Here is a 922,746-nt window from a genome sequence, read left to right on the forward strand (position 1 = left end):
CCGACTCCTGCTGGAGCAGCAGCTGGGTGTTGCGGGCGATGCGCGCCGAGAAGTCCGTCGGCAGCGCGAGCGCCTCGTCGAGGGCGTTGGTGTGCAGCGACTGGGTGTGGCCCTGGGTCGCCGCCATCGCCTCGATGCACGTACGCGTCACGTTGTTGAAGACGTCCTGCGCGGTCAGCGACCAGCCCGAGGTCTGCGAATGCGTGCGCAGCGACAGCGACTTGGCGTTCTTCGGGTCGAACTGCTTGACCAGGCGCGCCCACAGCAGGCGGGCGGCGCGCAGCTTCGCGACCTCCATGAAGAAGTTCATGCCGATCGCCCAGAAGAACGACAGGCGCGGCGCGAACGCGTCCACGTCCAGCCCGACGGCCTGACCGGCGCGCAGGTACTCCACACCGTCGGCGAGGGTGTACGCCAGCTCCAGGTCGGCCGTGGCCCCGGCCTCCTGGATGTGGTAGCCGGAGATGGAGATCGAGTTGTACCGCGGCATCTTCTGCGAGGTGAACGCGAAGATGTCGGAGATGATCCGCATCGAGGGCTTGGGAGGATAGATGTAGGTGTTGCGGACCATGAACTCCTTGAGGATGTCGTTCTGGATGGTCCCGGCGAGCTTGTCGGCGGAGACGCCCTGCTCCTCCGCCGCCACGATGTACAGGGCGAGAACGGGCAGCACCGCGCCGTTCATCGTCATCGACACCGACATCTTGTCCAGCGGGATCCCGTCGAAGAGCTGCCGCATGTCATAGATCGAGTCGATGGCCACGCCCGCCATGCCGACGTCGCCCGTCACGCGCGGGTGGTCGCTGTCGTAGCCTCGGTGCGTCGGCAGGTCGAAGGCCACCGACAGGCCCTTCTGGCCGGACGCCAGGTTGCGCCGGTAGAAGGCGTTCGACTCCTCGGCCGTGGAGAAGCCGGCGTACTGCCGGATCGTCCAGGGCTGGTTGACGTACATCGTCGGGTACGGGCCGCGCAGGTACGGGGCCACGCCCGGGTACGTCTGGAGGAAGTCCAGACCCTCCAGGTCCCGGCCCGTGTACAGCGGCTTGACGCCGATGCCCTCGGGGGTCTCCCACAGCAGGTCGGAGGCGGCGGTGCCGGTGGACTCCTTCACCGCGGAGCGCCAGTTGTCCTCGGACACCCCGGCGGCGGCGGTCGGGTCGAGCGCCAGCTCGGAGAAATCGGGGATGCTCAAGACGGCACTCCCATCCGGTCGAGTACGGAGGACAGCACGGCGACGGCGTCACAGCCGGCGAACACGTACTCGTCCACGGAAGCCTCTGCGGTACCCGGCTTGCCCGCGAGGAACACGGTCGTGGCGCCCGCCGCGCGCAGCGCCTCGGACACCGCCGCGGCCTGCTCCTCGTACAGCGCGTCGCTGGAGCACAGCACGGCCATGCCGTCGGCGCCGCTCGCGGCATAGGCCGCGGCGGCCGTCGCCGGGTCCACGGAGACCGGATCGTGCACGGGCTCGATGCCGCCCGCCTGGAAGAGGTTCGAGGCGAAAGTGCCGCGCGCGGTGTGCGCGGCCGCCGGACCCAGCGCGGCCAGGAAGATCCTGGGCCGGGCGCCGGTCGCCGCGAGGTGCGCGTCGCTGCGGGCGCGCAGAGCCTCGTACGCCTCGTCGCGCCGTACGCGCGGCAGTCCGCCGGTGGGTCCGGCGGGCGCGGGCTCGCGTACGACCGGCTTCTCCGAGAGCAGCGGGAACTCGCTGACACCGGTGATCGGTTCGCGGCGCTTGGCCAGCTTCTTCGAGCGCTCGGCCCAGGTGGCGGCGAGCCGTTCGGCGACCAGCCCGGAGCGCAGGGCGGCGGCCTGGCCGCCCGCCTTCTCCAAGGTCTGGAAGAACTCCCAGGCGGCGTGGGCGAGTTCGTCGGTGAGCCGCTCGACGTAGTACGAGCCGCCGGCCGGGTCGATCACGCGGGCCAGGTGCGACTCCTCCAGCAGGATCGTGGAGGTGTTGCGGGCGATCCGGCGCGCGAAGGCGTCCGGCAGGCCGAGCTCGTTGTCGAAGGGGAGCACGGTGACCGAGTCCGCGCCGCCCACGCCCGCGGCCATGCAGGCCACGGTGGTGCGCAGCATGTTCACCCACGGGTCGCGGCGGGTCATCATCACCGGCGAGGTCACCGCGTGCTGGAGCTGGGCGCCCGCCTCCGGGGCCCCCGAGGCCTCGGCGACACGGGCCCACAGGCGGCGCGCTGCGCGCAGCTTGGCGATCGTGAGGAACTGGTCGGCCGTGGCCGCGTAGCGGAACTCCAGCTGGCCGAGGGCCGTCGCGGTGCTCAGGCCGGCCCCGGTGAGGGCACGCAGGTAGGCGACACCGGTGGCCAGGGACAGGCCCAGCTCCTCGGCGGCGCTGCCGCCGGCCTCGTGGTACGGCAGGGCGTCCACGGTCAGGGCGCGCACCCCGGGATAGCCGGAGGCGGCTTCCCGGGCCAGGGACACGGCGTCGGCCATGTCGAGCGCTTCGCCCGTACGGGCCTCGTGGCCCAGGGGGTCGGCGCCGAGGCTCGCCCGTACCGCCGCCGGCTGCGTCCCGCGCTCGGCGCACAGGGCGAGGAACGCTCGCGCGGCCTGCGCGTATTCGGCTCCGGAGTCCAGGGAGACCGGGGCGAGGTCCAGGTAGACCCCGTCCAGGGCCCGGGCGAGGCCGTCGACGGGGATGCCGCCGGGGCCGACGGTCAGCCAGAGCGAGGTGACCCCGTTCTCCAGGTCGGCGAGGACCGCCTCGTTCAGGCGTGCCGGATCGGTGCCCGCGAGGCGCTGGCGCACGTCCCAGCCGTTCGCGGTGGTGCCTTCCGGCCTGCCGCCCCGTACGAAGGGGGCGAAGCCGGGGAAACCGGTGTCGGGAGCCGTCCCGTCGGGCGGCGCGGTGTACAGCGGGCGGGTGGTGAGCCCGTCCTCGAGTGGGGTGGACAACGCTTCTTCAGCGGCCTCGCCGGAGGCTTCCTTGCCCGACTTGCGCAGTACGCCCTCTACAAGGCGCTGCCACTGCTCATGCGTCGCGTCAGGGAACTCGGCGGCCAGGGAGAGCCCGTCGTCAGGCAGGACCGTCATGGCTCGAATGTAGGGGAGGGCGCTCAGGTGGCACCATACCGGCGGGTGTGATCTCGCCCTCTCACAGCGTGCCGAACGGATCCTGGAAAACCCGGCTGAGCAGCACCGTTGCCGCCGCCTCCGGGAGCACGGCCGGGCCCGCGTGCGGTACGACGATCCGCGCGGGGTCGTCGCCGACGTGCGAGAACTCCGTCGCGGCGCCCCGGATCTCCTCCAGATACCCCTCGTGCAGGACGCTCGACAGCTCGGTCACGACCATGATCGCGGGATTGAAGACATCCAACAGAAGAGCCGCCGCGCGGCCCACGGCGCGGGCGCGCTCGCGCAGCAGCCGGTCGGCCCGCGGGTCGCCGGTGGCGGCCGCGTCCACCAGCATGCCGACGGACGGGTCCGGCACGATGCCCCGGCGGACCGCCTCGGCGCCCAGCACGGTGTCGGAGGCGGTCGCCTCCAGGCAGCCGGTACGTCCGCACGCGCAGCGCGTCCGCGACCCGGGCACCGGCAGGTGGGCCACGTCGCCCGCGGCCGAGCCCGGGCCCTGGTGCACGGTCCCCTCGATGCCGAAGGCGGCGTCGACGACGTTGCCGATGAACAGGTGCACCAGGCTGCGGCGGGCCTCCGGGCGGCCGAAAAGGATCTCGGCCCGTGCGACGGCCCGGGCGTGGTTGTCGACCCGCACCGGGAGTCCGACGGCGGCGGACAGCTCGGCACCGAGGGGCTTCTGCCGCCAGCGCAGCACGGGGTGGTGCACGACGACGCCCTCGTCGGGGCGGATCCACCCGCCGAGGGCTGCGCCGACGCCCAGTCGCGGGCGTCCGGTGTCGGACTCGGCCAGGAACCGGGCCAGTTCGGCGGCGATGTCGGCGGTGAGGCCGGCCGGGGAGCGGCCCTCGTGGGAGAAGGCCCGCCGGGCCAGGAGCCGGCCGCGCAGGTCGACGAGGCTGAAGGTCGAGGCGGGTACGCCGATGTGCAGCCCGGCGGCGACGGGTCCGCCGACGGCCCCGGTGTGCAGGTCCAGCGGGATCCGCGGGCGGCCCACTCCGTCGGCGGGGCCGGGCAGCTCGCGCAGCAGGCCGCTGCGGAGCAGGCCGGTGGTCTGCCGGGAGACCGCGGCGGGGCTGAGCCCGCAGAGGCGGACGATGCCGCTGCGGGCCACGGGCCCGTGCTCCAGGACTGTCCGCAGCACGGTGGCGGCATTGGCGGCCGCCCGGCCGTCACCGGTCATACGCGTCACACGGTCTCCTCGGGGGCGGGGTGCGTCCTGCGATCATGACGGAGCCCGTGTGGGGGCTTGGCGGGGTCGGGGTCGGTGCCGGGGTGGGGTGTCGGCCGGGACTGCATGATTTATGGCGCCCTGGCCCTGGCTTCGGCCCTTACGGGCCTGGCCACGCCACACATCACGTTTTACGTCCCGGCCCACACCCCACCCCGTCCCCGCCCCCGACCAACCCGTCGGGTCGACCCCGTTGGCATCGTGGGGTTCGGCCAGTCCCACTGGCGATTGAGGATCTGGGCGAGCGCGTGGCGGCCGCGTTGCGGGGCCGTGAAATCCGGCCACGGTTTTCGGCCGCCGGGGGCGGGGTGGCGTACCCCTCTCGGTGTGGGGAAAGGCCAGGTCGCAGCGGGTGTACGGGGGCAGTGCGAGGGGTCTGGGGGTGGCCCGTCCCGGGGGTTGACCGGTGGCGGGGGCGCTGACACGCTCCGAGCCATGTCCGCGAACGAACTCCTCGTCCCGCGGCTCCACACCACCGGCCCGTGTACCGCGCCGGGTGAGTGTCCGGGCCGCTGTCCGGCCCCGCGCCGCGCCTGAGCCCGGCTGCTCCGAAGGGCCCGGCGTCACGCCTGGCGGCCCCGCCGCCCGATGCGTCCGTGGCAGCCCGCTCGCCCGCCCCGCCCCGCCCCGGCACGTCGTGTCGCGCCTGCGTTCCCGCGCCACCTCCTGCCCGCCGGGCTGCCCCGTACCCCTATTTCTTCCGCTGCGGAAATAAACCAGGGAGTTCCCATGGCCACTGCAATCACCTCCGTCACCGTCACGAAGATCGGCGGCCGCATCGGCGCCGAGATCGGCGGCGTACGGCTCGGCGGCGACCTGCCCGCCGCCACCGTCGCCGAGATCCGCGCCGCGCTCCTCGCCCACAAGGCCGTCTTCTTCCGCGGCCAAGGCCACCTCGACGAAGCCGGCCACGAGGCCTTCGCCCAGCTGCTCGGCGCGCCCGTCGCGCACCCCACCGTCCCCTCGGCCGACGGCCGTTACGCCCTCGGCATCGACTCCCACCACGGCGCCCGCGCCAACCAGTGGCACACCGACGTCACCTTCGTCCCCGCCTACCCGGCCTTCTCCATCCTCCGGGCCGTCACCATCCCCCCGTACGGCGGCAACACCCTGTGGGCCAACACCGCCACCGCCTACAGCAACCTCCCCGAGCCGCTCCGGGCGCTCGCCGACAGCCTGCGCGCCGTCCACTCCAACGAGTACGACTACGCCGCCCTCAAGCCGGACGCCCTGCCCGAGGCGCTGGCCCAGTACCGCGAGGTGTTCACCTCCACCAAGTTCCTCACCGAGCACCCGGTGGTCCGGGTCCACCCCGAGACCGGCGAACGCACCCTGCTGCTCGGCAACTTCGTCCAGCGCATCAACGGCCTCACCGGCCGCGACTCCCGCATCCTCCAGGACCTCTTCCAGGCCCACATCGAGAGCCCCGAGAACACCGTCCGCTGGCAGTGGCGGGCCGGGGACGTCGCCATCTGGGACAACCGCGCCACCCAGCACTACGGCGTGGACGACTCCGACGACCACGAGCGCACCCTGCGCCGCGTCACCGTCGACGGGGACGTCCCGGTCGGACCCGACGGCGAGCCCTCCCGGCTGATCAGCCCCGAGGCCGTCCCGGACCCCGCCTTCGGCATCGCCTCCGGCGCTTCGGCCACCTGACCGTCCGCTCCCCGTACGACACCCAAGGAGCCCCCGTGCCCCAGCTGCTCGCCCTCACCGGCAGCCCGTCCCTCCACTCCCGTACCGAGGTCGTCGCCGAGCACGTGCTGCGCCGCCTCTCCCACTCCGGGTTCGAGACCGCGCACCTCGCCGTCCGCGACCTCCCCGCCGCCGACCTGCTCTCCGCCCGGCGCGGCGAGCCGGAGATCCGCCGGGCACTCGAAGCCGTCGCCGAGGCGGACGGCATCGTCATCGCGACCCCGGTCTACAAGGCCTCGTACACCGGTCTGCTCAAGGCCTTCCTCGACCTGCTGCCGCAGGACGGCCTGGCCGGGAAGACGCTTCTGCCGCTGGCCACCGGCGGCAGCCTCGCCCACGTCCTGACCATCGACTACGCCCTGCGCCCCGTGCTCGCCGCCCTCGGCGCCCGGCACGTCACCGCCGGCCGGTTCGTCCTCGACTCCTCCGTCGAGCGGGGCCACGGCCCCGACCGGCTGCGTCCCGAGGCGGAGCTGGACCTCTTCCAGGCCGTCGACGAGTTCGCCGACGCCCTGCGCGCCGCGCACCCCAGCGCGCTCACCGCCACCCCGTAACGACCCGGCCCCCGCACCGACAAGGATCCGCCATGCCCGCAGCCTTCACCTCGACCTCCACCTCCCGGCGCCAGTTCCTGACCCTGCTCGGCATCTCGGCGGCCGCGGTGAGCTGCGGCACGGCCACCGCCGGCGGCTCCGGCTCCGGCTCGCAGATCAAGACCCTGAAGTACCAGGGCGCCGTCGGCGCGGTCACTCTCCCCGAACTCGCCGCGGACCTCGGCTATTTCGAGGACGTCACACTCGAATGGGTCGGCAACACCATCAGCGGCCCGCAGGACATCCAGTCCGCCGCCACCGGCCAGACCCACTTCGGCAGCGCCTTCAACGGCGCGGTCATCAAGCTCGCCGCCGGCAACGCCCCGATCAAGGCCGTCATCTCCTCCTACGGCTCCGACCAGTACTCCTACGGCGGCTACTTCGTCCTGGAGGACAGCCCGATCCGCTCCGCCCGCGACCTGATCGGCAAAAAGGTCGGGATGAACACCCTGGGCGCCCACTACCAGGCCCTGCTCGACCTCTACCTGAGCCGCAACGACCTGTCCAAGGCGGACGCGGCCAAGGTCGAGGCCCTGGTGGTGCCGCCCGTCAACACCGAACAGTCGCTGCGCCAGAAGCAGATCGAGGTCGGAGTGCTCACCGGGATCCTCCGCGACAAGGCCCTCGCGAACGGCGGCATCCGCCCGCTGTTCACCGATGTCGAGCTGCTCGGACCCTTCAGCGCCGGCACCTACATCATGACCGAGCGCTTCATCAAGCAGAACCCGGACACCGTACGGACCTTCACGACCGGCGTGGCCAAGGCCATCGAATGGTCCCGCACCACCCCGCGCGAGGAGGCCGTCGCGCGCATGACGGAGATCGTCAAGAAGCGCGGGCGCAACGAGGACACCGCCGCACTGCAGTACTGGCGCTCGTTCGGGATCGCCGAGACGGGCGGCCGGATACCCGACCAGTCCTTCCAGCTCTGGATCGACTGGCTCGGCGAGCGCGGCGACATCAAGAAGGGCCAGTTCAAGCCGTCCGACCTCTACACCAACGAGTTCAACGGCTACGGAAAGGGCTGACCGGACATGGCGAAGATCGTTTTCGAGGGAGTGGGCAAGACCTTCCCGGCCAGGAACAAGGGCCGGGGCAAGGAGGGGTTCACCGCCCTCGACGGCATCGACCTGGAGATAGGGGCGGGGGAGTTCGTGGTCGTCGTGGGCCCCAGCGGCTGCGGCAAATCGACCCTCCTGGACCTGCTCGGCGGCCTGTCCCGGCCGACGGCCGGGCGGATCCTGCTCGACGGCGAGCCCGTCACCGGTCCCGGCCTGGACCGGGGCATCGTCTTCCAGCAGTACGCGCTGCTCCCGTGGCGCACGGCACTGGGCAACGTCGCATTCGGCCTGGAGGCCACCGGCGTACCGAGGCGTCAACGAGCCGACCGCGCCCGGGAGTTCCTGGACCTCGTCGGACTCGCCGGCTTCGAGGACCGGCACCCGCACGAGCTGTCCGGCGGCATGCGCCAGCGCGTGGCGATCGCCCGCTCGCTGGCCTACGACCCGGACGTGCTGCTGATGGACGAGCCGTTCGCCGCGCTCGACGCGCAGACCCGCGAGTCCCTCCAGGACGAGCTGCGCCGCATCTGGCAGCGCACCGGCAAGACCGTCGTCTTCATCACCCACGGCATCGAGGAGGCCGTCTACCTCGGCCAGAAGGTGGCCGTCATGACCTCCCGCCCGGGACGGGTCAAGGAGGTCGTCCCCGTCACCTTCGGCGAGCGCGGGCCCGGCCTGCAGGGCGAGGACCTGCGCTCCAGCCCGGAGTTCGCCCGCTACCGCCACGAGATCTGGACCCTGCTCCACGACGAGGTGGCCCGTGCTCAGCAACTGGAGAAGGAGGAGGCCACCGTATGACCACGAACGCCAGCCCCGCCGCCACCGCCCTGGCCGGGCAGGAGGAGGACGCCCGCGGCCCGGCCGCGCCGGAGGCTCCCGCCACCGGGCCGGACGCCCGTCCGGTGCCCGAGACCACCCGGCCCCCGGCCACCGCCGATGCGGTACGGGATCCCGCGTCACCCGCGCTCCCCGGCGCCGGGCGGAGCGCCGGCCGAGCCACGGCGAAAGCCCCGGCCCCGGCGGGAGCGCCGGCCAAAGCTTCGGCCCCCGTCCGGCAGACCGCCAGGGCACTGGCGCGGTGGCTGCGCGCCCTCGCCCTGCGGTCCGCGGCCGTCCTGGCCCTGCTCGCCGTCTGGGAGACGGCACCCCGGTTCGGCCTGGTCGACGCCACCTTCCTGCCACCGGTCAGCCAGGTCGCCGTGGCCTGGTGGGAACTCCTGGGCAACGGCCAGCTCGGCACGCACGTCTCGGCCAGCCTCGTCCGTTCCTTCGGCGGCTTCGGGATCGCCGTCGCCGTCGCCGTCCCGCTCGGCCTGCTCATCGGCTGGTACCGGCCGGTCGCCACGCTGCTCGGCCCGCTGCTGGAGGTGTTCCGCAACACCGCCGCGCTCGCCCTGCTGCCGGTCTTCGTACTCCTGCTCGGCATCGGGGAGACGTCGAAGGTCTCGATCGTCGTCTACGCCTGCGTGTGGCCGATCCTGCTGAACACCATCAGCGCGGTCGGGAACGTCGACCCCACCCTCGTCAGACTGGCCCGCTCGATGGACCTGTCCACGCCCAGGCTCTTCCAGAAGGTGATCCTGCCGGCCTCGGTCCCGGCCGTCTTCACCGGGATCCGCCTCGCCGGAGCCGTCTCCATCCTCGTCCTCGTGGCCGCCGAGATGATCGGCGCGAAGGCGGGCCTCGGCTACCTGATCAACGCCTCGCAGTTCAACTTCGCGATCCCGCAGATGTACGCGGGCATCGTCACCATCTCCGCCATCGGCGTGGCCTTCAACCAGCTGCTGGTCGCGGTCGAACGCCGCCTCAGCGTCTGGCGCGTCCCCGCCTGACCGCTCCGGCTCAGGCCCCCGGCCCCCGCCCCGGCTCAGGCCCCGACGCCGCCCCCCGACACCGAACACAAGGAACAGCCATGACCGCGACCCGGACCCTGCACCTCAACGCCTTCCTCATGAACGCCGGACACCACGACGCCGCCTGGCGCCATCCGGACAGCACCCCCGAACGCGTCACCGACCTGCGGTACTTCCAGGAACTGGCCCGCACCGCCGAGCGCGGACGGCTCGACTCGATCTTCTTCGCCGACGGGGTCGCCCTCTGGGGCAAGGCCCGCTACAACGCCGTCGGCGGGTTCGAGCCGCTCACCCTGCTCTCCGCGATCGCCGCCGTCACCGAGCACATCGGGCTGATCGCCACCGTCTCCACCACCTTCAACGAGCCCTTCCACACGGCCCGGAAGTTCGCCTCCCTCGACCACATCAGCGGCGGCCGCGCCGGCTGGAACATCGTCACCTCCGGAAGCGTCGACGAGGCCCGCAACTTCAACCGCGACGAGCACCTGGAGCACAGCCTCCGCTACGACCGGGCCCGCGAGTTCCTCGACGTCGCCACCAAGCTCTGGGACAGCTGGGAGGACGACGCGATCGTCCTCGACAAGGAGCGCGGCATCTACGCCGACACCGGCAAGCTCCACCCGGCCGCCCACCGCGGCGAGTACTTCGGCGTGGCCGGCCCGCTCAACGTGCCCCGCTCCCCGCAGGGCCACCCGCTCCTGGTGCAGGCGGGCTCCTCCGAGGACGGCAAGGAGTTCGCCGCCCAGTACGCCGAGGCAGTCTTCACCGCCCAGCAGACCCTCGCCGACGGCCAGACCTTCTACAAGGACCTCAAGTCCCGCCTGGCGAAGTACGGCCGCACCGAGAGCGACCTGCTCGTCCTGCCCGGCATCGCGCCCGTCATCGGCTCCACCGAGGCCGAGGCCAAAGCCCTGAAGCAGCAGCTCACCGACCTCCAGGTGCCGGAGTACGGCCTCGCCCAGCTCTCCCAGATGCTCGGCGTCGACCTCACCGGCCACCCCCTCGACGGCACGCTGCCCGAGCTCCCGGAGGAGCGGGACATCAACGGAAACAAGAGCCGATTCACCCTCGTCGCCGAACTCGCGCGCCGCGACGGCCTCACCCTGCGCGAGCTGATCGCCCGCCTCGGCGCCGGCCGCGGCCACAGGGTCTTCGCCGGCACCCCCGAGCAGATCGCCGACCAGCTGGAGGAGTGGTTCACGCACGGAGCCGCCGACGGCTTCAACATCATGGCGCCCGTCCTGCCCACCGGCCTGACCGACTTCGTCGACCACGTGGTGCCGATCCTCCAGCGGCGCGGGCTCTTCCGCACCGAGTACACCGGCCGCACCCTCCGCGAGAACTACGGCCTGCCGCGCCCGGCCAACCGCTACACCGGTACGCAGCCCGTCACCGCGTGAGTGCGGGGGCGGGAGCGGGGGAGGGGGCGGTCCGCGAGGGACCGCCCCCTTCTCGTGCGGTCAGAGCTTCCGCGCGTCGGAGGGGCAGGCCGTCAGGCCGTCATACCGTCAGGACGATCTTGCCGAGGGTGCGGCCGGCGGCGCTCAGTTCCGCGTGCTCCACGTTGACGGTGAGGCGCCCGCTGTCGGCCAGCTCCGCCAGGAAGGTCAGGTCGGCGGTGTCCGGCCGTACCCACAGCTGGTGGGCGCCCTTGGCCGCGGCCTCGTAGTCGGCGATGGAGACCACCCGGTCGCGCTGCCTGACGAGCGACTGGAGGATTTCGATGACGTCGTCCCCGTAGAAGTCGAGGGCCGCGTCGACGCCTTCGGGCGCCAGCTCGCGGATGCGGTCGGCCATGCCGTCCCCGTACAGCACGGGCTCGGCGCCGAGCGAGCGCAGGTAGTCGTGGTTGTGCGCGCCCGCCGTGCCGATGACCCGCAGGCCGAGGGCGACGGCGATCTGCACGCCGAAGGAGCCGGTGCCGCCCGCCGCGGAGGCGATGGCTTTCATGATCGCCGCCAATCGGGTGTAGTGGCCCGCTATTCCCGGGCCCGGCCGGGCCGGACTCAGGCGGGCAGGGTGTTGCGGTGCGAACGCCGCCTGGCAGCGCTGAAGAGGGCCTGGATCTGGGCGCCCGACTGATCCACGTCGTCCAGCGGCGAGGGGAAGGGCAGCCGTACGTCGCGGTGGCCGCGCCGCTCCTCCAGCCGCAGGGTGATCCCGTACCGGTCCATCGCGACCGGCAGCGCGCGGAGCAGGGCGGCGGTGGGCAGCGGATCGACCAGGCGCAGCAGCAGGGTGACGAGGTCGGCGTGGTCGTCGAGCAGGTGCGTGAGCATGCCCGCCTCGTACGGGGCCAGCGGGTCGGGGCGGGCCTCGTCCAGCTCGTGGAGTCCGACGTACGAGAAGCCGTCCGCGGTCTCCAGGACGGCCTGGCCGAACTCCACGCAGGTGGAGCCGGTGTTCTCGTCCGATCCGCGCGGGCTGTTCGGGTAGTCCGAGTAAGGGGTGAGCAGGCGGCCCAGGACGGTCACCCGGGCCCGCACCCGGTCGCGCGCGGGCGTGGGGGTGACGTCGGTGAACTCCAGCCGGATCGCGGGCCGGAGCTCGGCGTCGCCGCCCGGCTCGGCGGGGTGCAGGTGCAGCCGGCCCATCGGGTCCGTGCCGTCGAGGTGGCGGACCTCGGTGCGCAGTCCGTCGGTGACCACGGTCATGGAGTGGGCGGCGGCCAGGATCGACCGGACCCGCGCGGCATCGGTGGGACGGGCGGCGGGGTGGGCGGGGACACCGGAGATGCGCATCTGGATCTTCTCCATCATCGCGACTGAGTTAGGTATGCCTAACCTAACCTATTCGGCTCGCGGGGAGCAGCCGGTCTGGTTCGTGTCGGTGTTGGGCTGAACGGGTGAAACGCGAGAGGATAGGGGGATGCACATGAAGCGCGCGGCCGAGGCGGCCCGGTGAGCAGGTACGACGTCACCGATGAACAGTGGGAGGGGCTCGCGCAGGTGGTCCCCCTGCGCAGTCGCAACGAATGGCCCTCCCGGGTGGACCACCGCACCATCCCCACGGCGCCCGGCGCGTCGGCGGCGGAGCAGCGGCGCTTCGTGGTGATCCGGGTTCAGATCTTCGCGGACGCGCGGGAGGTGGCGGAGTATCTGATCGCGCAGATCCCGGTGCTGCTCGACCTCACCGGCGCGGACAGCGAAGTGGCCAAGCGGATCCTGGACTTCAGCAGTGGTGTCGTCTTCGGGCTCGGCAGCGGAATGCACCGGGTCGACCGGAACGTCTTCCTGCTGGCGCCCGTCGGGACCGAGGTCGAGGGGATCGCGGCCGCCGCCGTCCCCCGATCGTAGGAAGGTCGCCGCGACGGAACGGTTCGCCGGGTCCACGGGGGGTCCGGCGGCCCGTACCGTCCCGCGCATGGACGCCCCCCTGGACGCGCCGGCGGGCCTCGCCCCCGCCGCGGTCGCGTTAGCCGACGCCGCCGTTCCCGACGAGCCCGCCGTCGCCGGAGTTCCCGCCTCTCCCGCCACTCCCGCCGTTCCCGCACAGGCGGGCCGCGCCCAGCCGCGGCCCGTGGTCACCGAGTTGCGGCTCTCCGCCTTCGGGCCGCACCGCGGTGCGGCCTTCCGGCTCGGGCCCGTCACCGTCTTCGCCGGACCGAGCGGCAGCGGCAAGTCCCAGGCGCTGGCCGCCTACGAGGCCCTCGCCGCGCTGGGTTCCGGGGCCACCCTGGAGGAGGCCTTCCCCGACCCCGGTGCCCGGATCCCCGACCTGGCCGTCCCCGACGCCGAGCGGCGGCGCGGCTTCCGTGTCGGCTGCACGGTCGACGGGCCCGCCGGTCCGGTCCGGCTCGACCTCGCCGTCCAGGCGGAGCCCACCGTGCGCATCGTCGGCGAACGGCTCTCGCAGGACGGGCGGATCCTGCTCGCCACCGCCCTGCGCGACCCCGGCCGGCGCACCGTACAGGCCGCGTGGCTGACCGGCGGCGCCATCGGTGTCACCCGGGCCCCGCTGCCCGACGACCAGCTCGGTACCGCCCTGCTCCCGCTCCGCGTGGCCGGCGCCACGGCCGGCCAGCGCCAGGTGCTGGCCGCCGCCGAGCAGGTCGTGGTGGCACTGCGCTCGGTGTTCCCCTGCGACCCCCGCCCCGAGCGGATGCGCGCCCCCGTCCCGCCGGGGGAGGGCAGGCTGCTGGGCGACTGCGCCAACCTGGCCGACGTGCTGCGCCGCACCCGCCACGAATGCGGCACCCGGCACGCGCTGCTCGCCGAAGCGGCCCGCACCGGCTGCGCGGGACCGGTCGCCGGGCTGGACGTACGGGCGCCCGCGGGCGGCCCCGTCACGGCGGTGCTCGACCGCGGCCCCGCCCGGCCCGCCACCGAACTGGCCCGCCTGGGCGCGGGCGAACTGCGTTTCCTCGCGCTGGCGCTGGTCCTGCTGACCGGGCCCGGGGTGCTCGCCATGGACCCGGCCGCCGAGCTGCTGTCCGCGCGGCAGGCACTGACGGTGCTGGCCGACGGGTTCGACCGGGGCCTGGACCGGGCCCAGAGCGCCGAACTGCTCCGGCTGGCCCTGCTGGCCTGCGGACGCGGCCACATCCGGCTGGCGGCGGCGGTGGGGGAGGAGACCGCGGCGGCCGCCCGCCGCCTCCCCGGGGTCACGGTGGTAGACCTGACCCCATGAGCGACACGCATGACACGGACGGCGCGGGCGAGAGCCCCGAGACGTCCGGCGACAGGCTGGACGGACTCCGGCGCAGGCTCGTCGACTTCGCGGCGGCGCGCGGCTGGGAGCCGTACCACACGCCCAAGAACCTGGCGGTGGCGCTGAGCGTGGAGGCCTCGGAACTGGTCGAGATCTTCCAGTGGCTGACGCCGGAACAGTCGGCGAAGGTCATGGAGAAGCCGGAAACGGCTCACCGCGTGGCCGACGAGGTGGCCGACGTGCTGGCGTATCTGCTGCAATTCTGTGAGGTCCTCGGGGTGGATGTGCTGGATGCGCTCGCCGCGAAGATCGAGAGGAACGAGCTCCGCTTCCCGGTACCGGGCGGTCCGACGGCAGATCGTCACTCTTCGGAGTGATGGACTCCATCACAATCACATTTGTGTCCACTATTTTCCGAATACCCCTGGCTTTACTGGCCCATTGCCCTCACTCTGGGTAGTGGTGAGGAACGGTGGGATGTCGTGCGGACGGGGGACGGCATATGGATGCGGTACGGCTCATCGCGGCCGGCCGGCACGCGCTGGCACAGAGTGGGGCTGCGTGGGACATCGTGGGCGAGGCCTGGCAGGCCCAGGCGCTCGCGCAGGGTGTAGGAGGCTATCTGGCGGTTACCGGACCGCCGGAGATGAGAGCGGAGGCACGGGGACTGGGGGAAGCGGGCAGCAGAGGCTGCGGCGTGATCGACCGGGCGGCCCTGAGCGGAGAGGGCAGCGCGCCCGACTATCCGCCGCGGGCCGCGCAGTTGACGCAGGTGTCGGATGTCCGCCAAGCGCTGCTCGGACTCCAGGCGCTGCTGGGTGAAGTGGGCATAGCCCTGGTCGGGGTCGCCTGCGGGACGGATGACGAGACCCTGTACTGGCAGTGCATAGAGTCGATCGACGCGGCTGACGAGTCGAGCGACCGGGTACGGGCGATCCTGCGCCGCATGGCGGTCCGTGAGCGGGGGTCCGCCTCGGGAGTTGCCTGAGCGCGGCGGCACGAGTGGGGTCCCGTCGCGCGCGACGGGACCCGCACGGTCAGGACGACCGGTCGGAGGGGCGCCCCCTCCCGGGGGCACCGCTGCCGGGGGTGCGGTCCGTGGAGGACTGGAGGTCGGCGTCGAGCTGCGAGAGGTCGGCGTTCAGTGCCGCCATCAGCTCTTCCATCTGCTGCAGCAGTCCCTTCGGCGCGCCGCCTTGGGCGGCCGAGGCGGAGTCCTGGCACGCATCGTCGTGTGCTGCCTGTCCGGTCTGTCCGGTCTGTCGGCGGGTCTCCGGCACGGCCTCGTGGGACATGGCGGCCTCCTCGGCCCTGGCCCTTCCGCAGTGGAAGGGGCGGTGGACGCACCGGCGAAGGGCCGCCGGCGCGCGGGCCGGGCGGTCCGGCTCCGTCCGAGCAAACGATCTCCTTCAGGGCTGGTCACTGGCCGGGCAGGGGCGGACACGTCCGGTTGACGCGATTCACCCGGCGAGGGGCGGTACGGGCGGGGACGGAGGGCAGGATGGAGGGCATGGACCTCCGCATTTTCACCGAGCCCCAGCAGGGTGCGAGCTACGAGACCCTCCTGACCGTCGCCAAGGCCACCGAGGACCTCGGCTTCGACGCCTTCTTCCGCTCCGACCACTATCTGAAGATGGGCTCGGCCGACGGCCTGCCCGGACCCACCGACGCGTGGATCACCCTCGCGGGCCTGGCCCGCGAGACCAAGCGGATCCGCCTGGGCACGCTGATGACGGCCGGGACCTTCCGGCTGCCCGGTGTGCTCGCCATCCAGGTGGCCCAGGTCGACCAGATGTCCGGTGGCCGGGTCGAACTGGGCCTGGGCGCAGGCTGGTTCGAGGAGGAGCACAAGGCGTACGGGATCCCCTTCCCAGCGGACCGGATGTCCCGGCTGGAGGAGCAGCTGGAGATCGTCACCGGTCTGTGGGCCACCGAGGTGGGAGCCGCCTTCGACTACGCGGGCACCCACTACCAGGTGGAGAAGTCGCCCGCGCTCCCCAAGCCCGCCCAGGCCAAGGTGCCCGTCCTCATCGGCGGTCACGGTGCCCGGCGTACCCCGCGGCTCGCCGCGCGGTACGCGGACGAGTTCAACATGCCCTTCGCCTCGGTCTCCGACAGCGAGCGGCAGTTCGGGCGGGTCCGGGAGGCCGCGGAGGCGGCCGGGCGGGGGCCCGACGGCCTCGTCTACTCCAACGCGCTCGTGGTCTGCGTCGGCAAGGACGACGCCGAAGTGGCCCGCCGGGCCGCCGCCATCGGCCGCGACGTGGCCGAGCTCAAGGCCAACGGCCTCGCGGGCTCCCCGGCCGAGGTCGTGGAGAAGATCGGGGCCTACGGCGCCATCGGCTCCTCCCGCGTCTACCTCCAGCTCCTCGACCTCGACGACCTGGACCACCTGGAGCTGATCTCCGCCCAGGTGCTTCCCCAGCTCGGCTGATACAAGGACCCGAGGAGGGAGTACCACATGCCCCGCGCGTCCGGCCCGCTCGCCGAAGCCCTGGCCCACAGGACCGTGCTCCTGGACGGCGGGCTGAGCAACCAGCTCGCCGCCCAGGGCTGCGACCTGTCCGGCGTTCTGTGGACGGGCCGGGTGCTCGCCGAGCGGCCCGACCAGGTCGAGGCCGCCCACACGGCGTACGCGCGGGCCGGCGCCGAGGTGCTGATCACCGCGAGCTACCAGATCGGCTCCGGCCGCCCCGGGGCCGCCGAGCTGCTCCACCGCAGCGTGGACCTCGCCGCCCGAGCCGCCGAGGCCGCCGACCACGAGGTGTGGGTGGCCGCCTCCGTCGGCCCGTACGGAGCGGTCCTCGCGGACGGCTCCGAGTACCGCGGCCGGTACGGCCTGAGCGTGCGCGAGCTCGCCGACTTCCACCGCCCCCGCATCGAGGCCCTGCTCGCCGCGGGCCCCGACGTCCTGGCCCTGGAGACCCTCCCCGACCCGGCCGAGGCCGAGGCCCTGCTCACCGTCCTCGCGGAGACGGGCGCCCCGGCCTGGCTGAGCTACACCGTCGCCGGCGGCCGGACCCGATCCGGTGCCCCCCTCCCCGGGGCCTTCGCCCTCGCGGCCGCGGCGCCGCAGGTCATCGCGGTCGGCGTCAACTGCTGCGACCCGGCCGAGGTCCTGCCCGCCCTCGAAGCGGCGGCCGCCACCACCGGCAAGCCGCTCCTGGCCTACCCCAACGACGGATCGGTCTGGGACGCCGGTACCCGCACCTGGCAGTCCCCCCGGACCCCCGTCCCCTGGCCCACCGACGCCTGGCACCGCGCGGGCGCCCGCCTCATCGGCGGCTGCTGCCGCATCGGCCCCGAGCGGATCGCGGATCTGGCCGCCGGAAAATAGGGCGCAGCCAGGGCGGGTGAGCAGCAACAATCGGTCGTGTGTTCCTGACGATCTCCACCACCGGCTCCCCCGAACGACCCGCCACCGACCTGGGCTTTCTTCTGCACAAGCATCCCGGGAAGACGCAGGCGTTCTCCACCTCCCACGGCACCGCCCACGTGTTCTACCCCGAGGCCACGGCCCAGCTGTGCACGGCGGCCCTGCTGCTGGAGGTGGATCCCGTCGCGCTCGTGCGGCGCGGTCAGGGCAAGGGCCGGGGCGGAGCGCCCGACGCCGCGCTCGCGCAGTACGTCAACGACCGCCCGTACGCCGCCTCCTCGCTGCTCGCCGTCGCGCTGAGCGGGGTGTTCCGCAGTGCGCTGGGGGGCCGGTGCACCGCCCGGCCGGAACTGGCCGAGCAGGCCCGGCCGCTACGCGTCGAGATCCCGGTGCTGCCCGCGCGCGGCGGGCCGGAGCTGGTGCACCGGCTGTTCGACCCGCTCGGGTGGGACCTCGTGCAGGCCGAACCCGTACCGCTCGACGAACGGTTCCCCGAGTGGGGGGACTCCCGTTACGTGCGGCTCGTGCTGGAGGGCGAGCTGAAGCTCGCCGACGCCCTGCGCCAGCTGTACGTCCTGCTGCCCGTGCTCGACGACGCCAAGCACTACTGGGTCGCTCCCGACGAGGTCGACAAGCTGCTGCGCGCCGGAGACGGCTGGCTCGCCGCCCACCCCGAGAACGGACTGATCAGCTCGCGCTACCTCGCCCGCCACAAGCGGCTGACCCAGGACGCCCTGGAGCGGCTGGAGCTGGTCCGCCTCGCCGAGGCCGACGGCAGCGAGGTCGAGGAGCTCGACAACGCCGTGGACGAGAACCGCGACACGGAGGAGCGGCCCGTGCCGCTCGCCTTGCACCGGCGCGACGCGATCCTCGCCGCGCTGCGCACCGCCGGAGCCGCCCGCGTCCTCGACCTCGGCTGCGGACAGGGGCAGTTGGTCCAGGCGCTGCTCAAGGAGCCGGCGTACACCGAGATCGTCGGCATGGACGTGTCCGTGCGGGCCCTGAACCTGGCGGCCAAGCGGCTGCGGCTGGAGCGGATGGGGGAGCGGCAGAGCACGCGCGTCCGGCTGCTGCAGGGCTCCCTCGCCTACACCGACAAGCGGCTCGCCGGCTACGACGCCGCCGTGCTCAGCGAGGTCATCGAGCACCTGGACCCGGAGCGGCTGCCCGCGCTGGAGTACGCGGTGTTCGGCTCGGCCCGCCCCCGCACGGTCCTCGTCACCACCCCGAACGTCGAGTACAACGTCCGCTGGGAGTCCCTGCCCGCCGGGCACGTCCGCCACGGCGACCACCGCTTCGAGTGGACCCGCGCGGAGTTCCGCGCCTGGGCCGGCGAGGTCGCCCGGCGCCACGGGTACGGGGTCGAGTTCGTCCCCGTCGGGGACGACGACCCCGAGGTCGGACCGCCCACCCAGATGGCCGTCTTCACCGCCGCCGACCACACCACCCACACCGATCACACCACCAGCACCGGCCGTACCGACGGCACCGACCGCACCCCGAAGGAGGGCGAGGCGGCATGACCGGCACCGAGACCCACCGCGTACTTCCCGTCACCGATCTCTCCCTCGTCGTCCTGATCGGAGCCACCGGATCGGGCAAGTCCACCTTCGCCCGCAAGCACTTCAAGCCCACCGAGGTCATCTCCTCCGACTACTGCCGGGGCCTGGTCAGCGACGACGAGAACGACCAGAGCGCGAGCCGGGACGCCTTCGACGTCCTGCACTACATCGCCGGCAAGCGCCTCGCCGCCGGACGCCTCACCGTCGTCGACGCCACCAGCGTCCAGGCCGACGCCCGCCGTCAGCTGGTCCAGCTCGCCCGCGAGCACGACGTGCTGCCCATCGCCGTCGTCCTGGACATGCCCGAGGAGGTGTGCGCCGAGCGCAACGCCGCCCGCCCCGACCGGGCCGGCCTGCCCCGCGCCGTCATCCAGCGCCACCGCCGGGACCTGCGGCGCTCGCTGCGCGGTCTGGAGCGCGAGGGCTTCCGCAAGGTGCACGTGCTGCGCTCGGTCGAGGAGGCCGAGACGGCGGAGGTCGTCCTGGAGAAGCGGTTCAACGACCTCACCCACCTCACCGGCCCCTTCGACATCATCGGCGACATCCACGGCTGCGCCTCCGAGCTGGAGACCCTGCTCGCCGAGCTCGGCTACGCGGACGGGGCGCACCCCGAGGGCCGCACCGCCGTCTTCGTCGGCGACCTCGTCGACCGCGGGCCGGACAGCCCCGGCGTGCTGCGGCGCGTCATGGGCATGGTCAAGTCCGGCAACGCCCTGTGCGTGCCCGGGAACCACGAGAACAAGCTCGGCCGTTATCTGAAGGGCTCCAAGGTCCAGCAGACCCACGGACTGGCAGAGACCGTCGAGCAGCTGTCCCACGAGCCGGAGGAGTTCGTCCAGGAGGTGCGGGATTTCATCCGCGGCCTCGTCAGCCACTACGTCCTCGACGGCGGCAAGCTCGTGGTCTGCCACGCCGGCCTGCCCGAGAAGTACCACGGCCGCACCTCCGGCCGGGTCCGCTCGCACGCCCTGTACGGGGAGACCACCGGCGAGACGGACGAGTTCGGCCTGCCCGTGCGCTACCCGTGGGCCGAGGACTACCGCGGCAAGGCCGTGGTGGTCTACGGCCACACCCCGGTCCCGGACACGACCTGGATCAACAACACCATCTGCCTCGACACCGGCGCCGTCTTCGGCGGGAAGATGACCGCCCTGCGCTGGCCCGAGCGCGAACTGGTCGACGTACCGGCCGAGAAGGTCTGGTACGAGCCGGTCAAGCCGCTCGCCGCCGAGGCACCCGGGGGGCACGACGGCCGCCCGCTGGACCTGGCCGACGTGCACGGGCGCCGGATCGTCGAGACCCGGCACCTGGGCAACGTCACCGTGCGCGAGGAGAACGCGGCCGCGGCCCTGGAGGTCATGAGCCGCTTCGCGGTCGACCCGCGGCTGGTGCCGTACCTGCCGCCGACCATGGCGCCGACCGCCACCTCCCGCGAGGAGGCCCGCGACGGAGCCGCTGACGGGGGCTACCTGGAGCACCCGGCCGAGGCCTTCGCCCAGTACCGCAAGGACGGCATCGCCCAGGTGGTGTGCGAGGAGAAGCACATGGGCTCCCGCGCCACCGTCCTGGTCTGCAAGGACGCCGATGCGGCGCGCGAGCGCTTCGGCGTCGAGGGCCCGACCGGGTCCGTCTACACCCGCACCGGGCGGCCCTTCTTCAAGGACCCCGAGGTCACCGAGGAGGTCCTCACCCGGCTCCGCTCGGCGGTCACCGACGCCGGACTCTGGGAGGAGCTCGGTACGGACTGGCTGCTGCTCGACGGGGAACTGCTGCCCTGGTCCCTGAAGTCCGCCGGCCTGCTGCGCAACCAGTACGCCGCCGTGGGCGCGGCCTCGGGCGCCGTCTTCCCGGGCGCGATCGCCGCCCTGGAGGCGGCCGCCGCCCGGGGCATCGACACCGGCGAGCTGCTGGCGCGCCAGCGCGGCCGGGCCGACGACGCGGCCGCGTTCACCGACGCCTACCGGCGCTACTGCTGGACCACCGACGGGCTGGAGGGCGTACGGTTCGCGCCGTTCCAGCTGCTGGCGGCGGCCGGGCGGTCGCTGGCCGCGGTGCCCCACGACGAGCAGCTGTTCTGGCTGGACCGGCTCGTCGCCGCCGACGAGGCGGCGGGCACCGGGCTGCTGCGCCGCACCGGCCGGATCCTGGTGGACACCGCGGACGAGGACTCGGTACGGGCGGGCACCGACTGGTGGCTGGAGCTGACGGCCGCGGGCGGCGAGGGCATGGTCGTCAAGCCGCTCCAGGCGTACGCCCGCGACGGGAAGGGCCGCCTGGTCCAGCCCGGGATCAAGGTGCGCGGGCGCGAGTACCTGCGGATCATCTACGGTCCGGAGTACACGCGCCCCGACCACCTGGAGCGGCTGCGCGAGCGGTTCCTCGGCCACAAGCGCTCCCTCGCCCTGCGCGAGTACGCGCTCGGGCTGGAGGCGCTCGACCGGCTGGCGGCGGGGGAGCCGCTGTGGCGGGTGCACGAGGCCGTCTTCGCGGTGCTCGCCCTGGAGTCGGAGCCGGTCGACCCCCGGCTGTGAGATCCACCCGGGCGTGACCGGGGCGTAAAGCCAGGACCCCCGTACGGCCTCGAATTAGGTCGTATGGGGGAACTTTCCCGGAGAACTCCGGGAAACCCACCCGCGGGATCGTTCATCCAGGGCAGCGGAATGTCCGCGACCCTGGAAGGACGGAACGTCACCTATGAAGATGACCGCGCGCGGAAGCATTGCGGCACTCATGACCTGTATGGCCGCGGCCGGCGCGGCCACCCCGGCCGTGGCCGACTCGGTGCCGGTCGGTGTCCCGCTCGACGCCGTGAAGACCACGCTGGGGGTGGAGACCCCGAAGGTGGCGACCGGGGTGCCGGTGCCGACCGTGGGAGCGCCCGAGGCGCCCCGCTTCCACAGGGGGAACATGCTCCCCACCCCGCTGCTCCCGGCGGTCCCGATCGGCACCGAGCTCGGCAGCACCCTCGTCACCTCACCGGTGCCGAACCTGCTGGGCAAGCCGGAGACGGACGGCGAGGGCTCGCTGGAGTCACCGGCCACCGACCTGCTCGCCCGGACCCCCGGCGTGGTCGCCGGCGGTCTGCTGACGATGCCGGACGCCTCCAACTCCGGTGTGCCGAACGTGGGCCTGCCCGAACTGGGCCTGACCACCCCGGAACTGATCGGCGCCCCGACGGCGCTTCTCGGCCTCGGCACCCCCCGCTGAGCAGACGCCACGTCAAAGAGCCGCCCGGTCTGCGAACGTGTACGGCATGGGATTCCATGTCGACTCCGAGACCGGGCGGCTTCGCCGCGTCATCCTCCACCGGCCCGACCTGGAGCTGAAGCGGCTCACACCCAGCAACAAGGACGCGCTCCTCTTCGACGACGTGCTGTGGGTGCGCCGGGCCCGCCAGGAGCACGACGGCTTCGCGGACGTGCTGCGCGACCGGGGCGTGGAGGTCCACCTCTTCGGCGACCTGCTGTGCGAGGCCCTCGGCATCCCGGAGGCGAGACACCTCGTACTGGACCGGGTCTTCGACGAGAAGGAGTACGGGCCGCTCGCCACCGACCACCTCAGGTCGGCCTTCGACGGGCTGAGCTCAGCCGCCCTGGCCGAGGCGCTGGTCGGCGGGATGACCAAGCGGGAGTTCCTGGAGCGGCACACCGAGCCGGTGTCGGTGCGCTTCCACGCCATGGAACTGGACGACTTCCTGCTCGGCCCGATGCCCAACCACCTGTTCACCCGGGACACCTCCGCCTGGATCTACGACGGCGTGTCCATCAACGCGATGCGCTGGCCCGCACGGCAGCGCGAGACCGTCCACTTCGAGGCGATCTACAGGCACCATCCGCTCTTCACCGCCTCCGGCGCCTTCCACTACTGGTCGCAGGGCCAGGCCGACTACCCCTCGACCATCGAAGGCGGTGACGTGCTGGTCATCGGGAACGGCGCGGTGCTCATCGGGATGAGCGAGCGGACCACTCCGCAGGCGGTGGAGATGCTCGCGCGGGGTCTGTTCGCCGCCGGGTCGGCGACCTCCATCGTGGCCCTGGACATGCCGAAGCGGCGTGCCTTCATGCACCTGGACACGGTGATGACGATGGTCGACGGAGATACGTTCACCCAGTACGCCGGACTCGGCATGCTCCGCTCCTACACGATCGAGCCGGGTGACGGTCCGGGCGAGCTGAAGGTGACCGACCACCGGCCGGAGCACATGCACCGGGCCATCGCGGCGGCGCTCGGGCTGGACTCGATCCGGGTGCTGACCGCGACGCAGGACGTGCACTCGGCGGAGCGCGAGCAGTGGGACGACGGGTGCAACGTGCTGGCCGTGGAGCCGGGCGTGGTGGTCGCCTACGAGCGGAACGTGACGACCAACACCCATCTGCGCAAGGAGGGCATCGAGGTGATCGAGATTCCGGGCAGCGAGCTGGGGCGGGGCCGCGGCGGACCGCGCTGCATGAGCTGCCCGGTCGAGCGGGACGCGGTCTGAAGGCTTCGTCACATGCGGAGACAGGTCTGTATATCAATGCAGTGGATCGTATAGACTTCCAACATCCCCTGTCACCGTGATGCTGGAGCGACCCCATGGCCACCGACCTCGCCGGCCGCAGTTTTCTCAAGGAGCTCGACTTCACCGCCGCCGAGTTCCGCGGTCTGGTCGAGCTCGCCGCGGGCCTCAAGGCGGCCAAGAAGGCCGGGACCGAGCAGCCCTCGCTCCAGGGCAGGAACATCGCGCTGATCTTCGAGAAGACCTCGACGCGCACCCGCTGCGCCTTCGAGGTCGCCGCCGCGGACCAGGGGGCCCGCACCACCTACCTCGACCCCGCGGGCTCCCAGATGGGCCACAAGGAGTCGGTCAAGGACACGGCGCGGGTGCTCGGCCGGATGTTCGACGGGATCGAGTACCGGGGTGACAGCCAGGACACCGTCGAGGCGCTCGCCGCTCATGCGGGCGTGCCCGTCTTCAACGGCCTCACCGACGACTGGCACCCCACCCAGATGCTGGCCGACGTGCTCACCATGACCGAGCACACCGCCAAGCCGCTGGAGCGGATCTCCTTCGCCTACCTCGGCGACGCCCGCTTCAACATGGGCAACTCGTACCTCGTGACCGGCGCGCTGCTGGGCATGGACGTACGGATCGTCGCGCCGGAGGCCTACTGGCCGGCCGAGCCCGTGGTGGCCGCGGCACGCGAACTCGCGGAGCGCAGCGGCGCCCGGATCACGCTGACCGAGGAGATCGCCGAGGGTGTGACCCAGGCCGACTTCGTCCTGACCGACATCTGGGTGTCCATGGGGGAGCCCAAGGAGGTCTGGGACGAGCGGATCGCGGCCCTGTCCCCCTACGCGGTGACCATGGACGTGCTGCGCGCCACCGGAAACCCGGACGTGAAGTTCATGCACTGCCTTCCGGCCTTCCACGACCTCGGTACCGAGGTGGCGCGGGAGATCCACGAGCGCCACGGGCTGGATTCCCTGGAGGTGACGGACGAGGTGTTCGAGTCCGCCCACTCCCTCGTGTTCGACGAGGCCGAGAACCGGCTGCACACCATCAAGGCCGTGCTGGTCGCCACGCTCGGAAAGCCCCGGGTGTAGCCCTGCGCGCGGCCCCTCGCGCAGCCCCTCGCATAGTCATGCGCGGGCCGGTCGGGGCAGGGGAACAGCCGCGCGGAGGCGGCGGGTGCGGTGCCTTCTCGCCACCAACATGTCGCGCTTCTGTGACGGCAGTCACGATCTGGTGATACCGTCGATCGTGTGAGCCCCTTCACCGGTTCCACAGAAGCGACCGAACGGTGGCGCCACCTCCGGGTGACCCGGCAGGACGGCGTGGCCACCGTCACCTTCGACCGCCCCGACAAGCTGAACGCGCTCACCTTCGGCGCCTACGCCGACCTGCGCGACCTGCTGGCCGAACTGTCCCGTGAACGGTCCGTACGCGCCCTCGTGCTCGGCGGCGAGGGACGCGGCTTCTGCTCCGGCGGGGACGTGGACGAGATCATCGGCGCCACCCTCGCCATGGACACCGCCCAGCTCCTCGACTTCAACCGGATGACCGGCCAGGTCGTCCGCGCCATCCGCGAATGCCCCTTCCCGGTCATCGCCGCCGTGCACGGGGTCGCCGCCGGAGCCGGGGCCGTCCTCGCACTCGCCGCCGACTTCCGGATCGCCGACCCCAGCGCCCGCTTCGCGTTCCTCTTCACCCGCGTCGGCCTCTCCGGCGGCGACATGGGCGCCGCCTACCTGCTGCCCCGCGTCGTCGGCCTCGGCCACGCCACCCGGCTGCTGATGCTCGGAGAGCCCGTACGCGCCGCCGAGGCCGAACGGATCGGCCTGCTCAGCGAGCTCACCGAGGAGGGCAAGGCCCACGTACGGGCCGCCGAGCTCGCCGCGCACCTGGCCGCCGGCCCCGCCCTCGCCTACGCGCAGACCAAGGCGCTCCTCACCGCCGAGCTCGACATGCCCCTGGCCGCGTCCGTGGAGCTGGACGCCAACACCCAGGCCCTGCTGATGAACGGCCAGGACTACGCGGAGTTCCACGCGGCCTTCACCGGGAAACGGCCGCCCGCCTGGAAGGGCAGGTAGCCGGATGTCCAAGGGCGCCATGCGGGTCGCCGTCGTCGGCGGGGGACCGGGCGGGCTGTACGCCGCCGCGCTGCTGGCCCGGCAGGGCCACACCGTCGAGGTCTGGGAGAGGGGCGCGCCGGACGACACCTTCGGCTTCGGCGTGGTCCTCTCCGACGAGACCCTCGGCGGCATCGAGCAGGCCGACACCGTGGTCTACGAGGCCCTGAGCGCGGAGTTCGTGCGCTGGGACGACGTGGACATCGTGCACCGCGGCCGGCTGCTGACCTCCGGCGGCCACGGCTTCGCCGCCCTCGGGCGGAGCCGGCTGCTGGAGATCCTGCACGAGCGCTGCGCCGGGCTGGGCGTCCGGCTGCGCTTCCGTACCGGGGCGGTGGACGCCGCGGCGCTCGCGGCCTCCCACGACCTGGTGGTCGCGGCCGACGGGGTGCACAGCGCGACCCGCGAGGCCGGCGCCGCGCACTTCGGGCCGACCGTGACCGGCGGGCGGTGCCGGTACATCTGGCTCGCCGCCGACTTCGCCTTCGAGGCCTTCCGCTTCGAGATCGCGGAGACCGAGCACGGGGTGATGCAGCTGCACGCCTACCCCTACTCCGCGGACGCCTCCACGGTGATCGTGGAGATGCGGGAGGAGGTGTGGCGGGCGGCGGGCTTCGACCTGTGCGACGAGAACGAGTCGGCGGCCCGCTGCGCCAAGATCTTCAGCGAGGCCCTGCGGGGCCGGCCCCTGCACGGCAACCGCTCGGCCTGGACCCGGTTCCGTACGGTGGTCAACGAACGCTGGTCGCACGGAAACGTGGCGCTGCTCGGCGACGCCGCGCACACCGCCCACTTCTCCATCGGGTCCGGCACCAAGCTGGCCGTCGAGGACGCCCTCGCGCTCGCCGAAGCCGTCCGCGCCGAGCCCGGCGTACCCGCCGCGCTCGCGGCGTACGAGGCCGCGCGGCGGCCGGCCGTGGCCAGCACCCAGCGGGCGGCGGCCGCCAGCATGCGCTGGTTCGAGGAGGCCGCCGGATACGTGGGCCAGCCCGCCCGGCAGTTCGCCTTCAACCTGCTCACGCGCAGCCGCCGGGTCACCCACGACAACCTGCGGATGCGCGACGACCGGTTCACCCGGGCCGTGGAACGGGACTTCGGCTGCCCGGACGAGCGGACCCCGCCCATGTTCACCCCGTTCACCCTGCGCGGGCTGACCCTGCGCAACCGGGTCGTGGTCTCACCGATGGACATGTACTCGGCCGGGGAGGGCGTCCCCGGCGACTTCCACCTCGTGCACCTGGGCGCGCGGGCGCTCGGCGGGGCCGGGCTGGTCATGACGGAGATGGTCTGCGTCAGCGCCGAGGGCCGGATCACCCCCGGTTGCACCGGCCTGTACACGCAGGAACAGGCAACCGCCTGGCGGCGGATCACCGACTTCGTGCACACCTCCGCGCCCGGTACCGCGCTCGGCGTCCAGCTCGGGCACTCGGGGCGCAAGGGAGCCACGCGCGTGATGTGGGAGGGCATGGACGACCCCCTCCCCGAGGGCGGCTGGCCGCTGGCGGCCGCCTCGGCGCTGCCCTACCGGCCGGGTGTCTCGGCCGTCCCCCGCGCCCTCACGGAGCATGACCTGGCAGCCGTCCGCTCGGACTTCGCGGCCGCCGCGGTCCGCGCCGCCGACTGCGGCTTCGACCTGCTCGAACTGCACTGTGCCCACGGCTACCTGCTCTCCGGGTTCCTCTCGCCGCTGACCAACCGGCGTGACGACGCCTACGGCGGCTCCCTGGAGAACCGGCTGCGCTTCCCGCTGGAGGTCTTCGACGCGGTCCGCGCCGTGTGGCCCGAGGACCGCCCGATGACGGTCCGCCTCTCGGCCACCGACTGGGCGCCGGGCGGCACCTCCCCGCAGGAGGCGGTGGACATCGCGGCCGCCTTCGCCGCGCACGGCGCGGACGCCGTCGACGTCTCGACCGGGCAGGTCGTCGCGGACGAGGCCCCGGAGTACGGGCGCTCGTACCAGACCCCGTACGCCGACCGGATCCGCAACGCGCTCGGCGTCCCCGTCATCGCCGTCGGGGCCATCTCCTCCTGGGACGACGTGAACTCGCTGCTGCTGGCCGGGCGCGCGGACCTCTGCGCCATCGGCCGCCCCCACCTGTACGACCCCCACTGGACCCTGCACGCGGCCGCCGACCAGTCCTACGAGGGCCCGGCCGCCCCCTGGCCCCCGCCCTACCGGGCGGGCAGCCGCACACCGCCGACGGGCCGCGGCTGAGGCCCGGGCGGCGACGGCCTGGCTCACCCGCTCCGGGCTCGACTCGCTCCGGCTCACGCCCGACGAACTCGCCGGTGAACACGGCCGAGTCAGAGCCCGCCGACTGCTCGAGACCCCCGCCTGGAGCCCCTTCTTCAAAGGCTTCGAGCCCTACCACAAGCTCCTGAACACGATCCAGAGCACTGTCGCCCACCGCAGCGCCATCCTGACCTTCCCCTACGACTGGGAGTGCGACGCCGTCGCCCTGGCTTACGCCAGCCGGTGCCGCTACCGCCGCGCGCAGCGCGGGCACGCCCGTAGCACGGGTCATGTCGGGAGCCGTCGCCAGGGGATGAGCCGGTGAGGTCGCTCGCCCTCGTAGGCCAGGTCGACGTCCGGACCGCGAGAATCGTCCGGCGAGTACCCCACCGCGGGCCCGGACACGGCGTCAGGACCCTCATCGCGCAGAGAGCCACTGATCAGTCCATGGCCGCGCTCGCAGGGCTGGTGGATCGGTGGTTTGGCGCTGGCCGGGCGCGCGGTGCCGGCAACGTCGCGCCTCCGGCAGTCTGCCTCTTCGGACAGACCCAACCGGGACGGGGGGCGGTCAGGCCGACAGGCCCGGCCTGCGGGGAGCGGTTGGCGGGGGTGTGGCCACGCGCGGCGTCGGCGCTGTGGCCGGGGGGAGCCTCGGGGTTCCCTGGCCGGGGGCGGTCCCGGGCTGGGTGGTCGCCGACAGCCGTGCGGAGTGGGTCCCGGCCGCCTGCGCCAGGCTGTGCAGGGCCTTGACGTCTTCGGGGGCGAAGCGTCCCGCCGCGACGGCGGCGGCCACCGCAGCGTCGGCCCGCTCGGCGACGGCTCCGTATGGCCCTGCGGCCGGGCCAGGCCCCTCGGGCAGGTCGTGCGGGGGCAGCTGCTGCCAGGCTTCGCGGAGGGCACTGATCCGTGGATGGTCCGAGTCGGCCAGCTGCCGGCCCATGTCCGTCCCGATCCAGGCCTGGAAGGAGCGGGTGACGTCTTCGGCTGCGTGCACGGCCTCCTTGGGCGTGGTGTACGCGGGGGGTGCGGAGGTACCTGCGAGCCGCGTGGCCGGAGCGGCGTCGCCATCGGCGCTCGGCCCTTCGCTCAATCCCTGCTGCCGGGGTGGCCGTCCATCGAAGGATGTGACGGCCGGTGCTGTGGCCGGGCCATCCTGGCGGCGTTCGGCCGCTCGGTGTCTGGCGAGGTGGGAGCCCTGAAGGGCTGTGGCCATGAAGCCGGAGGAAACGTTTCCGCTCTCCGGCGGGGCCACCTTCCCGTCGAGGACGGCAAGCTGCGCCATGACGTCGCGGCTGAAGACGTTGCCGGGCAGCATGCGGGAGGCGGCGCCTGTCACATCGACCGTGTGCTGCCGCCCCTGCGCCTCGAACTCCAGCCGGTAGCCCAGGTACTGGCGGTCACCGTCGAAGACCAGTTCCCCGCGGACCTCGCCGCCCGCGGAGCGCACCGAAGCCTCCATCGAGTCCAGGGCATGAGGGAGGCGGGAAACGCGGCCGAGGCACGCCAGGTACGCGTCGCCCTCGATTCCGAAGGACTCTCCCGCGCTGTCGAGGGCCTCCAGGCGGACTCGACCGTCGGGGGCGGTCACCATGCCGATCGCCCCGAGGTAGCGCCCGTTGAACGTCACGAGCCGGCCGTCGCCGCCGTACTCGGCGTCGTGTTCGCGGCGCAGCGCCGTGTACTGGGCGTCGTTGTGGAGCACGAACGGCGCGTCCTTGCCGACCATGAAGACCCTGGCGTCCGGGTTGGCCTGGAGGATGATCTCCGCGTTGGCGATGGCGGCGCCGCCGACTCCGGCGATGACCCAGTCCTTGGCGACGAAGGGGTCGTAGTCGCCGTCCCCGACTTCGTCACCCATGAGGACGCGGCCGGGCGCGACGGCTCGGGCCTGCTCCCACGCCGCGGTCGCCCGCAGGGTCTCGGTCGCGCTCTCGACGCGCGTGTCCTCGGAGGCCCTCAGGGCCTCGGAGACCTGCCGGTCGGCAAGCACGTCCAGGGTCGCTGCGGCGTGGCCCTCGCCCCCGGGCAGCGCAAGGAGCCGGTCACGGGCCGCGGCGGCGTCCGGCGTGCCCGCCGCGGTGAGGGACTCCGCGAGAACGTCGGCCGCCTCCCGTACGGTCGGCACCTGCCGGTTGGCGCCCGGAACGATCTCGGGCGGAATGCCGGTGGCGAGCAGCGGGGAGCCCTGGACCTCGACCTTCACCGGGGGAGAGCCGTCGGCCGGGATGATCTCGGCGATCAGGCGGCCCTCGGCGCCGATGCTCAGCTCCGCCCTGCCGTCGATGAGGGGGCCGCGCACCGCAGCGGTGTCCTCCCACAGCTGGAGCGCGGGAAGGGGCACACGCTCCTGCGGACCCGCGAACTGGTACGGGTCGCCCATGCCGCTCTGGCGCAGGTGGCGTACCTGGTCGGCTGATTGGACGATCGCCTCGATGGGGTCGACGTGCCAGCGTCCCCGCGCATCCACGAGCAGGACGTCGGGGTCGCGCCCGGCGAGCGCGGCGCCGCCGCCGATCATGATCTCGAACTCCGGGTGCCGGCCTGCGGGCAGGGCCGCCTGCCGCGCACGCAGTTCGGCGAGCGTCCGGCTACTGAGGTCGGTCCGCTGCCGGGCGGCCTCGGCGGCCGTCTGTACCAGTTCCTCACGCGGTACAGGAGTCCCGTCCGGCCGCAGTCCGGGCATGGGGAACTCGCCCAGGGCCTGCGGAGCCTGCACCCGGGCGGCGCGCGCCGCCCGCGCTCCGGCCAGTGCCGCCGCGTCGGCTGCGTGCAGTCGCTCGACGGGCAGGGCGAGTTCTGCCATCGCGTCACGCGCCTCCTCCCGCAGGCGCGAGCGCACGATCTTCAGGCGTACGTCAGCCGCGTACGCCTCGGCGGCGTGGCTCTGCGCGTCATCGGCCGGCGCCCCCGGCCTGAGCCCCGACTCGTCGACGAGGATCGAGAACCGGTCGCGGGCCTCCTGCCGTTCCGGGGCCGGAAGCCCCGCCTCGTTCATCCGGCCCGCCAGGTAGTCGAATTCGCCCACACGGCCCAAGTCCGCGTCGGACAACTCCAGATGCGCGGGCAGTGCGGCACCGGTTGCCAGAAGGTCTTCCAGCGGTGCCTGTCCTTCGGCTGCAGACCGCTGCCGTACGGCGAGCAGCTCGCCCACTTCGCGGGACAGCAGCTGTCCGGCCTCCTCCGGCGGCAGCGTGTCGGCGAGCTGGACGACGTACCGGTCGGTGGTCGTGTTGGTGAAGGTGCGCGCCACCAGCGGCTGCGGCAGCGCCGCCGTGTCCAGGCGCAGCTCGATCCGCTGCCCGGCGGGGTCGCTGAGGAGGAAGAAGCGCCGCCCGTCCTGCTCGGTCATGGAGCCGCCGCGCAGCCGGTCGGAGTAGAGCTGCCGAAGCACCATCGGCAACGCGGCCTCCGCTTCGGCGAGCAGCCGTCCCTCGCCGATGTGCAGGTCCACTGACATTCCCCCGTTTGACGTGCCGATTCCCGTATGATCATGACATGTTGATCGCTCGTTCGGCGCAGGAAGCGCACCTCTACATGGATCTTCACGCCTGTGTATGCGGCGCGACGCAGTTCGCCCGGGAGCACCGGCTGGAGGACCGCGAGGGGGTCCTGGTCAGCGTGTACGAGGGGGTCTGCCCCCAATGCGGTCGTACGCGCTCCTACGCGTTCACGATCTCCGGCGACCGGCCTCCGGCGCCCCCGGCGTTTGGCGGTCCCGAGCCTTCGCAGATCATCGACCCCGGCGAGTTCCTGTGGGTCAGTGACCGAATGTCGACCGAGTCGGGGCTGAGGCTGCTGAACACCCCGGCGGCCGAACACCGCGAGATCCGTCCGGCCGCCGCGTACGGGACCGCCGCGCTCGAGGAGGTCGCCAAGTTCCTGCCGGAGGACGCCGACCGGATCCCGGAGGACCGCTTCACGTCCGAGCGGGGACGGGAGATGTACGCGAAGGACCCGTCACGGTTCACGCGCAAGGACATCGACGCCGCGCTGGAGCTGGACCGGAAGGTCCTTGCCGGCATCGACCGGTACAGCCCGCCTCAGAGCTGAGAGCGCAGCCAAGGGTGCGGCCCCGGTAGCAGAGGGCCGCGCCTCGGCGTTGGCTGGCAGGCTCAGGCCCTGAGGTCCAGCAGCAGGGCCATCAAGCCCACCAGCGTCGCGCTGCTGACGATCTCCCGTCGGGCGATCATGCCGGGGATGTCGGTCAGCGGGATCCATTCCAGCCGGTCCGACTCGTTGCGTTCGGTGGGCTCGCCGATACGACGAACCCCGTCCGCGCGGAACACGAAGTGCCGACTGTCGGTGATCCCGGCCGCCGGCTGTGCGTGGATCAGCGCACTTACGGCCTGCGGACGCCACCCGGTCTCCTCCTCCAGCTCCCGGGCCGCGGCAATCTCAGGGCTTTCACCGTCCTCGACCAGACCCATGGGCAGCTCCCAGGCCCAGGTGTCTGTGACGAAGCGGTGGCGCCACATCATCAGCACGCGCTGCTGCTCGTCGACGGCCGCCGCGACGGCGAGGTCCCGCAGCCGTACGACGTGGTAGTCGGTGCGGGCGCCGTCCGGCTGCTCCACGTCCAGCGAACGCAGCCGCACCCAGGGGGTGTCGTAGAGCGTGCGCTCGCCGTGAACGGTCCATCGCATGTCGTGCCTGCTCTCAGTGATTATCGGGTCGGACATCGGTGTGCCGCGGTCTCGGGCCCGCACTCCTGAGGCCACGGTGGACATGGGGAGCCCCGGCGTCGCCGCCGGGGCTCCCCCATGTCCTTTCATCGAGGGCAGCCGTATCACCGCCCTGATGTTTGTGGCTCAACCGGTCTTGCGGGCCTGGGCCAGCCCGGCCGGGTCGATCGCGAACGGGAACGGCTCCTCGACCAGGGTGACGACGCCCGGAAGGGCGGTCGCGGTCTCCACGTAGCGGCCGTCTTCCAGGACACAGCAGATCAGCCGGGGCGCCGGGTCGAACTCCAGGCGCCAGTAGTGCGGGATCCCGGCCTCGGCGTACAGCAGGGGCTTGACCTTGCGGTCCATGGGCTTGTTGCCGGGGGAGACCAGCTCCACGACCAGCTGGACGGCCTCGGCATCGATGCTGACGCCGTCCTCGGCGGTGGCGCCGGCGTCGGCGACGACGATGTCAGGCACGACGAGTCCCGACGGGAGCGTCACGTTGATCGCTTCCAGCACCTCGACCGCGGCGCCGGCGGCCTCGGCGGCCGCGTCCAGTGCCACGTGGAGGCGGAAGCCGGCCCGCTGGTGGCGCAGGCCCGGAGCCGGGGACATCACGAGTGATTCCCCCAGAAGCTCGTAGCGACGGGTGCGGTCCTCTGGCAGGGCCAGGACGTCGGCGACGGTCCAGGGCCCGTGGTGCTGGGCAATGCTGGCAACGCTCATTCCCTTCACCTCCTCATCGCGCGGCACTGACAGTGTGGCGCGGCACGGCGGCCGGTGTCTCATCACAGACGGCGATCTCTGTACCGGTGCTTGCGCGGCGGAACCGGGTGCAGACCGGTCCCCTTGCGAGACGGTCCCCCCGAATCCATGAAAAGCGCTGGTCAGCGAACCCGCTGCGCCAGTGAGGGCGTCGCCATGTCGTGTCTGCGACTCTGGTGGAACTGCGCCGAGACCGTGATCGGCAACCGCAATAGCCGTCCCGCGTGAAGCGAGATCTCCATGTGGGGCCGGGCCGCCCGGGCCCGGCCCCACATCTACCGGGCCCGGCCCCACATGGAGGCGTGCTCACACGGCCATGCGCTCGTCCGTTTCGAACAGCCGCATCTCCTGCTTGTTCAGGATGAGCTGGACGGCATGGGAGCCGCCGCCCCGGCCGACCTTCCAGAGCGCGCGGCCCCGCTGCGCCGCGCCCCAGGAGCCGATCAGTTCGCATTCCGCGTCGGTGAGGCCGATCGCCTCGCGCGTCATGGCCAGCGGCCGGGTGTCCTGGGCGAGCTGTACCCGGGTCTCGCACGAGGCGATGAGGTCCCGGGCGATGGCGACTTCCTGGGAGCCGGCCGCGCCGACCCCCTCGAAGTCGGAGAGACGGTGGGTGGCGAGGATCTGGATCGTGCCGGTCGCGCGGCTGAGCCGCAGGTCCGCGTCGATCTTCTTGACCATGGCCGCGCCGCCGGCCCTCATCTGGCGCCACAGCTCGTCCCGTACCACGACCCACGGCCGCTGGCCGGGCCGGTCGATGGCCGACTGCGCCCAGGAGGAGACGCACGACAGGACCATCGCCACGGTCTCGTCGCCGTACGCGGCCAGCGCGCTGATGTCCACGGACTGGATCGGCGCGTCCCAGTCCAGCGAGATGGAGGTCTCCTGGTCGAAAAGACCGCCCAGGTGCCCGGTCACCATGCCGCCGAGGGCGGACCGGATGGACGCCATGGACTCCCGGGCCCGCTGGATGTCGCCGTCCCGCACGCGCAGTTCGCGCGCCATCATGTCGGTCGGGTCGCGCAGCTTGTCGTAGACGAGGGGCAGCGTCGGTGTGCGCAGGGTGGTGGTCCCGTACAGCTCGCCGGTCAGGTCCCGCACCGCCACGTCCAGGGCTTCCTCCTCCTGGGGCTGGAGTGCGCGTCGCAGCTGCAGTTCCAGCAGCGCCTGGAGGAGGGTCAGCCGGCGCCGGTGGATCTCCGTCAGCCGAGCCTTGAGCACGGCAGGGTCGGTGATCGAGCCCAGGTCGGCGCCGAGGGGGCCGGCGTCGAGGGGGTTGAGGCGGCCGGGCAGGCCGGGCCCCAGCCGCACCGGTTCGACCCCCAGGTGACGGCACAGCTGCCCGTACTCGCCCTTCACGTCCCCGGCGATGAGGGCTCTGCTGCCGAAGGGCATGAGCCGGTAGACGAGTGCCTTGACGTGCGCGGACTTCCCGCTTCCGGGGACGCCGGTGATGATCATGTTGGGGTTGGTGACCAGCCCCGCCGACACCCACACCGCCGGGTGCGCGGAGAACGCCCCGGTGGTGAGGGTGTTCTGCCCGATGTACGCGCCTACGGGAGGCAGGGACGCGGCGTGCAGGAACGGGAAGGCCCCTGCCGCCGAGGTGGTGGTGGCACGGACGACCTCCCCGCGCGGCAGGGACGCGGCCCGCCCTGCGTAGGGCCCCTTCCACCCCTTCTTGGGCGCCACCCGCATCACCGAGTCGGCGTCCTCCAGCAGCCGGGCCTGCTGCCGCTCCCGCGCGCTGAGCTGTACGGGTACCCGGGCCGCCGGGGCACGGCCGATGCCCGCGGCCTCCCCGAGGCCGTCGCCCGCGAGGTCTGTGTCCGCGCCCGTCCGGCGCCGGAACAGGCCCATCAGAACGCGCCCCGGCGGTCGGGCAGGCCCTGGCCGAGGGGGAGGGCGCCCGCGGCGAATCCGGTGTCCTGCGTGCCCCACATGCGGCGCACTTCCAGGTTCGCGGCGGCCGCGTCCGCCTGGAGCTCCGCGCAGGCGGTTTCCAGCTCGTCGTGGTCGGTCACCGTCACGGAGAGGATGGCGGTCATCCGCACCACACCCTGGCCGGCTGCCCGCGCGGCGTCCTGCGTACGGGCGACAACCTCCGCGCGCCTCTCGTCCTCGGACTCGTCCCGGCCGGTCTTGGCCCGGAGCTTGCGGGCCGCGTTGCGCTTGGTGGTCTCCTTGGCCAGCTCCGTACGGGCCCGCCGGGGGCCGAGGGGCTCGTACACCAGCGACATGGCACGCCGGGCGTTGGCCCGGGGCCGCAGCAGGGGCTGCAGCACGGTCGCGTACACCTGGCTCTGGGGCCAGGTGCGGACCTGGTAGGAGACCGTCCACGCCCCGTCGTGCTGGTAGGTGCCCATGCCGGTCTCCGCGTACGCGGGGCCGGCGAGGGCCGGTTCGACTCCGGGTTCCACCCCCTGCCAGCCTTCGATACCGGCGGCGGCCTTGCGGGTGGCCAGCATGACCTGTGCGTCCGGGTCGTAGGCGGTGCGGATGGTCTCCGCGACGCCGCGGGGGCTCAGCCATTCGGTGACCTGCAGGCTGGCGCTGGACAGGGCCTGGCCCATGGCCGCGATCTCGCGGACGAGGACGGCGGCCGCGCCGATCTGCCCGCCGCCGGCGCCCTTGACGGCGAGGCGGGCGCGGCCCGCGGAGAGCGTCACCGACAGGTACGTCTCACGGGCCGAGGCCGAAGGGCCTGCGCCCTCCATGACGTCCGTGAGCGAGGCGACCGCCGCGGGCGGCGCGTCCGGGCTGATGTGCCGGGCAGTCCAGGACATCAGGGCCGCACCGTCGTCGGGCAGGACGCGCTGGTGCACGCTCAGCCGTGTGATGGGCGAGTCCTCCGTGCAGTACGTGCGCAGCAGTGCGGCCCATCCGGCCACTCGTGCCGCCTGCTTGCCGGTGTCGATGAGCGCCAGCCCCGGGTAGGAGACCCGGGCGACGGCGGTGTAGGTCCCCGCGATCGGGTCGTGGACGACGCCGAGCTGTCCGCCCAGGCCGTCCGGGGCTTGCAGGATGCGCAGCCGGGCGAGGGTGCCCGGCAGGTCCATCGGCTGTTCGCCCGTCTGCTTGTTGTGGGGCGCGGACGCCCCGCTCATGAACAGGTTGCGCTTGGTTGCCACGGCGATTTGGTGCCTTACTGCGAGGAGTATCCACTCGTCTGCGGACAGGCCCATGACCCTGCCCAGGGCGAGGGCCACGAGAATCAGGCTGGTGGGGATGCACAGGGCCGCCGCCGTCCAGCTGGCCAGGTTGAGCGGGACGAGCAGCAGCAGGGACGCCACCGCGATCAGCGCGAAGCCTGTCCCGGACATGTGCCCGAACCACCCGGACCGCTCCGACTGCCAGCCGCCGTACGAGGTCGGTGAAGTCTGGGACATTTACGGCTCCGTGGGGAACGTGGACGGATCGGCCATCTCAGTCTTTTCGAACGGACTCGTCCTGGCCGCGGGCTTGGGAGGCTCCGGCGGTACGACGACGAATCCGGCTTCCAGTGGCGGCGCCTCGGGTTCGGCCGCGGGGCGGGGTTTGCGCTGGGCGTACACGGCGTGCCGGCCACCCGGGGCTCCGTGGCCCAGGCCCGCGTTCGCGGCGGTGTTGGCCATGCCGGACTCCGCGGTGTCCTTGGCGACAGCCGCGACCTGCAGACCGACTGCGGCCACCGAGGCAGCGCCCGCGAACACGCCCTTCTTCGCCGCACCGCCTGCGGCACCCGCAGCCCCACCGGACGGGCCGACCGCGGACGGCGCAGCCTCGCTTTCGAGAGCCTTGGTGTAGCCGCTTCCGCCGCCCACCGAGCCCGCGCCGTCGCCGCGGGCGGACCCGGAGGCCGAGGATCCGGCCGAGCTCATGAGGCCGGAGAACGCGGAAGACCCCTCACCGTTGGTCGTGAAGGTCATGAATTTGGCCAGGGCGGGCCAGCTGAAGCAGGCCAGCAGGAAGATGAGCAGGCCGACGATCATGTTCTGCACGCCGGAGGATTCGCCCAGCGCGAAGAAGCCGATACTGAAGCAGAGGATGATCACCGGCTTCATCATGATCAACGTGATCAGTGCGTTGCGGGCCTTGGGCCACCACTCGGTGGTGGTCTCGCTGATCTGCCCGGCCAGCGTGATCGGCATCGTGACGCACAGGATCATGATTCCGGCCTGCCGCAGCAGCAGTTCGAGCCACAGCGCGCCAATGGCCAGAATGCAGATGATGCCCACAACGATGACGACCCCGACAGCGGCGCTCTCCATGGTTGCCCCGGAGATCAGCACAGCGCTGGCCGTGGCACCGCCGCCCCCGCCTGCAATCAGACCGCCGAACATCTTCCCGAACTGCTCTTGCATCGCCGCAGTAGCCGCATCAGACCCTTCACCGCCATTGGTGAACGTGTAATTGATGATCCACGTACTGATCTCGTCACTCAGACCGAGGGCCGCCTGCGTGAACACGATGTAGACGGGGGTGATCACAGCCCATTTGGCCAGCCCCCCAATGGCGGTACCGGCAGCTTCGCCACGCTGGGAGATGGCAGTCTTTGCGAACTGGAGGATCAGCAGGAAGGCCGCGAGCATCGCGGAAATGGTCGTGGCGATAGCCAGCGGCTTACTGATCCCGGTGTCCCCCAGTTTGATCGTGGAGGACTGGTTAAACAGTTGGGCGAACTCATGCAGCAGCCACACCACGGACTTCCCGAGGTAGTTGGCTGCTTCCTTCAGTGCATCGGACGCGAATTCGCTGAACTTTCCGGCCACCCAAGCGCTCAGGCTCGGTCCCGGTGGCGGGTATTCTCCCTCCCACTGCTTCTGGCAGACAGAGAAGGGTTTCCCACCCTCAACGCATTTGGTGAGTTCCTCGTTCAGCTTGTCCCAGTGCTCCCAGCCTTTCGTGTCCTGAGTTTTCTTCCTCCACTCTTCCAGTCTCTTCTTTTCGAATTCTTTCTGGTCTTCTGGTGTCCCGCAGTCGCGGCTCGCGTTTCCGTCAGCGCCTTCGCAGACTTTGGGCCCTCCACCCGTGCCGCCATCCGGCAAAGCGCAAATAGAAGAGTCGTTGATGGCATCCAGCAGGCAATATTTCCCGTTGGTGTCAACACCGATGTTCCACCCGCCCTCAGCGAAATCCTTCGGAACCGGGTCGGGTGGTCCCACCTTGGAGTGGTATTTCGGGTCGTCAGCAGCCAGTGCCGGCGCGGAGGCCGCCCCGAGCGCGCAGAGCAGGACAGCCACTAGCACCAGCAGGCCGCGGGTGAGGAACCCTCCGCCTCTACCCATGGAGCACCTGTACCCATCGGTCCTGCCACGCGTACGGCGAGTCGGGGAAGTAGGCGACCGGGGGCGATGAAAGCTTGTCGAATTCGTTGGTCAGCTTCCAAGTGCCGTTCTGCCAGCGCAGGATCACGCTGGTGAGCTCGTTCCTGCGAGGATCCTTGTCTGGGGCACCGTCCGGTCCGGTCGCGTACCGGTCGTAATTCATCCAGACCTCTACGACATCCCCCTTAGGGATCCCCGGGGCAGGCACACTCAGAGCCCGGACCGCCGTCACCGAGGTCGTGAACCGGACCTCGGAGGTGGTGCCGCCCGAGGGGGGCAGGCCGACCGCCTCGCGCAACTTGCGCACGTCCGAGACCTGCTTGTCGACCAGCCCGGTCGCATTCGGGGAGACCATCGCGGACAGCTGCTGTGCGGCCTTCTGGTCGTCCAGGAAGGCGTATCCCTCCCACCAGTACACCGCCGCACTGACGGAGCCGATGGGCGAGTGCTGCCACCCTGTGCTGATTCCGTCCTTTTGCCCCGTCGGCTTGTCCAGGGTCATCTTCTTGCCCGTGGCGGGCGTAAGCCGGTCCGTGGGAGATGACGACGCAGGCACCGATGGGCTTGCTGGCGGTGCACTCGCCGCAGGAGACTTCGGGTCGTCTTCCATGAGGACCGCCGCGGCGAAGCCGCCGCCCACCAGCACGGCCGCGCCCAGCACGGCCAAGCCAGCCAGGGCGAAGCGGGCCCGCCGGGCCTTGAGGTCGGAGTCGCGCCCCATTACTTGCCGAAGAGGTTGTAGGCCATCAGGATCAGGGCGCTGGTCGCGCCGATCCCGCCGGCGCCGACCAGGGATGCGAGGACGCCCGTCTTGCCGCGCGCAGCCAGCTGCGCGTTCGAGCTGTTGTGTCCGACGGCTATGGCCGCCCAGGACAGCAGGCCGCCCATCACGGCGAGGGCCAGGCCGACACCGGCCGTCCACCCCAGGACCGTGCCCACGGCGGTGTTGAGTTCCGACGGAACCGTCGGTGTGAACGCGGGGACCGGACCGTCGGCCAGCACACCGGCGGCCAGATTCTTGATGCTCATGCGGACCTCTTAGGCAGGAACTGCAGGGGAAACGGGGCGAAGGACCGCCGGCTGCGGAGCCGGCGGGAGCGGATCGCCCCAGGACTGATGGGCCGCGGCCAGCACGGCGGCCGCGACCTGCGCGGCGGCCTGCCGGGTACGGGAGTGGACGCGGCCGGAGCGCAGGCCGCTGGCCCGCACCCCCGCGTCGTACGGCAGGTGGACGACCGCGGCCGTCCGCCCGGAAAGCATGGTGGCGGCCGCGCGGACCACGGCTGGGAGTCGGCCGTCACCGGTCGCGACGAGAACGGCGACCGCACGGTGCAGCGGGAGACCCTCGGCGGACATGACCATCACGGCCTGCTGCACCGACTGCACGCCCTCCGCCGTGGCGGCGGCGCACAGCACGGGCACCGCGTACGGCAGCGCGGTCCAGGTCCGTGTCAGGCCGGGGACATCCGCGCAGCGCGCCGTGAGGAGGTCATGGGTGATCGGGTACGCGGTGTCCACAACCGCCGTCCGCCACCCGCCGATGGCTGCCAACTGGTACCAGGCGGCGGGGTCTGACGGCAGGTCAAGAGGTGGAGCGGACCACTCCCGCCCGTCGGTCAGCACCTCGAAGTCGGCCACGGGGCCGCGCAGTGGCATGCAGGAGGCCCGGACGGTCTCCCGCGAGAGCGGAGCCGAGGGGGGCAGCGCGGCCAGGCCGCCCCCCACGCGGTCCGAAGTCCAGGCGGGCCAGGGCGAGGTGAGGCGTGCTGCGGTGTCGAGCACCACCGTCTCGCCCGTACCCGCCAGCGCGCCGGCCAGCAGGCAGGACAGCGTCGAGCGGCCGGCCCCGCCCGAAGGCGCCAGGACAGGCACGATCAGCCGTGCTTCGACAGGAAGCTCCGGCAGGAAATGGGTACGTTTCCCCACTAACCCCCCCGTAGAAGCGCATCCAATATTTGCGTGCGCAATTCTTGGGCGCCGATCGAGGAAGGATCAAGCGCGTATGAACACTACATGCCTCGCCGCGCAGCGCTCTTCCATATCCACCAGGCGGACCCCTGACCTGTGATGGCATAGTGTCAGGCACTGTCAGACCTCCCGGCCCGCACGTAGGGGCCGGTCGAGGTGGCACAAGATTTATTTCATGAAGCAAACAATTTTGGCCGGCCGGGGGCTGGGCTGGCCATGGGGGCAGGGGGTGCAGGGGGGTGGATGCCAAGAAGCTGATGGCCGCCGCCGCAGCGGCCATCGTCGCCACACCGATGGCCATCGGCCTGGGTGTGGTCCTGGTCGTGGCCGCGTTCGCCGACGACGACAAGAGCCCGGGTCTCGGCGGATCGTGGCCGACGGCGGGCTCTTTGAAGATCGGGGGCAAGGACGGTGTCCCGGCCGAGTACGCAGGACTGATCACGGACGCGGCCGCGCGCTGCGACGAGGGTCTGCCGCCCGCGATCCTGGCCGCCCAGATCTGGGCCGAATCCAACTTCGACCCGACCGCGGTCTCCCGTGACAGCGCGGGTAATCCCATCGCCTCCGGGATCTCGCAGTTCATTCCGGGAACGTGGGCCACCGAGGGGATCGACGGTGACGGCGACGGCGACAAGGACGTGATGGACCCGAAGGACGCGATCCCGTCCCAGGGATCGATGATGTGCGGGCTGCTCAAGACAGCCAAGAAGCACCCGGAGTACAACGGATCGGCCATCGAGCTCGCACTCGCCGGGTACAACGCCGGCTGGGGAAGGGTCGAGCAGTTCGGCGGGGTACCCCCGGTCGGCTTCGCTGAAGGGCAGACCTACAACTACGTCAAGGCGATCATGGCGCGCTCCGTGCTCTACACCCAGACCGGCGGGGGCGGCGGTCCCGTCGACCTCCCGCCCGGGTTCTCCCTCCCTCCGGACACTCCTCCGCAGGTGCAGACGGCCGTGGCCTGGGCGCTCAAGCAGAAGGGCGGCTGGTACAACCTCGGCGGCACCTGCACGAACGCCCACGGCGAAGACCCCGCCGGGTGGTGCGACTGCTCCTCCCTCATGCAACAGGCGTACAAGGCGGCCGGAATCACCATCCCCCGCACCACGTGGGACCAGATCGACCTGCCCATCCGGATCGACCTGGACCACCCCAAGCCCGGGGACCTGGTCTTCAACCCCGGCTCGGACGGGAACGAGAGCTCCCCCGGCCATGTGGCCATGTACATCGGCCAGGGCATGATCATCGAAGCACCCCGCACCGGAGTCCGGACCCGGATCGTCCCGTACGACAGCTGGCGCAACTCCACCAGCTACATGGTCAAGGCGGTCGCGATCCGGCGGGTGGTGAACTGGTGACGGACCTGAGGAGCGGGAGCACGACCATGGCCGAGCAGCTGTACCACCCCTGGGGCGTCGTCAGCCCTGCGTTCTGGACCGGAGGAGCCGCCCCCGAGGATCCGGTCGCCGGGGCGGTGGCCGAGGAGGGCGTCGTGGAGGAACCGGCGGCGGCCGGGGACAGAGTCGTGGAGGCATCGGCGGCCGCAGATGCGGTGGCCGCGCCGTCGCCCGCCGACAGCCGCTTCGTGGAAGATGCCCTGGCCGCGATCCGAAGCGCGGTCGGCGCCGCGCAGAAGGACAAGGCCGTTCTGCTGGCCGAGGAGCTGGACTCCGCCGTCACCGCCGAGTTCGGCGAACTGCACCTCGACACCGTCCAGGTCCGGGAGATCCGCGGCTACCTCGCCGATCTGACCGGGCATGCGGAGACCGGACTGGCCTGGTACCTGCACGCCCTCCGCCTTCGCGGCGCGCTCCAGGGCCCTGACGCTCCGGGCACCCAACAGGCAGCCCGGCGCGCGTACAGCATGTGGCGCACCCTCCAGCCCGCCCGGGCCCTGGCCGTGGCGACCACCTTGCTGGATACCGTGACCGACGTACTGGGCCCCGACTCCGATGCGGCCCACCGCACCCGCCGCGCCATCGCCGCTCTCCCCGGAGGCGTCCCAGCGTCCGGTGTCCGCTGACGCCGAATCTGAACCGTCTGCCACCCAAGGTGGGCCAAACAGGTGAATAGGGCTGGTGACGGCGTCGTTAGGCTCCGTTCCTATGACTCCTCCAGACCCTGCGGCCAAAACACGCTTCCTCGTCTTGCACGACTACGGGATGGGCGGTTCATGGTGGTGGATCCACGCGCGGTCGGCCCGGGAGATCCTCGAGACGTTCGCGTGGGCCGAGGTTGTCACCCGGCCGGAGACGGTGACCTGGGCCGAGGACGACGAGCTCGAAGAAGTCGACATCGACGCACCACTCATGCCTCCAGGTCTGGATGGCCTGCGTGCCAAACGTGACGCGCAGCGCGGGCGTCCGGGCTTCGGCGCACTCGCGGACAGGAGCATCGTGTACGTGCGGCGCCACTGGGACGACGAGGACGACGGCGGACCCGTCTACCTCATGGAGGTGGAATCCGACGGGCGCCGGACCCGGGAAGTGGAGCTGGCTGGGGACGGGAGCGGCCTCATCAGGAGCGGGCCTGACGACTGGCCCTTCAACCCACCGGTCGTCGACTTCTTCGACCCGGAACTGGCTGGCCAGGAGATCACCCGGGAAGAGTTCGAGGAGCAGTGGGAACGCGCCCGCCCCGCTGCAGGCCTGTAGCCGCCACACCACGCGATCCAGCCTTGATGGCGAACGGACCAAGTCCGGTAACAGCGGACATCCGGACACCCCGGCGCTGTGGAGGAAACAGCTGAGGCTGTCACCTCTGGGAGGTGACAGCCTCAGGGCGGTCCACGCGCCAACGCGGAGCAGCCGAGGTCCCACGCGGCAGGGTTTGCAGCCAGTAGCCGTCAGGGGGACTGTCCAAGCGGTGCCTCACCGGCCTGGTTGCTCCAGCGTCATTCGGAGGGGACCGGAACACAAGCTTGACTTGGACAAAGCAGAGCCAACACATGGCTCATAGCCGTACCTGTGGCCGAAAAGAGCCCATCACGGTGTGCCGAGTCCACGGCCCGGACGCCCGCCGGTCACAGAGTTCCCAGTTCAGGAGCGACTGAGAACTGTTCCAGGACTGGCCCGTTCACGGCGTCTCACAGCGTCGTCCCGATGGAACGCCGGTGAGCCAAAAGGCCCGGCGACCTCGCCTGTCCGGCCGTTCATGGTCACGGGGCTGAGATGATTGGGAACGGCACCACAGCCGTGGGGGGAACGCCAAATACCCCTGCGTGCACGCCTTTTGCAGCCAGTAGCCGCTGGCGAGGCGCCACCTGTCGGCGTCTCGCCAGTCCACCCATAGTGAGGACTGCCCTTACATGCCCAGGAAGCCCAGCGCACCCTGTTCCAGCGCGCCCAGCTCCAGTAACCCCGGCTCCAGCGCGGTCGAGCCCGCCGTCGCGCAGTTACCCCGCCCCGAAGAGCCACCCCGCCTCACCCTTCCCCTGGTGATGGGCGTGATCTCCTTCCCCGTACTCGGCACGGTTCTGGCCGTCACCGGCATGCCGAGTTCCGAGATCTACCCTCTCCTCGCGTACTGCGGGGGCATCGGATCCGCCGTCCTCATCGCGGCCAGCGGGGGAAGGAAGCTGATCACCGGCCTCGCGGAGCTCGTACTCCGTGTGAGCCAGTGAGGGGACGGTCATGGGACGCTCCGAGAACCCCGTCGACTTCTCCGTTCCCGAACGCGGCCACCTCGCTTCTCAGCTGCGCCAGTGCCGGGTGGCGGCCGAGCTCACCTACGAGCAGCTCTCCCTGCGGAGCGGGCTGTCGTCCGCGACGCTGAAGCGCGCTGCCGCCGGCAGGAAGACCCCCACCGAGGTCACCGTCGTCCGGTACATCAGGGCGTGCGGGGCCGGCGATCTGGAGATCGCCGCGGGCAAGGCCTACTGGCGGCGGGCACGGGCTGCCGAGCGGGGGTTCACCGGCCGGGGTCTGCCCAGCCCCTCGCTCATCGGCACCGAGGGGGAACTGAGTCAGGCGTTGGTCAGCCTGTACCAGAAGGACGGCGCTCCCTCACTGCGCGAGATGCAGCGCAGGGCGGGCAAGGAATGGCTGGCTCTGAGCAGCGCTTCCCGGATCGTCAACCGCCAGGCGCTGCCGACCACGCCCGCCCAGATGGGAGCTTTCCTCCGGGCGTGCAGCGTCCCCGAGAAGCAGCACAAACCTTGGCTGGACGCTTGGAACAGGGTGGTCGGACCCGGGCGGTTCGTGGTCACCAGGACCGAGCGCCTGGAGAAGTGGCGGCTCCTCAGGAACTCGGTGGTCCACCAGGATCCGCGGACCTTCGCCGAGATCGTCCACTCCATCCCCGGCGCCTCGCAGAGTGAGCGCGCGACGCCCGGGGCGATGTGGGACCGGCTGCTCTACGAGTCCTTCGTGACCCTCGACCACGAGGTCTTCGGCAAGCACCGGCGCGCCAAGATTTCGTAGGGAGTCGCATCCGCCGAGCACATCTCTGCTCGCTTGCGAGGGGGAGGGGCCCGACCGGCTGTCGCCGCGGGCCCCTCGCTCCGTCCTTCCTTTCCTGTGTCCGCGCTACAGCGGCGCGTTGAGCGCGGCCTCACGGCGGCCCAGCTCGGCGGCCGCCGGATGGACGGCGGCCATCGTGATCGTCTCGGATACCGACAGGTACATCTCGAAGGCCTCGTCCGCGCCCGGCGGTGGGGGAACCACGGGCGGAGCCTCTTGATGCCGGCCGGTCGCGCACGCGGCCAGCTGGAACCGAGGGGTGAAGGCGTGCAGGGTGTTGATCCAGTCGGCCTCGGCGAGCTCGCGGGCTGGTTCCTCCTCGCCCACGTAGGTGCGCATCCACCCCGCGTACAAGGCCGTCAGATGCTCCACGACCGCCGAGTGCAGGTACCAGCAGTGGGTGATCTGGTTGTGGAGCTCGAACGTCGTACGCAGCCAGTCCACCCAGCCAGCGAGCTCGCGCATCCGCAGACGGCGCTCGGGCGGCTCCATGGCGGCCCAGACCCAGCGCTGCGGTTCGCCCCGTTTCGCGGTGGGCGGCGAGGGCCACAGGTCGGCGGGATCGGTGAGCGGGTCAGACACGGCCGGCCTCCTCGGGGGCGGTGGTGGAGGCGGGCGCCTTCACCAGGCCGACGGCGTCCGCCGAGGGCCCGGGCGGGGTCGGGGGCACGGCGAGCAGCTTCTTGATGTCCCTGTCGCGGAAGGTCAGCCGCATCCGAACCTTGATGGGCGGCAGGTTCGTGTACTGCGCGATGGCCGTGAAGTCCGGGAGCTGCTGGAGGGAGTGGACGGGGGCGAGGTCGGTCTCGGTCGCGGAGGTGTTGGTGGAACGCTCGCCGCGGGATCGGCCGTGGGAGGTCTTCAGGACCTCGGTGCGCCCGTAGAGGCCGGAGAAGTACCGCAGCGTCTCCAGGTCTCCGCAGCCGGGCAGGAGCATCCGCAGGCCGGACGCGGAGAGCACGGTGTTGGCCTTCTGCACACCGAGGCGGTCGCGGAGCTGGGACAGGTCGTGCCACACGGTCAGGACGGTGATGCCCATGCCGCGGCCGGTGGTGAGGATGTTCGGCAGCCGGGGGTAGCGGAGCATGTTGCCGGCCTCGTCGACGAGGACTCCGACGCCGGGGTCGAGCGCCTTGCCGGTGGCGTTGTAGCGGACCTCGGCGCCGTGGATGGCGGAGGCGATGAGTGAGGTGAGCAGCGGGGCGAAGCGGTCGGCGTCGGCTTCGGAGGCGATCAGGCAGATGGTGCCGTTCTCCTCGAGCCACTGCTCGGCGGTGAAGTCAGAGGAGGCGCAGGTCTCCCGGACTTCCTCGTCGGCGTAGACGCGGGCCAGGACGTTGAGGCTGAACTGGATGGAGCCGACTCCGTCCTCGTGCAGGCGCAGCCACGGGGAGGCGTAGTCGTCGGCGACCTCGGCGTAGCCGTGCTGGAGCAGGACGGCGCGGACGTGGTCGACGGCGTCCTTGCCGAGCGAGAGCCAGCGGCGCATGCCGTTGATGCCGGTGCCGGAGAGGTTCGCGGCGAGGAGGACGCCCTTGAGGACGTTCTTGGCCTGGTCGATCCACGGTGCGGCCCGCTGGTCGTCGCCGGAGGCGGAGGCCTCGGCCATCCAGGAGGCCATCCGGTCGGCGGCCTTGGCGTCGGTGCAGTAGTCGACCGGGGACCAGTGGTCGCTGGCGCGGCCGGGGATTCCGGCCGGGGCGATGACCCAGACCGGTCCGAGCGCGCGGCGGCGGGCGTAGATGATGTCGAGGTCGGCGGCCTTGGTGGTGGTCACGACCAAGGGACCCTGCCACTCGGCGGCGTTGGGCAGAACCAGTCCGGTGGTCTTCGACGAGCCGGGTACGCCGAAGACGGTGGCGGAGATGTTGGGCTGGGCGGCCACGATCTTCTTGGTGCGCATCCCTCGGCCGGCCGTGATCCGGTTGGCCCGCTTCGCCGGATCCTTGGGGGCGGCCAGCCGACGCTCGACGGCGGGCCCGCCCCACTGCGCGCCACCCGCGCTGCCGCGCGAGCTGAACAGCCTGAGGATCCTCAGGAACACCAGGAACGGCACCAGGATGAGAACCGCCATCAGGGTGTAGAACAGCCAGCTCGGCGGGTCCGGCTGATAGACCGAAGCCGGGCCCTTGACCAGTGCGGAGAGCGCGGTCGTGGGCAGGTCCTGGGTGGCGTGTGCCCAGCCCCGGCCCGAGAGGAACGAGGCAAGGGGCCCTGCGAGCAGGCTGGCCCCGCCGACCACCGCGACGGCGCCGATCCCGTACAGGGCAAGCACGGAGTTGTCGTCGAGCCCGGCGGACGCCGATGTACTGGGTTCGGCCACTCAGGCCACCATCCTCTTGTCTGTCTCCTGCCGGACTACTCCGGGCAGCGGGTGCGCGGGAGGGGGAGCGGCGTCCGGGGCGGCCACACGCGCCGCGACCGGCCACTCACCGTCGGGCGGGGGTGGCGTGAGCTCCCAATTCGCCCGCGCCGGCGCCCCGTAGCCCGTTGCGAGGGTATCGACCAGGGCCGCCGCGCGATGAGGGCAGGGTCCTCGGCCAGACACCAGACCCCGGAACGGAGCGTGAGGATGCTGCCTCCGGGGCCAGCGACCGTGTTCCCGCCATGCGAGGGCAGCAGTCGTCGCCCATGTCCGGGGTCTCGATCGACTGGGGTTCGACCCTGCAGACGCGGCGATGAACCCCGCCGCCCGCACTACCACCCACATCGGGAACTCTGCTCCCCGCGCCCGAGGGGAGGTTGAGCCTTCTGCCGCCGCCTGACGTACTGTCCCCACGCATGTTGGGCCGCTGCTGCGGGAGTGGATCTCCGAGGCCAGCCCGCCCCAGACCCTGTACAACCTCGTTGCCAGGACATCGACGCCGCGGCCGCACAGGCGCGTGACCTGGCTCCAACGGTGACGGCCCGCCTCCTATCGATCCCGGATCCGGTCAGCCTCCCCTAGGGTGATCTTTTGTTTCCCGAGAGGATGAGCGCTTGAAGTCGACTCGTGTACGCCGGTGTCTCGCAGTCGGTGCAGCCTTGATGATGGCCGCCACAGCGGGGTGTACCAAGGCGCCGGACCGCGTTGACGCGGCCCCACCGGCCAGCACAAGCGGACCGGCCGTGACCCCGCGCGTCGCCCACGACCCCCCGGCGAAGTTCAGTCCGTCGGGAGTCCTCATGCCGTGGGAGGCATCCTCCGGTCTGCTGAGCGTGGGTGGCACATGGCTGTCTAACACGCGGAGTCCAGTAGTCCTCCACCACGAGATGGCGTATGTAGCCACCCCAGACCGGCTGCTGGCGTTCGACACCACCAATGCCGAGACCAAGGACAGCATCACCCCCGAAGGCGAACCGCTCGCGAAGCTCACGCGAAACAGCCCCAACGGGGCAGCGCCGCCTGTCGTCACCGGGGGTAGTACCTCCCCACTGGTCCTCGCTCCGTTCCTGGTGCGGCAGGCCGCGGTCGGGACGCAGTCCGCGCGTACCTCGGCGGAGATCGTTGCGGCGGACGCGGCCACTGGCAAATTCGCGTGGCGGCTGCCGTTCGAGGTGCCGGAGTGGACGAAGGAGGTGCTGAGCCCGCTGACTGTCTCGGTCGTCGGATCCTCTGGCAACGTCGCCGTCGTCACGCTCGCCCACAAAGACTCGGTGGTCTACTCCGCCTCGACCACCTACGCCATCGATCTCACCGCCCATCGCGTGCTGTGGACCCAGGACATGTTCAAAGCCTCCGCGGTCACGGAGGGCATGGTGACGGGCGAGAAGAGGAACAAGCCGATCGACGATTACTCCACTGCCGTCGGGTACGACCTCACCACCGGTGCCGAGCGATGGCACGGAGAAGAGCTCTACCGGCTCGACATGCAGTCGGCGGGGCCACACCTCGTCTTCCTCACGGCAAGCGACAAGTCCGACTACCGCACGACTTACCAGCAGTTCCTCGACCCTATGACCGGGGCGGTCAAGCAGAACCTGTCGAAGGCCGTGCAGGGGTCCAGGTGCGATCACGACGGCGCAGACACTGTGGTCTGCTTCGGCAGGGATCACGCCGTGGGTTTCGAGGGCACCAGCGGGGCAACCCTCTGGGAGCTCCCTGACAAGAAGGCAGACCGCATCGCCCCCCGGGTCACCTCGGTGTGGCACGGACGGGTCTACGGCAGGACGGGCAGCGGCACCGTGGCCCTGGACGCCCGTACGGGTGCGGATGTGCCGGCTCAGCCGGGCATCGCCCCGGACCTCGTCAACGGCTACATCGCCATCGCCATCGCCGCGTCCAGCAACGAGCTGATGGCCTACCAGACTGCCGGTTAACGCGTCCTTGGCGGGGCAGGCGGTGATCGATCTGGCGCTCTCGCCTCCTTGCCCGGCCGTCGCCCGGGTCGGAAGCAGCACCCCTGGTGAGGGCCCGTACTCGGGCCGTCAGGATGGCGACGTGGCCCCGAAGGGCCTTCAGGCCTCCGGCGAATCTGGGGCAGTGGTCACGGCCAGCGGCCCGACGGTGACCAGCAGGACGGCGGCGGTCCTGACTCCCACTCCGTGCATGGGAGTCCGGCGCATGATCGAACGTGTCGGCCATGTCACCGAGAGCAGAGCCCCCAGGCCGACCCCGGCCGCGCCGCGCCGACGAGGACCGTGTCCCCCTCCCGGGGGGGTGCCTGCCCGGCAGGAGAGCGCCGAGCACGGTTCACCGGCCTGCGGAGGCAGACCTCCCGGCCCTGGACCACCGGACTGCCGTTGGCACGCCCAGCCGGCACCTGATGAACGCAAGCCCAACGGCTGCTCGACCACAGCCAGCGGGCGACTCTGCTTTGCCCATGCGCCGCGCGCAACGGCGCGGTGGCCGAGGCTTCGGCCACGGCAGGCGGCGGCCTGCGGGCCGGGCCGCTCAGACGCGGACCACCTCGACACGGTCCTCGATCGGGGTGTAGCCCAGGCGCAGGTAGATGCCGTTGCTGGTCGGGTTGGCCAGGTCGGTGAAGAGCAGCACCTCGGAGGCACCGGCCGCGTACGCCGCCTCGCTCGCCGCGTGCGTGACCCCGGCGGCGTAGCCGCGGCCACGGGCCTGCGGCGGGGTGTAGACCGGGCCGACGCGGGCAGCCGAGCCGATCGGGCGGTTGAAGGAGGCCAGCGAGACCGGGGCGCCCCCGTGCTCCCAGAGCAGGATGCCGTCGTACGAGATCCGGTCGCGCAGGACCGCCTCGGAGGCGGAGCCCGGGATCCCGGTCTCGGCGTTGAACTTGTCGATCCACGCCGTCAGCAGCGGCAGATCCGCCTCGGCGGCGAGCCGGGCGTGCCCGGCCGGCGCGGGATCCGGGGCGACCAGGCCGTCCAGCCGGTACAGGCGGGTCTCCTCGGCGATCCGGGTGGGTCGCCCCCAGGCCTCGGCCAGTGCCTCCGCGTCCGGGCGGCGGGCGTTGATCCCGTGGAGTCCGGCGAGCAGCGGCTCGGTGGTGAGAGCGGCCCCGAGGGCCCGGACCGCGTCCTCGGGCACCGCGCTGAGCAGCAGCGGGAACGGCGGGGTGCACAACAGGCCCCCGGCAACGACTCCGTCGGCGCCGGTCCACCAGCCGAATAAGGGCTCGTCCGCCCCGTAGGCGGCGGTCCCGCGCCGCTCCAGTGCGTCGGTCACGGTCAGCAGGGCGGTATGGCCGACGGGATCCGCGGCCACGGCCGGGCCCGCCGCGGCCAGATAGGCCGCCAGGTCCGAAGTGAAGGTCCAAGTCATGGCCCATCCTCGCGCGGCCCCGGAGCCCCGCGCATCCGACTTTCAACGGGGGGCCGGCCCGTGCCGTGCCTCAGACGAGATCGCGGGGCGGCGGGGAGACGTGGAAGACGAACGGCCGTCGTCGGTCACGGCTGTACGAAGCGCGCCCCCGCGTCCCGCAGCCGCGCGTGGAGCTCGGAGAACACGGCTGCCGCGCGGTCGCCCGGCCAGTCCGACGGCAGCAGAGCGCGCGGCAGGCCCGGGTCGGCGTACGGCAGGCGCCGCCAGCTGTCCAGGGCGAGGAGGTAGCCGCGGTAGGCCTCCTCCGGGGTCGGTTCCGGGCCCGGCTGGAGGGCGCGCAGGGCGGGTTCGTGCTGGTCGAGGAATTCCTCGTGCTGTTTGGCCAGGGCCGTCAGGTCCCACCAGCGGGCCACGGCCTCGGCCGTCGGCGCGAAGCCGAGGTGGGCGCCGCGGAACAGCTCCACGTACGGCGTCAGGTGCAGCCGTTCCAGGGTGTGGCCGGTCTCCTCGGCCAGCCCCGCCGGGGCGATCCACACGCCCGGCGCCACCGCGCCGAAGCCGAGCCGGGCCAGCCGGGAGCGCAGCAGGTGCCGCTTGTTCCTCTCCTGCTCCGGGACGGAGAACACCGCCACCAGCCACTCGTCCGACAACTGAGGGCTGCCGTAGATCCGCCGGTCGCCGTCGTCCAGCAGCTGGCGGGCCTCCTCGGAGAGCTCGTAGGCCGCCGAGCCGTCGGCGGCGCGCGCGGGCAGCAGGAAGCCGCGCCGCTTCAGCCGGGACACCGACGAGCGGACCGATGGGGCGTCCACGCCGGCCGCGCCCAGCAGGCGGACCAGCTCGGACACCGGGACCGGTCCCTCGAAGGCCCGCCCGTAGGCGCCGTAGAACGTGACGATCAGAGATCGCGGAGTGTGCTGCTCGGCCACGGGTTCACTCTAGGACCTGTCCCGGTTCCCGCAGGCGGAAGCGTTGCAGTTTGCCCGTCGCCGTGCGGGGGAGGGCGGGGAGGAAGACGAAGGAGCGCGGGCACTTGTGGGGGGCCAGCTCGGACCGCATGAAGGTGCGCAGGTCCTCCTCCGTGAGCACCGCACCGTCACGCGTGACGGTGTACGCCACCACGACCTGCCCGCGTCGCTCGTCCGGTCGGCCCACCACCGCCGCCTCCAGCACGTCGGGGTGACGCAGCAGGGCCTCTTCCACCTCCGGGCCCGCGATGTTGTAGCCCGCCGAGATGATCATGTCGTCGGCGCGGGCGACGTAGCGGAAGTACCCCTCCGGGTCGCGGACGTAGGTGTCGCCCGTCAGGTTCCAGCCGCCTTGTACGTACTCCCCCTGCCGGGGATCGGCCAGGTAGCGGCAGCCCACCGGGCCCCGTACCGCCAGCAGCCCCGGCTCGTCGTCCGCGACCGGCCGGCCGTAGGGGTCCACCACGCGTGCCTGCCAGCCCGGGACCACCCGGCCGGTCGTACCCGGCCGGATGTCCTCGTCGGCGGCGGAGATGAAGATGTGCAGCAGTTCGGTCGCCCCGATGCCGTTGATGATGCGCAGGCCGGTGCGCTCGTACCAGGCCTGCCAGGTGGCGGCGGGCAGGTTCTCCCCGGCGGAGACGCAGCGGCGCAGCGCGGAGAGATCGTGGGTGCCCACGTCGTACGGGCCGAGCGCGTCCAGCATCGCCCGGTACGCGGTGGGCGCCGTGAACAGCACCGTCACCCGGTGCTCGGCGAGCGCGGGCAGCAGGTGGCGCGGCCCGGCCTCCTCCAGCAGCAGCGCGGACGCCCCGGCCCGCAGCGGGAAGACGACCAGCCCGCCGAGGCCGAAGGTGAACCCGAGCGGCGGGCTGCCCGCGAAGACGTCGTCGGGGCGGGGGCGCAGAACGCGGCGGGAGAAGGTGTCCGCGACGGCGAGCAGGTCGCGGTGGAAGTGCATGCAGCCCTTCGGCCGTCCGGTGGTCCCGGAGGTGAAGGCGATCAGGGCGACGTCGTCGCAGGAGGTCGGGGCGGCGGGGAACGGTCTGCCCGCGTGCCGCTCGGCGAGGCGCAGCAGATCGTCCGGGGCCTCGCCGCCGTACGCGGTGATCCGCAGCCCCGGCACCTCCGCCTTGACCAGGTCGTCCAGCACGTCCGCGTGGCACAGGGCGTGGCCCACCCGCGCCATCGCGCAGACCGTGGCCAGCTCCTGGGCGCGCTGCTGGGGCAGTACGGTCACCGCCACCGCGCCCGCCTTGACCACCGCGAGCCAGCAGGCGGCGAGCCAGGGGCCGGTGGGCCCGCGCAGCAGCACCCGGTTGCCGGGGACGACGCCGAGATCGACAGTGAGCACGTGGGCGAGGCGGTCCACGCGCTCGCGCAGGCCGCCGTACGTCCACACCTCGCCCGCGCCGCTGCGCAGGGCGGGGCGGTCGGCGCCGCCCGCCCCGAACCGGGCGATGGTGGCGTCGAGCAGTTCGGCCGCGCAGTTCAGGCGGTCCGGGTAGGCCAGTTCGGGCAGCTCGAAGAGGAGTTCCGGCCAGGTGTCGGCGGGCGGCAGATGGTCGCGGGCGAAGGTGTCGGCGTGAGCGGAAGGCTTGAGCTCCAAGGCGGGTGCGCCCCCTTGCGACGTCCGGATTTTGGGTGGAGCCGGCCGTGCGGTACCACACGAGCGTATCGTGATGGTGACGGCAGTCAACAGGACGCGATAGAAGCGGGGATGTTCGGATGACCGGATTCGCGCTCGGGGTGGACCAGGAGGAATGGTGCGCGCACTTGCGCGCGCTGTCGGCCGACCGGCTGCGGCCGCTGGCCGAGAAGGGCGAGCCGGGGCGGATCAATCGGCCGCTGCTGGCAGAACTTGGTGAACTGGGTCTGCTGGAGCGGGTGTTCACCTCCGGCGCGCTGGAACTGTGCCTGCTGCGGGAATCCCTCGCGTACGGCTGCACGGAGGCCGAGACGGCGCTCGCGCTCCAAGGACTGGGGGCGTACCCGGTCCTGCGGGCGGGGAGTGAGGCGCAGCGCGCGCGCTGGCTGCCCGGGGTGCGCGCCGGGCGGGCGGTGGCCGCCTTCGCGCTGAGCGAGCCGGGGGCGGGCTCGGACGCGGCGGCACTGGCACTGGAGGCGGCCCCCGATCCCGGGGGCGCGGCCGGGGGCCGGAGCCGGGGCGGCTGGCGGCTCAGCGGGGAGAAGTGCTGGATCTCCAACGCCCCGGAGGCGGATTTCTACACGGTGTTCGCCCGGACGGGCGAAGGGCCGGGCGGCAAGGGGGTGTCGGCCTTCCTGGTCCCGGCGGACCGGCCCGGGCTCACCGGCGAGGCGCTCGACATGCTGTCCCCGCACCCGATCGGCTCCCTGACCTTCGACGGCGTCCCCGTCGGCCCCGAGGACCTGCTCGGCGAGCCCGGGCGCGGATTCCGGGTCGCGATGGACACGCTGAACCTCTTCCGGCCGAGCGTCGGGGCGTTCGCGGTCGGCATGGCCCGGGCCGCGCTCGACGCGACGCTCGCGTACACGGCGGGCCGGACCGCCTTCGGCGGCGTGCTCGGCGACCTGCAGGCGGTGGCCCACCGGGTGGCGGAGATGGCCACGCGCACCGAGGCCGCACGGCTCCTCGTCTACGCGGCGGCGGGGGCGTACGACAGCGGCTCGCCGGACGTCCCGCGGCGCGCGGCCATGGCGAAGCTCCTCGCCACGGAGACGGCCCAGTACGTCGTGGACCACGCGGTCCAGCTCCACGGAGCCGTCGCCCTGCGACGGGGCCACCTGCTCGAACACCTCTACCGGGAGGTGCGGGCCCCGAGGATCTACGAGGGCGCGAGCGAGGTCCAGCGCACCATCATCGCGAAGGAGATGTACCGGGCGGTGGCGCCGCGATGAGCCTGGAGCGGATCAACCCGGCCGAGCTGTCGCCGCCGACGGGCTTCTCGCACGCGGTGGCGGCGACCGGCTCCCGGCTGGTGTTCCTGGCGGGCCAGACCGCGCTGGACCCAGCGGGCAAGGTGGTGGGCGAGACCCTGCCCGAGCAGTTCGAACGGGCCCTGTCCAACCTGCTGACCGCCCTCGCGGAGTCCGGCGGCGCGCCGGCCGACCTGGCGCGCGTGACCGTCTACGCGGTGGACGTGCCGGCGTACCGGGACTGCGCCGCCGAACTCGGGCGGATCTGGCGGCGGCTGGCGGGCCGCGACTATCCGGCGATGGCCGTCATCGGCGTGGTCCGCCTCTGGGACGAACAGGCGATGGTCGAACTCGACGGCGTCGCGGTCCTGCCGTAGCCGCACATACGGCTAGCCGCGCAACCGGCTATCCGCGCGTGCGGCGGCGGTACTCGTCCGTGCGGACGCCGCCCACGCCCCAGTCCTCCAGGGCGACTTCGTCGATGAGGACGAACGTGGTGGCCGGGTCCTTGTCGAGGACCCGGACCAGAAGGTCGGTGACCCCGGCGATGATCTCGGCCTTCTGGGCCGGGGTGGCACCCTCACGGGTGATCTTGACGTTGACGTACGGCACGGTGGCAGGTCCTTCCTGGTCGGCGGGGGAGAGGCGGGGGATCAGGCGCGGCCGGTGACGTGGCCGCCGTCCACGCGCAGGGCGTGGCCGGTGACGAACGCGGCGCCCGCGAGGTAGAGCACCGCCTCGGAGATCTCGGAGACCTCGCCGACCCGGTCCAGCAGGGCGAGACCGCCGAAGGAGTCCACGTCGGAGTCCGCGTGCAGCGGCGTACGGACGATGCCGGGCGCGACGAGGTTGACGCGGATGCCGTCGGCCGCGAGCTCGGCGGACAGGCTCGTGGTCAGCCCGTGCACACCGGCCTTGCTGACCACCGGAGCGGAGGCCGGGAAGCCGGCCAGCCCGTGGTCCACGAGGACGGTGCCGATGTTGACGATGCTGCCGCCCTCGCCCTGGGCGCGCAGCGCCCGCACCACGGCCTGGGTGGTGAGGTAGGTGCCCTTGAGGTTGCCGGTCAGGAAGCCGTCGAGCTCTTCCTCGGTGACCTCGGTGAAGGGCTTGGAGGCGAAGGTGCCGGCGTTGTTGACCAGGACGTCGATCCGGCCGAAGCGGTCGATCGCGGTGCGGACGAGTGACTCGCCGGTCCGGGGATCGGCGATGGCGCCCGCGACCCAGGCGGTCCGCTCCGGACGGCCGAGGCCGGCCGCCGCCTTGGCGAGGCGCTCGGGGTCCCGGCCGTTCAGGACGACGTTGGCGCCGCTCGCCAGGAAGGCGCGGGCGATGTCGAGGCCGATGCCGCTGGAGGAGCCGGTGATCAATGCGGTGCTGGTGTTCATGGTTCATGCGCCTTTCGCGGCGGTGGGTTCGTCCGGTGACACCAGAAACGTACGAACCCTCAACGCATAACACCACGACGTAGATTGGATCATGTGATAATCCCAGGTTATGGATGTGGATCTGCGTGACCTGGAGCTCCTCGCCGCCACCGCCGAGGCCGGCTCGCTGACCGCCGCCGCCGAGCGGCTCTACGTCAGCCAGCCGGCCCTCAGCCAGCGGCTCACCCGGCTGGAGGCCCGCCTCGGCATGCCCCTCTTCGACCGCAAGGGCCGCCGCCTGATCCCCAACGCCGCGGGCCGCCGGCTGCTGGTGGCCGCCCGCCACGTCCTCGGCGAACTGGAGTCGGCCTCCCGTGACCTGCGCGAGCTGCGCGACGGCCGGGACCGGCGGGTCCGCTTCACAGCGCAGTGCAGCACCACCTTCCCGTGGCTGCCGCCCGTCCTTCGCGCGTTCCGCGCGCGCGAACCGGACATCGACGTGCGCATCGAGACCGTCGCCGACGACGCGCCGATCCCGGCGCTGCTCGCCGACCTGGTCGACGTCGCGCTGGTCACCAAACCGGACCTGCAGATGGAGCGGGTGTCCCTGACCAGGCTGTTCGAGGACGAGATGGTGGCCGTGGTGCCCGCCGGACACCCGTGGGCCTCCCGCGCGCACCTGACCGCCCGCGACTTCGACGGCGCCGACCTCGTCCTCTACGACTTCTACGACCCCAAGCGCATCCCGTCGATGCCGCTGCCGATCCCCACCGGAGCCCGCCCGGCCAGGATCACCACCATGCCGGTGGTGACCGACCTGGTCGTCGAGATGGTGGCGGGCGGCCAGGGCGTGACGGTGCTGCCCAACTGGGTGGCCGCCCCGTACGCGTCCTCCCACGGCCTGGCGCTGGTCCGCATCGGCGCCAGGCCGCTGACCCGCACATGGTTCTGCGCCACCCGCCCCGGCCCGCGCCCGCCCCACGTGGACGCCTTCGTCGAGGAGCTCACCAGCAGCCTCACCGCCCCCGTGAGCGGCTAGGTTTGTTGTCCGGACAAAGGCGTCTTGTCCGGGTCAGCCCTCCAGCAGGCGGCCCATCCACTCCTCGATGCCCGCCACCGTGCGCGGCAGGGCGCCCGACATCAGGCGTGCGCCGTCCGCCGTGACGACCAGGTCGTCCTCGATGCGGACCCCGATGCCGCGCAGCTCCGGCGGCAGGGTCTCGTCGTCCGGCTGGAGGTACAGGCCCGGCTCCACCGTCAGGACCTGGCCCTCCTCCAGGACCCCCTCCAGGTAGGTCTCCGCCCGCGCCTTCGCGCAGTCGTGGACGTCCAGGCCCAGCATGTGGCCGCTGCTGCACAGCGTGTACCGCCGGTGCAGGTCGCCCTCCGCGTTCTTCAGGACGCCCCACTCCGCCAGACCGTCCGCGATCACCCGCATCCCGGCCCGGTGGAAGTCCCCGAAGCTCGCCCCCGGCCGCAGGGCCGCCATGCCCGCCTCCTGGGCGGCCAGGACCAGTTCGTACACCTGCCGCTGGACGGGGGAGAAGCGGCCCGACAGCGGGAGGGTGCGCGTGATGTCCGCCGTGTACAGGGTGTCCGTCTCCACGCCCGCGTCCAGGAGCAGCAGTTCGTCCCCGTTCAGCCGGCCGTCGTTGCGGATCCAGTGCAGGGCGCACGCGTGCGCGCCCGCCGCCGCGATCGTCTCGTACCCGGTGCCGTTGCCCTCGGCCCGCGCGCGCAGGCCGAAGACCCCCTCGATCCACCGCTCCCCGCGCGGATGCGCCAGCGCGCGCGGCAGCGCCCGTACGACGTCCTCGAAGCCCGCCGTCGTGTGGTCGACGGCCAGCTGGAGCTGCTCCACCTCCCACGCGTCCTTCACCAGGCGCAACTCCGAGAGGGCGGCGGCCAGTTCCGCGTCGGTGGTCGCGTCCCGGCCTGCCGGTGACCCGAGCTGGTCCAGGTGGGCGCAGCGGATGCCGGTGAGGCGTTCCGCCTCGGCCAGGTCCGGCCGGCGGCCCACCCAGAACTCCCCGTACCGGCGGTCGCGATAGAACTCCCCGCTGCCGTCCCCCCGGGCCGACCGCGGCCGCAGGTACAGCACAGCCTCGTGCGCGTGCGGGCCCGAGGGCTCCATGACCAGCACGTGGCCCGCCTGGTCCTCGCCCGCCAGGGCGGTCAGCCAGGCGTACGCGCTGTGCGGGCGGAAGCGGTAGTCGCAGTCGTTGGAGCGGACCTTCAGCCCGCCGGCCGGGATGATCAGCCGCTCGCCGGGGAAGCGGGCCGAGAGCCGCGCCCGGCGGGCGGGGGTGACGGCGTGGCCGGGGACGCGGGCGGACTCGGGCAGGGGGGAAGCGGCCCAATTGCCCGCCATGTACCGGGACAACTCATCTGATACCGGCAGATCGTGGCTGCCCGTGTTGAGGCGGGAGGGGGTGTCGGTCACGGGGGGCTCCCTCAAGAAGACGCGAACTGATGGGCGCACAGGTCTTGTCAGTGCAATTTCACATTACTATGTTACAGCTCACATCGCGGCACGTTAATCCCCGTCAAACGCCGCGTGACGCAGAGCAGTTGAACTCGCTCAGGGCATTTCACACGCACCACCCCCCACGTCACCCTCTCCATCAGGAGTTCTCGGTGTTCAAGCACAGAGCAGTGCGTTCTTCCCTCCTCGCCTCCGCCGTCGCGGTCACCCTTCTCGCCACCGCGGGCCAGGCCGCCACGCAGGCAGCGGAGTCCGGAGCCCCGGCGGCGTTCACCGGCGCCCGGTCCGCCACCCCGGCCCCCGGCCCCGTAGGGAACCCGTTCGACGAGGTCGACCACCTCGCCGACGCGCCCAAGACCGACTCCTCGCCCGCCCCGGCCCCGGGCGGGCAGGCCATCGCCGGGCAGGTCCCCGGCGCCGCGACGGCCGCCACCGCCACCGCCACGGCCGAGCGGGTCGAGAAGAGCGGCAAGGCGGCCGCCCAGTCCGCTCCCACCGCGCAGTGGGGGCACCTCCCAGCGGTAGCTGGGGGAGTCGCCGCGGGCGTGCCCTGCACCCTCGACGGGATCACGAACCTCTCCCCGGAGCAGTTCGCCGACTTCCTCGCCGATCAGGCCGTCCTCGCCGACGGCTGTCTGCGCGGTCTCATCTGGACGTGGGACGCCCGCCTGGCCCCCGTGATGTCCGACGCGCACGTCCAGGCCGTGTCCCGCCGGATATCCGGCCTGGCCGCCGCCCACGACGGCCGCAACTCCTCCCACCTGGAGGAGATGTTCACCTACCTGCACGCGGTCGCGTACCACGACTACTCGCGCACCGAGATCGACGTCACCGACCCGCCGACCGTGGACGCCATGCGCCAGGCCATCGCCGCCTTCGGCGACGCCGCGCACACCTTCGACGTCACGGCCTCCAACGCCCGGACCCTGCGCGAGGCCCTCTACGCCGGCAGCGCGCCGGGCCTGCGCCAGCACCAGCTGGGCCTCATCAAGAAGGTCCTGGCCACCATGGACCCGGCCCACCCGGCCACCCACCTGGACGCGGGCTGGGCGGGCGCGGCGCTCGCCGGCCTCTCCGTCAACTACCTCGGCGTCTACGACGGCAACCACGACACCGCCTTCCAGGCGGCGGTGGCGGCCGACCCCGCGTACCGGGCGGTCTTCAAGGGCTTCTCGGGCTACACCCACCTCAAGGGCACCGGCAACGCCTGGGTGGTGCGCGACGCGCTCGGCGAGTACGGCCGCTTCGGCCAGATCCCGGCCCTCAAGGACCAGATCGTCGCCGACATCGGCGCCCTGCTGGAGCCGGTGAAGTCCACCTTCGGCACCGAGCCGTGGGCCAAGCTCGTGTCCTGGCTCAACTACTACCAGGCGTGCAAGCAGTACGGGGTCTGCAAGGAGGACATCGAGAAGCAGCTCTTCCCTTACACCTACACCTACGACAACGGCGGCATCAAGGTCCGCACCGCCCTCGACCGGGCCACCGTCGACCAGCTCTACTACGCGAGCAAGCAGGTCAAGACCCAGTACCACCGGGTCCTCGGCACCGACCAGCCGCTCGCCGGCGACCCCAACACCACGCTGAACATCGTGCTCTACGCCTCCCGCGCGGACTACGAGAACTACCACCCGATCCTGACCGGCTACGGCACCAACAACGGCGGCATCTACATCGAGAACGGCGCCACCTTCTACACGTACCAGCGCCGCGTCCCCCAGGACTCCTCCCTCACCCTCGAAGAGCTCTTCCGCCACGAGTACACGCACTACCTCAACGGCCGCTTCGCCGTCCCCGGCTTCTTCGGCCAGGGCCCCTGGTACGAGGGCGACCGCACGACCGCGATGGACGAGGGCACGGCCGAGTTCTTCGACGGTGCCACCCGCGACAACGGCATCGCCGTCCGCAAGTCCCTGGTCAAGAGCATCATCAGCGACACGTCCGGCGGCGGCCCGCGCATGAGCGTCGAGCAGCTGCTGAACGCCACCTACGACGGCGACGGCTTCCGCTTCTACAGCTACGCGGGCACCTTCTTCGAGTTCCTGTGGACCGAGAAGCCCACCCTGCTGCGCGAGATGTACACCCACCTGCGCAACAACGACGTGGCCGCGTACGACGCCTGGCGCCACCGGATGGGAGCCGACACCTACCTCCAGCGCGATTACGACCGCTTCCTGGACGCGCAGATCGCCAAGGTGGACCAGCTGTTCGTGCCGAACACCTCCTTCACCCCGAACGACCAGCTGCGCGACTCGGCGCTGGCGTCGGTGAAGTCGGCCTTCGCCACGGCCACGTACAACACCCCGGACTGCGTGGAGAACGGCGACCCCGGCAAGCGCCGCTTCACCTGTACGGGCCGGATCACCGCGAACCTGAAGAACTGGCGCAGCGACGACCAGAACTTCAAGGACATGTCCGAGACGGTCGACTACTTCATCCTCGACCGCGCCGGCGCGGCGTCCAACAACCTCGCCGACATGAACTGCTCCTTCGGTCCGCTGGAGATCTGGAGCAACAAGACGGCGGGCTCGTCGAGTTACAGCTGTGAGGGCCCGCTCCGCAGCTGACCCGTCCCGGACCGGTCCCGCATCCCGCGGGACCGGTCTGGGCAGCCACTAAGGAATGTGACATATTACTGCCGTGCTCAAGAGACACCCACTGGACGCCGTGATCATCGGCGCCGGCGTCGTCGGAGCGGCGTGCGCGTACTACGCGGCCCGCGCCGGACTTTCCGTGGCCGTGGTCGACCGCGGCCCCGTCGCGGGCGGCACGACGGGCGCCGGCGAAGGCAACCTGCTCGTCTCCGACAAGGAGGCGGGACCGGAGCTCGACCTGGCCCTGCTCTCCACCGGCCTGTGGACCGAACTGGCCGGCGTCCTCCCCCAGGAGATCGAGTACGAGGCCAAGGGCGGCCTCGTCGTCGCCCCGAACCAGGCTGCGCTGGAGGCCTTGCGGAGCTTCGCGGAAGGCCAGCGCAAGGCCGGGGTCGACGCGGTCGAGGCGGGGGCCGACGACCTGCGCACCCTGGAGCCCCATCTGGCCCGGGGCCTCGCGGGAGGATTCCTGTACCCGCAGGACGCGCAGGTGCAGCCGGCCCAGGCGGCGGCCCGCCTGCTGGCCGCGTCGGGCGCCGAGGTCCACCTCGGCGAGGAGGTGACCGGGATCCTGCGGTCCGGCGAGGCGGTCCGCGGCGTCCGCACCACCCGGCGCGAACTCCTGGCTCCGGCCGTGGTGAACGCGGCGGGGACCTGGGGCGGCCGCGTCGCGGACCTCGCGGGCGTGAGCCTGCCGGTCCTTCCGCGCCGCGGCTTCGTCCTGGTCACCGAACCGCTGCCCCGCGTGGTCCGCCACAAGGTCTACGCGGCCGACTACATCGCGGACGTCGCGAGCGGCTCCGCGGCCCTGCAGTCCTCGGCGGTGGTCGAGGGCACCCCGTCGGGCCCGGTCCTCATCGGCGCCACCCGCGAACGGGTCGGCTTCGACCGGACCCTCTCCACCGAGGCCCTGCGCCGCCTCGCCGCTCAGGCGGCGGCGCTCTTCCCCGTCCTGGCCGACGTCCGGGTCCTGCGCACCTACCACGGCTTCCGCCCGTACCTCCCGGACCACCTACCGGCGATCGGCCCCGACCCCCGCCGCCCCGGACTGCTGCACGCCTGCGGCCACGAGGGCGCGGGCATCGGCCTGGCCCCGGCGACGGGCCTACTGATCGCCGCCGCCCTCACCGGAACCGAACCTGTTCTGGACGCGACCCCCTTCCGCCCGGAACGCTTCGGCGAGTCACCCGACGCCGGGGACGGGGACGGGCCGGGGTGACGTCCGGGACGTAAAACATGATTTGTCGGCACAAAACATGCCCGCGCAGGCCGATCGCACCGGCGCCATAAATCATGCAGTCCCGGACGGCACCCCGGCCCGGCCCCCACCCGCCCTCGCCCCGCCCCCGACACCCCCCGAGGAGGACCCCCACATGCGCAGCCCCCGCTCACTGGTCGGCGGCAGCCCCGCGTCGCAGTACACGGTCGACTTCGACGGCCGCGCACTGCCCGCGCAGGAGGGCCAGTCCATCGCCGCCGTCCTCTGGTCCGCCGGGATCCTCGCCTGGCGCACCACCCGCGACGGCGGCGCCCCGCGCGGCGCCTTCTGCGGGATCGGCAGCTGCTACGACTGCCTCGTCACCGTCAACGGCCGCCCCAACCAGCGCGCCTGCCTCGTCCCCGCCCAGGAGGGCGACACCGTGACCACCCAGGAGGGAACCGGCCATGCCGAGCTCGCCGTCTGACCGACCGGCGGCCGATCCGGCAGATCCGGCCGGCCCGGCCGCCGCCGCCGACCTGGCCGTCGTCGGCGCGGGTCCGGCCGGCCTCGCCGCCGCCGTCACCGCCGCCGGCCTCGGCCTGCGCGTCACCGTCCTCGACACGGGCGAGCGCCCCGGCGGCCAGTTCTACCGCCACCCCGCCCCGGGCCTGGGCGCGGCCCGCCCCGAGGCCCTCCACCACGCCTGGCCAGACTTCGCCACCCGCGAAGCCGCCCTGCGCGCCCATGTGTCGGCGGGCCGCATCACGTACCTCCCGGGCCACCACGTGTGGACGGTGGTGGCCCGGCAGACGGCGTGGACCCTGCACGCCGTGGCCGGAGACGAGGGCGCCGCCGCCACCGTCACGGCCCGGGCCGTCCTCCTCGCCACCGGCGCGTACGAACGCCAACTCCCCTTCCCCGGCTGGACGCTGCCCGGCGTGGTCGGGGCCGGCGGCGCCCAGGCCATGCTCAAGGCGGGCCTCGTCCTGCCCGGCAGGCGGATCGTCGTCGCCGGCAGCGGCCCGCTGCTCCTCGCCGTGGCCGGCTCCCTGGCCGCCGCCGGAGCCTCCGTCCCCGCCGTGGTGGAGGCGTCGGCGTACACCGCGTACGCGGGGAAGGCCGCGGCCCTGCTCCGCAACCCCGCCAAGCTCGCCGAAGGCGCGACGTACGGAGGCGCGTTGCTCAGGCACCGCATCCGCCTGCTCACCCGGCATGCCGTGACGGAGGCGCACGGCACCGACCGGGTCGAGGCCGTCACCGTGGCCCGGCTCGACCGCGACTGGCGCCCGCTGCCCGGCACCGCCCGCCGGATCCCCTGCGACGCCCTCGCCGTCGGCCACGGCCTGGTACCCCAGCTGGAACTCGCCACCGGCCTCGGCTGCGCCACCCGCCGCAGCCCCGACGGCACCGTCGCCCTGGACCTCGCCGCCGACGGCCGCACCTCCGTCCCCGGCGTCTGGTCCGCGGGCGAGACCGGCGGCATCGGCGGTGCCGGGCTCGCGATCACCGAGGGGGAGATCGCGGCCCACGCGATCGCCGGCCGGTCCGTGCCCACCGCCCTGACCCGCCGCCGCTCGCGGCTGCGCGCCTTCGCCGACGCGATGGCCGCCGCCCACCGCCCGGGCCCCCGCTGGACCGGCTGGCTGCGGGACGACGCCGTCGTGTGCCGCTGCGAGGAGGTGCCGGCCGGCCGGATCCGCGAGGCCGCCGAAGACCTCGGCGCACGGGACGCCCGTACCGTCAAACTCCTCACCCGGGCGGGCATGGGCTGGTGCCAGGGCCGGATGTGCGGCCCGGCCGTCGCCGCCCTCGCCGGCGGGTCCGCCGCGTCCACGGACGCGGCGCCCGACCGGCGGCCGCTGTCCTGCCCGGTCCCGCTGCGCCATCTCGCGGGCCTTCCCGCCGACCTTCCCGCCGAGCATTCCGCCGAACTTCCCGGCGCGGACGGCTGATCAGGTCGGCCCGGCCCCTTGTGGCCGCCTCACACCCACTAGTAAAATGTCACACACCACACTAGGGAGTCACCTCATGAACCACGCGCCCACCCCCGCGCCCCGCACGGACACCCGCCCCTGGCACGGAATCATGGTCGCCACCGCGCTGCCCCTGCGCGAGGACCTCACCGTCGACTACGACGCCTACGCCGAGCACGTGGCCTGGCTGATCGAGGGCGGCTGCGACGGTGTGGTCCCCAACGGCTCCCTCGGGGAGTACCAGACCCTGACCGACGAGGAGCGGGCCCGCGTCGTCCGTACCGCCGTCGAGGCGGCCGGCGACGGCGCCCGCGTCATGCCCGGCGTCGCCGCCTACGGCAGCGCCGAAGCCCGCCGCTGGGCCGACCAGGCGGCAGAGGCGGGCGCCGGCTCCGTGCTCCTGCTGCCCCCCAACGCCTACCGCGCCGACGAGGAAGCCGTACGCGCCCACTACGCGGAGGTCGCCCGCGCCGGGCTGCCCGTCGTCGCGTACAACAACCCCATCGACACCAAGGTGGACCTGACCCCGGCCCTGCTCGCCCGGCTTCACGCCGACGGCTCCGTCGTCGCCGTGAAGGAGTTCAGCGGTGACGTGCGGCGCGCGTACGAGATCGCCGAACTCGCCCCGGGCCTCGACCTGCTCATCGGCGCCGACGACGTCCTGCTCGAACTCGCCCTCGCCGGCGCCGTCGGCTGGATCGCCGGCTACCCCAACGCGCTCCCGCGGTCCTGCGCCACCCTGTACCGGGCCGCCGTCGAGGGTGACCTCGCCACCGCACTGCCGCTGTACAAGTCGCTGCACTCGCTGCTGCGCTGGGACTCCAAGACCGAGTTCGTCCAGGCCATCAAGCTCTCCATGGACCTGGCCGGCCGCCCCGGCGGCGCCACCCGCCCGCCGCGCTTCCCGCTCACCGGCGAGACCGAGGCCGCCGTCCGCGCCGCCACCGAGAAGGCCCTCGCCGAGGGCCTCAACTAACCAGCAGGGCTGGACCGACCCGCCAGAGGGGGCGCCTGATGCGCACGCGCAACATCTACCACGCCGTGGACTCGCACACCGAGGGCATGCCGACCCGGGTGATCACCGGGGGAGTCGGGGTGATCCCCGGCGCCACCATGGCCGACAAGCGGCTCCACTTCATCGAGCACCTGGACCACATCCGGACCCTGCTCATGTACGAGCCGCGCGGCCACGCCGCGATGAGCGGTGCCATCCTGCAGCCCCCCACCCGCCCCGACGCCGACTTCGGCGTCCTCTACATCGAGGTGTCGGGCCTGCTGCCCATGTGCGGGCACGGCACCATCGGGGTCGCCACCGTCCTGGTCGAGACCGGGATGGTGCCCGTCGTGGAGCCGGTCACCACCGTCCGGCTGGACACCCCGGCCGGGCTGGTGAGCGTGGACGTCCGGGTCGAGGACGGGGCGGCCACCGCGGTCACCCTGACCAACGTCGCCTCCTTCTGCGTCGGGCTCGACCTGAAGGCGGACGTGCCCGGCCTCGGCACGGTCACCTACGACCTCGCCTACGGCGGCAACTTCTACGCCTTCGTCGAACTCGACTCCCTCGGCATCCCCTTCGACCGCGCCCGCAAGGACGACCTGATCGCCGCCGGGCTCGCGATCATGGAGGCGGTCAACGGTTCCGGCGACCGGCCCGTCCACCCCGAGAACCCCTCCATCGCCGGGGTCAAGCACGTCTACCTCGCGGCCCCCGGCTCCGACGCCCGCCGGTCCCGGCACGCCATGGCCATCCACCCCGGCTGGTTCGACCGCTCGCCCTGCGGTACGGGCACCAGCGCACGCATGGCCCAGCTGCACGCCCGCGGATTCCTGGAGCTCGGCGCGGACTTCGTGAACGAGTCGTTCATCGGCACCGAGTTCACCGGCAGGCTGGTCGGCGAGACCACCGTCGGCGGACACCCCGCCGTCATCCCCACCGTCACCGGCCGGGCCTGGATCACCGGGACCGCCCAGTACTTCCTCGACCCGACCGACCCCTTCCCCGGAGGCTTCCTCCTGTGATCACCGTCCGAACGGTGGACTACCACACCGCCGGAGAGCCCTTCCGCATCGTCGACACGGCCGCCGCCGCCCACGGGGGCTTCCCGCCCGTCCCCGGGGACACCGTCGCCGAGCGCTGCGCCACCGCCATCGGCCCGGGGGGATCGGGGACGGCCCCGCGCCGGGGCGCACTGGACGACGTACGCCGCCTGCTGGTGCAGGAGCCGCGCGGGCACGCCGGAATGTACGGCGGGTTCGTCGTCCCGCCCGACGACGACGGCGCGCACTTCGGCGTGCTGTTCTGGCACAAGGACGGCTACTCCACCGCCTGCGGCCACGGCACCATGGCGCTCGGCGTCTGGGCCGTGGACGCCGGCCGGGTCGCCGCCCCGGACGACGGGGACGCGGCCGTGCGCATCGACGTGCCGTCCGGGCGGGTCACCGCCACCGTGCACCGGGACGGCGGCCGCACCACCGGGGTCACCTTCCGCAACGTCCCCGCCCGGGTGAGCGCCCGCAAGGTGCCGGTCGCCACCACGCTGGGGCTCGCCGAGGTGGACATCGCACACGCCGGGGCCTGTTACGCCTCCGTCGCCGCCCGCGACCTCGGCCTGGACGTGTCCCCGGCCTCGCTGCCCGACCTGGTGCGGGCCGGCCGGGAGATCCGCGCCGCGCTGGCCACCCACCCGGCCACCTGGCATCCCGGCGGGCCGCTGCTCTCCGGCGTCTACGGGGTGATCCTGTACGAGGAACTCCCCGATACTCCTTTCGGGCCCCATCAGCGCAACGTCACCGTCTTCGCCGACGGCCAGATCGACCGCTCGCCCTGCGGCTCCGGGACCTCGACGCGGCTCGCGCTGCTCGCGGAGGACGGGCGGCTCGCGGCGGGGGAGGACCTCGTCAACGAGTCGGTCACCGGCACGGTGTTCACCGGCCGGATCCTCCCGGGGGGCGTCACCGAGATCACGGGCACCGCGTACCGCACCGGTGAGCACGCCTTCACGCACGACCCGCACGACGCGCTCGGTACGGGCTTCCTGCTGTGAGGCGGCTGAGCGCCGACGACACGGCCGGGCTCCTGACCCCGGCCGCGGCCACCGACGCCCTGGCCGCCGCCCTGCTCGGGGGCCTCGACCCGGAGAGCTGCCCGCAGCGCACCAACATCCCCGTCCCCGACGGGGAGCTGCTGCTGATGCCCGCCGCCTCCGGGGCGTACGCCGGGGTGAAGATCGCCGGGGTCGCGCCCGGGAACCCGGCCCGGGGGCTGCCCCGGATCACCGGCTCCTACCTCCTGCTGGAGGGGCGCACCCTGCGCCCGCTGGCCCTGCTCGACGGCGCGGCCCTGACCGCCCTGCGCACCCCGGCGGTCTCCGCCCTCGCGCTGCGCCACCTGGCTCCGTCCGGGCGCCCGCTGCGGCTGGTGCTGTTCGGCTCCGGCCCGCAGGCGTACGGGCACCTGGAAGCGGCCCTGTCCGTAAGGGAGCTGGACCACGTCGTGGTGGTCGGCCGCAACCGGGAGGGCGCCGAGCGGCTCGCCGCGCACGCCCGCACCCTGGGCCTGACCGCCCGGACCGGCGCACCTGAGGACGTGGCCGACGCCGATCTGGTCATCTGCTGCACCACGGCCCGGGAACCGCTCTTCGACGGGCGTCTCGTCGGCCCGGGCGCCACGGTCGTCGCCGTCGGCTCGCACGAACCGACGGCCCGGGAGACCGACACCGCCCTCGTGCGGCGGGCCGCCGTGTACGTGGAGTCGCGCGCGGCGGCCCTGCGGGAGGCGGGGGACCTGCTGGTCCCGGAGGCCGAGGGGGCGATCGGGCCCGGCCACATCACCGGCACGCTCGCCGACCTCGTCGCCGGACGGATGCCGGCGGGCGGGCCGCAGAGTTGTCCACAGCTCTTCAAGAGTGTGGGCATGGCCTGGGAAGATCTGGCCGTGGCGGTCGCGTTGTTCGAGGCCGCCAGGGTGTGAGCAGCGAAACGTGACATTGTACGCTGTTCCTCTGCCATGGCTCGGAGGAAATGCAATGGGTGACCTGAAGCAGCACAGTCTCATCAAGGCCCAGGAACGGCTCCGCGACCAGGTCGGCCACGCCCTCCGAGCAGCCCTGATAGCGGGTGAACTGCGCCCGGGGAGCGTGTATTCGGCCCCCGGTCTCGCAGCCGAACTCGGTGTCTCGGCCACGCCCGTGCGCGAGGCCATGCTCGACCTGGCCCGCGAAGGCCTCGTCGAACCGGTCCGCAACAAGGGCTTTCGGATCACCGAGGTCAGCGAGCGCGACCTGGACCAGTACACCGAGCTGCGCACGATGATCGAGGTGCCGACCATCGGCCGGATCACGAAGATCGCCACGACCGAGCAGCTGGAAGCCCTGCGGCCGGTCGCGCAGGAGATCGTCACGAGCGCCCGCGAGCACAACCTCATCGGCTATCTGGAGGCGGACCGCCGCTTCCACCTCACGCTGCTCGGGCTCGCCGGCAACGACCGCCTCGTCGAGACGGTCGGCGACCTGCGCAAGCGGTCCCGGCTGTACGGGCTGACCGGCCTGGACGAGGCCGGAAAACTGGTGTCTTCGGCGGAGGAGCACATCGAGCTGCTCGACCTGATGATCAGCGGGGACGCCGAGGCGGCCGAGGCCTGCATGGTCCGCCACCTCGGCCACGTCCGCTCCCTCTGGGCCCAGGGCCGCGACGAGCCGGTCGGCCGCACACCGGGAGGCCTCGGCTCCGGCGTGTAGCGCTGTGAACGGGAGGGGCGGAGTCGGGCCGCGGTCCCACCGCCGTGAGGGCGGCTCGGAGGCGGGGCCTGCGCCGGGCGGGTGGACCTCGTGATGCCTGCGGGTGACGGCTGCGAACGGAGGTTGATCCCGCCCGGAATCCGTCTACCAACACACAGTCCTGTACACCGAGTGATGGGTTGCACCGACTGTGTTGAAGACTGCATTTCGGATCGCTTCCGCCACCGTCCTGGTCACCGTCTCGTTGGCGTTCGGCTCACCCGCCGGCGCCGCGGCGGATCCGTACCCGGGCACCCCGCAGCAGATCCGTGACACCGGCCCCTGTGGCCCGACCGGCGGCTACCGTGCGTCGGAGTGGCTGCAGACCACGACGGACCCCACTATCCAGCCGGAGGTGGACCTCGCCGCGGTGCGTGAGGCCTGGTACTGGCGGCACGACGGGAACACGCTGTGGCGGGGCGACACGCGGACCCCTCAAACGATCTTCGCCAGCGGCTTCGAGCCGCGGGGCATGAACCTCATCCCGCTGTCGCAGTGGATCATCGGGGGCGCCCAACAGCCGGACGCCGCGCACGTGAGCACCACGTGTGAGCGGTGGGTGGCGCAGGAATTCGCCACGGGGAGCGGGGACGGCTGGGTGTACGCGATCCAGGCTCCCGGCGGGATCGACATCAACGCCACCGCACGGCAGACCGGCCTCGTGTCGACCTTCCTGTGGAACAAGGAGATCGACTTCCCCGGCGGCATCGAAGCCAGGTTCATCGAGGGGGCCTGCAAGTACCACTTCGTCGGCCGGGACCCGCAGACGAACGACCGCATCTACCGGAACCTCGGCTGTGTGACGAACCCCGACTTCCGTCCGGTCCCGAGCAAGCACAAGGAGAGGGAGAAGGAGAAGGAGACGGCCGGTTCGCGGCACTGAGCTGATCCCAGGCGGGAGCGGGTGCCGCTCCGGCCGTACGACGTGACGCGCGGCGCCAGGTGGTGACGGGATGACGACCCCGGGCCGCCTGGCGCTGCGCGGCGTCGGGCGGTCGCCGCACGTGGGCCGCCCGGAAGCCCCAACTCGACTCCGGGTGCCCGATTTTGGATACGGCTGGATAACGGGGGGCTCAACCTCTTGTCAGTGCAATTTCACATTACTATGTTACCGGTCACATCATAGAGCGCGGCCCTTCACTGGAGTGACCCATGACCAAGCGCACCCAACTCGCCCTCGCCACCGCCCTGGTGGCCGCTCTCGCAGTCGGCGCCTCGGGCTGCACCGGCACCGTGAAGAAGGGCAAGGGCGGCGCCTCCGCCGAGAACCCCGCCGCCGCGAACGACGGCAAGATGCTCGGCGGCACTCCGGTCAAGGGCGGCACCCTCACCGTCCTGTCCAACCAGGACTTCGCCCACCTCGACCCGGCCCGCAACTGGGTCATGCCGACCATGGACTTCGGCACCCGGCTGCTCTACCGCACCCTGGTGACCTTCAAGGCCGAGCCGGGCAAGGGCGGCAGCGAGCTGGTCCCCGACCTCGCCACCGACCTCGGAACCCCCTCCAACGGCGGCCGTACCTGGACCTTCACCCTCAAGGAGGGCCTGAAGTACGAGGACGGCTCGCCGATCAAGGCCCAGGACGTCAAGTACAACGTCGAGCGCTCCTTCGCCCCCGACCTCACCGGCGGCCCCGACTACGCGGCCCAGTACCTGGCCGGCGGCGAGGGCTACAAGGGCCCGCTCCAGGGGCAGCACCTCGACTCCGTCAAGACCCCCGACGACCGTACGATCGTCTTCGAACTCAAGCGGCCCGTCGCGGAGTTCTCCCAGACCGCCACGCTCCCCACGTTCGCGCCCGTCCCGCAGGCCCAGGAGAAGGGCACCCAGTACGACGCCCGCCCGTTCTCCTCCGGCCCGTACAAGATCGAGTCGTACGACCGCGACAAGAAGCTCGTGCTCGTCCGCAACGAGCACTGGGACCCGAAGACCGACACCGTCCGCAAGGCCTACCCGGACAAGTTCGTGGTCGTCATGGGCCTCAAGGGCGGCCAGATCGACGACCGCATCATCGCCGGCGAGGGCGCCGACGCCTCCGCCGTCGAGTACGCCAACATGCGCCCCGAGAGCGCCGCCAAGGTGCTGCCCAAGCCCGAGGTCAAGGCGCGCCTGCTCGCCGAGTCCCAGGGCTGTACGGTCATGCTCCACCTGAACAACTCCCGCGCCCCCTTCAACGACCCCAAGGTCCGCGAGGCCATGCAGTACGCCGTCGACAAGGAGGCCATCATCACCGCGGCCGGCGGGCCCGCCCTCAACGAGGTCGCCACCGCCTACCTGCCCCCGGCCCTCTCCGGCGGCAAGCAGGCCGACACCCTGAAGATCGCCCCGGCCGGCGACCCGGCCAAGGCCAAGGAGCTCCTCAAGGCCGCCGGCAAGGAGAACCTGAAGGTCTCCCTCGCGGTCTCCACCGGTGACAAGGGCAGGGCGGAGGCCATCCAGCAGGGCCTGTCCCGGGCCGGCATCCAGGTCGTCATCGACACCGTCGACCCCGGCGCGTACTACGACGTCATCGGCGACCTCTCCACGACCCCCGACATGACGTACACCGGCTGGTGCCCCGACTACCCCTCCGGCTCCACCTGGATGCCCTTCGTCTTCGACGGACGCACCATCAAGGACAAGGGGAACCAGGGCAACTACGCCCAGTTCCGCGACGAGGCCACCACGAAGCGGATCGACGAGATCAACGCGATGGCCGACGCGAAGCAGGCCAACCAGGCCTGGATCGACCTGGACGCGGAGATCACGAAGAAGTCCCCGTCCATCCCGATCCTCATGGAGCGCAAGCCGCTCCTCGTCGGCCCGAACATCGCGGGCGCCTACGGCCACCCCGTGTGGACCGGCACCGTCGACTACGGGAGCGTCGGCCTCAAGGACCCGTCGAAGAGCCAGGGCTGAGGACGCCGGGTCCCACGACACCATGACCACCACCGCACCCGGCGCCGCCCCCCAGGCGGCCCCGGCCGGCGCCCCGGCCAAGGACGTCCCGCCCGGCAGCAGCCCCCGGCAGCTCGCCCGGCGGCAACTCCGTCGCCGCCCCGCCGTCCGCGTCAGCCTCTGCGTCGTCCTCCTCTTCGTCCTCATGGCCGCCACCGCCCCCTGGCTGGGCGCGCTCGGCGGCTGGTCCCCCGAGGAGTTCGACAAGACCGCCATCGACCCCTACCTCGGCGGCCAGCCGCTCGGCTCCCTCGGCGGGATCAGCCCCGAGCACTGGCTCGGCGTCGAACCCGTCACGGGCCGCGACCTGTTCGCGCGCGTGGTCCACGGCGCCCAGGTCTCCCTCCTCATCGCCTTCGCCGCCACCGCCATCGTGGTGGTCACGGGCACCGCCGCCGGGATCGCCGCCGGCTACTTCGGCGGCCGCACCGACGCGGTCCTGTCCCGGCTCATGGACCTGACCATGTCCTTCCCCTCGCTGATCTTCATGATCGCGATGCTGTCCGTGGCCAAGGACGTCAACCGGATCGTCCTCATGACCGCCGTCATCGGCGTCTTCGGCTGGCCCGGCGTCGCCCGGGTCGTCCGCGGCCAGACCCTCTCCCTCAAACACCGCGAGTACGTGGACGCCGCCCGCGTGGGCGGCGCGAGCTCCTGGCGGATCCTGACCCGCGACATCCTCCCCGGCGTCTCGGGCCCGGTCATCGCCTACACCACCCTGCTCATCCCCGGCATGATCAGCACCGAGGCGGCGCTGAGCTACCTCGGCGTGGGCGTCCGCCCGCCCACCCCGTCCTGGGGCCAGATGATCGCCGAGTCCGTCGCCTTCTACGAGACCGACCCCATGTACTTCGTCATCCCCAGCGTCTTCCTCTTCCTTGCCGTGCTCGCCTTCACCCTGCTCGGCGACGCCCTGCGCGACATCCTCGACCCGAGGGGCGGCCGCAGTTGATCCTCTACCTCGCCCGCCGGCTGCTCGCCCTCGTCGGCGTGCTCCTCGCCATAGCCGCCGTCACCTTCGTCATCTTCTACGTCCTGCCCTCCGACCCGGCCGCGGCCGCCTGCGGCAAGACCTGCAGCGCCGAGCGGCTGGCCGACGTACGGGCGTACCTGGGCCTCGACCAGCCCCTGTGGCGCCAGTTCACCGACTTCCTCACCGGCATCTTCACCGGCCGCACCCTCGGCACCGGCCAGTACGCCGTCCAGTGCGACTTCCCCTGCCTGGGCTACAGCTACGAGAACTCCCTCCCGGTCTGGGACCTGCTCATGGACCGGTTGCCGGTCTCGGCCTCGCTCGCCGTCGGCGCCGCCGTGCTGTGGCTGGTCCTCGGGCTCGGCGCCGGGGTCACCGCGGCCCTGCGCAAGGACACCGCCACCGACAAGGCCCTCATGGTCGGGGCCGTCGCCGCCGCCTCCCTGCCCGTCTACTTCACCTCGGTGATGCTGATCTACGGGGTCATCCGCGTCGCCGGCCTCCTGCCCTACCCCGCCTACCAGGCCTTCGCCGACGACCCGCTCGCCTGGGCCTCGAACCTGCTGCTGCCGTGGACCGCGCTCGCCCTGCTGTACGCCGCCATGTACGCCCGCCAGAGCCGCGGTTCGATGATCGAGGCGATGGCCGAGCCGTACATCCGTACCGCCCGGGCCAAGGGGATGCCCGAGCGCACGGTCGTCGTCAAACACGGCCTGCGCTCCGGGATGACCCCCATCCTGACCATCTTCGGCATGGACCTCGGCGGGCTCCTCGCCGGAGCCGTGATCACCGAGTCCATCTTCGGACTCCCCGGCATCGGACGGCTGTTCTACGGGGCGCTCGTCAGCTCGGACCAGCCGGTCGTCCTCGGCGTGACCCTGCTCGCCGCCTTCTTCATCGTCGTCGCCAACCTCGTCGTCGACCTCCTGTACGCCGTCATCGACCCGAGGGTGAGGTACTGATGGCCGCACTTCTTGAGGTACGCGATCTGCGCGTCACCTTCACCACCCCGCACGGCACCGTACGGGCCGTCGACTCCCTCGGCTTCACCGTCGAGGCCGGCCGCACCCTGGGCATCGTCGGCGAGTCCGGCTCCGGCAAGTCGGTCACCTCGCTCGCCGTGATGGGCCTGCACCGGGGCGCGGCCGAGGTCAGCGGCTCCGTGGCCCTCGCCGGACGGGAGCTGACCGGCCTCTCCGAGCGGGAGCTGGCCAAGGTCCGCGGCCGCAGGATGGCCATGATCTTCCAGGACCCGCTCTCCAGCCTCCACCCCTACTACACGGTCGGCGAGCAGATCGCCGAGCACTTCCGGGTGCACTTCAGGGCCGGGCGGGCCGCCGCGCGCAAGCGGGCCGTCGACATGCTCGGTGAGGTCGGCATCCCGGAACCGGCGCGCCGCGCGGGCGAGTACCCGCACCAGTTCTCCGGCGGCATGCGCCAGCGCGCCATGATCGCCATGGCCCTGGCCTGCGAGCCCGATCTGCTGATCGCGGACGAGCCCACCACCGCCCTGGACGTCACCGTGCAGGCACAGATCCTGGAGCTGATCGCGCGGATCCAGCAGGAGCGCGGACTCGGCGTCGTCATGATCACCCATGACCTGGGGGTGGTCGCCCGCGTCGCCCACGAGGTGCTGGTCATGTACGGCGGCCGGGCCGCCGAACAGGCGCCGGTCGACGAGCTGTTCGCCGACCCCGCCCATCCGTACACCCGTGGCCTGCTCGACTCGCTGCCGCGCCTCGACACCGACGACGAGGAGCCGCTGCCCTTCATCCCCGGCTCCCCGCCGTCCCTGCTCGTACCGGCCCCGGGCTGCGCCTTCGCCCCGCGCTGTCCGCGCGCCGCCGCGCCCTGCACCGACGTACGCCCGGAGCTGCAGACGTACGCCGACGCTCCGGGGCGGACGGTGGCCTGCCACTTCGCCGGGACCCGCACCGCCGAGGAGGCGACGCGATGAAGACGACTGCCGAACCCCTGCTGTCCGTACGGGACCTCACCATGGCCTTCCCCGGGAAGCGGACCGCGACCGGGCGCCGGGGGGCGCCCGTGCGCGCCGTGGACGGGGTCTCCTTCGACCTGGAGGCCGGCCAGACCCTCGGCCTGGTCGGGGAGTCGGGCTGCGGGAAGTCCACGACGGGCCGGATGCTGGTCAGGCTGCTGGAGCCCACCTCGGGCACGGTCGCCTTCGAGGGCAAGGACATCAGCCTGCTGTCCCAGCGCGCCATGCGGCCGCTGCGCAAGAACATCCAGATGGTCTTCCAGGACCCGCACTCCTCCCTCAACCCCCGCCAGACCGTGGCCCGGATCATCTCCGACCCGCTGCTGGTGCAGGGCTGGAGCGCCGCCGACGCCCGCCGGCGCGCCGCCGAGCTGATGGAACTGGTCGGCCTGATCCCCGAGCACATCGACCGCTACCCGCACGAGTTCTCCGGCGGCCAGGCCCAGCGCATCGGCATCGCCCGGTCCCTGTCCACCAGCCCCCGGCTGATCGTCGCCGACGAACCGGTCTCCGCCCTCGACGTCTCCGTACAGGCCCAGATCGTCAACCTGATGGAGAAGCTGCGCGGAGAGCTGGGCCTCGCCTACGTGTTCATCGCGCACGACCTGTCGGTGGTCAAACGGGTCAGCGACCGGGTCGCCGTCATGTACCTCGGCCGGATCGTCGAGATCGGGGACAAGAAGTCCCTCTACGAGAACCCGCAGCACCCCTACACCCGGGCGCTGCTGTCCGCCGTACCGCTGCCCGACCCGGCGGCGGAGCGGCGGCGGGAGCGGATCGTGCTGCTCGGCGACCCGCCGAGCCCGGCGGCCCCGCCCCCCGGCTGCACCTTCCACCCGCGCTGCCCCGTCGCGCAGGAGATCTGCCGCACCGAGCGACCGCTGTTGCGGTCGGCCGCCTCGCGCGAGGTGGCGTGTCATCTGGTGTAGGCACAGGCCCCCGGCTGACTGACGGGGATCCGGGGAAGCAGCAGGGCCCCGCGGCCAATGGCGTCCGCGGGGCCCTGCTCGCGTGGGATCAGCCCAGTTCCCTGCGGAAGAACTCCAGCTCCAGGGCCATGACCTTCTCCTTCGTGCCGCCCGGGGTCATGTGCGTGACACCGGGGAGGGCGAGCAGCTGGTGCGGGCGGCCCGCGTCCGTCAGGGCCTGGGACAGGCGCAGGGTGTGGGAGGGGTGGACGTTGTCGTCGGTCAGGCCGGTGGTCAGCAGCAGCGGCCGGGTCAGCTTCGGGGCGTCGGGGATCAGGGAGTCCCGCTCGTACACGTCGTCGGACTGGGGCCGCTCCTGCGGGAGGCCCAGGTACCGCTCGGTGTACGCGGTGTCGTAGTGCCGGAAGTCGGTCGGCGCGGCCCCGGCGGACGCCGCGTGGAAGACGTCCGGGCGGCGCAGCACCGCGAGCGCCGACAGGTAGCCGCCGTAGGACCAGCCACGTACGCCGACCCGGCCGAGGTCGAGGTCGCCGTGGCGGGCGCCGAGCGCCTGGAGCGCCGCGACCTGGTCCTCCAGGGTGACCTCGGAGAAGCCGCGGTACATGGCGTGCGTGAAGGCGGGCGAGACGTACGGGGTCCCGCGGTTGTCGACGGTGACCACCGCGAAGCCCTGGTCGGCCCACCACTGCTTGGCCTGCCAGCGGCGGGGCTCGGCGCTGATGTCCTGGTAGCCGGGGCCGCCGTACGCGTCGACCAGGACCGGCAGCCGCCGGCCGGGGACGTGGTCGCGGGGGAGGACGAGGGCGGTCGGGACGCCGTGCTCGGTGACCCGCTCCAAGACCGGGACCACCCGGTACGGCAGCGGCCGGGACAGGTCGGCGGGGGTGAACTCCCGCCCGTCGGGGGTGCGTACGGTGCGGCGGATCCCGTCGGCGTCGGCCGAGGTCAGCAGCAGGGTCCCGGCCGAGGCGGTCACGCTGTGCACCCCGGGCCCGTCGGCGACCGGGGTCAGCTCCCCGGTCGCCGGGTCCAGCAGCAGCACCTGCTGCTCGGCGGGGTCGCGCAGCCCGGCCTCGATCAGCAGCCGGCCCTCGTGGAGCCCGGCCACGCCGCGGACCTGGACCCCGTCGCCGGTGAGCAGCTCGCCGTCCACCGCGAGTGCCCGGGCGGCCCCGCCGCTGGGGGTACCCCCAGCGGTAGCTGGGGGAGTGTCGGCGGCGGTCAGCATCCGGCCGTCGGGCAGGCGCGCCGGGGTGCCCGGGACCAGCGGGTCCACCCACTGCGGGTGCGTGGTGCGGGACAGCTCCCGGGTACGGCCGGTGGCCGGGTCGGCGGAGAGCAGCAGCACGGACCGCTGGAGCCGGTCCTGGACGGTCAGCAGGATCTCGCCGGCCGATTCCCATCCCGCGTCGGAGACGTACGGGTAGGCCTCCGCGTCCCAGTCGAGCCGTGTCCGGTCCCCGTCCGGGCCGAGCACCCAGAGCTGGACGTCGGCGTTGGGCCCGCCCGCCTCGGGGTACGCGAAGTCCTCCGCCGGGAGCTCGGGGCGGCCGGGGTCGGCGAAATACCGGCGCTGGAGGGCGGACTCGTCGACGCGGGCGGCGAGCAGGGTGACCCCGTCGGGTGACCACCAGTGGCCCCGGGAGCGGCCGAGCTCCTCGGCGGCGGCGAACTCGGCGACGCCCCAGCGGGCCCCGTCGGCCGGGCTGACCCGGCCGCCGGGTTCGACGTACAGGGCGTCGTCGCTGACGTACGCGGTGCGGGTGCCGTCGGAGTTGGGGCGGGGGTCCAGGGCGGGTCCGGCGGCAGGTATCTGCTGAGGCCGTCCGGTCCCGTCCGCGGTGACCCCGTAGAGCCGCCCGTAGAGCGGGAAGACGGCGCGCCTGCCGTCGCCGGAGAGCGCGTACGAACCGATCCCGGCGGCGACGAGGCGGATCCGCTCGCGCAGCCGGCGCTCCACGGCCGGGAGCTCGCCCGGCTCGGGGCACAGTTCGCGGGGATCGGCAAGCCGGGTCTCGGCGCCGGTGGCCGTGTCGAGGACCCAGAGGCTGTCGAATGCGTCGGTGGGACCGGTCGAGCGGAGGTACCAGAGGAGGCGCCCTTCGTCCCCGAAGGCGAAGGCGCGCGGGGCGCCGTAGGTGAACCGGGCCGTGCTCGCGGAGAGCCTGAGGAAGTCATCCATGATCGTAGTGTGACATGTGCAATGTCATAGCCACTAGGCCGTTCGAGTGGTGACCCCAGGGGTGCGGGCATAGCGTCGACAGCGTGGACCCGAACGCAACGCCGACCAGCACCGGGACCGACGGCAAGGTCCGAGGGAGCGGGAACGGGCTCGCCCTGTTCGTGATCGCCTCCTGCCAGCTCATGGTGGTCCTCGACATCACCATCGTGAACATCGCGCTGCCGCACATCCAGACCGCCCTCGGCTTCTCCACCGAGAGCCTCTCCTGGGTCGTCAACGCCTACACGCTCGCCTTCGGCGGTCTGCTGCTCCTCGGTGGGCGCACGGGCGACATCCTCGGCCGCAAGCGCGTCTTCATCTTCGGCGTCCTGCTCTTCGGGCTTGCCTCCCTCCTCGGTGGACTCGCCCAGAACGAGGGTCAGTTGATGGCATCCCGAGCCCTCCAGGGTGTCGGCGGCGCCATCGCCTCGCCGACCGCCCTGGCGCTGATCACCACCACCTTCCGCGAAGGCCCCGCCCGTAACCGGGCGTTCGGCGTGTTCGCCGGGGTCTCGGCCGGCGGCGGCGCGATCGGGCTGCTCGCGGGGGGCGTCCTCGTCGAATGGCTCAACTGGCGCTGGGTGTTCTTCGTCAACGTCCCGATCGCCGTGCTGATAGCCGTCATGGCCGTGAAGGTCATCCACGAGTCCCAGCGCCACCCCGGGCACTTCGACCTCGCGGGCGCGCTGCTGTCCACCCTGGGCATGGTCTCGCTCGTCTACGGGTTCATCCGCGCCGCCCAGGAAGGGTGGACCGACCCCTTCACGCTCGCCGCCTTCGGCGCCGCCGTGGCCCTGCTGACCCTGTTCATCCTCAACGAGCGCCGCTCGCCGCAGCCGATCACCCCGCTGCACATGTTCGCCGACCGCAACCGGGCCGGGACCTACGGGATCATGCTCATGCTCGCCTGCGCGATCTTCGGCATGTTCTTCTTCCTGACGCTCTTCGTGCAGATCGTGCTGGGCTTCAGCCCGCTGATGGCCGGCCTCGCCTTCCTGCCCGTGAGCGTGGTGGTCGCCGTGGGTGCCGGCATCACCTCGCAGCTGCTGCCGAAGTTCGGGCCGAAACCCTTCATGGTCACCGGAGCGCTGTGCTCGGCGACGGGCCTCGCCTGGCTGACGCAGACCGACATCGACTCGACGTACCTGGGCAGCATCTTCGGCCCCCTCCTGATCTTCGGCCTCGGCATGGGCCTGCAGTTCGTCTCGCTCACACTGATGGCCCTGTCCAACGTCGCCGACCGGGAGTCGGGTGCGGCGTCCGGCCTGCTCAACACGATGCAGCAGGTCGGCGGTTCGCTCGGCCTCTCGATCCTGGTGACCGTGTTCGGCACGGCCAGCCGCAACGCGGCCAAGGATCAGGTGCCGGACTTCCTGCGCACGGCCAGCCCCGTACAGAAGGCCTTCTTCCAGCGGACCGGACAGTTCCCGAAGCCGTGGAGCGACCAGGTGCTGACCTCGGGCATCAGTGAGGCCTTCGTCGTGGCGACGGCGTTCACCCTGGTCGGTGCGCTGATCGCGCTGATCGTCATCCAGGTCCGGCCCTCGGACCTGGCCCGGCTCCAGGGAAACCACGCGCCGGCGAAGACGGAGGGCGGGACGGAGGACGGGATGCAGGGCGGGAAAGAGGGCGGGGAGGCGGAGAGCGGCAGGCCCGCAGCCCCTAGGCCGACAGGCCCTGGCCGCCCCGGCGACGGACCCGGCAGCGCGCCGGGCCGTCCGTCCGCAGAGTGATGCCCGCGCTGACCGCGATGTCGGTGTCCACGGCCTCGAACTCGTACGCGCGCAGGATCATCGCCAGCGCGATCACCGACTCCAGCATCGAGAAGTGCTGCCCGATGCAGGCGCGCGGGCCGCCGCCGAACGGGAACCAGGCGTAGCGCGGCCGGCCGGCCTCCGCCTCCGGGGTGAAGCGTTCGGGGTCGAAGCGGTCGGGATCCGGCCAGTAGAGCGGATGGCGGTGCGTCACCCACGGCGCCAGAATCACGTCCGCGCCCGCGGGGACGGTGTGCCCGCCGACCTCGGTGGCGGCGACGGCCTTGCGGCCGATGACCGGGGCGGCCGGGTAGAGCCGCATCGCCTCCTTGAGGACCTGGGTGAGGTACGGGAGCCGGTCGAGGTCGGCGGCCCGGGGCGTACGGTCGCCCAGCACCCGGCTGGTCTCCTCGTACGCCCGCTGCTGCTCCTCGGGGTGGCGGGCCAGCAGGTGCAGGGCGAAGGAGAGGGAGGTGGCGGTCGTCTCGTGCCCGGCGAGCAGGAAGACCAGCACCTGGTCGCGGAGTTCGGAGGCGTCGAACTCCCCGTCGTCGCAGCTCCTGGCGGCGGCGAGCAGCGTGAGCAGGTCCTCGCCCGGGCCGTCCGCGGGGTCGGCGCGCCGCTCGCCGATGATCTTGTCGCAGACCGCGTAGAGCTCGTCCATCGCGGCGGCCGCCCGCTTGTTGGCCGGTGTCGGCCAGCTGCGCGGGATGTTGGCGGGAGAGTAGCCGCGCCGCAGGACGTAGTCGGTGATGACCGGAAAACACCGGTCGACGACGTCGACGGTGGCCTCCACGTCGGTGCCGAAGAGGATCCGGGCGACCGCGCGCAGGGCCAGGTGCATCATCTGGTCGGAGACGTCGACGATCCCGCCGGGGGCCTCCTGCCAGGCGGCGAGGACCGCCTCGGTCTCGGCGGCGACGGCCCCCGCGTAGCCGTCCACCCGGCGCCGCGTGAACAGCGGCTGGACCAGCCGGCGCTGGCGCAGGTAGTCCTCGTCCTGGCTGGTCAGCAGGCCGTTGCCGAAGGAGTCGCGAACCTCCTGGTAGAAGGGGTTGTCCTTGCGGAAGTTGGCCGATTCCGAGGCGAGCACCTGCTGGGCGCCCTCGGCGGAGAAGACGCAGTACAGCTCGGCCCGCAGCCCGGGCGGCCCGGCGGTGATCCGTACGACGTCCCCGTGCAGGTGCTGGGCGCGCAGATAGGTGCCGAGGGAGTCGGACTTCAGGTCGAAGAGCGATCCCAGCAGCGGCAGCCCCGCCAGCGCGGGAACCCCCGCACCGACACCCGCGCTCGTACCAACCGCCATGGCCGCCCCTTAGCTCCGTACCGACGGCCCGATTCTGCCGGTCCCCACCCTTTCCTGGCGAGGATCCCAGCACCTCAGGCCGAATACCGACGCCGGCCGGTCTGCGTACGGGCCGGGGCCGGTTCAGGACGTCGGAGCCGGGGCGAGGAGCGAAGCGCTTGACCCTCACGTGGCGTCATGCCGCATGGTCGGTGACGTGGAAGAGCACCTGACCGTGGGACGTGTGGCCGCCCTGGCCGACGTGAGCGTCCGCACCCTGCACCACTACGACGAGATCGGCCTCGTGCAGCCGTCCGCGCGGACCGCGGCCGGGTACCGGGCCTACTCGGCGGGTGACGTGGAGCGACTGCGGGAGGTGCTCGCCTACCGGCGGCTGGGCTTCGGATTGCGCGAGATCGCGGACCTGGTCGACGACCCGGCCACCGACGCGGTCGCGCACCTGCACCGGCTGCGCGGCCTGCTGCTGGAACAACGCGACCGCGCTGCCGCCACGTTGATGGCCATAGACAGGGAACTGGAGGCACGGGCGATGGGGATCAGGACGACACCGGAGGAACAACTGAAGGTGTTCGGCGCGCAGTTGTACGAGGCCATCGGGTCCGCTTACCCGGCGACGCGGCGCACCGAGCCGCGGATCGCCGCGCGGATCTGGGATGCGCTCGGGGACGCGCGGACGGTCCTGAACGTCGGGGCCGGCACCGGCTCCTACGAGCCCCCCGACCGCGACGTGACGGCGGTGGAACCGTCGGCGGTCATGCGGGCACAGCGTCCCGCGGGCGCGGCGCGGTGCGTGGCCGCCAGTGCGGAGAGCCTCCCGTTCGCGGACCGGTCCTTCGACGCCGCGATGGCGGTCAGCACCGTTCATCACTGGCCGGACCCGGTCGCCGGGTTGCGCGAGATGCGGCGCGTGGCCCGCCGCGTGGTGGTGTTCACGTACGACGCCTGTGACACCGGCTGGCGTGAGCGGTTCTGGCTCACCCGCGACTACCTGCCCGAGTTCGCCGACCTTCTCGTCGGCTGGCCCTCACTGGCCGACCTGACCCGCGCGATCGGGGGCCGCGCGGAGCCGGTGCTCATCCCGTGGGACTGCGCTGACGGCTTCTTCGAGGCGCACTGGCGCCGGCCCGAGGCGTACCTGGACGAACATGTGCGCCGCGCGGTATCGGTATGGACCAGAGTCGGGCCGCAGGCCGAGCGGCGAGCAGTGGGCAGACTCCGCGACGACCTCTCCTCAGGCCGGTGGGCCGAACGCAACCGCGACCTCGTCGCCCTCGACGCGGCGGAGCTCGGCCTCCGCCTCCTCGTGGCCTGAACCATCGCGCGCGAGCACGCAGCAACAAGGCCACCCTGCGGCGTGCGTGAAACGCCGAGCCCCCGTCACTCGCCGGGACGAGTGACGGGGGCTCGGGACCGCTGTTCCCGCTAGATGTCGCGGAAGATCTCGATCTGGGCGCCCACCGAGTTGAGGCGCTCGGCCAGTTCCTCGTAGCCGCGGTTGATGACGTAGACGTTGCGGAGCACCGAGGTGCCCTCGGCCGCCATCATCGCGAGGAGGACCACCACCGCCGGGCGCAGGGCCGGCGGGCACATCATCTCCGCCGCGCGCCAGCGGGTGGGGCCCTCGACCAGGACGCGGTGGGGGTCCAGGAGCTGGAGGCGGCCGCCGAGGCGGTTGAGGTCGGTCAGGTAGATGGCCCGGTTGTCGTAGACCCAGTCGTGGATCAGGGTCTGGCCCTGGGCGACGGCGGCGATGGCCGCGAAGAACGGGACGTTGTCGATGTTCAGCCCGGGGAACGGCATCGGGTGGATCTTGTCGATCGGGGCTTCGAGCTTGGAGGGGCGGACCGTCAGGTCGACCAGGCGGGTGCGGCCGTTGTCGGCCGTGTACTCCGCCGAGCGGTCGTGGTCGAGGCCCATCTCCTCCAGGACCGCGAGCTCGATCTCCATGAACTCGATCGGGACCCGGCGGATCGTCAGCTCCGACTCCGTGACGACCGCGGCGGCCAGCAGGCTCATCGCCTCGACCGGGTCCTCGGAGGGGGAGTAGTCCACGTCCACGTCGATGTTCGGGATGCCGTGGACGGTGAGGGTGGTGGTGCCGATGCCCTCCACCTTCACGCCCAGCGCCTCCAGGAAGAAGCACAGGTCCTGGACCATGTAGTTGGACGAGGCGTTGCGGATGACCGTGACGCCGTCGTGCCGGGCGGCGGCCAGGAGCGCGTTCTCGGTGACCGTGTCCCCGCGCTCGGTCAGCACGATCGGGCGGTCCGGGGAGACCCCGGCCGCGACCTGTGCGTGGTAGATGCCCTCGGTCGCGGTGATGTCCAGGCCGAAGCGGCGCAGGGCGATCATGTGCGGCTCGATGGTCCGGGTGCCGAGGTCGCAGCCACCCGCGTACGGGAGGCGGAAGTGGTCCATGCGGTGCAGCAGGGGGCCCAGGAACATGATGATGCTCCGGGTCCGGCGGGCCGCGTCCGCGTCCATGGCCTCCATGTCGAGGCGGGCCGGCGGGATCAGCTCCAGGTCCACGCCGTCGTTGATCCAGCGAGTGCGGACACCGATGGAGTTCAGGACTTCCAGGAGGCGGTAGACCTCCTCGATGCGGGCCACCCGCCTCAGCACCGTACGGCCCTTGTTGAGCAGAGAGGCGCACAGCAGGGCGACACAGGCGTTCTTGCTCGTCTTGACGTCGATCGCACCGGACAGCCGGCGGCCGCCGACGACGCGCAGATGCATCGGGCCGGCGTAGCCGAGAGACACGATCTCGCTGTCGAGGGCTTCCCCGATGCGGGCGATCATCTCAAGGCTGATGTTCTGGTTGCCGCGCTCGATCCGGTTCACGGCGCTCTGGCTGGTGCCGAGGGCGTCCGCGAGCTGACTCTGCGTCCAGCCCCGGTGTTGCCGGGCGTCACGGATGAGCTTGCCGATGCGTACGAGGTAGTCGTCTGCCATGGCTGCACCGTATCTCAGATATGAGATGTTGATCGCGCGGGGTGGGCTGTTCGGGTGTTATCGACCGTCAGGTCCCATGGTGGGGCCGGTGGTGGTGTGGTGCTCGACGAGCCGGCAGAGGAGCCGGACCAGCTGGTCGCGCTCTTGTGCGGACAGGGGGGACAGGAGTTCCTTCTGGGCCGTTTCGAGCAGTTGTTCCAGTTTGCGCAGTCGGCGCCGGCCGAGCGGTGTCAGGGTGACGACATTGCGCCGGCGGTCCCCGGGGTCGGGGGCCCGTTCCACCAGGTCGCGCTCGGCGAGCTCGTTGATGACGGCGACGAGGTCGCTGCGGTGGATGCCGGTACGGGTGCTCAACGCGGCCTGGCTCACCGGCCCCGACTCCTCCAGGGCGACCAGCGCCGCGTAATGCCATTTATGCGCATCTGCTCCGCTCAGGCTCTCGGTCACCAGTCGCTGCGCGTGCGCCGAGGCCTGCCCCAGCAGTCGGCTGGGCAGCTTGCGCAGCCGGGCGGGCACGGCTTCGTTCTCTTCCGTGGTCATGGGAGCCGATGTTATCCGTTGCGTTAGTGGCACTAACGGTATAACTTCGTTCGTGTCACCAACGTTAGTCATCCGAACGATTCTCGAAGGGGGCCTCCCATGCCCGTGACCGACGTACTCGACTCGACGATGTACTACGAGGACCGCGGCGAAGGCGTTCCATTCGTCTTCCTCCACGGCAACCCCGCCTCCTCCCACCTGTGGCGGGGCGTGCTGCCGCGGATCGAGGGCGGGGTCCGGGTCCTGGCCCCCGACCTCATCGGCATGGGCCGCTCCGGCAAGCCGGGCGGGGAGTACCGGTTCGCGGACCACGCCCGCTACCTGGACGCCTGGTTCGAGGCTCTCGGACTCGACGAGGTGGTGCTGGTCGGCCAGGACTGGGGCGGGGCGCTCGCCTTCGACTGGGCGGCCCGGCACCCCGGCCGGGTCCGCGGCCTCGCCTTCATGGAGACCATCGTGCGGCCGCTCAGCTGGGCGGAGTACCCGCCCGCCGGCCGCGCCCGGTTCGAGGCGATACGTACCCCGGGGGTGGGGGAGGAGATGGTCCTGGACCGGAACATCTTCATCGAGGACAGCATCAGGCAGACGGTGCTGAACCCGATGAGCGAGGCGGACCGCGCCGTCTACGCCGCGCCCTACCCGACCCGCGAGAGCCGGCTGCCCATGCTCCGGTGGGCCCGCTCACTGCCGATCGACGGGCAGCCGGCCGACGTGCTCGCCGTCGTCGAGGCGTACGACGCCTGGCTGGCCGCCAGCCCGGAGGTGCCCAAGCTGCTGCTCACCTTCGACGGCTCGCCCGCCCTGATGATCAAGGCCGAGCAGGCGGCGTGGTGCGCGGAGAACGTTTCCGCACTGGAGACCGAGTACTGCGGCCCGGCCGCCCACCTCGCCCCGGAGGACCGGCCCGAGGAGATCGCCGCCGCCGTCAGCTCCTGGGCCCGGCGGCACGACCTCCTCGGCTGACGGCCCGGCTCACGCCCGGTTCGGACCCGGCTCACGCCCGGTTCAGACCCGGCTCACGCCCGGTTCAGACCCGGCTCGGGCCCGGGCCGGGCCCGGGGCTCAGGCCCCGCCGCCGCACCCGCACGCCCGGTGGCGTTCGCCGTGCACCGCCGCGTACGAGGCCGGGCGCGGTCCGGATCCCGCCCGCGCGGCCCGCGCCGAAGCCGCCCGGCCCGCCGCGGACTCCGCGTCGTGCACCACCCGGCCGCCGACCAGGGTCATCCGCACCCCGGTACCGCTGATGTCGGCCACCGGACAACGGGTCACATCCCGGTCCAGCACCACCAGATCCGCGGCCTTGCCCTGCTCCACCGTGCCCGTCAGCCCCTCCTGGCGCAGCTGCCAGGCCGTGCCGGCCGTGTGCATCCGCAGGGCGGACGTACGGCTCAGGCCCTCCAGCTCGCGGTACAGCTCGCCCTCGCCCTGCGCGCCCTGCCGGTCGATCGCCGTCCGCAGCTGGTTCCACACCTGGAGCGCGTCCACCGGCCAGTCGGAACCGCCGGTCAGCCGCGCGCCCGCCTTCTCCAGGCTGCGCGCCGGGTACATCCAGCGGTGCCGCTCGGGCCCGATGTACGGCAGCAGTGCCTCCATCGTCCAGATGTCCCGCGCCGCCCACTGGAGCTGCATGCAGGCCGCGACACCCAACTGGGCGAACCGCCGCAGGTCGGCCGGGTCCACGATCTGGAGGTGGGCGACGGCGTTGCGCGGGTCGCGCTGCCCGGTGGCCCGGCGCGCGTACGCGTACCCGTCGAGCGCCGTCCGTACCGCACGGTCCCCCAGCCCGTGGGCGTGCATCTGCCAGCCGGCGGTGTTGAAGGCCGCGGTCAGCCGGCCGTAGTCCGCCGCCGAGGTGTACAGCTCGCCCCGGTTGTCCGTCGGGGCGCCCTTGCCGTCGAGGTACGGCTCCAGGAGCGCGGCCGTCTGCGCCGGGTACTCGATCACCCCGTCCAGGAACACCTTGATCATCCCGAAGCGGAGCCCGCGCACGCCCTCGAAATCCCGCCGCAGGCCGCGCGCGTACTCCAGCGCGCCCGCCGGGTCCTTGGCCTGCCCGGCGTCCAGCCGGATCGCCGGCACGATCCGCTGCGGCAGCTTCCCCGCGCCCGCCAGGGCCTGGTAGAGCTCCAGTTCGTGCCGCCCGACCAGGGCGTCCATCATCGTCGTGATCCCGGACGCGGCGGCCAGCTCCAGCACCCGGGCACAGGCCGCGACCAGTTCGGCCCGGGAGGGCTCCGGGACGTGCCGTTTCACCAGGCCCTGTGCGTCGTCCTTGAGCACGCCCGTCGGCTGCCCGTCCGGCCCCTTCACGACCTTGCCGCCCACCGGGTCCGGGGTGTCGGCCCTGATCCCGGCGATGTCCAGCGCCCGCTGGTTCGCCCACAGGTTGTGCCCGTCGCCGCCGACCAGGACGATCGGGCAGCGGGTCGCCAGCGCGTCCAGCACCGAGTGGTGCGCCTCGGTCCCCGCCGGCAGCAGCCCGACCGGATTCCAGTCCTCCACCACCAGCCAGCGGTCCGGCTCCGCCGCCGCGCCCCCGGAGTCGGCCAGGAACCCGCCGAGGATCTCCCGCAGCTCCTCCACGGTGGTCTCCGCCCCGTCCAGCGAGGGCCGCAGCGAGCGGTCCGCGGCGCCCAGCGGGTGCACGTGCCCGTCGTGGATGCCGCTCATCACGGTGTTGCCGCCCGCGTCGACCGTCTCGGTGTCCCGGCCGATGAACCGGCGCAGCGCCGCGTTCTCCCCGGTGGCCAGGATCCTCCCGTCCCGGCCGACGGCCACCGCCTCGGCCGGCCGGCCCGACCCGGCCCCGCTGAACACCCGCGCGTTGTGGATGACCAGGGCCGCCGGGCCGCGCCCCGAAGGAGCCGCCGAGGCGTTGCCGGCCGCCGCGCCGAGCAGACCCGCCGCGCCGGCGGCCCCGGCCGCCGCGAGCAGGCCCCGCCGGGACAGGGAAGAAGACGTCATGACCACTCCGATCGTCGATGTGGCCAGGACACTCTTTGGTTAACCCCGTAACCGGAACCCACCCCGGACGACGGAATCCGTACGATGGCCCGCGTGCCCGGACCGACGATCGCCGATATCGCGCGCGCCGCGGAGGTCTCCACGGCGACGGTCTCGCACGCCCTCAACGGCACCGGCCGCCTCGGCGACGGCACCCGCCGCCGGGTCCGGGAGGTGGCCGCCGCACTCGGCTACGGCGCCCACCGCGGCCCCCGCACCCGCACCCTCGGCCTCGCCGTCACCACCTACGCCGACTGGACCTGGGACTTCGCGGGCGTCGCGTACTTCTCCCGGCTGCTCACCGCCGCCACCTCCGCGGCCCACTCCCACGGCTACGCCCTGATCAGCCTGCCCGCCGACCGCGGCGCCGAGCCCCTGTGGCACACCCTGGCGGTCGACGGGATGCTGCTCCTCGACAGCCCGGAAGGCGATCCGGTGCTCCGGGCCATGCGGGCGCGCGGTCTGCCCGTGGTCTTCGACGGGCGGCCCGCCGAGCCCCGGCCCGACGACGTGTGGGTGGACAACGACCACGAGGCCACCACCCGCGCGGTGCTCGACCACCTCGCCGCGTCCGGAGCCCGGCGCACAGCCCTGCATTCCGGCTTCGGCCGGGAGTTCTACACGAGGGCCGTCACCTCCGCCTACGAACAATGGTGCGCGGAGCGCGGTCTGCCCCCGCTGGTGATCCCCTTCCACCCCGAGGACGACCAGGGCCATGCCTTCGACCGGGCCTTCGCCGCGCCCGGCCGCCCCGACGCCGTCTACTCCCTCTACGATCCGGGCGGCCGCCAGGTGCTGGCAGCCGCCGCGCGCCATGGAATCCGTACGCCCGGAGGCCTCTTGCTGGTCTGCGCGAGCGAGGACCCGGCGTACGGGGCGCTCGAACCGCCCGTGACCACCGTCACCCTCAACCCCGAACGGATTGCCGAGTCGGCGATGTCCGCGCTGGTCACACTGATCGAATCCGGGTATGCGGAACCTCCGGGACAGCGCACTGTCCCGGCGGGCCTACAGGTACGTGCCTCGTCCCTGCCCCCGGACATGTACTAGAGTTATCTCGACATCGAGATATCTGCCGAAGGCGTACCGCAGCCGCCCCCGCTGGTAAGGGTTACCTAACTTAGTCTTACCTTAGCGGATTGGCCAAGGGGCGTGGCGGCAGGATGCGGTCATACGCGCGAAATTCATGCATGAAGGAGACTGTCGTGTCGGCGAACAGCTTCGACGCCCGCAGCACGCTGCAGGTGGGCGACGAGTCGTACGAGATCTTCCGGCTGGACAAGGTTGAGGGCTCCGCCCGCCTTCCCTACAGCCTGAAGGTGCTGCTGGAGAACCTGCTCCGTACCGAGGACGGCGCGAACATCACCGCCGACCACATCCGGTCGCTCGGCAACTGGGACTCGCAGGCCCAGCCCAGCGAGGAGATCCAGTTCACGCCGGCCCGCGTGATCATGCAGGACTTCACCGGTGTCCCGTGTGTCGTGGACCTCGCCACCATGCGTGAGGCCGTCAAGGCCCTCGGCGGCGACCCGTCCAAGATCAACCCGCTGGCCCCGGCCGAGCTGGTCATCGACCACTCGGTCATCGCCGACAAGTTCGGCACCAACGACGCGTTCGCCCAGAACGTGGAGCTGGAGTACGGCCGCAACAAGGAGCGCTACCAGTTCCTGCGCTGGGGCCAGACCGCCTTCGACGAGTTCAAGGTCGTCCCCCCGGGCACCGGCATCGTCCACCAGGTCAACATCGAGCACCTGGCCCGCACGGTCATGGTCCGTAACGGTGTGGCCTACCCCGACACCCTCGTCGGCACCGACTCGCACACCACCATGGTCAACGGCCTGGGCGTGCTGGGCTGGGGCGTCGGCGGCATCGAGGCCGAGGCCGCGATGCTCGGCCAGCCGGTCTCCATGCTGATCCCGCGCGTCGTCGGCTTCAAGCTGACCGGCGAGCTGCCCACCGGCACCACCGCCACCGACCTGGTGCTGACCATCACCGAGATGCTGCGCAAGCACGGTGTCGTCGGCAAGTTCGTCGAGTTCTACGGTGAGGGCGTCGCCGCCACCTCGCTGGCGAACCGCGCCACCATCGGCAACATGTCGCCGGAGTTCGGCTCCACCGCCGCGATCTTCCCGATCGACGACGAGACCCTGAAGTACCTGCGCCTGACCGGCCGCGACGCCCAGCAGGTCGCGCTCGTCGAGGCGTACGCCAAGGAGCAGGGTCTGTGGCTGGACCCGGCCGCCGAGCCCGACTTCTCCGAGAAGCTGGAGCTCGACCTCTCCACGGTCGTCCCCTCCATCGCCGGCCCGAAGCGCCCGCAGGACCGCATCGTCCTGGCCAACGCCGCCGAGCAGTTCGCGCAGGACGTGCGCAACTACGTCGAGGACGACGACGAGGCGGGCAAGGAGTCCTTCCCGGCCTCCGACGCCCCGGCCGCCGTCAACGGCGTGCCGACCCGCCCGACCCTGGTCACCCTGGCCGACGGCTCCTCCTTCGAGATCGACCACGGCGCCGTCACCGTCGCCGCGATCACCTCCTGCACCAACACCTCGAACCCCTACGTCATGGTGGCCGCGGCCCTCGTGGCGAAGAAGGCGGTCGAGAAGGGCCTGTCCCGCAAGCCGTGGGTCAAGACCACCCTGGCCCCGGGCTCGAAGGTCGTCACCGACTACTTCGACAAGGCCGGCCTGACCCCGTACCTCGACAAGATGGGCTTCAACCTCGTCGGGTACGGCTGCACCACCTGCATCGGCAACTCCGGTCCGCTGGACGAGGAGATCTCGAAGGCGATCAACGAGCACGACCTCGCGGTCACCTCGGTCCTCTCGGGCAACCGCAACTTCGAGGGCCGCATCAACCCCGACGTCAAGATGAACTACCTGGCCTCCCCGCCGCTGGTCGTCGCGTACGCCATCGCGGGCTCCATGAAGGTGGACATCACCAAGGACGCCATCGGCATCGACACCGAGGGCAAGCCGGTCTTCCTCGCGGACATCTGGCCGTCCGAGGCCGAGGTCAACGACGTCGTGGCGAACGCCATCGGCGAGGACATGTTCAACAAGTCCTACAAGGACGTCTTCGCGGGCGACGCCCAGTGGCAGGCGCTGTCGATCCCGACCGGCAACACCTTCGAGTGGGACCCGCAGTCCACCTACGTGCGCAAGCCCCCTTACTTCGAGGGCATGACGATGGAGACCACCCCGGTCTCCGACATCGCCGGCGCCCGCGTGCTGGCGAAGCTGGGCGACTCGGTCACCACCGACCACATCTCCCCGGCCGGTGCGATCAAGGCCGACACCCCGGCCGGCAAGTACCTCACCGAGCACGGCGTCGAGCGCCGCGACTTCAACTCGTACGGTTCCCGCCGCGGCAACCACGAGGTCATGATCCGCGGTACGTTCGCCAACATCCGCCTGCGCAACCAGATCGCGCCGGGCACCGAGGGCGGCTTCACCCGCGACTTCACCGTCGACGGCGCGCCGGTCTCCTTCATCTACGACGCCTCCCAGAACTACCAGGCCGCCGGCATCCCGCTGGTCATCCTGGCGGGCAAGGAGTACGGCTCGGGCTCGTCCCGCGACTGGGCCGCCAAGGGCACCGCGCTGCTCGGCGTCAAGGCCGTCATCGCCGAGTCCTACGAGCGCATCCACCGCTCCAACCTGATCGGCATGGGCGTCCTGCCCCTGCAGTTCCCCGAGGGCGCCACGGCGGCTTCCCTGGGCCTCACCGGCGAGGAGACCTTCGCCTTCACCGGTGTGGAGGAGCTGAACAACGGCACCACCCCGCGCACCGTCAAGGTGTCCACCGACACCGGTGTGGAGTTCGACGCGGTCGTCCGCATCGACACGCCGGGTGAGGCGGACTACTACCGCAACGGCGGCATCATGCAGTACGTGCTCCGCAACCTGATCCGCGGCTAAGCACGCCATCGGCACCAAAGGGCCGTATCCCCGTCAAGGGGGTACGGCCCTTCCGCTTGTCCGGGCGGCCGTCCCAGGTGACGGACAGGTCTCAACTCGGAAAAGCCGACGGCCATACGTGTGCATGATCTTGCTCACACGAGCGGAAGTGGACTATACCTGTGCCCGTCCGGATCACCGCGAGTCGATCGACTCCGGACCGGGGGGCGGGCGGGGACCTGCGGTGATGTCCGCATGCACGGCGACGCCGTGATTCCCCGGCTTCCTTCACACCTCTGACGAAGGCGAGGACATGAGCATGGGATCCACTGGTGAGGGCCTCGGGCGCCGTGATCTGATCAAGCGCTCCGCAGCACTCGGACTGATCACGGTGCCGACGATGAGCTTCCTGTCCGCCTGCGCCTCAGGGGGTGAGGAGTCCACGAAGGGCCCCGACAAGGGCGCCGTGACCAAGGAGAACCCGTTCGGCGTCGCGAAGGGCGGCAAGCTGGACGTCGTCGTCTTCAAGGGCGGGTTCGGCGACGACTACGCGAAGGCCTGGGAGGCCGCCTTCGACAAGAAGTGGGGCACCACCAGCTCCCACCTGGGCACCCAGGAGATCACCGCGAAGCTCCAGCCGCGCTTCAACGGCGGCAACCCGCCGGACGTCGTCGACGACTCCGGCGCCCAGCAGATCAAGCTGGACGTGCTCGCCAAGGGCGACCAGCTCGCCGACCTCACCGCCGTGCTCGACGCGCCCTCGCTCGACGACCCGACCAAGAAGGTGCGCGACACCCTGGTCGAAGGCGCCTACGAACAGGGCCTGCAGGGCGGCAAGTTCGTCGTGCTGAAGTACGTCTACGCCGTGTTCGGCTTCTGGTACTCCGGCAAGCTCTTCAAGGAGAAGGGCTGGGCGCCGCCGAAGACCTGGGACGAGTTCCTGGCCGTCTGCACCAAGGCCAAGGAAGCCGGCATCGGCGGCCTCGCCCACCAGGGCAAGTTCCCGTACTACATCAACGTCGTCATCATGGACCTGATCGCCAAGAAGGGCGGTCTGGAGGCCATGAAGGCGATCGACAACCTGGAGCCGAACGCCTTCGAGGGCAACCCGGCCGCCCTCGCCGCGGTCGAGGCGGTCTACGAGGTGGTCGAGAAGGGCCTGCTGATGCCGGGCACCAACGGCCTCACCCACACGGAGTCCCAGACCGCCTGGAACCAGTACAAGGCCGCCTTCATCCCCTCCGGCTCCTGGCTGGAGAACGAACAGCTGAAGCAGACCCCGGAGGACTTCGACATGAAGTTCCTGCCGATGCCGCTGCTCGCCGACAGCAAGCTGCCCTTCGAGGCCATCCGGGCCGGTGTCGACGAGCCCTTCATCGTCCCGGAGAAGGCCGCCAACAAGGCCGCGGGCATGGAGTTCCTCCGCTCGATGCTGTCCCGCGAATGGTCGACGATCTTCGCCCAGCAGGCCAACTCGCTCACCGTCGTCAAGGACGGCGTGGACCCGGGCGTCAAGCTGCGGCCGGGCACCCAGTCGGCCGTGGAGGCGCTCAAGGCCGCGGGGAGCAACACTTTCAGCTACCGCTACCCCGACTGGTACAGCGAGATGGACACCGAGATCCAGAACGCGTCCAATGAGCTGATGGCCCAGCGGATCCAGCCAAAGGAGTGGATCAAGCGGGCCCAGGCTGCGGTAGACAAGGCGGCCAAGGACCCGAACGCCAAGAACAACAAGCGCTCCTGACACCGCAGGGACGGACACCATGAGCCATGTAGCCCAGAGCAAGGGGCGGGCCGGTTTCATCGCCGGCTTCCTCGTCGCGCCCCTCGCGCTGTACCTGACCTTCGTCATCTGGCCGTACGTACAGACGTTCGGCTACTCCTTCACCAACTGGAGCGGCCAGTCCCCGACGTTCGACTTCGTCGGCCTGGACAACTACGCTTCGTTGCTGAAGGACGAGGTCTTCCGCGGCGCCCTCGGGCACAACCTGCTGCTCCTGGTGTTCGTCCCGGTCATCACCATCCTGCTCGCCCTCTTCTTCGCCTTCATGGTGAACGCGGGAGGACGCAGCGGGGCCGGCGGAGTGCGGGGCGTCGGCGGCTCGCGGGTCTACAAGATCGTCTACTTCTTCCCGCAGGTGCTCTCCCTCGCCATTCTCGCCGTGCTCTTCGGAGCGATCTACCGGAGCGACGAGGGCGGCCTGCTCAACGGCTTCCTCACCCAGCTCGGCCTGATCGACGCGGAGCACCCCGTCGAATGGCTCAACGAGCCCGACCTCGTCCTCTGGTGCCTGCTGTTCGTCGTCGTCTGGCACGGAGTCGGCTTCTACCTCGTCCTCTTCTCCGCGGCCATGCAGTCCGTCCCCAAGGACATCTACGAGGCGGCGCTGCTCGACGGCGCCGGGCGCGCCCAGACCTTCTTCCGGGTCACCCTGCCGCTGCTGTGGGATTCTGTGCAGACCTCCGCGGTCTATCTGGGCATCGCCGCGATGGACATGTTCGTCCTGGTGTCGACCATGACCTCGCAACAGTTCGGCGGCGGACCCGACCACCACAGCGAGGTCATGTCGACGGTGCTGATGCGCAACTTCCTGTACTTCGGCAAGAGCGGCTACGCCTGCGCCATGGGCGTGGTCATGCTCGCCCTGACCATGATCCTCTCCATCATCACGCTGCGCGCCACCCGCCGCGAGCGCATCGAGTTCTGAGCGGAGTCCCACGATGGCTGCACAGTCCACAGTGATCAAGGCTCCGGGCGAAGCTGCCGCGGAGCGGTCGGGCAAGACAGGCCGGACGGGGGATCGGGACGGGCGGCGCTCCGAGGGCATGGTCCTCAACGTCTTCTCGCACGGCTTCCTCGTCCTCTGGGCGATAATGATCGTGCTGCCCCTGATCTGGCTCGCGCTCGGCTCCTTCAAGACGGACGCGCAGATCGGCGGCTCGGCCCTGAGCTGGCCCTCGAACTGGCACTTCGACGCCTTCGGCCGGGCCTGGGAGAAGGGCATCGGCGGCTACTTCGCCAACACCCTCATCGTGCTGGTGTTCTCGGTCCCGCTGACCATGCTGCTCGGCTCGATGGCCGCGTACGTACTCGCCCGCTACCCCTTCACGGGCAACCGGGTCATCTACTACTTCTTCGTCAGCGGGGCGATGTTCCCGGTGTTCCTGGCGCTCGTACCGCTCTTCTTCATGGTCAAGCGCTTCGACATGCTGAACACCTACCAGGGCCTGATCCTGGTGTACGTCGCCTACTCGATGCCGTTCACCGTCTTCTTCATGCACTCCTTCTTCCGGACGCTGCCCACGGCGATACACGAGGCGGCGGTCATCGACGGGGCCTCCGACACCCGGATCTTCTTCCAGGTGATGCTGCCCATGGCCAAGCCCGGCCTGATCAGCGTGGGGATCTTCAACGTCCTGGGCCAGTGGAACCAGTACATCCTGCCCGCCGTGCTGATGCAGCCGCAGACGAGCGGCGAGCCCGAGCGCTACATGCTCACGCAGGGGCTCATCCAGCTCCAGTACCAGATGGGCTACGAGACGGACCTGCCGGTGCTGTTCGCCGGCGCCACCATCGCCATCATCCCCATGCTGGCGGTCTACCTCTCCTTCCAGCGCCAGATCCAGGCCGGCCTGACCTCCGCCACCCTCAAGTAGCCCCGGCGTTAGGAGCCGTCGGCTGCCGGAACCCGGGTGACCGACGTTCTGGAGGATCCAGGGCTGCCGGTCGGTGCCGCCGACGCTCCACGCCGGCCAGAAGCACCCCGGGATGGGGGCGCGGACCCCATGGGTCCAGGCGTCCCGGCCGGGCGCCTACGACCAGGTGCCGGAGCCCGTGCACTGCCGCGACGGGCCGCTGGGGTGGTCGTCGGGGCGGGTGCGTGCCGACGTCCAAGGCCGTGCCCCGGCCGTCACAGGTGAAGGTCGGTGTCCCGCCCGGCGGTCGGCCCGGCCGCCGGGCAGGGTCGCCGGACCGACCGCCGGCGGTTCGTACGTGGGCAGCAGGCCGGTGGTGAACCCGAGGGCGCCGAGGGGAAGACCCAGGCACAGCGCGGTGAAGCAGGAAGCCACCCGGACGGCCAGTCAGCCGTGGCGGGAATCCCGGGCCGTGCCGCCGGGAAGCGCGTCAAAGCCAGGTGTTGAACTTGCGGATGTACCAGGTCTTCACGACCTGCGTGAGCGTGCAGTACGCGAGGAGCACGCCGATCAGCCACGGGAAGTAGCTCGCCGGCAGGGCCACGAAGCCCAGCGAGGCGGCCAGCGGGGAGAACGGCAGGTACAGCCCGGTCAGCACCGCGAGGACGGTCATCACCATCACCGGCCAGGAGGCGCGGGACTGGATGAAGGGGATCTTCCGGGTACGGATCACGTGGACGATCAGGGTCTGGGAGAGCAGGCCCTCGATGAACCAGCCGGACTGGAAGAGGGACTGGCTCGCCTCGCTGTCGGCGGCGAAGACGTTCCACATGATCAGGAACATCGAGATGTCGAAGACGGAGCTGACGGGGCCGATCGTCACCATGAAGCGGAAGATGCCCTTGGCGTCCCAGTTGCGCGGCTTGCGCAGGTACTCCTCGTCCATCCGGTCCCACGGCGTGGCCAGCTGGGAGATGTCGTAGACCAGGTTCTGCACGAGCAGCATGATCGCCAGCATCGGCTGGAAGGGAATGAAGGCGCTCGCCACCAGCACCGAGAAGACATTGCCGAAGTTCGACGACGCCGTCATCTTGATGTACTTGATCGTGTTGCCGAAGGTGGTCCGGCCCTGGATCACGCCCTGCTCCAGGACGGTGAGGTCCTTCTCCAGCAGGATGATGTCCGCCGACTCCTTTGCGATGTCCACGGCGGTGTCGACCGAGATGCCGACGTCGGCGTCGCGCAGCGCGGCCGCGTCGTTGATGCCGTCCCCGAGGAACCCGACGGTGTGGCCTCCGGCCTGCAGGGCCCGTACGATCCGGGCCTTCTGGACCGGGGTGACCTTGGCGAAGACGGTCGTACGGGCGGCCAGCGCGCGCAGCGCCGTGTCGTCGAGGGCGTCGATGTCGGCGCCGAGACGATCCGGCTACGGGACTCCAGCTCGGCGGCGGCCCGCTCGCGGCGGGACCGGCCCGGCGGCGCGAGCTTCGCGGGGGTACGAGGGGTGAGCATGGTCATGACGAATACCTCCCTCCGCGGTGTCCGGGCAGCGCGAAGCCGGGCGGTCACGTGGAGTGATCATTGAACGGCGCGGGGTGCCGCGGACGGGCCACGGGATGCGCCGGGGGCATGGATGACGTATGCCTGACAGAAGGGTCAGGACATCCGGAAGGAAAGGGAAACGCGGAAGCGCACGGACACAGCGGGTGACCGCAGCCGTGCGTGCTCAGGGAAAGGCCGACCGGTCAGCGGGTCAGCCGGCGAGAGCGAGAGCGCGGCAAGGACTTCGATCGGGACTCATCCCGAACACCTCCTCGCATCGCGCTGTCATTGCAGGCGCGGTCCGGCCGGAAAGGCCGCAGAGGACCGGCGCCTCAGCGACCGTAGCACGATCCGGGCGACCGTTCTCTCCCCCTTATGGCCAGTAGTTGCCGGTTCGTGCCGTGTCAGCCTCTTGACGTGTCGAGGGACAAAGGCTCGACTTAAGGTTCACAAGTTGGAGAGACGCCGGGGTCTCGGAGCGAGAGCTTCTGCGACGTTCCCCGGCCGGGGGGCGACGGCTGGCCGTCGCTTATGGGCAGGAGTGGATGAGTCGTGCAGACGCCCGGATCGCAGTCTTCGCTACATCGCGCGAATCTCGAACGGGTCGTGCGGGCGGTGCGGCTCGCGGGTTCGCTGACCCAGGCGGAGATCGCCCGCGCCACCGGACTGTCGGCGGCCACGGTCTCCAACATCGTCCGCGAGCTCAAGGACGGCGGGACCGTCGAGGTCACCGACACCTCGGCGGGCGGCCGGCGGGCCCGCAGCGTGTCGCTCAGCGGCGATGCGGGCATCGTGATCGGTGTGGACTTCGGCCATACCCACCTGCGGGTGGCGGTCGGGAACCTGGCCCACCAGGTGCTGGCGGAGGAGGCTGAGCCGCTCGACGTGGACGCCTCCTGGGTGGAGGGCTTCGACCGGGCGGAAGCGCTGGTCGGACGGTTGATCGCGGGCATCGGGGTGAGCCTGGACAAGGCCATCGGCGTCGGCCTCGGCGTCCCCGGCCCGATCGACGTGGAGTCCGGGACCCTGGGGTCGACCGCGATCCTCCCGGGCTGGGCCGGCATCAACCCCCGCCAGGAACTCTCGCAGCGCCTCGGCGTACCCGTGTACGTGGACAACGACGCGAACCTCGGGGCCCTCGGTGAACTCGTCTGGGGGAGCGGGCGGGGAGTAAAGGACCTCGCCTACATCAAGGTCGCCAGCGGCGTCGGCGCGGGACTGGTGATCAACGGCCAGATCTACCGCGGCCCCGGCGGCACGGCCGGCGAGATCGGGCACATCACCCTGGACGAATCGGGTCCGGTGTGCCGCTGCGGTAACCGCGGCTGCCTGGAGACCTTCGCCGCGGCCCGGTACGTGCTCCCGCTGCTCCAGGGCAGCCACGGACCCGAGTTGACGATGGAGCGGGTGGTCGAACTGGCCCGCGACGGGGACCCGGGCTGCCGCCGCGTCATCACGGACGTGGGCCGCCACGTCGGCAGCGGCGTGGCCAGTCTGTGCAACCTCCTGAACCCGAGCCGGGTGGTCCTGGGCGGCTCGCTCGCGGAGGCGGGCGAACTCGTCCTGGCGCCCATCCGCGAATCGGTCGGGAGGTACGCGATCCCGAGCGCGGCCCGCCAGTTGTCGGTGCTGACCGGGTCCCTGGGCGGGCGGGCCGAGGTGCTCGGCGCACTAGCTCTTGTGCTCAGTGAAATGGGCGATTCGACACTTTTGTCGGATCATGGAAGTGGAGTGCGCGCTTCAGCCGCCATGTCTTCAGTTAGATAACGGATGGCACCGTTGTCATCTCGTTAAGGATTCACTCCTTGACGGCAAACTTGCGGCCGGGGTTGACTCACATCCACCTCGGCCGCAGTGCTGCGGCCTCGTCAGGGAGGTTCAAGTAATGAACACGCGTATGCGCAGAACCGCAGTAGCCGTTGCCGCCGGCGCCATGGCCGTTTCCCTCGCCGCCTGTGGCAGCGCCAAGGAGGCCGGCGACAAGACCAAGGAGTCCGGCGCCGCCAAGGGCGACGCGATCAAGGTCGGCCTGCTCCTGCCGGAGAACCAGACTGCGCGCTACGAGAAGTTCGACAAGCCGCTCATCGAGAAGAAGGTCGCCGAGCTCACCGGCGGCAAGGGCGAGGTCGTCTACGCGAACGCCAAGCAGGACGCCACCACGCAGAACTCGCAGGTCGACACGATGATCACCAACAAGGTGGACGTCCTGATCGTCGACGCGGTGGACTCCAAGGCCATTGCCGGCTCGGTCAAGAAGGCGAAGGAGGCCGGCATCCCGGTCGTCGCCTACGACCGTCTCGCCGAGGGCCCGATCGACGCCTACACCTCCTTCGACAACGAAGAGGTCGGCAAGGTTCAGGGCAAGGCGCTGCTGGAGGCGCTGGGCGACAAGGCCAAGGACGGCCAGATCGTCATGATGAACGGCTCGGTCACCGACCCGAACGCCAAGCTCTTCAAGTCCGGTGCGCACTCCGTCCTCGACGGCAAGGTGAACGTCGGCAAGGAGTACGACACGGTCGAGTGGAAGCCGGAGAACGCCAACACCAACATGGCGGCCGCGCTCTCCGCGCTCGGCAAGGACAAGGTCGTCGGCGTCTACTCCGCCAACGACGGCATGGCGGGCGGCATCATCACGGCCCTCAAGGGTGCCGGCGTCTCCCCCCTGCCGCCGGTCACCGGCCAGGACGCCGAACTCGCCGGTGTCCAGCGCATCGTCGCGGGCGAGCAGTTCATGAGCGTTTACAAGCCGTACGCCCCCGAGGCCGAGGCCGCCGCGAAGATGGCCGTCGCCCTCGCCAAGGGCGAGAAGGCCGGCGGCACCTCCACGGTCGACAGCCCGACCGCCAAGGGTGTCGCCTCCGTGCTGATCCCGGTCGTCTCGCTCACCAAGGGCAACATCAAGGACACCGTCGTCAAGGACGGCGTCTACACGGTCGCCGAGATCTGCACCGACAAGTACGCGGCGGCCTGCGCCTCCCTCGGCCTGAAGTAGCGGCCCCCGCCGCCTCCTCGCGAGGCGGCCCCCGTGCCTGACCGGCGCCCCGCCCCCATTCCCCGCCACTGGCGGGGCGCCGGGCAGAAACGTTCCCCCATTCGCCCCGCTCCTGCTCTTTTGCACGACATCCCCGCCGGTCAGGCGGCGAAGGAGATGGTTCATGTGTCCGCTGCGCCCGTGCTGGCGTTGCGAGGGGTCTCGAAGCGGTTCGGCGCCGTTCAGGCCCTGACCGACGTAGAACTCGAGATCCACTCCGGTGAAGTGGTCGCCCTGGTCGGCGACAACGGTGCCGGAAAGTCCACGCTGGTCAAGACGATCGCCGGCGTGCACCCCATCGATGACGGCGTCATCGAGTGGGAGGGCCGTCCGGTCTCCATCGGCAAGCCCCATGACGCCCAGAACCTGGGCATCGCGACGGTCTACCAGGACCTGGCGCTGTGCGACAACATCGATGTCGTCGGCAACCTCTTCCTCGGCCGCGAGCTCAAGCGCCACGGCGTCCTCGACGAGGTGGAGATGGAGCGGCGCGCCCGCGAGCTCCTGACCACCCTGTCCATCCGGATCCCCAGCGTCCGTATCCCCATCGCCTCGCTCTCGGGCGGTCAGCGCCAGACCGTGGCGATCGCCCGCTCCATGCTGGGCGAGCCCCAGCTCGTCATCCTCGACGAGCCCACCGCCGCCCTCGGCGTCGAGCAGACCGCACAGGTGCTCGACCTGGTGGAGCGGCTGCGCGAGCGCGGCCACGCCGTCATCCTCATCAGCCACAACATGGCCGATGTGAAGGCCGTCGCCGACAAGGTGGCGGTCCTGCGGCTGGGCCGCAACAACGGTGTCTTCAACGTCGCCGACACCTCGCAGGAAGAGATCATCTCCGCCATCACCGGTGCCACGGACAACGCCGTGACCCGCCGGGCGGCCCGCACCTCGGAGGCCGGCAAGTGAGCACCAAGAACCCTGCCACCGGTCCACTGGGCAAAGGCCCCGTCGACCAGCAGGAGCACATCGACCCGGTCAACCCCGCGGCCGCGCACGACGCGATCCCGGCCGTTGACCCCCGCCTGCTCGTCAGGGAAGAGGGCCTCGCCGGGTACGTGGGCGAGTTCAAGCGCAAGATGAAGGCCGGCGATCTGGGCTCCCTCCCGGTCGTCATCGGCCTGATCGTCATCTGGTCGATCTTCCAGGGGCTGAACTCGAACTTCCTCTCCCCGGAGAACCTGACCAACATCGCGATCACGATGACCGGCACCGGCATGATCGCCATCGGCATCATCTTCGTGCTGCTGCTCGGCGAGATCGACCTCTCGGTCGGCTCGGTCAGCGGTGTCTCGGGCGCGATCGTCGCCGTCCTCGCCGTCACCCACGGCGTGAACGAATGGCTGGCCATCCTCCTGGCCATCGTCGGCGGCGCCCTGATCGGCTGCATCCACGGCTTCTTCTTCGCCAAGGTCGGCGCCCCGGCCTTCGCCGTCACCCTGTCGGGCCTGCTCTTCTGGCTCGGCGCGATGCTGCAGATCCTCGGCAGCAACGGCACGATCAACATCGACTCCGATGGCGTGGTCGGCCAGCTGACCACGTACTTCTTCTCGGACGTGGCCGTCGCCTACGGGCTGGCCGCGCTCGCGGTGGCCGGCTACTTCGTCGCGGCCTTCCTCGACGCGAGGCGCCGCGAGGCAGCCGGGATGCCGTCCCGGCCGCTCACCGAGATCCTGCTGCGCACCGGCCTGCTCGCACTGTGCGCGTTCGGTCCCGCCGTGCTGTTCAACCAGTACAAGGGCCTGCCGCTCGCGGTGGTGCTCTTCCTGCTGGCCCTGGTCGTCACGGACTTCCTGCTGCGCCGCACGACCTTCGGGCGAAACGTTTTCGCACTGGGCGGCAGCGTCGAGGCCTCCCGCCGCGCGGGCATCAACGTCACCCGGATCCGGATCACGGTCTTCGCGATCTCCAGCACCTTCGCGGCCATCGGCGGCCTGTTCTGGGCCTCCAAGATCGCGGCGGCCAACCAGAGCGCCGGCGCCGGCGACCTGCTGATGAACGTGATCGCGGCGGCCGTCATCGGCGGCACCAGCCTCTTCGGTGGCCGGGGCCGGACCTGGAACGCCCTCCTCGGCGTCATGGTCATCGTCTCGATCCAGTACGGTCTGGCCCTGGAGGGAATCGCGACTCCGATCCAGTACATGATCACGGGTGCCGTACTGCTGGCCACCGTGGTGATCGACTCGGTCACGCGCAAGACCCAGAAGACGGCCGGACGTGCCTAAGCGGTAAGACCCGTCACAATGCCCGGCGCCACTTCGTGTGGTGCCGGGCATCCGTGCGTACATATGTGCGTACGCCTGTGCGGGTATACGCCTGTTTGTGATGTGTGACCACGCGATGGTGTGTTCATGTATGACAAAGGTGTGACTCACGGGGGCGGCCCGATGACCGCACCCGCGAGCGGAACATTAGACTCGTCGGACCAGCAAGCAACTGCAAGGAGGCACGGGTGCTGCTGCCCCGCATCAAGGGACCGCGCGATCTGGACCTGCTCAGCCAGGAGGAGCTCAACCAGCTCGCCGCCGAGATCAGGTCCTTCCTCGTCGACGCCGTCTCCAAGACCGGCGGGCACCTCGGCCCCAACCTCGGGGTGGTCGAACTGACGATCGCCCTGCACCGGGTCTTCGACTCGCCCAAGGACAAGGTCCTCTTCGACACCGGCCACCAGGCCTACGTCCACAAGCTGCTCACCGGCCGTCAGGACTTCGGCAACCTGCGCTCCAAGGGCGGCCTCTCCGGCTACCCCTCGCGCGCCGAGTCCGACCACGACGTGATCGAGAACTCGCACGCCTCCACCGTGCTCGGCTGGGCCGACGGCATCGCCAAGGCCAACGAGGTGCTAGGCCGCGAGGACCACCACGTCGCCGCCGTCATCGGCGACGGCGCGCTGACCGGCGGCATGGCCTGGGAGGCGCTGAACAACATCGCCGCCGCCAAGGACCGCCCCCTGGTCATCGTCGTCAACGACAACGAGCGCTCGTACGGCCCCACCATCGGCGGCCTCGCGAACCACCTGGCGACCCTGCGCACCACGGACGGCTACGAGCGCTTCCTGGCCCGCGGCAAGGACCTCCTGGAGCGCACCCCCGTCGTGGGCAAGCCGCTCTACGAGACCCTGCACGGCGCCAAGAAGGGCCTCAAGGACTTCATCGCCCCGCAGGGCATGTTCGAGGACCTGGGCCTGAAGTACATCGGCCCCATCGACGGCCACGACATCGAGGCCCTGGAGTCCGCCCTGCAGCGCGCCAAGCGCTTCAGCGGTCCGGTCATCGTGCACTGCCTCACCCAGAAGGGCCGGGGCTACGAGCCGGCCGTCCAGGACGAGGCGGACCGCTTCCACGCGGTCGGCGTGATCCACCCGGACACCGGCCTGCCGGTCAGCACCGACGCCGCCAGCTGGACCTCCGTCTTCGCCGACGAGATGGTCAAGCTCGGCAAGGAGCGGGGGGACATCGTCGCCATCACCGCGGCCATGCTCCAGCCGGTCGGCCTGAAGAAGTTCGCGGACGCCTACCCCGACCGGATCTTCGACGTCGGCATCGCCGAGCAGCACGGCGCCACTTCGGCGGCGGGCCTGGCGACCGGCGGCGCCCACCCGGTCTTCGCGGTGTACGCCACCTTCCTCAACCGCGCCTTCGACCAGGTCCTGATGGACGTCGCCCTGCACAAGTGCGGGGTCACCTTCGTCCTGGACCGCGCCGGTGTCACCGGCACCGACGGCGCCTCCCACAACGGCATGTGGGACATGTCGATCATGCAGGTCGTACCCGGTCTGCGGCTCGCCGCCCCGCGCGACGCCGAGCAGCTGCGCGCCCAGCTGCGCGAGGCCGTCCTGGTCAAGGACGCGCCGACCGTCGTGCGCTACTCCAAGGGCGTCGTCGGCCCGGCCGTCCCGGCCGTCGGCCGGATCGGCGGCATGGACGTGCTGCGCACCCCGGCTCCCGAAGTCACCAGGCCGGACGTACTCCTGGTCTCCGTCGGCGCGCTGGCCCCGATGTGCCTGGAGATCGCGAACCTGCTCGACAAGCAGGGCATCACCACCACCGTCGTGGACCCCCGCTGGGTCAAGCCCGTGGACGAGGCCCTGGCCCCGCTCGCCGACCGCCACCGCGTGGTCGTCACCGTCGAGGACAACGGCCGTACCGGCGGCGTGGGCTCCGCCGTCTCGCAGGCGCTCCGGGACGCGGGGGTCGACGTACCGCTGCGCGACTTCGGCATCCCGCAGCGCTTCCTGGACCACGCCTCCCGCAAGGAGGTCATGGCCGAGATCGGGCTGACCGCTCCGGACATCGCCCGGCAGGTCACCGGCCTCGTGGCCAAGCTGGACGGGCGCTTCGACAGCGAGCCGGCCGCCGCCGTCGACTAGGCCGGACAGCGCAGGCCGGATCGCCGCGCGGTTGCACGCCACGGGCCGGGAGATCACCCTTGAAGGGGTGGGCCTCCCGGCCCGTTCGCGTGCGTCATCACCTGTCGGAGGTGCGTCGGTGAGTAAGGATCTGAACAGCCCCTTCCGCACCAAGACGGTGGAGCAGTCCATCCGCGACACGGAGGAGCCGGAACACGCACTCCGCAAGTCGCTCTCCGCCTGGGACCTGACGGTCTTCGGCGTGGGCGTCATCATCGGCACCGGCATCTTCGTCCTCACGGGCATCGCGGCCCGGAACAACGCCGGACCCGCCACCTCCCTCTCCTTCGTGGCAGCGGGCATCGTCTGCGCCCTCGCAGCGCTCTGCTACGCCGAGTTCGCGTCCACCGTGCCGGTGGCCGGTTCGGCGTACACCTTCTCGTACGCCTCGATCGGTGAGCTGCCCGCCTGGATCATCGGGTGGGACCTGGTGCTCGAGTTCGCGCTCGGCACCGCCGTCGTGGCGGTGGGCTGGTCCGGGTACGTGCGCCACCTCATGTCGACGAACCTCGGCTGGGACATGCCCGCCGCGCTGTCGGGGCCCGACGCGGGAGGATCCTTCGACCTGCTCGCCTTCCTGCTGGTCCTGGTGCTGACCGCGATCCTGGTCATCGGGACGAAGCTCTCGGCCCGGATCACCGCGGTCGTCGTCGCCATCAAGGTCACCGTGGTCCTGCTGGTCATCATCGCGGGCCTGTTCTTCATCAAGGGCGACAACTACTCGCCGTTCATCCCCCCGGCGCAGCCCCAGGAAGCGGGCGGCGGCCTGCACGCACCACTGGTCCAGCTGATGTTCGGCTACGCGCCCACCAACTTCGGTGTCATGGGCATCTTCACCGCGGCCTCCCTCATCTTCTTCGCCTTCATCGGCTTCGACGTCGTGGCCACCGCGGCCGAGGAGACCAAGAATCCCCAGCGGGACATGCCGCGCGGCATCCTCGGCTCGCTGCTGGTCTGCACGGTGCTCTACGTCGCCGTGACGCTGGTGGTCACCGGCATGCAGAAGTACACGGAGATGTCGCCCACCGCCCCGCTCGCCGAAGCCTTCAAGTCGGTGAACCAGCCGTTCTTCTCCGGCGCCATCAGCCTCGGGGCGGCCGTCGGCCTGATCACCGTGTGCATGATCCTGCTGCTCGGCCAGACCCGCGTGTTCTTCGCGATGAGCCGTGACGGACTGCTGCCGCGCGTCTTCTCCGTCACCCACCCCAAGTACCGCACGCCGTACCGGGCGACCCTCCTGCTCGGCGGGATCATCGCCATCGTCGCGGGTTTCACCAGCCTGGAGAAGCTCGCGGAACTGGTGAACATCGGCACCCTGTTCGCCTTCGTGGTGGTCGCCCTCGGCGTGATCGTCCTGCGCCGGACCCGCCCCGACCTGCACCGGGCCTTCCGCACCCCGTGGGTGCCGGTCGTCCCGATCGTGTCGATCGCGGCCTCGCTCTGGCTGATGCTCAACCTGCCGGCCGAGACCTGGATCCGGTTCGGCATCTGGATGGTCGTCGGCTTCATCGTCTACTTCCTGTACGGCCGCAGCCACAGCCGGCTCGGCAAGCTCGGCCAGGACGCGAAGTTCTAGACGCGCAGCAGGGCACGGAACGGCGAAGCCGGCCGTACGCGTCACCCGTACGGCCGGCTTCGCCGGTGCCGGCTCCGTCAGCCCTTGGCGGGGGAGTCCTTCGCGGAGGCCGGGACCTTCTGGTCCGTGCGGAGGGCTTCCCACAACTGGGTGGCCTGCGGCTCGGCCACGACCACCCGGTTCGGGTCCACCTTGTCGTAGGCGACCGGCAGCATGATGGTCTCCATCGTGTCCGGGTCGACGCCCTTCATGCTCTTGGCGAAGTCGGAGAGCGCGGTGAGGGAGGCGAGGTCCGAGTCGGTGGTCAGCGACTTGGTGCCGGCGTCGGCGAGCTTGTAGAGCCGCGCCGGGTTGCCGAGCGCGTCCTGCTTCTTGACCTCGGTCAGCATCGCCATCATGAACTGCTGCTGCAGGCCTATGCGTCCGAGGTCGCTGCCGTCCCCGTAGCCGTAGCGGGTACGGACGAACTTGAGCGAGTCCGTGCCGTTCAGCCGGTGCGTGCCCGCGTCCAGCTTCAGCCCGCCCTTGGCCCCGCTCATCGGCTTGTCCAGGGTGACGGTGACCCCTCCGAGCGCGTCCACCAGGCCCTTGAAGCCGGCGAAGTCGACCTCGACGAAGTGGTCCACGCGGACGCCGGACATCTGCTCCACGGTGTTGACCACACAGGCCGGACCGGCCAGCGAGTAGACCGAGTTGAACATGACCCGCTTCGCGGACGGCACGGTCTTGCCGTCCCCGTCCTTGCATTCGGGCCGGGTGATCAGGGTGTCGCGGGGGATGCTCACCGCGGTGGCCTTGGCCCGGCCCTCGGGTATGTGCACCAGCATCGCGGTGTCCGAGCGGGCGCCGCTGACATCGCCGTGGTCGAGGTCGGCGTTGGCTCCGGCACGCGAATCGGAGCCGAGCACCAGGATGTTCTGGGCGTTCGCGGCCACCTTCGGCGGCCGGTTGTCGCCGATGGCCTGGTCCAGGTCGACGCTGTCGATGTTGCCGTTGAGGTGGCTGTACATCCACCAGCCGGCTCCGGCGGCGCCCAGGATCAGCACGGCGACCAGCAACAGGGTGATCCGCAGAACGCGGCGTCGGCGGCGCCTGGGGCGCGCGTGCGTGTCCGTCATGGGGGTGAATCTTAGACAGATATTCGAACGGCCGAAGCCCGCCCCCGGGAAGGGGCGGGCCAGGCCGTCAGATACCCGTCTGCGAGCCGGACTAGGCTGGGATGCTCGCCAGACCGGGAGCGAGGAACTTCTTGCCGTTCACGCGCTCCGAGACGCCTTCACGGTCCAGGTACGGCGTGACGCCACCCAGGTGGAAGGGCCAGCCCGCACCGGTGATGAGGCAGAGGTCGATGTCCTGGGCCTCGGCCACGACACCCTCCTCCAGCATCAGGCCGATCTCCTGCGCCACCGCGTCCAGGACGCGGTCGCGGACCTGCTCCTCCGTCAGGACGACATCGCCCTGCACCAGGAGGGCGGCGACCTCGGGGTCCAGCTCCGGCTTGAAGCCGTTCTCGGCGGAGTAGACGTAGAAGCCGCGCTTGCCGGCCTTGACCACGGCCGCCAGGTTCGGGGAGACGGTGAAGCGCTCCGGGAAGGCGCGGTTCAGGGTCTCGGAGACGTGCAGACCGATGGCCGGGCCGACGAGCTCCAGCAGCACCAGCGGGGACATCGGCAGGCCGAGCGGCTCGATGGCCTTCTCCGCCGTGACCACCGGGGTGCCCTCGTCGATGACGTTCTGGATCTCGCCCATGAAGCGGGTCAGGATGCGGTTCACGACGAACGCCGGGGCGTCCTTGGTGAGGACCGCGGTCTTCTTCAGCTTCTTGGCGACACCGAAGGCCGTGGCCAGCGAGGCGTCGTCGGTCTGCTCACCGCGGACGATCTCCAGCAGCGGGAGGATCGCGACCGGGTTGAAGAAGTGGAAGCCGACCACGCGCTCCGGGTGCTGGAGCTTCGAGGCCATCTCGGAGACCGACAGCGAGGAGGTGTTGGTGGCGAGGATCGCGTGCGCCGGGGCGACCGCCTCGACCTCCGCGAACACCTTCTGCTTGACGGACATCTCCTCGAACACGGCCTCGATGATGAAGTCCGCGTCCGCGAAGCCCTCGGCCTTGTCCAGGACACCCGTCACCAGGGCGGTCAGGCGGTTGGCCTTGTCCTGGTTGATGCGGCCCTTGCCGAGCAGCTTCTGGATCTCGGCGTGGACGTAGCCCACACCCTTGTCCACGCGCTCCTGGTCGATGTCGGTGAGGACCACCGGCACCTCTAGGCGGCGCAGGAAGAGCAGCGCCAGCTGCGAGGCCATCAGGCCCGCGCCGACGACGCCGACCTTGGTGACCGGACGGGCCAGGGACTTGTCCGGGGCACCGGCCGGGCGCTTGGCGCGCTTCTGGACCAGGTTGAAGGCGTAGATGCCCGAGCGCAGCTCGCCGCCCATGATGAGGTCGGCCAGGGCCGTGTCCTCGGCGTCGAAGCCGGCCTGGAGGTCGCCCGACTTGGCCGCGGCGATGATGTCCAGCGCGCGGTAGGCGGCCGGAGCGGCGCCGTGCACCTTGGAGTCCGCGATGAAGCGGCCCTTGGCGACGGCCGCGTCCCAGGCCTCGCCGCGGTCGATCTCGGCGCGGACGACCTCGGTGGTGCCGTTCAGGACGTTCGCGGTCCACAGGAGCGACTGCTCCAGGAAGTCCGCACCCTCGAACAGCGCGTCCGCGATGCCCAGGTCGAAGACCTGCTTGCCGCGCAGCTGCTTGTTCTGGTTGAGCGAGTTCTCGATGATCACCGAGACCGCGCGCTCGGCGCCGATCAGGTTCGGCAGGATGGCGCAGCCGCCCCAGCCGGGAACCAGGCCGAGGAAGACCTCGGGCAGCGAGAAGGCCGGGATCGCCTTCGAGACGGTGCGGTAGGAGCAGTGCAGACCGACCTCGACGCCGCCGCCCATGGCCGCGCCGTTGTAGTACGCGAAGGTCGGGACCGCCAGCGCGGAAAGGCGCTTGAAGACGTCGTGGCCGCCCTTGCCGATGGCGAGCGCCTCGTCGTGCTTCTTCAGCAGCTCGACGCCCTTGAGGTCGGCGCCGACCGCGAAGATGAACGGCTTGCCGGTGATGCCGGCGCCGACGATGGAGCCCGCGAGGGCCTCCTGCTCGACCTGGTCGATCGCCGCGTTCAGGTTGGCGAGGGACTGCGGGCCGAAGGTGGTCGGCTTGGTGTGATCGAAGCCGTTGTCCAGCGTGATGAGCGCGAAGCGCCCGGCGCCGAACGGCAGGTCCAGGTGGCGGACGTGCGCGGACGTGACGACCTCGTCCGGGAACAGCTCGGCCGCGCCCTTCAGGAGCTCAGCGGTGGTGCTCACTTGGAGTCTCCCTCGGCGTTGAAGTTCGGGTTCTCCCAGATGACCGTGGCGCCCATGCCGAAGCCGACGCACATGGTGGTCAGGCCGTAGCGGACGTGCGGCTGCTCCTCGAACTGACGGGCCAGCTGCGTCATCAGGCGCACGCCCGAGGAGGCGAGCGGGTGACCGAAGGCGATGGCGCCGCCGTACTGGTTCACGCGGGCGTCGTCATCGGCGATGCCGTAGTGCTCCAGGAACGCGAGGACCTGGACCGCGAAGGCCTCGTTGACCTCGAAGAGACCGATGTCGTCGATCGTCAGGCCGGCCTGGGCCAGGGCCTTCTCGGTGGCCGGGATCGGGCCGTAGCCCATGACCTCGGGCTCGACGCCCGCGAAGGAGTACGAGACCAGGCGCATCTTGACCGGGAGGTTGTTCTCCCGGGCGAAGTCCTCGGACGCGATGATCGCGGCGGTGGCACCGTCGTTGAGACCGGCGGCGTTGCCCGCGGTGACCCGGCCGTGGGTACGGAACGGGGTCTTCAGGCCGGCCAGGTTCTCCAGCGTGGTGCCCGGGCGCATCGGCTCGTCGGAGGTGACCAGGCCCCAGCCCGTCTCACCCGCTGCCTCGTTGGTGTTGCGCACCGAGATCGGGACCAGGTCCTGCTGGATCTTGCCGTCGGCGTACGCCTTGGCGGCCTTCTCCTGCGAGCGCACGGCGTACTCGTCGGCGCGGAGCTTGGTGATCGTCGGGTACCGGTCGTGCAGGTTCTCGGCGGTCATGCCCATGAACAGGGCGGACTCGTCGACCAGCTTCTCGGAGACGAAGCGCGGGTTCGGGTCCACGCCCTCGCCCATGGGGTGGCGGCCCATGTGCTCGACACCGCCGGCGAGGGCGACGTCGTACGCACCGAAGGCCACACCGCCCGCGACGGCGGTCACGGCGGTCAGCGCGCCGGCGCACATGCGGTCGATGGAGTAGCCCGGGACGGACTGCGGGAGGCCCGCGAGGATGCCGGCCGTACGGCCCAGCGTCAGGCCCTGGTCGCCGATCTGCGTGGTCGCGGCGATGGCGACCTCGTCGATCTTCGCGGGGTCCAGGTCCGGGTTGCGGCGCAGCAGCTCCCGGATCGCCTTCACGACGAGGTCGTCGGCGCGGGTCCCGTTGTAGATGCCCTTCGGGCCCGCCTTGCCGAACGGGGTGCGGACGCCGTCGACGAAGACGACGTCCCTGACGGTACGAGGCACGTTGGCTCTCCTCCAGGTGCGGGTGTGCACTGCTGCGCGGGGGCATGCTCGGCTTACGTCACTGAGCGCCCGCTCACCCGGCCATGCTACTTGTCGGTAACCGGAGTGGACACCCCCTCCCGAAGGAGCGGCGAACGTCACACCGGCTCCGCGTCGCTCCAATGTCCGGGCAGGGTGCCGGCCCCGCCCGCCGCCAGCAGCAGCGCCAGCATCCGCGCGTGGTTGTGCTCCTCGGCCTCGAAGAGCCGTACCGCCTCCGCGTACACCGGGTCCCCGGCCCGGTCCGCCTTGCCGATCAGGGCCAGTCCGTCCCCGTCCTCGCCGACCTGGAACCGCTGCAGGCTCCGGACGAGCGCCGGATCGAGCGCGGCCCCCCGGCCCCAGTCCGGGTCCCCGACCGCGGCGCGGCGCTCCCGCTCGGCCTCGAAGTCGCGTACCCATGCCCCGTACCCCTCGTACCCATTATTGAGCATGTTCAAAAGTTAACGGGGTTTGAGCGTGTTCAAAAGCGATGTCGCAGGGCTGTTGCGGAACCGGGACGCCCTCCGGGGATGCGCAGAGCCCCCGGCCGAAGGAACGGCCGGGGGCTCTCTGTGATGTGGCGCCGCGTCAGGCGCGCGCGGCGAGGGCGGTGACCAGCGCCGCCGTCACCTGCTCGATCTGCCACGGGCGGGCGCCGTAGCCCGCGAGGGCCTGCGCCACCGCTTCCGCCTCCAGCCGGTGCGGCGGCTCCCAGCACAGCCGGCGGACCGTGTCCGGGGTGATCAGGTTCTCCTGGGGCAGGTTCAGCCCCTCGGCCAGTGCGGAGACGGCCGCGCGGGCCGCCGACAGCCGTACGGCGGCGGCCGGGTCCTTGTCGACCCAGGAGCGCGGCGGGGGCGGACCGGCCGGGGTCGCCCCGGGCTGCGGCAGCTCGTTCTCGGGCAGCGCCTTCGCCCGGTCCACGGCGGCCATCCACTGCTCCAGCTGGCGCCGGCCCATCCGCTGCCCGTAGCCGGGCAGGGCGGACAGGGCCTGTACGTTCGCCGGGAGGGCGAGGGCGGCCTCGACGATCGCGGCGTCGCCCAGCACCTTGCCGGGCGACACGTCGCGCCGCTGCGCGATCCGGTCCCGCGACTCCCACAGCTCCCGCACGACCGCCATCTGCCGGCGGCGGCGCACCTTGTGCATACCGGACGTACGGCGCCACGGGTCCTTGCGCGGCGGCGCGGGCGGGGCGGCGGCGATGGCGTCGAACTCCTGGTGGGCCCATTCCAGCTTGCCCTGCCGGTCCAGCTCCTCCTCCAGCGCGTCCCGCAGGTCCACCAGCAGCTCCACGTCGAGCGCGGCGTAGCGCAGCCACGGCTCCGGAAGCGGGCGGGTCGACCAGTCGACGGCGGAGTGGCCCTTCTCCAGCGCGTAGCCGAGCACGCTCTCGACCATCGCGCCCAGTCCGACCCGCGGGAACCCGGCGAGGCGGCCGGCCAGTTCGGTGTCGAACAGGGAGGTGGGCACCATGCCTATTTCGCGCAGGCACGGCAGGTCCTGGGTGGCGGCGTGCAGGATCCACTCGGTGCCGGTCAGGGCCTCGCCGAGTGAGGAGAGGTCGGGGCAGCCCACCGGGTCGATGAGCGCGGACCCCGCGCCCTCGCGGCGCAGCTGTACCAGGTAGGCGCGCTGGCCGTAGCGGTATCCGGAGGCGCGCTCGGCGTCGACGGCCACGGGGCCGGTGCCCGCGGCGAAGGCCGCGACCACTTCGGCGAGGGCGTCGGCGTCGGCGACCACCGGAGGGATCCCCTCACGGGGTTCCAGCAGTGGAATCGGCGGCCCATCGGACGAACTGACGACTTCGTCCGGGGGGCCGCCCCCGGTGGTGGTGCGCAGGTCTGCTGCGGTCTCTTGGGCGTCGGTCACCGGTCAAGGGTATCCGTGGATGTGACGCGCCCGTCGCCGGAACGTTCCGTCGACGGGCGCGGGGTGGCAGGGCGGAGGTTCGTCCGGGGTTCACGGGGGATTTGCCCGGGAACCTCGGGGCGGGGTCAGTGGATGATCCCGGTCCGCAGAGCGACGGCGACCATCCCGGCCCGGTCGCCGGTGCCCAGCTTGCGGGCGATCCGGGCGAGGTGGGACTTGACGGTCAGGGCGGACAGGCCCATCGAGACACCGATGGCCTTGTTGGACTGCCCCTCCGCGACGAGGCGCAGGACCTCGACCTCGCGGCCGGAGAGCTCTCGGTAGCCGCCCGGGTGGCTCGGGGCACCCGGGGGGCGGCGGTGCATACGGGCGGCGGCGGCGCCGATGGGTGCGGCGCCGGGCCGGCTGGGGAGCCCGATGTTGGTCCGGGTGCCGGTGACGACGTAGCCCTTCACCCCGCCCGCGAGGGCGTTGCGTACGGCGCCGATGTCGTCGGCGGCGGACAGGGCCAGGCCGTTCGGCCAGCCCGCGGCGCGGGTCTCGGAGAGCAGGGTGAGACCGGAGCCGTCGGGCAGGTGGACGTCGGCCACGCAGATGTCGCGCGGGCTGCCGACTCGGGGACGGGCCTCCGCGATGGACGAAGCCTCGATCACGTCACGTACTCCGAGGGCCCACAGATGGCGGGTCACGGTGGAACGCACGCGCGGGTCGGCCACGACGACCATGGCCGTCGGCTTGTTCGGGCGGTAGGCGACCAGGCTTGCGGGCTGCTCGAGAAGAACGGACACCTAGGCCTCCTGGGGGAGTGGCGGGACGGCCGGCTCGGGGAAGGAAGCCGGTGCGAACCGTGCGGATGGTCACTGACTCCTTCGGCACGTCACCCACCCGGCTTTAGGGAATGATCACGATTTGGTGAGTAACAATTCGGGCAATTCGGACGCACGATCGATCATAGGGTGATCAGAACCCCGCAATGGACGCCCCGTTCCGACACTCCGTTACGGAGTTCGCTCGGGCGTTCCCCGCCGTGGGCGCTCTTTCGGGTCGGCTCGCGCGCCCGTGCGGTCCCGGTCCTACGGGTGGTGCGGACCGCGGCGCTGTGGCAGGGACACCACGCCCGTGACGCTGTCCGTCGGCCCGACCGGCGGCAGCCCGGCGATCTGGCACAGCAGCTCGCACCAGGCGGACAGGTGCGCGGAGGTGTCCGGCACCCCGCCCACGCCCTCGCGCGGCGTCCAGGAGGCTCTGATCTCGATCTGCGTCGCCGGCCGCCGCTCCGCGAGCCCGCCGAAGTAGTGCGAGCCCGCCATGGTCACGGTCCCGCTCGCCTCCCCGTACGCCAGCCCGCGCGCGTCCAGCGCCCCCGTCAGCCAGGACCAGCACACCTCCGGGAGGAGGGGGTCCGTGGCCATCTCGGGCTCCAGTTCCGCCCGTACCAGCGTCACGAGCCGAAACGTTCCGTGCCAGGCGTCGTGCCCGGCCGGATCGTGGAGCAGGATGAGGCGGCCGTCGGCCAGATCGTCCTCGCCGTCCACCACCGCCGCTTCCAGCGCGTAGGCGTACGGGGCCAGTCTCTGCGGCGGCTTCGTGGGGTCGATCTCGATCCCCGGGCGCAGTCTCGCCTTCTTCAAGCCGTCGACCGCCCGCCGGAACGGGAGCGGGACCGAGCTCTCCTTCGCGCTGTCCATACCGTCAGCGCCATCTGAAAATCGTCCCTGAGCCGCAGCCATGCGGGGAAGACTAGGCGGAACGAGCGCCCGTGCGGCGCAGGGACACCCGCGCCGAGCCGGGCAACTCTTCATACGTGCGAAGATTTGGGTCGTGAGTGCCAACGAACGCCCCAAGGGCCAGCCGAGTCAGACGTACGATTCCGCCTTCCTGAAGGCGTGCCGGCGGGAGCCGGTGCCGCACACCCCGGTGTGGTTCATGCGGCAGGCCGGGCGCTCGCTCCCCGAGTACCGCAAGGTGCGCGAGGGGACCCAGATGCTGGAGTCGTGCATGCGGCCCGACCTGGTCACCGAGATCACGCTGCAGCCGGTGCGCCGCCACAAGGTGGACGCGGCGATCTTCTTCTCCGACATCGTGGTCCCGCTGAAGGCCATCGGCGTCGATCTGGACATCAAGCCGGGCATCGGCCCGGTCGTGGCCCAGCCGATCCGCCGCCGCGAGGACCTCGCACAGCTGCGCGACCTCACCCCTGAAGACGTCTCGTACGTCACCGAGGCGATCGGCATGCTCACCGGTGAACTGGGCTCCACGCCGTTGATCGGTTTCGCGGGTGCGCCTTTCACCCTTGCGAGCTACCTGGTCGAGGGCGGTCCCTCGAAGAACCACGAGCACACCAAGGCCCTGATGTACGGGGACCCGGAGCTGTGGGCGGACCTGCTGGACCGCCTCGCGGAGATCACCTCCGCCTTCCTGAAGGTCCAGATCGAGGCCGGCGCCTCCGCGGTGCAGCTCTTCGACTCCTGGGTCGGCGCGCTGGCCCCGGCGGACTACCGCCGCTCGGTGATGCCGGCGTCGGCGAAGGTCCTGGAGTCCGTCGCCTCCTACGGGGTCCCGCGCATCCACTTCGGCGTGGGCACGGGCGAGCTGCTCGGCCTCATGGGCGAGGCCGGCGCGGACGTCATGGGCGTCGACTACCGGGTCCCGCTCGACGAGGCCGTCCGCCGGGTCGGCCCGGGCAAGGCGCTCCAGGGGAACCTGGACCCGGCCGTGCTCTTCTCCACCCCGGAGGCCGTCGAGGCCAAGACGGACGAGGTCCTCGCCGCCGCGGCCGGCCTGGAGGGCCACGTCTTCAACCTGGGCCACGGCGTCCTCCCGACGACGGACCCGGACGCCCTGACCCGCCTGGTGGACTACGTCCACACCAAGACGGCCCGCTGAGCGGAAACCGCACCCGAGCAAGATCGAAACGTCGGTACTGTGCCGTGCATGACATGGCGCAGGCCGACGTTTCGCATATCCGACGGACAGACCATCGCCGGGGCCTGGTGCCTCGTCTGGCGCAGGCACGAGTTGCTGGACGAGCACTACCCCGAGCACCTCTTCGTCTACGCGGACGGAAGGATCACCCTCGGGCAGTACGCGGCGACGGACCTGGCCGGGCTGGCGGAGCAGTTGGCCTCGGGGAAGACCGCACTGGACCGGCCGGACGCGCGCGAGTGGCCCGCCGAGCCGTCGAAGTGGGAGTCCCGCTCGCCCGAGCCGCGGACGGACGAGAGCTTCCTCCTGGAGGTCGCCGACGAGATCGCCCGGCTCGCGGGCCGTCCGTCGGCCGGCGACCGGCTCTGGGAGGCCATCCGGTGCTACCAGCGGGAGACGACGGAGGCCAACCGGTCCCTGCTCCGGGCGGCGTACCTCGCCGTCCCCGCTCACCTGCGGGTCTACGTCCTGGGCGACATGGACCGCCAGGACCGGCCGCTGCGGATCCTGGTGACCGACCTCGGCCAGTCCGTGGACGGGGACGGTCCGGTGGTGACGGAGGCGATGCACCGCGACGCGCGCGCCTACTTCACGGACCGGGACCGGGACGTCGCGCTGGCCGAGGAGCAGCAGGCCGTCCGGTACGCGGACGACCCGGCCGGCGCCCCGCAGCCCCCGGTCGTCCTCTACGAGACCACCTACCCGAGGGGCTGGCCGGACGAGCTCGGCGACTTCGCGCTGCGCAACGACTACGACGCCCCCTTCACGTACGAGGGGGAGACCTACCCCACCGTGGCCCACGGGTACTGGGCCCGCTCCGCCGCCGGCCGGGACGGCCACGACCGCGTCCGCGCCGCCGTCACCGCGCGCGAGGCGCAGGAGACGGGCGGACGGGCGGCGCGGCGCGAGGACTGGTCCGGCGCACGGCTCGCCGTCATGGCCGGGCTGCTGCGGGCCAAGTTCGACCAGCACCCCCGCCTCGCCCAGGTCCTGCTGGCCACGGGGGAGGCGCCGATCGTCTACACCGGGATCTCCGAGGCACCGTTCTGGCGTGACGAGGGCCCCCGCGGCGGACGGAACTGGACGGGCCGCCTCTTGGAACTGGTCCGCTCCGAACTCCGGGCGGAGCGCTACACGCCCGCGGCGCGGACCGCGGAGACGGCCTTGCGGGCCGCCACCAGGACGGGGTCCCAGACCGGGGAGAACGGCGGGGCGTAGCCCAGGTCCAGGGTGACCATCCGGTCCACCGTCATGCCCGCCGTGAGGGCGACCGCCGCGATGTCCACCCGCTTCGCCGAGCCCGCGCCGCCGACGATCTGGACGCCGAGGAGGCGGCCCGTGCGCCGTTCCGCCAGCATCTTCACCGTCATCTCGACCGCACCCGGGTAGTAGCCCGCGGTGTTGGTGGAGGTGATCGTGGCCGTCACGAAGCGCAGGCCCGCCTCCAGCGCGTCCTTCTCGCGCAGCCCCGTACGGGCGATCTCCAGGTCGCAGACCTTGCTGACCGCCGTGCCGACCACCCCGGGGAAGGTCGCGTACCCGCCGCCCACGCCCGAGCCGATGACCTGGCCGTGCTTGTTGGCGTGCGTGCCCAGCGGGATGTGCCGGGTGCGGCCCGCGACCAGGTCCAGGACCTCCACGCAGTCACCGCCCGACCAGATGTTCTCGTGGCCGCGGACCCGCATGGAGAGGTCGGTGAGGATGCCGCCCGACGGGCCGAGCGGGAGGCCGGCGGCGCGCGCGAGGGCCGTGCGCGGCTCCACGCCGATGCCGAGCACGACCACGTCCGCCGGGTACTCGTCCCCCGTCGCCGTGGCCACCGCGCGGACCCGGCCCTCCTCGTCGGTGAGGACCTTCGTGACCTCGGCGCGGGAGACCGTACGGATGCCCATGCCGTTCATCGCGCTGTGCACCAGGCCGCCCATGTCCGGGTCCAGCGTGGCCATCGGCTGCTCGCCGCGGTGCAGGACGGTGACCTCGTACCCCCGCCCGACCAGGGCCTCCGCCATCTCCACGCCGATGTAGCCCGCGCCGACGACGACCGCCCGGCGGCCCTCCGTGCGCTGCAGCGTGTCCATCAGCCGTCGGCCGTCGTCCAGGGTCTGGATGCCGTGGACCCCGTGCGCGCCGATGCCCGGGATCCGGGGACGGACCGGGCGGGCGCCCGTCGCGAGGACGAGTTTGTCGTAGCCCGTCCAGGATTCGGATCCGCCGTCCAGATCGCGGGCGCGGACCCGGCCGCCCGCGAGGTCCAGCTCCACCACCTCGGTCCGGGTGCGCACGTCGATGTCGCGCGCCCGGTGTTCCTCGGGGGTACGGGCGATCAGGTCGTCCCGCTCGCCGACCAGGCCGCCGATCCAGTACGGGATCCCGCACGCCGAGTACGAGGTGAAGTGCCCGCGCTCGAAGGCGACGATCTCCAGCTCCGCCGGGCCCTTGAGCCGCCTGGCCTGTGACGCGGCGGACATGCCCGCCGCGTCACCTCCGACCACCACGAGTCGTTCCGTCGCCATCGCCCGCACCGTCCTCAGCCGCCGCCGTCGTCTACGGGGACACGCTACGGGCGCGGGTGCGCTCAGTCCTCCCCTTCGGCCCCGTTCCGGTCCGCCGCGGACGGCGCCGCCGGGACGGACTGGCGGGGCACCCGGGCCGGGGCGGGCCCCGCCGTCGTCTTCGGCTTCGCCGGGCGCAGCTTGCGGTACACCCGGAACCCGAGCGCCAGCAGGCCCGCCGCCAGTGCGAACGGCAGCACGGCGGCCGCGGCGAGCACCAGGTACCGCACGAGCGTGGAGAACACCTTCCAGCCGCCGCTGAGGGCGTCGCCGAGGCCGGGATCCTCCTTCTTCGCCTTCTCCGCCTGCGGCGGGGCCGGCTCCGAGACCTCCAGGGTGATCGTCCCCATCGAGGTCTGGTCCTTCAGGGCCGTCTGCTGCGCGAGCAGCGACTCCAGATCGGACTGGCGCCGGCTGAGCTCGCTCTCCAGCATCACCACCTCGCTCAGCGCCGAGGCCCTGCCCATCATCTCCCGCACCCGGGCCACGCTGGCCTGCTGGGACGCGACGCGGCTGCCGATGTCGGCGACCTTCTCGGTGACGTCCTGCGCGTCGACCTTGCGGTGCAGGAGCTTGCCGCTGCCTTCCATCGCGCTGAGCACCGCGTCGTAGCGCTCGCCCGGCACCCGGAGGGTCAGCGTGGAGGTCATCCGGCCGTCCGCGCCGCGTCGGGTCGACTCGTTGCCGACGTAGCCGCCCGCGCCGTCGGCCGCCGAACGGGCTGCCGCGAGGGTCTTCTGGGCGTCCGCCGTCTCGATGCCGAGGGTCGCCGTACGGATGACGTTGGGGCGGACCGCGGGCTGCTGCTGCCCGTTCTTGCCGGCCGCTTCGGGCGCCGACGCGGGGGGAGCCGCCGCCGCTCCCTGCGCGCCCTCCTGGGCCTTGCCGCCCTGGGCGGGAGCGACCGCCGCCTTGTCGCCGGCGCCGTCCCGGCTCCCGTCGGCGCCGCAGCCCGTGAGCGCGAGGGCTCCGGCCAGGGACAGGGCGGCCAGGGCCGTCGCGGAGCGCTGTCTGTGCGGAGTGCGCATGGTGTCAAACCCCCGAGGTTCGGCTGGTGTTGCCGTTTCGACGTAAAGGGTCCCGTCGCGGGTTTCACCTCCGCGGTCCCGGGCCGGTCCCGATGCGGTCACGGTCCGGCGTCGGTGATGGGTCTGAGACGATGTGTCCATGCACGAAGCGGACATGCGTACGGATCGACCCGGCCGGACCCGGCACGTCGTGGTCATCGGCGGCGGCATCGCGGGTCTCGCGGCGGCCCACCGGCTGCTCGCCGACGGCGTGCGGGTCACGCTGCTGGAAGCCGGACCGCGGCTCGGCGGCAAGCTGTACGCCGGTGAGCTCGCCGGCGCCCCCGTCGACCTCGGCGCCGAATCCGTGCTCGCCCGCCGCCCCGAAGCCGTGGCCCTCGCCCGGGCCGTGGGACTGGGCGACGCCCTGCAGCCGCCCGCCACCGCCACCGCCCACCTGTGGACCCGCGGCGCGCTGCGGCCCATGCCGCGCGGGCACGTCATGGGCGTCCCGGGCGACCTGGCGCCGCTCGCCGCGTCCGGGGTGCTCTCCGCGGAGGGCCTGGCCCGGGCCGAGGCCGAACGCACGCTGCCGCCCGCCGAGATCGGCGAGGACGTCGCCGTCGGCGAGTACGTCGCCGCCCGCCTGGGCCGCGAGGTCGTCGACCGGCTGGTGGAACCCCTGCTCGGCGGGGTCTACGCGGGCAACGCCTACCGCATCTCCATGCGGGCGGCGGTGCCCCAGCTCTTCGAGGCCGCCCGGACGCACGCGCTGCTGGGCGACGGCGTACGGGAACTGCAGCACCGGGCGCAGGCACAGCCCCAGTCGGCCGGTCCGGTCTTCGCCGGCATCGACGGCGGTATCGGACGGCTCCCGCTCGCCGTGGCCGAGGCCTGCCGGTCCGCCGGAGCCCGGATCGCCACCGGTACCCCCGTGAGCGAGGTCCTCCGTACGGCTGAAGGCTGGCGGGTCGTCGCGGGCTCCGAGGCCATCGAGGCCGACGGCGTGATCGTGGCCACCCCCGCCGGCCCCGCCGCCCGGCTGCTGGACGGGCTCGCACCGGCCGCCGCGGCCGAGCTGCGCGGGGTCGAGTACGCCTCCATGGCCCTGGTCACCATGGCTTTCCGGCGCTCCGACCTGCCGGCCTCCGTCACCGGGGGCGACGCGAGCGGGTTCCTCGTACCGCCCGTCGACGGCCGGACCATCAAGGCCTCCACCTTCTCCAGCAACAAGTGGGCCTGGGCCGGGGCCGATCCCGAGCTCTTCCTGCTGCGCACCTCCGTGGGCCGGTACGCCGACGAGGCGGATCTGAAGCGGGAGGACGGGGAGCTGGTCGAGGTCTCGCTCGTCGACCTGGGCGAAGCCGTGGGCCTCGCGGCCCGGCCGGTGGCCTCCACGGTCACCCGCTGGGACGGCGGGCTGCCCCAGTACCCGGTCGGCCACCTCGGCCGGGTGGCCAGGATCCGCACCGCCGTCGCGGCCCTGCCCGGCCTCGCGGTGTGCGGCGCGCTCTACGACGGGGTGGGCATCCCGGCGTGCATCGCCAGCGCGGAGAAAGCCGCGGATGCGGTGATCGTCTCACTGGGGGCGGGTTCGGTACCCCTGGCACAGACCACTGATCTGCACACGGGACAATAGGCACATGACTGCTCCAGAGAAGATTCCCAACGCGGGGAAGAAGGCGAAGGACCTCAACGAGGTCATCCGCTACACCCTGTGGTCCGTCTTCAAGCTGAAGGACGTACTCCCGGAGGACCGCTCCGGTTTCGCCGACGAGGTCCAGGAGCTGTTCGACCAGCTGGCCGCCAAGGACATCACCGTCCGCGGCACCTATGACGTCTCCGGCCTGCGCGCCGACGCGGACATCATGATCTGGTGGCACGCGGAGACCGCGGACGAGCTGCAGACCGCGTACAACCTGTTCCGCCGCACCAAGCTGGGCCGCGCGCTGGAGCCGGTCTGGTCGAACATGGCCCTGCACCGCCCGGCCGAGTTCAACAAGTCGCACATCCCGGCCTTCCTGGCCGACGAGGTCGCCCGCGACTACGTCAGCGTGTACCCCTTCGTGCGCAGCTACGACTGGTACCTGCTGCCCGACGAGGACCGTCGCCGCATGCTCGCCGACCACGGCAAGATGGCCCGGGGCTACCCGGACGTGCGCGCCAACACCGTCGCCTCGTTCTCCCTGGGCGACTACGAGTGGCTGCTGGCCTTCGAGGCCGACGAGCTCTACCGCATCGTCGACCTCATGCGTCACCTGCGTGCCTCCGAGGCCCGCATGCACGTCCGTGAAGAGGTGCCCTTCTACACCGGACGCCGCAAGTCCGTCGCCGATCTGGTGGCCGGGCTCGCCTGATACCTCCCCTGGGGGGAAGGGCCGGAGGAACTGACTCATTCCTCCGGCGGATCGGGAGGCCCTGCCCCCGAAACGACGCAGCCGGAGATCCCGCCCGGAAGTTCAGACGACTGGCGGCAGCGGTGCCCTGTGGGCGCTCGCTGCCCGGTCGTCCAGCGACACCGGTGCGGGCTCCGGATGCGGCGGACACGTGACACGCCGTCCCGCGATGTCACCTGTCAGCAGATACCGCTCCACGTGACGGTCCACGCAGTCATTGCGTCCGCCGACCACTCCGTGGGTGCCGGATCCTTTCTCCGTGACCAGCGCGGCCTCGGCGCCGAGCCGCCGCTGGAGCTCCAGCGCGCCTGGGTACGGGGTCGCCCCGTCCCGCTCCGCCGCGACGATCAGCGTGCGCGGCAGCCGGGCCGGCCGCGCCCCGACGTCCACCGGCCGCCGCCGCGCGCGCACCGGCCAGTCGGCGCACGGCAGGTTCAGGAAGGCGTTGGCCCAGGTCTCGAAGGGAGCCGTACGGGCCAGTCCGGTGTTGTCGCGGTCCCAGGTCTCCCAGTCCGCGGGCCAAGGGGCGTCGTTGCACAGCACCGCCGTGTAGACGGCCGTCGCGTTCTCGGCCTCGGCCGCGGCCGCCGGGTCGGGAGCCGCCTGCCGTACGAGCTCCGCCGGATCGCCGCGCAGGAACGACGCCAGGGCCGCCGCGCGGTCCGGCCACACGTCGTCGTAGTAGGCGGCCTTGAGGTAGGCGGCCTGGAGCTCGCCGGTGCCGACGCGGCCGCCGGCGGGGGTGCGGGCCACCGCGTCCCGGACGCGCTCGTAGCTCGCCCGCACGGCCTCCGGGGTGGAGCCGAGGCCGTACGTGGCGTGGTGGCGGGCCGCCCAGGCCCGGAAGTCGTACCAGCGGCGCTCGAATCCGGGTGCCTGGTCGAGGTTGTTGCGGTACCAGACGCGGCGCGGGTCGGGATCGACCGCCGAGTCGAAGACCATGCGGCGGACGTGGCCCGGGTACAGGGTGGCGTACACCGCGCCGAGGTAGGTCCCGTACGAGGCGCCCATGAAGGTCAGCTTCTCCTCGCCGAGCGCGGCGCGCAGTACGTGCAGATCGCGGGCGTTGTCCGGCGTCGTGTAGTACGGCAGGGCGGCGCCGGCCCGCCGCGCGCAGCCGCGCCCGTACGCCCGGGCTTCGGCGGCGCGCCGCTCCTTGTACGCGGGGGAGGGACGGGCCGGGACCTGGGTGGGGCCCCCGGTGCGAGCGGCGGGGTCCTGGCAGGACAGCGGGGCGGAGCGGGCGACGCCGCGCGGGGCGTAGCCGACGAGGTCGTAGGCGGCGGCGATCCGCTCCCACCCGGGGAGTCCGGCGACGAGCGGGAAGTACATGCCGGAGGCGCCGGGTCCGCCGGGGTTGTGGACGAGCGCGCCCTGGCGGGCGGCGCCGCGGGCACCGCTCGCCGGGACCCGGCTGACGGTCAGGGAGATCTGCGGGCCGTCGGGGCGGGCGTAGTCGAGCGGTACGCGCAGGGTCGCGCAGCGCACGGGCGCGGACAGCCCCTCGGCCGCGGGGCAGGCCCCGAAGCGGAGGCCGGAGGCGGCGGCGCGTCGGGCGGCGAGGCCGGCGCCGGCCGACTCGGCGGCGGGGCGGGGCTCGGCGGCGGCGGGGGTGGCGCCGCACACGGTGAGGGAGAGGACCGCCGCTGCGGCTCCGTGGCGTACCAGTGCCGTCCACATGGCGACCCCTTCATCTCATCGGTCCGTCCGATGAGATTCCAGGGCCACCTCCCTGTACAGCCGGCGCCGGGTGTGTCGGGATCCGTACCCCCCTTGCCACGCGATCCGCCCCCGGTTGCCGTAGCGCTCCTCCAAGCCGTACCGGGATCAGGAGCTGCTGGAACAGCTGGAGCCGGACGAACTGCTGCAACTCGAACTGCTGCCGCCGCCACAGCTGGAACTGCTGCCCGAGCAACTGGAGCTGCTGCTTCCGGAGCAGCTGGAGCCGCTTCCCCCGCAGCTGCTGCCGGACGACCCGCAGCCCGATCCCGAGCCACAGCTCGAACCGCCCCCTCCGCTCCCGCCGCCGTCGCTCGCGGCGCACCAGACCACCGGCAGGACGTCGGCGGAGGACGTGTGCGAGGAGCCCGGGTCCGAGTGGTGCGGACGGGATCGCGACTGGGCCGCGGCCAGCCGGGTGCCGCGCGCGGCGGGCACCAGCTGCCCGCGCAGGTACGGGTCCCGCAGGCCCCGCAGGCCGGACAACGCGGTCTGCGCCTGCGGGGTCCGGTCGTTCACGTAGCGCGCGCGGATGTCGCGCAGCGCCCGCTGCCCGGCCGGGGTGATCCGCGCTCTGGCCCGCGCCGCGCAGATCCCGCCCGCCACGATTCCGAGCAGCAGGACGGGCAGCACCTTGACGATGAACGGCACCTGCGTGCCGGGGTCGACGGCGAACCCGACGAAGGTGAGCGGCAGCGACACCGGCACGAGGAATCCGCACACCACGGCCTGGGTCAGGCCCCAGCGCCGCCATGTCCGCCCCCATCCGGGCGGCGAGAGCAGCCCGCGGGCGGCCAGCGCGTCCCCGGTCTCCTGGACGGCCGGGTCGAGCATGGCGGCGTAGCGCAGCTGGTAGAGCCATCCCGAGGGCGCGCCGCGGTGAGCCTGCAGGACCGCGCGCTCGGCGGGGTCGCCCGCCCGCGCCCCGGGGCTCACGTGGACGATCCCGGGGCCGCCCATGATCAGCCGGCCGTCCCCGAGCATCGAGACGAGGGCGGTGTCCACGACGTTGCCGGGGCCGCCCGTCATGAACGCGGCCTCGGACAGGTCGTGGAGGACCGGCGCCGGTCCGGCCGGACGCGGCCGGGCCCGGCGCAGGCCGAGGAAGAGCAGGCCGCTGGAGGCGGCGACGGCGATCCAGAGGGCGAGGGCGAGGAGGTTCACGCGGCCCTCCCCACGAGGGCCCGGGCCCAGCGCGCCACCCGCCGGGGCGGCCGCGCCCCGGCCCGGTCGCGCCACCACGCCGTGAGCCGGCGCCGGGCGGCCGGGTCGGCCGGCAGGTCCTGGATCAGCAGGTGCTCGGCGAAGTCCAGCGCGTCCCGGCGGTATCCGCCGGTCATGGGACGGCCCTTGGCATAGGCGAGGAAGGCAGTGCGGTACGGCTCGTCACCGCCCAGGATCGAGGGCAGCTCCGGAGCCAGCCTGGCCACCACGTCGGCCCGCTTGGCGGCCAGTGCCCGGGCCTGCACCCGGATCCGCTGCCGGTCGAACCCCTCGGGCACGGGCGTTCCGGCCACCAGCGCCGACAGCAGCGCGGCCTGCCCGAGCCCTACGCGGGTACGCGCGGCCCCGTCGTCCCCGGCGGGGCGGGGATCCGGTGCGGCAACGGGCCGGTCGGGTGCTGCGGGTGCATCGGGTGCGGCGGGTGCGGCAGAGCCGACGGGGACGCCGGGGGCGGCGGGTGCCGTGGCCGCCGGGCCCGCCGTCAGTACCGCGCGGATCGCCGCCAGCTCGCCCGCCAGCTCCGGCTCCGGCGGGAAGTCGTCGTCCCGCTCCAGGAGGACGCCCGGCGGGTCCACCCGGGAGCGGAGCTCGGCGAGCACGTCGAGGACCAACGGCGGCACCGGGTGGGCGTGCGTGTCGTGCCAGACACCGCCCCGTTCGACCCCGCCCGCCACGTGTACGTACGCCAGCGCCTCCAGCGGGATCGCGTCCAGCACGGCGGCCGGGTCCTCGCCCCGGTTGACCCGGTTGGTGTGCAGGTTGGCCACGTCGATGAGCAGCCGCACACCGGTCCGCTCGACCAGCTCCGTCAGGAACTGCCCCTCCGTCAGCTCCTCGCCCGGCCACGAGATCAGCGCGGCGATGTTCTCCAGCGCGAGCGGCACGGGCAGCGCGTCCTGCGCGATGCGTACGTTCTCGCACAGCACGTCCAGCGCGTCGCGCGTGCGCGGCACCGGCAGCAGGTGCCCGGCCTCCAGCGCGGGCGAGGAGGTGCGGACGAAGGCGATGTGCTCGGTGACGAGCGGCGCCCCCAGCGCCACCGCCCGTTCCCCGAGCGCCGTCAGCTTCGCCGGGTCGGGGCGATCGGCGCCGCCGAGGCCCAGCGAGACCCCGTGCGGCACGACGCGGGTGCCCCGCTCGCGCAGCCTCAGCAGAGCCTCGGGCAGGTGGCCCGGGCAGATGTTCTCGGCCACCACCTCGACCCAGTCCAGGCCGGGCAGCCGCTCGACGGCGTCCGCGATCTCCGGCCGCCAGCCGATGCCCACCCCCAGGTGTGCCATGGGCTTCATGTCTTTCGCCCCCCTCCCGGCGCATCTCATCGCGCCGTGTGCCGAAGTGATGGCCCCGGCGGAGTCGAGCCAACCGCGAAGAGGGACGTTCAGAGCAACATTTGAGGTTCCGCCGGACCGGAGAAAGTCCGTCCGACCGGGAAGTCCGTCAGAGCCGGGCCCGCAGGGCCGGGTGGTCGGAGACCACCGTCGCGCTGCCGGGAGCGATCTCGGTGAAACCGGCATCGCGGACGACCGGCAGCCCGCCGGTGCTCAGCTCCGCCCACCGCTCGCGCGGCGCCGTCCGTACGGCCAGTGCGAAACCGGACTCCTGCCAGGCGGCCCGCTCCGCGTCCGTCAGCTCCCACCACGCCAGTTGCGCGGCGTGCCCGGCCTGGGCCATCGCCTTGCCCGCCGACATGTCGAGATCGGGGTTGAGCCACAGCACGGGCAGGTCCGGCCCGGTGGCCGCGGTGACCGGCTCCGGGTCGTCCAGGTCGGTGCCCGACACCTGGAGCTTGGCGAGCTCCTTGGGCCAGCCGTCCAGGGGCACCGGCGGGAAGACCCGTACCTCCGAGGTGTCACCGTGCACCGTGACGCCGGGCAGGGTCTGCGCCTTGCGCCACTCCGCCCCGCGCGCCCGGCGGACCACCTTGCGGATCCGCGCGTCCTGCCAGTCGCGGACGGCCTCGGCCCACTCGCCCTCGCCCCGCGACCGCTCGTCGGTCAGCAGGACCAGCACCGCGCGGGCCGCCGTCTGAAGCGCGTCCGTCCGGGCGGGCGGCTCGGCCTTCTCGATCCGCACCACCAGCGGCAGGACGAACTGCGGGGCCTCGTCGCGCAGGACGTGCTCCTGCCGGAAGGGGCTGTCCGCCCCGACCGCGGGTACGCCGGTGGTGTCGTCGGTGTGCTGGCTGCTCATCCCGCCAAGGATGCCAGGCTCCGCCTTCAGGATGATGCCCCGGGTGGGCGCTCCGGGTGAGGATCGGGGCCATGAAGAGTGATCTTTTCGCGTCCGAGAACCTCGTCCAGGCAGCCGTCGCCCCCGGGATGACCCTGCAGAACGCCAAGTCCGTGAAGTACGCCGTCAACGGCGAGATGCTGGCCCGCCAGGGCTCGATGGTGGCCTTCCGCGGGAACCTCCAGTTCGAGCGCAAGGGTCAGGGCATAGGCGGCATGCTCAAGCGCGCCGTCACGGGCGAGGGCCTGGCGCTGATGTCCGTACGCGGCCAGGGCGAGGCCTGGTTCGCCCACGAGGCGGGCAACTGCTTCATCATCGACTTCGAGCCGGGCGACGCGCTGACCATCAACGGCCGCAACGTGCTCTGCTTCGACCCGACCCTGTCCTACGAGATCAAGATGGTGAAGGGCGCCGGCATGACCGGCGGCGGACTCTTCAACAGCGTCTTCACCGGCACCGGCAAGCTCGCCGTGGTCTGCGACGGCAACCCGATCATCATCCCGGTGACCCCGCAGGCCCCCGTGTACGTGGACACGGACGCGGTGGTCGGCTGGAGCGCCAAGCTGGAGACCGGCCTGCACCGCTCCCAGTCGGTCGGCTCGATGATCCGCGGCGGCTCCGGCGAGGCCGTCCAGCTGAAGCTGAGCGGCGAGGGCTTCGTCATCGTCCGGCCCAGCGAGGTGACCGAAGTGGCGGCGGGACACTGAAGCTGACCGCCGTGGGCCGCCGCTACGGACTGCGGCGGCCCTGGGTGCTGCGCGGGGTCGCACTGGACCTGCCGCCCGGCGCCCTGGTGCGCATCGAAGGCCGCAACGGCGGCGGCAAGTCCACCTGGCTGCGACTCGTGGCCGGGATCGACACCCCGACCGAGGGGCGGATCACCGGGCGCCCGCCCCGCACGGCGTACGTGCCCGAGCGCTTCCCGGCGGCGCTGCCGCTGACCGCGACGGCCTACCTGATTCACATGGGCCGCGTGCACGGGCTCGCGCGCGGCGGCGGACCGGGCTGCCGAGTGGCTGGAGCGGTTCGGGGCCGCCGCGTACGCGCACACTCCCCTGGCCGAACTCTCCAAGGGGAGCAGTCAGAAGGTGGCCGTCGCCCAGGCCCTGCTCGCCGAACCCGGGCTGCTCGTCCTCGACGTGGGGGTACCTCCCAGCGGTAGCTGGGGGAGCGTGGACCGGGCTCGACGCGCCGGCCCGCGCCGAGCTGGACCGGGCCGTCGCCGAGCGGACCGCCGCCGGAGGCACCGTGGTCTTCGTCGACCACGACCCCGCGCGGCTCGCCGGGGCGGCCGATGCGCACCACCGGATCGAGGGGGTCGCGCTGGTCCCCGTACGGGAACCCGTCCATGCGGGGCCGTACGTACGGATCGAGGCCGTCGGACCGCCCGGCGCCGAACAGCCCCCCGGCCTGGCCGCCGAGCCCGCGCCCGGCGGCGGCGTGCGGCTGACCGTGCCCGCCGCCCGGTCCGACGCGGTGCTGCGCGAACTGCTCACCGCCCGCCCGTCCTGGCACATCCGCGATGTCCGGGAGTCGGCGTGACCGGTCTGCTGCGCTACCAGGGCGCCCTACTGCTGCGCTCGCAGCGCTGGCTCGCGCCCGTGCTGCTGTACGCCGCCTTCGTGGCCGTCGGGGTGCGCCCGGGCGACCCGGTGCTCGACTCGCTGGGGTACGCGGCCGCGGCGCTGGTCCCGGTGGCCGCCTGGCTGGTGCGGGTCTGCGTGACCAACGAACCCGACGCCGCCCGTGACTGCGCCGCCGCCGCTGCCGGTCCGCTGCGGGTGCACGCGGCGGCCCTGCTCACCGCGCTGGGCGGTGCGCTGTTCGCAGGGGCGGCGGCCACCGCTGCGGTGCTGCTGATCGGCCGGAGGGAGCCCGGGGCGGGCCCGGCCGCGGCCGCCCTGGCCGGGGCCGCGGGCGTACTGGTGTGCGCCCTGACCGGGGTGGCCGTGGGCGCGCTGTGCAGCCGGCCGCTGCTGAGGGCTCCCGGTTACGCGGTCCCGGCGGCCGGCCTCGGCTGCCTGCTGGCCGTGGTCACCGCGGGCTCCCCGGCCCGCGTGGCGGTGACGGGGCTGGTCACGGGCTCGGCGCAGCCGGCGGCGGGCGCCCTGGCCGGGGCGCTGGCGCTGGCCTGCGCGGCGGGCGCCCTGGCCTGCCGGGCCGCCGCGCGGCGGGGCTGAGTACGCTCGTGGGCATGGACCAGCCCGAACAGGACGCGTCGTACTGCCCCGCCCCGGCGGCCCCGGTCGCCGCCGTGGCGGGGCCGCCGTACGCCGACTGCCTGGAGTGCGGCCGGCCCACCGAGTACGGGGTCGCGACCCCGGGCGTGGTGCTCTGCCCCGTGTGCGAATGGCAGGAAGCGCAGCGCACGGCCTGCTCCGGCTGAATCCGGCGGCTACTTCCCGATCAGCTCGGAGACCTTCACGAAGCGGTAGCCGCGCTTGCGCAGCTCCGGGACGACCTTCCGGACGGCCTCCTCGGTGACCGGCGCCGCGCTGCGCGTGCAGTGCATGACCACCACCGAGCCGGGCTTCACGCCCGCGAGCACCTGCTCGGCCACCGCGGCCGGGTCCTTCGCGAAGGCGTCCCCGCTGACCACGTCCCACTGGACGGCCGTCACCTTGGCCGTGGACAGGGACCGCAGCGCCTGGTCGTCGTAGCATCCACCGGGGAAGCGGAAGTAGGGGACGGTGTTGACCGCCCCCGCCTTGTGGAAGGCGGCGAAGGCCCGGTCCACGTCGGCGCGGGCGGCGGCGCCGTCGAGCGCGGGCAGCCCGTAGCAGGGGGACTTGAAGGCGTAGTGGCTGTACGAGTGGTTCGCGATCTCGAAGTTCGCGTCCGTGCCGATGGACTTCGCCTGGTCCGGGTACTCCTCGGCCCAGCGGCCCGTCATGAAGATCGTCGACGGCACCTTCAGGGTGCGCAGCGTCGTGATCAGCTGGGGGTTGTCGAAGTGCTCCCCGTCCGCGGCGCGCGGCCCCTGATCGGCGGTCATGTCGGCGTCGAAGGTCAGCGCCACGGTCTTGTCGCCGCTCTGCTTAGCCCGTTCGAACACCGGGGTCAGGCCGCCCGGGCCGGGTGCCAGGGTCGGGGCCTTGCCGGGTGCGCCGGGCTGCGGGGCGGCGGACGAGGACGGAGCGGAACCGGCCGCGGGCGGCGTGGCGGAGCCGGGTGAGGTCGCCGCGGGGGTGCCCAGACGGGCGGCACGGCCGGCGTCCGGGGTGTCGGCGCCGCCCCCGCAACCCGCGAGGGCGGCACTGAGGACGGCTACGGCCGCCACTTTGCGCACAGAATTGGTCACACAGGCAAAATATATGACTATCTGGAAAGTGGTCGTGCACGGCGCTCCTCTACGGCGAAGTCACCCTTCGGAGCATCGGATGCCTCAGCGGTCGCCAGGTCACTGCCACGGGCCGGTCACCGCGAACGTGGTCCCCGGGGCGTAGGCGTTGACGTACATCGTCCGCCCGTCGGGGGAGAAGGTGACCCCGGCGAACTCCCCCCACTCCGGGGCGCCCGGCCGCCCGATGTCCTCGGCGTTGCGGGCCACCGGATAGACCTCGCCGCCGACCGTCACGCCGAAAACGTACTGCGCCCCGCCGCCGTCCTCACACACCATCAGCCCGCCGTCCGGGGCCAGGCAGATGTTGTCGGGGGAGTCCCCGGGCAGCTGGACGTCGGTGGCCGGACCGAAGAGCACGTCCAGCCGGAGCCGGGCGCGCAGCGGGTCGTAGAACCACACCTGCCCGTGGTGGTCGGCGCCCGCGCCCTCGCGGGTACGGGCGTAGCTGGAGACGAAGTGGACGCCGGGCCGCTGCGCGGCGGCGCCCCAATAGCAGCCCTCCAGCTTCTGCGCGTGGGTGATCCCGCCCGGCCCGAAGTCCTGGAACCGGATCGCGGTCCCGGCCGCCGAGGGGTCCGGTACGGGGACCCACTCCACCGGGAACTCGGCCCCGGGCTCGTCCACCACCGCCAGGTCCGTCAGCCCCGGCACGCGCAGCGCCTCCAGGGCGCCGCCGGCCCGCAGCGAGCCGGTTCCGCCGAGGGGGCGGGCGGGCAGGAAGCGGTAGAACAGCCCGAACGGCTCGACGAAGGCGTCCTCGGTCTCGTACACGACCCCGCGGTACGGGTCCACGGCGACGGCTTCGTGCGCGAAGCGGCCCATCGCGGTGAGCGGGACCGGTCCGCTGCGGCGGGGGTCCGCGGGGTCCACCTCGAAGACGTAGCCGTGGTCCTTGGCGTAGCCCGAGGTGCCCGCGCGGTCCTCGGTCTCCTCGCAGCTCAGCCAGGTGTTCCAAGGGGTCCGGCCGCCCGCGCAGTTGACCGCCGTACCCGCGAGGGCGACCCGCTCGCCGGTCACCGCACCCGCCGGGTCGAGCTCCAGGACGGTGCAGCCGCCGAGGGCGTGCGGGTCGTAGGTGAGCCCGTCGACGGCGGGGACGCGCAAGGCGGCCGTGGTGCGGTTCTCGTGGTTGCGGACCAGCCGCACGCCGCCGCCGTCGGCGCCGAAGGCGGCCATGCCGTCGCAGTTGGCGGGGACGGCGCCCTCGCCGGAGCGCAGCCGGTCGCCCGCGCGGGAGAGCACCCGGTAGGTGAACCCCGCGGGCAGGTCGAGCAGCCCGCGCGGATCGGGCAGGAGGGGCCCGTACCCCCGGGTCGGCCGGGCGGCGCCGGCCCGTCCGGTGAAGAGGGCGCCGAGCGCCCCGCTGAAGGCGATCCCGCCCGCGGCGAGCAGGCTGCGTCGGGTCACGGACATGGGCAACTCCCCGTGGCAGAACTGGAGATGTCCCCCAGCTGCTGCTGGGGGTGGGTGCCCCCTTGGCCCGTGGTACCACGCGGCACGCTCCGGCGGGGGTGTGCCCCGCCGGAGCCGTGGCGGATCAGACGAGCTTGGCGCTCAGGGTGATCGTCGTGCCCGTCAGGGCCTGGCTGACCGGGCAGTTCTTCTTCGCGTCCTCGGCGGCGGCGACGAAGGCGTCGCTGTCCAGGCCCGGGACCTCGCCCTCGGTGGTGAGGTGGATGCCGGTGATGCCCTTGCCGGGTACGAAGGTGACCGCGGCCGAGGTGGTCAGCTTGGCCGGCGGGTTGCCGGCCTTGGCCAGTACGTTCGAGAAGGCCATGTTGAAGCAGCTGGAGTGCGCGGCGGCGATGAGCTCCTCCGGGCTGGTCCGCCCGTTCGCCGCCTCGTCGGTGCGCGCGGGCCAGGAGACGGGGTAGTTGCCGAGGCCGGACGAGTCGAGGGTGACGACGCCCTTGCCCTGGAGCAGGTCGCCTTCCCAGACGGCGTGTGCGTTGCGTGTGGCGGCCATGGTGGATCCCTTCGCAGAAGTGGAAACGACCGGACACCCGCCAGGGTGCCCGGCGTGCCCAAACCTACTGCGAGACCAGGGGCTTCGCGTCGCGTGCCAGCGCGGTGAGCCGCGAGATGGCGCGGAAGTACTTCTTGCGGTACCCGCCGTTCAGCATCTCGTCACTGAAGAGCCGGTCGAAGGGGACCCCGGAGGCCAGGACGGGGACCTCGCGGTCGTACAGGCGGTCGGCCAGTACCACCAGCCGCAGGGCCGTCGACTGGTCCGGCACCGGGCCGACGTCGGTCAGGCAGACCGCGGATATCCCGTCGGTCAGCGCGCCGTAGCGGCTCGGGTGGACCCGGGCCAGGTGGTCGAGCAGGCCGGGGAAGTCGTCCAGGCTCGCGCCCTCGGTCGCGTACGCGGCCTTGGTGACCTGCTCGTCGGAGAAGGGGGCCGGGGCCTCCGGCAGGCCGCGGTGGCGGTAGTCCTGGCCGTCGATCCGCAGCGGCCGGAAGTGCGCCGACAGCCCCTGGATCTCGCGCAGGAAGTCGGCGGCGGCGAAGCGGCCCTCGCCGAGCTTGCCGGGCAGCGTGTTGGAGGTGGCGGCCAGCGCCACACCCTGCTCGACCAGGCGGCTGAGCAGCGAGGACACCAGGACGGTGTCGCCCGGGTCGTCCAGTTCGAACTCGTCGATGCACAGCAGCCGGTGCCCGCCCAGGGTCTGCACCGTCTGCTGGAAGCCGAGGGCGCCGACCAGGTTGGTCAGCTCCACGAAGGTGCCGAAGGCCTTGAGCGCGGGCTCGGCCGCGGTGGCGTGCCACAGGGAGGCGAGCAGGTGGGTCTTGCCGACGCCGTAGCCGCCGTCGAGGTAGACCCCGCGCGGGGCGGTGGGGGGCGTGTTCTTCGCGGTCCTGGCGAACCAGCGGCGCTTGCCCGCGCCGGTGGCGTGTGCGCCGCCGAGGCCCGCCGCGAAACCGCTGAGCACCGTGACGGCCTCGGTCTGGCTCGGCTGGGACGGGTCCGGGTTGTACGTGTCGAAGCGCACCGAGTCGAAACGCGGCGGCGGCACCATCTCGGCCACCAGTCGTTCGGCGGGCACCCGCGGCTCGCGGGCGCACAGGGCCTGGGGTCCCACATCGGCTATCGGGGGACGACCGGACGGGGCACCGGAGGTGGAGAGTGATGTTGACACAGCACTTAACTCTACGGGGCGTGGCACACTGCACCGATGCGACGCCTGTTCCCTGTGACCGATCAGACACCAGCCCCGTCCCAGGCCCCGGCCGACCGGGAGTGGTCGCTGGACGAGCTCGCGGATGCGTACGCGTACCCCGCTCTGGGCGAGGGTGCCCACTGGCTGCGGGCGAACATGGTCTCCACCCTGGACGGCGCGGCCCAGCACGACGGCCGTTCGCAGCCCATCTCCGGCGAGACCGACATGCGGATCTTCGGCACCCTGCGGGCGCTGGCCGATGTGGTGGTCGTCGGCGCGGAAACGGTTCGCCAGGAGGGCTACCGCCCGGCCCGCGCGCGGGAGGCCTTCGCCGCCCGGCGCGCGGCCGCCGGACAGGGCCCCGCCCCCGCCATCGCGGTGGTCACCGCGAGCCTGGACCTCGACTTCACGCTCCCCCTGTTCACCTCCCCGCTCGTGCCGACCCTGGTCGTCACGGGGGCCGCCGCGCCCGCGGACCGGGTGGCCGCGGCCCGCGCGGCCGGCGCCGAGGTCGTGGTGGCGGGCGACGGGGCGGGCGTGGACCCGGCCCGCGCGGTACGGGAGCTCGCCGGGCGGGGGCTGCGCCGCCAGCTCACCGAGGGCGGGCCACGGCTGCTGGGCCAGTTCGTGGCCGCCGACGCGCTGGACGAGCTGTGCCTGACGATCTCGCCGATGCTCACCGCCGGGGACGCCCAGCGGATCTCCGGAGGCCCCTCCGTCACGGTTCCGCACCGGCTCGCGCCCGCGTGTGTACTGGAAGAGGCCGGGTTCCTCTTCACGAGCTACCGTCGGATCTGACAAGGGGCGGAATTTGTCGTTCCGCTTAGCTTTCGCTGGGCACATATACCTGCGCAGGCCCCGTGCGACAGCGGGGCAGGATGGTTTCCGCAGGGGCCGGCCAGCCGGCCTCGGCCCATGAAGGAGAGGGCGTCCGTGTTCACGAGCGTATTGATGATCGAGCAGCCGCTGACCTCGGTGGACGTGGACTTCGTCACCACCCTGCACGGAGACGACCAGGTCTCCTTCGTCGTCCTCATGCAACCCCGGGGAGACCAGGACCGACTGCTGCGCGCCATCGACGACGTAGCGCTCGGCGAGCTCCCCGAGGCCATCCGCGAGGGCGACGAGCCCGAGGGCGATGCCGCCCGCGGCCCCGCGGCGCACGCCCTCGCGCACTCCCTGAACGCCCTGCGCCAGAAGGGCGCGGGCGCCACGGGGCAGCTCATCGGGGACCACCCGCTCGACAAACTGAAGACCGTCGTGGAGGAGACCGGGGCCGACGAGGTGATCGTCCTGACCGCCCCGCACTTCGTGGAGGAGTTCTTCCACCGGGACTGGGCCTCCCGGGCCCGCCACATGGTCGGCGTTCCGGTGCTCAAGCTCTTCGCCCACAACGAATAGGCTGGGCGGGCACAGCCCACGCGCACACGTACAGCACTCGATCCTGGAGCGACCTGAATGAAGCCCGGCCTGCCGACCGCCATGGAACGGCCCCACTTCATCGGCATCGGCGGCGCCGGCATGTCCGGCATCGCGAAGATCCTGGCCCAGCGCGGCGCGCAGGTGGCCGGCAGCGACAGCCGGGGGGACTCCGACACCGCCCACGCGCTGCGGGCGCACGGCGCCACGGTCCACGGCGGCCACGCCCCCGGCAACCTCGCCGACGACTCCACCTGCGTGGTCGTCTCCAGCGCCATCCGCGCCGACAACCCCGAGCTGGCGCGCGCCGCCGAGCTCGGCATCCCCGTGGTGCACCGCTCCGACGCGCTGGCCGCGCTGATGGACGGGCTGCGCCCGATCGCCGTCGCCGGTACGCACGGCAAGACCACCACCACCTCGATGCTGGCGGTGTCCCTCTCGGCGCTGGGTCTGGACCCCTCGTACGCCATCGGCGGCGACCTGGACGCCCCCGGCTCCAACGCCCACCACGGCGAGGGCGACATCTTCGTCGCCGAGGCGGACGAGAGCGACCGCACCTTCCACAAGTACAGCCCGCAGGTCGCGATCATCCTCAACGCGGAGCTTGACCACCACGCGAACTACGCGTCGATCGAGGAGATCTACGAGTCCTTCGAGACCTTCGTCTCCAAGGTCGTGCCCGGCGGCACGCTCGTCGTCGCCCACGGCCAGGAGGGCGCGGCCGAGATCGCCCGCCGGGTCGCCGGCCGGGAGGGCCTGAGCGTCGTCACGTACGGCGAGGAGCCCGAGGCCGACGTCCGGATCACGAAGATCACCCCGCGCGGGCTGACCAGCGAGGTCACGGTCGTCCTCGACGGCCGGATGCTCACCTTCACCGTCTCCGTGCCCGGCCGCCACTACGCGCACAACGCCGTCGCGGCGCTGGCCGCCGGCGTGGCCCTCGGCATCCCGGCGCACAACCTCGCCTCCGCCCTCGGCAAGTACACCGGGGTCAAGCGCCGCCTCCAGCTCAAGGGCGAGGCGGCCGGCGTCCAGGTGATCGACTCCTACGCGCACCACCCCACGGAGATGACCGCCGACCTGGAGGCCATCCGCGGCGCCGCCGGGGACTCCCGCATCCTGGTCGTCTTCCAGCCCCACCTCTTCTCCCGCACCCAGGAGCTGGGCAAGGAGATGGGCCAGGCCCTGGCCCTGGCCGACGCCTCGGTGGTCCTCGACATCTACCCGGCCCGCGAGGACCCGATCCCCGGCATCACCAGCGAGCTGATCATCGCCGCCGCCCGGGCCGCGGGCGCCGACGTCACCGCCGAGCACTCCAAGGAGGCCGTCGCCGACGTCATCGCGGGAATGGCCAAGCCCGGTGATCTCGTTCTCACCATGGGCGCGGGCGACGTCACGGATCTGGGGCCTCAGATCCTCGCCCGCCTGTCGAACTGAGGGAGCGGGAACGTCATGGCGTACGAGGTCGAGAAGACGGACGAGCAGTGGCAGGCGGAGCTGACCCCGTCCGAGTACCAGGTGCTGCGCCTCGCGGGCACCGAGCCGGCCTTCCGCGGTGAGTACACGTCCACCAAGACGGAAGGCGTCTACTCCTGTCGCGGCTGCGGGGCGGAGCTGTTCCGCTCCACGGAGAAGTTCGAGTCGCACTGCGGCTGGCCGTCCTTCTTCGACCCGAAGGACACCGAGGCCGTCGAGCTGATCGCCGACACCTCGCACGGCATGGTCCGCACCGAGGTCCGCTGCGCGGCGTGCGGCTCCCACCTCGGCCACGTCTTCGAGGGCGAGGGCTACCCGACGCCGACGGACCAGCGGTACTGCATCAACTCCATCTCCCTGCGGCTCACCCCGGACGAGGCCTGACACCTTCGGTCCGCTCGCCCTGCTCCGCGTGACACCGCCGGCGGTCACCGCGCCGGAGCAGGGCGAGGCGGTGCCGCGCGGCCCGGGCTCCGGGGCCCTGCCGGGCGCGGCCCGTGATCTCGGGGACATCGCGGTTGGATTGCGATCCGGTCTCCGGTCTCCGGTCTGCGCGGTTCTGCCGCAGATACGACGATTTTGCCGCGGAAGACATCTATCCGCTTCTTCGGTGTGGCTGGTTATGATCGGCACCCTCACATCCCGCCACAGCCGCACCGGTTGTGCCCGTCCCCACCCCAGGCCGGCGCAAGTCTCGGATGCTGGGCTGCCACCGCTGCCACCGCTGCCACCGCTGCCACCGCTGCCACCGCTGCCCCCGATGTCCGCAGCTCGTCCCCCCGCCCCCGAGGACCGATGTCTCCCATAGAACCCGAAGGCGCACGAGGGCAGTCGACGTCTCGTCGGCGGCGTACCGTACGCCTGCGTACTCTGCTCATCCTGCTGGCGGTGATCCCCACCGTGGCGATGGGCACCCAAGTGGCCGTGACCGCTCAACGCTTGCTGGCCCAGTCGGAGCGCCTGCGGGCCGATGTCGCGGCCGCCGAGCGGTTGGGCGTACCGCTGTACACGCTCATGGTCGACCTGCAGGCCGAGCGGACGGTGACCGCCGCGCGGTGGGCGGGCGCCGCCGGCGCCGAGGAGGAGCTGCGGGACCGGCGGGAGGCGACGGACCGGGCCGCGGCCGAGTTCCGTCGGCTGGCGGCCGATTCGGCCGCGGCCTTCGGGGGAGTGAACCATCGGCTCGACGGCCTGGCCGCAAACCGCCAGCGTGCGGATGCCGGCAGCGGCGGAGCCGACGGCATGCTCGCCTACTACACCGGGGCGATCGGCGCGATCATCCAGGTGTACCAGCAGGAGTTCAGCCACGCCGAAGACGCTGAACTCGCGCAGGAGAGCCGGCCCGTGGTGCCCATGCTCTCGGCCACCGAGATGGTGGCGCGCGAGGATTCGATCCTGGCCCTGGCCGGGCCGTCCAGGGAGCTGAACTCCGCCTCCTTCGACCAGTTCATCAGCGCCATGGGGTCCCAGCGGTACCTCAACGAGACATGGATCGCGCCGTATCTGTCCGAGCGTGACCGGCGGTTCTACGAGCGGATCCTCGCCTCCTCGGACTGGCAGACGAAGATCCGTATCGAGAACGCGATCGTCTCCGACCACAAGGACATCGAATACGGCATCAAGCTGCCCGCCGAGGTCGGCGACTGGCGGTCCGCGCACGAGAACTTCTCGGTGCAGATGGCCACGCTCAACGTCGACCGTGCGCGGCAGGTGCTCACGCGCGGCGAGGCCAAGGCCGAAGAGCTACAGACCGAGGTCGCCTGGCTGATCGGCGGAAGCGGCGGCGGACTGCTGGCCGTCGTGCTCGTGGTCGTGCTCACCACGCGGTCGGTGCTCCGCCGCCTGCACGTCCTGCACGAGCGCACGGTGACCGTCGCCGAGGAAACCCTGCCCGACGTCGTCGCCCGGCTCCAGCGCGGGGAGACCGTCGACGCCGCGGCGCTGCCGGCGGTGCGCGGCGACCGGGACGAGGTCGGACGCGTCAGCGACGCGTTCGCCCGGGCCGTCGCCGTATCCGTCGACGGACACCGGCAGCTCGCGGCCGAGCGTCACGGCTTCGGTCTGTTCGCCGCGGGCATCGCCTCGCGCACCGGAAACCTGGTCAGCCGCCAGCTGAGCCTCACCGAGGACCTCCAGGACACCTTCGGCCACGACGAAGCACTGCTCGCACAGTTGATGCGGGCCGACCAGCTGACGGTGGGCATGCGGCGGCAGATCGAGAACCTCCTCATCCTGGCGGGCGGCGAGGTCCCCGACCCGCACACCGCGCCCATGCGCGTCGCCGACCTGCTGCGCGAAGCCGCCGCTGAGGTCGAGGACTTCCGCCGCATCGAGCGGCAGGCCCTGGACGAGACCAGCGTGGAACCGCGCGTGATCAGCCAGATCAGCCACCTGCTCGCGGAACTGCTGGACAACGCCACCCGGTTCTCCCCGCCGCGGTCGAAGGTGGTCATCCGCGCCGAACTGGTGGCGGACGGGCTGTCGGTCGAGATCGAGGACCGTGGGCCGCGGGTGACTCCCGAGAGGTACGAGGAGATGAACGGCCGCCTGCACCAGGCCCCGCCGTACTCCGTCCTGGCGCAGAACGCGCACCGGCTGGGGCTCTTCGTGGTCGGCCACCTCGCCGACCAGCTCCGGGCGACGGTCACCCTCCGCCGCTCGGTGTTCGGAGGGACCTCCGCCGTGGTGATCCTTCCCGGGGAGCTGCTGGTGGCGACCGAGGGGGAAGCGCCGCGCGAACCCGCGAGGCCGGCCCCGGCCCCTGCCCCGGCCCCTGCCCCGGCCCCGGCCCCGGCCCAGGCGGCGCCCGCAGCCGCTCCCTCCGCCCCCGCACCGCTCGGTCCCGAGGAACGCAAGCCCGAGCTGGTCCTGCACACGGGCGCCGGGCTGCCGAGCCGCGGTACGAAGGTGCCCGGGGCCGTGGCCGCAGCCGCGGCCGCGCCCGCACCGGCGCCGGCGGCCGGCCCCACGCGGCCGGCCCTCCCCGAGCGCGTCCCGCAGGCCCACATCGCCGAGCAGCTGCGCGCCCCTCGCGTACCGGAAACAGCCGTCCCGCAGGACACGGCGACACCCGAAGAGGTGGCCGACGCCTGGGCGGACTACGAACAGGGGACCCAGACAGTGGAAGAAGAGCTCCGACGGGATCAGCCATGACCACAAACACTGCGACATCCAACGACGCGATCTACAGCGTCCTGGACAACAACCTGAGCAGGATCGCCGGCATCCAGGGAGCCGTGCTCCTGTCCAACGACGGCATCAGGCTGAGCGCCTACCTGCTGGACCAGCCCCAGGCCGAGCGCATGGCGGCCGCGGCCTCCGGCATCGCGGCCACGATGAAGGCGATATCCCGGGAGGTCGACGGCGGCCGCGTCATCCGCCAGCTGGTGGAGATGGACGACCGGTACCTCTGCATAGTCGGGTGCGGGGAGGGCAGCACCCTCATCGTGGTGACCTCCCGCAAGGCGCGGCTCGGGGAGCTGGGCGGCGAGGCCGTACGGACCGCCCAGGCGCTCGGCGAGTGGCTGGGCACCCCCGAGCGCGCCCCTCTCCCGACCTCGTAATGGCGGAAGACGAGCCACGGCCCGCAAGACGCCGCCGGACGCGGCTGTACGCCCTGACCGACGGCCGTACAGCCGCACCGCACACCGTCCTCACCATGGACACCACGATCACGGCGGCGGTCGCCGAGGACGCCCGAGGCGGCCTGCCCACCGAGTGGCAGGCCGTCCTGGCCATGTGCGCGGAGCCCGGCGGCCTGGCGGTCGCCGAGATCGCGGCGCGGATGCACATCCGTCTCACCCCGATGACGCTGCTCCTCGGCGAACTGGCCGACCGCGGGCTGATCCACCACCGGCCGCCCCTGGAGGGCGCCGAGACCACCAACGTCCACCTGCTCATGAGAATCAGGGACAACCTTGCCCGGATATGACACCCCCGCCACTCAGGAATCGGCTCCGGTCAAGATCCTCATCGCCGGTGGGTTCGGGGTCGGGAAGACGACCCTGGTGGAGACGATCTCCGAGATCGAGCCGCTGCGTACGGAGGAGCGGCTGACGGCCGCGGGTGTCGGCGTCGACGACCTCGACGGAATCGAGTCCAAGGCGGTCACCACCGTGGCGATGGACTTCGGCCGGATCACCCTCACCGACGCCGGAGTCGTCCTCTACCTGTTCGGTACGCCGGGCCAGGAACGCTTCTGGTTCATGTGGGACGACCTGCTGAACGGGGCGCTCGGGGCGATCGTGCTGGTCGACACGCGACGCCTCGACCGGAGCTTCCCGGCCGTCGACTTCTTCGAGAGCCGCGGACTGCCCTTCGTGGTCGGCGCGAACTGCTTCCACGGCGAACAGGCGTACACCGCAGAGGAGATCGGAGCGGCCCTGCACCTGCGCGACCCGAACACGCCCGTCCTCATGCTCGATGCCCGCTCCCGCCAGGACGTCCGCGCCTGCCTGCTCTCGCTCCTCGACCAGCTCATCGCCAACGCGGAGGCCGTGGCGACCGTCTGAAGCGGTCGAACCGGCTGAACGACGGGGCCCGCGGTCACCCGGCCCGGTGCGGGGGAACCACCAGGTCGGACGTGATCGCGCGCACCGACGGGGCGCCCGCCAGGGCCATGGACTCGGCGAGGCCGGCCCGGTAGGACTCGAAGAGCGAGCGGACCCCCTCGGACCCGCCGGTCGCCAGGGCCCAGAGCACGGGCCGCCCCACCAGGACGGCCCGCGCGCCGAGGGCCAGCGCCGTCAGTACGTCCGTACCGGTGTGGATCCCGCCGTCGACCAGGACCGGGACGCGGTCGCCGACCGCACGGACCACCTCGGGCAGGGCCGCGGCCGTGGACACGGAGCGGTCCAGCTGGCGGCCGCCGTGGTTGGACACGATCACGCCCGCCGCTCCCGCGTCCACGCAGGCCGCGGCGTCGTCCGGCCGCAGAACGCCCTTGACCAGCACGGGGAGACCGGACTCCCGGGCGAGCCGGGCGATCGTCTCCGGGCCGATCGAGGGGTCCTGTTCCCATGAACTGCTGCGCGTGTCCAGGCCCACGTCGCGGCTGAGCCGGTCCTGCGCGGACAGCGGCAGCGGCCGCCGGACCCGGGGTTTGGCGGCCACGTACGGGGCGTCGACGGTCAGCACCAGGGCCCGGGCGCCCGCCGCCGCGGCCCGCTCGACCTGGCTCCGGGTCAGCTTCCCGTCGCGCAGGGCGTACACCTGGAACCACCACGGTCCGGCAGCGGCCGCCACGTCCTCCACCTCGCGCGTGGCCCTGGACGAGAGGACCAGCAGCGAGCCGGCCCCGGCCACGCCCCGGGCGGTCGCCACCTCGCCCTCCGGGTCCGCCATCGAATGGAAGGCGGTCGGGGCGGCGATCACGGGCGAGGCCAGCTCCGTGCCGAGTATCGCGACCGACGTGTCCAGCTCGGAGACATCGCGCAGTATGCGCGGCTTCAGCCGGTATTCCTGCCAGGCGCGATGGGCCTCGCCGAGGCTGATCTCCTCGCCGGAACCCGCCGCATAGAAGTCGTAGGCGGCGCGGTCCAGACGATCGCGTGCCGCTTCCTCAAGCTCCGGAACGCTGAGAGTTGTCCGGTTGATCACGTCGTGAATCTCCCTGTCCCTCGGGTCGGTCAGGGAGATCCTGCCGGAAGTCCTCCCGGCGAACCGCCGTCCGCAGTGACCTCGGCCGAATCCCGGCGGCTCACCTGCGCACCGAGCGGAGGTGGTCCTCCAGGGTCCGGCCCGGGGTCCAGCCGCGGGACCGGGCCCTGCCCGTGTCCAGGACCACCGAGTGGGCGAGCTGGTCCACCGCGTAGCGGCTCAGCGCCGGTTCGGCGCCGAGGCCCGTGCTCGCCAGGGCCTCCGCGAGCCGGGCCGCCGTACGGGCCACCCCGAGCGGCAGGTGCCGGATCCGGGCCCGTACGCCGTGGGCCCGCAGGACCTCCCGTACGGCCTCGTCGCGGCCGTACGGCTCGGCGTCCGCCACGTTGTAGGCGCCCGGAGGCCACAGCGCCGCCGCCAGAGCGGCGTCGGCGAGGTTCTCCACCGCCGTCAGGCTCAGCCGGACGTCCGGCCCCGGCAGCAACAGGGTCCCCGCCCGGACCCGGGACAGCAGCCGGGGCAGCAACTGCGTGTCCCCGGGCCCGTAGACGGCCCGCGGCCGCAGCACCACCGCCCCCGCGGCCAGCGCCAGGGCCTCGCCCGCCGCCTTGGTCCTCCCGTACGCGTTGAGCTGCCCGCCGCGCGGATGGTCCTCGGCGACCAGGCTCCGGTCGTGGCGCGGGTCGTAGACGCTGGCACTGCTCATCCACACCACCGGCCGCCCGCCCGCCGCCGCGAGCAGCCGCTCCGTACCGTCCACGTTGACCGCGCGCATCGACGCCTCGGCCCGCGAGCCGGGCGCCGGATCTCCCACGGCCGCCGCGCAGTGCACCACGACCTCCACGCCCGAGAGATCCGGTGCGCCCGACGCGGCGTCCCAGAAGCGGTGCTCGCCCACCGGGCCCGGTCTGCGGCCCAGGCACACCACCTGCTCCCCGCCCGCCGCGGCCGCGCGGGCGACGTGCCCGCCGCAGAAGCCGCTGGCGCCCGTGACGGCGATCACGACGCCGCCCGTACGGTCAGGGAACGCCAGCCGGGCAGGGCGGCCCGCCGGTCCACCCGGGCCCGGGCCACCACCGGGCGGTACGGGGCCAGCGCCCCGAGGACGTCGGCCAGCTGGACCTGGGCAAGCCGGGCCCCGGGACAGGCGTGCGATCCGGCCCCGAACACCAGCCGGGCGCTGCCCGGACCGGCCGGCCGCACGGCGTCCGGGTCGCGCCGGTGCGCCTGGGCGGCGTGCCGGGCCACCAGCAGCAGCCGGTCGCCGCCGCGCACCGGGCAGCCCCCGACCGTCCCGTCCGTCGCGGCCACCCGGGGCAGCAGCGGCGAGGCCGCGGTGACCCGCAGCAGCTCCTCGGCCAGCACCGGCCGCAGCGCCTCGTCGGCGGCCTGGTCCCACAGGTCCGCGTCGGCGCACCACGCCACGGCCCGGGGCAGCGCCGCGACCGTGGTGTTGACGGCGGCGACCGCCACCATCGCGGACAGGGCCCCGTCACCCGCACCGAGCAGCCGTCGCAGCCGCTCCGCGCAGCGGGCGGCCTCCGCCTCGGCGCCCGGGCGGCGCGGGCCGGGCAGGTGACTGCGTACGGAGGCGGCCGCGGCCTCGCCGGCCGCTTCCGCCAGCTCCCGCGGATCGGCGGCGGAGCCCAGCAGGGCGCACACCACCGACCCGGCCAGCTCCCGCGCCAGCCCGACGAGGTCCACCTCGGCGCCGCGAGCCAGCGGCGCGAGGCGGCGTAGGAGCAACGGCCGCCACATCGACCGCAGGTCCTCCACCCCCTCCGCCCCGAGCCCGCCCGCGAGAGCGCGCCGCTCGGCCCGGTGCTCCCCGCCCTCCTGGTCGAAGAGCACGCCCTCACCGCCCCGCAGCGCGGAGCGCGCGGCACCGCCCGTCGTCCCCGCCGCCGTACGGTCGAGCGGGAGCCGGGTCAGCGCCTGGCGGTAGGCGTCCGCGTCGTGCACCAGCAGGGTCCGCCCGAGCCGGCGCACGGCCCGCCCGCGCGTGGCGGCGAGCAGGGCGAACAGCAGCGGATGCGCGCCCAGATAGACCCGCCGGTCGCGCCTGCGGGCCCGCGCCTGCCCCCTCATGCCGACCCGCCCAAGTGTCGGGCCGCCAGGGCCGCCGTCGCCGCCCGGTCCGGTTTGCGCGAGCGCCCCGACAGCGGGATCCGGGCGAACACCAGCGCGTCGGGACGGGCGGTGCCCATCCGCCGCAGCGGGCCCGACAGCGCGGCGCGCAGCGCGGGTTCACGTACCCCGCGTTCCGGCTGCACGACGGCGACGAGCCGCTCGTCCCCCTCGCCCGCCGGGATCCCGACGAGCAGGGCCAGCTCCACCCCCGGTACGTGGAGGGCGGGTTCGTACAGCCCCGGGTAGATGTTCTCCGCCCGGCGCAGGACCATGTCCTTGGCCCTGCCTGCGAGGACGATCCGGCCCGCGCCGTCCAGCCGTGCCCGGTCGCCCGTACGCACCCACGCGTCGGGCTCCTCGCCCAGGTAGCGGTGGCGGGCCGCGGCCCCGGACAGGAGCAGCTGCCCGTCCGCGTCGGGCTTGGCGGTGACTCCGGGCAGCGGGGCGCCGACCAGGTCGCCCGGGCCGTCGAAGGCGGACTTCTCCCGGGCTTCGACCGCGGCGGCCGGGAACAGCTCGGTGAGCGCGTACACCCCCCAGGCCTGCGCCGCGCCCGCCTCCCGCACCCGTTCCAGCAGCCCGGCCCCGGCCGGGGCCGAGCCCGTCCAGACCCGGCCGTGGAAGCGGGCGCCCGCGCCCAGCGCGTCGCGCAGCACGGGCGGGGTCAGATAGGTGTCCTGGGGCCGCAGCCGGTGAAGTTGGCGGGCCAGTACCCGGGGGTCGCGGGCCGGGAGGGCGACGGGGGCGCCGCGCGTGAGGGAGGGGACCAGGACGAAGAAGGTGCCGCCGAGGACGGGCCGGTCCGGGGCGGCGTCGAACAGGGTGTGGACCGTGGCCATCCCGGCGGCCAGGCTCGACCGGGTGTGGACCACGGCGCGCGGCCGGGACGTGGTCCCGGAGGTGAACACGATCACCGCGTCGCCGTCGTGGTCCCGGTGGACGGGCACGCCCGTACGGGGCGCCGCCAGGTCCAGCGCGGGCGCGCAACCCGGCAGCCGGGGCCCGACGGTGGCGACCGGACCCAGCTCGGCGAGGTCAGGCAGCGCGAGCCGCGCGCGGCGGGCCAGCGGCCGGGCCCAGCCCGACACTGCCTGCGCGGCGGCGTCGGCCAGTACCAGCGAGGGCCGGGCCAGGGCGAGCCGGGCGCGCAGCACGTCGGGCCCCGCGCCGGGGTCGAGCACGGCCCCGGCGAGGCCCAGCCGCCACAGGGCGAGCAGCACGGCCAGGGCCCGCGGCCCGGGCCGGACGGCGACGCCCACGGTGTCCCCGGCGCGCAGTCCGCGCGCGTGCAGGGCGGCGGCGAACGCGTCGGACAGCTCGGCGAGTTCGCCGCGGGTGGCCCGGACCCGGGAGGTACCCGTACGGGTGGGGGAGAGTACGGCCGGCCGCTCGGGGCGGCTGCGCAGCGCGTGGTCGAGACGGTCGAGCATCAGCGGGGATCCGTTCCGTGGCTGCCGCTTCCCTGGTCGAGGTACCAGCGGGCCGTGCCCGCGATCCCGTAGGCACGCAGGCGCCGCGTGGAGTTCTCCACGACCATCTGCCGGCAGTGGACGATGCGGTCGGTGTGGCGGCGTACGGCGTTGAGGAAGAGCCGGTCGGTCGGCGAGGGGCGCCGGGGCATGCCGCCGACCGCCAGGTACAGCTCGGCGGTGATGGCCATGTTGTTCCCGGCGTGCATGCGGTACGGGGCCCGGAAGCCGTTGCGGCGCGCGTGCCCGGGCCGCAGCCGCCCGAACAGCGCGGCGAGCGCCACGAGCAGGCCGAAACCGGCCCGGCCCAGCGGGCCGTGCTCGTCGCGCCGGGCGGTGATCCGCCCGCACACCAGCCCGGGGCTCCGGGTGAGGGCGGCCCGCGCGGCGCGCGTCCAGCCGGGGCGGGGCAGGCAGTCGGCGTCCGTGCGGGCGAGCAGGGCCGCGCCGCGGCCGATCGCGTACCGGAAGCCGGTGTCCACGGCGGAGCCGACCCCCCTCTGCGGCTCCTCGATCACCTCCACCGGGAACGGCGCGCCCGCCGCGAACTCCCGGGCGATGGCGCCCGTCCGGTCCGCCGAGGCGTTGTCGACGACCAGCAGGGTGAAGTCCCGGTCCCGCTGCGCGGCCAGGGCCCGCAGGGTCTGCGCGAGGCGGGCCTCCTCCTCGTGCGCGGGCACGACCACCCACATCGGGCTGCTCACGACTTCTCCCAGACCATCGTCATGATGCTGATCCCGCCGCCGAGGCCCACGAACAACACCCGGTCCCCGGGGTCGAGTTCCGTGAAGACCCGGTCCAGCTGGATCCCGATGCTCGCGCTCGCGATGTTGCCGAGCTCGGGCACCGTCACCACCAGCTTCCCGGTCGGCACGCCGGTCAGCTCCGCGAACCGCTCCAGATACGGCACCGTCACCTGGTGCACCAGCACCTTGGCGAAGCCGTCCCAGTCCATCCCCGTCCGGTGCAGCGTCCGGTCGATGACGGCGGTGCCCACCTTCTCGAAGACGCCGCGCAGTTCGTGCCCGTCGCCGCGGAAGTAGGTGTGCTCGTCCCCGCGCGGGTGCCGCGAGCCGCCGCCCGGGATGCCCCCCACCTCCCAGTGCTCCGAGTGGGTCTCGGTGTCCACGTCGAGGATCCCGCCCCGCGCCACGGCCTCCACGACCACCGCCGCCCCCGCGTCGCCGAAGGTGTAGCCGGCGAAGCCGCTGCGGAACTCGGCGAAGTCGGCGGGGTCCTTGCGCACCGCCCGGCTCGGGGTCTCCCCGGTGACCACCAGGGCCCGCCGGGCCCGCCCGGAGAGGACCATCGACCGGGCGAGGTCGATCCCGTTCACGAAGCTGTTGCAGGCGTTGGTGACGTCCACGGCATGGGCCCGCGAGCCCAGCTCCGCCTGCACGATGTGCGCGGTGGCGGGCTCCACCATGTCGCGGGAGGCGGAGGCGAAGACCAGCAGGTCGATGTCGAGGGGGCACAGGCCGGCGGTGTCCAGGGCCCGGCGGGCAGCTCCCACGGCGAGCGTGGAGGCGTACACCCCCTCACCGGCGACGCGGCGGGAGAGGATCCCGGTGGCCTGCGTCAGCAGAGTCGGCGGCAGGGTGAGGCCGCTGCGGCGGGCCACCTCCCGCTGGAGGGAGTCCGAGGACAGGACGTCCTCGGGCAGCAGGCTGCCGACGGCGGTTATCCCGGCGCGCGGCCCTTGGTCACTTGGCTGAAAGGACATGCCCACACGATGACAAGCCGCCTTCTCCCGGGCCTGAGTACGGATGCTCAGATCGGCGCACAGGCCGGAATGAGTACCCCGGCCGGCGTTCTGCCCCCGAAGTGCAGTGACTCCGGGGGCTGTTGCGCTGCGAACGGTTCCCCTACCGTCTTCGCCAGACGCGCGGGCCGCCGGCGGTGACCCTTCCGTTCTCCGGCTGTACGGCCGGGCGTCGGACAGGGATCTCCGTCCGGTACCCCCGGGCCGCTGTCCTTGGGGCGCCCCTCGACACCCCCTTACCCGCAGAGGTCGTCACGCCATGGCAGAACTCAATCGCCGCAGGTTCCTGCAGATCGCAGGCGGCACCGCCGCCGCCGCGATGCTGAACGAGAGCATCGCGCGGGCCGCGGCCATCCCGGCCCAGGGAAGCACCGGCACGATCCAGGACATCGAGCACATCGTCGTCCTCATGCAGGAGAACCGGTCCTTCGACCAGTACTTCGGCGCGATGAAGGGCGTACGGGGCTTCGGCGACCCGCGGCCGGTCCTCCAGGACAACGGAAAGCCCGTTTTCTACCAGTCCAACGGGACAAAGGACATCCTCCCCTTCAACCCGCAGGTGGGCGACCTGGGGATGCAGTTCGTCGAGGGCCTCAACCACGACTGGGCCGGCGGCCACCAGGCCTACAACAACGGCAAGTACGACAAGTGGGTGCCGGCCAAGACGGCCACCACCATGTCGTACATGACCCGGAACGACATCCCGTTCCACTACGCCCTCGCCGACGCCTTCACCGTGTGCGACGCCTACCACTGCTCCTTCATCGGTGCCACCGACCCGAACCGCTACTACATGTGGTCCGGCTGCACGGGCAACGACGGAGTGGGCGGCGGGCCGGTCCTCGGCAACCAGGAGGCCGGGTACGGCTGGAAGACGTACCCCGAGCGCCTGGAGTCGGCCGGGGTCTCGTGGAAGATCTACCAGGACATCGGCGACGGCCTGAACGCGGCCGGCTCGTGGGGCTGGATCAGCGACGCCTTCCGCGGCAACTACGGCGACAACTCGCTGCTGTACTTCAACAACTACCGCAACGCCGCGCCCGGCAGCGCCCTGTACGAGAAGGCCCGCACGGGCACCAACGTCAAGGCGGGCGACGGTTACTTCGACCGGCTGCGCGCCGACGTGACGAACGGCACTCTGCCGCAGGTCTCCTGGATCGCCGCCCCCGAGGCCTTCAGCGAGCACCCGAACTGGCCGGTGAACTTCGGCGCCTGGTACATCTCGCAGGTCCTGGACGCGCTGACCGCGAACCCGGCGGTGTGGGCGAAGACCGCCCTGTTCATCACCTACGACGAGAACGACGGCTTCTTCGACCACGTCGTCCCGCCGTACCCGCCCGCCTCCTCGGCCTGGGGCCTGTCCACGGCGGACGTGTCCAAGGACCTGTACTCCGGGGGCGGCGGCTACGCGGCCGGCCCGTACGGCCTGGGCCCGCGCGTCCCGATGATCGTGGTCTCCCCGTGGAGCAAGGGCGGCTACGTCTGCTCCGAGACCTTCGACCACACCTCGGTGATCCGCTTCATGGAGAAGCGCTTCGGCGTGCAGGAGCCCAACATCTCGCCGTGGCGCCGCGCCGTCTGCGGAGACCTGACCTCGGCCTTCGACTTCAGCCAGGCGGACGCGACCCCCGCCGCCCTGCCCTCCACGGCGGGCTACATCCCGCCGGACCACAACGCCCACCCGTCCTACCACCCGGTGCCGCCGGCCACGGGCACCCTGCCCAAGCAGGAGGCCGGCTCCAAGCCGACCCGCGCCCTGGGCTACAGCCCGTACGTGGATGGCAAGGCCACCGTCTCCACGGGCAAGTTCACCCTGACCTTCGCCAGCGGTTCCGCCCTCGGCGCCCACTTCCACAGCACCTCGGGCAACCGTACGGACGGCCCCTGGCCCTACACGGTCGAGGCGGGCAAGACCCTCTCGGACACCTGGAGCACCAGCAGCTCCACCGGCAACCAGATCAACCTCACGGTGTGGGGCCCGAACGGCTTCCTGCGCACCTGGAAGGGCCCGGCGAAGAAGGCCGGTCCCGAGGTCACGGCCCGCCACGTGGACGCCGCCGGCAACCTGGCCCTCACCCTGACGAACCCCGGCTCGGCCGCGGTCAACCTCACGGTGACGAACGCCTACGGCGGCGGGGCCCAGACCTTCAGGGTCACGCCCGGTGCCACGGTCTCCCACACGGTGGACCTGCGCACGGCGGGCCGCTGGTACGACGTCACGGTCGTCTCCGACGCGGACGCCACCTTCCTGCGGCGGTTCGCCGGCCACGTGGAGACGGGCGCCCCGGGCATCTCCGACCCGGCGATCAAGACCGTCTGACCCGGTCCTCCGGTGCGCGCAGCAGCCGCCGTTCCAGGACCGGCAGGTCCTGGGGGCGGTGGCTGCGGGCGTGCCGGAGCAGCAGGTCGCGGGAGGTGTCCCCGACCCGGCGCCGCTTGGGGTGGCGGGTGGTGAACTCCTCGCTCACGAAGAACCGCACGGCCCCCTCCAGCCCGGCCCGGTCCGTCTCCCGCACCGCCCACGCCAGTTCGTCCGTGGCCGCACCGGCCAGCAGCCGCTGCGGACCCCGCTCGGCGAGCAGCCAGGCCGCGTCCCGGGGCTCCTTCCTCACGGCGCCCATCCAGCTGAACACCACGCCCAGTGGCACTCCCCGTGGCAGGTCCGGTTCCTCCTCGCCCGCGGCGAGGGCTTCTGCGTACGCCCGCAGCCCCGCGGGCGCCGCGGCCGCCCAGCGGGCCCGGTGCCGGGCAGGGATGCCGTCGGGGGACAGCGGGTCGAGCAGCCGGATCCACTCGGGGGTGACGACCACCCTTCCCGAGTCCTCCCAGCACATGCACTCGAACTCGTCGGCGCCTTCCTCGCGGTGGGGCGGCTGCAGGGCTCGGACCTCGGCGGCCTCCGCCGGGTCGCCGATCTCGTACGACCGGGGATGGTGCGGGTGTACGGCGCCGTCGACCCGGGGAAACGAACCACCCATGATCAGCGGCTCTGTGCGCGATGTCGGTTCCACCGGGTGATGGTAGGCCGGGCGGACATGCAAAAGCCCGTGGGGGTACGAGGAAAACCTCGTACCCCCACGGGACCGAAAGGGTGAGTGACGGGACTTGAACCCGCGGCCACCTGGACCACAACCAGGTGCTCTACCAACTGAGCTACACCCACCACGAAGGGCGGCGGACCGCCCGTTCGATGTGCAAGCACAGCATAGCCGATCAGACGGGTGGTCCCGCGACGCGTTATCCGGCGGACCGGCTGCCCGCGAGGGTCGCGGCCAGCCGGCCGGAGACGCTGTCCGTGCGGCGGGCGGCGTGCGCGACGGCGGCCGCGGCGAAGGCCCGGATGATCGGGTGCGGCCGCGTCCCGTCCCCGTGCAGCTCCGGCTGGAAGAGCGTGGCGAGGAAGAAGGGGTGGCCGGGCAGCTCGGCGATGCGCACCTGCCCGTCCTCGTCGTGGCCCGAGAGCCGCAGCCCGTGCGCGGCGAGCGCCGGCAGGTGCCGGGGCGAGGGTCCGTAGTTGCAGTGGTAGCGCTCCATCGACCGCTCCGCGCCCAGCGCGGCCTCGGCGAGCGAGCCCGGCTCGGTCCGTACGAGGCCCTCGTGCCCGACGAGCGAGCAGGCCAGCGGCGTGATCACCGGGTCGGCGGCCCCGGGGTCGTTCTCGGCGTGCGCCGCGTCGCCCTGCCCGCAGACCGTACGGGCGTACTCCAGCAGGGCGTGCTGGAAGCCGCCGCAGGTCCCGAGGAAGGGGATGCCCTCCTCCCGGGCCACCCGGATCGCGGCCAGCACCCCGGCCTCGCTGGCGTACGGGCTGCCGGGCAGCACCCACACCGCGTCGAAGCGGGCCGGCGTCCCGACGGCGGCCTCGGCCCCGGCGTCGCCGGTGGGGATCCAGTAGGCGTCGAGGACCAGTCCGTCCCGGGAGGCGAGGGCGTCGAGGAGGACCGGGATGCGGGTGTGGGACTTCACGTGCGGGGAGCGGTCGCCGACGAGGGCGATCCGGGCGATCGGTGCGGTGGTCATGCCGTTCATGGTGATCCCGGACCCCACTTCAGCGCCAACGATTGTTCCTGCTGGATCGATAAGCAGTTCTGATGACACCCTGATCACATGGACCCGCACCTGCTCCGCACCTTCGTCGCCGTGGCCCGGCTCTCCTCCTTCTCCGCCGCCGCCCGCGAGCTCGGCTACACCCAGTCCGCCGTGTCCCAGCACATCGCCGCACTGGAGGGGGACCTGCGGACCGAGCTGTTCACGCGCCGGCCCGTGGCACCCACCCCGGCCGGGGCGCGCCTGCTGGAGCACGCCGGACCGCTGCTCCTGCGGCTCGACGCCGCGCGGGCCGACGTCCTGCGGCTGGCCGCCGCTCCGCCCGGGCGGATCACCCTCGCCGCGTCCCCGCTCGCCGTCGGCCCCCGGCTGCTCGCGGCCCTGCCCGCCACCGGGGTCACCCTGCGGGTGCTGCCCCCGGTCGAGGTGCCCGCCGCCGTCGCCACCGGGGGCTGCGACCTCGGGCTCGTGGACGGCCCGGCCGCGCCCAGCGATCCGCTGCGGCTGCCCGACGTGGCCCCGCTCACCGTGACGGGCGTCGGCGAGGAGGAACTGGCCGTCCTGCTGCCCGACGGGCACCCCTTCGCCGGGCGGGCCGGCGTCCGGCTCGACGATCTCGCCGACGCGCGCTGGCTCGATGCCCCCGGTGTCGGCCTGCCGCTGACCGCCGCCCGCACCGGCGCCCGCTACGACGGCACCGACGTGCTCGCCCTGTGCGCCCTCGCGGCCGCCGGGCACGGCCTCGTGCTGCTGCCGCGCCGCGTCGCCGAAGCGGCCGCGGCGGGGGTCGCCGTACCGCTGTCCGCGCCCCGCCTGGTGCACCGTACGGAACTGCTCTCGCCCGGCGCCCCGACCGGCGCGGCCGCTGCCCTCGCCGTGCGGCTCACGGCAGGATCACCCGTATGACCCATGACACGGACAACGCCGCGGGCCCCGCCCCCTTCACCGCCGCCGACTACGCCGCCCGGATGGCCGCGGCCGCCGAGACCGCCGCCGACGCGGGCCTCGCCGGACTGCTGATCGCCCCCGGGCCCGATCTCACGCACCTCACCGGCTACCGCCCCACCGCCGAGACCGAGCGGCTCACCCTGCTCGTGCTGGCCGCCGGGCAGGAGCCGGTGCTCGTCGTGCCCGCCCTGGAGGCCCCGGACGCGGCCAAGGCACCCGGCGCCGCCGCGCTGTCCCTGCGGGACTGGACCGACGGGAAGAACCCGTACGCGGTGACCGCCCCGCTGCTGGACGCGGCCGGGCGCTTCGGGGTGAGCGACAACACCTGGTCCCTGCATCTCCTGGGACTGCAGCGGGAGTTGCCCACCACCTCCTACGTCCCGCTCACCGACTCCCTGCCCATGCTGCGCGCCGTGAAGGACGCGCGGGAGCTGGAGGCCCTCGCCGCGGCGGGGGCGGCCGCCGACGCCGCCTACGCGCAGATCCTCCATCTCCCCTTCACCGGACGGCGGGAGACCGATGTCGCCGCCGAACTGGCCTCCCTGCTACGCGTGCACGGCCACTCCCAGGTCGACTTCACGGTCGTCGGCTCCGGACCCAACGGGGCCAACCCGCACCACGAGGCGGGCGAACGGGTCATCCAGCACGGCGACATGGTGGTCCTCGACTTCGGCGGGCTGCACCACGGCTACGGCTCGGACATCTCCCGTACCGTGCACGTGGGCGAGCCGAGTGCCGAGGAGCAGCGCGTCCACGACATCGTCCGCGAGGCCCAGCAGGCGGGCGTGGCGGCGGTCCGGCCGGGCGTCTCCTGTCAGGAGGTCGACCGCGCGGCCCGCGCGGTGATCACCGAGTTCGGCTACGGCGACCGGTTCATCCACCGCACCGGCCACGGCATCGGCGTCACCACCCACGAGCCGCCGTACATGGTCGAGGGCGAGGAGCAGCCCCTCGTGCCCGGCATGTGCTTCTCCGTGGAGCCGGGCATCTACCTGCCCGGCCGGTTCGGGGTGCGCATCGAGGACATCGTGACCGTCACCGAGGACGGCGCGCGGCGCTTCAACCACGCGCCGCGCGAGCTGGCCGTCGTCGAATAGCGGTCCTCACGGGCCGAGCACGACCGCCGACTCGCCCGGCAGGTGGATCCGCCCGTCCGGGCCCGGGTGTTCGAGGGGCTCCCAGGCGGCCAGCACCCGCACCCCGTTGCGGCCGAGCGCGATCGTGGCCGGCTCCGGGGAGAGGTTCACGGCCACCCGTACGTCGCCCCGCCGGAAGGTGAGCCAGCGGCGCTCCTCGTCGTAGGCGACCCGGACCGCCGCGAGGTCCGGGTCGCGCAGGTCCGGGTGGGCGCGGCGCAGCGTCACGAGGGTGCGGTACCAGTCCAGCAGGCGGGCGTGGCCGGCCTGCTCGGGCTCCGCCCAGTCCAGGCAGGAGCGGTCCCGGGTGGCCGGGTCCTGCGGGTCGGGGACTTCTTCGGCCTTCCAGCCGTGCGCCGCGAACTCACGGCGCCGGCCGCTCCGTACCGCCTCGGCCAGCTCCGGGTCGGGGTGGTCCGTGAAGTACTGCCACGGGGTGCCCGCGCCCCACTCCTCGCCCATGAACAGCATCGGTACGAACGGCCCGGTCAGTGCCAGCGTCGCGGCGCACGCCAGCAGCCCGGGGGAGAGCGAGGCGGCGAGCCGGTCACCGAGCGCCCGGTTGCCGATCTGGTCGTGGGTCTGGGTGTAGCCGAGGAAGCGGTGGGCCGGGGTTCGGCGCCGGTCCACGGGCCGCCCGTGGGTTCGGCCGCGGAAGGAGGACCAGGTCCCGTCGTGGAAGAAGGCCCGGGTCAGGGTCTTGGCGAGGGCCGCCAGCGGGGTTTGGGCGAAGTCGGCGTAGTAGGCCTGGGACTCGCCGGTCAGCGCGCAGTGCAGGGCGTGGTGGAAGTCGTCGTTCCACTGGGCGTGCAGGCCCAGGCCCCCGTCGGCGCGCGGGGTGGTGGTGCGCGGGTCGCAGCGGTCGGACTCGGCGATCAGGAACAGCGGCCGGCCGGTCTCGGCCGCCAGCTCGTCCACGGCCGCGGCCAGCTCCTCCAGGAAGGTCAGGGCCCGCCCGTCGGCCAGCGCGTGTACGGCGTCCAGCCGCAGCCCGTCGATCCCGTAGTCGCGCAGCCAGGCCAGCGAGCTGCCCAGGAGGTAGGCGCGCACCTCGTCCGAGCCGGGCGCGTCCAGGTTCACCGCCGCGCCCCACGGGGTGTGGTGGGTGTCGGTGAAGTACGGGCCGTAGGAGGGCAGGTGGTTGCCGGAGGGGCCGAGGTGGTTGTGGACCACGTCGAGGACCACCCCCAGCCCGGCGGCGTGCGCGGCCGCCGTGAAGCGGGCCAGCCCGGCCGGGCCTCCGTACGGCTCGTGCACCGCCCAGGGGGCGACCCCGTCGTACCCCCATCCGTGCCTGCCGGGGAACGGGCAGACGGGCATCAGCTCCACGTGCGTGACGCCGAGGGCGGTGAGGTGCCCGAGGCGGGCGGCGGCGGCGTCGAAGGTCCCCTCGGGGGTGAAGGTGCCGATGTGCAGCTCGTACAGGACGGCGTCCTGGAGCGGGGTGCGCACCGGCCCGGCCCCCGGCGCGGGGAGGGCCTCGAAGTCGACCACCGCCGACAGGCCACCCGGCCCGTCCGGGAGCCGCCGGCCGCGCGGGTCCGGGCGGGGGGCGCGGTCGCCGTCCAGCAGGAACCCGTACCGGCTTCCGTCGGAGGCCGGGGCCTGGGCGGTCCACCAGCCGTCCCGCTCCGGATCGCGCGCCATGTCGTACGTCACGTCGTCGAGTCGCATGGCGACGTGACCTGTCAGCGGTGCCCACACCTCGAACTGCACGGACGTTCCCCTCGTCTCCGGCGGTGTCCAGCATGCGTATCCTGCCCATCATTCCGGGCGTGGCGGGGGAGTTCTGGACACTCCGGCCCCGACGGGCCGACAATCACCCTGTGACGTCGAGTTTTGAGTTCCCACCCTTCCCCGCGCCGCGGCTGTCCGATGCCGAGCGCGACCGGGCGCTGGGCCAGCTGAGAGAGGGCGCTGCCCTCGGCAAGCTGTCCCATGACACCTTCATGCGCCGGATGGAACTCGCCCTGGTCGCCCGCCGCTCCGAGGACCTGGCCGTCCTGACCGCAGACCTCCAGACACGCGAGGAAGCGACAAGTCCGTGGACCCGTCGGCTGTTCGGCTGGGTGGGGCGGGTCTCCGCCGTCTCGGTCGGCGTCCGGCGTGCCTGGGCCGCCGAGAAGCTGCCCAAACTGCTGCTGCCGCACCCGAGTGCGGCGGCCCTGCGGATCGGCCGCGACCCCGGCAACGGGCTGCGGCTCAGCCACGAGACCGTCTCGCGCGCGCACGCGGAGCTCAGCCTGCAGGGCGGGATGTGGGTGCTCAAGGACCTCGGCTCCACCAACGGCACCACGGTCAACGGGCGTCGCGTGACGGGCTCCGCGGTGGTCCGCGACGGCGACCAGGTGAGCTTCGGGAAGATGACCTTCCGGCTGTCGTCGAGCTGAGGCCGAGGGCGGCCCCCGCCGTGCCGCGCCGTGGCCCAGGATGGCGGGCATGGAACACAGCGCCGAACACACGCCCGTCGTACGCCGCGCACGCGTCGGGGACCTGCCCCGCCTGGTCGAACTCATCCACGAGCACGTCGCGTACGAGAAGTCGGCCCCGCGGCCGCCGGACCTCGCCGAGCGGCTCGGGCCGCAGCTGTTCGCCGAAGGGTCCTCGGAGGCACCCCCAGCGGTGGCCGGGGGAAAGTGGGTGCTGCTCGCCGAGACCCCGGACGGCGCGGTCGCCGGATACGCCGCCTGCTCGGCCGAGTTCGCCTTCTGGGACGCCCGGCACTACCTCCACATGGACTGCCTCTACCTGGCCGAGGAGGCCCGCGGCCACGGGCTCGGCGCCGCCCTGATGGACGGCGTGCGCGGCCTCGCCCGCGAGCTCGGCCTCGACCAGGTCCAGTGGCAGACCCCCGACTGGAACGAGGGCGCGATCCGGTTCTACGACCGGCTCGGCGCCACCGGCCTGCCCAAGCGCCGGTACGGACTTGACGTGGACTAGGCCGTCCCAGGTCGTCCTAGGTCGCCCTAGGTGGCCCGCTCGGTCGCCGTGAGGCGTTCGTACGTGGCCAGGACGGTCCGGGACTGGTGTTCCACCTGGGTGGCCACCGGGACCCAGCGGGCCTGGAAGCGGGCCGCGAAGTCCTCGCACCACCCCGTGACCAGCCGGTCCAGCCCGGGCGCTGCCGGGTGGCCCTGCGTGCGCAGCACCCGCAGCAGCATCGCGGCGGCGCGCAGCGACATGCGCCGCCCGAAGGCGTCGATGCTGGCGATGTACGCCGCCGTGGCCTCCGTGGGAGCCGCGGGGCCGGTCCACTCCGCGGTGATCCGGGGGATCAGCGCGAGCGTCCAGTCGACCGCGCGCAGCAGGGCCGCCGCGGCCGGGTCCGCGTACGGCGGCGGCCCGGGCGGGATCCCGTCACGGACACGGGCGACGAGCGCGGAGTCGCCGTCGAGCCGCGCCGCCAGCATCCGCAGGGCGCGGCGCGGGTCGGGGTGCGGGGCCGGGTCGTCCACCAGGTCGGAGGCCCACATGGGGACTTCGACGATCGCGGTGGTGCCGGCGTACCGGTGGGGGTGGTACCAGGTGCTGAGCCGGGTGTCCTCGGGGTGGAAGGCTCCGGCTGCCCCGCCCCCCGGCTGCGGTATCACGAAGATCCCGGGCCCGGGGGAGGGCCAGCCCGCGGCGTCCGAGGCCCCGTTCTCCACCGGGATGCGCAGCTCGGCGGCCGATTTGCCGAAGGGTTCGGCGAGGCCGGGTACGTCCCGGGTGAGCTGGACCCAGGAGCCGCCGAGGTCGGTGGCGTGCAGGGAGGCCTGGAGGACGGGCCGGAGTTCGTCGATGAGGCCGGTCAGGGCCAGGGTCTCGGGCGGCAGCCGGTCCGGGGCCAGTAAAGACGGCGCCCACTCGGGCTGTTCGGGTCCGGGGGGCCGGTAGAAGTGCCGGTGGTAGTCGAGGAGCGAGTACGGGCGGGGCGTGCGGTGCAGGTCCGCGCCGTCCGGGTCGGCGCAGAGCAGGAAGTGCCAGCCGCAGCCCGCCCGCGGGGCCGGCTCGCGCAGGAGGCGGCGGGCGAGGGAGAGGACGGTGGCGCCGCCGACGGGCTCGTTGGCGTGGGCCCCGGCGACGACCAGGACGTTCTGCCCGGGCCCGGCAGGGCCGACCGCGTCGACGGAGAGCAGCCAGAGGGGCTGCCCGGCCCGCGAGGTGCCGACCTGACGGATCCGCACCTCGCGGGGGTGTTCGTCCGCGAGTGCGCGGGCGGCCAGCGCGAGTTCGCGCGGTGTGGGATAGCACATGTCACGGAGGATGGTCACAAGGGATGCCATGCCCGCCGGGCCCGCCGCCTACTGCTCCGCGGCTCCCGTACTTCCGTCCGGGAGGGCCCCGGGCGGGGCGTGAAGCGTGCGGAACCGCTGGACGGTCCGGCCCGGGGTCACTGCTGGTGCAGGCCGCGGCCCGACAGGGTCAGGAAGGCCTCGCCCACCGCCTCCGACAGCGTCGGGTGGGCGTGGACGTGCCGGGCCACATCGCCCGGCTCGGCGTCCCAGCCCACGATCAGCTGGCTCTCCGCGATCATCTCCGAGACGTGCGGCCCCACCAGGTGCACCCCGAGCACCCGTCCGCCCCGCTCCGCGACCACCTTCACGGTGCCGCCCTGCCCGTGCACCATCCCCTTGGCGACCGCCGTCAGCGGCATCGAGTTCACCACCACGTCGTAGGCCGAGGCCCGGGCCTGCTCCTCCGTCAGGCCGACGGCCGCGGTCTGCGGCGCCGAGTACGTCACCCGCGGCACCGCCGCGTAGTCCACCGGAACGGTCGCGACTCCCGCCAGGGTCTCCGCCACCAGCAGCCCCTCCGCGAAGGAGGCGTGCGCCAGGCCCAGCGACGGCGGCGGCAGCAGGTCGCCCACCACGTGGATCCCCGAAACGGCCGTCTCCAGCCGGGACCAGTCGGCCGGCTCCACGAAACCCCGCCCGTCGGTGGCCAGCCCGGCCGCCGCGAGGTCCAGCCCGTCGGTGACCGGGACCCGGCCGACGGCCACGAGCAGCCGCTCGGCCGTCAGCTCCCGCTGCTCCCCGCGCGCGGTGCGCACGGTGGCCCGTACGATCCCGTCCTCCACCACGGCCCCGTCCAGCCGGGCCCCCGTCCACACGTCGATGCCGCGCTTCTTCAGGCCCCGCGCCAGATGCCGGGACACGTCGGCGTCCTCCAGCGGAACCAGTCGGTCCGCGGCCTCGACCAGCGTCACCTCCGCGCCCATCGAGCGGTGGAACGAGGCGTACTCCACGCCGATCGCCCCGCCGCCCAGCACCACCACCGACGCGGGCAGCCCGGGAGCGAACAGCGCGTCGTCGCTGGTCACCACCGTGCGCCCGTCGGGCTCCAGACCGGGCAGGGTGCGCGGACGGGACCCGGTGGCCAGCACGATCCCCCGGGCGGCGGTGAACTCCCGCCCGTCCGCGGTCCGGATGGACCGCGGGCCGGTCAACCGGGCGCCGCTGCGCACCACACGCACCCCCGCGTGTTCCAAGTGCCCCTCCACACCCTTGTGGTTGCGGGAGACGATGTCGTCGCGGGTGGCGGTCAGAGCCGCCCAGTCCACGGACTCCACGCGCGCCCGCACCCCCCACCGCTCGCGCGCCTCGGCTATGCCGTCCACGAGTTCGGCCGCGTGCAGCATGGCCTTGCTGGGGATGCAGCCGCGGTGCAGGCAGGTCCCGCCGACCTTGTCGCGTTCCGCGAGCAGGACGCTCAGGCCGAGGGCCGAGGCGCGCAGGGCGGTGCTGTAGCCGCCCGTACCGCCACCGATCACGATCACGTCCACCGTGCTGTCGTCGTTGGTCATGTATCCAGCCTGGCCCGCCCGTTCGCCGCGGTCCAAGGAAATGATCTTCTGGAGTCCATGCACGTTCTCTATGCTTCCCGGTCATGACTCTGCGCCAGATGGAGTACTTCCTCGCCGTCGTGGAGGAGTCCTCCTTCACCCGGGCCGCGGACTCCCTCCACGTCACCCAGCCCGCGCTGTCTCACCAGGTCAAGGCCCTGGAGCGGACCGTCGGCGGCGCTCTGCTGGAGCGCATGCCGCGCGGCGTCCGGCTCACCGCCATGGGCCGCGCCTTCCTGCCGCACGCGCAGCTCGCCGTCCACAGCGCCCGGCAGGCCGAGCGGGCCGCCCGCGCCGCCGCGGGCGTGGCCGGCGGCGAACTGCACGTGGCGACCGTCCACGCGGTGGCCGTCGGACTGCTCCCGGGCATCGCCGCGCGCTGGCGCGCCGAGCACCCGGGGGTGTCGCTGGTGCTGCGCGAGTACGGCTCCACCGAGGCCCTGGAGGAGCAGCTGGAACGGGGTGTCGCCGACGTCGCGGTCGGCCCGGAGCCCAAGGAGTGGACCGGACCGCTGCTCCGGGTCGGCCGGGAGGAACTCGTCATCGTCGTCCCCTTCGACGACCCCCTCGCCGGCCGGGCCGCCGTGCGCCTGGGCGAGCTGGCCGACCGTGACTGGATCCGCTGCGCCATGGAGCCGGTCGTCGAGGGCCGGCTCGTCCTCGACCGGGAGTGCGGCACGGTGGGCTTCACCCCGCGCACGGTGCTGCGTACGGAACACACCTCGACGGCCGTACGGATGGCGGCCGCCGGGGTGGGCGTGGTCATGGCCCCGGCCCACATGGTCCGGGGCGCCGTCGGCGAGGACTGCGTGCTGCTGTCGCTCGACCCCCCGTGGCACCGGCCGCTGGCCGTCTTCTCCCGGGTCCGGCTGACCGGTGCGGCGGAGGCCTTCGCGGACCTAGTCGTCGCGGAGCAGGACCCGCACGGGTGACAGGGCCAGTAGGTCCGCCAGGTCCGCCTCGCCCTCGTAGGCGAGGCCGGACGAGTTCCCGTCCATGTTCCCGTCCGTGTTCCCGTCCGCGTCCCCCCGGCCGCCGGGCAGGCCCGGCAGCGGGGTCCACCGGCCCGGCGGCAGCGGCAGGGCGGTCCCGCGCCAGCCTCCCGATTCCGCCAGCCGGTGCGAGAGGCGGGTGGTCACCGCCACCAGGCCGGGCGAGCGGGTGAAGGCCAGGCAGTGCTCCGCCGCCGCGCCCCGGGCCGGGAGCGGGGCGTAGCCGGTGAACAGCCCGGGCCGGGCCCGGCGCAGCCGCAGCAGGGCGGCCGTCAGCGCCAGCTTCTCCTCGGCCGGGCCGTCCGGGGCGGTCCCCGCGTCCAGCCGGGCCAGCGCCTCCCGCGGGAAGCGGACCGGGCGCCGGTTGTCGGGGTCCACCAGGGCCCGGTACTCGGTCTCGGCGCCCTGGTAGACCTCCGGGACCCCGGGCATCGCCAGGTGCAGCAGCGTCATGCCGAGCAGATTGGCGCGGGCCGCCTCCGCGAGGTCAGCGGGCAGGTCGAGCGGGCCGGGGGCGTACCCGGCCACGGTCGCCTCGTAGTCCTCGTCCCGGTCGGTCCAACTGGTGCGCAGGGCGGCCTCGCGGACCCCCTTGAGCAGTGCCTCGGCCAGCCGGGGCGCGGCCTGCGGGACCTGACCGAGGCCCAGCGCGGTCTGCCGGGCCGTCCACGCCAGCCGGGGATCCGGGCCGGTGACCGCTCCCATCGGCCCCGGCGCCTGCGACAGCACCGAGATCCGGGCCCGGACGTCCGCGCTGCGCTTGGTGTCGTGCGTGGACAGCACCGTTCCCGACCCGGGCCAGTCCCGGTCCAGGCGGGCGCAGTACGCGTGGAACTCCGCGGCCGGCACGGCCGGCCGTCCCGGATCCCCGCCGACCTCGGTGGCCGACAGCAGCGGCGCGTACCGGTAGAAGGCCCGGTCCTCCAGCGACTTGGCGCGCAGCGCGGCCGAGGTCTGGGCGAAGCGGGCGGCGAAGGCGGGATCGCGCAGCAGCAGCTCCCGTACGCCGGCCACCGCGGCCGGACCGTCCGGACCGGCCGCCGAGGCCGCCCGCTCCATGGCCCGCGGATCAGGCCCGTCATCGCCGGGATACGGCCGGTAGACCGGATAGGCGATCAGCAACTCCCGTACGGCGTCCGCCAGTTCCGGACCGGCCTGGCGCTCCAGCGCGCCCAGCTCGGCGGCCAGGTCACCGGTCAGCACCTCCCGCGCGCATGCCTCCGCCGTCGGCTCCCACTCCGGGGACGCCGTCGACTCCTCGTACCGCCCGGCCAGTTCGGCGGCGCCCGCCGGGTCGGTGAACACCCCGTCCACCCGGTACAGCGCGTCGTAGCCGGTGGTCCCCGCCACGGGCCACGCGGGCGGCAGCCGCTCGTGGGGGGCCAGGATCTTCTCCACCACCACCCAGCAGTGCGGCCCCGCCGCCGCCCGCAGCCGCCGCAAGTACCCCTCCGGGTCGGCCAGTCCGTCCACGTGGTCGATCCGCAGCCCCTCGGCCACCCCGTCCCGGACCAGCTCCAGCACCTTCGCGTGGGTGGCCGTGAAAACCTCCGGGTCCTCCACCCGGACCCCGATCAGCTCCGAAATGGTGAAGAACCGCCGGTAGTTGAGGGCGGTACGGGCCTCCCGCCACCAGGCGGGCCGGTACCACTGTGCGGCCAGCAGCTCGGGCAGCCCCAGCCCCGCGGTGCCCTCCCGCAGCGGGAACTCCTGCTCCCCGTAGCGCAGCACCGCACCGTCGGCCCTCAGGTCGCAGGACTCCACGGGCCCGGCGAGCACCGGCAGCAGCACCTGGCCGCCGCCCGCCTCCCAGTCGATGTCGAACCAGCGCGCGAACGGCGAGTCCGGCCCGTCCCGCAGGACCTCCCACAGCGGCCGGTTCAGCCGCAGCGGCGCGGGCACCGCCATGTGGTTCGGCACGATGTCGAGCACCAGGCCCAGCCCGTGCGCCCGGGCGGCCGCGCCGAGCGAGCGCAGCCCGGGCTCGCCGCCCAGCTCCTCGCGGACCCGGGAGTGGTCGGTGACGTCGTACCCGTGCGCCGAGCCGGGCACGGCCTCCAGCACGGGGGACAGGTGCAGGTGCGACACGCCGAGCGAGGCGAGGTACGGTACGGCTGCCTCGGCCGCCGCGAAGGGGAACTCCGGGCGCAGCTGGAGACGGTAGGTCGACGCCGGAGTGACAGGTGTCGGAACATCAGATTCCGATTGGACGCTTGACTGCGGCTGGCTCATGAGAACGTACGTACCCAGCCTGCCGGATTCCGTGCCATTACCCAATGCATCCGGGTGACTGCGCCGGGTTAACGTTGATCAAGTGGTTGGAACCGTCAACACCTATCGAAGAGTCATCGCCCTGACCGGGCCCCTACTCCCGCTCGTCTCATTCCTCGCCCGACTGCCCGTCGCGATGTCCCAGTTCGGAAGCGTCCTGCTGGTCGCCCAGACCAGCGGATCCCTCGCCGCCGCCGGCATCGTCGGAGGCACCCTCTCCGCCGGGCAGGTGGTCTTCGGCCCCGTCCTGGGCCGGCTCGCCGACCGCCACGGGCAGCGGCCCGTCGTACTCGGCGCCGCGGCCGTCAACGCCGTCGCGACCGCCGCTCTCGTCGCCGGGGCCCTGGGCGGCCTCGGCACCGTCCCGCTCGCCGCGATCGGCGCCGTCACCGGCGCCTCCGTACCGCTGATCGGACCGCTCGCCCGGACCCGCTCCGTGGCCCTGGCGCACCGCGCCGAGTCCGACGAGAGCGTGGTGGGCGCCGTCCACTCGCTCGAAGGCACCCTGGACGAGGTCTCGTTCGTCTTCGGACCCGCCCTCGTCGGCCTCGCCGCGCTCGTCGCGCACCCGGCCGTCGCCCTCGGCGGCGCGGCCGCACTCGTCGCCGTCTTCGGCACCGCCTACGCACTGCACCCCACCGCCGCCGTCACCGGGGGCACCTCCGGACGGGGTCCGGGGGAGCGGGGCGCGCGGGCGCGTACGAAGGGGGAGCGGGCCCGGCAGCCGCGCGTGGTCCACGCCGTCCGCGGCTCGCTCGCCCTCCAGGGCGCCATGTTCGGCGCCTGTCAGGCCGGAATCGCCGCGCTCACCGCCCAGTTGGGCGTCCCGGGCCAGGCCGGGATCGTCTACGCGGCCATGGGCGTCGTCAGCGCCGCCGTGGGCCTGGCACTCGGCGCGCTGCCCGCGCGTTTCGGGCTGCGGCTGCGCTGGCGGGCCGCCACGGGCGCCGCGCTGGTCCTGTCGGTGCCGCTGCTGTTCACCGACACCCTGTGGCCGCTGTACGCGGTCGTCACCGTGCTCGGCGCGGCCTACGCACCGCACCTGATCACCGCCTTCGCGCTCACCGAGCGCGTCGTGGAACCCGCCCGGCTCGCCGAGGCGATGGCCTTCGCCGCCAGCTCGCTGGTTGCCGGCCAGGCCGTCGCGCTCGCCGTCTCCGGGCGGCTCGCCGAGTGGTACGGGCCCGCCGGGGCCTTCTCCGTCGCCGTGGGGGCGGCCGCCCTGGCCCTGACCCTCGCCCTCGTCACGCGCGTGCCGTCCGCCCGCACCCGCGCCAAGGCGTTCATCCCCGCGCAGCAGACCGTCTCCCCGGCCGAGAAGGAGACCGGGGAGAGCGCGGACACCGGGGAGGAGCCCGCCGTCGACGGGAACGGCAGCTACGCCGGGCGCTGAAGCAGCACCAGGCACCGTCCCGCCAGCGCCACCCGGTCCCCGGCCGCGTACTGCGGCCCGGTGCCGGGTGGCAGCACGTCCGGCCGGGCGGTGTCCACCACCAGGCGCCACTGCGCCCCGTGCCCCGCCGGAATGGTGAAGTCCTGCGGATCGGCGCCCGCGTTGAACATCAGCAGGAACGAGTCGTCGGTGATCCGCTCCCCGCGGCTGCCCGGCTCGGAGATCGCCTCCCCGTTCAGGAACACCGTCAGCGCCCGCGCGTGCTGCGCCTGCCAGTCGCGGGCCCGCATCTCCTCGCCGTGCGGGGTGAACCAGGCGATGTCGGAGAGCTCGTCGTGCGTGCCCTCCACCGGCCGCCCGTGGAAGAACCGGCGCCGCCGGAAGACCGGGTGGTCGCGGCGCAGCCACACCATCCGCCGGGTGAACTCCAGCAGCGCGGGGGCGGGTTTGCCGGGTTCGGGCCACTGCACCCAGGACAACTCGTTGTCCTGGCAGTACGCGTTGTTGTTGCCGCCCTGCGAGCGCGCGAACTCGTCGCCGTGGCTGAGCATCGGCACGCCCTGCGACAGCATGAGCGTCGCCGTGAAGTTGCGCATCTGGCGTTCGCGCACCTCGACGACCTCCGGGTCCTCGGTCGGCCCCTCCACCCCGCAGTTCCACGACCGGTTGTGGGTCTCGCCGTCCCGGTTGCCCTCCCGGTTGGCCTCGTTGTGCTTCTCGTTGTACGAGACCAGGTCGTTCAGGGTGAAGCCGTCGTGGCAGGTGGTGAAGTTGATGGAGGCCAGCGGTCGCCGCCCGTCGTCCTGGTAGAGGTCCGAGGAGCCGGTCAGCCGTCCCGCGAACTCCGCCAGCGTGCGCGGCTGCCCGCGCCACAAGTCCCGTACGGTGTCCCGGTACTTGCCGTTCCACTCGGTCCACAGCGGCGGGAAGTTGCCCACCTGGTAGCCGCCCTCGCCCAGGTCCCAGGGCTCGGCGATCAGCTTCACCTGGCTGACCACCGGATCCTGCTGGACCAGGTCGAAGAACGAGGACAGCCGGTCCACCTCGTGGAACTGGCGCGCCAGCGTCGCGGCCAGGTCGAAGCGGAAGCCGTCCACGTGCATCTCGGTGACCCAGTAGCGCAGCGAGTCCATGATCAGCTGGAGGACGTGCGGGGAACGCATCAGGAGCGAGTTCCCGGTCCCGGTGGTGTCCGTGTAGTGCCGGGGATCGTCCGCCAGCCGGTAGTACGAGGCGTTGTCCAGCCCGCGGAAGGACAGGGTCGGGCCCAGGTGGTTCCCCTCGGCGGTGTGGTTGTAGACCACGTCGAGGATCACCTCGATCCCGGCCTCGTGCAGCGCCCGGACCGCCGACTTGAACTCCAGCACCTGCTGGCCGCGGTCACCCGAGGCGTAGCCGTTGTGCGGGGCGAAGAAGCCGATGGTGTTGTAGCCCCAGTAGTTGCTCAGCCCGTCGTTGACCAGCCGGTGGTCGTTGACGAACTGGTGCACCGGCATCAGCTCCAGCGCCGTCACCCCGAGCTTGGCCAGGTGCCCGATGACCGCCGGGTGCGCGAGCGCCCCGTACGTGCCGCGCAGCTCCTCCGGCAGGTCCGGATGCCTCATCGTCAGGCCCTTGACGTGGGCCTCGTAGAGCACGGTGTGGTGGTACTCGTGGCGCGGCGGCCGGTCATTGGCCCAGTCGAAGTACGGGTTCACCACGACCGAGCTCATGGTGTGCGGGGCGGAGTCCAGGTCGTTGCGGGAGTCGGGCCGGCCGAAGTGGTAGCCGTACACCGCCTCGCCCCAGTCCACGCTGCCGCTGATCGCCCGCGCGTACGGGTCGAGCAGGAGCTTCGCCGCGTTGCAGCGCTTGCCGCGCTCCGGCGCGTACGGGCCGTGGACGCGGAACCCGTAGCGCTGGCCCGGCATGATGCCGGGCAGGTACGCGTGCCGGACGAAGGCGTCCGTCTCGCGCAGCTCCACCGCGGTCTCCGAGCCGTCGTCGTGGAGGAGGCACAGCTCGATGCGTCGGGCGGCCTCGGAGTAGACCGCGAAATTGGTGCCGACGCCGTCGTAAGTGGCGCCGAGCGGATACGCCTGTCCCGGCCAGACCTGCATAGATAACGACTCTTCCCATTCTGCCCCGGCTGATCCGGCTGGACCACGTCCCTGCCAGATCTTCCCCGAAAGAGGGTCCTCACGCGTGGACTTGGGTGGGTCCCTCCGGGTGACCCGGAGGGCTGATTTGCGGCTCTGCGGACTGTGTGGGGATCGGATAATGCGTCAACGGACGGTCGCTGTAAGGGCCATCGGGCTGCAACGGGTCGCGCGCGCGGAGTACCCTTCCGTGATCACTGGAGACGGGCGTCCAGACGCAGAAGGCGGTGCACGGGTGAGCTCGGGAGGTCTGGAGCTGCCCCCTGGTGACAACGGTCACGAGGGCGGCCCGGCGGACGCCGCAGGTGCGACACCCGCAGGAGTGCCGGCCGGGGCGGTGTCGCTGGCCCCGCAGGCGACCGGGAGCGCACGGGCCGGCGCCGAGCTGGACTGGGGCGCGGAGACCTGGAGCGAGGTCCGCACGCGGGCGCAGCGGGCGGGTCGTGCGTACATCTGGCTCAATCTCATCGAGCAGCGGCTGCGGTCGGTGGTCGGCGCGGTGCTGCGGCCGGTCTACGAGCCGGTGCACGGCGGGGACGACTGGGTCGTCGCCGCCGCCGGGCCCGCCGGGCAGGAGTGGGTGCAGCGGGCCGTGGCCGTGCGCGAGGTCAGCCGGCGCAAGGGCTATCTGCTCGACTCGGCCGACGACAACGTGCTGAGCTTCCTGACGCTCCCCCAGCTACGGGAGCTGATGGTCCAGCACTGGCCCTGCTTCGAACCGTATTTCGACGACCGGCGCGAGATCGAGCTCGCGCTGGACGAGCTGGAGGTCACCCGCAACGTCGTCTCCCGCAACCGGGCGCTGTCCCGGCCGGTACTGGAGCAGGCGGAGCGGGCCTCGGCGCGGCTGCTGGAGGTACTGGGCGGGGGCTCGGGCAGCCCGTCGGCGGACCGGCTGCCGATCGACGCCGTCGAGGACCTGGTGGGCGACCGGTACGCGGACGTCATCTCGGTCCATCCGGACCGGGTGCGGCTGCAGCGCCAGCTCCCGGCGGAGGACCTCTTCGGGGGCGCGCGGCGGCTCGACGCCATCGGCATAGGGCTCAACCTGCTGGTCCAGAACTTCTCGGGCCGAAGACTCGTCCGGCTCACGGAGGCCGGCTGCCGGGTGCGGCTGCTGTTCCTGAACCCGGCGAGCAGCGCGGTCAAGCGGCGCGAGCGGGAGCTGGGGCTGCGCAAGGGAGAGCTGAGCCGCTCGGTGGAGATGAACATCCTGCACGTCCGCCGGGTCCGCGCGGGCCTGCGCGATCCCTCGCGCTTCGAGATCCACGTGTTCGACGAGACCCCGCGCTTCACGGCCTATCTGGTGGAGGGCCAGTCCTCGGGCATCGCGGTCGTCCAGTCCTACCTGCGCCGGGCACGGGGCATGGAATCCCCGGTCCTGGTCCTGCGCGGCGGCGGCCGCGGCGTCCCGAAGGACGCCGACCACGGACTGTTCACGACGTACCGCGAGGAATTCGAATCGGTGTGGGAGGACTCCCGTCCGGTTTCGTGACGGGGGGTGTCCGAGCCGTGGCCCCCGGACCCGGCGGACGGTTTGTCAGTGGCCCGTGGCAGGCTGAAAGCCGTTGACCGAAGGTGTAGGGGGGAAGGCGCGTGATGGGGGACTGGTACGGCGGTGTGCTGATCGGGTTCGACCTGGAGACGACCGGCACGGAGCCGGGGGAGTCGCGGATCGTGACGGCGGCGGTGGTCGAGGTACGGGGCGGCGAGGTGCGCGGACGGCGCGGCTGGCTCGCGGATCCCGGGATACCGATCCCGGACGAGGCCGCGGCGATCCACGGGATCAGCACCGAGCGGGCGGTCGCCGAAGGCCGCCCGGCGCGGGAGGCTCAGGTGTCCCGAGGCGAAGCGGGGCGCCGGCCGGTAGCCCACGCCGGAATGGGGGGCGCGTGATGAGCTGGATCAGTGGGCCGTTGGTGGCCTTCGACCTGGAGACCACGGGCACCGACGTCGAGACCGACCGCATTGTGACGGCGGCGGTCGTGCGCCTGGATCCAGCCGGAGCCGTCTCTGCTGAACGGACCTGGCTGCTGAATCCTGGGGTAGCCATACCCGAGCAGGCGTCGGCGATCCACGGCATCTCGACGGAACATGCCCGCGAGCACGGGGTACCGGCTGCTTCCGCCATCGAGGAGATCGCGCAGGCCGTCGCCGAAGGGCTGCGCTCGGGGACGCCTCTGGTGGTGATGAACGCACGCTACGACCTGTCGTTGCTGGACCGCGAGTGTCGGCGCTACGAGGTCGAGTCGATCAGCGACCGGCTGGGCAGTGTGCCTTCGCCCGTCATCGATCCGCTGGTGATCGACAAGCACGTCGACAAGTACCGGAAGGGCAAGCGGGCGCTCCACGCGCTGTGCGCTCACTACGGCGTGTCGCTCGATGACGCGCACGACGCGAGGGCCGATGCCGTGGCCGCCGCCCGCGTGGTCCGACGCTTGGGTGAGAAGCACCAGCCCGTCGGCCTGATGCCATTGGCGGATCTGCATGATCTCCAGGTGCGCGCGGCGGCTGAACAGTCGGTCTCTTTGCAGGCCTATCTGCGGCGTACCGCGGATCCGACGGCAGTCGTCGAGCCGGCCTGGCCGCTCATTCCCCGGGGGCGATGACCGTGCTGGTCAGGGCTCTCCGGGCGCGAAAGCCTGCAGGTGGGAGAGGGTGATCCGACGCCGTGGAAGGTCGACGCCCACGATCTTCACGGTGAGGCTGTCTCCGACCTGAACAACATCCTCGGGCCGGTCCAGGTGTCCTTCCGCCAGCTCGGTGAGGTGTACCAGGCCTTCGAAGCCGTCCTCTCTCTCTTCGACACGGACGAAGGCGCCGAACGGCGCGAGTTTGGTCACGACTCCGTTCGTGATCTGGCCGACCTGTTGTACGAACTGCGGCATCGGATCCTCTTGCAATGCCTTCAGGGACAGCGACACACGCTCGCGCACCAGGTCGACGTCGAGGATCTCGGCCGAGATTTCCTGGCCGACGGAGACGACGTCGGAGGGGTGGTCGAAACGGCGCCAGGACAGCTCGGGAATGTTGATCATCGCGGTGACGCCGCCGATGTCCACAAAGGTCCCACCGAAGCTGGCGATCTCCACCACCGTGCCGGTGCAGATCTGCCCACGGCGGAGAGTCTTCATAAAGGCCCAGTTCCGGTCGCTCGGCGTCGGCTCGGTCCTCCACCGCGCGCGGAGGACACCGTCGCTGTCGGGCAAGACCCCGGTGAACAGCGGGTGGCGTTCGTCGAGGGCCAAGGACAGGGCAGTAGCGGCACGGGCGCCTGCCACCCGGGCGGCCAGTTCCCGGTACTCGGACTCGTCGGCCGTCGTGCTGGAGACAACCCCGTTCTCGTCCTCCCACACGAATTCCACCGGCCCTTCGTCGGGAAGCGAGGCGAGGACCGCGTCGACATCGGCTGACAGGTCCGGCCAGACGGTCAACCGGGCACGAGGGGCGAGCCGGGCGCGGACCTCATCGAGGGTGCCCCCGGTGAGACGATGCCAGCGGGAGGCATTGTGGAGGTACCCCTCCTCCAATATCGCTGCGTGCCGCACGGCGAGGGACCAGCGCAGACGGGCCCAGAAGTCCTCGTCCGCGGGCCGCTGTACGCCGGGCTCGTCGAAGTCCGCGTCGTAGGGCGAGGCGTCCAGCCGCTCCGGGAAGAGACCGAGAGCCCGGGTATGGGCAAAGGCGTGCTCGCAGGGCTCGTCGCTGCTGACGTAGACGTACTGGTCCCAACCGACCTGCACGGCGAACTTGTCCTCCACCTCCAGACGGCACCAGGCACCGCTGTCGCGGAGCATGCCCCTGACCAGTTCCAGGCCGAGGGAGAGGGGCACCTCGGCACCGTCGTGGAACCCGCTGAGGTCGGGTGGGAAGAGCCCGGCAAGACCGTGGCCGTCGATCGTCGGCTCCAGGCCGAAGTGGGCAAGGCCGGGGATCCCCGGCTCACGTATGGCCAGATGGTCGATGCCGGTGTCCTCGGCGAAGGCGGCAATCGCTTGCAGATAGGCGGCCTCGACCGGTCCGTGGTCGCTGGTCGGGTCCTCATCGCCTATGTAGCTGCCGTGCTCGTCGCGGTCGGCAGGGTCGTACTTGGTGATCCGGTAGACGAAAGACGTCACGTTGCTCCCCCGTGGTTGTTGACGATGCTCGCTCACCGACCGATCTCGTGATCGGGAGCGCAGGGCGGGACGGGCCGGCGCATCGCCGCCTTCGAGGATGGCCATCGAGATCACCTTCTGCAAGCGGGATACCGTGCCGCATCAGGTCGAATCGATCAGCGGCGATCGATGTGAGTGGCGCGATCGCTTCGGTCGGCTGCCTTGGAGAGACGCCGGTTCTCCAGTGTGAGGATTGTCGATTCCCTTGACCACACTGGTGATGCCACCCAAGTGCTGACGCAGAGCCGTGCGCTGGAGGTCGGAGAGCCCCACGAAGGCCAGGCCGGGTTCGGTGTCGCCGCGTGCCGCTTCCCGCCCTGGGCGACGTCGGGCGGTGATGGTCGGGTTTCCGCAGCGCTCGGGGCGGCAGTTCCGGGGATGGGCTGGTCCGTGCCCAGCGGTTCGGCACGGGGCCGTCTCGGGCTGGTCGTAGCAGTCTGCACGTGGGCGAACTCGTTGTCGGTCCGCGCGCCGGAGCCTCTTCGGCGGCGACTTCCGCACGGAATCCGGAGGGTGAAGCCCCGGCGCACCCCTCGAACATGGCCACGGAAAGGTGCCGTACGGGATCATCCCGGCGACCGTGCCGTAAGGACGGTGGGGCCGGACGCGGTGATCGACACGGCCTGGCCGCTGAGGGGTCTGGTTCCGGCGGGCGCCTGACCGTGCGCGGCGGTTACCGCAGGAGCCAGTTGCGAGTCAGTTCCATGACCTCCGCGCGGCTGCGGCCGCCGTGGTCGGCGGCGACGACGTAGCTGCCGATCCGCACGGAGAAGGTGAGCATGGAGCGGACCTCGACGTCGTCCTCGTCGGGGCAGAACTCGCCGAACAGCGAACGCAGGTAGTCCATCCGCCGGTTGTCGGCGCGCCGGAGCCGCTGCGCGACGGCCTCGTCGCGCCGGGCCCAGTCGCGGATCGCGAGGTCGACCGCCACGCCCGTCATCGGCTTGTCCCCGTACGAGGCGACGATCGTGAACAGCCGGTCCAGCTTGGCCCGCGCGTCCCCGCCGCCGCTCTCGACCCGATCGATCACGGCCTCGGTGACCTCGCGCTCCCACGTGTCGAGCATCTCGGTGAGCAGCGCGCCCCGGTTGCGGAAGTACCCGTAGAAGCCGCCCTTGCTGACGCCGAGCGCCTGCGCGAGCGGCTCGATGCGGACGGCCTCCGGGCCGCCGGCGGCCAGCGCCCGCAGCCCCTCCTCGATCCATGTGCCGCGAGGCGTGCGCGCCGTACCCATGATGTGTCTCCGCTCACGTGTGTCCCCCGTCTATACGGTGCCGTATAGGCGGGTGCTAGCCTTCTTCTATACGGCATCGTATAGATAGGGGCTTGCTCATGAGACTCCCGAAGACCGCGCACACCTCCCGTCCCTGGCGGATCCACGAGATCGCAGGCGACTTCCGGGTCGAGGACGTGTGGGCGCTGCCGACACCAGGCGGTCCCGACGACCTCGCACATCTCGTGGACCAGTTCGCGCAGGGCAAGGGGGAGCCCATCGACTCCCCGGTGGGGCGCGCGCTCTTCGCGATCCGATGGAAGCTCGGGGCGCTGTTCGGCTGGGACAAGCCCGAAGACGGCGTCGGCGGCCGGCTGTCCACGCTGCGGGACCGGCTTCCGGCGGACCTCCGCGAGGGTTCCAGGGGGCCGGACCTGACGGCGGTTCCGTTCACCTCCGTCTACCAGACGCACGACGAGTGGGCGGCGGAGATGGGCAACCGGACCGTGCACGGGGTGATGCACATCGGCTGGGTCCCGGACGGGGCGGGCGGCTACCGCGGCCAGATGGCCGTCCTGGTGAAGTCCAACGGACTGTTCGGCGCCCTGTACATGGCGGGCATCAAGCCCTTCCGGTACCTGGGGGTCTATCCAGCGCTGTTGCGGGGAATCGGACGCGGGTGGCAGGAGCACGCCGCCGAAAGGTCCGCGGGCTCGGCGGGCTCGGGCTCGGTCGGCTCCGCGGGCTGACCGGATCCGGCGGCCGGGCCTACGCCGCCGCCCACTCGTCGGTGTACTCGACGTGGATGTCCCGGGCGCGGGCGTCGCCGCAGCGCACCTGCGCGCAGCAGTGCCCGTGGCGGGAGCCGTCGCGGACGTGGCCGGGGCCGTCCTCGGCCACCCGCCGCAAGACGTCGGCGGCCTCGTGGAACACCTTCGCACTGCCCGTCACGAAGAGGGTCCCGGCGTGGATGTGCTGGCGCAGCACGTCACGGTTCTCCGCGTGGTGCAGGGCCGCGAGGCTGGTGCCGGGCTCGGGGACGGACAGCTCGACGCTGCGCGGCCGGCCCGGGCCGAGCCGTCCCCGCAGCTCCTTCCAGCGCGAGGGGGCGAACTGGAGCGAGTGGTGGAGCAGGACGAGGTCGAGCCCGCGTGATGCGGCGTCCGGGCGGGAGCCCCGCAGGGGCAGGTGGATCAGCGAGCGCGGCGAGGAGGCGGCCAGGGTCCACAGCCCGGCCATGAGCCGGGCGGCCTCCTGGTCGACGTAGGCGTTCAGGTACCAGGAGTCATCGAGGAGCACCGCGCGCCGCGGCGGCCGGGCCGGGCGGATCACCTGGAACTCCTCCGTGCCGAGGCGGGCCCGGTGGACGGTCAGGGACAGCTTCATCAGAACAGGCTCCAGCGCGCTTCCCGGTCGCCCTCGCGCAGGGAGGCGACCCGGCGGCGGAATTCGGCCAGGGCCCTCGGATTGGTGGGGGCGTGCTGGGAGACCCAGGCGCAGCTGGCCGTCTCACGGGCCCCGCGCAGCACCGCGCAGCCCTCCCAGTCGCGGACGTCCCAGCCGTACGCCGTCACGAACGCCTCGTAGGACTCGGCGGGCAGGCCGTACCGGTCGCGGGAGAGGGCCATCACCACCAGGTCGTGTTCGCGCAGGTCGGCCGATACGGTCTCCAGGTCGACCAGGACCGGGCCGTCCGGGCCGACGTGCACGTTGCGGGGCAGGGCGTCGCCGTGGATCGGGCCCGGGGGCAGGTGCGGCACGAGCCCGGCGACCTCACCGGCGTAGGCGTCGCGACGGGCTCGCAGGTACGCGGCGTCCGCCGGATCGATGGCGTCCGCGGCCAGCCGGAGCCAGCGTTCGACGCCGCCCAGCAGGTCCCGCGCGGCCAGCGGGAACGGCGGAGCGGGCAGGGCGTGGAGCTGCCGCAGCAGTACGGCGAGGTCCTCGGGGCCCGCGGGGCGCACCGCGCCCGGGAGCCGGTGCCACAGCGTCACCGAGTGCCCGGCCACCAGCCGTGCCTTCGGTTCGGCGGCGCGGACCGCCGGGATCCCGGCCTCCGCCAGCCATTGCGCGACGGCCAGTTCACGCCCGGCCCGGCCGAGCAGCGCCGGGTCCGCGCGGCCCACCTTCACGACCAGGTCCCCGGCCGCGAAGACCGCGTTCTCGCCCAGGGCCAGCAGCGCGGCGCCATCGTCCAGGCCGGCCTGCGCCAGTACGTCCCTGGCCCGCGCCTCGTCCATGTCGTTCTCCGGATCCGGATCGTCGTGAATGCGCCAAGTCTCCCATCCGGGTGTGCGATGCATTGACGCGGCATCAGGCCCTGCGCACGATGACCGCAGCCCGGCCGTCCCGATGCGGACGATCCGGACGATCCGCCGGGAGGGGGTGAAGGTGACCGCCGCCGCCCCCGTGCGCACGGGCCGACGGGCCGACCCCGGAGCCTGGTTCCTGGTCCTGCCCGCCCTCGTACCCATCCTGCTGCTCAGCGTGGGCCCGCTCCTCTACGGCCTCGCCCTCGCCTTCACGGACGCCCAGTCCGGGCGTACCGAGCCCACCCGGTGGGTCGGGCTGCGGGGCTTCCAGGACCTGCTCCACGACCGGCTGTTCTGGGAGTCGTTCCGGATCGGCCTGGTGTGGGCGGCCGGGGTCACCGTCCCGCAGTTCCTGCTGGGACTCGGCCTCGCCCTGCTGCTCAGCCAGAACCTCCGGCTGCGCTGGCTGGCGCGCTCGCTCGCGATCATTCCGTGGGCCATGCCCGAGGTGGTGGTCGGCATCATGTGGCGGCTCGTGTACCACCCCGACGCGGGGGTGCTGGGCGAGATCCTCTCCGGCCTCGGCCTCGCCGGGGACACCGACTGGCTCAGCGGCCTCGCCACCGCCCTGCCCGCCGTCGTCGTGGTCGGCATCTGGGCGGGCATGCCGCAGACCACGGTCGTGTTGCTGGCCGGACTGCAGAACACCCCGCACGAGCTCCACGAGGCCGCCGCCCTCGACGGTGCCGGGGCCTGGCGCCGCTTCCGGACGGTGACCTGGCCCGCGATCCGGCCGGTGGCGCTGTCCGTCTCCGCGCTCAACCTCATCTGGAACTTCAACTCCTTCGCCCTGGTCTACGTACTGACCAACGGCGGGCCCGGCGGCCGCACCCGGCTGCCCATGCTCTTCGCGTATGAAGAGGCCTTCCGCTACGGCCAGTTCGGCTACGCCGCGGCCATGGGGTGTGTGATGGTCGCGGTGATCTCGGTCCTGCTCGCCGTGTACCTGGCCGGCCGGCTCAGGGAAGGGGACGCCTGATGGGGCCGCGCCACGGGGTTCGGGCCTCCCGGGCCGCCCCGGTCTCCCGGACCTCCCGGGCCGCGCGGGCCGGCCAGTACGCGGCGCTCGCCGCCTACCTGGTCTTCCTCGCCTTCCCGTTCCTGTGGCTGGTCTCCACCGCATTCAAGCCCGCGCGCGAACTCGGCAGCCTGCACCCCACCTGGATTCCCGATCACCCGACCCTCGGCAACTTCCGCCGGGCCTTCGCCGAGCAGCCACTGGTGCACGCCGCGCTGAACAGCCTGCTCGCCGCGGTGTGCGCCGCCGTGATCGCGGTCGTCCTCGCCACCCCCACGGCCTTCGTCCTCGCCCGCCGGCCCGGGCGGGCGGCCGCGGCCGCCACCGGCTGGGTCGTGGTCAGCCAGGCCTTCCCCTTCGTCCTGGTGATCATCCCGCTGTTCCTGGTGCTGAAGAGCCTGCACCTGGTCAACTCCGTGCCGGGCCTGGTCCTCGTCTACGTCGTCTGGTCGCTGCCGTTCGCCCTGTGGATGCTGGTCGGCTACGTCCGGGCCGTCCCGCCGGAGCTGGAGGAGGCGGCCGCGATGGACGGGGCCGGGCGGCTGCGCACCCTCGTCTCGGTCGTCGCGCCGCTGCTGGCGCCGGGGATCGTGGCGACCGCGCTGTTCGCCTTCATCACCGCCTGGAACGAGTTCTTCTTCGCCCTCGTCCTCCTCAAGACCCCGGAGAAGCAGACCTTGCCGGTCGTTCTGACCCACTTCCTGGGCGCCGAGGGCGCCGCCGACCTCGGCCCGCTCGCCGCCGCGGCCTTCCTCGCGACCCTTCCCTCACTGGTGATCTTCGCGGTCATCCAGAAGCGGATCACCGGCGGCATGCTGGCCGGGGCGGTGAAGAGCTGATGAGGACCAGCGGGTGGCGGGCCGGGGCGGGCGCGCTCGCACTGGTGGCCGGGCTGCTCGGCGGGTGCTCCCCGCCGGGCGGCGGCGCCGGTGACGGGCCCGTACGGCTGAGCTTCCAGTCGCTCGCCTGGCAGAAGGAGTCCGTCGACGCGAACAAGGCCCTGGTCGCGGCGTGGAACGCCGCCCACCCCGAGGTCCAGGTCCGTTATGTCCAGGGCAGCTGGAGCAGCGTCCACGACCAGCTGCTGACCTCCTTCGAAGGCGGCGAGGCGCCCGACGTCATCCACGACGCCTCCGACGACCTCGCCGACTTCGCCCACGGCGGCTACCTCGCCGACCTGCGGCCCCTCCTCTCCGACCGGCTCAGGACCGACATCCCGGCCGCCTCCTGGGAGTCCGTGACCTTTGGAGCCGACGGTGGTGTGTACGGGGTCCCGTTCCTCCAGGAACCCAGGGTCCTGATGGCCAACACCGGGCTCCTGCGCGCCTCGGGGGTCCGCATCCCCACCCCCGAAGCCCCCTGGAGCTGGGAGGAGTTCCGTACGGCCGCCCGGCAGCTCACCGGCGAGGGCCGGTACGGGGTGGCCTGGCCGCTGAGGGACCCGGTCTCCGCCACCCTCAACCTCGGCCTGTCCGCGGGCGGCAGGCTCTTCCACCGCGACACCGACGGAAGGGCCGTCATCCGCTGGGCCGAGGGCGACGCCGTGGTCCCCGCCACCATCCGGGCCCAGATCGAGACCGACCGCAGCGCCTCCCGGGCCACGCTCGCCATGGGCGGGTCCGACACCCTGCCCGGCTTCTTCGGCGGCCGGTACGCGATGGTGCCGCTCGGGTTCTCGTACCGCCAGCAGATCGCGCGGCAGGCTCCGCCCGGCTTCGCCTGGCAGGTGCTGCCGCCTCCGGCCGGGGCGGACGGCCTCGGCGGGCCGATGCAGGGGGTGAGCCCGCAGACCCTCTCCATCGCACGGGACAGCCAGCACAAGAAGGAGGCCGCGGCCTTCGTCGACTTCATGCTGAGCCCGGCCAACATGGTCCGCCTCGCCCGCGGCGACTGGATGCTGCCGACCGGCACGCAGGCGCTGGCCGACCCCGCCCTGCACACCCCCGAGCTCGGCTGGGCCACCGGCACGGCCCTGGCGGGCGGGCTGCGCCCGGCGCCCGCCCAGTCGGTGCGCGGCTATCCCGAATGGAAGGACAAGGTCGCCACGCCGGCCCTCCAGGAGTTCTACAGCGGGGCCATCGACCTGGGAGAACTGGAGAAACGCCTGGTGGGGGACGGGAACAGGGTGCTCGCGCGCTACCAGAGATGAATTCACGTTGCACGAGACGTATCGTCTCGCTAGGGTCGTGGGCATGACCTCAGCCAAGCCCGCACACATCGCCATGTTCTCCATCGCCGCCCACGGGCACGTGAACCCGAGCATCGAAGTGGTCCGGGAACTCGTCGCCCGGGGCCACCGCGTCAGCTACGCCATCCCCGCCGCCTTCGCCGAGAAGATCGCCGAGACCGGCGCCACGCCGGTGATCTGGACCTCCACCCTCCCCACCGACGACGATCCCGAGGCGTGGGGAACCGAGCTCATCGACAACCTGGAGCCCTTCCTGGACGACGCCGTCCAGGCGCTCCCGCAGCTCGCGGCCGCCTTCGAGGGCGACGAACCGGACCTCGTCATCCACGACATCACCGCCTACCCGGCACCCGTGCTCGCCCACCGCTGGGGCGTGCCCGCCGTCTCCCTCTCGCCGAACATGGTCGCCTGGGAGGGGTACGAGGAGGAGGTGGCGGCGCCCATGTTCGCCGAGCTGAAGGCGTCGGAGCGCGGACAGGCCTACTACGCCAGGTTCGCCGCCTGGCTGACCGAGAACGGCCTCGGCGACCAGGTCGACCGCTTCCAGGCCGCCCCGCGCCGCGGCCTCGTCCTGATCCCCCGGGCCCTCCAGCCGAACGCCGACCGCGTCGACGAGTCCGTGCACACCTTCGTCGGCGCCTGCCAGGGCGACCGCGCGGCGACCCAGGGGCGCTGGCAGCGCCCCGATCCGGCCGACGGCAGGAAGGTGCTGCTGGTCTCGCTCGGCTCCGCCTTCACCAAGCAGCCCGCCTTCTACCGGGCCTGCATGGACGCCTTCGGGGACCTGTCCGACTGGCACGTCGTCCTGCAGATCGGCAAGTTCACCGACGAGGCGGACCTCGGCGAGATCCCCGCCAACGTCGAGGTCCACCGCTGGGTTCCCCAGCTCGACATCCTGCGCCAGGCCGACGCCTTCATCACCCATGCGGGCGCCGGCGGCAGCCAGGAGGGCCTCGCCACCGCCACCCCGATGGTCGCCGTACCGCAGGCCGTCGACCAGTTCGCCAACGCCGACATGCTGGCCGCGCTCGGCGTGGCCCGGCACGTCCCGATGGACCGGGCGGACGCCACCACCTTGCGGGAAGCGGTACTCGGACTGCTCGCCGACCCCGAGGTCGCCCGGCGCGCCGAAGCCGTCCGCGCGCAGATGGCCACCGAGGGCGGCACGCGCCAGGCCGCCGACCTCATCGAGGCCGAACTGTCCTAGGGCGGGCCTCAGCGGCCTCGGGGAAGTGGGGCACGTCCCCGCGCCGTTCCCCCGGCTACCGCTGGGAGGTGCCCCCAGGCACGGCACCTCGCCGCGTTGTCGCAATTCACGAGTACGTCCAGTACAAGGGCACTGCTGCGCCTTGCGATGCACCGCACCGGACGACGCGGAAACGCACCCCACTTCCCCGAGGCCGCTTAGTGTGCCCCCATGGCGAAGAAATACGCGGCGCTGTTGCGCGGCATCAATGTCGGCGGGAGCAAGAAGGTCCCGATGGCGGAGCTGCGCTCCGTGCTGGAGGGGCTCGGGCACGGCGAGGTACAGACGTACCTGCAGAGCGGGAACGCCGTCTTCAGCAGCGCCGAGAAGGACCCGACGGCGCTCGCCAGGGAGCTGGAGGCGGCCGTCGAGGCCCACTTCGGGTTTCCGGTGCCGTGCCTGGTGAGGGACGGCGCGTACCTGCGGGCCGTCGTCGAGGCCTGCCCCTTCCCGGCGGCCGAGCTGGAGGGCAAGCAGCTGCACGCCACCTTCCTCTCCGAGCAGCCCGGCGCCGAACGGTTCGCCGCGATCGACAAGGCGGCGTACCTCCCGGAGGAGTACCGGCTCGGCGACCGCGTCATCTACCTCTACGCCCCGGGCGGCCTGGGCCGCTCCGAACTGGCCCCGGTCCTGCTGAGGCCGTCCGTCCTCAAGGGCGTCGACGCGACCAGCCGCAACTGGAACACCGTCGTGAAGCTCGTGGAGCTCACGCAGGGGTGAGCGGGGGCGAGCTCCGGTCCGCCACGCGGAGGCGCGGCCGGGCCTCTCGGGGTGGTTCTGGTCATTTTCCCGACCTGCGCGACCGGCGGTGGCCGCTCGCGGCGGGGGAGCGGGCTGATGAGGGGGCGGGGAGGGGGGCGGGGCCCTGAGTGGAATCGGCCAGGGAAATACCGCCGGGGCCGTTGGCCGTATCACGCCCTTCCCGGTCTCACCCGTTCGTGATGGCATGTGCATGCCAATTCGCATCGGGTCCGCACGAATGGAGAAATCGAGATGTTGCTCCGCAGACTGACTTCCGGCGCGGCCGTGGCGGCGTTATCGGCCGTGGCCGTTGCCGTACCCGCGCAGGCCGATTCCGTGTACACGCCGCCCGGGAGAATTACGGTCGAGGTGGTCGGAGCCAACGGATCGGGGTGTCCGCAAGGGACCGCGGACGTGGCAGCGGCCTCCGACAACACCGCCTTCACCGTCACGTACAGCAATTACCTCGCCCAGGCCGGAGCCGACGCGGGCGGTACCGAGTTCCGCAAGAACTGCCAGCTCGCCCTCCGGATCCACGTGCCCCAGGGGTTCACCTACGCCATCGCCCGCGCCGACTACCGCGGCTTCGCGCACCTCCAGCGCGGGGCCTTCGGCCAGGAGCGCGCGAACTACTACTTCCAGGGCTCCGCCCAGACGGCCCGCACGACCCATCAGTTCAACGGCCCGTACACGGACAACTGGCAGGCGAGCGACCAGACGGGGTACGCCGACCTGGTCTGGGCGCCGTGCGGCGAGGAGCGCAACCTCAACGTCAACACCGAACTGCGCGTCTACGCGGGGACGTCGAACCCGCAGGCCCTGAGCTTCATGAGCATGGACTCGACGGACGGCAGCGTCAGCACGGTCTATCACTTCGAGTGGAAGGAATGCACCGCGGTCTGACGCCGGCAGTCCGGCACCGAGTGAGTGCAGGAACCCGACTCATGGTCAGGAGTGACAACGATGTCTCATTCCCTGTCTCGTACCCTGCTCACCATCGGCGCGGCCGCCGCGCTGATCGCCACGGCGACGCCGGCCGGAGCGGCCGGTCCCGGCCCGCTGATCACGGCTCCCCCGGACAAGATCGTGATCGAGCTCGCCACGGTGAACGGATCCGGCTGCCGCGAAGGCACCGCCGAGGTGGCCGTCGCACCGGACAACACCGCCTTCACCGTCACCTACAGTGAATACCTCGCGCAGGTCGGCCCCGGCGCCCCGCCCACGGCATTCCGCAAGAACTGCCAGCTCAATCTCCGCGTGCACGTGCCTTCGGGTTTCACCTACGCCATCGTCCAGGCGGACTACCGCGGATTCGCGTTTCTGCAGCCCGGTGCCTGGGGTCAGGAACGGGCGAGCTACTACTTCCAGGGAATGCCCCAGACTTCCCAGCGGACCCATCAGTTCAACGGGCCGCTCAACGACAACTGGCAATCGAGTGACAAGACGGAGTACGCCGATCTCGTCTGGGCGCCGTGCGGAGAGAAGCGCAACTTCAACATCAATACCGAACTGCGCGTGAATGCGGGCACTTCCAACCCGCAGACGTCCACCAGCTTCATGGCCATGGACTCCACGGACGCCAGTGTCAGCACCCTCTACCACCTCGCCTGGCAGGTGTGCCCGACCCCCTGAGAGGTCGTTTCGCCCGTGAGCCGGTCCTCGGTGGCCGGCTGACCCCGACGCTGTCCGCCGTCCCGTCGGTCCGGGGGCACGATCGGGTCGATCGCGCCCCCGGACCGACACCGGAGAGCGTCCCGCGCTACGAGACCGTCACGGGCGGTCCTGGGGACCATCCGCCGGGTACGGTGGCGCAGGCACCGCCGCCTCGTTGTAAGCCTTCCAGATCAGCGGCGGGAAGGCGCTGCCCCGCTCGGCATCCGGGCCGCCCACACCCTGCATGGGCAGCAGTTGCGGGACGTCGGGCTTCGTACGGAACATCGCGACCGAAGTGCTCAGGTCCGGCGTCGCGCCGATGAACCAGGCTGAGTTCATACGGTCGTTCGGACCGGTTTTGCCTGCCCAGGACGGGGCGGCCGGCCGGCCCGTCGGCGGTCCGACGGCGCTCCCGCTCACCTGACGGAGCGCCGCGCCCACGATCGAGGCTGCCTCGGAGCTCATTGCCCGCCGCGGTTTGGGTCGGCCCAAGCCGTCCACCGCGACGCCGTTCCGCTCGACCTTGGACACCGAGTAGGGCTCGGTGGCCCGGCCCTCGTTGACGAAGGTCGTATAGGCGCTGGCCAGCCGGACGGCGCTGGGGGTGGAGGTACCGATGGAGAAGGTCGGCTCCAGCTTGGCCATGCTCTCCTCACGCAGTCCCGACGCGACCGCGAGCTCCTTGACCTTCTTCAGCCCGATCTCCTTGCCGATCTCCACGAAGGGCGTGTGGGAGGAGTCCACCAGGGCCGAGTGGAGGTCCATGGATGCCATGGGCGCCCGTATCGGCGCGGGTTTCAGAGGATCCGGATCAGCGCTCTCGGCGGAGCGTTCCCTGCCTTCGAGCTCCTTCTCCAGCGCGGCGGCGTACACGAAGGGTTTGAACGCCGAGGCAGCAGGGACGCCTGAGGTGTCCGCGTTGTTGGTGAAGTGTTCGATCGCATCCGAGCCGCCGTAGACCGCGACGATCGCTCCGTCCTCGGGGCGTATCGAGGCGGCGCCGACCTGCACGTACTCGTCGTCCGCGCGGTTCTTCGGGTCCAGTCGGTCCGCACGTACCTGCTCGACGGCCTTGGTCAGCGCGAGGACCTTGTCCTTCTCGAAGGTGGTGTGAACGCTGTAGCCGCCACTGGCCAGCTCCTTGCCCGTGATCCCGCTGCGGCTCTTGAGGTACTTGTTGGCGATGTCGACGAGGTAGCCGATCTGCCCGGCCTGACTGGTCGGCTTGACGGGAGGCTTCGGCTCGGGGAATTCCGTGTACTTCGCGCGTTCCTCGGCGCTCATCGTGCCCGTGCTGACCTGACGGTCCAGGATCCAGCTCCAGCGGTCCTCCGCGCGTTCGTGGTTGTCGGCGCTGAGGGACGGGTCAAAGCTTTCCGCGCCTTTGAGGACAGCGGCCAGCAGAGCTCCCTGACTGGGGTTCAGCTCCTTGGCGGGGATGCCGTAGTACGCGTACGAGGCTGCCTGGACGCCGTACGCGTCGCGGCCGAACCAAGAAGTGTTGAGATACCCCTCAAGGATCTCCGTCTTGGGCCGCTGGTTGCTGACCTTCAAGGAGAGGAAGAGTTCCTTGATCTTTCGCTCGACGGTTTGGTCCTGGCTCAGATAGGTGTTCTTCACGTACTGCTGCGTGATCGTCGAGCCGCCCTGGGTCTCATCGCCCTTGACGATGTTGACAGCAGCGCGGCCGATGCCCGTCACGGAGACGCCCGAGTCCCTGTAGAAATCCGCGTTCTCCGCCGCGATGACGGCGCGCTGGACGGAATCGGGCACCTGGGAGAGCTTCACGTCCTGCCGGTTCATATCGCCGACGCTCACCATCCGGCTGCCGTCCGCCCAGTAGTAGACGGTGGCCTGCCGGCGCGCGGAGTCGTGCGCGTTCGGGATCTCGACCTGTAGGTAGACGGCGGTCAAGAGGCCGGTGAGGGCGCCGGCGAAGAGCAGGAACAAGCCGGAGATCAGTTTCCAGGAGGGCATCCAGCGCCGCCAGCCCCGCCGGCCGTGCCTGGGGAAGTCGATGGGGCGGCGACGAGCCTTGCGGACTGCTCTCCTACGGTTCTTCGCTCGGCCCGCGCGGCGCCGTGTGCGCTCCGGACCTTCCGACTGGTCCGGGCTTTCCGTGTCGTCCGGACTTCCGATGCGATCCGCGCGGCGTTTGTGGGGCAGCCTCATGGGGGATGCCAACCTCCTCGATCGCGAGTCCGTCACCTCGGGGGCGGTGACGGGCTCGGCGGAGAAGATGATCAGATCGCGTTCGAGGTTGGGCCGTTCATGAAATCTTCATACGCGGCACGGGCTTCAAGGGCTGTCCGGACAGGTCGGTGACGCGGTCGGCGTCGTGCGCCACCGGGAATCACCGGACGGTCGTCAGCGCGTCCAGCAGCTCCAGCTCCCGTGCGGTGAGCCGGATCGTCGCCGCGTCCAGGTTCTCCGCCAGGTGTACGGGCGAACCCGTACCCGGAGTGGGGCACAGCACGGGCGAACGGTGCAGCAGCCACGCCCGCCGCGCGCAGCTGCCCGGCGGTGACCGTGTCCAGCCCGATGTGCCGGATCTTGCCCTCCGCACGCAACTGGGCCAGTGCGCCCAGATGTTCCGCCATCGGCACCGCGGGGTCGAAGCGGTGCAGCTGGTACAGGCCGATCCGCTCCACGCGCAGCCGCCGCAGGCTCGCCTCGGACATCGCCCGCAACTGCTCGGGGCGCCCCGCCACATGCCACTGATCGGGACCGATGCGCACCACCCCGCTCTTGGTGGCGACGACGAGCTGCTCCCCGTACGGGCGCAGGGCGTCGGCGATCAGCTCCTCGGCCAGGTCGGGGCCGTAGTTGTCGGCGGTGTCGATGAGGGCGACTCCGCGCTCCACCGCCGTACGCAGCAGCTCCCGGGCCTCGGCGCGCCCGCCGCGCGGGCCTCAGTAGCCGGGGCCGACCAGACCGCCCGTACCGAAACCGGGCCGCCGCACGGGCAGGTCCCCACCGAGCGCGAATACCTCGTTCACCATGCCCCGACGGTAACGCGGGGCCCCGGATGTGCCAGGCTCTGGGCATGCGTTACATCATCATCGGCGCGGGCGCGGTGGGCGCCACCATCGGCGGACGGCTCGCGGAGGCGGGCGGCGAGGTCGTCCTCGTCGCGCGCGGCGCTCACGCGCAGGCCCTGCGGGCGGACGGCCTGCGGCTCACGACGGCCGACGGGACGCGGGTGCACCGGCTGCCCGTGGCCTCCGGACCGGCCGAACTGGGCGAACTGCGGCCGGACGACGTGCTGTTGCTGACGGTGAAGACCCAGGACGCCGTCGCCGCGCTCGACGCGTGGGGCGACGCGGAGGTCGCGGGCGGCGGTACTGCGGCGCAGCGGCTGCCGGTGCTGTGCGCGCAGAACGGCGTGGAGAGCGAGCGGCTGGCGCTACGGCGCTTCGCGCGGGTGTACGGGGTGTGCGTATGGCTGCCCTCCACCTTCCTGGAGCCGGGCGTGGTCTCGGCGCTGTGCACGCCGCTGACCGGCATCCTGCACGTGGGCCTGGCGGCGGGCGGCACGGACGCCGTGTCCCGCGCTGTCGCGGCGGACCTCGGGAAGGCCGGCTTCGAGGCGCCGGTGGTCGAGGACGTGATGCGGTGGAAGTACGCGAAGCTCCTGGGGAACCTGGGCAACGCGATCCAGGCCACGACGGGCCCCGAGCCGGACGCCGCGAAGGCGGCGCTGCTGGGGCGGGCCGCCGGCGAGGCGAAGGCGGCCTTCGCGGCCGCGGGCATCGCGTACGCCTCGGAGGCCGAGCAGGCCGAAGCGCGCGACGGCAAGGTGAACCAGCCGCCGGGGATTCGGGGCGGGTCGTCGTGGCAGAGCCTGGCGCGGGGGACGGGGTCGGTCGAGGCCGACTACCTCAACGGGGAGATCTCTCTGCTGGGCCGGCTGCACGGGGTGCCGACGCCGGTGAACGACGTGCTGCGGCACGCGGCGAACATCTTCGCCCGCGAGGGCCTGCCGCCGGGCGCGATGTCCATCGAGGACCTGACCGCCCTGGCCGACGAGGCCGCGGCCCGGTCCTGACCCCGGCGGGGCGCGGCTACGCCGACAGGGCGGGGAGGCGGGCCGGGGCCGAGGCGGCGGCGTCGTAGCGGCGCAGCAGCAGGCGGGCCAGTTCCGGGGCCGCGCCGAGGACCGGCGCGATCACGTCCGCGCCCGCGGCTTCGGCGCCCGCCGCGATGCGGTCCGGGAGCCGCCCCGGGGCGATGACGTAGGGAGCCACCGCCACCCGGGCGAAGCCCTCGGCACGCAGGGCCCGTACGGCGTCTTCCGTACGGGGAAGGGCAGCGGAGGCGAACGCAGGCCGCACGGCGCACCAACCGGTGTGCCGCCACTCCCGCGCGGTTTCAGCGATCGCTGCGATCGCCTCCGGGTCTGTGGAACCGGCGGACGCGAGCACCACCGCGGTGGTGGCGCGGTCCGCCGGGGTGAGTCCGGCCTCGGCCAGCCGGCGTTCGAGGGCCGAGACGAGGAGCGGGGACGGGCCGAGGACATCGGCCACCCGGACCGACAGCCCCGGCAGCCGGGCCGTCGACTCGGCCAGCGCCGCCGGGATGTCGGACTTCGCGTGGAACGCCCGGGTGAGCAGGAGCGGCAGTGCCACGACGTCCCGTACGCCCGACAGGTACAGCGAGGACAGAACCTGCCCCACGGACGGGGTGTTGAAGTCCAGGAAGGCCGTCTCCACCCGCAGCCCGGGCCGCAGCGCCCGGGCCCGCCCGGTGAGGGCGTGCACGGTCGCCGCGTGCCGCGGGTCGCGGCTGCCGTGGGCTATGACCAGGAGTGCCGGCGCGGGGGACACGGGACTCACTTGACCAGCAGGCCGCGGCTGCGCAGCACCCAGCGCTCGACTGGGCTGAAGATCAGCAGGTCGATGGCGATGCCGACGACGAGGATGAGGATGATCGCGAGGAAGACGCCGGGCAGGTCGATGTTGTTGCGGCCGTTCTCCAGCAGCTGGCCCAGGCCCAGGCCGAGGTCGGGGGAGCTGGCGATGATCTCGGCGGCCATGAGGGAGCGCCAGGAGAAGGCCCAGCCCTGCTTGAGGCCGGCCAGGTAGCCGGGCAGTGCGGCCGGCATGACCACGTGCCGGGCACCGCTCAGCCCGGTGGCGCCCAGGGTGCGGCCGGCCCGCAGGTAGAGGGGCGGGATCTGGTCGATGCCGGAGACGAGGCCGTTGGCGATGGACGGGACGGCGCCCAGCAGGATCACCGTGTACATCATGGCGTCGTTGAGGCCGAACCAGAGCACCGCCGGTGGCACCCAGGCGACTGAGGGCAGGGACTGCAGGCCCTGCAGGATCGGGCCGATCGCGGCGCGGACGAACTTCACCCGGGCGACGAGGAGGCCGAGCGGGGTGCCGATGGCCAGGGCGAGGAGGAAGCCGAGCAGGCCGCGGGAGACGCTGGTCCAGATGACGTCCAGGAGCGTGCCCTTGAGCCACATGCCGGACAGGCTGTCCCATACGGCGGACAGGGCGGGGAGTTTGGTCTCCTCGGTGACCTTGGCCGCGACGAGGATCTGCCAGACCAGCAGGACGAGGCCGACGGCCAGGAACGGCGGCAGGACCTTCTTGACGAGGAGTTCGCGGACGGGGGTGCGGTGGGTCTGGACCGCGTCCAGGGCGTCGAGGCCGGCCTCCAGGCCCGCCAGGTCGTCCGTCTTCGCCTTCGTGTCAGTGCTGGCCATGGCGGCGGATCTCCCCACGCAGGTGTTCAGTGATCTCAAGGGACAGTTCCGCGACGTCCGCGTCCTCGATGCGGCGCGGCTGGGCGATGTCCACGGTCCATTCCTTGGCGACCCGGCCGGGCCGCGAGGAGAGCAGGACCACCCGCTGGGCGAGGCGCACGGCCTCGCGGACGTTGTGGGTGACGAACAGGACGGACAGCGGGGTCTCGGCCCAGATGCGGGTGAGTTCGCCGTGCAGTACGTCCCGGGTGATGGCGTCGAGCGCGGCGAACGGCTCGTCCATCAGCAGGAGCTGGCTGTCCTGGGCGAGCGCGCGGGCCAGGGCGACGCGCTGGCGCATGCCGCCGGACAGTTCGTGGACGCGCTTGCCGTAGGCGCCGCCGAGGCGGACCAGCTCCAGGAGGCGTTCGGCTTCGGGCTTGCGGTCGGTCTTGGGCAGCCCGCGCAGGCGCAGGGCGAGTTCGATGTTCTTGCCCGCGGTCAGCCACGGGAACAGGGCGTGCTCCTGGAACATCAGGGCGGGACGGCCGCCGGGGGTTTCGATGGTGCCCGCGCTGGGCTTGTCGAGACCGGCGACCAGGTTCAGCAGGGTGGACTTGCCGCATCCGGAGGCCCCCAGGATGGTGACGAACTCGCCGGGAGCGACATCGAGGCTGATGTCGTCCAGGACGAGCTGCGATCCGGCCGGGCCGGAGAAGGACTTCGAGACGTGCTCGATGCGCGCGGCGTGCGTGTGCTCCGCTGCGATGCCCTCGGCAGCCTTGGCGAGCGTGGTGGCCATGGTCGTCACCTCCTGGGGTTGCTGGATTTCGGGGTTACTTGGCGCCGAGACCGGCGTCGGAGACCTCGGGCTTGCCGGCGGCCTTGAGGACCTTGTTCAGCAGCGTCAGGTCGTAGATCCCGGCCAGGTCGGGCTGCTCGATGAGCTTGGCCTTGACGGCCCACTCGGACTCGGTCTTCAGCGTCGTCGCCAGCGGGTCGTCGGTGACCAGGATGGACGGCCACGCCGGGTCGATGACCTTGGCGTCGAGTGCCTTGCCGCTCTCCGCCTGCAGCTTCGCGTTGGCGGAGGCCTTCGCCTTGTCCGGGTTCGCGTTGATCCACTCGTTGGTCTTCACCGTGCCCGCCAGGACGGCCTCGACGACGTCCGGGTGCTCCTTGAGGAACTTCTGCGACACGATGACGTTCGTGATCACGAACTTCTTGTCGGGCCACAGGGCGGTCTCGTCGAGGAGTACGGAGCCGCCGTCGGAGACGAGCTTGGAGGCCGTGGGCTCGGGCACCCAGGCGCCGTCGATCGAGCCCTGCTTGAAGGCGTCCGGGGTGACCTTGTTGTCCGTGCGGACGACGGAGACGTCACCCTTGCCGGACTCCGGGTCGACCGACCAGCCCTTCTCGGAGATCCAGTTGAGGAACGCGACGTCCTGGGTGTTCCCCTTCTGCGGGGTGGCGATCTTCTTGCCCCTGAGGTCGTCCAGGGTCTTGATCTTGTCCGGGTTCACGACCAGCTTGACGCCGCCGGAGGCGGAGCCGGAGATGATCCGCAGGTTGGTGCCCCTGGACTTCACGTAGGCGTTGATCGACGGCGAGGGGCCGATGAAGCCGATGTCGAGAGAGCCGCCGTTGAGGGCCTCGATCTCGGACGGACCGGCGTTGAAGGACTGCGGCTTGATCGCGGTGCCGCCCAGCTCCTTCTGGATCAGGCCCTCCTGGAGGCCGACCAGCGCGGTGGCGTGCGTCAGATTCGGGAAGTACCCGATACGCACCTCGGCAGCCGACAGCTTCTTGCCGCCGGTCGCGGCGGCGTTGGCCGTCTTGTCCTCCGTCTTCTGCGCCTGGGAGCCGTAGCCGCAGGAGGCGAGTGCGCCGATCAGCAGCGGCAGCGCGGCAGCGGCGACGACGCCGCGGCGCAGGGAGGAGCGGGTGGTACGGGTATCACCGGTGGTGATGGCGGTGGCAGGCACGGGAGGACTTCCTCTCGTGACGTGGTCATCTCATGACGCACGTCTTCGTCTGTGGGGCAAGGGCGGTCTCGGGTACGGCTCGTGGGGGGTGAGGGCGCGAAGGCGGGATGCCGACGGCAATTCGGTCATCGCGCACATCGCGCCACCCCTCCCTGGCCGCTGCCGAGGGCGCCGCTGCCTACCCGGCCGCCCTCCTTCGCGAAGGTGGAGTAGATGTCGGAAAGCATGATCTAGAAGTCCCACCCTTCTTCGTCCGCCTGGACTGCCGTCTCGGCCTTGGAGGCGAAGGATTCGCCGGCCATGCCCGCCGCGAGGGTGGTGCCGTCGGCCGGGTCGATGAGGAGGAAGGATCCGGTGCGGCGGGAGTCGGCGTACGCGTCGAGCGCGAGGGGCTCGGCGGTGCGGACGACGACGCGGCCGATGTCGTTGGCGACGAGCTGTCCGGGGCTGGGGTGCTGGGACAGGTCGTCGAGGGTGAGCCGGGAGGGGATCTCCTTGACGATGGCCTTGACGGTGCGTGTGGTGTGCTTGATCAGGACGCGGGCGCCGACGGCCAGGGGCTGGTCGGCGACGTGGCAGACCGTGGCCTCGACGTCCTGGGTGGTGGCCGGGGCGCTCGCGGAGGGTGCGATCAGGTCGCCGCGTGAGATGTCGATGTCGTCCGCGAGCCGCAGGGTCACCGACTGGGGTGCCCAGGCGATGTCCACGGACTGGCCGAGCGTGTCGATGCCGGCGATGGTGCTGGTGCGGCCGGAGGGCAGGACGGTGACGGGCTCGCCGACGCGCAGGACACCGGAGGCGATCTGGCCGGCGTAGCCGCGGTAGTCGGGGTGCTCGGCGGACTGGGGGCGGATCACGTACTGGACGGGGAAGCGGGCCGGGCAGGCGGTGAGGTCGTGGCTGACCGGGACGGTCTCCAGGTGCTCCAGGACGGTGGGGCCGCCGTACCAGTCCATGTTCGCGGACGGCTCGACCACGTTGTCGCCGGCCAGCGCCGAGATCGGGATCGCGGTGATCTCGGGGACCCCGAGGTCGGAGGCGTAGGCGGTGAACTCCTCGGCGATCGAGGCGAAGACCGTCTCCTGGTAGCCGACGAGGTCCATCTTGTTGACGGCCAGCACGACGTGCGGGACGCGCAGCAGGGCGGCGACGGCGGCGTGGCGGCGGGTCTGCTCGATCACGCCGTTGCGGGCGTCGACCAGGACCACGGCCAGGTCGGCGGTGGAGGCGCCGGTGACCATGTTCCGGGTGTACTGCACGTGCCCGGGGGTGTCGGCGAGGATGAACCGGCGCCGGGCGGTCGCGAAGTAGCGGTAGGCCACGTCGATGGTGATGCCCTGCTCGCGTTCGGCGCGCAGGCCGTCGGTGAGGAGGGCCAGGTCCGGGGCGTCCTGGCCGCGGTCCTGGGAGACCCGCTCCACGGCCTCGAGCTGGTCCTCCAGGACCGACTTCGAGTCGTGCAGCAGGCGGCCCACCAGGGTGGACTTGCCGTCGTCGACGGAACCCGCGGTGGCGAAGCGCAGCAGCGTCGTGGCGCTGAGCTGCTCGGTGGTGGTCGTCATGTCTAGAAGTACCCTTCGCGCTTGCGGTCTTCCATCGCGGCCTCGGACAGCTTGTCGTCGGCGCGGGTCGCACCCCGCTCGGTGAGCCGGGACACGGCGATCTCGGCGATGACGGCGTCCAGCGTGGTGGCGTCGGAGTCGACGGCGCCGGTGCAGGACATGTCACCGACGGTGCGGTAGCGGACCAGCCGCTTCTCGACCGGCTCGGTGTCCTTGGGGCCGCCCCACTCGCCTGCGGTCAGCCACATGCCGGCCCGCTGGAAGACGTCCCGTTCGTGGGCGAAGTAGATCTCGGGGAGTTCGATGTCCTCGCGGTCGATGTACTGCCAGACGTCCAGCTCGGTCCAGTTGGAGAGCGGGAAGACCCGGACGTGCTCGCCGGGGGCGTGGCGGCCGTTGTAGAGCTGCCACAGCTCGGGGCGCTGGCGGCGCGGGTCCCACTGGGAGAACTCGTCACGCAGGGAGAACACCCGCTCCTTGGCGCGGGCCTTCTCCTCGTCGCGGCGGCCGCCGCCGAACACGGCGTCGAACCCCAGCTGCTGGATCGCCTCGGTGAGGGGGACGGTCTGCAGCGGGTTGCGCACGCCGTCGGGGCGCTCGCGGAGCTTGCCGGCGTCGATGTACTCCTGCACGGAGGCCACGTGCAGCCGCAGGTTGTGCTTCGCCACGGCCGCGTCGCGGTAGGCGAGGACCTCGGGGAAGTTGTGGCCGGTGTCGACGTGCAGCAGCGTGAAGGGCACCGGCGCCGGCGCGAACGCCTTCAGCGCCAGGTGCAGCATGACGATCGAGTCCTTGCCGCCGGAGAACAGGATCACCGGCTTCTCGAACTCACCCGCCACCTCACGGAAGATGTGCACGGCCTCCGACTCAAGAGCGTCGAGGTGTGACAGCGCGTACGGCGCGTCGGTCTCGTCGTGGACGTGTGCGACGGTCGTCGTCATGCCAGACCCCTCTCGGTGAGCAGCGCGTGCAGGGCCGAGGCCGACTCCTGCACGGTCTGCGTGTGCGACTCGATACGGAGGTCCGGGGACTCCGGCGCCTCGTACGGGTCGTCGACCCCGGTCAGACCGGAGATCTCGCCCGCCGCCTGTTTGGCGTACAGGCCCTTCACGTCACGCTCCGAGCAGACCTCGACCGGAGTGGCCACGTGCACCTCCAGGTAGGAGGTGCCCTCGGCGGCGTGCCGCTTGCGAACGGCCTCACGGCTGTCCGCGAACGGCGCGATCACCGGCACCAGCGCCTTGACGCCGTTGCTCGCGAGGAGTTCGGCGACGAAGCCGATCCGCTGCACGTTGGTGTGCCGGTCCTCGCGGCTGAAGCCGAGGCCGGCGGAGAGGAACTCGCGGATCTCGTCGCCGTCGAGGACCTCCACACGGTGGCCCTCGGTGCGCAGCCGCTCGGCCAGCGCGTAGGCGATGGTGGTCTTGCCCGCGCTCGGCAGCCCGGTCAGCCACACGGTGGCGCCCTGGTCGCTCACGCTCATCTGCTCTGTCTCCGTAAGTTCTTCGCTGGTCGTCATCAGCCGTGCAGTCCGCACTCGGTCTTGCCGCGCCTGGCCCAGCGCCCGGCCCGCGCGTCCTCGCCCTCCGCCACGCGGCGGGTGCAGGGGGCGCAGCCGACGGAGGCGTAGCCGTCCATCAGCAGCGGGTTGGTCAGCACCCCGTGCTCGGCGACGTACGCGTCCACGTCGTCCTGGGTCCAGCGGGCGATCGGCGAGAGCTTGACCTTCTGCCGCTTCTCGTCCCAGCCGACGACCGGGGTGTTCGCCCGCGTCGGGGACTCGTCGCGGCGCAGGCCCGTCGCCCACGCGTCGTACGCGGTCAGGCCCTCTTCGAGCGGCTTGACCTTGCGCAGCGCGCAGCACAGGTCGGGGTCGCGGTCGTGCAGCTTCGGACCGTACTGCGCGTCCTGCTCGGCGACCGTCTGGCGCGGGGTGAGGGTGATGACGTTGACGTCCATCACCGCTTCGACCGCGTCACGGGTGCCGATGGTCTCCTCGAAGTGGTAGCCCGTGTCGAGGAAGACCACGTCCACGCCGGGGAAGGCGCGCGACGCCAGGTGGGCGACGACCGCGTCCTCCATGGAGGAGGTCACGGCGAACTTCTTGCCGAAGGTCTCGGCCGCCCAGGTGAGGATCTCCAGGGCGGAGGCGTCCTCCAGGTCGCGGCCCGCCTGCTCGGCCAGCTCCTTGAGAGCCGGCGCCTTGAGACCGGCGTCTTGAGCAGTGGTCATATCTCGTCCCCTCCAGCGATGTTGGACTGAACACCCCGGGCCAGCAGCCCGAGGTACTTCAGCTGGAAGGCTCGGTTGCAGGCCCTGCATTCCCAGGCGCCGTGGCCCGTCTCATGGGGAAACAGGTCCTCGTCGCCGCAGTACGGGCAGTGGAAAGGTGCGGCGCGCTCGCTCACGAGAGGCTCTTCTCGTCCGCGCGGGCGACCCACGCCGCGAAGCGCTCGCCGTCCTCGCGCTGCTCCTCGTAGCTCTTGACGACGCGCTCGACGTAGTCGGGCAGACCGGCGGAGGTGACCTTGAGGCCGCGGACCTTGCGGCCGAAGCCGGCCTCCAGGCCGAGGGCGCCGCCCAGGTGGACCTGGTAGCCCTCCACCTGGTTGCCGTCGTCGTCCAGGACCAGCTGGCCCTTGAGACCGATGTCCGCCACCTGGATACGGGCGCAGGCGTTCGGGCAGCCGTTGAGGTTGATCGTGATCGGCTCGGCGAAGTCCGGCAGGCGGCGCTCCAGCTCGTCGATCAGCGAGGCGCCGCGCGCCTTGGTCTCGACGATGGCCAGCTTGCAGAACTCGATGCCGGTGCAGGCCATCGTGCCGCGGCGGAACGGGGACGGGTTGACCCGCAGGTCGAGCGCCTCCAGGGCCGAGACCAGCGAGTCGACCTGGTCGGCCTCGATGTCGAGGACGATCATCTTCTGCTCGGCGGTGGTGCGCAGGCGGCCGGAGCCGTGCTGCGCCGCGACGTCCGCGATCTTGGTCAGGGTGGCACCGTCCACGCGGCCCACGCGGGGCGCGAAGCCCACGTAGAAGCGGCCGTCCTGCTGCTGGTGGACGCCCACGTGGTCGCGCCACCGGCCGCTGGGCTGCTCGGGCGCGGGGCCGTCGGTGAGCGCCCGCTTCAGGTACTCGTCCTCCAGGACCTGGCGGAACTTGGCCGGGCCCCAGTCGGCGACGAGGAACTTCAGGCGGGCGCGGGTGCGCAGCCGGCGGTAGCCGTAGTCGCGGAAGATCGAGATGACGCCCTCGTACACGTCCGGGACCTCGTCGAGCGAGACCCAGGTGCCCAGGCGCACACCGAGCTTGGGGTTGGTGGAGAGGCCGCCGCCGACCCAGACGTCGAAGCCGGGGCCGTGCTCGGGGTGGTTGACGCCCACGAACGCGATGTCGTTGATCTCGTGCGCCACGTCGAGCAGCGGCGAGCCGGAGACCGCGGACTTGAACTTGCGGGGCAGGTTGGAGAAGGCGGGGTTGCCGACGATGCGGCGGTAGATCTCGTCGATGGCGGGGGTGCCGTCGATGATCTCGTCCTGGGCGATGCCGGCGACGGGGGAACCGAGGATGACGCGGGGCGTGTCACCGCATGCCTCGGTGGTCGAGAGGCCGACGGCCTCCAGGCGGCGCCAGATCTCCGGGACGTCCTCGATCCGGATCCAGTGGTACTGCACGTTCTGGCGGTCGGTGAGGTCGGCGGTGCCGCGCGCGAACTCCTGCGAGATCTCGCCGATGACGCGGAGCTGCTCGGTGGTCAGCCGGCCGCCGTCGATGCGGACGCGCAGCATGAAGTACTTGTCGTCCAGCTCCTCCGGCTCCAGGATCGCGGTCTTGCCGCCGTCGATCCCGGGCTTGCGCTGGGTGTAGAGCCCCCACCAGCGCATGCGGCCGCGCAGGTCGTTGGGGTCGATCGAGTCGAAGCCCCGCTTGGAATAGATCGTCTCAATGCGTGTCCGCACGTTGAGACCGTCGTCGTCTTTCTTGAACTGCTCGTTGCCGTTGAGGGGCGTGTGGTGTCCGACGGCCCACTGGCCCTCACCGCGGTGACGGCCGGTCTTGCGGCGCGCGGCAGCTGCGGGAGCTGCGGCTGCGGGCGTTTCGGGGGTGGCGGCCATGGCGGTACGTCCTTCTTCGGCGGCTCAAGGCAAGGGCAGGGGGAGGCGGCGGCGTAGCGTGACCCCTGGACTCTGAGCGGGTGTGGCTGATTCCCGCCCCCATGCCGGGGTGGCCGGCGGGCAGGGCGGTACATCGGCCTCAGGGGGCTAACGGGTGATCGGCGCGTCCGCGGCGGCGGGGACGACGACGATGTGCGGCGTGGCTGGTTCCGTCAGCGCGCCGGACAGATGGCGCTGGACATGCGGCCGAGATCGACGTGCCGCCGACTCACCAAGGCAATTCCAGCTCCATTCATGGCGGAAGCGTGTCATGTGCCTCTTGGAGGAGTCCACTACTGTCCACGATCCGGACGAAGTCGTCTCGAATCATGGGATGGCGTGACGGGGGTCACCTGCCGGGGGGCGGGCGCCGCCGCTGCCGGGGGCTCCGCGCCGCGGGGTCCGGGGCAGCGCCCCGGACCCCGCCGGGCCGGACTCCGAGGGGCTACGCGCCCGGCCAGGGGCCCGGGGTCGGGGTGTCCTGCTTGGTCTCCGTCTCCGTCATGAAGACCTTGAAGCCGCGGCGGAGGTAGTTGTCCATCGCCGTCGGGCCGTCCTGGCTGCAGGTGTGCAGCCAGACCCGGCGGGTCGGCTCGCGGTCCGGCCAGCGCTCCGCGAGGTCCCAAGCGCGGGCGATGCCCTCCGACAGCAGGTGCCCGCCGATGCGGCGGCCGCGGAAGTCCGGCAGCAGCCCGAAGTAGATGATCTCCACCACACCGTCGGCCTGCGGGTCGAACTCGACGTAGCCCGCCGGCGTGCCCCGGTCGTACGCCACCCACGTCTCCACGCCCGGCCGTCCCAGCTGCTCCACCCACTGCGCCCGGGTCAGGGACAGCCGGTCCGTCCAGTGGATGTCACCGCCCACCGAGGCGTACAGGAAGCGGCTGAACTCGGGGGAGGGGACCTCCGCCCGGGCGACGGTGACCTCCGGGCCGGGCCCGGTCGCGGGTATCAGGTCCTCCGGGGAGGTCATCTCCAGGGACCACGTGGTGAGGGTGATGGTGCTCATGCCTGTCAGGGAATCACATCCCCCAGCCGCCGCTCGGGGGTCCCCCGGGCCCCGCCCCCGCCCGGCGGCCCCGGATCACCGCCGGGGCGGTGGAGTGGGGGAGCAGCGCGGCCGGGTCCTCGGGGCGGATCAGCTCCACCTCCACGTCGTCCGCGAAGCGGTACGGCCGGTGGGTCAGCACCCCGGCGAGGTTGCGGCGTACGCGGGACATCTCCGCGCGGACCGTCACCGTGCGCGTCGGGTCCCCGAACAGCTCCCCGGACAGCTCGGCCGCCGAGCGGCCCCGCGGGCTCTCCGCCAGCAGGAACAGCAGCTCCGCGTGGCGCGGGCTCAGCTCCTGCGACCAGCTCCCGGCGGCCCCGTACACCGTCGCCGACCAGGAGCCGGACCGGCTGAGGTCGACGACGACCCGGGTCACGCCCGTGCTCGTACGCTCCTGCGCGACCTGCAGCAGCCAGCCGCCGGGCAGCGGCTCCACCGCGCAGTCGCCGAGCTGCGGCACCCACACCCGCCCCGGGCCGAAGCCCTTCGGCAGCGGGATGCGCTCCACGCGAGCCAGGCCCGTCACGGCCGCCGTCCAGCCGTTGGGGTCCACGGCGAGCGCCTGCCCCGGCAGCCGGGCCAGCAGCGGGGCCGCCACCGCCCGCAGCCGCTCCAGTGACTCCAGGTGCCGCACGCGCAGCTCCCGCTCCGCGAGCCGGGCCACCGAGCTCACCCAGGCCAGGGTCGCCGGGTGCATGGTGGCCAGCGGCCCGCTCACGTCGACCACGCCGAGCAGCCGGCCGTCCCGCGGGTCCCGTACGGGCGCCCCCGCGCAGGTCCAGTCGTGGTGGCTGGAGACGAAGTGCTCAGCGGAGAACACCTGGACCGGCCGCCGGGTCACCAGCGCGGTGCCCACCCCGTTCGTGCCGACCACGGCCTCGTCCCAGTCGGCCCCCACCCCGAAGCCGAGCCGGTCCGCCTTGCGCAGGATGGAGGAGTGGCCCTCCCGCCACAGCAGCCGCCCCTCCGCGTCGGCCACGACCATGATGTGCAGGGCCCCGTCCAGCGCGGGCAGCAGGCCCTCCCGCAGCACCGGGAGGATCTCCCGCAGCGGCGACTCGTGCCGCCGCTCCTCCGTCTCGGCGGCCGACAGCATCCGCGAGCGCGCGTCCCGGTCCGGGTGCACCCCGCCCGCCAGCATCCGGCGCCAGGACTCGGCGATCTCCGGCCGCGGCGCGGCCGGAGGGCGGTCCCCGGCCAGCGCGGCCGCCCGTACGCCCTTGAGCAGACGCGCGGCCTCCCGCGCGTCCATGGCCGAGATGCGGGCCGCATCGACCGTACTGCCGGTGGTGTCGGCCATCGGAACCTCCCCGTGCGAACAGGACGTACGACGGAAGCCGCCGGGCGGCTGCCGACTCAAAGGTTGCAACGGTATGCAACCCTCGCCAAGTCCCGGCCGCCCGACCGAAACTGTCCGGACGTCGCTGTGCGGCGTGACAGCTCCTCCTCGGGGCTTCTCGGGTCAGGGGTGGTGCCGAGTCGGCGCGGCGCCATCCCTGATCCCGGTCACGGGCCCGGATCCCGGCTGGGATCGGTCTGGGGACCGCAGGGGTGCCCGGCGGCCCCCGTCCCTAGCCCGCGATCCGCGCCCGTTCCACGACCGTCCGCAGGTCCAGGCTGTGCGGCAGCGTGCCGAAGGCCGCACCCCAGTCGCCGCCCAGGCGCGAGGCGCAGAACGCGTCCGCCACCTCGGGCGGGGCCCACCGGACCAGCAGCGACCCCTGCAGTACCAGGGCCATGCGCTCCACCACGCGGCGGGCCCGGGCCTCGATGCCGTCCAGGTCGGCGAGGTCCGTCAGCAGGTCCTTGATGGCCGAATCGAGCCGGTGGTCCGCACCCCGCGCCAGCCCGACTTCCTGGAGGAACGCGTTCAGCGCCTGCGGCTCCCGCTGGAGGGCGCGGAGCACGTCCAGGGCCTGGACGTTGCCCGAGCCCTCCCAGATGGAGTTCAGCGGCGATTCGCGCAGCAGTCTCGGCAGCCCGGACTCCTCGACGTAGCCGTTGCCGCCCAGACACTCCAGGGCCTCTGCCACCATCGGCGTACAGCGCTTGGTCACCCAGTACTTGGCGGCCGGCACGGCCAGGCGCAGGAAGGCCCGCTCCTGCTCGGTCCCGGCGTCGTAGGCGGCCGCGAGCCGCAGGGTCAGGGTGGTGGCCGCCTCCGACTCCAGGGCCAGGTCAGCGAGGACGTTGCGCATCAGAGGCTGGTCGATGAGCGGCGCTCCGAAAGCAGAGCGGTGCTCCGCGTGGTGCACGGCCTGCGTCAGCGCCTGCCGCATCAGCGAGGCCGATCCGATGACACAGTCCAGCCGGGTCGCCGCGACCATCTCGATGATGGTCCGCACCCCCCGGCCCTCCTCGCCCACCCGCCGCGCCCACGTCCCGTCGAACTCCACCTCGCTCGACGCGTTCGACCTGTTCCCCAGCTTGTCCTTGAGCCGCTGGATGGCGAAGACGTTGCGCGTGCCGTCCGGCAGCACCCGGGGCACCAGGAAGCAGGTCAGTCCTCCGGGCGCCTGCGCCAGCACCAGGAAGCCGTCGCACATAGGCGCAGAACAGAACCACTTGTGCCCGGTCAGCAGGTACTCGCCCGACGCGTCCAGCGGCACCGCGGCCGTCGTGTTCGCCCGTACGTCGCTGCCGCCCTGCTTCTCCGTCATCCCCATGCCGAAGAGCACACCGGCCTTCTCGGCGGCCGGCCGCAGCCCCTCCTCGTACACGTGCGAGGTCAGCCGCGGCTCCCACTCGGCGGCGAGCGAGGGATCGGTCCGCAGCGCCGGTACGGCCGCGTGCGTCATCGAGACCGGGCAGCCGTGCCCCGCCTCGGCCTGCGACCACACGAAGAACCCGGCGGCGCGGCGCAGATGCCCGGCCGGGCGCCCCCAGGCGTCGGTGAGCCCGGAGGTCACCGCCTTCCCGAGCAGCCGGTGCCAGGCCGGGTGGAACTCCACCTCGTCGATCCGGTTCCCGTACCGGTCGTGCGTCCGCAGCTTCGGCGGGTTCTCGTTCGCCTGCGCACCCCATTCCTGGGCCTGCGCGGAGCCCGCCGAGCGCCCGAGGAGGGTGAGCTCCTCCTGGACCTCACCGAGGAGTCCGGGGTCCGCGGAGGCCAGATGACGCTCCACGCCCTCGGTGAGGGCCCGGTCGCCCCCGTAGACATCGTGGCCCACGAGGGGCGGAGCCTGATTGCTGACTGTGTGGGTGGTGGCTGCCATGCGGATACCGTAAGGACGTGCAGCCAGCAAAAGAAACACCCCAGCGGATCCTCGGACGCCATGGACGGCTCCACCGGGCCCGCGCCCTCTACCGCAACGTCTCGAAGCGGAAGATGGGCTGGCTGCTGCTGAAGGACACCGTCAACTCGTGCATCGAGTACCGGATCCTCGGGCTCGCCGCCGAGGCGGCCTTCTTCACGCTGCTCTCGCTGCCCCCGCTCTTCCTCGGCCTGCTCGGCCTCCTCGGCTACGTGGACGGCTGGACGGACACCCGCACCGTCGAGAGCATCGAGGAGAACATCCTGCGGGCGGTCGGCACCGTCCTGTCCGACCGGGGCGTCAACGACATCGCCAGACCGCTGCTCGACGACGTCACCGGACGCGGCCGTCCCGACCTCATCTCGCTCGGCTTCGCCTTCGCCCTGTGGTCGGGCTCGCGCGCCGTCAACGTCTTCATCGACACCATCACCGTGATGTACGGGCTCGACGGACAGCGAGGCATCGTCAAGACCAGGCTGCTGGCCTTCCTGCTGTACGTCATCGCGCTGCTGATCGGCGCGATCGTGCTGCCGCTGATGGTGGTCGGACCCGACGCGGTGGTCCGGCTGGTGCCCTGGGGCACCGAGGTGATCGCCATCCTGTACTGGCCGACGGTGACCCTGCTGTCGATCGCCTTCCTGACGACGCTCTACCACGTGTCGGTACCGGTGCGCTCGCCCTGGATCGAGGACGTGCCGGGCGCGCTGGTCGCCCTGGCCATGTGGGTGCTCGGCTCGTTCCTGCTGCGGATCTACCTGACCAACACCGTGGAGGGGCCGACGATCTACGGATCACTGGCGGCGCCGGTGGCGGTGCTGCTGTGGATCGGCATCTCGGCCTTCGCGGTCCTCGTCGGCGCGGCCGTCAACGCGGCGATCGACCGGGTCTGGCCCTCGGTGGCCACGGCGGCGGCGCGCGAGGCGAACGAGCGGGCGCGCGAGGCGCAGGCCGCCGAACTGATCGCACGGGCCGCGGCCTGGCGGGCGATGGCGGAGGGCGAGTCGGAGGACGACGAGGACGAGGGGATGCCGTCCGAGTTCCCGGAGCGGTGGTCGAAGTTCCTGCCGCCGGAGGACTACTCGTCGCGGCTGCGCAAGCACTGACGGCCCTCCCGCACGGCGGGGTGCGGGAGGAGCTGCGGCCCCGGGTGCGCCCGGGGCCGTACGCGGAGCCCGGGGCCGTACGCGGAGACGGTCTACGCCGCGGGCTCCGACGGGGCGAAGAGCGAGACCTCGCAGCCGTCCGGGTCGAGGACCACGGCGTAGCGCTGGCCCCAGAAGGCGTCCCAGGGCTTCAGATGCCCGGTGTACCCCGCATCGGTCAGCTCGGCGTACACCGCGTCCACCCCGGCGGGGGAGTCGCACAGGAAGGCGAGCCCCGCGCGGCTGTCGCCGGAGGGCCGGGTCCAGGACGGGTTGAAGGAGCGGATGGTCGCCTCCGTGTCCCACCCGATCCGCAGCCCCCCGGGCAGGGCGGCTTCGACGTGCGGCTGGTCATCGGCGCCGGCCGGGATGTCCAGCCCGAGGCGCCGGTAGAAGGCGAGCGAGGCGGCCATGTCGGAGACGACCAGGCCGATCATGTCGAGTCGTGGAGTCAGTCGAGTCATACGCGCAGGCTAGGCCCTCAGCCCTCAGCCCTGCCGCCGAACGGCCACTGCCGCGCACGCCAGCGCGAGGGGCAGCTCGGCGCCCGCCGCGAGCAGCAGCGCGATGCCCTGCTGGCCGGTCCCGAGCGAGGTGGTGACGTCGAACCAGGCGTCCATCGCCAGCAGCGCGGCGGTCGCCGCCGCCACCGCCGACGCCCGGGGATCCCCCCGCCGCAGCAGCACGCCGGTCCCGGTCAGCCCGGCGGCCAGCATCACGTCCAGGCCGATCCACGCGGTGGCCCAGTTCGGGACCTCGGCCGTCTGCGGCAGGGTCTTCGCCAGCACCAGCATCCACGGCACCAGCGCCACCCCCGCTCCGGTGAACAGGGCGGCCGTACGAGGGGTGCGCCAGGCGCGGGCCTGCGGGGCGACAAGTGCCATGGCGGCGGGTCTCCTTCCGGCCCGGCGGTCCGTCCCCCGGGCACACCACCACCCTCGTCGGCCGGGCCGCGGAGATCACTCACACCACTGTCCGAAGCCGGGGTGGTGCCAGGTACACCCCCGGGCGGGCACCAGCGTGATGGCATGCTCCTGACCAGGACGATTACCGTACGGACATGGCAACTCCCGGCGCGCCGACGCGTACCTACACCTGGATCGCGGCGCACGCGCCGTGGTCGGCGTGGGCCCGGCGCAACACGACCTTCACGGTGGCCGCGATCCCGCCGGCCCTGCCCGCCCTCCTCGGCCTCACGTACGCGGCCCTCGCGCCCGGCCGGAGCCCCGTCCCGCTGCTCCTGGTACTGGTCCTCTGCCCGCTGCTCACCACGCTCCAGCGCAGCCGCTTCTGGGCGCTGCTCGGCCTCGACGTGCCGGAGGTCGTGCGGGAGCGGAGCTGGTGGACCCCGCGCGGGCTGGCCGAACGACTGCGCTCGGAGGCCACCTGGCGGCAGTACGGCTACCACCTCCTGGTCAGCCCGATCGCCGCCGCCGCCGGGGCGCTGGTGGTCCTCGCCTGGGTCTGCGGCGCGGCCGGCGCGTGCGTCTACGCCTGGTGCTGGATCCTGCCGGCGGACACCCGTACCCCCGGCTGGACCGGCGACTACGACGTCGTCACCGTGGCCGGCGTCCTGCTGCTGCTCTCCGCGCCCTGGGCGGCCGCCCTCGTGGCCCGCCTGGACGCATCCGCGGCGGCCGCCCTCCTCGGCCCGAACCGGTCCCGGGAACTGGAGCGGCGGGTCGAGGACCTCGCGGAGAGCCGGGCCGGCGTCCTGGACGCGGCCGACCTCGAACGCCGCCGCATCGAGCGGGACTTGCACGACGGCGCCCAGCAGCGGCTGGTCGCCCTCGCCATGAACCTGGGCATCGCCCGCGCCACCCTCACCGACCTGCCGCCCGAGGCGAAGGCCGTCATCGACGAGGCCCACCGCGAGGCGAAGGAGGCCATCGAGGAGCTCAGCAGCCTGGTGCGGGGCCTGCATCCGGCCGTGCTGGAGGACCGCGGGCTCGACGCGGCGCTCTCCGGGATCGCCGCCCGCGCCCCCTTCCATGTCGAACTGACCGTGGACATCGGGACCCGGCCGGGCGCAACCATCGAGGCCGTCGCCTACTTCGTGGTCTCCGAGACCCTGGCCAACGTGGCCAAGCACGCCCGGGCCGACCGGTGTTCGGTCCGGGTCGTACGCGACCCCGCGCCGGGCGGGGCCGGCCGCCGGGAGGACCTGCTGCGCGTCACCGTCACCGACGACGGGGTGGGCGGAGCCGACCCGGCGGGCGGCACCGGCCTGGTCGGCCTGCGCAAACGCGTAGGGTCGGTCGACGGAACCATCATGATCGACAGCCCCCTCGGGGGCCCGACCGTCATCACCGTGGAGCTGCCGTGCGCGCTGTGATCGCCGAGGACTCCGTCCTGCTGCGCATAGGACTCGTCAAAGTCCTCGAAATGGCCGGATTCGAGGTGGCCGCCGAGACCGGCGACGCCGAGGGTCTGCTCGCCGCCGTCGACGAACACCGCCCGGACCTCGCGCTCGTCGACGTACGGATGCCACCCGGCTTCACCGACGAGGGAGTCCGGGCCGCCCTGATGATCCGCCGACAGAGCCCCGGTACCGCCGTGCTGCTGCTCTCCCAGTACGTGGAGGAGCGGTACGCCGCCGACCTGCTGGCCGCCCAGAGCGGCTCCGGCATCGGCTACCTGCTCAAGCAACGGGTCGCGGACGTCGAGGAGTTCATCGACGCGCTGCGGCGCGTGGCCTCCGGCGGCACGGCGCTCGACCCGCAGGTCGTCGCCCAGCTCCTGCTGCGCCGGGGCGGCGGACCGGACCCGCTGGAGCGCCTCACCCCGCGCGAGCGCGAGGTGCTGGCCCTGATGGCGGAGGGCCGCTCCAACGCCGGGATCGCGGCCGAACTCGTCGTGAGCGAGAGCGCGGTGGCCAAGCACATCAACAACATCTTCGCCAAGCTCGACCTGCCCCCGGCCGACGGCGACCACCGCCGGGTCCTCGCGGTCCTGCGCTTCCTGGACGGTACGCCGTGACCGCGGCTCGGACCTCGGCTCCGGCTCCGGGCTCGGCTCCCGGTCCTGCCCCTGCTCCCGTCCCGGCTCCGTCGCCGGACCGGCCCGGGCAGCGGTTCGCGTGGACCGTCGCCGCGCTGCTCAGCGCGTTGCTCGTCGTCGCGCCGGTCACCTGGCAGGCATGGTCGTACGGGAGCGCACAGAGCCGCGTCCTGCAGGGCGGCAGCGGCGGCCGCCCGGTGACCGCCCTGGAGATCGTGGGCGGTGACTCCGACGTCACCGTCACCCCCCGCGGGGACCGGGAGGTCGGCTACCGCGCCGAGGTCAGCTGGTCGCTCAAGGCGCCCACCATCGAGGAGAGCTGGCTCGGCGGCAACCTGCGGCTGACCCCGCAGTGCCCCGGCGCGGGCTCCTGGGGGAGCGGCTCCGGCTGCACGGTCCGGCTGCGGGTGACCGTGCCCGTGGACATCCCGGTGAAGGTGACGGCCGGCGGCGGCCGGGTCTCCCTCAGCGGCCTGGGCGGCGACGTCGACGCGCGGGCCGACTCCGGCCAGGTCGACATCAGCGGGCTGCGGGGCGAGCTGCGCGCGGAGATCGGCTCGGGGCACCTGCGGGCCGCCGGGCTCACCTCGGCCCGGGCCGACATCCGGGTCGGCTCCGGCAGCGCCGACACCTCCTTCATCGCCCCGCCCGACCGGGTGACCGCCCGCGTCGGCTCCGGCCACACGGCCCTCACCGTGCCCCCGGCCACCCGCTTCCGGGTCCGCTGCGAGGCGGAAGCGGGCCGGTGCGAGGTGCCGGACGCCCTGCGCGACCCCGGCTCGCCCCGCACGCTGGACATCGAGGCGGGTTCGGGCCACGCCGCGGCCCTGTACCCGGACGGGCCGTAGTGCTCCGTGCGGGTCGCGGATAAAGAACTGGTGTGCGCGTGAGGGCTTCTCTCCCGCAGGCTCTTTCGCTTTCGCTTTCGCTCTCGCACGCGCTCAGCCCTTCGGCTGGGACGACGCCTGGGCGGCCGAGTTCACCCCGCACGCCGAGCCGGTCTGTCACCTGCTTCGGCAGGAGCACGACTCCAGCCCCCGCGAACACACTTCGATGTCCGCGCCGGTGAACGAGAGGTCGGCGCCACGCAGTTCGGCGAGCTCCCCCGTGGCGCGCGTCCCTTCTCGCGCGGTCAGGGGCGGCAGTGCTGCCGGGGCGGATCACCCTTGACGTGGGTGGGGTCGGTGGCGGTGTGGGTATGGGGATCGCCACCTCCGGTTACGGTCACGGAGTTCGTGACCTGCTTCGGGGCGGTGCAGGAAATCCTGGCCTGCAGCATGATCGGCGGGTAGTGCCTTCCGGCGGCGAGGACGCCGTTACGGCTACAGGTCAGCGTGGCGAGGGTGCACTGCCAGCCGGGGCCGCCGATGCGGGTGGCAAGGAGGCCGGCGGGGAGGGTGTCGTGCACGGTGACGGTGCTTCCGTCGGTCGGGCCGGCCCCCGAGGCATTGCCCACGGAGATTCGGTACGTACCGATGGCGCCCCGGGTGAACTTTCCGGGGTGCCTCTTGGTGATCGTGAGGCTGGGCCCACGGGCCGCCGCCGGGCCGAATGCGATGCCGTACGGTGCGCTGCCGACACTGATGGCGGAGGTGATCGTGTTGCTGGCGGTGTCGATCACCGACACGGTGGAGTCGCTGAAGTCGCCGACATAGGCCTGCGAGCCGTCAGCGTTGACGGCCACGAGCCCTGGTCCGGTGAAGCCCGTGATGGTGGCGGTGACGGTGTTGCTGGCGGTGGCGATCACGGACACGCTGGAGTCGATGAAGTTGGTGATGTAGACGTGTGAGCCGTCGGGGGTGACTGCCGCGCCAAAGGGATCAGCGCCGACCGGGATGGTCGTGGTGACCGTGTTGCCGCTGGTGTCGATCACCGAGACCGTGCTGTCAGCGGAGTTGGTGACGTAGACGCGTGCGCCGTCCGGGGTGATCGCCGCCCAGTCCGGGGACCTGCCGACCGGGATGGTGGCGGTGACGGTGTTGGTGCTGGTGTCGATCACTGTGACGGTGTTGCCGCCGTTGTTGACGACGTAGGCGCGGGAGCCGTTCGGGGTGATCGCGACGCTGACATCGTTGCCGCCGGCCGGGACGGTGGCGATGACGGTGTTGCTCGCGGTGTCGATCACCGCCACTGCGGCATCCCCGCTGTCGGCGACGTACAGATGGGAACCGTCAGGGGTGATCGCCAGGCCGACGGGACCGTTGCCGACCGGAATGGTGGTGGTGACGGTGTTGGTGCTGGTGTCGATCACCGAGACATTGTTGTCGCTGTAGTTGGCGACGTAGGCGCGTGTGCCGTTCGGGGTGACCGCCACACCGGCCGGGTGGCTGCCGACCGGGATGGTGGCCGTGACGGACTGGGTGACCGCGTTGATGACCGAGACCGTTGCGGACCCGAAGTTGGCGACGTAGGCGTTCTGTTGCGGAGCGGACGCGGCGGACGCCGGTGACGAGGCTGCGACCGGCAGCAGGGCGCCGGCCACCATGGCCAAAGACGCCACCCACGCCCGTGCCGAACGTGTGCATCGGGCCCACAGGAGCCCGCTCTCGCGGAATTCCGTAGAGGGCCGCGGTCTTCCTCCCCTGCCTCTGAGCCTGAACACCGGTGCCTCCATATCAGCAGCGAGTCCGATCACGGACAGTGATCATCGACTGCACTATGTCACTGGCCACATCGCCGGACGGCTTCGACACAGTTGAGTTACCTATATGGCCGATCGGTCAGGCGACAGCGCCGGCTGCCGGGGTCGTGCAGGAGTCCCCGAATTTAATCGGTGGTGCCGTGCCCCGGGGTGGGGCTAAGGTTCTACTCGTTCCAAGGTGCGGCTGTGTGTCGTTGCCGAGGCGCGGTGTTGGTTCGTTGAGAAGAAGCAGGAGGTGAGGACATTGATGACTGTCATGGCGACGGGCGCTGCCCGCATTCAGGAGTTCATCGTTTCCACCCCTGTGGTCTCCGGCTGACACCCACTCGACTTACGCGCGCAGAGCGCGCCGCCGGGGCCGCCCTTCGAAGGGTTCCCCTTGTTCAACGCTTCGCTCAACACGTCTTCCACTTCTGATGCTCAGCACGTCCTCGCCGCCTACGGCTGGGATGGGGGCTGGGAAGCGGAGTTCGCTCCGTACGCCGCGCAGGGTCTGGTCCCCGGCCGGGTCGTACGCGTCGACCGCGGTCAGTGCGACGTCATGACCGAGGACGGCATCGTCCGCGCCGACACCGCCTTCGTCACCCCGCACGACCCGCTCCGGGTCATCTGCACCGGGGACTGGGCGGCGGTGGAGGCGGCCGGCAACCCGCGCTACGTGAAGGCGTACCTGCCGCGCCGGACCGCCTTCGTACGCTCCACCTCCTCGCAGCGGTCCGAGGGGCAGATCCTCGCCGCCAACGTCGACCACGCGATCATCGCGGTCTCCCTCGCCGTCGAACTGGACCTCGGGCGCATCGAGCGCTTCCTGGCCCTGGCGTGGGAGTCGGGAGCCCAGCCGCTGGTCGTCCTCACCAAGGCGGACCTCGTCCCGGACCCGGCCACGCTCGGCCACCTGGTCCAGGACGTGGAGACCACCGCGCCGGGGGTCCAGGTCCTCACCGTCTCCTCCCTCACCGGGGAGGGCACGGACGTCCTCTCCGCCGTCGTCGCGGACGGCACCAGTGTGCTGCTCGGCATCTCGGGCGCCGGCAAGTCCACGCTGGCCAACGCGCTGCTCGGCACCGAGGTCATGGAGGTCCAGGAGACCCGCGAGGTCGACGGCAAGGGCCGCCACACCACGACGACGCGCAACCTGCTCGCCCTGCCGGGCGGCGGCGTCCTGATCGACACGCCGGGGCTGCGCGGCGTCGGGCTCTGGGACGCCGAGGCCGGGGTCGGACAGGTCTTCTCGGAGATCGAGGAGTACGCGGCACGGTGCCGCTTCCACGACTGCGCCCACGAGGCGGAGCCGGGGTGCGCGGTGCTGGCCGCGGTGGCCTCGGGCGAGCTGGCCGAGCGCCGCCTGGACAGCTACCGCAAGCTGTTGAGGGAGAACCAGCGGATCGTGGCGAAGACGGACGCCAGGGTTCGCTCGGAGATCCGTCGTGACTGGCGCCTCAAGTCGGCGGAGGGCCGCTCCAATTACGCGGCGAAGCGCGGCGGCCGGGTCTGACCCCTGGCGGGGCTCGTCGGGGTCCTGGGCGCGGGCCGGTCTGCCGCTGTGCGGCACCCGCCCGTGCCTGGGCCCCGGGGTCTAGCGATTGTTCTGAGCCTTCTCCTGGAGTTCCACGAAGGGTGCCTGTGCCATTGAGCCGCGCACTCTCGCGAGACCGTACCGATTGATAGTCGCTTTGTTCGCGTAGACGTTGCCGAGGTTAAGGGAAGTTCTTTTTTCCCCCGGCGGCGTCACATCCACATGGATATATGTCGAGCCATCCGTGTTCCGTGCCCACCACAGTGATACACACTGTCGGCCTCTGGTCACGTTGAGGAGCTCATTGCTGTTCGAGATCACGGATTGATATCTGAACTCTGCGCCCGGCGGTCCCTTGGGGAAGTCATGGCCACTCGCCTTGAGATCCTTTACTTTTGCCTTGGAGCGCTCATAATTGGCGCTCATTGTCATCCTGTCTTTCCTGATAACGTAAAGTTCGGTCTGCGCGCTGACTGCTTCGTAGTTGGCCGTGCCGGGATTGTGGATCTCGATGACCGCATCCTGTGCAAGTTCTTCTCCCGGATTCAATGCCCGCCCTGGCGGTATGACGAACTCCCTGGAGTCGATCTGATTGTATTTGGAATTGCCCTTGGGGAGCAGGCCCTTGATCCAGAAAATGCTGCCGAGGATATAGACGGGAACCTGTCCAGAGTTCTTTGCGTAAAGATGAACCGGCAGGTACATCGTCTTCTTTTCCTTGTCCAGGCTTGGTGTTCTGAATTCGGCTCCACTCTGCACCAGCGGAGATGTCACGTAGGGGACATAGAATTGTGAATACGTTAGGTTGGTGGCTGCGAGGAGAGCGGGAATGAGTGCCCCGATCGCGATGCGCCCGGGATTGCGAATGCCCTCCCATGCCCGGCTGCGGACGAGTATCCACAGAGCCCACGAAGACCAGAGCGTGAGGGTCACCCAAAGCGGCAGGTAAAGGTTGTATACGTGGCCGCTGATCTCCACTATGAGGAGAACCGAGCTTATGCCTAGGGAGATCAGGGCTCCGAACAGAACGATTACCCCTGAGTACTTCATCTGCCGCTTACGCCAATAGTCGAGAGTGGCCAGTGCGGCAATCACTTCGATCAGGGCCAGGACGAGGAAGGTGAATCCTGCGATTCGTCCACCGTAAGTGAGGGCATCCAGGGTGTCCGCTATGCCGATCTTGGCGAGCACGCATGCAGTCATGAGGAGGCCGACTGCCATGACGGTGCCGATGATTCGCCGGGGCCACGGGCGATCCGGCCAGACAGTGCTGTCTCCGCCGATCCATTGGATGTCGTGTCCGAACGCCACACCAGCACGTATCAGGAGTCGTTGCAGCTCTCTGGGAGACCACACTCTGCCTGCGGACTTACCGTCGATGATGACTTTCCGCAAGCCGAGCTCATCCGGTGCCCCTACGGATATCACGGGCGTGTTGGCCATGGCACCAGCCTGCCGCTTGTGCCGGTTGCCCGCCCCTCGGAGGCGCACCTCGGGTGCGCCATCCGTGTCATGGCAGGGGTGCGCCTGTCACCCGATTGGGCTAACAGGGTGAGCGCCTTGACGTGATGCGGGGTGAACCTGGGCATGACGAATCACTCGTCCTGACGGGAGCTCCCCATGCGTAGACGACTTCTCGGGTTCGCCGCTGCCGTGATAATGGCCGCTCTTGGAACCATGGGCTCCGTCGCACAGGCTGCCGTGCCGGGTGTCGACGAGCCAACGTGTACGAAGACCGGCGGAAAGGTGCAGTACGACTCCGATACCGGCCTGTGGATCTGTGTCGGCGGCAAGTACGACGACGAACCCATCAACTGACACGGCCGGTCCTGCGACCCCTCAAAGACCCCGGCGGGGCTGGAACGTCCAACCCCGCCGGGGTTTTTGAGGCAGGGGCCCTCCCGCCGGTCAGAGGCCCCACGCGTGGACGTGGTCCGGGTGGATGCGGATGACCTCCGGGCCGAAGTGGGGGCCCAGGGTGTGCGGGCCCACTTCGAGCGTGGCGTGGCCGCGGATCTCGATGCCGCGCACCAGCCACGGGCGGGTGCTCACCAGGTCGTCCACGACCAGCGCCAGCCGCGGGTTCCGCTGGAGGTTGCGCCACTTCTTCGTCGTGCCCATCGCCATCCCGCCCACCAGGATCGTCCCGTCCTCCTGGGGGAAGAAGCCCACCGGGTTCGCCTGCGGCTGCCCGGTCGCGTCCACCGTGGCCAGGCGGCCCAGGCGCTGGGAGCGGAGGTACGTCAGTTCCGCCTCGCTGAAACCCTCGAAGTCCTTCATGCCGGAAGCCTCGCAGAGGCCGTGGCCACCCGCATCGGGCCGCGGTCCTAGGCCCTCAGACCCCCACCACCACCGCGCCCAGCCACGCCCCCACCACCATCAGGCACGCGAACAGCTCCACCAGCACGCTCGTGCCCACCGCGCGCATCACCGCCCGTACCGACGCCCACGCCTCGCCGTGCGTCCCGAGGCGGAGCCGCTCGCAGAGGTAGATGCCGCCCACGAAACCCGGGACCGCCCCCACCACCGGGATCAGCACGAAGCCCAGGACCGCGCCGGCCCCCGCGTACACCGCCATCCGGCGGCTCACCGCCACCCCCCGAAGCCGGCGCGGCGGGAGCAGCCACTTCACCACCTGCACCACCAGCAGCAGGGCCGTCGCCGCGACCAGCAGGGACCAGGCCGGCGCCGACCGTTCGTGCAGCGCCCACCACATGACACCCGCCCACACCAGCCAGGTGCCCGGCACGCCGGGGACCAGCACCCCGACCAGCCCGAGCAGCAGCACCAGCCCCACCAGGAGCAGCTGCGGCGGATCCATCTGCTCAGCGTGACCGATCAGCGGCTATCGGGCCACCCAGCCCCGCTCGTACGCGTGCCAGCCCAGCTGGAGCCGTGTCGTGACCCCGGACAGCTCCATCAGCCCCTTCACCCGCCGCTGTACCGTCCGCAGACCCAGCTCCAGGTGCTTGGCCACGCTCGCGTCCGTCATTCCCGCCAGCAGCAGGGTCAGGATCTCCAGGTCCGTGGCGTCCGGCCCGCCGCCGGACTCCTCCGGCGAGCCCGACGCGCCCAGCCGTAGCGGCAGCGACTCCCGCCACACCGCCTCGAACAGGCCCGTCAACGACTCCAGCAGCCCCGACGCGTGCACCACCAGCGCCGCGGGCTCCGCCCCGCGCGCCGTCAGCGAGACCATGGCGAGCGTCCGGTCCGCGATCACCAGCTTCGTCGGGACCTCCCCCGTCACCCGGACCCGCTCGCCCCGGGCCAGCGCCGTCGACGCCTCCCGGATGCCGCTCGGCGTGCTCAGCACCTCCCGCTCGATGACCACCCGGTAGTCGACACCGCGTACGGAGGCCCGGTCCTCCGCCTCGTTGCCCGTGCCCGTCACCACCTGGGGCCGGCCGGTGACCAGCGCGCAGACCTCCTCCACCGCGCCCAGCTGGAGCTGGTGGAAGCGGTGTGCCACCGCGCTCGCGCCCTGCACCACCTCCACCAGATCGTGCACCGCCGGCTCGGCCGCCTCGGCCCGGAACTCCTCGGCAAGCAGCGCCGCCGCCAGCTCCGCCTGCTCCAGCTCGTGCCGCTGCTGGGTGAGCAGCGCGCCGAGGGCGACTCCAGGCGGGGCCGCCACCCAGCGTCCCGGCCGGGCGGAGGACCGCGCCGCGAGCCCCTGCCGTTCCAGGTGCCGCAGCGCCCGTTCGGTCTGCGGCTCCGGCAGGGTCAGCCGGTGCGCGAGGTCGGGCACCTCCGCCGCCCCCAGCGCCACCAGCGCCCGGTACGCCGACTCCTGGCCCTCGTCCAGGCCTATCGCACCCAGCAACCCGTCCACCCACCTCTCAGCACACGCCGCCTGGCGGGAAGCGGCCACGGCGCAAACCCGCCGCGGACATCATCGCCGCACCTCCCGCCACTCTGCCAAGGTGACGCCACCGCAGCACCAACATCCGCTGGCCATAAGCCACTTACATGGCAGCTTTGCCGTGCAATGCAGCAGTTGGCCGGAATTCACCTGGGGAGAGCGATGCGCCCGATATCGCGTACGGCACTCGGGGCGGCCACCGCGGTCGTGGACCACGCCGGAGCCGCGGGCAAGCCGGTCTCGCTGAAGGTCGAACTGACCGACGCGAACGGCACATCCGTGACCCAGACGGTCGCGCGGGCGTACGACGTCCGCCAGTCGTTACGGGTTATGAGGAAGGGGTCCACCGGGCGGCGGCCCGATGGACCCCTTTTCGCGCATTCGGCGTTTTCCGTCCGTCCGGGAGGCCGAGAATGGGGACATGAGTCAGCAGGGCGCGGGCGCGGACGACTGGTGGCAGAAGCTCTACGAGGACCCGGACGCGGTCCCGGAAGCCGACCCGGGGGACACCCTGGACAACCGCTTCCGTTCGGCGTCGGTCCTGACGACGGACCCGGGGCAGGCACCGGCACCGGCACCGGGTCCGGCGGAGCCGGGACCCGAGGCGGTGCCCGCGCGGCCGCCGGAGCCTCCGCCGTCGGCCCCACCCGCCCCTCCTGCCGCTGAGCCGCTGCTCCCGGGACCCCGCCGCTCCCCGCCCCCGCCCCCGCCGGGCTGGCCGCCCGCGGACCCCCCGGCCCCGCCGGTCCCGCCGCCGAGCCCGGCTCCGCCGACGGCGTCCGGGGTACCGGGGCCGCGGCCGGCTCCGGATCAGCAGTCACCCGTACCGCCCGTACCGCCCGCGCCCCCGCGGGATCCGCGCGCCGGGGGTGTCACCGGATACGCCCTCGGGGACGTGGACGTACCGCCGGTGGCGCCGTCCGGGCTCCCGGCCAGGCACCGGGACGCCCCACAGCCCGCACCCGCTTCCGTACCCGCACCGGGTCCGGCGGAGCCGGAGCGGCGGCCCGAGGTGCGTCACCTCGGCGACCGGGCCCCCACGTACGCCGCCGAGCCCGGCGCGCTCCCGCCCGCCGACCCCGCCGCCCTCAGCGGCGTCGGCGGGCTGACCCCCGACACCGTCCTGGAGGGCGCCCGCTACGGCACGTACACCCTGCGCGCCGCCTCCCTGCGCGGGGACTCCGCCCGCTTCCGCGGCGAGGCCCGCCGGGACTTCCTGCTCACCGCCCGGTTCGGCGGCGGCGACGACGCCCTGGTCCTGGTGGCCCTCGCCGGCGGCGACCGGGCCGCCCCCGGAGCCGCCGAGGCCGCCGCCGAGCTCTGCCGCACCATCGCCGCCGCCGTCGGGCGCAGCCAGGATCGGCTGGCCGACGACATCCGGGCCGGGCGCCGCGACGCCCTGCGTTCCGGCCTCCAGCGCCTCACGGACCGGGGGTACGGGCGGCTGCGGGCCCGCGCCGCCGAGCTGGGGCTCGCCGAGGAGGCGTACACCGCCGGAGTGCGCGGACTGCTGCTCCCGGTGGACCCCGAGTGCCGGACCCGCGTGTGCTTCGGCTCCGGCCCGGGCGGGCTGTTCCGGCTCCGGTCCGGTGTCTGGCAGGACCTGGAACCGGCGGCCGGCCCTCCCGGCGACCCGGCCGGGACCACCGGGACCCGAGAGGGGCCCGAGGACACCGAACCCGTCGACGGCGGCTTCCGGTTCCGCGCCTCCGTGGCCCGCCCCGGCGACATCCTGCTGCTGTGCTCCGGCGGCCTGGCCGAGCCGATGCGGGAGGAGGGGCTCCTCACGGCCGAACTCGCCGCGCGCTGGGCCGACCCGCAGCCGCCCGGTCTCGCCGCCTTCCTCGCGGACACCCAGCTCCGCGTCAAGGGCTACGCCGACGACCGCACGGCCGCCGCCGTCTGGGAGGCGTAACCGGCGCATACATGGCTGGATGGGAGGCACACGCAACGGAGAAGCGGACGGGACCGGTCCGCAGACCGGGAAGGGTGCCTCCCCCATGGCCAAGCAGAACGTGGCGCAGCAACTCGTCGACATCCTCGTGCGTGCCGGCGTGCGCAGGATGTACGGGGTCGTCGGCGACAGCCTCAACCCCGTGGTGGACGCGATCCGCCGGTCGGGTGACATCGACTGGATCCAGGTCCGCCACGAGGAGACGGCGGCCTTCGCGGCCGGCGCGGAGGCGCAGATCACCGGTCGGCTCGCGGCCTGCGCGGGCTCCTGCGGCCCGGGGAACCTGCACCTGATCAACGGCCTGTACGACGCCCACCGCTCGATGGCCCCGGTGCTCGCGCTCGCCTCCCACATCCCCTCCTCGGAGATCGGCCTCGGCTACTTCCAGGAGACCCATCCCGACCGGCTGTTCACCGAGTGCAGCCACTACAGCGAGCTGATCTCCAACCCCCGGCAGATGCCCCGCGTGCTGCAGACCGCCATCCAGCACGCCATCGGCCGCAGCGGCGTCGGCGTGGTCGCGCTGCCCGGGGACATCGCCGCCGAGCCCGCGCCCGAGAAGACGGTGGAGCACGCCCTCGTCACCGCCCGGCCCTCGGTACGCCCAGGCGACGGCGAGATCGAGAAGCTGGTCCGCCTCGTCGACGAGGCGGACAAGGTCACCCTCTTCTGCGGAAGCGGCACCGCCGGAGCGCACGCCGAGGTGATGGAGTTCGCCGGCCGGGTCAAGGCACCCATCGGGCACGCCCTGCGCGGCAAGGAGTGGATCCAGTACGACAACCCGTACGACGTCGGCATGAGCGGGCTCCTCGGCTACGGCGCGGCCTACGAGGCGACCCACGAGTGCGATCTGCTGATCCTGCTCGGCACGGACTTCCCGTACAACGCCTTCCTCCCCGACGACGTGAAGATCGTCCAGGTGGACATCCGTCCCGAACACCTCGGCCGCCGTTCACAGTTGGACCTGGCGGTCTGGGGAGACGTACGGGAGACCCTGCGCGCCCTGAACACCCGCGTGAAGGTCAAGACGGACCGCCGCTTCCTGGACCGGATGCTGAAGAAGCACGCGGATGCGCTGGAGGGCGTGGTCAAGGCCTACACGCGCAAGGTGGAGAAGCACACGCCCATCCATCCTGAGTACGTGGCCTCGGTGCTGGACGAACTCGCCGACGACGACGCCGTGTTCACCGTCGACACCGGCATGTGCAATGTGTGGGCCGCGCGCTATCTTTCCCCGAACGGTAAGCGGCGCATCATCGGCTCCTTCAGTCACGGCTCGATGGCCAACGCCCTCCCGCAGGCCATCGGCGCACAGTTCACCGACCGGAACCGTCAAGTGGTGTCGCTGTCGGGTGACGGCGGTTTCTCGATGCTGATGGGAGATTTCCTCACCCTGGTGCAGTACGACCTGCCCGTCAAAGTGCTCCTCTTCAACAACTCATCCCTCGGTATGGTCGAGTTGGAAATGCTGGTTTCCGGCCTGCCCTCCTACGGGACGACGAACAAGAACCCCGACTTCGCCGCGATCGCCCGCGCGGCGGGCGCCTACGGGGTCCGCGTGGAGAAGCCCAAGCAGCTCACAGGGGCTTTGAAGGACGCCTTCAAGCACCGGGGGCCCGCTCTGGTGGATGTGGTGACCGACCCCAACGCCCTGTCGATTCCGCCGAGGATCAGCGCCGAGATGGTGACCGGATTCGCACTTTCCGCCAGCAAGATCGTGCTGGACGGCGGAGTGGGCCGGATGATCCAGATGGCTCGATCCAACCTCCGCAACGTACCGCGCCCATGAGCCCGCAGGAGTGCGAAACCGCCCGGGGGGCATGCATCCCGTAGACCTGTTCGAGAGCAGTGGACACGGGAGGGACATCGCCGTGCGGGTGGGGGCGAAGACGGGGAAGCCGTGGAGGAGGGGCCGGCCTGTACCGCGCGAACCGTCGGTCGAGGACGGGGGAGCGGTGGACGGGGGGGAGATCACCCGCAGCGTGCGCCGGGCGGATCTGAAGGCCGTGAGTGAAATCCGGCGGGCATTACGGGAGTTGATGCGGCACCGGTGCCAGGCCGACTGCGCGGAGGTGGCTGAACTCCTGATCACCGAGCTCGTCACCAACGCCCTCGTCCACACCGAGCAGGGCGCGGAGGTGTCCGCGAGCCTCGCCGCCGCCCGGTTACGGGTGGAGGTCCGGGACTACGCCTCCCGCCGGCCCCTGCCGTACGTACCGACCGCCGACGACGGTACGCACGGCAGGGGGCTGATGCTGGTGCAGGCCCTCGCCGACGCGTGGGGCGTGGAGGTGGCGGGACCGGGACGCGGCAAGGTGGTCTGGTTCGAACTGGACGGAGGGCTCGCCTGAGAGAGGCGAGCCCTCCGGGGTTCCACCGGATGTTCCGGTGCGGGAGCGGTCAGCCGAACTGCTGCTCCAGGTCCTTCAGTTTGCGCTCCAGCGAGTCGAGCCGGGGGAGCGCCTGGGTGTCGTCCTCTGCGGTGAGGTCCACCGTCCGGGAGCCGGTCAGCTCAAAGGAGTCGGTCGTGTTGACGGCCTGCAGGGAGGGCCTTCGGCGCAGGGGTGGCAGCTGGTCCCGTTCGGGTATGGCCGGCTCCGCGCCGACCGGCGCGGAGCCCGTTCCGGGGGCCAGCCCCGGCATGTCGCCCTCGCGGGCGCGAGCCCGCCCGAATGCCCTGTTCTGCCGGCCGAGCGCCCTGATGTGCGCGCGGTCCAGGCGGTGCTGCTCCCGCCGGCGGTGCCGGTCGTTCTCCTTCTCCTTCTTGTCCTCGCGCACGTCGTCCACGGCCTCGTCGAGGGTGCGCACCCCTTCCAGCAGCATGAGCGACCAGGCACCGAAGGTCTCCCGGGGTGCCCGCAGCCAACGGACCATGCGGATCTGCGGCAGCGGCCGGGGGATCAGGCCCTGCTCGCGCAGTGCCGCCCGGCGGGTCTGCTTGAGGGCCCGGTCGAAGAGGACGGCCGCCGAGAGCGACATGCCGGCGAAGAACTGCGGAGCCCCGTCGTGGCCCATCCCGCGCGGCGCGTGCACCCAGTTGAACCATGCGGCCGCGCCCGCGAACAGCCAGACCAGCATGCGCGAGCCGAGGGCCGCGTCTCCGTGGCTGGCCTCGCGGACGGCGAGCACCGAGCAGAACATGGCGGCGCCGTCGAGGCCGAAGGGGACCAGGTACTCCCAGCCCCCGGAAAGGTTGAGGTTTTGCCGGCCGAAGCCGACGAGTCCGTGGAAGGAGAGCGCGGCGGCGACCGCCGCGCAGCAGAAGAGCAGGACGTACGAGGCGGTCCCGTAGACGGCTTCCTTGCGCCTGCGGCGCTCCTCGCTGCGCTCCCAGCTGTCCTCGGTCGCGGCCTTCTCGCTCTCGCGCTTGCCCCGGGCCAGTACCGCAACTGCCGCAAGTACGCCCAGGATCAGCAGGCTGCCGGGAAGCAGCCAGTCCAGCGATATGTCGGTCAGTCTCATCGCTTTCTTCTTTCGTGGATACTCCCTGCTTTAGCTGGGAGAGGAAACGAATCCTTGGCTCGGAAGTGCGGAGCGCCGGAGGTCTCTTCGTTGCTGTCGGGGGCGGTCAGGCAGGGGTGGTGGGTCCTTCGGGTCGGGTGGTGTAGGCATATCTGTCTGCTCGTTGGAGGAGGCGGAAGCGTTTGTGGCCGATGCCTTGGATGAGGCCGTGGGCGGTTTTGATGTTGAAGCTGCCGGTGGCGCGGACGGCGATGCGGCCGGTGTGGGTGCCGGTGTGGGTGCCGGTATTCTTGCCGGTGGGGACGACGGCGCGGCGCCTTCTCCCCAACCTCGCGGTTGGGGGTGACGCCGCCGATGCCAGGTGAAGCAGCGGCGGTCTCCCCTCGCACATGTTCCACGCCGGTTACCGCACGAGTGCGGTGTTCGAGCCCCGTTTCGTCCCCGATCCGGGGTGTGTCTGCTGACTCGAATTCCAGAGCAGCCCGCTGAGGAAGCACGGACTGGTGGGTCTTCTCGCCTACGTGGAACGTAGCCAACTTCGTTCACCTCCCAATATGTGTTGTTGGCTGGTGCTGGTAACGGCGGCCCTCAGCCAGAGCGGCTGAAGGCCCCCTCCTCCAGGAGAGGGATCCCGTTACGCGGATTTCCTTGCCTCGCGTCTGCGGCTGTGCGGCTTCCGGGCGCCATAGTGGCGCAGGTGGCCGGCTGTGCACGCGGGATTCGGGGCAAGAGGACGCCATCGGGGGGCGGGGCCCGCCGGATAGGGTGTTGTTCTTCGAACTGACGCTCGTGCGTGCTTGGTTGGGTTCGATTACAGCCACCCCTGCGGGTGGGTTCAGGCGGTGGCGGCCGCGGTGAGCCGGGCGACGCGGTCCGCGTCGCCGGTCCGGGGGCAGGTGACGCAGGTGTCGTCGGGCCGGATCGTGTAGAAGAGGCAGCAGCTGGCCCGGTCCCGGGTGGGCAGCTCCGTGCCGTCCGGGCCGCAGAGGGTACGGAAGCCCGCGCCCCCGGTGTAGGGGGCGGTCGAACCGGGCAGGAGCGCCTCCAGCTCGGCCATGGCCCGCCGCTCCTCGCCGAGCAGGTGGCCGATGTACCAGAGGCTCTCGACGACCTCGTCGGTGACCATGCCCCACAGGGCGCGGCGGCCGCGTCTCATGCGTGGGCCGAAACCTTCCAGCACGGGGCCGAGGTGCTGGGCCACCGCCGCCCGCACCTCGCCGCGCAGCGCCTCCTCGTCGGGCACGACACGAGCCCCGGGGAGAGCGGCCGCCGGGTCGTCCGGCAGGCAGGCGAAGCCGTCGACGCGCACGGTCATCCGGCCCAGCGTCCGGTGGAAAGCCACCTCGGAGACCGGGAGCCGGGGGACCCGCCGGTGCAGGAACCAGGGGACGGTGATCAGCAGGCAGGCCGGCCACGCGTACCGGTGCAGCCCGAAGCTCGCGACCACGTCGGGGCGGGCCTGGCGCCCGTAGTCCCGCAGCACCTGGGCGTCGTCCCAGGCGAGGAAGGCGTCCAGGGCCGGTCCGCCCGCCGCGAGGTCCTCCGCGCGGACCCAGCCCGCACCGCCGGGCAGGTCTTCGTGCGCGGCCCGTTCCGCGACCCGCAGCCCGCCGAACGCCTCCGCCAGGCGGGCGTACGCGTCCGCCACCGCGGAGGAAGGTGCGGCGGACGTGACGTCCGAGGCGGGGGGAACGGCCGTGACGGTCATGAAGGACCACCGAATCGCGCGATCGTTAACAGGTTAGCCTTACCTTACCCGATTGCGATCAGGTCGTATCCTCAGAACAGGTCGAGAGCTGGAGGAGGACCGCGTGCCGTTGATTCCGGCGCAGAAAACCGCCCGGAAGGTGCTACGCCATTCGGTGCGCGGGCAGGTCCTCGACGCCCTGCGCGCGGCGCTGGTCGACGGCGAGCTGGTACCCGGCGAGATCTACTCGGGGCCCGCGCTGGGGGAGCGCTTCGGGGTCTCCGCGACCCCCGTGCGCGAGGCGATGCAGCAGCTGGCGCTGGAGGGGGCGGTGGAATGCCTCCCGAACCGCGGCTTCCGCGTCCTGTCGCACACCGCGCGCGAGCTGGCCGAGCTGGCCGAGGTACGGGCCCTGCTCGAAGTCCCCGTGATGCTGAGGCTGGCCCGCGGGATGCCGACGGCGACGTGGGAGGCCCTGCGGCCGGCGGCCGCCGCGACGGCCGAGGCGGCGGCGGCGGGCGACGTGCCGGGTTACGCGGAGGCTGACCGGGCCTTCCACCGCGAGGTGCTCGCGCTGGCCGGCAACGACCAGTTGGTCCAGGTGGCCGAGGAGCTCCACCGCCGGGCGCAGTGGCCCCTGCCGGGCGCCGCGCGGGTGCGGCGGGCGGAGCTCGTCGCCGACGCGGCGGAGCACTCGGCGCTTCTGGAGGCGCTGATCGCCGGTGACCTCGCGGTGGTGGAGTCCCTCGTACGCGAACACTTCGCGAGCCCGGCGCTCTGAACCGGGCGCGGCGCCGCCGGGGGTCCCCGGACCTCCCCCAGACTCCGTCCGGGGCACCCCCGGCGCCGCAAACGCCGACGGGGCCGGATCGCGCGCAAGGCGATCCGGCCCCTACCGGGGCTACGCCGCAGGTGAAGGGGCCGGCTGGAGCTGGTCCGCCAGCCAGGTGGGGATGCCGCCCAGGAGGTGGAACAGGCGGCGGGCCTCCGCACGGAGGCGGGCCGCCTCGGGCTCCGGCTCGGCCTCGGCCAGCGCGGCCAGCGCCGGGGCGGTGCCGATCAGGAAGCCCAGCTCCTCCCGGATCCGCAGGGACTCCATGAACCCCTTGCGGGCCTCCGCCACCTCGCCGTCGCGCAGGGCCAGCGCCGCCAGGTGCCGCCAGGTGAAGGACAGCAGCAGCGTGTCTCCGTGGGCCACGGCCCCCGCGTGCGCCCGGTGGTACGCCGGACGCGCCGACTGCGGGTCGTCCGCCAGGTGCTCCGCGACCAGCCCGCGCCGGAAGTCCAGCAGCGGCCGGGTCCGGGATCCGGGCGCGAGGAGGGCCGCCGCGCGGCCCAGCGCGGAGCGGGCCTCGTCGGCCCGGTCACGTACGCCGAGCACGGTCGCCGCGTACGCCAGCTGACCCCGCTCACAGGCGGCCGCGCCGCGGTCGTCGTCGTCCCGCGCCCCCGCCTCGGCGATCCGCAGCGCGTCCTCGGCCTCGGCCCAGCCCTGCCCCGTGAACAGGCAGCGCTCCACCAGCAGCGCGGTCCGCTGCACGGCCGCCCCCGCGTGGGCGGGCTTGCCGACGTGTGGTGTCAGCAGCGCCGCCGCGTCGGTCCAACAGCCGCGCGAGCGCAGCCGCCATATCGCCCGCTGGAGGGGGTCGTCTCCCCCGGTGGATCCGGCACTCGACATGGCGGTATCCGCCACATTGCCCTCCCCAAAGCAATCAAGCAGCACATCGTTGAGCCCTGGGGCGAAATGAGAGCACGGATCGACGGCTCCGGCCAAGGGGTCGGGTGAACCTTTTCACAAAGTCCGGACGGATCATCAGCCACCCCCCGGCCGGCCGGGGGCGGATCTTCTCAGCTCATGCGCAGTGCCAGGAAGAAGTCGAGCTTGTCCTCCAGCCGGGACAGGTCCCGCGACGTCAACTGCTCGATTCGTCCGACCCGGTAGCGCAGCGTGTTGACGTGCAGGTGCAGCCGCGTCGCGCAGCGGGTCCAGGAGCCGTCGCAGTCGAGGAAGGCCTCCAGCGTCGGGATGAGCTCCGCGCGGTGGCGCCGGTCGTAGTCCCGCAGCGGGTCCAGCAGCCGGGCCGTGAAGGCGCGGCGCACGTCGTCCGGCACGAACGGCAGCAGCAGCACGTGCGAGGCCAGCTCGTGGTGGCCCGCCGCGCAGACCCGGCCCGGGCGGGCCGCGGCGACCCGGCGGGCGTGCCGGGCCTCCTCCAGCGCCCCGCGCAGCCCCTCGGCGGAGTGCACGGCCGCGCTGACGCCGAGCGTCAGGCGCCCGTCGTCGGCCAGGCCGGCCTGCAGGGGGTCCCGTACGGCCGAGAGCAGTTCGTCGGCGTGCAGGGCGGAGTCGGGGCCCTTGTCCTCCCCGCCCTCCCCGATGAGCGACGGCAGCGGCACGAGGGCGATGGCCTCGTCGCCGGAGTGGGCGACGGCGATCCGGTCCGAGGGCTCCGGCCCCGAGACGGACGGGTCGACGAGGATCTCCTCCAGCAGCGACTGGGCCACCGGGCCGCCGGGGATGTCCCCGCCGTCCCAGTCGACCCGGGCCACGACGACCTGCCAGTGCGGGGCCGAGCCCAGCCCGGGCAGCAGCACCGGGGCCGCCACCCGCAGGCGGGCGGCGATCTCGGCGGGCGGGGCGCCCGTCTGGACCAGTTCGAGGACTTCCTGTGCGAGGCGGCGGCGCACGGTGCGGGCGGCGTCGCGCCGCTCCCGCTCGACGGCGATCAGCTGGGTGACGCCCTGGAGCAGGTCCAGGCGCTCGGCGGGCCAGTCGCCGGCGTCCGCCTCGACGGCCAGCAGCCAGTCCGAGAGCACGCTCTCGCGCACGTCCCGGACGGCCGGGCCCGCTGCTCCGCGGCCGTGTCCCCTGATCGGGAAGAGGGAGTAGGTAATACCCTGAATGGAGATCCGGTGCGGCCCCCTGCGGCCTGTCCGGACCGCCGCGAGGTGCTCACTCGCCAGCGTCGAGCAGATGCCCGGCGTCAGTGGCTCGCCGGCGCCGGCGATCTGCCGGCCCGTGGGCGAGAGCACCCAGGCCCGGAGATCGAGGTCGGTGGTGAGCAGATCCAGCACCACATCGGGTCCGCCGCCCGCCGGGCCCGAGGTCATCAGGCGGCGATGGCGGTCGACGACGGCCGCCAGGTCCCCCGCGCGCTCGCCGGAAACCTGTCGCACCACGTACTCGGTGATCGTGGCGAATGCAACGTCCTCGTTCACGGCGAACAGCGGCAGCCGGTTGCGCCGACAGGCTGAAACAAGATCTTCCGGGATGTCTCCCAGCTCTGCCTCGCCCGCGGCGAGCCCGGCGACGCCGGCGCTCGCGAGGATTCGTACGAACGGCTCTGAATCGGCTGAATTTCGTCGCCAGGCCAGGCCGGTGAGGACGAGTTCGCCCCCGGTGAGGTATCGGCTGGGATCGCGCAGGTCGGTCGTCATGACCCCGCGCACCGTCCGGTCGAGTTCTTCCTCGCCGCCCAGCAGCCGCAGCCCCAGCGCCTCGGTTTCCAGCAGTGCGCGCAGCCGCATGATGTCGCCGCCGATCTGTCTCGAATGTTGCCGTTGGAAATCGGGCAGGTCGTCGCATCCTGCCTTTCATACGAATCTACAAGACGAGGGAGGCCGCCAGCCAACTCCTTCATGGTTTCGGTGACTGCACCCGGGGGACAGGCGGCCGGTGTACTGAGTCCACACCGCGTTAACAGCACGTGAACGACCAGTCGAGGGCCTCAGGCCTCCTGGCTTGAAGTCAACGACACGATGAAGAAGAAGAGAGCCGCTCATGGACTTCCTTCGCCCCGCCAGCTGGGAGGAGGCGCTCGCCGCTAAGGCCGAGTTCCCCACAGCTGTGCCGATTGCGGGTGGCACCGACGTAATGGTCGAGATCAACTTCGACCACCGTCGGCCGGAGTACCTCCTGGACCTGAACCGCATCGGTCTGCTGCGGGAGTGGGAGGTCGGCGAGGACGTGGTCCGTCTGGGCGCCTCCGTCCCGTACACGCAGATCATGGAGAACCTCCGTACGGAACTTCCGGGACTCGCGCTCGCCTCGCACACGGTCGCGTCCCCGCAGATCCGCAACCGCGGCGGCGTCGGCGGCAACCTCGGTTGCGCCTCGCCGGCCGGTGACTCCCACCCCGCGCTCCTCGCGGCGGGCGCCGAGGTCGAGGTGGAGTCCGTACGCGGCTCCCGCCTGATCCCGATCGACGAGTTCTACACCGGGGTCAAGCGCAACGCGCTCGCCGCCGACGAGCTCATCAAGACCGTCCACATCAAGAAGGCGGACGGCCCCCAGCAGTACTCCAAGGTCGGCTCCCGCAACGCGATGGTCATCGCCGTCTGCGCCTTCGGCCTGGCACTGCACCCCGAGACCCGCACGGTTCGCACCGGCATCGGTTCGGCCGCGCCGACCCCGATCCGCGCGAAGGCCGCCGAGGAGTTCCTGAACGCCGCGCTCGAAGAGGGCGGCTTCTGGGAGTCCGGCAAGGTCATCACCCCGTCGATCGCCAAGCAGTTCGGTGACCTCGCCTCCGGCGCGGCCAACCCGATCGACGACGTCCGCGGCACGGCGAAGTACCGCCGTCACGCGGTTGGCATCATGGCTCGCCGCCAGCTCGTCTGGACCTGGGAGCAGTACCGCGGTACCGGCAACGGCCGCTCGCTTGAAGGGGCTGCGTAATCATGCGCGTCAATTTCACTGTCAACGGCCGTCAGCAGGAAGCCGACGACGTGTGGGAGGGCGAGTCCCTTCTCTACGTCCTGCGCGAGCGCCTGGGCCTGCCGGGTTCGAAGAACGCCTGTGAGCAGGGCGAGTGCGGTTCCTGCACCGTCCGTCTCGACGGCGTGCCGGTCTGTTCGTGTCTGGTCGCGGCCGGCCAGGTCGAGGGTCGCGACGTCGTGACCGTCGAGGGCCTGGCGGACTTCGCCAAGCAGCGCGACGAGCACGGCCACGGCGGTGCCTGCGGCACCGGCGGCGGCTGCGGCAGCAAGGGCGGCGTCTCCCTGGACGCGGCCAAGCAGTGGCGGGCCAAGCCCGGCGACTCGCAGACCGGTGAGGGCGCCCCGCTCTCCAACATCCAGCAGGCGTTCATCGACGCCGGCGCCGTCCAGTGCGGTTTCTGCACCCCGGGCCTCCTGGTCCAGGCCGACGCGCTGCTGGAGGAGAACTCCTCCCCGTCCGACCAGGACATCCGTGAGGCCCTGTCCGGCAACCTGTGCCGCTGCACGGGCTACGAGAAGATCCTCGACGCGGTCCGCCTCGCGGCCGCCCGTCAGTCTGAGGCGGTCTGACCATGGCCCAGAACACGCGCACGGTTCCGGCGGGTACGCCGACCAACGTCACGCAGAAGCACACCAAGGGCGGCATCGGCGAGTCCACGCTCCGCCCGGACGGCACCCTCAAGGTCACGGGTGAGTTCGCGTACTCCTCGGACATGTGGCACGAGGACATGCTGTGGGGCCAGACCCTGCGCAGCACCGTCGCCCACGCCGAGATCGCGTCCATCGACATCTCCGAGGCCCTGGCCATGCCGGGTGTCTACTCGGTGCTGACGTACGACGACCTGCCGGCCGAGATGAAGAACTACGGCCTGGAGATCCAGGACACCCCGGTGCTCGCCAACGGCCGGGTACGCCACCACGGTGAGCCGGTCGCCCTCGTGGCCGCCGACCACCCGGAGACCGCCCGCCGCGCGGCCGCCAAGATCAAGATCGACTACCGGGAGCTGCCGGTCGTCACGGACGAGGCCTCGGCGCTCGCCGAAGGCGCGCCGCTGATCCACGAGGGCCGCGACGACCACCACTCCGGTCACGTCCCGCACCCGAACATCGTGCACCGCCAGCCGATCATCCGCGGCAACGTGGAAGAGGCCCGCAAGCGCGCCGACGTCATCGTCGAGGGCGAGTACACCTTCGGCATGCAAGACCAGGCCTTCCTCGGCCCGGAGTCCGGCCTGGCCGTGCCGTCCGAGGACGGCGGTGTCGACCTCTACGTCGCCACCCAGTGGCTGCACTCGGACCTCAAGCAGATCGCCCCCGTCCTCGGTCTCCCCGAGGAGAAGGTGCGCATGACGCTCTCCGGCGTCGGCGGTGCCTTCGGCGGTCGCGAGGACATCTCGATGCAGATCCACGCGTGCCTCCTGGCGCTGGCCACGAACAAGCCGGTCAAGATCGTCTACAACCGGTTCGAGTCCTTCTTCGGTCACGTGCACCGTCACCCGGCGAAGCTCTACTACGAGCACGGCGCCACCAAGGACGGCAAGCTCACGCACATGAAGTGCAAGATCGTCCTGGACGGCGGCGCGTACGCGTCGGCCTCCCCGGCGGTCGTGGGCAACGCCTCCTCCCTCTCGGTGGGTCCGTACGTCATCGAGGACGTCGACATCGAGGCGATCGCGCTCTACACGAACAACCCGCCCTGCGGCGCGATGCGCGGCTTCGGCGCCGTCCAGGCCTGCTTCGCGTACGAGGCCCAGATGGACAAGCTCGCGGCGAAGCTGGGCATGGACCCGGTCGAATTCCGCCAGCTCAACGCCATGGAGATGGGCACGATCATGCCCACCGGCCAGGTCGTGGACTCCCCGGCCCCGGTCGCCGAGCTGCTGCGCCGGGTCAAGTCCCGCCCGCTGCCGCCGGAGCGCCAGTGGGAGACCGCGGGCGAGGGCGCGGACGTCCGCGCGCTGCCGGGTGGCCTCTCCAACACCACCCACGGTGAGGGCGTCGTCCGCGGCGTCGGCTACGCGGTCGGCATCAAGAACGTCGGCTTCTCCGAGGGCTTCGACGACTACTCGACCGCCCGCGTGCGCCTCGAGGTCATCAACGGCGAGCCCGTCGCGATGGTCCACACGGCCATGGCGGAGGTCGGCCAGGGCGGTGTCACCGTCCACGCCCAGATCGCCCGTACGGAGCTGGGTGTCACGCAGGTGACCATCCATCCGGCCGACACGCAGGTCGGCTCCGCCGGTTCCACGTCCGCCTCGCGGCAGACGTACATGACCGGCGGCGCGGTGAAGAACACCTGTGAGGCCGTCCGCGAGGCCGTCCTGGAGATCGGCCGCCGCAAGAACGGGTCCTACCACCCGGCGTGGGCGACCGCCGAGCTGCTCCTCGAAGGCGGCAAGGTCGTCACCGACGGCGGCGAGGTCCTCGCGGACATCGCGGAGATCCTGGAGGGCGAGGACGCGATCGACCTCGAGCTCGAGTTCCGTCACCGTCCGACCGTCGCCTTCGACCTGAAGACCGGCCAGGGCGACGGCCACGTCCAGTACACCTTCGCCGCGCACCGCGCGGTCGTCGAGGTGGACACCGAGCTCGGCCTGGTCAAGGTCGTCGAGCTGGCGACCGCCCAGGACGTCGGCAAGGCCCTGAACATGCTCTCCGTGGTCGGCCAGATCCAGGGTGGTACCACCCAGGGCCTCGGCGTGGCGATCATGGAAGAGATCATCGTGGACCCGAAGACCGCGAAGGTGCGCAACCCCTCCTTCACGGACTACCTGATCCCGACCATCCTGGACACCCCGACCATCCCGGTCGACGTCCTGGAGCTCGCCGACCCGAACGCGCCGTACGGCCTTCGCGGTATGGGCGAGGCTCCGACCCTCTCGTCCACCCCGGCCGTCCTCGCGGCGATCCGGCAGGCGACCGGTCTGGAGCTCAACAAGACGCCGATCCGTCCGGAAGCCCTCACGGGAACCCTCTAGGACGGCGTGGTCCGGGGGCCGCGAGGCCCCCGGACCCCCTCAGACTCTCCGGGTGGTGCGACATGGGAACGTCACACTTCACATCGCACCGCCCGGAGTACATGAAGTACCGCACCGCTCGCGGTTCGCTTCACCCGGCAGTAATCCTGCGAGAACACCCCCAGCAGTACCGAAGTACCAGCGGTAACCCCGCAGTACCCGCAGTACACGCAATGAGAATTCGCGTCGCCTCGGGCCGTCACCCCGGGTCGTGCAGCCAAACGGAGTTTCCCAAATCCCGCGTCTCCAATCTTTATGCGGGTGCCCCTTTGAACCTTGGGAGTTAGGCACCATGACCCAGTCGTCTGTAGAGCCCAAGACCACCGCGGAAGAGGCCGGCGACGGCTCTCTCAATCCCGCCGGGCGTTCTTGGCTCGATCGGTACTTTCACATAACCCACAGAGGATCCAACGTCGGCAATGAGGTTCGTGGCGGTATCACGACCTTCATGGCGATGGCGTACATCCTCCTGCTCAACCCGCTGATCCTCTCCGGCAAGGACGTCGCCGGAGACACGATGAGCCAGAAGGCCGTCATCACGGCCACGGCGTTCGCCGCGGCCCTGACGACGCTCCTGATGGGCTTCGTCGGCAAGGTGCCGCTCGCCCTGGCCGCCGGACTCTCCGTCTCCGGCGTGCTGTCCTCGCAGGTCGCCCCGCAGATGACCTGGCCGCAGGCCATGGGCATGTGCGTGATGTACGGCGTCGTGATCTGTCTCCTGGTCGTCACCGGCCTCCGCGAGATGATCATGAACGCGATCCCGCTCGCCCTCAAGCACGCGATCACCATGGGCATCGGCATGTTCGTCGCCCTCATCGGCCTCGTGAAGGCCGGCTTCGTCGGCAACGGCGGGGAATTCGCTCCCCCCGTGACCCTCGGTGCCGCGGGTGAGCTCGCCGGCTGGCCCGTTCTGATCTTCTGCGTGACCGTGATCTCCATCTTCATGCTGCAGGCCCGCAAGGTCCGCGGCGCGATCCTGATCGGCATCGTCGGCGGCACCGTGCTCGCCGCGATCATCAACATCGTCGCGGACGTCGACCCGAAGGCCTGGCGCAGCGGTGCCCCCGAGCTCACCGGCTCGGCGGTCTCGATGCCGGACTTCTCGCTCTTCGGCCAGGTCTCCTTCGGCGGCTGGGGCGACGTCGGTGTCATGACGGTCGGCATGATCGTCTTCACCCTGGTGCTCGCCGGCTTCTTCGACGCGATGGCCACCATCATCGGCGTCGGCACCGAGGCCAAGCTCGCCGACGACAAGGGCCGCATGCCGGGCCTGTCCAAGGCCCTGTTCATCGACGGTGCCGGTGGCGCCATCGGTGGCATCGCGGGCGGCTCCGGCCAGACCGTGTTCGTCGAGTCCGCCACCGGCGTCGGCGAGGGAGCCCGCACGGGCCTCGCCTCCGTCGTCACCGGTCTCTTCTTCGCCGCCTGCCTCTTCTTCACCCCGATCACCCAGATCGTCCCGGGTGAGGTCGCCTCCGCGGCCCTGGTCGTCATCGGCGCGATGATGATGCAGAACGCCCGCCACGTGGACTGGGCCGACAGCGCGACCTCGATCCCGGTCTTCCTGACCGTGGCGATCATGCCCTTCACGTACTCGATCACCGCTGGTGTCGCGGCCGGTGTGATCTCCTATGTGGCGATCAAGGTCGCGCAGGGCAAGGCCCGCGAGATCGGTGCCTTCATGTGGGCGCTGACCGTGATCTTCGTGGTCTTCTTCGCCCTGCACCCGATCGAGGGCTGGCTCGGGGTCAAGTAGCCCGGGCGGCGATTCGTAGCCACCCTCCACGCATCCGATACTGGAAACCGAACGTCTCCGAGGAGGCCGCACATGCTGGACATCGCCGAAGATCTGAACCGGTGGGTCGAGCAGGGACGTGACTTCGCCGTCGCCACGGTCGTGGCGGTCGGCGGGAGCGCGCCCCGGCAGCCCGGGGCCGCCCTCGCCGTGGACAGCGAGGGCACGGCCATCGGCTCGGTGTCCGGCGGATGCGTGGAGGGCGCGGTGTACGAGCTGTGCCGGCAGGCCCTGGATGACGGCGAGAGCGTCCGGGAGCGTTTCGGATACAGCGACGACGATGCCTTCGCCGTGGGCCTGACCTGCGGCGGCATCATCGACATCCTCGTGACCCCGGTCCCCGTGGGCTCTCCCGCGCGGGACGTGTTCGCGGCCGGTCTGGCCGCCGCCGCCCGTGGGGAGGCGGCGGCGGTCGCCCGGATAGCCGAGGGCCCGGCCGAGCTGATGGGCCGCGCGGTGCTCGTCCGCGCCGAGGGCCCCTTCCAGGGAGGCTTCGGAGGCCACCCCGAGCTGGACCGCACCATCGCCGAAGAGGCCCGCGCCATGCTCGACGCCGGCCGGACTGGCGTGCTGGAGGTAGGTGCCGACGGCAGGCTCTGCGGAGAGCCGCTGAAGGTGCTGGTCGAGTCCAGCGTCCCGCCCCCGCGGATGATCGTCTTCGGGGCCATCGACTTCGCCTCCGCCCTGGTGCGCATCGGCAAGTTCCTCGGCTACCGGGTCACGGTGTGCGACGCGCGGCCGGTGTTCGCGACGAAGACCCGCTTCCCCGAGGCGGACGAGATCGTCGTCGACTGGCCGCACCGCTACCTGGAGACCACCGCGGTCGACGGCCGGACCGTCCTGTGCGTGCTCACGCACGACGCCAAGTTCGACGTGCCGCTGCTCGAACTGGCCCTGCGGCTTCCCGTCGCCTACGTCGGCGCCATGGGCTCCCGCCGCACCCACGAGGACCGCAACAAGCGGCTCCGCGAGGTCGGCGTGACCGAGCTCGAACTGGCCCGGCTGCGCTCCCCGATCGGCCTGGACCTCGGCGCCCGCTCCCCGGAGGAGACCGCGCTGTCCATCGCCGCCGAGATCGTCGCCAACCGCCGCGGCGGCACCGGCGCCGCCCTGACCGGGGCGCACATCCCGATCCACCCCGATCTCCAGGCCACCTCGACCACGGTGATCGGCAGGATCGGCTCCGTCGCTTGAAGAGCTGACGCCGGAACGTGAGAAACCGGAACGTGAGAACAGGGCGCACCCCGTAGGGGTTGTGCCCTTTTATCGTTCCGTCTATGTTACCGCCGGTAACGGGGGGCACCCTCTCCATCCCTTCCCCACAGCGGAGTTGAACGGATGTCACGTACCCTGCGCACCTTGGGCGCGCTGGCCGCGGCCACCCTGCTGACCTCCTTCGCGCCGGCCGCGGCCGCGCCCGGAGAGGGCACCCGCGAGGTGCTCTTCGTCGGGAACAACTGGGAGGGGACCGCCGACGTCCTCGCCTCCACCGGCGATCTCGCCAAGGTCGGCAGGATCAACGTGATCCCCGACAAGGAGGAACGGCTCCGGGAGATCTACCTCAACCCCGTGAAGCTCGGCTTCTTCCTGGGGATCCGCGCCACGGCGGGCGAGGGCCACGACCAGTTCGTGGACGACATGTACACCACGCCCGACGGCTCGGCCGTCGTCGCCTCCCGGCCCAGCTTCGCCGACGTCGTCTCGGTCGACGTGCGGACGGGGCGGATCAACTGGCGCTTTCCCGTCGCCGGTTACCGCGCCGACCACATGGCCGTCTCGCCGGACGGCACCCGGGTCGCGGTCTCGGCCTCCACCGCCAACACCGTGCACGTCCTGGACATCGCCACCGGCCGGCAGGTCGGCTCCTTCGGCACCGGCGACAAGCCCCATGAGAACAGCTTCAGCCGCGACGGCCGCTTCCTGTGGAACAGCTCCATCGGAGACGTGACCTCCGTCCTCGACGCGCCCTGGCTGGACTGGACGAAGGGCGACCGCAAGATCACCGTGGTCGACGCGCAGACCTTCCGCACGGTCCGGGTGATCGACATGCGGGAGCGGCTGGACGCCTTCGGCCGCCCGGACCTGTCGGACGCGGTACGCCCCGTCTCCTTCAGCCCCGACGAGTCGAAGCTCTACTTCCAGGTGTCGTTCTTCAACGGATTCCTGGAGTACGACGTGGCCACCGACCGGATCACCCGCCTCAAGACCCTCCCCGAGAACCCCGCCACCACCACCGACCGCACCAAGTGGGTCAACGACTCCCGCCACCACGGCATGTCCATGAGCCCGGACGGGACCAAGCTCTGCATCGCGGGCACCATGGACGACTACGCGACCGTCGTGGACCGGGCCACCCTCGCCGAAGGGCCGCTCGTACCCGCCGACAAGCCGTACTGGGCCACCGTCGACGGCGACGGCACGGCCTGCGTGATCTCCGAGAGCGGCGCCGACCGGGTCACGGCCATCGACTTCGCCACCGGCGCCAAGCGGGTCTCCGTCCCCGTCGGCGACCACCCGCAGCGGGTCCGTCTCGGCCGCGTCCCGGCGGGCTGGACCGGCCCCGCCGCACGGTAGCCGAACGGCCGCGACGGCGGGGGCGGGCGAGCGGACCGCCCCCGCCGCCCCGGAGCTGGGGTCAGGAGGGCAGCGAGATCCGGGCCGCGGACATGCCGAAGTCCGCGCCCCAGACCCGGGTGGACAGCGCGTCGGGCAGTGCGTGGAGGTCCTCCTCGCGGTAACGGCGGCACTTCCGGTGCCAGTTGAGGATGCCCGCGAGCCAGTCCTCCAGCTCGCCCACGTAGGCGTCGAGCCCGGCCCGGGCCTCCTCGTCCAGCTTCCAGTCGTCGTAGAGCAGCGGCAGCTGGTGGGCGACGATGTGCTCGAACTCCTCGGTGCGCTGCGTCATCAGCGCATGGCAGATGTGCAGCGCCTGCGCGTATCCGATGTCGAAGAAGTTCCGGGTGACGAGCACGTAGTTGTGGACCTCGCCTTCGACCTCCACCTCCTTCTGGTACGAGAAGATGTCGTTCAGCAGGCAGGCGGAGTCGGCGGCCGCGTTCTCCAGGGACCGGATGGTCCCGGAGGCGTAGATCCTCTCGGGAATGCCCCGCCCCGCCTGTCCCAGACGGCACAGGTACATCGTGAGCTGCGAGCCGAAGGTGTGCCGGCGCATCTCCGCGTAGTCCACCGGGTCGGGGATGCGGTTCAGGATCTGGTTCTCCGCCTCCCACACCCAGCTCTCCAGCATGTGTACGAGGGTGGCCCGGAATTCGGCGCGGACGGCCGGGCCCATGCCCTGGCTGGTCCGTACCCACAGGTCGGCGAGGGAACGCTCCATCGCCGTGAGCGGTACGCCCTGCTCGGCGTGGTCGACCGGGATCATGCCGATCAGCCGCGCCGTGGTCGCCTTGGCGGCCGCCAGGTTCTTGGCCTGGGCGAACACCACCGGGTAGTAGTCGTCCCCGTACGTCCCCCAGGTCAGCCAGCAGGCGTTCAGGAGCAGTGCCTCGGGCGTGGCGTCGGGGTCGATGCCGGCCGAGCAGAGCGCGAAGTCGTAGCCCCGCAGCTTCTGTTCGTCCCAGATGGCTGACCCGGGATCGCCGGGCCGCGGGTCCAGCAGGCCCATCCGCCGCGCCCAGGCGACGGATCCCTCGCGCGCGTGGTCCAGGTACGGGCTGAGGGAGAGCGTGAACGGCATGTAGACGTCCGGGATCACGGACGGGCCGGTGCGCTCGAACGGGACGTGGGTGAAGGACCGGCGGCGCATCTCCATCGAGCGCCGCGTGAAGACGGACCGGAGGTCGAGCGCGGCGGTGCCGGGCCCGGACGGGAGGAAGGGCAGGGTGAGCGGGGCGGTCGCCCGGGCCTCCTTGTTCATGTAGCGGCTGGAGACCATGTGCCACTCGTGGCCGCCGGACTGCCAGTCCTGGAGGCCCTTGGCGTAGGCCAGGACGGCCGCGATCTCCGCGGGGTTCATGGCCTGGTCGGCGAAGAGCTGGGGGAGCTCGGCGAGCGCGGTCTGCTCGAACTGCTGGAGGCGGGAGGTGAGCAGGTCGTTGGAGGCTTCGGCGGCCTCCTGGGTGGTGCAGCCGAGGAAGGTTTCCAGCACCAGGACGGCGTTGGAGAGCTCGCCTTCGTCGGCGACCTCGCGCTCGTAGGAGAAGAGGTCGTTCCTGATGTGCACGGCGTCGGAGAAGGCGTCGCGCAGCACCCCGAGCGGACGCGAGTGCGCGACGCGCGCCGGGACCTCGGCACAGACGTACTCGATCAGGCCGGCCGACCAGGGGGCGCCGCCCACCTTGCGGCGCATCTCGATGTATTCGAGAGGGTTCGCCACGCGCCCGATGTTGATGTTGGCCAGTTCCCACATCGACTCGTCGAGGAGGTTCTTCGTGGACTCGGAGAATCGTTCCCGCCAGTTGGCCGACATGGCCGGCACGGTCCGCTTCCACAGGTCCGCGAGCCCCGCCTCCACCGGGTTGGTGGGCTCGGGGAAGCCGTCGGCCAGGTCCATCGGCATGAAGGCGGCGAGCTTGTCGAGGTAGTCCTTGGCGCCGTCGCGGTCCTGCGAGCGCTTGTACATCTCCAGGAAGTGGTCGTCGAAGAAGAAGACCCAGACGTACCAGTCGGTGACCAGGGACAGCGCCTCGCTGTCGCAGTCGGGGTGCGTGTACGAGCACAGCAGCGCGTAATCGTGGGAGTCGAGGTCGCTCTCCTCCCAGACGCCGGATCCTTCCAGCATCCCGAGCGCGCGGGCCCATTGCTTGGTGTGGACCCGCGCGTCCTCCAGGTGGGGGTTCAGTCGCGCCGGATAAGGCACATAGAAATCCGGCAGTTGGAACGGCTGCGTCACGGCGGGGTCGGCCCTTCGTCCATGGGTGCGGGGGCCGGTGGCCCGGTCCCCGCACGAGATCAGCAGTGCCCTACCCCTGGTGCCCCTGGGATAAGGGGGAGTTCACCGCTTCAGGTGACGGACGAGTCGTTCTGCGCCGCCGAGGCCTGGTGCGGGATAGAGGCCCCCCGCCCGGGCCGGTCGCCGTACTGGTCGGCCTGGATCCGGAACATGGATGCGTAGCGGCCGCCCTGCGCCAACAGCTCGTCGTGGCTGCCCTGTTCGACGAGCCGGCCCTCGTGCAGCACGTAGATGACGTCGGCGAACCGGACACCCGACATCCGGTGCGAGACGAGGACGACCGCGCGCTGCGGACCTGCCAGGCCGCGGATGCTGTCGAAGGCGGCGATCTCCGCCTCCGGGTCGAGGGCGGAGGTGGGCTCGTCCACGACGAGGACACGGGCGTCGCGGAACCGGGTGCGGGCCAGGCCGAACTTCTGCCACTGCCCGCCGGACAGCTCCGAGGCTCCCCTGAACACCCGGGCGAGCAGGGTCTCGTAGCCGTGCGGAAGCTTCTCGACGACCCGGTCGGCGCCCGCGTACCGGGCGGCCGCGACCACCTCCGCCGCCTGGTCCACCGACCCGTCCGGTCCTTCGGCGGCGGGCCTGCCCATGGCGATGTTGGTACGGGCGGTCACCGGCCAGCGCTCGAAGTCCTGGGTGAGCAGGGCGACCCGGTCGAAGACCTGCTCCCGGTCGGCGTCCCGCACCTCCACCCCGTCCCAGGTCAGCGATCCGGAGTCGGGCAGGTGCAGACCGGCGAGGAGTTTGACCAGCGTGCTCTTGCCGGAGCCGTTCTCGCCGACCAGGGCGACGACGCTGCCCGCGTCGATGGTGAGGGAGACGCCGGTCAGGGCCGGCTCGTCCCGGTCCGGGTAGCTGAAGTCCACGTCGACGAGCCGGAGCGTCCCGAGCCGCTCGGCCAGCGGGAGCCCGCCGGGCGGGATGGCGCGGCGGCCCGCCTCGGCGACGAACCGTTCCATGTCCCGTACGTACAAGGACTCCTCGTGCAGGGTGTTGGTGGTGGCGACGAGGGCGCCCAGGCTGGCCGAGCCGGTCCGCACCGCGACCACGGCGGCGCCGGCGACCGCCAGGTCCATCCGGCCGTTGACGATGAGCGCGCCCATCGCCGCGTAGGTGACGAGGGCCGCGACACCGGACAGCGCGGCGGCCAGCAGTTCGGTGGCCGCCTTGTCCTTGGCGAGGCGGGTGGCCTCGCCCTCGGCGTGCTCGGCCATCTGCCGGTAGTGGCCGAGGAGGTAGTGCCCGACCCCGTGGACCCGCACCTCGGGGGCCGACGTACGGGAGATCAGCAGCTGGCCGATGAGCCGGGAGGCCCGGACGTGTTCCACCCAGGTGATCGTGGAGAGGTAGCGGCGCTGGGCCACCCGCATCGCGCCCCAGCCGCGCGGGGCGGCGATCAGCAGCAGCATGGGCAGCAGCAGCGGGTGCAGCACGGTGAGCACCCCGGCGGTGGCGACGAGGGAGAACAGCCCGCCGAGGGTGGTCACACAGGCCCCGACGGTCCGGCGGGCCGAGGGCGGGCCCCACTGGGCGCTGTCGAGCAGCCGCCGGAAGTCCCCGTCCTCGATGGCTTCGAGCTCCACCTCGACGGCGGCCTTCAGGTACTGCTCGTGCGCGGCCCGCTCCACCTTCGGCTCCAGCCGCCCGGCGGCCGCCGTCGACCGGGAGGCAAGTACGGCGCCCAGTACGGTGACCAGCGCGCCCGCGGCGAGGGAGGGCAGGGCGGCGTGCAGCCGCTCGGCGGCACTGCCCGCGCCGAGCAGCGAACGGAGCACCACGCTGAGGACGAGCAGCCCGACGGCGGAGGTGATCCCCTGGCCGGCCTCGGTGACGGCGACGGTGAGCAGGGCGCGCCGGTCGGTCTGCCAGGCGAGCCGGAGCGTCCCGCCGGCCATGCGGGGCATGGAGCGCAGGGTGGTCAGGAGCCGGCTCTCCAGCCGGGCGTAGTCGTGGTTGGCCCAGCCGGCGTCGTAGCGCAGGGGCCCGCCGAAGAGTCGGCGCTCACTCTCGGAGACGGCGGGCTCGGCGGGCGCGGGCCGCTTGAGGAGCCTCATGAGCGGCCACCTCCGCCCGCTGCCGGGTCGAACGCCACACGAACGTGCACGGATCGCAAGGTTCCTCCCGAGGTGCCGCGGCTGCGCACTGACAGCCGGAAGAACGTGGCTGTTCAGAGCGACGTCACGGGGCGCGGGGAGCGAATGTTCGTACGGAGTTCCGGTGCGGCCGGGGAACCCAAGGGGCGGCCGGGGGCCGGGTCGTGACGCGGCGTTCGAACCACCCGGCGGTGGGGGTGACCCCCTTCGAGGGATTGCGTGACCTCGCGGAGCGCGCAGGAGGCCGTCCCGTTCGTCGCGGGGCGGCCGCGGAATGCCGCGGGGTGTCGGAAGACAGAATGATTGTCCGATTGGGTTAGGTTTGCCCCGTTAATGACTCCGGCGTTCCGGGAGGGACACTGATGGCGATCGATCTGGACAAGGTGCTCGACAAGGCGTGGGCCGACAAGCCGCTCTCCGAGGTGCTCACGGCCCCCGTGGCGGCGCTCAAGGGCGTCACGGACAAGGACGGCGAACTGCTGCACCAGGCGTTCGGCGTCAAGACCGTCGCCGACTTCGGGCAACTGAAGTACGTGCGCTGGGCGCAGGCGCTCGTCGCCCTGAACCAGACCGTCAAGGCGTAGGCCCTCTCGTACGGCTCGCGGTCCGGGCGGGCCGACGAAAAGGCCGTCCCCCTCACCCTTGCGGTTTCCCGTGGGTGAGGAGGACGGCCTTCGCGCGTGGACCGGGGGCCGGACCGGCTACTCGGCCTCGCCCTCCAGGTTGCCCTCCGTGTCCAGGTAGACCTGGCGCAGGGCTTCGAGGACCTGCGGGTCCGGCTTCTCCCACATGCCGCGGGACTCCGCCTCCAGCAGGCGTTCCGCGATGCCGTGCAGGGCCCAGGGGTTGGCCTCCTCCAGGAAGGCGCGGTTCTCCGGGTCCAGGACGTACGTCTCGGTCAGCTTGTCGTACATCCAGTCGGCTACCACGCCCGTCGTGGCGTCGTAGCCGAACAGGTAGTCCACCGTCGCCGCGAGCTCGAAGGCGCCCTTGTAGCCGTGGCGGCGCATCGCCTCGATCCACTTGGGGTTGACCACGCGCGCGCGGAAGACGCGCGAGGTCTCCTCGACCAGGGTGCGGGTCTTGACCGTCTCCGGTCGGGTGGAGTCGCCGATGTACGCCTCCGGCGCCGTTCCGCGCAGGGCGCGGACGGTGGCCACCATGCCGCCGTGGTACTGGAAGTAGTCGTCCGAGTCCGCGATGTCGTGCTCACGGGTGTCCGTGTTCTTCGCGGCGACGGTGATCCGCTTGTACGCGGTCTCCATCTCGCTGCGGGCGGGGCGGCCCTCCAGGCCGCGGCCGTACGCGTACCCGCCCCACACCGTGTAGACCTCCGCGAGGTCGGCGTCCGTACGCCAGTCGCGGGAGTCGATCAGCTGGAGGATGCCCGCGCCGTACGTGCCCGGGCGCGAGCCGAAGATACGGGTGGTGGCGCGGCGTTCGTCACCGTGCTCGGCCAGGTCCGCCTGGGCGTGGGCCCGGACGAAGTTCTGGTCGGCCGGCTCGTCGAGCGAGGCGGCCAGCCGCACCGCGTCGTCGAGGAGGCCGATGACGTGCGGGAACGCGTCGCGGAAGAAGCCCGAGATGCGCAGCGTCACATCGATGCGGGGACGGCCCAGTTCCGCGAGCGCGATCGCCTCCAGACCCGTCACACGGCGCGAGGCCTCGTCCCAGACCGGGCGGACGCCCAGCAGGGACAGGGCTTCCGCCACGTCGTCGCCCGAGGTGCGCATCGCGCTGGTGCCCCACAGGGACAGGCCGACGGAGGCGGGCCACTCGCCGTTGTCCGTGCGGTAGCGGGTCAGCAGGGACTCGGCGAGGGCCTGGCCCGTCTCCCACGCGAGGCGGGAGGGGACGGCCTTCGGGTCCACCGAGTAGAAGTTCCGGCCGGTGGGCAGGACGTTGACCAGGCCGCGGAGCGGGGAGCCGGACGGGCCGGCGGGGATGAACCGGCCGTCCAGGGCGGCGACCACGTGGGCGATCTCGTCCGTGGTGCCGGCCAGGCGCGGGACGACCTCGCGGGCGGCGAAGTCCAGTACCGCCGCGACGTCCGCGGAATGCGCCGAGGCGGCCGAAGCCACCGCCGACGGGTCCCAGTTCGCGTCCTCCATCGCCTGGACCAGGGCGCGGGCCTGCTCCTCCACGGCGTCCGCCGAGGTGCGGGTGGCCGCGGACTCGTCCAGGCCCAGCGCCTCGCGCAGGCCCGGCAGCGCCGTCGTACCGCCCCAGATCTGGCGGGCGCGCAGGATCGCGAGGACCAGGTTCACCCGGGCCGCGCCGGTCGGGGCGCCGCCCAGTACGTGCAGACCGTCGCGGATCTGGGCGTCCTTGACCTCGCACAGCCAGCCGTCGACGTGCAGCAGGAAGTCGTCGAAGCCCTCGTCGTCCGGGCGCTCTTCGAGGCCCAGGTCGTGGTCGAGCTTCGCCGCCTGGATCAGGGTCCAGATCTGCGCGCGGATGGCCGGGAGCTTCGCCGGGTCCATCGCCGAGATCTGGGCGTACTCGTCCAGGTGCTGCTCCAGGCGCGCGATGTCCCCGTAGGACTCCGCGCGCGCCATCGGGGGCACCAGGTGGTCGACCAGGGTGGCGTGCACGCGGCGCTTGGCCTGGGTGCCCTCGCCCGGGTCGTTGACCAGGAACGGGTAGATGAGCGGCAGGTCGCCGAGGGCGGCGTCGGGCGCGCAGGCCGCCGACAGACCGGCGTTCTTGCCCGGCAGCCACTCCAGGTTGCCGTGCTTGCCCAGGTGGATCATCGCGTCGGCGCCGAAGCCGCCGTCCTCGGCGCGGGCCTGGATCCAGCGGTACGCGGCCAGGTAGTGGTGCGACGGGGGCAGATCGGGGTCGTGGTAGATCGCGATCGGGTTCTCGCCGAAACCGCGCGGCGGCTGGATCAGGATCAGCAGGTTGCCGCGGCGCAGGGCCGCGAGGACGATGTCGCCCTCGGGGTTGCGCGAGCGGTCGACGAACATCTCGCCCGGGGCCGGACCCCAGTGCTCCTCCACGCTTTCGCGCAGCTCGGCGGGGAGCTCGGCGAACCAGCGCCGGTAGTCGGCGGCCGGGATGCGGACCGGGTTGCGGGCCAGCTGCTCCTCGGTGAGCCAGTCCTGGTCGTGGCCGCCGGCCTCGATCAGGGCCCGGATCAGCTCGTCGCCGTCGCCCGAGACCAGGCCGGGGATCTCGTCGGCGGGGCCGAAGTCGTAGCCGCCGGCGATGAGGGTGCGCAGCAGCTCCACGGCGCTGGCCGGGGTGTCCAGGCCGACCGCGTTGCCGATACGGGAGTGCTTGGTGGGGTAGGCGGAGAGGACCAGCGCGACCTTCTTGTCGCGGCGGTCGATGTGCCGGAGCCGGGCGTGGCGTACGGCGATCCCCGCGACCCGGGCGGCCCGCTCGGGATCGGCCACATACGCGGGCAGGCCGTCCTCGTCGAGCTCCTTGAAGGAGAACGGGACGGTGATCAGACGGCCGTCGAACTCGGGCACGGCGACCTGGGTGGCGGCGTCGAGGGGGGACAGACCCTCGTCGTTCTCCTCCCAGTTGCTGCGCGAACCCGTCAGGCACAGCGCCTGGAGGATCGGCACGCCGAGCGCCGCGAGCGCGCCCGCGTCCCAGGACTCGTCGTCCCCGCCCGCCGAGGCGGTGGCGGGGCGGGTGCCGCCGGCCGCGAGGACGGTGGTGATGACGGCGTCGGCCCCCTCCAGCTCGGCCAGCAGCTCGGGCTCCGGGGTGCGCAGCGACGAGACGTAGAGCGGGAGTGCCTGCGCGTCCTGGGCCTCGATGGCCTCGCACAGGGTGTGCACGAAGGCGGTGTTGCCGCTCATCTGGTGGGCGCGGTAGTAGAGCACGGCGACCCGGGGGCCGGACGTCCGCCGCGCGGTGCGCTCCAGGGGGCCCCAGGTGGGGGCGGCGGCGGGCGGCTCGAAGCCGTGGCCCGTGAGGAGGACCGTGTCGGACAGGAAGCGGGCCAGCTGGCCGAGGTTGGCGGGGCCGCCGTGCGCGAGGTAGCCGTGGGCCTCGGCCGCGATGCCGATCGGGACCGTGGAGGCCTCCATCAGCTGGGCGTCCGGGGCCTGTTCGCCGGTCAGGACCACGACCGGGCGGGTCTGGCCGGGGGCGAGCAGCAGGTCGAGGCCGTCCTGCCAGGCGCGCAGGCCCCCGAGGAGGCGTACGACGACCAGGTCCACGCCGTCGAGGAGGCCGGGGAGGTCGTCGAGGGGAAGGCGGGAGGGGTTCGCGAACCGGTACGGGACGGGGCCGTCCGCGGCGCGGGCGCTGAGCAGATCGGTGTCGGACGTCGACAGCAGCAGGATCATGCGGCGGCAGGCCTTCCTCGGGGTTTCCGCGCCCCGGGCAGTGAGGGCGGCGGGAGTTCCTGACTCACCCCGTGGATCGCTCCGCGGGGTTCACAGTGGCGGGACCGCGCCGGAATCTCACCGGGCTTCCTCCCATGTCGCCGTCCTCGGCGATGGCGGGCCGAGTGGTCCGCCGGGGGTCATCCTAGGGGGCCTTCGTCCTGGCCGGGAGTGGGGGTGGTCCGCCGCGGCGTTGCTGCCGGGGCTCTGCCCCGGACCCCGCGCCTCAAACGCCGGCGGGGCTGGATTTGGCTGGACTGTGCTGGTGGGACGGTTGAGACGGTGGGAGGGGGCGGGGTGGTGACGGACACAGGTCGGGGGAGGGGAATCGTAGGTATGCTCGCCGCCATGCCCCAGCCCCCTGCCGCCGCATCGCGGGACGAACCCGTCATACGGGAGCGTGGTGACGCCTGCCCCGGCGCGCTGCGGCTGCACCCGGCGGACGACGGGTTCCTCGCGCGGGTCCGGATCCCGGGCGGGCTGCTCGGCGCCGCGCAGGCCGCCGCGCTGGCGGACGCCGCCGACCGGTTCGGCGACGGTCACCTGGAGCTGACCTCGCGCGGGAACGTGCAACTGCGCGGGCTGTCCGACGGCTGCGGTGCCCGGCTGGCCGAACTGCTCGACACGGCCGGGCTGCTGCCCGCGCCGGGCCACGAGCGGATCCGCAACATCGTCGCCACCCCCCTCGCCGACCCCGCTCCGGTCCGCGCCCTGGACGAGGCGCTCTGCGCCGAACCGAAGGCCGCCGCCCTGTCCGGCCGGTTCCTGTTCGCCGTCGACGACGGGCGCGGGGACGTGGCCGCCCTCGACCCCGACGTGACCCTGCTCGCCCGGCCCGGCGGCCGGGTGCTGGTCCGGCTCGGCGCGGCGCCCGACGCCGTCGAGGTGGCCGCCGCCGACGCCGCGCGGGCCGGGCTGGAGGCAGCACTCCACTTCCTCGACGCCGCGGCCGCCGCCGGAACCCGGGCCTGGCGGATCGCTGAACTTCCCGCCGAACACGCCCTGGACGCCCAGGAGTTCACCACCCGGCTGGAGAGCAGGGGCTTGCGCGCGCGGTACGTCCCCGACGCGCCCCGCCCGTACGCGGACCCGCCCGCTCCCGGGGTGCACGCGGGCGCGCTCTGCGTACTGGTCCCCCTCGGCCGGCTCGGCACCGCACCGTGGCGGGAACTGCCCGGCGACCTGCGGATCACGCCGTGGCGCAGCATCGTCGTCACCGACACCGCCGCCCGCCCCGCCGGGCTCGTCACCACGCCCGACAGCGCCTGGGAGTCCGTCACCGCCTGCACCGGCCGGCCCGGCTGCGCCAAGTCCCTGGCCGACGTACGCGCCGACGCGCGAGCCGTCGCCGAGCGGACGCGCGGGCCGCTGCCCGTCCACTGGTCCGGGTGCGAGCGCCGCTGCGGGCGCCCGCGCGCCGCCGCCTGGGTGGACGTGGTGGCCACGCCCGACGGCTACCGGCTCGGCGCGGACCCGGTGGCGCCCCACGAACTCACGGCGGCTCTCGCCGCCGCACGCAACCAACGCCCAGTGTCCGAAGCCGCAGTGAAGAAATGAGCGAGTACACCGTGTTCGAGTACGAGAAGGACGGCGCCGCGATCTACCGCCAGTCCTTTGCCACGATCCGCGCCGAGGCGGACCTCTCCGGGCTGCCCGCCTCGGTCGCCCAGGTCGCGGTGCGCATGATTCACGCCTGCGGGATGACCGACCTGCCCCGCGACCTGGGGTACACGCCCGACGTGGTGCTGCGGGCCCGCGCCGCCCTGGAGGCGGGCGCGCCGATCCTGTGCGACGTGCAGATGGTCGCCAGCGGGGTCACCCGCAAGCGGCTGCCCGCCGGCAACGAGGTGATCTGCACCCTCTCCGACCCGGCGGTGCCGGACCTGGCCGCGAAGATGGGCACCACGCGCAGCGCCGCCGCCCTCGAAGTCTGGCGCGACCGCGGCCTGTTGGAGGGCTCCGTGATCGCCGTCGGCAACGCGCCGACCGCGCTCTTCCGGCTGCTGGAGATGATCGAGGAGGGCGCTCCGCGCCCGGCCGCCGTCATCGGCGTGCCCGTCGGCTTCATCGGCGCCGCCGAGTCCAAGGACGCCCTCGCCGCGCACCCGTCGGGGCTCGACCACCTGATCGTGCGCGGCCGCCGCGGCGGCAGCGCCATCGCCGCCGCCGCCGTCAACGCCATCGCGAGCGTGGCCGAATGAGCGCCGGACGCCTCTACGGCGTGGGGCTCGGGCCCGGCGACCCCTCCCTGATGACGCTGCGCGCGGTCGAGGTGATCGCCGGGGCCGACGTCGTCGCCTACCACAGCGCCCGCCACGGCCGGTCCATCGCCCGCTCGATCGCCGCGAAGCACCTGCGCGCCGACCACATCGAGGAGCCGCTGGTCTACCCGGTCACCACCGAGACCACCGACCACCCCGGCGGCTACCAGGGCGCGATGGAGGAGTTCTACGAGTCCGCGGCCGCCCGCCTCGCCGCACACCTGGACGCCGGCCGGACCGTCGCCGTGCTCGCGGAGGGCGATCCGCTCTTCTACAGCTCGTACATGCACATGCACAAGCGGCTCGCGGACCGGTACGAGACCGAGGTGATCCCCGGGGTCACCTCGGTGAGCGCCGCCGCCGCCCGGCTCGGCACCCCGCTCGTCGAGGGCGAGGAGGTCCTGACCATCCTCCCCGGCACCCTGCCCGAGGACGAGCTCGCCGCCCGCCTGGCCGCCACCGACTCGGCCGTCGTGATGAAGCTCGGCCGGACCTTCCCCGCCGTGCGCGGGGCGATGGAGAAGAGCGGCCGGCTCGCCGAGGCGCGCTACGTCGAGCGCGCCACCATGGCCGGGGAGCGCACCGGAGTCCTCGCGGGCATCGACCCCGGGTCCGTCCCGTACTTCGCCGTCGCCGTCGTCCCCAGCCGGATCGGCAACCCGGGCAGCGTGCCGTCCGGCCCCGGCGAGGTCGTGGTCGTCGGCACCGGCCCGGCGGGCCCGCTGTGGCTGACCCCCGAGACCCGGCGGGCGCTGGCCGACGCCGAGGTGCTGGTCGGCTACACGACCTACCTGGACCGGGTCCCGGCCAGGCCGGGCCAGATCCGGCACGGCTCCGACAACAAGGTGGAGTCCGAACGCGCCGAGTTCGCCCTCGACCTGGCCCGGCGCGGACAGCGGGTGGCCGTGGTCTCCGGCGGCGACCCCGGGGTCTTCGCCATGGCCACGGCGGTCCTGGAGGTCGCCGGGCAGGCCGAGTACAAGGACGTGCCCGTACGGGTCCTGCCGGGGCTGACGGCGGCCAACGCGGCGGCCGCCGCGGCCGGTGCGCCGCTCGGCCACGACTACGCCACCATCTCGCTGTCCGACCGGCTCAAGCCCTGGGAGGTCATCGCGGAGCGGCTGCGCGCGGCCGCCTCGGCGGACCTGGTGCTCGCCCTGTACAACCCCGGCTCGCGCAGCCGGACCTGGCAGGTGGCGCAGGCCCGCGAGCTGCTGCTGGAGCTGCGCTCGCCCGGGACCCCGGTGGTCGTCGCGCGCGACGTCGGCGGCCCGGAGCAGTCGGTGCGGATCGTCACGCTCGCCGAACTGGAGCCGTCCGAGGTGGACATGCGCACCCTGCTGCTGATCGGGTCCTCGCAGACCCAGGTCACCGAGCGGGCCGACGGATCGAGGATCACCTGGACGCCGCGCCGCTACCCGTGACCGGGTGAGGTGAACGAGAGGGCCCGGCATCCGGGGGCGGGCGATCCGCCGCCCCGGATGCCGGGCCTTGTGCGTCCTACCAACTCTGCGCGCTGCCCAGCCAGTTCAGGGCCGCGGCCACCGAGTCCGCCTCCGGTACGTCCTGCGGTACCGCTGGGCGGCGCACCACGAGGACCGGGATGCCGGCCTCGCGGGCCGCGGTGAGTTTGGGGGCGGTGGCCGAGCCGCCGCTGTCCTTCGTCACCAGTACGTCGATCCGGTGCCGGGCGATCAGCTCCCGCTCGTCGTCCAGGGTGAACGGGCCCCGGGCGAGCAGGACTTCCAGGCGTGGCGGCACCGGCGCCGCCGGGGGGTCCACCGAACGCACCAGGAACCAGGTGTCGGTGAGGTGTGCGAAGGTGTGCAGGCCCATCCGGCCGGTGGTCAGGAACGCGCGGGAGCCGAGACCGGGCAGCCGGTCGGCTGCCTCTTCCAGGGAGTCCACGAAGGTCCAGTCGTCGCCCGGCCGCGCAGTCCAGCCGGGGCGCCGCAGTGCCAGCAGGGGTACCCCCGTGAGCGCCTGAGCCTCGGCCGCGTGGAAACTCATCCGCTCCGCGAAGGGATGGGTGGCGTCGATGACGCGGGTGACGTCGTGGGCGACGATCCAGGCGGCGAGGCCCGCGATTCCGCCGAAGCCGCCGATCAGGGTCTCGCCCGGCGGGAGCACGGGCGAGGCGACCCGCCCCGCGAGCGAGGTGGTCACCCGGCACGAGGGGTCGGATGCCAGTGCCTCCGCGAGGCGGCGGGCCTCGGTCGTGCCGCCGAGGATCAGGACGTGGTGGGCGGGGAGGGGCCCCGGTTCAGCAGACATGCCGGTCGCGTTCGGGGGAGTAGAGGTGGCTGTCGCGGAACTGCTCCGCGCCCAGCGTACGGCCCACCACGATGACCGCGGTGCGGACCAGCCCGTGCTCCTTCACCTGGGCCGCGATGTCGGCCAAGGTGCCGCGCAGGATCAGCTCGTCGGGGCGGCTGGCCATCGCCACCACCGCCACCGGGCACTGGGCCCCGTAGTGCGGCAGCAGTTCGTCGACGACCCGGTCCACGTAGCGGGTGGCCAGGTGCAGCACCAGCAGCGCGCCGCTGCGCCCCAAGGTGGCCAGGTCCTCGCCCGGCGGCATCGGGGTGGCCTGCTGGGCGATCCGGGTCAGGATCACCGTCTGGCCGACGGTGGGCACGGTCAGCTCCCGCTTCAGCGCCGCGGCCGCCGCGGCGAAGGCCGGTACGCCCGGGACCACTTCGTACGGGATGCCGGCCGCGTCGAGCCGCCGCATCTGCTCCGCGACGGCGCTGAAGATGGACGGGTCACCGGAGTGCAGCCGCGCCACGTCCTGGCCCGCCGCGTGCGCCCGTACGCACTCGGCGACGATCTCGTCCAGGTTCAGCTGCGAGGTGTCCACCAGCCGGGCGTCCGCCGGGCATTCCGCGAGCAGTTCGCGGGGGACGAGGCTGCCCGCGTACAGGCAGACCGGGGCGGCGGCCAGCGTCCGGGCACCGCGCACCGTGATCAGGTCGGCGGCGCCGGGGCCCGCACCGATGAAGTACACGGTCATGTCAGAGATCCTTCTCGTTCGTCGACTTCGTCACCGACCACTGGGTGACCGGCATGGCCTGGCGCCAGCCCGTGAAACCGCCGACCGGCACCGCGTGCGCGACCGACAGCTTCACCAGTTCGCCGCCGTGGCGCCGGTAGCGGTCGGTGAGGACCGCCTCCGACTCCAGGGTGACCGTGTTGACCACCAGCCGGCCGCCGGGGGCGAGCGCTGCCCAGGCCGCGTCGAGCAGCCCCGGCGCGGTCAGCCCGCCGCCGATGAACACCGCGTCGGGGGCGGGGAGGCCCGCGAGGGCGTCCGGCGCGGCGCCGACGACGACGTGCAGGCCGGGCACGCCGAGCGCCGCCGCGTTACGGGTGATCCGCGCCGCCCGTTCAGGGACGCGCTCCACGGCCACCGCCCGGCAGGAGGGGTGCGTGCGCATCCACTCGATGCCGATGGAGCCGGAGCCGCCGCCGATGTCCCACAGCAGCTCGCCGGGGGCCGGGGCCAGCGCGCACAGGGTCGCGGCCCGGACCCGGCGCTTGGTGAGCTGTCCGTCGTGCTCGTACGCGGCGTCCGGCAGGCCCGGCGTCGCGCCGATCCGGGGCGCCGGGTGAGAGGGGTCACGGCGGCAGTCCACGGCCACCACGTTCAGGGGGTCGCCCGGCGGGTGGTCCCAGCCGTCGGCGAGGCCCTCGTACGCTTCCTCGCGCTCGGAGCCGAGCTGCTCCAGCACCCGGATCCGGCTCGGGCCGAAGCCCCGCTCCCGGAGCAGGGCGGCGATCTCGCCCGGGGACGCCGCTCCGGCGCTGAGCACCAGCACGCGCCGCCCCTCGTACAGCGCGGCCGCGAGCCGGGCCACCGGGCGGCCGACGACCGTGACCACCTCGGTGTCCTCGACCGGCCAGCCCAGGCGGGCGCAGGCGTAGGAGACCGAGGAGGGGTGCGGGTACACCCGCAGGGCGCGGGGCCCCAGCTCCTGCGCGAGGGCCCGGCCGATCCCGTAGAACATGGGGTCGCCGCTGGCCAGCACCGCGATCCGGCGGCCCGCGTGCTCGGCCATCAGCTTCGGCACGGCCGGCCGCAGCGGGCTCGGCCAGGCCACCCGCTGCCCGGGGCACAGGTCGGCCGGCAGCAGGTCCAGCTGGCGCGGGCCGCCGATCAGCACCTCGGCGCAGGACAGCGCCGAGCGCGCGGCGGCGCTGATCCCGGCCCAGCCGTCGGCGCCGAGGCCGACGACCGTGACGGGGGCGGGGGGCGGTGCGGAGCTCACTGCGCGGTTACCTCGGAACGGGAAGGAGAGCGGAAGGCGGGCGGACCGCAGCCTACTGGCCTGCGCGTACGCCTGTCCGTACCACCCCCGCTCCGGCGCCCGGCCCCGGCCGGTCTACTGTCGGTAGCCCATCGATCGCGAGGGAGCCCGCCATGCCCGGCTGGAACGCCACGAACATCCCCGACCAGAGCGGCCGGACCGCGGTCGTCACGGGGGCCAACAGCGGGATCGGCTACATCACCGCCCGCGAGCTCGCCCGGAGCGGTGCCTCGGTCGTCCTGGCTTGCCGCAGCGCCGCGCGCGGGCGCGCCGCCGAGGTCAGAATACGTTCCGAAGTGCCGGGAGCCGAAGTGGAGTTCGCCCCGCTCGACCTCGCCGACCTAGCTTCCGTACGGGAGTTCGCCAAGGACTACGGGCAGCGGCGGGAGTCGCTGGACCTGCTGGTCAACAACGCGGGCGTGATGGCGTTGCCGTACGGGCGGACCGCCGACGGGTTCGAGACCCAGTTCGGGGTCAACCACCTCGGGCACTTCGCGCTCACCGGGCTGCTGTTGCCGAGGCTGCGGGCCGCCGCGCCGGGCGCCCGGATCGTCAACGTCTCCAGCGGATTCCACGCCCTGGCCGACGTCGACCTCGACGACCTGGACGGCGAGCACGGCTACCGGCGCTGGATCGCCTACGGCCGCTCCAAGACCGCCAATCTGCTCTTCACGCACGAGCTGTCCCGGCGCTTCGCCGCCGCCGGCTCCACCCTCGTCGCCGCCGCCGCGCACCCCGGCTACGCCTCATCCAACCTCCACGCCGGAGCCTCGAAGCTGGAGGGCCCCACCTTCAACTCGCGCGTGGCGGCGTTCGGCAACGCGTTCGTCGCGCAGCCCGCGTCCTCGGGTGCGCTGCCCACGCTCTACGCGGCCACCGCGCCCGGGGTCGGGCCCGACGACTTCATCGGGCCGCGGTTCGGCTGGCGCGGGGCGCCCGTACGGTCCTGGAGGGCGAAGCGGACCTTCGACGACACGTCGGGCGAACGGCTCTGGGCCGCCTCCGAGAAGCTCACGGGAGTCTCGTACGCGTCCCTGCCGCGCTGATCGGCCGGGCGTGCCCATCCGCCGGGCGCGCTGATCCCGCCGGGGGCGCGGAGCCGCTCCTGAGCGCCCCCGTCCGCCCCCGGACGCCTCAGGGCGCCCCGGACGGGACCTGACCGCGGCGCCCCGGCGGCCGGACAATCGGTGGCATGGACGACACTCCGGACAACCACCCAGTCTAATCGGGGCGCAGGGAGCGCCAGATGAGGTCCGGGAGGTAGCGCGCGGCCTCCGCCAGGTCGATCTCGTAGGTGCTGGACAACCAGCGGCGCGCGACTTCGGTGAGCGGCCCCATGACCATGACCTCGATCACGGCTGCCGGGAGGGGGGCGACCTCGCCGCGCTCCATGCGCGCCCCCATCCACTGCATGATGGCCGCGAACTTCTCCGTCTTGGCCGCGCCGATCTCCTCGGCGTGGGCCACGAGGTAGCCCGAGTAGGCCGAGGCGTGCAGGAACAGTGCGACGTCCCGGTGTTCCTCGGTGAAGCGCAGGTAGGACGCCACCCACGCCTGGACACCGGTGCGCGCGGTCCGGCACCGGGTCAGTGCGGCCACCATCTCGTCGCACAGCTGGTCCATGCAGCGGATGTAGAGGGCGGCGGCCAGGCCGTCGAAGCTGCCGAAGTGGTGGTAGAGGCTGCCGAGGCTCACACCGCCGGCCGCGACGACCGCGTTCACCGTGAACCCCTGCTGGCCGGACTCGGCGAACACCCGCAGTGCGGCGGTCAGGATCAAGTCGACGGTGGCCTCGCCGCGTTGTTGCTTAGGAGACATGTGGGATCCCGTCGGTGTCCGTCGCGGTGTTTCTGTGACCTGTGGCGCGCAGAGAGCCTAGCAAGACCTGGAACTAGAAGATCTTTCTAGAAAGACCCTCCATGAAATCGGCCGGCGCGCCACACTGGGCAGTCAGCCGGACCCGTGTGCACCCGCCCCCCTCATCCCCTGGAGCAGCCGGTGTCGTCGCAGGAGATCCCCATCCAGCTCACCCCGCAGCAGGCTGCCCACGGTGTGATCCTCACCGTCCAGTTGCCGGCGGGCCCGACGCGTGTCCGCATCCCGCACACCCGGGACGGGGACCTCGTCCGGGCCCGCGTCGGCGACGCCGAGGTGCTGCTGCGCATCCGGGTGGCCGGAGCCGGAGCCGGAGCCGGAGCGGGCACCGGGGCCGCGGGTGCGCCCCGGCCCGGAGCGGCCCCCGCGGCGGGCGGCCGCGGCTGCCTGGTGGCGCTCGCGGTCCTGGTGGTGCTGGCCATCGGCATCGCCGCCGTGCTGAGCGGCGGGGACGACGGCGCGAGCAGGGTCTCCGCCTCGGGGGCGCCCACCGAGCCTGCGAGCCGGGCGCCCACCGCGTCGCCGAGTCCCTGGAGCGCCGAGCCCGTCGCCCCGTCCAGCCGAGCGGCAGTCCCGGTACCCAGCCTGGAATTACCCAGCCCGGAGCCCACCCCGTACGACCGCGGCACCTGCCTCAACGGGAGCCTGCCGGACTCGACGACGGCCCAGCGGGTCGACGACATCGACGAGGTCTCCTGCTCGGCGTCCGACGCGCACTACCGGGTGATCGAGTCCATCCCCTTCACGTCGGAACTGGACCGCTGCAACGGCAACCCCAGGACCCAGTACGCCTTCTCCCACCGCTACACCGTCAACGGCAGGGTCATCAGCGAGTACGTGTACTGCCTGGTCGGCATCGGCTCGTACGCCCGCTAGGGCCCGGCTCCCGGCGTTACGAGGACTTCGTGGCGCGTTCGTACAGGGCCCGGACCCCGTCGCCGAAGTAGCTGCTGTACGAGGTCTCGTCGTCGCCCCCGCCGTCCAGGCCGCCGATCACCCCGATCAGCGTGTGCCCGTCGGTCAGCACCGGGCCGCCGCTCGTGCCGTTGGGCACGTCCGCGCAGTCGAGGCGCAGCTGCGTCGGCCCTGCGGCCCGGGCGGTGTTGCGGCAGTCCACCGGCTGCTCGGAGGTGTTCGGGTAGCCCACGACCCGTGCGGGCGCGGGCAGTTCGGGCCGCAGGCCCAGTTCCTCGGCCCTGGTGAAGTCCTCCAGTCGCTGGCCGGGGTAGCCGGGTCGGCGCAGCCGGACGAAGGCGACGTCGTGGTCGGGGTCCTGGTCCTCGGCCCAGCGGGGGTCCACGTCGATCCGGGTGGGAACCCAGACCCCGTACGGAGCCGCGCCGTCCGAGTAGCCGGGGACGAAGGCGAGGTTGGTGCGGAAGCCGCCCGTGTACACGCAGTGGGCGGCGGTGGCGATGAGGTCGCCGCCGGGGGAGTGGACCACCACGGCCGAGCAGTGGTGGTCGGGGTCGCCGTCGTCGCCGGGGGAGAACAGCGCTCCGACGGCGGGCTCGGCGGGCGCCGGCCGGGCCTCCAAGGGGTCCGAGGGCTTCCACCCGGCGGACCTCCAGTGCGCCCTGGGGCCGCTGTCGGCGAAGGCCTTGCCGTCCGTCGGCGGGTCCGCGACCTCGTGGACCATCCCGTCCAGCACGGCGGCCGCCGTCCGGTCGGCCCGCTCGGGATCCTGCTGGTAGACGCCCTGCGCGGTATCCCCGTCCGCACGGTGGGCGGCGACGCCGCGCAGCTCCCACAGGTACCCGGCGCCCACGAAGGCCAGCGCGCCGAGGGCGCCGACGAGCACGGTGGCCCGTACGGCCCGCCCGTGAACCTTGCTGAACATGTGGCACTCCCCGCCCCGCATACGCGTCCGACGCTCCGTTCGATGGGGAGACGGGCGGGATGGGTTCCGAAATCCGGACGTGTCGGTGCTCACAGCGGTTCCCGGCCGCCCGCACGTCACTCCCCGGTCTTCCGCGTGTCATACAACTCGCCTAGCCTCCACGCGACTTGAGCCGCACCGGACCGACAGGAGCCGAAAGCATGAGATTGCGCAACCGGATGGCGGGCGCGGTGACCGCCGCAGTGGCGGCCGTGGCCCTCGTACTGGGCGCGGCCCCGGCCGGCGCGGCCGGTACCGGCGCCTTCGACGACCTCCCGTACGCGGGATCGACCGGAGTCGGCGTGCACAACGCCTACGAGAAGGCCAAGTACCCGTACTTCGCCGACGCGCTGGACTCGGGCGCCGCCATGCTCGAACTCGACGTGTGGACCAATTTCTTCGGCAGTTCGTGGCGGGTCTCCCACGACAATCCTTTCGGCAACGACAGCAACTGCGAGAACGCCACCTCGCCCGCCCAGCTGCGCACCAAGTCCCGCAACCAGAACCTGGCGGGCTGCCTCTCCGACATCCGCAGCTGGCACGACGCCCACCCCGGCCACCGGCCGGTCGTCCTCAAGCTGGAACTCAAGGACGGCTTCGCCGCCAACCTCGGGCGCGGTCCGGCCGAGCTCGACGCGCTGCTGACCGGCAAGCTCGGCGACGCCGTCTACCGTCCCGGCCAGCTGGCCGCCGGTCACCCCGACCTCGACACCGCCGCGCGCGCCGGGGCCTGGCCCAGCCGCGCCGCGCTCGCCGGGAAGTTCATCGTGGAGCTGATCCCCGGCACCTTGGAGGAGGGCAACAGCTCCGACACCCTGTGGACCGACCGCGAGTACGCCACCCACCTGCGCTCCCTCGCGGCCCAGGGCCGGCTCGGCCAGGCCGCCGCGTTCCCGGCGGTGCACCGGGCCGAGGCGGGCGACCCCCGGGTCCGCTACGCCGACGCCTCGCTGCGCCCCTGGTTCGTGGTGTTCGACGGGGACGCGAGCGCGTACGCGTCGGGCTCCATCGACACAGGCTGGTACGACCGCAACCACTACCTGCTGATCGCCACCGACGCCCACAACGTCGCCCCGGCCATCGACTCCACCCGCCCGACCGAGGCGCAGGCACGCGACCGGCTCGCGCTCCTCGCCGGACACCACGCGTCCGTCGTCTCCGCCGACTGGTACCCGCTGCCCCAGGTCCTGGGGACGGTCGTGCCCCGGGGCTGAGCCGCGTCCGCGAGCCTCTCAGGAACCGGTGCGGGAGGCCTCCAGCCGCCGGGCCGGCCCGGTGTGCGCGGAGGCGAGGCTCGCCTCGATCTCGTCCAGCGCGCGGCGGGCGGTGGCGATCCGCTCCTTGACGTCCGGCCCGCCCGCGTCGGGGTCCGGGGCCGGCGCCGGGACCCGGCCGGCTTCCGCCTCCATCTCACGTGCCTCGTCGAGCGAGTTGAGGACGACGCCGATGAGCACGTTCACCAGCACGAAGGAGGCCAGCAGGGCGTAGGAGGCGTAGTAGATGATGCTGAGGCGGGAGATCTGCAGCCCCGCGCGGACGGCGTCGGTGAGGCCGTCGAGCGTGGTCAGCAGGAACAGCGTGAGGGCGGCGCGCCCCACCGAGCCGTAGTGCTGGGGGTCGGAGTCGGCGAAGCAGACCCAGCCGACCATGGCGTACACGTACAGCACGAGCGCGCCGACGAACAGGAAGCTGGCGGTTCCCGGCAGGCTGCGGCCGACGGCGATCAGCAGGATGCGCAGGTGCGGCAGGAACCGCGCGGTGCGCAGGACGCGGGCCAGCCGCAGCATCCGCAGGAGGGTGGTGTTCTCGCGGATCACGGGGACGAAGGCGGAGGCCACGATTGCGAGGTCGAAGAGGTTCCACGGGTCGCGGAAGAATGCTTTCGGCTTGTCCGCGTGCGCGCCCACGCGCAGCAGCATCTCCAGCGTGAACAGGACGAGGCAGCCGTCCTCCGCGGCTCCGAGCACCTGCCGGTATTCCGCGGCCAGCCCGCTGTAGGTCTCCACCCCCATCAACGCCGCGTTGAGCAGGATCACGCAGAAGACGGCCAGCCCGAAGGCGGGGGCCTCCGTGGCCAGCCGACATCTGGCCGCCAGCTTCACGCGGCCGCGCCGGGCCGGCATCGAGACTCTCATCTTGCTCCTCGTACTCGTATCGCCGCAGGCCACACCCGGCGGGGCATGGCGGTCCGCCCTTCTAACGCCCCACATCCGTTCGGGTTTCACCCCGGCGCGCACGACCGCGCCTCCGGCCGCCGGGAGGGCGGGGCCGCAGGGGGGAGTGTCCGGGGTTAGGGGCGGCTAGGGGATCTGCGGCGCTCGGGCCAGGCCATAGGTTCCTGGCGGAAACCGATGGGCACCGAGCGAAGGAGCACCCCCATGGCCGAGGTCAAGCAGACCCCCGAGGCGTGGACCACCCCGGACTTCGTCGCGTACGAGACGGCCTTCGAGGTCACCGCGTACGCCGCGCGTCTGGAGAAGTGAACCGACTGTCGGCGGGCGGGAGTCCGGGCGACCGGCTCCCGCCGTGGCGGGAGAACACCATGACGGCAATTCTGGACGAGACCGAGTTCATCGGCGCGCTGCGCGCGCTGTCCTCCTCCTACTGGGGCGGCCACCCCTTCCACCGGCGGTTGCACGGCGGCGAGCTCGACCGGCGGGCCATGCGGCTGTGGGCCGCCAACCGCTGGTACTACCAGCGGATGCTGCCGCAGAAGGACGCGGCGATCATCAGCAACTGCCCGCTCCCCGAGATCCGGCGAGTCTGGGTGGACCGGCTGGCCTACCACGACGGGACTCCGGACGACGAGGGCGGCATCGCGCGCTGGCTGCGACTGTGCGAGGCCGTGGGCCTGACCCGCGAGGAGGTCCTGGACGAGCGCCACGTGGTCCCCGGGGTGCGCTTCGCGGTCGACGCGTACGTGAACTTCGCCCGGACCCGGCCGTGGGCCGAGGCCATCGCCTCCGGGCTCACCGAGATGTTCGCCGGGCACCTGATGACCCGCAGGGTCGCGGACATGCTCGCGCACTACGACTGGATCCGCCCGGACGACCTGGCCTACTTCACGGACCGCATCGAGGCCGTGTCCGGCGAGGGCAAGGGCACCTTGGACATCGTCGTCCGGCACTGCACGACACGCGAGCAGCAGGACGCGGCCGTCGCCGCGCTCGCGTTCAAGTGCGACGTGCTGTGGCAGATGCTGGACGCCGTCGAACGCGCCGCAGCCACCGACCAGTAGCCACCGGACCTGCAGAAGGAGTGGCCGTGGACCGGCCTGTGCTCGGCCGCGGAGTGCGGCTCATCTACGACAACACGCGGCAGACCCATGTCGTGCTCCACCCGGAAGGGGTGCTCGTGCCCAACGGGACGGCCGTCTCGGTACTCGAACTCTGCGACGGCGCGACGACCGTGCCGCAGATCACCGCGGCGCTGGGCGCCCGGTACGCCGGCGTCCGCGAGACGGAGGTCGGCACCGTCCTGGAGCGGCTCGCCGAGAAGGGCGTCGTGCGATGGACCTGACCACCGCTCCCGCCGCGGGCAGCACGGGCGCGGCCCCGCCGCTCGGGCTGCTCGCGGAGCTCACCCACCGCTGCCCGCTGCACTGCGCGTACTGCTCCAACCCGCTGGAACTCATCGAACGCGAACGCGAGCTGACCACCGGCCAGTGGCTGGAGGTGTTCACCCAGGCGCGCGAGATCGGCGTCCTGCAGGTGCACCTGTCCGGCGGCGAGCCGCTGGCCCGCCCCGACCTGCCCGAGATCGTCTCGCACGTCAGCGGCCTCGGCTGCTACGTCAACCTCGTCACCAGCGGCCTCGGCCTCACCGAGGCGCGGCTCGCGGACCTGGTCGAGCGCGGGCTGGACAACGTACAGCTGTCGGTGCAGGGCGCCGACGCCGCGCGCGGCGACCGGCTCGCGGGGGCCAAGGCCCACCACCACAAGATCGCCGCCGCCGCGCTGGTCCGCAAGCACGGACTTCCGCTCACCGTCAACGCCGTACTGCACCGCGCCAACCACGACCAGGTGGCGGGCTTCATCGACCTGGCGACAAGCATGGGCGCGGACCGGCTGGAGCTCGCCAACACCCAGTACTACGGCTGGGCGCTGCGCAACCGGGAGGCCCTGATGCCCACCCGCGAGCAGCTGGCTGCGGCCGAGCCGGTCGTGCGCGCGGCCATGGAGCGGCTGAAGGGCACGATGGAGATCGTGTACGTGCTCGCCGACTACTACGAGCCCTACCCCAAGCCCTGCATGCACGGGTGGGGCGCGATCCAGCTCACGGTCGCCCCCGACGGCAGCGTGCTGCCCTGCCCCGCGGCCGGCGCGATCACCACCCTGGAACTCGACAACGTCACCGAGAAGCCGCTGTCCGAGATCTGGTACGACTCCGGCTCCTTCAACGCCTACCGCGGCGAGGAGTGGATGCCCGACCTCTGCCGTGGCTGCGACCGGCGCTCCGTCGACCACGGGGGCTGCCGCTGCCAGGCCTTCCTGCTCGCCGGGGACGCCGCGGCCACCGACCCGGTCTGCTCGCGCTCGGACCGGAGAGGCACCGTCGACCTGCTGCTGGCGGGCATCTCGCCGAACCCTCCTGAGCTCGTGATGCGCGGACCGGTGGCGGGACGCCGATGAGGGCCGTCCTGCTCGGAACCGCCGCCGGGGGCGGCTGCCCGCAGTGGAACTGCGCCTGCCCGGTCTGTACGTCGGGTGCGCCCGCGCGGGGCCAGGACGGGCTCGCGGTCAGCGCCGACGGCGTGTCGTGGTACCTGGTCAACGCCTCGCCCGACATCCGCGCGCAGATCCTCGCCACCTCCGAGCTCGCCGCGGGCCCCGGGCCGCGCGACACGCCGGTACGGGGGGTGCTGCTCACGGACGCCGAGATCGACCACACGCTGGGCCTGATGATGCTCCGCGAGGGGGCCGGGCTGCGGGTGTGGGCGCCGCGGGCGGTCCTCGGGGCGCTGGACGAGGCCTTCCCGGTGCGGGGGATCCTCGGCGGCTACAGCGGCTGGGAGTGGTCCGAGACGTCCGTCGACAAGGAGCAGGACGTCGGCGGGCTGCGGGTCAGTGCCTTCGCGGTCGGCGCCAAACGTCCCAAGTACGCGCGCTCGCTGTCCGCGGACGGGCCCGGGGACGGGCCGTGGGTGGTCGCGTACCGCTTCGAGGACCCGGCCACGGGCGGGGCCCTCGTGTACGCGCCGTGCCTGGCCACGTGGCCCGACGGCTTCGACGAGTTCACCGCCGGCGCCAGTTACGTCCTGCTCGACGGTACGTTCCACTCGACGCGGGAGTTCGGCGGGGCCACCGGCTCGGCCGGGGCGACCGGAGCACAGGCCGCGATGGGACACCTGCCCGTGACCGGGGAGGGCGGCAGCCTGGCCCACATCCGGCGGCTGCGCGCCGGGCGGCCGGGCACCCGATGGGCGTACACCCATCTCAACAACACCAACCCGATGGCGGATCCGCGCTCCGAGGCCCACCGCGAGGTGCGCGCGGCGGGCGCGGAGATCCCACCGGACGGGACCCGCGTCGATCTCTGACGCGGTCGAGCTCCGGGGCCGTACGGCGAAGGGTCCGGCCGCCACCAGGCGGCCGGACCCTTCGCCGTCGCTCGCCGCATCGGCGTGCCGAGTCACAGATTTGAGCGTTCACGTGACTCAGCGTGGTGGGGTCTGCGTACCGTGAGAAGCGGCAGCGCCCGTAGGTCTGGCCTCTGTCCGGTCGTTGTCCTGCCCTGTCCCGGCTGTCCCGGATGACGTATGGGCACTGAGCGCTGAGGACATCGGCTCGTCGGAGGTGGGTGCGCATGAGCGTGGACAGTGACGGTACGGAAGACGCCGGCTGGGACGTCGACCCTGAGGACGAACAGGGAGTGGCGGTACTGGCCGCGCTGGGCCGCCAGCTCAGGGCATGGCGGGAGCAGGCGGGCATGCGGGCCGCCGACTTCGGAACGGCGGTTGGGTACGGGGAGGACCTGGTCCGCAAGGTCGAGGCGGGCAAGCGGATCCCCCGCCCCGAGTACCTGGCCAAGGCGGACGAGGTACTGCGGGCGGGCGGGAAGATCGTCGCGATGAAGGCGGACATGGAGCAGGTCCGATACCCGAAGAAGGTCCGGGACCTGGTGCAGATGGAAGGCCGGGCGGTCGAACTGTCGGCGTACGGCAACCACAACGTCCACGGCCTGTTGCAGACGGAAGGCTACGCGCGGGCCCTGTTCGAGATGTGGCAGCCTCCGCAGACCACCGAGGAGGTGGAACGCGGCTTGGCCGCCCGGATGGCACGCCGATCGATCTTCGACCGCAGTCCCGCGCCCGCTCTGTGCTTCGTCCAGGAAGAGGTGACCCTGCGGCGCCGCATCGGGGGGACAATGGTGATGCGTGGGCAACTCGAACGCCTGCTGGAGGTTGCCGAGCTGCGGCACGTAACGATCCAGGTCATGCCCACCGACCTCGAAGAGCACGCCGGAATGGGTGGGTTGATCCAAGTGCTGAAGTTCGCGGACGGATCGGCGGTAGGGCGCTCCGATGGGGCGTTCAACGGCCGCCCCGTCTCCGACCCGAGGCAGGTCAGGATCCTTGAGCAATGCCATGCCATGATCCGGTCCCAGGCTCTCACGCCACGGGAGTCCGTCGCATTCATCGAGCAAGTGCTGGGAGAGACATGACACACGAGTCCGAGCTGGAGTGGTTCAAGAGCAGCTACAGCGACAGCGGCGACATCAATGACTGCGTCGAGGTGGCCACCACCCCCGCCACCGTCCACGTCCGCGACTCCAAGGACACCCGCCTCCCCCACCTCGCCTTCACCCCCCGCGCCTGGACGGGATTCGTCTCGCAGGCCTGACCCCGTGTTACACAATGACCCGTGCCACAGCGTGAGTCTTGACGGCAGTAGTTGACGGCAACGTCAGCTGACGGGTCGTGCGCAAAGTGGCGGTTCGCCGCCGTCGTCGTTCCGGGTGGCTGGCTCGGCGGGGGCGAGAAGGGCGTTGCCGAGGAGGTCGATGGCGTCGCGCTGGAGGCGGAGCCGGACGTGGGCGTACACGGTGGCGGTGACGCCGATGTGGGCGTGTCCGTGGAGGCGTTTTCCCCACACCACGATCCGCGGGGCGCCGAGTCGTTGGTGGGCAGCGGCGAGCAGGTCGGCGAACTCTCGGGCTCTGAAGCCTTCTTCTCGCCCGTTCGGCCACGGTAGGGCTGGGTCCGGTAGATCAACCGCGTCCGGCGGCCGGGTCCGACGTAGACCATGTCGGCCATCAGCACCCGGACCGAGCCCCTCCCGGTCACCTCCCGTGCCTGGTCTGGCCGCGACGGGACCAAGTGCGGCCCTTCACGGGGCGCACGTCCTGCCCACCTCATTCTCGAAGACTGTCCAGTGCCCGGGAACTGGGCTGTCCCCTCACCCGTGACCACTGTTCCAGGGCGCCGCCGCGGCATCCGCGGACTCGCCACGTGCTACTGCTCGATGCGCGGGCACGTGCGGGGATCAGCCGAGCCGGTGCAGCAGGATGGTTGCCTTTGCCCACAGCGGAGGCCCCAAACTGCCAAGACACCGTCCTGCCGGACCTGCTCGGTCACTGCGCTACGCCAGCTGCTGCCGGACCAGGTCGATCACCTGGGGGGCGTGCTGGTTGAGGTAGAAGTGGCCGCCGGTGAACCAGTGGAAGGACGTCGGGCCGTCGGTGTGGTCCGACCACCCCTGGGCCTCCTCGGAGGTGACCTCGGGGTCGCTCTCCCCGTTGAGGACCACGACCGGGCAGGTCAGGGCGGGGCCCGGGTGGTAGCGGTAGGTCTCCGCGGCCTTGTAGTCGCCGCGGATCGCCGGGAGCACCGATCGCAGCAGCTCGTCGTCGGCCAGGACCGCCGGGTCCGTCCCGCTCATCCGCTTGATCGTGGCCAGCAGCTGGTCGTCGGGGGCGAGGTGGACCCGCTCGTTCTCGCGGTGGTGCGAGGGGGCCCGCCGCCCCGAGGCGAACAGGGCAGCGGGCCGGACGCCGGCCGCCTCCAGCCGCAGCGCGACCTCGAAGCCCAGCGTCGCGCCCAGGCTGTGCCCGAACAGCGCGACCGGCCGGTCGCACCACGGCAGCAGCTGCGCGAACACCTGGTCCGCGAGCTCGCGTACGTCGTCCACGCACCGTTCGTGGCGGCGGTCCTGGCGTCCCGGGTACTGCACGGCCACCACGTCGGCCCGCGGGGACAGGGCCCGGGACACGGGGAAGTAGTAGCTGGCCGAGCCGCCCGCGTGCGGGAAGCAGAACAGCCGTACGGGAGCCTCCCCGGCCGGGTGGAAGCGGCGCAGCCAGGCGCTGGGCGCGGCCGGGGTCGCGGGCGTGGCGGTCGTCGGGGGCGTCGCGGTTGTCGGGGGCGTCGCGGTTGTCGTGATGTGGTTCATCCTCGGTGGGTGTCCTTTCGGTGGGGACCGGGCCCGCTCACGGGGCGGTCCAGGTGCCCGGCGGGCGCCAGCCGCGCGCGGGGCCCCAGTCGGCTGCCCGGGGCCGGGCCGCGGCCTCCTCCCCGGCCCCGCCCCGCCGCCGGGCGGCGGAGAGCAGGACGAGGAGGACGGCGGCGAGTTCCGTACTGTCCGGGGCGCCGCGCACGATCGTCATGTGTGGTTCGGCCCGCTCGCTCATCGGGCGTGCTCCTCAGTCATGGGGGGTGTGTCGGTCAGAACGGCGGGTTGCCGTGCTTGCGCTCGGGCAGCGGCACGTGCTTGGCACGCAGCGCGTCCAGCGCGTCCACCAGCACCTGCCGGGTCGTGGCCGGGTCGATGACGTCGTCGACGAGGCCCCGCTCGGCGGCGTAGTAGGGGTGCATGAGTTCCTGGCGGTACTGCTTGACGCGCTGTGCGCGCGCCGCCTCGGGGTCGTCCGCGGCGGCGATCTCCCGGCGGAAGACGACATTGGCGGCGCCCTCCGCGCCCATCACCGCGATCTCGTTCGTGGGCCACGCGAACGACAGGTCCGCGCCGATCGAGCGGGAGTCCATGACGATGTACGCGCCGCCGTACGCCTTGCGCAGGATCACCTGCACCCGGGGCACCGTGGCCGCGCAGTACGCGTACAGCAGCTTCGCGCCGTGCCGGATGACTCCGCTGTGCTCCTGGTCGCTGCCCGGCAGGAAGCCCGGCACGTCCACCAGGGTCACCAGCGGGACGCTGAACGCGTCGCAGGTCTGCACGAACCGGGCCGCCTTCTCCGCGGCATGGATGTCCAGCACCCCGGCGAGCGAGGCGGGCTGGTTGGCGACGATCCCCACCACGTGCCCGTCCAGCCGGGCCAGACCACAGATGATGTTGGTCGCCCAGTTGGCGTGGACCTCGAACAGATCGCCGTCGTCGACGATCTCCTCGATCACGGCGCGCATGTCGTACGAGCGGTTCGGGTCGGCCGGCACCAGCTCCGACAGCGCCTCGCCCGGGCGGTCGGCCGGGTCGGTGGCGGGCACGAAGGGGGGCAGCTCACGGTTGTTGGACGGCAGCAGCGACAGCAGGTGCCGTACCTCTTCCAGGCACTCCTCCTCCGTGTCGTACAGGAACGCGCTCGCGCCGGAGACCGAGGAGTGGACCTGGGCTCCGCCGAGGTCGTTGTGGCTGATCTTCTCCCCGGTCACCGCCTGCACCACGTCCGGGCCGGTGATGTACATCTGCGCGATGTCGCGCACCATGAACACGTAGTCCGTCAGGGCGGGGGAGTACGTCGCCCCACCGGCGCACGGCCCGAGCATCACACTGATCTGCGGGATCACCCCGGACGCGGCCACGTTGCGGCGGAAGATGCCCCCGTACCCGGCGAGCGCGGTGACACCCTCCTGGATACGGGCCCCCGCGCCGTCGCTGAGCGACACCAGCGGGGCGCCCGCCGCCACCGCGAGGTCCATCACCTTGTGGATCTTCTGCGCGTGCGCCTCGCCGAGCGAGCCGCCGAAGATCCGGAAGTCGTGCGCGTACACGAACACCCGCCGGCCGTCGACCTTGCCCCAGCCGGTCACCACGCCGTCGGTGTGCGGCCTGCGGTCCTCCAGGCCGAAGCCCGTGGCCCGGTGCCGGCGCAGCTGCTCGATCTCGCGGAACGTACCCGGATCGAACAGCAGGTCCAGCCGCTCGCGCACGGTCAGCTTGCCGCGGGCGTGCTGCGCCTCGGAGGCGCTCGCGGACGGCCCCAGCTCTACGGACTCCTTGATCGCTCCTAGTTCGGCCACTCGGACACTGACATCGGCAACTGACATGCTCCACCCGTCTCTTCGGCCGTCGGGGCCCGCCTGAAGCGGAGCCGCACTGGGCAGTGCGTGTCATTGAAGGTGGCCGGGGCGGGCGCGGAGAACACCGACCACCCCCCTGACCGCTCGGTGACCCGCCCGCACCCCCGCCCAGCAGGCACGTCGCCACGGGCGGGGCGGGCGCGCGGCGTCCGGCGCGGGGTCCGGGCGGGCGCCGGGCAGGGTCAACACCTGGGGGGATAGGGGTGTCGCGCCCCTTCGGGGCCGACCTAGCGTGCGATCACCCCGTGGCCGGAACTGACCCGGGGCAATCGATACCGAGCTGGGAGCGTGCAGATGTCCGCGGGCTTCGATCCTGTCGCTGATGACTTGTCCGGCGCGGAGGTCCGCCCGGGGGCCCAACTGGCCGCCCGGCTGACCGGACTTCCCGGGAGCGAGCAGTCCAGGCTTCTCCTCGACCTGGTCTGTGCGCAGGCCGCCGACATCCTCCGCAAGGCCCGTCCCGACACCGAACCGGTGGTCGCGACCGGAACCTCCTTCAAGGAACTGGGCCTGGACTCGATCGCCCTGGTCGACCTGCACGCCCGGATCAACGCCGCGACCGGGCTGGGCCTGCCGGTGACCGCCGCGTTCGACCACCCCAGCCCCGAGCTGCTGGCCGCGTACGTCCGTACGGAACTCCTGGGCGGACCCGCCGAGCCGGTGGCCGCGCACCCCGCCCCGGCCGCGGCCGCCCCCGAGGTCTTCGACGGCGAGCCCATCGCCGTCGTCGGCATCGGCGGCCGCTTCCCCGGCGGAGTCCGCTCGGCCGAGGAGCTGTGGGACCTGGTCGCCCGGGGCGGCACCGCCGTCGGCCCCTTCCCCGACAACCGCGGCTGGGACCTCGACGCGCTGTTCGACGACGACCCGGCCACACCCGGCACCTGCTACACCCGCACCGGCGGGTTCCTGCACGACGCCGCCGAGTTCGACGCCGAGTTCTTCGGCATCAGCCCGCGCGAGGCGTTGGCCATGGACCCGCAGCAGCGGCTGCTGCTGGAGACCGCCTGGGAGGCGCTGGAGCGGACCGGCATCGACCCGACCTCGCTGCGCGGCACCCGCACCGGCGTCTTCATCGGCGCTGGCCCCTCCGAGTACGGGCCGCGGGTGCAGGACGCCCCCGAGAGCCTGACCGGCTACCTCGTCACCGGCGGCGCGCTCAGCGTCACCTCGGGGCGCGTCGCCTACGCGCTGGGCCTGGAGGGCCCGGCGCTCACCGTCGACACGGCGTGCTCGGGATCGCTGGTCTCGCTGCACCTGGCCGTGCAGTCGCTGCGCCGCGGCGAGTGCTCCATGGCCCTGGCCGGCGGTGTCACCGTACTGAGCACGCCCGGCCTGTTCACCGAGTTCAGCCGGCAGCGCGGGCTCGCCCCCGACGGGCAGATCAAGGCCTTCGCCGCGGGCGCCGACGGAACCTCCTTCGCCGAGGGCGTCGGCCTGCTCGTCGTGGAACGCCTCGACGACGCCCGCCGCAACGGACACCAGGTGCTCGCCGTCATCCGCGGATCGGCCGTCAACCAGGACGGCGCCAGCAACGGCCTCACCGCCCCCAGCGGCACGGCGCAGCAGCGCGTCATCTTGCAGGCCCTCGCCGACGCCGGGCTGTCCGGCGACGAGGTCGACGCGGTCGAGGCGCACGGCACCGGCACCACGCTGGGCGACCCGATCGAGGCCCGGGCGCTGATCGCCACCTACGGCAAGGACCGCCCCGAGGACCGGCCGCTGTGGCTCGGTTCGGTGAAGTCCAACCTGGGGCACACCCAGGCCGCGGCCGGCGTCGCCGGCCTGATGAAGATGATCATGGCGATGCGGCACGGAGTGCTCCCGCAGACCCTGCACGTCGACGCCCCCAGCGGGAACGTCGACTGGTCGGCCGGGACCGTACGGCTGCTCACCGAGCCCGTGCCGTGGCCGACGGACGAGGACCGGCCGCGCCGGGCGGGCGTCTCCGGCTTCGGCATCAGCGGCACCAACGCGCACATCATCGTGGAGGAGCCGCCCCGCGAGCCGCTGGCGGACACCCCCGCGCCCGCCGGTACCGGCGCCGACGCCCTCACGCCCGGCGCCGTACCCGCCCTCGTACCGGTCGCAGGCCGCTCCGACGAGGGCCTGCGCGCGCAGGCCGCGCGGCTCGCCCAGTACCTGGCCGAACGGCCCGAGCTCACCCCCGGCGACGTCGGGCACTCGCTCGGCACCGGCCGGGCCGCCCTCGAACACCGCGCCACCGTCCTGGCCGCCGACCGGGAGGAACTCCTGGAGGGGCTGCGCGCCCTCGCCGACGGACAGAGCACCCCGGGAACCCGCACCGGGGCCCTCCCCGCCGGGCGCCTCGCCTTCCTCTTCACCGGCCAGGGCAGCCAGCGCCTGGCCATGGGACGGCAGCTGTACGACACCCACCCCGTGTTCGCGGACGCCCTCGCCGACGCGATCGGCTGGCTCGACCTCCAGCTCGACACCTCCCTGTGGGACGTCCTCTTCGCCGAGCCCGGCTCCGAAGCCGCGGCCCTCCTCGACGAGACCCGCTACGCCCAGACCGCCCTGTTCGCCGTCGAGACCGCCCTGTTCCGGCTCGTCGAGTCCTGGGGCGTGCGCCCTGACTTCCTCGCCGGCCACTCGATCGGCGAGATCGCGGCCGCCCACGCCGCGGGCGTCCTCAACCTGGAGGACGCGGCCACCCTCGTCGCCGCCCGCGGCCGCCTGATGCAGGAGCTGCCCCCGGGCGGAGCCATGGTTGCCGTACAGGCCACCGAGGAGGAGGTCCTCCCGTACCTCGGCGAGCAGGTCGCCGTCGCCGCCGTCAACGGCCCCGACTCCGTGGTCCTCTCGGGCGAGGAGAGCGCCGTACGGGCGCTCGCCGACCGGTTCGCCGACCAGGGGCGCAAGACCAAGCGGCTCCAGGTCAGCCACGCCTTCCACTCGCCGCTCATGGAGCCGATGCTGGAAGAGTTCCGGCGGGTCGCGGGCATCCTCACCTACGCCGCGCCGCGCATCCCGATCGTCTCCACCGTCACCGGACGGCTCGCCACCTCCGAGGAACTGCGCTCGCCCGACTACTGGACCGGCCACGTCCGCGAGGCCGTCCGGTTCGCCGACGCCGTGGACTGGCTCTCCGGGCAGGGCGGCGTACGCACCTTCCTGGAGCTCGGCCCCGACGCGGTCCTCAGCGCGCTGGGCCAGCACTGCCTGCCCGAGGAGCGCGAGGCCGACACGGTCTTCGCGCCCATGCTGCGCGCCGGCAAGGACGAGGTCCGCGAGGCGCTCGGCGCCGCCGCCCTCGCCCACACCCGCGGCGCCCTGCTCGACTGGGCCGCCGTGTACGCGGGACGCGACACCCGCCGCGTCGACCTGCCCACCTACGCCTTCCGCACGCGGCGCTACTGGCTCGCCCCCGAGCGGGCCGGCGGTGACCCCTCGGGGCTGGGCCAGCTCGCCGCCCAGCACCCGCTGCTGGGATCCGTCGTCGACCTCGCGGGCGCCGGCGGCACCGTCCTGACCGGCCGGCTGTCGCTGCGTACCCACCCGTGGATCGCCGACCACACCATCGCCGGGGTCACCCTGCTGCCCGGCACCGCCTTCGTGGAACTCGCCCTGCGGGCCGGCGCGGAGACCGGCTGCGCGTTGGTCGAGGAGCTGACGCTCCAGTCCCCGCTGGTCCTGCCCGAATCGGGCGGAGTGGCGCTCCAGGTGGTCGTCGCCGCCCCCGACGAGGCCGGCCGCCGCGCCGTCGAGTGCTACTCGCGCCCCGACGGCGCCGACAGCGCCGACGAGGCCGAGGACGGCTGGGTGCGCCACGCCACCGGCGTCCTCGCGCCCGCCGCCCCGGAAGCGGACGCCGCCGCCCTCTCCGGCCCCTGGCCCCCGGCCGGCGCCGTCCCGCTGGACGTCAGCACCCTGTACGGCGACATGGCGGACGAGGGCTACGGCTACGGGCCCGCCTTCCACGGCGTTCAGGCCGCCTGGCTCCGCGACGGCGAGGTCTTCGCCGAGGTCGAGCCCCCGCAGCCGGCGCGCGCGGACGCCGCGGCCTACGGACTGCACCCCGCCCTGCTGGACGCCGCGCTGCACCCCGCCGACCACGCCCTGGCGGCCCGCGGCAGCCGGCCCGAGGGCACCTGGATCCCCTTCTCCTGGAACGGGGTCACGCTGTACACGTCCGGCGCCTCCGCCGTGCGCGTACGGATCACCGCGCGCGGGAGCGAGGAGCTCGCGGTCACCGTCGCCGCCGCCGACGGCTCCCCCGTCGCCCGGGTCGACTCGCTGCTGCTGCGCGCCGTCACCGGGGCGCAGCTCGCCGGGGACCGGCCCGACCCGCTGCTGCGCGTGCAGTGGAACCCCGTCGAACTGCCCGCCACCGCGGTCGGGTTCGCCGAGTTCGCGGATCTCGCCGATCTGGCGGACGGCCCGGTGCCGCCCGTCGTCGTCCACCGCACCCTCCCCACCCCGGACGGCGACCTGCCCTCCGCCGTCCGCACGGTGGCCGCCGACGCGCTGGCCGCCCTGCGGACCTGGCTGGAGAACGACCGCTACGCCGAGTCCCGTCTGGTCGTCGTCACCCGCGACGGCGCGGCCGTACCCGGCACCGACGTCGACCTCGCGCAGGCACCCGTCTGGGGTCTCGTACGGTCGGCCGAGGCGGAGAACCCCGGCCGCTTCACCCTCGTCGACACCGACGAGGCCGGACTCGCCTCGCTCGGCCGCGCGCTCGCCGGCACCGAACCCGAACTGGCCCTGCGGGGAGCCGGGTCGTACGTGCCGAGGCTGGCCGCCGTACCCGCTCCCGCCGAGGAGCGCCCGGCCCCCTGGGACGAAACCGGCACCGTACTGATCACCGGCGGCACCGGCGGCGTCGGCGCCGAACTCGCCCGCCACCTGGTGCGGCGGCACGGCGTCCGCCACCTCCTGCTCACCAGCAGGCGCGGCCCGGACGCCCCCGGAGCGCGCGAACTCGTCGCCGACCTCGCCGCCCTGGGCGCCGAGGCCACCGTCACCGCCACCGACGTCGCCGACCGGGACGCCCTGGCCGTGCTGCTCGCCGCGATCCCGGCCGCGCACCCGCTGCGCGCCGTGGTGCACGCGGCCGGCGTCATCGACGACGGCCTGACCGGCTCCCTCACCGCGCAGCGGCTCGACACCGTGATGCGGCCCAAGGTGGACGCGGCCTGGAACCTCCACGAGCTGACCGCGGACCTCGGCCTCACCGCCTTCGTCCTCTTCTCGTCCGCGTCGACCGTCCTCGACGGCGCGGGCCAGGGCAACTACGCCGCCGCCAACCTCTTCCTCGACGCGCTGGCCGCCCGCCGCGCGGCGGCCGACCAGGTCGTCACCTCCCTCGCCTGGGGCCTGTGGGCCGGCGGCGGCGGCATGGGCGCGACCCTCGACGCGGCCGCCCTCACCCGCATCGAGCGCCTCGGCCTCGACTCGCTGTCCTTCGAGGAGAACCTCGCCCAGCTGGACAAGGCCCTGGCCGGCCACGAGCCGACGGTGGTCCCCGTACGCGTGAACCACCGTGCCGTACGCGGCCGTTCCGACGGCACGCCCACCCTGCTGCGGGCCCTCGTGCGCAGCGCCGTCCGCCGTCCGGCGGCCGGGGCGTCCGCCGCCTCCGTACCGAACGCCCAGGTGCCGCTCGGCGCGCGGCTCGCGGAAATCGGGGCGGCCGACCGCCTCGCCACGGTGCTGCGGCTGGTCCGTACCGAGGCCGCGGCCGTACTCGGCTACCAGAGCGCCGAAGAGGTCACCGCGACCCGGGCGTTCACCGAGACCGGCTTCGACTCGCTGGCCGCGGTGGAGCTGCGCAACCGCCTCGGCGCGGCCACCGGCCTGCGGCTCAGCGCCACCCTGACCTTCGACTACCCCACCGCGACCGCCCTGGCCGAGCACCTCGTCACCAAGCTCGTCGGCGCGGCCGCCCCCTCCGCGGCCCCCGCCCCGGCCGCGCCCGGCGGGCAGGCCGCCACCGACGCCGACCCGATCGTGATCGTCGGCATGGCCTGCCGCTACCCGGGCGGGGTGACCTCGCCCGAGGAGCTGTGGCAGCTGGTCGCGGACGGCGCGGACGCCATCGGCCCCTTCCCCACCGACCGGGGCTGGGCGGGCGACCTCTACGACCCGGAGATCGGCAAGCCCGGCAAGACGTACTCCACCGAGGGCGGATTCCTCTACGACGCCGCCCAGTTCGACCCGGCGTTCTTCGGGATCAGCCCGCGTGAGGCGCAGGCCATGGACCCGCAGCAGCGGCTGCTGCTGGAGGTCGCCTGGGAGACCTTCGAACGAGCCGGGATCGACCCCCGGTCCGTCAAGGGCAGCAGCACCGGCGTGTTCGCCGGCGTGATGTACCACGACTGGGGGCTGCGGCTCGGCCCGCTCCCCGAGGACGTGGCCGGCTACCACGGCAACGGCAGCCTGGCGAGCGTGGTCTCCGGGCGGGTCTCCTACGTCCTGGGCCTCGAAGGCCCGGCGGTCAGCGTGGACACGGCCTGCTCCTCCTCGCTGGTCGCCCTGCACATGGCCGCGCGCTCGCTGCGCTCGGGCGAGTGCTCGCTGGCCCTCGCCGGCGGTGTCACGATCATGTCCACCCCGGACACCTTCCTCGACATGAGCCGCCAGCGCGGTCTCGCCGCCGACGGCCGCTGCAAGTCCTTCGGAGAGGGCGCGGACGGTACGGGCTGGGGTGAGGGCGCGGGCGTCCTGCTCCTGGAACGGCTCTCGGACGCAACGCGCAACGGACACCGGGTGCTGGCCGTCGTGCGCGGCTCGGCACTCAACCAGGACGGCGCCTCCAACGGCCTGACCGCCCCGAACGGCCCCGCGCAGCAGCGGGTGATCCGCCAGGCACTGGCGGACGCCGGACTGACGGCGGCCGAGGTCGACGTGGTCGAGGCGCACGGCACGGGTACCCGGCTGGGCGACCCGATCGAGGCGCAGGCCCTGCTGGAGACGTACGGCCAGGAACGCCCCGAGGGGCGGCCGCTGTGGCTCGGTTCCATCAAGTCGAACATGGGGCACACGCAGGCCGCCGCAGGTGTCGCGGGCATCATCAAGATGGTCAAGGCGATGGACCACGGCCTGCTGCCGCGGACCCTGTACGCCGAGACGGCGTCCGACCAGGTGGACTGGTCGGCCGGTGAGGTGGAACTGCTCACCGAGGCCCGCGCATGGGTGGCGTCCGGCGGGGTGCGCAGGGCCGGTGTGTCCTCCTTCGGGATCAGCGGCACCAACGCCCACGTGATCATCGAGCAGGCGCCCGAGCAGCAGGCGCGGGTCGCGACGGCCGCCGCGGCCGGGACCGGGCCGGGCGCCGAGCTCCCCGCCCTTCCCTGGGTGGTCTCCGGCGCCACCCCCGAGGCCCTGCGGGCCCAGGCCGACCGCCTGCGCGAGCGCCTCGCGGAACTCTCCGACGAGGAACTCGCCCCCGCCGCCGACGTACTGGCCACCGGACGCGCGGCCCTGGAGCACCGCGCCGTCGCCCTCGGCGCCGACCGCGCCGAGCTCTCCCGCTCGCTGGAGCTGCTCGCGGGCGCCGCCGTGGCCCAGGACGGCAAGACGGCCTTCCTCTTCACGGGGCAGGGCGCCCAGCGGTTGGGGATGGGCCGCGAACTGTACGCGTCCTTCCCCGTGTTCGCCGAGGCCTTCGACGCGGTGTGCGCGGAGACCGACCCGCACCTGGGCCGGTCGCTGCGCGAGGTGGTGTGGGGTGAGGACGCGGAGGCGCTGAACGCGACCGCCATCGCCCAGCCCGCCCTGTTCGCCCTCGAAGTCGCCCTGTTCCGGCTCGTGGAGGCCTGGGGCCTCACGCCCGACGTGGTCGCCGGTCACTCGATCGGCGAGCTCGCCGCCGCTCACGTCGCGGGGGTGCTGTCGCTGGCCGACGCGGCCCGGCTCGTCGTCGCACGCGGTCGACTGATGCAGGCCCTGCCCGTCGGCGGCGCGATGGTCGCCGTCCAGGCCACCGAGGCGGAAGTCCTGCCGCTGCTCACCGACGAGGCGGGCATCGCGGCGGTCAACGGCCCGCGGTCCGTCGTCGTCTCGGGCACCGAGGCCGCGGTGCTGGCCGTGGGCGAGCACTTCGCCGCCGCGGGCCGCAAGACCAGCCGGCTGTCGGTCTCGCACGCCTTCCACTCGGCGCTCATGGAACCCATGCTCGACGAACTGCGCACGGTGGCCGAGCGGTTGACGTTCCACGAGCCGCGCGTCACCGTCGTCTCCACCGTCACCGGCGACACCTCCACGCAGTGGCAGTCACCGGAGTACTGGGCCGGCCAGGTACGCGAGCCCGTCCGCTTCGCCGACGCGGTCCGCCGCGCCGAGGAACTGGGCGCCCGTACCTTCGTCGAGATCGGCCCCGACGCGGTCCTCACCGCACTCGGCGCGGGCTCCGCCACCCGTGAGGACACCGCCTTCGTCCCCCTGCTGCGCCGCGACCGTGACGAGGCCCGCGAGACGCTCACCGGCATCGGCGCGGCCTGGGCGCGCGGCAGCGCCGTCGACTGGACCGCCGTGCTCGGCGGCCCGGCCCGCCGCCCCGGTACCCTCGTCGACCTGCCCACCTACGCCTTCCAGCGGGGGCGCTACTGGCTCGATGTACCGGCCAGGGCCGGAGACGTCGGCTCGGCCGGCCTCGACGCCGTCGACCACCCCGTTCTCGGCGCGGCCGTCCTGTCGCCCGAGTCGGGGTCCGTCGTCCTGACCGGCAGGCTCTCCGCCGCCGGACACCCCTGGGTCGCCGACCACGGTGTGCACGGAGCCGTACTGCTCCCGGGCACCGGGTTCGTCGAACTCGCCGTACGCCTCGGCGACCAGGTCGGCTGCGACCTCCTGGAAGAAATGACCCTGGAGGCCCCGCTCGTCCTGCCCGCGACCGGCGGCGCCGCCCTGCGCGTCGCCGCGGGCGCCCCCGACGAGACCGGCCGCCGTCCCCTGCACATCCACTCCCGCCTGGACGGCGCCCCCGAGGGCGCCTGGACCCGCCACGCCACCGGCTTCCTCGCCACCGGCGAACCCCCGCGGGTCGAAGCGGACCTCACCCAGTGGCCGCCGCCCGGCGCCACCACCGTGGACGTGACCGGGGCGTACGAGAGCCTGCGCGAGCGCGGATACGGCTACGGGCCCGCCTTCCAGGGCCTGAAGGCGGCCTGGCGGCGCGGCGACGAACTGTTCGCTGAGGTCGCCCTGCCCGACACGGTGCGCGGCGAGGCCGGCGACTACGGCCTGCACCCGGCCCTCCTGGACACCGCCATGCACGTGGACGTCCTGGTCGACCAGGGCGAGGGCGGCACCGAAGCGCTGCTGCCCTTCGCCTGGAGCGGGGTCGCCCTGCACGCCACCGGAGCCGCGGCCCTGCGCGTGTACGTACGCCGCATCCGCGGCGCGGAGGAGTCGGCGATGGTCGTCGCCGACGAGACCGGCCGCCCCGTGATGACCGTGGGCTCGCTGATCTGCCGGCCCGTCTCCGCCGAACAGCTGGAGCCGGTGGACGGCACCCTCTCCGACGCCCTGCGGCACATCGAGTGGACCGCGCTCCCCGAGCCGGCCGAACCCGCCCACTCCTCCTCCACCGTCGTGCTCGACGAGTACGGGCTGGCCATCCTCGGCGACCCGTCGGCCGTCGTGCTGGCCTGCTGCCCCACCCCGGTGCGCAGGCCCCTGCTCGAAGCCACGCGCACGGTCACCTCGTACGTGCTGGGCCTGCTGCAGTCCTGGCTGACGGACGAGCGGTTCGAGTTCACCACCCTGCTCGTCGTCACCCGCGGCGCGGTCGCCACCACCGGCGACACCGCCCCCGACCTGACCCAGGCCCCCGTGTGGGGCATCGTCCGGGCGGCCCAGGCCGAGAACCCGGGCAGGATCGTCCTGCTCGACACCGACCCGGACGTCGACCCGGTGGAGTTCCCGGGCATCGCGGCCGCGGCCCTGGCCCACGGCGAGCCGGAACTCGCCCTGCGCGACGGCCGATTCCTCATCCCGCGACTGGTGCCGACGCCCGTACCCGAGGCGGACTCCCCCTGGAACGGCGACGGCACCGTCCTCGTCACGGGCGGCACCGGAGGCCTGGGCGCGCGCATCGCCCACCACCTCGTCACCCGGCACGGCGTACGCCACCTGCTGCTCACCAGCCGCCGCGGCCCGGACGCCCCCGGCGCCGCCGGCCTGCGCGAGCGCCTCATCGAGGCCGGAGCCCTGGACGTCCGGATCGCCGCCTGCGACGCGGCCGACCGCGCCGCACTGGCCGGCACCCTCGCCGGCATCCCCCACGAGCACCCGCTCACCGGCGTCGTCCACGCGGCGGGCGTGGTGGACCCCGGCCTCATCGGCACCCTCACCCCGGAACGCCTGGACACCGTCCTGCGCCCCAAGGCGGACGCCGCCTGGCACCTGCACGAACTGACCCAGGACCTCCCGCTGACGGCGTTCGTGCTGTTCTCCTCGGCGGGCGGACTCGTCCTGCCCGCCGGTCAGGGCAACTACGCGGCCGCCAACGTCTTCCTGGACGCACTGGCAGCGCACCGGCGCGCGGCCGGACTCCCCGCGACTTCCCTCGCGTACGGCCTGTGGGCGGTCAACACCGGCCTCGGCGGCGAGCTCACCGACGCCGACATCGAGAAGATGAACCGGCTCGGCCTGCCCGCCCTGCCCGCCGCGCACGGCCTCGAACTCTTCGACCAGGCCCTGCGCACCCGCCGCGCCCTGCTCGCCCCCCTCGTCGTCGACCCGGCAGCCCTGCACGCCCGGGGCGCCGACGTCCCGCCGCTGCTGCGCGCCGCCGCGGCCGCCGGCCGGCCCACGACCCGCCGCAGCGCGGCGAACGCCGCGCCCGTCGGCGACAGCCTCGCCCGCAGGCTGGCCGCCCTCGGCGCCGCCGAACGCCGCCGGGCCCTCCTCGACATGGTCGCCACGCAGGTCGCCGCCGTCCTCGGCCACGAGTCCGCGGACACCGTCGGAGCGGACCGTGCCTTCAAGGAACTGGGCTTCGACTCCCTGGCAGCCGTCGAACTGCGCAACGCCCTCAACTCCGCGACGGGCCTCAGGCTTCCCGTCACGCTCGTCTTCGACTACCCGACCACCCGCGCCGTCGCCGAGTACCTCGACACGGAACTCGGCGGCACGGAACCGGAAACCGCCCCCGAGCAGACCGCCCCGGTGGGCCTGTCGGACGACGAACCCATCGCGATCGTCGGCATCAGCTGCCGCTTCCCCGGCGGCGTACGCTCCGCCGAGGACCTGTGGGACCTCGTCGCCGAGGGCCGCGACGCCATCGCCGGCTTCCCCGCCGACCGCGGCTGGGACACCGACGGCATCTACGACCCGGAACCCGGCCTGCACGGCAAGACGTACGCCCGGGAAGGCGGCTTCCTCTACGACGCCGCCGAGTTCGACCCGGCGTTCTTCGGGATCAGCCCCCGCGAGGCCATCGCCATGGACCCGCAGCAGCGGCTCCTGCTCCAGGCGGCCTGGGAGGCGTTCGAACGCGCCGGCATCGACCCCACGACCATGCGCGGCAGCCAGACCGGTGTCTACGCGGGCGTCATGTACCACGACTACGGCTCGCGCCTCCAGCACATCCCCGACGACGTCGCCGGCTACCTCGGCAACGGCACCGCGGCGTCCATCCTCACCGGCCGCGTCGCCTACACCCTCGGCCTCGAGGGCCCGGCGGTCAGCGTGGACACGGCCTGCTCCTCCTCCCTCGTCGCCCTCCACATGGCCTGCCAGGCACTGCGTCGCGGCGAGGTCGGGATGGCCCTGGCCGGCGGTGTCACGGTGATGTCGACGCCCGAGATCTACGTCGAGTTCGCCCAGCAGCGCGGACTGTCCGCCGACGGCCGCTGCAAGGCCTTCGCGGGCGGCGCGGACGGCACGGGCTGGGCGGAGGGAGTCGGCCTGCTGCTCGTCGAGCGGCTCTCCGACGCCCAGCGCCTGGGTCACGACGTCCTCGCCGTGATCCGCGGCTCGGCGATCAACCAGGACGGCGCCAGCAACGGCCTGACCGCCCCCAACGGTCCCTCGCAGCAGCGGGTCATCCAGCGCGCGCTCGCCACCTGCGGCCTCACCACCTCCGACGTGGACCTCGTCGAGGGCCACGGCACGGGCACCCGGCTGGGCGACCCGATCGAGGCCCAGGCGCTGCTCGCGACGTACGGCCGGGGGCGGCCCGCCGAGGACCCGGTGTGGCTGGGTTCCATCAAGTCCAACATCGGACACGCCCAGGCCGCGGCAGGCGTCAGCGGTGTCATCAAGTCCGTCATGGCCCTCCGCAACGGCCTGATGCCCAAGACCCTCCACGTGGACGAGCCCTCGCCCGAGGTCGACTGGGAGGCCGGGAACGTACGGCTGCTCACCGAGGCCAGGCCGTGGCCCCGGCGGGCCGACCGGCCGCGCCGCGCCACCGTCTCCTCGTTCGGGCTGAGCGGCACCAACGCCCACCTGATCGTCGAGGAGGCACCGGAGCCGGCCGTGGCACCCGCTCCTTCGGTGCCCGCGACGGCCGACGCGCCCGCGGCGTGGCCGCTGCTGCTGTCCGGCTCGGACGAGGACGGCCCGGCCCGCCAGGCACAGGCCCTGCGCGCCCGGCTGCTCGCCGATCCGGACCTGCACCTCGGCGACGTCGCCTACACCCTGGCCACCGGCCGTGCGGCGCTGGAACACCGCGGGGCGGTCCTGGCCGCGGACACCCCGAGCGCACTGCGCGAGCTCGACGCCTTCCTCGCCGGGGACGGCGTCCGCGGATCCGCTCGGGCGGCCGGGCGGACGGCGTTCCTGTTCACGGGGCAGGGTGCGCAGTGGCTGGGTATGGGGCGGGAGTTGTACGTGTCCTTCCCGGTGTTCGCCGAGGCGTTCGACGCGGTGTGTGCGGAGGTCGACGGGCATCTGGGGTGCTCGTTGCGTGAGGTGGTGTGGGGTGGGGACGCGGAGGCGTTGAACGCGACCGCGATCACCCAGCCGGCGTTGTTCGCGCTTGAGGTGGCGTTGTTCCGGCTGGTCGAGGCGTGGGGTGTGAAGCCCGATGTGGTGGCCGGTCATTCGATCGGTGAGCTGGCGGCGGCGCATGTCGCCGGTGTGCTGTCGCTCGCCGACGCGGCCCGGCTGGTCGTGGCGCGTGGCCGTCTGATGCAGGCGCTGCCTGCGGGTGGTGCGATGCTGGCCGTGCAGGCCACGGAGGCGGAGGTGCTGCCGCTGCTGTCCGATGGTGTCGGTGTCGCGGCGGTGAACGGTCCGCAGTCGGTGGTGGTCTCGGGTGTCGAGGCCGGGGTGCTGGCCGTGGGTGAGCACTTCTCGGCGGCGGGTCGCAAGACCAGCCGTCTGTCGGTGTCGCACGCGTTCCACTCGGCTCTGATGGACCCGATGCTGGACGAGTTCCGGACCGTTGCCGAGGCCTTGACCTTCAACGCTCCTCGCGTGCAGGTCGTCTCCACGGTCTCGGGTGAGCTGTCGGAGGCGTGGCAGTCGCCCGAGTACTGGGTCGGGCAGGTCCGTGAGGCCGTCCGCTTCGCCGACGCCGTCCGCACGCTGGAGCAGCAGGGTGTGACCCGGTTCCTGGAGATCGGCCCGGACGGGATCCTGACCGGCCTCGCCGCGCAGAGCCTGGACGACGCCGTGCTCGTCGCGGCCGTGCGCAAGAACCGCTCCGAGCCGGAGACCCTGGTCGCCTCCGTGGCCCAGCTCCACGTCCACGGCGTGGCCGTCGACTGGGAGGCGTTCCACGCCGGTACCGGCGCCCGCCGCGTCGACCTGCCCACCTACGCCTTCCAACGCACCCGCTACTGGCTCGACGCCCCCGCCGCCGTCGGTGACGCGGCCGGACTGGGCCAGCTCCCCGCCGGGCACCCCCTGCTCAGCGCGGTCGTGGTCTCGCCCGAGACCGGAGCCCCGGTCCTCACCGGCCGGATCTCCGTCCCCACGCATCCCTGGCTCGCCGACCACGCCGTACACGGCAACGTCCTGCTGCCGGGCACCGCGTACGTGGAGATGGCCCTGCGCGCCGGGCACGAGGCGGGCTGCGCCCAGCTGGAGGAGCTGACCCAGGAGACCCCGCTGCTGCTGCCCGGCAACACCGGAGTCGCCGTGCAGGTCGTCGTGGGCGAGGCCGACGGGACCGGGCGCCGGGACGTCACCGTGTACTCGCGCGCCGAGAACCTGGCCGCGGACGCCGCGTGGACCCGCAACGCCCGCGGTGTCCTCGCTCCGGAGCCGGCGGTCCCCGCCGCAGACCTGGAGACGTGGCCCCCGGCCGGCGCCGAGCCGGTGCACGTGAGCGGGATGTACGAGGACCTCGCCGGACTCGGATACGGGTACGGCCCGGTCTTCCAGGGCCTCACGACGGCCTGGCGGCGCGGCGACGAGCTCTTCGCCGAGATCGCGCTGCCCGACCACGCCCGCACCGACGCCGCCGCGTTCGCCCTGCACCCCGCCCTGCTCGACGCGGCCCTGCACGCGGAGCGGATCTTCGACGCGGATCACGAGGGTCCGGTCCGGGCGGCCCTGCCCTTCGTCTGGAACGGCGTCACCCTGCACGCCACCGGAGCCGCCGCCCTCCGCGTGCGGCTGACCAAGCCCGGCCCCGACGCCGTCGCCCTGCGGATCACCGCACCGACCGGCGAGCCCGTGGCCACGGTGGAGTCCCTGGTGGTGCGCGAGGTGTCCGCCGAGCAGCTGGTGGGCAACGGCGACAGCCGCGGCGCGCAGCTGTTCCGTGTCGACTGGCAGGCCCACCAGCCGTCCGGCGCCCCGGCGTCGGCCCAGGCCACGGTCCCCCTGGACGACTGGGTGGTGGTCGGATCCGGCCTCGCCGGTTTCCGGTCGGTGTCCTCGCTCACCGACCTCGCGGCGGAGCAGCGGGTTCCGGGCACGGTCGTGCTGACCGCACCGGACGTCTCCGATGTCTTCGGTACGACCGGCGGGGTGCCCGAGCAGGTCCGGACGTCCGTGGGCCGGCTCCTCGACGGGCTCGGGCAGTGGCTGGCCGACGAGCGGTTCACCGACTCCCGTCTGGTGCTCGTCACCCGGAACGCGGTGGTGGCCGGGGACGGCGACGGCGTCGACTGCGTGCAGGCCCCGCTGTGGGGCGTGCTGCGCGCGGCGCAGGCCGAGAACCCGGGCCGCTTCACCGTCGTCGACCTCGACGAGGCGCCGGAATCGGTACGGGCCCTGCCCGCCGCCGTCGTCTCGGCGGAGACCGAGATCGCCGTCCGCCGCGGCGAGGTCCTCGTACCCCGCTACGCCGCCACCTCCGGTGGTGCGCAGCCCCTGGCGTGGGACCCGGACGGCACCGTGCTGATCACCGGCGGCACCGGCCTGCTGGGCGCGGTGCTCGCCAGGCACCTCGTCGCCGAGGCCGGCGTACGCCACCTCGTACTGACCAGCCGCCGCGGTACGGACGCCCCCGGAGCCGCCGAACTCCAGCAGGAGCTCGCCGCGTCGGGCGCCACCGTACGGATCGTCGCGGTCGACGCGGCCGACCGCTACGCGCTCGCGGCCCTGCTGGACGAGATCCCCGCCGGGCACCCGCTGACCGGCGTCGTGCACGCGGCCGGAGTCATGGACAACGCCCTGGTCGGCGCGGTCACCAAGGAGCAGGTGAGCAAGGTGCTGCGGCCCAAGGTGGACGCGGCCTGGCACCTGCACGAGCTGACGAAGGACCTGGGCCTGACCGCCTTCGTCCTCTACTCCTCGGCCGGCGGCCAGATCCTGTCCGCCGGGCAGGCCACCTACGCGGCGGCGAACGTCTTCCTCGACGCGCTCGCCGCCGACCGCCGCGCTGCCGGACTCGCCGCCACCTCGCTGGCCTGGGGCCTGTGGGAAGGCACCGTCGGCGAGGGCCCGGAGCTCACCGAGGCCGACCTGCGCCGGATGGGCCGCTCCGGAGTCCTGGAACTGTCCTTCGGCGACGGACTCGCCCTGTTCGACGCCGCGCTGGGCCGGGACGAGGCCCTGCTCGCACCCGTCCGGCTCGACCGTGCCGCGCTGCGCGAGCGGGCCGACGAGATCCCGGCCCTGCTGCGGGCCCTGGCCGGTCCGCCCGCCCGCAAGGCCGTCAAGGCCGCCGCGGTTCCGTCCGCCGGCTCCGGGGACACCGGCGGATCCCTGGTGCGGGGCAAGCTGGCCGGACTGGAGGGCGGACCGGAGCGGGTCCGCTACCTGGAGGAGCTGGTACGGGGCCACGCGGCAGCCGTGCTCGGCCACGGCGACCCCTCGGGTGTCGCGGCCGACCGGGGCTTCACCGAGCTCGGACTGGACTCCCTCGGGGCGATCGAACTGCGCAACCGGCTCCAGAAGGCGACCGGGCTGCGGCTGCCCGCCACGCTGATGTTCGACTACCCCAACTCGGCGGCCCTGGCCGGGTTCCTGCTGGAGGAACTGGAGCCCGAGCCGGCGGCCGCGGCGGCCGCGGAGCCCCTGGACGAGGACGGCATCAGGCGGGCCCTGCTGTCGATCCCGGCGGCGCGCCTGCGCGAATCCGGCCTCCTCGACGCGCTGCTCGGCCTGGCGCAGGCACAGGACGCTCCGGCGGGGCCGAGCGCCCCGTCGGCCGACCAGGGCGCGGCCATCGAGGAGATGGACGTGGACGACCTCGTACGAGCCGCCCTGGCCGGCGGCGAACTCAGCTGACCCCGACCTGAATTATGAGGATGACGTGAGCACATCGGTGGAACAGGTCGTAGCAGCGCTGCGCAAGTCACTCACGGACAACGAGCGGCTGCGCGAGGAGAACGCCCGGCTCACCGCCGCGAGCAACGACCCGATCGCGATCGTGGCCATGGCCTGCCGCTACCCGGGCGGGGCCGGCACGCCGGAGGACCTGTGGCGGCTCGTCGCCGACGGAACGGACGCGGTGTCCGGCTTCCCGGCCGACCGGGGCTGGGATCCGGGCGTCTACGACCCGGAGCCCGGGGTGCCGGGCAAGTCGTACGCCCGCGACGGCGCGTTCCTGTACGAGGCGGCCGAGTTCGACCCGGCGTTCTTCGGGATCAGCCCGCGCGAGGCCCTGACCATGGATCCCCAGCAGCGGCTGCTGCTGGAGATCTCCTGGGAGGCCATCGAGCGGGCCGGGGTCGACCCGGCCACGCTGAAGGGCAGCCGGACCGGTGTGTACGCCGGGGTGATGTACCACGACTACGCGGACGGCAGCGCGGGCAGCTTCGTCTCCGGCCGCACCGCGTACACGCTCGGCCTCGAAGGTCCGGCGGTCACCGTGGACACGGCGTGCTCGTCCTCCCTGGTGGCCCTGCACATGGCGGCGCAGGCGCTGAGGTCGGGGGAGTGCTCCCTGGCACTGGCGGGCGGTGTGACCGTGATGTCCACGCCCGACATGCTCGTGTACTTCAGCGGGCAGCGGGGGCTCGCGCCCGACGGCCGCTGCAAGCCGTTCGCTGCGGCCGCGGACGGCACGGGCTGGGGCGAGGGCGCGGGCGTCCTGCTGCTGGAGCGGCTCTCCGACGCCCGGCGCAACGGGCACCCGGTGCTCGCGCTGGTCAGCGGCTCAGCCGTCAACCAGGACGGCGCGTCCAGCGCCATGACCGTCCCCAACGGTCCGGCGCAGCAGCGGGTCATCCGCCAGGCCCTGGCGGACGCCGGGATATCGGCGGCCGAGGTCGACGCGGTCGAGGCCCACGGCACCGGAACCCGGCTGGGCGACCCCATCGAAGCGCAGGCGCTGCTGGCCACGTACGGGCGGGGGCGTTCTCCGGAGCGGCCGTTGTGGCTGGGCTCCGTCAAGTCCAACTTCGGTCACACGCAGGCCGCGGCGGGTGTCGCGGGCATCATCAAGATGGTCATGGCGATGCGGCACGCAGTGCTGCCGCGGACCCTGCACGTGGACGCGCCCTCGGACCAGGTCGACTGGTCGGCGGGGAACGTGGAACTGCTCACCGAGGCCCGGGAATGGCAGGCCGGGGGCCGGCCGCGGCGCGCGGGGATCTCCTCGTTCGGGCTGAGCGGTACCAACGCGCACGTGATCGTGGAGCAGGCGCCGGCCGCGGAGCCGGCGTCCGAGGAGGTGACCGCGGGATCGCTGCCGCCGGTGGTGCCGTGGCCGGTGTCGGCGAAGACCGCGCAGGCCCTGGCGGACCAGGCGACCGGCCTCCTCGGGAGAGTGGGCGACGCAGGGCTCCGGCCGGTGGACGTCGGCCACTCCCTGGCGGCCTCCCGCACCCTGTTCGAACACCGGGCGGTGGTCGTCGGCGACCCCGAGCGCGGCCTCGCCGCCCTCGCGGCGGGCGAGGAACACCCCGGCGTGGTGACCGGCGAGGCACGGACCGGCGGGCGGACCGCCTTCCTCTTCACGGGGCAGGGTGCGCAGCGGCTGGGGATGGGGCGGGAGTTGTACGCGTCCTTCCCGGTGTTCGCCGAGGCGTTCGACGCGGTGTGTGCGGAGGTCGACCCGCATCTGGGGCGGTCGTTGTGTGAGGTGGTGTGGGGTGAGGATCCGGAGGCGTTGAACGCGACGGCGATCACGCAGCCGGCGTTGTTCGCGCTTGAGGTGGCGTTGTTCCGGCTGGTCGAGGCGTGGGGCGTGAAGCCCGACGTGGTCGCCGGGCATTCGATCGGTGAGCTGGCCGCCGCCCACGCGGTGGGGGTGCTGTCGCTCGCTGACGCGGCCCGGCTGGTCGTGGCGCGTGGCCGTCTGATGCAGGCACTGCCCGCGGGTGGCGCGATGCTCGCCGTGCAGGCCACCGAGGACGAGGTGCTGCCGCTGCTGGGCGACGGTGTCGGTATCGCGGCGGTCAACGGGCCGGAATCCGTGGTCGTTTCGGGTGTGGAGGCTGCGGTCCTGGCCGTGGGTGAGCACTTCACCGCGGCCGGACGCAAGACCAGCCGACTGTCGGTGTCGCACGCTTTCCATTCCTCGCTGATGGGCCCGATGCTGGACGAATTCCGGGCCGTGGCAGGGCAGTTGACGTACGCCGAGCCGCGGATCGCGGTCGTGTCCACGGTGACGGGTGAGCCGAGCCAGGCGTGGCGGTCGCCCGAGTACTGGGTCGGGCAGGTGCGCGAGGCCGTCCGCTTCGCCGACGCCGTGCGCACCCTGGAACAACAGGGCGTGACCCGCTTCCTGGAGATCGGCCCCGACGGCATCCTCACCGGACTCGCCCAGCAGAGCGCCGCCTCCGAGAAGGCGGTCCTCGTACCCGCCCTGCGCCGCAGCCGCCCCGAGCCCGAAGCGCTGGTCGCAGCCCTCGCCCAGCTGCACGTGGACGGCGTACGCGTCGACTGGCAGGCGTACTACGCAGGCACCGGCGCCCAGCGCGTCGACCTCCCCACCTACCCCTTCCAGCGCACCCGCTTCTGGATCGACGCGGTGCGGTCGGCGACGGCCCACGCGCACCCGCTGCTCGGCGCGGTGGTGACCCTGGCCGACTCCGGCGGCGCCGTCCTCACCGGACGGCTGGCCGTCGCAGCGCAGCCGTGGCTCGCCGACCACGTGGTGCGGGACGCGATCCTCTTCCCCGGCTCGGGATTCGTGGAACTGGCGATCCGCGCGGGCGACCACGCGGGCTGCGACGTCCTCGAAGAGCTCGCTCTGCACGCGCCCCTCGTACTCCCCGAGGGCGGTGCCGTCGCCGTACAGGTGGTCGTCGGCGCGGCCGACGGGACCGGGCGCCGCACGGTCGGGGTGTACGCGCGGGACGAGAGCCTCCCGGACTCCGACTGGATCCTGCACGCGGAAGGCGTACTGGCAGAAGGCGCGGACACGCCCGCCTTCGACCTGGCCACCGCCTGGCCCCCGCCGGGCGCGGTTCCGCTCCCCCTCGACGGCGCGTACGAGGCCCTGAGCGCGCGCGGTCTCGCCTACGGGCCGGCCTTCCAGGGCCTGACCGCCGCCTGGCGGCTCGACGGAGCCGTCTACGCCGAGGTGACGCTGGGCCAGGACGTGGAGGCGCACGCGTACGGGCTGCACCCGGCGCTGCTGGACGCCTCGATGCACGCCGCACTGGTGGACGGCGCCGACGGCGACGACGGCGCCACGGTCCTGCCGTTCGTCTGGAAGGACGTCCGGCTGTTCGCGGCCGGCACCTCGGCGGCCCGCGTACGGATTTCCCGGCCCACCCCGCAGAGCCTCTCCCTGGAGATCGCGGACGCGGGCGGCGCCCCGGTCGCGGCGGTCGGCGGTGTCGTCGGCCGCGCCGTGGAGGAGTCCGGGACCGGCGGCCCTGCCGCGGACCCGCTCTACCGCGTCGTATGGCAGCCTGCGGCCGAAGCCGCCTCGCCGGGGGAGTGGACGCGGTGGGAGGACGTGCCCGCCGAGGGCCCGGTAGGCGACACGGTCGTCCTGGAGTGCGCGGTGACCGGCGAGGACGTGCCGTCCGCCGTCCACGCCCTCACCGGCCGGGTCCTGGAGGTGCTGCAGACGTGGCTGGCCGACCAGAGGTTCGCCGCGTCGACCCTCGTGGTCGTCACGCGCGGTGCGGTCGCGGTCGGTGACGGCGATCCGGTCGACGTGCGGCAGGCACCGGTATGGGGCCTGGTGCGGGCGGCGCAGGCGGAGAACCCCGGCCGGTTCGTGCTCCTGGACACGCAGGACGGGGCCGAGGGCTCCGGCCTCCTGCGGGCCCAGGGCGAACCGGAGTCGGCCGTGCGCGACGGCCGGGTACTGGTTCCCCGGCTGGTCCGGGTCGCGGCCGCGGCCGGACCCGAGACCGTGTGGGACCCGGACGGGACGGTCCTCATCACCGGCGGCACCGGCGGCCTGGGCGCCCTGGTGGCCGGGCACCTGGCGGCAGAGCGCGGGGTCCGGCACCTGCTGCTGGCCGGCCGGCGCGGCGCGGACGCGCCGGGCGTCACCGAACTCGTCGCCGGACTGGAGGAGTTGGGCGCGAGCGTCTCGGTCGCCGCGTGCGACGTGTCCGACCGGGACGCCCTTGCGGCGCTCCTGGCCGGGGTGGATCCCGCGCACCCGCTGCGCGGAGTCGTCCACGCGGCGGGCGTACTCGACGACGCGATGATCACCTCGCTCACCGCCGAACGCGTGACCGGCGTCCTCGCCCCCAAGGCGGATGCCGCCTGGCACCTGCACGAGCTGACCGAAGGCCTCGGCCTCACCGCGTTCGTCCTCTTCTCGTCCATCGCCGGCACCCTCGGCTCGACGGGACAGGGCAACTACGCGGCCGCCAACGCCTTCCTCGATGCCCTGGCCGCCCACCGCCGCTCCGGCGGACTCGCCGCCGTCTCCATGGCCTTCGGGCTGTGGGACACCGCGGGCGGCATGGGCACCCGGCTCGGCGCCGCCGAACTGGAGCGGATGCGGCAGGCGGGCACCCCCGCCATCCCAGCCGACAGCGGCCTCGCCCTCTTCGACGCCGCGCTGCGATCGGGCGCCGCCGCCACCGTGCCGGTCCGCCTGGACCTCGGCGTGCTGCGCGCGCACGCCGACGGGATCCCCGCCCTGCTGCTCGGCCTCGTACGCACCCCCGGACGCCGGACGACCCGTACCGGGTCCGGCTCCCCGGCACTGCGCGGCAGGCTCGCCGGTCTGAGCGGAGCGGACCGCGCCGCTGCCGTGCTCGACCTGGTCCGTACGACGGTCGCGACGGTCCTGGGACACGCCTCGGGCGACGCCATCGAACCCGGGCGCGCCTTCGACGAGCTGGGCTTCGACTCGCTGACCGCCGTCGAACTGCGCAACCGGCTCGACTCGGCCACCGGACTGCGACTTCCGGCCACGCTGATCTTCGATTACCCGACGGCCGAAGCGGCCGCGACGTACGTGCGGGAACTCCTGGACGGCACCCCGGACGCGGGCTCCGCGCAGGGGGCGGCCGTCGCCGTCCGCGCCACGGACGACGACCCGATCGTGATCGTCGGCATGGCCTGCCGCTACCCGGGCGGGGTGACCACGCCGGACGGCCTGTGGCGGCTGGTCGCCGACGGCGTGGACGCGATCGCCCCCCTGCCCGACGACCGGGGCTGGGACCCCGGCGTCTACGACCCGGAACCCGGCGTGCCGGGCAAGTCGTACGCCCGCGACGGAGGCTTCCTCTACGACGCGGCCGAGTTCGACCCGGCCTTCTTCGGGATCAGCCCGCGCGAGGCGCTGACCATGGACCCGCAGCAGCGGCTGCTGCTGGAGATCTCTTGGGAGGCCATCGAGCGCGCGGGAGTCGACCCGGGCGTACTCAAGGGCAGCCGGACGGGTGTCTACGCCGGTGTGATGTACCACGACTACGCGGGCGGCACGGCGGGCAGTCTCGTCTCCGGCCGGGTCGCCTACACCCTGGGGCTGGAGGGGCCCGCCGTCACCGTGGACACGGCGTGCTCGTCCTCGCTGGTCGCACTGCACATGGCGGCGCAGGCGCTGAGATCGGGCGAGTGCTCCCTGGCCCTGGCGGGCGGTGTGACCGTGATGTCCACGCCCGACATGCTCGTGTACTTCAGCGAGCAGCGCGGCCTGTCCATGGACGGCCGGTGCAAGTCCTTCGGCGCGGGCGCGGACGGTACCGGCTGGGGCGAGGGCGCCGGAATGCTGCTGCTGGAGCGGCTTTCGGACGCTCGGCGCAACGGGCACCCGGTCCTGGCGACGGTGCGGGGTTCGGCGCTGAACCAGGACGGTGCGTCGAACGGTCTGACCGCGCCGAACGGGCCCGCGCAGCAGCGGGTGATCCGCCAGGCCCTGGCGGACGCCGGTCTGTCGGCGGCCGAGGTGGACGCGGTGGAGGCGCACGGTACGGGCACCCGGCTGGGCGACCCGATCGAGGCGCAGGCGCTGCTGGCGACGTACGGCCAGGGGCGGGCCGAGGGGCAGCCGCTGTGGCTGGGCTCCGTCAAGTCCAACTTCGGTCACACGCAGGCGGCCGCCGGTGTCGCGGGCATCATCAAGATGGTGATGGCGATGCGGCACGGTGTGCTGCCGCCGACCCTCCACGCCGAGGAGCGCTCGGACCAGATCGACTGGTCGGCGGGTGACGTGGAACTGCTGACCGAGGCGCGCGAGTGGGACGCTACGGACCGGCCGCGCCGGGCCGCCGTCTCCTCGTTCGGGCTGAGCGGGACGAACGCGCACGTGATCGTCGAGGAGGCGCCGCGGGAAGCCGTGGCCGAAGCCGCCGGCGAGCCGGGGGCCGGACTGCCCGTCGTGCCGTGGGTGTTGTCGGCGAAGTCCGCGAAGGCGCTGGCCGGCCAGGCCGAGCGGCTGCTCGCGGTGGCGGACGCGTACCGCCCCGAGGACATCGGGCACGCACTCGCCACCTCGCGCGGTGCCATGGAGCACCGGGCGGTGATCGTGGGCGACGACCGCCCGGGTGCACTGGCGGCGCTGGCCGCGGGGCAGCAGTACCCGGGGGTGGTCAGCGGGGCGGTGGCGAAGGGCCGGACGGCGTTCCTGTTCACGGGGCAGGGTGCGCAGTGGCTGGGGATGGGGCGGGAGTTGTACGTGTCCTTCCCGGTGTTCGCCGAGGCTTTCGACGCGGTGTGTGCGGAGGTCGACGGGCATCTGGGGTGCTCGTTGCGTGAGGTGGTGTGGGGTGGGGACGCGGAGGCGTTGAACGCGACGGCGATCACCCAGCCGGCGTTGTTCGCGCTTGAGGTGGCGTTGTTCCGGCTGGTCGAGGCGTGGGGTGTGAAGCCCGATGTGGTGGCCGGTCATTCGATCGGTGAGCTGGCGGCGGCGCATGTCGCCGGTGTGTTGTCGTTGGCGGATGCGGCTCAACTTGTGGTGGCGCGTGGCCGTCTGATGCAGGCGCTGCCTGCGGGTGGTGCGATGCTGGCCGTGCAGGCCACGGAGGCGGAGGTGCTGCCGCTGCTGTCCGATGGTGTCGGTGTCGCGGCGGTGAACGGTCCGCAGTCGGTGGTGGTCTCGGGTGTCGAGGCCGGGGTGCTGGCCGTGGGTGAGCACTTCTCGGCGGCGGGTCGCAAGACCAGCCGTCTGTCGGTGTCGCACGCGTTCCACTCGGCTCTGATGGACCCGATGCTGGACGAATTCCGTTCCGTAGCCGATGGGTTGAGTTTCGCGGAGCCCCGTATCCCGGTGGTCTCCACGGTCTCGGGTGAGCTGTCGGAGGCGTGGCAGTCGCCCGAGTACTGGGTCGGGCAGGTCCGTGAGGCCGTCCGTTTCGCCGACGCGGTGCTCGCGCTGGAGCAGCAGGGTGTGACCCGGTTCCTGGAGATCGGCCCGGACGGGATCCTGACCGGCCTCGCCGCGCAGAGCCTGGACGACGCCGTGCTCGTCGCGGCCGTGCGCAAGAACCGCTCCGAGCCGGAGACCCTGGTCGCCGCCGTGGCCCAGCTCCACGTCCACGGCGTGGCCGTCGACTGGGAGGCGTTCCACGCCGGTACCGGCGCCCGCCGCGTCGACCTGCCCACCTACGCCTTCCAGCGCACCCGCTACTGGATGACGGCCCCTTCGGCGGCCGGCGGAACTGCCGACGCCGGGCAGGTCGCGATCGACCACCCCGTGCTGCGCGCCGCCGTCGAGCTGCCCGACGACGGGGGAGCGGTACTCACCGGCCGGCTGTCCGCGAGCAGCCACGGCTGGATCGCCGATCACGAGGTCCTGGGAAGCGTCCTGCTGCCGGGTACCGGCTTCGTGGAGCTGGCGGTACGCGCCGGCGACCAGGTGGGCTGCGGACTGCTCGAAGAACTCACCCTGCAGGCTCCGCTGATCCTGCCCGACCGGGGCGGCATCGCCGTCCAGGTCGTCGTCGGCCCGGCCGACGGGACGGGGCGCCGGACCGTTGCGGTCCACTCGCGCGCCGACGACCAGCCGGACCTGCCGTGGACCCGCCACGCCGAAGGCGTGCTGTCCTCGCCGCCCGCCGATGCCGGGGAGGCGCTCACCAACTGGCCGCCGACGGGAGCCGAGGCGCTTCCCGTGTCCGCCGCCTACCCGGACCTCGCCGCCGTCGGCTATCACTACGGGCCGACGTTCCAAGGCCTCAAGGCGGCCTGGCGGCTGGGCGACGCCCTCTACGCCGAGGTCGCCCTGCCGGAGCGGGCCCACGAGGACGCCGCCCGGTTCGGGCTCCACCCCGCCCTGCTCGACGCGGCCATGCACGTCGGCCTGCTCGGCATTCCGGGCCGCGAAGGCGGCGGACAGACCCTGCTGCCCTTCGCCTGGAACGGTGTCGCACTGCATGCCCCGGGAGCCAAGGCCCTGCGGGTGCGGATCACCCCCGTCGCCCAGCAGGACGGCCTCTCGCTCACCGTCGCCGACGAGCACGGCAATCCCGTGCTGTCGGTCGAGTCCCTGCTCTCCCGGCCCGTGTCGCCGGAACAGCTGACCGCCGGCACCGGAAACGCGCTGCTCCACGTGGAGTGGCAGCCCGCGCCGCCGCCCGCTCCGGCCGCCGCGCCCGAGGCCGTGGTCCTGGACTGCGCCGAGGTGCCGGCCACCGCCGACGTGCTGGCGGACGTACGGACCCACGCGCAGCGGGTCCTGACAGCGGTGCAGGAGTGGCTGGCGGACGACCGCGCCGAGGGCGCGGTGCTGGCGGTGGTCACGCGGGGTGCGGTGGCCGTCGGCGACGGAGAAGCCGTCGATGTGCGGCAGGCTCCGGTGTGGGGTCTGGTGCGCGCGGCGCAGGCGGAGAACCCGGGCCGGTTCGTGCTGGTGGACACCGACGGGTCGGTCGATCTCGGCGCGGCCCTGTCCCAGGGCGAGCCGGAGTCGGCCGTACGCGCCGGTGGACTGCTGGTTCCGCGGCTGTCGCGGTTGACGGCCGACGCGGATGACACCGGGCCCGCGTGGGACAGCACGGGGACGGTTCTGATCACCGGCGGTACCGGCGGCCTGGGCGCCCTGGTGGCCCGCCACCTCGTCGCCGAGCACGGGGTGCGTCATCTGCTGCTGGCCGGCAGGCGGGGCGCGGACGCGCCCGGCGTCGGCGAACTCGTCGCCGACCTGACGGGGGCGGGTGCGCGGGTCGCGGTCGCGGCCTGCGATGTCGCGGACCGGGAGGCGCTCGCCGCCCTCCTGGACGGTGTGGATCCGGCGGCTCCGCTGTCGGGTGTGGTGCATGTCGCGGGTGTCGCGGACAACGGTGTGGTCGGTGCGCTCACTCCCGAGCGCATGGACGCCGTGCTGCGTCCGAAGGCGGACGCGGCCTGGCATCTGCACGAGCTGACCCGGGGCCTGGACCTGTCGGCGTTCGTCATGTTCTCGTCGGCGGGCGGTCTGGTGCTGGCGGCCGGTCAGGGCAATTACGCGGCCGCCAACGTCTTCCTCGACGCGCTCGCGGCTCACCGCCGCGCGGAGGGGCTGGCGGCCACCGCGATGGCCTTCGGCCTCTGGGACGTCAGCACCGGCATGGCCGCCCACCTCACCGAAGCGGACCTGGAGCGCATGCGCCGCGCCGGCACGCCCGCCCTGTCGGAGGAGGAAGCGCTCGCCCTGTTCGACGCCTCACTGGCGTCGGGCAGGCCGGTGACCGTCCCGCTCCAGGTGGACACGGCCGCGTTGCGTACCCGGAGTGACGAACTGCCCGCCTTGCTCCGGGGGTTGGTCCCGGCCACGCGCAAGCGGGCCGCGGCGGGGCCGGCGTCCACGGGCGGCGCCCCGCTGGCCGACCGCATCGCAGGGCACGACGAGGAGGAGCGGAATCGGATCATCCTGGACGTCGTACGGGGCCACGCGGCGGCCGTACTCGGTCACGCTTCCGGCGACGCCATCGAACCCGACCGTGCCTTCGGCGAGTTGGGCTTCGACTCGCTCGGCTCGGTCGAGCTGCGCAATCAGCTGAACGCGGCCAGTGGGCTGCGGCTGCCCGCCACGCTGATCTTCGACTATCCGAGTGCGGCGGAGGTCGCCGCCTACATCGCCGAGCGCCTCGTGCCCGCCGTACCCGCATCGGGGGTGGAGTCCGACCTGGAAAGGCTGGAGTCCCTCCTGATGACCGCCGCCCCGCCCGCCGGCCCCGGCAGGGCGCGGCTGGCCGAGCGGCTGCGGGAGCTGGCCGGCCGGCTCGACGGACCGTTGATGGACGCCCAGGGGTATGCCACGCCGGAGATCCCGGACCGTGGCCAGGAGGACCTGAACGAGGTCACCGCGGACGAGCTGTTCGACATCCTCGACAACGAGCTCGGCACCCCCGCGACCCCCTGACCGCCTGACCCGAGGCGGATCGGCGTCACCCCGGGCCGGGGTGCGTGACAGCTGCACGACAGCCGTCACGCACCCCGGCCTTTCACGCGTTCTCCCCCTCGTCCGCGGGCTCCCGCGGCAGGGGTGGGTTAAGGGTAGGCCGCCCTTCCGGCAGCTCAGTAGCGTTCCAACCGATCAACTGAACGGCCAGGTACGACACATGAGTCGCCACGGTATGTCCGACCAGAGGGAGTAGGTCTCGGTGAGCAACGAGGAGCGGCTTCTCGAGTATCTGAAGCGGGCCACGTCCGACCTGCGTGACGCCCGTCGCCGCCTCGCCGAGGCCGAGAGCCGCCGCCCTTCCCACCACGGCGACCCGATCGTCATCGTGGGGATGGGCTGCCGCTACCCGGGCGGGGTGACCACCCCGGAGGAGCTGTGGCAGCTCGTCTCCGGAGGCGTCGACGCCATCGGCGGGTTCCCGGAGGACCGCGGCTGGGACCCGGAGGTCTACGACCCGGAGCCGGGCACGCCGGGCAAGACGTACGCCCGTGAAGGCGGATTCCTTTACGACGCCGCAGAGTTCGACCCGGTGTTCTTCGGGATCAGCCCGAACGAGGCACTGATGACGGACCCGCAGCAGCGGCTGCTGCTGGAGGTGTCCTGGGAGGCCATCGAGCGGGCCGGCATCGACCCCACCACCCTCAAGGGCAGTTCGACCGGCGTGTTCGCCGGTGTGATGTACCACGACTACGCCCTGGGCCGGGAGCCCGGCAGCACCACCGCGGGCAGCGTGGTCTCGGGGCGGGTCGCCTACACGCTGGGTCTGGAAGGCCCGGCGGTGAGCGTGGACACGGCGTGCTCGTCGTCCCTCGTCGCCCTGCACATGGCGGCCCAGGCGCTGCGGTCGGGCGAGTGCGATCTCGCCCTGGCCGGCGGGGTCACCGTCATGTCCACGCCGGACATGTTCGTCTACTTCAGCACCCAGCAGGGCCTGGCCGCCGACGGCCGGTCCAAGTCGTTCGCCGCCTCGGCGGACGGCGTCGCCTGCTCGGAAGGCGCCGGGGTGCTGCTGCTGGAGCGGCTCTCGGACGCGCGGCGCAACGGACACAACGTGCTGGCCGTGGTCCGGGGTTCGGCGCTGAACCAGGACGGCGCGTCCAACGGTCTGACCGCCCCGAACGGCCCGGCGCAGCAGCGGGTGATCCGCCGCGCACTGGCGGATGCCGGGCTGTCGGCGGCCGAGGTCGACGCGGTCGAGGCACACGGCACGGGCACGACCCTCGGTGACCCGATCGAAGCGCAGGCCCTGCTGGAGACGTACGGGCAGAACCGGCCCGAGGACCGGCCGCTGTGGCTGGGGTCCATCAAGTCGAACATGGGGCACAGCCAGGCGGCGGCGGGTGTCGCGGGCGTCATCAAGATGGTGATGGCCCTGCGCCACGGCGTTCTGCCGCCGACCCTGCACGTGGACGAGCCCTCGGACCAGGTCGACTGGTCGGCGGGCAGCGTGGAACTGCTCACCGAGGCCCGGAAGTGGGAGGCCGGGGCCGGTGTGCGGCGGGCGGGGATCTCGTCGTTCGGCATCAGCGGGACGAACGCCCACGTGATCGTCGAGGAGGCGCCCGCAGGCGCCGGGGAGCCGGCTGTGCGGGCCGCAGTCCCCGTCGCGCCGTGGGTGATGTCGGCGAAGACCCCGCAGGCGCTGGCCGCGCAGGCCGAGCGCCTGCGGGGAGCGGACGTCGACGAGGCCGGAGCGGTCGACGTCGGACTCTCCCTGGCCGCCTCGCGCACCGCCTTCGCCCACCGGGCGGTGGTGGTGGGTGACCGCGGCAGCGGGCTCGCCGCGCTCGCGTCGGGCGAGGAGTCGCCCGGCGTGGTGACCGGGCAGATCCGGCGAGGTGGCCGTACGGCGTTCCTGTTCACGGGACAGGGCGCCCAGCGGCTGGGGATGGGCCGCGAACTGTACGCGTCCTTCCCGGTGTTCGCCGAGGCGTTCGACGCGGTGTGTGCGGAGGTCGACCCGCATCTGGGGCGGTCGTTGCGTGAGGTGGTGTGGGGTGAGGATCCGGAGGCGTTGAACGCGACGGCGATCACCCAGCCGGCGTTGTTCGCGCTTGAGGTGGCGTTGTTCCGGCTGGTCGAGGCGTGGGGTGTGAAGCCCGATGTGGTGGCCGGTCATTCGATCGGTGAGCTGGCCGCCGCCCACGCGGTGGGGGTGCTGTCGCTCGCTGACGCGGCCCGGCTGGTCGTGGCGCGTGGCCGTCTGATGCAGGCACTGCCTGCGGGTGGCGCGATGCTGGCCGTGCAGGCCACCGAGGGCGAGGTGCTGCCGCTGCTGGGCGACGGTGTCGGGATCGCGGCGGTCAACGGGCCGGAATCCGTGGTGGTTTCGGGTGTGGAGGCTGCGGTCCTGGCGCTCGGCGGGCATGTCGAGGCGGCGGGTCGCAAGACCAGCAGGCTGTCCGTCTCGCACGCGTTCCATTCCTCGCTGATGGATCCGATGCTCGACGAGTTCCGGGCCGTCGCCGGGGAGCTGGCGTACGGGGAGCCGCGGGTCGCGGCCGTCTCGACCGTGACGGGTGACCGGTCCGGTGCGGACTGGGAGTCGCCCGAGTACTGGGTCGGCCAGGTCCGCGAAGCCGTCCGCTTCGCCGACGCCGTGCGCACGCTGGAGCAGGAAGGCGTCACCCGGTTCCTGGAGATCGGGCCCGACGGGATCCTCACCGGACTCGCCAGCCAGAGCCTCGACGGCGACGACAGCGCCCGCGCCGTCCTCGTACCCGTCCTGCGCAGGAACCGTCCCGAGCCGGAGACCCTGGTCACGGCCCTCGCGCAACTGCACGTGGACGGCGTACGCGTCGACTGGGAGGCGTACTACGCCGGCACCGGCGCCCAGCGCGTCGACCTGCCCACCTACCCCTTCCAGCGCACCCGCTACTGGGTCGACGCCGCGGGTTCCACAGCCGCCCCCGTCGCCCCGCCCGCCCACGACGTCCCCTCGGCCGAGGAGTCCCGGGAGGCCGCCGAGGCCCTGCGGGCCAAGCTCGACGGGGCCGACGCCGCCGAGAGCGGCCGGATCCTGCTGGCGCTGGTGCGTACGCATGTCGCGGCCGTCCTCGGCTACACGTCCGCCACCACCGTGGAGGCCGACCTCGCCTTCCGTGACATGGGCTTCGACTCGCTGGCCGCCGTGGAACTGCGCAAGCGGCTCACCGCGGCGAGCGGATGCGACCTGCCCGCCACCCTGATCTTCGACTACCCGACCCCCCGGGCCGCCGCCGCCCACCTCGGCGAGCGGATGGAGGCCCAGCCCGTGGGCGGTGATCCGGCCGCCGCCGCGCTGGCCGAACTCGACCGCATCGAGGCCGTGCTCACCGGATTCCCCGCAACCGGCGGGGACACCGAGGTCATCGGCGCCCGCGCCGACGCGATCACCGCCCGGCTGGAGGCCGTCGTACGCCGCTGGCGCGACGCCCGGGGCGCCGGACCCGCCGACGACGGCCCCGACTTCGAAACGGTCACCGACGAGGAGCTGTTCGACGTGCTCGACAGCGAATTCGGCATCTCCTAGCCAGCGATCAGCTCTAGATTGGTTGAGGTTCGATGAGCAACGACGAGAAGCTCCGGGACTATCTCAAGCGCGCCACCACGGAACTCCAGCGCACCAGGCGCCAGTTGCGGGAGGCCGAGGAGCAGCACCACGAGCCCGTGGCCATCGTCGCGATGGGTTGCCGTTTCCCGGGCGGCATCACCTCGCCCGAGGAGCTGTGGGACCTGGTGGACGCGGGGCGGGACGCGGTCTCGCTCTTCCCGGACGGCCGCGGCTGGGACATGGACGCCCTGTACGACCCGGAGCCGGCGACGCCCGGCAAGACGTACTGCCGGGAAGGCGGATTCCTCCACGACGCGGGCGAGTTCGACGCCGATTTCTTCAAGATCAGCCCGCGTGAGGCCCGCGACACCGACCCGCAGCAGCGCCTGCTGCTGGAGGTGTCCTGGGAGGCGATCGAACGGGCCGGGATCGACCCCACCTCCCTCAAGGGCAGCCGCACCGGCGTGTTCGCCGGTGTGGTGTACCACGACTACCCGGGCGGCGGCGGTACCGGCGGGCTCGCCAGCGTGGCCTCCGGGCGCGTGGCGTACTCGCTGGGCCTGGAAGGTCCCGCGGTCACCGTGGACACCGCCTGCTCCTCCTCCCTCGTCGCCCTCCACCTCGCCGTCCAGTCGGTGCGGACCGGAGAGTGCACGATGGCGCTCGCCGGCGGAGTGACCGTGATGGCGAGCCCGGACTCGTTCGTCGGCTTCAGCCAGGACCGCGGCCTGGCCCCCGACGGCCGCTGCAAGTCCTTCGCGGCGGCCGCGGACGGCACCACCTGGTCCGAGGGCGCGGGCATGGTCCTCGTCGAGCGGCTGTCCGACGCGCGGCGCAACGGGCACCCGGTCCTCGCCGTCGTCCGCGGTTCGGCGATGAACTCCGACGGCGCCTCCAACGGCCTCACCGCCCCCAACGGGCCGTCCCAGCAGCGGGTCATCCAGCAGGCGCTCGCCTCCGGGCGGCTGACCCCCGCCGACGTCGACGCCGTCGAGGCGCACGGCACCGGAACCACCCTGGGCGACCCGATCGAAGCGCAGGCCCTGCTCGCCGCGTACGGCCGGGAGCGGCCCGCCGACCAGCCGCTGTGGCTGGGATCGTTCAAGTCGAACATCGGCCACTCGCAGGCCGCCGCCGGTGTCGGCGGCGTCATCAAGATGGTGCAGGCCATGCGCCACGGCGTGCTGCCGCGCACCCTGCACGTGGACGAGCCGAGTCCCAACGTCGACTGGAGCGCCGGCAGCGTACGTCTGCTGACCGAGCCGATCGCCTGGCCGGACCGCGGCCACGCCAAGCGCGCCGGGGTGTCGTCCTTCGGCCTGAGCGGCACGAACGTCCACGTCATCGTGGAGGAGGCCCCGGCCCCCGAGGCAGGGTCCGAGCCGGAGGCCGTCGGCGCCGGGACCGTCGGCGCCGGGACCGTCGGCGCCGGGACCGACGTCGGCGCCGTCCAGGACACCCCCCGCCCCCTGCCGTTCCTCGTCTCCGCACGGCGCCGCGAAGCCCTCGCCGCCCAGGCCACCCGCCTCGCCGGTCACGTGGACGCCCACCCGCTCCACCCCCTCGCCGACACGGCCTGGTCCCTGGCCACCACCCGGGGCGCGCTCGAACACCGCGCCGTGGTCGTCGCCGACACCCACGACGAGCTGGCCCGCTCCCTGCGCGGCCTGGCCGCCGACCCGGCACTCCCCGCACCCGGCACGGTCACCGGCATCGCCCGGCCCGACGCGCTGTCCGCCGTCCTGTTCACCGGGCAGGGCGCCCAGCGGCTCGGCATGGGGCGCGAACTGCACGCGGCCCACCCGGTGTTCGCGCGCGCCTTCGACGAGGCGGTCGCCGCCCTCGACGAGCACCTCGACACCCCCCTGCGCGACACCGTGTGGGGCGAGGACGGCGAGCTGCTCGCCGACACCGGCCGTGCCCAGCCCGCCCTGTTCGCCTGCGAGGTGGCCCTCTACCGGCTCATCGAGTCCTGGGGAGTGCGGCCCGACTTCCTCGCCGGCCACTCGATCGGCGAACTGGCCGCCGCCCACGTCAGCGGCGTGCTCACGCTGCCCGACGCCGCCCGCCTCGTCGCGGCCCGCGGCCGGCTCATGCGCGAGCTCCCGCAGGGCGGCGCGATGGTCGCGATCGAGGCCACCGAGGACGAGGTGGACCCGCTCCTCACCGCCGTCACCGGCATCGCCGCACTCAACGGTCCCCGCTCCGTGGTCGTCTCGGGCGAGGAGGCGGAAGTCCTCGCCGTCGCCGGGCACTTCGCCGCCCTGGGACGCAAGACCAAGCGCCTGGCGGTGTCGCACGCCTTCCACTCGCCGCTGATGGAGCCGATGCTCGCCGAGTTCCGCGCCGTCGCCGAGAGCGTCCCGTACGGGACCGCCCGCGTGCCGATCGTCTCCACCGTCACCGGAGAACTGGCCGGAGCGGACGACCTGGCCTCCGCCGACTACTGGGTACGCCACGTCCGCGCGACGGTCCGGTTCTGCGACGCCGTACGGCTCCTCGCGGACAAGGGCGTCCACACCTTCCTGGAACTCGGCCCCGACGCCGCGCTCACCCCGCTCGGCCCCGACTGCCTGGCCGCCGCCCGGACCGAAGACCAGGACGGGGACGGGGACGGGGAGGACCGGCCGGTGTTCGCCGCCGCCTTGCGCCGCGGCCGCGGCGAGGAGCGCGAACTGGCCGGAGCCCTCGCCCTGGCCCACACCCGCGGCGTCCACGTCGACTGGGCCGCCTACTTCACCGCGGCCACCGGATCCCGCCCCCGCCGCGTGGACCTGCCCACCTACGCCTTCCAGCGACGGAACTTCTGGGCGCAGGCGCAGCCCGGCGCGGCCGCCGCCACCGGGCCCGGCACCGACCCGGGAGAGTCCCGGTTCTGGGAGGCCGTGGAGCGCGAGGACACCGCGGGACTCGCCGAACGGCTCGGCCTCGACCCCGCAGCCCTCGCCCCCGTACTGCCCGCGCTCACCACCTGGCGGGCCGGCCGCCGCGAAGCCTCCGCCGTCGACGCGCTGCGCTACCGCGTGGCCTGGGCGCCGGTCGCCGACCCCGCGCCGGCAGCGCCGCTCGACGGCGAATGGCTCGTACTCCACGCACCCGCGCAGGGCCCCCTCGCCGCCCTGCTCGCGGACGCGCTCACCTCGCGCGGCGCGGCGCCCGTACTGCGGGAGACCGGCGGTACCGAGGGCCCCGTCCTCCCGGAGCAGCTCCCCGCGCCCCCGGCCGGGGTACTGAGCCTGCTCGCGCTCGACGACACCCCGCACCCCGGCCACCCCGAGCTCTCCCAGGGCCTCGCGGACACCGTCGCCCTGCTCCAGGAGCTGGCCGCCCGCGACGTCACCGCCCCCGTGTGGTGTGTGACCCGGGGGGCCGTGGCCACGGACGACGCCGACGCGGCGGCCCGGCCCGTACACCCCGCGCAGGCGGCCGTCTGGGGCCTCGGCGCGGCCTTCGCCCTGGAGAGCCCCGGGACATGGGGCGGCCTCGTCGACCTCCCGGCCGGCACCGACCCCGTCGGCATCGACCCGGCCGGCGCGGAAGCCGAACGGATCGCGCTGCGGGTCTGCGACACCCTCTCCGGAGCCACCGGCGAGGACCAGGTCGCCGTCCGGCTCCAAGGCACCTACGCCCGCCGCCTCGTGCGCCCCGCGCAGCCCGACCCGGCCGGGCCGTGGCGGCCCCGCGGCACGGTCCTGGTCACCGGCGGCACCGGAGGGCTCGGCGCGCACGTCGCCCGCATGCTCGCGGCCGACGGCGCCGAACACGTCGTCCTCGTCGGCCGGCGCGGCCCGGACGCCCCGGGAGCCGCGGAACTGGCCGAGGAGCTGCGGGAGTCGGGGGTACGGGTATCCGTCGAGGCGTGCGACATCGCCGACCGCGAAGCCGTACGCACCCTCCTCGCCGGACTCCCCGGCCTCACCGCGGTCATCCACGCGGCCGGACTTCCCCAGCGCATCGCGCCCCTGGGCGAACTGACCCTCGCGGACCTCGCCGACGTGGCCGCGGCCAAGGTCCTCGGCGCCCGCCACCTCGACGAACTCCTCGCGGACACCCCGCTGGACGCCTTCGTCCTCTTCTCCTCCGGCGCAGCCGTGTGGGGCAGCGCCGGGCAGTCCGCCTACGGCAGCGCCAACGCCTACCTCGACGGCCTCGCCCACCGGCGCCGCGCCCGCGGCCTCGCCGCCACCTCCGTGGCCTGGGGCTCCTGGGACGGCGGCATGGTCGACGCCGAACTGGCCGCCGTCATGCGGCGCATCGGAGCGCCCGCGATGCGGCCCGAACTGGCCGTCGGCGCCCTGCGCCGCATCCTGGCCGGCGGGACCTCGCACGCCGTGGTCGCCGAGTTCGACTGGGAGCGCTTCGCCCCCACCTACGTACTCGCCCGCCCGCGCCCCCTCCTCGACGCGCTGCCCGAGGCACGCGCCGCCCTCGCCCCCGATCCGGCACAGTCCGGCGGCGGGGACGGCACGGACCTCGGCGGCCGGCTGGCCGACCTGTCCCAGCCCGAACAGCGGGCGGCCCTGCTCGACCTGGTCCGTACGCACGTGGCGGCGCTGCTCGGCTACGAGGACCCGGCCGAGGTCCCCTCCGACCGCGGCTTCACCGACCTCGGCTTCGACTCGGTCGCCGCCGTTGACCTGCGCACGAGGCTCGTCGCGGCCACCGGCCGCCCCCTGCCCACCAGCATGATCTACGACCACCCCAGCCCCGGGGCGCTCGCGGCCCACCTGTGGTCCGAGCTCTGCCAGGACGACACCGCCGGCGAACTGCCGGTACTGGTGCAGCTGGACCGCCTCGAAGAGGCCGCCGCGGCGCTCGCCGCGGAGGAGATCGAGGCCACCCGCATCACCGCCCGGCTGCAGAGCCTGCTGGCCCGGCTGACCGGAACCCTCGACGCGACGGCCGACGGCGCGCACGGCATCGGCGAACAGCTGGAATCCGCCTCGGCCGACGACGTCTTCGCCTTCATCGACAACGAACTCGGCCTCACCTGACCGACCGCGCGGCCCGATCCGCGGCCCGACACGCGACCCGCGAACTGCGACCCGACTCGACCTCACGGCATGAACAAGGACTCGGTGGGACCAAGATGTCCAATGACGACGCAAGGCTTCTCGACTACCTCAAGCGGGTCACGGCGGATCTGCACCAGACCCGCCGCAGGCTTCAGGAGGTCGAGAACCAGGACCACGAGCCCATCGCCATCGTGGCGATGAGCTGCCGCTACCCCGGAGGCATCAGCACCCCGGACGACCTGTGGCGGCTCGTGGCCGACGGCCGGGACGCCATCACCACCTTCCCCACCGACCGGGGCTGGGACCTCGACGGGCTCCGCGGCGATGAGCAGGAGAGCACCGAGTCCGGCAGCAGCTACGTCCACGAGGGCGGCTTCGTCCAGGACGTCGCCGGCTTCGACGCGGGGTTCTTCGGGATCAGTCCCAACGAGGCGCTGACCATGGACCCGCAGCAGCGGCTGCTGCTGGAGGTGTCCTGGGAGGCGATCGAGCGGGCCGGCATCGACCCGGTGTCGCTGCGCGGCAAGCCGGTCGGCGTGTTCGCCGGCTCCGGGATCCAGGACTACGAGTACCTGATCGGCGCGGCGGGCGAGGTCGCCGAGGCCTACATGACCACGGCCAACGCGGCCGCCGTCATATCCGGCCGGATCTCCTACACCCTGGGGCTGGAAGGCCCCGCGGTCACCGTCGACACGGCGTGCTCCTCCTCCCTCGTCTCCCTCCACCTGGCCGCCCAGGCGCTCCGCCAGCGGGAATGCTCGCTGGCCCTCGCCGGCGGCGTCATGGTGATGTCCACCCCCTCGCCGTTCATCGCGTTCAGCCGGCAGCGCGGCCTCGCCCCCGACGGCCGCTGCAAGGCCTTCGCCGAGGCGGCCGACGGCACCGGCTGGTCCGAGGGCGCGGGCATGCTCGTACTCGAACGGCTGGCGGATGCGCGCCGCAACGGCCACCCCGTGCTGGCCGTCGTACGCGGCAGCGCCGTCAACCAGGACGGCGCCAGCAACGGTCTGACCGCCCCCAACGGCCGGGCCCAGCAGCGGGTCATCCGCCAGGCGCTCGCCAACGCCCGGATCCCGGCCACGCAGGTGGACGTCGTCGAGGGGCACGGCACCGGTACGACCCTGGGCGACCCCATCGAGGCGCAGGCGCTGCTGGCCACCTACGGGCAGGACCGCCCCGAGGGGCAGCCGCTGTGGCTGGGCTCCATCAAGTCCAACCTCGGGCACGCGCAGGCCGCCGCCGGTGTCGGCAGCGTCATCAAGATGGTCATGGCCCTGCGCAACGGAGTGCTGCCGCAGACCCTGCACGTCGACGAACCGTCGAGCCACGTCGACTGGACCGCGGGCCAGGTCCGGCTGCTGGCCGAATCCCGTGAGTGGGAGCGCGCCGAGGACCGGCCGCGACGGGCCGGCGTCTCCGCGTTCGGAGTCAGCGGCACCAACGCCCACGTCATCCTGGAGGAAGCCCCCGCCGAGGAGCCGGCCGAGCCCGCCGAGTCCGCCGACGCGCCGCAGGAGCCGTCCGCCGCCGCCGTCGTACCGCTGCCCGCCCTCCTGCCCTGGCCGGTCTCCGGCCGCGACGCCCAGGCGCTGGCCGCCCAGGCGGGCCGGGTGCGCGCCCACGTCACGGCCGCACCGGAGCCCGGATCCGCGGACCTGGCCTACTCGCTGGCCACGAGCCGCGCGGCGCTCGACCACCGTGCCGTCGTCCTGGCGGACGGCCGGGACGCCGCGCTCGCCGGTCTCGCCGCGCTGGCCGAGGGGCAGCCGCACCCGGGTGTGGTGAGCGGGGTGGTGGCGAAGGGCCGGACCGCGTTCCTGTTCACCGGCCAGGGCGCGCAACGCCTCGGGATGGGGCGGGAGTTGTACGCGTCCTTCCCGGTGTTCGCCGAGGCCTTCGACGCGGTGTGCGCGGAGATCGACCCGCACCTGGGCCGGTCGTTGCGTGAGGTGGTGTGGGGTGAGGACGCGGAGGCGCTGAACGCGACCGCGATCACCCAGCCCGCCCTGTTCGCCCTCGAAGTCGCCCTGTTCCGGCTCGTGGAAGCCTGGGGCATCACCCCCGACGCGGTCGCCGGGCACTCGATCGGCGAGCTGGCCGCCGCCCACGCCGTGGGCGTGCTGTCGCTCGCCGACGCGGCCCGCCTGGTGGTCGCCCGCGGGCGCCTGATGCAGGAACTGCCCGACGGCGGCGCGATGCTCGCCGTCCAGGCCACCGAGCAGGAAGTCCTCCCGCTGCTCACCGACGGCGTGGACATCGCCGCCGTCAACGGCCCCGAATCCGTGGTCGTCTCGGGAACCGGGGACGCCGTCCTCGCGATCGGCGAACACTTCACCGCGGCCGGACGAAAGACCAGCCGTCTCGCCGTCTCGCACGCCTTCCACTCGCCCCTCATGGAGCCGATGCTCGACGCCTTCCGGGCCGTCGCGCAGGAGCTGACGTACGAGGAGCCGCGCATCGCGGCCGTGTCCACGGTGACCGGCGACCGCCCCGGCGCCCGCTGGCAGTCCCCGGACTACTGGGTCTCCCAGGTCCGGGAGGCCGTCCGGTTCGCCGACGCCGTCCGCGCCCTGGAACAGGAGGGCGTCACCCGCTTCCTGGAGATCGGCCCCGACGGCATCCTCACCGGACTCGCCCAGCAGAGCGCCGCCTCCGAGCAGGCGGTCCTCGTACCGGCCCTGCGCCGCAGCCGCCCCGAGCCCGAGGCCCTGGTCACCGCCGTGGCCCAGCTCTACGCCTCCGGCACGGCCGTCGACTGGGAGGCCTTCTACGCCGGTACCGGCGCCCGCCGCGTCGACCTGCCCACCTACGCCTTCCAGCGCACCCGCTACTGGGTCGAGGGCACCGGCGCCCTCGGCGACCTCTCGGCAGCCGGCCTGGCCGCCGCCGGGCACCCGCTGCTCGGCGCCGTGGTCTCCCTCGCCGACTCCGGCGGCGTGGTCCTGACCGGCAGGGTCTCCGTATCGGCCCAGCCCTGGCTCGCCGACCACGTCGTCGGCGACTCCGTGGTCTTCCCCGGCACCGGCTTCGTGGAGCTCGCCGTGCGTGCGGGCGACCAGGTCGGCTGCGAACTGCTCGAAGAGCTGATGCTCCAGGCTCCCCTGGTCCTGCCCGAGCGCGGCGCGGTCGCCCTCCAGGTCGAGGTCGGCGCCGCGGACGCCTCCGGGCGGCGACCGGTCAGCGTCCACTCCCGCCGGGACGACCAGCCCGACCAGCCGTGGACCCTGCACGCGGCCGGCGTCCTGGCCACCGCCGCGGACTCCGCTCTCGACTCCCTCGGCCTGGACACCTGGCCGCCCGCCGCCGCCACCCCGATCGAGACGGACGGCGTGTACGAGGCGCTGGCCGAGGCCGGCCTCCCGTACGGCCCGGCCTTCCGCGGGCTCTCGGCCGCCTGGGCCGCAGGGACCGAGGTGTACGCCGAGGTCGCCCTGCCGGAGCGGGCCCACGCCGACGCAGCCGCGTTCGGCCTGCACCCGGCGCTGCTGGACGCCTCGCTGCACGGTTCCGTCTTCACCGGCCTGTTCGCCGGGGCCCAGGGCCCGGTCCTGCCGTTCGTCTGGACGGGAGTGCGGCTGCACGCCTCCGGCGCCAACCGGCTGCGGGTCCGGATCGCACCCGACGGCGCGGGCGCCATCGCCCTGTCCGTCGGCGACGAGACGGGCCGACCGGTGCTGTCCGTGGACTCCCTGGTCCTGCGCGAGGTCTCCGCCGAGCAGCTCGCCGCCGCCCGCACGGTCGCCCACGAATCCCTCTTCGCCCTCGACTGGACCGCGCTGCCCGCCCCCGCGGCCCCGGCGGCCGCACCGGCCGACTGGGACACCCTGCCCGCCGACGGGCCCGTACCGCAGACCGTCGTCCTGCGCTCGCTGCCCGGGTCGGACCCGGCGTCGGTGCGCGCCGCCACCGCCAGGGTGCTCGCCGTCCTGCAGAGCTGGCTCGCCGACGAGCGGTACGCCGCCTCGCGGCTGCTCGTCGCGACCTCCGGGGCCGTGGCCCGGCCCGGCGAGGACGTCACCGACCTGGCCGGCGCGGCCGTGTGGGGCCTGGTGCGTTCCGCACAGGCCGAGAACCCGGACCGGTTCCTCCTCACGGACCTCTCCGACCTCGCCGACGCGGGGGAGGCCGCCGCCGCGGTGGCCGCCGACGAGCCCCAGACCCTCGTACGCGGCACGACCGTGCACGGCGCGCGCCTCGCCCGCCTCACCGACGACCCCGAGCGACGCGTCCGGCCCGACTTCGGCAACGGCACCGTCCTGGTCACCGGCGCGACCGGCGCCCTCGGCCGCCTGGTGGCCCGGCAGCTGGTCGAGGCCCACGGCGTACGCAGCCTCCTGCTGGTCTCGCGGCGCGGTGCGGACGCCCCGGGAGCCGTCGAACTCCGCGCCGAACTGCGCGGACTCGGCGCCGAGGCCACCGTCGCCGCCTGCGACGCGGGAGACCGCGACGCCCTCGCCGCGCTCATCACCGGCGTGCCGCTCACCGGCGTGGTCCACCTCGCCGGCGTGCTCGACGACGCGCTCATCGCCTCGCTGACCCCGCAGAGCCTGGACACCGTACTCGCCGCCAAGGCCGACGCGGCGCTCCACCTGCACGAACTGACCCGCGGCCTGGAGCTGTCGGCCTTCGTGCTGTTCTCCTCCGCGACCGGCGTCCTGGGCGTGCCCGGACAGGGCAACTACGGTGCGGCGAACGCCCTGCTCGACGCTCTCGCCACCCACCGGCGCGCCCACGGCCTGCCCGCCCAGTCCCTCGCCTGGGGCCTGTGGGCGAGCGGCATGTCCGGCTCCCTGACCGACGCCGACCTCCAGCGGATGAGCCGCACCGGCATCGGCGCGCTCACCGTTGCATACGGGGTGGACCTCTTCGACCGGGCCCTGACGGTCGACAACCCGCTCGTCGTCCCGATCCGCCTCGACGTGCGCACGCTCGCCGAGGCGGGCGAGGCCCTGCCGCCGCTCTTCCGCGGCCTGGTCCGCGTACGGGCGCGCAGGAGCGCGGTGTCGGCCCCCGAGGCGGCCGGCGCCCTGCGGGGCCGACTGGCCGGACTGGACCGGGAGGAGCGCACGGCCGTCCTGCTCGACCTGGTCCGTACGCAGGTCGCCGTCACCCTCGGATACCCGGGGGCGCACGCGGTCGACGAGACGCGGGCGTTCAGCGAGCTCGGCTTCGACTCGCTCACCGCGGTCGAGTTCCGCAACGCCGTCAGCGCCGCCGCCGACGTCCGGCTGCCCGCCACCCTCGCCTTCGACTACCCCAACCCGCGCGCGCTGGCCCGCCACCTCCTCGACGAACTCGACGGATCCACCGGGCAGTCGGGCCCAGCGGCCACCGCGGTCCGGTCCGGCGGAGCCGTCGACGACGACCCGATCGTGATCGTCGCCATGGCCTGCCGCTACCCCGGCGGCGTACGCACCCCCGAGGACCTGTGGCAGCTGGTCGCCGACGGCGTCGACGCCGTCTCCGGCTTCCCCGCCAACCGCGGATGGGACCTCGACCGCATCTACGACCCGACCGCCGAGCGGCCCCACACCAGCTACGCCCGCGAGGGCGGCTTCCTGCACGAGGCGGGCGAGTTCGACCCGGCCTTCTTCGGGATCAGCCCCAACGAGGCGGCTGTCATGGACCCGCAGCAGTTCCTGCTGCTGGAGACGGCCTGGGAGGTGTTCGAGCGGGCCGGGATCGACCCGGAGACCCTGCGCGGCAGCATGACCGGCTGCTACGCCGGGATGATGTACCACGACTACGCCGCCAACAACAGCACCGGAGCCATCGCCTCCGGGCGCGTCTCGTACGTGTTCGGCCTCGAGGGGCCGGCCGTCACCGTGGACACGGCGTGCTCGTCCTCGCTGGTCGCGCTGCACATGGCGGCGCAGGCGCTGAGGTCGGGGGAGTGCTCCCTCGCCCTGGCCGGCGGCGTCGCCGTCATGGCCACCCCCGAGGTCTTCGTCGAGTTCAGCCGGCAGCGCGGCCTCGCCCCCGACGGCCGGTGCAAGTCGTTCGGTGTGAACGCGAACGGCACGGGCTGGGGCGAGGGCGCCGGAATGCTGCTGCTGGAGCGGCTTTCGGACGCGCGGCGCAACGGGCACCCGGTCCTGGCGACGGTGCGGGGTTCGGCGCTGAACCAGGACGGTGCGTCGAACGGTCTGACCGCGCCGAACGGTCCCGCGCAGCAGCGGGTGATCCGCCAGGCGCTGGCCAACGCCGGTCTGTCGGCGTTCGAGGTCGACGCGGTGGAGGCACACGGCACCGGTACGACCCTGGGCGACCCGATCGAAGCGCAGGCGCTGCTGGCCACGTACGGACAGGACCGGCCCGAGGGCCAGCCGCTGTGGCTGGGCTCCATCAAGTCCAACATGGGCCACACGCAGGCCGCGGCGGGCGTCGCGGGCATCATCAAGATGGTCATGGCGATGCGGCACGGTGTGCTGCCGCCGACCCTCCACGCCGAGGAGCGCTCGGACCAGATCGACTGGTCGGCGGGCGAGGTGGAACTACTCACCGAGGCCCGGGAATGGCAGGCCGACGGCCGTCCGCGCCGGGCCGGCATCTCCTCCTTCGGCATCAGCGGGACCAACGCCCACGTGATCGTCGAAGAGGTTCCCGCCGCCCCGCGGCCCGCCGAAGCGGAGGCCGAGGCCGGTGGCGAACCGTCCGTGGCTCCCTGGGTGTTGTCGGCGAAGTCCGCGAAGGCGCTGGCCGGCCAGGCCGAGCGGCTGCTCGCGGTGGCGGACGCGTACCGCCCCGAGGACATCGGGCACACCCTGGCCTCGGCGCGCAGCACGATGGAGCACCGGGCCGTGGTGGTGGGTGAGCGCGAGAGCGCGCTCGCGGCCCTCGCGGCGGGCGAGACCCACCCCGCGGTGGTCGCCGGACAGACACAGTCCGGTGGCCGGACGGCGTTCCTGTTCACGGGGCAGGGTGCGCAGCGGCTGGGTATGGGGCGGGAGTTGTACGTGTCCTTCCCGGTGTTCGCCGAGGCGTTCGACGCGGTGTGTGCGGAGGTCGACGGGCATCTGGGGTGCTCGTTGCGTGAGGTGGTGTGGGGTGAGGATGCGGAGGCGTTGAACGCGACCGCGATCACCCAGCCCGCCCTGTTCGCGCTTGAGGTGGCGTTGTTCCGGCTGGTCGAGGCGTGGGGTGTGAAGCCCGATGTGGTGGCCGGTCATTCGATCGGTGAGCTGGCGGCGGCGCATGTCGCCGGTGTGTTGTCGTTGGCGGATGCGGCTCAACTTGTGGTGGCGCGTGGCCGTCTGATGCAGGCGCTGCCTGCGGGTGGTGCGATGCTGGCCGTGCAGGCCACGGAGGCGGAGGTGCTGCCGCTGCTGTCCGATGGTGTCGGTGTCGCGGCGGTGAACGGTCCGCAGTCGGTGGTGGTCTCGGGTGTCGAGGCCGGGGTCCTGGCCGTGGGTGAGCACTTCTCGGCGGCGGGTCGCAAGACCAGCCGTCTGTCGGTGTCGCACGCGTTCCACTCGGCTCTGATGGACCCGATGCTGGACGAGTTCCGGACCGTTGCCGAGGCCTTGACCTTCAACGCTCCTCGCGTGCAGGTCGTCTCCACGGTCTCGGGTGAGCTGTCGGAGGCGTGGCAGTCGCCCGAGTACTGGGTCGGGCAGGTCCGTGAGGCCGTCCGCTTCGCCGACGCCGTCCGCACGCTGGAGCAGCAGGGTGTGACCCGGTTCCTGGAGATCGGCCCGGACGGGATCCTGACCGGCCTCGCCGCGCAGAGCCTGGACGACGCCGTGCTCGTCGCGGCCGTGCGCAAGAACCGCTCCGAGCCGGAGACCCTGGTCGCCGCCGTGGCCCAGCTCCACGTCCACGGCGTGGCCGTCGACTGGGAGGCGTTCCACGCCGGTACCGGCGCCCGCCGCGTCGACCTGCCCACCTACGCCTTCCAACGCACCCGCTACTGGATCGGCACCGAGGAGTACCTCGCCAACTCGTGGATCGGCTCCGGCAGCGGCAGCATGGCGACCGCAGGCCTGACCGATGCCGGGCACCCGCTGCTCGGCGCGGTCCTGCCCTCCCCGGACACCGACCTGGTCACCTTCACCGGCCGGCTGTCCGCGAGCACCCACGCCTGGATCGCCGATCACGAGGTCCTGGGAAGCGTCCTGCTGCCGGGTACCGGCTTCGTGGAGCTGGCGGTACGCGCCGGTGACCAGGTGGGCTGCGACGTATTGGAGGAGCTGGCACTCCAGGCACCGCTGATCCTCCCCGAGCGCGGCGCGCTGACCGTACAGATGGTCGTCGGCGCGGCCGACGCCTCCGGGCGGCGGTCGGTGAGCGTCTACTCGCGCGCCGAGGACCGGCCGGACCTGCCGTGGACCCTGCACGCCGACGGCGTGCTCGCCACGCGCGCCGGAGCCCCCGGCTTCGACCTGGCCGCGTGGCCGCCCGCGGGAGCGGACGAACTGCCCCTGGACGGCGCGTACGAGGGCCTGCGCGAGCGCGGCTTCGGCTACGGTCCGACGTTCCAGGGCCTCAAGGCGGCCTGGCGGCGGGGCGACGTGCTCTACGCCGAGGTCGCGCTGCCGGAGCAGTCGCACGCCGAGGCCGCGGAGTTCGGACTCCACCCCGCGCTCCTGGACGCCGCCATGCACGCGGCACTGGTGAACGGCACCGGCGGCGACGAGACCGTACTGCCCTTCGTCTGGAAGGACATCACGCTGCACGCGGCGGGAGCCTCCGCCGTACGGGTGAGGATCACCCAGCCCACGCCGGAGAGCCTCTCGCTGCAGGTGGCCGATGCCACCGGCGCCCCCGTCGCCACCGTCGGCGCGGTCGTCGGCCGGCCCGTCTCCACGGAGCAGCTCGACGCGGGCGGAACCGATTCGCTCTTCCGCATCGCCTGGAACCCGCTGCCCGTGCCGGCCTCGGCGGGCTCCCAGAGCCTGCCCGAAGGCACGGTCGTCTTCGAGTGCGACCCGGCGGACACGGACGTCCCGGCCGCCGTGCACGACCTGGCCAACCGGGCCTTGGCGGCGGTCCAGGACTGGCTGGCCGAGGAGCGTCCCGAGGGCGCGGTGCTGGCGGTGGTCACGCGGGGTGCGGTGGCCGTCGGCGACGGTGAGGCCGTCGATGTGCGGCAGGCTCCGGTGTGGGGTCTGGTGCGGTCGGCGCAGGCGGAGAACCCGGGCCGGTTCGCGCTGATCGACACCGACGACTCGGTGGACCTGGCGCGGGTACTGGCCCTGGGCGAGCCCGAGTCGGCCGTACGCGCCGGTGAGGTGTCGGTGCCGCGGCTGGCCCGGGTGTCGGCGGACGACGGCGCGGAGCCGGTGTGGGACGCGGCCGGAACCGTCGTGATCACGGGCGGTACGGGCGGCCTGGGCGCCCTGGTGGCCCGCCACCTGGTGGCCGAGCACGGGATACGGCACCTGCTGCTCCTGGGCAGGCGGGGCGCGGACACGCCCGGCGTCGACGGACTGCTCGCGGATCTCACGGAATCGGGTGCCTCGGTCGCCGTCGCCGCGTGCGACGTGGCGGACCGGGACGCGCTGAAGGCGGTCCTGGACGGTGTGGATCCGGCGCACCCCCTGACGGGCGTGGTCCACGTGGCCGGAGTCGCCGACAACGGCGTCATCGGAGCCCTCACTCCCGAGCGCATGGACGCCGTGCTGCGTCCGAAGGCGGACGCGGCCTGGCATCTGCACGAGCTGACCCGGGGCCTGGACCTGTCGGCGTTCGTCATGTTCTCGTCGGCGGGCGGTCTGGTGCTGGCGGCCGGTCAGGGCAATTACGCGGCCGCCAACGTCTTCCTCGACGCGCTCGCGGCTCACCGCCGCGCGGAGGGGCTGGCGGCCACCGCGATGGCCTTCGGCCTCTGGGGCGTCAACACCGGCATGACCACCATGCTGGACCTGGCCGAGGAGCGCATGGCGGCCCAGGGCCTGCCCGCCCTCTCCCAGGCCGAGGGCCTGGCGCTGTTCAGCCTCTCCCTGCGCTCGGGACAGCCCGCCCTCGTCCCCCTGCGGATCGACACCAACGTCCTGCGCGGCCGGGCCGAAGAGCTTCCCGCCCTCCTCCGTGGCCTCGTACGCGTCCCGGTGCGCCGGGCCGCGCAGTCCGCGGACGGCGGCGACGGGCTGCTCGCACGGCTGGCCGGGCTGGACGCCGACGGGCAGGCCGCGGCGCTCCTCGACCTCGTACGCGGCCAGGTCGCCGGTGTCCTCGGCCACGCCTCGCCGGACGCGATCGAGCCCGAGCGGGCCTTCAGCGAGCTGGGCTTCGACTCGCTCGCCGCCGTGGAGCTGCGCAACCGGCTCGGCTCGGCGACCGGGCTGCGGCTGCCCGCCACGCTGATCTTCGACTACCCGACCGCGCAGTCCGTGGCCGCACACATCGGCGCCGAGGTGGCCGGCCGGAGCCACATCGCACCCGTACCCGCCCGCGCCGTGCCGGCCGCCTCCGGCGGACCGGACGTGGACGACCCGATCGTGATCGTGGGGATGGGCTGCCGCTACCCGGGCGGGGTGACCACGCCGGACGAGCTGTGGGACCTCGTGGCCGGAGGCGTCGACGCCATCGGCGGGTTCCCGGCCGACCGGGGCTGGGACCCGGAGGTCTACGACCCGGAGCCGGGCACGCCCGGCCGGACGTACGCCCGCGAAGGCGGATTCCTCTACGACGCGGCCGAGTTCGACCCGGTGTTCTTCGGGATCAGCCCGAACGAGGCGCTGATGATGGACCCGCAGCAGCGGCTGCTGCTGGAGGTGTCCTGGGAGGCGATCGAGAGGGCCGGTATCGACCCGGCGGCCCTCAAGGGCAGTTCGACCGGCGTGTTCGCCGGTGTGATGTACCACGACTACGCCCTCGGCGTGGAGGCCGCGGCCAGCAGCGGCGGCAGCCTCGTCTCCGGCCGTACGTCGTACACGCTCGGGCTCGAAGGCCCCTCGGTCACCGTGGACACGGCCTGCTCGTCCTCGCTGGTCGCACTGCACATGGCGGTGCAGGCGCTGAGGTCGGGGGAGTGCTCCCTCGCCCTGGCCGGCGGTGTCGCCGTCATGGGCACACCGGGCATGTTCGTGGAGTTCAGCCGGCAGCGCGGGCTCGCCCCCGACGGCCGGTCCAAGTCCTTCGCCGCCTCGGCCGACGGTGTCGCCTGGGGCGAGGGCGCGGGCGTCCTGCTCCTGGAGCGGCTCTCCGACGCGCGGCGGGCCGGCCACCCGGTGGTCGCCGTCGTCCGCGGGTCCGCCCTGAACCAGGACGGTGCGTCGAACGGTCTGACCGCGCCGAACGGGCCCTCGCAGCAGCGGGTGATCCGCCAGGCGCTGGCCAACGCCGGTCTGTCGGCGGTCGAGGTCGACGCGGTGGAGGCACATGGCACCGGTACGACCCTGGGCGACCCGATCGAGGCGCAGGCACTGCTGGCGACGTACGGGCAGGACCGCCCCGAGGGCCGGCCCCTCTACCTGGGCTCCATCAAGTCCAACATGGGCCACACCCAGGCATCCGCGGGCGTCGCGGGCATCATCAAGATGGTCATGGCCATGCGCCACGGGACGCTGCCGAAGACCCTGCACGTGGACGCGCCGTCCGACCAGGTGGACTGGGCGGCGGGGAGCGTGGAACTGCTCACCGAGGCCCGGGAATGGCAGACCACGGACCGGCCCCGCCGGGCCGCCGTCTCCTCCTTCGGCATCAGCGGGACGAACGCCCACGTCATCGTCGAGGAGGCCCCCGAAGGTGCGGAGGCGCAGGCCGAACGGGCCGGACTCCCGGCCCTGCCCTGGGTGCTGTCGGCCAAGACCCCGCAGGCCCTCGCAGCCCAGGCCGAACGCCTGCTGGAGCAGGTCACGGACCGGCCGGAGAGCGACGCGACGGACATCGGCCTCTCACTGGTCTCCTCGCGCACGGCGTTCGCCCACCGGGCGGTGGTCGTGGGAACGGAGCGTTCGGAGCTGCTGCACGGGCTGACCGCCCTGGCCCAGGGCCGCAACGCACCCGCGGTGGTCCGGGACCTGGCGCGCCGCTCCGGAAAGACCGCGTTCCTGTTCACGGGGCAGGGTGCACAACGCCTCGGTATGGGGCGGGAGTTGTACGCGTCCTTCCCGGTGTTCGCCGAGGCTTTCGACGCGGTGTGTGCGGAGGTCGACCCGCATCTGGGGCGGTCGTTGCGTGAGGTGGTGTGGGGTGAGGACGCGGAGGCGCTGAACGCGACGGCGATCACGCAGTCGGCGTTGTTCGCGCTTGAGGTGGCGTTGTTCCGGCTGGTCGAGGCGTGGGGCGTGAAGCCCGACGTGGTCGCCGGGCATTCGATCGGTGAGCTGGCCGCCGCCCACGCGGTCGGGGTGCTGTCGCTCGCTGACGCGGCCCGGCTGGTCGTGGCACGTGGCCGTCTGATGCAGGCACTGCCCGCGGGTGGTGCGATGCTGGCCGTGCAGGCAACCGAGGACGAGGTGCTGCCGCTGCTGGGCGACGGTGTCGCTATCGCGGCGGTCAACGGGCCGGAATCCGTGGTGGTTTCGGGTGTGGAGGCTGCGGTCCTGGCGCTCGGCGGGCATGTCGAGGCGGCGGGTCGCAAGACCAGCAGGCTGTCCGTCTCGCACGCGTTCCATTCCTCGCTGATGGATCCGATGCTCGACGAGTTCCGGGCCGTCGCCGGGGAGCTGGCGTACGGGGAGCCGCGGGTCGCGGCCGTCTCGACCGTGACGGGTGACCGGTCCGGTGCGGACTGGGGGTCGCCCGAGTACTGGGTCGGCCAGGTCCGTGAAGCCGTCCGCTTCGCCGACGCCGTGCGCACGCTGGAGCAGGAAGGCGTCACCCGGTTCCTGGAGATCGGGCCCGGCGGTGTCCTCACCGGACTCGCCCAGCAGGTACTCGACGCCGAGCAGTCCGTCTCGGCGGCCGCTCTCCGCAAGGACCGCGCGGAGCCCGAGTCGCTCGTCACCGCCCTCGCGCAGCTGCACGTGGCCGGCGTACGCGTCGACTGGGAGGCGTACTACGCCGGCACCGGCGCCCAGCGCGTCGACCTGCCCACCTACCCCTTCCAGCGCACCCGCTACTGGGTCGACGCCGCCAAGCCCGCCACCGATGCCGTCGCCGTCGGCCAGGACGCCCTGGACCACCCGCTGCTCGCGGCCGTCCTGTCGTCCCCCGACGCCGACGCGGTGACCTTCACGGCCAGGATCTCGCTGGACGCCCAGCCGTGGGTGGCCGACCACACCGTGCACGGCAGCGTCCTGCTCCCCGGCACGGGCTTCGTGGAGCTCGCGCTGCAGGCCGGCGACCACGTCGGCTGCGAACTCCTGGAAGAACTCACCCTCCAGGCCCCGCTCGTGCTGCCGGAGCGCGGAGGCGTCGCCGTCCAGGTCGTCGTGGGCGAACCCGACGCCCGGGCCCGGCGCACCGTGCAGGTCTACTCGCGCCCGGAGAACAGGCCCGACGAGCCGTGGACCCGGCACGCCGACGGCTTCCTCGCCCCCGGCGCCACCGGGCCCGGCGACGGCCTCACCGCGTGGCCGCCCACCGGCGCGGCCCAGCTGGACGCCGCCGAACTGTACGACCGGCTCCAAGAGCGCGGGTTCGGCTACGGCCCGGTCTTCCAGGGCCTGACCGCCGCCTGGCGGCTGGACGACGCCCTGTACGCCGAGATCGAGCTGCCCGAGCAGGCGCACGCCGACGCCGGACGGTTCGGACTCCACCCGGCGCTGCTCGACGCCTCGATGCACGCCCTCGGCTTCGGCGGGCTCGGTGCCGAGGAGGACGAGGGGGTCGCGCTGCTCCCCTTCTCGTGGGAGGGCGTCACCCTGCACGCCGCGTCCGCGACCGCCGTACGGGTCCGTCTCGCTCCCGTCGAGGGGCAGCGCAACGCCGTACGCATAGACCTCGCCGACCCGGCCGGAGCGCCGGTGGCCTCGGTGGCCGCTCTGCAGCTGCGTCCGGTAGCCGCCGCGCAGCTGGCCACCGGCGGCTTCCGCGACGCGCTCCTGGCCGTCGACTGGCAGCCGGTCGGCGGCGGCTCCGGACCGCGCGGAGCGTGGACGGTCGCGGGTCCCGGCCTGGAGATCGCCGGCGTTCCCGTGGCCCCCGGACTCGACGCGCTGGGCGCCGAGGGCGCCGACGTGCCCGACACCGTGCTGCTGCCGGTCCTCGCGACCGGGCCCGGCGCGGGCCGTGAGGAGGACGTCCCCGCCGGAGTGCGGACCGCGGTCGGTACGGCGCTCGCCGCCGTACAGCACTGGCTGGCCGAGCCCGCGTTCGCGCAGTCGCGGCTGGTCCTGGTCACGCGGGCCGCGGCGGCCGTCGCCGACGGCGACCCGGTCGACGTACGGCAGGCCCCCGTCTGGGGGCTGGTGCGGGCCGCGCAGGCGGAGAATCCCGGCCGGTTCGTACTGCTCGACCTGGAGGAGGCCGAGGTGTCCCCGAAGGCGCTGGCCGCCGCGCTCGCCTCGGGCGAGCCGGAGCTCGCGGTCCGGCAGGGCAAGGTCCTCGCGCCTCGCCTCACCCGGTCCGCGGCGGCAGGCGGCGACACGCCGTGGGACGCCGAGGGGACCGTCCTGATCACCGGCGGTACGGGAGGCCTGGGGGCGCTCGTCGCCAAGCACCTCGTGACCACGCACGGAGTGCGGCACCTGCTGCTGACCAGCCGCCGGGGAGCGGGCGCGCCGGGCGCGGCCGGGCTGCGCGAGGAACTGGCCGCGCTCGGGGCCCAGGTGGACATCGCCGCCTGCGACGTGTCCGACCGGGCCGCCGTGGCCGCCCTGATCGACGGCATCGACCCGGCGCATCCGCTGCGCGGGATCGTCCACGCCGCCGGTGTGGCGCACAACGGCCTGGTCGGGGCGCTCACCCCGGAGCAGGTGGACACCGTACTGTCCGCCAAGGCCGACGCGGCCTGGCACCTGCACGAACTGACGGCTGGTCACAAACTGTCCGCGTTCGCGCTGTTCTCCTCGGCCGGCGGCCTGGTCATGGCCGCCGGACAGGGCAACTACGCGGCGGCGAACGTCTTCCTCGACGCGCTCGCGGCCCACCGCCGCTCGCAGGGGCTCGCGGCCACCTCGATGGCCTTCGGCCTGTGGGACACCGAGACCGGGCTGAGCCAGTGGCTCGGTGAGGCCGACCTCCAGCGGATGCGGCGCAGCGGAACGCCCGCCCTGTCCGAGGAGGAGGGCCTGTGGCTCTTCGACGCGGCGGTCGCGGCCGACGCCCCCGCCCTCGTACCGCTGCGGGTGGACCTGGGAGCCCTGCGGGCCCGTACCGACGAGGTGCCCGCGCTGCTGCGGGGCCTGGCACCCACCGCGCGGCGCCGGGCCGGCGCCGCGGCCGGAGCCGCCGAGGCCGGCGCGCTGCGCGAGAAGGTCCGCGCGCTCGGCGCCGCCGAGCGCGAGAAGGCCGTACTCGAAGCGGTGCTTACCCACGCCGCCGAGGTCCTCGGACACGCCGACGCGAGCGCGGTCGACCCCGAAGCGGGCTTCCTGGAAGCCGGATTCGACTCGCTGACCGCGGTCGAACTGCGCAACCGGCTGAACGCGGCCTCCGGCCTCTCCCTGCCGGCCATGGTGGTCTTCGACAGCAAGAACCCGCTGGCTCTGGCCCGGCAGGTCGCCGAGCGGCTGGGCGCCGCCCCCGGGGAGCCCGGGCGGGCCGACGCGCCGTCGGCGCACGCCGACGACCGGCTCGACGACACGCTGTACGGGCTGTTCCTCGACGCGATCATGTCGGGGAACCTCCAGCCCGGCCTGGCGATGCTGCGGTCCGTGGCCGCGCTGCGGCCCGCCTTCGGCTCGGCGGCCGACCTGGCGGACCTGCCCGCGGCGGTGTCCTACGGGGCACGCACCCGGCCGCAGGGCGAGGACGCGAAGGCGCCCCGGCTGATCTGCCTCAGCACGCCGACCGTGGCGGGCGGCGTGCACCAGCACGCGCGGCTCGCGGCCCGGCTCTCGATGCCCGTGTCCGGTATCCCCACCCCCGGATTCGGGCGCGGGGAGGCACTGCCGGAGTCGTTCGAGGCGGCGGTGGACGTACTCGCCGAAGCCGTGCTGCGCACCGCGGGCGGGGAGCCGTTCGCCCTGCTCGGCTTCTCCTCGGGCGGCCTGCTCGCCCACGCCACCGTGGCCCGCCTGGAGCGGGTGCACGGGGTACGGCCCGCCGGGCTGGTCCTGCTGGACACCTACTACATGGGCGAGACCAACGACGCGATCTTCGACCAGATGGCCTTCGCCGTCCCCGGCAAGGCGGCCACGCTCGGCAACTTCAGCAGCGCCGAACTCTCCGCGATGGGGCGGTACGTGGAGCTCCTGCCGCAGTTCCGGCAGGACGCCATCGAGGCGCCGGTGCTCTTCGTACGGGCCGGGGACCTCTTCGAGATGGGGGAGGACGCGGAGATCGCGCCCGACGCCGACTGGCAGGCCGACTGGGACGGCGCGGACACCGTGGCGACCGTGCCCGGCACGCACTTCACCATCGTCGAGCAGCACGTCGACACGACGGCCCCGGTCATCGACCGCTGGCTGACGGACCTCAAGGAGCGGATCTCCTGATGAGCCGGACGACGACGACCGAACCGACCGAACCGAACGAGACGGCCGAACCGACCGAGACGAGGAGAGGTGGCACGACGGTGAGCCTGAGCACGGTACGCCCGGCGGCCGGACCGGCGGCGGTCCACGAACCGGCGACACGCATCCACGAGTTCATGCTGGCGGCGGCCAGGACCGCACCGGACAGCCCGGCCGCCTGGGAGGCCGGCCCGGACGGCTCCGCACGCGTGCTGACCTACCGGCAGCTGGAGCGCAGGGCCCACGACTACGCGGTCACCCTGGACTCGCTCGGCCTCGACATCGGCGACCGGGTGATCCTGGAGTCGGACAACTCCGCCGCCGCCGTGGCCGTTCTCCTCGCCTGCTCGATGCTCGGGCTCACCTTCATCCCGGTGAGCCCGGAGGTCCCCACCCCGCGGCTGCTGGCCATCGCCGCCACCGCCGAGCCCGCCCTGCACCTGCAGACGGTGGACGGCAAGCGCGAGGAGGTTCCACAGTCCATCGGCACGGCCCGGTTCGGCCCGGACGGGATCACCGTGGAGCGGGCTCCCGCGCCCCGTACCCGGCACCGGCGCGAGGCGGTCGGCACGGACGCCGCGTACATGATCTTCACCTCGGGAACCACCGGGCGCCCCAAGGGCGTGGTCATGAGCCACCGCGGAGTGCTCTCCTTCTACCGGGGCATGCTCCAGCACTCCATCGTCACGGCCGAGGACCGGCTCGCCACCACCTCGCCGCTCCAGTTCGACTTCGCGCTGCTGGACATCGGGCTCGCGCTCGGCTCGGGCGCGCAGCTGATCCCCGTACCGCGCGAGCTGATGCACTGGCCGCGCAGGCTGCTGCGCTTCCTCACCGAGACGGGCGCCACGCAGGTGGACGGCGTGCCGTCCATCTGGCGGCCGGTACTGCGCCACGAGGCCAAGGGGCTGGCCGCGCTGGCCGGCCAGCTGCGCGGGGTGCTCTTCTCCGGCGAGGCCTTCCCGCTGCCTGAACTGCGGCAGTTGCAGAGCCTGTTGCCGCGGACCCGCGTCGTGAACTGCTTCGGCCCCACCGAGGCGATGGCCTTCTCCCTCACCGACGTGCCGAACCCGCTGCCCGAGGGCGCCGACAAGCTGTCCATCGGATTCGCCTACCCCGGCGCCGAGATGCTGCTGATCGACGAGGACGGCAGGCCCGTCGAGGAGCCGGGAGCGGTGGGCGAGATCCACCTGCGCGGACCGTCGCTCTTCACCGGCTACTGGGACGACCCGGAGGCCACGCGCGCCGTCCTGGTGCCCGATCCGCTCAACCCGAGGTCCGGCCAACTGGTCTACAAGTCAAATGACTTGGCATACCGGGGCGAGAGTGGTGAGCTGTACTTCGTCGGCCGGTCCGACCTCCAGGTCAAGATTCGCGGCAACCGGGTGGAGCTGGGGGAGATCGAGCGCCGGCTCCTGGAGTTCCCGGGCGTCGAAGCGGCCGCGGCGGTGGTGCGCCCGCGGCAGGGCGACGACCCCGAGCTGTACGCGTACGTCGTCCCGGCCCGCGGGTTCACCGCCGACCCCCTCGTGATCAGCGCGTTCTGCAAGCAGACACTGCCCGAGTACATGGTTCCGCGGAAGGTCGGCCTGATCCCCGGCCTGCCGCTCACCCCCAACGGCAAGACCGACCGCAGGGCCCTGGCGGCGCGCGCCGCGGAGGAGGGCTGACCCCCGGCCCGGCCCCGCCCCCCGGTACAGACCCCTGCTCCGACCCCTGTTCCGACCCCTGTCCTGACCCCTGTTCGCGTCCGGACGCTCCCCCCGCATCCCCGCTTTCCGTTCACTGATACGTACGCCCCGTCCCGACAGCATTGGACAGCCCCCATGACCAGCTCCCTGAGCGAGAACGACAACACCGGACCGGAGGTTAAAGCGGGCCGTAAGGAATGGATCGCCCTCGGCGTTCTGCTCCTGCCCGTGCTGCTCGTCTCCATGGACCTGACGGTCCTCTACTTCGCGATCCCCTCCATCAGCGAGGACCTGAAGCCGTCCGGCAGCGAGCAGCTGTGGATGATCGACATCTACGGCTTCGTCCTGTCCGGAGTCCTGCTCACCATGGGTGCGCTCGGCGACCGCATCGGCCGCCGCCGCCTCCTGCTGATCGGTGCCGTGGTCTTCGGCGGCGGCTCCCTGCTCGCCGCCTACGCATCCAACCCCGAGATGATCATCATCGCCCGGGCCCTGCAGGGCATCGGCGGCGCGACCCTCATGCCCTCCACCCTGGCGCTGATCCGCAACCTGTTCCGCGACCAGACCCAGCGGCGCACCGCCGTCGCGGTGTGGTCCACCGGCATGGCCGCCGGCGCGGCGCTGGGCCCCGTGGTCAGCGGCGCGCTCCTCACCGGCTTCTGGTGGGGTTCGGTCTTCCTCATCAACGTCCCCGTGATGCTGCTCCTGCTGGTGACGGCGCCGTTCCTGCTGCCGGAGTTCAAGGACGCCGCGGCCGGAAAGTTCGATCCTGTAAGCGCCGCGCTCTCGCTCGCCATCGTGCTGCCGGTCATCTACGGCTTCAAGAAGATCGCCGTGGACGGCTTCGCCGTCACCCACGTCGTCGCCATCGCGGTCGGCCTGGCCATCGTCCCGCTGTTCCTGCGGCGCCAGCGCACCAGCTCCGACCCGATGATCGACATCTCGCTGTTCCGCAACCGCGCGTTCGGCGCCTCGGTGACCGTCAACATGCTGGCCTGCTTCACCCTGGTCGGCTACTCGCTCTTCAGCACCCAGTACATGCAGTCGGTCCTCGGCATGACCGCGCTGAAGTCCGCGCTGTGGACGATCCCCGGCACCCTCGCCGTGGGCGCCGTCGTGCCCGTCGCCACCGTGCTCGTGCGCACCGTCAAGCCCGCCCACATCATCGGCGCCGGGTTCACCATCGCCACCCTGGCGCTCCTGATGCTCACCCAGGTGCCCGCCGAGGACGGCCTGGTCCTGATCCTGATCGGCATCATCGCGCTCGCCGTCGGGCTCACCCCGGTCCTCACCCTGGTCACCGAGCTCGTCGTCGGCCAGGTGCCGCCGGAGCGCGCCGGTACCGCCTCCGCCCTGCTCCAGACCGGCCAGGAGCTCGGCGGCGCCCTCGGCGTCGCCGTCCTCGGCAGCATCGGCGCCGCCGTGTACCGCAACAGCTCCGAGCTGGACGCCCCGGCCGGGGTGCCCGCCGACGCGCTGGACCAGGCCCGCGAGACCATCGGCGGAGCCCTGGCCGCCGCCGGCAAGCTCTCGGGCGAGGCCTCGGCCAACCTGATCGAGGCGGCCCGCGCCGCGTTCACGACCGAGGTGCACGCCGCCTCGGTGGCCGGCGCGGTCGTCATGGCGGGCGCCGCCGTGTTCGCCCTGATCGGGCTGCGCGCCGTCCAGACCGACAACCAGCGGGCCGCCGAACTGGCCGCCCAGGCCGCCCCGGTGGAGCGGGCCGGCCAGCCGGGCACCGGCACGGCCTGACGCGCAGCCGCCCCACACCCCCCACAGGCCCTGCCACAGGGCCCACCGACAGCCGCCCAGGACCTGAACCCCCGCCGGTCCTGGGCGGCTTCGCCATGCCCGGGGACCGTCCCGAACCCCTTCCCGGCCGCCGGGCGCCAGGGGCCGCCGTAAGGGTAGGGCTGGGGTCCGATCTGGGGTCCGGTGGCCGATTCCTCTCCCTAGCATCGAACCGCATTCGAGCAGACGCTCGGAACTGCCAGGCACCAGGCTGGAGGAATATCCGCATGTCCCTGCTGGCAACCGATTCTGTCGAGACGGCACGGTTCCGCGCATACGGGCCGCGGCAGCTCGACGAGATCGCCGACCGCCACGGCCTGCCCGCCGACATACGGGAGACCGTCCGGCTCGTGTCGATGGTCCTGCCCTTCCGGGTCAACGAGTACGTCCTGTCGCAGCTGATCGACTGGGACCGCATCCCGGACGACCCGATGTTCCAACTGGTCTTCCCCCAGAAGGGGATGCTCACCGAGCAGAACGAGCGGGACCTGGCCACCCTGTCCGCGGACCCCGCTTCGAAGATCGCCCTGCGGACCCTCGTCCAGCAGATCCGCGGCCGGCTCAACCCGCACCCGTCCGGCCAGAAGGAGCTCAACGTCCCCACCCGGGAGGGCGCCGAGATCGCCGGGCTCCAGCACAAGTACCGCGAGACGGTCCTGTACTTCCCGAGCCAGGGCCAGACCTGCCACTCGTACTGCACCTACTGCTTCCGCTGGGCCCAGTTCGTCGGGGACGCGGACCTGCGCTTCGCGGCGCCCGACCCGAGCGGCCTCATCTCCTACCTCGGCTCCCACCCCGACGTCACCGACGTGCTGGTGACCGGTGGCGACCCGATGGTGATGTCTACTGAGCGGCTGCGCTCCCACCTGGAGCCGCTGCTCTCCGTGGACACCGTACGGACCATCAGGATCGGTACGAAGTCCGTCGCGTACTGGCCGCAGCGGTTCGTCACCGACCCGGACGCCGACGACGTGCTGCGTCTCTTCGAGAAGGTCGTGGCCTCCGGCCGCAACCTCGCCGTCATGGCGCACTTCAGCCACCCCCGGGAGCTCGGCACCGACCTGGCGCGTCGCGCGATCGCCCGGATCAGGTCCACCGGCGCCCTCGTCTACTGCCAGGCGCCGCTGATCGCCCGCGTCAACGACGACCCGGACGTCTGGAGCCGGATGTGGCGGGCCGAACTCGCCGCCGGTTCGGTCCCGTACTACATGTTCGTGGAGCGCGACACCGGCCCGTACGACTACTTCCGGGTGCCGCTCGCCCGGGCTGCCGAGATCTTCCAGTCGGCCTACCGCACCCTCCCGGGCCTGGCCCGTACGGTCCGCGGCCCGGTGATGTCCGCGACTCCCGGCAAGGTGGCCGTGGACGGCGTCGTCGAGAACGCCGAGGGCCGGTTCTTCCAGCTGCAGATGGTCCAGGCCCGTGATCCCTCCCTGGTCGGCCGGCCCTTCCTGGCGCACTTCGACCCCGAGGCCGCCTGGCTGGACGAACTGCGGCTCGACCGCACCGTACCGGCCGACATCGCGCGTGCGCTCGCCGGACCGGCGTGGCAGGGCGAGAAGGAGCTCTTCGGGACCAAGGCGGCCGCACCGGTGGGGAGCCCGGCATGAGCGACATGCGGATGTCACCGAACCTGGCCCTCAACCAGCTGGTGGCACAGCGCCAGGCGGCCGGCGAGCCGCTGATCCACCTCGGCTTCGGGGAGTCCAGACTCCCCGCGTTCGCGCCGCTGGTGGAACGGCTCGCCGCCGGGGCGACCCGCAACGCCTACGGGCCGGTGGCCGGCTCGCCCGCGGTCCGGGGCGCCGCCGCGGGGTACTTCAACCGCCGCCGCATCCCCACCGACGCCGACCAGATCGTGGTCGCCCCGGGCAGCAAACCGCTGCTGATGGCCCTCAACCTGGCCGTCCCCGGCGACGTGCTGTTGCCCCGCCCCGCGTGGAACACGTACGCCCCGCAGGCCCGGCTGGCCGGCAAGCACCCGATCGCCGTCCCGATCCCCGAGGAGTGCGGCGGGGTACCGGACCCGGACGCCCTGCGCGAGTGCATCACCGCGGCGCGCGTGCTCGGCCGCGACCCGCGCATCATGGTGCTGACCCTGCCGGACAACCCGACCGGCACCCTGGCGTCGCCCCCGCTCATCCGCGAACTGTGCGCGATCGCCGAGGAGGAGGGGCTGCTGATCGTCTCGGACGAGATCTACCGGGACGTGGTGCACGACCCGGCCACCGAGTACCTCAGCCCCGCCGAAGTGGCCCCCGAGTGCACGGTCATCGCCACCGGCCTGAGCAAGAGCCTCGCCCTGGGCGGCTGGCGCATCGGTGTGGCCCGCTTCCCGCAGGGCCCCTGGGGCGAGTGGATCCGCACCGGAGTGGTCTCTGTGGCCAGCGAGGTCTGGTCGACGCTGGCGGGGCCCATGCAGGCGGTGGCCGAGTACGCCTTCAGCGAGCCGCAGGACGTCCGCGACAGGCTCCGGGCCAGCGCCCGGCTGCACGGGATCGTCGCGCGCGAGGTCCACCGCATCACCGTGGAGGCGGGCGCCCGCTGCCGACCGCCCACCGGGGCCTTCTACGTCTACCCCGACTTCGAGCCGGTCCGCGAGGAGCTGGCGAAGTACGAGGTGACCGACTCGCCGACGCTGGCCCGGCGGATGCTCGACCTCGGGATCGTGGTGCTCGCCGGACACCTGCTAGGCGACGAGGGGGACGCCCTGAGGTTCAAGTGCGCCACCAGCATGCTGTACGGCGAGACGGCGGAGCAGCAGCAGCTCTCGCTCGAGGCGCGGGACCCGCTCGCCCTGCCGCACGTCCGCTCGAATCTCGACAGGATCGAGGAGAGTTTTCAGCGGCTGATCCCCTGACCGTCTTCTGCCGCGAAAAGAGAAGCGGCCCGACTTGGATGTGAAATCCTCGTCGGGCCGGTCGGTGGACCGATTTTCTCACGCGGCGGATTCGGTTTCGGTTATCAGGGTTTTCCAGAGGACGTCCGGGCTCGCGAAATTCTCCAGTTTCAGCGCGTCGTCCAGGAAGCGGACGTCGTAGGCGCCTTCCAGGGCGGCGAGCAGTTCGACCGTTCCCATGGAGTCAAGCCCCAGGTCACGGAGTTGTGTGTCCCCGGTCAGTTTCTCGTCGGGGGAGAGGTAGGGCAGGAACGGGCGAATGACGGCTTCGAAAGCGCCGTCCCAGGTGTGATTCGTGAGTTCTGGCATACGGGAATGATGGGGGCGGCCGCCAACGGCTGTCAATGCATCCCGGAAATGCGCCCGGAAAGCGTCCGGAAAAGAGCTTGCCGGTAATTCTGGCGAGGAGGAGCAGAAATGGAACCATTGGCGCGGACCGCGCTGCACGCACGTTTTCTGCGCGGTCTGGAACGCTCACCGCGCGGGGTGGCGGTGCGCGTCGGGAAGGAGACCGTCGACTACACGACGGTCCACGAACTGGCCCTGTCCTGGGCGGGGGCCCTGCTCGCCGCCCCCGGCGGGCCGCCGAAGGCCGTCGGCATCCTGGCGGGCCGCAGCGTGACCTCGTACGTCGCCGTCCTGGCGAGCCTGTACGCGGGACTCCCCGCGGTGCCGGTACTGGCCGGCTTCCCGCCCGGCAAGATCGCCTCGATGCTCGCGTCGGCGGAGGTCTCCGCCCTCGTCGTCGACGAGGAGGGCGCGGCCCTGCTCCGGGACCCCGACGGCCTCGCCACGGATCTCGCGACGGGGCTCGGGGGCCTCCCGGTGCTCGCACCGGACCTCGGCCGCGAGCAGGCCGAGGCGCTGGCCGCCGGCGGAGCGCTGCCGCTGTTCGCCGCCCGGGAGACCGCGCTGGCACAGCCGCGGTCCGCCGCTCCCGACGACGTGGCCTACATCCTGTTCACGTCCGGCTCCACCGGCCGGCCCAAGGGCGTACGGCTCACGCACGGCAACACGGCGCACTACTTCGCGCTGATGGACGCCTGGTACGACTTCACGTCCGACGACGTCTTCTCCCAGGCCGCCAACCTCAACTGGGACTCCGCGGTCTCGGACCTGTGGTGCGCCTGGGCGGTGGGCGCCCCGCTGGTCTCGGTCTCCCCCCACGCCTACCGCGACCTCCCCGCCTTCGTCGCCGAGCACGGCATCACCGTCTGGTTCTCGGCCCCCAGCGTGATCTCGCTGTCCCGCCGCACCGGCCGCCTGGTGCCGGGCACCATGCCCTCGCTGCGCTGGACCTACTTCGGCGGCGAGGCGCTCCAGTTCCAGGACACCGACGCCTGGCAGCAGGCCGCCCCCCACTCCGCGGTGATCAACGTCTACGGCCCGACCGAGATGACCATCACCACCCACCGCCACCGCTGGTCCCCGCAGGAGTCGACCCGGCTCGGCGTCAATGGCGTGGTACCGCTCGGCCTGCTCCACGACGGCCACGCGGAACTGCTCCTGGACGAAGCGGGCGCCCCGGCGGCGGACGAAGGCGAACTGTGGCTGTCCGGGCCGCAGTTGTCGGCCGGCTACCTGGACCCCGAGGACGGAGCGGGCAAGTACCTGGAGCGCGACGGCGTCCTGTGGTACCGCACCGGCGACCGGGTCCGCCGCCTCGCCGGAGGCGAACTGGTCTACCTGGGCCGTACGGACTCCCAGGTGCAGGTGCAGGGCTACCGGGTCGAACTGGCCGAGGTGGAACACGCACTGCGCGCCGGGACCCCGGTGACCGACGCGGTGGTCGTCGGCGTCCCCGTGGCCAACAGCACCGAACTGGTCGCCTTCTACCTCGGCGGGCAGCGCACGCCGCAGGAGTTCCACCGCGACCTGGCCGGTCTGCTGCCCGCGCAGCTGATCCCGCGCCACTACCACCGGCTGGACGAGTTTCCCCTGAACACCAACAAGAAGACCGACCGGCTGGAGCTCACCGCACGCGCTGCCGCACTGCACGGCAACCGCGTCCTGGTGACCGCCGGCTGATCGACGAACCCCATCACAGCACGGAAGAGGAAGTCCCATGCGCACAAGACCCCGGTCCCGGCAGGGAGTGGTCCGCCGATTCGCGCTGCTCGCCGTAGCCGCACTGACCGCCACGCTGTTCACCGCGCCGGCCACCAACGCGTCCTCGCCCCCGTCCTCCTGGCCGACCGGCGGCCACGACCTCCGCAACAGCCGCACCAACCCGCAGGAAACGACGATCTCCAAGGCCAACGTCGGCCGCCTCAAGGCCAAGTGGACGTACGCCACCCACGGCGACGTCTCGGCCACCCCGGCCGTGGTCGGCGGAGCCGTGTACTTCCCCGACTGGGGCGGCTACCTGCACAAGGTGGAGGCCAAGACCGGCCGTCCGATCTGGTCGCGCAAGGTCTCCGACTACACCGGTGACCCGGCCTCCGTCTCCCGGACCAGCCCGACCGTCGTCGGCGGCAAGCTCTACATCGCCGACTGGAACAAGGCCGTCCTGATGTCGGTCGACGCCTCCAACGGCAACCTGGTGTGGAAGCGGGAGATCGACACCCAGTACAAGGCGGTGCTGACCCAGTCGCCCGTCGTGCACGAAGGCGTGATCTACCAGGGGGTCTCCTCCCGCGAGTCCGAGGGCGCCCTCGACCCGGCCTACCCCTGCTGCACGTTCCGCGGCAGCGTGAACGCCATCGACGCCGCCACCGGCAACCTCCTGTGGCGCCAGTACACGACCCCCGACAACGGCGGCAAGGCCGGCGGCTACAGCGGCGTGGCCGTCTGGGGCACCCCGGCGCTGGACCCGTCGACCAACACGGTGTACTTCACCACCGGCAACAACTACACCGTCCCGCAGTCCGTCAGCGACTGCCAGACGGCCGGCCACACCCCGGCCGAGTGCTACGCACCGGACAACTACGTGGACACGGTCCTGGCCCTCGACATGACGACCGGCCGCGTCAAGTGGAACACCGGGGCCAAGCGCTTCGACGCCTGGAACACCGGCTGCATCCCCGGATTCCCGCCCAACAACTGCCCGCCGAACCCCGGCTACGACTACGACTTCGGCGACGGCGCCCACCTGTTCACCATCAAGGGCCCGAACGGCTGCCCCCGCAAGGTGATCGGCGCGGGCGAGAAGAGCGGCGAGTACTGGCTGATGGACGCGGCCACCGGCGCCGTGGTCTGGAGCGCGGCGGCCGGCCCCGGCGGCCACATCGGCGGCATCGAATGGGGTACCGCCAACGACGACAAGCGGATCTACGTCGCCGAGGCCAACTTCAACAAGCTGCCCTACCAGCTGGCCGACGGCTCCACGACGACCCGCAGCTCGTTCGCGGCGCTCGACCCGCAGACCGGAAAGATCCTGTGGCAGGTCGCGGACCGCAGCGACGGCTTCGCCTGGGGCGCCCTGACCGCCGCCAACGGCGTCGTCTTCGGCGGCTCCACCAGCGGCCGCATGTACGCGCTCGACGCGGCGACCGGTGCCTACCTGTGGGACTTCACCGCACCGTACTCGTCCAACGCGGGCCCCGCGGTCGTCGACGGCACCGTCTACTGGGGCAACGGCTACGCCCGCTTCGCCAACGGCGGCGGAACCACCGGCAGCCTCACCGAGGGCACCTTCTACGCCTTCACGGTGGACGGCAAGTGACCGGACAGGACACGTGAGAGGGGCCGGTACCCACTGGGTACCGGCCCCTCCCGTCGTCCGTGCGCCACATGTCCGGCGGGCCGGGCGGCCGACCGGGCGTCAGGCAGCCGCAGGCAGCCGCCGGCGCACCGGCCGCATCGCCGACCTGGGCGTCACCGGAACCACCTCGAAGGCGCGCGTGGTGCACGCGACACGGGTGAACAGCCCGTCCTGCCCGGACACGTACAGCCGGCCGACACCGGCCCGCTCCAACGAGGCCACCACGTCCGGCCACCGCACCGTACGGACGAAACCGTCCAGCAGCATCCCGCGCACCTCTTCGCCGGTGGTCACCACCCGGCCGTCCTGGTCCGCGACGACCGGCAGCCGCGGCTCGGACCAGGCCAGTCCGTCGAAGATCTCGGCGTCCACCCGGTCACGCAGCCCGCCGAAGAGGTACGAGTGCATGGGCGGCTTCATCGTGTACATCGACATGCCGCCCAGCGAGCGGATCCGCCGCTGCAGCCAGTCGAGTACCGACTCGTGCACCGTCAGCATCGTGAAGTCGTGGTCGACGACGCAGGACACGTCGTTCCACTCGCCGCGCTCGTCGAGCTCCTGGCGCATCAGCGCGACCTTGTCCTGCGGCACGCGCGCGATCGACTGGGTCACCAGGGCGGGGTGCTCCCGCGCGAAGTAGTCCTCCATCGTGTCGGCGAGCCGCGCCGTCATCCGTACGGCATCGGCGAAATCGAGCACTCCGCTGTACACGGCGGCGGCCCGGGCGCCGAAGCTCGGCCCCGTCACGTACGCGGGCGCGATCTCCAGCCGGTCCGTCGCCCACCGTGCCAGCGCGAGGCAGTTCACCACGAACGAGATCTGTCCGTAGAGCGAGTAGTCGCCGTCGGCCTGCTGGTACCGGTCGGCCAGCGAGAAGCCCAGCACGTCGTCGGCGATCGCGTGCAGCTCCCGCGCGTACGGGTTGACCAGCATGAACCTGGCGACCTCGGAGAAGGCGGTCGGTTGCATACCGGGGAAGACGATCGCCGCTTCCCGCGGCGTCCCGGTGTCGGTGTCGATGTCCATGGACCGAGGGTCGCCCGCGCGTCCGCGCGCCGAGCACCCCTGCCGCCCCCTAAGGACCTGTCCGGAGGCGCCCCGACAGCCCTCGCGCAAGCGCCCCTTAAGGATGCGCGCGGAGGATCGCCGGTAAACGAGGTCCGCAGATCCACGGGCCCGCAGACGCGAGGGGATGCCGCGGATGTCAGAGTCACGCTTCGCCACCTTCACCGAACTGCTCCGCGTTCGGACGGCTGAACTCGCCGACGAGGATGTGCACATCTTCCTCCGCGACACGGTCGGCGGAGCGCAGGCCGAGCACCTCACGTACGGGGAGCTGGACCGGGAGGCGAGACGCATCGCGGCCTGCCTCCAGGAGTACGGAGTGACCGAGCAGCCCGTGCTGCTCGTCTACTCCTCGACCGCCGAGTTCCTCAAGGCCTTCGCCGGCTGCCTCTACGCGGGCGCCGTCGCGGTCCCCGTACCGATGCCGGGCGAAGCCGGCCGCGACAAGCGGCTCAACCGCACCACCGCCGTCCTGAAGGACACCGGCGCCAAGGTGGTCCTCACCGAGACGTCCGCGGCGCCCGACGTCGCGCTCTGGCTCGCCCGCAACTCCCGCCCGGACGCGGCCTGCGTGGTCACCGACGTCCCCGGCATCGGCGACCCCGACGCCTGGCGGCCCGTCACGGCGCGCCCCGACGACCTGGTGTTCCTCCAGTACACCTCCGGCTCGGTCTCCGAACCGCGCGGTGTGACCGTCTCGCACCGCAACCTCCTGGCCAACCAGGCCGCCCTGCAGAAGGTGCTGCACACCACCCGCGAGGACCGTTTCGGCAGCTGGCTGCCGTACTTCCACGACATGGGCCTCGTCGCCCACCTGCTGCACCCGGTGTGGCTCGGCAGCCACAGCGTCCAGGTCACCCCGCTGTCCTTCGTCAAGCGCCCCCTGCGCTGGCTCCAGGCCATCGACGAGTACGGCGTCACCGTCGGCGGCGGCCCCAACTTCTGCTACGACCTGTGCGTGCGGCGGGTGAAGGACGAGCAGGTCGCCGGCCTGGACCTGTCCCGCTGGCGCCTCGCCCTCAACGGCGCCGAACCGGTGCGCCCCGAGAGCCTGGACGAGTTCGCCGAGAAGTTCGCCCCGGCCGGATTCCGCCCCGAGGCCCTGCGTCCCTGCTACGGACTGGCAGAGGCGACCCTCGTCGTCTCCGGCGGCGCCCCCGGCACCCCGCACGTCCGCAAGGACTTCAACAAGACCGCCCTGGAACGCGACCGGGTGATCGGCGCCGGGCCCGCCGCCACCGGCACCGAGCGCGTCCAGACCCTCGTCGGCTGCGGCGCCCCCGTCGAGGTCGAAGTACGCATCGTCGACCCGCTGACCCACCACGAACTCCCGCCCGGTGCGGTCGGCGAGATCTGGCTGCGCGGCTACAGCGTCGCCCGCGGCTACTGGCAGCGGCCCACCGAGACCGTACGGACCTTCCGGGCCAGCCTCAACGACGAGGAGAGCAACTTCCTGCGCACCGGCGACCTCGGGATGCTCGACAACGGCGAGCTGTTCGTCACCGGGCGGCTCAAGGAAGTCGTGATCATCAACGGCCGCAACGTGTACCCGCAGGACATCGAATGGGCGGCGCGGACCGTGAGCCCCGCCCTGACCTTCGGCGTGGGCGCCGCGTTCTCCGTGGACGCCGGACGGGAGCACCTCGTCCTCGTCCAGGAGGTACGCGGAGCGGGCAGCGAGGAACTGCGGACCGTCGCCCAGAAGATCCAGGCCCTGATCGGCAAGGAGTTCGAGATCCCGGCGGGCAACATCCTGCTGGTCCGTCCCGGCGCCGTGCGCCGCACCAGCAGCGGCAAGGTCCAGCGCACCCTGATGCGCAAGCTCTTCCTCGACGGCGTGGTCCGCGGCGAGTACGAGGTCCTCACCCCGGACGTGTGGGCGCTGGCCCGCTCCGAGGACGTGCTGTTCGGCGAAGACCTGCTGCGGCCGGAAGGAGCCGACGGAGGAAGAAGGTGGTGACAGCCCTCCTCGGCGACCAGGCCGTGGCGCACCGGCGCGAGAGCGTCGTGCGGACCCGGGTCGCCGCCTTGGAGTCGCTGCTCGGCGACCCCTCGGACCCCGCCAACCCGGTCGGCTACACGGCGCTGCTGGAGGCGGACCGGGCCGCCGTGCCCTTCGCAGCCGGCGAGGCGCTGCTCGACGACTTCGGGATCACCGACGAGTACATCCCCCAGGCCCTCGGCGGCCGGCTCGACGGGATGGACACCCTGGTCAGGATCATGCGCCCGGTCTTCCGCCGGGACGTGGGCCTGGCCATGGGCCACGGCATGACCACCTTCATGGCCGCCTCCGACGTCTGGACCGCCGGCAGCTCCCGGCAGCGGCACTGGCTGGCCCGGCTGCTGCGCGACGGCGGCAAGGCGGCCATCGCCCAGCACGAGACCGCCCACAGCAACGACTACGTCCGCAGCCAGGTCACCGCCCGGCGCGGCCCGCACGGCTATCTGATCAGCGGGGGAAAGCCCCTCGTCAACAACCTGGAGCGGGCCGGCGCGCTGGTGCTGTTCTGCCGTACCGACCCCGCGCCCGGCAGCCGCAGCCACTCGGTGATGCTGCTGGAACCCGAGCAGCTCACCGACGCACGCGCCGCGGTGACGGCCCGCCGCACTCCGGTGGGCCTGCGCGGCTGCCGGTTCGCCGGAGTGGAGTTCGACGACTGCCCGGTGCCCGGCTCCGCCCTGCTCGGCCCGGAGGGCAGCGGCATCGAGACCGCCCTGCGCTCCTTCCAGATCAGCCGTACGGTGATCGCCGCGTCGGCCGTCGCCGCGCTCGACACCAGCCTGCGCACGGCCGTCCGCTTCGACCGCGAGCACTCCGGCGGCTGGCAGGCCCGAGGCATCGACGGGAGCCGCACCGGCGCGGCACTGACCAGCGCCTTCGTCAACCTGCTGCTCTACGACAGCCTCGCCGTCGTCGCCACCAGGGCCCTGCACCTGCTGCCCGCCGAGACCAGCGTCTACTCGGCGGCGCTCAAGTACCTGCTGCCCCGGGTGCTCACCGAGACCATGTACGACCTGTCCATCGTCCTCGGCTCCGGCTTCTACACCCGCGAGGGCAGCCTCGGCATCTTCCAGAAGCACGTCAGGGACGTACCGGTGCTCAGCCTCGGTCACGCCGGCACGGTCGCCTGCCAGGCCACCGTCATCCCCCAGATGCCGCGCCTGGCCCAGACCTCGTGGTTCCTGGAGGACGAGGCCCCCGCGGGCCTGTTCCGGCTGCGCGGCGACCTGCCACCGCTGCGCACCGACCGGCTCAGCCTCGCGTGCGGGCGGGACTCCCTCACCGCGACGATGCTCGCCGTCAGCGCGGGCATCGACGGCGGCGGTCCCGTCGAGCGCGCCCTGCGCACGCTCGCCGGCCAGCTCGTCGAGGAGTTCCGGGACGTACGCGGCCGCGTGCTCAGGCTGGAGGCGGCCGGTTCGGCGGCCTCCGCGCAGCCCGCGCGGTTCGCGCTCATGGACCGTTACGCGCTGCTGCTGGCCGCGGCCGCCGTCCTGGGCCTGTGGGACCAGGGCCGGTACGGGCCCGACCCGTTCCTCGCCGACCCGTGCTGGGCGGCGGCCGCACTGCACCGCATCGCCCGCCGGCTGGGCACGCGCGTGGCCGACCTGCCACCGGAGTGCGAGACCCGGATCCGGCACGAGGTGCAGCTCCGCTTCAGCACCCAGATCAGCTACGACCTCTACTCCACCCCCATCCCGGGCTGACCGGGCCCTGGGCCGTACGCACCGAAGGAGTCCCACGATGACCGTTCCCACCAGCCGGCACACCGCGACCACGGCGACCGCGGTCGGCGTACCGCCGCACGCCTGGCTGTCGGCCCGGCTCTCGCTGTACCTGCGCCGGGCTCCCGAGACCATCGACCCGACCGTGCCGCTCGCCGAGTACGGCATGGACTCGGTGGCCGCGCTGAGCCTGTGCGGAGACCTGGAGGACGAGTTCGGCCTGGAGGTGGAGCCGACGCTGCTGTGGGACCACCCGACCGTGGAGAGCCTGGTCCGTCACCTGTCGGCCGTCCTCGCCGCCACCGATCCGTCCGCGCGGGACCAGCGCTGATGGGGGACATCGCCATCGTCGGCATCGACTGCGCGTTCCCCGGGGCGGCGGGCGTGCAGGCGTACTGGGACCTGCTGCTGCGGGGCGGGGCCGCGATCGGCCCCGTCCCCGGACAGCGCTGGGAAGCGGAGGACTTCCCCGCTGTCAGCGGCAGCGGCGGCTTCCTCGGCGACGTCGATGTCTTCGACAGCGACTTCTTCTCCGTCACCCCGCGCGAGGCCGCCGCGATGGACCCGCACCAGCGGCTGCTGCTGCCCTGCGCCTGGCGCGCCCTGGAGGACTCCGGCCGCGCCCCCGGCGAACTCGCCGGCACCGAGACCGGCGTGTTCGTCGGGATGATGGGCGGCGAGTGGGGCCGCCTCACCATGAGCGACCTCGCGCGCGTCACCCCGCTCCTCGGCGCCGGCAGCAGCGCCGGGATGGCAGCCAACCGGATCTCGTACCACTTCAACTTCACAGGGCCGAGCCTCGCCGTCGACACCGCCTGCTCCTCCTCGCTCGTCGCCGTGCACCTCGCCGCCACCTCCCTGCTGGCCGGGGAGTGCGACACCGCCCTCGCCGGCGGCGTCAACATCGTGCTGTCGCCCTCCCTGGGCATGGTCTACGGACAGCTCGGCCTGGCCGCCGCCGACGGCCGCTGCAAGCCCTTCAGCGCCGACGCCGACGGCATCGGCCGCAGCGACGGCGTCGGCCTGGTCGTGCTGCGCAGGCTCGACGACGCAGTTGCCGACGGGCAGCGGATCTACGCCGTGCTGCGCGGCAGCGCCGTCAACCAGGACGGCCGCAGCAACGGGGTCATCGCCCCCAACCGCTGGTCGCAGCAACGGGTGCTGAACTCCGCGTACCGGCGGGCCGGTGTCACCCCGGACCACGTCGCGTTCGTGGAGGGGCACGGCACCGGGACCGTACTCGGCGACGCCATCGAGTGCGCGGCGCTCGGCGCGGTGCACGGGGTCCCCCGCGACACCCCGTGCGCGCTCGGCTCCGTCAAGGGCAACCTCGGCCACACCGAGGGCGCGGCGGGCATCGCCGGACTCATCAAGACCGCGCTGGCCCTGCACCACCGCATCGTCCCCGCCAGCCTCTTCGCCGACCGGGAGAACCCGCAGCTGCGGCTCGCCGACCGGGGCCTGCGGCTGCTGAAGTCCCCGATGCGGCTGCCGCGCGGCGAGAGCCTCGCCGGGGTGAGCAGCTTCGGCATGGGCGGTACCAACGCCCACGCGATCCTGGGCACGGCGCCCCGGCTCCGCCGGACCGCTGCCGCCGCCCGGGCCCGTACGGGCAGCGCCCGCGGGCCGGTCGGCGTGTTCACCGTCAGCGGCGACACCCCCGAGGCGCTGCGCCGCAACCTCGCCGCCCAGGCCGACGCGGTCGCCAGGCGGCCGCGCGGCGGCGCCGCGGCCCTGTGCTGGAGCAGCAACCGCGTCAAGACCGGCCTGCCGCACCGGTTCGCGCTCACCGTGCGCGACACCGACGAGCTGGTCGACGAACTGCGCCGGGCCGCCGCCCAGGACGGCGCCGGGAACGCCGGCCGCCCGTGGGGGCGACCGGTCGTGGCCTTCCTCTTCACCGGACAGGGCACCGAGTACCCCGGCATGACGGCGCAGCTCCACCACGAGTCGCAGGCCTACCGCCGTCATCTCGCCGAGGCCGACGAGGCCCTCGCCGGACCCCTGGGCACCTCGGTGCGCGAACTGATCCTCGGCGGCGACGAGCGGGTGCACCGGCCGGAGTTCGCGCAGCCCGCCCTGTTCGCCGTCGGCTACGCCCTGGCCCGCACCCTCACCTCGCTCGGTATCGCCCCGGCCGCCGTGCTCGGCCACAGCCTGGGCGAGTACGCGGCGGCCGTGACCGCGGGCGCCCTCGGCCTGGAGGAGGCCGCCCGCCTGGTCGTCCGGCGCGGCGCGCTGATCGGCGAACTGCCCCGGGGCGGCGGCATGATCGCCGCCGCCACCGGACCCGAGGAGCTCGCCGGGATCCTGGCGACGGAGCCGGAGGCCGTCGTGGCCGTGCTGAACGGCCCCGCGGACACCGTGGTCTCCGGGCCCCTGGACGTCCTGGCGAGGATCGGCAAGGAGCTGACCGGGCGCGGCGTACGGGTCAGGGAGCTGCCCGTCTCCCACGCCTTCCACTCGGTCCTGATGGCCCCGGCCGCAGCCGGGCTGCGTACCGCCGAGGTGCGGTGCGCGACGCCCGCGCTGCCCGTGGCCTCGACCCGGTACGGCCGGATGCTGCACCACGAGCCCATGGACGCCGGCTATTGGGCCGACCAGATCGAGGAGCCCGTGCTCATGGACACCGCGCTGGGAGCGCTCGCCTCGGACATCGCCCCCACCCATCTGATCGAGATCGGTCCGCGCACCCAGCTGCTGCAGATCGCCGCCCGGGGCGGGCGGGCGCCGGGGGCCGAGTTCCTGCACCCCGCCCCGGGCCCCGAGGCGACCGGCCGGGACCTGGCCGAGACGGTCGCCGCGCTGCACCGCTGCGGACTCGACCCGCTCTGGGAGGAGCTGTACGCCCCAGAGCACCGCGTCGTCGAGCCGCTGAGCCCGTACGTCTTCTCCTCGGCCCAGCGCTACTGGGACCGGCGGACGCCGCCGCCCGCCGCCCCGCTCCCGGCTCCGGCCGAGGAGCGTCGGCCGGAGGGCGCGCCTGAGCGGCGGTCCTCCGAGGCCGCGCCCGCCACCGCCCGCGACGCCACCGCCCGCGACGCCGGCGACCCGGTGCTGCTCGCGGTGGTCGAGGCGGTCACCGAGGTCGGCGGATACCCGCCGGAGCGCGTGGTGCGCGAGGCCCGGTTCCACGAGGACCTCGGCTTCGACTCCGTGATGATCATGCAGCTCAAGAACCGGGTGGAGGCCCGGCTGCCACGCGTCGGCGAGGTGTCCGTCCAGCAGATGCTGCCCGCGCTGAACTCCGTCGGCTCGCTGTCCGAGTTCCTCGGCGACCTGATCACGGCGAGGTCGGCATGACGGGCCCCGCCGTCTACCTCGCGGCCACCGGTACGGCGCTGCCCGGCGACCCGGTGGACAACACCGCGCTCGGCCGGCTGCTGGGCGTGAGCGAAGAGTGGATCGACGTCTTCGTCGGCACCCGGACCCGGCACTTCGGCTGGGACCCGGAGACCGGGGAGGTCCGCGGCTCGCTGGCCGACCTGTGCGCCGAGGCCGGAGCGCAGGCCATCGACGCCTCCGGGCTCGACCCCGCCGACATGGAGTTCCTGGTACTCGCGACCGCGACCCCCGACCTGCTGCTGCCGACCACCGCGAGCGAGGTCGCCGACCGGCTGGGCCTGGGCCATCTGCCCGTCTTCCAGCTCCAGTCGGGCTGTTCCGGCGCGATCCAGGCCCTCGACCTCGGCCGCACGCTGATCACCGGCGGCCGCCGGGCCGGCCTGATCCTCGGCGGGGACGTCACGCACCGCTTCCTGTCGCCGCGGGGGGACACCGCCCGGATGCCCACCGAGGAACTGGTCAACTACGTCCTGTTCGGCGACGGCGCCGGAGCCGCGGTCCTCACCGACGAGCCCGAGGGCGAGCGGGTGGCCGTACGGGCGGTGCTGAACTCCTGGACCGGGCAGGGCCGTCCGCCCGGCCAGGTGCTCGACTGGTACGGGACCACTGACCGCCACTCGGAGCGGCGGATGCTCGCCGAGGACTACAAGGCGATCGAGGAGCACGTGCCGTCGATCTCCGTGGAGATCCTCTGGGAGCTGCTCGGCGGACTCGGCTGGAGCCTGGACGACATCGGCTACCTGCTGCCGCCCCAGCTGTCCCGGCGGATGACCGCCCGGATCCTGGAGCGGCTGCCGGTCACCTCCGCGCGGGAGATCTCCTGCGTCTCGGAGACCGGCAACACGGGAAACGCCCTGCCGTTCCTGCAACTCGACCGGCTGCTGCCGACGTTCGCCACCGGAGAGCGCGCACTCGCGCTGTGCGTGGAGTCCAGCAGGTGGATCAGAGCCGGGTTCGCCCTGGAGAAGGTGTGAGGCGTCGATGACGACGGGACTGGACCGGCTGCGCGACCTGCGCACGCGGGGCCTGCTGGAGAAGGAGTACGACCAGGTGCCGGCGCTGCTCGCCGACGAGAGCGGACCGGGCGGCGCGGGCACGCCCGCGGGCGCCGCCGCCGGGGCCGCGGCCGGGCGGCTGCTCGCCGGGCTCGACCCCGACGCCGTGCTGGCCCACCATCCGCGGACACCGGTCGTGACGGTGGCCGTCACAGGCCAGTCCACGGTCGGGCACGTCGTCGATCCCCTCACGGGTGAACTGGCCCGCCACGGACTGCTGTTGCGTCCCGTCCTCGGCGAGCACGGCACCTATCTGCGCGACCTGACCGGGCCCGGCGGTGACCTGCGGGAGGCAGCACCGGATCTGACGCTGTGCCTGCTCGACGCGGAGACCGTGTTCAGCGAGGTCCCCGCGGTGTGGCGGGCCGAGGACGTCGAAGCGGCGGGCGAGGAGGTGCTGCGCCGGTGCGCCGCTCTCGCGGACCGCGCCCCCGGCACCCTCGTGCTCAACACCGTCCCGCTGCCGCGCGCCTACAGCCACCAGCTCCTCGACCACCGCTCCCGGGCCCTGCTCGGCGCCGTGTGGCGCGAGTTCAACGCCCGCCTGCTGCGCCTCACCGGGTCCGCCACCCGCCTCGTGGTGATCGACCTCGAACCGCTGGTCGGCGAGGGCGGGCCGGTCACCGACCAGCGCCTGGCGCGCTACGCCAAGGTGCAGCTCGGCGCTGAACTCCTCGCCGCGTACGCCCGCGAGGTCGCGCACCTGGCGCGCGCCCTGCGCGGAATGACCCGCAAGTGCCTGGTGCTCGACCTCGACAACACCCTGTGGGACGGGGTGCTCGGCGAGCGGGGACCCGACGGCGTCGCGGCGGCCGGCACCTTGCGGGGAGAGGCCTTCGGAGCATTCCAGAAGTGCGTCAAACAGCTCGGATCCCAAGGCGTGCTCCTCGCGGTGAGCAGCAAGAACGACGAGGGCCCGGTCCTCGCGGCACTGCGCGGCCATCCCGACCTCGTGCTGCGCGAGGAGGACTTCGTACGGATCAACGCCAACTGGGAGCCAAAGGACGGCAATCTCGCCGACATCGCGGACCGGCTGGACATCGCCACCGACGCCCTCGTCTTCGCCGACGACTCGCCCGCCGAGCGCGCCCAGGTGCGCTTCGGCGCGCCCGAGGTGGCCGTCGTACCGCTCGACGAGGAGCCCGCGCTGCACGTGACCCGGCTTCTCGCGGACGGCTGGTTCGACACCCTGCGGCTGACCGACGAGGACCGGGCCAGGACCGGCGAGTACCACAGGCAGCGCGAACGCCGGGACCTGCACGAGAGCTCGGGCTCGCACGAGGAGTTCCTGCGGGCCCTCGGGGTCAGGGTGGACCTCGGCCCGCCCCGGCCCCACGAGTTCGCCAGACTGTCCCAGCTGACCCTGCGCACCAACCAGTTCAACCTCACCGGCGGGGGACACCAGGAGTCCGAGCTGGTGTCGCTCGCCGCCGACCCGGACCGGCACCTGCTGCTGGCCGCCCGCACCGCGGACCGGTTCGGCGACAACGGCTTGGTCGGAGCGGTGCTGGGGACCTTCGCCGACGGGGCGCTGCACCTGGACAACATGTGGCTGAGCTGCCGTGTGCTCGCCCGCGGCGTCGAACAGGTCTGCCTCGCCGTGCTGCTGGGCCGGGCCCGCGACCTCGGGCTGTCCGCGGTGACGGCCCGGTACGTACCCACGGCGCGCAACCACCGCGTCCGTGACCTCTATCCGTCCTGCGGCTTCACGCGGGCCCGGTCCCGTGCGGCCGGGGACGGGGCGGTGGAGTTCCACCACGATCTGGCGCGGGTGCCCGACGTCCCCGGCCACGTACACATCACCGAATCCTTTGGGGGAAGGCCGGCGGATGAACCTCGATAGCGTCGACACGTTCCTGCGGACGGTCCGCGACGACCTCGGCCTGGAACTCGACATCCCCGCGGGCGCGGACACCGCTCTGGTGAACCTGCCCGGCTGGGACTCACTCAACCTGCTCCGGCTGCTGGCCCTCCTGGAGGAGTCGGGCCACCGGGTGCCGGTGCACCGTCTGCTGGAGGCGCACAGCCTCCGGGACATCCACACGCTGGTGAAGGAGTACGGATGACCGCCCCGGGCAGCCCCACGCTCGGTCCGCCGCTCGGTGCGCCCGTCGCCGTGGTCCCGGGAGGGGACTCGTGGGACCGGGTCAGGGACGACCTCGCCACCCACGGGACGGCGCTGGCCTACGCGTGGCTGAAGGACCTGGAGCCCGTCCTGCCGTCCGGCGACGGCCTGCGCGAACTGCTCGGCCGCGACTGGACGCGGTACCTCGACCTGACGCACGCCGACGTGCGCAACCGGTACATCGCCTCCCGGATGCTGCTGAAGTACGCGGCCGGTGCGGTGCTCGCCAGCGAACCCGCCGACCTGGAACTGGCCTACGGGCCGACCGGCCGCCCGTACCTGCGCGGCTGCGACCAGATCGACATCAGCCTCAGCCACACCGAGGACCTGCTCCTCGTGGGGCTGACGACCTGCGGCCTGATCGGGGTGGACGCGGAGCGCGCCGACCGCGAGATGTACGGCAGCGGTCTGGGCCGCCACATCTGCACGCCCTACGAGCTGGTGCTGCTGTCCGGGATGCCGGAGGAGGAGCGCAACGGCGCGCTCGTGCGGCTGTGGACCCTCAAGGAGGCCTACAGCAAGGCCATCGGCCAGGGCATGCAGTTCCGCTTCACCGAGTTCGGCTTCGGTCCCGACGGCAGGCCCGTACGCGTCCAGCGGCCGGACGGGACGGCGGGCACCGGGGACGAGTGGATCTTCCGGACCTTCCCGCTGGATGGGGGCTACGTCGTCAGCGCCGCGGTCTACGACGCGGGCTTCGGCCGGCTCCAGGACGCCCATGTCACGACGATGCTGGACCAGGACTGCGTGGACGCGATCACGGAGGCGCTGGAGGAGGACCCGGGGCGATGACCGCCGCCGGGTTCAAGCGCCTGGGGAGCCGGACACCACGGAACGTCAGGTTAAGGAGGACGCCGCCGTACCGCCGGAGAGTATCTCCTGACGCGCGGCGTTGTAGCCGGCCTGGAAGCGGCTGGTGGCTTCCAGCTCCTCGGTGATCTCGGCGATGTGGCGGCGGCAGGTGCGCACCGACATGCCGAGCCGCCGGGCGACCATCTCGTCCTTGTAGCCCTTGGTCATCAGCCGGATGATCGACCACTTGAGCTCGTCGGAGGAGGCGGGGGACCGTTGGGACTCCACGACGTACGGGGACGCGCCGTCCCACAGGTACTCGAAGACGGAGCACAGGAACGCCACGAGCGTGGGCTCGCGCACGATCGCCGCCCCGGGCGCGCGGTCCCGGGAGGATCGTTCCGGCAGGAAGGCCACCTCCCGGTCGTAGATGATCAGTCTGTCGATGACCTCGTCGGCGGTGCGGATCTCCGCGCCCTGGAGGCTCACGTCGCGGACGTACGAGCGGGTGGGCAGGTCGTTGCGCGCGGTGTGCTGGTAGATGGTCCGGATCCGGACGCCGCGCGCCAGGGTGGACAGTGCCGACTCCCGCGCCTCTTCCAGCAGTTCCGCGGGGCGTGCGCCGCCGGGCTGGACGGTGAGCAGCTCGCTCTTGCAGTTCTGGCTCAGGTGGTTGAGCATCGCCTGGATCCGGTTGACATCGGTGATGATGTCGAAGGCCTCCAGGCGGTTGCGCAGTCGGCGCCCCTCGAAGTAGAGCGGCGTCAGGGACAGCAGCTTCGCCCGGACGTCGGTCACCGCCTGCTGCAGTTCCCTGATGTGCCGCTCCGCGGGAGCCACCAGGGACGCGGCCGCCACATCGGGTGTGACAGGGGTCAGTTCGGACGGATGCCCCGGCATGGACTGCAGCAGGCGTACCCCGCACAGCACCTGCTCCACCCGCGCGATCTCCGCGGGTGTCAGCGACAGCTCCTCGGCGATCTTCTCGCGTACGAAGCGCCCGCACTCGACCGCGAGACCGTACGCCGCTGCGCTGAGGTCATCAAGCTCGGCGAACCCCGAATCCGGGCCCTCCCCTGCGAACATGCCAGCCCCCACTGATCGGTGTAATTGCTGCCACGTAACTTTACGCCAGCGTGAGGCCCTTGGCGCGAATGATCGATATCAAGCACTCTATTCGCATCACCAGGGACGCCAAAGCCGGAAAAATCGGGCGAAGGCGTGCTGACGGAGTTAATCTCGATCTTCGACTGGGGGAGTCGTGAGGGTAATTTCCGGTAAATTCTCTTCGGTTTACTTGACCTTACTGACGGGTATGGTCATGTCTGTTTTGGGGGTGCAGTTCATGTCGGGCCCGGTTCTGCCGAGCACATCCGCTCTGTCCGTCGGAGTCAGCGGGCCCGACGGGGCCGGCCAGGGGTTCACCGCAGCACCGGAGGACGACCGGTGGGGATGAGGGAACCCCGCGCGTGATCCGGTTCAGCAAGCGCTCCCCGCACGGTGGATGGGGGGAGCGCTTCGCGCTGTCCGGGCCCCGGCGGCCGCCGGCCGCGCGGCCGGCACCGCGATGGCGCTGAGCAGTACGCCGTCGTCCGCCGACCAGCGGCCGCTGAACGCGGCGGGCCCGTCCGGCGAGAGCCACCCGGGGTCCGGCAGCAGCCGGGCGCGGAACGTTTCCAGCCCCGCGTCCACGGTGACCAGGGCGTCGGTGAAGTCCAGCTCCTGACCCGTGAGCGGGAACCACGTCTTGTAGACCGCCTCCTTCATGCTGAAGAGCAGCCGGTCCCACGCGACCTCCGGCACCGCCCGGGCCAGCTCCCGCGTGCGGCGCAGCTCCTGGGGCAGTGCGATCGACTCCAGCACCCCGTCCGGCAGCGGAGCGTTCGGCTCCGCGTCGATGCCCACCGCGGTGAACTCCGAGGCGCGGGCCAGGGCCACGCCCCGGTAGCCCGCGCAGTGCGTCATGGACCCCACCAGCGAGGCGTCCCACTGCGGGACCCCGCGCCGCCCCGGCACCACGGGCGCCGCGGGCACCCCGAGGGTCCCCATCGCGCGTCGGGCGCACCACCGCACGGTCCCGAACTCCGCCCGCCGCTTCGGAACGGCGTTGCTGATCAGGCGTTCCTCCTCCGGGAAGAGGAACACCTCGTCGGGGTCGACGGTGGACTCGGCGGTGGCGACATCCGATGGCAGGAGCTTCGTGAGCACGGCATTCCCTCGGGTCGATGTGTCGGTCTGACAGCTCCCACGCTGCCGCCGCCGCCCCTGCCCGGGCCAGGGACGAAGGCCCGGCCCGCCCCGATCGGCCGCCGCGCACCCGGTTTCCTCCCAGGCCACTGCCATCCGCCGCCCCCGCCGGCCGCCTCCTGCCGGGAGGCTGGCACCGCCCCCGCCGACATTGCCATCCGCCTGTCATGCGCCGGGGTCCGTGCCTCCACCGGCGGTTGAGGGGATGGGCAGGGGTGTTCACCGCGAGGTCCGTCGCCCATCCTCACGGAATGCCGCACGGAAACCTCATGGGCATCAGCGACCTCCACGTCTCATTCCGGGAGAATCGCCGGATCGTCGAGGAGCTGAATCCGGACAGTCCCCACGACTGGCTGATCGTGGCCGGTGACGTGGGCGAGTCTCCCGATGATCTTCGATGGGTGCTCGGCCTGCTCACCAGCCGCTACGCCACCGTGGTGTGGGCGCCGGGAAATCATGATCTTTGGACCCTGCGGGACGATCCGGTGCCATTGCGCGGAGAGGCACGCTACCGGCACCTCGTCGAGATCTGCCGCTCCTTCGGCGTGCACACTCCGGAGGATCCTTACCCCGTCTGGTCGGGGCCGGGCGGACCGCTCGTCGTCGCCCCCCTCTTCCTCCTGTACGACTACACCTTCCGCACTCCCGGGGCGGCCACCCAGGAGCAGGCGCTGGAGCAGGCCTACGAGGCCGGAGTGGTGTGCACCGACGAGTTCATGCTGCACCCCGACCCGTACCCGTCCCGTGAGGCCTGGTGCCGGGCCCGGGTCGAGGTCACCGAACAGCGCCTCGCCGCCTGCGACCCGGACCTGCGCATGGTGCTCGTCAATCACTTTCCGCTGGTCAGGAACCCGACGCAGATCCTGAGGCACCCCGAGTTCGCCCAGTGGTGCGGCACCGAGCTCACCGCCGACTGGCACACCCGGTTCCGGGCGGCGGCCGTCGTCTACGGCCACCTCCACATCCCCCGCACCACCTGGTACGACGGCGTGCGCTTCGAGGAGGTGTCCGTGGGTTACCCGCGGGAATGGCGCAGGCCGGGCCACCCGCGCGACGTACCGCGCCGGATCTTCCCCGGCGGTACGGCCGGGGATTGATGTCTGGCAACTTCCGGACACCGTGGGGGCGGGATTTCGAGCCTATACTGATCTTGAATTCCCGCTCAAGCAATGCTCGACCATCCCTCTTTCCGATTTTCGCGGTCCTTCCCGGAACGCACGGAAAAGGGACACTGGGGGACCCTATGGTGTTGTTCCGGCGTGCCGAGGAACTATCTCTGTCAAACGCATTGCTCGACGGCTGTGCCGAAGGGAATGCCGGATTACTATTGCTCGAAGGCGCGGTCGGCTGCGGGAAGAGTGAATTCCTGGAGACCGTCGCCGCCCATGCCGAAGCCCGCGGCGCGACGGTCCTGCGCGCCATCGGCACCGCGGCCGAACGGGGCCATCCGCTGGGCGTCCTGCGCCAGCTGGCCGCCGACGCGCCGACCGGCGCCCTCCCGCCGCCTCCGGACGAGGCGGGGCGGGTCGAGGCCATGCAGGTGTTCGCCGCCGCCGTCCGTGAACTGAGCGCCGCCGCACCCGTGGTGATCTGCGTCGACGACCTGCACCACGTCGACGAGCTCTCCAGCCGCTACCTGCTGCACCTGGCGCGCGGCACCCGGCAGGCCAGGGTCCTCCTGGTGTTCGCCGAGTCCGTGCACGAACGCGGCGACGACCCGCTGCTGCGCACCGAACTGCTCCGGCTGCCCCACTTCGTACGGCTGCGGCTCGAACGGTTCACCGCCGAGGCCGTCCGCGCCATGCTGCCGGACCGCACCGAGGCGGAGACCGAGCGGCTGCACCGGGCCAGCGGCGGAAACCCGCTGCTGCTGCGGTCCCTACTCCAGGACCCCCAGGGCCGTCCGGGCGACGCCTACGCCCAGGCCGTGCTCGCCTGCCTGCACCGCTGCGGGCCCGCCACCACCGAACTGGCCGAGGCGATCGCCGTGCTCGACGGCCTCGCCGGCGCCGCGCACCTCGCACGGCTGACGGGCACCCCCGAAGCCGCCGCCGCCCGGGCCCTGGCCGCGCTCGACGCCGCGGGCCTGCTCGCCGACGACGGCGGGCACGGGTTCCGTCACCCGGCTGCGCGGGCCGCCGTACTCGACCGGATGGACCCGGCCGCCCGCCAGGCCCTGCACCGGGAGGCCGCCCTGCTGGCCCGGGCCTCGGGCGCGCCCGACATGGCGGTCGCCGACCAACTCCTCGGCGCACGGCACACCTGCGAGGAATGGGCCCTGCCCGTGCTGCGCTCCGCCGCGGACCAGTACGTCGCCGACGGAGCCCTCGAACAGGCCGCGGCCGTCCTGCAACTCGCCCGGGAAGCCAGCCCCGATGACGCGCGGCGCGCCGAACTCGCCGTCAAACTCAGCGTCGTGGCCGGCCGCACCGACCCCGCGGCAGCCGAACGCCACCTCCGCGAACCCCTCTCCGCCCTGGCCGCCGGAAAGCTGGCAGCGCACACCATGGGCCCGCTGGCCAGGGTGCTGGCCGCCCAGGGCCGGATCGACGAGTCGGCCGACGTACTGGAACGGCTGGCGGCCGGCAGCGGGCGGCACCCGGGTGCGGAGCGCAGGCAGGGGGACATCCCCGGGGACGACCCGCTGGACGGACTCTCCGCCTTCCCCCAGTGGGCGGCCTCCACCCGCCGCTGCACACCGGCCGAGGCCGGACCGCCCCCGGCCGGCCGTACGGCCAGGACCCCCGTCCACCCGGCGGCCCTGTGGGCGCTCCCGGTGGAGACGGAGGAGGGCGCCGCCGCCCATGCCGCCGAACTCTTCCTCCGGGGCGCCACCCTCGCCGAAGGCACCGTGGAGCCGGTGGTGCAGGCCCTGCGCACCCTCCTGTACCTGGACGGCGCCGGGCGGGCGCTGCCCTGGTGCGAGTCCTTCCTGCTCCAGGCGACCCAGCGCGGGGCCACCGGCTGGCAGGCCGTGTTCGGCGGCCTGCTCGCCGAGGCCCGGATGCGGCAGGGAGACCTCCGGGGCGCGGCCCAGACCGCGGAAGGCGTCCTGCGGACCGTACCCGCACGCGGCGGCAGCGTCCTGCTGAGCGCGGTCGCCGGCACCCTGGTCCGGGCCTGCACGGCCATGGGCCGGCCCGAGGAGGCGGCGGCCGTACTGAGCCGGCCCGTCCCCGCCGAGCTGACCGGGAGCATCCACGCTCTCGGATACCTCCGCGCGCGGGGCCAGTACGCCCTCGCGACCAGCCGGTTCCACGCGGCGCTCGGCGACTTCCTGGACGTCGGCCGCCACATGAAGCGGTGGGGCCTGGACCGGCCGCGGCTCCTGCCCTGGCGCACCGACGCGGCGGAGGCCCTGCTGAGGCTCGGCGAGGCACGCCAGGCCGAACGGTTCCTCGCGGACCAGCTCAGCGGCCGGGACGCCGCGGACCCGTGGGTGCGCGGCATGTCCCTGCGGCTGCGGGCCTCCCTGCGGGAGCCGAAGGAGCGCCAGGCGATGCTCGCCAAGGCGGTGGACGATCTGCACCGCTCGGGGGACCAGTACGAACTGGCCCGTGCCATGAGCGACTTCGGCCAGGTGCTGCGGGAGCTCGGCGAACCGGCACGCGCCGCCATGGTCAACCGCCGCGCGTGGCACGTGGCCAGGGAGTGCGGAGCCGAGTCCCTGTGCGTGAAGATCCTCCCCGGCCACACCGGTGACGGCGTCGAGGCGGGCGAGACGGCCGAGACCCCGCACGCCGACCTCGTCGCGAGTCTCAGCGAGTCGGAGAAGCGGGTCGCCCTGCTCGCGGTGCACGGCCACACCAACCGTGAGATCGCCCAGAAGCTCTACATCACCGTGAGCACGGTGGAACAGCACCTGACCCGGGTCTACCGCAAGCTGGAGATCCCCGGCCGGCAGGCGCTCCCGGTCGACTTCCACCTGGGCGTCGCCGAGTTCGTCTGAGTCCGGGCCCGGGTCGGGGCCCGGACTCGGGTCGGGGTCCGGGCCCGGTCCCGGCCAGGGCCAGGCCGGGAGCGGGAGCGGGATAGCAAGGTCATGGCAAGCCCGCCCGCTCCCGGCCCACCCCTGGCAGACAACTGGCGCACTTGACCCCCTCCTCCCCCCGGTTCCGCTCAGGTGAGCCCTCCCCGCTGGCCCCTCGCGAGCCACGTGCGCGACGGTTCGGTCATGAGCCGCAGCCCACCAGGGAGGGCACCATGACCACACCCACGCACGACCAGCCGTGGCGCACGGCCGCACCGGGACAGGTGCGCGACGCCATGCTCGACCGGGTCGAGGAACGCCTCGCCCGACTGCTCGCCGAGGAGCACCGCAACCGCCGTACGCCCGACCCGCGCAGCGCCGTCCTGGTGGCCGGCGTCGCCGAACTCGTCCAGGCCGGGGCCGAGCGGGCCCACCCGGTCATCTGCCTCACCGGATACCTCGCCGCGGGCGGCGATCCGGACAGCGAGGACGCCGTGGCCGCGGCTGCCGCGCTCGAACTCCTCGACACCTGCCTGATGATCCGTGAGGACGTCCGGGACAACGCGCCGCTGCGCCGCGGCATCCCGACCCTGCACATCAGCCACGCCGCCGAGCACGAGCGCAACGGCTGGCGCGGCGAGTCCCGCCGGTTCGGAGAGGGGACCGCCGTGCTCGCCGGCGATCTCGCCCTCGCCTACGGTGACCGGCTGGCGGTCCGGCTCCCCCACGAGGTCCGGGAGCTGTGGGACGACCTGCGGACCGAGCGGGCGATCGGCGCGCACACCGAGGCCGCCGCCGCGACCGAGTACCTCGACGACGCCTGGCCGGGGCAGTGCCTGGAGGGCTGCGGCAGCGGCTGCGGCGCGGGCTGGTACGGGCTGCGCCACGCGCTGCTGATCGGCGCCGCGCTGGCGGGGCGGGACGACCTGCGCGAGACGTACGAGGAGTACGCGCGGGCCCTGCACGCGGCCTGGCGGATCCGCGGATTCCTGCGCGGAGGCCCGGGGTTCGACGGCGACGCCCAGTTCCTGCGCGACGTGTTCTTCGACGCGCGGGCCCGGGACGGGGCCGAGGAGACCATCGCCGGGCTCCTGGCGCGCGCGGACGAGGCCGTCGCCGCAGCCCCCGTCGACCCCGTGTGGCGCACCGAACTGGCGGCCTTCGCACGCCGGGTGGCCGGCTGCGAGTGACCCCGGCGGTGACGCCACGTCAACGCGGTAACTCGGTAGCGGGGCATGGCCCCTCGGTCGATCATGGGGCGCATGAGCGACCAACCCGAGCGATGGACCCAGGCGACCGTCTACCCCGACATGTGGACCGATCCGGACGACGACCCCCGCAACAGCGAGCAAGTCAGTCCGGACGGCGAGCTCCCGACGCTGCAGGACTTCCTGACGAACTACCGCATCACCCTGCGGATGAAGTGCGAGGGCCTGGACGCGGAGCAACTGGCCCGCCGGTCGGTCCCGCCGTCGACGATGTCGCTGCTCGGCCTGGTCCGGCACCTCGCCGAGGTGGAACGGGACTGGCGCAACTGGATCACCGACGGTGACCCGCTGCCGAAGCTGTACGGCAAGCGCGACGCGGACTTCCACGGAGCTGTCGCCGAGCAGGCCGTGGTCGACGCCGCGTACGCCGATCTGGAGCGCGAGCAGGCCGCGACCGACGCCGCGCTGGCCGCGCACCCGGATCTGGGCGAGCGGTTGGGGAAGGACAAGATCGCGGTCCGGGAGCTGCTGGTCCACAGGATCGAGGAGTACGCCCGTCACTGCGGGCACGCCGACCTGTTGCGCGAGCGCGTCGACGGACGGGTGGGCCAGTGACGGGCGGGCCCAAGCCCGGAGCGTGAGCCCCGGGACGGGACTCAGTCGGGGGCCGGCCGGGGCCCGCCGGGCCGCAGGCGCGTCAGCCAGCTGCGCAGCGCGCCGCGGCGGACCCGGCCGAGGTCGTCGCGCGGCAGTGCGCCGACGATCTCCAGCCGTGTCGGCAGAAAGGCCTCCGCGACGCCCCGGGCGGTGAGGTGCTCGCGCAGCTCGGCCGGGCCCGGCGGCCGGTCCTGCGCGGTCGGGACCACGACGGCGCAGGGCAGCTCCCCGTGCTCGGGATCGGTGTAGGCGACGACCGCGGCCTCGCTGACCCGGGGGTGGGTCAGCAACTGCTCCTCCACCTCGGCCACCGGCACCATGAAGATCGCGCCGGTCCGCATCCCGGCCCTGGCCAGGACCCGGATCCCGCCGTGCGGGCCGGGCTGCGCCAGGTCTCCCGTGTCGAGCCAGCCGTCGGCCCGCTCCCAGGTGGGCACCGGTGCCGGGGCTCCCTGCCCCCACGTGGCCAGGCAGACCGACGGCCCGCGCACCATGAGCGCCGGCGTCCCGTGCCCGGCGGACACCTCCAGCCCGCGCAGCGCGTGGAAGGCGTCGCCCTCGTCGGGAGTGTCCCCGGTGAGGGCGCCCATGCCGAGTTCCGGGGCCCCCCACACGGAGAGCACCGGTACGCCGAACACCGCGCGGAGTCCGGCGGCCAGCGGCGCGGGGGTGCTGGTGCGGCCGCCGGACAGCACCAGCCGCAGCCGGTCCAGGTCCCGGGGGCGGCGCTGCTGCGTGGTGAGCAGCTCGGAGAAGTAGGCGGGCTCCGCGTAGACCTGGTCCACCCCGGCCGCCGCCATCAGGTCCAGGCACCGGCCCGGATCCCACACGTCCTGGTGGACCCCCGTCCCGCCGACCGCCAGCGGCCAGCACACGGTGTACAGCAGCGAGGCCAGCGAGGTGAGCGGCAGCGTGCTGAGGAAGACCTCGCGCGGCCGTCGGCCCGGGCCGTCGCCCTCGTGCTGGGACGCGATGTTGGCGTACAGCGTGTTGGGGGAGTGCAGCACAGAGGTGTAGGCGTCCCGCAGGCCCATCACGCTGATCAGCAGGGAGGGCCGGTCGGCCTGCCCGCTCCGCGGCCTGCTCCGCCTGCCCGCTCCGGTGCGCTCGTGCGCGGTGCGCCGGAAGTGCGCCGCGAAGTCGACCGCCCCGGTCGCCGCCGCGTCCCCCACGACGACCCGGTGGCGCAGCCACGGCAGGCGCGGCGCGAGGTCCGCGAGGACTTCGGCGTGCGCGTGGCCCTCCCACACGTCGGGCACCACGCAGACCCGGGCCCGGGTGCTCTCCAGGATCCGGTGCAGCCCGTGGGCCCGTACGGTCGGCAGGACCGGCACCGCGACCGCCCCGGCCCGCCAGCAGGCCAGGGTCAGCGCCGCGGTCTCCCACCAGCTCGGCAGCTGGTAGGCGACGGGGTCCCCGGGGGCCACCCCGAGGGAGGTCAGGGCGGCAGCGAACCGGTCGACGTACAGGGCCAGTTGGCTGTACGTGAGGGTGATCAGGCGTCGGCCGGCCGGCCGGTGGGCCCGCTCCGAGACGATCGCCGGGCGCCCGGGCGCGGCGGCGGCCGTACGGTACAGGTCGTCGAGGAAGGTCTCCGGGCGCCACCATCCGGCGGCCCGGAACCGCGCCGCGACCCCGGCCGGCGCGCCGAGGTCCAGGGGCCGGCCGTGCGCGGCGCCGAGGTGTTCCGCCGCGGGGTACGAGGGGCAGTCGGTCAGGCCCACCGGCCCACCGCCCCGGCCACCTGCACCCGCGAGGTGCACCCGAGCCTGCGCATCACCTGGCGGACGTGGTTGACCACGGTCCACTCCGAAATGTCCAGCCTCGCAGCGATATGGCGATTCGTCAGCCCTTCCGACACCAGCAGTGCCACCTGGACCTGCCGCGGGGTGAGCGACGGTGCCTCGGCCACCGCCCCCGTCACCGGGCGGCGCGAGGGGGCGGGAGCCGAGAGGGCCTCCGCCACCGCGGCGGGCGCCCCCATCCGCACCCCCTCGGCCCACGCCGTGGCGAAGTCGGACCAGTCCAGCCGCGCGCTCAGCTCCGTACGCGCCCGCTCGGCTTCGGAGCGCCACTCGTCGGGCACCTCGGCTCCCGTCCCGGCCCGCAGGGTGTCGGCCGCCGCCAGCAGCCGCACCGTGCGCGGCCGCTGCGCGGGCGCCGTGCGCAGCTGGAGCAGCGCGAACTCCTCCAGCAGGTCCGGCAGTTCGGTCCGCTCGCCGATCGCCCCGTACAGCCGCAGGGCCTCCCGCAGCGCCCGGTCGGCCCGGTCCGGATCCTCGCCCTCCAGAGCCAGCGCCGCCGAGGTCCGCAGCGCGCCCGCCAGGCCCCGCCCGTCCCGGATCCGCCGGAAGGCCTCCTCGGCCCGGTCCAGCAGCTCCTGCGCCTTGCGCCGGTCGCCGTCGGCGCGCAGCACGGCCGCGAGCGCCGCCGCCGCCCCGGCCGCGCCCCCGGTGACGCCCATCGACTCCAGCGCGTTCAGCGCGGTCACCAGCACGGCCCGCGCCCCCGGCGGATCACCGGCCTTCAGCAGCGCCGTACCGAGGTGGGCGGAGGCGAGCGCGTTCTGCCGCCGGTCACCGACGGCCTTCCCCAGCGCGAGCGCCCGACGGTGGCGGCGTACGGCCTCCTGCGGATCACCCAGGGCGAGCGCGAACAGCCCGGACATGTCGGCCAGCCGGGCCCGTACGGCCTCCAGCAGCGGGGGCCCCGCCACCTCGGCCGCGCCGTCGCACCACTCCAGCCCCTCCCGCAGCCGCCCCTGCGTCAGCCAGGGCAGCCGGCAGCCGAGCACCAGGGCGGCCGCCGCCTCGCCGTCACCGCGCTCGCGCAGCCGCCGCAGCGAGGTCGTCACGTTCGCGCCCTCGGCGGCCAACTCCCGCAGCATCCGCTCCTGGTCGGTCCCGTTCAGGCGGGGCAGCGAGGCGGTCACCAGCTGAAGGTAGCGCTCCGCGTGCGCGTCCAGCGCCGCGCCGTCGCGACCCGACTCCGCGAGTACCGCGCGGCAGTGGGACCGTACGGGCTCGGTCACGGCCAGCCGCAGCTCCCCCTGCTCCTCACCCACCACGGCCAGCAGACCGCGGTCCAGCAGGGTCTCGACGCCCGCCTCCGCCGACACGCCAGCCGCCGACAGGCCGAAGCCGGGCTCGTACACCGAGAGCCGCTCCAGCAGGGCGCGGACCGGGGCGTCGAGCCCGCGGCAGCTCCACTCGGCCAGGGCCGCGAGCGACCGGTGCCGCTCGGGCGCGTGCGCGGGCCCGCCCGCCAGGACGGTCGTACGGCCGCGCAGCCGGGACGGCAGCAGGTGGGGAGGGAACAGCCGCAGCCTGCGCGCGGCGAGTTCGATGGCGAGCGGCAGGCCGTCGAGGAGCGTGCAGATCTCGGCGACGGCCGCCGCGTTCTCCAGGGTGAGCGCGAAGGCCGGGTCGGCGTCCCGGGCCCGGCGTACGAACAGCGCGACCGACGCCGCCTCGCGCACCTCGTGCGGGTCGGCGGCGCCCTGCGCGGGCACCGGTACGGGCAGCGGCGCCAGGGGCAGCAGCTGTTCCCCGTACACCCCGAGCGGCTCCACGGCGGTGGCCAGCACCACCACGCGCGGATCACCGGCGAGCGCCGCGACCGCCCCGGCGGCCGCCGGGCGCGCCTCGTGGTCACAGCCGTCGAGCAGCAACAGGATCCGGCCGGACTCCTCGGGCCCCCAGCAGGGCAGCGGTTCGTCCCCGGCGGCCCACCGCGCCGCCGCGTCGACCACCTCCACCCGGGCGAACTCCGGGCCGGCCTCCCGCACGGCCTCCGCGGCCAGCCGGGTCTTGCCCACCCCGGCCCGGCCGGTCACCGTCAGCAGCCGGACCGAGGGGTCGCGCAGCCGCTCCCGCAGGGCGGCGGCTTCGAGTTCCCGCCCGACGAGCTCCGTCACCGGGCTGAGCGCTACCGACATGGTTCTCCGTACGTTGCGTAGAGGGCGATCGAATGGGTCAGGGGCCGGGTGGCGCCGGGGGCCGGGGCATCGTGCCGGTCAGGAGCGCACACCGGCCGGCTGGATCCGCCAGAGCCCCGGGCGGATCTCCACGGCCCGCCGCGCGGCGCCGCCACCGCCGGCGGTAGCGGACAGCGCCCGCAGCGAACGTCTGGCGTACACCTCCAGCCGGTGGTCGCGCAGGGCCCCCGCCAGCCGCAGGCACTCGCCGAACCAGGCCCGGGCCGTCTCCGCCCCCTCCGGCCCGTCCTGGGCCAGCGCCAGCAGCGCCCGGGCCCGGCTCGCCTCGTAGTGGCCGCGCGTACGGCCGGGCACCGACAGGGCGGCGAGGGCGGGCTCCAGCAGGGCGGCGGCCTCCGCCGCCGAACCGGCGTCCAGCCGCAGCTCGGCCAGGCCCACCAGGGCGCGGCCCGCCTCCTCCTCGTCGCCCGCCTCCCGGGCGTGCGCCAGCGCCCCCGCATACAGCTCGTGCGCCCGTTCCGCGCGCCGGTACTGCCAGGCCAGGTCGCCGAGCGAGCGCTCCATCCGGGCCTGGGCCGACCGGTCCGCGCACCGCACGGCCGCGTCCAGCGCCAGGGTGTAGGCGGCCTCGGCATCCTCCTCCACCCACCCGCCCGTGGCGTCCGTCAGCCGTACCGCCAGCGCCCACAGCCCGGCCTCGTGGGCGGTCCGCGCCAGCCGTACGAGCCCCCGCGCGTCGGCGTCCGCCAGTCGGCCCGGCTGCGCGGCGGCGGCCGCGTACGCCCGGCACACCCGCTCCGCCGCCGCGCGCCGCACCTCGGGTGCCTCCTCCAGCTCCAGCCGCTCCACCGCCAGCAGCCGCAGCAGCTCCGGCAGGTGGCAGCCGTCGCGGTCCACCGCCAGCAGCCGCTCGTCGGCCAGGGCGTCCAGGGCCGCCGCGGCCCGCGGCTCGGCCAGGTCCAGCGCGGCGGCCGCCTGCCGGGCGCCGAACCGGCCGGGCGGCAGCAGCGACAGCAGGCGGAAGGTCCGCCGCTCGGCCCCGGGAGCCGCCGCATAGGCCTCCAGGAGGCGGGCCCGTACGTCGACATCGCCGGCCCGCAGCGCGTCCAGCCGCCCGCCCTCGTCCCGCAGCCGGTCCGCCAGCGTGGCGGGGGTCCAGTGCGGCCGGGCCGCGAGCTGGGCGGCGGCGGCCCGCACGGCCAGCGGGAGCCCCCCGCACAGCCCGGCGATCTCGTCGACCGCGCCGGGTCCGGGCGCGGGGCCGCCATGCTCGGTGAAGAGCCCGGCGAGCCGCCGCGACTCCTCGGGACGCCACGGTCCGAGGACCACCGGACGGAGCCCCGGGAGCCCGGCGGGCACCCGGCCCGCGGTGAGCAGCAGCGCGGAGCCCGGGGCGAGGGGCAGCAGCGGCCTCACCTGGGTCTCGGAGGTGACGTGGTCCAGCACGATCAGCACCCGGCGGCCCGTCAGGGGCGCCCGCTCCAGCCGGTCGAGGATCTCCGCGCCGGTCGGCGGCGGGCCGGAGGCGCGGCGCAGGTCCAGGAAGACCTGCCCGTCGGGGAAGGCGTCCGCCACGCGGTGCGCGCTCTCCACCGCGAGCGCCGTCTTGCCGGTGCCCGGCAGACCCGTCACCGCGACACAGCCGCCCGCGGGCGCGGCCCGCAACAGCTGCTCCAGCTCGGCGAGTTCGGCAGACCGGCCCGCGAAGCGGGGGTCGGCGGGCGGCAGGGCGCCGAGCGCCGGCGACCAGCCCTGCGTGCCGTCGGCCGGGGCGGCGTCCGTGGCACCCGGTCCGGCGGCCCCGGACCGTACGGCCGAGCCGCTGCCGGCACCGATGCCGCTGCCGGTTCGGGCTCCGGGCATCGACAGCGCCGGATCCCCTTCCAGAATGCGCCGCTGGAGCCGCCGTGACGAAGGGCCCGGCTCTATCCCGAGCTCCTCCACGAGGGTCCGCCGCAGCATCGCGAACACGCGCAGCGCCTCCGCCTGCCGCCCGCACCGGAACAGCGCCACCATCAGATGGGCGTGGAACTCCTCGTGCATCCGGTGCTCGGCGACCAGTTCCTGGAGCTCCGCCACCAGTTCGCGGTGCAGTCCGAGGTGCAGCTCGGCCCGGATGCGCTCGTCGAGCACGGTGGAGCGCACCTCGCCCAGGCGCACGGCCGCGCCGTCCAGCAGCGGCCCGTGCGGGGTGTCCGACAGCACCGGCCCCCGCCACAGCGTGAGCGCCCGCCGCATCAGGTCCGCCGCCGCGCCGAAGTCCGCGTCCCGCAGGGCCTGGTGGCCGCGGCGGGCCAGGTCCTCGAAGACCGCGGTGTCGAGCGCGTCCGCGCCGACGCGCAGCAGATAGCCCGGGCGCCGGGTGACCAGCGACTCCCGGCCGCCGCGCGGATCGGCGCTGCCCAGCGTCTTGCGCAGGTGCGACACGTAGACCTGGAGCGTCGTCGTCGCCGTACGCGGCGGCGCCTCCGGCCAGAGCTCGTCGATGAGGCTCTCCGACGACACGACCTCGTTCGCGCGGACCAGCAGTGTCCCGAGGACGACCCGCAGTTTGGCGGCCTGCGGAGCGTACGAGACCACCGGGCCGCCGTCCGCGGCATCATCCGTACCGCCGCCCGTTCCGCCGCCCGTGACCTCCAGCGGGCCCAGAATTCCGAAACGCATCGTCCTCAGTAGTCCTGGACGACGGACGTGCGGGCCTCGGCCACCGCGCGGCGGCGCTGCGTCAGGGTGAGCGTGACCGGTACGGAGGGCCGCCCCGCGGCGTCGCGCCCCAGCGGCCCGGCCACCGCCACGCAGCGCAGCGGCAGATCGAGGTCCGCCTGCCCGCGGAAGTGCACCTGGCAGGCACCGATCGCGCTGCGGGCCGGGTTCAGCCCGTGCGCCCGTCCCGCGGCGAGCAGCGAGGTCTGGCGCAGTGCCTCCATCAGGTGCAGTCCGGAGAGCTGCCCGTCCTCGCCCGCGAACACGGGGCTGATCTGCCGGGAGAGCAGCCAGGTGCTGATCCGGCCGCGCGCCACGTCGGTCGGTTCGCTGATCACGGTGTTCTCGGGGGCGTAGCGGCCCGTCTCGGCGGAGTCGGCCGGCCGCAGCGGGCCGTCCGGCGCGTCGTCGAGCTCGGGCGCGGCCCGCAGCGCCTGCCGGGAGTGCTCCAGGTGCCTGCGGTAGAGCTTCGGCATGAGGAAGACCAGACCGGCGGCGCCCGTCGCGCACGGGCGGCCGTCGATCACCACCTGCAGGTGGAAGTCGAGTCCGCGCGGCACCTCGTCGACCACGTTCGCCGGGCGGGCCCTGATGTGGGTCTCCATGGGTACGGGGCCGGCGGGGGCCCCGTCCGTACGCCAGGCGGACAGGTCGGTGAGGTCGAGAGTGAAACGGTAGAAGAGACCGGGACGGTCCTCCGGCACGCCGAAGTAGCGGTGGCCGACGAACTCGCCGATCTCGCGCATGGTCTCGGTCGCGATCTGCAGATCGTGGAAGTGGCCCGGGCCGTCGTTGAAGAGCGGATGGGCGGCGGGGGTCGCTCCGACGAGGGTGAAGTTCTCCTCGCCGAGGCTGGGGACGTCGAGACCGTAGTGGGCCCGCGAGGGCGGACGGTGGATCAGGTGCTGGGCCGCCGCGGCCCTCGCGTGGCCGTGGACGGCGGGGGGCGAGGTCGTGCTGTTGTCGACTGTCATGTCCCTCTCCTAACTCTCGCGTCATGGTGGAGCGGCGGTCGAGCGGCCAGCCAGCCGGTGCCGTTGGCAGGAAAGTGCATGGCAGGAACTCATGCGTTCCGCATCCGCCCCCGTCCGTGGTTGTGCGCTTTAGTCACGTCCAAGGGGGACGGCGGACCCTGCACTACGAGAGCCCCGCCCCCGGGATGTCCCCCACCCCCCGGGCGGGGCCTTGCTCCGCGCCCACTCGACCGATCCCGGAAGGGAGCCCCCGATGACCACCACAGGTACCGACACCGTGCGGTCGTCGGAGTCGGCGGAGTCCGCGGATTCCGCGGACGGGGCCGGCCCTGCGGGCCTGCCGGCCCGGCTCCGCTTCGGCTACGCCTCGGGATCGCTCGTCACGGGCACGTTCACCACCCTCCCCGGCCTGCTGCTGCTCCCGTACCTCACGGACACCCTGGGGGTGGGCGCCGCGCTGGCCGGCGCGATCGTGTTCGTGCCCAAGGCCTGGGACGCCTTCCTCAACCCGCTGGTCGGCCGCGCCAGCGACCGCACGCGCACCCGCTGGGGCGCGCGCCGCCCGTACGTCCTGTGCGGCGGGCTCGTGATGGCCCTGGCCTTCGCGCTGACCTTCGCCGGCCTGCTGCCGGGCACCGGCGGCGCCTGGCTCACCGCGGGCGGATACCTGCTCACCGCGACCGCGTTCGCCTTCTTCCTGGTGCCGTACGTCGCCATGCCCGCCGAGCTCAGCGACCGGCACCAGGACCGCATGCGCCTGGTCGGCGGACGGGTTGCCGTCATCGGAGTGGCCGCGCTGGTCACCGGCGCGGCCGGGCCCGCCCTCATCGACGCCGGGGGCGGCGGGCTCGCCGGACACCGGTGGGTGGGCGTGTTCGGCGGGCTGGTCATCGCCCTCGGAGCGGTCTGGGTCTTCGCCGGAACCTCCGGCGCGGGCCGGGGCCGCCCCGTCGGCCCCCGCGCCCTGGAGAGCGAGCCGAGCCTGCGCCGCCAGTTCGCCGCCGCCCGCGGAAACCCGCCCTTCATGGCGCTGCTGCGGTGCGTGGTCGTCCAGTCCGTCGCGACCGGCGTCCTGCTCGCGGGCGCGCCGTACTTCGCCGAGCACGTCCTGCGCGACTCCTCCGGGGTCGGCGCGCTCGTCGCCGCGTTCGTCGCGCCCAACCTCTTGACCATGCCGCTGTGGTCGCGGCTGCGCGCCGGTCGCCACGGATACACCGTCGCCTCCGCCCTGTTCGCCGCCGGATGCCTGCTCTTCCTCGCCGCCCCCGTACTGCCCGAAGGCGCCGTACTGCTCACCATGGCGCTGGCCGGCACCGGCCACGCGGGCCAGCTGCTCTTCCTGTACGCGATGCTGCCGGACTGCATCGCCAAGGACACCGCCCGTACCGAACGCCGACGGGCGGGCGTCCTGTCCGGCCTGTTCAGCACCGGCGAGGGACTCGGTGTCGCCCTCGGCCCCTTCCTCTACGGCCTGGTGCTCCAGCTCTGCGGCTACGTCTCTTCCGGCACGGGCCGGGCCGCCGAGCAGACCCCGACCGCCGCACTCGGCATGCTGGCCGGCTTCGCGCTGCTCCCGGCCCTGGCCACGGCGCTGGCCGTCCTCCTGCTGCGCGGCTACGACCGGCCGGACCGCCCCTAGTGACCCCTCATCAGCCGCAGTGCGACGACACGGGTATGCGGGGCACCGTCCGCGCAGGATGATGGGACGATCATGACTCGCGGGCTTCGGGGGATGCTTTCGTGACGTACACACAGGAGTGGGACACCGGCCAGGTGGGCTTCGGCCCGGAGGTACGGGCCATGATCGAGGAATCGCTCGTCCCCGGCCCCGTCGCCGACCGCGCCGCTTCCCAGGGCGCCGTCCCCGACCCCGCCGTCGTCGTCCGGTCCGGTACGTACGTCGTCGACCCGCCCTTCTTCGGCAACGGGGACATCGGCCGCGTCGCCGTCTGCGGAGCCGTCAACGAACTGGCCGCCACCGGAGCCGATGTCCGCCACATCGCCCTCGGCATCGTGCTGGAGGCCGGGCTGCCGCTGGACCTGGTGCGCAGGCTCACCGCCTCCGTGCGCGGCGCGGCCGCCGAGGCCCAGGTCGCCATCGCCGCGGTGGACACCCAGGTCGTCCGCGCGGGCGAGGCCGACCGGGTCTTCGTCACCGCCACCGCCTTCGGCGTGCCCGGCGGCCCGCCCCTGGACCTCGGCTCGGTCCGGCCCGGCGACCGCATCGTGGTGACCGGGCGCCTGGGCAGCCACGCCGCCCACCTGGTCTCGCTGCGCGACGGGCTCGGCTACGAGCACCACGTACCCAGCGACTGCGCCCCCCTGGGAGGCCTGCTGCGCGCGGTGGCCCCCGACATCCGCCACGCCCGGACGGTGGTCGCGGGCGGCCTGGCGGAGGTCCTGCGCCGGTGCGCCGCGGGCCGCGGCCTGACCCTGCGGGTCGAGGAAGCCGCCCTGCCCGTACGGTACGAGGCCCGCGTGGCCCTCGGCGCCCGCGGCCTCGCCCCCCTGGACGCGGCCTGCGCCGGGTGCCTGTGCCTGTTCGTTGCCCCGGAACGCACCCCCCGGGTCCTGACCGCGCTGCGCGCCCACCCCTACGGCCGCCACGCGGCCGTGGTCGGCGAGGTCACCGCCGACCCCCTGGGCGAGGTGGAGTTCCGTACGCCGGACGGCCGCCTCCACACCCGCACGGTCCCCTCGGGCACGGTCCCCGAACGCCTCCTCTGAACGTGCGGCGCCTGCCGAACGGTGGCCACGGACACCCTTCCGATCACAGGTCACGGCAGCCATAATGCACATCCGCAACTCGCTTAATTGCTCCTTACATAACGGGAGTTCGAGCATCGGGGGATGCATGTCCGCATCGGTACCGTCTGCCGCGTTAGCCACGGACGCCGTGCCACAGCACAGCCGCAGCGAGGCCACCCGGCTGCTGTGCGCGGGCGTCTGGTTCGACAGTGAATTCCGCCGCCGCGTCATCGAGCAGCTGGTCGAGCACGAGGAGCGCCCGATCGCCCCGTCGCTCGGCATCGACGCCCTGCCGGTACTCGCGCACGCGCTCCAGGCCCGGCGCCGGGAGGCGGAGACCGGGGCCGCGCTGCTGGCCCTGTGGGTGCTCTTCATCGGGCTCGGACTGGCCGACGTGGGCTCCCAGACCGTGCTGCCCGTTCCCTGGTTCGTGGCCTACGGGATGGTCTGCTTCGTCTGCTGGACCCTGCGCGGGAGCAGGGGCGCCGTCTTCGGCCTCGGCCGCGGGGTGCTCAAGGAGGCCACTCGGGGCAGGCTCAAGGCGGTGCTGCCGGTCGTGCCGTTCGCCGTGACGACCGCCTACTGGGTGGCCGTGGCCGTCTCGCTGTTCGCAGGCGCCAACGTCGCGGCGGCCGTGGTGTTTCCGGTCCTGATGGTGCTGCCCGTGTGGGCGCACCGGACGCATGTCGTGGCGGTCATGCGCGAGAAGCTGCGCCGCGGCGCCTACGCCGAAATGCCGCGTGAGCGACTCCCGGACACCCCCCAGTACAGGCGCATCGGCGCGGCCATCGACCGCGAGCAGCACGCGAGCCTGACGATCTACGACCCCTTCAGGCCGTTCGTCGGTGCCGGCGAGCCGTACCAGCCGTGGTCGGTGGTCGCGGAACTGAAGGGGAGGAAGGCGTGGGGGGCGGCGCCGAAGCCGGTGGACCCGGCACGGCCGGCCGCCGGCCCGGTGGGCGCCTCTCTGCTCACGGGACGCGAGGTCGTCGAACTCATCAAGCCGCGCCTGGAGGCCCTGCGCGCGTCGGCCGCGGAGACCAGCCGCGACCGGCTGCGCTTCCTCGAGGTCGACGAAGTGGTCTATCTGCCCGTCGGGGTGGCGCGAGGCCGCGTCAGGTACGAGCCCGCCCGGATCCAGGAGCACCTCGACGACGCGGTCGGCGAGGGCGCCGAAGGGCGTCGGCACTTCCTGCGCGTCCGGCTCGGGGCGTGGGACGAACAGGTGGGTATCTCCCTCCTGGTACGCGTCCACACCCAGGGCGGGATGCTGGTCCTGGAGGTCGTACCGCACGTACTCAGCCCGGTCCGCCCGGAGTTCAGGTCGGTGGACGTGGTCGCCGCCCGCGGCGAGGGGAGCGGGCTGCGTGACGCCGTCATCGCCGTGCTCACCAGTCCGGCGGCGGGAGTCGCAGCGGGAAGCTCCTTGGTCAGTACCGCTCTGTCCGTCTTCCGCACATGGCTCACCCTCCCGCAGCACGCCCTTCCCGACGGACCGGTGACCTCGGTGCGGGAACTGGGGAGCGTGAAGGAGGTCTCGCTGTTCCAGGAGATGGACATCAGCCGGTACGTGCGGACGCTGCAGGACCGCATCGCGAGCGGTGTGCAGGAGGCGCTGCGCACGAAGGGCTACGAGACGGGTGAGTTCGAGCAGTACGTCGTCAGCGTGAGCGGGGGCGGGGTGTTCATCGGGTCGATGAGCGGCGGAGCGGTCGCGACGGGTGAGCGCGCCTCGGCGAAGCACGGGGACGCGGCGGCCGTGAAGGGGGGCGGGCGGTCGTGACCTCGGGGGAGCAGGAGCCGCAGGAGGGCGAGGAGCGGGCCGGCGAGCCGGTCGCCCCGTCTCCGGGAGGAATCAGCATCGGCGTGCTGACCGGCGGGGCGGTGGCAGCCGGGGAGGGCGCGAGCGCCGAGGACCGCTCACGGCGCTCCGGCAGGCCGGAGCCGCCGGCCGCCCCGCCCGAGGTGCCCCGGGCGAACCCCGGAGGCATCGCCATCGGAGCCATGACCGCAGGCGCGGTGGCCGCGGGCCCGAACGCCAAGGCCCTGGACGCCTCCGAGCAGTCGGTGGGTGTGCCTCCCGAACTCCGTACGGCCATGCGCACCCTGCGTGAGCAGTTGAGTCTGCTCAGCCCCAGCGACGAGACGTCCGAGCTCGACGCCCGGCTCGCCGAGGCCGAGGAGGAGGCCGGCGCCACGGGGCAGGTGCGGTGCGATCGTCTCCAGTGGCTGCGCGAGCGCCTCGATCTCGGCTCCACGGCCGCGGCCGGGCTCGCCTCGGCGGCGGCGGTCGTACAGCAGATCACGCAACTCCTGGGGAGCCAGGGGTGGCCGGCATGACCGAATGGGACGAGGACAATCAGGCCTGGGTGGAGCCGGAGACCCCGGACGGGCCGCCACCGGGAGAGAGGTCCCGGCGCGTGGCCATCGTGGTGATCGCCGGGGCCCTGCTCTCCGTGGCGGCCGGGGCCGGGATCTGGGCGGCGGTGCGGGGCGACGGCGACGACCCCCCGGACCTCTCGCACGCCTTGCCGGGCGTCACCCTCCCCGGCGCCACCCGGTCGGGTCCACCGCAGACCACGCGGCCCGCGTCCACGGCGCGGTCCACGCCCGGTGTCCTGGCCGACCCGTGCGAGGCGGTCGACAGCGCCACGGCCAGGCAGTGGAAGCTGTATTCGCCCGAGCCCGACAGGCGCGACCAGGTCCCGATGAGGGTGTGCAGCTGGACGTGGCTCGGCGCCGGGAACTCGACGACCGCCACGTTGTCCGTCATGTACACCAAGGAACTCCCCATGGAACCGAAGCCGAAGCCCACGTCGGTTGCCGGGATACCGTCCGCGATGGTCAGCGGCAACGACAAGGGCTGCGTGATCCTGTGGCCCGCGTCGTACGGGGAGGTGATCGTCATGGCCCAGCGGGGCGACGGAGAGCTGACGCGGCACGTATGCGAGATCGCCGCCGACTTCGCCCGAGCGGTGGCTCCCAGTGTGCCGGACTGACCGGCAGGACGCCTGGGTGCCAAGTCCGTTTGCTGAACAGTCGGTTGATACACCCATGAGTCACCCCGCGGCGGCATATGCTCGGACCGCTCGTACGGACGCATGCACGCACGGACGTCCGTACGCACGCGCGTCCGAACGCCTCGCGAGCCGTAAGGGGACCGCCCCGTGAGTGTCCGCATTCAACCCTCCTCCCAGGTCGACGAGACCGCCGAACTCGGTGAGGGGACCACCGTCTGGGATCTGGCGCAGATACGGGAGGAGGCCCGGCTCGGGCGCGGCTGCATCGTGGGGCGCGGGGCGTACGTCGGGCCCGGCGTACGGATCGGGGACAACGTCAAGCTCCAGAACCACGCGCTCGTGTACGAGCCCGCCGAGCTCGGCGACGGGGTGTTCATCGGCCCGGCGGTGGTGCTCACCAATGACTTCTACCCGCGCGCGGTCGAGCCCGACGGCCGCCTCAAGCGCGGCGGTGACTGGGAGGCCGCCGGGGTCGTGGTGGCAGAGGGCGCCTCGCTGGGAGCCCGCTCGGTGTGCGTGGCCGGGGTGCGCGTCGGACGCTGGGCGCTGGTCGCGGCCGGCGCGGTGGTGTCCCGGGACGTACCGGACTTCGCGCTCGTGGCGGGGGTGCCGGCCCGGCGGATCGGCTGGGTGGGCCGGGCCGGGGTCCGCCTGGTGGAGCGCGAGGACGAGCCGGGCGTGTGGGAGTGCCCGCGGACCGGAGCGCTGCACGACGAGAAGGACGGCGCGCTCGTCGAGCGCATCTGACGGAATGTCGGCAATTTAGCGCTTCGGCATTTCGTCAAAACCACAAACAACGAACAACCGGTCGGCATACCGTGTCCCTGCACACGGGATCTGAGCAGGCAACAGGCCTGGCTCAGTGGGGGGTTGTACACGACGAGGGCACCGCGGGCAGTGCGCCGGCGGCGCGGTTCCACCGCGCCTGCGGCGGCTGCCGTTCACGCGCGCGCCCCAGTCCGACGGCATCGCTGGGGGGTCCAGACGCAGCCGTCGGACGGTTCGTGCCATCGGTGGGGGTTCACCGGCGGCACGTGCGCCGTCATGCGCGATTCCCCTCCGCGGAGTGACGACCGCCAGGTCCGTCCGAGGAGCGATCAGAGGGGGTAGGTGTGTTGGAGCCGAAGAGCTCGGACATACGGGGTGCGCGCAGCACCCGGGGAGTCGGGGTGGGGACCCGATGACCGCAGCACGATTAGAGGCACTGGCCCGCGAGGACCTGTCGGCGCACGCCCTCGCCGAGCGGCTGCTCGCGCTGGCCGAGGCGGGGCTGCCCGCGATGTACCTGCCGGGCGCCGAGAACTTCGTGTTCACGCTGGTGGGGACCGCGGCACCCGACGGCACCCGCCGCCTGGAGCCGCGGGGGACCAGCACCCGGTACGCGGCCATCACCGCGCTGGGCGCGCGGTTCCTGCCCGAGGACCGGCAGCGCGCCCTGTTCGGCGGGCTCACCGCCGAGCAGTTCGCGGGGCTGCTGGTGGAACGGCTCCCCGGGGTGACGAACCTCGGTGACGCGGCGCTCATCGCCTGGGCCGCCGCCGAGACCGGCCACCCCAAGCTGCCCGACGCCCTCGAACGGGTCGCCGCACTCGACGCACCCGGGCGGCCGCAGTACACCGTCGAGGCCGCCTGGGTGCTGTCCGCCCTCGTGGCGGCCCGCGACGCGGTGGACGTGGAGGACCGCCTCGCGGCCGCCCGCGACCGGCTGCTGGCGGCGAAGACCGCCGGCAGCCCGCTGTTCCCGCACGCCACCGGGCCCGGGCTGGTGCCCGGATACCGGTCCCACGTGGCCTGCTTCGCCGACCAGACCTATCCGCTCCAGGCACTGGCCCGGCTGCACGCGAGCGGCGGCGACTCCGAGGCCCTCGCGGCCGCCGACGCGTGCGCCGCCCGCATCTGCGCCCTCCAGGGGGACGGCGGGCAGTGGTGGTGGCACTACGACGCCCGCCACGGCGGAGTGGTCGAGGGCTACCCCGTCTACAGCGTCCACCAGCACGCCATGGCCCCGACCGCCCTGTTCGACCTGGCCGAAGCGGGCGGCACCGACTTCGGGGCCGAGATCCGCCGCGGCCTGCGCTGGATGACCGAGGTGCCCGAGCTCGCCGGGCCCACCGGGACCCCGCGCGAACCCATGATCCGCGAGGACTTCGACGTCACGTGGCGCAAGATCTACCGCGGCGACCCGAAGAAGGCCGTCCGCGCCGCCCGCGGACTCACCACCCGGGTGGCGCCGCACGCCCGGCTCGCACCCCTGGACCGGCTCTTCCGCCCCGCCTCGGTGGACCGCGAGTGCCGCCCGTACGAGTTCGGCTGGATGCTGTTCGCCTGGCTCGGGGGGCTGCCGAGATGAACCGGACCCAAAGGCCTTCCCTCTTCGGGTTCGCACTCGACGCCCTGACCATGGACGAGACCGTGCAGCGCTGCCTGGAGGCGGTACGGCGCGGCGAGCAGATCGAGATCGGCATGGTCAACGCCGCGAAGCTGGTCAACATGAAGCGCGACCCCCGCCTCGCCGAGGCGGTCGCGGGCTGCGACCTGGTTCTGGCCGACGGCCAGGCAGTCGTCTGGGCCGGGCGCCTGCTCGGCGTCCGGCTGCCGGAACGCGTCGCGGGCATCGACCTGTTCATGCGCCTGCTCGCCGCCGCCGAGACCGCGGACATTCCCGTCTACCTGCTCGGCGCCGAACGGCGCGTCCTGGAGATGATGCTCCGGGAGATCTCCGCACGCTTCCCGGGACTGCGGGTGGCGGGCAGCCGGAACGGCTACTTCGACGACTCCGACCAGGAGACGATCGCCGACGCCATATCCGACAGCGGCGCCCAGCTGCTGTTCCTCGGCATGACCTCGCCCAAGAAGGAGATCTTCACCGCCGGCTACGGCAAGCGCACCGGCGCCCACGTCGTGCACGGGGTCGGCGGCTCCTTCGACATCCTCGCCGGCATCACCAAGCGGGCACCGCTGGTCTGGCAGCGGATGGGACTCGAATGGTTCTACCGCACCCTCCAGGAGCCGCGCCGCCTCGGCAAGCGCTACCTCACCACCAATGCCGCCTTCCTCCTCATGACGGCCCGGGAACTCATGCGCCGCACACCGTCACCCGCCCTTTCCGCGAACAGGAGTCACTGATGCGCGTAGTCGTCGTGGGACAGGGATACGTCGGCCTGCCACTGGCCATCAGGGCCGCCGAGGTCGGCCACCAGGTGATCGGGTACGACGTGGACGCGCGGCGGGTCAAGAGCCTCGCCGCCGGTGAGTCGTACGTGGAGGACGTCTCCTCCGAACGGCTGGCCCGGGCGCTGGAGAACGGCAGCTACCGGCCCAGTGAACTCGCCCGGGACTGCGGCGGCTTCGACGTCGCCGTCGTCACCGTCCCGACCCCCTTGCAGGACGGGGCGCCCGACCTGCGCTACATCGAGGAGTCGGCGCACACGCTGGCCCGCTTCTTGCGCCCGGGCGCGACCGTGGTCCTGGAGTCCACCACCTACCCGGGCACCACCGAGGAGCTGTTCGCGCCGATCCTGGAGGACGGCTCCGGGCTCACCGCGGGCGAGGACTTCCACCTCGGCTACAGCCCCGAGCGCATCGACCCGGGCAACACCGTCTGGGGCTTCCAGCAGACCCCCAAGGTGGTCTCCGGCGTCGACGCGCGTTCCCTGAAGGCCGTCGAGGCCTTCTACGGGCAACTCGTCGACACCACCGTGCCGGTGCGCTCGCCCAAGGAGGCCGAGCTGGCGAAACTGCTGGAGAACACCTTCCGGCACGTGAACATCGCGCTCGTCAACGAGATCGCCATGTTCGCCCGCCACCTCGACATCGACGTCTGGCAGTCCATCGAGGCCGCGTCCAGCAAGCCCTTCGGCTTCATGAAGTTCACCCCGGGCCCGGGCGTCGGCGGCCACTGCCTGCCGATCGACCCCTCGTACCTGAACTGGCGGGTGCAGCGCGAACTCGGCCAGAACTTCCGCTTCGTCGAACTCGCCAACGACATCAACAACCACATGCCCGAGTACGTGACGCGCCGCGTGATCGACGCGCTCAACGCCAAACGCCGCTCGGTCAACGGCTCCAAGGTCCTGCTGCTGGGGCTCGCGTACAAGAAGAACACCGGCGACGCCCGGGAGTCGCCCGCCGTGCGCGTCTCGCAGCTGCTCCTCGACATGGGGGCCAAGGTGCGCGCGGCCGACCCCCACGTGGTGGAGAGCATCAAGGTCGACGCCCGTCTCGTGCGGGTCGAACCGACCCGCAAGGAACTGGCGGCGGCCGACGTGGTCGTCCTGCTCACCGACCACGACTCCTTCGACTACGGGATGATCACCGAGCACGCCTCCTTCGTCCTCGACTGCCGCAACCGGTTGTCCGGACCGACCGTGGAGGTGCTCTGAGCCATGACCGTGGCGAAGATCGTGTGCGTCGCCGGAGCGCGGCCCAACTACATGAAGATCAAGCCGGTGATGGACGCACTGGAGCGCCGCGGCGCCGAGGTGATCCTCGTCCACACCGGCCAGCACTACGACGAGTCCATGAACGACGTGTTCTTCCGCGATCTGGGCATCCGCACCCCCGACCGCTACCTGGGCGCCGGTTCCGGCACCCACGCCCAGCAGACCGGGCGGGTGATGGCCGCCTTCGAGCCGCTGCTCGACGAGGTGGCCCCGGACGTGGTGGTGGTGGTCGGCGACATCAACTCCACGCTCGCCTGCGCCCTGGTGACCGCGAAGGCCGGCCCGCTGCTGGCCCACGTGGAGGCGGGCCTGCGCAGCCGTGACTGGAGCATGCCGGAGGAGGTCAACCGCGTCGCCACCGACCGGGTCAGCGACTACCTGCTGGCGCCCTCGCCCGACGCCGCCGCGAACCTGCGGGCGGAGGGCTACCGGGACGACCAGATCCACGTCGTCGGCAACGTCATGATCGACACCCTCCTCGCCAACCTGGACCGCGCCAGGCAGTCCGACGTCCTGGACCGGTACGGGCTGACCCGGGGCGGATACGGCCTGGTCACCCTGCACCGCCCGGCCAACGTGGACGACCCCGCGGCCCTCGGCGGCCTGCTGAAGGCCCTCGGAGAGATCGCCGTCCGCTGCCCCCTGCTGCTGCCCGTGCACCCGCGGGCAGCCGAGCGACTGGCCGAACTCGGCGTGCCGGGCGGTATCCGGCTGGTTCCGGCCGCCGGATACCTCGACTTCATCGCCCTGCAGGACTCCGCCCGCCTGGTGCTCACCGACTCCGGCGGCATCCAGGAGGAGACCACCGCGCTGGGCGTGCCCTGCGTGACGCTGCGGGAGAACACCGAGCGGCCCGTCACCGTGTCGGAGGGCACGAACGTACTGGCGGGCACGGATCCGGAGCGCATCGTGGCCACGGTGAACCGGGTGCTCGACGACCCGCCCGCCGCCCGCTGCCCCGAGCTCTGGGACGGCCGGGCGAGCGAGCGCATCGCCGAGGTTCTGCTGGACGGCGGGAGCAGGCACACCCGGCCCCGGCCCACCGACCTCGTCCCGCAGTAAACAGGTAGTTCAGAGAAGGGGAAGACCTTGGATCTCGCCGAAATCTGGCGGGTCATGCGCAGGCGCTGGTACGTGCTGATACCCGGGCTGGTGATCACGGCGGCGCTGGCCGCCGCCGTGCACTTCCTCGTCCCGGTGCAGTACCAGTCGCAGAGCACGGTGACCCTCCTGAACTCGAAGAAGGCCACGGAGGCCTTCGACGGCAACCCCTTCCTGAGCACCCAGACCTCCCTCACCGGGATGGCCGACGGCCTCGCCCGCAACCTGAACTCCGACGGGGCCGTCGCCGACCTCAAGGCCCTGGGCCTCACCGGTACGCACGAAGCGAAGATCGCCGACAACGCCCTGGGCCCCTTCATGTGGCTGACCGTGACCGGAACCGACCGGGCGGCCGTCCTCAAGTCGGACGAGATCCTCACCGCCTACGCGCAGAAGAGGCTGGACGAGTTCCAGACCCAGCAGTCGGTGCGGCCCGAGGCGATGATCAGGATGGCCACGATCGTGCCGCCCCAGGAGCCGGAGGCCCAGACCAAGTCCCGGATCCAGTTCATCGTCATGGCGGGCGCGCTGGGCTTCGTACTCAGCCTGGTCGCCACCTTCTTCGTGGAGGCCCGCACAAGGCGGGGCCCCGGCCGACATCGGCCCGAACCCGGTGAGGACAAGGGCGACGGGCCCGGCGAAGGCGGCCACGGCGGGGAGGCCGGACCGGCCGCGGACGACACCCGCGACCCGTCGGACACCCTGCACATGAAGGTCCATCAGGTCCACCAGCCGGCGGCCGACGCCCCGGCCGGACCGAAGTGACGGGCTCCGGAGCGACCGGCTCCGTCACGGACGAGCACACCGCCCCCGCGCCCCCCGCGCTGGGGCGCAAGGTCGGCGTCGCGGCCAGGTGGAGCCTGGTCAACACGGTCGTGATGCGCCTCGGCAACTTCGCCACCGGGATCATCCTCGCCCGCTTCTTCCTCGGGCCGGAGGCCTGGGGCGTGTACGGGATCGCCCAGACGGTCCTGCTCGTCCTGCTCTCCGCCAACGAACTCGGCGTGTCGCTCGCGATCGTGCGCTGGGAGGGAGATCCGCGCCGCTTCGCCCCGACCGTCCTCACGCTCAGCGCGCTGTCCAGCTGCCTGCTGTACACGGCCCTGTTCGCGGCCGCCCCGGCCGTCGCCGGTGTCCTGGGCTCACCCGAGGCTTCCGGAGTCCTGCGGGTGATGTGTCTGTGCGTGGTGATCGACGGGGTGGCACAGGTGCCCGGGGGCTTCCTCACCCGGGAGTTCGCCCAGGGCAAGCGGATGATCATCGACGGACTCAACTTCGTGCTCAGCACCTCGGTGACGCTGCTGCTGGCCTTCGAGGGCTGGGGCGCGATGAGCTTCGCCTGGGGAGCCGTGGCGGGGAACGTCGTGACGCTGATCGGCTGCCGGATGGCTGCACCGGGCACCCTGAAATTCGGCTGGGACCCCGCGCAGGCCCGGGCGCTGCTCGGGTTCGGGCTTCCGCTCGCAGGGGCGAGCATGCTGGCCCTCGCGGTGGTCAACGTCGACACCATGGTGGTCGGCGCGACGCTGGGCAACGTGGCCCTGGGCTTCTACGTACTCGCCTTCAACATCTCCGGCTGGCCCGTGAGGATCATCTCCGAGGCCGCCCGCAGGGTCGCCTTCGCCGGCTTCTCCCGTCTGGCCGACTCGCCGCAGGCGCTGGCCCAGGGCTTCAGCCGCGCCCTGGGCGTGGTGATCACCGGCACCGTCCCGCTGTGCGTGCTGCTGGCCGGCTTCGCGGGGCCGGCCATCGAGCTGATCTACGGGAGCCGGTGGGCTCCCGCCGCCGCGGCCCTGCCCTGGCTGATGGCCCTCGGCCTGATCCGCATCGGCAGTGAACTCGCCTACGACTGCCTCGTCGCGATCGGACAGCGCCGGTCGCTCTTCCTGGTGCAGGGCCTGTGGCTGGCAGCCCTGATCCCGGTGCTCCTCGCCGGCGCCCGCCTGAACGGCATCGTCGGAGCCTCACAGGCCCACGTCCTGGTCGCCGGCGGCCTGGTGGTGCCCGTGTTCCTGTACGCCCTCAGCCGCGGTGGCATCGGTGTCGGCCGGATCGCCAGGGCCTGCGCGTGGCCCTTCCTCGGCGGGGCCGTGATGGCCGCGGTCATCCTGGGCCTGGAGCGCCGGTTCGGCGACGGCCTGCCCGCGCTCCTGGCCACCGCCGCGACAGCCCTGGCCGGCTACACGGTGTGCGTACTGCCCAGCCGCGGCTTCCTGCGCGGCGTCGACCGCGGCGAACGGCCCCACCGCGGCCGGCGCCGGTCGCCCGAACCGGCCCGGCCCACCCGACAGGACACGAGGTGAACCCGATGTCACGGCGCATCAGCCGAAACCCGCTCGCGGGGCTGCTGCTCTTGGCCCTCCTGGCGGTCATGGGCGTGGCCTGCTCGGGACGCGACCGGTCCGCGCTGCCGGACTGCCCGGACGCCGCGCGGACCTGCCCCGCGAGCGGGTCCCCGGCGACGTCACCGAGCGCCGGTCCGCCGACCGCGGACGGCCGGGCGACGGGCAGCCCCGCCGCCTCCGCGTCCCCGACGGCGGAGCCCACCGCGACGGCGGGCGCCGGCAGTCCGTCCGGCACACCCGCCGCCAAGGCCGCCTGCGCCTCCTTCAGCGCCTGCGGCTTCCCCGACGCCTCCACCACCGGTCCGCGGATCCCCCTCACGCCCCACAACACCGGGTACATGGCCGTCCGTGAGAACGGGCTCGTCATCCGGGGCTGGGACATCACCGGCTCGCTCGACATCTACGCGAACGACGTCACCGTCATCGACAGCAAGATCACCTCGGACAGCTGGTGGGGCATCAACCTGCGCCCCGGTTTCAGCGGCCTGCGGGTCCTGCACTCCACCATCACGGCGGTGCCCGGCAAGGGACCGGACAACGGCGGCGTGGACTACGCGGTGTCGAACATGGGGGGCAGCTCCATCGAGGTCGGCTGGTGCGACGTCTCGGTGTTCGGCGACGCGCTGTCCATGGGGCAGGGCAACCTGCACGACAACTACGTGCACGACATCGTCCCGTTCGTGAACCTGGGCGGCGAGTGGCAGCACACCAACACGGTGATCAGCGGCGGCGGCAACACCGGGGAGCTGATCATCCGCCACAACACCCTGCTGAACCCGACCGGCCTCAAGGAGGGCGCCTCGGGGAGCATCGGCCTGTTCGCGGACACCGGAGTGGTCCGCAACGTCACCGTGGACAACAACTGGGTGGCCGGCGGCGCGTACGCCCTCTACGGCGGCAGCACCGGCGCCACCGGGATCAAGGTCACCGACAACGTCTTCTCGACGGAGTACCACCCCGCCGCCGGCGGATACGGCGTGGTCGCCCACTGGAACCACAGCGGCCCCGGAAACGTGTGGCGGAACAACCGGATGTCCGACGGCCGCCCGATCGAACCCGAGCCGGCCCCGTGAGCGGCCTCGTGCGCGGTCTCGCGCGGGCAGTCGCGCGGGCACCATGGACCCTGCTCAAGGCCCTGTTCGGCTGGCTGGTGCTCTTCGAGGCCAGGAACAAGGTCCTGCTGGCCCCCACCGCGGTGCGGCTGCGCCGGACCGAGGACGCCGAGACCCGGCGGCTGGCCCGCGTCCTGGCGTCGCCGCCCTCGGCGCTGGTCGCCACGGTGATCGCCACCCACCGGCGCCCCGAGGAGCTGCGTGCCGCGGTGCGTTCGGCCCTGGACCAGACCGTCCGGGACCAGGTCGTGATCGTGGTCGACGACGGCGCCGGACTGTCGGCGCTCCCCGAGGACCCACGGCTGTTCGCCGTGTCGCTGGCGCACAACACCGGTGTGGCGGGCGTCGTGCGCAACGTGGGTATCCGCCTCACCCGCTCGCGGTACGTGGCGTTCCTGGACGACGACAACCTGTGGGAACCCGACCACCTGGAACGGACGCTGGCGGTCCTGGAGCCTGCCGACGGGCCCGACGCCGTCTACACGGCGCTGCGCCGCGTCCTGCCCGACGGCAGCGAGCAGGACGTCCTGTCGGTGCCCTTCGACCGGCGCCGCGCCGCCCGCGAGGCCTTCCTGGACACCAACGCCTTCGTCGCCCGCCGCAACCGCTCCCTGCACTTCAGCCGTCTGCGCCGGACACCGGAGGTGCTGCCCCGCGAGGACTGGGAGCTGATCCGCCGGTACGGCCGCCGGTACCGGGTGCGCCACGTGCCGCACCCCACCGTCCGATACCTCATGAACCCGGCGAGCTTCTACACGCAATGGCAACAGTCCAGTTGAGGCCCGCCTCTCTTCCGCTCCGACCACAGGTGGTTGATCCGATGCCCCGATCCCGGGCCCTCCGAAACAAGTTCGTCGACGCACCCGGCTCACTGGGCGAACGACTGCGCATCGCCCGCTGGGAGCGTTTCCAGCGCTGCTTCCCCGGCATCGAGAACATGCGCGTCGTGGACCTGGGCGGGACGGCCGAGATGTGGCTGCGCGCACCCGTGCGCGCCAAGCACGTCCACCTGATCAACCTGGAGGAGCACCCCGCCGAACTGCCCGACTGGATCACCGCGGAGATCGCCGACGTCACCGACCCGGCGGTCGCCGCCGAACTGAGCGACCACGGCGGCTACGACCTGGTCTTCTCCAACTCGACTATCGAGCACGTGGGCGGCCACAGCCAGCGCCGGCGGTTCGTCGCCGCCGTCGAGCAACTGGCGCCGCTGCACTGGATCCAGACGCCGTACCGCTACTTCCCGGTCGAGCCGCACTTCGTCGCACCCGGCTTCCAGTTCCTGCCGCTCGCCGCCAGGACACGTCTGGTACGGCACTGGCCGCTCGTCCACAGCCGTCCCGACAGCCCGGAGTCGGCGATGAACGCCGTGGTCAACATCGAGCTGCTGAGCCGCGCCGAAATGAGCTACCTGTTCCCCGGGTCGGTGCTCCTCAGCGAGCGGGTGCTCGGTGTCACGAAGTCGCTGACAGCCGTACGAACGGAGCGCGCATGCTGAACAACCTGATCAACCGACACGACGCGGACCGGCTGCTGCGCAAGGTGCGGAAGCTGGAACTCGACCCGGTGCTGGCCAAGCTGCGGGTGCGCGGCGGTGCGCGCGTGGTGCAGCACTGGTCCCAGGTCGACCCGTCGCTGACCGAGTGGTGGGCGATCCCGGGCGTCATCAAGCGCTGGAACCTGCTGATGACCGGCGACGCCGAGACCTCCTATCCCCAGTACGTGGCCGCCGAGCACTTCGCGCCGCGCACCGACCTGCGCGGCCTCTCCCTCGGGTGCGGCACCGGCGGCAACGAACTGCTCTGGGCGAAGACCGGCGTGTTCGGCCTCCTGGAGGGCGTGGACGTGGCGCAGCAGCGCATCGACTTCGCCACCCGGTCCGCCGTCGACGAGGGCCTCGCCGACGTGCTGCGCTTCCGGGTCACCGACGTCAACCGGATGACCAGCGACGGGGAACGCTTCGACGTGCTGCTGGGCCTGCAGTCACTGCACCACTTCGACAACCTCGGCGAAACCCTGCCGAGGCTGTCGCAGCTGATCGAGCCCGGCGGGACGTTCGTGATCGACGAGTTCGTCGGCCCCACCCGCTTCCAGTGGACCGACGGCCAGCTGGAGGCGGCGAACGCGCTGCTGGCCCGGCTCCCCGAGGAGCGGCGGCGCCTGGCGGACGGCCGGATCAAGCGCCGCGTCGTACGGCCCAGCAAGCTGTCGATGGTGCTGGACGACCCCTCGGAGGCGGTCGACGCGGCTTCGCTGCTGCCGGGCCTGCGACGCCATTTCGAGGTCGTCGAGGAACGGCCGTACGGGGGCACGGTGCTGCACATCGCGTTCTCCGGGATCGCGCACAACTTCCGGGACCAGGAGCCGGAGACGCTGGCCCTGCTGGAGGAGTGCTTCGCCGCGGAGGACGCGGCACTTCCGGAAGTGGGGCACGACTTCGTCGCCATGGTCTGCCGCCCCCGCGGCGAAAGCTAGCGGTCAGGGCCCCGGCGTGCCGCGCAGGGCGCCCGGCCTGGCGAGTGCGGCCGCGGCCGCACGGCTGGCCGGGCGGCCGAGCGCGCCCCGCGAGGTCTCCCGGAGCAGGACGGCGGCCCGGAAGGCCGCCGTCGCCACCGGGCCGTGCCGGCGCTCGTAGAGCCGTACGCGGTTCAGCGTCAGCAGGGTCCACAGGCGCGGCGAGACCCGCGAGTCCCCGCCGAGATGGGTGGCCGAGGCCGCCGGCTCCAGGCGGGTCGCGAAGCCGCGGTCCCGGGCCCGCAGGCAGTACTCCGTCTCCTCCGAGTAGAGGAAGAAGGATTCGTCCCACGGGCCGCAGGCGGCGAGGCAGTCCGCCGACAGGGCCATCAGGGCTCCGGTCGCCCAGTCCGCGTACGTGGGCCGCTCGTACGCGGCGGAGTCGGTGACCAGCTCGCTCAGGTGGGGGAAGCGCCCGGCCCGGCGGTTGCCGATGACGGCCTCGCCGAGGGCGCGCGTCACGCTCGACTCCCGGCGCAGCGAGTGCACGAGGGTGCGGCCGTCCTCCTCGTACAGCAGCGGCACGCTGATCCCGACACGGTCGCCGTCGCCCAGGGGCGTGCCGAGCCCGTCCACGAGCAGCTTGGCGCAGCCCCGCCGCATCCGGATGTCCGGGTTGCAGACGAGAGCCGCCCGGGGCCCGTCCTCCCAGCCGGCGGCGGCCGCGAGGGCCGCGTTCACCCCGGCCGCGTACCCGGCGTTGCGGCCGGTCTGGACGATCGTCGCGTCCGGGGCCAGCGAGCGGATCACCTCCACGGTGTCGTCGGCCGAATCGTTGTCGGCGACCACGAGCCGCCAGTCGAGCCCCGTCATGGCCTCCGGCAGGGAGGAGAGGAACCCCGGGAGCACCGCGGCGCTGTTCCAGGTGACGACGACGACGGCTACGGGACCGGTACCGCCGGCCGGGGGGCGGGGGACTGGGCTGTCGAACCGCATGAGGACTCCAGGGTGGGTGGCTGCGGCGCCGCGCGCCGGATGAAGCCGAGGTAACTGCCTCCGGCGGCGATCGTCAGGAAGAACATCCCCGCGAACATCGGGAAGCTGAGGGCGTCGAAGGTGGCGCTGCTGACCAGGGCGACGAGGGCGGAGGCGAAGAACGCCTGCCCGAGCTCCCGGTCGGACTCGTCGAGGGCCAGCCGGCGGATGGCGCCGCCCTGGTGGATCCCGGTCAGGAAGAGGGCCAGGAGGGCGACCAGCCCGAGCAGGCCCATCTCCGCCAGCGTCAGCATGTACTGGTTGTCGGTGAAGAAGTAGAGCTCGGGGATGAAGGTCCCCAGACCCTGCCCGAACAGGGGCCGCCCCTCCAGATAGGGGACGATCGCGCTGTACTTGACCGTACGGGCCTGGGTGCTGCTGTCGGAGTTGGCGAAGAAGGACCCGAACAGGGTGGTGATGGTCCCGATCAGCCCGGGGACGATCACCTTGAAGCAGGCCACCGAACCCAGCAGCAGACCGATCGCGGTCCACCGCCGCTGCGGCTTCCACCGCGGCACCATCACCAGCACCACGATCAGCGCCCCGATGATCGACGTCCGCGACACCGTCAGCGGCAGCGAGCCGCCCACCAGCACCACCGGCGCCCAGCGGCGCCACCACTTCAGGTGCGCCCGCACCGGATCGAAGGCCTGCTGGATGGCGAACGGCAGCAGCAGGGCGAGCATCCCGCCGAACTCCAGGGGGTGCGCCGTGGTGGAGCGGGGCCGGGTGAAGGCGCCCCGGTCCATGGCGGCGAGCTGGGGGACGCTCGACGAGAGCCCGGGGATGCTGATCTGGTCGGCGATGTTCGTGGCGGCGAAGAAGTCGTAGTAGCCGATGGCGGCCACCACCGACGCCATCACCACGGCCCGGCGCAGCAGCACGTCGAGCCGGGCCCGGTCCTGGACGGCCGCGGAGACCAGCACCACCAGGGACACCCACACCAGCAGCCCGATCAGTCCCCGGTCCGCCCCGAGGACCTCCTTGCGGGAGGCGCCCCGGGTCGCGTTCGCCAGGTACGAGGCCAGCACCGCGACCGCCAGCAGGCACATCACCACCCGGGGCAGCCGGGTGCCCGGGGCGGGCCTGATCCGGCTCGTGATCCACGCCGCCAGGTACCAGAACAGGCCCAGCAGCGCGAACACGTTGGCCGGCGTCCCCACACCGCCCATCCCCGGCAGCGTCAGGTTCGACGGGATGAAGAAGGCCAGCGCCAGATAGCCGGTGAGCAGCGTGACCGCGTCCAGCTGACGCCCCAGGGCCCGCCTGCGGGCACGCCACCCGCGCCCCCGGTCGGCGGTTCCGTCCGCGCGCCTGCGGCGCACCGCCACCACCAGCGTCTCGGTCACGAAGGACAGCGCGAACCCGGCCGTGGTGCAGAGGATGAGGACGCTCAGCACCTGCTGGTAGCGGGTCTTGAGCTGGGGCCGCGGGATCTGCGGCAGCACCACGGGCGTGGTCTGCACGAAGTACGCGGGCTCGACCTTGGCCGCCGCCTGCAGTGCGCCCAGCTGCTCCCCGGCGAAACCGGTGAGGATGTTGGTCTCCCGCAGGACCTTCTCCCGGTCGGTGCCCGTGACGGTCAGCGTGAGCGTCGGGCCCGACGCGTTCGCGGCGAAGGAGACCGTGTAGGGGTCCGTCACCCCGAGGCCGTGCAGGTCGCGTGCCGCGTCCGCCCCCGACAGGGTCCTGATCAGCACGTCCGCGGTCACGACCAGCGTCCCGCCCGCGTTGGCGATGGGATTGCCGAACGCGGGGGCCAGCTCGGCCACCGCCTTGGAATCGATCAGCGCCACCGAACTCTGCGACTGGTACGACACCGGCACCGACCGGTACAGGTGGCCGGCCGCGAGCACCCCGATCAGCACCATCGGCACCATCACGTACCAGCGGCGCCGCAGCACCGCGAGTATTTCACCGATGGTCACGAACGCCCCCGAGAGGTACCGGATTTGATGGCGCGCCGACACGTGTCCTGACAGGATCGCTCACGACGTGGGGAACGGAAGGAATCGTGTGTCGCCTGGTGAGTTGGTCCGTGCTCTGCGCCGGCGCTGGTACGTCCTGGTCGTGGCGATGGCGCTGGCGGTGCCCGGAGCCCAGCAGGTGCTGCGCCCCAGCCCCACGTACCTGAGCTCGGCGATCGTCGTGCTCAAACCCCCGGTGACCGGTACCCAGCCGAACCAGCTCGCCAATCTCCAGCCGCCGCTCGCCGCAGTCTCCTACGCGGCCGTACGCCAGCTGGAGTCGCCCGCCGGAGCCGACGAGCTGCGCGTCGCGGGGGTCGAGGGCACCTACCGGCTGATCCCGCGCAACAGCGGCACCAGCGTGACCCCGCGCTACCTGATCCCCTCCCTGCAGATCCAGGCCGAGCAGCCCGGGCCGGCCGCCGCCGACGCCACCGTGCAGAAGATCATCGAGGTCTACACGAAGCACTTGACGGATCTGCAGACGCAGCAGGGCATACCGGAGGCGGCGCGGATGAGCATCACCCTCCTGGTGCCGCCGAACTCCGTGGCGCAGACCGGCACCAAGAGCCGTGGACTGGCCGGGCTGGCGCTGCTGGCCCTGGTGGCCGGAGTGCCGGCGGCCCTGTGGACCGACCAGCTGCTCGCCCGTCGGTCCCGACGGGCGAGCAGCTGAATGGAACAGACGGTTCATCAGATCCCTCGGCGCTTCCAGGACCGCCACCACAGCCACTCGCGCCCCCGGTCGGCGACGGCCGACAGCACCAGCGGCTGGAGGTACGGCATCACCCGTGCCCCGATCCGCCGGCGCAGGCGCAGCGCCCGGTACTCGCCGAGCCCGCTGTAGCCGCCGGGCAGGCACTCGGCGGCGAACTCCACGAGCTCGTCGACCGGAACGACCCCGGTGCGCCCCCGGTCGTAGGCCCGGTAGGCGCGCCGCAGCGCGTACCGGGCGAGCCGGGTGCGCGCCGCCACCGACAGCCGGTCGGCCTCCGGGAGCAGCCCGCCGCACTTCTCCAGCACGGAGTCGAAGGCGACGAGGCGCTGGCGCAGGTCGTCCAGCTGCCCGCCGAAGTCCGTGGTGGACATGTTGTCGCCGTGGACGCGGTAGAAGGCCTGGTCGGCCCCGCGGACGTAGCCCACGTCGGCGTGCGCCGCGAGCCGCATCCACATCTCGATGTCGCCGGCGTGCGGGAGCTGCGGATCGTAGCCCCCGACCTTGCGCTGGAGACTCGTACGCACCACCACCTCGGGCGAGGTGATGCACCCCGTCCCCTCCCGGAACCGGCGCTCCAGCCACCAGTGCCCGGGGTAGACGACCGACCCGGTGCCTTCCGTACGGGCCGCGGGCAGCGGCCCGCCGTGCTGGAAGCGAAGCGGCCTGCCGTAGGCGAAGCCCGCCTCCGGATGCGCGTCGAGCACGGCGGCGGCGCGCACCAGGGCCCCGGGGACGAGCCGGTCGTCCGCCGAGAGCAGGGCGACGTAGTCCCCGTCGGCCCATTCCAGGAGGCCCTCGTTGTAGGTGGCGATGTGGCCCTGGTTCTGCTCGTGGACCCGTACCTCGATGCGCGGGTCCTTCGCCGCCAGGGCCCGTGCCACGTCCGCGGAGTCGTCGGGCGAGGCGTCGTCGATGATCAGGACCCGGACGTCGACGCCCTCCTGCTCGTCCAGGACGCTCTTGACGCAGTCGGCCAGGAAGTGGCCGTACTTGTAGCAGGGGATCACCACGCTGACCGTGCTCACTGGCCGGCCACCTCCGAGGCGGTGGCCGACTCGGCGAGCGCGGGCGGGCTGGTGGTGAAGATCGGGCCGACCCAGTAGTTCACCGAGCCGAACGTGTGGGTGGGGAAGGCGGCGGACGCGCCGTACTTGTACAGGCCGTTGGCCCCGCCCGCGCCGTCGGCCGGGGCGACCAGCGGGTAGGAGCGGTGCGCCGCCGTGAAGTAGCCGCCGTCCACCGAGTAGTTGCCGTTCGGCGCGTGGTAGGAGGCCACGTAGGAGGTTCCCGCGGTGATCGGCACGGGGGCGGCGAACGTGAGCTGCTGCCAGCCGGTCAGCGTTTCGCTGCCGAAGGTGCCGGTGGCCAGGAGGGTGCCGTCGGCGGCCCAGAGGCTGCCGGTGTGGGTACCGGTGTTGTTCGGCCCCTTGTAGAAGGTGATGCCGGTGATGTAGCCGTTCACCGCCGACTGGAAGCGGGTGCCCAGCTCCACCGAATTGGTGTCGTCACCCACGTTGGCGGTGCTGGGGGTCGTCGTGCCGGTCCACAGCGTGCAGGGGCAGTTGACCGTCGGCGGTGTCGTACTGGTGGTGAAGTTCCACGTCACCGGCGCGGCCATGGCGTTGCCCCACAGGTCGGAGGCCTGCACGGACGCCGTGTACGTGGTGCTCAGCGCGAGCTCGCCGGCCGGGGTGAAGGTGGCGCTGTTCGACGCCCCGAGCACCTTGGCGCCCGGTACGGAGTTGCCCCCGGAGTCCTTCACCGTGAACACCAGTGTGTCCGCGTCGATGGCCCCGCTGAAGGTCGCCGTCGCCGAAGCCGTGATCGCCGTCCCGGTCGCCGCGGACTGCGGAGAGATGCCGGTGACCGTGGGCGGCGTCGTGCTGGCCGTGGCGGTGTCCAGGACGGCGTCCACCCAGTAGTTGCTGCCCGAGGACGCGTTGTTCGGGAAGCCGCCCGTGGCGCTGTAACGGTAGACGCCGTTGCCGCCGTCGGTGCCGCTCTTCAGTGCGGTGAGGGGGGCCAGACCGGCGTCGGACGAGGCGAAGGTGGTGTCGTAGGAGTAGCCGCCGTGGGGTGCGAAGTAGGAGGCGATGTAGGTGGTGTTGGGCTTGATCGGCACCGGGGAGGAGAAGTTCAGCTGCTGCCAGCCGGACGCCGTCTCGTTGGTGAAGGTGCCGGTGGCCAGACGCTGGCCGGTGCTGCTCCACAGGCTGCCGGTGTGGGTGCCGGTGTTGGCGGGGGACTTGTAGAAGCGGACGCCGGTGATGGAACCGGGCACCGACGAGCGGATCTTCACGCCGAGCTCGACCGCGCCGCCGTCACCGCCGTTGACCGTGCCCGGCACGGTCGCCGCCGGCCAGACGGTGCACGGGCACTGCTGGGGACCGACGGTCAGCGCCACCGTGGTGGTGGCGCCCATGTTCACGCTGTCGTCCACCGCGCGCACCTTGATCTGGGCCGCGCCCGGGGCGGTGGGCGTCCACGTGTACGTCCACGAGCCGAGGCCCGTGGTCGCCTTCCAGGTGGTCCCGCCGTCGGTGGAGACCTCCACGCGGGCCACCACCCCGCCGCCGGTGTCCGTCGCCGTTCCCTTGATGGTCACGGGCTTCAGGGCCGGCACGGTGGCGTTCGCCGCCGGGCTGGTCACGGTGACGGCGGGGCCGACGGCGTCCGTCGAGGCCGTCGCGGCGACCAGGTTGCTCTGCAGGGACTTCGGCTGGACGCCCATGTCGGCGAACACGTTCACCGTGGCCTGCTGCATCCGCTTGTCCTCGGTGACCACCGCGTCGTCCGGATTGCCGGTGGGCATGTTCGTCAGACCCCAGGACCACTGCACCGTGCCCGCCCCGAACACCAGGGCGTGGGAGGTCTGGTCGCGGAAGGCGAGCAGGCTGTGCGTCGCGGTGCCGTTGCCGTAGGTGTTTCCGTAGTCGAGCCGCAGCTTGCCGTCGGTGATGTCCACCGTGGTCGACGACATCGCGATCTGCCCGGGCGGCCGGTAGCCGTCCTCCACGTCGCTGTCCCATTCGTAGCCGAGGGTGCCGACCGGGAACGTGGCGGTCTGGGAGGGGGTCAGGGCCGCGACGGTGGTGCCCCGCCACAGCCGCATCTTCGCGAAGGAGCCCGGCACGGTGATCGCGTCGGCGCGGTAGCCGTTCACGCTGAACAGCGAGCCGGTCAGCTGGTTCTGCGGCCGGTAGGTCCGCCCGTTGGTTCCGCTGGCCGGGTCCATGAAGGTACCCGTCCAGATCCCGCTCGGGTCGGGCACGCCGTTCGGCACCGGGAAGGACAGCTTGGTCTCCTTGTAGCAGACCAGCGTCCGGTTGGCGGTGTTCGCGCCGTCGATGCTCGGGGCGAGGCGGGTCTTCCAGAAGACCTCGTTGCCGCTGAAGTAGGTCTGGTTGACCCCGGCGCGGCGCGCGTTCAGCGCGTTGGTGAACTGGTCCTGGGTCCAGTACTCGTCGTGCCCCGAGGACATGAAGACCTTGTGGTTCTGCAGCTGCGTGGCACCCCGGGTCGACATGTCGATCCCGGACATGTAGCTCACGTCGTACCCGTTGCGCTCCAGCCACGCGACCATCTGGTACTCGGAACCGTAGATCCCGTTCTCCCCGCCGATGTCCATCGGCCGGTTGTAACTGACCTCGTACGCACGCCCGTCCGGGGCGGGGCCGGTGCCGTCGTACAGGTCCTGGCCGCCGTAGTTGTTGTACGCCTGCCAGGTCTGGTCGCTGGTCTGCACGACGATGTCGGAGTGGCTGGAGTCGTTGCGGACGACGAACGGGTAGGGCATCACCCCGTTGCCGTCCGCCTGGTCGAAGTTGGCGATGTACAGGCCGGAGACGGCGTCGGCGGGGACGGTCCACGTCGCGGTGACCGGCCAGTTCCCGCAGTCGACCAGACCCGTCGAGGCCTTGGTCGTACAGTTCTTGGGATTGCCGCCCTGCGCGAAGTTCGCCGGGTACGTCTGCGCCGCCTGGGCCGCGGTCGACATCAGGCGGGCCCCGTCGCCCCCGTAGTGGCCGAGCCGGTAGACCGAGACGTGGTACGCGGTCGGCGACTGGATCTTGAACTGCACGTTCTCGCCGGCCTGGACGCTGTTCTGGGCCGGGAACCCCTTGATGTCGCCGTAGGCGCTGGGTGCGAACCAGTCGGACATGGGAGTGCCCGGCTTGGAGTTCTCGCACACGATCGCATTGGTCCCCGGGCCGCACGGGTCGGCCGCACTCGCCACCACGGAAGGCGGCAGGACCGTGGCCATGAGAGCGGCGACCACGGTGAAGAGACCGTACCGGAGGAGCCTTCTCCGTCTGTTCATCTGTACCTCTTCTTGCGTCAGCGCAGGGCGTTGGCGAGCGCGTCGACGACCCGCTGCTGTTGGGCAGCGGTGATCTGTGGGAACAGCGGAAGGGAGAGCATCCCGTCCGCGGCCCGCTCGGCGTGGGGGAAGTCGCCGCGACCGTGGCCGAGGTGACGGAAAGCGGGGGTCAGGTGGACCGGGGCCGGATAGTGCACGCCCGCCCCGATGCCCTCCGCGTTGAGCTTGCCGACCACGGCGTCCCGGTCCGCCCCGGCGACCCGTACGACGTACAGGTGCCACACGTGGACGTTGCCCGCCGCCGTGACCGGCAGGGTGACCCGGCCGGCCGCAGCGAGTTCGGCCAGCAGGGCGTCGTACCGGTCGGCGGCGGCCCGGCGGGCCGCGTTCCCGTCGGCCAGCCGGGCCAGCTTCGCCCGCAGGACCACGGCCTGCAGACCGTCCAGCCGGCTGTTGAACCCGGCCACGTCGTGCCGGTACTTGGCGACGCCGCCGTGGTTGGCCAGCGCCCGCACCAGGGCGGCCGTCCCCTCGTCGTCGGTCACCACCGCGCCCGCGTCGCCGTAGGCGCCCAGGTTCTTGCCCGGGTAGAAGCTGGTCGCGGCGATCCCGTCGCTGCCGGGGGAGCGGCCCTCGCGGGTCGCGCCCTGGCTCTGCGCGGCGTCCTCGACGACACGGACGTGCGCCGGCAGCTGCGCGGCCAGGGCGGCGGTGTCGGCGCACTGTCCGTACAGGTGGACGGGGACCACCGCGCGGGTGGCCTTCCCGACCGCGTCCAGCGCGGCCTGCGGATCCATCAGGAGACTGTCGGGGAGGCAGTCGACCAGCACCGGGCGGGCCCCGATCCGGGCGGTGGCGCCCGCGGTGGCGATGAAGGTGTTGGCGGGCAGCACCACCTCGTCGCCGACCCCGACCCCGCCGGCGCGCAGGGCCAGTTCCAGGGCGTCGGTGCCGTTGGCGACGCCCACGCAGTGCCGGACCCCGGCGAACTCGGCGTACTCGCGCTCGAAGGCGGCGACCTCCTCACCGCCGATGAAGGCGGTGCCGGCCAGCACCCGGTCGAATCCGGCGCGTACTTCATCGGCGACCTCGGCGTGCGCCGCCTTCAGGTCGACGAGCGGTATCTGGTTCATGCGACGTGACTCCCCATCCGTGTCTCCGGCCACCGGCCGGTCCCCTCCCCATCGGCCCGCAGTTCGTCATCGGCCCGCAGTTCGTCGAGGGCCGGGCCGTCCGCCGCCCGCAGCCGGCGGGCGGGGCTGCCGGCCCAGACCTCGCCGGGCGGCACATCGGCCAGGACCGTGCTTCCCATACCGGTCAGCGACCAGGCGCCGACCTCTCTGTACTCGCGGACCAGCGATCCCGCACCCACATAGGCGCCGCGCCCGAGCCGCACCCCGCCGCCGAGACGGACCCCCGAGGCGAGCGTGGCGAAGTCCCCGACGCGGTCGTCGTGGGTGAGGACCACCTGCGGCATCACCGCCACGTGGGACCCGACCCGGACCGCGGCGGTCAGCACGCAGTGCGCGAGCAGCACCGAGCCCGCGCCGAGGACCGAGGACGCCGACACCGCCGCCGTGGGGTGGACCACCGTCGCGTACCGGCTCGTCGGCAGCCCCAGCCGCCGTACCAGGCGGGCCCGTACGGCGTAGTCGCGCGGACTGCCCACGCAGACCACGACTTGGGCGGCCGCCAGGTCGTGCACGAGGTCGCAGCCGCCCAGCACCGGCACACCGTCGACCTCGCGGCCGTGCAGGGCCGGATCGTCGTCGAGGTGCCCGGCGAGCCGCCACCGCGGGGCGCGCCCGTGCGCCGCGTCCGCGGCGCACGCGTCCCGGACCGCCTGGGCGGTCTCCCGCGCGAACCCGCCCGCGCCGACGATCAGCAGATCGTCGGCCCGGTTCCACGGCCCGCTCATCCGCCGGCCTGTTCGCGGAGCACCGCCACCACCCGGTCCTGCTCGGCCTCGGTCATGGTGTGGAACAGCGGCAGGATCAGCGAGTCGCGGCTGATCCGCTCGGTCACCGGCAGCGGCGCCGCGCCGTGTCCCGCGTACGCCGGCTCCAGGTGCGAGGCCATGATCCCGCGCCGGGCCGAGATCCCGGCCGCGGAGAGCACGGCGAGCAGCTCGTCGCGGCCGACCGGGAAGCCCTCGGCCAGCAGCACCCAGTACGACTGGAAGTTGCCCTGACCGTGACCGGGGTCCGTGACCGGGGTGAGGCCCGGTACCGCGCCCAGCAGCTCCGCGTACCGGGCGGCCAGCGCCCGCCGGCGGGCCACGATCGCGTCCAGCTTGCCCAGCTGCACCAGGCCGACCGCGGCCTGGATGTCGGTCATCCGGTAGTTGTAGCCGACCTCCAGGTAGCTCTCGACGATCGGCTTGGCGCTCGCGTGCCGCTGCGCGGCGGACACGTTCATGCCGTGTTCGCGCAGCCGCCGCAGCCGCTGCGCCCACTGCGCGTCGTCCGTGGTCAGCATGCCGCCCTCGCCGGTGGTGATCACCTTGCGGGGGTGGAACGACCAGGCGGCGAGCAGCGCGCCGTGGCCGACGGACTTGCCGCCCACCGTCGCGCCGATGCCGCAGGCGGCGTCCTCCACCAGGGCGACGTCCCACTCCGCGCACGCCGCGCGCAGCGCGTGCACGTCCGCGGGCACCCCGCCCTGGTGGACGGCGAGCACCGCCTTCGTCCGGGGCGTGCGGACCGCGTCCACGGTGGCCGGGGTCAGATTGCCGGTGGCCTGCTCGACGTCGGCGAACACCGGCCGCGCGCCCACGTACCGCACCGCGTTGGCCGTGGCGATGAACGACAGGGAGGGGACGATCACCTCGTCGCCCGGCCCCAGGTCCAGCGCGATGAGGGCCAGGTGCAGGGCGGTGGTGCACGAACTCACCGCGATGCCGTGCTCGGCGCCCACCCGCTCCGCGAAGGCCCGCTCGAACTCGGCGACCCGGGGGCCCTGCGCGACCCAGCCGGAGAGCACCGCGTCGGCGGCGGCCTTCGCCTCCTCCTCGCCCAGCCACGGCACCATGACCGGGACACGGGCCGCGGCGGCGTCCGCGCCGCTCATCGACCGGCCTTCTCGGCGGCGGCCGCGGCGGCGCGCTCGGCCCGCCACCAGTCCACCAGGTCCCGCAGACCCCGGCGCATGTCGATCTCAGCGGTGAAGCCGAGCCGGCTCGTGGCCAGCGAGATGTCCGCGAGACGGCGGGTCACCCCGTTCACGGCGCGGGCCGGCCCGTGCACCGGCGCCAGCCCCTGCGCCCCCATCGCCTCCAGCAGCCCGAGCGCCAGGTCGAGCAGGCTGGTCTCGGTCGCGCTGGCGATGTTGAACACCTCGTCGGTCAGATCCGACTCCGCGGCCAGCAGATTGGCCCTCGCGATGTCCCTGACGTCCACGAAGTCCATGGTCTGCATGCCGTCACCGAGGATCAGCGGCGGCTCACCCGCGGAGATCCGCTCCATCCAGCGGATCAGCACCTCGGTGTACAGGCCGTGGATGTCCATCCGGGGCCCGTACACGTTGAAGTAGCGCAGCGCGACGTAGTCCAGCCCGTACATGGCGTGGAAGCTGCGCAGCACGCCCTCGTTGAAGGCCTTCGCCGCCCCGTAGAAGGTGTCGTTGTTGTACGGGTGGTGGCGCTCGGTGGTCGGGAACGAATCGGCGAGCCCGTAGACCGAGGCCGAGGACGAGGCGATCACCTTGCCCACTCCCGCGGCCGCCGCCGACTCCAGCACGTTGAACGTGCCGTCCACCAGCACCTCGTTCGCCAGCCGGGGCTCCTCCGCGCACTGGGTGATGCGGATCGCGGCGAGGTGGAACACCAGGTCGGCGCCCTCCGTCGCCTTGCGCACCGCGGCCACGTCGCGGATGTCGCCCTCGACGACCTCCACCACGCCGCTCGGCAGGGCGCGGGCCAGGTTGGCGGCCCGCCCCCGCACGAAGTTGTCGAGCACCACGATCTCGCGCGCCCCGTTGTCCACCAGGAGGTCCACCACGTGCGAGCCGATGGTGCCCGCTCCGCCGGTGACCAGAATCTTCTTGCCTCGTACGCTGCTCAACGCCCTGCCCCCACTGAGTCGGTCATGGTCTTGCGTGCGATCGGCCGGCGATCGCCTTGCCGGCGGGCCGCGCCCGTCCGTGAACGGTCAGCGCCCGGTGCGCAGTCCGACGACCGCACCGCGGAACTCCAGGCTCCGGGAGGCCGCTTCGAGGATGTCCAGCACCTGCAGTCCGGCCCGGCCGTCGGTCAGCGCCGGCCGCCCCGTCCTGATCGCGGCGGCGAACTCCTCGACCATGCTGCGCAGGGCCTCCTTCTCGCCGAGCGCGGGCGCCACCATGTCGCCGCTCCGGTAGGAGACGAGCATGTCGCGGCGCTCGTCGGCGCCGATCTCCTGCGGGGCGGTCAGGTCCACCCCGCGGTCGAACACCGCCACGCGCTGGGCCGGGTTGAGGTCGTCCCACACCAGGGTGCGCTTGGACCCGCCGACCATGGTGGTCCGTACCTTCGTCGGGGACAGCCAGTTGACGTGCACGTGCGCGATGGCGCCGGTGTTGAGCTGGAGCGTCAGGTAGGCCACGCAGGACTGCCCGGCCCCGATCGGGTCGGCTCCGTGCGCGGCCACCGCGACCGGCCGGACGTGGTCCGGGAGGATGAAGTCGAGGACCGAGAGGTCGTGCGGGGCCAGGTCCCACAGGACGTCGATGTCCTTCTGGACGAGCCCGAGGTTGATCCGGACCGAGTCGAAGAACTGGATGTCGCCGAGTTCGCCGGAGCGGACCATCTCCCGGATGCGGCCCACGGCCGGGGTGTAGCAGTACGTGTGGTCGCACATCAGCGTGAGACCGCGCTCCTCGGCCTCGGTCACCAGCCGCAGCCCGTCCTCGTACGTGGCGGCCAGCGGCTTCTCCACGAGGACGTGCTTTCCGGCGCGCAGGGCGGCCAGCGCCACGTCCAGATGCGTACCGGCGGGGGTGGCCACGGCGACCGCGTCGACGTCCGGGTCGGCGAGCACCTCCGCGTAGTCCGAGGTCGCCCGGACCGTCGAGTACCCGCCGAGCACCTGCCGGGCCCGGTCCTCGTTCAGGTCGCAGAGCCAGCGGAGCCGGAACTCCGGCGTGGACTGGAAGTTGCGGACGAGATTGGGGCCCCAGTAGCCCGCGCCGACCACGGCGACGCCTAATGCCTCGGTGGCCCCCCGGCCGGCGACGTCCTTCGCAGTGTCCTTCACAGCGTTCCCCTTCGCTCCGCGAAACACGCCGACTGGCGTGTCGACAACTCATGGCCGGGGCGCGTGTGATGGAGGGGAACGCCGTCGACGGCGGGCGGGACGCCCCCGCGTCCCATGCGTGACCCGCTCAACGGTGATGGCCCCCCACAACCGATGCTCTGCGTAATGCGCGTACTTCAGCCCCCCGGCCGGCTGCGTGTTCCCCCAAGCAGCCGAACCCGTAACGACGGTCAATCTAGTCCACCGGGCGTACCCCCGGGGAGAGTTGACGGAATCGCCCGGCGCCGGTGTTCGAGCGTGCATACTGCCCGGGTGACCAGCATCGTGATACCGGCCCACAACGAGGGCCGGGTCATCGGCCGCCTCCTCGACGCGCTCCTGGCCGACGCCTCCGCGCCCGGGCCCGACATCGTCGTCGTGTGCAACGGCTGTACGGACGACACCGCCGAGGTGGCGGCCGCGCGCGGCCCCCGTGTACGGGTGGTCGAGATCCCGACCCCCTCCAAGCACACGGCGCTCCGGGTCGGGGACGAGCACGCGCGGGGCTACCCCCGCCTCTACGTCGACGCCGACGTCGTCGTCGGGGCCGCCGACGTACGGGCCCTGACCGGTGCGCTCGCCGGGAGCCCGGACCTGCTCGCCGCCGCCCCCGGCCGGGACATCCCGCTGACCGGCTGCGCATGGCCGGTCCGGGCGTACTACCGGGTGTGGCAGCGCTTGCCGGCCGTCCGCGAGGGCCTGTTCGGCCGGGGGGTCATCGCCGTGACCGAGCCGGGGCACGAACGGCTCGCCGCGCTGCCCCCGCTGATGGCCGACGACCTGGCCGCGTCGCTCGCCTTCGGGCCGGGGGAGCGCCTCGTGGTCGAGGCCGCCCGGGTCGTCGTCCATCCGCCGCGCACCTGGTCCGACCTCGTCCGGCGGCGGATCCGCGCGGCGACCTCCTCCGCCGAGTACGAGCGCTTCCAGGCCTCGCGACGGGCCGACGCCCCGGCGTCGCCGTCCGCCCCGTCCGCCCCGTCCGCCCCGTCCGCGCCGTCCGCCCGCACCGGCACGGCCGATCTGCGCGCCCTGCTGCGGGCCCAACCGGGGCTGCTCCCGGGGGCGGTGGTCTTCGTCGTGGCGGCACTCGCCGCCCGCAGGGGTTCCCGCAAGGCCATCCGCGATCAGGACTTCTCCACCTGGCTGCGGGACGAGAGCAGCCGGCAGAACTGAGCCGGTGATCGGCCGGATCGCCGCGAACCCACCACCGTTGGCCCGTACGACCACTATGTTTCCACTCGCACGTTCGAGTGTCCGAGACCGTCGCCACCGGGAGCGCCTGAGCATGTACCTCGCGGACCGCTCCGCCCCCGACGGGTCGAAGACCGCGCCGGACCGCGACAGCGTCCCCAAGCCTGGACGGACCCCCGCGGTCGCCTCGGCCGTCCTCGCGCTGGGTACGGTCAGCATGATCACCGACATCTCCTCGGAGATGGTCACCGCCGTGCTGCCCCTGTACCTGGTCGCGGGTCTGGGCCTGAGCCCCCTCGGCTTCGGCGCGCTCGACGGCGTCTACAACGGGGTCAGCGCCCTGGTGCAGCTGACCGGCGGGCACCTCGCCGACCGGGTCCGCAACCACAAGCTGATCGCCGGCATCGGCTACGGCCTGTCCGCCCTGTGCAAGCCGCTGCTGCTGCTCGCCCACAGCCTGGGCCCGGTGGGTGTGGTCCTCGCCCTGGAACGCACCGGCAAGGGCCTGCGCACCGCGCCGCGCGACGCGCTGATCTCCCTGTCCACCCCGGCCGAGTTACAGGGGCGCGCCTTCGGTGTGCACCGGGCCATGGACACCACCGGGGCCCTGCTCGGCCCGCTCGCCGCCTTCCTCATCCTGAGCGCGGCGATCGACGGCTACGACGCGGTCTTCGGCGTCAGCGCGTGCGTCGCCGTACTCGGCGTCGTGGTGCTCGTGCTCTTCGTACCGTCCGGTGGCGGCGACGCCCCCCGGCCCCGGCACCGGCCGAAAAAGGGCGGCGCCGGCCCGGAACCGGCCCCCGCGGGCCCGCGCGAGGCACTGGCCCTGCTGCGCCTGCCCCGGCTGCGCGCCCTGGCGGTCTGCGCCGCCCTGCTGGGCCTCACCACCGTCAGCGACGCCTTCGTCTACCTGCTGCTGCAGGAGCGCGCCGGCATCGGCGAGCGCTGGTTCCCGCTGCTGCCGCTGGGCACCGCCGCTGTATTCCTGCTGCTGGCCGTCCCGGCGGGAGCCCTCGCCGACCGGATCGGGCGGCGCACCGTGTTCCTCACCGGGCACGCCCTCCTGCTGGCCGGGTACGGACTGCTGCTGTGGGCCCCCGACTGGTCGGCCCTGCCCTACCTCGTCCTCGCGCTGCACGGCATGTTCTACGCCGCCACCGACGGAGTGCTGCCGGCGGCCGTCGCCGCCATCGTGCCCCGGCAGCTGCGGGCCACCGGCCTCGCCCTGGTCGGCACCGGCCAGGCGCTGGCCCGCTTCGGCTGCTCGCTGGCCTTCGGCGGCGCGTGGACGCTCTGGGGCGCCGCGCCGGCCCTGTCCCTCGCCGCGGCGGGCCTGCTCTGCTGCGCGGCCGTCGCCGGCTTCGTACTGCGACCCGATCGACCCGACCCGGACGGCACCGCCCCCGACCCGGACGGCACCGCCCCCGGCCCGGCCGGCCCGACCGGCCCGAAGGACCCGACGGACCCGACCGACCCGATCCCACGCCCGCGAGGAACCCGATGACGCTGTCACGCCGCCTGCTCGTACTCACCGCGGCCGTGCTGCTCCTCGGGGGTCTCGCCGCCGCACTGGTACTGCGTGCCGCCGCGCGCGGCGAGGCTCCGCGGCCGGGCGGCCCGGCCGTCGCGGCGGGCAGCGTCACCCTCGGCCCGCAGGACCGGCTGGCCTTCCTGGGCAGCGCGCCGGGCCCGCACCGCGGCGCCCTCGCCTCGGTCCCGGCCGGGACCCCGCAGGCCGCGCGCACCGTCTCCGACCTCACCTGCCAGCGCTTCTACGCCGCCGCGGGCACCGGTGTGTGCCTGCGCTCCACGCCGGGCGCGCTCGCCCAGGACAACCGGGCCCTGATCGTCGACGCCGACCTGCGCACGCTGCGCAGCTTCCCCCTCGCCGGCACGCCCAGCCGGGCCCGCGTCTCGCCCAGCGGCCGGTTCGCCGCCTGGACCGTCTTCGTCGCCGGAGAGTCGTACGGCGCCGCCTTCTTCTCCACCCGTACGGCGATCGCGGACATCCGCAGCGGAGCCCTCGAACCCGACCTGGAGAAGTTCACCATCCTCATGGACGGCCGGGAGTACAAATCCGGGGACGTGAACTACTGGGGTGTCACCTTCTCCAAGGACGACGACACCTTCTACGCCACCCTGGCCACCGCGGGACAGACCCACCTGGTCAAGGGCTCGATATCCCGGCGTACGGTCACCACCCTCGCGCAGAACGTCGAGTGCCCGTCCCTGTCCCCGGACGAGACCCGGATCGCGTACAAGAAGCGGGTGCAGCGCGGCGCGTCGCTGTGGCGCGAACACGTCATGGACCTGGCCACGCTCCGCGAGCACCCGCTCGCGGAGAAGCACAGCGTGGACGACCAGGCCGTCTGGCTGGACGACCGGACCCTCGCCTACGGCCTCCCGGCCGAGGGAGCCCCCGACACCACGGACCTGTGGACGGTCCCCGCCGACGGCAGCGGCACGCCCCGCCTGCTGGCACCGGGGGCATCCTCCCCGTCCCGCCTCGGCTGATCTTGGTCCACTTCGTGACAAGAGTTACATCCGCCCCCGAATGCCCCATTTTCGATGAATCATTATTTCCCGGAATCGTCGTATACAGGCCGGGAGAGACATGGGACGCGCGGGCAGCTGGATGAGTGACTGGCGGATCGCTCTGCCGGTGGCAGGCGGAGCCGTCGTACTCGGACTGGGCGGCCTCTACGTCACCGGTCTCGTGGCCGGTGGCGACATCGAGGCCGGCACCCGGGTCCATGGGGTGGACATCGGCGGGATGAGCAGGGCGCAGGCACGTCAGGCGCTGACCCGGGAGCTCGGCCCCACCGCCGCGGCGCCGGTCGCGATGAAGATCGGCGAACGCGTCGAGAAGGCCGATCCGGCCGAGCTCGGGCTGTCCCTCGACACCGCCGCGACCGTCGACCGCGCCGCACGCAAGGGCTACGGCCCCGTCACCGTCATCGGCGGTCTCTTCGCCTCCGGCAGCAGGGACATCGAGCCCGTGGTCCGCGTGGACGAGGCGACCGGCCGCGCCGCGGTCGACCGGATCGGCCGGGCCGCCGGGCAGCAGGTCCGCGACGGATCGATCGCGTTCGAGAAGGGCACGGCGAAGGCCGTCGCCCCGCTGTCCGGCGTCTCCCTCGTCGGGGACCGCGCCGTCGACACCCTCCGTGACGCGTACCTGCGGGCGGGCGCCGGCCCCGTCGTGATGCCGGTCGAGCAGACCCAGCCGCGCGTGGGCGCCGAGGAGACCGGACGGGCCATGCGGCAGTTCGCGGAGCCGGCGATGTCGGGGCCCGTCACGCTCACCGTCGCCGACAGGCGGATATCCATAAGCCCCGCCGTCCTCGGCAAGCACCTGGCGATGAACTCCGACGACCAGGGCCGCCTCGTGCCGTCCCTCGACTCCAAGGGCCTGCTCACCGACCCCGCGGTGGCCCGCCCGGTCGAGGACGCCACCCAGGCCCCGCGCGACGCCGCGCTCGGCCTCGCCGCGGACGGCCGCGTGGTCCTCGGGGACCACGGCCGTACGGGACGCCAGGTCACGGACGCGGCGCTCGGCCGGGCCGTGCTGCCGCTGCTGACCCGCACGGGCGCGGCCCGCAGCGCCGAGGTCGCCACCGTGGCGGTCCAGCCGGACCTCACGAGCGCCGAGGCCCGGCGGCTCGGCATCAAGGAGAAGGTCTCCTCCTTCACCGTCGCCTTCCCGGCCGCTCCGTACCGCACCACCAACATCGGCCGCGCCGTGCAGCTCATCAACGGCTCCGTGGTCCTTCCGGGGCAGGAGTGGAGCTTCAACCGGACGGTCGGCGAGCGCACCCCGGAGAACGGCTTCGTCGACGGCATCATGATCAATGACGGCCAGTACGTGAAATCGCCCGGCGGAGGGGTCTCTGCCGTCGCCACCACCATGTACAACGCCATGTTCTTCGCCGGCCTGAAGCCCGTCGAGCACGGAGCCCATTCCTTCTACATCGAGCGCTACCCCGAAGGCCGCGAGGCCACCGTCGCGTGGGGCACCCTCGACCTGCGCTGGATCAACGACTCCGGGCACCCCCTCTACATCCAGGCCGAGTCCACCGACACGTCGCTGACCATCACCCTCCTCGGCACGAAGAAGTACGACGAGGTCAAGGCGACCAAGGGGCCGCGCACCAACATCACGCCGCCCGGCAAGCGGACGGGCAGCGGACCGACGTGCGAGGTCCAGACCCCGCTCGAAGGCTTCGACGTGTCCGTCGGCCGTGTCTTCGTCCAGGGCGGCCGGGAGGTCAAGCGCGAGGAGTTCAAGACCCACTACACGCCGCGCGACGAGGTCACCTGCACCCCGGAGGGCGCGCAGACCCCCAAGACCGGAGAAGCCCCGAAGGCCGGGGAGACCCCGCAGACCGGCCGGACGGGCGTGAAGGTGTGAGCCGACGGGTGACCGTCCGGGTGCGAAGTGTGCCGAACGGGAGCTTTGGGAGCCCGGAAGTGCTACAAATGGGTTCGTGACCATTCCTCGCCACCCGTGCCGGGCACGTCGGTGCGGTCACTCCTAGGCAGCAAGTTCAGGAGCGTCGCCGGACAGGTCTTCGTCCTCCAGGTGGCGATCGTGGTGTTGCTCGCCGCCAGCGCCCTCCTGGCCCTGGTGCTCCAGTCGCGGCACGACATCGACCGGGAGGCACGCAACCGGTCGGTCTCCGTCGCGCAGACCTTCGCCCACCAGCTCGGTCTGCAGGACGCGCTGAAGACGCCCAACCCGTCCTCCGTCCTGCAGCCACTCGCCGAGACGACGCGCAAGGCCGCCGGCGTGGACTTCATCGTGGTGATGGACACCCACGGCATCCGGTACAGCCATCCCCAGCCGGAGCGCATCGGACAGCGGTTCGTCGGCACCATCGAGCCCTCCCTGGCCGGACACACCTACACCGAGAGCGTGGACGGCCCGCTCGGCAAGGAGATCCAGGCGGTCGTGCCGGTCACCGCGCCCGACGGCAAGGTCGTCGGCCTGGTGTCGGCGGGCCTGACGGTGAAGAACGTGACCGGTGTCGTCGACCGCCAGCTCCCCGTCATCCTGCTGGCCATCGCGGCCGGCGTGGCCCTGGCCACCGCCGGCACGGCACTGATCAGCAGACGGCTGCGCCGCCAGACCCACGGGCTGGGCACGCAGGAGATGACCCGCATGTACGAGCACCACGACGCGGTGCTCCACGCCGTCCGCGAAGGGGTGCTGATCACCGACGGTGAAGGGCGGCTGCTGCTGGCGAACGACGAGGCCAAACGGCTGCTCGGCCTGCCGGAGGACGCCGAGGGACGCCGCATCGGGGACGTACCGGGCCTGGACCGCCCCATGGCCGACCTGCTGCTGTCCGGCAGGGAGGCCACCGACGAGGTGCTGGAGAGCGGAGACCGGCTGCTCGTGGTCAACCAGCGGTCCACCCACCCCGGCGGCCGTCCGGAGGGCTGCGCGGTCACCATCCGCGACTCCACCGAGATGCAGGTCCTCACCAGCCGGGCCGAGACGGCCCGCAGACGCCTCAAGCTCCTGTACGACGCGGGTGGCGACATCGGCACCTCCCTCGACGTGGTGCAGACGGCCGAGGAACTCGCCTCCGTCGCCGTCCCCCGCTTCGCGGACTTCTGCACCGTCGACCTGGCCGACCCGGTGCTCGGTGGCGACGAACCCGGCCAGGTCACCGACATGCGGCGCACGGCGGTCAGCGGCATCCGCTCCGACCACCCGCTCTACCCCCTCGGCCGGCTGATCGACTTCCTGCCGTCCACCCCGCAGGCACGCGGTTACGGCACCGGACAGGCGGAACTGGTCCCCGACCTGTCCGACGCGCCGGGCTGGGTCGCCCAGGACCCGCCGCGCGCCCGGGCCATCCTCGACTACGGGATCCACTCGCTCATCGCGGCCCCGCTCAGGGCCCGGGGCGTCGTGCTCGGCGTGGTCAACTTCTGGCGGTCGGAGAAACCGGAGCCCTTCGACGAGGACGAGCTGTCGCTGGCCGAGGAACTCGTCGCCCGCGCGGCGGTCAGCATGGACAACGCCCGCCGCTACACCCGCGAGCACGCCCTCGCGGAAACGCTCCAGCGCAGCCTGCTGCCGCGCGCCCTGCCCGAACAGAGCGCCGTGGACGTGGCGCACTTCTACCTGCCCGCGCAGTCCGGAGTGGGCGGCGACTGGTTCGACGTGATCCCGCTGCCCGGCAGCCGGGTCGCGCTGGTCGTCGGAGACGTCGTCGGGCACGGCCTGCACGCCGCGGCCACCATGGGGCGGCTCCGTACTGCGGTCCACAACTTCTCCTCGCTCGACCTGCCGCCCGACGAGATCCTCGCCCGCCTCGACGACCTGGTACAGCGCATCGACCACGACGCGGTCAGCGACGGCGTGACCGGCGGCGTACTGGGCGCGACCTGCCTGTACGCCATCTACGACCCGGTGTCCCAGCGCTGCACCGTGGCGCGGGCGGGCCACCTGCCGCCCCTGCTGGTCGCTCCCGACGGCACGACGGAGATCATGGAACTGCCGGCCGGACCCCCGCTGGGGCTGGGCGGCATGCCGTTCGAAACCGCGGAGTTCCACCTGACCGAAGGGAGCCAGCTCGTCCTCTACACCGACGGGCTGGTCGAGGAGCGGACCCGGGACATCGGAGAGGGGCTGGAGCTGCTGCGCGGGGCGCTGAGCCATCCCGACCGGGACCCCCAGGAAAGCTGCCGGGCCGTGCTCGACCTGCTGCTGCCGACCCGGCCGGCCGACGACGTGGCGCTGCTCATCGCGAGGACGCGCACCCTCGGTGAGGACCGCGTCGCGCAGTGGGACGTGCCGTACGAGCCGAGCGCGGTCGGCGCGGTACGGAAGGCGGCGGCGGAGAAGCTCGAAGAGTGGGGCCTGACGGAACTCGTCTTCGCCACCGAGCTGATCCTCAGCGAACTGGTCACCAACGCCGTGCGGCACGGCAGCGCTCCGGTACGGGTGCGGATGCTGCACGACCACGCCCTGACCTGCGAGGTGTGGGACGGCACCAGCACCGCCCCGCACCTGCGGTACGCCGCCACCACGGACGAGGGAGGGCGCGGACTGTTCCTGGTGGCGCAGCTCAGCGAGCACTGGGGCGTCAGATACACGCCCGACGGCAAGGTCATCTGGGCGGAGCAGGCACTGCCCGGTTCCTCCGACGGGGCGGAACCCGACCTCTCGGCCTTCCTGGACGTGGACCCCCTCTGACGGCGTGCTCCCGCGGCCCGCCGCCAGCCGTACGAAACCCAGTTCGTCAGCGCAGGGCGGTCCGCGACCCACGTCCGGGTGGTTGTTCGCCCGCCCACCGTTTTTTGATCGTCCGGGCCCGGGCGGGCGGCAAGAGTTGCCCCATGATCACTGATCCCCTTGCCACCCCCGCACCCTCGGACGGGCCCGCACCCGAGCCTTCCCGCAGGCCTTCCCGCCGTACCGTCATCGCCGGCGCGGCCGCGGTCGCGGGAGGCGGCGCCCTGACGGTCGCCGCCGCTTCCGCCGAGACGCCGAAAGCCGCGCCCGGCGCGGCACACGCCGACTGGGACACCTGCCTCACCATCGCCCGGGCCATCCTCGTACGGGACGAGCAGGACCAGCCCCTGGTGCCGCGCTACGCGGACATCCTCCTGAAGAACGGACTGCCCCGGTCCCGGGCCCGCAGGAAGGTGCTGATCGTCGGCGCCGGGCCCGCCGGGCTCACCGCCGCCCACCTGCTGCGCGAGGCCGGGCACCAGGTCACCGTCATCGAGGCCAACGCGAACCGGGTCGGCGGCCGGATCAAGACCTTCCGTGCCGGCGGCCACGAGAAGTCCGCCGCGCCCTTCGCCGACCCGAAGCAGTACGCCGAGGCCGGGGCCATGCGCATCCCCGACAGCCACCCGCTCGTCACCGGGCTGATGGACGGCCTCGGCCTGAAGCGCCGGCGCTTCCACCTGGTCGATGTCGACGGGGCCGGTCGCCCCGCGTACCGGACATGGATCTACGTCAACGGCATCCGTACCCGCCGGGCCGACTACGCGCGCGGCCCGCAGGCGGTCAACCGTTCCTTCGGAGTGCCGAAGGCCTACGAGTCCGTGCCCGCCGCCCAGATCGTCCGGGACGCCTTCGCTCCCGTACGCAAGGAGATCGAGGGCAAGAAGGACAAGGAACTCGTCGAGGGCTGGGCCCGCGTCATCCAGCACTACGGCCACATGTCGATGTACCGGTACCTGACGGAGGTGGCGGAGCTCGACGAGCGGACCATCGACCTGATCGGAACGGTCGAGAACCTCACCTCCCGCCTGCACCTCGCCTTCGTGCACAGCTTCATCGGGGCTTCGCTGATCAGCCCCGACACCGCCTTCTTCGAACTGCCCGGCGGCACGGCCACGTTGGCGGACGCGCTCTACGCCCGGGTCAAGGACCTGGTACGGCTCGACCGGCGCGCCACCCGGATCACCCATGGCGAGGGCAAGGTCACCGTCGACACCGTGTCCGAGGGCCGCGGCGGCAGCCCCGTACAGCGCGAGACCTTCACCGCCGACACCGCGATCATCACAGTCCCCTTCTCCGGACTGCGCCACATCCCGGTCACCCCCGCGCTCTCCTACGGCAAGCGGCGCGCGGTCACCGAACTGCACTACGACGCCGCCACGAAGGTGCTGCTCGAATTCAGCCGCCGCTGGTGGGAGTTCGACGAAGCCGACTGGAAGCGGGAGCTGGAGGCCGTGAAGCCCGGCCTGTACCGGAGGTACCAGCTCGCGCAGACCCCGGAGGCCGGGGGGCTGCTGGGCGCCCACCCCTCCGTGCCCAAGGGCCACATCTCCGATGCCCAGCGCGCCCACTACGCCGCCTGCCGCGCGGTCACCCGCGACCAGCCCGAAGCGGCCGGCGTCATCGGTGGAGGCTCGGCGACCGACAATCCCAACCGCTTCATGTTCCAGCCGTCCTACCCGGTCGAAGGCAGCGCCGGCGGGGTGGTCCTCGCGTCCTACAGCTGGTCGGACGACGCCCTGAAGTGGGATTCCCTGGACGACGACGAGCGGTACCCGCGCGCCCTGGCGGGCGTCCAGGAGGTGTTCGGGCAGCGGATCGAGGTGTTCTACACCGGAGTCGGCCGCACCCAGTCCTGGATGCGCGATCCGTACGCCTACGGTGAGGCGTCCGTGCTGCTGCCCGGCCAGCACACCGAGCTCTTCCCCCATGTCCGCAAGGCCGAGGGCGACCTGCACTTCGCCGGGTGCCACACCTCCATCAAGCCCGCGTGGATCGAAGGAGCCCTGGAATCCGCGGTACGGGCCGCGCTGGAAGTCCACTCGGCGCAGTGAGCGGCTGAGGGCCGCGCCGGCCGCCGCCCGAAGCCAGGGCGTCGGCCGGAGCGGCCGCGGCGGTACGTCAGCTCTCGGCGAGCACGATCAGCCAGTCGCCCTCGGCGAACCGGATCCGCTGCCGCTTGTCGGGGTTGATGCTCACCCCGTAGGCCGGGCCCGTGGACATCTGTCCGCGCAGCCGGTAGCCGACCGCGCACTCGCGGCGGCGGCGTGCGGACTCGACGACCGTGGCGAAGGAGACCTCGCGACCAGCCCGGACGTAGTCCGAGACCGGTTTGAGGTAGAACTCGTGCCCCTCGGCGTCGAACAGCTCCTGGAACACGTCGGCGAGGTAGCTGCTCTCCGAGATCTGGGTCATCAGGAGACTGATGAGCCTGCCGCTCACGATGAAGTCGGCTCCCACGCGGGCGGGGGCGAGGAGCCGGTTGCCGTCGTCGGACATCTCGGTGGTGAGCGCGAGTTCCCGGCGTGCGGCCGCCCCGATGGCCCGCAGGTGCAGCAGCGTGACCAGCGTCCGGTCGTCGGCCAGCGCCTCCGTGTCCATGTCCGTCGCCGACGACGTCGCGGTCGTCGGCCCCGTCGCCGTCCGGGATGTCAGGGACGGCGCACCCGCGGCCACCGGGTCCGTTTCACCGATCACGATCACGCTGTCGTACGACGGCACGTCCAGCTTGGCCAGGACGAGCGGGTCGGTGACGTCCCCGCTGTGGAAGGTCACTTCGAGATGGTTCAGGGCCGCCGCGATGTCACCGTCGCCGCCCGTCGCCGCCCGCTCGCCGAGCGCCACGACATCCAGGGTGGTTCCGGGGCTCACGTACTGGTCGAGCTGGTCCACGATGAGCGGAGCCCGGCGGTTCCAGCCGAGCAGGAGCAGGCGTTCGGCCACGGGGACCCTGCTCTCCGCCGTGACGATCGCCTCCTCGTCGACGCAGGAGGCCACGTCCAGCTGTACGGCCGTGTCGTCGTCCTGGGAGATGACGATGATCCGGTCGCCCGCGCCGATCGCCGTGGCGGGGTCCGGATTGAGGGCGACGCCGCCGTCGGCCCGCAGCAGGCCGACCACGGCGGACGTGGCGAACGACAGCAGGGCCTCGCCGAAGGTGCGTCCCGCGAGCCCCTCGGCGGGGGTGGTGTAGAACTCGTCGCCCTCGAAGTCCAGCAGTTCCTGGTAGACGAGCGAGAGGCCGGGCTGGCGCGCGGTCTGCACGAGGAGCCGGGCGACGATGTCGTCGACGCACAGGACGTGCCCCGTCGGCCCTGCGGCCAGCCTTGCGGTCATGTGGTTGCGGGTGTCACGGACCGCGGCGACCACCACCACGTCACCCGCCCCGGGGACGGCCGCGTCGAGGGCGAGCAGGGTCTTCACGACATGGGCGTCACCGCCGTCCCCGGCGGGAGGCAGGACGAGAACCGCCTTCGCGGTCCGCGGGCTCACCCGGCGCAGCTCGGTGGGATCGGTGGTGCTGCCGCTGCGGCAGATGATCCGCGTCCTGCCACGGCCGGTGACGTGGGCGCAGATGTCGTCCTCCATTTCCACCTTGTCCTTCGGGGCGAGCACCGCGATGACCGACCGGCGCTGGTTCGCGTGGGCGGCGACCAACTCCCCGATCACCGGGAACACCTGGTCCGACCAGCCCAGCAGGACGGTGTGCCGTGCCTCCAGCACGGTGGAGTGGCCGCGGCGCAGCGACATGATGCGCCGGTTGATGCCCGTGGTGATCAGGCTGACCAGGGTCGACACGAACAGCAGGGCGACCAGGGCGAGGGACACGGAAGCCAGGACGTAGAGCGGGGAGCCGACCGCACCCCCGATCTTCAGCGTCTGGCCGACGCTGACCCACACCGCCGTGAGTCGGCCGGAGAGGGTGCCCGGGGCGGTCCGGTCGGACCAGACGAGGACCGTGCTCGCCGGGATGACGACCGCGAGGCAGGCCAGGGCGAGCCAGCCGATGAGCGCGGTGGTCCCGCCCGCGACCAGATGGTCGAACCGGTACCGCAGCCGCAGCCGGAGGGACGTCGTGTGATCCTGCGTCACGAAAGCTCCCGAGCATGAGACGACGTACCGGTCGGGCGGCTGCCCGCCACCTCGGGACTCACAGTAGGGAACTCCGCGGGACTAGCCCCCTCGAAGGCAGCCGGCCTCACTCAGAGGTATGAACGATCTACGGGGCAGGGTGCGAGGAGCAGGGGCGCCGAGGCGGCTCGTGGCGGGACTCCGGCGTACACCCGGTGTGACGAGCCGGTCACCCCACATGCCTTCGGAAAACCTGCACATCGTGTGTGTGACCGCTCCCGCCCGTTTTCACAGTTCACCCGCAGGCAGGTCACCAGCCCAGCGCTTGGCGGGTGTTCGTCCCGTTTGATCCCGGGCGGGTGGCGGACGGCGCATATCTGTTACTCGATCTCGCGGAGAAGTTGTCACTATTCGGTGAATGAAGTTGCACGACGGCAGTCGGAGGTGGCCGCCCGCCCCATGAGGAGGCGTCAACAGGATTGGCCTGCTCGCCCGTTCGCGTGCTTTCATCTTGCGCACCGCGGCAGTCGAGAAATGACGGCCGCGCATTTCCCCCCAATGAAAGGTGCGCGTAATGCGTAACGACCTTGAGACCCGTGAGATGGCCGACTCCGAGCTGGACGCCGTCTCCGGTGGCATCGTCAGCATCCACGGTGGCCTGGCCGGCGCCGTGACCAGCGACGTCAGCAGCGTCGTCGGTGTCGTGGGCTCCCTCGACACCGTCCAGGCCGCGACCGGCCTGGTCTCCCACGTCCCCGGCCTGGTCTCGGGCATCACCGGCGTTTCGGTGAACACCGGTCGCGCCGGTCTCTGAGCGGATATCGCATGAACCCCGGAGCGTCCCCCACGGCTCCGGGGTTCATGCCTGCCCGCGCGCCCGACCTATACGAATGCAGTTGAAGGAATAGTCCGTGCAGTTTCGTCAAAAGGCTCTTTCCAAGCTGCAATCGCCCGAAGAACTCGATTTGCCCGTGCGCTTCGCACGCCCGCAAGGGCGGCTCGTACTGGCCGTCACGGTCGTCGTCATGGCCGCCGCGACCTTCTGGGCCCTCACCGGCACCGTGTCCGCCAAGCTGAGCGCACCCGGCGTCCTCACCCACGCCGAGGGGGCCTACGTACTGCAGAGCCCGGTCGCCGGACAGGTGACGGCGGTCCTCGCCGAGGAGGGCGCGCTCCTGCCCCCCGGCGCACCCCTGCTCAACGTCCGTACGGAGCAGGGCGACCGGCCGGTGCGCGCGGTGACGGGCGGCCGGCTCACGACACTGTCCGCCACCGTGGGTTCGGTGGTCGCGACCGGCGCGGACGTGGCGATCGTCGAACACGTGAAGGACGCGGACGACCCCCTGATGGCCGTCGTGTACGTGCCGGGCGGCAGCGGCTCGACGATCGCCGTGGGCGCCTCGGTCGACCTCGACGTCCAGTCGGCCCCCCGGAACCGCTTCGGCATGCTGCGCGGCCGCGTCAAGACGGTCGGCCGCGCGCCTCAGACGGTGGCGCAGATCAGCGGCTTCCTCGGCGACAGAGGACTCGCCGAGCAGTTCGCCAGGCAGGGCAACCCGGTCGCGGTGCTCGTACAACTGGAGCGCTCCACCGCCACCAGGTCCGGCTACAAGTGGTCCTCCGCGGACGGCCCCCCGTACGCCCTCGACTCCACGACCCCGCTCACCGCCACCGTCCACCTCGCCGCGCAGCGCCCCGTGGACTGGCTGCTGCCATGACCGCGTCGCAGACCGGGACACCTCCCCGGGCACCCCAGCTCCCGCCCGTCGGACACCGGCGGCGCGGCTCCGAGCCCAAGGGCGGCACCCGCCGCAAGTCCGCGCCCGCCCCCAGGGGCAGGACGCCCCGCCCCGTCCGCACGCCCACCGTGCTGCAGATGGAAGCCGTGGAGTGCGGAGCCGCCGCCCTGGCCATGGTGCTGGGCCACTACGGCCGCTTCGTCCCCCTGGAGGAGCTGCGCATCGGATGCGGTGTCTCCCGCGACGGCTCCCGCGCCAGCAACCTCCTCAAGGCCGCCCGCGGTTACGGGCTGCAGGCCAAGGGCATGCAGATGGACCTGGCCGCCCTCGCCGAGGTGAGCGCCCCGGCCATCCTCTTCTGGGAGTTCAACCACTACGTCGTCTACGACGGCATGGGCCGCCGCCTCGGCCGCCGGGGCGTGTACATCAACGACCCCGGCAAGGGCCGCCGGTTCGTCCCCATGGAGGAGTTCGACACCAGCTTCACCGGTGTCGTGCTCACCTTCGAACCCGGCGAGGGCTTTCGCCGCGGCGGCCGCAGGCCGAGCGTCCTGGGTGCCATGCCGGCCCGTCTGCGCGGCACCTCGGGCACCATGGCCGCCGCCGTCGTCTCCAGCCTCCTGCTGGTGGCCGTCGGCGCGGCGGGGCCCGCCCTGAGCCGCACGTACATCGACATGTTCCTCATCGGGGAGCAGACGTCCCTGCTGGGCGTGCTGTTCGCGTCGATGGCGGTCACCCTGGTGCTCACCGGGACGCTCACGGGGCTCCAGCAGGCCAATCTGCTGCGCGGGCGCATCATCTCCTCCACCCTGGGCAGTGCCCGCTTCCTGCGGCACCTGCTCAGGCTTCCGGTCGCCTTCTACTCCCAGCGCAACCCGGCCGACCTGGTCCAGCGCCTGCAGTCCAACGACGCCGTCGCCGAGACCCTCGCGCGGGACCTGGCCGCCGCGGCCGTGGACACCGTCGTGGTCGTGCTCTACGCCGTGCTGCTGTGGACGTACGATCCGCAGCTCACCGTCGTCGGCGTGATGATCGCGCTGCTCAACGTGGTGGCCATCCGGACCGTGATGCACCTGCGGGCCACCGGTACCCAGAAACTGCGCGCCGAGAGCGCCCGGCTGACGAACACGTCCTACAGCGGCCTCCAGCTCATCGAGACGATGAAGGCCACCGGAGGCGAGAACGGCTTCTTCCGCCGCTGGGCGGGACAGCACGCGGTCACCCTCGACGTGCAGCAGCGGCTCGGCGTGCCCAGCGCGTGGCTCGCGATCGTCGCACCCACGCTGGCGGCGCTCAACAGCGCGTTGATCCTGATGATCGGCGGACTGCGGGCGGTGGAAGGGCATCTCACCGTCGGTCTGCTCGTCGCCTTCCAGGCCCTGGTGACCAGCTTCACCGCGCCGATCTCCCGGCTGGGCGGCGTCGCCGGACGCATCCAGGACTTCGCGGCCGACGTGGCCCGCCTCAAGGACGTGGAGAACTTCCCCGTCGATCCGGTCTTCTCGCGCCGCGAGCCCGCCGCCCACACCCGCCGCCTCACCGGCCACGTGGAGCTGGACAACGTCACCTTCGGCTACAGCCCGCTGGACGCCCCGCTGCTCAAGGACTTCTCGCTGTCGGTCGGCCCGGGGCAGCAGGTCGCGCTCGTCGGCGGCTCCGGCAGCGGCAAGTCCACCGTCTCACGGCTGCTGTCGGGCCTCCACACGCCGTGGCAGGGGGCGATCCGCATCGACGGGATGCGGCTGGAGGACATCCCCCGCAGCGCGCTGGCAGCCTCCGTGTCCTTCGTCGACCAGGACGTCTTCCTCTTCGAGGGCACCGTCCGCGACAACGTGACGCTCTGGGATCCCTCGATTCCGGACGAGGCCGTCGTCGCAGCGCTCCAGGACGCCGCCGTCCACGACGTGGTCGCCCGCCGCCCCGGCGGCATCCACAGCAGGGTCGAGCAGGACGGCCGGAACTTCTCCGGCGGCCAGCGCCAGCGTCTGGAAATCGCCCGGGCGCTGGTCAGGCGCCCCAGCGTCATGGTCCTCGACGAAGTGACCAGCGCCCTGGACGCGGTGACCGAGCAGACCGTCATCGACAACCTGCGGCGCCGCGGCTGCGCCTGCGTGGTCATCGCCCACCGGCTGAGCACGGTGCGCGACAGCGACGAGATCGTCGTGCTCGACCGGGGCACGGTCGTGGAGCGGGGGCGGCACGAGTACCTGGCCGCCGCGCAGGGCCCGTACGCCGAACTGGTCAAGGAGCACTGAGGTGACGTACCCGGACCAGACCCCGTACTCAGCCCCGGGCCAGGCCCCGTACCCGGCCCCCGACCAGGCCCCGTACCGGACGCCGCACGGCTGGGCCCCGGGCCAGGACGCCGACCCGGTCGTCGCCGCCCTGGGCGCCCTCGGCTCGCCGGTCGACTGCACGGGCGTGCGCAGCCTGTCGCTGGAGGGCCCGCACGTGCTGTGGCTCGTCGTGCGGGGCGAGCTGGACCTCTTCGCCGTCGACGCCGCGCAGGCCGGGCACTGGCACTTCCTGGGCCGGCTGGGGGCGGGCACCCTGCTGCTGGGCCCGGCCGACGGCCCCGAGCACACCCTGGTCGGCCGGCCCGTGCAGGGCTGCCTGCTGCGCCGTATCGAGCTGCGGGAACTGCCCGGCCCCGGGCACGGCGTCGCCTTCCAGCAGCAGTGGGCCGACCACACGGGGTACGGCGCCCCCGCGGACCGGCCGAGCCCGCTGGAGGACGCGTTCGCGCGCGGGCTCGGACGAGGGCTGCGGGTGCTGTACCAGGCACCGTTGGACGGCCGCGCGACCACCGAGCGGGGCCGGGCCGACGACGACATCCTGTGGATGCAGATCACCCCCGGCAGCGTGCAGTACGGCGCCGTGTACGAGGAGGGCACGGCCGGCACCCTCCTCGTCGACGCGGCGATGTGGCAGGGCATGGTCGATCAGCAGTACCGGCTGCTGTACGCCCTGGACCGCTCGATCGAGCAGCTCGGGCGCGCCCACGAGGACCGCATGGCGGCCGGGATCGAGGCCGGGCAGGCGGCCCGTACCCAGGCGGACCGGACGCTGCTGGCCTCCATCGACCGCTCCGGCGGCCGCTCGCGCCACTGGGGCGCGAGCGTCGACGCCACCTTCGCCGTGTGCTGCCTCGTGGCCGACGAGGCCCGCATCACCCTGTCCGAACCGGGCGAGGCCGACGCCGCCTCCGAGCGGACCGACCCCGTCGAACGCATCGCGCTCGCCTCGCGGATACGCACCCGCGCGGTCGGACTCGGCGGGCAGTGGTGGCGGGAGAACAGTGGTCCGCTGGTGGGCCGGCGCGAGAAGGACGGAGCCCCGGTCGCCCTGCTGTGGCGGCGTGGCGGATACGAGGCGGTCGACCCCGCCACCGGCACGCGCCGGCGCATCGGCAGGGCTGACGAGGCCGACTTCGAACCACGCGCCGTCATGTTCTACCGACCGCTGCCCGACGGGCGGGTGGGCCTGCCGGCGCTGCTGCGCTTCAGTCTTCGCGGCACCCTGCCGGAGCTGCGCAGCCTGCTCCTGGGCGGGCTGGTCGCGGTGGTCCTGGGCGCACTGGTGCCCATCGCCACCGGCCAGGTGCTCGGCCGGTACGTGCCCAACGCCGAGAACGGCCTCATCGTGCAGACCGCGCTGGCCCTCATCGCCACCGGCGTCGTCTCGGCCGCCTTCATGCTCCTGCAGAACATCTCCATCCTGCGCATGGAGGGCCGCATCGAGGCCACCTTGCAACCGGCGGTGTGGGACCGGCTGCTGAGGCTGCCGGCGAAGTTCTTCGCCGGCCGCTCCACGGGCGAACTGGCCGGCGCGGCCATGGGCATCAGCGCGATCCGCAGCGCGCTGTCCGGTGTCGGACCGGTCTGCGTACAGGCGGGCACGGTCGGCGCGATGAACCTCGGGCTGCTGCTCTTCCACAGCGTGCCGCTGGCGCTGGCGGCGGTCGGCATGCTGGTCGTCATCGCGGCGCTCTTCCTGGGCCTGGGCCTGTGGCAGCTGCGCTACCAGCGCCGGCTGATCACGCTCAACAACAAGCTCAACAACCAGGCTTTCCAGACCCTGCGCGGGCTGCCCAAACTACGCGTCGCCGCGGCCGAGAGCTTCGCCTACGCCGCCTGGGCCCGGGAGTTCGCCCGTACCCGCGAGCTGCAGCAGCGCATCGGCCGGATCCAGAACGTCATCACGGTGCTGGGCGCGGTGTACCTGCCGCTGTGCACGCTGGTGATGTTCGTCCTGCTGGCCGGGCCGGCCCGCGGCGTCATGTCCGCCAGCGAGTTCCTCACCTTCAGCACCGCCCTGACGATGCTGATGTCCTCGGTCACCCAGGTGACCGGCGCGCTCATCTCGGCGGCCGCGGTGCTGCCGATGTTCGAGCAGGTCAAGCCGGTCCTGAGGGAGCTGCCCGAGGCGGGCCGCACCAGTACCCGGCCGGGCGAGCTGACCGGCGCCGTCGAGGCCATGGCCCTGTCCTTCCGCTACACGGACGACGGCCCTCTGATACTCGATGACGTCAACGTCGCGATCGGAGCAGGTGAGTTCGTCGCGATCGTCGGGGCCAGCGGATGCGGCAAATCCACCCTGCTCCGGCTGCTCATCGGCTTCGACAAGCCGGCCTCCGGCAGCGTCCTGTACGACGGCCAGGACCTGGCGGCGCTGGACCAGGCGGCCGTGCGCCGCCAGTGCGGCGTCGTCCTGCAGAACGCCCAGCCCTTCACCGGCCCGATCCTCGACTGCATCCGCGGCGCCGGGACGTTCTCGCTGGAGGAAGCCTGGGAAGCCGCCGCGATGGCGGGCCTGGCCGAGGACATCAAGGCCATGCCGATGGGCATGCACACCATGCTGTCCGACGGCGGCGGCACCGTCTCGGGCGGCCAGCGCCAGCGCCTGATGATCGCCCAGGCCCTCATCCGCAAGCCGCGCGTCCTGTTCTTCGACGAGGCCACCAGCGCGCTGGACAACGAGGCCCAGCGCGTGGTCATCGAATCGACCCGCACCCTGAAGGCCACCCGCATCGTGATCGCCCACCGGCTCTCCACGATCATGGACGCCGACCGGGTGATCGCCATGTCGGACGGCCGCGTCGTCCAGCAGGGCCCTCCCGCCGAACTCCTCGCCGACACCACGGGCCTGTTCCACGAACTGGTCCGCCGCCAACTCAGCGGCTGACCCCGCGCGCCGCCTGCCGCCGGGGTGGCGTCCCTGTAAGGAGCCGTTCACGCCGACGCAAAGCAGATGATGCTGCCGTCCGCCATCAGGGTCGCCCTGGCCGGGCCCCGCTTCCCCAGGCCCGTCAACGCGACCCCGCCCGCGGAGAACGTCTCGGAGGCAGGGCGGCCACCAGGGTCCGCAGGTCAACGCGGTGGCCGGCCGCCGTGGCTGCTGACTTAGCAACAGCCCTGGTCGGGGCGGGGAACGCGGTCGGGTTCAGGGGAGCGGGCGCTGAGCCTGAGCCTTCCTCATGAGTTCCGCGAACGGTGTCTCCGCAATCGAGCCACGCACGAATGCGAGACCGTACCAGTCCTCACCATGCTTCAGGTCGGGCTTAAAGATCTTCTTTTCGCCCCGCCGCGACACATCCACAAAGAGATCCGGAGCGCCCTTTGCATACACCCACCAGACCGTCACGCGCTCCCAACCTCGAGTCACGTTCAGGAGCTGAGTACTGCTGGAGATGCCGGACTGATATCTGATGTAGGGATCGGCGGGCCCGGGAGGATCTTTGTCCTTGCCTTCCTTTTTGAGTTCTTCCCTCCCCTTTTCGGACGCCTCGTAATCGGCGGTCATCGTCAATCTGTCTTTCCTGATCACATACGTCTGGGTCTCGACTCTCACTGCTTCATGGTTAAGCTTGTCGGGGTGGAGGATCTCGGCGACCACATCAATAGAATATTCCTCCCCCGGAACCAACGTCCGCCCCGGAGGCTCGATGAATTCGCCAGGTTTGATGACCCGGTATTCGTCCTTCGGATCCTTCGCGATCCTGACCTTGATCCAGTAGATGCTGCCGAGCACATAGACCGGGACCTGGCCGGCGTTTTTGATGTGCAGGCGGACCCGCAGGTACATCTCCCCGCTCTTGTCCAAACTTGGTGTCCCAAATTCAGCCGTACTCTGCACCAGCGGCTGCGCCACAGAAGGTGCGTAGACCAGCCCATATCCCAAGTTGATGACGACAAGGAGAGAGGAGACGATCGCCCCGATCGCAATTCGCCCAGGATAGCGAAGCCCCTTCCACACCCGGTCGCGCCACGCAAGCACCCACAGGGCCCAGAAAGACCAGAGCGCGAGGGCTATCCAGATCATCATGTACCACGGATGCCACCGGTAGTGGATGTGCATCAAGAGCAGCCCCGAACTGACGGCAAAGGCGACCGAGACTCCGAGCAGCACGACCGGCCCCGATTTAGCCATCCTCCACCGGCCCCAATAGGCGATTGCGGCCAACAGGCCCAACAATTCCACCAGGGCCAAGGTGAGCAAAAGAAACCCTGCCATTCTCCCGGCGAAGCTGAGGGCATCAGCGGCGTCCTTTATGCCGATCCCGGCAAGCACGCATGCAGTCCCCAGGAGGCCGGCTGCCACGGCGATGCCAGTTATGTGTCGAAGCGGCGAGCGACCCGGCCAGACAGTGTTGTCTCCGCCGAGCCAATGGATGTCATCCTCGAATGTCAGACCAGCCTGACACAGGACTTTCTGCAGTTCTTCGGGGGAGCGCGCCTCGCCGACGGGCTTGCCGTTGATCAAAACCTTCCGCAGGCCGCTGTCCTCGGGTGGTCCCACGGCTACCGCAGGGGCGTTCTTCATGGCACCAGCCTGCCGCCGCACCTGGGCGAACGCCCCTTGACCGCGCCTCCCGGGAGCGCCTCCCGTGCGGTAACGGGGCCCCAGCCGTCACCCGAATGGAGTAACAGGGTGCACACCTCGACACCGTGCGGGGGGAAGCTGGTGACGACCGTGTCGCTCGTCCTTGTCGGAGGTCCCGATGCGTACACGACTTCTCGGGTTCACCGCCGCCGTGATACTGGCCGCTCCTGGCCCCATTGCCCCTGCTGCGCACGCTGCCGTGGTTGCACAGACTGCGACGCCCAGCGTCGACCCGAAGGCATGCGAGGAAGGCAAGGGGACTGTGGAGTATGAGTCCTCCGACGGTTCGTGGGTCTGCATCGGCGGCAAGCACGACGGCAAACCCATCGCCTGAAGCAAAAAGCTAGCCTGGGTCGGGGCCGGCCAAGGGGAGGGTGCGCCAAACGATTCTCGTACTCGCCGCTGCGGTCCCGGCGTACGGCCGCTCTCACCCGGCGCAGCGACCCCGAGCAGTTTCAGCTGGGCCTGGTGACCGCGGGCGAGATGTGGACCTCGCAGCGGGGGAACGACCCGGAGCCGGGCCCCCGGCGGCCTGGTGCTCTGGGGCACCTCCCGACCCCAGGAGGGCCGGTGCGTACAGCCGGGGCGGCGTCATCGAGGCCACCGTCCTCCAACTGCCGTGCTTCGCCCTGCCCCTGCGAATTTGCTCGTTTCCGGGGCTTTCACCGTGACGCCGTCCTACGCGGTCGACTCTCCCCAGCCGCTCCCCGAGGCGGCTTCATTCTCCCCGGATTCTCCCCGGCCGCGGCCCGTTCCTGGCGGTGTTTCCGTTGGTGAGGCGGCCCTTCGTTGGGTTGGGGTGTGGTTACGCACCGTTTCGGAGGAGGCTTGGGGCGAGTGTGCCGGCGTCGCGACCTTGCGCGTTCGCGCCCGTGACACTGCGCGGCTCTGGTCCTTGACCGGTTGTGCGCTGTCGTGCCAACTCCTGGGCGCAGGAGGTCAACGCGGTCGGTCGGGTCGTTCGTAGCTTGAAGAAGTGCCGAGCCGCGGAGGCGGCAGGCACGATACCGATTGCTTCGAGAGGACCCCTCATGTTCGACATCACCAAGGTGCAGGCCGCCCCGAGCAAGGATCTGCTCACGCCCGACAACTCGGTCATGCTCTTCGTGGACCACCAGCCGCAGATGTTCTTCGGCACCGGGAGCGGCGACCGCGCCGCGATCATCAACAGCACCGTGGGTCTCGCCAAGGCGGCTCAGGCCTTCGATGTGCCGGCCGTCCTGACCACGGTCGCCGCCGAGTCGTTCTCCGGGCCGCTGCTGCCCCAGCTCGCCGAGGTGTTTCCCAAGCACGAGGTGATCGACCGTACGACCATGAACGCCTGGGAGGACGAGGCGCTCGTCGCGGCGGTCAAGGCGACCGGGCGCAAGAAGATCATCCTGTCCGGCCTGTGGACCGAGGTCTGCCTGGTGCTGCCCGCGCTGTCCGCGCTTGAGCAGGGATACGAGGTGTACGTGGTCTCCGACGCCTCCGGTGGCGTCAGCCCGGCCGCCCACGAGCACGCGCTGCAGCGGATGATCGCCGCCGGCGCGGTGCCGGTGACCTGGGTACAGGTGCTCCTGGAGCTGCAGCGCGACTGGGCGCGCCAGGAGTCGTACGGCGCGGTCATGGAGATCGTCAAGGCCCACGCGGGCGCTTACGGCCTGGGCGTCGTGTACGCGCAGAGCGTCATCGGCGCGCACGCCGCCGGCTGACCCCTGTGGACACCGGCATTCTGATCCTGCGTCTGCTGGTGGGACTGCTCGTGGCCGGCCACGGTGTGCAGAAGATCAGCTCGCACCTGGGCGGCAAGGGACTTGAGGGCGGTACCGAGGAGTTCCGCGCCGACGGCTTCCGCGGCGGTGCCCTCACCGCCCTGGCGGCGGGCGGCGGCCAGATCGGGTCGGGTCTGCTGCTCGCGGCCGGCCTCCTGACCCCGCTCGCCGCGACCGGCGCCATCGGGGTCATGACGGTCGCGCTCACCGTGAAATGGCGCCACGGGCTCTGGGTGCAGAACGACGGATATGAGTACCCGCTCGTCCTCATCGGCACCGCCGCCGCCCTCGCCGCCACCGGCCCCGGCGCCTGGTCCCTCGACGCGGCCCTCGGCCTCACGCCGTACCCGCTGTGGTGGGCGGCCCTCGCGCTCGTGGCCGGTCTCGGCAGCGGGCTCCTCACTCGGCTCGTCCTGCACCGGACTGCCGCCCCGGCGATCGCCGAGCGCTGAGCGCGAGCCGCACAGACCGGGTCCGGCCGTCCGCGTACCCCCCGACCGGGCGGCCGGGCCCTTCCCACCTTCTCTCCCGAACAGGAGCACTCGATGGACACCCTCACGACCCCGCACGGCGGCGGCCAGCCGCTGCTGCACCAGAAGGGCGCCGAGACCCAGGCGTTCGGCACGCTCAAGCAGTTGCCGATCGGCCTCGGCCACGACACCCGCATGTACGCCTGCCAGCGGCTGAACCGCGTCCTCGCCGACACGCAGATCCTCTACTCCCTCTACAAGAAGCACCACTGGCTCATGCGCGGGGCGACCTTCTACTCGCTCCACCTGATGCTGGACAAGCACGCGGAGGCCCAACTGGCCATCGTGGACGCGCTGGCCGAGCGGGTCCAGAGCCTCGGCGGCGTCGCCGTCGGAGACCCGCGTCACGTCGCGGAGCTGACGTCGATCCCCCGGCCGCCGGACGGCGTCGAGCCGGTGCCCGTCATGCTGTCGCGGCTCCTCGACGCGCACGAGCGGATCCTGATCGACGCCCGGGACGCCGCCGCCCGGCTCTCCGGGGAGGGCGACGAGGGCAGCGCCGACCTGCTCGTCTCCGATGTCATCCGCACCGGCGAGGCGCAGGTGTGGTTCCTGGCCGAACACCTGGTGGACACCCCACTGGTGCACGGCTGATGGAGGACACGTACGACGTCGTCGTGGTCGGCGGCGGGCCGGGCGGCGAGGTCGCCGCAGACCGGGTCGTCCGGTCGGGGCTGACCGCCGTCGTCGTCGAGGCCGACGCCGTCGGCGGCGAGTGCTCCTACCGTGCCTGCGTCCCGAGCAAGGCCCTGCTGCGACCCGGCGCCGCCCGGGCGGAGGCCCGCTCGGTCGACGGGGCCCGGCAGGCGGTCACGGCGGCACTCGACCCGGCGCGCGTCCTGGCCCGCCGTGACCGTTTCACCGGGCGGGGCGACGACACCGGCCAGGCCCACTGGCTCGACGGTGCGGGCATCGCGCTCGTACGGGGGCACGGACGGCTCGCCGGTGAGCGCCGGGTGGAGGTGACGGGGGCCGACGGCACGGTCCGTACCCTGCGGGCCCGGCGCGCGGTCGTGGTCTGCACCGGCACGGAGCCCGCCCTTCCGCCGGTCGAAGGGCTCGACCGGATCGGTGTGTGGACCAGCCGGCAGGCCACCACGGCCGACGCGGTGCCCGAGCGGCTCGTCGTCATCGGCGGGGGAGTGGTGGCCTGCGAGATGGCCACCGCGTGGCGCTCGCTCGGCTCCTCCGTCACCCTGCTGGTCCGCGACCAGGCCCTGCTGACCGGCTGGGAGCCGTGCGCCGGCGAAGAGGTCGCCCGGGGTCTGAGCGATCTGGGCGTCACGATCCGCTTCGGGGTGTCGGCCGTCCGGGTCGCCCGTGACGAGGACACCCGCGCGGTGACCGTGGACACCGACGACGGCACCGCCCTCGTCTGCGACGAGGTCCTCGCCGCCGTCGGCCGGCGCCCGCGCACCGCAGACCTCGGCCTGGACTCCGTCGGACTGGCGGCACGCGACTGGCTCCCGGTCGACGACACCTGCCGCGTCACGGCAGTCGAGGGCGACTGGCTCTACGCCGTCGGCGACGTGAACCACCGTGCGCCGCTGACCCACATGGCCAAGTACCAGGCCCGCGCCTGCGCGGCGGCGATCGCCGAGCGAGCCGCGGGGCGCCCGGCCGTCACCGGAGGCTGGCAGCCGTGGAGCGCGGAAGCCGACCACATCGCCGTCCCGCAGGCCGTCTTCACCCGTCCCGAGGTCGCGAGCGTCGGTCTCACGGAACGCGCGGCACGCGAAGCGGGTCTCGCGGTACGCACGGTGGAGTACCGCATCGACGACGTCGCCGGCGCCGCGCTCCACGCGGACGACTACCGCGGCCTCGCCAAGCTCGTCGTCGACGAGACCCGAGGAGTCGTCGTCGGCTGCACGCTCACCGGCCCCCTGGCGACCGAACTCGTCCACACCGCAACCGTGGCCATCGTGGGCGAGGTCCCCCTGGAGCGCCTGTGGCACGCCGTGCCCGCCTTCCCGACGGTGAGCGAGGTCTGGCTCCGGCTCCTAGAGGCGTACGGCCTCTGAGGCGAGGCCCCCGCCCGACCGCCGCACCCGCTCGGCCCAATCGGCGCACCCTCCTGCCCGACCGGCGCACCCCCGCCCGCCCGAGCGCACCCGAATGCTTCACCACCCGACAAGGAAACACCCATGCATCCCAAGAGGCGCACCCTCGCCCTCGCCCTGCCGGCCACCCTGGCCGCCCTGATGGGCGCCGCACCCGCCGCACCCGCGAGCGGCCCGGCCGCCGTCGGCGCCGACCGGCACGGACCCAAGCCCACGATCGTCCTGGTCCACGGGGCGTTCGCCGACGCCTCCAGCTGGAGCGGCACGATCAGGCGGCTGCAGCGCGCCGGCTACCCCGTCCTGGCCCCCGCCAACCCGCTGCGCGGTCTCGCCGCGGACACCGCCTACCTGCGCAGCGTGCTGGCCGCCGTCGAGGGCCCCGTCGTCCTGGTCGGCCACTCCTACGGCGGCGCCGTCATCAGTGGCGCCGCGCTGGGCGATAGCCGTGTGAAGGCCCTCGTCTACATCGCCGCGTTCACCCCGGACAAGGGCGAGAGCGCGGCCGAGCTCGCCGCCAAGTTCCCCGGCTCCACCCTCGGCGACACCGTGAACCCGCGGTCGTACCCGCTGCCCGGCGGTGGCACCGGCACCGAACTCGTCATCGAACGGGCCAAGTTCCACCGGCAGTTCGCCGCCGACGTCCCCGCCGCCGACGCGGCCGTCATGGCCGCGACCCAGCGCCCGGTCGCCACCGCCGCGCTGGAGGAGAAGGCCGGGGAAGCGGCCTGGAAGACGATCCCTTCCTGGGCGCTGATCGTCACCGCCGACAAGAACATCCCGCCCGCCGCCGAACGGTGGATGGCCCGGCGCGCCGGCTCGCACATCACCGAAGTGGACGCGTCGCACGCCGTGGCCGTCTCCCGTCCGGCCGTGGTCGCCGACGTGATCCTCGACGCCGTACGGGCGACCCGCTGAGCCCCCGGCCTGCGCCCTCTCGTACATCCCCAGAAGGAGAACCCCTTGTGAAGAACCGTCCGGTCCTCGAACCCGCCGCCCAGGCCTTCGCCGACGCCACCGCCCAGCCGCCGTACCTCTACCAGATCCCCGTCGCCGAAGGCCGTAAGGCCGTGGACGGCGTCCAGAGCGGTGAGGGCGTCCCCCTGCCCGAGGTCGACGAGGAGTGGATCACCGTCCACGGCGGCCCGACCGGCGACGTCCGCGCCCGGATCGTCCGCCCCCGCGGCGCCACCGGCCCGCTTCCCGTCATCCTCTACATCCACGGCGCGGGCTGGGTCTTCGGCAACGCCCACACCCACGACCGTCTCGTCCGCGAACTCGCCGTCGGCACCCGGGCGGCCGTGGTGTTTCCCGAGTACGACCTCTCGCCCGAGGCGCGCTACCCCGTCGCGATCGAGCAGAACTACAGCGTCGCCCAGTGGGTCGCCCGCGAGGGCCACCACAAGGACCTCGACGGCACGCGGATCGCCGTCGCGGGCGACTCTGTGGGCGGCAACATGAGCGCCGCCCTCACCCTCATGGCCAAGCAGCGCGGCGACGTCACGCTCGTCCAGCAGGTCCTCTTCTACCCGGTCACGGACGCGAGCTTCGACACCGGCTCGTACCACGCCTTCGCCGAGGGCTACTTCCTGCGCCGCGACGCCATGAAGTGGTTCTGGGACCAGTACACGACCGCCGAGGCCGAGCGGGCCCAGATCACCGCCTCCCCGCTGCGCGCCACCACCGAGCAGCTCACGGGCCTGCCGCCCGCCCTGGTCATCACCGCCGAGGCCGACGTCCTGCGCGACGAGGGCGAGGCGTACGCGGCGAGGCTCCGCGCCGCCGGCGTCCCCGTCACCGCCCTGCGCGTCCAGGGCGTCATCCACGACTTCGTGATGCTGAACGCACTGCGCGAGACGCAGGCCGCGGAACTCGCCATCGGTCTCGCCACCGACACCCTGCGCAAGGCCCTCGCATGACCGGGCCGTCGACGAGCATGCCGGTGGCGGGCCTCGTCCCCGCCCCGCGTCGGGAACACGAGCACGCCGACCTCCTCGTCCGCAACGCCAAGGTGTTCACCGGTGACCCCGACCGCCCCGAGGCCCGTGCCGTCGCCCTCCGCGACGGCCGGGTCGCGGCCCTCGGCGACGACCACGACCTCGCCCACCTCGTCGGGCCGGGAACGAAGGTCGTCGACGCCCTCGGCCGCCGGGTGATCCCCGGCCTCAACGACTCGCACCTGCATGTCATCCGGGGCGGCCTGAACTACGTCCTGGAGCTGCGCTGGGACGGCGTGCGAAGCCTCCGACACGCCCTCGCGATGCTGCGCGAGCAGGCCGGCCGCACCCCGAAGGGGCAGTGGATCCGGGTGGTGGGCGGCTGGACCGCCGAGCAGTTCGCCGAGCGCAGGATGCCGACCGTCGCGGAGCTGAACGCCGCCGCCCCCGACACCCCGGTCTTCGTCCTGCACCTGTACCAGTCGGCGCTGATGAACCGGGCCGCGGTGCAGGCAGCCGGATTCACCCGCGACACCCCGGATCCCCGCGGCGGGCAGATCGTCCGCGGCCGGGACGGCGAACCCAATGGCGTGCTCCTCGCGGCGCCGAGCGCCCTCATCCTGTACTCGACCCTGGCCAAGGCGCCGGCCCTCGACGAGGCCGACAAGCGGACGTCGACGCGCCACTTCCTGCGCGAGCTGAACCGCTTCGGACTGACGTCCGCGGTCGACGCCGCCGGCGGGTTCCAGAACTTCCCCGACAACTACGCGACGGTCGCCGACCTCGCCAGGTCGGGGGAGCTGACCCTCCGGATCGCCTACCACCTCTTCCCGCAGACGGCCGGGCAGGAGCTCGCCGACCTGAAGCGCTGGACCGGGATGGTCCAGCCCGGGGACGGGGACGAGTGGCTCCGCCTCAACGGCGCGGGAGAGAATCTGACCTGGGCCGCCGCCGACTTCGAGAACTTCTCCGAGCCCCGGCCCGAGCTTGCCGCAGGGTACGAGACCGAATTCGAGAGCGCCGTCCGGCTTCTCCTTGAGAACGGCTGGGGCTTCCGGCTCCACGCGACCTACGACGAGACGATCCGCCGCGACCTGGCCGTCTTCGAGAAGCTCGCGGCCGAAGGACTCTTCCCCGGCGGCAACCGCTGGCTCTTCGACCACGCGGAGACGGTCTCGGCCGACAGCCTCGACCGGATCGCCGCCCTCGGCGGCGCCGTCTCGGTCCAGAACCGGATGTCCTTCCAGGGCGCCGCGTTCCTCGACCGCTACGGCGCCGGGGCCGCCGCCCACACCCCGCCGGTCCGGGCCATGCTCGACCGAGGCCTGACCGTCGCCGCAGGAACCGATGCCACCCGCGTCTCCTCGTACAACCCGTGGGTCGCCCTCCACTGGCTGGTCACCGGGCGCACCGTCGGCGGGACGGCCCTTTACCCGGCCGGGAACCTGATCGACCGGGAGACCGCCCTCGGCCTCTACACCCGGGGCGGAGCGCAGCTCACCGGCGAGCAGGACGTCAAGGGAACCCTGCGAGAGGGGACTTACGGCGACCTCGCGATCCTCTCCGACGACTTCCTCACCGTGCCCGAGGACGTCATTCCCGACATCGAGTCCGTCCTCACTGTCGTCGGCGGCCGGATCGTCTACGCGACCGCCGAGTACGAGGGGCTCGACGAGGCCATCCCGCCGGTGGCCCCCGAGTGGAGCCCGGTGGCCCACTTCGGCGGGTACCAGAGCGGTGCCCGCCAGGCATCGGCCGTGGCCGAGGCCGTCGCCGAGTCCGAGCAGCACCGCCGCTGGCGCGTCGCACGCGGCTCCGTTCCCGACACGACGCCGTCCTTCGTCGATCCCTGCTTCGATCACTGAAAGAGAGATCCACCCGATGTCCGCAGCCTCCCCCGCCGCCGACGGCGGCGACACGCCGGCAACCCTGCCGGACGTTCCCCCGGGACGCCGTTTCGAGCCGGACCTCCGGTCGATGACACGGATCAACCTGCGCCCCATCGCCTCACCCATGCCGCTCGGCTTCTTCACGATAGCCATCGCCTCCGTGATGACAGGCTGCCTGCAGCTCGGGATCTTCGACCAGACGGCCCGCAGCGCCGTCGCCTTCACCGTACTGCCGGCCTTCGCCCTGCAACTTCTGGTGAGCTTCCTGGCCTTCGGCGCCCGTGACGTGATCGCGGCGACGCTGATGGCGGTGTTCGCCGGCAGCTGGCTGCCCTACTCGCTCATCATGCTCAGCGGCGCGGCCGACGGCCTTCAGGTCCTCGGCGTGTTCAACCTGGCGCTCCTCTGCTTCGGGGCCCTGATGACCGCCGTGACACGGCCCAAGCGCGCGCTGTGGCTCGTCCTCGCGGTCTCCCTGCCCCGCTGGGCGGCCACCGGCCTCGCGGGCATCACCGGCGCCGAATGGCTGACGCGCACGTCCGGCGCGCTCGGCCTCGTGGTGGCGCTCGTCGCGATGTACACGGCGTTCGCCCTGATGCTCGAGGACATGCGCAGCGAGCAGGTCCTGCCCATCGGCCGCAGCGGCCCCGCCCACCTCGCCGTGGAAGGCGACCTGTCCGTCCAACTCCGCAACCTGGAACGCCAGGCGGGCGTACGCCGCACGCTCTGACCGCACCCACCCACCCCGTCACACGACGACCGCACAGGAGCACCCATGGAACCGCAGGTGACGGACCGGCCCGAGAAGTCCCGGTATGAGATCCTCGCCGGCGACGACGGCGCCGAGACCGCCGGCTTCGCCGAGTACCACCTCTCGGAGGGCGAGATCGCCTTCATCCACACCGAGATCGACAGCCGGTCCGCCGGCCGGGGCCTGGGCGGGCTGCTCGCCCGCGGGGTCCTCGACGACGCCCGGGCCCGAGGGCTGCGCGTCCTGCCGTACTGCCCCTTCATCCGGGGCTGGATCGGCAAGCACCCCGAGTACACCGACCTGGTGCCCGAGGCGAGGCGCGCCCGCTTCGGCCTGTGAAGCACCACACGAACACCACACATCCGCCTCCCGTCTCCCGCATCCCCTGCCCCATCCCCCCCTCACGCACCGAGGAGTTCCCCCATGCCCCGACACGCCCGCCCCACCGTCGTCCTGGTCCACGGCGCCTTCGCCGACGCCTCCAGCTTCGCCCGCGTCATCCCTGAACTGGCCGCTGCCGGCATGGAAGTGGTGGCCCCGGCCGTGCCCAACCGCAGCCTCGTCGACGACGCCGCGTACATCGCCTCGGTGATCCGCGCCGTCGAAGGCCCCGTGATCCTGGTCGGGCACTCCTACGGCGGTGCCGTCATCACCCTCGCCGGCACGGAGGACAACGTCCGCGCACTGGTGTACCTCGCGGGATACGCGCTGGAGGAGGGCGAGAGCCTGGGCGAGCTGCAGGGCCGCTTCCCCGACTCCGGTCTCGCCGACGCGCTCGTCTACACCCCGTTCCCGGTGGCCGGCTCCACCGAGACCGGCACCGACGTCTCGGTGGAGATCGAGAAGTTCCCCGCCCTCTTCGCGGCGGACGTCGACCCCGACCTCGCCGCGGTGCTCGCCGTCTCCCAGCGCCCCCTGGCCGCACGGGCCTTCTCGGAGGCGGCGCCTGTCGCGGCGTGGAAGACCAAGCCCTCGTGGGGTCTGGTCGCCTCCTCCGACCGCACGATCAACCCCGATGTGGAGCGCTACGGGTACGAGCGCGCCGGCATGACCACCGTCGAGGTCGACTCCTCCCATCTGGTCATGCTCGCCCAGCCCAAGGCAGTGGCGGAGCTGATCCAGGACGCGGCCAGGTCCACCGTCCACTGACCCGATCGTTCAAGATCGAACGATTAGTCGATAATGTTCGAGCGCTGGTAGCTTCTGATCGCCCCCGAGGACCCCTCGGCGGGCGATCGGAGGAGATACACCCATGAGGTTCGGCGCGAGGCTCGTGCTCGCCGTCATCGCCCTCGCCGCCCTTGCCGCCGCCTGCGGTGTTCCGCAGGACAGTGGTTCGCAGTCGCACACCGCCGTGGACTGTGGGCCGTACGCCAGGTACGGCAGGCACCCCGGCACCAAGGTCACCGTCTACGCGGAGAACCGGGACCGGGAAGCCGACCTGTTCGAAGAGACCTGGGCGGACTTCGCGGACTGCACGGGAATCGACGTCCAGTACGAGGGGGACGGGGAGTTCGAGGCCCAGATCCAGCTCCGGGTCGACGGCGGGAGCGTGCCGGATGTGGCGTTCTTCCCTCAGCCCGGGCTCCTGGAACGCTTTGCGCGGGCGGGGAAGCTCAAGCCCGCGAGCGCCGGGGTCGTGGCCCTCGCGAAGCAGGGCTGGTCGGCTGACTGGAACAGCTACGCGACCGTGAACGGCACCCTCTACGGCACGCCGCTGGTCGCGAACGTGAAGTCGTTCGTCTGGTACTCGCCGAAGTTCTTCCGCGACAGGGGACTGAGCGTTCCCCGTACGTGGTCCGAGCTGATGGCCGTGACGGAGAAGGCCGCGGCGTCGGGCGTCAAGCCGTGGTGCGCGGGCATCGAGTCCGCCGAGGCGACCGGCTGGCCCGTGACGGACTGGATCGAGGACGTCCTGCTGCGCCAGCAGGGCACGGAAGTCTACGACCAGTGGGTCACCCACACGATCCCGTTCAACGACCCGCGGGTGATCAAGGCCATGGACACCGTGGGGTCCGTCCTCAAGAACGACCGGTACGCCAACGGCGGTTTCGGTCCGGCCCGTTCGATGGCGTCGATCTCCTTCCAGGAGGCCGGCACACCGATTCTCTCCGGCGACTGTGCGATGCACCGCCAGGCCTCGTTCTATGCCGACATGTGGCCGAAGGGCACCGAGATCGGACCGGACAAGGACGTCTACGCCTTCCTCCTGCCGGGGGCCGACCCGGCCGGCCGCCCCGTACTGGGCGGTGGGGTGTTCACCGCGGCGTTCGCCGACCGTCCCGAAGTGCGGGCGTTCCAGGAGTATCTGGCCTCCGCGGACTTCGCGAACGCGCGTATGAAGAAGGGCCCGTTCGTCTCGGCGAACAAGGGCGTGGATCCGGCGAACGCCGCGACCCCGGTCGACAGGCTCTCGATCCAGCTGCTCCAGGACCCCAGGACACAGTTCAGGTTCGACGGTTCGGACCTGATGCCCGCTTCGGTCGGTGCCGGGACGTTCTGGAAGGGATCCGTCGACTGGATCGGCGGCGCGAGCACCCGGCAGGTCGCCGACTCCATCGAACGTTCCTGGCCGAGCCACTGATGTCGTTCGACGCCGTCGCCCAGCAGCCCAAGCTGCTGTACCTGCTCCAGGGCGTCGCCGCCTTCGCGGCGGTGGTCTCCCTGATCCTGCTGGCGCTGCACCGGGGGCCGGTACGGAGGAGGGGCGCGGCCCTGATCCTGCTGGCCCCCGCGCTGCTGCTACTCACGGTCGGTCTTCTCCTGCCCGGTCTGCGCACCCTGGTCCTGTCGTTCACCGACAGCGGGGGAGACGCGTGGGCCGGCTTCGACAACTACGTGTGGATGGTCACCGACCCCCGGGCGCTGATGGCGCTGCGCAACACCCTGGCGTGGGTGGTGCTCGTGCCGTTGCTGGCAGCCTCGGTCGGTCTGCTCTACGCGGCGGCCGTCGTACGGTCGCGGTTCAGAGCGTTCGCGCTGTCCCTCGTCCTGATGCCGATGGCGATCTCCTTCGTCGGCGCGGGTGTCGTCTGGAAGTTCGTCTACGCCTACCGTCCCGCGGAGGCCGGGCAGATCGGGCTGCTGAACCAGCTCGTCGTCGCGTTCGGCGGCGAACCGAGGCAATGGCTCGTGGACTCTCCCTGGAACGTCCTGTTCCTCATCGTGGTGATGGTGTGGACACAGGCGGGCTTCGCGGCCGTCCTGCTGGCCGGCGCGATCAGGGCCGTTCCCGGAGAGCTGACCGAGGCGGCCCGACTCGACGGCGCGTCCCCCCGGCAGATCTTCTGGCGGATCACCATGCCGTCGATCAGGCCCACGCTGCTCGTCGTGGTCCTCGCCCAGGCGATCGGCACCTTCAAGGCCTTCGACATCGTCAAGACCATGACCGGCGGACAGTTCGACACGGGCGTCATCGCCCACGAGATGTACGACCAGGCCTTCCGCTACGGCGAGACGGGCCGCGGTGCGGCGCTCGCCGTGCTCCTCTTCGTCCTCGTCACCCCCTTCGTCGCCCACCAGGTCCGGGCACAGCGGAGGACAGCGTGAACGGCGTCCGGGAGCGTCTGGCCTCCCGCGCCTTCACGTCGATCGCCGTGGTGATCGCGGTCCTCTGGACGACACCGACCCTCGGTCTGCTGCTCTCCTCGTTCCGTCCCGAGGAGGAGATCAAGACGACGGGCTGGTGGACCGTGTTCGGTACGCCGCACCTCACGCTCGACAACTACGGCGAGGTGCTGTCCGGCGGCGGGAACGGGTCGGGGCGGCTCGCGGAGTACTTCGTCAACTCCGTCGTCATCACCCTCCCCTCGGTGCTGTTCCCGCTCGTGCTGGCGTTCTTCGCGGCGTACGCCCTGGCGTGGATCGACTTCAGGGGGCGGGACGCGCTCGTCGTCGGCATCTTCGCGCTCCAGGTCGTGCCGCTCCAGATGGCGCTCGTCCCCCTCCTGAAGCTGTTCTCCCAGGGCTGGCTGTTCCTGCCCGCGTGGAACCTCACCGGTCCCGCGCGTTTCGGCCAGGTCTGGTTCGCCCACACGGTCTTCGCGCTGCCGTTCGCGGTGTTCCTCCTGCACAACTTCCTGGCAGGGCTGCCCCGGGACCTGATCGAGGCCGCCCGCGTCGACGGCGCGTCGCACGGGACGCTGCTGTTCCGGATCGTGCTGCCCCTGGCCCGCCCGGCCCTGGTCTCCTTCGCCATCATCCAGTTCATCTGGGTGTGGAACGACCTCCTCGTGGCACTGACGCTGTCGGGCGGGACGGCCGAGACCGCGCCGATGACGGTCAGACTGGCGAGCCTGGCCGGGACGTACGGCAACGAGTGGCAGCGGCTCACCGCAGGAGCCTTCGTGTCGGCGTTCGTCCCGCTGCTCGTCTTCTTCTCCCTCCGGCGGCACTTCGCGCGGGGACTGCTCGCCGGATCGGTCAAAGGATGAGCCCCGACCGGCCCGAGGGAGAAGGCATGGCGGTGCCCGGGAGCGCGGGGCTGAGCCGGCCCGGGCTGCGGGGCCGCGAAGCCGAGCTGGAGCGGCTGCGCGCCCTGGTCGAGGCGGTGCGCGACGGCGAGGGAGGAGCGATCGCGCTGCTCCTGGGCGAGCCCGGGATCGGGAAGACCGTACTGCTGCAGGAGACCGTCTCGATCGCGCGGGCTCACGGGTTCGTCATCAGCCATGGACGCGCCGAGGAACTGCACGAGCTGGCACCGCTCGCCTCACTGGCCTCCGGCCTCCTGCACGGTGACCCGCCGCTGCTGTCCAGCACGGACTTCGCAGACCTCGCGGGCCATCACGACCAGCGCGTCTGGCTCGTCGAACGACTGGCCCAGCTGATCGAGGAACGCTCGGCGGGCACGCCCGTACTGATCGCGGTCGACGACGTCCAATGGGCCGACCCGCTGAGCCGGTTCGCCCTGAGCGTCATGCCGGTACGGCTCCTCAGCTGCCCGGTCCTCTGGCTGCTCACGGGCAGGAACGACCCGGAACCGTACGGGCAGGGGCCGCGGACGACGACCCTCCCCCTCCGGCCGCTGTCCGACACGGCCCTGGCCGAGCTGGCACGGGACGTCCTCGGCGGGGACGTGCCGACGCAGGTCGCGGAACTCCTCGACGGGGCGGGAGGCAACCCCTTCCTCGCGGCCGAGATGCTCACGGGCATCGCGGCGTCGGGCGCGGACGCGTCGGAGCCTCCGGAGCGGCTGGTCCGCGGTGTACGCGACCGGCTGGCCGACCTCCGGCCGGACACCCTCCACTTCCTGCGGATCGGCTCGGTCCTCGGCCGCGCGTTCTCGCTCGCGGACGCCGCCGCCCTGTGCGGCCGGCCCGCCTCCGGACTCAGCGCCGAAGTGGACGAGGCGATCGCCGCCGCCCTCCTCCACGACGACGGCGAACGCCTCCGGTTCCGCCACGACCTGCTCCGCCAGGCGGTGTACGCCGATCTCGCCCCCTCCGTACGCCGGGCGCTGCACCGGGAGGCCGCGAGCCGACTCGTCGCGGCGGGCCGGAGCTCCACCGACGCGGTCCCGCATCTGCTGAAGAGCGCCGAACCCGGCGACCAGGAGGCGATCGGGCTGCTCGGCACGGCCGCCACGGACGTGATCGCCGTGATGCCCGACCTCGCCGCCGACCTGGCCGTACGCGCCCTGGAACTCGTACCGCCCCATGCGCCCATGGTGTTCGACGTGGGAGAACGGGCCATCGTCGCGCTGACCCGCGCGGGCCGGTACACCCAGGCACGGGATACCGGCGACACGCTGCTCGCCCGGCAGCCGCCCCTGGACGTCTTCGCCCGTCTGCAGTCCGTACTCGGCGACACGCTGTGGCACCTCGACGACGTCCACGAGCTGACCCGCCGCTCGACGGCAGCACTGGCAGCCGTCACCGACCCGACGATCCGCGCCCGGCTCATCGCCCGGCAGGCCCTCGCCCGGTCCCGCGGGCGCGACCTCGGGGCCGCTCGCGAGACCGGCGAACGGGCGCTCGCCGAGGCGGAGCGGTCCGGTGACCGGGAGGCCCGTGTCCTCGCGCTGTGGGGCCTCGGCGAGATCGCCCTCAACGCGGGCGACTGCGCCGCCGCCGTCGAACACCACACGGCGCTGAGCGTGTTCGACACGGCCTTCCTGCCCGAGGAGGCCGTCGCCCGGATCCACATGGACGACTTCGACACCGTACGGCGACTGCTCCGGACGGCGGGCGACGCTCCCCTGCGCCCCGCCATGCTGATCTGGGCCCAGGGAACCCTGAACATGGGGCTCGGCCGGCTCGACGACGCGGACGCCGACCTCGTCACCGCCGAGCGGCTCGAAGCGGACCTCCACGTGCCCGGCAACCTGGTCAACATCCGCGTCAACCGCGGCTTCCTCGCGATGCTGCGCGGCGACCGCGAAGCCGCGCGGGAACACCTGGACGTCGTGCGGGCGACCGTGGCCGAGCGGCCGAACACGGGCAACCACGCCACGCACCAGTACTTCGAGGCCGTCGTCGCCGACGCCGACGGCGACCACGCGGCAGCGGCCGAACTGGTCCGATCCGTGCAGCGTGACCACCCCTTCCTCCGATGGCGGCTCCTGCGCCCCCATGTCGTCCAGGCCGTGCGGATCGCCCTGCGCGGCGGGGACCGGAACCTGGCCGAGGACCTCGCGGCCCAGGCTGTCGAACACGCCACCCGCAACCCCGGCGTGCCGACCGCCCAGGGGGCGGCCGCCCACGCGTCCGCCCTGGCGAACGCCGACCACGGACTCTTGGAGCGGTCGGTGCGCATCCTCCTCACCGGCCCCCGGCCGCTGCCCCTCGCCGCCGCATCCGCCGACCTCGGGCGCGCGCTCCTCACAACAGGCGACCCCGCCGCGACACCCGCCCTGACCAGGGCCCACGACATCTACGCCCGGGCGGGAGCCGATGTCGAGGCCGACCGGGTCCGGGCCGATCTGGAACGGGCCACCAGCCGCTCCGGCCGGCGCACCGGAGGCCTCCGACCGCGCCCCGCCCAGGGCTGGGACGCGCTCACGGCCTCGGAACGCAAGGTGGCCCGGCTGATCGCCGCGGGCCACACCAACCGGTCGGCCGCGGAGGCCCTCGTCGTCTCCCCGCACACGGTCAACACCCATCTGGCGTCGATCTTCCGCAAGCTCTCGGTGCGCTCGCGGGTCCACCTGGCCCGGATCGCGCTTGCGGAGGGCGACGCCGGAACAGCCACCGGCAGCTGAGTGACCTCTGCGCCCCCGTGCAAGGTGTGGTGCGCGGTACGGCAACAGGAGGTGCGGGACCGGTCCTAGCGTGACGGGCATACCGCGCCGCTTCGACGCGCGGACCAGCCGACCTGAATCGAGGAAGCATCCCCATGCCGTACATCACCGTGGGCCAGGAGAACACCAACCCCATAGAGCTGTACTTCGAGGACCAGGGTGGCGGGCAGCCCGTCGTCCTCATCCACGGCTTCCCGCTCGACGGCCACTCCTGGGAACGCCAGAGCGCCGCGCTGCTCGACGCCGGCTACCGCGTGATCACGTACGACCGCCGCGGTTTCGGGCGGTCCTCGCAGCCGACCATCGGCTACGACTACGACACCTTCGCGGCCGACCTGAACACCGTGATGGAGACCCTCGACCTGAAGGACGCCGTCCTGGTCGGTTTCTCCATGGGCACCGGCGAGGTCGCCCGCTACGTGTCCACGTACGGCTCCGGCCGTGTCGCCAAGGTCGCCTTCCTGGCCTCGCTCGAGCCCTGCCTGCTGAAGAGCGACGACAACCCGGACGGCGTCGCCCCGAAGGAGTTCTTCGACGGCGTCGTCGCCGCCGTCAAGGCCGACCGCTACGCCTACTACACGGCCTTCTTCAACGACTTCTACAACCTCGACGAGAACCTGGGCACCCGCATCAGCGAGGAGGCCGTCCGCAACAGCTGGAACACTGCGGCCCGCGGCGGCTCCTTCGCCGCGTCCGCCGCGCCGGCGACCTGGTACACCGACTTCCGCGCCGACATACCGTCCGTCGACGTGCCGGCCCTGATCCTGCACGGCACCGCCGACCGCATCCTGCCGGCCGAGGGCACGGCACGCCCGTTCCACAAGGCGCTCCCGTCGGCCGACTACGTCGAGATCGAGGGCGCCCCGCACGGTCTGCTGTGGACCCACGCCGAGGAGGTCAACACCGCCCTCCTCGCCTTCCTGGCGAAGTGACGCCGCACCGTTGACCCGCCGGGTGACGCCGGAGCCCCCGGCGTCACCCCGGCCCCCGGTTCCCCGGCGCGGGAACCGGACGAGCTCAGGAGAGCAGACACCCCATGCAGTTCGGCATCTTCACCGTCGGGGACGTGACCCCCGACCCCACCAACGGTCGCACTCCGACCGAACGCGAGCGCATCAAGGCGATGGTGGCCATCGCGCTCAAGGCCGAGGAGGTCGGCCTGGACGTCTTCGCGACCGGCGAGCACCACAACCCGCCGTTCGTACCGTCGTCGCCGACCACCATGCTCGGCTACATCGCCGCCCGCACCGAGAAGCTGATCCTGTCCACGTCCACGACGCTGATCACCACGAACGACCCGGTGAAGATCGCCGAGGACTACGCGATGCTCCAGCACCTGGCCGACGGCCGGGTCGACCTCATGCTGGGGCGCGGCAACACCGGTCCGGTCTACCCGTGGTTCGGCCAGGACATCCGACAGGGCATCAACCTCGCCAAGGAGAACTACACGCTGCTGCGCCGGCTGTGGCGCGAGGACGTCGTGGACTGGGAGGGCACGTTCCGGACGCCGCTCCAGGCCTTCACCTCGACACCGCGGCCCCTGGACGGCGTCCCGCCCTTCGTCTGGCACGGCTCCATCAGGTCCCCCGAGATCGCGGAGCAGGCCGCCTTCTACGGCGACGGCTTCTTCCACAACAACATCTTCTGGCCGGCCGACCACACCAGGCGCATGGTGCAGCTCTACCGGCGCCGGTTCGCGCACCACGGCCACGGCCGGCCGGAGGACGCCATCGTCGGCCTGGGCGGACAGGTCTTCATGCGCAAGAACTCGCAGGACGCCGTAAGGGAGTTCCGTCCCTACTTCGACAACGCGCCGGTGTACGGCCACGGCCCGTCGCTCGAGGACTTCACCGAGCAGACCCCGCTGACGGTGGGTTCTCCCCAGCAGGTCATCGAGCGGACCCTGTCGTTCCGGGAGAGCGTCGGCGACTACCAGCGTCAGCTGTTCCTGATGGACCACGCGGGCCTGCCTGTGAAGACCGTCCTTGAACAGCTGGACATCCTCGGCGAAGAGGTCGTGCCCGTCCTGCGGAGGGAATTCGCGAAGGGACGTCCGGCCGACGTGCCGGAGGCCCCCACGCACGCGTCCCTTCGAGCCGTCCGGGAGGTGTCCGCCGCATGAAGCTGATCGTCGTCTCCGCGGGGCTGAGCACCCCCTCCTCCACCCGCCTGCTCGCGGACCGGCTGGCCGAGGCGGCCCGCGACGAACTCGCCGCCCGGGGGCAGGCGCCGTCGACCGAGGTCGTGGAGCTGCGGGAACTGGCCGGCGACATCGCGGGCCGCCTCGTGACCGGCTTTCCGCCGCCGCGACTGAGCGCCGCGATCGACGCGGCGACGGCGGCTGACGGCCTGATCGTGGTGACTCCCGTGTTCGCGGCTTCCTACAGCGGTCTCTTCAAGTCCTTCTTCGACGTGATCGATCCGGACGCCCTCTCCGGGAAGCCGGTCGTGATCGCGGCGACGGGCGGTACCGCCCGCCACTCCCTGGTCCTTGAGCACGCCGTACGCCCGCTCTTCGCCTACCTCCGCGCCGTCGCCGTCCCCACCGCCGTGTTCGCGGCCTCCGAGGACTGGGGCTCGGGGGGAGACGAGTACACCGACGGCCTGCCCGGCCGCGTCCGCCGGGCGGGCGTCGAGCTCGCCGCGCTCATGGCGGCGCGCCCGGTCGGTGAAGAGCCCGAGGACGACGTCACCGTCCTCGAACGGCAACTCGCCGACCTGCGCTTCGACTGAGACGGGCCCCTGGGCCGGGCGACGGCGGGGTGGTTCATATGGTTCATACTGTTCCGCCGTATGAGCGTGAACCGAGTGACGACAAGGACCGTGCCCGAGGAAACCGAGGGTGTACGGACGCCGCTGCGCGGCAGGGACGCCGAACTGGCGTTCATCGAGGCGCGGCTCGACGCGCTCGACCGGGGCGAAGGCGGGATCATCCGCGTCGAAGGCCCCGTCGGCATCGGCAGGTCCAGGATCCTCGCGGAGTCCGCGGCGGCCGCGAGGCGGCGCGGGACGAGGGTGTTCGAGGGAGCGGCGGACCCCGACGAACAGTTCGTGCCGCTCGGCCCGCTCCTCGACGGTCTGCTCTCCGGCGACGAACCGCTGTCGGGCGCCCTCCGTCTCAGGGACCTCGCCACGACGCCCGGCCAGCGCTTCTGGCTGCTCCAGGAACTGGGGGACCGACTGCGGGAGACGGCTCGAAACGGCCCCCTGCTCGTCGTCCTCGACGACCTCCAGTGGTGCGATGACCTGACCCTCCTCACCTTCAACACCCTCGCGGCCGGACTCTCGGCGCACGCCATCCTGTGGCTGGCCGCCGTGCGCGGCGGCAGCGTGCCGTCGGGAGTGCGCACGACCCTGGACCGGATCCGGCAGGCAGGCGCACACGAGCTGGCGCTGGGAGCGCTGGACGACCAGGCGACCACACGGATCACCGAGGACGTCCTCGGCGCCGCGCCCGACCCGGACGTCCTCTGCATCGCCCGCCGCGCCGAAGGAGTCCCGCAGCTGCTGGTCGAGCTGCTCGGCTCGCTGCGGGAGGCAGTGACGATCGAGAACGGCACGGCCAGGCTGTCGGCCGGACCCCCCGCCCCACGGGAACTTCCCTCTGTCGTGCGCCGCCTCGACCAGCTGTCCGACGAGGCACGGGAGCTGGTGCAGACGGCGGCCGCCGTGGGCGGCCCGGTCACCGTCGCGCTGCTGGCCGAACTGCTCGGCAGGTCCTCGGCGGCGCTCATCACAGCGGTACGGGAATCCCTCGACGCCGATCTGATCACCGAAAGCGGGGATCGTCTCGCCTTCCGCCACGACCTGATCCGCGAGGCGGTGGAGGCCGGCCTCCCCCTGCCCCTGCGTCAGGCTCTGCGTGGTCAAGTCGCCGAGCTGCCGCCGGGGAGCGCGGCCTCCCCCGCCGAGCGTCTCGGGCCTTCGGCCGGGAGGGCGGCGCCGGCGGGTGCGGCGGAGGCCGGGAAAGCGGGACCAGAAGACGCGGCGGAGGCCGACCGGCTGCGCTCCGCCGCGGCGGAACTCGCGGCCACCGCTCCCGGACCCGCCGCGGAGCGCAGCCTCAAGGCCCTGGAACTCACCGCGGCGGACGCTCCGGAGCGGCCGCGGGTCATCGCCGAGACGATCCCGCTGCTCTGGCAGACGGGCCGGGCCGCCCAGGCGCGTGAGCTGGGAGCCTCCGCCCTGGCGGCCGGCGGTCTCGGACCTGAGGACGAGGCGCGCATACGCCTTGCCCTGGCACGCCTCGCCGCACCGTTCGACTTCTCCGAGGCGGTCCGGCAGGCCCGCGCCGGGGCGGCACTGCCCGGGATCCCCGTGGACGTGAGGGGGCGACTGCTCGCCATGCTCGCTGTCGGCCTCTCGATGTCGGGCGAGCACTCGGCGGCCGAGCAGGTCGCCGCGGAGGCGTGGGAGACCGCAGCGGCAGCGGGGGACCGCTCCGCCGAGGCCACGTTGACGACGGTCCACTCGGCCGTGAGTTTCCACCGCATGGACCTGACCGAGGCGTTCCGGCAGGCCGAGCGGGCCGCCGCGCTGGCCGACGCCCTGGGCGTCAGCACCTCGCTGTGGGTTCCGGAGGCCTTGTGGCACGCTCTCCTGTCGAACACCACCGGACGCTCAGCGGAGGCGCTCGCCGCCGCGGAGGACGGCATCCGGATCACCAGGGAGCAGGGCCGGACGGCGGCCACCCGTATGTGGCTCATGACCCGCTCCCGCATCCTTCTGGAGGCCGGACGGCTGACGGACGCCCGGGCCGACGCCGAGGCCGCGTCCGCGACGACCGACGATCTCGGCCCGGGCAACTTCGCCGACGTCACGCTCCGGTACGTGATGATGCGCGTCGCCCTCCACACCAACGACCAGCAGACCGCACGAACGTACGCGGCGGAGGCGAGGCGCATGCGGAGCGACGGGGCACCAGTCGTCCGGCACTTCGGCTCCTGGATGCTGGCACTGATGGCCGACTTCGAAGGCCGGCCCGACCGTGCCATGGCCGAACTCGACGAGGTGATGACGTCGCCCGCCGCGGACCGGCCGGCCTACGCCGGCTTGGTCGACCCCGCGGACGCCCCGTTCCTCGTCCGCCTGGCGCTGCGTGCCGGCGCGCACGAACGGGCCGCGCAGGCAGTGGCCCTCGCCGAGCGACTTGCCGTGCTCAACCCCGACCTCACGTTCCTCGCCGCCACCGCCGCGCACGCCCGGGGGCTCCTCGACAACGACCTCGCCCCTCTCGTACGCGCCGTCCGGCTGTACGAGGACTGCCCTCGGCCGTTGGCCCGGGCCTCGGCACTGGAGGACGCCGGACGCAAGCTGGCGGCCACCCGCATGCCCGAAGCGGTGCCGTACTTCGACACGGCCCTCGCGCTCTACGCGCGAGCGGGCGCCGAGCGGGACGTCGCACGCGTCCGCCGGCGCCTGCGGGCCGCTGGTGTCCGCCGCCGGCCCTCGACGGCCGGACTCTCCGGTGCATGGCCCGAGCTGACGGCCGCGGAGATACGGGTGGTACGGCTCGTGGCCCGAGGGCTGACCAACCAACAGGTGGCCGAGCACCTCTCCCTCTCGCCGCACACGGTGAGTTCGCACCTGCGCCGGGCCTTCACCAAGCTGGACATCACCTCGCGCGTGGAGCTGACCCGGCTGGTGAAGCATCGCGACAGCGGAGAGTAGTCGCTTCGTATCCCCCGTGGGCGTCATGGCAATGGACGATTCGTGTGATGTGCCGACGTCGTCGCTTCCTCAGAATGATCAAGAGCCGCGGAATGGAAAAGTCCGCGGGGAACCGTTGGTCGAGAGAGGAACAGCGCATGACCGTAAGGCTCCAGCGAGCCCGCCCCGGCAGCCCCGAGCTCCAGGCGCTCGTCGACGAGCTCGCGGAGCGGCTCGGCCGGTCCGTCGCCGTCGACGACCCGCTGGTCCGCATGGTCTGCACGAGCCGCCACTTCGGCGACGAGGACCCGGTCCGCATCGGCACCCTGTTGCAGGGCCGCGCCGACAACGCGACCATCCGCTACGTCCTCGCCCAGGGCGTGACCCAGTGGTCCCGAGCCGGATTCATCGATGGCCGTGACGATCTCGGACTGCTGCCCCGTTACGTCGTGCCCCTGCGCGAGCGCGGGCATCTCCACGGGCTGCTCCTGGTGGTCGTGCCCGAGAAGACGCTCTCAGAGCACGAAACACGTGCCATCGCCCGGGCCGCGGACGCCATGGCCGCCCAGATGCACGGAGAGCACATCGCCACCGACACCCGGAAGGCCGACGAGCGGGACCTCGTCCTCGAACTCGTCGGCACCGACGTCGCCGCCCGTACCACCGCACGGCGGCGAGGCAAGGAACTCGGACTGCTCGGAGCAGCCGAGCACGTCCTGGTCACCGTCGTCCAGCTGAGCTGCGCGACGGAGCTCGTGCGGCAGTCCGAGGCGGCCCTGTGGGGGGCGCTGGAGGGGTTCCGGCAGACGCGTTCGGCCACGGGCCTCATCGCGATCGGCAAGGAGCGGGCGACACTGCTCCAGCTGCGCGACCGCCCACCCGGCCAGGACGAGGTCACCGCACAGTCCGCTCGCATCCTGGACGAACTCGGCACCTTCCTGGGCCCGTCGGCGGGCCCCGTGATCGGCGTCGGCGGCCGGCACCCCAGCCTGGACGACGCATGGACGTCGTACGAGCAGGCGCTCGTGGCGGCACGCGCGGCACGCCGACTGCCCACCCTGAACAGCGCCGGTGACTGGGAGCTGCTCGGGGAGCTCGCGGTGCTGCTCCAGCTCCCCGAGCACGCCCTGAACGCGTCTTTGGTCCCGAAGCCGCTCCATGCCCTGAGCGACACTCATGGCGGCGACCGCCTGCGGGACACCCTGCGCTGTTTCCTCGAACACGCGGGATCGATTTCCCGGACCGCGGACACGCTGGGAATCCACCGCACCTCGCTCTACTACCGCCTGCGCCAGATTCAGGAGATCACCGGACTCGACCTCGACGACGGCGCCCACCGGCTCACTCTGCACCTCGGCCTCAGGATCGAGGAACTCCTCGCCCCGGGCGGCGACGGGGCCGTCTGACCACGGACTCGCTTCGACAAAGCGAGGAGGATCCACGGCCCGATTCCTACAGCTCGCGGTGGTGCGGGCGGCGGGCCCCATTCGATGATGTTCGCGACGGGCGGGAGCGATGTACCGCCTCTGACCAGGGGAGAGGTCATGAAGGAACTGATCACGACGGACGGCACGCGGCTCGCGTACCAGGACACCGGCGGCGAGGGCGTCCCACTGGTGATGCTGCACGGCTGGGGGCAGACGCAGGCGATGTTCCGCCACCAGATCGAGGGGTTGGCGCCCGGCCGTCGCGTCGTCACCGTCGACCTCCGCGGCCATGGGAAGTCCGGCAAGCCGCGTCACGGCTACCGCATCGCCCGGCTCTCCCGCGATGTGCTCGAACTCGTCGACCATCTCGGTCTTGACCGTTTCGACGCACTGGGCTGGTCCATGGGTGTCTCGGTGTGGTGGAGCTTCATCGACCAGTACGGGACCGGACGGATCCGGCGCTTCGTCGCCGTCGACCAGCCCGCGGCAGTCGCCGCCGTGCCCTGGATGACCGAGCGGGAACAGCGGGACTCCGGTGCCATCTTCGATGTGTCGGGGCTGTTGTACCTGGGTGCGGCCCTCGCGGGGCCGGAGGGCGACGCGGTCCGCGCCGACTTCGTGCGCGGCATGTTCTCCGGCGAGCCCGACCCCGAGGTACTGGCCTTCGTCGGCGAGGAGATCCGGTCGACACCCGCCTACGCGGGCGTACCGCTGCTGTTCGACCACTGCGCGCAGGACTGGCGCGACGTGCTTCCCCTGATCGATGTGCCGACCCTGGTGATCGGCTGTGAGGGAAGTCATGTGCACCCCGATTCGCAGCGCTTCGTCGCCGAGCGGATTCCCGGCGCACGCCTGCACGTCTTCGCCTCCGACGTGGCGAGCTCGCACTTCCCCTTCCTGGAGAACCCGCCGGCCTTCAACGCCGTGGTGGAGAAGTTCCTGGCCGAGGAGCCGGCGAACGGGGTGTGAATCCGCCCTCCGCCCGCCCGCACCTACGGCTAGGAGTCCCCATGCCCCTCACACTGATGTCCCGTGCGCCCGAACGGGTGCCCCGGCAAGCGCCCGATCCGGCCCCGTCCTCCTCCCGCTCGGGGTGGCTGGTCCAGATGCTTTCCGAGATGCCGGAGACGAACGACCGGACCCACGTCTACCTCGGCGTCCATGTCCGCGGGCCCGTCACCGTCGTCCACGAGCGCGCCAAGACCCTGTTGGAACCCAACGACCTGATCTTCTGCGACCCGGCCCGACAGCACCTGCTGCGGTTCGGCGAGGACTGCCGGATGATCTTCTTCCGGGTGCCCCGCTGCTATCTGGGCGTCACGGAGCCGGAACTGAACCAGGTGCTCGGCGTACCCGTACGCGGCGGGGAGGGGATCGGGGCGCTGGCGTCCGACTTCCTGACCGCGCTCGCCGCCGAGGCGGAGTTCCGACGGTCCACGATCGGGGACCGGCGTGCCCGGACGGCCGTACACCTCCTCTCCGTCCTGGTCATGGAGCTCCTCGAAGCGGACACGACGGACGAGGCCGACGACGCGTCCGGGGCCGTCAACGAGATGCTGTCCCGTATCCACGGCTACATCGAAGAGCATCTGATGGACCCGGACCTCTCACCGGAGTCGATCGCACGCGCCCACCACATCTCCGTCCGGTACCTGCAGAAGCTCTTCCAGAACGACGGCAGCACGGTGAGCCAATGGGTGCGGCGGCGCAGGCTCGAGTTCTGCCGGCTCGAACTGGGCCGCTCCAACCGGAGGATCACCATGGCCGCGGTGGCACACCGCTGGGGCTTCAGCAGCCCCTCGCACTTCAGCCGCACGTTCCGCGGGGCCTACGGCATGAGCCCCAGCGAATGGCAGGCGCTGGCGACCTCGGCCTTCGCGACGACGACTGCCGGCGCCCAGGACGAGCGAAGGCGCTGAGACGCGTGTGCGCCGTCGTGTCAGCGCGGATGCACGCACGTACAAGAGGTACCGCTAGCACGGCCCTACCGTGAGTAACCGTCGCACGGACCTCTTGCCGCATTCCGGGCCGCGCCCTGACCGTCGTGACGACGCCCCACCCGTGGCCCGACACCGAGAAGAGAACTCGCATGACCAACCCCACCGTCGTCCTCGTGCACGGTGCCTTCGCCGACGCGACAGGCTGGATAGGCGTCATCTCGGAACTGCGGAGCAGCGGTATCCCGGTGATCGCTCCGTCGAACCCGCTGCGGGGCCTGACGTCGGACGCCGCCTACCTCGCCTCCGTCCTGGCCCAGGTCGACGGCCCGGCCGTACTCGTCGGCCACTCGTACGGCGGTGCGCTGATCACCGTGGCCGGCGCCGCGGAGAACGTCGTGGGGCTCGTCTACGTGGCCGCCTACGTGCCCCACGAGGGCGAGAGCCTCGGCCAGCTCCAAGGGAGCTTCCCCGAGTCCCCGCTGACGGGCAGCCTGAAGGAGTGGACCTACCCGCTCCTCGACGGCGACTCCGGGGTCGAGGTCACCATCGAGGAGAAGGCCTTTCCCTCCGTGTTCGCGGGGGACGTGCCCGAGGACGTCGCCGGCGTCCTGGCAGCGGCCCAACGCCCGCTCGCCACGGCCGCCTTCACCGAGACCGCGTCCGCGGCGGCGTGGCGGACCAAACCGTCCTGGGCCCTGGTGGCCGGGGCGGACCGCACGATCAGCCCCGAGGTCCAGCGCTTCGGCGCCGCACGGGCCGGCGCCGTCGTCGTCGAACTTCCGGACGCCTCCCACGCCGTCGTCCTCTCCGAGCCCACACGGGTCGCCGACCTGATCAGGGACGCGGTACGGGCGACGAGCTGACCGACCGGCCTCCGCGACGACAGGAGCGGGACCGGGCCAGTCGGGGTACCACCCCGCGCTCGGGCCGGGCCCGGCCCGAAACGGAGGATCTACCCACCTGGCCGTGGAGCGTCTGAAGTGAGGGTGTGGATCAGACCTTCTCGATGGCCACACGGCTGTGAGAGGCGGTGAGCATTCCGATGTCTTCTCCATCGGACGTCAGGATCGTGACGCGGCCCGGCTGAGCCAGGGCTGTGGCGCAGAGCATCGCGTCGATGGCGTACTCAATGGCCGTGCAGTCCGGCCGTGCGCAGCAGGGTGGCGGCGGACTGGGCGATGGCCCGGGTGACCGGTTCGACCCGCAGCCGGGACAGCGTCCACCTCAGGGCGGCGTCGTTGATCCGGGGGTGGATCACCTCGACGAGGACCGCGGCGGAGGTGATCACCGATACACGCCCCTGAGCCGGGCCCGTTCCCCCAGGGTGCCGACGGTGCGTGGGGGTGCGCACGAGGCCCGAGGGTGTCACACACAGCAGGGCGGAGCTACGTCGCGGCCCGTACTGAAGCCGGTCAGCCGACGAAGCCCGGGACCACCAGGCCGGACTCGTAGGCGATCACCACCGCATGGGTCCGGTTCTGCGCGCCGAGCTTGGTCAGCACATTCCCGACGTGCGTCTTGACCGTCTCCAGGCTCACCGTGAGGGACTCCGCGATCTCCGGATTGGAGAGCCCCGTGGCCATCAGGCGCAGCACCTCCTCCTCCCGGCCGGTGAGGGCGGCCCGCGGCAGGGCCTCTGCGGAGCCCAGCGGGCGGGGGGCGACCATGCGGCCCAGTGCGGCCGGGAAGAGTACAGCTTCGCCCGCCGCCACCACCCGGACCGCCTCGGCGATCTGGCGGACCGGGAGGCGCTTGAGGACGAAGCCGCTGGCGCCCGCACTGAGGGCGGCGGTGACGTAGCCGTCGTTCTCGAAGGTGGTGATCACCACGACCTTCGGCGGTTCGGCCGCTTCGGCAAGGAGCCGGCGGGTGGCCTCGATCCCGTTGAGACGCGGCATCCGGACGTCCATCAGGACCACGTCCGGCCGCAGGCGCTGCGCCCGTTCGACCGCCTCGACGCCGTCGGCGGCCTCGCCGACCACCGTGATCCCCGGCTGTGCGGCGAGCAGCACGCGCAGGCCGCTGCGCGTCACCTCGTCGTCGTCGGCGATGAGGAGCGTGACGGCGGGTAGGGCCGTGCCTTCGCCCGCGTCGGATCCACTCACGCCGACACCTGCACCGGCAGCCGTACGGCCAGCCGCCAGTGCTGCGTCCCGTCCGGCCCGGCCTGGAACTCACCGTGCAGCAGCCGGACGCGCTCGGCCAGTCCGGGCAGACCGTGGCCGGAGGTAGGGAAGGCGCGTGTGCCCGTCCCCGCCCCCGTCCGGTTGACCACCGTGATATCCAGTCCGTCCGGCCCGGCCGCCACCCGGACCCCGATCGGGCCGCCAGCCCCGTGCCGCAGCGCGTTCGTCAGCCCCTCCTGGAGGATCCGGTACGCCGCCCGGGAGAGCGTCCCCTGGACCTGCGCCAGCTCGCCCGACAGCTCCGGTTCCACCACCGCCCCCGCGTGCCGCAGCCGGTCCAGCAGCTCGGGGAGGTCGGCCAGGGTCCGGGTCGGCGCCGTCCCGGACTGTTCCTCGCGCAGCACTCCGAGTACGTAGTCCAGGTCCTCCAGCGCGGCCCGCGTCGACTCCTCGATGCTGCGCATGGCGGCCCGCGCCGCCTCCGGGTCGGCGGAGAGCACCTCGCCCGCCACCGCCGCCTGGATGGTGGCCGCCGTCAGCGTGTGCCCGATCGAGTCGTGCAACTCGTGGGCCAGCCGGTTGCGTTCGGCCAGCAGCAGCTCCCGTTCGGCCGCCAGCGCGAGCCGCTCGGCCGCCGACGGCCCCAGCAGCCGTGGCGCCGACCATCGCAAGGCCTTCGACACCAGTACGCAGACGGCCACCGCCAGCAGGATGCACACGGCTGCCACCACCCAGCTCCACCCGCCCGACGTCCGGACGGACGTGCCAAACAGACTCACCCGCGCCTCGCCGCCGAGCCAGTTCCCCGGCAGGGAGAGGCCCATGACGAACAGCACCCCGCTCGCCAGCGCCCCCGTCCACCCGGCGGCCACGTGCAGCACCAGCCAGAGCGGGGTCCGCCAGCGGTCGAGGCCGAGGGAACCGGAGTTCCGCCGACCGGCCACCGGATCGGGCAGCGGCACCCGCAGCATCCGCCGGGCGGACGCGACCAGCGCCCGCCTTACGGGGCGCACCAGTCCGACCAGGCCGACCAGTACCGCCCAGACGAGCAGGACCAGGACGATCTGGGCGCTCTCGGGTGCGGATCGCCACGACAACGCCGGCAACAGGGCGAGAGGCAGCAGCGGAAGGCTCGCCAACGCGCCGCAGTAGGCGAACAGCGCACCCGAATACGTGGAGCCGCGCAGCAGCGGCCGGATTCCCCTGATCATGATCGCCAGTATCGCCGGGCAGCCCACCAGCAGCCTCCCCCGATCGGGGGAGCGATATCTCCCGTCTTCCCGCGATGCGGTCAAAGGGTCCTGGAATCCAGGATCGTGCTCCGACACCCCGACCAAACGATTCCCCAGGAGTTGACTCATGCGTGCTCAGACCCGCCAGCAGAGTGGCAGGCGACGACGGGCCCTGCCCGCCGCATCCGCGATGGCCATCGCCGTCATGACCCTGGGCGCCCTCACCTCGCCCGCCACCGCCTCTGCCGCCAGGCCGGACGCCGTCCAGCAGACCCTGAACGCCCTGGTGCGCGACGACGGTATGCCCGCCGTCCTGGCGAGCGTCCAGGACCGCAGCGGCCGTACGCGCACCTACACCGCAGGAGTCGGCGACCTGGCCACCGGCTCGAAGGTCCCCAAGGACGGCCAGGTACGGATCGGCAGCAACACCAAGGCGTTCACGGCGGTCGTGGTCCTGCAACTGGTCGGGGAAGGGAAGATCGGCCTCGATACCTCCGTCGACACCTACCTGCCCGGCCTCGTCCGCGGGGAGGGGATCGACGGCCGCCACATCACCGTCCGCCAGCTCCTCCAGCACACCAGCGGACTCCCCGAGTACGGCATCCACGTCGATGACGACGAGATCAGGAACCGGTACTTCGAGCCGCGTGAGCTGCTCGACATCGCCCTCCGCTACAAGGCCGACGCGGCTCCGGGGACAACATGGGGGTACAGCAACACCAATTACATCCTGGCCGGTCTGATCGTCCAGAAGGTCACCGGCCGCCCCCTGGCCGAACAGATCGACCGGCGCATCATCAAGCGCATCGGGCTGCGCCACACCTACTTCCCCGCGCCCGGTGAGATGACCATCCGAGAGCCGCACCCCCAGGGCTACCACCGCAACCCGGCGGACGGACCGCTGCGCGACTTCACGGAGATGGACCCCTCCGTAGGCTGGGCGGCAGGCCAGTTGATCTCCACCAACTCCGACCTCAACCGCTTCTTCGCGGCACTCCTCGCCGGGCGCCTCCTCCCGGCGGCCCAGCTCGCCGAGATGCGCACGACCGTACCCGCCGGAACCTCCGGCCTCCGCTACGGGCTGGGGCTCACGAGCAGGCCGCTGTCGTGCGGCGGCGTCTACTGGGGCCACGGCGGCGACATCGCGGGGTACGAGACCCGGGGCGGTGTCACCGAAGACGGCCGCGCCGCCAGCGTCGCGGTCACCAACATCCCGACGGACGAGGCGGCCACGCAGCACGTGAAGGACGCCGTGGACAGGGCCTTGTGCGGATGAATCAGGCACTCGGCAGCCAGCGGCCGGGCGACCCGAACAACAACCAAACGATTCCACGGGAGTTGACTCATGCGTGCGCAGACCCGGCAGGGCCTTCGTTCCTCAACCCGCCAGCAGGGCGGCAGGCGGCGCCGAGCCCTGCCCGCCGCATCCGCGATGGCCATCGCCGTCATGACCCTGGGCGCCCTCACCCCGCCCGCCACCGCCTCTGCCGCCAGGACGGACGCCGTCCAGCAGACCCTGAACGCCCTGGTGCGCGACGACGGTATGCCCGCCGCGCTGGCGAGCGTCCAGGACCGCAGCGGCCGTACGCGCACCTACACCGCGGGGGTCGGCAACCTGGCCACCGGCGAACCGGTACCCGCCGACGGCCAGGTACGGATCGGCAGCAACACCAAGACCTTCGTCGCGGTCGTCGTCCTCCAGCTGGTCGCCGAGCGGCGGGTGGACCTGGACGCCGCCATCGACACCTACCTGCCCGGCCTCGTCCGCGGGGAGGGGATCGACGGCCGCCACATCACCGTCCGCCAGCTCCTCCAGCAGACCAGCGGACTCCCCAACTACAGCAACTACCTCGGGGACGACGTCCGGTACTACGCCCCCCGCGAACTGCTCGCCACAGCCCTCCAGCACCCGGCCGACTTCGCCCCCGGGACGAGTTGGAAGTACAGCAACACCAACTACGTGCTCGCCGGCCTGATCGTCCAGAAGGTCACCGGCCGCCCCCTCGCCGAGGAGATCGACCGGCGCATCATCAAGCGCATCGGGCTGCGCCACACCTACTTCCCCGCCCCCGGTGACGCGAGCATCCGGGAGCCCCACCCCCACGGCTACTACAGGGAATCGGCGGACGCGCCGCTGCGCGACATCACGGAGATCGACCCCTCCTGGGGCTGGGCGGCAGGCCAGATGGTCTCCACCGGCTCCGACCTCAACCGCTTCTTCAGCGCACTCCTGGCCGGCCGCCTCCTGCCCCCGGCCCAGCTCGCCCAGATGCGCTCCACCGTCCCCGCCGAAGCGACCTTCGGCCCCGGCGCCCGCTACGGACTTGGACTCGTCAGCAGGCCGCTGCCGTGCGGCAGCCTCTCCTGGGGCCACGGCGGCAGCTTCCCGGGGTACGAGACCCGGGGCGGCGCCACCGACGACGGCCGTGCCACCAACGTCGCGGTCACCATGCAGCTCACCGACGAGGCGGCCCGGAGGAGTCTCGAACGCGCCGTGGACACCGCCCTGTGCCGTTGAACCCCGGGGGCGTTCCGTGAAACGACCGATGGGCCCGACACGACGTCGGGCCCATCGGCCTCACCCCCGACCGCCGATGCGATCGCCGTCGCCCCGGCCGGCTTCACCACGGTCAACAAGTGGGAGGCCGGATTCGCGGACAGCCTCGCCCTCGGTATCCGCTGCGAGGCTCCGGGCATGGGCATCCCCACCGCCTGCCCTACGTGAACACCGCCCTCGCTGCCCATCACGCGTACCGGCGGAGCCTCGCCGAACTCCTCGAGATGGGTTCCTGGTCGGGAGCTACGAGCCCCACCGCCCGAAGTCCGGCGGCGGGGCCGACCGCTTCCGCTGGGAGGAAGCCGTCGATGAGGCACGCCACTTCGCGTTCCAGGGTCGGTGGGCCGGGAGTCGTGCTGGTCCTGGGCCTCATGGCGGTACTGCTCGACCCTGCCGTCCCGGAGATGGCCGAAGTCGACCGCGCGCTCAAGGTCCGCGACAAGACGGGCCTCTGACGGCTCATCACTTTTTCCTGATGCTTGCAGCCCTCTTTCACTGCCATGTGAACTGTGAAATTGTACGGTCACACTTTCCGCGGCTATGCCAGCTCCGGGAGTGCTCAACTTCCGTTGCCATCACGGTCCGCACCCCCCCACCGCCGTGCCCCACGCACGGCTGCCGACCGGCCTGGAGGCCATCGCCATGCGCAAACCCCCCACTCTCAGGAAACTCACCCAACTGCTGATACCCACCGTGGCCGTCGCCGGCCTGGGGCTCACCGTGCTCGCCCCCCATGGCGCCGCGACCCCGGCCGGCACTGGGGCACCCAAGTCCGCACCGAGGTCGGCGCCCGCCCCACAGCCCGCCTCCGCCACCGTGCTTGCCGCCGATCTCGCACCCGGACACACCGCCGACCCCGCCCGATCGGCCTCGAAGGCCTCGAACCCCGCGCAACGCCCTCCGCTCCCCGCGGCCCAGAACGCCGCAGAGCGCAAGCAGGCCCGCTCTGCTGCGAAGGCCGCGGCGGACTGCAACGTCAGCGACTTCACCGCGAAGACCGGCGCTGCCCTGGTCGAGCAGATCAAGAAATCGGAAACCACCTGCATCAACACGCTGTTCGGCGTGACCGGTGAAGACTCCAAGGCCCTCTTCCGCGAGGAACAGATGGTCACGGTGGCGAACGCACTCAAGGACGTCGCGGCCAACTACCCGGGGGACAACAGCACTTTCGCAACCCAGGTGGTGCTGTACCTGCGCGCCGGCTACTACATCCAGTACAACCAGCCTGAGAACGTCGGTGAATACGGCCCGACTCTGAAGAGCGCCATTCAGGGCGCCCTGGATGCCTTCTTCGGCTCGTCCCACGCCTTCGACGTCACCGAGGCCAACGGAGAAACCCTGGGCGAGACGGTCACCCTGATCGACAGCTCCGGAGAGAACGCCCGCCACCTCGACGTGGTCAAGCGTCTGCAGAAGGACTACGACTCGTCGTACGACCAGTTCTACGGGATGCTCGCGGCGGTCAACAACACCTACACCGTGCTCTTCCGCGGCCACCAGCTGCCGGAGTTCGTGGAAGCCGTGAAGGCGGACCCGAGCGTCCTCACCGGACTGCGTGACTTCGCCGTCGCCCACGACGATCTGCTCGGCACCGACAAGTCCTACCTGGCCAGCAACGCCGGACGCGAACTCGGCCGCTTCCTGCGGCACGCCGACCTCAAGGACACCGTCAAGCCGTTGGTCAAGGAGCTGCTCGGCCGCAGCGAGATCACTGGACGCACTGCCCCGCTCTGGGTCGGCCTCGCCGAGATGACGGATGAGTTCGACAAGGGGAACTGCGCCGAGTACGAAACCTGTGACCTGCAGAACCGCGTGCGCGACGCCGTGCTGACGGTCAAGCACGCATGCGGTCCGAGCGCGAAGATCCTCGCGCAGGAGCTGACCGCGTCCGAACTCTCGGCCACATGCGACAGCATCCTCAAGCAGGACCCGGTCTTCCACAACATCGTCAAGGACAACGGCCCGGTCAAGGACGACAACAACACCAGCATCGAGATCGTCGCCTTCAACTCCAGTACCGACTACAAGACCTACGCCGGTGTCGTCTTCGGCATCGACACCAACAACGGCGGCATGTACCTGGAAGGCGACCCGGCCGCTGAGGGCAACCAGCCGCGCTTCATCGCCTACGAGCAGCCGGCCCAGGACGGCGCCTTCCAGATCTGGAACCTCAACCACGAGTACACCCACTACCTCGACGGCCGCCACGACATGTACGGCGACTTCGCAGCCGGGCAGACCACCCCGACCGTGATGTGGGTCGAGGGTTTCGCCGAGTACGTCTCCTACTCGTACCGCGGCATCACCTACGACAGGGCGATCGAGGAGGCGGGCAAGAACACCTACAAGCTCAGCCGGCTCTTCGGGACCACCTACGACAACGCCGACACCACCCGTATCTACCAGTGGGGCTATCTGGGCGTCCGTTACATGCTCCAGTCGCACCCCGCGGACGTGGCAACCCTGCTCGGCCACTACCGCGCAGGCGAGTACGACGCGGCCCACAGCCTGCTCCGCGACACCATCGGCACCAAGTACGACGCCGACTTCGCAGACTGGCTGAGCAAGTGCGCCGGCGGCGACTGTGGCCAACTGCCGGCCCGGAGCGGCCGGTGACCGGGGCCTCGGCCACCGACAAGAACTGAGGCAGGAGAGCCTGGTGTCCCGCGCATCGTTCGTGCGCGGGACACCAGGCCTGCCTTCGCGGGTCCGGGAGCCCCAGCCGAGCGGCTGCAGTCCGGCATGGCCAACTGAAGGCAGCGGAAGAGCAGTGTCATAGCGCTCTTCTGCCATGGCAGGTGCGATGTCCGCCGACTGGGAGGCGGCCGGCGGCAGGGTGGATCGCTTGATCTGCAGTCCGGCCGCTGCAATCCCCCCACGCTCCTGCCTCTACCCTTGAGGCCGCCGGTTGACGGACGACGAACAGCGATGGAAGCGATGGAACGGGACGTGCGGTGAAGGCGGGGGAAGCGAATGACGGAGAACTGATAGGCAAGGTACTCGGGGGGCGTTACCGGGTGACCTCCGTGGTCGGGCGCGGCGGTATGGGAGTGGTCGCCCGGGCGGTGGACGAACTGCTGAACCGAGAGGTCGCAGTCAAGGTCCTGCGATCCTTCACCGACGCCTCCGCGTCCGAACTTGCCGACCTGCGGACCCGGATGCAGCGGGAGGCGCAGGCAGCCGCCCGTATCCGGCACAGCGGTGTGGTCAACGTGCACGACGTGACCGAGGAGCAGGGTCTGCCGGTCATCGTCATGGAATTAGTCGACGGGCCTTCGCTCGACGACGTGTTGACGGAGCGCGGCCCGCTGGATCCGCGCGAGGCCGCGGCGATCGGCGCCAAGCTGATGGAAGCGCTGGACGCCGCGCACCGGGTCGGCGTACTGCACCGGGACGTCAAGCCCGCCAACGTGCTGATGGAGCAGGGTGGGAGGGTCGTTCTCACTGATTTCGGCATCGCCACCATGGAAGCCTCCGACGACGACGCCATGGCCAAGCTGACCCGCAGCGGTGACATCATCGGCTCTCTCGACTACCTGCCACCGGAGCGCGCGCAGGGCAGGGAGCCCGGTCCCGCGTCGGACATCTGGTCGCTCGGCATGACGCTGTACGCGGCTGTGGAGGGCACTTCGCCTTTCCGCCGCACGTCCGCGTGGTCCACGTTGTCGGCCATCGTCACCGAGCCACTGCCGGAGCCCCGCCGGGCTGGACGACTCACGCCGGTGCTCCAGGCGCTGATGGCGAAGGAACCGGAGGACCGGCCCACCGCAGACCAGGCGCGCGGCATGCTGGAGCGCGTCGCCTCGGGCCGGACGGTGTCCGAGGGCCCGGCTCCCACGCCCATGGTGGTTCCCGGGGCTGCGGCCGCCGTCGTACCGCCCCCCGGGTTCGGCCCCCCGATGTTTCCCCAGCCCACCCCGCAGCCTCCTCCTCCGCATACTGGCTACGCGCAGCCCAACCTGCCGCCGACGCTTCCGCAGCCCGGCGCGCCGGTCGCGGGCCCCACTGGAGTCCCCACTCCCGAAACGAGCCGCACCGCAGCCCGTGGCGCACGCGGCCGCAGCCGCACCCTCATCGCCTCAGCGGCCGCCGTCGTACTCCTCGCCGCAGGCGGCGGAATCACCTATGCTCTGACCGGCCAAGAGGGCGACACGACCGCGAACGGTGCGCAGACGACGCCGCCCGCCGTCAGTTCCCCGGCGGGCAGCGGCCCGTCGTCCTCCGTTGCTCCGGGCGCCTCCTCGAAGCCGTCTCCCTCGGCGAACAAGACGGGTCCCACGACGACGCCCGGCAACAACGGTGCCAAGCCGGCCGAGAGCCCGTCCGCCTCTCCGGAGACCAAGCCAAGTTCCACGGTGAAGGAGCCCACCCCGGTGTCGACGGCCTGCACCGGCTGGAGTCACGAGAACCGCAGCAACGGCTACGGCTACCTGCTCGACAACTCCCACCTCTACACCGGGCCGTACGCGGAGTGCAGCTACGTGTCCGTGGTCAAGACCGGCGTGAAGGTCTATTACCACTGCTACATCACCAACGCCTATGGCAACAAGTGGGTCTACGCCCGCGCCGAGGGCACGAACACCGAAGGCTGGATGTCCAGCACCCACCTCACCCGGGAGAGCGGCACACTGGCCCGCTGCTAGCTTGACTCTGTCGGGGATCTCGTTGTGCGGTCGATTCTCCCCAGCCGCTCCCCAGCGCTGCTTCATTCTCCCCAGATTCTCCCCAGCCGCAGCGGGTTCTCGACGGTGCTTCCGCTGGTGAGACGGCCCTCCTGGGGCTTGCTGAGCCGCTTCGCACAGTCGAGGCGGCGGCGTGTGGGCCGAGGAGGCGATTCACGGGCTGTCGTACGTGTCACCTCTCGGCCTCCTGCCAGACGGAGGTGAGCGCCGTAACGGGGTCGCTGTCGGCCGGTCCTGCCGGCCACCAGTCGCCGTCGTCATCCTGGAGGTAGGGGTACCAGCGGGCGTCAGGGCCCAGGCGCAGCTGGATGCCGTGGTCGGTGAGAGTGAGGCGGTTGCGCCAGGCCCTGAGGGCGGCCCGGGCGGTGGTCATTTCGGTGAGGGCCCCGGTCAGGGCGCTGCGGGCGGCTGTCATCGCCGTCGGGTCGGGGGTGTAGGGCTGTTCGGCGACGGTGATGCCGGTTGGGCCGCCATACCGCCAGGCGCGGGTGAGGCGGGCGAACGCGGTCGGTCTGGCACCAGTGTTCTGGATGAGGTGGTGGAACCACTCGGGTCCGCAGTTGCTCGCGGCGATCCGTGCCGCGTCCTCGCGCTGGGTCAGGTGCAGGCTGGTGGTGTCGCCCGTGAGCAGCCGGGCAGCGCGTGCGGCGGTGTCCGTCATGAGGCGTTCGAGGTCCGTGGTGGACAGACCGGTGCCGGGTGGCGGGGCGGCGGGCAGTGCGGCGGTGTGGGGGGCCGGTTCGGGGAGATCTGGAAGGGGTGGAGTGTGTTCGGCCAGGGCGGCCCAGGCCGCGTAGGCGCCGACGGCCGGGAGGCCGGCCGGCGCCGGTGGGGTGGAGGTCGCTTGGGCGGCCGTACGGCGGGCGCGCAGCTGGGCGAGGACCTCCTCGCGTCCGCGGCCGCGCAGGGCGAACACCACGAAGGGGTCGGCGTCGATGGTGGAGGCGGTGGCGTAGCAGAGTGCGGCGGCGTGTTTGCAGGGGTAGCCCCAGTCGGGGCAGGAGCATTCGGGGTCGAGTTCGGTGGGCTGCGGGAGCAGGGGGACACCGGCGTGGCGGGCGTCGTCGACGAGTTCGGCGGGCATCTCGCCGTCGAGGAGTGCGGCGAGATGCCCGGCCCGGGCTGCGATGGTGTCGAGGAGGGTGTCCCACTGGGCGTCGGTGAGGACGGGCAGGTGGACGGTGGAGCGGTAGGGGCGGGGCCTGCTGCCCTGGACGGCGGCTTTGACCTGGCCGTGGGCGATGGTGGTCGGGCCCACCATGCCCTGGCGGGCGTAGGTGCGTCCGCGGGACAGGCGCCCCGAGTCCATGGTGGAGTCCTCCAGGGCCGTCACCCATGCCTGGCCCCACCAGGTCTCGGCGAAGGCACGCCTGCCGCGGGCGGGCGTGCGGCGCGGGCCGGGGATCGAAGGGCTCATTCCTGCCTCCCCAGGGCGACGAGTTCGGCGAGATCGGCGTCGGACAGTTCGGTCAGAGCGGCCTCACCGGAGCCGACCACGGCGTCGGCGAGCGCGCGCTTGGATTCGAGAAGCTTCGACACCTTGTCCTCCACGGTCCCCTCCGCGAGGAGTTTGTGGACCTGTACGGGCTTGTCCTGGCCGATGCGGTAGGCGCGGTCGGTGGCCTGGTCCTCGACCGCCGGGTTCCACCAGCGGTCGTAGTGCACGACATGGGTGGCACGGGTGAGGTTCAGGCCGGTGCCCGCGGCCTTCAGGGAGAGCAGGAATACCGGCACCTCGCCGCGCTGGAAGCGGTCCACCATCTCCTCGCGCGCGTTGACGGGGGTGCCGCCGTGCAGGAGGAGGGTGGGGACGCCTCGTTCCGCGAGGTGCTTCTCCAGCAGGTTCGCCATCTGCCTGTACTGGGTGAAGACCAACACCGACTCGCGTTCGGCGGTGATGGTATCGACCAGTTCGTCGAGCAACGCCAGTTTGCCGGAGCGGCCGTGCAGCGGTGTGGACTGGCGCAGGTACTGCGCGGGGTGGTTGCAGATCTGCTTCAGCGCGGTGAGGAGCTTCAGGATCAGGCCGCGGCGGGCGATGCCCTCGGCTTCGGCGATCTTCGCCATGGTTTCGCGGACCACAGCCTCGTACAGGCTTGCCTGTTCGGCCGTCAGCGGCACGACGCGGTCGGTCTCGGTCTTGGCGGGCAGTTCGGGCGCGATGCCCGGGTCGGACTTCCTGCGGCGCAGCAGGAAGGGCCGCACGAGACGAGACAAACGCTCAGCGGCCCGCGGGTCCTCGCCCGACTCGATCGCGCGGGCGTGGCGGTCGCGGAACACGGCGAGTGGTCCGAGGAGTCCGGGGGTGGTCCAGTCGAGGAGCGCCCACAGTTCGGAGAGGTTGTTCTCCACGGGGGTGCCGGTGAGGGCGACGCGGGCGCGGGTGGGCACGGCGCGCAGCTCGCGGGCGGTGACGGCGTACGGGTTCTTGACGTGCTGGGCCTCGTCCGCGGCGATCAGCGACCAGGCGTTCTCGGCGAGGGTCTCCCGGTCGCGGCGCAGGACTCCGTAGGTGACCAGGACGATCTCGTCGTCGGCGAGGTCCTTCAGGTGGCGGTCGCCGCCGTGGTAGCGGCGCACGGGGGTGGAAGGCGTGAACCTGGCTGCCTCGCGCTGCCAGTTGCCGAGCAGCGAGGCGGGGCAGACGACGAGTGTGGGGCCCGCGGTGGCGGGGTCGGTCTGGCGGTGCAGGTGCAGAGCGAGCAGGGTGATGGTCTTGCCCAGGCCCATGTCGTCGGCGAGACAGCCGCCGAGACCGAGCTCGCACATCTCGGCCAGCCAGGCGAGGCCCCGTTTCTGGTAGTCGCGCAGCGTGGCATTCAGTGCGGTGGGCTGCGGGGCGGGGGTGCGGGATTCGGGGTCGCGGATACGGGCGACGAGGTCGCCGAGCGCACCGACCGCCGTGCAGCGAAAGGTCTCCCCGTCCCGCTCCGCTTCGCCGGTCAGCGCGGCGCCCAGCGCCTCCATGGGAGTGAGCGGTTCCATCCGGCGGCGCTTGGCGCGGGCCACCAGCTTCGGGTCGGCGACCACCCACTGGTCGCGCAGCCGGACGAGGGGGCGGCGCGTCTCCGCGAGGGCGTCCATCTCGGCCTCGGTGAGCGGGTCTCCGCCGAGCGAGAGCTGCCAGCGGAAGTCGAGCAGGGTGCCGGCGTCGAGCATGCCGCCCGCGCTGGAGCCGGGCGCGGTGCGTTGCCCGATCTCCGCGGTCGCGGTGAATGCCTTGACGAGCTCGCGCGGCCAGTGCACGTCGACACCGGCGGCGCGCAGGGTGTCGGTGGCGTCGCCCAGCAGGTCGAAGGCTTCGTCGTCGGTCAGCCGCAGCCGGTCCGGAGCAGCGTCCTTCAGCAGCCGGTCGAGCGGTGGCCAGACGCGGGCGCCGCGGCGCAGTGCGAGCAGCGTCTCGGTTTCGGCGCGCGGGCCGAGCAGGCGCTCGGTCTCGGCCGGCTCGCTCCACAGCTGTGCGGCCTCCACGACGAGCGCCGGATCCGCAGCGGTGTGCAGCTGGAGGACGGCCCGGAAGTGCCGGCGGCGTCCCTCGGGTACGTCGACCCGCAGCGAGACTCGGACGTCGGCGGTGAACGCGGCAGCGGTCTCCTCGGCCCACTCGTGCAGGGTGGGCACGGCACGCGTCTCGCGCCAGGCGTACGGCAGGGCTCCCATGGCGAGCGGAGCGGCGGGGGTGCGGACCAGGGCGTCGGCGACCGCGTCGCAGAACCGGCGCACCAGCGCGGCCGGTTCGGCGATCCGCAGCGGGGCAGGACCTGGCTCCGGCAGGCAGTGGCCGTGGGGCGGGAAGGCGGCGGCGAGGGCGTCCAGCGTCCGACGCTGGGCCGCGTTGAGGGGGCCCGCCTGCCAGGTGTCGTAGCCGGCGGGGGTGAGGGCCGGGTGAAGACGGCCGTCGGCGAGCAGCCGGAGCGCGAATCGGGCGGCGGTCTGCCAGGCGGCGGCGGACGGGTGCGGTGGCTGTGCCCCGGACAGCGCGGCGACAGCGAGGGCGACGGGCAGCGCGTAACCCTCCGCCTTGCGCCGTCTGACCGAGCGGCCGTGCGGCAAGACGAGCTCCGCCGCCTCGGTCTCGATGCCCGCGGGTGCCGTGCCCTTGGCGGCGGCTGCCCCGGCGGGCTGCCAGAGCAGCAACCGGCCGAGGCGGGACGGCTCGCCGGGCAGGAAGACCGCCGCCCAGCCGTCGTCGAGCAGGCTCCGGGCCCAGGCAGCCGACTCCGGTGTGGCCAATGGCGGCAGGCTACTCGTGCCTGTGCCCTGCTCCCGTACGAGGACTCGTGCCACTCGCTTTTCGCCTCACCGTCGTCCAGGCGGTCTTCACCGCGTCTTCGTCCACCAGCAGGGTCCGACCCCGCCGTCACCGGCGGGAGTGGGCCTTGTTCGCCGCGGTACGCATGCGCTTGGCCAGCCGCTTGTCGACGCCGCGCAAGCCCTCGCCCAGTTCGGCGAGCACCTGGGCGGTGGCTGGGTGCTCCACTCGCCACAGCTCGTCCACCCGCTGTTCGAGCGACTCCGGCGCCGTGTTCCAGTTCTCCAGGAAGCCCCGGGTCAGCTCCTGCCTCTCCTGAGCACCGGCGAGGATCGACAGTCCGTCGATGAGCAGCCACAGTTCCGACTGCTCCGCCCGCGCCGGGTCCACGTCTGCTTCTGCCCCGAGGCGTGCGCCCAGGGTCGCGGTGGCCACCTGGCGGCACCCCTCGGCGTCGGAGTCCGCTGCCTTGCGCAGCACGCGCAGCGCCCGCGGGTCGTCGAGGTCGGCCAGCACCAGTTGGGCCACGGCGCGCTTCGCCGCTGCCTCGCAGCCGTCTCCCACGCATGCGTCGAGCAGCCCTACCGCGGCATCCGTCGCCGAACGGTGTGCCAGCCACCCTTCGACCTCCCGGCGCATCTCCTCGGGGGAGTAGCCCAGGAGCCCCTGGAGCAGAGCGTCGGCGTCCGCTTCGGCGTACTCACCGAGCAGCGGCGCGGGCACACCGCACTCCATCAGGTACGCGCGGAGCCCGTAGCGGCCGAGTGGGGTGAGCCGCATGCGGTGCCCGCGCTGGTCGTCCCACGACCGGTCCGACGCCGCCGTCGAGGTTCCCGAACCGCCGCCCAGCTCCTGTCCGACCAGGGCGTTCTGGAGTGTGCGCAGATTCTCCTCGGCCGAATCGACGCCGTCACCGGGCTCGTACTCCACCGCGCCCAGCAGGGCGAGCCCTTCGCCGAGTCCCTGGAAGGACGCCGCGAACAGCGCCTGGAAGAGATCGAACTCCGGCCCGTTCTCGCCCACCTCGCGGGCCTTCGCACGCAGGCCGTCGACATCCACCCAGGCGTCGTCCGGGGCGTCGTACAGCAGGCCGACCAGTCCGTCGGCGATCTCGGCCGTCAGCTCGCCCAGCTCACCGTGCCACCCGTCCAGCACCCCCGTCTCACCGATCTCCTCCAGCAGATCGCCCATCGTGGCGGCCCAGAACTCCAGGAGGCCCTCACCGGTGAAGTCGGTTGCCGCGCCACCCCACGCGCGGCCCCCGCTGACCGTGATCAACCCGCCGTCCACGGCGAGCCACCACGGATCATCGAGAACGGCCACGTCCTTGGCGCTGCGCAGCGACTTCAACGCACGAGCCCGCGCGACGGCATCGGCATACGGCGAGTCGTCGCCGGCCAGCTTCCACAGCTGGACCTCCTCGACGGCCGCACGGGCGAGCGCGGGCCGAAGCACCCGGCCGGCGGTGACCTGCCGTCCCTCGCGGCACCAGGCGGCGAGCCGCAGCGCAGCGTCGAAGAGCGGAACACCCCGCACGGCAGCGAAAAGGTCCTCCCGCGGAGCCAGAGTCACCGGGCGCAGCACAGGCACATCCTCAGCCGGTCCGTCGACTCCGGCATCGACCGGACCGCCCACCCCGCACTGCCCGCAGGTACACAACGCCACGTCCTCGGCGGTCAGCCGACGGACACCGCCGCGCCCGGCCCCATCACCGGTCGGCGGCTTCGCTTTGCCGGACACCGTGTCCGGCGTCAGCCGGGCCAGCCGCGCGGTGATCCCGTCCCGGTCGAAGGCCGCCGGATCGTATCCGGCCGCCCGCTGCTCGGCGACAAGCTCACCGTGCGGGCCATCCCCGGCCCCGCCAGGGGTGTCGAGGAACTCCAGCACCTCGGCCAGCCCCCACACGCCGCCGATGTCCTCGGCCGGTACGTCGGCGCGACGCCCGCCGACGCAGCGCACCGCCCGCTCCGCGCCGACCGGGCGCGGCAGTGTCTTCTCCAGCGTGATCCCGTGCTCCCAGTCGTCGCCGAAGTCGTAGACGTAGCGCAGCCGTGCCTTCTCCTCGGCCAGCACGTCGCCGAGCGCGGTGGCGTCCTCGTCGCAGACCTCGTGGCCGAAGCCGAGATCGATGCCGGTGAGTCGGGCCGCCTCGCCGTACCCCCGGCCGAACTCGTCGGTGAAGAGATGCAGATGGCCACCCTGCCATCCGAAGGCGACCTGGATGGCGTCGTGCAGCGTCCCGAGCGAAGCATCGGACGGCAGCACGAGGCGCCGCCACAGGGGCGGTCTTGTGCCGTGCAGCACGATCTTCAGCTGGAGATCGGACGGGGCCGTCTTCCCGTCTCGCCGCATCTGCTGCTCCTACCGCACCGGTGCCACTCGAACGGCCCCATCATGGCGCTGCCGGTGTGCCGAGCTCAAACCCGGTTGCGGCGGCCACCGTCCTTCTGGGAACACACGGTCCCGACGCCGCCCGATGCGGACATCCTCTGCCCTCGCGACCTTTCGCAGGGCGGCACAGGCGCTCGGGAGCGCATGGCCCTACCGGCCACGGCTGTCGCAGCCCTCGACATGTGCGGACGCGGCGCGATGCCGGGTTTCGTAGCCCGTCCGGTGTCTGAAGTTCTTGGGGCTGGTCGGTCTTGTCGGCAGGCAGATGCGGTCTCGTCCGGATTCGATCAGTCGATGTCCGGATCACCGGACTCTTCGAGGAGTCGGGCCGCGAGGTCATCGGCCCACTCCACGGCCCAGGTACGAAGAGCGGCGATGGTGGTCTCATCCAGGCCGTAGGCCCCGAAGGCTTCGTCGTCAGTCCACTCGGCGCCCGTGAGGTTCGCCTGCAAGTCCTCGCGCTCGAAGCGGCCACGGGCGTGGCGGCGGCCGAACTCCTCGAGTTCAGAGTTCGTTCGTCCAGCGGCGGGAGGCAGCGAACACGTCGATCAGGTCGCGGGGCGCTCCGCGGTCGGCGAGGGCGCGAACCTTGGTCCCGATCACGTCCTCCTCCGCGAGGACGGGCCCGTACGGGCTCTGGGAGACGGGCCGCCAGAAGATTTCCTTCAGGATGTCGACTTCACAGTCCTGCCCGGTGACCGGGTCGGTCACGGTGAAGCGAGCGGACAGCGGGGCAGTTTCCAGCGCCTGCACTCTCCAGCCCCGGGCCTCGAGGCCGCGACAGACTGCGGCCGCGATGTCGGCCATGGGCGCCGGGTTCTCGGTGGCGACATCGAGGTCCTGGCTGGGACGGTTCACGAGGCGGTGCGCCCTCACGGCATACCCGCCGGTGAGGACCAAGGGATACGGCGAGCCGAGGGCGATCACATCCGCCAGGAGCCGCGTGTGCAGCTCCGGCATGTCCGTCACGCGGCTGCCCGGGTGCGGGAGGCGAGCTGGGGAAAGGCGTCCTCCCACACGGTGCGCACGGTGCGACCGACGAGCGTGCGCAGCACGGGCCACAGCTGGAGGAGTAGATCCTGATTGAGGTAGAGGGGCAGGTCGTCGTGCAGGCCCTCGTGCAGGACGGTGCGGTACAGGCCCACGCGCTGGCGAGGTTTGCCCAGGTCGTACGAGGTCATCCCGGACCAGGCCAGGTGCAGCGGCAGCTCTACGACACCGTGCGCCGGCCCGTGCAGCTCGTCCAGCGATTCCGGCAGACGGCGCCGGAACTTCTCCTGGTACAACGCGAGGTCCTCGGCTTCCGCGCCGGAGAGCTCCCTCGGCGCGGGTGCAGGATGCTGTGGGCTGGAGGACATGCCTCCATTATGGCGGCCGCAGAAGCGATGCGGGCCGTGATGCGCGGGCCTGCGCCCAAAGTGAGCCAGGTGTGACTCCGTGCCGATGTCACTTTCTGTGATCAGTTGCGCGTGCAGCAAGGGCGCCGCGAGATGTTGAGCACGAAGAGGCGAAGCCGCGGATGCAGGACGTGGATCGCCAGTCGATTCTCCCCGGATTCTCCCCAACGCCTACAGGAGGGCAAAAATCCTGGTCAGGGCCTTGCTGGAGGCAGGTAGACGAGATCACCCGCATCACTTCTCCCCAGGCACTCCCCAGCGCCCCGTATGGCTCTCCGATCGAGAGGAGCAAGAGCAATCCATGCAAGCTGCTTGAGCAGAGTCGGCCGACTCTAGAGCCAGTCCCGGCGCTTGAAAATTGCGTACAAACTGACGCAAACCACACCCATCAAGCCGACCGCGAAGGGGTATCCGAGACTCCAACTCAACTCAGGCATCTGCTCGAAGTTCATGCCGTAAATGGTTCCCACGAGTGTGGGCGCAAACAGAATGGCCGCCCAGGAGGAGATCTTCTTGATCTCCTCGTTCTGTTCGAAGCCGGCTTCGGCCAGGGCGCGCATTTCGGCGTTCTGTTGCTGGGAGACCAGGGTGGCGTTCACCGTCAGGATTTCCGTGAGGGCCTGGCGGAAGCCGTCGACGCGCTCGCTGGTGTGGGTGACGTGGTCGGCCACGTCGCGGAGGTAGCGCTGGAGTTCCTCGTCCGTGCCGTACTTGGCGAAGCCCGCCATCAGGCCGTGGATCATTCCGACCAGGGGGCGGGTGGCGCGCTGGAACTCGACCATTTCGCGGGAGAGTTCGTAGATGCGGCGGGAAACCGCCGGGTCGCCGCGGAAGACCTCCGTCTCGATCTCGTCGATGTCGGTCTGGACGCCCTCGACGACCGGGGCGTAGCCGTCGACCACCGCGTCGAGGATGGCGTACAGGGCGGCCTCGGGGCCGAGGGAGAGGAGCTCCGGGGTCTCCTCCATGCGGCGGCGGACCGACGAGAGGTCCGGGGCGCCGCCGTGGCGGACCGTGATCAGGAAGTCCGGGCCGACGAAGATGTGGAGCTCGCCGAACTCCACCTCCTCCTGCGCGTCCAGGTAGCGGGCGGCGCGCAGTACGACGAACAGGGTATCGCCGTAGCGTTCCAGCTTGGGGCGCTGATGGGCCTCCAGGGCGTCCTCGACGGCGAGCTCGTGGAGGTTGAACTCGCCTGCCAGAGAGTGCAGTTCGGGCTCGGTGGGGCGGTGCAGGCCGATCCAGGCCATGCCTTCCGGTTCCTCGCGCAGCAGCCGGAAGGTGTCCGCCAGGGTGGTGGGGGAGGCGATGCGGCGGCCGTCGCGGTAGACGGCCGAGTCGATCACGCTGCGGTGGTTCGGGGCGGCTGGGTCCGACGGGGCGGGCTGCGGGGCGGCCGGAGGTCCCGCCGGGGGCGTGTCGGACGGGGAGGCGGGGCGACGCCAGCCCGCGCGCTTGCCGACGGAGGGAGAGGGGCGGCGGTCTGGGCGCTCCGACATCGCAGGTCTGCTCCCGGTAGAACGGTCGAACGTCTGTTTACGGGCAAGAGGCAGGATATACGGGAGAAAAGGGCGCCGGACCTCGTGTCCGGGACTTCTGCGACCGTCGCCCCGTGGGACGCGCCGCCGACTTGTGGACAGCAGGTGTCCGCAAAGGGAGCTGCCATGGCCCGCACCGAATCGCGTGCGCTCAGCCCGCCGCCGCTGCTGCCGGGCCACCCCCGGTCCGCCCGACCCTTCCGAAACGGCCTACGGCACACCAACGACCGATCCGGCTCGCCCGCACCCTGCCGCCCCCAGGGGCATCCGATGGGAGTACTTGTGCATGCCACGGACATGCCGCCCGGTCATCCTGGGAAGACCCAAACGGGCTAAACCCCGAGAGGAGCAAGCCATGCGCGTTCGACGACTGCTCGGCCTGGCCCTCGCAACCCTGGCCTTCGCAGGAATGAGCGTCACCGGGTCCTTCGCGGCCGAGGCGGCCGCACCCCAGGTGTCCTTGGCGGACTGCAAGTACGGCGGCGGTTACCAGGTGAAGCACAGCAACGGTTACTGGTACTGCGAGGGCGGCAAGTACGACGGCCAGCGGATCTACGAAAGCAGCGGCTACTGACCACACGCGACCCCGGGTCGTCGGCTCACTGCCGACGACCCGAGGCGTTCGTGCCGACGGCCTGTTCCCCGGTCGTGAGCTGAACCAGCCGGCCGAGGCGGCCGCGCCCCTTGGCGGCCGTGCGGGAGGTGCCCGCCGTGGCGAGCGTCCTCACGGACGTGGAGCCCGGGGCCGCCGTGCACGGGATCCGCAGAGCGATGGCTCACACGGCATTCGGTACACGAGTTACATGAGTTACGCGAGTTACGTGAGTTGCGCGAGATCCGACTCCGGCGCCACCTGATCGACGGCTGCCTCATCGCCGCCGACTTGCGGACAGTGGTTGTCCGCAAGGGGAGTTAGGTTGCTGCCATGGCCTCCAGGACAACGCATCCCGTGCTCGACACCCGCGCACTGAACCGTGCCACGCTCGCCCGCCAGTTGTTGCTGAGCCGCGCCGAGATGTCCGCGCGGGACGCGGTCGCGCACCTTCTCGGACTCCAGGCGCAGAACGTGAAGCCTCCCTACTTCCAGCTCCACGCCCGCCTCGCCGACTTCAGGCCCGCCGAGCTGGCCGGCCTGATGGAGTCCCGGGAGGCCGTCCGGATGGTCACCATGCGATCCACCATCCACACCCACACCGCCCACGACGCCCTGACCCTCAGGCCCCTCGTCCAGCCGGCCCGGGACCGCGAGGTGAACTACTTCCGCAAGGGGCTCGTCGGGGTGGACCTCGAACGGCTCGCCGAGCTCGCCCGTGCCTTCGTCGAGAGCGAGCCGCGCACCATGGGAGAGATCCGCGAGGAACTGCTGGGGGAGTGGCCCGAGGCCGACCCGCAGTCCCTGTCCGTCGCCGCCCGGTGCCGGCTCCCGCTGGTCCAGGTCACGCCCCGCGGCGTGTGGGGGCGCAGCGGCGGGGTCCGCCTCACCACCGTGGAGAACTGGCTCGGGCGGCCCGCCGGGGAGGCGCAGCCCGTGGACGACGTCGTACTGCGCTACCTGGCCGCCTTCGGACCCGCCTCCGTCAAGGACATGCAGATCTGGGCCGGGCTCACCCGGCTGCGGGAGGCCTTCGAGCGGTTGCGCCCCGGCCTGGCCGTCTTCCGCGACGGGAACGGCGTCGAGCTCTTCGACCTGCCCGACGCACCCCGGCCCGACGCCGACACCCCGGCGCCGCCCCGCTTCCTCCCCGAATTCGACAACCTCCTCCTCTCCCACGCCGACCGCTCCCGCGTCGTCGCCCCCGAGATCAAGGGACGTACCTGGACGGGGAACCAGGCCCACTGCACCCTGCTCGTCGACGGCTTCCTCGCCGGCCTCTGGAAGCAGGAGGGGAGCGAGGTCACCGTGGAGCTGTTCGGGAAGGCCTCCCCGGCGCGGAGGGAGGAGATCGCCGCCGAGGCAGAGCTGATGGTCAGCGCCATGAGCGCAGGATCCGAGGCCCCCGCGAAGGTCTCCGTACGCTTCGCGTCAATCCACGGCTGACGCCGCTCTGGTGGTGCGGACGCCGCACGCGGCACGATGCCTGGCATGACGACCGAAAGTGCGCGGGCCGAAAGTGCGCGGGCCAGGAGTGTACGGGCCGAAAGCGCGCGGCCCGGCAGTGCGCCGAACGGCGCCACCGCCCCGTTCCCGGCCGCGCGCGACGCCGACGGGTACCTCACCGCGTCGGGCGCTCCGACGACGTCTTCGAGGCACCGAGATCAGGTGTCATTCGTTCTCCATTGCAGCTGACCGCGTGACCGCCGATGTCACGGCGTGCCGTCGGCGCCGCTCCATGCAGTTGTCCCGATACCAGGAGAGAGCAATGCGGATTCCGATGACCGTCGCGGACTTCCTCGACCGGGCCGAGCTGGGGTTCTCCTCCAGCGCCGGCGTGGTCGACGAGCCGGATCAGCCCGGGCCGCCGGTGCCCGTGTCGACGTACGGGCGGCTGGGTGAGCGGGTTCGGGCCTGGCAGGCGGGCTTCGACCGGCTCGGCGTCGGTGAGGGCGAGCGGGTGGCGGTGGTCAGCCACAACTCGGCGCGGATGCTTGAGCTGTTGTTCGCGGTGCCGATGAGCGGTCGGATCTGTGTGCCGGTCAACTTCCGTCTCAAGCCCGAAGAAATCGACTACGTGCTGCAGCAGAGCGGGGCCTCGGTCCTGCTCGTCGACCCGGAGCTCGACGAGATGCTCTCCGGGATCAAGGTCCGCCATCGGTTCGTCCTCGGTGAGCAGACGGACAGTGAGCTGATGTGCTTCGGCGTCGAGCCGCGCCCGTGGTCGAACCCGGACGAGGACGCCACCGCGACGATCAACTACACGTCGGGCACCACCGCCCGTCCCAAGGGCGTGCAGCTGACCCACCGCAACATCTGGGTCAACGGTCTGACCTTCGGGCTGCACACCCGTGTGTGGGAGCGCGACGTCTACATGCACACGCTGCCGATGTTCCACTGCAACGGCTGGGGAATGCCGTACGTGATGGCCGGACTCGGCGTCAAGCAGGTGGTGCTGCGCAAGGTCGACGGCGCCGAAATCCTGCGTCGCGTGGACGAACACGGTGTCACGCTCATGTGCGGCGCGCCCGCGGTGTGGAACGCGGTGCTCGATGCGGCGACGACATGGCAGGGCGAGATCCCGGGCCGTGACCGCGTACGGATCGTCTGCGCGGGAGCCCCGCCGCCGAGCAAGATGATCCAGCGGATCGGTGAGGAGCTGGGATGGGAGTTCACGCAGATCTACGGCCTGACCGAGACCTCGCCGCTGCTCACCTTCAACCGGGCCCGGCCCGGCGATGCGGACCTGCCGGGGGAGGAGCGGGCGCGCAAGCTGTCCCGCGCGGGGCTGCCGGCGCTCGGGGTCACACTGAAGGTCTCCGACTCCGGTGAGGTCCTGGCCCGGTCGAACGTCGTGCTGGACGGCTACTGGGGCAAGCCGGAGGAGACGGCGGCCGTCCTGGAGGACGGCTGGTTCCACACCGGCGACGGCGGCACGATCGATGAGGCCGACGGGCACCTGACGATCTCCGACCGGAAGAAGGACGTGATCATCACCGGCGGTGAGAACGTCTCGTCGATCGAGGTGGAGGACGCGATCTTCAGCCACCCGGCGGTCGCCGAGGTAGCCGTCATCGGCGTGCCGCACGAGAAGTGGGGCGAGACGATCAAGGCCCTCGTGGTCCTGGCCGAAGGCGCGACGGCACAGGAGTCCGAGATCATCGCCCACTGCAAGCAGCGGATGGCCGGCTACAAGGCACCGACCACGGTCGAGTTCCGCGATGCCATCCCGCGCACGGCCACGGGCAAGATCCAGAAGTTCAAGCTCCGCCAGCCGTACTGGTCCGGTCTCGACCGCGAGGTCAACTGACCGGCGAGCCGTTCCTGGTCGGCTGGAATCTGCCTCGGTTGGAATCTGCGCAGGTCAGGGTGGTGACGAGTCGAAAGGCTCGTCGTGCGCAGATTCCAACCGAGCACACCAGGCAACTGGCAACAGGCCCCTCAGTGCCCGGCCACGCCACCGTTCACAGCGCTGCCCCGATCCGGTCGAACGCCTCGCCCAGGACCGCTGGATGGCTCGCGGCGTTGATCCGGAAGAACCCGGCGTAGGCATCGCCCCCGAAGCCGGCCCCGGGAAGGGTGTGGACCCGGGCGTCGGTGAGGGCGCGGGCGAAGCGCTCCGCCTGGTCCGGCGCAGGGATTCCCGCCCACACCAGATAGGTGGCCTCGGGTACGACGACGTCCACCTGCAGGGGGAGCCGGGAGAGTTCCGTACGGACCAGTTCCACACGCTCGGCGAGCAGGGCACGCAGTGCGGTCAGCCAGCCGGTCCCCTGCTCGTAGCAGGCGACCGTGGCGATGGCACCGAGGCTTCCGGGGCGCCCGAGCAGACCCTGCGGCAGTCCGGCGAGCGCCCCGGCCGTGCGGTCCGAGGCGTAGACCGTGGCGCTCTTCAGGCCGGCGATGTTGAACGCCTTGGACGCCGAGGTGAGGCCGAAGGCCCGGGCCCGGTGCGCGGCGGGATCGGCGAACACGGACCGCGGCTGCCGCGCGAGCCCGAGCGGCATGTGCACCTCGTTCGCGAGCAGCAGCAGATCGTGCTCCAGTACGAGGGAGAGTGCCGCGGAGGTCTCCTCGTCATTCCAGGCCCGCCCTACCGGGTTGTGCGGCTGGCAGAGAATCCAGGCCCCGGCACCGGCTGCGGCGGCAGCGTCGAGCGCTGCGAAGTCGTGACGCCAGCCGGCCGCGTCCCGCAGCAGGGGCACGGCCACCGGCCGCATGCCGGCCTCTTCGATCACCGTGAACAGGTCGCCGTACACCGGTGTCTCCACGATGACGGGGGTGCCGGGCGGCAGCTGGTCCCGCAGGAGTGTCCGGAGCCCGGCCAGTATGTCCGTCGTGCAGCGAAGCCCCGCTGTGGAGGCGTGGTGCTCACGGGCCAGATGGCGTGCGCAGGCCTGCTCCTGCTCGCCGGTGAGGCCGTATCCCGTCTCGCCGTCCCGCACGGCGCGTTCGAGGGCGCTGCGGAGGAACTCCGGTGTCTCCAGATCCATTTCCGCGACACCGAGGCAGATCCGGTCCGGTTCCGGCGGGCCCACCTGCCACTTCAGGGTGCGCCGGCCGCGCAGGACGTCCGCGTCCGCTATGAACCGCGGGGCGTCCGCATGCGGCTCGGCGGCCCCTCGGAGCGGGGTGTCCGCGCGCGTGGGGTGCTCGTCAGTCCGCATCGCGGTCCAGCTCGACATAGAGGCGGGTGCCGCCCTTCCCCTTGGTGCGGCGGCGCACGGTGATGCCGCCCCGGATCTCCTTCGGATGCCGCACGTGGGTGCCGCCGCAGGGGATCTCGATCTCTCCCGAACGCCAGACGAAGACGTCGTCGGCCCCCGGCAGGGGGGTCACGACCGCCTCCCCGGCGGACCCGAGCAGGGCGAGGACACGGCCTTGGATCTCCGGCACCGCCTCGCTGGGGATCGCGCAGCCGAAGTCGAAGCGCGCGGCGCTGTCGCTGATGTGACAGCCGCGGGTCGAGCGCGTCTGGCCGTGCGCCGAGAGGTATTCACCGGTGGCGTGGAACAGGAAGTGCGCCAGGGTGTGCATCTGCATGTTGCGGAAGCGGCGTTCCCAGTCGATCTCCATGGTGACCTCCGCTCCCACCTCCAGCGAACACGGTTCCTCGAACACGTGACAGAACACCGAGTCGATCGTGGCGACTTCACCGTTGGGCAGCTGGTAGGGCCGGCCGCCCGCCTTCTGCACGTCCACCACACGCCGGCCGTCGATGCTTCCCTGGTCGGCGACCTGCCCGCCGGACTCGGCGTAGAACAGCGACCGGTCGAAGACCGCATGGTGCCCCTCGACCGCCAGCACGACTGCCGTCGCGGTCGTCGCGTACGGGTCGTGGTGGTAGACCTGGGCAGTGGCGGGAGCCTTGCTCCACAGGGCGGGGCTAATCATCGGTCCGTCCTCCGTTCAGCAGCGTGGTTCCGTACAGTTCGCCGCGGTCGGCGAAGAAGGTGAGGATGTCGCCGTCGGCGGACGGGCCCAGGTCCGCGGCGAGTTGGCCCGCGCCCATGAAGCAGACGCCGGACGATCCGCCCACGCTCAGGCCTCTGGCGGCCAGCTCCCGGACTCCGTCGCAGGCCTGCGCGTCGGACACCTGGTAGACGCCGCTGACCCGGGTCCTGGCCGCGTCGATCACGGCGGGGATCCGGTTCTGATTGCCGGTTCCGCGCAGGATGCTCCGGGCCGGCGAGCCGCCGAAGGTGATCGAACCCTCGCGGTCCGCCACGTAGGAGGGTATGCCCTTGGCCTCCAGCATCGCGGACAGCGCGGAGAAGTGGCCGCCGCTGCCCACGCAGAAGATTCCGGCGGTGATCCGGGAGAAGTCGAGGACGCCCATCAGGTGCGGCACCACCCAGCGGGTGTACACCTGCGGGTTGAGCGGGCTGTCGTTCTGGTTGGTCCAGTAGAAGTCGGGGTGCTCGGACAGGATGGTCCGCAGCAGGTCGTCGCGGGCCTGCTGGCTGCCGAGGACCGGATGCGGGGTCCCGGCGATGTGAAGGACCCCGCCGACCAGTTCGATCTTCCGTCGGGTGATGTCCGGGATGCCGGGATCGGTGACCAGGTGCACGGGGTGTCCGAGCAGCCGGCCGGCTACCGCCAGGCCGAGTCCGAGGGAGCCCGAGGTGGACTCGACCACGGTCTGGCCCTCGGCGAGCAGTCCCTGCTCACGGGCCAGCAGGAGCAGCCCAAGACCGAGGATCGACTTGAAGCTGGACTCGGTGGCCGGGCTGCCGTGGATCGCGCGCAGCCGCAGTCCGCCCGTCTCGAAGCCGCCGCAGTCCACGGTGCTCAGCCGGCTGAGCTCTTCGATGAGTTCGTAGGGGTCGGGGCCGCGGTGGGGCAGCACCGAAGGGTGGGACCGGCTCACTTCTTGCCCTCCAGGAGGTTCTTGGCCCAGAAGATCGAAACGAGCAGCACGCCGATGCCCGCCATTTGCACCAGGCTGAGACGCTGGTCGAACAGGACCAGGCCGTAGACGGCCGCGGCGACCGGCTGCAGCAGCACGAAGAGCGCGGCGAGCTGGAGCGGCAGGTACTTCACGGCGTGTGCCATCAGGGTCTGGCCGAGCAGCTGAGACGTCACCGCCAGGGCGATCAGCACGAGCCAGCCCTTCACGCTGGTGGGCCACATGCTCTCGCCGAGTACGGCCGCCACCGCGAAGCAGGCGACGCCGCAGACCAGGCTGAGGGTGGCCATGATGCGGGTGGCTTCGTGGCGTTCGCGCAGCCCCTTGGCCACGACGAGGAACAGCGCGTAGAACACCGCGGTGGCCAGTGCGAGGAGGTCCCCGCGCAGATGCTCGGGGTCGAGGCCCGTCCCGAGGATGACCAGGATGTACAGGCCGGCCAGCGCGAGCAGGGCGGGCAGGGCGAGCCGCCACGGCAGCCGGTCCCCGAAGAGGAGGAGGCAGAGCGGGGCGATGATGAACGGCACCAGATTGGCCAGGAGGTTCGCCTCGGCCAGCGAGGTGAAGAGGAACGAGATGTTCCACAGGCACAGGTCGGCGGCGAGGAACAGCCCGCCCAGGACGATGAGGAGCTGGTCGCGCCGCCCGATCCGAGCGGTGGCGCCCGGTTGGCCGGTGCCGGAGGCGGTGGGGGCGGAGGCGTTCAGGCGGGTGCGGCGGGCGGCCGCCAGCGACATGCCGAGCAGCATGGGCGCGGCGAGCAGCGAACGGTAACCACCGGTGGCCACCGGACCCACTTCGCTGATCCGGACGAAGACGCCGCCGAGGGCCAGGCAGCAGACCGCGAGGAGCACCATGAGCTGGGAGCGGGCGCGGTGGCCCGGCTGTTCCTCCGCCGCGGGTTCCGGCCCGTCCGGGACGGTGCCGGGGGCCTCGTGTCCCGGCTCTGTCGTCGAGTCCGTCGTGACGGTGCGGCTCATGAGCGCCCCGACTCCTTCAGTGTGTAGAGGTCGCTGTCGTAGCCGAGAGAACGCAGTTCTCGCCGGGATTCGGCGACGCGAAGATCGTGGTCCGTCTGGTGCTTCGAGAAGATGAGCCCGGCCAGCGTTCCGCTGTGCGCCACGCACACACCGAGTGCCCCCCATTCCCTTTTGACTGCCATGAGGTCCTCCAAGGACTTCTTGGGGAGCCGGTCATTGTGCAGTTCGCTGCTGAGCGTCGCAATTTCTGCGGCCGCCTTGCCGTCGTTCGCGAGGAGCGCCGCGTCGAGTTCGCGGAAGAGCCGCTCGTAGACACGGGCCTTCCCCGGGTCCTCCGGGACTTCCCGGTGGAATTCATCCGTCCGCACCCAGCCGCCCTCGTCCACCCCGACGATGCTCCAGCGCAAATCAGTGTGATATTGCGTGATCAGGGTCTGTGACCGCTGGGCGCAGGAGGCGATTCCGGGGTGCAGCAGATAGTCGCCGTATTCGAGCCGTCGGGCCACGGAGAGCGCGAGCGCGTGCGCCACCGGCGCCGGGGTCGCCGGGTAGGCCTCCCGGATGCAGAGCAGTGCGACGGCCAGGATGTCGGCGGTCGAGCTCGCATGTCCTTTGGCCACGGGAATGTTCGACGTGATGTCGATGGTGATGCCGGAGGTGGAGAGGCCCAGTTCGGCGCTGAGGGTCTCGAAGGCGGAGAGTGCCTTGGTCCGGTCGGCCGGGCTGATCGTGAGCGCTTGGGTGCCATGGCTCTCGGCTCGCCGGAGCCGCGCTGCGCAGGTCAACTCCTCGACCGGCGCCGTGAAGAGGAAGTGCTCGAACCCGTTCGCGCCCGCGGTGTAGCCCTGAAGTATTTCTCCGAATGCGCCGTGGACGGCGCTGACGATCTTGTCGTGCATGGCGTCGTTGTACGTGGCATCGAGTGCCCCCGGCAACCAAAGGCAACCTACTGGCAGCCATAAGTCGGGAGCGGCGCGGGGCTGGGCGTGAACCGCGTCACGTGCGAGCTTGTGTCAGTTGTCCCGTTAGGCACCCATTTCGATATCACCTGCCTTACCGGTGCCGAAAGGCGTACTTATATGAAATCCCCGTGATGGTCGATGTTCAAGGCTTGGCAAAATCGCCTAAGTGTCGCCGTGTGGGCCGAATTATTTCGCGCCATTGGCGCGATGTTTTCGCTCGGTAGGGGTGAGTTGCTCGATGCCATTCCTCCCGCTTACGTTTCATCCCATGATCGAGACGCGTCATCTCCGCACGCTGCGTGCCGTTGCGGAATCGGGCTCTTTTGCTGCCGCGGCGCGGCAGCTGGGCTGTACCCAGCCGGCCGTGAGCCAGCAGATGAAAGCCCTCGAACTGGCCATGGGTACTCCGCTTCTGATACTCACCGGCCGCGAGATACGGCTCACCGAGGCCGGTGCGGCCCTGGTGCGGCATTCGGTCGGGGTGCTGACCGGACTCCACGCGGCCGAGGAGGAGATGGCGGCATTCGCGGGGCTGCGCGCCGGCCGGGTCCGGCTCACCTCCTTCCTGAGCGGTACTTCGGCACTCATACCGTCCGCCCTCGCCGCGATGCGCGCCGCCCATCCGGGCATAGAGGTGTCCCTGTCGTCGTCGCCGCCTCCGCGCTCCATCGACCTCCTTCGCAGCGCCGACTGCGACATCTCCCTTGCCTTCCGCTACTCGGAGATCCCCGGCGCGGGCACGAAGACGCAGGCCGAGTGGCAGGACCTCGTGGTCCGCCCGCTCCTCGCGGATCCCCTGGTCGTGTTGGTGCCGGATACGCATCGCCTCGCGGAGGCGGAACAAGTGGAACTGGCCCAACTGGCCGACGAATCCTGGGTCATGGGCTGCAGCCGCTGTCACAGCCATCTGTTGCGGCTGTGCGGGCAGGCCGGTTTCGAACCGCGCGCGGAGTACAGGACGGACGACTACCAGACCGTGATCGGACTGGTCGCGGCGGGCCTCGGAGTCGCCGTCCTGCCGGAGCTGGCCCTCAGCGGGCCGCTGACGAGGGGAATCCGGCTGCTCCGCCTGGAGCCCGTCGTGCACCGGGAGGTGGTAGCCCTGTCCATGCCGGGCTTCCCCTCCGTCCCGGCGGTCGGACTCATGCTCCGCGAACTGGAACGCTCCGCCACCCGCCTGGCGGGCTCGTCACCGGTTCGCCCCGGCCGCCGGTGACGCGCGGCTCGGGAGCTGCCGGGGGAGGAGCGGGCGGGCGCGCGGGCTGTCTCGGCCGCGTCAGCGCGTCAGCCCGCCGATGCCCCCAGCGTCCTGCTGCGTCGCGACACCGCCGCGCGCAGGACCCGCTTGCCCTCGTTGGACAGGGCGAGGGCGCCGCGCAGCCCCGAGCCCGATTCGTCGGCGAGCATCTCCAGCAGCGCGGCCTGGCGGCGCTGCTCGCCGAGGGTGAGCGGGCCGATGCCGTCCGTGCCACCGGTGCGGTACGCGGCGATACGGGCTTCGTCGACGGCCGGGGCGCCGTCCAGCAGCTGGTGGACGGCGAGCAGTACGGTCGAGCACTCGTCGGACCAGGCGCGCAGCGCCTCGCCGCAGTAGGTCTCGGGGATGTGCTCCACCAGCCGCATCGCGTACTCGGCGAGTTCGCAGTCCGGGGTGATCCGGCTCACCCGGATTCCGGCGGCGCGCAGCCGGCCGAGCCAGCGGTCCCCTCCCTCGACGGCGACCCAGAGGGGGCGCAGCACCGACTCGTCGGCGTCGAGGCCGAGGCCTTCGACGCCTTCGAGGAGGGGCAGGCAGCGGTCTACACAGGCGACGGCGCTCGCGGCGAGGGCACGCTCGTCCGCGCGGGCGATCAGTTCCACCAGGCTCATGTTTCGTACTGCGCCATAGGGCCGACTCCCGTCACAGCAGCACCTCCCGCACCACCTCCGGCACCGCGGCCGGCTCGGCGCAGGAGTGCGACGAGCCCGGCCTGAGCCTCGGCCGGGCCCGGCGGCAGGACCTACGCGGGCAGGTGCGCCTCGATCGCGGCGACGACCTCGGGGGACTCGGGCTCGGTACGGGGACGGAAGCGCGCCACGACCTCGCCGGCGGGGGAGATCAGGAACTTCTCGAAGTTCCACTGGATGTCCCCCGCCTCGCCGTCGGCGTCCGGGACCTTCACCAGTTCCTGGTAGAGGGCGTGCCGGTTCTCGCCGTTGACCTCGGACTTCTCCAGCATCGGGAAAGTGACGCCGAAACCGGCCGCGCAGAAGGTCTGGATGTCCTCGGCGTTGCCGGGCTCCTGCCCGCCGAACTGGTTGCAGGGCACCCCGATGACGGTGAAGCCCTTCTCCTCGTACGTGAACTGCAGGCGGGCGAGCCCCGAGTACTGGGGGGTGAGCCCGCACTGGGAGGCCGTGTTCACCAGCAGGATCACCTTGCCCTTGTGGGCGCCGAGGCTGGTGGGCTCGTCGGACAGACTGGTCAGAGGGATGTCGTAAAGGCTCATCGGGCTCTCCTGGCTTGGAAGCGGACAACGGCTCCGAGCCTAAGGGCTGTCCGGCGCGTGCCCCGGCGGCCGCACCCCCGCTACGCGCCCGTACCGATCAGCTCGTCCGCCGGGTCGTTGACCGGCTGGGGCATGCCCGTGAGGTCCATGACGAACAGGGGTATCCCCAGGTCGTCCGCGCGGGCGCGGGCGTCCTGCGTGTATCCGGCGAGCGCGAAGTAGACGCTGGTCGCGGAAGCCGTGAGTCCGTTCAGCCAGACGCACTCCACCGCCCGCACCCCGGCGGGCCCGGTGGTCGGGTCCACCTGCGCGACCAGCCCCGGAGCCCGCAGGTCCACGGCCGCCGAGGGGATCGGCCGCCCGTCGGGCTGCCGTACGTCCTGGAAGCCGAGCCAGCGCAGATACAGCGCGGCGGTGGCCACCGCGTCGCGGGCCGTACGGATGGTCACCGGGCGGAACGCGGGGCGCGGCACCGGGGCCGTCGGCGGCAGCGGTATGTGCGCCGGCTGCGGATCGCGCCGATCGGCGGTCGCCCGGGCAGGATCGGCCGCCCCGGGAGACGTGTCGCTCACACCGCCGCTCCGGTACTCGGCCCGCTCGGCCCGTTCGCCCGGGTGCAGGGGATGAACGGGACGAACGCCGTGTACGGGGTGTACCGGAATCCGCACCACCGTCCCGCACGATCCGCACCCCAGCTCGGGCTGCGGCCACTCGCTCTCCCGCCCGCACGACTCGCAGCGCACCGCCACCCAGCTGTCCGACCAGGTCCGATGGGTCAGCGGCTCCGGCGGCGCCGTCAGGTTCAGCGGCGGATTGACCGGGCTCCCGCAGGCGCAGGGGAAGACCGGGGCGGTGTAGCCGTTCTCGCGCAGGCACGCCGGGCAGCGCACCGGTACCGCTTCCGCCATGAGACCTGGACCCCCTCCGTCGCTGTGCGTAGGTACATGCTCCACCACCCGCCACCGCCGGGGCGAGCATGCCCGCCATTTCCGGTGGATTCCCGCCGGAGGCTCGGTCATTTGTGCAACGCACCGAGCGAGACGCGGCTTTTGGTGGCATCCGGGGTCTCGAAGCGCCTTGACGTCAGGGAAGTCGCCACTTAGCTTGTTCCGTATAGCAGAACAAAACTTCCGGATGACGGAAAAGCCTGACCGCCAGACCCGCAGGAGAACCTGATGCCTCGTATGACAGCCGCCGCCGCTGCAGTTGAGATCCTCAAGCTCGAGGGTGTCGAACAAGCGTTCGGCGTGCCCGGTGCTGCGATCAACCCGTTCTACCGCGAGCTCAAGAACGTGGGCGGCATCAAGCACACGCTGGCCCGCCACGTCGAGGGCGCTTCCCACATGGCCGAGGGCTACACGCGTGCCAAGGCGGGCAACATCGGTGTCTGCATCGGTACCTCGGGCCCGGCCGGCACCGACATGATCACCGGCCTGTACTCCGCGATCGCGGACTCGATCCCGATCCTGTGCATCACCGGTCAGGCTCCGGTCTCGAAGCTCCACAAGGAGGACTTCCAGGCCGTCGACATCGCCTCGATCGCCAAGCCGGTCACCAAGAAGGCCACCACGGTCCTGGAGGCCGCCCAGGTTCCGGGTGTGTTCCAGGAGGCCTTCCACCTGATGCGCTCCGGCCGTCCCGGCCCGGTCCTGATCGACCTGCCGATCGACGTCCAGCTCACCGAGATCGAGTTCGACCCGGAGACCTACGAGCCGCTGCCGGTCTACAAGCCGCGCGCCACCCGCGCCCAGGCCGAGAAGGCCCTGCGCTTCCTGCTGGAGTCCGAGCGCCCGCTGATCGTCTCCGGTGGCGGCATCATCAACGCCGACGCCTCCGACCTGCTGGTCGAGTTCGCCGAGCTGACGAACATCCCGGTCATCTCCACCCTGATGGGCTGGGGCACCATCCCGGACGACCACGAGCTGGCCGCGGGCATGGTCGGCGTCCAGACCTCGCACCGCTACGGCAACGCGACCTTCCTGGAGTCCGACGTCGTCATCGGCATCGGCAACCGCTGGGCCAACCGTCACACCGGCTACAACCTCGACGCGTACCGCGGCGACCGCAAGTTCGTCCACGTCGACATCGAGCCCACCCAGATCGGCAAGATCTTCGCCCCGGACTTCGGCATCGCCTCCGACGCCAAGGCCGCGCTGGAGCTCTTCATCGAGGTCGCGAAGGACCTCAAGGCCGAGGGCAAGCTGCCGGACTTCTCCGCCTGGGCCGCCTCCGCCCAGGAGCGCAAGGCCACCCTGCAGCGCCGTACGCACTTCGACAACATCCCCATGAAGCCGCAGCGCGTCTACGAGGAGATGAACAAGGCGTTCGGTCCCGAGACCCGCTACGTCACCACCATCGGCCTCTCCCAGATCGCCGGCGCGCAGATGCTGCACGTCTACAAGCCGCGCAACTGGATCAACTGCGGCCAGGCCGGCCCGCTCGGCTGGACCATCCCGGCCGCCATCGGTGCCGCCACCGCGGACCCGGAGACCCCGATCGTCGCCCTCTCCGGCGACTACGACTTCCAGTTCATGATCGAGGAGCTCGCGGTCGCCGCGCAGCACAAGGTCCCCTACGTCCACGTCCTGGTGAACAACGCCTACCTGGGCCTGATCCGTCAGGCGCAGGGCGGCCTCGGCATCAACTTCGAGGTCAACCTCGAATTCGAGAACATCAACACCCCGGAGCTCGGCGTCTACGGCGTCGACCACGTCAAGGTCGCCGAGGGGCTGGGCGTCAAGGCCATCCGCGTCACCGACCCGAACGAGCTGGGCGCCGCCTTCGAGCAGGCCAAGAAGCTGGCCCAGGAGTTCCAGGTCCCGGTCGTCGTCGAGGCCATCCTGGAGCGCGTCACCAACATCTCGATGAGCAAGACCGTCGACATGAGCGACGTCACCGAGTTCGAGGAGCTCGCGACCGAGCCGGGCCACGCCCCGACCGCGATCAAGGCCCTGAAGGTCTGACCACCCGGTCCGGCTGTACGCGGCGACCCCCGTCCCTCCGCGAGGAGGGCGGGGGTCGCTCCGCGTTCCGGCGCCGCCCGGCCCCGTACGGCGGCGTCCGTTCGGGGCTCCGCCGCGTGTGTCGGCCGTCGGCGCCCCGGGCGGGGCGGCCCGGCACAGGACACTGGCCGGGCCTGCCGCAGCCGCGGGGGCCGCTGGAGAGCGAGCTGGCCGGGGCGGCGGGGGCGTCGACGGGCGGGTCTACGCGATGTCGCGCGACGCGCGGTTCACCGCGCACCGGCTGATGCGGCGGGTGGACCCCCGTACGCAGACGCCGGTCCCGGCGATCCTCCTGATCCTCGCGCTCGGGTTCGTCCTGATGGTCGCGCTGCCCGGCGCGGCACTGCTGGAGCTGATCACGGCGTCGACGATCCTGCCGGCCCTCATCTACGGCGCGACGATCGTCCTCTACCTGGCCGTACGCGGCCGCCTGGGCCGTCAGGAGGGCGCCTTCGGCCTCGGACGCCTCGAACTGCCGGTCGCGGTCTGCGCGCTGGCCTGGACCCTGCTCGCGCTGCTCGCGCTGTTCGTCCTCGTGACGCCGCGGGAGGCGCTGGTCCCCGTCGTGGTCGTGGCCGGCCTGCTCCTCCTGGGAGGGCTGTTCTTCCTCGGCACGCTGATGTTCCACCGAGAGGCGCTGGACACCGAACCCGGCGGCGACTCCTTCCGGTGGGGCGCCCGAGAGTGGTTTCGCCCGGGCACGACAAAGCGCCGAGTCACGGGACCGTCCGTGACTCGGCGCTCTGGTTGTTACCGCCCGACGGGGCGAGGCTGGCGCGACAGGACGTTCGCGCCGCCGGGCGGAGTGTGTGGGGAGGAGTTCACCTCCTCGTACAGGGGGCTCTGTGCGTGGCCCCTGTACGGAGAGGAGTGGCTGGGACCGTGGCGGGCGGGCGACGAGAACTCCGGCACCGTCTCCCTCAGGTCAAGAGACGGGCCTTGAGAACCCATTACCACCGCACTGGCTCGCACGCCTGCCACGGTCCTCGTCCTGCCCTCGCCGCGTACCACCCCTCATCCGGGTCCACGGGTCGGGCTCAGCACCCGGAGCCTGACCTCCCGTCAGGCCCCCGGTACAGCTGTGTGGCTCAGGCGTCGCGCAGGGCGCGCACGGCCTCCTCGACGCGCTTGCCGTAGTCGGCGTCGGCGGCGTGGAAGTGAGCCAGGTTCTTCTCGATGACGTCCTCAAGGGTGACCTGGGACAGGCCGCCGGCGATGTTCGCCACCAGACGCTGCTTCTCGGCCTCCGACATCAGGCGGTAGAGCTCACCGGCCTGGAAGAAGTCGTCGTCCTTGGTATGGGCCGGGGCCTCGTGGGTGCCCGTGTAGCCGGAGACGGCCTTCGGGGCGCCGAGCGCGAGACCGGTCTCCGCCGGACCCTGGTACGAGTTGGGCTCGTAGTTCTTGTCGTGGCGCGAACCGTTGCGCAGCGCCATGACACCGTCGCGGCCGTAGTTCTCGGCCTTCGTCGCCTTCGGGGCGTTGACCGGCAGCAGGGTGTGGTTCACACCGAGGCGGTAGCGCTGGGCGTCGGCGTACGCGAAGAGACGGCCCTGGAGCATCTTGTCCGGCGAGGCGGTGATGCCCGGGACGAAGTTGTTCGGGGAGAAGGCGGACTGCTCGACCTCGGCGAAGACGTTGTCCGGGTTGCGGTCGAGGACCAGACGGCCCACGCGCTGCAGCGGGTAGTCGCTGTGCGGCCACACCTTGGTGAGGTCGAACGGGTTGAAGCGGTAGTCCGCGGCCTCGGCGGCGGGCATGATCTGGACGTAGAGGGTCCAGCTCGGGTTCACACCGCGCTCGATCGCCTGCAGCAGGTCGGTCTGGTGCGAGTTCGCGTCCTGGCCGACGAGCTCGGCGGCCTGCTCGCCCGACAGGCAGCGGATGCCCTGGTTCGTCTTGAAGTGATACTTGACGAAGAAGGCCTCGCCCTGCTCGTTCGTCCACTGGTAGGTGTGGGAGCCGTAGCCGTTCATGTGACGGTACGAGGCGGGGATGCCGCGGTCACCCATCAGCCAGGTGATCTGGTGCGTCGCCTCCGGGGCGTGCGCCCAGAAGTCCCAGACGTTGTCCGCCTCCTGCTTGCCCGTGAAGGGGTCGCGCTTCTGGGAGTGGATGAAGTCGGGGAACTTGATCGGGTCCTTGATGAAGAACACCGGGGTGTTGTTGCCGACGAGGTCGTAGTTGCCCTCTTCGGTGTAGAACTTCAGCGCGAAGCCGCGCGGGTCGCGGACCGCGTCCGCGCCACCGAGCGAGTCGGCCACGGTGGAGAACCGCAGGAAGGTCTCGGTCTTCTTGCCGACCGTGTTCAAGAACGCGGCGCTGGTGTACGCGGTGACGTCGTCGGTCACCTCGAAGTAGCCGTACGCGGCCGAGCCGCGGGCGTGCACCACGCGCTCCGGGATGCGCTCACGGTTGAAGCGGGCAAGCTTCTCGAGGAGCTGCTGGTCCTGGACCAGGAGCGGGCCACCGACGCCGGCGGTGGCGGAGTTCTGATTGTCGGCGACCGGGGCGCCGGACTCGGTCGTCAGCGTGCGCTTCGACATGGTGACCTTCCGTACGGGTAACTGCTGACGGAAAGTGTCTTCCGTCATGCGGAACAGCCTAATTTCGGCAGGAACTAAACGTCAACAGTCTGTTGAACGAAGTTGAAGAGAGGTGATCCGGACGGTGCCGGCGCTTGGGCGCGACAGGACAGGTGTCAGCACCGGCACCATCCGGAGACTCAGGTCCCCGAGACGGGGAGGGGGCTCAGATCCGAGCTCAGATCTGGGCGCCGGAGAGGCGCTCGACGGCGCGGAGCAGGGCCGAGTGGTCCAGGCCGCCGTCGCCCTGGGCGCGCAGCGAGGCGACCAGCTGGGCGACGACCGCGCCGACCGGGAGGGCCGCACCGACGTTGCGGGCGGCGTCGGTGACGATGCCCATGTCCTTGTGGTGCAGGTCGATCCGGAAACCGGGCTTGAAGTCGCGGTTCAGGAAGTTGTCCTTCTTGCGGGTCAGGACCGTGGAGCCGGCCAGACCGCCGTTGAGGACGTCGAGGGCGGCCTGGAGGTTCACGCCGGACTTCTCGAGGAAGACGACGGCCTCGGCGCACGCCTGGATGTTCACCGCGACGATGAGCTGGTTGGCGGCCTTCACCGTCTGGCCGGAGCCATGCGGGCCGCAGAGCACGATGACCTTGCCGAGGGCCTCGAGGATCGGCAGGGCCTCGTCGAAGTCGGCCTGCTCGCCACCCACCATGATCGACAGGACGGCCTCGATGGCGCCGGCCTCGCCGCCGGACACCGGGGCGTCGATGACGCGGATGCCCTTCTCGGCAGCGTTCTTCGCGAGGTCGATCGAGGTCTGCGGGGTGATCGACGACATGTCGATGATCAGCGCACCGGACTTGGCGTTCTCCAGGATGCCGTTCTCACCGTAGGAGATGGCCTCGACCTGCGGGGAGGCGGGCACCATCGTGATGATGACGTCGGCGTCCTTGACGGCTTCGGCGATCGAGCCCGCGGCGGCGCCGCCGGCGGCGGCCAGGCGGTCCAGCTTGTCCTGCTCCAGCGTGAAGCCGGTGACCGAGTAGCCGGCCTTCAGGAGGTTCTCGGCCATGGGGGAGCCCATGATGCCGAGACCGATCCACGCGATCTTGGGGAGGTTGCTCATGATGAGGGTCCTTCTCTTAATGCTTCGTACGAAAAGTGCGAGAGGTGCCTGGCCGATCGCCCGGACTTTGTCCTCTTACTTGGCGGCGCGGGCCTCGGCCGGCAGCCAAGCGAAGGACGCGGCAGCGTCGGCGGCCTTGTACTCCAGGCCTACGTAGCCCTCGTATCCGGCCTTCTTCAGCTGGTCGAGCAGCTCCTCGAGGGGCAGCTCGCCGGTGCCGGGGGCACCGCGTCCGGGCTTGTCCGCGATCTGGACGTGCCCGGTCTTGGCGGCGTACTTTTCGATGACCTCGGAGAGGTCCTCATCGTTCATCGCCAGGTGGTACAGGTCGAGCAGGAACTTGGCGTTGCCGAGGCCGGTGGCCTCGTTCACCTTGTCCACCACCTCGATGCCGGCCGGGGCGCTCACCAGCGGGTAGAGCGGCGACTCGGGCTTGTTGAGGGTCTCGATCAGGAGGATCGCGCCGACGCGGTCCGCGGCCCGGGCCGCGACGACCAGGTTCTTCAGGGCGAGCTCGTCCTGTACGGCCGGGTCCACGCCTTCGACGCGGTTGCCGTACAGGGCGTTCAGCGCCTTGCAGCCGACCGAGGCCGCGAAATCGGCGGCCACGTTGATGTTGGCGTTGAAGCGCTCCGACTCCTCACCGGGAACCGAGACCGCACCGCGGTCCGGGCCCGGCAGCTGGCCGGCGTAGAAGTTCAGGCCCACCAGCTGCGTGCCGGCGTCCTCAAGAGCCTTCTTGAGGGCGTCGAGCTCCGCCTGGGCGGGGGTGGGGGTCTCGATCCAGGGCCACCACAGCTCGACCGCCGTGAAGCCCGCCGCGGCGGCGGCCGCGGGACGCTCCAGGAGCGGGAGTTCCGTGAAGAGGATCGAAAGGTTCACATCGAAGCGCTGGTCCGTGTATCCCATGAGGGGTGTGCGCTCCTTCCGTATTGCGGAAGTTATTTTCTGCTTGATGGAAGACTGCATGGGGTTCCGCGCCGATGTCAAGTGCGGACTCCCGAAAAATCCTGACCGCGGGGTAGCTTGACGGCGTGCGATTGAGAGTGGAGTTCACGACCGAGCCCTTCGATCTGGAAGAGGCTCCTGCCCATGCCGTGGCGGCCCGCGAGGTCATCCAGAAGGCCCAGCTGGACGCGGTGGACGTCGGGCCGTTCGGAAACACAGCCGAGGGGGAGGCGGGTCAGGTGCTGGCCGCGGTGGGCGCGCTGCTGCGCGACTCCCTGGAGGCCGGAGCGACCCGCGTGTCGCTCCAGGTCAATGTGATCGGCGAGGAGACGCCATGACCGAGCCCCGCGACCACCCGTTCATCACCGCGGTCAAGCCGCTCGTCGACGCCATGGGCGGCGAGCTGATGGATCCCGCCCAGGCGCAGCCCGACGACGTCGTGCTCAGCTGGGAGGGCCAGGACCTGCTGGCCGTGCGCCTGCCCCAGCTCTCGGACTCGCTGGATCACATCCTTGCGGCCCTGGAGCGCCGGCACGGCGTACCGTTGTCGCAGCTCGACCGCAAGTCCAAGCAGGACGTCGTGCGGATACTGGAGGCGCGGGGCGCCTTCTCCGTGCGGCACGGTGTGGAAACGGTCGCGGGTGCCCTGGGTGTAAGCCGCTTCACGGTCTACAACTACTTGAACAGGGACGCCGGCACTCAGGCGAAGGCCAACAAGAGCAGCCGGCAGCGAAGCCAGGAGTGAACGTCGTCTGACCCATGGTGACGAGCCGCCGCCCAATTCACCCGGGCGGCGGCTTTTGTGTACGGGAAGTTTCAACAAAGTGTTGACGCCGTGTTGCCGAGGGCGTTAGCTATGCGCAGCCCGTCAAAGCAACAACAGGCCACGGAGGCCTACCGTGACTTCGAGTCCGACCCCGGGTCTCACCCGGTTCAACGCCTTGGACGACGGCGCGGCCGCGGCCGAGCTGCACGAGGTGTGCGCCAGTTCGGCATGGGGGAGCAAGCTGCTCGCCCAGCGCCCCTTCACCAGCGTCGAGTCCCTGTTCGCCGCGAACGAGTCCGCCATGGCGGAGCTCACCGCGCAGGACCTGGGTGACGCGATGGGTGGCCACGCGCCGATCGGCCGGCCGAAGCCGGGAGACCCGACCTCCGCCCGCGAGCAGCGTGGCATGGCCGGTGCCTCGGAGGAGCTCAAGAGCGAGCTCCTCGAACTCAACCTGGCGTACCAGGAGAAGTTCGGCCACGTCTTCCTCATCTGCGCCACCGGCGCGACCGGTGAGTTCATGCGGGACGCGGTCAAGGTCCGGATCGACAACTCGCCGGAGCAGGAGCGGGAAATCGCCCGCGGCGAGCTCGTCAAGATCAACAAGATCCGCCTGACCCGCCTCGTAGAACTCGCAGAGGGAGAGTGACCATGAGCACCGAGACCACCGCGTCGGTGTCCACGCACATCCTGGACACCAGCATCGGAAAGCCCGCCGAGGGCGTCGCCATCTCCCTGTCGGCCCGTACCGGGCTCAACGGAGAGTGGGCGGCCCTGGGCGGCTCCGCCACCGATGCGGACGGGCGCTGCAAGGACCTGCCCGCCCTGCCGGAGGGCACCACACACGTGCGTCTCGACTTCGAGACCGAGACGTACTTCTCCAAGAAGCAAGCCGCCGAGGCACAGCAGGACGCCCCCCGCGTAAGGGACAGCGGTCCGTTCTTCCCCGAGGTCACCATCACCTTCGCGGTGAACCCGGGCGAGCACTACCACGTACCGCTGCTGCTCAACCCGTTCGGCTACTCCGTTTACCGAGGGAGCTAGCATGGCCACCATTCTGGGCCAGAACCAGTACGGCAAAGCAGAGAACCGCGTAGTCAAGATCACGCGGGACGGCGACACCCACCACATCAAGGACCTGAACGTCTCGGTCGCCCTCTCCGGCGACATGGACGACGTCCACTACTCCGGCTCGAACGCCAACTGCCTGCCGACGGACACCACCAAGAACACGGTGTACGCGTTCGCCAAGGAATACGGAATCGAGTCCGCCGAGCAGTTCGGCATCCACCTCGCGCGCTGGTTCGTCACCAGCCAGGAGCCGATCAAGCGGGCGCGCATCCGGATCGAGGAGTACGCCTGGGACCGGATCGCCACGTCCGACGCCAACTCCAAGTTCATCGGCGCCGACGAGGTGAACCACTCCTTCGTCCGCAAGGGCATGGAGACCCGCGTCACCCAGATCACGTACGACGGTCAGAACTGGGAGGTCATCTCCGGCCTCAAGGACCTGATCGTCATGAACTCCACGAACTCCGAGTTCTGGGGTTACGTGAAGGACAAGTACACGACCCTGCAGGAGGCGTACGACCGCATCCTGGCCACCCAGGTATCGGGTCGCTGGCGCTTCAACTGGACCGACGACGAGCAGCGGATGCCCAACTGGGAGAAGTCCTACGCCGAAACCAAGAAGCACATGCTTCAGGCCTTCGCGGAGACCTACTCCCTCTCGCTGCAGCAGACCCTGTACCAGATGGGTTCGCGCATCATCAACCACCGTTCGGAGATCGACGAGGTCCGCTTCTCGCTCCCGAACAAGCACCACTTCCTCGTGGACCTTGAGCCGTTCGGCCTCAAGAACGACAACGAGGTGTACTTCGCCGCGGACCGTCCGTACGGTCTGATCGAGGCCACTGTTCTCCGGGACGGCGTTGACGCCCGTATCCCCGTGGACATGACCAACCTCTGATGCGGCACGCGTGTCCCGGGGCTCCGCAGTGGCCCCGGGACGACGCGACACGCAACCGCTTCCTGAATCGGCACCCGGACGCATCGCGCGGGGCGGCAGTACTGTCAGCTGTCAAGGCCCCCGGCTCCGGCACTCAAATCTCCTGGGCCTTGCCGTGCCCGCACCGCCACTGAAAGCACGAGGAAGTCCCATGGCAGCATCGGCAGCCCCTGACAGCGCGGTCGAGCGCATCGTCATCGAGAACTGTGCGATCGCGACGGTCGACGCGAACGACACAGAGTACGCCTCGGGGTACGTGGTCGTCGCCGGCAACAAGATCGAGTCGATCGGTGCGGGCAAGGCCCCCGAGAACCTCGAGAACGTGGTCCGCCGCATCGACGGCACCGGGCACCTCGTGACCCCGGGTCTGGTCAACACGCACCACCACTTCTACCAGTGGATCACGCGTGGCCTGGCCACCGACCACAACCTCTTCAACTGGCTCGTCGCGCTGTACCCGACGTGGGCGCGCATCGACGAGCAGATGACGTACACGGCCGCCCAGGGCTCCCTGGCGATGATGGCCAAGGGCGGCGTCACCACCGCCATGGACCACCACTACGTCTTCCCCAAGGGCTCCGGCGACCTCTCCGGCTCGATCATCCGCGCCGCGTCCGAGATGGGTGTCCGATTCACCCTCGCCCGCGGCTCGATGGACCGCAGCGAGAAGGACGGCGGCCTGCCGCCGGACCACGCCGTCGAGACCCTCGAAGGCGCGCTCGCCGACACCGAGGCGACCGTCAAGAAGCACCACGACTACTCCTTCGACGCGATGACCCAGGTCGCCGTCGCCCCGTGCTCCCCCTTCTCGGTCTCGACCGAGCTGCTGAAGCAGGGTGCCGAGCTGGCCCGCCGACTGGGTGTGCGCATGCACACGCACGGCTCGGAGACCGTCGAGGAAGAGCAGTTCTGCAAGGAACTGTTCGGCATGGGCCCGACCGACTACTTCGAGTCGACCGGCTGGCTCGGCGAGGACGTGTGGATGGCGCACAGCGTCCACATGAACGACTCCGACATCGCCGCGTTCGCCCGTACCAAGACCGGTGTGGCGCACTGCCCGTCCTCCAACGCCCGTCTGGCCGCCGGCATCGCCCGCGTCCCGGACATGCTCGCCGCCGGTGTACCGGTCGGCCTCGGCGTCGACGGCACCGCCTCCAACGAGTCCGGTGAGCTGCACACCGAGCTGCGCAACGCGCTGCTGATCAACCGTCTGAACCCGGTCCACCGCGAGCGCGCCCTGAACGCGCGTCAGGCCCTGCGCCTGGGTACGTACGGTGGCGCCCAGGTCCTCGGCCGCGCCGGCAGCATCGGCTCGCTGGAGGTCGGCAAGTGCGCCGACCTGGTGATGTGGAACCTGAGCACCCTGGCCCACTCCTCCATCGCCGACCCGGTCACCGCGCTGGTCTTCGGTGCGGCCGCCCCGGTGACCCTCTCGCTGGTCAACGGCAAGCAGATCGTCGAGAACAACCGACTGCTCTTCGCCGACGAGGACGCCATCGCCGCGTCCACGCGGGAAGAGGCCCAGCGCCTCGCGCGGATCGCCGCGCAGGCCTGACCCTCCCCAGGGAGGTGCCCCAGAAGTCCGGCCGGGGGGGACGGCCCCCGGCCGGCGGCCGCGGACCCGAGCGGGGTCCGCGGCAGCCGTTCCCGGGAAGCGCCCGGTCTTTTGCGGGCGCCCCCGGGAGCGGTACTCGCGCCACTGGCTTGATCTCCGCAGAACCGACTCGGGCGAATCGTTTCTGCACACCTGCAAACTCTGCGCACCCATAACTCTGCGCACCCACAACTGAAAACAGGCTCGACTCGCACAGCTTTCGCACCACCTCCAAGACACCACGTCCCTGCCGACGTGTTCAACCGAACGGAGGAAGCCGTGGCCCAGGCGCCCAGGTTTCGCAAAGACGCAGTCGCAGTACCGGAGGAGAAGCACCCGGTCGACGAGACCCTGCCTCCGCTGAAAATGTTCACGAGCGGCCTCCAGCACGTGGCCGCCATGTACGCGGGTGTCGTGGCCCCGCCCATGATCGTCGGCCCCGCCGTCGGCCTCTCCGCCACCGAGACCGCCTTCCTGATGGGCGCCTCGCTCTTCACCGCAGGGCTCGCGACCCTCCTCCAGACCCTCGGTTTCTGGAAGATCGGTGCCAGACTCCCCTTCGTCAACGGCGTCTCCTTCGCCGGTGTGACCCCGATGATCGCGATCGGCAAGGGGGAGGGAGCGGACGCCATCCCCGTCATCTTCGGCGCGATCATCGTCGCCGGAGCCGTCGGCTTCTTCGCCGCCCCCTACTTCGGCAAACTCGTCCGCTTCTTCCCGCCGGTCGTGACGGGTACGGTCATCACCCTGATCGGCGTCTCGCTCCTGCCCGTCGCCTTCAACTGGTCGCAGGGCGGGAACCGCACCGCCACCGACTACGGCTCGATGAAGAACATCGGGATGGCGGCCGTCACCCTGGTCATCGTCCTGCTGATGCGCAAGTTCCTGCGCGGCTTCCTCCAGCAGATATCCATCCTGCTCGGACTGGTGGCGGGCACGCTGATCGCTCTCCCGCTGGGCATGACCAGCTTCGACGCCGTCAAGAACGCCTCGGTGATCGGCTTCCCGACCCCGTTCCACTTCGGCGCCCCGCAGTTCCAGGTCGCCGCCATCGTCTCGATGTGCATCGTCATGCTCGTCTGCATGACCGAGTCCACCGCCGACATCCTGGCCCTCGGCAAGATCGTAGGCCGCCCGGCGGACGCGAGGACCATCGAGGGCGGCCTGCGCGCCGACACCCTCGGCAGCGCGATCAGCCCGCTCTTCAACGGCTTCATGTGCAGCGCCTTCGCCCAGAACATCGGCCTGGTCGCCATGACCAAGGTGCGCAGCCGGTTCGTCGTCGCAGCCGGCGGGGGCATCCTGATCCTGCTGGGCCTGTGCCCGATGGCGGCCTCCGTGATCGGCGTCGTCCCGTTGCCGGTCCTCGGCGGCGCCGGCATCGTGCTCTTCGGCTCGGTCGCGGCGAGCGGCATCCAGACCCTGGCGGGCGCGGCCATGGAGAAGGGCGAGAACGCCCTGATCGTCGCCGCCTCGGTGGGCATCGGCCTGATCCCCATCGCCGCGCCGGAGTTCTACCACGCCTTCCCGAAGGACCTGCTGGTCGTCCTCGACTCCGGCATCAGCACCGGCTGTGTGGTGGCGATCCTGCTCAACCTCGCCTTCAACCACCTCGGCGCCGGGAAGGACGCGGGCGCGGCCGTCCCGGATCCTGTCCCGGTGCACTGACCGGGACAGGCCCGGCACGCGGACAGCACGGCGGTGCGTACGCCACCCACTGCGGGCGTGGCGTACGCACCGCCGTACCGGGCCGTGACGCGTCAAGGGCGCGGCCCCGGTCGTATGCGCAGCCCCATTGCGCCATCCGCCCCGGGCAGGCAACTGACGGACAGTCAATTCGGTGTTGACAGGCGTCTCCGATGTCCAACCGAAGGAGCCCCGCCATGCGAAGGAAGACCGCGGCACTGCTGGGAAGTGCCACGCTGCTCGCCATCCCGCTGCTCGCCGGGCCGGCCGAGGCCGCACCGGCCGGGGCCAACTGGAATTGCGGTGACGCCTGGTACTCCAGCCGCGCCGAAGGCCATGCGTGGATCCAGTACTGCCGGTGTGACATGGAAGAGCTGCTGATCCGTAGCCCGTAGCCCGTAGTCAGCCCTGTCCGTCCGCCGGCCCCTCCCACAGCATCAGATTGCTCATCAGCTCGGCCTGCTCGATCGCGTCGTCCAGCGCGTGGTGGGTGTGCCGGCGGCCGGAGAGCAGTGCCTTCGGCATCCGGCCCTTGACGGCGGCCCGCAGCGGTACGCGCGCCTTCGTCGCGTAGAGGGTCTTCATGTCCAGGCATCCGGAGTGGCCGAAGGGGCTGTCGCCGCCGAACCGCATCAAGTACCAGTACAGGAAGGTCCAGTCGAAGGAGGCCGGGTAGCCGCACATCACGGGCTGCGCGCCGACGGAGACCTCGCGCACCCACGCGCGGAACTGGGCCATGGCCGTCTCCGGATCGGCGCCCTCGCGAACCAGCCGGTCCCGGTCCAGCCCGCTCACCGCGAGGGCCTCGGGCGCGAACTCGTCGCTGATCGGCCGCAACTCGCGGTAGAAGGTGAGCTCTTCGGGGTCGGCGGCCGTATACGAACCGCCGTCCTGCCGCCCGGCGACGGAGGCCCCGAAGCTGATCATCGAGTACGGACCGGGAATCGGCCCGTCGGCCTCGATGTCGACGGAGATGTACAGGGAGGGTCGTGCGGTACGGGCTGCCATGCCCGAGAGCATGGCAGCCCGTACCGTTTCGATCACCCGGTTTTCGCCGCTACGGCGCGGGCGTCAGGTACATCCCGCTCTGGTCGGCTCCGGCGGTGTTCTTGCAGCTGGAGCCGGAGTTCGCGGGCTGGGCGACGGCCAGGGCGAGGCAGCGTCCCGCGGCCAGCTGTCCGAAGTAGTTCGGGTGCATGGACTCCTGGATCAGGCCCTGCGTCTCGTTGTTGTCGATCCAGCGCGCCCACTCGCTGGTCTTCGCCGAGGCCGGGACGGTGGAGGTCACCTGCTTGCTGGCCTTGGCGCACACCTCGCGGCCCTGCATCATGTCCCGCAGGTCCAGGAACTGCACGCCCTTGGCGGCGGCGACGCCCTTGATGCGGCCCGCGATCTGCGGCACGAGCGAGTCACGCGCCCAGTCCGAGTCCCGGTTCCAGAAGGGGCAGCCGCCGCTGTTGAGGCGGCTCCAGTCGCTCTGCGTGTACCGGTTCTCGGCGCCCCGCGGGATCGGCGACGGGTAGGACTGCAGCACGATCCGGTAGGCGGAGTCGGCGTACCCGGCCGCGCGCATCACGGCCCGCACCTCGTCCACGGACTTCCCGACGTCGGCCATGACCTGGTCGATCTTCTGGTCCACGCCGTACTGCTGGTCGTCGTAGCAGTAGGAGTTCCAGAGGACGAAGTCGAGGGCGCAGTCCTTGATGATGTCGGCGAAGCCGAGGTCGTTCCCGCCGATGGACAGCGCGATGACCTTGACGTCGTGGCTCGCGGCCACGGCGGCGAGCTGATCGGCCTGCGGGGCCTCGCCCTTGAAGCCCACGCCGCCGTTGGAGGCGCGGAAGACGTTCTCGGAAGTCGCCCCGGAACACGCCAGGTTCACGGCGACATCGGCGATCGCGCCGGCGCTCTTGACCTCGGCGGAGTCGGAGCGGTGGCAGCCGCCGGCGGTACTCCCGTAGACCTTGGAGGGGTCGTAGGTGCTCCCGCTGACCCAGGCCCGGTCGGTGCCGGCGCGATTCCCGGTGTTGGTGAGGCTGTTGCCCTTCCAGCGGCCTGCCTCGCCGGATATGTAACTGTCGCCCATGGACACGACGGCGGTGGGCCCGGTCCCGGAACTGGCCACCGAGGTCCCGGCCCCACCGGCCACCAGCGCGCTGACGGCGAGCGGCAGGACCAACCCGGCCCCTGCCAGGCGTCGCACGCGACGGCGGGCCCGGTCCTTGCTGACGTTGCGGAATCCGATCACTGCGGAACTCCTGCGGTAGGCCATGCCGAAGCCCAGGTACAGCTCCGACGCATGGCTGGAAAAGTGGGGGTACCGCCGGCCGGTGGCATCGGAAAGGTGACATGGCGCACGTTGTTACCGCTAGGTACAGGCAAGTTACGAACAAGTAACAACCGATCGGTCGTTCGGCCCGGTGCCCGGGAAACAGCTCCGCCCCCGCTGCCTGGTGGCGGCGGGGGCGGAGTCCGTGATGTCCGGCTGCTGTGCGTTTCAGCCGGAAGCGGGGTGTCAGCCGAGCAGTTGGTCGTACGCGGGGAGGGTGAGGAAGTCCGCGTAGTCCGCGTCCAGGGAGACCTGGAGGAGGAGGTCGTGGGCCTGCTGCCACTTTCCGGCCGCGAACGCCTCCTCGCCGACCTCGGCGCGGATGGCGGCCAGTTCCTCCGCCGCGATCTCGCGGGTCAGCTCGGCCGTCGCCGTCAGGCCGTTCTCGAAGACGACACCTGCGTTGATCCACTGCCAGATCTGCGAGCGCGAGATCTCGGCGGTGGCCGCGTCCTCCATCAGGCCGAAGATGCCGACGGCGCCGAGGCCCCGCAGCCAGGCCTCGATGTAGCGGATGCCGACCTGGACCGCGTTGCGCAGGCCCTCGTACGTGGGCTTCGCGTCCAGCGAGTCGATCGCGATGAGCTCGCCCGGGGCCACCGAGACGTCCTCGCGCAGGCGGTCCTTCTGGTTCGGCTTGTCGCCGAGCACGGCGTCGAAGGAGGCCATCGCGATCGGGACCAGGTCGGGGTGGGCGACCCAGGAGCCGTCGAAGCCGTCGCCCGCCTCGCGGTCCTTGTCGGCCTTGACCTTCTCGAACGCGACCTTGTTGACCTCGGCGTCCTTGCGGGAGGGGATGAAGGCCGCCATGCCGCCGATGGCGTGCGCGCCGCGCTTGTGGCAGGTGCGCACCAGCAGTTCGGTGTAGGCGCGCATGAACGGGGCGGTCATCGTCACCGCGTTGCGGTCCGGCAGGACGAACTTCTCGCCGCCGTCACGGAAGTTCTTCACGATCGAGAAGAGGTAGTCCCAGCGGCCCGCGTTCAGGCCGGCCGCGTGGTCGCGCAGCTCGTAGAGGATCTCCTCCATCTCGTACGCGGCGGTGATCGTCTCGATGAGGACCGTCGCGCGGACGGTGCCCTGCGGGATGCCGACGTAGTCCTGGGCGAAGACGAAGATGTCGTTCCAGAGGCGCGCCTCCAGGTGCGACTCCGTCTTCGGCAGGTAGAAGTACGGGCCCTTGCCGAGGTCGATCAGGCGCTTCGCGTTGTGGAAGAAGTACAGGCCGAAGTCGACGAGCGAGCCGGAGGCCGGGCCGCCCTCGAACCGGAGGTGGCGCTCCTCCAGGTGCCAGCCGCGCGGCCGCATCACGACGGTGGCGAGCTCGTCGGCGGGCCGCAGGGCGTACGCCTTGCCCGTGCGCCCGTCCGTGAAGTCGATGCGGCGCTCGTAGGCGTCGATGAGGTTGAGCTGGCCGAGGACGACGTTCTCCCAGGTGGGAGCGGATGCGTCCTCGAAGTCGGCGAGCCAGACCTTGGCGCCCGAGTTCAGGGCGTTGATGGTCATCTTGCGGTCCGTCGGACCGGTGATCTCCACGCGGCGGTCGTTCAGCGCGGCCGGCGCCGGGGCCACCTTCCAGTCTCCCTCGCGGACCTGTGCGGTGTCCGGGAGGAAGTCGAGGGTGGAGGTCCGGGCGATCTCGGCACGGCGCTCGCCGCGCCGGGCGAGGAGCTCCGCCCGGCGGGGGGCGAACCGCCGGTGCAGCTCGGCCACGAAGGCGAGGGCCGCTTCGGTGAGGACTTCGTCCTGCCGGGGCAGGGGCTCGGCTGCGACGATGGCCAGCGGGGACGGCGCTGGTGCGGACATATCTGTCACTCCTTCAGCGGCGGTGCCTTGCGGCCGCGGGGGAATGCTCGCGCGAGACGGCACGCAGTGCCGTCGGATGTGGAGAGTTCCGGGATACGGTCGCGGGCGCCGTCTTTGGTTCAGGGCGCTTCTGACCAGTGGATAGTAATTTCCTCATGGTGGAAGTTCAATGGTTTGTTGATGTCGAGATTCTCCGAGTCGACAGATTCCGTTTCGCGGTGGCCCTCAGTGCCACTCCCGTTACACCGCGCTCAGAGCAGGCGGGCCAGGTCGGGCGGGGTGTCGATGTCGTATGCCTCCGCGATGTCCGCGCACTCCACCAGCGTGAGCTCCTCCGCGTGTCGCGCAAGGTGCACCCGCGCGCCCTTGTCACCCGTCGCCGTGGCCGCGATGTCCGCCCACCGGTCCGCGCCGAACAGCACCGGGTGGCCGCGCTCGCCGTCGTAGGCCGCCGCCACCAGGCTCGCCGGGGAGCGGTACGCCTCCCGCACCCGGGCCACGGCCGCCGGCCCGATGCCCGGCTGGTCCACCAGGCAGACCAGGGCCGCGCGGGCGCCCGTACCGGCCAGGGAGGCGAGGCCGACCCGCAGGGACGAGCCCATGCCCTGGGTCCAGTCGGGGTTGTCCACGACCACGCAGCCGGCCAGGTCCGCGCGCTCGCGGACCTCGGACGCCGAAGCGCCCAGCACCACGTGCACCGGGCCGCAGCCCGCCTCGCGCAGCACCCGCACGGCGTTCTCGACCAGCGGGCGGCCGCGGTAGGGGAGCAGGGCCTTGGGCCGGCCGCCGAGCCGGCGGCCGCCGCCGGCGGCCAGGAGGAGGCCCGCGATCACCGGTGAAGCGGTCTGGCCGCTCCGGTCGGTCAGGTCGGGGTGGTCAGTGTGGTCGGTGTGGGATGGCATGCCACCGATTCTCGCTCCTGGGCCGGCGCGACCGGCCGTCTTCCACGGGTCAGGGCGCCGCGTACGGCGGCCAGCGCGGCCCCGATCCGCAGCGGCTCGGAGATCCGGTTCTCGGCGGCGGCCAGCAGGGCTCGTTCGTCACGGTCGGTCAGCATCGCCGAAGCTCCTTGCCAATCGGGGTCCAATACGGCGAGTCTGGTCCCCGATTGGCCTGGCCGTCAGAGCCAATCAGGGGAGGTTGGCATGGCAAACGGGCGAGTGGTCCAGACAGCGGACAGAACCCTCGGCAGTCGGCAGCTGGCGGCCCTGCTCCCCGCCGAGGTGCTGGCCCGCCCCGGCTACCGGTCGCTCGCCGACGCCGTCCGCACGCTGATCCTCGACGGTCGCATCGCCCTGCACGTACGGCTGCCCGCCGAGCGCGAGTTCGCCGAGGCGGTCGGCGCCAGCCGGGCCACCGTCACCGGCGCCTACGACCTGCTGCGGGAGAGCGGCTACGTCCGCAGTCGCCGCGGCTCCGGCACCTGGACCGAACTCCCCGACGGCCACCGCCCCGTCGGCGCCCACCTCCTCGTCGGGGCCGGCGGCTACAGCGCCGACGACGACCCCGGCATCGACCTCGCCATCGCCGCCATGGGCGCGCCCGAGGACAGCCTCTCGGAGGCCTTCGCCTGGGCCGCGACCAGGCTGCCCCGGTTCGCCCGCACTCCCGGCTACCACCCCTTCGGCCTGCCCGACCTGCGCACGGCCGTCGCCGAGCGGTTCACCCGGCGCGGGCTGCCCACCCGCCCCGAGCAGATCCTGGTCACGGCCGGGGCCCAGCAGGCCTTCGCGCTGGTCGTCAGCCTGCTCTGCCGGGCCGGGGACCGGGTCGTCACCGAGAACCCGACCTACGCGAACGCCCTCGACGCCCTGCGCCACGCCCGGCTGCGCACCGGGTCGATCGCCGTCTCCGACGCGGGATGGGACATGGAGATAGCCGAGTCGACGCTGCGCCAGACCGTGCCCCGGCTGGCGTACGTGATCCCGGACTTCCACAACCCGACGGGCGCGCTGATGCCGCCGGAGCAGCGGCTGCGGCTGCTCGCGGCCACCCGGGCCACCGGGACCTGGCTGGTGGTGGACGAGACGATCGCCGACATCGCGCTGGACGTTCCCGCGCCCGCGCCCCTGGCCTCGCTGGCCCCGCGCGGCGGCGCCGACCACGTGATCACCATCGGCTCGCTCAGCAAGACGCACTGGGGCGGTCTGCGGGTGGGCTGGATCCGGGCCACCGCGAAGATGATCACCGAGCTGACGGCCGTACGCGTTTCCGCCGACATGACCGGCTCGGTACTCGACCAGCTCGTCGCGCTCCCGCTGATGGAGGGCCTGGACCGGACCGTGCCCGCGCGCCTGGCGCAGCTGCGGACCCGGCGCGAAGCCCTGGTGCGGTCCCTCCAGCGGCACACACCGGAATGGTCCTGGCAGCTGCCGCCCGGCGGGCTCTCGCTCTGGGTCGACCTGGGCGAGCCGGTCAGCTCCGCGCTGGGGGAGCGGGCCGCGGCCGCCGGGGTGCACATCGGCCGCGGGGCCCGATTCGGGGTGGACCCGGGGACCTTCGAACACCGGCTCCGCATCCCGTACACGCTGCCCGAAGACCGCCTGGACGAGGGCGTACGCCTCCTTGCGCAAGCCTTCCACGAGGGCGTCCCGCTGACCCCGGCGGTGGACCGGCCGTACTGGGTGGCGTAGGCCCCGGCGGCTACGGCCGCTCGCGGAAGTACGCGTTCGCCGCCGGGCGGAACATCAGGGCCACCGCCGTCAGGACGGCCGCCAGGTGGACCGCCCGGCTCGCGCCGAAGACCAGGTCGAGGGTGTCCGCGCGCGACAGGGCGTCGGCGAGCGAACCCCCGTCGAGGAGGTACCGCAGGGGCTCCACGACCAGCGAGGCGGTGCCGACGACGCCGAGGCCGACGGCCAGGGTGATCCGGGCCCAGCGCGCACCCGAGCGCATGCGGAAGGCGACCAGGACGGCCACGGTGAAGACGGTCAGGCGGACCACCAGGCCGACGGCGATCTCGTCGGCCGGAACCCTGCCGAGCATGAGCGCGGTTTCGAACGCCCCGGCGGCCACCGCCGTGAGCCAGAGCACGAAGGCGGCGCGGACCTCGGTGGGGGGCGTGAGTCGGCGGGGTACGACGGCGGTGTACATCGGGGGCTCGCTCTCGGCTCGGGTACTCGGCACCCCGATGCTCCCGCCGGTCCGGTCCGCGCACCCGCCTGCCGCCCGGTGTATCCGACCTGGGGCTGGCCCCCCTACGGCGTGCGGATCAGGCGGCGGGTGGCGGCGGCCGCGACCGCGGAGGTGCGGGAGTCGACGCCGAGCTTCGCGTAGATGTGCACCAGGTGGGACTTGACCGTGGCCTGGCTGAGGAAGAGCCGCTTGGAGATCTGCTGGTTCGACAGGCCGTCCGCGACCAGCTGGAGCACCTCCAGCTCCCGCTTCGTCAGCGCCTCCGCCGGGGTCCGCATCCGGTCCATCAGCCGCAGCGCCACCGCCGGGGCCAGCGCCGACTGGCCCGCCGCGGCCGTTCGGACCGCCGCTGCCAGCTCCTCCGGCGGAGCGTCCTTCAGCAGGTAGCCCGAAGCGCCCGCCTCCACGGCCGCCAGGATGTCCGCGTCCGTGTCGTACGTGGTCAGCACCAGCACCCGGGGCGCGCCCTGCCGGGCCGTGATCAGGGCCGTCGCCTCGGCGCCGTGCATACCGGGCCCGAACTGGAGGTCCATCAGGACCACGTCCACCGGCTCGGCGGCGGCCAGCTCCACGGCCCGCTCGGCGGTCGCGGCCTCGGCGACCACCGTGAAGTCCGGTTCGGTGTCCAGCACCGCGCGCAGGCCCGCCCGGACCACCGGGTGGTCGTCCGCGAGCAGCAGTCGGACGGTCATCAGACGGCCTCCAGGGGAAGGGGCAGGGTGACGGCCACGGCGGTGCCCTGGCCGTAGCCGGACTCCACGGTGAACAGCCCGCCCAGCGTCTCGGCGCGCGAGCGCATCGCGGGCAGGCCGAAGCCGCCCTCGCCCGACGGGGCGGAGGAGAGGTCGAAGCCCTGCCCGTCGTCCACGATGTCCAGGGTGACGGAGGCGTCCATGAAGGTGAGCGTGATCTCGGCCCGCCGGGCGCGCGCGTGGCGCACCACATTGGCCAGCGCCGACTGCGCGATCCGCAGCAGGGCCACCTCGTACGGGGTGGGCAGCACCCGGGGCCTGCCGCTCAGCGAGAACCGCACCAGCGGCCCCGGCGCCCCCGAGCACAGCCGTTCCAGCGCGGCGGCGAGCGACCCGTGCTCCAGGTCCGGCGGGGTGAGGGCCCGTACGAAGCGACGTGCCTCGGCGAGGTTCTCCTGGGCGGCCTCCCGCGCCCGCGCGATGTGGGGCACGGCCGGCGACTCCACGGGAAGCGCCCGCTCTGCGGCCCGCAGCAGCAGCTGGATCGAGGACAGTCCCTGGGCCAGGGTGTCGTGGATCTCCCGGGCGAGCCGCTCCCGCTCGGCCAGGATCCCCGCGCCGCGCTCGGCCGCGGCCAGCTCCGCGCGGGTCGTGATGAGCTCCTCGATCAGCTCCCGCCGGCGTTCGCTCTCGCGGTACAGCGCCTGGTAGCCCAGAACGGTCGCCACCGCCACGGCCCCGCCCAGCAGCGGCCCGAGGAAGGCCCCGGGCGTCACCGCGCTGCTGTGCGCGAGGAAACCGCCGATGGCCGCGCAGGCGGTCACCGCGACGGCCGCGACCCCCCAGCGCAGCCGCAGCAGGTGCAGCTCCAGGAAGTACAGCGGGAAGGCGATCCACAGCCCGTCGGGGGAGACCGCCAGCAGGGCCAGCCAGGCCGCGCCCAGCGCGGCCAGCCACACCGCCCCGGCGCGCGGCGACGCGTGCACGGCGGGGGCCCGTACGCCGCCCGCGTACACGGCGGCCAGGGCCGCGCAGACGGCGACGACCCAGCCGGCCCCGGGCGCGGAGTCGGCGACGGCCCGTCCGGCGGCCAGCGCGAGCAGCCCGAGGAGCAGCGCGTGCAGGCACAGCTGCAGCACTTTCGAGACGGGGGTGAGGGGGCGGGAAGCGGGCGGAGCGGCAGGATTCAGAGCAGCCATGACCTGACCAGCCTAAGTGGGCCCGGACCACCCCCGGTCAACCGAAAGTTTGATGTCCGGATGCGTCCTTCGATACGAGGATCGCTACCGTGGCGCGATGCCCCCCGTCCACGCGGACGGCCAAGGTGGGGGACATGTTCGTCGCATGGAGAGATCTACGGTTCGCGAAGGGCCGGTTCGCCCTCATGGGCTCGGTCGTACTGCTGATCACACTGCTGGTCGGCCTGCTGTCCGGGCTCACCTCCGGTCTGGCACGGGAGAACATCTCGGCCATCACCGGGCTGCCCGCCACCCATCTGGCCTTCGCCGCGCCCGCCGGTGACCAGAAGGTGTCCTTCACCAACTCCCAGGTGCAGGAGAAGGCCTGGCAGACATGGCGCGGGCAGCCGGGGGTGACATCGGCGGAGCCGCTCGGCATCCGCACCACCAACGCCGCCTCGGGCGAGCGCACCGCGGCCGTCTCGGTCTTCGGGGTGGAGCCCTCGGGGAAGCTCGGCCCGCGCGGCAGCGGCCTCGCCCAGGGACGGGTGGTCCTCACCGAGAAGGCCGCGAAGGAGCTGGGCGGCCTCACCGCTGGCGCCAGGCTCAGGATCGGCACGCTCGAACTGTCCGTCGCCGCGGTCTCCGGCACCGCCGCCTACAGCCACACCCCGGTCGTCTGGATGGACCTGAACGACTGGCAGCGCATCGGCAACCCCGGCACCTCCCTCGACACGCTCGCCACCGTCGTCGCCGTCTCGGGCGACGGCATGGACCTGGCGGCCGCGGACAAGGCCGCCGCCACCAAGGCCCAGACCGTGGACGAGGCCCTGGGCGCCATAGGCTCCTACCAGGCCGAGAACGGCTCGCTCCAGCTGATGCGCGGCTTCCTCTTCGCCATCTCGGCCCTGGTGATAGGCGCCTTCTTCACCGTGTGGACCATCCAGCGCAGCGGGGACATCGCCGTGCTGAAGGCACTGGGTGCCTCGACCCCGTATCTGCTGAAGGACGCCCTCGGCCAGGCCGTGGTCATGCTGGCGATCGGCACCGGGCTGGGCACGGCGCTCGCCGCCGGCTTCGGCGCGCTGATCAGCGGCGGGAACGTGCCCTTCGTGCTCGACGCCGCCACCGTGCTCGTCCCGGCCGCCGTCATGATCGTGCTCGGCGCCCTGGGCGCGGCCCTGTCCATCCGGCGGATCACCGCCGTCGACCCGCTGACCGCCCTCGGGAGCGCCCGATGACCCTGCTCGTGCACGACGTCACCCTGACCTACCCCGACGGCGAGAGCAGGCTCACCGCCCTCGACTCGGTCGGCCTGGAGGTTCCCGCGGGCACCCTGACGGCGGTCATCGGCCCCTCCGGCTCCGGCAAGTCCAGCCTGCTCGCCGTGGCCGCCACGCTGGTCACCCCGGACTCCGGCCGGGTGGTCGTCGCCGGCCGGGACACCGCCGCGCTGAGCGCCGCCGAGAAGTCGGCCCTGCGCCGGGAGAAGATCGGCATCGTCTTCCAGCAGCCGAACCTGCTCGCCTCGCTGACCGCCGCCGAACAGCTCCAGGTCATGGCGCACGTCTCGGGCCGGCCCGCGCGGGCGCTGCGCCGGCGCGCGCTGGAGCTGCTGGACGCGGTGGGTCTGGCGGACAAGGCCGACAAGCGGCCCCACCAGCTCTCCGGGGGCCAGCGCCAGCGGATCAACATCGCCCGCGCCCTGATGAACGAGCCCGCCGTGCTGCTGGTCGATGAGCCGACCAGCGCCCTCGACCACGAGCGCGGCGCGGCCGTGCTCGACCTGCTGGTCACGCTGACCCGCGAGCGCTCGACGGCCACGGTGCTGGTCACGCACGACCACGCCCACCTGGACCGGATGGACCGTACGGCGACGATGGCCGACGGCCGCCTGTCGCAGAGCCCGGACCCGGTCCCGGCGTCCTGACCCCGCCCGGCACACCGCACGCACGCGAAGGCCCCGGCCGCCCCTCGCTCCGAGGGGCGGCCGGGGCCTTCGTACGACTGCCTGCCAGGGCTGCTGCTAGGCGGGGTTCTGGTTGGACAGGGCCACGGACAGCTCGGCCGCCACGCCCTGCAGGATCGGCACGATCGACTCGGTCAGCGCCTCGGTCACCCGGCCCGCCGGGCCCGAGATGGAGATCGCGGCGGCGGTCGGCGAGTTCGGCACCGACACGGCGAGGCAGCGGACTCCTATTTCCTGCTCGTTGTCGTCGACCGCGTAACCCACCTTGCGGACCTGCTCCAGCGCGTCGAGGAAGCCCTCGGGCGTGGTGATGGTCTTCTCGGTCGCCGCCGGCATCCCGGTGCGGGCCAGCAGGGCACGCACCTCCTCGGCGGGGGTGTAGGCGAGGAGCGCCTTGCCCACTCCGGTGGAGTGCGGGAGCACCCGGCGGCCGACCTCGGTGAACATGCGCATGGAGTGCTTGGACGGCACCTGGGCGACGTAGACGATCTCGTCCCCGTCGAGCAGGGCCATGTTCGCCGTCTCCCCGGTCTCCTCGACCAGGCGGGCGAGGTACGGGCGGGCCCAGGTGCCCAGGAGTCGCGACGCGGACTCGCCGAGGCGGATCAGCCGGGGGCCGAGGGAGTAACGTCGGTTGGGCTGCTGACGTACATAACCGCATGCCACGAGGGTGCGCATGAGGCGGTGGATGGTCGGCAGCGGCAGACCGCTGGCGGCGGAGAGCTCGCTGAGGCCGACTTCGCCCCCGGCGTCGGCCATGCGTTCGAGCAGATCGAAGGCGCGCTCAAGGGACTGGACGCCACCGCTGGCGGCAGTGGGCTTGGCGGAAGCGTCGGTGGTGCTGGCGCTGGACGTCGGCACGGCGCGGTCCTTTCGGTGCTGGCAGGCAAGGAATCAGCCTACCGGTCGGTCGGCGTCGGCCCTAGAGCAGGGGCGATGCCGTCCCCGCCGGTCAGAGGCGGTTTGTCCAGGTGGTGGACGTCCTCGGGAAGTTACCCTCCCATCCCTTGATGGTGGTAGCTACATTCTGTATAGCGAAATCTTAATTCCATCCTGTGGAAACATCCAATTGCGGTGTCTGCGTGTCAGTGGTCCGTCCGGGCGCTCTTGACTGGCTCCGGATCGCCCCGCAGACTCCGTCAACAGAACGTTGAATTTCGCTCTGTGGAAGTAGATGGGGAGGTTCCGGTGTCCGACCTGGCTGTGGAACTGGTACTGCGCTCGACGCGCGTCATCACCCCCGAGGGGACGCGCGCCGCCTCGGTGGCCGTCGCCGACGGGAAGATCACGGCCGTGCTGGCGCACGATGCCGAGGTACCGGCCGGAGCCCGGCTGGAGGACTTCGGCGACGACGTCCTGCTTCCCGGCCTGGTCGACACCCACGTCCACGTCAACGACCCGGGCCGCACCGAGTGGGAAGGCTTCTGGACGGCCACCCGTGCCGCCGCGGCCGGAGGCATCACCACGATCCTCGACATGCCGCTGAACTCCCTTCCGCCGACCACCACGACCGACAACCTGCGCGTCAAGCAGGAGGTCGCCCGCGCCAAGGCGCACGTGGACGTCGGCTTCTGGGGCGGCGCCCTGCCCGGCAACGTCAAGGACCTGCGCCCGCTGCACGACGCCGGCGTCTACGGCTTCAAGTGCTTCCTGTCGCCCTCCGGCGTCGACGAGTTCCCCGAGCTCGACCAGGAGCAACTGGCCGCCTCCCTCGCCGAGATCACCGGCTTCGGCGGCCTGATGATCGTGCACGCCGAGGACCCGCACCACCTGGACGCGGCCCCGGCCGTCCCCGGTCCCAAGTACGCCGACTTCCTCGCCTCCCGCCCGCGCGACGCCGAGAACACCGCGATCGGGAACCTGATCGCCCAGGCGAAGCGGCTGAACGCGCGGGTCCACGTACTGCACCTCTCGTCGAGCGACGCGCTGCCGCTGATCGCCGCCGCCAAGGCCGAGGGCGTCAGGATCACCGTCGAGTCCTGCCCGCACTACCTCACCCTCACGGCCGAGGAAGTCCCGGACGGCGCCAGCGAGTTCAAGTGCTGCCCGCCCATCCGCGAGGCCGCCAACCAGGACCTCCTGTGGGACGCGCTCGCGGACGGCACCATCGACTGCATCGTCTCGGACCACTCGCCCTCCACCGCGGACCTGAAGACCAGCGACTTCGCCACCGCGTGGGGCGGCATCTCCTCCCTCCAGCTGGGCCTGCCCGCCATCTGGACCGAGGCGCGCCGGCGCGGACGCTCCCTGGAGGACGTCGTCCGCTGGATGTCCGCCGCCCCGGCCGCCCTCGCGGGCCTGGCGCAGAAGGGCGCGATCGAGGCGGGCCGCGACGCCGACTTCGCCGTGCTCGCCCCCGAAGAAACGTTCACCGTGGACCCGGCCGAACTCCACCACCGCAACCGGGTCACGGCGTACGCGGGCAAGACCCTGCACGGCGTCGTGAAGTCCACCTGGCTGCGCGGTACGCAGATCGCCGACCACGGCACCCCGACCGAACCCACGGGCCTCCTCCTCGAAAGGCAGAACTGACAGTGGCGATTGACTCCTTCACCGGCAACGCGAACCCGTACGGAGGCGGCGACCCGTACGCGGATTACCGCACCGCGGACTTCCCCTTCACCCAGTACGCGAACCTCGCCGCCCGTGAGCTGGGCGCCGGTGTCATCGCCGCGAACGACGAGTTCTTCGCCCAGCGCGAGAACCTGCTCATCGCCGAGGCCGCGCACTTCGACCCCGAGCACTTCGGCCACAAGGGCAAGATCATGGACGGCTGGGAGACCCGCCGCCGTCGCGGCGTCTCCGCCGAGCAGCCCTGGCCGACCCCCGAGGACCACGACTGGGCGCTCGTACGCCTGGGCGCCCCCGGCGTCATCCGCGGCATCGTCGTCGACACCGCCCACTTCCGCGGCAACATGCCGCAGGCCGTCTCCATCGAGGGCACCAACTGGGACGGCGCCCTCGCGCCGACCCCGCAGGAGCTCCTCGGCGACGACGTGAAGTGGACCGTGCTCGTCCCGCGCACCCCGGTCGGCGGCCACGCGGCCAACGGCTTCGAGGTCGACGCCGAGCAGCGCTTCACGCACCTGCGCGTCAACCAGCACCCGGACGGCGGCATCGCCCGCCTGCGCGTCTACGGCGAGGTCGCCCCGGACCCGAAGTGGCTCTCCACGCTCGGCACCTTCGACGTGGTCGCCCTGGAGAACGGCGGCTCGGTCCAGGACGCGTCCAACCGCTTCTACTCCCCGCCGGCCAACACCATCAACCCGGGCCGCTCCCGCAAGATGGACGACGGCTGGGAGACCGCCCGTCGCCGCGACAACGGCAACGACTGGATCCGCTACCAGCTCGTCGCCGAGTCCGAGATCCGCGCCGTCGAGATCGACACCGCCTACCTCAAGGGCAACTCGGCCGGCTGGGCCTCCCTGTCGGTCAAGACGGGTGAGGAGGGCGAGTGGACGGAATTCCTGCCGCGCACCCGCCTGCAGCCCGACACCAACCACCGCTTCGTGCTGGACACCCCGGCGGTCGGCACGCACGTGCGGATCGACATCTTCCCGGACGGCGGCTTCTCCCGCCTGCGTCTGCACGGCTCGCTGACGGAGGCCGGCGCGGCCGCGCACGCCGCCCGCCACCAGGAGCTGGGCGGCTGACGCCACCCCGCCGACTGCCCCGGGGGCCGACACCCCCGGGGCGCGCACGGACCGAAGGGCGCAACCGCACGGCGGTTGCGCCCTTCGGCGTACCGCGGCCCGGGGTGCCGCCCGGACCCGCCCGCACGCCCGGCGAGGGCTATGCCGCGTAGCCGCCGTCCACCGCGAACTCCGCGCCCGTCACGTACGCGGAGTCCGGCCCGGCCAGGAAGGACACCATGGCCGCGACCTCCTGCGGGGTGCCGAACCGGCCGAGGGCCGTCATGGCCGCCTGCTGCTCCGCCCCGGGGCCGTCCGCCGGGTTCATGTCGGTGTCCACGGGGCCCGGGTGCACGAGGTTCGCGGTGATGCCGCGCCCGCCGAGCTCCCGGGCCAGCGCCTTGGTCAGCCCGGTCAGCGCCGACTTGCTCATCGCGTACAGCGTGCCGCCGGGGCCCGGGACCCGCTGGGTGATGCAGCTGCCGACGGTGATGATCCGCCCGCCGGAACCCATGTGACCGGCCGCGGCCCGGGCCACGAGGAACGCGCCGCGGACATTGACCGACAGCACCCGGTCCACCTCGGCCGGGCCCAGCCCGTCGAGGGGCCCGAGCACGCCCACCCCCGCGTTGTTGACCAGGACGTCGATCCGCCCGAAGGCCCGTACGGCCTCCTCCACCGCCGAGACGGCCTGCGCCCCGTCGCCCGCGTCGGCCCGTACGGCCAGTCCGCGCCGCCCGAGGGCCTCCACCTTGCCGACCACCTCGGCCGCCGCCCGCGCGTCGTTGACGTAACTGACCGCGACGTCGAGCCCGTCCTGGGCCAGTCGCAGGGCGCTCGCCGCGCCGATCCCGCGGCTGCCGCCGGTCACCAGCGCCACATACCCGGACCCGCTCATGATGTCCTCCTCCGTCAAATGGTTGCGGGTTCAATGAAATGGCAGTCCGTGATCCGGCGCTGGCGGGAATCGGACATGGAGTTCTTCGCGCGCCGCACCGATGAGTCCGGGGCCGCCCGGGAGTCTGAACCTGCGTACGGACGACCGAGCAAGGAGCGCTGACCCATGGGCAAGCTGACCCTCACCACCTTCCTGACCCTCGACGGCGTGATGCAGGCCCCCGGCGGGCCGGAGGAGGACACCAGCGGCGGGTTCGAGTACGGCGGGTGGCTCGTGCCGTACGCGGACGAGGGCATGGGGGAGTTCATCACCGAGGTCTTCGGCCGGACCGGGGCGTTTCTGCTCGGGCGGCGGACGTACGAGATCTTCGCCTCGTACTGGCCGCAGCACGACGACCCCGCGGACCCGGTCGCGAGCAAGCTGAACAGGCTGCCGAAGTACGTGGCCTCGACCACGCTCAAGGAGCCCGCCTGGGGCCCGGCCACCGTGCTCGACGGTGAGCAACTGCAGAGCGAGATCGTCCGGGTCAAGGACGCCCTCGACGGTGAGCTGCAGGTCCACGGCAGCGGGCAGCTCGCGCAGTGGCTGCTGGCCCGGGACCTCGTGGACGAGCTGAACCTGCTCGTCTATCCGGTGTTCCTGGGCGGCGGGCGCCGGCTGTTCCCGACCGGCGGGCTGCCGACGGCCTGCGAGCTGACGAGTTCCCGTACGACGTCGAGCGGCATCGCCATCCACACCTACCGGACGACGGGGCGCGCCACCTTCGGCACGTTCGCGGACTGACCGAGGACGCCCGCACCGCAGCGCGGTGCCGCCACCGGACGGGGTGGCGGCACCGATGCGCGGCACGGACGAGCGGGCGTCATCCGCCGGTGACGGCCTTGGCGATGCGCAGGCCGCCCTGGCCGATGGGACTGACCCAGCTGCCGGCGTCGTCCTTGCCCTGGTCGGGCCAGACGCGGATCTTCCCGTCCCCGGTGCGGATGATCACCAGGAGGGTGGCACCTTTGTCGCTGCCGCCGTGATCATCGGCGGCCGCGGCGCGGGCATCGGCCACGACCGCGTGCGGCGCCGCCGGGGCGGCGGCGAACGCGCCGGTCGGTGCCAGCACGCCTCCCGCGACCACGGCGGTCGAGGCGGCCAGCATGAGGAGGCGCGGCTTCCGGAAGGGGCGAGGCATGGGAATCTCCTGGGGTGTGAGGTGGAGCAGTGGGTCCGTCCAGTAGGCCTCGCCCGCCCCCGCACGGTCACGTCCCTGAATCCCGTGGCTTGACGCCCGTCGGCGGCCGTGCCGGCCGCGACCGGCCACACCGCGAGCCGCCCCCGCACGGGCCGCCCGCAAATGGCTCGACCGGTCATGATCGGCTCCGGTACGGTGACCCCGCACCCGTGCGAGCCGCCGAAGTCTCCACCCGCTTGCCGCCGCTGGAGACGTCCCCGTGACCGTGATCTCGCCCGCAGTCACCGCCCCCCGCCGGGCCTGGCTCGCCGATCTGCCCGTGCTGGCCGTCGCCGTCGTATGGGGCGGCAGCTACCTCGCCGCCAAGGGCATCACCACCACGCAGACCGTGATCGGCGTACTCGTGCTGCGCTTCGGGCTCGTCCTGCCGGTGCTGGCCGTCGCCGGGTGGCGGCGGCTGTGGGCACTGACCCCGGCCCAGCTGCGCGGCGCCGGGCTGCTGGGCCTCGTACTCGGCGGGATCTTCCTCCTGGAGACCTACGGGGTCGTCCACACCTCCGCCACCAACGCCGGGCTGATCATCAGCCTGACCATGATCTTCACGCCGCTCGCCGAGGCCGTGGTGAAGCGGCGCGCGCCCTCGGCGGGCTTCCTCGCCGCCGCCGGGGTCTCCGTCGCGGGAGTGGTCCTGCTGACCCAGGGCGGGGGGTTCACCGCGCCCAGCCCCGGCGACCTGCTCATGCTCTGCGCCGCCCTCGCCAGGACCCTTCACGTCCTGCTGATGGCCCGCGTCAAGGCCGTCCAGGACGCCGACTCGCTCTCCCTGACCACCGTCCAGCTCGGCGGCGCCGTCCTCGTCTTCGCCCTGCTCGCGGGCGTCCCCGGCACCGGGGAGGACCCGTGGGCCGTGGCCGCCGGCTTCGGGGCCGCCGAATGGGCCGGGCTGCTCTTCCTCTCCGCCTTCTGCACCCTCTTCGCCTTCTTCGTGCAGATGTGGGCCGTCCGCCGAACCTCGCCCTCCCGCGTCAGCCTGCTGCTGGGCACCGAGCCGTTGTGGGCGGCGGTCGCCGGCATCGCCATCGGCGGCGAGCACCTCGGCCTGCTCGGCCTCGCGGGCGCCGCCCTCGTGCTGGCCGGTACCGCCTGGGGCCGCCGCGCCGTCGACGGCTGAACGATTGTCCGAAACCGCTCCCATCCACGGTGATCAGCGGCCCTACGCTGGCCACCATGCCAGTTCTGGACATCAGCAACCTCGCCGACGACTTCAACGAGAACCCCTACCCGCACTACGCGCGGCTGAGGGAGAGCGGTCCCGTCCACCGCATCAAGACGGCGGACGGGGAAGGGATCTGGCTGATCGTCGGCCACGACGAGGCCCGCCAGGCTCTCGCCCACCCCAACGTGTCGAAGAACTGGCAGACCGCCGGCCTCTACGCCGACCGCACGACCACCACCCTCAGCACCAACATGCTCCGCTCCGACCCGCCCCACCACACCCGGCTCCGCCGCCTGGTGGCCCGCGAGTTCACCTCCCGCCGGGTCGAGGCCCTGCGCCCGCGCGTGCAGCAGGTCACCGACGGACTGCTCGACGCGATGGCCGCCGGCCCCGACCGCCGCGCCGACCTGATCGCGTCCTTCGCGGTACCGCTGCCGATGACCGTCATCTGCGAACTCCTCGGCGTACCCGACCTCGAACGCGGCTCGTTCCGCCGGTGGTCCACCGAGATCGTCGCGCCGACCGGCACCGAGGCCGAGACCGCTGCGCTGCGCGCCATGTCCGGCTACCTGGCCGAGCTCACCGACGCCAAACGGGAGCGCCCCGGCGAGGACCTGCTCAGCGCGCTGATCCGGACCAGGGACGAGGACGGCGACCAGCTGTCCCCGGAAGAGCTGATCGGCATGGCCTTCCTGCTGCTGGTCGCCGGGCACGAGACCACGGTCAACCTGATCGGCAACGGCGTACGGGCCCTGCTCGCCCACCCGGACCAGCTGGCGGCCCTGCGCGCCGATCCGGACGGGCTGATCGACGGCGCGGTGGAGGAGATGCTCCGCTACGACGGCCCGCTGGAGAGCGCCACCTACCGCTTCGCCCGTGCCGACCTGGAGATCGGGGGCACCCTGATCGAGGCCGGCTCGCCCGTGCTGGTCTCCCTGGCCGGTGCCGACCGCGACCCGGCGCGGTTCACCGGGCCCGACGTCTTCGACATCCGCCGATCCGGCCAGAGCCACATGGCTTTCGGCCACGGCATCCACTTCTGCATCGGCGCCCCGCTGGCGCGCATGGAGGGCCGCATCGCGGTCCGGTCCCTGCTGGAACGTTTCCCCGACCTGGCCGAGGACCCTGACGCCGGCCCGCGCGACTGGATCCCCGGCACCCTGATCCGGGGAGTGAAGCGGCTGCCGGTGCGCTGGTAGCCGTACATGAGAAGCCGCAGAAGCCGCCGCAGCAGCAGCGTGAGGCGCCGCGGGCGCCGCTCACAGATCCGGCAGCTCCTCCAGCCGTACCCGGCGCCCCTCGCGGCGCGAGAGCTCGCACGCCTCCGCGACCCGGAACGCGGCGAGCGCCTCCCGGCCGTCGCAGGGGTTGGGGCCCTCGCCGCGCACCAGGCGCACGAAGGCCGCCAGCTCCGCCTCGTACGCGGGGCCGAAGCGCTCCAGGAAACCCGTCCACGGTTTGCTCGCCGGGGGCGGGCCGTGCGGCTCGGTCGAGGCGATCGGCGTACGGTCGTCCAGCCCGGCGGACACCTGGTCCAGCTCCCCGGCGAGCTCCATCCGCACGTCGTAGCCGGCGCCGTTGATCCGGCCGCCCGTCGCGGTGACGAGGGTGCCGTCGTCCAGGGTCAGCACGGCCGCGGCCGTGTCGATGTCGCCCGTCTCCCGGAACCGCGGCGGGCCCGCGTCCGACCCGGCCGCGTACACCTCCGTCACCTCGTGCCCGGTGACCCAGCGGACCATGTCGAAATCGTGCACGAGGCAGTCCCGGTACAGACCGCCCGAGGCCGCCAGGTACGCGGCGGTCGGCGGAGCCGGATCGGCGGTCATCGTGCGTACGGTGTGCAGCCGCCCCAGGGCGCCCGAGCGGACCAGCTCACGGGCGGTGCGGTAGCCCGAGTCGAAGCGGCGCATGAATCCCACCTGGAGCACGCCGCCGGCGGCCTCCACCTCGCGCACCACGGCGAGGGTGCGGGCCAGGTCCGGGGCCACCGGCTTCTCGCAGAACACCGGCAGGCCGCCGCGTACCGCCCGTACGGCCAGCTCGGCGTGGCCCTCGGTCGAGCAGGCCACGACCACCGCGTCCACGCCCCAGGTGAAGACCTGCTCGACGGAGGGCGCGGCGGTGGCCCCGAGCCGGTCGGCCAGGCGCGCCGCCCGCGCGGGGTCGGCGTCGGCGAGCAGGAGCGAGCCGGCGTCCGCCTGGCGGGCCAGCGCCGCCGCGTGGAACGAGCCGATCCGGCCCGTTCCGATGAGCCCGATGCGCATGAACTCAACCTGACCCCGTACGGGGGACCTGTCAATCTGCCCGCGCATGCCCCGATGGCCCGCCATGGTCCACTGTGGCGGATACTGGGCGGCTGGAACCGGAATGACCGAATGATGACGGACGACACGGACGAGGGAAGGGCGCGGCGACGTGGCTAGGGTTCGGACAGGGGTACGCGTCGTGGGCGCCGTGCTCGCGGCGGTACTGGGGGCCTCGCTCGCGGGCTGCAGCAGCACCGGAGGCAAGCGCGCCGAGGACCGGGCGAAGGCCGCCGCGGCGGGCCGGCCGGCCGTGTCCACCCCGCGCTGGACCTTCGCGATGGTCACGCACGCGGGTGACGGCGACACCTTCTGGGACATCGTCCAGAAGGGCGCCAAGGAGGCCGCGGCGAAGGACAACATCAACTTCGTCTACGCCCACGACGACCAGGCGCAGCAGCAGGCGCAGTTCGTGCAGAACGCCATCGACCAGAAGGTCGACGGGATCATCGTGAGCCTCGCCAAGCCGGAAGCGCTCAAGGACGTCATCGCCAAGGCCGTCAAGGCCGGCATCCCGGTGGTCACGGTCAATTCCGGCTCCGCCCAGTCCGCCGCCTACGGGGCACTGACCCACATCGGCCAGGACGAGGAGATCGCGGGCGAGGCGGTCGGCAGCGAGCTGACCGAGCGAGGGAAGAAGAAGGCCGTCTGCGTCCTGCACGAGCAGGGCAACGTGGGCCACGAGCAGCGCTGCGCCGGGGCGAAGAGAACGTTCGGTGGGTCCGGTGGCGTCATGGAGAACCTGTACGTCGAGGGCACCAACATGCCCTCCGTCCAGGCGGCCATCCAGGCCAAGCTCCAGGCGGACCCCTCGGTCGACGCGATCGTCACGCTCGGTGCGCCCTTCGCCCCCACCGCGGTCAAGGCGAAGGACGCGGCGGGCAGCAAGGCCGAGGTGGACACCTTCGACCTCAACGAATCCGTCGCCCGCGACCTGAAGTCCGGAGCCCTCGGCTTCGCCGTCGACCAGCAGCCCTACCTCCAGGGCTACGAGGCGATCGACCTGCTCTGGCTCTACCGCTACAACGCGGACGTGCTCGGCGGTGGCCGCCCGGTGCTCACCGGGCCCCAGATCGTCACGGCCGCCGAGTCGGCCAAGCTGGAGGAGTTCATCAAGCGGGGCACCCGATGAGCGCCGCCGCCGCGGACGAACGCCTCGCGCCCACCTCCCTGGTCCGCAGGCTGCTGGGCCGCCCGGAGCTGGGCGCCGTGGTCGGCGCGGCCGCCGTCTTCGTCTTCTTCTCCTTCGCCGCCCCCAGCTTCCTGCAGGCCTCCAGCCTCAGCACCGTGCTGTACTCGGCCTCCACCATCGGGATCATGGCCGTCCCGGTGGCCCTGCTGATGATCGGCGGCGAGTTCGACCTTTCCGCGGGTGTCATGGTCACGACCTCGGCGCTGGTCGCCTCGATGTTCAGCTACCAGATGACCGCCAACGTCTGGGTCGGCGTCCTGGTGTCGCTGCTGGTCACCCTGGCCATCGGCCTCTTCAACGGCGTCATGCTGACCCGTACCAAGCTGCCCAGCTTCATCATCACGCTCGGCACCTTCCTGATGCTGACCGGCCTGAACCTCGGCTTCACCAAGCTGATCAGCGGATCGGTCTCCACCAAGAGCATCGCCGACATGGAGGGCTTCAGCTCCGCGCGCGCCCTCTTCGCCTCGCAGTGGAACATCGGCTCGGTCACCCTGAAGGTCACCGTCCTGTGGTGGCTGGCCCTGGTCGCCGTCGCCACCTGGATCCTGCTGCGCACCCGCGCCGGGAACTGGATCTTCGCGGTGGGCGGCGGAGCCGACGCGGCCCGCGCGACCGGCGTCCCGGTCGTGAAGACCCGTATCGGCCTCTACATGGGCGTCGCCCTGTGCGCGTGGATCTCCGGCCAGCACATCCTCTTCTCGTTCGACGTGGTCCAGTCGGGCGAGGGCGTCGGCAACGAGTTCCTCTACATCATCGCGGCCGTCATCGGCGGCTGCCTGATGACCGGCGGCTACGGCTCCGCCATCGGCTCGGCGGTCGGCGCCTTCATCTTCGGCATGACCAGCAACGGCATCGTCTACGCCCAGTGGAACCCGGACTGGTTCAAGTTCTTCCTGGGCGCGATGCTCCTGCTCGCGACGCTGCTCAACGCATGGGTCCGCAAGCGGGCGGAGGAGAGCAAGTGACGACGAACGGCGCGACGCCCCTGGTGAAGCTGACCGAGGTCAGCAAGTACTACGGAAACATCCGCGCCCTCCAAGGGGTCTCCCTGGAGGTCGCGGCGGGCGAGATCACCTGTGTCCTCGGCGACAACGGCGCCGGAAAGTCCACCCTCATCAAGATCATCGCGGGGCTGCACCAGCACGACGCCGGCACCTTCGAGATCGAGGGGGAGGAGACCGTGCTCGCCAATCCCCGCGCGGCCCTCGACCGCGGCATCGCCACCGTCTACCAGGACCTCGCCGTCGTCCCGCTCATGCCCGTATGGCGGAACTTCTTCCTCGGGTCCGAGCCGACCAAGGGCCGCGGCCCGCTGCGCCGCCTCGACGTGGGCCACATGCGGCGGACCACCCGCGCCGAGCTGCTGCGCATGGGCATCGACCTGCGCGACGTCGACCAGCCCATCGGAACCCTGTCCGGCGGCGAGCGGCAGTGCGTGGCCATCGCCCGCGCCGTCCACTTCGGTGCGAAGGTCCTCGTGCTCGACGAGCCGACCGCCGCGCTCGGCGTCAAGCAGTCCGGCGTGGTCCTCAAGTACGTCGCCGCCGCCCGCGACGCGGGCCTCGGCGTGGTGCTGATCACCCACAACCCGCACCACGCCCACCTGGTCGGCGACCGGTTCGTGCTCCTCAAACGCGGCACCATGGCGGGCAGCCACACCCGCGACTCGATCACCCTGGACGAGCTCACCCGGCAGATGGCGGGCGGTTCCGAGCTGGACGAACTGAGCCACGAACTGGAGCGAGTGGCAGAATCGGGCCCAGGCGCCGCATCCGGCGCAGCCGATCCGGAATCCGGCTCCGCCACCGACTCCGCTTCCGGCTCCACTTCCTCCGACAAGGGCGACACGACTCGATGAGCACGTACCGGGACTTCACGCTCGCCCACCGGGGGGCGGCGCGAGGCACCGTCCTGCGGACCATCGGGACCCGTGAGCGCCGGTCTCACCTGACCGCCCCGCGGGTCCCGACCGTCGGCATCGACATCGGCGGCACCAAGGTCATGGCCGGCGTCGTCGACGCCGACGGCGTCATCCTGGAGAAGATCCGCGCCGAGACGCCGGACAAGTCCAAGAGCCCCAAGGTCGTCGAGGACACCATCGTCGAGCTGGTCCTGGACCTCTCCGACCGGCACGACGTGCACGCGGTGGGCATCGGGGCGGCCGGCTGGGTCGACGCCGACCGCTCCCGCGTCCTCTTCGCGCCCCACCTGGCCTGGCGCGACGAGCCGCTGCGCGACGCCCTCCAGTCCCGGCTCGCGGTGCCGGTCATGGTCGACAACGATGCCAACACCGCGGCGTGGGCGGAATGGCGCTTCGGCGCCGGGCGCGGCGAGGACCACCTCGTCATGATCACCCTCGGCACCGGCATCGGCGGGGCCATCCTCGAAGGCGGCCAGGTCAAGCGCGGCCGGTACGGGGTCGCCGGCGAGTTCGGCCACATGCAGGTCGTCCCCGGCGGCCACCGCTGCCCCTGCGGCAACCGCGGCTGCTGGGAGCAGTACAGCTCCGGCAACGCCCTGGTGCGCGAGGCCCGCGAGCTCGCCGCGGCCGACTCCCCGGTCGCGTACAACATCATCGCCAGGGTCGGCGGCAACGTCCACGAGATCACCGGGCCGCTGATCACCGAGCTGGCCCGCGAGGGCGACGCCATGTGCGTCGAGCTGCTCCAGGACATCGGCCAGTGGCTCGGCGTCGGCATCGCCAACCTCGCCGCCGCCCTCGACCCGTCCTGCTTCGTCATCGGCGGCGGCGTCAGCGCCGCCGACGACCTGCTGATCGGCCCCGCCCGGGACGCCTTCCGCCGCCACCTCACCGGTCGTGGCTACCGCCCCGAGGCCCGGATCGCCAAGGCCGAGCTCGGCCCCGAGGCAGGTATGGTCGGAGCGGCCGACCTCGCCAGGCTCGTCGCCCGCCGCTTCCGCCGCGCCACACGCCGCCGGGTCGAACGCTACGAGCGCTACGCGCAGCTGGGCCGGCGCGATGCCACCGGCCCCACGGACTCCAAGGACCAGAACGAGCAGTGACCCCGCCCACCCTGCCCCACCAGGCGTCCGCCCCCGACGAGGGCGGTGCCCCGCCGCCAGCCGCCGAAGACCGCGGGCACGTCGTCAAGCGCCGCTGGATCACCGCGATCATCATCCTGCTGCTGATCGGCGTACCCGCCGGTTACCTCGGGGTCTCCACCCAGCAGAGCCGCGAGAGCGGCCGCGACAAGGCCGCCCGGATCGGCGCGTCCAAGGTGCGTCCCGGCTGGCCCTCGAAGGTGCAGCGCAGCATCTACGAGGTCCCGATCCCGCCCAAGGCCTGGCGGGTCGGGTTCCTGGAGACAAACAACTGGCGCACGAGCCGGCTGTTCACGCAGATGGCGGTCACCCCCGCCGACCTGGACGCCTTCCTGGCCGACCTCGGCACCAGCCGGGACGCGCTGACCCCCGGGGTCTCGATCTCCCCGCACGACACCGAGGTCGCGGGCTGGAACTGGAACCCGGAGGGCACCTGGGACGGGATCACGCTGGAGCAGCCGGACCCGCGCCCCACCCGGGACGTCACCGTCGACCTCACGGACCCCGAGCACCCCAAGGTCTACGTGGTGTCCACGACGACCCCGTAGCGGTGGGGACAGCCCTTAGCCTGGGATCATGAAGCTCACCAAGCGGCTGCATTCCTGCGTGCAGCTGGAGAAGGACGGGCGCACGCTCGTCATCGACCCGGGCGCCTTCAGCGAACCGGACGCGGGCCTGGGGGCGGACGCCCTGCTGGTCACGCACGAGCACCCCGACCACTTCGAGGAGGGCCGGCTGCGGGCCGCCCTCGACGCCAATCCGGCGGCGGGCCTGTGGACCCTGCGCAGTGTGGCGCAGAGGCTGGCCCCCGCCTACCCGGGCCGGGTGCACACGGTCGGGCACGGAGACACCTTCACCGCCGCCGGCTTCGAGGTCCAGGTGCACGGCGAGCTGCACGCCGTGATCCACCCGGACATCCCGCGGGTCACCAACGTCGGCTACCTCGTGGAGGGTTCGCTGTTCCACCCCGGGGACGCGCTGACCGTGCCCGACGCGGCGGTGGAGACGCTGATGCTTCCCGTGCACGCCCCCTGGAACAAGGTCTCCGAGGTGATCGACTACCTCCGTGAGGTCAAGCCGCGGCGTGCCATCGACATCCACGACGCGTACCTGTCCGACATCGCCCGGCCGATCTACGACATGGCCCTGGACAGCCTGGGCGGCACGGACCACGGCCGGCTCACCGCCGGGGAAGCCGCCGACCTGTGACTGTCGGTGCCGGGCGGTAGGTTGGGGCGTATGCGTATCGCCACGTTCAACGTCAACTCCGTCACCGCCCGGCTTCCGCGCCTGCTGGCCTGGCTGGAGAGCTCCGGCACCGATGTCCTGTGCATCCAGGAGACCAAGTGCTCCGCGGAGCAGTTCCCGCACGCCGAGCTGCGCGAGCTGGGCTACGAGTCGGCGGTCAACGCCACCGGCCGGTGGAACGGCGTCGCCCTGCTCTCCAAGGTCGGCCTGGACGACGTGGTCCTGGGGCTGCCCGGCGGGCCCGACTACGAAGGGGTCCAGGAGCCCCGCGCGATCTCCGCCACCTGCGGCGGCGTGCGCGTCTGGTCGGTGTACGTGCCCAACGGCCGGGAGGTCGAGCACGACCACTACGGCTACAAGCTGGACTGGTTCCGCTCCCTGACCACGGCCGTCGCCGAGGACGCGGCGGGCCCCCGCCCCTTCGCGGTGCTCGGCGACTTCAACGTGGCCCCGACCGACGAGGACGTCTACGACCCGGCCGTCTTCGAGGGCCTCACCCACGTCACCCCCGCCGAGCGCGCCGCTCTGGAGGCGCTGCGGGCCGCCGGTCTCTCCGACGTGCTGCCGCGTCCCCTCAAGTACGACCGCCCCTACACGTACTGGGACTACCGCCAGCTCGCCTTCCCCAAGAACAGGGGCATGCGAATCGACCTGGTGTACGGGAACCAGCCCTTCGCCAAGGCCGTCACCGACGCCTACGTCGACCGCGAGGAACGCAAGGGCAAGGGCGCGTCCGACCACGCGCCGGTCGTCGTGGACCTGGATCTCGACCGGTAGCCGCGGTCCGGATCCGGGCCGGCGGATCCAGGCGCGCCCTGTGGTCAGGGGCGGATCCTGGTGCGACGCTGGTCAGTATGAACATCCCTTTCCTGGACAACTGGCTGAACCGGCGCGAAACGGAACGGGGTGCGGGTCTCGCCCTCGCCTTCGCCGGTGATCCCGAGGGTGTGGCCGCGTTGTTCTCGGAGTGCGAGATGCTGCGCGACCAGGCGAGGGCGGCCGGACTCGAACTCGACGAGAGCCGGGCCTCGTTGGAGGAACTCGACCAGCTGATGCCCCGCTGGCGGCGGGATCCGGAGGCCGTGCCGTGGCTCGGCAACGACGCAGGCTTCTACCTCGGGACCGTGATCATCCGCACCATCCCCGGAGCCGGCTGGCAGGTGTGGCCCAACGGCCAGCCGGTGATCCGGCTGGCCTCGGGCCGCGAGCTGAACGTGATCGAGTCGGGGGTGTCCTGGGCGATGACCGGATCCCCCGAGCTCAGCCAGGCGTACGCGGAGGCCTCCGAGGGGTGACCGGCCGGGATGTTTATGTCGCCTTTAGGCGTGTCGAGGGGAAGCGCCCTTCCCGGGCTGGATAGTTTGCCTGGACTCGACACACCGACAAGTGGGCAGGGCAGCGCATGGTCGTCGATCCGTTGATCGAGCTGGGGGACGTCACGATCCTCAGGCACTGAGGGGGTCCCGCCGATCCCTCACGAGGGCCACCCCGCTCGGCAGCAGCCGCGGATCACTGCTCGCGCAGCGGCACCGACACGTAACTGGGATCGGTGTGCGGCGAGGAGAAGGTCAGCTGTGCGCCGGTGGGGTTGTGCTCGATGTAGAGCGGGTCGACCGTGTCGATGACAAGGGCGAGCCGGTGGCCCGCGGGCACGTCGTAGGCGGTGGAGAACAGCTCCAGATCCGCGCCGAAGGCCTGCCCGGGAGTGCGCCCGTGGAACGTGTAGGGGGCGTTGCTGACCAGCTTGCCGATGCCGAGCGGGCCGACGTCGTACAGGTACGCGACGAAGGTGCCGTCGCCCTTGGTGGGAGTGACCGTGGTGTGGACCTTGACCGTGCCGCGGACCCGGCGCGCCTCGCCGTAGCGCCCGGACTGCCAGACCGCGGCGAAGGCGCGGGGGAGCAGCGGGATGGAGGCCCTCGGGGGCGCCTGGGCCAGCTGGTCGAGGATGCTGGAGAGGAAGAGGATCCCGCCGTTGGCCCCGGAGTCGACATTGGCGAAGAGGTGCTCGCTGTCGGAGAGCATGAGCTTCTCGGTGCCGCCCGCGCCGACCGACCTCCAGTCGGCGTAGCCCTCGTACGCGTCGTTGCTGCGGGACTTGATCTGCACCGGGGCCTCGGTGTCGACGCCGTTGCGCTCGCCCTTGAGATAGCGGTCGAACCAGCGGTGGGCGTTGGTCCAGGTGTCGTTGGGCAGGCCCAGCAGGCCGGTGGCCTCGGCGGTGGCGTGGTCGCCCGGGCGGAACTCCAGGCGCTTGGGGCCGGTCAGCTTCTCGTAGAACTCCGCGTACTGGTTGGGCGGGAAGATGGTGTCACCCCAGGCGTTGCCGAGCATGACCGCGGCGCCGTTGGCGTTGATCCGGTCCACCTGCTCGGCGGCCGACCGCTTCTTGCCCCACTCGATCATCTGCTGCTCCCGGTCCAGCCGGGAGCCGAGGAAGTCGCCGAGGATCGACCGGAGTTCGGGGCCGGGGCGGCCGGTGAGGAAGCCGGCGGCGCCGAGCATCCCGGCGGCCTGGCGGTGCTGGGTGCGGCCGGAGTAGATGGACTCGATGATGTCGGCCCAGCCGCTCATCGCGACCACCGCCTTGACGCGCGGGTCGTGCGCCGAGGCCAGCAGGCTGATGCCCGCGCCGTACGAGACCCCGCCGAGGCCGATGCGGTCCGCGTCGGCGGGGGAGTTGGCCAGGGCCCAGTCGATGACGGCCGAGACGTCGGCGATGTCCGGCGGGCCGGCCACCTCGATCTGGCCGCCGGAGAGCCAGAAGCCGCGGGAGGTGTAGCTGACCACCACGTAGCCGGAGTCGGCGAGTTGCTTGGCCTGGGCGATGTATTCGATCTGCGGCAGGCCCCAGCTGCTGGGGAGCACGATCAGCGGGTACTTCCGGCCCGCCTCGGCGCCGCCGGGGGTGAAGACGTTGCCCTTGAGGGTGATGCCCCCGGAGCCGGGGATGTCATGGAAAGTCGGTTCCGATGAGGCGCCGTCGGCGGCTGCCGCGGAGGGAGCGGAAGCCGCCTGGGCCTGGTGGGGGGCCAGGCCCAGGGCGGCTGCCACCAGCACGGCCGCCACGGCTGCGACGGTGGTGGTGCGTTTCATCAATCGCTCCTCGCGGACGCCGGGTTGTCAGAGTGACCCGACGGTAACGGGAGCGGATTACCGTAGGTAACCCGTGAGTAAGTTACACGCTGGTAACGATTGATACGTGTCAGTGGAGAGGTCAGCCGTTCTGCGGGGCGCCGTTCAGGGCGCTCTTCGCCTTCCACGCGTCCCAGGACAGGTTCCACTCGCCGTAGCCGTTGCCGATCTCCGCCTGGCCCTTCGAGCCGTCACCGACCACCTCGAAGGAGTCGCCGACCTGGGACTGCTCGAAGAACTCCTTGGCGTCGGCGTCGCTCATCCCCACGCAGCCGGAACTGCTGTTGGCCCGGCCGAAGTTGCCGGTGTTCCACGGGGCGGCGTGCGCGTACATGCCGGACCATGTGAGCCGCATCGAGTAATCGACCATCTTGTCGTAGGCGTTGTCCAGGCCCACCGTCTGGGAGTCCATCCGGATGGTGCCCTCCTTGGTCATGATCACCATCTTTCCGGACCAGGAGGCCTTCTTGCCGCCCGGAGTGCCGGCCGAGATCGGGATCGTCCTCAGGGCCTGGCCGTCCTGGGTCACCGACATCTTCTTGGTGTCGAGGCTGACCTGGATCCGGCGGTCCTTGCCGATCTTGAACTCGGTGTTGTAGTCCCGGGCGAAAAGACCGCCGCCCTTGCCGGAGTCCACGCCGTTCAGGTTCATCTCGACCTTCACGTCCGTGCCGGACTTCCAGTAGTCCTTGGGCCGCCAGTCGACACGGTCCTTGCCGTCGTGGTCCTTGATCCAGCCCCAGGAACCCTCGGTGTTGTCCGAGCTGGTGACCTTGAGCTGCTTCTCCACCGCGGCCTTGTTCGTCACCGGGTTGTCGAAGACGAGCGACACGGGCATCGCCACGCCCACCGTGCTGCCCTTGGTGATGTTGATCGAGACCTTGTTCACCTTGTCGGCGGCGCCGGTCTTGAACTGCGTGGTGGCGCTCTGGCTCTGGGTGTTCTGCGCCTCGACCTTGTACTCCGCCCCGGGCGGGGCGTTGCGCTCCGAGGTCCAGGTCCTGCCGTCGTCGGCTATCTTCCCCGGCAGCTCCGCGCCCTTGGCGTCGGTCACCTTGACCTGGGCCAGCTTGCCCTCGGCGACGGTCACCGTCACCGGCTCGCCCGCCTTCACCTGATCGCCCGCGAGATTCACCGAGACCGCCATGTCCGTCTTCGGCTTCAGCTCGGCCTTGCCGTCCTTGCCGGCCTGGTCACCGCCCCCGCCCGAGCAGGCTGTCAGTGCGGCGGTCAGAAGTGCGGTGCCCGCCATGGCGGTGCGGCGTATGCGGCTCAACGAAAACCCCTCCATCAATGACCGTTCGCAAATCTAGATGCGAACAGGACGACTCTAGGTTCCCCGATTCGGATAACAGACCGTCCTTTCCGTTGTGACGTGGACCGCAGCGAAACGGTCATCGTCCGGTCACAATCGCCGCGCGCTTCGGTCATGGAGGGCTGTGAGAGTCAGTGCATGCTTGCGACCACCCCACAGCAACACCAGCAGTGGCAGCAGGAACTGACGATGCGCCCTCTGTCCCTACCGGAATACCAGGGCTTCCTTTCGAGGCACCGGCAGGCGAGTTTCCTCCAGTACCCCTCCTGGGCCCAGGTGAAGGACCTTTGGCGCTCCGAAAGGGTCGGATGGCACTACCCCGACGGTGAGATAGCGGGCGTGGGACTCGTCCTCTACCGCCAATTCCCCGGCACCCGCAAATACTTCGCCTACCTCCCCGAGGGTCCCGTCGCCGACTGGTCCGATCCGCACATCGACCGCTGGCTGACCCCGCTGACGCGCCACCTGAGGGCGGCCGGCGCCTTCGCGGTCCGGATCGGCCCCACCCCCGCCTACCGGCGCTGGGACGCGGCCACCGCCAAGTCCGCCGCCGGGCCCGGCCGGCAGATTTCTGACGTCCTGGCCACCGAGGTGGACCCGATCGGTGCCGCCCTCGCCGACCGGCTGCGCACTCGCGGCTGGAAGCGCTGCGGCGGCGAGGACGACGGCGACGCCCAGCCCCGCCACGTCTTCCGGGTGCCGCTGGCGGGCCGCACCCTCGACGACCTGTGGTCGGGCCTGAACCAGGAGTGGCGGCGCAATGTGCGCAAGGCCACGAAGGCGGGTGTGGAGACGGTCGTCGGCACCACCGCCGACCTGCCCGAGTTCTACCGGCTGCTGCGCATCACCGAGGAGCGCGACGGCTTCCGGCTGGGCCGCTCCCTGTCGTACTACGAGCAGCAGTACGAGGCCCTCAACGCCGAGGAGCCCGGCCGGATGCGGCTCTACCTGGGCATCCACCAGGGCGAGATCCTCGCCGCCCACACGATGATCGTCGCCGGGAACCGGGTCTGGTACCAGACCGGTGCCTCCGCCGACCACCGCCGCGACGTCCGGCCCAGCAACGCCCTGCAGTGGCGCATGATCTGCGACGCCCATGCCCTCGGTGCCGACGAGTACGACATGCGCGGGGTACCCTCCACCCTCGACCCCGACGAACGTTCCTTCGGGCTGCTGCGCTGGAAGCTCGGCACCGGCGGACAGGTCGTCGAGACGCTCGGCGAGTGGGAGACCCCGATGGACGGATACACCAACATGGCGCTCTACAAGGCGTTCCAGGCCTACCTCGCCCGCCGGTGACCGCCACCGACACCAGGCCGGCCGCAGCGGGCGCCGGTGGCGCCGACGGCGATCACGCGGCACCGAAGAAGACCTCGGTGCTGCGCAGCGGCGCGCTCATGGCGGTCGGATCGATCGTCTCCCGCGCCACCGGCTTCATCCGCTCCGCCGTCGTCGTCGCGGCGCTGGGCACCGGACTGCTCGGCGACAGCTACGCCGTCGCCAACACCGTCCCGAACATCATCTACATGCTCCTCGTCGGCGGCGCGCTCAACGCCGTCTTCGTCCCCGAGCTCATACGCGCCGCCAAGGAGCACGAGGACGGCGGGGCCGCGTACACCGACCGGCTGCTGACCGTCTGCACCGCGGCACTCGCCCTGCTCGCCGCCGTCGCGGTCCTCGCCACCCCGCTCATCGTCGGCGTGTACACCCCCTACAGCGGGGCGCAGCAGAGCACCACCATCGCCCTGGCCCGGTTCTGCCTCCCGCAGATCCTCTTCTACGGCCTGTTCACCCTGCTCGGGCAGGTACTGAACGCCCGCGGCCGGTTCGGCGCGATGATGTGGACCCCGGTCCTCAACAACGTCGTGATCATCGGCGTCTTCGGGCTCTTCCTCTACGTCTCCCACGACGCGGCGGGCGGCCTCACCGCCGCCGAGACCCGGCTCCTCGGCATCGGAACCACCGCGGGCATCGTCGTCCAGGCCCTCGCCCTGATCCCCTCGCTGCGCGCCGCCCGCTTCCGCTGGCGCCCCCGCTTCGACTGGCGCGGCAGCGGTCTCACCCGCCCGCTGCGCAACGCGGGCTGGCTGGTGATGCTCGTCCTCACCAACCAGATCGCCTACTGGGTGGTGACCCGGCTCTCCACCACCACCGGAGACCTCGCCGTCAAGGCGGGCCTCACGGAGGGCGTCGGCTACACCGCCTACAGCAACGCCTACCAGCTGTGGATCGTCCCGCAGGGCATCATCACCGTCTCCCTCGTGACCGCCCTGATGCCCCGGATGAGTGAGGCCGCGGCCGACGGCGACCTCGCCGCCGTGCGCGCGGACGTCTCCTACGCGCTGCGCTCCAGCGCCGCCCTCGTCGTCCCCGCCGCCGCGGTCTTCGCCGCCCTCGCCCCCTGGGTCACGGGCAGCGTCTTCGGGTACGGGGTCACCGGTCCCGCCGACATCGAGGTCATGGCGGGCATGCTCATGGCGTTCGCGCCCGGCCTGATCGCGTTCTCCGCGCAGTACGTGCTCTCGCGCGGCTTCTACGCCCTCTCCGACACCCGCACCCCCTTCTTCCTCAACCTCACCATCGCCGCCCTGAACGCCGGGCTCTCGGGCGCCGCCTACCTCCTGCTGTCCCCGCGCTGGGCGGTCACCGGCATGGCCGCGGCCTCCTCCGTCGCCTTCACCGCGGGCGCCGCCGTCACCGCGTACACCCTCGCCCGCAGGCTCGGCCCGCGCGCGGGCACCCGTACCGAGAAGCGGGCGAGTGCCGTACGCACCCACCTGCGGATGCTGACCGCCTGCGCACCGGCGGGCGCCGCCGGGTACGCGGCCGCCCGGGCCGCCGAGCGGTTCGGGGACTTCGCCGCGGTCGGGGCGGGAACCGTATCCCTGATGGTCGTCGTCGTTCTCCTTGCCAGGCCGCTTCGCCTGACGGAGATCACCGACCAGCTGGACTCCCTGCGGCGCAAGGTCGGCCGCCAGCGGTAGGACAAGCCCCGCACCACCTTGGATACTGACCGGATGCCACGCGTACTGCTGATCGAGGACGACCCTTCCGTCCGTGAGGGGGTGGGCCTCGGCCTGCGCCGCCGCGGCCACGAGGTGAGCGCCGCCGAGACCGGTGAGGAGGGGCTCGCCCTGATGGCGAGCTTCCGCCCCGAGCTCGTCCTGCTCGACCTGATGCTGCCCAGGATGAACGGTGTTCAGGTCTGCCACCGCATCCGCGAGACCAGCGAGGTGCCGATCATCATGCTCACCGCGCGCGGCGACGACTTCGACATCGTCATCGGCCTGGAGGCCGGAGCCGACGACTACATAGTCAAACCCGCCCGCACCGAGGTCATAGAAGCCCGCATCAAGGCCGTGCTGCGCAGGCTCAGCGACCCCGTGGGCGCCCGCCCCGAGGTCGCGGTCCACGGCGAACTCGCCATCGACCGCGCCGGGCTGACCGTCGCCAAGAACGGTGATCGCGTCGCCCTCGCCCCCAGCGAGATCAAGCTCCTGCTGCACCTGTCGGCCTCGCCCGAGCAGGTCTTCTCCCGCCAGCAGCTCCTCGAGTACGTCTGGGATCACAGCTACCACGCCGACGCCCGGCTCGTGGACGCCTGCGTCCGCCGGCTGCGCCACAAGATAGAGGACCCCGACAAGAGCCCCCGCTACATCCAGACCGTGCGTGGCTTCGGCTACCGCTTCGGTCCCCTGTAGGAGGCGCGAGGTGCGACGCATAGCCCCGCTCGGGCTGCGCACCCGGCTGATAGCGGCCTTCCTGCTGGTCGCCGCGATCAGCGCGGTGAGCACGGCCGCCCTCACCTACCAGCAGGCGCGTAACGCCATCCTCAAGCAGACCCAGGACACCGCCGTCAGCACCCTGCGGGACCAGGTCGAGCAGCAGGAGTTCCGCCTTCCCCTGGACCAGCAGGAACTCCAGCGCATCGTCAGCGACCTCGGCAAGCGCGGCAAACCCCACCCGTGGATCCTCTTCGCCGAGTACGGCGACCTGCGCGCCTCCACCAACCCGTCCTCGCCGACCTCCACCGTGGTCACCGCCAGCCTGCGCGAGAAGGTCCTCAGCAGCCGGTACACGGCCTTCCAGCGCGTCGAGGACCAGCGCGGCAACCCGTACCTCACGGTCGGCGTGCCCGCCCTCTTCAGTCACAACGGCTACACCGAACCCACCGGCGTCGTCTTCTTCGCCTGCGTCCCGCTCTCCACCGAGAAGCAGACCGTCGAGGCCATGGTCAAAGCCGCTCAGCAGGGGGCCGTCCCCGGGCTGGCCATCGCCATCATCCCCGCGCTGCTGGCCGCCCGCAGCGTGCTGCGGCCGGTCCGCGACATGCGCCGGGCCGCCCAGCGGCTGGGCCGCGGCCGCCTCGACACCCGCATCGAGGTCCGGGGCGCCGACGAACTCGCCGGACTCGCCCGCACCTTCAACGAGACCGCCCGCGCCCTGGAGCAGTCGGTGAGCGAGCTGCGGGACGCGGAGACCCGCGCCCGCCGCTTCGCCTCCGACGTCTCCCACGAACTGCGCACGCCCCTCGCCGGAATGCTCGCCGTGACCGAGGTCCTCGACGAGGACGCCGCGAGCCTCGACGCCGACACCGCCAAGGCCCTGCGCCTGGTGAGCGCCGAGACCGGCAAACTCGCCGTCCTCGTCGAGGACCTGATGGAGATCTCCCGCTTCGACGCCCGGGCCGCCGAACTCAACCTCGACGACGTGGACATCGCCGAAGCCGTGCGCAAGACCCTCGAACGACGCCACTGGGACGACGAGCGCGTCGTCACCGACCTGCCGGACGGGGTACGCGCCCGACTCGATCCGCGCCGCTTCGACGTGGTCCTCGCCAACCTCGTCGGCAACGCCCTGCGGCACGGCGGCGCCCCCGTGCACGTCACCGTGCGGACCGCACCGGGCGAGGACGGCGAACGGCTGCTCATCGACGTCGCCGACAGCGGGCCCGGCATCGCCCCGGAGGTGCTGCCGCACATCTTCGACCGCTTCTTCAAGGCCGACGCGGCCCGCACCCGCTCCGCCGGCAGCGGCCTCGGACTCGCCATCACCCTGGAGAACGTCCGCCTGCACGGTGGCACCCTCCGGGCCGGCAACGGGCCGTCCGGCGGAGCCCTCTTCACCCTCGACATGCCACTGGAGGCCCGCGTATGACGGGGTCGACGACAAGGTCCAGGGCCGTGGCGGCCACGGCTGCGCTGACGGGCTGCGCCCTACTGCTCGCCGGATGCGGGATCAAACGCACCGGGGTGATCGAGAGCGGCCATGCCGCCACCGTCAAGGTGCCCGACAGCAAGACCGCTGCCGTCCTCTACTTCATCTCCAAGGACGGCGACCGGCTCGTCCCGGTCCCCTTCTCGATCGGCACCGACTACATGCTCGCGCCCACGCCACTGCTGCGGGTGCTGTTGGACGGCCCCAGCGGTCCGGCTTCGGCGGCCGGACTCACCACGGCCCTGCCCCGGGTGTCCGACGCGCAGTCGGACGCGGCCTCGGTGAACAAGTACTCGCCGGGGAAGGGGCTGACGGTCAGTGTGCCGTTCCCCGTGGCCGGTCTGTCCGACCTGGCCCGCAAGCAGCTGGTGTGCACCTTCGGCGTCTCCGCCGTGCCGGACACCGTCACTCCGGTCGCCATCCAGGGCACCGACACCACCCTCCCCTCCGCCGACTGCAACCCGCGGCACTGACGCACGCGGCCGTCCCGCGGTTCCTGTCCGCAGGGGGCCGCGCCCTTGCGGGCGGGGCCGCCCACCCGTCACGGTAGCCCCATGGACCACGCCGCAGACGTCCCCGACGTCTTCGACCCCCGCGTCTACGCCGTCGGCGTCCCGTACGAGCGCTACCGGCTGCTGCGCGACCGCCACCCCGTGGCCTGGCAGCCGGAGCCGGAGATCCAGGGCTGGCCGGCCGGCCCCGGCTTCTGGGCCGTCACCCGGCACGCCGACGTCGTCCGGGTCCTGCGCGACCACCGGACGTACTCCTCCTGGCTGGGCGCCACCCAGATCCGCGACCCCGACCCGGCCGACCTGCCGTTCCTGCGCCGCACCATGCTCAACCAGGACCCGGACAAGGCCGCCGGCGACCACGGCAGGCTGCGCCGGCTCGTCGCCCGCGCCTTCACCCCCGCCCGCGTCGACGCCTTCGCCGCGCGGGTACGGGACCGCGCCCGCAACCTGCTCGCCGCCGCCCGGGACAAGGCCGAGGACGGCGCCACCGACGTGGTGCGCACCGTCACCGACGAATACGCGCTGCTCAACCTCACCGACCTGCTGGGCGTCCCGCCCGCCGACCGGGCCCTGCTGCTGGAGTGGACCGTACGGGTCATCGGCTACCAGGACCCCGAAGACGCCCCGGCTCCGCTCCTCGGCCCGGACGGCAAACCCCTCAACCCGCGCTCACCGGCCCTGCTCGGCGAGATGTTCGCGTACGCCCGCGAACTGGCCGCCCACAAGCGCGCGCACCCCGGCGACGACGTGATGACCGCCCTCGCCCAGGCCGGACTCGACCCGGCCGAGCTGGAGATGTTCTTCTTCCTGCTCACCGTCGCGGGCAACGACACCGTGCGCAGCGCGGCGCCCGGCGGGCTGCTCGCGCTGGCCCGAGACCCGGTGGCCTACCGCCTGCTCGCCGGGGGCCGGGCCCCGATGGAACGTGCCGTCGACGAACTCCTGCGCGTGCACCCGCCGGTGCTCAGCTTCCGCCGGACCGCCGCCGTCGACACCGAGCTGGCCGGGCAGCGCATCAGGGCGGGGGACAAGGTGGTGGTCTTCCACGCCTCCGCCAACCACGACGAACGCGTCTTCACCGACCCCGGCCGCCTGGACCTCGGCCGCACGCCCAACCCGCACGTCTCCTTCGGGGACGGCCCGCACGTCTGCCTCGGCGCCCACTTCGCCCGGCTCCAGCTGCGCACCTTCTACGAGGAGTGGCGCGCGGTCATGCCCCCGCCCGAACTCGCCGGACCTCCCGGGCGGCTGGTCTCCAACTTCATCAACGGGATCACGCGTCTGCCGCTACGGGTGTCCGGGCCGCGGCGGTGACGTCCGCCACCAGCTCCGTCACATCCGGCCCGTAGGCATCGGAGTTGATGACCTTCAGCAGGACGCAGAAGGACTCGCGGCCGTACTTGCGGGCCAGCCCCACATGGTGCTTGGCCAGGTAGCGGGCGGCGGCCTGGTTGCTGTTGGCGGTCTGTCCGGAGAGCAGGAACACGGGCCGGGAGCCGTGCCGGGTCGTCAGCCGAGCCAGCAGCACGTGCTCGACCATCCCCTTCTCCCAGCGGTACTTCTCCTCGCCGATCCGGATCGCCCCGCGGTCCGGATCGCCCGACTCGAGGCTGACGTCGACGAGGACACCCGGGAGCATGGAGGTCAGGTGCGCGGTGGTGCGGGTGTTGGAGGCGGGCCCGCCGACGCAGAACTCGGTCCGTTCGCCGAAGCCCTGGCGGGCCCCGTCGTGGGTGACGATCTGCACGGTCGCCCCGCAGTCCTTGATCAGGGCGGATATCTCCAGCAGCGCGAAGGCGTCGTTGCGGTGCAGTGACGAATCCTTTCCGCCCATCTGCCGGTTGACCACGAACAGGCAGTCGGATCCGGTCGGCAGGCCGAAGAAGGCCTGCTTGCGGCGGAGCGCGCGGCGCCAGAGGTAGGTCCGGGAGAACCAGCCGAACCCGCCGCTGAGCGCGGTGGCGATCACCCCGAGCACGATGTTGCGGACGTCGTCGTTCATGCGGCGGATGGTAGCCGTCGCACGGCCTTCATGACGCGAGGGGTCCCGTGAAGTTAGGCTGCGGTGGCATGGTCTGACCGGCCGTCGACTGGAGGTACCGATGCGTGGTCCCGCCGCACGTCACTTAGCACTCGTCGCCCTCGCCGGGGCGCTGGTGTCCACCGGGGCGGCCGCTCCGCCCTCCGCCGCCGACGCGACCGCCACCCCGGCCAAGGTGCCCGTGGCCGCCGGCTACGGCGGGGCCGTCGCCAGCGTCGACGCCGACGCCTCCGCGGCCGGCATCGCCGTACTCCGCTCCGGCGGCAACGCCGTGGACGCGGCCGTCGCCACCGCCGCCGCGCTCGGCGTCACCGAGCCCTACTCGTCCGGCATCGGCGGCGGCGGCTACTTCGTCTACTACGACGCCGGCTCCCGCCGCGTGCACACCATCGACGGCCGCGAGACCGCCCCCGCGACGGCCACTGCCTCGCTGTTCCAGGAGAACGGCGTCCCCATCCCCTTCGCCGAGGGGCAGACCAGCGGCCGCGGGGTCGGCGTCCCCGGCACCCCCGCCACCTGGAAGAGCGCCCTCGAATCCTGGGGCAGCCGCCCGCTCGGCCAGCTGCTGAAGCCCGCCGAGAAGCTGGCCCGCGACGGCTTCACCGTCGACGCCACCTTCCGCGCCCAGACCGAGCTCAACCAGGACCGGTTCAAGGACTTCCCGGACACCGCGAAGCTCTTCCTGCCGGGCGGCGCCCTGCCGGTGGTCGGCTCCACCTTCAAAAACCCCGACCTGGCCGCCACGTACGCGGAACTCGGCCGCAAGGGGACCGGCGCGCTCTACCGGGGCCCGATCGCCGACGACATCGTCCGGGCCGTCCGCAAGCCCCCGGTGAACCCCGCGGCCACCCGGAACGTCCGGCCCGGCGACCTGACCGCCGACGACCTCACCGCGTACGGGACCAAGCGGCAGGCCCCGACCCAGGTGAGCTACCGGGGCCTCGACGTCTACGGCATCGCCCCCTCCTCCTCCGGCGGCACCACCGTCGGCGAGGCGCTGAACATCCTGGAGCGCACCGACCTCTCGAAGCTGTCCGAGGCGCAGTACCTGCACCGCTTCATCGAGGCCTCGCGGATCTCCTTCGCCGACCGCGGCCGCTGGGTCGGCGACCCGGCCGCCGAGGACGTGCCGACGCGGGAGCTGCTCTCCCAGCGGTACGCCGACTCGCGCGCCTGCCTGATCAAGCCGGACCAGGCGCTGACCAGCCCGCTGGCTCCCGGCGACCCGAGGCACCCCGTACCCTGCGCCACCACCGGGAAGGCGGCGCCGTCCGCCTACGAGGGGGACAACACCACCCACCTGACGGTCGCCGACCGCTGGGGCAACGTGGTCTCCTACACCCTGACGATCGAATCCACCGGCGGCAGCGCGATCACCGTCCCGGGCCGGGGCTTCCTGCTCAACAACGAGCTGACCGACTTCTCCTTCGCCCCGATCGCGCCGGGTGTTCCCGACCCGAACCTGCCCGGCCCCGGCAAGCGGCCGCGCTCGTCCATGTCACCGACCATCGTGCTGGAGCACGGGCGGCCGGTGCTCGCGGTGGGCTCCCCGGGCGGTGCCACCATCATCACCACCGTCCTGCAGACCCTGATGGGCCACCTGGACCGGGGTCTGCCGCTGGTCGACGCGATCGCTGCGCCGCGCGCCAGCCAGCGCAACCAGACCACCACCGAGCTGGAGCCGGGCCTGTGGAACAGCCCGGTGCGCGCCGAACTGGAGGCGATCGGGCAGGCCTTCCGGCAGAACCCGGAGATCGGCGCCGCGACCGGCGTGCAGCGCCTGCCCGACGGGCGCTGGCTGGCGGCGGCCGAGACGACCCGCCGCGGCGGCGGCTCGGCCATGGTCGTCCACCCGCACGGCAAGCCCTGAGCACGGACTAGGTCCTGTCGTCAAAGTAGGGCGAGGCGGGACTTTTGACGACAAGGCCTAGGGGGCAGTGAGGATCCTGGGGCCGTCGGCGGTGATCGCGACCGTGTGCTCCGCGTGCGCGGCGCGGCTGCCGTCGGTGGTGCGCAGGGTCCAGCCGTCGCCGTCGCAGGTGTAGTCGTCCGTACCGCCCGCGGTCAGCATCGGCTCGATCGCCAGGACCATGCCGGGGCGCAGCTTCATGCCGCGTCCCGGCGGGCCCTCGTTGGGGACGCCGGGGTCCTCGTGCATGTGGCGGCCCACGCCGTGGCCGCCGAAGCCGTCGGGGATGCCGTATCCGGCGGCGCGGCAGACCGTACCGACCGCGTGGGCGATGTCGCCGATCCGGTTGCCGGGCACCGCTGCCGCGATGCCCGCGGCGAGGGCCGCCTCGGCCGTCGCGATGAGCCGCAGGTCGGCGGGGCGGGGCCGGCCGACGGTGAAGCTGATCGCCGCGTCCCCGACCCAGCCGCCGAGCCTGGCCCCGCAGTCGACGCTGACCAGGTCCCCGTCACGCAGCCGGTACGTGCCGGGGATGCCGTGCACGATGGCGTCGTTGACCGAGGTGCAGATCACGGCCGGGAAGGGCACCGGCGCGAACGCCGGCCGGTAGCCCAGGAAGGGCGAGGCCGCGCCCGCCTCGCGGAGTACGTCGCGGGCCACCCGGTCCAGGTCCTGCAGGCACACCCCGACCCGCGCTCTCTCCCGTACGGCCGCCAGGGCATGTGCGACGACGCGGCCGGCGGCGCGCATCTCGTCGATCGACTGTTCCGTCTTGAGTTCAACCATGCCAATAACTATACCGGTATAACTTTAACGGGATAGTTATTGGTGCGTGCGGGTAGGATGGGGGCATGGTCCGTACCCCCCTGACTCCTGAAGAGCGCGAGCGCGGCGAGCGCCTGGGCGCCCTGCTGCGTGAGGCGCGCGGCGCGCGCAGCATGGTCGAGATCGCGGCCGGAGCCGGGCTCTCGGCCGAGACCCTCCGCAAGATCGAGACCGGCCGGGCACCCACCCCCGCCTTCTTCACGGTGGCCGCCCTCGCCGAGGTCCTCGGCCTTTCCCTGGACGACGTGATGCGGCGCTGCTCCCTCGTGCCCGTCTGAGTCCGGCCCGCGGCCGATCGGCCCAATGGGCGGTGGGAGCGCCCGTACGCGGGGCAAGCGTGAAGGCGTGTCTGCCACGAACGCATCCAAGCGACTCGGTTTCGGATTCCTCGGCGCGCTCCTCGCGGGCGGCCTGCTCCTCGCGGCCTGCGTCGCCCCCGACGGCCGGGACCGGTCCGAAGGCCCGGGGGACGTGGTCCTGCGCGAAGACGCGCCCGGTCGGGGATCGCGCGACAGCCCTTAGGGTCGGGCCATGGATGTCGAAGAGCTGGGCAGGGCGAAGTACGTCAGTCTCATCACCTTCCGCAAGGACGGCACGCCTGTGGCGACGCCGGTGTGGGCGGTGGCCGACGGTGGAGAGCTGTACGTGTGGACGCGCAGCGAATCGTGGAAGGTCAAGCGGATCCGCAACGACGGACGGGTCACCGTCGCCCCCTGTGACGTGCGCGGGCGCGTCGAAGAGGGGGCGCCGGTGCGGGAGGGTGAGGCCCGGCTGCTCGACGAGGCGGGGCTGCGGCGGGTGCGGGGGCTCATGTCGCGCAAGTACACGTGGCAGTTCTGGGTGGTGGACGTGCCCGCCATGGTGGTGCGGCGGGGGCGGCGGCCGCACACCGGGATCGCCGTCAAGCTTTGAGGTGCCCGTAGCCCGCCCGTAACACAGGTGGGATCCAATGCGGTCATGGAGACCGCGACTTCGCTGACGATCGGTCAATTCGCTGAATACCTGCGTGGGTTGACCCAGAGGTTGGATCCCGGAGCAGGTTGGTACGGGGAGTTCCTGCGCCGGGATCCGGAGGGTCTGCGGGCCTGTCTCAACGGGGCGGCCATACCGCCGTGGGACGTGGTGGATTCGCTCCTGCGGGACCTGGCGGCGGTGCGGGGCGAGCAGATCGCGGGGCGGGAGACCGTATACGCCGCCCGGCTGCGGGCCGCCGCGGTCACCGCGTGGGACAGGCTGCCGGGCGGGATGGAGGAGCTGCGGACCCAGTACGCGGCGGCGGCCGCGCAGCGGGCCGACGCGGGGGAGGCCCTGCGGAGCCTGACGGCCCGGCTCGGCGGCGCCACCGACCCGGCGGAGGCGGACGCCCTGGCCCGGGAACTCTCCTGGACCCAGGACGACGCGGCCCGCGCCGCGTCACGCCACGAGGACATCTCGGCCCGCCTCTCGGCCCTGCGGGCCGGCGCCCCGGGCGAGGCGGTGCGGCCCGCCGGGCCGGAAATCCCGCAACCGCCCTCCAGCGTGTCCCGCCAGCAGCCGGCACCGGCCGAGGCGCAGGTGCGGACCCAGGCCGAGGTCCAGGCGCAGGTTCAGGCCGGGGCCCAGGCCCGGGCACAGGCCGAGGCGCCGGTCGAGGCGCCGGTCGGGCGGGCCGAGGGACGGTGGCTGCGCGGCGCGCGGCGGGCCGGGGGCGCCCGGTACGCGGGCTCGGCGGCGCCCGGAGCCCCGGCCTTCACCCCGCCGCCGGGCCACCCGGACGGTGACCCGGCCCCGGGCGGGCCCGGATCGGCTCCGCGCGGGGCACGCTTCGGCACCCCGGAGCCCCGACCGGCTGGGCAGGACGGCGGGGCGGTGCCCCCGGCCGGGCCCGGCGGGCCGGGACATGAGGCCCGGGGCCATACGGAAACCGGCCCAGGGCTCGCAGAGGCGGCAGCCGGGACCGGCGGGTTCCCCGCGGGCCAGGCCGGGAGCACGCGGGCCGTCGTCGGCGAACTGATCGCACTGCGCGCGGCGGGGCGCGGCGGAGAGGCGCACGCGCTGCTCTGCGAGATCGCGGCCTGGCCCGCGGACCGGCTGCCCGGCCTCGCCGACCAGCTGGTCCGTGCCGGGCTCGCGGCCGACTGGGCCACCCTGTTGTGGGAGGCGGCCTCGCTCCCGCCCGAGCGGCTCGCCGCGGCCGCGGCCGCCCTCGGCGAGGCCGGCCGGGAGGCCGACTGCGACCGCCTGCTGCGCCAGGGCGTGGCCCGCCCGCCCGGCGAGATCGCCGAGGCGGCACTCGCCCTCGGCACGGCCGGCCGGACCCGGGAGGCCGACGCCCTGCTCGGCGCCTTCGTCCGGGTCCGCACCGCGGAGGAGGCCGCCGCCTTAGCCCGCCGGGATCCGCAGTGGTTCGCCCCGCGCCTGCTCCAAGCCGCCGCGGCGCTGTCCGGAACACGTCACCGCGACGTGGTCCACGCCCTGCGGGTGGCAGGGATCGCCGCGGCGTAAACCGCCCGTCTCCTGACCGCTGTCGATCGCGGGGCGACGTAACCTGATCGACTACTCCAACCGTGCACGGCGGTCTTGCCCCACGGTGTGACGAGGCCTACGTTCTACTCTCTACGCATACCGTCTACGTGCGTAGAACCCGGCGTTCCCGTCGCGAGGAGCAGCTCATGGCCCAAGTCGTCCGCGCCGCGCTGGTCCAGGCCACCTGGACCGGAGACACCGAATCGATGATCGCCAAACACGAGGAGCACGCCCGGCGGGCCGCCGCCCAGGGCGCGAAGATCATCGGTTTCCAGGAGGTGTTCAACGCCCCCTACTTCTGCCAGGTCCAGGAGCCCGAGCACTACCGCTGGGCCGAGGCCGTCCCCGACGGCCCGACCGTCCGCCGCATGCAGGACCTCGCCCGCGAGACCGGCATGGTGATCGTCGTACCCGTCTTCGAGCTGGAGTCCGAGGGCTTCTACTACAACACCGCTGCCGTCATCGATGCCGACGGCAGCTACCTCGGCAAGTACCGCAAGCACCACATCCCCCAGGTCAAGGGCTTCTGGGAGAAGTACTACTTCCGCCCGGGCAACCTCGGCTGGCCCGTCTTCGACACCGCCGTCGGCCGGGTCGGCGTCTACATCTGCTACGACCGCCACTTCCCCGAGGGCTGGCGCGCACTGGGCCTGGCCGGGGCCCAACTGGTCTACAACCCGTCCGCCACCCACCGGGGCCTGTCCGCGTACCTGTGGCAGCTGGAGCAGCCGGCCGCGGCCGTCGCCAACGAGTACTTCATCGCCGCGATCAACCGCATCGGCCAGGAGGAGTACGGCGACAACGACTTCTACGGCACCAGCTATTTCGTCGACCCGCGCGGCCAGTTCGTCGGTGAGACCGCCAGCGACAAGGAGGAGGAACTCCTCGTCCGCGACCTCGACTTCGGCCTGATCAAGGAGGTCCGCGACCAGTGGGCCTTCTACCGCGACCGCCGCCCCGACGCCTACGGAGGGCTCGTACAGCCGTGACCAACCCGATCCCCCTGCACAGCCGCCACCTCACCGTCATGCCCGACTGGCTCGCGCTCTACTACGACCGCCCCATCGAGCTCACCCACGGCGAGGGCCGCCACGTCTGGGACGCCGACGGCAACCGCTACCTCGACTTCTTCGGCGGCATCCTCACCACGATGACCGCCCACGCCCTGCCCGAGGTCACCAAGGCCGTCTCCGAACAGGCCGGGAGGATCATCCACTCCTCCACCCTGTACCTCAACCGGCCGATGGTCGAACTGGCCGAGCGGGTCGCCGCGCTGTCCGGCATCCCCGAGGCCCGGGTCTTCTTCACCACCTCCGGCACCGAGGCCAACGACACGGCCCTGCTGCTCGCGACGACGTACCGCCGCTCCAACCAGATCCTGGCGATGCGCAACAGCTACCACGGCCGGTCCTTCTCCACCGTCTCCGTCACCGGAAACCGCAGCTGGTCCCCGACCAGCCTCTCCCCGCTCCAGACGTACTACGTCCACGGCGCCGTCCGCACCCGCGGCCCCTTCGCGGAGCTGTCCGACACCGAGTTCACCGCCGCCGCCGTGGCCGACCTGGAGGACGTGCTCGGCCAGGCCCGAGGCGGAGTGGCCGCGCTCATCGCCGAACCGATCCAGGGCGTCGGCGGATTCACCTCCCCGCCCGACGGCCTGTACGGGGCCTTCCGCGAGGTCCTGGACCGGCACGGCATCCTGTGGATCAGCGACGAGGTGCAGACCGGCTGGGGCCGCACGGGCGAGCACTTCTGGGGCTGGCAGGCCCACGCCCAGAACGGCCCGCCGGACATCCTCACCTTCGCCAAGGGCATCGGCAACGGCATGTCCATCGGCGGGGTCGTGGCCCGTGCCGAGGTGATGAACTGCCTGGACTCCAACTCCATCTCCACCTTCGGCGGCTCCCCGGTCACCATGGCGGCCGGCGCCGCCAACCTCGCGTACCTGCTGGAACACGACCTCCAGGGCAACGCCCGCCGCGTCGGCGGCCTGCTGCTGGAGCGGCTGCGCGCGATCGCCGCCCACGTGCCCGCCGTACGGGAGGTGCGCGGCCGGGGCCTGATGGCCGGCCTGGAGCTGACCCGGCCCGGCACCGACCAGGCCGACCCGGAGGCGGCAGCGGCCGTCCTGGAGGCCGCCCGCGCGGGCGGCCTGCTGATCGGCAAGGGCGGCGGTCACAACACCAGCGTGCTGCGCATCGCGCCGCCGCTCTCCCTCACCGTCGCCGAGGCGGAAGAGGGTGCCGAGATCCTCGAACAGGCGCTCCGCAGCATCCAGTAGGGGGACTTCCATGAGCATCCGCACCCTGATCCGCGGCGGCCTGGTGGTCACCGCCGCCGACGAACTCCACGCGGACGTCCTGATCGAGGACGGCCGCGTGGCGGCCCTGGCCGCGCACGGCTCCGCGGCAGCCGAGGCCTGGACGGCCGGCCGCACGATCGACGCGAGCGGGAAGTACGTCATCCCGGGCGGCGTCGACGCGCACACCCACATGGAGCTCCCGTTCGGCGGCACCTCGGCCTCGGACACGTTCGAGACCGGAACCCGGGCCGCCGCCTGGGGCGGCACCACAACGATCGTCGACTTCGCCGTCCAGAGCGTGGGCCACTCCCTGCGCGAGGGCCTCGACACCTGGTACGACAAGGCCGACGGCAAGTGCGCCGTCGACTACGCCTTCCACATGATCCTCTCGGACGTCAACGAGGGCACCCTCAAGGAGATGGACCTCCTGGTGGGGGAGGGCGTCACGTCCTTCAAGCTGTTCATGGCCTACCCGGGCGTCTTCTACAGCGACGACGGGCAGATCCTGCGCGCCATGCAGCGCGGCGCCGCCAACGGCGGGCTGATCATGATGCACGCCGAGAACGGCATCGCCATCGACGTCCTCGTCGAACAGGCCCTGGCCCGCGGCGAGACCGACCCCCGCCACCACGGCGAGGTCCGCAGGGTGCTCCTCGAAGCCGAGGCCACCCACCGCGCCATCCAGCTCGCACGGGTCGCCGGAGCCCCCCTGTACGTCGTCCACGTCTCGGCGGAGGAGGCGGTGGCCGAGCTTGCCGCCGCCCGCGACAAGGGGCTGCCGGTCTTCGGGGAGACCTGCCCGCAGTACCTCTTCCTGTCCACCGACAACCTCGCCGAGCCCGACTTCCAGGGCGCCAAGTACGTCTGCTCCACCCCGCTGCGCCCGCGCGAGCACCAGGAGGCGCTCTGGCGGGGGCTGCGCACCAACGACCTCCAGGTGGTCTCCACCGACCACTGCCCCTTCTGCTTCCGCGGCCAGAAGGAGCTGGGCCGCGGTGACTTCTCCAAGATCCCCAACGGACTGCCCGGGGTGGAGAACCGCATGGACCTCCTCCACCAGGCCGTCGTGGACGGGCACATCAGCCGCCGCCGCTGGATCGAGATCGCCTGCGCGACCCCGGCCCGGATGTTCGGCATCTACCCGCAGAAGGGCACCATCGCGCCGGGTTCCGATGCCGACATCGTCCTCTACGATCCGCACGCCGAGCAGGTCATCTCCGCCGAGACCCACCACATGAACGTGGACTACTCGGCGTACGAGGGCAAGCGGATCACCGGACGCGTCGACACGGTGCTCTCCCGCGGCGAACTCGTCATCGACCGGCGCGAGTACACGGGCCGGGCCGGCCACGGGGTCTTCGTCCCCCGCACCACCTGCCAGTACCTGTAAGGAGTGTCCGCCATGGACTTCGGCCTCGTCCTGCAAACCGATCCACCGGCTTCGCAGGTCATCAGTCTCATGCGCCGTGCCGAGCGCAACGGGTTCCGCTACGGCTGGACCTTCGACTCCGCCGTGTTGTGGCAGGAGCCGTTCGTCATCTACAGCCAGATCCTGGAGCACACCCGAAAACTGCACGTCGGGCCGATGGTCACCAACCCGGGTACCCGCACCTGGGAGGTCACCGCCTCCACGTTCGCCACCCTCAACGACATGTTCGGCAACCGCACCGTGTGCGGGATCGGGCGCGGGGACTCGGCGATGCGCGTCGCCGGGCGCGCGCCGAACACCCTGGCCCGGCTCGGCGAGGCCATCGAGGTGATTCGCGACCTCGCCGAGGGCCGGGAGGCGGTCGTCGACGGCAACCCGATCCGCATTCCCTGGATCCGGGACGGGAAGCTGCCGGTATGGATGGCCGCGTACGGCCCGAAGGCCCTTGCCCTGGCCGGGCAGAAGGCGGACGGGTTCATCCTCCAGCTCGCCGACCCCTACCTCACGGAGTGGATGGTCAAGTCGGTCCGCCAGGCCGCAGTGGAGGCAGGCCGCGACCCGGCCGCGATCACCATCTGCGTGGCGGCCCCCGCGTACGTGGGCACGGACCTCGCCCACGCCCGCGACCAGTGCCGGTGGTTCGGCGGAATGGTCGGCAACCACGTCGCCGACCTGGTCTCGCGCTACGGCGAGCACTCCTCGATGGTCCCCGACGAGCTCACCGAGTACATCAAGGCCCGCCAGGGCTACGACTACAGCCACCACGGCCGCACCGGGAACCCGTCCGCGGACTTCGTCCCCGACGAGATCGTCGACCGCTTCTGCCTGCTCGGCCCGCCCGAGGCCCACATCGAGAAGCTGCGCGCCCTGCGCGACCTCGGCGTCGACCAGTTCGCCCTCTACGACATGCACGACGCGAAGGAGGCCACGATCGACGCCTACGGGACGCACGTCATCCCCGCGCTGAGCAGCTGACGTCACCGGTCCTCGCCATCCGCCCGACGCGGCGCCGGCCCCCGTTCTTCAGCGCGGGGCCGGCGCCGGGGAGCCGGCCGGGACGTGGGGGCGGCCGGCGGACATCGTCAGGCGGACGTCGCGCAGGGCGGCCAGATCGGCCAGTGGGTCGCCGGTGACGGCGATCAGGTCGGCGCGGTAGCCCGGGGCGAGGCGTCCGGTGTCGGAGGCGATGCCCAGGGCGAGGGCGGCCTCGACCGTGGCCGCGTCGATGGCCTCGGCGGGGGAGAAGCCGATGTGGCGGAAGAACTCCAGGCTCGACACGAAGCCGTCGAAGACGGCGTGCGCCACGCCCGCGTCCGTGCCCGCGATGAGCCGTACCCCCTGACCGGCCATCCAGCGCAGGCGGTCGAACATCTCCTCGGCCCGCTCCGGGCCGAAGCGCCGCGCGAAGCCGCGCCAGTCCGGGCTCGCCGCGGGACAGACCCGGATCCCCTTCGCCGCGATCTCGGCGACCAGGTCCTCCCGCACGTCGAAGCCGTCCCGCGCCATCCAGGTGCAGTGCTCGATCGTGTCGACGCCCGCCGCCACCGCCGCCGCGATGCCCTCGGTGCCGTGCGCGTGTGCGGCCACCGGCAGACCGGCGCGGCGGGCCTCGGCCACCACCAGGCCCAGTTCCCCGGCGGTGAACTGGGCCTCCCAGACCGGCGGGCCGCCCTTGGTGATGCCACCGCCGGTGGCCATCACCTTGATCACGTCGACGCCGTCCCACACGTTGCGCCTGACCAGGCCGCGCAGGGCCTCCTCGTCGCTCACCTCGCCTCCGAAGAACCAGCAGTGGCCGCCGGGGCGGGTCAGCGGGGTCCCGGCGCTGAGGATGCGCGGACCGGGTGCGGCGTCCTGCTCGATCGAGTGCCGCAGGCGCAGGGCGAGGCCGCCCCGGTCCCCGAGGTCCCGTACGGTCGTCACGCCGCTGTCGAGCAGGAGCCGGGCCCGCTCGGCCATCCCGGCCAGCAGTCCGGTGTCATCGGTGTCGAGGAGGGCGGTGACGGGGTCCGGCCCGGCGTCGAGGGCCAGGTGGACATGGCAGTCGATCAGTCCGGGCAGCACCGTGCCGTCGGGGAACGAGACGACCGTTGCCCCGGCTGCGGCCAAGGGTGCGATCTCGGCCCGCGGGCCCACGCCTGCGATCGTCCCGCCGCGGACCAGTACGGCGCCGTCGCGCAGCCGCTGACCGCCGGGCCCCGTGACGAGCTGCCCGGCAGTGATCAAGTACTCCATGGACTCACACCTTCGTGTCGGTCGCCCCGCAGGATCCGGCGGAGCGGTCATGCGGCCCCAAGCGCGTCCGAGAGCAGCAGGAGCTGGTGCACGTCGTCGTCGAGGCTGTCGCCCCGGGGGAGGGCGATCGCCACCGCCCCGGACGGGGCGGGCACCCCGGCCGAGTACTCCCGCAGCGCCCGGCGCAGGTGTCCAGCCACGACGTCAGGCGGCAGCCCGCCGACCGGCCCGGCCTCGGTGAGGGGCGCGAGGTACGGGCTGAGCCGTACGAGCCCGTCCCGGCACTCCACCACGCGCCGGTAATAACGCCGGTGTGCACCGAGCGGGCCCCGCCAGGCGGGCCAGTCGCGCCAGCCGCCGGACGGCGCCGGGTGCAGGGCGTTCTCGGGGAACGCCGTGTGCAGCGCCGTCCACAGCGGAGTGAGCCGGCGGTAGGCGCGCCGGTGCCGCCACCGCAGGCGCAGCGCCGTCAGCCGGTCGGCCACCCCGGGGTACAGGACGCCGACGACGAAGAGCGGAATCGCCAGGTCCAGCAGCAGTTTGACGCTGGTGATCACAGCTGGGGGAACGGCGCCACCGCCGGCGCGGACGAGGGTCAGCACGGCGCGCAGGGCGCCCGCGCCCACCATGCACGCCAGGGAGACGGCGACCAGCCGCAGTCCGACGGCGAGCGAGCCGCGTGCGGTCCCGACGTACCGCAGGGTCCACCACAGTGCCATCGCGAGCGCGTACGTCAGGTAGATCCCGGCCGCCAGGTAGAACACGGCGGTTCCGGCCACCCGCATGTCCGCCGTCGCGTAGACGTGGGTGCGCGCGGCGCGCGGGGTCGCGAGCGGGGCCGCCGTGATGACGACCGCGGTGATCACGAGCGGGATCAGCTCGATCCGGGCACGCCGGCGGCCGCTGCGCGGGTCCGAGGCCGATTGCAGATAGAAGCACATGAGCCAGTAGGCGGTGCCGAGCAGCAGGACGTTCTGCACCAGCTTCGTGGTTCCGGCGCCGGCCATGGCGTCGACGTCGTCGGCGACGCTGCGCAGACCCATGGGGAAGGACAGGCAGGCGCAGAGGATGCAGTACGTCACGGCCTGAAGAGGACGGTCGTACGGGGCCTTGGCGATCTGGTGGATCATCCGGACGAGGGCGACCAGCAGGACCGCGCCGAGCAGGATCGTCAGCACGTCACAGCCACCCGCGCCGCTCGGTCAGCGCCCTCTGGATGCGCCCGGCCGAGGAGTCCCGTGGTGCGGGCCGGGCGACCTGATCGAGGAGGCGGGCCCATTCGAGGATGATGGTGGCCATCGTCTCCGCCTCGCGTTCGCGCTCCTCGTCGTACGAACTGCGCCCCAGGAGCCGCTTGACCACGTCGAGGGAGATGTTCGGCATGATCGCGCCGAGCAGTGCGTCGTCGAGTTCACCGCTGTGGTGATCGGCCAGGATGTGCCCGACCTCGTGCACGATGATGTGGTCCTGGTGCGCCTTGCTGGTTTCCTGCTGGTAGAAGATGTAGTCGGTGGTGTCCGTGGCGATCCACAGCCCGTACGGGCCGTTCGCCGGGAGCCGGTAGGGGACCAGGTGGATGGGCCGACCCCGGCGCTCTCCGAGGAGTCTGCACAGTACGGCGACGTCCAACGGCGGCTGGACCCCCAGCGACCGGAGTTCACGCTTGCAGCGCCGCCGTAACTCGCTCTCTTTCAGCAATCTTCCTCCCCCGTGCCACACCGGCCACACACGACCCATGCAACATGAGTCGGGTTCGGACAGACAGGGGGAATCAGGTCATGAATCCTGGGGCTCGCCCAGTGCGTCCTTGTCCGGAGTGCGCTGGGACAGTCCCTCCAGGGTCCGTACGCGCTCGATGAGTTCGCTGATCGAGTTCAGGCTCGCGGAGGAGAGGCCGGCGGCCCGCAGGGCGACGTGCTGGACGTTGGAGTCGCGAAGTGCCGCGAGGAGGGCGAGCTGCACGTGGACGTCGGAGGCGACCTGGTCGTTGAAGAAGTAGGCCGGAGGGACGCCGAAGAACTTGGCTATGCCTTCGAGGTGCTTGAGCGTCGGATTGTCGCGCTGGCCTTTGCGCAACAGCCAGATGTAGCTTCCGGAGATGGGTATTCCGGTCTCGGTGATGGCCCGGGCCACTTCTTCGGTGTTGTACGGCTGACGGCCGGCCGGTACCACCGTTTCGAACAGGTGATTGATCTTGTCGGCAAGGGTGAGTCTCGCACCGCCGTCCGAGCTGGCCAAGGTTGCACCTCCCTGTGTCCAGGGCAATCTACTGGCACGGCGTCGGGTGCGTCGACGCCCGGTGGCGTGTTGACACCTGTCGGAGCCGAGGCTAGCGTCCCCATCCGGATCGATCTTCGACTCATATTGGATGCAACTCGACTCGGGCGTACCTGAGTTGCCGTGGCTCGTCCTGAAAACGAGCTCGTCACGGCGCCCGAGCCCGGAGAGCTCGGACGAGGGACGGCATGGAACTTCGCATACTCGGACCGATAGAAGCCTTCGACGGCGGCCGCCCCCGCTCGCTGGGCGGGATGCGGCCCAGAACCCTCCTCGCGGCCCTGGTCCTGGCGGGGGAGCACGGGCTGTCCCAGTACGAGATCCAGCAGGCGTTGTGGGGAGCGGCCCCGCCCGCGACGGTACGCGCCCAGGTGCACACGCACGTCTCCCGGCTGCGCAAGGCGCTGGGGGGCGCGGTCGAGTTCGTCCGGCTGCCCCGCGGGTACGGGCTGCGGGCGAGCGGCGCGACCGTGGACTACCTGGAGTTCGAACGCCTGGCCGCCCGCGGCCGCGACGCACAGGCGGCCGGACGGCTGGAACAGGCGTCCACCCTGTTCGCCGAGGCGCTGGCGCAGTGGCGAGGTCCCGCCCTCGCCGGTGCCACGGAGTTCCTGGACGCCTCGCAGGCCCCCAGGCTGGAGGAACTGCGGATGTCCGTACTGGAGGAGAAGACGGCCGCCGACCTCGCCCTCGGCCGGGCCCGTCACGTCGTCGGCGAGCTCACCGCGTCCGTCGCGCAGTTCCCCTTCCGTGAGCGGCTCCGGTCCCTGCTGATGAGCGCGCTCTGCCACAGCGGCCGGCAGGCCGAAGCCCTCACCGTCTACCACGAGGGCCGGGCCGTCCTCGCCGAACACCTCGGCGTGGACCCGGGGGAGGAACTCAACAGCACCTTCCAGTCCCTGCTCGCCGGCACCCTGGACGCCCGTCGGCCGTCCCCGCGGGTCCCCGGCCCCACGGGCGAGGCTCCCTGCCGCGGTGACGGGGCGTACACCGCGCTGCCCCCGGACCTCGTGGACTTCACCGGTCGGCACGCCGAACTGCGCAGGCTCCGGCAGTGGCTGACCCCCGCACCGGACGACGCGGGCTGCACCGGGCCCGTCGTGGTCACCGGCATGGCCGGCAGCGGCAAGACCGTACTGGCGGTGCGCGCCGCGTACGGCATCGCGCCCGCCTATCCCGATGGCCGGCTGTTCGCCCGCTGCCACGACGCCGGGGGCCGTCCTCGACCGCAGGCCGAGGTCGTCGACGACCTCCTGCGCGGCCTCGGTGAACGCCCTGACCCGGCGGTGGGGGCACAGGAGCGGATGTGGTTGTTACGCACCCTCCTCGACAGGCTGCGCTGCCTCGTCGTCCTCGACGGCGCCGACGAGGCGCAGGTGCATCCCCTGGTCTCCGGTGGCGGCCGGTCCCAGTTCCTGCTCACCGGGCGGCCGCGGTTCGCCGACCTGCCCGGTGTCCGCGTCCTGGCCCTGGGCGGCCTGGAGCCGCGCGAGGCACTGGACCTGCTCAACGGGATCACCTGCGGTTCGGCGGTCGCGGGGGGCCACCGGGAGGCGGCCGAGCGGCTGCTGCGCCTGTGCGACCTGCATCCCGCCACCATTCGCGCCGTAGCCGCGCAGCTGACCGCCCGGCCGCACTGGACGCCGGGCCATCTCGCCGACCGGCTGGCCGACCCCGGCCGCGACACCCTCGGCTTGCTGCGCATCGGTGAACTCGACGTCGGCGCGGCGCTGCTGTGCAGCGTCGCCGGGCTCCCCGACCGTCCCCGCCGCGCTCTGCGCGGGCTCGCCGGCCTGCGGATGCGGCACATCACGGTGGGCGCGGCCGCCGTCGCGCTGGACCTGCCGACCGGGGCGACCGAGGACCTCCTCGAACTGCTGGTGGACGCCCACATGCTGGGCGTGGCCGGAGCCGCCGGAGACGGCGGCTTCGTCTTCGAGCTGCCCGGCCTGCTGATGTGCGTACTGACGGCCGACAGCGCTGCCGAGAACACGGAGAACGCGCAGACCACGGAGGGATCGGAGTTCGTGCCGGGCGAGGTCATCCGGCGCGGCGGTGCGCCGTGCCGGGCACGGCCTATAGCCGCTGTATAGCGACCGGCAGCCCTGATATAGCCAGCTTTTGCAGCATATTCCGAGCAGTTGATCTGTGTCCCATCCACGGGAGGTCACGTCGTGTCCGACGCCACGCTCAGCCCAGGCTTTACCGACCATGCCGAACTCCGGCGCATCAACCGGGCCACGGTCGAGACGTACATGCACACCACCGGTCAGGACCGTCTCAAGCGCCATCTCCTCTTCGTGGAGGACGGCGAGGGCGGCCTGTGGACCGCCGACACCCCCGGACCCATCGCCATCCGCGGCCGCGACCGGCTGGCGGAGCATGCCGTCTGGTCCCTGCAGTGCTTCCCCGACTGGGTGTGGTTCAACATCCAGATCTTCGAGACCCAGGACCCCAACCGGTTCTGGGTGGAGTGCGACGGCGAGGGGGCGATCCGCTTCCCCGGCTACGAGGACGGCCACTACAAGAACCACTTCCTCCACTCCTTCCTGCTGGACGGCGGGAAGATCGTGCAGAACCGGGAGTTCATGAACCCCTTCAACCAGCTCCGGGCGCTCGGTATCGAGGTGCCCGTGGTGCGCCGGGAAGGCATCCCCACGTGAAGGCGATGATCGCGTGGTGGGAGCTCGCGGAGTCCGCGCAGACCATCGAATCGCTCCGAGGGTTCCTGTGTGACGAGGCCGTCGCCGCCTGGTCCGACCAGCCCGGCCTGGTATTGAAGCTGTGGATCGCCGACGACGAGAACAACCGCTGGGGCGCGGTCCTGGTCTGGGAGTCCGCGGAGGCGGCCACACCGCCGCATCCGCGCAGCGCCGGCGAGCTGATCGGCTATCCGCCCACCCACCGGACCTGGTTCGACATCGAGGCGACCGTCGAAGGACGGCACGCACTGACCTCCCTCGTCGGCCTGGGCCGGGCGCTGGAGGTGCGGGGACGATGACGACGCCGTCCGACCAGGGCGCCGGGGCGGCTCCCGTCCGTGAACCCGAAGAGTTCCGCAAGCCCCCGGCCGACCCCTTGGCCCTGCTGCGCACCTGGCTCGACCGGGCCAAGGAGGAGGTCCGTGAACCGGGTGCGATCGCCCTGGCGACCACCGGCGCGGACGGCCGCGCCTCCAGCCGGATCGTGCAGCTCAACTCGCTCTCGGACACGGGCCTGGTCTTCACCAGCCACCGCGGCAGCCGCAAGGACCGTGAACTCGCCGTCATGCCCTGGGCGTCCGGGGTGCTCTACTGGCGCGAGAGCGGCCGTCAGATCATCGTCGCCGGCCCGGTCGAGCAGCTGCCCGACTCCGACTCCGACGCCCTGTGGGCAGCCCGGCCCGTCACCACCCACGCCATGTCGGTGGCGTCGAGGCAGAGCGAGGTGCTGGCGGACGTGGAGGCCCTGCGCGCCCACGCCGCGCGGCTGTCGGCGCTCGGGCCGCTGCCCCGGCCCGAGCCGTTCGTCGGCTACCAGCTGGTCCCGCACTGCCTGGAGTTCTGGGAGTCGAGCCCGGACCGGCTGCACCGCCGGCTGCGCTACGACCACCAGGGCGGTTCCTGGTCGGTCCTGAGGCTCCAGCCGTGACCGGAGTACAGGAGGTGGCCGCCGGCGTCCGTCCGGCGGCCACAGGCCCGGGGCGGGCCTCGCCCGCACGCCGGCCGCACCCATGCCCTGATGTTGCCCGCCCGGCCCGGAGCGAAGGAACGAACTGACCATGTACCAGTACGTCGTTGCCGACGCCTTCACCCACACCCCCCTCGAAGGGAACCCGGTCGCCGTCTACCTGGACGCCGCCGCTCTCACCCCCCGCCAGATGCAGCGCATCGCCCGCGAGATGAACCTCTCGGAGACCACCTTCGTCCTGCCGCCCGAAAACGGCGGCGACGCCCGCATCCGGATCTTCACCCCCGTCAACGAACTGCCGTTCGCCGGCCATCCGCTGCTCGGCACTGCCCAGGTCCTCGGCGAGGAGCGGTGCGCCGGCCGCCTGCTGCTGGAGACCGCGATGGGCGCCGTCCCCGTGGAGCTGGAGCGTGCCGGGGAGCGGATCACCCGCATCCGCATGCGTCAGCCGATACCCGTCTGGGAGCCGTACGAGAAGACCCCCGAACTCCTCGCCGCCCTGGGCCTGACCGACTCAACCCTCCCGGTCGAGGTCTACCGCAACGGTCCCCGCCATGTCCTCGTCGGCCTGCCCGACGTCGAGGCCCTCGCCGCACTGCGCCCCGACCACCGTGCCCTCTCCGCCTTTCCGGACATGGCCGCCAACTGCTTCGCCGGCGGCGGCCGCACCTGGCACACGCGCATGTTCTCGCCGGCGTACGGCGTGGTCGAGGACGCCGCCACCGGTTCCGCCTCCGGCCCGCTGGCGATCCATCTGGCCCGGCACGCACTGATCGAGGACGGTACGGAGATCGAGATCACTCAGGGCGCCTGGATGGGCCGGCCCTCCACCATGTACGCGCGGGCCACCCGCGAAGGCGACCGCGTCACGTCGGTCGAGATGAGCGGCAGCGCGGTGACCGTCGTGCGCGGCACCCTCCTCCTCTGACGGCCCGGACACACCGGGGGAACGGAAGGCACACAGCCATGCCTTGGGGGATCGCCACCTCCGCAGACTGGCCGACAGCGGGCCGGGAATCCGAAATCGACCACGTGGAAAGGGCGCTCGCCGGACCGCGGGGCGTGCTGCTCAGCGGCGAATGGGGGGTGGGCAAGAGCCGGCTCCTGCACGCCGCGCTGGAACGGGCGGCGGCCGGTGGCGCCGCCACCCTCTGGGCGGGCGGCGCCGTCCCCACCGGCGCGAGCGGCTCGCTGGCCGACGCCCTCAGGCAGTTCCCCAGAGTGCCGCAGAGCCCGCCCGCCACCCCGTCCGCAGCGGGCCCCGTGCTGGGTCTCGACGACGCGCACCTCATCGACCCCGCCGTCGCCGCCTGCCTGTACGCCCTGGTCCGAGACGGCCGGATCCGGCTGATCGCGACGGCCCTCTCCGGCGTGGCCATGCCGGGCGACATCAGCGCCCTGTGGGTCGAGCGCCTCGTCGAGCGCGTCGAAGTACCCCACTTCGACCGGACCACGGCCGGCGAGGTGCTGCAGGCCCGGCTCGGCGGCCAGCTGTCCGCCGACTGCGCGGAACGGCTGTGGACCGCCACCCGCGGGAACGCCCTGCTCCTGCGCGAACTCACCGACGCCGCCCTCTCCGACGGCGCCCTGCGCCGGGAAGACGCGCTCTGGCAGTGGCGCGGAGAGCTGCCGGCCGCTCCCGGGGGACGTCCGGCCGCCCTCGTCCAGCTGCGCCTGAACGACCTGCGGCCGGACGAACGCGAACTCGTCCAGCTCGTCGCCTTGGCCGAGCCCCTGGAAGCCGACCTGCCGGCCGCCGCCGGGCTGGCCCACGCCGCCGAGTCGCTCAACCGCAGCGGCCTCCTCGTCACCGAACGCTCCGGCCCGCGGCTGCGCCTGCGGCTGGCCTACCCGCTGTACTCCGCCGTGGTGCTGCGCGCCATGCCCGAACTCGAAGGACGCCGGCTGCGCCGCCAGCTCGCCGACGGCATTGAGGCGGTGGGCATGCGCCGCCACGACGACGTCCGGCGGGTGGTCGACCTCCGGCTCGCCGCAGGCCAGACGCCCCCCACGGGGCAGCTGCGGGCCGCGGCCGAACGGGCCCTGCGCCGACACGACTTCGGCAAGGCCGAGACGCTGCCCCGCACCGCCCTGTCGCACCCGGACGGTCCGGCCGACGAGGCCGTCGCCGCCGGCGTACGGCTCGTGCTGGTGCAGGCCCTACAGGGCCGGGGCCGGCACCGTGAAGCCGAACGGGTACTCGCCGAAGCGCCGGGCCTGCCCGCGGGCCTGACCGACGAGGCCACCGCCGTCCGTGCGGTGAACATGGCCTTCGGGCTGGGCCGCCTGGGAGAGGCCGTCGGCGTCGTCGAGCGCGGCCTGACCACGGCGCAGGGCACGGGCCGGCTGCGGTTCCGCGGCGCGCGCGCCCTGCTCGGGCTGCTGGAGGACCGGTTCGCGGACGTGTCGGCGGCGGCCGCCGGGCGCGAGGGCGCACCACCGCCGCGCGAGGGCGCACTCGCAGGCCTCGTCACCGTCCCCGCGGCCTTCGCCCTGGTCGAGCGCGGTGATCCGGTGTCCGCCGCCCGTCTGCTCGCCGGGCTGCCGCCGGACCCCGAGGAGGGCACGACCGTCGATACCGCCGCCCAGTGGATGCGCACCTACGCCGCCCTCCACACGGCGGGCGTCGCCGCGGCCGCCGCCCTCCTCGGGGGCATGCAATGGTGGGACGAAGGCGATCCGCGGGACCGAGTACGCGTGGCGCTGCTGCGCGTCCGGCTGCACCGCGCGCGCGGGGACCGGGACGCGGCCGTCGACGAACTGCGCCGGGCCGCCGCCGTGGACGCGCCCGCCGACTGGCTCACGGCCCCCGCCTGGACGCTGGCCCAGCTGGCCGCCGTCCTCGCCGAGGCGGGCGCGCACGCAGAGGCCGTACGTACCCTCGTAGAGGTGCGCTCCCTGGAGGGCCGAGGGGTCCGCTATCCGCTGGCGCAGGACGGGACGGCGCTCGAATCCGCCCTGGTGTACGCCCATGTCGGCGACCGGGCCCAGGCGGTGCGGCTGGCCCTGTCTGTCGCCAGGTCGGCCGGCGCCGCCGGCCGCCGGGCCCAGGAGGTCTCGGCCCTCCACCTCGCCGCCCGGCTCGGCGCCACCGAAGAGGCCGTCGGATCGCTGCCCGAGCTGACCGTGCTGACCGGCACGACGGCCCTCCAGGCCCGGCACGTCCAGGCACTGGCACTGCACGACGGCGATGCGCTGGAGGAGCTGACCAGACGTTTCGCTGCCCTCGGGCTGAGGCCGCTGGCCGCCGAGACCGCGGCACAGGCCGCCCAGGCCCATCAGGCCGACGGCCGGCACCGCAGGGGCCGCGCGGCCCGGCTGCTGTGCCAGGAGATCACGGCCTCCACCGGGGGAGGGCTGCCGCCGTGGGCGGGCGCGCCGGAGCGTCGGCGCGAGGACCTCCCCGCCGCCCTGACCCTGCGGGAACGGGAGGTCGCCGCCCTGGTGGCGGCCGGCCTGACCAACCAGGAGGTCGCCGACCGGCTGTACGTGTCGGTGCGCACGGTCGAGAACCATCTGCACCGCACGTACGGAAAACTGGGGATCACCGCCCGTTCGGAGCTGGCCCGCCGACTCGACCCGGGCGCGCAGCGATCGGGCTGCGTCCCGCGATCCGCGCCGTGAGCCCGGCGAGTTCGAGGGACTGGTCCCGGCTGAGCCGTGGGTCGCACGCGGAGGCGTAGCGCAGCGGCAGGTCGTGTACGTCCGTGCCGCCGCTGCCGCCCACGCACTCCGTCACGTCCTCCCCGGTCATCTCCACGTGGATGCCCCCCGCATGCGTTCCGAGCGAGCGGTGCACCTCGAAGAAGCCGGACACCTCGTCGACGATGTCGCCGAAGGCCCGCGTCTTGTGCCCCGAAGGGGCGGTGTAGGTGTTGCCGTGCATCGGATCGCACACCCAGCCCACCCGCGCGCCGCAGGCGGTGACCCGGTCCACCAGGTCGGGCAGCACCTCGCGCACCCGCTGCGCGCCCATGCGGACGACGAAGGTGAGGCGGCCCGGCACCCGCTCCGGGTCGAGCCGCCGCACCAGCTCCACGGCCTCGGCCGCGGTGGCCCTCGGTCCGAGCTTCACTGCGATGGGGTTCGCGATACCGGCGAGGTAGCCGATGTGGGCGCCGTCGGGCTGCCGGGTCCGCTCGCCCGCCCACAGCAGGTGGCCGGAGCCCGCGTACCGGGCTCCGGTGCGTGGATCGAGCCGGGTCAGGGGCCGCTCGTAGTCGAGCAGGAGCGCCTCGTGGGAGACGAAGAACTCCTGTGGATCCTCCCCGGCGGCCGACAGGGCCCTGATGCTGTTGAGGACGGCGGCCGACGCCCCGTACATCCGCAGCATCCGGTACGGGTTCGGGGTGCGCAGCGCGGCGGAGAACTCCAGCCCGTTCACCGCGTCGCCCCGGTAGGCGGGCAGCGTCACGCCCCCGCGCACCTCGGTCGGCTGCGACCGCGGCTTGGCGAACTGGCCGGCGATCCGGCCCAGCACCACCACGGGCAGCCGCGCACCGGCCGTCAGTGAGCCCGCCATGGAGAAGAGCGTGTCCAGCTTGGCCGCCACCGACTCGGCGCTCAGCGCGTCGAACGTCTCGGCGCAGTCGCCGCCCTGGAGCAGGAACGCCTCGCCGCGGGCCACCGCCGCCAGGCGGGCCCGGAGTCGGTCGCACTCGGCGGGCAGGACCAGCGGCAGATAGCCGGCCAGCCGCCGGGTGACGTCGTCGACGGCCTCCTGGTCCTGCCAGCCCGGGTGCTGTGCGGTGGGCGGGGCCGCCGGCGCAGCCGGGAGCGCACCGCCGGTGATCAGGGAGGAACTCATGCGATGGCCTCGCGATTTCGGGGAGATTCGGGGCGGGGTGCCGGCTTGGGCACGGGCGAACGCGCCAGCACGGTGCCGATGAGCTGTTCGAGGATGCCGATGCCGTTGCGGGTCATCACCGACGCGGGGTGGAACTGCACCGAGGCGAAGCCGGGCCCGCGCAGCGCGTGGACCTCTCCCGTCGCCGGGTCCCGGGACACCTCCACCCACCCCGGGCGCGACTGCGGCCCCTCAAGGCGATCGGCCGGGGAGAGGGCCGCGAAGGTGTTGTAGAAGTACACGTCCTCGCGCTGCCCGAAGAGGTCGACGGTGCGCTGGACGCCCTGGTGCGGCACCCGCTTGCGGACCAGGGGCAGACCGAGCACGCCGCACAGGGCCTGGTGGCCCAGGCAGACCGACAGGAACGGAGTGCCGGCCGCCAGCAACTGCCGCGTCCGGTCCCGCAGGTGCGCGATCTTGACGTGGCCGGTCTCGCGCGGGTCCCCGGGACCGGGCCCCACGACCACCAGGTCCTGACCGGCCACCGAGTACGGCTCGTCGAACCGCCGCACCGTCACGTCGAGCCCGAGCCCGCGCAGCAGCGTCGCGCCCATGGCCGTGAAGGTGTCCTCGGCGTCGATCAGCAGGGCCCGGCGGCCCGCCAGGTGCGGCGGGCGCGGCGAGCGGTCACCGGGGGAGGCCCGCCAGAAGCCCGCCAGCGGGTCGTTGCGCGCGCGCAGTGCCCGCGAGACCCCGGGATCGGTCCCGAGCCGGCCGGCCGCGGGCTCGTGCGGTGCCCGTCCGGGCGGTGCCCCGATGTCCAGGGCGGCGAGCAGCCCGGCGGCCTTGGCCCGGGTCTCCTCGGCCTCGGACACCGGGTCGGAGTCGCGTACGAGGGTGGCGCCGACGCCCAGCCGCAGCCGGCCCCTGGGGTCCACGTCCGCGGTACGGATCAGGATCGCGGAGTCCAGCCGGCGTTCCCCGGCGGCGTCCCGGCCGAGCAGGGCCGCGACACCGGCGTAGTAACCGCGGCCGTCCGGCTCGTACTTGGCGATGACGTGGCAGGCGCTCTCCAGCGGACTGCCGGTGACGGTCGGCGCGAAGAGGGTCTCGCGCAGCACCTCGCGCGGATCGCGGTCGCAGTGTCCTTCGATGAAGTATTCGGTGTGCGCGAGGTGGCTCATCTCCCGCAGCCGCGGCCCCACGACCCGGCCGCCCTGCGGGCATAGCCGGCTCATCATCTTGAGCTCCTCGTCGAGCACCATGTACAGCTCGTTGCGCTCCTTGCCGTCCGCGAGGAACTCCAGGACGCCGGCGGGGGTGGCGCCGCCCCGCGGGTAGCGGTACGTGCCGCTGATCGGGTTCATCACGGCCGTGCCCCCGTCCAGCGTGATGTGCCGCTCGGGACTGGCGCCGATGAGGGTGCGCCCGCCGGAGCGGATGAGGAACGTCCAGTACGCGCCGGGGGAGTTGCGCAGCAGCCGTCCGTACAGAGCCAGCGCCGACCGGGCCGACCAGCCGTCGATCCATGCGGTGTAGGTGCGCTTGAGGACGAAGTTGGCCCCGGCGCCCGATCCGATCTCGTCCTCGACGATCCGCCGCGCCGTCTGCGCGTAGGCCGCGTCGTCCACGTCGAACGCGCCGCCGCGGACGGTCAGGGCGGACTCCGGCAGCGCGGCGAGGAGGGCGTCCAGCGGTACGGCGCCCTGCTCGTGTATGTCCATGACGAGCAGCTCCTCGCCGTCGTCCGGGCAGGCGTAGCCGCGCTCGGCGATCTGCCGGTACGGCAGCAGGACCAGCTGCTCGTGACGCTCGCCCGGGGTCGCCGGGGGCAGCGGGATGTCCGCCAGGGCGGAGACGGGCGTCATCTCACCGATGAGCACGTCCACCGAGGCGCCGTCGCCCGCCTCCGGCCGGTGCAGCAGGGCGAACGAGGCCGCCCCGCCCGCCTCGCCCAGCCGGTCCAGCAGGGCGGCCACGTCACCGGCGTCCCCCATCGGGCCCGTCATCGGGCGGCACCCGGACCCCGCGGCGCGGGGCCGCCCCGGAAGGCCGTCAGCACCGTTTCGGTGGGCACCACCACGGAACACCGGGCCGCCGCGTACTCCAGCGCCATCCGGTGGTCGGCCTCGCCGAAGTCCGCCACGGCATCCGCCACGATGAACGACTCGATGTCGCGGGCCAGGGCGTCGCAGGCGGTCTGGAGCACACCGATGTGCGCGTACACCCCGCACAGCACCAGCTGGTCGCGGCCCAGGGTGCGCATCAGCTCCGCCAGACGGGTGCGGAAGAAGGCGCTGGGCCGCCACTTGGTGAGCACGTGGTCCCCGGCCGCCGGCCCGAACTGCTCGGGGAAGCCCCGGTGCTCGGGCGCCGTGCTCATTCCGGGTCCCCAGAAGTCCGCCAGCAGGCCGCGCTGGCGCGGGGTCATGTCGCCGGGCTGCGCGGTGTACGCGACTGGCACGCCGGCCTCGGCGGCGCCCTGCCGCAGCGCGGTCACGCGGTCCTCCAGCCCCGTCCGCGGCTCCTGCCCGGCCGGCAGGAACTGCAGGAAGTAGTGCTGCATGTCGTGGATCAGCAGCAGCGCGCGGGTGGGGTCGGCCTCCCAGGCGGCTGTGTTCTCCGGCAGGCCGGCGGGCGCGGGCAGGGGGTACGGGCGGATGGCGGGAATGGCGGAGAGCGCCAAGGCTCTGGCTCCTTTCGGGTCCGGTGCGCAAGGGGGGCCGGGGAGGCGGCCGGGGGCGGTCGGCCTCAGGCGTCCGTGGTGACGGAGGCGACGTGCCGGGCCCAGCCCCCGATGGTCGGATCCGCCACCAGGGACTCGAATTTCACTGGTACGCCGCTGCGCCGCCAGCGGCCGCTGAGCCGCATCAGGTCCAGCGAGGTCAGGCCCAGGAGAACCAGGTTCGCCTGGTCGGGAATGTCGTCCGGCGCCGTGTCGATCAGCGCGGCGACCACCGCCCGGATCTCGTCCGCCGAGCGGGGCGCGTCGGTGTCCATCGTGGTGTCGGCCTTTCTGTGGCGGTCGGTTCAGCCCGCGTGCGGTGCCGCCGCACGGGGCGCGCGGGCGGGGAGGAACGCCGCCGCGGCGGGGACGGCCTCGCCGCGCGCGAGCGCGGCGAGCACCTTCTTGTCGGTCTTTCCGAGACCGGTCAGGGGCAGTTCGGTGACGATCTCGACGCGGTCCGGCAGCTTGTACGCGGCCAGGCCGCGCTGCTCCAGGGCCGTCTTGATCTCGGCCAGCGTCGGGGCCCGGTCCACGGGGACGAGGAAGGCACAGGTGCGCTCGCCCAGGAACGCGTCGGGACAGGGCACGACGGCCGCGCGGGAGACCGATCCGAGGGCCAGGAGATGGCCTTCGACCTCGGCGGCGGAAACCTTGTCGCCGCCGCGGATGATGACGTCCTTGATGCGACCCTCGATCACGAGGTTTCCCTCGGGCGTCAACCGTGCCAGGTCGCCGCTGCGGTAGAAGCCGTCGTCGGTGAAGGCCCGGCTGTTGTGCTCCGGGGCCCGGTAGTAGCCCCGGAGCGTGTATGGGCCCCGCGCGAGCAGCTCGCCGATGCCACCCGGCGACAGCTCCCGGTCCTGCTCGTCGACGATGCGGATCTCGTCGGCCGCGGAGACCGGCCGCCCCTGGGTGCCCAGCACGGTGGCGGCCGGATCGTCCTCGCGGGTGAAGGTCAGCAGTCCCTCGGCCATCCCGAAGACCTGCTGGAGCCGGCAGCCGAAGGCGGGCTCGACGCGCGCGGCCACCTCCGGGTACAGCTTGGCGCTGCCCACCTGGAGGAAGCGGAGGCTGCCGAGGTCCGCCTCGTGCCATTCCGCCGCCTCCAGCCACAACTGCAGGACGCTCGGAACGACGGAGGTGAAGGTCACGCCCTCCCGTTCGATGAGCGGGAAGCACCGCTCGGGGGTGGGGTCCTGGGCCAGCACCACAGTGCCGCCGGCGCCGAGCATCCCGATCACCCCGGGGCAGCCCCAGGTGAAGTTGAACTCGACGGGTAGGACGGCGAGGTACACGTCGTCGGCGGAGACCGGGCCCGCCGCGCGGGCGGCCCGGGCCTGGCAGACGTAGTCGTCGTGGGTGCGCGGGATCAGCTTCGGAAGGGCGGTGGTGCCCCCGGACAGCAGGAAGAACGCGACGTCCGAAGCATCGGGGGCGGGCAGCGGCACGGGCTCGGCGTCCACCTCCGCCAGCGGTACGACGTCCCCGTCCCCCTTCTCGTCCCCGGTCTGCGGGGCGCCGGAGACGAAGAGGTGCGTGAGCCCGCCGACCTCCGCGCGGACCTGACGGGCCAGCCCGAGGTGGTCGAAGCCGTGGTGGCTGTGTGGGAAGACGTATCCGACCGCACCGGAGTGGTCGCACAGATGGCGGATCTCCTGGGCGCGGTGGGCGGGCAGCGCGAAGACCGGCAGGGCGCCGAGGCGGAACAGCGCGAAGCACACGACGACGAAGTCCGGTCCGTTGGGCAGCTGGACCACGACCCGGTCACCCGCGCCGATGCCGCGGGCGCGGAAGCCGACGGCCATCCGCCGGGTGCGCAGGCCCAGTTCGGCGTACGAGATCCGTACGTCGTCCTGGACGAGCGCGGCCTTGTCGCCGTGCGCGGCGACGGCGGCGTCCAGCAGGTCCACCAGGCTCTCGCCACGCCAGTGGCCCTCGGCGCGGTGGCGTGCGGCCACCTCAGGTGGCCAGGGGGTGCATCCTTCGAGCATCGAAAGAACTCCTCTCGGGTCTCTGATCGGGGTCAGCCGGTCCCGCCGGGCTCGGCGGTGATCTCCAGCAGGGCGCAGGCGGCCTCCATGCCGGTGGTGAAGCCGAGCATCAGCACCTGGTCCCCGGTCCGTACCTGGCCGCTGCTCCACAGGTGTTCGAGACCGAGGGCGAAGTCGGACACGCTCGCGTGGCCGATGCGGCGGTTGAACTCCCACGTACCGCGCTCGGCGCGCAGGTCCAGCGGGTCGAGGAGGAACACGCTCAGCGGATCCCGATTGAAGCCGTTGTGCACGATCCGGGCGACCTGGTCGAGTGAACTGCTGGCGGACGTCAGCGTGCGCTGCACGCTGTCGGCGATCAGCTCGCCGAAGTCCCCGAGCGGGATGGCACCACCCTCCGCCCACTTCAGCCGCCAGTGCTCCAGACGGGTCTCGAAGTCCATCACCCGGTGCACCGGCGCCTGCGGGGGCAGCAGCGGCTCGTTCCCGCGGTGCATGGCCTCCATGCCGGGCTGCGAGACGAAGTCCATGGCGAGCAGCCGGGCGAAGCCGCCGCGCCGCGAAACCACCAGCGAGGAGCCTGCGTCCGCGAGCACGAACATCGACGAGGACCGCCAGCGGTCCACCAGAGGTGTCGCGAAGTTGTCGGCGGCTGTCAGCAGCATCGCCGCGTCGGGATCGGCCGAGGCGCCCAGGTACAGTGCCGCCGTCTGGAGGCCCGCCAGCAGACCGAGACAGCCGTGCTGGACGTGGAAGGCGGACACCGGCCGGTCCAGAGTGTGCAGCAGTACGTAGTGGGCCGGCGACCAGCCTTCGGGGCCCTGGTAGTACGTGCTGCTGTGGATAAGGCCCCGGAAGTCCTCCGGCCGGTGGCCGGACCGCCCGATCGCGGTCTGTGCGGCGCGTACGGCCATGTCGACGGCGGACAAGGACTCCTCGACGGCGACCGACTCCAGGCCGGAAGCCTCGCGGGCCTCTTCGTCGTACCGGCCGGTGCGGACCGCTTGTTCCGTCGTGACGGCGGGCGGGAGGTACGTGCCGACCCCCGCGAGGTGGATGTTCTCGAAGTTCATGCGCCGGGCTTCCCCGCGATCCCCCAGCTCTCCCGGGGCACGGGGGTGAGCACCACCCACACGGCCTCGCGCACCTCCTCGCCCAGCGCACCGGCCGCGGCGTCCGTGAGGCGGCCGATCAGCTCGGCGCGGGTGCGCTCGTCGAGCCGGTCCTGGTAGAGCTTCACTTCGATGAGAGGCATGACAGTCCTTTCACTTCGGAGCTGAGAACGTCTTCGAGAGCGGCCACCAGATGGTCGACCTGACGGTCGGAAAGCCCGGGCTGGCACGGTAGGTTGACGTGCTGGCCGAACCACAGTTCCTCGGCGACCGGGCACTGCCCGAGGCCATGACCCCGCTCGCGCCACTCCGGCAGCAGATGGAGCGGCAGGTAGCGCAGCTGGACCTCCACACCGCGCTCGTCGAGACCGCGGACCACCGCCTCGCGCAGGCCGGGCGGGCCGTCCACGAAGAAGGTGTAGAGGTGCTGGGCGTGCCGCACCCCGGACCGCGGCTGCTGGAGGCGGGTGTACGGATGGCCGGCGATCACCTCGTCCAGCCGGCGGGCGATCTCCCGTCTGCGGTCCACCAGTTCGTCCAGCCGTTCCATCTGGGCCAGGCCCACGGCGGCCGCCGCCTCGGACAGGGTGGCGTTGGTGCCCGGGCGGCGGACCTCGGAGCACACCTGCTCGTACGCGGGTGACGCGTATTTCATCCAGGGCAGCAACTCCCGGCCCGGCACGAGGCCCTCGTGGCGGGCCGACGCGAATTCTCCGTCCACCTCGTTGGAGCGGAGCCGGTCCAGCCGCTCGGCCCAGTCGTCCCGGTCCAGGGTGATCATGCCGCCCTCGCCGAGGGTGGTGATGTTCTTGGACGCGTGGAAGCTGAAGCAGCCGATGTCGCCCAGGGAGCCGGGGCGGCGGCCGTCGTACACCGCGCCCAGCGCGTGCGCGCAGTCCTCGATCACCGTGATGCCCCGGTCCCGGGTCACCGCCGTGATCTCGTCCATCTCCGCGCTCCAGCCACCGTAGTGGACCAGCAGCACGGCCCGGGTACGGTCGGTGATCAGCGACTTCAGCGACGCCGGGTCGATGTTCAGCGAGTCGGGGTCGACATCGCAGAACCGGACGGTGGCTGGCAGCCCGAGCAGGGGCTGGACGGTCGCCTGGAACGTCTGGGGGGTGACGATGACCTCGTCGCCCTCCTTCAGGTCCAGCAGGTGGATGGCCAGTTCCAGCGCGACCGTGCCACTGGTGACCGACAGGGCGTGCCGCGTGCCGATGTGTTCGCGGAACCGCTGCTCGAAGCGGTCCCGGAACGATCCCGTGGACAGGGAGCCGTCCGAGGCGATCAGTTGCTCCAGCGCCTTGGCCTCGGCTGCACCGAGGATGCTGCCACGGCTCACGTACGGCACGGCGTAGGTTCCGCGCATGACGGGTCCTCCGGCGTTGGGGTCGGGGAGTGGGGGGCTGCCGCATCCCACGGCAGGCATGCCGGAAATCAAGCATTGCGGCCCCGCCCCGGGCAAGGGAAAACACCATTCCTGACACCGGGCTGACAGCCTGACGGGGAAATGCGTCTTCCGGTTGACGGGCCGCGCCGCACCCGCTTTCCCTTGGTCCGGCACACCAACCCGGTTACCAGGAGGTGCGGGAATGACAGAATTCGGTGTCAACTTCTTCCCGGTGGTCGATCCAGCGGTCAAATCCGCCACCGCGTATTACGACGAGACCCTGCGGCTCATCGAATTGGCCGAGGCGCTGGGATTCACCCAGGCGCAGACGGTCGAGCACTATTTCACGCCGTACGGCGGCTACAGCCCCGACCCGGTGACGCTGCTCACCGCGGCGGCGGCCCGGACCAGCCGGATCCGCATCGGCACCGGCGCCGTCGTCCCCGCCTTCACCCACCCGGTGAAGCTGGCCGGCAAGCTGGCGATGCTCGACCACCTCTCCCACGGGCGGCTGGACGTCGGCTTCGGCCGGGCCTTCCTGCCCACCGAGTTCGCCGCGTTCGGCATCCCGATGGACGAGAGCCGGGCCCGGTTCGCGGAGGGCGTCGAAGCCGTCCGGCAGCTGTGGACTACGGAAGAGCTGGTCTGGGAAGGCCGCTTCCACCGCTTCGGCCCGGTGACGCTGCTGCCCCGCCCCTACCAGCAGCCGCATCCGCCCCTTTACATCGCTTCCGCGACGAGCGTGGAGTCCTGCGTGGCCGCCGGCGCCGCGGGCCACCACCTCCAGGTGGTGCCCTCGGTGACCTCGGCGCAGCAGCTCGCCGCGATGCTCGATGCCTACCGGGGCGCCTGGGACGGCGCCGGACACCGCCCCGGCGAGCGCCGCATCCAGATCAAGTTCACCTGCTACCTCTCCGAGGACCGCGCGGAGGCCCACCGGCAGGCCGAGTTCCACGAACGGCAGTACGTCGAGCACATGGCGCGTGCGGTGGCCCCCCTGGCCACCGAGGGCTCCGCCGACTACCCCGGCTACGAGAAGTTCCTGGACAAGGCGAAGAACTACGAGTTCGGGGCGGCTCTGGAGGCGGGCAAGGTGCTCGCCGGGGACCCGGACGGCGTGCGCGAACAGATCGCCGAGGTGCGTGCCCGGTTCGGCACCGACCTGTCCTTCAGCCTCCAGTTCAACCCGGGGGCCACGGCCTTCGCCCGGGCCGCCACGGCCATGGAGCTCTTCGCCGCGCACGTCATGCCCGCCTTCCCCGGACAGGACGTGTCGGCATGAGCGACCTGCTCGACGTCCTGCGCAGCCGCACGGTCCTGCGCAACTACTCCGGCAAGCCGGTCGACGACATCGTGGTCGACGGCCTGCTGACCGCCATGGTCAGTGCCCCGACCGCCTCCAACAAACAGGCCTGGTCGTTCGTCGTGGTACGGGAGCCGGAACGGGTCCGTCGGCTGCGGGCCTTCTCTCCCGGCATCATCGGCACCCCCGCGCTCGTCGTCGTGGCCTGCGTCGACCGCTCCCGCACCGACCGGCTGCCCGGGCACATCTCGCGGAAGATCTACGAGACCAGCCGCCTGTGCGTGGCCATGGCGGTGGAGAACCTGCTGCTCGCGGCCCACGCACGCGGGCTGGGCGGCTGCCCGGTGAGCAGCTTCCGGGAGGCCGCCGTGCGCACCCTCCTAGGGATCCCCGACCACATCGAGCCGCTGCTGATGGTCCCCGTGGGACACCCGGCCGAGCCCCCCGTACCGTCCGACCGGCGCGACAAGAACGAGGTGATCAGCCATGAAATCTGGGGACAGTGTCCTGCCGCAGGCCCGGCTGCATGAGGAACTCGCCCTGCTGGCCGCGTACCTGCTGAGCAGCGGACGCGGACTGCTGGAGGAGCCTGCGGACTACGGCGCGTACCGCTGCACCGACGCGGCCCGCCGGGTCCTGGACCTCCTGGAGCGGACCGGTGGGCACCACCCCGGGCTGCACGCCGTCCGGCGGCGCCTGGACGAGGTCATGTTCGCCCCGATGGGGGGTGACGTCGACATGGCGGAAATCCTGGACGGCCTCTGCGGTCAGATGGTCGATGCCTTGCGCGAGCCCGCATCCGACAAAGGCTGAGGGGGGAATGTACATGCGAGGCAATCAGCTCGCCGAATTACGCCACGGGATGTACAGCGAGCCGCTCAGTGAATCGTGCCGGCGCGTTCTCGAACGCGGCGAGCACGCTCTCGTTGGAGTGAGCGCGGGCAACAGCTATTTCGGCCAGGAGCGCCTGACCGGGCTGCTGGAATGGGCCGGCCGTACGTTCTCCGCCGTCGACGTGGTGTACGTCGACACGCACATCGACACCATGCTCGTCGCCGACGGGCGTCCTCCCGAATACGCGGCGCGTTCGGCCCGCAGCACCGTTAAGGACGTCCGCCGGCGGATCCGCCGCGCCGTGGAGCGGGCCGACCCGGCCGGCCTGCGGATCCGGGTGCGCGCGCTGAGCGAACTGCTCCACACCCCGGAGTACCGGGAAGTGCGGCGGCGGACGGACCGCGCCATGCGCGAGGATCCCGGATTCGCCGCCACCTGCGAGGAGATGGTGCGCCAGGTGGTGGAGCACCGCACGGGCCGGGGAGCCGCGGTCACTCCGGCGCATCTGGAGGCCGGCATGGGCTACGTCCAGGCCGAGGCGCCGCTCTTCGTCGATGCGCCCACCGTCTTCAACGTGCCCTCGTCCATGGTCTGTTACCACACGGACACCCCGATCAGTACCTATCTCGTGCAGCCGGATTCTACCTTCCGCGTCGCACCGGGCCATGGCCACATGATCGTCCGGCCGGCTACTGCGGACTGCTGACCAGCGCCGCCAGCCGCTCCAGCCGGGTGCGCAGGGAGCGCTGCTCGGAGGCGAGCAACCGGACCAGCCCGTGCAGCCGCTCGATCTCGTCGGGGCGGCCGGAGTCCGGACCCGGCCGGCGGGCCCCTCCCCCTACGGGGGCCGGCCGGCTGCGGCGCAGCGAGAGCTCCAGCTGCTCCTGGAACCGGGTCCGCCCGGGGTGCTTCGCCACCGCCGCCTGCAGCTCGCCGAGCACCTCGTCATGACGCCCGGTGCGCAGGGCGGTGTCGAAGAGCGTCTCCAGCGCGTCCTGCCGGATCCGCTCGTACTCGGCCGCCAGCCCGGCGCAGATCGGACCCATGGCGATGCCTTCGAGCACCTCGCCCCGCCACAGCGCGAGGGCCCAGCGCAAGGCCTCGTACGCGGCCTGCGGTTCTTGCTCGGCCGTCCCCCGGGCCCTGGCCACGGCCAGCCGGAACCGGCCGGCGTCGGTATCGAGTTCCCCGGCCGCAAGCTCGTACCCCGTGCTGTGCCGGATCAGGCGGGGAGCGTTGGCGCGCTCGGGCTCCACCAGCGCCAGCCGCCCCCGCAGCCGGGAGACGTGGGCCTGCAGGGCGTTGGCCGCCTTGGCGGGCGGGCGGTCGCCCCACAGCTCACGGGTCAGCCGCCCGGCCGGCACCACGACGCCCGGCCGCGCCAGCAGCGTACCGAGCAGGGCGCCCTGCATCGGGCTGGCCAGGCGCACCCGGCGCCCCTGCCGCTCGTCGTGCACCTCGGGCACGCCAAGGATCCTGATGAGCATCCGTTCCCCCTTCGTACCTCTCGTGGTCCCAGAGGACCACGGGCGGGGTGACCGGGGCCTGAGTGAGCGGTACTCAACCGCGAAGGGGCACCCGGGGGCGGAACACCGGACACCGCCGCCCCGGGCCGGCGGTGTCCGAGTACCGGAAATGAGTACCGACCACTCAGGTGCCGGACCACGACCGCGTGATCTGGTGATCGCGGCCGGTCCGGTCCGGCCGGTCCGGTCGCGGACGAGGACGAGGACGAGGAAACGGGAAGAGGGGCAGATGAGTCGGTGGGACGCGGACGTGGGCGTGATCGGACTGGGGGCGTGGGGGTCCGCGGCACTGTGGCAGCTGGCATCCCGCGGCGTCGACGCGATCGGCTTCGAGAGCCGCCGGCCCGGGCACGCGCTGAGCTCGTCGTACGGCGGCTCGCGGATGTTCCGCACCACGTGTCTGGAGCACCCGGGGCTGGTGCCGCTCGCGCGGCGGTCGGGCGAGCTGTGGCACAGGCTGGAGGAGGAGGCCGGCCGGCGGCTGTTCTTCCCCCACGGAGGCCTGCTGATCGGGCCCGAGAACGGCGTCATCGTCGGCGGGACGCTGCGCGCGGCCCGTACGCACGGCATAGAGGTGCGCACGATGGGCGCGGCCGAACTGCGCGAGCGGTTCCCCCGCCACACCGGCGTACCGGAGCGACACCTCGCCGTCTGGGAGCCGTCCGCCGGTCTGCTGCGGGCGGAGGACTCCGTACGGGCCGCGACCGGGCTCGCCCGTGCGGCCGGCGCCCGCGTGCGCACCGACACCCGCGTCCGCGCGGTCGAAGGGGTGCCCGGCGGAGTCGTGCTGCGCAGCGCCGAGGGCGAGACCCGGGTGCGCCGCGTGGTGATCACGGCCGGGCCGTGGCTGCCCGCCCTGGTGACGGGACTGCCGCTGCGGACCCTGAGGATGCCGCTGACCTGGTTCCGGCCGGTGACCGCGGACGGGAGCTTCGACATCGAGCGCTTCCCCGTCTTCATGCGGGAGACCGAGGACGGTCCCGTCCTGTGGGGCAACGGCCGGGAGGGCGGGTACGAGGTCAAGCTGGGTCTGGAGGGGTACGGACCCGGGGCCCGCGCCCTCGACCCCGAGGACGACGGCGAGCGGTCGGTCCGCCCCGAGGACTGGACCGATGTGGCCCGGATGCTTCCGGGCCGGCTTCCGGGCCTGGAGGACCTGCCGGCCCAGGTGGCCGTATCGCTGTTCACCCGCACGCCCGACGGCCAGTTCGTGCTCGGTCCGCTGGACGACGACGGACGGATCGTGGTCGCCGGCGGGTGCAATGCCCACGGCTTCAAACACGCCACCGGCATCGGTGAGGCCCTGGCCGACCTGGCCACCGGCCGCACCCCCGAGGTTCCCCTCGGCTTCCTTTCCCCCCGCCGTTTCGGCCGGACCGCCGCGACGGCCTCCTCGATGGAGCGTGCACTGTGAGGACACCGGTCCAGACCACCACCCTGACCGAGGCGGGACAGTTCCGTGACGCCATGGCGCTGCTGCCGGCCGCCCTCACGGTGGTCACCACCGTCGACGGCCTCGGCCGCCGCTGGGGGTTCACCGCCAGCTCCGTCACCCCCGTCTCGCTCGGCCCGCCGCTGCTGATGGTTGGCGTCGGCCGGACTTCGAGTTGCCACGGCGCGCTCGTGAGCGCACCGGAGTTCGTCGTCAACGTGCTCGGCGAGCAACACCGTGACCTGGCCGCGAAGTTCGCCGCCCACGGCGTAGACCGCTTCGCCGGGGAGGAGTTCACGCCCTGGCCGGGGACGGACGGCCTGCCCGTGCTGCCCGACGCGCAAGCCGCCTACCGCTGCCTGCGCCACGAGGTCGTGCCCGCCGGCGACCACGACCTGCTGCTCGGAGCGCTCGCCGGGGTCCGGGCCGGGCACCGGGACGGTCCGCTGCTCTGGTACCGGCGGGCCTTCCACACCCTGCGGTGAGCCCGCCGGGCGCGGTCACCGTTCACCGTTTCCTCGCTCCAGCTGCCCCAGGAGGCACCGTGTCACCCGTAGAACGATCCGTGCTGGACCTGCCGTTCGACGTGGCCCCGGATCCCGACGAGTTCATCCGCGCCGCCATGGAGTGGCACTTCGACCCACGGACCGGGTCGCCCTACTGGCTGCGCCGGGCCGGCTCGCTCGACTTCGACCCGCGCCGCGACGTCAAGAGCCACGCCGACCTCCGGCTGTTCCCCAACGTGGTGAACGAGCTGCGCGACGTCCCGGTGACCGACCTCCTGCCCCGGGGCTACGGCGGTACGGCGGACATCGTGGGCACCTTCGAGAGCGGTGGCACGACCGGTGCGCCCAAGCGCGTGCTCTGCCTGCGCGACTGGATGGACCGCATGCTCGCCTGGAGCACCGCCAAGCTGGACCTGCACGGCTTCCCCCGCGGGGCCCAGTGGCTCGGGGTCACCCCCTCCGGACCCCACATCGTCGGGCGGATCTTCGAGGAGTCGGCCACCACGCACGGCAGCCTGGGCTTCCACGTCGACCTCGACCCGCGCTGGGTGAAGAAGCTGATCGCCTCCGGGCGCAAGGACCTGGCTGACGACTATGCCGAACACGTCATCGACCAGGCCGCGTTCATTCTGCGCACCCAGGACATCGGGGTCATGACCATCACTCCGCCCCTGCTGGAGCGGCTCGCGCACCGCGACGAACTCGTCGACCTGGTCAACGAGAAGGTGAAGGCGATCCGCTGGGGCGGCACCCAGATGGACGCCGACACCCGCCACCTGTACCGCACCGAGGTCTTTCCCGGGGTGAGACTCTACGGCCACTACGGCAGCACCATGATCCTGGGCATCGCCGGGCAGCGGTTCGACGCGGACGACGCGGACGCATGCGTCTTCGACACCCTCTCGCCGTACGTGACCTTCCGGGTCGTCGACCCGGCCACGGGGGACCCGGTGCCCCACGGCGCCCGCGGGCAGGTCGTGATGAACCACGTCAGCAAGGGGCTGCTGCTGCCCAACAACCTCGAACGCGATCTCGCGACCCGCGTCGAGGCGCCGGCGGGACACGTCGGCGACTCCGTCCAGGACATCGCGCCGGTGGCCCGCTTCGACGACGAGGCCGTCATCGAAGGGGTCTACTGATGACGCGGCCCACCGCGGCCCCTACCGCGCCCACCCCACCCTCCACCACGCCTTCCGCCGGGCCGGCGGCCGCGGCGGACGGCAGCGCGGCCACGGACGGCGGTCCGCTCGTACTGGACGTGCTCGGGCCCACCGGAGCGTACCGAGCACGCAACCGCCAGTCCGTACCCGATCTGACCGGCGCCCCGGCCGTCGAACTCGGCCTCGCCCCCCGGCTGTTCGTCAGCCGGGCCATGAATGCCCTGCGTGCCGCCACCCCGCTGCCCCTGGACGGTCGGGTGGCTGCGATCGCCCGCGCGGGCGAGCTGTTCGCCACGGCGGAACTCGGCGGACTCACCCCGGAGGCCTACGAGCGGGCCGTCAGCCGCATTGCCGGCATCCCGCTCCCCGTGGTCCGTACGGCCACCCGGACACTGGCCCGCCGTACCGCCGACCTCTACCGCGGACTGCGCCACGCCCGCCCCGCCGGCGCCGTCGGCGACTGGCGCGACCCGCTCACCCGTACCGGACGGGCGGTGTGGGCCCGGCGCGGCGAGGTCCTCGCCGTCCACGCCGCCGGCAACCACCCCGGCACGCACAGCATGTGGCCCGAAGCGCTGGCCCTGGGCTACCGGGTGGCGGTACGCCCCTCCCGGCGCGAACCCCTCACCCCGCACCGGCTCGTCATGGCCCTGCGCGCCGCCGGCTTCCCCGACGACCACGTGGTCCTGCTGCCCGCCGAGCACGAGGCGGCCGGGGCCATGCTGCGCGCCGCCGACCTCGCGTACGGCAGTGACGAGGTCATCCGGGAGTTCGCCGACGACCGGAGCGTCCTGCCGCTGACCCCCGGACGCAGCAAGGTCCTCCTCACCGCGGACCACGACTGGCGCTGCCATCTCGACACCGTGGTCGACTCGATCGCGCACCACGGCGGCACCGGCTGCGTGAACGCGACGGCGGTGTTCGTCGAGGGAGACCCGGCGCCGGTGGCCCAGGCCCTCGCGGAGCGCCTGGGCGCGCTGCCGAGCCTGCCTCCGCAGGACGAGAACGCCGTGCTGCCCGTGCAGAGCGCCGCATCCGCCAGGATCCTGGAGAAGTTCGTCCTCGGACGGGCGGCGGGTGCCAGGCCCTGGCTCGGCGGGGACGGCATCGCCGACGACCTCGGCGATGGCAGCGCCGTACTGCGCCCGGCCGTCTTCCAGCTCGGCCGACCGGACGACCCGGCCGCCGGCACCGAAGTGCCCTTCCCCTGTGTCTGGGTGTGTCCCTGGAACCGCGAGGCGTGGACCGCGCCGCTGCGCGACACCCTGGTCCTCGGCGCCTACACGGCGGACGAGCGGCTCATCGACGCCCTCCTGCACGAGCCGACCATCAGCAATCTCCACATCGGCGACCACCCCACCCACTGGACCGAAACGGGTATGCCCCACGACGGTTATCTGGCCGATTTCCTGATGCGCAGCAAGACGGTGCTGCGCGGCTGAAAGACGTTCACCTCGCACGGCGCCGGCGACCCGTTCCCACACGGTCCGCCGGCGCCTTCACGCGTGCCCGCCCGAAATTTTCCATAACGAATTGTTCTGACCCTGAGGGAATGCAGCTATTGGACATCCGGGTCCGGCACTTGGACCATCAAATGGCCGACCACCCCGTAATTTCCCGTGAATGACGCATTGGAGTGGCACCGTGACATCCCAGTCCCCCCCACCGCAGCAGCGGACCGAGCAGGTCGTCGCCGAAATCTGGAGCGAGGTCCTCGAACTGCCGCAGGTGGGTCCGCAGGACAACTTCTTCGATCTCGGCGGACATTCCCTCCTGCTGGCCATGGTCCGTGAGGGCATCGCCCGGCGGCTGGGCAGGGACGTGCCGCTGGTCGAGCTGTTCGCCCACCCCACCGTCAGCGCGCTCGCCCGGTACCTCGACGGCGGCGGCCGGTCCTCGCAGGCCAGGCCCCGCGCCCTCGACCGCGCCCGGCTCGGCAGCCGGCGCGCCGCCCTGCGGGGAGGCACCGGTGACTGACGCCGACGGGTTCCCGGACGATGACGGCCACGTGGCCGTCATCGGCATGGCAGGCCGCTTTCCAGGCGCCCGGGACACCGACGAGTTCTGGCAGAACCTCGCCGGGGGACTCGACACCATCACGCGGGACGAGGCCCGGCCGCTCCGCACCGGGACCGGCGGCGCCGGTGAGGGCGGCGCGGAGGGCGGCCCGCTCTTCGTCCCTGCCCGCGGCGTGCTGGAACACCCCGAATGGTTCGATGCGGGCTACTTCGGCTACTCCGAGGACGAGGCCCTCCTCCTCGACCCGCAAGCCAGGGTCTTCCTCGAATGCGCCGTCGCGGCCCTCGAACACGCCGGGCAGGATCCCGACCGCTGCGCGGGGCCCGTGGGCGTGTACGGCGGATCGACCGAGACCGCCCACCTCCAGACGGTGCTGGCCCACCGGGAGCGCTTCCGCCACCTGACCGACGACGACCTGCTGCTCGGCGCGGCACCGGAGTTCCTGGCCTCGCGCACCGCCGAGCGGCTGGGCCTGCGCGGACCCGCGACCACCGTGCAGTCCGCCTGTGCCACCGCCCTCGTAGCCGTCCACCTCGCCGTCCAGGGGCTGCTGAGCGGGGACTGCGACCTCGCCCTCGCCGGGGGCGTCGCCGTGCACGTCCCGCCGAAACCGTCCGGATACAGCGAGGACGGCATCCTCTCCGCCGACGGTGTCACCCGTACCTTCGATGCCCGCGGCGACGGGACCGTGGCGAGCAACGGCGTGGGCATCGTGGTCCTCAAACGCCTGCGCCACGCGCTCGCCGACGGCGACAGGATCCTCGCCGTGGTCCGCGGCTCCGCCGTCACCAACGACGGTTCCGCTCGGATCGGCTTCACCGCGCCCAGCGTCGAGGGGCAGTCGGCCGCAGTCCGTGCGGCCCGGCTCACCGCCGGAGTGGACGCCGGGACCATCACGTACGTGGAGGCCCACGGCACGGCGACCCCGCTCGGCGACCCCGTCGAAGTCACCGGACTGACCCGGGCGTTCCAGGAGGACACGGCCGAGCGGGGCTACTGCGCCATCGGATCGGTCAAGAGCAACATCGGCCACACCGACGCCGCCGCGGGAGCCGCCGGGCTCATCAAGACGATCCTGGCGCTGGAGCACGCCGCGATACCGCCCACCCTCCACTTCCAGGAACCCAATCCGCAGATCGACTTCGCGTCCGGACCGTTCCGCGTGGCCACGCGCTACGAGCCCTGGCAGCCCCGCGGCGGGCTCCGCCGGGCCGGAGTGAGCGCGATCGCCGTCGGCGGGGCCAACTCCCACGTCGTCCTGGAGGAGGCTCCCGCGCCTCCGCCCACAGGCCCGGCCAGGAGCACGCAGCTGCTCGTCCTGTCCGCCCGGACCCCGGCCGCCCTGGGCGCCGCCGCCGCCCGGCTCGCCGCACACTTGAGGACCGCGCCCGAGCCGGTCCTGGCCGACGTCGCCTGGACCCTCCAGACCGGCCGCCGTGAGCATCCCTGCCGCGGCTACGTCGTCGCGGAGGGGACCGAGGAGGCGGCCGCCGCACTCGTCACCCTGGCCGAAGGGGCGCCCCGCACCGCGCACACCGGGGGCGGGGTGCCCGGCAACCGCCCCGTGGTCCTGGTGTTCCCCGGCAGCGGCGGACGCCCCGGCCCCGGCCGGTACCCTCTCGCCGAGCCGGAGTACGAGCGGGCCGTCGCCGCCTGCCTCGACGCCCTCGACCCCGACCTGGCGGCGGCCGTGCGCGCCGCTCTGTCCGGGAACGGCCCGGACGACCCCGGCGGCTCCCCGGACCCGGCCGTCCACGACGTCTGCGCCTTCGCCCGGGAGTACGCCCTCGCCCGGCTGTGGATCCGGTGGGGGGTGCGGCCGGCCGGCGTGGCCGGGACAGGGGAAGGGGCCCTCGTCGCCGCCGCCGTGGCGGACGTACTCGACCTGCCCGGCGCAGTGCGCCTGGTGGTCGCCCGCGCTCGCGCCACGGGTTCCGCGCGCCGGGACGCGCTCCTTTCCCTCGTCCGCACGACCGGCCCCCGGCCGCCCGGCATCCCGCTGTTCTCCAGCTGGGACCGGCGCTGGCACGACGCGGCCGGCCCGGCTCCCGATGCCGCCTGGTGGGCGCACGAGTGGGCGGGTGACGTGCCGTCCGATCCGGCGGCCGCCGATCTCACCACCGTCCCGGCCCCCTCCGGCGGAGCCGACCCCTTCCTGCTCCGGCCGCTGGGCGAGCCGAAGAGCGAGAGCGACGCGCTGGTCGCGGTACTCGATGTGCTCGGCAGGCTGTGGGCCGCCGGAGTGCCCGTCGACTGGAGCGGCGCGCACGACGGTGCCCGCCGCGGCAAAGTCCCGCTGCCCGGCTATCCGTTCGAACGCCGCCCCTACCTGCTGCCGCCCCCGCAGGACCGGCCGGAAGCCGACGCCGCCTCCACCGGCCCGCACCCCGGCCGGGATCGGCCCGCCCCCGGGCCCGCCGATGCCACCGCCCGCGGGGAAGCCGGCCACGACAGCACCGAGGGGGGCACCCTCGCCCTCGTCCTGGAGCTGTTCCGCCAGGTCCTGGGCCTGCCGGAGGTCGACCCTGAGGACAGCTTCTTCGACCTCGGCGGCGACTCGCTGATCGCCGCCCGGGTACTGGCCGAGATCCGCGAGCGCCTGCCCGTCGAGATCACCGCGAAATCGCTCTTCGCGGCCCCCACCGCCGTCGAGTTCGCGGAGTTCCTCGACGAGAGGCTGGCCGGCCGCGACGTACGGACCCACGAGAGGCAGGCATGAGCATGGCGCACCCCACCGCATCGGCGGCCCGGTCCGCCGGGCCCATCGCGACCCACTGGCTCGCCTGCCGGGACCGCAAGCCCGACGCCACCGCCCAGTTGTACTGCTTCGCGCACGCCGGCGGCTCCGCGGGCGAGTTCCTGCGCTGGTCCGACGACCTGCCAGGGGTACGGGTGCTGGCCCTGAAGCTGCCCGGCCGGGCGCCGCGCGAGAAGGAACCGCCCTTCACCCGAATGCCGGACCTGGTCGACGCCCTCGTGGAGCAGGTCGGCTTCGGGCCCGGACCGTTCGCATTCTTCGGACACAGCCTCGGTGGGCTGGTCGCCCATGAGGTCGCCCGTACGCTGCGCGCTGCCGGGCGGCCGGGACCGCAGCGACTCTTCGTCTCCTCCGTTCAGCCCCCGCCGGTCACCACCCGGCAGCCGGTGCACCGCCTGCCCCGAGCCGATCTGCTCACCGAGATCGAGCGGCGCTGGGGCGCGCTGCCCGCCGCCGTCCACGAGGACGAAGAGCTGCGCGACATCGTCCTCGGCTACTTCCGGGCCGACATGGAGATCGCCGAGACCTACGGGTTCGTCCCCGGGCCCCCGCTGGCCATCCCGGTCACCGCGTTCGTGGGCGACCAGGAGGACGGCGACCTGACCGGCTGGGGCGCCCACACCGCGGGCCCCTTCGAACACCACACTCTGCGCGGCGGCCACTTCTACTTCCGCGACCCCGAGCAGCGGCGAGAGCTGCTGCGTCACGTCCACCGGATGCTCGGCGCCGAGCACTGAAGCGACAGAGGAGGCGCACCATGCGCTATACGACCTTCGGACGCAACAACGGCCTGCGGGTCTCGGAGCTCGCCCTGGGAACCGCCAACTTCGGCGCCGCCTGGGGCGGCGGGGCCAGCCGGGAAGAGTCCCGGAAGATGTTCGAGCGCTTCGCCGAGGCCGGCGGAACGTTCATCGACACCGCCGACAGCTACCAGCTGGGCCAGTCGGAACAGTTCCTCGGCGAGCTCATCGGCAGCGATCGGGACCGCTTCGTACTGGCCACCAAGTTCTCCCTGGGCAACGCACGCCCCCACGTCTCCACCACCGGCAACAGCCGGAAGAACATCATCCGGTCGGTCGACGCGAGCCTGAAGCGCCTGGGCACCGATCACATCGACCTCTACTGGGCCCATCTGCCCGACACCGTCACCCCGGTCGAGGAGATCCTGACCACCCTCGACCAGCTGGTCCGCGCTGGCAAGATCGGCTACACCGGGCTGTCCAACTTCCCCGCCTGGCAGGTCTCCCGCGCCGTGACGCTGGCCGAACTGCGCGGCTGGACCCCGCTGGTGGGCGTCCAGTTCGAGTACAGCCTCGCCGAGCGCAGCGCCGACCGGGAACTGCTGCCCATGGCCGAGGCGCTCGGCCTCGGCACCGCGCTCTGGGCCCCGCTCGGAGGCGGGCTGCTGACCGGCAAGTACCGCGAGGGCCGGGGCGGCAGGCTCAGCGACTGGGACGGCCGCGGCATCCGTACGGAGGACAGCGCGCAACGCACCGACGTACTCGACACCGTGCTCGCCGTCGCGCGGGAGGGCGGGCACTCGCCCGTCCAGGTGGCTGTGGCCTGGCTGCGCGCCCGGGCCGCGGCGGCGGCCACCGCCGTGGTGCCCGTCATCGGCCCGCGCGACGCCGGGCAGCTGGAGGGCTACCTGTCCGCGCTGGACGTGACCCTCGACACCGCGTCCCTGCGGCGGCTCGACGACGTCAGCGCCGTACGACCGGGCACGCCCCACGAGCTGGTGGCGAACACGCTCGACGTGGTGCTCGGCGGAGGGGCCGGCCGTGTCGTACGACCGCCCGTACCGGTGGCGTGAGCGAACGAAGAAGGAGGAGGACGACATGAACACGATCGACCCGGCCGACGACGGATCCGCCGTCGCCGTCATCGGCATGGCGGCCCGGTTCCCCGGTGCGGACGGCATCGCCGCCTACCGAGACCGGTGGGCGCACGGAGCCGACCCCGGACCCCTGCTGGAGGACGCCGACGCCTTTGACCACACGTTCTTCAGCCTTTCTCCCGGCGAGGCCCTCATCACCGATCCGCAGCAGCGCGTCCTGCTCGAATGCGCCCAGCACGCGCTGGAAGACGCCGCCTGCGATCCCGCCCGCGAGGCAGGGACCATCGGCGTCTACGCCGGCTGCGGCAGCACCCCGTACGCCGCGCGGCTGCGGCGCGAGCTGCACCGGCTGCCCTTCGCGGACGACTGGCAGATCAGGATCGCCACGGGCGCGGACTTCCTCGCCGCCCGCCCCGCGTACAAGCTGGGACTGGCCGGGCCCGCGGTCACGGTGCAGGGCGGGGGGGCCACCATGCTCCTGGCCGTCCACACCGCGGTGCAGGGGCTCCTCGCCGGCGACTGCGACCTCGCGCTGGCGGGTGCGGTCACCGTCCGCCCCGCGGGCCCGGACGGCGACGGGTCGGTGGGAGGCTGCGGGATCGTCGTCCTCAAACCGCTGCGGGCGGCCCGCGAGGCGGGCGACCGCATCCACGCCGTGGTCCGCGGCACGGCCGTGGCCAACGGTGACGACGCCGGTGGCATCGCGCGGCAGGCCCGTGCGGTCGCCGGGGTCGCGGCCGAGGAGGTGGTCCCGCTCCGGGCCGGCCGCGCGCCGGCGCCCGGGACGGCCGTCACCGACACCACGCCCGGCATCGCGGCCTTCCTCGACGCCGTGTTCGCCGTCTCGCCGGACGCGCCCGGCGGCCAGAGCCTGACCGGTGTCCCGGCCGAAGGCCCGTACGGCCTGCACGCGCACGTCGTCGTGGCACGGCCGCCGCGCCCGGACCGCCCGGCAGCCGGGCCCGAAGAGGACGGGGGCTGGCAGCTGCTGCCCCTGTCGGCGCGCGACGGGAGCGCCCTCGACGAACTGACCGCACGGCTCGGACAGCACCTGGCCGGGCATCCGCAGGAGCCGGTGGCGGACGTGGCATGGACGCTCCAGACCGGGCGCACCGCACGGCCCGCGCGCCGGTTCGTCGTCGCTCCCGGCACGACCGAGGCCGCGGCGGCGCTGAACAGCGGCAAGCGCCGGCTGACCCCGTCCGGCACGGCCCCGCGGACCGCGCGCCCCGTCGTCTTCACCTTCCCCGGCCAGGGCGGCCAGCACGTGGGCATGGCCCGCATGCTCTACCGCGCCGACCCCGGGTTCCGGGCCGACGTCGACACCTGCGCCGAACTGGCCCGGCCCGCGCTCGGACTCGACCTGCGCTCCCTCGTCGACCCGCGCGGCGAGGCCGAGGAGGAGCAGGCACGCCGCGCGCTGTCGACCATCGAGGTCGGCCAGCCGGCCGTCTTCATGGTCGAGTACGCGCTGGCCCAGGCCCTGCGGCGCTGGGGAGTGCGCCCGGCCGCGGTCGTCGGACACAGCCTCGGGGCGTACGCCGCCGCGTGCCTGGCCGGGGTCTTCTCCCTTCCCGACGCGCTCGCCCTGGTCGTGGAGCGGGGCAGACTGCTCCAGAGCCTGCCGTCGGGGTCGATGGCCGCCGTCGGGCTGCCCGAGTCCGAGGTGCTGCCGCTGCTCCCGGACGGGCTGGGCATCGGCGCCGTCAACGGGCCCGGACAGGTCGCGGTATCGGGGCCGACCGGGCTGGTGCAGTGCTTCGTGAGGGAATTCCCGCGCCCGGACGTCGAGGTCAAGCTGCTGAAGATCGCCACAGCAGGGCACTCGGCCCTCGTCGAACCGATCCTCGACGAGTTCGAGGCGTACGTGGCCGCACTGCGCCCGGCCAGGCCCGTGGTACCCGTCGTCTCGGACACCACCGGAGGCTGGGCCGACCCCGACGACATCGCCACCCCCGGCTACTGGCGCCGGCACCTGCGCCACGCCGTACGGTTCGACGACGCGCTCTCCACGCTCGCGCGGGACCCCGAAGCCATCCTGCTCGAAGTCGGTCCGGGCCTGACACTGACGTCACTGGCCCGCCGCCATCCCGCACTTGCCGGCCCGGACCGCCTCATGCTCCAGACACTGCCGCACCCGGCCGACGAGACCCCGGAGCTGAGCATCCTGCTGACGGCCCTGGGCCGGCTCTGGCTGGCGGGTACGGAGCTGGACTGGGCGGCCCTGCACCCGGGCGGCCGCCGCCGGGTCCGCCTGCCCGGGCACCCGTTCCGGCGAACCGGGTTCGACCTGGACGCCGTGGCGGCCCGCTGACCGGAGTATCAGCTTCCGGTGGACTCCGCGAGCTGTCGGCGGGCGTGCGTGAGGAAGGCGCGCGCCGCCGGGCTGACCGGGCCCTCCGCGCGCCACGCCAGCGCCAGCCGCCCGCGCAAGTGCGCACTGTCGATCCGTACGATGCGCAGCTGCCGGGCGTGTGCGCGGGCGAAGGGCTGGGGAAGGATGGCGAGCCCCAGCCCCCGGGCGGCCAACTGCGCGAGCACCAGCGGATCACTGGCTTCGAAGGCTATGCGCGGGGTGGCGGCCACGGCGGACCAGGCCGCCTCGACGGACGTCCGCAGCCCGGTGCCCGGCGGCAGGCAGATCAAGGTGTGATCGCGTATCTCCTCCACGGACACCCGCTCGCGGTGGGCCAGCGGATGGCCGGCGCTGACCGCGCCGACGAGCAGTTCGTCGGCGATGACCTGGACGGCCAGGCCGGGCGGCGGATCGGCGGCCATGCCGATCACCGCGACGTCGATCCGCCCCGTGCGGACGCCCTCGGCGAGGTGGTCCGAATTCCCCTCCGACAGGGCCATGTCGATGGACGGATGCAACGCGTGGAACTCGGCCAGCAGTTTCGGCAGCGACAGGTGGGAGGACGAAGCGACGGTCCCGAGGGAGACCTGGCCCCGCAGGAGACCGGTGACCTCGTCCACGGCGAGGCGGGCGCCGGCCACGGCGGCCAGCGCGGCCCGGGCGTACGGCAGTACGGCGACGCCCACGTCGGTCAACTGCACCTGACGGCCACTGCGGTCGAGCAGTTCCTGTCCTAATTCGCGCTCCAGCCGACGGATTTGAGCACTCACACCCGGCTGCGCCACGTGAACGCGCGCGGCGCCCCTGGTGAAGCTCGACTCCTCGGCGACGGCGACGAAATATTCCAACTGGCGCAGTTCCATGAGCGCCGAGTCTAAAGGTTGCCTTATGAGTGATTTCTCTTCGCTGGTGTCGCGGGTCGAGGGTGAGGTGTTCCTGCCCGGGCAGGAGGGTTTCGACGAGGAGCGGACGGGTTTCCAGCGTGCGGTGGTGCACCGGCCCGATGTGATCGTGGGTGCGGTCTCGGCGCGGGACGTGGCGGCGGCGGTTCGGTTCGCGGGGGCCAGGGGTCTGCCGGTGGCCGTGCAGGCGACCGGACACGGTCTGTCGGTGGGAATGGACGGCGGGGTGCTGATCTCGACCCGGCGCATGTCCGGGGTACGGATCGACCCCGAGGCCAGGACCGCGTGGCTGGAAGCCGGGGTGCGCTGGGAACACGTCGTCCCCGAAGCCGGACGCCACGGCCTGGCCCCCCTCAACGGCTCGGCCCCGCACGTCGGCGCCGTCTCCTACATCCTGGGCGGCGGACTGGCCCTCCTCGGCCGGACCTACGGCTGGGCGGCCGACCACGTCCACCGCATGGAAGTCGTCACCGCCGACGCACAGATCAAACAGATCACCCCCGACAGCGACCCCGACCTGTTCTGGGCCCTCCTCGGAGGCAAGGACAACTTCGGCATCGTCACCGGACTCGAAACCGCCCTCATGCCCCAACCCCGCATCTACGGCGGCGGCCTCTACTTCGACACACCCCACGTCGAAGACATCCTCCACACCTGGCACCAATGGACCACCACCACCCCCCACCACATGAACTCCAGCGTGGGGCTGATGCCCGTGCCCGACCTGCCGTTCATGCCCGAGCCGCTGCGCGGCCGCTACGTCGCCCACGTCCGGATCGCCTCCACGGGCGGCGCGATCGCCGGCCGCAGGGCCGTCGCCCCGCTGCGCGCCGTCGCGCCCCGTCTGATGGACACCCTGCGCGACATGCCGTACACCGCGAGCGGCTCCATCTTCGACGACCCGGTCCACCCGCACGGCTACACCGGGGACAACGCCCTGCTCGGCTCGCTCGGCACCCCGGCGCTGGACGCCGTCCGGGACCTCGCCGGCCCGGCCGCACCCGTGATGTGCGTCGTGGACCTGCGCCACCTCGGCGGCGCGCTGGCCCGCCCGCCGGCCGTGCCCAACGCGGTCGGCCACCGCGAGGCGGCGTACATCCTGCGCGTGCTCTCACCCGTAGGGCCCTGGAGCGCGGCCGACATCGCCCCCGTCCACGAGGAGCTGCTCGCCGCGGTCCGGCCGTGGACCGTGGGCCGCAACCTCAACTTCGTCTACGGGACCGGCCGCCCGGCCACGGCCGAGCGGCTCAGCACGCTGTACGACGCCCCCGCCCGACGGCGGATGGCCCGGCTGAAGGCCGTACACGATCCCGCGAACACCTTCCGCGTGAACCACAACATCCAGCCGGACCCGGCGTCATGACGTCAGCAGGACGGGCAGGTCACGCGGCCCGTTCGCGATGAAGGAACCGGACCCCGGGATCTCGGAGCGGGGTCGCGCCAACCGGAGGCCGGGGAAGCGGTCGAAGAGCCGCGGCAGCGCGATCCCGGCCTCCAGCCGGGCGAAGGGGGCGCCCAGACAGTGGTGGGCGCCGTGCCCGAAGGCGAGGTGCTCGTGCCTCTCGCGGAGCAGGTCGAAGCCGAGCGCGTCCGGGCCGTGCTGCTCCGGATCCTGGCCGGCCGCCGCGTAGGAGACGAGGATCGCGTCACCCTGTGCGATGGTCACCCCGTCCACGTCGATGTCCTGGGTGGCGAAACGCAGCGGCATGTGTGCGACCGGGCCGTGCAGGCGCAGGGACTCCTCGATCGCGTCCTGCCAGGTGGCCCGGCCGGCCCGGATGTGCGCCAGCTGATCGGGCCGGGACAGCAGCTCCACCAGTGCGCTGCCCAGCAGGTTGGCCGTGGTCTCGTGGCCGGCCCCGATCATGAGCATCAGGGTGTCGGCGAGTTCCTGTTCGTTCAGCCGCTTCCCGTCCTCGTCGCGTACGGCGATCAGCTCGGAGGAGAAGTCGGGTCCGGGGTGCTCGCGCTTGTACGCCACCAGGTCGGTGAGGACCGCGTAGATGGCCCGCCCGCGTTCCTGGATGTCGTCGATGCTCCCGGGGTCGCGGAAGAAGGCGTCCATCATCTGCCGCAGCGAGTCGCTGGTGGCCTCCGGTATGCCGAACAGCCGGCAGATCACCTGGAACGGCAGCGGGTGGGTGAACGCGGCCCGCAGGTCCACCGTCTCCCCGGCCGGCGCCGCGGCCAGCTCCTCCAGCAGCGCGCCCGTCACCTCCTCCACGGCCGGCGCGAGCGACTTCGTGCGCCGGGCGGTGAAGGCGCCCGCCACCAGCCGGCGCAGCCGGGAGTGCTCGGCGCCGTAGGCCGTGAGCATGTTCTCCACGGACACCCAGGGGTAGAGCGGCCAGTCGGGGGTGATCTCGCCGTCGCGGAAGGGCGGCCAGTGCCGGCGGGGATCCTTGGACACCCGTGGATCCGTCAGGAGCTGTTTGATCCGTTCGTGCCGGGTCACCGACCAGGCCCGCACACCGCCCGGCAGCTCCACCCGGGCGATGGGCCCGAGCCGGCGCAGCGCGGCGGCCTCGCCGGCGAGATCACTCCCCGTGGGGTCGAGCGGGAACACGCTCTGGGACATCTGTGCTTCCAATCTGCCGGATCCGCCGGCGGTCCCGCGGGCAGGCGGCCGCCCACCGCGGCGGTCCCGAAGGGGGAGGGGGCCGCTGCGGTGGGCGATCACCGGCTAGTGCGAGCCGGGCGTACCGGGCTCCAGGTTGTAGTTGACGCGGAAGGTGTTGGCCGGGTCGTGCACGGCCTTGAGCCGGACCAGACGTGCGTGGTCCTCGGGGTCGTACGCCGAACGCACTTGCTCCGGACCGGCGTTCTCGCCGATGCCCATGAAGTTCACGAAACGCCCCGTCGTACGGGGGGCCAGAGCGTCGAAGAGCCGGCGGTGCACCGGCCGTACGGTCTCGGGGGTGAACGGGCCGACCAGCGGCGAGATCACGTAGAGCAGGTAGCGCGCGTCGCGGTGGCCGACGGCGTTCGGGGCTCCCTGCCGCCGGGCCAGCATGCCGCCGAGGTGACGCAGTTCGACGATGCACATGACGGGCGCGCCGGGGCCGACCGTCTTGAGGACCGTCGGCACGTCGGACTCGGCCAGCTCGCTGAGCATGGCGCCGTCCGCGTACCACGGCATGGGAGTCGGCGGGTCGTTGTGGATGGCCGCGCTCGCGGTGTACGGCATCTCCGTCAGCGTGTCCAGCAGTCGCGGCGCGACCGCGCGCAGGGGGGCGACCAGACGCTCGCCCTCCTCGGCCGTACCCGTGTAGGCGATCCGGACGTGGGCGACGTACCGGCCGCGCAGCGGCTCCGGTGCGAAGGGTGCGTCCGGCACCGGGATGAGGGCGAGGGAGGAGTTCATGTGGTGGGGGGTGGTGGTGGTCCATTGGTGCCAGGTGTGGAGGATGTCTTCGACGTGGGGTGTGTCGAAGTAGAGGCCGCCGCCGTAGATGCGGGGTTGGGGCATGAGGGCGGTTTCGAGTCCGGTGACGATGCCGAAGTTGTCCTTGCCTCCGAGGAGGGCCCAGAACAGGTCGGGGTCGCTGTCGGGGGTGATCTGTTTGATCTGTGCGTCGGCGGTGACGACTTCCATGCGGTGGACGTGGTCGGCCGCCCAGCCGTAGGTCCGGCCGAGGAGGGCCAGTCCGCCGCCCAGGATGTAGGAGACGGCGCCGACGTGCGGGGCCGAGCCGTTGAGGGGGGCCAGGCCGTGGCGTCCGGCTTCGGGGACGACGTGTTCCCAGCGCACCCCGGCTTCCAGCCACGCGGTCCTGGCCTCGGGGTCGATCCGTACCCCGGACATGCGCCGGGTCGAGATCAGCACCCCGCCGTCCATTCCCACCGACAGACCGTGTCCGGTCGCCTGCACGGCCACCGGCAGACCCCTGGCCCCCGCGAACCGAACCGCCGCCGCCACGTCCCGCGCCGAGACCGCACCCACGATCACATCGGGCCGGTGCACCACCGCACGCTGGAAACCCGTCCGCTCCTCGTCGAAACCCTCCTGCCCGGGCAGGAACACCTCACCCTCGACCCGCGACACCAGCGAAGAGAAATCACTCATAAAGCAACCTTTCCACGAAGGCGGAGCCAAGCCCCGCCTGCATAAATGATGTTGAAGCGGCCGGCACTTCATGTCCAATAAGAAACCGTGCTGGCCGTCAGAAGCCCTGACTATTGGACGCGGTCGCGCGGATGCCGCACGATTTCTCCGGCGAACTCAAGTCAAGGAGCCGGTATGGGTAATTCGGAAAGCACGGCGGAGATGCACCGTGTGTTCAACAGCGCCGCGGACGTGTACGACCAGAGCGGAGTCGAGTTCTTCGGACCCATCGGCCGACGGCTCGTCGAATTCTCCGGAATTCGGAGCGGTGACTCGGTGCTGGACGTGGGCTGCGGCCGGGGCGCCGTGCTGTTTCCGGCCGCGGCGGCCGTGGGCAGCACCGGAGAGGTCATCGGAATCGACCTCGCCGAGGAAATGGTCAAGTACGCGGATGCCGACGCGCGGTCGCAGGGCCTGGCCCAGGTGACCACCCAGGTCATGAACGGACAGGTGCCGGACTTCCCGGCCGGCCGCTTCGACGCGGTGGTCGGAGGCTTCAGCGTCTTCATCTGGACGCACGGCGCCGCCGAACTGCGCCCCTACCGCACGATCCTGCGCCCCGGCGGCCTCTTCGCGGCCAGCGCCCCCTCCTTCTTCCCGACAGCCACGGGCAAGTGGGGCTTCCTCCCCGAGGACGTGCACGACCTGCTGCTGCCGCACCTGACCCAGCCCAAGGACGGCGATGCCTACGACTGCCCCTTCACCAACATCCACAACAACTGGCTGGTGACCCCCGATACCGTCGCAGCCACCCTGACCGAGGCGGGCTTCACTGACGTGGCCGTACTGGAGGAGGACCTGCCCATCGTCGTGGAGTCCGGGGCCCAGTGGGTCGCCTGGACCCGCTCGCACGGCATGCGACGGCTGTGGGACAGGCTGTCCGAGCGGGAGGCACAGGAGCTGGCCGCCGAGGTCGCCCGGCGCCTGGACGCCCTGCGCTCGGCCGACGGCAGCATCACGCTGCCGACCCCGATCGTGTACCTGCGCGGCCGGGCCCCGCAGGTCTGACCGGTCATCCCGCCGCGGTCATCCGTCGCAGGCCCACCCACTGCAGGGCCGCGTACACGCCCACGACCACCGCGCCGATCAGCATGAACACGATGCCGAAGCCCGTGAGCGGGACGAGATCCCCCGCGGCCACCACCAGGCAGGCGACGGCGGAGCCGAGATTCACCCCGATCACGGCTTTGGCCAGGCCGGCCGGGATCACCGGGTACCCGGCGATGAGGGCCAGCGAGGCCGCCCCGCCGAGCTGGTAGAGCCCGAAGCCGACGCTGAAGCCGACCGGCATCCCGGTGGCGGAACCCAGGGGGCCGTACGCGGCGATGAGCACGGTGGCCATCACGGCGGTGCTGACACTGTCGATCCGCAGGACCAGCCGCAGGAAGCGGTCGGACGCCTGCCGGGCGGCAGGGTCGGTCGTATGCATCGTCTGTGTCATGGCAGGGCTCCTTCGCACCGGACTGTGCCACCACCGTGACACGGGACAGGTCGCGGACTCCATGACCTCAGAGGTCATGGAGTCCGCGACCCCGGCCGTTACGGTGGAGTGCATGAAGACGGAAGACCCGCCCCGCGTCGGGCTGTTACTGCGCGACTGGCGCCAGCGCAGGAAGTTCAGCCAGCTCGACCTCGCCCTGCGCGCCGAGACCTCCACCCGGCACCTGTCCTGCGTGGAGACGGGGCGGGCCCGGCCCAGCCGGGAGATGGTGCTGCGGCTCGCCGAGCACCTCGACGTGCCGCTGCGCGACCGCAACAGCCTGCTGCTGGCGGCCGGCTACGCCCCCGCCTATCAGGAGAGCCCCCTGGACAGCGACCGCATGGCGATGGCCCGCCAGGCACTGCGGAGCATGCTGGCCGGCCACGAGCCCTACCCGGCGGCGGTCGTGGACCGGGTCTGGAACATCGTCGACTCCAACCGCTCGATGTCCCTCCTGCTGGACAGCGTCCCGCCGACCCTCACGGCCGAGGGCGCGAACGTGATGCGCCTGATCCTGCACCCGGACGGCCTCCCGCAGCACTGCCTCAACTTCGCGGAGGTCCGCGCCCACGCCCTCGGCCGACTCCTGCACCAGGCCAACGGCACCGGCCACCCCGAGCTGCGGGCGCTGTACGACGAGGTGTCCGCCTACCCGCCGCCACCGGACACCGGCGCCCCACCCGGGCCGGTGGACGCGACCGGCATGGTGGTCCCGCTGCGGCTGCGCACGCCCTTCGGCGACATGGCGCTGTTCAGCATGATCGCCACCTTCGGCGCGCCCGCGGACGTGACGCTGTCCGAACTCGCGGTCGAGACGTTCTTCCCGATGGACGAGGAGACCGCCCGGCTTCTGCGCCTGCACGCGGCGGCCGCCGACCCGAAGGACCCCCGAGGCTCCTGACGCGGCATGGCCGGTCAGCCGACCGAGGCCGGGACCTTGCGCCCGGGGGGCGGTTCACCCGGCGGCCACGCGGTGTCCAGCTGTCCGTCGGGGATTGACGGTGGGGCTTGTCAGTCTGGCGTGGTGTGATGGGGGCATGATCGAAGAGTTCCTGGCCCAAGACCTGTCCGCGGTGGAAGAAGCGGTCCGCAAGGCGGCGGCGGTCGAGATCATGCCGAGATTCCGCCAGCTCGCCGACGACGAGGTCGACGAGAAGAGCGGACCGCACGACCTGGTGACGGTCGCCGACCGCAAGGCCGAGGAGCACCTCACGGCCGCCCTGACGCGGCTGCTGCCCGGCTCGGCCGTGGTCGGCGAGGAAGCCGTCCACGCCGACCCGACCGTGTACGAGGCGCTGCGCGCCGAAGCCCCGGTGTGGATCGTGGACCCGGTCGACGGCACCCGGCAGTTCGTCTCCGGCGACCCCGCCTTCTGCACCCTGGTGGCGCTGGCCCACCGCGGGGAGATCCTCGCCTCCTGGACCTTCGCCCCGGCCCTGGAGGAGCTGGCGACCGCCGTGCGCGGGCAGGGCGCGTACGTCAACGGCGAGCGGATCCACAGCGGTTCGCCCGAGCCGGGCGCCGAGCTGCGGATCGCCATGGCCCACCCGCTGTACACCTCCGAGGAGGACAAGCGCACCCTGGGCCGGCTGGACGTGCCCGGTGTGGCGGTCAGGCCCTGCGGATCGGCGGGCCTGGAGTACCTGAAGGTGGCCCGCGGCGAGATGGACGGCCTGGCTTTCACCTGGCCCTCGGCCTGGGACCACGCGGCCGGTCTGCTGCTGGTCGCCGAGGCCGGCGGGGCGCAGAGCACCGTCGCCGGGCTCCCCTTCCGGGTGGACCGGGACAACGCGCTGCCCTTCGCGGTCGGCCGGGACGAGGCCACCGTGGTCCGCATCCGCGACCTGCTGCGGGGTCAGTGACCGCGCGGCCGGAATATCCTGGGGAACACAGGCGCCGCCGGACGAAGGAGTCGCAAGTGCCGTCGATTCTCGATGCGGTCGTGGTGGGGGCGGGGCCCAACGGGCTGACGGCCGCCGTCGAACTGGCCCGGCGCGGCTTCTCGGTGGCCGTCTTCGAAGCCGCCGGCACGGTCGGCGGCGGAGCCCGGACCGAGGAGCTGACCCTCCCCGGCTTCCGGCACGACCCCTGCTCGGCCGTGCACCCGCTCGGCATCGGCTCGCCCGTCTTCGCCACGATGCCGCTGAAGCGGTACGGGCTGGAGTGGCTGCACGCCCCGCTGCCCATGGCGCACCCCTTCGACGACGGCACGGCAGCAGTCCTGTCCCGCTCGGTCGCGGAGACGGCGGCGTCCCTCGGGCCGCGCGACGCCGGTGCGTACCGGCGGCTCGTGGGGCCCTACCTCGGCAAATGGGACACGCTGGCCCGGGACTTCATGTCGCTGCCGAGCACCGCCCTGCCCCGCGACCCCGTCACCCTCGCCCGCTTCGGGCTCACCGGGCTGCCCCCCTCGACGTGGCTCATGCGCCGCTTCCACGACGACCGGGCCCGGGCGCTGTTCGCGGGGCTCGTCGCGCACGCCATCGCCCCGCTGGACGGGATCGCCACCGGCGCCGTCGGCCTCGTCTTCGCCCTGGCCGCGCACGCGAACGGCTGGCCCCTGCCGCGCGGCGGCTCGCAGTCGATCTCCGACGCGCTCGCCGCGTACCTGCGCGACCTCGGCGGCACGGTCCACACCGGCTTCGAGGTCAAGCGGCTCGACGACCTCCCGCCGGCCCGCGCGTACGTCTTCGACACCTCGCCGGCCGCGCTGGCCCGCATCGCACGCCTGGGCCGGGTGTACGAGGGCTACAAGTACGGCGCCTCCGTATTCAAGATCGACTACGCGCTGGACGGCCCCGTCCCGTGGACCGCCGAGGAACCGCGCCGGGCCGGCACCGTCCAGATCGGCCCGCGGGCCCGCGACGTCGACGCCGCCCTGCAACTCGCCTCCGGCGGCCGCGCCCCTCGCAACCCCTTCCTCATCACCGCGCAGCCCAGCCTCGTCGACCCCGGCCGGGCGCCCGAGGGCAAGCACGTGTTCTGGGCGTACGGTCACGTCCCTGCGGGCTGGGGCGGCGACCTCACCGACGCGGTCGAACGCCAACTGGAGCGCTTCGCACCGGGCTTCCGCGACCTGGTCCTGGCCCGCGCCACGGCCGGCCCGCCCGAGCTCGCCGCCCGCAACCCCAACTACGTCGGCGGGGACATCGCCTGCGGCGCGGCCTCGGGGCTCCAGCTCCTGCTGCGCCCCAAGCTCTCCCTGTTCCCGTACACGACCCCCCACCCGGCCGTCTTCATCTGCTCCTCCGCGACCCCGCCGGGCCCGGGCGTGCACGGCATGTCCGGCCACAACGCCGCCAAGGCGGTCTGGCGCCACCTGCGAAAGGACTCCTGATGCTCCGCATCACCCTGGTCCTCGGCGACATCACCGCCGAGAAGGCCGACGCGATCGTCAACGCCGCGAACTCCTCGCTGCTCGGCGGCGGCGGGGTGGACGGCGCCATCCACCGGCGCGGCGGGCCGGAGATCCTCGCCGCCTGCGAGGACCTGCGCCGCTCGCACTACGGCAAGGGCCTGCCGACCGGCCAGGCCGTCGCCACCACCGCGGGCCGGCTCGCGGCCGGGCACGTCATCCACACCGTCGGCCCGGTCTGGTCGCGGGAGGACGACCGGTCGGCGCTGCTGGCCTCCTGCTACCGCGAGTCCCTGCGGGTCGCCGACGAGCTGGGGGCCCGTACGGTCGCCTTCCCGGCCATCTCCACGGGGATCTACGGCTGGCCGATGGACGACGGGGCGCGGATCGCCGTGGAGACCGTACGGGCGGCCCGGACCGACGTGGACGAGGTGCGGTTCGTGCTCTTCGACGCGGCGGCCTACGCGGCCTTCGAGGCGGCGGTCGAGGCCGCCCGCTAGGCCGCCCGCGCGGACCTCACAGCGGTCGCGCGGAGGCGCCCGGGGAGGGGCGCGGGTACGTGCGGGACTGCTTGACACTGCCGTACGCGAAGCTCGACTCGATCGAGGCGATGCCGGGAATGGCGTGGATCCGGTGGCGCACCAGCGCCTCGTAGGCCTCCAGGTCCTCGATGACCACGCGCAGCAGGTAGTCGCTGCTCCCCGCCATCAGGTAGCAGTCCTGGATGTGCTCGATGACCGCCACGTGCTCCTCGAAGAGCCGGACCGCCTCCGCGGTGTGGCGTTCCAGCCGGATCCGGACGAAGACGGTGACCGGGAGCCCGAAGGCGACCTGGTCGACCATCGCCGTGTAGCCGCGGATCAGACCCGCCTCCTCCAGCCGCCGGACGCGGCGCAGGCAGGGCGAGGGGGAGAGCCGGACGCGGTCGGCGAGGTCCTGGTTGCTCAGGCGCCCGTCGGCCTGCAATTCCCGGATGATCTGCAGATCGACTGCGTCCATGGCCACTCCTTGGCAGATTCTGCCCCAAACGTATGTCCGAGAGGCAGAACTGGCAATCGGCTGCCCCGTCCGAAGCCCTAGCCTTGCCCGGGAACGGACCAGACCGGTCCGGTCTCAGAGGCTGGAGCAATTTCCGTGGTCGCGACGAACATCACCGGGGTGACCGCGCCTCCCGACGCAGCGGTCCCGTCGGCCGGAAACCCTCCCCCAGCTACCGCTGGGGGGACCCCCAGCCGACGCGGGCTCTCCCCGCACGCCCAGGGCGTGCTCGCGCTGCTGGTGACCGTGTCGATCTGGGCCGCCTTCGCGCTCAGCGCCCGGGCCCTGAGCGCCTCCACCCTCCTGCCCGCCGACGCGGCCCTGCTGCGCTTCGGCGTCCCGATCGTGGTCCTGCTCCCCGCGCTGTGGCGGCGCCGCCACCGGATCGCGGCGGTCCGGCCGGGCCCCGCCATCAAGATCATCTGCGGTGCGGGAGTGCCGTTCTTCCTGGCGGCGATGCACGGCGGCGCCCTGACGTCCGCGGCGTTCGTCGGCTCGATCGTCCCCGGAATGGTCCCGCTGTTCGTCTCCGCGCTCATGGCCGCGCGCGGGCACGGCATGCCCCGCGGGACCCAGGCGGCCGGGCTCGCGCTGATCGCGGCCGGCGTGATCGCCCTCGTCTGGCGCTACGTCGTCCCCGTGGACACGGACGTGCTGGCGGGGGCCGGAACCCTCCTGGTGGCCAGCGGACTGTGGGCCCTCTACACGGTGGGCCTGCGGGACGTCGACCTCGACCCGGTCGGCTCGATCGGACTGCTGTGCCTGCCCTCCTTCGCGGTGATCGGGCTCCTGGTCCTGACCGGGGTGCTCCCGACGGGCCTCGCGCACGCGGCGGGCGGCGACATCGCCCTGTTCCTCGTCGTGCAGGGGCTCGGGGTCGGCCTGTGCGCCGGCCTGCTGTACGCCTTCGCCATCCGCAGGCTGGGCGCCGAGCGCAGCTCCGTCGTCGGCAGCCTCAGCCCCGTGGCCGTGGTCCTGCTGGCCATCCCCCTCCTCGACGAATCACCCACCCTCGCCGTGCTCATCGGCGTACCCCTCATCACCATCGGCGTCGTACTCGCCAACCGTCGTCCCGGCAGCCGTCTCAGGGAGCGTCTTGCCGGTCAGGCCGGGCTCGCTGTGCCTGGCACGCAGGCTCGCCGCGTTCTCGTCGGTCGCCGACGCTCCGCGTCGACTCCCTCCTCGGCCTTGCGATCGCACGCACCAGACGCCGCTCCCTGATCCGGCCCGACCGACAAGACTCCCCCTAGACCCGAGGTCCCCGCACATGCTTGAGCTCCTCCCGCCGCCGCCCACCGACCCGCTGTGGGACCTGACCGCGGAGTTCGCCGCCGACGAGCGGCCCGAGCGCCTGAACCTCGTCCTCGGCGTCTACCGCGACCACACGGACCGCACGCCCGTCATGGCCGCCGTCCGTGACGCCGAGATGCGTCTGGCGGAGCGCTCCGAGTCCAAGGAGTACCGGGGGCTCTCCGGCAACACCGCCTTCAACCGGGCCGTGCAGGCGCTGGTCCTGGGGGCCGAGGTGCCGGCCGACCGGGCCGTGGCCGTCCAGACCGTCGCCGGTTCCGGCGCGCTGCGACTGCTGGCCGACCTGATATGCCGGACCCGCCCGGGCGCGACGGTCTGGATCAGCGACCCCGCGTACGTGAACCACCGGCCCATCCTGGAGGCCGCCGGGCTGAAGGTCCGTACGTACGGCTGGCGTGACGCGCAGGGCGGCTTCGACGCGGAAGGCGTGCTGCGGGAACTGGGCGGCGCGCAGCGCAGCGACGTCGTCCTGCTCCAGGGGTGCTGCCACAACCCGACGGGAGCCGACCCCACGCTGGACGCCTGGGAGGCGCTCGCCGAGCTGGCTGCCCAGGGCGGCTGGGTGCCGTTCGTCGATCTCGCCTACCACGGGCTCGGCGACGGGCTGGAGGCCGACCTGCTGCCCACGCGCATCCTGGCCGCGCGCGTGCCCGAGATGCTGATCGCCGTCAGCTGCTCGAAGAACTTCGGCCTGTACAGCGACCGCACCGGTTGCGCCATCGTCCTCGGCCAGTCCGGCCAGGCGCTGCGGCACGTCGAGACGGCCCTGCAGAACGCCGCCCGGACCCTGTACTCGATGCCGCCCGAGCACGGCGCCGCCGTCGTCGCCACCATCCTGGAGGACACCGGACTGCGGGCCGCCTGGCAGGCGGAACTGGAGGTCATGCGCGGCCGGATCGTGGCCAACCGTGCGGACCTCACGACCCACCTGAGCGCCCTGGGCTGCGGCCCGCAGGCGCGGGCACTCGCGCTGCAGAAGGGGATGTTCTCGATGCTGCCGCTCACCGCGGCGCAGATGCTCCGGCTGCGCCGGGAGTTCGCCGTCTACGGCACCACGTCGGGCCGCTTCAACATCGCGGGGATCCCGGGCCACCGGATCCCCCGGCTCGCGCAGGCCGTCGCGGCGGTGCTGGGGGAGGGGCGGGCGACCCGGACCCTCGAAGGCGCGCTGCGGAAGTAGCCGGACACGGCAGTCCCCGGCAGTCCCGCCGATTCCATGAGCCATCCGCCGTCGCCGATGGCTCCCGTGGATCGCGAGATCTGCCGGGGGCCTGGCCAGAGCCTGGACAAGGGTCACGCGGGCCTCTGGACGTCTCCAGAAGGGGGTGCGGCTCTATCCGGTTTTCCGGTGTATTGATGAGTTTCCTCCGTATTTCGCCCGAGTCAAGAGTTCTGGCGTTTCCGGTGTGGCGAGCTGGTCCGGCGAGTTCCGGTCCCCGCCGGACCTCCCGCCCGGGGACCGGAAATCGTCGGACACAGAGCCCTGCGCCGACGCCTCGGATAGGGTGAATCGGTAGGAATCAGGCCCCCCGGGGTGAGGTCGGTGCGTTGGACACTTACCAGTCGACGAGCGAGGTGCCGGACCCGCCGGTGGCGGCCGTCGGGTACGCGGGCGTGCTCCGCGAGCTGCTGCCGATCGCCCTGTGGCGGGAGGACGCGGACGGGCGCGTCGTCGAATGGTCGCTCGCCGCCCAGGACCTGCTCGGGTACCGCCCCGAGGACATCCTCGGCCGCCTCGGCTCCGCCGTCCTGGTCCCCGACGCCAACCGTGAGCTCGCCGGTCAGCTGACCCGCCGCGTCCAGGCGGGCGAGACCGTCGTCGGCACCCTGCCCGTGCGCCACCGCGACGGCCACACCGTCGTCATGGAGATGTGGATCGTCCCCGCCCAGGACCCGCAAGGGCGTACGGGGGCCATGCTCATCGCCGTGGAGACCTCCGAGGTGCTCCACATGCGGGACTCGCTCGCCGCCCTGGAGAGCCTCTTCACCCAGTCGCCCATCGGCATCGGCACCCTCGGCCTCGACCTGCGCTTCATCCGGGTCAACGACGCGCTGGCCCGGATGAACGGGGTCCCGCCCGCCGAGCACGTCGGCAAACGGCTCACCGAGGTCGTGCCCGGGGTCAACGCCGGGGCGCTGGAGGCGACCATGCGCCAGGTCCTCGACCAGGGCGCGGCCATCGTCGACGTCCGCCGCACCGGGCGGACCGCGGCCGACCCCGAGCACGACCGGACCTGGTCCTGTTCGTACGCTCCCCTGCTCGACGGCTCCGGGCGGCCGCTGGGCCTGATCGCCTCCCTCATCGACATCACCGAGGGCCAGCGGGCCCAGGCCGACGCCGAACAGGCCAGGCGCCGGTTCGCCCTGCTGGCGGAGGCGGGCACCCGCATCGGCACCACCCTGGACCTCCATCAGACCGCCCGGGAGATCGTGGACGTCCTCGTACCGCAGCTCGCGGACTCGGCCGACGTACAGCTGCTCGAAGCGGCGATCGAACCGGACGAGGCGGCCGGCTCCACCCACGGAGTCCTGCGGCGGCTGGCCGTCAGATTCCCCGACCCGGACGCCCCCACCGCGAAACTCGCCGCGGGCCAGACCCTCCAGATCCCCGAGGGCAGCGTCTACGAGCAGGTCATCGCCGACGGGCAGGCCATGAACCTCTACGTCTCCGACATTCCGGAGCTGATCACGGACCCGCGCGCCGAACCGCTGCGCGCCTACCTCGCCACCCTCGGCTCCGCCCGCCTGATCCCGCTGGTCGCCCGGGGCGCCGTGCTCGGCGCGGTCGTCGTGACCCGGGTCCGCGAGCGCGAGCCCTTCGACGAGCAGGACTGCGTACTCGTCGACGAGCTGGTCGCCCGCGCCGCCCTCAACATCGACAACGCCCGGATGTACACCCGCCAGCGGCAGGCCGCCCTGACCCTCCAGCGCAGCCTCACCAACAGCGAGCTGCTCCAGGTCACCGGCCTCGAACTGACCGGGCGCTACCTGCCTGCCAGCGACCACGACGTCGGCGGCGACTGGTTCGACGTCATCCAGCTGCCCGGCGGGCGGACCGGCCTGGTCATCGGGGACGTCATGGGCCACGGGATCCACGCGGCGGCCGTGATGGGCCAGCTGCGCACGGCGGTACGGACCCTCGCGCGCCTCGACGTGCCCCCGGCTCGGATGCTCGGCTCGCTCGACGCCGTCGTCGCCGACCTGGGCGAGGACGAGATGGCCACCTGCGTCTACGCCGTCCACGACCCGGCGTCCGGGGGCTGCGTGATCGCCCGCGCCGGGCACCCGCCGCCCGCTGTCGTCGGCGCCGACGGGACCATCACCTTCCTCGACGGCCCGCCCGGCACCCCGCTGGGCACGGGCGGGCAGGACTTCCGCACCGAAGAGGTGCGGCTGCCCCCGGGAAGCCTGCTCGTGCTCTACACCGACGGCCTCATCGAGGCCCGGGACCGGGACCTCGACCAGGGCCTGGACCAGCTGGCGCGGGCCCTGCGCGGAGCCTCGCAGCCCCTGGAGGAGCTCTGCGACGGGATCCTGCGGCGGCTGCTGCCGGACGCTCCCCAGGACGACGTGGCGGTGCTGCTGGCCCGCGCGAGGCCGGTCTGAGAAGGCGTTACGAGACCGGGCGACCGGGTTTTCGGCACCGCAACGGGTCAGCCGACCGCACCGAGGATCGGCGCCCAGGTGGCACCGGTGAGTGCGGCCACCGCCTGCTGCTCGGAGAGCGGGGGAGCGGCACGGGTCGGCTTCGGTGTGTCGGGACCGCTGCCGCCGCCGGTGCTGTTCCACTGCACCATCTGAAGCTGCGCGCCGGTCGACTTCAGGGTCACCGTCACCGTCCAGCGGCGGGCGGTGTCGGCACGAGCCGGGTGTTCGGCCGCGTTCTGCTCCGACATCACCACGGCCCCGCCGGGAATCGCGGCGCTGCTCGGCAACTCGCTCAGCGCGCAGGTGTCACCTGCGGGACGCGCGGGCGTCCGCTCGCAGCTCAGCCCGTCGCCGTCCCTGAGCGGCAGCTTGAGCCGCACGGCCGAGACGCCGACCCTGGCGGCGCCGTTCCCGTCGTCGACGACCAGTCCGCCGTTGGCGACGTACCCGCCGGACGGATCCGCGGGGTTGTTGCTCTGTCCGGTCGCCTGGCTGAACCGGCCCCCGGGGAACGTCATCTCCAGGGCCTGGATCATCTGGGTGCCGGTGATCGCGGAACGGGGCATCGCCAGCGCCACCGTCTCGATGTCGGATCCCGCGGAGTGCGTCCCGGCGAGGGCGCCGGGGATCACCAGGCCGGCTGCCGCGATCACGGCGCAGGCGCCGGCCCCGGCGATGACGCCGGCCCTGCGCCGGCGCCGACGGCTCCGCCCGCGCTCGACGGCTCCGCCCAGGAGCGCGGTGAGATCGGGTTCAAGGGAGTCGGTCGTGCGGTCCAGTGCATGTGCGAGGTCTGCTTCGAACGGCATGCTGGCGTCACCTTTTCTATCGCTGATGCGGGCTTTGCGGCGGTTTGACCTGCGTATGCGGTGCTCAGTGCGGAACCAGGTCGGACAGGCTGTCGCCGAGCAGCGCACGCACCCTGCCGAGTGCACGGGTGCCCTGGGAGCGGACCGCACTCCTGCTCGTCCTGAGCATCTGGGCGGTCTCCTCGATGCTGCGGTCCTCCCAGTAGCGCAGCAGGAGCACCGCCCGGTCGCGGGGCGGAAGTTTGCCGAGGGCGTCCACCAGGGTGAGCCGCAGTGCGGCGTCCGGACCGGACGCCGCACTGTCGGGCATGTTCCCGACGGGGCGCTCCGCGGTGCTCCGCCGACGCCGCAGGCTGAGGAAGGCGCGGACCAGAACCGTCTGGGCGTAGGCCGCCGGATTGTCCGCACCGGCCACCCGGTTCCAGTGCACGTACACCCGGCTGAGGGTTTCCTGGACCAGGTCCTCGGCAAGATGCGTGTCGCCGGCCGCCAGGACGTATGCCGAGCGGTAGAGCGCCTTCGCCCTCGCGCCCACGAACTCCAGGTACTCGTCCTCCTGTGCTGATTTCACTCGGCCCCCACCTGCTCCGTTGTCCTGTGATCCCCGTGCATACCCCTCATGACTACGTGGGACGTCAGGATGTCGCGCGGGCGGCGAAACCTTTCTTCGCCGCTTCCGCGTCACCAGGCCAGGTCCTCCAGCGAGTCCAGGTCCGCCGCGTCCAGGTCCAGCAGGTCCGGCGCCGACGGCTCCGAGCCCCCGGTCAGCGGCAGCTCGGCCCAGATGACCTTGCCGCGGTCCGTGTAGCGGGTGCCCCACCGTTCGGCGTACTGGGCGACGAGGAACAGCCCGCGGCCGCCCTCGTCGGTGGTGGCCGCGTACCGCAGGTGCGGGGAGGTGCTGCTGCCGTCGGAGACCTCGCAGATGAGGCTGCGGTCGCACAGCAGCCGGACCCGGACGGGCGCGCTCCCGTACCGGATGGCATTGGTGACCAGCTCGCTGAGGATGAGCTCGGTGCTGAAAGAGATGCCGTCCAGCCCCCATGCGGAGAGCTGCGCCGAACCGGCGTTGCGCACCCGCGAGACGGCCGACGGCTCGCCGGGCACCTCCCACTCGGCGATCTTGCCGGATTCCAGCCGCCGGGTGTCGGCGATCAGCAGGGCGATGTCGTCCGCCGGCGTCGGGAACAGCATCGCGGCGAGCACGTCCGCGCAGGCCTGCTCGGGGCTGCGGCCGGTCGCGGACAGCGTCTGGGCCAGCAGGCGCAGGCCGGAGTCGAAGTCCCGCTGGCGGTCCTCCACCAGACCGTCGGTGAACAGCACGAGCCGGCTCCCCTCGGGCAGCTGCAGCTCGACGGCCTCGAAGGGCATGCCGCCGACCCCGAGCGGGAGCCCGGCGGGCAGCGCCGGGAAGTCCACGTGCCCGTCGGTCCGCACCAGGGCCGGCCCGGGGTGCCCGGCGCTGGCCATCACACACCGCCCGGAGACCGGGTCGTAGACCGCATACAGGCAGGTGGCGCCCGTGATCCCGGCCGATTCACCCATGCCGTCCGCGCCGCCCCCGTCACTGCCGCCCGCGGACTCGTTCTGGTCGATCCGGTTGATCAACTCGTCCAGGTGCCCGAGCAGCTCGTCGGGCGGCAGGTCCAGGGTGGAGAAGTTGTGCACGGCGGTCCGCAGCCGGCCCATCGTGGCCGCCGCGTGCACCCCGTGCCCGACGACGTCGCCGACGACCAGCGCCACCCGGGCGCCCGGCAGCGGGATCACGTCGAACCAGTCCCCGCTCACCCCCACCTTCGCGGGCAGGTAGCGGAAGGCGACCTCCACGGCTGTCTGCTCGGGCAGCACCCGGGGGAGCAGGCTGCGCTGCAGGGTCACGGCCGTCGCGTGCTCGCGCGTGAAGCGGCGGGCGTTGTCGATGGAGACGGCCGCGCGCGCCGCCAGCTCCATCGCGAAGGAACGATCCTCCTCGTCGAAGGCCTCCGGGGTGTCGGCGGCCCGCCAGAAGTTGGCCATGCCCAGGACCACGCCCCGCGCCTGGAGGGGTACGGAGATCAGCGAGTGGAAGCCGTAGTCGAGGGCCAGCCGGGTCCCGTCGGCGTCCTGCGCCCGCCAGCCCATGGCGGCGTGCAGATCGGCGGCGAGCACCGCCTGCCCGGCGTCCAGGGCCGCGGACATCGGCGCGGTCGGCACGACGAACCGGATGGTGTCGCCGACCGCCTGCAGCGGCGTGTCGGCGCGGACCCCGCTCATGGCCGCCCGCCGCATCTCCGTGTACATGCCGGCGGCCAGCGCGGGTTCGTCACCGTGCAGCACCGGCTCCAGCAGTTCCACGGTGACGAAGTCCGCGAAGCGGGGGACGGCGACCTCCGACAGCTCCTCGGCGGTCCGCACCACGTCCAGCGTCGTCCCGATCCGCCCGCCGGCGTCGTAGAGCAGCTGGAGCCGCTCGCGGGCCACCTCGGCCCGGCCGGAGAGCGCGGCGAGCTCGGTGGAGTCGCGCAGGGTCATGACGGTGCCGGAGGGCTGGCCTCCGTACGGCTTGGCGAGCCGCTGGTTGACCGCGAGCAGCCGGTCGCCCGCCAGGTGCACCTCGTCCGTCGCGACCCGGCCCGAAACGAGCAGCTCGGTGGTGCGCGGGTCGAGGCCGAGGTCGGAGACGTGCCGCTGCTCGGCGTCGGGCGGCAGGTCGAGCAGCCGTCTGGCCTCGTCGTTGGCGAGGACGAGGCGCCGGTCGGTCCCGATGATGAGGACTCCCTCGCGCACGGCGTGCAGCACGGCCTCGTGGTGCTCGTTCATCCGCGCCATCTCGGCGGCGCCCAGGCCGTGGGTCTGGCGCTGCAGCCGTCGGCTGACCAGGAAGGCGCCGCCCGTGCCGAGCAGCAGGGCGGCCGCCGTGGCGCCGATGAGGAGCGGGACCTGGGCCTCGACGGCGTCGGCCACGTTCGCCACTTCGATGCCCGTGCCGACCAGGCCGATGACCGCGCCGTCCGCGTCCCGTACGGGCACGACGGCCCGCACCGCGTCGCTGGGCTCGCCCAGGAACGTTTCGGTGAAGGAGTGCCCGGCGAGGGCGCGGGAGAGATCGCCCGTGGCGCGCTTGCCGATCAGCTCGGGCCGCGAGTCGGTGTACCGGACCCCGTCGAGGTTCATCACCGCGATGAAGTCGATGCCGGAGCCGCGGCGTGCGGCGTCGGCCAGCGGCTGGAGCTCGGCGGTCGGGTTCGCCGCCTTCAGCGCCGCCGGGAGGCCGGGGGCGTGGGCGAAGGCCTCGGCCGCCGCGAGCGAGCGGTTGCGCGCGTCGCGCTCGCTGTCGTACCGGGACTGGACCACCAGCGCCACCGCGCCCGCGCCGATGAGCAGCAGCACTATCACCGCCATGAGGGCGAAGACCTGACCGGCGACACTGTGCGCCCACCCGGACGGGCGCGCGAACAGGCGCGGGCCCCACCCGGTCGGCTGGCGACCATTACGTCCGGTCATGAGCCCTTTCTAACACTGTCCAGGTGGTTTGGGGGCGGCTGCGCGGCGGCGGCGGCAACCCGGTACGCGCGGGGGCTGAGGCCGACGTACGAAGTGAAGTGCTGGCGGAAGGTGACCTCGCTGGCGAAACCGGCGCGGCGGGCCACCTCCGGGACCGGATGGTCGGTGCGTTCCAGCAGCTTGCGGGCCTCGTCCAGGCGGTGGCTCAGCAGCCACCGGTGGGGAGTGGTGCCGGTGGCCGAGGCGAAGTGCCGGGCGAAGGAGCGCGGGGACATGCCCGCCCAGCGGGCCAGGGTGGCCACGTCGAGCGGTTCGTGCAGATGGCGCAGGGCGCGTTCCCGTACGGCCGCCAGGGTTTCGGCGGTCCGGTCGGCCGCCGGCGTGGGCCGGTCCAGGTACTGGGCGTGGTCCCCGGTACGGAAGGGGCCCGTCACCATCGAGCGGGCGATGGCGGCGGCGGCCTCGGCGCCGTGCGCCTCGCGGACGAGGTGCAGGCACAGGTCGATGCCGGAGGCCACCCCGGCGGAGGTCCACAGCCCGCCGTCCTCCACGTAGAGCGGGGCGTCCTCGACCAGCACCCCCGGATGGCGGGCGGCGAGCCGGGGAGCCAGCGACCAGTGGGTCACCGCCCGGCGGCCTTCCAGCAGCCCGGCCTCCGCGAGGACGAACGCCCCGGCGCACAGCGCGGCCACCGGGATGCCCCGCGCGTGCGCCTCCCGGAGGGCGGCGAGGGCCGGCTCGGGCGTCGGATCGTCCGGCGAGGCCAGCGCGGGTACGACGACCAGGTCGGCCGAGGCCAGCCAGTCGAGCCCGCGGTCGGGGGCCAGGGTCAGCCCGCCGGGCAGGGCGATCGGTCCGGGTTCCAGGGCGCACCGGCGCAGCTCGAACGCCGGCACCCCGACGCGGCTGCGGTCGGGGCCCCAGACCTCGGTGATCACGGCGAGGTCGAAGCTGCGGATGCCGGGCTGGACGAGGATCGCGACGCGGTGCACGAGGCCAGTGTGCCATCCTGCCAGGCTGGCAGGATCCCATCGATCAGGGGCGTCGGTGGCTCTGTCGGCCCCGCTCCCGGGCCACGAGCATGAAGCCATGACGAAGAACGCGATCGAGATCGCCCCCGACAGTGCCCTGCTGGTCATCGACGTGCAGCAGGGGTTCGACGACGCGTCCTTCTGGGGGCCGCGCAACAACCCGGCCGCCGAGGACAACATCGCCGCTCTGATGGACGCCTGGCAGGCCGCCGGGCGGCCGGTGGTGCAGGTGCGGCACGCCTCGCTCCGCCCCGGCTCCGTACTCGCCGCCGACCGGCCGGGCTACGCCTTCAAGGAGTTCGTGGAGCAGCGCCGGTACGAGTCCCTGCTGATCACCAAGCACGTCAACTCGGCCTTCTACGGCACCCCCGACCTGGCCGCCTGGCTCACCGCCCGGGGCATCGGCCAGCTGGTGGTGGCCGGGATCCAGACCAACATGTGCGTCGAGACCACGGCCCGGATGGCCGGGAACCTGGGCTACGACGTCCTCGTCCCGCTCGACGCCACCCACACCTTCGACCTCGCCGGCCCGGCGGGCCTGAGCCTGACCGCCGACGAACTCGCCACCGCCACCGCGGTCAACCTCCAGGGCGGTGGCTTCGCCCGCGTGGTGACCACGGCTCAGCTGCTCTCGGCCGCGTAGTACCGCAGGCGGCCGTCCTCCCGCAGCAGCCGCATCCCGACGGCCTCCATGACCCGCTGCGAGGCCGTGTTCGCCAGGTCCGTGTCGCCCTCGACGGCGGTCGCACCGTGCTCGTGGGCGTGGTCGAGCAGCGCGCGCAAGGCCTCGGTGGCGTAGCCCCGGCCCCTGGCGGAGGGGATCAGCCCGTAGCCGACGGTCACCCGGCCCCGGGCGTCGGCCGGGCCGTGGAAACCGGCGCCGCCGATCGCGGTGCCGTCGTCCCGGCGCCGTATCTCGTACGCCCCGAACGGCAGCGGGTCGCCGTGCGCGGCCAGCACGCGCAGGTACCGCTCCGCGCCCGCCCGGTCCCCGGCGTCCGGGTAGCCCGGACCCCAGTGGTCGTCCGGGCCCGGCGCGCCGTCGATCAGCCGCCGTGCCCCGTCCGCGTCCAGCGGCCGCAGCACGAGCCGCTCGGTGATCAGGCTCCGGGAGGCCGGAAGGCCCGAGGTGTCGTCCATGACCGCCATGCCTATCAGCCCGCACCGCCGCCCCGCCGGCATTTCGGGTCGCCGCCCACGGCAGAGGCCCGGTCCCCCCGCTCGGGGGGACCGGGCCTCACCGGGGCGTCCGGGTCAGAGAACGTCGGCGGCGATGTTGGCCGCGACCTGCTCCAGCAGGGGTCCCGCGTTCGGGATGGACTTGGCCGGGTCGGGCTCCAGGTCCGTGAGCGGGTACGCCTTGCGGATACCGGCCGCCTCCAGGGCCTCCTGGCTCAGCAGCAGCCGCCCGCAGACCGCCACGACCGGCTTGCCTGCCGCCCGGGCCGCCGCCGCGACACCCGCCGGAGCCTTGCCGTGCAGGGTCTGCTCGTCCAGCGAGCCCTCACCGGTGATGACCAACGTGGCCCGCTCCAGGGCCGGCGCGAAGCCCAGTACCTCCAGCATCAGCTCGATGCCGGGCCGGAACGTCGCACCGAGCAGCAGCGCCCCGTAGCCGATGCCGCCGGCGCCGCCCGCACCCGGGAGCACCGCGCACTCGGCTGCCTTCGCGCCGATCGACTTCTCCAGCACCACCGCGAAGTGGTCCAGCGCCGCGTCGAGCGCCGCCACGTCCTGCGGCGACGCGCCCTTCTGCGGGCCGTAGACGGCCGGCGCGCCCTTCGGGCCCGTCAGCGGGTTGTCCACGTCGCTCGCCAGCACGAACTCCACGTCCGCGAAGCGCGGGTCGACGCCGGACAGGTCGGCCGAGGCCAGCTCGGCCAGCGCGCCGCCGCCCGGACCGACCGGTTCGCCGTTCGCGTCCAGGAACACCGCGCCCAGCGCCGCCAGCATGCCCGCGCCGCCGTCGGTGGTGGCGCTGCCGCCCACGCCGAAGACGATCGAGCGCGCGCCCGCGTCCAGCGCGGCCTTCAGCAGCTCGCCGGAGCCGTACGTGGTGGCCGTCAGCGGCGCGAAGGTGCCCGTCGGCAGCAGCTGCAGCCCGGAGGCCTCCGCCATCTCGACCACGGCGGTGCCCCCGCGCAGCGCGAACGCCGCCGTGACCTGGTCGCCGAGGGGTCCGGTGACCCGTACCTCGCGGCGTTCGAAACCGGCCGCCACCGCGGCCGCGACCGTGCCGTCGCCGCCGTCCGCGACCGGGAGGGTCTCGATCTCCACGCCCGGTACGGCCCTGCGAAGGCCCGCCGTCACCCGCTCCGCGACCTGAACGGCCGTGAGCGAGCCCTTGAATTTGTCCGCGGCGATGAGCACGCGCGCGGCCTCAGTTACTGCTCCGTCCGTCACCTTGCTATTCCCTTGCTATCGAACAGTGCAGTCGCGCCTCCATGAGCTTATCCGGAGGATCCTCCTATGCCCATGAGTGGCCTGGGTCACACCCGGCGCGCCATGCGCCTAAATACGGATATACGCCCGCATAGTGTGGCCGCATGAGCGCGGATTCACTTGAGTTCTCCCAGGAGGCCCAGGCCTTCAGGCCGGGGAGGAAAGGGTCCTCGGCGTGGGGGCGCGGAGCGCCGGGTCCAAGGACCGGGACCGCGAGGACGGGCCCGGCACCCCTGGGTAGGGTGGCTCGGTGACCACCACGGATGACTACGCCACGTACATCGCGAGCCTGCCCCGGGTGCTGGCCGGGGCGGCCGCCCTCTACCGGGACGCCCAGGGGCGGGTCCTGCTCGTCGAGCCCAACTACCGTGAGGGCTGGGCCCTGCCCGGCGGCACCATCGAGTCGGACCTCGGCGAGTCGCCCCGTACGGCCGCCCGCCGCGAGAGCGCCGAGGAGATCGGCCTCGACGTACCGCTCGGCCGGCTGCTCGCCGTCGACTGGAGCCTCGGCGCGGGCCGCCCGCCGCTGGTCGCGTACCTCTACGACGGCGGGGTGCTGGACGACGCGCAACTCGCCTCCATCACCCTCCAGGAGGAGGAACTGCTCTCCTGGCGGCTGGTCGACCCCGCCGAACTCACCGCGTACCTCCCCGGATCGCTCGGCCCGCGCACCGAAGAGGCCTACCGGGTCCTGCTGTCGGGCGAGGGCGCGGCGGAACTGGAGAACGGCCGCCGCCCGGCGTCCAGGTAACACCGGGCTTACTGCGAGCAGGACAGAATCAGCTGATGATCACGATGTATGCCTGGCCCAGCACCGCCGACGGGCCAGACGCGCTCCCCATGGTGCACTTCACGACCGATGAGCAGGCCGGCGGCGAGGTGACCCCCGAGGGGACGCCCGTATGGCTGTTCGACACCGCGATACGCGACGGCGGCTGGGCCCAGTTCTCCGACTTCGAGGGCTGGTCCGTGCCCGCCGCGCAGTGGCAGGCCTTCTACCGCCGGGAGGACGACCTCCTCGCCGTCAGCGGCCCCGGTTCCTGCGAGGGCTGGTACCAGGGCAACCTCGGCGCCGACGCCGAGTGGGTGGCGGCGGCCACCGCCCAGCAGAGCGTGGTCCTGCTCGCCGCCCCCGTCCAGCACCCGTCGCTGTACGGCTACGCGGTGGAGGCGGGCGCGGCCTTCGCCCTGCTCGTCCCGCTGCTCGTCGTCTAGACCCGTCTAGACCCGTCTAGACCTGGAGCTGCCGGGCCCCGGCTTCGAAGTCGAGCAGCCGCACCTTGCGCTCGAGCCCGCCGCCGTAGCCCGTCATGCCGCCCGAGGCGCCGATCACCCGGTGGCAGGGCACGATGATGCCGATCGGGTTCTTGCCGTTGGCCAGGCCCACGGCGCGCGAGGCGTTCGGTTTGCCGAGCTCGGACGCGAGCTGCCCGTACGACCAGGTCTCGCCGTAGGGGATCCGTACCAGCTGGTCCCACACGCTGCGCTGGAAGTCGGTGCCCGCCAGCCGGAGCGGGAGGTCGAAGTCGGTGAGTTCCCCGGCGAAGTACGCGGTCAGCTGCCGCGCCACCTCGGGGAACGGCTCCTCGGAGGCGGCGACCCGCTCCCCGAAGGACTCCTCGGCGGGGCGGTGGCGCTGCCCGGTCATGTACAGGCCGCTGAGGACGCCGTCCGTGGCGACCAGGGTGAGCGGACCGTACGGGCTGTCGACGACGGCGTGCTGCTTGCTGCTCATGCTCGTGCTCCTCAGGCGGGCAGGTGGTTGATGGGGTGGGCGTCCGTGGCCCACAGGTACTGCACGGCGTACGCACGCCAGGGCCGCCAGCCGGCCGCCCGGGCGGTCAGCGCCGAGGGCGTGGACGGCAGCCCGAGCCCCTGCGCGGCCCGCCGGACGCCCAGGTCGGACGGCAGGAACGCGTCCGGGTCGCCCAGCGCCCGCATCGCGATGATCTCGGTGGTCCACGGGCCGAAGCCGGGCAGCGCCGACAGCTGGGCCCGCGCCGCATCCCAGTCGCTGTCGAAGCCGAGCGGCAGCGAACCGTCGGCGAGCGCCGAGACCAGGGTGGTGAAGGTGGTGCGCCGGCTGCGCGGCATGGCCAGGGACTCCGGGTCCAGCCCGGCGAGCGCCTGCGGGGAGGGGAAGAGGTGGGTCAGTCCGCCCAGCGGGTCCTCCACCGGCTCGCCGTAGGCGGTGACCAGCCGGGCCGCGTGCGTGCGTGCCGCCGCGGTGGACACCTGCTGGCCGAGGACGGCCCGTACGGCGAACTCCGCCGCGTCGACCGTACGGGGCACGCGGCGCCCGGGAGCCTTGTCCACGAGCGGGGCCAGCAGCGCGTCGGAGCGCAGCTGCTCGTCGACCGCCTCCGGGTCGGCGTCGAGGTCGAGCATCCAGCGGCAGCGGCTGATCGCGATGGTCAGGTCACGCAGGTCGGTCAGGGCGAGGCGGCAGCCGATGTGGTCGGGCTGCGGGGTCAGTGCGACGACCCCGGTGCCGTAGGGCAGGCGCAGGGTGCGGCGGTAGGCGCCGTCCCGCCACTCCTCGACGCCGGGGACGGCGGTCGCGGCGAGGTGCCCGAAGAGGTTGTCCGGGTTGAGGGGCGCGCGGAACGGCAGCCGGAGGCTGATCGTTCCGGGGATGCGGGGCGGGGCGTTCTTGTGGCGGCTGGCCTTCACCGCCCGCTCCCGCAGCTCGCTCGGGGCGAGGGCGAAGACCTCGCGGACGGTGTCGTTGAAGGTGCGGATGGAGGAGAACCCGGCGGCGAAGGCCACGTCGCCCATGGGGAGTTCGGAGGTCTCGATGAGCAGTCGGGCGGTCTGGGCGCGCTGGGCCCTTGCCAGGGCGAGCGGACCGGCGCCGAGCTCGGCGTTGAGCTGGCGCTCGACCTGCCGGGTCGAGTACCCCAGGCGGGTGGCGAGGCCCGGCACCCCCTCCCGGTCCACGACCCCGTCCCGGATCAGCCGCATCGCCCGTGCGACGGCATCGGCCCGGGCGTTCCACTCGGGCGATCCGGGGCTCGTGTCGGGGCGGCACCGCTTGCAGGCCCGGAAGCCGGCCTGCTGGCAGGCGGCGGCGCTGGGCAGGAAGGTCATGTTCTCGACCTTGGGCGGTACGGCGGGGCAGCTGGGCCGGCAGTAGATCCGGGTGGTCAGCACAGCGGTGAAGAACCAGCCGTCGAAGCGGGCGTCCTTCGACTGCACGGCCCTTACGCAGCGCTCGGTGTCGGTGTGCATGGCTCCAGGATCCGGGGCGAGATCCACGACGGCTGGCGGTTTTCCGACATCAAGGCTACGCCGGGGCGGGGGCTCGGCCGAGGCCTGGGCGCCGGGGGTCGGGCGGAGCCGGGTCCGGCGGCGGGGCGGGGGTCGTCCGGGGTAGGCATGATTTATGGCCCCACGGCGGCACGGAAATGTGCCAGGGGGTCCGGGCCAACAAATCACGTTTCACACCCCGGACAACCCCCGCCCCACCACCGGCCCCGTCCCCGCCCTCAGGCGCGTGTACCGGTGCCGCGAACGGCGGGAGGGGTCGGCGGCGGGGCGGGGAGTGTCCGGGGTGTAAAACGTGATTTGTTGGCCCTCACCGCCGAGTCCTGTGTCACCCCCGCTCGGGGGCCATAAATCATGCCTACCCCGGACACTCCCCGCCCCGCCGCCGACCCCGGCCCCCGGCAACGCCGCCGCCGACCCCGGCCCCGGGAAACGAAGAGGGCCCCGGATGCCATCGGCATCCGGGGCCCTCTTTCACAGCCGAGCTCAGCGCAGCGTCGTGGCTCGGGCCTCGCGCCGGTTGTGCCGGAAGGTGTTGGCCCTCCGGGTCGTCGCGAACAGCGGGATGGTCGCGGCCAGAGCGATCTGCAGCGCGCAGCCGGTCTGGAGCAGCAGCTGACCGCCCGGGGCGTCGAACGCCCAGGCCGCCAGCAGCCCCATCGCCCCGACGATCCAGCTGAGCATCGCCACCGCGAGGACACCCCGCGGCTTCGGGTACTCGACCCGGCTCACCATCAGCCAGGCCACGCCGACGATCGCCAGCAGGGTCGGGATGAAGGGGAGCTCCAGCAGGACGATGGACACGACCGTCAGCGCGCCGAAGGGGCTCGGCATGCCCTGGAACATGCCGTCCTTCATCGTCACGCAGCTGAATCTCGCGAGTCTGAGCACCACGGCCAGCAGGACCACGATCGCGGCCAGCGCCGACATCTTCTGGTGCGCGTCGTCGGCGACCATGCCGTAGACGAGCACGAAGTACGCGGGAGCCAGTCCGAAGCTGATCAGGTCGGACAGGTTGTCCAGCTCGGCGCCCATCGGCGAGCTGCGCAGCTTGCGGGCCACGATGCCGTCGAAGAGGTCGAAGACCGCCGCGAGAAGCATCAGTATCACCGCGGTCGCCGCGCTGTGCCGGGCCATGCCCGACTCGCCGCTGCCGGTGAGGTGCGGGATGAGGATTCCGGTGGTGGTGAAGTACACCGCCATGAATCCGCACGTCGCGTTGCCGAGGGTGAGGGTGTCCGCTATCGACAGCCGCAGCGAGAGCGGCATGTCGTCCTCGGCGGACTCCTCCTCGGCACGTTCGGGAACCCAGCCTGTGGCAGGAGTCTCAGGGTCAGTCACGGTCAATTCGGGTCACCCCCGCGGTGGTGGCCTGACCGACCTCGACCGCGACCTCGACGCCCTCGGGGAGGTAGATGTCGACGCGGGAGCCGAAGCGGATCAGACCGATTCGCTCGCCCTGCTCGACCTTGGTGCCGGCGGGCAGGTACGGGACGATGCGGCGGGCCACGGCACCGGCGATCTGCACCATCTCGATGTCACCGAGCTCGGTGTCGAAGTGCCAGACAACGCGCTCGTTGTTCTCGCTCTCCTTGTTGAACGCCGGGACGAAACCGCCGGGGATGTGCTCCACGGACGTCACCGTGCCCGCGAGGGGCGCGCGGTTGACGTGGACGTTCAGCGGGCTCATGAAGATCGCGACCCGGGTCCGCCCGTCCTTCCACGGCATGATGCTCTGCACCACACCGTCGGCGGGCGAGATGACACGGCCCTGGGCGATCTCACGCTCGGGGTCGCGGAAGAACCACAGCATGCCCGCCGCGAGCGCGGTGGCGGGCACGGCCGCCGCGGCCCAGCGCCCGGACTTGCGAGCCCGGGTGAGGCTGAGCGCCGCGGTGGCGACGGTCGGCAGAAGCCACGGCGATGCTCCGCGCGCGAGGCGTACGCCAAGGAGGCTGTCGCGAGGTGCAGAGGTTTGGCTGTGGGGCATGGATGACCTTCGTAGCGGGTGATTGCCGCGCCGCAAACAGGGGGACGGGACGGCGGCTTTACTGGAATGCTATCGGTTGCGCGCAACAACTGGGCAAGCCAGAAGCCGAGTCGATGGCCGTCGGCCAGTCACTGCTAGTGACGCTTCTGCGACGGATCAGTGGATGATCCGCCGCAAAAGGTACTTTCAGCCCTGGAGTCGGTACTCCTCGAGCAGGCGTCGCCCGATGATCATTTTCTGGATTTCGGCGGTACCTTCACCGATCAGCAGCATCGGAGCCTCCCGGTAGAGACGCTCGATCTCGTACTCCTTCGAGAATCCGTATCCACCGTGGATGCGGAAGGCGTCCTCCACCACCTCTTTGCAGTATTCGGAGGCGAGGTACTTCGCCATCCCTGCTTCGAGGTCGTTTCGTTCCCCGGAGTCCTTTTTGCGTGCTGCATTCACCATCATCGCATGGGCGGCTTCGACCTTGGTAGCCATCTCGGCCAGCTTGAACTGGATGGCCTGGTGTTCCGCGATCGCCTTGCCGAAAGTGTGACGTTGCTGGGCATAGGAGACACCCAGCTCGAAAGCACGCTGAGCGACGCCGCAGCCACGGGCCGCCACGTTGACGCGGCCGACCTCGACCCCGTCCATCATTTGGTAAAACCCTCGGCCCGTCTGCCCGCCGAGTACCCGATTGGCCGGAATGCGCAGTCCGTCCATGATCAGTTCGGTCGTGTCGACGCCCTTGTAACCCATCTTGTCGATCTTGCCCGGGATGGTCAGGCCCGGACGGACCTCACCGAAGCCCGGCTCCTTCTCGACGAGGAAGGTCGTCATCGACTTGTGGGGCGCCGTGCCCTCGGGGTGTCCTTCGTCACTTCGGACGAGAACCGCCACCAGGGTGGAGCTTCCGCCGTTCGTCAGCCACATCTTCTGGCCGTTCAGGACGTACTCGTCGCCGTCCTTCACCGCCTTGGACGTGATGGCCGACACGTCGGAGCCCAGGCCCGGCTCGGACATCGAGAACGCGCCGCGCACCTCGCCCAGCGCCATCCGCGGAAGGAAATAGTCCTTCTGCTCCTGCGTGCCGTGCTGCTTGAGCATGTACGCCACGATGAAGTGGGTGTTGATGATGCCCGAGACGGACATCCAGCCCCGCGCTATCTCCTCGACGCACAGCGCGTAGGTGAGGAGCGACTCACCCAGGCCGCCGTACTCCTCAGGAATCATCAGGCCGAAGAGGCCGAGTTCCTTGAGGCCGTCGACGATGTCCTGCGGGTACTCGTCGCGGTGCTCCAGCTCGGTGGCGACAGGGATGATCTCCTTGTCGACGAACTCCCGGACGGTCTTGAGGATCTCCCGCTGGACGTCCGTGAGCCCGGCGGTCTGGGCGAGTCGGGCCATGGCTACTTCCCCTGTTCCTTCAGCTGCGGGCGGCCGGGCTGCTCGCCGCCGCGCTCCTTGATGTACGTCTCGGTCGGGACCATCACCTTGCGCCGGAAGACGCAGACGAGGGTGCCGTCCTGCTTGTAGCCCTTGGTCTCGACGTAGACGATGCCGCGGTCGTTCTTCGACTTCGACGGGGTCTTGTCGAGGACCGTGGTCTCGCCGTAGATGGTGTCGCCGTGGAAGGTCGGCGCCACGTGCCGCAGGGACTCGATCTCCAGGTTGGCGATGGCCTTCCCGGAGACGTCCGGGACGGACATGCCCAGCAGCAGCGAGTAGATGTAGTTGCCCACGACCACGTTCCTGCCGAAGTCGGTCGTGTTCTCGGCGTAATTGCTGTCCATGTGGAGCGGGTGGTGATTCATGGTCAGCAGGCAGAAGAGGTGGTCGTCGTACTCGGTGACCGTCTTTCCGGGCCAGTGCTTGTAGACCGCACCGACCTCGAACTCTTCGTAAGTGCGTCCGAACTGCATATCGCTCAGGCCTCCGGGATCTCGAACTTGCTGGTGCGCTGCATCCCGGCCGCGCGGCCCTTGCCCGCGATGACCAGGGCCATCTTGCGGCTGGCCTCGTCGATCATCTCGTCGCCGAGCATGGCCGAGCCCTTCTTGCCGCCGGCCTCGGAGGTGCACCAGTCGTACGCGTCGAGGATCAGCTCGGAGTGGTCGTAGTCCTCCTGGGAGGGGGAGAAGACCTCGTTGGCCGCGTCGACCTGGCCCGGGTGCAGCACCCACTTGCCGTCGAAGCCCAGCGCCGCCGCCCGGCCGGCCACCTCGCGGTACGCGTCCACGTCGCGGATCTGGAGGAAGGGGCCGTCGATCGCCTGGAGGTTGTGCATGCGGGCCGCCATCAGGATCCGCATCAGGATGTAGTGGTAGGCGTCCGCGCCGTAGCCGGGCGGCTGCATGCCCACGACCAGCGACTTCATGTTGATGGAGGCCATGAAGTCGGCCGGGCCGAAGATGATGGTCTCCAGCCGGGGCGAGGCGGCGGCGATCTCGTCGACGTTCACCAGGCCCTTGGCGTTCTCGATCTGCGCCTCGATGCCGATCTTGCCGACCTCGAAGCCCATCGTCTTCTCGATCTGGGTCAGCAGGAGGTCGAGGGCCACGACCTGCTGGGCGTCCTGGACCTTCGGCAGCATGATGCAGTCGAGGTTCTGGCCGGCGCCCTCGACCACCGTGATGACATCGCGGTAGGTCCAGTGCGTGGTCCAGTCGTTGACCCGCACGACCCGGGTCTTGCCCGTCCAGTCACCGTTGTTCAGCGCGTCCACGATGGTGTGGCGGGCGCCTTCCTTGGCGAGCGGCGCGCAGGCGTCCTCCAGGTCCAGGAAGACCTGGTCGGCCGGCAGGCCCTGGGCCTTCTCCAGGAAGCGCGGGTTCGAACCCGGGACCGCGAGGCAGGAGCGACGCGGGCGAAGACGGTTCACCGGGTGGACGGGCGTGGTCATGCGGGGACCTCCGTGCTTGCAAGGTTTGCGGTGTCTTGAAGGGGGTCGAGCTTGTTGGCTTTGCGGATCTCGTCGACGATGCGGCCGATGATCTCCGTGATGCCGAAGTCCTTCGGCGTGAAGACGGCGGCGACACCGGCCGCCTTCAGTGTCACGGCATCCGCGTTCGGAATGATGCCTCCGACGATGACGGGAATGTCACCCGCCCCCGCCACGCGCAGACGTTCGAGGACATCCGGGACGAGTGCGCTGTGGGATCCGGACAGGATGGACAGTCCCACGCAGTGCACGTCCTCGGCCAGCGCCGCGGAGGATATCTCCTCGGGTGTCAGCCGGATGCCCTGGTAGACCACCTCGAAGCCGGCGTCGCGGGCCCGGACGGCGATCTGCTCGGCGCCGTTGGAGTGTCCGTCCAGGCCGGGCTTGCCGACCAGCAGGCGCAGCCGGCCGGAGCCGAGCTCGTCGGCCGTACGGGCTACCTTCTCGCGGACCTCGTGCATCGGCGTACCGGGCTCGGCCGTGACCGCGACCGGGGCCGAGGAGACCCCGGTCGGGGCGCGGAACTCGCCGAACACCTCGCGCAGCGCGCTCGACCACTCGCCGGTGGTGACACCCGCACGGGCGCACTCCAGGGTGGCTTCCATCAGGTTCTCGGTCCCAGCCGCGGCCTCCTTGAGGCGTTCCAGGGCCTGCTGGGTGGTGGGGAAGACGAAGGGATCGCCGTCCCCCTGCCGGTCCGAGGACTCCTGACGTTCGGCCCGCCAGCGGACGATGCGCTCGACGGTGAGCGCCTCCACTGCCGGGTCGACCGTCATGATGGCGCCGTCCAGGTCGGACGTGAGCGGGTTCTCCTCGGTCTGCTGGAAGCAGTTGACACCGACGATCTTGTCCTCGCCGGCCTCGATCCTCGCGCGCCGCTCGGCGTGCGAGGAGACCAGCTCGGACTTGAGGTACCCGGACTCGACGGCCGCCATGGCGCCGCCCATCTCCTGGATCCGGTCGATCTCGGCCAGGCAGTCGGCGACCAGGGAGTCGACTTTGGCCTCGATGACGTGGGATCCGGCGAAGATGTCCTCGTACTCCAGCAGGTCGCTCTCGTGCGCGAGGACCTGCTGGATGCGCAGCGACCACTGCTGGTCCCAGGGCCGGGGCAGACCCAGCGCCTCGTTCCAGGCGGGCAGCTGCACCGCGCGGGCGCGGGCGTCCTTGGAGAGGGTCACGGCCAGCATCTCCAGCACGATGCGCTGGACGTTGTTCTCCGGCTGCGCCTCGGTCAGGCCCAGGGAGTTGACCTGGACGCCGTACCGGAAGCGCCGCTGCTTGTCGTTCTCGATGCCGTAGCGCTCACGGGTGACCTTGTCCCAGATGCGGCCGAAGGCGCGCATCTTGCACATCTCCTCGATGAAGCGGACGCCCGCGTTCACGAAGAAGGAGATCCGGGCGACCACCTCGCCGAAGCGCTCCTCGGGCACCTGGCCCGAGTCGCGCACCGAGTCGAGGACGGCGATCGCGGTGGACATCGCGTACGAGATCTCCTGGACCGGAGTGGCTCCGGCCTCCTGCAGGTGGTAGCTGCAGATGTTGATCGGGTTCCACTTCGGGATGTGGTTGACCGTGTACGCGATCATGTCCGTCGTCAGGCGGAGGGACGGCCCCGGCGGGAAGACGTGCGTCCCGCGGGAGAGGTACTCCTTGACGATGTCGTTCTGGGTGGTGCCCTGGAGCTGGGAGATGTCCGCTCCCTGCTCCTCGGCGGCCACCTGGTAGAGCGCCAGCAGCCACATGGCGGTGGCGTTGATCGTCATCGAGGTGTTCATCTGCTCCAGGGGGATGTCCTGGAACAGCCGCCGCATGTCGCCCAGATGGGAGACCGGGACCCCGACCCGGCCGACCTCGCCGCGGGCGAGGATGTGGTCGGGGTCGTAGCCGGTCTGCGTCGGAAGGTCGAACGCGACCGACAGGCCGGTCTGGCCCTTGGCGAGGTTGCGGCGGTACAGCTCGTTGGACGCCTCGGCCGTGGAGTGGCCGGCATACGTCCGCATGAGCCACGGACGGTCCTTCTGGCGCTCTGTCATCTCAGGCTGTCCCTTTGGCCCTTAGATGTTGCGGAAGCGGTTGATGGCGTCGAGGTGCGTGGCGCGCAGCTCGTGGTCCCGGACGCCCAGGCCCTCCTCGGGGGCCAGCGCGAGGACGCCGACCTTGCCCTGGTGGAGGTTGCGGTGGACGTCGTAGGCGGCCTGGCCGGTGTCCTCCAGGGAGTAGACCTTCGACAGGGTGGGGTGGATCTTGCCCTTGGCCACCAGGCGGTTGGCCTCCCACGCCTCGCGGTAGTTCGCGAAGTGCGAGCCGACGATCCTCTTGAGGGACATCCACAGGTAGCGGTTGTCGTACTCGTGGTTGTAGCCCGAGGTCGAGGCGCAGGTGACGATCGTGCCGCCCTTGCGGGTGACGTAGACCGAGGCGCCGAAGGTCTCGCGGCCCGGGTGCTCGAAGACGATGTCCACGTCCTCGCCGCCGGTCAGCTCGCGGATGCGCTTGCCGAAGCGCTTCCACTCCTTCGGGTCCTGGGTGTGCTCGTCCTTCCAGAACTTGTAGCCCTCGGCGTTGCGGTCGATGACCGCCTCGGCGCCCATGGCCCGGCAGATGTCGGCCTTCTCCGGAGAGGAGACGACGCAGATCGGGTTGGCGCCGCCGGCCAGCGCGAACTGGGTGGCGTACGAGCCGAGTCCGCCGCTGGCGCCCCAGATCAGGACGTTGTCGCCCTGCTTCATGCCGGCGCCGTTGCGGGAGACCAGCTGGCGGTAGGCGGTGGAGTTGACCAGGCCGGGGGAGGCGGCCTCCTCCCAGCTCAGGTGGCCGGGCTTCGGCATCAGCTGGTTGGACTTGACGAGTGCGATCTCCGCCAGGCCGCCGAAGTTGGTCTCGAAGCCCCAGATGCGCTGCTCGGGGTCGAGCATCGTGTCGTTGTGGCCGTCGGAGGACTCCAGCTCGACCGAGAGGCAGTGCGCGACGACCTCGTCGCCCGGCTTCCAGGCGTTGACGCCGGGGCCGGTGCGCAGCACGACGCCCGCGAGGTCGGAGCCGATGATGTGGTACGGGAGGTCGTGTCGCTTGGTGAGCTCCGACAGGCGCCCGTAGCGCTCCAGGAAGCTGAAGGTGGACACCGGCTCGAAGATCGAGGTCCACACGGAGTTGTAGTTGACCGAGGAGGCCATGACGGCCACCAGGGCTTCGCCCGGGCCGAGCTCCGGCACCGGGACCTGGTCCAGGTGCAGGGACTTGCGCGGGTCCTTCTCGCGGGTGGTGAGCCCGGCGAACATCTCCGTCTCGTCCTTGTGCACGGTGATCGCGCGGTACGAGTCGGGGAGCGGCAGGGCAGCGAAGTCGTCGGCCGTAGCGGCCTGCGACTGGATCGCGTCCAGGATGTCCTTCACGGTAGAGCCTCCGGCTTAGCGCTGATGAGGGTGCGCTGGGGGATACGCGTTGCGTGCGTAGAGCGTGTGGGTGGTGCTGCGAGGTGCCGTCGGTCCGGCTGGTGCGGTGGTGCTGGCGACGCCTGTGGTGGGGCGTGCGGTGCCTGGTGACGCAGGCATCCGGGGCGCGTTCCGTGCCGAGTGGGCGTGGGCCGCGGGGACATCCGGACAAGATTTAACGTATGGCACGCGGTGTCACTCAGCAAGGCACCGCGTGCCAAAACTTTCTCTCATTTGCCTATTGACCTGCGAGTTTGAGCGATGATCGATCAGAGTTACCGGCGAGTAGGGGCAAGCTGGACAAACGGAAGCGGCCGCTCCCTGAAGGGGAGCGGCCGCTGTGACGCTTGTCGCTATGTGTTGCCGAGTGCCGCTACTTGGTGCGCAGTGCCTCTTCGATGGTCCGCATGACCTCGTCCAGCGGGGCGTCCGTCCGGGCCACGGCCACGAGCACCTCGCCCTGCGTACGGACCTCCGCCGGCGGGGCCGGCGTCGTGCTCAGGGTGCGGCCCGCGCCGATCCCCGTGCCGAACGTCTTGCGCACGATCGCGAAGGCGTGGTCCAGCTGCGCCTCCACGTCCCCCTGACCGCCCGCCCGCAGCCAGCGCCGCAGCACGTGGTTGTGGGCGGTCACCACCGCGGAGGCGGCCACCTCGGCCAGCAGCGGGTCGTCGTTGCCGTCGTGGTGGTCCTGCTCGTCGAAGTGGGCCAGCAGGTAGCGGGTGAACAGCCGCTCGTACCGGGCCACCGAGGCGATCTCCCGCTCCCGCAGCGCCGGCACCTCGCGCGTCAGCCGGTAGCGCTCCACCGACACCGCGGGCGAGGCGGCGTACATCTTCATGACTTCCTTGATCCCGCGGCAGACCGTGTCGAGCGGGTGCTCGTGTGCCGGGGCCGCGTCCAGAACGGCCTCGGCACGCGTCAGGGTGTCGTCGTGGTCCGGGAAGATCGCCTCTTCCTTGGACCGGAAGTGCCGGAAGAAGGTCCGGCGCGCCACCCCTGCGGTCGCGGCGATCTCGTCGACCGTCGTCGCCTCGTACCCCTTGGTCGCGAACAGCTCCATCGCGGCCGCGGCGAGCTCGCGCCGCATCTTGAGCCGCTGAGCGGCCGCCTTGGTACCGGCCGTGCTCTCTTGGGCGTCGGGGGCCGTGGCGGTGCGGGGTGAGGTCTTGGCGGGCTGGGACATAGAGCGAACGTACTTCATTTGCGCGGAGGAGCGCGCCCGAGGGGGGTGGGACAGGGGTGGATGCGGGGGAGGGCAGGCACTGGGCACACAGTGCTCGCCGGGAGGGTTTGCCCGCCGTGAGGGTCCGGCGGGCCCGAGGAGCCCTCCCCACGCATCCGGCTCGTGGCCCGGCCGGGGGTTACCGGCGGGCGTACTCACGGAATCCGCGGCCGGTCTTCCGGCCCAGGCAGCCCGCCGCCACCAGGTGCTCCAGCAGCGCGGAAGGGGCCAGGCCCGGGTCGCGGAACTCCTTGTGGAGGACCTTCTCGATCGCCAGCGAAACGTCGAGGCCGACCACGTCCAGGAGCTCGAAGGGCCCCATCGGGTAGCCGCCGCCCAGCTTCATCGCCGCGTCGATCTCGTCGATGCCGGCGTAGTGCTGCTCGACCATCTTGATCGCGTTGTTGAGGTACGGGAACAGCAGCGCGTTCACGATGAAGCCCGCCCGGTCCCCGCAGTCCACCGGGTGCTTGCGGACCTTGACGCAGACCTCGCGGACCGTGGCGTGCACGTCGTCGGAGGTCAGGACCGTGCGGACGACCTCGACCAGCTTCATCGCCGGGGCCGGGTTGAAGAAGTGCATGCCGATCACGTCCTGCGGGCGCGAGGTCACGCGGGCCACCGCGATCACCGGCAGGGAGGAGGTGGTCGTCGCCAGCACGGCACCCGGCTTGCAGACCTTGTCCAGGGTGGCGAACAGCTCCTGCTTGACCGCCAGGTCCTCGGCCACCGCCTCCACGGCCAGGTCCACCTCGGCGAAGGCGTCCAGCGAACCGGCCGCCGTGATCCGGTCGAGCGTCTGCGCCGCGGCCTCGTCCGTCAGCCGGCCCTTGGCCACCGCGCGGCCCAGGGACTTGCCGATCGCGGCCTTCGCCGCCTCGGCCTTCTCCTGGCTGCGGGCGGCCAGGACGACGTCGTAGCCGGCCTGGGCGAAGACCTGCGCGATGCCGCTCGCCATGGTGCCCGAGCCGGCCACGCCGACCGAGGAGACCGGACGGCCCGAACCGAGCAGGGACCCGTCCGGCGGGGACTGGAGGTCGCGGACGATCACCGAGCTGCCCGGAGTCTCGTACGTGTAGAAGCCGCGCCCCGACTTCTGCCCGGTCAGGCCGGCCTCGGCGAGCTGGCCCAGGATCGGGGCCGGCGCGTGCAGGCGGTCGCCCGAGGAGGCGTACATGGCCTCCAGGACGGTGCGGGCGGTGTCCACACCGATCAGGTCGAGCAGCGCGAGCGGGCCCATGGGCAGGCCGCAGCCCAGCCGCATCGCCGCGTCGATGTCCTCGCGGGAGGCGTACTTCGCCTCGTACATGGCGGCGGCCTGGTTCAGGTAGCCGAACAGCAGGCCGTCGGCGACGAAACCGGGGCGGTCGCCGACCGGGACGGGCTCCTTGCCGAGCTCGCGGGCCAGCTCGGTGACCGCCTCGACGGCCGGCGGGGCGGTCAGGACGCAGGAGACGATCTCGACGAGCTTCATCGCCGGAGCCGGGTTGAAGAAGTGCAGGCCCAGCACGCGCTCGGGGCGCAGGGACTCGGCGGCCATGCGGGTCACCGACAGGGCGTTGGTGCCGGTGGCCAGGATCGTGTCGGGCCGCACGATCGCGTCGAGCTCGCGGAACACCTGCTGCTTGAGCTCGTACGACTCCGGCACGACCTCGATGACGAGATCCGCGTCGGCGGCGGCGCCCAGGTCGGAGTAGGTGCGGAAGCGGGCGAGCACGTCCGCCCGCTCCTGCTCGGTGAGGCGCTCCCTGCTGACGGAGCGCGCCGTGGCCGCCGCGAGGGCGGCCGAGGCCCGGCGGGCGGCGTTCTCGCTGATGTCGATGCCGATGACCTCGCGGCCGGCCCGGGCGAGGACCTCGGCGATGCCGGTGCCCATGGTGCCGAGGCCGACGACGGCGATGGTCTGGAGGGTGGGGTGACTGGACGGACGGTCCATCGAGGGACTCCAGTGGAAGAGGGTGACGACTGAGGGAGCGCGCGGCGCACGGCGCGCGCGGATGCCGTACGGAAGAACCGTGCGGAAGAGCCCAGGGGAAGGTGCCCGAAGGGCGGGAGCGGCGGACCCTGTCCCGGGGTCACGCCGTGGGTGGTGCAAAGAGTCGTACAGAACCGACTGGCACGAGGCGGCTGCGTCACCAGGCCGTCCCCGTACGTGTTGATGTGACAGTAACCCGTCGGTAACTGGTCCGCCAGAGCGGGGAGATGTGACCTGTACCGCCCAAATGTACCGATCATCGATCATCGATCATCAATCACTGCGAACGGCCCGTGGCGGCGGCTCCGCCCGCCTAGGGTGGCCGGGTGAACGACGTGCTGGAGCGCCTGCGCACGGAAGCCGGACGGTCGCCGGAGTACGAGGCGCTGCTCGCGGCCGGCCCCGACGGCCTCGCGGCTTCCCTGACCTCCGCCGGGCTGCCCCTGTGGGCCCGCGAGCTCGCCGCGTACCGGCTGGGGCTGGCGGGGGACCGCCGCGCCTTCGAGTCGCTGGTGCTGCTCCTCAACCACCGGGACCCGCCTCGCTGCGCGGCGGCCGCCGAGGCGCTGGCCGTCCTGGGCGACCCACGCACCGCCCGCGCCGCCGCGGCCCTCGCCACCAACAGCCTGCGCACCGCCTACGCCCTGCAGCCCGTCCGGCTGCTCACCGCCCTGCGCGCCCCGGAGTCGGCCCCGGCCCTGATGGCCACCCTGTCCCGGCTGCTCTCCCCGCACGACCCGTACTGGCGGATCGCCCTGGCCTGCGTCGAGGGTCTCGGCGCCCTCGCCGACCCCCGGGCCCGCGAACTCCTGACCCGCGCCCAGTCCCACCCCCGCCTCGCGGTGGCGGCGACGCAGGCGCTGCGCGGCCTCCCTCCCGGCCAGGCCGTTCCCCTCGGGTCATCCGGCTGACCGGCCGGGCACTGGTCGTCGCCGTTGCCGGCCAGCCGCCGGCCGGTGCGGGGGCGTCCGGGAGAGCGGTCGCCGGGCCGATCGGAACCATCACAAGTGGCCTTTCTGTGGCGCGAATTGACGATCAGTCGCGGGGCCGGATCGACCCGTGGATAGGGTTGGGATCATCCCAACTAGCCTTGTGGAGACGGAACATGCGCATATCTGCCCTGTCTGCCGCCCTCGCCGTGACGGCCATGACGCTCGCGGGATCGGTGACTCCGGCCACGGCCGAGCCGACGGTCAGCACGGTCACCCTGGACGCCGGTGCGGGCCTCCACCACAGCACCGGGACGGTGCTCTATGAGCACGTCGACGGTGAGGTGAACTCCATCAAGATCATCTCCGCGCAGGCGACCGGCGGTACCCACGACTGCGCCTGGGTGCAGTGGAACGACCCGAAGGCCGGCGGGGACGGCTGGAGCCCCCTCATCTCCGAGCCCGGGTGCTACGGCAGCACCGTGGGCGAGACGCCCAACATCGTCATCAAGGCCCCGGCCGGTCATCCGCTCAAGGTGCGCCTGGCCGCCTACCACTTCGACAGCGCCGAGGTGAAGCACAAGGACATCGCGAAGCTCTAGCCGGACGGCGCGGCGACACCGGACCGCCGGCCGGAGCGGATCCGGTGTGGCCGGCCGGGTCCGGCGGCCGGGGAGGCTAGTGCCGCCCGGCCTCGGGTACCACGGCGAACGCTTCCACCTCCAGCAGGAGTTCGGGGCGGAACAGGGCCGAGACCTGGACCGCCGAGGAGGCCGGGAGGCGGTCCGCGGGGATGACGGCGTCGCGGGCGGCCCGTACCGCCGGGAGGTGGGCCACGTCCGTGACGAAGTAGGTCAGCTTCACGACGTCGTCGAAGGTGGCCCCGGCCGCCGCCAGGCACCGGCGCAGGTTCTCGAACACCTGCCGGGCCTGGGCGGCGGCGTCGCCCTCGCCGACCACCTCGCCCCTCTCGTCGAACGCGCACTGACCGGAGACGGCGACGAACCGCCCGGTGCCCCAGACGACGTGGCTGTATCCGGTACCGGGACTGACGCCGTCCGGGGCGTGGACGCGGGTGAGGTGGCCGTGCTCGGGCGTAGTGGTCATGGGCACGATCCTGCCCGGTGAAGATCAGCCGCGGAAGCCCAGCAGGCCGTGCAGGGCGGCGCCGCCCGCCGAAGGCGGGACCGCGCGGGTCGCCGCGGCCGGCTTCGGCGCCTCCTGGGCGGCGCAGACGGCGTCCGAGGCCTTGCCCGTCCTCAGGTACGCCGCGACCTTCTCGTCCAGGCACTTGTTGCCGCTGAGCGCGATGCCGTGGTTGCCGCCGCCCTCCTCGACGACCAGGGCCGAGCCCTTCAGCTTCTCCCGCATGCTGAGCGCGCCCCCGAACGGCGTCGCCGCGTCCTCCGTCGCCTGGAGCAGGAGGGCCGGCGGAAGGTCGGCGTTCGTCACGTCCGGGGCCTGGAGCGGCTCCGTAGGCCAGAAGGCGCACGGGGCGTTGTACCAGGCGTTGTTCCAGGTCATGAACGGAGCCTTGGCGTGCGTGCGCCACATGTCCGCCCGCCACTGGTTCCAGTCCTTCGGCCAGGCCGAGTCCCGGCACTGCACCGCTGTGTAGACGCTGTACCCGTTGCCCGCGGAGGGCTCCACCGCGCCGAACCGCTCGTACGCCGCCACCAGCGGCTTCGGGTCCTTCTCCACCGCGTACGCGGCGAAGGCCGCGGCCAGGACCGGCCAGTAGCCGTTGTAGTAGCCGCCCGGCATGAAGGTGTCCTCCAGTTCGGACGGGCCCACCTTGTCGCCCGCCGGCGTCGCGCGCAGCTCCTCGCGCACGGCGTACCAGCGCTGCTCGACCTCCGCCGGGTCGGTGCCGAGCCGGTACGTGGCGTCGTACTTCGCCACCCAGGCCAGGAACGCCTTGTGGCGGGCGTCGAACGCCTCGTCCTGGGCCAGGTTGTCCTCGTACCAGATCCCGCTCGGGTCGACCACGGAGTCCAGGACGAGCCGGTGCACCCGGTCCGGGTGGAGCTTGGCGTACACCGCGCCGAGGTAGGTCCCGTACGAGTAGCCGAAGTAGCTGATGCGCTGTGCGCCGAGGGCCGTGCGCAGCAGCTCGATGTCCCGGGCGGCGGAGACGGTGCCGACGTGCGGGAGTACGTCCGCGTGCTTGGCCTGGCAGGACTCGGCGAAGGACCGTACGCGGTCCAGGTTGGCCTGCTCGCCGGCCGCGTCGCGCGGTACGGAGTCGGGCCGGACGGGGGAGAAGTGGCCGGTCGCACAGTCGAGCACGGGTTCGCTCTTGCCGACCCCGCGCGGGTCGAAGCCGATCACGTCGTACTGGGCGGCCACGTCCTTGGGGAGGGCGGAGGCGATGAAGCCGGCCAGGCCGCGGCCGCTGCCGCCCGGGCCGCCGGGATTGACCAGCAGCGGTCCGGCGGAGGTGGCGGCGGTGTGCGGGACCCGGGTCAGGGCGAGGGTGATCTGGCGCCCGGTGGGCAGGTCGTGGTCGAGGGGGACCTTGAGGGAAGCGCACTGGAGCGTCGGGTAGCGGGGGGTCGCGCAGTCGGTCCAGCGCAGCGGTGCCTGCTTCGGCGCGGGGGCGGCCGGGGCGGCCGTGACCGGGCCCGCGAGGACGGCGGCGACGGTGGAGATCGACAGCAGGACAGCGGCGCGTTTCTTCAAGGGGTGCAGCATGGGGCCTCCCAGCCGAGGGTTCTGGGCGGAATCGTCCCGGAAACCGTGACGGGAAGGCGGGATTGGGCCGCCTATTGGCCCGATGTGATGACCTTGCGGGGGGTCGGGGGCGTCACAGGAGGGTGAGCTGCGTCGGCGCGGCGCGCACCGGCCGCTCGGGGGCGGTGATCGGGCGGGCCGCTCCGCGGCCGCTCGGGCCGATGCCGAATTCGGCCGCCAGCTCGTGGACTTGGCGGGTGATCTGCGGCTGGCACCGGGTGGGCGCGTACGAGCCGCCCGCGTACATCCGCTCGTACCGCTCGACGAGGTGCGGATGGTGCTCGCCCAGCCAGGCCGTGAACCACTCGCGCGCCCCGGGCCGCAGATGGAGTACCAGGGGTGTCACCGAGGTGGCGCCGGACTCGGCGATGGCGCCGGCCCGCACCTCGTGGAAGGTGATCCCGCGGAACTCCTGGGTGTCGAACGTGCGGGTCACGACGGCGTCGGCCCCGAAGAGGGCAGCGCTCCGCCCCGGCCCGTCGGTCAGGTTGTCCCAGCGCATGGCGCCTCCCTCGGGTAGTTATCCGCCCGAGAATAGAACAAACGTTCCCATGATCGTGCGGGTCAGGGCAGGGCGGGGTGGTTCGGGTAGACGGCGGGGCTCGACTCGGCCTCGTACGCCCTGGCGGAGGATGGCGTCATAGCCGGTGGCGCATCCGCGGCCGGCTGAGTCATCGGCGGCGCAGGCCCATGCGGCGCCGGGAGCGTGAGGTGTCGCCGTGGCCGCGGTCGCGCTGGAGGTCAGTGACAGGGCCCCTGCGGTCGGGGCGGTGGCGGCAGTGGCCAGGACGAGACGCCGGATGCGGGTGCCGCGCATGGGGTACCCCTTGTGATCGGGCGGTGACCGCACGAGTCGGCGCGGTGTGGGGATCCGTCTTCCGTCGGGCCCGAGGGCGGCGGCCGCGTCATGCCGCTCGATGTCGTGGCGTGACACCTCCCCGTTCAGGGTGTGCGGCCGTCCGGACGTGCCCCCCCCGGGACGCGCTCCTCGTACGCGTCCGCCGCCGCCCGCGAACCGGAGCGGCCGGTGGTCGTGCGGACCGGATTTGGGCGCCCGCCCCTGAGGTGGTTGGCTTCGCGGTGACGAGCGGACACAACTGCTGGAGGAACAGCTATGGCGCAGGTCGAGGCCACCACGGAGCGGATCATCGCAGCCGACGCGGAGACCGTGTTCGACGCGCTGGCGGACTACGCCGGGACCCGGGGGAAGCTGCTGCCCGAGCACTTCAGCGAGTATGAGGTGCGCGAGGGCGGCGACGGCGAGGGCACCCTGGTGCACTGGAAGCTCCAGGCCACGAGCAAGCGCGTACGGGACTGCCTGCTGGAGGTCAGCGAGCCCACCGACGGCCAGCTGGTGGAGAAGGACCGCAACTCCTCCATGGTCACCACCTGGGTCGTCACCCCGGCCGGCGAGGGCAAGTCCAAGGCCGTCGTCTCCACCGTGTGGAACGGCGCCGGCGGCATCGGCGGCTTCTTCGAGCGCACCTTCGCCCCCAAGGGCCTCGGGCGCATCTACGACACCGTGCTGGCCAACCTGGCCGCCGAAGTCGAGGCCTGAGCCCGGACGTTGCACGGTTCCTAGGGCCTGCCGTCACATTCCCGTCGTCGCCCGCGGGGCAGACGGGAATGTGACGGCAGGCCCTAGCGGCTCACCGGATCGGGTGGAATTCCCCGGCCGAGGTGAGCCGCCGGAAGCCGGGCGTGGCCCCGGGCCGGGGCGGGCCCGGGCGGCTAGGCTGGATGCCCGCGCGTGCCGCCCGCGACGCGCGCGACCGAGCGCGCGCCACCGCCCGCGCGCGACCGACCGCCCGGGGGCCCGATGAAGATCCTCATCTCCGCCGACATGGAAGGCGCCACCGGGGTCACCTGGCCTGCGGACGTGCTGCCCGGGACGCCGCAGTGGGAGCGCTGCCGGTCGATGTTCACCTCCGACGTCAACGCGGCCGTCCTCGGCTTCTACGACGGAGGCGCGGACCAGGTCCTCATCAACGAGGCCCACTGGACCATGCGCAATCTGCTGCTGGAGCGCCTCGACGCCCGCGCCGAGATGCTCACCGGCCGCCACAAGTCGCTCTCCATGGTCGAGGGCGTCCAGCGGGGAGACGTCGACGGGATCGCCTTCGTCGGCTACCACATGGGAGCGGGCTCCGAAGGGGTCCTCGCCCACACCTACCTCGCCAACTCCATCACCGGCGTCTGGCTCAACGGGATCCGCGCGAGCGAGGGGCTGCTCAACGCCCACGTCGTCGCCGAGTACGGAGTCCCGGTCATCCTGGTCACCGGCGACGACCTGACCTGTGTCGACGCCGCCGGCTACGCCCCGGACGCGGTGACCGTCGCGGTGAAGGACCACGTCTCGCGCTACGCCGCCGTGTGCCGGACCCCCGCCCGCACCGCCGCCGACATCCGCGCCGCGGCCAAGGAGGCCACGGGCCTCGCCGGCCGGCGCGTTCCTGCACCCGGCGGCGGTCCGTACACCGTGGAGCTGGAGTTCGACGCCGAGCACCTGACGATGGCCGCCACCGTCGTCCCGGGTGCGGAGCGGTGCGGCGAGCGCAGGATTTCGTACACGAGCGAGACGATGTACGAGGGGATCCGGACCTTCAAGGCGGTCACGACGGTCGTCTCGGCAGCCGTGGAGGAGCAGTATGGCTGACATGCCCGCAGTCACCACCCAGGTTCCGGCCCAGGTGCAGGACCGTGCCCCGGACGACGCCGTCGACCAGGCCGCCCTCGACGAGGTGGTCGAGTTCACCTCCGGCCTCATCCGCATCGACACCACCAACCGGGGCGGCGGCGACTGCCGTGAGCGCCCCGCCGCCGAGTACGCCGCCGAGCGGCTCGCCGCCGCCGGACTGGAGCCGGTCCTCCTGGAGCGCACCCCCGGCCGCACCAACGTCGTGGCCCGGATCGAGGGCACCGAGCGCGGCGCCGAGGCACTCCTGGTCCACGGCCATCTCGACGTGGTCCCGGCCGAGGCCGCCGACTGGAGCGTGGACCCCTTCTCGGGGGAGGTCCGGGACGGCGTGGTCTGGGGCCGCGGCGCGGTCGACATGAAGAACATGGACGCGATGGTGCTGGCCGTCGTACGGGCCTGGGCGCGGGCCGGGGTGAAGCCGCGCCGGGACATCGTGATCGCCTTCACCGCCGACGAGGAGGACAGCGCCGTCGACGGCTCCGGCTTCCTCGCCGACCGGCACCCGCACCTCTTCGAGGGCTGTACGGAGGGCATCAGCGAGTCTGGCGCCTTCACCGTGCACCCCGGCCCCGGACAGCCCGCCCTCTACCCGATCGCGGCCGGTGAACGCGGCACCGCCTGGCTGAAGCTGACGGCCCACGGCACCACCGGGCACGGCTCCAAGCCGAACAGGGCCAACGCCGTGAGCCGCCTCGCCGCAGCCGTGGCCCGGATCGGCGCGTACGAGTGGCCGGTCCGCCTCACCGGCACCGTCGTCGCCTGCATCACCGAACTCGCGGCGGTGCAGGGCCTGTCGGTCGACCCCCGGGCCCCCGGCTTCGACCTCGACCAGGTCCTCGGCCGGATCGGCCCGGCCGCCGCCCTGCTGGAGGCGACCGTACGCAACAGCGCCAACCCGACGATGCTCAGCGCCGGTTACAAGCTCAACGTGATCCCCGGCCAGGCCACCGCCTACGTGGACGGCCGGATGGTGCCGGGCGGCGAGGCCGAGTTCATCGCCACCCTCGACGCGCTCACCGGCCCGGACGTCCGCTGGGAGTTCCACCACCGCGAGGTGGCGCTCGAAGCCCCGGTGGACGGGCGGACGTACGGGATCCTGCGCGAGTCCATCGAGCGGTTCGACCCGGACGGGCACGTCGTGCCCTTCTGCATGGCGGGCGGCACCGACGCCAAGCAGTTCTCCCGTCTCGGCATCACCGGCTACGGCTTCTCCCCGCTGAAGCTGCCGCCCGGCTTCGACTACTGGTCCCTCTTCCACGGTGTGGACGAGCGGGTCCCCGTCGACGCCCTGCACTTCGGGGTCCGCGTCCTCGACCACGCGCTGCGGACTCTGTGAAGGGGACCCTGTGATGGAGGTCGTGCCGACCCGGCCCTACGGGAGCTGGCCCTCTCCCATCGACGCGGAGCTCGCCGCCTCGCTCGACGGCCGGCCCGAGTACGTGGGCACGGTCGGCCCCGAGGTGTGGTGGACCGAGCCCCGGCCGCAGGAGGGCGGCCGCCGGGCCCTGGTGCGCCGCCCCGCGGACGGCGCACCCACGGTCACGGCGCTGCCCGCGCCGTGGAACGTGCGCAGCCGGGTCACCGAGTACGGCGGCCGCCCCTGGGCCGGAGCCGAACGGGCCGAGGACGGGCCGCTGCTCGTCTTCGTCCACTTCGCCGACCAGCGGCTCTACGCCTTCGAGCCGGACGCGCCCGACGGCGGACCGCGGCCCCTCACCCCCGTCTCCGGTGTCGGCGGCGGACTGCGCTGGGCCGACCCGGTGCTGCGCGGCGGCGAAGTCTGGTGCGTGCTGGAGGAGTTCACCGGCCCCGCCCCGACCGACGTACGCCGGGTGCTGGCCGCCGTACCGCTGGACGGGTCGGCGGCACAAGACCGGTCGGCGGTGCGGGAGCTGACCGACGACCGGTACCGGTTCAGCACCGGGCCCCGGCTCTCCCCCGACGGGCGCAGCGCGGCCTGGCTGGTGTGGGACCACCCCCGGATGCCCTGGGACGGCACCGAGCTGCGGCTCGCCGAGGTCACCGCGGACGGGACCCTCTCCGGGCCCCGAACCGTGCTCGGCGGCCCCGACGAGGCCATCGCCCAGGTCGAGTGGACGGCCGACGGGACCCTCCTCGCGGTGAGCGACCGCGGCGGCTGGTGGAACCCGTACCGCGTGGACCCGGGGACGGGCTGGGCGGTCAACCTGTGCCCCCGGGAAGAGGAGTTCGGCGGCCCGCTGTGGAAGCCCGGGCTCTCCTGGCTCGCCCCGCTCCCCGACGGGCTCGTCGCCGTCCTGCACGGGCAGGGCTCCTCGGTGCTCGGCATCCTCGACCCCGAGAGCGGGGACCTGGTGGACGCGGCCGGCCCGTGGACGGCCTGGCAGCCGGCCCTCGCCGTCAGCGGCACCCGCGTCTACGGGGTCGCCGCGAGCCCGCGCAGCGCGTACGAGGTGGTGGAGCTGGACACGGCCACCGGGCACGCCCGGGTGATCGGCGCTCACGGTGCGGACCGGGTCGCCCCGGCCTACTACCCGGAGCCGCAGAGCCGGACCTTCCTCGGGCCCGACGACCGGGAGATCCACGCGCACGTCTACCCGCCGCACCACCCCGCGGTGCGCGCCCCGGCCGACGAACTGCCCCCGTACGTGGTGTGGGCGCACGGCGGACCCACCGACCACGTCCCGCCCGTACTCGACCTGCACATCGCCTACTTCACCTCGCGCGGCATCGGCGTGGTCGAGGTGAACTACGGCGGCTCCACCGGCTACGGCCGTGCCTACCGGGAGCGGCTGCGCGAGCAGTGGGGCGTGGTCGACGTCGAGGACTGCGCGGCGGTGGCGCGGGCGCTGGCCGCCGAGGGCACCGCCGACCCGGCCCGGCTCGCCATCCGCGGCGGCAGCGCGGGCGGCTGGACGGCGGCGGCCTCGCTGGCCGCGACCGACCTGTACGCCTGCGCGGCGATCATCTACCCGGTGCTGGACCTGCTCGGCTTCGCCGAGGAGACCCACGACCTGGAGTCCCGCTACATCGACAGTCTGGCCGGACCGCCGCAGACCCTCGCCGTACGGTGCCGCGAGCGCTCGCCGGTGGCTCGCGCCGACCGGATCACGGCCCCGTTCGCCCTGCTCCAGGGGCTGGACGACCCGATCTGCCCACCGGCCCAGGCGGAGCGGTTCCTCGCCGCCATGCAGGGGCGGCAGGTACCGCACGCGTACGTGACCTTCGAGGGCGAGGGGCACGGCTTCCGGCGGGCGGACACGATGATCCGCGCGCTGGAGGCCGAACTGTCGCTGTACGCCCAGGTCTTCGGTATCGAGCGCACCGACGTCCCCCGGCTGGAACTGTGGCTCTGAGTCAGGCGGTGTGCAGCCAGACGCGGAGCGGGCCGAGCGGGGTGAAGCCGGCGCGTACGGCGGCGCCGAGGTCGTCGCCCGTCTCGTAGCCGACGACCGGCAGGTCCGGCCAGCGGGCGGTGATCGCGGTGAGGGCGCCCGTCCAGGCGGCGTCGGTGTCGGCGTCGTCGTGCGCGAAGAGGTTGGACAGGCCCACCACCGGGTCGCCGCCGCGGTTCGCGACGGCTCCCGCCACGATCCGGCCGTCGGCGCGGCCCGCCAGGAAGGCGACGTCCTCGCCCAGCAGGCCCGGGTGGAACAGTCCGGTGCACTCCTCGCCGTCCCAGGCGGCCTCCCAGGCCTCCAGTTCGTCGGCGGTGGTCACCTCGGACCACTCCAGCCGCGAGCCCGCGGCCGCCGGGGCCCCGGCCGGGCGGTGGATCCACCGGGCCTCGAAGAGCACCTCGAAGCCGTCCGAGGCCAGGTCCAGGTCGGCGAAGCTGTCCTTGACCGAGCAGCCGGGGCTGTCGGTGTCGATCGCGTCGACCAGCCCGGCCGCCGAGGCGCCCGGGGCGATGGACACGGCGTCGGGGTAGAGCGGCGGGGTCCGGCGCGCACTCGTCCAGACGCCCGGCGCGAACGTGCCGGCCGGTCCGTGGCCGCGCACGACGGCGTCGCACCATTCGGCGTTGTTGCGTGCCGCGGCGAGCAGGAGTTCTTCGGTATCCCGGATCGTGATCACCGGGGGATCCTGCCACACCGCCTAGCCTGGCGCGATGAGTATTTCCGCGTACCTCCGCGAAGGCGACCGGGTGGGCCTGCGGCCCTTCCGGCCCGCCGACGGGCCCGAGTTCACCGCGCGCGTGCGCGAGAGCCGCGAGCTGCACCGGCCGTGGCTGTTCCCGCCCGCCACCATCGAGGAGTACGAGCCCTACGCGGCCCGGCTGACCGACGGTGACGGCCGCGCCGGGTTCCTCGTCTGCGAGCGGGGGACCGGAGCCATCGCCGGGTTCGTCAACATCAACAACATCGTGCGCGGTGCCTTCCGGTGCGGAGCCCTCGGCTACGGAGCCTTCGTGCACGCCGCCGGCCGCGGGCTGTTCCACGAGGCCCTGCGCCTCGTCCTCGCGCAGGCCTTCGCCCCGGCCGGGCAGGGCCTCGGCCTGCACCGCCTGGAGGCCAACATCCAGCCCGGCAACACGGCCTCGATCGCGCTGGTCCGCGGCGCCGGATTCCGGCTGGAGGGGCTCTCCCCGGCCTTCCTCCACGTCGACGGGGCCTGGCGCGACCACGAGAGGTGGGCCGTGACCGCCGGAATGCCGCTGCCGTAGGAGGCATTCCGGCCCGGTATCGAGGCAGGATGGATCCATGCGATCCCTCGTGCTCCTCGACGCCCCGTCCAACCTCGGCCTGCGCCCGCCCGCGCCCGGCACCGTACCCGGCGTCTACAAGCTGGCCGGGGCCCTGCGCGAACGGGGCCTGCTGGCCCGGCTCGGCGCACGCGAGGGCGGGGTGGCGGTCCCGCCGCGGTACGACCGCGGCGACTGGAAGGAGGGCGACGGCGTCTTCCACGCCGACGCCCTGGCCGCGTACACGCTCCTCCTCGCCGACCGGATCGAACGGCACCTGCGGGAAGGTGAGTTCCCCGTCGTGCTCGGCGGGGACTGCTCCATCCAGCTCGGGGCCTCGCTCGCCATGCGCAGGCTCGGCCGGTACGGACTGGCCGCGATCGACGGCTCCGCCGACTTCCGCCACCCCGGCAACGAGGCCGTGAACGGGCCGGTCGGCGCCGCGGGCGGGGAGGAGCTCGCCCTCGCCACCGGGCGCGGGCAGGCCGCCCTCGCCGACCTGGAGGGCCGGTCGCCGTACCTGCGGGACGAGGACGTGCGGCTCTTCGGCATCCGGGACGGGGACGGCGACCTCCCGGAGCTGCGCGCGGCCGGGATCCGTACCGCCACCGTCGGGGAGATCCGCGAGCACGGCGCCGGGCCGGTGGCCCGGGCGGCGCTGGACGGGCTGCACCCGCCGGTGACCGACGGCTTCTGGGTGCACCTGGACGCCGACGTGCTGGACCCGAGTGTCATGCCGGCCGTGGACAGCCCCGACCCCGGCGGCCTGCTCCCCGGTGAACTCGCCGAACTTCTGGGTGTGTTGGTGAGCTCCCCGCGCTGTGTCGGGATCAACGTCACGATCTACGACCCGGACCTGGACCCGGACGGCCGTGCGGGCGCGCTGCTGGCCGACCTGGTCGTGGGCGCCTTCGCGTAGGCCTTCGAACTGGCCTTTGCGTAATCCTGACCGGTGGTGATCCGCGGAACCCCTGTGCACCGGCCGCCGTGGCGTGTTCCATTTCCCTCATGGCCACCACCGTCCGCCGCGCCGTACTGACCCTCCCCGCAGCCCCGTTGGGCCCCGAGAACCCGCTGCCCGCCCTGCGCGCGCCCGACGGGGTGCACGCGCTGGACGATCGGTCGCGCGACGGGCTGCCGCGCGACATGGCGCGGCAGATCGGGTACGAGCCGCTGCGTTCGCTGCTGCCCGTCCGGATCCGGGACGGCTACCGGCGGGAGCGCCCGGAGCGGGAGTTCGAGTCGATCGTCATCGAGAACGAACACCTGCGGGTCACCGTGCTCCCGGGCCTGGGCGGGCGCGTCCACTCGCTCGTGCACCTGCCCACCGGGCGTGAACTGCTCTACCGCAACCCGGTGTTCCAGCCCGCCAACTTCGCCCTCAACGGGGCCTGGTTCTCCGGCGGCATCGAGTGGAACACCGGCGCCACCGGACACACCACCCTGTCCTGCGCCCCGCTGCACGCCGCTCTCGTCCCGGCCCCGGACGGTGGTGTGATGGTCCGGCTGTGGGAGTGGGAGCGGCTGCGCGACCTGCCCTTCCAGGTGGACCTGTGGCTCCCGGAGGACTCGGAGTTCCTCTACGTCGGTGTGCGCGTGCGCAATCCGCACGAGCGCCCCGCGCCCGTGTACTGGTGGTCCAACATCGCGGTCCCCGAGGACGCGGGCACCCGCGTCCTCGCCCCCGCCGACGAGGCCTGGAACTTCGGCTACGAGCGCTCGCTGCGCCGCGTCCCGGTCCCGGAGTGGGAGGGCGTGGACCGCACGTACCCGCTGCGCAGCGAGTATCCGGCCGACTTCTTCTACGAGGTCCAGGACGGGGCCCGGCCCTGGATCGCCTCCCTGGACGCCGACGGCCGGGGGCTCGTGCAGACCTCCACCGGACGGCTGCGCGGGCGCAAGCTGTTCGTGTGGGGCGCGGGCGGCGGCGGCCGCCGCTGGCAGGAGTGGCTGACCGATCCGGGCACGGGCGGCTACGCGGAGATCCAGGCCGGGCTGGCCAGGACCCAGCTGGAGCACGTCCGGCTGGAGGGCGGGGCGGAGTTCAGCTGGCTGGAGGCGTACGGGCCGCTGGCCGCGGAGCCCGCGGCGGTCCACGGGGCCGACTGGGCGGCGGCCCGCGGCTCGGCGCAGCACGCGCTGGAACGCGTACTGCCCCGGGAGCGATTGGACGCGGCCTACGAGGCGTGGCGCGGCCGCGCCGACAGCGAGCCGGGGGAGCGGCTGGCGACGGGGTCGGGGTGGGGCGCGCTGGAGGTGCTGTGCGGCGGCTTCAAGCTGCCGGGCACCCCCTTCGAGGAGGCCACGCTCGGTGAGGCCCAGCAGCCGTGGCTGGAGCTGTGGCGCACGGGGGTCTTCCCGGCCCCGCGCCGGGTGGCTCCGCCGGGGCCGAGCCTGGTCGCCGCGCACTGGCGGGACATGCTGGAGACGGCCCCGGCGGAACCGCTGACCGAGTACCACCTGGGCGTGGCGCAATGGCATGCCGGTGACGTGGCCCAGGCGGTACGGAGCTGGGAGCGCGGGCTGGCGCTGGCCCCGTCGCGGTGGCCGCTGCTGCGCTGCCTGGCGGTGGCGGACGCGCTGGCCGGCGACCCGGCGCGGGCGGCCGACGGGTACGCGGAGGCCTTCGACGACCTGGCCGGGGAGAGCCGGGGCAGTGAGCCGTGGACGGCTGCGGAGTCCGCGCTGGGTCAGGAGGCGATGGCGGCCCTGCTGGCCGCGGGGCGCCTGCCCGGGGCCCGGCGGGTCTGGGACCGGCTGCGGCCCGCCCTGCGCGAGCACGGCCGCTTCCGGCTCCTCGCTGCCAGGCTGCTGGCGGCGGAGGGCCATGTGGCCGCGGCCCGGCGGGTCTTCGAGGACGGCTTCGAGATCCCGGACCTCCGGGAGGGCGAGGAGATCCTGGGCGAGGTCTGGTCGGCCCTCACCGACCGGCCGCTGCCCGCGCGATACGACTTCCGGATGCGGCCGCCGGTGGGGTGACGCGCGGGCGTCAGGTCCGGCAGAGGATCTCGCCGTTCAGGACCGAGAACCAGGCGTCCGGGGACGCTCCCCAGGCGTGCCAGGCCCCGGCCACGGCGGCCAGGTCCGCGGCGGTCGCGTGGCCGCCGCGGACGGCGATGTCCGCGTACGAGGAGGCCGTCGTGCGGTCCGCCCACAGCGACGACCACCAGGCGCTCTCCTCCGGGCCGGCGAAGCACCAGGACGTCGCCGAGGACGCCACGTCCGAGAAGCCCGCCTCCCGCGCCCAGGCCCGCAGGCGCCGGCCCGCGTCCGGTTCGCCGCCGTTGGCGCGGGCGACCCGGCGGTACAGGTCCAGCCACTCGTCCAGCCCCGGCGTGGCCGGGTACCAGGTCATCGCCGCGTAGTCGGCGTCCCGCGCGGCCACGATCCCGCCCGGCCGGCACACCCGCCGCATCTCGCGCAGGGCCCGTACCGGGTCGCCGACGTGCTGCAGCACCTGGTGGGCGTGGACCACGTCGAAGGAGTCGTCCGGGAAGTCCAGCGCGTGGACGTCCGCCGTGGCGAACTCCACCCCGCTCACCCCCCGCTCCGCGACGTGCGCCCGGGCCTGCGCGACCACGTCCGCCGACGCGTCGACGGCGGTCACCCGGCCGCCCGGCGCCACCAGCTCCGCCAGATCGGCGGTGATCGTGCCCGGGCCGCAGCCCACGTCCAGCACCGACATCCCCGGACGCAGTTCGCCGATCAGGTACGCGGCGGAGTTCCGGGCCGTGCGCCAGCGGTGCGAGCGCAGCACCGACTCGTGGTGGCCGTGCGTGTAGACGGCGGTCTCCTGGTGGGCATCCATGGCCTGACCCTCCTCGTCGAAGCGTTGCCCTCACCGTAGACGATCAGTTCGTGATGTGAGATGCACGTTTCTACATGTGGACACCACCCCTGCGCGGCAAGGGGGTCCGGCCCGGCGGTGGCAGGGAGATCCGGGGGCGAGGAGAGTGGGGCCGAGGGGGCGGACCTCGTGCCACGGGACGGTGAGAGCCATGCCGGAAACGCTGCTCGAACGGCACGCCGAGGCGCTTCGGCTCTTCGGCGAGCGTCTGCGCGCCATCGGGGACGACCAGTGGGACGCGCCGACTCCGTGCACGGAATGGAGCGTGCGGGACCTGGTCAACCACGTCACCGGGGAGCAGCTCTGGATCCCGCCGCTGGTCACCGAGGGCCGCACGGTCGAGGAGATGGGCGACATGTTCTCGGGCGACGTGCTGGGCGATGACCCGGTCGCCGCCTGGGACCGGGCCGCGTCCGCCGCGCACGACGCCTTCGCCGAGCCCGGGGCGCTCGACCGGACCGTCAAGCTCTCCTACGGGCCCGCGCTCGGCTCCGCGTACTGCTCGGAGCTGACCGCCGACTGCGTCGTGCACACCTGGGACCTCGCCCGGGGCATCGGAGCCGACGACCGGCTGCCGGACGGTCTCGTCGAGTTCTCCATCAAGGAGGTCATGCCGTACGCCGACGGGCTCGCGGCGAGCGGAATGTTCGCCGCTCCGCTGGAGGTTCCGGCGGGAGCGAACGCGCAGACCAGGCTGCTGGCGCTGCTGGGGAGGCAGGGCTGATCGGCTTCTGCCGACGACGGTCGAAGGGGGCGTAGAGCGGGCATACAGTCACAAATAATCGTATAAAGGTCAGGGTTGGCGGAGCTGAGCGGGACGCGCGCGGAAGGCGGCAACGGTGGAGGGGATGCAGCGCACGACGGCGGAAGGCCGTGGTCCGGTGCGGTACGGGCCTCCAGCGCCTCAGCCGGGCCTGCCCGTGCTGCCCGAACTCCTCTCCGTCCTCGCCTCGGCCGCCGGACGCTCCGCCCCCGAGCCCGCCGGTGGCGGGGACGCCGTCCGCGAGGCCGCCTGCCGTTACTGGAGCCGGCGCGGGCTGCCGACCGCCCCGGAGGACGTGGCCGCGGGCCCGGGGGCCCCGGCGCTGCTGCTCGCGCTGCTCGGCGCCTACGGGGGCGACGTGATGCTGCCCCGGCCCTGTCCCGCCTGGTGGACCCCACAGGTCCGGCTGCTGGGACGGCAGGCCTACCACGTGCCGACCCCGGCCGAATGCGGCGGCATCCCGGACCCCTACGCCCTGCTGGAGACCGTACGGCGGGTGCGCGCCGAGGGCGGCGACCCGCGCGTGCTCCTGCTGTCGGTCGCCGACGACCCGACCGCGACCGTGCCCCCGCCCGAGATGCTGCACGAGGCCTGCGAGGCCGCCGCGTCCGCCGGGCTCTTCGTCGTCAGCGACGAGAGCTGGCGCGACACCGTCCACCGGCCGCACGACACGCTGGTCCTGAGCCCCGCCGAGATGCTCCCGGACCAGGCGGCCGTCCTCGTCGACCTGTCCGGAGCGCTGCTGCCCGCCGGCTGGCCCGCGGCCGTGGTCCGATTCCCCGATACCGCCAGGGGCACCTGGCTGCGCGCCCGTACCCTCGACGTCCTCACCGCCACCGGCGCGCTGGTCGCCGGCCCCGTCGCCGGGGCCGCCGCGCACGCGCTCGACGAACCCGACGCGGTCGCCGGCCGGGCCCGCGCGGCCGCCGCCCTGCACGGAGCGGTCGCCGCCGCCGCGCACCGGGAGCTGCTGGCCGTCGGCGCGCTGGCCCGGCCCCCGCAGGCCGGCCGGCACCTCTACGCCGACCTGACACCGCTGCGCGCCGGACTCGCCCGGCACGGGGTCGGCGACGCCATGGAGCTGGAGGACTGGCTCGGCGGGCGGCTCGGCGCGCCCACCCCGGGCGGGCAGCGGTTCGCGGACGAACCGGTCGCCCTGCGCGTGAGGCTGTCGACCGGGCCGCTGCTGGGCGCCACCCCGCAGGAGCGGCTGGCCGCGCTCACCGCCCGCGATCCGCTCGCCCTGCCGCACGTGCGGCGCTCCCTGGACCTGCTCGGTTCAGTCCTGGGCGGGCTGGCCTGATGCCCGACCCGGTGAACGGAGACTCCTGATGAGCGACAGGACGGACGCCCCCGCATCCACGGGGGCGGGTGCGGGCGCGGGCGCGGTACGGCAGGCCGCCGCCCGGCCGGCCGTCGCCCCGCCGCCGCTCCCCGGCACCCCGCGCCCGCTCGGCGAACACCGCCGCTGGCCCCGTTCCTTCGCCGACCGGCTCACCACCCCGCTCCCCGGTGTCCGCGGCTTCGCCCGGCTCGCCCGCGAGGGCGCCTTCCGGCCCGGCCCCGACGGGCTGCGAGGCATCCCCGACCTGCCGTACGAGCCGGCCCCGCTGCCCGCGGCGGAGCCCGGCACGGTCTGCGCCACCTGGGCCGGACACGCCAGCTGGGTGTTGCGTACCGGCGGGCTGACCGTGCTCACCGACCCCGTCTGGTCCCGGCGGATCCTCGGCACCCCGGCCCGTATGACACCCGTCGGGGTGCGCTGGGAGGACCTGCCGCCGGTGGACGCCGTGGTCATCAGCCACAACCACTACGACCACCTGGACGCGCCCACCCTCAAGCGGCTGCCGCGCGGCACCGCCCTCTTCGTCCCGGCGGGCCTGGCCGGCTGGTTCCGCCGCCGCGGCTTCACCCGGGTCGCCGAGCTCGACTGGTGGGAGTCGGCCGAACTGGGCGGCGTACGCTTCGAGTTCGTACCGGCCCACCACTGGTCCAAGCGCTCGCTGATCGACACCTGCCGGTCCCTGTGGGGCGGCTGGATCTTGACCGACACCCTGAGCCCCACGCCGAAGGAGCTCTACTTCGCGGGCGATACCGGCTACGGCCACTGGTTCGCGGAGATCGGCCGCCGCCACCCCGGTATCGACCTCGCGCTCCTGCCCATCGGCGCCTACGCCCCGCGCTGGTGGCTGGGCGACGTCCACGCCGACCCGGAGGAGGCCGTCCGGGCCTGCCTCGACCTCGGCGCCCGGCGGATGGCCCCCATGCACTGGGCCACCTTCGTCCTCTCCGCCGAGCCGGTCATGGAACCCCTGCACCGTGCCCGGGCCGCGTGGGCCCGCGCGGGCCTGCCCCGCGAACACCTCTGGGACCTTCCGATCGGCGCCTCACGCATGCTCGGAGACTAGGGCCTGTCACCCGGACCGCACGGGACGTCTAGCCCACGTCTAGCCCCAATGCCGTTGACATTGATCTGGATCGGTGAGACGACGTCATCGGGGGTGGTGGCATGGCGTCGTCTCTGCCGGATCTGGCCGGGGTGGGTGTGCTGACCCGGATGTATCCGCCGTGGCTGGTGGACGAGGTCGTGGCCCAGTGCGACCGGACGGAGAAGCGTCGGCGGCTGTTGCCGGCCCGGCTGGTGGTGTACTTCCTGCTGGCGATGGCATTGTTCTCGCCCGCGCCGTATCTGGAGGTCATGCGGCACCTTGCTGAGGGCCTGCGGTGGGCGGGGCTGTGGGGGTCGTGGCATCCACCGAGCAAGGCTGCCATCTTCCGGGCGCGTGGACGGCTCGGGGTCGAACCGATGGCCGCGCTGTTCGACAGATGCGCCCGACCGCTGGGCACGCCCGCGATGCCCGGGGTGTTCTGGAGGGGCTGGCGGCTGATGGCCATCGACGGCACCCGTTTCGATGTCGCCGACAGTGCGGCGAACGCCGCTGAGTTCGGCCGCCCTGGGACCGGCCGCGGGGAAGGCACCGGCGGATATCCGCAGGTCCAGGTCGTCGCTCTGGTCGAATGCGGCACCCACGCCGTCGTCGATGCGGTGCTCGGCGGCTGGCATGACGGCGAGGTCCGCCTCGCCGAGGACCTGGAACGCTCACTGACCGAGGACATGCTCGTCCTGGGCGACCGCAACCTGCCCTCGACCCGGTTATGGCGAGCCCTGACCAGCAGCGGCGCTGACCTGTGCTTCCGCGCCAAGACCAACCGCCGCCTGCCCGTCCTGCAAACACTGCCCGACGGGTCCTGGCTCACCGTGATCCAGGCCGGAGACGACAAGAAGGCCGGCCGCGAGCCGGTGGCGGTCCGCGTGATCCGCTACCGCCTGGACGACCCGGGACGACCCGGCGAGGACCAGTACGTGCTGCTGACCTCGGTCCTGGACCCGGTCCGGGCCCCGGCCGCTGACCTGGCCGCGCTCTACCCGCAACGCTGGGAGTGCGAGAGCGTCCTGGACGAGATCAAGACCCATCAGCGCGGCGCCAAGACCGTTGTCCTGGCCAGCAAGACGCCCACCGGCGTCCGCCAGGAGATCTATGCCCACCTGCTGGTGCACCACGCCCTGCGCGCGCTGATGGCCGAAGCGGCGGCCGGTGGTCCCGAGCCGGTCGACTGTGACCGGCTCTCCTTCACCACCGCCCTGCGGGCGGCCCGCCGCACCGTGACCATCCTGCCCGGCTCTTTTTCCCCCTGACCACCTGCACAGGGCCTGGCGGCATTTCCGCGCCGAGGTCACCGAGCGGCTCCTGCCCCCGAGGCGACTGCGCAGCCAGCCCCGGGTCGTCAAACGCAAGATGTCGAACTACAAGGCCAAGGCCAGTCGCCACCGCGACTGGCCCCAGCCAACCCGGCCCTCACACGACGCCATCGTGATCCAACCGCCATAAAGCAACGGCATTGCGTCTAGCCCCGTCTAGCCCTCCTGCCGGGTCCGTCCCCGCAGTCGGCGCCACCCCGGCGGGACCGCGCTGACCAGCAGGGTCAGGGCCACCGCGAGGGCCACGCCCTTCCAGGGCTCCGAGAAGAGCGAGCCGCCCAGGATGCCGATCAGGCTGTACGCCGCCGCCCAGGCGAGGCAGGCCGGGGCGTCGCCGCGCGCGAAGCGGCGCAGGGGAAGCCGCGCCAGCAGGCAGGCCAGCATCACCGGGATCCGCCCCGCCGGAACCAGCCGGGACACCACCAGGACCAGCACCCCGTGCTCGTCCAGCCCCGTCCGCGCCCGCTCCAGCCGATCGGGCGTGGCGCGGCCGCGCAGCGCCTCCAGCCAGCGCGAGCCGCCCCGCGACCGCACGCCGCGCTGCCCGAGCCAGTACAGGGTGACGTCCCCGGTGAACGCCGCCAGCGCCGACACCGCGAACACCAACAACACCCCGTACGGCAGCGATTCGTGATGGAGCGCCACCACCGCAGCCGAGCTCACCAGCGCCCCCGTCGGGATCACCGGCACCAGCGCGCCGAGCGCCACCAGTACGAACAACGCCGGGTAGCCCACCGCCTGCTGGGTGGTCTCCGGCGGCACCTGTCCGGCCGCCGCCGTGACGTCGCGCCAGGTCACGGCAGCCGCACCCGCTCCCCGTGGGCCGGCACCCGTACGGTCACCTTCGGCGCGAGCCGCCCCGCGCGGCGCTCGAACTCCTCGCCCGGCGCGTGGAACTCGTGCGGACGCACCGCGTCCATCCCGATCGGCCAGAACGTCCCGTAGTGCACCGGGACCGCTGCCGCCGGGGCCAGCTCGGCCAGCGCCCGCGCCGCCCGCCCCGCGTCCAGGTGACCCGGGCCCAGGTACGGTCCCCAGCCGCCCACGGGAAGCAGGGCCACGTCCACCGGGCCGACCTCCCGGGCCATCGTGTCGAACAGCCCGGTGTCCCCGGCGAAGTAGGTACGGGCCGCGCCCTCGACCACGTACCCGAGGGCCGGCGCGAGGTGCGGCCCGAACGGCATCCGCCGTCCGTCGTGCAGGGCGCTGACCGCCCGTACCCGTACGCCGTCCCGCACCGGGACCTCGTCGCCCGGCAGCACCTCCGTCACCGCCAGCCCGCGCAGTCCGGCGATCCGCGCCAGCCCCGGCACCGCCCGGCGCGCACCCCGCGGCACCAGCAGCCGGGTGCCGGGCGCCAGCCGCTGCAGCGAGGGCAGGTGCAGGTGGTCGGCGTGCAGGTGCGACACCAGCACCGCGTCCGCGCGCGCCGCCTCGGGCGGGGGCACCGGCCCTCGGCGCCGCCGCAGATGGGCGAGGCGCCGGGCGAACAGCGGATCCGTCAGCAGCCGGACCCCGGAGTCCTCGACCGTGCACGTGGCATGCCCCCACCAGGTGATCTCCACCGGCATCCGGCCCTCCCTCCCACGCCCGTCCCGTCCCCTCACCGAGCCTAAGCCGCCCCGGGGAAGCAGGGCACGTCCACGCGGCCGCTTGGAGGCTTCCCCCCTGGATCCGCCCGGAACCGGAACGACGCCGCCCTCTCCTCCCCGGCCGCCGATCGGAGTAGGGTCGGGCGGCATGGAAGAGCTGCGCGTGGCCGCGATCGCCAGCCTGGCCCCGCTCGAAGACCTCGACGCCGACCCCTTCGCCGTGGACACCCGGACCCAGCACGCCGTGTGCGCGCGCTGGGCGGCCGACCACGGGTACGTCGTGACCAGGCAACTGCTCGTCTACGGGCTGCGCGCCGACCACTGCGGGCTCTGGTCCGACATCGACGCCGGGCAGGTCGACCTCTTCGTCGCCGCCAACCACCGCGTGCTGGCCCGCGCGCTGCGCTCCGTCGAGGAGTTCAGCGCCGAGTGCGAGCGGCGCGGGGTGCGCCTGGAGACCGCCGGGCACCAGGAACCGCCGTACACCTCCGCGATGAAGGCCGAGGTGCACCGCCGGCTCTCCATGCCGACCGCCGGCTACGACGGCACCTGAGCGGCGCCTCCTCCGCGCCCGTGCGCCGCCCCTGTGCGCCGTCCGTGTCGCCCGGCCCGGTGAGCCGGGCTGTGCGAGCCTGGAAGGCGGGACGGGGCGCGCGGAAGGTGGAGCGTGGTGCGAGGACGGTGGCGGACCGCGGGCGGCGCCCTGGTGCGTGTGATCCTCGTCTGGGCGGTGTCCACGCTGACGATGCTCGCGCTGGCCGGGATCCTGCCGGACTTCCGGCTCCGGTCCGGCGACGACGACAGCATCACGCAGATCGGGCTGACCGCCGCCCTGGGCGCCGGGGCCTTCGGTCTGCTGAGCGCGCTCGTCTGGCCCGTGCTGGTACGGGCCCTGCTGCTGGTGCCCGCCCTGGTGCTCGGCCTGCTCGTCTTCTTCCTGAACGGCTCGCTGCTGCTCATAGCCCTCAGCCTGGTCCCCGCCGGGGGCGAGGTGGCCCCCGAGACCGCGGTGGTCGTGGCCGCCGTGATGTCCGCCGTGGCCTCGGCGACCTCGACGGCGCTCGCGGTGCGCGACGACGAGGCGTACCGGCGGCGGCTCTACCGCCTCGCCGACCGGCGCCGCCGCAAGGGGAGGGGGACGGGCGCGCCCGGGGCCTTCGGGTCCGCGCCCGGGCTGGTCTTCCTCCAGCTCGACGGGGTCGGGTACGAGGTGCTGCGCCGGGCCGCGGGCAGCGGCCTGATGCCGACCGTCTCCGACTGGCTGGACGGCAGCCACCGCATCGTGTCCTGGCGCACCGACTGGTCGAGCCAGACCGGCGCCAGCCAGCTCGGCATCCTGCACGGCTCCAACTTCGACGTGCCCGCGTTCCGCTGGTACGAGAAGGACACCGGCGAGGTGATGGTCTGCAACCGGCCCACCAGCGCCGCCGAGCTCCAGCGGCGGGCGGTGGAGCGGACCGCGGACGGCGGGCTGCTCACGCTCGACGGGGCCAGCCGGGGCAACCTGTTCAGCGGTGGCGCGGACCAACTGGCGCTCGTGCTCTCGGTATCCGCCCGCCGCGGGCGGGCGAACCGCTCCCGCGCCGGCTACTTCGCGTACTTCTCCGATCCGGCCAACGCCGTCCGCACGGCCCTGTCCTTCGTCGCCGAGGCCTGCCGGGAGACCGGCCAGTCGCTGCGCGCGCGGATCCGCGGGGACCGGCCGCGCGTGGCGCGCGGCGGGCTGTACCCGCTGATCCGGGCCTTCGCGACCGTGGTCGAACGGGACGTGGTCGTGGCGGCGGTGATCGGCGACATGCTCGCCGGGCGCGCCGCGGTCTACGCCGACCTCGTCGCCTACGACGAGGTCGCGCACCACTCCGGCCCGCACGGCCGGGACACCGACCGGGTGCTGCAGCGCCTGGACCGGAGCCTCGCGCTGCTCGCCCGGGTCGCCGAGCACGCGCCGCGCGCGTACCGGATCGTGCTGCTCTCCGACCACGGCCAGAGCCCGGGGGAGACCTTCCTCAGCCGGTACGGGCTGACCCTCAAGGACCTGGTCCGGGCGGGCTGCGGGCTTCCGGTCTCCCGTCGGGCGGGCCGCACCCGCAGCGGGGCCGAGGCGCGGGCGGCCGTCCTGGCGGCCCTGCACCGGCCGGTGGAGGAGGACGCGGAGGCCTCCCAGGGGCCGGGCCCCGGCCCGGTGGTGCTCGCCTCGGGCAATCTCGGGCTGATCTCCTTCCCGGACGTCCCGGGCCGGGCCTCGCGCGAACGCGTCGAGCGCGCGTACCCCGCCCTGCTGCCCACCCTGGCGAACCACCCCGGCGTGGGCTTCCTGCTGGTGGACGGCGTGGTGCTGGGCCGGGGCGGGACGGTGGCGCGCCTCGACGTGCCGGGGGAGGCGGAGGAACTGCTGGCTCCCTTCGGCCCCGGGGCGGCCGGGGCCGTGCGCCGGACCGACACCTTCCCGCACGTGGCCGACGTGATGGTGAACTCGGCGTACGACCCGCGGACGGGCACGGTACACGCCTTCGAGGAGCAGATCGGCTCGCACGGGGGCCTCGGCGGGGAACAGGGGCACCCGTTCCTGATGTGGCCGACGGAACTGTCGGATCCGGGCGGTGAGCTGGCGGGCGCCGAGGCGGTGCACGGCGTACTGCGCCGCTGGCTGCGGGAGGCGGACGGGCCGCAGCTGCCGGTGGCCCCGCGGGCGGCTCCGCCCGTCGCCCTGCCGGCGGAGGATTCCCGGCCGGAGGGCACCACCGGCGGAATCTTTCCTTCCGCGGCTACGCCCGCGCAGGACGAAAACCACTGATTTGGTGCCGCCTTTGCGGTGGTCAACCATGTGTTGACCTGCCCACCATGTGAGACACCCTGAGGCGCACCACCGTGACCAGCACCGCAGCACCGCCGACCGAGGCCGCACCCGTCCCCGAGCCTCCCGCGCCCGGCCGGGAGGACACCCGGCGCTTCGGCCTTCCCGTCGCCACCTGCCTGGTCATGGGCAACATCATCGGCGGCGGGATCTTCCTCCTCCCCGCCTCGGTGGCCCCCTTCGGCACCATCAGCCTCGTCGCGTTCGCGGTGCTCACCCTCGGCGCGGTCGCCCTCGCCCTCGTCTTCGGCCGTCTCGCCCGGCGGCACCCGCAGACCGGCGGCCCGTACGTCTACGCCCGCGCCGCGTTCGGCGACTTCGCCGGATTCCTCGCCGCCTGGAGCTACTGGATCACCACCTGGGTCTCCAACGCGGCCCTCGCGGTGGCGGCCGTCGGCTACCTCTGCGTGCTCTTCCCGGCCGTCGGCGCGCACAAGTGGTCCATGTGCCTGGCCGCCCTCGCCGTGCAGTGGCTGCCGGCGCTCGCCAACCTGGCCGGCACCCGGTACGTCGGCGCCGTCCAACTCGTCTCCACCGTCCTGAAGTTCGCCCCGCTGCTGCTCGTCTCCGTGGGCGGCCTCCTCTTCTTCGACCCGGCCAACCTCGGCCCCTTCCGGGCCACCGACCAGAGCGCGGTCGGCGCCGTCTCCGCCTCCGCGGCGATCCTGCTCTTCAGCTACCTGGGCGTCGAATCCGCCGCCGTCAGCGCAGGCGAGGTCCGCGACCCGGCGCGCAACGTCGGCCGGGCCACCATCCTGGGCACCGTCGGCGCGGCCACCGTCTACCTGCTGGGCACCCTCTCCGTCTTCGGCCTGGTCCCCCACGACAGCCTGGTCTCCTCCCAGGCCCCCTTCACGGACGCGGTCAACGCCATGTTTTCCGCAGACGGAGGGGCCGGCGGCACCTGGGGCGGCACCGTCGTCGCCTGCGCGGCGGTGATCTCGATGGCGGGCGCCCTCAACGGCTGGACCCTGCTCAGCGCGCAGACCCCGTACGCCGCCGCCAAGGACGGCCTCTTTCCGAAGGCCTTCGAGACGAAGAAGCGCGGCGTCCCGGTGGTCGGCGTGGTCGTCACGGCCGTCCTCGCCTCGGCGCTGACCGTCTACAACTACACGGCGGGCTCGACGGGCGTCTTCGAGATCCTGGTCCTGGTCACCACCTTCACCGCGACCGTCCCGTACCTGCTCTCCACCGCCGCGCAGCTCTACTTCCTGCTCTCGGGCCGGTCCGAGCGCGTCCACCGGGGCCGCCTGGTCCGTGACGCCGCGCTCGCCTGCCTGGCCTTCGGCTTCTCGATGTGGCTGGTGGCCGGCTCAGGCTACGCCGCCGTCTACCAGGGCGTGATGTTCCTGTTCGCGGGCGTACTCGTCCACGCGGTGATGTCCGCCCGGCGGCGGCGGGCCATCGTTTCGCCCGCGGGGTAATTTGGAGGGAGAGGACAGCCAGGGGGGCTCTAAGGGGTCGCCATGTCCGCGATCAGCAACACCATCGACATCGACCGCAGCCCCGAGGACGTCTACTCGTACGTGACGGACCCCACGCACCTGCCGGAGTGGCAGGACAGCGCCGTGTCCGTCGTACCGATGGGCGACCTCCCCGTCCACGTCGGCTCGAAGGTCCTCGTCACCCGGCAGATCGGCAAGCGCAGGGTCCCCACGACCATGGAGTTCACGGAACTCGACCCGCCGCGGAGCTGGCACATCCACGGCGTCGACGGGCCGGTCCGGCCGGACGTACGGGGCCGTATCGAACCCCTCGACGGCGGGGCGCGTTCACGCGTGACCCTGTCCGTCGACTTCGAGGGCCACGGCATGGGCAGGGCCCTGGTCCCCCTCGTGGTCAAGCCCATGCTCCGCAAGGAGATGCCCCGGGGCGAGGAGAAGCTGAAGCACCTGCTGGAGCACTCCGCGAGCTGACTCGCGGGGACCGGGGAAAACCGGGTGCTCCGGGTCGTGTGGTGCGCCCACACTGGGCGCACCACACGACCCGATCATGAGGACCGCCACCCGTGCAGGCTGCCGTCACCGTCACCCCCGCCCAGATCCCCGAACTGCTCCTCGGCCTCGCCACCGTGCGGCCCGTGTTCCTCTGGGGGGCGCCCGGAATCGGCAAGTCCTCGCTCGTACGGAAGTTCGCCGACTCCCTCGGCCTGGAGTGCGTCAGCCTCCTCGGCACGCAGCTCGCCCCCGAGGACCTGATCGGCGTACCGCAGATCCGAGGCGGCCGCTCCGTCTTCTGCCCGCCAGAGGCCATTGCGCGCGACGAGCCGTACTGCCTTTTCCTCGACGAGCTCAACGCCGCGTCCCCGGACGTCCAGAAGGCCTTCTACTCGCTGATCCTGGACCGCCGGATCGGCTCCTACGAGCTCCCCGCGGGCTCCATCGTCATCGGCGCGGGCAACCGCGCCACGGACAACGCGCTCGCCCGGCCCATCGCCTCCGCCCTCGTCAATCGCCTCACCCACGTCCACCTCCAGGCGTCCGCGCGGGACTGGCTGGTCTGGGCCGGCGAGAACGGCATCCACCCCTGGGTCACGGACTACCTCACCGACCGCCCCGACCACCTGTGGTCGCAGCCGCCCAAGACGGAGGAGGCGTTCTCCACGCCCCGCTCCTGGCACATGCTCTCCGACGCCCTGCACTCCTTCGGGACCGGCCTGGACGAGCAGACGCTGAAGGTCGTGGCGCACGGCACCCTCACCCCCGCCCACGCCGTCTCCTTCTGCGGCTACGCCAAGATCGTCCGCCACACCTTCGGCATTGAGGCGATCATGAAGGGTGACGCGAGCTGGCCGCGCCGCATGGAGGACCGGGACCTGCTGTACTACCTGGCCGAGGCCTTCCGGGGCCGTCTGGTCAAAGAACTCCCCGCGCAGCGCGAACACGTCTCGCCCGCTGTCCGGCAGACCGCCTACCGCGCCAAATCGCTCCTCGTCCAGCTCGCCGAGATCTCCGTCGAGGTCGCCCAGACCGTCATCGCCGACGACGCCGACGGCCTGCCCGTGCTGCCCGCCTGGTTCCTGGTCGAGGCCGCCCGCGACATGCCCCGCCTGGTCGAGGCCCGCCGGTGAGCCGGACCCCGCGCGGCAAGGACGCCAAGCCCGATCCCGCCACCGAGGCCTTCGCGGAGGGCCTCGCCCTGGTCAAGCGGAACCCGGCCCTCGCCGCCGTCGACGCCGCCGTCTGCCGCCAGGCCAAATGCGCGGCTACCCCGGCCGGGGGACTGGCCGCGGTGGACTCCAACGGCACCGTCCACGTCCATCCGACCCGGCGAGCCGACCCCCGGGACTGGGCCTGGACCCTTGCCCACGCCCTGCTCCACCTCGGCTTCGGCCACGTCCCCGCGAGCAAGGACGAGGACCGCCCGCAGCCCGACCGCTTCGACCTCGCCGCCCGCTGCGCGGTGGTCAACCGCTTCCTGCTCACCGTTCCGACAGGCCGGGCCCCCGACCACCTCCCCGCCGAATACCCCGGCGGGGACGAGGACCTGCTCGCCGCCCGCTGGCGCCGCGACGGCATCCCGGCCGCCTACGCGCAGTGCGGCACCGCCGGCGACCACCCCGACCAGGTCCTGGTCACCTGGCGCCGCTGGAACACCACCGCCCCCGACTGGGAGGCCGCTTTCGCGCACGCCCTGACCCGCAGCGTCTCCGCCGCGATGGACGTGGCCGGCGGCCGCCGCGACCGGGTCACCGGCGAACGGACCCGCCAGCAGCCCTGGGACCTGGCCCTGAACTGGTTCGTCTCCTCGTACCCGCTGCTCGGCGGCCTCGCCGCCGGCCTCAAGATCGTCGCCGACGCCGAGCTGGCCCGCTCCCAGGGCATCGCCATCGCCGCGGTCAGCGCGAGCTCCGGCGAGATCTACGTCAACCCGCTGCGCACCTTCACCGACGGCGAATGGCGGTTCATCCTGGCCCACGAGATGCTCCACGCCGCCCTGCGCCACGGCGAGCGCCGCGGCGCCCGCGACCCGTACCTGCACAACGTGGCCGCCGACTACGTGGTCAACGGCTGGCTCGTGGAGATGGGCGTCGGCGAGATGCCCGCGGGACTGCTCCACGACCCCGCGCTGCGGGACCTGTCCGTGGAGGAGGTCTACGACCGGATCGCCACCGACCCGCGCCGGATGCGCCGCCTCGCGACCCTGCGCGGCAAAGGCCTCGGGGACATCCTGGGCGAGCCGCTGCCCCACCCGGGGAGCTGCCCGTACACGGATCTGGACGACTTCTACCGGCGCGGCCTCGTCCAGGGCTTCGACCTGCACGAGGCGGGGCGGCGGGGGCTGCTGCCCGCCGGGCTGATCCAGGAGATCCGGGCGCTGGCCCATCCTCCCGTGCCCTGGGACGCGAAACTGGCCCGCTGGTTCGACGAGTACGTGCCGCGCCCCGCGCCCGTACGGAGCTACGCGCGCCCGGCACGCCGCCAGGCCTCCACCCCGGACATCCCGCGCGCGGGCCGGCACTTCCCGCCCGAGGAGGTGGCCCGCTGCACCTTCGGTGTGGTGCTCGACACCTCGGGGTCGATGAACGCCGCCCTGCTCGGCAAGGCGCTGGGCGCGATCGCCTCGTACGCGGAAGCCCGCGACGTACCGGCGGCACGCGTCGTGTTCTGCGACGCGGCGCCGTACGACGCGGGCTATCTGCCCCCGACCGAGATCGCGGGCCGGGTCCGGGTACGCGGGCGGGGCGGGACCGTGCTGCAGCCGGGCATCGACCTGCTGCAGCGGGCGGAGGACTTCCCGCCCGGGGCCCCGGTGCTGGTGATCACGGACGGATGGTGCGACACCCTGCGGATCCGGCGTGAGCACGCCTATCTGGTTCCGCAGGGTGCCTCCCTGCCGTTCACACCCAAGGGGCCCGTCTTCCGACTGGCCTGAAGGCCGCGGGCCTAGTCGAGGTAGTCGCGCAGCACCTGCGAACGCGACGGGTGGCGCAGCTTCGACATGGTCTTGGACTCGATCTGGCGGATGCGCTCACGGGTGACCCCGTACACGCGGCCGATCTCGTCCAGCGTCTTGGGCTGGCCGTCGTTGAGGCCGTAGCGCATGGAGACCACGCCCGCCTCGCGCTCGGAGAGCGTGCCCAGGATGGACTGGAGCTGCTCCTGGAGGAAGGTGAAGGAGACCGCGTCGGCCGGCACGACCGCCTCGGAGTCCTCGATGAGGTCACCGAACTCGCTGTCGCCCTCCTCACCCAGCGGGGTGTGCAGGGAGATCGGCTCGCGGCCGTACTTCTGGACCTCGATGACCTTCTCGGGGGTCATGTCGAGTTCCTTGCCCAGCTCCTCCGGGGTGGGCTCGCGGCCCAGGTCCTGGAGCATCTGGCGCTGCACGCGGGCGAGCTTGTTGATGATCTCGACCATGTGCACGGGGATGCGGATGGTGCGCGACTGGTCGGCCATGGCACGCGTGATCGCCTGCCGGATCCACCAGGTCGCATACGTGGAGAACTTGAAGCCCTTGGTGTAGTCGAACTTCTCCACGGCGCGGATCAGGCCGACGTTGCCCTCCTGGATCAGGTCCAGGAAGAGCATGCCGCGGCCGGTGTAGCGCTTGGCGAGGGAGACCACGAGGCGGAGGTTGGCCTCCAGCAGGTGGTTCTTCGCGCGGCGGCCGTCCTCGACCAGGATCTCCAGCTCGCGCTTGAAGGCGGGCTTGTGGTCCTCCTCCTCTTCGAGCTTGTACTCGGAGAACAGGCCCGCCTCGATGCGCTTGGCGAGCTCGACCTCCTGCTCGGCGTTGAGGAGCGGCACCTTGCCGATGAGCTTGAGGTAGTCCTTGACGGGGTCGGCGGTGGCGCCGGCCACCATGACCGTCTGCGCCGGAGCGTCGTCCTCGTCGTCGTCGGACAGGACGAAGCCCTGGGTGCCGGCGGCCTTGGGGGCCTCTTCCTCGGCCTCGTCGGCGAGGTCCTCGGCTGCCCAGTCCTCACCCTCCACCGCGGGGGTCTCGCCCTCGTCGGCGTCCTTGGCGCTGGTCTTCTTCGCCGCCGTCTTCTTGGTGGCGGTCTTCTTCGCGGCGGTCGCGGTCTTCTTGACCGTCCGCTTCTTCGGCTCGGCGGCGGCCCCGGCCGTCGCCTCGTCCTCGATGGCGGATGCCGACGGAGCGGATATCGCCGCGGCGGTGGCGGTGGCCGCGCTGGTGGCCGTGCTGGTGGCAGACGTCTTGCGCGCGCCGATGGGGCGCGGCGGGGTGGTTGCCTTCTTGGCCACCGTGCGGGCCGGGGCGGCGGCTGCCTTGCGGGGCTTCTTGGCGGCAGTCTTGGTGGCGGGGGCCGCGCTGACGTGGAGGGCGACACCCTCCTCGTCCAGGACCTGGTTCAGGCTGCGCAGGACCCGCTTCCACTGGTCCACCGGGATGCGGCCGGCCTCGAAGGCCTGGCGCACGTCGTCACCGTTGATGTGACCCTGCTCGCGGCCGCGCTCGACGAGCGCGACGAGGGCCTCCGATTCGGCGATCTCCGGAGGGAACGTACGGGACGGGCTGAGCGACACAAGGAGCCTCTCGTTGCGAACAGATAAGGGGTGGGCGGGACATCATCGCGCGAACTCGGGAAACAGACCCGAGGGGGGTCTGTATTCCGGGGCCGCGCGAGGACGCCTGTCGGTTCATCGCATGCCCGAGTCGATTCGTTACGCGCTGAATTGAGTGACCTGCGCCACGCTGTGGCCGCGCAACCGATCCGGCGGGAATCCGTCCGCCCTCTCCGTCACCCCTTTTTGCGGGCTTCGATGAGGAAGCGGGCGGTGTGCGCGACGAACGGGCCTTCGCGTTCGATCCGTTCGTGCAGCTCGCGCAACCTGTCCCGGTACTGCCCGACCGTGAAGCCGGGCACCATCCAGATCACCTTCCGTAGAAAGTAGATCACGGCTCCGATGTCATGGAACTCCGTACGCAGTCGCTCGGAGCGCAGATCGACGACTTCGAGGCCGGCCTTCGTGGCGTCCGCCACGGCGTCGTCGGGGTGCCGGCCGCGCCGGACCTCCTCCGGCTGGGGCCCGAGGAAGTACTCGACCAGCTCGAAGACGCTCGCCGGACCGACCTGCTGGGACAGGTAGGTGCCGCCGGGCCGCAGGACCCGCGCGATCTCGTCCCACCAGATGGTCACCGGGTGGCGGCTCGTGACCAGCTCGAAGGCCTCGTCGCCGAAGGGCAGCGGCGGCTCGTCGGCGTCGGCGACCACCACCGCGCCGAGCGGGTGCAGCAGCCGGGTCGCCTTCGCGATGTTGGGCGGCCAGGACTCGGTAGCCGCCGTCAGCGGGGGCAGGGGGCCGGATCCGGCGAGGACCTCGCCGCCGCCGGTCTGGATGTCGAGGGCGGACCGGACGCGGGCCAGACGCTCTCCCAGCAGCCGCTGGTAGCCCCAGGAGGGGCGCTGCTCGGTGGCGCGGCCGTCGAGCCAGGAGAAGTCCCAGCCGTCCACGGAGACGGATTCGGCCTCGGCGACGAGATGGTCGAAAGTACGCGTCATGTCTTGATCGTCCCAGGTCGGGCCACGGCTATCCACCGGATATGTCGACTACAGTGGACGGCGGGCCGTGACTGGCGTTCGGGTGGATCACCACCGGGGAGCGGCCCGGCGTACGTCCGTACGTCGACTGCCGCGCGCCTGGGCGAACCGCGATCCGCAGCGACGTTCAGGAGACCCCGTGACGACCGCCCAGACTGCCACCGCCTCTGCCCAGCTGATGGACGGCACGGCCCTCGCCCGCCGCATCTCGGAGCAGACCGCCGCCTACGCGGCGAAGATCACCGAGCGCACCGGTACCGCGCCCTGTCTCGCGACCGTGCTGGTCGGTGAGGACCCCGCCTCCGTCACGTACGTACGCATGAAGCAGAACCGTTGCGCCAAGGCCGGGATCACCTCCCGCCACGTGGAGCTGCCGGCCGAGACCACCACCGAGGAGCTGGTGGCCACGCTCACCGCGCTCTCCGAGGACCCCGAGATCAGCGGCATCCTGCTCCAGCACCCCGTCCCGCACCACATCGACGAGCGCGCCGCCTTCGAGGCCATCGCGCCCGGCAAGGACGTCGACGGCGTCACCATGCACTCCTTCGCCGCCATGGGCTTCGGGCTGCCGGGCTTCGTCTCCTGCACACCCGGCGGCATCATGCGCCTCCTCGCCGCCTACGACGTGGACCTCACCGGGAAGCACGCCGTGGTCGTCGGCCGCAGCGCGATCCTGGGCAAGCCGGCCGGGATGCTGCTGCTGGAGCAGAACGCCACCGTCACCTACTGCCACTCCCGCACCCAGGACCTCCCCTCGATCGTGCGCCAGGCGGACGTGCTGGTCGCCGCCGTCGGCAAGGCCGAATTCATCCGGGGCGAGGACATCAAGCCGGGCGCCGTGGTCCTGGACGCCGGGTACAACGAGGGCAACGTCGGCGACGTCCACTTCGAGTCGGCCGCCGCCCGCGCCTCCCTGATCACCCCGGTACCGGGCGGGGTCGGCCCGATGACCATCGCCGTCCTGCTGGAGCAGACCGTCCAGGCCGCCGCCGCGCAGGCCGGGCTGGACCTCGCGGAGCTCTGAGCCGCGGCCCCGCAGCCGGCCGGCGAACGCCCCGGGCCCTCGGGCCCGGGGCGCTGTGTTTCCGCTTAGGCCTCGCTTAGGCCGTCTCGCGGGCCGCGGCGACGATGGGGGAGGTGCGGAACTCCCGGGCCAGGGCCCCCAGCGGGCTGCCGCCCAGCCGGTACGGGGACGGGTGCTCGCCCTCCGTACCGGCGGCCCCGCGCCGGCAGGCGACGGCGAGCACGGCCGCGTCCGCGACCACGGCGGCCCGGGTCTCGCTCATGCCCTGCCCGCGCGCCGCCTCGTACGCCGCGCCGCGCACGGCGGGGTCGAACCGGGAGGCGAGCGCCAGGATGCCGTCGTCGATGAAGGACTCACGGTGGATGAGGCGGGACCCGACCGGCGACCACCAGGCCAGCGGCACGGTCCGTACCCTCGCGGCCGCGGCTCCGCGCAGTGCCTTCCACAGCGGATACAGCCGCCGGTACTGGGTGAAGTCCCGCCAGGCCGCCGACCCGCCGACCAGCGGCACGATGAACCCCGCACCGATCAGCAGGGCCGCCCCGGAGACCAGCGACAGCGCCACGTCCGCGGAGGCCACCCAGTCCCGGCCGGCCCAGCGGGCCGCCACCGAGGCCCACTTCGCGGCGAGGTAGGCCAGGTCCAGCAGCCCGCCGCACACGATCAGCGCCAGTCCGGTGCGCAGCGGGCGCAGCGAGCGGTCCGCGCGCCACACCCACTTCCCGCACAGCACGGTCAGCGCAGAGGTCCCGACGGTGTGGGCCACCAGGAAGCAGACGATCATCTCGCGGATCCACGGCGTCGTGGCGTAGTACGTGTCCAGGTCCCGGACCCGCTCCACCGGCGCGTCGCCGATCACGAACAGCACGACGATCGCCACGGTCACCGCGCCGAACACGGCCGCCGTCAGCCGGGTGGCCCGCCGCACGGCCCGGGGCGGGCCGCCGCGCCACTGCAGGACCAGCACCACGCACGTCCCCGAGAAGACGGTGATCAGGCCGAACACCAGCGGCGCGGAGAAGTTGACCACGCCGGTGAGCCGGTTGACCGTGGAGATCGTCGACGGTGACGCCAGGAACGTGAGCGGGGCGCCCACGGCGAGCAGTGTGCACGCGGCCCGGTTCAGGGGCTGGTCCCAGTCCCGGCGCAGCGCCGGCAGCTTGATCAGCAGCGCCAGGAACATCACGGACCCCGGCAGATAGAGCAGGAGTCCGCTGCTCACCGGACCTGTCCGACGGGGTCGGCCGGGCCGACCGGGTCCGCGGGGTCCGTGCCGACAGGGTCTGCCGGGGCCGCCGGGGCCGTCGTTTCCACCTGGTTCGTGGCGACCGCGGCCGCCGGGCCGGCCGGGCCGAGCCCGGCGACGGCCCGCTCGGCCGCGGTGAGCGGCGGCGCGGTCAGGGCGCCCCGGTCCGAGGCGCGCAGCACGTGCCAGACCACCGACGGCTGGAGCCAGTGGGTGGGCGCGCTGCTCATGGTGAGCACCTTGAACAGGGCGGCGGTGAGTGCCTCGTCCGTGGTGGCGCCCGTCATCAGCCGGTTCACGTACGCGTTGAGCGCGCCGGTTCCGGCCCGCGGCTTCATCCCGGTGGCCCCCGGGTACAGGATGTCCTGCGAGGTGGCGAGCTCCCAGGCGGTGCTCACCAGCGGGGCGATCGCGCGCTGCGCCTCGCGGCCGAAGCCGGGGTGGGCGAGCCCCTTCTGGCGGATCAGGGCGCGCAGGGCCAGCAGCCCCTGGGCGGCGACCGTCATGCCCTGCCCGTACAGCGGGTTGAAGGTGGCGACCGAGTCGCCGACGGCGATGAAGCCGTCGGGCAGTTCGGCCTTCTCGAAGTAGATCCTGCGGTTGGCGGTGCCCTGGGTGACGGCGACGTCCGTCAGGGGCTTCTTCCCTTCGAGGAGCTCGCCGACGATCGGGTCCCTGATGTCCTTGGCGAACGGGATGAACCGGTCCGGGTCGCCGGTCGGCTGGCCGCCGCGGGTCCCGGAGAGGGTGGCCTGCCACTGGCCGTTCTCGATGGGCACGATCGTGGCCGTCCGGCCGGGGACGGGCACCCGGGGGTCGGACTGCACGTTGACGATGGGGAAGCCCATCTCGTGGGCTCCGGCCGGGGCTTCGAAGATCCTTGTCGCGTAGACGAGGCCGGAGTCGACCTCGGCCTGCCGTATGCCGGTGACGCCCAGTGCCTGGAGCCAGGTCCGGGCGCGCGAGCCGCGACCGCTCGCGTCGATCACGAGGTCGGCGGTCAGCAGCCGGCCCTCTTCCTCCGGAGTGTCGACCAGGACGCCGGTGACCCGGGCGGCCGTGCCCTCCAGGGCCCGGACCCGGCTCCGCTGGAGTGTGGAGATCCCTTTCAGTCCGGTCACCCGGGCACGGATCACCGAGTCGAGGAGGTCGCGGCTGCACGAGATGTTGAACTGCTTCTCCCCGACGCGCGGGATCCAGCCCTGGGCGGTCTTGGTGACCAGGTCGGTGGGCAGGCTGCGGCGGATGGCGCCCGCGGCCGTCCAGTCGTCGGTGATGCCGGGCAGGATCCGCTCGATGGCACGGGCGCCGCCCGACCACAGGAGGTGGGTGTGCCGGGCCTGCGGCAGTCCGCGCCGCGGCGCCGGGCCCTCGGGCAGCGGGTCCGCGTCGATGACGGTGACCGTCGTGTACTCGGCGAGGACGGCGGCCGCGAGCAGGCCGGACAGGCTGCCGCCGATGACGACGGCGTGGCGGGGCGGGGAAGGCTGGGTCATCGTGTCGTGCTCTCTGTCGGGGCCGTGCCGAGGGCATCGGCGCGAGGGGTGCGGGGCTGGCTGGGCGCGGGTCACCGGAGTGACGCGGGGCGCCCCCAGCCGAGCGAGGTCTGGATGCGCTCGATCGCCTCGGGGAACTGTTCTTCCCGGGGTGGTGGCAGGTACGGCTTGAGGAGCTTGCCGAGGTGCAGGCCGAAGATCTCGGCGCGGATCTCCGCCGGATCCTCGTGGTCGGCCCGGGCGGCGGCCTGGCGGATCACGGTGCTCAGCCCGGTGTCGGAGCGCAGCAGCCCGGCGAGGTCGCCGTGGCGTCCGGTGAGCCGCGCGGCCACCGCCATGCCCGGCCCGTGGCTGTCGCAGGTGCCCTCGTCCACGTGCCACAGCTCGTGGCAGGCGATGACGAGCTGGTGCTCGGGGCGGGTCCGCTCCTCGATGACGATCAGGTCCCGGTCGTCCATCTCCAGCCATAACCCGCTGGCCGTGTCCGGCGGGAAGGAGGCGAAGCGGAAGTCGACTTTCCGCCCGCCGCGGCGGCGGGCGTAAGCGGCGCACAGGGCCCCGATGATCCCGGTGGCCCCGGCCGGCGCCGAAAGGCGCGCGTCCGCGAGCAGATCGCCGGCGAGTCCGCGCATCGCCCGTGTGGTCCTCATACGTCTCCCCCCTCGGCGGTGTGGCCCCCGGCGGCCGCGTCCCCGCCGTCGCGGCCGGCGCCCGCGGCCGGACGGCCGAGCTGTCCTTCCCTGGCGAGCAGGTCGTCCAGGTGGTCGGCGAGCGACTTCCAGCCCCGCGGGGAGAGCCGGCCGGCCCGCGTGACGATGCTCCGTACGTCGTGCGCCCGCATCACGGCCAGCATCGGGTTCTCCTGCTGCCGCTCCGCGCACTCCAGTTCGCGCTCGATCGCCGTGAGGGCGGTGGCGAGCGCCTCGGTGTCGTCGGCCAGCAGGAAGCCGCCCTCCACTCCGTAGAAGCGCTGGATGCCGGCGGCCGCGGCGAGGTTCGGCAGGCCCTCGCCCTGGGCGAGGCGGGTCAGCGACTGGCCCGACGCGTCGAAGGACCTGGCGATGGCGGAGAGGGAGTGGGGCTGCCCGTCCTCCCGGAGCCGGGTACGGCGCAGGTGCTCGAACCGCTGGTGCACCTGCTCCTTCAGCGGGAGCCGGGGCGGCCTGCCGTCAAGGGTGAGCCGGATGGCCTGGGGGGTGATGCCGGTGAGGTGGGACAGGTGCTCCAGGTCGCCCCGGCCGTCCGGGGTGAGGGCGAGGGCCCGCTCCACCGAGCTCTTGCTGTCGGCCAGCAGGAAGCCGGCGTGGACTCCGAAGAAGCGCTGCACACCGGCCGCGTGGCCGAGCCGGGGAAGTCCGGTGCCCGCGTTGAGGGGGCCCAGCGAGGCGCCGGGGGCGTCGAAGTCGTCGGCGATGGCGGCGAGGGGCCACTCCCGGCCGTGCTTGTCGCGGCGGGTGGCCCGCAGCCGCAGGAAGCGGCGGTGGACCCGCTGTTCGAGGGGTTCCTCGGCGGCCGTGCCCGCAACCACCGAGGGAATGCGGGCCGGTTCGACACCGGAGAGATGGCTCAGCCGCTGGGCGGCCAGTACGTACGCGGGGTCCTGCCCGCTCCGCTCCGACAGCTCCTCCACGCGCCGCCAGAGCGCGGCGAGATCGGGTCGGGGAGCGGCTCGCACCGGCTGATTCTCCGTAAGTCGACAAGACGTTCGAGGGGCTGGGCTGGGTGAAGCCTATCCGGCCGCCCCCTGCCGAACCAGGGGAAACCCAACGTTTCCTGCCGTACAGCTCAAAAAAGGTTGGGCATGACTTCCGAGGTAATCGACCCCCGGAATGGGCCCGGGCACAGTGGGGCCAGCGGGTTCCGGAGCCGCGCACTCGGCGCCGGAACCCGTCTCCCACCAGGCCGTTCGACCTTGATGGAGGCTGATCTCCCATGTCCGCGACCCTGCTCGGCAGCATCGCCCGGACCACCGCGCCGCAGACCGCGCTGCGCCGCTTCCTCGCCCTCGACTCGGTGGTCACCACCGGCAACGGGCTCGCGTACGTCGCCTTCTCCGCCCCGCTGGGACGGCTGCTCGGGGTCGGCCAGAGCCTGCTGCTGGAACTGGGGGTCTTCCTGACCGTGTTCGGCGCCGGGGTCGGCTGGCTCGCCTCGCGCCGCCGGCCGCCGGTCTTCCCCGTGAAGTTCGTCGTCGAGGCGAACTACGCCTGGGCCGCCCTGAGCCTGGTGTCCCTGGCCGTCTGGTTCACGCCCACCACCGCCGGCCTGGTGTGGATCGCGATGCAGGCCGTCACGGTGGCTTCGTTCGCGGTGCTCCAGCAGCTGGCCCTGCGCTCAGTCGCCGAGAGAGCCGAGTGAGCGCAGGTACTTCACCGTCGCCGGGTCGGCCGGGAGCATGGTCTCGATGGCCAGCTCGGCGACGGTCACGTCCATCGGCGTGTTGAAGGTCGCGATGGACGACACGAAGGACAGCAGGTGGCCGTCGTGCTCGATGACCAGGGGAAGCGCGATGTACGGGACGGGCTCGTCCGGTTCGCTGTCGCCGGGGCGCTCGGCCACAGGGTAGGCGGACACCTCCTCGTACAGCGCGCGGAGCGGCCCGGACCTGGCCAGCGCGATCTGGCGCTCCATCTGGGCCAGCAGGTGCCCGCGCCACTCCTTGAGGTTGTGGATCTTCGAGGCCAGGCCTTCGGGGTGCAGGGTGATCCGCATGGCGTTCAGCGGCGGGGCCAGCAGGTGCTCCGGCAGTCCGTCCAGCAGCATCGCGATGCCCCGGTTGGCGGCGATGACGTTGTAGGTGGCGTCCACGACCAGCGCGGGGTAGGGCTCGTATCCCGTGAGCAGCCGCGAAATGCCCTCGCGCAGCGTCTCCATCAAGGGGTCGTCCAGAGCGGTCTGCGCGTAGTGGGGTGCGTAACCCGCCGCCAGCAGCAGGGCGTTGCGCTCCCGCACCGGCACGTCGAGGCGGTCGGCGAGCCGCAGCACCATCTCCTCGCTCGGCCGGGACCGCCCGTTCTCGATGAAGCTGATGTGCCGGGACGAGGAATCGGCGCGGCCCGCCAGCTCCAACTGGCTGAGGCCGCGCCGCCTCCGCCATGTACGGAGCAGGGCGCCGACCGTGGGCGTCGTGGTGGTCATGCGCACGACGGTAGTCCAGACAGGTCACCCCAGGTCGAAGACGTTCCGCAGTCCGAGACGGTAACGCCACAGGTCGTGGCGCCTGGCGGACTCGGCCTCCGGCGCCCGGTACAGCGGCCGGACCACGCACCGGGCGGCCTTCGAGCCGTCCCGGTCCAGCAGGGAGTTGACGGCGGCCCGGGCCGAGGCGTTCGCGCCCTCCATCGTCGCCAGGTCGATGTCGACCGCCACGTAGTCCCCGCTGAGGAAGAAGTTGGGGATGCGGGTGCCCGCGCTCGGCCGGTTGTGGAAGGTGCCGGTCGGGTGGATCAGCAGCTCGTCCTGGTTGGTGGGGTTCGGGGTGCCGAGCCCGTCCACGCCCGGGTCCAGGAACCAGGAGTGCAGCGCGGAGTCGCGCAGCAGGATCTTCCCGGTGTCGTTGAGGGAGGCCTTCAGCTGTGCCCACACCTCGCGCGCCACCTCCTCGCGGGTGCACTGCTTGGCGGTCTTCCCGTACAGGATCCCGGGTTTGTCCCACTCCGAGACGTCCACCGACAGGCAGTCGACGGCGGCGCCGTCGCCGTAGTCGGCGGGGAAGTCCCGGGACGGCCAGTGCTCGGCCTGCTGGATGGCCGTCAGTGACCAGGGCGAGTCGATGCAGTTGAGGTGGCCGTGCACCAGCGGGGCCCGCTCGGTGAGGTAGAACTGGATCCCGGTCATCCAGTCGGTCACCAGCCTGTCGCAGCGCCCCAGCATCGGATCGGCCGCCCGCAGCGCCGTGCTCCAGGTGCGCCGGGCGTGCTCGACGGGCAGGGCGCAGACGTAGTGGTCGGCGGTGACGGTCTGCCGCGCGCCGGACGGGTCCAGGACGGCGACCCCGCTCACCCGGCCGTTCCCGTACTGCACCTCGCGCACGGTCCAGCCGATCCTGAACTCGACGCCGAGGGAGCGCAGATGCGCCTCCCAGGGGTCGATCCAGGCTTCGTTGGTGGGCAGGTTGAGGATCCGGTCGGGCGGGCCGTCCGCGCCGCGGCCGAGCAGGTTGAAGACGAAGGCCTCGCCGAGGGTGCCGACCGTACGGGTGGAGGCTTCCTCGGCCTTGGTGGCCACGATGTTGCGGGTGATGCCGACCGCGAGGATCCGCTGGTACTCGCTCGACATCTGCGCGGCGCGCACGAAGTCCCACCAAGGGGTGTGCTCCCAGACCTCGTCCCGCCGTTCGTCGCAGCTGGTGAGGAAGACGAGTACGCGGTCGACGAAGTACGCGGTCTCGTACGGCGGGAGCCGGACCAGCGACTGCAGGATCCCGCTGAGGGAGCGCCGGAGCTCGTCGGGCGTCAGCTGGGCGGGGGAGTGCTCCGGCCAGGGGATGGGCGCGCGCAGGTCCTCGCGGCCGCCCGCCCGGGCGAACATCATCTCGCGCGGGGCGACGAGGTTGTCCCACACGCCGTTCGCGTTCCCGGGGAAGGGGATGCGCCGCATGGTGTCGGGCAGGTTGTGGTAGATGCCGGGGATGAAGCGGAAGCCGTGCTCGGCGGGCAGCGGCCGGCGCGTGCCGCGGGCGCTGCCGGGTACGTCCATGCTGCGGGCCTTGCCGCCGAGCGCCCGGCGCTCGTACACCGTGACGGCGTAGCCGCGCTCGGCGAGTTCGTGGGCCGCGGTCATCCCGGCCACCCCGCCGCCGAGGACGGCGACGCGTCTGCCGTCCGGCGGGGTCGAGGCGGCGGCCGCTGCCGACGCGGGGGCCGCCAGGGCCCCGGTCGCCGACAGGGCGCCGGCGGTGGCCGCCGCGCCCGCGCCCGCGATGAACGTACGCCTGGAACCGCCTGTGCCCGCCATGGCGATGCCACCCCTTCGTTCCCTTGTTACCACTGGTAACGGTCACGTCCGGCGCAGGAGCATAAGGGGGGCCTGGCGGGTGTGGAAGGCGCGGAAAGTACCCGAGCGCACTATGGCGCGAAAGGTTCGCCCGGCGTGCACTGTGGGAACCTTGACTGCACGTCACGGGGAATTCCGCGCGAAGAAGGAGCCGGTGCATGCCGAGTGAGCCGCTGTCACAGAAGGAGATCGAGGACCGGTTGCGGGAACTCCCCGGCTGGGCCTTCGAGGACGACCGGATTTCCCGCACCTACCGGCTGGGCTCGCACTTCGCGGCGAGCGCCCTCGTCACCCACATCGCCAGCGTCCAGGAGGAGTTGAACCACCACTCCGACCTGACCCTCGGCTACAACACGGTGCGCCTGTCGGTGAACAGCCACGACGCGGGCGGCGTCGTGACAGCGAACGACTTCGAGCTCGCCGAACGGGTCGAATCCCTCGCCCCGGCGCACGGAGCGAACTGATGCCGATACCGCGTCCCCTGCTCGACTACGACGCGGAGGCCGAGGCCTACGACGCCACCCGCGGCGGCACCCCGCGCGCCGGGTCCGCCGCCGCGGCGGTCCTCGGCCTGCTCCCGGCCCACGCCCGCACCCTCCTCGACCTCGGCTGCGGCACGGGCATCGTCACGAGCCGGCTGACCCGCCCCGGCTTGCGCGTCCTGGGCGCGGACACCTCGCAGGGGATGGCCGCGATGGCGGCCCGCCGCGGCGTCCCGGCCGTCCTCGCCTCCGCCACCCGGCTGCCGGTGCGGCCCGGTTCGCTGGACGCGGTGAGCGCGGTGTGGCTGCTGCACCTGCTGCGGGAGCCGGGCGCGGTCGAAGCCGTCGTCGCCGAGGCGGGGCGGGTGCTGCGCCCCGGCGGGGTGTTCGTCACCACCGTCGACAAGGACGCCGCGCACGACGTCGGCAGCGACATCGACGCCGTGCTCGCACCGCATCTGACGGACCGCCCCGCGGACTCCTCGGACCGGGTGGCGGCGTACGCGGCGGGCGCGGGCCTGCGGCCGGCCGCCGAGACCCGCTTCACCGGCCACGGCCAGGGCCGCACCCCGCGTGGCTGCGCAGAGGCCCTGCTGGCGGGGCAGTACGCCTCACGCGTCAGCCCGCGCGGCATCACCCCACGGGAACTGGCCTCCCGTCTGGAGCTGCTGCCGGGCCCGGACGTTCCCCGGACGGAACCGACGTACCGCGTACGCAGTTTCGTACGCGCCTGACGGTTGCGGCCTTCACCTCAGGTCACGGGCAGTTCTCCTCGAACTTCACCGCGGTGAACGAGACGGGCTGACCCGTCAGCGGGGTACCGGCCGCAGGGCTCTGCGTGCACACCTTCCAGTTCGATTCCTGGAGCACCATGCGGCCCTGGGCGGCGTCCTTCACGGAGATGGAGGCGTTGGAGGGAAGAGCCCCGCGGACGACCTTGAGCGACTTACCGGCGAAGTCCGGCATGCTGCCGCCGGCCGCCGGCGGAGCACCGGCATCCTGGGCGGGGCAGCTCTCCTCCAGCTTCACGGAGCCGAAGTCGATGGTCGTGTCCGTGGAGACGGCGGCTCCGCCCGCCGGTGTCTGCGAGCAGACCTTCCAGTTCCGGTCCATGGCCTGGAGGCGCCCGCGGCCCAGTGCGTCATGGGACTTCAGCGAGTGGAACCCAGCGGCCTGGGCCTCGTCCTGTGCGGTCTGGAGTCCCTTGCCCACGAGGACGGGGAGGGTCGCCTTCTCGGCGCCGGAGCCGCCCGGAGCCGCGCCGGACGCGGCGGGGCCGCCGGGGGAGGGCGGCGTGACCTCCTGGCATCCCGTGAGGGCGAGCGTGCCCGCGAAGGCCAGCAGGGTGATGCTCCGGTGTGTGTGCATCTGCCCATGTTCGCGGGGCTGCTGACGCCCCGTGTGGTACGTGACGCATCTGTGACCGCGAAAGCCCCGCATTCGGCGGGGCTTTCGCGCCGTCGGCCGCCCGCGGCCGGTCAGACCGGCTCCAGGCGCCACCACTGCGACGCGGAGTCGGTGTCCTCGCCCTGCCGGGCGCGGCCCTCGGTGTCGGTCTCCAGCAGCAGGCCGCTGATGCACGCGACCAGGGACACCACGCCGGGATCGTCGAGGTGCTCCTCGACGATCCACTCCTGCGCGCCGAAGGCGTTGGCCCGCCACACCTGCACCCTGGCGCCGCTGTCCGTCGAGGCGTTGGCGACGTCGAGGCGCCGGTCGTTGTCCTCGCTCACCACATGGAAGATCCCGCCGCCGCTGTGGACCGGCGAGATCCGCCACCGGCGGGCGGCCACCGGTGCGGGCGGCCCGTCGGGGCCGACCCGCACCCGTGAGGCGCCCTCCAGCTGCAGCACCAGCCCACTGCCGGCGTTGCGGATCCGATAGACCCCTTCGGGGACGTTCACGCGTACGGTTCTCCCGGCTCTCTCAGCTCTCGGTTCTCGGTTCTCCCGGTCTCTCAGACGTCGAAGACGGCCGGGTCCGGACCGATCCGGCCGCCCGCCGGGCCCGCGCCCAGGGCGTCCAGCGCGGCGATGTCGGCGGCGTCCAGCTCGAATCCGAAGACGTCCGCGTTCTCCCGGATGCGCGCCGGGGTCACGGACTTCGGGATCACGACGGTGCCGTGCTGCAGGTGCCAGCGCAGCACCACCTGCGCGGCGCTGCGACCGTGCTTGGCGGCTATCTCGGCCACCGCCGGGAGCGTCAGCAGCTCCTTGCCCTGGCCCAGCGGGGACCAGGCCTCCGTGGCGATCCCGCGCTCGGCGTGCAGCGCGCGCAGCTCGGCCTGCGGGAACAGCGGGTGCAGCTCGATCTGGTTCACCGCCGGGACCAGCGTGCTCGTCGCCGCGAGCCGCTCCAGGTCCGCCGGGCGGAAGTTCGACACGCCGACCGCCTTGGCCCGGCCGCTCGCGGCGATCTCCTCGAACGTCTTCCAGATGGAGACGAAGTCCTCGCGCATCGGGCGCGGCCAGTGGATCAGGTACAGGTCGACGTAGTCGAGACCCAGCCTGCCGAGCGAGTCGTCGAAGGCGCGCAGCACCTCGCCGCGGCCCCACTTCCGCGACGGACCGTTCCACAGCTTGGTGGTGACGAACAGCTCCTCGCGCGCCACCCCGGAGGCGGTGACCGCCTTGCCGGTGCCCGCCTCGTTGCGGTAGACGGACGCCGTGTCGATGCTGCGGTAGCCCGCCTCCAGCGCGGCTCCGACGATCCGCTCCGCCTCCGCGTCCGGCACCTGCCAGACCCCGAATCCGAGCTGGGGCATGAGCGTGCCGTTGTTGAGCTTGACGGTGGGGATGGTGGGGACCTGGCTCACGTCTGGTTCGTTCCCTCGGGTCGGCGGTACCGCGTCGTACGAGGGGCCACAACCGGCCCCTCGTACGACGTATTCCCGCCTCCCGGGCGCGGTTCACGCCGCGCCGGGAGAGGTCCCGAGATAGGCCTCCCGTACGAGCGGGTCCGCCCGTACCTCGGCCGCCGTGCCCTCGGCGAGGACCGTCCCGAGGTCCAGTACGACCACCCGTGCGCACAGGTCCATCACGAAGGCCACGTTGTGCTCGACCAGCAGCACGGCGCAGCCCTCCTCCCGTGCCAGCCGCCGCACGACCGCCGCGAGCTGCTCGCGCTCGGGGGCCGACATGCCGGACGCCGGTTCGTCCAGCAGCAGCACCCGCGGCGGATCGGCCACCGCACGCGCCAGTTCCACCATCCGGGCCTGCCCGACCGGCAGCCCGCCGGCGTACGAGGCCCCGAGCGCCCCGATCCCGCAGTCGGCCAGGACCCGCTCGCCCCGCTCACGGCGTGCCCGCTCCCGGGCCCGCCGGGCCGGGAAGGCGAGGAGATCGGCGGCGAGGCCGCCCCCGCCACCCCGCCACTCCTGCGCCACGAGCACGTTGTCGGCCACGCTGAGCTGGCCGAACAGCTGCTGGCGCTGGAAGGTCCGGCGCATCCCGTGCCGCGCCCGCCAGACCGGGGAGCGACGGGTGATGTCCACCCCGTCCAGCACCATCCGCCCCTGGTCCGGCCGCCGGATCCCGGACAGGACGTCGAAGAGCGTGGTCTTCCCGGCCCCGTTCGGCCCGATCAGCCCGCACACCTCGCCCGCCCGGATTCCTAGATCCACCCCGGTCAGCGCCCTGACACCGCCGAACCGCACGCTGACGCCGCTCGCCCGGAGCACGTACCCGCCGCCGCTCATGTCGCCATCCCCAGATAGGCCTCGGTGAGCCGGTCCGCCTCCACCTCGGCCCGCGGGCCGCACCAGGAGACCCTGCCCTGGGAGAGGTAGGCGACGGTGTCCGCGATCCCGAGGACCTCGGCCGCCTTCTCCTCCACCAGCAGCAGCGCGGTCCCGGCGTCGCGGAGCTCGGTGAGCAGCGCGTACACCTCCTCCACCACGCGCGGGGCCAGCCCGAGCGAGGGCTCGTCGGCGATCAGCACCTCCGGGGGCCGATGCAGCAGCGGCGCCAGCGCCAGCATCTGCTGCTCGCCGCCGGACAGGGCCCCCGCGGCCACCCCGCGCCGTTCGCCGAGCCGCGGGAACCGGTCGTAGACGGCGGCCCGGGCGTCGGCCTCCCCCAGGTACAGGGCCAGGTTCTCCTCGATGGTGAGCGACGGGAAGATCCCGCGCCCCTCGGGGGCGAGCAGCACCCCGGCCCGGGAGCGCCGCACGGCTCCGTCACGGGTCGCGTCCCGCCCGCGTACGAGGACCTCGCCGCCGGTGACGGCCAGCGACCCGGCGGCCACCCGGCAGGCGGTGCTCTTCCCGGCCCCGTTGGGCCCGAGCACGGCGAGTATCTCCCCCCTCCGCACGGCGAGGCCGACCCCGTGGAGCACGAGCCCCCCGTCGTATCCGGCGGTCACGGAGCGCAGCTCCAGCGCGGGCACGGACGCGGGCCGTGCGGCGTTCGAGCGCACCGGGCGCGCGGCGTCCGGCCGGGGGCCGGGGACGGAGCCCCCGGTTTCGGGAAGGGGCGGGGCGGGGGAGAGCTCGGCGGGGACCCGGGCCCGCCGCCGGGCGAGCCGCACCGGGACGGCCGCGCAGTACCCGTCCGGATCGTTGGCCAGGGCCAGCCCGGCAAGGCCGAAGAGGATCACCGGCAGATGGGCCGACGAGGTCACGTAGTCCGACAGCAGCCGCGGGGCGACGGCGAACACCAGCCCCGCCACCACCGCGTACTGCGGTCGCCGGACACCCGCCGCCACCACGACCGCCAGCCACACCAGCCCCGACATCGCCGTGAAGTCCGTCGCCGTGATCCGGGTGTTGAACGACGCGCACATCACGCCGCCGAAGCCGGCCAGCCCCGCCGACAGCGCGAACAGGACCAGCTTCGTGCGCAGTACGGACACGCCGGAGGCCATCGCGGCCGCCGGGGCCGACCGTACGGCCAGCATCGCCCGCCCCGACGGGGAGCCGCGCAGCGCGCTCAGCCCGGCGGCCACCACGGCGACCAGGACCACCAGGGCCACCCCCAGCGCCCGGTCGTCGGACAGGTCCACCGGCCCGAACACCGGCCGCGGGACCGACCATCCCGAGTCCCCGTTGCGCAGCCACCGCAACTGGAACAGCACCTGGTCGGCCAGGAACGCCAGCGCCAGCGTGGCCAGGGCCAGGGACCGCCCGCCGAGCCGCAGCGCCGGCAGCGCGACCAGCGCCCCCAGCAGGGCGGCGGCGCACGTACCCACCGCCAGCGCCGCCACGAACGGCCAGCCCCGGCTCATCAGCAGTCCGGCCACCAGCGCGGCCCCGGTCACGAACGTGGCCTGGGCCAGCGAAACCATCGACCCCAGCCCGGTCACCACGGTGAAGGACATGAACACCAGCGCGACGGCCAGCCCCTGGGCCAGCAGCCCGCTCCAGAACGGGGTGGTCACGGTGTAGAACGCCACGCACAGCAGCCCGGCGCCGCCTGCCCACACCCCCCACCGCCGCCCCCAGGAGGCCCCGGCCAGATGGTCCACCGGCGGTTCGTCCACGGCCGCGACACCCGCCGTCCGCGCCCGCCGGGTCAGTACCAGCAGGCCCCCGAACAGGATCAGGAAGGGCACCGCCGTACGGAACCCCGTGATGCCCTCGGCGAAGGACGCGTACCCGGCCACCAGGTTCTGCAGTACGCCGAGCCCCAGCCCGCCCGCGAAGGCGAGCGGCACGGACGCGAACCGCCCGATGACCGCCGCCGTCGCCGAGACGAACAGGAACAGGGTGAAGTCGTGCGCGGACAGCCCCAGCAGCGGCGTCGCCAGCACCCCCGCCAGCCCGGCCAGCGCCGACGCGATCATCCAGGCCACCGACGACAGCCGGTCCGCGCTGATCCCGCGCAACTCGGTCAGCGAGCGGTTGTCGACGGCCGCCCGCAGCCGCAGCCCCAGCCGGGTGTGCCGCATCAGCACCCACAGGGCCACCGCCACCACCGCCGTCGCCACCCAGGTGATCAGCTGGTCGGAGTCGATGCCGACGCCCTCCGCGAGCTGCCAGGACCTGGCCGGGCTCGGCCCGACGCCCGGCAGCCCGAACTGGTTCTCGGCGGGTTTCACCGGCGCGCCCGCGTCCGCCAGCAGCTCCACGGCCCACAGCCCGGCGGCCGGCAGGGCCACGAGCAGCCCGATCGTCGCCACGATCTGCGCCGTCTCGCCGACCCGCGCGAGCCGCCGGAACATCAGCCGGTCCAGCCCCCAGCCGAGACCGGGCGCAAGGAAGCACACCACCAGCAGCGCCGCCGGAACGGCCGGCCAGCCCAGGCCGGAGTGCAACTCGTAGAAGGCGAGTGCGCACAGGTAGGCGGTGGCCCCGTGCGCGAAGTTGAACAGCCCGGACGCCGAGTACGACAGCACCAGCCCGGTGGCGAGCAGTGCGTACAGAGCGCCGGAGACCAGGCCGCTCAGCACGAAGACGAGCAGATCCCCCATCGCGTCCCCCGATCCCTAGGTGAAGGGCACGGGTTCGTAGCACTTGAACGGGACGGCGACCTCGTACGTGCCGCCCTTCAGCCGTACGAGCGCCCCGCAGCCGAAGCTGTCCTTCTGCCCCTTGGGCTCCGCCCGGTCGCCGACGAGCGTGCCGGTGTCGGAGAAGTTCTGGGCGGCGGCCTGGAAGGACTCGACGGTCATGTCGCCGCCCGCCTTCCGTGCGATGGACACGAACAGGTCGGCCGCCATGTACCCGGTCATCATGTGCATGCTGAGCGGGACGTCCTGGCCTCCCGACGCGGCCTTCATGTCGGCCTTGAACTGGGCCATCTTCGGGCTGTCCGACTCGAAGGGCTCGAACTGCAGCAGCACGTACACCCCGTCGAGCGCCTGCTTGGTGGCGTCTTTCGCGAGCAGCCCGGGGTCGTAGTCGGTGGGGTCGGAGAGCAGCCCCTTGTAGCCGCTGCGCTTGAGCGCCGTGAACAGCCCGATGTTGTTGGGGGTCTGCATGACGGAGACCACGGCGTCCGGCGCCTTGCCGCCGTTGCTCTCCAGGATCTCCTTCACGTACGCGGACCAGTCGCTCGGCACGGCGGTGGCGGGAACGGAGGCCTTGGCGTAGGAGACCGTGAAACCGGCGCTGGTGAAGCCCTGCTGGAAGGTCCGGATGCCGAACTTCCCGGCGTCGCTGTCGTTCGCGATGACCGCGACGGACTTGCCCCGGGCGCCGCCGAGGACCGCGGCGATGCCTTCGGGCCAGGTCTGGTTGAGGGTGCCGCCGGGGGTGGGGACCAGGCAGCCGTTGAAGCCGTAGATGTACTTGGGCCCGCAGAAGGAGGGCAGCGTGCCCCAGCCGAAGGTGGGGACCTTCTCCTGCTCCAGGAAGTCGGCGCCCGAGAAGGTCACCGAGCTCATCGGGGCGACCGCGAAGACCTTGTCCTGCTGGACGAGTTTGCGGGCGGCCGCCATGTTCTTCGCGGGGTCCTGGCCGTCGTCCTCCGCGCCGAGGTAGTCGATCTTGCGGCCGTTGACGCCCCCCTCGGCGTTGGCTCTCAGGTACCGGGCCTTGGCGCCGAGGTCGGTGTCCTTCTTGCTGTAACCGCTCGCGCTGGTCATCGACACGATGCCGCCGACCTTGACCGAGTCGGCGGTCAGCCCGCGGCGGCTCCCGGGCGTGTCCCCCGCCCCGCCCTTGGCGTTGCCGTTCGTGGAGGCGGAGTTGCAGGCGGAGACGAGCGCGAGGGCCGCCGCCGCGACGGCCAGGGTGCGGATCGGTCGCAACATCTGGAGATCCCCTCCGGTCGAATCCCCGCATTCTGTGCGTGACCTGACGGATCGTCAATATCAATGACAAGGGTGAAGTGATGAACCGTCAGGTGCGATCGGGGAGGGGAGCGCTCACGACTGGTAGAGGGCCGCGACCTCCGTCGCGTACGCCTTCTCGATCGCCCGGCGCTTGAGTTTCAGGGAAGGGGTCAGCAGCCCCCGCTCCTCCGTGAACTGCTCCCCGAGCACCCGGAAGGTGCGGATCGACTCCGCCTGCGAGACCAGGGTGTTGGCGGCCACGACCGCCCGGCGGACCTCCGCCGTCAGGTCCGCGTCGTGCACCAGGTCCGCCGCGGGCCGCTGCGCCAGGCCGCGCATCGACAGCCAGTGGGCGATCCCCTCCGCGTCCAGGGTGATCAGGGCCGCGATGTACGGCCGGTCGTTGCCCACCAGTACGCACTGTGACACCAGCGGGTGCGAGCGGACCCGCTCCTCCAGCGCGGCCGGCTGGACGCTCTTGCCGTTGGAGGTCACCAGGATCTCCTTCTTGCGGCCGGTGATGATGAGGTAGCCGTCCTCGTCCAGCCGCCCCAGGTCCCCGGTCGCCAGCCACCCGCCGCGCAGGACCGCGTCGGTGGCGGGCGGGTCGTTGAGGTACCCGGCGAAGACGTGGCCGCCGTGCAGCCAGACCTCCCCGTCCTCCGCGATGTGCACCGTGCCGCCGGGGATCGGCGGGCCTACCGTGCCGTACTTCGTCGCCCCCGGCGGATTCGCGGTGGCCGCCGCGGACGACTCGGTCAGGCCGTACCCCTCGAAGATCGTGATCCCGGCGCCGTCGAAGAACAGCCCGAGGCGGCGCGACATCGCGGACCCGCCCGACATGGCGTGCCGTACGCGGCCGCCCATCGCCTCGCGGACCTTGCCGTACACGAGCTTCTCGAAGAGCTGGTGCTCCATCCGCAGCCCGGCCGAGGGGCCGGGGCCGGTGCCGAAGGACTTCTCCTCGCGCGCCTCCGCGTACCGCACGGCCGTCTCCACCGCCCGGTCGAAGGCGCCCGTACGCCCCTCCGCCTCGGCCTTGCGCCGCGCGGCCGCGAAGACCTTCTCGAAGACGTACGGGACCCCGAGCACGAAGGTCGGCCGGAACGCGGCCAGGTCCGGCAGCAGCTCGGCCGCCGCCAGTACGGGCTGGTGCCCGAGCTTGACCCGGGCGCGGACGGCGGCCACCTCCACCATCCGCCCGAAGACGTGCGCCAGTGGCAGGAAGAGCAGGGTGGACGGCTGCTCGCCGGGACCGGCCTGGAAGACGGACTCCCAGCGGCTCGCCATGGTGTCGGCCTCGAACATGAAATTGCCGTGGGTGAGGACGCAGCCCTTGGGGCGGCCGGTGGTGCCCGAGGTGTAGATGACGGTGGCGACCGCGTCCGGGGTCACGGCGCCGCGGTGGCGGTGCACGACGTCCTCGGCGACCCCGCGGCCGTCGGCGACGATGCCGTCCACGGCCCCCGCGTCGAGCTGCCACAGCAGGCGCAGGAGGGGAAGCCGGTCGATGACCGAACCCACCGTCATGGCCTGGTCCTCGTTCTCGACGACGCAGGCCGTGCAGGCGGAGTCGGCCAGGATCCAGTGCACCTGCTCGGCGGAGGAGGTCGGGTAGACGGGGACCGGCTGGGCGCCGATCGCCCACAGGGCGAAGTCGAAGAGGGTCCACTCGTACCGGGTACGGGACATGACGGCGACCCGGTCGCCGAACCGTACGCCCTGGGCCAGCAGGCCCTTGGCGAGCGCGAGCACCTCGGCGGCGAGTTCGGCGGAGGTCACGTCCCGCCAGACCCCTTCCGTCTTGCGGCCCAGCACCACCCGGTCCGGTTCCTCGCGCGCATGCCGGAAGACGACGTCGGCCAGACCGCCGACGGGCGCGTCGGTGACGACGGGTGGGACGGTGATCTCGCGCAAGGGTCCCGCTCCTCTCCGTGCGGCGCGGCGACGCTACCCCACGTCGCAGGGCAGTTGATCAGCCCGCGGATACCTCCACAAGACCTCCTCAGCGACCTTCTCGGCGGCCGGGCCGCGGTCAGGCCGTGCGGCTGAGGCGGTCCGCGCCCGAGAGGACCGCCGAGGCCAGGGCTTCGGCGGGAGCCGAGGCCCGGGACCCGCGCACGAGGGCGAACTCGACCGGCCCGAGCTCCGGCAGCCCGCCGACCCGGACCAGTCCCGGCGGGATCAGCCCGCGGGTGTGCGCCATCACGCCCAGCCCGGCCCGGGCCGCCGCGATCAGACCGCTCAGGCTGCCGCTCGTACAGGCGATCCGCCACGCCCGGCCGTCACGCTCCAGCACCTCCAGCGCCCGCGCCCTGGTGATCCCCGGAGGCGGGAAGACGATCAGCGGAACCGGGCGCTCCGGGTCCACCCGCAGTCCTTCCGCCCCGATCCACACCATCCGGTCCCGCCACACCAGGCGGCCCCGCTCGTCCCCCGGCCCCCGCCGCTTCGCCAGCACCAGGTCCAGGCGTCCCGCGTCCAGCCGTTCGTGCAGCGTGCCCGAGAGCTCCACCGACAGCTCCAGGTCCACCTCGGGATGCTCGTGCCGGAACCCCTCCAGAATCTCCGGCAGCCGCGTCAGCACGAAGTCCTCCGAAGCCCCGAAGCGCAGCCGCCCGCGCAGCCGGGTCCCCGTGAAGAAGGCCGCCGCCCGTTCGTGCGCCTCCAGGATCGTGCGCGCGAAGCCCAGCAGCGCCTCGCCGTCCTCCGTCAGCTCCACGCTGTGCGTGTCCCGGACGAACAGCGGCCGCCCGGTCGCCGCCTCCAGCCTCCGCACGTGCTGGCTGACGGTGGACTGCCGTACGCCGAGCCGCCCGGCGGCCTGGGTGAAGCTCAGCGTCTGGGCCACCGTGAGGAACGTACGCAGCTGGACAGGGTCGTACATACCGCCCATGCTAGCCACGCTCATCGGGATGCGTGATGACAGTGAGTGCGGTGTGCGGGTTTCCCGATCACCACCCCGCCACCGAGCATGAACGAGTGAGCACCCTGCACATGCGCCGCCGCCTGCGCCGCCCGCACCTCCCCGCCCGGCTGCCCGTCGACCCGTACGTACTGGCCCTCCTCGGCACCGTCGGCCTCGCCGCCCTGCTCCCCGCCCGCGGCCAGGCCGCCACCGTCGCCGACGGGGCCGCCACCGCGGCCGTGGCCCTGCTCTTCTTCCTCTACGGAGCCAGGCTCTCCACCCGCGAGGCCCTCGACGGCCTGCGCCACTGGCGGCTGCACCTCACCGTGCTCGTCTGCACCTTCCTCCTCTTCCCCCTCCTCGGCCTCGCCGCCCGAGGCCTCGTCCCCACCCTCCTCACGCCCCCGCTCTACAGCGGCCTGCTCTTCCTCTGTCTGGTCCCCTCGACCATCCAGTCCTCCATCGCCTTCACCTCGATCGCCCGCGGCAACGTCCCGGCCGCGATCTGCGCAGGCTCCTTCTCCAGCCTCGCCGGCATCGTCCTCACCCCGCTGCTCGCCGCGGCCCTGCTCGGGAGCAGCGCGGGCGGCTTCTCCCCCGACTCCCTCCTCAAGATCGTTCTCCAGCTGCTGCTGCCCTTCCTCCTCGGACAGCTCCTGCGCCGCTGGGTCGGCGGCTTCCTCGTGCGCAACAGGCAGGTGCTGGGCCGCGTCGACCGCGGCTCGATCCTGCTCGTCGTCTACGCCGCCTTCAGCGCGGGCATGGCCGCCGGCATCTGGCACCAGGTGAGCGTCCCGCGCCTCGGCGCCCTGCTGGCGGTGGAGGCCGTACTGCTCGCCGTGATGCTCCTCGTCAGCTGGTACGGGGCCAGGCGCCTCGGCTTCGGCCGCGCGGACCGCATCGCCATCCAGTTCGCCGGGTCGAAGAAGAGCCTCGCCGCCGGACTCCCCATGGCCAGCGTGCTGTTCGGGGCCCAGGCCGGTCTCGCCGTGCTCCCGCTCATGCTGTTCCACCAGATGCAGCTCATGGTCTGCGCGGTCCTCGCCCGCCGCCGCGCCGCACAGACGGAGCCGGCCGGGCACGGTGAACTCCCCACCGGTCGTGTGGCGGAGGTCTCGTCGGCGGTCCAACACCCCTCCGTGCGGGCCCGGTAACGTTCGGCGGTGACCTGGATACGCCCGCTCGCCGCCCACGCCGAACGCCCCTGCACCCTGGTGGTCTGCCGCGGCTGCTGCTGCGGTGACCCCCGCAAGAACCCCGGCTCCGACCACGCCGGCCAGCTCGCCCGGCTGCGCGAGGCCGCCGAGGCCTCCGGGGGCCGCCTGGCCGTCCGTACGAGCGACTGCCTCGGCCCCTGCGCCCAGGCCAACGTCATCGTGGTCCAGCCCACCACCGAGGCCCGCCGCCGCGGCGCCCGCGCCGCCTGGTTCGGGTGGGCCCTGGACGACACCGCGACCGACGAGATCATCGCCTGGGCCGAATCCGGCGGCCCGGGCACCACCCCGGTCCCGCCCACCCTCGACCTCCACCGCATCGAGCCGCCCGAGCCCGAGCGGGCCCCGAACTCCACCCGCCGCGGCCGCCGGGGCCGCTAAGTGGCCTCGGGGACGTGCCCTACTTCCCCGAGGCCGCTTAGGGCCTGTCGTCCTGGCGGGTGATCCGCTCCTCGCCCGCGTAGATGTTCATGTTCGGGCCCCGCAGGAAGCCGACCAGGGTCAGTCCCGAGTCCAGGGCCAGGTCCACCGCCAGCGAGGACGGCGCCGAGACCGCCGCCAGCACCGGGATGCCCGCCATCACGGCCTTCTGGGCCAGCTCGAAGGAGGCCCGGCCGGACACCAGCAGGACCGCTCCGGCCAGCGGGAGCCGGCCCGCCTGGAGCGCCCGCCCGACGATCTTGTCGACCGCGTTGTGCCGGCCCACGTCCTCGCGTACGTCGAGCAGCTCGCCCTCCGCCGTGAACAGCCCGGCCGCGTGCAGTCCGCCCGTGCGGTCGAAGACCTTCTGGGCCGCGCGCAGCCGGTCCGGCAGCTCGCCGAGGAGATCCGCGGAGATCCGTACCGGGTCGGCGGCCGTCCCCGGGAAGCGGGTCGCCGTACGGACCGCGTCCAGGCTGGCCTTGCCGCACAGGCCGCAGGAGGAGGTGGTGTAGACGTTCCGCTCCAGTGTGATGTCCGGCACCGGGACCCCGGCCGCCAGCTGCACGTTGACCACGTTGTAGGTGTTCGACCCGTCTTCGGTGGCGCCCTCGCAGTAGGTGACGGCCTGGACGTCCGCCGCGGAGGCGAGCACGCCCTCGCTCACGAGGAAGCCCACCGCCAGGGCGAAGTCGTCGCCCGGGGTCCGCATCGTGATCGCCAGCGGCTTGCCGTTCAGCCGTATCTCCAGCGGCTCCTCGGCGACCAGCGTGTCCGGACGGACCCCGGCCACGCCGTTCCGGATCCGGACGACGCGGCGGCGCTCGGTGACCCGTCCCATGGTGATCAGCCCACCCCTTCAGTTCCTGCCGTGCATCCGTCCGAATCCGGCTGCATCCGACAACTTCATTGTCGCGGTTCCGCTTCCCACAGCGTCCCCGGCAGGTGGATCCTCGGGAATCTCCAAATTCCGGTGCCGGAATCCTGTCGGGTCACACGCACACGTACCCATCAGTAGCAGGCAAAGCTGGGTGATCCTGCACTTCCGTACAAAGGGGGACCCCGCCCATGACCGGTTCACGCGTGGTGGCGCTAGGGCACTACCAGCCCGCGAGAGTGCTCACCAACGAGGACCTCGCGGCCATGGTCGACACCACGGACGAGTGGATCCGGTCCCGGGTCGGCATCAAGACGCGCCACATCGCGGGGCCGGACGAACCGGTCGACGAGCTGGCCTTCCACGCCGCGGGCAAGGCCCTGGCCGGCGCCGGCCTGACCCCGGACGACATCGACCTCGTCCTGGTCGCCACCTCCACCGCGATCGACCGCTCGCCCAACATGGCCGCCCGCGTGGCCGCCAAGCTGGGCATGGGCGGCAGCCCCGCCGTGATGGACCTCAACGTCGTCTGCTCGGGCTTCACGCACGCCCTGGCCACCGCGGACCACGCGATCCGGGCCGGCTCCGCCACCCGCGCCCTGGTCATCGGCGCCGACAAGATGGCCGAGATCACCGACTGGAGCGACCGCACCACCTGCGTGCTCACCGGTGACGGCGCGGGCGCGGCCGTGGTCGAGGCCAGCGAGGAGCCGGGCATCGGGCCGGTGCTGTGGGGTTCGGTCCCCGAGATGGGCAACGCCGTCCGGATCGAGGGCTCGCCGCCGGTCTTCGCGCAGGAGGGCCAGTCCGTGTACCGCTGGACCACCAGCCAGCTCCCGCCGCTCGCCCGCAAGGTGTGCGAGAAGGCCGGGGTCCTCCCCGAGGAGCTGGCCGGGGTCGTCCTGCACCAGGCGAACCTGCGGATCATCGAGCCGCTCGCCGCCAAGATCGGCGCCGTCAACGCGGTCGTCGCCCGCGATGTCGTCGACTCCGGCAACACCTCGGCTGCCAGCATCCCGATGGCGCTGTCCAAGCTGGTGCAGCGCGGCGAGATCCCGACCGGCGCTCCCGTCCTGCTCTTCGGCTTCGGCGGCAACCTCTCCTACGCGGGGCAGGTCATCCACTGCCCGTGACCCCGGCGGCGCGTGCCCGGTGACGTACCCGACGGCCGCAGCGAGACGATCCGTCTCGCTGCGGCCGTCGGTGCATGCGTGCAGGTCAGCACGGCGTTGCGGACGGCGGCCGGTCGGATAAGTGGTCGGAGCCCCGCCGATCCTTTGCTATTGTTGTCCATGTCGCCGCGGGAAACCGGGGCCGACCACCTAGTCCGGGTGGCGGAATGGCAGACGCGCTAGCTTGAGGTGCTAGTGCCCTTTATCGGGCGTGGGGGTTCAAGTCCCCCCTCGGACACAGATCGGCGAGGGCCGTGACTCCAGGAGTCACGGCCCTCGCCGTTTGCGTTGCGCCGCGGGCGCCGCGGGCGCCGCGAGCGCGCCGGGCCTCCCGGCGGAACGGCCATGGCCGGATCCGTATCTGCGGCATCATGGTCTTGGAACGGGCCAGGGGGAGCAACGTGTCGCAGGACGAACCACGCAACAGCATCGCGATCGTCGGGCGCTACCGGCTTGAGAAGCGGCTGGGCAGGGGCGGCATGGGCACCGTCTGGCGGGCCTCCGACGAACTGCTCGGACGCTCCGTCGCCGTCAAGGAACTCCACGTGGGGGACGGTACGCAGTCCGCGGGCGCCCTGCGTGAGGCGCGTACGGTGGCGCAGATCAAGCACCCCCACGTCGTCGTGGTCCACGACGTCGTGGAGCAGGACGGGCACCCGTACATCGTCATGGAACTCGTCGAAGGCAGCTCGCTCGCCGACCGGCTCGCCGCCGACGGTCCGCTGGACCACGGCGAGACCGCCCGCACGGGGCTCGCCCTGCTCGGCGCCCTGAGCGCGGCACACGCCCGCGGAGTGCTCCACCGGGACATCAAGCCGGCCAACGTGCTGATGGAAGCGGGAACCGGCCGGGTGGTGCTCACCGACTTCGGCATCGCCCGCCTCGCCGGCTCCACCACCATCAGTGAGACCGGGGCCTTCATCGGCTCACCCGAGTACACCTCGCCCGAGCGGATGCAGGGCGCCGCCGCAGGCCCCGCATCCGACCTGTGGTCCCTCGGCGTGCTGCTGTGTGCCGCATTGACCGGCGAGTCGCCCTTCCACCGCGATTCGCTCGGCGGAGTCCTGCACGCCGTCGTGTCCGCCGAGATCCGGCCGCCGGCTCAGGCGGGGCCGCTGCTGCCACTGATCCAGGGTCTGCTGGAACGCGACCCGGAGCGGCGGCTGGGGGCGGCGGAGGCCGAGCGGCTGCTGTCGGCGTACGTGACCACCGGCGCCGTCCCGCTGCTCGACCGGCCCCTCGGCCCGAACCCGACGGCGGGGACCGCCACCGAGGCCCCGACCACTCCCCACCCGCCCGGCTACTCGCCGACCGAGCGCGTAGGCCGGCCCGGCGACCGCGCGCCGGGACCGGCCGGGAAGTTCCGGCCGTCCGTTCGCCTCGGGCTGCTCGCGGCCCTCGTCGTGGCGGCCGTCGCGGGCGGAGTGAGCGCGGCGTCCCTGCTCGGCGATCGTACGGACGGCCGGGCGCAGGAGCCTGCGCGGAGCGCCACCGCCTCACCCGCCACCGCCTCACCCACCCCTGCCTCACCGGCCACCGCCTCACCCGCCACCGACAAGGCCGTCGCGCAGTCCCCGGCGGCGTCGCCGCCCGCGCCCGGGAGCGCCGCGTCCGCCAAGCCCGTGCCCCCCGGGTACCGGACCGTCACCGACGTACAGGGCTTCTCCCTCGCCGTGCCGAAGGGTTTCCAGCGCACCACCGACGACCAGCGGGTCTTCTACGTCTCCGAGGACGGGGCGATCCGGATCGGCATCAAGGTGAAGCCGTCTGCGCCCGGCGGCCCGCTCGCCGCGATGCGGCTCTCGGACGCCGAGGGCCCGGCCACCAACCCCGGGTTCCGCGACCACTCGGTCGTCGCGACGACGCACAACGGACTGCCCGCCGCGCTGTGGGAGTTCACCTGGGACGGCTTCACCCGTGCCGAAGGCGCCCGGCACACCTTCGACCTCTGCTGGGACGAGAACGGCCTCCTGCACGACGTCTGGGTGTCCGCTCCCGTCAGCCGGCTCGCCGAGGCCAGGAGCCACTTCGACGCGGCCCTGGACTCCTTCGTCCCCGGCGGGTCCTGATCACGGCGCCGGGCACCCCGGCCCGGCCGCCTCACGTGCCCAGCACCACCAGGCCCCTCGGGGCGGTCAGGGTGCCCGGGGCGACCTGGGTGAAGGTGTGGGGGAGGGACAGGCACGGCCGGCCGGTGTCCGGGAGGGCGTCGAAGAGGTAGGCCGCCGCGGACGTGGTGTCGCTGACCAGGTGGGGGCCGCCGGCCGAGGCCGTGGTGTCCGTGAGCGGGGTGCGGAACAGGCGCCGGAGGTGACGCAGGGTCTCCGGGGTGAGGGGGGCCCGCGTCGGCCGGGGCGGGCACTGCGGCTCCCGCTCCGGCCGCGTGGACGCGGAAGGGTACGGGGGCTCGGCGGCGGCGGTGGTCTCGGGCTCGGACGGGTTCGGGGCAGCCGGCGTGTCCGGGGGGATCTCACCCGTCAGGAGCAGGGCGAGGAGCACCGGAACGGCCTTGCGGCGCAAGGCCTCGGTGGCCGAGTGCAGGCGAGGGGCATGGACCGCGGGCAGGGACAGCGCGAGGCTCCCGGCGGCGTCGCCGGTGGCGATCGGCACCGCCGAGCAGACGACCCCCGGCGAGTACTCCAGCAGGTCGAAGACGGGCGCGCCCGGGGCCAACGCGTCCAGCGCGGTGAACAGGGCCCGGCTGTCGGTGATGGTCCGCGGAGTCAGCCGCGCGGGCCGGTGCCGGGCCACGTGGTCGGCCCTGCGGTCGTGGTCGAGCTGGGTCAGCAGGCACTTGCCGACCGCGCTGGCGTGCGCGGCGGCCCGGAAGTCCACCCACTCCCGCACCGGCGGGGTCCCGGGACCGTCCGCCATCTGCGTGATCCGGACCTCGCCCTCCGCGTACCGGCTCAGGTACACCGCCGCGCCCGCGCTGTCCCGGGCCAGTGCCAGCGTGCGCTGGAGCTGGCCCGCCAGGCCGCTGCCGCCGGGGGCCGCGAGCCGGTCCAGGGCCGGTCCGCGCGCGTACACCCCCGTGCCGGGGCGGTACGCGTACTCCTCCTCGCACAGCATCGACAGCAGGGGACCGAGTTCTTCCTCGGCGAGCCCCGACTTCCGGGCGAGCTGGGCGGCCCGCACCCCCAGGGGATGCCGCTCCAGGACCTGTACGACGGCCAGCGCGCGCCGGGCCTCCGACAGGGCCTGGCCGGTCCCGGCCTGGACGACGGTCCCGCGGGCCGCCGCCGTCAGCGCCGGGTGGCGCAGCGGGCCGGGCGCGAGGCGCGGTACGGGAACGGCCGCCGGCGCTGCTGCCATGGGGGCCACGGCGCCGGTGACCGCGGCCGCCGACGGCTGGAACGCGGCCAGTATCCCGGGCAGCCCGGGCCTGGGCAGCGGCACCGGTCCCAGGTCGGCATCGTCGAGCTGGTCGACGTACCGCAGGACGGCCGCCTGCGCGCACAGCCGCACCTCCCGCAGATCCCGCCGGCCGGCGGGCCGGAAGCCGCGACGGCCCAGTTCGCGCGCCCAGTGCCGGGCGTCGTGGTACTCACCGCGGCGGGAGTGGTCGAGGAAGAGGCAGTACGCGGCATCGGCGGTCCCCGGACCGGCCCAGCCCGCGGCGAACTGCCACCAGAACCGGGCGCCTTCGCGCAGCCCGGCCAGGTACAGCAGAGAGCCGAAGACGACCGCGCCGGCCAGGTCGGTGTGCCGGGAGGCGAGGAAGGAGACGAGCTGCGCCTCGGCCTTCGGGGCGCACACGGAGGCCAGGCAGGCGGCCTTGAGGTCGCGGCGGGCGCGTTCGGCGTCGAGCGGGCAGTCGCGCGCCGGGTCGCTCCAGCCGGACGCGGACCGGCGCCGGGCGCGGTGGCCGGCGGCGGGTGCCGGCGGGGTGGCGCGCAGCAGCCGGGCCTCGGCCGCGCCCAGGTCGTAGTGCGGGTAGCGGTCGCGGACGCCCGCCCGGGCGAGGAACTCGGCCAGGGCGCGGGGGGCTCCGCCGCCGTCCTGCGGCTGCTGCCGTTCGCGGTGCCTCATGATTCGGCTGATTCGTCTGATCCGGCGGACTCGGCGGACTTGGCGGACTCGGTGTATTCGGGTGGGTCGACGGAGGCGTCGAGGAGCCGGGCGAGGCGCCGGTTGGCCTGGCCGAGGTACGAGCGGACCGTGGCCTCGTCGACGCCCATCACGGAGGCGGCCTCGCCGGGGGAGCACTGGAGCCCGTACCGCAGCAGTACGGCGTCGCGCTGCCGCTCGGCGAGCCGGGACACGGCGGAGTAGAAGCGGATGGTGTCGGTCAGCACCTCGTACCGGTCGGCGTGGGCGTCCTTGAGGGCGGCTTCGAAGGCGCTGATGTCCATCGGCCGGGGCTGCCGCTGCCAGGGGTGGCGCGGCCGCAGCCGCCGGTCGGCCAGGCAGTGCTTGAGCAGGGTCCACGCGTAGGCGTCCAGGCGGTCCATGTGGAGCATCCGGAGCCACTCGCCCATGATCGAGTCGAAGGTGGCGTCAACGGCCTGCTCGGCCGCCGTGTCGGAACCGAGCTGCAGGTACGCGAAGCGCATGTACGCGGGTCGCCGATTGGCGTGGAAGGCCCAGTACGAAAGGCGCGCCGTCGGGCTCCACTGGCTCATCGGTGTCGGCCGCCGGCGCCGGCTCGGCAGCCCCACGGCCCCTCCGGACTCCTCCGGTCCGCCATCGCTCACCGTTCCACCCCATCCCCTGTGCGCGGTGTACAGGAAAGCAGCGAGGGCGCATTCGGAGGGCGCATAGAAGAAACCTGGGAACAATGCGTCGGCGATGATCGACTCGTGATCGATGTCGACCGCACGGCGGTCCAGCCGGCACGTATGCATATGACCGCCGCCCGTGCCGTCCGGCCGACGGTCGGGTGCGCGGCGGACCGGCTGTAGCATGGGCCCGATCGCGAGGGCCGTGACGAAGAGGTCACTGTCCTCGCTTTTGCGTTACTCCCACCCATGAACAAATGCGGCGCGTGGCCTTTCGGCGGTTCGATACGATGAACCTCATTCACAGTCCGTCACGTCACGTCACGTGGTACCGCACATATGAAATGGAGCATCCGAGGATGGCTCGACACCTGATCACCAGCGCGCTTCCGTACATCAACGGGATCAAGCACCTGGGCAACATGGTCGGGTCGATGCTTCCGGCGGATGTGTACTCCCGGTACCTCCGCCAGCGCGGCCACGACGTCCTCTACATCTGCGCCACCGACGAGCACGGCACCCCCGCCGAGCTCGCCGCCAAGGAGGCCGGCATCTCGGTCGCCGAGTTCTGCGCGCAGGCCCACGACGCCCAGAAGGCGGTCTACGACGGCTTCGAGCTGTCCTTCGACTACTTCGGCCGCAGCTCCTCCGCGCAGAACCGCGAGATCACCCAGCACTTCGCCCGCAAGCTCCAGGCGAACGGCTTCATCGAGGAGCGGGCGATCCGGCAGGTCTACTCGCCGGTCGACGGCCGCTTCCTGCCGGACCGCTACGTCGAGGGCACCTGCCCGCACTGCGGCTACGACAAGGCCCGCGGCGACCAGTGCGAGAACTGCACCCGCGTCCTGGACCCCACGGACCTGATCGAGCCCCGCTCGGCCATCTCCGGCTCCACCGAGCTGGAGGTCCGCGAGACCAAGCACCTCTTCCTGCTGCAGTCCAAGCTCCAGCACGAGGTCGAGGCCTGGGTCGCGCAGCACGAGGCGGAGTGGCCGCAGCTGGCGTCCTCCATCGCCCGCAAGTGGCTGACCGAGGGCCTGCACGACCGCGCCATCACCCGTGACCTCGACTGGGGCGTCCCGGTTCCGGCCGACACCTGGCCCGAGCTGGCCGCCGAGGGCAAGGTCTTCTACGTCTGGTTCGACGCGCCGATCGAGTACATCGGCTCGACCAAGGAGTGGTCGGACCTGGACCCGGCGAACCGCGACTACAAGTCGTGGTGGTACGAGGCCGAGGACGTCCGCTACACCCAGTTCATGGCCAAGGACAACGTCCCGTTCCACACGGTGATGTTCCCCGCCACCGAGCTGGCCACCCGCGAGCCGTGGAAGAAGGTCGACTACGTCAAGGCCTTCAACTGGCTGACGTACTACGGCGGCAAGTTCTCCACCTCGCAGAAGCGCGGCGTCTTCACCGACCAGGCGCTGGAGATCCTCCCGGCCGACTTCTGGCGCTACTTCCTCATCGCGAACGCGCCCGAGTCCGACGACTCGTCCTTCACGTGGGAGCACTTCGCCGCCACGGTCAACAAGGACCTCGGCGGCACCCTCGGCAACTTCGTCAACCGCGTACTGACCTTCTCCCGCAAGAAGTTCGGCGACGAGGTCCCCGCCGGCAGCCCCGCCGGCGAGGTCGAGGCGAAGCTGGGCGAGCAGATCGCCGAGCTGCTGGCCGAGTACGAGGGCCACATGGAGTCGCTCCAGTACCGCAAGGCCGCGGCCGCGCTGCGCGCCCTGTGGTCGGCCGGAAACGCGTACCTCGACGAGAAGGCCCCCTGGCTGGAGGTCAAGACCGACCTGGAGGGCGCGGCGCTCACCCTGCGCACCGCGATGAACCTGATCCACCTCTACTCGGTGGTCTCCGAGCCGTTCATCCCGGCCTCGGCGCGCGCCATGCGCTCCGCCTTCGACCTCGCCGGCGACACGGCGACGTGGATCACCCCGGAGCAGGCCAAGTCCCTGGACGCGGTCCCTGCCGGCACGCCGTTCACGGTGCCGCCGGTGCTGTTCGCGCGGGTCACCGAGGAGGACCTGGAGTCCTACCGCGAGCGGTTCGGCGGTTCGCCGGAGGCGTGAGGCCCGGCGTGACAACTGCGTGAGGGGCGCGACCGGTTGACGGTCGCGCCCCTTTCGCGTGCCTGCCGGGTGGTAGGGAAAACCCCACCGCGAAGTGTCCACCTGGGCGTGCAGACCCGACGGGACCGCGCGGCTGGAATGGACCCATGACCCTTTCCCGTACCGCCCGGTGTACCGCGGGCTGGCTCCTCGCGGCCGCCTGGGCGCTGTCCTTCCCGCTCCTGTCCTCGCTGGGGCCGCACCGGCTGTGGGGCTGGTGCGCGGCCGCCGGGTACCTCGGCGCCGCCGGAGCCACCGCCCTCGGCCACCGCCGCGCGGCGCTCACCGCCGCTCTGCTCGGCGCCGTCGCCGTACCGCTCCTGTGGCTGGCCCTGACCGGGCAGGGGCAGTCGGAGGTGACGGTCGTCGAACGGTCCGGGCGGCTCCTGCTGGAGTCCGGCCGACTCTACGTCGACCAGCCCGTGCGGGTCGAGGAGTACACGCCGTACCTGCCGGGCATGGCGCTGCTCGGCATCCCGCGCGCGCTGCTCGGCGGCGGAGACGGCTGGGCCGCCCGGCTGCTGGGCGACGCCCGTATCTGGTGCGCGGCGGCCCTGTTCGGCGGCCTGTGGGCCGGCCGACGGCTGCTCGGCGCGACCCGGCCGGCGCTGCTTCCCGTACTGGTGGCCTCGCCGGTGGTGGCGCTGCCCCTCGCGGTGAGCGGGGTGGACCTGCCGCTGGCCGGGCTGTGCTGCCTGGCCCTCTCGGCCGCCGGAGCCGGGCGGCCGGTCCTGGCGGGGGCGGCCCTCGCCGGGGCGTGCGCCCTGAAGTGGACGGCGCTGCCCGCGGTGGCGGTGGCGGTGGCCCTGCTCGCGGCCTGCCGGGGCCGGCGGGCGGCGGTGCGCTGCGGGCTGGCCGCGGCCGGCGGGACGGCCCTGCTGGTCCTGCCGAGCGCGCTGCTCCAGCCGGGCGAGCTGTGGCGCCAGGTGTTCGCCTTTCCCACCGGGCGCGCGGAGGTCGCGACGCCGGCGAGCAGCCCGCTGCCCGGCCACCTGCTGGCCGAACTCGGCCAGTGGGGCTGGTACGCGGCAGTGGGTCTGCTGATGCTGGGAGGCGTCGCGGTGGCCGTGTCGCTGCTGGTCCGGCCGCCGCGCACGGTGGTGGCGGCGGCCGACCGCCTCGCGATCGGCCTCACGACGGCCTTCCTGCTGGCCCCGGCGGGCCGCTTCGGCTACCTGGCGCTGCCGGTGCTGCTGACCGTCTGGGCCCGCTCGGTGGAGCCCTCCGGTCGCGCCCGGACCCCGGCTGCCTCCCGCGTCGTGGCCGGCTCCCGCCCGGCGCGGACGGTGGTGACGCCCACGCGTTAGCCGGTCTCGGCCCCGCGCAGATGGGCCAGGACCGCCAGCACCCGGCGGTTGCCCTCCGTGGCGTCCAGGTCGAGCTTCGTGAAGATGCTGGAGGCGTGCTTGACCACGGCGGCCTCGGAGATGAAGAGCCGGCCCGCCAGGGCCTGGTTGTTGAGGCCCTCCGCCATCAGGGTCAGGACCTCCCGCTCGCGCGGGGTGAGGCGGGCCAGCGGGCGGTCCTGCGATCGGCTGCCGAGCAGGACCCGCACCACCTCGGGGTCGATGACCGTCTGCCCCTCCGCGACGCGCCGCAGGGCGTCGAGGAACTCGGTGACCTCGCCCACCCGGTCCTTGAGCAGATAGCCGAGTCCGGCCGCCGAGGCGCCCGTGAACAGCTGGGTCGCGTACGCCGTGGCCACGTACTGCGAGAGCACGAGCACGGGCAACGAGGCGTCACGGGAGCGGAGTTCGAGCGCGGCCCGCAGCCCCTCGTCGCGGAATCCCGGCGGCATCCGTACATCGGTGACCACGGCGTCCGGCCGCTCCGCCGCCACGGCCCGCACGAGTTCGTCCGCGTCGCCGACGGCGGCGAGGACCTGGTGGCCGCCGCGGGTGAGCAGTTCCGCCAGCCCCGCGCGCAGCAGGACGGAGTCCTCGGCGAGGATCAGCCGGAGCACGGGACCTCCACACGGAGTTCGGTCGGTCCGCCCACCGGACTGGACACCACCAGCCTGCCCTTCAACATCGCCACCCTGTCCGCGAGACCCGCCAGGCCCGCTCCCGCGCCGGGATCGGCCCCGCCGCGGCCGTCGTCGGTGACGCAGAGAGTGAGCCGGTCGTTCTCGACCCTACCGGCGACGGCCACGCACGTGGCGCCGCTGTGCTTCGCGGCGTTGGCCAGCGCCTCCGTGACGGTGAAGTACGCCGTGATCTCCACGGAGTCGGCCAGCCGCGGTACGTCGAGGTCCACGGTCACCGGTACGGGATGCCGCAGCGCCACCTCGGCCACGGCGGCCGCGAGCCCGTGGTCGGTGAGCACCTGCGGGTGGATGCCCCGTACGAGGTCGCGCAGTTGCTCCAGCGCCACCTTGGCCTCGCCGCGGCCCCGGGCCACCAGCGCGGCGGCGCCCGCGGCCCCGGGAAGTCCGCGCAGCTCCATCTCGGCGAGGCCCAGGGTCATGCTGAGCGCGACCAGCTGCTGCTGCGCCCCGTCGTGCAGATCCCGCTCGATGCGCCGCCGTTCGGCTTCGAAGGCGTCGACCAGGCGCACCCGGGAGCGGGTGAGTTCCAGTACCCGGGCGTCCTCCTCGCGCGGCCCGAGCAGCAGACGGACGGTCTTCACCTGCGCCCCGGTGAGCAGGGCTCCCGCGTACGCCGCCACGACCAGCCCGATCAGTCCCGCCGCCGTGCCGCCCAGGGCCTCCAGCGGGCCGGAGACGGCCCTGCCGGGGATCAGCATCACCGGCTCCGGGGCGAGGGCCCAGACGACGACCGGGCTCGCGACCAGGATCAGGGAGAACGCGAGCAGCGCGACCACCCCGAAGCCCGCCGCCCCGAAGACCGGCCCGAGCAGGACGGCGTACCCGAACTCCCGCCGGGTGGCCCGCTCCTTCAGCCGTGTCCGCAGCCAGGCCGCGGGGCCCGCCCCGGCGAGGGAGGTGTGCGGATCGCCGACCGGCACCGGATCGACCCACCGCAGCCGCCATCGCTCCAGCGCCCCGAGCGGTACCGCGCCGGAAGCGGCGCAGAGCAGGAGCAGCAGCCCGATCCCGGCCACGGCCAGTACCACGCCCAGCCCGACGAGGACCACGAGCGCGACCAGTACGGCGTATCCGAGGGTGGATCCGGCCGCCAGATACCCCCAGCACCGCCAGGGCCACCACGAGCCGAGGAACCGCAGGGGCCGCCGCATCACCGCCCAGACGGCGACCGGGGCCTGGTCGGCCGGGCTCTGGAGGGTGGTGGAGGCAGACACACGCCCCAGCCTAGGACGCTGGCGTCGCACCATCGCGCCCGGGGCCCGGGGCGCGGGCCCCGGGCGCGGTGGCGTGGCGAACTGGGCCGAACGGGTGAACGATGTCAGAGGGGGCGTGTTCGCCCCTCTTCGATCCGGTACGCGCGATGCTCCGAGGAGGTCGTGATGGACGTCCTTGTACTGATCGGCCGCCTGCTGTTCGTCGTCCTCTTCCTCGCCTCCGGGACGGCGCACCTGACCAAGACCCGGCAGATGGCCGGGTACACCGCTTCCCGCGGGGTGCCCATGCCCGTCGCGGCCACGGTCGTCAGCGGTGTGGTCATGCTGGCGGGCGCGGTCAGCGTGGCGGTCGGGCTGTGGGCCGACCTCGGGGCCCTGGCGCTGGCGGCCTTCTCCTTCTCGGTGGCCGTGCTGATGCACCGGTTCTGGAAGGAGAGCGACCCGCAGGCGCAGATGATGGAGCAGACGCAGTTCCTCAAGGACACGGCCCTCGGCGGCGCGGCCCTGGTGATGTTCGCGTTCTTCGCCTACGCGGGCCACGACCTGGGGCTCATGGTCACCGGCCCGGCCCTCTCGATCAGCTGACGGGACCTCCGGTCGCGGCGCGGCCCGGAGCCGGCGCCCGCGTTCAACGGCAGGTGACGGCCGGCCGCACCAGGCAGTCCTCGAAGAAGCCGAAGCAGCGCAGGTGGTAGGAGCGTGCCGCGTGGCCCAGGCTGATGTTGTGGCCCGCCCCCGGCTGCCGGTCGACGGTCACGTGCGGGGCATCGGTGAGCCGCGATCTCAGCTCGGCGAGCGCGTCCCGGTCGTACCGCCACCACGGCTCGTGCTCGGCGAAGGTGAACCGTACGGGCACGCGGACGCGGCCCGCGGCGTCGCGGAAGACCTCGGGCCAGCGGGCGATGTCCGCCTGCTCCCGGGCCGGCACGGGGCCGACGATCGAGCCGCAGGTGGCGAAGGTGTTCGGCGGGTAGAGCCGCAGCGGCCCCCAGCTGCGCCGGCCGCCCCGGGACGCGCCCTCGCCGGTGAAGGCGTCGGGCGCGTAGCGGTGGCCGCAGCCGGAGATCTCCAGGCCGAGCAGGTCGGGCCAGGCGTGGTCGGCGGCGGTGAGCAGCGCGACCTTGCCGCCGAACGAGTGGGCGAGGAGGAACAGGCCGGCCCCGGTCTGCTCCCGGGCGGCGAAGTCGCGCACCGCGGCGGCGAGGGTGGCTGCCTGCTCGGTGACGGACTGCCCTTCGGGCAGCGCGGCCGCGGACTGTCCGTAGCCGGGCCGGTCGACGGCCAGGACCGTATAACCGAGCCGGGCACCGAGGGTGAGTAAGGAGAGGTCGGGATGGGCCTGGCCGTCGAAATAGCCGGAGTTCATGCCCGCCCCGTGCACCGCGACCACCGTGGCCCGCGGCGGGCCCTCGGACGGTTCGCGGAGCAGCGCGGACAGGGGAGTGCCGGCGGCGTCCAGGGTGATCCGGCGCACGCCCCGCGACAGGTCGGCGGGCGCGGTGCTCATGCGGGGGCCGCCATGACGGGGCGGCGCGTGTCGAGAGCGGTCGGCCCGGAGCCGACGTTGATGACGTGCGTGTCCACGGGCTCATCCTCCGCTCCGATTGTCGTATGCGCGTAGTGACGCGCCGGAGCGCCGGTGCGGACCCGGTGGTGCGCGGCGCCCCGCTCGGTCGCGGCCCGCGCGGCGGCCCGGGCGGCCGATGGCTTGAAGTCGCCCCTCGGTCTTGGATCTTGACCTGTCTGCCGCGTATCGAAGCAGGGCCCTGATCGTTTCTTCAGCCGTAACCCTCATATGTGCTGCGGAATCGGGAGGACACGCGGTGACCGCATGGCAGTACCTCGCCGGGGCGGGTCTGGTGGCGGCGCTCTGCCCGCTGCACGGTCACGTGGCGGTCGCGGGTGACGGCGACGGCCGCGGTGCCCGGGTCGACGTGTGCGTGCCCGGAGGGCAGCCGGGCCGGCCCGTGTTCCGGCCGCCCTCGGTACGGCCGGGCGTGCCCGGGGCCGACCGGCCCACCGTGCACCACCCGGGGCGGCCCCCCGAGCCGCCCGTCGCCGCCCCGGCCGCAGGCCCGGGCGGCGTCCCGTCCGCCGCCGACCCGCCGGAGCGGGCGCGGCCGCCGGAGCGGCTGGAGCCCCCGAGCCCGGCGGGACCCGCCGCGGAGGCCGGGGCCGGGGGGACGGAGCCGCCGGAGCCCGCGCTGGCTGCCGGGCCCGTGACCGGTCCGGATCCGGCGGACGCACCCGCCCCGCCCCGGCTCAGGGCCGCCGCCGCGCCCGCTAGCGCCTTCCACGTGCGCCCGTACCGCTCGGTGGCCCTGGAGCGGCGCCGTCCGGGCGGGATGTCCACCGTGATGCTCATGGTCGTGGTCACCACCCCGGCCGTACTCGCCGCCGCCGCCCTTCGTCCGCGCTCCAAGAGCCGCGGCTGACCGCCGCCGCACAACCCCTGCTGAACCACCCGCTGAACCACCCGCTGAACCGCCCACTGATCCACCCGACGATCCACAAGGGGAGAATCCTCGTGTCCGAATGGCTGGTCCTGGCCATTGCCATGGCGCTCGTCTGCGCCGTCGTCCTCGCCATCACCGCGATCCGGCACCGCCGGGTCGCCGATGACGAGGACACCAGCGAAACCCCCGACGTCATCGAGTACATGACGATGATGGTGGGCGTGGTCTACGCGATCGTGCTGGGCCTGGCCATCGCCGGCGTCTGGGAGGCGCGCGGTGCCGCCGAGGACAGCGTGCGCCGGGAGGCCCAGGCGCTGTACGAGGTCACGCAGCGCGCCGACGTCTACCCCGCCGCCGTCCGTGACCGGATCCGTGGCGAGGTGAACGCGTACGTCTCGCACACGGTCGCGGTGGACTGGCCGCTGCTGACCTCCGGGGAAGGCGCGTCGGCCGGGGGCGCCCAGCTGCTCGGCAAGCTGCGCAGCGACGTCACCCACCAGAGCCCGGCGAACGAGCTGCAGGCGCAGGCCTACCAGCCGCTGCTGGACCACATCGCCACCGCCGACGACGCCCGCCACTCGCGGACGCAGAGTTCCGAATCCACCCTGCCCAGCGTGGTGTGGTTCGGGCTGCTCGTGGGCGGGGTGGTCACGGTCGGACTGATCTTCACCCTGCAGATCCGCCGTTCCGGGCGGGAGCTGCTGCTGGCCGGGCTGTTCAGCGCGCTGATCGTGTTCCTGCTGTTCATGGTCTGGAGCTTCGACGCGCCCTTCGGGCGGAACGGCAACGACTCCGCGGGGCCCTTCCAGGACCTCTTCCCGACGACGTCGGTGGCCGCGGCCCGCTAGGACTACGCGGACCCGGACGCGGCCCCGGACGCGGACCCGGACCCGGACGCGGCCCCGGACACCGGCCCGGATCCGGACAGCGCGGCCCGCTCCCGGACCGCCCGCACCACCGGCGAATGCCGCAGGGCGTGGGAGATCCGCAGCAGGTCGCGCGGTCCGTCGGCGGTGTCGAGCACGGTCTCCTCGCCCTCGCCGATGACCTTGCCCTCGGGGTCCGCCGAGCGCGCCCGCACGGCGGCCGCGACCATGGCGGCGTCGGCGACCGCGCGGGCGCCGGGCTCGTCGGCCCCGTCCGCGACGGCGCGCTCGTAGGCGCCGTCGCGCAGGCTCCGGTCGAAGTACGGGCCGAGGTGCAGGAATCCGTCGTGGATGTCCGACTCGCGCTGGATCACGCGCAGTTCGGCGGCGGACCACCAGGCCATCTGCACGGACGGGGTGCCGGGGGGCGCGGCGATCTGCACCTCCTGCCAGAGCGAGCCGAGCTTCCGGTAGGTCGTCCAGGTCTCCCAGTTGTCCGACAGCCGCTGGCAGACGAGGGGGAGGACGAAGCCGATCGCGCTGATCAGCGCTCCCACGGAGGCCAGCGGCGGGGCGACGAGCGTACTGAGGAAGTCCAGGTCGTGGCCGGTCCAGCGGGCGACGACGGCGGACATCTTGGTGGCGTCGTAGCTGAGGTTGAACATGTAGCCCGCGACGATGATCATCAGGCCGACCCGCAGCCAGCCGCGCACCTGGAGCGACCAGCGCCAGCACATGGCCACCATCACCACCGCGGCCACGTTGTGCGCCACGAGGTAGAGGGCGATCATCTCGCGGATGTACGGCGTGTTCGCGTAGTAGGTGTCCAGGTCGCGAAGCCGCTCGACGGGGGCGTCACCCAGGGCGAAGAGCACGATCAGGGCCACGACCACGACGCTGTAGCCGAGGATCCAGCGCTGCGAGACGCGGCGGGTCTCCTCCGGCGGGCCACCCCGCCAGTTGACCACCAGGACCAGGCAGGAGGCGCTGAACGCGGTGATCAGGCAGTACACCAGCGGTGCCGAGATGTTCGGCACCCCGGTCCATCGGTTGACATCCGCGATGGTGGGCGGGGCGGCGAAGGCGAAGACGGCTCCGGCCAGCATCAGCAGCGCGCAGACCGAGCGGAGCAGTGGATCCCGCCAGTTGTTGCGCAGGGCCGGCAGCTTGAAGGCGAGTGAGACCGCCATCGCCGCTGCCGGTATGTAGTAGTCCTGGCCGTTCAACGATCGTTCCTGTGCCCCCGGTAGCCCAGCGCGGCCTCGATCCGGCCCGCCAAATGGTCGCGCTGTGCCGGGGCGCGGTGGCTCGCCGACCCGGCGAGCCAGGTCCGGCAGCGGCTGCCCAGCAGTAAGCCGAAGGTCTCGGCCTCGGTCTCCTCCCGTACGTCGGCACGTGTGCGCGCGGCGACCCGGCGCACCGTCTCGCCGATGTCGGCCTCATCGGACAGCAGCCGGGCGGCGACCGCGGCGCCGTCGACGTGGTGGCTGCAGTGACCGGCTTTCATGTGCCACAACTCGTGGCCCAGGATCACCAGTTGGTGGTCGGGCGCGGTGCGCTCCTCGATGACCACGAGATCGCGGTCCGCCATGTCGAGCCACAGGCCGCTGGCCGTCCCCGGCGGGAACGAGGCCATCCGGAAGTCCACCCGCCGGCCCCGGTGCCTGCTCATGCCCTCGCAGAGGGCGGCGTAGAGGTCCACGGGCTCCACGGGGGCGGTCAGCCGGATCCCGGCCACCAGCTCCCCGCACAACCGCCGCTGCTCTCTGCCTATGCTCACCGTTCTCCCCGTCGGCGTGGATCCGGATCAGGATTCAAGGATCAGACCCAGACTTTCGACTGGGTCAGGATTCATTCGGTTTCACGCTCTCGAGAAGCATGTCCAGCCATTCGGTCACCTTGTCCCGGTGCTTGTCGCTGGGCAGTTGGGCGGCCCGCCAGGCGATGCCCCGGACGCCGTGGTTCTGCAGGAGTCTTGCCAGCGGATCCCCGGCCGAAGCGGCCGCGGCCGGTACGGTTTCCCGCGCCCGGCCCGCGAAATCCTGGAGCAGCTGCTGCTCGGTCCGCTGGAGCGCGTCGGTGAGGGCGTCGGCGTCGTGGGCGGTGAGGAACCCTGCGTGCACCCCGAAGAAGCGCTGGATCGCGTCACAATGCTCCATGGTGGGGCGGCGGTCGCCGTTGATCAGGGCGCCTGCCTGCTGCCGGGACATCCCCGCGCCGTCCGCGATCTCCTGCTGCGTGTAGCGGCGGCCGTTGGGTTTGACCCGTGTGCGCCGGAGCAGGTCGAGGCGCTGGAGGAAGCGGGTCTGCAGATCGGGCTCGCCGGCGGGTCTGCCGTCGAGCAGGATCCTGACCACGTCCGTGGGTACGCCGGAGGCCTCGGAGAGGCGTCGCAGGTCGAAGACCTGGTTCAGGTCGCGGCCCATTTTGCCCGCGAGTTCGGCGACACGCGTGACGGTGGCGGCCAGGGGTGCGTGGGCCACCGCGACGGGAGCCGGGAAGCCGTCTGTCACCAGTGGTTCTCCTAGATCGCGCGAAGTCGGTTCGGGCAGAGCCCGGGCACATGGTCGGCTTCTGGAATCTAGCCGTTCCGGCCGAGAAGGGCTAGAACGTGCCACAGCTGTGGCGGGAATGAGCTGTCAAGAGGCTGGAATTGCCACAATAGTTGACACTCGAATGAAGTCGGTAGCAGGATCGCCACACGGAAATGAAGATCCAGACCGTGAGGAGGGGGAGCTCTCGGTGCCACATCTCGCAGCGGTGGGCCCGTCCGATGGCCTCGCCCGAGCCGGTGAGGAGCGCCTGGCGGGCGATGAGTCCGCACGCGGCGCCGTGCGGTCGGAGCGACGCAAGGAGATTTTGCGCCAGCGTCGCGAGGAGCTGGGGCTGAGCCAGGAGGATGTCGCCGCCCGGCTGCGCATCAGCGTGCGTGCGTACGGAAACTGGGAACGCGGCCTCGTCAAGGAGTGGACGGACCGCAAACTGCTCGCCCTCGCCCAGGCGTTGGAAATGAGCGAGCGGCAGTGCTTCTGGCTGTTCCGCGTCATGGTCGACCGCGACCCGCCGCCCACGTGGCGGGCCGCCGAGGAGAACCGGCTGCCGCAGGACCCCGCCCAGCGCGACTACCTGTGCGACTACGCGGCCCTCATGGAATCCGTTCCCTACCCGAGCTTCCTGGTGGACCACCGCTGGGACGTCGCGCTCACCAACTCGGCCTTCGACCAGCTCTTCCAGTCCGTCAGGCCGCACCCGACGGCACTGCCGGACGACAACTTCCTGCGCTTCGTGCTGTTCCACCCGGACGCCGCGGCCGTGCTGGAGGACCACGAACCGGCCTGGTGCGTACCGCTGCTGGCCCAGTTCGCCACCGCGCTCGCCGCGGCCCCGGAGGACGAGGGACTGCGCAGCATCCGCCAGGAGGTGGCCCGCGACCCGTTCATGGAAGCGGCCTACCGGTACGGGGTCCCGCACTGGCTGAGCATGCGCGGAGCCGAGGCCGCCGAACAGGACGGGGCGGTACGGACCGTACGCCACCCCGACCCGCGCAGGGGGCTGGTGCGCTGCCGGATGGTGGCCGAGACCAGCCGGATGCTCGACGCGATGGGGCTGACCCGGATCACCCTGATCCTCTCCGCCCCGCAGGGCGCGCCCGCGGGTCCCGTCCCGGGCACCGGGCCCGGCCGGCAGCAGGGCGCCGCCAGACTGCGTGCCGTGCCGCCGCTGGGGGAGTGAGCGGCCGGGGGAGACTGGTTCCCTGACTCCACGGACGAAGGGCGGTAGGGGCGTGCGGCTGACGATCCTCGGCGGGGGCGGTTTCCGGGTACCGCTGGTCTACGGAGCACTGCTCGCGGACCATGCCGAGGGCCGGGTCACCCACGTGACGCTGTACGACGAGGACACCGGGCGGCTCGCCGCTATGGCCCGGGTGCTCGCGGACCAGGCGGCTGCCGCCGGAGTACCGGACGCCCCGGCCGTCACGGCCACCGGGGACCTCGACGAGGCCCTGCGCGGCGCCGATTTCGTCTTCTCCGCCATCCGTGTCGGCGGTCTGGAAGGACGGGCTGCCGACGAGCGGATCGCCCTGGCCGAAGGTGTGCTCGGCCAGGAGACGGTGGGCGCGGGCGGGATCGCGTACGGCCTGCGGACCGTGCCGGTGGCCCGTGAGCTCGCGCGCAGGATCGCCCGCAGCGCCCCCGAGGCATGGGTCATCAACTTCACCAACCCGGCCGGGCTGGTCACGGAGGCGATGGCCGAGGAGCTCGGCGAGCGGGTGATCGGCATCTGCGACTCGCCCGTGGGGCTCGGCCGGCGCATCGCCCGGCTGCTGGGGGCCAGGCCGCAGGAGGCGTGGATCGACTACGTCGGCCTCAACCACCTGGGCTGGGTGCGCGGGCTGCGCGTCGGCGGCCGCGACGAACTGCCCCGGCTGCTGGCCGACACCGAGGCGCTGGAGTCCTTCGAGGAGGGGCGCCTCTTCGGGGCCGAGTGGCTGCGCTCGCTCGGCGCGATCCCGAACGAGTACCTGCACTACTACTACTTCAACCGTGACACCGTACGGGCCTACCAGGAGGCCGAGCAGACGCGCGGGGCCTTCCTGCGCGACCAACAGCGCGGGTTCTACGCCGAGGCCGGCCGCCCCGGGCAGCCGGCCGGGGCGGCGCTGGCCGCCTGGGACCGGACCCGGGCCGAGCGGGAGGCCACGTACATGGCCGAGAACCGTGAGGCGGCGGGCGTCGGGGAGCGTGACGAGAGCGACCTGGAGTCGGGCGGCTACGAACAGGTGGCGCTCGCGCTGATGCGGGCCATCGCCCGGGACGAGCGGGCCACGCTGATCCTCAACGTCCGCAACGGTCCCACGCTGTCGGTCCTCGACGCCGGCGCGGTCATCGAGGTGCCCTGCCTGGTCGACGCGAACGGCGCCCACCCGGTGGGCGTCGCCCCGCTGCCGCTGCACGCGGTGGGACTGGTGACGGCGGTCAAGGCCGTCGAGCGGGAGATCCTGGCGGCCGCCGCGAGCGGCTCGCGGGCGACCGCGGTGAAGGCCTTCGCCCTGCATCCGCTGGTGGACTCGGTGGGGGTGGCGCGGCGGCTGCTCGACGGGTACGCGGCGGAGCACCCGGGGCTGGCCTACCTGCGCTGACTTCCGGTGCGCGGTTGCCCCGTACGGCTCAGCGCCGCATGCGGTGGGGCGGGGGCGCTGTGACAGTGCGAAGGTGACCACTGCCCCCGTCGTCGCCGCCGCGCCACCCGTGCTCGACCGGCGGCGGCGGAACATCATCTTCGGCACGATCATGCTCGGCGTGCTGCTCGCGGCGCTCGACCAGACGATCGTGGGTACCGCCCTGCCCACGATCGTGGCGGATCTGGGCGGCGGGGACCACATGTCGTGGGTGGTGACCTCCTACCTGCTCGCGGAGACCGTGGCGACGGTGCTGGTGGGCAAGTTCGGTGACCTCTTCGGCCGAAAACTGATCTTCCAGATCTCCGCCATCGTCTTCATCAGCGGCTCCTTCCTGTGCGGCCTGTCGAGCAACATGACGTTCCTGATCGTGTGGCGCGGCGTCCAGGGCGTCGGGGCCGGCGGCCTGATGGTCACCGCCATGGCGTTGATCGCCGATGTGGTGCCCCTGCGCGAACGCGGTAAGTACCAGGGCATGATCGGCGCCGTCTTCGGCGTCGCCACCGTGATCGGCCCGCTGCTCGGCGGGTTCTTCACCGACCAGCTGAGCTGGCGGTGGTGCTTCTACGTCAACGTTCCGATCGCCATCCTCGTCGTCGTCGCGGCCGCCCGGACGATCCCGGCGGTGCGGGCCTCGGGCAAGCCGGTCATCGACTACCTGGGCATCACCCTCGTCGCGATCGGCGCGAGCGCGCTGATCCTGGCCACCAGCTGGGGCGGGAACGAGTACGCGTGGACCTCGCCCGTGATCATCGGCCTGTTCGCGGGCGGTGCGCTCGCACTGGCCCTGTTCTGCGTGGCCGAGACACGGGCCGCGCAGCCGATGCTGCCGATGCGGCTCTTCCGCAATCCGGTCTTCTCGGTGTGCTCCGTGCTGAGCTTCGTCGTCGGGTTCGCGATGCTCGGCGCGTTGACGTTCCTGCCGACCTACCTGCAGTACGTCGACGGGGATTCGGCCACCGTCTCGGGCGTCCGGACCCTGCCCATGGTCTTCGGGCTGCTGCTCGCCTCCGTCTTCAGCGGCAACGTCACCAGCAAGACCGGCAAGTACCGGATCTTCCCGATCGTGGGCAACGCCGTCATGGGCGTCGGCCTGTATCTGTTGTCGCGGATGGAGCCGGGGACCAGCGCCTGGCTGGAGTCGCTGTACATGTTCGTGCTCGGTACGGGCATCGGCCTGTCCATGCAGGTGCTGACGATCGCCGTGCAGAACACCGTCGACTACGCGGACCTCGGCACGGCCACCTCCGGGGTCACCTTCTTCCGTACGCTCGGCAGCGCCTTCGGGACGGCGGTCTTCGGGACGATCTACGCGAACACCCTGGGGCCCGAACTGAAGGCGGCCGTCGTGCAGGCGGCGCGGCTCACCGGAGAGGACCCGGCGCGCCTCGCCGAGGCCGCGTCGAGCCCGGGCGGTGTCCACGGCCTCGGCCCGGTGGCCGCGGGCCCCGTGATCGACGCGTACGCGGAGGCCCTGCACACGGTGTTCCTGTGGACCGTGCCGGTGGCGGTGGTCGGCTTCGTCGTGGCGCTCTTCCTCAAGCAGGTGCCGCTGCGCGACACCGCCCGCGCCGGGTCCACGGACATGGGCGACGGTTTCGGCTCCCCGGCCACGGCCTCCGGGGATTCGGCCAAACTGCTGGAGCTGGCGGTCGGCAAACTCGTACGGAACATGGGGCCGAAGACGGCGCGCGCGATCGTCGAGAACTCCGACACCCGGCTGGACATCGGTGGCGCGTGGGCGGTGATGCAGGTGGACATGATGACCCGGACGGTGGGCCACGCAGGCCTGGGCCTGATCGCCGGCCGCCGCTCCGTGCCGCCCGAGGTGCTGCTCCCCGTCTTCGACCGGATGGTGGACGAGGGGTTCCTCGGCAGTGCGAACGGCTACTTCACGCTCACCCCGGCCGGGCAGCGGGAGGCCGGTGTCATCTCGGCGGCATGGGCGCAGTGGCTCGGCAACGAGCTGGAGAAGGACCGCGGGCGGCCGAGGAGCGCCGAACTGCGGGTGGCGGCCGACGCGATCGCGAAGCGGCTGCTGGCGGAGGACCTGCGCGAGGGCAACTTCGCGCCGAAGGCGGTGGTGTAGGGGCGTTCGGATGCCGTGCCAGGTCTCCGTGGCGGACGGCGGGACGCCGTCGCTTCCACAGGCCCCCGGCTTTACAGGGCGCCGCTTCTAGAGGGCGCCGCCGGTCGCGGTCGGGTAGTCGTACGAGGGCACGTGCGGCAGCGACGTGAGGTCCGGGCGCCACGTGCGCAGGACGGCCGCCGACGGGGGGTAGAGGTCCGCGGGGATCTCGGCCGGGGCGAACCACTCCCAGCGGGCGATCTTGTGGGGCTCGGTGACGGCGGGGACTCCGACGGCCGTCGTGGTCACCGCGGCGGCCGTCAGCCGGGTCATGCCGGACTTCGCGTCGATCTGGACGGAGAGCACCCGGATCGCCTCGGGTTCCGCCCGCAGGTCCGTCTCCTCGGCGAGCTCCCGGGCGGCAGCCTGCTCGAAGCCCTCCCCGGGGTCGACCTTGCCGCCGGGCAGCTCCCAGCGGCCGTCGTGCGCCTGGCCGAGCAGGACCCGGCCGTCCGGGCCGACCACGACCAGGCCGACGCCGACGACGGCGTTCGGCTGCGGGACGGCCCGTTCGGGGCGTTCGCCGGTGGTGCTCATGTACGTCCTTCCGATGAGGTGGTGGGTCTGGCGCGGATGTGGATCCGCTCGCCCTGGGGGCCGAAGAGGCTGAGGAACTCCGCCGCCCGCGGGCCCGGGTTGAAGAAGGCGTGCGGGGTGCGCGTGTCGAACTCGGCGGCCTCCCCGGGGCCGAGGACGAGGTCGTGCTCGCCCAGCAGCAGACGGACGCGCCCGGACAGCACGTACAGCCACTCGTAGCCCTCGTGGACCCGGAGCTCCGGCAGCGGCGGTGTGCCCTCGACGGGCGGGATGATCTGCTTGAAGGCGCGCACCCCGCCGAAATCGCGGGTCAGCGGCACGTAGGTGTGGCCGTGCCGGACGAAGGGGCGCGGGCGGACCCGGGGGTCCCCGGTCTCCGGTGCGCCGACCAGTTCGTCGAGCGCCACCCGGTGCGCCCTGGCCAGTGGGAGCAGCAGTTCCAGGGTCGGCCTGCGCTGCCCGGATTCGAGCCGGGAGAGGGTGGAGAGCGAGATTCCGGTGGCCTCGCTGAGCTGGGCCAGCGTGGTGCCGCGCTGCTGGCGCAGGGCGCGCAGGCGCGGGCCCACGGCCGTCAGCACGCCCGCGAGTTCCTCGTCCTGCTCTTCGATGGCCATGACCCCATTTGCCGCTTCGGCAAGAGCATTTGTCAAGCGGGGCCGGCGGGCGGACCCTCGCAGGCATGGACAACGCAAAGGACAACTCGTTCGACGTGGTGGTCGTGGGCGGTGGGGCGGCCGGGCTCGCCGGGGCGCTGACCCTGGCCCGGGCCCGCCGCTCGGTGCTGGTGATCGACTCCGGCAGCCCGCGCAACGCACCCGCCGCGCGCATGCACGGATACCTCGGCCACGACGGAGCGAGCCCGGCCGGACTCCTGGCCGGGGGGCGCGCGGAGGTGACCGGCTACGGCGGGGAGATCCGGCCGGGCACGGTCGTCGCCGCGGACCGGCTGCGCGAAGGGGGTCTGCTGGTCCGCTGCGGGGACGGCTCGACCGTCCGGGCACGTCGGCTGCTGGTCGCCACCGGGCTGGTGGACGAGCTCCCCGCCGTCCCGGGGCTCCGGGCGCGCTGGGGGCGGGACGTGCTGCACTGCCCGTACTGCCACGGCTGGGAGGTCCGGGACCAGCCGGTCGCGGTGCTGGCCGACGGCCCCCTCGCCGTGCACCAGGCCGGGCTGTGGCGGCACTGGAGTGCGCGGACCACCCTGCTGTCGCACACCTGGCCGCTCACCGCCGAGGACCGGGAGGTGCTGGCCGCCCGGGGCGTCGAGGTGGTCGAAGGCGAGGTGACCGGCCTCGTCGTCGACGAGGACCGGCTGGCCGGGGTGACCCTGGCCGGCGGAGGCGAGCGGCGGTGCCGGGCGCTCGTGGTGGCGCCCCGGTTCACCGCCCGCTCCGGCGTCCTGACCGGACTGGGCCTGCCCGTGACCACCCTGGAACGGGACGGCCACCCCATCGGCACCTGCGTCGACTCCGACCCGGCGACCGGTGCCACCGCCCTCCCGGGCGTCTGGGCGGCGGGCAATGTCACCGCTCCGACGGAGCAGGTGGCGGGCGCGGCCGCGTACGGGGTCCGCGCGGCCGTCGCCATCAACGCCGACCTGATCGAGGAGGAGACCCGGCGGGCGGTCGAGGCGTACCGCGTGGGTGAGTGAGTGGAGTGAGTGAGCGCGTGAGCCGGTGAGCGCGTGACGGGTGACCGGGTGACCGCGGGTGGCGGTGGCGTGGTGCTGAACCGGCGGTGAGCGGCCCCGAACCGCCGGACTTCCGACACCCGTACGGGTTTCGGCCAGGTTCCGTCCGCGCAGGCTCTGGGCGGTCTGATCGTCGTACCGTTCAGCGGCTCAGGGGGGCGCAATGGCACACGTACTGGTCATCGGCGGAGGTGTCGGAGGGGCGGCCACCGCCCTGCTCGCGGCGCGGCAAGGACACACGGCGGAGCTGTTCGAGCGCGACACGCGGGCCCCGGGTACCGCGCTCGATCGCGATTTCTTCGGCTGGCGGCGGCCGACCGTACCGCAGGCGACGCAGCCGCATGCCCTGCTGGGCGCGGCGCGGGGCGTCCTGCGGGACGAACTGCCCGACGTCCACCAGGAGATGCTCCGGCTCGGCGCCCGCGAGCGGCACGAGTTGGACTGGTTCGACGTACGGCCGCCCGCGCGACCCGGCGACGAGGACCTCGTCATGCTCCAGGCCCGGCGCATCGTCCTGGAGAGCGCGCTGGCCACCGCCCTGCGCGCCGAACCGGGCGTCGTCGCGCGGTACGGGGAGCCGGTCACCGGGCTGCTCACGGAGCCCGGGGTCCGGGTGACGGGCGTGACCACGGAGGCCGGGAGTTACGAGGGGGACCTCGTCGTGGACGCGGGCGGCCGGCGCGGAGGCGTCGAGCGCTGGCTGACCGCGGCGGGGTGCCGCCCGCCGGTCGTGGAACGGCACCGCACGGGTCTCGCGTACTTCTGCCGCTGGTACCGGCTGCCCGAGGGCATGGACGAGGGGCCGCGCCGGCCCTGGGCGGTGACGGGCGGCGCCTTCGCCGGGTGCGCGGTCTTCCCGGCCGACAACCGGCTCTTCGCCGTGACGCTGTTCGTGCACACCGCGGACACCACGCGTTCGGCGCTGCGCGACACCGCCGTCTTCGAGGCCGCCGCCCGTTCCTTCCCGCCCGGCGCGGCCTGGCTGGCACTGGGCGCCGAGCCGCTGTCGGAGGTACTGGCCACCGCGAGCCTGGACAACCGGTGGAGCGCGCTCGCCGACGAGCGCGGGCCGGTGGTGAGCGGGCTGGTGCCCGTCGGGGACGCGATCACGCACACCAACCCCACGCTCGGACAGGGCACCTCGCTGGCGCTGTGGGCCGCGCGCAGGGTGGCCCGTACGGCGCACCGGGACCCGGGATCCGAGGCGTTCGCCGAGAGCCACCACGCCTGGGCGGTGCGCACCCTGAAGCCGTGGTTCGACTTCCAGGTCGTCGCCGACGAGGCCATCGGGGAGCGGTTCGCGACCCGGGCCGTGCGTGCGGGGACGGCACGGGACGTGGCCGCGCTGTTCGAATGCGCGCTGGAGGATCCGGAGGTGATGCGGGCGCGGGCCAGGGTCCGGCACCTGGCCGAGCCGCCGGAGCGGGCGTACGCGGATCCGGCGGTCCGGGAGCGGGTGGCGCGCTGGCTGGCCGCGCGGCCGGAGTACGCGCCGAACGCGGTGGGGCCGGACCGGGCGGAGTGGGAGAAGCTGACCTCGGGGTGAGGGGGGCGGGGCGGGGCGGTCAGCCGGTCAGTCGGCCGGCGGGGGGCCGAGCACCTCGGCGAGGTCGTAGCGGACCACTTCCTCCAACTGGGCGTAGGTGCAGCTCTCCGGCGCCCGGTCGGGCCGCCAGCGGGCGAACTGGGCCGTGTGCCGGAACCGGTCGCCCTCCATGTGGTCGTACTTCACCTCGATGACCCGCTCGGGGCGCAGCGGCACCCAGGACAGGTCCTTCTTCCCGGTCCAGCGGCTCGTCGCGCCGGGCAGCCGGGCACTCTCGTGGGCGGACTCCTCGGCCCAGGCGGCCCACGGGTGGCCCCCGGGGTCCGGCATGCGCAGCGGTTCGAGCTCCTCGACGAGCTCGGCCCGGCGCTTCATGGGGAAGGCGGCGCACACGCCGACGTGCTGGAGGGCGCCGTGGCCGTCGTAGAGGCCGAGCAGCAGCGATCCGATGATCGGACCGCTCTTGTGGAAACGGAAACCCGCGAGGACCACGTCGGCCGTACGCTCGTGTTTGATCTTGTACATGAGGCGCGCGTCGGGCCGGTAGGGGAGATCGAGGGGCTTGGCGATGACCCCGTCGAGCCCGGCGCCCTCGAATCGCTCGAACCACTCCTGCGCGAGGGCGGGGTCGGTGGTCGCGGGCGCGAGGTGAACGGGGGGCCGGGCGGTGGAGAGGGACCGGGCGAGGGCGTGGCGGCGGTCGGTGAGCGGGGTGTCGAGGAGCGCCTCGTCGCCGAGGGCGAGCAGATCGAAGGCGACGAAGCTGGCGGGGGTCGTTTCGGCGAGCAGTTTCACGCGCGAAGCAGCGGGGTGGATCCGTTCGGTCAGCCGGTCGAAGTCGAGGCGCCCGCCATGAACGATCACGATCTCGCCGTCCATGACGCAGCGCGGGGGCAGGTTCTCCTTCAGGGCCGCCGCCAGTTCGGGAAAGTACCGGGTCAGGGACTTGCCCGTGCGGCTGCCGATCTCGATCTCGTCGCCGTCGCGGTGCACGATGGCGCGGAAGCCGTCCCACTTGGCCTCGTACTGCATGCCCGGCGGGATCCTGGCCACGGACTTGGCGAGCATCGGCTTCACGGGCGGCATCACCGGCAGATCCATGTCTCCGATTCTGCGGTGGTGCGTCCGGCCCCGCCCGGTGTGCGGGTCCGGCCGGGCCCGCCTACCGTGGCGCACATGGGTGCTGCCGGTAATGCGATCGAGCTCGACGCGGGCGGGCGGACGGTGCGCCTGTCCAGCCCGGACAAGGTCTACTTCCCGGAGCGCGGCCTCACCAAGCGGGACGTGGCCGAGTACTACCTGGCGGTCGCGGACGGCATCACGCGGGCCCTGCGCAACCGGCCGACGACGCTGGAGCGGTACCCGGACGGGGTGGGGGGCGAGTCCTTCTTGCAGAAGCGGGCGCCGAAGAACCTTCCCGACTGGATCCCGACCGCCCACATCGCCTTCCCGAGCGGCCGCAGCGCGGACGAGATCTGCCCGACCGAGCCGGCCGCCGTGCTGTGGGCCGCCAACCTGGGCTGCCTCACCTTCCACCCCTGGCCCGTACGGCGCGAGGACACCGACCGGCCCGACGAGCTGCGCATCGACCTCGATCCGCAGCCGGGCACCGACTACCACCACGCGGTGGCCGCCGCGCACGAGCTGCGCGCCCTGCTGGAGGAGCTGGGACTGCGGGGCTGGCCGAAGACCTCGGGCGGCCGCGGCCTGCACGTCTTCGTCCCGATCGCGCCGCGCTGGACCTTCACCGAGGTCCGCAGGTGCGCCATCGCCCTCGGCCGGGAACTGGAGCGCCGCATGCCGGGCAAGGTCACGACGGCCTGGTGGAAGGAGGAGCGCGGCGAGCGGATCTTCGTCGACTACAACCAGACGGCGCGCGACCGCACGATCGCCTCCGCCTACTCCGTCCGCCCCCGCCCGCACGCCCCGGTGTCGGCGCCGCTGCGCTGGGAGGAGGTGGACGACGCGGAGCCGCGCGACTTCGACATCGTGACCATGCCGGCCCGCTTCGCCGAACTGGGCGACCTGCACGCCGAGATGGACGACCACGCCTTCACGCTGGACGCCGTACTCGAACTCGCCGCCCGCGACGAGCACGAGCACGGCCTGGGGGACATGCCCTACCCTCCGGACTACCCGAAGATGCCGGGGGAACCGAAGCGGGTCCAGCCGAGCCGGGCGAAGCGAGAGGACTGAACCGGGCGGGGCGCGTCAGCCGGGATTCGGGGCGGTCGGCTTGTGTCCGGGGTACACGTGGTCCGGACTGACGATGCTGGTGATCGCCTCGCCGAACAGGGTGCTGGGCTCCTGGCCGTCGTGCGGGACGTCGGTGTTGAGGAGGACCACCATGGTCGCCTGGGCCTCCGGCAGATAGACGGTCAGCGTCTCGTACCCGGGCAGTGAGCCGTTGTGGCCGATCCAGCCCTGGATGTTGAAGATGCCGAGCCCGTAACCGGCGCCGGGAATGCCGACCGAGGTGGTCTTCAGCCGCTCGGCCTGGGTCGCGGGCGTCAGCAGCGTGCCGGTGGCGAGGGTCCGTGCCCAACTGCGCAGGTCCTGGAGGTCGGAGATCATCGCTCCGGCGGCCCAGGCCCAGGTCGGGTCCCAGTTGGTCGCGTTCACGATCTTGCCCGAGTCCGACTGGTCGGTGTAACCCTGCGCGTGCGGCAGGGGGAACTCGGCCCCGACCGGGAAGAGCGTGTGGCGCAGACCGGCCGGCTGCAGGACGTCCCGTCCGATCACCTCGCGGAGCGGCCGACCGGTGATCTTCTCGACCACCAGACCGAGCAGGATCAGGTTGGTGTTGGAGTACTGCCACTTCGCGCCCGGTGCGAACTGCACGGGGTGCGCGAAGGAGTAGCCGAGCAACTGCTGTGGTGTGAAGGGCTTGTCGGGGTTGGCTTCGAACGCCTTGATGAAGCCGTTGTCATCGGTGTAATTGAACAGTCCGCTGCGCATGCCGGCGAGTTGGCGCAGGGTGATGCGGTCCCCGTTCGGAACTCCGGCGATGTACTTGCCGATGGGGTCGTCCAGGCCGACCTTGCCCTGGTCGACCAGTTGGAGGAGGGCGGTCACGGTGAACGTCTTCGTCTCACTGCCGATGCGAATGCGGAAATCGCTCTGCATGGGAGCGCCGGTCGCCTTGTCCGCGACCCCGAAGTTCCTCACGTAACTGCCCTTGCCGGGGGCCCACAGCCCCACGGTGACGCCCGGCACATGGGCCTCGCGCAGGACCTGGAGGATGGCGGCGTCCAGCTGGGCCGCGACGGCCGGAGTGAGCTGCTTGAACTCCGTGTCGCCGTCCGGGGAGGGGGTGGGGGAGGCGGCGGCGGGGGCGAACCACCCCTGGGCGGGCGCTCCGTAGGCGGAGCCAGCGACGGCCGGGGCGATGAGCAGACCTGCGGCGGCGGTGGCCACGCAGGCCCGGCGAAGCCGTATGTACGTCGACCTCACGGCATGCCTCCTGTTGTTCCTGTCGTACGAGGATCAAGGAAAGCGGTGGGACAAGCGTAGGTCCGCGTCATCAGGGGCGCGATCAGGGATCAAAACAACACGAACGATCGTGCCAATTTCTCTGCACCGCTGGGCGGCGACGGCGACCGTTCGCGGCGACGGTGGGGGCGGCCGGCACGTCCTGGTCGCGGCCTCGGCCGGCGGCGCAGCCCGGCCGGGTCAGGAAGGGGAGTTGAAGACGGGCGGCCGGTCCGGGAGCTCCTCCGGAGCGGCCGCCACCGCCCGGAGCCGGTCGAGGATGCCGCGGCCGGCGCGCTCGTACGCCGCCGGGTCCTCGTGCAGGACGGAGTGCGCGTTGGCCAGCTCCATCAGGGCGATCACCTCGAAGGCGAGCTGGGGAACGTCCGCGGGGTCGAACCCGTCCCGGAGCCCGCCCGCCAGCCGGGCCTCTTCGAGGACCCGCTCGACGTAACGCGTCCAGTCGGAGCGCACCTTGGCGATCTCGTCGCGTACGGGGCCGGGGCGGGCGTCGAACTCCGCGGAGGCTCCGCAGAAGAAGCATCCGCCGGGGAAGACGCGGCGCCCGGAGTAGCCGAGCCACAGCTCGCACACCCGCCACACCTTGGCGAGCCCTGCGGGGTCCTCGCGCACGGGCCGGACGACCTGCTCGACGAACACGTCCACGGCGGCGCGGACGGTCGCGAGCTGAAGGTCCTCCTTGGAGCCGAAGAGAGCGAACACGCCGCTCTTGCTCAGGCCGAGGTCCGCGGCGATCTTCCCCAGGGACAGGCCTTCGAGGCCGTCCACGGAGGCGATGCCCACCGTCCGGTCGAGAACCGTCCGTCGCGTCCGGTTGCCGCGTTCCACGCGTCCGTCTGCCATCTCCCCATCTTATCGAACGGACGGTCGTTCACTCTGTGGAGCGGGCGCCGGGCCGCTGTCAGTGGCGGGTGCCATGCTCGGAAGAGAGAGGACATGGATCGGACAGGACGGGACAGCGGAAGGGGTGCGGACCATGCTCACCACGGACTACAAGGACGGCTCCCCGAACTGGGTGGACCTCGGTACGCCGGACGTCGCCGCCGCAGCGGAGTTCTACGCGGGACTGTTCGGCTGGGACTTCCAGGCTGGTGGCGAGGAGGTCGGTGGATACGGGATGTTCCACCTCGGCGGCAAGACGGTCGCGGGCGGCATGACGGTCCCGGCGGACCAGGGCCCGTGCGCCTGGCAGGTGTACTTCCAGACCTCCGACGCGGACGCGACGGCGGCGGCCGTGGTCAAGGCGGGCGGTTCGGTGACCTTCGAGCCGATGGATGTCCTGGACTTCGGCCGGATGGCGATATTCGCCGATCCGGAGGGAGTGGGCTTCGGGGTGTGGCAGCCCAGGAAGAACAGCGGCCTGGGCGCGGTGACGGAGGTGGGCTCCCTGTGCTGGACGGAGCTGTACACGGGCGACGTGGCCCGGGCGGCCGAGTTCTACCACGGGGTGCTCGGCTGGGAGATCGGCGAGACGTTCGAGGGCGGTTCGTACACGATGGCCAAGCCGGCCGGCACGACGGAGCAGGCCTCCTTCGGCGGTCTGGTCCCGATCTCGTCGGATCCGGTGGAGGACGCCGAACGGCCCTACTGGACGCCGTACTTCGAGGTGGCCGATTGTGATGCGACGGCGGCGAAGGCGGAGGAGTCGGGCGGCAAGGTCCGCCTCACCCCGGAGTTGATGGAGGGGGTCGGCCGTTTCGCCAAGCTGCAGGATCCCTTCGGGGCGCGATTCGCGGTCATAGCCAGCGTGCCGACGGTGGGCGGATGACAGGGTGTTGATCGCCCGTTGATCGGACGTCCATCGGCGGCGGCCAGTATCACCGGCATGTCGATGAACACCACCACCACCACTGCAACTGCTTGGTACGACCTCGCCCTGTGCGCCCAGACGGGCCCGGGCTTCTTCTTCCCCGAGCCCGGCTCTTCGCTGCGCGACGCGAAGCGGCTGTGCGGGGCGTGCGAGGGGCGGGCGGCGTGCCTGGAGTACGCCCTGGCCAATGACGAACGCTTCGGCGTCTGGGGCGGCCTCTCCGAGTCCGAACGCCACGCCCTGCGCTCGCGCCGCAGCTGATCAGGTCCGCGTACCCTTGCCGCTGCGCCGCACCAGCCCCACCCGCAGGGCGAGCTCGAACCCCTCACCGCCGCACTCCTCACGACGCGGCGTGTGGGGTACGACCCGCACGGGGTAGTGCCCCCCGACGGGCGACACGACCCCACCGAAGCGGGGATCCCCGGCGAACCAGATCCGGTCGGGGCGGTTGTTCTCCAGTTCCGCCACGGGGAACGGGATGGTGCGGAAGGTGCCCGTGAGGTCATCCCCGAATGTGATGGCGATGGTGGCGGGGCTTCCTGTTGCCCTCCGCGGGAACCGGCAGGGCAGCTGCCGCCATGGATATGCCTGAAGAATGTCGGCGACGCGGTGTCGCCGAAAGTAGGTGATCACGACCCAGGGCAGGAAGGGTGCCACGAGCACGGTGATCAGTGCGAACCCGGTTGTGGCATGAGGTACATGGCCGACGCAGCCGAGGGCGACCACGGGAGGAACGCCGAGGCTCAGCACCCAGACCGCGCGGCGGACGGCCAAACGCTTGTAGCCGAGAGCGGTCGGAGCGTGGTCCCACGCCACCTTGGTGAGTGCGAGCGTCACAGGAGCACCTCCAGGATGCGCGATGCCCGGGGCGCGGGAGGCGGGCTGGGATCGGGGTCGGTGAAGCTGAGGGTGAGCGCGATCGCTTCGAGGATCTCGGTGTACGCGCCATGGTGCTGGGTTGCCGCGCTGGTGACGTCGAGAACCAGCACGTGCAGGCCTCCTGGGTGGCTCGTGGCGATCCGTGCCTGGAATACGTGCTGCTGCGCGCGCGGCACGTTGATGGTCCCCGCGACGAGATAACACGGAAGCGATGACGGCAGGTCGATGAACCGGCGCGCGGAAGCAGCCCACGCGGCGGAGCGGGCGATACCAAGGGCGGTTCGTGCAGCGGCTACCCGTGGATTGGGCTCGTCAGTGGGACGGATGCTCAGAGAGAAGAGCGACGTGCAGACCCCGACCGGTTCGTCCGGATGCAAGCCGATCGCGGTGTGCACGACGCCGAGCCCGGCCAGTTCGTCGAGGCCGTCCACCAGTTGAGCCAGTTCCTGCCGGGCATCCGGGCTGCCCAGCGCGTGAGCGACGGCGTCCAGGGACGCCCGGTCCTCGGGACCGATGTCGTGGAAGCCTGGGGGCAGCCGAAACCACACCGGCGGCAGGGCGGTCTCGTGCATCACGGCCTCACCACCGTCCAGAATTGGCGTGATTTCGCCACTGTGGAAGGGGCGTCGTCCAGGACGCCCCGCACGCCGTCGGCCGCGGTCGATCCGTGCTCGACCGCATCGCTGTCACTGGCGTAGTCAAGGACTGCTGTTGTCGCACCCGCTCCTGCCACGGCTACGCCCACTCGGTCCCTCACGTGCTGCGGCGACTCTCGCAACGCCCACGCGGTGAGTGGGCTCTCCACCTCACGCAAGGTGTTGGCGGTCGACCACGTCGTGCTCCGGAACGCGGTGGCTCCCTCACCCAGGCTTGAGAGGGCGCTGGCCTCGGGGGCGGCGACCATTGCCGCGCGGGCTGCCGCCGCGCCGGCCTTTGCGCCCGAGGCAACCGCCGCGAGGCCAGGGACGGAGCCTGCCGCGTCGCCCAGGAGGGTCACAGAACTTTTCCAGAAGTCCGCGTCGAACTCGCCCCTCGTGGCCCCGTCCACCAGAGGCTTCCGGAACTTCGGGTCTGCCAGGTGCGTCGTGAGAGCTGCCAATGACAGGCCGCCGGCCACGAGCATCACGGCCAGACCTGCCGGCGGGCAGGCCAAAGCGATGCCGGCTCCCAGAAGGCCCAGGACCGCCGACGCGTTCGACAAGGCGTCGCCCGGGTCGTCGACGATCTTGTGCCAGATCGAGGACAGCAGGCCCGGTTCCTTCGGGGCCAGGCGGTCCGACGCCGTGTCCAGCGTCTGCGCCACCCGGCGGGCCTCCGTCGCGTGCTCGGTGGCGAGCTCGCGGGCCAGGCGGCGGGCATCGGCCAGGGCCTCGGGGGACTTGGCGGAGGCCGCCTGGGCCTCGTACCGGGCCGCCAGGGCACGGTGGGCCACCAGGGTCTCGTGCCAACCCGTGAGCCGCTTCGCGGCCTCGGCGAGGGAGGTGTGGGCGGAGCCCAGGTAGCGCGGGAGGTCCTGCGAGAGGGAGGCGCGGAAGGCGGTGGCGGCCTCGCCCTGCCAGTCCGAGCTGTGCGAGACCAGCGCCTTCACGACGCGCGAGGCCTCGCCGAGGGAGGCCGCCGACGCGGAGAGTTTCCTGGTCAGGGCCAGGACCGCCGCCGGATCCCCCGGGGCCGGGTCGAAGCCGAGGGTGGCGTGGTCAGTCATGCGTGGCCGCCGCCCGGAGGAAGGCCGCGCGGATGGCCTCCTCCAGCTCCGCGAACTCCGAGGCGCTGCGGTCCACGCCGTCCCGTACGGCCTTGACGCGCTTGGTCAGCTCCCGCGCGCCGAAGGCCCATCTCTTCTGGAAGCCGTCACAGGCCGCGTCCAGGTCCGCCGTGCCGAGCTCGTCGGCCCGTACGTGGTCCAGCGCGCGCCGGGCGTCGCGCAGGGAGACCAGCGAGGAATCCAGCGCACGGGTCAGACGGGTCAGCTGGTCGATGTCCACCTGAAGCGAGGTCATGACGCGAAACCCTGGCAGAGCACGGCTCTGCCAGGGCAATCGGCATCACTCGCCCGAGCGAGCGGGAATCGGTCAGGCCTTGCGGGCCGCGAGGCGCGCCGCGCGGGCGGCCAGGCGCTCGTCGAACTTGCGGGCCTCGGAGTCCAGGCCGTTCATGAAGAGGCCGAGCTCCTCCTGGGCCTTGTGGCCCTCCGGGCCCAGGCCGTCGATGTCCATGATCTTCAGGAAGCGGATCACGGGGCTCAGTACGTCGTCGTGGTGGATCCGCAGGTTGTAGACCCCGCCGATCGCCATCTGCGCGGCCATCCGCTCGAAGCCGGGCATGCCGTGTCCGGGCATCCGGAAGTTGACGACGACGTCCCGTACGGCCTGCATGGTCAGGTCCGGGGCGAGCTCGAAGGCCGCGCCCAGCAGGTTGCGGTAGAAGACCATGTGCAGGTTCTCGTCCTGCGCGATGCGGGCCAGCATCCGGTCGCAGACCGGGTCACCGGACTGGTGGCCGGTGTTGCGGTGCGAGATGCGGGTGGCGAGCTCCTGGAAGGCGACGTACGCCACCGAGTGGAGCATGGAGTGGCGGTTGTCGGACTCGAACCCCTCCGACATGTGCTGCATCCGGAACGCTTCCAGCTTGTCCGGGTCCACGGCGCGCGAGGCCAGCAGGTAGTCGCGCATCACGATGCCGTGGCGGCCCTCCTCGGCCGTCCAGCGGTGCACCCAGGTGCCCCAGGCGCCGTTGCGGCCGAAGAGCGAGGCGATCTCGTGGTGGTAGCTGGGGAGGTTGTCCTCGGTCAGCAGGTTCACGACCAGCGCGATCTTGCCGATGTCGGTGACCTTGGACTGCGCCGGGTCCCAGGCCTCGCCGTCCTCGAAGAATCCCGGGAAGTTCCGGCCGTCGCTCCACGGGACGTACTCGTGGGGCATCCAGTCCTTGGTGACCTTCAGATGGCGGTTGAGCTCCTTTTCGACCACCTCTTCCAGCGCGAACAGCAGCTTGGCGTCCGTCCACGCCTCCGAGCTGCCGAGGTGGGGAGAGGTGATCGTCACGGGTACTCCTGGGTGCAAAGCGAATTACCTACGGTTCCGTAGCCTACGGAGTCGTAGGTTAAGCGCGACATTAAGACCCAGCCAAGCCCCACCCCTGCCTATGTCCGGTTACGTCCGGTTATCTATGCAGTTTGGGGCGGGTTCGAGCGTGAATCGACGAGCCAAACTCATGCCGGCAGGTGGTCCGCGGCCCCCGCCTTGACGGCGGATACGGGCTCGCGGAGGGCCTCGATCGAGTCGGTGACGCGCGCGGCGGACACCGCCCGAGGCGCTGCAGCCGAGCTACTCGACAGGCCGGCCGGGCGGCGCCCACGGTGCGGGCACCGCCCGCCCCGTCAGTGCCACAGCGTCTCCCGGACCTCCTCGGCCGTGGTGGGCCGCAGGTCGCCGTCCAGCAGCAGCCACCGGGTGATGCCGATCGACTCCAGGAACGGCACGTCGTGGCTGGCCACCACGAGTGCTCCCTCGTACGACTCCAGCGCGTCCGTCAGCTGCCGCACGCTCGCGAGGTCCAGGTTGTTCGTCGGCTCGTCCAGCATGAGCAGCTGCGGAGCGGGCTCCGCCAGCAGCAGCGCCGCCAGCGCCGCGCGGAAGCGCTCGCCGCCGGACAGGGTGCCGGCCGGCCGGTCCGCCCGGGCGCCCCGGAACAGGAAGTGCGCCAGCCGCGCCCGGATCAGGTTGTTCGTGGCCTGCGGGGCGAACCGCGCCACGTTCTCCACCACCGAACGGCTCTCGTCGAGCACGTCCAGCCGCTGCGGCAGGAACCGCGTGGTCACATGGGTGACCGCCGTGCCGGACTCCGGCGCCAGCAGCCCCGCCACCGTCCGCAACAGCGTGGTCTTGCCCGAACCGTTGCGGCCCACCAGTGCGATCCGCTCCGGGCCGCGCAGCTCCCACTCGCCCCGTACGGCTGCCCCGTGGGGCAGGCGCAGGTTGCTCAGGGTCAGTACGCGCCGGCCCGGCGGGACCTGGGTGGCGGGCAGGTGGATCCGGATCGCGTCGTCGTCGCGCACCGCCTCCACCGCGTGGTCCAGCCGCTCCTTGGCCTGGGCCAGCTTCTCGGTGTGCATGATGCGGTGCTTGCCCGCCGATTCCTGTGCCGCCCGCTTGCGGGCGCCCATCACGATCTTCGGCTCGCGCTTGGTGTCGTTCATCTTCTGGCCGTAGCGCTTGCGCCGCGCCAATTTGAACTGGGCATCGGCGAGTTCGCGCTTCTGTCGCTGTACGTCGGCCTCCGCGACCCGGACCATCCGCTCGGCCGCCTCCTGTTCGGCGGCGAGCAACTCCTCGTAGTCCGTGAAGTTCCCGCCGTACCAGCGGACTTCGCCGTCGTGCAGATCGGCGATCTGGTCGACCCGCTCCAGCAGCTCCCGGTCGTGGCTGACCAGGACCATCACCCCGGTCCAGGACTCGACCCCCGCGTACAGGCGGCCCCGGGCCCGCAGGTCCAGGTTGTTGGTGGGCTCGTCCAGCAGCAAGACGTCGGGGCGCGCGAGCAGCAGGGCGGCCAGCCGCAGCAGTACGGACTCGCCGCCCGAGAGTTCGCCGACGGTCCGGTCCAGGCCGATGCGGACGAGACCGAGCTGGTCGAGCGTGGCCCGCGCCCGCTCCTCGACGTCCCAGTCGTCGCCCACGGCGGCGAAGTTCGCCTCCGTGGCCTCGCCCGCCTCGATGGCGTGCAGGGCGGCCCGGACGTTGCGGATGCCGAGGGCCTCGTCCACGCGCAGCGCGGTGTCGAGGGTGATGTTCTGGGGGAGGTACCCGACACTGCCCGCGACGGACAACTGGCCCTCGGAAGGGGCCAGTTCACCGGCGATGAGCTTCAGCAGGGTGGACTTCCCGCAGCCGTTGAGCCCGATCAGGCCGGTACGGCCGGGGCCGACGGCGAGCTGGAACCCGTCGAAGACGGACGTTCCGTCGGGCCAGTCGAAGGAGAGCGCGGAGCAGGTGACATAGGCAGGGGCGTGACTCATGGAGGCCTCCAGGTTGCGTGAGTGGTGAATGCAACGCGGGGAGACAGTCGACGCCCGGATGGCGTGTCGCTGTCTCGAACCTCAGATGAGCAATGTCCTGCTCCGTTTCGACGGCAATGGGGCGATCACGAAGCTACGGACGGCCGGAGCCGCCCGCAAACGAATTAAGGGACCGGTGGCTCCGGTGGCTCAGCAGGTGTCGCGCATCAGCTCGGCCAGGCTGTGGTCCATGTCGAGGTAGAGGTGCTCCAGGCCCTCCGGAACCACGGCCCGAGAGCGCTCCAGGAACCGGTGCAGCTCCGCCGTCGCCATGAGCACGATCGCCACGCCCTCGGGTGCGTGGAATTCGATCGTGGTCCGCTCGGCGTCGTACGGGCGCACGCGCACGTCGCCGGAGCCCGACGGGCGGTTCAGTCCGGATTCCAGCAGCTCGCGCGCGAAGGTCCAGGAGACCTCGACGCCCTCCAGCGTGGCCGGGGCGGGGAAGGCCATGCGCACGGCGAACGGATCCGATCGATCGTAACAGAGAGTGACGGGAATGGTCTCGACCTTCGGCGCGGTGGCGACCAGACGGGCCTGTACGGCCTGCTCGATGACAGTGATCAAGGCTCACTCCCTTGCGGCGGATCTGCTGCCGGGCTGTGGGGTGAAACCCGGCAACCCGATAGACGCCGGAATCGGCAAATCCGTGCATGGGAGGTGACGTGAGCTGTGTCACCGATTGGCCGGAACATGCCTGTGTGATCGCACAGAGTGACCATCAGGGAGGCGTGATGACGGGAAGATCAGTCGGAATGACAGGTTCCGGAGAGGTCGCAGAAGGGCTGGTTACCGCTCACTCCACAGGCGCAAAGCATGGCCCGGGTCTCTTTGCGGACGGTGCCGTCCGGACTCGTCACGCTCAGGTCGCCGCGCAGCACGAGCCGGCCGGCCCGGTCGCGTGCGACGGTGGTCGGCCGGTCCGGCTCCTCGGCCGGGCCGTCCGTGAGCCGGTACTGGAGCGCCCCCGAGGGGCAGCGCCGGATCACCTCGGCGACCCGCTCGGGATCGGCGCCGTCCGGCTGGACCCAGGGGCGACTGCCCGAGTCGAACACCTCGGGCAGTCCTCGTACGCACTCGGCGGCGTGCAGGCAGCGGCCGGTCTCGTAGGTGACGGTGACGAGCTTGCCGTCGTAGGCCTTGGGCTCTTTTGAGGGCATGGGCCCAATCTAGGAAGGCGGGGCCCGCGACGCACCCTGGACGACGAAACGGGGGTGCGTTAGCTTCCGGCGCCATGAGACTTCTGGGAGTTGGCATGTGCGCGGCGGTTTTGGCGGTGGGGCTGCTGGCGGCGCCCGCTCAGGCATCCGCCGGGGCGTCGGCCGGGTCGTCCGCTCGGGCATCCGCGGGAGCGGAGCCGGCCGAGGCGGAACTGCGCGGTGCGCGATGGGCGTTGAAGGGCACCGGGAAGGACGTCCGCTTCCGGGGACTGTCGGCCGTCAGCCGGACCACGGCCTGGGTGGCCGGCTCCAAGGGAACCGTCCTGCGCACGGTCGACGGAGGCCGCACCTGGGGCGACGTCTCGCCGCCGGGCGCGGCCGCGGAAGGGCTGGAGCTGCGCGACATCGAGGCCTTCGACGCGCGCCGCGCGGTCGCCCTGTCGATCGGTGAGGGCGAGGCCTCCAGGGTGCTGCGCACCGAGGACGGCGGCGCCACCTGGACCGAGGCCTTCCGCAACCCCGACCCGCGCGCGTTCTACGACTGCCTCACCTTCTTCGACTCCCAGCACGGGCTGGCGATGAGCGACCCGGTGGACGGGCGCTTCCGCATCCTGTCGACCGACGACGGCGGGCGGAGCTGGCGGGTGCTGCCGGGCGAGGGCATGCCGGCGGCGCTGCCGGGCGAGGCGGGCTTCGCGGCGAGCGGCCAGTGCCTGGTCAGCGCGGGCCCGCGCGACGTCTGGCTGGCCACGGGCGGCGGGGCGACCGCGCGGGTGCTGCACTCCGCGGACCGCGGCCTGACCTGGCGGGCCACCGAGTCCACCGTCCCCGCGGGCGACCCGGCGCGGGGCGTCTTCGCCCTCGCCTTCCGGGACCGTACGAGGGGCCTCGCGGTCGGCGGCGACTACCGCGCCGGGCAGGCCTCCCCGCAGGCCGCGGCCGTCTCCTCCGACGGGGGCCGCAGCTGGCGCCAGGCGGCGGCCCCGCCGCCGGCCTACCGCTCCGGCGCGGCCTGGTACCCGTACAGCGGCGGCACCGCGCTGGCGGTGGGTCCGACGGGCACGGACGTGACGGCGGACGGCGGCCGCAACTGGCGGCCGCTGGACGCCGGGTCGTTCGACACGGTCGACTGCGCCGCGGACACCGGCTGCTGGGCGTCGGGGGAGAAGGGGCGGGTGGCCCGGCTGGAGCGCCGCTGATCAGCCGGTCGCGGTGAACCGGTCCATGCCCGGGTAGCGGCCGGGGGCGAAGCCCGCCGCCCGGTAGACCGGTTCGCCGTCCTCGCTGGCGTGCAGCTGGACGTAGCCGATGCCGATGCCCTCCAGCCAGCCGACCAGTCCGTCGACGATCGCCCGCCCGTGGCCGCGCCCCCGGGCGGGCCCGTCGGTGACGATGCCGTCGAGGTAACCGCGCCGGCCGTCGGTCCACCGGGGGCTCGGCAGGTGGTGCGTCACCCAGGCCATCCCGGTGGCCAGCAGCGGCTCACCGGGTGCGCCGCCGACTACCAGGCAGCGCATGCCGGGGCGTTCGCCGACCCGCTCGGCGAACCAGTCGTACGCGGTCTGCCGCCAGGCGGCGTCGGCCGGCCCCGGGTCCACCCCCAGGGAGGCGAGCGCGACGGCGCGCAGCCGGATCAGCTCGGGTATGTCGCCGGGGGCCGCGAGCCGGGGGCTGACGGGGGCGGTCATCTCTGTCTCCTTTGTCGGACGGTGGGCGACGGCTCCGGGGCCGGGGCCTCACGCCACCGGGTTCTCGCGCACCGTCGCGAGGTCCGCCGACGTCTTCGTCGCGATGAACTCCGTGATGCGGTAGGAGCAGACGCCCGCCACCGTGAAGGGGTCCTCGGAAGCGATCTTCTCGATCTCCGCCCGGGAGACCCCGCCGGCCAGGATCACACCGCCGTCGCGCGGCACCTTGCGGCCCGACGCGAGGAAGACGCCCGCGGCGTAGTGGCCGTCCAGCCAGGCGATGTGGGCGTCCATCTCGTCTTCGACGGCTTCGATGGGCGCGATGTAGCTGAGCTCCATGACGAACATGATCGCCAGGCTACTCTCGCTCCATCATGACGAGTGCGAAGACCCCCGCCGACGAGGCCGAGGCCCGGGCGATACAGGACGAACTACGCCATCAGGTCGTGCTCACCGAGCCCGGCCCGCCGCCCGGGCGCGGGCTGGTCGCGGGAGTGGACGTCGCCTACGACGACGAACGCGACCTCGTCGCCGCCGCGGCCGTGGTGCTCGACGCCGCCACCCTGGAGGTCGTCGAGGAGGCCACCGCCGTCGGGCACGTCAGCTTCCCCTACGTGCCCGGGCTGCTCGCCTTCCGCGAGCTGCCGACGGTCCTGGCCGCCCTGGACTCCCTGACCGCCGCGCCCGGCCTCGTCGTCTGCGACGGCTACGGGCTCGCCCACCCCCGCGGCTTCGGCCTCGCCTGCCACCTCGGCGTGGTCACCGGGCTCCCGGCCATCGGGGTCGCCAAGAACCCGTTCACCTTCACCTACGAGGAACCGGGCGCCCGGCGCGGCGACTTCGCCCCGCTGGTCGCCGCCGACGGCGCCGAGGTCGGCCGGGCGCTGCGGACCCAGGACGGGATCAAGCCGGTCTACGTGTCCGTCGGGCACCGCGTCTCGCTGGACAACGCCTGCGCCCACGCCCTCGCCCTCAGCCCGCGCTTCCGGATCCCCGAGACCACCCGGCACGCCGACTCCCTGTGCCGCCGCGCCCTGCGCGAGGCGACGGGGTGACGGGGGCGACGGGGGGACAGGGGGACAGGACGACGGGCTGACGGGTGGCCCCGGGATGCGTCAGCGGGCGTCCGCCACCCGGAAGGTGATCCCGGACTTCTGCAGGCGGGTGATCAGCGCGTCGCCCATCGCCACGGCCGTCGTCAGCTGTCCGGCGGCCTTCGGCAGGGCGTCGTAGGCCAGGCAGAGCGCCGACTCCGCCAGCATCTTCGCCGTCTCGCCGTACCCCGGGTCGCCGCCCGACACCTCGGTGAGCACCCGCCGGCCGCCGCCCTCGCCCACGAACCGCACCGTGAACCAGCTGCGCGCCCGCCGCTCCGCGTCGGGCCCCTGACCCGGTTCCCAGCGGTTCATCAGCCACCGCCGGACGGGCGGGACCTGGGCCAGGGCCACCGTCGCGCCCAGCGCCGCCGTCCCGCCCACCGCGACCGGGAGGTGCTTGACCGACGCGTAGTGCCGGTAGCGGAAGTCCGGGCCGTACCGCTCCAGGGCGGCGGCCGACCGGGCCACGATCGCCGGGTCCAGCGTGGGCAGCGGCAGCGCCCAAGTACCGGTCTCCCGGCTGAACCGCGGCGGCCCCACCGGTCCCCGTGCCCGCCGCCCCAGCAGCCGGGGCTCGTGCAGCCGGCGGGCGTGCGCGGCCGCCAAGGTCTGCGGCCCGCGGCTGAGGGCGGTCAGCGCGGAGGCCAGGGTCCCGCCCGAGAACAGCGCGTTGGACCGCATGAACCCGTCGACCGTCAGGGGGACGCCCTCGGGCAGCCGGCCGACCGTGAAGTACGCCCCGAGGTCGGCCGGGATCGAGTCGAAGCCGCAGGCGTGCACGAGCCGCGCCCCGGTCTCCCGGGCCCGCGCGTCGTGTTCGACGTACATCCGGTCCACGAACTCGGGTTCCCCGGTGAGGTCCAGGTAGTCCGTGCCCGCCTCCGCGCAGGCGGCGACCAGTTCCGCGCCGTACCAGACGTACGGGCCCACGGTGGTGGCCAGTACCCGTGTGGACGCGGCCAGTTCGCGTACCGCTCCGGTGTCGGCCGCGTCCGCCCGCAGCAGCGGGAGCCCCGCACAGGCCGGATCGATCACGGCGAGCCGGTCGCGCAGCCGCTCCAGCTTCGCGAGGTCCCGGCCCGCGAGGGCCCACCGGCAGTCGGCGGGGGCGTGCGCAGCGAGGTACTCGGCGGTCAGCGCCCCCACGAACCCGGTCGCGCCGAAGAGCACGACGTCGTAGGCCCGTTCCGGATTCTCCGCGGCCTGCGGACGGTCCTGCCGAACCCGTGCGTTCATGAAACCGCTCCTCCCAGCTGATGTCGGTGGCCGAGGCTAGCGTGACGCGCATGCGGCAGCGGACGGCGCCCCGGGAGCAGGCCCGAAAGGGGCCGGTCCCGGGGCGCCGTGTCGGACACCCGCGGTCGGGTCAGTTCTTGGCGTAGAAGCCGAAGGTGTCGACGACCAGGTCGGTGGACTGGTAGCCCATGTTCCAGAAGTCGATGACGTTGTTGGTGCCGGAGCTCCCCTGGACCAGGTTGGGGACGGTCTTGCCCGGGGTCCAGTTGAGGTTGGAGGAGTTCGGCGGGGTCGGCCAGGTCTCCCAGCCGCCCTCGTAGGCGCTCCAGGAGTTCGGGTCCGGGGAGACGGTGAGGAAGCCGGTGCCCGCCGTGTTGGTGACGGTGGCGTTGAGGACGAGAGCGGTGACGTTCGGGTCGCCGCCACCGACGCGGCCGTAGATGTAGCCGCGGCCCTCCAGCGGACCGCTCCACTCGCGGGTGTCGAACCAGCGGTTGGGGAAGGAGCGGATGAGCGCGCTCTGGCTGTCGGGGCTGTAGTAGCCGACGACATCGACCACCACGTGGGTCCCGGCCCAGGCACCGTTGCGGATGCTGATCTTGCCGTCCGGACCGATCGGGACGATCACCGAGTTGGCGATGGTCTGGCCCGCCGTGAAGTTCAGGTTCGACGCGGTCGGGGCCTGGCTGCCGGAGGGGTAGACGTTCAGGTGCCCGTCCGACTTCGGCTCGGTGACGGTCACGTTGAGCGCGACGGCCTTCGCGGTCGACGGGACGCCGGCGCGCCCGGTGATCTGGGTGCTGAAGCTGCCGTAGCCCGCGACCTGGCCCTGGCCCGTGCCGAGGCCCTCGCGGGTGTCGACGACGCGGCTCGGGTCGACCGAGGTGTAGCCGCTGGCCGCGGTCTTGGAGAAGTAGCCCGTGACGTCGGCGATGAGGTCGATGGCACCGTCGCCGTGGTTGTAGATGTCCACGTAGCCGTTCTCGCCGACCGACGCGAGCACCAGGTTCGGGACGGTCTGCCCCGGGGCGTAGTTGACGTTCGAGGTGGTCGGCAGGTCGCCGCCCTCCGCGTACACGCGGACGTGTCCGGCCTTGGTGGGGTTGGTGACGGTGACGTTGAGGGCCACCGCGGTCACCCCGGCCGGGATCTGCGCGGCGCCGGCGACCTTGACGCGGGCGGTGCCGTAGGCGGGCACCTTGGTCGAGGCCCCGCCGGTGCGGGTGTCGAGCAGACGGGTCGGGGCGTGCGGGGTGAACTCGTTGCCCGCGGTGCGGACGACGATCTCGTTGGTGCCCCGGAGGGTGGTGCCTTCGATGAGGCTGACCTTGACGGTGTAGACACCGGCATGGGCGTAGGTGTGGTCCAGCGACTGGGCGGTCGGGTAGGCCGGCGTCGACGACGTCTGGCCGTCGCCCCACTCGATGACCGAACTGATCGAGGCGTTCGGGTCGGTGGTGAACGTCATGTCCAGCTTGATCGCGTGTGCGCTGGTGGCCCCGGCCTTGAGGTCGACCGTCGGGTCGACGGTGGCCGTGCCCTCGGTCTGCGGAGCGGCCTGCTTGCCGCCCTTGGCGGCCGGGTGGACCGTCTTGGACGCCGGGCTGGAGAAGGTCTCGGCGCTGAACGCCTTGGCCTTGGCCGCGTTCAGGTCGAGGTCGGGAACGGCGACCCCCTGGCTGCCCGTCCCCTTGGCCCCGCCCGGGCCCGTCGCGTTGGCGACGCCCGGGACGAGACCGACGCCGGCCGCGACGATGGCGGCAGCGGAAAGCATGAGTCGGCGATTGCGCACCGGCCCCCCCATTTTCTGTTAACGCTTGAACAGGTTCGAAAGCTCGCTCAGAGTACACAGACCCCGGGCAGATGATCAGTGGATATTCGTGGCTGAAAACGGCAGTTCCCCGACGCGTGCGGCTCCCCGCCCGCCTGGTGTGGTTTTGCCCCGAATGCCTCACCGGGCTCCGCTAGCGTGGGAGGCGATCGACTGGAGGCGCCGATGAAGTCCGCAGTGCGCACGTGGGAGGCGGTACGGGAGTTCGCCCGCGGGCTGCCGGAGGCCGCGGAGGACCACCCGTGGGGTCCGGAGGACTGCGTGGTGAAGGTCAACAAGAAGATCTTCGTCTTCCTGGGGAACGCCGACGGACCGCAGCCGCCCGGCCTGGCCGTCAAGCTCACCGACGAGGCGCTGCACGGGCACGCGATGGCCGCGCCCGGCGCGGAGCCCACCGGATACGGCCTGGGCCGGTCCGGCTGGGTCTCCGTTCCGCTGGGGGAGAAGGGGGCGCCCTCCGTGCAGGTGCTGTGCGAATGGGTGGAGGAGAGCTATCGCACCGTGGCCCTCAAGCGGCACGTCAAGGAGCTGGACGCCCGGATCCAGGCAAATGGCTAAGCGCTTGCTCTTGTGCTGAGTGGAACACGTTCCTAGCATCGCTGGTGTTACATCAGTTGTGTCACACCGTGCGGCTAAGGATGCTGGGGGCTCGATGGCAGTGACAGGTAACGGCCCGCTCGCGGGGCTGCGCGTCGTCGAGCTGGCGGGCATCGGTCCCGGCCCGTTCGCCGCCATGCTCCTGGCCGACCTGGGGGCGGACGTCGTACGGGTGGACCGGCCCGGCGGGGGCGGGCTCGCGGTCGATCCGGCCTACGACATCACGAACCGCAACAAGCGTTCCGTCCTGCTCGACCTCAAGTCGGCCGACGGCCCGGCCCGGGTCCTGGACCTCGTCGAGCGGGCCGACGTCCTCATCGAGGGCTTCCGCCCCGGCGTCGCCGAGCGGCTCGGCGTCGGCCCGGCCGACTGCCACGCCCGCAACCCGAAGCTGGTCTACGGCCGGATGACCGGCTGGGGCCAGGAGGGCCCCCTCGCCCACACCGCCGGGCACGACATCGCGTACATCGCCGTCACCGGGGCGCTGGGCATGATCGGCAACCCGGGCGAGCCCCCGGCGGTACCCGCCAACCTGGTCGGCGACTACGCGGGCGGCTCGCTCTACCTCGTGATCGGCGTCCTCGCCGCGCTCCAGCACGCCCGTACCCCCGGCGGCGCGGGCCAGGTCGTCGACGCGGCCATCGTCGACGGGACCGCCCACCTCACCGCCATGATCCACGGGATGATGGCGGCAGGCGGCTGGCAGGACCGGCGCGGGGCCAACCTCCTCGACGGCGGCTGCCCCTTCTACGGCACCTACGAGACCTCCGACGGCCAGTACATGGCGGTCGGCGCCCTGGAGCAGCAGTTCTACGACACCTTCACCGAGCTCCTCGGCATCAAGGAGCAGGCCCCGGCCCGTAAGGACCTCGCCCGCTGGGGCGAACTGCGCGAGGCCGTGGCCGCACGGTTCAAGTCCCGTACGCGCGAGGAGTGGACGGAGGTCTTCGCGGGTACCGACGCCTGCGTGGCGCCCGTGCTCTCGCTGCGCGAGGCCCCGCACCACCCGCACCTCGCGGCCCGCTCCACCTTCACCGACTTCGGCGGGATCACCCAGCCCGCCCCCGCGCCGCGCTTCTCGGCGACCCCGGCCGCCGTCACCGGCGGCCCCGCCCAGCCCGGGGCGGACACCGAATCCGTGGCCCGCGACTGGGACGTACCGGGCCTGACCGGGAAGGGTGCCTGATGGAACTGTCGATGATGCTCGACTACGCGGGCGATCCGCGCCGGGCCGCCGACGAGGCGGCGGCGCTGGAGTCGGCCGGCCTCGATGCCGTGTGGGTCGCCGAGGCGTGGGGCTTCGACTCCCGACGATCATGGGCTACCTCGCCGCCCGCACCGAGCGGATGAAGATCGGCTCGGCGATCCTCAACGTCTACTCGCGCACCCCCGGCCTCATCGCCCAGACGGCCGCGGGCCTCGACGCGGTCTCCGGCGGCCGGGCGCTGCTCGGCCTCGGGGCCTCCGGTCCGCAGGTCGTGGAGGGCTGGCACGGCAAGCCGTACGACAAGCCGCTCGGCCGGACCCGCGAGACGGTCGAGCTGTGCCGCCGCATCTGGCGCCGCGAGACGATCGACCACCACGGCATCACCGACATGCCGCTGCCTCCCGAGAAGGGCGGCCGGCACGGCAAACCGCTCAAGATCCTCACCCGGCCGGTGCGTGACGCCGTCCCCGTCTACATCGCCTCGCTCGGCCCGGCCAACGTCCGCCTGACCGCCGAGATCGCCGACGGCTGGCTGCCGACCCTCTTCATCCCGGAGAAGGCCCGAGCGGTCTGGGGCGCGCCCCTCGCGGAGGGTGCGGCCGAGCGGGCGCCGGAACTCGGCCCGCTGCGGACCGTGGCGGGAGGCCTGCTCGCGATCGGCGAGGACGCGGCCGCCGTACGGGACCTGGCGCGCCCGCAGATCGCCCTGTACGTCGGCGGCATGGGCGCCGTCGGCAAGAACTTCTACAACGACCTCGCCGTGGCCTACGGCTACGAGCGGGAAGCGAAGAAGATCCAGGAGCTGTACCTCTCGGGGCGCAAGCGCGACGCCGCGGCCGCCGTCCCGGACGAGTTCTGCGAGCTGATGACGCTGTGCGGGCCCGAGGGCTACGTACGCGAGCGTGTCGAGGCCTTCCGCGAGGCGGGCGTCACGATGCTCAACGTCACGCCCGTCGGTCCCGAGCCGGCCCGGCTGATCGAAACCGTCAAGAACTGGCTTTAAGGAGCCCCTGATGCAACGCCGGATCTTCGACGCCGACCACGAGGCGTTCCGCGAGACCGTCCGCACCTTCCTCACCAAGGAGGTGCTGCCGTACTACGAACAGTGGGAGAAGGACGGCATCGTCAGCCGCGAGGCCTGGCGGGCCGCCGGCCGGCAGGGGCTGCTGGGCCTGGCCGTCCCGGAGGAGTACGGGGGCGGCGGGAACACCGACTTCCGCTACGCGGCCGTGATCGCCGAGGAGTTCACCAGGGCCGGCGCCCCCGGGCTCGCGATCGGCCTGCACAACGACATCATCGGGCCCTACCTGACCTCGCTGGCCACCGAGGAGCAGAAGCGCCGCTGGCTGCCGGGATTCTGTTCCGGGGAGACCATCACCGCCATCGCGATGACCGAGCCGGGCGCGGGCTCCGACCTCCAGGGGATCCGCACCAGCGCCGAGGACCGCGGCGACCACTGGGTGCTCAACGGCTCCAAGACCTTCATCTCCAACGGCATCCTCGCCGACCTGGTCATCGTGGTCGCCAAGACCACCCCCGAGGGCGGTGCGCACGGCCTGTCGCTGCTGGTCGTCGAGCGCGGCGCGGACGGTTTCGAGCGCGGCCGCAACCTCGACAAGATCGGCCAGAAGGCGCAGGACACCGCCGAGCTGTTCTTCCACGACGTCCGCGTTCCCAAGGAGAACCTGCTCGGCGAGCTGAACGGCGCCTTCGTCCACCTGATGACCAATCTCGCGCAGGAGCGGATGGGCATCGCGATGGCCGGCATCGCGGCCGCCGAGTACCTGCTGGAGATCACCACCCAGTACGTCAAGGAGCGCGAGGCCTTCGGCCGGCCGCTGTCCAAGCTCCAGCACATCCGGTTCGAGATAGCGGAGATGGCCACCGAGTGCGCGGTCACCCGTACGTTCCTCGACCGCTGCATCACCGACCACGCGAACGGCGAGCTGGACCACGTACACGCCTCGATGGCCAAGTGGTGGGCCACCGAGCTGCAGAAGCGCGTCGCCGACCGCTGCCTGCAACTCCACGGCGGATACGGATACATGACCGAATACCGGGTCGCGCGGGCCTTCACCGACGGCCGCATCCAGACCATCTACGGCGGCACGACCGAGATCATGAAAGAGATCATCGGCCGCTCCCTCCTCGGCTAACGCTCAGACCTCCCCGAAAGGCTTGACCAGTGAGCACCGAAGCTTACGTATACGACGCGATCCGCACCCCGCGCGGCCGAGGCAAGGCCAACGGCGCCCTGCACGGCACCAAGCCGATCGACCTGGTGGTCGGCCTCATCCACGCCCTGCGTGAGCGCAACCCGGGGCTGGACCCGGCCACCATCGACGACATCGTGCTCGGCGTCGTCGGCCCGGTCGGCGACCAGGGCTCCGACATCGCCCGGATCGCGGCCATCGCGGCCGGCCTCCCGGACACCGTCGCCGGTGTGCAGGAGAACCGCTTCTGCGCCTCCGGCCTGGAAGCCGTCAACATGGCCGCCGCCAAGGTCCGCTCCGGCTGGGAGGACCTGGTCCTCGCCGGCGGTGTGGAGTCCATGTCCCGCGTCCCGATGGCCTCCGACGGCGGCGCATGGTTCAACGACCCGATGACCAACTGGGACGTCAACTTCGTCCCGCAGGGCATCGGCGCCGACCTGATCGCCACCATCGAGGGCTTCTCCCGGCGCGACGTCGACGAGTACGCCGCCCTCTCCCAGGAGCGCGCCGCCGCCGCCATCAAGGACGGCCGCTTCGCCAAGTCCGTCGTCCCGGTCACCGACCGCAACGGCCTGATCGTCCTGGACCACGACGAGTTCGTCCGTCCCGGCACCACCGCCGACACCCTCGCCAAGCTCAAGCCGTCCTTCGCGGACATCGGCGAGCTCGGCGGCTTCGACGCCGTCGCGCTGCAGAAGTACCACTGGGTCGAGAAGATCGACCACGTCCACCACGCCGGCAACTCCTCCGGCATCGTCGACGGCGCCTCCCTCGTCGCGATCGGCTCCCGCGAGGCGGGTGAGCGCAACGGGCTGACCCCGCGGGCGCGGATCGTCTCGGCGGCGGTCTCCGGCTCCGAGCCCACCATCATGCTCACCGGCCCCGCCCCCGCCACCCGCAAGGCGCTGGCCAAGGCCGGCCTGACCATCGACGACATCGACCTGATCGAGATCAACGAGGCCTTCGCGGGCGTCGTCCTGCGCTTCGTCAAGGACATGGGCGTCTCCCTCGACAAGGTCAACGTCAACGGCGGCGCCATCGCGCTCGGCCACCCGCTCGGCGCCACCGGCGCGATGATCCTCGGCACGATCGTCGACGAGCTGGAGCGCCAGGACAAGCGCTACGGGCTCGTCACCCTCTGCGTCGGCGGCGGCATGGGCGTCGCCACCGTCGTCGAGCGACTCTGAACCGTCCTGTATCCCCGCCCCCCGGACCTTCCGAAACGAAAGCAGTGACCATGAGCGAGTCCACCACGATCCGCTGGGAACAGGACGAGACCGGCGTCGTCACCCTGATCCTCGACGACCCGGGCCAGTCCGCCAACACGATGAACCAGGCCTTCAAGGACTCCATCGCGGCGATCGCCGACCGCGCCGAGGCCGAGAAGGACTCCATCCGCGGCATCATCTACACCTCCGCCAAGAAGACCTTCTTCGCGGGCGGCGACCTCAAGGACATGATCCGCCTGCGCCCCGAGCACGCGCAGCTGGCCTTCGACACCGGTACCGAGATCAAGCGCTCGCTGCGCCGCATCGAGACCCTCGGCAAGCCCGTCGTCGCCGCCATCAACGGCGCGGCGCTGGGCGGCGGTTACGAGATCTGCCTGGCCTCCCACCACCGCGTCGCCCTCGACGCCCCCGGCTCCAAGATCGGCCTGCCCGAGGTCACCCTCGGCCTGCTCCCGGCCGGAGGCGGCGTCACCCGTACCGTGCGCCTCATGGGCATCGCCGACGCGCTGCTCAAGGTCCTGCTCCAGGGCACCCAGTACAACCCCCAGCGCGCCCTGGACAACGGCCTGGTCCACGAACTGGCCGCCACCCCCGAGGAGATGCTCGCCAAGGCCCGCGCCTTCATCGACGCGAACCCCGAGTCGAAGCAGCCCTGGGACGTACCCGGCTACCGGATCCCCGGCGGCACGCCGTCGAACCCGAAGTTCGCCGCCAACCTCCCCGCGTTCCCGGCCAGCCTGAAGAAGCAGCTGAACGGGGCCCCGTACCCGGCGCCGCGCAACATCCTGGCCTGTGCCGTCGAAGGCTCCCAGGTGGACTTCGAGACCGCTCTGACCATCGAGGCCCGCTACTTCACCGAGCTGGTCACCGGGCAGACCGCCAAGAACATGATCCAGGCGTTCTTCTTCGACCTCCAGGCCGTCAACGCCGGCCGCAGCCGTCCGCAGGGCGTCGAACCCCGCAAGGTCCGCAAGGTCGCCGTCCTCGGCGCGGGCATGATGGGCGCGGGCATCGCCTACTCCTGCGCCCGCGCGGGCATCGAGGTGGTGCTCAAGGACGTCAGCGCCGAGGCCGCGGCCAAGGGCAAGGCGTACTCCGAGAAGCTGCTGGACAAGGCGCTCTCGCGCGGCCGTACGACCGAGGCCCAGCGTGCCGAGCTGCTCGCCCGGATCACCCCGACCTCCGAGGCCGCCGACCTGGCGGGCTGCGACGCCGTCATCGAGGCCGTCTTCGAGGACACGGCCCTCAAGCACAAGGTGTTCCAGGAGATCCAGGACGTCATCGCTCCCGACGCCCTGCTCTGCTCCAACACCTCCACGCTGCCGATCTCCGGGCTCGCGGAGGGCGTGAAGCGGCCCGCCGACTTCATCGGACTGCACTTCTTCTCGCCCGTCGACAAGATGCCGCTGGTCGAGATCATCAAGGGCGCGCAGACCGGCGACGAGGCGATCGCCCGCGCCTTCGACCTGGTCCGCCAGATCAACAAGACCCCGATCGTGGTCAACGACTCGCGCGGCTTCTTCACCTCGCGCGTCATCGGCCAGTTCATCAACGAGGGCGTGGCCATGGTCGGCGAGGGCATCGAGCCCGCCTCGATCGAGCAGGCCGCGGCCCAGGCCGGGTACCCGGCCAAGGTGCTCTCCCTGATGGACGAGCTCACCCTCACCCTGCCGCGCAAGATCCGCAACGAGACCCGCAAGGCCTTCGAGGCCGAGGGCCGGGCGTGGGCCGAGCACCCCGCCGACCGCGTCATCGACCGGATGGTCGACGAGTTCGGCCGCCCCGGCCGCAGCGGCGGGGCCGGCTTCTACGAGTACGACGAGGCGGGCAAGCGCACCCGCATCTGGCCGGGCCTGCGCGAGCACTTCGCCAAGCCGGACGCGGAGATCCCCTTCGAGGACATGAAGGAGCGGATGCTCTTCTCCGAGGCCCTGGACACCGTCCGCTGCCTCGACGAGGGCGTCCTCACCTCCATCGCCGACGCCAACATCGGCTCCATCATGGGCATCGGCTTCCCGGCCTGGACCGGCGGCGTGATCCAGTACATCAACGGCTACGAGGGCGGCCTGCCCGGCTTCGTCGCCCGGGCCCGCGAGCTCGCCACCGCCTACGGCGAGCGCTTCACCCCGCCGGCGTCGCTGCTGGCGAAGGCCGAGCGCGGCGAGACGTACAGCGACTAGCGCGGTCACCGGGAAGGCCGGCCGGGTCGCTCCCGGCCGGCCTTCCCCTGCGCCCCGCCGGTCAGGGCAAGGTCCAGAACTGCCGGGTCACGAGGTAGAAGACGACGACCCAGAACACGGTCAGCGCGGTGACGGTGCCGATGCCGATGAGGTTGTTCTTCACCGGCGACTCGTCCGGCCGGGGCCACAGCCATCGCCCCAGCAGCCGATTCACGTAGTGGGGCATCGTGAGGAAGCTCATGATGAAGCTCGACAGCAGGTTGCCCACGAGCAGTCCGAACCAGAGCGGCCACTTCAGCGGAGACAGGGCGAGCGTCAGCAGCACGACCGTCGGGTACAGGCCGACCCAGACCGCGATGGAGGTCTTGGTCTCCGAGGGCGGCGGAGCTTCCTTGCCGTTCTCGTCGAAGGCGAACCAGCTGCCGAACGAGTCGTCGATCGTGCGCATCTTGAAGTCCTCGAACTTCTTGCCCTCGGCGAGGACCTCCTGCCGCTTGTCCGACGTCAGCCAGGCATCGAGGTGTTCGGCGTTGTCGTAGCGGTACAGGGTGGTCCACTCGTCCTGAAGGCCCTCGATCGGGCGGAAGATCTCGGTCCCGCGGAAGCCGTCGAACTTGCTCTCCTCCTCGCTCATTTTGCGTTGCCAGTCGAGGAAGTCGTCGACGTGGTCCGAGTGGACGCGGTGGGTCACCACCACGGTCACGAGCGGATCCGTGGGCTGCGCGCCACCGCTGATCACCTGCTGGGTCGCGGGACCGTCGAAGTACTCCGCGCCGGCGTCAAGGAGCCTCTGCCGGGTCGCGCCGTTCATCCACGCCTGCAGATGGGCCACCGAATCGAACCGGTAGACGACCGCCCAGTCGGGTTGCACGTCGGTCGGCGGGGAGACCTCGACGCCGAGGTGTCCGGGGTACTCGGCGACGGCGGCGTTGACCCGGTCCTGCCATTTCTCGTACTCCCGCTCCATGCCGGGCCGGACCTTGCGGCCGATGATGACCGTCGCCGCGGTTTCCGGATGCTTCTCGGAGGTCATCGTCTCGGGCCCGTCCGCGCCGACTGGCTCTCGACCAGCCGGCTGTAGATCCGTTCCGGGGTCAGGGGCAGCTCGCGGAAGCGGACGCCCGTGGCGTCACGGACCGCGTTCGCCAGCGCGGGGGCCACCGGGTTGATGCAGCATTCCGCCATGCCCTTCGACCGCATCGCCCCGACGGAGTCCGACGAGCCCACCAGGAGCAGGTCGGTGCGGGGCACGTCGGCGTAGGCGGGGATCCGGTAGTTGCGGAGGTTCGGGTTGACCATCACGCCGTCCGCGTCGACCTGGAAGTTCTCGGTCAGCGCGAATCCGATGCCCTGGGCCACACCGCCCTCCACCTGTCCCCGGACCTGCTGGGGGTTGATGAGCACGCCGGCGTCCGCCGCGTGGACGCTGTACAGCACACGGATCTCGCCCGTCACCTGGTGGACGGCGACGCGGAAGCCCTGCGCGTTGGAGGTGACGCTGCGGGGCGAGCCGTACGCCTTGCGGGCGGCGGTGAACCGGATGCCCCGCGCCCGGGCCAGGGCCACGAGCTCGGCCAAGGAGACGCGCTCGTCCCCGCAGACGACGTCCTCGTCGTCCATCGAGCACATCACGACGTGGACGCCCGTGTGCGCGGCGGCGAACTCCAGAATGCGGTCGCGCACCGCGTTGGCCGCCCGCAGCACCGCGTTGCCCGCCACGAACAGTCCGGCGCTCGCGAAGGCGCCGGTGTCGAAGCCCGTGCGGTCGGTGTCGGACTGCACCAGGCGGATCCGCGACGGCGTCGTACCCAGCTGGTTGGCCGCGATCTGGACGTGCGCCGTCGAGGTGCCCTCGCCGAATTCGACGGTGCCGACGGCCAGCTCGTAGACGAGGTCGTCGCCGAGCGTGACCCAGGCCTCGGAGATGTGCTCGGTCGGCGGCGCGGTCTCGTGCAGGGAGCTCGCGACACCGGTCCCGACGAGCCAACCGGGGCCGGGAGACGGCTGATCGGCCGTGCGGGCCAGTTCGCCGGCCACGAGGTCGATGCACTTGGCGAGTCCGTCCTCGTTGAACATCACGTCGTCGGGGCCGTCGTGCAGGGCGACGAGCGGATCGCCGGGACGCACGATGTTGCGGCGCCGCAGTTCGAACGGATCCATGTGCAGCGCGAGGGCCAGCTCGTCCATCGCCGATTCCACGGCGAAGGCCGGCTGGGTCATCCCGTAACCGCGCAGCGCGCCGCTCGGAACGGTGTTGGTGTAGACGGAGAAGGCGTCGTACTTCTTGTTGGGGCAGCGGTAGATCATGACGGCGGACCCGCCCGCGTACAGCGTCTCGCCGCCGTGGTTGCCGTAGGCGCCGGTGTTCGACACGTTGCGGACCTGGAACGCCGTGAGCGTGCCGTCGTTCTTCGCGCCGAGCTTGACCGTCAGCTTCATCGGGTGCCGGGGCGACGCCGTGGTGAAGTCCTCTTCGCGCGTGAACTCGAAGCAGACGGGACGCCCGGTGTCCAGAGTGGCGAGCGCGACCAGATCCTCCGAGATGACTTCCTGCTTGCCGCCGAAACCGCCGCCGACGCGCTTGCAGAACACCCGGAGCTGGTCCGGGCGCAGTGCGAAGAGGTAGGTCAGTTTGACCTTCGCGATCGACGGCGACTGCGAACTGGTGCGGACGTTGAGCCGGCCGTCCTCCATCCAGGCGATCGAGCCGTGGGTCTCAAGGTGCGCGTGCTGCACGCGCGGTGAGAAGTACGTGCCTTCGTGGATCACGTCGGCCGCGGCGAACCCCGCGTCGACATCGCCGATGTGCGAGTGGATCTCCAGCAGGAGGTTGTGGACGGAATCCCGGACGAACGGATCCTCCGAGCCGTGCAGTTGGGGCGCGCCCTCGGCCATGGCCTCCTCGGGGTCGAAGACCGCAGGCAGCACCTCGTACTCCACGGCCACCTTTCGGCAGCCCTCTTCGGCCGCCCCGGGCGTGTCGGCGAGGACGGCGGCGACGCGCTGGCCGGCGAAGCGGACCGTGTCGTCGAGGATGTAGGTGTCGTCCGGGTCGACGAGGTGGTCGGTGTGGATCGCCGTGGTGAAGCGCCTGCGCGGCACGTCCTCCCAGGTGTAGACGCGTCGCACGCCGGGGACCGCGAGCGCGGCGGTCTTGTCGACCGAGACGATCCGGGCGTGCGCGTGCGGCGAGTGCAGCACTTTGATGTGCAGCATGCCTTCCATGCGGGTGTCCATCGTGAACTCGGCCCGGCCGGTCACGACATCGTCGGCCGCCGGCGCGCCGACGCTCGTTCCGACGGCCTTTCCCGGCACGGCCGTCTGCACGCCGGTGACGCCCTTGACCGCGTCCTCGATCGCCCGGTAGCCGGTGCACCGGCAGAGATTGCCCTTCAGTGCCCGCGGCAGATCCGCTTTCTGGGCCTCGGTGAAGGACGCCGACGTCATGATCATCCCCGCGGTGCAGAAACCGCACTGGAACCCCGGGGCGTCCCGGAACCGGCGCTGCACCGGGTGCAGGTCGCCGGGTGATCCGAGACCCTCGATCGTGGTCACCTCGCGGCCCTCCGCGCGGAAGGCGGGGGTGATGCAGCTGTGGACGGGGTGGCCGTCGAGCCACACCGTGCACGCGCCGCAGTCGCCCGCGTCGCAGCCCTTCTTGACGCCGAAGTGGCCGAGAGCGCGCAGGAACGTGCGCAGGCACTGGCCGGGGTCCGGTTCTTCGGCGAAGCTCTTGCCGTTGACGACGTAGGTCATGCCGGGCCCCCAGCGATGATTTCGCGACGAATCTCCGCGGCGAAGTGCTGTGTGAGGTGGTGACGGTGGTCGGGGGTCCCGTTGGGGTCGGCGAACCAGACGTCGGCGGGAATGGCGTCGATGCTCTCCCGCAGGGTGTGGGCATCGGGCATGGTCTCGAAGGCGAGCCGTACCGGACGCGTGGTGCCGGCGGTGATGGTGAGCAGCAGATTGCTCGTACCGGGCGTGTGCGTACCGATGAGGAACACGGTCGAACGGCCGAGCCGGGTCAGGCTGAAGCGGCGGTGCGCGGGGCGCTTGCGCAGGGCGTGCCCCGGGATGTCGATGCGGCGCAGCATTTCCCCGGGCGCGAGGATGTTGCGGTTGTTCCCGGTCACGAAGTCGAGGGCGTCGACGGTGCGCACCGACCCGTCGGGAGCCCAGAGTTCGTACCGCGCCTCGAGCGCGACCGTCAGCGTGATCATCGGGCCGGCGGGCAGGGACATGCAGATGTTCCCGCCGACGGTCGCCGAGTTCCAGACCTTGAACGAGGAGAGGAACGCCTCGCAGGCGGTCGGGATGAGGGGGCCCGCGGTCCAGTCCGCCGGCGGCACGAAGGCGTACAGGTCGCGGATCGTGCACGTGGCACCGATTTCGAGGCCGGCGTCGCTCGGGACGAGGGGGTCCCACGGCAGCGCGGTCAGATCGACCAGGCGCCGCAGGCTCGGCTGCTCCGCGGAGAACAGCCACGTCCCGCCCGCGAGCCACGCGTCGCCGTCGCGCCAGTCCGCGCCCGGGTGGTCGGCCGGCCGACGCACGACTTCGGTGATGGTGTTGAGGTCCATGGGAATCGATCTCCCTCACGAGGACATTCGTGAACGGCCCGAGGCACGACCGGCCCGGCGCGGAGATTCCTTTCCAGCGTACTCAGGGCGGCCCGTTTCCGCTCGGCCGAAGCCGGCCCGGCCGTCCGTGGGGCGGGCCGGCTTCGTGGGGCGGGCCCGGTGTCCTCATTCCCCGCCCGAGACGAACGCCGCCCGCAGCTCCTCCTTCAGCGACCGCTGGAAGGCCGTCACGAGTGCCTGCACCACCATCGGCTGCATGTGTGCGGACAGCGCCTTCATCGACTCCACCCGCTCCGGATCGCTCTCGCCCTCCGTGAACGGACCCCACACCTCGTCCCGGAACAGCGCCGTCAGTTCGTGCGCCGCCGCCCTGGTGTGCTCCATCAGCACCTTGCGCGCCGCCAGGATCGTCTCGTGCGCGATCGGCACGTCCAGCAGCGCGACCCCCAGCCGCAACAGCCCCAGGTCCACCCGGAATCCGTCCGCCGACACGGCGAGCACGTTCATCGCCGTCAGCCGTCGCACGTCGATGTCCGACAGGGTCCGCCCCGCCCGCTTCTCCAGCTCGGCCCGCGAGACCTCCTGCGCCGAATCCGGGGCCCAACTGGCCACCAGCGCACGGTGGATCGCCAGGTCGTGCGCGCTCAGATCGTCCGGCAGCGCGTCCAGGTAGCGCTGACAGGCCGACAGCGTCATGCCCTGGTGCTGCAACTCCTCGATCAGCGCCAGCCGGGAGAGGTGCTCCGGGCCGTAGTGGCCCACCCGGCGAGGGCCGATCACGGGAGGGGGCAAAAGCCCGCGCGTGCTGTAGAACCGTACGGTACGGACGGTGACGCCTGCCCTGGCCGCCAGCTCGTCGACGGTGAGCATCGGCTCGGGTGCCTGGTCGGCCATCGTCTGCGCCTCGCTCTCTGCTCCACATGCTCCACAGCTTGGGTTCAACAGTATTGCTGTCGCACCAACGATGTGAAACGGCCAGGAGCTGCCCATGACCACGAACCTGCGACTGCCCGGACGACCCGAGGAGCTCACCCTCCCCGCCCTGCTGGCCCGCAACGCCGCCGAGCACGGGGACCTGCCCGCCCTCTCCTGGCGGGCCGGCCCCGGAGCCGCCCAGTGGACCACCCTCACCTGGCGCGAGGTGCGCCGCCAGACCGCCGTCCTCGCCTCCGGCTACGCCGCCCTCGGCGTGGAGCGCGGCGACCACGTCCTGCTGATGATGGGCAACCGCCCCGAGCACTGGCTCAGCGACCTCGCCCTCGTCCACCTCGGCGCCGTCCCCGTCACCGTGTACGGAACCTCCGCGCCCGAGCAGATCGCCCACATCGCCCGCCACAGCCGGGCCAGGGTCGCCGTCGTCGAGGGAGCCCGCGAGCTCGCCCGGTGGGAGCCGCTGCTGACCGACGCCGACGTGCCCCTGGAGCGGCTGGTCGTAGCGAACGCCGCCGAGGCGGGCCCGCACCGCACGTACGGCTCCCTGTACGCGAGCGGCGCCCGGCTGCACCGCGCCGATGCCTTCGAGAAGGCCTGGCAGGACACCCGCCCGGAGGACCCGCTCACCGTCGTCTACACCTCCGGCACCACCGGCGACCCCAAGGGCGTCCGCCTCAGCCACCGCAACCTCATGCTCCAGGCGGTCCGCCTGGACCGGCACGTGGAACTGCCCGAGCACGCCGAGCACATCTGCTATCTGCCCTTCGCGCACATCGCCGAGCGGGTCCTCGGCATCTACCTGCCGCTGCTGCGCGCCGCCCACGTACGGCTGTGCGCGGACCCCTCCGCCGTGTCCGGCGCGGTCCGTGAGCTGCGCCCGGTGCAGTTCTTCGGCGTGCCCCGGGTGTGGGAGAAGCTCGCCGCGTCCGTCCGGGCCGTCCTCGCCCAGCTGCCCGAGGAGCAGCGCGCCGCCATCGAGGCGGCCAACGACCTCGCCCGCACCCGGGCCGGCCACCGCGAGCGCGGGGAGGCGATACCGGCCGCGCTCGAAGCCTCGTACGCCACGGCGAAGGAGCGGGCACTGGACCCCCTGCTGGGACTGGCGGGCCTGGACCGTCTCGTCTGGACGGCGAGTGCCACCGCCCCGATGCCGCTCGACGTGGTCCGTTTCTGGGCGGGCTGGGGGATCACCATCATGGACGCCTGGGGACTCACCGAGACCTCCGGCGTGTGCACGGTCAACAGCCCGGACGCCTTCCGGCTCGGCTCGGTGGGCCGGCCGATCGAGGGGCTGGAGCTGAGGCTCGCCGAGGACGGGGAGATCCTCACCCGCGGCGAGACCGTCTTCGGCGGCTATCTGCGGTCCGACGGATCGGTGGAGAGCGCCGCCGACGCCGAGGGGTGGTTCCCGACCGGGGACATCGGCCGGCTCGACGAGGACGGGTTCCTCTGGCTGACCGACCGCAAGAAGGAACTGATCATCACGTCCACGGGCAAGAACGTCTCTCCGGCGCTGGTGGAGAACACCGTCAAGGAACACCCGCTGATCGGCCAGGCCCTGGTCCACGGCGACGCCCGGTCCTACCTCGTCGCCCTGCTCGTCCTGGACCCGGAGCTGGCCCCGGCCTGGGCCGCCGCCCGGGGCATCGAAGCCGCCTCCTTCGGCGAGCTCGCCGAACACCCCGCCGTCCGGGAGGAGATCGCCCGCGCCGTCGAGGCGGCCAACGCGCGGCTCAACCGGACCGAGCAGATCAAGCGGTACCGGGTGCTGACCGAGGAGTGGGGCCCGGAGTCGGGCGAGCTCACGCCCTCGCTCAAGCTGCGCCGCCGCGTGGTCCGGGAGAAGTACGGCGCACTGATCGACGGCCTCTACGAGGCTTCGTACGAGACTCCGTGACCTGCGAGGCCCCCGTTGCGGTGAGCGGCACGCCGCTCACCGCAACCGGGGCCGGTGCCTAGCGGCCGATCAGCGGGTAGTGGTCCGAGAGGTTGGTGTACGTGTACGAGGTGCCCCAGCTGGAGACCGTCCAGGGTGCCGACTGCTCCTTGACGACGTTGTTCTCCCAGCCCGCCGGACGGGCGTTGCCCTTGCGGTAGAGGACGTAGTCCAGGTCCTCGCGCGGGTCGGTCGGGTAGCGGTAGTTCGCTATCGAGTTGAGCGCGGTGTCGAAGGAGTACGGGTGGCCCGTGCGCGTGTCGGAGGCGGCCAGGTCGGCGCCCGCGAGCATGGAGGCGAGCTCTGGCGTGCGCGAGTCGACGTTCATGTCGCCCGCCACGATGACCTGCTCGTTCGCGGGGATGTTCTTCCCGTCCAGGAACGCGTCGATCGTGCGGAACTGGCGGGCGCGCATCTCCGCGGCCTCGCCCGCGCCGCAGCCCGGGTCGGTGGACTGCGCGTGGGTGCCGACCACGTGCACCTTGACGCCGTTCACGTTCAGCACGACGTAGGCGAAGCCCTTGTTCGACCACCAGTCGGCGCCGCAGGCGTCCTTGTAGACGACCTGCTCTTTGCGGACGACGGGCCACTTGCTGAGGATCGTGACGCCGCCGTCCTCCGGGGTGGTGGAGGAGTACGCGCCGCCCGTGGCGTCCCAGCCGGACTTGCTGCGGCCGACGACCGGGGTCTGGTACGGGTACTGGGCCGCCGAGTTGGCCTTCAGTGCGTCGGAGGCGCCGTTGTCGAAGGCCTCCTGGAGCACGACAACGTCGTGGCCCTGGTAGAAGGCGGCCTTGGGGATCTCCGCGGCCCGGTGGTCCTGGCCCCAGTTCGGGTACAGGTTCTTGCTCATCAGGAACACGTTGTACGACAGGACGCTCAACCGCGGGGTGGCGGACTCGGCGGCCGTGGCGGCCGGCGCGGTGGTGGCGGCCAGCGCGCCGGCGGCGACCGCGGCGACGGCAGCGGCGGCGGCCCGGTTGCGGCGGTTCGAGGTGTGCTGCATGGAGGTCTCCATCGATCCTGCGGGGGATGGGAAGATCGGCTCCGCCATCCAAGCAGCCACGGTTACCTCTGGGTAACACCCGTGACAAGACTTTCTGTCCGGGCCACGACGAGGTGGGGGCGCCGGGGCCCGGGCGCACGGCACGCGGCCCCCGTCATACTGGGAGAACAGCGAGGTCTACACCCTGGGGGCACACTCATGAGCACGACGGAGCACCCCGCGGGGCACGCTGCGGAGCATCCCGTGAACGGGACGGCGCGCCGCACGGCCGGGGTCCGCACCGACCCCGAGCCGCCCCCGCCCGGCGGGGTGCTGTGGACCACCGCCGGGGACGTCCGGTCCCTGCTGACGCTGCCCGCCGCCTTCACCCTCCAGGTCGCCCACCCCGCGGTCGGGGCCGGGGTCGACCAGTACTCGGTCTTCCGCACCGACCCCTGGGGGCGCGGCGAGCGCTCGCTGCGCTCCGTCCAGCTGTGGGTGTACGGAGGGGACGAAGCCGCGGCCGAGGGCCGCAGGGTCCGCCGCCTGCACCGGGAGATCCAGGGCACCGACACCCGGGGGCGCCGCTACCACTCCCTCGACCCGGCCTGCTACGCCTGGGTGCACGCCACCGGATTCCCCATCGCCCTGTACTCCGGGCGCTACCTCTTCCGCCGCATCAGCCCCGCCGACGAGCGGCAGCTCTACCGTGAGTGGCTCCAGGTGGGCCGGATACTCGGCCTCCGCGACCGGGACATGCCGCAGACCGTCGAGGAGTTCTGGCCGTACTACCGCCGGATGCTGGCCGAGGAGATCGAGCCGACCGCGGTCGCCCGCGAGCTGGTCGCCACCGATGTGCCGCTGCCCCGCCCCGAGGGCGGCTCGCTGCCGGTGCGGCTGCTGCTGCGGCTCACCTGGCCCCTGTTGCGCGTGGCCTTCCTGCGCCTGCGGGCCTTCGTCACCGTCGGCTACATGCCGCCCGAGGCGCGCGCGGCCGTCGGGCTGGAGTGGAGCCCGGCCCAGGAGCGCAGGCTCCGGCGGTTCAGCACGGCCGTACGGCTCCTCGTACCGGTGCTCCCCGAACGGCTGCGGTACCTGCCCGTCGCGCGGGCGGCGCGGGCCCGATGGCGCGCCGCCGCCCGCTGACGGACTCAGTGCTTGTCGCTCCGGTGCGCGTGCTCGTGGTCGTGGATCGTGTTCGTCTCCGCGATCTTCTTCCAGGACTTCGGCTCCGTCTTCGCCGCCGGGGCCGAGAAGGAACGGGCCGTGGCGGCCGGCGCCGTGGGGTTCAGGGCCGAGGCGTCCGGCTTGCCCGGGGTGTACAGCCAGGTGTCGAACAGCTGGACCAGCGGCCGGCCCGAGATCTTCTCCGCGTAGGCGACGAAGTCCGCGACCTTGGCGTTGCCGTAGGCGCGCTCGGCCGGCCACCCCTTGAGGATCTGGAAGAACTTCTCGTCGCCGATGTGGTTGCGCAGCGCCTGCAGGGCGATCCCGCCGCGGTCGTAGACGGCACCGTGGAACTGGTTCTCCGGACCCGGGTCACCCGGCTTGACCTGCCAGAACGGGTCCTCGGCCGGGCGCGTGGAGTAGGCCCAGTCAGCGAGCTCCTGCGCCGTGCCCTCGCCCTCCTTCTCCGACCACAGCCACTGGCTGTAGCGGGCGAAGCCCTCGTTGATCCAGATGTCCTTCCAGCCCTCGACGGACACGCTGTCGCCGTACCACTGGTGGGCCAGCTCGTGCACGACCACCGAGACGTTCGCGCCGTTCTGGAACTGGCGCGGCCCGTAGAACGGCCGCGTCTGGGTCTCCAGCGCGAAGCCCGCGGTCACGTTCGGCACGTAGCCGCCCAGCGCGTTGAAGGGGTACGGACCGAAGACCCCCTCCAGCCACTCGGCGGCCTCGGCCGTCCGCTCCACGCTCGCCCGCGCCGCGCCCGCGTTGTCGCCGAGGTCCTTGCTGTAGGCGTTGAGGACCGGCAGGCCGCTCGCCGTCTTGTCGGTGGTGATGTCGAACTTGCCGACCGCCAGGGTGGCGAGGTACGTGGCCTGCGGCTTGTTGGAGCGCCAGTTGTACCGGGTCCAGCCGAGCCGCGAAGTCTGCGACTGGAGGACGCCGTTGCTGATCGCCTGGGTGCCGTCCGGGACGTTGACCGAGACGTCGAAGGTGGCCTTGTCGAGCGGGTGGTCGTTGCTCGGGAACCACCAGACCGCCGAGTCGGGCTCCTGCGCCGCCACACCGCCGTCGGGCGTGCGCTGCCAGGCCGTCCAGCCGTCCACCTTCAGCTCGGAGGGCTTCCCCGCGTACTTGACCACGACGGTCAGCGGGGTGTTGCGCGCCAGCGGCCTGGCCGGGGTGACCTCCAGCTCATGGCTTCCGGAGGCGGCGAACTTCGCCTTGGCCCCGTTGACCCGGACCTCGCTGACCTGGAGGCCGAAGTCGAGGTTGAAGCGGGACAGGTCCTGCTTGGCGGTGGCGAGGAGGGTGGCGGTGCCTTCGAGCAGGTCCGTCTTCGGCTGGTACTGCAGGCGCAGGTCGTAGTGCGACACGTCGTATCCGCCGTTGCCGCTGGCCGGGTAGTAGGGATCGCCGATACCCGGGGCGCCCGGACCGGAACTCGTCGCCGATGCCGGGATCACCAGCAGCAGGGAGGCGGCGAGCACGCTCGGGGCGATGACTTTGCGGTGCACGAATGGCTCCAAGTGGTAGGGGAGACAGATCGGTTCAGGGCCTTGTCGTTCGACCGTATTCACCCGTGACGCCCCACGTCATGTCCATGGCCCCCGCTGTCACACGATCGCCATCCGGCCGTCACGGGCCGCCGGACAGCGCGGCGGGAGCGCCCGGGGCACCGCGCGTCGGACACACCCCGCCGACGGCCCGGTACTGCCGGGCCGATGCCCGTGGCCTGCGGCGCAGCGGGCGGCTCAAGGCCCCGCCGGTGCACGCGCGGCCGACGCCGAGGAGCGCGCCGAGGACGGGAACGCCCCTCCGGGCAGCCGCATCCGCGCCTTCGGATCGGCTGGATCCGGCCGGACGAACTGCGGGAGGAAGGCAGGGAAGAAGCCATGGCATTCCCCAGGTCACCCAGGCTCGGGCCCGTCGGCTACGGGTCCCTGAACACCCGTCGACTCTCCCGGGCCGTCCCTCCGGCACCCCGGAACCCCGAGAGCGTTTCGCCCGGGATGGCCTAGGTCCGCATGCCACCCGCCGGACCTGTCTGTAGTGTCCGAGTCGGACCAATTGACCTATATATGAGGTGACCGGTGGCGCTCCACAACGCCCAGGAACCGGCGGCCGACCCGGCCGTCGACATCTTCGCGTCCCCACTGAGCGAGCGCCCCCTGCCCAAACGGTCCATGCCCGGCCTGCCCTCCCCGCCGCCGGTGGTGTTCCAGCTGCTGCGCAACGAGCTGCTCCTGGACGGCAACGCCGCGCAGAACCTCGCGACCTTCTGCACCACCTGGACGGACGACGAGGTCCGCCAGCTGATGGACCTGTGCCTGGACAAGAACATCGTCGACAAGGACGAGTACCCGCAGACCGCGGAGATCGAGTCCCGGTGCGTGAACATCCTCGCCGACCTCTGGCACGCCCCGGCCGGTGCGGGCGGCGACGCCAACGCGGTGGGCTGCTCGACCACCGGCTCCAGCGAGGCCGCGATGCTCTGCGGCCTCGCCCTGAAATGGCGCTGGCGCGACCGCCGGCAGGCCGCCGGCCTCCCGACCGACCGGCCGAACCTGGTCTGCGGGCCGGTGCAGGTCTGCTGGGAGAAGTTCGCCCGCTACTTCGACGTCGAGCTCCGGCAGGTCCCGGTGGAGCCCGGCGCGACGGGACTCCAGGCGCACCAGCTGCGCGAATACGTCGACGAGAACACCATCGGCGTCGTCGCCATCCTCGGCGTGACGTACACCTGCACCTACGAGCCCGTGGGTGAGATCGCCGCCGAACTCGACCGCATGCAGGCGGAGAGCGGCCTGGACGTCCCGCTGCACGTCGACGCGGCCTCGGGCGGGTTCATCGCGCCGTTCCTCCACCCGGATCTGGTGTGGGACTTCCAGCTGCCGCGCGTCGCCTCCATCAACGCCTCCGGCCACAAGTACGGCATGGCCCCGCTCGGCGTCGGCTGGGCGCTGTGGCGTGACCAGAACGCCCTGCCGGACGGCCTGGTCTTCCACGTCGACTACCTGGGCGGCGACATGCCCACCCTCGCCCTGAACTTCTCCCGCCCCGGCGGCCAGGTCGTCACCCAGTACTTCATGTTCCTGCGCCTGGGCCGCGAGGGGTACCGGCGCGTCTACGAGGCCTGCGCCGACACCGCGCAGCACCTCGCCCGGCAGATCGCCGAGATGGGCCCCTTCACCCTGCTCTACGACGGCGTCGGCGCACTGCCCGCCGTCTCCTACACCCTCACCGATCCCGACTCCGCCGGCTGGAGCCTGTACGACCTCTCCGACCAGCTCCGCATGCGCGGCTGGCAGGTGCCCTCCTACCCCCTGCCGCCGGAGCGCCAGGAGACCGTCATCCAGCGCGTCCTGGTCCGCCACGGCGTCGACCGGGACGAGATCGAACTCCTCGCCGACGACATGCGCAGGGCGATCAAGCACCTCGGGCAGGGCCACGCGCCCAAGAAGGACCGCGTCGGTTTCCACCACTGACGGCACGGCACGGCACGGCCCGGCCCACCACGGCACGGCCGGCCGGATCCGAAGCGTGACACTGGCCGACATACCTAACAGTCGGTAACCTGCCGTCCATGACGCTTCCCACGCTCGCCGCACGGCACTGCTGGCACACCGCGATCAATCCGCTGCACTCCACCGTCTACTTCTCGCCGGACACCACCAAGGAGTTCGCCGGCCTCGGGATCACCGACCCCCTCGCAGTCAACCTCGCCCACCGGTCCGCGGCCATGGGCGCCGTCGGAGCGGGCACGGTGACCGCCACGTTCTACAACTACCGCTACGACCACGTCGCCCGGCACCTCCCGGCCGTCTGGGACATCGCCACGCCCGAACAGGCCCTCGCCGCCCGGCTGCGCGCCGCCGACGCCACCCTGCGCCGGCTGCTGGGCGCCGAGACCATAGAGTCGCCCGAGCTCGCGGAGGCCGCCGACCTGGCGATACGTGCCACCGAAGGCTGTACCCGGCACGCCCGCCCCCTGTACGCGGCCCACGCCGACCTCCCCGTACCCGAGGAGCCGCACCTGCGCCTGTGGCACGCCACCACCCTGCTGCGCGAGCACCGCGGCGACGGCCACCTCGCCGCCCTGCTCATCGCGGACCTGGACCCGCTGGAGGCCCTGGTCAGCCACACCGCCACCGGCAAGGGCATGACCCCGAAGTGGATCAAGTCCATCCGCGGCTGGGAGCAGTCCGACCTGGACGCCGCAGTCGCCCGGCTGCGCGGACGCGGTGTGCTCGACGCCGAGGGGTCGCTGACCGAGGAGGGCGCCGCCCTGCGCGAGCGGCTGGAGACCGAGACGGACCGCCTCGACGCCGCCCCCTACGAGCGCCTCGGCGCGGCCGGCCTGGCCCGGCTGGCGGAACTCGGCGGCGCCCTGGTGATGAAGGCGGTCATGGCCGGAGCCTTCCCGGCGGACCTGCGCGGCAAGGCCTGACCGGCCCCGCGGCCGCGCTCTGGCGGGCTTACCGCCCCTTGTCACGGCCACCTGCCACAATTGGCAGCCTTCCAGTGCAAACGAAGGCAGGCGGGACCCGATCGTGACGACGTCCATCGAAGGCAGGATCGCCGAGGAGCTCGGCGTACGGGAGCGGCAGGTCAAGGCCGCCGTCGAGCTGCTCGACGGCGGCTCCACCGTGCCGTTCATCGCGCGCTACCGCAAGGAAGCGACCGAAATGCTCGACGACGCCCAGCTGCGCACCCTGGAGGAGCGGCTGCGGTATTTGCGCGAGCTGGAGGACCGGCGCTCCGCGATCCTGGACTCCGTGCGGGAGCAGGGCAAGCTCGACGCCGAGCTGGAGGCGCGGATCAACGCAGCCGACACCAAGGCCCGGTTGGAGGACATCTACCTGCCCTTCAAGCCCAAGCGCCGCACCAAGGCGCAGATCGCCCGCGAGGCCGGTCTGGAGCCGCTCGCCGAGGGCCTGCTCGCGGACCCGTCCGTGGAACCGGCCGCCGCCGCGGCCGCGTTCGTGGACGCGGGCAAGGGCGTCGCCGATCCGGCCGCGGCCCTGGAGGGCGCCCGCGCCATCCTCACCGAGCGGTTCGCCGAGGACGCCGACCTGATCGGCGAACTGCGCGAGCGCATGTGGGGCCGCGGCCGGCTCGCCGCGAAGGTCCGGGACGGCAAGGAGGAGGCGGGCGCCAAGTTCGCCGACTACTTCGACTTCGCCGAGCCGTTCACCGCACTTCCCTCGCACCGCGTCCTCGCGATGCTGCGCGGTGAGAAGGAGGACGTCCTCGACCTCACCCTGGAGCCCGAGGAGCCGAGCGAGACCCCCGGCCCGTCGACGTACGAGGGCATGGTCGCCCGCCGCTTCGGCATCGCCGAGCGCGGCCGCCCCGGAGACAAGTGGCTGGCCGACACGGTCCGCTGGGCCTGGCGTACGAAGATCCAGGTGCACCTCGGCATCGACCTGCGGACCCGGCTGCGCGCCGCCGCCGAGGACGAGGCCGTACGGGTCTTCGCCGCGAACCTGCGCGACCTGCTGCTCGCGGCACCCGCCGGCACCCGCGCGACGCTCGGCCTGGACCCCGGCTTCCGCACCGGCGTGAAGGTCGCCGTCGTGGACGCCACCGGCAAGGTCGTGGCCACGGACGTGATCTACCCGCACGTGCCCGCCAACAAGTGGGACGAGTCCCTCGCCAAGCTCGCCCGCCTCGCGAAGGAGCACGCGGTCGAGCTGGTCGCCATCGGCAACGGCACGGCCTCCCGCGAGACCGACAAGCTGGCCGGTGACCTCATCACCCGCCACCCCGAGCTGAAGCTCACCAAGGTGATGGTCTCGGAGGCCGGCGCCTCCGTGTACTCGGCGTCCGCCTTCGCCTCGCAGGAACTGCCCGGCATGGACGTGTCGTTGCGCGGCGCGGTCTCCATCGCCCGGCGCCTGCAGGACCCGCTCGCCGAACTGGTCAAGATCGATCCCAAGTCGATCGGCGTGGGCCAGTACCAGCACGACCTGTCCGAGGTGAAGCTCTCCCGCTCGCTCGACGCGGTGGTCGAGGACTGCGTGAACGGCGTCGGCGTCGACGTCAACACCGCATCCGCGCCGCTGCTCTCGCGCGTGTCGGGCATCAGCGGCTCGCTCGCCGAGAACATCGTCTCCCACCGCGACTCCAACGGGCCCTTCCGCAGCCGCAAGGGGCTCAAGGACGTGGCCCGGCTGGGCCCGAAGGCGTACGAGCAGTGCGCGGGCTTCCTGCGGATCCGCGGCGGGGACGACCCGCTGGACGGCTCGGCCGTGCACCCCGAGGCCTACCCGGTGGTCCGGGCGATGGGCAAGACGGCGGGCGGCGAGGTGGCGGCCCTGATCGGCAACACCGGCGTACTGCGCTCCCTGCGCCCGGAGCAGTTCGTCACCGAGGCTTTCGGCCTGCCCACGGTCACCGACATCCTTCGCGAGCTGGAGAAGCCGGGCCGCGACCCGCGTCCCGCCTTCAAGACGGCGACCTTCAAGGAGGGCGTGGAGAAGATCGGCGACCTGGCCCCCGGGATGATCCTGGAAGGCGTGGTCACCAACGTGGCCGCCTTCGGAGCCTTCATCGACATCGGCGTCCACCAGGACGGACTGGCGCACGTCTCGGCGCTGTCGAAGACCTTCGTCAAGGACCCCCGCGACGTGGTCAAGCCGGGCGACATCGTCCGCGTGAAGGTCATGGAGGTGGACATCCCGCGCAAGCGGATCTCGCTGACCCTGCGGCTGGAGGACGAGGCGGACCGTTCCGCCGGTGCGCCCGGGCAGCGCGAGGACCGGCAGGAGCGGCGGGGCGGCGGCCGTCCGCCGCAGCAGCGCGGCGGCGCGGGCACCCGCGACGGCGCAGGCAAGAACCAGGACCGCCGCGGTCAGGGCCAGCGCGGCGGCCAGGGGCAGCGGCAGGGCGGAGGCGCCTCCGCCCCCGCACCCGCCAACAGCGCGATGGCCGACGCCCTGCGACGCGCCGGCCTCACCGGTCCCGAGGAGCGCCGCAAGCGGTGACCGCAGGTTTGCAGCCACCCCGGCGCGTGAGGTCTCCGTACGCGTTGGCCGAATAGGTCCCCCACCTGGGGACCTGCCTTGCCAACTCCCGTACAAGATCTGTAGGCATGGTGGAACGCCCGTTCGTCACCCGGCGGACGGGCATCCGCATTTCCCCTCAGGACCGCATTCCCCCGAGGCCGCCTTGAAGGCACAGGACACCATGCCCATGCCCGCACACGCCTACCGACGCTGCCCGAGAAAGGGTCCGAAGAGGGATCACATGCCCCACCGGCAACTCAGCCTGCGTAAACGGTGCGAGAACATTATCGGCCATCTGGAATTGACCCACCCGTTTTCACTCGACGCGCTGTGTGGCCGAATAGCCGAGCAGCGCGGCCGTCCCATCCGGCTCCACCCGCTCCCCAAGGAGGCGGCGGAGTCCGGCGTCTGCGGACTGTGGGTCGGCACCGCCAGCGTCGACTACGTCTTCTACGAGGCGCAGACCACCCCGCTCCACCGGGAGCACATCGTGCTCCACGAGCTCGGCCACATCCTCTTCGGCCACCACTCGCTGGAGGGCGAGGAGGCCGACGGAGGCGCCCCCACCGTGCTCGGGCGCACCAACTACACCACCCGCCAGGAGCAGGAGGCGGAGATGCTCGCCAGCATGATCCGCATCCGCACGGCGAACGCCGGCCCGCAGTCGGCCCTCCAGGCCAGGGGCACGCTCGCCCGGCTGGAGTCCGCCATGGGCTACGAGTGGGGCCACGATGGCAGCTGACCTGACCGCCTTCGGCAACTGGCTGTCGGTCCCCAGCGTGGTGTTCCTGTGGATCGCGGTCCTGCTGCGCGCCCCGGGCGCCCTGCGCTCCCGGCAGCAGCGCGGACTGTGGCTGGCCGTCGCCACCGCCGCCGCCGCGATGACGCTGAACCTCCCCGACGTCGTCGCCTACGCGATGAGACGCGAGGCCTCCTACGCCCACACCATCGGCATGATCCGCAACCTCACCGGCGTCCTCTCCGCCGGCGCGGTCCTCTACTTCGTGGCCTCCGCCACCGGCCGCCGCCGGCTCCAGCTCGCCTCCTGGGTGGCCACGGCGGGCTGGCTCACCACGCTGGTCGCGCTGGATCTGGCGTCGCCCGCGCACGGCACGCACACCATGCCGCCGGTCGGCGACCCGGTGCCCTCCCTCACCTACTGGCTGGTGCTGATCTCCGCGCACCTCACCGCCAACACCATCTGCGTCTCACTGTGCTGGCGCTACAGCCGCCGCACCGAGAGCCGGGGGCTGGCCGCCGGGCTGCGCCTCTTCGGCCTCGGGACCGCGCTCGCCGGCGTGTTCTGGTTCGCGTACCTGCTCAAGGCACTGTTCGGCAGCACCTGGGCGATGCCCGCCCTGCCACTGATCATGAACGTGCACGGCCTGCTGCGCGCCGCGGGCATCCTCGTGCCGACGCTGTTCACCTTCCGCCGCACCGCCGCCGACATCGTCACCGCGTGGCGGCTGTGGCCGCTGTGGCGCGACCTGGTCCAGGCCGTCCCGCACGTGGCCCTGAACAAGCCGCGGGCCGGGCGGGTGGTCGAGCTGCTGTGGCCGCCGGTCCCGCGCAACCTGCTGGTCTACCGCAAGGTCATCGAGACGCGCGACGCGATCCTGATCCTCGGGGAGTACGTCTCCCAGGGCGCCCTGGACCTCGCCCGCGGCCAGGTCGCCGGCCGCGGGGTCCCCGAGCAGCGCCGCACCGCGGCCGCGCTGGCCTCCGTACTGAAGGAGGCGCGGCGGACGAAACTCGACGGACTGCCCGGTCAGCCGGGCGAGACGGCCGGCCTGGAGCTGACCGTCGCGATCCAGACCTCCGACAAGAGCGGGGACCTGGCGGACGAGGCCCGCTTCCTCGTCGACGTCGCCCAGGAGTACACCGCACACCGTGACGTGTCCGACCGCCGGGAAGTGAAGCCGTCTTGACCACCGTACTGATCACCGGGGCCAGCGCCGGACTGGGCGCGGCCTTCGCCCGGGGCTTCGCCGCCAAGGGCTGCGGCCTGGTCCTCGTGGCCCGCGACAAGGACAGGCTGCGGTCCGTCGCCCGGGACCTCGGCCGGGAGTTCGGCACGGCGGTCGAGGTGCTGCCCGCCGACCTGCTCGACGAGGCGGGCCTCGCGGCGGTCGCCGAGCGGCTCGCCGACCGGGCCCGGCCCGTGGACATCCTGGTGAACAACGCGGGCTTCGGGCTGCCCGCGCCCTTCCCGTACAGCCCGGTCGAGGACGAGGAGCGGATGCTCGACCTGCTGGTCAAGGTCCCGCTGCGGCTCACCCACGCCGTGCTGCCGGGCCTGCGCGAGCGCCGCCGGGGCGCGGTGGTCAACGTCTCCTCGGTGGCCGGACTGCTGCCGACCGGCACGTACGGGGCCGCGAAGGCCTGGATCACCGCGTTCAGCGAGTCACTGCGGGTGGACATGGAACCGTACGGAGTCCGCGTGCTGGCGGTGGTCCCGGGCTTCACGCGCACCGAGTTCCAGGAACGCGCCGGGATGGACGTCAGCGCGCTGCGCGAGGCGGTCTGGCTGGAGCCGCAGGCCGTGGTGGACCAGGCGCTGCGGGACCTCGCGCTGCGCCGCCCGCTGAGCATCACGGGCCGCCGCTACAGGGCGTACGCGCTGGCGGTCCGCCATCTCCCGAGGGGCTTCGTGGCTCGCCGGATGGCCCGCACCCGGCGCGCCCCGGCAGACCGGCCGGACGAGCGCTGAAACCGCCGCGGCAGCCCGATGCGCGGCCCGGTTACCGGTCCGCGCAGGGCCTGCTGTGAAGGGGACGGATCAGCTACCAGCCGCCGTGTCCGCGACCGTGTCCTCCCCAACCGTTGTCGTCGTCATCGTCCCAGCCGCCGTGACGCCAGCCACTGTGGTGACCACCCCAGTCGTCGTCGTCATCGCCGCCGCAGCCGCCGCCGTTGACGTAGCTGACGTGCTGGGCCGGGGTTGCCGCCGAGGCGGTGCCCGCGGTGCCGAGTGCGGCTCCGCCGGCCAGCAGGAGACCGGCAGCGGAGGCCGCGAAAAGGCGCTTCGCTCGCTGTGCTTGCATGGGGATTCCCTTTCCTTCCACCCTCTCGCACCTCTGCGAGGTGTGCGGGGGCGGAACCGCGGCCGCCGAGGAAAAAACGTGCGGCACGGATCGGATACAGGGCCGCCGGAAATGCGGAAGCAGGTGTCCGGCCACGGTGCGGCTCGGACGCCACACGGTCCCGGAGCAGGCACGCGTCAGAGGTTCCACCCCTGCCGCCGCGAGACTCCGGCCATGGCGGTGTGCTCCGCGGTTGCGGCTCTCACCTACAAAGGCTAGTCGCGCACGCCCCGGTTGGCACCTCGGGAACGCAAAGTGCCGCCGACTGCCATTCCTGTCGGGCTAGAGCTCGGTGACCTTGCCGTCGGAGACCTGGAGGCGGCGGGTCACCGAGACGGCGTCCAGCATGCGGCGGTCGTGGGTGACCAGCAGGAGCGTGCCCTCGTACGCCTCCAGGGCCGACTCCAGCTGCTCGATCGCCGGGAGGTCGAGGTGGTTGGTCGGCTCGTCCAGCACCAGCAGGTTCACCCCGCGGCCCTGGAGCAGAGCCAGGGCGGCGCGGGTGCGCTCGCCCGGTGACAGGGTGGCCGCGGGGCGCAGGACGTGGGCCGCCTTGAGGCCGAACTTGGCCAGCAGGGTGCGGACTTCGGCCGGCTCGGTGTCCGGGACGGCCGCGCAGAAGGCCTCCAGCAGCGGTTCGTCGCCGAGGAACAGGCCGCGGGCCTGGTCGACCTCGCCGATCAGGACGCCGGAGCCGAGGGTGGCGGAGCCGGAGTCCGGCGCCAGTCGGCCGAGCAGGACGGCCAGCAGCGTGGACTTGCCCGCGCCGTTGGCCCCGGTGATCGCCACCCGGTCCGCCCAGTCGATCTGGAGGCTCGCCGGGCCCAGGCGGAAGTCCCCGCGCTTGACCGCGGCTTCGCGCAGGGTGGCCACCACCGAGCCTGAGCGCGGGGCCGCCGCGATCTCCATGCGCAGCTCCCACTCCTTGCGGGGCTCCTCGACGACCTCCAGCCGCTCGATCGCCCGCTGCGTCTGGCGGGCCTTGGCGGCCTGCTTCTCGCTGGACTCGCCGCGCAGGTTCTTGCCGATCTTGTCGTTGTCGCTCGCCTTGCGACGGGCGTTGCGTACGCCCTTGTCCATCCAGTTGCGCTGCATCTGGGCCCGGCCCTCAAGGGCGGACTTCTTGCCCGCGTACTCCTCGTACTCCTCGCGGGCGTGGTCGCGGGAGCGCTCGCGCTCCTCCAGGTAGGCGTCATAGCCGCCGCCGAAGAGGTTGATCTGCTGCTGGGCCAGGTCGAGTTCGAGGACCTTGGTGACGGTCCGCGTCAGGAACTCGCGGTCGTGACTGATCACGACGGTGCCCGCGCGCAGCCCCTTGACGAACCGCTCCAGCCGCTCCAGACCGTCCAGGTCCAGGTCGTTGGTGGGTTCGTCGAGCAGGAAGACGTCGTAGCGGGACAGCAGCAGCGAGGCGAGGCCCGCGCGGGCCGCCTGGCCACCGGACAGCGCCGTCATGGGCAGGTCCAGGCCGACCGTGAGGCCGAGCTCGGCGGCGACCTCCTCGGACCGCTCGTCGAGGTCGGCGCCGCCGAGGTCCAGCCACCTGTCCAGCGCGGTCGCGTACGCGTCGTCCGCGCCCGGCGTCCCGTCCACCAGCCCCTGCGTCGCCGCGTCGAGCTCCGCCTGCGCGGCGGCCACGCCCGTACGGCGCGCCAGGAAATCCCGTACCGACTCGGCGGCCCGGCGCTCCGGCTCCTGCGGGAGGTGCCCCACGGCGGCGGTGGGCGGGGAGAGCCGCAGCTCACCGGTCTCGGGGGTGTCCAGCCCGGCGAGCAGGCGCAGCAGGGTGGACTTCCCGGCGCCGTTCACGCCGACCAGGCCGATGACGTCGCCGGGCGCGACGACGAGGTCGAGATCGGCGAAGAGCGTGCGCTCACCGTGCGCGGCGGTGAGCTTCTTGGCGACGAGGGTTGCAGTCATGATGGCCCGATCCTATCCGGGCGCGCACTGCCCCCAGGGGCATGGCCGGATAGGTGGGATGCACGGCATTGCGGCCACCGGACTTCCGTCACACCATGAGGCCATGTCGTTGCGAAACGTGCTCGTCCTCCTCTACGACGGGGTGCAGAGCCTGGACGTGACCGGGCCGGTCGAGGTGTTCTCCGCCGTGGCCCGGTTCCCCGGCCGACCGGGTTACGAGATCCGGACGGTGTCGCCGGGCGGCGCGCCCGTCCGCACGAGCAGCGGGCTGACCCTGATGCCGGACGGAGAGCTGGAGAGCGCCCGGCCGGGGAGGGGAACCACCCTGCTCGTGCCCGGTGGCCGGTACACGGCCGACTTCGAGCCCCGGATCACCGACTGGCTGCGCGCTCACGGGGGTGGCGCGCGGCGGCTGGTGTCCGTGTGCACGGGCGGGCTGCTGCTCGCCGAGGCGGGACTGCTGGACGGGCGGCGGGCGACGACGCACTGGTACGTGTGCGAGCAGATGGCACGGGACTACCCGGCCGTCGCGGTGGAGCCGGATCCCATCTACGTACGGGACGGGCCCGTGGCCACCTCGGCCGGGGTCACGGCGGGCATCGACCTCGCGCTCGCGCTGGTGGAAGAGGACCATGGGCGGGACGTGGCGCTCACGATCGCCCGGCACCTGGTGGTGTTCCTGCGCAGGCCCGGCAACCAGGCCCAGTTCAGCGCGCAGCTGGAGGCGCAGACGGCGCGGCGGGAGCCGTTGCGGGACGTGCAGCAGTTCATCACCGAGCATCCGGGCGGGGACCTGAGCGTCGAGGCGCTGGCCGCCCGGGCCAGGCTGTCGCCGCGGCACTTCTCGCGCGCCTTCCAGGCGGAGACGGGGGCGACGCCGGGTCGCTACGTCGAGCGGGTGCGGGTCGAGCACGCGCGGCGCCTGCTGGAGGACAGCCGCGAGGGCGTCGCCCAGATCTCCCGGGCGTGCGGCTACGGCACGCCCGAGGCGCTGCGCCGGGCCTTCGTGAAGACCCTGGGCCAGTCCCCGGCCGAGTACCGCCGCCGCTTCGGCGCCTGACCTCGGCACGCCCCGTACCCGGGGCCGCGCCCGGCCCCGGTCCGGGCGCGCGCCGACAGACCTGCCGTCCCCGGCCGGGGGCGGCGCCGATCGACCGCTCCGGAGGAGCCATGCAGATCGCCGTACTGCTCTACGACCGCTTCACCGCCCTCGACGCCATCGGGCCCTTCGACACGCTCGGCCGCCTCCAGGGCGCCGAGACCGTGTTCGTGTCCGAGCGTCCCGGGCCCGTGCGGACCGACAACGGGTCGCTCGCCCTCGTCGCCGACAAGGCGCTCCACGAGGTGACCCGGCCCGACATCGTCGTCGTGCCCGGCGGACCGCATCCCGAGATCGAGATGAAGAATCCCGCGGTCCTCGACTGGCTGCGGGCCGTCGACGCCACCACCACCTGGACGACGTCCGTCTGCACAGGCTCCCTGCTGCTGGCCGCCGCCGGGCTGCTCGACGGGCGGCGGGCCGCGAGCCACTGGCTGTTCCTGGACCAGCTGCCGCGGTTCGGGGCCGAGCCCACCGGGGAGCGGGTGGTGTCCGACGGGAAGTACGTCACCGCCGCGGGTGTCTCCGCCGGGATCGACATGGGCCTCACCCTGCTGGGCAGGATCGCCGGGGACGAGTACGCCCAGACCGTCCAGCTGATGACCGAGTACGACCCCCAGCCGCCCTACGACGCGGGCTCCCCGGCCAAGGCCCCGGTCGAGATGGTCGCGCGACTGCGGGCGGTCAGTCCTCTGTAGGCAGGCCTTGCGCGCGCAGGCCCTCCGTCGGCCAGCGGAAGTCGGGTGCCCGGCGCTCCAGGAACGCGGCGACGCCCTCCGCGGTGTCGCCGCTTCCGGCCGCCTGCGCCGCCCAGTACCCGTCGCGGTCCGTCCGCCCGTCCGCGAACTCCTTGGCCGCGGCCTGGGTGAGCTGCGAGCGCGAGACCAGTACGCGCGTGAACTCGGCCACCCGCTTGTCCAGTTGGCCGGCCGGCAGCAGCTCGTCGAGGAAGCCGGTCCGCAGCGCCCGGTCCGCGTCGATCAACTCCGCCGAGAAGAGGAGGTACTTGGCGGCGGCCGGGCCGACCAGGGCCGTCAGCCGCCTGGTGGAGGAGGCCGGGTAGACGATGCCCAGCTTCGCCGGGGTCACCCCGTACGACGACCCCTCCTCCGCGAACCGAAGATCGCAGGCCGCGGCCAGCTGGCTGCCGCCGCCCACGCAGAACCCGCGGATCGCCGCCAGCGTCGGCTTCGGGAAGGCGGCCAGCGCATCCTCCGCGGCGACGGCGAGTGCCTGCGGCTCGTCGTTCCCGGTCAGCGAGGAGATGTCCGCGCCCGCGCAGAAGGTCGGTCCCGCGCCGGTCAGGACGAGGACCCGTACGGCGGGGTCGGCCGCCAGGTCCGCCAGCAGCTCGGGCAGGGCCCGCCACATCGCGGCCGTCATGGCGTTCCGCTTGGCGGGGTGGGAGATGACGACGGTGGCGACCCCGTCGGCGACCGTGTGCAGGAGGGCTGCGTCCCGGGCTGCGTCCATGCGCCGGATGCTATCCCGGGCCGTCGATCGGGCCGCCGACCGGGTGGCCACGGGCACGGGGCCCGGGGCATCCTGGGGCTGGTCAGGGAAGACGGGACGCCGGGCGGAGGCGGACACGGCGGAGATGGCGCGCGAGGCGGCCGGGAAACATCCCGTGGAAAATCAGGAACGGTCGAACAACTGACTCTGTCATACGCCAGCGGTCAGAATGTGTCCGAATCACGCTGACTTATGGTCAGCGGTCCGGTCCCGACCAGCCCGTTACCCACTCTGGACGCGTGGAGACGATCGAGCGCGAAGACGGGGGACGGAAGATGGATGTCAGCGGGAACGTCCCGCCAGCCAGGGAGGGGGAGCCGGAGGCTCCGGCCGACCCCCTCGCGTACGAGGGAGTGTGGCGGTTCACCGCTCCCGCCGTAGAAGAATCCGTTCCGCAGGCTCGCCGTGCGGTCCGGGACCTCCTCGGGCGCCAAGGCGTGCCCGCCCAGCAGGACCTCGTGTACGCGCTCCTGCTGATCGTCTCCGAACTGGTGACGAACTCGGTCCGGCACGCCGCCCTGCTCTCCCCGGAGGTCGCGGTCGAGGTCGCGATCGGCCGGGAGTGGGTACGGGTGGCCGTCGAGGACAACCACCCGTACCGGCCCAAGGCGCTGGAGGCCGATTTCGGCCAGACCGGCGGCCGGGGTCTGCTCCTGGTACGGGAGATCACGCGGGAGGCGGGCGGGGTCTGCGACGTCGAGCACACCTCGACCGGCGGCAAGGTCATCTGGGCGGCCCTGCCGATCACCGCACCGGCCGCTCCCGCCCCTGCCCCGGCCTCCGCGACCCCGGCCGGCTGACCGGAGTACGGCCGTACCGACGTACCGATGCAGGGGCTACCAGCCCGCGGCTTCACCGGTCAGCTCGCGGATCGCGGGCCGCGCCGCGTCCAGCACGGTCATGAACCAGGCCGAGAACGGCACTTCGGCATGCCGCTTCGCCAATTCCTCGGCGGTGACGAAGGCGGTGTCCCCGACCTCCTCCGGATCCGGCCGCAGAGCCGCCTGCGCGAGTCCCACGAACAGGTGGTTGTACTCCTGCTCCACCAGACCCGACGCCGGGTCCGGGTGGTTGTAGCGCACCGTTCCCGCCTCCGCGAGGAGCGAGGGCGACAGCCCCAGCTCCTCGTGGGTCCGCCGGGCCGCCGCCGCGAACGGCGACTCCCCGGGGTAGGGGTGACCGCAACAGGTGTTCGACCAGACGCCGGGGGAGTGGTACTTCCCGAGGGCCCGCTGCTGGAGCAGCAGACGCCCCTGCTCGTCGAAGAGGAACACGGAGAACGCCCGGTGCAACTGCCCGGGTGCCTGATGGGCGGAGAGTTTCTCCGCCGTGCCGATCGTGTTCCCGGACTCGTCGACCAGTTCGAGCATGATCGGTTCTTGGGTCCCGGTGCCGTTGGTCGCGCTGTTCGCGGCGGTGGCTGGTGTGGTCGGCATACCCATCCTTCGCTTCGGACTCGGCCTTCAGTCTGCCGTACAAAAGAGGCTTGTCCCCACTTCGGAGATCCGCGCATGTCCGCCCCCGCCGCGTGATATGCGACGGGGGCGGATCACTTCGCGTCACGGCGCCCGCCGCGCCCCCGCGTCAGACTCCGAACGGGGCCGGGTACCTGATCGTGCCCGTCGGCACCGGGACGGAATCGTCCAGGACCAGCGCCATCATCGCCTCGTCGGGCACCTCGAAGGGCGCCCTGATCCCGAAGCGCGAGGCCGGCACGAAACCGAAGCGCGGGTAGTACTCCGGGTGTCCCAGCACCAGGACCAGGGACTCCCCGCGCTCCTTCGCCGCCGCGAGCAGTGCCCGTACGACCGAGCTGCCCGCGCCCGAGCGCTGGAACGCAGGATCGGCGGCCACCGGGGCGAGCGCGAGCGCCCGTACCCCGTCGACCTCGCACACGGTGAGCAGGGCGTGCGCGGCCACCGACCCGTCGGGGCCCTCGGCCACGTACGACAGCCCGGGCACCCAGGAGGTGTCGGTGCGCAGCGCGTCCACGAGATCCGCCTCCAGCGGGGTCCCGAACGCCGCCAGGTTGACGTCGCGTACGGCGGCCACGTCGGCCGCCGTCTCCGGGCGGACGGGCCAGGCGCCGCCGTCGCCCGCAGTCACCGGGCGCAGGACGTAGCCCGTGTACCCGTACTCGTGCCCGTGGCGGGCCCGCACGTCGAGCTCCTCGCGGGTGGCGGCCAGCGCGGCCTCCATCGCGGGGTTCGGGGCGGATCCGTCGTGGGAACGGGCGCGGACCCGCTCGGCGAGCGGGCCGTAGTACTCGGCCCAGTCGGAGTCGGGCAGGTGGTGCACGCCGAGCACCTGGTACCCCGAAGCCTGGGCGGCTGCGACGGTGCCCGCGGTGGTGCGCAGCGGACACTCCTCGTCCCAGAAGGCGCGGGCGCCCGCGGACGGCTCCTCGACGGTCCACTCGCACTCGGTCAGCACGATCGTGCCGCCGGGGGCGAGCAGCCGGCGCCACCGCGCCAGCGCGGTGGCGAAGCCGATGAGGTAGGCGGAGCCCTCGGCCCAGACGAGGTCGAAGGAGCCGTCCTCGAAGTCCTCGCGGGGGAGTGCGCCCATGTCCGCCGTGACGGTGCGGACGCGATCGGCGAGTCCGCGGGCCTCGGCGGCCGTACGGAGCTCTTCGAGGAACGGCTCGTACAGGTCGACGGCGGTCACCTCGGCGCCGCCGGATCCGGGACGTCCCGCCTCGGCCGCGAGCAGCAGGGCGCTGCGGCCCGGACCGCAGCCGAGGTCGAGGACGCGCGGCCGCTCGGGCAGGGGTCCGCACAGGGACAGCAGGTGCCGGGTGCTCGCGTCGGAACCGGGAGCCTGCCGGGGCAGGCCGCGGTGCAGGGTGAAGAAAGCCTCAATGAAAGTGGTGTCGGTCAACGTGAACCCTTGAACGGGGGCTCCGGCCGACGAGGCCGTTCAGCGCGCGGAGCGCGTGATCAGGCCCGGCCGGACGCCCGGAGGAAATGGGGGATGCACCGGAGTTCGCCGCGCATGGCCGCGATCACTACGACGGTCATCAACCCACCTCTTCCACTCGACACGATCAGGGGCGTGTCCACCGTAACATCGACGCTGTTTGTGGTATCGCGCCGTGATCGTCAATGATGATCACGCCCGGGCCCGGGCCGGGAATATTCGGCTTATCGGGGCGTAAACGGGTGGTGAACCCCTGCTTCCATTCATCCGATAGCCTCTGCCGACGTGTCGCCGCCCCCCAGTGGCGCCCGTTCGGAATCCGTTACAAGGAGTGAGTTCGTCTGCCGACCGTCATCCTCACCGGCCTGCCGGTCCCCGGATCACCGCTCGCTGACGAGCTGCGCTCCCTCGGCTTCGACGTCCGGCCCGCCGCCGGTCCCGAGGACACCGCCGCCGCGCTGGCCGCCGTACCCGCCGACCAGCGGGTGGCCGTCGTGGACAGCGCCTTCGTCGGGCACGTGCACGCGCTGCGCCTCGCGCTGACCGACCCGCGCTTCGACGCCTGCGCGGTCACCGGCGCACTCGCCGTCCAGTCCGGCGCCCGCGAGGCCCTCGACAAGGCCGTGGCCGACGCCCCCGCGGGCACCGGCCCCTACGCGGACCGGCTCGCCGCCGCGGTCGAGGCCTCCGGGACCGCCGTCCAGCGCCCCGAGCTCGGCACCCTCGTCGCCACCGTCCCCGCCACCGCGGCGGACCGGGACGCGGCGAGCGCCGCCGTCGCCGCCGTCGACGACGAGGCCGTCCGCCTGCGGACCGCCGTGAAGTCCCGCGACGGCTTCTTCACCACCTTCTTCATCAGCCCGTACTCGCGCTACATCGCCCGCTGGTGCGCGCGCCGCGGCCTGACCCCGAACCAGGTCACCACCGCTTCGCTGGTCACCGCGCTGATCGCGGCCGGCTGCGCCGCCACCGGCGAGCGCTGGGGCTACGTCGCGGCCGGTGTGCTGCTCCTCGTCTCCTTCGTCCTGGACTGCACCGACGGGCAGCTGGCCCGCTACTCGCTCCAGTACTCGACGATGGGCGCCTGGCTCGACGCGACCTTCGACCGCGCGAAGGAGTACTCCTTCTACGCGGGCCTCGCGCTCGGCGCGGCCAGGAACGGCGACGACGTGTGGGGGCTCGCGCTCGGCGCCATGATCCTCATGACCTGCCGGCACGTCGTGGACTTCTCCTTCAACGAGGCCAACCACGACGCGACCGCCAATACGAGTCCCACGGCGGCCCTGTCGGACAAGCTCGACAGCGTCGGCTGGACGGTCTGGGCCCGGCGGATGATCATCCTGCCGATCGGTGAGCGCTGGGCGATGATCGCGGTCCTGACCGCCTTCACCACCCCCCGGATCGTCTTCTACGCCCTGCTGGTCGGCTGCGCCTTCGGCGCGCTCTACACCACCGCCGGCCGGGTCCTGCGCTCGCTGACGCGCAAGGCCACACGCACCGACCGGGCCACCCAGGCCCTCGCGGACCTCGCCGACTCCGCCGTGCTCGCCTGGACCGGCCCGGCCCGTCCCACGAAGCGGCGGCCGAACTACGAAGCGGTGGTCCTGGCCCTGGCCGGCTCCGTGCTGATGGTCGGCGGGGCCGTGGTCCGCGACTTCGGCGCCACCTGGCTGATCGGGACCGCCGCGGGCTACGTCTTCTTCGCCGGCGCCGCCGTCTCCGGTCCCCTCAGGGGCCCCCTCGACTGGCTCGTCCCGCCGCTCTTCCGGTTCGCCGAGTACGTGACCGTCCTCGCGCTCGCCGCCAAGGCGGACGTGCCCGGAGCCCTTCCCGCCGCATTCGGACTGGTCGCGGCGGTCGCCTACCATCACTACGACACGGTCTACCGCATCCGTGGTGGTTCGGGCGCGCCGCCGCACTGGCTGGTGCGGACGACCGGCGGTCACGAGGGCCGGGTCCTGCTGACCGTGGTCCTGTCCGTCGTCCTCGCCCGTGACGTGTTCCCCGTCGCGCTCACGGCCATGGCCGTGTTCGTGGCACTCGTGGTGCTCGTGGAGAGCATCCGATTCTGGGTCTCCTCCGGAGCACCCGCCGTACATGACGAAGGAGAACCAGCATGATCGGCCTTGTACTCGCTGCCGGTGCCGGACGCCGTCTGCGTCCCTACACCGACACCCTGCCCAAGGCCCTCGTGCCCGTCGGTCCCCAGGGCGACGAGGAGAGCATCACGGTTCTCGACCTCACCCTCGGCAACTTCGCCGAGGTCGGCCTCACCGAGGTCGCCATCGTCGTCGGCTACCGCAAGGAAGCCGTGTACGCGCGCCGGGAGGCCCTGGAGGCCAAGTACGGCGTCAAGATCACGCTGATCGACAACGACAAGGCCGAGGAGTGGAACAACGCCTACTCCCTGTGGTGCGCGCGTGAGGTCCTCAAGCAGGGTGTGATCCTCGCCAACGGCGACACCGTCCACCCGGTCTCCGTCGAGAAGACCCTGCTCGCCGCCCGCGGCAACGGCCAGAAGATCATCCTCGCCCTCGACACGGTCAAGAACCTGGCCGACGAGGAGATGAAGGTCGTCACCGCCGACGGGAAGGGCGTCCAGAAGATCACGAAGCTGATGGACCCGGCCGACGCGACGGGCGAGTACATCGGTGTCACCCTCATCGAGGCCGAGGCCGCCGAGCAGCTGGCCGACGCGCTGAAGACCACCTTCGAGCGCGACCCCGACCTCTACTACGAGGACGGCTACCAGCAGCTGGTCAACGACGGATTCACCATCGACGTGGCACCCATCGGCGACGTCAAGTGGGTCGAGATCGACAACCACGACGACCTCGCCAAGGGCCGGACGATCGCATGCCAGTACTGACGAGGCTCATCCCCTCGCCCCTCGTCGTCGACATCAGTCGCGGCGCGATGGACGACCTGGCCGGCCTCCTGGCCGACCAGCGGATCTCCGCGTCCGGCAAGCTGGCGATCGCGATCAGCGGCGGCTCCGGCGTCGCGCTGCGCGCCAAGCTGGAACCGGTACTTCCGCACGCCGACTGGTACGCCGTCGTCGACGGCACCATCGACTCCGCGGTCAAGCTGGCCGACGACATAAAGGGCCGCCGCTACGACGCCGTCGTGGGCCTGGGCGGCGGCAAGATCATCGACGTGGCGAAGTACGCCGCGGCGCGGGTCGGGCTGCCCATGGTGGCCGTCGCCACCAACCTCTCGCACGACGGCATCTGCTCGCCGGTGTCCATCCTGGACAACGACAACGGCCGCGGCTCCTACGGCGTCCCCACGCCGATCGCCATGGTGATCGACCTCGATGTGATCAAGGAAGCCCCCGTGCGGTTCATCCGCGCCGGCGTCGGCGACGCGATCTCCAACATCTCGGCCATCGCCGACTGGGAGCTCTCGCACGAGATCACCGGCGAGCCCGTCGACGGCCTGGCCGCCGCCATGGCCCGTACCGCCGGCCAGTCCGTGCTGCGCCACCCCGGCGGATGCGGCGACGACGAGTTCCTCACCGTGCTCTCCGAGGCGCTGGTCCTCACCGGCATCGCCATGTCGATCAGTGGGGACACCCGCCCGGCCTCCGGCGCCTGCCACGAGATCAGCCACGCCTTCGACCTGCTCTACCCGGGGCGCTCCGCGCTCCACGGCGAGCAGGTCGGCCTCGGCGCCGCCTTCGCGATGCACCTGCGCGGGGCCGAGGAGCAGTCCGGCCTCTTCGTCGAGGTGCTGCGCCGGCACGGCCTGCCGGTGGCCCCGGAGGAGATCGGCTTCAGCATCGACGAGTTCGTCACGGCCGTCGAGTACGCCCCCCAGACCCGCCCGGGACGCTTCACGATCCTGGAGCACCTCAACCTGTCCGCAGCCGAGATCAGGGACGCTTACGCCGACTATGCCAAGACCATCCGTAGCTGAACTCCGGCCCGTCGTACACCCGGCGGGCGTCAAGGACCGGGTCAGCGGCGAGCACTGGGGCGGGCGCCTCTACATGCGCGAGATCTCCCTGCGCATCACCCGCTACCTGGTCACCACCAAGGTCACGCCCAACCAGCTGACCTACGTGATGACCCTGGCCGGTGTCCTCGCCGCCCCGGCCCTGCTGGTGCCGGGCATCTGGGGCGCCGTCCTCGGCGTCGTCATGGTCCAGCTGTACCTGCTGCTCGACTGCGTCGACGGCGAGGTCGCCCGCTGGAAGAAGCAGTTCTCGCTCTCCGGCGTGTACCTGGACCGGGTCGGCGCCTACCTGTGCGACGCGGCGGTGCTGGTCGGCTTCGGCCTGCGCGCCGCCGACCTGTGGGGCACCGGGCCGGTCGACTGGCTGTGGGCGTTCCTGGGGACCCTCGCGGCACTCGGCGCGATCCTGATCAAGGCCGAGACCGACCTCGTCGGTGTCGCCCGCCACCAGGCGGGGAAGCCGGTGGTCAAGGACGCGGCGGCCGAGCCGCGCTCGTCCGGCATGGCGCTCGCGCGCCGGGCCGCTGCCGCGCTGAAGTTCCACCGCCTGGTCCTGGGCATCGAGGCCTCGCTGCTCATCCTGGTGCTGGCCGTCGCGGACCAGATCCGCGGCGACCTGTTCTGGTCCCGCGTCGGTGTGGCCGTCCTCGCCGGCATCGCGCTGCTCCAGACCGTGCTGCACCTGGTGTCGATCCTGGCCTCCAGCAGGCTCAAGTGAGTACGCCGATGCGGCTGGGCGCCGTGATCATCACCATGGGCAACCGCCCCGACGACCTGAAGGCCCTGCTCGACTCGGTGGCCCGTCAGGAGGGCGATCCGGTCGAGGTCGTCGTCGTGGGCCAGGGCGTCGAGGTCACCGGCCTGCCCGAGGGCGTGCGCTCCGTCTCGCTGCCCGAGAACCTGGGCATCCCCGGCGGGCGCAATGTCGGCATCGAGGCCTTCGGCCCCGGCGGCTCCGACGTGGACGCGCTGCTCTTCCTGGACGACGACGGTCTGCTGGAGCGCGCCGACACCGCCGAGCTGTGCCGGCAGGCCTTCGCCGAGGACGCGCGGCTCGGCATCGTCAGCTTCCGGATCGCCGACCCTGAGACCGGCATCACTCAGCGCCGCCACGTGCCCCGGCTGCGCGCCTCGGACCCGATGCGCTCCTCCCGCGTGACCACCTTCCTGGGCGGCGCGAACGCCGTGCGCACCAAGGTGTTCGAGCAGGTCGGGGCACTTCCGGCGGACTTCTTCTACGCGCACGAGGAGACCGACCTGGCCTGGCGGGCCCTCGACGCCGGGTGGTCGATCGACTACCGAGCGGACATGGTGCTGCTGCACCCGACGACCGCCCCCTCCCGGCACGCCGTTTACCACCGTATGGTGGCCCGTAATCGTGTGTGGCTCGCCCGCCGCAACCTGCCCGCTCCTCTGGTCCCGGTCTACCTGGGCGTCTGGCTCCTGCTGACGCTCCTGCGCAAGCCCTCGGGACCGGCGTTGAAGGCCTGGTTCGGCGGTTTCAGGGAGGGGTGGACGACTCCCTGCGGTCCCCGCCGCCCGATGAGATGGCGTACGGTCTGGCGGTTGACCCGTCTGGGCCGACCACCTGTCATCTGACCAGCCCGCGTCTGCGAACATGACGCGATCATGGGCCTCGTGCCACTGGCCTGATGCCCGACCTGGCCGCATCTTGAAGACGAAAGTTTCAACTTGTGAGTGACACAACCCACGACGGCGCCCTTGCCACGAGCAAGCCGCCGTCCGCCGACGCGGGGCTGAGCGCCGCGGAGCTCGCCAGGAAGTACGGCCTCTCGGTGAGCGGCGCCCGGCCCGGTCTGGGCGAGTACGTGCGCCAGCTCTGGGGCCGACGCCACTTCATCATGGCGTTCTCCCGGGCCAAGCTGGTCGCGCAGTACAGCCAGGCGAAGCTCGGCCAGGTCTGGCAGGTGGCGACCCCACTGCTGAACGCCCTGGTCTACTGGCTGATCTTCGCGCTGATCCTCAAGGCGGACCGCGGCATGCCGAAGGGGGTCTACATCCCCTTCCTGGTGATCGGCATCTTCGTCTTCACCTTCACCCAGAGCTCGCTGATGGCAGGTGTCCGGGCGATCCCCGGGAACCTCGGCCTGGTCCGAGCGCTGCACTTCCCGCGGGCCTCCCTGCCGATCTCCTTCTCGATGCAGCAGCTCCAGCAGCTGCTCTACTCGATGATCGTCGTGTTCGTGGTCGTGATGGCCTTCGGGAACTTCCCGCGGCTGTCCTGGCTGCTGGTCATCCCCGTGCTCGTGCTGCAGTTCGTCTTCAACACCGGCCTCGCCATGATCTTCGCGCGGATGGGCTCCAAGACCCCCGACCTCGCGCAGCTGATGCCGTTCGTCACCCGTACGTGGATGTACGCCTCCGGCGTCATGTTCTCGATCAGCACGATGCTCCACGACAGGCCGGCCTGGATCGCGGACGCGCTCCAGTGGAACCCGGCGGCGATCTACATGGACCTGATCCGGTTCGCGCTGATCGACAAGTACGGCGCGGAGAACCTGCCGCCGCACGTCTGGGCGTTCGCGGTCGGCTGGGCCGTCGTGATCGGCCTCGGCGGGTTCGTGTACTTCTGGAAGGCTGAGGAGCGTTACGGCCGTGGCTGAGAACACCCAGGGACGCATTCCCACCGTCATCGCGGACGGCGTCCACATCGTCTACCGCGTCAACACCGGCAGCTCCGGCAAGGGCAGCGCCACCGCGGCGCTGAGCAAGATAATGCGCCGGGGCAAGGGCGACGCGCCGGGCGTCCGCCGTGTCCACGCCGTACGCGGGGTCTCCTTCACCGCGTACCGGGGCGAGGCGATCGGCCTCATCGGCTCGAACGGCTCCGGCAAGTCGACCCTGCTGCGCGCCATCGCGGGCCTCCTGCCCTGCGAGGAGGGCAAGGTCTACACCGACGGCCAGCCGTCGCTGCTGGGCGTGAACGCGGCGCTGATGAACGACCTCACCGGCGAGCGCAACATCGTCCTCGGCGGTCTCGCAATGGGCATGAGCCGCGAGCAGATCAAGGAGCGCTACCAGGACATCGTCGACTTCTCGGGCATCAACGAGAAGGGCGACTTCATTTCCCTGCCGATGCGCACCTACTCCTCCGGTATGGCGGCGCGACTGCGCTTCTCCATCGCGGCGGCCAAGGACCACGACGTCCTGATGATCGACGAGGCGCTGGCCACCGGTGACCGCAGCTTCCAGGTGCGTTCCGAGAACCGCATCCGCGAACTGCGGGAGAAGGCCGGCACGGTCTTTCTGGTGAGCCACAACAACAAGTCCATCCGCGACACCTGTGACCGGGTGCTGTGGCTGGAAAAGGGCGAGCTCCTGATGGACGGACCCACGGAGGAAGTCGTCTCGGCATATGAGAAGGCGTCCAACGGCTGACGCGGATTCCGCACTCCGCGGCCGGACTTCCGAGGCCCCCTCCGCTCAGCGCGGCGGGGGCCTCGGCATGTCCCGGCATTTCCCCGGCGACATTCAGTGGCACTACGAATACCCGAGCGGCCCCGGCGGCGTTGTACAGCGTAAGCTGAAGCAGTCCTGAATCGCGGCAAGAGGGGACGATTCCCCGCAGGTGAACGGCCTGGGCGGCCCGGGTAAAACCCAGGCGGCGTGTCCGAAATAGGATGTATTGGGTCGGCAGTGTAGAACGGGAGATGTGACGGCAATGGCTACGGGAATTCTCCGGCCCCCAGGCACTACGGCCGTCCCCGCCCCAGGCGGCGGGCGGTGACCCCGGGGGACGGCATCCGCCCCCTGTCCGACACCGTCCACGCGCGCGCCACCCTCGGCAAGGCCGCGGCGGAGAACTTTCCCGTCGCCCCCGCATTCCTGCCCCGCGCCTGGCGGGACGGCCTGATGGCGGTCTACGGGTACGCCCGCCTCGTCGACGACATCGGCGACGGCGACCTGGCCCCCGGCGGACTCGACGCCGTGCTGCTGGGCCTCGACCCCGCCGCCGCCGACGACCCGCTCGCCATGCTCGACGCCGTCGAGGCCGACCTGCGGCGCGTGTTCGGCGGCCACGACGGCCCGCCGCGCCACCCGCTGATCCTGGCCCTCCAGCCCGTCGTCCGCGCCCACGGCCTCACCCCGGAGCCCTTCCTCGGGCTCATCGAGGCCAACCGCCAGGACCAGCGGGTCGCGCGGTACGAGACGTACGGAGACCTGCTCGCGTACTGCGAGCTCTCCGCCAACCCCGTGGGGCGCCTCGTGCTGTCCCTCACCGGCACCAGCACCCCCGAGCGGGTCCGCCGCTCCGACGCCGTCTGCACCGCCCTGCAGATCGCCGAACACCTCCAGGACGTCACCGAGGACCTCGGCCGGAACCGGATCTACCTTCCCGCCGAGGACATGCGGCGCTTCCGTGTCAGCGAGGCCGACCTCAAGGCGCCGAGCGCCGGCGCGTCCGTACGCTCCCTGGTCGCATTCGAAACTGAACGCGCACGCGAGCTCCTGAATGAAGGCACCCCGCTCGTGGGTAGCGTGCACGGCAGACTCCGGCTGCTGCTCGCGGGCTTCGTGGGGGGAGGGCGCGCCGCCCTGAACGCGATCACGGCCGCCGGTTTCGACGTGGCACCCGGCCCGCCCAAGCCCACCCGGAGCGGCCTGCTCCGCGAGGTGGTCGCCGTTCTGCGCACTGCGCCGAGAAAGGGGTGAGCCCCACCGTGGAGGGCCCCACACACGCGTCCGCTCAGGTCCTGGCGGCCTACAGCTACTGCGAAGCCGTCACCGGATCGCAGGCGCGCAACTTCGCGTACGGCATCCGGCTGCTGCCCACCGACAAGCGGCAGGCGATGTCCGCGCTGTACGCCTTCTCCCGGCGCGTCGACGACATCGGCGACGGCACGCTGGCGCCCGCCGCGAAACTGGCCCGGCTGGAGGAGACCCGCGCCCTCCTCGGCCGGATCCGCGCCGAGGAGATCGACGAGGACGACACCGACCCGGTCGCCGTCGCCCTCGCGCACGCCGCGCACCGGTTCCCGATCCCGCTCGGCGGCCTCGACGAACTCATCGACGGCGTCCTGATGGACGTGCGCGGCGAGACGTACGAGACCTGGGACGACCTCAAGGCATACTGCCGCTGCGTGGCCGGAGCCATCGGGCGGCTCTCGCTCGGCGTGTTCGGCGCGGCGCCGGGCGCGCCCGACTCCGCCCGCGCCGCGGACTACGCCGACACGCTCGGACTCGCCCTGCAACTCACCAACATCCTCAGGGACGTTCGCGAGGACGCAACCAACGGGCGCACCTACCTGCCAGCCGAGGACCTCGCCAAGTTCGGCTGCTCGGAAGGCTTCCACGGCGACCGGGCGCCCGCGGGATCCGACTTCGCCGGGCTCGTCCACCACGAAGTCCGCCGCGCCCGGGCCCTGTTCGCTGAGGGCTACCGGCTGCTGCCCATGCTGGACCGCCGCAGTGGCGCCTGCGTGGCCGCCATGGCCGGCATCTACCGGCGCCTCCTCGACCGCATCGAGCGGGAGCCGGAGGCGGTACTGCGGGGGCGGGTCTCGCTGCCGACCCACGAGAAGGCGTACGTCGCCGTGCGCGGCCTCTCGGGCCTCGACGCGCGGACGATCTCCCGCCAGAGCACCCGGAGGCGGGCCTGATGCCCCCGACCCCGGCCGCCCCGTCGGCCTTCGCCGTGCTCCAGCTCCGCCGCCCGGCCGCGCCCGCCGTCCTGCGGGCAACCGGCCGGCCCCTGGCCGCGTCTCTCCCGGCGGGCTCCGCCCCCGCGCGGGACCGGCAGTCCGGGCCGACGGGCGACCGCACCACCGGGGAGGGCTCATGAGCGGCAGCGACCACCGCACGGAGCAGCGCGCCGTCGTCATCGGCGGGGGACTCGCCGGGGTGACCGCCGCCCTCGAACTCGCCGACGCCGGGCTCAAGGTGACCCTGCTGGAGGGCCGCCCGCGGCTCGGCGGGCTCGCCTTCTCCTTCAAGCGCGGCGAACTCACCGTCGACAACGGCCAGCACGTCTACCTGCGCTGCTGCACCGCCTACCGGTGGTTCCTCGACCGCGTCGACGGCGCGCACCTCGCCCCCGTCCAGGACCGGCTCGACGTACCCGTCCTCGACGTCGCCCACCCCCGCGGCCCGCGCCTCGGGCGGCTGCGCCGCAGCGCCCTGCCCGTGCCCCTGCACCTGGCCGCCTCCCTGGCCCGCTACCCGCACCTGTCCCTCGCCGAGCGCGCGAGCGTCGGCCGCGCCGCCCTCGCGCTGCGCCGCCTCGACCCCGCCGACCCGGCGCTGGACGGCCTGGACTTCGCGACCTGGCTCGGCCGCTACGGCCAGTCCGCCCGGACCGTCGAAGCCCTGTGGGACCTCGTCGGCATCGCCACCCTCAACGCCACCGCCGATCAGTCCTCACTGGGCCTGGCCGCGATGGTCTTCAAGACCGGCCTGCTCTCCGAGAACGGCGCGGCCGACATCGGCTGGGCCCGCGTACCGCTCGGCGACCTGCACGACACGCTCGCCCGCAAGGCGCTCGACGCGGCCGGCGTACGGACCGAACTGCGCACCCGGGCCACCTGCGTCTCCCGCACGCCCGAAGGGAACTGGCGGGTCGACACCGAGGAGGAGCCCCTCGACGCGGGCACCGTCGTCCTCGCCGTCCCCCAGCGCGAGGCCCACGGGCTGCTCCCGCCCGGGGCGCTGGCCGACCCCGACAAGCTCCTCGACATCGGCACCGCGCCGATCCTCAACGTCCACGTCGTCTACGACCGCAAGGTGCTCAAGGCGCCGTTCTTCGCGGCGCTCGGCTCCCCCGTGCAGTGGGTCTTCGACCGCACCGACGCCTCCGGGCTCCCCGACGGCGGCCAGTACCTCGCGCTGTCCCAGTCCGTCGCCCAGGACGACATCGACGAGCCCGTCTCGGTGCTGCGCGCCAAGTACCTGCCCGAGCTGGAGCGGCTGCTGCCCGCCGCGCGCGGCGCCAAGGTGCGGGACTTCTTCGTCACCCGGGAGCGGACGGCCACCTTCGCCCCCACACCCGGCGTCGGCCGGCTGCGCCCCGGGGCGCGGACCGACACGCCGGGGCTTTATCTGGCCGGTGCGTGGACTGCCACCGGCTGGCCCGCGACCATGGAGAGCGCCGTCCGGAGCGGACTGAGCGCGGCACACGCCGCACTCGCCGCACTCGGCCGCCCCCGCGAACACCCTCTGCAGGAGGCGGCATGACCATCACCAGCACTACCGGCACAGCACGTACAGGAACCAGAGGAGAGCCAGTGAACCCGGGGAATCCGGCTGTCGAGAACACGGATGCCAGTGTGGGCACGGCCGGAGGGAGTACGGAGAAGGCGGACACGATCGCCCTCCTGGAACGAGGCCGCACGCTGTCGACTCCCGCGCTCCGCGCCGCCGTCGACCGGCTCGCGGCGCCCATGGACACCGTTGCCGCCTACCACTTCGGCTGGATCGACGCCCAGGGCAACCCGGCGGACGGCGACGGCGGCAAGGCCGTGCGCCCCGCGCTCGCGCTGCTCTCCGCCGAAGCGGCGGGCGCCCCTGCCGAGCTCGGCATCCCGGGCGCCGTCGCCGTCGAGCTCGTGCACAACTTCTCGCTGCTGCACGACGACCTGATGGACGGCGACGAGCAGCGCCGCCACCGCGACACGGTGTGGAAGGTGCACGGCCCCGCCCAGGCGATCCTGGTCGGCGACGCGCTGTTCGCCCTCGCCAACGAGGTGCTGCTGGAGCTCGGCACCGTCGAGGCGGGCCGCGCGGCTCGCCGGCTGACCACCGCGTCCCGCAAGCTCATCGACGGCCAGGCGCAGGACATCTCCTACGAGCACCGCGAGCGCGTCAGCGTCGAGGAGTGCCTGGAGATGGAGGGCAACAAGACGGGCGCCCTGCTCGCCTGCGCGGTCTCCATCGGCGCCGTGCTCGGCGGCGCGGACGACCGTACGGCCGACAAGCTGGAGGAGTACGGGTACCACCTGGGCCTCGCCTTCCAGGCGGTGGACGACCTCCTCGGCATCTGGGGCGACCCGGAGGCCACCGGCAAGCAGACCTGGAGCGACCTGCGCCAGCGCAAGAAGTCCCTGCCGGTGGTCGCCGCCCTCGCGGCAGGCGGACCGGCCTGCGAGGAGCTCGCCGAGCTGCTCGCCGCCGATGCCAAGAGCAACGACTTCGAGAACTTCTCTGAAGAGGAGTTCGCGGCCCGCGCGGCGCTCATCGAGGCGGCCGGCGGCCGCCGGTGGACGGCGGACGAGGCCCGCCGCCAGCACGCGGTGGCGATCAAGGCCCTGGACGACGTCGACATGCCGCAGCGCGTACGCGACCAGCTCGTGGCCCTCGCCGACTTCGTCGTCGTGCGCAAGCGGTGACCGCCACCCGGCAGCGGATATGACTCGCGAGTCGCCGGCCGGCGTGACGTAGCGCCGGCCGACGGCAGACCCCAGCACAGCACAGGACACTGTTCTAAGGGGAAGCCATGACAGCGACGACCGACGACAGCGCGGAGAGCGCTGGCGCTGGCAGCAGGACCGAAGCCGGCCTCTGGCCGGGCCGGACCGGGGACCCGCCCGGCCTCTGGCCGGGCCGGACCGGGGACCCGGCCGCCGTGGAGCTGCCCGAGCCGCCTGACGGCAGGGGGCAGGCCGCGTACGGCGCCGCCGCGCGGGCGGTCCGCCAGCTGCTGAGCCGCCAGGACCCCGCGGGGTGGTGGAAGGGAACCCTCCAGACCAACGTCACCATGGACGCCGAGGACCTGCTGCTCCGGCAGTTTCTCGGGATCCGGGACGAGGCCACCACCCACGCCGCGGCCCTCTTCATCCGCGGCGAGCAGCGGGACGACGGCACCTGGGCCACCTTCCACGGCGGACCCCCCGAACTCTCCGCCACCATCGAGGCGTACGTGGCCCTGCGCCTCGCCGGGGACGCCCCCGAAGCCCCGCACATGACCCGCGCGTCGGCCTGGATCCGCGCCCACGGAGGGATCGCCGCCGCCCGCACCTTCACCCGGATCTGGCTGGCGCTCTTCGGCTGGTGGCACTGGGACCACCTGCCCGAACTCCCGCCCGAGCTGGTGTTCCTGCCGGCCTGGGTGCCGCTGAACATCTACGACTTCGGCTGCTGGGCCCGTCAGACCATCGTCCCGCTCACCGTGGTGTCCGCGCTGCGCCCCGTGCGCCCCGCCCCCTTCGCCCTGGACGAGCTGCACGCCGACGCGCGGGTGCCGAACCCCGCCAGGCGGCCCGCCCCGCTGGCCAGTTGGGACGGCGCCTTCCAGCGGATGGACAAGGCCCTGCACGTCTACCGGCGGTTCGCCCCGCGCCGACTGCGCAAGGCGGCGATGGCCGCCGCCGCCGGGTGGATCATCGAACGCCAGGAGAACGACGGCTGCTGGGGCGGTATCCAGCCACCCGCCGTGTACTCCGTCATCGCCCTGCACCTGCTCGGCTACGACCTCGGCCACCCGGTGATGCGCGCCGGACTGGACTCCCTGGACCGGTTCGCGGTGTGGCGCGAGGACGGCGCCCGGATGATCGAGGCCTGCCAGTCCCCGGTCTGGGACACCTGCCTCGCCGCGATCGCACTGGCCGACGCGGGCGTGCGCCCCGACCACCCGGCGCTGGTCAAGGCCGCGGACTGGATGCTCGGCGAGGAGATCGTCCGCAGCGGGGACTGGGCGGTACGGCGGCCCGGACTCGCCCCCGGCGGCTGGGCGTTCGAGTTCCACAACGACAACTACCCCGACATCGACGACACCGCCGAGGTCGTCCTCGCATTGCGCCGCATCAGACACCCCGACCAGGCCCGGGTCGAGGCGGCCATCGCCCGCGGGGTGTCCTGGAACCTCGGCATGCAGTCGAAGAACGGCGCCTGGGGCGCCTTCGACGCCGACAACACCAGCCCCCTCCCGAACAAGCTGCCCTTCTGCGACTTCGGCGAGGTCATCGACCCGCCCTCGGCCGACGTCACCGCCCACGTCGTGGAGATGCTCGCCTTCGAGGGCCGGGCGGGCGATGCCCGGACCCGGCGCGCGATCGCCTGGCTGCTCGCCGAACAGGAGGCCGACGGAGCCTGGTTCGGCCGCTGGGGCACCAACTACGTGTACGGGACCGGGTCGGTGGTCCCGGCCCTCACCGCGGCCGGCCTCGCCCCGGGGCATCCCGCGATCCGGCGGGCCGTGCGCTGGCTGCAATCCGTACAGAACGAGGACGGTGGCTGGGGCGAGGACCAGCGCTCCTACAAGGACCGGTCCTGGGCGGGGAAGGGAGCCTCCACCGCCTCGCAGACCGCGTGGGCGCTGATGGCCCTGCTGTCGGCCGGCGAGCGGGACACCGTGGCCGTCGAGCGGGGCGTCGCCTACCTGGTCGAGACCCAGCAGGCGGACGGCTCCTGGGACGAGCCGCACTTCACCGGCACCGGCTTCCCCTGGGACTTCTCCATCAACTACCACCTGTACCGGCAGGTGTTCCCGCTCACCGCGCTGGGCCGCTACCTGTACGGCGAACCCTGCGCCGCCGCCGGACCCGCGGCCGTGGAGACCCGGTGACCACCCCGCTGCTGGTCGCCTGCGCCCTGCGCATCGAGCAGGCGGCGCTGCGCGGTACGGGCCGCGGCGCGCCCGAGGCGTACGCCCTGCTGCGCACGGGCATGGGCCCGCGCGCAGCCGAGCGCGCCGTGGGCCGGGCACTGGCCCGGCCCGGGATGGGCCGGGCCGCCGTCCTCGCGACCGGTTTCTGCGCCGGGCTGCTCCCCGGCATGAACCCCGGCGACCTCGTCCTCGCCGACGAGACCCGGGACGTGCACGGGGCCGTCCCGTGCACCGGTACCCCCCTGCTCGCCGAGGCACTGGCCCGGGCCGTCCCGCGCCGAGCCGTGCACATCGGCGTACTGACCGGATCCGACCACGTCGTCCGCGGCCAGGAGCGCGCGCAGCTGCGCGCCACCGGCGCCATCGCGGTCGACATGGAGTCCGCGGCCACTTTGCGGACCGCGACCCGCGGCAGCGGCCGTCCGGTTGCGGCCGTCCGGGTGGTCGTGGACGCTCCGGAGCATGAGCTCGTCCGTATCGGCACCGTCCGCGGTGGAATATCGGCCTTCCGCGTATTGCGTGCCGTACTGCCCGCGTTTTACGAATGGCACCGTTCTTTGCTGATCCCCAGGAGGTGAGCCAGATGGCCATGCCGCTGCGCCAGACCATCAGGGTCGGGACGTATCTTCTCGAACAGAAGCTGCGCAAGCGTGAGAAGTTCCCGCTGATCGTCGAGCTGGAACCGCTCTACGCCTGCAACCTGGCCTGTGAAGGGTGCGGGAAGATCCAGCACCCGGCCGGGGTGCTCAAGCAGCGCATGCCGGTGGCCCAGGCGGTCGGCGCCGTGCTGGAGTCCGGCGCGCCCATGGTGTCCATCGCGGGCGGCGAGCCCTTGATGCACCCGCAGATCCACGAGATCGTGCGCCAGTTGGTCGCGAGGCGGAAGTACGTCTTCCTCTGCACCAACGCCATGCTCCTGCGCAAGAAGATCGAGAAGTTCACCCCGTCCCCGTATTTCGCCTTCGCCGTGCACATCGACGGCCTGCGCGAACGGCACGACGAGTCGGTGGCCAAGGAAGGCGTCTTCGACGAGGCGGTCGCGGCCATCAAGGAGGCGAAGAGGCGCGGGTTCCGCGTGACCACCAACTCCACTTTCTTCAACACGGACACCCCGCAGACGATCATCGAGGTTCTCAACTACCTCAATGACGACCTCCAGGTGGACGAGATGATGATCTCGCCCGCCTATGCCTACGAAAAGGCCCCCGACCAGGAGCACTTCCTCGGCGTCGAACAGACCCGTGAACTCTTCAGGAAGGCCTTCGCGGGCGGCAACCGCAGGCGCTGGCGGCTCAACCACTCACCGCTCTTCCTCGACTTCCTGGAAGGAAAGGCCGATTTCCCCTGCACGGCCTGGGCCATTCCGAATTACTCCCTCTTCGGCTGGCAGCGCCCCTGCTATCTGATGAGCGACGGCTACGTGCCCACGTACCGGGAACTGATCGACGATACCGACTGGAGCAAGTACGGCCGCGGAAAGGACCCGCGCTGCGCGAACTGCATGGCGCACTGCGGCTACGAACCCACCGCCGTCCTCGCCACCATGGGCTCCCTCAAGGAGTCCCTGCGCGCGGCCAGGGAGACGATCGGCGGCAACCGGGACAAGCCGGCATGACGGCGGTCGGACAGGGCGGGAGCGGACAGGGCCGGAGCGAACCGGGCCGGAGCGGACACGGCCCGGGCGGACACGGCCCGGGCGGCGCGGGGAAGCGTGACCGGAGCAAGGGCTTCGACCTCGGCGCCCTGCTGGCAGAGCGCGGCGGCGAGCGGTACGAACTGCACGCCCGGCACCTCAACCACCAGCTGCCCCGGATGCTGCACACCATCGGCTTCGACAAGGTCTACGAACGGGCCGAGGGCGCCCACTTCTGGGACGCCGAGGGCAACGACTACCTCGACATGCTGGCCGGGTTCGGGGTGATGGGCCTGGGCCGGCACCACCCCGTGGTCCGGCGCGCCCTGCACGACGTCCTGGACGCCCAGCTCGCCGACCTCACCCGCTTCGACTGCCAGCCGCTGCCCGGGCTGCTGGCCGAGAAGCTCCTCTCCTACAGTCCGCACCTGGACCGGGTCTTCTTCGGCAACAGCGGCACCGAGGCGGTCGAGACGGCCCTGAAATTCGCCCGGTACGCCACCGGGCGGCCCAGGATCCTCTACTGCGACCACGCCTTCCACGGGCTCACGACGGGGTCGCTCTCGGTCAACGGCGAGGGGGGCTTCCGGGACGGTTTCGCGCCGCTGCTCCCCGACACGAAGATCGCGCTGGGGGACCTGGCCGCCCTGGAGCGGGAGCTCCGGAAGGGCGACGTGGCCGCCTTCGTCGTCGAGCCGGTCCAGGGCAAGGGGGTCCTCGCCGCCCCGCCCGGATTCCTGCCCGCCGCGCAGGAGCTGCTGCGCCGGCGGGGGGCGCTGCTGATCGCGGACGAGGTGCAGACCGGCCTCGGACGTACCGGGGACTTCTACGCCTACCAGCACGAGCCGGGTGTGGAACCCGACCTGGTGTGCGTGGCCAAGGCGCTGTCGGGCGGCTATGTGCCGGTCGGCGCCACCCTGGGCAAGGACTGGATCTTCAAGAAGGTCTTCTCGTCCATGGACCGGGTCCTCGTACACTCCGCGAGCTTCGGCTCCAACGCGCAGGCGATGGCCGCCGGGCTGGCGGTGCTGTCGGTCATGGAGGACGAGGAGGTCGTGGCGAACGCCCGGGCGATGGGCGACCTGCTGCGCGGGCGGCTCGCCGCCCTGGTGGACGAGTACGAGCTGCTGCACGAGGTGCGGGGCCGTGGGCTGATGATCGGCATCGAGTTCGGCCGGCCGTCCTCGCTGGGGCTGCGCAGCCGGTGGACCGTGCTGCAGGCTGCCCGCAAGGGGCTCTTCGCGCAGATGGTCGTCGTGCCGCTGCTCCAGAAGCACCGGATCCTCACGCAGGTGTCCGGGGACCACCTCGAAGTGATCAAGCTCATCCCGCCGCTGATCGTGGACGAGCGGGACGTCGACCGGTTCGTCGGAGCCTTCCGGGACGTCATGGACGAGGCGCACGGAGGCTCGGGGCTGATGTGGGACTTCGCCAGGACCCTGGTGATGGGGGCCTCTCACGGCGGTGGCCGGGGGAAGGCCGTCGGGAACCGGTGACGGCCTGCCCCGCCGTCGTCAGTCGAGCAGCCGCTCCCGCAGCCGGCCGAGGGTCTCGGGCGTGAGCACGAGGCCCTCGGCCAGGTAGCGGTCCACGCCGCCCCAGTGCTCGTCGATGGTGTCGAAGGCCGCCTCCAGGTACTCGGCGCGGGCGTCGAAGAGCGGGGCGAGGAGCTCCATCGCCTCGGAGGAGCGGGCCTCGACCGGCTCGCCGCTGCGGCGTACCCGGTAGCGGCGGTGCGGAGCGTTCGACTCCAGGTAGTCCGCCACGATCGCCTCGCGCTCGACGCCCAGCGCGAGCAGGGTGACGGCGATCGACAGGCCCGCCCGGTCCTTGCCCGCCGCGCAGTGGAGGAGGGCGGGCACGCTGTCCTCGGCGAGGGCGTGCACCACCCGGCTGTGCTCGGCGGTGCGGTGCTTGATGATCCCGCGGTAGGAGTTCACCATCCGGGCGGCGGCCTTCCCGTCGCCCAGGATCGAGCGGAGCTGGTCGAGGTCGCCGTCGCGGACCATCTTCCAGAACTCCCGGCCGTCGGCCGGATCCGAGAGCGGGATGTTGACGTTCCGTACGCCGGGCAGTTCGACGTCCGGCCCCTCCAGGGCGTGGTCGGCGTTGTTGCGGAAGTCGAAGACGGTGTGGAGGCCGAGCGAGGCGAGGAACTCTGCGTCGGTTTCGGTGGCATGCGCAAGATGTCCACTTCGGAACAGTCGTCCCGTCTTGACCCTTCTCCCGCCGGAAGTCGGCAATCCGCCCACATCGCGGAAATTGCGCACTCCGGACAGTTCCGGCTCCTGTATCTGCTGGGTCACGGGAACTCCTCCGCTTCGTAGTGGGCCATCTGTCCTAATTGAGGTACTTGGCGCCAACTTGCCATAAACAGCGGCGAGATCGGACGCGGCCCCGTGAGCCAGATCATACGGTGACCGTGCGTGCCTGATCGCGAAAGCCGAAGGGCCCGGCCGGAGGGGTCGTTGGCGGCGGGGAATGGACGCAGGGTGACCGGAATTCCGTCGGTCCCTCATCCCTGTTATTGCGTCAGGGAATTCACGGCTTGTTGCGTACGGCCTTATGGGATTACCTTCGCGATCGATCCGGGTGGACCGCCGAATCCTGCCGCCGCCCGGGAAACCGCACTCGACTATTCACGCGCGCGGCAGGAGCGGGGGAACCAGGTAAGCCGCTGTTCCGGATCTTTTCCGGGACTGCTCGGGGTGAAGTCGTTCATGTTCCGTTCATGGACAGCCGGACATCTCCAGTCCGAACCCGACAGCTCACCTCGCAGGCGACGGAGAGGAATTCGCCATGTCCGCAAAGGGTAAGCACCGCCGTCCCAAGTCCCGTTCCATGTTCCGCGGCCTCGCTGTCGCGGGCACCGGCGGTGCGGCGCTCGCGCTGCCCCTGCTGGGGGCCGCCGGCGCCCAGGCGGCCGGCGCCCCGGCCGCCGCGCCGGCCGCGGCCCCCGCCGTGGCGCCGCAGGTTCCCCTCTCGCTCCAGGCCGCCCCGACCGCCGCCGTGGAGACCGCGCCGACCGTCTACACGGTCGTGCCCGGCGACTACCTCTCCAAGATCGCCGCGGAGCGTCACCTCTCCGGTGGCTGGTATCAGCTGTACGCCGACAACCGCGAGGCCGTCGGCACCAACCCCTCCCTCATCCACCCGGGCCTGAAGCTGACCCTCGGCGCGGCGGCCGCGGCCGAGTCCGCCCCCGCCGCCCCGGCCCAGGACCCGGCTCCCAGGGCAGCTGCGAAGCCCGCTCCGAAGCAGGCTCCGAAGCGGGCTCCGAAGCAGGCTCCGAAGCCCGCCCAGAAGGCCGCCCCGGCGCAGCGGGAATCCGCCGCCGAGGCGCCGGCCGCGCAGCAGTCGGCCTCCGGCTTCGTGGCCCCGGTGAGCGGCGGGATCTCCACCCAGTACAAGGTCGCGGGCAGCATGTGGTCCTCCGGCTACCACACCGGCGTCGACTTCATCGCCAGCTCCGGCACCACCGTCAAGGCCGTCGGCGCGGGCACCGTGATCTCGGCCGGCTGGGCCGGCGCGTACGGCAACGAGGTCATCATCCAGCACGCGGACGGCACCTACTCGCAGTACGGACACCTCTCCGTGCTGTCCGTCTCGGCGGGTCAGAGCGTCACCGGCGGCCAGAGCATCGGCCTCTCCGGCTCCACCGGCAACTCGACCGGCCCGCACCTCCACTTCGAGATCCGCACGGGCCCGTCCTACGGCTCGGACATCGACCCGCTCGCCTACCTCCGCTCGAAGGGCGTGAGCATCTGACGGCACCCGCCGTCGCAACACCGGCGTGCGTGAGGCCGGGGCCCGAGGGGGGTCCCGGCCTCACGTGTACCTATTCCTTATCCCCCGCGTGGTAAAGATCACGGTCCGTCAACCCCTGCTTACGTTGGCGTAGGTCGTGTACGGGAGTGAAGGATGTCGTCTCGTGGCAGCGACGACGACGACACTCAAGACCATCGGCTCGTACGCGGCGATCGGGGACAGCTTCACCGAGGGCGTGGGGGACCCGGGACCCGGGGATTCTTTTCTCGGCTGGGCGGACCGGCTCGCCGTGCTCCTGGCCGACCGGCGTGACGAGCACGACTTCCGGTACGCGAACCTGGCCGTGCGCGGCCGGCTCCTCGACCAGATCGTGGCGGAACAGGTCCCGCGGGCCAAGGAGCTCGCGCCCGACCTCGTGACCTTCTGCGCGGGCGGCAACGACATCATCCGGCCGGGCAGCGACCCCGACGACGTGGCGGAGCGGTTCGAGGCGGCCGTCGCCGACCTCACCGGGGCCGTCGGCCACGTCATGATCACCACCGGCTTCGACACCCGGGGCGTGCCGGTCCTCAAGCACCTGAGGGGCAAGGTGGCGACGTACAGCGCGCACGTCCGCGCGATCGCCGACCGCTACGACTGCCCGGTGCTCGACCTCTGGTCGCTGAAATCCGTACAGGACCGGCGGGCTTGGGACGCCGACCGGCTGCACCTGTCGCCCGAGGGGCACACGCGGGTCGCGCTGCGCGCCGCCCAGGTGCTGGGGCTGGAGGTGCCCGCCGACCCCGACCAGCCGTGGCCGCCGGAGCGGCCGCGCGGCTCGGTGGACGTGACCCGGGACAACATCCAGTGGGCGCGCGAGCACCTGGCGCCGTGGATCGGCCGACGGCTGCGCGGGGAGTCCTCCGGGGACCACGTGGAGGCGAAGCGGCCCGACCTGCTTCCTTTGTAGGAGGCGGCCGGCGGCGTGGACGGGGTCCGCAAGCGGAATCCTTCGGGGCACGTGTGCGTTGGGATGGTCGTAGAACGACGACCGTCCTGACCCCACCCTCCCAGGAGGCGCTTTGACCGGCTCCCGTCCCCTGCGTCCACGGCTTCGCGCCCTGCGGCCCGAAGCCTTCGGCGCGGACCCGTCCGGCGCCCGGCTGGAGCGGATCCGCCGCTCGCCGAACTTCGCCGACGGCGTCTTCCAGAATCCGGTCGGGGCCCGGACCAGGCCTTCGGGGTCGATGGCGGAGTTCGCCAAGATCTACTTCCACAAGGAGCAGCGGCTCCGGCGCAATCCCGGCGCGCCGATCCCCGTGTACCCGACGACCCTCGCGGAGCTGGCGAAGCCGCCCGTGAGCGGACTGCGGCTCACCTGGATGGGACATTCCAGCGTGCTCGCCGAGATCGACGGCCGGCGGGTGCTCTTCGACCCGGTGTGGGGCGAGCGGTGCTCCCCTTTCCCCTTCGCCGGCCCCAAGCGGCTGCACCCCGTGCCGGTGCCGCTGGCCTCGCTGGGGACGGCCGACGTGGTGGTCATCTCGCACGACCACTACGACCACCTCGACCTGCCGACGATCAAGGCGCTGGCCGGTACCGACACGGTCTTCGCCGTCCCGCTGGGCGTTGGCGCGCACCTGGAGCGCTGGGGCGTACCGGCCGACCGGCTGCGTGAGCTGGACTGGAACGAGAACACGGAGGTCGCCGGGCTCTCGCTGACGGCGACCCCCGCCCGGCACTTCTGCGGACGCGGGCTGCGCAACCAGCAGAACACCCTGTGGGCCTCCTGGGTCGTCGCGGGCGACGAGCACCGCATCTACCACAGCGGGGACACCGGCTACTTCCCCGGCTTCAAGGAGATCGGGGCCGAGCACGGGCCGTTCGACGCCACGATGATCCAGATCGGGGCCTACTCGGAGTACTGGCCCGACATCCACATGACGCCCGAGGAGGGCATGCGCGCCCACCTCGACCTGCAGGGCGGCGCCCCGCACGGCACGATGCTGCCGATCCACTGGGGCACCTTCAACCTGGCCCTCCACCCGTGGGACGAGCCGGGCGAGGGCACCGTGGCCGCGGCCGAGGACACCGGATCGGCGATCGCCCTGCCGATCCCGGGCCAGCCGTTCGAACCGGGCTCGGCCGATGCCCCGGCGGAGCCCTGGTGGCGGCCGTTCGTGACGGGCGCCGCGGCCGCCCCGGCCGGGACCCCGCGTCCGATCACGACCGGGCGGCCGCAGGCCGTGATCCACGAGGAGCCCGAGGCCGTCGGGTCCTGACGGCCCGCGGCTCGCCGCCGGGCGGCCCCGTCCCAGGCGGGGCCGGGGCCGCCCGGCGCGGGCCGTCGCCGGTCCTCGACCGAGGCGGCCCGGCGGATTCGGGCGGCTGTACGAGCGCTCCACCGGGAGCGGGAAGCACCCCCGCGAACTTCCCCAACTGGCCGTCCGGCGCGGGACGGTGCGGTCTAGCGTGGGTATCCGGTGATCAACACCCGGCCCCGGGACCGCTGGGGGCCGGGCCCCACGTACCGAGGACGCCGATGTCCGGACTCCGCGCCGCCCGCCACGCCCCGTCGAGACACGCCGCCACCGGTCCGGGCCGGCAGATACGGCCTCAGCTGGTCCGCGCTGCCGTGCTGCCCACGCTCGCCGCCGGGCTCAGCGGCACCGCAGCGGTCATCTTCACGCTCCAGCTCGGCGGGGGAGCCGGCGAGCGGGACGCCCGGCTCTGGCCGGTGCTCACCGGCTGCGCCCTCCTCGTCCTGGGAGCCCTGGCCGCCGCCCTGCTCGGGGCCCAGCGCGCGGCCAAGGCCGTCCGGGACCGGTGTGAGTCGCTGCGCCGCTCCAGCGTGCGCGGCCGCCAGGAGCTGCGGACGGCAGCCGACCGGCTGGAGCGGGGCGAGACCCCGCCCCGCCCCGTGCGTGGCGGGCCGACCGGACCACCGCTCGGCGCCGACCCGGCCGGCGTGGACGAGTTCTGGCTGCTCGCCCAGGAGCTGCGCGGCGCCCGCGAACAGGCCCACACGACCCTCGTACGGCTGGCCGGCCCGGCCGCGCCGTCCGACAGCGAGCGCAAGGTCGAGGTCTTCGTCAACCTCGCGCGTCGGCTGCAATCCCTCGTCCACCGCGAGATCTCGCTGCTGGACGGCCTGGAGGACACGGTCGAGGATCCCGACCTGCTCAAGGAGCTCTTCCACGTCGACCACCTCGCCACCCGCATCCGCCGCCACGCCGAGAACCTCGCAGTGCTCGGCGGCGCCGCGTCCCGCCGCCAGTGGACCCGGCCCATCGACCTGAGCGAGGTGCTGCGCTCCTCCGTGGCGGAGGTCGAGCAGTACACCCGCGTCAAGGTCGTGCCCCCGGCGGGCGGCAGCGTACGCGGCCACGCCGTGGCGGACGTGGTGCACCTGCTGGCCGAACTGGTGGAGAACGCCACGGTGTTCTCCGCGCCGGACACCGATGTGGTGCTGCGCGCCGAACGGGTCACCGCCGGGATCGCGGTCGAGGTGGAGGACCGCGGGCTGGGCATGCCGGGCGAGGAACAGCACCGGATGAACGCCCTGCTCGGCGACCCCGACCAGATCAGCGTCCGGCACCTTCTCGCCGACGGGCGGATCGGCCTGTTCGTGGTCTCCGTGCTGGCCCGTCGGCACGGGATCGCCGTCGAGCTCAAGTCCAACATCTACGGCGGCGTGCTCGCCGTGCTGGTGCTGCCGCAGGAGCTGCTGGGCGCGGAGGCACCGAGCGCCGCAGACGCGGCGGGCGGCTCCCGGGCCACCTCGTGGGGGACCGGGGAGTCGGCGGCGGTGCCGCCGCTGGAGCCGGTACGGGTGACCCCGCCACGCCCGGCCCCGGAGCCCCTGCCGGGGCGCGGTGCGCAGAGCGGGGCCGAGGCCTGGGGCGCGGCCGCGCCGGGAGCCGGCGGTGCGAACGGGCCGATGCCTGTTCCGGCAGCCGCGGCGGAGGCCGGTTCCGGGCGGGAGCCCGGCGCCGGGACGCGGTCCGGGTCTGTGCCGGAGCCCGGGGCCGGGGCGCGGTCCGGGTCCGTGCCGGAGCCCGGGGCCGGGGTGCCGTCCGGGTCCGGGTCCGGGCCAGAGCCGCTGCGCGGGGCCGTGGCCGGGGCCCGGCTCCCGCACGCGTCCACGGCTGCGGCAACGCCGCCCGTGGGCCGGCCCCCACACGCATCCTCTGCCCCGGCCACGTCCGTGGCAGGGCCTGCGGCCGGGCCGGAGACCGGGTCCGGGCAGCGGCCGGGGACTGCCCCCGGGCCCACGCCCGGGGCCGTGGCGGACCCGCGGCTCGGGCGCGCGGCCGCAGCCGCGTCGGCGCACACGTCCACGGCTCCGGCCACGTCCGTGCCCCGGCCGGAGGCCGGGAGTGGGTTGCGGCCGGGGACGCCCCCCGGGCGCGGGCCCGGATTCCTGTCCGGGCCCGCGCCTGCGATCGGGATGCAGCCCGGGGGCACGCCCGCGCCGGAGCCCGGGGCCCGGATTCGGGCCGGTGGTGTGCCTGAGTGGCAGTCCGGGGCCGTGGCGGACCCGCGGCTCGGGCGCGCGGCCGCAGCCGCGTCGGCGCGCACGTCCACGGCGGAGCCGGAGCCTGGGGTCGGGATGCAGCTCGGGGACGTGCCGGCGCGGGCGTCCTCGGCTCCGGCCGCAGCGGGGACCGCGCCCGTGCCGCTGCCCGTGCGCCGGGCCAGGGGCGCCGTCGCAGAAGCGGCGGCGATGCCGCTGCCCGCGCCCCGGGCCGGGGACGGAGCCCCGGCTCCGGCGGCGGCCGCGCCGTGGGGTGAGCCCGGGCCCGGGACCGTCGCCGCGGGCGGGAACGGAGAGGCCCGGACCGCGGCGGCCGAGCGGCCACCGCTGCCCCGGCGGCGGGCCCAGGAACACCTCGCCCCCCAGCTGCGCGACGCGCCCGCCCCGCGGCGGGCCGCCGACAGCGATCAGCGCGTACACGACCCCGGCCTGATGGCCGCCTTCCAACGGGGCTTCGGCCTCGCCCAGTCGGAGAACCAGGTATGACCCCGACCCCTCACCCCAGCAAGGAGCGCACCCCCATGGGCGGCGAAGTGGCGACGAAGACCGGCAACCGGCTCTCGGACCTCGACTGGCTGCTCAGCGGCCTGGTGCAGCGCGTGCCCTACACGCGCAGCGCCGTACTCCTCACCGCCGACGGCCTCGTCACCTGCGTGCACGGACTCGACGCGGACAGTGCCGACCACTTGGCGGCGCTGGCCTCCGGGCTGTACTCGCTCGGGCGGAGCGCCGGATCCCGCTTCGCGGAGGGCTCGGAGGTCCGCCAGGTCGTCGTCGAACTCGACTCCGCGCTCGTCTTCGTGTCGGCCGCCGGCGCCGGCACCTGCCTGGCGGTCCTCGCCGACCGCGAGGCCGACGCCGGAGTGCTCGGCTACGAGATGGCGATGCTGGTCAAGAGCGTACGTCCGTACCTGGCGGCCCCGCCGCGTCGGCCCGTCGCCGACCCGGAGCGATGAGGGGCCGGGCGAGGGGGGTACCGAAGGCGACGCGTGACACACCCTGGCTCGACGACTCGGCGGGCCGGGTGATGCGCCCGTACACCGCCAGCGGCGGGCGGACCCGGCCCGGAGTCGCGCTCGACCTGCTGTCGCTGATGACCGCGACCGGGGTACGGCCGCGCGTGCCGCTGGGGGCGGAGCACATCCTCGCCCTGCGGCTGTGCGCGGGCGCCGTGGCGGTCACGGTCGCCGAGGTCGCCGGGCAACTGCGGCTGCCCGCCGTGGTGGTGAAGGTGCTGCTGTCCGATCTGATGGAACACGGGGCCGTCGTGGCGCAGGCGCCCCGGTTCCCGGGCGGCCGCTCGTTCGCCGCCGATGACCAGTCCCTGCTGCGGGCGGTGCTCGATGGTCTCCACAAACGGCTGTGACGCGCCCGCCCCCGACTCCCCGCCCGCGACGCTGAAGATCCTGGTCGCGGGCGGATTCGGGGCGGGCAAGACCACCTTCGTGAGCGCGGTGAGCGAAATCGAGCCGCTGAGCACGGAGGAGCTGGTGAGCGACCTCAGCCGGACCGCCGACCGGCTGGACGGGGTCGAGGCCAAGGCCACGACCACCGTCGCGCTGGACTTCGGCCGGATCACGCTCGACCAGGGCCACGTGCTCTACCTCTTCGGCACGCCCGGACAGCACCGCTTCTGGTTCCTGTGGGAGGAGCTGTGCGCGGGCGCGCTCGGGGCGGTGGTGCTCGCCGACACCCGCCGCCTCGCCGACTGCTTCCCCGCCGTGGACTTCTTCGAGCGGCGCGGGATCGGATTCATCGTCGCCGTCAACGAGTTCGAGGGCGGTCACCGCTACGGGCCCGACGAGGTGCGCGAAGCGGTGGGGCTCGGGCCCGAGGTGCCCGTCGTACGGTGCGACGCGCGCCTGAACAGTTCGGGAACGGGGGCGCTGGCCGCTCTCGTCCGCCATCTCCTGTGCACGTTCAAGGAAAGCTCCTTCACAGTCAGCTCTTCGTCTTCGGAGTCGGGGGAACCGCCATGACGTACTACGAATCGACCGGACACCTGCTGCTCACGCCCGTGGACCGGGAGGCGCCCGCGCGCGTCGTCCGGCTGCGTGAACTGGGCCTGGGCGAACGGGTGGACGCCGAACTGGACGCCTTCGCGCGGCGCGTCGCGGACGCGCTCGCCGTGCCGTACGCGGGGGTCAACTTCATCGGTGAGGAACGGCAGTTCTTCGCCGGGCTGCACCACGTGGCCGAGGCGCCGGCGAGCGGCTACCCGGCGCGGGTGCTGGCCCGCGACCACGGCTACTGCCCGCACGTGGTGGTGCGGCGGCGGGCGCTGGTGCTGGAGGACGTACGGGACTTCGCGCGCTTCGCCGGGAACGCGGTGGTCGACGAGAGCGGGGTGCGCTCGTACGCGGGCGCGCCGCTGACGGACCGGCGCGGGATCGTCCTGGGGACGGTGTGCGCGGTGGACGTGGTGCCGCGCCGGTGGGGGACGGAGGGGCTCGCCACCGTGAAGGCGCTGGCCGCGGAGCTGGTGGAGCTGGTGCACGCCCGGGAGGACCGGCGGCGGACCGCGTGAGGCCGCGGATGTCAGTGCCGGGGTCTACGGTCGTGGACGAGGGGTCACCGGTGGCCGGAGAGGAGTCGCGGGATGGGCACCACCGCCAGGGACGTCCGCACGATCGCGCTGTCGCTGCCGGACAGCAGCGAGAAGCTCGCCTGGGGCATGCCGACCTTCCGGGTGGGCGGGAAGATCTTCGCCGCGCTCGGTGACGACGACACCTCGATAGGGGTGAAGTGCCCCAAGGAGGACCGGGCCGAGCTGATCGCGGCGGAGCCGGAGAAGTTCTTCGTGCGCGAAGGCCACGACGACGACTACGCCTGGCTGCGGGTCCGCCTGGAGGCGGTGGAGGACGAGGGCGAACTGCGTTCGATCCTGGTCGACTCCTGGCTCCAGGCGGCCCCCAAGCGGCTGGCGGCGGCCCACCGGGAACTGTCGGCGGACGGCGCGGACTGACTGCGGGCGGCGGCGTTCAGTTCGGCGCCCGGAATGCCGTGATGCGCTCCCGCAGCGACCGCGGGTCCAGGCCGTGCGCCGCGGTGTGCTCGTCGATGGTGCCGTAGCGGCGCAGTTCGGCCCGCGCCACGCCCAGGCCCAGCACCCGGTGGGGGACGTGGGCCAAGGCGTCGTTCGCCGCCGCCGTGGAGGTGCCCGCGAGGTAGGGCTCGACGAGGACCACGTCGGCGGCGGCGCGACCGGCCGCCTCACGCACGGCCGCGGCGTCGAAGGGGCGCACGGTGGGGGCGTACAGCACCGTGAGGTCCAGGCCCTCCGTCGCCGCCAGGACGTTGTCCAGCAGCGGGCCGACGGCGACCACCACGCCCGCCCGCCCCTCCCGTACGGTCCGGAAGCCCAGGCCCGCCACCGGACGCGGGGACGCGTTCGACTGCTGGGAGAGCCGGACGTACACCTTGTCGTCACCGGCGGCGTACGCGTGGCGCAGGAGCGCCTCCGCCTCGTCCGGGTGGCCCGGGACGTGGACCGTCCAGCCGTCGAGGGTGTCGAGCAGCGCCACGTCGCCTGGCGCCATGTGCGTGAAACCGCCGGCCGGCCAGTCGTAGCTGGCGCTCGCGCTGACGAGCACGCCGCCCGTGGCCTGGTGCCCGAAGTCCAGCTTGACCTGCTCGAACGGCCGCTCCACGAGGAAGCTGGCAAAGGTGTGGACGACCGGCCGCAGGCCGGTGAGGGCCAGGCCGCCGCCGACGCCGACGAGGAGCTGTTCCCTGATCCCGACGTTGATCACCCGGTCCGGGTGCCGCTCCTGGGCGGGCCGGAAGCCGTCCATGGTGATCTCCGCGAGCACCAGGGCAAGCCGGGGGTCCTCGCCGAGGAGGTCCGACGTGACCGAGATGAAGCGTTCCCGCATGGTGTCCATGTCTCTCCCCGCCCTCAGAACTTCTTCTCGACACGGGCGACCACGACGTGCGGCCGACCGGGATGCGGCTCTGTGAACGCGGCGTGCAGCGCGGCGTGGTCCCGCCCGTCCACGGTGGCCGCGGACCAGTCGGCCGCCTCGAAGCGGGCCGCGATCCCCCCGGGCCAGCCGTGCGTCGCGGAGTCGTTGTCGATCACCACCGTGTGCAGCCGCTCCAGCCCGGCGGAGCCCGCGTAGGCGAGCGCCTCGTGGTTGCTGCCCTCGTCCAGCTCGGCATCCCCGATCAGCACCCACACCGCCGGGTCGTCCAGTCCCTGGGCGCGCAGCCCGAGCGCGCTGCCCACGGCGAGCGGCAGTCCGTGCCCGAGGGACCCGCTGCCGATCTCCACACCGGGAACGAGGGTGCGGTCCGGGTGGTGCCCGAGGGGGGAGTCGTAGGAGCCGAAGCCGGGCAGCCACTCGACGGGGAAGAACCCCTTGGCGGCGAGGACGGCGTAGTACGCCATCGGCCCGTGACCCTTGGACAGCAGGAACCGGTCCCGCCCGGTGTCCTCGGCGGTCCGGGGCGTCACCCGCAGCACCCGGTCGTAGAGCACCCACAGCACGTCGAGGGTGGAGGTGGCGGCGGGGCCGTGCTTCTCGGCCCCGGTCATGAGGCCGATCAGCCGGCCCAGATCCTCGTAGCGGAAACCCGTGTCCGCGGTTGCCTGCGTCATGCATCGATCGTGCAACCTCAAGTGTGGTCGAGGTCAAGAAGCTCCCGCCCCGGACCGGGGAGCGGAAAGGTGCGCGCGACCACCCCACGAAGTGCGGTATCGTTCTCCTGCGCGTTCAACCAGGGGAAAGCCCAGGTCAGCGCGCATCGGGACGTGGCGCAGCTTGGTAGCGCACTTGACTGGGGGTCAAGGGGTCGCAGGTTCAAATCCTGTCGTCCCGACTAGAGGTTCGCCTCGTAGTCGCAGTTCAGAACCCTGTCTCACTTCGGTGAGGCAGGGTTCTTGTGCGTTCTCTGGAGCTGTCGCGTCACATTTCTTCACAGCCGCTGACGATCACGCCACACCAGCCAGCAGCTCGCCCAGCTTGTCCGAACCGCCCGTGAGGCTCTGTGGGTCGGGGTGAACGTAGCCCCGCTTGGTGAACGACAGGTCGCTGTGCCCGGCCGACGAGGCGCTCTCCTGCGGGGGATACGGGAGAGCGCCGTCGCCGACTCCGGCAGTCTCGCCGGACCGACCTGAGGATTTGATGAGGAGCCCTTGCCTCACAGGCCGTGATCGGAGCCCTGGGGGCTACGGTGTGTGCTTCATCCGGTCGACGATCGCGCGGGTCATGACGGCGCGGGTGAACACGACGGTGCCGGGCTTGATCAGGCCCTGCTCGCCGGCGCTGCCCTCCACCTGGACGGTGCGCTCGCCGAGGAACGCGAGGGTCTCCTTGTCGAAGATCCATTCGGTGCGCTGGCCGGAGGTCTCGTCCAGACGGGCCACCGCGACCCCGTGCCGGCCGGCGGCGTCGACCGCGTCGTCCACCGTGACCACACCGGGGATCTTCGCCGCGGCCTTGTAGAGCGCCGCAGCGAGGCCGGCCGGCGGGTAGCTCTCGCCCAGCAGGTCGCCGATCGTGGTGAACGCCTCCTGGTCGGGGCCCCTGCCGTGGCCCCTGGTCTCCTCGTAGATCTTCCGCAGCAGCACGTCGGGGTCGGTGGGCAGCCCGGCGAGGTAGTCGTAGGTGGGTGCGTTGAGGTACGGCGTCGGCTTCCGGCCCGTCTCGGTGTTCCCCTCCAGGGTGATGCCGTCGGGACCGGTGTTGCCGGGCTCTATCAGCCAGCCCCTGCGTCCGTCGGGGGAGTTCCAGCTGTGCCGCATGTGCAGTTGTTCGCTGACCAGGGTGCTCTTGCCGTGGTCGGTCCTCACGTACGAGGTGGCGGTCTTCGTGCCGATGTAGATGAACTGGTTCCCGCGCACCGCCGGGCCCGAGACGTCGGCGGCAGCCAGGGAGATGCGGTCCAGGAGCCCCGTCGCACCGGCCGGGTCGGCGGCGCCGATCCGGGTGGTCAGCACCGGGCCCGTGGCGACCCCGGAGCCGGATCCGTCGTTCGTGACGCCCAGGTCCGCGAGGACGTGGACGCCGGCCGCGATCGTGCCGGCCAGGACGCAGGCCGCCACGGGCAGGAGGATCGCGCGGCGCAGGAACGGGTTGCGGGGCTTCCCGGTGCGGACGGGCCGGGCGGTGGCGGAGCCGGTGGCGCGGAGGTCGTCGTGGATCTGGGTCATGAGGCGCTCCCTGTGGAACTGGTGGCGGCCCGCGGGCAGTTCCCGCTCCGTGAACGGCAGGAGGTGCTCGGTCTCCTCCCGGTCGGCCGGGTGGGGCTGGGAAAGGTCGGCGTTCATCAGATTCCTTCCTGCGCGGACCGGACCGCGTCCGTGCGGTCGCCATATGTCTGTCGCGGGCGAGCGGCGGGTTCCCGTCTGTTCTTCTTCAGTTCCGCGTCGGCGAGTGCGCGCAGCTTCGTACGGGCCCGGGACAGCCGGGAGCGGACGGTCCCGACCGGGATCCCGAGGGCGTGGGCGGCGTCGGCGTACTCCAGGCCCTCCCACAGGCACAGGAGGAGGACTTCGCGCTCGGGCCGCCGCAGCGCGCTCAGCTGCGCCAGCGTGACCGCGATGCGCCGCCGGTCGTCGAGCCGGCCGGCCACCTCGTCGGCGTGGTCGGGCACGGATGCCGCGGCCGCCGCGGCGGCCGCTGCTGCGGCCCGGTAACGCCGGTTGCCGCGGCAGTGGTTGCGGGCGAGGTTGGTGGCGACGCCCAGCAGCCACGGCCGCAGTGACCCGCCTTCGGGATCCACTGTGGCGCGCAGCCGCCACGCCTCCATGAAGGTCGCCGACATGACGTCCTCCGCGACGGCCCAGTCCCCGGTCATCCGGAAGGCATGGTTGTAGACGGCGCGGGCGTAGCTGTCGAACAGCTCCGCGAAGGCATCAGGATCCCCGGACCGCACCCGGGCTCGCATATCTGTGGTCACTCCTGTCGGCTGTCCGGCATCACGGGGCGGGTTCCCGTGACGCACGTCACTTCGGGCCGCCGCGGATCCGTGGCACCCCGGGCGCCTGCTCCCGGCGTCGGTCAGGGGGTCTCGACCGGGCGGCCCGCCTGGAGTTCCAGGGGGGCCGTGGCGGTGGTACGGGCGGCGAGGCCGGCCTTGATGCGGCGGCGCAGCGAGGGTTTGACCAGCCCCCGGAGTTCGGCCCGGGCGGCCGTGCGCCATTCGAGGTGCTCGCCGGGGTTGAGCCGGATCCGGGCCAGCGCCGACGAGCCGAGGACGCCGCCGTCGTAGAGGAAGCGGACGCGGGCCAGACGGCCCGGTTTGTGGGACCAGTCGACGGCCAGCAGACGCCCCGGGGCGAGGTCGAGGCCGATCTCCTCGTGGACCTCGCGCCGGGCGGCGGCGCGCGGGGTCTCGCCGAGGTCGCTGTCGATGCCGCCGCCGGGCAGCTGCCAGCGGCTGGTGTCGCCGTACGCGGGCCGCACCAGCAGGATCGCGCCGTCGGCGTCGGTGAACAGCACGCTCGCCCCCGCCAGCGCCTTCGGGCGGCTGGCGCGGTGGCCCGCGGCGTCGAGCATGCCCGCGTGTTCCAGGGCGGCCCGGTCTGCCGGGTTGAGGCCGGCCGGGGAACCGGGCTGGGGCACCCCGTCGAGCAGATGCGCCACGGAGCCGGTGTGCAGGGCGGCCAGTCCGGCGCGCAGCCGGGGCGCGATACGGGCGGGGAGGGCCTCACCGGCCTCCTCCGGCCGGAGCCAGTGGGCCCCGGTGATCTCGCCGTCCGGGAAGGAGAGCACGGCGGCCTCGTCCGGCGGCAGCGGACCGACGAGGTGGACGTGCACCACGAGGGAGCGCCCGAGCGGGCCCGGCGGCCGGGAGTCCACCGCGAGCAGCCGGCCGACGGGCACCGTGAGGCCCAGCTCCTGCTCCAGCTCGCGCGCCAGCCCCGCCTCCGGCGTCTCGGTGTCCTCCACCGTGCCGCCCGGCAGTTCCAGATCCGCCTTGTACGAGGTGGTCAGCACGAGGACCCGCCCGCGCGTGTCCAGGACGATCCCGGTGACGGCCACGAGCGGGGAGGGCTGGGTGGCGTAGTACGCCCGCACCTCGTCGGGGGAGGGGCGGTGGGGCACGGCGGGCTCCTGGGGTCGTGGTCACGGCGGCGTGCGTGCCCTGGCACTATCGCGCACGGCCCGGCACGCGGACGTCAGGCGCGGGCCAGGAGCAGACCGCCCATCGTGACCATCGTCGCCGCGACCAGGCCGTCCAGCACCCGCCAGGCGGCCGGGCGGGCCAGCAGGCCGCTGAGCAGCCGGGCTCCGTACCCCAGGGTGCCGAACCAGGTCAGGCTGGCCAGACCGGCCCCGATGCCGAAGGCCCAGCGCAGGTCGCCCCGGTCGGCGGCGAGGGAGCCGAGGAGCAGGACGGTATCCAGGTAGACGTGCGGGTTGAGCCAGGTCATGGCCAGGCAGGTCAGTACGGCCCGGCGGCCGGACCCGGCGGTGGCCCCCTCCGTGCTGAGCGCGGCGCCCGGGTCGGGCCGCAGCACCCGGCGGGCCGCGAGGACCCCGTAGCAGATCAGGAACCCGCCCCCGGCCAGCCCGACCACGGTCAGGGCGGCGGGCCAGGCGGTGACGAACGCGCCGACGCCGGCCACGCCGAGGGCGATCAGGAGCGCGTCGGACACGGCGCAGATGGCGACCACGGCGAGGACCGCGTGGCGGCGCGCGCCCTGGCGCAGGACGAAGGCGTTCTGGGCGCCGATGGCGACGATGAGGGAGAGTCCGGTGCCGAAGCCGGCGAGGGCCGCCGTGATGATGCCGTGTGTCATGCCCTCGACCGTAGGCAAGCGTTCCGGTTCAGTACAGCTAAGGATTTTTACGTACCATTAGCGCTCGTGATGGATGAGCTTCCTCTCGACCAGGTACGGACGCTGCTGGCGGCGGTGGACGAAGGAACCTTCGACGCCGCGGCGGCCGTCCTGCACGTGACCCCGTCCGCGGTCAGCCAGCGGGTCAAGGCACTGGAGCAGCGGACCGGGCGGGTGCTGCTGATGCGGACGAAGCCGGTGCGGGCGACGGAATCCGGGGAGGTGGTGGTCCGCTTCGCCCGGCAGCTGGCCCGGCTGGAGCGCGACGCGCGGGCTGAGCTGGGGATGGCCGAAGGGTCGGGACCGGTGCGGCTACCGATCGCGGTGAACGCGGACTCCCTCGCCATCTGGTTCCTGACGGCGATGGCGCGGGTGGAGCAGGATCCGCCCGTCTGCATCGAACTGCACCGCGAGGACGAGTCCCACACGACGGCGCTGCTGCGGGAGGGCCAGGTGATGGCGGCGGTGACCTCCGCGCCGGATCCGGTCGCGGGGTGCAGCGTACGGATGCTGGGCCTGGCGCGGTACCTGCCGGTGGCGAGTCCGGATTTCGCGGCAGGCCACCTGGCGGGCGCGCCGGCCCAGGACCTGAGGCGGGCGCCGGTGATCGTCTTCGACCGGAAGGACGAGCTCCAGGACCGCTTCGTGCGGTCGCTGACCGGGGACGCGGCGAGCGGTGCGGGGCCGGTGCGGCACTCCGTACCGACGTCGGAGGGATACCGCGACGCGGTGGTCGCGGGGCTGGGGTGGGGGATGGTTCCGGAGCAGCAGGCGAGGCCGTTGGTACGGACGGGGGAGCTGGTGCTGCTGGCGCCGCGGCGGCCGTTGGACGTGCCGCTGTACTGGCAGCAGTGGAAGCTGGATTCGCCGGCCCTGTCCATGGTGGCGCGGGTGGTCGCGGAGGCGGCCGGGCAGGCGCTCCGCAGACCCTCGCGGACGACCCCCTGAGGAGGCCGACCTGCGGGAACGTGACGCGCTCCGCTCCGATGGCCTCGGTTCGCGCGGCATGGTCGCAGCCCAGGTGGCGTCCCGGGTGATGGCAGACTGGCCGCTGATCAGCCGAAGAGGAGCACGCGTTGTCCATGTTCAGCAACCTCCGCCGGGTCGTCCGCCGCGGTTACCGGCGGGCCGTCGACCTCAGCCACCCGGCCCGCTCCCCGCTCGGCAGTGCCGTGGTCAACTGCGTCGTCTACCAGGACGGCGTACGCCAGGAGGGCTGCGCGGAGGCCGAGGAGGCGCTGCGCAGGGTCCGCAAGACGGGCGACGGCTTCGTCTGGATCGGCCTGCACGAACCGGACCAGTCGGAACTCGCCGGGCTCGCCGAGCTGTTCGGCCTGCACCCGCTCGCCGTCGAGGACGCCGTGCACGCGCACCAGCGCCCCAAGGTGGAGCGGTACGACGACACGCTGTTCTCCGTCTTCAAGACCGTGCGCTACGTCGATCACGACGAGCTGACCGCCACCAGCGAGGTGGTGGAGACCGGCGAGCTGATGGCCTTCACCGGCGAGGACTTCGTCATCACCATCCGGCACGGCGGAAGCGGCACCCTCGGCCCGGTCCGCGAGGCGCTGGAAGCCGCCCCGGCGCAGCTGGCCAAGGGGCCGGCGGCCGTTCTGCACGCCATGGCCGACCACGTGGTCGACGACTACGTGGCCGTGACGGACGCGGTGCAGAACGACATAGACGCCGTCGAGACCGCGGTGTTCAGCCCGGAAGGCGGGCGCGGCGACGCCGGCCGGATCTACCAGCTCAAGCGCGAACTCCTGGAGCTGCGGCGGGCGGTGGCGCCGCTGAGCCGCCCGCTGGAGCAGCTGGCCACCCAGCCGATACCGGTCATCCCGCCGGAGGCCCGCGCGTACTTCCGGAACGTGGCCGACCACCTGAGCCGGGCCACCGAGCAGATCGGCGCCTACGACAACCTGCTCGACTCGATCCTGCAGGCGCACCTGGCGCAGGTGACCGTCGCGCAGAACGAGGACATGCGCAAGATCACGGCGTGGGCGGCCATCGTCGCCGTACCGACGATGGTGTGCGGCGTCTACGGCATGAACTTCGACCACATGCCCGAGCTGCACTGGCAGTACGGGTACCCGGTGGTCCTCGTCCTCATGGGGGTCGCCTGCTTCGTCATCCACCGCGGCTTCCGGCGCAACGGCTGGCTCTGACCCTCGCGAAAATCCCGGTGAGGGCGGCCGATGCCGCCGGTAGGGTCCGCCTGTCACTGATGATCACGGGGAACGGGCGGTTCGGACATGGAACGGACGGCGACGGAGCCGGTCGGCGGCGCACTGGCCGGTGAGCGCGTGCGGCTGGAGCCGCTCGCGCACCGGCATCACGACGGAATCTGCGAGGCGATACGCGACGGGAGCCTCTGGGAGCTCCCGGTGACGACCGTCCCGCACCCGCGGGACGTGCCCGCCTTCATCGAGGACGCGCTGGCGGAGCGTGAGGCGGGCACGCAGATCACGTACGCGACGGTCGACCGCGCGACCGGCAGGGTCGCGGGCTCCACGCGGCTCATGATGATCAACCCCCCGCACCGGCGGCTGGAGATCGGATACACGTTCCTCGGCGCGTCCTGGCAGGGGACGGGGCTGAACACCGAGGCCAAGCTGCTCATGCTCACCCACGCCTTCGAGGTGATGGGCATGCACCGCGTCGAGCTCCTGACCGATGTGCGCAACAGCCGGTCGCGGGCGGCGATCGCACGGCTGGGGGCCACGCACGAGGGAGTGCTGCGCCACCACATGGTGATGCGCGACGGATGGATCCGCGACACCGCCGTGTACAGCATCACGCGCCCCGAATGGCCGGTCGCCAAACGCTCGCTCCAGGCCCGCGTGTACGGGTCTTGAGGATTCCCAAACGCTGGTAGTAAAGTTTCCTAACCAACCAAGGAAGCCTCAACTACCCCACGGAGCCCTTGTGTTCGTCCCCCACCGCAAGACCCTGGTCATCGGCGCCCTGATCGGCAGTGCGCTCCTCGCCGTACCGGTCGCGGCCCACGCCACGGCCGCCGACGCCGGTGCCGCCCCCACGAAGGTGACCGCGGCGGCCGCCGTCGGTCTCGACGATCCGGCGAAGAAGGAAATCGCCATGCAGATCGTCTCCAGCGCCGAGAACTCCTCGCTGGACTGGAAGGCGCAGTACAAGTACATCGAGGACATAGACGACGAGCGCGGCTACACGGCCGGCATCATCGGCTTCTGTTCCGGCACCGGGGACATGCTCGACCTCGTCGAGTACTACACCCAGGTCAAGCCGGGCAACATCCTCGCGAAGTACCTCCCCGCCCTGCGCAAGGTCGACGGCACCGACTCGCACGCCGGTCTCGACCCCAACTTCACCAAGGACTGGGCGAAGGCGGCCCAGGACGCCGAGTTCAGGAAGGCTCAGGACCACGAGCGGGACCGGGTCTACTTCAACCCGGCGGTCAAGCAGGGCAAGTCCGACGGGGTCGGCACCCTCGGCCAGTTCATGTACTACGACGCCATCGTCATGCACGGCGACGGCGGCGACTCCACCAGCTTCCGCAACATCCGCAAGCGCGCGCTGTCCAAGGCCAAGCCCCCGGCCCAGGGCGGCAACGAGACCACGTGGCTGAACGCCTTCCTCGACGCCCGTGTCTGGGCGATGAAGCAGGAGGAGGCGCACAGCGACACCAGCCGCGTCGACACCGCGCAGCGGGTCTTCCTGAAGAAGGGCAACCTGAACCTCAACACCCCCCTCGACTGGAAGGTCTACGGCGACTCCTTCCACATCGGCTGACGCAACGTGCGGCCGGGGCCCGGGTCCGGGTCCCGGCCGCGGCCGCGGCGCCGCGCGGCCGATCGGGCGATGCGGGAAGTGACCTTGACCCGCCAGTAACAGGGGCATAAATTCTGCCCCGGCTTGATCCAGCAGGACGGGCCCACCATCCGTCCTCTGGGGGGACTCGTGCACTACTACACCGACGTGCTGAAGAAGTACGCCGTCTTCTCCGGTCGCGCCCGCCGCCAGGAATTCTGGATGTTCGTCCTGTGCAACCTCGTGGTCGACGTCGTCCTCGTGACCCTGGACGTCGTCCTCGGCACGAGCGGCATCATCGACGGGGTCTACACCCTGGCGGTCCTCCTGCCGTGGGTCGGCCTCACCGTGCGCCGGCTGCACGACACCGGCCGGTCCGGCTGGTGGTACCTGCTCGTCCTGATCCCCCTCCTCGGCTGGATCTGGCTCATCGTCCTCATGGCCACCGAGGGCGAGGCCGGGCCGAACAAGTACGGCCCGAGCCCCAAGGCGATCCACGCCTGACCGGCCCGAGCACGCGCACACCCGGGCGCCGCCGCCGACGGAACACGTCGGCGGCGGCGCTCTCGCGTGACGGGCGTGACGCGCGTCTCCCGGGGCTCGGGGCAGGGGGCTGTCCGGACCGGCCCGATCACGAGATATCTTGATGTCGAGCAATGTTGCAGACGAGAGACGCAGACTGTGGAGCGGAGCATCCGGTGACTGACTCGACCATCATCTACACGCACACTGACGAGGCCCCGGCCCTCGCGACGTATTCGTTCCTGCCTGTGATCCAGGCATACGCGTCGACGGCCGGTGTGAATGTCGAGACCCGTGACATCTCCCTGGCCGGTCGGATCATCGCCAGCTTCCCGGAGTACCTCCAGGAGAGCCAGCGGATCGCCGACGCCCTGGCCGAGCTCGGCCAGCTGGCGAAGACGCCGGAAGCGAACATCATCAAGCTGCCCAACGTCTCGGCCTCGATCCCGCAGCTCAAGGCCGCGGTCGCCGAGCTCCAGGGCCAGGGCTACGCCCTCCCGGACTACCCGGACGACCCGAAGTCCGACGAGGACCGCGACGTCCGCGCCCGCTACGACAAGATCAAGGGCAGCGCCGTCAACCCGGTCCTGCGCGAGGGCAACTCCGACCGCCGCGCCCCCGGCTCGGTCAAGAACTACGCCAAGACGCACCCGCACCGCATGGGCGCCTGGACCCCCGAGTCGAAGACGAACGTCGCCACCATGGGCGAGAACGACTTCCGCTCCACAGAGAAGTCCGCGGTCATCGCCGAGGCCGGCACCCTGCGCATCGAGCACGTGGCCGCCGACGGCGCCACCACCGTGCTGCGCGAGTCCGTACCGGTCCTCGCCGGTGAGGTCGTGGACGCGTCCGTCCTGCACGTCGACGCGCTGCGCACCTTCCTCAACGACCAGATCGAGCGTGCCAAGGCCGAGGGCGTGCTGTTCTCCGTGCACCTCAAGGCCACGATGATGAAGGTGTCCGACCCGATCATCTTCGGCCACGTGGTCCGCGCCTTCCTCCCGAAGACCTTCGCCCGCTACGGCGAGACCCTCGCCGCCGCCGGCCTGTCGCCCAACGACGGCCTCGGCGCCGTCCTGAACGGCCTGGGCGCGCTGCCCGACGGCGACGCGATCAAGGCCTCCATCGACGCCGAGATCGCCGAGGGCCCGGCCCTCGCGATGGTCGACTCCGACAAGGGCATCACCAACCTGCACGTGCCGTCCGACGTCATCGTCGACGCCTCCATGCCGGCCATGATCCGCACCTCCGGCCACATGTGGGGCCCCGACGGCAACGAGGCCGACACCCTCGCCGTCCTCCCGGACAGCAGCTACGCCGGTGTCTACCAGGTCGTCGTCGACGACTGCCGCGCCAACGGCGCCTTCGACCCCTCCACCATGGGCTCGGTGCCGAACGTCGGCCTCATGGCCCAGAAGGCCGAGGAGTACGGCAGCCACGACAAGACCTTCGAGATCGCGACCGCGGGCACCGTCCGCGTCGTCGACGCCGCGGGCAACACGGTCCTGGAGCAGGAGGTCGCCGCCGGTGACATCTTCCGCGCCTGCCAGACCAAGGACCTGCCGATCCAGGACTGGGTCAAGCTCGCCGTCACCCGCGCCCGCGCCACCGGCAGCCCGGCCGTCTTCTGGCTGGACGAGGGCCGCGCGCACGACGCGCAGCTGATCGCCAAGGTCAAGACGTACCTGGCCGACCACGACACCGAGGGCCTGGACATCAAGATCCTCTCCCCGGTCGAGGCCACCGCCTTCTCCCTGGAGCGCATCCGCCGCGGCGAGGACGCCATCTCGGTGACCGGCAACGTGCTGCGTGACTACCTGACCGACCTGTTCCCGATCCTGGAGCTGGGCACCAGCGCCAAGATGCTGTCGGTCGTCCCGCTGATGAACGGCGGCGGCCTCTTCGAGACGGGCGCCGGCGGCTCCGCCCCGAAGCACGTCCAGCAGCTGGTCAAGGAGAACTACCTGCGCTGGGACTCGCTCGGCGAGTTCTTCGCGCTCGCGGCCAGTTTCGAGCACCTCGCCACCACCACCGGCAACGCCCGCGCCCAGGTGCTGGCCGACACCCTGGACCGCGCGACCGGCACCTTCCTCAATGAGGACAAGTCGCCGAGCCGCAAGCTGGGCGGCATCGACAACCGCGGCAGCCACTTCTACCTCGCCGCGTACTGGGCGCAGGAGCTGGCCAAGCAGACCGACGACGCCGAGCTGGCCACGGCCTTCGAGCCGCTCGCCAAGACGCTGTCGGAGCAGGAGGAGACCATCGTCGCCGAGCTCATCGCGGTGCAGGGCTCCCCGGCGGAGATCGGCGGCTACTACCAGCCCGACGCCGCCAAGGCCGCGGCGATCATGCGCCCGTCCGCGACCTTCAACCAGGCGCTGGCCCTCCTCGGCTGACACCTGAGTCGTACGCGTGACGTCTCCGCCCCGGCCGGCCTCGTGCCCGGCCGGGGCGGACCCGTCTCCGTACCCGGCCGCGATCCCCCGCCGGCCATGCGAGAACATCCCGGGACTCGGTGGCCGAGGGGCGGGCCCTGCGCTAGCGTTCGCTGGTCGGTGACCTTCGGGGGGTTCTGTGGCACGTGGTTCCAACTCGTCCTGCGGCGGCATCGGTTGCGCTGCGATCCTGCTCCTGACGTTCGTCCTGCCCACGCTCGGGTACCTGCTCTCGCTTCCGCTGACCCTGCCCGACCTGATGGCGGCGCAGACGCCGCCGCAGCAGCTGCACGGCTTCGTCCCGTACCTGGTCACCTACGCCATCCCGGTCGTGGTGGCGCTCGGCCTGGCACTGTTCGCCGGCCGGCGCCGTGCCTTCGTGTGGTGGCTGGTCCTGGCGCGGGCCGCGGCCCTGCTGGCGCTGGTCGCCCCGGCCCTGTGGTGGACCGAGAGCAAGGTCGGCGACCAGCCCCTGTGGAACGTCCGGGCGACGGCCGAGAGTCTGGCCGCCGGGCTGGTCGCGGCCGCCTTCGTCGCCGCGGTCCGCTGGTGGGACCGCTCCCGCGGCGGCACGCTCGCGCCGAAGGGCACCCAGCGGCCGGGCACCCAGCGGCCGGCTCCGGGCGAGGTCTGGCTGGCGATGGTGCCGCTCCGCGAGGATCCCGCGCGGCAACTGCGGCACTACTGCGTGGTGCTGGCCGCCCACGCCGACCACGCGGAGGTCGCCCAGATCACCAGCCGGGACAAGGACGGGCGGTCCGACCACATCCGGATGCCGAACGACGGCTGGGACAAGGTCTCCGGCCGGCCCCACTGGGTGGAGATCGGCCGGCCGCCGCGCCAGGTCGACTACCGGCTGTTCCTCAAGACCCGGCCCCAGGGGCACTGTCCGGCCCCGGTGTGGCGCCAGCTCAGCCGGTGACCGGGCCGACGTCAGAGCCGGTGGACCCGTTCCTGCTCGAAGGCCAGCGGAGACCGCCCGGACGCGAGGATCCGCAGTCCGGGGGCCACCGCGAGCAGACGGCGCAGCCAGGCCAGTGCTTCGGGGCCGAGCTGTTCGGTGCCGTCCAGGACGAGCAGCATGTCCCGTTCGGCCAGCCACGAGGCGGTGTCCGCCGTCCCGCACGGCAGGAAGCGCATGCCGCGTACGCAGCCCAGTTCGGCCGTCAGCTCGCGGACTCCGTAGCCGCCCCGGAGCGGGTCCAGGGCGATGACGGCCACCCCGTCGTAGAAGTTCGACGCGAGCCGCCGGGCGATCTCCCGTACGAGCAGGCTCCGCGGCCCGCGTAAACCTCCCGTCACCGTCACTACGCGCCCCCTGCGGACGGTGGTGAGCAGCCGGGACATCTCGGTGGACGTCGCGGGCAGTGTCGTTGCGGGCGAACCGGATTCCCTCATCGGCACGATGCCCCCCATTGCATGCGTGACCAAGCGCGGCAAAAGGGTTGTTTCAAGCCGCATGACGATGATTATCCGCCGCCTGCGCCATGAGGCCAGGGGAATGTCACATTCCGGAGAGAACGGGCCGCCGCGGCGCCCCGACGAGCTCGGCGGCCCGCCGAGCACAGCGACCCGCATCCGGCGTAGTTCCCGTCGGCCCTGTGACGTACGTGTCCGGGCGCGCGCACCCCGAACGGTTGTCGGGCAGCCGGTAATGGGCTCTACTGCTGTGCAGCCACCCACCGGGGGCATACGCACGGGGGAGGGGCCAGGATGAGCGCGGACCGGCGATCCGACGGGCGGGCCGCCCGTCGCGGTCCGCACCGGCACCGGCGCCGATCCGGCTTCCGGGGCCGCAGGCCGCTGCTCGCCCTGCTGATCTCCGCCTTCCTCCTGGTCGGGGTCTGCGCGGCCACCGGGATCGCCTGGGACCCCTTCAACGGGGCCTCACCTCAGGCCGGTTCGGCCCCCGCCATCGGCATCCCGTCGCCCACCGGGCCCGGCAGCGCCGCGCCCGGCGCCTCCGACCCGGCCACCCCGCAGCCGGCCGACAGCCCGCCGCCCACCAAGGGCGCGGCCGCCAAGGGCAACCCCAAGGGCGCGGTGGACACCGGGGCCGCCCGCCCCTCCGGCGCCCTGCCCTTCGACCTGCCCCAGCCGGCCGCCCTGCGCTCCGGCGCGGCGGGCGGGAAGCTGGTGTTCGCCCATTACTTCACCCCGTACCCCCTCTCCCTCGACAACGCGAGCGCGGACGGCGACTACTACACCCGCAACTACCTGAACCCGGGCGGCGAGAGCGGCAAGCACGAGAAGTACGGCGGCCTGCTGCGCGACCGGCCGCTGCCCACCCCGCCCAAGGCCGGCGACTGGGAGTACGCCAACCTCCAGCAGGAGGTACGCACCGCCCGCGCGGCGGGCATCGACGGGTTCACCCTCGACATGCTCTCCCTCTCCGGCAAGAACTGGGACCGCTCCAACCTCCTGATGGCGGCGGCCCGTTCGGTGGACCCGGCATTCAAGATCATGCTGATGCCGGACATGACCTCGCTGAACACCGACGACCCGGGCGTGCTCGCCGACGCGATCGCCACCCTCGGCGGCGCCCCCGCCGCCCACCGGCTCCCCGACGGCCGGCTCGTCGTCTCCCCCTTCAAAGCGGAGGCGAAGAGCGCGGCCTGGTGGACCCAGGTCATGGAGATCCTGAAGACCAGGCACGGCGTCCGCACCGCCTTCGTCCCGCTCTTCCTCGACTTCGGGGCCCACAACGGCGCCTTCGCCCCGATCAGTTACGGCTTCTCCGAGTGGGGCAGCCGCAGTTACGTCGGCCAGGAGAGCAGCACCCGCGACGTCCGCCGGGCGCACGACCTGGGCAAGATCTGGATGCAGCCCGTCTCCGTCCAGGACGCCCGCCCCAACCAGGGCATCTACGACGAGGCCGGCAACACCGCGACCCTGCGCTCCACCTGGACGCACGCCATCGAGGACGGCGCCGACTGGGTGCAGCTCACCACCTGGAACGACTACTCGGAAGGCAGCCAGTTCGCGCCCTCCCTGCACAACGGCCACGCCTACCTGGACCTGACCTCGTACTACCTCACCAAGTTCAAGACGGGCAGCTGGCCGAAGATCGTCCGGGACACGCTGTACCTCACCGCCCGCACCCAGTTCGCGAGCGTCGACCCGACGGGCGGCCAGTCGCTGCTGATGGCGCCGCGCAAGGGCAGCGCGGCGCCCCGGGACACCGTGGAGGTGCTCAGCTTCCTCGCCGAGCCGGCGGTCGTCCGTACGGCCGTCGGATCCGCGAAGGACACCCACGAGGCACCCGCGGGGATCCACTCGCAACTGCTCCCGCTGAAGCCCGGCACGGCCTCGGCCGAGGTGGTGCGGGACGGCAGGGGCGGCGCGGACGTGGAGCTGCCGTACCCGGTGGACCGCACGGTGGAGGTCCAGGACCTCCAGTACTACGCGGCGACCAGCGGACGGGAACAGTAGCGGAGCGCGGCGGCCACCGGCAGGCCACTCCGTCCGGATTGGCCTTGTGGGCTCGGCCGCCGCCCTTGCATGATCCGGAAGCAGGCCAGCCGCACCCGTCACCCGGAGGTACCCGTGACCGAGCACGCCACCCCGACCGCCTTTCCCGGAGGCTCCGCCCTGTTCCGGCTGGACCCGGGCGTCGCGCACCTCAACCACGGCTCCTACGGGGCGGTACCCCTCCCCGTCCAGGAGGTCCAGGAGGTGCTGCGTGCCGAGGCCCACGCCGACCCCGACGCCTTCTTCTACGCCGTCTCCGACCGGCTGGCCGGGGCCCGCGGCCGGATCGCGGCCCGCCTCGGGACGGACCCCGAAGGCCTCGCCTTCATCTCCAACGCCACCGAGGGCGCCAACATCGCGCTCGACGCCGTCCCGCTCGAAGACGGCGACGAGATCCTGGTCACCGACCACGGCTACGGCACCGTGACCGCCGCGGCCGCCCGCCGCGCGCCCGTCACCACGGTGGCCCTGGACCCGCACCTGCCCGACGAGGACGCCGTACGCGAGGCCGTGCTGGCGGCGCTCACGCCCCGCACGAAGGTGGCCCTCCTCGACCACGTCAGCTCGCCGACCGCCCGCCTCGTGGCCGGACCGCGGCTCCTCGCGGACCTCGCCGCGCGCGGGATCGTCACCGTCGTCGACGGCGCCCACACCCCCGGCGCGCTGGCCGAGCCGGTCGCCGGGGCCGACTTCTGGTTCGGGAACCTGCACAAGTGGGGCTACGCCCCTTCCGGCAGCGCGCTCCTCGCCGTCGCCCCCGCCCACCGGGACCGCGTCAGGGCCCTGGTGCCCTCCTGGGAGGACCACCGCGGCTTCCCCCGCTCGGTCGACTACCGGGCCACCGCCGACTACACCGGTTGGCTGGCCGCCCCGGAGGGCCTCGACCTGCTCGACCGCCTCGGCGCCGACAAGGTACGGGCCCACAACAGCGCGCTCGCCGCCTACGGTGCGGACCTGCTCGCCCGGATCCCCGGGTTCACCGCCCTCCCGCACACCCCGGTCCTGCCGATGCGCTCCCTGCTGCTGCCGCCCGGCGTCGCCGAGACCCAGGACGCCGCCCGGGCCATGCGCGAGGAACTCGCGGCGAAGCTCCGTATCCGGGTCCTGGTCTGGCCCCGGCCGGGCGGCGGCGGCCTGCGCGTGTGCGGGCAGGTGTACAACCACCCCGAGGAGTACGAACGCCTCGCCGCGGCCCTGCCCGCGTTCCTGGCGTAAAGGACGCTGGGCAGGGAGGCTCAGCCGCGCCTGAGCAGGTACGTGTCCATGATCCAGCCCTTGCGGGCGCGGGCCTCGGTGCGCAGCTCCTCGATGCGCCCGGCGACGTCCGCGAGCCTGCCCTGCACCAGGATCTCGTCAGGGGTGCCGACGTAGGCCCCCCAGTAGATGAAGAGGTCCTGGTCCAGGTGGGCGGTGAAGGCGTGCCGGGCGTCCAGCATCACCACCACGTCGTCCACGTCCTGCGGCCAGCCCTCGGCCAGCCGCCGCCCGGTGGTGATCTGGACCGGGCGGCCCACCCGGTTCAGGTTGGTCCGGTGCCGCGCCAGCAGCGCCGAGACGCTGCTGATGCCGGGTACCACCTCGTGCTCGAAGGCCACCCGGCCCCGCTCCAGCACCTCGTCGAGGATGGCGAGGGTGGAGTCGTACAGCGAGGGATCGCCCCACACCAGGAACGCCCCGGTCTCGCCGTCCGCCAGATCCTCCGCGATGAACCGCTCGAAGAGCTCGGCCCGCGCGCTGCGCCAGCCGTCCACCGTCGGGGTGTAGTCGGCGGGGGTCCGGTCCCGGTCCGGGTCCCGGCCCTCCACCAGCCGGTGGCCGGGGCGGGCGTGCTCGTCGAGCATCGCGCGCCGCAGCCCGGTCAGATCCGCCTTCTCCTCGCCCTTCTCCAGGATGAGGAACGCGTCCGCCGCGCCGATCGCCTTGACGGCCTGGAGGGTCAGGTGGTCCGGGTCGCCCGCGCCTATGCCGATCACTGAGAACTTCTTCACGGCGCTATTGTGCCCGTCATGCGCGTCGCCCTGTTCGTCACCTGCGTCAACGACGCGCTGTACCCGCGGACCGGCATCGCCGTCGTGCGGCTCCTGGAGCGGCTCGGCGTCACCGTGGACTTCCCGGCGGCCCAGAGCTGCTGCGGGCAGCCGCAGTACAACACCGGCTACCGGTACGAGACCGAACCGCTGATGCGGCGTACGGCCGAGGCCTTCGCGGGCTACCAGTACGTGGTCACCCCCTCCGGGTCCTGCGCCGCGATGATCCGCGAGCACTACCCGCGCATCGGCCGCAAGGCGGCGGGGGAGGGGCGCGGCACCGCACTCGCGGAGGCGGCGCGGTCGCTGTCACCCCGCGTGTACGAACTGACCGAGTTCCTGGTCGACGTCCTCGGCGTGACCGACGTGGGCGCGTACTTCCCGCACACCGTCACCTATCACCCCTCTTGTCACGGTCTACGGGGACTCGGGCTCGGGGACCGGCCGCGACGGCTGCTCGCCGCGGTCAAGGGCCTGCAGCTGATCGAGCTGCCCGGCGCCGAGGAGTGCTGCGGCTTCGGCGGGACCTTCGCGGTCAAGAACCCCGACGTGTCGGCCGCGATGGGCGCCGACAAAACCGCGGCCGCCCGGGCCACGGGCGCGGAGGTGCTGTGCGGCGCCGACAACTCATGCCTGGCCCACCTCGACGGCCTGCTGCGCCGGGCCGGAGCCCCGCTGCGCGCCCTGCACCTCGCCGAGATCCTGGCCGCCACGGAGGAGGAACCGCTGCGATGACGGGTGTCCATCTCGGCATGCCCGCGTTTCCCGACGCGGCCCGCGAGGCCGTACGGGACGACGTACTGCGCGCCAATCTGCGCCGCGCCACGCACACCATCCGCGACAAACGGGCCCGGGCGGTCGCCGAGCTGGCGGACTGGGACCGGCTGCGCGCGGCCGGCAAGGCCGTCAAGGACCACACGCTGCGCCATCTCGACCGCTACCTCGTCCAGTTGGAGCAGGCGGTGACGGCGGCCGGCGGGACCGTCCACTGGGCGGCCGACGCCGAGGAGGCGAACCGGATCGTCACCGGCCTGATCCGGGAGACGGGCGAGCGGGAAGTGGTCAAGGTCAAGTCCATGGCCACCCAGGAGATCGGCCTCAACGAGGCGCTGGAGGCCGCCGGGATCACCGCGTACGAGACCGACCTCGCCGAACTCATCGTCCAGCTCGGCCACGACCGGCCCTCGCACATCCTGGTCCCGGCCATCCACCGCAACCGCGCCGAGATCCGCGACACCTTCCGTGCCGAGATGGGCCGCCTGGGCCGGCCGGCGCCCGAGCCGCTCGGCGACGACCCCCGGGAGCTCGCCGAGGCGGCGCGCCTGCACCTGCGCGAGAAGTTCCTTCGGGCCAAGGTCGCCGTCTCCGGCGCCAACTTCATGGTCGCCGAGACCGGGACGATGGTCGTCTTCGAGTCGGAGGGCAACGGCCGGATGTGCCTGACCCTGCCCGAGACCCTGATCTCGGTGGTGGGCGTGGAGAAGGTGGTCCCGACCTTCCGCGACCTGGAGATCTTCCTCCAGACGCTGCCGCGCTCCTCGACGGCCGAGCGGATGAACCCGTACACGACGATGTGGACGGGAACGACGGACGGCGACGGGCCCCGTGCCTTCCACCTCGTCCTCCTCGACAACGGCCGCACCGACACCCTCGCCGACGAGGTGGGCCGCCAGGCCCTGCGCTGCATCCGCTGTTCCGCCTGCCTGAATGTCTGCCCCGTCTACGAACGCGCCGGCGGCCACGCCTACGGCTCCGTCTACCCCGGCCCCATCGGCGCCATCCTCAGCCCCCAACTGCGCGGCACCGGCAGTGAGATCGACGCCTCGCTGCCCTTCGCGTCGACGCTCTGCGGAGCCTGCTACGAGGTGTGCCCCGTCGCCATCGACATCCCCGAGGTCCTCGTCCACCTGCGCGAACGGGTGGCCCAGGGCGGACCGGTGACCCGGGACGGCATCCGCGTCACGGTCCGCCCCGCGCACGGCCGCACCGCCGAACGGGCCGCCATGCGCGCCGCCCGGCTCCTCCTGGACCACCCGGGAGCGCTCAGGGCGGGCGAGCGCCTGCTGGCCCGGGCCCGCCGGCTGCGCCCGCGCCGGCTGCCGGGGCCGGGGCGGGCCTGGACCGGCACCCGCGAACTGCCCGACATCCCGGCGGAGTCCTTCCGCGACTGGTGGACCCGAGAACGGGGGACCCCGCAGTGACGAGCAAGGACCGCATCCTGGCCCGCATCCGCCGGGCCGTGCCGGGCGGCCCCGAGGTGGGCATCCCCCGGGACTACCTCCGCGCGCACGGCGCCCGCACCCCGGCCGAGAGCGCCGACCTGCTCGCCGCCAACCTGGCCGAGTACCGCGCGACGGTCCACCGCACCGGCGAGGACGACCTCCCCATGCTGCTGATGCGGCTTCTGGCCGTGCGCGGTTCCCGGACGGTCCTCGTGCCGCCCGCGCTGCCCCCGCACTGGCTCGCCGCGGCCGACCCGACCCGCATCCACGACCGCGCCGGGTCCACCCCGTACCAACTGGACGAGGTCGACAGCGTGGTCACCGGCTGCGCCCTGGCCATCGCCGAAACGGGAACGATCGTCCTCGACGGCGGACCCGAACAGGGGCGCCGGCGCATCACCCTGATCCCCGACCACCACATCTGCGTCGTCCGCGTACCGGAACAGCTGGTGGACTCCGTGCCGCAGGCCCTCGAACGCCTCGACCCCGTCCGCCCGCTGACCTGGATCTCCGGACCCTCCGCCACCAGCGACATCGAACTGGACCGGGTGGAGGGCGTGCACGGCCCCCGCACCCTGGAGGTGATCCTCCTCGGCGCACAATGAGGTCATGCCCACCCACATCGCCCTCACCGCCCTCGTGGTCCACGACTACGACGAGGCCATCGACTTCTACACGCGCGCCCTCGGCTTCGACCTCGCCGAGGACACCGAGCGCCCGGACGGCTCCCGCTGGGTCGTCGTCCGCCCGCCCGGCGCCAAGGAGACCGCGCTGCTGCTGGCCCGCGCCAAGGACGAGGCCCAGCGCTCCCGGGTGGGCGACCAGACGGGCGGCCGGGTCGGCTTCTTCCTCTACACCGACGACTTCGCCCGCGACCACGCCCGGATGGCCGCCGAGGGAGTCCGCTTCCTGGAGGAGCCGCGCCACGAGGCGTACGGCTCCGTCGTCGTCTTCGAGGACCTCTACGGCAACCGCTGGGACCTACTCCAGCCCGCCCGCTAGCCGCGGCGCCTCCCGCGCGGCATCGACGGCCGGGCCGCCGTCCGCGACCCGGCCGGCCAGCTCCCGGGCCCAGCGCACCAGGCCCGCCACGTCGACCCCGTACGGCCCCCCGTCCAGCCCCTCGATCCCGGCGGCCCCGCGGCGCAGCAGCCGCGCCCCGCCGACCGGGTTCCCGCGCGCGGCGTGCGTCAGCCCGACCGCGAGCTGCGCGAGCCCCCGCCAGAGCGGGGCCGCGGCCCCGGGCCCGGACTTCCAGGCGTCCTCGAACACCTCGTGCGCGTGGAACGGCATCCCGGCGTCCAGCAGCCGCTGCGCCTCCCGGACGGTCTGGGCGGGGGAGCGCACCACCCCCTCGGGCTGCCGCTCCACCCCGGGCACCCCGTAGGGCAGCGGCCGCCCCAACCCGTCCCTGGGCCGAGCGCTGCGCGCCCGCCCTTCGGCATCCCGATCTCGTGTGTTCACCGCCCCATCCTCTCCCCCCTCGATTACCGGTGCATGCACACCCGTCTGCGTGGGGTAATGTTCTGCATGTGCCGCCGAGCAGGGGGAAACCCCAGGTCGAGAGCACATCGGGACGTGGCGCAGCTTGGTAGCGCACTTGACTGGGGGTCAAGGGGTCGCAGGTTCAAATCCTGTCGTCCCGACCATGCTTTTAGCAGGTCGGAGGCCGTTCTCTCATTGATGAGAGGACGGCCTTCCGTGCGTCCGGAGCCATGGTGGTCGCAGCCGCGCCGTACGGCCCGTCCCGTGGCTGGCCTTCTCGGCAGACGGGCCCGGCGAACGGTTCGTCAGGATCGCCGCGGGCTCGCGGCATTGTCCGTGCGCGATGGCGACCCGGGGCGGGATGGCGACCCAGCCGCGGCTCGATCGGGTCTTCGGCGTGGTGGCGGTAGGTGAGGAAGCGGGCGGCTTCCGCCGCCGTCCAGATCCGTCGCTCCGGCGGCGGCCGTTTCCGGCGGTACAGGCGCCAGCAGATCCCTGACCTGTCGAAAGCCGTGTATCGAGGTCGGCTGACCGGTGTTGGTCCGCACGCGTCCGGATCTTGGTCTCGAGCATGTACGGCAGAAGGATGAGCTTCCGCAAGCATCGCAGATTCCAGGTCTCAGAGCGCAATCACCTAGTAGATGCCGATGGATTCTGCTGCTACGGTACGCAGCTGCCGCCCGCCGCATCGGGCTGCACCCTGCGGAGATCCGAGGAGATGGATCCCATGAACCGTGCCTTCCACCACCGTCGTCGCCCCCTGGGCCGGGCTCTCGTCCTCATGGCCGGAGCCGCCCTCGCCGTGACCGTCCCGTTCGCCGCGTACGCCAATTCCGTCGGCGTCACGGTCCGCACCCCCGGAGCCACCGCCGGCCCCGCCGCCACCTTCGCCGAGATCACCACCGATGCCGCCTGCTCCAGCGGCCTGATATCCGGCGGCGGCATCAGCCAGGCCATCGGCACCGGCAGCTCCTCCAACGGCAACAAGATCAACGGCACCGTGCCCAGCCCCGACGGCAGCACCGAGTACCTCGGCTCCACCGGGGTCGTCGGCACCGACGTCACCCACTGGCTCGGCATCGGCGGCAGCGGCGGAGCGGTCAACGCCTCGTTCTCCAGCACCCCGTACGCCATGTGCTTCAGCAGCAGCCTCGTCAACCACACCCAGGTGGTGATGAACAAGCTCGCCGGTCCCACGACCAGCGGCACCGTCGGCCTCGTCACCGCGACCTGCCCGGCGAACACCCGCCTGATCGGCGGCGGCGCCCGCATCACCCCCGCGAGCGTCGGCAGCCTCAAGCCCATCGCGAGCTTCCCCACCTTCAACGACTCCGCCCACGGCTTCGGGCAGAAGGCCGCGGCCAACGGTGAGACGAACGCCGACTCCTGGAGCGCGGTCGGCTGGAACGGCGGAGGCGGCAACAGCAACAACACCACCTATGCCTACGCCATCTGCAGCGGGAACAACATCAACGTCAGCGGAGCCACGGTCACCGTCCGGCACACCTCCGTGAGTGGTCCCACCGCCGCCACCGCCGGGCAGACGGCCACCGTCGGATGCGGTCAGGGCGACGGCAAGCTGGTCAGCGGAGGCGCCGCAATCAGCGGCGGCAGCCTCACCACCACCAACTTCACGGGCCCGGGCTCCGTCGGCGACCACCTCAACGGGAGCTACCCGAGCACCTCCGGCGGCAGCCCCGTCGGCGACGGAACCACCACGGCCGCGTACTGGACCGCCGACGCCCACACCGGCGGCGGCAGCTCCCCGAGCACCTACACGGACGCGTGGGCGCTGTGCGCCGACGACGGCGTCTGATCCGGTTCGGCCCTCCCTTCCCCCAACACGGCAGAAGAACTGACAGATGAACACATCCCGCCCCGTGCGGACCCCTGCCCTTGTGCTGGCCGGCGCCACCGTTCTCGTCGCCGCCGCGCTCTACCCACCCGTCGCGACGGCCGCCGCGGCCGAACCCGTCTGCGGGACGACAGGTACGGCCACCACCGACAGCGGAGCCGGATGCGCCTGGACCGCGCCCGGCACCGACACCTTCACCGTCCCGGCCGGAGTCAGCTCCGTGACCGTGGACCTGTTCGGGGCCGAGGGCGGCAGCGCCGCCGGATACGTCGCCCCCAACCCGTCCAACACCGGGGCCCCCGGCGGTCTCGGGGGCCACACCCGCGCCACCCTGGCCGTCACCCCGGGCCAGGTCCTCCAGTTCACCGTCGGCGCCGCCGGGATACCCGGCAGCTCCCGGCACGGCGAGTACGCCCGGCCCGGTGGCTACGGCCACGGAGCGGGCGGCGGCGGCGCGCACGGCGGCGGCGGCTCCGGCGGCGGGGCCTCCGACCTGCGGACCGGCGCGTTCGGCCCGGCCGACCGAATCCTGGTCGCCGGCGGGGGCGGCGGCGCCGGCAACGGCGGGCCGCAGCTGCGCGGAGGCGACGGCGGCGGCCTGACCGGCGGGCCCGGTGGCCAGGCCGCCGGCCCCCAGGGTTCCGGAATCGCCGGCGGCGGCGCGAGCCAGACCGCCCACGGCACCGGCAGCCCCAACTCCCAGCTCGGCGGCCCCGGCATCGCGGGCGGCGACACCGACCCCAACACCGGCCTGCCCAACCCGGGCAGCGGCGGCCCCGGCGGCAACGGCGGGCGCGGTGGCAACGGCGGCGGGGGTGGTGGCGGCGGCTGGTTCGGCGGCGGCGGAGGGTCCGGCGGCGGCAACCCCGACAACCTCCCCGGAGCCGGGGGAGGCGGCGGCAGCGGCTACGCCGCGCCCACCGCCACCGCGGCGAGCCTGACCTCCGGCGACAACCGGGGCAACGGCCGGGCGGCCATCTCCTGGCGGTACGACACCACCCTCACCCTCACCACAGACGGCACCGACCTGCTGTACGGGCACTCCGCAACCCTCACCGCGGAGGTCACCTCGCCCGCTGGTGGTGCCCCGGCCGGCAGCGTCGCCTTCCTCGATGGTGACGAGCCGCTCGGAACCCTGACGCTGACGGACGGACGGGCGGTCTTCCACACCCCCGTCCTGCGCCCGGGCAGCCACTCGATCACCGCCCGGTACGAGGGCGCCGCGCTGTACACCCCCAGCAGCAGCCCCGAACCGGTAGTGGTCACCGTCGGGTTCAGCCGTCCCTGCCTGACCGGATCTCAAGAGGGTCCGCTGACGGTGGTCGCGGGAGAGTCCCTCTGCCTCGGTGCGGGAGCCCGGCAGTCCGGTCCGGTACGGATCGAGCCCGGTGGCGCCCTGGCCGCTTCGGGCGCGTCGTTCAACGGGAGGTTCTCCGCCGAGGGGGCCCTCGCGCTGTCGCTCTGCGGTGTGCGCATCGACGGCGCCGTGACCGTGCGCGAGACCGTCGGCCCGGTCATTCTGTGCGAAGGCGGTTCGGTCACCGGTCCGGTCACCCTCGAGTCCAACGCCAGCGGGACCACCCTGTCCGGCACGACCATCACCGGACCCTTGAGGTGCGAGGGCAACAGGCCGGCCCCGGAGCTGCCGGGCGTCATCGTGCAGGGTCCCCGCTTCGGCCAGTGCCGTTGATCCCGATGGGCAGGCTGCGGTGACCACCGGCGTGGTCCGGGGACGTGGATCCCCGGACCACGCCGGCCGGTTCGGTACTTCCGCTCCGCTCCATGCCCGAGTGGGCGGCCCGAGGCGGTGGATCATCCAAACGCCTCGCGGTTCGGATCCGCAACCCGCAAGGGCCTACTCGGTTGGCGCATGCGATGCGCCTGCGCAAGGGCGCGGACAGCGTGCCTTAGTGTCGGAGAAAGCCCAGGCCGCAGCAGGGTCTGCGGTTCGGAACGATTCTTTTGTGAGGCGTTTTCCATGAGCCTGAGCATCCGCAACCAGATCCCCGGCACGGTTACGGCTGTCGCCACCGGTGAAGCGATGGCCACGGTGCGGGTACGTCTGGCAGGCGGTCAGGACATCACCGCCGCGATCACCGCCGACGCCGTCAAGGACCTCGGCCTCGCCGAGGGCTCCGAGGTGAAGGCGCTCGTGAAGGCCACCGAAGTCGCGCTCGCCACCGCCCCGGTGGAGAACATCTCGATCCGCAACCAGATCGCGGGCACCGTCACGGAGGTCGCGACCGGCGGCGCCATGGGCTCCGTCAAGGTCACCGTCGAGGGCGGTGAGCTGACCTCCGCCATCACCAAGGACGCCGTCGACGCGCTCGGTCTGGCCGCCGGGAGTGCCGTGGTCGCGCTGATCAAGTCCACCGAGATCTCGCTCGCCGGCGCCTGATCAACCTCCACGGGCCGTTCGTACGACGACGAGCGGCCCGTGCTCACACAGCGCTGCCGCGATCGAGGGCGAGCCACACCCGGTCGCGGGTCACCGGCAGCTCGGTGAAGCGGATTCCGGTGGCACCGCACGCGTTGGCGAAGGCCGGGGCGACCGGCTTGAAAGGGCTCTCGCTCATCGACTTGGCGCCGAGCGGCTCGATGGCGTCGGAGGTCTCCATGAAGTGGACCTCCGTACGGGGGACATCGGCGTGCTGCGGGAGCCGGTACCGCCGGAAGGCGGCGGTCGTGACCTCGCCGCGCCCGTCGACCCGTACGTTCTCGAAGAGCGTGGCCCCGAGTGCCTGGCCACGCCGCCCTCGGCCTGGCCCCGGCACTGCATGGGGCTCATGACCTTGCCCGCGTCGGCGGCGTGCACGCTGCGCAGGATGCGGATCTCGCCCGTGCCGGGGTCGACGGCGACCCGGAACCACTGGGCGTTGAAGGCGACCGAGCGCGGGGAGCCGCCCCAGTGGCCGTCGGCCGCCAGTTCCTCCGCGGTGCCCCTGGCGTGCGCCGCCTCGTACAGCTCCTTCAGGGGGACTGCGCGGCCCGCGCAGTCGAAGGCCTCGGCGCCGAGCACGCACAGGTGCCGGGCGACGCCGGTGTGGCGGGCGGCGAGGGTCTTCAGCCGCTCGGCCAGGGACGTGGCCGCGAGGAGAACGGCCTTGCCCGCGACGACCGTGCCGGCCGAGCCGAAGGCGCCCGTGTCGTGGCGGACGACGTCCGTGTCCGACTGCCGGATGCGGATGCGGTCCTCCGTCGTGTTCAGGGCGCCGGCCGTGATCTGCTGGTGGACGGTGCCGTTGCCGAACTCGGCGGTCCATGTGCCTACGGGTGCCCGGTGGGCCGCACGGCCCGGTCAGTGAACGTGCCGGAGGTCGAGGAGGCGCGGCTCGGCCGGGGCCGGGCGGGCGTCGATGTGGAGGCGGGTGAGGGCGCTGACGTAGCGCGCTCCGCAGCGGTCCGTCGGCACGACGAGCTGACTGCCCTCGGCGTCGAGGTCCCGCCCGTCCATGCGGGTGGCCAGCAGGATGGGGGCGTCGCCGAAGTCCTCGTCGACCTCTGCCCAGGCGAGCACGCTGTGGTGGCCGTCGCCGCCTTCGGCGGTGAGCAGGAAGCGTGAGCGGTCCTTGCGGCGGCGAGGGTCGAACGCGGGCTCGGCCGCGGAGATGACCTCGCGAAGCAGCGGGCCTTCGAAGCTGTGGCGCTGAGGTCCGGCGGTCGCGCAGTCGAACACCACCTGCGCCTGATGCTGCGGCCATCGGGTCCGCAAGTGCTCGACGGTGAGAGCGATGGGCCGCCGGACTTCGCCGGTGATGAGGAGCGCCGGAGCGGCCGGTGACGAGATCGCGGGCACGCCGGTGAGCGGCGAGGTGTCGGTCCCGTGCATGGCTGCCTCCAGTGCGGGTGGGCGGGTGCCTCCCCCTTCATGCCCACGTGACGCTAAGTGGAATCTCATTTCCGAAGAAAATCCGATGAAGATCTCGCATATGAGAGCAGTAGGGCCAGGATCGTGGAGCAGGAGCGTCGCGAGGTCCTGTGTCGGAGAGGGGCTCCGGCGGCGGAACGTCCGACCGTCGCACCCGGGGATCTGGTCGGGGCTGCGAGAGCCGGGAACCGCACCGCTTCCCGGCTAGCGTCTGGTTGCCCGGCGGGGCCGGCCTTTTCGGCGCGCGAAAGCGCCGGGCGACATCAGTCCGCGGGCCGCTCCGCGGACGGTCTCACGCACTACGCACCATGGCCGGGAGAACGCCGTGTCCGTACCGTCGGCGATCGACCACACCGCCAAGAAGCACAACCCGCAGCTCGCGTACTGGATGGTCCAGGCCGCCGACCTCGCCTACAAGGACGAGGCCACCATCGATGCCAAAGCCCGCGACTGGGGGGGGCGTCGCGCTCGCCTCCTGGTCCACCCGGGAGGCGGCTTCTCGGCCTTCGACGCTAGCAGGGGGCAGGCCTTGGTGTGGGGCGGGACCCGCCCCGGCTGCACAGGACGTGCGGGGGAGAGGATGCGAGGCTGGAGTGAGGGGCCCGCGAGTGGAGGTCCGTGGATCCGGCCCGCCGGGACCAGGACCGCGCGACCAACCCGGAAGGCAGGTGCGACCCATGCACACGTCGACCCGTATCGCCGGTGTCCTCACCGGCCTGACCCTCACCCTCGGCGGCGCGGTCCTCGCCGCCCCCGCCGTCCGGGCGGACATCCCCGCCTGCACACAGATGGCCGCACAGGCCGGTGCCACCGCCTCCGACTCCGTCACAGCGGCCTGCAGCCGTGGCGTGGTCGGAGACTTGCAGAGTTGTGTGGCCGGGCTGACCGAGGCCGGAGTGGCGGGCGGCGCCGCGAACGGCGCCTGCCGGGCGGCGGCCGCCGAACCGCGTTAGAGGACCGCGCGCGGCAGCCGGCCGCCCGCTGCTCACCGACGCGCACGCGGCGTACCGATGCGGCCGGTCGAGCGCGGTGGCGTCATGCCTCTCCGGGGCCGGGCAGTCCCTGCCCGGGCGCGGCGCCCGGCCTCGCCGCGCGGGCCTCATGCGGAGCGCCCATGCTGAGGAGGAGGGCGCCGTCGTCCTGAGACTTGTCCTTCCCGAAGGCCGAACGAAGGCGCCCGAGAGGAGGAGGAAGTCATGCGCATGCGAAGAATCCTGGGTCTCGCCCTGGCCGCGGCAACCCTCGCCGGCATGAGCGCCGTCGGCGCTGTCAGCGCCGGGGCCGCCTCGTCTCCGAACATCAGCAGAGACGAGTGCACGGCCGCCGGCGGACAGATCACATCACGCCCCTACGCCGGCTACTCCTGCACGCTGCCTGACGGGACCACGCAGCCGATCACTTGACCAGTCGGCGCGCGGCCGGGCAACCAGTTGTCCGGCCGGTGCACCCGGTGCGGTGCGTACGGGGTGAGGGCCCCCGGTCCACCGTCGGGTGGCTCGCCCACGCCCGTCTCGACACAGAGGCACCCGCGGTGTGGGCTGTGGGGCGTCACTTTATGGCGACTTGATATGACGACTTGATATGACGACTTGACCTACGGCGCCTACGAGACGGCGGCGTAACAGCACGACCAAGGAGCCGACCGGCACGGTACACCGCCGGTCGGCTCCGCCGTGCTCCTCGACGACCCCGGGGAAGACTCCGCCGTTCGGCCCATCAAGGGCACCGGCCACAACGCCGAAAAGGATCAAGCGGAGTCGCCCCACCCCCGCGTTCCGGTACTCCTCCGCGCCCCAGGCCGTCCTGATGACGGCGGTCCCGTACCCCGGCCGTCAGGCCCGGAGGAGATCCCGCATGCGCGTCTTCCTGCCCCTGACCGCCGTCGCCACCGCCGCGCTCCTGCTCGTCACGGTCACCGGCGCGACTCCCGCCGCAGCAGACCGGAACCCCGACGGCACACCACTGACTAAGGTGTCCCAGGGCGACCCGTACGCGGACTGCACCATCGGCGCGAGGTCCCCCGACAGCATCGTCTACCCGGGCACCGAGGTCGAGCCGTACCTGTCCGTCGATCCGCGCGACCCCAAGCGCGTGGTCACCGTGTTCCAGCAGGACCGCTGGAACGACGGCGGCGCCCGTGGCCTGGTGGCCGGCTGGACCACGGACGGCCGTACCTACCACCGCAGCACGCTGCCGTTCAGCCTCTGCGCCCCGGGCGGCGCGGACTTCGAACGGGCCACCGACCCCTGGGTGAGCACCGGACCGGACGGCACCGTCTACGCGAGCGGCGAGGGCGTCGACTTCACCAAGAGCACGCGCAGCGCCCTCCTGGCCGCCACGTCCCGCGACGGCGGCCGCACCTGGCGGAACCTCACCACCACGCACGTCGACGAGCAGCCGTTCTTCAACGACAAGCCGTCACTCACCGCCGACCCGATCCGCAACGGCACCGCCTACCAGGTCTGGAACCGCCTCGACAACGACCCACCCGGCCCCGGCTCTCTCGACGGTCCCGGCTACATCTCCCTGACCCGCGACGGCGGCCGCACGTGGAGCGAGGCCCGGCCGTTCGTCGACACCAGCACCGTGCCCAACACCCAGACCATCGGCCATCTGATCGTCGTCGACCGGCACACCGGCACCCTGTACGACTTCTTCGACCGGATCACCTACGCCGACGACCTGAGCACCGTCGTCGAAGCCCACTACGCGATGGTCACCTCCACCGACGCCGGAGAGACCTGGAGCGCCCCGGTCACCGTGGCCAAGGACACCTCCGTACCGGAGGTCGACCCGAACGACCCCACCACACTGCTGCGCGCCGCGTCCACCCTGCCCAGCCCGGCCGTCGACCCCAGGACAGGCACGCTGTACATGGCCTACGAGGGCTCGGACTTCTCCGGCGGCAGGTTCAACTCCGTCCAGCTCGTGCGTTCCACCGACTGCGGACGCACCTGGGGGGCCCCCGAGCTGATCAGCCCGGAAGGCGTGCCGGCCTTCTCACCGTCGATCGCGGTCGACGAGCGGGGCACGGTCGCGCTCACCTACTACGACCTGCGCTTCCTCAAGCCGGGCGACACCACCACCCTGCCCACCGCCTACCAGTTGGCCACTCTGCCGCACGGAGACCCGGAGCTCCGGACCGAACGACGGATCTCGCGGGTCTTCGACTGGCTGCAGGCGCCGTTCGCCGGGGGCTACTTCCTCGGCGACTACCAAGGCCTGGTGGCAGACGGCAAGGGAGTGCGGGCGGTGCTCACCGAGACCCACTCCGGCGCACCACAGAACCGCACGGACGTGTACACCGGAAGCCTCCGCACCCGGTGACCGATCCGGAGGCCGTCGCCCCCCTGTCCAGGGCCGCGTCACCTACGGCATGAACCAGCTCAACAGGGCGCTCGCCTTCAGCGGCGTGCCGGCCGGCGTGCTCGTCGTCAACACGTACCAGACCGCGCCCACCGACGTCCCAACGAGAACGTGAACACGCTGCCCGTTCCGTACCACTGCGAGGCGGCGTCTATCGGCCAGATGTGGAGGACCGGTCGGGCGTCCGCCAGCCAGTTGTGCGGCGGCGGGCTCCGGCCCGGCGGATGCCATCCGGTTTCTGCCGTATCGTGCCGTGTTCAGGTCAGAGGTCGTACCGGACGCAACCGATACGGCCGTGAGGCCGTCTTCGGGGTCGCTGTGGGGCCGGGGCGCGGTGATGTGCGCGGGTCGGTTCCGGGGCACCCGGGCTACCCGCCGGACCAGCGGCCGCCCGGTGTCGGGGACACCCAGAGGTTCATCTGGTGGTGACGCGGGCAGGCTCTTCGATGATGCTTTCGTCCCACTATGGTGTGATAAGCAGGCTGTAAACGGTGGAGTTGCCGGGGGGTGCCCCACCGCGATCGCAAGACCAGTGGGGAAGGAAAACGGGGCTTATGGGGGACGACGGCATCCGGTTCACCGTGCTCGGAGCCGTACGGGTCGTCCGGGACGGAGGCGTTCTGGCCACCGGGTCGCCGCAGCAGCAGGCGCTGCTGGCGGCGCTGCTCATGCGGGCCGGCCGGGCCGCCCCCGCACACGAGCTGCTCGCCTCGATCTGGGGCGAGGAAGCACCGGACTCCGCCCTGTCGAGCCTGCGCACCTATGCCTGGCGGCTGCGCCAGATCGTGGAGGAGGACCGCACCGCGCCCAAGGTCCTCGTTTCCCTGCGCGACGGCTACCAACTGCTGGTGCCACCCCGCTCGGTGGACGCGCTGTACGCCGAGGAACTGGCGGCCCAAGCCGCGCGGGCCCGGGCGGCCGGGCGCGAGGAGGAGTGCGGCAGGCTGCTCGCCGAGGCCCTCGGCCTGTGGAGCGGCGAGCCCCTGGCGGGCGTGCCGGGACCGTTCGCCGAGCAGCAGCGCTCGCGATTCACCGCGCTGCGGCTCGCGCTGGTCGAGGAGCGCTTCGAGCACGACCTCCGGCAGGGGCGGCACGCGCTCGTCATCCCTGACCTCATCGGCTTCACGCACGAGCAACCGCTCCAGGAGCGGCCGTACGGCTTCCTGATGCGGGCGCTGTACGCGATGGGACGGCAGGCCGACGCGCTCGCGGTGTTCGGCCGGGCCCGCCGGGTCCTGGCCGAGGAGCTGGGCATCGACCCCGGGCCCGAACTCAACTCGCTCCACGAGCGGATCCTCGCGAACGACCCGCTCCTGATGGGCCATCTGGCCGAGGTACGGGACCAGTCGGCCGACCTCTCCGCCCCCGAACCGGAACCGCCCGCCGAGGCGCCCAAGGAAGCACCCGCGCCCACCCGGCCCGCCCAGCTGCCTGCCGACATCGCCGACTTCACCGGCCGAGAGGAGCAGGTCCAGGACCTCTACCAGGCCCTCACCGACCCCGCCCGCCCCTCCCTCGCGGTGGTGTCCGTCACCGGCATGGGCGGCATCGGCAAGAGCACCCTCGCCCTCCAGGTCGCCCACCAGGCCAAGCAGGACTTCCTCGGCGGCCAGCTCTACGCGGACCTGCGCGGCAACGGCCTGGAGCCCGCCGACCCGGGAGCCGTCCTGGGCAGCTTCCTCACCGCGCTCGGCATCCCCGGCCAGAGCATCCCCGCCTCGACCGAGGACCGGGCCCTGCTCTTCCGTACGACCCTCGACGGACGCCGCATCCTGGTCGTGCTCGACAACGCCCGCGACCCCGCTCAGATCAGGCCGCTGCTGCCGGGCTCCGCCGACTGCGGAGTGATCGTCACCAGCCGGGCCATGCTCGCCGGGCTCTCCACCACCATCCAGAGCGACCTGGACGTCTTCGACACCGCCGAGGCGATCGCCCTGCTGCGGGCGATCGTCGGAGCGGGCCGCATCGGCGAGGAACCGGAAGCCGCTGCCGAACTGGTCGCCCTGTGCGGCCACCTCCCGCTCGCCGTGCGCATCGTGGCGGCGCGGCTCGCGGCCCGGCCCCGGTGGCGGGTGGCGACCATGACCGGCCGCCTCGCCGACGAACGGCTGCGCATCGGCGAGCTGCGCGCCGGAGACCTGGCCGTGTCGGCCGTCTTCGAACTCGGCTACCGCCAGCTGACCCGTCCCCAGGCGCGGGCGTTCCGGCTGCTCGCGCCGTTGACCCGGCAGGGCATCGGAACGGCCGCCGCGGCGGCCGCGCTGGGCCTGGACGAGTACGACGCCGAGGAACTGCTGGAGGCGCTGGTCGACGCGGCCATGCTGGAGGCACCGCTGCCCGGCCACTACCGCTACCACGACCTGGTGCGCTCCTTCGCGCTCCAGCTCGTGGTGTCCGATCAGCCGGGATCCGAGGGGGCGGACGGCGACGAAGGGGCCGCGGCACTGGGGCGGCTCCTCGACTTCCTGCTGGACGGATCGTGTTCGGCCTTCCAGACGATGGTGCCGGGCGACCCGGTCGGCGCGATCCTCGGCGGCAGGCCCGAGTCCGGGCCGCGCTTCGCCACGCTGGCCGAGGCGCGCGCCTGGGTGACCGAGGAATTCGACTGCGCCGCCAACGCGGCGGCCCTGGCCGCCCAGAGCTCCCCGGGCGGCCCCACCCGGACCCTGCGCAACGCCAGCGACCTGCTGGTCGCCCTCAGCCCTTTCGGACAGGACATCCAGTACCTGCAACTGGCCACGGCCGCCCGCAAGGTGGCCGACGCCGCAGCGGCGCGCGGCGACGACCAGGCCGAGGCGCGGGCGCGGTTCGTGTGCGGCAACGCCGCCCTCCAGCACACCCGGCTGGCCGAGGCCGAGCTGCACGCCCGGCTGGCGACCGAGGCCTGCGGGCGGGCCGGGGACGACGTCATCCTGCGGCAGATCCTCAACGACCGGGGCCTGATCGCGCAGTGGCAGCGGCGCTTCACTGACGCGGTGGACTTCTACGACCGCGCGGTGGAACTGGCCCGGCGACTGGGACACCGCTCGGGGGAGCTCACCACCGAACTGAACGCCGCCCAGGCCCGGCTGCGCAGCGGCCGCCCCGCCGACGCGGTGGTGGTGTGCGAGGCCGCCCTGGACCGGCTGCGCACCGAGCAGGACCCGCACGTGACGTCGTACGCCTGGTACGTCCACGGCATGGCGCTGCACGAGCTGGGGCGGCACGCGGACGCCGTCGTCAGCTACACCGCCTGCCTGGAGGTCTGCGCCTCGGCCCGGCTGCGTGGACGGGAGTCCCAGGCGAGGTTCCGGCTCTCCGACAGCCTGCGGGACCTGGGCAGGTACGACGAGGCGCTGGCGGAGGCCGAGCGGGCCCTGGCCCTGAGCGAGGAACTGGGCTCCCAGCGGGAGCGCGGGCACTGTCTGCTCGCCCTGGCCCGCGCCCTGGCCGAGACCGGCGACGGCACGGCGGCGCTGGCCCGTGCCCGCCAGGCCCGCGACATGTTCACCCTCCTCGGGCTGCCCGACGCGGACCAGGCCGAGGACCTGGAGCGGTCGCTCGGCGGGCCCGTGGGCGCGAACGGCTGAACGGCTGAACGGTTGAACCGCTGAGAGGCTGAGAGGCCCGGTGACGGGAGGCACCGGGCGGCCTGGTCGATGACCGCGCCCGGGGCCCGTGGCGGGCTGTGGTTCAGCCCTGGCTGTTCCACTCGGTCGGGTCGATCGGGCCACCGGCGAGGACGGTCACGGTGTGCTCCGGCGCCGGAGCGTCCTGGTGGGAGACGGCCACGGAGAACAGCGAGGCGGCGCAGCCGACGGCGACGAGGATCGCGGCCTTGCGCAGGACCAGGGACTTGATGGATCGCTTCATGGGGTAGCCGTCCGCTTCGTGGATCGATGCCTGTGTACGGGAGAGAGCCGGTGAGACCGTGAATCTTTCGGCTGCTCGACAGCAAGACTGGTCCAGTCCGCTCTACGACGGATATATGCGGGATAACCGGCTCCCCGCCCGATGCCGGCGCACCTGAGGATCCTGCGTATATGCGCCCCGTGCAGCATTCCGACCGTGCGGTGGTCGGCCTCTGAGCCGGTGCCGCCCGCCGGACCCACCACCCGGTCCGTCCGGACCGCGCACCGCCCCGGCCCCGGCCGGCCCCGACCACGGACCGTACTCCCACAGCTGCCCCCGAACCGCCACACGATGGACCCGGGCCAGCGGAGGTTGCCATGACTGCCCTTCCGTCTCCTTCGACCGCGCACCCCTCCTCTGCCGCGCACTCGGCCGACCTCAGTTTCGAACTGCTGGGCGAGGTCCGGGGCTGGCGCAGCGGCGTCGAGCTCCAGCTCGGCGCGCCCCGCCAGCGCGCCCTGCTCGCCGTCCTGCTGCTGCGCGCCGGTTCGCCCGTCGGCCGCGACCACCTGATCGACGGGATCTGGGGCGACACCGCCGTGCTGGACGGCGCCAATCTGGTGCAGGCGTACGTCTCCAAGTTGCGCAAGCTGTTCGAGCCCGACCGGGCACCGCGCACCGCCGGAGGCGTGCTCACCCGGGTCGGAGCCTCCTACCGGCTCTCCATCGAGCCCCAGCAGTGCGACCTCGGCCGGTTCGAGCAGTCGGTGGCCGACGCCCGGGCGCTGCGGGCGGCCGGGCAACCCGACGTCGCCGAACGGACCCTGGCCGCGGCCCTGGCTTCCTGGCCCGGCCCCGCGCTCACCGGCGTGAGCGGCCCGCTGCTCGACGTCGAACGCACCCGGCTCGCGGAGCTGCGGCTGGCGGTCGTCGAGGAGCACGCCGAGCTCTCGCTCGAACTCGGCGGCCACGCCCGCCTGGTGCCGCACCTGCTCGTCCTCACCGCCGAACACCCGTACCGCGAGCGGCTCTGGGCGCTGCTCATGGTGGCGCTCTACCGGGGCAGCCGGCAGGCCGACGCGCTGGCCGCCTACCAGCGGGCCCGGCACACCCTGATGGAGAACCTGGGCCTGCTGCCCGGCCCGGAGCTGCGGGGGATAGAGGAGGCGATCCTCGGGGGACGCCCCGACCCGTTCGCCCGCTTCGCACCGGCCGAGGCGGTCGGCACCGCGCCGGTCCACGACGGGCTCGGCGGCGTACCGGCCGCGTCGTACGGCGCGACACCGGAACCCGGCCGCCCCCACCTGACCTTGGTCGACTCGGCCCCGCTCACCGCACCCGCGCCCCGCACCGCCACCCGCGGCCCCTGGGCCGACGGTGCGGCCCGCCTGGCCCGCTGAGGCCCCTCCGACATACCCACCGGACCGCTGAACGCAGCGTCCTCCTTCCCCGTCCGTCCGTCGCCCCACCGCCGTGCGCCGAGCCTTCGGGCCCGTGCACGGCGGCGTTCGCCATGGCCGGAATCCCGTCGAGACAAGAAAGCGCCACCCCATGACAGTCCAGACCGACACGGCCCCGCCGGACGATCCCCGCCCGGTCCCCGGACCGGAGGCCGCCGCGGTGACCCCGGCCGACCCCGGCACGCCCGCCCCCGCCCCCGCGCCCCGCACCCGGCGCCGACGCCTGCGGCGGATCCTCACGCGCACCGCGGTCGCCCTCACCGCCCTGGTGCTGCTGGCAGCCGGCAGCCTGGCCGGGTACGCCTACTGGACGGTCCAGCGCTCGCTGCCGCAGCTGTCCGGCAGCACCGGCGTGCCCGGTCTGCGGGGCGAGGCCCGGATCGTCCGGGACGCTTCCGGCATCCCGCAGATCTACGCCGACAACGCGCACGACCTGTTCATGGCCGAGGGCTACGCCCAGGCCCAGGACCGGTTCTGGCAGATGGACACCCAGCGGCACGTCACCTCGGGCCGGCTCGCCGAGATGTTCGGTCCGAGCCAGGTGCAGACCGACAAGGTGGCGCGCACTTTCGGCTGGTACCGGGTGGCCGAGCAGGAGGTGACCATGCTGTCGGCGGAGACCCGGGCGTACTTGCAGGCCTTCTCCGACGGAGTGAACGCCTACCTCGCCCGGAACCAGGGCGCCGAGCTGTCGGTGGAGTATCCGGTGCTCGGCTTCGTCTCCGGCGACTACCGGCCCGAGCCGTGGACCCCGGCCGATTCGGTGTCCTGGCTGAAGACCATGGCCTGGAACCTCAACACCGGCATGATCGACCAGTTCCAGCAGGCGATGCTGGCGGCGCGGCTGCCCGCGGGTACGGCTGACGACCTCTTCCCCGGCTACGACTTCCAACGCTGGTCGCCGATCGTCCCCGACCGCGCACCCGCGACCGCACCCGCACCCGCACCCGTGACCGCAGCGGCGGCCCCGGTCCCGGCGGCGCCCGCCGCCGGAGCGGCGCCCGTCGTCCCCGCCGCGGCCTCCGCCCCGCTGGCCGACAGCGCGGCGGTGCGGGGCGTGCTGGCCGCCGTCCTCGGCCCGCAGGGCATCGGCATCGGCTCCAACTCCTGGGTGGTGGCGGGCAGCCGCACCACCACCGGAAAGCCGCTGCTGGAGAACGACCCGCACCTGACCCCCTCGCTGCCGGGCATCTGGTACCAGGTCGGTCTGCACTGCACCCGGATCGGCCCCGACTGCCCTTACGACGTCAGCGGCTTCACCTTCGCGGGGATGCCGGGCGTGGTGATCGGCCACAACGCCGACATCTCCTGGGGCTTCACCGACCTGGGCGCCGCCGACTCCGACCTGTTCGTGGAGAAGGTCAGCGGTTCCACTTACGAGCACCAGGGCGAGCAGCGGCCGATGACCGTCCGCCAGGAGCAGATCAAGGTGGCCGGTGCCCCTCCGGTGGATCTGACCGTCCGCTCGACCCTGCACGGCCCGCTGATCTCCGACGTGCTCAAGTCCGCGGACGAGGTGGCCGACGAGGGCAAGGAGCCCGACGTCCCGCCGCGCGGCGCGCAGGAGGACTACGCGGTGGCGATGCAGTGGACCGCGCTCGACCCTGCCCCCACCATGGACGCCCTCTTCGCCCTGGACCGGGCCGCGAACTGGAACGAGTTCCGCGCGGCCGCCGAGGTCTTCGCCTCGCCGGTGCAGAACATGATCTACGCGGACACCGCCGGGAACATCGGCTACCAGACGCCGGGCCGCATACCCGTCCGCAAGGCGGGTGACAGCCGCCACCCCGTACCGGGCTGGACCGGGGCCTACGACTGGACCGGCTACCTGCCCTTCGACCAGCTGCCCACGAGCTTCAACCCTCCGGAGGGCTACATCGTCACCGCCAACAACGCGGTGGTCGGCCCCGGCTACCCGCACCTGATCGGCAGCAGCTGGGGCACCGGCTACCGCAGCCAGCGGATCGCCCAGCTCATCGAGCAGGGCGGAAAGCTGGACGTCGCGGCGATGGAGCGGATCACCCAGGACAGCTGGAACGGCAACGCCACCACCCTGGTGCCCCGGCTGCTCCAGGTCGGGGTCGGCCCCGACGCCGGACCGGCACAGGACCTGCTGCGTGACTGGGACTTCACCCAGGGCGCCGACTCGGCCCCGGCCGCCTACTTCAACACGGTCTGGCGCGAACTGCTGCAGAGCGCGTTCACCGACCGGCTGAGCCAGGCCGGAGTCAAGGGCTACGCCTACCCGGACGGCGGCGGTCGCTGGTTCGACGTGGTGCGCGGCCTGCTCGACAAGCCGGACAGCACGTGGTGGACCAGCGCCGCCGACCCCTCCGTGCGCGGCCGCGACGCGATGCTGCGCCAGGCGATGGAGCGGGCCGCCACCGACCTGCGCAAGCGGCTCGGCGACGAGCCGCGCAAGTGGCGATGGGGCGCCCTGCACACCCTGACGCTGGAGAACCCGACCCTGGGCACCGGCGGCCCGGCCCCGCTGCAGTGGCTGCTGAACGCCGAGCCGGTCGGGGTCGGCGGCGGTACCGATTCGGTGCTGGCCAACGGCTGGGACCCGCAGAAGGGCTTCGAGGTGATCTGGGTGCCCTCCATGCGGATGGTGGTGGACCTGGCGGACTTCGAGCGCTCCCGCTGGATCAACCTGACCGGCGCGTCGGGCCACGCCGGCGCGGACACCTACACCGACCAGACCGGGCTCTGGGCCAAGGGCGGCAGTCTGCCCTGGCCGTACGGAGCGGCAGCGGTGGACGCGGCGGCGCGCGACCGCCTGCGCCTCACTCCCTGAATTCAGTAGGTCTTCAGTCGGGCTTCAGTCCGGCACACGCGGGCCGTCGGCGGTGTCACCGCCGACGGCCCGTCGCGCGTCAGCGGATCGGCAGCAGGGCTTCGGTGCCCGGCCAGACGGCAGACAGAGCGGCACCGACCGGCTGTCAGTGGAGGGCAACCGTGCGGTAGGCGGCGGACGGAAGCATCGTCACCGACAGTCGCCCCGGGCGCCCTGCCACGGGGCCGGAGATCGGAGAGACATGCGCTGGGAGCAGGTGTACCTGGCCGGCACGGGTGTCTGGCTGGCCGACCGCGCGAACGCCGTGGCGGCGGTCGCGGCCGGTGCGTACGACGCCGGGGAACACGCCGTCAACCAGATCCACTCGGTCAGCTCGGCCGTGGCCGGCGGGCCGGACGATCTGTCCGCGCCGGAGATGGCGGTCCGCGCGGCCCGTACCGCGCTGCGCCGGTCGGGCCGGGCAGCGGAGCGGGTGGCCGCCGTGTTCCACAGCTACCTGTGGTTCCAGGGAGCCGAGTTGTGGCCGTCCGCCGCATACGTGGCACAGCACACGGTCGGCTCGGCGGTGCCCGCCTTCGACCTGTTGCAGCAGTGCAACGCGGGACTGGCCGGACTGGAGCTGGCGGCCCGGCAGCTCCGGTCCGGCGGGTCCGGCGAGGGCGAGGCAGTGCTGCTGACCACGGCCGACCGTTTCGCGCCCCCCGCCTTCGACCGCTGGCGGGCCGAACGGGGCATGGTCTACGGCGACGGTGGCACCGCGCTGGTGCTGAGCTCCTCCCCCGAGGGAGCGACCGGCCGCCTGCTGGCCACCGCGACCCGGGTGGACAACTCGCTGGAGGGCCTGGCCCGGGGCGCCGGATTCCGTTCCGGGCCGGAGTTGGAGGCCAGGCCGGTGAACCCGGGGCTGCGGGCCGAGGAGTACTTCCGCGCACAACGCAACATGCGGGCCGCGACGCTGCGCACCGCCGAGGTGGCGGCCGAGTCGATCCGGGTCGCGCTGGCCGATGCCGACACACCGATGGAACAGATCGACCGGGTGGTGCTCAACGCCACCGGACGCCAGCGGATGCACTGGCAGCTGGAACACCAGTTGGGCGTCGAGGAGAAGTTCTCCAACTGGGAGTTCTGCCGCGAGGTGGGCCACCTCGGCGCCGGGGACCACTTCGCCGGACTGAACGAGCTGCTGGAGACCGGCGAGGTCGCCGAGGGAGACCGGGTGCTGCTGGTAGGCGGCGGCACCGGCTACAGCTGCACCAGCGCGGTCGTCGAGATAACCGATGCCTCGGGCGGGTGCGCATGAGCACCGAGATCCCGACGGGACCGTACGACGTCCTCCCCGGGGCCGCGACGGACGACGGCACCCTCGTCATCGACCTGCTGGACGCGGCCGCGGCCGCCCGTCCCGCCGCGACCGCCGTCCGGGACGCCTCCGGTGCCTGGAGCTACGCCGAACTGGCCGATGCCAGCCGGACGGTGGCCGCCCGGTTGCGGGGGTCCCAGGGCGTCGCGCCGGGTGACAGGGTGGTCCTGCGGCTCGGCAACCGGCGGGAGTTCGTCGCGCTGTACTACGGCGTGCTGCGGGCCGGCGCCGTCGCGGTGCCGCTGAACCCGGAGCTGAAGGCCTTCGTGCTGCACGGGGTGCTGGCGGACGCCGCTCCCGCGGTGGTCGTGCTCGACCCGTCCGAGACGGAACCGGTCCGCGAGGCGGTCGCCGCCTGCGGCGCCCGTCCGGTCACGCCCGCCGAACTCCTCGACCGGCCCGGCCCGGACGCGGATCCGGACGCGGACGCGGATACGAACACGGTCTCCGACCCCGACCCCGACCCCGACCCCGACCCCGGCCGCCCGGAGGCCGACGCGATCGCCCAGCTCATCTACACCTCCGGCAGCACCTCCGCCCCCAAGGGCGTGGTCTGCACCCACCGCCAAGTGGTCTTCGCCGCCCGCGCGATCGCCCGCCGGCTCGACTACCGGCCGCAGGACGTGGTGCTCGCCGCGCTGCCGCTCTCCTTCGACTACGGCCTCTACCAGCTCCTGCTGGCCGCGATCGGCGGCTCCGAAGTGGTGCTGGCGGACGCGGCCGCGCCGGTGCGCGTACTGACCGTGCTGCGCGAGTGCCGGGTCACCGTGGTGCCGGTGGTGCCCTCGCTGGCCGAGATGCTGTGCCGCCTCGCGGCCCGCGGCACGCCACCTGAGCACGTACGGCTGTTCACCAACACCGGTGCCGCTCTGGCCGGTTCGACCATCGAGGCACTGCGCTCCGGGTTTCCGGGCGCGGCCGTGGTGGCGATGTACGGAATCACCGAGTGCAAGCGGGTCACGATCGCGGAAGCGGACGCCGATCGCGAGCGCCCCGGGTCGGTGGGCCTGCCCTTGGACGGCACCACGGTCGAGGTGCTCGACGAGCGGGGCCGCGCACTGCCGCCGGGCGAGCTCGGCGAGATCGTCGTCGGCGGCCCGCACGTGATGACCGGCTACTGGAACGCGCCCGAACCGACCGCCCGACGCTACCGCCCGGACCCGCACACCGGACGCATCCGGCTGCACACCGGCGACCACGGCCGGCTGGACGCGGACGGACACCTCTACATCAGCGGTCGCCTCGACGACCAGTTCAAGCGGCGCGGCGTCCGGATGAGCACCCCGGAGATCGAGGCCGCCGCACTGGACGTGCCCGGCGTACGGGCGGCCGCCGCGCTGCCGCCCCGGGACGGGCTCGACCTGCGCCTGGTCGTCACCGGCCAGGACGGGCTGACCGCGCACCAGGTGATCGAGGGCCTGGAACAGCGGCTGGAGGCGGCGAAGGTACCCGCCAGCTGCCGGGTCCTCGCCCGGATGCCGCTCACCCCCAATGGCAAGACCGACCGGAAGGCGCTGGAGACCGATGCGCACTGACCCGCCCCCCACCGCGCCGGCCCGGACCCCGGCCCCTGTGCCGCCGCCCCCCGAGGACCTGCTGGCCGCCGAGCTGGTGCGCCGCTACGGCAGCCCGCTGTACGTGTACGACCTGGCCCGGGCCGAGCAGGCCGCCGCCGACCTGCGTGCGGCCCTGCCCGAGCGCTCCCACCTCTACTACTCCCTCAAGGCGAACCCGCACCCCGGGCTGGTCCGCGCCCTGCGCCTGGCCGGCTGCCGCCCGGAGATCTGCTCCACCGGTGAGCTCGCCGCCGCGCTGGCAGCGGGCTTCGACGCCGCCGACTGCCTCTACGGCGGCCCGGGCAAGACCGCCCAGGAGCTGCGCGAGGCGCTGGCCGCAGGGGTGGCCACCTTCTCGGTCGAGTCGCCCGCCGATCTGCGCCGGGTCGGCGCCGAGGCCCGGGCCCTCGGCACGACAGCGCGCTGCCTGCTGCGGATCAACGGCGCGGGCGCGGGAGCGGGCGTCGGCCTGCGGATGACCGGCGGGGCCTCGCAGTTCGGCCACGACATCGTGGACGGCCTGCCGGACCTCGACGCATTCACCGTGGAGGGAACGGAGTTGTGGGGACTGCACTTCTTCCCGCTGACCAACGCCGCCGACCCGCAGGGGCTGCTCGCCGAAGCCGTCGCTTCGATCCGTACCGCGGCCGCACTGGAGGCCCACTGGGGCCGGCCGCTGCGGATGCTCGACCTCGGCGGCGGCTTCGCCTGCCCGTACGCGGCACCGGGTGAACGGCCGCTCTACCACGCCCTGCGCGCACCGCTGGAGGCCGCGCTGGACGAGCATCTGCCGGGCTGGCAGGGGCGGTTGGAGCTGGCCTTCGAGTCCGGCCGGTACCTGGTCGGTGACAGCGGGCGGCTGGTCTGCACCGTGACCGAGGTCAAGGAGAGCCGTGGGACCACGTACGGCGTGCTGGACAGCGGGATCAACCACCTGGGCGGGCTCTCGGGGGTGGGCCGACTGCCCTCGCTGCGCGCCGAACCGCTGCACCTCGCCGACCCCGGGCCCGAAGCGGAGGGGGCCGCGACCCGCCGGGTGGCCCTGGTCGGGCCGCTCTGCACCCCCGCCGACGTGATCAGCCGGGCCACCGAGGCCGTACCGCCGCGGCCCGGCGCGCTGCTGGCCGTGCCCAACGTCGGCGCGTACGGCGCCACCGCGAGCCTGCTCGCCTTCCTCGGCCGCCCGGCCCCCGCCGAGATCACCGTCCGGGACGGCCGGGTGGTCGGCGCCGACCGGCTGGCCCTCACACGCGAGCCGCTGCCCGACCACCACATCGACCACCGGACCCACCACCACACCGACCACCGCCGCGACCTCACCGGTCGCACCTCAGGGAGCTGAACAGCGTGACCACACACCACTTTTGGGACGACCGTTACGAGACCGTCCTGGCCGGGATGCTGCCCCGGCTCGCCGAACGGCGGCCGCTGACCGCCGACTGCGGGCTGCGCACCGCCGGGCTGGACTCCATGGCCGTCGTCGAGCTGCTGGTGCAGCTGGAGGAGGCCTACCAGGTGGCCATCCCCGACGAGGAGCTGGGCCCGGAGGCCTTCGAGACCGTCGGCAGCCTGTGGGCGGTCGTCGCCCGGCAGCTGGACCCGGCCACCCCGCACTGACCGGCCCGCCCCAACCGCTGAGAGAAAGGCTGGCATCCGTGCCGGTATCACTGGACATCGAAGTAGAAGTATCAGCGCCGGGCCTGGTGCTGACCGGGGCCGAGACGGCCGCCGTCGAACGGGTTGCCGCACGGCTCTGCGGCGGGCCGGAAGGGGCCCGGGTCGACGAGCCCGCGTGGGTGGCCTCGGTCCGCGACGGCTGGGAGGAACTGCCGGCCCGGCTGCGCCGTGCCCTGCGCGCCTTCCGCCGGGACCCCGGACCGGGCGGCGCCCTGCTCGTGCGCGGACTGCCGGTCGCCGAGCCGGCGCTGGGCGGCACCCCTCTGACCGACGGCTCGGTGCAGCGCACCGCCACCGTACCGGCCTCGGTGCTGATGCTCGCCGCGTGCGGGCTCGGCGACCCCGCCGCCTTCCGCCCCGAGAAGACCGGTGCGCTGGTGCAGGACGTCGTCCCGGTGCCCGGACGCGAGGAGTTCCAGGGCAACGCGGGCTCGGTGCTGCTCACCTTCCACAACGAGAACGCCTTCCACCCGCACCGGCCGGACTTCGTCATGCTGCTGTGCCTGCGTGCCGACCCGGACGGGCTGGCCGGACTGCGCACCTCCTGCGTGCGCGAGGTGCTGCCGCTGATGGACGAGGGGACCCGGGAGGCGCTGCACCGGCCGGAGTTCCGCACCGCGCCACCGCCGTCGTTCGGCGCGGCCGACGGTCCCGCCGAGCCGCACGCGGTGCTCGCCGGCGCGTACGAGGACCCGGACCTGCGGGTCGACATGGCCGCCACGCAGCCGCTCACCGAGCGGGCCGCGGCCGCACTGGTGGAGCTCCAGCTCCTCTTCGAACGCACCGCCCGGACCGCCCGGTTGGAGCCCGGAGACCTCGCCGTCGTCGACAACCGGATCACCGTGCACGGGCGCACCGCGTTCAGCCCGCGCTTCGACGGCACCGACCGCTGGCTGCAGCGCACCTTCGTCCTCGCCGATCTGCGCCGCTCGCGCGCCCACCGGGCGGGCGACGGCTATGTGCTGGCCGACCCGGCCGGGCACCGCGCCTGATCCACCTCACCCCCGCAGCCTGGTCGGCGCGGCCCTCCGGGGCCCGCGCCGACCAGGCTGCGCCGTCTCGCCCGCGCGTCACCGTGCCGCGCGCCACCAGCCCCGCAGGCCGCTGCCCCGCAGCCCCCTGCCACACCGGGCCGTTCCCGGCCCGGCCGCCCACCGAACGGAGCTACCCGTGACCACCGCCCTCTCCCCGGCCCCCGCCGTCGGGCCCGTCCCCACCGCCCCCACGGCCGGGACCGCGCCCGCGCCCGCCGACGACCCGGCCCGCGCGCCCGGTGTCGGCGGCCCGAGCCTGGCCGCCGCCCGGCCGGACCCCGCCGACTCGGATCCGCGCCGCGCTCTGCACGAACTGGAGTGCTGGCGGGCCGACGGCCGGGACGCCGCCCGGTTCCCGTACGGTGCGGTCCTCGGCCACTACCGGACCGTCGGCAAGAACGCGGTCGGCGCAGAGCTGCTGACGGTCCTGCGCGCGGTCGAACCAGCCGTACCGGCACCCGCCGAGACGGCCGGACCGGCCGCGCGGCTGCTCACTGACTGGCTGCCCCAGGTGGTGGACGGCACGCAGGGCGACTACGACAGCTACCTGGGCAGCCCGGTGTACGCCTCACTGGCCAGGACCGGCGCGGGCACGGAGCAGGTGATCACCGCCCTGCTCGCCGACCTGGTGGCCACCGAGGCCGCCACCCTGCCCGAAGCCCCTGCCGGACGGGCCCGTACCCGGGCCGCCCTGCGCGCCCTCACGGCGGCGGCCGGGCTGCCGGCCGGGTGCGAAGCGAAGGGCGCGCCCCAGACCACCCAGGACGGCACGGCCGACCTGGTCCGGGCCTGCGCCGAGGTGGTCGCGGCGGCGCGGGAGGCGGTGCCGTCCGCGGTGGTGCGGGCGGTGGAGCTGACGCTGACGCCGACCACCCGGTGCCACGACGAGCAGATGTTCATCCGGGTCATCCAGATCTTCGAGGCCGTCTTCGCCGCCGTCGGCCGCTCCATAGGGGCCGCCACCGAGGCGGTGGCCGCCGGCCGGGCCGACCGGGCGCGGGAACTGCTGGAGGGCGCGACCCGGCAGGTGACCGGGACGTCCGGGGTGTTCCGGGTGCTGACCACCATGCCCAAGGACGCCTTCGCGGTGATCCGGGCCAACACCGACGGCCGCAGCGCGGTCCAGTCCAGGGCCTACCGGACGGTCGAGCGCTCCGCCCCGGAGCTGCACGGCGCACTGCTGACCAGCTCCCTCCAGGAGTGCGAACTCCAGTCCGTCATGAGCGAGTTGGACACCGCCTGGGGTGCGATGAAACGCACCCACTGGGGCATCACGATGAAGGTGATCGGCACGGTGCGCGGTACCGGCGGCACCGCCGGTGCCTCCTACCTCCGCGAGGCCGCCGAGGCCCGGCTGTTCCCCGCCCTCGGCTGAGTCCGCCCTGCCCCGCCGAAGCCTTCAGCCGGCGTTCAGTGAGCCGTCAGCGAGCCGTCAGCCCGGGCCCGGTCCGGCGCCGGGAAGCCGCCGGAAGGGCATCCGCGATCACCCAGGCCGGGGCCAGGACGGGCCCAGGGCAGACCCAGGACCGGGCCAGATCCCGGTCAGGTGGGGCCAAGGGCGCGGTCAGCGCGGAACGACAGCATCGAAGACAGAACGGCCGGCCCGTACGGCCCGCACCGGCGGCGGCACGGACCCCGCCGCCGCACACCCATCCCACGAATCGGAGCGCAGTGATGAGCAGCGAGGACACCACCGTCTACCAGGTCGTCATCAACGACGAGGAGCAGTACTCGATCTGGCCCGCCGACCGCGAGCTGCCGGCCGGCTGGCATGCCGAGGGCACCCGGGGCGAGAAGGCGCAGTGCCTGGCCCACATCGACGAGGTGTGGACCGACATGCGGCCGCTGAGCCTGCGCGTGGCCATGGAGCAGCAGGCCGCCGAGGCCGCCGCGCTGCCGGCCGCGGGCTGAGCGCGAGCGCCTGAACGACATCGGTCGCCGACGGCGGCAAGCAGGAACAGGGCATCGGACACCGAACGGTGAGGGAAGAACGCGTGGACCCGCGACTTGAGCATCAGGACTGGATCTCGGCGATCGCCGCCACCGCGGCGGCGGATCCGGACCGTACGGCCTTCGAGTTCTCCGGAAGGGAGGACGCACCGGCGGAGCGGCTGAGCTACGGACAGCTCGACCGGCGGGCCCGGGCCGTCGCCGCCCGGCTGCAGCGGCTCGGTCTGACCGACCGTCCGGTGCTGCTGCTCCAGCCGCCGGGCCTGGACTACGTGGTCTCCTTCATCGGCTGCCTGTACGCCCGGGCCGTCGCGGTGCCGGTGTACCCGCCCAACCGTCGGCCGCGCTCGCTGGAACGGCTGGTCGACATCGTCGCGGACTGCGGGGCGACGGTGGCGCTGACCACCGCCGCCGTCCGCGACCGGCTGCTGCCCGACGACCCGGACGGCGCGGTCATGGACGTGCTGCGGCTGCTGGCGACCGACCGGGTGCCCGAGGCGGAAGCGGCGCAGTGGGTGCACCCGCAGGTCGGCGCCGACACCGTGGCCTTCCTCCAGTACACCTCCGGCTCCACCTCGGCGCCGCGCGGCGTGGTGCTGACGCACGGCAACCTGTTGCACAACTCGGCCCTGATCCAGCGGGCCTTCCGCACCACCGGCAGCACCCGCGGCATGTCCTGGCTGCCGCTCTTCCACGACATGGGGCTCATCGGCGGCATGCTCCAGCCGCTGTACTACGCGGGCTCCTGCTCGCTGATGTCCCCCACCTCCTTCGGTCAGGACCCGCTGCGCTGGCTGCGCGAGCTCAGCCGTACCCGGGCCACGGTCAGCGGTGGCCCCAACTTCGCCTACGACCTGTGCGCCGATCTGGCCACCCCCGAGGTGCTGGCCGGACTCGACTTGAGCAGCTGGGAGGTGGCCTTCAACGGGGCGGAGCCGGTGCGGGCCGAGACCTTCCGGCGGTTCGCCGCCGCGTACGCCCCGGCGGGCTTCCGGGCCGAGGCCTTCACCCCGTGCTACGGGCTGGCGGAGGCCACGCTGATCGTCTCGTGCAAGCCGCACGGCACGGCCCCGGCCCGTCACCTGGCCCCGAACGCGCTGCTCGCCGGAACCGGCAACGGGACGGACAGGACGCAGGGGACGGACGGGACGCAGGAGACGGACGGGACCACCGAGCTGGTCAGCAGCGGGCGCCCGGACGACTCCCAGCGGCTGGAGATCGTCGACCCGGTCACCCGTCGGCCGCTGCCCGCCGGGGCGATCGGCGAGATCTGGCTCTCCGGCCCGAGCGTGGCCCAGGGCTACTGGAACCGGCCCGAGCACACCGAGGCCACCTTCGGCGCCCGCCTCGCCACCGACGAGAACTCCGCCGAGAGCGCCGAACGGGCCGCCGAGCCCGGCCCCGCCTTCCTGCGCACCGGTGACCTGGGCCTGCTGCACGAGGGCGAGCTGTACGTCACCGGCCGCCTCAAGGACCTGATCATCGTCCGCGGCCGCAACCACTACCCGCAGGACATCGAGGAGACCGTCTCCTCCCTCCACCCCGCACTGCGCGCCAACTGCGGCGCCGCCGTCCAGGTCGAACTGGCCGATGCGGCCGAGCTGGTGATCGTCCAGGAAGTGTCCCGGGACCACCAGGACGGCGACCTGCCCGCGCTGGCCCGCGCGGTGCGCGAGGCCGTCGCCGAGGCACACGGGATACGACCGGCCGCCGTCGTGCTGATCCGCGCCGCGACGCTGCCGCGCACCTCCAGCGGCAAGGTGCAGCGCCACGTGTGCGCCGCCTCCTACCGCGAGGGCGACCTCACCGAGCTGGCCCACAGCGGTCGGCCGCAGGGCGCCGCCGCCGAGCGGCCGATGGCGCTGGACGCCTCCGCGTTGCGGGCGGCCGACCCGGCCGAGCGCCCGGCACTGCTGCTGGCCGCGCTGCGCGGGCTGCTCGCCGCCCGGCTGGGACTGGCCGTGGAGGACCTCGCCCCCGAGCACCGGCTCGCCGAACTGGGCCTGGACTCGCTCGGCGCGGTCCGGCTGCGGCACGAGCTGCACACCGTCCTGGGCGTGGACCTGGCCCTCACCGAGGCGCTGGCCCTGGACCTGGCCGAACTGGCCGAGCTGCTCGCCGAGCGCGTCGAGGAAGCGGCCGCGGTACCCGAACCGGTCGCGGTGGCCGAGCACACCGAGCCCGGCGACCACCCGCTCTCCCCGAACCAGGCCGCCCTCTGGCTCCTGCACCAGGTCGCCCCGGAGAGCCCCGCCTACCTGGTCTCCACCGCCTTCCGCGTGCACGGCGCACTCGACCCGGCCGCCCTGAGCACCGCCCTGGCGGGCCTGACCCAGCGGCACGCCGTGCTGCGCAGCACCTTCCCCCGGACCGGAACCGGCCCGGTACAGCGGGTGCACGCCGCCCTCCCGCCCGCCTTCGAGCAGGTCGACGCCTCCGGCTGGAGCGCGGCCGAGCTGGCCGCGCGCCTGACCGAGGCGGCCGAGCAGCCCTTCGACCTGGAGGCCGGACCGCTGCTGCGGGCCCGGCTGTTCACCGGCGCCGAGGACGGTCACCGGCTGGTCCTGGCCGCCCACCACCTCGTGGCCGACCTGTGGTCGCTGTCGCTGCTGCTGGACGAGCTGGCCGCCGGCTACCCGGCGGCGCTGCGCGGCGAGCCGGTCGTCGACGCGAGCACTACGACCGCCACCGCCACCGCCGCCCCGTTCGCGGCGTTCGCCCGCCGGCAGGCCGGCCTGCCGGACACCGCGGCCGGACACCGCCGACTGGCCCGGTGGCGCACGGCCCTGGACGGGGTCCGCGCCGGTACCTCGCTCCCCGCCGACCTGCCGCTGCCCCGGCGCCAGCGGATGCGCGGCGCGTCGGTACCGCTGGAGGTGGACGCCGCCACTACCGAAGCGCTGACGGCACTGGCCCGGCGCGAGGGCAGCACCCTGTACACGGTGCTGCTGGCCGCCTTCCAGCTCCTGCTGGCCCGCAGCACCGGCGAGCCGGACGTGGTCGTCGGCACCCCCACCCACGGACGCGACGACGCCGCGTTCGCCGGTACGGTCGGCTGCCTGGTCAACACGGTGCCGCTGCGCACCCGGATCGAGGCCGCCGAGCCGTTCACCGCCCTGCTGACCCGGGTGCGCGACGGCGCGCGGCTCGCGCTGGACGGCGCCGAGGTGCCGTTCCCGGCACTGGTCGAGCTGATCCGCCCGGACCGCGACCAGGGCGGCCGACCGCTGGTGCGCAGCCTGTTCAGCCTCCAGCAGGCCCCGGGCGAGCACGCCGAGGCGCTGGTGGCGATGGCCACCGGCCAGGGCGGCGTCCCGTTCTCCCTCGGCGCACTGGACTGCTCGACGCTGGCGCTGCCGGTCGGCGGCAGCCAGTTCGACCTCCAGCTGACCCTGGGCGAGGCCGGGCCCGGCCTGGCCGGTGCGGTCCGCTACGACACCGACCGCTACCTGCCGGCGACCGCCGAGCGCTTCGCCGCCCACTTCGCCACCCTGCTGGCGGAGATCGCGGCCGACGCCGCCCGCCCGGTCGGCGAACTGCCGCTGCTGGCCCCGGCCGAGCGACGGGCCGTCCTCGCCGAGGGCAACGACACCGCCCTCGCCTACGACCCGGCCGACGGGGTGGTGCGCGGCTTCGAGGCCCAGGCCGCCCGTACCCCGCTGGCCGTGGCGGTGCGCGCCGCGGGTCCCGAGGGCGGCGAGCAGCTGGACTACGGAACCCTGGACCGGCTGGCCGACGGGGTCGCCGCGCGGCTGCGCGCCATGGGCATCGGCCCCGGCCGGACCGTCGCCGTCCTGCTGCCGCGCACCCCGCGGCTGCTCGCCGCGCTGCTCGGCGTGCTCAAGTCCGGCGCCGCCTACCTGCCGCTGGACCCCGGCCACCCGGCCGACCGGCTGGCCCTGGTGCTCGCCGACGGTGCCGCCGCCGCGGTGCTGACCGACCTGCCCGCCGACCGGGTGCCCGCCGGGGAGTGGACCGTGCTGGCGATCGACGGCATCGGCGAGGCGCGGCGCGACGCGGACACGCCGATCGCCCCGGAGGCAGCGGCCTACGTCCTGCACACCTCCGGCTCGACCGGCCGCCCCAAGGGCGTGGTGGTCCCGCACCGGGCCCTGGCCAACCTGCTGGCCTCCTTCCAGCGCGACCTCGCGCTCGCCCCCGGCACGGGCTGGCTCTCCGTCACCACCCCGGCCTTCGACATCGCCGCGCTGGAGTACTTCCTGCCGCTGGTCCACGGCGCGACCGTGCACCTGGCGGACGCGGCGACGGCGGGCGACGGCTCGCGGCTGCGCGTCTGCCTGGAGGCCGGCGGGATCAGCCACCTCCAGGCCACTCCGGTGACCTGGCAGCTGCTGCTGGACGCGGGCTGGCCGGGCACCCCCGGGCTGACCGCGCTGTGCGGCGGCGAGCGTCTGCCCGTGGAGCAGGCCGCCGAGCTGCTGACCCGCGGCGTGCGGCTCTGGCAGGTCTACGGCCCGACCGAGACCACCGTCTGGTCGGCGCGCGGCGAGCTGACCGCGGCCGACGGGGAACTGCCGCTCGGCACGCCGGTCGCCAACACCCGGCTCTACCTGGTGGATCCGTTCCTGCACCCGGTCCCCGCCGGGGTCACCGGCGAGCTGCTGATCGGCGGAGACGGCCTGGCCCACGGCTACCTGGACCGGCCCGGCCTGACCGCCGAGCGCTTCGTACCGGACCCCTTCGCCGCCGCACCGGGCGCGCGGCTCTACCGCACCGGAGACCTGGTGCGGCGCGGGCCGGACGGCGCGCTGCTCTTCGTCGGCCGAGCCGACACCCAGGTCAAGCTGCACGGGCACCGGATCGAACTCGGCGAGATCGAGACGGCGCTGGAGCGACTGCCCTCGGTACGCCGGGCGGCGGTCGTGGTGGACGGCGAGGGCGCGCGGGCACGGCTGGTCGGGTACCTGGAGCAGTACGGGACGCCCGCGGCCCCGGCCGAGCTGCGCGAGCTGCTGCGGCGCACCCTGCCCGGCTACGCGGTCCCGTCGCTGCTGGTGACGCTGGACGAGCTGCCGCTGACCGCCAACGCCAAGGTGGACCGGCGGGCACTGCCCGCGCCGGATACCACCGGCACGACGGGCGTCGTGGAGGAGCCGGTCGGGGCGACCGAGCAGCGGATCGCCGCATTGCTGGCCGAGCTGCTCGGGGCCGAGCGGATCGGCCGGCACGAGGACCTCTTCGAGCGGGGCGCGCACTCGCTGCTGCTGGCCCGCTTCGCCGAGCGCCTCAGGGCCGAGTTCGGCGCCGCCCCGCAACTGCACCAGCTGTTCGACCAGCCCACGGTGGCCGCCGTGGCCACCCTGGTCGACGCGGTGGCCCAGCGGCCCGGAGCCGCGCCGGCCGGCCGCCCCGCCCCGGCCCGGGTGGACCGTACCCGCTACGCCGTCAGCCGCGGTTCCGACGGTGCGCTGCGCCCGGTGCTCACCGGTGCGGCCGCCGAGGGGGAAGCGCGATGACCTCCGCCCCGTACCTTCCGGCCGCGCGGGCCGGCCGGGTGACCGGTCCCGGCGCCGCCCCGGCGGACCGCCCGTACCTGCTGCGATGTCCGGTCTGCCGTGAGAGCTACCAGGACGACGGACTGCGACTGGACTGCGCCGGGACACACCGGCCCGGCCTGCTGAGCGCCGAGTACGCCCGCGCCTTTACGCCCGGCCCGGGCAGCGGCCCGTTCCGCTACGCCTGCTGGCTGCCGAACGCGGGCCGGGCCCTGCCCGAGGGCGGCATCGGCGCCACCTACCGGGCCGAGGGGCTGGGCCGCGAGCTGGGACTGGCCGAGCTATGGGTCGCGTTCAGTGGCTACTGGCCCGAGCGCGGCGCGGCCCTGGACACCGGCAGCTTCAAGGAGCTGGAGGCGCAGGCGGTGCTGGCCCGGCTGCCCGAGCGCCCGCCCGTCCTGGTGGTCGCCTCGGCCGGGAACACGGCCGCGGCCTTCCTGCGGGCCTGCTCGCGGCAGCGGGTGGACTGCGTGCTCGTGGTACCGGACGCGGCGCTGCCCGCACTCGCCGCCGCGGGGGAACGCGCCGACTGCGTACGGCTGGTGACGGTGGCCGGTGACTACACCGACGCGATCGAGCTGGCCGACGCGATCGCCGCCCGGCCCGGCTTCCAGGCCGAGGGCGGTACCCGCAACGTGGCCCGGCGCGACGGCCTGGGCACCGCGCTGCTGGCGGCTGCCGAGACCATCGGCCGACTGCCCGACCACTACGTGCAGGCGGTGGGCAGCGGCGCCGGGGCGATCGCCGCGCACCAGGCGGCCCGGCGGCTGCTGGCGGCCGGTTTTCCGGCGGCGGACCGCCCGGGCGCCGCGTCCGGCGGGCTGCCGCGGCTGATGCTCTGCCAGAACGCCCCGTTCGCGCCGATGGTCCGCGCCTGGGAGGACGGCCTGGCCGAGCCGGTCATCGGCGCCGGCCCCGAGGTGCGGGCGGCGGTGGCCGCCGTCCACGCCCGGGAACTGACCACCCGCAAGCCGCCCTACGCGGTGGCCGGCGGGGTGCGCGAGAGCCTCATCGAGAGCGGCGGGGAGCTGCGGGCGGTGGACAACGCCGAAGCGGCGGCCGCCGGAAGGCTGTTCGCCGCGGCCGAGGGCACCGACATCGAACCGGCCGCGGCGGTGGCCCTGGCCGGTCTGCGGCAGGCGGTCGCCGCCGGCCGGGTCCGGCCCGAGGAGACCGTGCTGCTGCACGTCACCGGCGGCGGCCGGGCCCGCCGCGCGGCCGCCCACCCGCCCGCTGCGGTCCACCCCGACCTGCGGATCCCGCCCGGACTGGGCGCCGAGGCCGCCGCCTACCTGGTGACCGGCGCATGACGGCCCCCGCCCCCGCCCCCGGCACCACCCGTGACCACGTCCCTGACGTCGCCCCCACCCCATCCGGTCGGCAGAGAGCAGAGCAGACCATGCAGCAGTTCGCCTTTCCCGCCACGTCGGCCCAGCGCCGGATCTGGCTGGTGGAGCGGCTGATCCCCGGCACCAGCGCCTACCACCTGCCGTTCGCCCTGCATCTGGACGGCCCGCTCGACACCGCCGCGCTGGAGGCCGCGCTGACCGCGCTGGTCCACCGGCACGAGTCGCTGCGCACCTGCTTCGAGCAGGCGGACGGCGAGCTGGTGCAACTCGTCGGCGAACCGGCGCCGTTCGCGCTGGAGACCCGCGAGACCACGGACGCCGAGCTGGAGGCCGTCCTAGCCGCCGACGCCACACGCCCCTTCGACCTCACCCGCGGCCCGCTGCTGCGCGCGGTCCTGCACCGGCTGGCGCCGCAGCGCCACGTACTCGCGGTCACCGCACACCACCTGGTCGCCGACATGTGGTCGATCGGCATCCTGCTGGCCGAGCTGGCGCAGTGCTATGCCGGACGCTCACACGAACTGCCCGAACTGCCCATCCAGTACGGCGACTTCGCGGTCTGGGAGGGTGAGTGCCAGGCCGCCGACGACGGGACGGGCCGCGCGTACTGGCACCGGGCGCTGGCCGGTGCGCCCGAGCTGCTGGAGCTGCCCTGCGACCGGCCGCGCCCGGCCGTGCAGTCGCTGCGCGGGGCCGCGCTGCCGGTGGAACTCCCGGCGGAGCTGTCGGCCGGGGTCCGGGCGCTGTGCCGCCGGGCCGGGGTCACCCCGTTCATGGCGCTGCTGGCCGCCTTCCAGGCGGTGCTGGCCCGGCACAGTGGCGGCGAGGACATCGTGGTCGGGACCGGCGCGGCGGTGCGCCCGTCCGAGGCCGAGGCGCTGATCGGCTGCTTCATCAACATCCTGCCGGTGCGCACCTCGCTGGCCGGTGACCCGACCTTCGACGAGCTGCTCGGCCGGGTCCGCTCGGCCTCGCTGGCCGCGTTCGAGCACCAGGACCTGCCGTTCGAGCGGATGCTCCCGGAGCGGGCGGCGGGCCCGGCACTCAGCCACAACCCGCTGGTCCAGTCGCTGCTGCTGGTGCAGAACGCGCCGCTGGCCGCACCCGAGCTGCCCGGCCTGGACGTGACCGTGCGGGAGGTGCCGCGCGGCGGTGCGCAGATCGACCTCAACCTCCAGATACGCGAAGTGGAGGGCGTGTTCACCGGCACCGTCGAGTACGCGAGCGACCTGTTCGACGCGGCCACGGTCGAGCGGCTGCTCGGCCACTGGTACACCCTGCTGGCCGCCGCCGTCGCCGCCCCCGGCACCCGGCTGTCGGCACTGCCGATGCTCACCGGCGCCGAGCGGCGGCGGGCCCTGGTGGAGTGGAACGACACGGCCCACGCGTACCCGGGGGCCGGGGCCTGCCTGCACGAACTCTTCGAGGAGCAGCTGTCGAAGCGCCCGCAGGCACCTGCCGTCGTCGGCCCCGCCGGCGAGCTGAGCTACGCGGAGCTCGACGCGCTCGCCGAGCGGATCGCCGGACGGCTGACCGAGCTGGGCGTGGGCCCGGACACCACCGTCGGCCTCTGCCTGGCCAAGGGCCCGGCGCTGGTCGCCGCCGTGCTCGGCGTGCTCAAGGCGGGCGGCGCCTACCTGCCGCTGGACCCGGCCTACCCGGCGCAGCGGCTGGCCTTCATGCTCCAGGACGCGGCGCCGCCGGTGGTCCTCACCGAGCGGGCCCTGGCCGGGCTGCTGCCGGCCGTCGGGGCCGAGCTGCTGGAGGTGGAGGACGCCGGGCACTGGCCCGCCGTCCGGCGGCGCCCGGCCGGGCTGGGCCCGGACCACCTGGCGTACGTCATCTACACCTCGGGCTCCACCGGAACACCCAAGGGGATCGCCGTCCCGCACCGGGGCGTCGTCAACAACCTGCTGGACCTGGGCGGCACCTACGGCATCGAGCCCGGCGACCGGGTGCTCGGCCTGTCGTCCCCCAGCTTCGACATGTTCGTCTACGAGACGCTCGGCATCCTGGCGGCGGGCGGCGCGGTGGTCATGCCGCACCCGGACCGGGCCCGCGACCCGCACCACTGGGTGGACCTGGTGCGCCGCCACAAGGTGACGGTGTGGAACTCGGCCCCGGCCCTGGCCGACGCCTTCGTCCGGGCGGGGGAGGAGCGGGGAGTCCGGCTGCCCCGGCTCAAGGCGGCCTTCCTCGGCGGCGACTGGATCCCCGTCGCCCTGCCCGGGCGCTTTCGCCGCCTCGCGCCGGAACTGGCCTTCATCGCGCTCGGCGGCGCCACCGAGGCGTCCATCCACTCGATCACCTATCCGGTCGCACAGGCCGACCCGGCCTGGACGAGCATCCCGTACGGCCGCCCGATGGTGAACCAGCAGGCCGTCGTGCTGACCCCCGCGCTGGAACCGGCCCCGGTCGGGGTACCGGGCGAACTCTGCCTGGCCGGAACCGGGCTGACCCGCGGCTACCTGCGCCGCCCGGGCCTGACCGCGGACCGCTACCGCCCGCACCCGGGCGCCGGCACCGGCCCGGTACCGGCCGGGGCGCGGCTGTACCGCACCGGCGACCTGGCCCGCACCCGAGCCGACGGGGTGATCGAACTCATCGGGCGGCTGGACCACCAGGTCAAACTGCGCGGCCTGCGGATCGAGCTGGACGAGGTCGAGGCCGTGCTGCGCCGCCTGCCGGGCATCGAACGGGCCGTGGTCACCGCCCGCGGCAGCGGGGACGACCGGTTCCTGGTCGGCTACCTCGTGCTCGCCGAGGATGCCGGGGCGGTCCCGTCCGTCGCCGAGCTGCGCGCCCTGCTCAAGACGGACCTGCCCGAGTACATGGTCCCGGCGGCCTTCGTGACGCTGGACGCGCTGCCGCTGTCGCCCAACGGCAAGGTGGACCGCGCCGCGCTGCCCGAGCCCGACGGACGGGCCGACCGGGACGCCGCCGCGTACGTGGCCCCCCGTGACGACACCGAGCTGGTGCTCGCCGCGCTCTGGGCCGAGCTGCTGGAGACCGACCGGGTCGGCGCCGAGGACGACTTCTTCGCACTGGGCGGGCACTCGCTGCTCGCCACCCGGCTCGCCTCGGCGCTGCTGGAGACCTTCGGCGTCGAACTGCCGCTGCGCGAGCTGTTCGAGGCGCCCACCCTCGCCGAGCAGGCGGTGCGGCTGGCCGCCCGGGGCCGCGAGACGGGCACCGACGTCGCGGCCGTGGCGCGCATCGCGGCCGGACTGCTGGAGATGACCGACGAGGAGGCCCACGGGCTGCTCGCCGAACACGAGGAGAGCAACGCATGAGCACCACCACCACCACGACCACGAGCACCGGGGTCCTGGCCGACTACGCGGGCCTCGGAGCGCAGCGCCTCGCCGCCGCCGATCCGCTGCTTTCCGGCCTGCTGGAGCGCGAACACGCCCGGCAGAACGAGACCCTGGCGATGGTGGCCGCCTCCAGCAGCGCCGACCCCTCGGTCCTCGCCTGCACCGGAGCGACCATCTCCAACGTGACCACCGAGGGCTACCCCGGCGCCCGTTACCACGCGGGCTGCGAGCTGGTCGACGAGGTTGAACGGCTGGCGGTGGCGCGGGCCCGGTCGCTGTTCGGCGCCCAGTACGCCAACGTACAGCCGCACTCGGGCAGCACCGCCAACCAGATCGTGCTGTGCACCCTGATGAAGCCGGGCGACACCCTGCTCGGCATGGAGCTGAGCGCGGGCGGGCACCTCACCCACGGCTCCGCGGCCTCGATATCGGGCCGGTTCTTCCACGCGGTCGGCTACGGCACCGACGCCGACGGCATGCTGGACTACGAGCAGGTCGCCGAACTGGCCCGGGAGCACCGGCCCAAGGTGATCGTCTGCGGCGCCAGCGCCTACCCGCGCACCGTGGACTTCCCCCGGTTCAGGCGGATCGCCGACGAGGTCGGCGCCTTCCTGCTCGCCGACATCTCGCACATCGCCGGCCTGGTCGCGGCGGGACTGCACCCCAGCCCGGTGGACCACGCGCACGCCACCACCACGAGCACCTACAAGCAGTTGTACGGGCCGCGCGGCGGCCTGATCCTGCTCGGCCGGGACGCCGACCTGCCGCTGCCCGGCACCCGGCGCACCCTGGCCCAGGCGATCGCGCACGGCACCTTCCCCTTCCTCCAGGGAACCCCGGACCTGGGCGCGGTCGCGGCCAAGGCGCGCGCCTTCGACATCGCCGCCCAGCCGGAGTTCCGCGCACTGGCCCAGCGCGTGGTGTCCGACGCCCGGGAACTCAGCGACGCCTTCACGGGACTGGGCCACACCCTGGTCACCGGCGGTACCGACAACCACATGGTGCTGCTGGACCTCGGTCCCCGCGGACTGACCGGCGCGATCGCCGAATCCGCGCTGGCCGACTGCGGGATCGTGGTCAACCGCAACCGGATACCGGACGACCCGTACGGCCCCCGGGTCACCAGCGGCATCCGGTTCGGCACCAACACGCTCGCGCTGCGCGCCATGGGACCGGCCGAGATGCGCCGCTGCGCCGCGCTGATCGACCGGGTGCTCACCGCCGTGGTGCCCCGCGGCGAGCGCGAGTTCACCCTCGATCCCGCTGTACGCGCCGAGGTGCGCGGCGAAGTCACCCGGCTCTGCCGGGAGTTCCCGCTGCCGCACCACCTGCCGGCCTGACCCACTCCACGCCACCGACCCACCCGGGATCACCCAATGAGCCAGTCACCCCAGCGCACCGCGCTCTCCTCCGACAAGCGCCGCCTGCTCGCCAAGCTGCTCCAGCAGCAGGGCCTCGCCCGCACCGGCGCCGCCGACCTGATCGCCCGCCGCCCCGAAGGGGCCCGGCTGCCGCTGTCCTTCGCCCAGCAGCGCCTCTGGTTCGTCGAGCAGTTCGCCGGTCCGAGTCCGCTCTACAGCATCGCCTGCACCGTCCGGCTGACCGGACGGCTGGACGCCGCCGCGCTCGAAGGGGCCCTGGGCCGGGTGGTGGCCCGGCACGAGGCGCTGCGCACCACCTTCCGCGTCGAGGACGGCCGCCCCGAGCAGGTCGTGCGCGCCGCGGCCGAGGTCGCGCTGCCGCTCACCGACCTGTCCGCCCTGGCCGACGGCGCCCGGCAGGCCGCGCTCGCCGAGCTGACCGAACGGGAGAGCCGCCGCCCGTTCGACCTGGGCGCCGGACCGCTGCTGCGCGGCAGCCTGGTCAGGCTGGCCGACGAGGAGCACCTGCTGCTGCTCGCCATCCACCACATCGTGGCGGACGGCTGGTCACTGGACATCCTGGTGCGCGAACTGGCCCACCACTACCGCCCCGACGCGGCCGAACTCCCCGAACTCCCCGAACTGCCCGTCCAGTACGCCGACTTCGCCCTCTGGCAGCACGAGCGGGTGTCCGGCGAAGTGCTGGATCGCCAACTGGCGCACTGGCGCGAGCGGCTGGCGGGCGCGCCGAGCACCGTGGACCTGCCCACCGACCGGCCGCGCACCGCCCGGCAGAGCTTCGCCGGCGCCAGCTTCCCGTGGCGGCTGGACGGTGACCTGGCCACCCGGCTGACCGCGCTGGCCCGCGAGCACGACGCCACCCTGTACATGGCCCTGCTGGCCGGTTTCACGGCCGTGGCGCACCGCTGGAGCGGGCAGGAGGACCTGGTGGTCGGCTCGCCTGTCGCCAACCGCAACCACCCGCAGACCGAAGGCCTGATCGGCTTCTTCGTCAACATGCTGCCGCTGCGCGCCGACCTCTCCGGCAACCCGACCTTCCGCGAACTGATGGACCGCGTCAGGGAGTCCGCGCTCGCCGCGTACGCCCACCAGGACGTGCCGTTCGAGCGGATCGTCGAGGAGGCCCGCCCGGACCGCGACGCGGGCGGGCGCACCCCCTTCGCCAACCTGCTGCTGGTCCTCCAGAACACCCCGGAGACCCGGATCGAGCTGCCCGGGCTGCGGATGGACGTGGCCGCGGTGGACACCGGCACCGCCAAGTTCGACCTGCACCTCCAGGTCACCGAGACCCCGCAGGGCCTGACCGGCCTGGCCGACTACAGCACCGAGCTGTACGAGGAGCGCACCGTACGCCGGTTCATCGACCAGTGGCTGTGCCTGCTGGCCGCCGCGGTCGCCGACCCGGACACCCGGCTGGACGCGCTGCCGCTGCTGACCGGGGCCGAGCGCCGCGCCGAACTGGTGGCCGGTGCCGCCCGGCATGCCGTCGGAGCGGGGTCGCGCAGCCTGCCGGCGGCCTTCGCCGAACAGGTCCGGCTGCGGCCCGACGCGATCGCGGTCGGTTGCGGTGCGCAGCGCCTGAGCTACGCCGAGCTGGACCGCCGCTCGGACGCGCTGGCCCGGCGGCTGCGCGAGCTGGGGGTGGGCCCGGAGACCAGGGTGGCTATCTGCGTGGAGCCCTCGGTGCGGCTGGTCACCGGGATCCTGGGCATCCTCAAGAGCGGTGGCGCGTACGTCCCGCTCGACCCGCGTCACCCGGCCGAGCGGCTGGCCTTCACCCTCGCCGACTCCGGCGCGGTGGCCCTGGTCGCCGACCCGGAACACGCCGCGCTCGCCGACGGGATCGCGGTCCTGGACGTCGACCAGCAGCCGTCCGCGCAGCCGCTGGCACCGGCCCCGCTGGGCCCGGACCACCTCGCGTACGTGATCTACACCTCCGGCACCACCGGGCGCCCCAAGGGCGCGCTGCTCACCCACGCCAACGTGCTGCGGCTGTTCGACGCGGCCGCCGCGGACGTGTCCTTCGGCCCGGACGACGTCTGGTCGCTCTACCACTCGGCCGCCTTCGACTTCTCGGTCTGGGAGATCTGGGGCGCACTGCTGCACGGCGGCCGGATCGCCGTGGTGCCGCAGGATGCCCGGCGCACCCCCGCCGCCTGCCACGCGCTGGTGCGCGCCGAAGGCGTCACCGTGTTCAGCCAGACGCCCACCGCGTTCCGCCAGTTCGCCGACGCCGACGCCGACGCGGCGCCCGACGAGCCGCAGGCCCGTCCGCTCGCGCTGCGGCACGTGGTGTTCGGCGGTGAGGCCCTGGAGCCGGGCACGCTGCGCGACTGGGCCGCCCGGCACCCCGACGGCCCGCGCCTGGTGAACATGTACGGCATCACCGAGACCACCGTGCACGTCACCGCGCACACGCTCGGCCCCGCCGACCTGACCGCCTCCGGCAGCGTGATCGGCCGCCCGCTCGCCGACCTGGCGGTGCACCTGCTCGACAGGCGCGGCGAACCGGTGCCGCCCGGGGTCCCCGGCGAGGTGTGCGTCGGCGGACCGGGCCTGGCCCGCGGCTACCTGGGCCGCCCCGGCCTGACCGCCGAACGCTTCGTGCCCTCCCCGCTCGGCGACGGCGAGCGGCTGTACCGCAGCGGCGACCTGGCCCGGCGGCTGCCCGACGGCACGCTGGAGTACCTGGGCCGCATCGACCAGCAGGTCAAGGTCCGCGGGCACCGGGTCGAGCTCGGCGAGATCGAGGCGGAGCTGGGCGCCCACCCGGGCGTACGGCATGCGGCCGTGCTGCCCCGAGAGGCCCCCGACGGCGGCACCGGGCTGGTCGCCTACCTGGTCCCCGACCAGGAGACCGGACAGCAGGGGGCGCAGGGCCCGCGCCGCGCGGCCGACGCCGAGCAGGTCGACCGGTGGCGCACCGTCTTCGACACCGCCTACGACCAGTACGAGCAGGTCGGCGGCGCCGATCCCACCTTCAACATCCGGGGCTGGAGCAGCAGTTACACCGGTGAGCCGATCCCCGCCGAGGAGATGCGGCGCTGGGTCGAGGACACCGTCGCCCTGGTCCGCCGCACCGGCCCGCGCCGGGTCCTGGAGATCGGCAGCGGGACCGGCCTGCTCCTCTTCCGGCTGGCCGACGCGTGCGAGCAGTACACCGGCCTCGACCTGTCCGATACCGCCGTCGACCACGTGCGCCGCCACCTCCCGGCGGACTGGGAGCACGTACGCCTGCTGCGCCGGGCCGGACACGAGGTGGACGACCTGGCGGCCGAGGGATTCGACACCGTGATCGTCAACTCGGTGGCGCAGTACCTGCCGAGCGCCGCCTACCTGGTCGAGGTGCTCACCAAGGCCGCCGCCGTGCTCGCCCCGGGCGGGCGCATCGTGGTCGGCGACGTACGCCACCTGGCCCTGCTCGACGCCTTCCAGGTCTCGGTGCTCCAGCCGGGCCTGCCCGCCGGGGCGGGCGACGCGGAACTGGCCCGCCAGGTCCGCCTCGCCGTACGGCAGGAGGACGAACTGCTGCTGGACCCGCGCTTCTTCCAGGCGCTGCGCCAGGAGATCCCGCGGATCGGCCGCGTCGAGGTGCTGCTCAAGCCCGGCCGCGACCCCAACGAGATGACCCGATACCGCTACGACGTGGTGCTCCACCTGGACACCGCACCCGCCCCCGACGCCCCCGTGCGCACCGTGCCGTGGACCGGCGGCGACCCGCGGACCCTGCTGGACGGCTCCCCGCTGGTGGTCACCGGCATCCCCAACGCCCGGGTGCACGCCGACGCCCGCACCGCCGCCCGGCTCGCCGCCACGGCCCCGGGCACGGATCCGGCCGACGGCACCGGCGAGGACCCCGCCGCCCTCGACCCGCAGGAACTGCGCGAGCTCGCCGACGCGCTCGGCCTCGCCGTCGAGCTCAGCTGGGCGGACGGCGACCCGCTCGGCCGCTTCGACGCCGCCTTCCGCCCGGCCGGAACCGACCCGGTGACGGCGCTGCCGCCCGCCGGGGACAGCGCGGGCCTGTCGTGGCCGCACTGGGCCAACGACCCGCACCAAGGCCGCGCCGCCCGCGGCCTCGTGCCCCGGCTCCGCACCCATCTGCGGGAACGGCTGCCGGAGTACATGGTCCCGGAGGCCTTCGTCACGCTGGACGCGCTCCCGCTGACCGCCAACGGCAAGCTCGACCGGGCCGCACTGCCCGCACCGGACTGGTCCACCGGTTCCACCGCCCTCCTCGCCCCGCGCGACGAGACCGAGCGGGCCCTCGCCGAGATCTGGAGCACCGTCCTGGGCGTGGCCCGGATCGGCCTGGCCGACGACTTCTTCGACCTCGGCGGGCACTCGCTGCTCGCCGTCCAGGTGACCGCCGCCGTGCGCGAGGCCCTGGGCCGCGAGCTGACGGTGCGGGCGCTGTTCGAGGCACCGGTCCTGGGCGAGTACGCCGAGACGGTGCGTCGCGCCCCGGCCGCCGAAGCACCGGCCGCGTCGGCCGGGCCGGTGCGCGAGGTCGTACCGGCCGCCGACGCCGGGTTCGACGACCTGTCCGCCGAGGAACTGGCCGCGTTGATGGGCACGGAGCTGTGAGCGCCGCCGCGAGCGAACCGAGCGCCGCCACCCCCACCCCCGACCGCGCCCCCGTGAAGGAGCACCCCGTGGCCACCACCCCCCGTACCGTCGAGGTGCTGCCGACCTCGGCCGCCCAGCGCCGGTTCTGGCTGATCGACCGGCTGGAAGGCCCCAGCGGCGTCTACAACACCGCTGCCGCGCTGCGGCTGCGCGGACCGTTGGCCACCGAGCACCTGCACCGGGCGTTCCAGCAACTGGTCGACCGGCATGAGGCCCTGCGCACCGTGTTCCCGGCCCGCGACGGCGCCCCGGTCCAGCTGGTGTTGCCGCGACGCGCCTTCGAGCTGGGCCTGACCGAGGCCGCCGGGTCCGGCGAGGAGGAAGTCCGCGCACTGGCCGGCCGGCTCGCCGAGCAGCCGTTCGACCTGGCCAAGGGCCCGCTGATGCGGGCCGAACTGATCGTGCTCGGGCCGCGGGAGCACCTGCTCGTCGTGGTCCTGCACCACATCGTGGTGGACCGCTGGTCCTTCGGCCTGCTGATGTCCGAACTCTCCGAGTGCTACGCCGCCCTGGCCGAACAGCGGCCGGTACGGCTGCCCGAGCTTCCGGTGCGCTACGCCGACCACGTGGCGGGCCGGCAGGCCCTGCTGGACGGCGGGCTCGGCGAGCGGCTGCTCGATTACTGGCGCGGCCAACTGGCCGGAGCGCCCGAGGCGTTGGAACTGCCCGGCGACCGTCCCCGGCCGCCGGTGCGCAGCTTCCGCGGGGCGAGCGTGCCGGTGAGGCTGGACGCGGCCGCCTCGCAGGCGGTGCGGGACCTGTGCAGGACCGCGGGGGCGACTCCGTTCATGGTGCTGCTGGCCGCCTTCCAAGCGGTGCTGGCCCGGCACGCGGGCACCGAGGACGTGGTGGTGGCGACCGGGCCCGCCACCCGGGCCCCGGGCGCCGAGCTGCTGGTCGGCTCCCTGGTCAACACGGTGCTGCTGCGCACCTCGCTGGCCGGTGATCCCACCTTCGCCGAGCTCGTCGAACGGGTACGGGGCACCGCACTGGACGCCTTCGACCGCCAGGAGCTGCCCTTCGACCGGCTGGTCGAGGAGCTGGCGCCCAGCCGCGACCTGTCGCGCAACCCGCTGGCCCAGGTCGGCTTCGTGCTCCAGAACGCGCCCGCCACCACACCCGCCCTGACCGGCCTGGCCGTCGAGCCGGTGCCCGTGGCCCGGGACAGCGCGCACCTGGACCTCGACCTGCAACTGGCGGAGGAGGACGGCTGTTTCACCGGGTTCGCGGAGTTCGCCCTCGACCTGTTCGACGCCCCGACGGTGGCCCGGCTGCTCGGCCACTGGACCACCCTGCTGAGCGCCGCCGTCCGCGCACCCGGCACCCGGCTGTCCGCACTGCCGATGCTCACCGCGGCCGAGCTGGAGCGGGAGCTGCACGGTTGGAACGACACCGACGGCGAGTTCCCCGCCGGACAGCGGGTGGACCAGCTGTTCGCCCGCCAGGCGGCCAGGACCCCCGAAGCGGCCGCCGTGATCGACGCGTCCGGCACCCTGGACTACCGGTCCCTGGACGCCTGGGCCGCACGGATCGCCCACCGGCTTCGGCGGGCCGGCGTCGGGCCGGACGTGCCGGTGGCGCTGTGCCTGGAGCGCGGGGCCGGACTCAGCGCCGCCATGCTCGGCACGCTGCGCGCCGGCGGCGCCTTCCTCGGGCTGGACCCGTCCTATCCGGCCGACCGGCTGGCCTTCATGCTCGCCGACGCGGGCCCGGCCGTGGTGCTGGCCGACCGGTCCACCGCGGGTGCGCTCCCGCCCGGCACCGAGCCGCTGCTGCTGGAGGAGATCCCCGCCGACGGACCCGAGTTCGGCCGTACCGACAGCGAGTTCGGCCGTACCGGAGGCGGAGCGACGGGAGCGGGCGAGACCAACCTGGCGTACCTGGTGTACACCTCCGGCTCCACCGGGCGCCCCAAGGGCGTCGCCGTGACCCACCGCGCCATCGTCAACACCTTCGCGGGACTGGCACGTTCGCACGGCTTCGGCCCCGGCGACCGGATGATCGCGCTGCACTCGCCGAGCTTCGACCCGGCCGTGCACGACTGCCTGGCCCCGCTGGTGGCCGGAGCCACCGTCGTCTTCCCCGCGCAGGACACCGTCCGCGACCCGCGGCACTGGGCCGAGCTGGTCGCGCACCACCGGGTGACCGTGTGGTCGATGGGGCCGGCCGGTACCGAGGCGATGCTGGCCGCCGCCGAGGAACACGGCCTGGCCCTGGACAGCCTGCGCACCGCGATGATCGGCGGCGACGTCCTGCCGCCCGCGCTGCCGCCGCGGCTGCGGGCCGTCGCCCCCGGTTGCCGGGTGGTCAACTCGGCCGGTGTGGCCGAGGCCGCCTTCTGCAACAACGAGTACCTGGTCCCCGAGGACGCCGGGCCGGGCCCGGTGCCCTACGGCCGCCCGCTGCTCAACCAGCGCCTGCTGGTGCTGGACGGACTGCTGCGCGCGGTACCGGCCGGGGTCCCCGGCGAACTGTGCGTGGCGGGCGAGGGCCTGGCCCGCGGCTACCTGGGCCGCCCCGGCCTGACCGCCGAGCGCTTCGTACCGCACCCGTACGGCCGGGTGCCGGGGGAGCGCCTCTACCGCACGGGCGACCTGGCCCGCCGCCGGGCCGACGGCGAACTGGAGCTGCTCGGCCGGGCCGACAACCAGGTCAAGATCCGCGGCTTCCGGGTCGAGCCGGGCGAGGTGACCGGCGTCCTGCTCGGCCACCCGGCCGTGGCCGACGCGGTCGTGGTGGCCCGCGAGGCCGCCCCCGGCGACCGGCGCCTGGCCGCCTACTGGGTGCCCGCGGCCCGCCCGGACGGCGCCCCGGTGTCCGACGCCGAGCTGGCCGCCTGGCTGCGCGAGCGGCTCCCCGGCCATATGGTCCCCGCGCTGTGGACCGAGCTGGCGGCCCTGCCGCTCTCGCCCAACGGCAAGGTGGACCGGGCCGCGCTGCCCGAACCGGCCGCGGCGGCCGACACCGCGGACCGCCTCGCCCCCCGCACCGCCGACGAGGCCGCCGTCGCCACGATCTGGCAGCGGCTGCTGGAGCTGCCCGAGGTCGGTGTGCTGGACGACTTCTTCGACCTCGGCGGCCACTCGCTGCTCGCCAACCGGCTGGTCAGCGCGCTGCGCGCGGAGTTCGGCGTGGAAGTGCGGCTGCGCGAGGTGTTCGCCGCGACCACGGTGGCCGCGCAGGCCGGGCTGGTCGGGCGACTGCGCTCGGCCGAGGGTGCGGCGCCCGCCGCCCCGCTGCCGCCGGTCACCCCCGCGGACCGCTCCCGCCCCCTGCCGCTCTCCTTCGCCCAGCAGCGGATGTGGCTCTTCGACCGCTTCGCCCCCGGCAACCCGGCCTACCACGTGCCCACCGCGGTACGGATCGGCGGCGACCTGGACCCGGTGGCGCTGGCCGCCGCACTGCGCGCGCTGATGGCCCGGCACGAGGTGCTGCGCACGGTGGTGCCGGAGACGGACGGCGCCCCGACGCAGCGCGTCCTGCCGGCCGGCGAGGCCCCGCTGACCGTCCGCGAACTCGCCGTCGGCGAGCGGGCCGAGGACCTGGTCGACGCGTTCGTCACCCGTCCCTTCGACCTGGCGGCCGAGGCGCCGCTGCGCGCCCTGCTCCTGCGGATCGCCCCGGCCGAGCACCTGCTGGTACTGGTGATCCACCACATCGCGCTCGACGGCTGGTCGATGGGCGTACTGGTCGAGGACCTGGCCGCGCTCTACGACGGCCACGACCTGCCGCCGCTGCCCGTGCAGTACGCCGACTACGCCCGGTGGCAGGCCGACCGGGCCGCCGAGGGCCGCTGGACCGAGCAGCTGGAGCACTGGCGCGGGCGGCTGGCCGGACCGCTGCCGGTACTGGAACTGCCCACCGACCGGCCCCGCCCGGCCACCCCGAGCCTGGCCGGTGCGGTCCACGAGTTCACCCTGTCCGCGGAGCTGACGCAGCGGCTGCGCTCCCTCGGCACCCGGCACGGCGCCACCCTGTTCATGGTGCTGCTCGCCGGCTACCAGACGCTGCTGGGACGGCTCTCGGGCGCCGAGGACGTGCTCGTCGGCACCCCCGTCGCGGGCCGCGGCCAGCGTGAACTGGACGGCCTGGTGGGCTGCTTCGTCAACAGCCTCGCGCTGCGCGGCGACCTGTCCGGTGACCCCGCCTTCGCCGAGCTGCTGGAGCGCACCCGCGACCGCGCGCTCGCCGACTTCGACTGCCAGGAAGTGCCGTTCGAGCAGGTGCTGGACGCCATCGGGGCCGAGCGCGACCCCGCCCGGCACCCGGTGTTCCAGACCATGCTGACCCTGCAGAGCGCCCGCCCGCCCCGGGCGGGATTCGACGGCCTGGACGTCGAGCCGGTGGACGCGCAGACCGGCTCCTGCCTGATGGACCTGATGTTCACCGCCGCCGAGCAGGACGGATGCCTGGCCTTCACGGTGGAGTACGCGACGGACCTGTTCGACGCGCAGAGCATCGCCCGCCTGGCGCACCGCTTCGGCGTGCTGCTGGAGGCCGCGGCCGACGCGCCGCGCACCGCCCTGTCCCGGCTTCCGCTGCTGGACGCCGAGGAGCGCCGGACCGCGCTCACCGACTGGAACGCCACCGCCCGTCCCCTCCCGTCCGGCGGCCTGCACGACCTGGTGGCGGCGGCAGCGGCCCGCACCCCCGGCGCCCCGGCGCTGGAGCACGAGGGCCGCACGACCAGCTACGCCGAACTGGAGGCCGCCGCCGAGCGGTGCGCCGCCCGGCTGCGCGCGCTGGGCGTCGGCGGGCAGAGCGTGGTCGCGGTGCACGCGGCCCCGACGCCGCAGCTGGTCACCGCCCTGCTCGGGGTGCTGAAGGCGGGCGCGGCGTTCACCACGCTCGACCCGGCGCTGCCCGAACAGCGGCTGCGCCTGCTGCTGGAACTGTCCGGCGCACGGCTGGTGCTCACCGACGGCAGCGAGTCCGGCGGGCTCCTGGACGGGGTCCAGGTGGCCCCGATCGAGGCGGCGGCCGCGCCGGACGGGACCGCCCCGGCGACCGGCGCCGAGACCGCACCGGACGCGCTGGCCTGCGTCTTCTTCACGTCCGGCACCACCGGTTCCCCCAAGGGCTCGATGTTCACCCACCGGGGCCTGGTCAACTTCACCCTCGCGATGGCCGAGGAATTCCGGCTGGCTCCCGGCGACCGCTTCCTGCAACTGGCCTCCACCGGCTTCGACGTACTGCTGGAGGAGCTGTTCCCGGCCCTGGCCACCGGTGCCACCGTCGTGCTGCCCGGTGCCCGGCTGCTGGCCGGCGGCGTCGACCTGACCGGCTACCTGGCCGAGCACCGGATCACCGGCCTGGAACTGACCACCGCCTACTGGCACGACTGGGCCGCCGAACTGGAGCGCACCGGCGCCGCGCTCCCCGCGGACCTGCGGTTCGTGGCGATGGGCGGCGAGCGGGTGCGCCGGGACCGGCTGGCCGCCTGGCAGCGGCTCGGGGTGCCACTGGTGCACGTGTACGGGCTGACCGAGGTGACCTGCACCTCGACCACCCGGCGCGTCACCGGCGAACCGGTGGACGGCGACGGCCTGCCGATCGGCCGCCCGCTGGCCAACACCACCGTCTACCTGCTGGACCCGGCCGGAGCGCCCGTACCGATCGGCTCCCCGGGCGAGCTCCACCTGGGCGGCGCCGGACTGGCCCGCGGCTACCTGGGCCGCCCCGGTATGACCGCCGAGCGCTTCGTCCCGGACCCGTACGGCGAACCCGGCGCCCGGCTCTACCGCACCGGCGACCTGGCGCGCCACCGGGCCGACGGCGAGGTGGAGTTCATCGGCCGCGCCGACCAGCAGGTGAAGATCCGCGGCCACCGGATCGAACCCGGCGAGGTGGAGGCGCAGCTCGCCGGGCGACCCGAGGTCGGCGCCGCCGCGGTCGTGGTCCGCGAGGACGAGCCGGGCGAGAAGCGGCTGGTCGGCTACGTGGTGGCCGCCCCCGGCACCGAGCCGGACGTCTTCGAGCTGCGCGCCGCGCTGCGCGAGCGGCTGCCCGAGTACCTGGTGCCGTCCTCGATCGTGCTGCTGCCCGCGCTGCCGCTGAACGGCAACGGCAAGCTCGACCGCGGCGCGCTGCCCCGGCCCGGCCGGGCCGAGCTGACCGGCGGCGCGGCGGTGGCCCCGCGCACCCCCGCCGAGGCGGAGATCGCGGAGCTGGCCGGGGAACTGCTCGGCCTGCCGGCCGTGGGCGTCCACGACAACCTCTTCGACCTCGGCCTGCACTCGCTGCTGGCCGCCCGGTTCGCCGCCCGGGTGCGCGAGACCTGCCAGGTCGACGTACCCCTGCGGGTGTTCTACGAGGCGCCCACCGTGGCCGAGCTGGCCCTGCGGGTGGTGCAGCTCCAGGCCGAGGCGACCGACCCGGACGACCTGGCGCGGCTGCTCGCCGAACTGGAGGCCGAGGACGGCCTCGCCACCGCCTGAGCCCGGCCCGCACACCCATCCCGAACACGTCCAACCCCGGCCGATCCGGCCACCGGAGGAACCCATGCCCATCGCCCCGGCACTGCTGGAGGACTGGCTCCGCGAGCGGTACTTCACCACCACCTACGACATCAGCAGCAGCGGTGTCGAGAACTACACCGTCGACCAGGTCCTCGCCCTGGCCGGCACCAGCGCCGCCTCGCTCGGCGACGTCATGTTCCGCGACAGCCACTCACTGGGCGGCGAGCCGCTGCGCGCCGCGCTCGCCGAACGGCACGGCACCGACCCCGGCTCGGTGATCGCCACCCAGGGCTCCAGCGAGGCGATCTACCTGGTCATGCACGCCCTGCTGAAGCCCGGCGACGAGGTCGTGGTGCAGGCCCCCGCCTACCACGCGCTCGTCGAGGTGGCCGCCTCGCTGGGCTGCCGGATCGTCCCCTGGGCGATGCGCACCGAGCACGGCGTGGTCACCAACGAGGACGAGCTGCTGGCGCTGATCGGCCCGGACACCGCCATGGTGGTCGTCAACTTCCCGCACAACCCGACCGGCGCCACGGTGACCGAGGACCAGCAGGCCGCCGTCATCGAGACCTGCGCCCGGTACGGCACCTGGCTCGCCTGGGACAGCGCCTTCCAGCACCTGGTGTACGACCGTCCGCCGCTGCCCGACCCGACCGCCCGCTACCCCCGGGCGATCTCCTTCGGCACCCTGTCCAAGGCGTACGGCCTGCCGGGCCTGCGGGTCGGCTGGGCGCTCGCCGCGCCCGAGGTCCTGGCGGGCTGCGTGCGCCGCCGCGACTACACCAGCCTGGCCCTCTCCCCGCTCGTGGAAGCGGTGGCCACGCACGCCGTCCGGCACGCCGACGAACTGCTGCGCCCCCGGCTGGCCCAGGCCGCCGCCAACCGGGCGGTGCTCGCCGACTGGCTGGCCGCGCACCGCGACCGGGTGTCCGCCGACCTGCCGGCCGGCGGGGTCACCGCCTTCCCCGAGCTGACCACGGTGGCGGACGTGACGGCGTTCGCCGACCGGCTCGACCGCGAGCACGGCGTGCTGGTCGTACCCGGCATCTGCTTCGGCGCCCCCCGGCACATCCGGCTCGGCTTCGGCGGCGCCGCCGCAGAGCTGACCGCCGGACTCGACCGGCTCGCCGCGCTGCTGCCCGAACCCCGCTGACCCCCTCCGCAGACCCGACCACCGAGGTGATCCACCCCATGCACACCCTCACACTCGACCCCGCCGACGCCGACGCGATCGCCGCCCTGCTCGACGAACTGGCCGAGCGGCACGACAGCGTCGAGGACCAGACCCTCCAGGACGAACTGACCCTCCAGTCCCACCGGTTGCCGCTCGCGCTGCGCCGCTTCCTGACCGACTTCCGGCTGCACGAACCGGCCGGAGCCTGCGTGGTCTCCGGCTACCGCGTCGACCAGGACCGGATCGGCGCCACCCCGGCGCACTGGCAGCACCGCACCGGGGTCTCCCCGGCCCTGCGCGAGGAGATCTTCCTGCTGCTGTGCGGGGCGCTGCTCGGCGAGCCGGTCGCCTGGGCCACCCAGCAGGACGGCTACCTGGTGCACGACGTCCTGCCGGTCAAGGGCCACGAGGACGAGCAGATCGGCACCGGCAGCAACCAGACCATCTTCTGGCACGTCGAGGACGCCTTCCACCCCTACCGGGGCGACTACGTGGGCCTGCTCTGCCTGCGCAACCCGGACCGGGTGCCGACCACCTTCGTCGGAGTGCAGGACCTGGAGATCTCCGCCGAGGACCGGCGGGTACTGGCCGAGCCGCGCTTCTACATGCTGCCCGACAACTCGCACCTCCAGATGCTCGACGCCGGTCCCGGACGCCCCCTGGAGGGCGGGACCCGGCTGCTGGACGCGGCGTACGAGCGCCTGAAGCAGATGCGCGACGACGCGGCACCGGTACCGGTGCTGTTCGGCTCACCGGCCGATCCGTACCTGTGCCTGGACCCGTACTTCATGGACCTGGACCGGCTGGACCCGCAGGCCCGGGACGCCCTCCAGCGGCTCTCGGACGAGATCGACCGCCGCCTGGGCGGCGCCGCCCTGTCCTCCGGCGAGATCGTCTTCGTCGACAACTACCGCGCGGTGCACGGCCGCAGCTCCTTCGCGGCGCGCTTCGACGGCACCGACCGCTGGCTCAAGCGGGTCAACGTCGCCCGCGACCTGCGCAGGTCCCGAGACGCGCGGGCCACCGCCGCATCCCGCGTCCTGTTCTGACCAGGGCCCGTCGGCCCCGTCCGCCGCCGACAGAACTCCGCCTTCCACCCACGGCCTCAGGGCCTGTCTTTCGGATCATGCCGGGCACGGCACCGGACGCCGCGGGCTGATCCGGCCTGATCCGAAAGACAGGCCTTAGGGCCCGCCTGACCTTCTCCGAGGAGAGCACCGTGAGCACCACCCAGACCGCCGCCGCCACCGCCGACACCGCCCGCCGCATCGCCGAGCTGCCGCCCGAGCAGCGGGCCCGGCTGGAGGCCCGGCTGCGCGAGCGGCTGGCCCGGCGCCCGGCCGCGCCCGCCGGCGTGCCGCGCCGCCCCGAGGGGGCACCGGTGCCGCTGTCCTTCACCCAGGAGCAGATCTGGCTGGCCCAGCAGATCGCCCCGGAGTCGGCCGCGTACAACGTGCCGATGGCGGTGACCTGCTCCGGCCCGCTCGACGCCGAGCGGCTGGCCCGGGCGTTCCGCACGGTGATCACCCGGCACGAGGTGCTGCGCACCACCTTCGCAGCCGGACCCGACGGCATGCCCGTTCAACTGGTGCACGAGGAGGCCGGGTTCGAGCTGCCGGTGACCGACCTTAGGGCCGTGGCGGCGGACGAGGCCGAGGCGCGGGTGCGCGCCCGGCTGGCCGAGGAGGCGCACACCCCGTTCGACCTGGCGGCCGGGCCGCTGCTGCGGGCCGCGCTGCTGCGCACCGGGGAGCAGGAACACGTCCTGTTGCTGACGATCCATCACATAGCTTCGGACGCCTGGTCGGTGAATGTGCTGCTCGCCGAGGCCGCGACGGCCTACCGGCTGGCGGACGGGCCCGCCGACGCGGCACTGCCGCCGCTGCCGGTGCAGTACGGAGACTTCGCGGCCTGGCAGCGCGGCCGCCTGGGCGGCGCCGCGCACCAGGAGAGCCTCGGCTACTGGCAGCAGCGGCTGTCCGGCCTGACCGACACCCCGCCGCCCGCCACCGCCACCGGCCGGCCGGAGGGCGGCGCGGCCGCCGGAACGCACAGCCTGGAGCTGCCCGCCGAGGTCGCGGCCGGCCTGCGCGCCCTGGCCGTACGCCACCGGACCACCCTCTTCACGGTGTCCCTCGCGGCGCTCCAGGTGCTGCTGCACCGGTACGGCGGCGGCCCCGACCCGGTCATCGCCACCCCGGTCGGCGGACGCGGGCGCAGCGAGCTGGAAGGCCTGATCGGCTGCTTCGTCAACACCCTGCTGCTGCGCGGCGACCTGTCGGGCGAGCCGACCTTCGCCGAGCTGCTGGACCGGGCCACCGAAGCGACCCGACGCGACTTCCAGCACCAGGAGGTGCCCTTCGAGCAGCTGGCCGCACAGCTGCGGTCCAGCTCGCCGGACGGACTGGCACGCACCATGCTGGTGCTCGACCAGGCCGCCCCGGAAACCGCCCAGGACGGGGCCGACTCCGGCGGACCCGTACTGCGCCCGCTGGACGCGGCCGGCCCGGCCGACGCCAAGCGGGACCTGACGTTCACCGTCTCGGAGAGCGGCGACACCCTGACGCTGACCCTCGTCCACCGCACCGACCGCTACGAGGAGCGCTCCGCCGAGCGCCTGCTCGCCCACTACGCCACCCTGCTGCGCGAGGTCTGCGCCGACCCGCACCGCCCGGTCGGCCGGCTGCCGCTGCTGACCGCCGAAGAGCGCACACTGCTGCTCGACACCTGGAACGCCACCGCCCTCGACGTGCCCGCCGGGACCTTCCACGGCCGCTTCGCCGAACAGGCCGCCCGCACCCCACACGCCGTCGCGGTGGTCGGCGCCGACGGCACCCACCACTACGCCGAACTGGACCGGCTGGCCAACCGGCTGGCCCACCACCTGCGCGCGCTCGGCGTCGGCAGCGAGACGCCCGTGGGCATCTGCCTGGAGCGCGGGTCCTGGACCGTGGTCGCGCTGCTCGCCGTACTCAAGGCCGGCGGCTGCTACGTGCCCGTGGACCCGGCCCAGCCGCAGGAGCGGATGGCGATGATGCTCGCCGACACCGCCGCCCCCGTGGTGATCACCCGCGCCGCCCTCGCCGGCCGGCTGCCGTCCGGGGTGCGGTCGGTCGCGGTGGAGGACCTGGCTCTCGACGCGCAGCCCGACACCGCCCCGGAGGTGGCCGTGGACCCGGGCCAGGCGGCCTACGTGCTGTTCACCTCCGGCTCCACCGGCCGGCCCAAGGGCGTGGTGGTCGAGCACCGGCAGATGCTCAACTACCACACCGCCGTGGTGTCCGCGCTGGGCCTGGAAGCGGCCGGGTACGCGATGGTGCAGCCGTTCACCTTCGACTCCTGCGTCACCGTCCTCTCCTCCGCGCTCCTGGGCGGCGGCACGCTGCACATGGTGGACGCCGACACCGCCTCGGACGGGCGACTGCTGGCCGCGTACTTCGCCGAGCACGCGATCGACTACCTGAAGATCAGCCCCTCGCACCTGGCGGCGCTGGAGGGGCCGGGCGCCGAGAACCGGGTGCTGCCCCGCCGGGGCCTGATCCTGGGCGGCGAGGGCTCGACCAGCAGCTTCGTGCGCGAACTTCTGGGCCGGGCCGAGTGCGAGGTCCTCAACCACTACGGGCCGACCGAGACCACGGTCGGCGTGACCACGCACCGCCCGCGGGCACAGGAGCTCGCCCGTACCTCGACCGTGCCGATCGGCCGCCCGCTGGGCAACGTCCGGGCCTACGTGCTGGACGGCCGGGGCGAGCCGGTCCCGGTCGGGGTGCCGGGCGAGCTGTTCATCGGCGGCGCCCAGGTCACCCGGGGTTACCTGGGCCGCCCGGGCCTGACCGCCGAGCGTTTCGTGCCCGACCCGACCGGTGCGCCGGGCGCCCGGATGTACCGCACCGGCGACCTGACCCGTCGGCTGCCGGACGGCGCGGTCGAGTTCCTCGGGCGGCTGGACGACCAGGTGAAGATCCGCGGCTTCCGGATCGAACTGGGCGAGGTGGAAGCGGCCTTGGCCGCCCTGGAGCCGGTGGCGGCGGCGGCCGCGGTGGTCCGCGAGGACCGGCCGGGGGACCGGCAGCTCGTCGGCTACCTCGTCCCGCTGCCCGGCGCCGAGATCGAACCCTCCGACCTGCGCGGCGAGTTGGCCAAGACGCTGCCCGGTTACATGGTGCCGTCCGCGCTGGTGGTGCTCGACGCGCTGCCGCTCACCGCGCACAACAAGCTGGACCGTCGCGCCCTGCCGGCTCCGCCGCGCCAGGAGGCCGGGACCGGGCGGGCCGCGCGCGACGAGCGGGAAGCCGCCCTGTGCCGGATCTTCGCCGAGGTGCTGGGCGCCGAGCGGGAGCCGGGCATCGACGAGAGCTTCTTCGACCTCGGCGGCCATTCCCTGCTGGCGATGCGGCTGGTTGCGGCGGTGCGGGCCGAGCTGGACGCGGAGGTGGGTGTCCGTGACCTGTTCGAGGCGCCGACGGTCGCGGCGCTGGCCGAGCGGCTGGGCCGGGCCCTGCCCGCCACCGCAGTGCCGCCGCTGGTCAGGGCGGAGCGCCCGGACGTGCTGCCGCTCTCCTTCGCCCAGCGTCGGCTCCGGTTCCTCAACGGGATGGAGGGCGAGGCCAGCGCGTACACGATGCCGGTGGTGCTGCGGCTGGCGGAGTCGGTGGACGCCGTCGCGCTCCGGGCCGCCCTGGACGACGTGGTGGGACGGCACGAGACCCTGCGCACGGTGTTCCCCGAGACCGACGGCCGGCCGTGCCAGCTCGTCCTGCCCGCGGCTCCGGCGCTGGTGCCCCTCGACCTGGTGGAGACCGACGAGACCGGTGCCCGGGCGCGGATCGCGGAGCTCTCGGCCAGGCCTTTCGACCTCGCCGGTGAACTCCCGCTGCGCGCAGCGCTCTTCACCCTCGCGCCGGACGACCACCTGCTGGTCTTGGTACTGCACCACATCGCAGGTGACGGCTGGTCCATGCGACCGCTGACCCACGACCTGACCACCGCCTACCACGCCCGCACCCACGGGGACGCCCCTGACTGGTCGCCGTTGCCGGTGCAGTACGCGGACTACGCGCTCTGGCAGCACCGCCACCTGGGTGACCCCGACACTCCCGGTACGCCCCTGCACGAGCAGCTCGCCCACTGGACGGCCCAGCTGGCCGGCCTGCCGGAGGAGATCGCCCTTCCGGCCGACCACACGCGGCCCGCGCATCCCACGCACCGGGCCCGTACGCACACCACGCACACCGATTCCACGGTTCACCGGCACCTCACGGCTCATGCCCGTGCCCACCAGGCCACGCTCTTCCACGCGGTGCACGCGGCGCTGGCCGTGCTGCTGACCCGTAACGGCGCCGGCACGGATGTGCCCATCGGTACTCCCACCGCTGGCCGTACCCACCGTGACCTGGACCAGCTGATCGGTTTCTTCGTCAACACCCTGGTCCTGCGGACGGACACCGCCGGCAACCCGACCCACACCGAGCTGCTCCGTCGTACCCGTGACGTCGGTCTCGCGGCCCTCTCGCACCAGGACCTCCCCTTCGAGCGTCTCGTCGAAGCCCTCAACCCCAGCCGCACGCCCCACCGCCACCCGCTCTTCCAGACCATCCTCACGTTCAACAACACGACCGCCGCGAGCACCGAACACATCAGTCAGGACGTCGAGTTCGAGAGCGCGGCGAAGTTCGACCTGTCGTTCACCGTGACCGAGCACCACACCGCCGACGGCGTTCCCGGCGGGCTGACGGTGACCGTCGAGTACGCCGCCGATCTGTTCGAGCCCGTCACCATCGCGCGGCTGGCCGACCAGTTCCAGCGGATCCTGACCACCGCCGCCGAACACCCCGACACCCCCCTCCACGACATCGACCTGCTGGGCGGGACCGGCCGGACCGAACTGGCCGGGCTGTCCACAGGAGCCGTCCACCCGCTGCCCGCCGCCGCCCTGCCGGAGCTGTTCGCCGCTCAGGTCGCCCGCACCCCCGACGCCACCGCCGTCGTCTGCGACACCAGCACCCTCAGCTACGCCCAGCTCGACGCCGTCACCGACCGTCTCGCCCGCCACCTGGTAGCCCTCGGGGCGGGTGCGGAACGCCGGGTCGCGATGCTCCAGCAGCGCTCGGCGGAGCTGGTGGTCAGCACGCTGGCCGTGGTGCGGGCGGGCAGCGCGTACGTACCGCTGTCCGAGAGCTGGCCCGACGAGCGGATGGCCCTGGTGATGGCCGACACCGGCGCCGAACTGCTGCTGGTGGACGCCGCCACTCGCGACCTCCCGTTCGTCCGGGCCCGGGCTGCGGCCGGTGTGCGGGTGGTGGACGTCTCGGCACCGCTGCCGGACGCCCCCGCCCGGCCCGTCCCGGCCGTCCAGCCGGACCGGCTCGCCTACGTGATGTACACCTCCGGCTCCACCGGCACCCCCAAGGGCGTCGCCGTCACCCACGCGGACGTGGCCGCGCTGGCAGCCGACCGCTGGTGGCAGCGGGACGGCCACCACGAGCGGGTGCTGTTCCACTCCCCGCAGGCCTTCGACGCGGCCACCTACGAGCTGTGGGTGCCGCTGCTGAGCGGCGGTCAGGTCGTGGTCGCACCCGCCGGTGATCTGGACGCCGAGCGGATCGGGCGGCTGATCGCCGAGCACCGGGTCACCGCGCTCTGGCTGACCGCCGGTCTGTTCCGGCTGCTCGCCGAGGACGCGCCGCAGAGCCTGGCCGGCGTGCGCGAGGTGATGACCGGGGGAGACGTGGTCCCGGCGGCCGCGGTGCGTCGCGTGCTCGCCGTGCACCCGGGGCTGCGGGTGGTCGACGGCTACGGCCCGACCGAGACCACCGTCTTCGCCACCCGGCACTCGATCACCGCGGGGGACGCGCTCGGCAGCACCGTGCCGATCGGCCGACCGCTGGACAACATGCGCGTCGAGGTGCTGGACGCGGCGCTGCGACAGGTGCCGCCCGGCGTGCCGGGCGAGCTGTTCATCGCCGGTGCCGGACTGGCCCGCGGCTATCTCGGCCGTCCGGCCCTGACCGCCGAGCGTTTCGTGCCGGATCCGTTCGGTGAGCCGGGTGGGCGGATGTACCGCACGGGTGACCTGGGCCGCTGGCAGTACGACGAGCGGGGTGAGGGGCGGCTGGAGTTCCTGGGCCGTACCGACGACCAGATCAAGCTGCGTGGTTTCCGTATCGAACCCGCCGAGATCGAGGCGCACTTCACCAGCCGTCCCGACATCGCGCAGGCCGCCGTCCTGCTGCGCGAGGACAACCCCGGCGACCAGCGCCTGGTCGCCTACCTCGTCCCCGCCACCGACAGCGACACCGACGCCGTCACCGTCCCGGATCCGGCCGAACTGCGCGCGTACGCCGCCGCCCACCTGCCCGCCTACCTCGTCCCCTCCGCCCTGGTCCTCCTCGACACCCTCCCGCTCACCCCCAACGGCAAACTCGACCGCCGCGCCCTCCCCGCCCCCAGCACGGCCACCACCCCCACCCGGGCCCCCCGCACCCCCCAGGAAGAAGTCCTCTGCGGCCTCTTCGCCACCACCCTCGCCGTCGACCACATCGGCATCGACGACAACTTCTTCGACCTCGGCGGCCATTCCCTGCTGGCGATGCGGCTGGTTGCGGCGGTGCGGGCCGAGCTGGACGCGGAGGTGGGTGTCCGTGACCTGTTCGAGGCGCCGACGGTCGCGGCGCTGGCCGAGCGGCTGGGCCGGGCCCTGCCCGCCACCGCAGTGCCGCCGCTGGTGCGCACCGAGCCCCGCCCGGCGCGCATCCCGCTCTCGTACGCACAGGCCCGGCTGTGGTTCCTCAACCGGATGGAGGAGACCGAGCGGGCCTCGTACAACATCCCGGTGGTGTTGCCGCTGACCCAGTCGGTGGACGCCGTCGCGCTCCGGGCCGCCCTGGACGACGTGGTGGGACGGCACGAGACCCTGCGCACGGTGTTCCCCGAGACCGACGGCCGGCCGTGCCAGCTCGTCCTGCCCGCGGCTCCGGCGCTGGTGCCCCTCGACCTGGTGGAGACCGACGAGACCGGTGCCCGGGCGCGGATCGCGGAGCTCTCGGCCAGGCCTTTCGACCTCGCCGGTGAACTCCCGCTGCGCGCAGCGCTCTTCACCCTCGCGCCGGACGACCACCTGCTGGTCCTGGTACTGCACCACATCGCAGGTGACGGCCTCTCGATGCGTCCGCTGACCGAGGACCTCACCGCTGCCTACCAGGCCCGGAGTCACGCTCGAACCCCTGACTGGTCGCCGTTGCCGGTGCAGTACGCGGACTACGCGCTGTGGCAGCACCGCCACCTGGGCGACCCCGACACTCCCGGTACGCCCCTGCACGAGCAGCTCGCCCACTGGACGGCCCAGCTGGCCGGCTTGCCGGAGGAGATCGCCCTTCCGGCCGACCACACGCGGCCCGCGCATCCCACGCACCGGGCCCGTACGCACACCACGCACACCGATTCCGCGGTTCACCGGCACCTCACGGCTCATGCCCGTGCCCACCAGGCCACGCTCTTCCACGCGGTGCACGCGGCGCTGGCCGTGCTGCTGACCCGTAACGGCGCCGGCACGGATGTGCCCATCGGTACTCCCACCGCTGGCCGTACCCACCGTGACCTGGACCAGCTGATCGGTTTCTTCGTCAACACCCTGGTCCTGCGGACGGACACCGCCGGCAACCCGACCCACACCGAGCTGCTCCGTCGTACCCGTGACGTCGGTCTCGCGGCCCTCTCGCACCAGGACCTCCCCTTCGAGCGTCTCGTCGAAGCCCTCAACCCCAGCCGCACGCCCCACCGCCACCCGCTCTTCCAGACCATCCTCACGTTCAACAGCACCACCGCGGCCGGCGCCGAAGCCGCCGCCACCGACATCGAGTCGGAGAGCGCCGCGAAGTTCGACCTGTCGTTCACCGTGACCGAGCACCACACCGCCGACGGCGTTCCCGGCGGGCTGACGGTGACCGTCGAGTACGCCGCCGATCTGTTCGAGCCCGTCACCATCGCGCGGCTGGCCGACCAGTTCCAGCGGATCCTGACCACCGCCGCCGAACACCCCGACACCCCCCTCCACGACATCGACCTGCTCGCCGAGCACGAGCGCAAGGCCTTGTTCACCGACTGGAACGGCCCGTCGCGCGCACTCCCCGGCCGGACCCTGCCCGAACTGTTCGCCGCTCAGGTCGCCCGTACACCCGACGCCACCGCCGTCGTCTGCGACACCGGCAGCCTCAGCTACACCCAGCTCGACACCGCCGCCAACCGCCTGGCCCGCCACCTGGTGGCGCAGGGTGCGGGCCCCGAACACTTCGTCGCGCTGGCCGTGCCGCGCTCGGTGGAGACCCTGGTGGCCGTGCTGGCGGTACTCAAGTCCGGCGCGGCGTACCTGCCCGTCGACCTCACCCACCCGGGCGAGCGGATCGCCTACACCCTGGCCGACGCCCGGCCCCTGTGCGTGCTCACCACCGTCGAGGCTGCCGCTCAACTGCCCGTCACCGAGCACCCGCACCTGCTGCTCGACGCGCCGGACACGGCCGCGGCGCTGGCCGCCCTGCCCGCTCACGACCTCACCGACGACGACCGGTCGGCGCCGCTGTCGCTGCGCAACCCGGCCTACGTGATCTACACCTCAGGCTCCACGGGACGCCCCAAGGGCGTCGTGGTCGAGCACCACTCGCTGGACGCCTACCTGGCCTGGGCCCGCGAGGCCTACGGCAGCGTGGCCGGCCGGGCGCTGGTGCACTCGCCGGTCTCCTTCGACCTCACCGTGACCGGCCTGTTCGCCCCGCTGACCAGTGGCGGCACCGTGCAGCTCATCGAGCTGGACGACCAGGCGCCCACGGCGGGAGAGTTCGACCGTCCGAGCTTCGTCAAGGCCACCCCGAGTCACCTGGCCCTGCTGACCGCGCTGCCCGAGCGCTTCTCGCCCAGCGAGCAGCTCGTGCTCGGCGGCGAGTCCCTGATGGGCGAGGTGCTGGACGAGTGGCGGCGGCGGCACCCGGGCGCAACCGTGATCAACGAGTACGGCCCGACCGAGACCACGGTCGGCTGCACCGAGTTCCGGATCGGGCCCGGCGACACCGCGCCCTCCGGTGTGATCACCATCGGACGGCCGATCTGGAACACCCGGATGTACGTGCTGGACGAGGCCCTGCGGGCGCTCCCGGTCGGGGTCGGCGGCGAACTCTTCATCGCCGGTGACCTGGTGACCCGCGGCTATCTCGGCCGTCCGGCCCTGACCGCCGAGCGTTTCGTGCCGGATCCGTTCGGTGAGCCGGGTGGGCGGATGTACCGCACGGGTGACCTGGGCCGCTGGCAGTACGACGAGCGGGGTGAGGGGCGGCTGGAGTTCCTGGGCCGTACCGACGACCAGATCAAGCTGCGTGGTTTCCGTATCGAACCCGCCGAGATCGAGGCGCACTTCACCAGCCGTCCCGACATCGCGCAGGCCGCCGTCCTGCTGCGCGAGGACAACCCCGGCGACCAGCGCCTGGTCGCCTACCTCGTCCCCGCCACCGCCACCGCCACCGCCACCGCCACCGCCACCGACAGCGACAGCGACAGCGACAGCGACGCCGTCACCGTCCCGGATCCGGCCGAACTGCGCGCGTACGCCGCCGCCCACCTGCCCGCCTACCTCGTCCCCTCCGCCCTGGTCCTCCTCGACACCCTCCCGCTCACCCCCAACGGCAAACTCGACCGCCGCGCCCTCCCCGCCCCCAGCACGGCCACCACCCCCACCCGGGCCCCCCGCACCCCCCAGGAAGAAGTCCTCTGCGGCCTCTTCGCCACCACCCTCGCCGTCGACCACATCGGCATCGACGACAACTTCTTCGACCTCGGCGGCCACTCCCTGCTCGCCGCCCGGCTGACCGCCCGGGTCCGTGAGGAACTGGGCATCCAGATCGGCCTGCGGGCCCTGTTCGAGACCCCGACCGTGGCCCTGCTGGCCGAACGGATCAACGCCTGGGGCGGCACCGAAGCCTCCGACGGTCTCGGTCAGTTGCTGCCGCTGCGTACCGGAGGCACCCGTCCGCCGCTGTTCGCCGTGCACCCGGGAGGCGGCCTCGGCTGGTGCTACTCCGGGCTGGCCCGCCACCTGGACCGAGACCGGCCGCTGTTCGCACTGCAGGCCCGCGGGCTCGACGGCGAGGGCGAACTGCCGGGCTCCGTACCCGAGATGGCGGCCGACTACCTGCGGCTGATCCGCGAGGTGCAGCCCGTAGGGCCGTACCACCTGCTCGGCTGGTCCTTCGGCGGCACGGTGGCCCACGAGCTGGCCCGCCAGCTCCAGGAGGCGGGCGAGGAGGTGGCGCTGCTGGCGATGCTCGACTCGCACCCGACCGGACGCTTCCGGCACGCCGGGCAGCCCAGCGAGGCGGAGATCCTCTCGCTGGCCCTGGACGGACTCGACCTCGACGAGCTGGGCGCGCTCGCCGCTGATCCGGCGGACGGCGTCGACGGCGAGGACGGCGAGGACGGCGCTGACGTCCTGGGTGACGGACTTCCCACCGCCGACGCCGTGCTGGAGCTGCTGCGGGAGCGCGGCAGCGTTCTGGGCGGGCTGGACCCGGCGGCACTGGGCCGGCTGGTGAAGGTGACCGCCAACAACCTCGTGCTGGCCCGGGGCGAGCAGCCGGGCCGCTACCGGGGCCCCGTGCTCTTCTTCGAGGCCCTGCCGGGCCGGGGCGCCGACGGCACCCCGCTGGCCGAGCTGTGGGCCGAGCACATGGACGGCCCGGTGGAGAACCACCCGCTGGACATCCCGCACAGCCGCTTCACCACCCCGCAGGCCCTGGCGCAGATCGGCCCGGTCCTCGCCGCCCACCTGCGCTGACCGGGTTCACGGGGGGTGGTGCGCCCGACCTGGCGCCGGACGCACCACCCCGCCCCGCCCCCGCCCCTGTGTCTCCCCGTCCCGTGCCTCCCCGTCCCGCCGCAGCCTCCGAACGGAGCCGCCCCATGCCCCTGTCCCTCGCCCCGCCCCCCGTGGGCCTGCCATGACCACCTTCGTGCTCGTCTGGGTCGGCCGGCTGGTCACCGCACTCGGATCCAGCATCTCCGGCTTCGCCCTCGGCCTGTGGATCTACCAACAGACCGGCTCCGTCACCCAGTTCGCCACCGGTCTGCTGCTCGGCTTCGCTCCGGGCATGCTGGCCGCCCCGGTCGCCGGGGTCCTGGTGGACCGCTACCGGCGCCGCACCGTGCTGCTCTGCGCGGACGCGGCGGCCATGCTCGCGGCCGTGGCCATGGCCGCCTCCCAGGCGACCGGGCACCTGGCCGTCTGGCAGGTGTACGCGGTCATCATCGTGGAGTCCTGTTGCGCGGCCTTCCAGTGGCCGGCGCTCGCCGCCGCCGTCACGGGCATGGTCGGGCCCGAACAACGCGGCCGGGCCAGCGCGATGACCCAGACCGCCCTGGCCGGGGCCCAGTTGCTCGGTCCGATGCTCGCCGCCGTCCTGCTCGGCGCGGGTGGGCTGCGCGCCGTCCTGCTGGTCGACGTCGTCTCGTTCGGGCTGGGGCTGCTCACCCTGCTGCTCGCCCGTTTCCCCGAGTCGACCGGCCGCCCGGAGCACACCGGCAGCCCCCGGGAACGCCCGGGCTGGCGGGCCGAGCTGACCGAAGGCCGACGGCTGCTCACCGGACAGCCCGGACTGAAACACCTGCTCCGCCTGGTCACCGTCCTCAACGCGGCCGAGGCCACCGCCACGGCCTTGCTGCTGCCCCTCGTCCTGGCCGCCACCCCCGAGGCCGAGCAGAACGCCGCGGTGGCCATGGTCAGCACCGCCGGGGGGCTCGGCCTGGCGATCAGCAGTGTCGCCATGTCCATCTGGTCCACCCCGCGCCGCCCGTTGCCCTGGGTCACCGCGGCCACCGTGCTCAGCGGGGTCGCGGTCCTGCTGGCTGGGTTCTTCCCGCGCCCGGGCCTCCTGGCCGTGGCCGCCTTCACGTTCTTCCTCGGCCTGCCGGTGGTCACCAGCTGCGCCCAAGTGCTCTGGCAGTCCGCGGTGGCCGCCGAGGCCCAGGGCCGGGTCTTCGCCCTGCGCCGCATGTTCACCCAGGGCGGCACCCTGCTCGGCTACCTGCTGGCCGGACCGCTCGCCTCGCAGGTCCTGAGCCCGCTGGTGGACCCCGGCGGGCCGTTCGCCGCCACCGTGGGCCGACTCCTCGGCACGGCCCGCGACCGCGGCAGTGCCCTGCTGCTCTGCTGCACCGGTCTGATCCTGGCTGCCACCGCCGTGGCCGGGCGCCGTCACACCATCACCGCGCTGCCCCCACCGCCCGCCGAGATCCCGTCACCCGTCGAACGGGAGAGCGTGCCGAACGCGGCCGGGCCCCCTGTCACAACGGGCCCCTGAACAGGTACCTGACGAACACCTCGGCCGAACCGTCATCCGGTCGGCGCAACCTGCATACCCTCGAAGGCGATCGACCTGCCCCGATCGGGCCGCGCCGCCCCCTCCACCGATCCGGAGTCAATGTGATCTTCCGCCCCACCGCAGCGTCCGACCTCGGCCGCTTCCTCCCGCTCATCGTCACCGACGCGGCCGGCGGGATGACGGCCGACACGTACACGGCCCGGCTCTCCGCCGGTGAGTACCGCCCCGACTGGACCTGGATCGCCGAAGACGCCTCCGGCGGCTCGCCGCTCGCCCTCGCCGTCTGGTGGGGTGACCCGGACGAGGACCTGCCCGGCGCCCTCGACGGCGTGTTCGTCCACGAATCGGTCCGGTCCGCCGCCGAACGCACCACCGTGGCAGCCGGGTTGCTGGCCGCCGCCCACGCGGTCTACGCCGGGGCAGGCGCGAGCGCCGCGCCCGAGTACCACCTCTCCCTCCCCGGTGACTGGCACGACCGGCCCGACACGGTCGCGGCCGTGGCCTGGCGGCAGGAGGCGGCCCGGCGCGCAGGTCTCCCGGTGACCGTGGAACGGCTGCGCTACGAGTGGACACCACGGACCGGTCTCCCGGAGCCCACCGGGCGTCTGCTCTTCGCCGCCGAGCCCGACGACGAGGTCTTCGTCGGCCTGTTCCGCCGGGTCCTGACGGACAGCCTCGACACGGCCTCCCGGAAGGAGGCCGAGAGCATCGGCCCCGAGGCCCAGGCCCGCGAGGACGTCGCGTTCTACCGCGACACCATGCCGGGGGACCGGTCCTGGTGGCGGGTCGCCCGGACACCCGACGGCGAGCCCGTCGGCTTCGGCCTCCCCTCCCGCAACCACGCCTTCCCCGTGGTCGGATACCTGGGCGTGCTGCCGGAACACCGGGGCTGTGGATACGCGGACGAGATCCTGGCCGAGATCACCCGGATCCTGGTGTCCGAAACCGATCCGGAGAAGGTCCGCGCCGACACCGACCTGACGAACACACCGATGGCCGCGGCCTTCGAACGCGTGGGGTACCGCAACGACGCCCGCCGCCTGGTGTTGTCCGCCCACTGAGTGCGCCGGGCCGGGCCATGGCCACGTGGGCGGGCGGGCGAGATCGTGCGTCTATCCGGCGAATATCCACCCTCGCTTCCATGGGCCCCACGAAGAACCCGTGGAGAGGGACGACCGAACATGAGCACCGAAGAGTTGACCGCCGCTTCGACCGAGGCCGAGGCCCGGGCCGCGTTCCTGTCCCGGGTCGGCGGCCCGGCTCTCGGTGCACGTACGTTGCTGGACCGGGCGGCGGAGCTGCTGCCCGGTGTGGTCGACGCCGCCTCGGACGTCGAGACGGCACTCACCGAGCTCGCGGCCCACGCGGCGATACGCCCGGTATCCGCCGCACCCGCCACAGCCGGGGCCTGGGGCCTCGACCTCGCCACGGGCGCGCTGCGCCGGGTGCCCGTCCCCGCGTCGGGCTCCCCGGTGGGCGTAGCGGCGGGCCTGACCTGGGTGAGCGCCCTCGAATCGGGGCTCGCCCAGCACTGCGAGGCCCTCCTCGCCGGCCGCCTCAGGGCGCCCGGGACCCGTGTGCCCAGGCTGAGCCTGGCAGGGGAGGGCCACGCCGTCCCCGACGCGCTGCTGCGCGCCCTGCGGTCCGAGGACGAGCACGTCGCGCATGACCTGTCCGGTCTGCTCTCCCTGCCCGCCTGCGCCGTCGCGCTCGCCCCGCGCGCGGAACCGGAGCCGGAGCGTGCCCCGGGCCCGGAGCGGGACACGGTCGTCGCCACGGGCGCGACCCTGGCCGAGGCCGCCCGTACTGCCGTGGAGCGCACCCTGTCCCGTCGACGCGCCCGCGCGGCCGGACGCCCCGTCCCGCAGCTGTTCCCCGCCATCGGCCGGGAACAGGAGTCCGATGCTCCCCGGCCGCTCCCCTGCGCCCAGTGGTCCCACCCCCTGGACGCCCTGCACTCCCAGGGCCACAGCCCGGTGGCGGTGCTGCTGGACCACGACGCCGGGGTGAGCGCGGTGCTGCCGTACCTGGTGCGCATCGTGCTGTCGCCGACGTAGCCGCCGGGACGCAAGAGGAAGCGCTGGGTCACCGTGAAGGGCACGTGCTCGTGTCGAACCCCGGGCTACGAACTCAAGTGGGAACGTGTGACCCCACCGGTCTCCGCGAACTCCGGACGACCTGCACCTGGACCTGTCCGAAGAGGAGCCCGACGGCTCGTCACCCAGGTCACCACGCCCTCGAGCGTGGAAGGCACAGGGGACGCGGGAGGCTGAGGGGGCCGGGTGGTGCTCGTGGTCGCGAACCAGGCGCAGCTCGGATGCTCATGCATGCCTGAAGGCGTAATCTGGATTTGTCGGCTGCTGGAGACCCGAAGCGTCAGACGAATGCAGTGTACTTGACTGCAATTCAGCACGCGTGAAGTCCGTTGTTTATTGCGTGAAGAGCGTCTATGGCAGTGGCGACGGGGGAGCTGCACCGAAGTTCTGGCTCCAGGGCATGTGGATGCGAGTCGGGCCCTCGGCTGTTCGCCGGACGGACCTTGCTAATTGATGCGTAAAGCAGTCTGTGTTAAATGAAACTGCGCCCGTGGAGGTGCTGAACATGCGACGCTTGCTCACTACTGTGGCCCTAGTGGTCCCTCTCGCCTTTGCAGGAGGCACGGCCGTCGCGGTACCTGAGAGCGCCCCTTCTGCGACCAGTGCGGCGATCGAAGCAGAGTCGAATCATGGGGCGACGACGAAAGCGGCGGACGTCTGCAACTACACCATCCGTCGTCCCACACTCAAGATCGGCTCCTCGGGACGTGCAGTCCAACAAGCCCAGTGCTATCTGAACAGGGCCATGAGCGGCGCAGACCTGGCCGAAGACGGAAATTTCGGCCCGGTCACCAACGCGGCGACGAGGCGGTTCCAGGCTTGCGCCGGCATTACCGTGGACGGACTCATCGGAGCTCAGACATGGTCGTCCCTTGTTTTCTGGGCCAACGGGCCGGATTTCGTTTGCTGATCGCCGGCGTGACGCAATCTGGAACATAAAAGGCTCTTCACGAGGGGTCGACGGGCAGGAGCTGGACCAGGCCGACCCAGTTGTCCTCGTCCGCCTTGGTGTGGACGGCGCGGATCCTCCAGCGACCAGCGGGCAGCGGAACCGGCGCCTGTGCGGGCAGCCCCCCGCCGGGATACTCGACGTCCAGTCCGGCACCCGCCTCGGCGGAGTCCATGAGTACGGCCGGGCCGTCCGTCACCCACGAGCCGCACTCCTCCCACCTGGTGGCGGGATCGGAGAGGACGGCCTCGGCCGCGGACATCAGCCCGGCCGCGGAGTCTGCGGCCAGCCAGCGCAGGAAGGTGCGGTGCTCGGTCAGGAAGCAGCTGGTGGCGGGTTCGTCCCCCAGCACCAGCGCCAGCGCACCGTTCTCACCCACCGCGATCGCAGCGGCCAGATCGTCCACCGCGCAGGCCCTGTCGTAGTCGTCCGCAGCGGTCGCGTCTCCTGCGGTCACCCCGCTGTCCGTGCACCCGTGCCATGCGTCCAGCGCCGAGACGGGGACGGCGATCAGTGGGCCGCCGAAAGACTCCACCCAGCCAGGAGAGGCAGGGGGAGCAGCGGCCGCAGCGGAAGACGAAGAACTCATGCCGCCAGTGTGCCCCCGGCCACCGACAACGTATCGGCGCAGGAGCAGGAGCAGGCGTAGACGCATGTCGGCGAAGGTCAGGGAGGGGGAGGGGAGCGGGTGGCGCAGACAGAGGCGGCCTGTCGCCCAGTGCGCCTGCTCCCCTACAGTGCGTGATGCCCGCATCCGCCCGCGACGACGCTGGAGCAGCCCTGTGGCCACCCAAGCACGCCCCGGCCCCCTCCCGAGCCCGTCCCCGGCGGGTCGCCGGGTTCCCGAGCTGGATCCCGCCGCCGTCGGGCAGTGGCAGGCCGGAGGAGGGGAGCTCATCGACCTGTTCGCCCAGGCGCGCGAACGGCTCGGAGGCGTCACCGCGTTCCGGCTCGGTGCGCGCCCGACCGTCCTGGTCACCGCCCCCGAGGCCGTGCAGCACGTGCTCGCGCTCCATCCCGACCGGTACGTGAAGCGCTCGCACCGCGCCCGACTGCTGATCGGCGACGGGGTCCTGGCCGCGACGGGCGAAGCGTGGCAGCGGCAACGGCGGCTGCTGCAGTCCCAGTTCACCGGCCCGGGAATGCGCCGCTACGAGCAGCGGATCACCGAGGCCGCCCGCACCACCGCGGTGCGCTGGGCCGGGTACGCCCGCACCGGACAGGTCCTCGACGTCGGCGACGAGATGCGCCGCTTCGCCCTGGACACCATCTGGCGGGCCCTGACCGGACATCCCCTGGACCCCGCGACGGAGCGTGAACTGGCCGCCGTAACCGCCGTGGTGGCCGCGCTGCCCAGCCTGCCCGCCGACGGCGCCGCCGCCCAAGGGGCGGTCGCCGCCGAGCTGGCCGCCGTCGACGCCGTGGCGAGCCACGCCATCGCCGCCGCCCGCGACGGCGGGGCCGGACCCGAGGGCCCGGGCCTGCTGCACGTCCTGCTCGACGCGGCCGGAACACGCCCCGAGTACACCGACCGGCTGATCCGCGACGAGCTGGTCACCCTGCTGGTCGCCGGTCACGAGACCACCGCCACCACCCTGACCTGGCTCTACCTCTTGTTGGACCAGAACCCGCAGGCACGGGAACAGGCCCTCGCCGCGGGCGTCGAAGGCTCGACCGGGCGACGGCAGGCCGTCCAGGCGCTCGTCCATGAAACGCTGCGCTTCTACCCGTCCGCCTGGATACTGCCGCGCTGCGCGGCGCAGGACGACGTCCTCGCCGGATACGAGGTCGAGGCCGGCACCGACGTGCTGGTCTGCCCGTACCTCACGCACCGGGACCCCGGGCTCTGGGAGAACCCCGGGCGGTTCGAGCCGGGGCGCTTCACCACCCCCGGACGGCGGCCCACCCATCCGGGGAGCTACCTGCCGTTCGGCATCGGGCCCCGGGCCTGTCTCGGCCTGCAGTTCGCCCTCCGGGAGTCGACCGTCCTCCTCGAACACCTGCTGCCCGCCCACACCCCCCGCTTCCACTCCACCCCGGCCAAGGCCGCCTACGGCATCACCGTCCGCCCCGACGGCCCGACGCCCGCCACGCTGGGCTGACGCCGAGCCTGTCGGTACGGGCGGAAGAAAACGCTTGGACCGCGCCGACGCCCTTGCGGGACACTCCGTTTTCTGACGTGACGGTCCGACAAGGCAGGGTTGGTATGGGATCGCCCGAATCGCACGAAAGTTCACGGCGCAGGGGTTCGGTGTTCCTCGCGCTCCGTTACTACACACGGGAGTTGGGCCGACGGCGTTGGCTGACGGCGCCCGCGATGCTGCTCCCGGCGCTGGGCAACATCGGCATCAACTACGTCGCGCCGCTGGTCGTCGCCAAGCTCGTGGGCAGGATCGCGGGGGACACCGGCACCCGCACCGGCATCGGCTGGGCGCTGCCCTATGTCCTCGGTTTCGCCGGAGTCCTGTTGTTCGCGGAGATGCTGTGGCGCATCGGGCTGCACTGCCTGAACCGCCTGGACGCCCTCGGTGTCGAGCACCTGTACGTGATCGGCATGGACGAGCTGTTCGCCAAGGACGCCGCGTTCTTCCACGACAACTTCGCCGGGTCGCTGACCAAGCGGGTCCTGAGCTTCGCCTCACGCTTCGAGGAGTTCGTCGACACGCTGACGTTCTCGGTCGTGGGCAGCCTGGTGCCGCTGGTGTTCGGATCGGTGGTGCTGTGGAGTTACGAACCGCTGCTCGTCGTGGGGCTCCTGGCGATGATCGCCGTCACGGCGCTGTGCACGGCGCCCCTCATCCGTCGCCGCCAGGCGCTCGTCGACCAGCGGGAGGAGGCGATCGCCCGGGTTTCGGGTCACGTCGCCGACAGTCTGATGAACATGGACACGGTCCGGGCGTTCGCCGCCGAGGAGCGCGAGGCCGCCGAGCACCGGTCGCGGGTCGCGGAGTCGCGGCGGCTCATGCTGCGCTCGTGGGACTACGGCAACCTGCGCATCGACACGCTGGTCGCGCCGATGTCCGTGCTGACCAACGGGCTGGGCCTGCTGGTGGCCGTCGCGCTCGCCGGGGGAGGGCACGGCGTGGAGGCGGTCGTGGTCGCCTTCACCTACTACTCCAACGCGACGCGGATCATGTTCGAGTTCAACCAGATCTACCGCCGCCTGGAGAGCTCGATGACGGAGGCGGCGCAGTTCACCGAACTGCTGCTGACGCCGCCGACCGTACTCGACCCGGTGTGCCCGGAGCCGCTGCTGTCCCGGGCCGCCGACGTGCGCTTCGAACGGGTGGACTTCGCCCACTCGGGCGCGGAGCCGCTCTTCGAGGGCCTCGACCTGGCCGTGCCCAGCGGGGCGAAGATCGGTCTGGTCGGCCGGTCCGGCGGGGGCAAGACCACGCTCAGCCGGCTGCTACTGCGGATGACGGACATCGACGGCGGCCGGATCCTGATCGGAGGCCAGGACATCAGTAGGCTGCGCCAGGCCGACCTGCGCAGTCTGATCGCCTACGTGCCGCAGGATCCGGCGATGTTCCACCGCACGCTGCGGGACAACATCGCCTTCGCCCGGCCGGGCGCCACCGACGCCGAGATCCGCCGCGCGGCCGAGGCGGCGCACGTCACGGAGTTCGCCGACGCGCTTCCCGACGGCTTCGAGACCATGGTGGGCGAGCGCGGGGTAAAGCTGTCCGGCGGACAGCGCCAGCGGGTCGCCCTCGCCAGGGCGATCCTGCGCGACGCGCCGATCCTGCTGCTCGACGAGGCGACCAGCGCCCTGGACTCCGAGAGCGAGATCCTCGTCCAGGAGGCGCTGTGGCGGCTCATGGAGGGGCGGACCGCGCTCGTGGTGGCGCACCGGCTGAGCACGGTCGCCACCATGGACCGGCTCGTCGTCCTCGACCGCGGACGGATCGTCGAACAGGGCACGCACCAGGAGCTGCTCGCCGCGGAGGGGGCCTACGCGAAGCTGTGGCAGCACCAGTCGGGCGGCTTCCTGGACGACACCCCCGCGGGGGCGGACCTGCACTGACCTCGGCCCGGCGGTCTTTCCCCGCCGGGCCCCGCCCCGCCGGGCTCGGCCGTACCGGGCTCAGCCGTCCGTCGGGTGGACCACCTCCACGCCCTGCGCCCGCAGTTCCTCCACCACCGGCGAGTCCTCCGGTGCGTCGGTGACGATGAGCGCGATCTGCTCCATCGTGCAGATGCGGCCCAGCGCCGCACGGCCGAGCTTGTCGGCGGTCGCGACCAGGATCACCCGCTGCGCGGCCGCCACGGCGGCTCGCTTCACCTGTACGTCGTCCAGGTTGTACGCGGTGGCGCCCTGGACCGGGTCGACGCCGCAGCAGCCCAGGATGAAGGTGTCGAAGCACAGGTCCTGGAACGTCTGGAGCGGTGTGCTGCCGTAGAAGGAAAGCTCTTCGGGGCGCACCTGGCCGCCGGGCAGCACGAGCTGGATGCCCGGATGCCCGGAGAGCGTGAAGGCGGCGTGCAGGGACAGCGGGGTGACGGTGAGCTTCCGGCCGGCCATCGCCTGGGCGACGGCCACGGCGGTGGTTCCGGTGTCCAGGGCGACGGTCTCGCCGTCGGTGAGCAGCTTCACCACCGTGGCCGCGAGGCGCTCCTTGGCCTGCGCGCCGGACATGGCGCGGATCGCGTAGGGCGGCTCGGCCCCGCCCGGCAGGTTGCTCACCGCGCCGCCCCGCACCCGGCGCAGGGCCCCGCGGGACTCCAGTACCTCCAGGTCGCGGCGGATGGTCATCTCCGACGCACCCGTGGCCGCGGCCAGTTCCGCGACGGTCGCGCGGTTCTCCTTCATGAGCAGCGCGACCACGAACCTGTGTCTCTCCATCACGTTCATGTGTCTGCTTTTAGCACAGGGAGGGAGCTGCCGGGGGCGTCGGTGCACAGCGGATCTGTGGTATCGAACATCAAAACTGAGTAAAGTGCGCCGTTGTGTGTGATCTGATGGCTCTAATGAACATCGGCGATGTTCATTCGATCAAGCAACGATGAGGAGAGCGATGTCCGCCACCCCTGAGGCCGACCCGTCCGAGAAGGCCGCACCGCTGCTCAGTACCGTCGCGATCATCGCTTCGTGCGCCGCCTTCGTGGTGATCGGCGCCCTGCAGGCCCTGTACGGTCCCGCGATCCCGGCACTGCGGGACGAGTTCGGCATCAGCCCCGCCGTGGCCGGGCTCAGCCTCAGCGCCCACTTCGTCGGCGCGCTGCTGGGTGTGCTGATCTACCACGTGCTGCGGGGGCGGCTGAGCAACCGCACGCTGCTCGGCGGCTCCTACGTGCTCATGGCGGCGGGCGCGGCGGTCTTCGCGTTCTCGCCGAGCTGGATCCTGGCGCTGGCCGGCACCCTGGTCATCGGGCTGGGCTTCGGCGGCATCGACTACGGCCTCAATCAGCTCTTCGCCGTCGGGTTCGGCCGTCGCAGCACCGCGATGCTGAACCTGCTCAACGGCCACTTCGGGGTGGGCGCGATCGCCGGTCCCGCCCTCGTCGGCTGGCTCGGAGCGGAGAGCTATCCGGAGATCTTCGTCGGCATCGGCGTCGTCTGCCTGCTCATCCTGCTCACCCTCGGCGGCGTGGCCGCCCGGGAGCCGGAGCCCGCCGGAGGGGAGGCCGGCCGGGCGGGCGGGGCGCGCGTCCTGCCGGTCATCGCCGCGTTCGTCGGCGTCTACGTCCTGCACGTGGCCATCGAGACGGGCGTCGGCGGCTGGGAGCCCACCCACCTGGAGGCCGTCGGCTACGGCGCCGCCACCGCCGCCACCGCGACCTCCGCCTACTGGGCGGCGATGACCATCGGCCGGTTCGTCATCGTCCCCCTGAGCCTGCGCTGGTCCGCGCCGTCCATCCTGACCGTGTGCTGCGCGGGCATGGCCGGCTTCCTGCTCCTCGCGACCGTCCCGGCCCTCGCGCCGTACGCCTACTTCGGCGTCGGCCTGATGATCGCGCCCATCTTCCCCACCTGCCTGCCCTGGCTGAACCGGGCCGTGCCGAGCGTCGCCGCGGCCGGGGCGTACGTGATCGCCGCCTCGATGATCGGCGGCGTGGCCTTCCCGCCGCTGCTGGGCGGGGTGATCGACACTATGGACGTGCGGGCGGCGCCGCTGGTGCTGTTCGCGCTCGCCGCCGTCTGCGCCGTCCTCAGCGTGTGGCTGCGCAAGAACGCCCCCGACCCGGAAGCCGACCCGGAAGCCGACCCGGAGGCCGACCTCGACTCGGCCCCCGACCCCGAGGCCGCCCCGGAGACCGGCTCGCGCTCCGCGGCCCGCCCGGACACCGTCCCGACCCGAGGAGCCCAAGGATGACAGCCGTGAAAGCCGTCCTCTTCGACATGTTCGGCGTCATCGCACGCCTTCAGTCACCCGCCTCCCAGGCCGTGCTGGAGCGCACGGCCGGCGTGGAACGCGAGCGGTTCTGGGCGGCGTACTGGTCGCGGCGCACCCCGTACGACCGCGGGGACGTGACCGGTCCCGCCTACTGGAAAGGCGTCTGCGACGACCTGGACATCCCGCTCGACGAGCGCCTGACCGCCGAGCTGATCGCGGCCGACGTGGCGAGCTGGAGCGAGGTCGACCAGGACTGCGTGGACCTGATCCGCACCCTCGCCGACCGGGGCCTCACGCTCGGCCTGCTGTCCAACATCCCCGAGGAACTGGCCGACCGGTACGAGACATGCGAGCCGTGGCTGAACCTGTTCGCGGTCGTCGGGTTCTCCTGTCGCATCGGCAGCGCCAAACCGGAGCCCGCCGCCTACGCGTGGTGTGTACATGAACTGACGCTGCCCGCCGGGGAGATCCTCTTCGTGGATGACCGCGTGGACAACGTCGCGGCGGCCCGTGAACTGGGCTTGCAGGGGCATGTCTTCAGCTCCACCGGGGCCCTCGCCGCGCTATTTCCTGGCTGAAATTCCCGGTACGCGAAGTGACTTACATGTCCCAAATTGGCACTTGCCGCCGTCACTTGAGATGTGATCGTATGAATGAGCAGGCGCCGATGCCCGATCTGAACGGGTAAACAATCCGGGCCGCCGCCACCGATGAATCAACCACGGTGCGGCGGCCGCCAGTTCCCTGCCTTTTGGATGAATCATGCATTGCTCTCACAGCCTTGACGTATTTCCCTTACCTGCGTGAGAAGGAAAAATGGCCAGCACCGTTGTCACCGATCACCTTTACTACCCCGTCAGCGAACGCAAGATGGAGCGGGGTGAGGGCGTCTACCTGTACGACGAGGACGGAAGGCGCTACCTCGACTGCGCGTCGGCGACGTTCAACCTGAGCCTCGGCTACTCCCACCCGGCCGTCATCGCGGCCATGAAGGAGCAGCTCGACAAGGTGGTCCACCTGACCTCCTCCTACCAGAGCGACCCGGTCAACGGGCTCGTCCAGCGGCTCGTGGAGACCTCACCGGCCGGACTGACGAAGGTGCACCCCAAGGTGTCGGGCGGCTCGGCCGCCAATGAAGGGGCCATCAAGATGGCCCAGCTCGCCACGGGCAAGTCCGATGTCATCACCCTGTTCCGCAGCCATGTCGGCCAGACGATGATGATGACCTCGATGTCCGGCAACTCATTCCGCCGCGAACCGTTCCCCAACCTCTTCCCGGGCAGCCTGCAAGTGCCCGACCCCTACTGCTTCCGCTGCTTCTACGGGCAGCAGAAGGACACGTGCGGAATGATGTGCGTGGACCGGCTGGAGGATTTCGTCGACTACGCCAGCAGTGGCCGGGTCGCCGCCGTCCTGATCGAGCCGATATCCGGGAACGGCGGCAACATCGTCCCGCCGGACGGCTACATGCAAAAACTCCGGGCATTCTGCGACGAGCAGGGAATCGCCCTGATCTTCGACGAGATCCAGACCGGGATCGGCCGTACCGGCCACATGTTCGCGGCCCAGTACTTCGATGTCGAGCCGGACGCGATCACCACCGCCAAGGGCCTCGGCGGATCGGGCGCGCAAGTGGCCGCCATCCTCACCAACGAGCGGCTCGCCGGACTGCCCGCGAACCACCACTCCTTCACCTACGGTTCCAACCTGCTCGCGGCCGCCGCCGCGAACGTCACGCTGGACATCGTGCGCCGGCCGGAATTCCTCGCGAACGTGACGAGGACCGGCGACCACATCATGGAACGCCTCCGCGACATGCAACGCCGCTACCCGGCCATCGTGGACGTCCGCGGCGTCGGCCTCATGATCGGTTTCGAGATCGCCGAACTCGACGGCAAGCCCGCCGTCAAGCTGACCAACCACCTCGCCGACAAGGCCATGGAACACGGGCTGATCCTGCGCACCTCGCGCTACGGCTACGGCAACGTCCTCAAGATCCGCCCGCCGCTGATCCTCACGATGGAGCAGGCCGACGAGATCTGCGACAAGCTGGAGAACCTCTTCCTCGCGGAGCTGACCCGATGAAAGAGCTGAAGAAGCTGCTGACGGAACTCGGCGAGCACGTCCGCACCGAACTCCTCGCCTACGCGGACCGCGGCCTCGCCCGCCAGGTCCACGGCGACTCGCCCGGCGGCGACGCCCAGTTCGACGTGGACGAGGTGGCCGAGCGGGCCGTGATCGACCACCTGCGCGCACACGCCGGGATCCCCCTCGCCCTCTACACCGAGGACGGTTCGTACGTCGAGCTCGCGCCCGACCCGCAGGTGCTCCTCGTCGTCGACCCGATCGACGGCACCCGCCCGACCTCGGCCGGGCTGGAGATGGGCATGGTGTCCATCGCCGCCGCCCCCTACCGAGACGGGGCGCCCACCCTCGCCGACGTCACCGCCGCCCTGCTGGTGGAGATCAAGAGCGGCGCGTGGATCTACGGGGACGATCAGGAAGGCCTCTCCAGCGGCGGCTTCCACACCCCCGTGCCGCGCCTGAGCCGCAACACCGACCTGGCCAGCATGTTCTGGTCGATCGAGTTCAACGGCCACCCGATGCGACTGATGACCGAGGCCTACGCCCACCTGGTCGACCGGTCGGCCAACACCGGCGGCATCTTCGTCTTCAACAGCAGCACCTTCTCCATCTCGCGCATCATCACCGGCCAGCTCGACGCCTTCGTCGACATCGGCAACCGGGTCCTGCGCGACCACCCGCAGACGGAGGACGAGTTCCGGCGCGTGGGCCGCGGCTCGATCCTGCACCTCTTCCCCTACGACATCGCGGCCGCCGTCTACCTCGCCCGCCTCGCCGGCCTGGTGATCACCGACGCCTACGGCGACGACCTGGGCCCCACCTCACTCGTGGACCTCGGCCCCATGAACCAGAAGTCGTGCATCGCCGCCTCCACCCCCGAACTCCACAAGCAGCTGCTCGACGCCGTCCACTGGGACCTCGGCGGCACCACCACCCCGGCGACAAGGAAGACATCATGAAGGCGCTGACGCTGGGCCCCGACCGCACGCTCGCCCTGGTCGACCACCCGAAGCCGCAGGCCGCCCGCGCCGACGACGTCGTCATCCGCGTCGCACAGAGCGGCATCTGCGGCACCGACCGCAGCGTGCTCGTGGGCAAGTTCCCCGCCGAGACCGGTGTGGTGATGGGGCACGAAGCCGTCGGGACCGTCGACTCCGTCGGGCAGGGCGTCACCCGCTTCGCCGTGGGCGACCGGGTCATCGTCAACCCCACCCTGTACTGCGGCAACTGCCCCACCTGCCTCGAAGGCCACTTGAACTTCTGCGGCCACAAGACGGGCACCGAGGTCGGCCTGGACTACGACGGCTCCTTCGCGGAGTTCATCCGGCTCCCCGAACTCTTCTGCCACGCCGTACCCGACGGCATGAGCTTCGACCGCGCCGTCGTCGTCGAGCCGCTCGCCTGTGCCCTGAACAACCTCGAAGCCGGACGGCTCGTCGCGGGTGAGACGGCGATCGTCGTCGGCGGCGGACCCATGGGCGTGGTCACCGCCATGGCCGCCCAGCTGTACGGAGCCCGGGTGATGCTCGTGGAACCCGACCCGGTGCGCCGACAGCTCGACCACGAGGTGTTCGAGGCCCCCGAGTTCGGCGGCCGCGTCACCGTCCACACCCCGGCCGACAGCGAACTCGCGGCGCGCGGCGACCTGGTCGTCGACTCCGTCGGCAGCCTCCTGGAGCAGAGCATCGGTTACGCCGCGCTGCGCGGCCGGGTCGTCATCATGGGCTTCAACAGCAACGCCTCCGCCACGGTGCGCCCGCTGAGTCTGCTCCAGCGCGGGCTGCAGATCATCGGCGCGGGCGACTACAACAGCCAGATCTTCCCCAAGGCCATCGAGCTCGCCCGGACCCTGCCGCTGGAGCGTGTGGTCACCCACCGCTTCCCGCTCGCGGAGCACGAAGAGGCGTTCAAGGCCCTCGCCGCCGTCCCCGGCTCCCGGTACACCGCGCTGAAGGTCGTCCTCGTACCCCCGCACTCCGAGGCGGCGGCATGACCCGCATCAACGAGGCCCTGGTCCCGGGCGCAGGCCGCCCCGTCGTCGTCGGCGAGTACCCGTACTACCGGGCCGACCCCGCCAACTGGGAGGCGAACCTGCGGGCGTTGCGCGGACTCGGCGTCGACGTCGTGTCCTGCTACCTGCCGTGGCGGTTCCACGAGACCGGTGAGGGTACGGAGCGGACCTTCGACTTCACCGGCCGGACCGACCCACAGCGCGACGTGGCGGGATTCCTGGAGCTGGCCGCCCAGGCGGACTTGGCCGTACTCCTCAAACCCGGCCCCTTCATCCACGCCGAGGTCCAGCTCGGCGGGCTGCCCGACCGGCTCTGCGGGCCCGCGTACACCCCGTACCGCGGCCTGGACGGCACGGTGCTCACCTCCCAGGACAAGCCGCTGCCCAGCCTGCTGGACCCGGCGGTCGCGGCCGAGGCCGAGACCTGGCTGCGCGCCGTCGCCGACGAGGTCGTGGCCAAGGCCGCGGCGCCCCACGGACCGGTGGTCGCGCTCCAGCTCGGCAACGAGGGCATGGCCGGCGAGGCGAGCCTGCGCGTCGACGCCCAGGACGCCTCACCGGCCGCCCGCGAGGCCTTCGCGCACTGGCTCACCGAGCGCGGCCTGACCGACGAGGCCGCACTGGCCGCCCAGGACCTCGACCGGTGGAGCGGCACCCTGCGGGTCCAGTGGTCCCAGTGGTGCGGCCACGCCATCGTGGGCCTGTGGGACCGGATATCCGACCTCTTCCCGGCCGGCCCCGCCCGGCTGGCCAACGTACCGCTGGCGAGCACCGCGGCACCGGGAGCCCTCGACGCGTGGGCCGCCCGGCAGCGCGCGGTCAAGGGCTCCCGGCACCTGGCCGGCCACACCGAGTGGGTCGGAAACCCGGCCCGCGACACCGCGGCCTTCTCCTCCCACCTGACCGGGATCATGCTCGGCGGTACCGATGTGGTCGAGGCCAACTGGGGTTTCACCTGGACCGACGAGACCTACGCCCAGCCGTGCACGCCGGTGTTCAACGCGCTGCTGGCGCTGCTGCTGGGCTCCACCACGGTCAGCGTCTACACCGCCTGCGCCGCGGGCAGCTGGGGCGGCCTCGTGGACATGGACCCCGTGGGACTGCGCGCCGAAGGCGTCGACCCCGCCCTGCACGCGCCCCCGTACTGCCCGGGAGCCCCGCTCACCGAGGCCGGCGCTCACACCGCGAACGCCGAAGGGCTGCGGCTGCTGGCCGCGTTCCTCGACCGCTTCGGCGGCCTGCTCCTCGACAGCGAGCCGGAACGCGACGCGCTGGTCCTCCTCGACCGGGCCCTGCCCGAGTCCGGTGCCTGGCAGCGCGCCGGCCGGACCGCGCTCGGGGAACTCGCCGACGCCGTACAGGAGCAGCTGCGCGAGCGCGGCAGGCTGATCGGCCTGGGATGGCTCGACGAGCACCCCCGGCAGAGCGGCGACGGCCAGGGGATCCCCGTCGGGATCCTGCGCGCCGGAGCGCCGCACGGTGGAGCGCCGGACGACCCCGGGGCGCCGGACGACCCCCGGGCGCCGGGCGAGCTGAGGCTCGCCCCGGACGTCCCGGCCGACGGTGCGGTGGCCGCCTTCGTGGCCGCGCTGCCCTCGGCGGGCGCACCGCGCCGCACGTCCGAGCACCGGCGGGCGCTCGTACTCGCCCGGACCGGCCCGGGCGGCGTACGGATCACGGGCGCCTTCAACCCGACCGACGGCGACGACCGGATCACCGGCCCCGACGGCGGGTGGGAGCTGCACCTCCCGGCGGGCTCCGCCGCCGTCGTCGTCACCCGCGGTGACGCCCTGTTGGGCTGGCTGGCCACCCCGGCCCCGCCGTCCACCGCACCCGTCGCCCTCACCCGGGCCGGCGAGCAGGCCGACGCAACGCGCGTCGCGGCCTCCTGAGAACGCGGGCGGCGGGACAGCGCACCTGACAGCGCGCCTCCCGCCGCCCGCCCCTTGCCCCCTCCCTTCCACGGCCTCTCCCGCCGTGTGAAGGGAATTTGGCGGACGTATGGAGAAGTTTTGGAGGCCCTCTCCAGGATGGGAGCACAGCCCCCGATCCTGCGAAGGAGGTGCACAGATGAAGAAGATCCAGATCCGTAAGGCCGGCCCCGTCCGCCTCACGTCTTCCGCTTGTCAGGTCTACCCGAACCCCGCCTGACCTCGCGTCAGGTGAGTCCGGCATCGGGCCCCGGCCGCGGCCGGGGCCCGATGCCACCCGGGAGAACAGGCAGAGAGGGAGCAGCGCCATGGCGGACCGAGATCTCCGCAGTTCCGACGACGCGCCGCTGGCGCTCCACCCGCTGGTCTACCTGGAGGACGGCGGCGAGGTCACCATCGGCCGTCAGGACACCGACTCCTACGCGATCTTCCCGCCGGACGGCGCCGAGCTGGTACGCCGCCTGCAGGAGGGGGCCACACCCGCGCAGGCCGCCGACTGGTACGAGGCCGAGTACGGAGAACGCGCCGACGTCGCGGACGTCGTCGAGGCCCTGTACGAACTCGGCTTCGTCCGTGCGGCGGACGAGGAACCGGCCGCGCCGGAGCCGGTGCGCTGGCAGCGGCTCGGACGGGCCCTGTTCTCGCCGGCCGCCTGGATCTGCTACGGCGCGATCACCGCCTGGGCGGTGCTGCGCATGCTGCTGGAGCCCGATCTCGTACCGACCGCGCGGGACCTGCTGTTCAGCGACTACTACGCGGTGATCAACGGGGTCCTGCTGATCGTCGCCGTCCCGCTGATCGCCGTCCACGAGCTGTTCCACGCACTGGCCGGACGCCGCCTCGGCATCCGCTCCCGGACCCGGATGTCGTACCGCTTCTACTTCCTCGTGGTCGAGACCTCACTGGACGGCCTGGTCGCGGTGGAGCGCCGCAAGCGCTACCTGCCGATCCTGGCCGGGATGGTCGCCGACGTCGTCCTGATCAGCCTGCTGATCACAGTGGCCGACGCCATGGGACCGGGCGGCGGGGACGCGCTCGTCGGCCGGGTGTGCCTGGCCGTGGCGTTCGCCGCGGTCATCCGGCTGCTCTGGCAGTTCTTCCTCTATCTGCGCACCGACGTCTACGTGCTGATCACCACCGCGCTCGGCTGCGTGGACCTGCACACCACCTCCGTGCGCATGCTCCGCAACCGGTTCAACCGGCTCGTCGGACGGACCCACCTGCTGGTGGACGAGGGCACGTGGCACCCCGTGGACCGGCGGGCGGCGCGCTGGTACTCCTGGCTGATCCTCGTCGGGTACACGATCAGCCTGAGCACGTTCCTGCTGGGGCTCGGCCCGGTCTTCCTGCAGATGATCACCGCCTCCCTCGACCGCTTCGGTGCGGGCCACCGAGCGGACTGGGTCCTCCTGCTCGACTCCTCGGTCTTCCTGCTGCTGACCTTCGCCCAGGTGGGCCTCGCCCTCTGGATCGCCGTCAGGGAGCGCCTGCGCAGCCGGCGGTCCCGGCTCGACCACGTCATCGCCTGAGGGAACGCCCGGACGGGGTTCCCGACGGCCACTTCTGTGAAAGGCAGGCCCATGAGCGGCCACTACTGGATCTCCGCTCCGCAGCGCGCGGAGCGCGACCGGCTGCGGGCCGGCCTCGAACTGCCTCCCCTCCTCGCGTCCGTGGACGCGCACCGGCGGCTGCGCGGCCCGTACACCGCCGCCGGCACCCTGCTCCGGGCCGTCGCCCCCGAAGGGCTCCGCCGTCGGCCCGCCCTCGCCGACCGCCACTACATCGAACTCCAGGAGAGCACCCCGGAGCTGAAGCCCCTGGTACCGGCGATCACCCGCGCCCTGGAACAGCAGTCGGCGGCCCCGGGCGAGGTCAGCCGGTATCCGGCGCGGCTGCACTCGCTGCGCGTCTCGCACGGCCTGGTCGACTTCCTCCTCACCGCGCTGGCCGACGCCGGCGACGGGCCGCGGACCCTGGTCGTGGAGAACGTCCAGCACGCGGATGCCACCGACCAGGAGTTCCTGGCGGCCGCAGTGCGAAGGATCCCCGCCGGGCTGCTCACCATCGTGGTGTGCACCGACGCCGGGGAACTGGCCGATCCGCCGGGCACGCTGTCCGTTTCGCTGCCCGCCGCGCTCGGCGCGTACACGACCAGGATCACGGGCTCGGCCCCTGCCCCCGTCCCCGACGAGGTGTCCGCCGGTCCCGCCGCGGCTCAGCGGTACGTGGACGCCGACGGCGCCGACGACGATCCCGCGCTGCTGCGCGCGTACGAGCGGCTGGCCCCCGCCGAGCGGGCCCCCCTGCACGACCGGCGGGCCGCGGACCTGACGGAGCGGGCGGAAGCGGGCGAGTCATCGCTCCGGCTCGGGGCCCTGCCGTACCACCTCATGCGCGGCGGCGACCCGGGCGGCGCGGGACTGGACGCCCTGCGGTGGGCCCTGGACCGGTGCAAGTACCTGGGCTTTTACCACGCGGCCGCGGAACTGGGCGAGGCGGGCCGACTGGCCGTGGACCCGGCGGAACGCCCCGACCTGTGGTGGATCTTCATCCGGGAGACCGGGGTGTGCCTGGCGGCCGCCGGCCGCCCCGACGAGTCGGCGGTCCTCCAGGAGGAGGCGCGGACCGCCACCATCGACCCCGCGCACCACATGAAGCTCGCCTACGAGATCGGGATGCTCTACGCCCGCCACTACCCCGAGGAACGCCGCGACGAGCGCAAGGCCCGCGCCTGGGTCAACCAGGCCATCGCCATCGCGGACCTGCTTCCGGACCCGAAGGAGCGCGCTTTCTACTCGGTGTTCAACCGCAACGGCCTCGCCCTGGTGGAGGTCCGGGCCAAGCGGCCCGACGAGGCGCTCCGGCTGCTCGACGAGGGCATGGAACGGCTGGACCGGGAACTGGGCCTCGGCGAGCGCACCTGGCACCGCGTCGGGCTGCGCTACAACCGGGCCCAGGTCAACGGCATGAGCGGCCGGCTGGAGGCGGCCCTGGAGGACTACGCCGAGATCATGGACGCGGACAACGACTTCGCCGACCACTACTTCAACCGGGGCAACATCCTGCGCAAACTGGGCCGCACCGAAGAGGCGATCGCCGACTACGAGACGGCGCTCGGCCTCGAACCGCCCTTCCCCGAGGCGTACTACAACCGGGGCGACGCCCGGATGGAACTGGGCGACGCCCAGGGCGCGCTCGCCGACTTCGACCGCACCCTGGAGCTCGACCCCGGGCACGTCGAGGCGCTGCTCGGACGCGCCGGGGTGCTGGACGACCTCGGTGAGACGAAGGCGGCGCTGGAGAGCGCGGCCGCCGGACTCGTGCTGGCCCCCGAGCACCCGCATCTGCTGTGCCTGCACGGGCGCCTGCTGGCCGAGGACGGGCGGCCAGCGGAAGCGGTCCGCGCCGTCGAGGCCGCGTTGCGCAGCGATCCCGAGCTCGCCGAAGCCTGGGCCGTCAGGGCCGAACTCGCCTACTCCGCGGGCGACCTGGCCGCGGCCGCGGCGGACTTCGACCGCGCGGTGGAGCTCGCCGACCGTCCCGAGTTCCGCTTCAACCGGGCCGTGGTCCACGAGGCGGCGGGCCGTTTCACCGAGGCGGCGGCGGACTTCGACGCGGTGTTCGCCGCCACCGAGGACCCCGACGCGCTCAGCCACCGGGACTCCTGCCTGCTCGCGGCCGGGTAGGGACGATGAGCCTGCGGCAGGGCCGGGCCCCGCAGGGCCGGAGCGAGACGGCGGGGCTGTTCACCGAGGCGATGTCACGCCTGGTGTCCGGGGTCGCCGTGGTGTCCGCACGGCGGGCCGACGGTCGGCCGTGCGGACTGCTGGTGTCCTCGGTCTGCTCGTACAGCGTGCGGCCGCCCTCCGTGCTGGTGGCGCTGGCCCGCAGCTCGCGGACCTGCCGCGAGCTGGACCCGCGCCCGGGTACGGCCTTCGGGGTCCACCTGCTCGGCGCCGGGGACACCGACCTCGCCGCGGTGTTCGCCGGCGGCGCGGAGGACAAGTTCACCGGTGTGCGGTGGAGCTGGGACGACCGGGTGCCCCGGCTGCTCGGCGTGCCCGTGTACCTGAACTGCCGGGCCGGGGCGGTGTTCACCCACGGCGACCACGTGATCCTCGTGGGCGAGGTCGGGGAGTGCGTCCTGAACGAGGGCGAGCCGCTGGTGTACTTCCGGCGGAGGCTCGACTGGCGGCTGGGCTGACGCAGCCCCTACCCGCGGCGGCACCGCTCGTGGCCGGCGTTCGCGGGCCGCCCACCGCCCAGCAGCGTGCGCTGCGCCGCCTGGAGCGCGGGACCGGGCTCGATGCCCATGTTCTCCACGACCGCGCGCCGCGCGCGGGTGTACGCGTCCAGCGCCCCGGCGCGGCGCCCGGTGTCGGCCAGGGCGAGCATCAACTGCTCGCGGAACGCCTCGCGCAGCGGATGGCGGGCGCAGAGCTCCTCCAGCTCGCCGACCACCTCGCGGGCGCGGCCCTGACAGGTGTCCGCACCGATCCGGTCATGTATGAGTGCCAGCCGTTCCTCCTCCAGCCGGACACCGTAGTGCGCGGGCAGTCCCGCCTGGCCCAGGTCCCCCAGCGGGGACCCGCGCCACATGGCCAGCGCGTCGCGGAACGCCTCGCCCGCACCGCGGCAGTCCCCGGAGGCCAGCAGGCCGCGGCCGAGTGCGGCCGCCTTGCGGAAGCCGTCGAGGTCCAGTTCTCCCGGACCCACGCGCAGCATGTACCCGGAACCGGCCGTGCGCAGCAGGGGGTGCTGCCGGGGGTCCCGGCCGCCCTGGCTGTGCCCGGGGTCCAGGGTCCGGCGCAGCCCCGACACGTACATCTGCAGGGTGGCCACCGCGGATCTGGGCGGGCGGCCGTCCCAGAGTTCGTCGATCAGGGTGTCCACGGAGAAGGTCTTGTTCGCGTGCAGCAGCAGGAGGGCGAGCAGGGCCCGGCGCTTGAGCGCCGTGGGCGTGCACGGGCGGCCCGCGAGGTGCACCTCGACCGGGCCCAGGATCAGGTACCTGGGGCGGTCCGCGTCAGGAGCGTGCCGAACACCGTAGGCCGTCATGGATCTCGCCCGTTTGGCTAACACCGAGTGCCACCCCAAGTCGTGTCGGCGCCGCGGGGCGCCAGTGCTGTCGGTCGACGCGCGAGCCGGAGTCCCCCCGGGTACGCACGTCATGGATACGGGTCATCGGACCGCGTGTCACCAGCCGGAACAGGCCAATCGGGGTCAGACGGGCAGAATCCGGCCGCCACGCGACGGCTCCCGAACGCGGTGCGTCCGGGAGCCCGGCCGGCCCCCGCCACCGCCCCCGTCCCACGTGTCCCACATAGCACGCGGAGGAGGCGTATCCCCGTGGCTTCTGGGAAGGTGCAGGAACAGGACGGAAGGGTGATGCCGGATGATTCCGGGAGCGGACAACGAACGCTTCACCGTCGCGGTGCAGACCGTGGACGGAGCCGTCGTCCTTGAGCTGGCGGGGGAGCTGGATCACGACACGGCGCAGCCCCTGCGCGATGCCCTCGACGCAGCGGTCACCCAGGGTGGCCGACTGGTGGTGGACCTGTCGGGGCTGGGATTCTGCGATTCCACCGGGCTGAACGTGCTGCTGCACAGCCGGCTCTCGGCCCAGGAGGCCGGCGGCAGCCTGGAACTGACCGGGCTGCGCGGGTCGGTCGCCCGGATGTTCCACATCACCGGCGCGGACGGGGTCTTCCCCGTGCACGCCGATGTCGCGGAAGCGCTGGGCGGGGCGAGCGGCCCGCCCCGCTAGCCTGGCGGAGCCGGCTGCGCGGGCACACGGCCGCGCGCAGTGCGGATGCGCCCCTCGACGCGTTTTGGGACGCGCCACGTCACGTCGACACGGAGGAGTCTGACCGTCATGGAAGAGCGGGGGTCACCCGACCGGACCTGGTACCTGGTACTGGACGGGGCCACCGATGTCGTGACGCGCAGCCGTGAATTCGCGCGCCGGGCGCTGGCCGCATGGCACTGGCTCCCGGCCGCCACACCGGAGGGGCGGGACACGGCCGATGACGTACTGCTGCTGGTGTCCGAGGTGGTGGCCAACGCCTGCCTGCACGGCGGCGGGCCGAGCACGCTGCTGCTGGACTGCGACGACGAGCGGCTGCGGATCGAGGTGACCGACGGGAACCCGGCGCCGCCGGTCCCCTCGCCGGCGCGCTCACCCTCGCAGGCGGGCCGGCCCGGCGGGCACGGGCTGCTGATCGTGGACCGCCTGGCGCGCAGCTGGGGTTTCCAGCCCGAGCAGGACGGCAAATGCGTCTGGCTCGAAGTGGCCGCCCCGGCGGCGGTCAGGGACCCGGTCAGGAACGCGGTCCGGGATCCAGAGCCGCGATGACCTCGTCGGTCGCGCTGACCTTGCCGATGCGCGGGAAGATCTTGCCGAAGCTGTGCGCGTGGGAGTCGGAGTCCGTGTCGGCGGTGGCGTCCTCGACGACGACCAGGTCGTAGCTGAGCTCCCAGGCCGTCCGTGCGGTGGACTCGACGCCGACGCTGGTGGAGATGCCCGCCAGAACGATGTGGTGGATGCCGCGCCGACGCAGCTGGAGGTCCAGCTCGGTACCGGTGAAGGCGCCCCAGTGGCGCTTGGTGACGACCACGTCGGCGAGGGCGGCGAGGTCGGCCGGGATCTCGGAGAACGCGGCGGGCGGGGCCGCGGCCGGGCCCGGGCGGTCCACGTTGGCGGTGGGCAGGTCGCCGCCGTCGGGGGACCAGGCCACCTTGACGAGGACCACGGGCAGCTTGCGGGCGCGGAACGCCTCGGCGAGCGCGATCCCCTTCTTGAGGATCTCGGTGGCGGGCCGGGTGATGGGAAGGTCCAGGATGCCCCTCTGCAGGTCGATGAGGACCAGGGCGGTGTCCTCGCCGAGAGCGAGGCGGGTCGGGTCAGCAGTCATTTCCCGACATTATTGGACATTCAGCCAAGGCTGCAGGGCTCTAGAATGGGAACATGAGTGCGAATATCGAAGGGTCCCGGCCTGCCCTGACCCCGGCGCTGACCGGTGCGGAGCTGGCCCGCTGGTACTGGACGCTGGCCGAGCTGAGCGCGCTGGCGCGCGAGATGGGCCTGTCGGCCGGGGGCGGGAAGGTCGCCGTCACGGCCCGGCTGGCCGCCGCGCTCGACGGCATGCCGCCCGCACCCGCTCCGTCCCCGGCCCCCACCGCCCGCAGGGGCGGCCGTCAGCTGGCCGCCCCCGTCGACGGCGCGACCGTGATCCCGCCGGGGCAGCGGTCCAGCCAGGTGCTCCGGGAGTTCTTCGTCCGGGAGATCGGACCCGCATTCCACTTCGACGCCTTCATGCGGGAGTACGTGGCCCAGGGCACGGGCCGCACCCTCGCCGAGGCCGTCGCCCACTGGCACGCCACCCGCGCACAGGCGGCGCAGCCGCAGGAGGTCGCCGCCCAGTTCGAGTTCAACCGGTTCCTGCGCGACTGGCACGCCCGCCACCCCGACGGCGCCCGCACCGAAGCCCTGGCCGCCTGGCGGGCCCACCGGGCCCGCCCCCGCGACTGACCTCACTCCTCCGTCAGAACAGCGAAGGCCGCCGAGATCGGGACTTGCTGCTGACGTGGTGGTGCCTCGTGTGGGCACCACCACGCTGCGTGGTGTGTCACGTGGTGGATCAGTCGGTGCCGTAGTAGCCGAAGTCGTCGATGATCAGGTCGATGTTTTCCCAGCCCTGGTTCCAGAAGGCGACCATGCCCTTGTCTGCCGGGCTCGCCTGGACGAGGTTTGCGGCCGTCTTGCCCGCCGTCCAGTTGAGGGTGGAGGCGACCGGACGCGCGGGCGGGGTGGCGGTGCCGTTCTCGTACTGCTCGCGCGAGTTCGGGTCTGGGGCCACCGACAGGAATCCGACTCCGGTCGTGTTGGTGACCGTGGCGTTCAGGACGTACGCCTCGACGTTAGGGGCGTCCAGCAGGTGCATGTAGTCACGGGCGGCGAGCGGGGTGCCGGTCTGACGGGTGTCGACCATCCGGGCCGGGCCCCACCAGTTCGGCACGTAGGCAGCCCGGCTGTCGGGCGTGTAGTAGCCGTTGACGTCGATGACCACGTCGGTGGGCTGCCAGGCACCGTTGCGGACCATGATCCGGCCGTCGGGGCCCACCGGCACGATGACCGAGTTGGCGACCGTCTGACCGGCGGCGAAGTTCAGGTTGGACGAGGTCGGGGCCGCCTGTCCGCTGGGATAGACGGTCAGGTGCCCGGCCTCGCGCGGATTGGTGACCGTCACGTTGAGCGAGACGGCGGTGGCGCCCTTCGGGACGCCGCCCACTCCGCCGATCTGCACGCCGAACGAGCCCTGCCCGGCGACCTGGCCCTTGGCCGTACCCCGACCCTCGCGGGTGTCGACGAACCGGGTCGGCGAGAGCGAGGTGTAGCCGCTGGATGCGGTCGTGTTGAAGTAGCCGGTCACGTCTGCGATGAGGTCGACCGACTCCCAGCCCCTGTTGTCCAGGTTCACGTACCCGTCTCTGCCGACCGGCATGATGACCAGGTTCGGCACGGTCTCGCCGGGGGCGTAGTTGATGCTGGATGTTTTTGGCCTGTCACGACCAGTGCCCCAGGCGATGATGTGGCCACTGGCAGTGGTGTTGGTGACGGTGAGGTTGAGGACCACGGCGGTGACTCCGTCGGGAATCGTGCCATTGCCCGTGACCTTGATGCTGGTCGTGCTGTACGCGTGGACCTTGCCCTTTTCCTGCCCCGTGCCGTTGCGGGTGTCCAAAAGCCGCAAGGGGGCGTGCGGGGTGAAGTCCGAGGCCAGCGTCTTCACCGTCACCTTGTTCACGGCCTGCGTGTTCGTCGTCGGGTCGGTAACCGTCACCGTGACTGTGTACTCGCCGACCTCGGCGTATGCGTGCTTGCTCACCAGCGGCTCGGAGGCGTTGGCCGTGAGCACTTCTGTGGTGCCGTCGCCCCAGGAGATGGCGACGCCGAGCGGGCCTTCAGCGCCGCTGAAGGTGGAATAGACGAGCATCCCGTGTGCGGAAGTGCCCCAGCTGTCCAGCTTGACCGCAAGGGCCTGGCTGTCGGCGGCGGAGGCCGCCCGGCTTTGGGCGGACGGCACCACTCTGCGGACCGTATGGTCCGCAGAGCTGCTGAAGACTTCGGCGCCGGACGCTTCGGCTGTGCTCGGGTCCACATCGGGAGCGGCTGCCCTGTGGGGATCCGGGGCTACCGGCTGGGCATGGGCCATGCCGGGTATGAGTCCAACACCGGCTGCGAGGGCAGCTGCGGCTATGACGAGTCGGCGCTTGGGCACAGGTTCCCTATGTCTCTGAGTTGAAGGGGACGGACAGGCTGCCCTGCCTCTGCTCGGTCGGGCAGCCGTGACGCGGGGTGTCGGCCTGCATGCATGGAGCCTGTAGCAGGGCCGCTGGGTTTGTGGGTGCTGGAAGGCCGGGCCCGCCGCCCTGTGTGGGGTGACGGGCCCGTGCTCCGTTGGTAGGGGGTTACGGTGTGGGAAGGGGCGGCACCGGCAGTGGCAGGGGAGCCGTGCCGAGTGCCGGAATGGTCCAGGTCTGAGCCGGTGAGGCGTTGCAGTCGAAGAGCCAGAGCTGGTGGCCGGGGGTGGTGTCGTAGTTGCCGAGGTCTATGCAGCGGCCGGAGGCGGGGTTGTAGATGGTGCCGTTGGCTCGGGGGAGGAACTGCTGGCTCTTGGCGCTCGGGTCACATGCGTGGAGCTCGATGAGTGTGGTGTTGGCGGTGCCGGCCGCGGCCGCGTTGAGGCACTTGCCGTGGGTCTGGATGGTGCCGTCGTTGCGGATCTGGAACTGCTGGGCGGTGGTGCCGTTGCAGCCGGAGATCTGGATCTTGTTGCCGTCGGTGTCGCGGTCGTAGTCGTTGTCGACGCAGTTGGCTGCGGCGCCGGCCAGGTGGATGGGGCTGGATGCGTTGGGGGCGGTGATGGAGGCGGCGTACGGGTAGACGGCGAGGTTGCTGACGCCGCCGACGAAACCGCTCTCGGTCAGGTAGTGGGGCTGGCCGTCCTTCTTGTACCGGCCCATGACGAGCGGGCCGGCGGGGGCTTGGCTGGTGGACGCGGTGTGGTGGCCGGTGCTGGCGAGGGTGCCGTTGACGTAGAGGCGCATCAGGCCGGTGTTGGCGTCGTAGACGGCGGAGACGCGGGTCCACTCGCCGGGCGTGAAGCGAGCGGCACTGTTGACGGCGAGGTCGGTCCAGTCGTACATGAGGCCGTCGGTGTCGCCGCGGGCGATCGCGAAGCGCCAGGCCTGGCCGTTGGGGTCGGCGTACAGGAGGAAGGCGCTGCTCCTGGTGCCGTCCTGGCTGGCGATGATGCCGCCGTTGGTCGTGTCGGTCTTGGCCCAGGTGCTGATGGTGAAGCTGTTGCGGGTGTCGACGGCCTTGGTGGTGCTGGTGACGGTGGAAGCAGTGCCCTTGAAGGCCGCGTGAGTGGTGTCGCGGCCGCCGATGGCCTGCTGGGTGAAGGTGATTCCTGCGGTGGTGGCCGGATTGGTACCGGCGGGCGCCGTGGCGGGGTCGACTCCGACCTCGTCGCGGGTCTTGTTGCCGGTCTGGCTGGTGAGGGTCCACTGGGCGGTGGGCCGGTTCAGGTCGGCCAGGGCGACGGGTGAGGTGTCGACGCCGGTGGTGGTGGGGTGGGGGACGTCGGTGCCGGGCGCGGTACCTGTGCCGTAGAACGAGACGAGCTGTTGGTTGGTGTCGACGGCCCACACGTCCGGGATTTTGTCACCGCTGATGTCACCGTTGGAGCCGACGCGGGGATAGGTCTTCGGATCGATCTTGCCCGTGATCAGTCCTGCAGCCGGGTCGTTGAACCCCGTGAGGTCGGTGGCGCCCTTGACGGTGAAGGCGTGCAGGGTGCCGCCGTCGGCCTTGGAGCGGGCCCACAGGGTGGGGAAGGCCGTGCCCTGGGCGCGGCCGGGTGCGATCAGCTCGTAGCCGTCCCACTTGGTGTCGTTCCCGGAGAGCAGGATCGCCTGGGATGCGAGCTGGTTGTTGGTGCCGGCTGTGGCGAGCCAGAGACGCCCGTTCTCGACGAACAGCAGGGATGTCTGGGGGAGGGGGGTGCCGCTCTCGCCCGCGACGGAGCCGAACGCCGCGATCTGAGTCACCTTGGCCCAGTCGGCGCCGTAGCCGTAGGTGGCGCAGGTGATGGTTGTCTTGTCGGACTTGAGGCAGTTGGTGGGCTTGGTGACCGGGACGGATGCCTGCCCGTCAAACCAGCCACCATTGCCGTCATTGGGGTAGACGTAGAGATTTGCACTGCCGGACTGGTGGGCGAAGAGGTCGTCGACGGTTTTGCGGGCGAGGCTGCCCCCATGACTGATCTGGATTCCGTTCCAGTTCCCGGTGTTGCCGACTGCCGCGACCATCTTGGCGCGGGGTGCGCCGTAAGGGTCCTCGCCGCCGCCGATCTTGCGGAGGTCCCCGGCCGTGTCGGGCAGCAGGATGTCGGGCTTGTTGTCTCCGGTGATGTCGCCGAAGACGGGCTTGCCGGCGTCGGGGTTGGAGGGGGCGTAGTAGCTGTAGACGAAGGGCTGGGACATGTTGCCCGCGTTGTCCTGGGTCTGCAGGTAGACGTAGTTGGTGCCCCAGCGCGGCGGCTGGATGGTGATGGTGGCCTTGCCGCCCGTCAGCTTGGTCATGCCGGGCCCGGTGTCAGTGCACTTCCAGCCAGTGGCGGCGGCCTTGACGGGGTCGGTGGTCCAGCGGGCGCAGGCGAGACCGGAGCTGCGGCCGCCGCTGACCGGACCGGGGTCGGTGCCGCTGAGAGTGAAGGTACCCGGTTCCCCGACCCGCTTGGGGTGGGCGCCGATGGTGCCGGAGGCGGGGAAGTCGGTGGAGGTGACGGTGGCGGTCGGCGGGGTGCGGTCGACGCGGAAGAAGCACATCTCGGTGGGGTTGCTGGTGAGAGTGCCGTCGGCGGCGCGGGCCACCCAGCCGTACTGGTGGCCGTCGGTCAGGGAGCCGATGTCGACGCTGACGGCGCCGTAGCTGCTGTTCCAGCTGGCGTCGGCGTACTGGGTAGCGCCGCCGTTGTCGTCGTCCCAGTACTGGAAGCCCGTGTAGAGCTGCTGCCCGGTGGCCGAGTAGGTCGAGGTGGTCAGGGCGATGTTGTTGTTGGCGCCGACCCAGCCGGGGTTGTCCCAGGGGTTGGCGGTGCCAGGGGTGCGGCAGTCGGCGTAGGAGGCGGTGTCGGCGAATCCGGGGGTTGGGCTGGTGCGGGGCCACCAGACCGTGGGGGTGATGTCGTACTCGACGACGATGTGCGGGGTGTTCGCGAACCGCTGCCGGTACTGCTTGTTGTACTCGTCATCGGGGGCGAGACCGAGGGTGATGGTGGGCCACTGGCCCCCGACGGCGCTCTTCACCAGGTTTTTGACATCGAACTGGATGTCGCCCGACCCGGACATGTCGGTGGTGCCGATCTTGCTGCAGCCGCCCATGTGCGAGTTCTTGTCGCAAGGCTGCTGGTTCCAGCTGGTGGGGTTGCTGATGTAGCCGGTGGAGTAGAGGCCCATCGGGGTGACCGTGCTCGGGCTGGAGGAGGAGACGACGGTCGCGTAGAACGTCGCGTTGATGACCTCGCTGTTGTGGAGCCGGGAGTCCATGCCGATCTGGAAGTAGGCGCGGGTGCGTCCGATGCCGGTGCAGGGCGGGTTGCCTATGTTGTAGCCGCAGTAGCCGGCGGCGGGCCTGTCCTGCCCGTACTGGGTGCCGTTGAACTCATTGACGTCGGCGTACTCCGGTGCTTCCTGGACCTGGGCCCAGGCCTGGTTGGCATTGTCGAGGGTGGGGTTCCAGCCCGGGTCGATGTACCAGGGGCCGGTGCCCTGCCCGAGCAGGGCGGCGTCCGGGACGAGCTTGATGCCCTGGGCGTCGACGCTCGTGCCGATCTTCTGCACTGCCGCGCCGGTGCCGGGGCCGTCGGTGCTCGACGGTGTCGAAGCGTCCTCGGCAGGAGCGGACTGCTCGGCGAGGGCACCCGCCGACTTCGTCGGAGTGGAGGGGGCAGCAGCTGCGGCGCCGGCCGAATCCCACATGAGCGGGGTGGGGGCGGAGAAGCGGGTCTTGCCCTGGCCGTCGGCGGCTTTGAGATTGCCGGCGCCGTCCGCGCTGACCGTGAGCCCGTCGGCCTCCACGGAAAGCTGGAGCTTCTTGACGGCCGGGTTGGCGGCGGCTTCGGCGGTGCGGACGATCAGCACCTGGCGCCAGCCGCCGAGCGTGTTGGCGCTGAGCTCGAGGTCCACGCCGGGCAGGACGGACGAGTACAGGGTGCTGTCGCCGTTGAGTACGGGCTTGGGCAGCGGGAACGGAGCCTTGAGCGCCAGCTTCTTGCCGTCTGCGGTGGTCATGGTTGCCATCGGACCGGTGCCGCCACCGGAGAGGCTGAGCCTGGAGGGAACGGCTGCCGGCGTCACGGTGCCATCGGCGTTGGCCCGGAGCGTGGCATCGACCGCCTGCCAGGTACCGCTGGCGGTCTTGACCCGCGTGGGCACGGGCGTGGTGTCCGTGGTGAGCGTGCCTGCCGGTGTGGCGAAGGTCTGCGAACTCCCCGTCGTCAGGTGGTTGATGACGACCGGTTTGCCGCTGCTCTTGGCCTGGGCTTTGGCGGTGTCGATCGCAGCAGACTCCGCGGAGGGAGGCCGGGGCGTCGGGGCGGGCCATGTACTGGTGGCCGGCCCATGACTACGGGCGTCGTCGGCAGTTGCGGGCGGCGCGGCGATCAGGCCGGCCCCGAGTGAGAGTGCGGCAGCTCCGGCGACCGGGAGCATCGCGACGCCCGAAGCCCGCAGTCTGCGGACTGGTTTCGGCGTCCGCGAGGGAAGGAATGGCAGTCTCACGTTTGTGGGCCCCCCTGAGCTGTGAGACGGACAGAAGTCAGCCGCACAATTCCTTCACATTTGCAACCTGTCAACACTCTGCTCGGCGTCCGCGCCCGTTTTGAGTGGCGATCACCCGACCCGTGCCGCGAGTGACGTGAGTCACGGGAGGGGAATGTGAGACTCCGCTGAAGAATCGAACGAACGCTACGTAGGGTGCGCTTGAACTGGGCCCTACCGGCCTGGTGTTCGCGCTGTAGGTGTCCCGTGGGGGGATCCGGTTGTCTCGTCGAGGTGGTCTTTTCGTGCGCTCGCGCACCGTTCGTTCGCGTGTCGCGATCGTCTCGGTGCTTGCGGTGCTCTTCTCCGGCCTGGGGACACCCCTGGTCGCAGCAGCCGACAAACCCCCCAAGGTGTGGGCGCCACCCAATACCCCGCTGCCGGGCGCCAAGGCCGTCAAGGGCTCGGACGCGAAGCCCTCGAACGGCCAGACATCGTCTGGCCGAAAGTGGACTCCTGAATCGAACGGGAAGATCCTTTCCGGGGCGGCGACAGTCGCCTTGGGTGGTGGGAGCGCCGAGCGAACCGCCACGGGAGCAGGCGCGATTCAAGCCGGGTCGCTGCCTGTCTGGATCGCACCCGTGAATGGCGCAAAGTCGTCGGTGGTAGGGGTCGGGACGGGCAGCCTCAAGGTCGAGGTGAAGGACAAGGCCAAGACCCAAGCCGCCGGAGTGAACGGCGCGCTCGTCGCTCTCACCGGAGCTGCGGGGACTGCAGCCTCCGGCAAGGTCGAAGTCGGTCTCGACGTTTCGGCGTGGGCGAAGAACGGCAGCGCCAACTGGGCGGCCCGTGCCCGGCTGGTCCAGCTGCCCACGTGTGCCCTCACCACGCCCGGTGCTGCGGGCTGCACGAGCCGCACGCCGGTGGCCTCGCACCGGGATGCCTCCGGGCGCCTGGTAGCGGAGGTCGACGTATCCAAAAGGGCGGCGGCTTCAGCTTCGGTCCTGGTGGCGCAGCCTGACGCGAAGTCCGCTCCCGCAGCCGCCCCGCAGGTGCTTGCCGCGGACGGCATCGCTCTGGGCGTGGAGCCCGGCCCTTCCAGCAACCTCGGTGACTACTCCGCGACGCCGCTGATGCCGTCTGCTTCCTGGCAGGCTGGGGCGAACGCGGCGAACTTCACCTACGGCTACACGGCCGAGGTTCCTTCGGCCATTGCCGGGGCGGCGCCGAGCGTCGTGCTCGGGTACGACTCGTCCTCGATCGACGGACGGACGGCGTCGACGAACGCGCAGTCCGGTCTGATCGGCGAGGGCTGGGACTGGCACCCTGGCTCGATCTCCCGCTCGTACAAGGGCTGCAAGGACGCCGGCATCAAGGACTCGGGTGACGAGTGCTGGGCCGGCGACATCCTGTCCCTGTCCCTCGCCGGTCACGCCGGGCAGATCGTCCGTGACGACGCCACCTGCGTGTACCGCCTCCAGGGGGATGACGGTACGAAGATCGAGCGCTTGACCGATCAGCGGAACGCTGCCTGGAAGGGCGAGGGCTTCAAGGTCACCACGACCGACGGCACCCAGTACTACTTCGGCTCCAACCGCCTGCCCGGCGGTGACGGCACCGACACGGAAGCCAAGTCCGTGTCCACCGTCCCCGTGTACTTCAACAGCGGCCAGGACAAGTGCCTGGGCGCGGACACCCCGGCCAACGGCACCTGGCAGCAGCTGGGCCGGCAGTGGAACCTCGACTACGTCGTGGACCCGCACCAGAACCTGATCTCCTACCGCTACGAGCAGGAGGACAACTACTACGGGCGTGGCGGCGGCCAGAACAACGGCACCGGCGTCCCGACCCTCTACCAGCGCGCCTCGTACCCGACCTGGATCGGCTACGGCCAGCGCCTGCCCGACCAGGTCGCCGCCAAGGGCAAGGCCAACACCGCGGCCCAGATCTGGCTGCGCACCGGCGACCGCTGCTTCGAGACGGGCGCCGCATGCGACCCGGCACAGCGTAAGACCAACGCCAAGGCCTGGGGTGACACTCCCGTGGACCAGGAGTGCGCGCAGGCCGGCCAGTGCCTGAACCTGTCGCCGACGTACTTCTCCACCAAGCGCCTCACGAAGATCGACACCGAGGTTCTCGGCACCGGCGGCTACCGCAACATCGACTCCTACGCCCTCACGCAGCACTTCGAGGCCTCGGTCGACGGCACCGCGCCGACCCTCTGGCTCGACTCCATCCAGCGCACCGCCACCAACGCCCGGGCCGCGCTGAAGGTACCGGCGGTCTCCTTCAAGCCGAAGCAGATCCCCAACCGCGTCGACGGCGTCGTCAAGCGCTCCAACGGCAGTGAGGCCACCGCCTCCCGGTTCTACCGGCCGCGTATCGAAGAGATCACCACCGAGACCGGTGGCCTGATCAACGTGGTCTACAAGGGCCCGGAGTGCTCCCGCGTCGCAGGCACGATGCCGGCGGCCGCGGACAGCAACACGATGGCCTGCATGCCCGTCAAGTGGTACCTGCCGGGGCAGTCCTTCGAGGACCCGGTCGACGACTGGTTCCACAAGGTCGTCGTCCAGTCCGTCACCCAGCAGGACAAGGTCGGCGGCCAGGTCAGCCAGGTCACCGACTACGAGTACGGCGGCGGCGTCGCCTGGCACCGCAACGACTCCGAGTTCACCGACCCCAAAACCCGTACCTGGGACCAGTTCCGGGGCTACGCCACCGTCACCACCCGCACCGGCAGCGGCAACAGCGCCGAAGCACCGCGCACCAAGTCTGTCGCGACCTTCCTGCGCGGCATGGACGGAGACGTCCTCGCCAACGGCAGCAAGCGCAGCGTGAACGTCCCCGACGCCCACGGCGGCACCATCAAGGACGACGAAGTCCTCTCGGGCTTCGTCCGCCAGACCCAGACCTACGACCGCGACGGCGGCACCGTCATCGCCGACGAGGTCTCCACCCCCCTGGTCAAGCCCAAGGAGACCGCGACCCGCGCACAGTCCGGCGGCATGCCGCCCATCACCGCCCGCGTGATGAACACCGGCACGGTCACCAGCCGCGCCAAGCTCGCCGACGGTACGTGGCGTACCAGCGAGCGCACGTCCACCTACGACGACACCGCCTTCTCCCGGCCGCTCCAGGTCGACGACAAGAGCGACCTGTCCCGCCCCGACCAGCGTCTGTGCACCTCCTTCACCTACGCCGACGGCCCCGGCGGCGCACTCACCCAGCTCGCCTCCCGCACCCTCGTCCTCAAGGGCACCGGCGGCTGCGCCCAGACCCCGAACGCGGCGAACACGGTCGGCGACACCCGCGCCTACTTCGACGGCAAGCCCCTCGGCCAGGCCGGCACGACCGCCGACCAGACCGGCACCGAGGTCCTGGAGAAGTACGACGCCGCGGGCAACCCCGTCTACCGCCTCAACATCACCTCCACCTACGACGTCTACGGCCGCATCAGCACCACCACCAACAAGGTCCGCAAGGACGCCGCCCACCCGGACGGCGCGGTCACCAAGACCGAGTACCGGGCCCTGCCCAACGCCCTGCCGTACGAGGTCACCCACACCAACCCGCTCGGCTGGAAGACCACCACCACGCTCGACACCGGCCGCGCGATGCCGATGAAGACCACCGACGAGAACGGGCACGTCGCCGAACGCGCCTACGACGCCCTCGGCCGCGTCACCGCCATCTGGCAGCCCGGCCAGGACCGGACCGTCGACCCGCCGGTCCGCAAGTTCTCGTACAGCATGAGCGAGGCGCGTAACGCCCCGACCACCGTTCTGAGCCAGACGCTCATGAACGACGACTCGTACATCTCCAGCTACACCATCTACGACGGCCTCGGCCGCATCCGCCAGACCCAGGCCCACACCCCCTCCGGCGCCTACGGCCGGATGATCACCGACGCGCTCTTCGACTCGCACGGGTGGCAGGTCAAGACCAGCGCGCCGTACTACAACGACCAGGCGGCGCCCGGTGGCGCCCTGTTCCTCCCCAACGGCGGCGTCAGCCCCGACAGCCAGATCCCCGCCCAGACCGTCTCCGTCTTCGACGGCCTCGGCCGCACCACCGCCTCCGTCTTCCAGTCCTTCGGCATCGAACAGTGGCGCTCCAAGACCGAATACCCGGGAGCCGACGAGGTCCGCACCATCCCGCCGGCCGGCGGCTACGCCACGGCCACCATCACCAACGGCACCACCTCCGTCCTGCGCCAGTACAAGACCAACACCCCCACCGGCGCCTACGACGAGACCACGTACGAGACCAACACCCAGGGCCAGGAGCTGCGCCGCAAGGACTCCGCCAACAACGAGTGGACCTTCGCCTACGACCTCCTGGGCCGCACGGTGAAGACCACCGACCCGGACGCGGGCATCGCCACCACGGTCTACGACGACAGCAAGAACCTCGTCACCGTCACCGACGCCCGCAACAAGAGCGCCACCACTGTCAGCGACACCCTCGGCCGCACCACCGCCACCTACGAGGGCACGGCCGTCGACCCGGCCAAGCAGGTCGGCGCTTTCACCTACGACACGAAGGCACTCGGCAAGCCGGCCACCAGCACCCGCTTCACCGGTGGCGCCTCGGGGAACGCGTACACCACCGAGGTCACCGCATACGACAGCGGCTACCGCCCGCTGGGCACCAAGGTCACCATTCCCCCGGTCGAGAACGAGAAGCAGCTCGCCGGCGTCTACGAGACGAAGAACACCTACGACAAGTACGGCCAGCTGAAGACGACCGCTCTGCCGGCCATCACGGCTGCCGGACTCGCTGCGGAGACGCTCACCTACGGCAGCAACATCGCCGGCAGCTTCACCTCCCTCGACAGCACCATCGGCACGCAGATCACGCCGTACGTCGTGGACATGCGCTACGACCCGTACGGCCGTGCCATCCGCACCACCATCGGCGACACCGGCAAGCAGATCGTCTCCACGGTCGACTACGACCTGGCCACCGGCCGGCCCGTCCGCTCCACCCTGGACAAGCAGACCGCGACGAGGGCCAGCGTCGACGTCGTCGACTACACCTACAACCGCGTCGGCCAGCTGACGTCCATCAGCAACACGCAGGACGGTGCCGCCCGCGACCTGCAGTGCTTCACCACCGACTACCTCGGCCGCCTGACCCAGGCCTGGACCGACACCGGCACCACCACGACGGCGCCGCAGCCGAGCGTCCGTGGTATCGGAGGCTGTGCCAACAGCACCGGTCCTGCGGTCGACGGCACGGGCAAGCCGAGCGTGGGCGGCCCGGCCCCGTACTGGCAGCAGTACGAGTACGACAAGATCGGCAACCGCACCAAGCTGGTCAAGAAGGACGTCACCGGAAGCGCGGCCAAGGACACGACGGTCACCCAGACCTTCGGCACCGGTCCGAACGCGGGCAGCGGAACGGGCGGACCGCACGCCCTGATGAAGTCCACCGAGACCAGTGCCACCGGCACCAAGGTGACCTTGTACACCTACGACGCCACCGGTAACACCGCCTCCATCACCAGCACCCCGGGCACCAAGACCCTGACCTGGAACGACCAGGGCAAGCTCGACAAGATCACCGGTACTGGCGAGAGCGCCGGCACCAGCTACCTCTACGACACCGGCGGCAACCAGCTCATCCGCCGCGACCCCGGCAAGACCACGCTGAACCTCGGCACCGACCAGATCAGCCTGGACACCGCCACCGGCAAGGTCTCCAACGTCCGCACGTACGGCGCTCCGGGCGGCCTGTCCATCACCCGCACCACGACCGGGGGCACCTCCAACCTCGCCTACCAGTCCTCGGACCACCACGGCACCAACGGCGTCCAGTTCAACGCCACCGACCTCGCCCAGGTCCGCCGCCCCGCCGACCCCTTCGGCAACGAGCGCGGCACCCAGCCCGCCCCCGGTTCCTGGGCCGGCGACAAGGGCTTCGTCGGCGGCACCAAGGAGAAAGCCACCGGCTTCACTCTCCTCGGAGCCCGCGAGTACGACCCGACCACGGGCCGCTTCATCAGCCCCGACCCGCTCATCGACGCGGGCGACCCCCAGCAGTGGAACGCGTACGGCTATTCCAACAACGACCCGTTCAACAAGTCGGACCCCAGCGGACTCCGGTATGACTGCGCAGGCGAAAAGGGCTGCAACCCGAACAGCTACACGGGTGGCGACGACGACCCCATCGGCAGCGTTCACAGCACTGCCGGCAGTGGGTCGGCCAGCGCCGGGGCTGAACTTAACAACGCCAATGATGAGGTCAACCGGCACAAGAAGCGGCGCGACGAGCTGAAGCACGCCGTCGTCGACCTGATCGGTGACCTGATCGGCTACAACGACGCTCGCGACTGCTTCACCAAGGGCGACGTCATGGCCTGCATCAACACCGCCCTCAACGCGGTCCCCTGGGGCAAGCTCTTCAAGGCCATCAAGATCGGCATCAAGGCCTTCAAGATTTACAAGGAACTCAACAAGACCTACGACGCTGTCAACGCCGCCGAACGCAGAGCCTCCAAGGCCATGGAAGCCTTCACCAAGGCCAAAAAGGCGGAGGACGAAGCAGCGGCGGCAGCATCCAAGGCAGCCAAATCAGGCGACGCGAAAGCCTCCAAGGAATCAGCCAGCGACGGCGCTGACACAAGATCCAAAGCCGACAAGGGGGAAGTCGATGCCGAGTCCCACGGCAGCGGCTCCGACACACCCTCAGCTGCCACTGAATGCAACAGCTTCCCGGCTGGCGTCCGTGTAGTGATGGGCGACGGCACAACGAAGTCCATCGAGGACGTCCGCGACGGCGACACCGTCGTGGCGACCGATCCGCAGACCGGCCAGAGCACAGCCAAGAAGGTCACGGCCACCATCACGACCCCCGACGACAAGGACTTCACCGACCTCACCCTGACCGACGACGCAAACCCCCGCGGCCCGCCGGCCACCATCACGTCCACCTACCACCACCCTTACTGGAGCGAGTCCCGCCGCCAGTGGACCGACGCCGGCGAACTCACCCCGGGCGACCAACTCCGCCAGCCCAACGGCACCACCCTCACCGTCCAGGCCACCCGCAATTACCCCTACGCCGTCACCACGCACAACCTCACCGTCGATGACTTCCACACGTACTATGTGCTGGCGGGCGCCACTCCGGTCCTGGTTCACAATTGCGGTGGCGGCACCACTGTCTATCGCGGAGTTTCGGAAGTGAGTGGCGAGACTGGCGGCCCCAACCCCGCCTTTGATGATGCCGTGGAAGGAATTGCAAGGCCGCGCGGTGGAGATTCGACACCTGAGATGCATCATCTCGGTATGACTGATAGTGACTACACCAGCTGGACCACTAACCCCGCGGCTGCTATTCGAGCAGCTACCAGAGGTGGCGGTAGCGGAATTGTAATGAGAGGCACTATTCCCGGCGGGCGCACCCACGTTCATGTAAACGATCAGTCATGGGTTGAGGATGACCTTCGTGGCGAGGCTGAGGTAATCATTCAAGGGGTCATGAGAGGTCGAGCTAGGGCGGCATGGCCCGGCGCACGACTAGAAGATCTCGGGTTCTGATAAATAAGATCTGGTGGGCGGTGCCTGCAAGCAAGCACCGCCCACCAGTGTTCTCGATGGAGTCATCTTGGCAAGTGTGCAAGAAGTGTCCACTTTGAAGATTGCGGAGTTGCTTCAAAGGGCCAAATGTCAGTCGTTGAATTTGCTGCCATCTTCCGTTGTGTCGGAGATCCTTGATGGGGCATCCGGATTGATCCGCGTTGGAGTTGGTCCGAGGTCCACACTTCGAGGAACATATCGAGACCGGTATTCCACACTGGATGAGTTCAAGAAGAATAGATTTGGATGGCAGGATTTCTTTGCGGTTCTCGACGAGGATGGCCCTCCGGTTGGCCTATTCACCGTTCGGGGAGGCGGGTGGAGCTTGATCGCTCTTACTGATGAAAGCGTCGGGAGCGTTCTTGCTGCTTTGGTGGCGCCACCCCAGTCCTTTGAATGGCCGAAGGATGCTGAACGTGCCTGACAGGCTCCGGTCCCGCTGACGGCAACGCTGACGGCAACGTCAGCGGACGGCCGCTGTGGCGGGTGGGCCCTCGGGACCGTCGCCGGTCGGGCCGAGGGCGTCGCCCAGTGCGTTGATGGCTTGGTGTTGGAGGCGGAGCCTCACGTGGGCATAGACACCGGCGGTGACGCCGATGTGGGCGTGGCCGAGGAGTTCTTTGATCACGACGAGGTCGACTCCTTGCTCCAGGAGCAGGGTGGCCGTCGAGTGGCGCAGGTCATGGAAGCGGATCCGGCGGAGCCCTGCCCGATCGAGGAGAGCGCGGAAGCTGCGATTGAGGTTCGCAGGATCAATCGGTCCTCCTGCCGGCGTGCTGAAGACGAGGCCGTTGTCCTTCCAGCTCCCGGCTGCCGCCTCGCGTTCCCTTTCCTGGCTTTCACGGTGTTCCTTCAACGAGTGGATGCATGTTCTGGGGAGCGCGATGCGTCGTTCGGATGCGCGGGTCTTGGCCGGCAGGGCTGTAAGGCCACCGGTCTGGGTGGCTGGAGGGTACGGCGGATGCTGGCAGTGCCCGCACTGAGGTCGAAGTCTTCCCACTGGAGACAGAGGAGTTCGCCATTGCGGAGGCCGGTGTGGAGGGCGAGTTCGTAAAGCGTGAACAGGCGGTCGTTGCGGACGACAGCGAGGAACTGGCGAGCTTCATCCGCCGTGAGCGGTTCGAATCGGCGGGGGCGCGGCGTACCGGTGCGGACGTTGCGGGCGACGCCCGGGCCTTCCGCGCCATGCTCACGCAGCACGTGTACGGGCTGGCCGGCCGGGCCCGGATCTCCGGCCAGGAGAGGCTCGGTCCCAGGGGCACCAAGCTCGCCGCCACCCGGCTCGGCTTCATCGCACTCGGTGCCACCCTCCCCTGAACCAAGCCCGGTCTCCGGGACTCTCAGCGAGCTGAACCGTCCTTCGGCCAGCGAGCGCATCCGTCGGCCGGGGTGCGGCGGTCCGGGCAGAGCGCGAGGGTGGTGGGAGGCCCGTACGCGGACGTGAACTCCTTGATCCCTGCGGCGAGTTCCGCCGTCTGGGCGGTCGTTCAGTGGGCGTCGGAGCAGCCCGGCAATGATTCCGCCGGTGTTGCCGGCGAACAGCTCGGCGGGGGATAGGAGTTGCTCCGCGAGCTGTCCGTACGGGCGGGCGCCACGCGGTGCGGGCCATGGGTCCACCCACCGTGGCGACCCTCAGGCGGCCGGCTCCGGCTCCGGCTCCGGCTCCGGTACGGGTCCCTGTCCGGGCGCGGCTGCGGGTACCGGTTCCGGCAGTCGCCGGGCCAGCGCCCACGCGAGCACCGGCAGGACGGCCAGCGGCAGCAGGGCCACGCGCAGCGAGGCGGCGTCGGCGGCGGCGCCGATGAGCGGGCCGGCCAGGCCGCCCACGCTGACGGTCAGGCCGAGGGTGACCCCGCCGGCCGTGCCCATGCGCGTGGGGAGGTAGTCCTGGCCCAGGGTGACCTGGAGCGAGAAGGGCACGTAGAGCGCGGCGGCGGCCAGCGCCGCGCACGGGTACACCAGCGGCAGCGGCAGGAAGAGGATCCCGGCGACGGCGGGCACGGCGGCGGCGTACGCGCGGTGGACGGTGGTCACCCGGCCCCAGCGCCCGGCCAGCCGGCCGCCGAGCAGCGTGCCGCCGGCACTGCCCGCGAACAGGGCGAACAGCGCGACGGCGCCGGCGGTTTCACCGCCGCCGCGCTCGCGCACGTACAGGGCGATGAAGGTGCTCAGGCCGATGAAGACGACGGAACGGACGATCACGACGAGGGAGAGGCGAAGGAAAGCGGGCCGGTCCTCCTCGGGGGCGGCCGCGGGGGCCCCCGCCGTCCGGGCGGCGGGGGAGGCGGCGGCCGCGCCGGTCCGGGCGGGCGGCCGGCCCAGGAGGACGCCGAGCGCGGCCGGGAGCGCCAGCAGCCACCAGCCGGCCGGCCCGGGCACCGCCAGGGCGCCGACGACCAGCAGCGGCGCGCAGGCGAAGCCGATGTTGCCGCCGAGCGCGAACCAGCTCATCGCCGTGTGCCCGGGCCCGCCCACCGTGGCGCGAACGAGCCGGGCGGCCGCCGGGTGGTAGGCGGCGACGCCCAGACCCGACAGGGCCACGGCAGCCACCGTGGCCGGGTAGCCGGCGTCCAGCCCGACCAGCGCGATGCCGAGCCCGGCAGCGCCGGTGGCGAGCGGTATCAGCCAGGGCGCCGGGCGGCGGTCGGCCAGCATCCCGAAGAGCGGCTGGACCACGGAGGAGAGCAGCGAGGCGGCGAGCACGATGCCGGACGCGGCGGCGTATCCGTACGAGCGCTCCGCCACGAGGAAGGGGACGAGCGCGGCGACGGCGCCCTGGTAGACGTCCACGCACGAGTGGCCCGCCGCGAGGGCGGCGGTACGGCGCCGGACCGGAGTCGTTCTGATCACTGGCTTCACGGATCGAGGATCGCCCTCGCCGGGGGCGTCGCGCTTCCGATAAATTGCCTGGTGATGCAGAAAAACCGCCAGCAGGGCATCCGCCACACGCCGCGGGCCGCGACCAGCATCCGCGAGCTCGACACCGACGTCGGGATCGATCCCCACCGCCACGACGACCATCAGATCGCCTACGCGGGCTCCGGTGTCCTCTCCATCACCACCGACGCCGGCACCTGGGTGGCCCCCGCGACCCGGGCCCTGTGGATCCCGGCCGGGACGGTGCACGAACACCGCGCCTTCGGCCGTACCGACCTGCACTCGGTCGGCCTGCCGACCCGGCTCAACCCGCTGTCCCTGGACGGGCCGGCCGTGATCGCCGTCGGCCCGCTACTGCGCGAGCTGATCCTGGCCTACACGCGCGCGCCCGAGGACACCGGCCCCGAGCGGCGCCGGCTGCTCGGGGTGCTCCTCGACCAGCTGCGGGCCTCGCCGCTCCAGCCGCTGCACCTGCCCGCCCCGGCCGATCCGCGGCTCGCGGCGGTGTGCGCGCTCCTGCACGTCGATCCGGCCGACCCGCGCGGGCTGGCCGCGCTCGCCGCACATGCGGGGGCGGGGGCGGGGGAGCGGACGCTGAGCCGGCTGTTCCGGGCCGAGCTGGGCATGACCTTCCCGCAGTGGCGCACCCAGCTGCGACTGCACCAGGCACTGCGGCTGCTGGCGGTCGGCACCCCGGTGACGGCGGTCGCGCACCGCTGCGGCTGGTCGTCCGCGAGCGCGTTCATCGACGTCTTCCGCAAGGCCTTCGGGCAGACGCCCGGGGCCTACGGGCGTCCGTAGCGCAGGAGTACGACGCCGTTGCCGAAGGTGCGCGTGGCGTCGAGGCGCAGCGGCACCGGGCCGTAGCCGACGGGCGGGAAGAGCGGTTTGCCGCGCCCGATCCGCACCGGGTGCACACAGATGTGGTACGCGTCCACGAGGTCGTGGCGCAGGAACGAGGCGGCGAGATCGGGTCCGCCCAGTGCCAGGTCACCGCCCGGGGCCGCCTTGAGCGCGGCGACCTCCGCCGGTACGACGTCCCGGACGACCGTGGTGTTCCAGTCGGTCCTGCCCTCCGGCAGGGTGCGCGAGTACACGTACTTCGGCATGGACCGCCAGATGCCGGCGAACTCGGCCATCGGCCCGGTGATCGCGGGGTCGGCGTCGGCGGTCGGCCAGAAATCGGCCATCAGCTCGTGCGTGACGCGGCCGCTCAGGAGTCCGCCCATCGTGCGGATCTCGTCGTTCAAGTACTGGTGCAGCTCGTCGTCGACGACGTGCCAGTCGATCTGCCGCTCGGGTCCCTCGATGTATCCGTCGAGGGAGACCGACAACATGAGGACGATCTTCCGCATGGGGGTGACGCTACATACTGACCGGTGTGAAGACCGAAGACGACACCGTGCTGTTCGACATCGAGGGCCGGACCGGGGTGGTCACCCTCAACCGCCCCAAGGCCCTCAACGCCCTCACCCACCCCATGGTGCTGCGGATAGACGAGGCCCTCACCAGCTGGGCCGAGGACCCAGCCGTCCACCAGGTGCTGATCCGCGGGGCCGGTGAGCGCGGCCTGTGCGCGGGCGGCGACATCCGGGCCATCCACGACGACGCCAAGGCCGGGAACACCGCCTCCGCGGACTTCTGGCGCGACGAGTACCGCCTCAACGCCCGCATCGCCCGTTACCCGAAGCCGTACATCGCCCTGATGGACGGCATCGTGATGGGCGGCGGCGTCGGCGTCTCCGCCCACGGCCGCGTCCGCGTCGTCACCGAGCGCTCCCGCGTCGCCATGCCCGAGACCGGCATCGGCTTCGTCCCCGACGTCGGCGGGACCTGGCTGCTCGGCCGCGCCCCGGGCCGGCTCGGCACCCATCTCGCCCTCACCGGCGCGGCCGTGGGCGCGGCCGACGCGCTGCTGTGCGGGCTCGCCGACCACTTCGTCCCCGCCGCGCGGCTCACCGAGCTGACCGCCGGTCTCGCCGCGGCCCCCGTCGACGAGGTGCTGCCCCGGTACGCCGCCGCGCCGCCGGCCGGTGACCTCGCCGACCGGCGGGCCTGGATCGACCACTGCTACGCCGCGGACACCGTCGAGGAGATCGTGGACCGGCTGCTCGGCCAGGGCGAGCCGGCCGCCAAGGAGGCCGCCGAGACGATCCTGGCCAAGTCCCCGACCGCGCTGAAGGTCACGCTCGCCGCCGTGCGCCGGGCGGCGGCCCTCGACTCACTGGAGCGGGTCCTGGCCCAGGAGTTCAGGGTTTCCTGCAACGCCCTGCCCTCCCACGATCTGGTGGAGGGAATCCGGGCCCAGGTCGTCGACAAGGACCGCCGGCCGCGCTGGTCGCCGCCCGCCCTGGCGGACGTGGCCGACGCGGACGTGCAGCGGTTCTTCGCCCCGCTCGGCGCGGGCGAGCTCACCTTCGGCTGAGCCGGGGCTGGCCGGGCCGCGCCGGGCGCCCCGGGCCGAACGCGGCCTACGAGCCCACGTACTCCCGCAGGTGCCGGGCGGTCAGCGTGTCCGACCCGGCCACCAGGGCGGCCGGGGTGCCCTCGAAGACGACCTGGCCGCCCGCGTGGCCGCCGCCCGGGCCGATGTCGATCAGCCAGTCCGCGTGCGCCATCACCGCCTGGTGGTGCTCGATGACGATCACCGAGTTCCCGCCGTCGACGAGGCGGTCCAGCAGGGCGAGGAGCTTGTCCACGTCGGCCATGTGCAGCCCGGTCGTCGGCTCGTCGAGGATGTAGGTGGAGGACTTCTCCGCCATGTTGATGGCGAGCTTGAGCCGCTGGCGCTCGCCGCCCGACAGCGTGTTGAGCGGCTGGCCGAGCCGCAGATATCCCAGCCCCACGTCGGCGAGCCGGCCCAGGATCGCGCGCGCCTGCCCGGTGGTGAAGAACTCGTACGCCTCCGCCACCGGCATGTCGAGCACCTCACTGATGTTCCTGTCGCGCAGCCGGTACGTGAGCACCTCCGGCGTGAACCGCCGGCCCTCGCACTCCTCGCAGACCGAGGCCACCCCGGCCATCATCGCCAGGTCCGTGTAGACCAGTCCGAGGCCGTTGCACTTCGGGCAGGCGCCCTCCGAATTGGCGCTGAACAGTGCCGCCTTGACCCCGTTGGCCTTGGCGAAGGCGGTCCGGATCGGGTTCAGCAGGCCCGTGTACGTCGCCGGGTTGGAGCGGCGCGAACCGCGGATCGGCGACTGGTCGGCCACCACCACCCCGTCCCGCCCGGCCAGGTACCCGTGGATCAGCGAACTCTTCCCGGAGCCCGCGACCCCGGTCACCACCGCCAGCACCCCCAGCGGCACGTCCACGCTGACGTCCTTCAGGTTGTGCAGGTCGGCGCCCTTGACCGACAGGTGGCCGCGCGGCGCGCGCACCTGCTCCCGCAGCCGCGCCCGGTGTCCGAGGTGCCGGCCGGTCAGGGTGCCGGAGGTGCGCAGCCCGGCCACGTCCCCGCTGTAGCAGAGCTGCCCGCCCGCCGTGCCCGCGCCCGGACCCAGGTCCACGACGTGGTCGGCGATGGCGATGACCTCGGGCTTGTGCTCGACGACGAGGACGGTGTTGCCCTTGTCGCGCAGCCGCAGCAGCAGGTCGTTCATGCGCTGGATGTCGTGCGGGTGCAGTCCGGTCGTCGGCTCGTCGAAGACGTACGTGATGTCCGTGAGCGAGGATCCCAGGTGGCGCACCATCTTCACCCGCTGGGCCTCACCGCCGGAGAGGGTGGCGGACGGGCGGTCCAGGCTGAGGTAGCCGAGCCCGATCTCGACGAGGGAGTCGAGCAGGTCACGGAGGTTCCCGAGCAGCGGCGCCACGCCCGGGTCGTCGATCCGGCGGATGAAGGCGGCGAGGTCGCTGATCTGCATCGCCGAGCACTCGGCGATGTTCACCCCGTCGATACGGGAGGAGAGGGCGGCCGCGGAGAGCCGGGCGCCGCCGCAGTCCGGGCAGTCGGTGAACACCACGGCGCGGTCCACGAAGGCCCGGATGTGGGACTGCATGGACTCGCGGTCCTTGGACAGGTACGTCCGCTGGATCTTGGTGATCAGGCCCTCGTAGGTGAAGTTGTTGGACCCCGCCTTCACCTTCACCGGGGTCTTGTGCAGGAAGTCGGCCCACTCCCGCTCGGAGAAGTCCTTGAGCTTCGTATCGGCGGAGTAGAAGCCGGAATTGGCCATGATCTGCCAGTACCAGGAGTCCACGGCGAAGCCCGGCACGGTGATCGCGCCCTCGTTGATCGAGAGTTCGCGGTCCACGAGCTGGTCCACGGCGATGTCGGAGACCTGGCCGATGCCCTCGCAGCGCGGGCACATTCCGTCCGGGGTGTTGAAGCTGAAGGCGGTGGACGTGCCGATGTGGGGTACGCCGAGCCGGGAGAAGACGATCCGCAGCATGGTGTAGGCGTCGGTGGCGGTGCCCACGGTGGAGCGGGAGTTCGCGCCCATCCGCTCCTGGTCCACGACGATGGCCGCGCTCAGGTTGTGCAGCCCGTCCACGTCCGGCCGGCCCAGGCTGGGCATGAAGGACTGGATGAAGGCGGTGTACGTCTCGTTGATCATGCGCTGCGACTCGGCGGCGATGGTGCCGAAGACGAGGGAGGACTTCCCTGAACCCGATACCCCGGTGAAAACGGTGAGCCGGCGCTTGGGTATGTCGAGGGAAATGTCCGCGAGGTTGTTCTCCCTGGCCCCGCGGACCTGGATGACCTGATGACTGTCGGCGGCGATCTGCACGGAACTCCTCGCGGTGGCGGTGTCTCGAGCTTACTTTCTACACTGTACTCTATACGTAGTAGAACATTATTGGCCGCATGCTCGGAGGGGCCGGAAATGACGAAGGACCAGAGCGGTGCGGGCGATCCCGTCCGCACGCTGGAGCTGCTGTGGCGCGAGCCCGGGCAGGAGCCGCGGCCCGGTCGGCGCGGCCCGCGGCAGGGGCTCAGCGTGGACGCAGTGGTCCGCGCCGCGATCGCCCTCGCCGACGCGGAGGGGCTGGCCGCACTGACCATGCGGGCGCTGGCGCAGCGGCTCGGGGTGACGCCGATGACCCTCTACACCTACGTCCCCGGCAAGGCCGAGCTGCTCGACCTCATGCTGGACGAGGCGTACCGGTACATGGACCGCCGGGAGGCGGGCCCCGGCGAGACGTGGCCGGTGAAGGTCACCCGCGTCGCCGACGACAACCGCGACCTGCTCGGTCGCCACCCTTGGATCGCCGGCCTCTCCGTCACCCGCCCGCCGCTGGGCCCCGGCGTGATCGCCAAGTACGAGCGCGAGCTGGCGGCCTTCGACGGCATCGGGCTCACCGACACCGAGATGGACGCCGCCCTGACCCACCTCCTCGGCTTCGTCCACGCCAACGCGCTGGCCGCGGCCGACGCCGCCGAGCACAGCGGCCGCCAGAGCGACGAGGAGTGGTGGGCCGTCAGCGCACCGCTGCTGGAGCGGGCCTTGGACCCCGAGCGCTACCCGCTCGCGAGCCGGGTCGGCAGCGCGGCCGGCGCCTACAACCCGGATGCGGTCTGGGCCTTCGGCCTCCGCTGCGTCCTGGACGGCCTGGCCCGCCTGATCGGAAACCGGGAGGCCGGGCAGGGGCCCTGAGGTCTGTCCAATGGCCAGGGGACTTCAGCGTTCGCCGGCGGACCTCCCCCGAGCGGCCGGGCCGACGGCGGCGTACGGTGTGCCGAAGCGCGTCGTCGAGCTCGGCGGGGTCACCGCAGACCTCTTGTCCATGCCCCAGCCGGCCATCGCCCCGTAAGACTCCCGCACGACCGACCACCGCAGCCGACAGGACAGCACAGCACCCGTGAACTCCACGTCGATTCGCTTGATCGAGCCCTCCGACGGCCCCGCACTCGCCGAGCTGCTCTCCCGGGACAAGGAGGCGTATGCGCGCTGGCTGCCCGCGAGGCCCGCGGAGTTCTACACGCCCGACGGGCAAGCCTCGGTCATCGAGTCCCTTCTGGCCTCCCATCGCCAGGGGCTCGCGTGGCCCGGCGTCGTGGTCTGCGACGGGACCGTCATCGGGCAGGTCGGCATCAGCTCGATCCTGCGCGGCCCGTTCCAGAAGGGATTCCTCGGCTACTGGGTCTCTTCTCTCTACCAGGGACTCGGGCACACGGGCCGAGCCGTCGGCCTCGCGCTGCGGATCGCCGAAGACGAGCTGAAGCTGCATCGACTGGAGGCGCACACCCAACTGGAGAACCTCGCGTCCCAGGCGATCCTCCGCAAGCACGGATTCAGTTCCTGGGGCATCGCCCATGACCACTTCTACGCCGACGGCGCATGGCGCGACGAAGTGTTCTGGGAAAGAAACCTGACCATCGGCCGGAACGCTGGAGTCAAGGAAGACCATGTGCGCTAGCCGGTCGCCGATCTGCCCGGCGGCCTGACCGCTTGGGACACCGATAGCGTCAGCGGGTGGATGCCATGGCCGGCCGCACGCAGATGCGGCACCACATCGTCCCACGCCCACGATCCGAGTCGCGCACCTGCAATCAGCGCAAAGTTCGCCATGGCCGCACCGTAGTGGAGCGGCTCGACGACCACTCCGGAAATACTTTCGATATGCGCTCCAGTAGTGCAGGGTTCGCGCGAACGCCATGCCGGGGGAGGGGTGGCGGCGTCCCGCCGCGGTGGGGGAGTGCCACCCGTCCTCCGCCCCGGCCCTTGCTGCACCTATCGAAATTCGATAGATTCCCATCGCAACTCGATGGGAGGCTGGGTCATGGGAAAGCTGACAGTGCGTGCGCTGCGCGCCGTGCTCGCGGTGGTGCTCGTCGGCACCGTGTTCGTACAGGTATTGATGGTGTGGGTGTTGGTCAGCGGGAGCGACCCGGAGGACGGGTCGCTCCCGCTGACCCCGCTGCGCGTGATCACGATCCTGGGCATGGTGTCGGCCCAGGTCGCCCTGGTCTGCGTGTGGCGGCTGGTGGCGATGGTGCGACGCGGAACCGTGTTCTCCCACGCCGCCTTCCGGTACGTGGACGGCGTGATCGGTGCGATCGTGGCGGCTGCCCTCCTGTGGTTCGCGGTCACGGTCATCAATGCTCCGGGCCAGCGGGAGGACCCGGGCGTCACCGTCATCATGGGCGGGGTCGGCGTGGCCATCCTGGGGGTCGCGCTCATCGTGCTCGTGCTGCGGATGCTGCTCGCCCAGGCCGTCGCGCGCGACGCCGAAGCGGCGCAGATGCAGGCCGAGCTGGACGAGGTGATCTGATGCCGATCGCCGTCGACATCGATGTGATGCTGGCCAAACGGAAGATGTCCGTGGGTGACCTCGCGGACCGCGTGGGGATCACGCCCGCCAACCTGGCGGTACTCAAGAACGGCCGCGCCAAGGCGGTGCGCTTCGCGACGCTCGCCGCGCTCTGCGAGGTGCTCCAGTGCCAGCCGGGCGACCTGCTGCGCTGGGAGGCCGAGGACGCCGCGGGCGACTAGCGGTAGCCGGTCGCGTCCGCCGGGCGGTCGGGGTCCTGGACCTCGACCATGTAGCGCCAGGCGTCCGGGCGGCTGCCGTCGAGATCCGTGAAGCCGTAGACCCGGGCGAGCTGCCCGCTGGAGAGGGACTGCCCGTTCCAGCGCGCCACGTCCGGGTCCGCGGCGAGCGCCGCGACCGCGCGGCCCACGTACGACGGGGTCTCTGAGATGCAGAAGTGCGGGACCGTCGCCAGCGCGTCCCGCCAGTTCTCCTCCGTCACACCGAAGGTGTCGAGCATCATCTCCGAGCGCAGCCAGCCCGGCGTCAGCGCAACCGCCGTCCCCCCGCGCGGGCCCAGCTCGTGACCGAGCGCGAACGCCATGCGCAGGACCGAGGACTTGGCGATGTCGTAGAAGAACGACACCCGGTAGCGGCTCGCGTTGTACTCGGCGGTGCCGTCCGTCATCTCCACCACCAGCCCGCCCGGCTCGCGCAGCAGCAACGGCAGCGCGAAGTGGCTGGTGACGGCATGGGTCTCGACCGCCAGCCGCATCAGCCGCAGCCCCTTGTCCAGATCGTGCTCCCACACCGTGCTGTCCCACTCGAAGAGCAGCTCCCCGCCCCAGATGTCGTTGACCAGGACGTCGAGGCGGCCCTGCTCGCCGTCGATCCGCGCGACCAGGGCCTCGACCTCGGACGGCACCAGGTGGTCGGCCACCACCGCGATCCCCCGCCCGCCCGCGGCCGTCACCAGCTCGGCGGTCTCCTCGATCGTCTCGGGCCGGTCGTACTCGGACCGCTTCCCCCGGGTGCTGCGCCCCGACACGTACACGGTCGCGCCCCGCGCGCCCAACTGGACCGCGATGCCCCGGCCCGCGCCCCGCGTCGCCCCGGCCACGAGGGCGACCTTGCCTTCGAGCGTGCGCTGTGTGTCCGCCATGGCCCGACCCTACGGCGCATCCCCCTTCCCCGGCCCGCCGGACACGGCGACCGCCGCCAGGGACAGCAACAGCCCGCCGGCCGCCGCGCCGAGGGCCGGACCCGGCCCCCACAGCGTCCAGGCCGCCCCGAAGAACAGGGAACCCGCGAACCGGGCCAGCGCCTGCGCCGTCTGGAGCACCGCGAGCCCGGTGGTGCGCAGTTCGGCCGGGAGCAGCGGCCCGGCCGCTGCCATCAGCACCCCGTCGGTGGCGGCGTAGAACAGGCCGAGGAGTACGAGGACGCCGACGACGAGCGGTGGACCGGCCGGGACCGGGGCAGGCCGAGGACGGCCGCGGTCGCGCAGAGCCGCCGCAGCCCGGGGACCCGTACGAGCGTGCGCACTCCCGGCAGCGGGGTACGGACGGCCGGCGCGGGGGCCTCCCGTACGAACAGGACCAGCACGACCACCCCCAGCACCGCGACGCAGCAGCTCACGGTGAACACGGCCGCGTACCCGTCGACCACGGCCCACAGCACCCCGAACGCGGCCAGCGGCGGCGGGTGCGGTCCGCGACCCGGCCGCCCGCGAGGCGGAGCAGCGCGGTGGCGCCCTGGTTGAGCCCGTCCAGGGCGCCGAACGCGAACGGGGACATCCCGAGCCCGGCCACCAGGTACAGCGGCAGGACGGCGGTGACCATCTCCGCCGAGACGTCCGTGAGCAGGCTGACCATGCCGAGCGCGAACACCGTGCCGGGGACGGCCCGCAGGGGGCCCCACGGGCCGGAGCCTCCCCGGCGATGTCCGCGGCACGGCTGGTCGACAGGTACACGGATGCCTCCTCGGCGTCTAGAACCAGTTGACGGTGAGCGGGAAGGCGGCGGTGACGGTCGCGCCCGTGGAGTCGGTGGCGGTGGCGGTCACCTGGACCGTGCCGCTGCCCCACGGCTTGCCGCTGATCCGGCCGGTGCCGGCGTCGACGCTCAGGCCCCAGGGCAGGCCGGTGGCCGCGTAGCGGATCGGGGACTTGCCGCCGGTGGCGCTGAGCTGGATGGTGCAGGACTGGTTGAACTTGCAGGTCTGCGGGCCGGGATCGGCGAGCTTCAGGTCACCCGGGGTGGGCGTCGGCGTCGGGGTCGGCGTGGGTGTCGGAGTGGGTGTCGGAGTGGGCGTGGGTGTGGGTGTCGGGGTCGGCGTGGATCCGCCGAACACCTCGCTGATCGGCTGGACGTTGGCCGCGTTGCCCGCGTGCGTGGCCGTGCCGAAGAGGTCCTCGAAGGTCCGCAGCAGGTGGTGGTGGTTGAAAGCGGTGGTGTACTTGCCCGTCTTGACGTTCGCGCCGTAGAAGACGGTGGCGATCTGGTTCGAGCCGAGGTAGTTGTCCTCGTCCCATGTCAGCACCAGCAGGCTGTTGTTGGCCTTCGCCCACTGGGCGTAGGCGTCGATGTTGTTCTTCGTCCAGGTGTCGCCGGTGCCGACCGAGCACGAGTGCATGTCGTTGCACTGGTTGGGCACCACGAAGGACAGGTCCGGCAGCGCCGCGAAGTTGTTCTGCGGGAACTGCGTCCAGGTCTTCCCCGTGTTCAGCGGCACGTTCTTGAAGGCGAACCACGGATTGTGCTTCTGCGCGTACTGGCCGTTCGTGCAGGCCGTGGACCCCTCGCCCGGCAGGTCCTCGTTGTACGTCGCGAAGGTCTTGCCGGCCGTGATCAGCTCCTGTCCGAGGTTCGCCGCCGTCATCGACTGCGGGGTGTAGCAGCCGTCGCCCGTGATGCCCTGCGTGGCGCCGGAGAAGAGGTTGAAGTAGTTGGGCTGACTCGGGTGGGTCAGCGCCTTCATGCCGGTCAGGCTCGCGCCCGCGTTCGCCAGCTGGTTGATGTACGGGGCGTTCGCGCTGCCGATGATCTCGCCGTACTGCTTGTTCTCGTACACGACGACCACCACGTGGTCGTACGCGGGCAGCGCGGCCGCGGCGGCGGCCGCCGGCCCGGTCGGGGAACCGCTCTCCGCCGCCTGGGAGTTGGCCACGGTGAAGGCGCCGAGCAGGCCGAGCGCGCCGACTCCGGCCATGAGCGCGGACCAGCGGGCCCCGCGTCTGGGGCGGGTCGTGGGTGAGGGAAGGGGCATGGGTGGTTCCTCCTCGCAGGTGGTGTCATTCCTCGCGCCGGGCCGCACCGGCCACGGCGATGTTCAGGAACCGCGGTACGGGCCGTCCTCGGTCGCGGAACTCCCGCGCGACCGCCGCCCGTACCGCCGTCAGCCGTGCCTCGGGCAGCAGCACCAGCACGCTTCGCCCCGGCTCCGGTCCGGGCGGCCAGGCGCTCAGCGCCCCGGCCCGGCGGGCGCAGGCCACGGCCCGCGCCAGCTCCGCCGCCGGGCCCGTGCCCCCGTCGTCGCCGCGCACGGCCACGAGCACCAGCCGCGCTCCCGAGACGGCCGGGTCGAAGGGGACGTACCTCCGGCTCGCCCGGGGCCCGGCGCCCAGCAGCAGGGCCTCGCCGGGCCGGGCGAAGAGCACCGCCCGGCGCAGGGCGTCGTCCCCGTCCGGCAGGGCCTCGGCCAGCAGCCGGGCCAGGTGCGCGCGGTCCGGCCGTTCGTCCGGCCCCGTGTGTACGTCGGCCACCGCGAGCGCCAGCGCGCACTCGGCGGGCTCCGCCGTGGCCAGCCCGGCGGCCGCCGTGAGCGAGCCCTGCACGTGCAGGTCGGTGCCGCCGCGGCCGTAACCGGCCCGGGCCAGCGCCCGCAGCACGGCGTACGGCCGGACCGCCCACGCGGGGGCCGCGGGCGGCGGCCCGGACAGGGTCAGCGGCAGATCGCAGCTGTCCGCGGGATGGCCCAACGAACTGAGCCGCACCAGGCCGTCGGTGCGCGGGGCCGCGGCCGCCGCCGTGGGCCAGCTCGCCGCCGCGACCAATTCGGGGGAGCCCAGGTGAAAGGCGTACGGGGCGCTCCACACGGCGGCCGGGGGCCGGCCGTGCGCGGCCTCCAGGGCGTAGGCGACGAGGCGGAAGAGCGGATCGGCGGTCGCCCGGCGGGCCAGGTCGCCCGCGGCGGCCGTCACAGGAGCTCCTTGCGGGCCAGGATCCGGTAGGCGTTGCCGCCGTCCGTGGCCCGGGCGGCAGCCGTGCGCAGGGCGTCCAGCACCGCCGCGCCGGCGAAGCACGGCAGCGACGCCGCCCGCACGGTGTGGGCGAGGGCCCGGGCACGGGGCGTGGCCGGCGGGCCCCACGGCCGGTCCGGGTCCGGGGCCAGCCGCGTCACGGTGAGGGCCACCGCGCCGACGAAGTCGTTGCCCTGGTGGGCCGGGCCGTGCTCCTCGGCGAGGACGGTGAATCCCCGGTCGGCCAGCGCCTCGCGCAGGTTCGCGGCGGGCACCAGGTGCTGGTGCTGCGGCTGGAACCAGGGCAGCCACGCCGGGCCGAGCAGCCGGGCCATGCGCGACTCCGGGTCGGGGACCTCGATGGTCAGGAACCCCCCGGGGGCGAGGACGGTGGCCGCCGCGTCCAGTTCGGCCAGCGGCTCCCGGGTGTGCTCCAGGTAGTGGTACATGCTGACCACCTCGTACTGGCCCGCCAGCTTCGGGGCGAACTCGGGGAACTGGCCCTGGTAGCCGGTCTCCACCCAGCCGCGGCGCTCGGCCGCACGCACACCGTCGCCCATGTCGAGCCCGTCGAAGCGGGTCCGCGGCCAGACGGCCCGCGCCGTGTTGCAGAAGTGGCCGTGCCCGGTGCCCACGTCGAGCCAGGACGAGGGCTCCGTGTGGGGGAGGAGCATCCGGGCGCGCGCCCGGTAGGCGGGGCCGAGCCGGCCGAAGACCGTGCCCGCTCCCTCGCCGCCGCGCCCGTCGTAGAAGTCGCGGTAGTAGAACTCCAGTCCCTGCGGGCTCAGCCGGGGATTCTGGAAGACGTGCCCGCAGTCCCCGCAGCGCTCCAGGATGAACAGGCCGGGCTTGCCCTGGAGCAGGTCGGGCACCCGGACCCGGACGGTGAGCCGCAGCGAGCCGCACCACGGGCAGTCCGCGCGGCGCGGTTCGAGGAAGCGCCCGGGGCCCGCGGCCAGGTCCTCGCGGTAGGCCTCCGCCCGGGCGGCCTCGTCGTCCGCGCCCTCACTCCCGCCCCCGCCGCCCTCGCGGCCCGCCGGGGTACGGGCGACCGCCGCGGCCGTACGCAGGGCGGCGGCGAGCGAGCGCAGCGGCCGGCCGGCGGTGGCCACGGCCAGGTCGGCGGGGCGCAGCGGGGAGCCGGGCCCGCCGAGGGCGAGGTACGGCTGGAGCCAGTACAGCCCGGCCGCGGCGGCGCCCCACCGGCCCTGGCGCAGGGCGACGCCCGCCAGCAGGGCCAGCCCGGAGAGCTGGGCAGCGGCCAGCGCCCCCGGCGGCAGCCCCTGTGCGCGCAGCTCGGCGGCCCGGGCGGGCCCGGTCGCCTCGGTCCGCGGTCCGCAGCTCAGCGCGGGGGCGACGGCCAGGCCCGTGGCCCCGGCGGCGTACTCCTTCAAACGCCGCGTGAGCGCGAGGAGTTCCTCCGGCCCGGGGCGCGGCCCACCCGGTTCGAACCCGGCCCGCTCCAGCACCTCCTCGGCGACCAGTACGGCGAAACCGGCGCCGCGCCCCTCGCCGAGCCGGTCGTGGCGGTAGCTGCCGGGGTCGACCAGACGCAGCAGCCCCAGGGCCCGCTCGGTGGCCAGGTCCGCCGGAAGCAGGTCCAGTACCCGCAGCCCCTCCCGGTCGGCGTGCGCGCAGGCGGCGAGGAAGGTGACCGCGTCGGGCTCGACCCCCTGGGCGGTGAGCAGCCGCCACCCGGCGGCCCGCGGCACTCCGGCCGCGGCGGCCGGGACCGCGGGCAGCACCGGGATCGCCCGCAGCCGGCGGCCGGCCCGCACGGTGCCGGCGCCGAGCGCGGCCAGCACGACGGCGGAGGTCCACCGGACCCGGGTGTTCGGGAGTGGCGTCATAGCAGCTTCTCCAACCGGTCGGCCGCGGCGGCGGCTCCGCCCGCCGCGGCGAATGAGGCCTGGATCCGCCGGGCGGACCGGCGGTGGCCGGGATCGTCCAGCACGGCCGTGATCGCGTCACGCAGTTCCTCGGCCCGGGTCCTGCCGAACCGCACCCGCACCCCGGCCCCGGCCTCCACGACCTGCCGGGCCACGATCGGCTGGTCGTCCCGGATCGGCGCGACGACCAGCGGCAGCCCGTACGCGAGGGCCTCGCAGACGGTGTTGTGGCCGCCGTGGCAGACCACGGCGTCCAGGTGCGGCAGGAGTTCCAGCTGCGGGACGCATCCCTGCAGCAGGACGTGCCCCGGCACGGACCCGACCAGCGCGGCCGGCGCCGCGAGTACCAGCTGCACCTCCTCGGCGAGGCGTTCGGCGGCGCCCAGTACCGCCGCGTAGAACCGGCCGCCGGCCTCCTGGTTGAGCGTGCCCAGCGACACCAGCACCCGCCGCCGGGCCGGATCCAGGCGCTGCCAGGGAAACCCCGCCGCGGCCGGCCGGGCCCCGAAGGCGGGACCGACGAAGGCGTGGTGCGGCGGGAAGCCGTCCCGCGCTCCGACGAGTTCGGGAGTGGAGAAGACCAGCACGAGCCGGTCCGAGAACCGCGGATCCCAGTCCGGCGCCGGTGACCCGAACTCCGCGAGGAGGCCGGAGATCTGCCCGGCCACCCACTCCCCGACCTTCGGGAAGTCCGCGAAGGGCCGGGTGAGTTCGGCCGAGGTGCTGGCGGACGTCGCCCACGGGACGCCGAGCCGCCGGGCCACCAGCGGCCCGGCCAGGGCCTGTTGGTCGGCGACCAGCAGGTCTGGTGCGAACTCGTGGACGGCGCGGGTCACCCCCGGGACCATCGCCCGGGCCAGCGGCACCAGCGCCTCCTCCCACAGGAACCGCAGCGCCCCGACCCCGCGCAGGTCGCGCCAGCGCTCGTGCAGCGTCGCGTAGCCGCCGCCCGCCTCCTCGCCGGCGGGCAGGATCCGGGCCGACGGGGGCAGCAGCCGGGCCAGCGCCGCGGCCGGTCCCGTCCAGGCGACCTCGTGCCCCCGCGCGGCCAGTTCGGCCCCGACGGCCACGGTCGGATTGACGTGCCCCGCCAGCGGCGGCACCGTGAAGAGCACCCTCATGGGACCAGCGCTCCCGCCCGCGGCCCCGCCGCCACAGCAGCCGTCGCGGCCGTCGCGGCCGTCGCGTCGAGATGGGCGAGCACGGCCTCCCGCAGGGCCCCGCTGCTCTCCTTGAGGACGTCGTGGCCCAGGTCCGGCAGGATCCGCAGCGTGCCGTCCGGCGCGTGGCGGACCAGTTCCCGGGCGCCCGGCACCAGTTCGGAGTGCTCGCCGCACACGACCAGCACCGGGCAGCGCAGCCGCGCGTAGTCGGCCGGGGTGAAGGTGCGGCCGGCGGCGATGTCGTCGATGAGCGTGGTGCGGTTGAGCAGGTCGTCGGCGATGGCCGTGAGATGGGCGGCCTTGCGCAGGCGCAGGGTGAGCAGTTCCGCCGGTACCGGGCTGTCCTCCAGACTGAGCGCGGCCGCCGACAGGGTGTCCACCATGTTCTCCACCCAGGCTCCGCCGAGCGGGGGTTCGAGGAGCGTGAGACCGGCGACGAGGTCGGGCCGGGCCAGGGCGGCGTGCACCGCCAGGGTCCCGCCGTAGCTGTTGCCGACCAGGTGCACCGGGCGGTGCCCGAGGTCCAGCGCGCCGAGCAGCGCGAAGAGGTCCCGTACGGCGGTGCCGCTGTCGTAGCCGTTCGCGGGCCGCTCGGTACGGCCGTGGCCGCGCAGGTCGTAGAGGACGGCCTCGTGCCCGGACCGGGCCACCGGCACGGCCAGGGGACAGTAGAAGGAGGACAGGTTGTCGACGACCAGGCCGTGCAGGAAGACCACCACGGGCCGGTCGGGGCGGGCGGCCCCGGCGGTGGCCGGGAGCCGCTGGACGTGGAATTTCAGGGAGTTGGCAGGAACGACGGCCATGGCGGGCTCAGCCGGCGGGGGCGGCCGGGGCGGCTGCCGTGCGGGCGAGGGAGGCGTGCGTGATCCGGCCGATGTGGGTGACGAGTTCGCCGACCGACATGGCCAGGATGGCGTCCATGTCCTTCTCCGCCAGGAAGCCCATCAGGTCCACCTCGGCGCCGTAGCGGTGATGGAGCAGCTCGGCGAGGGCGACGAACTCGATGCTCTCCAGGGCGAGGTCCTCGTTGAACGTCGTCTTCATCGTGACCTCCTCCGCGAGCAGGTACTCGTCGCCGACGATCTCCACGAGCATTCCGGTGATCTCGGCGAGGATGTCAGGTGCCATGACGGGTCTCCGTGAGGTGGAAGGGGACGGGGGACGGCGCCGTGCCGTGGGCGGTCCAGGCGACGACGTGGTCGGGCGGTCCGGGGGCGGGCCGGCCCGGGGCGGGCAGGTCGTGGTTGCGCAGGTCAGGGTCGAGCCGGTCGGTGGGGACGCGGGTGGTTCGGACCGGGTACGGGTGCCCGTCGGGGGAGCGCACGAGCAGCGCGCCGGAATCCGGTTCACCGGCCACCCGCCAGTCCCGCGGCCGGCCGCCGAGCCCGCTGCCCGCCGCCTTCGCCGCGGCCTCCTTCGCGCACCACAGGGCGGTGAGTGCGGCCGGCAGTCCGGTGCCCTCACAGGCGGCCAGCCGCTCGGCGAGGCGGAGTTCCTCCGGCCGCAGAGCGATCCGGACCAGCGCGCCGGGGTCGGCGGTCACCGGTTCCACGTCGATGCCGACCGCGTCGCGGGGGTGGGCGAGGGCGACCGCGATCCGGTCCTTGTGGGCGATCGACAGCCGGAAGCCGGGAGTGAGCGGACCCTCGGCCACGGGCCGGCCCGCGGGATCGTTCCCCACCGGCACCTCCACCGGGAACACCGGCCCGGCCCCGGCCCCCCACAGCAGTCCGCGCAGCGCGTCCTTGGCGGCGATCCGGCCCAGCAGCCAGGGCGCCCGGGCCCGCGGCGACAGCCGCTCGTACGCCGCCCGCTCGGCGGCGCCGAGGTAGCGGCGCATCACCAGCTCCTGCGAGGCCGGGTCGGTCCAGCGGCGGCGGGCCAGGCACCAGCCCTCGGGCCGTGGCTCGCCGATGCCGCACACCTCCGGGGTGAACTTCATCGGCCACACCCGCTCGTCGGCGCCGAACCGGCGGTAGGTCCATCCCTCGATCAGGGCCCACACCTCGCCCGTGGTGCGGCACAGTTCGAGGTCACCGCGCACGGTGATGTCCCGTACCTCCCGGATCCGGGCCGTGGCGGCGACCAGCTCCCCGGGGGCGGGCGGGGGACCGCAGAAGCGGACGCGGTCCACGGCGGCCGGGAACACCAGCCGGTCCACCGGGAGGCGCAGCTGCATCCAGTGGCCGAACAGCTGGCCCGCGGCGTCGAGCAGCGCCCCCGGGTCGGGGAGCGCCCGCAGCACGCCCCGGATGCCGTCCGAGCCGACGGTCCGTACCTCGTGCACCCCTGCGAAACGGGGGCCGTGGAACATCCACCGGTCGCGGTAGAGCGCCTCGGCGCTGACGGGGGCGGGCCCCGGTTCGCGCAGGGGAGTGGTGTCGGGCGCGGGCGGCTGCCCGTACCGCTCACCGAGCAGCACGACCACCGACGCGAACTCCCCGAGGGCGACGCGCGAGCGGCCGGGCCCGTCGCCGCGGACGGTGACCTCGACGTCGACGGCCGGTTCGACGGCGAGCCAGCGCAGCGCCCGTACGTCCTCGTAGCCGATGACGGCGAGGCCGGGCGGGGCGTGGCGCTGCGCGGCCTCGGCGGCCAGCTCCAGCATGGTGGTCATCGGTACGACGGGGAACCGGTCGGACTCCTCCGGCCAGCCGTCCGGCTGGAGGTACACGCAGTGGTCGCGTACGTAGGGCAGCGCGGCCAGCGAGCAGCGCAGGGTGTGATTCCCCGAGGGCTGTCCCGTGGCACGCGCCGCGCCCAGTCCCGTGGCCCGGCCCGTGTCCGGCGGGCGTACGGCCGACCAGGCCTCGGTGACGTTCCGGGCGGCCGCCGCGGTGTCTTCGAGGACCGCGTCCAGCGCGGACAGCAGGATCGGCCGGGGGGCGGACGGCTCGGCCCGGACCCGCGCCGCAGCGGCCGGGGCCGGGGCCGTGGGCAGGAGGCCGCCCAGCGCGGTGCGCGCCGTCTCGCCGAGGCGGACCAGCGGCGAACCGAGGTCCAGGGGCACGGCGCGCCCCGCCGGCGAAGGCGGCCGTACCGGCTCGGCCGTCTTCTCAGACACCGGTAGGGACAACAGGTCCCAGCGCGGTGCGTGCCCCTCGGCCCAGAGCGCGGCGCAGGCACGCTCCAGCGCCGCCAGACCCGGAAGCCGGGGGGAGGAGGTGGACACCGAGAGGTGGGGGCGCTCGCGCAGGGTGTCCTCCACGAAGCCCGGCAGGCTGCCCGGGCCCAGGGTGACGAAGCCGCGCACGCCCTCCTCCTCGTACAGCCGCAGCGTCAGTTCGCGGAAGCGGACCGGCTCCAGGAGGTGGCGGACCACCAGGTCCCGCACGTCCCGCGGCTCGGCGGGGAACGGAGCGCACGTGGTGGCCGACCACACCGGTAGGGATCCGGGCCGCAGCGGCAGCCGGCCGAAGGCGGCGCGGACCTGGCCCAGGTACGGCTCCCACATCGGGGTGTGGAAGCCCGACCGGAACGGGAGTTCCTGGCCGAGCACCCCGTCGCCGCGCAACCGGCCGACCGCGGCCGCCACTTGGTCCGGTTCCCCGCATATCACCGACTGGTGGGGGCAGTTGTCGTGGCTGACCACCACCCGGTCCAGGCCGTGCAGTGCCGCCTCCGCCCGGCGCGCACCGCAGCCCAGCGCCGCGTACACGAGATCGGGCACCAGCAGGTCCGACGGCCGGAGCCCGTCCAGGAAGCTGTCGGCGGCTTCCTGTGGATACATCCCGGCGGCCACCATCGCCGCCCACTCGCCCAGGCTGTGGCCCGCCAGCACATCGGCCTCGACGCCGAGCGCGGGCATGACCCGGGCGAAGAAGCGGCCCGTCGCGATCGCGTCGAGGGCCCGCTCCACCAGGGACGTGCCCCGCGTGAGCCGGGGCCGCGCCGTCCCGAGCCGGTCCGCGACATCGTCCACCACGGGGGCGAACTCCGGCTCCAGGCCCGGGAACAGGAAGGCCACCCGGCCGCCCAGCGGCTCCGGTGTGAACCACACGTCCCCCCGGCCCCGCCAGGCCCGGCCGCGCGCCACCACCTTCGCGGCCAGCGCGAGCCGCTGGGGCGTGGGCCCGAACACCGCGAGCCGGCAGGGCCCGTCTCCGCCGGACACCGGCGAGCCCGTCGCCAACCGGGCCGACAGCTCCGCCGGACCGTCCGCGCCCAGCAGGAGTACGTCGCCCCGGGCGGACGCCCCCACCGGCGCGGCCGCGCCGCCCAGTGGCAGGAACCGGCGGGCCGGAGCCGCCGGGCGCGCGGCCGCCGGAGCCTCCTCCAGCACCACGTGCGCGTTGATCCCGCCGAAGCCGAAGGCGTTGACCCCCGCCCGGCGGGGCTCCGGACCCCGCTCCCACGGCTCCGCCGCCGTCACCGGCCGCATCCGGGTCCGGGCCAGGTCCGGGTGGGGCTCCTCCAGGTGCAGCGTCGGCGGCAGCACCCCCTCGTACACCGCCAGCGCGGCCTTGATCAGCCCGGCCATGCCGGAGGCCTGCATGGTGTGCCCGAGCATCGACTTGACGGAGCCGAAGCCGACCCCCGGCCCGGAACCCTCCCGCGCACCGAACACCTGGGCCAGGGTGTCGAGTTCGGCCACGTCCCCCACGGGCGTCCCGGTGCCGTGCGCCTCCAGCAGCCCCAGCGCGCCCGGAGCCCGGGGATCCAGGCCGGCCTCCCGCCAGGCCCGCTCCAGTGCCCGTACCTGGCCCGCGACCAGGGGGCTCATCAGGCTCGCCGCCCGGCCGTCCCCGGCCACACCCGTACCGCGGATCACCGCGTAGACGCGGTCGCCGTCCCGCTCCGCGTCCGCGAGCCGCTTCAGCAGCACCACCCCGGTGCCCTCGGAGAGCAGGGTCCCGTCGGCCCTCCGGTCGAAGGGCCGGATCCGCTCGCTGGGGCTCAGCGCCCGCAGCTGCGTGAACACGCTCCACAGCGTGGCGATGTGGCAGTGGTGCACGGCGCCCGCGACCACCGCGTCGCAGCGTCCGCCCGCCAGCAGCCCCACGGCCTGGTCCACCGCGAGCAGCGAGGAGGCACAGGCGGCGTCCAGGGTGTAGGCGGGGCCGCGGAAGTCCAGCCGGTTCGCGGTCCGGGCGGCGGTGAAGCTCGGCACCAGGCCGATCGACGCGTCCGGCCGCTCCGGCCCCAGCGCGTCCTGGAAAGCCGAGCGCACCGCCGCGATCCGCCGCTCTCCGAGCTCCGGCGCGAGCTCCCGCAGGGTCTGGGCCAACTGGTGCGCCGTACGCACCCGCTGGTCCAGCCGGGCGGTGGCCACCCCCATGAACCCGCCGCGCCCCAGCACCACCCCGATCCGGGAGCGGTCCGCCGGCAGCCGGTCCTCGCCTCCCGCGTCCGCGATGGCCTCGGCCGTCGCGTGCAGGGCCAGCATCTGGTCCGGCTCGGCCCCCTCCACGGCGGCGGGCATGATCCCGAAGCGGGTCGGGTCGAAGGCGGCGAGGCCGTCGACGAACCCGCCGCGCCGGCAGTAGAACCGGTCGCCGGACACCGGGCCGGTGGCGCCGTCGGGGTCGTAGTACACCTCGGGATCCCAGCGCCCCGGCGGGACGTCGCCGATCGAGTCCGTACCGGCGAGCAGATTGCGCCGGTAGGCGGCCAGATCGGCGGCCCCGGGGAACACCGCGCCCATCCCGACGATCGCCGCGTCCGTGGGCCGCGGGCCGCGCCGCCGCTCACTCATCGCCGCGGCCCTCCTCCGCCATCAGGACCACCTGTACGTCGGTTCCGTGCGCGAGTTCGGCGAGGAACGCGGCGGTGCCCGCCTCGGGACCGATCAGCGGGACGCCGCGCCGGGCGTACGCACGCTCCAGCTCGGGCGTGACCATCCCGCCCGCCTCCGCCGCCCAGGGGCCCCAGTCCACGGCCAGCACCCGGCCCGGGAAGGACTCCGACCAGGTGTGCGCCAGGCTGTCGAGGGCGTCGTTGGCCGCGGCGTAGTCGCACTGGCCGCGGTTGCCGTACACCCCGGCGACACTGCCGAACAGGGCCAGGAACCGGGGCGCGGGCGCCGTACCGTGCTCGGCCGCCGCTGCGGCCAGGTGGCGGGCGCCGGCCACCTTGGTGGTGAACACCTCGGCGAAGTCGGCCGGTTGCTTGTCGCGCAGCAGCCCGTCGCGCAGGACACCGGCGCCGTGCACGATGCCGTCCAGCCGGCCGTGCCGGGCGCGCACATCGGCCACGACGGCCCGCACGGCGCGGGCATCGGTGACGTCGGCGCAGTGGTAGCGGACGGAGGCCGCCGCCGTGGCGAGGGCGGCCAGCGTGGCCCGCACCTCGCGCTCGGCGAGGATCCGCGAGGCCGCCGCCTCGATCTCGGCGGGCGTACGGAGTCCCGTGGCGATCAGCGCGGCGCGCAGTGCCACCCGGTCCTGTGCCTGGGCGAACTCGTCGCCTCCGGGGTCCGGTTCGGGCGTACGGCCGAGCAGCTCGACGTGGCAGCCGGTGGCGCGGGCCAGGGCCAGGGCGGTCCGGGCGGTGATCCCGCGGGCCCCGCCCGTGAGCAGGACCACCGATCCGGGGCCGAGGGGCGGCCCGTCCGGTCCGTCCCCGGCCGGGGCGAGCGGCGCGGACACCGCGCCGCGGGCGACCCGGGCTCCCTCGGCGGTGTACCCGACGGAGGCGGGGCCGTCGGCCGGGGGGCAGCTCAGCTCGGCGAGGAGCTGCGCCGCGATCCGCTCCGGGTCCTCCTCGGGGTGGATGCCGACCGCGCGGATCAGCGTGCCGGGGAATTCCAGGGCCGCGCTGCGGGCGAAGCCGTGCAGACCTGCCCCGGGGGCGCCGGGCGCGGTGACGAGGAGCAGCCTCCGGACCCCGCCGGTCAGGGCGTTCCGCAGCCCCGGGAAGGCCTCGGGGAGCAGGGGCTCGGCCCCCGGGCGCAGCGCGGACAGGTCCACGATGCCGTCGAACCCGGCCTCGGCCTCGGACACGACCTTCACCTCGGCGCCGTGCGTGCCCAGCGCCGCGCCCAGGGCGAGCGCGACGCCCTGGCCGTCCTCGACGACCCCGATCCGCAGTCCGCGCAGGGCCCGCGGGTCCCCGGCCGCCGCGGGTACGGACACCAGGTCCACGCGGAGCCGACGGAGCAGGCTGGCCGGGGCCGGGGCCGGGGCCGGGGCCGGGGCCGGGGCCGGGGCCGGGGCCGCCGGGCCGGGCAGGGGTGGCACCGGGCCGGGTTCGGGCCCGGGGTCGGCGGACGGCCCGGCGGGTGCGTGGGAGGTGACCCAGTCCACGATCCCGCGCAGGGTCTTGATCCGGGACAGCTCCTCGACCGCGGACTCGGCGGAGCCGCCCGGGTCCTGCGGCAGGCCGATCCGGTCGGCCAGGGCGCCGATGATCTCGACCCGCTTGATGGAGTCGATGGACAGGTCCGCCTCCAGATCCAGCCCGGGGTCGAGCATGTCCCGGGGGTACCCGGTCCGCGTGTGCACGATCTCCAGGACGGCGTCCATGACCTCTTCGGCGGAGGGGGCTCCGCCGGTGGGCCCGGCCGTCGGCCGCAGCCCGGTCGCCGGGGAGTTGTCGGGTGCCTCGGCCGTGAGAAGGTCCGGCGCGGCGCCCGACCGGGACCGGTCGTACGCCTCGGCCGGAGGCCACCCGGGGTCCGGGGTGGGGGCCGAGGCGGGCGCCCCCGCGCCCAGGTAGCCCAGCAGGACGTCCCGCTGCGCCTGGACCAGTTCGCGGGTGCCGCGGAGGTACTCCAGTACCGCCTCCTCGCGCCGGTCGGCGGCCACCGGATCCGGACGTGAACCGGCACCGGCGGCTACACCGGCACCCGCACCGGCGGCCGAAGCGGAGGCCCAACCCGCAGCCACTGCCGGAGGCACTCGGCGGGCCGGCCGGAGGCCGCCGGCCACCGGGGCGCCGTCGGCGGTGCGCACCAAGTGGCCGTCCACCAGCCAGCCCGGACGCCGCGGCGCCCGGTCCGGCAGGACGGAGGTCCGGCCGCGGAACAGCACCTCCGGCGCCACCGGCACGCCGGCCGCCGCGAGCTCCGCCAGTGCCGTGACCAGCCGGACCAGGCCGTGTTCGCCCGGCACGTCCAGCGGGACCACCGTGTGCGGGCGGTCGCGCAGGATCCGGCCGGTCAGACCGGACAGGACCCGGCCCGGCCCCGCCTCGACGAAGGTCCGCACACCGGCCGCGTACATGGCCTCCACCTGCTCCACGAAGCGGACCGGCTCCGCGAGCTGGCGTGCGGCAAGGCCCCGTAGCTCCTGGGCGGAGGCCGGATACGGGCCGGCCGTCGTGTTCGACCAGACGGGGACGCGCGGGGCGGCCACCGCGGTCGCCGCCAGTTCCGCCGCGAGGGCGGCCGTCGCCCCCGCCACGACCTCGCTGTGGAACGCGCACGCCACGGGCAGCGGCTCGGCCGACAGGCCCGCCTCGCGCAGCGCCGACACCGCGGCGGCAACGGCCGTGGTCGGGCCCGATATCACGCACTGCCGGGGCGCGTTGTGGTTCGCCACCACGCACCCGGCGCGCGCGGCGATCTCCCGTACCTCCTCCGGCGCGGCCGACACCGCCGCCATCGCCCCCGGATCCTCCCCGGCGGCGGCCACGATCGCCTCGGCCCGGCGCGCACTCAGCCGCAGCAGGTCCGCCGTGTCGTAGACCCCCGCCGCCCACAGCGCGGTGAGCTCCCCGTACGAGTGCCCGGCCACGCCGTCCGGCCGTACGCCGAGCTCGGCGAGCAGCAGGTGGGCCGCCGCCCCCGCCAGTCCGAGGGCGGGCTGGGCCACCCGGGTGTCGGTGACAGCCGCCCGCTGCGCGGCCCGCCCCTCGGCGGTGAACGCCGTGGGCGGGAACACCGCCGAGACCACCGGTGCGGGCGCCGCGTCCAGGAGAGCGCGCAGGGCGGGGAACCCCATGAATAACTCGCCCAGCATTCCCGTCCGCTGGCTGCCCTGCCCGGGAAACAGGAACGCCACGCGCCCCGGGTCCGCCGCCTCCTCGCGTACGTGGACCCCCGTGCCCGGGGTGAAGGCCCGCGCCTGCTCCAGCCGGGCCGCCAGTTCGTCCAGACCGGCGGCGACGACGGCGACGTGGACGGTCCCGGAGCCGGAGGCCGGTTCCGCCGCGAGGTCGCGCAGGGCCCACGGCCGCCCGGCCGCGTCGTTCTCCTCCAGCCGGGCCGCGAGCCGCGCCATCGCCCGGCCCGCCGCCCGCCGGTCCTCGCCGCGGAAGCAGAACAGCTCGGCCGGCCATTCCTCCAGGCCGTGGCGGGGTTCCTCGCAGCCCCCGTAACCGGCCAGCACCGCGTGGTAGTTCGTGCCGCCGAAGCCGAAGGCGCTCACCCCGGCGATCCGCTGCTCCGGGGGCACCGCCCAGGGCCGGGCCTCGGCATCGAAGGAGAACGGGCTGGTCTGCGCCCGCCAGGCCGGGTTCGGCGATTCGATGTGCAGGGTCGGCGGCCGCACACCCGCGTGGACCGCTCGGGCCGCCTTGATGAGCCCGGCGAGTCCCGCCGCGCATTTGGTGTGGCCGAGCTGCGATTTCACGGATCCCAGCGCACACGAGCCGGGAACGGCGCCCGAGGCGGTGAACAGCTCGCTCAGGACGGCCAGTTCGGTGCTGTCGCCGACCACCGTCCCGGTGCCGTGCGCCTCGACCAAGCCCACCTCGCCCGGGGAGACACCGGCGCGTGCGTAGGCCCGCTCCAGTGCCCGCCGCTGCCCTTCCGGCCGGGGCGCGGTCAGACCGAGGGACCGGCCGTCGCTGGACGCGCCGACCGCCTTGACCACGGCGTACACCCGGTCGCCGTCCCGTTCCGCGTCCGCGAGCCGCTTCAGCACCAGCGCGCCCACGCCCTCGCCGAGCGCGATCCCGTCGGCCGCCGCGTCGAAGGGCCGGCAGCGGCCGCCGGGCGACAGGGCGCGGACGGAGGAGAACATCAGGTAGTCGTTGATGCCGTTGTGTACGTCGGCGCCTCCGCAGACGACCATGTCGCTGTCCCCGTCGCGGAGTTGGCGGCAGGCGAGGTCCAGGGCGGCGAGGGAGGACGCGCAGGCGGCGTCGACCGTGCAGTTCGCTCCGCCGAGGTCGAGCCGGTTGGCGACCCGGCCCGCGATGACGTTGGCGAGGATGCCGGGGAAGGAGTCCTCGGTGAGGCGCGGCAGTTGGTCGTCCAGGGCGGGAGGGAGCTCGCCCAGGTAGGACGGGAGCAGTGCGCGCAGTCCGTACGCACCCGCCAGTTCGGTACCGGCCTCCGCGCCGAAGACCACCGAGGTCCTGGCGCGGTCGAACTCCCGGTCCCTGCCGTAGCCGGCGTCCCCGAGGGCTCGCGCGGCGATCTCCAGTGCCAGCAGCTGGACCGGTTCGATCCCGGCCAGGGAGGCGGGCGGGATGCCGTGCGCGAGGGCGTCGAAGGGCACCGGGCCGAGGAAGCCGCCCCAGCGGGAGGGGGTGCGCTCGCCGGCCCGGGCCGGGTCGGCGTCGTAGTACAGCTCCGGGTCCCAGCGTTCGGCCGGTACCTCGGTCACCGCGTCCGCACCCGCCAGGATCCGCGCCCAGTAGGCGGCGAGGTCGGGCGCGCCGGGGTAGGCGCAGGCCATTCCGACGATGGCGATGTCGAGCGGGTCGGCCGCCGTGGCCGCCGTCTCGGACCCCGTCGTCGCGAAGTCCTCGGCCCGGCGTTCCAGCAGGGCGGTGGCACCCTCGGTGACCTGCGCGTGGAGCGCGGCGACGGTCGTGGTCCCGGAGCGGAGCACGGCGGCCTGTCCCAGCATGAACAGCCCCTCGGCGTACTGCTGCTCCGCGTCCACCGGCTCCAGGGCGGACCCGTCGGCCGCCCGCCGCAGGCCCTTGCTGGCGATCCGCAGCCGCCCCAGGTTGAGCCGTTCCAGCTCCTCCCACACCTCGCGCGGCTCGGCGCAGCTCCCGGTGAGCCGCAGCCGGGTCGCTTCGAAGCTCTCGGCGTACGGGGTGGGCGCGCAGCGGGTGGCATGTCCGGGCGCGGTGTGCAGCAGCACGGTGTCCGCGCACTCCACGGCCGCCCGCTGGAAGCCGGGCAGTACCGCGCCCGCCGCCACGGCCTCCTCGGTGAACAGGTAGGCGGTGCCCATCAGTACCCCGATCCGCGCGCCCCGCTCGGCCAGCGGGGCTGCGGCCGCCACCGCCATGGCGGCGGAGCGCCCGTCGTGGATCCCGCCCGCGAACAGCACGTCCAGATCTTCGGGTTCGGGGCACGACAGCAGCCGTTCGATCTGTTCCTCCCACAGGGGGAACGAGGCGCGCGGCCCTACGTGTCCGCCGCACTCCAGCCCCTCGAAGACGAACCGGCGTGCACCCTCGGCGAGATACCGCTCCAGCAGCCCCGGTGACGGCACGTGCAGATGGGTGCGGATCCCGGCCGCCTCCAGTGGCGCGGCCTGCGCCGGGGTGCCGCCCGCGATGATCGCGTACGGCGGGCGGGCTTCGGCCACGGCCGCCAGCTGCTCGCCTCGCAGCGCGGCCGGGGCGAAGCCGAGCAGGCCCACGCCCCAGGGGCGTTCCCCGAGCCGCTCGGCGCTCTCGGCCAGCAGCCGGCGTACGTCCGGGCCCTCCATCACGGCGAGCGCCAGGTACGGGACCCCGCCCGCGGCGGCCACCGCCTCGGCGAAGGCCGCCTGGTCGCTCACCCGGGTCATGGGGCCCTGGGCGACGGGCAGCGGCCGGCCCGGAGTGCGCCCGAGCGGCCGGACCCGTACGGCGGCCTCGAGGTGCCCGGCGATGGCCGCCCGTACGGCCTGGAGCACCCCGCCCGTGGTCCGGTGGCGCGCGGCCAGCCGGGCGGCCGAGGCGCCGTCCTGCCCGACGGGCAGCAGCTGCGCCCGCAGGTCCCGGGCGCCCAGCAGAGCGGGCACCGGCCCCTCGGGCGGGGTCAGGTCCGGACGCGCGAACACCCGGTGCCCGTCCGTCAGCCGTGTCTCGGTACCGTCCATCGCCCGCAACGCCGCGGTCACTTCGGCGGGCAGGCCCGCCTCGCCCTCGGCCGTCAGGGCGAGCTGTACGTCGAGCAGGACCCCGGCGGCCCCGCCCGCGACGGCCGCGGCCGCCGTGTGCGGCCCGATCCCGCCATGGGCCAGTACCGGGACCTCGGCCGCGGGGTCCGTGAGCAGCTGCTGGAGCAGTACGAAGGTGGTGGCCGTGCCGACCCGGCCCCCGGCCTCGTGGCCCTTGGCGACGAGGGCGGCCGCACCGGCGGCCACGGCGGCCCTGGCCTCCGCCGGGCTGGTGACCTCGGCCCACACGCGGGGCCGGCCCGCAGCGGCCGCCCAGCCGGCCACCCGCTCCGGGGTGTGCGACGCGGGGTCGGCGAGCAGCACGGTGTCCACCGCGGGCGGCAGCTCCTCGGGCCCGAGCGGGCAGCCCGCGGGTACCCGTACACCGTGGCGGCGGCCGCCGCCGAGCCGGCGGGCCAGTTCCGCGACGGCGCGCCGGGCGGCGTCCGCGTCCCGGCCGAGATCGAGCAGCCCGAGGGCCCCGGCGCGCTCGGCGGCGGTCACGATCCGCGGGTGGGGCTCCTCGAACGGGCTCACCGCGACGACCAGGTCGCGGGTGGCGGCGGACTGCGGGGGGTGGGGGGTCACGGGCGCTCCTCTTCCAGTGCTGTGTGACATGGCGCGATCAGGGCGCAGTACAGGGCGGAAGAACCGGGGGAGTGCGGCGGGCGAGGGGCCCCGCGGTACGGGTGGTGCGTCTGCGGCGGCGCTCACGGCGGTTCGCACGGGCTGCGGGCGGTCCGCCGCAGGTGCGCTGGGCTTGAACAGTGGTCAAACGGCCCCACGCCGGGATGCATCGTGCGGGGACCGCCGTGCACTGTCAACAGGCATGCGGAGTACATCGTTTCGCTCGCACCGGGCGCGCGGTGCACCCGGAACGCACCTCGACCCGACCCGCCGAACGAGCCCCTCACGCCGCTGGCCTGCGGTGTTTCCCGACGGGCGGGGCCGGCTCCGGCGCGCGTGCCGGCGCACGACACGCCCCGGGCTCATGCCGCACCGGCATGTGTTGCCGCCGACCCGGCATGAACGCCCCCGCCGGGTCACGTAGTTGTTCACCCGGTGGCCCTTACGGGTGCAACCCCGCGCCGTTACCGTCCGGTCATGACCCCCACGCTCGCGCAACTCCGCTACCTCGTCGCCGTGGCCGACTGCCGGTCCATCACAGGAGCCGCCGCGGCCGTGTTCGTCGCCCAGTCCGCGCTGTCCCGTGCCGTCCAGGCGATGGAGCGCGACCTCGGTGTCGAACTTCTCGCACGCCGGGGAAGGGGGGTGGACCTCACGCCGGAGGGGGCCCGGGTCGTCCGGCTGGCCCGCACCGTGCTCAACGCGGTGGAGGCCATCGACGACATCGGGACCCCCCACGGCAAGGACTCCCGGGCCGTCCTCACCCTCGTCACCACGCCCACCCTCGCCCTCGACCTGGCCGCCGACCTGGTCACGGCCTTCGCCGAGAGGCATCCCGGCGTGGACGTCAGGATCCAGCAGCACGACAGCCGCGAGGCCCTGGTCCAGGAGCTGAACCTGGGGCGCTCCGAGCTGGCGCTGGTGGACCTGCCCGTCGACAAGGAGCTCTCCACCCACCACATCCAGGAGCGCGAGGTGGTACTGATCTCGCCGATCGGCTCCCGGCTGCCCGACCCGCTGCCGCTGCGCATGCTCGACGGACTGCCGATGGTGCTGCCCACCCCGGGAACCGGCCGGCGCACCGAGATGGAGGCCATGTTCAGCTGCCTGGGCGTGCGGCCCGTACCCTCCCTCGAGGTCGACGAGCGCCTCGCCTGGGTGACCGGCGTGACGGACGGCCGCGGCTCCCTCATCTGGTACCGCGACGTGGTGTCGAGGGCCTTCGGCAGCAGGGCGGAGATCCGCTCCTTCACACCGTCCCTGCTGCGCCCGGTGGGCATCGCGCACGCCCGGCGGCCGCTGAGCCGCGCGGCCCGCGCCTTCATCGCGCACGCGGGGCGCACGGCACCCGTACGGGAACCGGTGCGCTGACCAGACATGCCGGCTCGGCATTGAACAATGCTCGAACGGGAGGCGGTTGGGCCTGGTGCCACGTACTCACGTGCCATCACATGGTGGGCATGCCCCGACTCCTGACACCCCCACGGGCCGCCGCCCTCGCGACCGCGGCCCTCGCCACGCTCCTGTCCGCGACGGCCTGGGTGGCCACCGCCACCGCCTCGCCCGCCTCCTCGGCCACGCCCAGCCCGGCCGCGCCCGTCCACGCGGCCGCCGGCACCTTGGCGCCGGAGAAGAAGTGCGCCCTCCCCGGCGGCCTGGCCGAGCTGAGCGGCCTCGCCATGAGCCGCCGCCACCCGGGCGTCTTCTACGCCGTCAACGACAGCGGCAACACCAACCAGGTCTTCGCGATCGACTGCACCAACGCCACCGGCCGGCTCGCGGCCACGTTCACCGTCTCCGGCGTTGGCAACACCGACTGGGAGGGGCTGGCGATCGGCAAGGACGCGAGCGGCGGGCCGACGGTCCTGGTCGGCGACATCGGGGACAACTTCAGCGGCCGCGCGGAGATCACCGTGCACGCGTTCGCCGAGCCCGAGCGGCTCGCCGACGCCGCGGTCACGCCGGCCACCTACCGGTTCGCCTACGCCGACGGCCGGCACGACGCCGAGTCCCTGCTCGCCGACCCCGTCACCGGACGGCTCTACGTCGCGAGCAAGGTCATCGGAGCGGCGGGCCAGCTGTACCAGGCACCGCTCCCGCCGGTGACGGGGCAGCTCAACACCCTCACCGCGGTCCGGCCGGGCCCCGTGTTCGCCACCGACGGGGCGTTCTCGCCGACGGGAGCCTCGTACTCCCTGCGCAGCGGCGGACCGCTGGGCGCCAACACGGCCTCCGTGTACGACACCTCGGGAGCCAAGCTCGCGGACGTCGCGCTCCCCGCCCAGTCTCAGGGGGAGACGGTGACGTACGCCGATTGCGCGAGCCTGCTCGTCGGGTCGGAGAACGATACCCAGATCTGGCGGGTGCCGCTGCCGCCGGAGGCCGCCCCGGACTGCGGCACCACACCGACACCGACCCCCACCCCCACGCCGACCCCCACTCCCGGGCATCTGAAGCTCGCCAACCCGGGCCCGCAGACGTGCAAGTTCAACCAGTCCTGCGCCATCCAGCTCACCGCCACCGGCGGAAAGCCCCCCGTCCGGTACGCGGCCACCGGCCTGCCGTGGGGTCTGACCCTCGACAGCGCCACCGGACGGGTCACCGGCAAGCCCTGGGGCAGCGGCACGGTCCAGGTCACCGCCGCCGTCACCGACTCCGCCGGGGGCACCGCAGGCACGGCATTCGCACTGACCGTCAACTGGTTCTGAGACGGGGCGGGGCGGGCTTGTACAACCCGCCCCCCAAGCCGCACTGTTGACCGAGTCTCGTTCATCAGGTCAGGAGAGCCGGCTTGTCGTCCCACATTTCTTCCGCCCCGCACGCTTCGGACACCCCGCACGTCATCGACCCCGCGGGCGGCTGCCCGCACGCCCTGAACGCCCGGCTGCGTGCCCAGGGCGCCGTGGCGGAGGTCGTACTGCCCGGCGCGGTGCCCGGCGCGGTCGTCCTCGGGCACGAGGCGCTGAAGGAGTTCCTCGCCCACCCGGACGTGGCCAAGGACGCGCGGCACTTCCCGTCCCTGCACGACGGCACCATCCCCCCGGACTGGCCGCTGCGGGTCTTCGCCAACGCCCAGGGCATGCACACCGCCGACGACGCCGACCACCGCCGGCTCCGCTCGCTGGTCGGCAAGGCCTTCACGGCCCGCCAGGTCGAACGGCTGCGGCCCCGCATCGAGGAGCTGACCGCAGGACTCCTCGACGACCTCGGCCGGGCCGCGGCCGAGACCCCGGACGGGGTCGCCGACCTGTATGCGCACTTCGCGCTCCCGCTCCCGATGAACGTCATCTGCGAGCTGCTCGGCGTGGACCCCGAGCACCGGGGCCGACTGCACCACCTGACCAACACGGTGATCATCGCGACCGACATCACCCCGGCCGAGAAGATGGCCGCGCTCCAGGAGCTCGTCGCCCTCATCGGCACGATCGCGGCCGCCCGGCGGGCGGCTCCCGGGGAGGACCTCACCAGCGGTCTGATCGCCGCCCGCGAGGACGACGGCGACCGGCTCAGCGAGGCCGAACTCATCGGAACCATGCGGCTGATGCTCGTCGCGGGCCACGAGACCACCCTCAACCTCATCACCAACGCCGTCCGCGCCCTGTGCGCCCACCGCGACCAGCTCGCCCTCGTCCTGGACGGGAAGGCCACCTGGTCGGACGTGGTGGACGAGACACTGCGCTGGGACGGCCCGGTCAGCTGGTTCCCCTTCCGCTACCCCACGCGCGACCTGACCGTCGACGGCACCGTGATCCCGCAGGGCACCCCGGTGCTCGCCGGATACACCGCGGCCGGCCGCGACGAGGCCTTCCACGGCCCGGACGCCGACCGGTTCGACATCACGCGTCCCACGGCCGCCCGTCACCTCTCCTTCGGCCACGGAGCGCACTACTGCATGGGCGCCCCGCTCGCCCGGCTGGAGGCCACGATCGCGCTGGAGCGGCTCTTCACCCGCTTTCCCGACCTCGATCTCGCGGTCCCCGAGGCCGAACTCCCGCACCAGCGCAGCTTCATAAGCAACAACGTCCAGTCGCTGCCGGTCCGCCCGGTCCGGCCGTAGGACCCGGGCTCCGCCGGCCGCCGGGACCCGATCCCGGCGGGCGGCGCGTCACCCCAGGCCGTCACCCCAGGTTCACGGGCCGCTCCGGGGCCAGATGGTTGGCGATCGCCTCCAGGACGTTCGAGCTGGCGTTCTGGACGGTGCTGCCGAGGCCCTGGGTCGCCACCGTGGCGATGGCGATCTTCTTGGACGGCAGGTACGCGACCGTGCCCGCGTAGCCGGCGAAGGACGGGTTCTGGAGGATCCAGGTGTTCTGCACCGGCAGACCCAGGGCGAACCAGGCGTTCCCCTTGATCTTCACGACGGGGGTGAGCTGAACCTTGTGCGACTCGGGCGTCAGCAGCTTCCCCTCGCCGATCGCCGCGAAGGACTTCGCCATGTCCTCCAGCGTTCCGGTCATCACCGCGCCCTCCGCCATCGTCCACGACGGATTCCAGTAGGTGGCGTCCTCGAACACGCCCCGCTCGTTGTCGAAGCCGTGGAGCACCGGCGCGGGGATCTCGGCCCTGGACGAGATGTCGGTGTGGGTCAGGCCCATCGGCCCGAGGACGTCCTCGCGCATCACCTCACCCAGGGGCTTGCCCCTCATCCTGGAAATGATGTCGCCCAGGATCACCCAGTTGGCGTGCGAGTAGGCGAAGCCCGAACCGGGGGGCAGCACCAGGGGCTTGGAGACCGCGATCTGCACGCGCTCCTCACCCGTCCAGAACTGGAAGGGGTCCTTGTACAGATCGGCGATGAAGGCCTTGTCCGTGACGTAGTCCGCGTACCCGGAGGAGGCGGAGGCCAGCATCTTCAGCGTGATCTCGTCCGCGTGCGGAAGGTCCGGGCGCCAGCGGGAGATCTTGTCGTCGAGCGTGACCTTGCCCTCGTCGACCAGCTTCAGCAGCTCGGTCGTCATATAGGGGATCGCGACCGAGCCGATGCGAAGGCGCATGTCCGTCGTCGCGGGGAAGCCCGTCACCGTCTCCCCGGCCGCGGCGGCCGAGACCCGCTCGCCGTCGACCCACACCTCGGCCATAGCCGCGGTCAGTTTGTACTTCTTGAGCGCGTCGGCCACCTGCTGCCTGGTGAAGGCCGCGGTATCGGCCGGAATGCAGGTGCCGCCTCGGGACACCTGGCCGGCCGGGCACTGCTTCGCGGCGCTCTCGGCCCGGCTGAGGGTGCAGCCGGGCGCCAGCGCGGCGCCCAGAAGAAGGTGCACGCAGGTGAGGGTGAAGGTCTTGGAACTGCGCACGGTGGTGCCTCCATGCAGGTCGAAGGCGAAGTTCCCCCATTCCGCGATTGCAGGCCTCGTCTCGCAGGCTAACCGGGGGTGTCGCCCGCCGCGCTCCGGAAGCGCTCCGGGAGTGACGGCCGACACCCGGTGCTGTGACCGGCGACAGCACCGGCTGCTAAGCGGCCTCCAGCGGGGATTCACCTTGTCGGCGTGGTGCGGAAGCCTCCGTACCCGGTTTCCCGGGGCGGGTCCGCTCGGCCCATGCGGCCACCGGAGGTCCTGCCGCGCCCAGACCCGCGAAGAACAGGCCGAGGAGCAGCCATCCCGTGTGTCCGAGCGCAAGGACTGCCCCGGTAAGGATGACAGGGGCGAGGGCTTGGCCCGCGTGGAAGCCGATGCCGAAGAGTCCCTGATACTGCCCTTGGGCATGGTCGGGTGCGAGGCCGAAGCCGAGCGCGTAGCCGCCCGACGACTCCCACACCTCTCCGACGCTGTGGACGCACACGGCGAGGACGGCGAGCGCCGGCGCGACCCACGCGGGAACATCGGCTGTCAGTGCCATCAACGGACAGCTGATGAGGAACAGGAGCCCGGCGCGGCGGAAGGCGCGGCCGCCCTGTCGTGGGGTCTCCACCTTGGAGCCAAGTCTGCTCTGGAGCAGTACGCAGACGCCGCTGTTGATCGCGTAGACCGCTGCCACGGTCCAGCGCGGTGCGTCGGTGTGGGCGGTGAGCCAGATCGGCAGCAGCAGGGAGACGGTCTGGTACTGCAGGCCCATGGCACTGTAGAGCGCGACGAAGGACACGTACGGCCGGTCGGCCAGGACGGACCACTGACGGTGTTCCTTGGGCCGGGGCAGAGGCCGGTAGTCCGGGACGCCCAGGAACGCGATCAGTCCGGCGCAGGCGAAGCTGGCGGCGTTCGCGAGGATCAGCCCGGTGTAGGCAGGGCGAGTGTCGATCTGGATGGCGAAGGCCGCGCCCAGGGTGCCCACGACGACGCCGAGATTGACGAAGGTCCGGAGTCTGGCCCGGAAGGCGGCGGGATGTTCACCGCCGACCCTTGCGATGAGCGCACCGCCCGCGGCGCCGCCCGCCGTGGCGGCCAGCCGGTCCAGAGCGGCGACGAGCGTGAACGCGAGCCAGCTGTCGATGAAGACGAATGCCGCCATGGTGGCGGCCTGCAGGGCGAGGGAAACCAGCCAGATCGTGCGTGGCCCGTACCGGTCGGCGAGATTCCCCGCCGGTATGCCGGCCGCCAAGCCGCACAGGCCGGCGATCGTCAGACCCGCCCCTACCTGCGTGGCGGGCAGGTGCACCACGAACGTGAAGTAGAGGATGGCAGCGGTGTTGAAGAGACCATTGCCCACCCTGCTGACGAAACTGGCGGTGATCAGAGCTCGCTGCGGACCGGAAGCCGCCCCGCTGGGTATCCGTTGCCCTAACCCGCTCTTGATCATGTCGATCAGGCTAACAGGGGCACTTCGTGGCGTCGGCAGTCGATTTCACCAGCCCGCGCCCGGCGGCGCGAGCTCCGACGCCCATCAGGCCCCACCCGAACCGGGCCCGGCCGACCGGCGGGCCGGTCATCGCCCCGGCCTCCTGCCCGGCGCCGGTGCCGAGCAGGTCGTCCCAGGCGGAGTGGAACCCGAAGCTCCACGGCTCACACACCCGGTCCGACCCGCACCGTCACCGCGTGCCAGCCGGTCGCCCCGTCGGGCAGGGTCCCGGTGCGTTCCCCCGTCTGAGGGGTGCCCGTGCCGTCCGTGGCGCGGACCTCCAGGGTGTGCCGGCCTGCGGTCGCCTGCCACGGCCACACCCACTGGCGCCACGTGTCGGCGCCGTCCGAGGCCCCCAGCCGCGCCTCGTGCCAGGGGCCGCCGTCCACGCGTAGCTCGACCCGCGCGATCCCCCGGTGCTGCGCCCACGCCACCCCTGCGACCGCGACCGGGCCCGGCGCGAGCGTCGAGGACGGGCGGGGGGTGTCGATCCGCGACTGCGTCTTGACCGGGCCCATCGCCGCCCAGGACCGGCGCACCCAGTACGCGTCGTACGCGGCGAAGGTGGTCAGACGCAGCTCGCTCAGCCATTTGCAGGCGGAGACGTATCCGTACAGGCCCGGTACGACCATCCGGACCGGGAACCCGTGGGCGAAGGGCAGCGGCTCGCCGTTCATCCCGACGGCCAGCAGCGCGTCCCGTCCGTCCATCACCGTCTCGACGGGCGTGCCGAGCGTCATGCCGTCCACCGAGCGCGACACCAGCTGGTCGGCCGGCCCGCCCTGGGACGGCGGCCGTACGCCGGCCTCGCGCAGCAGGTCCGCGAGGCGGACGCCGAGCCAGCGGGCGTTGCCCGCGTACGGCCCCCCGACCTCGTTGGACACACAGCAGAGGGTGATGTCGTGTTCGACCAGGGGGCGGGCGAGCAGCTCCCGCAGATCGAGGACGAGGGGCTTCGCGACCCCCTCCCCGTAGATCCGCAGGCGCCAGGTGTCCGCGTCCACGCGCGGGACGACCAGGGCGGTGTCCACGCGGTAGAAGTCCTGATTGGGCGTGATGAAAGGGGAGATGCCGGCCACCGGGAGATCCGCTCCGGCGGGGACCGGTGGCGCGGGCACGGCGGGCGGGGGGAGACGGAAGCGGGCCCGGGAGGCCGTCGCTCCGGCGGAGCCGTATGCGCCGAGGCGCCGCCCGGCGAGGCCGGCCGCGGCGGAGACCGCGAGGGTGACGGCGACCAGCCGCCCGAAGCCGCGGCGGTCCATCGTCCAGGCGCCGCCGGGCGCAGTCCCGGCAGGCCGGGGCCGATTCGCCGCCGTGACCAGCAGGTACAGCACTCCGGCCGAGGCCGCGCCGCCCACCAGCGACGGCAGCGCGTCCCGCCAGGACGCCGCCGGCCGACCGAGCGCGGCCGCCGCCCCCAACAGCCCGAAGCCGGCGGCGACGGCCATCCCGGCGCGGAGGTGGCGGACGGCGAGCATCCCGGCCCCGGCGGCGACCACGCCCAGCACGGCGACGATGCCGAGCGTCAGCACCAGCTTGTCGGCGGTGCCGAAGGACCGGATCGCCCACTCCTTGACGGCCGCGGGCGTACGGTCGACCACGGCCGCGCCGACGGCAGTGACCGGGGAGGACTCGGGCCGGACGGCGGCCGCGGCCAGCTCGGCCAGGGCCAGTCCCGCGGCGGCGGCCACCAGCCCGCTGACCGCTCCGGCGAACAGCCGCCGCCGACGCCCCGGGTCTGCCTTCGCACGGTCCATCGGGGTTCACCGTTCCGTCGTTGTGCCGACACCCCACGGTAGGTCAGCCCCCGGCGACACCGCCTGCGGCAGGGCCGCCGTCCGCCTCGGGGATCCGGGCGCGCGGAAGCACGCCGTCGTCGACGGTCAGGTCCTCCCGGACGCCCTCGTCCCAGCCGCGGTCCGGCATCACCCGCCGCTTGCGGAGCTCCACCACCCCCTCGGCGAGCAGTAGGGCTGGGGCTTGCTCCTGTTCGGTCTCGGACATGCCCCCGATCCTTTCCGGACCCGCCCCGTCCGAGGGAGCGCCCGGTGCGCGCTCCCTCGGACGAGGAGGGATGTTCCCCCGACAGAGTGACGATCACCCGATAAAGCGATGATCACTTCGTTCGGGGGTGTACGTCAGTCCGCCGCCGCCGCCGCGGCCGCGGCCGGGAGGGACGCGGCGATCCCGGCCGCCAGGCCGTACGGGTCCCCGCTCGGCCGGACCGGATGCCGGGTGGTCCGCCGGGCCCACTCCTCCTCGAAGGCGTGCCAGTCGATCGCGCGCGGCGCGGCCCGCCGGACCAGCGCCTCCTTCAGCGAGTCGAAGTACGCGTCCCACCTGGGGGCGTACAACTCCGAGATCAGGCCGCTCCATTCACGGTTCGCGTAGTCGTGCAGGAAGCCGCCCTCACTGGTGCCGCGCAGGCCCCACACACTGAGGATCGAGCGGGCGTCGTACTCGTACCGGTCCTGCTCGGCCCGGTCGGCGCCCGAGGAGCGGGCCCGGTCGAGCCAGCGGCCGAGCAGGAAGTTCGGGTCGCTGCCGGTGACCGCGTCCAGCTTCCGCTCCCCGTCCCGCCACTCGTCGGTCAGGTCGCGGAAGAGGGCCAGGTTCCCGGCCTCGTACGCCGCCCTGATCTTCGGGAGCAGTACCCGCGAGTGGTTGGCGAGCGCCTGCCGGGCGGTGTCCACGAGGTCGAACCGATAGGCGCTGGAGGTACGCAGCCGCGGATCCACCCTGAGCAGGTGGTCCAGTGCCCGGCGGACCGAACCGGCCGGATAGCGCACCGACTTGGGGCTCCAGTACGCCGCCCCGGCCGCGGTCAGGCTCGGCCGGGCGGTGAACAGGCTGTCCTGCGACTCCGACCACAGCCCCGACGAGGTGCTGTACGGGCCCTTGCGCAGCTCCTCCCACGCCGCCGCGGCCTCGGCGTCCGGCCGGCCGTAACGGCGGGCCGCGAAGCCGGCGAACCACCGGCGCTGGTCGATCGGCCCCGGCTCCCAGGCCAGGTCGGTGAACAGGTCGAAGGCGGCCGGATTGGTCCCGGTCGCCTCCGGCAGGTAGGCGATCCCGGTGAGCGCGCTGTTGCTCTTGGCGCGCCAGGGGCCGAAGCGCTCGATCCACACGGAGGTGTTCGCCCCGATGGTGGTGTGCCCGCCGAAGTTGTAGATGGTGCCCATCGCGTAGGGAGCGCCGCCCCAACGGGTTTCGCGGTCCAGCCGGTTGTACCGGTCCGACAGACCGTCCAGGATCAGCAGCTTCGAGGTGTCCACGCCGGCCAGGAGTTCCGCCGTCGGGTCGTCCTGCCAGCCGAGCACTGCCCACAGCGCGCCCGGGTGGGCGGCGTGCAGGGCGGCCTGGACCGCCCCCGCGGCGGACTTCACGTCCACCGGGCCCGTCCGGCCGCCCTCGTGCAGCGGGCTCATCCGGTACATCGTGCTGTCCCCGAACACCGCCCGCTGCTCCGCGTAGTACGCGGCGGCCAGCTTCCCGAACGCCGGTGAGGCCGGGTCCAGCCAGTCCGGCCGGTCGAAGCCCGCCCAGTCGCCCTGCGGCACGGTGGCCGAGTCCGGGTTGCGGGCGGCGAACTCCGGCGGCACGGTGCCGAAGTAGCCGGGCAGGACCGGGGTCATGCCGAGCCCGCGCAACTGGTCCGCGATCCGGCCGCCCAGCTCGGCGCGCTCGCGCATCAGCCGCTCCGAGACCGGGCCGCCGAAGCCGCTGAGGTTCTGCAGCAGCCACCAGCTCTGGTGGCCGGGGCCGGGGATCCACCGGCGCAGTTCCTCGGCGGAGTAGCCGAAGCCCTGGAGCGCCCGGTAGTACGGGTACTCGGCGCCGACCTGCACGAACACCTCGTTGATGCCGTGCAGGGCGAGCAGGTCGATCTGCCGCTGGTGCTCCTCGAAGGAGCGGTACGGGCCGGAGTACCCGTCGTCGGTGTCGTTGAGCGCGTACCGGTGCGGTACGAGCGCGCTGCGGGTGACCGGGGCCGGGACCTCCGGCAGTTCGGCGGGGAGCATGCCGATGCTGTCGCCGGGCCAGCCGATGTCGGCTCCGGCGACGTGCTGGAGGTACCAGCCGACACCGGTGAGCAGGGTGGCTCCGGTGCTGCCGCGCACGGTGATCGCGCCCGGCGTTCCGGAGACGGTGAAGGTGTCGGCGGCGGCCGCCGAGTCGGGCACGAGGGTGAACTGTCCTGCGTGGCGCGGCAGCAGCCGCTGCAGGGAGGCCCGCGCGGGCGCGACGTCGAAGGTCCGGGGGCGCGGCGCGGCCGGCGGCTGGGCGCCGCGCGCGCGGAGGCGTACGGGCAGGCCGGCCCGGCCGGGCCCGGCCGGGTGCGCGCCGTCCCGCGCGTCGCCGTGTACGTCGGCCCGTACGGGCGGCCGCGCGCCCGGGGCGGTGGCGCCGGGCGCGGGCCCCGCGCAGACCAGGGCGAGCAGCGCCGCGGGGAGGGCGGCGAGGGCGACCGGGCGGGGGACGGGCAGGCGCCCGCGTCGTGGTGCGGGCGCGGGCGCGCGCTTGAGCTCGGGGCCGGGGCGAGAGCCGGGGTCGGGGTTCGGGTCGGGCTCGGGCATTGGTCTCCGGTTCGGCGTCGGGTCCGGGTTCGGGTGCGTCATCCGTCCGCCGTCAGACCGGCAGGGCCCAGGCCTGGTCGACCCGGTGGTCGCCGCAGGGGGCCAGCCGCAGCCGTGCGGCCGGGGCGTCCGGGGTGGCGGCCGCGGCCGGGGCCGTCAGGCACAGTCCGCTCGCCTCCTCGACGAGCGCCCCGTCGCGGCGGTGTGCCCAGCTCTGGCCCCGCTGCCCGGCCTCCGCGGGCGCGCAGTCCGCCAGCTCCACCAGGCCGTCCTCGCCGGCCGAGAGGCACTCGCCGGCCAGCCGCAGGCGCGCGTCGCCGCCCGCGCTCCACCGCTGGTCGGGGGCTCCGGTGCACGTCCCCATGACGACCGCGCCGACACCGGTGGTGTTGGCCCCGTCGGCGCACTTGGCGCCGTCACCGACGATCTGCCCGGTCGGCACGGCCTGGGCGCAGCCGCGCGGGGTGAGCCGCCAGACGGCCGTGTCGTGACCGGCCAGCCTCCCGGTCAACGTCTCGGAGACCTCCCGGCGTTGCCCGCTCCACAGGTCCCGCGCGTCGGCCGTGCAGGACGGCAGCCCGATCTCGTCGAGCGGCACGTTGATGTCGCGGGCGGCGCCCGAGCGGTTGAGCACGGCCACCGCGCGGTCGCCGTTCGCGAGCGGCCGGACCAGGATCTCGAAGGTCGCGTTCGAGGAGACCACCGCTCCCTGACGGCCCATGGGGTCCTGGTCCAGCTCGATGAGCCGGGTGTTCCCGAGGGCGGCGAGCCCGCCCGGTGTCAGGTGGGAGACCTCGGAGGACAGGATGAAGGGGGCCGCCATCATGGCCCACAGGGCGACCTGGCTGCGGCTCTCGGCGTCACTGAGTCCGGGGGCGCCCGCGATCAGGAAGTCGGGGTCGTTCCAGTTGCCGGGGCCCGCGTACCGGCCCAGCCAGCGGTTGTAGCCGTAGTTGCCCATCACCGAGCTCCACCGGGACGTGGCGGGGGTGGCGGGGTTGTACACCTTGATGTCCCGGCCCTCGCGCCACAGCTGGCCGGTCTCGCCGACCCACCCGAGGACCTTGTGCCAGTCGGAGCCGCCCCATTCACCCTGCTGGAAGTAGGCGGGCGCGGAGGCCGACAGCACCATGTCCCGGCCGCTCGCTCGCAGGGCCGAGGCGACGGCGTTGTACGCGTCCCGGTAGGCCTGTTCCTTCGTCCTGCCCTCCGGTACCCACAGGTTGCAGCCGTCCATCTTGACGTAGTCGACGTCCCAGGAGGCGAACTGCCGGGCGTCCTGCGCGTAGTGGTCCGCGCCGCCGCCCTGGGGGGCGCCGCTTCCCGGGTACTTCTCGCAGGTGAGGGAGCCGGCGTCCTGGTAGATGCCGAACTTCAGGCCCTTGGCGTGCAGGTGGTCGCCGAGCCAGGCCATGCCGTGCGGGAACTTCTCCTCGTCGACGACCAGCGCGCCCCGCGCGTCGCGGCTCTTGGTCATCCAGCAGTCGTCGACGGTCACCGTGTCGTAGCCCTTGGCGGCGAGCCCGGTGGACACGAGCGCGTCGGCGTTCGCGACGACCTTGGCCTCGTCGATGTCGCACATGTAGTGCGCCCAGTTGTTCCAGCCCATGGGCGGGGTGAGTGCGAGCGGGGTGTCGGAGGTCGCGGTGGGCTCGGCCCCCGCCGGGGCGGGTGAGAGCGCCAGGGCGAACAGGGCGGCCGCGGTCAGACAGGGGAGCGAGGTGCGCAGGCGAGGCGGCACGGAGTCTCCTTGACGTGGACGTGGGGCAGTGGGGCAGTCGTGCGCCCAGTGCAGCGACGCGACTACCCGCTGTCAACGGAAGTCGATGAATATCCGCCAATGACCAGCAATATGGCCGCAGTCGATGACGCACTAAGGGTGTGATACGGCGTATGTTACGGTGTATCTCATGCCGAGGAGATCAGCCGCCCTGGACCGGGCCACCCCCGACGCGATCGCCGTCGCCGCCCTGCGCATCCTCGACGAGGAAGGGCCCGCCGCCCTGAGCTTCCGCGCCCTCGCCGACCGGCTCGACGTCTCCCACGCCACCGTCCAGCGCCGCTGCGCCGACCTCGCCGGACTGCTGGACCTCTGCACCGAGCACCTGGCCGCGCAGCTCCCCGACGTCCCCGCCGGAACGGACTGGGCGGACGCCGCCGAGCAGCGGTTCGGCGCGCTGTACCGGCTGCTCACCGCCCACCCCGGGCTGCTCGTCCTGCGCGGCGGCCGCCCCTGGCTCGGGCGGCAGCTGCTGGCCCGGCTCGTGGAACCCGCGCTCGCCGACAGCGTGGCCGCGGGGATGACCGCCGCCGAGGCGATGACCGTCTACCGCCGCATGTACCTGCTCACCCTGGGCAGCGCGGCCTTCGTGGACCACCGGGACCCGGCCGGAGCCACCGCCGCCTCCCGGGCGGCCCTGGCCGCGCTGGACCCGGCCGAGTTCCCGGTGCTCACGGGCGGGCTGGCCGACGTACTGCCGCCGCTGACGGACCACGAGGTGTACTACGGCGCCCTGCGCCAGCTGATCGAGGCCGCCCGGCCCGCCCGGCCGCCCGCCGGGCCCACCGCCTGACGAGGAGACCGACCATGCAACCGGAACAGCAGCTCGACTACGCCGCCGTACGCGCCGCCGCCGACCGGATCGCCGGAGCGGTACGCCCCGTCGCCGTGGCCCCGGCGGCCCAGGGCGTCTGGTACGCGCTGGAACACCTCCAGCACACCGGCTCCTTCAAGGCCCGCGGCGCGCGCAACTTCCTCGCCGCCCACCGCGAGGCCGGCACCCTCCCGGAGGCCGGCGTCACCATCGCCTCCGGCGGCAACGCGGGCCTCGCCTGCGCCTGGGCGGCCCGCGCGCAGTCCGTGCCCGCGACCGTGTTCCTGCCCGTGGGCGCCCCCCGGGTGAAGGTGGAACGGCTGCGCGGGTACGGGGCCGAGGTACGGCTCGTCGGCGACCGGTACGCCGAAGCGCTGGCCGCCTGCGAGGAGTTCGCCGCCGCGAGCGGAGCCCTGAGCAGCCACGCCTACGACCACCCGCTCATCGCGGCGGGCGCCGGGACCCTGCTCGACGAGGTCCGGGCCGCCCTGCCCGGGCTGGACACCGTGGTCGTAGCCGTCGGCGGCGGCGGACTGTTCGCCGGGGTCGCCACCGCCGCCCGTGAACACGGCGTACGGGTGGTCGCCGCCGAGCCGGAGAACTGCCGGGCCCTGAACGCGGCCCTGGCGGCGGGCCGCCCGGTCGACGTCGCCGTGGACTCCGTGGCCGCCGACTCCCTCGGGGCCACCCGGGTCTCCTGGGACGCGCTGGCCGCCGCGCAGGACGAGGCCGTGCGGTCGGTCCTGGTCCCGGACGGGGCGATCACGGCCGCCCGGCGCGCGCTCTGGGAGGAGCACCGGCTCGTGGTCGAGGCGGGCGCGGCCACCGCGCTGGCAGCGCTGCGCGACGCGTCGCGGCCGCTGGGCGAGCGGGTCGCCGTGATCCTCTGCGGGGCCAACACGGACCCCGCGGACCTGGTGGTCCCCGGGATCTGAGCCCGGCCCGGACGGACGACGATCGTCGCGGCGGCCGACGACTTTCGAGGACAGCCCCGGGCCCGCCCGTTTGTGAGGGTTCGTAGTGTCCAGGCGACGGCCGCCGGACGCGACGAACGACACGGAGGAACGGGCGTGGCACAGCGCAAGGGTTGTCTGATCGGCTGCGGGGTGGCGCTGGTGCTGGGCATCGGCCTCGCCGCGGTCGCGGTCTTCGGCATTTACAAGTTCATGGACAAGACCCTGGTCGACCCCAAGGTCTACGAGGCCGTGAAGACCGGTGACCCGGAGAGCGAGGTCCGCGCCAAGCTCCCGTCGGGCGAGTCCCTCGCCAAGAGCGTCCTCAAGGAGGACGGTCCGGCCCAGCCGGAGGGCAGCACCTGCTCCTGGTACATGTCCAGCGGCGACCCCAAGAACGGCAAGGAGACGGTGCTGCGCTTCTGCTTCAAGGACGGCAAGCTCGCCGAGAAGGCCGAGTACCCGATGGAGTAGGGCCGGTGCGCGTCCGCGGCCCGCGGCGGGGACACGGTCAAGCCAGGTGCTTGCATCCGGTACCCAGGTACGCCGTGCTGCACACTGCCCACCGAGGAGCGGCCCCTGCGGGTCGCGGAGTGGGACGCTCTGCTCGACGAGCGCCTGACGTGGCTGTCCCGGCCCGGGCGTCTGGGTGTGCGCCTTGAGCTGAGCGGCGGGCCGGGTGTCGAGGAACGAGTGCGTGAGCTCGTGGCACGCGAGGCCGGCTGCTGCTCGTTCTTCACCTTCACCGCTGCCGTCGAGGCGGGCTGCGACGACCTCACCGCCCGCGTCGGCAGTGCCTGCCGCCCGCTCCCCTTCACCGACCTCGCCGAGGAGAACCGCCATGCCGCACCCCGCTGCTGACCGGCGCCCCCGGCGCACCCCGAAAGGCCGCGGAGCTAAAGCGGTTTCGCGGTGCACCGGTAAAGCGCATTAGTCGGGTCGCCGTGAACCGTCGATAAGGAGTCACATCGTGACGGTTGGCCAGCTTCGTTATTGAATCGATATCACGGTCGACCACCTTTGAACTAAAGCGCATTAGTCCAGGTCGTGGCGGGTTGGATCAAGGCCCCCGGGGCCGGTGCGGCGCCGCCGCGCCATTCGGCACACATGTGGCACCGGCCACCGCCGCTCCTGCCTCATTGACGAGGTCTTGCTTTCCGGCGACCGTGGGCACCGCCTCCGGCAACGAGGCCGGACTTCTGCGAAGGCGGCGACGATGACCCGTGCGAAACCGACCCGTATCGCCGTTGCCGCGTTGGCGGCCGGCGTCCTCCTCTCGACCGCCGCGTGTGGCATGGGCGGCGGCTCCGGGGATGTCGAGGAGGCCGCGAAGACCGGCAGAGTGGCGGGTGAGATCACCTTCCGCACGCTCCAGTTGAAGCCCACGTTCACGGAGTACGTACAGGGCGTGATCGACGGCTTCGAGAAGAAGTACCCCGAGGTCAAGGTCACATGGGAGGACGTCCCGGGCGACGGCTACAACGAGAAGCTCGTCGCCGACGCCCAGGCCGGAGCCCTCCCGGACGTGGTCAACCTCTCCACCGACTCCTTCCAGCTCCTCGGCGACCGGGGCATGCTCGCCGACGTCGCCAAACTCGACGGCGCGGTCGCCCAGGAGTACGTGCCGGGCGCCTGGGAGCAGTTCAAACTCCCGGGCAGGGGCGACGGCGTGTACGCGTACCCCTGGTACGTGACCCCGGAGATCCTCACCTACAACAAGGAGCTCTTCGAGAAGGCGGGCCTGAACCCGGCCGAGCCGCCCACCAGCGTGGAGCAGTTCTTCGACTACGCCGAGAAGATCGCCGCCTCGTCCGGCGGCCGGTACTCCGCCTTCATGGCCGACCCCAAGGGCCGGCTGCCCGGTGACTGGCAGAAGATGGGCGTACCCCTCCTCGACGAGAAGCGCGAACGGTTCACCTTCGACACCGCCACGGCCGTCGCGTGGGTGGAGCGGATGAAGGACCTGTACGCCAAGGGCGCCATGCCCAAGGAGTCCCTGCTCAAGTCCGACGACATCAACCAGCTCTACGGCGGCGGAAAGCTCGTCTTCGGCCCCGGCTCCCCGGGCTTCGTCAAGGACATCAAGCGAAACGCCCCCCAGGTCTACGCCGGCACCCAGGTCGCGGGCGCCGTCACGGGCAAGCTCGGCCACATAGGCATCTACGCCCAGTGCCTCGGCATCAAGAAGGACACCAAGCACCTCGACGCGGCGACCGAGTTCGCCAAGTGGGTCACCAACGGTCCCAACCAGGTGGAGTTCTCGAAGAAGGCCACCATCTACCCCTCCAACGCCCGGGGCCTCGCCGACCCGTACTTCGCGGACAAGGGCGACGGCAGGGATGCGGAGACCCTCGCCCGCGCGGTCGGCGCCGAGCAGCTGAAGACCGCCGAGCTCGACGCCAACACCCCCGTCCAGTGGACCAACCAGGTGGGCGACGCCGTCGTACGCGAGGTGCAGAAGGCCATCAAGGGCGAACAGGATGCCCGCACGGCGGTGAAGAAGGCCCAGGAGGAGGCCAACAAGCTCCTCGCCGAAGCGGCGCGCAAGTGACGGGCGTCCAAGTGACCGGCGCCGAAACGACCGGCGTGGATGGGACCGGCGTCGAAGTGGCCGGCGCCCGGGACCGCATGCGGCACCGCAGACGGTCGCGGAAGGCGAAGACGGCCATGGAGGCCGACACCGGGCTGGTCCACCGCACCTGGTGGACCCCCTACCTCTTCCTCGCCCCCGGTCTGCTGATGGTGACGCTGTTCAGTCTCTGGCCGTTCGTCAACACCGTGATCCTCTCGCTCACCGACTCCCGGATCCTGCGCGGCGGCACCTTCGTCGGCTTCGACAACTACACCCGGGCCTTCGCCGACCCCGACTTCTGGGTCGCGACCGGCAACAGCGTCCTGTACCTCGTGGTCGTCGTGCCCTGCCTGGTCTTCCTGCCGCTGGCCCTCGCGGTCCTCGTGCAGACGAAGGTCCCCGGCATCGGGTTCTTCCGGTCCGCCTTCTACACCCCGGTGATCGCCTCCGCCGTGGTCGTCGGCCTGATCTGGCAATGGGTGCTGCGGAGCGACGGACTGGTCAACACCGTCTTCCTGAAGCTGCGCCTGGTCTCGGAGCCGGTGCCGTTCCTGACCGACAGCACGATGCTGCTGGTCTCCGCGATGATCGTGACCGTGTGGAAGGGCCTCGGCTACTACATGGTCTTCTACCTGGCGGCCCTCGGGAACGTCTCCGCCTCCCTCCTCGAGGCGGCCGCGCTCGACGGCGCCGGCCCCGTCCGCCGCTTCTTCAGCATCACCGTCCCCCAGGTGAAGCCGATGATGCTGCTGGTCGGCACCCTCTCCGCCATCTCGGCGCTGCGCGTCTTCACCGAGATCTACATCCTCGGCGGCGAGAGCGGCGGTCCCGGCGGCGGCGCCCGCACCCTGCCCTTCCTCATCCGGCAGGTCGGCCTCGGCTTCTCCGGCGAGACGGGCTACGCCTCCGCGATTTCCATCCTGCTGTTCCTCCTGACGCTGGTCTTCAGCCTGCTGGGCCGCCGTCTGTCGAAGGGAGACGAGAGGTGAGGCGCCCCTGGACCGGTCCGGCCGGCCGGTACGCCACGCTGGTGCTGATGCTGGCGGTCATGCTGGGGCCGATCGTGTGGCAGTTCCTGACCTCGATCCGTGGCCGCACGGAGAACGTGTACGACGGGGTGCTGCCCTCGCAGCCCACCCTCGACAACTACGTCCGGGTCGCCGAGTCCTTCCCGCTCCTCCAGTACGTCGGCAACACCCTGATCGTGGCCGTCCTCGCCATCACCTCGAACACGCTGTTCGCGTCGATGGGCGGGTACGCCCTGTCCCGGGCCGCCTGGAAGGGCCGCAAGACCGTCTTCACCGTCCTGGTGGCATCCCTGATGTTCCCCTTCGAATCCGTGATGATCTCGATGTTCCTGACCGTCCGCGGGATGGGTCTGGTCGACACCCTCATCGGTGTCTGGCTCCCCGGCGCGGTCTCCGTCCTCAACATCATGATCATGCGGGCGGCCTTCCTGTCCGTGCCCAAGGAGGTGGAGGAAGCCGCGGTCCTGGACGGCGCGGGCGAATGGGCCCGCTTCACCCGGGTCTTCCTCCCCGCGGCCAAGGGCGCCCTGGCCGTCGTCTGCATCACCAGCTTCATGGGCGCCTGGGACGACTTCCTCTGGCCCCTGCTGGTCCTGACCAACAGCGACAACTACACCCTGCAACTCGGCCTGAAGACCCTGGCCGGCGTCACCACCGTCAACGACCAGCGGCTCATCGCCGCCGGCGCGATGGCCGCGCTCATCCCGATGATGCTCCTCTTCTTCGCCCTCCAGCGTTTCTTCTTCAAGGGCGTGGGCGAGGGAGCGGTCAAGACCTGAGCCGGTCCGTCCACCGCCCGTACCGACCACCCTCCCCTGGAGCAGCCGTCATGCACGACGACCGCAGCGTCACCGAACACCGCCTCCGCCGGGTCCTCAAGGAGCGCATCAAGCCCGCCGTCCACTCCCGCCCGGTCCCGTTGACCGTCGAGCGCTGGGAGGCCCCGGGCGAACCCGTCCCCGTCGCCGAGGGCCTGGCGGCGACGTACGAGCCCTGCGCGATCGGCGACACGTGGGGCCCGGCCTGGGGCACCACCTGGTTCAAGGTCAGCGGCACCGTCCCGGCCGACTGGGCCGGCCGTACGGTGGAGGCCGTCCTCGACCTCGGCTTCGACCGGATGATGCCCGGCTTCCAGTGCGAGGGCCTGGTCCACCGGCCCGACGGCGGCGAGGTCAAAGCGCTGAACCCGTACAACGACTGGGTGCGCGTCGCCGACCGCGCCGCGGGCGGCGAGCGCGTCGAGTGGTACGTCGAGGCCGCCTCCAACCCGGTCCTGGTCGACCACTCGGCCACGTCCGAGGGCGACCGGCTGACCAGCGGCGACCAGCCCCTCTACCGGCTCGCCCGGATGGACCTCACCGTCTTCGAGACCGAGGTCTGGGAACTGGTCCAGGACCTCGAAGTCCTCTACGACCTCATGACGCAGCTCGACACCGCGGACGCCCGCCGGTACGAGATCCTGCGCGCCGTCGAGGCGGCACTGGACGCGGTGGACCTCGGCGACGTGGCCGGTACGGCGGCCTCCGCCCGGTCGTGCCTGGCGGGCGTGCTCGCCGCGCCCGCCCACGCCTCCGCGCACCGGATCAGCGCCGTCGGCCACGCCCACATCGACTCCGCGTGGCTGTGGCCGCTGCGCGAGACGGTGCGCAAGGTCTCGCGCACCTCGTCCAACATGGTCAACCTGATGGACGAGCACCCCGAGTTCGTCTTCGCCATGTCGCAGGCGCAGCAGCTCGACTGGATCAAGACGTACCGGCCCGAGCTCTTCGAACGGGTCAAGAAGAAGATCGCGGACGGGCAGTTCGTGCCGGTCGGCGGGATGTGGGTGGAGTCCGACACCAACATGGTCGGCGGCGAGGCCATGGCCCGCCAGTTCCTCTACGGGAAGAAGTTCTTCCTCGACGAGTTCGGCATCGAGACGCACAACGTCTGGCTCCCCGACTCCTTCGGCTACACCGCCGCGATGCCGCAGATCGTCAAGCTCTCCGGCTCCAAGTGGTTCCTGACCCAGAAGATCTGCTGGTCCCAGGTCAACAAGTTCCCGCACCACACCTTCTGGTGGGAGGGCATCGACGGCACCCGCGTCTTCACGCACTTCCCGCCCGTCGACACCTACAACTCCGACCTCGGCGGCGCCCAGCTGGCCCACGCCGCCCGCAACTACCGTGAGAAGGGCCGGGGTACGCGGTCGCTGACCCCGTTCGGCTGGGGTGACGGCGGCGGCGGCCCCACCCGCGAACACCTCGCCCGCGCCCAGCGCCAGCGG

The 922,746-nt window shown here is 72.5% G+C and carries 718 protein-coding genes, 4 tRNA genes, 15 pseudogenes and 3 riboswitches (2 of these 740 cut by a window edge); of the genes and pseudogenes, 438 read left to right on the forward strand and 299 right to left on the reverse strand.

The window, feature by feature from the left end; translation table 11 throughout:
• The 3 genes from scpA to OG737_RS23690 all read right to left on the reverse strand — a co-directional run.
• A protein-coding gene (gene scpA / locus OG737_RS23680; RefSeq protein WP_328928146.1) for a methylmalonyl-CoA mutase crosses the window boundary here: on the reverse strand, positions 1–1,192 show its 5' portion. The gene continues 995 nt to the left of window position 1, outside the view; only the first 1,192 of its 2,187 coding nucleotides appear in the window; it begins with the start codon at positions 1,190–1,192; the stop codon falls past the left edge of the window.
• The gene (locus OG737_RS23685) at positions 1,189–3,054 is read right to left on the reverse strand and encodes a methylmalonyl-CoA mutase family protein (protein ID WP_405678081.1); all 1,866 of its coding nucleotides are present in this window, start codon (positions 3,052–3,054) and stop codon (positions 1,189–1,191) included. The genes scpA and OG737_RS23685 overlap by 4 nt, the downstream gene beginning before the upstream one ends.
• A gap of 61 nt (positions 3,055–3,115) precedes the next feature.
• A complete protein-coding gene (locus OG737_RS23690; protein WP_405681338.1) occupies positions 3,116–4,279 on the reverse strand; it encodes an ROK family protein in 1,164 nt (387 codons plus the stop codon).
• Positions 4,280–5,056: 777 nt separating this feature from the next.
• On the opposite strand from OG737_RS23690, the gene OG737_RS23695 reads away from it, so the two are divergent.
• The 6 genes from OG737_RS23695 (at position 5,057) to OG737_RS23720 (ending at position 10,932) form a co-directional block, all read left to right on the forward strand.
• Positions 5,057–5,986, forward strand: coding sequence for a TauD/TfdA family dioxygenase (locus tag OG737_RS23695; RefSeq protein ID WP_328928148.1), 930 nt, complete (start codon positions 5,057–5,059; stop codon positions 5,984–5,986).
• Positions 5,987–6,021: 35 nt separating this feature from the next.
• Positions 6,022–6,579 (forward strand): NADPH-dependent FMN reductase, encoded by a 558-nt coding sequence (ssuE, locus tag OG737_RS23700; RefSeq protein WP_328928149.1) that lies wholly within the window; start codon positions 6,022–6,024, stop codon positions 6,577–6,579.
• A 32-nt stretch (positions 6,580–6,611) separates the two neighbouring features.
• Entirely contained in the window at positions 6,612–7,646 is a 1,035-nt protein-coding gene (locus OG737_RS23705) for an ABC transporter substrate-binding protein (protein ID WP_405678078.1), read from the forward strand.
• A gap of 6 nt (positions 7,647–7,652) precedes the next feature.
• The gene (locus OG737_RS23710) at positions 7,653–8,477 is read left to right on the forward strand and encodes an ABC transporter ATP-binding protein (RefSeq protein ID WP_328928151.1); all 825 of its coding nucleotides are present in this window, start codon (positions 7,653–7,655) and stop codon (positions 8,475–8,477) included.
• Positions 8,474–9,511 (forward strand): ABC transporter permease subunit, encoded by a 1,038-nt coding sequence (locus tag OG737_RS23715; RefSeq protein WP_405678076.1) that lies wholly within the window; start codon positions 8,474–8,476, stop codon positions 9,509–9,511. Before OG737_RS23710 ends, OG737_RS23715 begins: the two co-directional genes overlap by 4 nt.
• Before the next feature lie 80 nt (positions 9,512–9,591).
• A complete protein-coding gene (locus tag OG737_RS23720) occupies positions 9,592–10,932 on the forward strand; it encodes an LLM class flavin-dependent oxidoreductase (protein WP_405921945.1) in 1,341 nt (446 codons plus the stop codon).
• A gap of 100 nt (positions 10,933–11,032) precedes the next feature.
• Here OG737_RS23720 and OG737_RS23725 read toward each other — a convergent pair.
• Positions 11,033–11,473, reverse strand: a pseudogene (locus OG737_RS23725) (zinc-binding dehydrogenase); the annotation flags it as partial.
• 65 nt (positions 11,474–11,538) lie between these two features.
• Positions 11,539–12,291 carry a DUF2470 domain-containing protein gene (locus OG737_RS23730; protein ID WP_405678074.1) on the reverse strand — a complete coding sequence of 251 codons (753 nt, stop codon included), beginning with the start codon at positions 12,289–12,291 and terminating at the stop codon, positions 11,539–11,541.
• A gap of 141 nt (positions 12,292–12,432) precedes the next feature.
• Here OG737_RS23730 and OG737_RS23735 point away from each other — a divergent pair, with 141 nt between their 5' ends.
• From OG737_RS23735 to OG737_RS23750, 4 genes are all read left to right on the forward strand, one after another.
• Entirely contained in the window at positions 12,433–12,828 is a 396-nt protein-coding gene (locus tag OG737_RS23735) for a cell division protein SepF (protein ID WP_030012729.1), read from the forward strand.
• Positions 12,829–12,895: 67 nt separating this feature from the next.
• On the forward strand, positions 12,896–14,161 hold the full coding sequence (locus OG737_RS23740; RefSeq protein ID WP_405678071.1) for an ATP-binding protein: 1,266 nt from the start codon (positions 12,896–12,898) through the stop codon (positions 14,159–14,161).
• On the forward strand, positions 14,158–14,559 hold the full coding sequence (locus OG737_RS23745) for a nucleotide pyrophosphohydrolase (RefSeq protein ID WP_328928155.1): 402 nt from the start codon (positions 14,158–14,160) through the stop codon (positions 14,557–14,559). Before OG737_RS23740 ends, OG737_RS23745 begins: the two co-directional genes overlap by 4 nt.
• A gap of 125 nt (positions 14,560–14,684) precedes the next feature.
• Positions 14,685–15,170, forward strand: coding sequence for a DUF6099 family protein (locus OG737_RS23750; RefSeq protein ID WP_405678068.1), 486 nt, complete (start codon positions 14,685–14,687; stop codon positions 15,168–15,170).
• A 49-nt stretch (positions 15,171–15,219) separates the two neighbouring features.
• Here the strand turns inward: OG737_RS23750 and OG737_RS23755 are convergent, their stop codons facing one another.
• A complete protein-coding gene (locus OG737_RS23755) occupies positions 15,220–15,477 on the reverse strand; it encodes a hypothetical protein (protein WP_405678065.1) in 258 nt (85 codons plus the stop codon).
• Between the two features lie 215 nt (positions 15,478–15,692).
• Here OG737_RS23755 and OG737_RS23760 point away from each other — a divergent pair, with 215 nt between their 5' ends.
• The 9 genes from OG737_RS23760 to OG737_RS23800 all read left to right on the forward strand — a co-directional run bounded on the left by OG737_RS23760 (position 15,693) and on the right by OG737_RS23800 (position 27,947).
• A complete protein-coding gene (locus tag OG737_RS23760) occupies positions 15,693–16,616 on the forward strand; it encodes an LLM class F420-dependent oxidoreductase (protein WP_328928157.1) in 924 nt (307 codons plus the stop codon).
• Positions 16,617–16,643: 27 nt separating this feature from the next.
• The gene (gene mmuM / locus OG737_RS23765; protein ID WP_328928158.1) at positions 16,644–17,519 is read left to right on the forward strand and encodes a homocysteine S-methyltransferase; all 876 of its coding nucleotides are present in this window, start codon (positions 16,644–16,646) and stop codon (positions 17,517–17,519) included.
• Between the two features lie 38 nt (positions 17,520–17,557).
• Positions 17,558–19,081, forward strand: a complete 1,524-nt coding sequence (locus OG737_RS23770) for a 3' terminal RNA ribose 2'-O-methyltransferase Hen1 (RefSeq protein WP_328928159.1) — start codon at positions 17,558–17,560, stop codon at positions 19,079–19,081.
• Positions 19,078–21,651, forward strand: coding sequence for a polynucleotide kinase-phosphatase (locus tag OG737_RS23775; RefSeq protein ID WP_328928160.1), 2,574 nt, complete (start codon positions 19,078–19,080; stop codon positions 21,649–21,651). The genes OG737_RS23770 and OG737_RS23775 overlap by 4 nt, the downstream gene beginning before the upstream one ends.
• Positions 21,652–21,850: 199 nt before the next feature.
• Positions 21,851–22,327: a hypothetical protein gene (locus OG737_RS23780; protein ID WP_405678062.1), complete on the forward strand. Its 477-nt coding sequence runs from the start codon at positions 21,851–21,853 to the stop codon at positions 22,325–22,327.
• Positions 22,328–22,373: 46 nt separating this feature from the next.
• On the forward strand, positions 22,374–23,600 hold the full coding sequence (locus OG737_RS23785; protein ID WP_328928162.1) for an arginine deiminase: 1,227 nt from the start codon (positions 22,374–22,376) through the stop codon (positions 23,598–23,600).
• A 95-nt stretch (positions 23,601–23,695) separates the two neighbouring features.
• Positions 23,696–24,706, forward strand: coding sequence for an ornithine carbamoyltransferase (argF, locus tag OG737_RS23790; protein WP_328928163.1), 1,011 nt, complete (start codon positions 23,696–23,698; stop codon positions 24,704–24,706).
• 159 nt (positions 24,707–24,865) lie between these two features.
• The gene (locus OG737_RS23795) at positions 24,866–25,693 is read left to right on the forward strand and encodes an enoyl-CoA hydratase family protein (protein ID WP_328928164.1); all 828 of its coding nucleotides are present in this window, start codon (positions 24,866–24,868) and stop codon (positions 25,691–25,693) included.
• Positions 25,694–25,697: 4 nt separating this feature from the next.
• Positions 25,698–27,947, forward strand: coding sequence for a bifunctional salicylyl-CoA 5-hydroxylase/oxidoreductase (locus OG737_RS23800; RefSeq protein WP_405921946.1), 2,250 nt, complete (start codon positions 25,698–25,700; stop codon positions 27,945–27,947).
• Positions 27,948–28,533: 586 nt separating this feature from the next.
• Here OG737_RS23800 and OG737_RS23805 read toward each other — a convergent pair.
• Complete coding sequence (locus OG737_RS23805; RefSeq protein ID WP_328928166.1) at positions 28,534–31,416, reverse strand: hypothetical protein; 2,883 nt, start codon at positions 31,414–31,416, stop codon at positions 28,534–28,536.
• A gap of 44 nt (positions 31,417–31,460) precedes the next feature.
• On the opposite strand from OG737_RS23805, the gene OG737_RS23810 reads away from it, so the two are divergent.
• Positions 31,461–32,015 carry a hypothetical protein gene (locus OG737_RS23810; protein ID WP_328928167.1) on the forward strand — a complete coding sequence of 185 codons (555 nt, stop codon included), beginning with the start codon at positions 31,461–31,463 and terminating at the stop codon, positions 32,013–32,015.
• A gap of 62 nt (positions 32,016–32,077) precedes the next feature.
• On the opposite strand, the gene OG737_RS23815 is transcribed toward OG737_RS23810, so the two are convergent.
• From OG737_RS23815 to OG737_RS23850, 8 genes are all read right to left on the reverse strand, one after another.
• Positions 32,078–32,608 (reverse strand): NUDIX hydrolase, encoded by a 531-nt coding sequence (locus tag OG737_RS23815; protein WP_328928168.1) that lies wholly within the window; start codon positions 32,606–32,608, stop codon positions 32,078–32,080.
• A gap of 165 nt (positions 32,609–32,773) precedes the next feature.
• A complete protein-coding gene (locus OG737_RS23820) occupies positions 32,774–33,355 on the reverse strand; it encodes a Uma2 family endonuclease (RefSeq protein WP_328928169.1) in 582 nt (193 codons plus the stop codon).
• A gap of 345 nt (positions 33,356–33,700) precedes the next feature.
• Positions 33,701–35,254, reverse strand: coding sequence for a type VI secretion protein (locus OG737_RS23825; protein ID WP_328928170.1), 1,554 nt, complete (start codon positions 35,252–35,254; stop codon positions 33,701–33,703).
• Positions 35,254–36,783 carry an SCO6880 family protein gene (locus tag OG737_RS23830; RefSeq protein ID WP_328928171.1) on the reverse strand — a complete coding sequence of 510 codons (1,530 nt, stop codon included), beginning with the start codon at positions 36,781–36,783 and terminating at the stop codon, positions 35,254–35,256. Before OG737_RS23830 ends, OG737_RS23825 begins: the two co-directional genes overlap by 1 nt.
• Positions 36,784–38,616 carry a hypothetical protein gene (locus OG737_RS23835; RefSeq protein WP_405678056.1) on the reverse strand — a complete coding sequence of 611 codons (1,833 nt, stop codon included), beginning with the start codon at positions 38,614–38,616 and terminating at the stop codon, positions 36,784–36,786.
• A gap of 37 nt (positions 38,617–38,653) precedes the next feature.
• Positions 38,654–39,421 (reverse strand): hypothetical protein, encoded by a 768-nt coding sequence (locus OG737_RS23840; RefSeq protein ID WP_405921947.1) that lies wholly within the window; start codon positions 39,419–39,421, stop codon positions 38,654–38,656.
• Positions 39,421–39,729 carry a hypothetical protein gene (locus tag OG737_RS23845; protein WP_328928174.1) on the reverse strand — a complete coding sequence of 103 codons (309 nt, stop codon included), beginning with the start codon at positions 39,727–39,729 and terminating at the stop codon, positions 39,421–39,423. The genes OG737_RS23840 and OG737_RS23845 overlap by 1 nt, the downstream gene beginning before the upstream one ends.
• Positions 39,730–39,738: 9 nt before the next feature.
• The gene (locus OG737_RS23850; protein ID WP_328928175.1) at positions 39,739–40,572 is read right to left on the reverse strand and encodes a hypothetical protein; all 834 of its coding nucleotides are present in this window, start codon (positions 40,570–40,572) and stop codon (positions 39,739–39,741) included.
• A gap of 335 nt (positions 40,573–40,907) precedes the next feature.
• Between OG737_RS23850 and OG737_RS23855 the strand changes: the two genes are divergently transcribed.
• The 5 genes from OG737_RS23855 to OG737_RS23875 all read left to right on the forward strand — a co-directional run bounded on the left by OG737_RS23855 (position 40,908) and on the right by OG737_RS23875 (position 45,089).
• A complete protein-coding gene (locus OG737_RS23855) occupies positions 40,908–42,026 on the forward strand; it encodes an NlpC/P60 family protein (RefSeq protein ID WP_328928176.1) in 1,119 nt (372 codons plus the stop codon).
• A gap of 26 nt (positions 42,027–42,052) precedes the next feature.
• Positions 42,053–42,691: a hypothetical protein gene (locus OG737_RS23860; RefSeq protein ID WP_328928177.1), complete on the forward strand. Its 639-nt coding sequence runs from the start codon at positions 42,053–42,055 to the stop codon at positions 42,689–42,691.
• 124 nt (positions 42,692–42,815) lie between these two features.
• On the forward strand, positions 42,816–43,322 hold the full coding sequence (locus tag OG737_RS23865; protein WP_405921948.1) for a hypothetical protein: 507 nt from the start codon (positions 42,816–42,818) through the stop codon (positions 43,320–43,322).
• 653 nt (positions 43,323–43,975) lie between these two features.
• A complete protein-coding gene (locus OG737_RS23870) occupies positions 43,976–44,290 on the forward strand; it encodes a hypothetical protein (protein ID WP_328928179.1) in 315 nt (104 codons plus the stop codon).
• A 10-nt stretch (positions 44,291–44,300) separates the two neighbouring features.
• Positions 44,301–45,089, forward strand: a complete 789-nt coding sequence (locus OG737_RS23875; protein WP_405921949.1) for a helix-turn-helix domain-containing protein — start codon at positions 44,301–44,303, stop codon at positions 45,087–45,089.
• 105 nt (positions 45,090–45,194) lie between these two features.
• On the opposite strand, the gene OG737_RS23880 is transcribed toward OG737_RS23875, so the two are convergent.
• Positions 45,195–45,710, reverse strand: coding sequence for a hypothetical protein (locus tag OG737_RS23880; protein WP_405921950.1), 516 nt, complete (start codon positions 45,708–45,710; stop codon positions 45,195–45,197).
• Positions 45,703–47,451, reverse strand: coding sequence for a type IV secretory system conjugative DNA transfer family protein (locus OG737_RS23885; RefSeq protein ID WP_405921951.1), 1,749 nt, complete (start codon positions 47,449–47,451; stop codon positions 45,703–45,705). The genes OG737_RS23880 and OG737_RS23885 overlap by 8 nt, the downstream gene beginning before the upstream one ends.
• Positions 47,452–48,236: 785 nt before the next feature.
• Between OG737_RS23885 and OG737_RS23890 the strand changes: the two genes are divergently transcribed.
• A complete protein-coding gene (locus OG737_RS23890) occupies positions 48,237–49,427 on the forward strand; it encodes a PQQ-binding-like beta-propeller repeat protein (protein WP_405921952.1) in 1,191 nt (396 codons plus the stop codon).
• A gap of 574 nt (positions 49,428–50,001) precedes the next feature.
• Here the strand turns inward: OG737_RS23890 and OG737_RS23895 are convergent.
• The 3 genes from OG737_RS23895 to OG737_RS23905 form a co-directional block, all read right to left on the reverse strand.
• The gene (locus OG737_RS23895; RefSeq protein WP_405921953.1) at positions 50,002–50,841 is read right to left on the reverse strand and encodes a GNAT family N-acetyltransferase; all 840 of its coding nucleotides are present in this window, start codon (positions 50,839–50,841) and stop codon (positions 50,002–50,004) included.
• 125 nt (positions 50,842–50,966) lie between these two features.
• Positions 50,967–51,767: a PaaX family transcriptional regulator C-terminal domain-containing protein gene (locus OG737_RS23900; protein WP_328928185.1), complete on the reverse strand. Its 801-nt coding sequence runs from the start codon at positions 51,765–51,767 to the stop codon at positions 50,967–50,969.
• 4 nt (positions 51,768–51,771) lie between these two features.
• The gene (locus OG737_RS23905) at positions 51,772–53,415 is read right to left on the reverse strand and encodes an AMP-binding protein (RefSeq protein WP_328928186.1); all 1,644 of its coding nucleotides are present in this window, start codon (positions 53,413–53,415) and stop codon (positions 51,772–51,774) included.
• A 119-nt stretch (positions 53,416–53,534) separates the two neighbouring features.
• On the opposite strand from OG737_RS23905, the gene OG737_RS23910 reads away from it, so the two are divergent.
• A complete protein-coding gene (locus tag OG737_RS23910) occupies positions 53,535–54,686 on the forward strand; it encodes an acyl-CoA dehydrogenase family protein (protein WP_405921954.1) in 1,152 nt (383 codons plus the stop codon).
• Positions 54,683–55,081 carry a RidA family protein gene (locus OG737_RS23915; protein ID WP_405921955.1) on the forward strand — a complete coding sequence of 133 codons (399 nt, stop codon included), beginning with the start codon at positions 54,683–54,685 and terminating at the stop codon, positions 55,079–55,081. Before OG737_RS23910 ends, OG737_RS23915 begins: the two co-directional genes overlap by 4 nt.
• A 28-nt stretch (positions 55,082–55,109) precedes the next feature.
• On the opposite strand, the gene OG737_RS23920 is transcribed toward OG737_RS23915, so the two are convergent.
• On the reverse strand, positions 55,110–55,316 hold the full coding sequence (locus tag OG737_RS23920; protein WP_328928189.1) for a 4-oxalocrotonate tautomerase family protein: 207 nt from the start codon (positions 55,314–55,316) through the stop codon (positions 55,110–55,112).
• 41 nt (positions 55,317–55,357) lie between these two features.
• On the reverse strand, positions 55,358–56,092 hold the full coding sequence (locus OG737_RS23925) for an SDR family NAD(P)-dependent oxidoreductase (RefSeq protein ID WP_405921956.1): 735 nt from the start codon (positions 56,090–56,092) through the stop codon (positions 55,358–55,360).
• Between the two features lie 109 nt (positions 56,093–56,201).
• Here OG737_RS23925 and OG737_RS23930 point away from each other — a divergent pair, with 109 nt between their 5' ends.
• Positions 56,202–57,110 (forward strand): LysR family transcriptional regulator, encoded by a 909-nt coding sequence (locus tag OG737_RS23930; RefSeq protein ID WP_328928191.1) that lies wholly within the window; start codon positions 56,202–56,204, stop codon positions 57,108–57,110.
• 33 nt (positions 57,111–57,143) lie between these two features.
• Here the strand turns inward: OG737_RS23930 and OG737_RS23935 are convergent, their stop codons facing one another.
• Positions 57,144–58,514 (reverse strand): aminopeptidase P family protein, encoded by a 1,371-nt coding sequence (locus OG737_RS23935; protein WP_328928192.1) that lies wholly within the window; start codon positions 58,512–58,514, stop codon positions 57,144–57,146.
• A gap of 194 nt (positions 58,515–58,708) precedes the next feature.
• Between OG737_RS23935 and OG737_RS23940 the strand changes: the two genes are divergently transcribed.
• The 15 genes from OG737_RS23940 to OG737_RS24010 all read left to right on the forward strand — a co-directional run bounded on the left by OG737_RS23940 (position 58,709) and on the right by OG737_RS24010 (position 75,934).
• Entirely contained in the window at positions 58,709–61,120 is a 2,412-nt protein-coding gene (locus tag OG737_RS23940) for a collagenase (RefSeq protein WP_328928193.1), read from the forward strand.
• Between the two features lie 73 nt (positions 61,121–61,193).
• The gene (locus tag OG737_RS23945; protein ID WP_328928194.1) at positions 61,194–62,366 is read left to right on the forward strand and encodes an FAD-binding oxidoreductase; all 1,173 of its coding nucleotides are present in this window, start codon (positions 61,194–61,196) and stop codon (positions 62,364–62,366) included.
• Positions 62,367–62,520: 154 nt separating this feature from the next.
• Positions 62,521–62,832 carry a (2Fe-2S)-binding protein gene (locus tag OG737_RS23950; protein ID WP_328928195.1) on the forward strand — a complete coding sequence of 104 codons (312 nt, stop codon included), beginning with the start codon at positions 62,521–62,523 and terminating at the stop codon, positions 62,830–62,832.
• Positions 62,813–64,300, forward strand: coding sequence for an NAD(P)/FAD-dependent oxidoreductase (locus OG737_RS23955; protein ID WP_328928196.1), 1,488 nt, complete (start codon positions 62,813–62,815; stop codon positions 64,298–64,300). Before OG737_RS23950 ends, OG737_RS23955 begins: the two co-directional genes overlap by 20 nt.
• A 76-nt stretch (positions 64,301–64,376) precedes the next feature.
• On the forward strand, positions 64,377–65,297 hold the full coding sequence (locus tag OG737_RS23960) for a dihydrodipicolinate synthase family protein (protein ID WP_328928197.1): 921 nt from the start codon (positions 64,377–64,379) through the stop codon (positions 65,295–65,297).
• A gap of 38 nt (positions 65,298–65,335) precedes the next feature.
• A complete protein-coding gene (locus OG737_RS23965) occupies positions 65,336–66,340 on the forward strand; it encodes a proline racemase family protein (protein WP_328928198.1) in 1,005 nt (334 codons plus the stop codon).
• Positions 66,337–67,365 carry a proline racemase family protein gene (locus OG737_RS23970; RefSeq protein WP_328928199.1) on the forward strand — a complete coding sequence of 343 codons (1,029 nt, stop codon included), beginning with the start codon at positions 66,337–66,339 and terminating at the stop codon, positions 67,363–67,365. The genes OG737_RS23965 and OG737_RS23970 overlap by 4 nt, the downstream gene beginning before the upstream one ends.
• The gene (locus OG737_RS23975) at positions 67,362–68,291 is read left to right on the forward strand and encodes an ornithine cyclodeaminase family protein (RefSeq protein WP_405678043.1); all 930 of its coding nucleotides are present in this window, start codon (positions 67,362–67,364) and stop codon (positions 68,289–68,291) included. The genes OG737_RS23970 and OG737_RS23975 overlap by 4 nt, the downstream gene beginning before the upstream one ends.
• A 55-nt stretch (positions 68,292–68,346) precedes the next feature.
• The gene (locus OG737_RS23980) at positions 68,347–69,057 is read left to right on the forward strand and encodes a GntR family transcriptional regulator (RefSeq protein WP_328928201.1); all 711 of its coding nucleotides are present in this window, start codon (positions 68,347–68,349) and stop codon (positions 69,055–69,057) included.
• Positions 69,058–69,247: 190 nt separating this feature from the next.
• Positions 69,248–69,979 (forward strand): hypothetical protein, encoded by a 732-nt coding sequence (locus OG737_RS23985; RefSeq protein ID WP_405678040.1) that lies wholly within the window; start codon positions 69,248–69,250, stop codon positions 69,977–69,979.
• Positions 69,980–70,248: 269 nt separating this feature from the next.
• Positions 70,249–71,994: an ABC transporter substrate-binding protein gene (locus OG737_RS23990; protein ID WP_405678038.1), complete on the forward strand. Its 1,746-nt coding sequence runs from the start codon at positions 70,249–70,251 to the stop codon at positions 71,992–71,994.
• 22 nt (positions 71,995–72,016) lie between these two features.
• Complete coding sequence (locus OG737_RS23995) at positions 72,017–72,985, forward strand: ABC transporter permease (RefSeq protein ID WP_405678037.1); 969 nt, start codon at positions 72,017–72,019, stop codon at positions 72,983–72,985.
• Positions 72,982–73,968 (forward strand): ABC transporter permease, encoded by a 987-nt coding sequence (locus OG737_RS24000; protein ID WP_328928205.1) that lies wholly within the window; start codon positions 72,982–72,984, stop codon positions 73,966–73,968. The genes OG737_RS23995 and OG737_RS24000 overlap by 4 nt, the downstream gene beginning before the upstream one ends.
• Positions 73,968–74,963: an ABC transporter ATP-binding protein gene (locus OG737_RS24005; protein ID WP_328928206.1), complete on the forward strand. Its 996-nt coding sequence runs from the start codon at positions 73,968–73,970 to the stop codon at positions 74,961–74,963. Before OG737_RS24000 ends, OG737_RS24005 begins: the two co-directional genes overlap by 1 nt.
• Complete coding sequence (locus OG737_RS24010) at positions 74,960–75,934, forward strand: dipeptide ABC transporter ATP-binding protein (RefSeq protein WP_328928207.1); 975 nt, start codon at positions 74,960–74,962, stop codon at positions 75,932–75,934. The genes OG737_RS24005 and OG737_RS24010 overlap by 4 nt, the downstream gene beginning before the upstream one ends.
• 88 nt (positions 75,935–76,022) lie before the next feature.
• On the opposite strand, the gene OG737_RS24015 is transcribed toward OG737_RS24010, so the two are convergent.
• Complete coding sequence (locus tag OG737_RS24015; RefSeq protein WP_405921957.1) at positions 76,023–78,116, reverse strand: prolyl oligopeptidase family serine peptidase; 2,094 nt, start codon at positions 78,114–78,116, stop codon at positions 76,023–76,025.
• 83 nt (positions 78,117–78,199) lie between these two features.
• Here OG737_RS24015 and OG737_RS24020 point away from each other — a divergent pair, with 83 nt between their 5' ends.
• Complete coding sequence (locus OG737_RS24020; protein ID WP_328928209.1) at positions 78,200–79,888, forward strand: MFS transporter; 1,689 nt, start codon at positions 78,200–78,202, stop codon at positions 79,886–79,888.
• On the opposite strand, the gene OG737_RS24025 is transcribed toward OG737_RS24020, so the two are convergent.
• Positions 79,818–81,215: a cytochrome P450 gene (locus OG737_RS24025; RefSeq protein WP_405678033.1), complete on the reverse strand. Its 1,398-nt coding sequence runs from the start codon at positions 81,213–81,215 to the stop codon at positions 79,818–79,820. The two genes, OG737_RS24020 and OG737_RS24025, sit on opposite strands and share 71 nt — an antisense overlap.
• Positions 81,216–81,399: 184 nt before the next feature.
• Here OG737_RS24025 and OG737_RS24030 point away from each other — a divergent pair, with 184 nt between their 5' ends.
• The gene (locus OG737_RS24030; RefSeq protein WP_405678031.1) at positions 81,400–82,527 is read left to right on the forward strand and encodes a methyltransferase domain-containing protein; all 1,128 of its coding nucleotides are present in this window, start codon (positions 81,400–81,402) and stop codon (positions 82,525–82,527) included.
• A 110-nt stretch (positions 82,528–82,637) separates the two neighbouring features.
• Here OG737_RS24030 and OG737_RS24035 read toward each other — a convergent pair whose 3' ends face one another.
• Positions 82,638–84,167, reverse strand: coding sequence for a UDP-N-acetylglucosamine 1-carboxyvinyltransferase (locus OG737_RS24035; RefSeq protein WP_328928212.1), 1,530 nt, complete (start codon positions 84,165–84,167; stop codon positions 82,638–82,640).
• Positions 84,168–84,224: 57 nt separating this feature from the next.
• Positions 84,225–84,707 (reverse strand): MarR family transcriptional regulator, encoded by a 483-nt coding sequence (locus tag OG737_RS24040; RefSeq protein WP_328928213.1) that lies wholly within the window; start codon positions 84,705–84,707, stop codon positions 84,225–84,227.
• A 99-nt stretch (positions 84,708–84,806) separates the two neighbouring features.
• Here OG737_RS24040 and OG737_RS24045 point away from each other — a divergent pair, with 99 nt between their 5' ends.
• Complete coding sequence (locus tag OG737_RS24045; protein ID WP_405921958.1) at positions 84,807–85,670, forward strand: haloalkane dehalogenase; 864 nt, start codon at positions 84,807–84,809, stop codon at positions 85,668–85,670.
• Between the two features lie 99 nt (positions 85,671–85,769).
• Here OG737_RS24045 and OG737_RS24050 read toward each other — a convergent pair whose 3' ends face one another.
• The gene (locus OG737_RS24050; protein WP_405678028.1) at positions 85,770–87,671 is read right to left on the reverse strand and encodes an amidohydrolase; all 1,902 of its coding nucleotides are present in this window, start codon (positions 87,669–87,671) and stop codon (positions 85,770–85,772) included.
• Positions 87,672–87,755: 84 nt separating this feature from the next.
• Here OG737_RS24050 and OG737_RS24055 point away from each other — a divergent pair, with 84 nt between their 5' ends.
• From OG737_RS24055 to OG737_RS24075, 5 genes are all read left to right on the forward strand, one after another.
• Entirely contained in the window at positions 87,756–88,760 is a 1,005-nt protein-coding gene (locus OG737_RS24055) for a LacI family DNA-binding transcriptional regulator (protein ID WP_405678026.1), read from the forward strand.
• A gap of 155 nt (positions 88,761–88,915) precedes the next feature.
• The gene (acnA, locus tag OG737_RS24060; RefSeq protein ID WP_328928217.1) at positions 88,916–91,630 is read left to right on the forward strand and encodes an aconitate hydratase AcnA; all 2,715 of its coding nucleotides are present in this window, start codon (positions 88,916–88,918) and stop codon (positions 91,628–91,630) included.
• 298 nt (positions 91,631–91,928) lie between these two features.
• Positions 91,929–93,353 carry an N-acetylglucosamine/diacetylchitobiose ABC transporter substrate-binding protein gene (gene ngcE / locus OG737_RS24065; protein WP_405681336.1) on the forward strand — a complete coding sequence of 475 codons (1,425 nt, stop codon included), beginning with the start codon at positions 91,929–91,931 and terminating at the stop codon, positions 93,351–93,353.
• 19 nt (positions 93,354–93,372) lie between these two features.
• Entirely contained in the window at positions 93,373–94,317 is a 945-nt protein-coding gene (locus tag OG737_RS24070; RefSeq protein ID WP_328928219.1) for a sugar ABC transporter permease, read from the forward strand.
• A 13-nt stretch (positions 94,318–94,330) separates the two neighbouring features.
• The gene (locus tag OG737_RS24075) at positions 94,331–95,266 is read left to right on the forward strand and encodes a carbohydrate ABC transporter permease (protein WP_328928220.1); all 936 of its coding nucleotides are present in this window, start codon (positions 94,331–94,333) and stop codon (positions 95,264–95,266) included.
• A 469-nt stretch (positions 95,267–95,735) separates the two neighbouring features.
• Here OG737_RS24075 and OG737_RS24080 read toward each other — a convergent pair whose 3' ends face one another.
• Positions 95,736–96,650: an HAD-IC family P-type ATPase gene (locus tag OG737_RS24080; protein ID WP_405922444.1), complete on the reverse strand. Its 915-nt coding sequence runs from the start codon at positions 96,648–96,650 to the stop codon at positions 95,736–95,738.
• Between the two features lie 689 nt (positions 96,651–97,339).
• On the opposite strand from OG737_RS24080, the gene OG737_RS24085 reads away from it, so the two are divergent.
• From OG737_RS24085 to OG737_RS24110, 6 genes are all read left to right on the forward strand, one after another.
• Positions 97,340–98,554, forward strand: coding sequence for an ROK family transcriptional regulator (locus OG737_RS24085; protein WP_328928222.1), 1,215 nt, complete (start codon positions 97,340–97,342; stop codon positions 98,552–98,554).
• Between the two features lie 118 nt (positions 98,555–98,672).
• Entirely contained in the window at positions 98,673–99,779 is a 1,107-nt protein-coding gene (locus OG737_RS24090) for a substrate-binding domain-containing protein (protein ID WP_328928223.1), read from the forward strand.
• Positions 99,780–99,935: 156 nt separating this feature from the next.
• A complete protein-coding gene (locus OG737_RS24095) occupies positions 99,936–100,724 on the forward strand; it encodes an ATP-binding cassette domain-containing protein (protein ID WP_328928224.1) in 789 nt (262 codons plus the stop codon).
• Between the two features lie 26 nt (positions 100,725–100,750).
• Positions 100,751–102,040, forward strand: coding sequence for a sugar ABC transporter permease (locus OG737_RS24100; protein ID WP_405681334.1), 1,290 nt, complete (start codon positions 100,751–100,753; stop codon positions 102,038–102,040).
• A gap of 227 nt (positions 102,041–102,267) precedes the next feature.
• Positions 102,268–104,184 carry a 1-deoxy-D-xylulose-5-phosphate synthase gene (gene dxs, locus OG737_RS24105; protein ID WP_328928225.1) on the forward strand — a complete coding sequence of 639 codons (1,917 nt, stop codon included), beginning with the start codon at positions 102,268–102,270 and terminating at the stop codon, positions 104,182–104,184.
• 118 nt (positions 104,185–104,302) lie between these two features.
• Positions 104,303–105,799, forward strand: a complete 1,497-nt coding sequence (locus OG737_RS24110) for an amino acid permease (protein ID WP_328928226.1) — start codon at positions 104,303–104,305, stop codon at positions 105,797–105,799.
• A 77-nt stretch (positions 105,800–105,876) separates the two neighbouring features.
• Here the strand turns inward: OG737_RS24110 and OG737_RS24115 are convergent, their stop codons facing one another.
• From OG737_RS24115 to OG737_RS24145, 7 genes and pseudogenes are all read right to left on the reverse strand, one after another.
• Positions 105,877–106,917 carry an LCP family protein gene (locus OG737_RS24115; RefSeq protein WP_405921959.1) on the reverse strand — a complete coding sequence of 347 codons (1,041 nt, stop codon included), beginning with the start codon at positions 106,915–106,917 and terminating at the stop codon, positions 105,877–105,879.
• 91 nt (positions 106,918–107,008) lie between these two features.
• Positions 107,009–109,147, reverse strand: a complete 2,139-nt coding sequence (locus OG737_RS24120; RefSeq protein WP_328928228.1) for a 3-hydroxyacyl-CoA dehydrogenase NAD-binding domain-containing protein — start codon at positions 109,145–109,147, stop codon at positions 107,009–107,011.
• Positions 109,144–110,370, reverse strand: a complete 1,227-nt coding sequence (locus tag OG737_RS24125) for an acetyl-CoA C-acyltransferase (RefSeq protein WP_328928229.1) — start codon at positions 110,368–110,370, stop codon at positions 109,144–109,146. Before OG737_RS24125 ends, OG737_RS24120 begins: the two co-directional genes overlap by 4 nt.
• A 152-nt stretch (positions 110,371–110,522) precedes the next feature.
• Positions 110,523–110,843 (reverse strand): annotated as a pseudogene (locus OG737_RS24130) (ferritin-like domain-containing protein); the annotation flags it as partial.
• Positions 110,844–110,979: 136 nt separating this feature from the next.
• Positions 110,980–112,263, reverse strand: a complete 1,284-nt coding sequence (locus tag OG737_RS24135; RefSeq protein ID WP_328928230.1) for a ribonuclease D — start codon at positions 112,261–112,263, stop codon at positions 110,980–110,982.
• A gap of 125 nt (positions 112,264–112,388) precedes the next feature.
• Positions 112,389–113,051 (reverse strand): response regulator transcription factor, encoded by a 663-nt coding sequence (locus tag OG737_RS24140; RefSeq protein ID WP_069922445.1) that lies wholly within the window; start codon positions 113,049–113,051, stop codon positions 112,389–112,391.
• Between the two features lie 285 nt (positions 113,052–113,336).
• Positions 113,337–113,993 (reverse strand): DUF3000 domain-containing protein, encoded by a 657-nt coding sequence (locus tag OG737_RS24145; protein WP_328928231.1) that lies wholly within the window; start codon positions 113,991–113,993, stop codon positions 113,337–113,339.
• A 91-nt stretch (positions 113,994–114,084) separates the two neighbouring features.
• Between OG737_RS24145 and hemE the strand changes: the two genes are divergently transcribed.
• Both hemE and OG737_RS24155 read left to right on the forward strand, forming a co-directional pair.
• Positions 114,085–115,149: a uroporphyrinogen decarboxylase gene (hemE, locus tag OG737_RS24150; RefSeq protein WP_328928232.1), complete on the forward strand. Its 1,065-nt coding sequence runs from the start codon at positions 114,085–114,087 to the stop codon at positions 115,147–115,149.
• Between the two features lie 48 nt (positions 115,150–115,197).
• Positions 115,198–116,406, forward strand: a complete 1,209-nt coding sequence (locus OG737_RS24155; protein ID WP_328928233.1) for an NADAR family protein — start codon at positions 115,198–115,200, stop codon at positions 116,404–116,406.
• On the opposite strand, the gene OG737_RS24160 is transcribed toward OG737_RS24155, so the two are convergent.
• The gene (locus OG737_RS24160; RefSeq protein WP_328928234.1) at positions 116,319–117,701 is read right to left on the reverse strand and encodes an FAD-dependent oxidoreductase; all 1,383 of its coding nucleotides are present in this window, start codon (positions 117,699–117,701) and stop codon (positions 116,319–116,321) included. The genes OG737_RS24155 and OG737_RS24160 overlap by 88 nt on opposite strands.
• A gap of 62 nt (positions 117,702–117,763) precedes the next feature.
• Positions 117,764–118,768 (reverse strand): DUF4349 domain-containing protein, encoded by a 1,005-nt coding sequence (locus tag OG737_RS24165; protein ID WP_328928235.1) that lies wholly within the window; start codon positions 118,766–118,768, stop codon positions 117,764–117,766.
• A gap of 139 nt (positions 118,769–118,907) precedes the next feature.
• On the opposite strand from OG737_RS24165, the gene hemG reads away from it, so the two are divergent.
• Both hemG and hemQ read left to right on the forward strand, forming a co-directional pair.
• Entirely contained in the window at positions 118,908–120,386 is a 1,479-nt protein-coding gene (gene hemG / locus OG737_RS24170) for a protoporphyrinogen oxidase (RefSeq protein ID WP_405921960.1), read from the forward strand.
• Between the two features lie 4 nt (positions 120,387–120,390).
• Positions 120,391–121,104 carry a hydrogen peroxide-dependent heme synthase gene (gene hemQ / locus OG737_RS24175; protein ID WP_328928237.1) on the forward strand — a complete coding sequence of 238 codons (714 nt, stop codon included), beginning with the start codon at positions 120,391–120,393 and terminating at the stop codon, positions 121,102–121,104.
• Between the two features lie 102 nt (positions 121,105–121,206).
• On the opposite strand, the gene OG737_RS24180 is transcribed toward hemQ, so the two are convergent.
• The 4 genes from OG737_RS24180 to OG737_RS24195 all read right to left on the reverse strand — a co-directional run bounded on the left by OG737_RS24180 (position 121,207) and on the right by OG737_RS24195 (position 126,276).
• A complete protein-coding gene (locus OG737_RS24180; RefSeq protein ID WP_328928238.1) occupies positions 121,207–122,823 on the reverse strand; it encodes an alpha/beta hydrolase in 1,617 nt (538 codons plus the stop codon).
• Positions 122,824–122,970: 147 nt separating this feature from the next.
• A complete protein-coding gene (locus OG737_RS24185) occupies positions 122,971–124,026 on the reverse strand; it encodes a TIGR04222 domain-containing membrane protein (protein WP_328928239.1) in 1,056 nt (351 codons plus the stop codon).
• Complete coding sequence (locus OG737_RS24190) at positions 124,023–125,375, reverse strand: DUF692 domain-containing protein (protein WP_328928240.1); 1,353 nt, start codon at positions 125,373–125,375, stop codon at positions 124,023–124,025. Before OG737_RS24190 ends, OG737_RS24185 begins: the two co-directional genes overlap by 4 nt.
• A 148-nt stretch (positions 125,376–125,523) precedes the next feature.
• A complete protein-coding gene (locus tag OG737_RS24195; protein ID WP_328928241.1) occupies positions 125,524–126,276 on the reverse strand; it encodes an aminoacyl-tRNA hydrolase in 753 nt (250 codons plus the stop codon).
• A 71-nt stretch (positions 126,277–126,347) separates the two neighbouring features.
• On the opposite strand from OG737_RS24195, the gene OG737_RS24200 reads away from it, so the two are divergent.
• From OG737_RS24200 to OG737_RS24215, 4 genes and pseudogenes are all read left to right on the forward strand, one after another.
• Positions 126,348–127,022 carry an AIM24 family protein gene (locus tag OG737_RS24200; RefSeq protein ID WP_328928242.1) on the forward strand — a complete coding sequence of 225 codons (675 nt, stop codon included), beginning with the start codon at positions 126,348–126,350 and terminating at the stop codon, positions 127,020–127,022.
• Positions 127,019–127,857, forward strand: a pseudogene (locus OG737_RS24205) (ATP-binding cassette domain-containing protein). Before OG737_RS24200 ends, OG737_RS24205 begins: the two are co-directional and overlap by 4 nt.
• A complete protein-coding gene (locus tag OG737_RS24210; protein ID WP_328928243.1) occupies positions 127,854–128,495 on the forward strand; it encodes an ABC transporter in 642 nt (213 codons plus the stop codon). The pseudogene OG737_RS24205 and the gene OG737_RS24210 overlap by 4 nt, the downstream one beginning before the upstream one ends.
• Positions 128,496–128,509: 14 nt before the next feature.
• On the forward strand, positions 128,510–128,701 hold the full coding sequence (locus OG737_RS24215; RefSeq protein ID WP_328928244.1) for a hypothetical protein: 192 nt from the start codon (positions 128,510–128,512) through the stop codon (positions 128,699–128,701).
• A 9-nt stretch (positions 128,702–128,710) separates the two neighbouring features.
• On the opposite strand, the gene OG737_RS24220 is transcribed toward OG737_RS24215, so the two are convergent.
• The 4 genes from OG737_RS24220 to zapE all read right to left on the reverse strand — a co-directional run bounded on the left by OG737_RS24220 (position 128,711) and on the right by zapE (position 132,798).
• On the reverse strand, positions 128,711–129,616 hold the full coding sequence (locus OG737_RS24220) for a polysaccharide deacetylase family protein (protein ID WP_328928245.1): 906 nt from the start codon (positions 129,614–129,616) through the stop codon (positions 128,711–128,713).
• A 99-nt stretch (positions 129,617–129,715) separates the two neighbouring features.
• On the reverse strand, positions 129,716–131,071 hold the full coding sequence (locus OG737_RS24225) for an alkaline phosphatase PhoX (protein WP_328928246.1): 1,356 nt from the start codon (positions 131,069–131,071) through the stop codon (positions 129,716–129,718).
• A gap of 124 nt (positions 131,072–131,195) precedes the next feature.
• Positions 131,196–131,624: an OsmC family protein gene (locus OG737_RS24230; RefSeq protein WP_328928247.1), complete on the reverse strand. Its 429-nt coding sequence runs from the start codon at positions 131,622–131,624 to the stop codon at positions 131,196–131,198.
• Positions 131,625–131,688: 64 nt separating this feature from the next.
• Positions 131,689–132,798: a cell division protein ZapE gene (gene zapE / locus OG737_RS24235; protein ID WP_328928248.1), complete on the reverse strand. Its 1,110-nt coding sequence runs from the start codon at positions 132,796–132,798 to the stop codon at positions 131,689–131,691.
• Between the two features lie 36 nt (positions 132,799–132,834).
• Between zapE and OG737_RS24240 the strand changes: the two genes are divergently transcribed.
• From OG737_RS24240 to OG737_RS24275, 8 genes are all read left to right on the forward strand, one after another.
• The gene (locus tag OG737_RS24240; RefSeq protein ID WP_328928249.1) at positions 132,835–133,617 is read left to right on the forward strand and encodes a pyrimidine reductase family protein; all 783 of its coding nucleotides are present in this window, start codon (positions 132,835–132,837) and stop codon (positions 133,615–133,617) included.
• A gap of 135 nt (positions 133,618–133,752) precedes the next feature.
• The gene (locus OG737_RS24245; RefSeq protein ID WP_328928250.1) at positions 133,753–134,220 is read left to right on the forward strand and encodes an indole-3-glycerol phosphate synthase; all 468 of its coding nucleotides are present in this window, start codon (positions 133,753–133,755) and stop codon (positions 134,218–134,220) included.
• 57 nt (positions 134,221–134,277) lie between these two features.
• Complete coding sequence (gene murC / locus OG737_RS24250) at positions 134,278–135,675, forward strand: UDP-N-acetylmuramate--L-alanine ligase (RefSeq protein ID WP_328928251.1); 1,398 nt, start codon at positions 134,278–134,280, stop codon at positions 135,673–135,675.
• Positions 135,676–135,690: 15 nt separating this feature from the next.
• Positions 135,691–136,098, forward strand: a complete 408-nt coding sequence (msrB, locus tag OG737_RS24255; RefSeq protein ID WP_328928252.1) for a peptide-methionine (R)-S-oxide reductase MsrB — start codon at positions 135,691–135,693, stop codon at positions 136,096–136,098.
• Positions 136,099–136,602: 504 nt separating this feature from the next.
• Positions 136,603–138,867: a nitrate- and nitrite sensing domain-containing protein gene (locus tag OG737_RS24260; protein WP_405921961.1), complete on the forward strand. Its 2,265-nt coding sequence runs from the start codon at positions 136,603–136,605 to the stop codon at positions 138,865–138,867.
• On the forward strand, positions 138,864–139,277 hold the full coding sequence (locus tag OG737_RS24265) for a roadblock/LC7 domain-containing protein (protein WP_328928254.1): 414 nt from the start codon (positions 138,864–138,866) through the stop codon (positions 139,275–139,277). Before OG737_RS24260 ends, OG737_RS24265 begins: the two co-directional genes overlap by 4 nt.
• Positions 139,277–139,645: a DUF742 domain-containing protein gene (locus tag OG737_RS24270; RefSeq protein WP_328928255.1), complete on the forward strand. Its 369-nt coding sequence runs from the start codon at positions 139,277–139,279 to the stop codon at positions 139,643–139,645. The genes OG737_RS24265 and OG737_RS24270 overlap by 1 nt, the downstream gene beginning before the upstream one ends.
• The gene (locus tag OG737_RS24275) at positions 139,632–140,225 is read left to right on the forward strand and encodes an ATP/GTP-binding protein (protein WP_328928256.1); all 594 of its coding nucleotides are present in this window, start codon (positions 139,632–139,634) and stop codon (positions 140,223–140,225) included. Before OG737_RS24270 ends, OG737_RS24275 begins: the two co-directional genes overlap by 14 nt.
• Before the next feature lie 34 nt (positions 140,226–140,259).
• On the opposite strand, the gene OG737_RS24280 is transcribed toward OG737_RS24275, so the two are convergent.
• The 6 genes from OG737_RS24280 to OG737_RS24305 form a co-directional block, all read right to left on the reverse strand.
• Positions 140,260–141,312, reverse strand: coding sequence for an alpha-hydroxy acid oxidase (locus tag OG737_RS24280; RefSeq protein WP_328928257.1), 1,053 nt, complete (start codon positions 141,310–141,312; stop codon positions 140,260–140,262).
• A 100-nt stretch (positions 141,313–141,412) separates the two neighbouring features.
• Positions 141,413–142,315 carry an NAD(P)-dependent oxidoreductase gene (locus tag OG737_RS24285; protein ID WP_328928258.1) on the reverse strand — a complete coding sequence of 301 codons (903 nt, stop codon included), beginning with the start codon at positions 142,313–142,315 and terminating at the stop codon, positions 141,413–141,415.
• Entirely contained in the window at positions 142,312–143,400 is a 1,089-nt protein-coding gene (locus OG737_RS24290) for a cytochrome P450 (RefSeq protein ID WP_328928259.1), read from the reverse strand. The genes OG737_RS24285 and OG737_RS24290 overlap by 4 nt, the downstream gene beginning before the upstream one ends.
• Positions 143,397–144,872 (reverse strand): class I adenylate-forming enzyme family protein, encoded by a 1,476-nt coding sequence (locus OG737_RS24295; RefSeq protein WP_328928260.1) that lies wholly within the window; start codon positions 144,870–144,872, stop codon positions 143,397–143,399. The genes OG737_RS24290 and OG737_RS24295 overlap by 4 nt, the downstream gene beginning before the upstream one ends.
• Entirely contained in the window at positions 144,872–145,615 is a 744-nt protein-coding gene (locus tag OG737_RS24300; RefSeq protein WP_328928261.1) for a glycosyltransferase, read from the reverse strand. The genes OG737_RS24295 and OG737_RS24300 overlap by 1 nt, the downstream gene beginning before the upstream one ends.
• On the reverse strand, positions 145,612–146,634 hold the full coding sequence (locus tag OG737_RS24305; RefSeq protein ID WP_328928262.1) for a ketoacyl-ACP synthase III: 1,023 nt from the start codon (positions 146,632–146,634) through the stop codon (positions 145,612–145,614). The genes OG737_RS24300 and OG737_RS24305 overlap by 4 nt, the downstream gene beginning before the upstream one ends.
• A gap of 298 nt (positions 146,635–146,932) precedes the next feature.
• On the opposite strand from OG737_RS24305, the gene OG737_RS24310 reads away from it, so the two are divergent.
• Positions 146,933–148,993 carry a phosphocholine-specific phospholipase C gene (locus OG737_RS24310; RefSeq protein ID WP_328928263.1) on the forward strand — a complete coding sequence of 687 codons (2,061 nt, stop codon included), beginning with the start codon at positions 146,933–146,935 and terminating at the stop codon, positions 148,991–148,993.
• Here the strand turns inward: OG737_RS24310 and OG737_RS24315 are convergent.
• The 3 genes from OG737_RS24315 to OG737_RS24325 form a co-directional block, all read right to left on the reverse strand.
• Positions 148,980–149,684 carry a hypothetical protein gene (locus OG737_RS24315; RefSeq protein WP_328928264.1) on the reverse strand — a complete coding sequence of 235 codons (705 nt, stop codon included), beginning with the start codon at positions 149,682–149,684 and terminating at the stop codon, positions 148,980–148,982. The genes OG737_RS24310 and OG737_RS24315 overlap by 14 nt on opposite strands.
• Positions 149,685–149,763: 79 nt before the next feature.
• Positions 149,764–149,836, reverse strand: a tRNA-His gene (locus tag OG737_RS24320).
• A gap of 74 nt (positions 149,837–149,910) precedes the next feature.
• A complete protein-coding gene (locus OG737_RS24325) occupies positions 149,911–150,693 on the reverse strand; it encodes a glutamine amidotransferase-related protein (protein ID WP_328928265.1) in 783 nt (260 codons plus the stop codon).
• A gap of 87 nt (positions 150,694–150,780) precedes the next feature.
• Here OG737_RS24325 and OG737_RS24330 point away from each other — a divergent pair, with 87 nt between their 5' ends.
• Both OG737_RS24330 and OG737_RS24335 read left to right on the forward strand, forming a co-directional pair.
• Positions 150,781–151,626 (forward strand): LysR family transcriptional regulator, encoded by an 846-nt coding sequence (locus OG737_RS24330; RefSeq protein WP_328928266.1) that lies wholly within the window; start codon positions 150,781–150,783, stop codon positions 151,624–151,626.
• A complete protein-coding gene (locus OG737_RS24335) occupies positions 151,623–152,765 on the forward strand; it encodes an aminopeptidase P family protein (RefSeq protein ID WP_328928267.1) in 1,143 nt (380 codons plus the stop codon). The genes OG737_RS24330 and OG737_RS24335 overlap by 4 nt, the downstream gene beginning before the upstream one ends.
• Positions 152,766–152,771: 6 nt before the next feature.
• Here OG737_RS24335 and treZ read toward each other — a convergent pair whose 3' ends face one another.
• Positions 152,772–154,520, reverse strand: coding sequence for a malto-oligosyltrehalose trehalohydrolase (gene treZ / locus OG737_RS24340; RefSeq protein ID WP_328928268.1), 1,749 nt, complete (start codon positions 154,518–154,520; stop codon positions 152,772–152,774).
• Positions 154,521–154,630: 110 nt separating this feature from the next.
• Between treZ and OG737_RS24345 the strand changes: the two genes are divergently transcribed.
• Complete coding sequence (locus OG737_RS24345; protein ID WP_328928269.1) at positions 154,631–155,194, forward strand: DUF1707 and FHA domain-containing protein; 564 nt, start codon at positions 154,631–154,633, stop codon at positions 155,192–155,194.
• Positions 155,195–155,243: 49 nt separating this feature from the next.
• The gene (locus OG737_RS24350; protein WP_328928270.1) at positions 155,244–155,744 is read left to right on the forward strand and encodes a GNAT family N-acetyltransferase; all 501 of its coding nucleotides are present in this window, start codon (positions 155,244–155,246) and stop codon (positions 155,742–155,744) included.
• 26 nt (positions 155,745–155,770) lie between these two features.
• Here the strand turns inward: OG737_RS24350 and OG737_RS24355 are convergent, their stop codons facing one another.
• Positions 155,771–157,039 (reverse strand): M14 family zinc carboxypeptidase, encoded by a 1,269-nt coding sequence (locus tag OG737_RS24355; protein WP_328928271.1) that lies wholly within the window; start codon positions 157,037–157,039, stop codon positions 155,771–155,773.
• 137 nt (positions 157,040–157,176) lie between these two features.
• Positions 157,177–158,589, reverse strand: a complete 1,413-nt coding sequence (lpdA, locus tag OG737_RS24360) for a dihydrolipoyl dehydrogenase (protein WP_328928272.1) — start codon at positions 158,587–158,589, stop codon at positions 157,177–157,179.
• A gap of 83 nt (positions 158,590–158,672) precedes the next feature.
• On the opposite strand from lpdA, the gene OG737_RS24365 reads away from it, so the two are divergent.
• On the forward strand, positions 158,673–159,560 hold the full coding sequence (locus tag OG737_RS24365) for a LysR family transcriptional regulator (protein WP_405677974.1): 888 nt from the start codon (positions 158,673–158,675) through the stop codon (positions 159,558–159,560).
• Here OG737_RS24365 and treY read toward each other — a convergent pair.
• Positions 159,528–161,852: a malto-oligosyltrehalose synthase gene (treY, locus tag OG737_RS24370; protein WP_405921962.1), complete on the reverse strand. Its 2,325-nt coding sequence runs from the start codon at positions 161,850–161,852 to the stop codon at positions 159,528–159,530. The two genes, OG737_RS24365 and treY, sit on opposite strands and share 33 nt — an antisense overlap.
• A gap of 82 nt (positions 161,853–161,934) precedes the next feature.
• Here treY and OG737_RS24375 point away from each other — a divergent pair, with 82 nt between their 5' ends.
• Positions 161,935–163,284 (forward strand): MFS transporter, encoded by a 1,350-nt coding sequence (locus OG737_RS24375; protein ID WP_328928275.1) that lies wholly within the window; start codon positions 161,935–161,937, stop codon positions 163,282–163,284.
• Here the strand turns inward: OG737_RS24375 and glgX are convergent.
• Positions 163,269–165,383, reverse strand: coding sequence for a glycogen debranching protein GlgX (gene glgX / locus OG737_RS24380; RefSeq protein ID WP_328928276.1), 2,115 nt, complete (start codon positions 165,381–165,383; stop codon positions 163,269–163,271). The genes OG737_RS24375 and glgX overlap by 16 nt on opposite strands.
• Before the next feature lie 274 nt (positions 165,384–165,657).
• Here glgX and OG737_RS24385 point away from each other — a divergent pair, with 274 nt between their 5' ends.
• The 3 genes and pseudogenes from OG737_RS24385 (at position 165,658) to OG737_RS24395 (ending at position 168,031) form a co-directional block, all read left to right on the forward strand.
• Complete coding sequence (locus tag OG737_RS24385; RefSeq protein ID WP_328928277.1) at positions 165,658–166,917, forward strand: SAV2148 family HEPN domain-containing protein; 1,260 nt, start codon at positions 165,658–165,660, stop codon at positions 166,915–166,917.
• Positions 166,918–167,021: 104 nt separating this feature from the next.
• Positions 167,022–167,252 (forward strand): annotated as a pseudogene (locus OG737_RS24390) (exonuclease domain-containing protein); the annotation flags it as partial.
• Between the two features lie 65 nt (positions 167,253–167,317).
• Positions 167,318–168,031 (forward strand): 3'-5' exonuclease, encoded by a 714-nt coding sequence (locus tag OG737_RS24395; protein WP_328928278.1) that lies wholly within the window; start codon positions 167,318–167,320, stop codon positions 168,029–168,031.
• Between the two features lie 9 nt (positions 168,032–168,040).
• On the opposite strand, the gene OG737_RS24400 is transcribed toward OG737_RS24395, so the two are convergent.
• Entirely contained in the window at positions 168,041–169,654 is a 1,614-nt protein-coding gene (locus OG737_RS24400; protein ID WP_405922445.1) for a S1 RNA-binding domain-containing protein, read from the reverse strand.
• Between the two features lie 598 nt (positions 169,655–170,252).
• Positions 170,253–170,813 (reverse strand): TetR/AcrR family transcriptional regulator, encoded by a 561-nt coding sequence (locus OG737_RS24405; RefSeq protein ID WP_328928280.1) that lies wholly within the window; start codon positions 170,811–170,813, stop codon positions 170,253–170,255.
• Between the two features lie 98 nt (positions 170,814–170,911).
• Between OG737_RS24405 and OG737_RS24410 the strand changes: the two genes are divergently transcribed.
• Entirely contained in the window at positions 170,912–171,541 is a 630-nt protein-coding gene (locus tag OG737_RS24410; protein WP_405921963.1) for a DUF2867 domain-containing protein, read from the forward strand.
• A gap of 19 nt (positions 171,542–171,560) precedes the next feature.
• Here OG737_RS24410 and OG737_RS24415 read toward each other — a convergent pair whose 3' ends face one another.
• Complete coding sequence (locus OG737_RS24415; RefSeq protein WP_405921964.1) at positions 171,561–172,178, reverse strand: hypothetical protein; 618 nt, start codon at positions 172,176–172,178, stop codon at positions 171,561–171,563.
• Entirely contained in the window at positions 172,178–173,032 is an 855-nt protein-coding gene (locus OG737_RS24420) for a phosphotransferase enzyme family protein (RefSeq protein ID WP_405921965.1), read from the reverse strand. The genes OG737_RS24415 and OG737_RS24420 overlap by 1 nt, the downstream gene beginning before the upstream one ends.
• Positions 173,033–173,144: 112 nt before the next feature.
• On the opposite strand from OG737_RS24420, the gene OG737_RS24425 reads away from it, so the two are divergent.
• The 7 genes from OG737_RS24425 (at position 173,145) to OG737_RS24455 (ending at position 179,929) form a co-directional block, all read left to right on the forward strand.
• Positions 173,145–174,083: a carbohydrate ABC transporter permease gene (locus tag OG737_RS24425; RefSeq protein ID WP_405921966.1), complete on the forward strand. Its 939-nt coding sequence runs from the start codon at positions 173,145–173,147 to the stop codon at positions 174,081–174,083.
• Positions 174,083–174,961 (forward strand): carbohydrate ABC transporter permease, encoded by an 879-nt coding sequence (locus OG737_RS24430; RefSeq protein WP_405921967.1) that lies wholly within the window; start codon positions 174,083–174,085, stop codon positions 174,959–174,961. The genes OG737_RS24425 and OG737_RS24430 overlap by 1 nt, the downstream gene beginning before the upstream one ends.
• Positions 174,961–176,271: an ABC transporter substrate-binding protein gene (locus OG737_RS24435; protein ID WP_405677956.1), complete on the forward strand. Its 1,311-nt coding sequence runs from the start codon at positions 174,961–174,963 to the stop codon at positions 176,269–176,271. The genes OG737_RS24430 and OG737_RS24435 overlap by 1 nt, the downstream gene beginning before the upstream one ends.
• A gap of 43 nt (positions 176,272–176,314) precedes the next feature.
• A complete protein-coding gene (mgt, locus tag OG737_RS24440) occupies positions 176,315–177,517 on the forward strand; it encodes a macrolide-inactivating glycosyltransferase (RefSeq protein ID WP_405677953.1) in 1,203 nt (400 codons plus the stop codon).
• A 210-nt stretch (positions 177,518–177,727) separates the two neighbouring features.
• Positions 177,728–178,276 carry a DUF1697 domain-containing protein gene (locus OG737_RS24445; RefSeq protein ID WP_405677951.1) on the forward strand — a complete coding sequence of 183 codons (549 nt, stop codon included), beginning with the start codon at positions 177,728–177,730 and terminating at the stop codon, positions 178,274–178,276.
• A gap of 273 nt (positions 178,277–178,549) precedes the next feature.
• On the forward strand, positions 178,550–179,200 hold the full coding sequence (locus tag OG737_RS24450) for a DUF4360 domain-containing protein (RefSeq protein ID WP_328928289.1): 651 nt from the start codon (positions 178,550–178,552) through the stop codon (positions 179,198–179,200).
• 60 nt (positions 179,201–179,260) lie between these two features.
• Positions 179,261–179,929: a DUF4360 domain-containing protein gene (locus tag OG737_RS24455; RefSeq protein WP_405677949.1), complete on the forward strand. Its 669-nt coding sequence runs from the start codon at positions 179,261–179,263 to the stop codon at positions 179,927–179,929.
• A 138-nt stretch (positions 179,930–180,067) separates the two neighbouring features.
• Here the strand turns inward: OG737_RS24455 and OG737_RS24460 are convergent, their stop codons facing one another.
• Both OG737_RS24460 and OG737_RS24465 read right to left on the reverse strand, forming a co-directional pair.
• Positions 180,068–181,927 carry a transglycosylase domain-containing protein gene (locus tag OG737_RS24460; protein ID WP_405921968.1) on the reverse strand — a complete coding sequence of 620 codons (1,860 nt, stop codon included), beginning with the start codon at positions 181,925–181,927 and terminating at the stop codon, positions 180,068–180,070.
• A gap of 376 nt (positions 181,928–182,303) precedes the next feature.
• Positions 182,304–182,952, reverse strand: a pseudogene (locus OG737_RS24465) (aldo/keto reductase).
• Between the two features lie 44 nt (positions 182,953–182,996).
• Here OG737_RS24465 and OG737_RS24470 point away from each other — a divergent pair.
• The gene (locus OG737_RS24470) at positions 182,997–183,998 is read left to right on the forward strand and encodes a ketopantoate reductase family protein (RefSeq protein ID WP_405677947.1); all 1,002 of its coding nucleotides are present in this window, start codon (positions 182,997–182,999) and stop codon (positions 183,996–183,998) included.
• Positions 183,999–184,014: 16 nt separating this feature from the next.
• On the opposite strand, the gene OG737_RS24475 is transcribed toward OG737_RS24470, so the two are convergent.
• The 14 genes from OG737_RS24475 to OG737_RS24540 form a co-directional block, all read right to left on the reverse strand.
• Positions 184,015–184,776: a CbiX/SirB N-terminal domain-containing protein gene (locus OG737_RS24475; RefSeq protein WP_328928292.1), complete on the reverse strand. Its 762-nt coding sequence runs from the start codon at positions 184,774–184,776 to the stop codon at positions 184,015–184,017.
• A gap of 5 nt (positions 184,777–184,781) precedes the next feature.
• Positions 184,782–185,663 (reverse strand): ABC transporter permease, encoded by an 882-nt coding sequence (locus OG737_RS24480; RefSeq protein ID WP_405921969.1) that lies wholly within the window; start codon positions 185,661–185,663, stop codon positions 184,782–184,784.
• The gene (locus OG737_RS24485; RefSeq protein ID WP_405921970.1) at positions 185,650–186,444 is read right to left on the reverse strand and encodes an ABC transporter ATP-binding protein; all 795 of its coding nucleotides are present in this window, start codon (positions 186,442–186,444) and stop codon (positions 185,650–185,652) included. Before OG737_RS24485 ends, OG737_RS24480 begins: the two co-directional genes overlap by 14 nt.
• A 34-nt stretch (positions 186,445–186,478) precedes the next feature.
• Positions 186,479–187,627, reverse strand: coding sequence for an aliphatic sulfonate ABC transporter substrate-binding protein (locus OG737_RS24490; protein WP_328928295.1), 1,149 nt, complete (start codon positions 187,625–187,627; stop codon positions 186,479–186,481).
• Between the two features lie 230 nt (positions 187,628–187,857).
• Positions 187,858–189,189: a GTP-binding protein gene (locus tag OG737_RS24495; RefSeq protein ID WP_328928296.1), complete on the reverse strand. Its 1,332-nt coding sequence runs from the start codon at positions 189,187–189,189 to the stop codon at positions 187,858–187,860.
• Between the two features lie 2 nt (positions 189,190–189,191).
• On the reverse strand, positions 189,192–190,130 hold the full coding sequence (cysD, locus tag OG737_RS24500; protein WP_328928297.1) for a sulfate adenylyltransferase subunit CysD: 939 nt from the start codon (positions 190,128–190,130) through the stop codon (positions 189,192–189,194).
• The gene (cysC, locus tag OG737_RS24505; RefSeq protein ID WP_328930464.1) at positions 190,127–190,672 is read right to left on the reverse strand and encodes an adenylyl-sulfate kinase; all 546 of its coding nucleotides are present in this window, start codon (positions 190,670–190,672) and stop codon (positions 190,127–190,129) included. Before cysC ends, cysD begins: the two co-directional genes overlap by 4 nt.
• 35 nt (positions 190,673–190,707) lie before the next feature.
• On the reverse strand, positions 190,708–191,421 hold the full coding sequence (locus OG737_RS24510) for a phosphoadenylyl-sulfate reductase (protein WP_405921971.1): 714 nt from the start codon (positions 191,419–191,421) through the stop codon (positions 190,708–190,710).
• Positions 191,418–191,597 carry a hypothetical protein gene (locus OG737_RS24515; protein WP_328928299.1) on the reverse strand — a complete coding sequence of 60 codons (180 nt, stop codon included), beginning with the start codon at positions 191,595–191,597 and terminating at the stop codon, positions 191,418–191,420. The genes OG737_RS24510 and OG737_RS24515 overlap by 4 nt, the downstream gene beginning before the upstream one ends.
• Entirely contained in the window at positions 191,594–193,303 is a 1,710-nt protein-coding gene (locus OG737_RS24520) for a nitrite/sulfite reductase (protein WP_405921972.1), read from the reverse strand. Before OG737_RS24520 ends, OG737_RS24515 begins: the two co-directional genes overlap by 4 nt.
• Positions 193,304–193,515: 212 nt before the next feature.
• Positions 193,516–193,599 carry a putative leader peptide gene (locus tag OG737_RS24525; protein ID WP_312847410.1) on the reverse strand — a complete coding sequence of 28 codons (84 nt, stop codon included), beginning with the start codon at positions 193,597–193,599 and terminating at the stop codon, positions 193,516–193,518.
• Between the two features lie 188 nt (positions 193,600–193,787).
• Entirely contained in the window at positions 193,788–194,351 is a 564-nt protein-coding gene (locus OG737_RS24530) for a GNAT family N-acetyltransferase (protein ID WP_328928301.1), read from the reverse strand.
• Positions 194,352–194,364: 13 nt separating this feature from the next.
• Complete coding sequence (locus OG737_RS24535; RefSeq protein ID WP_328928302.1) at positions 194,365–195,693, reverse strand: GAF domain-containing protein; 1,329 nt, start codon at positions 195,691–195,693, stop codon at positions 194,365–194,367.
• Positions 195,694–195,964: 271 nt separating this feature from the next.
• Positions 195,965–197,608 carry an acyl-CoA dehydrogenase family protein gene (locus tag OG737_RS24540; RefSeq protein WP_328928303.1) on the reverse strand — a complete coding sequence of 548 codons (1,644 nt, stop codon included), beginning with the start codon at positions 197,606–197,608 and terminating at the stop codon, positions 195,965–195,967.
• A 17-nt stretch (positions 197,609–197,625) separates the two neighbouring features.
• Between OG737_RS24540 and OG737_RS24545 the strand changes: the two genes are divergently transcribed.
• Positions 197,626–198,750 (forward strand): YihY/virulence factor BrkB family protein, encoded by a 1,125-nt coding sequence (locus OG737_RS24545; RefSeq protein WP_328928304.1) that lies wholly within the window; start codon positions 197,626–197,628, stop codon positions 198,748–198,750.
• Between the two features lie 92 nt (positions 198,751–198,842).
• Here the strand turns inward: OG737_RS24545 and OG737_RS24550 are convergent, their stop codons facing one another.
• Entirely contained in the window at positions 198,843–199,253 is a 411-nt protein-coding gene (locus OG737_RS24550; RefSeq protein ID WP_405921973.1) for a VOC family protein, read from the reverse strand.
• 24 nt (positions 199,254–199,277) lie between these two features.
• Positions 199,278–199,673 carry an LPXTG cell wall anchor domain-containing protein gene (locus OG737_RS24555; protein ID WP_328928306.1) on the reverse strand — a complete coding sequence of 132 codons (396 nt, stop codon included), beginning with the start codon at positions 199,671–199,673 and terminating at the stop codon, positions 199,278–199,280.
• A gap of 176 nt (positions 199,674–199,849) precedes the next feature.
• On the opposite strand from OG737_RS24555, the gene OG737_RS24560 reads away from it, so the two are divergent.
• From OG737_RS24560 to OG737_RS24570, 3 genes are read left to right on the forward strand one after another with little or no spacing between them, the layout of a single operon-like run.
• Positions 199,850–201,124, forward strand: a complete 1,275-nt coding sequence (locus OG737_RS24560; protein WP_405921974.1) for a histidine kinase — start codon at positions 199,850–199,852, stop codon at positions 201,122–201,124.
• Positions 201,112–201,768: a response regulator transcription factor gene (locus OG737_RS24565; RefSeq protein ID WP_328928308.1), complete on the forward strand. Its 657-nt coding sequence runs from the start codon at positions 201,112–201,114 to the stop codon at positions 201,766–201,768. Before OG737_RS24560 ends, OG737_RS24565 begins: the two co-directional genes overlap by 13 nt.
• On the forward strand, positions 201,765–202,637 hold the full coding sequence (locus tag OG737_RS24570) for a hypothetical protein (RefSeq protein WP_328928309.1): 873 nt from the start codon (positions 201,765–201,767) through the stop codon (positions 202,635–202,637). The genes OG737_RS24565 and OG737_RS24570 overlap by 4 nt, the downstream gene beginning before the upstream one ends.
• 284 nt (positions 202,638–202,921) lie before the next feature.
• Here the strand turns inward: OG737_RS24570 and OG737_RS24575 are convergent, their stop codons facing one another.
• Positions 202,922–204,289: a YncE family protein gene (locus tag OG737_RS24575; RefSeq protein WP_328928310.1), complete on the reverse strand. Its 1,368-nt coding sequence runs from the start codon at positions 204,287–204,289 to the stop codon at positions 202,922–202,924.
• Between the two features lie 520 nt (positions 204,290–204,809).
• Here OG737_RS24575 and rsgA point away from each other — a divergent pair.
• Positions 204,810–205,925 (forward strand): ribosome small subunit-dependent GTPase A, encoded by a 1,116-nt coding sequence (rsgA, locus tag OG737_RS24580; protein ID WP_328928311.1) that lies wholly within the window; start codon positions 204,810–204,812, stop codon positions 205,923–205,925.
• 81 nt (positions 205,926–206,006) lie between these two features.
• Here rsgA and OG737_RS24585 read toward each other — a convergent pair whose 3' ends face one another.
• Positions 206,007–207,389: a hypothetical protein gene (locus OG737_RS24585; protein ID WP_328928312.1), complete on the reverse strand. Its 1,383-nt coding sequence runs from the start codon at positions 207,387–207,389 to the stop codon at positions 206,007–206,009.
• Positions 207,390–207,566: 177 nt separating this feature from the next.
• On the opposite strand from OG737_RS24585, the gene OG737_RS24590 reads away from it, so the two are divergent.
• Positions 207,567–207,764: a hypothetical protein gene (locus OG737_RS24590; RefSeq protein WP_328928313.1), complete on the forward strand. Its 198-nt coding sequence runs from the start codon at positions 207,567–207,569 to the stop codon at positions 207,762–207,764.
• 90 nt (positions 207,765–207,854) lie between these two features.
• Here the strand turns inward: OG737_RS24590 and OG737_RS24595 are convergent, their stop codons facing one another.
• Genes OG737_RS24595 through OG737_RS24605 form a run of 3 tightly spaced genes read right to left on the reverse strand, consistent with a single transcriptional unit; the run spans position 207,855 to position 209,769 of the window.
• Complete coding sequence (locus OG737_RS24595; RefSeq protein WP_405921975.1) at positions 207,855–208,226, reverse strand: PPOX class F420-dependent oxidoreductase; 372 nt, start codon at positions 208,224–208,226, stop codon at positions 207,855–207,857.
• Positions 208,227–208,281: 55 nt separating this feature from the next.
• The gene (locus OG737_RS24600) at positions 208,282–208,767 is read right to left on the reverse strand and encodes a DUF456 domain-containing protein (protein WP_328928315.1); all 486 of its coding nucleotides are present in this window, start codon (positions 208,765–208,767) and stop codon (positions 208,282–208,284) included.
• Between the two features lie 24 nt (positions 208,768–208,791).
• Positions 208,792–209,769, reverse strand: coding sequence for a helix-turn-helix domain-containing protein (locus OG737_RS24605; RefSeq protein WP_328928316.1), 978 nt, complete (start codon positions 209,767–209,769; stop codon positions 208,792–208,794).
• Between the two features lie 460 nt (positions 209,770–210,229).
• Here OG737_RS24605 and OG737_RS24610 point away from each other — a divergent pair, with 460 nt between their 5' ends.
• From OG737_RS24610 to OG737_RS24620, 3 genes are all read left to right on the forward strand, one after another.
• Positions 210,230–211,723 carry a protein phosphatase 2C domain-containing protein gene (locus OG737_RS24610; protein ID WP_328928318.1) on the forward strand — a complete coding sequence of 498 codons (1,494 nt, stop codon included), beginning with the start codon at positions 210,230–210,232 and terminating at the stop codon, positions 211,721–211,723.
• An 85-nt stretch (positions 211,724–211,808) separates the two neighbouring features.
• Positions 211,809–213,551 (forward strand): pyruvate dehydrogenase, encoded by a 1,743-nt coding sequence (locus tag OG737_RS24615; protein WP_328928319.1) that lies wholly within the window; start codon positions 211,809–211,811, stop codon positions 213,549–213,551.
• Between the two features lie 250 nt (positions 213,552–213,801).
• Complete coding sequence (locus OG737_RS24620) at positions 213,802–214,113, forward strand: ATP-binding protein (protein ID WP_328930465.1); 312 nt, start codon at positions 213,802–213,804, stop codon at positions 214,111–214,113.
• A 49-nt stretch (positions 214,114–214,162) separates the two neighbouring features.
• Here OG737_RS24620 and OG737_RS24625 read toward each other — a convergent pair whose 3' ends face one another.
• Together OG737_RS24625 and OG737_RS24630 are read right to left on the reverse strand one after the other, a co-directional pair.
• On the reverse strand, positions 214,163–215,224 hold the full coding sequence (locus OG737_RS24625) for a DUF2637 domain-containing protein (protein ID WP_328928320.1): 1,062 nt from the start codon (positions 215,222–215,224) through the stop codon (positions 214,163–214,165).
• Positions 215,225–216,059: 835 nt separating this feature from the next.
• Complete coding sequence (locus OG737_RS24630; protein ID WP_328928321.1) at positions 216,060–216,932, reverse strand: (2Fe-2S)-binding protein; 873 nt, start codon at positions 216,930–216,932, stop codon at positions 216,060–216,062.
• A gap of 103 nt (positions 216,933–217,035) precedes the next feature.
• Between OG737_RS24630 and OG737_RS24635 the strand changes: the two genes are divergently transcribed.
• Positions 217,036–217,692, forward strand: a complete 657-nt coding sequence (locus OG737_RS24635; RefSeq protein WP_328928322.1) for a GntR family transcriptional regulator — start codon at positions 217,036–217,038, stop codon at positions 217,690–217,692.
• 120 nt (positions 217,693–217,812) lie between these two features.
• Here OG737_RS24635 and OG737_RS24640 read toward each other — a convergent pair whose 3' ends face one another.
• Positions 217,813–218,604 (reverse strand): hypothetical protein, encoded by a 792-nt coding sequence (locus OG737_RS24640; protein ID WP_405921976.1) that lies wholly within the window; start codon positions 218,602–218,604, stop codon positions 217,813–217,815.
• Positions 218,605–218,759: 155 nt separating this feature from the next.
• Complete coding sequence (locus OG737_RS24645; RefSeq protein ID WP_328928324.1) at positions 218,760–220,439, reverse strand: PucR family transcriptional regulator ligand-binding domain-containing protein; 1,680 nt, start codon at positions 220,437–220,439, stop codon at positions 218,760–218,762.
• Positions 220,440–220,692: 253 nt separating this feature from the next.
• Between OG737_RS24645 and OG737_RS24650 the strand changes: the two genes are divergently transcribed.
• From OG737_RS24650 to OG737_RS24675, 6 genes are all read left to right on the forward strand, one after another.
• Positions 220,693–221,589, forward strand: coding sequence for a xanthine dehydrogenase family protein subunit M (locus OG737_RS24650; RefSeq protein ID WP_031151493.1), 897 nt, complete (start codon positions 220,693–220,695; stop codon positions 221,587–221,589).
• Positions 221,590–221,591: 2 nt separating this feature from the next.
• A complete protein-coding gene (locus OG737_RS24655) occupies positions 221,592–222,200 on the forward strand; it encodes a (2Fe-2S)-binding protein (RefSeq protein ID WP_328928325.1) in 609 nt (202 codons plus the stop codon).
• A gap of 2 nt (positions 222,201–222,202) precedes the next feature.
• Positions 222,203–224,608, forward strand: coding sequence for a xanthine dehydrogenase subunit D (pucD, locus tag OG737_RS24660; protein ID WP_328928326.1), 2,406 nt, complete (start codon positions 222,203–222,205; stop codon positions 224,606–224,608).
• A 331-nt stretch (positions 224,609–224,939) separates the two neighbouring features.
• Complete coding sequence (locus OG737_RS24665) at positions 224,940–226,403, forward strand: NCS2 family permease (RefSeq protein WP_328928327.1); 1,464 nt, start codon at positions 224,940–224,942, stop codon at positions 226,401–226,403.
• A 72-nt stretch (positions 226,404–226,475) separates the two neighbouring features.
• The gene (locus tag OG737_RS24670; protein ID WP_405921977.1) at positions 226,476–227,636 is read left to right on the forward strand and encodes an XdhC family protein; all 1,161 of its coding nucleotides are present in this window, start codon (positions 226,476–226,478) and stop codon (positions 227,634–227,636) included.
• A 144-nt stretch (positions 227,637–227,780) separates the two neighbouring features.
• Positions 227,781–229,016 carry a YncE family protein gene (locus OG737_RS24675; protein ID WP_328928329.1) on the forward strand — a complete coding sequence of 412 codons (1,236 nt, stop codon included), beginning with the start codon at positions 227,781–227,783 and terminating at the stop codon, positions 229,014–229,016.
• 61 nt (positions 229,017–229,077) lie between these two features.
• Here OG737_RS24675 and OG737_RS24680 read toward each other — a convergent pair whose 3' ends face one another.
• Positions 229,078–231,294 carry a germacradienol/geosmin synthase gene (locus tag OG737_RS24680; protein ID WP_405921978.1) on the reverse strand — a complete coding sequence of 739 codons (2,217 nt, stop codon included), beginning with the start codon at positions 231,292–231,294 and terminating at the stop codon, positions 229,078–229,080.
• Between the two features lie 110 nt (positions 231,295–231,404).
• The gene (locus OG737_RS24685) at positions 231,405–233,411 is read right to left on the reverse strand and encodes an ABC transporter ATP-binding protein (protein ID WP_405921979.1); all 2,007 of its coding nucleotides are present in this window, start codon (positions 233,409–233,411) and stop codon (positions 231,405–231,407) included.
• A 398-nt stretch (positions 233,412–233,809) separates the two neighbouring features.
• Between OG737_RS24685 and OG737_RS24690 the strand changes: the two genes are divergently transcribed.
• The gene (locus OG737_RS24690; RefSeq protein WP_328930466.1) at positions 233,810–234,034 is read left to right on the forward strand and encodes a hypothetical protein; all 225 of its coding nucleotides are present in this window, start codon (positions 233,810–233,812) and stop codon (positions 234,032–234,034) included.
• 117 nt (positions 234,035–234,151) lie between these two features.
• On the opposite strand, the gene cobN is transcribed toward OG737_RS24690, so the two are convergent.
• Positions 234,152–237,760, reverse strand: a complete 3,609-nt coding sequence (gene cobN / locus OG737_RS24695) for a cobaltochelatase subunit CobN (protein ID WP_328928332.1) — start codon at positions 237,758–237,760, stop codon at positions 234,152–234,154.
• 53 nt (positions 237,761–237,813) lie between these two features.
• Positions 237,814–237,892: riboswitch (cobalamin riboswitch) on the reverse strand.
• Positions 237,893–238,147: 255 nt separating this feature from the next.
• On the opposite strand from cobN, the gene OG737_RS24700 reads away from it, so the two are divergent.
• Genes OG737_RS24700 through OG737_RS24710 form a run of 3 tightly spaced genes read left to right on the forward strand, consistent with a single transcriptional unit; the run spans position 238,148 to position 241,484 of the window.
• Complete coding sequence (locus tag OG737_RS24700; protein ID WP_405921980.1) at positions 238,148–239,356, forward strand: cobalamin biosynthesis protein CobG; 1,209 nt, start codon at positions 238,148–238,150, stop codon at positions 239,354–239,356.
• Positions 239,353–240,000 (forward strand): precorrin-8X methylmutase, encoded by a 648-nt coding sequence (locus OG737_RS24705; protein WP_328928334.1) that lies wholly within the window; start codon positions 239,353–239,355, stop codon positions 239,998–240,000. The genes OG737_RS24700 and OG737_RS24705 overlap by 4 nt, the downstream gene beginning before the upstream one ends.
• Positions 239,997–241,484, forward strand: coding sequence for a precorrin-2 C(20)-methyltransferase (locus tag OG737_RS24710; RefSeq protein ID WP_328928335.1), 1,488 nt, complete (start codon positions 239,997–239,999; stop codon positions 241,482–241,484). Before OG737_RS24705 ends, OG737_RS24710 begins: the two co-directional genes overlap by 4 nt.
• A 76-nt stretch (positions 241,485–241,560) precedes the next feature.
• Here the strand turns inward: OG737_RS24710 and OG737_RS24715 are convergent, their stop codons facing one another.
• From OG737_RS24715 to cbiE, 3 genes are read right to left on the reverse strand one after another with little or no spacing between them, the layout of a single operon-like run.
• Positions 241,561–242,334, reverse strand: coding sequence for a cobalt-precorrin-6A reductase (locus OG737_RS24715; protein WP_328928336.1), 774 nt, complete (start codon positions 242,332–242,334; stop codon positions 241,561–241,563).
• Positions 242,324–243,073, reverse strand: coding sequence for a precorrin-4 C(11)-methyltransferase (cobM, locus tag OG737_RS24720; protein ID WP_328928337.1), 750 nt, complete (start codon positions 243,071–243,073; stop codon positions 242,324–242,326). Before cobM ends, OG737_RS24715 begins: the two co-directional genes overlap by 11 nt.
• 1 nt (position 243,074) lies before the next feature.
• A complete protein-coding gene (gene cbiE, locus OG737_RS24725) occupies positions 243,075–244,328 on the reverse strand; it encodes a precorrin-6y C5,15-methyltransferase (decarboxylating) subunit CbiE (RefSeq protein ID WP_328928338.1) in 1,254 nt (417 codons plus the stop codon).
• A 152-nt stretch (positions 244,329–244,480) separates the two neighbouring features.
• Here cbiE and OG737_RS24730 point away from each other — a divergent pair, with 152 nt between their 5' ends.
• Positions 244,481–245,413 carry an oxidoreductase gene (locus OG737_RS24730; RefSeq protein ID WP_328928339.1) on the forward strand — a complete coding sequence of 311 codons (933 nt, stop codon included), beginning with the start codon at positions 244,481–244,483 and terminating at the stop codon, positions 245,411–245,413.
• A 175-nt stretch (positions 245,414–245,588) separates the two neighbouring features.
• Here the strand turns inward: OG737_RS24730 and OG737_RS24735 are convergent, their stop codons facing one another.
• Positions 245,589–246,185, reverse strand: coding sequence for a TetR/AcrR family transcriptional regulator (locus OG737_RS24735; protein WP_328928340.1), 597 nt, complete (start codon positions 246,183–246,185; stop codon positions 245,589–245,591).
• 180 nt (positions 246,186–246,365) lie between these two features.
• On the opposite strand from OG737_RS24735, the gene OG737_RS24740 reads away from it, so the two are divergent.
• Positions 246,366–247,118 carry a hypothetical protein gene (locus OG737_RS24740; RefSeq protein ID WP_405921981.1) on the forward strand — a complete coding sequence of 251 codons (753 nt, stop codon included), beginning with the start codon at positions 246,366–246,368 and terminating at the stop codon, positions 247,116–247,118.
• A gap of 16 nt (positions 247,119–247,134) precedes the next feature.
• Here OG737_RS24740 and OG737_RS24745 read toward each other — a convergent pair whose 3' ends face one another.
• Entirely contained in the window at positions 247,135–248,082 is a 948-nt protein-coding gene (locus OG737_RS24745) for a trypsin-like serine peptidase (protein ID WP_405921982.1), read from the reverse strand.
• A 200-nt stretch (positions 248,083–248,282) separates the two neighbouring features.
• Between OG737_RS24745 and OG737_RS24750 the strand changes: the two genes are divergently transcribed.
• Complete coding sequence (locus OG737_RS24750; RefSeq protein ID WP_328928343.1) at positions 248,283–249,335, forward strand: phosphatidylinositol-specific phospholipase C domain-containing protein; 1,053 nt, start codon at positions 248,283–248,285, stop codon at positions 249,333–249,335.
• Between the two features lie 18 nt (positions 249,336–249,353).
• Here the strand turns inward: OG737_RS24750 and OG737_RS24755 are convergent, their stop codons facing one another.
• Positions 249,354–250,256, reverse strand: a complete 903-nt coding sequence (locus tag OG737_RS24755) for an ion transporter (RefSeq protein WP_328928344.1) — start codon at positions 250,254–250,256, stop codon at positions 249,354–249,356.
• Between the two features lie 243 nt (positions 250,257–250,499).
• On the opposite strand from OG737_RS24755, the gene pqqA reads away from it, so the two are divergent.
• From pqqA to OG737_RS24790, 7 genes are all read left to right on the forward strand, one after another.
• Complete coding sequence (pqqA, locus tag OG737_RS24760) at positions 250,500–250,604, forward strand: pyrroloquinoline quinone precursor peptide PqqA (protein WP_328928345.1); 105 nt, start codon at positions 250,500–250,502, stop codon at positions 250,602–250,604.
• A 59-nt stretch (positions 250,605–250,663) separates the two neighbouring features.
• A complete protein-coding gene (pqqC, locus tag OG737_RS24765; protein WP_328928346.1) occupies positions 250,664–251,359 on the forward strand; it encodes a pyrroloquinoline-quinone synthase PqqC in 696 nt (231 codons plus the stop codon).
• Positions 251,360–251,385: 26 nt separating this feature from the next.
• On the forward strand, positions 251,386–251,640 hold the full coding sequence (gene pqqD, locus OG737_RS24770; RefSeq protein ID WP_328928347.1) for a pyrroloquinoline quinone biosynthesis peptide chaperone PqqD: 255 nt from the start codon (positions 251,386–251,388) through the stop codon (positions 251,638–251,640).
• Complete coding sequence (pqqE, locus tag OG737_RS24775; protein WP_405677903.1) at positions 251,631–252,752, forward strand: pyrroloquinoline quinone biosynthesis protein PqqE; 1,122 nt, start codon at positions 251,631–251,633, stop codon at positions 252,750–252,752. The genes pqqD and pqqE overlap by 10 nt, the downstream gene beginning before the upstream one ends.
• On the forward strand, positions 252,749–253,660 hold the full coding sequence (gene pqqB / locus OG737_RS24780) for a pyrroloquinoline quinone biosynthesis protein PqqB (RefSeq protein WP_405921983.1): 912 nt from the start codon (positions 252,749–252,751) through the stop codon (positions 253,658–253,660). Before pqqE ends, pqqB begins: the two co-directional genes overlap by 4 nt.
• Positions 253,661–253,926: 266 nt before the next feature.
• Entirely contained in the window at positions 253,927–254,784 is an 858-nt protein-coding gene (locus OG737_RS24785; RefSeq protein WP_328928350.1) for a helix-turn-helix transcriptional regulator, read from the forward strand.
• Positions 254,781–254,963 carry a DUF397 domain-containing protein gene (locus OG737_RS24790; RefSeq protein ID WP_328928351.1) on the forward strand — a complete coding sequence of 61 codons (183 nt, stop codon included), beginning with the start codon at positions 254,781–254,783 and terminating at the stop codon, positions 254,961–254,963. Before OG737_RS24785 ends, OG737_RS24790 begins: the two co-directional genes overlap by 4 nt.
• Positions 254,964–255,026: 63 nt before the next feature.
• On the opposite strand, the gene OG737_RS24795 is transcribed toward OG737_RS24790, so the two are convergent.
• The 4 genes from OG737_RS24795 to OG737_RS24810 all read right to left on the reverse strand — a co-directional run bounded on the left by OG737_RS24795 (position 255,027) and on the right by OG737_RS24810 (position 258,343).
• Positions 255,027–255,215 (reverse strand): hypothetical protein, encoded by a 189-nt coding sequence (locus OG737_RS24795; RefSeq protein ID WP_405921984.1) that lies wholly within the window; start codon positions 255,213–255,215, stop codon positions 255,027–255,029.
• Positions 255,216–255,701: 486 nt separating this feature from the next.
• Positions 255,702–256,511, reverse strand: a complete 810-nt coding sequence (locus tag OG737_RS24800) for a thioesterase II family protein (protein ID WP_405921985.1) — start codon at positions 256,509–256,511, stop codon at positions 255,702–255,704.
• A gap of 37 nt (positions 256,512–256,548) precedes the next feature.
• The gene (locus OG737_RS24805) at positions 256,549–256,749 is read right to left on the reverse strand and encodes an acyl-CoA carboxylase epsilon subunit (RefSeq protein WP_328928354.1); all 201 of its coding nucleotides are present in this window, start codon (positions 256,747–256,749) and stop codon (positions 256,549–256,551) included.
• A gap of 34 nt (positions 256,750–256,783) precedes the next feature.
• On the reverse strand, positions 256,784–258,343 hold the full coding sequence (locus OG737_RS24810; RefSeq protein WP_328928355.1) for an acyl-CoA carboxylase subunit beta: 1,560 nt from the start codon (positions 258,341–258,343) through the stop codon (positions 256,784–256,786).
• Between the two features lie 327 nt (positions 258,344–258,670).
• Between OG737_RS24810 and OG737_RS24815 the strand changes: the two genes are divergently transcribed.
• The 9 genes from OG737_RS24815 (at position 258,671) to OG737_RS24855 (ending at position 316,834) form a co-directional block, all read left to right on the forward strand.
• On the forward strand, positions 258,671–274,975 hold the full coding sequence (locus OG737_RS24815) for a type I polyketide synthase (protein WP_405921986.1): 16,305 nt from the start codon (positions 258,671–258,673) through the stop codon (positions 274,973–274,975).
• Positions 274,976–275,000: 25 nt separating this feature from the next.
• On the forward strand, positions 275,001–285,398 hold the full coding sequence (locus OG737_RS24820; protein WP_328928357.1) for a type I polyketide synthase: 10,398 nt from the start codon (positions 275,001–275,003) through the stop codon (positions 285,396–285,398).
• Between the two features lie 241 nt (positions 285,399–285,639).
• Complete coding sequence (locus tag OG737_RS24825; RefSeq protein WP_328928358.1) at positions 285,640–288,951, forward strand: beta-ketoacyl synthase N-terminal-like domain-containing protein; 3,312 nt, start codon at positions 285,640–285,642, stop codon at positions 288,949–288,951.
• A gap of 32 nt (positions 288,952–288,983) precedes the next feature.
• Positions 288,984–293,966: a type I polyketide synthase gene (locus OG737_RS24830; RefSeq protein WP_328928359.1), complete on the forward strand. Its 4,983-nt coding sequence runs from the start codon at positions 288,984–288,986 to the stop codon at positions 293,964–293,966.
• A gap of 95 nt (positions 293,967–294,061) precedes the next feature.
• On the forward strand, positions 294,062–310,474 hold the full coding sequence (locus OG737_RS24835) for an SDR family NAD(P)-dependent oxidoreductase (RefSeq protein ID WP_405921987.1): 16,413 nt from the start codon (positions 294,062–294,064) through the stop codon (positions 310,472–310,474).
• A gap of 80 nt (positions 310,475–310,554) precedes the next feature.
• Positions 310,555–312,162 (forward strand): AMP-binding protein, encoded by a 1,608-nt coding sequence (locus tag OG737_RS24840; protein WP_405922446.1) that lies wholly within the window; start codon positions 310,555–310,557, stop codon positions 312,160–312,162.
• 156 nt (positions 312,163–312,318) lie between these two features.
• Positions 312,319–313,935, forward strand: coding sequence for an MFS transporter (locus tag OG737_RS24845; protein ID WP_328928361.1), 1,617 nt, complete (start codon positions 312,319–312,321; stop codon positions 313,933–313,935).
• A 266-nt stretch (positions 313,936–314,201) separates the two neighbouring features.
• Positions 314,202–315,584 (forward strand): lysine 2,3-aminomutase, encoded by a 1,383-nt coding sequence (locus tag OG737_RS24850; protein WP_328928362.1) that lies wholly within the window; start codon positions 314,202–314,204, stop codon positions 315,582–315,584.
• On the forward strand, positions 315,581–316,834 hold the full coding sequence (locus OG737_RS24855; RefSeq protein WP_328928363.1) for an aminotransferase class I/II-fold pyridoxal phosphate-dependent enzyme: 1,254 nt from the start codon (positions 315,581–315,583) through the stop codon (positions 316,832–316,834). Before OG737_RS24850 ends, OG737_RS24855 begins: the two co-directional genes overlap by 4 nt.
• Before the next feature lie 78 nt (positions 316,835–316,912).
• Here OG737_RS24855 and OG737_RS24860 read toward each other — a convergent pair whose 3' ends face one another.
• Positions 316,913–317,182, reverse strand: coding sequence for a phosphopantetheine-binding protein (locus OG737_RS24860; protein ID WP_328928364.1), 270 nt, complete (start codon positions 317,180–317,182; stop codon positions 316,913–316,915).
• Between the two features lie 108 nt (positions 317,183–317,290).
• On the opposite strand from OG737_RS24860, the gene OG737_RS24865 reads away from it, so the two are divergent.
• Together OG737_RS24865 and OG737_RS24870 are read left to right on the forward strand one after the other, a co-directional pair.
• Positions 317,291–318,901, forward strand: a complete 1,611-nt coding sequence (locus OG737_RS24865) for an AMP-binding protein (RefSeq protein ID WP_405921988.1) — start codon at positions 317,291–317,293, stop codon at positions 318,899–318,901.
• Positions 318,902–318,938: 37 nt separating this feature from the next.
• Entirely contained in the window at positions 318,939–320,537 is a 1,599-nt protein-coding gene (locus OG737_RS24870) for a PQQ-binding-like beta-propeller repeat protein (RefSeq protein ID WP_328928366.1), read from the forward strand.
• A 99-nt stretch (positions 320,538–320,636) separates the two neighbouring features.
• On the opposite strand, the gene OG737_RS24875 is transcribed toward OG737_RS24870, so the two are convergent.
• Positions 320,637–321,602, reverse strand: a complete 966-nt coding sequence (locus OG737_RS24875; protein ID WP_405921989.1) for an ACP S-malonyltransferase — start codon at positions 321,600–321,602, stop codon at positions 320,637–320,639.
• A 175-nt stretch (positions 321,603–321,777) separates the two neighbouring features.
• Here OG737_RS24875 and OG737_RS24880 point away from each other — a divergent pair, with 175 nt between their 5' ends.
• From OG737_RS24880 to OG737_RS24915, 8 genes are read left to right on the forward strand one after another with little or no spacing between them, the layout of a single operon-like run.
• Entirely contained in the window at positions 321,778–323,601 is a 1,824-nt protein-coding gene (locus OG737_RS24880; RefSeq protein ID WP_405921990.1) for a fatty acyl-AMP ligase, read from the forward strand.
• Positions 323,598–325,349, forward strand: a complete 1,752-nt coding sequence (locus OG737_RS24885) for an acyl-CoA dehydrogenase (RefSeq protein ID WP_328928369.1) — start codon at positions 323,598–323,600, stop codon at positions 325,347–325,349. The genes OG737_RS24880 and OG737_RS24885 overlap by 4 nt, the downstream gene beginning before the upstream one ends.
• A gap of 37 nt (positions 325,350–325,386) precedes the next feature.
• Positions 325,387–325,698, forward strand: coding sequence for an acyl carrier protein (locus OG737_RS24890; protein ID WP_328928370.1), 312 nt, complete (start codon positions 325,387–325,389; stop codon positions 325,696–325,698).
• Positions 325,698–328,670 carry a type I polyketide synthase gene (locus OG737_RS24895; protein ID WP_328928371.1) on the forward strand — a complete coding sequence of 991 codons (2,973 nt, stop codon included), beginning with the start codon at positions 325,698–325,700 and terminating at the stop codon, positions 328,668–328,670. The genes OG737_RS24890 and OG737_RS24895 overlap by 1 nt, the downstream gene beginning before the upstream one ends.
• A complete protein-coding gene (locus OG737_RS24900; protein ID WP_328928372.1) occupies positions 328,667–329,686 on the forward strand; it encodes a 3-oxoacyl-ACP synthase III family protein in 1,020 nt (339 codons plus the stop codon). Before OG737_RS24895 ends, OG737_RS24900 begins: the two co-directional genes overlap by 4 nt.
• Before the next feature lie 7 nt (positions 329,687–329,693).
• Positions 329,694–331,610, forward strand: a complete 1,917-nt coding sequence (locus OG737_RS24905; RefSeq protein ID WP_405921991.1) for an HAD-IIIC family phosphatase — start codon at positions 329,694–329,696, stop codon at positions 331,608–331,610.
• Positions 331,597–331,833, forward strand: a complete 237-nt coding sequence (locus OG737_RS24910; RefSeq protein WP_328928374.1) for a phosphopantetheine-binding protein — start codon at positions 331,597–331,599, stop codon at positions 331,831–331,833. Before OG737_RS24905 ends, OG737_RS24910 begins: the two co-directional genes overlap by 14 nt.
• Positions 331,830–332,684, forward strand: coding sequence for a 4'-phosphopantetheinyl transferase superfamily protein (locus OG737_RS24915; RefSeq protein WP_328928375.1), 855 nt, complete (start codon positions 331,830–331,832; stop codon positions 332,682–332,684). The genes OG737_RS24910 and OG737_RS24915 overlap by 4 nt, the downstream gene beginning before the upstream one ends.
• 45 nt (positions 332,685–332,729) lie before the next feature.
• On the opposite strand, the gene OG737_RS24920 is transcribed toward OG737_RS24915, so the two are convergent.
• Together OG737_RS24920 and OG737_RS24925 are read right to left on the reverse strand one after the other, a co-directional pair.
• A complete protein-coding gene (locus tag OG737_RS24920) occupies positions 332,730–333,770 on the reverse strand; it encodes a LuxR C-terminal-related transcriptional regulator (RefSeq protein ID WP_328928376.1) in 1,041 nt (346 codons plus the stop codon).
• Positions 333,771–334,163: 393 nt separating this feature from the next.
• Complete coding sequence (locus OG737_RS24925; RefSeq protein WP_405921992.1) at positions 334,164–334,892, reverse strand: 4'-phosphopantetheinyl transferase; 729 nt, start codon at positions 334,890–334,892, stop codon at positions 334,164–334,166.
• A gap of 290 nt (positions 334,893–335,182) precedes the next feature.
• Here OG737_RS24925 and OG737_RS24930 point away from each other — a divergent pair, with 290 nt between their 5' ends.
• The 4 genes from OG737_RS24930 to OG737_RS24945 all read left to right on the forward strand — a co-directional run bounded on the left by OG737_RS24930 (position 335,183) and on the right by OG737_RS24945 (position 340,724).
• On the forward strand, positions 335,183–336,028 hold the full coding sequence (locus OG737_RS24930; RefSeq protein ID WP_405677876.1) for a metallophosphoesterase family protein: 846 nt from the start codon (positions 335,183–335,185) through the stop codon (positions 336,026–336,028).
• A 146-nt stretch (positions 336,029–336,174) separates the two neighbouring features.
• On the forward strand, positions 336,175–338,880 hold the full coding sequence (locus OG737_RS24935) for an AAA family ATPase (protein ID WP_328928379.1): 2,706 nt from the start codon (positions 336,175–336,177) through the stop codon (positions 338,878–338,880).
• A 254-nt stretch (positions 338,881–339,134) separates the two neighbouring features.
• Complete coding sequence (locus tag OG737_RS24940; protein ID WP_328928380.1) at positions 339,135–340,091, forward strand: polyprenyl synthetase family protein; 957 nt, start codon at positions 339,135–339,137, stop codon at positions 340,089–340,091.
• 63 nt (positions 340,092–340,154) lie between these two features.
• Entirely contained in the window at positions 340,155–340,724 is a 570-nt protein-coding gene (locus tag OG737_RS24945) for a DinB family protein (RefSeq protein ID WP_328928381.1), read from the forward strand.
• 41 nt (positions 340,725–340,765) lie between these two features.
• Here OG737_RS24945 and OG737_RS24950 read toward each other — a convergent pair whose 3' ends face one another.
• The 4 genes from OG737_RS24950 to OG737_RS24965 form a co-directional block, all read right to left on the reverse strand.
• Entirely contained in the window at positions 340,766–342,490 is a 1,725-nt protein-coding gene (locus OG737_RS24950; protein ID WP_328928382.1) for an AMP-binding protein, read from the reverse strand.
• On the reverse strand, positions 342,481–344,703 hold the full coding sequence (locus OG737_RS24955; RefSeq protein WP_328928383.1) for a LuxR C-terminal-related transcriptional regulator: 2,223 nt from the start codon (positions 344,701–344,703) through the stop codon (positions 342,481–342,483). Before OG737_RS24955 ends, OG737_RS24950 begins: the two co-directional genes overlap by 10 nt.
• Before the next feature lie 78 nt (positions 344,704–344,781).
• On the reverse strand, positions 344,782–347,367 hold the full coding sequence (locus OG737_RS24960; RefSeq protein WP_328928384.1) for a BTAD domain-containing putative transcriptional regulator: 2,586 nt from the start codon (positions 347,365–347,367) through the stop codon (positions 344,782–344,784).
• A gap of 5 nt (positions 347,368–347,372) precedes the next feature.
• Positions 347,373–348,380, reverse strand: a complete 1,008-nt coding sequence (locus OG737_RS24965; protein ID WP_328928385.1) for an AfsA-related hotdog domain-containing protein — start codon at positions 348,378–348,380, stop codon at positions 347,373–347,375.
• A 253-nt stretch (positions 348,381–348,633) separates the two neighbouring features.
• Between OG737_RS24965 and OG737_RS24970 the strand changes: the two genes are divergently transcribed.
• The 16 genes from OG737_RS24970 (at position 348,634) to OG737_RS25045 (ending at position 365,623) form a co-directional block, all read left to right on the forward strand.
• The gene (locus OG737_RS24970) at positions 348,634–350,019 is read left to right on the forward strand and encodes an MFS transporter (protein ID WP_328928386.1); all 1,386 of its coding nucleotides are present in this window, start codon (positions 348,634–348,636) and stop codon (positions 350,017–350,019) included.
• 101 nt (positions 350,020–350,120) lie between these two features.
• Positions 350,121–351,107, forward strand: coding sequence for an AIR synthase-related protein (locus OG737_RS24975; protein WP_328928387.1), 987 nt, complete (start codon positions 350,121–350,123; stop codon positions 351,105–351,107).
• 169 nt (positions 351,108–351,276) lie between these two features.
• Entirely contained in the window at positions 351,277–352,911 is a 1,635-nt protein-coding gene (locus OG737_RS24980; protein ID WP_328928388.1) for a hypothetical protein, read from the forward strand.
• Positions 352,908–353,468: a hypothetical protein gene (locus OG737_RS24985; protein WP_328928389.1), complete on the forward strand. Its 561-nt coding sequence runs from the start codon at positions 352,908–352,910 to the stop codon at positions 353,466–353,468. Before OG737_RS24980 ends, OG737_RS24985 begins: the two co-directional genes overlap by 4 nt.
• Entirely contained in the window at positions 353,465–354,127 is a 663-nt protein-coding gene (locus OG737_RS24990; RefSeq protein WP_328928390.1) for a DUF3558 family protein, read from the forward strand. Before OG737_RS24985 ends, OG737_RS24990 begins: the two co-directional genes overlap by 4 nt.
• 168 nt (positions 354,128–354,295) lie before the next feature.
• Positions 354,296–354,895, forward strand: a complete 600-nt coding sequence (locus OG737_RS24995; RefSeq protein ID WP_328928391.1) for an acyltransferase — start codon at positions 354,296–354,298, stop codon at positions 354,893–354,895.
• Positions 354,896–355,328: 433 nt separating this feature from the next.
• Complete coding sequence (locus OG737_RS25000; RefSeq protein WP_328928392.1) at positions 355,329–356,498, forward strand: hypothetical protein; 1,170 nt, start codon at positions 355,329–355,331, stop codon at positions 356,496–356,498.
• Positions 356,495–357,274, forward strand: a complete 780-nt coding sequence (locus OG737_RS25005) for a WecB/TagA/CpsF family glycosyltransferase (protein WP_328928393.1) — start codon at positions 356,495–356,497, stop codon at positions 357,272–357,274. The genes OG737_RS25000 and OG737_RS25005 overlap by 4 nt, the downstream gene beginning before the upstream one ends.
• The gene (locus OG737_RS25010) at positions 357,274–358,530 is read left to right on the forward strand and encodes a nucleotide sugar dehydrogenase (RefSeq protein ID WP_328928394.1); all 1,257 of its coding nucleotides are present in this window, start codon (positions 357,274–357,276) and stop codon (positions 358,528–358,530) included. The genes OG737_RS25005 and OG737_RS25010 overlap by 1 nt, the downstream gene beginning before the upstream one ends.
• 3 nt (positions 358,531–358,533) lie before the next feature.
• Positions 358,534–359,652, forward strand: a complete 1,119-nt coding sequence (gene wecB / locus OG737_RS25015; RefSeq protein WP_328928395.1) for a non-hydrolyzing UDP-N-acetylglucosamine 2-epimerase — start codon at positions 358,534–358,536, stop codon at positions 359,650–359,652.
• Positions 359,653–359,679: 27 nt separating this feature from the next.
• Positions 359,680–360,456 (forward strand): Wzz/FepE/Etk N-terminal domain-containing protein, encoded by a 777-nt coding sequence (locus tag OG737_RS25020; protein ID WP_328928396.1) that lies wholly within the window; start codon positions 359,680–359,682, stop codon positions 360,454–360,456.
• Positions 360,453–361,994 (forward strand): oligosaccharide flippase family protein, encoded by a 1,542-nt coding sequence (locus OG737_RS25025; protein ID WP_405921993.1) that lies wholly within the window; start codon positions 360,453–360,455, stop codon positions 361,992–361,994. Before OG737_RS25020 ends, OG737_RS25025 begins: the two co-directional genes overlap by 4 nt.
• Positions 361,995–361,999: 5 nt before the next feature.
• Positions 362,000–363,109: a hypothetical protein gene (locus tag OG737_RS25030; protein WP_405921994.1), complete on the forward strand. Its 1,110-nt coding sequence runs from the start codon at positions 362,000–362,002 to the stop codon at positions 363,107–363,109.
• The gene (locus OG737_RS25035) at positions 363,106–363,927 is read left to right on the forward strand and encodes a glycosyltransferase family 2 protein (protein WP_405921995.1); all 822 of its coding nucleotides are present in this window, start codon (positions 363,106–363,108) and stop codon (positions 363,925–363,927) included. Before OG737_RS25030 ends, OG737_RS25035 begins: the two co-directional genes overlap by 4 nt.
• Positions 363,928–363,968: 41 nt before the next feature.
• Positions 363,969–364,646, forward strand: a complete 678-nt coding sequence (locus OG737_RS25040) for a class I SAM-dependent methyltransferase (protein ID WP_328928400.1) — start codon at positions 363,969–363,971, stop codon at positions 364,644–364,646.
• Positions 364,640–365,623 carry a class I SAM-dependent methyltransferase gene (locus OG737_RS25045; protein ID WP_405921996.1) on the forward strand — a complete coding sequence of 328 codons (984 nt, stop codon included), beginning with the start codon at positions 364,640–364,642 and terminating at the stop codon, positions 365,621–365,623. The genes OG737_RS25040 and OG737_RS25045 overlap by 7 nt, the downstream gene beginning before the upstream one ends.
• Before the next feature lie 3 nt (positions 365,624–365,626).
• Here OG737_RS25045 and OG737_RS25050 read toward each other — a convergent pair whose 3' ends face one another.
• Positions 365,627–366,598: a glycosyltransferase gene (locus tag OG737_RS25050; RefSeq protein ID WP_405921997.1), complete on the reverse strand. Its 972-nt coding sequence runs from the start codon at positions 366,596–366,598 to the stop codon at positions 365,627–365,629.
• Entirely contained in the window at positions 366,544–368,565 is a 2,022-nt protein-coding gene (locus OG737_RS25055; protein ID WP_405921998.1) for an O-antigen ligase family protein, read from the reverse strand. Before OG737_RS25055 ends, OG737_RS25050 begins: the two co-directional genes overlap by 55 nt.
• A gap of 103 nt (positions 368,566–368,668) precedes the next feature.
• Here OG737_RS25055 and OG737_RS25060 point away from each other — a divergent pair, with 103 nt between their 5' ends.
• A complete protein-coding gene (locus OG737_RS25060; protein WP_405921999.1) occupies positions 368,669–369,280 on the forward strand; it encodes a hypothetical protein in 612 nt (203 codons plus the stop codon).
• A gap of 17 nt (positions 369,281–369,297) precedes the next feature.
• Here OG737_RS25060 and OG737_RS25065 read toward each other — a convergent pair whose 3' ends face one another.
• The 7 genes from OG737_RS25065 to OG737_RS25095 all read right to left on the reverse strand — a co-directional run bounded on the left by OG737_RS25065 (position 369,298) and on the right by OG737_RS25095 (position 378,874).
• Positions 369,298–370,347 (reverse strand): glycosyltransferase, encoded by a 1,050-nt coding sequence (locus OG737_RS25065; protein WP_405922000.1) that lies wholly within the window; start codon positions 370,345–370,347, stop codon positions 369,298–369,300.
• Positions 370,344–373,643, reverse strand: coding sequence for a DUF4082 domain-containing protein (locus tag OG737_RS25070; RefSeq protein ID WP_405922001.1), 3,300 nt, complete (start codon positions 373,641–373,643; stop codon positions 370,344–370,346). Before OG737_RS25070 ends, OG737_RS25065 begins: the two co-directional genes overlap by 4 nt.
• Before the next feature lie 17 nt (positions 373,644–373,660).
• Positions 373,661–374,776 carry a DegT/DnrJ/EryC1/StrS family aminotransferase gene (locus tag OG737_RS25075; RefSeq protein WP_328928407.1) on the reverse strand — a complete coding sequence of 372 codons (1,116 nt, stop codon included), beginning with the start codon at positions 374,774–374,776 and terminating at the stop codon, positions 373,661–373,663.
• On the reverse strand, positions 374,773–375,561 hold the full coding sequence (locus OG737_RS25080) for a NeuD/PglB/VioB family sugar acetyltransferase (RefSeq protein WP_405922002.1): 789 nt from the start codon (positions 375,559–375,561) through the stop codon (positions 374,773–374,775). Before OG737_RS25080 ends, OG737_RS25075 begins: the two co-directional genes overlap by 4 nt.
• Positions 375,558–376,712, reverse strand: a complete 1,155-nt coding sequence (locus tag OG737_RS25085; RefSeq protein ID WP_328928409.1) for a DegT/DnrJ/EryC1/StrS family aminotransferase — start codon at positions 376,710–376,712, stop codon at positions 375,558–375,560. Before OG737_RS25085 ends, OG737_RS25080 begins: the two co-directional genes overlap by 4 nt.
• Positions 376,709–377,704, reverse strand: coding sequence for an NAD-dependent epimerase/dehydratase family protein (locus OG737_RS25090; RefSeq protein WP_405922003.1), 996 nt, complete (start codon positions 377,702–377,704; stop codon positions 376,709–376,711). Before OG737_RS25090 ends, OG737_RS25085 begins: the two co-directional genes overlap by 4 nt.
• A gap of 87 nt (positions 377,705–377,791) precedes the next feature.
• On the reverse strand, positions 377,792–378,874 hold the full coding sequence (locus OG737_RS25095; RefSeq protein WP_328928411.1) for a Gfo/Idh/MocA family oxidoreductase: 1,083 nt from the start codon (positions 378,872–378,874) through the stop codon (positions 377,792–377,794).
• A 312-nt stretch (positions 378,875–379,186) separates the two neighbouring features.
• On the opposite strand from OG737_RS25095, the gene OG737_RS25100 reads away from it, so the two are divergent.
• The 6 genes from OG737_RS25100 (at position 379,187) to OG737_RS25125 (ending at position 389,407) form a co-directional block, all read left to right on the forward strand.
• Complete coding sequence (locus OG737_RS25100) at positions 379,187–380,086, forward strand: glycosyltransferase (protein WP_405922004.1); 900 nt, start codon at positions 379,187–379,189, stop codon at positions 380,084–380,086.
• Positions 380,087–380,198: 112 nt separating this feature from the next.
• On the forward strand, positions 380,199–381,608 hold the full coding sequence (locus tag OG737_RS25105; protein WP_405922005.1) for an MFS transporter: 1,410 nt from the start codon (positions 380,199–380,201) through the stop codon (positions 381,606–381,608).
• A complete protein-coding gene (locus tag OG737_RS25110; protein ID WP_405922006.1) occupies positions 381,605–382,618 on the forward strand; it encodes a TolB family protein in 1,014 nt (337 codons plus the stop codon). The genes OG737_RS25105 and OG737_RS25110 overlap by 4 nt, the downstream gene beginning before the upstream one ends.
• Before the next feature lie 100 nt (positions 382,619–382,718).
• Positions 382,719–384,515: a VanW family protein gene (locus OG737_RS25115; RefSeq protein WP_405922007.1), complete on the forward strand. Its 1,797-nt coding sequence runs from the start codon at positions 382,719–382,721 to the stop codon at positions 384,513–384,515.
• A 111-nt stretch (positions 384,516–384,626) separates the two neighbouring features.
• A complete protein-coding gene (locus OG737_RS25120) occupies positions 384,627–387,314 on the forward strand; it encodes a SpoIIE family protein phosphatase (RefSeq protein ID WP_328928416.1) in 2,688 nt (895 codons plus the stop codon).
• 143 nt (positions 387,315–387,457) lie between these two features.
• Positions 387,458–389,407, forward strand: a complete 1,950-nt coding sequence (locus OG737_RS25125; RefSeq protein ID WP_328928417.1) for an FAD-dependent oxidoreductase — start codon at positions 387,458–387,460, stop codon at positions 389,405–389,407.
• A gap of 67 nt (positions 389,408–389,474) precedes the next feature.
• On the opposite strand, the gene OG737_RS25130 is transcribed toward OG737_RS25125, so the two are convergent.
• Positions 389,475–391,445 (reverse strand): CASTOR/POLLUX-related putative ion channel, encoded by a 1,971-nt coding sequence (locus OG737_RS25130; protein WP_405922008.1) that lies wholly within the window; start codon positions 391,443–391,445, stop codon positions 389,475–389,477.
• 553 nt (positions 391,446–391,998) lie between these two features.
• Between OG737_RS25130 and OG737_RS25135 the strand changes: the two genes are divergently transcribed.
• From OG737_RS25135 to OG737_RS25150, 4 genes are all read left to right on the forward strand, one after another.
• Positions 391,999–392,238: a hypothetical protein gene (locus tag OG737_RS25135; RefSeq protein ID WP_328928419.1), complete on the forward strand. Its 240-nt coding sequence runs from the start codon at positions 391,999–392,001 to the stop codon at positions 392,236–392,238.
• Positions 392,239–392,335: 97 nt separating this feature from the next.
• Positions 392,336–393,142: a hypothetical protein gene (locus tag OG737_RS25140; protein WP_405922009.1), complete on the forward strand. Its 807-nt coding sequence runs from the start codon at positions 392,336–392,338 to the stop codon at positions 393,140–393,142.
• Positions 393,139–395,418, forward strand: coding sequence for an NHLP family bacteriocin export ABC transporter peptidase/permease/ATPase subunit (locus OG737_RS25145; protein WP_328928421.1), 2,280 nt, complete (start codon positions 393,139–393,141; stop codon positions 395,416–395,418). Before OG737_RS25140 ends, OG737_RS25145 begins: the two co-directional genes overlap by 4 nt.
• 130 nt (positions 395,419–395,548) lie before the next feature.
• A complete protein-coding gene (locus OG737_RS25150; protein ID WP_328930468.1) occupies positions 395,549–398,347 on the forward strand; it encodes an NHLP bacteriocin export ABC transporter permease/ATPase subunit in 2,799 nt (932 codons plus the stop codon).
• 258 nt (positions 398,348–398,605) lie between these two features.
• On the opposite strand, the gene OG737_RS25155 is transcribed toward OG737_RS25150, so the two are convergent.
• A complete protein-coding gene (locus tag OG737_RS25155; RefSeq protein ID WP_328928422.1) occupies positions 398,606–399,985 on the reverse strand; it encodes a hypothetical protein in 1,380 nt (459 codons plus the stop codon).
• Between the two features lie 1,091 nt (positions 399,986–401,076).
• On the opposite strand from OG737_RS25155, the gene OG737_RS25160 reads away from it, so the two are divergent.
• The 22 genes from OG737_RS25160 to OG737_RS25265 all read left to right on the forward strand — a co-directional run bounded on the left by OG737_RS25160 (position 401,077) and on the right by OG737_RS25265 (position 426,079).
• Positions 401,077–401,739: a hydrolase gene (locus tag OG737_RS25160; protein WP_266614042.1), complete on the forward strand. Its 663-nt coding sequence runs from the start codon at positions 401,077–401,079 to the stop codon at positions 401,737–401,739.
• A 5-nt stretch (positions 401,740–401,744) separates the two neighbouring features.
• Entirely contained in the window at positions 401,745–402,251 is a 507-nt protein-coding gene (locus tag OG737_RS25165) for a DoxX family membrane protein (RefSeq protein WP_266614040.1), read from the forward strand.
• Between the two features lie 93 nt (positions 402,252–402,344).
• Entirely contained in the window at positions 402,345–402,923 is a 579-nt protein-coding gene (locus OG737_RS25170) for a DNA starvation/stationary phase protection protein (RefSeq protein WP_328928423.1), read from the forward strand.
• Positions 402,923–404,350 (forward strand): NAD(P)/FAD-dependent oxidoreductase, encoded by a 1,428-nt coding sequence (locus OG737_RS25175; protein WP_328928424.1) that lies wholly within the window; start codon positions 402,923–402,925, stop codon positions 404,348–404,350. Before OG737_RS25170 ends, OG737_RS25175 begins: the two co-directional genes overlap by 1 nt.
• Before the next feature lie 123 nt (positions 404,351–404,473).
• Complete coding sequence (locus OG737_RS25180) at positions 404,474–405,304, forward strand: alpha/beta hydrolase (RefSeq protein ID WP_328928425.1); 831 nt, start codon at positions 404,474–404,476, stop codon at positions 405,302–405,304.
• A 47-nt stretch (positions 405,305–405,351) separates the two neighbouring features.
• Positions 405,352–406,305, forward strand: a complete 954-nt coding sequence (locus OG737_RS25185; RefSeq protein ID WP_328928426.1) for an alpha/beta hydrolase — start codon at positions 405,352–405,354, stop codon at positions 406,303–406,305.
• Complete coding sequence (locus OG737_RS25190; RefSeq protein WP_328928427.1) at positions 406,302–408,188, forward strand: amidohydrolase; 1,887 nt, start codon at positions 406,302–406,304, stop codon at positions 408,186–408,188. Before OG737_RS25185 ends, OG737_RS25190 begins: the two co-directional genes overlap by 4 nt.
• Before the next feature lie 16 nt (positions 408,189–408,204).
• A complete protein-coding gene (locus OG737_RS25195) occupies positions 408,205–408,942 on the forward strand; it encodes a GPR1/FUN34/YaaH family transporter (RefSeq protein WP_328928428.1) in 738 nt (245 codons plus the stop codon).
• Between the two features lie 45 nt (positions 408,943–408,987).
• Complete coding sequence (locus tag OG737_RS25200; RefSeq protein WP_229335859.1) at positions 408,988–409,302, forward strand: GNAT family N-acetyltransferase; 315 nt, start codon at positions 408,988–408,990, stop codon at positions 409,300–409,302.
• Positions 409,303–409,386: 84 nt separating this feature from the next.
• Positions 409,387–410,112: an alpha/beta hydrolase gene (locus OG737_RS25205; RefSeq protein ID WP_328928429.1), complete on the forward strand. Its 726-nt coding sequence runs from the start codon at positions 409,387–409,389 to the stop codon at positions 410,110–410,112.
• A 103-nt stretch (positions 410,113–410,215) separates the two neighbouring features.
• The gene (locus OG737_RS25210; protein ID WP_405922010.1) at positions 410,216–411,547 is read left to right on the forward strand and encodes an ABC transporter substrate-binding protein; all 1,332 of its coding nucleotides are present in this window, start codon (positions 410,216–410,218) and stop codon (positions 411,545–411,547) included.
• Positions 411,547–412,512 (forward strand): carbohydrate ABC transporter permease, encoded by a 966-nt coding sequence (locus OG737_RS25215; RefSeq protein WP_405922011.1) that lies wholly within the window; start codon positions 411,547–411,549, stop codon positions 412,510–412,512. The genes OG737_RS25210 and OG737_RS25215 overlap by 1 nt, the downstream gene beginning before the upstream one ends.
• On the forward strand, positions 412,509–413,396 hold the full coding sequence (locus tag OG737_RS25220; protein WP_405922012.1) for a carbohydrate ABC transporter permease: 888 nt from the start codon (positions 412,509–412,511) through the stop codon (positions 413,394–413,396). Before OG737_RS25215 ends, OG737_RS25220 begins: the two co-directional genes overlap by 4 nt.
• Positions 413,393–416,161, forward strand: a complete 2,769-nt coding sequence (locus tag OG737_RS25225) for an AAA family ATPase (protein ID WP_405922013.1) — start codon at positions 413,393–413,395, stop codon at positions 416,159–416,161. Before OG737_RS25220 ends, OG737_RS25225 begins: the two co-directional genes overlap by 4 nt.
• 134 nt (positions 416,162–416,295) lie before the next feature.
• A complete protein-coding gene (locus OG737_RS25230; protein ID WP_328928434.1) occupies positions 416,296–417,132 on the forward strand; it encodes an alpha/beta hydrolase in 837 nt (278 codons plus the stop codon).
• Between the two features lie 104 nt (positions 417,133–417,236).
• Positions 417,237–418,322, forward strand: a complete 1,086-nt coding sequence (locus tag OG737_RS25235; protein ID WP_405922014.1) for an LLM class flavin-dependent oxidoreductase — start codon at positions 417,237–417,239, stop codon at positions 418,320–418,322.
• Positions 418,319–418,933, forward strand: coding sequence for an FMN reductase (locus tag OG737_RS25240; protein ID WP_328928436.1), 615 nt, complete (start codon positions 418,319–418,321; stop codon positions 418,931–418,933). Before OG737_RS25235 ends, OG737_RS25240 begins: the two co-directional genes overlap by 4 nt.
• 60 nt (positions 418,934–418,993) lie before the next feature.
• Positions 418,994–421,870 carry an AAA family ATPase gene (locus OG737_RS25245; RefSeq protein WP_405677831.1) on the forward strand — a complete coding sequence of 959 codons (2,877 nt, stop codon included), beginning with the start codon at positions 418,994–418,996 and terminating at the stop codon, positions 421,868–421,870.
• 137 nt (positions 421,871–422,007) lie between these two features.
• Entirely contained in the window at positions 422,008–423,255 is a 1,248-nt protein-coding gene (locus OG737_RS25250) for a PucR family transcriptional regulator (RefSeq protein WP_405922015.1), read from the forward strand.
• A 138-nt stretch (positions 423,256–423,393) separates the two neighbouring features.
• Entirely contained in the window at positions 423,394–424,245 is an 852-nt protein-coding gene (locus OG737_RS25255; protein ID WP_405677829.1) for an alpha/beta fold hydrolase, read from the forward strand.
• 41 nt (positions 424,246–424,286) lie between these two features.
• A complete protein-coding gene (locus OG737_RS25260; RefSeq protein ID WP_405922016.1) occupies positions 424,287–425,195 on the forward strand; it encodes a helix-turn-helix domain-containing protein in 909 nt (302 codons plus the stop codon).
• 170 nt (positions 425,196–425,365) lie between these two features.
• Positions 425,366–426,079, forward strand: coding sequence for an alpha/beta fold hydrolase (locus OG737_RS25265; RefSeq protein WP_405677825.1), 714 nt, complete (start codon positions 425,366–425,368; stop codon positions 426,077–426,079).
• A 130-nt stretch (positions 426,080–426,209) separates the two neighbouring features.
• On the opposite strand, the pseudogene OG737_RS25270 reads toward OG737_RS25265, so the two are convergent.
• From OG737_RS25270 to OG737_RS25280, 3 genes and pseudogenes are all read right to left on the reverse strand, one after another.
• Positions 426,210–426,504, reverse strand: a pseudogene (locus tag OG737_RS25270) (DNA-binding protein); the annotation flags it as partial.
• Between the two features lie 124 nt (positions 426,505–426,628).
• Positions 426,629–427,321 carry a response regulator transcription factor gene (locus OG737_RS25275; protein ID WP_328928442.1) on the reverse strand — a complete coding sequence of 231 codons (693 nt, stop codon included), beginning with the start codon at positions 427,319–427,321 and terminating at the stop codon, positions 426,629–426,631.
• Positions 427,318–428,553 carry a sensor histidine kinase gene (locus tag OG737_RS25280; protein WP_405922017.1) on the reverse strand — a complete coding sequence of 412 codons (1,236 nt, stop codon included), beginning with the start codon at positions 428,551–428,553 and terminating at the stop codon, positions 427,318–427,320. Before OG737_RS25280 ends, OG737_RS25275 begins: the two co-directional genes overlap by 4 nt.
• Positions 428,554–428,701: 148 nt before the next feature.
• Here OG737_RS25280 and OG737_RS25285 point away from each other — a divergent pair, with 148 nt between their 5' ends.
• From OG737_RS25285 to OG737_RS25310, 6 genes and pseudogenes are all read left to right on the forward strand, one after another.
• Positions 428,702–429,850, forward strand: a complete 1,149-nt coding sequence (locus OG737_RS25285; RefSeq protein WP_328928444.1) for a serine hydrolase domain-containing protein — start codon at positions 428,702–428,704, stop codon at positions 429,848–429,850.
• A 69-nt stretch (positions 429,851–429,919) separates the two neighbouring features.
• Complete coding sequence (locus OG737_RS25290) at positions 429,920–431,092, forward strand: serine hydrolase domain-containing protein (RefSeq protein ID WP_405922018.1); 1,173 nt, start codon at positions 429,920–429,922, stop codon at positions 431,090–431,092.
• Between the two features lie 66 nt (positions 431,093–431,158).
• Positions 431,159–431,441, forward strand: a pseudogene (locus OG737_RS25295) (flavoprotein); the annotation flags it as partial.
• On the forward strand, positions 431,440–431,586 hold the full coding sequence (locus OG737_RS25300) for a hypothetical protein (protein WP_405922019.1): 147 nt from the start codon (positions 431,440–431,442) through the stop codon (positions 431,584–431,586). The pseudogene OG737_RS25295 and the gene OG737_RS25300, both read left to right, overlap by 2 nt.
• Positions 431,587–431,773: 187 nt before the next feature.
• Entirely contained in the window at positions 431,774–433,747 is a 1,974-nt protein-coding gene (locus OG737_RS25305; RefSeq protein ID WP_405922447.1) for a collagenase, read from the forward strand.
• A 338-nt stretch (positions 433,748–434,085) separates the two neighbouring features.
• Positions 434,086–435,774, forward strand: coding sequence for a protein kinase domain-containing protein (locus OG737_RS25310; RefSeq protein WP_328928447.1), 1,689 nt, complete (start codon positions 434,086–434,088; stop codon positions 435,772–435,774).
• Positions 435,775–435,985: 211 nt separating this feature from the next.
• Here the strand turns inward: OG737_RS25310 and OG737_RS25315 are convergent, their stop codons facing one another.
• The 6 genes and pseudogenes from OG737_RS25315 to OG737_RS25340 form a co-directional block, all read right to left on the reverse strand.
• Positions 435,986–437,230 carry an SWIM zinc finger family protein gene (locus OG737_RS25315; protein WP_328928448.1) on the reverse strand — a complete coding sequence of 415 codons (1,245 nt, stop codon included), beginning with the start codon at positions 437,228–437,230 and terminating at the stop codon, positions 435,986–435,988.
• A complete protein-coding gene (locus tag OG737_RS25320) occupies positions 437,227–440,046 on the reverse strand; it encodes a DEAD/DEAH box helicase (RefSeq protein ID WP_405922020.1) in 2,820 nt (939 codons plus the stop codon). The genes OG737_RS25315 and OG737_RS25320 overlap by 4 nt, the downstream gene beginning before the upstream one ends.
• A gap of 127 nt (positions 440,047–440,173) precedes the next feature.
• Positions 440,174–442,417 (reverse strand): plasmid pRiA4b ORF-3 family protein, encoded by a 2,244-nt coding sequence (locus OG737_RS25325; protein ID WP_405922021.1) that lies wholly within the window; start codon positions 442,415–442,417, stop codon positions 440,174–440,176.
• A 326-nt stretch (positions 442,418–442,743) separates the two neighbouring features.
• A pseudogene (locus OG737_RS25330) lies at positions 442,744–443,416 on the reverse strand (nucleotidyl transferase AbiEii/AbiGii toxin family protein).
• A 5-nt stretch (positions 443,417–443,421) separates the two neighbouring features.
• Positions 443,422–443,814: a hypothetical protein gene (locus tag OG737_RS25335; RefSeq protein WP_266662337.1), complete on the reverse strand. Its 393-nt coding sequence runs from the start codon at positions 443,812–443,814 to the stop codon at positions 443,422–443,424.
• A 371-nt stretch (positions 443,815–444,185) separates the two neighbouring features.
• Entirely contained in the window at positions 444,186–445,352 is a 1,167-nt protein-coding gene (locus OG737_RS25340) for a magnesium and cobalt transport protein CorA (protein WP_405922022.1), read from the reverse strand.
• Between the two features lie 394 nt (positions 445,353–445,746).
• Between OG737_RS25340 and OG737_RS25345 the strand changes: the two genes are divergently transcribed.
• Positions 445,747–445,965 (forward strand): hypothetical protein, encoded by a 219-nt coding sequence (locus tag OG737_RS25345; protein WP_328928494.1) that lies wholly within the window; start codon positions 445,747–445,749, stop codon positions 445,963–445,965.
• A 25-nt stretch (positions 445,966–445,990) separates the two neighbouring features.
• Here OG737_RS25345 and OG737_RS25350 read toward each other — a convergent pair whose 3' ends face one another.
• Complete coding sequence (locus OG737_RS25350) at positions 445,991–446,119, reverse strand: hypothetical protein (RefSeq protein ID WP_405922023.1); 129 nt, start codon at positions 446,117–446,119, stop codon at positions 445,991–445,993.
• A 197-nt stretch (positions 446,120–446,316) separates the two neighbouring features.
• On the opposite strand from OG737_RS25350, the gene OG737_RS25355 reads away from it, so the two are divergent.
• On the forward strand, positions 446,317–447,429 hold the full coding sequence (locus OG737_RS25355) for a winged helix DNA-binding domain-containing protein (RefSeq protein WP_405922024.1): 1,113 nt from the start codon (positions 446,317–446,319) through the stop codon (positions 447,427–447,429).
• A 322-nt stretch (positions 447,430–447,751) separates the two neighbouring features.
• Positions 447,752–449,293 carry an AMP-binding protein gene (locus OG737_RS25360; RefSeq protein ID WP_328928497.1) on the forward strand — a complete coding sequence of 514 codons (1,542 nt, stop codon included), beginning with the start codon at positions 447,752–447,754 and terminating at the stop codon, positions 449,291–449,293.
• A 154-nt stretch (positions 449,294–449,447) separates the two neighbouring features.
• Here OG737_RS25360 and OG737_RS25365 read toward each other — a convergent pair whose 3' ends face one another.
• Genes OG737_RS25365 through OG737_RS25385 form a run of 5 tightly spaced genes read right to left on the reverse strand, consistent with a single transcriptional unit; the run spans position 449,448 to position 454,271 of the window.
• Entirely contained in the window at positions 449,448–450,650 is a 1,203-nt protein-coding gene (locus tag OG737_RS25365; protein WP_328928498.1) for an aminotransferase class I/II-fold pyridoxal phosphate-dependent enzyme, read from the reverse strand.
• Positions 450,640–451,377, reverse strand: a complete 738-nt coding sequence (locus tag OG737_RS25370; RefSeq protein ID WP_328928499.1) for an alanyl-tRNA editing protein — start codon at positions 451,375–451,377, stop codon at positions 450,640–450,642. The genes OG737_RS25365 and OG737_RS25370 overlap by 11 nt, the downstream gene beginning before the upstream one ends.
• A complete protein-coding gene (locus OG737_RS25375; RefSeq protein ID WP_405922025.1) occupies positions 451,370–452,353 on the reverse strand; it encodes a pyridoxal-phosphate dependent enzyme in 984 nt (327 codons plus the stop codon). The genes OG737_RS25370 and OG737_RS25375 overlap by 8 nt, the downstream gene beginning before the upstream one ends.
• Positions 452,350–453,372, reverse strand: a complete 1,023-nt coding sequence (locus OG737_RS25380) for a DMT family transporter (protein ID WP_328928501.1) — start codon at positions 453,370–453,372, stop codon at positions 452,350–452,352. The genes OG737_RS25375 and OG737_RS25380 overlap by 4 nt, the downstream gene beginning before the upstream one ends.
• The gene (locus OG737_RS25385; protein WP_328928502.1) at positions 453,369–454,271 is read right to left on the reverse strand and encodes a hypothetical protein; all 903 of its coding nucleotides are present in this window, start codon (positions 454,269–454,271) and stop codon (positions 453,369–453,371) included. The genes OG737_RS25380 and OG737_RS25385 overlap by 4 nt, the downstream gene beginning before the upstream one ends.
• A gap of 331 nt (positions 454,272–454,602) precedes the next feature.
• Between OG737_RS25385 and OG737_RS25390 the strand changes: the two genes are divergently transcribed.
• Positions 454,603–455,550, forward strand: a complete 948-nt coding sequence (locus OG737_RS25390; RefSeq protein ID WP_328928503.1) for a LysR family transcriptional regulator — start codon at positions 454,603–454,605, stop codon at positions 455,548–455,550.
• Positions 455,551–455,618: 68 nt separating this feature from the next.
• On the opposite strand, the gene OG737_RS25395 is transcribed toward OG737_RS25390, so the two are convergent.
• The 3 genes from OG737_RS25395 to OG737_RS25405 form a co-directional block, all read right to left on the reverse strand.
• A complete protein-coding gene (locus OG737_RS25395) occupies positions 455,619–456,203 on the reverse strand; it encodes a hypothetical protein (RefSeq protein WP_405922026.1) in 585 nt (194 codons plus the stop codon).
• 131 nt (positions 456,204–456,334) lie between these two features.
• Positions 456,335–456,823, reverse strand: a complete 489-nt coding sequence (locus OG737_RS25400; RefSeq protein ID WP_328928505.1) for a glutathione peroxidase — start codon at positions 456,821–456,823, stop codon at positions 456,335–456,337.
• Positions 456,824–456,903: 80 nt separating this feature from the next.
• Positions 456,904–457,731 (reverse strand): hypothetical protein, encoded by an 828-nt coding sequence (locus OG737_RS25405; RefSeq protein ID WP_328928506.1) that lies wholly within the window; start codon positions 457,729–457,731, stop codon positions 456,904–456,906.
• 267 nt (positions 457,732–457,998) lie between these two features.
• Between OG737_RS25405 and gcl the strand changes: the two genes are divergently transcribed.
• Both gcl and OG737_RS25415 read left to right on the forward strand, forming a co-directional pair.
• Positions 457,999–459,786: a glyoxylate carboligase gene (gene gcl / locus OG737_RS25410; RefSeq protein ID WP_328928507.1), complete on the forward strand. Its 1,788-nt coding sequence runs from the start codon at positions 457,999–458,001 to the stop codon at positions 459,784–459,786.
• A gap of 247 nt (positions 459,787–460,033) precedes the next feature.
• A complete protein-coding gene (locus OG737_RS25415; RefSeq protein WP_405677752.1) occupies positions 460,034–460,768 on the forward strand; it encodes a hypothetical protein in 735 nt (244 codons plus the stop codon).
• Between the two features lie 145 nt (positions 460,769–460,913).
• On the opposite strand, the gene OG737_RS25420 is transcribed toward OG737_RS25415, so the two are convergent.
• From OG737_RS25420 to OG737_RS25430, 3 genes are all read right to left on the reverse strand, one after another.
• Complete coding sequence (locus OG737_RS25420) at positions 460,914–462,371, reverse strand: catalase (protein ID WP_328930470.1); 1,458 nt, start codon at positions 462,369–462,371, stop codon at positions 460,914–460,916.
• A gap of 217 nt (positions 462,372–462,588) precedes the next feature.
• Positions 462,589–463,479, reverse strand: a complete 891-nt coding sequence (locus tag OG737_RS25425) for a 2-hydroxy-3-oxopropionate reductase (RefSeq protein ID WP_328928509.1) — start codon at positions 463,477–463,479, stop codon at positions 462,589–462,591.
• 75 nt (positions 463,480–463,554) lie between these two features.
• Positions 463,555–464,388, reverse strand: a complete 834-nt coding sequence (locus OG737_RS25430) for a TIM barrel protein (RefSeq protein WP_328928510.1) — start codon at positions 464,386–464,388, stop codon at positions 463,555–463,557.
• 125 nt (positions 464,389–464,513) lie between these two features.
• Here OG737_RS25430 and OG737_RS25435 point away from each other — a divergent pair, with 125 nt between their 5' ends.
• From OG737_RS25435 to OG737_RS25470, 8 genes are all read left to right on the forward strand, one after another.
• The gene (locus tag OG737_RS25435) at positions 464,514–464,765 is read left to right on the forward strand and encodes a thiamine-binding protein (protein WP_328928511.1); all 252 of its coding nucleotides are present in this window, start codon (positions 464,514–464,516) and stop codon (positions 464,763–464,765) included.
• Entirely contained in the window at positions 464,762–465,172 is a 411-nt protein-coding gene (locus tag OG737_RS25440) for a helix-turn-helix domain-containing protein (protein ID WP_328928512.1), read from the forward strand. The genes OG737_RS25435 and OG737_RS25440 overlap by 4 nt, the downstream gene beginning before the upstream one ends.
• Positions 465,173–465,326: 154 nt before the next feature.
• On the forward strand, positions 465,327–465,842 hold the full coding sequence (gene uraD / locus OG737_RS25445; protein ID WP_328928513.1) for a 2-oxo-4-hydroxy-4-carboxy-5-ureidoimidazoline decarboxylase: 516 nt from the start codon (positions 465,327–465,329) through the stop codon (positions 465,840–465,842).
• A gap of 2 nt (positions 465,843–465,844) precedes the next feature.
• Positions 465,845–466,237 (forward strand): hydroxyisourate hydrolase, encoded by a 393-nt coding sequence (uraH, locus tag OG737_RS25450; RefSeq protein ID WP_405922027.1) that lies wholly within the window; start codon positions 465,845–465,847, stop codon positions 466,235–466,237.
• 1 nt (position 466,238) lies between these two features.
• Entirely contained in the window at positions 466,239–467,162 is a 924-nt protein-coding gene (pucL, locus tag OG737_RS25455; protein ID WP_328928514.1) for a factor-independent urate hydroxylase, read from the forward strand.
• A gap of 190 nt (positions 467,163–467,352) precedes the next feature.
• Positions 467,353–468,756 carry an 8-oxoguanine deaminase gene (locus OG737_RS25460; protein WP_405677742.1) on the forward strand — a complete coding sequence of 468 codons (1,404 nt, stop codon included), beginning with the start codon at positions 467,353–467,355 and terminating at the stop codon, positions 468,754–468,756.
• 318 nt (positions 468,757–469,074) lie between these two features.
• Positions 469,075–470,463, forward strand: coding sequence for a nucleobase:cation symporter-2 family protein (locus OG737_RS25465; RefSeq protein WP_328930471.1), 1,389 nt, complete (start codon positions 469,075–469,077; stop codon positions 470,461–470,463).
• Positions 470,464–470,678: 215 nt separating this feature from the next.
• Positions 470,679–470,876, forward strand: a complete 198-nt coding sequence (locus OG737_RS25470) for a hypothetical protein (protein WP_328928516.1) — start codon at positions 470,679–470,681, stop codon at positions 470,874–470,876.
• Positions 470,877–470,883: 7 nt separating this feature from the next.
• Here the strand turns inward: OG737_RS25470 and OG737_RS25475 are convergent, their stop codons facing one another.
• The 5 genes from OG737_RS25475 to OG737_RS25495 all read right to left on the reverse strand — a co-directional run bounded on the left by OG737_RS25475 (position 470,884) and on the right by OG737_RS25495 (position 475,673).
• Positions 470,884–471,489: a 3'-5' exoribonuclease domain-containing protein gene (locus OG737_RS25475; protein ID WP_405922028.1), complete on the reverse strand. Its 606-nt coding sequence runs from the start codon at positions 471,487–471,489 to the stop codon at positions 470,884–470,886.
• Between the two features lie 49 nt (positions 471,490–471,538).
• Positions 471,539–472,729 (reverse strand): GDSL-type esterase/lipase family protein, encoded by a 1,191-nt coding sequence (locus OG737_RS25480; RefSeq protein ID WP_405922029.1) that lies wholly within the window; start codon positions 472,727–472,729, stop codon positions 471,539–471,541.
• A 267-nt stretch (positions 472,730–472,996) separates the two neighbouring features.
• The gene (gene aceB / locus OG737_RS25485) at positions 472,997–474,616 is read right to left on the reverse strand and encodes a malate synthase A (protein WP_328928519.1); all 1,620 of its coding nucleotides are present in this window, start codon (positions 474,614–474,616) and stop codon (positions 472,997–472,999) included.
• 251 nt (positions 474,617–474,867) lie between these two features.
• Positions 474,868–475,449, reverse strand: coding sequence for a nucleotidyltransferase family protein (locus tag OG737_RS25490; protein ID WP_328930472.1), 582 nt, complete (start codon positions 475,447–475,449; stop codon positions 474,868–474,870).
• A gap of 29 nt (positions 475,450–475,478) precedes the next feature.
• Complete coding sequence (locus OG737_RS25495; RefSeq protein ID WP_328928520.1) at positions 475,479–475,673, reverse strand: hypothetical protein; 195 nt, start codon at positions 475,671–475,673, stop codon at positions 475,479–475,481.
• Between the two features lie 88 nt (positions 475,674–475,761).
• Here OG737_RS25495 and OG737_RS25500 point away from each other — a divergent pair, with 88 nt between their 5' ends.
• A complete protein-coding gene (locus OG737_RS25500; protein ID WP_328928521.1) occupies positions 475,762–477,249 on the forward strand; it encodes a PLP-dependent aminotransferase family protein in 1,488 nt (495 codons plus the stop codon).
• 10 nt (positions 477,250–477,259) lie between these two features.
• Here the strand turns inward: OG737_RS25500 and OG737_RS25505 are convergent, their stop codons facing one another.
• The 3 genes from OG737_RS25505 to OG737_RS25515 all read right to left on the reverse strand — a co-directional run bounded on the left by OG737_RS25505 (position 477,260) and on the right by OG737_RS25515 (position 479,642).
• Positions 477,260–477,742 carry a hypothetical protein gene (locus OG737_RS25505; protein WP_328928522.1) on the reverse strand — a complete coding sequence of 161 codons (483 nt, stop codon included), beginning with the start codon at positions 477,740–477,742 and terminating at the stop codon, positions 477,260–477,262.
• A gap of 71 nt (positions 477,743–477,813) precedes the next feature.
• Positions 477,814–478,443, reverse strand: a complete 630-nt coding sequence (locus OG737_RS25510; RefSeq protein ID WP_328928523.1) for a response regulator transcription factor — start codon at positions 478,441–478,443, stop codon at positions 477,814–477,816.
• Complete coding sequence (locus tag OG737_RS25515) at positions 478,443–479,642, reverse strand: sensor histidine kinase (protein ID WP_328928524.1); 1,200 nt, start codon at positions 479,640–479,642, stop codon at positions 478,443–478,445. Before OG737_RS25515 ends, OG737_RS25510 begins: the two co-directional genes overlap by 1 nt.
• 134 nt (positions 479,643–479,776) lie before the next feature.
• Here OG737_RS25515 and OG737_RS25520 point away from each other — a divergent pair, with 134 nt between their 5' ends.
• Positions 479,777–480,862, forward strand: coding sequence for an ABC transporter permease (locus OG737_RS25520; RefSeq protein WP_328928525.1), 1,086 nt, complete (start codon positions 479,777–479,779; stop codon positions 480,860–480,862).
• Positions 480,859–481,551, forward strand: coding sequence for an ABC transporter ATP-binding protein (locus tag OG737_RS25525; protein ID WP_328928526.1), 693 nt, complete (start codon positions 480,859–480,861; stop codon positions 481,549–481,551). Before OG737_RS25520 ends, OG737_RS25525 begins: the two co-directional genes overlap by 4 nt.
• Positions 481,552–481,647: 96 nt before the next feature.
• On the opposite strand, the gene OG737_RS25530 is transcribed toward OG737_RS25525, so the two are convergent.
• On the reverse strand, positions 481,648–482,451 hold the full coding sequence (locus OG737_RS25530; RefSeq protein WP_328928527.1) for an IclR family transcriptional regulator: 804 nt from the start codon (positions 482,449–482,451) through the stop codon (positions 481,648–481,650).
• 327 nt (positions 482,452–482,778) lie between these two features.
• On the opposite strand from OG737_RS25530, the gene allB reads away from it, so the two are divergent.
• Together allB and alc are read left to right on the forward strand one after the other, a co-directional pair.
• On the forward strand, positions 482,779–484,122 hold the full coding sequence (gene allB, locus OG737_RS25535; RefSeq protein WP_405677720.1) for an allantoinase AllB: 1,344 nt from the start codon (positions 482,779–482,781) through the stop codon (positions 484,120–484,122).
• Between the two features lie 2 nt (positions 484,123–484,124).
• Positions 484,125–485,243 (forward strand): allantoicase, encoded by a 1,119-nt coding sequence (alc, locus tag OG737_RS25540; RefSeq protein WP_405677718.1) that lies wholly within the window; start codon positions 484,125–484,127, stop codon positions 485,241–485,243.
• 139 nt (positions 485,244–485,382) lie between these two features.
• On the opposite strand, the gene OG737_RS25545 is transcribed toward alc, so the two are convergent.
• A complete protein-coding gene (locus OG737_RS25545; RefSeq protein ID WP_328928530.1) occupies positions 485,383–486,120 on the reverse strand; it encodes an SDR family oxidoreductase in 738 nt (245 codons plus the stop codon).
• A 165-nt stretch (positions 486,121–486,285) separates the two neighbouring features.
• On the opposite strand from OG737_RS25545, the gene OG737_RS25550 reads away from it, so the two are divergent.
• Positions 486,286–486,903, forward strand: a complete 618-nt coding sequence (locus OG737_RS25550) for a dihydrofolate reductase family protein (protein WP_328928531.1) — start codon at positions 486,286–486,288, stop codon at positions 486,901–486,903.
• 79 nt (positions 486,904–486,982) lie between these two features.
• On the opposite strand, the gene OG737_RS25555 is transcribed toward OG737_RS25550, so the two are convergent.
• The gene (locus tag OG737_RS25555; RefSeq protein ID WP_328928532.1) at positions 486,983–487,300 is read right to left on the reverse strand and encodes a hypothetical protein; all 318 of its coding nucleotides are present in this window, start codon (positions 487,298–487,300) and stop codon (positions 486,983–486,985) included.
• A gap of 259 nt (positions 487,301–487,559) precedes the next feature.
• Here OG737_RS25555 and OG737_RS25560 point away from each other — a divergent pair, with 259 nt between their 5' ends.
• Both OG737_RS25560 and OG737_RS25565 read left to right on the forward strand, forming a co-directional pair.
• On the forward strand, positions 487,560–488,471 hold the full coding sequence (locus OG737_RS25560; RefSeq protein WP_405922030.1) for a DMT family transporter: 912 nt from the start codon (positions 487,560–487,562) through the stop codon (positions 488,469–488,471).
• 56 nt (positions 488,472–488,527) lie between these two features.
• Positions 488,528–489,715 (forward strand): cytochrome P450, encoded by a 1,188-nt coding sequence (locus tag OG737_RS25565; RefSeq protein ID WP_405922031.1) that lies wholly within the window; start codon positions 488,528–488,530, stop codon positions 489,713–489,715.
• A gap of 60 nt (positions 489,716–489,775) precedes the next feature.
• Here the strand turns inward: OG737_RS25565 and OG737_RS25570 are convergent, their stop codons facing one another.
• Positions 489,776–490,780 carry a Gfo/Idh/MocA family oxidoreductase gene (locus OG737_RS25570; protein ID WP_328928535.1) on the reverse strand — a complete coding sequence of 335 codons (1,005 nt, stop codon included), beginning with the start codon at positions 490,778–490,780 and terminating at the stop codon, positions 489,776–489,778.
• Positions 490,781–490,931: 151 nt separating this feature from the next.
• Between OG737_RS25570 and OG737_RS25575 the strand changes: the two genes are divergently transcribed.
• From OG737_RS25575 to OG737_RS25610, 8 genes are all read left to right on the forward strand, one after another.
• Complete coding sequence (locus OG737_RS25575) at positions 490,932–491,951, forward strand: sugar ABC transporter substrate-binding protein (RefSeq protein WP_328928536.1); 1,020 nt, start codon at positions 490,932–490,934, stop codon at positions 491,949–491,951.
• Positions 491,948–492,979, forward strand: coding sequence for an ABC transporter permease (locus tag OG737_RS25580; protein ID WP_405922032.1), 1,032 nt, complete (start codon positions 491,948–491,950; stop codon positions 492,977–492,979). Before OG737_RS25575 ends, OG737_RS25580 begins: the two co-directional genes overlap by 4 nt.
• Positions 492,946–493,872: an ATP-binding cassette domain-containing protein gene (locus tag OG737_RS25585; protein ID WP_328928538.1), complete on the forward strand. Its 927-nt coding sequence runs from the start codon at positions 492,946–492,948 to the stop codon at positions 493,870–493,872. The genes OG737_RS25580 and OG737_RS25585 overlap by 34 nt, the downstream gene beginning before the upstream one ends.
• A complete protein-coding gene (locus tag OG737_RS25590) occupies positions 493,869–495,038 on the forward strand; it encodes an ROK family glucokinase (protein WP_328928539.1) in 1,170 nt (389 codons plus the stop codon). Before OG737_RS25585 ends, OG737_RS25590 begins: the two co-directional genes overlap by 4 nt.
• Entirely contained in the window at positions 495,035–495,625 is a 591-nt protein-coding gene (locus OG737_RS25595) for a hypothetical protein (RefSeq protein WP_328928540.1), read from the forward strand. The genes OG737_RS25590 and OG737_RS25595 overlap by 4 nt, the downstream gene beginning before the upstream one ends.
• A gap of 28 nt (positions 495,626–495,653) precedes the next feature.
• Positions 495,654–496,286 carry an MBL fold metallo-hydrolase gene (locus OG737_RS25600; RefSeq protein WP_328928541.1) on the forward strand — a complete coding sequence of 211 codons (633 nt, stop codon included), beginning with the start codon at positions 495,654–495,656 and terminating at the stop codon, positions 496,284–496,286.
• Positions 496,287–496,316: 30 nt separating this feature from the next.
• Entirely contained in the window at positions 496,317–497,102 is a 786-nt protein-coding gene (locus OG737_RS25605) for an exodeoxyribonuclease III (RefSeq protein WP_328928542.1), read from the forward strand.
• Positions 497,103–497,179: 77 nt separating this feature from the next.
• Positions 497,180–497,620, forward strand: coding sequence for a DUF6278 family protein (locus OG737_RS25610; protein ID WP_328928543.1), 441 nt, complete (start codon positions 497,180–497,182; stop codon positions 497,618–497,620).
• Between the two features lie 214 nt (positions 497,621–497,834).
• Here the strand turns inward: OG737_RS25610 and OG737_RS25615 are convergent, their stop codons facing one another.
• Together OG737_RS25615 and OG737_RS25620 are read right to left on the reverse strand one after the other, a co-directional pair.
• Positions 497,835–499,421 carry a CocE/NonD family hydrolase gene (locus OG737_RS25615; RefSeq protein WP_328928544.1) on the reverse strand — a complete coding sequence of 529 codons (1,587 nt, stop codon included), beginning with the start codon at positions 499,419–499,421 and terminating at the stop codon, positions 497,835–497,837.
• A gap of 121 nt (positions 499,422–499,542) precedes the next feature.
• Positions 499,543–500,712, reverse strand: coding sequence for an Ig-like domain-containing protein (locus tag OG737_RS25620; protein ID WP_328930473.1), 1,170 nt, complete (start codon positions 500,710–500,712; stop codon positions 499,543–499,545).
• Between the two features lie 252 nt (positions 500,713–500,964).
• Between OG737_RS25620 and OG737_RS25625 the strand changes: the two genes are divergently transcribed.
• From OG737_RS25625 to OG737_RS25650, 6 genes are all read left to right on the forward strand, one after another.
• Entirely contained in the window at positions 500,965–502,074 is a 1,110-nt protein-coding gene (locus OG737_RS25625; protein ID WP_328930474.1) for a peptidoglycan bridge formation glycyltransferase FemA/FemB family protein, read from the forward strand.
• Positions 502,071–503,759 carry a murein biosynthesis integral membrane protein MurJ gene (gene murJ / locus OG737_RS25630; RefSeq protein ID WP_405922033.1) on the forward strand — a complete coding sequence of 563 codons (1,689 nt, stop codon included), beginning with the start codon at positions 502,071–502,073 and terminating at the stop codon, positions 503,757–503,759. The genes OG737_RS25625 and murJ overlap by 4 nt, the downstream gene beginning before the upstream one ends.
• Before the next feature lie 33 nt (positions 503,760–503,792).
• Positions 503,793–504,476, forward strand: coding sequence for a response regulator transcription factor (locus OG737_RS25635; RefSeq protein ID WP_328928545.1), 684 nt, complete (start codon positions 503,793–503,795; stop codon positions 504,474–504,476).
• A gap of 10 nt (positions 504,477–504,486) precedes the next feature.
• The gene (locus OG737_RS25640) at positions 504,487–505,932 is read left to right on the forward strand and encodes a HAMP domain-containing sensor histidine kinase (protein ID WP_328928546.1); all 1,446 of its coding nucleotides are present in this window, start codon (positions 504,487–504,489) and stop codon (positions 505,930–505,932) included.
• A 26-nt stretch (positions 505,933–505,958) separates the two neighbouring features.
• Positions 505,959–506,465: a hypothetical protein gene (locus OG737_RS25645; RefSeq protein ID WP_405922034.1), complete on the forward strand. Its 507-nt coding sequence runs from the start codon at positions 505,959–505,961 to the stop codon at positions 506,463–506,465.
• An 81-nt stretch (positions 506,466–506,546) separates the two neighbouring features.
• A complete protein-coding gene (locus OG737_RS25650; protein WP_405922035.1) occupies positions 506,547–507,818 on the forward strand; it encodes a cytochrome P450 in 1,272 nt (423 codons plus the stop codon).
• Here OG737_RS25650 and OG737_RS25655 read toward each other — a convergent pair.
• Positions 507,778–508,506, reverse strand: a complete 729-nt coding sequence (locus OG737_RS25655; protein WP_328928549.1) for a hypothetical protein — start codon at positions 508,504–508,506, stop codon at positions 507,778–507,780. The two genes, OG737_RS25650 and OG737_RS25655, sit on opposite strands and share 41 nt — an antisense overlap.
• A 100-nt stretch (positions 508,507–508,606) precedes the next feature.
• Between OG737_RS25655 and ggt the strand changes: the two genes are divergently transcribed.
• A complete protein-coding gene (ggt, locus tag OG737_RS25660; RefSeq protein WP_328928550.1) occupies positions 508,607–510,415 on the forward strand; it encodes a gamma-glutamyltransferase in 1,809 nt (602 codons plus the stop codon).
• A gap of 57 nt (positions 510,416–510,472) precedes the next feature.
• Here the strand turns inward: ggt and map are convergent, their stop codons facing one another.
• Positions 510,473–511,240: a type I methionyl aminopeptidase gene (gene map / locus OG737_RS25665; protein ID WP_328928551.1), complete on the reverse strand. Its 768-nt coding sequence runs from the start codon at positions 511,238–511,240 to the stop codon at positions 510,473–510,475.
• 65 nt (positions 511,241–511,305) lie between these two features.
• Between map and OG737_RS25670 the strand changes: the two genes are divergently transcribed.
• From OG737_RS25670 to OG737_RS25705, 8 genes are all read left to right on the forward strand, one after another.
• Positions 511,306–511,557 (forward strand): helix-turn-helix transcriptional regulator, encoded by a 252-nt coding sequence (locus OG737_RS25670; protein ID WP_328928552.1) that lies wholly within the window; start codon positions 511,306–511,308, stop codon positions 511,555–511,557.
• Between the two features lie 67 nt (positions 511,558–511,624).
• Entirely contained in the window at positions 511,625–511,801 is a 177-nt protein-coding gene (locus tag OG737_RS25675; RefSeq protein WP_328928553.1) for a hypothetical protein, read from the forward strand.
• A gap of 9 nt (positions 511,802–511,810) precedes the next feature.
• A complete protein-coding gene (locus OG737_RS25680; RefSeq protein WP_328928554.1) occupies positions 511,811–512,191 on the forward strand; it encodes a PPOX class F420-dependent oxidoreductase in 381 nt (126 codons plus the stop codon).
• 207 nt (positions 512,192–512,398) lie between these two features.
• On the forward strand, positions 512,399–513,763 hold the full coding sequence (locus OG737_RS25685; protein ID WP_405922036.1) for a hypothetical protein: 1,365 nt from the start codon (positions 512,399–512,401) through the stop codon (positions 513,761–513,763).
• Positions 513,764–513,930: 167 nt separating this feature from the next.
• Positions 513,931–514,773: a nitrilase-related carbon-nitrogen hydrolase gene (locus OG737_RS25690; RefSeq protein ID WP_328928556.1), complete on the forward strand. Its 843-nt coding sequence runs from the start codon at positions 513,931–513,933 to the stop codon at positions 514,771–514,773.
• Positions 514,774–514,811: 38 nt separating this feature from the next.
• Entirely contained in the window at positions 514,812–516,065 is a 1,254-nt protein-coding gene (locus OG737_RS25695) for an aspartate aminotransferase family protein (RefSeq protein WP_328930476.1), read from the forward strand.
• A gap of 10 nt (positions 516,066–516,075) precedes the next feature.
• Positions 516,076–517,476 carry a dihydropyrimidinase gene (gene hydA / locus OG737_RS25700; protein WP_328928557.1) on the forward strand — a complete coding sequence of 467 codons (1,401 nt, stop codon included), beginning with the start codon at positions 516,076–516,078 and terminating at the stop codon, positions 517,474–517,476.
• A gap of 12 nt (positions 517,477–517,488) precedes the next feature.
• Complete coding sequence (locus tag OG737_RS25705) at positions 517,489–518,490, forward strand: TIGR03842 family LLM class F420-dependent oxidoreductase (protein WP_328928558.1); 1,002 nt, start codon at positions 517,489–517,491, stop codon at positions 518,488–518,490.
• Positions 518,491–518,538: 48 nt separating this feature from the next.
• Here the strand turns inward: OG737_RS25705 and OG737_RS25710 are convergent, their stop codons facing one another.
• From OG737_RS25710 to OG737_RS25725, 4 genes are all read right to left on the reverse strand, one after another.
• On the reverse strand, positions 518,539–519,750 hold the full coding sequence (locus OG737_RS25710; protein ID WP_405922037.1) for an amidohydrolase family protein: 1,212 nt from the start codon (positions 519,748–519,750) through the stop codon (positions 518,539–518,541).
• Positions 519,751–519,797: 47 nt separating this feature from the next.
• A complete protein-coding gene (locus OG737_RS25715) occupies positions 519,798–520,928 on the reverse strand; it encodes an MAB_1171c family putative transporter (protein ID WP_328928560.1) in 1,131 nt (376 codons plus the stop codon).
• Between the two features lies 1 nt (position 520,929).
• Positions 520,930–521,448, reverse strand: coding sequence for a hypothetical protein (locus OG737_RS25720; RefSeq protein WP_328928561.1), 519 nt, complete (start codon positions 521,446–521,448; stop codon positions 520,930–520,932).
• A 78-nt stretch (positions 521,449–521,526) separates the two neighbouring features.
• Entirely contained in the window at positions 521,527–521,988 is a 462-nt protein-coding gene (locus OG737_RS25725; protein ID WP_328928562.1) for a helix-turn-helix domain-containing protein, read from the reverse strand.
• A 227-nt stretch (positions 521,989–522,215) separates the two neighbouring features.
• Between OG737_RS25725 and OG737_RS25730 the strand changes: the two genes are divergently transcribed.
• The 6 genes from OG737_RS25730 to OG737_RS25755 all read left to right on the forward strand — a co-directional run bounded on the left by OG737_RS25730 (position 522,216) and on the right by OG737_RS25755 (position 529,320).
• Positions 522,216–524,120, forward strand: coding sequence for a BTAD domain-containing putative transcriptional regulator (locus OG737_RS25730; protein WP_405922038.1), 1,905 nt, complete (start codon positions 522,216–522,218; stop codon positions 524,118–524,120).
• An 81-nt stretch (positions 524,121–524,201) separates the two neighbouring features.
• The gene (locus OG737_RS25735; RefSeq protein ID WP_328928564.1) at positions 524,202–524,690 is read left to right on the forward strand and encodes a PhzA/PhzB family protein; all 489 of its coding nucleotides are present in this window, start codon (positions 524,202–524,204) and stop codon (positions 524,688–524,690) included.
• A 5-nt stretch (positions 524,691–524,695) separates the two neighbouring features.
• The gene (locus OG737_RS25740) at positions 524,696–525,028 is read left to right on the forward strand and encodes a hypothetical protein (RefSeq protein ID WP_328930477.1); all 333 of its coding nucleotides are present in this window, start codon (positions 524,696–524,698) and stop codon (positions 525,026–525,028) included.
• Entirely contained in the window at positions 525,025–525,657 is a 633-nt protein-coding gene (phzG, locus tag OG737_RS25745; RefSeq protein WP_405922039.1) for a phenazine biosynthesis FMN-dependent oxidase PhzG, read from the forward strand. The genes OG737_RS25740 and phzG overlap by 4 nt, the downstream gene beginning before the upstream one ends.
• Positions 525,658–525,787: 130 nt before the next feature.
• Positions 525,788–526,624, forward strand: coding sequence for a PhzF family phenazine biosynthesis isomerase (locus tag OG737_RS25750; RefSeq protein ID WP_328928566.1), 837 nt, complete (start codon positions 525,788–525,790; stop codon positions 526,622–526,624).
• A gap of 38 nt (positions 526,625–526,662) precedes the next feature.
• A complete protein-coding gene (locus OG737_RS25755; RefSeq protein WP_405922040.1) occupies positions 526,663–529,320 on the forward strand; it encodes a LuxR C-terminal-related transcriptional regulator in 2,658 nt (885 codons plus the stop codon).
• Here the strand turns inward: OG737_RS25755 and OG737_RS25760 are convergent.
• The 8 genes from OG737_RS25760 to OG737_RS25795 form a co-directional block, all read right to left on the reverse strand.
• Positions 529,241–530,503 carry a 3-deoxy-7-phosphoheptulonate synthase class II gene (locus OG737_RS25760; RefSeq protein WP_328928568.1) on the reverse strand — a complete coding sequence of 421 codons (1,263 nt, stop codon included), beginning with the start codon at positions 530,501–530,503 and terminating at the stop codon, positions 529,241–529,243. The genes OG737_RS25755 and OG737_RS25760 overlap by 80 nt on opposite strands.
• A complete protein-coding gene (locus tag OG737_RS25765) occupies positions 530,500–532,491 on the reverse strand; it encodes an anthranilate synthase family protein (RefSeq protein ID WP_405922041.1) in 1,992 nt (663 codons plus the stop codon). The genes OG737_RS25760 and OG737_RS25765 overlap by 4 nt, the downstream gene beginning before the upstream one ends.
• The gene (locus OG737_RS25770; protein ID WP_328928570.1) at positions 532,488–533,168 is read right to left on the reverse strand and encodes an isochorismatase family protein; all 681 of its coding nucleotides are present in this window, start codon (positions 533,166–533,168) and stop codon (positions 532,488–532,490) included. Before OG737_RS25770 ends, OG737_RS25765 begins: the two co-directional genes overlap by 4 nt.
• Positions 533,169–533,233: 65 nt before the next feature.
• Entirely contained in the window at positions 533,234–533,482 is a 249-nt protein-coding gene (locus OG737_RS25775) for a phosphopantetheine-binding protein (RefSeq protein ID WP_328928571.1), read from the reverse strand.
• A gap of 30 nt (positions 533,483–533,512) precedes the next feature.
• On the reverse strand, positions 533,513–535,201 hold the full coding sequence (locus OG737_RS25780) for a (2,3-dihydroxybenzoyl)adenylate synthase (RefSeq protein ID WP_405922042.1): 1,689 nt from the start codon (positions 535,199–535,201) through the stop codon (positions 533,513–533,515).
• 32 nt (positions 535,202–535,233) lie between these two features.
• Entirely contained in the window at positions 535,234–536,274 is a 1,041-nt protein-coding gene (locus OG737_RS25785) for a ketoacyl-ACP synthase III family protein (RefSeq protein ID WP_328928573.1), read from the reverse strand.
• Entirely contained in the window at positions 536,271–536,456 is a 186-nt protein-coding gene (locus OG737_RS25790; RefSeq protein ID WP_328928574.1) for a tautomerase family protein, read from the reverse strand. Before OG737_RS25790 ends, OG737_RS25785 begins: the two co-directional genes overlap by 4 nt.
• A complete protein-coding gene (locus tag OG737_RS25795) occupies positions 536,438–537,685 on the reverse strand; it encodes a DegT/DnrJ/EryC1/StrS family aminotransferase (RefSeq protein WP_328928575.1) in 1,248 nt (415 codons plus the stop codon). The genes OG737_RS25790 and OG737_RS25795 overlap by 19 nt, the downstream gene beginning before the upstream one ends.
• A gap of 223 nt (positions 537,686–537,908) precedes the next feature.
• On the opposite strand from OG737_RS25795, the gene OG737_RS25800 reads away from it, so the two are divergent.
• The 4 genes from OG737_RS25800 to OG737_RS25815 are packed head-to-tail and all read left to right on the forward strand — an operon-like array spanning position 537,909 to position 540,549.
• Positions 537,909–538,988, forward strand: coding sequence for an LLM class flavin-dependent oxidoreductase (locus OG737_RS25800; protein WP_328928576.1), 1,080 nt, complete (start codon positions 537,909–537,911; stop codon positions 538,986–538,988).
• Complete coding sequence (locus tag OG737_RS25805; protein ID WP_328928577.1) at positions 538,985–539,539, forward strand: nitroreductase family protein; 555 nt, start codon at positions 538,985–538,987, stop codon at positions 539,537–539,539. The genes OG737_RS25800 and OG737_RS25805 overlap by 4 nt, the downstream gene beginning before the upstream one ends.
• Positions 539,496–539,822: a DUF6092 family protein gene (locus OG737_RS25810; RefSeq protein WP_328928578.1), complete on the forward strand. Its 327-nt coding sequence runs from the start codon at positions 539,496–539,498 to the stop codon at positions 539,820–539,822. Before OG737_RS25805 ends, OG737_RS25810 begins: the two co-directional genes overlap by 44 nt.
• Before the next feature lie 13 nt (positions 539,823–539,835).
• Entirely contained in the window at positions 539,836–540,549 is a 714-nt protein-coding gene (locus OG737_RS25815; RefSeq protein WP_328928579.1) for a tRNA-dependent cyclodipeptide synthase, read from the forward strand.
• Here the strand turns inward: OG737_RS25815 and OG737_RS25820 are convergent.
• A complete protein-coding gene (locus tag OG737_RS25820) occupies positions 540,533–541,330 on the reverse strand; it encodes a BTAD domain-containing putative transcriptional regulator (RefSeq protein ID WP_405922043.1) in 798 nt (265 codons plus the stop codon). The two genes, OG737_RS25815 and OG737_RS25820, sit on opposite strands and share 17 nt — an antisense overlap.
• Before the next feature lie 268 nt (positions 541,331–541,598).
• On the opposite strand from OG737_RS25820, the gene solA reads away from it, so the two are divergent.
• The 9 genes from solA (at position 541,599) to OG737_RS25865 (ending at position 553,395) form a co-directional block, all read left to right on the forward strand.
• Entirely contained in the window at positions 541,599–542,783 is a 1,185-nt protein-coding gene (solA, locus tag OG737_RS25825) for an N-methyl-L-tryptophan oxidase (protein ID WP_328928581.1), read from the forward strand.
• On the forward strand, positions 542,780–543,286 hold the full coding sequence (locus OG737_RS25830; RefSeq protein WP_328928582.1) for a flavin reductase family protein: 507 nt from the start codon (positions 542,780–542,782) through the stop codon (positions 543,284–543,286). The genes solA and OG737_RS25830 overlap by 4 nt, the downstream gene beginning before the upstream one ends.
• A 59-nt stretch (positions 543,287–543,345) precedes the next feature.
• Positions 543,346–544,446, forward strand: a complete 1,101-nt coding sequence (locus OG737_RS25835; protein ID WP_405922044.1) for an AMP-binding protein — start codon at positions 543,346–543,348, stop codon at positions 544,444–544,446.
• Complete coding sequence (locus tag OG737_RS25840) at positions 544,446–545,909, forward strand: aldehyde dehydrogenase family protein (RefSeq protein WP_328928584.1); 1,464 nt, start codon at positions 544,446–544,448, stop codon at positions 545,907–545,909. Before OG737_RS25835 ends, OG737_RS25840 begins: the two co-directional genes overlap by 1 nt.
• A gap of 202 nt (positions 545,910–546,111) precedes the next feature.
• Complete coding sequence (locus OG737_RS25845) at positions 546,112–546,444, forward strand: phosphopantetheine-binding protein (protein WP_405677676.1); 333 nt, start codon at positions 546,112–546,114, stop codon at positions 546,442–546,444.
• The gene (locus OG737_RS25850) at positions 546,437–549,205 is read left to right on the forward strand and encodes a beta-ketoacyl synthase N-terminal-like domain-containing protein (RefSeq protein ID WP_405922045.1); all 2,769 of its coding nucleotides are present in this window, start codon (positions 546,437–546,439) and stop codon (positions 549,203–549,205) included. Before OG737_RS25845 ends, OG737_RS25850 begins: the two co-directional genes overlap by 8 nt.
• Positions 549,202–549,981, forward strand: a complete 780-nt coding sequence (locus OG737_RS25855; RefSeq protein WP_328928587.1) for an alpha/beta fold hydrolase — start codon at positions 549,202–549,204, stop codon at positions 549,979–549,981. The genes OG737_RS25850 and OG737_RS25855 overlap by 4 nt, the downstream gene beginning before the upstream one ends.
• Before the next feature lie 20 nt (positions 549,982–550,001).
• Positions 550,002–551,057 (forward strand): aldo/keto reductase, encoded by a 1,056-nt coding sequence (locus OG737_RS25860; RefSeq protein WP_328928588.1) that lies wholly within the window; start codon positions 550,002–550,004, stop codon positions 551,055–551,057.
• Positions 551,058–551,082: 25 nt separating this feature from the next.
• Positions 551,083–553,395: an acyltransferase domain-containing protein gene (locus OG737_RS25865; RefSeq protein WP_405922046.1), complete on the forward strand. Its 2,313-nt coding sequence runs from the start codon at positions 551,083–551,085 to the stop codon at positions 553,393–553,395.
• Positions 553,396–553,403: 8 nt separating this feature from the next.
• On the opposite strand, the gene OG737_RS25870 is transcribed toward OG737_RS25865, so the two are convergent.
• Positions 553,404–554,300, reverse strand: coding sequence for a LysR family transcriptional regulator (locus OG737_RS25870; protein WP_328928590.1), 897 nt, complete (start codon positions 554,298–554,300; stop codon positions 553,404–553,406).
• Positions 554,301–554,325: 25 nt separating this feature from the next.
• Between OG737_RS25870 and OG737_RS25875 the strand changes: the two genes are divergently transcribed.
• Positions 554,326–555,702, forward strand: coding sequence for an FAD-binding oxidoreductase (locus OG737_RS25875; protein ID WP_405922047.1), 1,377 nt, complete (start codon positions 554,326–554,328; stop codon positions 555,700–555,702).
• On the opposite strand, the gene OG737_RS25880 is transcribed toward OG737_RS25875, so the two are convergent.
• Together OG737_RS25880 and OG737_RS25885 are read right to left on the reverse strand one after the other, a co-directional pair.
• The gene (locus OG737_RS25880) at positions 555,697–556,917 is read right to left on the reverse strand and encodes a cytochrome P450 (RefSeq protein WP_328928592.1); all 1,221 of its coding nucleotides are present in this window, start codon (positions 556,915–556,917) and stop codon (positions 555,697–555,699) included. The genes OG737_RS25875 and OG737_RS25880 overlap by 6 nt on opposite strands.
• A gap of 105 nt (positions 556,918–557,022) precedes the next feature.
• Positions 557,023–558,405 carry an FAD-binding oxidoreductase gene (locus OG737_RS25885; protein WP_328928593.1) on the reverse strand — a complete coding sequence of 461 codons (1,383 nt, stop codon included), beginning with the start codon at positions 558,403–558,405 and terminating at the stop codon, positions 557,023–557,025.
• Positions 558,406–558,579: 174 nt separating this feature from the next.
• On the opposite strand from OG737_RS25885, the gene OG737_RS25890 reads away from it, so the two are divergent.
• Entirely contained in the window at positions 558,580–559,452 is an 873-nt protein-coding gene (locus tag OG737_RS25890; protein WP_328928594.1) for a methyltransferase domain-containing protein, read from the forward strand.
• Between the two features lie 4 nt (positions 559,453–559,456).
• On the opposite strand, the gene OG737_RS25895 is transcribed toward OG737_RS25890, so the two are convergent.
• Positions 559,457–559,885 (reverse strand): hypothetical protein, encoded by a 429-nt coding sequence (locus tag OG737_RS25895; RefSeq protein ID WP_328928595.1) that lies wholly within the window; start codon positions 559,883–559,885, stop codon positions 559,457–559,459.
• Positions 559,886–559,997: 112 nt separating this feature from the next.
• On the opposite strand from OG737_RS25895, the gene OG737_RS25900 reads away from it, so the two are divergent.
• The 4 genes from OG737_RS25900 (at position 559,998) to OG737_RS25915 (ending at position 563,779) form a co-directional block, all read left to right on the forward strand.
• The gene (locus OG737_RS25900) at positions 559,998–560,825 is read left to right on the forward strand and encodes a helix-turn-helix transcriptional regulator (protein ID WP_328928596.1); all 828 of its coding nucleotides are present in this window, start codon (positions 559,998–560,000) and stop codon (positions 560,823–560,825) included.
• Positions 560,826–560,961: 136 nt separating this feature from the next.
• Positions 560,962–561,786 (forward strand): inositol monophosphatase family protein, encoded by an 825-nt coding sequence (locus OG737_RS25905; RefSeq protein WP_405922048.1) that lies wholly within the window; start codon positions 560,962–560,964, stop codon positions 561,784–561,786.
• Positions 561,787–561,842: 56 nt separating this feature from the next.
• Complete coding sequence (locus OG737_RS25910) at positions 561,843–563,261, forward strand: phytoene desaturase family protein (protein ID WP_405922049.1); 1,419 nt, start codon at positions 561,843–561,845, stop codon at positions 563,259–563,261.
• Positions 563,261–563,779, forward strand: a complete 519-nt coding sequence (locus OG737_RS25915) for an O-acetyl-ADP-ribose deacetylase (protein ID WP_328928599.1) — start codon at positions 563,261–563,263, stop codon at positions 563,777–563,779. The genes OG737_RS25910 and OG737_RS25915 overlap by 1 nt, the downstream gene beginning before the upstream one ends.
• Before the next feature lie 16 nt (positions 563,780–563,795).
• On the opposite strand, the gene OG737_RS25920 is transcribed toward OG737_RS25915, so the two are convergent.
• Complete coding sequence (locus OG737_RS25920; protein WP_328928600.1) at positions 563,796–564,278, reverse strand: Lrp/AsnC family transcriptional regulator; 483 nt, start codon at positions 564,276–564,278, stop codon at positions 563,796–563,798.
• Between the two features lie 135 nt (positions 564,279–564,413).
• On the opposite strand from OG737_RS25920, the gene OG737_RS25925 reads away from it, so the two are divergent.
• The 3 genes from OG737_RS25925 to OG737_RS25935 all read left to right on the forward strand — a co-directional run bounded on the left by OG737_RS25925 (position 564,414) and on the right by OG737_RS25935 (position 569,234).
• Entirely contained in the window at positions 564,414–565,538 is a 1,125-nt protein-coding gene (locus OG737_RS25925) for a DMT family transporter (protein WP_328928601.1), read from the forward strand.
• A 46-nt stretch (positions 565,539–565,584) separates the two neighbouring features.
• Positions 565,585–566,808 (forward strand): aromatic amino acid transaminase, encoded by a 1,224-nt coding sequence (locus OG737_RS25930; protein WP_405677659.1) that lies wholly within the window; start codon positions 565,585–565,587, stop codon positions 566,806–566,808.
• Positions 566,809–567,176: 368 nt separating this feature from the next.
• Positions 567,177–569,234 carry a SpoIIE family protein phosphatase gene (locus OG737_RS25935; protein WP_405677657.1) on the forward strand — a complete coding sequence of 686 codons (2,058 nt, stop codon included), beginning with the start codon at positions 567,177–567,179 and terminating at the stop codon, positions 569,232–569,234.
• Between the two features lie 47 nt (positions 569,235–569,281).
• On the opposite strand, the gene OG737_RS25940 is transcribed toward OG737_RS25935, so the two are convergent.
• The 4 genes from OG737_RS25940 to OG737_RS25955 all read right to left on the reverse strand — a co-directional run bounded on the left by OG737_RS25940 (position 569,282) and on the right by OG737_RS25955 (position 574,560).
• Positions 569,282–570,085, reverse strand: coding sequence for a hypothetical protein (locus OG737_RS25940; protein ID WP_328928604.1), 804 nt, complete (start codon positions 570,083–570,085; stop codon positions 569,282–569,284).
• Positions 570,086–570,149: 64 nt separating this feature from the next.
• Positions 570,150–570,656 carry a SigE family RNA polymerase sigma factor gene (locus OG737_RS25945; protein WP_328928605.1) on the reverse strand — a complete coding sequence of 169 codons (507 nt, stop codon included), beginning with the start codon at positions 570,654–570,656 and terminating at the stop codon, positions 570,150–570,152.
• A gap of 110 nt (positions 570,657–570,766) precedes the next feature.
• Positions 570,767–573,568, reverse strand: a complete 2,802-nt coding sequence (locus OG737_RS25950; protein WP_405677653.1) for a SpoIIE family protein phosphatase — start codon at positions 573,566–573,568, stop codon at positions 570,767–570,769.
• The gene (locus OG737_RS25955) at positions 573,565–574,560 is read right to left on the reverse strand and encodes a GlxA family transcriptional regulator (protein WP_405677651.1); all 996 of its coding nucleotides are present in this window, start codon (positions 574,558–574,560) and stop codon (positions 573,565–573,567) included. Before OG737_RS25955 ends, OG737_RS25950 begins: the two co-directional genes overlap by 4 nt.
• 97 nt (positions 574,561–574,657) lie before the next feature.
• On the opposite strand from OG737_RS25955, the gene OG737_RS25960 reads away from it, so the two are divergent.
• Entirely contained in the window at positions 574,658–575,242 is a 585-nt protein-coding gene (locus OG737_RS25960; protein ID WP_328928607.1) for a cysteine hydrolase family protein, read from the forward strand.
• Here the strand turns inward: OG737_RS25960 and OG737_RS25965 are convergent.
• Both OG737_RS25965 and OG737_RS25970 read right to left on the reverse strand, forming a co-directional pair.
• On the reverse strand, positions 575,221–575,739 hold the full coding sequence (locus tag OG737_RS25965) for a GNAT family N-acetyltransferase (protein WP_328928608.1): 519 nt from the start codon (positions 575,737–575,739) through the stop codon (positions 575,221–575,223). The genes OG737_RS25960 and OG737_RS25965 overlap by 22 nt on opposite strands.
• 114 nt (positions 575,740–575,853) lie before the next feature.
• Positions 575,854–577,002, reverse strand: coding sequence for a glycerate kinase (locus OG737_RS25970; RefSeq protein WP_328928609.1), 1,149 nt, complete (start codon positions 577,000–577,002; stop codon positions 575,854–575,856).
• A gap of 289 nt (positions 577,003–577,291) precedes the next feature.
• On the opposite strand from OG737_RS25970, the gene OG737_RS25975 reads away from it, so the two are divergent.
• A complete protein-coding gene (locus OG737_RS25975; protein ID WP_328928610.1) occupies positions 577,292–577,792 on the forward strand; it encodes an NUDIX hydrolase in 501 nt (166 codons plus the stop codon).
• 35 nt (positions 577,793–577,827) lie between these two features.
• Positions 577,828–578,256 carry a hypothetical protein gene (locus tag OG737_RS25980; protein WP_328928611.1) on the forward strand — a complete coding sequence of 143 codons (429 nt, stop codon included), beginning with the start codon at positions 577,828–577,830 and terminating at the stop codon, positions 578,254–578,256.
• Between the two features lie 16 nt (positions 578,257–578,272).
• Here the strand turns inward: OG737_RS25980 and OG737_RS25985 are convergent, their stop codons facing one another.
• From OG737_RS25985 to OG737_RS26035, 11 genes are all read right to left on the reverse strand, one after another.
• Positions 578,273–578,776, reverse strand: coding sequence for a methylated-DNA--[protein]-cysteine S-methyltransferase (locus OG737_RS25985; RefSeq protein WP_328928612.1), 504 nt, complete (start codon positions 578,774–578,776; stop codon positions 578,273–578,275).
• A gap of 11 nt (positions 578,777–578,787) precedes the next feature.
• Positions 578,788–580,272 carry an AlkA N-terminal domain-containing protein gene (locus OG737_RS25990; RefSeq protein WP_405677647.1) on the reverse strand — a complete coding sequence of 495 codons (1,485 nt, stop codon included), beginning with the start codon at positions 580,270–580,272 and terminating at the stop codon, positions 578,788–578,790.
• 522 nt (positions 580,273–580,794) lie between these two features.
• Positions 580,795–581,655: a CDP-diacylglycerol--serine O-phosphatidyltransferase gene (gene pssA / locus OG737_RS25995; RefSeq protein ID WP_328928614.1), complete on the reverse strand. Its 861-nt coding sequence runs from the start codon at positions 581,653–581,655 to the stop codon at positions 580,795–580,797.
• A complete protein-coding gene (locus OG737_RS26000; protein WP_030010161.1) occupies positions 581,642–582,298 on the reverse strand; it encodes a phosphatidylserine decarboxylase in 657 nt (218 codons plus the stop codon). Before OG737_RS26000 ends, pssA begins: the two co-directional genes overlap by 14 nt.
• Before the next feature lie 186 nt (positions 582,299–582,484).
• Positions 582,485–583,690 carry an acyl-CoA dehydrogenase family protein gene (locus OG737_RS26005; protein WP_328928615.1) on the reverse strand — a complete coding sequence of 402 codons (1,206 nt, stop codon included), beginning with the start codon at positions 583,688–583,690 and terminating at the stop codon, positions 582,485–582,487.
• A gap of 2 nt (positions 583,691–583,692) precedes the next feature.
• Complete coding sequence (locus tag OG737_RS26010; RefSeq protein WP_328928616.1) at positions 583,693–584,205, reverse strand: MaoC family dehydratase; 513 nt, start codon at positions 584,203–584,205, stop codon at positions 583,693–583,695.
• Positions 584,206–584,210: 5 nt separating this feature from the next.
• Positions 584,211–585,185 (reverse strand): CoA ester lyase, encoded by a 975-nt coding sequence (locus OG737_RS26015; protein WP_215146713.1) that lies wholly within the window; start codon positions 585,183–585,185, stop codon positions 584,211–584,213.
• Positions 585,182–587,260: a protein meaA gene (locus OG737_RS26020; RefSeq protein ID WP_405922050.1), complete on the reverse strand. Its 2,079-nt coding sequence runs from the start codon at positions 587,258–587,260 to the stop codon at positions 585,182–585,184. Before OG737_RS26020 ends, OG737_RS26015 begins: the two co-directional genes overlap by 4 nt.
• Positions 587,261–587,281: 21 nt before the next feature.
• Entirely contained in the window at positions 587,282–588,619 is a 1,338-nt protein-coding gene (gene ccrA, locus OG737_RS26025) for a crotonyl-CoA carboxylase/reductase (protein ID WP_328928618.1), read from the reverse strand.
• Between the two features lie 412 nt (positions 588,620–589,031).
• Entirely contained in the window at positions 589,032–589,844 is an 813-nt protein-coding gene (locus tag OG737_RS26030; protein ID WP_328928619.1) for a TetR family transcriptional regulator, read from the reverse strand.
• Positions 589,845–590,022: 178 nt separating this feature from the next.
• Entirely contained in the window at positions 590,023–591,819 is a 1,797-nt protein-coding gene (locus tag OG737_RS26035) for a 3-hydroxybutyryl-CoA dehydrogenase (RefSeq protein WP_328928620.1), read from the reverse strand.
• 365 nt (positions 591,820–592,184) lie between these two features.
• On the opposite strand from OG737_RS26035, the gene OG737_RS26040 reads away from it, so the two are divergent.
• On the forward strand, positions 592,185–592,769 hold the full coding sequence (locus OG737_RS26040; RefSeq protein WP_328928621.1) for an adenylosuccinate lyase: 585 nt from the start codon (positions 592,185–592,187) through the stop codon (positions 592,767–592,769).
• Between the two features lie 194 nt (positions 592,770–592,963).
• A complete protein-coding gene (locus OG737_RS26045; RefSeq protein ID WP_328928622.1) occupies positions 592,964–593,389 on the forward strand; it encodes a hypothetical protein in 426 nt (141 codons plus the stop codon).
• A 76-nt stretch (positions 593,390–593,465) separates the two neighbouring features.
• On the opposite strand, the gene OG737_RS26050 is transcribed toward OG737_RS26045, so the two are convergent.
• The 3 genes and pseudogenes from OG737_RS26050 to OG737_RS26060 form a co-directional block, all read right to left on the reverse strand.
• Positions 593,466–593,894 (reverse strand): RidA family protein, encoded by a 429-nt coding sequence (locus OG737_RS26050; RefSeq protein ID WP_405922051.1) that lies wholly within the window; start codon positions 593,892–593,894, stop codon positions 593,466–593,468.
• Between the two features lie 24 nt (positions 593,895–593,918).
• Positions 593,919–595,481, reverse strand: coding sequence for an alpha/beta hydrolase (locus tag OG737_RS26055; protein ID WP_405922052.1), 1,563 nt, complete (start codon positions 595,479–595,481; stop codon positions 593,919–593,921).
• A 112-nt stretch (positions 595,482–595,593) separates the two neighbouring features.
• Positions 595,594–595,893, reverse strand: a pseudogene (locus tag OG737_RS26060) (radical SAM protein); the annotation flags it as partial.
• A gap of 741 nt (positions 595,894–596,634) precedes the next feature.
• Here OG737_RS26060 and OG737_RS26065 point away from each other — a divergent pair.
• From OG737_RS26065 to OG737_RS26080, 4 genes are all read left to right on the forward strand, one after another.
• Positions 596,635–597,078 carry an SRPBCC family protein gene (locus tag OG737_RS26065; RefSeq protein WP_328928625.1) on the forward strand — a complete coding sequence of 148 codons (444 nt, stop codon included), beginning with the start codon at positions 596,635–596,637 and terminating at the stop codon, positions 597,076–597,078.
• A gap of 261 nt (positions 597,079–597,339) precedes the next feature.
• The gene (locus OG737_RS26070) at positions 597,340–598,176 is read left to right on the forward strand and encodes a M55 family metallopeptidase (RefSeq protein ID WP_405922053.1); all 837 of its coding nucleotides are present in this window, start codon (positions 597,340–597,342) and stop codon (positions 598,174–598,176) included.
• 1 nt (position 598,177) lies between these two features.
• On the forward strand, positions 598,178–599,554 hold the full coding sequence (locus tag OG737_RS26075) for a M20/M25/M40 family metallo-hydrolase (RefSeq protein ID WP_328928627.1): 1,377 nt from the start codon (positions 598,178–598,180) through the stop codon (positions 599,552–599,554).
• 13 nt (positions 599,555–599,567) lie between these two features.
• Positions 599,568–601,553, forward strand: a complete 1,986-nt coding sequence (locus OG737_RS26080) for a prolyl oligopeptidase family serine peptidase (RefSeq protein WP_328928628.1) — start codon at positions 599,568–599,570, stop codon at positions 601,551–601,553.
• A 1-nt stretch (position 601,554) separates the two neighbouring features.
• Here OG737_RS26080 and OG737_RS26085 read toward each other — a convergent pair whose 3' ends face one another.
• A complete protein-coding gene (locus OG737_RS26085; RefSeq protein ID WP_405922448.1) occupies positions 601,555–602,265 on the reverse strand; it encodes a hypothetical protein in 711 nt (236 codons plus the stop codon).
• 43 nt (positions 602,266–602,308) lie between these two features.
• Here OG737_RS26085 and OG737_RS26090 point away from each other — a divergent pair, with 43 nt between their 5' ends.
• The 3 genes from OG737_RS26090 (at position 602,309) to OG737_RS26100 (ending at position 605,860) form a co-directional block, all read left to right on the forward strand.
• Complete coding sequence (locus OG737_RS26090) at positions 602,309–602,863, forward strand: GNAT family N-acetyltransferase (protein ID WP_328928629.1); 555 nt, start codon at positions 602,309–602,311, stop codon at positions 602,861–602,863.
• A gap of 37 nt (positions 602,864–602,900) precedes the next feature.
• On the forward strand, positions 602,901–603,800 hold the full coding sequence (locus OG737_RS26095) for an arginase family protein (protein WP_405922054.1): 900 nt from the start codon (positions 602,901–602,903) through the stop codon (positions 603,798–603,800).
• A gap of 89 nt (positions 603,801–603,889) precedes the next feature.
• Complete coding sequence (locus OG737_RS26100) at positions 603,890–605,860, forward strand: DUF5107 domain-containing protein (RefSeq protein ID WP_328928631.1); 1,971 nt, start codon at positions 603,890–603,892, stop codon at positions 605,858–605,860.
• A gap of 10 nt (positions 605,861–605,870) precedes the next feature.
• Here OG737_RS26100 and OG737_RS26105 read toward each other — a convergent pair whose 3' ends face one another.
• A complete protein-coding gene (locus tag OG737_RS26105) occupies positions 605,871–606,689 on the reverse strand; it encodes a methyltransferase domain-containing protein (protein ID WP_328928632.1) in 819 nt (272 codons plus the stop codon).
• A gap of 190 nt (positions 606,690–606,879) precedes the next feature.
• Here OG737_RS26105 and OG737_RS26110 point away from each other — a divergent pair, with 190 nt between their 5' ends.
• From OG737_RS26110 to OG737_RS26125, 4 genes are all read left to right on the forward strand, one after another.
• On the forward strand, positions 606,880–607,452 hold the full coding sequence (locus OG737_RS26110; RefSeq protein ID WP_328928633.1) for a TIGR03086 family metal-binding protein: 573 nt from the start codon (positions 606,880–606,882) through the stop codon (positions 607,450–607,452).
• 124 nt (positions 607,453–607,576) lie between these two features.
• A complete protein-coding gene (locus OG737_RS26115; RefSeq protein WP_328928634.1) occupies positions 607,577–608,794 on the forward strand; it encodes an aminotransferase class I/II-fold pyridoxal phosphate-dependent enzyme in 1,218 nt (405 codons plus the stop codon).
• A gap of 28 nt (positions 608,795–608,822) precedes the next feature.
• The gene (locus OG737_RS26120; RefSeq protein ID WP_328928635.1) at positions 608,823–609,899 is read left to right on the forward strand and encodes an MBL fold metallo-hydrolase; all 1,077 of its coding nucleotides are present in this window, start codon (positions 608,823–608,825) and stop codon (positions 609,897–609,899) included.
• Positions 609,900–610,000: 101 nt separating this feature from the next.
• Positions 610,001–611,188 carry an IS4 family transposase gene (locus OG737_RS26125; RefSeq protein ID WP_405677048.1) on the forward strand — a complete coding sequence of 396 codons (1,188 nt, stop codon included), beginning with the start codon at positions 610,001–610,003 and terminating at the stop codon, positions 611,186–611,188.
• A gap of 219 nt (positions 611,189–611,407) precedes the next feature.
• Here the strand turns inward: OG737_RS26125 and OG737_RS26130 are convergent, their stop codons facing one another.
• Together OG737_RS26130 and OG737_RS26135 are read right to left on the reverse strand one after the other, a co-directional pair.
• Positions 611,408–612,049, reverse strand: coding sequence for a VTT domain-containing protein (locus OG737_RS26130; RefSeq protein WP_328928636.1), 642 nt, complete (start codon positions 612,047–612,049; stop codon positions 611,408–611,410).
• Complete coding sequence (locus OG737_RS26135; RefSeq protein WP_328928637.1) at positions 612,046–612,822, reverse strand: MBL fold metallo-hydrolase; 777 nt, start codon at positions 612,820–612,822, stop codon at positions 612,046–612,048. The genes OG737_RS26130 and OG737_RS26135 overlap by 4 nt, the downstream gene beginning before the upstream one ends.
• A 169-nt stretch (positions 612,823–612,991) precedes the next feature.
• Between OG737_RS26135 and OG737_RS26140 the strand changes: the two genes are divergently transcribed.
• The 6 genes from OG737_RS26140 to OG737_RS26165 all read left to right on the forward strand — a co-directional run bounded on the left by OG737_RS26140 (position 612,992) and on the right by OG737_RS26165 (position 620,572).
• Entirely contained in the window at positions 612,992–613,396 is a 405-nt protein-coding gene (locus OG737_RS26140) for a hypothetical protein (protein ID WP_328928638.1), read from the forward strand.
• A gap of 114 nt (positions 613,397–613,510) precedes the next feature.
• The gene (locus OG737_RS26145) at positions 613,511–615,637 is read left to right on the forward strand and encodes a phage holin family protein (protein WP_405922055.1); all 2,127 of its coding nucleotides are present in this window, start codon (positions 613,511–613,513) and stop codon (positions 615,635–615,637) included.
• Positions 615,638–615,711: 74 nt separating this feature from the next.
• Positions 615,712–617,121 (forward strand): amino acid permease, encoded by a 1,410-nt coding sequence (locus OG737_RS26150; RefSeq protein ID WP_328928640.1) that lies wholly within the window; start codon positions 615,712–615,714, stop codon positions 617,119–617,121.
• 42 nt (positions 617,122–617,163) lie between these two features.
• Positions 617,164–617,613: an SRPBCC family protein gene (locus tag OG737_RS26155; protein WP_328928641.1), complete on the forward strand. Its 450-nt coding sequence runs from the start codon at positions 617,164–617,166 to the stop codon at positions 617,611–617,613.
• Positions 617,614–617,705: 92 nt separating this feature from the next.
• On the forward strand, positions 617,706–618,767 hold the full coding sequence (locus OG737_RS26160; RefSeq protein ID WP_328928642.1) for a MoxR family ATPase: 1,062 nt from the start codon (positions 617,706–617,708) through the stop codon (positions 618,765–618,767).
• Positions 618,764–620,572 (forward strand): DUF2201 family putative metallopeptidase, encoded by a 1,809-nt coding sequence (locus OG737_RS26165; RefSeq protein ID WP_405922056.1) that lies wholly within the window; start codon positions 618,764–618,766, stop codon positions 620,570–620,572. Before OG737_RS26160 ends, OG737_RS26165 begins: the two co-directional genes overlap by 4 nt.
• Before the next feature lie 11 nt (positions 620,573–620,583).
• On the opposite strand, the gene OG737_RS26170 is transcribed toward OG737_RS26165, so the two are convergent.
• Positions 620,584–622,188, reverse strand: a complete 1,605-nt coding sequence (locus tag OG737_RS26170) for an RNA polymerase sigma factor (RefSeq protein ID WP_328928644.1) — start codon at positions 622,186–622,188, stop codon at positions 620,584–620,586.
• A gap of 215 nt (positions 622,189–622,403) precedes the next feature.
• The gene (locus OG737_RS26175; RefSeq protein WP_328928645.1) at positions 622,404–623,165 is read right to left on the reverse strand and encodes a methyltransferase domain-containing protein; all 762 of its coding nucleotides are present in this window, start codon (positions 623,163–623,165) and stop codon (positions 622,404–622,406) included.
• Positions 623,166–623,222: 57 nt separating this feature from the next.
• Positions 623,223–623,316: riboswitch (ZMP/ZTP riboswitch) on the forward strand.
• Positions 623,317–623,382: 66 nt separating this feature from the next.
• Between OG737_RS26175 and OG737_RS26180 the strand changes: the two genes are divergently transcribed.
• Complete coding sequence (locus OG737_RS26180) at positions 623,383–624,228, forward strand: bifunctional 5,10-methylenetetrahydrofolate dehydrogenase/5,10-methenyltetrahydrofolate cyclohydrolase (protein WP_327388424.1); 846 nt, start codon at positions 623,383–623,385, stop codon at positions 624,226–624,228.
• 76 nt (positions 624,229–624,304) lie between these two features.
• Here OG737_RS26180 and OG737_RS26185 read toward each other — a convergent pair whose 3' ends face one another.
• From OG737_RS26185 to OG737_RS26200, 4 genes are all read right to left on the reverse strand, one after another.
• Positions 624,305–625,450: an MAB_1171c family putative transporter gene (locus OG737_RS26185; RefSeq protein WP_405677632.1), complete on the reverse strand. Its 1,146-nt coding sequence runs from the start codon at positions 625,448–625,450 to the stop codon at positions 624,305–624,307.
• On the reverse strand, positions 625,447–626,970 hold the full coding sequence (locus OG737_RS26190) for a pyridine nucleotide-disulfide oxidoreductase (RefSeq protein ID WP_328928647.1): 1,524 nt from the start codon (positions 626,968–626,970) through the stop codon (positions 625,447–625,449). The genes OG737_RS26185 and OG737_RS26190 overlap by 4 nt, the downstream gene beginning before the upstream one ends.
• Positions 626,971–627,041: 71 nt before the next feature.
• A complete protein-coding gene (locus OG737_RS26195; protein WP_328928648.1) occupies positions 627,042–627,620 on the reverse strand; it encodes a toxin-antitoxin system, toxin component in 579 nt (192 codons plus the stop codon).
• Positions 627,617–628,645, reverse strand: coding sequence for a hypothetical protein (locus OG737_RS26200; protein ID WP_328928649.1), 1,029 nt, complete (start codon positions 628,643–628,645; stop codon positions 627,617–627,619). Before OG737_RS26200 ends, OG737_RS26195 begins: the two co-directional genes overlap by 4 nt.
• A 257-nt stretch (positions 628,646–628,902) precedes the next feature.
• Between OG737_RS26200 and OG737_RS26205 the strand changes: the two genes are divergently transcribed.
• Positions 628,903–629,328 carry a hypothetical protein gene (locus OG737_RS26205; protein ID WP_328928650.1) on the forward strand — a complete coding sequence of 142 codons (426 nt, stop codon included), beginning with the start codon at positions 628,903–628,905 and terminating at the stop codon, positions 629,326–629,328.
• Here OG737_RS26205 and OG737_RS26210 read toward each other — a convergent pair.
• Together OG737_RS26210 and OG737_RS26215 are read right to left on the reverse strand one after the other, a co-directional pair.
• Positions 629,305–630,108 (reverse strand): helix-turn-helix domain-containing protein, encoded by an 804-nt coding sequence (locus OG737_RS26210; RefSeq protein WP_405677625.1) that lies wholly within the window; start codon positions 630,106–630,108, stop codon positions 629,305–629,307. The two genes, OG737_RS26205 and OG737_RS26210, sit on opposite strands and share 24 nt — an antisense overlap.
• Before the next feature lie 24 nt (positions 630,109–630,132).
• Positions 630,133–631,926, reverse strand: a complete 1,794-nt coding sequence (locus tag OG737_RS26215) for an FAD-dependent oxidoreductase (protein ID WP_328928652.1) — start codon at positions 631,924–631,926, stop codon at positions 630,133–630,135.
• Positions 631,927–632,123: 197 nt separating this feature from the next.
• Here OG737_RS26215 and OG737_RS26220 point away from each other — a divergent pair, with 197 nt between their 5' ends.
• Together OG737_RS26220 and OG737_RS26225 are read left to right on the forward strand one after the other, a co-directional pair.
• Positions 632,124–632,429, forward strand: coding sequence for a 4a-hydroxytetrahydrobiopterin dehydratase (locus OG737_RS26220; protein ID WP_328928653.1), 306 nt, complete (start codon positions 632,124–632,126; stop codon positions 632,427–632,429).
• Positions 632,429–633,181, forward strand: a complete 753-nt coding sequence (locus OG737_RS26225; RefSeq protein ID WP_405677621.1) for a class I SAM-dependent methyltransferase — start codon at positions 632,429–632,431, stop codon at positions 633,179–633,181. The genes OG737_RS26220 and OG737_RS26225 overlap by 1 nt, the downstream gene beginning before the upstream one ends.
• Positions 633,182–633,203: 22 nt before the next feature.
• Here OG737_RS26225 and OG737_RS26230 read toward each other — a convergent pair whose 3' ends face one another.
• From OG737_RS26230 to OG737_RS26270, 9 genes and pseudogenes are all read right to left on the reverse strand, one after another.
• Positions 633,204–633,815: a hypothetical protein gene (locus tag OG737_RS26230; RefSeq protein ID WP_328928654.1), complete on the reverse strand. Its 612-nt coding sequence runs from the start codon at positions 633,813–633,815 to the stop codon at positions 633,204–633,206.
• A 110-nt stretch (positions 633,816–633,925) separates the two neighbouring features.
• Positions 633,926–634,351 (reverse strand): RICIN domain-containing protein, encoded by a 426-nt coding sequence (locus OG737_RS26235; RefSeq protein ID WP_405922057.1) that lies wholly within the window; start codon positions 634,349–634,351, stop codon positions 633,926–633,928.
• Between the two features lie 53 nt (positions 634,352–634,404).
• Positions 634,405–635,211: an aldo/keto reductase gene (locus OG737_RS26240; RefSeq protein WP_405681323.1), complete on the reverse strand. Its 807-nt coding sequence runs from the start codon at positions 635,209–635,211 to the stop codon at positions 634,405–634,407.
• Between the two features lie 144 nt (positions 635,212–635,355).
• The gene (locus OG737_RS26245; protein WP_405922449.1) at positions 635,356–635,586 is read right to left on the reverse strand and encodes a hypothetical protein; all 231 of its coding nucleotides are present in this window, start codon (positions 635,584–635,586) and stop codon (positions 635,356–635,358) included.
• 18 nt (positions 635,587–635,604) lie between these two features.
• Positions 635,605–636,144 (reverse strand): annotated as a pseudogene (locus OG737_RS26250) (ATP-binding cassette domain-containing protein); the annotation flags it as partial.
• Positions 636,141–638,855 (reverse strand): ABC transporter permease subunit, encoded by a 2,715-nt coding sequence (locus OG737_RS26255; RefSeq protein WP_405677616.1) that lies wholly within the window; start codon positions 638,853–638,855, stop codon positions 636,141–636,143. The gene OG737_RS26255 and the pseudogene OG737_RS26250, both read right to left, overlap by 4 nt.
• A 15-nt stretch (positions 638,856–638,870) precedes the next feature.
• The gene (locus OG737_RS26260) at positions 638,871–640,139 is read right to left on the reverse strand and encodes an ABC transporter substrate-binding protein (RefSeq protein WP_405677614.1); all 1,269 of its coding nucleotides are present in this window, start codon (positions 640,137–640,139) and stop codon (positions 638,871–638,873) included.
• Positions 640,140–640,253: 114 nt separating this feature from the next.
• Positions 640,254–642,077, reverse strand: a complete 1,824-nt coding sequence (locus tag OG737_RS26265) for an AMP-dependent synthetase/ligase (protein WP_405677612.1) — start codon at positions 642,075–642,077, stop codon at positions 640,254–640,256.
• 118 nt (positions 642,078–642,195) lie between these two features.
• Complete coding sequence (locus tag OG737_RS26270) at positions 642,196–643,047, reverse strand: LysR substrate-binding domain-containing protein (protein ID WP_405922058.1); 852 nt, start codon at positions 643,045–643,047, stop codon at positions 642,196–642,198.
• A gap of 110 nt (positions 643,048–643,157) precedes the next feature.
• Here OG737_RS26270 and OG737_RS26275 point away from each other — a divergent pair, with 110 nt between their 5' ends.
• Positions 643,158–644,222 carry a bile acid:sodium symporter family protein gene (locus OG737_RS26275; RefSeq protein ID WP_405922450.1) on the forward strand — a complete coding sequence of 355 codons (1,065 nt, stop codon included), beginning with the start codon at positions 643,158–643,160 and terminating at the stop codon, positions 644,220–644,222.
• Positions 644,223–644,231: 9 nt separating this feature from the next.
• A complete protein-coding gene (locus tag OG737_RS26280) occupies positions 644,232–644,663 on the forward strand; it encodes a (2Fe-2S) ferredoxin domain-containing protein (RefSeq protein ID WP_328928661.1) in 432 nt (143 codons plus the stop codon).
• A gap of 37 nt (positions 644,664–644,700) precedes the next feature.
• Here OG737_RS26280 and fdhD read toward each other — a convergent pair whose 3' ends face one another.
• Positions 644,701–645,543, reverse strand: a complete 843-nt coding sequence (gene fdhD / locus OG737_RS26285) for a formate dehydrogenase accessory sulfurtransferase FdhD (RefSeq protein WP_328928662.1) — start codon at positions 645,541–645,543, stop codon at positions 644,701–644,703.
• Positions 645,544–645,770: 227 nt separating this feature from the next.
• Between fdhD and OG737_RS26290 the strand changes: the two genes are divergently transcribed.
• From OG737_RS26290 to OG737_RS26300, 3 genes are all read left to right on the forward strand, one after another.
• Complete coding sequence (locus OG737_RS26290) at positions 645,771–646,712, forward strand: beta-ketoacyl-ACP synthase III (RefSeq protein WP_328928663.1); 942 nt, start codon at positions 645,771–645,773, stop codon at positions 646,710–646,712.
• Positions 646,713–646,904: 192 nt separating this feature from the next.
• Positions 646,905–646,989, forward strand: a tRNA-Leu gene (locus OG737_RS26295).
• Positions 646,990–647,230: 241 nt separating this feature from the next.
• Positions 647,231–648,820 carry a protein kinase domain-containing protein gene (locus tag OG737_RS26300; protein WP_405922451.1) on the forward strand — a complete coding sequence of 530 codons (1,590 nt, stop codon included), beginning with the start codon at positions 647,231–647,233 and terminating at the stop codon, positions 648,818–648,820.
• Positions 648,821–649,229: 409 nt separating this feature from the next.
• Here OG737_RS26300 and OG737_RS26305 read toward each other — a convergent pair.
• Together OG737_RS26305 and OG737_RS26310 are read right to left on the reverse strand one after the other, a co-directional pair.
• Positions 649,230–649,949: pseudogene (locus tag OG737_RS26305) on the reverse strand (IclR family transcriptional regulator C-terminal domain-containing protein); the annotation flags it as partial.
• A gap of 830 nt (positions 649,950–650,779) precedes the next feature.
• On the reverse strand, positions 650,780–651,412 hold the full coding sequence (locus OG737_RS26310; RefSeq protein WP_405922059.1) for a sigma factor-like helix-turn-helix DNA-binding protein: 633 nt from the start codon (positions 651,410–651,412) through the stop codon (positions 650,780–650,782).
• Positions 651,413–651,831: 419 nt separating this feature from the next.
• On the opposite strand from OG737_RS26310, the gene metG reads away from it, so the two are divergent.
• Together metG and OG737_RS26320 are read left to right on the forward strand one after the other, a co-directional pair.
• Complete coding sequence (gene metG, locus OG737_RS26315) at positions 651,832–653,547, forward strand: methionine--tRNA ligase (RefSeq protein ID WP_405922060.1); 1,716 nt, start codon at positions 651,832–651,834, stop codon at positions 653,545–653,547.
• A gap of 146 nt (positions 653,548–653,693) precedes the next feature.
• Entirely contained in the window at positions 653,694–654,893 is a 1,200-nt protein-coding gene (locus tag OG737_RS26320; protein ID WP_405922061.1) for a glycosyltransferase 87 family protein, read from the forward strand.
• On the opposite strand, the gene OG737_RS26325 is transcribed toward OG737_RS26320, so the two are convergent.
• Positions 654,890–655,549, reverse strand: coding sequence for a response regulator (locus tag OG737_RS26325; protein WP_405922062.1), 660 nt, complete (start codon positions 655,547–655,549; stop codon positions 654,890–654,892). The two genes, OG737_RS26320 and OG737_RS26325, sit on opposite strands and share 4 nt — an antisense overlap.
• The gene (locus tag OG737_RS26330; protein ID WP_328930484.1) at positions 655,537–656,784 is read right to left on the reverse strand and encodes a sensor domain-containing protein; all 1,248 of its coding nucleotides are present in this window, start codon (positions 656,782–656,784) and stop codon (positions 655,537–655,539) included. Before OG737_RS26330 ends, OG737_RS26325 begins: the two co-directional genes overlap by 13 nt.
• A gap of 228 nt (positions 656,785–657,012) precedes the next feature.
• On the opposite strand from OG737_RS26330, the gene OG737_RS26335 reads away from it, so the two are divergent.
• Positions 657,013–657,432 (forward strand): DoxX family protein, encoded by a 420-nt coding sequence (locus OG737_RS26335; protein ID WP_328928669.1) that lies wholly within the window; start codon positions 657,013–657,015, stop codon positions 657,430–657,432.
• A 43-nt stretch (positions 657,433–657,475) separates the two neighbouring features.
• Here OG737_RS26335 and OG737_RS26340 read toward each other — a convergent pair whose 3' ends face one another.
• A complete protein-coding gene (locus OG737_RS26340; RefSeq protein ID WP_328928670.1) occupies positions 657,476–658,354 on the reverse strand; it encodes an alpha/beta fold hydrolase in 879 nt (292 codons plus the stop codon).
• Positions 658,355–658,670: 316 nt separating this feature from the next.
• Here OG737_RS26340 and OG737_RS26345 point away from each other — a divergent pair, with 316 nt between their 5' ends.
• Entirely contained in the window at positions 658,671–659,282 is a 612-nt protein-coding gene (locus tag OG737_RS26345) for a hypothetical protein (RefSeq protein WP_328928671.1), read from the forward strand.
• A gap of 92 nt (positions 659,283–659,374) precedes the next feature.
• The gene (locus OG737_RS26350; protein ID WP_328928672.1) at positions 659,375–660,151 is read left to right on the forward strand and encodes a hypothetical protein; all 777 of its coding nucleotides are present in this window, start codon (positions 659,375–659,377) and stop codon (positions 660,149–660,151) included.
• A gap of 2 nt (positions 660,152–660,153) precedes the next feature.
• Here the strand turns inward: OG737_RS26350 and OG737_RS26355 are convergent, their stop codons facing one another.
• The 3 genes from OG737_RS26355 to OG737_RS26365 form a co-directional block, all read right to left on the reverse strand.
• Complete coding sequence (locus OG737_RS26355; RefSeq protein ID WP_405922063.1) at positions 660,154–661,395, reverse strand: MAB_1171c family putative transporter; 1,242 nt, start codon at positions 661,393–661,395, stop codon at positions 660,154–660,156.
• Positions 661,392–661,949 carry a toxin-antitoxin system, toxin component gene (locus tag OG737_RS26360; RefSeq protein ID WP_328928674.1) on the reverse strand — a complete coding sequence of 186 codons (558 nt, stop codon included), beginning with the start codon at positions 661,947–661,949 and terminating at the stop codon, positions 661,392–661,394. The genes OG737_RS26355 and OG737_RS26360 overlap by 4 nt, the downstream gene beginning before the upstream one ends.
• Positions 661,950–662,013: 64 nt before the next feature.
• Positions 662,014–662,682, reverse strand: a complete 669-nt coding sequence (locus OG737_RS26365; protein WP_328928675.1) for a helix-turn-helix transcriptional regulator — start codon at positions 662,680–662,682, stop codon at positions 662,014–662,016.
• A 346-nt stretch (positions 662,683–663,028) separates the two neighbouring features.
• On the opposite strand from OG737_RS26365, the gene OG737_RS26370 reads away from it, so the two are divergent.
• The 3 genes from OG737_RS26370 to OG737_RS26380 all read left to right on the forward strand — a co-directional run bounded on the left by OG737_RS26370 (position 663,029) and on the right by OG737_RS26380 (position 667,437).
• A complete protein-coding gene (locus OG737_RS26370; RefSeq protein ID WP_328928676.1) occupies positions 663,029–663,901 on the forward strand; it encodes a helix-turn-helix domain-containing protein in 873 nt (290 codons plus the stop codon).
• 52 nt (positions 663,902–663,953) lie between these two features.
• Positions 663,954–665,309, forward strand: a complete 1,356-nt coding sequence (locus tag OG737_RS26375; protein ID WP_328928677.1) for a 6-phospho-beta-glucosidase — start codon at positions 663,954–663,956, stop codon at positions 665,307–665,309.
• 73 nt (positions 665,310–665,382) lie between these two features.
• The gene (locus OG737_RS26380) at positions 665,383–667,437 is read left to right on the forward strand and encodes an MDR family MFS transporter (RefSeq protein WP_328928678.1); all 2,055 of its coding nucleotides are present in this window, start codon (positions 665,383–665,385) and stop codon (positions 667,435–667,437) included.
• 87 nt (positions 667,438–667,524) lie between these two features.
• On the opposite strand, the gene OG737_RS26385 is transcribed toward OG737_RS26380, so the two are convergent.
• Together OG737_RS26385 and OG737_RS26390 are read right to left on the reverse strand one after the other, a co-directional pair.
• Entirely contained in the window at positions 667,525–668,013 is a 489-nt protein-coding gene (locus OG737_RS26385) for an NUDIX hydrolase (protein ID WP_328928679.1), read from the reverse strand.
• On the reverse strand, positions 668,010–668,627 hold the full coding sequence (locus tag OG737_RS26390; protein WP_328928680.1) for an XRE family transcriptional regulator: 618 nt from the start codon (positions 668,625–668,627) through the stop codon (positions 668,010–668,012). Before OG737_RS26390 ends, OG737_RS26385 begins: the two co-directional genes overlap by 4 nt.
• Before the next feature lie 65 nt (positions 668,628–668,692).
• On the opposite strand from OG737_RS26390, the gene OG737_RS26395 reads away from it, so the two are divergent.
• Positions 668,693–669,664, forward strand: a complete 972-nt coding sequence (locus tag OG737_RS26395) for an NAD(P)/FAD-dependent oxidoreductase (protein WP_405922064.1) — start codon at positions 668,693–668,695, stop codon at positions 669,662–669,664.
• A 202-nt stretch (positions 669,665–669,866) separates the two neighbouring features.
• Positions 669,867–671,249 carry an NAD(P)/FAD-dependent oxidoreductase gene (locus OG737_RS26400; protein WP_405922065.1) on the forward strand — a complete coding sequence of 461 codons (1,383 nt, stop codon included), beginning with the start codon at positions 669,867–669,869 and terminating at the stop codon, positions 671,247–671,249.
• Positions 671,250–671,276: 27 nt separating this feature from the next.
• Here OG737_RS26400 and OG737_RS26405 read toward each other — a convergent pair whose 3' ends face one another.
• On the reverse strand, positions 671,277–672,350 hold the full coding sequence (locus tag OG737_RS26405) for an ATP-dependent DNA ligase (RefSeq protein WP_405922066.1): 1,074 nt from the start codon (positions 672,348–672,350) through the stop codon (positions 671,277–671,279).
• 75 nt (positions 672,351–672,425) lie between these two features.
• Here OG737_RS26405 and ligD point away from each other — a divergent pair, with 75 nt between their 5' ends.
• On the forward strand, positions 672,426–673,445 hold the full coding sequence (ligD, locus tag OG737_RS26410; RefSeq protein ID WP_405922067.1) for a non-homologous end-joining DNA ligase: 1,020 nt from the start codon (positions 672,426–672,428) through the stop codon (positions 673,443–673,445).
• 15 nt (positions 673,446–673,460) lie between these two features.
• Here the strand turns inward: ligD and OG737_RS26415 are convergent, their stop codons facing one another.
• Positions 673,461–674,702, reverse strand: coding sequence for a serine hydrolase domain-containing protein (locus OG737_RS26415; protein WP_328928685.1), 1,242 nt, complete (start codon positions 674,700–674,702; stop codon positions 673,461–673,463).
• 219 nt (positions 674,703–674,921) lie between these two features.
• Positions 674,922–675,584: a TetR/AcrR family transcriptional regulator gene (locus OG737_RS26420; RefSeq protein WP_328928686.1), complete on the reverse strand. Its 663-nt coding sequence runs from the start codon at positions 675,582–675,584 to the stop codon at positions 674,922–674,924.
• A 133-nt stretch (positions 675,585–675,717) separates the two neighbouring features.
• Between OG737_RS26420 and OG737_RS26425 the strand changes: the two genes are divergently transcribed.
• The gene (locus OG737_RS26425) at positions 675,718–676,509 is read left to right on the forward strand and encodes a VOC family protein (protein WP_328928687.1); all 792 of its coding nucleotides are present in this window, start codon (positions 675,718–675,720) and stop codon (positions 676,507–676,509) included.
• A gap of 57 nt (positions 676,510–676,566) precedes the next feature.
• Positions 676,567–676,812, forward strand: coding sequence for a WhiB family transcriptional regulator (locus tag OG737_RS26430; RefSeq protein ID WP_328928688.1), 246 nt, complete (start codon positions 676,567–676,569; stop codon positions 676,810–676,812).
• Here the strand turns inward: OG737_RS26430 and OG737_RS26435 are convergent, their stop codons facing one another.
• From OG737_RS26435 to OG737_RS26470, 8 genes are all read right to left on the reverse strand, one after another.
• On the reverse strand, positions 676,813–677,388 hold the full coding sequence (locus tag OG737_RS26435) for a hypothetical protein (RefSeq protein WP_328928689.1): 576 nt from the start codon (positions 677,386–677,388) through the stop codon (positions 676,813–676,815).
• Entirely contained in the window at positions 677,385–678,002 is a 618-nt protein-coding gene (locus OG737_RS26440; RefSeq protein ID WP_328928690.1) for a hypothetical protein, read from the reverse strand. The genes OG737_RS26435 and OG737_RS26440 overlap by 4 nt, the downstream gene beginning before the upstream one ends.
• Positions 678,002–679,135 carry a hypothetical protein gene (locus tag OG737_RS26445; RefSeq protein WP_328928691.1) on the reverse strand — a complete coding sequence of 378 codons (1,134 nt, stop codon included), beginning with the start codon at positions 679,133–679,135 and terminating at the stop codon, positions 678,002–678,004. The genes OG737_RS26440 and OG737_RS26445 overlap by 1 nt, the downstream gene beginning before the upstream one ends.
• Positions 679,128–679,430: a hypothetical protein gene (locus OG737_RS26450; RefSeq protein ID WP_328928692.1), complete on the reverse strand. Its 303-nt coding sequence runs from the start codon at positions 679,428–679,430 to the stop codon at positions 679,128–679,130. The genes OG737_RS26445 and OG737_RS26450 overlap by 8 nt, the downstream gene beginning before the upstream one ends.
• 72 nt (positions 679,431–679,502) lie before the next feature.
• A complete protein-coding gene (locus tag OG737_RS26455; protein WP_328928693.1) occupies positions 679,503–680,474 on the reverse strand; it encodes an acyl-ACP desaturase in 972 nt (323 codons plus the stop codon).
• 335 nt (positions 680,475–680,809) lie between these two features.
• Positions 680,810–682,447, reverse strand: coding sequence for an ABC-F family ATP-binding cassette domain-containing protein (locus OG737_RS26460; protein WP_405922068.1), 1,638 nt, complete (start codon positions 682,445–682,447; stop codon positions 680,810–680,812).
• Positions 682,448–682,636: 189 nt separating this feature from the next.
• A complete protein-coding gene (locus OG737_RS26465) occupies positions 682,637–683,053 on the reverse strand; it encodes an SsgA family sporulation/cell division regulator (protein ID WP_328928695.1) in 417 nt (138 codons plus the stop codon).
• 179 nt (positions 683,054–683,232) lie between these two features.
• On the reverse strand, positions 683,233–683,646 hold the full coding sequence (locus tag OG737_RS26470; RefSeq protein WP_328928696.1) for a (4Fe-4S)-binding protein: 414 nt from the start codon (positions 683,644–683,646) through the stop codon (positions 683,233–683,235).
• A gap of 95 nt (positions 683,647–683,741) precedes the next feature.
• Between OG737_RS26470 and OG737_RS26475 the strand changes: the two genes are divergently transcribed.
• Positions 683,742–684,845, forward strand: coding sequence for a WD40/YVTN/BNR-like repeat-containing protein (locus OG737_RS26475; protein ID WP_405677584.1), 1,104 nt, complete (start codon positions 683,742–683,744; stop codon positions 684,843–684,845).
• Here OG737_RS26475 and OG737_RS26480 read toward each other — a convergent pair whose 3' ends face one another.
• Positions 684,846–685,334 carry a GNAT family N-acetyltransferase gene (locus tag OG737_RS26480; RefSeq protein ID WP_405677582.1) on the reverse strand — a complete coding sequence of 163 codons (489 nt, stop codon included), beginning with the start codon at positions 685,332–685,334 and terminating at the stop codon, positions 684,846–684,848.
• A 48-nt stretch (positions 685,335–685,382) separates the two neighbouring features.
• Positions 685,383–685,682, reverse strand: a complete 300-nt coding sequence (locus OG737_RS26485) for a YciI family protein (RefSeq protein WP_328928699.1) — start codon at positions 685,680–685,682, stop codon at positions 685,383–685,385.
• 26 nt (positions 685,683–685,708) lie between these two features.
• Between OG737_RS26485 and OG737_RS26490 the strand changes: the two genes are divergently transcribed.
• Positions 685,709–686,389, forward strand: a complete 681-nt coding sequence (locus OG737_RS26490) for an endonuclease V (RefSeq protein WP_405677580.1) — start codon at positions 685,709–685,711, stop codon at positions 686,387–686,389.
• Positions 686,390–686,449: 60 nt separating this feature from the next.
• On the opposite strand, the gene OG737_RS26495 is transcribed toward OG737_RS26490, so the two are convergent.
• The gene (locus OG737_RS26495; RefSeq protein WP_405922069.1) at positions 686,450–687,667 is read right to left on the reverse strand and encodes a saccharopine dehydrogenase family protein; all 1,218 of its coding nucleotides are present in this window, start codon (positions 687,665–687,667) and stop codon (positions 686,450–686,452) included.
• Positions 687,668–687,797: 130 nt separating this feature from the next.
• Complete coding sequence (locus tag OG737_RS26500) at positions 687,798–689,441, reverse strand: hypothetical protein (RefSeq protein ID WP_328928702.1); 1,644 nt, start codon at positions 689,439–689,441, stop codon at positions 687,798–687,800.
• 222 nt (positions 689,442–689,663) lie between these two features.
• On the opposite strand from OG737_RS26500, the gene OG737_RS26505 reads away from it, so the two are divergent.
• The 6 genes and pseudogenes from OG737_RS26505 (at position 689,664) to OG737_RS26530 (ending at position 696,924) form a co-directional block, all read left to right on the forward strand.
• A complete protein-coding gene (locus OG737_RS26505) occupies positions 689,664–690,056 on the forward strand; it encodes an MmcQ/YjbR family DNA-binding protein (RefSeq protein ID WP_328928703.1) in 393 nt (130 codons plus the stop codon).
• A gap of 94 nt (positions 690,057–690,150) precedes the next feature.
• Positions 690,151–691,281, forward strand: coding sequence for a CaiB/BaiF CoA-transferase family protein (locus OG737_RS26510; RefSeq protein ID WP_328928704.1), 1,131 nt, complete (start codon positions 690,151–690,153; stop codon positions 691,279–691,281).
• Positions 691,281–692,305 (forward strand): annotated as a pseudogene (locus OG737_RS26515) (LLM class F420-dependent oxidoreductase). Before OG737_RS26510 ends, OG737_RS26515 begins: the two are co-directional and overlap by 1 nt.
• 10 nt (positions 692,306–692,315) lie before the next feature.
• Positions 692,316–693,458: an acyl-CoA dehydrogenase family protein gene (locus OG737_RS26520; protein WP_328928706.1), complete on the forward strand. Its 1,143-nt coding sequence runs from the start codon at positions 692,316–692,318 to the stop codon at positions 693,456–693,458.
• A 29-nt stretch (positions 693,459–693,487) separates the two neighbouring features.
• Positions 693,488–694,702 (forward strand): acetyl-CoA C-acetyltransferase, encoded by a 1,215-nt coding sequence (locus OG737_RS26525; RefSeq protein WP_328928707.1) that lies wholly within the window; start codon positions 693,488–693,490, stop codon positions 694,700–694,702.
• Positions 694,703–694,752: 50 nt separating this feature from the next.
• Positions 694,753–696,924, forward strand: coding sequence for a 3-hydroxyacyl-CoA dehydrogenase NAD-binding domain-containing protein (locus tag OG737_RS26530; RefSeq protein WP_328928708.1), 2,172 nt, complete (start codon positions 694,753–694,755; stop codon positions 696,922–696,924).
• A 61-nt stretch (positions 696,925–696,985) separates the two neighbouring features.
• Here OG737_RS26530 and OG737_RS26535 read toward each other — a convergent pair whose 3' ends face one another.
• The 4 genes from OG737_RS26535 to OG737_RS26550 form a co-directional block, all read right to left on the reverse strand.
• Positions 696,986–697,957 carry an antibiotic biosynthesis monooxygenase gene (locus tag OG737_RS26535; protein ID WP_328928709.1) on the reverse strand — a complete coding sequence of 324 codons (972 nt, stop codon included), beginning with the start codon at positions 697,955–697,957 and terminating at the stop codon, positions 696,986–696,988.
• On the reverse strand, positions 697,954–700,680 hold the full coding sequence (locus tag OG737_RS26540; protein ID WP_405922070.1) for a molybdopterin-dependent oxidoreductase: 2,727 nt from the start codon (positions 700,678–700,680) through the stop codon (positions 697,954–697,956). The genes OG737_RS26535 and OG737_RS26540 overlap by 4 nt, the downstream gene beginning before the upstream one ends.
• Positions 700,677–701,504, reverse strand: coding sequence for an FAD binding domain-containing protein (locus tag OG737_RS26545; protein ID WP_328928711.1), 828 nt, complete (start codon positions 701,502–701,504; stop codon positions 700,677–700,679). Before OG737_RS26545 ends, OG737_RS26540 begins: the two co-directional genes overlap by 4 nt.
• Positions 701,505–701,669: 165 nt before the next feature.
• Positions 701,670–702,398: a MerR family transcriptional regulator gene (locus tag OG737_RS26550; RefSeq protein ID WP_328928712.1), complete on the reverse strand. Its 729-nt coding sequence runs from the start codon at positions 702,396–702,398 to the stop codon at positions 701,670–701,672.
• Between the two features lie 94 nt (positions 702,399–702,492).
• On the opposite strand from OG737_RS26550, the gene OG737_RS26555 reads away from it, so the two are divergent.
• On the forward strand, positions 702,493–704,334 hold the full coding sequence (locus tag OG737_RS26555) for an AMP-dependent synthetase/ligase (protein WP_405922071.1): 1,842 nt from the start codon (positions 702,493–702,495) through the stop codon (positions 704,332–704,334).
• Positions 704,335–704,392: 58 nt separating this feature from the next.
• Here OG737_RS26555 and sph read toward each other — a convergent pair whose 3' ends face one another.
• Positions 704,393–705,379, reverse strand: coding sequence for a sphingomyelin phosphodiesterase (gene sph, locus OG737_RS26560; RefSeq protein ID WP_328928714.1), 987 nt, complete (start codon positions 705,377–705,379; stop codon positions 704,393–704,395).
• Between the two features lie 198 nt (positions 705,380–705,577).
• On the opposite strand from sph, the gene OG737_RS26565 reads away from it, so the two are divergent.
• Positions 705,578–706,504 carry an oxygenase MpaB family protein gene (locus OG737_RS26565; protein ID WP_328928715.1) on the forward strand — a complete coding sequence of 309 codons (927 nt, stop codon included), beginning with the start codon at positions 705,578–705,580 and terminating at the stop codon, positions 706,502–706,504.
• A gap of 5 nt (positions 706,505–706,509) precedes the next feature.
• Here OG737_RS26565 and OG737_RS26570 read toward each other — a convergent pair whose 3' ends face one another.
• Positions 706,510–708,045, reverse strand: a complete 1,536-nt coding sequence (locus tag OG737_RS26570) for a M1 family metallopeptidase (RefSeq protein ID WP_405677564.1) — start codon at positions 708,043–708,045, stop codon at positions 706,510–706,512.
• Positions 708,046–708,621: 576 nt separating this feature from the next.
• Between OG737_RS26570 and OG737_RS26575 the strand changes: the two genes are divergently transcribed.
• From OG737_RS26575 to OG737_RS26600, 6 genes are all read left to right on the forward strand, one after another.
• On the forward strand, positions 708,622–710,013 hold the full coding sequence (locus OG737_RS26575; RefSeq protein ID WP_405922072.1) for a glutamate decarboxylase: 1,392 nt from the start codon (positions 708,622–708,624) through the stop codon (positions 710,011–710,013).
• Positions 710,014–710,111: 98 nt separating this feature from the next.
• Positions 710,112–710,975, forward strand: coding sequence for an SCO6745 family protein (locus tag OG737_RS26580; protein WP_405677560.1), 864 nt, complete (start codon positions 710,112–710,114; stop codon positions 710,973–710,975).
• Positions 710,976–711,078: 103 nt separating this feature from the next.
• Positions 711,079–713,514 (forward strand): Tex family protein, encoded by a 2,436-nt coding sequence (locus tag OG737_RS26585; RefSeq protein WP_328928719.1) that lies wholly within the window; start codon positions 711,079–711,081, stop codon positions 713,512–713,514.
• Between the two features lie 322 nt (positions 713,515–713,836).
• Positions 713,837–714,277 carry a hypothetical protein gene (locus OG737_RS26590; protein WP_328928720.1) on the forward strand — a complete coding sequence of 147 codons (441 nt, stop codon included), beginning with the start codon at positions 713,837–713,839 and terminating at the stop codon, positions 714,275–714,277.
• Positions 714,267–715,463, forward strand: a complete 1,197-nt coding sequence (locus OG737_RS26595; RefSeq protein WP_328928721.1) for an MAB_1171c family putative transporter — start codon at positions 714,267–714,269, stop codon at positions 715,461–715,463. The genes OG737_RS26590 and OG737_RS26595 overlap by 11 nt, the downstream gene beginning before the upstream one ends.
• Complete coding sequence (locus OG737_RS26600) at positions 715,460–716,245, forward strand: SDR family NAD(P)-dependent oxidoreductase (protein ID WP_405922073.1); 786 nt, start codon at positions 715,460–715,462, stop codon at positions 716,243–716,245. Before OG737_RS26595 ends, OG737_RS26600 begins: the two co-directional genes overlap by 4 nt.
• 73 nt (positions 716,246–716,318) lie before the next feature.
• On the opposite strand, the gene OG737_RS26605 is transcribed toward OG737_RS26600, so the two are convergent.
• Together OG737_RS26605 and OG737_RS26610 are read right to left on the reverse strand one after the other, a co-directional pair.
• A complete protein-coding gene (locus tag OG737_RS26605; RefSeq protein WP_328928723.1) occupies positions 716,319–716,579 on the reverse strand; it encodes a hypothetical protein in 261 nt (86 codons plus the stop codon).
• 321 nt (positions 716,580–716,900) lie between these two features.
• Positions 716,901–718,538 carry an ABC-F family ATP-binding cassette domain-containing protein gene (locus OG737_RS26610; protein WP_328928724.1) on the reverse strand — a complete coding sequence of 546 codons (1,638 nt, stop codon included), beginning with the start codon at positions 718,536–718,538 and terminating at the stop codon, positions 716,901–716,903.
• 103 nt (positions 718,539–718,641) lie between these two features.
• Between OG737_RS26610 and OG737_RS26615 the strand changes: the two genes are divergently transcribed.
• Positions 718,642–719,598 (forward strand): GlxA family transcriptional regulator, encoded by a 957-nt coding sequence (locus OG737_RS26615; protein WP_405922074.1) that lies wholly within the window; start codon positions 718,642–718,644, stop codon positions 719,596–719,598.
• 110 nt (positions 719,599–719,708) lie between these two features.
• The gene (locus OG737_RS26620; RefSeq protein ID WP_328928726.1) at positions 719,709–720,335 is read left to right on the forward strand and encodes a DJ-1/PfpI family protein; all 627 of its coding nucleotides are present in this window, start codon (positions 719,709–719,711) and stop codon (positions 720,333–720,335) included.
• Here the strand turns inward: OG737_RS26620 and OG737_RS26625 are convergent.
• On the reverse strand, positions 720,322–721,110 hold the full coding sequence (locus OG737_RS26625) for an enoyl-CoA hydratase/isomerase family protein (protein ID WP_328928727.1): 789 nt from the start codon (positions 721,108–721,110) through the stop codon (positions 720,322–720,324). The two genes, OG737_RS26620 and OG737_RS26625, sit on opposite strands and share 14 nt — an antisense overlap.
• 278 nt (positions 721,111–721,388) lie before the next feature.
• Between OG737_RS26625 and OG737_RS26630 the strand changes: the two genes are divergently transcribed.
• A complete protein-coding gene (locus OG737_RS26630; protein WP_328928728.1) occupies positions 721,389–721,949 on the forward strand; it encodes an ATP-binding protein in 561 nt (186 codons plus the stop codon).
• Between the two features lie 36 nt (positions 721,950–721,985).
• Here the strand turns inward: OG737_RS26630 and idi are convergent, their stop codons facing one another.
• From idi to OG737_RS26645, 3 genes are all read right to left on the reverse strand, one after another.
• Positions 721,986–722,585 (reverse strand): isopentenyl-diphosphate Delta-isomerase, encoded by a 600-nt coding sequence (idi, locus tag OG737_RS26635; RefSeq protein WP_328928729.1) that lies wholly within the window; start codon positions 722,583–722,585, stop codon positions 721,986–721,988.
• A gap of 148 nt (positions 722,586–722,733) precedes the next feature.
• Positions 722,734–724,029 carry a GNAT family N-acetyltransferase gene (locus OG737_RS26640; RefSeq protein ID WP_405922075.1) on the reverse strand — a complete coding sequence of 432 codons (1,296 nt, stop codon included), beginning with the start codon at positions 724,027–724,029 and terminating at the stop codon, positions 722,734–722,736.
• A 419-nt stretch (positions 724,030–724,448) separates the two neighbouring features.
• A complete protein-coding gene (locus tag OG737_RS26645) occupies positions 724,449–724,586 on the reverse strand; it encodes a hypothetical protein (protein ID WP_328928731.1) in 138 nt (45 codons plus the stop codon).
• Here OG737_RS26645 and OG737_RS26650 point away from each other — a divergent pair.
• From OG737_RS26650 to OG737_RS26725, 16 genes are all read left to right on the forward strand, one after another.
• Entirely contained in the window at positions 724,563–726,188 is a 1,626-nt protein-coding gene (locus OG737_RS26650) for a DUF5941 domain-containing protein (protein ID WP_328928732.1), read from the forward strand. The genes OG737_RS26645 and OG737_RS26650 overlap by 24 nt on opposite strands.
• Positions 726,185–726,937 (forward strand): phosphocholine cytidylyltransferase family protein, encoded by a 753-nt coding sequence (locus OG737_RS26655; protein WP_328928733.1) that lies wholly within the window; start codon positions 726,185–726,187, stop codon positions 726,935–726,937. The genes OG737_RS26650 and OG737_RS26655 overlap by 4 nt, the downstream gene beginning before the upstream one ends.
• Entirely contained in the window at positions 726,925–727,986 is a 1,062-nt protein-coding gene (locus OG737_RS26660; RefSeq protein ID WP_328928734.1) for an iron-containing alcohol dehydrogenase family protein, read from the forward strand. The genes OG737_RS26655 and OG737_RS26660 overlap by 13 nt, the downstream gene beginning before the upstream one ends.
• The gene (locus OG737_RS26665) at positions 727,964–728,743 is read left to right on the forward strand and encodes a CDP-alcohol phosphatidyltransferase family protein (protein ID WP_328928735.1); all 780 of its coding nucleotides are present in this window, start codon (positions 727,964–727,966) and stop codon (positions 728,741–728,743) included. Before OG737_RS26660 ends, OG737_RS26665 begins: the two co-directional genes overlap by 23 nt.
• A gap of 8 nt (positions 728,744–728,751) precedes the next feature.
• The gene (locus OG737_RS26670; RefSeq protein ID WP_405922452.1) at positions 728,752–729,624 is read left to right on the forward strand and encodes a glycosyltransferase family 2 protein; all 873 of its coding nucleotides are present in this window, start codon (positions 728,752–728,754) and stop codon (positions 729,622–729,624) included.
• Between the two features lie 95 nt (positions 729,625–729,719).
• The gene (locus OG737_RS26675; RefSeq protein WP_328928736.1) at positions 729,720–730,649 is read left to right on the forward strand and encodes an ABC transporter permease; all 930 of its coding nucleotides are present in this window, start codon (positions 729,720–729,722) and stop codon (positions 730,647–730,649) included.
• A complete protein-coding gene (locus OG737_RS26680; RefSeq protein ID WP_328928737.1) occupies positions 730,642–731,424 on the forward strand; it encodes an ABC transporter ATP-binding protein in 783 nt (260 codons plus the stop codon). The genes OG737_RS26675 and OG737_RS26680 overlap by 8 nt, the downstream gene beginning before the upstream one ends.
• A gap of 345 nt (positions 731,425–731,769) precedes the next feature.
• A complete protein-coding gene (gene hpnC / locus OG737_RS26685) occupies positions 731,770–732,699 on the forward strand; it encodes a squalene synthase HpnC (protein ID WP_328928738.1) in 930 nt (309 codons plus the stop codon).
• Positions 732,696–733,646, forward strand: a complete 951-nt coding sequence (gene hpnD / locus OG737_RS26690; protein WP_405922076.1) for a presqualene diphosphate synthase HpnD — start codon at positions 732,696–732,698, stop codon at positions 733,644–733,646. Before hpnC ends, hpnD begins: the two co-directional genes overlap by 4 nt.
• Entirely contained in the window at positions 733,646–733,828 is a 183-nt protein-coding gene (locus OG737_RS26695; protein ID WP_405677544.1) for a hypothetical protein, read from the forward strand. Before hpnD ends, OG737_RS26695 begins: the two co-directional genes overlap by 1 nt.
• Positions 733,825–735,216, forward strand: coding sequence for a hydroxysqualene dehydroxylase HpnE (hpnE, locus tag OG737_RS26700; protein ID WP_328928741.1), 1,392 nt, complete (start codon positions 733,825–733,827; stop codon positions 735,214–735,216). The genes OG737_RS26695 and hpnE overlap by 4 nt, the downstream gene beginning before the upstream one ends.
• A 50-nt stretch (positions 735,217–735,266) precedes the next feature.
• Entirely contained in the window at positions 735,267–736,367 is a 1,101-nt protein-coding gene (locus OG737_RS26705) for a polyprenyl synthetase family protein (protein ID WP_405677541.1), read from the forward strand.
• A gap of 107 nt (positions 736,368–736,474) precedes the next feature.
• Entirely contained in the window at positions 736,475–738,541 is a 2,067-nt protein-coding gene (gene shc, locus OG737_RS26710) for a squalene--hopene cyclase (protein ID WP_328928743.1), read from the forward strand.
• The gene (locus OG737_RS26715) at positions 738,538–739,161 is read left to right on the forward strand and encodes a 1-hydroxy-2-methyl-2-butenyl 4-diphosphate reductase (protein WP_328928744.1); all 624 of its coding nucleotides are present in this window, start codon (positions 738,538–738,540) and stop codon (positions 739,159–739,161) included. The genes shc and OG737_RS26715 overlap by 4 nt, the downstream gene beginning before the upstream one ends.
• A gap of 5 nt (positions 739,162–739,166) precedes the next feature.
• Entirely contained in the window at positions 739,167–740,198 is a 1,032-nt protein-coding gene (gene hpnH, locus OG737_RS26720) for an adenosyl-hopene transferase HpnH (protein ID WP_328928745.1), read from the forward strand.
• Entirely contained in the window at positions 740,195–741,712 is a 1,518-nt protein-coding gene (locus tag OG737_RS26725) for an aspartate aminotransferase family protein (RefSeq protein WP_405922077.1), read from the forward strand. The genes hpnH and OG737_RS26725 overlap by 4 nt, the downstream gene beginning before the upstream one ends.
• 18 nt (positions 741,713–741,730) lie before the next feature.
• Here OG737_RS26725 and OG737_RS26730 read toward each other — a convergent pair whose 3' ends face one another.
• Positions 741,731–742,522 (reverse strand): tyrosine-protein phosphatase, encoded by a 792-nt coding sequence (locus OG737_RS26730; protein ID WP_405922078.1) that lies wholly within the window; start codon positions 742,520–742,522, stop codon positions 741,731–741,733.
• 316 nt (positions 742,523–742,838) lie between these two features.
• Positions 742,839–743,011, forward strand: a riboswitch (cyclic di-AMP (ydaO/yuaA leader).
• Between the two features lie 4 nt (positions 743,012–743,015).
• Here OG737_RS26730 and OG737_RS26735 point away from each other — a divergent pair.
• From OG737_RS26735 to OG737_RS26775, 9 genes are all read left to right on the forward strand, one after another.
• The gene (locus OG737_RS26735) at positions 743,016–743,984 is read left to right on the forward strand and encodes a peptidoglycan DD-metalloendopeptidase family protein (RefSeq protein WP_405677537.1); all 969 of its coding nucleotides are present in this window, start codon (positions 743,016–743,018) and stop codon (positions 743,982–743,984) included.
• Between the two features lie 163 nt (positions 743,985–744,147).
• A complete protein-coding gene (locus OG737_RS26740) occupies positions 744,148–744,933 on the forward strand; it encodes an SGNH/GDSL hydrolase family protein (protein WP_328928749.1) in 786 nt (261 codons plus the stop codon).
• Between the two features lie 112 nt (positions 744,934–745,045).
• Positions 745,046–746,245: an MBL fold metallo-hydrolase gene (locus tag OG737_RS26745; protein WP_405677535.1), complete on the forward strand. Its 1,200-nt coding sequence runs from the start codon at positions 745,046–745,048 to the stop codon at positions 746,243–746,245.
• A gap of 260 nt (positions 746,246–746,505) precedes the next feature.
• On the forward strand, positions 746,506–748,986 hold the full coding sequence (locus OG737_RS26750) for an ATP-binding protein (protein ID WP_405677533.1): 2,481 nt from the start codon (positions 746,506–746,508) through the stop codon (positions 748,984–748,986).
• A 35-nt stretch (positions 748,987–749,021) separates the two neighbouring features.
• Complete coding sequence (locus tag OG737_RS26755) at positions 749,022–749,456, forward strand: roadblock/LC7 domain-containing protein (RefSeq protein ID WP_328930486.1); 435 nt, start codon at positions 749,022–749,024, stop codon at positions 749,454–749,456.
• Between the two features lie 71 nt (positions 749,457–749,527).
• Positions 749,528–749,866 (forward strand): DUF742 domain-containing protein, encoded by a 339-nt coding sequence (locus OG737_RS26760; protein ID WP_328928752.1) that lies wholly within the window; start codon positions 749,528–749,530, stop codon positions 749,864–749,866.
• Positions 749,844–750,479 carry a GTP-binding protein gene (locus tag OG737_RS26765; RefSeq protein WP_405677531.1) on the forward strand — a complete coding sequence of 212 codons (636 nt, stop codon included), beginning with the start codon at positions 749,844–749,846 and terminating at the stop codon, positions 750,477–750,479. The genes OG737_RS26760 and OG737_RS26765 overlap by 23 nt, the downstream gene beginning before the upstream one ends.
• Entirely contained in the window at positions 750,476–751,027 is a 552-nt protein-coding gene (locus OG737_RS26770) for a GAF domain-containing protein (protein ID WP_328928754.1), read from the forward strand. The genes OG737_RS26765 and OG737_RS26770 overlap by 4 nt, the downstream gene beginning before the upstream one ends.
• A gap of 72 nt (positions 751,028–751,099) precedes the next feature.
• Entirely contained in the window at positions 751,100–751,465 is a 366-nt protein-coding gene (locus tag OG737_RS26775) for an MmcQ/YjbR family DNA-binding protein (RefSeq protein WP_328928755.1), read from the forward strand.
• Between the two features lie 16 nt (positions 751,466–751,481).
• On the opposite strand, the gene OG737_RS26780 is transcribed toward OG737_RS26775, so the two are convergent.
• Together OG737_RS26780 and OG737_RS26785 are read right to left on the reverse strand one after the other, a co-directional pair.
• On the reverse strand, positions 751,482–752,384 hold the full coding sequence (locus tag OG737_RS26780; protein WP_405922079.1) for a transketolase family protein: 903 nt from the start codon (positions 752,382–752,384) through the stop codon (positions 751,482–751,484).
• A gap of 14 nt (positions 752,385–752,398) precedes the next feature.
• The gene (locus OG737_RS26785; protein ID WP_328928757.1) at positions 752,399–753,100 is read right to left on the reverse strand and encodes a transketolase; all 702 of its coding nucleotides are present in this window, start codon (positions 753,098–753,100) and stop codon (positions 752,399–752,401) included.
• A 147-nt stretch (positions 753,101–753,247) separates the two neighbouring features.
• Here OG737_RS26785 and OG737_RS26790 point away from each other — a divergent pair.
• Positions 753,248–753,321 (forward strand) — tRNA-Pro (locus tag OG737_RS26790).
• A gap of 349 nt (positions 753,322–753,670) precedes the next feature.
• On the opposite strand, the gene OG737_RS26795 is transcribed toward OG737_RS26790, so the two are convergent.
• The 4 genes from OG737_RS26795 to OG737_RS26810 form a co-directional block, all read right to left on the reverse strand.
• Positions 753,671–754,771 carry a CU044_5270 family protein gene (locus OG737_RS26795; RefSeq protein WP_405922080.1) on the reverse strand — a complete coding sequence of 367 codons (1,101 nt, stop codon included), beginning with the start codon at positions 754,769–754,771 and terminating at the stop codon, positions 753,671–753,673.
• Positions 754,771–755,391 carry an RNA polymerase sigma factor gene (locus tag OG737_RS26800; RefSeq protein WP_405922081.1) on the reverse strand — a complete coding sequence of 207 codons (621 nt, stop codon included), beginning with the start codon at positions 755,389–755,391 and terminating at the stop codon, positions 754,771–754,773. The genes OG737_RS26795 and OG737_RS26800 overlap by 1 nt, the downstream gene beginning before the upstream one ends.
• 113 nt (positions 755,392–755,504) lie before the next feature.
• Positions 755,505–756,551 carry an NUDIX hydrolase gene (locus OG737_RS26805; protein ID WP_328928760.1) on the reverse strand — a complete coding sequence of 349 codons (1,047 nt, stop codon included), beginning with the start codon at positions 756,549–756,551 and terminating at the stop codon, positions 755,505–755,507.
• A gap of 74 nt (positions 756,552–756,625) precedes the next feature.
• A complete protein-coding gene (locus OG737_RS26810; RefSeq protein ID WP_328928761.1) occupies positions 756,626–757,249 on the reverse strand; it encodes a LysE/ArgO family amino acid transporter in 624 nt (207 codons plus the stop codon).
• A 69-nt stretch (positions 757,250–757,318) separates the two neighbouring features.
• On the opposite strand from OG737_RS26810, the gene OG737_RS26815 reads away from it, so the two are divergent.
• From OG737_RS26815 to OG737_RS26845, 7 genes are all read left to right on the forward strand, one after another.
• Complete coding sequence (locus OG737_RS26815; RefSeq protein WP_328928762.1) at positions 757,319–758,236, forward strand: LysR family transcriptional regulator ArgP; 918 nt, start codon at positions 757,319–757,321, stop codon at positions 758,234–758,236.
• Positions 758,237–758,370: 134 nt separating this feature from the next.
• Positions 758,371–759,453, forward strand: a complete 1,083-nt coding sequence (corA, locus tag OG737_RS26820) for a magnesium/cobalt transporter CorA (RefSeq protein WP_405922082.1) — start codon at positions 758,371–758,373, stop codon at positions 759,451–759,453.
• An 87-nt stretch (positions 759,454–759,540) separates the two neighbouring features.
• Positions 759,541–760,143, forward strand: a complete 603-nt coding sequence (locus OG737_RS26825; RefSeq protein ID WP_405922083.1) for a GNAT family N-acetyltransferase — start codon at positions 759,541–759,543, stop codon at positions 760,141–760,143.
• A 70-nt stretch (positions 760,144–760,213) separates the two neighbouring features.
• Positions 760,214–761,056 (forward strand): chitosanase, encoded by an 843-nt coding sequence (locus OG737_RS26830; protein ID WP_405677519.1) that lies wholly within the window; start codon positions 760,214–760,216, stop codon positions 761,054–761,056.
• A gap of 168 nt (positions 761,057–761,224) precedes the next feature.
• On the forward strand, positions 761,225–761,578 hold the full coding sequence (locus tag OG737_RS26835) for a DUF805 domain-containing protein (RefSeq protein WP_328930487.1): 354 nt from the start codon (positions 761,225–761,227) through the stop codon (positions 761,576–761,578).
• 194 nt (positions 761,579–761,772) lie between these two features.
• Complete coding sequence (locus OG737_RS26840; protein ID WP_328928766.1) at positions 761,773–763,992, forward strand: NADP-dependent isocitrate dehydrogenase; 2,220 nt, start codon at positions 761,773–761,775, stop codon at positions 763,990–763,992.
• A 178-nt stretch (positions 763,993–764,170) separates the two neighbouring features.
• Positions 764,171–764,953, forward strand: a complete 783-nt coding sequence (locus tag OG737_RS26845; protein ID WP_405922084.1) for a hypothetical protein — start codon at positions 764,171–764,173, stop codon at positions 764,951–764,953.
• 11 nt (positions 764,954–764,964) lie between these two features.
• Here OG737_RS26845 and OG737_RS26850 read toward each other — a convergent pair whose 3' ends face one another.
• Complete coding sequence (locus OG737_RS26850; protein WP_328928768.1) at positions 764,965–765,435, reverse strand: hypothetical protein; 471 nt, start codon at positions 765,433–765,435, stop codon at positions 764,965–764,967.
• Between the two features lie 309 nt (positions 765,436–765,744).
• Between OG737_RS26850 and OG737_RS26855 the strand changes: the two genes are divergently transcribed.
• Together OG737_RS26855 and OG737_RS26860 are read left to right on the forward strand one after the other, a co-directional pair.
• Positions 765,745–767,463 (forward strand): endo-1,3-alpha-glucanase family glycosylhydrolase, encoded by a 1,719-nt coding sequence (locus OG737_RS26855; protein WP_405922085.1) that lies wholly within the window; start codon positions 765,745–765,747, stop codon positions 767,461–767,463.
• A gap of 114 nt (positions 767,464–767,577) precedes the next feature.
• Positions 767,578–768,717, forward strand: coding sequence for an aminotransferase class V-fold PLP-dependent enzyme (locus tag OG737_RS26860; RefSeq protein ID WP_328928770.1), 1,140 nt, complete (start codon positions 767,578–767,580; stop codon positions 768,715–768,717).
• Positions 768,718–768,737: 20 nt separating this feature from the next.
• Here OG737_RS26860 and cobF read toward each other — a convergent pair whose 3' ends face one another.
• Positions 768,738–769,490 carry a precorrin-6A synthase (deacetylating) gene (gene cobF / locus OG737_RS26865; protein WP_328928771.1) on the reverse strand — a complete coding sequence of 251 codons (753 nt, stop codon included), beginning with the start codon at positions 769,488–769,490 and terminating at the stop codon, positions 768,738–768,740.
• Positions 769,491–769,508: 18 nt separating this feature from the next.
• Here cobF and OG737_RS26870 point away from each other — a divergent pair, with 18 nt between their 5' ends.
• Genes OG737_RS26870 through OG737_RS26885 form a run of 4 tightly spaced genes read left to right on the forward strand, consistent with a single transcriptional unit; the run spans position 769,509 to position 772,753 of the window.
• Positions 769,509–770,264, forward strand: a complete 756-nt coding sequence (locus OG737_RS26870) for a (Fe-S)-binding protein (protein WP_328928772.1) — start codon at positions 769,509–769,511, stop codon at positions 770,262–770,264.
• Positions 770,261–771,730 carry a lactate utilization protein B gene (locus OG737_RS26875; RefSeq protein WP_328928773.1) on the forward strand — a complete coding sequence of 490 codons (1,470 nt, stop codon included), beginning with the start codon at positions 770,261–770,263 and terminating at the stop codon, positions 771,728–771,730. Before OG737_RS26870 ends, OG737_RS26875 begins: the two co-directional genes overlap by 4 nt.
• Positions 771,727–772,356, forward strand: coding sequence for an LUD domain-containing protein (locus OG737_RS26880; RefSeq protein ID WP_328928774.1), 630 nt, complete (start codon positions 771,727–771,729; stop codon positions 772,354–772,356). Before OG737_RS26875 ends, OG737_RS26880 begins: the two co-directional genes overlap by 4 nt.
• A 4-nt stretch (positions 772,357–772,360) precedes the next feature.
• A complete protein-coding gene (locus tag OG737_RS26885) occupies positions 772,361–772,753 on the forward strand; it encodes a VOC family protein (RefSeq protein WP_328928775.1) in 393 nt (130 codons plus the stop codon).
• Here the strand turns inward: OG737_RS26885 and OG737_RS26890 are convergent.
• On the reverse strand, positions 772,733–773,215 hold the full coding sequence (locus tag OG737_RS26890) for a DUF309 domain-containing protein (RefSeq protein ID WP_328928776.1): 483 nt from the start codon (positions 773,213–773,215) through the stop codon (positions 772,733–772,735). The genes OG737_RS26885 and OG737_RS26890 overlap by 21 nt on opposite strands.
• Positions 773,216–773,323: 108 nt before the next feature.
• On the opposite strand from OG737_RS26890, the gene OG737_RS26895 reads away from it, so the two are divergent.
• The 4 genes from OG737_RS26895 to OG737_RS26910 all read left to right on the forward strand — a co-directional run bounded on the left by OG737_RS26895 (position 773,324) and on the right by OG737_RS26910 (position 777,489).
• Positions 773,324–773,400 (forward strand) — tRNA-Pro (locus OG737_RS26895).
• Between the two features lie 563 nt (positions 773,401–773,963).
• Positions 773,964–775,052 carry a hypothetical protein gene (locus OG737_RS26900; RefSeq protein WP_405677509.1) on the forward strand — a complete coding sequence of 363 codons (1,089 nt, stop codon included), beginning with the start codon at positions 773,964–773,966 and terminating at the stop codon, positions 775,050–775,052.
• 46 nt (positions 775,053–775,098) lie between these two features.
• The gene (locus OG737_RS26905; protein ID WP_405677507.1) at positions 775,099–776,781 is read left to right on the forward strand and encodes an Ig-like domain-containing protein; all 1,683 of its coding nucleotides are present in this window, start codon (positions 775,099–775,101) and stop codon (positions 776,779–776,781) included.
• Positions 776,782–777,069: 288 nt separating this feature from the next.
• Complete coding sequence (locus OG737_RS26910) at positions 777,070–777,489, forward strand: TOBE domain-containing protein (RefSeq protein WP_328928792.1); 420 nt, start codon at positions 777,070–777,072, stop codon at positions 777,487–777,489.
• Positions 777,490–777,532: 43 nt separating this feature from the next.
• Here OG737_RS26910 and OG737_RS26915 read toward each other — a convergent pair.
• Both OG737_RS26915 and OG737_RS26920 read right to left on the reverse strand, forming a co-directional pair.
• Positions 777,533–778,362 (reverse strand): annotated as a pseudogene (locus tag OG737_RS26915) (xanthine dehydrogenase family protein molybdopterin-binding subunit); the annotation flags it as partial.
• Between the two features lie 27 nt (positions 778,363–778,389).
• Positions 778,390–778,920: a molybdopterin-dependent oxidoreductase gene (locus OG737_RS26920; RefSeq protein WP_328928793.1), complete on the reverse strand. Its 531-nt coding sequence runs from the start codon at positions 778,918–778,920 to the stop codon at positions 778,390–778,392.
• A 716-nt stretch (positions 778,921–779,636) separates the two neighbouring features.
• Here OG737_RS26920 and OG737_RS26925 point away from each other — a divergent pair.
• The 4 genes from OG737_RS26925 to OG737_RS26940 all read left to right on the forward strand — a co-directional run bounded on the left by OG737_RS26925 (position 779,637) and on the right by OG737_RS26940 (position 785,894).
• A complete protein-coding gene (locus OG737_RS26925; RefSeq protein WP_328928794.1) occupies positions 779,637–779,912 on the forward strand; it encodes a hypothetical protein in 276 nt (91 codons plus the stop codon).
• Positions 779,913–780,155: 243 nt separating this feature from the next.
• Positions 780,156–780,362, forward strand: coding sequence for a hypothetical protein (locus OG737_RS26930; protein WP_328928795.1), 207 nt, complete (start codon positions 780,156–780,158; stop codon positions 780,360–780,362).
• 451 nt (positions 780,363–780,813) lie between these two features.
• Entirely contained in the window at positions 780,814–782,286 is a 1,473-nt protein-coding gene (locus tag OG737_RS26935) for a neuraminidase (sialidase) (RefSeq protein WP_405677502.1), read from the forward strand.
• A 593-nt stretch (positions 782,287–782,879) separates the two neighbouring features.
• Positions 782,880–785,894, forward strand: a complete 3,015-nt coding sequence (locus OG737_RS26940; protein WP_405677500.1) for a BTAD domain-containing putative transcriptional regulator — start codon at positions 782,880–782,882, stop codon at positions 785,892–785,894.
• Between the two features lie 103 nt (positions 785,895–785,997).
• Here the strand turns inward: OG737_RS26940 and OG737_RS26945 are convergent, their stop codons facing one another.
• Positions 785,998–786,177 (reverse strand): hypothetical protein, encoded by a 180-nt coding sequence (locus tag OG737_RS26945; protein ID WP_328928798.1) that lies wholly within the window; start codon positions 786,175–786,177, stop codon positions 785,998–786,000.
• A 356-nt stretch (positions 786,178–786,533) separates the two neighbouring features.
• Here OG737_RS26945 and OG737_RS26950 point away from each other — a divergent pair, with 356 nt between their 5' ends.
• From OG737_RS26950 to OG737_RS27055, 22 genes are all read left to right on the forward strand, one after another.
• Positions 786,534–787,556: an AfsR/SARP family transcriptional regulator gene (locus OG737_RS26950; protein ID WP_328928799.1), complete on the forward strand. Its 1,023-nt coding sequence runs from the start codon at positions 786,534–786,536 to the stop codon at positions 787,554–787,556.
• Between the two features lie 151 nt (positions 787,557–787,707).
• Positions 787,708–790,413, forward strand: a complete 2,706-nt coding sequence (locus OG737_RS26955) for a penicillin acylase family protein (protein WP_405677497.1) — start codon at positions 787,708–787,710, stop codon at positions 790,411–790,413.
• Between the two features lie 241 nt (positions 790,414–790,654).
• Positions 790,655–791,713, forward strand: a complete 1,059-nt coding sequence (locus OG737_RS26960) for a ketoacyl-ACP synthase III family protein (RefSeq protein ID WP_405677495.1) — start codon at positions 790,655–790,657, stop codon at positions 791,711–791,713.
• A complete protein-coding gene (locus tag OG737_RS26965) occupies positions 791,710–793,308 on the forward strand; it encodes a class I adenylate-forming enzyme family protein (protein ID WP_405677493.1) in 1,599 nt (532 codons plus the stop codon). The genes OG737_RS26960 and OG737_RS26965 overlap by 4 nt, the downstream gene beginning before the upstream one ends.
• Complete coding sequence (locus tag OG737_RS26970; protein WP_405677491.1) at positions 793,298–794,671, forward strand: type III PLP-dependent enzyme; 1,374 nt, start codon at positions 793,298–793,300, stop codon at positions 794,669–794,671. Before OG737_RS26965 ends, OG737_RS26970 begins: the two co-directional genes overlap by 11 nt.
• A gap of 5 nt (positions 794,672–794,676) precedes the next feature.
• Positions 794,677–794,946 (forward strand): phosphopantetheine-binding protein, encoded by a 270-nt coding sequence (locus OG737_RS26975; protein ID WP_328928804.1) that lies wholly within the window; start codon positions 794,677–794,679, stop codon positions 794,944–794,946.
• Between the two features lie 29 nt (positions 794,947–794,975).
• Complete coding sequence (locus OG737_RS26980) at positions 794,976–795,998, forward strand: TauD/TfdA family dioxygenase (protein ID WP_405681319.1); 1,023 nt, start codon at positions 794,976–794,978, stop codon at positions 795,996–795,998.
• A 178-nt stretch (positions 795,999–796,176) separates the two neighbouring features.
• Positions 796,177–797,415 (forward strand): hypothetical protein, encoded by a 1,239-nt coding sequence (locus OG737_RS26985; protein ID WP_328928806.1) that lies wholly within the window; start codon positions 796,177–796,179, stop codon positions 797,413–797,415.
• Positions 797,416–797,714: 299 nt separating this feature from the next.
• On the forward strand, positions 797,715–797,951 hold the full coding sequence (locus tag OG737_RS26990; RefSeq protein ID WP_328928807.1) for an MbtH family NRPS accessory protein: 237 nt from the start codon (positions 797,715–797,717) through the stop codon (positions 797,949–797,951).
• A gap of 83 nt (positions 797,952–798,034) precedes the next feature.
• The gene (locus OG737_RS26995; protein ID WP_405677488.1) at positions 798,035–803,467 is read left to right on the forward strand and encodes an amino acid adenylation domain-containing protein; all 5,433 of its coding nucleotides are present in this window, start codon (positions 798,035–798,037) and stop codon (positions 803,465–803,467) included.
• A complete protein-coding gene (locus tag OG737_RS27000; RefSeq protein WP_328928809.1) occupies positions 803,464–804,816 on the forward strand; it encodes a cysteate synthase in 1,353 nt (450 codons plus the stop codon). The genes OG737_RS26995 and OG737_RS27000 overlap by 4 nt, the downstream gene beginning before the upstream one ends.
• Before the next feature lie 89 nt (positions 804,817–804,905).
• On the forward strand, positions 804,906–808,148 hold the full coding sequence (locus tag OG737_RS27005; RefSeq protein ID WP_405677485.1) for a non-ribosomal peptide synthetase: 3,243 nt from the start codon (positions 804,906–804,908) through the stop codon (positions 808,146–808,148).
• Positions 808,145–809,512, forward strand: coding sequence for a serine hydroxymethyltransferase (gene glyA, locus OG737_RS27010; RefSeq protein ID WP_405677483.1), 1,368 nt, complete (start codon positions 808,145–808,147; stop codon positions 809,510–809,512). Before OG737_RS27005 ends, glyA begins: the two co-directional genes overlap by 4 nt.
• A 36-nt stretch (positions 809,513–809,548) precedes the next feature.
• The gene (locus tag OG737_RS27015; RefSeq protein ID WP_328928812.1) at positions 809,549–814,141 is read left to right on the forward strand and encodes a non-ribosomal peptide synthetase; all 4,593 of its coding nucleotides are present in this window, start codon (positions 809,549–809,551) and stop codon (positions 814,139–814,141) included.
• A complete protein-coding gene (locus OG737_RS27020; protein WP_405922086.1) occupies positions 814,138–820,620 on the forward strand; it encodes an amino acid adenylation domain-containing protein in 6,483 nt (2,160 codons plus the stop codon). The genes OG737_RS27015 and OG737_RS27020 overlap by 4 nt, the downstream gene beginning before the upstream one ends.
• 64 nt (positions 820,621–820,684) lie before the next feature.
• Positions 820,685–821,794, forward strand: coding sequence for a capreomycidine synthase (vioD, locus tag OG737_RS27025; RefSeq protein ID WP_328928814.1), 1,110 nt, complete (start codon positions 820,685–820,687; stop codon positions 821,792–821,794).
• 38 nt (positions 821,795–821,832) lie between these two features.
• Positions 821,833–822,864, forward strand: a complete 1,032-nt coding sequence (gene gntD / locus OG737_RS27030) for a guanitoxin biosynthesis L-enduracididine beta-hydroxylase GntD (protein WP_405922087.1) — start codon at positions 821,833–821,835, stop codon at positions 822,862–822,864.
• 170 nt (positions 822,865–823,034) lie between these two features.
• Entirely contained in the window at positions 823,035–833,630 is a 10,596-nt protein-coding gene (locus OG737_RS27035; protein ID WP_405677477.1) for an amino acid adenylation domain-containing protein, read from the forward strand.
• A gap of 163 nt (positions 833,631–833,793) precedes the next feature.
• Positions 833,794–835,152 carry an MFS transporter gene (locus OG737_RS27040; RefSeq protein WP_328928817.1) on the forward strand — a complete coding sequence of 453 codons (1,359 nt, stop codon included), beginning with the start codon at positions 833,794–833,796 and terminating at the stop codon, positions 835,150–835,152.
• Positions 835,153–835,274: 122 nt separating this feature from the next.
• The gene (locus tag OG737_RS27045; protein WP_405677472.1) at positions 835,275–836,234 is read left to right on the forward strand and encodes a GNAT family N-acetyltransferase; all 960 of its coding nucleotides are present in this window, start codon (positions 835,275–835,277) and stop codon (positions 836,232–836,234) included.
• Positions 836,235–836,354: 120 nt separating this feature from the next.
• Positions 836,355–837,230, forward strand: a complete 876-nt coding sequence (locus OG737_RS27050) for a hypothetical protein (RefSeq protein WP_328928819.1) — start codon at positions 836,355–836,357, stop codon at positions 837,228–837,230.
• 529 nt (positions 837,231–837,759) lie between these two features.
• On the forward strand, positions 837,760–838,179 hold the full coding sequence (locus OG737_RS27055) for a peptidoglycan-binding protein (RefSeq protein WP_405922088.1): 420 nt from the start codon (positions 837,760–837,762) through the stop codon (positions 838,177–838,179).
• 37 nt (positions 838,180–838,216) lie between these two features.
• Here the strand turns inward: OG737_RS27055 and OG737_RS27060 are convergent, their stop codons facing one another.
• Positions 838,217–838,807, reverse strand: a complete 591-nt coding sequence (locus tag OG737_RS27060; protein ID WP_328928821.1) for an Imm21 family immunity protein — start codon at positions 838,805–838,807, stop codon at positions 838,217–838,219.
• A gap of 193 nt (positions 838,808–839,000) precedes the next feature.
• On the opposite strand from OG737_RS27060, the gene OG737_RS27065 reads away from it, so the two are divergent.
• On the forward strand, positions 839,001–840,320 hold the full coding sequence (locus tag OG737_RS27065; RefSeq protein WP_328928822.1) for a cytochrome P450: 1,320 nt from the start codon (positions 839,001–839,003) through the stop codon (positions 840,318–840,320).
• A 104-nt stretch (positions 840,321–840,424) separates the two neighbouring features.
• Positions 840,425–842,245 carry an ABC transporter ATP-binding protein gene (locus tag OG737_RS27070; RefSeq protein WP_405922089.1) on the forward strand — a complete coding sequence of 607 codons (1,821 nt, stop codon included), beginning with the start codon at positions 840,425–840,427 and terminating at the stop codon, positions 842,243–842,245.
• 60 nt (positions 842,246–842,305) lie between these two features.
• Here the strand turns inward: OG737_RS27070 and OG737_RS27075 are convergent, their stop codons facing one another.
• Positions 842,306–843,064 carry a DeoR/GlpR family DNA-binding transcription regulator gene (locus tag OG737_RS27075; protein WP_328928824.1) on the reverse strand — a complete coding sequence of 253 codons (759 nt, stop codon included), beginning with the start codon at positions 843,062–843,064 and terminating at the stop codon, positions 842,306–842,308.
• Positions 843,065–843,236: 172 nt separating this feature from the next.
• Here OG737_RS27075 and OG737_RS27080 point away from each other — a divergent pair, with 172 nt between their 5' ends.
• The 9 genes from OG737_RS27080 (at position 843,237) to OG737_RS27120 (ending at position 854,787) form a co-directional block, all read left to right on the forward strand.
• Positions 843,237–844,535, forward strand: a complete 1,299-nt coding sequence (locus tag OG737_RS27080) for an MFS transporter (protein WP_405922090.1) — start codon at positions 843,237–843,239, stop codon at positions 844,533–844,535.
• A complete protein-coding gene (locus OG737_RS27085) occupies positions 844,532–845,134 on the forward strand; it encodes an HAD family phosphatase (protein ID WP_328928826.1) in 603 nt (200 codons plus the stop codon). Before OG737_RS27080 ends, OG737_RS27085 begins: the two co-directional genes overlap by 4 nt.
• Before the next feature lie 238 nt (positions 845,135–845,372).
• Complete coding sequence (locus tag OG737_RS27090; protein ID WP_328928827.1) at positions 845,373–846,641, forward strand: aspartate aminotransferase family protein; 1,269 nt, start codon at positions 845,373–845,375, stop codon at positions 846,639–846,641.
• Positions 846,638–847,600: an inositol monophosphatase family protein gene (locus tag OG737_RS27095; protein ID WP_405922091.1), complete on the forward strand. Its 963-nt coding sequence runs from the start codon at positions 846,638–846,640 to the stop codon at positions 847,598–847,600. Before OG737_RS27090 ends, OG737_RS27095 begins: the two co-directional genes overlap by 4 nt.
• Positions 847,597–848,634 carry a zinc-binding dehydrogenase gene (locus OG737_RS27100; protein WP_405922092.1) on the forward strand — a complete coding sequence of 346 codons (1,038 nt, stop codon included), beginning with the start codon at positions 847,597–847,599 and terminating at the stop codon, positions 848,632–848,634. Before OG737_RS27095 ends, OG737_RS27100 begins: the two co-directional genes overlap by 4 nt.
• Positions 848,631–850,544 (forward strand): beta-galactosidase, encoded by a 1,914-nt coding sequence (locus tag OG737_RS27105; RefSeq protein WP_328928830.1) that lies wholly within the window; start codon positions 848,631–848,633, stop codon positions 850,542–850,544. Before OG737_RS27100 ends, OG737_RS27105 begins: the two co-directional genes overlap by 4 nt.
• A 347-nt stretch (positions 850,545–850,891) precedes the next feature.
• Positions 850,892–852,112 (forward strand): hypothetical protein, encoded by a 1,221-nt coding sequence (locus OG737_RS27110; RefSeq protein WP_328928831.1) that lies wholly within the window; start codon positions 850,892–850,894, stop codon positions 852,110–852,112.
• Positions 852,113–852,163: 51 nt separating this feature from the next.
• On the forward strand, positions 852,164–854,269 hold the full coding sequence (locus OG737_RS27115; protein WP_405922093.1) for a tetratricopeptide repeat protein: 2,106 nt from the start codon (positions 852,164–852,166) through the stop codon (positions 854,267–854,269).
• A gap of 5 nt (positions 854,270–854,274) precedes the next feature.
• Entirely contained in the window at positions 854,275–854,787 is a 513-nt protein-coding gene (locus OG737_RS27120) for a flavin reductase family protein (protein ID WP_328928833.1), read from the forward strand.
• Positions 854,788–854,795: 8 nt separating this feature from the next.
• On the opposite strand, the gene OG737_RS27125 is transcribed toward OG737_RS27120, so the two are convergent.
• Positions 854,796–855,641 carry an AfsR/SARP family transcriptional regulator gene (locus OG737_RS27125; protein ID WP_328928834.1) on the reverse strand — a complete coding sequence of 282 codons (846 nt, stop codon included), beginning with the start codon at positions 855,639–855,641 and terminating at the stop codon, positions 854,796–854,798.
• Between the two features lie 337 nt (positions 855,642–855,978).
• Between OG737_RS27125 and OG737_RS27130 the strand changes: the two genes are divergently transcribed.
• On the forward strand, positions 855,979–856,350 hold the full coding sequence (locus tag OG737_RS27130; RefSeq protein WP_328928835.1) for an STAS domain-containing protein: 372 nt from the start codon (positions 855,979–855,981) through the stop codon (positions 856,348–856,350).
• A 108-nt stretch (positions 856,351–856,458) separates the two neighbouring features.
• On the forward strand, positions 856,459–856,938 hold the full coding sequence (locus OG737_RS27135; RefSeq protein ID WP_328928836.1) for an ATP-binding protein: 480 nt from the start codon (positions 856,459–856,461) through the stop codon (positions 856,936–856,938).
• Here OG737_RS27135 and OG737_RS27140 read toward each other — a convergent pair.
• Entirely contained in the window at positions 856,904–857,497 is a 594-nt protein-coding gene (locus OG737_RS27140; protein WP_405677453.1) for a hydrolase, read from the reverse strand. The genes OG737_RS27135 and OG737_RS27140 overlap by 35 nt on opposite strands.
• A 53-nt stretch (positions 857,498–857,550) precedes the next feature.
• On the opposite strand from OG737_RS27140, the gene OG737_RS27145 reads away from it, so the two are divergent.
• Positions 857,551–858,114 carry a DUF6434 domain-containing protein gene (locus tag OG737_RS27145; RefSeq protein ID WP_405922094.1) on the forward strand — a complete coding sequence of 188 codons (564 nt, stop codon included), beginning with the start codon at positions 857,551–857,553 and terminating at the stop codon, positions 858,112–858,114.
• A 109-nt stretch (positions 858,115–858,223) separates the two neighbouring features.
• Here OG737_RS27145 and OG737_RS27150 read toward each other — a convergent pair whose 3' ends face one another.
• Both OG737_RS27150 and OG737_RS27155 read right to left on the reverse strand, forming a co-directional pair.
• Positions 858,224–859,669, reverse strand: a complete 1,446-nt coding sequence (locus tag OG737_RS27150; RefSeq protein WP_405922095.1) for a PKD domain-containing protein — start codon at positions 859,667–859,669, stop codon at positions 858,224–858,226.
• Positions 859,670–860,054: 385 nt separating this feature from the next.
• Positions 860,055–864,431: a LamG-like jellyroll fold domain-containing protein gene (locus tag OG737_RS27155; RefSeq protein ID WP_405922096.1), complete on the reverse strand. Its 4,377-nt coding sequence runs from the start codon at positions 864,429–864,431 to the stop codon at positions 860,055–860,057.
• A 620-nt stretch (positions 864,432–865,051) separates the two neighbouring features.
• Here OG737_RS27155 and OG737_RS27160 point away from each other — a divergent pair.
• On the forward strand, positions 865,052–871,957 hold the full coding sequence (locus OG737_RS27160; RefSeq protein ID WP_405922097.1) for a polymorphic toxin-type HINT domain-containing protein: 6,906 nt from the start codon (positions 865,052–865,054) through the stop codon (positions 871,955–871,957).
• 502 nt (positions 871,958–872,459) lie between these two features.
• On the opposite strand, the pseudogene OG737_RS27165 reads toward OG737_RS27160, so the two are convergent.
• Together OG737_RS27165 and OG737_RS27170 are read right to left on the reverse strand one after the other, a co-directional pair.
• A pseudogene (locus OG737_RS27165) lies at positions 872,460–873,199 on the reverse strand (site-specific integrase); the annotation flags it as partial.
• 429 nt (positions 873,200–873,628) lie between these two features.
• Complete coding sequence (locus OG737_RS27170) at positions 873,629–874,855, reverse strand: MFS transporter (RefSeq protein ID WP_405922098.1); 1,227 nt, start codon at positions 874,853–874,855, stop codon at positions 873,629–873,631.
• 54 nt (positions 874,856–874,909) lie between these two features.
• Here OG737_RS27170 and OG737_RS27175 point away from each other — a divergent pair, with 54 nt between their 5' ends.
• Positions 874,910–875,674 (forward strand): helix-turn-helix transcriptional regulator, encoded by a 765-nt coding sequence (locus OG737_RS27175; RefSeq protein ID WP_328928843.1) that lies wholly within the window; start codon positions 874,910–874,912, stop codon positions 875,672–875,674.
• On the opposite strand, the gene OG737_RS27180 is transcribed toward OG737_RS27175, so the two are convergent.
• Complete coding sequence (locus OG737_RS27180; RefSeq protein ID WP_328928844.1) at positions 875,659–876,228, reverse strand: dihydrofolate reductase family protein; 570 nt, start codon at positions 876,226–876,228, stop codon at positions 875,659–875,661. The two genes, OG737_RS27175 and OG737_RS27180, sit on opposite strands and share 16 nt — an antisense overlap.
• A 26-nt stretch (positions 876,229–876,254) precedes the next feature.
• On the opposite strand from OG737_RS27180, the gene OG737_RS27185 reads away from it, so the two are divergent.
• Entirely contained in the window at positions 876,255–877,298 is a 1,044-nt protein-coding gene (locus OG737_RS27185) for an enoyl-CoA hydratase/isomerase family protein (RefSeq protein WP_328928845.1), read from the forward strand.
• Between the two features lie 46 nt (positions 877,299–877,344).
• Here the strand turns inward: OG737_RS27185 and OG737_RS27190 are convergent, their stop codons facing one another.
• Complete coding sequence (locus OG737_RS27190; RefSeq protein ID WP_328928846.1) at positions 877,345–879,606, reverse strand: excinuclease ABC subunit UvrA; 2,262 nt, start codon at positions 879,604–879,606, stop codon at positions 877,345–877,347.
• A gap of 96 nt (positions 879,607–879,702) precedes the next feature.
• Here OG737_RS27190 and OG737_RS27195 point away from each other — a divergent pair, with 96 nt between their 5' ends.
• Together OG737_RS27195 and OG737_RS27200 are read left to right on the forward strand one after the other, a co-directional pair.
• Positions 879,703–880,473 (forward strand): TetR/AcrR family transcriptional regulator, encoded by a 771-nt coding sequence (locus OG737_RS27195; RefSeq protein ID WP_405677444.1) that lies wholly within the window; start codon positions 879,703–879,705, stop codon positions 880,471–880,473.
• A 205-nt stretch (positions 880,474–880,678) separates the two neighbouring features.
• Positions 880,679–881,236, forward strand: coding sequence for a GNAT family N-acetyltransferase (locus tag OG737_RS27200; RefSeq protein ID WP_405677442.1), 558 nt, complete (start codon positions 880,679–880,681; stop codon positions 881,234–881,236).
• Here the strand turns inward: OG737_RS27200 and OG737_RS27205 are convergent.
• Positions 881,189–881,388 (reverse strand): annotated as a pseudogene (locus OG737_RS27205) (alpha/beta hydrolase); the annotation flags it as partial. The gene OG737_RS27200 and the pseudogene OG737_RS27205 sit on opposite strands and share 48 nt — an antisense overlap.
• 211 nt (positions 881,389–881,599) lie before the next feature.
• On the opposite strand from OG737_RS27205, the gene OG737_RS27210 reads away from it, so the two are divergent.
• Together OG737_RS27210 and OG737_RS27215 are read left to right on the forward strand one after the other, a co-directional pair.
• Complete coding sequence (locus OG737_RS27210; protein WP_328928849.1) at positions 881,600–882,091, forward strand: DUF2975 domain-containing protein; 492 nt, start codon at positions 881,600–881,602, stop codon at positions 882,089–882,091.
• A complete protein-coding gene (locus OG737_RS27215) occupies positions 882,091–882,312 on the forward strand; it encodes a helix-turn-helix transcriptional regulator (protein WP_328928850.1) in 222 nt (73 codons plus the stop codon). Before OG737_RS27210 ends, OG737_RS27215 begins: the two co-directional genes overlap by 1 nt.
• Here the strand turns inward: OG737_RS27215 and OG737_RS27220 are convergent.
• From OG737_RS27220 to OG737_RS27275, 12 genes are all read right to left on the reverse strand, one after another.
• On the reverse strand, positions 882,309–883,232 hold the full coding sequence (locus OG737_RS27220) for an SDR family oxidoreductase (protein WP_328928851.1): 924 nt from the start codon (positions 883,230–883,232) through the stop codon (positions 882,309–882,311). The genes OG737_RS27215 and OG737_RS27220 overlap by 4 nt on opposite strands.
• Before the next feature lie 9 nt (positions 883,233–883,241).
• Positions 883,242–883,466, reverse strand: a complete 225-nt coding sequence (locus OG737_RS27225; protein WP_405677439.1) for a hypothetical protein — start codon at positions 883,464–883,466, stop codon at positions 883,242–883,244.
• On the reverse strand, positions 883,466–883,738 hold the full coding sequence (locus tag OG737_RS27230) for a hypothetical protein (protein WP_405677436.1): 273 nt from the start codon (positions 883,736–883,738) through the stop codon (positions 883,466–883,468). Before OG737_RS27230 ends, OG737_RS27225 begins: the two co-directional genes overlap by 1 nt.
• Positions 883,705–883,944 (reverse strand): hypothetical protein, encoded by a 240-nt coding sequence (locus OG737_RS27235; RefSeq protein WP_405677434.1) that lies wholly within the window; start codon positions 883,942–883,944, stop codon positions 883,705–883,707. Before OG737_RS27235 ends, OG737_RS27230 begins: the two co-directional genes overlap by 34 nt.
• Positions 883,945–884,059: 115 nt before the next feature.
• Positions 884,060–885,337 (reverse strand): alkaline phosphatase family protein, encoded by a 1,278-nt coding sequence (locus OG737_RS27240; protein WP_405677432.1) that lies wholly within the window; start codon positions 885,335–885,337, stop codon positions 884,060–884,062.
• Between the two features lie 25 nt (positions 885,338–885,362).
• Positions 885,363–886,271 carry a galactokinase gene (locus OG737_RS27245; RefSeq protein WP_328928853.1) on the reverse strand — a complete coding sequence of 303 codons (909 nt, stop codon included), beginning with the start codon at positions 886,269–886,271 and terminating at the stop codon, positions 885,363–885,365.
• Positions 886,268–888,160: a methyltransferase domain-containing protein gene (locus tag OG737_RS27250; protein WP_405677430.1), complete on the reverse strand. Its 1,893-nt coding sequence runs from the start codon at positions 888,158–888,160 to the stop codon at positions 886,268–886,270. The genes OG737_RS27245 and OG737_RS27250 overlap by 4 nt, the downstream gene beginning before the upstream one ends.
• Positions 888,157–889,320, reverse strand: a complete 1,164-nt coding sequence (locus OG737_RS27255; protein WP_328928855.1) for a nucleotide disphospho-sugar-binding domain-containing protein — start codon at positions 889,318–889,320, stop codon at positions 888,157–888,159. Before OG737_RS27255 ends, OG737_RS27250 begins: the two co-directional genes overlap by 4 nt.
• The gene (locus OG737_RS27260) at positions 889,317–890,165 is read right to left on the reverse strand and encodes an alpha/beta fold hydrolase (protein WP_405677428.1); all 849 of its coding nucleotides are present in this window, start codon (positions 890,163–890,165) and stop codon (positions 889,317–889,319) included. Before OG737_RS27260 ends, OG737_RS27255 begins: the two co-directional genes overlap by 4 nt.
• A gap of 7 nt (positions 890,166–890,172) precedes the next feature.
• Positions 890,173–890,490 (reverse strand): acyl carrier protein, encoded by a 318-nt coding sequence (locus tag OG737_RS27265; RefSeq protein ID WP_405677426.1) that lies wholly within the window; start codon positions 890,488–890,490, stop codon positions 890,173–890,175.
• On the reverse strand, positions 890,480–895,057 hold the full coding sequence (locus tag OG737_RS27270; RefSeq protein ID WP_405677424.1) for a beta-ketoacyl synthase N-terminal-like domain-containing protein: 4,578 nt from the start codon (positions 895,055–895,057) through the stop codon (positions 890,480–890,482). Before OG737_RS27270 ends, OG737_RS27265 begins: the two co-directional genes overlap by 11 nt.
• A complete protein-coding gene (locus OG737_RS27275) occupies positions 895,050–901,943 on the reverse strand; it encodes an SDR family NAD(P)-dependent oxidoreductase (RefSeq protein WP_405922099.1) in 6,894 nt (2,297 codons plus the stop codon). Before OG737_RS27275 ends, OG737_RS27270 begins: the two co-directional genes overlap by 8 nt.
• A 516-nt stretch (positions 901,944–902,459) precedes the next feature.
• Here OG737_RS27275 and OG737_RS27280 point away from each other — a divergent pair.
• The 3 genes from OG737_RS27280 (at position 902,460) to OG737_RS27290 (ending at position 906,039) form a co-directional block, all read left to right on the forward strand.
• Positions 902,460–903,353, forward strand: coding sequence for a LysR family transcriptional regulator (locus OG737_RS27280; RefSeq protein WP_328928860.1), 894 nt, complete (start codon positions 902,460–902,462; stop codon positions 903,351–903,353).
• Positions 903,354–903,442: 89 nt separating this feature from the next.
• Positions 903,443–904,690, forward strand: a complete 1,248-nt coding sequence (locus OG737_RS27285) for an Ig domain-containing protein (RefSeq protein ID WP_328928861.1) — start codon at positions 903,443–903,445, stop codon at positions 904,688–904,690.
• Between the two features lie 83 nt (positions 904,691–904,773).
• Entirely contained in the window at positions 904,774–906,039 is a 1,266-nt protein-coding gene (locus OG737_RS27290) for a cytochrome P450 (RefSeq protein ID WP_328928862.1), read from the forward strand.
• 61 nt (positions 906,040–906,100) lie between these two features.
• On the opposite strand, the gene OG737_RS27295 is transcribed toward OG737_RS27290, so the two are convergent.
• The 6 genes from OG737_RS27295 to OG737_RS27320 all read right to left on the reverse strand — a co-directional run bounded on the left by OG737_RS27295 (position 906,101) and on the right by OG737_RS27320 (position 915,074).
• On the reverse strand, positions 906,101–907,276 hold the full coding sequence (locus OG737_RS27295; protein ID WP_328928863.1) for a serine hydrolase domain-containing protein: 1,176 nt from the start codon (positions 907,274–907,276) through the stop codon (positions 906,101–906,103).
• Between the two features lie 157 nt (positions 907,277–907,433).
• Positions 907,434–908,717: an MFS transporter gene (locus OG737_RS27300; RefSeq protein WP_328928864.1), complete on the reverse strand. Its 1,284-nt coding sequence runs from the start codon at positions 908,715–908,717 to the stop codon at positions 907,434–907,436.
• A gap of 203 nt (positions 908,718–908,920) precedes the next feature.
• Entirely contained in the window at positions 908,921–910,513 is a 1,593-nt protein-coding gene (locus OG737_RS27305; protein ID WP_328928865.1) for a molybdopterin-dependent oxidoreductase, read from the reverse strand.
• 43 nt (positions 910,514–910,556) lie between these two features.
• Complete coding sequence (locus OG737_RS27310; RefSeq protein ID WP_328928866.1) at positions 910,557–910,760, reverse strand: hypothetical protein; 204 nt, start codon at positions 910,758–910,760, stop codon at positions 910,557–910,559.
• A 134-nt stretch (positions 910,761–910,894) separates the two neighbouring features.
• Complete coding sequence (locus tag OG737_RS27315) at positions 910,895–913,333, reverse strand: alpha-N-acetylglucosaminidase TIM-barrel domain-containing protein (RefSeq protein WP_328928867.1); 2,439 nt, start codon at positions 913,331–913,333, stop codon at positions 910,895–910,897.
• 52 nt (positions 913,334–913,385) lie between these two features.
• The gene (locus OG737_RS27320; RefSeq protein WP_328928868.1) at positions 913,386–915,074 is read right to left on the reverse strand and encodes a ricin-type beta-trefoil lectin domain protein; all 1,689 of its coding nucleotides are present in this window, start codon (positions 915,072–915,074) and stop codon (positions 913,386–913,388) included.
• A gap of 169 nt (positions 915,075–915,243) precedes the next feature.
• On the opposite strand from OG737_RS27320, the gene OG737_RS27325 reads away from it, so the two are divergent.
• The 8 genes from OG737_RS27325 to OG737_RS27360 form a co-directional block, all read left to right on the forward strand.
• Positions 915,244–915,906 (forward strand): TetR/AcrR family transcriptional regulator C-terminal domain-containing protein, encoded by a 663-nt coding sequence (locus OG737_RS27325; RefSeq protein WP_328928869.1) that lies wholly within the window; start codon positions 915,244–915,246, stop codon positions 915,904–915,906.
• Between the two features lie 14 nt (positions 915,907–915,920).
• The gene (locus OG737_RS27330; protein ID WP_328928870.1) at positions 915,921–916,862 is read left to right on the forward strand and encodes a serine/threonine dehydratase; all 942 of its coding nucleotides are present in this window, start codon (positions 915,921–915,923) and stop codon (positions 916,860–916,862) included.
• Between the two features lie 135 nt (positions 916,863–916,997).
• On the forward strand, positions 916,998–917,354 hold the full coding sequence (locus tag OG737_RS27335) for a hypothetical protein (RefSeq protein ID WP_328928871.1): 357 nt from the start codon (positions 916,998–917,000) through the stop codon (positions 917,352–917,354).
• Between the two features lie 219 nt (positions 917,355–917,573).
• The gene (locus tag OG737_RS27340; RefSeq protein WP_328928872.1) at positions 917,574–917,741 is read left to right on the forward strand and encodes a hypothetical protein; all 168 of its coding nucleotides are present in this window, start codon (positions 917,574–917,576) and stop codon (positions 917,739–917,741) included.
• Positions 917,742–918,096: 355 nt separating this feature from the next.
• Positions 918,097–919,431 carry a sugar ABC transporter substrate-binding protein gene (locus tag OG737_RS27345; RefSeq protein WP_328928873.1) on the forward strand — a complete coding sequence of 445 codons (1,335 nt, stop codon included), beginning with the start codon at positions 918,097–918,099 and terminating at the stop codon, positions 919,429–919,431.
• Positions 919,432–919,508: 77 nt separating this feature from the next.
• Positions 919,509–920,441, forward strand: coding sequence for a sugar ABC transporter permease (locus OG737_RS27350; protein ID WP_328930488.1), 933 nt, complete (start codon positions 919,509–919,511; stop codon positions 920,439–920,441).
• The gene (locus OG737_RS27355) at positions 920,438–921,259 is read left to right on the forward strand and encodes a carbohydrate ABC transporter permease (protein WP_328928874.1); all 822 of its coding nucleotides are present in this window, start codon (positions 920,438–920,440) and stop codon (positions 921,257–921,259) included. The genes OG737_RS27350 and OG737_RS27355 overlap by 4 nt, the downstream gene beginning before the upstream one ends.
• Positions 921,260–921,309: 50 nt before the next feature.
• On the forward strand, positions 921,310–922,746 hold the 5' portion of the coding sequence (locus OG737_RS27360; RefSeq protein WP_328928875.1) for a glycoside hydrolase family 38 C-terminal domain-containing protein. Its footprint extends 1,584 nt past the window's final position; only the first 1,437 of its 3,021 coding nucleotides appear in the window; the start codon lies at positions 921,310–921,312; its stop codon lies beyond the right edge, outside the window.

It is taken from the genome of Streptomyces sp. NBC_00122, from assembly GCF_045160845.1.
Classification (GTDB): domain Bacteria; phylum Actinomycetota; class Actinomycetes; order Streptomycetales; family Streptomycetaceae; genus Streptomyces.

Coding starts and splice junctions, on each gene's coding strand:
- OG737_RS25820 (WP_405922043.1), bottom strand. CDS start 541,330: ATGCTCATCAGGATCCTTGGCGTGCCCGAGGTGCACGACGAGCGGCAG.
- OG737_RS27145 (WP_405922094.1), top strand. CDS start 857,551: ATGAGTGCGAATATCGAAGGGTCCCGGCCTGCCCTGACCCCGGCGCTG.
- OG737_RS25355 (WP_405922024.1), top strand. CDS start 446,317: ATGGCCTCCAGGACAACGCATCCCGTGCTCGACACCCGCGCACTGAAC.
- OG737_RS26405 (WP_405922066.1), bottom strand. CDS start 672,350: ATGGATCTGCCGGTGATGCCGCCCGTGAAGCCGATGCTCGCCAAGTCC.
- OG737_RS25625 (WP_328930474.1), top strand. CDS start 500,965: ATGCGCCCTCTGTCCCTACCGGAATACCAGGGCTTCCTTTCGAGGCAC.
- OG737_RS26965 (WP_405677493.1), top strand. CDS start 791,710: ATGAGCACCGAGATCCCGACGGGACCGTACGACGTCCTCCCCGGGGCC.
- OG737_RS26100 (WP_328928631.1), top strand. CDS start 603,890: ATGGCCACCACCGTCCGCCGCGCCGTACTGACCCTCCCCGCAGCCCCG.
- mmuM (WP_328928158.1), top strand. CDS start 16,644: ATGCCCCGCGCGTCCGGCCCGCTCGCCGAAGCCCTGGCCCACAGGACC.
- OG737_RS25425 (WP_328928509.1), bottom strand. CDS start 463,479: ATGAGCAACCTCCCCAAGATCGCGTGGATCGGTCTCGGCATCATGGGC.
- OG737_RS25690 (WP_328928556.1), top strand. CDS start 513,931: ATGGCCCAAGTCGTCCGCGCCGCGCTGGTCCAGGCCACCTGGACCGGA.
- OG737_RS23955 (WP_328928196.1), top strand. CDS start 62,813: ATGCCGAGCTCGCCGTCTGACCGACCGGCGGCCGATCCGGCAGATCCG.
- OG737_RS24115 (WP_405921959.1), bottom strand. CDS start 106,917: ATGACGGACACGCACGCGCGCCCCAGGCGCCGCCGACGCCGCGTTCTG.
- OG737_RS24470 (WP_405677947.1), top strand. CDS start 182,997: ATGCGTTACATCATCATCGGCGCGGGCGCGGTGGGCGCCACCATCGGC.
- OG737_RS25525 (WP_328928526.1), top strand. CDS start 480,859: ATGACCCTGCTCGTGCACGACGTCACCCTGACCTACCCCGACGGCGAG.
- OG737_RS23915 (WP_405921955.1), top strand. CDS start 54,683: ATGAGCCTGGAGCGGATCAACCCGGCCGAGCTGTCGCCGCCGACGGGC.
- OG737_RS25580 (WP_405922032.1), top strand. CDS start 491,948: ATGAGCGCCGCCGCCGCGGACGAACGCCTCGCGCCCACCTCCCTGGTC.
- OG737_RS25010 (WP_328928394.1), top strand. CDS start 357,274: ATGCGCGTAGTCGTCGTGGGACAGGGATACGTCGGCCTGCCACTGGCC.
- OG737_RS25930 (WP_405677659.1), top strand. CDS start 565,585: ATGCTTGAGCTCCTCCCGCCGCCGCCCACCGACCCGCTGTGGGACCTG.
- OG737_RS25890 (WP_328928594.1), top strand. CDS start 558,580: ATGGGTAATTCGGAAAGCACGGCGGAGATGCACCGTGTGTTCAACAGC.
- OG737_RS23870 (WP_328928179.1), top strand. CDS start 43,976: ATGCCCAGGAAGCCCAGCGCACCCTGTTCCAGCGCGCCCAGCTCCAGT.
- OG737_RS26670 (WP_405922452.1), top strand. CDS start 728,752: ATGCGGCTGGGCGCCGTGATCATCACCATGGGCAACCGCCCCGACGAC.
- glyA (WP_405677483.1), top strand. CDS start 808,145: ATGAGCACCACCACCACCACGACCACGAGCACCGGGGTCCTGGCCGAC.
- OG737_RS25980 (WP_328928611.1), top strand. CDS start 577,828: ATGATCACGATGTATGCCTGGCCCAGCACCGCCGACGGGCCAGACGCG.
- OG737_RS26275 (WP_405922450.1), top strand. CDS start 643,158: ATGCGCCGCCGCCTGCGCCGCCCGCACCTCCCCGCCCGGCTGCCCGTC.
- OG737_RS23995 (WP_405678037.1), top strand. CDS start 72,017: ATGACCACCACCGCACCCGGCGCCGCCCCCCAGGCGGCCCCGGCCGGC.
- treY (WP_405921962.1), bottom strand. CDS start 161,852: ATGAGCCAGCCGCAGTCAAGCGTCCAATCGGAATCTGATGTTCCGACA.
- OG737_RS24750 (WP_328928343.1), top strand. CDS start 248,283: ATGAGATTGCGCAACCGGATGGCGGGCGCGGTGACCGCCGCAGTGGCG.
- OG737_RS23825 (WP_328928170.1), bottom strand. CDS start 35,254: ATGGGCCTGTTCCGGCGCCGGACGGGCGCGGACACAGACCTCGCGGGC.
- OG737_RS25370 (WP_328928499.1), bottom strand. CDS start 451,377: ATGATTAGCCCCGCCCTGTGGAGCAAGGCTCCCGCCACTGCCCAGGTC.
- OG737_RS24705 (WP_328928334.1), top strand. CDS start 239,353: ATGAGCGAGTACACCGTGTTCGAGTACGAGAAGGACGGCGCCGCGATC.
- OG737_RS23895 (WP_405921953.1), bottom strand. CDS start 50,841: ATGACTTGGACCTTCACTTCGGACCTGGCGGCCTATCTGGCCGCGGCG.
- OG737_RS24745 (WP_405921982.1), bottom strand. CDS start 248,082: ATGTTCAGCAAGGTTCACGGGCGGGCCGTACGGGCCACCGTGCTCGTC.
- OG737_RS24930 (WP_405677876.1), top strand. CDS start 335,183: ATGCCGCACGGAAACCTCATGGGCATCAGCGACCTCCACGTCTCATTC.
- OG737_RS24815 (WP_405921986.1), top strand. CDS start 258,671: ATGTCCGCGGGCTTCGATCCTGTCGCTGATGACTTGTCCGGCGCGGAG.
- OG737_RS24710 (WP_328928335.1), top strand. CDS start 239,997: ATGAGCGCCGGACGCCTCTACGGCGTGGGGCTCGGGCCCGGCGACCCC.
- gntD (WP_405922087.1), top strand. CDS start 821,833: ATGCACACCCTCACACTCGACCCCGCCGACGCCGACGCGATCGCCGCC.
- OG737_RS25985 (WP_328928612.1), bottom strand. CDS start 578,776: ATGAGCAGCAAGCAGCACGCCGTCGTCGACAGCCCGTACGGTCCGCTC.
- OG737_RS27235 (WP_405677434.1), bottom strand. CDS start 883,944: ATGGTCAGCCTGCTCACGGACGTCTCGGCGGAGATGGTCACCGCCGTC.
- OG737_RS23925 (WP_405921956.1), bottom strand. CDS start 56,092: ATGAACACCAGCACCGCATTGATCACCGGCTCCTCCAGCGGCATCGGC.
- OG737_RS26320 (WP_405922061.1), top strand. CDS start 653,694: ATGACCCTTTCCCGTACCGCCCGGTGTACCGCGGGCTGGCTCCTCGCG.
- hydA (WP_328928557.1), top strand. CDS start 516,076: ATGAGCATCCGCACCCTGATCCGCGGCGGCCTGGTGGTCACCGCCGCC.
- pucD (WP_328928326.1), top strand. CDS start 222,203: ATGGCCCAGAACACGCGCACGGTTCCGGCGGGTACGCCGACCAACGTC.
- OG737_RS27015 (WP_328928812.1), top strand. CDS start 809,549: ATGAGCCAGTCACCCCAGCGCACCGCGCTCTCCTCCGACAAGCGCCGC.
- OG737_RS25775 (WP_328928571.1), bottom strand. CDS start 533,482: ATGGACACCGACGCGCCCCGCTCGGCGGACGAGATCCGGGCGGTGGTC.
- OG737_RS25325 (WP_405922021.1), bottom strand. CDS start 442,417: ATGCGGCGAGACGGGAAGACGGCCCCGTCCGATCTCCAGCTGAAGATC.
- OG737_RS23710 (WP_328928151.1), top strand. CDS start 7,653: ATGGCGAAGATCGTTTTCGAGGGAGTGGGCAAGACCTTCCCGGCCAGG.
- OG737_RS26555 (WP_405922071.1), top strand. CDS start 702,493: ATGACCACGAACCTGCGACTGCCCGGACGACCCGAGGAGCTCACCCTC.
- OG737_RS25145 (WP_328928421.1), top strand. CDS start 393,139: ATGACCGCGTCGCAGACCGGGACACCTCCCCGGGCACCCCAGCTCCCG.
- OG737_RS24645 (WP_328928324.1), bottom strand. CDS start 220,439: ATGCGGCTGCGCGCACTGCTGGAAACCGAGGCGCTGGGGCTGCGGCTG.
- OG737_RS26290 (WP_328928663.1), top strand. CDS start 645,771: ATGACCGGTTCACGCGTGGTGGCGCTAGGGCACTACCAGCCCGCGAGA.
- OG737_RS25430 (WP_328928510.1), bottom strand. CDS start 464,388: ATGGGATACACGGACCAGCGCTTCGATGTGAACCTTTCGATCCTCTTC.
- OG737_RS24010 (WP_328928207.1), top strand. CDS start 74,960: ATGAAGACGACTGCCGAACCCCTGCTGTCCGTACGGGACCTCACCATG.
- OG737_RS25900 (WP_328928596.1), top strand. CDS start 559,998: ATGAAGACGGAAGACCCGCCCCGCGTCGGGCTGTTACTGCGCGACTGG.
- OG737_RS25080 (WP_405922002.1), bottom strand. CDS start 375,561: ATGAGCGGGCCGTGGAACCGGGCCGACGATCTGCTGATCGTCGGCGCG.
- OG737_RS27345 (WP_328928873.1), top strand. CDS start 918,097: ATGACCCGTGCGAAACCGACCCGTATCGCCGTTGCCGCGTTGGCGGCC.
- OG737_RS26885 (WP_328928775.1), top strand. CDS start 772,361: ATGCCCACCCACATCGCCCTCACCGCCCTCGTGGTCCACGACTACGAC.
- OG737_RS25550 (WP_328928531.1), top strand. CDS start 486,286: ATGGGCAAGCTGACCCTCACCACCTTCCTGACCCTCGACGGCGTGATG.
- OG737_RS24405 (WP_328928280.1), bottom strand. CDS start 170,813: ATGGGTACGGCGCGCACGCCTCGCGGCACATGGATCGAGGAGGGGCTG.
- OG737_RS23780 (WP_405678062.1), top strand. CDS start 21,851: ATGACCTGTATGGCCGCGGCCGGCGCGGCCACCCCGGCCGTGGCCGAC.
- OG737_RS27195 (WP_405677444.1), top strand. CDS start 879,703: ATGACGAAGGACCAGAGCGGTGCGGGCGATCCCGTCCGCACGCTGGAG.
- OG737_RS25365 (WP_328928498.1), bottom strand. CDS start 450,650: ATGCGGACTGACGAGCACCCCACGCGCGCGGACACCCCGCTCCGAGGG.
- OG737_RS26925 (WP_328928794.1), top strand. CDS start 779,637: ATGCACACGTCGACCCGTATCGCCGGTGTCCTCACCGGCCTGACCCTC.
- OG737_RS25285 (WP_328928444.1), top strand. CDS start 428,702: ATGCGTGCTCAGACCCGCCAGCAGAGTGGCAGGCGACGACGGGCCCTG.
- OG737_RS23990 (WP_405678038.1), top strand. CDS start 70,249: ATGACCAAGCGCACCCAACTCGCCCTCGCCACCGCCCTGGTGGCCGCT.
- OG737_RS24610 (WP_328928318.1), top strand. CDS start 210,230: ATGAGTCAGCAGGGCGCGGGCGCGGACGACTGGTGGCAGAAGCTCTAC.
- OG737_RS23875 (WP_405921949.1), top strand. CDS start 44,301: ATGGGACGCTCCGAGAACCCCGTCGACTTCTCCGTTCCCGAACGCGGC.
- fdhD (WP_328928662.1), bottom strand. CDS start 645,543: ATGGGACGGGTCACCGAGCGCCGCCGCGTCGTCCGGATCCGGAACGGC.
- OG737_RS23740 (WP_405678071.1), top strand. CDS start 12,896: ATGGACGCCCCCCTGGACGCGCCGGCGGGCCTCGCCCCCGCCGCGGTC.
- OG737_RS25510 (WP_328928523.1), bottom strand. CDS start 478,443: ATGACCGTCCGACTGCTGCTCGCGGACGACCACCCGGTGGTCCGGGCG.
- OG737_RS27110 (WP_328928831.1), top strand. CDS start 850,892: ATGGCGGACCGAGATCTCCGCAGTTCCGACGACGCGCCGCTGGCGCTC.
- OG737_RS26180 (WP_327388424.1), top strand. CDS start 623,383: ATGGACGGCACGGCCCTCGCCCGCCGCATCTCGGAGCAGACCGCCGCC.
- OG737_RS23810 (WP_328928167.1), top strand. CDS start 31,461: ATGTTGATCGCTCGTTCGGCGCAGGAAGCGCACCTCTACATGGATCTT.
- OG737_RS26545 (WP_328928711.1), bottom strand. CDS start 701,504: ATGGACCTCAACACCATCACCGAAGTCGTGCGTCGGCCGGCCGACCAC.
- OG737_RS24965 (WP_328928385.1), bottom strand. CDS start 348,380: ATGACAGTCGACAACAGCACGACCTCGCCCCCCGCCGTCCACGGCCAC.
- OG737_RS26480 (WP_405677582.1), bottom strand. CDS start 685,334: ATGACCGCCCCCGTCAGCCCCCGGCTCGCGGCCCCCGGCGACATACCC.
- pqqE (WP_405677903.1), top strand. CDS start 251,631: ATGGACCTGACCACCGCTCCCGCCGCGGGCAGCACGGGCGCGGCCCCG.
- OG737_RS24040 (WP_328928213.1), bottom strand. CDS start 84,707: ATGACCACGGAAGAGAACGAAGCCGTGCCCGCCCGGCTGCGCAAGCTG.
- OG737_RS23730 (WP_405678074.1), bottom strand. CDS start 12,291: ATGATGGAGAAGATCCAGATGCGCATCTCCGGTGTCCCCGCCCACCCC.
- OG737_RS26780 (WP_405922079.1), bottom strand. CDS start 752,384: ATGGACACCATGCGGGAACGCTTCATCTCGGTCACGTCGGACCTCCTC.
- OG737_RS27095 (WP_405922091.1), top strand. CDS start 846,638: ATGAAAGAGCTGAAGAAGCTGCTGACGGAACTCGGCGAGCACGTCCGC.
- OG737_RS25750 (WP_328928566.1), top strand. CDS start 525,788: ATGTACCAGTACGTCGTTGCCGACGCCTTCACCCACACCCCCCTCGAA.
- OG737_RS25110 (WP_405922006.1), top strand. CDS start 381,605: ATGACGCTGTCACGCCGCCTGCTCGTACTCACCGCGGCCGTGCTGCTC.
- OG737_RS26260 (WP_405677614.1), bottom strand. CDS start 640,139: ATGTTGCGACCGATCCGCACCCTGGCCGTCGCGGCGGCGGCCCTCGCG.
- OG737_RS25495 (WP_328928520.1), bottom strand. CDS start 475,673: ATGCTGACCGACCGTGACGAACGAGCCCTGCTGGCCGCCGCCGAGAAC.
- gcl (WP_328928507.1), top strand. CDS start 457,999: ATGCCTCGTATGACAGCCGCCGCCGCTGCAGTTGAGATCCTCAAGCTC.
- OG737_RS27300 (WP_328928864.1), bottom strand. CDS start 908,717: ATGATCAAGAGCGGGTTAGGGCAACGGATACCCAGCGGGGCGGCTTCC.
- OG737_RS25950 (WP_405677653.1), bottom strand. CDS start 573,568: ATGACCGGACGTAATGGTCGCCAGCCGACCGGGTGGGGCCCGCGCCTG.
- OG737_RS24620 (WP_328930465.1), top strand. CDS start 213,802: ATGCGGCACCGGTGCCAGGCCGACTGCGCGGAGGTGGCTGAACTCCTG.
- OG737_RS25990 (WP_405677647.1), bottom strand. CDS start 580,272: ATGCACACCGACACCGAGCGCTGCGTAAGGGCCGTGCAGTCGAAGGAC.
- OG737_RS27265 (WP_405677426.1), bottom strand. CDS start 890,490: ATGGCACCTGACATCCTCGCCGAGATCACCGGAATGCTCGTGGAGATC.
- OG737_RS24790 (WP_328928351.1), top strand. CDS start 254,781: ATGACACACGAGTCCGAGCTGGAGTGGTTCAAGAGCAGCTACAGCGAC.
- OG737_RS27120 (WP_328928833.1), top strand. CDS start 854,275: ATGAGCCTGCGGCAGGGCCGGGCCCCGCAGGGCCGGAGCGAGACGGCG.
- OG737_RS26505 (WP_328928703.1), top strand. CDS start 689,664: ATGAAGTCCGCAGTGCGCACGTGGGAGGCGGTACGGGAGTTCGCCCGC.
- OG737_RS25565 (WP_405922031.1), top strand. CDS start 488,528: ATGCCAGTTCTGGACATCAGCAACCTCGCCGACGACTTCAACGAGAAC.
- OG737_RS26855 (WP_405922085.1), top strand. CDS start 765,745: ATGAGCGCGGACCGGCGATCCGACGGGCGGGCCGCCCGTCGCGGTCCG.
- OG737_RS25635 (WP_328928545.1), top strand. CDS start 503,793: ATGCCACGCGTACTGCTGATCGAGGACGACCCTTCCGTCCGTGAGGGG.
- OG737_RS24350 (WP_328928270.1), top strand. CDS start 155,244: ATGGAACACAGCGCCGAACACACGCCCGTCGTACGCCGCGCACGCGTC.
- OG737_RS25860 (WP_328928588.1), top strand. CDS start 550,002: ATGCGCTATACGACCTTCGGACGCAACAACGGCCTGCGGGTCTCGGAG.
- OG737_RS25415 (WP_405677752.1), top strand. CDS start 460,034: ATGTCGCGCGACGCGCGGTTCACCGCGCACCGGCTGATGCGGCGGGTG.
- OG737_RS24420 (WP_405921965.1), bottom strand. CDS start 173,032: ATGGACGAGGCGCGGGCCAGGGACGTACTGGCGCAGGCCGGCCTGGAC.
- OG737_RS26775 (WP_328928755.1), top strand. CDS start 751,100: ATGGGCACCACCGCCAGGGACGTCCGCACGATCGCGCTGTCGCTGCCG.
- OG737_RS25230 (WP_328928434.1), top strand. CDS start 416,296: ATGCCGTACATCACCGTGGGCCAGGAGAACACCAACCCCATAGAGCTG.
- OG737_RS25760 (WP_328928568.1), bottom strand. CDS start 530,503: ATGAGTTCCTCCCTGATCACCGGCGGTGCGCTCCCGGCTGCGCCGGCG.
- OG737_RS27085 (WP_328928826.1), top strand. CDS start 844,532: ATGACAGCCGTGAAAGCCGTCCTCTTCGACATGTTCGGCGTCATCGCA.
- OG737_RS27005 (WP_405677485.1), top strand. CDS start 804,906: ATGCAGCAGTTCGCCTTTCCCGCCACGTCGGCCCAGCGCCGGATCTGG.
- OG737_RS24920 (WP_328928376.1), bottom strand. CDS start 333,770: ATGTTCGCAGGGGAGGGCCCGGATTCGGGGTTCGCCGAGCTTGATGAC.
- uraH (WP_405922027.1), top strand. CDS start 465,845: ATGAGCACCGAGACCACCGCGTCGGTGTCCACGCACATCCTGGACACC.
- OG737_RS25475 (WP_405922028.1), bottom strand. CDS start 471,489: ATGGCAGCCCGTACCGCACGACCCTCCCTGTACATCTCCGTCGACATC.
- OG737_RS25520 (WP_328928525.1), top strand. CDS start 479,777: ATGTTCGTCGCATGGAGAGATCTACGGTTCGCGAAGGGCCGGTTCGCC.
- OG737_RS25395 (WP_405922026.1), bottom strand. CDS start 456,203: ATGAGCCTGGTGGAACTGATCGCCCGCGCGGACGAGCGTGCCCTCGCC.
- OG737_RS27240 (WP_405677432.1), bottom strand. CDS start 885,337: ATGCCCCTTCCCTCACCCACGACCCGCCCCAGACGCGGGGCCCGCTGG.
- OG737_RS26470 (WP_328928696.1), bottom strand. CDS start 683,646: ATGCCCTCAAAAGAGCCCAAGGCCTACGACGGCAAGCTCGTCACCGTC.
- OG737_RS24845 (WP_328928361.1), top strand. CDS start 312,319: ATGACCAGCTCCCTGAGCGAGAACGACAACACCGGACCGGAGGTTAAA.
- OG737_RS24365 (WP_405677974.1), top strand. CDS start 158,673: ATGACTCTGCGCCAGATGGAGTACTTCCTCGCCGTCGTGGAGGAGTCC.
- OG737_RS25500 (WP_328928521.1), top strand. CDS start 475,762: ATGGCAAACGGGCGAGTGGTCCAGACAGCGGACAGAACCCTCGGCAGT.
- OG737_RS24960 (WP_328928384.1), bottom strand. CDS start 347,367: ATGCGTTTCGGAATTCTGGGCCCGCTGGAGGTCACGGGCGGCGGAACG.
- OG737_RS25305 (WP_405922447.1), top strand. CDS start 431,774: ATGCGCAAACCCCCCACTCTCAGGAAACTCACCCAACTGCTGATACCC.
- OG737_RS24855 (WP_328928363.1), top strand. CDS start 315,581: ATGAGCGACATGCGGATGTCACCGAACCTGGCCCTCAACCAGCTGGTG.
- OG737_RS25260 (WP_405922016.1), top strand. CDS start 424,287: ATGCCCCTCACACTGATGTCCCGTGCGCCCGAACGGGTGCCCCGGCAA.
- OG737_RS27225 (WP_405677439.1), bottom strand. CDS start 883,466: ATGGCAGCGGCCGGGCCGCTGCTCCCGGCCGAACTGCGCACCACCGGG.
- OG737_RS26240 (WP_405681323.1), bottom strand. CDS start 635,211: ATGCCCCAGCTCGGATTCGGGGTCTGGCAGGTGCCGGACGCGGAGGCG.
- OG737_RS23695 (WP_328928148.1), top strand. CDS start 5,057: ATGGCCACTGCAATCACCTCCGTCACCGTCACGAAGATCGGCGGCCGC.
- shc (WP_328928743.1), top strand. CDS start 736,475: ATGACAGCGACGACCGACGACAGCGCGGAGAGCGCTGGCGCTGGCAGC.
- OG737_RS25740 (WP_328930477.1), top strand. CDS start 524,696: ATGATCGCGTGGTGGGAGCTCGCGGAGTCCGCGCAGACCATCGAATCG.
- corA (WP_405922082.1), top strand. CDS start 758,371: ATGTTCAGCAACCTCCGCCGGGTCGTCCGCCGCGGTTACCGGCGGGCC.
- OG737_RS25680 (WP_328928554.1), top strand. CDS start 511,811: ATGGATGTCGAAGAGCTGGGCAGGGCGAAGTACGTCAGTCTCATCACC.
- wecB (WP_328928395.1), top strand. CDS start 358,534: ATGACCGTGGCGAAGATCGTGTGCGTCGCCGGAGCGCGGCCCAACTAC.
- OG737_RS24870 (WP_328928366.1), top strand. CDS start 318,939: ATGCGCACAAGACCCCGGTCCCGGCAGGGAGTGGTCCGCCGATTCGCG.
- OG737_RS24240 (WP_328928249.1), top strand. CDS start 132,835: ATGCGACGCCTGTTCCCTGTGACCGATCAGACACCAGCCCCGTCCCAG.
- OG737_RS25555 (WP_328928532.1), bottom strand. CDS start 487,300: ATGCCTCGCCCCTTCCGGAAGCCGCGCCTCCTCATGCTGGCCGCCTCG.
- OG737_RS23775 (WP_328928160.1), top strand. CDS start 19,078: ATGACCGGCACCGAGACCCACCGCGTACTTCCCGTCACCGATCTCTCC.
- OG737_RS27075 (WP_328928824.1), bottom strand. CDS start 843,064: ATGGAGAGACACAGGTTCGTGGTCGCGCTGCTCATGAAGGAGAACCGC.
- OG737_RS25840 (WP_328928584.1), top strand. CDS start 544,446: ATGACGCGGCCCACCGCGGCCCCTACCGCGCCCACCCCACCCTCCACC.
- OG737_RS25115 (WP_405922007.1), top strand. CDS start 382,719: ATGGGACGCGCGGGCAGCTGGATGAGTGACTGGCGGATCGCTCTGCCG.
- OG737_RS25235 (WP_405922014.1), top strand. CDS start 417,237: ATGCAGTTCGGCATCTTCACCGTCGGGGACGTGACCCCCGACCCCACC.
- OG737_RS26815 (WP_328928762.1), top strand. CDS start 757,319: ATGGATGAGCTTCCTCTCGACCAGGTACGGACGCTGCTGGCGGCGGTG.
- OG737_RS26065 (WP_328928625.1), top strand. CDS start 596,635: ATGGCGCAGGTCGAGGCCACCACGGAGCGGATCATCGCAGCCGACGCG.
- OG737_RS25880 (WP_328928592.1), bottom strand. CDS start 556,917: ATGTCCCAGAGCGTGTTCCCGCTCGACCCCACGGGGAGTGATCTCGCC.
- OG737_RS27315 (WP_328928867.1), bottom strand. CDS start 913,333: ATGCCCGAGCCCGACCCGAACCCCGACCCCGGCTCTCGCCCCGGCCCC.
- OG737_RS23910 (WP_405921954.1), top strand. CDS start 53,535: ATGACCGGATTCGCGCTCGGGGTGGACCAGGAGGAATGGTGCGCGCAC.
- OG737_RS25785 (WP_328928573.1), bottom strand. CDS start 536,274: ATGAACTTCGAGAACATCCACCTCGCGGGGGTCGGCACGTACCTCCCG.
- OG737_RS23690 (WP_405681338.1), bottom strand. CDS start 4,279: ATGACCGGTGACGGCCGGGCGGCCGCCAATGCCGCCACCGTGCTGCGG.
- OG737_RS25240 (WP_328928436.1), top strand. CDS start 418,319: ATGAAGCTGATCGTCGTCTCCGCGGGGCTGAGCACCCCCTCCTCCACC.
- OG737_RS26475 (WP_405677584.1), top strand. CDS start 683,742: ATGTGCGCGGCGGTTTTGGCGGTGGGGCTGCTGGCGGCGCCCGCTCAG.
- OG737_RS27040 (WP_328928817.1), top strand. CDS start 833,794: ATGACCACCTTCGTGCTCGTCTGGGTCGGCCGGCTGGTCACCGCACTC.
- pucL (WP_328928514.1), top strand. CDS start 466,239: ATGGCCACCATTCTGGGCCAGAACCAGTACGGCAAAGCAGAGAACCGC.
- OG737_RS25005 (WP_328928393.1), top strand. CDS start 356,495: ATGAACCGGACCCAAAGGCCTTCCCTCTTCGGGTTCGCACTCGACGCC.
- OG737_RS26605 (WP_328928723.1), bottom strand. CDS start 716,579: ATGCAAGCACAGCGAGCGAAGCGCCTTTTCGCGGCCTCCGCTGCCGGT.
- OG737_RS25340 (WP_405922022.1), bottom strand. CDS start 445,352: ATGTCGGAGCGCCCAGACCGCCGCCCCTCTCCCTCCGTCGGCAAGCGC.
- glgX (WP_328928276.1), bottom strand. CDS start 165,383: ATGCAGGTCTGGCCGGGACAGGCGTATCCGCTCGGCGCCACTTACGAC.
- OG737_RS26120 (WP_328928635.1), top strand. CDS start 608,823: ATGAGCGACAGGACGGACGCCCCCGCATCCACGGGGGCGGGTGCGGGC.
- OG737_RS24955 (WP_328928383.1), bottom strand. CDS start 344,703: ATGTCGGTAGCGCTCAGCCCGGTGACGGAGCTCGTCGGGCGGGAACTC.
- OG737_RS24895 (WP_328928371.1), top strand. CDS start 325,698: ATGGGGGACATCGCCATCGTCGGCATCGACTGCGCGTTCCCCGGGGCG.
- OG737_RS25865 (WP_405922046.1), top strand. CDS start 551,083: ATGAACACGATCGACCCGGCCGACGACGGATCCGCCGTCGCCGTCATC.
- OG737_RS26155 (WP_328928641.1), top strand. CDS start 617,164: ATGTCCGCGATCAGCAACACCATCGACATCGACCGCAGCCCCGAGGAC.
- OG737_RS24940 (WP_328928380.1), top strand. CDS start 339,135: ATGACCACACCCACGCACGACCAGCCGTGGCGCACGGCCGCACCGGGA.
- OG737_RS27050 (WP_328928819.1), top strand. CDS start 836,355: ATGAGCACCGAAGAGTTGACCGCCGCTTCGACCGAGGCCGAGGCCCGG.
- OG737_RS24670 (WP_405921977.1), top strand. CDS start 226,476: ATGCTGGACATCGCCGAAGATCTGAACCGGTGGGTCGAGCAGGGACGT.
- cobM (WP_328928337.1), bottom strand. CDS start 243,073: ATGACCGTGTACTTCATCGGTGCGGGCCCCGGCGCCGCCGACCTGATC.
- OG737_RS25730 (WP_405922038.1), top strand. CDS start 522,216: ATGGAACTTCGCATACTCGGACCGATAGAAGCCTTCGACGGCGGCCGC.
- OG737_RS25195 (WP_328928428.1), top strand. CDS start 408,205: ATGTCCGCAGCCTCCCCCGCCGCCGACGGCGGCGACACGCCGGCAACC.
- OG737_RS25920 (WP_328928600.1), bottom strand. CDS start 564,278: ATGGACGCAGTCGATCTGCAGATCATCCGGGAATTGCAGGCCGACGGG.
- OG737_RS25600 (WP_328928541.1), top strand. CDS start 495,654: ATGAAGCTCACCAAGCGGCTGCATTCCTGCGTGCAGCTGGAGAAGGAC.
- OG737_RS25345 (WP_328928494.1), top strand. CDS start 445,747: ATGCGCGTTCGACGACTGCTCGGCCTGGCCCTCGCAACCCTGGCCTTC.
- OG737_RS23830 (WP_328928171.1), bottom strand. CDS start 36,783: ATGTCCCAGACTTCACCGACCTCGTACGGCGGCTGGCAGTCGGAGCGG.
- OG737_RS26725 (WP_405922077.1), top strand. CDS start 740,195: ATGACGGCGGTCGGACAGGGCGGGAGCGGACAGGGCCGGAGCGAACCG.
- OG737_RS26990 (WP_328928807.1), top strand. CDS start 797,715: ATGAGCAGCGAGGACACCACCGTCTACCAGGTCGTCATCAACGACGAG.
- OG737_RS27180 (WP_328928844.1), bottom strand. CDS start 876,228: ATGCGGAAGATCGTCCTCATGTTGTCGGTCTCCCTCGACGGATACATC.
- OG737_RS24005 (WP_328928206.1), top strand. CDS start 73,968: ATGGCCGCACTTCTTGAGGTACGCGATCTGCGCGTCACCTTCACCACC.
- OG737_RS25570 (WP_328928535.1), bottom strand. CDS start 490,780: ATGCGCATCGGGCTCATCGGAACGGGCCGGATCGGCTCGTTCCACGCG.
- OG737_RS24810 (WP_328928355.1), bottom strand. CDS start 258,343: ATGTCAGTTGCCGATGTCAGTGTCCGAGTGGCCGAACTAGGAGCGATC.
- OG737_RS26020 (WP_405922050.1), bottom strand. CDS start 587,260: ATGACAGAGCGCCAGAAGGACCGTCCGTGGCTCATGCGGACGTATGCC.
- OG737_RS26230 (WP_328928654.1), bottom strand. CDS start 633,815: ATGCACACACACCGGAGCATCACCCTGCTGGCCTTCGCGGGCACGCTC.
- OG737_RS26075 (WP_328928627.1), top strand. CDS start 598,178: ATGCCCGCAGTCACCACCCAGGTTCCGGCCCAGGTGCAGGACCGTGCC.
- OG737_RS27280 (WP_328928860.1), top strand. CDS start 902,460: ATGACCCCCACGCTCGCGCAACTCCGCTACCTCGTCGCCGTGGCCGAC.
- OG737_RS26430 (WP_328928688.1), top strand. CDS start 676,567: ATGTCGATGAACACCACCACCACCACTGCAACTGCTTGGTACGACCTC.
- OG737_RS23965 (WP_328928198.1), top strand. CDS start 65,336: ATGCGCACGCGCAACATCTACCACGCCGTGGACTCGCACACCGAGGGC.
- OG737_RS25135 (WP_328928419.1), top strand. CDS start 391,999: ATGCGTAACGACCTTGAGACCCGTGAGATGGCCGACTCCGAGCTGGAC.
- OG737_RS24655 (WP_328928325.1), top strand. CDS start 221,592: ATGCGCGTCAATTTCACTGTCAACGGCCGTCAGCAGGAAGCCGACGAC.
- OG737_RS27125 (WP_328928834.1), bottom strand. CDS start 855,641: ATGACGGCCTACGGTGTTCGGCACGCTCCTGACGCGGACCGCCCCAGG.
- OG737_RS25440 (WP_328928512.1), top strand. CDS start 464,762: ATGACCGAGCCCCGCGACCACCCGTTCATCACCGCGGTCAAGCCGCTC.
- OG737_RS26440 (WP_328928690.1), bottom strand. CDS start 678,002: ATGCACGAGACCGCCCTGCCGCCGGTGTGGTTTCGGCTGCCCCCAGGC.
- OG737_RS26095 (WP_405922054.1), top strand. CDS start 602,901: ATGCGATCCCTCGTGCTCCTCGACGCCCCGTCCAACCTCGGCCTGCGC.
- OG737_RS27070 (WP_405922089.1), top strand. CDS start 840,425: ATGGGATCGCCCGAATCGCACGAAAGTTCACGGCGCAGGGGTTCGGTG.
- OG737_RS27285 (WP_328928861.1), top strand. CDS start 903,443: ATGCCCCGACTCCTGACACCCCCACGGGCCGCCGCCCTCGCGACCGCG.
- OG737_RS26535 (WP_328928709.1), bottom strand. CDS start 697,957: ATGACCTCCGAGAAGCATCCGGAAACCGCGGCGACGGTCATCATCGGC.
- OG737_RS26910 (WP_328928792.1), top strand. CDS start 777,070: ATGAGCCTGAGCATCCGCAACCAGATCCCCGGCACGGTTACGGCTGTC.
- OG737_RS25765 (WP_405922041.1), bottom strand. CDS start 532,491: ATGACGGGCCCGATGGGGGACGCCGGTGACGTGGCCGCCCTGCTGGAC.
- OG737_RS24665 (WP_328928327.1), top strand. CDS start 224,940: ATGACCCAGTCGTCTGTAGAGCCCAAGACCACCGCGGAAGAGGCCGGC.
- OG737_RS24455 (WP_405677949.1), top strand. CDS start 179,261: ATGTCTCATTCCCTGTCTCGTACCCTGCTCACCATCGGCGCGGCCGCC.
- OG737_RS26015 (WP_215146713.1), bottom strand. CDS start 585,185: ATGACCACGCCCGTCCACCCGGTGAACCGTCTTCGCCCGCGTCGCTCC.
- OG737_RS25280 (WP_405922017.1), bottom strand. CDS start 428,553: ATGATCAGGGGAATCCGGCCGCTGCTGCGCGGCTCCACGTATTCGGGT.
- OG737_RS25085 (WP_328928409.1), bottom strand. CDS start 376,712: ATGAGCGGCGCGGACGCCGCCGCGGCCCGTGTCCCGGTCATGGTGCCG.
- OG737_RS26330 (WP_328930484.1), bottom strand. CDS start 656,784: ATGCGGCGGCCCCTGCGGTTCCTCGGCTCGTGGTGGCCCTGGCGGTGC.
- argF (WP_328928163.1), top strand. CDS start 23,696: ATGGCCACCGACCTCGCCGGCCGCAGTTTTCTCAAGGAGCTCGACTTC.
- cobN (WP_328928332.1), bottom strand. CDS start 237,760: ATGATCCTGCTGCTGTCGACGTCCGACACCGATCTGCTCAGCGCCCGC.
- OG737_RS24510 (WP_405921971.1), bottom strand. CDS start 191,421: ATGACCACTGCTCAAGACGCCGGTCTCAAGGCGCCGGCTCTCAAGGAG.
- OG737_RS23760 (WP_328928157.1), top strand. CDS start 15,693: ATGGACCTCCGCATTTTCACCGAGCCCCAGCAGGGTGCGAGCTACGAG.
- OG737_RS25855 (WP_328928587.1), top strand. CDS start 549,202: ATGAGCATGGCGCACCCCACCGCATCGGCGGCCCGGTCCGCCGGGCCC.
- OG737_RS25780 (WP_405922042.1), bottom strand. CDS start 535,201: ATGCTCGAAGGATGCACCCCCTGGCCACCTGAGGTGGCCGCACGCCAC.
- OG737_RS24075 (WP_328928220.1), top strand. CDS start 94,331: ATGGCTGCACAGTCCACAGTGATCAAGGCTCCGGGCGAAGCTGCCGCG.
- OG737_RS24520 (WP_405921972.1), bottom strand. CDS start 193,303: ATGGCCGCCACCCCCGAAACGCCCGCAGCCGCAGCTCCCGCAGCTGCC.
- phzG (WP_405922039.1), top strand. CDS start 525,025: ATGACGACGCCGTCCGACCAGGGCGCCGGGGCGGCTCCCGTCCGTGAA.
- OG737_RS26935 (WP_405677502.1), top strand. CDS start 780,814: ATGCGCGTCTTCCTGCCCCTGACCGCCGTCGCCACCGCCGCGCTCCTG.
- OG737_RS26090 (WP_328928629.1), top strand. CDS start 602,309: ATGAGTATTTCCGCGTACCTCCGCGAAGGCGACCGGGTGGGCCTGCGG.
- OG737_RS24785 (WP_328928350.1), top strand. CDS start 253,927: ATGAGCGTGGACAGTGACGGTACGGAAGACGCCGGCTGGGACGTCGAC.
- OG737_RS24850 (WP_328928362.1), top strand. CDS start 314,202: ATGTCCCTGCTGGCAACCGATTCTGTCGAGACGGCACGGTTCCGCGCA.
- OG737_RS25250 (WP_405922015.1), top strand. CDS start 422,008: ATGACCGTAAGGCTCCAGCGAGCCCGCCCCGGCAGCCCCGAGCTCCAG.
- msrB (WP_328928252.1), top strand. CDS start 135,691: ATGGCGTACGAGGTCGAGAAGACGGACGAGCAGTGGCAGGCGGAGCTG.
- OG737_RS24860 (WP_328928364.1), bottom strand. CDS start 317,182: ATGCCAGAACTCACGAATCACACCTGGGACGGCGCTTTCGAAGCCGTC.
- OG737_RS26245 (WP_405922449.1), bottom strand. CDS start 635,586: ATGTCGGCCCCCGAGCGCGAGCAGCTCGCGGCGGTCGTGCGGCGGCTG.
- OG737_RS25515 (WP_328928524.1), bottom strand. CDS start 479,642: ATGGCTGCTCTGAATCCTGCCGCTCCGCCCGCTTCCCGCCCCCTCACC.
- OG737_RS23800 (WP_405921946.1), top strand. CDS start 25,698: ATGTCCAAGGGCGCCATGCGGGTCGCCGTCGTCGGCGGGGGACCGGGC.
- hemG (WP_405921960.1), top strand. CDS start 118,908: ATGCACGAAGCGGACATGCGTACGGATCGACCCGGCCGGACCCGGCAC.
- OG737_RS23750 (WP_405678068.1), top strand. CDS start 14,685: ATGGATGCGGTACGGCTCATCGCGGCCGGCCGGCACGCGCTGGCACAG.
- OG737_RS26580 (WP_405677560.1), top strand. CDS start 710,112: ATGACGCTTCCCACGCTCGCCGCACGGCACTGCTGGCACACCGCGATC.
- OG737_RS26825 (WP_405922083.1), top strand. CDS start 759,541: ATGGAACGGACGGCGACGGAGCCGGTCGGCGGCGCACTGGCCGGTGAG.
- OG737_RS23840 (WP_405921947.1), bottom strand. CDS start 39,421: ATGGGGCGCGACTCCGACCTCAAGGCCCGGCGGGCCCGCTTCGCCCTG.
- OG737_RS24890 (WP_328928370.1), top strand. CDS start 325,387: ATGACCGTTCCCACCAGCCGGCACACCGCGACCACGGCGACCGCGGTC.
- OG737_RS24225 (WP_328928246.1), bottom strand. CDS start 131,071: ATGTCCGTGACCCGACGCAGCCTGCTCGCCGCGGGCGGGATCGCCTTC.
- OG737_RS26485 (WP_328928699.1), bottom strand. CDS start 685,682: ATGTTCGTCATGGAGCTCAGCTACATCGCGCCCATCGAAGCCGTCGAA.
- OG737_RS26750 (WP_405677533.1), top strand. CDS start 746,506: ATGTCCGGACTCCGCGCCGCCCGCCACGCCCCGTCGAGACACGCCGCC.
- OG737_RS27130 (WP_328928835.1), top strand. CDS start 855,979: ATGATTCCGGGAGCGGACAACGAACGCTTCACCGTCGCGGTGCAGACC.
- OG737_RS24305 (WP_328928262.1), bottom strand. CDS start 146,634: ATGTCCTTTCAGCCAAGTGACCAAGGGCCGCGCGCCGGGATAACCGCC.
- OG737_RS26530 (WP_328928708.1), top strand. CDS start 694,753: ATGAGCGAGTCCACCACGATCCGCTGGGAACAGGACGAGACCGGCGTC.
- OG737_RS25245 (WP_405677831.1), top strand. CDS start 418,994: ATGAGCGTGAACCGAGTGACGACAAGGACCGTGCCCGAGGAAACCGAG.
- OG737_RS24530 (WP_328928301.1), bottom strand. CDS start 194,351: ATGAGCACCATCACCCTCACCACGTGGTCCCTGGAGATGACCTCCCCG.
- cysD (WP_328928297.1), bottom strand. CDS start 190,130: ATGACGACGACCGTCGCACACGTCCACGACGAGACCGACGCGCCGTAC.
- OG737_RS27100 (WP_405922092.1), top strand. CDS start 847,597: ATGAAGGCGCTGACGCTGGGCCCCGACCGCACGCTCGCCCTGGTCGAC.
- OG737_RS24460 (WP_405921968.1), bottom strand. CDS start 181,927: ATGCCCTCCTGGAAACTGATCTCCGGCTTGTTCCTGCTCTTCGCCGGC.
- hpnE (WP_328928741.1), top strand. CDS start 733,825: ATGAGCGGCAGCGACCACCGCACGGAGCAGCGCGCCGTCGTCATCGGC.
- OG737_RS24165 (WP_328928235.1), bottom strand. CDS start 118,768: ATGCGCACTCCGCACAGACAGCGCTCCGCGACGGCCCTGGCCGCCCTG.
- OG737_RS23960 (WP_328928197.1), top strand. CDS start 64,377: ATGAACCACGCGCCCACCCCCGCGCCCCGCACGGACACCCGCCCCTGG.
- solA (WP_328928581.1), top strand. CDS start 541,599: ATGAGTCGGTGGGACGCGGACGTGGGCGTGATCGGACTGGGGGCGTGG.
- OG737_RS24560 (WP_405921974.1), top strand. CDS start 199,850: ATGGCAACTCCCGGCGCGCCGACGCGTACCTACACCTGGATCGCGGCG.
- OG737_RS25790 (WP_328928574.1), bottom strand. CDS start 536,456: ATGCCTCTCATCGAAGTGAAGCTCTACCAGGACCGGCTCGACGAGCGC.
- OG737_RS24200 (WP_328928242.1), top strand. CDS start 126,348: ATGAAGAGTGATCTTTTCGCGTCCGAGAACCTCGTCCAGGCAGCCGTC.
- OG737_RS24730 (WP_328928339.1), top strand. CDS start 244,481: ATGCCCGGCTGGAACGCCACGAACATCCCCGACCAGAGCGGCCGGACC.
- OG737_RS24480 (WP_405921969.1), bottom strand. CDS start 185,663: ATGGCCAGCACTGACACGAAGGCGAAGACGGACGACCTGGCGGGCCTG.
- OG737_RS25160 (WP_266614042.1), top strand. CDS start 401,077: ATGTTCGACATCACCAAGGTGCAGGCCGCCCCGAGCAAGGATCTGCTC.
- OG737_RS25420 (WP_328930470.1), bottom strand. CDS start 462,371: ATGTCGAAGCGCACGCTGACGACCGAGTCCGGCGCCCCGGTCGCCGAC.
- OG737_RS24875 (WP_405921989.1), bottom strand. CDS start 321,602: ATGGACATCGACACCGACACCGGGACGCCGCGGGAAGCGGCGATCGTC.
- OG737_RS24830 (WP_328928359.1), top strand. CDS start 288,984: ATGAGCAACGACGAGAAGCTCCGGGACTATCTCAAGCGCGCCACCACG.
- OG737_RS25960 (WP_328928607.1), top strand. CDS start 574,658: ATGACGAAGAACGCGATCGAGATCGCCCCCGACAGTGCCCTGCTGGTC.
- OG737_RS26125 (WP_405677048.1), top strand. CDS start 610,001: ATGGCGTCGTCTCTGCCGGATCTGGCCGGGGTGGGTGTGCTGACCCGG.
- OG737_RS25585 (WP_328928538.1), top strand. CDS start 492,946: ATGGGTCCGCAAGCGGGCGGAGGAGAGCAAGTGACGACGAACGGCGCG.
- OG737_RS24215 (WP_328928244.1), top strand. CDS start 128,510: ATGGACCAGCCCGAACAGGACGCGTCGTACTGCCCCGCCCCGGCGGCC.
- OG737_RS25170 (WP_328928423.1), top strand. CDS start 402,345: ATGGACACCCTCACGACCCCGCACGGCGGCGGCCAGCCGCTGCTGCAC.
- OG737_RS24835 (WP_405921987.1), top strand. CDS start 294,062: ATGTCCAATGACGACGCAAGGCTTCTCGACTACCTCAAGCGGGTCACG.
- OG737_RS26335 (WP_328928669.1), top strand. CDS start 657,013: ATGGACGTCCTTGTACTGATCGGCCGCCTGCTGTTCGTCGTCCTCTTC.
- OG737_RS24055 (WP_405678026.1), top strand. CDS start 87,756: ATGGCCCGCGTGCCCGGACCGACGATCGCCGATATCGCGCGCGCCGCG.
- OG737_RS26450 (WP_328928692.1), bottom strand. CDS start 679,430: ATGACCTCGCTTCAGGTGGACATCGACCAGCTGACCCGTCTGACCCGT.
- OG737_RS27115 (WP_405922093.1), top strand. CDS start 852,164: ATGAGCGGCCACTACTGGATCTCCGCTCCGCAGCGCGCGGAGCGCGAC.
- OG737_RS26810 (WP_328928761.1), bottom strand. CDS start 757,249: ATGACACACGGCATCATCACGGCGGCCCTCGCCGGCTTCGGCACCGGA.
- OG737_RS26795 (WP_405922080.1), bottom strand. CDS start 754,771: ATGAACGCCGACCTTTCCCAGCCCCACCCGGCCGACCGGGAGGAGACC.
- OG737_RS26655 (WP_328928733.1), top strand. CDS start 726,185: ATGATCGGCCTTGTACTCGCTGCCGGTGCCGGACGCCGTCTGCGTCCC.
- OG737_RS24945 (WP_328928381.1), top strand. CDS start 340,155: ATGGGGCGCATGAGCGACCAACCCGAGCGATGGACCCAGGCGACCGTC.
- OG737_RS26195 (WP_328928648.1), bottom strand. CDS start 627,620: ATGAGGACCACACGGGCGATGCGCGGACTCGCCGGCGATCTGCTCGCG.
- OG737_RS26390 (WP_328928680.1), bottom strand. CDS start 668,627: ATGGCCATCGAAGAGCAGGACGAGGAACTCGCGGGCGTGCTGACGGCC.
- OG737_RS25040 (WP_328928400.1), top strand. CDS start 363,969: ATGCCCCGATCCCGGGCCCTCCGAAACAAGTTCGTCGACGCACCCGGC.
- OG737_RS26215 (WP_328928652.1), bottom strand. CDS start 631,926: ATGGCGGGCACAGGCGGTTCCAGGCGTACGTTCATCGCGGGCGCGGGC.
- OG737_RS25385 (WP_328928502.1), bottom strand. CDS start 454,271: ATGCACGACAAGATCGTCAGCGCCGTCCACGGCGCATTCGGAGAAATA.
- OG737_RS25210 (WP_405922010.1), top strand. CDS start 410,216: ATGAGGTTCGGCGCGAGGCTCGTGCTCGCCGTCATCGCCCTCGCCGCC.
- OG737_RS24990 (WP_328928390.1), top strand. CDS start 353,465: ATGACCGAATGGGACGAGGACAATCAGGCCTGGGTGGAGCCGGAGACC.
- OG737_RS26510 (WP_328928704.1), top strand. CDS start 690,151: ATGGCAGTGACAGGTAACGGCCCGCTCGCGGGGCTGCGCGTCGTCGAG.
- OG737_RS26175 (WP_328928645.1), bottom strand. CDS start 623,165: ATGACGCGTACTTTCGACCATCTCGTCGCCGAGGCCGAATCCGTCTCC.
- OG737_RS24070 (WP_328928219.1), top strand. CDS start 93,373: ATGAGCCATGTAGCCCAGAGCAAGGGGCGGGCCGGTTTCATCGCCGGC.
- OG737_RS23820 (WP_328928169.1), bottom strand. CDS start 33,355: ATGAGCGTTGCCAGCATTGCCCAGCACCACGGGCCCTGGACCGTCGCC.
- OG737_RS25405 (WP_328928506.1), bottom strand. CDS start 457,731: ATGGCGGAAGCGGTACCGGTGCGCTGCCCGGCGTGCCTGCGCGAGAAC.
- OG737_RS26620 (WP_328928726.1), top strand. CDS start 719,709: ATGCAGATCGCCGTACTGCTCTACGACCGCTTCACCGCCCTCGACGCC.
- OG737_RS25620 (WP_328930473.1), bottom strand. CDS start 500,712: ATGGCGGGCACCGCACTTCTGACCGCCGCACTGACAGCCTGCTCGGGC.
- OG737_RS27350 (WP_328930488.1), top strand. CDS start 919,509: ATGCGGCACCGCAGACGGTCGCGGAAGGCGAAGACGGCCATGGAGGCC.
- ligD (WP_405922067.1), top strand. CDS start 672,426: ATGGGTGCTGCCGGTAATGCGATCGAGCTCGACGCGGGCGGGCGGACG.
- OG737_RS24145 (WP_328928231.1), bottom strand. CDS start 113,993: ATGGCTGCGGCTCAGGGACGATTTTCAGATGGCGCTGACGGTATGGAC.
- OG737_RS24630 (WP_328928321.1), bottom strand. CDS start 216,932: ATGACCGTCACGGCCGTTCCCCCCGCCTCGGACGTCACGTCCGCCGCA.
- OG737_RS26615 (WP_405922074.1), top strand. CDS start 718,642: ATGTCGTTGCGAAACGTGCTCGTCCTCCTCTACGACGGGGTGCAGAGC.
- OG737_RS23980 (WP_328928201.1), top strand. CDS start 68,347: ATGGGTGACCTGAAGCAGCACAGTCTCATCAAGGCCCAGGAACGGCTC.
- OG737_RS24650 (WP_031151493.1), top strand. CDS start 220,693: ATGGACTTCCTTCGCCCCGCCAGCTGGGAGGAGGCGCTCGCCGCTAAG.
- OG737_RS26955 (WP_405677497.1), top strand. CDS start 787,708: ATGACAGTCCAGACCGACACGGCCCCGCCGGACGATCCCCGCCCGGTC.
- OG737_RS27260 (WP_405677428.1), bottom strand. CDS start 890,165: ATGGCCGTCGTTCCTGCCAACTCCCTGAAATTCCACGTCCAGCGGCTC.
- OG737_RS25940 (WP_328928604.1), bottom strand. CDS start 570,085: ATGCCGTTCGAAGCAGACCTCGCACATGCACTGGACCGCACGACCGAC.
- OG737_RS24525 (WP_312847410.1), bottom strand. CDS start 193,599: ATGAATGGAGCTGGAATTGCCTTGGTGAGTCGGCGGCACGTCGATCTC.
- OG737_RS24195 (WP_328928241.1), bottom strand. CDS start 126,276: ATGAGCAGCCAGCACACCGACGACACCACCGGCGTACCCGCGGTCGGG.
- OG737_RS24935 (WP_328928379.1), top strand. CDS start 336,175: ATGGTGTTGTTCCGGCGTGCCGAGGAACTATCTCTGTCAAACGCATTG.
- OG737_RS26930 (WP_328928795.1), top strand. CDS start 780,156: ATGCGCATGCGAAGAATCCTGGGTCTCGCCCTGGCCGCGGCAACCCTC.
- OG737_RS24090 (WP_328928223.1), top strand. CDS start 98,673: ATGAACACGCGTATGCGCAGAACCGCAGTAGCCGTTGCCGCCGGCGCC.
- OG737_RS27310 (WP_328928866.1), bottom strand. CDS start 910,760: ATGTCCGAGACCGAACAGGAGCAAGCCCCAGCCCTACTGCTCGCCGAG.
- OG737_RS26255 (WP_405677616.1), bottom strand. CDS start 638,855: ATGGGGGATCTGCTCGTCTTCGTGCTGAGCGGCCTGGTCTCCGGCGCT.
- OG737_RS26785 (WP_328928757.1), bottom strand. CDS start 753,100: ATGACGCAGGCAACCGCGGACACGGGTTTCCGCTACGAGGATCTGGGC.
- OG737_RS27000 (WP_328928809.1), top strand. CDS start 803,464: ATGACCTCCGCCCCGTACCTTCCGGCCGCGCGGGCCGGCCGGGTGACC.
- OG737_RS24415 (WP_405921964.1), bottom strand. CDS start 172,178: ATGAAGCTGTCCCTGACCGTCCACCGGGCCCGCCTCGGCACGGAGGAG.
- OG737_RS27090 (WP_328928827.1), top strand. CDS start 845,373: ATGGCCAGCACCGTTGTCACCGATCACCTTTACTACCCCGTCAGCGAA.
- OG737_RS25315 (WP_328928448.1), bottom strand. CDS start 437,230: ATGAGCCCTTCGATCCCCGGCCCGCGCCGCACGCCCGCCCGCGGCAGG.
- OG737_RS26945 (WP_328928798.1), bottom strand. CDS start 786,177: ATGAAGCGATCCATCAAGTCCCTGGTCCTGCGCAAGGCCGCGATCCTC.
- OG737_RS24265 (WP_328928254.1), top strand. CDS start 138,864: ATGACCACAAACACTGCGACATCCAACGACGCGATCTACAGCGTCCTG.
- OG737_RS24905 (WP_405921991.1), top strand. CDS start 329,694: ATGACGACGGGACTGGACCGGCTGCGCGACCTGCGCACGCGGGGCCTG.
- OG737_RS26030 (WP_328928619.1), bottom strand. CDS start 589,844: ATGTCCCAGCCCGCCAAGACCTCACCCCGCACCGCCACGGCCCCCGAC.
- lpdA (WP_328928272.1), bottom strand. CDS start 158,589: ATGACCAACGACGACAGCACGGTGGACGTGATCGTGATCGGTGGCGGT.
- OG737_RS25545 (WP_328928530.1), bottom strand. CDS start 486,120: ATGAGCGGGTCCGGGTATGTGGCGCTGGTGACCGGCGGCAGCCGCGGG.
- OG737_RS26595 (WP_328928721.1), top strand. CDS start 714,267: ATGGCAGCTGACCTGACCGCCTTCGGCAACTGGCTGTCGGTCCCCAGC.
- OG737_RS24395 (WP_328928278.1), top strand. CDS start 167,318: ATGAGCTGGATCAGTGGGCCGTTGGTGGCCTTCGACCTGGAGACCACG.
- OG737_RS26875 (WP_328928773.1), top strand. CDS start 770,261: ATGACGGGTGTCCATCTCGGCATGCCCGCGTTTCCCGACGCGGCCCGC.
- OG737_RS24615 (WP_328928319.1), top strand. CDS start 211,809: ATGGCCAAGCAGAACGTGGCGCAGCAACTCGTCGACATCCTCGTGCGT.
- OG737_RS25200 (WP_229335859.1), top strand. CDS start 408,988: ATGGAACCGCAGGTGACGGACCGGCCCGAGAAGTCCCGGTATGAGATC.
- OG737_RS25795 (WP_328928575.1), bottom strand. CDS start 537,685: ATGCGCGGAACCTACGCCGTGCCGTACGTGAGCCGTGGCAGCATCCTC.
- OG737_RS25615 (WP_328928544.1), bottom strand. CDS start 499,421: ATGAAACGCACCACCACCGTCGCAGCCGTGGCGGCCGTGCTGGTGGCA.
- OG737_RS27060 (WP_328928821.1), bottom strand. CDS start 838,807: ATGAGTTCTTCGTCTTCCGCTGCGGCCGCTGCTCCCCCTGCCTCTCCT.
- OG737_RS24095 (WP_328928224.1), top strand. CDS start 99,936: ATGGTTCATGTGTCCGCTGCGCCCGTGCTGGCGTTGCGAGGGGTCTCG.
- OG737_RS23950 (WP_328928195.1), top strand. CDS start 62,521: ATGCGCAGCCCCCGCTCACTGGTCGGCGGCAGCCCCGCGTCGCAGTAC.
- OG737_RS25000 (WP_328928392.1), top strand. CDS start 355,329: ATGACCGCAGCACGATTAGAGGCACTGGCCCGCGAGGACCTGTCGGCG.
- OG737_RS24625 (WP_328928320.1), bottom strand. CDS start 215,224: ATGAGACTGACCGACATATCGCTGGACTGGCTGCTTCCCGGCAGCCTG.
- OG737_RS26400 (WP_405922065.1), top strand. CDS start 669,867: ATGGCACACGTACTGGTCATCGGCGGAGGTGTCGGAGGGGCGGCCACC.
- OG737_RS25105 (WP_405922005.1), top strand. CDS start 380,199: ATGTACCTCGCGGACCGCTCCGCCCCCGACGGGTCGAAGACCGCGCCG.
- OG737_RS26460 (WP_405922068.1), bottom strand. CDS start 682,447: ATGAGTCACGCCCCTGCCTATGTCACCTGCTCCGCGCTCTCCTTCGAC.
- OG737_RS25605 (WP_328928542.1), top strand. CDS start 496,317: ATGCGTATCGCCACGTTCAACGTCAACTCCGTCACCGCCCGGCTTCCG.
- OG737_RS24035 (WP_328928212.1), bottom strand. CDS start 84,167: ATGGCAGACGACTACCTCGTACGCATCGGCAAGCTCATCCGTGACGCC.
- OG737_RS23930 (WP_328928191.1), top strand. CDS start 56,202: ATGGATGTGGATCTGCGTGACCTGGAGCTCCTCGCCGCCACCGCCGAG.
- OG737_RS24025 (WP_405678033.1), bottom strand. CDS start 81,215: ATGGCGGTTGGTACGAGCGCGGGTGTCGGTGCGGGGGTTCCCGCGCTG.
- OG737_RS25460 (WP_405677742.1), top strand. CDS start 467,353: ATGGCAGCATCGGCAGCCCCTGACAGCGCGGTCGAGCGCATCGTCATC.
- OG737_RS26300 (WP_405922451.1), top strand. CDS start 647,231: ATGGGCACCGTCTGGCGGGCCTCCGACGAACTGCTCGGACGCTCCGTC.
- OG737_RS25875 (WP_405922047.1), top strand. CDS start 554,326: ATGAGTGATTTCTCTTCGCTGGTGTCGCGGGTCGAGGGTGAGGTGTTC.
- idi (WP_328928729.1), bottom strand. CDS start 722,585: ATGCCGACCACACCAGCCACCGCCGCGAACAGCGCGACCAACGGCACC.
- OG737_RS25965 (WP_328928608.1), bottom strand. CDS start 575,739: ATGGACGACACCTCGGGCCTTCCGGCCTCCCGGAGCCTGATCACCGAG.
- OG737_RS24435 (WP_405677956.1), top strand. CDS start 174,961: ATGAGGACCAGCGGGTGGCGGGCCGGGGCGGGCGCGCTCGCACTGGTG.
- OG737_RS24555 (WP_328928306.1), bottom strand. CDS start 199,673: ATGGCACTTGTCGCCCCGCAGGCCCGCGCCTGGCGCACCCCTCGTACG.
- OG737_RS24325 (WP_328928265.1), bottom strand. CDS start 150,693: ATGACCACCGCACCGATCGCCCGGATCGCCCTCGTCGGCGACCGCTCC.
- OG737_RS25180 (WP_328928425.1), top strand. CDS start 404,474: ATGCATCCCAAGAGGCGCACCCTCGCCCTCGCCCTGCCGGCCACCCTG.
- OG737_RS24915 (WP_328928375.1), top strand. CDS start 331,830: ATGACCGCCCCGGGCAGCCCCACGCTCGGTCCGCCGCTCGGTGCGCCC.
- OG737_RS27220 (WP_328928851.1), bottom strand. CDS start 883,232: ATGGCGGACACACAGCGCACGCTCGAAGGCAAGGTCGCCCTCGTGGCC.
- OG737_RS26000 (WP_030010161.1), bottom strand. CDS start 582,298: ATGCCCCACAGCCAAACCTCTGCACCTCGCGACAGCCTCCTTGGCGTA.
- OG737_RS25225 (WP_405922013.1), top strand. CDS start 413,393: ATGAGCCCCGACCGGCCCGAGGGAGAAGGCATGGCGGTGCCCGGGAGC.
- OG737_RS25390 (WP_328928503.1), top strand. CDS start 454,603: ATGATCGAGACGCGTCATCTCCGCACGCTGCGTGCCGTTGCGGAATCG.
- OG737_RS26970 (WP_405677491.1), top strand. CDS start 793,298: ATGCGCACTGACCCGCCCCCCACCGCGCCGGCCCGGACCCCGGCCCCT.
- OG737_RS26420 (WP_328928686.1), bottom strand. CDS start 675,584: ATGGCAGACGGACGCGTGGAACGCGGCAACCGGACGCGACGGACGGTT.
- OG737_RS26205 (WP_328928650.1), top strand. CDS start 628,903: ATGTCCGCGACCCTGCTCGGCAGCATCGCCCGGACCACCGCGCCGCAG.
- OG737_RS26940 (WP_405677500.1), top strand. CDS start 782,880: ATGGGGGACGACGGCATCCGGTTCACCGTGCTCGGAGCCGTACGGGTC.
- OG737_RS25470 (WP_328928516.1), top strand. CDS start 470,679: ATGCGAAGGAAGACCGCGGCACTGCTGGGAAGTGCCACGCTGCTCGCC.
- OG737_RS24535 (WP_328928302.1), bottom strand. CDS start 195,693: ATGGCCGACACCACCGGCAGTACGGTCGATGCGGCCCGCATCTCGGCC.
- OG737_RS26070 (WP_405922053.1), top strand. CDS start 597,340: ATGAAGATCCTCATCTCCGCCGACATGGAAGGCGCCACCGGGGTCACC.
- OG737_RS25070 (WP_405922001.1), bottom strand. CDS start 373,643: ATGAACAGACGGAGAAGGCTCCTCCGGTACGGTCTCTTCACCGTGGTC.
- OG737_RS24715 (WP_328928336.1), bottom strand. CDS start 242,334: ATGTCTGCTGAACCGGGGCCCCTCCCCGCCCACCACGTCCTGATCCTC.
- OG737_RS24970 (WP_328928386.1), top strand. CDS start 348,634: ATGACCACCACAGGTACCGACACCGTGCGGTCGTCGGAGTCGGCGGAG.
- OG737_RS27175 (WP_328928843.1), top strand. CDS start 874,910: ATGCAGAAAAACCGCCAGCAGGGCATCCGCCACACGCCGCGGGCCGCG.
- OG737_RS26490 (WP_405677580.1), top strand. CDS start 685,709: ATGACGAGTGCGAAGACCCCCGCCGACGAGGCCGAGGCCCGGGCGATA.
- OG737_RS27305 (WP_328928865.1), bottom strand. CDS start 910,513: ATGGACCGTGCGAAGGCAGACCCGGGGCGTCGGCGGCGGCTGTTCGCC.
- OG737_RS25755 (WP_405922040.1), top strand. CDS start 526,663: ATGCCTTGGGGGATCGCCACCTCCGCAGACTGGCCGACAGCGGGCCGG.
- OG737_RS26520 (WP_328928706.1), top strand. CDS start 692,316: ATGCAACGCCGGATCTTCGACGCCGACCACGAGGCGTTCCGCGAGACC.
- OG737_RS25265 (WP_405677825.1), top strand. CDS start 425,366: ATGACCAACCCCACCGTCGTCCTCGTGCACGGTGCCTTCGCCGACGCG.
- OG737_RS26135 (WP_328928637.1), bottom strand. CDS start 612,822: ATGCCGGTGGAGATCACCTGGTGGGGGCATGCCACGTGCACGGTCGAG.
- OG737_RS25380 (WP_328928501.1), bottom strand. CDS start 453,372: ATGAGCCGCACCGTCACGACGGACTCGACGACAGAGCCGGGACACGAG.
- OG737_RS27135 (WP_328928836.1), top strand. CDS start 856,459: ATGGAAGAGCGGGGGTCACCCGACCGGACCTGGTACCTGGTACTGGAC.
- OG737_RS25805 (WP_328928577.1), top strand. CDS start 538,985: ATGAGCGACCTGCTCGACGTCCTGCGCAGCCGCACGGTCCTGCGCAAC.
- OG737_RS26385 (WP_328928679.1), bottom strand. CDS start 668,013: ATGAGCACCACCGGCGAACGCCCCGAACGGGCCGTCCCGCAGCCGAAC.
- OG737_RS26210 (WP_405677625.1), bottom strand. CDS start 630,108: ATGACCACCACGACGCCCACGGTCGGCGCCCTGCTCCGTACATGGCGG.
- OG737_RS27105 (WP_328928830.1), top strand. CDS start 848,631: ATGACCCGCATCAACGAGGCCCTGGTCCCGGGCGCAGGCCGCCCCGTC.
- OG737_RS24160 (WP_328928234.1), bottom strand. CDS start 117,701: ATGGCGACGGAACGACTCGTGGTGGTCGGAGGTGACGCGGCGGGCATG.
- OG737_RS26115 (WP_328928634.1), top strand. CDS start 607,577: ATGCAGCGCACGACGGCGGAAGGCCGTGGTCCGGTGCGGTACGGGCCT.
- OG737_RS26425 (WP_328928687.1), top strand. CDS start 675,718: ATGCTCACCACGGACTACAAGGACGGCTCCCCGAACTGGGTGGACCTC.
- OG737_RS24910 (WP_328928374.1), top strand. CDS start 331,597: ATGAACCTCGATAGCGTCGACACGTTCCTGCGGACGGTCCGCGACGAC.
- OG737_RS26905 (WP_405677507.1), top strand. CDS start 775,099: ATGAACACATCCCGCCCCGTGCGGACCCCTGCCCTTGTGCTGGCCGGC.
- OG737_RS24755 (WP_328928344.1), bottom strand. CDS start 250,256: ATGAGAGTCTCGATGCCGGCCCGGCGCGGCCGCGTGAAGCTGGCGGCC.
- OG737_RS24865 (WP_405921988.1), top strand. CDS start 317,291: ATGGAACCATTGGCGCGGACCGCGCTGCACGCACGTTTTCTGCGCGGT.
- OG737_RS26220 (WP_328928653.1), top strand. CDS start 632,124: ATGCCGAGTGAGCCGCTGTCACAGAAGGAGATCGAGGACCGGTTGCGG.
- OG737_RS24050 (WP_405678028.1), bottom strand. CDS start 87,671: ATGACGTCTTCTTCCCTGTCCCGGCGGGGCCTGCTCGCGGCGGCCGGG.
- OG737_RS25895 (WP_328928595.1), bottom strand. CDS start 559,885: ATGACACAGACGATGCATACGACCGACCCTGCCGCCCGGCAGGCGTCC.
- pqqC (WP_328928346.1), top strand. CDS start 250,664: ATGACGGCAATTCTGGACGAGACCGAGTTCATCGGCGCGCTGCGCGCG.
- OG737_RS23785 (WP_328928162.1), top strand. CDS start 22,374: ATGGGATTCCATGTCGACTCCGAGACCGGGCGGCTTCGCCGCGTCATC.
- OG737_RS25695 (WP_328930476.1), top strand. CDS start 514,812: ATGCCCGACTGGCTCGCGCTCTACTACGACCGCCCCATCGAGCTCACC.
- OG737_RS25610 (WP_328928543.1), top strand. CDS start 497,180: ATGAACATCCCTTTCCTGGACAACTGGCTGAACCGGCGCGAAACGGAA.
- OG737_RS24425 (WP_405921966.1), top strand. CDS start 173,145: ATGCGGACGATCCGGACGATCCGCCGGGAGGGGGTGAAGGTGACCGCC.
- OG737_RS27140 (WP_405677453.1), bottom strand. CDS start 857,497: ATGACTGCTGACCCGACCCGCCTCGCTCTCGGCGAGGACACCGCCCTG.
- OG737_RS24335 (WP_328928267.1), top strand. CDS start 151,623: ATGACCCATGACACGGACAACGCCGCGGGCCCCGCCCCCTTCACCGCC.
- OG737_RS24270 (WP_328928255.1), top strand. CDS start 139,277: ATGGCGGAAGACGAGCCACGGCCCGCAAGACGCCGCCGGACGCGGCTG.
- OG737_RS26140 (WP_328928638.1), top strand. CDS start 612,992: ATGGAAGAGCTGCGCGTGGCCGCGATCGCCAGCCTGGCCCCGCTCGAA.
- OG737_RS26540 (WP_405922070.1), bottom strand. CDS start 700,680: ATGACCTACGTCGTCAACGGCAAGAGCTTCGCCGAAGAACCGGACCCC.
- sph (WP_328928714.1), bottom strand. CDS start 705,379: ATGCAGCACACCTCGAACCGCCGCAACCGGGCCGCCGCCGCTGCCGTC.
- OG737_RS26045 (WP_328928622.1), top strand. CDS start 592,964: ATGCGCATATCTGCCCTGTCTGCCGCCCTCGCCGTGACGGCCATGACG.
- OG737_RS23720 (WP_405921945.1), top strand. CDS start 9,592: ATGACCGCGACCCGGACCCTGCACCTCAACGCCTTCCTCATGAACGCC.
- OG737_RS26870 (WP_328928772.1), top strand. CDS start 769,509: ATGCGCGTCGCCCTGTTCGTCACCTGCGTCAACGACGCGCTGTACCCG.
- OG737_RS27330 (WP_328928870.1), top strand. CDS start 915,921: ATGCAACCGGAACAGCAGCTCGACTACGCCGCCGTACGCGCCGCCGCC.
- OG737_RS26765 (WP_405677531.1), top strand. CDS start 749,844: ATGGTCTCCACAAACGGCTGTGACGCGCCCGCCCCCGACTCCCCGCCC.
- OG737_RS25705 (WP_328928558.1), top strand. CDS start 517,489: ATGGACTTCGGCCTCGTCCTGCAAACCGATCCACCGGCTTCGCAGGTC.
- OG737_RS25710 (WP_405922037.1), bottom strand. CDS start 519,750: ATGGAGTACTTGATCACTGCCGGGCAGCTCGTCACGGGGCCCGGCGGT.
- hpnH (WP_328928745.1), top strand. CDS start 739,167: ATGGCCATGCCGCTGCGCCAGACCATCAGGGTCGGGACGTATCTTCTC.
- OG737_RS26340 (WP_328928670.1), bottom strand. CDS start 658,354: ATGAGCACCGCGCCCGCCGACCTGTCGCGGGGCGTGCGCCGGATCACC.
- OG737_RS26760 (WP_328928752.1), top strand. CDS start 749,528: ATGCGCCCGTACACCGCCAGCGGCGGGCGGACCCGGCCCGGAGTCGCG.
- OG737_RS24290 (WP_328928259.1), bottom strand. CDS start 143,400: ATGAGGGGGCAGGCGCGGGCCCGCAGGCGCGACCGGCGGGTCTATCTG.
- OG737_RS27210 (WP_328928849.1), top strand. CDS start 881,600: ATGGGAAAGCTGACAGTGCGTGCGCTGCGCGCCGTGCTCGCGGTGGTG.
- OG737_RS24310 (WP_328928263.1), top strand. CDS start 146,933: ATGGCAGAACTCAATCGCCGCAGGTTCCTGCAGATCGCAGGCGGCACC.
- OG737_RS27250 (WP_405677430.1), bottom strand. CDS start 888,160: ATGACGCCACTCCCGAACACCCGGGTCCGGTGGACCTCCGCCGTCGTG.
- OG737_RS26625 (WP_328928727.1), bottom strand. CDS start 721,110: ATGGACGCAGCCCGGGACGCAGCCCTCCTGCACACGGTCGCCGACGGG.
- OG737_RS26950 (WP_328928799.1), top strand. CDS start 786,534: ATGACTGCCCTTCCGTCTCCTTCGACCGCGCACCCCTCCTCTGCCGCG.
- OG737_RS24585 (WP_328928312.1), bottom strand. CDS start 207,389: ATGGCCAACACGCCCGTGATATCCGTAGGGGCACCGGATGAGCTCGGC.
- OG737_RS27255 (WP_328928855.1), bottom strand. CDS start 889,320: ATGAGGGTGCTCTTCACGGTGCCGCCGCTGGCGGGGCACGTCAATCCG.
- OG737_RS24900 (WP_328928372.1), top strand. CDS start 328,667: ATGACGGGCCCCGCCGTCTACCTCGCGGCCACCGGTACGGCGCTGCCC.
- OG737_RS24550 (WP_405921973.1), bottom strand. CDS start 199,253: ATGACTCGACTGACTCCACGACTCGACATGATCGGCCTGGTCGTCTCC.
- OG737_RS24590 (WP_328928313.1), top strand. CDS start 207,567: ATGCGTAGACGACTTCTCGGGTTCGCCGCTGCCGTGATAATGGCCGCT.
- ngcE (WP_405681336.1), top strand. CDS start 91,929: ATGGGATCCACTGGTGAGGGCCTCGGGCGCCGTGATCTGATCAAGCGC.
- OG737_RS24685 (WP_405921979.1), bottom strand. CDS start 233,411: ATGAGGCTCCTCAAGCGGCCCGCGCCCGCCGAGCCCGCCGTCTCCGAG.
- ggt (WP_328928550.1), top strand. CDS start 508,607: ATGCGTGGTCCCGCCGCACGTCACTTAGCACTCGTCGCCCTCGCCGGG.
- OG737_RS24675 (WP_328928329.1), top strand. CDS start 227,781: ATGTCACGTACCCTGCGCACCTTGGGCGCGCTGGCCGCGGCCACCCTG.
- pqqA (WP_328928345.1), top strand. CDS start 250,500: ATGGCCGAGGTCAAGCAGACCCCCGAGGCGTGGACCACCCCGGACTTC.
- pqqB (WP_405921983.1), top strand. CDS start 252,749: ATGAGGGCCGTCCTGCTCGGAACCGCCGCCGGGGGCGGCTGCCCGCAG.
- OG737_RS23685 (WP_405678081.1), bottom strand. CDS start 3,054: ATGACGGTCCTGCCTGACGACGGGCTCTCCCTGGCCGCCGAGTTCCCT.
- OG737_RS25155 (WP_328928422.1), bottom strand. CDS start 399,985: ATGAAGAACGCCCCTGCGGTAGCCGTGGGACCACCCGAGGACAGCGGC.
- OG737_RS23815 (WP_328928168.1), bottom strand. CDS start 32,608: ATGCGATGGACCGTTCACGGCGAGCGCACGCTCTACGACACCCCCTGG.
- OG737_RS26110 (WP_328928633.1), top strand. CDS start 606,880: ATGCCGGAAACGCTGCTCGAACGGCACGCCGAGGCGCTTCGGCTCTTC.
- hemQ (WP_328928237.1), top strand. CDS start 120,391: ATGACTGCTCCAGAGAAGATTCCCAACGCGGGGAAGAAGGCGAAGGAC.
- OG737_RS26495 (WP_405922069.1), bottom strand. CDS start 687,667: ATGAACGCACGGGTTCGGCAGGACCGTCCGCAGGCCGCGGAGAATCCG.
- OG737_RS25905 (WP_405922048.1), top strand. CDS start 560,962: ATGATCGAAGAGTTCCTGGCCCAAGACCTGTCCGCGGTGGAAGAAGCG.
- OG737_RS27215 (WP_328928850.1), top strand. CDS start 882,091: ATGCCGATCGCCGTCGACATCGATGTGATGCTGGCCAAACGGAAGATG.
- vioD (WP_328928814.1), top strand. CDS start 820,685: ATGCCCATCGCCCCGGCACTGCTGGAGGACTGGCTCCGCGAGCGGTAC.
- OG737_RS27325 (WP_328928869.1), top strand. CDS start 915,244: ATGCCGAGGAGATCAGCCGCCCTGGACCGGGCCACCCCCGACGCGATC.
- OG737_RS24430 (WP_405921967.1), top strand. CDS start 174,083: ATGGGGCCGCGCCACGGGGTTCGGGCCTCCCGGGCCGCCCCGGTCTCC.
- OG737_RS26665 (WP_328928735.1), top strand. CDS start 727,964: ATGCCAAGACCATCCGTAGCTGAACTCCGGCCCGTCGTACACCCGGCG.
- OG737_RS25870 (WP_328928590.1), bottom strand. CDS start 554,300: ATGGAACTGCGCCAGTTGGAATATTTCGTCGCCGTCGCCGAGGAGTCG.
- OG737_RS24595 (WP_405921975.1), bottom strand. CDS start 208,226: ATGAAGGACTTCGAGGGTTTCAGCGAGGCGGAACTGACGTACCTCCGC.
- OG737_RS24330 (WP_328928266.1), top strand. CDS start 150,781: ATGGACCCGCACCTGCTCCGCACCTTCGTCGCCGTGGCCCGGCTCTCC.
- mgt (WP_405677953.1), top strand. CDS start 176,315: ATGACCTCAGCCAAGCCCGCACACATCGCCATGTTCTCCATCGCCGCC.
- OG737_RS26920 (WP_328928793.1), bottom strand. CDS start 778,920: ATGCACGGGACCGACACCTCGCCGCTCACCGGCGTGCCCGCGATCTCG.
- OG737_RS25800 (WP_328928576.1), top strand. CDS start 537,909: ATGACAGAATTCGGTGTCAACTTCTTCCCGGTGGTCGATCCAGCGGTC.
- OG737_RS27270 (WP_405677424.1), bottom strand. CDS start 895,057: ATGAGTGAGCGGCGGCGCGGCCCGCGGCCCACGGACGCGGCGATCGTC.
- OG737_RS26225 (WP_405677621.1), top strand. CDS start 632,429: ATGCCGATACCGCGTCCCCTGCTCGACTACGACGCGGAGGCCGAGGCC.
- OG737_RS25075 (WP_328928407.1), bottom strand. CDS start 374,776: ATGAACCAGATACCGCTCGTCGACCTGAAGGCGGCGCACGCCGAGGTC.
- aceB (WP_328928519.1), bottom strand. CDS start 474,616: ATGTCCGCACCAGCGCCGTCCCCGCTGGCCATCGTCGCAGCCGAGCCC.
- OG737_RS25815 (WP_328928579.1), top strand. CDS start 539,836: ATGCGAGGCAATCAGCTCGCCGAATTACGCCACGGGATGTACAGCGAG.
- OG737_RS23755 (WP_405678065.1), bottom strand. CDS start 15,477: ATGTCCCACGAGGCCGTGCCGGAGACCCGCCGACAGACCGGACAGACC.
- OG737_RS25300 (WP_405922019.1), top strand. CDS start 431,440: ATGAGGCACGCCACTTCGCGTTCCAGGGTCGGTGGGCCGGGAGTCGTG.
- OG737_RS25400 (WP_328928505.1), bottom strand. CDS start 456,823: ATGAGCCTTTACGACATCCCTCTGACCAGTCTGTCCGACGAGCCCACC.
- OG737_RS26900 (WP_405677509.1), top strand. CDS start 773,964: ATGAACCGTGCCTTCCACCACCGTCGTCGCCCCCTGGGCCGGGCTCTC.
- OG737_RS26190 (WP_328928647.1), bottom strand. CDS start 626,970: ATGACCCAGCCTTCCCCGCCCCGCCACGCCGTCGTCATCGGCGGCAGC.
- OG737_RS24190 (WP_328928240.1), bottom strand. CDS start 125,375: ATGAAGCCCATGGCACACCTGGGGGTGGGCATCGGCTGGCGGCCGGAG.
- OG737_RS26050 (WP_405922051.1), bottom strand. CDS start 593,894: ATGACCACTACGCCCGAGCACGGCCACCTCACCCGCGTCCACGCCCCG.
- OG737_RS26735 (WP_405677537.1), top strand. CDS start 743,016: ATGTCCGCAAAGGGTAAGCACCGCCGTCCCAAGTCCCGTTCCATGTTC.
- OG737_RS25885 (WP_328928593.1), bottom strand. CDS start 558,405: ATGAGTGATTTCTCTTCGCTGGTGTCGCGGGTCGAGGGTGAGGTGTTC.
- OG737_RS25290 (WP_405922018.1), top strand. CDS start 429,920: ATGCGTGCGCAGACCCGGCAGGGCCTTCGTTCCTCAACCCGCCAGCAG.
- OG737_RS24155 (WP_328928233.1), top strand. CDS start 115,198: ATGACATGGCGCAGGCCGACGTTTCGCATATCCGACGGACAGACCATC.
- OG737_RS23845 (WP_328928174.1), bottom strand. CDS start 39,729: ATGAGCATCAAGAATCTGGCCGCCGGTGTGCTGGCCGACGGTCCGGTC.
- OG737_RS24445 (WP_405677951.1), top strand. CDS start 177,728: ATGGCGAAGAAATACGCGGCGCTGTTGCGCGGCATCAATGTCGGCGGG.
- OG737_RS26035 (WP_328928620.1), bottom strand. CDS start 591,819: ATGGACCGTCCGTCCAGTCACCCCACCCTCCAGACCATCGCCGTCGTC.
- metG (WP_405922060.1), top strand. CDS start 651,832: ATGGCTCGACACCTGATCACCAGCGCGCTTCCGTACATCAACGGGATC.
- OG737_RS24805 (WP_328928354.1), bottom strand. CDS start 256,749: ATGAGCGAGCGGGCCGAACCACACATGACGATCGTGCGCGGCGCCCCG.
- OG737_RS26550 (WP_328928712.1), bottom strand. CDS start 702,398: ATGGCCGACCAGGCACCCGAGCCGATGCTCACCGTCGACGAGCTGGCG.
- OG737_RS24880 (WP_405921990.1), top strand. CDS start 321,778: ATGTCAGAGTCACGCTTCGCCACCTTCACCGAACTGCTCCGCGTTCGG.
- OG737_RS25255 (WP_405677829.1), top strand. CDS start 423,394: ATGAAGGAACTGATCACGACGGACGGCACGCGGCTCGCGTACCAGGAC.
- OG737_RS26105 (WP_328928632.1), bottom strand. CDS start 606,689: ATGGATGCCCACCAGGAGACCGCCGTCTACACGCACGGCCACCACGAG.
- OG737_RS25205 (WP_328928429.1), top strand. CDS start 409,387: ATGCCCCGACACGCCCGCCCCACCGTCGTCCTGGTCCACGGCGCCTTC.
- OG737_RS25360 (WP_328928497.1), top strand. CDS start 447,752: ATGCGGATTCCGATGACCGTCGCGGACTTCCTCGACCGGGCCGAGCTG.
- OG737_RS26445 (WP_328928691.1), bottom strand. CDS start 679,135: ATGACTGACCACGCCACCCTCGGCTTCGACCCGGCCCCGGGGGATCCG.
- OG737_RS25655 (WP_328928549.1), bottom strand. CDS start 508,506: ATGAACGACGACGTCCGCAACATCGTGCTCGGGGTGATCGCCACCGCG.
- OG737_RS26270 (WP_405922058.1), bottom strand. CDS start 643,047: ATGTACGACCCTGTCCAGCTGCGTACGTTCCTCACGGTGGCCCAGACG.
- OG737_RS25215 (WP_405922011.1), top strand. CDS start 411,547: ATGTCGTTCGACGCCGTCGCCCAGCAGCCCAAGCTGCTGTACCTGCTC.
- OG737_RS24450 (WP_328928289.1), top strand. CDS start 178,550: ATGTTGCTCCGCAGACTGACTTCCGGCGCGGCCGTGGCGGCGTTATCG.
- OG737_RS26565 (WP_328928715.1), top strand. CDS start 705,578: ATGAGCACGACGGAGCACCCCGCGGGGCACGCTGCGGAGCATCCCGTG.
- OG737_RS26960 (WP_405677495.1), top strand. CDS start 790,655: ATGCGCTGGGAGCAGGTGTACCTGGCCGGCACGGGTGTCTGGCTGGCC.
- OG737_RS24600 (WP_328928315.1), bottom strand. CDS start 208,767: ATGGATCCGCCGCAGCTGCTCCTGGTGGGGCTGGTGCTGCTGCTCGGG.
- OG737_RS24540 (WP_328928303.1), bottom strand. CDS start 197,608: ATGGCAGCCACCACCCACACAGTCAGCAATCAGGCTCCGCCCCTCGTG.
- OG737_RS23715 (WP_405678076.1), top strand. CDS start 8,474: ATGACCACGAACGCCAGCCCCGCCGCCACCGCCCTGGCCGGGCAGGAG.
- OG737_RS25335 (WP_266662337.1), bottom strand. CDS start 443,814: ATGTCCTCCAGCCCACAGCATCCTGCACCCGCGCCGAGGGAGCTCTCC.
- OG737_RS25050 (WP_405921997.1), bottom strand. CDS start 366,598: ATGCGGTTCGACAGCCCAGTCCCCCGCCCCCCGGCCGGCGGTACCGGT.
- OG737_RS26755 (WP_328930486.1), top strand. CDS start 749,022: ATGGGCGGCGAAGTGGCGACGAAGACCGGCAACCGGCTCTCGGACCTC.
- OG737_RS23705 (WP_405678078.1), top strand. CDS start 6,612: ATGCCCGCAGCCTTCACCTCGACCTCCACCTCCCGGCGCCAGTTCCTG.
- OG737_RS25125 (WP_328928417.1), top strand. CDS start 387,458: ATGATCACTGATCCCCTTGCCACCCCCGCACCCTCGGACGGGCCCGCA.
- OG737_RS25650 (WP_405922035.1), top strand. CDS start 506,547: ATGGACCACGCCGCAGACGTCCCCGACGTCTTCGACCCCCGCGTCTAC.
- OG737_RS25590 (WP_328928539.1), top strand. CDS start 493,869: ATGAGCACGTACCGGGACTTCACGCTCGCCCACCGGGGGGCGGCGCGA.
- OG737_RS24700 (WP_405921980.1), top strand. CDS start 238,148: ATGCCCCAGCCCCCTGCCGCCGCATCGCGGGACGAACCCGTCATACGG.
- OG737_RS26010 (WP_328928616.1), bottom strand. CDS start 584,205: ATGCAGTTCGGACGCACTTACGAAGAGTTCGAGGTCGGTGCGGTCTAC.
- OG737_RS25175 (WP_328928424.1), top strand. CDS start 402,923: ATGGAGGACACGTACGACGTCGTCGTGGTCGGCGGCGGGCCGGGCGGC.
- murC (WP_328928251.1), top strand. CDS start 134,278: ATGAAGCCCGGCCTGCCGACCGCCATGGAACGGCCCCACTTCATCGGC.
- OG737_RS25045 (WP_405921996.1), top strand. CDS start 364,640: ATGCTGAACAACCTGATCAACCGACACGACGCGGACCGGCTGCTGCGC.
- OG737_RS24485 (WP_405921970.1), bottom strand. CDS start 186,444: ATGGCCACCACGCTCGCCAAGGCTGCCGAGGGCATCGCAGCGGAGCAC.
- OG737_RS24180 (WP_328928238.1), bottom strand. CDS start 122,823: ATGTGGACGGCACTGGTACGCCACGGAGCCGCAGCGGCGGTCCTCTCC.
- OG737_RS26660 (WP_328928734.1), top strand. CDS start 726,925: ATGCCAGTACTGACGAGGCTCATCCCCTCGCCCCTCGTCGTCGACATC.
- OG737_RS26055 (WP_405922052.1), bottom strand. CDS start 595,481: ATGCTGCACCCCTTGAAGAAACGCGCCGCTGTCCTGCTGTCGATCTCC.
- OG737_RS24030 (WP_405678031.1), top strand. CDS start 81,400: ATGGTCGGTGACGTGGAAGAGCACCTGACCGTGGGACGTGTGGCCGCC.
- OG737_RS23745 (WP_328928155.1), top strand. CDS start 14,158: ATGAGCGACACGCATGACACGGACGGCGCGGGCGAGAGCCCCGAGACG.
- OG737_RS24410 (WP_405921963.1), top strand. CDS start 170,912: ATGAGACTCCCGAAGACCGCGCACACCTCCCGTCCCTGGCGGATCCAC.
- cysC (WP_328930464.1), bottom strand. CDS start 190,672: ATGAGCGTGAGCGACCAGGGCGCCACCGTGTGGCTGACCGGGCTGCCG.
- OG737_RS26005 (WP_328928615.1), bottom strand. CDS start 583,690: ATGGCCCGACTCGCCCAGACCGCCGGGCTCACGGACGTCCAGCGGGAG.
- OG737_RS25810 (WP_328928578.1), top strand. CDS start 539,496: ATGAAATCTGGGGACAGTGTCCTGCCGCAGGCCCGGCTGCATGAGGAA.
- OG737_RS25670 (WP_328928552.1), top strand. CDS start 511,306: ATGGTCCGTACCCCCCTGACTCCTGAAGAGCGCGAGCGCGGCGAGCGC.
- OG737_RS23860 (WP_328928177.1), top strand. CDS start 42,053: ATGGCCGAGCAGCTGTACCACCCCTGGGGCGTCGTCAGCCCTGCGTTC.
- OG737_RS24355 (WP_328928271.1), bottom strand. CDS start 157,039: ATGTGCTATCCCACACCGCGCGAACTCGCGCTGGCCGCCCGCGCACTC.
- OG737_RS24800 (WP_405921985.1), bottom strand. CDS start 256,511: ATGAACCACATCACGACAACCGCGACGCCCCCGACAACCGCGACGCCC.
- OG737_RS26395 (WP_405922064.1), top strand. CDS start 668,693: ATGGACAACGCAAAGGACAACTCGTTCGACGTGGTGGTCGTGGGCGGT.
- OG737_RS26080 (WP_328928628.1), top strand. CDS start 599,568: ATGGAGGTCGTGCCGACCCGGCCCTACGGGAGCTGGCCCTCTCCCATC.
- OG737_RS25030 (WP_405921994.1), top strand. CDS start 362,000: ATGTCACGGCGCATCAGCCGAAACCCGCTCGCGGGGCTGCTGCTCTTG.
- OG737_RS26800 (WP_405922081.1), bottom strand. CDS start 755,391: ATGCGAGCCCGGGTGCGGTCCGGGGATCCTGATGCCTTCGCGGAGCTG.
- OG737_RS25915 (WP_328928599.1), top strand. CDS start 563,261: ATGCTCCGCATCACCCTGGTCCTCGGCGACATCACCGCCGAGAAGGCC.
- OG737_RS26695 (WP_405677544.1), top strand. CDS start 733,646: ATGCCCCCGACCCCGGCCGCCCCGTCGGCCTTCGCCGTGCTCCAGCTC.
- OG737_RS25190 (WP_328928427.1), top strand. CDS start 406,302: ATGACCGGGCCGTCGACGAGCATGCCGGTGGCGGGCCTCGTCCCCGCC.
- OG737_RS26770 (WP_328928754.1), top strand. CDS start 750,476: ATGACGTACTACGAATCGACCGGACACCTGCTGCTCACGCCCGTGGAC.
- OG737_RS24230 (WP_328928247.1), bottom strand. CDS start 131,624: ATGGCCGCCACACGCAACGCACACGCCGTCTGGGAAGGCGACCTGCTC.
- OG737_RS26500 (WP_328928702.1), bottom strand. CDS start 689,441: ATGCTTTCCGCTGCCGCCATCGTCGCGGCCGGCGTCGGTCTCGTCCCG.
- OG737_RS27080 (WP_405922090.1), top strand. CDS start 843,237: ATGTCCGCCACCCCTGAGGCCGACCCGTCCGAGAAGGCCGCACCGCTG.
- OG737_RS24295 (WP_328928260.1), bottom strand. CDS start 144,872: ATGCTCGACCGTCTCGACCACGCGCTGCGCAGCCGCCCCGAGCGGCCG.
- OG737_RS24045 (WP_405921958.1), top strand. CDS start 84,807: ATGCCCGTGACCGACGTACTCGACTCGACGATGTACTACGAGGACCGC.
- map (WP_328928551.1), bottom strand. CDS start 511,240: ATGGTTGAACTCAAGACGGAACAGTCGATCGACGAGATGCGCGCCGCC.
- OG737_RS24735 (WP_328928340.1), bottom strand. CDS start 246,185: ATGTCTCCTAAGCAACAACGCGGCGAGGCCACCGTCGACTTGATCCTG.
- OG737_RS24495 (WP_328928296.1), bottom strand. CDS start 189,189: ATGACGACCACCACCGAGCAGCTCAGCGCCACGACGCTGCTGCGCTTC.
- OG737_RS26610 (WP_328928724.1), bottom strand. CDS start 718,538: ATGACTGCAACCCTCGTCGCCAAGAAGCTCACCGCCGCGCACGGTGAG.
- OG737_RS24015 (WP_405921957.1), bottom strand. CDS start 78,116: ATGGATGACTTCCTCAGGCTCTCCGCGAGCACGGCCCGGTTCACCTAC.